Annotated in this window: 789 protein-coding genes, 4 tRNA genes, 1 other RNA gene, 30 pseudogenes and 1 riboswitch (1 of these 825 cut by a window edge); of the genes and pseudogenes, 410 read left to right on the top strand and 414 right to left on the bottom strand. The window is 69.4% G+C overall.

Features of this window, described 5'->3' with window-relative positions:
- The 3 genes and pseudogenes from MCHLDSM_RS39875 to MCHLDSM_RS27610 form a co-directional block, all read left to right on the top strand.
- A pseudogene (locus tag MCHLDSM_RS39875) lies at positions 1 to 251 on the top strand (aldehyde dehydrogenase family protein); the annotation flags it as partial.
- A 1-nt stretch (position 252) separates the two neighbouring features.
- The coding region (locus MCHLDSM_RS39870) for an aldehyde dehydrogenase family protein (protein WP_170216894.1) at positions 253 to 662 on the top strand (410 nt) is incomplete at its 5' end.
- A gap of 160 nt (positions 663 to 822) precedes the next feature.
- Complete coding sequence (locus tag MCHLDSM_RS27610; protein WP_048472857.1) at positions 823 to 2,202, top strand: aspartate aminotransferase family protein; 1,380 nt, start codon at positions 823 to 825, stop codon at positions 2,200 to 2,202.
- Between the two features lie 12 nt (positions 2,203 to 2,214).
- Here MCHLDSM_RS27610 and MCHLDSM_RS27605 read toward each other — a convergent pair whose 3' ends face one another.
- Complete coding sequence (locus tag MCHLDSM_RS27605) at positions 2,215 to 2,883, bottom strand: TetR/AcrR family transcriptional regulator (protein WP_048472856.1); 669 nt, start codon at positions 2,881 to 2,883, stop codon at positions 2,215 to 2,217.
- A gap of 233 nt (positions 2,884 to 3,116) precedes the next feature.
- On the opposite strand from MCHLDSM_RS27605, the gene MCHLDSM_RS27600 reads away from it, so the two are divergent.
- Entirely contained in the window at positions 3,117 to 6,119 is a 3,003-nt protein-coding gene (locus MCHLDSM_RS27600) for an MMPL/RND family transporter (RefSeq protein ID WP_082169089.1), read from the top strand.
- A 31-nt stretch (positions 6,120 to 6,150) separates the two neighbouring features.
- Here MCHLDSM_RS27600 and MCHLDSM_RS27595 read toward each other — a convergent pair whose 3' ends face one another.
- Positions 6,151 to 7,584, bottom strand: coding sequence for a hypothetical protein (locus MCHLDSM_RS27595; protein ID WP_156455033.1), 1,434 nt, complete (start codon positions 7,582 to 7,584; stop codon positions 6,151 to 6,153).
- Between the two features lie 73 nt (positions 7,585 to 7,657).
- Here MCHLDSM_RS27595 and MCHLDSM_RS38235 point away from each other — a divergent pair, with 73 nt between their 5' ends.
- From MCHLDSM_RS38235 to MCHLDSM_RS39860, 3 genes and pseudogenes are all read left to right on the top strand, one after another.
- Positions 7,658 to 8,641 carry a hypothetical protein gene (locus tag MCHLDSM_RS38235; protein ID WP_170216891.1) on the top strand — a complete coding sequence of 328 codons (984 nt, stop codon included), beginning with the start codon at positions 7,658 to 7,660 and terminating at the stop codon, positions 8,639 to 8,641.
- Between the two features lie 56 nt (positions 8,642 to 8,697).
- Positions 8,698 to 9,237, top strand: a pseudogene (locus MCHLDSM_RS39865) (DUF222 domain-containing protein); the annotation flags it as partial.
- 1 nt (position 9,238) lies between these two features.
- On the top strand, positions 9,239 to 10,232 hold a 994-nt coding region (locus MCHLDSM_RS39860), incomplete at its 5' end, for an HNH endonuclease signature motif containing protein (protein WP_234714207.1).
- A 42-nt stretch (positions 10,233 to 10,274) separates the two neighbouring features.
- On the opposite strand, the gene MCHLDSM_RS27580 is transcribed toward MCHLDSM_RS39860, so the two are convergent.
- The 11 genes and pseudogenes from MCHLDSM_RS27580 to pgm all read right to left on the bottom strand — a co-directional run bounded on the left by MCHLDSM_RS27580 (position 10,275) and on the right by pgm (position 19,720).
- Positions 10,275 to 11,705 carry a carboxylesterase/lipase family protein gene (locus MCHLDSM_RS27580; protein ID WP_048472853.1) on the bottom strand — a complete coding sequence of 477 codons (1,431 nt, stop codon included), beginning with the start codon at positions 11,703 to 11,705 and terminating at the stop codon, positions 10,275 to 10,277.
- On the bottom strand, positions 11,702 to 12,208 hold the full coding sequence (locus MCHLDSM_RS27575) for a VOC family protein (protein WP_048472852.1): 507 nt from the start codon (positions 12,206 to 12,208) through the stop codon (positions 11,702 to 11,704). The genes MCHLDSM_RS27580 and MCHLDSM_RS27575 overlap by 4 nt, the downstream gene beginning before the upstream one ends.
- A 1-nt stretch (position 12,209) precedes the next feature.
- Positions 12,210 to 13,454, bottom strand: a complete 1,245-nt coding sequence (locus MCHLDSM_RS27570; protein WP_048472851.1) for a DUF1214 domain-containing protein — start codon at positions 13,452 to 13,454, stop codon at positions 12,210 to 12,212.
- Complete coding sequence (locus MCHLDSM_RS27565; RefSeq protein ID WP_048472850.1) at positions 13,454 to 14,605, bottom strand: sulfotransferase family protein; 1,152 nt, start codon at positions 14,603 to 14,605, stop codon at positions 13,454 to 13,456. Before MCHLDSM_RS27565 ends, MCHLDSM_RS27570 begins: the two co-directional genes overlap by 1 nt.
- A pseudogene (locus tag MCHLDSM_RS27560) lies at positions 14,602 to 15,722 on the bottom strand (LLM class flavin-dependent oxidoreductase). The gene MCHLDSM_RS27565 and the pseudogene MCHLDSM_RS27560 overlap by 4 nt, the downstream one beginning before the upstream one ends.
- Before the next feature lie 74 nt (positions 15,723 to 15,796).
- Positions 15,797 to 16,054 carry a DUF3297 family protein gene (locus MCHLDSM_RS27555; RefSeq protein ID WP_048472849.1) on the bottom strand — a complete coding sequence of 86 codons (258 nt, stop codon included), beginning with the start codon at positions 16,052 to 16,054 and terminating at the stop codon, positions 15,797 to 15,799.
- A gap of 60 nt (positions 16,055 to 16,114) precedes the next feature.
- Complete coding sequence (locus tag MCHLDSM_RS27550; RefSeq protein ID WP_048472848.1) at positions 16,115 to 16,426, bottom strand: hypothetical protein; 312 nt, start codon at positions 16,424 to 16,426, stop codon at positions 16,115 to 16,117.
- 29 nt (positions 16,427 to 16,455) lie between these two features.
- Entirely contained in the window at positions 16,456 to 16,629 is a 174-nt protein-coding gene (locus tag MCHLDSM_RS38230) for a hypothetical protein (RefSeq protein ID WP_156455035.1), read from the bottom strand.
- Between the two features lie 62 nt (positions 16,630 to 16,691).
- Positions 16,692 to 16,764 (bottom strand) — tRNA-Ala (locus tag MCHLDSM_RS27545).
- A 56-nt stretch (positions 16,765 to 16,820) separates the two neighbouring features.
- Positions 16,821 to 18,089 carry an MFS transporter gene (locus tag MCHLDSM_RS27540; RefSeq protein ID WP_048472847.1) on the bottom strand — a complete coding sequence of 423 codons (1,269 nt, stop codon included), beginning with the start codon at positions 18,087 to 18,089 and terminating at the stop codon, positions 16,821 to 16,823.
- A complete protein-coding gene (pgm, locus tag MCHLDSM_RS27535; protein ID WP_048472846.1) occupies positions 18,086 to 19,720 on the bottom strand; it encodes a phosphoglucomutase (alpha-D-glucose-1,6-bisphosphate-dependent) in 1,635 nt (544 codons plus the stop codon). Before pgm ends, MCHLDSM_RS27540 begins: the two co-directional genes overlap by 4 nt.
- Positions 19,721 to 19,791: 71 nt before the next feature.
- Here pgm and crcB (MCHLDSM_RS27530) point away from each other — a divergent pair, with 71 nt between their 5' ends.
- The 6 genes and pseudogenes from crcB (MCHLDSM_RS27530) (at position 19,792) to mbtN (ending at position 24,619) form a co-directional block, all read left to right on the top strand.
- Positions 19,792 to 20,187, top strand: coding sequence for a fluoride efflux transporter CrcB (gene crcB / locus MCHLDSM_RS27530; RefSeq protein ID WP_048472845.1), 396 nt, complete (start codon positions 19,792 to 19,794; stop codon positions 20,185 to 20,187).
- The gene (gene crcB / locus MCHLDSM_RS27525; protein ID WP_048472844.1) at positions 20,184 to 20,552 is read left to right on the top strand and encodes a fluoride efflux transporter CrcB; all 369 of its coding nucleotides are present in this window, start codon (positions 20,184 to 20,186) and stop codon (positions 20,550 to 20,552) included. Before crcB (MCHLDSM_RS27530) ends, crcB (MCHLDSM_RS27525) begins: the two co-directional genes overlap by 4 nt.
- Positions 20,549 to 21,574, top strand: a complete 1,026-nt coding sequence (locus MCHLDSM_RS27520; RefSeq protein WP_048472843.1) for a DUF190 domain-containing protein — start codon at positions 20,549 to 20,551, stop codon at positions 21,572 to 21,574. Before crcB (MCHLDSM_RS27525) ends, MCHLDSM_RS27520 begins: the two co-directional genes overlap by 4 nt.
- Positions 21,575 to 21,628: 54 nt before the next feature.
- The gene (locus MCHLDSM_RS27515; protein ID WP_048472842.1) at positions 21,629 to 21,889 is read left to right on the top strand and encodes a mycobactin biosynthesis acyl carrier protein MbtL; all 261 of its coding nucleotides are present in this window, start codon (positions 21,629 to 21,631) and stop codon (positions 21,887 to 21,889) included.
- Complete coding sequence (gene mbtM, locus MCHLDSM_RS27510) at positions 21,886 to 23,448, top strand: long-chain-fatty acid--ACP ligase MbtM (protein WP_048472841.1); 1,563 nt, start codon at positions 21,886 to 21,888, stop codon at positions 23,446 to 23,448. The genes MCHLDSM_RS27515 and mbtM overlap by 4 nt, the downstream gene beginning before the upstream one ends.
- A gap of 14 nt (positions 23,449 to 23,462) precedes the next feature.
- Positions 23,463 to 24,619, top strand: a pseudogene (mbtN, locus tag MCHLDSM_RS27505) (mycobactin biosynthesis acyl-ACP dehydrogenase MbtN).
- Here mbtN and MCHLDSM_RS27500 read toward each other — a convergent pair.
- Together MCHLDSM_RS27500 and MCHLDSM_RS27495 are read right to left on the bottom strand one after the other, a co-directional pair.
- The gene (locus MCHLDSM_RS27500) at positions 24,600 to 25,211 is read right to left on the bottom strand and encodes a GNAT family N-acetyltransferase (RefSeq protein ID WP_048472840.1); all 612 of its coding nucleotides are present in this window, start codon (positions 25,209 to 25,211) and stop codon (positions 24,600 to 24,602) included. The pseudogene mbtN and the gene MCHLDSM_RS27500 sit on opposite strands and share 20 nt — an antisense overlap.
- Positions 25,212 to 25,253: 42 nt before the next feature.
- Positions 25,254 to 25,685 (bottom strand): hypothetical protein, encoded by a 432-nt coding sequence (locus MCHLDSM_RS27495; RefSeq protein WP_048472839.1) that lies wholly within the window; start codon positions 25,683 to 25,685, stop codon positions 25,254 to 25,256.
- Positions 25,686 to 25,715: 30 nt separating this feature from the next.
- Here MCHLDSM_RS27495 and MCHLDSM_RS27490 point away from each other — a divergent pair, with 30 nt between their 5' ends.
- Both MCHLDSM_RS27490 and MCHLDSM_RS27485 read left to right on the top strand, forming a co-directional pair.
- Complete coding sequence (locus MCHLDSM_RS27490; protein WP_048473033.1) at positions 25,716 to 25,904, top strand: hypothetical protein; 189 nt, start codon at positions 25,716 to 25,718, stop codon at positions 25,902 to 25,904.
- A 117-nt stretch (positions 25,905 to 26,021) separates the two neighbouring features.
- Positions 26,022 to 27,770, top strand: a complete 1,749-nt coding sequence (locus tag MCHLDSM_RS27485) for a DUF1214 domain-containing protein (protein WP_048472838.1) — start codon at positions 26,022 to 26,024, stop codon at positions 27,768 to 27,770.
- A gap of 13 nt (positions 27,771 to 27,783) precedes the next feature.
- Here MCHLDSM_RS27485 and MCHLDSM_RS27480 read toward each other — a convergent pair whose 3' ends face one another.
- Entirely contained in the window at positions 27,784 to 28,722 is a 939-nt protein-coding gene (locus MCHLDSM_RS27480; protein WP_048472837.1) for a DUF808 domain-containing protein, read from the bottom strand.
- Positions 28,723 to 28,946: 224 nt separating this feature from the next.
- Between MCHLDSM_RS27480 and MCHLDSM_RS27475 the strand changes: the two genes are divergently transcribed.
- The 3 genes from MCHLDSM_RS27475 to MCHLDSM_RS27465 all read left to right on the top strand — a co-directional run bounded on the left by MCHLDSM_RS27475 (position 28,947) and on the right by MCHLDSM_RS27465 (position 31,222).
- Positions 28,947 to 30,017 carry a hypothetical protein gene (locus MCHLDSM_RS27475; RefSeq protein ID WP_048472836.1) on the top strand — a complete coding sequence of 357 codons (1,071 nt, stop codon included), beginning with the start codon at positions 28,947 to 28,949 and terminating at the stop codon, positions 30,015 to 30,017.
- Between the two features lie 72 nt (positions 30,018 to 30,089).
- Positions 30,090 to 30,536, top strand: coding sequence for a hypothetical protein (locus MCHLDSM_RS38225; RefSeq protein WP_048472835.1), 447 nt, complete (start codon positions 30,090 to 30,092; stop codon positions 30,534 to 30,536).
- Between the two features lie 8 nt (positions 30,537 to 30,544).
- Positions 30,545 to 31,222: an HAD family hydrolase gene (locus tag MCHLDSM_RS27465; protein ID WP_048472834.1), complete on the top strand. Its 678-nt coding sequence runs from the start codon at positions 30,545 to 30,547 to the stop codon at positions 31,220 to 31,222.
- Here MCHLDSM_RS27465 and MCHLDSM_RS27460 read toward each other — a convergent pair.
- Complete coding sequence (locus MCHLDSM_RS27460; RefSeq protein WP_048472833.1) at positions 31,212 to 34,037, bottom strand: MMPL/RND family transporter; 2,826 nt, start codon at positions 34,035 to 34,037, stop codon at positions 31,212 to 31,214. The two genes, MCHLDSM_RS27465 and MCHLDSM_RS27460, sit on opposite strands and share 11 nt — an antisense overlap.
- Before the next feature lie 197 nt (positions 34,038 to 34,234).
- On the opposite strand from MCHLDSM_RS27460, the gene MCHLDSM_RS27455 reads away from it, so the two are divergent.
- The gene (locus MCHLDSM_RS27455; RefSeq protein ID WP_048472832.1) at positions 34,235 to 35,185 is read left to right on the top strand and encodes a DNA polymerase domain-containing protein; all 951 of its coding nucleotides are present in this window, start codon (positions 34,235 to 34,237) and stop codon (positions 35,183 to 35,185) included.
- Here the strand turns inward: MCHLDSM_RS27455 and MCHLDSM_RS27450 are convergent.
- From MCHLDSM_RS27450 to MCHLDSM_RS27430, 5 genes are all read right to left on the bottom strand, one after another.
- A complete protein-coding gene (locus MCHLDSM_RS27450) occupies positions 35,182 to 35,496 on the bottom strand; it encodes an STAS domain-containing protein (RefSeq protein ID WP_048473032.1) in 315 nt (104 codons plus the stop codon). The two genes, MCHLDSM_RS27455 and MCHLDSM_RS27450, sit on opposite strands and share 4 nt — an antisense overlap.
- Positions 35,496 to 39,641, bottom strand: coding sequence for a SpoIIE family protein phosphatase (locus tag MCHLDSM_RS27445; RefSeq protein ID WP_048472831.1), 4,146 nt, complete (start codon positions 39,639 to 39,641; stop codon positions 35,496 to 35,498). The genes MCHLDSM_RS27450 and MCHLDSM_RS27445 overlap by 1 nt, the downstream gene beginning before the upstream one ends.
- Positions 39,638 to 40,003, bottom strand: a complete 366-nt coding sequence (locus tag MCHLDSM_RS27440) for an STAS domain-containing protein (RefSeq protein ID WP_048472830.1) — start codon at positions 40,001 to 40,003, stop codon at positions 39,638 to 39,640. The genes MCHLDSM_RS27445 and MCHLDSM_RS27440 overlap by 4 nt, the downstream gene beginning before the upstream one ends.
- A 45-nt stretch (positions 40,004 to 40,048) precedes the next feature.
- Positions 40,049 to 40,732 carry a PAS and ANTAR domain-containing protein gene (locus tag MCHLDSM_RS27435; RefSeq protein WP_048472829.1) on the bottom strand — a complete coding sequence of 228 codons (684 nt, stop codon included), beginning with the start codon at positions 40,730 to 40,732 and terminating at the stop codon, positions 40,049 to 40,051.
- 80 nt (positions 40,733 to 40,812) lie between these two features.
- Positions 40,813 to 41,121 carry a DUF4242 domain-containing protein gene (locus tag MCHLDSM_RS27430; RefSeq protein WP_048472828.1) on the bottom strand — a complete coding sequence of 103 codons (309 nt, stop codon included), beginning with the start codon at positions 41,119 to 41,121 and terminating at the stop codon, positions 40,813 to 40,815.
- A 157-nt stretch (positions 41,122 to 41,278) separates the two neighbouring features.
- Here MCHLDSM_RS27430 and MCHLDSM_RS27425 point away from each other — a divergent pair, with 157 nt between their 5' ends.
- The 3 genes from MCHLDSM_RS27425 (at position 41,279) to MCHLDSM_RS27415 (ending at position 46,304) form a co-directional block, all read left to right on the top strand.
- On the top strand, positions 41,279 to 43,879 hold the full coding sequence (locus MCHLDSM_RS27425) for an ATP-binding protein (RefSeq protein ID WP_048472827.1): 2,601 nt from the start codon (positions 41,279 to 41,281) through the stop codon (positions 43,877 to 43,879).
- Between the two features lie 108 nt (positions 43,880 to 43,987).
- Positions 43,988 to 44,842 carry a class I SAM-dependent methyltransferase gene (locus MCHLDSM_RS27420; RefSeq protein ID WP_109788940.1) on the top strand — a complete coding sequence of 285 codons (855 nt, stop codon included), beginning with the start codon at positions 43,988 to 43,990 and terminating at the stop codon, positions 44,840 to 44,842.
- A gap of 70 nt (positions 44,843 to 44,912) precedes the next feature.
- Positions 44,913 to 46,304 (top strand): MBL fold metallo-hydrolase, encoded by a 1,392-nt coding sequence (locus MCHLDSM_RS27415; protein ID WP_048472825.1) that lies wholly within the window; start codon positions 44,913 to 44,915, stop codon positions 46,302 to 46,304.
- A gap of 6 nt (positions 46,305 to 46,310) precedes the next feature.
- Here the strand turns inward: MCHLDSM_RS27415 and MCHLDSM_RS27410 are convergent, their stop codons facing one another.
- The 3 genes from MCHLDSM_RS27410 to MCHLDSM_RS27400 form a co-directional block, all read right to left on the bottom strand.
- The gene (locus MCHLDSM_RS27410; protein WP_234714206.1) at positions 46,311 to 47,738 is read right to left on the bottom strand and encodes an FAD/NAD(P)-binding protein; all 1,428 of its coding nucleotides are present in this window, start codon (positions 47,736 to 47,738) and stop codon (positions 46,311 to 46,313) included.
- 9 nt (positions 47,739 to 47,747) lie between these two features.
- On the bottom strand, positions 47,748 to 48,308 hold the full coding sequence (locus MCHLDSM_RS27405) for a rhodanese-like domain-containing protein (RefSeq protein WP_048472823.1): 561 nt from the start codon (positions 48,306 to 48,308) through the stop codon (positions 47,748 to 47,750).
- 84 nt (positions 48,309 to 48,392) lie between these two features.
- Positions 48,393 to 49,745 carry an APC family permease gene (locus MCHLDSM_RS27400; protein WP_048472822.1) on the bottom strand — a complete coding sequence of 451 codons (1,353 nt, stop codon included), beginning with the start codon at positions 49,743 to 49,745 and terminating at the stop codon, positions 48,393 to 48,395.
- A 111-nt stretch (positions 49,746 to 49,856) separates the two neighbouring features.
- Here MCHLDSM_RS27400 and MCHLDSM_RS27395 point away from each other — a divergent pair, with 111 nt between their 5' ends.
- The 4 genes from MCHLDSM_RS27395 (at position 49,857) to MCHLDSM_RS27380 (ending at position 52,882) form a co-directional block, all read left to right on the top strand.
- Complete coding sequence (locus MCHLDSM_RS27395; protein WP_048472821.1) at positions 49,857 to 51,023, top strand: LLM class flavin-dependent oxidoreductase; 1,167 nt, start codon at positions 49,857 to 49,859, stop codon at positions 51,021 to 51,023.
- The gene (locus MCHLDSM_RS27390) at positions 51,020 to 51,835 is read left to right on the top strand and encodes an aminoglycoside phosphotransferase family protein (RefSeq protein ID WP_048472820.1); all 816 of its coding nucleotides are present in this window, start codon (positions 51,020 to 51,022) and stop codon (positions 51,833 to 51,835) included. The genes MCHLDSM_RS27395 and MCHLDSM_RS27390 overlap by 4 nt, the downstream gene beginning before the upstream one ends.
- An 18-nt stretch (positions 51,836 to 51,853) precedes the next feature.
- Positions 51,854 to 52,387: a nuclear transport factor 2 family protein gene (locus MCHLDSM_RS27385; protein WP_048472819.1), complete on the top strand. Its 534-nt coding sequence runs from the start codon at positions 51,854 to 51,856 to the stop codon at positions 52,385 to 52,387.
- 63 nt (positions 52,388 to 52,450) lie between these two features.
- Positions 52,451 to 52,882, top strand: a complete 432-nt coding sequence (locus MCHLDSM_RS27380) for a VOC family protein (RefSeq protein ID WP_048472818.1) — start codon at positions 52,451 to 52,453, stop codon at positions 52,880 to 52,882.
- A 9-nt stretch (positions 52,883 to 52,891) separates the two neighbouring features.
- Here MCHLDSM_RS27380 and MCHLDSM_RS27375 read toward each other — a convergent pair whose 3' ends face one another.
- Together MCHLDSM_RS27375 and MCHLDSM_RS27370 are read right to left on the bottom strand one after the other, a co-directional pair.
- The gene (locus MCHLDSM_RS27375) at positions 52,892 to 54,022 is read right to left on the bottom strand and encodes a DUF1214 domain-containing protein (protein ID WP_048472817.1); all 1,131 of its coding nucleotides are present in this window, start codon (positions 54,020 to 54,022) and stop codon (positions 52,892 to 52,894) included.
- Positions 54,019 to 54,588 (bottom strand): TetR/AcrR family transcriptional regulator, encoded by a 570-nt coding sequence (locus MCHLDSM_RS27370; RefSeq protein ID WP_048472816.1) that lies wholly within the window; start codon positions 54,586 to 54,588, stop codon positions 54,019 to 54,021. The genes MCHLDSM_RS27375 and MCHLDSM_RS27370 overlap by 4 nt, the downstream gene beginning before the upstream one ends.
- A 112-nt stretch (positions 54,589 to 54,700) precedes the next feature.
- Between MCHLDSM_RS27370 and MCHLDSM_RS27365 the strand changes: the two genes are divergently transcribed.
- Positions 54,701 to 55,864, top strand: a complete 1,164-nt coding sequence (locus tag MCHLDSM_RS27365) for a sulfotransferase family protein (RefSeq protein ID WP_082169116.1) — start codon at positions 54,701 to 54,703, stop codon at positions 55,862 to 55,864.
- Positions 55,865 to 55,870: 6 nt separating this feature from the next.
- On the opposite strand, the gene MCHLDSM_RS27360 is transcribed toward MCHLDSM_RS27365, so the two are convergent.
- From MCHLDSM_RS27360 to treS, 3 genes are read right to left on the bottom strand one after another with little or no spacing between them, the layout of a single operon-like run.
- The gene (locus MCHLDSM_RS27360) at positions 55,871 to 57,547 is read right to left on the bottom strand and encodes an alpha-amylase family protein (RefSeq protein WP_048472814.1); all 1,677 of its coding nucleotides are present in this window, start codon (positions 57,545 to 57,547) and stop codon (positions 55,871 to 55,873) included.
- Positions 57,544 to 58,533 (bottom strand): TIGR03885 family FMN-dependent LLM class oxidoreductase, encoded by a 990-nt coding sequence (locus MCHLDSM_RS27355; protein WP_048472813.1) that lies wholly within the window; start codon positions 58,531 to 58,533, stop codon positions 57,544 to 57,546. Before MCHLDSM_RS27355 ends, MCHLDSM_RS27360 begins: the two co-directional genes overlap by 4 nt.
- A 55-nt stretch (positions 58,534 to 58,588) precedes the next feature.
- Positions 58,589 to 60,811 (bottom strand): maltose alpha-D-glucosyltransferase, encoded by a 2,223-nt coding sequence (treS, locus tag MCHLDSM_RS27350; RefSeq protein ID WP_048472812.1) that lies wholly within the window; start codon positions 60,809 to 60,811, stop codon positions 58,589 to 58,591.
- Positions 60,812 to 60,964: 153 nt separating this feature from the next.
- Between treS and MCHLDSM_RS39855 the strand changes: the two are divergent.
- Positions 60,965 to 61,873 (top strand): annotated as a pseudogene (locus tag MCHLDSM_RS39855) (lytic transglycosylase domain-containing protein); the annotation flags it as partial.
- A gap of 3 nt (positions 61,874 to 61,876) precedes the next feature.
- Positions 61,877 to 62,617 carry a DUF1460 domain-containing protein gene (locus MCHLDSM_RS39850; protein ID WP_412178266.1) on the top strand — a complete coding sequence of 247 codons (741 nt, stop codon included), beginning with the start codon at positions 61,877 to 61,879 and terminating at the stop codon, positions 62,615 to 62,617.
- Between the two features lie 3 nt (positions 62,618 to 62,620).
- On the opposite strand, the gene MCHLDSM_RS27340 is transcribed toward MCHLDSM_RS39850, so the two are convergent.
- From MCHLDSM_RS27340 to MCHLDSM_RS27330, 3 genes are read right to left on the bottom strand one after another with little or no spacing between them, the layout of a single operon-like run.
- Positions 62,621 to 64,039, bottom strand: a complete 1,419-nt coding sequence (locus MCHLDSM_RS27340) for a DUF2252 domain-containing protein (protein WP_234714205.1) — start codon at positions 64,037 to 64,039, stop codon at positions 62,621 to 62,623.
- Between the two features lie 45 nt (positions 64,040 to 64,084).
- Positions 64,085 to 64,582 (bottom strand): nitroreductase/quinone reductase family protein, encoded by a 498-nt coding sequence (locus tag MCHLDSM_RS27335; RefSeq protein ID WP_048472810.1) that lies wholly within the window; start codon positions 64,580 to 64,582, stop codon positions 64,085 to 64,087.
- 53 nt (positions 64,583 to 64,635) lie between these two features.
- Complete coding sequence (locus MCHLDSM_RS27330; RefSeq protein ID WP_048472809.1) at positions 64,636 to 65,838, bottom strand: PucR family transcriptional regulator; 1,203 nt, start codon at positions 65,836 to 65,838, stop codon at positions 64,636 to 64,638.
- A gap of 86 nt (positions 65,839 to 65,924) precedes the next feature.
- On the opposite strand from MCHLDSM_RS27330, the gene MCHLDSM_RS27325 reads away from it, so the two are divergent.
- The 3 genes from MCHLDSM_RS27325 to MCHLDSM_RS27315 are packed head-to-tail and all read left to right on the top strand — an operon-like array spanning position 65,925 to position 69,997.
- Complete coding sequence (locus MCHLDSM_RS27325) at positions 65,925 to 67,016, top strand: ferredoxin reductase (RefSeq protein WP_048472808.1); 1,092 nt, start codon at positions 65,925 to 65,927, stop codon at positions 67,014 to 67,016.
- Positions 67,017 to 67,031: 15 nt separating this feature from the next.
- Entirely contained in the window at positions 67,032 to 68,159 is a 1,128-nt protein-coding gene (locus tag MCHLDSM_RS27320; RefSeq protein ID WP_048472807.1) for a fatty acid desaturase family protein, read from the top strand.
- Positions 68,160 to 68,212: 53 nt separating this feature from the next.
- Positions 68,213 to 69,997 carry a serine/threonine-protein kinase gene (locus tag MCHLDSM_RS27315; RefSeq protein ID WP_048472806.1) on the top strand — a complete coding sequence of 595 codons (1,785 nt, stop codon included), beginning with the start codon at positions 68,213 to 68,215 and terminating at the stop codon, positions 69,995 to 69,997.
- Positions 69,998 to 70,261: 264 nt separating this feature from the next.
- Here the strand turns inward: MCHLDSM_RS27315 and MCHLDSM_RS27305 are convergent, their stop codons facing one another.
- Both MCHLDSM_RS27305 and MCHLDSM_RS37870 read right to left on the bottom strand, forming a co-directional pair.
- Entirely contained in the window at positions 70,262 to 70,981 is a 720-nt protein-coding gene (locus tag MCHLDSM_RS27305; RefSeq protein ID WP_048473030.1) for a DUF4189 domain-containing protein, read from the bottom strand.
- A gap of 300 nt (positions 70,982 to 71,281) precedes the next feature.
- Positions 71,282 to 71,893, bottom strand: a complete 612-nt coding sequence (locus MCHLDSM_RS37870; protein WP_053083096.1) for a TetR/AcrR family transcriptional regulator — start codon at positions 71,891 to 71,893, stop codon at positions 71,282 to 71,284.
- A 57-nt stretch (positions 71,894 to 71,950) separates the two neighbouring features.
- Here MCHLDSM_RS37870 and MCHLDSM_RS37865 point away from each other — a divergent pair, with 57 nt between their 5' ends.
- Both MCHLDSM_RS37865 and MCHLDSM_RS27290 read left to right on the top strand, forming a co-directional pair.
- Positions 71,951 to 72,661 carry an ATP-binding cassette domain-containing protein gene (locus tag MCHLDSM_RS37865; protein WP_048472804.1) on the top strand — a complete coding sequence of 237 codons (711 nt, stop codon included), beginning with the start codon at positions 71,951 to 71,953 and terminating at the stop codon, positions 72,659 to 72,661.
- 4 nt (positions 72,662 to 72,665) lie between these two features.
- A complete protein-coding gene (locus MCHLDSM_RS27290) occupies positions 72,666 to 74,612 on the top strand; it encodes a YhgE/Pip domain-containing protein (RefSeq protein ID WP_048472803.1) in 1,947 nt (648 codons plus the stop codon).
- A 517-nt stretch (positions 74,613 to 75,129) separates the two neighbouring features.
- Here MCHLDSM_RS27290 and MCHLDSM_RS27285 read toward each other — a convergent pair.
- The 10 genes from MCHLDSM_RS27285 to prfB all read right to left on the bottom strand — a co-directional run bounded on the left by MCHLDSM_RS27285 (position 75,130) and on the right by prfB (position 84,698).
- Complete coding sequence (locus MCHLDSM_RS27285; RefSeq protein ID WP_131722695.1) at positions 75,130 to 75,909, bottom strand: response regulator; 780 nt, start codon at positions 75,907 to 75,909, stop codon at positions 75,130 to 75,132.
- 373 nt (positions 75,910 to 76,282) lie between these two features.
- Positions 76,283 to 76,651, bottom strand: a transfer-messenger RNA (tmRNA) gene (ssrA, locus tag MCHLDSM_RS35435).
- A 103-nt stretch (positions 76,652 to 76,754) separates the two neighbouring features.
- Entirely contained in the window at positions 76,755 to 79,022 is a 2,268-nt protein-coding gene (locus MCHLDSM_RS27280; RefSeq protein WP_048472801.1) for a putative bifunctional diguanylate cyclase/phosphodiesterase, read from the bottom strand.
- A gap of 78 nt (positions 79,023 to 79,100) precedes the next feature.
- Positions 79,101 to 79,946: a DMT family transporter gene (locus MCHLDSM_RS27275; protein WP_082169085.1), complete on the bottom strand. Its 846-nt coding sequence runs from the start codon at positions 79,944 to 79,946 to the stop codon at positions 79,101 to 79,103.
- On the bottom strand, positions 79,943 to 80,440 hold the full coding sequence (smpB, locus tag MCHLDSM_RS27270; protein ID WP_048472799.1) for an SsrA-binding protein SmpB: 498 nt from the start codon (positions 80,438 to 80,440) through the stop codon (positions 79,943 to 79,945). Before smpB ends, MCHLDSM_RS27275 begins: the two co-directional genes overlap by 4 nt.
- A 2-nt stretch (positions 80,441 to 80,442) precedes the next feature.
- Positions 80,443 to 81,339 carry a permease-like cell division protein FtsX gene (ftsX, locus tag MCHLDSM_RS27265; RefSeq protein WP_048417436.1) on the bottom strand — a complete coding sequence of 299 codons (897 nt, stop codon included), beginning with the start codon at positions 81,337 to 81,339 and terminating at the stop codon, positions 80,443 to 80,445.
- The gene (ftsE, locus tag MCHLDSM_RS27260) at positions 81,339 to 82,028 is read right to left on the bottom strand and encodes a cell division ATP-binding protein FtsE (RefSeq protein ID WP_048417437.1); all 690 of its coding nucleotides are present in this window, start codon (positions 82,026 to 82,028) and stop codon (positions 81,339 to 81,341) included. Before ftsE ends, ftsX begins: the two co-directional genes overlap by 1 nt.
- A gap of 52 nt (positions 82,029 to 82,080) precedes the next feature.
- Complete coding sequence (locus MCHLDSM_RS27255) at positions 82,081 to 82,602, bottom strand: Rv3103c family proline-rich protein (RefSeq protein ID WP_174545836.1); 522 nt, start codon at positions 82,600 to 82,602, stop codon at positions 82,081 to 82,083.
- Positions 82,599 to 83,576 carry a mechanosensitive ion channel family protein gene (locus tag MCHLDSM_RS27250; RefSeq protein WP_048472798.1) on the bottom strand — a complete coding sequence of 326 codons (978 nt, stop codon included), beginning with the start codon at positions 83,574 to 83,576 and terminating at the stop codon, positions 82,599 to 82,601. The genes MCHLDSM_RS27255 and MCHLDSM_RS27250 overlap by 4 nt, the downstream gene beginning before the upstream one ends.
- A 3-nt stretch (positions 83,577 to 83,579) precedes the next feature.
- Complete coding sequence (gene prfB / locus MCHLDSM_RS27245; RefSeq protein WP_048472797.1) at positions 83,580 to 84,698, bottom strand: peptide chain release factor 2; 1,119 nt, start codon at positions 84,696 to 84,698, stop codon at positions 83,580 to 83,582.
- A gap of 135 nt (positions 84,699 to 84,833) precedes the next feature.
- On the opposite strand from prfB, the gene MCHLDSM_RS27240 reads away from it, so the two are divergent.
- The gene (locus MCHLDSM_RS27240; protein WP_048472796.1) at positions 84,834 to 86,219 is read left to right on the top strand and encodes an FAD-dependent oxidoreductase; all 1,386 of its coding nucleotides are present in this window, start codon (positions 84,834 to 84,836) and stop codon (positions 86,217 to 86,219) included.
- Here the strand turns inward: MCHLDSM_RS27240 and MCHLDSM_RS27235 are convergent.
- Positions 86,199 to 86,534: a hypothetical protein gene (locus MCHLDSM_RS27235; protein ID WP_048473027.1), complete on the bottom strand. Its 336-nt coding sequence runs from the start codon at positions 86,532 to 86,534 to the stop codon at positions 86,199 to 86,201. The two genes, MCHLDSM_RS27240 and MCHLDSM_RS27235, sit on opposite strands and share 21 nt — an antisense overlap.
- 23 nt (positions 86,535 to 86,557) lie before the next feature.
- Here MCHLDSM_RS27235 and hisN point away from each other — a divergent pair, with 23 nt between their 5' ends.
- The 3 genes from hisN (at position 86,558) to MCHLDSM_RS27220 (ending at position 90,131) form a co-directional block, all read left to right on the top strand.
- Positions 86,558 to 87,346 (top strand): histidinol-phosphatase, encoded by a 789-nt coding sequence (gene hisN / locus MCHLDSM_RS27230; protein ID WP_048472795.1) that lies wholly within the window; start codon positions 86,558 to 86,560, stop codon positions 87,344 to 87,346.
- 158 nt (positions 87,347 to 87,504) lie between these two features.
- The gene (locus MCHLDSM_RS27225) at positions 87,505 to 88,887 is read left to right on the top strand and encodes an acyl-CoA dehydrogenase family protein (RefSeq protein WP_048472794.1); all 1,383 of its coding nucleotides are present in this window, start codon (positions 87,505 to 87,507) and stop codon (positions 88,885 to 88,887) included.
- 32 nt (positions 88,888 to 88,919) lie between these two features.
- The gene (locus MCHLDSM_RS27220) at positions 88,920 to 90,131 is read left to right on the top strand and encodes an acyl-CoA dehydrogenase family protein (protein WP_048417443.1); all 1,212 of its coding nucleotides are present in this window, start codon (positions 88,920 to 88,922) and stop codon (positions 90,129 to 90,131) included.
- Position 90,132: 1 nt separating this feature from the next.
- On the opposite strand, the gene MCHLDSM_RS27215 is transcribed toward MCHLDSM_RS27220, so the two are convergent.
- The 5 genes from MCHLDSM_RS27215 to MCHLDSM_RS27200 all read right to left on the bottom strand — a co-directional run bounded on the left by MCHLDSM_RS27215 (position 90,133) and on the right by MCHLDSM_RS27200 (position 96,614).
- Positions 90,133 to 91,356 (bottom strand): glycosyltransferase, encoded by a 1,224-nt coding sequence (locus MCHLDSM_RS27215; protein WP_048472793.1) that lies wholly within the window; start codon positions 91,354 to 91,356, stop codon positions 90,133 to 90,135.
- Positions 91,357 to 91,358: 2 nt separating this feature from the next.
- Positions 91,359 to 92,237, bottom strand: a complete 879-nt coding sequence (locus MCHLDSM_RS39845; protein WP_053083095.1) for a hypothetical protein — start codon at positions 92,235 to 92,237, stop codon at positions 91,359 to 91,361.
- A gap of 23 nt (positions 92,238 to 92,260) precedes the next feature.
- Entirely contained in the window at positions 92,261 to 94,366 is a 2,106-nt protein-coding gene (locus MCHLDSM_RS27210) for an adenylate/guanylate cyclase domain-containing protein (RefSeq protein ID WP_060937638.1), read from the bottom strand.
- 183 nt (positions 94,367 to 94,549) lie between these two features.
- On the bottom strand, positions 94,550 to 95,548 hold the full coding sequence (locus tag MCHLDSM_RS27205; RefSeq protein WP_048473026.1) for an MDR family oxidoreductase: 999 nt from the start codon (positions 95,546 to 95,548) through the stop codon (positions 94,550 to 94,552).
- An 88-nt stretch (positions 95,549 to 95,636) separates the two neighbouring features.
- On the bottom strand, positions 95,637 to 96,614 hold the full coding sequence (locus MCHLDSM_RS27200; RefSeq protein ID WP_048472792.1) for an esterase family protein: 978 nt from the start codon (positions 96,612 to 96,614) through the stop codon (positions 95,637 to 95,639).
- Positions 96,615 to 96,990: 376 nt separating this feature from the next.
- Here MCHLDSM_RS27200 and MCHLDSM_RS27195 point away from each other — a divergent pair, with 376 nt between their 5' ends.
- The 12 genes and pseudogenes from MCHLDSM_RS27195 to MCHLDSM_RS27140 all read left to right on the top strand — a co-directional run bounded on the left by MCHLDSM_RS27195 (position 96,991) and on the right by MCHLDSM_RS27140 (position 107,815).
- On the top strand, positions 96,991 to 97,554 hold the full coding sequence (locus MCHLDSM_RS27195) for a TetR/AcrR family transcriptional regulator (RefSeq protein ID WP_048472791.1): 564 nt from the start codon (positions 96,991 to 96,993) through the stop codon (positions 97,552 to 97,554).
- Positions 97,555 to 97,592: 38 nt separating this feature from the next.
- Positions 97,593 to 98,761, top strand: a pseudogene (locus tag MCHLDSM_RS27190) (acyl-CoA dehydrogenase family protein).
- A 19-nt stretch (positions 98,762 to 98,780) separates the two neighbouring features.
- Positions 98,781 to 99,170, top strand: coding sequence for a nitroreductase/quinone reductase family protein (locus tag MCHLDSM_RS27185; RefSeq protein ID WP_048472790.1), 390 nt, complete (start codon positions 98,781 to 98,783; stop codon positions 99,168 to 99,170).
- A gap of 83 nt (positions 99,171 to 99,253) precedes the next feature.
- Positions 99,254 to 100,357, top strand: a complete 1,104-nt coding sequence (locus tag MCHLDSM_RS27180) for a homogentisate 1,2-dioxygenase (protein WP_048472789.1) — start codon at positions 99,254 to 99,256, stop codon at positions 100,355 to 100,357.
- Entirely contained in the window at positions 100,357 to 101,538 is a 1,182-nt protein-coding gene (locus MCHLDSM_RS27175; protein ID WP_048472788.1) for an alpha/beta hydrolase family protein, read from the top strand. The genes MCHLDSM_RS27180 and MCHLDSM_RS27175 overlap by 1 nt, the downstream gene beginning before the upstream one ends.
- Positions 101,535 to 102,776: a CaiB/BaiF CoA transferase family protein gene (locus MCHLDSM_RS27170; RefSeq protein WP_048472787.1), complete on the top strand. Its 1,242-nt coding sequence runs from the start codon at positions 101,535 to 101,537 to the stop codon at positions 102,774 to 102,776. Before MCHLDSM_RS27175 ends, MCHLDSM_RS27170 begins: the two co-directional genes overlap by 4 nt.
- Positions 102,773 to 103,678 (top strand): hydroxymethylglutaryl-CoA lyase, encoded by a 906-nt coding sequence (locus tag MCHLDSM_RS27165; protein WP_048472786.1) that lies wholly within the window; start codon positions 102,773 to 102,775, stop codon positions 103,676 to 103,678. Before MCHLDSM_RS27170 ends, MCHLDSM_RS27165 begins: the two co-directional genes overlap by 4 nt.
- A gap of 7 nt (positions 103,679 to 103,685) precedes the next feature.
- A complete protein-coding gene (locus MCHLDSM_RS27160; protein WP_048472785.1) occupies positions 103,686 to 104,315 on the top strand; it encodes a TetR/AcrR family transcriptional regulator in 630 nt (209 codons plus the stop codon).
- A 23-nt stretch (positions 104,316 to 104,338) separates the two neighbouring features.
- The gene (locus MCHLDSM_RS27155) at positions 104,339 to 105,577 is read left to right on the top strand and encodes an acyl-CoA dehydrogenase family protein (protein WP_048472784.1); all 1,239 of its coding nucleotides are present in this window, start codon (positions 104,339 to 104,341) and stop codon (positions 105,575 to 105,577) included.
- Positions 105,578 to 105,579: 2 nt separating this feature from the next.
- A complete protein-coding gene (locus MCHLDSM_RS27150; RefSeq protein WP_048473025.1) occupies positions 105,580 to 106,536 on the top strand; it encodes a phosphotransferase family protein in 957 nt (318 codons plus the stop codon).
- 29 nt (positions 106,537 to 106,565) lie between these two features.
- Positions 106,566 to 106,898 (top strand): DUF6285 domain-containing protein, encoded by a 333-nt coding sequence (locus MCHLDSM_RS27145; RefSeq protein ID WP_412178265.1) that lies wholly within the window; start codon positions 106,566 to 106,568, stop codon positions 106,896 to 106,898.
- A complete protein-coding gene (locus tag MCHLDSM_RS27140; protein WP_048472782.1) occupies positions 106,898 to 107,815 on the top strand; it encodes a Vgb family protein in 918 nt (305 codons plus the stop codon). Before MCHLDSM_RS27145 ends, MCHLDSM_RS27140 begins: the two co-directional genes overlap by 1 nt.
- 2 nt (positions 107,816 to 107,817) lie before the next feature.
- On the opposite strand, the gene MCHLDSM_RS27135 is transcribed toward MCHLDSM_RS27140, so the two are convergent.
- Positions 107,818 to 108,447, bottom strand: a complete 630-nt coding sequence (locus MCHLDSM_RS27135; RefSeq protein ID WP_048472781.1) for a class I SAM-dependent methyltransferase — start codon at positions 108,445 to 108,447, stop codon at positions 107,818 to 107,820.
- Positions 108,448 to 108,500: 53 nt separating this feature from the next.
- On the opposite strand from MCHLDSM_RS27135, the gene MCHLDSM_RS27130 reads away from it, so the two are divergent.
- The 17 genes from MCHLDSM_RS27130 (at position 108,501) to MCHLDSM_RS27050 (ending at position 125,652) form a co-directional block, all read left to right on the top strand.
- Positions 108,501 to 108,896, top strand: coding sequence for a nuclear transport factor 2 family protein (locus tag MCHLDSM_RS27130; protein WP_048472780.1), 396 nt, complete (start codon positions 108,501 to 108,503; stop codon positions 108,894 to 108,896).
- A gap of 56 nt (positions 108,897 to 108,952) precedes the next feature.
- On the top strand, positions 108,953 to 109,369 hold the full coding sequence (locus tag MCHLDSM_RS27125; protein WP_048473024.1) for an Rv3143 family two-component system response regulator: 417 nt from the start codon (positions 108,953 to 108,955) through the stop codon (positions 109,367 to 109,369).
- 166 nt (positions 109,370 to 109,535) lie between these two features.
- The gene (locus MCHLDSM_RS27120; protein WP_043407004.1) at positions 109,536 to 109,910 is read left to right on the top strand and encodes an NADH-quinone oxidoreductase subunit A; all 375 of its coding nucleotides are present in this window, start codon (positions 109,536 to 109,538) and stop codon (positions 109,908 to 109,910) included.
- On the top strand, positions 109,901 to 110,455 hold the full coding sequence (locus MCHLDSM_RS27115) for a NuoB/complex I 20 kDa subunit family protein (protein WP_048416588.1): 555 nt from the start codon (positions 109,901 to 109,903) through the stop codon (positions 110,453 to 110,455). The genes MCHLDSM_RS27120 and MCHLDSM_RS27115 overlap by 10 nt, the downstream gene beginning before the upstream one ends.
- Positions 110,452 to 111,132, top strand: coding sequence for an NADH-quinone oxidoreductase subunit C (locus MCHLDSM_RS27110; RefSeq protein WP_048472779.1), 681 nt, complete (start codon positions 110,452 to 110,454; stop codon positions 111,130 to 111,132). Before MCHLDSM_RS27115 ends, MCHLDSM_RS27110 begins: the two co-directional genes overlap by 4 nt.
- The gene (locus MCHLDSM_RS27105) at positions 111,132 to 112,460 is read left to right on the top strand and encodes an NADH-quinone oxidoreductase subunit D (protein ID WP_048472778.1); all 1,329 of its coding nucleotides are present in this window, start codon (positions 111,132 to 111,134) and stop codon (positions 112,458 to 112,460) included. The genes MCHLDSM_RS27110 and MCHLDSM_RS27105 overlap by 1 nt, the downstream gene beginning before the upstream one ends.
- A 31-nt stretch (positions 112,461 to 112,491) precedes the next feature.
- Complete coding sequence (gene nuoE / locus MCHLDSM_RS27100; RefSeq protein WP_048472777.1) at positions 112,492 to 113,367, top strand: NADH-quinone oxidoreductase subunit NuoE; 876 nt, start codon at positions 112,492 to 112,494, stop codon at positions 113,365 to 113,367.
- Complete coding sequence (gene nuoF / locus MCHLDSM_RS27095; RefSeq protein WP_048472776.1) at positions 113,364 to 114,683, top strand: NADH-quinone oxidoreductase subunit NuoF; 1,320 nt, start codon at positions 113,364 to 113,366, stop codon at positions 114,681 to 114,683. Before nuoE ends, nuoF begins: the two co-directional genes overlap by 4 nt.
- The gene (locus tag MCHLDSM_RS27090; RefSeq protein WP_048472775.1) at positions 114,680 to 117,064 is read left to right on the top strand and encodes an NADH-quinone oxidoreductase subunit G; all 2,385 of its coding nucleotides are present in this window, start codon (positions 114,680 to 114,682) and stop codon (positions 117,062 to 117,064) included. The genes nuoF and MCHLDSM_RS27090 overlap by 4 nt, the downstream gene beginning before the upstream one ends.
- Entirely contained in the window at positions 117,061 to 118,287 is a 1,227-nt protein-coding gene (gene nuoH, locus MCHLDSM_RS27085; protein WP_048472774.1) for an NADH-quinone oxidoreductase subunit NuoH, read from the top strand. The genes MCHLDSM_RS27090 and nuoH overlap by 4 nt, the downstream gene beginning before the upstream one ends.
- Positions 118,280 to 118,810, top strand: coding sequence for an NADH-quinone oxidoreductase subunit NuoI (gene nuoI, locus MCHLDSM_RS27080; protein ID WP_048416641.1), 531 nt, complete (start codon positions 118,280 to 118,282; stop codon positions 118,808 to 118,810). Before nuoH ends, nuoI begins: the two co-directional genes overlap by 8 nt.
- Positions 118,803 to 119,534: an NADH-quinone oxidoreductase subunit J gene (locus tag MCHLDSM_RS27075; RefSeq protein WP_048472773.1), complete on the top strand. Its 732-nt coding sequence runs from the start codon at positions 118,803 to 118,805 to the stop codon at positions 119,532 to 119,534. The genes nuoI and MCHLDSM_RS27075 overlap by 8 nt, the downstream gene beginning before the upstream one ends.
- Positions 119,531 to 119,830 (top strand): NADH-quinone oxidoreductase subunit NuoK, encoded by a 300-nt coding sequence (nuoK, locus tag MCHLDSM_RS27070; RefSeq protein ID WP_043406980.1) that lies wholly within the window; start codon positions 119,531 to 119,533, stop codon positions 119,828 to 119,830. Before MCHLDSM_RS27075 ends, nuoK begins: the two co-directional genes overlap by 4 nt.
- 5 nt (positions 119,831 to 119,835) lie before the next feature.
- Positions 119,836 to 121,716: an NADH-quinone oxidoreductase subunit L gene (gene nuoL, locus MCHLDSM_RS27065; protein WP_048472772.1), complete on the top strand. Its 1,881-nt coding sequence runs from the start codon at positions 119,836 to 119,838 to the stop codon at positions 121,714 to 121,716.
- Positions 121,717 to 121,733: 17 nt separating this feature from the next.
- A complete protein-coding gene (locus tag MCHLDSM_RS27060) occupies positions 121,734 to 123,308 on the top strand; it encodes an NADH-quinone oxidoreductase subunit M (protein WP_048472771.1) in 1,575 nt (524 codons plus the stop codon).
- A complete protein-coding gene (gene nuoN / locus MCHLDSM_RS27055) occupies positions 123,305 to 124,876 on the top strand; it encodes an NADH-quinone oxidoreductase subunit NuoN (protein ID WP_048472770.1) in 1,572 nt (523 codons plus the stop codon). The genes MCHLDSM_RS27060 and nuoN overlap by 4 nt, the downstream gene beginning before the upstream one ends.
- Entirely contained in the window at positions 124,876 to 125,652 is a 777-nt protein-coding gene (locus MCHLDSM_RS27050) for an enoyl-CoA hydratase (RefSeq protein ID WP_048472769.1), read from the top strand. Before nuoN ends, MCHLDSM_RS27050 begins: the two co-directional genes overlap by 1 nt.
- Here MCHLDSM_RS27050 and MCHLDSM_RS27045 read toward each other — a convergent pair whose 3' ends face one another.
- On the bottom strand, positions 125,653 to 126,258 hold the full coding sequence (locus MCHLDSM_RS27045; RefSeq protein WP_048472768.1) for a TetR/AcrR family transcriptional regulator C-terminal ligand-binding domain-containing protein: 606 nt from the start codon (positions 126,256 to 126,258) through the stop codon (positions 125,653 to 125,655). It lies immediately after the preceding gene.
- Positions 126,259 to 126,324: 66 nt separating this feature from the next.
- Between MCHLDSM_RS27045 and MCHLDSM_RS27040 the strand changes: the two genes are divergently transcribed.
- Both MCHLDSM_RS27040 and MCHLDSM_RS27035 read left to right on the top strand, forming a co-directional pair.
- Positions 126,325 to 127,461 carry a phosphotransferase family protein gene (locus tag MCHLDSM_RS27040; RefSeq protein WP_048472767.1) on the top strand — a complete coding sequence of 379 codons (1,137 nt, stop codon included), beginning with the start codon at positions 126,325 to 126,327 and terminating at the stop codon, positions 127,459 to 127,461.
- On the top strand, positions 127,461 to 128,576 hold the full coding sequence (locus MCHLDSM_RS27035) for an Rv3169 family protein (RefSeq protein WP_048472766.1): 1,116 nt from the start codon (positions 127,461 to 127,463) through the stop codon (positions 128,574 to 128,576). Before MCHLDSM_RS27040 ends, MCHLDSM_RS27035 begins: the two co-directional genes overlap by 1 nt.
- A gap of 77 nt (positions 128,577 to 128,653) precedes the next feature.
- Here MCHLDSM_RS27035 and MCHLDSM_RS27030 read toward each other — a convergent pair whose 3' ends face one another.
- Positions 128,654 to 130,135, bottom strand: coding sequence for a flavin-containing monooxygenase (locus tag MCHLDSM_RS27030; RefSeq protein WP_048472765.1), 1,482 nt, complete (start codon positions 130,133 to 130,135; stop codon positions 128,654 to 128,656).
- 10 nt (positions 130,136 to 130,145) lie between these two features.
- On the bottom strand, positions 130,146 to 131,615 hold the full coding sequence (locus MCHLDSM_RS27025; protein ID WP_048472764.1) for a flavin-containing monooxygenase: 1,470 nt from the start codon (positions 131,613 to 131,615) through the stop codon (positions 130,146 to 130,148).
- Between the two features lie 166 nt (positions 131,616 to 131,781).
- Between MCHLDSM_RS27025 and gabT the strand changes: the two genes are divergently transcribed.
- The 4 genes from gabT to MCHLDSM_RS27005 are packed head-to-tail and all read left to right on the top strand — an operon-like array spanning position 131,782 to position 136,939.
- Positions 131,782 to 133,134 (top strand): 4-aminobutyrate--2-oxoglutarate transaminase, encoded by a 1,353-nt coding sequence (gene gabT, locus MCHLDSM_RS27020; RefSeq protein ID WP_048472763.1) that lies wholly within the window; start codon positions 131,782 to 131,784, stop codon positions 133,132 to 133,134.
- 18 nt (positions 133,135 to 133,152) lie between these two features.
- The gene (locus MCHLDSM_RS27015) at positions 133,153 to 134,349 is read left to right on the top strand and encodes an acyl-CoA dehydrogenase family protein (RefSeq protein ID WP_048472762.1); all 1,197 of its coding nucleotides are present in this window, start codon (positions 133,153 to 133,155) and stop codon (positions 134,347 to 134,349) included.
- Positions 134,346 to 135,806, top strand: coding sequence for an aldehyde dehydrogenase family protein (locus MCHLDSM_RS27010; protein WP_048472761.1), 1,461 nt, complete (start codon positions 134,346 to 134,348; stop codon positions 135,804 to 135,806). Before MCHLDSM_RS27015 ends, MCHLDSM_RS27010 begins: the two co-directional genes overlap by 4 nt.
- Positions 135,803 to 136,939, top strand: a complete 1,137-nt coding sequence (locus MCHLDSM_RS27005; RefSeq protein ID WP_048472760.1) for a CaiB/BaiF CoA transferase family protein — start codon at positions 135,803 to 135,805, stop codon at positions 136,937 to 136,939. Before MCHLDSM_RS27010 ends, MCHLDSM_RS27005 begins: the two co-directional genes overlap by 4 nt.
- Here MCHLDSM_RS27005 and MCHLDSM_RS27000 read toward each other — a convergent pair.
- From MCHLDSM_RS27000 to MCHLDSM_RS40160, 7 genes are read right to left on the bottom strand one after another with little or no spacing between them, the layout of a single operon-like run.
- Entirely contained in the window at positions 136,876 to 138,393 is a 1,518-nt protein-coding gene (locus tag MCHLDSM_RS27000) for a PucR family transcriptional regulator (protein ID WP_048472759.1), read from the bottom strand. The two genes, MCHLDSM_RS27005 and MCHLDSM_RS27000, sit on opposite strands and share 64 nt — an antisense overlap.
- 11 nt (positions 138,394 to 138,404) lie before the next feature.
- On the bottom strand, positions 138,405 to 139,214 hold the full coding sequence (locus MCHLDSM_RS26995) for a gamma-glutamyl-gamma-aminobutyrate hydrolase family protein (protein ID WP_048472758.1): 810 nt from the start codon (positions 139,212 to 139,214) through the stop codon (positions 138,405 to 138,407).
- The gene (locus MCHLDSM_RS26990; protein WP_048472757.1) at positions 139,211 to 139,921 is read right to left on the bottom strand and encodes a gamma-glutamyl-gamma-aminobutyrate hydrolase family protein; all 711 of its coding nucleotides are present in this window, start codon (positions 139,919 to 139,921) and stop codon (positions 139,211 to 139,213) included. The genes MCHLDSM_RS26995 and MCHLDSM_RS26990 overlap by 4 nt, the downstream gene beginning before the upstream one ends.
- Positions 139,918 to 140,631 (bottom strand): substrate-binding periplasmic protein, encoded by a 714-nt coding sequence (locus MCHLDSM_RS26985; protein WP_048472756.1) that lies wholly within the window; start codon positions 140,629 to 140,631, stop codon positions 139,918 to 139,920. Before MCHLDSM_RS26985 ends, MCHLDSM_RS26990 begins: the two co-directional genes overlap by 4 nt.
- A complete protein-coding gene (locus tag MCHLDSM_RS26980; protein WP_048472755.1) occupies positions 140,628 to 142,016 on the bottom strand; it encodes a glutamine synthetase family protein in 1,389 nt (462 codons plus the stop codon). Before MCHLDSM_RS26980 ends, MCHLDSM_RS26985 begins: the two co-directional genes overlap by 4 nt.
- Positions 142,013 to 142,222: a ferredoxin gene (locus MCHLDSM_RS26975; protein WP_048416614.1), complete on the bottom strand. Its 210-nt coding sequence runs from the start codon at positions 142,220 to 142,222 to the stop codon at positions 142,013 to 142,015. Before MCHLDSM_RS26975 ends, MCHLDSM_RS26980 begins: the two co-directional genes overlap by 4 nt.
- Before the next feature lie 36 nt (positions 142,223 to 142,258).
- Positions 142,259 to 142,390: a hypothetical protein gene (locus tag MCHLDSM_RS40160; protein ID WP_268782190.1), complete on the bottom strand. Its 132-nt coding sequence runs from the start codon at positions 142,388 to 142,390 to the stop codon at positions 142,259 to 142,261.
- Between the two features lie 18 nt (positions 142,391 to 142,408).
- On the opposite strand from MCHLDSM_RS40160, the gene MCHLDSM_RS26965 reads away from it, so the two are divergent.
- Entirely contained in the window at positions 142,409 to 143,338 is a 930-nt protein-coding gene (locus tag MCHLDSM_RS26965) for an amino acid permease (RefSeq protein WP_234714204.1), read from the top strand.
- Positions 143,339 to 143,364: 26 nt separating this feature from the next.
- Here the strand turns inward: MCHLDSM_RS26965 and MCHLDSM_RS26960 are convergent, their stop codons facing one another.
- Positions 143,365 to 144,369, bottom strand: coding sequence for a TIGR03617 family F420-dependent LLM class oxidoreductase (locus MCHLDSM_RS26960; protein WP_048473022.1), 1,005 nt, complete (start codon positions 144,367 to 144,369; stop codon positions 143,365 to 143,367).
- Between the two features lie 81 nt (positions 144,370 to 144,450).
- On the opposite strand from MCHLDSM_RS26960, the gene MCHLDSM_RS26955 reads away from it, so the two are divergent.
- Positions 144,451 to 145,791, top strand: a complete 1,341-nt coding sequence (locus MCHLDSM_RS26955) for a flavin monoamine oxidase family protein (protein ID WP_048472753.1) — start codon at positions 144,451 to 144,453, stop codon at positions 145,789 to 145,791.
- Here the strand turns inward: MCHLDSM_RS26955 and MCHLDSM_RS26950 are convergent.
- Positions 145,767 to 146,738, bottom strand: coding sequence for an alpha/beta fold hydrolase (locus MCHLDSM_RS26950; RefSeq protein ID WP_048472752.1), 972 nt, complete (start codon positions 146,736 to 146,738; stop codon positions 145,767 to 145,769). The genes MCHLDSM_RS26955 and MCHLDSM_RS26950 overlap by 25 nt on opposite strands.
- 100 nt (positions 146,739 to 146,838) lie before the next feature.
- Here MCHLDSM_RS26950 and MCHLDSM_RS26945 point away from each other — a divergent pair, with 100 nt between their 5' ends.
- Complete coding sequence (locus MCHLDSM_RS26945; protein WP_048472751.1) at positions 146,839 to 147,813, top strand: NADPH:quinone oxidoreductase family protein; 975 nt, start codon at positions 146,839 to 146,841, stop codon at positions 147,811 to 147,813.
- Positions 147,814 to 147,869: 56 nt separating this feature from the next.
- On the top strand, positions 147,870 to 150,626 hold the full coding sequence (locus tag MCHLDSM_RS26940) for a helix-turn-helix transcriptional regulator (protein WP_234714203.1): 2,757 nt from the start codon (positions 147,870 to 147,872) through the stop codon (positions 150,624 to 150,626).
- On the opposite strand, the gene MCHLDSM_RS26935 is transcribed toward MCHLDSM_RS26940, so the two are convergent.
- Entirely contained in the window at positions 150,623 to 151,405 is a 783-nt protein-coding gene (locus MCHLDSM_RS26935; protein WP_048473021.1) for a glucose 1-dehydrogenase, read from the bottom strand. The two genes, MCHLDSM_RS26940 and MCHLDSM_RS26935, sit on opposite strands and share 4 nt — an antisense overlap.
- A 202-nt stretch (positions 151,406 to 151,607) precedes the next feature.
- Between MCHLDSM_RS26935 and MCHLDSM_RS26930 the strand changes: the two genes are divergently transcribed.
- Positions 151,608 to 152,402 (top strand): SDR family NAD(P)-dependent oxidoreductase, encoded by a 795-nt coding sequence (locus tag MCHLDSM_RS26930; protein ID WP_048472749.1) that lies wholly within the window; start codon positions 151,608 to 151,610, stop codon positions 152,400 to 152,402.
- A 10-nt stretch (positions 152,403 to 152,412) separates the two neighbouring features.
- On the opposite strand, the gene MCHLDSM_RS26925 is transcribed toward MCHLDSM_RS26930, so the two are convergent.
- Together MCHLDSM_RS26925 and MCHLDSM_RS26920 are read right to left on the bottom strand one after the other, a co-directional pair.
- Positions 152,413 to 152,766 (bottom strand): hypothetical protein, encoded by a 354-nt coding sequence (locus MCHLDSM_RS26925; RefSeq protein WP_048472748.1) that lies wholly within the window; start codon positions 152,764 to 152,766, stop codon positions 152,413 to 152,415.
- A gap of 38 nt (positions 152,767 to 152,804) precedes the next feature.
- Positions 152,805 to 153,050 (bottom strand): CDGP domain-containing protein, encoded by a 246-nt coding sequence (locus tag MCHLDSM_RS26920; RefSeq protein WP_048472747.1) that lies wholly within the window; start codon positions 153,048 to 153,050, stop codon positions 152,805 to 152,807.
- Between the two features lie 271 nt (positions 153,051 to 153,321).
- Between MCHLDSM_RS26920 and MCHLDSM_RS26915 the strand changes: the two genes are divergently transcribed.
- Together MCHLDSM_RS26915 and MCHLDSM_RS26910 are read left to right on the top strand one after the other, a co-directional pair.
- Positions 153,322 to 155,259: a flavin-containing monooxygenase gene (locus MCHLDSM_RS26915; protein WP_082169083.1), complete on the top strand. Its 1,938-nt coding sequence runs from the start codon at positions 153,322 to 153,324 to the stop codon at positions 155,257 to 155,259.
- A 1-nt stretch (position 155,260) separates the two neighbouring features.
- Positions 155,261 to 156,286, top strand: coding sequence for an alcohol dehydrogenase catalytic domain-containing protein (locus tag MCHLDSM_RS26910; protein ID WP_048472745.1), 1,026 nt, complete (start codon positions 155,261 to 155,263; stop codon positions 156,284 to 156,286).
- 9 nt (positions 156,287 to 156,295) lie between these two features.
- Here the strand turns inward: MCHLDSM_RS26910 and MCHLDSM_RS26905 are convergent, their stop codons facing one another.
- From MCHLDSM_RS26905 to MCHLDSM_RS26885, 5 genes are all read right to left on the bottom strand, one after another.
- Entirely contained in the window at positions 156,296 to 157,924 is a 1,629-nt protein-coding gene (locus tag MCHLDSM_RS26905) for a GAF domain-containing sensor histidine kinase (protein ID WP_082169115.1), read from the bottom strand.
- A gap of 116 nt (positions 157,925 to 158,040) precedes the next feature.
- Positions 158,041 to 159,018 (bottom strand): 1-phosphofructokinase family hexose kinase, encoded by a 978-nt coding sequence (locus tag MCHLDSM_RS26900; protein ID WP_268782186.1) that lies wholly within the window; start codon positions 159,016 to 159,018, stop codon positions 158,041 to 158,043.
- Positions 159,015 to 161,060: an erythromycin esterase family protein gene (locus tag MCHLDSM_RS26895; protein ID WP_048472744.1), complete on the bottom strand. Its 2,046-nt coding sequence runs from the start codon at positions 161,058 to 161,060 to the stop codon at positions 159,015 to 159,017. Before MCHLDSM_RS26895 ends, MCHLDSM_RS26900 begins: the two co-directional genes overlap by 4 nt.
- A gap of 96 nt (positions 161,061 to 161,156) precedes the next feature.
- The gene (locus tag MCHLDSM_RS26890; RefSeq protein ID WP_048472743.1) at positions 161,157 to 161,591 is read right to left on the bottom strand and encodes a pyridoxamine 5'-phosphate oxidase family protein; all 435 of its coding nucleotides are present in this window, start codon (positions 161,589 to 161,591) and stop codon (positions 161,157 to 161,159) included.
- Positions 161,592 to 161,640: 49 nt separating this feature from the next.
- Complete coding sequence (locus MCHLDSM_RS26885; protein WP_048472742.1) at positions 161,641 to 163,500, bottom strand: pyruvate kinase; 1,860 nt, start codon at positions 163,498 to 163,500, stop codon at positions 161,641 to 161,643.
- 119 nt (positions 163,501 to 163,619) lie between these two features.
- Between MCHLDSM_RS26885 and MCHLDSM_RS26880 the strand changes: the two genes are divergently transcribed.
- Genes MCHLDSM_RS26880 through MCHLDSM_RS26860 form a run of 5 tightly spaced genes read left to right on the top strand, consistent with a single transcriptional unit; the run spans position 163,620 to position 168,045 of the window.
- Complete coding sequence (locus MCHLDSM_RS26880) at positions 163,620 to 164,711, top strand: 4Fe-4S dicluster domain-containing protein (protein WP_048472741.1); 1,092 nt, start codon at positions 163,620 to 163,622, stop codon at positions 164,709 to 164,711.
- Entirely contained in the window at positions 164,704 to 165,555 is an 852-nt protein-coding gene (locus MCHLDSM_RS26875; RefSeq protein WP_048472740.1) for an FAD/NAD(P)-binding protein, read from the top strand. The genes MCHLDSM_RS26880 and MCHLDSM_RS26875 overlap by 8 nt, the downstream gene beginning before the upstream one ends.
- A complete protein-coding gene (locus MCHLDSM_RS26870) occupies positions 165,555 to 166,313 on the top strand; it encodes an NADH-quinone oxidoreductase subunit B family protein (protein WP_048473018.1) in 759 nt (252 codons plus the stop codon). Before MCHLDSM_RS26875 ends, MCHLDSM_RS26870 begins: the two co-directional genes overlap by 1 nt.
- Complete coding sequence (locus MCHLDSM_RS26865) at positions 166,310 to 167,608, top strand: Ni/Fe hydrogenase subunit alpha (RefSeq protein WP_048472739.1); 1,299 nt, start codon at positions 166,310 to 166,312, stop codon at positions 167,606 to 167,608. The genes MCHLDSM_RS26870 and MCHLDSM_RS26865 overlap by 4 nt, the downstream gene beginning before the upstream one ends.
- Entirely contained in the window at positions 167,605 to 168,045 is a 441-nt protein-coding gene (locus tag MCHLDSM_RS26860) for a hydrogenase maturation protease (RefSeq protein WP_048472738.1), read from the top strand. Before MCHLDSM_RS26865 ends, MCHLDSM_RS26860 begins: the two co-directional genes overlap by 4 nt.
- On the opposite strand, the gene MCHLDSM_RS26855 is transcribed toward MCHLDSM_RS26860, so the two are convergent.
- Entirely contained in the window at positions 168,035 to 168,484 is a 450-nt protein-coding gene (locus MCHLDSM_RS26855; protein WP_048472737.1) for a nitroreductase/quinone reductase family protein, read from the bottom strand. The two genes, MCHLDSM_RS26860 and MCHLDSM_RS26855, sit on opposite strands and share 11 nt — an antisense overlap.
- A 151-nt stretch (positions 168,485 to 168,635) precedes the next feature.
- Between MCHLDSM_RS26855 and arcD the strand changes: the two genes are divergently transcribed.
- From arcD to arcC, 4 genes are read left to right on the top strand one after another with little or no spacing between them, the layout of a single operon-like run.
- Positions 168,636 to 170,120: an arginine-ornithine antiporter gene (gene arcD, locus MCHLDSM_RS26850; protein ID WP_048473017.1), complete on the top strand. Its 1,485-nt coding sequence runs from the start codon at positions 168,636 to 168,638 to the stop codon at positions 170,118 to 170,120.
- Positions 170,117 to 171,373, top strand: coding sequence for an arginine deiminase (arcA, locus tag MCHLDSM_RS26845; protein ID WP_048472736.1), 1,257 nt, complete (start codon positions 170,117 to 170,119; stop codon positions 171,371 to 171,373). The genes arcD and arcA overlap by 4 nt, the downstream gene beginning before the upstream one ends.
- 15 nt (positions 171,374 to 171,388) lie before the next feature.
- Positions 171,389 to 172,393, top strand: a complete 1,005-nt coding sequence (locus MCHLDSM_RS26840; RefSeq protein WP_048472735.1) for an ornithine carbamoyltransferase — start codon at positions 171,389 to 171,391, stop codon at positions 172,391 to 172,393.
- Entirely contained in the window at positions 172,393 to 173,301 is a 909-nt protein-coding gene (gene arcC / locus MCHLDSM_RS26835; RefSeq protein WP_048472734.1) for a carbamate kinase, read from the top strand. Before MCHLDSM_RS26840 ends, arcC begins: the two co-directional genes overlap by 1 nt.
- 88 nt (positions 173,302 to 173,389) lie before the next feature.
- On the opposite strand, the gene otsB is transcribed toward arcC, so the two are convergent.
- A complete protein-coding gene (otsB, locus tag MCHLDSM_RS26830; RefSeq protein ID WP_048473016.1) occupies positions 173,390 to 177,025 on the bottom strand; it encodes a trehalose-phosphatase in 3,636 nt (1,211 codons plus the stop codon).
- A gap of 187 nt (positions 177,026 to 177,212) precedes the next feature.
- On the opposite strand from otsB, the gene ppsA reads away from it, so the two are divergent.
- From ppsA to MCHLDSM_RS26805, 5 genes are all read left to right on the top strand, one after another.
- A complete protein-coding gene (gene ppsA, locus MCHLDSM_RS26825) occupies positions 177,213 to 179,492 on the top strand; it encodes a phosphoenolpyruvate synthase (protein WP_048472733.1) in 2,280 nt (759 codons plus the stop codon).
- Positions 179,489 to 182,104, top strand: a complete 2,616-nt coding sequence (gene mgtA / locus MCHLDSM_RS26820) for a magnesium-translocating P-type ATPase (protein WP_048472732.1) — start codon at positions 179,489 to 179,491, stop codon at positions 182,102 to 182,104. Before ppsA ends, mgtA begins: the two co-directional genes overlap by 4 nt.
- On the top strand, positions 182,101 to 184,404 hold the full coding sequence (locus MCHLDSM_RS26815) for a heavy metal translocating P-type ATPase (RefSeq protein WP_048472731.1): 2,304 nt from the start codon (positions 182,101 to 182,103) through the stop codon (positions 184,402 to 184,404). Before mgtA ends, MCHLDSM_RS26815 begins: the two co-directional genes overlap by 4 nt.
- 72 nt (positions 184,405 to 184,476) lie before the next feature.
- Entirely contained in the window at positions 184,477 to 185,304 is an 828-nt protein-coding gene (locus MCHLDSM_RS26810; protein WP_234714202.1) for a universal stress protein, read from the top strand.
- Between the two features lie 61 nt (positions 185,305 to 185,365).
- Entirely contained in the window at positions 185,366 to 186,247 is an 882-nt protein-coding gene (locus MCHLDSM_RS26805; RefSeq protein WP_048472730.1) for a universal stress protein, read from the top strand.
- 2 nt (positions 186,248 to 186,249) lie between these two features.
- Here MCHLDSM_RS26805 and MCHLDSM_RS26800 read toward each other — a convergent pair whose 3' ends face one another.
- Positions 186,250 to 187,611 (bottom strand): WS/DGAT/MGAT family O-acyltransferase, encoded by a 1,362-nt coding sequence (locus MCHLDSM_RS26800; protein ID WP_048472729.1) that lies wholly within the window; start codon positions 187,609 to 187,611, stop codon positions 186,250 to 186,252.
- A gap of 107 nt (positions 187,612 to 187,718) precedes the next feature.
- Here MCHLDSM_RS26800 and MCHLDSM_RS26795 point away from each other — a divergent pair, with 107 nt between their 5' ends.
- Positions 187,719 to 188,219 (top strand): flavodoxin domain-containing protein, encoded by a 501-nt coding sequence (locus MCHLDSM_RS26795; RefSeq protein ID WP_048472728.1) that lies wholly within the window; start codon positions 187,719 to 187,721, stop codon positions 188,217 to 188,219.
- 21 nt (positions 188,220 to 188,240) lie between these two features.
- Here the strand turns inward: MCHLDSM_RS26795 and MCHLDSM_RS26790 are convergent, their stop codons facing one another.
- Positions 188,241 to 189,737, bottom strand: coding sequence for a bifunctional aminoglycoside phosphotransferase/ATP-binding protein (locus tag MCHLDSM_RS26790; protein ID WP_048473014.1), 1,497 nt, complete (start codon positions 189,735 to 189,737; stop codon positions 188,241 to 188,243).
- A 128-nt stretch (positions 189,738 to 189,865) separates the two neighbouring features.
- Between MCHLDSM_RS26790 and MCHLDSM_RS26785 the strand changes: the two genes are divergently transcribed.
- The gene (locus MCHLDSM_RS26785; RefSeq protein ID WP_048472727.1) at positions 189,866 to 190,846 is read left to right on the top strand and encodes an Acg family FMN-binding oxidoreductase; all 981 of its coding nucleotides are present in this window, start codon (positions 189,866 to 189,868) and stop codon (positions 190,844 to 190,846) included.
- A gap of 3 nt (positions 190,847 to 190,849) precedes the next feature.
- Complete coding sequence (locus MCHLDSM_RS26780) at positions 190,850 to 191,695, top strand: universal stress protein (protein ID WP_048472726.1); 846 nt, start codon at positions 190,850 to 190,852, stop codon at positions 191,693 to 191,695.
- Here MCHLDSM_RS26780 and MCHLDSM_RS26775 read toward each other — a convergent pair.
- The 7 genes from MCHLDSM_RS26775 to MCHLDSM_RS26745 all read right to left on the bottom strand — a co-directional run bounded on the left by MCHLDSM_RS26775 (position 191,659) and on the right by MCHLDSM_RS26745 (position 199,856).
- The gene (locus MCHLDSM_RS26775; protein ID WP_234714201.1) at positions 191,659 to 192,420 is read right to left on the bottom strand and encodes a universal stress protein; all 762 of its coding nucleotides are present in this window, start codon (positions 192,418 to 192,420) and stop codon (positions 191,659 to 191,661) included. The two genes, MCHLDSM_RS26780 and MCHLDSM_RS26775, sit on opposite strands and share 37 nt — an antisense overlap.
- A 3-nt stretch (positions 192,421 to 192,423) precedes the next feature.
- On the bottom strand, positions 192,424 to 193,011 hold the full coding sequence (locus tag MCHLDSM_RS26770) for an Rv1733c family protein (RefSeq protein WP_048472725.1): 588 nt from the start codon (positions 193,009 to 193,011) through the stop codon (positions 192,424 to 192,426).
- 24 nt (positions 193,012 to 193,035) lie between these two features.
- Positions 193,036 to 194,028 carry an Acg family FMN-binding oxidoreductase gene (locus MCHLDSM_RS26765; RefSeq protein WP_048472724.1) on the bottom strand — a complete coding sequence of 331 codons (993 nt, stop codon included), beginning with the start codon at positions 194,026 to 194,028 and terminating at the stop codon, positions 193,036 to 193,038.
- Between the two features lie 117 nt (positions 194,029 to 194,145).
- Entirely contained in the window at positions 194,146 to 195,060 is a 915-nt protein-coding gene (locus tag MCHLDSM_RS26760; protein WP_048473012.1) for a universal stress protein, read from the bottom strand.
- A gap of 138 nt (positions 195,061 to 195,198) precedes the next feature.
- Positions 195,199 to 195,996 carry a ribosome hibernation promotion factor gene (locus MCHLDSM_RS26755; RefSeq protein ID WP_048472723.1) on the bottom strand — a complete coding sequence of 266 codons (798 nt, stop codon included), beginning with the start codon at positions 195,994 to 195,996 and terminating at the stop codon, positions 195,199 to 195,201.
- Positions 195,997 to 196,081: 85 nt separating this feature from the next.
- Complete coding sequence (locus tag MCHLDSM_RS26750; RefSeq protein ID WP_048472722.1) at positions 196,082 to 197,389, bottom strand: PE-PPE domain-containing protein; 1,308 nt, start codon at positions 197,387 to 197,389, stop codon at positions 196,082 to 196,084.
- Between the two features lie 1,000 nt (positions 197,390 to 198,389).
- Positions 198,390 to 199,856: a serine hydrolase domain-containing protein gene (locus MCHLDSM_RS26745; RefSeq protein WP_234714200.1), complete on the bottom strand. Its 1,467-nt coding sequence runs from the start codon at positions 199,854 to 199,856 to the stop codon at positions 198,390 to 198,392.
- A gap of 56 nt (positions 199,857 to 199,912) precedes the next feature.
- On the opposite strand from MCHLDSM_RS26745, the gene MCHLDSM_RS26740 reads away from it, so the two are divergent.
- The 11 genes and pseudogenes from MCHLDSM_RS26740 (at position 199,913) to MCHLDSM_RS26690 (ending at position 211,424) form a co-directional block, all read left to right on the top strand.
- The gene (locus MCHLDSM_RS26740; protein WP_048472721.1) at positions 199,913 to 200,671 is read left to right on the top strand and encodes a DUF1906 domain-containing protein; all 759 of its coding nucleotides are present in this window, start codon (positions 199,913 to 199,915) and stop codon (positions 200,669 to 200,671) included.
- A gap of 116 nt (positions 200,672 to 200,787) precedes the next feature.
- Positions 200,788 to 201,696 carry an MBL fold metallo-hydrolase gene (locus MCHLDSM_RS26735; protein WP_234714199.1) on the top strand — a complete coding sequence of 303 codons (909 nt, stop codon included), beginning with the start codon at positions 200,788 to 200,790 and terminating at the stop codon, positions 201,694 to 201,696.
- Positions 201,697 to 201,767: 71 nt separating this feature from the next.
- Entirely contained in the window at positions 201,768 to 202,169 is a 402-nt protein-coding gene (locus MCHLDSM_RS26730; RefSeq protein ID WP_048472719.1) for a GlcG/HbpS family heme-binding protein, read from the top strand.
- 51 nt (positions 202,170 to 202,220) lie between these two features.
- A complete protein-coding gene (locus MCHLDSM_RS26725) occupies positions 202,221 to 202,643 on the top strand; it encodes a PPOX class F420-dependent oxidoreductase (protein ID WP_048472718.1) in 423 nt (140 codons plus the stop codon).
- A gap of 149 nt (positions 202,644 to 202,792) precedes the next feature.
- Positions 202,793 to 203,137 (top strand): L-rhamnose mutarotase, encoded by a 345-nt coding sequence (locus MCHLDSM_RS26720; RefSeq protein WP_048472717.1) that lies wholly within the window; start codon positions 202,793 to 202,795, stop codon positions 203,135 to 203,137.
- A gap of 33 nt (positions 203,138 to 203,170) precedes the next feature.
- A complete protein-coding gene (locus MCHLDSM_RS26715; protein ID WP_048472716.1) occupies positions 203,171 to 204,490 on the top strand; it encodes an MFS transporter in 1,320 nt (439 codons plus the stop codon).
- Positions 204,491 to 204,498: 8 nt separating this feature from the next.
- Positions 204,499 to 205,644 carry an L-rhamnose isomerase gene (gene rhaI, locus MCHLDSM_RS26710; RefSeq protein ID WP_048472715.1) on the top strand — a complete coding sequence of 382 codons (1,146 nt, stop codon included), beginning with the start codon at positions 204,499 to 204,501 and terminating at the stop codon, positions 205,642 to 205,644.
- Between the two features lie 2 nt (positions 205,645 to 205,646).
- Entirely contained in the window at positions 205,647 to 207,689 is a 2,043-nt protein-coding gene (locus MCHLDSM_RS26705; RefSeq protein WP_048472714.1) for a bifunctional rhamnulose-1-phosphate aldolase/short-chain dehydrogenase, read from the top strand.
- Complete coding sequence (locus MCHLDSM_RS26700; protein ID WP_048472713.1) at positions 207,686 to 209,158, top strand: rhamnulokinase; 1,473 nt, start codon at positions 207,686 to 207,688, stop codon at positions 209,156 to 209,158. Before MCHLDSM_RS26705 ends, MCHLDSM_RS26700 begins: the two co-directional genes overlap by 4 nt.
- Positions 209,149 to 210,390: pseudogene (locus tag MCHLDSM_RS26695) on the top strand (alpha-hydroxy acid oxidase). The gene MCHLDSM_RS26700 and the pseudogene MCHLDSM_RS26695 overlap by 10 nt, the downstream one beginning before the upstream one ends.
- Before the next feature lie 29 nt (positions 210,391 to 210,419).
- Positions 210,420 to 211,424 (top strand): LacI family DNA-binding transcriptional regulator, encoded by a 1,005-nt coding sequence (locus MCHLDSM_RS26690; RefSeq protein WP_048472712.1) that lies wholly within the window; start codon positions 210,420 to 210,422, stop codon positions 211,422 to 211,424.
- 10 nt (positions 211,425 to 211,434) lie between these two features.
- Here the strand turns inward: MCHLDSM_RS26690 and MCHLDSM_RS26685 are convergent, their stop codons facing one another.
- The 3 genes from MCHLDSM_RS26685 to MCHLDSM_RS26675 are packed head-to-tail and all read right to left on the bottom strand — an operon-like array spanning position 211,435 to position 213,435.
- Entirely contained in the window at positions 211,435 to 212,100 is a 666-nt protein-coding gene (locus tag MCHLDSM_RS26685) for an FMN-binding negative transcriptional regulator (RefSeq protein ID WP_048472711.1), read from the bottom strand.
- Positions 212,094 to 212,840, bottom strand: a complete 747-nt coding sequence (locus tag MCHLDSM_RS26680; protein WP_201780406.1) for a B3/B4 domain-containing protein — start codon at positions 212,838 to 212,840, stop codon at positions 212,094 to 212,096. Before MCHLDSM_RS26680 ends, MCHLDSM_RS26685 begins: the two co-directional genes overlap by 7 nt.
- Positions 212,833 to 213,435 carry a helix-turn-helix domain-containing protein gene (locus MCHLDSM_RS26675; RefSeq protein ID WP_201780405.1) on the bottom strand — a complete coding sequence of 201 codons (603 nt, stop codon included), beginning with the start codon at positions 213,433 to 213,435 and terminating at the stop codon, positions 212,833 to 212,835. Before MCHLDSM_RS26675 ends, MCHLDSM_RS26680 begins: the two co-directional genes overlap by 8 nt.
- Positions 213,436 to 213,632: 197 nt before the next feature.
- On the opposite strand from MCHLDSM_RS26675, the gene MCHLDSM_RS26670 reads away from it, so the two are divergent.
- Genes MCHLDSM_RS26670 through MCHLDSM_RS26660 form a run of 3 tightly spaced genes read left to right on the top strand, consistent with a single transcriptional unit; the run spans position 213,633 to position 218,617 of the window.
- Positions 213,633 to 216,215 (top strand): cation-translocating P-type ATPase, encoded by a 2,583-nt coding sequence (locus tag MCHLDSM_RS26670; protein ID WP_048472709.1) that lies wholly within the window; start codon positions 213,633 to 213,635, stop codon positions 216,213 to 216,215.
- 5 nt (positions 216,216 to 216,220) lie between these two features.
- On the top strand, positions 216,221 to 217,348 hold the full coding sequence (locus MCHLDSM_RS26665) for an LLM class flavin-dependent oxidoreductase (RefSeq protein ID WP_053083091.1): 1,128 nt from the start codon (positions 216,221 to 216,223) through the stop codon (positions 217,346 to 217,348).
- A gap of 12 nt (positions 217,349 to 217,360) precedes the next feature.
- Positions 217,361 to 218,617: an MgtC/SapB family protein gene (locus MCHLDSM_RS26660; protein WP_048472708.1), complete on the top strand. Its 1,257-nt coding sequence runs from the start codon at positions 217,361 to 217,363 to the stop codon at positions 218,615 to 218,617.
- Positions 218,618 to 218,629: 12 nt separating this feature from the next.
- On the opposite strand, the gene MCHLDSM_RS26655 is transcribed toward MCHLDSM_RS26660, so the two are convergent.
- Positions 218,630 to 218,902 carry an SHOCT domain-containing protein gene (locus tag MCHLDSM_RS26655; protein ID WP_048472707.1) on the bottom strand — a complete coding sequence of 91 codons (273 nt, stop codon included), beginning with the start codon at positions 218,900 to 218,902 and terminating at the stop codon, positions 218,630 to 218,632.
- A gap of 196 nt (positions 218,903 to 219,098) precedes the next feature.
- Between MCHLDSM_RS26655 and MCHLDSM_RS26650 the strand changes: the two genes are divergently transcribed.
- Positions 219,099 to 219,791, top strand: a complete 693-nt coding sequence (locus tag MCHLDSM_RS26650; protein WP_234714198.1) for a hypothetical protein — start codon at positions 219,099 to 219,101, stop codon at positions 219,789 to 219,791.
- 2 nt (positions 219,792 to 219,793) lie between these two features.
- Here MCHLDSM_RS26650 and MCHLDSM_RS26645 read toward each other — a convergent pair whose 3' ends face one another.
- Positions 219,794 to 221,887 carry a heavy metal translocating P-type ATPase gene (locus MCHLDSM_RS26645; protein WP_048472705.1) on the bottom strand — a complete coding sequence of 698 codons (2,094 nt, stop codon included), beginning with the start codon at positions 221,885 to 221,887 and terminating at the stop codon, positions 219,794 to 219,796.
- Between the two features lie 121 nt (positions 221,888 to 222,008).
- Here MCHLDSM_RS26645 and MCHLDSM_RS26640 point away from each other — a divergent pair, with 121 nt between their 5' ends.
- The 3 genes from MCHLDSM_RS26640 to MCHLDSM_RS26630 are packed head-to-tail and all read left to right on the top strand — an operon-like array spanning position 222,009 to position 224,451.
- Positions 222,009 to 222,560, top strand: a complete 552-nt coding sequence (locus MCHLDSM_RS26640; protein WP_048472704.1) for a Chromate resistance protein ChrB — start codon at positions 222,009 to 222,011, stop codon at positions 222,558 to 222,560.
- A gap of 9 nt (positions 222,561 to 222,569) precedes the next feature.
- A complete protein-coding gene (locus tag MCHLDSM_RS26635) occupies positions 222,570 to 223,178 on the top strand; it encodes a phosphatase PAP2 family protein (RefSeq protein ID WP_048472703.1) in 609 nt (202 codons plus the stop codon).
- A gap of 10 nt (positions 223,179 to 223,188) precedes the next feature.
- A complete protein-coding gene (locus MCHLDSM_RS26630; protein WP_048472702.1) occupies positions 223,189 to 224,451 on the top strand; it encodes an MFS transporter in 1,263 nt (420 codons plus the stop codon).
- A gap of 8 nt (positions 224,452 to 224,459) precedes the next feature.
- On the opposite strand, the gene MCHLDSM_RS26625 is transcribed toward MCHLDSM_RS26630, so the two are convergent.
- The 3 genes from MCHLDSM_RS26625 to MCHLDSM_RS26615 all read right to left on the bottom strand — a co-directional run bounded on the left by MCHLDSM_RS26625 (position 224,460) and on the right by MCHLDSM_RS26615 (position 227,253).
- On the bottom strand, positions 224,460 to 225,122 hold the full coding sequence (locus MCHLDSM_RS26625) for a GNAT family N-acetyltransferase (protein WP_048472701.1): 663 nt from the start codon (positions 225,120 to 225,122) through the stop codon (positions 224,460 to 224,462).
- Between the two features lie 132 nt (positions 225,123 to 225,254).
- The gene (locus MCHLDSM_RS26620) at positions 225,255 to 225,608 is read right to left on the bottom strand and encodes a hypothetical protein (RefSeq protein ID WP_234714197.1); all 354 of its coding nucleotides are present in this window, start codon (positions 225,606 to 225,608) and stop codon (positions 225,255 to 225,257) included.
- Positions 225,609 to 226,437: 829 nt separating this feature from the next.
- Positions 226,438 to 227,253 (bottom strand): COG4705 family protein, encoded by an 816-nt coding sequence (locus MCHLDSM_RS26615; RefSeq protein ID WP_048472699.1) that lies wholly within the window; start codon positions 227,251 to 227,253, stop codon positions 226,438 to 226,440.
- A gap of 705 nt (positions 227,254 to 227,958) precedes the next feature.
- Here MCHLDSM_RS26615 and MCHLDSM_RS26610 point away from each other — a divergent pair.
- A complete protein-coding gene (locus tag MCHLDSM_RS26610) occupies positions 227,959 to 228,636 on the top strand; it encodes a response regulator transcription factor (RefSeq protein WP_048472698.1) in 678 nt (225 codons plus the stop codon).
- On the opposite strand, the gene MCHLDSM_RS26605 is transcribed toward MCHLDSM_RS26610, so the two are convergent.
- The 7 genes from MCHLDSM_RS26605 to MCHLDSM_RS26575 all read right to left on the bottom strand — a co-directional run bounded on the left by MCHLDSM_RS26605 (position 228,609) and on the right by MCHLDSM_RS26575 (position 236,134).
- Positions 228,609 to 230,000, bottom strand: coding sequence for a sensor histidine kinase (locus tag MCHLDSM_RS26605; protein WP_048472697.1), 1,392 nt, complete (start codon positions 229,998 to 230,000; stop codon positions 228,609 to 228,611). The two genes, MCHLDSM_RS26610 and MCHLDSM_RS26605, sit on opposite strands and share 28 nt — an antisense overlap.
- Before the next feature lie 363 nt (positions 230,001 to 230,363).
- A complete protein-coding gene (locus tag MCHLDSM_RS26600) occupies positions 230,364 to 231,062 on the bottom strand; it encodes a phosphatase PAP2 family protein (protein WP_109788959.1) in 699 nt (232 codons plus the stop codon).
- A gap of 94 nt (positions 231,063 to 231,156) precedes the next feature.
- On the bottom strand, positions 231,157 to 233,814 hold the full coding sequence (locus tag MCHLDSM_RS40155) for an ABC transporter permease (RefSeq protein ID WP_048472696.1): 2,658 nt from the start codon (positions 233,812 to 233,814) through the stop codon (positions 231,157 to 231,159).
- Complete coding sequence (locus MCHLDSM_RS26590; RefSeq protein ID WP_082169081.1) at positions 233,811 to 234,530, bottom strand: ABC transporter ATP-binding protein; 720 nt, start codon at positions 234,528 to 234,530, stop codon at positions 233,811 to 233,813. Before MCHLDSM_RS26590 ends, MCHLDSM_RS40155 begins: the two co-directional genes overlap by 4 nt.
- Complete coding sequence (locus MCHLDSM_RS26585) at positions 234,527 to 235,216, bottom strand: ABC transporter ATP-binding protein (protein ID WP_048472695.1); 690 nt, start codon at positions 235,214 to 235,216, stop codon at positions 234,527 to 234,529. Before MCHLDSM_RS26585 ends, MCHLDSM_RS26590 begins: the two co-directional genes overlap by 4 nt.
- Positions 235,213 to 235,824, bottom strand: coding sequence for a hypothetical protein (locus MCHLDSM_RS26580; protein ID WP_048472694.1), 612 nt, complete (start codon positions 235,822 to 235,824; stop codon positions 235,213 to 235,215). The genes MCHLDSM_RS26585 and MCHLDSM_RS26580 overlap by 4 nt, the downstream gene beginning before the upstream one ends.
- A gap of 79 nt (positions 235,825 to 235,903) precedes the next feature.
- Entirely contained in the window at positions 235,904 to 236,134 is a 231-nt protein-coding gene (locus tag MCHLDSM_RS26575; RefSeq protein WP_048472693.1) for a hypothetical protein, read from the bottom strand.
- A gap of 818 nt (positions 236,135 to 236,952) precedes the next feature.
- Here MCHLDSM_RS26575 and efeU point away from each other — a divergent pair.
- Positions 236,953 to 237,864 carry an iron uptake transporter permease EfeU gene (gene efeU / locus MCHLDSM_RS26570; RefSeq protein WP_048472692.1) on the top strand — a complete coding sequence of 304 codons (912 nt, stop codon included), beginning with the start codon at positions 236,953 to 236,955 and terminating at the stop codon, positions 237,862 to 237,864.
- A 299-nt stretch (positions 237,865 to 238,163) separates the two neighbouring features.
- Positions 238,164 to 238,325: pseudogene (locus tag MCHLDSM_RS40150) on the top strand (hypothetical protein); the annotation flags it as partial.
- Between the two features lie 233 nt (positions 238,326 to 238,558).
- Here the strand turns inward: MCHLDSM_RS40150 and MCHLDSM_RS26565 are convergent.
- Positions 238,559 to 238,948: a heavy metal-responsive transcriptional regulator gene (locus tag MCHLDSM_RS26565; protein WP_006246584.1), complete on the bottom strand. Its 390-nt coding sequence runs from the start codon at positions 238,946 to 238,948 to the stop codon at positions 238,559 to 238,561.
- A gap of 105 nt (positions 238,949 to 239,053) precedes the next feature.
- Here MCHLDSM_RS26565 and merA point away from each other — a divergent pair, with 105 nt between their 5' ends.
- Genes merA through MCHLDSM_RS26540 form a run of 5 tightly spaced genes read left to right on the top strand, consistent with a single transcriptional unit; the run spans position 239,054 to position 242,903 of the window.
- Positions 239,054 to 240,478 (top strand): mercury(II) reductase, encoded by a 1,425-nt coding sequence (gene merA, locus MCHLDSM_RS26560; protein ID WP_006246583.1) that lies wholly within the window; start codon positions 239,054 to 239,056, stop codon positions 240,476 to 240,478.
- A gap of 37 nt (positions 240,479 to 240,515) precedes the next feature.
- Positions 240,516 to 241,175 (top strand): organomercurial lyase MerB, encoded by a 660-nt coding sequence (gene merB, locus MCHLDSM_RS26555; RefSeq protein WP_006246582.1) that lies wholly within the window; start codon positions 240,516 to 240,518, stop codon positions 241,173 to 241,175.
- Positions 241,176 to 241,206: 31 nt separating this feature from the next.
- Positions 241,207 to 241,500, top strand: a complete 294-nt coding sequence (locus MCHLDSM_RS26550) for a mercuric ion transporter MerT (protein WP_006246581.1) — start codon at positions 241,207 to 241,209, stop codon at positions 241,498 to 241,500.
- The gene (locus MCHLDSM_RS26545; RefSeq protein WP_006246580.1) at positions 241,497 to 242,021 is read left to right on the top strand and encodes a TlpA family protein disulfide reductase; all 525 of its coding nucleotides are present in this window, start codon (positions 241,497 to 241,499) and stop codon (positions 242,019 to 242,021) included. Before MCHLDSM_RS26550 ends, MCHLDSM_RS26545 begins: the two co-directional genes overlap by 4 nt.
- A 3-nt stretch (positions 242,022 to 242,024) precedes the next feature.
- The gene (locus tag MCHLDSM_RS26540; protein ID WP_048472691.1) at positions 242,025 to 242,903 is read left to right on the top strand and encodes a cytochrome c biogenesis CcdA family protein; all 879 of its coding nucleotides are present in this window, start codon (positions 242,025 to 242,027) and stop codon (positions 242,901 to 242,903) included.
- Positions 242,904 to 242,951: 48 nt separating this feature from the next.
- Here the strand turns inward: MCHLDSM_RS26540 and istB are convergent, their stop codons facing one another.
- Complete coding sequence (istB, locus tag MCHLDSM_RS26535; RefSeq protein ID WP_048472690.1) at positions 242,952 to 243,761, bottom strand: IS21-like element helper ATPase IstB; 810 nt, start codon at positions 243,759 to 243,761, stop codon at positions 242,952 to 242,954.
- Positions 243,758 to 245,476, bottom strand: coding sequence for an IS21 family transposase (gene istA / locus MCHLDSM_RS26530; RefSeq protein ID WP_008720624.1), 1,719 nt, complete (start codon positions 245,474 to 245,476; stop codon positions 243,758 to 243,760). The genes istB and istA overlap by 4 nt, the downstream gene beginning before the upstream one ends.
- 252 nt (positions 245,477 to 245,728) lie before the next feature.
- Between istA and mobF the strand changes: the two are divergent.
- The 6 pseudogenes from mobF to MCHLDSM_RS35155 form a co-directional block, all read left to right on the top strand.
- Positions 245,729 to 246,231 (top strand): annotated as a pseudogene (gene mobF / locus MCHLDSM_RS39830) (MobF family relaxase); the annotation flags it as partial.
- A gap of 287 nt (positions 246,232 to 246,518) precedes the next feature.
- Positions 246,519 to 247,313, top strand: a pseudogene (locus tag MCHLDSM_RS40575) (AAA family ATPase); the annotation flags it as partial.
- 1 nt (position 247,314) lies between these two features.
- A pseudogene (locus tag MCHLDSM_RS40570) lies at positions 247,315 to 247,608 on the top strand (AAA family ATPase); the annotation flags it as partial.
- A 30-nt stretch (positions 247,609 to 247,638) separates the two neighbouring features.
- Positions 247,639 to 248,435, top strand: a pseudogene (locus MCHLDSM_RS37455) (AAA family ATPase); the annotation flags it as partial.
- A gap of 1 nt (position 248,436) precedes the next feature.
- A pseudogene (locus tag MCHLDSM_RS40565) lies at positions 248,437 to 248,677 on the top strand (hypothetical protein); the annotation flags it as partial.
- A gap of 2,540 nt (positions 248,678 to 251,217) precedes the next feature.
- Positions 251,218 to 251,952 (top strand): annotated as a pseudogene (locus MCHLDSM_RS35155) (MobF family relaxase); the annotation flags it as partial.
- Here MCHLDSM_RS35155 and MCHLDSM_RS39805 read toward each other — a convergent pair.
- The 3 genes from MCHLDSM_RS39805 to MCHLDSM_RS26505 form a co-directional block, all read right to left on the bottom strand.
- Positions 251,949 to 252,173, bottom strand: coding sequence for an ATP dependent DNA ligase (locus MCHLDSM_RS39805; protein ID WP_234714194.1), 225 nt, complete (start codon positions 252,171 to 252,173; stop codon positions 251,949 to 251,951). The pseudogene MCHLDSM_RS35155 and the gene MCHLDSM_RS39805 overlap by 4 nt on opposite strands.
- The gene (locus MCHLDSM_RS26510; RefSeq protein ID WP_234714193.1) at positions 252,173 to 252,925 is read right to left on the bottom strand and encodes an ATP-dependent DNA ligase; all 753 of its coding nucleotides are present in this window, start codon (positions 252,923 to 252,925) and stop codon (positions 252,173 to 252,175) included. The genes MCHLDSM_RS39805 and MCHLDSM_RS26510 overlap by 1 nt, the downstream gene beginning before the upstream one ends.
- 65 nt (positions 252,926 to 252,990) lie before the next feature.
- Positions 252,991 to 254,421, bottom strand: coding sequence for a type IV secretory system conjugative DNA transfer family protein (locus tag MCHLDSM_RS26505; RefSeq protein WP_014805470.1), 1,431 nt, complete (start codon positions 254,419 to 254,421; stop codon positions 252,991 to 252,993).
- 713 nt (positions 254,422 to 255,134) lie between these two features.
- Between MCHLDSM_RS26505 and MCHLDSM_RS26500 the strand changes: the two genes are divergently transcribed.
- The 4 genes from MCHLDSM_RS26500 (at position 255,135) to MCHLDSM_RS39795 (ending at position 257,173) form a co-directional block, all read left to right on the top strand.
- Positions 255,135 to 255,416: an SHOCT domain-containing protein gene (locus tag MCHLDSM_RS26500; protein ID WP_048472688.1), complete on the top strand. Its 282-nt coding sequence runs from the start codon at positions 255,135 to 255,137 to the stop codon at positions 255,414 to 255,416.
- A 5-nt stretch (positions 255,417 to 255,421) separates the two neighbouring features.
- Positions 255,422 to 256,099 (top strand): hypothetical protein, encoded by a 678-nt coding sequence (locus tag MCHLDSM_RS26495; protein WP_048473005.1) that lies wholly within the window; start codon positions 255,422 to 255,424, stop codon positions 256,097 to 256,099.
- 362 nt (positions 256,100 to 256,461) lie between these two features.
- Positions 256,462 to 256,692, top strand: a complete 231-nt coding sequence (locus MCHLDSM_RS39800) for a hypothetical protein (protein WP_158021545.1) — start codon at positions 256,462 to 256,464, stop codon at positions 256,690 to 256,692.
- 142 nt (positions 256,693 to 256,834) lie between these two features.
- Complete coding sequence (locus MCHLDSM_RS39795; RefSeq protein ID WP_234714192.1) at positions 256,835 to 257,173, top strand: hypothetical protein; 339 nt, start codon at positions 256,835 to 256,837, stop codon at positions 257,171 to 257,173.
- 83 nt (positions 257,174 to 257,256) lie between these two features.
- On the opposite strand, the gene MCHLDSM_RS26490 is transcribed toward MCHLDSM_RS39795, so the two are convergent.
- The 5 genes and pseudogenes from MCHLDSM_RS26490 to MCHLDSM_RS26470 form a co-directional block, all read right to left on the bottom strand.
- Complete coding sequence (locus MCHLDSM_RS26490; RefSeq protein WP_048472687.1) at positions 257,257 to 257,982, bottom strand: Crp/Fnr family transcriptional regulator; 726 nt, start codon at positions 257,980 to 257,982, stop codon at positions 257,257 to 257,259.
- Positions 257,983 to 258,425: 443 nt separating this feature from the next.
- Positions 258,426 to 258,761 carry a hypothetical protein gene (locus MCHLDSM_RS26485; protein WP_014805475.1) on the bottom strand — a complete coding sequence of 112 codons (336 nt, stop codon included), beginning with the start codon at positions 258,759 to 258,761 and terminating at the stop codon, positions 258,426 to 258,428.
- Between the two features lie 116 nt (positions 258,762 to 258,877).
- Positions 258,878 to 260,333: pseudogene (locus MCHLDSM_RS26480) on the bottom strand (fatty-acid--AMP ligase); the annotation flags it as partial.
- 140 nt (positions 260,334 to 260,473) lie between these two features.
- Complete coding sequence (locus MCHLDSM_RS26475; protein WP_048472686.1) at positions 260,474 to 263,476, bottom strand: MMPL/RND family transporter; 3,003 nt, start codon at positions 263,474 to 263,476, stop codon at positions 260,474 to 260,476.
- 36 nt (positions 263,477 to 263,512) lie between these two features.
- A complete protein-coding gene (locus tag MCHLDSM_RS26470; RefSeq protein WP_048472685.1) occupies positions 263,513 to 264,934 on the bottom strand; it encodes a condensation domain-containing protein in 1,422 nt (473 codons plus the stop codon).
- 213 nt (positions 264,935 to 265,147) lie between these two features.
- Between MCHLDSM_RS26470 and MCHLDSM_RS26465 the strand changes: the two genes are divergently transcribed.
- The 3 genes from MCHLDSM_RS26465 (at position 265,148) to MCHLDSM_RS26455 (ending at position 277,451) form a co-directional block, all read left to right on the top strand.
- Positions 265,148 to 276,067: a type I polyketide synthase gene (locus MCHLDSM_RS26465; protein ID WP_048472684.1), complete on the top strand. Its 10,920-nt coding sequence runs from the start codon at positions 265,148 to 265,150 to the stop codon at positions 276,065 to 276,067.
- An 85-nt stretch (positions 276,068 to 276,152) separates the two neighbouring features.
- Positions 276,153 to 276,647 carry a TspO/MBR family protein gene (locus MCHLDSM_RS26460; RefSeq protein ID WP_048472683.1) on the top strand — a complete coding sequence of 165 codons (495 nt, stop codon included), beginning with the start codon at positions 276,153 to 276,155 and terminating at the stop codon, positions 276,645 to 276,647.
- Between the two features lie 12 nt (positions 276,648 to 276,659).
- The gene (locus MCHLDSM_RS26455; RefSeq protein ID WP_048472682.1) at positions 276,660 to 277,451 is read left to right on the top strand and encodes an SDR family oxidoreductase; all 792 of its coding nucleotides are present in this window, start codon (positions 276,660 to 276,662) and stop codon (positions 277,449 to 277,451) included.
- Between the two features lie 13 nt (positions 277,452 to 277,464).
- Here the strand turns inward: MCHLDSM_RS26455 and MCHLDSM_RS26450 are convergent, their stop codons facing one another.
- Positions 277,465 to 278,553: an NAD(P)H-dependent amine dehydrogenase family protein gene (locus MCHLDSM_RS26450; protein ID WP_048473003.1), complete on the bottom strand. Its 1,089-nt coding sequence runs from the start codon at positions 278,551 to 278,553 to the stop codon at positions 277,465 to 277,467.
- Positions 278,554 to 278,791: 238 nt separating this feature from the next.
- On the opposite strand from MCHLDSM_RS26450, the gene MCHLDSM_RS26445 reads away from it, so the two are divergent.
- Positions 278,792 to 280,627: an acyl-CoA dehydrogenase gene (locus MCHLDSM_RS26445; protein WP_048472681.1), complete on the top strand. Its 1,836-nt coding sequence runs from the start codon at positions 278,792 to 278,794 to the stop codon at positions 280,625 to 280,627.
- A 289-nt stretch (positions 280,628 to 280,916) separates the two neighbouring features.
- Here the strand turns inward: MCHLDSM_RS26445 and MCHLDSM_RS26440 are convergent, their stop codons facing one another.
- On the bottom strand, positions 280,917 to 281,849 hold the full coding sequence (locus MCHLDSM_RS26440) for a TIGR03564 family F420-dependent LLM class oxidoreductase (RefSeq protein ID WP_048472680.1): 933 nt from the start codon (positions 281,847 to 281,849) through the stop codon (positions 280,917 to 280,919).
- A 117-nt stretch (positions 281,850 to 281,966) separates the two neighbouring features.
- Complete coding sequence (locus tag MCHLDSM_RS26435) at positions 281,967 to 283,313, bottom strand: acetyl-CoA C-acetyltransferase (RefSeq protein ID WP_234714191.1); 1,347 nt, start codon at positions 283,311 to 283,313, stop codon at positions 281,967 to 281,969.
- A gap of 107 nt (positions 283,314 to 283,420) precedes the next feature.
- On the opposite strand from MCHLDSM_RS26435, the gene MCHLDSM_RS26430 reads away from it, so the two are divergent.
- On the top strand, positions 283,421 to 284,773 hold the full coding sequence (locus tag MCHLDSM_RS26430; protein WP_109788958.1) for a 3-oxoacyl-ACP reductase: 1,353 nt from the start codon (positions 283,421 to 283,423) through the stop codon (positions 284,771 to 284,773).
- Complete coding sequence (locus tag MCHLDSM_RS26425) at positions 284,770 to 285,621, top strand: MaoC/PaaZ C-terminal domain-containing protein (protein ID WP_048473002.1); 852 nt, start codon at positions 284,770 to 284,772, stop codon at positions 285,619 to 285,621. The genes MCHLDSM_RS26430 and MCHLDSM_RS26425 overlap by 4 nt, the downstream gene beginning before the upstream one ends.
- Before the next feature lie 3 nt (positions 285,622 to 285,624).
- Here MCHLDSM_RS26425 and MCHLDSM_RS26420 read toward each other — a convergent pair whose 3' ends face one another.
- Together MCHLDSM_RS26420 and MCHLDSM_RS26415 are read right to left on the bottom strand one after the other, a co-directional pair.
- Positions 285,625 to 286,254 (bottom strand): TetR/AcrR family transcriptional regulator, encoded by a 630-nt coding sequence (locus tag MCHLDSM_RS26420; RefSeq protein ID WP_048472677.1) that lies wholly within the window; start codon positions 286,252 to 286,254, stop codon positions 285,625 to 285,627.
- 64 nt (positions 286,255 to 286,318) lie between these two features.
- A complete protein-coding gene (locus tag MCHLDSM_RS26415; RefSeq protein WP_048472676.1) occupies positions 286,319 to 287,512 on the bottom strand; it encodes a glycoside hydrolase family 3 N-terminal domain-containing protein in 1,194 nt (397 codons plus the stop codon).
- Between the two features lie 70 nt (positions 287,513 to 287,582).
- Here MCHLDSM_RS26415 and MCHLDSM_RS26410 point away from each other — a divergent pair, with 70 nt between their 5' ends.
- Genes MCHLDSM_RS26410 through MCHLDSM_RS26400 form a run of 4 tightly spaced genes read left to right on the top strand, consistent with a single transcriptional unit; the run spans position 287,583 to position 293,899 of the window.
- Positions 287,583 to 288,050, top strand: coding sequence for a universal stress protein (locus MCHLDSM_RS26410; RefSeq protein ID WP_048472675.1), 468 nt, complete (start codon positions 287,583 to 287,585; stop codon positions 288,048 to 288,050).
- A 24-nt stretch (positions 288,051 to 288,074) separates the two neighbouring features.
- Positions 288,075 to 288,248 (top strand): DUF2613 domain-containing protein, encoded by a 174-nt coding sequence (locus tag MCHLDSM_RS36610; protein ID WP_070356595.1) that lies wholly within the window; start codon positions 288,075 to 288,077, stop codon positions 288,246 to 288,248.
- Between the two features lie 13 nt (positions 288,249 to 288,261).
- Positions 288,262 to 292,437, top strand: a complete 4,176-nt coding sequence (locus MCHLDSM_RS26405) for an alpha-(1->3)-arabinofuranosyltransferase (protein WP_201780410.1) — start codon at positions 288,262 to 288,264, stop codon at positions 292,435 to 292,437.
- Between the two features lies 1 nt (position 292,438).
- Positions 292,439 to 293,899 (top strand): AMP-binding protein, encoded by a 1,461-nt coding sequence (locus MCHLDSM_RS26400; protein WP_048472673.1) that lies wholly within the window; start codon positions 292,439 to 292,441, stop codon positions 293,897 to 293,899.
- Here the strand turns inward: MCHLDSM_RS26400 and MCHLDSM_RS26395 are convergent.
- Positions 293,896 to 295,089, bottom strand: a complete 1,194-nt coding sequence (locus tag MCHLDSM_RS26395; RefSeq protein WP_407661933.1) for an acyltransferase family protein — start codon at positions 295,087 to 295,089, stop codon at positions 293,896 to 293,898. The genes MCHLDSM_RS26400 and MCHLDSM_RS26395 overlap by 4 nt on opposite strands.
- Positions 295,090 to 295,236: 147 nt before the next feature.
- Here MCHLDSM_RS26395 and MCHLDSM_RS26390 point away from each other — a divergent pair, with 147 nt between their 5' ends.
- Complete coding sequence (locus MCHLDSM_RS26390; RefSeq protein WP_048472671.1) at positions 295,237 to 296,442, top strand: cell envelope lipid trafficking protein PgfA; 1,206 nt, start codon at positions 295,237 to 295,239, stop codon at positions 296,440 to 296,442.
- A 41-nt stretch (positions 296,443 to 296,483) separates the two neighbouring features.
- Positions 296,484 to 298,202 carry an MmpA family trehalose lipid delivery protein gene (locus tag MCHLDSM_RS26385; protein WP_082169076.1) on the top strand — a complete coding sequence of 573 codons (1,719 nt, stop codon included), beginning with the start codon at positions 296,484 to 296,486 and terminating at the stop codon, positions 298,200 to 298,202.
- On the opposite strand, the gene MCHLDSM_RS26380 is transcribed toward MCHLDSM_RS26385, so the two are convergent.
- Genes MCHLDSM_RS26380 through MCHLDSM_RS26365 form a run of 4 tightly spaced genes read right to left on the bottom strand, consistent with a single transcriptional unit; the run spans position 298,143 to position 300,681 of the window.
- Positions 298,143 to 298,400: a hypothetical protein gene (locus MCHLDSM_RS26380; protein WP_048472669.1), complete on the bottom strand. Its 258-nt coding sequence runs from the start codon at positions 298,398 to 298,400 to the stop codon at positions 298,143 to 298,145. The two genes, MCHLDSM_RS26385 and MCHLDSM_RS26380, sit on opposite strands and share 60 nt — an antisense overlap.
- Positions 298,401 to 298,408: 8 nt before the next feature.
- Positions 298,409 to 299,266 carry an oxygenase MpaB family protein gene (locus tag MCHLDSM_RS26375; RefSeq protein WP_048473001.1) on the bottom strand — a complete coding sequence of 286 codons (858 nt, stop codon included), beginning with the start codon at positions 299,264 to 299,266 and terminating at the stop codon, positions 298,409 to 298,411.
- Positions 299,263 to 299,487 (bottom strand): hypothetical protein, encoded by a 225-nt coding sequence (locus tag MCHLDSM_RS26370; RefSeq protein ID WP_048473000.1) that lies wholly within the window; start codon positions 299,485 to 299,487, stop codon positions 299,263 to 299,265. The genes MCHLDSM_RS26375 and MCHLDSM_RS26370 overlap by 4 nt, the downstream gene beginning before the upstream one ends.
- Before the next feature lie 36 nt (positions 299,488 to 299,523).
- Complete coding sequence (locus MCHLDSM_RS26365) at positions 299,524 to 300,681, bottom strand: glycosyltransferase family 4 protein (protein WP_048472668.1); 1,158 nt, start codon at positions 300,679 to 300,681, stop codon at positions 299,524 to 299,526.
- 36 nt (positions 300,682 to 300,717) lie between these two features.
- Here MCHLDSM_RS26365 and MCHLDSM_RS26360 point away from each other — a divergent pair, with 36 nt between their 5' ends.
- Together MCHLDSM_RS26360 and MCHLDSM_RS26355 are read left to right on the top strand one after the other, a co-directional pair.
- Positions 300,718 to 301,485: a class I SAM-dependent methyltransferase gene (locus MCHLDSM_RS26360; protein WP_048472667.1), complete on the top strand. Its 768-nt coding sequence runs from the start codon at positions 300,718 to 300,720 to the stop codon at positions 301,483 to 301,485.
- A 55-nt stretch (positions 301,486 to 301,540) separates the two neighbouring features.
- Positions 301,541 to 303,013 carry an aldehyde dehydrogenase gene (locus MCHLDSM_RS26355; protein ID WP_048472666.1) on the top strand — a complete coding sequence of 491 codons (1,473 nt, stop codon included), beginning with the start codon at positions 301,541 to 301,543 and terminating at the stop codon, positions 303,011 to 303,013.
- A gap of 89 nt (positions 303,014 to 303,102) precedes the next feature.
- On the opposite strand, the gene MCHLDSM_RS26350 is transcribed toward MCHLDSM_RS26355, so the two are convergent.
- From MCHLDSM_RS26350 to MCHLDSM_RS26335, 4 genes are all read right to left on the bottom strand, one after another.
- On the bottom strand, positions 303,103 to 303,531 hold the full coding sequence (locus MCHLDSM_RS26350; protein ID WP_234714190.1) for a YybH family protein: 429 nt from the start codon (positions 303,529 to 303,531) through the stop codon (positions 303,103 to 303,105).
- 79 nt (positions 303,532 to 303,610) lie between these two features.
- The gene (locus MCHLDSM_RS26345) at positions 303,611 to 305,446 is read right to left on the bottom strand and encodes an acyl-CoA dehydrogenase (RefSeq protein WP_048472664.1); all 1,836 of its coding nucleotides are present in this window, start codon (positions 305,444 to 305,446) and stop codon (positions 303,611 to 303,613) included.
- Between the two features lie 33 nt (positions 305,447 to 305,479).
- Entirely contained in the window at positions 305,480 to 306,001 is a 522-nt protein-coding gene (locus tag MCHLDSM_RS26340) for a dihydrofolate reductase family protein (protein WP_048472663.1), read from the bottom strand.
- A gap of 1 nt (position 306,002) precedes the next feature.
- Positions 306,003 to 306,935, bottom strand: coding sequence for a helix-turn-helix domain-containing protein (locus MCHLDSM_RS26335; RefSeq protein WP_048472662.1), 933 nt, complete (start codon positions 306,933 to 306,935; stop codon positions 306,003 to 306,005).
- Between the two features lie 225 nt (positions 306,936 to 307,160).
- Between MCHLDSM_RS26335 and MCHLDSM_RS26330 the strand changes: the two genes are divergently transcribed.
- The 4 genes from MCHLDSM_RS26330 to MCHLDSM_RS26315 all read left to right on the top strand — a co-directional run bounded on the left by MCHLDSM_RS26330 (position 307,161) and on the right by MCHLDSM_RS26315 (position 311,626).
- Positions 307,161 to 307,841 (top strand): SDR family oxidoreductase, encoded by a 681-nt coding sequence (locus MCHLDSM_RS26330; RefSeq protein ID WP_048472661.1) that lies wholly within the window; start codon positions 307,161 to 307,163, stop codon positions 307,839 to 307,841.
- A 113-nt stretch (positions 307,842 to 307,954) separates the two neighbouring features.
- Positions 307,955 to 308,746 (top strand): 1-acyl-sn-glycerol-3-phosphate acyltransferase, encoded by a 792-nt coding sequence (locus MCHLDSM_RS26325; protein WP_407661932.1) that lies wholly within the window; start codon positions 307,955 to 307,957, stop codon positions 308,744 to 308,746.
- A complete protein-coding gene (fadD12, locus tag MCHLDSM_RS26320; RefSeq protein ID WP_048472659.1) occupies positions 308,746 to 310,380 on the top strand; it encodes an acyl-CoA ligase FadD12 in 1,635 nt (544 codons plus the stop codon). Before MCHLDSM_RS26325 ends, fadD12 begins: the two co-directional genes overlap by 1 nt.
- On the top strand, positions 310,373 to 311,626 hold the full coding sequence (locus tag MCHLDSM_RS26315; protein ID WP_048472658.1) for an alpha/beta hydrolase: 1,254 nt from the start codon (positions 310,373 to 310,375) through the stop codon (positions 311,624 to 311,626). The genes fadD12 and MCHLDSM_RS26315 overlap by 8 nt, the downstream gene beginning before the upstream one ends.
- Here the strand turns inward: MCHLDSM_RS26315 and MCHLDSM_RS26310 are convergent.
- Together MCHLDSM_RS26310 and MCHLDSM_RS26305 are read right to left on the bottom strand one after the other, a co-directional pair.
- Complete coding sequence (locus MCHLDSM_RS26310) at positions 311,623 to 313,041, bottom strand: WS/DGAT/MGAT family O-acyltransferase (RefSeq protein ID WP_048472657.1); 1,419 nt, start codon at positions 313,039 to 313,041, stop codon at positions 311,623 to 311,625. The two genes, MCHLDSM_RS26315 and MCHLDSM_RS26310, sit on opposite strands and share 4 nt — an antisense overlap.
- Before the next feature lie 25 nt (positions 313,042 to 313,066).
- Positions 313,067 to 314,290 (bottom strand): alpha/beta hydrolase, encoded by a 1,224-nt coding sequence (locus MCHLDSM_RS26305; protein ID WP_048472656.1) that lies wholly within the window; start codon positions 314,288 to 314,290, stop codon positions 313,067 to 313,069.
- Between the two features lie 154 nt (positions 314,291 to 314,444).
- Here MCHLDSM_RS26305 and MCHLDSM_RS26300 point away from each other — a divergent pair, with 154 nt between their 5' ends.
- Both MCHLDSM_RS26300 and MCHLDSM_RS26295 read left to right on the top strand, forming a co-directional pair.
- Complete coding sequence (locus MCHLDSM_RS26300; protein WP_048472655.1) at positions 314,445 to 316,643, top strand: acyl-CoA dehydrogenase family protein; 2,199 nt, start codon at positions 314,445 to 314,447, stop codon at positions 316,641 to 316,643.
- 104 nt (positions 316,644 to 316,747) lie between these two features.
- Positions 316,748 to 317,590, top strand: a complete 843-nt coding sequence (locus MCHLDSM_RS26295; protein WP_048472999.1) for an alpha/beta hydrolase — start codon at positions 316,748 to 316,750, stop codon at positions 317,588 to 317,590.
- Between the two features lie 7 nt (positions 317,591 to 317,597).
- Here MCHLDSM_RS26295 and MCHLDSM_RS26290 read toward each other — a convergent pair whose 3' ends face one another.
- Genes MCHLDSM_RS26290 through MCHLDSM_RS26280 form a run of 3 tightly spaced genes read right to left on the bottom strand, consistent with a single transcriptional unit; the run spans position 317,598 to position 321,023 of the window.
- Positions 317,598 to 318,899: an amidohydrolase family protein gene (locus MCHLDSM_RS26290; protein ID WP_048472654.1), complete on the bottom strand. Its 1,302-nt coding sequence runs from the start codon at positions 318,897 to 318,899 to the stop codon at positions 317,598 to 317,600.
- On the bottom strand, positions 318,893 to 320,005 hold the full coding sequence (locus MCHLDSM_RS26285) for a CoA transferase (RefSeq protein ID WP_048472653.1): 1,113 nt from the start codon (positions 320,003 to 320,005) through the stop codon (positions 318,893 to 318,895). The genes MCHLDSM_RS26290 and MCHLDSM_RS26285 overlap by 7 nt, the downstream gene beginning before the upstream one ends.
- A gap of 16 nt (positions 320,006 to 320,021) precedes the next feature.
- The gene (locus MCHLDSM_RS26280; RefSeq protein ID WP_048472652.1) at positions 320,022 to 321,023 is read right to left on the bottom strand and encodes a MaoC family dehydratase; all 1,002 of its coding nucleotides are present in this window, start codon (positions 321,021 to 321,023) and stop codon (positions 320,022 to 320,024) included.
- A gap of 48 nt (positions 321,024 to 321,071) precedes the next feature.
- On the opposite strand from MCHLDSM_RS26280, the gene MCHLDSM_RS26275 reads away from it, so the two are divergent.
- Both MCHLDSM_RS26275 and MCHLDSM_RS26270 read left to right on the top strand, forming a co-directional pair.
- Entirely contained in the window at positions 321,072 to 322,232 is a 1,161-nt protein-coding gene (locus tag MCHLDSM_RS26275) for an acyl-CoA dehydrogenase family protein (RefSeq protein WP_048472651.1), read from the top strand.
- Positions 322,233 to 322,961 (top strand): GntR family transcriptional regulator, encoded by a 729-nt coding sequence (locus tag MCHLDSM_RS26270; RefSeq protein ID WP_048472650.1) that lies wholly within the window; start codon positions 322,233 to 322,235, stop codon positions 322,959 to 322,961.
- On the opposite strand, the gene MCHLDSM_RS26265 is transcribed toward MCHLDSM_RS26270, so the two are convergent.
- Entirely contained in the window at positions 322,939 to 323,769 is an 831-nt protein-coding gene (locus tag MCHLDSM_RS26265) for a helix-turn-helix transcriptional regulator (protein WP_082169075.1), read from the bottom strand. The two genes, MCHLDSM_RS26270 and MCHLDSM_RS26265, sit on opposite strands and share 23 nt — an antisense overlap.
- A gap of 84 nt (positions 323,770 to 323,853) precedes the next feature.
- Here MCHLDSM_RS26265 and MCHLDSM_RS26260 point away from each other — a divergent pair, with 84 nt between their 5' ends.
- Positions 323,854 to 324,582, top strand: a complete 729-nt coding sequence (locus tag MCHLDSM_RS26260; RefSeq protein ID WP_048472649.1) for an SDR family oxidoreductase — start codon at positions 323,854 to 323,856, stop codon at positions 324,580 to 324,582.
- On the opposite strand, the gene MCHLDSM_RS26255 is transcribed toward MCHLDSM_RS26260, so the two are convergent.
- From MCHLDSM_RS26255 to MCHLDSM_RS26235, 5 genes are all read right to left on the bottom strand, one after another.
- Entirely contained in the window at positions 324,557 to 325,456 is a 900-nt protein-coding gene (locus MCHLDSM_RS26255) for an enoyl-CoA hydratase/isomerase family protein (RefSeq protein WP_048472648.1), read from the bottom strand. The genes MCHLDSM_RS26260 and MCHLDSM_RS26255 overlap by 26 nt on opposite strands.
- Positions 325,453 to 326,973, bottom strand: a complete 1,521-nt coding sequence (fadD4, locus tag MCHLDSM_RS26250) for a fatty-acid--CoA ligase FadD4 (protein ID WP_048472647.1) — start codon at positions 326,971 to 326,973, stop codon at positions 325,453 to 325,455. Before fadD4 ends, MCHLDSM_RS26255 begins: the two co-directional genes overlap by 4 nt.
- Positions 326,974 to 327,097: 124 nt before the next feature.
- The gene (locus MCHLDSM_RS26245; protein ID WP_048420797.1) at positions 327,098 to 328,927 is read right to left on the bottom strand and encodes a phosphoenolpyruvate carboxykinase (GTP); all 1,830 of its coding nucleotides are present in this window, start codon (positions 328,925 to 328,927) and stop codon (positions 327,098 to 327,100) included.
- A gap of 196 nt (positions 328,928 to 329,123) precedes the next feature.
- Positions 329,124 to 330,314: a hypothetical protein gene (locus tag MCHLDSM_RS26240; RefSeq protein WP_060937665.1), complete on the bottom strand. Its 1,191-nt coding sequence runs from the start codon at positions 330,312 to 330,314 to the stop codon at positions 329,124 to 329,126.
- On the bottom strand, positions 330,307 to 331,278 hold the full coding sequence (locus tag MCHLDSM_RS26235) for a hypothetical protein (RefSeq protein ID WP_234714189.1): 972 nt from the start codon (positions 331,276 to 331,278) through the stop codon (positions 330,307 to 330,309). The genes MCHLDSM_RS26240 and MCHLDSM_RS26235 overlap by 8 nt, the downstream gene beginning before the upstream one ends.
- Positions 331,279 to 331,432: 154 nt before the next feature.
- Here MCHLDSM_RS26235 and trmB point away from each other — a divergent pair, with 154 nt between their 5' ends.
- From trmB to mmpL3, 3 genes are all read left to right on the top strand, one after another.
- Positions 331,433 to 332,224, top strand: a complete 792-nt coding sequence (gene trmB, locus MCHLDSM_RS26230; RefSeq protein WP_048472646.1) for a tRNA (guanosine(46)-N7)-methyltransferase TrmB — start codon at positions 331,433 to 331,435, stop codon at positions 332,222 to 332,224.
- Positions 332,221 to 332,931, top strand: coding sequence for an NYN domain-containing protein (locus MCHLDSM_RS26225; RefSeq protein WP_048472645.1), 711 nt, complete (start codon positions 332,221 to 332,223; stop codon positions 332,929 to 332,931). The genes trmB and MCHLDSM_RS26225 overlap by 4 nt, the downstream gene beginning before the upstream one ends.
- A 75-nt stretch (positions 332,932 to 333,006) precedes the next feature.
- On the top strand, positions 333,007 to 336,003 hold the full coding sequence (gene mmpL3 / locus MCHLDSM_RS26220; RefSeq protein WP_048472995.1) for a trehalose monomycolate exporter MmpL3: 2,997 nt from the start codon (positions 333,007 to 333,009) through the stop codon (positions 336,001 to 336,003).
- Here mmpL3 and MCHLDSM_RS26215 read toward each other — a convergent pair whose 3' ends face one another.
- Positions 336,004 to 337,149, bottom strand: a complete 1,146-nt coding sequence (locus MCHLDSM_RS26215; RefSeq protein WP_048472644.1) for an AI-2E family transporter — start codon at positions 337,147 to 337,149, stop codon at positions 336,004 to 336,006.
- Between the two features lie 76 nt (positions 337,150 to 337,225).
- On the opposite strand from MCHLDSM_RS26215, the gene MCHLDSM_RS26210 reads away from it, so the two are divergent.
- Genes MCHLDSM_RS26210 through MCHLDSM_RS26200 form a run of 3 tightly spaced genes read left to right on the top strand, consistent with a single transcriptional unit; the run spans position 337,226 to position 339,976 of the window.
- Positions 337,226 to 338,401 (top strand): lysylphosphatidylglycerol synthase transmembrane domain-containing protein, encoded by a 1,176-nt coding sequence (locus tag MCHLDSM_RS26210; RefSeq protein WP_048472643.1) that lies wholly within the window; start codon positions 337,226 to 337,228, stop codon positions 338,399 to 338,401.
- Positions 338,398 to 339,633, top strand: coding sequence for a M23 family metallopeptidase (locus tag MCHLDSM_RS26205; RefSeq protein WP_048472642.1), 1,236 nt, complete (start codon positions 338,398 to 338,400; stop codon positions 339,631 to 339,633). The genes MCHLDSM_RS26210 and MCHLDSM_RS26205 overlap by 4 nt, the downstream gene beginning before the upstream one ends.
- Positions 339,620 to 339,976 carry a DUF3054 domain-containing protein gene (locus MCHLDSM_RS26200; protein WP_048472641.1) on the top strand — a complete coding sequence of 119 codons (357 nt, stop codon included), beginning with the start codon at positions 339,620 to 339,622 and terminating at the stop codon, positions 339,974 to 339,976. The genes MCHLDSM_RS26205 and MCHLDSM_RS26200 overlap by 14 nt, the downstream gene beginning before the upstream one ends.
- On the opposite strand, the gene MCHLDSM_RS26195 is transcribed toward MCHLDSM_RS26200, so the two are convergent.
- From MCHLDSM_RS26195 to MCHLDSM_RS26180, 4 genes are all read right to left on the bottom strand, one after another.
- On the bottom strand, positions 339,965 to 341,305 hold the full coding sequence (locus MCHLDSM_RS26195; protein WP_048472640.1) for a HAMP domain-containing sensor histidine kinase: 1,341 nt from the start codon (positions 341,303 to 341,305) through the stop codon (positions 339,965 to 339,967). The two genes, MCHLDSM_RS26200 and MCHLDSM_RS26195, sit on opposite strands and share 12 nt — an antisense overlap.
- Before the next feature lie 22 nt (positions 341,306 to 341,327).
- Positions 341,328 to 342,074 (bottom strand): response regulator transcription factor, encoded by a 747-nt coding sequence (locus MCHLDSM_RS26190; RefSeq protein ID WP_048420593.1) that lies wholly within the window; start codon positions 342,072 to 342,074, stop codon positions 341,328 to 341,330.
- A 5-nt stretch (positions 342,075 to 342,079) separates the two neighbouring features.
- A complete protein-coding gene (locus MCHLDSM_RS26185; protein ID WP_048472639.1) occupies positions 342,080 to 342,478 on the bottom strand; it encodes a heme-binding protein in 399 nt (132 codons plus the stop codon).
- Between the two features lie 137 nt (positions 342,479 to 342,615).
- The gene (locus MCHLDSM_RS26180; protein WP_048472994.1) at positions 342,616 to 343,125 is read right to left on the bottom strand and encodes a hemophore; all 510 of its coding nucleotides are present in this window, start codon (positions 343,123 to 343,125) and stop codon (positions 342,616 to 342,618) included.
- A gap of 268 nt (positions 343,126 to 343,393) precedes the next feature.
- On the opposite strand from MCHLDSM_RS26180, the gene MCHLDSM_RS26175 reads away from it, so the two are divergent.
- Both MCHLDSM_RS26175 and MCHLDSM_RS26170 read left to right on the top strand, forming a co-directional pair.
- The gene (locus MCHLDSM_RS26175; RefSeq protein WP_048472638.1) at positions 343,394 to 346,312 is read left to right on the top strand and encodes an MMPL family transporter; all 2,919 of its coding nucleotides are present in this window, start codon (positions 343,394 to 343,396) and stop codon (positions 346,310 to 346,312) included.
- 2 nt (positions 346,313 to 346,314) lie between these two features.
- Entirely contained in the window at positions 346,315 to 346,803 is a 489-nt protein-coding gene (locus MCHLDSM_RS26170; RefSeq protein WP_109788936.1) for a transcriptional regulator, read from the top strand.
- Between the two features lie 62 nt (positions 346,804 to 346,865).
- Here MCHLDSM_RS26170 and MCHLDSM_RS26165 read toward each other — a convergent pair whose 3' ends face one another.
- A complete protein-coding gene (locus tag MCHLDSM_RS26165) occupies positions 346,866 to 347,555 on the bottom strand; it encodes a hypothetical protein (RefSeq protein ID WP_048472636.1) in 690 nt (229 codons plus the stop codon).
- Positions 347,552 to 348,142 carry an Rv1363c family protein gene (locus MCHLDSM_RS26160; RefSeq protein WP_048472635.1) on the bottom strand — a complete coding sequence of 197 codons (591 nt, stop codon included), beginning with the start codon at positions 348,140 to 348,142 and terminating at the stop codon, positions 347,552 to 347,554. Before MCHLDSM_RS26160 ends, MCHLDSM_RS26165 begins: the two co-directional genes overlap by 4 nt.
- A gap of 40 nt (positions 348,143 to 348,182) precedes the next feature.
- Between MCHLDSM_RS26160 and MCHLDSM_RS26155 the strand changes: the two genes are divergently transcribed.
- Positions 348,183 to 350,165: a M13 family metallopeptidase gene (locus MCHLDSM_RS26155; protein ID WP_048472634.1), complete on the top strand. Its 1,983-nt coding sequence runs from the start codon at positions 348,183 to 348,185 to the stop codon at positions 350,163 to 350,165.
- A 4-nt stretch (positions 350,166 to 350,169) separates the two neighbouring features.
- Here the strand turns inward: MCHLDSM_RS26155 and MCHLDSM_RS26150 are convergent, their stop codons facing one another.
- From MCHLDSM_RS26150 to MCHLDSM_RS26125, 6 genes are all read right to left on the bottom strand, one after another.
- Positions 350,170 to 350,586, bottom strand: coding sequence for a hypothetical protein (locus MCHLDSM_RS26150; protein ID WP_048472633.1), 417 nt, complete (start codon positions 350,584 to 350,586; stop codon positions 350,170 to 350,172).
- Entirely contained in the window at positions 350,583 to 351,806 is a 1,224-nt protein-coding gene (locus MCHLDSM_RS26145; protein WP_048472632.1) for a DUF58 domain-containing protein, read from the bottom strand. The genes MCHLDSM_RS26150 and MCHLDSM_RS26145 overlap by 4 nt, the downstream gene beginning before the upstream one ends.
- A complete protein-coding gene (locus MCHLDSM_RS26140) occupies positions 351,803 to 352,774 on the bottom strand; it encodes an AAA family ATPase (RefSeq protein WP_082169074.1) in 972 nt (323 codons plus the stop codon). Before MCHLDSM_RS26140 ends, MCHLDSM_RS26145 begins: the two co-directional genes overlap by 4 nt.
- Positions 352,771 to 353,253 (bottom strand): hypothetical protein, encoded by a 483-nt coding sequence (locus tag MCHLDSM_RS26135; protein ID WP_048472631.1) that lies wholly within the window; start codon positions 353,251 to 353,253, stop codon positions 352,771 to 352,773. Before MCHLDSM_RS26135 ends, MCHLDSM_RS26140 begins: the two co-directional genes overlap by 4 nt.
- Positions 353,250 to 354,182 (bottom strand): DUF4129 domain-containing protein, encoded by a 933-nt coding sequence (locus MCHLDSM_RS26130; RefSeq protein ID WP_048472630.1) that lies wholly within the window; start codon positions 354,180 to 354,182, stop codon positions 353,250 to 353,252. The genes MCHLDSM_RS26135 and MCHLDSM_RS26130 overlap by 4 nt, the downstream gene beginning before the upstream one ends.
- A gap of 91 nt (positions 354,183 to 354,273) precedes the next feature.
- Positions 354,274 to 355,299 carry a L,D-transpeptidase gene (locus MCHLDSM_RS26125; RefSeq protein ID WP_048472629.1) on the bottom strand — a complete coding sequence of 342 codons (1,026 nt, stop codon included), beginning with the start codon at positions 355,297 to 355,299 and terminating at the stop codon, positions 354,274 to 354,276.
- A gap of 175 nt (positions 355,300 to 355,474) precedes the next feature.
- On the opposite strand from MCHLDSM_RS26125, the gene MCHLDSM_RS26120 reads away from it, so the two are divergent.
- The 4 genes from MCHLDSM_RS26120 to MCHLDSM_RS26105 all read left to right on the top strand — a co-directional run bounded on the left by MCHLDSM_RS26120 (position 355,475) and on the right by MCHLDSM_RS26105 (position 358,807).
- On the top strand, positions 355,475 to 355,771 hold the full coding sequence (locus MCHLDSM_RS26120; protein WP_048420581.1) for a thiamine-binding protein: 297 nt from the start codon (positions 355,475 to 355,477) through the stop codon (positions 355,769 to 355,771).
- A gap of 69 nt (positions 355,772 to 355,840) precedes the next feature.
- Positions 355,841 to 357,064, top strand: a complete 1,224-nt coding sequence (locus MCHLDSM_RS26115; protein ID WP_048472628.1) for a lipase family alpha/beta hydrolase — start codon at positions 355,841 to 355,843, stop codon at positions 357,062 to 357,064.
- Positions 357,065 to 357,120: 56 nt separating this feature from the next.
- Positions 357,121 to 357,429, top strand: coding sequence for a hypothetical protein (locus tag MCHLDSM_RS26110; protein WP_060937664.1), 309 nt, complete (start codon positions 357,121 to 357,123; stop codon positions 357,427 to 357,429).
- 94 nt (positions 357,430 to 357,523) lie between these two features.
- Entirely contained in the window at positions 357,524 to 358,807 is a 1,284-nt protein-coding gene (locus MCHLDSM_RS26105; RefSeq protein WP_048472626.1) for an HNH endonuclease signature motif containing protein, read from the top strand.
- Between the two features lie 3 nt (positions 358,808 to 358,810).
- Here MCHLDSM_RS26105 and ricR read toward each other — a convergent pair whose 3' ends face one another.
- Positions 358,811 to 359,116 (bottom strand): copper-sensing transcriptional repressor RicR, encoded by a 306-nt coding sequence (gene ricR, locus MCHLDSM_RS26100; RefSeq protein WP_048472625.1) that lies wholly within the window; start codon positions 359,114 to 359,116, stop codon positions 358,811 to 358,813.
- Positions 359,113 to 359,718 carry a DUF305 domain-containing protein gene (locus MCHLDSM_RS26095; protein ID WP_048472624.1) on the bottom strand — a complete coding sequence of 202 codons (606 nt, stop codon included), beginning with the start codon at positions 359,716 to 359,718 and terminating at the stop codon, positions 359,113 to 359,115. The genes ricR and MCHLDSM_RS26095 overlap by 4 nt, the downstream gene beginning before the upstream one ends.
- 78 nt (positions 359,719 to 359,796) lie before the next feature.
- Between MCHLDSM_RS26095 and ilvD the strand changes: the two genes are divergently transcribed.
- Together ilvD and MCHLDSM_RS26085 are read left to right on the top strand one after the other, a co-directional pair.
- Entirely contained in the window at positions 359,797 to 361,527 is a 1,731-nt protein-coding gene (ilvD, locus tag MCHLDSM_RS26090; protein ID WP_048472623.1) for a dihydroxy-acid dehydratase, read from the top strand.
- Positions 361,528 to 362,142: a LysE family translocator gene (locus MCHLDSM_RS26085; protein ID WP_048472622.1), complete on the top strand. Its 615-nt coding sequence runs from the start codon at positions 361,528 to 361,530 to the stop codon at positions 362,140 to 362,142.
- A 35-nt stretch (positions 362,143 to 362,177) separates the two neighbouring features.
- Here MCHLDSM_RS26085 and glpK (MCHLDSM_RS26080) read toward each other — a convergent pair.
- Positions 362,178 to 363,695 (bottom strand): annotated as a pseudogene (glpK, locus tag MCHLDSM_RS26080) (glycerol kinase GlpK).
- The gene (locus MCHLDSM_RS38820; protein WP_048472621.1) at positions 363,692 to 364,453 is read right to left on the bottom strand and encodes an IclR family transcriptional regulator; all 762 of its coding nucleotides are present in this window, start codon (positions 364,451 to 364,453) and stop codon (positions 363,692 to 363,694) included. The pseudogene glpK (MCHLDSM_RS26080) and the gene MCHLDSM_RS38820 overlap by 4 nt, the downstream one beginning before the upstream one ends.
- A gap of 169 nt (positions 364,454 to 364,622) precedes the next feature.
- Between MCHLDSM_RS38820 and MCHLDSM_RS26070 the strand changes: the two genes are divergently transcribed.
- From MCHLDSM_RS26070 to MCHLDSM_RS26060, 3 genes are read left to right on the top strand one after another with little or no spacing between them, the layout of a single operon-like run.
- Positions 364,623 to 365,453 carry an MIP/aquaporin family protein gene (locus MCHLDSM_RS26070; protein ID WP_048472620.1) on the top strand — a complete coding sequence of 277 codons (831 nt, stop codon included), beginning with the start codon at positions 364,623 to 364,625 and terminating at the stop codon, positions 365,451 to 365,453.
- Positions 365,454 to 365,494: 41 nt separating this feature from the next.
- Positions 365,495 to 367,012 (top strand): glycerol kinase GlpK, encoded by a 1,518-nt coding sequence (gene glpK / locus MCHLDSM_RS26065; RefSeq protein WP_048472619.1) that lies wholly within the window; start codon positions 365,495 to 365,497, stop codon positions 367,010 to 367,012.
- A gap of 38 nt (positions 367,013 to 367,050) precedes the next feature.
- Positions 367,051 to 368,772 (top strand): glycerol-3-phosphate dehydrogenase/oxidase, encoded by a 1,722-nt coding sequence (locus tag MCHLDSM_RS26060; protein ID WP_048472618.1) that lies wholly within the window; start codon positions 367,051 to 367,053, stop codon positions 368,770 to 368,772.
- On the opposite strand, the gene MCHLDSM_RS26055 is transcribed toward MCHLDSM_RS26060, so the two are convergent.
- From MCHLDSM_RS26055 to MCHLDSM_RS26020, 8 genes are all read right to left on the bottom strand, one after another.
- Positions 368,765 to 370,240, bottom strand: coding sequence for a sodium:solute symporter family protein (locus tag MCHLDSM_RS26055; protein WP_048472617.1), 1,476 nt, complete (start codon positions 370,238 to 370,240; stop codon positions 368,765 to 368,767). The genes MCHLDSM_RS26060 and MCHLDSM_RS26055 overlap by 8 nt on opposite strands.
- 9 nt (positions 370,241 to 370,249) lie before the next feature.
- Positions 370,250 to 371,851, bottom strand: coding sequence for a thiamine pyrophosphate-binding protein (locus tag MCHLDSM_RS26050; protein WP_048472616.1), 1,602 nt, complete (start codon positions 371,849 to 371,851; stop codon positions 370,250 to 370,252).
- A 200-nt stretch (positions 371,852 to 372,051) separates the two neighbouring features.
- Positions 372,052 to 372,492, bottom strand: coding sequence for an SRPBCC family protein (locus tag MCHLDSM_RS26045; protein ID WP_048472615.1), 441 nt, complete (start codon positions 372,490 to 372,492; stop codon positions 372,052 to 372,054).
- Positions 372,493 to 372,774, bottom strand: a complete 282-nt coding sequence (locus tag MCHLDSM_RS26040; RefSeq protein ID WP_048472614.1) for a GlsB/YeaQ/YmgE family stress response membrane protein — start codon at positions 372,772 to 372,774, stop codon at positions 372,493 to 372,495.
- A 38-nt stretch (positions 372,775 to 372,812) separates the two neighbouring features.
- A complete protein-coding gene (locus MCHLDSM_RS26035; protein ID WP_048472613.1) occupies positions 372,813 to 373,196 on the bottom strand; it encodes an SRPBCC family protein in 384 nt (127 codons plus the stop codon).
- Positions 373,197 to 373,227: 31 nt separating this feature from the next.
- A complete protein-coding gene (locus MCHLDSM_RS26030) occupies positions 373,228 to 373,722 on the bottom strand; it encodes a flavodoxin family protein (RefSeq protein WP_048472612.1) in 495 nt (164 codons plus the stop codon).
- Positions 373,723 to 373,865: 143 nt separating this feature from the next.
- Positions 373,866 to 374,636: a DAPG hydrolase family protein gene (locus MCHLDSM_RS26025; RefSeq protein ID WP_048472611.1), complete on the bottom strand. Its 771-nt coding sequence runs from the start codon at positions 374,634 to 374,636 to the stop codon at positions 373,866 to 373,868.
- Positions 374,636 to 375,976 (bottom strand): FAD-binding oxidoreductase, encoded by a 1,341-nt coding sequence (locus tag MCHLDSM_RS26020; RefSeq protein ID WP_048472610.1) that lies wholly within the window; start codon positions 375,974 to 375,976, stop codon positions 374,636 to 374,638. The genes MCHLDSM_RS26025 and MCHLDSM_RS26020 overlap by 1 nt, the downstream gene beginning before the upstream one ends.
- A gap of 75 nt (positions 375,977 to 376,051) precedes the next feature.
- On the opposite strand from MCHLDSM_RS26020, the gene MCHLDSM_RS26015 reads away from it, so the two are divergent.
- Positions 376,052 to 376,777, top strand: coding sequence for an IclR family transcriptional regulator (locus tag MCHLDSM_RS26015; RefSeq protein ID WP_048472992.1), 726 nt, complete (start codon positions 376,052 to 376,054; stop codon positions 376,775 to 376,777).
- Positions 376,778 to 376,781: 4 nt separating this feature from the next.
- Here MCHLDSM_RS26015 and MCHLDSM_RS26010 read toward each other — a convergent pair whose 3' ends face one another.
- Positions 376,782 to 377,303, bottom strand: coding sequence for a TetR/AcrR family transcriptional regulator (locus MCHLDSM_RS26010; RefSeq protein ID WP_158023741.1), 522 nt, complete (start codon positions 377,301 to 377,303; stop codon positions 376,782 to 376,784).
- Positions 377,304 to 377,549: 246 nt separating this feature from the next.
- Here MCHLDSM_RS26010 and MCHLDSM_RS26005 point away from each other — a divergent pair, with 246 nt between their 5' ends.
- From MCHLDSM_RS26005 to MCHLDSM_RS25980, 6 genes are read left to right on the top strand one after another with little or no spacing between them, the layout of a single operon-like run.
- Positions 377,550 to 378,215: an HAD family hydrolase gene (locus tag MCHLDSM_RS26005; RefSeq protein ID WP_048472608.1), complete on the top strand. Its 666-nt coding sequence runs from the start codon at positions 377,550 to 377,552 to the stop codon at positions 378,213 to 378,215.
- A 24-nt stretch (positions 378,216 to 378,239) separates the two neighbouring features.
- Positions 378,240 to 379,457 (top strand): sedoheptulose 7-phosphate cyclase, encoded by a 1,218-nt coding sequence (locus MCHLDSM_RS26000; protein WP_048472607.1) that lies wholly within the window; start codon positions 378,240 to 378,242, stop codon positions 379,455 to 379,457.
- The gene (locus tag MCHLDSM_RS25995; RefSeq protein ID WP_048472606.1) at positions 379,450 to 380,262 is read left to right on the top strand and encodes an O-methyltransferase; all 813 of its coding nucleotides are present in this window, start codon (positions 379,450 to 379,452) and stop codon (positions 380,260 to 380,262) included. Before MCHLDSM_RS26000 ends, MCHLDSM_RS25995 begins: the two co-directional genes overlap by 8 nt.
- Positions 380,259 to 381,611 carry an ATP-grasp domain-containing protein gene (locus MCHLDSM_RS25990; protein ID WP_201780404.1) on the top strand — a complete coding sequence of 451 codons (1,353 nt, stop codon included), beginning with the start codon at positions 380,259 to 380,261 and terminating at the stop codon, positions 381,609 to 381,611. The genes MCHLDSM_RS25995 and MCHLDSM_RS25990 overlap by 4 nt, the downstream gene beginning before the upstream one ends.
- Positions 381,604 to 382,626 (top strand): D-alanine--D-alanine ligase family protein, encoded by a 1,023-nt coding sequence (locus MCHLDSM_RS25985; protein ID WP_082169072.1) that lies wholly within the window; start codon positions 381,604 to 381,606, stop codon positions 382,624 to 382,626. The genes MCHLDSM_RS25990 and MCHLDSM_RS25985 overlap by 8 nt, the downstream gene beginning before the upstream one ends.
- Positions 382,623 to 383,408 carry a TauD/TfdA dioxygenase family protein gene (locus tag MCHLDSM_RS25980; protein WP_048472605.1) on the top strand — a complete coding sequence of 262 codons (786 nt, stop codon included), beginning with the start codon at positions 382,623 to 382,625 and terminating at the stop codon, positions 383,406 to 383,408. Before MCHLDSM_RS25985 ends, MCHLDSM_RS25980 begins: the two co-directional genes overlap by 4 nt.
- On the opposite strand, the gene MCHLDSM_RS25975 is transcribed toward MCHLDSM_RS25980, so the two are convergent.
- The 5 genes from MCHLDSM_RS25975 to MCHLDSM_RS25955 all read right to left on the bottom strand — a co-directional run bounded on the left by MCHLDSM_RS25975 (position 383,405) and on the right by MCHLDSM_RS25955 (position 387,254).
- Positions 383,405 to 384,031, bottom strand: coding sequence for an O-methyltransferase (locus MCHLDSM_RS25975; protein ID WP_407661930.1), 627 nt, complete (start codon positions 384,029 to 384,031; stop codon positions 383,405 to 383,407). The genes MCHLDSM_RS25980 and MCHLDSM_RS25975 overlap by 4 nt on opposite strands.
- A gap of 57 nt (positions 384,032 to 384,088) precedes the next feature.
- Positions 384,089 to 384,583, bottom strand: a complete 495-nt coding sequence (locus MCHLDSM_RS25970) for a TIGR04338 family metallohydrolase (RefSeq protein ID WP_048472603.1) — start codon at positions 384,581 to 384,583, stop codon at positions 384,089 to 384,091.
- Positions 384,580 to 385,332, bottom strand: coding sequence for a DUF2786 domain-containing protein (locus tag MCHLDSM_RS25965; RefSeq protein ID WP_048472602.1), 753 nt, complete (start codon positions 385,330 to 385,332; stop codon positions 384,580 to 384,582). The genes MCHLDSM_RS25970 and MCHLDSM_RS25965 overlap by 4 nt, the downstream gene beginning before the upstream one ends.
- Positions 385,333 to 385,419: 87 nt before the next feature.
- A complete protein-coding gene (locus tag MCHLDSM_RS25960; RefSeq protein ID WP_048472989.1) occupies positions 385,420 to 386,400 on the bottom strand; it encodes a hypothetical protein in 981 nt (326 codons plus the stop codon).
- Positions 386,401 to 386,414: 14 nt separating this feature from the next.
- Positions 386,415 to 387,254: an alpha/beta hydrolase gene (locus MCHLDSM_RS25955; protein WP_048472601.1), complete on the bottom strand. Its 840-nt coding sequence runs from the start codon at positions 387,252 to 387,254 to the stop codon at positions 386,415 to 386,417.
- Positions 387,255 to 387,318: 64 nt separating this feature from the next.
- Here MCHLDSM_RS25955 and MCHLDSM_RS25950 point away from each other — a divergent pair, with 64 nt between their 5' ends.
- From MCHLDSM_RS25950 to MCHLDSM_RS25940, 3 genes are all read left to right on the top strand, one after another.
- Positions 387,319 to 388,341 (top strand): sigma-70 family RNA polymerase sigma factor, encoded by a 1,023-nt coding sequence (locus tag MCHLDSM_RS25950; protein WP_048472988.1) that lies wholly within the window; start codon positions 387,319 to 387,321, stop codon positions 388,339 to 388,341.
- A gap of 81 nt (positions 388,342 to 388,422) precedes the next feature.
- Positions 388,423 to 388,902, top strand: coding sequence for an SRPBCC family protein (locus MCHLDSM_RS25945; protein ID WP_048472600.1), 480 nt, complete (start codon positions 388,423 to 388,425; stop codon positions 388,900 to 388,902).
- Positions 388,899 to 389,237, top strand: coding sequence for an ArsR/SmtB family transcription factor (locus tag MCHLDSM_RS25940; protein ID WP_082169110.1), 339 nt, complete (start codon positions 388,899 to 388,901; stop codon positions 389,235 to 389,237). Before MCHLDSM_RS25945 ends, MCHLDSM_RS25940 begins: the two co-directional genes overlap by 4 nt.
- 1 nt (position 389,238) lies before the next feature.
- Here MCHLDSM_RS25940 and MCHLDSM_RS25935 read toward each other — a convergent pair whose 3' ends face one another.
- Positions 389,239 to 389,712, bottom strand: coding sequence for a MarR family winged helix-turn-helix transcriptional regulator (locus MCHLDSM_RS25935; protein ID WP_048472598.1), 474 nt, complete (start codon positions 389,710 to 389,712; stop codon positions 389,239 to 389,241).
- Positions 389,713 to 389,804: 92 nt separating this feature from the next.
- On the opposite strand from MCHLDSM_RS25935, the gene MCHLDSM_RS25930 reads away from it, so the two are divergent.
- On the top strand, positions 389,805 to 390,572 hold the full coding sequence (locus MCHLDSM_RS25930) for a pirin family protein (protein WP_048420547.1): 768 nt from the start codon (positions 389,805 to 389,807) through the stop codon (positions 390,570 to 390,572).
- The gene (locus MCHLDSM_RS25925; protein WP_048472597.1) at positions 390,550 to 391,851 is read left to right on the top strand and encodes a PQQ-dependent sugar dehydrogenase; all 1,302 of its coding nucleotides are present in this window, start codon (positions 390,550 to 390,552) and stop codon (positions 391,849 to 391,851) included. The genes MCHLDSM_RS25930 and MCHLDSM_RS25925 overlap by 23 nt, the downstream gene beginning before the upstream one ends.
- Here the strand turns inward: MCHLDSM_RS25925 and MCHLDSM_RS25920 are convergent.
- Positions 391,827 to 392,294 (bottom strand): SRPBCC family protein, encoded by a 468-nt coding sequence (locus MCHLDSM_RS25920; protein ID WP_048472596.1) that lies wholly within the window; start codon positions 392,292 to 392,294, stop codon positions 391,827 to 391,829. The two genes, MCHLDSM_RS25925 and MCHLDSM_RS25920, sit on opposite strands and share 25 nt — an antisense overlap.
- 153 nt (positions 392,295 to 392,447) lie before the next feature.
- Between MCHLDSM_RS25920 and MCHLDSM_RS25915 the strand changes: the two genes are divergently transcribed.
- Positions 392,448 to 393,530, top strand: coding sequence for a phosphodiester glycosidase family protein (locus MCHLDSM_RS25915; RefSeq protein WP_048472595.1), 1,083 nt, complete (start codon positions 392,448 to 392,450; stop codon positions 393,528 to 393,530).
- Here the strand turns inward: MCHLDSM_RS25915 and MCHLDSM_RS25910 are convergent.
- The 17 genes and pseudogenes from MCHLDSM_RS25910 to fadD5 all read right to left on the bottom strand — a co-directional run bounded on the left by MCHLDSM_RS25910 (position 393,527) and on the right by fadD5 (position 410,136).
- The gene (locus tag MCHLDSM_RS25910; protein WP_234714188.1) at positions 393,527 to 394,306 is read right to left on the bottom strand and encodes a fructosamine kinase family protein; all 780 of its coding nucleotides are present in this window, start codon (positions 394,304 to 394,306) and stop codon (positions 393,527 to 393,529) included. The two genes, MCHLDSM_RS25915 and MCHLDSM_RS25910, sit on opposite strands and share 4 nt — an antisense overlap.
- Positions 394,293 to 394,949: a YoaK family protein gene (locus MCHLDSM_RS25905; RefSeq protein ID WP_234714187.1), complete on the bottom strand. Its 657-nt coding sequence runs from the start codon at positions 394,947 to 394,949 to the stop codon at positions 394,293 to 394,295. Before MCHLDSM_RS25905 ends, MCHLDSM_RS25910 begins: the two co-directional genes overlap by 14 nt.
- A 34-nt stretch (positions 394,950 to 394,983) precedes the next feature.
- Complete coding sequence (locus MCHLDSM_RS25900; RefSeq protein WP_048472592.1) at positions 394,984 to 395,856, bottom strand: hypothetical protein; 873 nt, start codon at positions 395,854 to 395,856, stop codon at positions 394,984 to 394,986.
- The gene (locus MCHLDSM_RS25895; protein WP_048472591.1) at positions 395,823 to 396,374 is read right to left on the bottom strand and encodes an Rv1363c family protein; all 552 of its coding nucleotides are present in this window, start codon (positions 396,372 to 396,374) and stop codon (positions 395,823 to 395,825) included. Before MCHLDSM_RS25895 ends, MCHLDSM_RS25900 begins: the two co-directional genes overlap by 34 nt.
- The gene (locus tag MCHLDSM_RS25890; protein ID WP_048472590.1) at positions 396,371 to 397,351 is read right to left on the bottom strand and encodes an RDD family protein; all 981 of its coding nucleotides are present in this window, start codon (positions 397,349 to 397,351) and stop codon (positions 396,371 to 396,373) included. The genes MCHLDSM_RS25895 and MCHLDSM_RS25890 overlap by 4 nt, the downstream gene beginning before the upstream one ends.
- Positions 397,348 to 398,010: an Rv1363c family protein gene (locus MCHLDSM_RS25885; RefSeq protein WP_048472589.1), complete on the bottom strand. Its 663-nt coding sequence runs from the start codon at positions 398,008 to 398,010 to the stop codon at positions 397,348 to 397,350. Before MCHLDSM_RS25885 ends, MCHLDSM_RS25890 begins: the two co-directional genes overlap by 4 nt.
- The gene (locus MCHLDSM_RS25880; protein ID WP_048472588.1) at positions 397,980 to 399,542 is read right to left on the bottom strand and encodes a virulence factor Mce family protein; all 1,563 of its coding nucleotides are present in this window, start codon (positions 399,540 to 399,542) and stop codon (positions 397,980 to 397,982) included. The genes MCHLDSM_RS25885 and MCHLDSM_RS25880 overlap by 31 nt, the downstream gene beginning before the upstream one ends.
- Positions 399,543 to 399,545: 3 nt before the next feature.
- Positions 399,546 to 400,691: a virulence factor Mce family protein gene (locus MCHLDSM_RS25875; protein ID WP_048472587.1), complete on the bottom strand. Its 1,146-nt coding sequence runs from the start codon at positions 400,689 to 400,691 to the stop codon at positions 399,546 to 399,548.
- A pseudogene (locus MCHLDSM_RS25870) lies at positions 400,688 to 402,044 on the bottom strand (MCE family protein); the annotation flags it as partial. The pseudogene MCHLDSM_RS25870 and the gene MCHLDSM_RS25875, both read right to left, overlap by 4 nt.
- Before the next feature lies 1 nt (position 402,045).
- Positions 402,046 to 402,431: MlaD family protein (locus MCHLDSM_RS39790; RefSeq protein WP_156455082.1), on the bottom strand; the 386-nt coding region annotated here is incomplete at its 3' end.
- A 4-nt stretch (positions 402,432 to 402,435) separates the two neighbouring features.
- On the bottom strand, positions 402,436 to 402,763 hold a 328-nt coding region (locus tag MCHLDSM_RS25865), incomplete at its 3' end, for an MlaD family protein (RefSeq protein ID WP_131722698.1).
- Positions 402,764 to 402,777: 14 nt separating this feature from the next.
- Complete coding sequence (locus tag MCHLDSM_RS25860; protein ID WP_048472585.1) at positions 402,778 to 404,361, bottom strand: virulence factor Mce family protein; 1,584 nt, start codon at positions 404,359 to 404,361, stop codon at positions 402,778 to 402,780.
- The gene (locus MCHLDSM_RS25855) at positions 404,358 to 405,389 is read right to left on the bottom strand and encodes a virulence factor Mce family protein (RefSeq protein WP_048472584.1); all 1,032 of its coding nucleotides are present in this window, start codon (positions 405,387 to 405,389) and stop codon (positions 404,358 to 404,360) included. Before MCHLDSM_RS25855 ends, MCHLDSM_RS25860 begins: the two co-directional genes overlap by 4 nt.
- Complete coding sequence (locus tag MCHLDSM_RS25850) at positions 405,386 to 406,603, bottom strand: MCE family protein (protein ID WP_048472583.1); 1,218 nt, start codon at positions 406,601 to 406,603, stop codon at positions 405,386 to 405,388. Before MCHLDSM_RS25850 ends, MCHLDSM_RS25855 begins: the two co-directional genes overlap by 4 nt.
- 2 nt (positions 406,604 to 406,605) lie before the next feature.
- Positions 406,606 to 407,475, bottom strand: a complete 870-nt coding sequence (locus MCHLDSM_RS25845; RefSeq protein ID WP_048472582.1) for an ABC transporter permease — start codon at positions 407,473 to 407,475, stop codon at positions 406,606 to 406,608.
- A gap of 1 nt (position 407,476) precedes the next feature.
- Complete coding sequence (locus MCHLDSM_RS25840) at positions 407,477 to 408,274, bottom strand: MlaE family ABC transporter permease (RefSeq protein WP_048472581.1); 798 nt, start codon at positions 408,272 to 408,274, stop codon at positions 407,477 to 407,479.
- A 212-nt stretch (positions 408,275 to 408,486) separates the two neighbouring features.
- Positions 408,487 to 410,136 (bottom strand): fatty-acid--CoA ligase FadD5, encoded by a 1,650-nt coding sequence (gene fadD5, locus MCHLDSM_RS25835; RefSeq protein WP_048472987.1) that lies wholly within the window; start codon positions 410,134 to 410,136, stop codon positions 408,487 to 408,489.
- 128 nt (positions 410,137 to 410,264) lie between these two features.
- Here fadD5 and MCHLDSM_RS25830 point away from each other — a divergent pair, with 128 nt between their 5' ends.
- A complete protein-coding gene (locus MCHLDSM_RS25830) occupies positions 410,265 to 410,981 on the top strand; it encodes a GntR family transcriptional regulator (protein WP_048472580.1) in 717 nt (238 codons plus the stop codon).
- On the opposite strand, the gene MCHLDSM_RS25825 is transcribed toward MCHLDSM_RS25830, so the two are convergent.
- From MCHLDSM_RS25825 to MCHLDSM_RS25820, 3 genes are all read right to left on the bottom strand, one after another.
- Positions 410,947 to 411,387 (bottom strand): SRPBCC family protein, encoded by a 441-nt coding sequence (locus tag MCHLDSM_RS25825; protein ID WP_048420528.1) that lies wholly within the window; start codon positions 411,385 to 411,387, stop codon positions 410,947 to 410,949. The genes MCHLDSM_RS25830 and MCHLDSM_RS25825 overlap by 35 nt on opposite strands.
- A gap of 166 nt (positions 411,388 to 411,553) precedes the next feature.
- Complete coding sequence (locus MCHLDSM_RS37855; protein WP_130374965.1) at positions 411,554 to 411,685, bottom strand: DUF3349 domain-containing protein; 132 nt, start codon at positions 411,683 to 411,685, stop codon at positions 411,554 to 411,556.
- 38 nt (positions 411,686 to 411,723) lie between these two features.
- On the bottom strand, positions 411,724 to 412,452 hold the full coding sequence (locus MCHLDSM_RS25820; protein ID WP_048472579.1) for a DUF72 domain-containing protein: 729 nt from the start codon (positions 412,450 to 412,452) through the stop codon (positions 411,724 to 411,726).
- 55 nt (positions 412,453 to 412,507) lie between these two features.
- Here MCHLDSM_RS25820 and MCHLDSM_RS25815 point away from each other — a divergent pair, with 55 nt between their 5' ends.
- Positions 412,508 to 413,572 carry a peptidase M42 gene (locus tag MCHLDSM_RS25815; RefSeq protein ID WP_234714186.1) on the top strand — a complete coding sequence of 355 codons (1,065 nt, stop codon included), beginning with the start codon at positions 412,508 to 412,510 and terminating at the stop codon, positions 413,570 to 413,572.
- Here MCHLDSM_RS25815 and MCHLDSM_RS25810 read toward each other — a convergent pair.
- The gene (locus MCHLDSM_RS25810; RefSeq protein ID WP_048420525.1) at positions 413,569 to 414,240 is read right to left on the bottom strand and encodes a TetR/AcrR family transcriptional regulator; all 672 of its coding nucleotides are present in this window, start codon (positions 414,238 to 414,240) and stop codon (positions 413,569 to 413,571) included. The genes MCHLDSM_RS25815 and MCHLDSM_RS25810 overlap by 4 nt on opposite strands.
- Positions 414,241 to 414,386: 146 nt before the next feature.
- Here MCHLDSM_RS25810 and MCHLDSM_RS38815 point away from each other — a divergent pair.
- Positions 414,387 to 414,494: pseudogene (locus tag MCHLDSM_RS38815) on the top strand (CAP domain-containing protein); the annotation flags it as partial.
- Here the strand turns inward: MCHLDSM_RS38815 and MCHLDSM_RS25805 are convergent.
- From MCHLDSM_RS25805 to MCHLDSM_RS25790, 4 genes are all read right to left on the bottom strand, one after another.
- On the bottom strand, positions 414,479 to 414,844 hold the full coding sequence (locus MCHLDSM_RS25805) for a hypothetical protein (protein ID WP_048472985.1): 366 nt from the start codon (positions 414,842 to 414,844) through the stop codon (positions 414,479 to 414,481). The pseudogene MCHLDSM_RS38815 and the gene MCHLDSM_RS25805 sit on opposite strands and share 16 nt — an antisense overlap.
- Positions 414,845 to 414,945: 101 nt before the next feature.
- Positions 414,946 to 415,725, bottom strand: coding sequence for an ABC transporter ATP-binding protein (locus MCHLDSM_RS25800; protein ID WP_048472578.1), 780 nt, complete (start codon positions 415,723 to 415,725; stop codon positions 414,946 to 414,948).
- Positions 415,709 to 416,737 (bottom strand): taurine ABC transporter substrate-binding protein, encoded by a 1,029-nt coding sequence (locus MCHLDSM_RS25795; protein ID WP_048472577.1) that lies wholly within the window; start codon positions 416,735 to 416,737, stop codon positions 415,709 to 415,711. The genes MCHLDSM_RS25800 and MCHLDSM_RS25795 overlap by 17 nt, the downstream gene beginning before the upstream one ends.
- Positions 416,734 to 417,603 (bottom strand): ABC transporter permease, encoded by an 870-nt coding sequence (locus MCHLDSM_RS25790; protein ID WP_048472576.1) that lies wholly within the window; start codon positions 417,601 to 417,603, stop codon positions 416,734 to 416,736. Before MCHLDSM_RS25790 ends, MCHLDSM_RS25795 begins: the two co-directional genes overlap by 4 nt.
- A 236-nt stretch (positions 417,604 to 417,839) precedes the next feature.
- Here MCHLDSM_RS25790 and MCHLDSM_RS25785 point away from each other — a divergent pair, with 236 nt between their 5' ends.
- Together MCHLDSM_RS25785 and pntB are read left to right on the top strand one after the other, a co-directional pair.
- On the top strand, positions 417,840 to 419,366 hold the full coding sequence (locus MCHLDSM_RS25785) for a Re/Si-specific NAD(P)(+) transhydrogenase subunit alpha (RefSeq protein ID WP_048472575.1): 1,527 nt from the start codon (positions 417,840 to 417,842) through the stop codon (positions 419,364 to 419,366).
- A 4-nt stretch (positions 419,367 to 419,370) separates the two neighbouring features.
- Entirely contained in the window at positions 419,371 to 420,810 is a 1,440-nt protein-coding gene (gene pntB / locus MCHLDSM_RS25780) for a Re/Si-specific NAD(P)(+) transhydrogenase subunit beta (RefSeq protein WP_048472574.1), read from the top strand.
- A 75-nt stretch (positions 420,811 to 420,885) separates the two neighbouring features.
- On the opposite strand, the gene MCHLDSM_RS25775 is transcribed toward pntB, so the two are convergent.
- Complete coding sequence (locus MCHLDSM_RS25775; RefSeq protein WP_109788934.1) at positions 420,886 to 422,067, bottom strand: sensor histidine kinase; 1,182 nt, start codon at positions 422,065 to 422,067, stop codon at positions 420,886 to 420,888.
- A gap of 1 nt (position 422,068) precedes the next feature.
- Positions 422,069 to 422,710 carry a response regulator gene (locus MCHLDSM_RS25770; RefSeq protein WP_082169070.1) on the bottom strand — a complete coding sequence of 214 codons (642 nt, stop codon included), beginning with the start codon at positions 422,708 to 422,710 and terminating at the stop codon, positions 422,069 to 422,071.
- Between the two features lie 145 nt (positions 422,711 to 422,855).
- Between MCHLDSM_RS25770 and MCHLDSM_RS25765 the strand changes: the two genes are divergently transcribed.
- Positions 422,856 to 423,818 (top strand): helix-turn-helix transcriptional regulator, encoded by a 963-nt coding sequence (locus MCHLDSM_RS25765; protein WP_048472573.1) that lies wholly within the window; start codon positions 422,856 to 422,858, stop codon positions 423,816 to 423,818.
- Position 423,819: 1 nt separating this feature from the next.
- Here MCHLDSM_RS25765 and MCHLDSM_RS25760 read toward each other — a convergent pair whose 3' ends face one another.
- Positions 423,820 to 425,334 (bottom strand): FAD-dependent oxidoreductase, encoded by a 1,515-nt coding sequence (locus tag MCHLDSM_RS25760; protein WP_048472572.1) that lies wholly within the window; start codon positions 425,332 to 425,334, stop codon positions 423,820 to 423,822.
- Positions 425,335 to 425,474: 140 nt separating this feature from the next.
- On the opposite strand from MCHLDSM_RS25760, the gene MCHLDSM_RS25755 reads away from it, so the two are divergent.
- Positions 425,475 to 426,707 (top strand): acyl-CoA dehydrogenase family protein, encoded by a 1,233-nt coding sequence (locus MCHLDSM_RS25755; RefSeq protein WP_048472982.1) that lies wholly within the window; start codon positions 425,475 to 425,477, stop codon positions 426,705 to 426,707.
- The gene (locus tag MCHLDSM_RS25750; RefSeq protein ID WP_048472571.1) at positions 426,707 to 427,507 is read left to right on the top strand and encodes a tyrosine-protein phosphatase; all 801 of its coding nucleotides are present in this window, start codon (positions 426,707 to 426,709) and stop codon (positions 427,505 to 427,507) included. The genes MCHLDSM_RS25755 and MCHLDSM_RS25750 overlap by 1 nt, the downstream gene beginning before the upstream one ends.
- Before the next feature lie 78 nt (positions 427,508 to 427,585).
- On the opposite strand, the gene MCHLDSM_RS25745 is transcribed toward MCHLDSM_RS25750, so the two are convergent.
- The 8 genes from MCHLDSM_RS25745 to MCHLDSM_RS25710 all read right to left on the bottom strand — a co-directional run bounded on the left by MCHLDSM_RS25745 (position 427,586) and on the right by MCHLDSM_RS25710 (position 434,168).
- The gene (locus MCHLDSM_RS25745; protein ID WP_048472570.1) at positions 427,586 to 428,071 is read right to left on the bottom strand and encodes a DUF456 domain-containing protein; all 486 of its coding nucleotides are present in this window, start codon (positions 428,069 to 428,071) and stop codon (positions 427,586 to 427,588) included.
- Between the two features lie 3 nt (positions 428,072 to 428,074).
- Positions 428,075 to 428,482, bottom strand: coding sequence for a PPOX class F420-dependent oxidoreductase (locus MCHLDSM_RS25740; protein ID WP_048472569.1), 408 nt, complete (start codon positions 428,480 to 428,482; stop codon positions 428,075 to 428,077).
- Positions 428,483 to 428,496: 14 nt separating this feature from the next.
- The gene (locus MCHLDSM_RS25735) at positions 428,497 to 429,195 is read right to left on the bottom strand and encodes a haloacid dehalogenase type II (RefSeq protein ID WP_048472568.1); all 699 of its coding nucleotides are present in this window, start codon (positions 429,193 to 429,195) and stop codon (positions 428,497 to 428,499) included.
- Positions 429,196 to 430,158: an NADPH:quinone oxidoreductase family protein gene (locus MCHLDSM_RS25730; RefSeq protein ID WP_048472567.1), complete on the bottom strand. Its 963-nt coding sequence runs from the start codon at positions 430,156 to 430,158 to the stop codon at positions 429,196 to 429,198.
- Between the two features lie 5 nt (positions 430,159 to 430,163).
- Positions 430,164 to 431,027, bottom strand: a complete 864-nt coding sequence (locus MCHLDSM_RS25725) for an SDR family oxidoreductase (protein ID WP_048472566.1) — start codon at positions 431,025 to 431,027, stop codon at positions 430,164 to 430,166.
- A 14-nt stretch (positions 431,028 to 431,041) separates the two neighbouring features.
- Positions 431,042 to 432,451: an aldehyde dehydrogenase family protein gene (locus MCHLDSM_RS25720; RefSeq protein WP_048472565.1), complete on the bottom strand. Its 1,410-nt coding sequence runs from the start codon at positions 432,449 to 432,451 to the stop codon at positions 431,042 to 431,044.
- 87 nt (positions 432,452 to 432,538) lie between these two features.
- Positions 432,539 to 433,468, bottom strand: a complete 930-nt coding sequence (locus MCHLDSM_RS25715) for a class I SAM-dependent methyltransferase (RefSeq protein ID WP_048472564.1) — start codon at positions 433,466 to 433,468, stop codon at positions 432,539 to 432,541.
- Positions 433,469 to 433,535: 67 nt separating this feature from the next.
- On the bottom strand, positions 433,536 to 434,168 hold the full coding sequence (locus MCHLDSM_RS25710; protein WP_048421030.1) for a TetR/AcrR family transcriptional regulator: 633 nt from the start codon (positions 434,166 to 434,168) through the stop codon (positions 433,536 to 433,538).
- 153 nt (positions 434,169 to 434,321) lie between these two features.
- Between MCHLDSM_RS25710 and MCHLDSM_RS25705 the strand changes: the two genes are divergently transcribed.
- Genes MCHLDSM_RS25705 through MCHLDSM_RS25695 form a run of 3 tightly spaced genes read left to right on the top strand, consistent with a single transcriptional unit; the run spans position 434,322 to position 437,540 of the window.
- Complete coding sequence (locus MCHLDSM_RS25705; protein ID WP_048421029.1) at positions 434,322 to 434,888, top strand: TetR/AcrR family transcriptional regulator; 567 nt, start codon at positions 434,322 to 434,324, stop codon at positions 434,886 to 434,888.
- Positions 434,889 to 434,937: 49 nt separating this feature from the next.
- Entirely contained in the window at positions 434,938 to 435,402 is a 465-nt protein-coding gene (locus MCHLDSM_RS25700) for a hypothetical protein (protein ID WP_109777972.1), read from the top strand.
- 44 nt (positions 435,403 to 435,446) lie between these two features.
- Positions 435,447 to 437,540 carry an FUSC family protein gene (locus MCHLDSM_RS25695; RefSeq protein ID WP_048472981.1) on the top strand — a complete coding sequence of 698 codons (2,094 nt, stop codon included), beginning with the start codon at positions 435,447 to 435,449 and terminating at the stop codon, positions 437,538 to 437,540.
- Here MCHLDSM_RS25695 and MCHLDSM_RS25690 read toward each other — a convergent pair.
- Positions 437,532 to 438,506 (bottom strand): pirin family protein, encoded by a 975-nt coding sequence (locus tag MCHLDSM_RS25690; protein ID WP_048472562.1) that lies wholly within the window; start codon positions 438,504 to 438,506, stop codon positions 437,532 to 437,534. The two genes, MCHLDSM_RS25695 and MCHLDSM_RS25690, sit on opposite strands and share 9 nt — an antisense overlap.
- Before the next feature lie 124 nt (positions 438,507 to 438,630).
- On the opposite strand from MCHLDSM_RS25690, the gene MCHLDSM_RS25685 reads away from it, so the two are divergent.
- The gene (locus MCHLDSM_RS25685; protein WP_048472561.1) at positions 438,631 to 438,858 is read left to right on the top strand and encodes a hypothetical protein; all 228 of its coding nucleotides are present in this window, start codon (positions 438,631 to 438,633) and stop codon (positions 438,856 to 438,858) included.
- Positions 438,859 to 438,877: 19 nt separating this feature from the next.
- On the opposite strand, the gene MCHLDSM_RS25680 is transcribed toward MCHLDSM_RS25685, so the two are convergent.
- Entirely contained in the window at positions 438,878 to 440,227 is a 1,350-nt protein-coding gene (locus tag MCHLDSM_RS25680; RefSeq protein WP_048472560.1) for a hypothetical protein, read from the bottom strand.
- Positions 440,228 to 440,338: 111 nt separating this feature from the next.
- Complete coding sequence (gene ptsP, locus MCHLDSM_RS25675; RefSeq protein WP_048472559.1) at positions 440,339 to 442,108, bottom strand: phosphoenolpyruvate--protein phosphotransferase; 1,770 nt, start codon at positions 442,106 to 442,108, stop codon at positions 440,339 to 440,341.
- 42 nt (positions 442,109 to 442,150) lie between these two features.
- Between ptsP and MCHLDSM_RS25670 the strand changes: the two genes are divergently transcribed.
- From MCHLDSM_RS25670 to MCHLDSM_RS36605, 5 genes and pseudogenes are all read left to right on the top strand, one after another.
- A complete protein-coding gene (locus MCHLDSM_RS25670; protein ID WP_048472558.1) occupies positions 442,151 to 442,930 on the top strand; it encodes a DeoR/GlpR family DNA-binding transcription regulator in 780 nt (259 codons plus the stop codon).
- Positions 442,927 to 443,904, top strand: a complete 978-nt coding sequence (locus tag MCHLDSM_RS25665) for a 1-phosphofructokinase family hexose kinase (RefSeq protein ID WP_048472557.1) — start codon at positions 442,927 to 442,929, stop codon at positions 443,902 to 443,904. Before MCHLDSM_RS25670 ends, MCHLDSM_RS25665 begins: the two co-directional genes overlap by 4 nt.
- 24 nt (positions 443,905 to 443,928) lie before the next feature.
- Positions 443,929 to 445,962 (top strand): PTS fructose transporter subunit IIABC, encoded by a 2,034-nt coding sequence (locus tag MCHLDSM_RS25660; RefSeq protein WP_048472556.1) that lies wholly within the window; start codon positions 443,929 to 443,931, stop codon positions 445,960 to 445,962.
- 35 nt (positions 445,963 to 445,997) lie between these two features.
- Positions 445,998 to 446,255 (top strand): HPr family phosphocarrier protein, encoded by a 258-nt coding sequence (locus MCHLDSM_RS25655; protein ID WP_048472555.1) that lies wholly within the window; start codon positions 445,998 to 446,000, stop codon positions 446,253 to 446,255.
- 243 nt (positions 446,256 to 446,498) lie between these two features.
- Positions 446,499 to 447,116 (top strand): annotated as a pseudogene (locus MCHLDSM_RS36605) (S8 family serine peptidase); the annotation flags it as partial.
- On the opposite strand, the pseudogene MCHLDSM_RS25645 reads toward MCHLDSM_RS36605, so the two are convergent.
- The 3 genes and pseudogenes from MCHLDSM_RS25645 to MCHLDSM_RS35150 form a co-directional block, all read right to left on the bottom strand.
- A pseudogene (locus tag MCHLDSM_RS25645) lies at positions 447,106 to 447,465 on the bottom strand (ESX secretion-associated protein EspG); the annotation flags it as partial. The pseudogenes MCHLDSM_RS36605 and MCHLDSM_RS25645 sit on opposite strands and share 11 nt — an antisense overlap.
- Positions 447,465 to 447,770, bottom strand: coding sequence for a type VII secretion target (locus MCHLDSM_RS25640; protein ID WP_048472553.1), 306 nt, complete (start codon positions 447,768 to 447,770; stop codon positions 447,465 to 447,467). The pseudogene MCHLDSM_RS25645 and the gene MCHLDSM_RS25640, both read right to left, overlap by 1 nt.
- Before the next feature lie 21 nt (positions 447,771 to 447,791).
- Positions 447,792 to 448,973 carry an EspA/EspE family type VII secretion system effector gene (locus MCHLDSM_RS35150; protein WP_234714212.1) on the bottom strand — a complete coding sequence of 394 codons (1,182 nt, stop codon included), beginning with the start codon at positions 448,971 to 448,973 and terminating at the stop codon, positions 447,792 to 447,794.
- Between the two features lie 338 nt (positions 448,974 to 449,311).
- Between MCHLDSM_RS35150 and MCHLDSM_RS25630 the strand changes: the two genes are divergently transcribed.
- Complete coding sequence (locus tag MCHLDSM_RS25630; protein WP_048472552.1) at positions 449,312 to 450,487, top strand: MinD/ParA family ATP-binding protein; 1,176 nt, start codon at positions 449,312 to 449,314, stop codon at positions 450,485 to 450,487.
- Between the two features lie 25 nt (positions 450,488 to 450,512).
- On the opposite strand, the gene MCHLDSM_RS25625 is transcribed toward MCHLDSM_RS25630, so the two are convergent.
- From MCHLDSM_RS25625 to MCHLDSM_RS25610, 4 genes are all read right to left on the bottom strand, one after another.
- Positions 450,513 to 451,271 (bottom strand): class I SAM-dependent methyltransferase, encoded by a 759-nt coding sequence (locus tag MCHLDSM_RS25625; protein ID WP_048472551.1) that lies wholly within the window; start codon positions 451,269 to 451,271, stop codon positions 450,513 to 450,515.
- Positions 451,268 to 452,272, bottom strand: coding sequence for a methylenetetrahydrofolate reductase (locus tag MCHLDSM_RS25620; protein WP_048472550.1), 1,005 nt, complete (start codon positions 452,270 to 452,272; stop codon positions 451,268 to 451,270). The genes MCHLDSM_RS25625 and MCHLDSM_RS25620 overlap by 4 nt, the downstream gene beginning before the upstream one ends.
- A 196-nt stretch (positions 452,273 to 452,468) precedes the next feature.
- Positions 452,469 to 453,182 carry a PAS and ANTAR domain-containing protein gene (locus MCHLDSM_RS25615; protein WP_048472549.1) on the bottom strand — a complete coding sequence of 238 codons (714 nt, stop codon included), beginning with the start codon at positions 453,180 to 453,182 and terminating at the stop codon, positions 452,469 to 452,471.
- 84 nt (positions 453,183 to 453,266) lie between these two features.
- Positions 453,267 to 453,998 (bottom strand): hypothetical protein, encoded by a 732-nt coding sequence (locus tag MCHLDSM_RS25610; RefSeq protein WP_048472548.1) that lies wholly within the window; start codon positions 453,996 to 453,998, stop codon positions 453,267 to 453,269.
- A gap of 360 nt (positions 453,999 to 454,358) precedes the next feature.
- Between MCHLDSM_RS25610 and MCHLDSM_RS25605 the strand changes: the two genes are divergently transcribed.
- Positions 454,359 to 454,652: a WhiB family transcriptional regulator gene (locus tag MCHLDSM_RS25605; protein ID WP_043403810.1), complete on the top strand. Its 294-nt coding sequence runs from the start codon at positions 454,359 to 454,361 to the stop codon at positions 454,650 to 454,652.
- 142 nt (positions 454,653 to 454,794) lie between these two features.
- Here MCHLDSM_RS25605 and MCHLDSM_RS25600 read toward each other — a convergent pair whose 3' ends face one another.
- Positions 454,795 to 455,502: a TetR/AcrR family transcriptional regulator gene (locus MCHLDSM_RS25600; protein ID WP_048472547.1), complete on the bottom strand. Its 708-nt coding sequence runs from the start codon at positions 455,500 to 455,502 to the stop codon at positions 454,795 to 454,797.
- A gap of 87 nt (positions 455,503 to 455,589) precedes the next feature.
- On the opposite strand from MCHLDSM_RS25600, the gene MCHLDSM_RS25595 reads away from it, so the two are divergent.
- Complete coding sequence (locus tag MCHLDSM_RS25595; RefSeq protein WP_048472546.1) at positions 455,590 to 455,931, top strand: hypothetical protein; 342 nt, start codon at positions 455,590 to 455,592, stop codon at positions 455,929 to 455,931.
- 8 nt (positions 455,932 to 455,939) lie between these two features.
- Here the strand turns inward: MCHLDSM_RS25595 and MCHLDSM_RS25590 are convergent, their stop codons facing one another.
- The gene (locus MCHLDSM_RS25590) at positions 455,940 to 457,484 is read right to left on the bottom strand and encodes an acyl-CoA carboxylase subunit beta (protein ID WP_048472545.1); all 1,545 of its coding nucleotides are present in this window, start codon (positions 457,482 to 457,484) and stop codon (positions 455,940 to 455,942) included.
- On the bottom strand, positions 457,477 to 457,746 hold the full coding sequence (locus MCHLDSM_RS25585) for a DivIVA domain-containing protein (RefSeq protein ID WP_048472544.1): 270 nt from the start codon (positions 457,744 to 457,746) through the stop codon (positions 457,477 to 457,479). The genes MCHLDSM_RS25590 and MCHLDSM_RS25585 overlap by 8 nt, the downstream gene beginning before the upstream one ends.
- Before the next feature lie 81 nt (positions 457,747 to 457,827).
- Between MCHLDSM_RS25585 and MCHLDSM_RS25580 the strand changes: the two genes are divergently transcribed.
- From MCHLDSM_RS25580 to MCHLDSM_RS25565, 4 genes and pseudogenes are all read left to right on the top strand, one after another.
- On the top strand, positions 457,828 to 458,286 hold the full coding sequence (locus MCHLDSM_RS25580) for an EVE domain-containing protein (protein ID WP_048472543.1): 459 nt from the start codon (positions 457,828 to 457,830) through the stop codon (positions 458,284 to 458,286).
- Positions 458,283 to 459,247 (top strand): annotated as a pseudogene (locus tag MCHLDSM_RS25575) (pirin family protein). The gene MCHLDSM_RS25580 and the pseudogene MCHLDSM_RS25575 overlap by 4 nt, the downstream one beginning before the upstream one ends.
- Before the next feature lie 7 nt (positions 459,248 to 459,254).
- The gene (locus tag MCHLDSM_RS25570) at positions 459,255 to 459,557 is read left to right on the top strand and encodes a GNAT family N-acetyltransferase (protein WP_048421133.1); all 303 of its coding nucleotides are present in this window, start codon (positions 459,255 to 459,257) and stop codon (positions 459,555 to 459,557) included.
- Entirely contained in the window at positions 459,554 to 459,886 is a 333-nt protein-coding gene (locus tag MCHLDSM_RS25565) for a GNAT family N-acetyltransferase (protein ID WP_048472542.1), read from the top strand. Before MCHLDSM_RS25570 ends, MCHLDSM_RS25565 begins: the two co-directional genes overlap by 4 nt.
- Positions 459,887 to 459,903: 17 nt before the next feature.
- Here MCHLDSM_RS25565 and MCHLDSM_RS25560 read toward each other — a convergent pair whose 3' ends face one another.
- The gene (locus MCHLDSM_RS25560; RefSeq protein WP_048472978.1) at positions 459,904 to 460,401 is read right to left on the bottom strand and encodes a pyridoxamine 5'-phosphate oxidase family protein; all 498 of its coding nucleotides are present in this window, start codon (positions 460,399 to 460,401) and stop codon (positions 459,904 to 459,906) included.
- A gap of 214 nt (positions 460,402 to 460,615) precedes the next feature.
- Between MCHLDSM_RS25560 and MCHLDSM_RS25555 the strand changes: the two genes are divergently transcribed.
- On the top strand, positions 460,616 to 460,828 hold the full coding sequence (locus tag MCHLDSM_RS25555) for a DUF3072 domain-containing protein (protein WP_048421131.1): 213 nt from the start codon (positions 460,616 to 460,618) through the stop codon (positions 460,826 to 460,828).
- A gap of 7 nt (positions 460,829 to 460,835) precedes the next feature.
- On the opposite strand, the gene MCHLDSM_RS25550 is transcribed toward MCHLDSM_RS25555, so the two are convergent.
- Entirely contained in the window at positions 460,836 to 461,456 is a 621-nt protein-coding gene (locus MCHLDSM_RS25550) for a hypothetical protein (RefSeq protein WP_053083083.1), read from the bottom strand.
- Between the two features lie 77 nt (positions 461,457 to 461,533).
- On the opposite strand from MCHLDSM_RS25550, the gene MCHLDSM_RS25545 reads away from it, so the two are divergent.
- Entirely contained in the window at positions 461,534 to 462,370 is an 837-nt protein-coding gene (locus MCHLDSM_RS25545) for a cutinase family protein (protein WP_234714185.1), read from the top strand.
- A 1-nt stretch (position 462,371) separates the two neighbouring features.
- Here MCHLDSM_RS25545 and MCHLDSM_RS25540 read toward each other — a convergent pair whose 3' ends face one another.
- Positions 462,372 to 463,346 (bottom strand): GlxA family transcriptional regulator, encoded by a 975-nt coding sequence (locus MCHLDSM_RS25540; RefSeq protein WP_048472541.1) that lies wholly within the window; start codon positions 463,344 to 463,346, stop codon positions 462,372 to 462,374.
- 124 nt (positions 463,347 to 463,470) lie between these two features.
- Here MCHLDSM_RS25540 and MCHLDSM_RS25535 point away from each other — a divergent pair, with 124 nt between their 5' ends.
- The 3 genes from MCHLDSM_RS25535 to MCHLDSM_RS25525 all read left to right on the top strand — a co-directional run bounded on the left by MCHLDSM_RS25535 (position 463,471) and on the right by MCHLDSM_RS25525 (position 466,650).
- A complete protein-coding gene (locus MCHLDSM_RS25535; RefSeq protein ID WP_048472540.1) occupies positions 463,471 to 464,703 on the top strand; it encodes an MFS transporter in 1,233 nt (410 codons plus the stop codon).
- The gene (locus tag MCHLDSM_RS25530; RefSeq protein ID WP_048472539.1) at positions 464,700 to 466,088 is read left to right on the top strand and encodes an FAD-dependent oxidoreductase; all 1,389 of its coding nucleotides are present in this window, start codon (positions 464,700 to 464,702) and stop codon (positions 466,086 to 466,088) included. The genes MCHLDSM_RS25535 and MCHLDSM_RS25530 overlap by 4 nt, the downstream gene beginning before the upstream one ends.
- 139 nt (positions 466,089 to 466,227) lie before the next feature.
- Positions 466,228 to 466,650, top strand: a complete 423-nt coding sequence (locus tag MCHLDSM_RS25525; protein ID WP_048472538.1) for a ChaB family protein — start codon at positions 466,228 to 466,230, stop codon at positions 466,648 to 466,650.
- Here MCHLDSM_RS25525 and MCHLDSM_RS25520 read toward each other — a convergent pair.
- A complete protein-coding gene (locus MCHLDSM_RS25520; RefSeq protein WP_048421102.1) occupies positions 466,647 to 466,916 on the bottom strand; it encodes a YdeI/OmpD-associated family protein in 270 nt (89 codons plus the stop codon). The two genes, MCHLDSM_RS25525 and MCHLDSM_RS25520, sit on opposite strands and share 4 nt — an antisense overlap.
- 113 nt (positions 466,917 to 467,029) lie before the next feature.
- Here MCHLDSM_RS25520 and MCHLDSM_RS35145 point away from each other — a divergent pair, with 113 nt between their 5' ends.
- The 5 genes and pseudogenes from MCHLDSM_RS35145 to MCHLDSM_RS25505 form a co-directional block, all read left to right on the top strand.
- On the top strand, positions 467,030 to 467,374 hold the full coding sequence (locus MCHLDSM_RS35145; protein WP_053083082.1) for a hypothetical protein: 345 nt from the start codon (positions 467,030 to 467,032) through the stop codon (positions 467,372 to 467,374).
- A 108-nt stretch (positions 467,375 to 467,482) separates the two neighbouring features.
- Positions 467,483 to 468,454, top strand: a complete 972-nt coding sequence (locus MCHLDSM_RS25510; protein WP_234714184.1) for a GGDEF domain-containing protein — start codon at positions 467,483 to 467,485, stop codon at positions 468,452 to 468,454.
- A gap of 763 nt (positions 468,455 to 469,217) precedes the next feature.
- Positions 469,218 to 469,481, top strand: a pseudogene (locus MCHLDSM_RS39785) (HNH endonuclease signature motif containing protein); the annotation flags it as partial.
- 5 nt (positions 469,482 to 469,486) lie between these two features.
- Positions 469,487 to 469,863: pseudogene (locus MCHLDSM_RS39780) on the top strand (DUF222 domain-containing protein); the annotation flags it as partial.
- A gap of 35 nt (positions 469,864 to 469,898) precedes the next feature.
- Positions 469,899 to 470,918, top strand: a pseudogene (locus MCHLDSM_RS25505) (DUF222 domain-containing protein); the annotation flags it as partial.
- Between the two features lie 227 nt (positions 470,919 to 471,145).
- On the opposite strand, the gene MCHLDSM_RS25500 reads toward MCHLDSM_RS25505, so the two are convergent.
- On the bottom strand, positions 471,146 to 471,598 hold the full coding sequence (locus MCHLDSM_RS25500; RefSeq protein WP_048472536.1) for a MarR family winged helix-turn-helix transcriptional regulator: 453 nt from the start codon (positions 471,596 to 471,598) through the stop codon (positions 471,146 to 471,148).
- A gap of 63 nt (positions 471,599 to 471,661) precedes the next feature.
- Here MCHLDSM_RS25500 and MCHLDSM_RS25495 point away from each other — a divergent pair, with 63 nt between their 5' ends.
- Positions 471,662 to 472,030, top strand: a complete 369-nt coding sequence (locus tag MCHLDSM_RS25495) for a VOC family protein (protein WP_048472535.1) — start codon at positions 471,662 to 471,664, stop codon at positions 472,028 to 472,030.
- Positions 472,017 to 472,487, top strand: a complete 471-nt coding sequence (locus MCHLDSM_RS25490) for a Rossmann-fold NAD(P)-binding domain-containing protein (protein ID WP_131722693.1) — start codon at positions 472,017 to 472,019, stop codon at positions 472,485 to 472,487. Before MCHLDSM_RS25495 ends, MCHLDSM_RS25490 begins: the two co-directional genes overlap by 14 nt.
- 31 nt (positions 472,488 to 472,518) lie before the next feature.
- On the opposite strand, the gene MCHLDSM_RS25485 is transcribed toward MCHLDSM_RS25490, so the two are convergent.
- A tRNA-Leu gene (locus tag MCHLDSM_RS25485) sits at positions 472,519 to 472,604 on the bottom strand.
- A 227-nt stretch (positions 472,605 to 472,831) separates the two neighbouring features.
- On the opposite strand from MCHLDSM_RS25485, the gene MCHLDSM_RS25480 reads away from it, so the two are divergent.
- From MCHLDSM_RS25480 to pknB, 7 genes are all read left to right on the top strand, one after another.
- Positions 472,832 to 474,247, top strand: a complete 1,416-nt coding sequence (locus tag MCHLDSM_RS25480) for an FHA domain-containing protein (RefSeq protein ID WP_048472533.1) — start codon at positions 472,832 to 472,834, stop codon at positions 474,245 to 474,247.
- A gap of 129 nt (positions 474,248 to 474,376) precedes the next feature.
- Positions 474,377 to 474,841, top strand: a complete 465-nt coding sequence (locus MCHLDSM_RS25475) for an FHA domain-containing protein FhaB/FipA (protein WP_048472532.1) — start codon at positions 474,377 to 474,379, stop codon at positions 474,839 to 474,841.
- Positions 474,838 to 476,388 carry a PP2C family protein-serine/threonine phosphatase gene (locus MCHLDSM_RS25470; RefSeq protein WP_048472531.1) on the top strand — a complete coding sequence of 517 codons (1,551 nt, stop codon included), beginning with the start codon at positions 474,838 to 474,840 and terminating at the stop codon, positions 476,386 to 476,388. Before MCHLDSM_RS25475 ends, MCHLDSM_RS25470 begins: the two co-directional genes overlap by 4 nt.
- Positions 476,385 to 477,797 (top strand): peptidoglycan glycosyltransferase RodA, encoded by a 1,413-nt coding sequence (locus MCHLDSM_RS25465; RefSeq protein ID WP_048472530.1) that lies wholly within the window; start codon positions 476,385 to 476,387, stop codon positions 477,795 to 477,797. The genes MCHLDSM_RS25470 and MCHLDSM_RS25465 overlap by 4 nt, the downstream gene beginning before the upstream one ends.
- Complete coding sequence (gene pbpA, locus MCHLDSM_RS25460; RefSeq protein WP_048472529.1) at positions 477,794 to 479,269, top strand: D,D-transpeptidase PbpA; 1,476 nt, start codon at positions 477,794 to 477,796, stop codon at positions 479,267 to 479,269. The genes MCHLDSM_RS25465 and pbpA overlap by 4 nt, the downstream gene beginning before the upstream one ends.
- 31 nt (positions 479,270 to 479,300) lie before the next feature.
- Positions 479,301 to 480,578: a protein kinase domain-containing protein gene (locus MCHLDSM_RS25455; protein WP_048472528.1), complete on the top strand. Its 1,278-nt coding sequence runs from the start codon at positions 479,301 to 479,303 to the stop codon at positions 480,576 to 480,578.
- 7 nt (positions 480,579 to 480,585) lie between these two features.
- Entirely contained in the window at positions 480,586 to 482,451 is a 1,866-nt protein-coding gene (pknB, locus tag MCHLDSM_RS25450; RefSeq protein WP_048472527.1) for a Stk1 family PASTA domain-containing Ser/Thr kinase, read from the top strand.
- Here pknB and MCHLDSM_RS25445 read toward each other — a convergent pair.
- Both MCHLDSM_RS25445 and MCHLDSM_RS25440 read right to left on the bottom strand, forming a co-directional pair.
- Positions 482,429 to 483,103 carry an aminodeoxychorismate/anthranilate synthase component II gene (locus MCHLDSM_RS25445; RefSeq protein WP_048472526.1) on the bottom strand — a complete coding sequence of 225 codons (675 nt, stop codon included), beginning with the start codon at positions 483,101 to 483,103 and terminating at the stop codon, positions 482,429 to 482,431. The two genes, pknB and MCHLDSM_RS25445, sit on opposite strands and share 23 nt — an antisense overlap.
- Positions 483,104 to 483,126: 23 nt before the next feature.
- Positions 483,127 to 483,888, bottom strand: a complete 762-nt coding sequence (locus tag MCHLDSM_RS25440; RefSeq protein ID WP_048472525.1) for a DUF881 domain-containing protein — start codon at positions 483,886 to 483,888, stop codon at positions 483,127 to 483,129.
- A gap of 88 nt (positions 483,889 to 483,976) precedes the next feature.
- Here MCHLDSM_RS25440 and crgA point away from each other — a divergent pair, with 88 nt between their 5' ends.
- Positions 483,977 to 484,258 carry a cell division protein CrgA gene (gene crgA, locus MCHLDSM_RS25435; RefSeq protein WP_048472524.1) on the top strand — a complete coding sequence of 94 codons (282 nt, stop codon included), beginning with the start codon at positions 483,977 to 483,979 and terminating at the stop codon, positions 484,256 to 484,258.
- Between the two features lie 210 nt (positions 484,259 to 484,468).
- Positions 484,469 to 484,840 (top strand): PH domain-containing protein, encoded by a 372-nt coding sequence (locus tag MCHLDSM_RS25430; RefSeq protein WP_234714182.1) that lies wholly within the window; start codon positions 484,469 to 484,471, stop codon positions 484,838 to 484,840.
- Between the two features lie 48 nt (positions 484,841 to 484,888).
- Here the strand turns inward: MCHLDSM_RS25430 and MCHLDSM_RS25425 are convergent, their stop codons facing one another.
- Positions 484,889 to 485,416: a peptidylprolyl isomerase gene (locus MCHLDSM_RS25425; RefSeq protein ID WP_048420436.1), complete on the bottom strand. Its 528-nt coding sequence runs from the start codon at positions 485,414 to 485,416 to the stop codon at positions 484,889 to 484,891.
- Between the two features lie 107 nt (positions 485,417 to 485,523).
- Here MCHLDSM_RS25425 and cwsA point away from each other — a divergent pair, with 107 nt between their 5' ends.
- Positions 485,524 to 485,928: a cell wall synthesis protein CwsA gene (gene cwsA, locus MCHLDSM_RS25420; RefSeq protein WP_048472523.1), complete on the top strand. Its 405-nt coding sequence runs from the start codon at positions 485,524 to 485,526 to the stop codon at positions 485,926 to 485,928.
- Positions 485,929 to 485,940: 12 nt separating this feature from the next.
- Positions 485,941 to 487,281: an L-serine ammonia-lyase gene (locus tag MCHLDSM_RS25415; protein WP_048472522.1), complete on the top strand. Its 1,341-nt coding sequence runs from the start codon at positions 485,941 to 485,943 to the stop codon at positions 487,279 to 487,281.
- A 9-nt stretch (positions 487,282 to 487,290) separates the two neighbouring features.
- Here the strand turns inward: MCHLDSM_RS25415 and MCHLDSM_RS35140 are convergent, their stop codons facing one another.
- The 13 genes from MCHLDSM_RS35140 to dnaA all read right to left on the bottom strand — a co-directional run bounded on the left by MCHLDSM_RS35140 (position 487,291) and on the right by dnaA (position 504,482).
- The gene (locus MCHLDSM_RS35140; protein ID WP_131722692.1) at positions 487,291 to 488,466 is read right to left on the bottom strand and encodes an alpha/beta hydrolase fold domain-containing protein; all 1,176 of its coding nucleotides are present in this window, start codon (positions 488,464 to 488,466) and stop codon (positions 487,291 to 487,293) included.
- A gap of 451 nt (positions 488,467 to 488,917) precedes the next feature.
- A complete protein-coding gene (locus MCHLDSM_RS35135) occupies positions 488,918 to 491,728 on the bottom strand; it encodes an EAL domain-containing protein (RefSeq protein WP_060937607.1) in 2,811 nt (936 codons plus the stop codon).
- Positions 491,725 to 492,357 (bottom strand): heme oxygenase-like domain-containing protein, encoded by a 633-nt coding sequence (locus MCHLDSM_RS25400; protein WP_131722691.1) that lies wholly within the window; start codon positions 492,355 to 492,357, stop codon positions 491,725 to 491,727. The genes MCHLDSM_RS35135 and MCHLDSM_RS25400 overlap by 4 nt, the downstream gene beginning before the upstream one ends.
- A 137-nt stretch (positions 492,358 to 492,494) precedes the next feature.
- Positions 492,495 to 492,567, bottom strand: a tRNA-Ala gene (locus MCHLDSM_RS25395).
- A 134-nt stretch (positions 492,568 to 492,701) separates the two neighbouring features.
- A tRNA-Ile gene (locus MCHLDSM_RS25390) sits at positions 492,702 to 492,775 on the bottom strand.
- A gap of 60 nt (positions 492,776 to 492,835) precedes the next feature.
- Positions 492,836 to 493,765 (bottom strand): DUF3566 domain-containing protein, encoded by a 930-nt coding sequence (locus MCHLDSM_RS25385; protein WP_048472520.1) that lies wholly within the window; start codon positions 493,763 to 493,765, stop codon positions 492,836 to 492,838.
- 10 nt (positions 493,766 to 493,775) lie between these two features.
- A complete protein-coding gene (gene gyrA / locus MCHLDSM_RS25380; protein ID WP_048472519.1) occupies positions 493,776 to 496,301 on the bottom strand; it encodes a DNA gyrase subunit A in 2,526 nt (841 codons plus the stop codon).
- Between the two features lie 26 nt (positions 496,302 to 496,327).
- Entirely contained in the window at positions 496,328 to 498,355 is a 2,028-nt protein-coding gene (gene gyrB, locus MCHLDSM_RS25375; RefSeq protein ID WP_048472518.1) for a DNA topoisomerase (ATP-hydrolyzing) subunit B, read from the bottom strand.
- A gap of 234 nt (positions 498,356 to 498,589) precedes the next feature.
- On the bottom strand, positions 498,590 to 499,150 hold the full coding sequence (locus MCHLDSM_RS25370; RefSeq protein ID WP_048472517.1) for a DUF721 family protein: 561 nt from the start codon (positions 499,148 to 499,150) through the stop codon (positions 498,590 to 498,592).
- Positions 499,147 to 500,307, bottom strand: coding sequence for a DNA replication/repair protein RecF (recF, locus tag MCHLDSM_RS25365; protein ID WP_048472516.1), 1,161 nt, complete (start codon positions 500,305 to 500,307; stop codon positions 499,147 to 499,149). Before recF ends, MCHLDSM_RS25370 begins: the two co-directional genes overlap by 4 nt.
- A 13-nt stretch (positions 500,308 to 500,320) precedes the next feature.
- Positions 500,321 to 501,214 (bottom strand): phosphogluconate dehydrogenase (NAD(+)-dependent, decarboxylating), encoded by an 894-nt coding sequence (gnd, locus tag MCHLDSM_RS25360; protein WP_048472515.1) that lies wholly within the window; start codon positions 501,212 to 501,214, stop codon positions 500,321 to 500,323.
- Between the two features lie 32 nt (positions 501,215 to 501,246).
- Positions 501,247 to 502,440, bottom strand: a complete 1,194-nt coding sequence (gene dnaN, locus MCHLDSM_RS25355; RefSeq protein WP_174545809.1) for a DNA polymerase III subunit beta — start codon at positions 502,438 to 502,440, stop codon at positions 501,247 to 501,249.
- A gap of 554 nt (positions 502,441 to 502,994) precedes the next feature.
- The gene (gene dnaA, locus MCHLDSM_RS25350) at positions 502,995 to 504,482 is read right to left on the bottom strand and encodes a chromosomal replication initiator protein DnaA (RefSeq protein ID WP_048472513.1); all 1,488 of its coding nucleotides are present in this window, start codon (positions 504,480 to 504,482) and stop codon (positions 502,995 to 502,997) included.
- Between the two features lie 616 nt (positions 504,483 to 505,098).
- Here dnaA and rpmH point away from each other — a divergent pair.
- The 9 genes from rpmH (at position 505,099) to MCHLDSM_RS25310 (ending at position 511,322) form a co-directional block, all read left to right on the top strand.
- Positions 505,099 to 505,242, top strand: coding sequence for a 50S ribosomal protein L34 (rpmH, locus tag MCHLDSM_RS36600; RefSeq protein WP_014818477.1), 144 nt, complete (start codon positions 505,099 to 505,101; stop codon positions 505,240 to 505,242).
- A gap of 21 nt (positions 505,243 to 505,263) precedes the next feature.
- Entirely contained in the window at positions 505,264 to 505,623 is a 360-nt protein-coding gene (gene rnpA / locus MCHLDSM_RS25345; protein ID WP_048472512.1) for a ribonuclease P protein component, read from the top strand.
- The gene (gene yidD / locus MCHLDSM_RS25340) at positions 505,620 to 505,952 is read left to right on the top strand and encodes a membrane protein insertion efficiency factor YidD (RefSeq protein ID WP_048472511.1); all 333 of its coding nucleotides are present in this window, start codon (positions 505,620 to 505,622) and stop codon (positions 505,950 to 505,952) included. Before rnpA ends, yidD begins: the two co-directional genes overlap by 4 nt.
- The gene (gene yidC / locus MCHLDSM_RS25335) at positions 505,945 to 507,048 is read left to right on the top strand and encodes a membrane protein insertase YidC (RefSeq protein ID WP_048472510.1); all 1,104 of its coding nucleotides are present in this window, start codon (positions 505,945 to 505,947) and stop codon (positions 507,046 to 507,048) included. The genes yidD and yidC overlap by 8 nt, the downstream gene beginning before the upstream one ends.
- Before the next feature lie 36 nt (positions 507,049 to 507,084).
- Positions 507,085 to 507,630: a Jag family protein gene (locus MCHLDSM_RS25330; RefSeq protein WP_048420423.1), complete on the top strand. Its 546-nt coding sequence runs from the start codon at positions 507,085 to 507,087 to the stop codon at positions 507,628 to 507,630.
- 73 nt (positions 507,631 to 507,703) lie between these two features.
- The gene (gene rsmG, locus MCHLDSM_RS25325) at positions 507,704 to 508,387 is read left to right on the top strand and encodes a 16S rRNA (guanine(527)-N(7))-methyltransferase RsmG (RefSeq protein WP_048472971.1); all 684 of its coding nucleotides are present in this window, start codon (positions 507,704 to 507,706) and stop codon (positions 508,385 to 508,387) included.
- Positions 508,288 to 509,322, top strand: a complete 1,035-nt coding sequence (locus MCHLDSM_RS25320; RefSeq protein ID WP_082169069.1) for a ParA family protein — start codon at positions 508,288 to 508,290, stop codon at positions 509,320 to 509,322. Before rsmG ends, MCHLDSM_RS25320 begins: the two co-directional genes overlap by 100 nt.
- 52 nt (positions 509,323 to 509,374) lie before the next feature.
- On the top strand, positions 509,375 to 510,373 hold the full coding sequence (locus MCHLDSM_RS25315; protein WP_048472508.1) for a ParB/RepB/Spo0J family partition protein: 999 nt from the start codon (positions 509,375 to 509,377) through the stop codon (positions 510,371 to 510,373).
- A gap of 217 nt (positions 510,374 to 510,590) precedes the next feature.
- Positions 510,591 to 511,322 (top strand): hypothetical protein, encoded by a 732-nt coding sequence (locus MCHLDSM_RS25310; RefSeq protein WP_048420420.1) that lies wholly within the window; start codon positions 510,591 to 510,593, stop codon positions 511,320 to 511,322.
- Here the strand turns inward: MCHLDSM_RS25310 and MCHLDSM_RS25305 are convergent.
- The 8 genes from MCHLDSM_RS25305 to MCHLDSM_RS25275 all read right to left on the bottom strand — a co-directional run bounded on the left by MCHLDSM_RS25305 (position 511,319) and on the right by MCHLDSM_RS25275 (position 521,633).
- Positions 511,319 to 512,506 (bottom strand): N-acetylmuramoyl-L-alanine amidase, encoded by a 1,188-nt coding sequence (locus MCHLDSM_RS25305; protein WP_048472507.1) that lies wholly within the window; start codon positions 512,504 to 512,506, stop codon positions 511,319 to 511,321. The genes MCHLDSM_RS25310 and MCHLDSM_RS25305 overlap by 4 nt on opposite strands.
- Before the next feature lie 72 nt (positions 512,507 to 512,578).
- Entirely contained in the window at positions 512,579 to 512,920 is a 342-nt protein-coding gene (trxA, locus tag MCHLDSM_RS25300) for a thioredoxin (protein WP_048472506.1), read from the bottom strand.
- Positions 512,917 to 513,912, bottom strand: a complete 996-nt coding sequence (gene trxB / locus MCHLDSM_RS25295; protein ID WP_048472505.1) for a thioredoxin-disulfide reductase — start codon at positions 513,910 to 513,912, stop codon at positions 512,917 to 512,919. Before trxB ends, trxA begins: the two co-directional genes overlap by 4 nt.
- Positions 513,913 to 514,085: 173 nt before the next feature.
- Entirely contained in the window at positions 514,086 to 514,262 is a 177-nt protein-coding gene (locus MCHLDSM_RS38220) for a hypothetical protein (protein ID WP_156455027.1), read from the bottom strand.
- Positions 514,263 to 514,311: 49 nt separating this feature from the next.
- Positions 514,312 to 514,878, bottom strand: coding sequence for an RNA polymerase sigma factor SigM (gene sigM / locus MCHLDSM_RS25290; RefSeq protein ID WP_048472504.1), 567 nt, complete (start codon positions 514,876 to 514,878; stop codon positions 514,312 to 514,314).
- A gap of 58 nt (positions 514,879 to 514,936) precedes the next feature.
- Entirely contained in the window at positions 514,937 to 518,416 is a 3,480-nt protein-coding gene (gene murJ / locus MCHLDSM_RS25285) for a murein biosynthesis integral membrane protein MurJ (protein WP_109788954.1), read from the bottom strand.
- Between the two features lie 74 nt (positions 518,417 to 518,490).
- Positions 518,491 to 520,851 (bottom strand): DUF6049 family protein, encoded by a 2,361-nt coding sequence (locus MCHLDSM_RS25280; protein ID WP_048472502.1) that lies wholly within the window; start codon positions 520,849 to 520,851, stop codon positions 518,491 to 518,493.
- On the bottom strand, positions 520,848 to 521,633 hold the full coding sequence (locus MCHLDSM_RS25275) for an NUDIX hydrolase (protein ID WP_048472501.1): 786 nt from the start codon (positions 521,631 to 521,633) through the stop codon (positions 520,848 to 520,850). Before MCHLDSM_RS25275 ends, MCHLDSM_RS25280 begins: the two co-directional genes overlap by 4 nt.
- 85 nt (positions 521,634 to 521,718) lie before the next feature.
- On the opposite strand from MCHLDSM_RS25275, the gene MCHLDSM_RS25270 reads away from it, so the two are divergent.
- Together MCHLDSM_RS25270 and MCHLDSM_RS25265 are read left to right on the top strand one after the other, a co-directional pair.
- Complete coding sequence (locus tag MCHLDSM_RS25270) at positions 521,719 to 523,203, top strand: CCA tRNA nucleotidyltransferase (protein ID WP_048472500.1); 1,485 nt, start codon at positions 521,719 to 521,721, stop codon at positions 523,201 to 523,203.
- Positions 523,204 to 523,208: 5 nt separating this feature from the next.
- On the top strand, positions 523,209 to 523,703 hold the full coding sequence (locus MCHLDSM_RS25265; RefSeq protein WP_048472499.1) for a hypothetical protein: 495 nt from the start codon (positions 523,209 to 523,211) through the stop codon (positions 523,701 to 523,703).
- Between the two features lie 6 nt (positions 523,704 to 523,709).
- Here MCHLDSM_RS25265 and MCHLDSM_RS25260 read toward each other — a convergent pair.
- The 3 genes and pseudogenes from MCHLDSM_RS25260 to MCHLDSM_RS25255 form a co-directional block, all read right to left on the bottom strand.
- A pseudogene (locus MCHLDSM_RS25260) lies at positions 523,710 to 524,374 on the bottom strand (TIGR03084 family metal-binding protein); the annotation flags it as partial.
- A gap of 1 nt (position 524,375) precedes the next feature.
- The coding region (locus MCHLDSM_RS39775; protein ID WP_234714211.1) for a maleylpyruvate isomerase N-terminal domain-containing protein at positions 524,376 to 524,523 on the bottom strand (148 nt) is incomplete at its 3' end.
- Between the two features lie 10 nt (positions 524,524 to 524,533).
- Entirely contained in the window at positions 524,534 to 525,835 is a 1,302-nt protein-coding gene (locus tag MCHLDSM_RS25255; RefSeq protein WP_048472970.1) for an MFS transporter, read from the bottom strand.
- A 126-nt stretch (positions 525,836 to 525,961) separates the two neighbouring features.
- Between MCHLDSM_RS25255 and MCHLDSM_RS25250 the strand changes: the two genes are divergently transcribed.
- On the top strand, positions 525,962 to 526,567 hold the full coding sequence (locus MCHLDSM_RS25250) for a YqgE/AlgH family protein (protein ID WP_048420409.1): 606 nt from the start codon (positions 525,962 to 525,964) through the stop codon (positions 526,565 to 526,567).
- Here the strand turns inward: MCHLDSM_RS25250 and MCHLDSM_RS25245 are convergent.
- Both MCHLDSM_RS25245 and MCHLDSM_RS25240 read right to left on the bottom strand, forming a co-directional pair.
- Positions 526,564 to 526,920, bottom strand: a complete 357-nt coding sequence (locus MCHLDSM_RS25245; RefSeq protein WP_048420408.1) for a hypothetical protein — start codon at positions 526,918 to 526,920, stop codon at positions 526,564 to 526,566. The genes MCHLDSM_RS25250 and MCHLDSM_RS25245 overlap by 4 nt on opposite strands.
- Before the next feature lie 74 nt (positions 526,921 to 526,994).
- Positions 526,995 to 527,936 (bottom strand): LpqN/LpqT family lipoprotein, encoded by a 942-nt coding sequence (locus MCHLDSM_RS25240; RefSeq protein ID WP_048472498.1) that lies wholly within the window; start codon positions 527,934 to 527,936, stop codon positions 526,995 to 526,997.
- Positions 527,937 to 528,134: 198 nt separating this feature from the next.
- On the opposite strand from MCHLDSM_RS25240, the gene leuS reads away from it, so the two are divergent.
- Together leuS and MCHLDSM_RS25230 are read left to right on the top strand one after the other, a co-directional pair.
- On the top strand, positions 528,135 to 530,990 hold the full coding sequence (gene leuS / locus MCHLDSM_RS25235; RefSeq protein ID WP_048472497.1) for a leucine--tRNA ligase: 2,856 nt from the start codon (positions 528,135 to 528,137) through the stop codon (positions 530,988 to 530,990).
- A gap of 97 nt (positions 530,991 to 531,087) precedes the next feature.
- On the top strand, positions 531,088 to 531,945 hold the full coding sequence (locus MCHLDSM_RS25230; RefSeq protein WP_048472496.1) for a PDDEXK-like endonuclease domain-containing protein: 858 nt from the start codon (positions 531,088 to 531,090) through the stop codon (positions 531,943 to 531,945).
- A gap of 39 nt (positions 531,946 to 531,984) precedes the next feature.
- Here the strand turns inward: MCHLDSM_RS25230 and MCHLDSM_RS25225 are convergent, their stop codons facing one another.
- Positions 531,985 to 532,650, bottom strand: a complete 666-nt coding sequence (locus MCHLDSM_RS25225; RefSeq protein WP_048472495.1) for an SDR family oxidoreductase — start codon at positions 532,648 to 532,650, stop codon at positions 531,985 to 531,987.
- Between the two features lie 54 nt (positions 532,651 to 532,704).
- Between MCHLDSM_RS25225 and ggh the strand changes: the two genes are divergently transcribed.
- Positions 532,705 to 534,045, top strand: a complete 1,341-nt coding sequence (gene ggh / locus MCHLDSM_RS25220; protein ID WP_048472494.1) for a glucosylglycerate hydrolase — start codon at positions 532,705 to 532,707, stop codon at positions 534,043 to 534,045.
- 3 nt (positions 534,046 to 534,048) lie between these two features.
- Here the strand turns inward: ggh and MCHLDSM_RS25215 are convergent, their stop codons facing one another.
- The 5 genes from MCHLDSM_RS25215 to MCHLDSM_RS25195 form a co-directional block, all read right to left on the bottom strand.
- Positions 534,049 to 534,489, bottom strand: a complete 441-nt coding sequence (locus tag MCHLDSM_RS25215) for a MarR family winged helix-turn-helix transcriptional regulator (RefSeq protein ID WP_048420402.1) — start codon at positions 534,487 to 534,489, stop codon at positions 534,049 to 534,051.
- Between the two features lie 78 nt (positions 534,490 to 534,567).
- Entirely contained in the window at positions 534,568 to 535,305 is a 738-nt protein-coding gene (locus tag MCHLDSM_RS25210) for an amino acid ABC transporter ATP-binding protein (protein ID WP_048472493.1), read from the bottom strand.
- A complete protein-coding gene (locus MCHLDSM_RS25205) occupies positions 535,305 to 537,101 on the bottom strand; it encodes an ABC transporter substrate-binding protein/permease (RefSeq protein WP_048472492.1) in 1,797 nt (598 codons plus the stop codon). Before MCHLDSM_RS25205 ends, MCHLDSM_RS25210 begins: the two co-directional genes overlap by 1 nt.
- 71 nt (positions 537,102 to 537,172) lie before the next feature.
- Positions 537,173 to 537,964: an LLM class F420-dependent oxidoreductase gene (locus MCHLDSM_RS25200; RefSeq protein ID WP_048472491.1), complete on the bottom strand. Its 792-nt coding sequence runs from the start codon at positions 537,962 to 537,964 to the stop codon at positions 537,173 to 537,175.
- Positions 537,965 to 538,011: 47 nt separating this feature from the next.
- Positions 538,012 to 540,081 (bottom strand): PhoX family protein, encoded by a 2,070-nt coding sequence (locus MCHLDSM_RS25195; protein WP_048472490.1) that lies wholly within the window; start codon positions 540,079 to 540,081, stop codon positions 538,012 to 538,014.
- 192 nt (positions 540,082 to 540,273) lie between these two features.
- Between MCHLDSM_RS25195 and MCHLDSM_RS25190 the strand changes: the two genes are divergently transcribed.
- A complete protein-coding gene (locus tag MCHLDSM_RS25190) occupies positions 540,274 to 541,779 on the top strand; it encodes an Ig-like domain-containing protein (RefSeq protein ID WP_053083079.1) in 1,506 nt (501 codons plus the stop codon).
- On the opposite strand, the gene MCHLDSM_RS25185 is transcribed toward MCHLDSM_RS25190, so the two are convergent.
- Entirely contained in the window at positions 541,756 to 542,652 is an 897-nt protein-coding gene (locus MCHLDSM_RS25185; protein ID WP_048472488.1) for an Rv0045c family esterase, read from the bottom strand. The two genes, MCHLDSM_RS25190 and MCHLDSM_RS25185, sit on opposite strands and share 24 nt — an antisense overlap.
- Positions 542,653 to 542,780: 128 nt before the next feature.
- Here MCHLDSM_RS25185 and MCHLDSM_RS25180 point away from each other — a divergent pair, with 128 nt between their 5' ends.
- Positions 542,781 to 543,923 carry an enhanced intracellular survival protein Eis gene (locus MCHLDSM_RS25180; protein ID WP_048472969.1) on the top strand — a complete coding sequence of 381 codons (1,143 nt, stop codon included), beginning with the start codon at positions 542,781 to 542,783 and terminating at the stop codon, positions 543,921 to 543,923.
- A 75-nt stretch (positions 543,924 to 543,998) separates the two neighbouring features.
- Here MCHLDSM_RS25180 and MCHLDSM_RS25175 read toward each other — a convergent pair whose 3' ends face one another.
- The 3 genes from MCHLDSM_RS25175 to MCHLDSM_RS25165 all read right to left on the bottom strand — a co-directional run bounded on the left by MCHLDSM_RS25175 (position 543,999) and on the right by MCHLDSM_RS25165 (position 546,672).
- The gene (locus MCHLDSM_RS25175; RefSeq protein ID WP_048472487.1) at positions 543,999 to 545,087 is read right to left on the bottom strand and encodes an inositol-3-phosphate synthase; all 1,089 of its coding nucleotides are present in this window, start codon (positions 545,085 to 545,087) and stop codon (positions 543,999 to 544,001) included.
- A gap of 52 nt (positions 545,088 to 545,139) precedes the next feature.
- Complete coding sequence (locus MCHLDSM_RS25170) at positions 545,140 to 545,685, bottom strand: PadR family transcriptional regulator (protein ID WP_048472486.1); 546 nt, start codon at positions 545,683 to 545,685, stop codon at positions 545,140 to 545,142.
- A gap of 117 nt (positions 545,686 to 545,802) precedes the next feature.
- On the bottom strand, positions 545,803 to 546,672 hold the full coding sequence (locus MCHLDSM_RS25165; protein ID WP_048472485.1) for a DUF1707 SHOCT-like domain-containing protein: 870 nt from the start codon (positions 546,670 to 546,672) through the stop codon (positions 545,803 to 545,805).
- 124 nt (positions 546,673 to 546,796) lie between these two features.
- Here MCHLDSM_RS25165 and MCHLDSM_RS25160 point away from each other — a divergent pair, with 124 nt between their 5' ends.
- The 3 genes and pseudogenes from MCHLDSM_RS25160 to MCHLDSM_RS25150 form a co-directional block, all read left to right on the top strand.
- A complete protein-coding gene (locus tag MCHLDSM_RS25160) occupies positions 546,797 to 547,222 on the top strand; it encodes a DUF5318 domain-containing protein (protein ID WP_048420392.1) in 426 nt (141 codons plus the stop codon).
- Complete coding sequence (locus MCHLDSM_RS25155) at positions 547,215 to 549,728, top strand: transglycosylase domain-containing protein (RefSeq protein WP_407661908.1); 2,514 nt, start codon at positions 547,215 to 547,217, stop codon at positions 549,726 to 549,728. The genes MCHLDSM_RS25160 and MCHLDSM_RS25155 overlap by 8 nt, the downstream gene beginning before the upstream one ends.
- Positions 549,725 to 551,353, top strand: a pseudogene (locus MCHLDSM_RS25150) (glycosyltransferase family 87 protein); the annotation flags it as partial. The gene MCHLDSM_RS25155 and the pseudogene MCHLDSM_RS25150, both read left to right, overlap by 4 nt.
- On the opposite strand, the gene MCHLDSM_RS25145 reads toward MCHLDSM_RS25150, so the two are convergent.
- Complete coding sequence (locus MCHLDSM_RS25145) at positions 551,282 to 552,088, bottom strand: DUF1206 domain-containing protein (protein ID WP_048472483.1); 807 nt, start codon at positions 552,086 to 552,088, stop codon at positions 551,282 to 551,284. The pseudogene MCHLDSM_RS25150 and the gene MCHLDSM_RS25145 sit on opposite strands and share 72 nt — an antisense overlap.
- A gap of 118 nt (positions 552,089 to 552,206) precedes the next feature.
- Here MCHLDSM_RS25145 and MCHLDSM_RS25140 point away from each other — a divergent pair, with 118 nt between their 5' ends.
- The 8 genes from MCHLDSM_RS25140 (at position 552,207) to MCHLDSM_RS25105 (ending at position 557,772) form a co-directional block, all read left to right on the top strand.
- Positions 552,207 to 552,509, top strand: a complete 303-nt coding sequence (locus MCHLDSM_RS25140; protein WP_048472482.1) for a hypothetical protein — start codon at positions 552,207 to 552,209, stop codon at positions 552,507 to 552,509.
- Between the two features lie 88 nt (positions 552,510 to 552,597).
- Positions 552,598 to 553,074: a DUF5078 domain-containing protein gene (locus MCHLDSM_RS25135; protein ID WP_048420511.1), complete on the top strand. Its 477-nt coding sequence runs from the start codon at positions 552,598 to 552,600 to the stop codon at positions 553,072 to 553,074.
- A 116-nt stretch (positions 553,075 to 553,190) separates the two neighbouring features.
- On the top strand, positions 553,191 to 553,481 hold the full coding sequence (gene rpsF / locus MCHLDSM_RS25130; RefSeq protein WP_003931678.1) for a 30S ribosomal protein S6: 291 nt from the start codon (positions 553,191 to 553,193) through the stop codon (positions 553,479 to 553,481).
- 66 nt (positions 553,482 to 553,547) lie between these two features.
- Complete coding sequence (locus MCHLDSM_RS25125) at positions 553,548 to 554,054, top strand: single-stranded DNA-binding protein (protein WP_048420388.1); 507 nt, start codon at positions 553,548 to 553,550, stop codon at positions 554,052 to 554,054.
- A 49-nt stretch (positions 554,055 to 554,103) separates the two neighbouring features.
- On the top strand, positions 554,104 to 554,361 hold the full coding sequence (rpsR, locus tag MCHLDSM_RS25120; protein ID WP_043403642.1) for a 30S ribosomal protein S18: 258 nt from the start codon (positions 554,104 to 554,106) through the stop codon (positions 554,359 to 554,361).
- Between the two features lie 10 nt (positions 554,362 to 554,371).
- Positions 554,372 to 554,827: a 50S ribosomal protein L9 gene (rplI, locus tag MCHLDSM_RS25115; protein WP_048472481.1), complete on the top strand. Its 456-nt coding sequence runs from the start codon at positions 554,372 to 554,374 to the stop codon at positions 554,825 to 554,827.
- Between the two features lie 485 nt (positions 554,828 to 555,312).
- The gene (dnaB, locus tag MCHLDSM_RS25110) at positions 555,313 to 557,526 is read left to right on the top strand and encodes a replicative DNA helicase (protein ID WP_048472480.1); all 2,214 of its coding nucleotides are present in this window, start codon (positions 555,313 to 555,315) and stop codon (positions 557,524 to 557,526) included.
- Between the two features lie 54 nt (positions 557,527 to 557,580).
- Positions 557,581 to 557,772 (top strand): hypothetical protein, encoded by a 192-nt coding sequence (locus MCHLDSM_RS25105; protein ID WP_048472479.1) that lies wholly within the window; start codon positions 557,581 to 557,583, stop codon positions 557,770 to 557,772.
- Positions 557,773 to 558,247: 475 nt separating this feature from the next.
- On the opposite strand, the gene MCHLDSM_RS25100 is transcribed toward MCHLDSM_RS25105, so the two are convergent.
- Positions 558,248 to 558,610 (bottom strand): hypothetical protein, encoded by a 363-nt coding sequence (locus MCHLDSM_RS25100; protein WP_048472478.1) that lies wholly within the window; start codon positions 558,608 to 558,610, stop codon positions 558,248 to 558,250.
- A gap of 256 nt (positions 558,611 to 558,866) precedes the next feature.
- Here MCHLDSM_RS25100 and MCHLDSM_RS39770 point away from each other — a divergent pair.
- A pseudogene (locus MCHLDSM_RS39770) lies at positions 558,867 to 559,295 on the top strand (DUF6308 family protein); the annotation flags it as partial.
- 120 nt (positions 559,296 to 559,415) lie between these two features.
- On the opposite strand, the gene MCHLDSM_RS25095 reads toward MCHLDSM_RS39770, so the two are convergent.
- Complete coding sequence (locus MCHLDSM_RS25095; RefSeq protein ID WP_048472477.1) at positions 559,416 to 560,174, bottom strand: SDR family oxidoreductase; 759 nt, start codon at positions 560,172 to 560,174, stop codon at positions 559,416 to 559,418.
- A gap of 149 nt (positions 560,175 to 560,323) precedes the next feature.
- On the opposite strand from MCHLDSM_RS25095, the gene MCHLDSM_RS37850 reads away from it, so the two are divergent.
- A complete protein-coding gene (locus MCHLDSM_RS37850; RefSeq protein ID WP_131722690.1) occupies positions 560,324 to 560,563 on the top strand; it encodes a hypothetical protein in 240 nt (79 codons plus the stop codon).
- Between the two features lie 58 nt (positions 560,564 to 560,621).
- Here MCHLDSM_RS37850 and MCHLDSM_RS25090 read toward each other — a convergent pair whose 3' ends face one another.
- On the bottom strand, positions 560,622 to 561,344 hold the full coding sequence (locus tag MCHLDSM_RS25090; protein ID WP_048472476.1) for an SDR family NAD(P)-dependent oxidoreductase: 723 nt from the start codon (positions 561,342 to 561,344) through the stop codon (positions 560,622 to 560,624).
- An 87-nt stretch (positions 561,345 to 561,431) separates the two neighbouring features.
- On the bottom strand, positions 561,432 to 562,598 hold the full coding sequence (locus MCHLDSM_RS25085) for an NAD(P)/FAD-dependent oxidoreductase (RefSeq protein WP_048472475.1): 1,167 nt from the start codon (positions 562,596 to 562,598) through the stop codon (positions 561,432 to 561,434).
- Positions 562,599 to 563,168: 570 nt separating this feature from the next.
- Here MCHLDSM_RS25085 and MCHLDSM_RS25075 point away from each other — a divergent pair.
- Both MCHLDSM_RS25075 and MCHLDSM_RS25070 read left to right on the top strand, forming a co-directional pair.
- Positions 563,169 to 563,780, top strand: coding sequence for a hypothetical protein (locus tag MCHLDSM_RS25075; protein WP_048472967.1), 612 nt, complete (start codon positions 563,169 to 563,171; stop codon positions 563,778 to 563,780).
- A gap of 258 nt (positions 563,781 to 564,038) precedes the next feature.
- Positions 564,039 to 564,701, top strand: coding sequence for a class I SAM-dependent DNA methyltransferase (locus MCHLDSM_RS25070; protein WP_082169068.1), 663 nt, complete (start codon positions 564,039 to 564,041; stop codon positions 564,699 to 564,701).
- A 297-nt stretch (positions 564,702 to 564,998) separates the two neighbouring features.
- Here the strand turns inward: MCHLDSM_RS25070 and MCHLDSM_RS25065 are convergent, their stop codons facing one another.
- The 4 genes from MCHLDSM_RS25065 to MCHLDSM_RS25050 form a co-directional block, all read right to left on the bottom strand.
- Positions 564,999 to 566,780: an Ig-like domain-containing protein gene (locus MCHLDSM_RS25065; protein ID WP_234714181.1), complete on the bottom strand. Its 1,782-nt coding sequence runs from the start codon at positions 566,778 to 566,780 to the stop codon at positions 564,999 to 565,001.
- A gap of 213 nt (positions 566,781 to 566,993) precedes the next feature.
- Entirely contained in the window at positions 566,994 to 567,827 is an 834-nt protein-coding gene (locus tag MCHLDSM_RS25060) for an oxidoreductase (RefSeq protein WP_048472472.1), read from the bottom strand.
- Positions 567,828 to 567,867: 40 nt separating this feature from the next.
- Positions 567,868 to 568,842: an aldo/keto reductase gene (locus MCHLDSM_RS25055; protein WP_048472965.1), complete on the bottom strand. Its 975-nt coding sequence runs from the start codon at positions 568,840 to 568,842 to the stop codon at positions 567,868 to 567,870.
- 141 nt (positions 568,843 to 568,983) lie between these two features.
- Entirely contained in the window at positions 568,984 to 569,862 is an 879-nt protein-coding gene (locus MCHLDSM_RS25050) for a helix-turn-helix transcriptional regulator (protein WP_407661910.1), read from the bottom strand.
- Between the two features lie 147 nt (positions 569,863 to 570,009).
- Between MCHLDSM_RS25050 and MCHLDSM_RS25045 the strand changes: the two genes are divergently transcribed.
- The 3 genes from MCHLDSM_RS25045 (at position 570,010) to MCHLDSM_RS25035 (ending at position 573,131) form a co-directional block, all read left to right on the top strand.
- On the top strand, positions 570,010 to 570,450 hold the full coding sequence (locus tag MCHLDSM_RS25045; protein ID WP_131722689.1) for a pyridoxamine 5'-phosphate oxidase family protein: 441 nt from the start codon (positions 570,010 to 570,012) through the stop codon (positions 570,448 to 570,450).
- Between the two features lie 172 nt (positions 570,451 to 570,622).
- Positions 570,623 to 571,837 (top strand): cation:proton antiporter, encoded by a 1,215-nt coding sequence (locus tag MCHLDSM_RS25040; protein WP_048472469.1) that lies wholly within the window; start codon positions 570,623 to 570,625, stop codon positions 571,835 to 571,837.
- A 73-nt stretch (positions 571,838 to 571,910) separates the two neighbouring features.
- Positions 571,911 to 573,131: a cryptochrome/DNA photolyase family protein gene (locus MCHLDSM_RS25035; RefSeq protein WP_048472468.1), complete on the top strand. Its 1,221-nt coding sequence runs from the start codon at positions 571,911 to 571,913 to the stop codon at positions 573,129 to 573,131.
- 10 nt (positions 573,132 to 573,141) lie between these two features.
- Here the strand turns inward: MCHLDSM_RS25035 and MCHLDSM_RS25030 are convergent, their stop codons facing one another.
- The 5 genes from MCHLDSM_RS25030 to MCHLDSM_RS25010 form a co-directional block, all read right to left on the bottom strand.
- Positions 573,142 to 573,765, bottom strand: a complete 624-nt coding sequence (locus tag MCHLDSM_RS25030) for a CIA30 family protein (RefSeq protein WP_234714180.1) — start codon at positions 573,763 to 573,765, stop codon at positions 573,142 to 573,144.
- Positions 573,755 to 574,225 carry a DUF4174 domain-containing protein gene (locus tag MCHLDSM_RS25025; RefSeq protein ID WP_048472964.1) on the bottom strand — a complete coding sequence of 157 codons (471 nt, stop codon included), beginning with the start codon at positions 574,223 to 574,225 and terminating at the stop codon, positions 573,755 to 573,757. Before MCHLDSM_RS25025 ends, MCHLDSM_RS25030 begins: the two co-directional genes overlap by 11 nt.
- Positions 574,226 to 574,287: 62 nt before the next feature.
- A complete protein-coding gene (locus tag MCHLDSM_RS25020; RefSeq protein WP_048472466.1) occupies positions 574,288 to 575,274 on the bottom strand; it encodes a zinc-dependent alcohol dehydrogenase family protein in 987 nt (328 codons plus the stop codon).
- Positions 575,256 to 575,540, bottom strand: coding sequence for a hypothetical protein (locus tag MCHLDSM_RS25015; protein WP_048472465.1), 285 nt, complete (start codon positions 575,538 to 575,540; stop codon positions 575,256 to 575,258). The genes MCHLDSM_RS25020 and MCHLDSM_RS25015 overlap by 19 nt, the downstream gene beginning before the upstream one ends.
- Positions 575,541 to 576,527: an NADP-dependent oxidoreductase gene (locus tag MCHLDSM_RS25010; protein ID WP_048472464.1), complete on the bottom strand. Its 987-nt coding sequence runs from the start codon at positions 576,525 to 576,527 to the stop codon at positions 575,541 to 575,543.
- 105 nt (positions 576,528 to 576,632) lie between these two features.
- On the opposite strand from MCHLDSM_RS25010, the gene MCHLDSM_RS25005 reads away from it, so the two are divergent.
- Together MCHLDSM_RS25005 and MCHLDSM_RS25000 are read left to right on the top strand one after the other, a co-directional pair.
- The gene (locus MCHLDSM_RS25005) at positions 576,633 to 577,241 is read left to right on the top strand and encodes a TetR/AcrR family transcriptional regulator (protein WP_158023740.1); all 609 of its coding nucleotides are present in this window, start codon (positions 576,633 to 576,635) and stop codon (positions 577,239 to 577,241) included.
- Between the two features lie 123 nt (positions 577,242 to 577,364).
- Entirely contained in the window at positions 577,365 to 579,167 is a 1,803-nt protein-coding gene (locus tag MCHLDSM_RS25000; protein ID WP_048472463.1) for an alpha/beta hydrolase, read from the top strand.
- Here MCHLDSM_RS25000 and MCHLDSM_RS24995 read toward each other — a convergent pair.
- The 4 genes from MCHLDSM_RS24995 to MCHLDSM_RS24980 form a co-directional block, all read right to left on the bottom strand.
- Positions 579,148 to 579,969 carry an alpha/beta hydrolase gene (locus MCHLDSM_RS24995; protein ID WP_048472962.1) on the bottom strand — a complete coding sequence of 274 codons (822 nt, stop codon included), beginning with the start codon at positions 579,967 to 579,969 and terminating at the stop codon, positions 579,148 to 579,150. The genes MCHLDSM_RS25000 and MCHLDSM_RS24995 overlap by 20 nt on opposite strands.
- Positions 579,970 to 580,052: 83 nt before the next feature.
- Positions 580,053 to 580,460: a hypothetical protein gene (locus tag MCHLDSM_RS24990; RefSeq protein ID WP_234714179.1), complete on the bottom strand. Its 408-nt coding sequence runs from the start codon at positions 580,458 to 580,460 to the stop codon at positions 580,053 to 580,055.
- Positions 580,461 to 580,482: 22 nt separating this feature from the next.
- A complete protein-coding gene (locus MCHLDSM_RS24985; protein WP_407661907.1) occupies positions 580,483 to 581,241 on the bottom strand; it encodes an SDR family NAD(P)-dependent oxidoreductase in 759 nt (252 codons plus the stop codon).
- Positions 581,242 to 581,258: 17 nt separating this feature from the next.
- The gene (locus tag MCHLDSM_RS24980) at positions 581,259 to 582,269 is read right to left on the bottom strand and encodes an alpha/beta fold hydrolase (protein WP_048472460.1); all 1,011 of its coding nucleotides are present in this window, start codon (positions 582,267 to 582,269) and stop codon (positions 581,259 to 581,261) included.
- 83 nt (positions 582,270 to 582,352) lie between these two features.
- Between MCHLDSM_RS24980 and MCHLDSM_RS24975 the strand changes: the two genes are divergently transcribed.
- The 5 genes from MCHLDSM_RS24975 (at position 582,353) to MCHLDSM_RS24955 (ending at position 586,780) form a co-directional block, all read left to right on the top strand.
- On the top strand, positions 582,353 to 583,255 hold the full coding sequence (locus tag MCHLDSM_RS24975) for a LysR family transcriptional regulator (RefSeq protein WP_048472459.1): 903 nt from the start codon (positions 582,353 to 582,355) through the stop codon (positions 583,253 to 583,255).
- A 105-nt stretch (positions 583,256 to 583,360) separates the two neighbouring features.
- Positions 583,361 to 583,780, top strand: a complete 420-nt coding sequence (gene arr, locus MCHLDSM_RS24970) for an NAD(+)--rifampin ADP-ribosyltransferase (RefSeq protein ID WP_407661906.1) — start codon at positions 583,361 to 583,363, stop codon at positions 583,778 to 583,780.
- Between the two features lie 130 nt (positions 583,781 to 583,910).
- Positions 583,911 to 585,011 carry a coiled-coil domain-containing protein gene (locus MCHLDSM_RS24965; protein ID WP_048472961.1) on the top strand — a complete coding sequence of 367 codons (1,101 nt, stop codon included), beginning with the start codon at positions 583,911 to 583,913 and terminating at the stop codon, positions 585,009 to 585,011.
- Positions 585,012 to 585,077: 66 nt separating this feature from the next.
- A complete protein-coding gene (locus MCHLDSM_RS24960; RefSeq protein WP_048472457.1) occupies positions 585,078 to 586,160 on the top strand; it encodes a sensor histidine kinase in 1,083 nt (360 codons plus the stop codon).
- On the top strand, positions 586,142 to 586,780 hold the full coding sequence (locus MCHLDSM_RS24955; protein ID WP_048472456.1) for a response regulator: 639 nt from the start codon (positions 586,142 to 586,144) through the stop codon (positions 586,778 to 586,780). The genes MCHLDSM_RS24960 and MCHLDSM_RS24955 overlap by 19 nt, the downstream gene beginning before the upstream one ends.
- On the opposite strand, the gene MCHLDSM_RS24950 is transcribed toward MCHLDSM_RS24955, so the two are convergent.
- Both MCHLDSM_RS24950 and MCHLDSM_RS24945 read right to left on the bottom strand, forming a co-directional pair.
- A complete protein-coding gene (locus MCHLDSM_RS24950) occupies positions 586,765 to 588,243 on the bottom strand; it encodes a multicopper oxidase family protein (protein WP_048472455.1) in 1,479 nt (492 codons plus the stop codon). The genes MCHLDSM_RS24955 and MCHLDSM_RS24950 overlap by 16 nt on opposite strands.
- Before the next feature lie 127 nt (positions 588,244 to 588,370).
- Positions 588,371 to 589,459: a methyltransferase gene (locus tag MCHLDSM_RS24945; protein WP_082169066.1), complete on the bottom strand. Its 1,089-nt coding sequence runs from the start codon at positions 589,457 to 589,459 to the stop codon at positions 588,371 to 588,373.
- Positions 589,460 to 589,509: 50 nt separating this feature from the next.
- Here MCHLDSM_RS24945 and MCHLDSM_RS24940 point away from each other — a divergent pair, with 50 nt between their 5' ends.
- The 4 genes from MCHLDSM_RS24940 (at position 589,510) to MCHLDSM_RS24925 (ending at position 596,399) form a co-directional block, all read left to right on the top strand.
- The gene (locus MCHLDSM_RS24940) at positions 589,510 to 592,035 is read left to right on the top strand and encodes an excinuclease ABC subunit UvrA (protein WP_109788952.1); all 2,526 of its coding nucleotides are present in this window, start codon (positions 589,510 to 589,512) and stop codon (positions 592,033 to 592,035) included.
- A 119-nt stretch (positions 592,036 to 592,154) separates the two neighbouring features.
- Positions 592,155 to 593,462, top strand: coding sequence for a GlnX family signal transduction membrane protein (locus MCHLDSM_RS24935; RefSeq protein WP_048472452.1), 1,308 nt, complete (start codon positions 592,155 to 592,157; stop codon positions 593,460 to 593,462).
- Positions 593,462 to 594,403, top strand: coding sequence for a glutamate ABC transporter substrate-binding protein (locus tag MCHLDSM_RS24930; protein ID WP_048472451.1), 942 nt, complete (start codon positions 593,462 to 593,464; stop codon positions 594,401 to 594,403). Before MCHLDSM_RS24935 ends, MCHLDSM_RS24930 begins: the two co-directional genes overlap by 1 nt.
- A 1-nt stretch (position 594,404) precedes the next feature.
- Positions 594,405 to 596,399, top strand: a complete 1,995-nt coding sequence (locus tag MCHLDSM_RS24925) for a serine/threonine-protein kinase (RefSeq protein ID WP_048472450.1) — start codon at positions 594,405 to 594,407, stop codon at positions 596,397 to 596,399.
- A gap of 73 nt (positions 596,400 to 596,472) precedes the next feature.
- On the opposite strand, the gene MCHLDSM_RS24920 is transcribed toward MCHLDSM_RS24925, so the two are convergent.
- Positions 596,473 to 598,611 (bottom strand): DNA gyrase subunit A, encoded by a 2,139-nt coding sequence (locus MCHLDSM_RS24920; RefSeq protein WP_048472449.1) that lies wholly within the window; start codon positions 598,609 to 598,611, stop codon positions 596,473 to 596,475.
- Between the two features lie 8 nt (positions 598,612 to 598,619).
- Complete coding sequence (locus MCHLDSM_RS24915) at positions 598,620 to 600,653, bottom strand: toprim domain-containing protein (RefSeq protein ID WP_048472448.1); 2,034 nt, start codon at positions 600,651 to 600,653, stop codon at positions 598,620 to 598,622.
- Positions 600,654 to 600,874: 221 nt separating this feature from the next.
- Between MCHLDSM_RS24915 and MCHLDSM_RS24910 the strand changes: the two genes are divergently transcribed.
- A complete protein-coding gene (locus MCHLDSM_RS24910) occupies positions 600,875 to 601,231 on the top strand; it encodes an ArsR/SmtB family transcription factor (RefSeq protein ID WP_048472447.1) in 357 nt (118 codons plus the stop codon).
- A gap of 103 nt (positions 601,232 to 601,334) precedes the next feature.
- Positions 601,335 to 601,907, top strand: coding sequence for a DinB family protein (locus tag MCHLDSM_RS24905; RefSeq protein ID WP_048472446.1), 573 nt, complete (start codon positions 601,335 to 601,337; stop codon positions 601,905 to 601,907).
- Between the two features lie 28 nt (positions 601,908 to 601,935).
- Here MCHLDSM_RS24905 and MCHLDSM_RS24900 read toward each other — a convergent pair whose 3' ends face one another.
- The 5 genes from MCHLDSM_RS24900 to MCHLDSM_RS24880 all read right to left on the bottom strand — a co-directional run bounded on the left by MCHLDSM_RS24900 (position 601,936) and on the right by MCHLDSM_RS24880 (position 605,841).
- Positions 601,936 to 602,364, bottom strand: coding sequence for a pyridoxamine 5'-phosphate oxidase family protein (locus MCHLDSM_RS24900; RefSeq protein ID WP_048472445.1), 429 nt, complete (start codon positions 602,362 to 602,364; stop codon positions 601,936 to 601,938).
- Between the two features lie 28 nt (positions 602,365 to 602,392).
- Complete coding sequence (locus MCHLDSM_RS24895; protein WP_048472444.1) at positions 602,393 to 602,980, bottom strand: nucleoside/nucleotide kinase family protein; 588 nt, start codon at positions 602,978 to 602,980, stop codon at positions 602,393 to 602,395.
- Complete coding sequence (locus MCHLDSM_RS24890) at positions 602,967 to 603,749, bottom strand: energy-coupling factor transporter transmembrane component T family protein (RefSeq protein ID WP_048472443.1); 783 nt, start codon at positions 603,747 to 603,749, stop codon at positions 602,967 to 602,969. The genes MCHLDSM_RS24895 and MCHLDSM_RS24890 overlap by 14 nt, the downstream gene beginning before the upstream one ends.
- On the bottom strand, positions 603,746 to 605,233 hold the full coding sequence (locus MCHLDSM_RS24885) for an ABC transporter ATP-binding protein (protein ID WP_048472442.1): 1,488 nt from the start codon (positions 605,231 to 605,233) through the stop codon (positions 603,746 to 603,748). Before MCHLDSM_RS24885 ends, MCHLDSM_RS24890 begins: the two co-directional genes overlap by 4 nt.
- A complete protein-coding gene (locus MCHLDSM_RS24880; protein ID WP_048472441.1) occupies positions 605,230 to 605,841 on the bottom strand; it encodes an ECF transporter S component in 612 nt (203 codons plus the stop codon). The genes MCHLDSM_RS24885 and MCHLDSM_RS24880 overlap by 4 nt, the downstream gene beginning before the upstream one ends.
- A riboswitch (TPP riboswitch) is annotated at positions 605,831 to 605,941 on the bottom strand. Its footprint overlaps the gene before it by 11 nt.
- A gap of 170 nt (positions 605,942 to 606,111) precedes the next feature.
- Between MCHLDSM_RS24880 and MCHLDSM_RS24875 the strand changes: the two genes are divergently transcribed.
- Positions 606,112 to 606,366, top strand: a complete 255-nt coding sequence (locus MCHLDSM_RS24875) for a lipopolysaccharide assembly protein LapA domain-containing protein (RefSeq protein ID WP_048472440.1) — start codon at positions 606,112 to 606,114, stop codon at positions 606,364 to 606,366.
- A 4-nt stretch (positions 606,367 to 606,370) separates the two neighbouring features.
- Here MCHLDSM_RS24875 and MCHLDSM_RS24870 read toward each other — a convergent pair whose 3' ends face one another.
- Positions 606,371 to 607,195, bottom strand: a complete 825-nt coding sequence (locus tag MCHLDSM_RS24870) for a class I SAM-dependent methyltransferase (protein WP_201780403.1) — start codon at positions 607,193 to 607,195, stop codon at positions 606,371 to 606,373.
- 144 nt (positions 607,196 to 607,339) lie between these two features.
- Between MCHLDSM_RS24870 and MCHLDSM_RS24865 the strand changes: the two genes are divergently transcribed.
- From MCHLDSM_RS24865 to MCHLDSM_RS24840, 6 genes are read left to right on the top strand one after another with little or no spacing between them, the layout of a single operon-like run.
- Entirely contained in the window at positions 607,340 to 608,350 is a 1,011-nt protein-coding gene (locus MCHLDSM_RS24865; protein ID WP_048472439.1) for a substrate-binding domain-containing protein, read from the top strand.
- Entirely contained in the window at positions 608,347 to 609,342 is a 996-nt protein-coding gene (locus MCHLDSM_RS24860) for an ABC transporter permease (RefSeq protein ID WP_174545802.1), read from the top strand. The genes MCHLDSM_RS24865 and MCHLDSM_RS24860 overlap by 4 nt, the downstream gene beginning before the upstream one ends.
- Entirely contained in the window at positions 609,339 to 610,121 is a 783-nt protein-coding gene (locus tag MCHLDSM_RS24855; protein WP_048472437.1) for an ATP-binding cassette domain-containing protein, read from the top strand. The genes MCHLDSM_RS24860 and MCHLDSM_RS24855 overlap by 4 nt, the downstream gene beginning before the upstream one ends.
- Entirely contained in the window at positions 610,099 to 611,013 is a 915-nt protein-coding gene (locus MCHLDSM_RS24850; RefSeq protein WP_048472436.1) for a PfkB family carbohydrate kinase, read from the top strand. Before MCHLDSM_RS24855 ends, MCHLDSM_RS24850 begins: the two co-directional genes overlap by 23 nt.
- Entirely contained in the window at positions 611,010 to 611,657 is a 648-nt protein-coding gene (locus MCHLDSM_RS24845) for a nucleoside/nucleotide kinase family protein (RefSeq protein WP_234714178.1), read from the top strand. Before MCHLDSM_RS24850 ends, MCHLDSM_RS24845 begins: the two co-directional genes overlap by 4 nt.
- Positions 611,654 to 612,652 carry a LacI family DNA-binding transcriptional regulator gene (locus MCHLDSM_RS24840; RefSeq protein ID WP_048472435.1) on the top strand — a complete coding sequence of 333 codons (999 nt, stop codon included), beginning with the start codon at positions 611,654 to 611,656 and terminating at the stop codon, positions 612,650 to 612,652. The genes MCHLDSM_RS24845 and MCHLDSM_RS24840 overlap by 4 nt, the downstream gene beginning before the upstream one ends.
- A 6-nt stretch (positions 612,653 to 612,658) precedes the next feature.
- On the opposite strand, the gene MCHLDSM_RS24835 is transcribed toward MCHLDSM_RS24840, so the two are convergent.
- Positions 612,659 to 613,480 (bottom strand): MOSC domain-containing protein, encoded by an 822-nt coding sequence (locus tag MCHLDSM_RS24835; protein WP_048472434.1) that lies wholly within the window; start codon positions 613,478 to 613,480, stop codon positions 612,659 to 612,661.
- Positions 613,481 to 613,489: 9 nt separating this feature from the next.
- On the bottom strand, positions 613,490 to 614,137 hold the full coding sequence (locus MCHLDSM_RS24830; RefSeq protein WP_048472433.1) for a TetR/AcrR family transcriptional regulator: 648 nt from the start codon (positions 614,135 to 614,137) through the stop codon (positions 613,490 to 613,492).
- A gap of 147 nt (positions 614,138 to 614,284) precedes the next feature.
- Between MCHLDSM_RS24830 and MCHLDSM_RS24825 the strand changes: the two genes are divergently transcribed.
- A complete protein-coding gene (locus tag MCHLDSM_RS24825; protein WP_048472432.1) occupies positions 614,285 to 614,605 on the top strand; it encodes an EthD family reductase in 321 nt (106 codons plus the stop codon).
- A gap of 7 nt (positions 614,606 to 614,612) precedes the next feature.
- Here the strand turns inward: MCHLDSM_RS24825 and MCHLDSM_RS24820 are convergent, their stop codons facing one another.
- On the bottom strand, positions 614,613 to 615,326 hold the full coding sequence (locus MCHLDSM_RS24820) for an NADPH-dependent F420 reductase (protein WP_268782092.1): 714 nt from the start codon (positions 615,324 to 615,326) through the stop codon (positions 614,613 to 614,615).
- Positions 615,327 to 615,487: 161 nt separating this feature from the next.
- Here MCHLDSM_RS24820 and MCHLDSM_RS24815 point away from each other — a divergent pair, with 161 nt between their 5' ends.
- The gene (locus MCHLDSM_RS24815) at positions 615,488 to 616,429 is read left to right on the top strand and encodes an NADP-dependent oxidoreductase (protein ID WP_048472430.1); all 942 of its coding nucleotides are present in this window, start codon (positions 615,488 to 615,490) and stop codon (positions 616,427 to 616,429) included.
- Positions 616,430 to 616,487: 58 nt separating this feature from the next.
- Positions 616,488 to 617,747 carry a threonine/serine exporter family protein gene (locus tag MCHLDSM_RS24810; RefSeq protein ID WP_048472429.1) on the top strand — a complete coding sequence of 420 codons (1,260 nt, stop codon included), beginning with the start codon at positions 616,488 to 616,490 and terminating at the stop codon, positions 617,745 to 617,747.
- Positions 617,748 to 617,768: 21 nt separating this feature from the next.
- On the opposite strand, the gene MCHLDSM_RS24805 is transcribed toward MCHLDSM_RS24810, so the two are convergent.
- Positions 617,769 to 619,112, bottom strand: a complete 1,344-nt coding sequence (locus MCHLDSM_RS24805) for an NAD-dependent succinate-semialdehyde dehydrogenase (protein ID WP_048472428.1) — start codon at positions 619,110 to 619,112, stop codon at positions 617,769 to 617,771.
- A gap of 111 nt (positions 619,113 to 619,223) precedes the next feature.
- Complete coding sequence (locus MCHLDSM_RS24800; protein ID WP_048472427.1) at positions 619,224 to 620,594, bottom strand: APC family permease; 1,371 nt, start codon at positions 620,592 to 620,594, stop codon at positions 619,224 to 619,226.
- Positions 620,595 to 620,702: 108 nt separating this feature from the next.
- On the opposite strand from MCHLDSM_RS24800, the gene MCHLDSM_RS24795 reads away from it, so the two are divergent.
- Complete coding sequence (locus MCHLDSM_RS24795; RefSeq protein WP_048472426.1) at positions 620,703 to 621,554, top strand: universal stress protein; 852 nt, start codon at positions 620,703 to 620,705, stop codon at positions 621,552 to 621,554.
- Here MCHLDSM_RS24795 and MCHLDSM_RS24790 read toward each other — a convergent pair.
- The 3 genes from MCHLDSM_RS24790 to MCHLDSM_RS24780 all read right to left on the bottom strand — a co-directional run bounded on the left by MCHLDSM_RS24790 (position 621,551) and on the right by MCHLDSM_RS24780 (position 624,577).
- Positions 621,551 to 621,916, bottom strand: a complete 366-nt coding sequence (locus tag MCHLDSM_RS24790; protein WP_060937605.1) for a cupin domain-containing protein — start codon at positions 621,914 to 621,916, stop codon at positions 621,551 to 621,553. The genes MCHLDSM_RS24795 and MCHLDSM_RS24790 overlap by 4 nt on opposite strands.
- Before the next feature lie 91 nt (positions 621,917 to 622,007).
- Positions 622,008 to 623,888 carry an alpha/beta hydrolase family protein gene (locus MCHLDSM_RS24785; protein ID WP_048472425.1) on the bottom strand — a complete coding sequence of 627 codons (1,881 nt, stop codon included), beginning with the start codon at positions 623,886 to 623,888 and terminating at the stop codon, positions 622,008 to 622,010.
- A gap of 107 nt (positions 623,889 to 623,995) precedes the next feature.
- Entirely contained in the window at positions 623,996 to 624,577 is a 582-nt protein-coding gene (locus MCHLDSM_RS24780) for a TetR/AcrR family transcriptional regulator (protein ID WP_082169064.1), read from the bottom strand.
- Between the two features lie 181 nt (positions 624,578 to 624,758).
- On the opposite strand from MCHLDSM_RS24780, the gene MCHLDSM_RS24775 reads away from it, so the two are divergent.
- The 3 genes from MCHLDSM_RS24775 to MCHLDSM_RS24765 all read left to right on the top strand — a co-directional run bounded on the left by MCHLDSM_RS24775 (position 624,759) and on the right by MCHLDSM_RS24765 (position 629,296).
- Positions 624,759 to 625,604: a lysophospholipid acyltransferase family protein gene (locus MCHLDSM_RS24775; protein WP_048472423.1), complete on the top strand. Its 846-nt coding sequence runs from the start codon at positions 624,759 to 624,761 to the stop codon at positions 625,602 to 625,604.
- Between the two features lie 106 nt (positions 625,605 to 625,710).
- Positions 625,711 to 629,034 (top strand): bifunctional diguanylate cyclase/phosphodiesterase, encoded by a 3,324-nt coding sequence (locus MCHLDSM_RS24770; protein ID WP_048472422.1) that lies wholly within the window; start codon positions 625,711 to 625,713, stop codon positions 629,032 to 629,034.
- A gap of 58 nt (positions 629,035 to 629,092) precedes the next feature.
- The gene (locus MCHLDSM_RS24765) at positions 629,093 to 629,296 is read left to right on the top strand and encodes a hypothetical protein (protein WP_407661905.1); all 204 of its coding nucleotides are present in this window, start codon (positions 629,093 to 629,095) and stop codon (positions 629,294 to 629,296) included.
- A 60-nt stretch (positions 629,297 to 629,356) separates the two neighbouring features.
- Here the strand turns inward: MCHLDSM_RS24765 and MCHLDSM_RS24760 are convergent, their stop codons facing one another.
- The 9 genes and pseudogenes from MCHLDSM_RS24760 to MCHLDSM_RS24720 all read right to left on the bottom strand — a co-directional run bounded on the left by MCHLDSM_RS24760 (position 629,357) and on the right by MCHLDSM_RS24720 (position 639,841).
- Positions 629,357 to 631,108, bottom strand: a complete 1,752-nt coding sequence (locus MCHLDSM_RS24760) for a dihydroxy-acid dehydratase (protein WP_048472421.1) — start codon at positions 631,106 to 631,108, stop codon at positions 629,357 to 629,359.
- Positions 631,105 to 632,826, bottom strand: coding sequence for a phytoene desaturase family protein (locus MCHLDSM_RS24755; RefSeq protein WP_048472420.1), 1,722 nt, complete (start codon positions 632,824 to 632,826; stop codon positions 631,105 to 631,107). The genes MCHLDSM_RS24760 and MCHLDSM_RS24755 overlap by 4 nt, the downstream gene beginning before the upstream one ends.
- A gap of 1 nt (position 632,827) precedes the next feature.
- Positions 632,828 to 633,145, bottom strand: coding sequence for a RedY/HapK family protein (locus MCHLDSM_RS24750; protein ID WP_048472419.1), 318 nt, complete (start codon positions 633,143 to 633,145; stop codon positions 632,828 to 632,830).
- Between the two features lies 1 nt (position 633,146).
- A complete protein-coding gene (locus MCHLDSM_RS24745; RefSeq protein WP_048472418.1) occupies positions 633,147 to 634,583 on the bottom strand; it encodes an aminobutyraldehyde dehydrogenase in 1,437 nt (478 codons plus the stop codon).
- Between the two features lie 36 nt (positions 634,584 to 634,619).
- The gene (locus tag MCHLDSM_RS24740; protein WP_048472417.1) at positions 634,620 to 635,192 is read right to left on the bottom strand and encodes a TetR/AcrR family transcriptional regulator; all 573 of its coding nucleotides are present in this window, start codon (positions 635,190 to 635,192) and stop codon (positions 634,620 to 634,622) included.
- 91 nt (positions 635,193 to 635,283) lie between these two features.
- The gene (locus MCHLDSM_RS24735; RefSeq protein ID WP_053083077.1) at positions 635,284 to 636,816 is read right to left on the bottom strand and encodes an APC family permease; all 1,533 of its coding nucleotides are present in this window, start codon (positions 636,814 to 636,816) and stop codon (positions 635,284 to 635,286) included.
- Between the two features lie 96 nt (positions 636,817 to 636,912).
- Complete coding sequence (dmpG, locus tag MCHLDSM_RS24730) at positions 636,913 to 637,917, bottom strand: 4-hydroxy-2-oxovalerate aldolase (protein WP_048472416.1); 1,005 nt, start codon at positions 637,915 to 637,917, stop codon at positions 636,913 to 636,915.
- A pseudogene (locus MCHLDSM_RS24725) lies at positions 637,914 to 638,864 on the bottom strand (acetaldehyde dehydrogenase (acetylating)). Before MCHLDSM_RS24725 ends, dmpG begins: the two are co-directional and overlap by 4 nt.
- Before the next feature lie 14 nt (positions 638,865 to 638,878).
- Positions 638,879 to 639,841: a hypothetical protein gene (locus MCHLDSM_RS24720; RefSeq protein WP_048472415.1), complete on the bottom strand. Its 963-nt coding sequence runs from the start codon at positions 639,839 to 639,841 to the stop codon at positions 638,879 to 638,881.
- Positions 639,842 to 639,980: 139 nt separating this feature from the next.
- Between MCHLDSM_RS24720 and MCHLDSM_RS24715 the strand changes: the two genes are divergently transcribed.
- Together MCHLDSM_RS24715 and MCHLDSM_RS24710 are read left to right on the top strand one after the other, a co-directional pair.
- Positions 639,981 to 640,754 (top strand): IclR family transcriptional regulator, encoded by a 774-nt coding sequence (locus tag MCHLDSM_RS24715; RefSeq protein WP_048472414.1) that lies wholly within the window; start codon positions 639,981 to 639,983, stop codon positions 640,752 to 640,754.
- Positions 640,751 to 641,503 carry an SDR family NAD(P)-dependent oxidoreductase gene (locus MCHLDSM_RS24710; protein WP_048472413.1) on the top strand — a complete coding sequence of 251 codons (753 nt, stop codon included), beginning with the start codon at positions 640,751 to 640,753 and terminating at the stop codon, positions 641,501 to 641,503. Before MCHLDSM_RS24715 ends, MCHLDSM_RS24710 begins: the two co-directional genes overlap by 4 nt.
- Before the next feature lie 65 nt (positions 641,504 to 641,568).
- Here the strand turns inward: MCHLDSM_RS24710 and MCHLDSM_RS40145 are convergent, their stop codons facing one another.
- Positions 641,569 to 643,140, bottom strand: a complete 1,572-nt coding sequence (locus tag MCHLDSM_RS40145; RefSeq protein ID WP_053083076.1) for a hypothetical protein — start codon at positions 643,138 to 643,140, stop codon at positions 641,569 to 641,571.
- 341 nt (positions 643,141 to 643,481) lie between these two features.
- On the bottom strand, positions 643,482 to 643,847 hold the full coding sequence (locus tag MCHLDSM_RS24700; RefSeq protein ID WP_048472956.1) for an Hsp15 family ribosome-associated heat shock protein: 366 nt from the start codon (positions 643,845 to 643,847) through the stop codon (positions 643,482 to 643,484).
- A gap of 57 nt (positions 643,848 to 643,904) precedes the next feature.
- Between MCHLDSM_RS24700 and MCHLDSM_RS24695 the strand changes: the two genes are divergently transcribed.
- Complete coding sequence (locus tag MCHLDSM_RS24695) at positions 643,905 to 644,780, top strand: NAD(P)H-binding protein (protein ID WP_158023739.1); 876 nt, start codon at positions 643,905 to 643,907, stop codon at positions 644,778 to 644,780.
- On the opposite strand, the gene MCHLDSM_RS24690 is transcribed toward MCHLDSM_RS24695, so the two are convergent.
- On the bottom strand, positions 644,777 to 645,484 hold the full coding sequence (locus MCHLDSM_RS24690) for a TetR/AcrR family transcriptional regulator (protein WP_201780401.1): 708 nt from the start codon (positions 645,482 to 645,484) through the stop codon (positions 644,777 to 644,779). The two genes, MCHLDSM_RS24695 and MCHLDSM_RS24690, sit on opposite strands and share 4 nt — an antisense overlap.
- A gap of 122 nt (positions 645,485 to 645,606) precedes the next feature.
- Here MCHLDSM_RS24690 and MCHLDSM_RS24685 point away from each other — a divergent pair, with 122 nt between their 5' ends.
- On the top strand, positions 645,607 to 646,461 hold the full coding sequence (locus MCHLDSM_RS24685; RefSeq protein WP_174545800.1) for a lysophospholipid acyltransferase family protein: 855 nt from the start codon (positions 645,607 to 645,609) through the stop codon (positions 646,459 to 646,461).
- A 32-nt stretch (positions 646,462 to 646,493) separates the two neighbouring features.
- Here the strand turns inward: MCHLDSM_RS24685 and MCHLDSM_RS24680 are convergent, their stop codons facing one another.
- Positions 646,494 to 646,838, bottom strand: coding sequence for an ANTAR domain-containing response regulator (locus tag MCHLDSM_RS24680; RefSeq protein ID WP_048472410.1), 345 nt, complete (start codon positions 646,836 to 646,838; stop codon positions 646,494 to 646,496).
- A 220-nt stretch (positions 646,839 to 647,058) separates the two neighbouring features.
- Between MCHLDSM_RS24680 and MCHLDSM_RS24675 the strand changes: the two genes are divergently transcribed.
- Positions 647,059 to 647,535 carry a MarR family winged helix-turn-helix transcriptional regulator gene (locus MCHLDSM_RS24675; protein WP_048472409.1) on the top strand — a complete coding sequence of 159 codons (477 nt, stop codon included), beginning with the start codon at positions 647,059 to 647,061 and terminating at the stop codon, positions 647,533 to 647,535.
- 29 nt (positions 647,536 to 647,564) lie between these two features.
- Here MCHLDSM_RS24675 and MCHLDSM_RS24670 read toward each other — a convergent pair whose 3' ends face one another.
- The 3 genes from MCHLDSM_RS24670 to MCHLDSM_RS24660 form a co-directional block, all read right to left on the bottom strand.
- Positions 647,565 to 648,206 (bottom strand): class I SAM-dependent methyltransferase, encoded by a 642-nt coding sequence (locus tag MCHLDSM_RS24670; RefSeq protein WP_048472408.1) that lies wholly within the window; start codon positions 648,204 to 648,206, stop codon positions 647,565 to 647,567.
- An 80-nt stretch (positions 648,207 to 648,286) separates the two neighbouring features.
- Entirely contained in the window at positions 648,287 to 649,336 is a 1,050-nt protein-coding gene (locus MCHLDSM_RS24665) for an alpha/beta fold hydrolase (RefSeq protein WP_053083075.1), read from the bottom strand.
- The gene (locus MCHLDSM_RS24660) at positions 649,296 to 650,378 is read right to left on the bottom strand and encodes a LacI family DNA-binding transcriptional regulator (protein ID WP_109788930.1); all 1,083 of its coding nucleotides are present in this window, start codon (positions 650,376 to 650,378) and stop codon (positions 649,296 to 649,298) included. The genes MCHLDSM_RS24665 and MCHLDSM_RS24660 overlap by 41 nt, the downstream gene beginning before the upstream one ends.
- 152 nt (positions 650,379 to 650,530) lie before the next feature.
- Between MCHLDSM_RS24660 and MCHLDSM_RS24655 the strand changes: the two genes are divergently transcribed.
- From MCHLDSM_RS24655 to MCHLDSM_RS24615, 9 genes are all read left to right on the top strand, one after another.
- The gene (locus MCHLDSM_RS24655) at positions 650,531 to 651,544 is read left to right on the top strand and encodes an asparaginase (protein WP_048472407.1); all 1,014 of its coding nucleotides are present in this window, start codon (positions 650,531 to 650,533) and stop codon (positions 651,542 to 651,544) included.
- A 3-nt stretch (positions 651,545 to 651,547) separates the two neighbouring features.
- Positions 651,548 to 652,426, top strand: coding sequence for a polysaccharide deacetylase family protein (locus tag MCHLDSM_RS24650; protein ID WP_048472406.1), 879 nt, complete (start codon positions 651,548 to 651,550; stop codon positions 652,424 to 652,426).
- A 27-nt stretch (positions 652,427 to 652,453) separates the two neighbouring features.
- Positions 652,454 to 653,824: an MFS transporter gene (locus MCHLDSM_RS24645; protein WP_048472405.1), complete on the top strand. Its 1,371-nt coding sequence runs from the start codon at positions 652,454 to 652,456 to the stop codon at positions 653,822 to 653,824.
- Positions 653,824 to 654,588 (top strand): SDR family NAD(P)-dependent oxidoreductase, encoded by a 765-nt coding sequence (locus MCHLDSM_RS24640; protein ID WP_048472404.1) that lies wholly within the window; start codon positions 653,824 to 653,826, stop codon positions 654,586 to 654,588. Before MCHLDSM_RS24645 ends, MCHLDSM_RS24640 begins: the two co-directional genes overlap by 1 nt.
- 25 nt (positions 654,589 to 654,613) lie before the next feature.
- Positions 654,614 to 655,351: an SDR family NAD(P)-dependent oxidoreductase gene (locus tag MCHLDSM_RS24635; RefSeq protein ID WP_048472951.1), complete on the top strand. Its 738-nt coding sequence runs from the start codon at positions 654,614 to 654,616 to the stop codon at positions 655,349 to 655,351.
- Positions 655,351 to 655,638 (top strand): hypothetical protein, encoded by a 288-nt coding sequence (locus MCHLDSM_RS24630; RefSeq protein WP_063840654.1) that lies wholly within the window; start codon positions 655,351 to 655,353, stop codon positions 655,636 to 655,638. Before MCHLDSM_RS24635 ends, MCHLDSM_RS24630 begins: the two co-directional genes overlap by 1 nt.
- On the top strand, positions 655,635 to 656,723 hold the full coding sequence (locus tag MCHLDSM_RS24625) for a tartrate dehydrogenase (protein WP_048472403.1): 1,089 nt from the start codon (positions 655,635 to 655,637) through the stop codon (positions 656,721 to 656,723). Before MCHLDSM_RS24630 ends, MCHLDSM_RS24625 begins: the two co-directional genes overlap by 4 nt.
- A 171-nt stretch (positions 656,724 to 656,894) precedes the next feature.
- Positions 656,895 to 657,341: an MmpS family transport accessory protein gene (locus MCHLDSM_RS24620; RefSeq protein ID WP_048472402.1), complete on the top strand. Its 447-nt coding sequence runs from the start codon at positions 656,895 to 656,897 to the stop codon at positions 657,339 to 657,341.
- Positions 657,338 to 660,214, top strand: a complete 2,877-nt coding sequence (locus tag MCHLDSM_RS24615) for an MMPL/RND family transporter (RefSeq protein ID WP_048472401.1) — start codon at positions 657,338 to 657,340, stop codon at positions 660,212 to 660,214. Before MCHLDSM_RS24620 ends, MCHLDSM_RS24615 begins: the two co-directional genes overlap by 4 nt.
- Positions 660,215 to 660,326: 112 nt before the next feature.
- Here MCHLDSM_RS24615 and MCHLDSM_RS24610 read toward each other — a convergent pair whose 3' ends face one another.
- Positions 660,327 to 660,803 (bottom strand): hypothetical protein, encoded by a 477-nt coding sequence (locus MCHLDSM_RS24610; RefSeq protein WP_048472400.1) that lies wholly within the window; start codon positions 660,801 to 660,803, stop codon positions 660,327 to 660,329.
- Between the two features lie 125 nt (positions 660,804 to 660,928).
- On the opposite strand from MCHLDSM_RS24610, the gene MCHLDSM_RS24605 reads away from it, so the two are divergent.
- From MCHLDSM_RS24605 to MCHLDSM_RS24595, 3 genes are all read left to right on the top strand, one after another.
- Positions 660,929 to 662,560: a DHA2 family efflux MFS transporter permease subunit gene (locus tag MCHLDSM_RS24605; protein WP_407661909.1), complete on the top strand. Its 1,632-nt coding sequence runs from the start codon at positions 660,929 to 660,931 to the stop codon at positions 662,558 to 662,560.
- Between the two features lie 151 nt (positions 662,561 to 662,711).
- Positions 662,712 to 663,812 (top strand): baeRF3 domain-containing protein, encoded by a 1,101-nt coding sequence (locus MCHLDSM_RS24600; RefSeq protein WP_048472399.1) that lies wholly within the window; start codon positions 662,712 to 662,714, stop codon positions 663,810 to 663,812.
- Positions 663,813 to 663,859: 47 nt separating this feature from the next.
- Complete coding sequence (locus tag MCHLDSM_RS24595; RefSeq protein WP_082169059.1) at positions 663,860 to 664,585, top strand: DedA family protein; 726 nt, start codon at positions 663,860 to 663,862, stop codon at positions 664,583 to 664,585.
- Here MCHLDSM_RS24595 and MCHLDSM_RS24590 read toward each other — a convergent pair.
- Positions 664,484 to 665,515, bottom strand: a complete 1,032-nt coding sequence (locus tag MCHLDSM_RS24590) for a fused (3R)-hydroxyacyl-ACP dehydratase subunits HadA/HadB (RefSeq protein ID WP_048472398.1) — start codon at positions 665,513 to 665,515, stop codon at positions 664,484 to 664,486. The two genes, MCHLDSM_RS24595 and MCHLDSM_RS24590, sit on opposite strands and share 102 nt — an antisense overlap.
- 19 nt (positions 665,516 to 665,534) lie before the next feature.
- On the opposite strand from MCHLDSM_RS24590, the gene MCHLDSM_RS24585 reads away from it, so the two are divergent.
- Entirely contained in the window at positions 665,535 to 666,050 is a 516-nt protein-coding gene (locus MCHLDSM_RS24585) for a MarR family winged helix-turn-helix transcriptional regulator (protein ID WP_048472947.1), read from the top strand.
- Here the strand turns inward: MCHLDSM_RS24585 and MCHLDSM_RS24580 are convergent, their stop codons facing one another.
- On the bottom strand, positions 666,051 to 666,794 hold the full coding sequence (locus tag MCHLDSM_RS24580) for an SDR family oxidoreductase (protein WP_048472397.1): 744 nt from the start codon (positions 666,792 to 666,794) through the stop codon (positions 666,051 to 666,053). It lies immediately after the preceding gene.
- Positions 666,795 to 666,873: 79 nt separating this feature from the next.
- Here MCHLDSM_RS24580 and MCHLDSM_RS24575 point away from each other — a divergent pair, with 79 nt between their 5' ends.
- The 4 genes from MCHLDSM_RS24575 (at position 666,874) to MCHLDSM_RS24560 (ending at position 669,795) form a co-directional block, all read left to right on the top strand.
- On the top strand, positions 666,874 to 667,080 hold the full coding sequence (locus MCHLDSM_RS24575; RefSeq protein WP_048472396.1) for a zinc-ribbon domain-containing protein: 207 nt from the start codon (positions 666,874 to 666,876) through the stop codon (positions 667,078 to 667,080).
- A gap of 38 nt (positions 667,081 to 667,118) precedes the next feature.
- Positions 667,119 to 668,108: a glycoside hydrolase family 6 protein gene (locus MCHLDSM_RS24570; RefSeq protein WP_109788928.1), complete on the top strand. Its 990-nt coding sequence runs from the start codon at positions 667,119 to 667,121 to the stop codon at positions 668,106 to 668,108.
- Positions 668,109 to 668,126: 18 nt separating this feature from the next.
- Positions 668,127 to 668,900: a cyclase family protein gene (locus MCHLDSM_RS24565; protein WP_048472395.1), complete on the top strand. Its 774-nt coding sequence runs from the start codon at positions 668,127 to 668,129 to the stop codon at positions 668,898 to 668,900.
- 61 nt (positions 668,901 to 668,961) lie between these two features.
- Entirely contained in the window at positions 668,962 to 669,795 is an 834-nt protein-coding gene (locus tag MCHLDSM_RS24560; RefSeq protein WP_234714177.1) for a nitroreductase family protein, read from the top strand.
- On the opposite strand, the gene MCHLDSM_RS24555 is transcribed toward MCHLDSM_RS24560, so the two are convergent.
- Entirely contained in the window at positions 669,739 to 670,149 is a 411-nt protein-coding gene (locus MCHLDSM_RS24555; protein ID WP_407661904.1) for an STAS domain-containing protein, read from the bottom strand. The two genes, MCHLDSM_RS24560 and MCHLDSM_RS24555, sit on opposite strands and share 57 nt — an antisense overlap.
- Positions 670,150 to 670,549: 400 nt before the next feature.
- Here MCHLDSM_RS24555 and MCHLDSM_RS24550 point away from each other — a divergent pair, with 400 nt between their 5' ends.
- A complete protein-coding gene (locus tag MCHLDSM_RS24550) occupies positions 670,550 to 671,737 on the top strand; it encodes an FAD-dependent monooxygenase (RefSeq protein WP_048472393.1) in 1,188 nt (395 codons plus the stop codon).
- On the opposite strand, the gene MCHLDSM_RS24545 is transcribed toward MCHLDSM_RS24550, so the two are convergent.
- Positions 671,720 to 672,736 carry an NADP-dependent oxidoreductase gene (locus tag MCHLDSM_RS24545; RefSeq protein WP_048472392.1) on the bottom strand — a complete coding sequence of 339 codons (1,017 nt, stop codon included), beginning with the start codon at positions 672,734 to 672,736 and terminating at the stop codon, positions 671,720 to 671,722. The two genes, MCHLDSM_RS24550 and MCHLDSM_RS24545, sit on opposite strands and share 18 nt — an antisense overlap.
- Before the next feature lie 98 nt (positions 672,737 to 672,834).
- Here MCHLDSM_RS24545 and MCHLDSM_RS24540 point away from each other — a divergent pair, with 98 nt between their 5' ends.
- Positions 672,835 to 673,437, top strand: a complete 603-nt coding sequence (locus tag MCHLDSM_RS24540; RefSeq protein ID WP_082169102.1) for a TetR/AcrR family transcriptional regulator — start codon at positions 672,835 to 672,837, stop codon at positions 673,435 to 673,437.
- A 3-nt stretch (positions 673,438 to 673,440) separates the two neighbouring features.
- Here MCHLDSM_RS24540 and MCHLDSM_RS24535 read toward each other — a convergent pair whose 3' ends face one another.
- From MCHLDSM_RS24535 to MCHLDSM_RS24505, 7 genes are all read right to left on the bottom strand, one after another.
- Positions 673,441 to 673,851: a hypothetical protein gene (locus tag MCHLDSM_RS24535; RefSeq protein ID WP_048472391.1), complete on the bottom strand. Its 411-nt coding sequence runs from the start codon at positions 673,849 to 673,851 to the stop codon at positions 673,441 to 673,443.
- A 3-nt stretch (positions 673,852 to 673,854) separates the two neighbouring features.
- A complete protein-coding gene (locus MCHLDSM_RS24530; RefSeq protein WP_048472390.1) occupies positions 673,855 to 674,925 on the bottom strand; it encodes an aldo/keto reductase in 1,071 nt (356 codons plus the stop codon).
- Between the two features lie 42 nt (positions 674,926 to 674,967).
- A complete protein-coding gene (locus MCHLDSM_RS24525) occupies positions 674,968 to 675,663 on the bottom strand; it encodes a Rieske (2Fe-2S) protein (RefSeq protein WP_048472389.1) in 696 nt (231 codons plus the stop codon).
- Positions 675,660 to 676,208: an RNA polymerase sigma factor gene (locus tag MCHLDSM_RS24520; RefSeq protein ID WP_048472943.1), complete on the bottom strand. Its 549-nt coding sequence runs from the start codon at positions 676,206 to 676,208 to the stop codon at positions 675,660 to 675,662. The genes MCHLDSM_RS24525 and MCHLDSM_RS24520 overlap by 4 nt, the downstream gene beginning before the upstream one ends.
- Before the next feature lie 67 nt (positions 676,209 to 676,275).
- Complete coding sequence (locus MCHLDSM_RS24515) at positions 676,276 to 676,473, bottom strand: hypothetical protein (protein WP_048472388.1); 198 nt, start codon at positions 676,471 to 676,473, stop codon at positions 676,276 to 676,278.
- Positions 676,470 to 676,949: a DoxX family protein gene (locus MCHLDSM_RS24510; protein ID WP_048472387.1), complete on the bottom strand. Its 480-nt coding sequence runs from the start codon at positions 676,947 to 676,949 to the stop codon at positions 676,470 to 676,472. Before MCHLDSM_RS24510 ends, MCHLDSM_RS24515 begins: the two co-directional genes overlap by 4 nt.
- A 69-nt stretch (positions 676,950 to 677,018) precedes the next feature.
- Positions 677,019 to 678,275: an oxygenase MpaB family protein gene (locus tag MCHLDSM_RS24505; RefSeq protein WP_048472386.1), complete on the bottom strand. Its 1,257-nt coding sequence runs from the start codon at positions 678,273 to 678,275 to the stop codon at positions 677,019 to 677,021.
- A gap of 290 nt (positions 678,276 to 678,565) precedes the next feature.
- Between MCHLDSM_RS24505 and MCHLDSM_RS24500 the strand changes: the two genes are divergently transcribed.
- Together MCHLDSM_RS24500 and MCHLDSM_RS24495 are read left to right on the top strand one after the other, a co-directional pair.
- Positions 678,566 to 680,311, top strand: a complete 1,746-nt coding sequence (locus MCHLDSM_RS24500; protein WP_048472385.1) for an MOSC and FAD-binding oxidoreductase domain-containing protein — start codon at positions 678,566 to 678,568, stop codon at positions 680,309 to 680,311.
- A 53-nt stretch (positions 680,312 to 680,364) separates the two neighbouring features.
- Complete coding sequence (locus MCHLDSM_RS24495) at positions 680,365 to 681,318, top strand: TIGR03557 family F420-dependent LLM class oxidoreductase (protein WP_048472942.1); 954 nt, start codon at positions 680,365 to 680,367, stop codon at positions 681,316 to 681,318.
- On the opposite strand, the gene malQ is transcribed toward MCHLDSM_RS24495, so the two are convergent.
- On the bottom strand, positions 681,319 to 683,310 hold the full coding sequence (gene malQ / locus MCHLDSM_RS24490; protein WP_048472384.1) for a 4-alpha-glucanotransferase: 1,992 nt from the start codon (positions 683,308 to 683,310) through the stop codon (positions 681,319 to 681,321).
- A gap of 35 nt (positions 683,311 to 683,345) precedes the next feature.
- A complete protein-coding gene (locus tag MCHLDSM_RS24485) occupies positions 683,346 to 684,059 on the bottom strand; it encodes a VIT1/CCC1 transporter family protein (protein WP_048472383.1) in 714 nt (237 codons plus the stop codon).
- Between the two features lie 141 nt (positions 684,060 to 684,200).
- Here MCHLDSM_RS24485 and MCHLDSM_RS39755 point away from each other — a divergent pair, with 141 nt between their 5' ends.
- From MCHLDSM_RS39755 to MCHLDSM_RS24470, 3 genes are read left to right on the top strand one after another with little or no spacing between them, the layout of a single operon-like run.
- On the top strand, positions 684,201 to 684,524 hold the full coding sequence (locus MCHLDSM_RS39755; protein ID WP_048472382.1) for a hypothetical protein: 324 nt from the start codon (positions 684,201 to 684,203) through the stop codon (positions 684,522 to 684,524).
- Positions 684,525 to 684,528: 4 nt separating this feature from the next.
- Positions 684,529 to 685,989 (top strand): multicopper oxidase family protein, encoded by a 1,461-nt coding sequence (locus MCHLDSM_RS24475; RefSeq protein ID WP_048472381.1) that lies wholly within the window; start codon positions 684,529 to 684,531, stop codon positions 685,987 to 685,989.
- A 27-nt stretch (positions 685,990 to 686,016) separates the two neighbouring features.
- Positions 686,017 to 686,844 carry an LLM class F420-dependent oxidoreductase gene (locus MCHLDSM_RS24470; RefSeq protein ID WP_048472380.1) on the top strand — a complete coding sequence of 276 codons (828 nt, stop codon included), beginning with the start codon at positions 686,017 to 686,019 and terminating at the stop codon, positions 686,842 to 686,844.
- Between the two features lies 1 nt (position 686,845).
- Here MCHLDSM_RS24470 and MCHLDSM_RS24465 read toward each other — a convergent pair whose 3' ends face one another.
- Complete coding sequence (locus MCHLDSM_RS24465; protein WP_048472379.1) at positions 686,846 to 687,316, bottom strand: hypothetical protein; 471 nt, start codon at positions 687,314 to 687,316, stop codon at positions 686,846 to 686,848.
- A gap of 154 nt (positions 687,317 to 687,470) precedes the next feature.
- On the opposite strand from MCHLDSM_RS24465, the gene MCHLDSM_RS24460 reads away from it, so the two are divergent.
- Positions 687,471 to 688,934: an amidase gene (locus MCHLDSM_RS24460; protein WP_048472378.1), complete on the top strand. Its 1,464-nt coding sequence runs from the start codon at positions 687,471 to 687,473 to the stop codon at positions 688,932 to 688,934.
- On the opposite strand, the gene MCHLDSM_RS24455 is transcribed toward MCHLDSM_RS24460, so the two are convergent.
- Positions 688,931 to 689,764 carry a formate/nitrite transporter family protein gene (locus MCHLDSM_RS24455; RefSeq protein WP_048472377.1) on the bottom strand — a complete coding sequence of 278 codons (834 nt, stop codon included), beginning with the start codon at positions 689,762 to 689,764 and terminating at the stop codon, positions 688,931 to 688,933. The genes MCHLDSM_RS24460 and MCHLDSM_RS24455 overlap by 4 nt on opposite strands.
- A 68-nt stretch (positions 689,765 to 689,832) precedes the next feature.
- On the opposite strand from MCHLDSM_RS24455, the gene MCHLDSM_RS24450 reads away from it, so the two are divergent.
- Complete coding sequence (locus MCHLDSM_RS24450) at positions 689,833 to 691,494, top strand: SulP family inorganic anion transporter (protein ID WP_234714176.1); 1,662 nt, start codon at positions 689,833 to 689,835, stop codon at positions 691,492 to 691,494.
- Here the strand turns inward: MCHLDSM_RS24450 and MCHLDSM_RS24445 are convergent.
- Complete coding sequence (locus tag MCHLDSM_RS24445; protein WP_048472375.1) at positions 691,491 to 692,330, bottom strand: acyl-CoA thioesterase; 840 nt, start codon at positions 692,328 to 692,330, stop codon at positions 691,491 to 691,493. The two genes, MCHLDSM_RS24450 and MCHLDSM_RS24445, sit on opposite strands and share 4 nt — an antisense overlap.
- Before the next feature lie 59 nt (positions 692,331 to 692,389).
- Between MCHLDSM_RS24445 and MCHLDSM_RS24440 the strand changes: the two genes are divergently transcribed.
- Genes MCHLDSM_RS24440 through MCHLDSM_RS24415 form a run of 6 tightly spaced genes read left to right on the top strand, consistent with a single transcriptional unit; the run spans position 692,390 to position 697,184 of the window.
- Positions 692,390 to 693,235 carry a lysophospholipid acyltransferase family protein gene (locus MCHLDSM_RS24440; RefSeq protein WP_048420272.1) on the top strand — a complete coding sequence of 282 codons (846 nt, stop codon included), beginning with the start codon at positions 692,390 to 692,392 and terminating at the stop codon, positions 693,233 to 693,235.
- Positions 693,236 to 693,243: 8 nt separating this feature from the next.
- Positions 693,244 to 693,678, top strand: coding sequence for an SRPBCC family protein (locus MCHLDSM_RS24435; RefSeq protein ID WP_048472374.1), 435 nt, complete (start codon positions 693,244 to 693,246; stop codon positions 693,676 to 693,678).
- 42 nt (positions 693,679 to 693,720) lie between these two features.
- Positions 693,721 to 694,557: an SDR family oxidoreductase gene (locus MCHLDSM_RS24430; protein WP_048472373.1), complete on the top strand. Its 837-nt coding sequence runs from the start codon at positions 693,721 to 693,723 to the stop codon at positions 694,555 to 694,557.
- A 37-nt stretch (positions 694,558 to 694,594) separates the two neighbouring features.
- Positions 694,595 to 695,452, top strand: coding sequence for an EamA family transporter (locus tag MCHLDSM_RS24425; RefSeq protein WP_048472941.1), 858 nt, complete (start codon positions 694,595 to 694,597; stop codon positions 695,450 to 695,452).
- The gene (locus MCHLDSM_RS24420) at positions 695,449 to 696,741 is read left to right on the top strand and encodes a hydroxyacid-oxoacid transhydrogenase (protein WP_048472372.1); all 1,293 of its coding nucleotides are present in this window, start codon (positions 695,449 to 695,451) and stop codon (positions 696,739 to 696,741) included. Before MCHLDSM_RS24425 ends, MCHLDSM_RS24420 begins: the two co-directional genes overlap by 4 nt.
- Positions 696,742 to 696,749: 8 nt before the next feature.
- Complete coding sequence (locus tag MCHLDSM_RS24415) at positions 696,750 to 697,184, top strand: acyl-CoA thioesterase (protein WP_048472371.1); 435 nt, start codon at positions 696,750 to 696,752, stop codon at positions 697,182 to 697,184.
- Here MCHLDSM_RS24415 and MCHLDSM_RS24410 read toward each other — a convergent pair.
- From MCHLDSM_RS24410 to MCHLDSM_RS24390, 5 genes are read right to left on the bottom strand one after another with little or no spacing between them, the layout of a single operon-like run.
- Positions 697,162 to 697,833: an alpha/beta hydrolase gene (locus tag MCHLDSM_RS24410; protein ID WP_048472370.1), complete on the bottom strand. Its 672-nt coding sequence runs from the start codon at positions 697,831 to 697,833 to the stop codon at positions 697,162 to 697,164. The two genes, MCHLDSM_RS24415 and MCHLDSM_RS24410, sit on opposite strands and share 23 nt — an antisense overlap.
- A gap of 33 nt (positions 697,834 to 697,866) precedes the next feature.
- Positions 697,867 to 698,655 carry a DNA-formamidopyrimidine glycosylase family protein gene (locus MCHLDSM_RS24405; RefSeq protein ID WP_048472369.1) on the bottom strand — a complete coding sequence of 263 codons (789 nt, stop codon included), beginning with the start codon at positions 698,653 to 698,655 and terminating at the stop codon, positions 697,867 to 697,869.
- Between the two features lie 6 nt (positions 698,656 to 698,661).
- Positions 698,662 to 699,003 (bottom strand): STAS domain-containing protein, encoded by a 342-nt coding sequence (locus MCHLDSM_RS24400; RefSeq protein WP_048472368.1) that lies wholly within the window; start codon positions 699,001 to 699,003, stop codon positions 698,662 to 698,664.
- Complete coding sequence (locus tag MCHLDSM_RS24395; protein WP_048472367.1) at positions 699,000 to 700,049, bottom strand: cobalamin B12-binding domain-containing protein; 1,050 nt, start codon at positions 700,047 to 700,049, stop codon at positions 699,000 to 699,002. Before MCHLDSM_RS24395 ends, MCHLDSM_RS24400 begins: the two co-directional genes overlap by 4 nt.
- Positions 700,046 to 701,707, bottom strand: coding sequence for a PP2C family protein-serine/threonine phosphatase (locus MCHLDSM_RS24390; protein WP_048472366.1), 1,662 nt, complete (start codon positions 701,705 to 701,707; stop codon positions 700,046 to 700,048). Before MCHLDSM_RS24390 ends, MCHLDSM_RS24395 begins: the two co-directional genes overlap by 4 nt.
- 195 nt (positions 701,708 to 701,902) lie before the next feature.
- On the opposite strand from MCHLDSM_RS24390, the gene MCHLDSM_RS24385 reads away from it, so the two are divergent.
- Positions 701,903 to 703,036 carry a CynX/NimT family MFS transporter gene (locus MCHLDSM_RS24385; protein ID WP_082169101.1) on the top strand — a complete coding sequence of 378 codons (1,134 nt, stop codon included), beginning with the start codon at positions 701,903 to 701,905 and terminating at the stop codon, positions 703,034 to 703,036.
- A gap of 35 nt (positions 703,037 to 703,071) precedes the next feature.
- Here MCHLDSM_RS24385 and MCHLDSM_RS38600 read toward each other — a convergent pair whose 3' ends face one another.
- The 7 genes from MCHLDSM_RS38600 to MCHLDSM_RS24355 form a co-directional block, all read right to left on the bottom strand.
- Entirely contained in the window at positions 703,072 to 703,215 is a 144-nt protein-coding gene (locus tag MCHLDSM_RS38600; protein ID WP_165762002.1) for a hypothetical protein, read from the bottom strand.
- Between the two features lie 282 nt (positions 703,216 to 703,497).
- The gene (locus tag MCHLDSM_RS24380; protein WP_048472364.1) at positions 703,498 to 705,063 is read right to left on the bottom strand and encodes a peptide ligase PGM1-related protein; all 1,566 of its coding nucleotides are present in this window, start codon (positions 705,061 to 705,063) and stop codon (positions 703,498 to 703,500) included.
- Positions 705,060 to 706,193, bottom strand: coding sequence for an adenylate/guanylate cyclase domain-containing protein (locus tag MCHLDSM_RS24375; RefSeq protein ID WP_048472363.1), 1,134 nt, complete (start codon positions 706,191 to 706,193; stop codon positions 705,060 to 705,062). The genes MCHLDSM_RS24380 and MCHLDSM_RS24375 overlap by 4 nt, the downstream gene beginning before the upstream one ends.
- On the bottom strand, positions 706,190 to 708,421 hold the full coding sequence (locus MCHLDSM_RS24370) for a hybrid sensor histidine kinase/response regulator (RefSeq protein ID WP_048472362.1): 2,232 nt from the start codon (positions 708,419 to 708,421) through the stop codon (positions 706,190 to 706,192). The genes MCHLDSM_RS24375 and MCHLDSM_RS24370 overlap by 4 nt, the downstream gene beginning before the upstream one ends.
- Before the next feature lie 30 nt (positions 708,422 to 708,451).
- Positions 708,452 to 710,647: a serine/threonine-protein kinase gene (locus MCHLDSM_RS24365; protein ID WP_048472361.1), complete on the bottom strand. Its 2,196-nt coding sequence runs from the start codon at positions 710,645 to 710,647 to the stop codon at positions 708,452 to 708,454.
- Between the two features lie 22 nt (positions 710,648 to 710,669).
- Positions 710,670 to 711,632, bottom strand: a complete 963-nt coding sequence (locus tag MCHLDSM_RS24360; protein ID WP_048472360.1) for a glutamate ABC transporter substrate-binding protein — start codon at positions 711,630 to 711,632, stop codon at positions 710,670 to 710,672.
- A complete protein-coding gene (locus tag MCHLDSM_RS24355) occupies positions 711,629 to 712,900 on the bottom strand; it encodes a GlnX family signal transduction membrane protein (RefSeq protein ID WP_234714174.1) in 1,272 nt (423 codons plus the stop codon). Before MCHLDSM_RS24355 ends, MCHLDSM_RS24360 begins: the two co-directional genes overlap by 4 nt.
- A 286-nt stretch (positions 712,901 to 713,186) precedes the next feature.
- On the opposite strand from MCHLDSM_RS24355, the gene MCHLDSM_RS24350 reads away from it, so the two are divergent.
- A complete protein-coding gene (locus MCHLDSM_RS24350; RefSeq protein WP_048472359.1) occupies positions 713,187 to 715,823 on the top strand; it encodes a helix-turn-helix transcriptional regulator in 2,637 nt (878 codons plus the stop codon).
- A gap of 72 nt (positions 715,824 to 715,895) precedes the next feature.
- Here the strand turns inward: MCHLDSM_RS24350 and MCHLDSM_RS24345 are convergent, their stop codons facing one another.
- Positions 715,896 to 717,209 carry an acyltransferase family protein gene (locus MCHLDSM_RS24345; protein WP_048472358.1) on the bottom strand — a complete coding sequence of 438 codons (1,314 nt, stop codon included), beginning with the start codon at positions 717,207 to 717,209 and terminating at the stop codon, positions 715,896 to 715,898.
- 153 nt (positions 717,210 to 717,362) lie between these two features.
- On the opposite strand from MCHLDSM_RS24345, the gene MCHLDSM_RS24340 reads away from it, so the two are divergent.
- Genes MCHLDSM_RS24340 through MCHLDSM_RS24315 form a run of 6 tightly spaced genes read left to right on the top strand, consistent with a single transcriptional unit; the run spans position 717,363 to position 721,162 of the window.
- Positions 717,363 to 717,647: a hypothetical protein gene (locus MCHLDSM_RS24340; RefSeq protein ID WP_053083099.1), complete on the top strand. Its 285-nt coding sequence runs from the start codon at positions 717,363 to 717,365 to the stop codon at positions 717,645 to 717,647.
- Positions 717,640 to 717,903: a hypothetical protein gene (locus MCHLDSM_RS24335; RefSeq protein ID WP_231507971.1), complete on the top strand. Its 264-nt coding sequence runs from the start codon at positions 717,640 to 717,642 to the stop codon at positions 717,901 to 717,903. The genes MCHLDSM_RS24340 and MCHLDSM_RS24335 overlap by 8 nt, the downstream gene beginning before the upstream one ends.
- A gap of 16 nt (positions 717,904 to 717,919) precedes the next feature.
- Complete coding sequence (locus tag MCHLDSM_RS24330; RefSeq protein WP_048472357.1) at positions 717,920 to 718,264, top strand: heme-binding protein; 345 nt, start codon at positions 717,920 to 717,922, stop codon at positions 718,262 to 718,264.
- Positions 718,265 to 718,272: 8 nt separating this feature from the next.
- Complete coding sequence (locus tag MCHLDSM_RS24325; RefSeq protein WP_048472356.1) at positions 718,273 to 718,488, top strand: ferredoxin; 216 nt, start codon at positions 718,273 to 718,275, stop codon at positions 718,486 to 718,488.
- Complete coding sequence (locus MCHLDSM_RS24320) at positions 718,485 to 719,882, top strand: NAD(P)/FAD-dependent oxidoreductase (RefSeq protein WP_048472355.1); 1,398 nt, start codon at positions 718,485 to 718,487, stop codon at positions 719,880 to 719,882. The genes MCHLDSM_RS24325 and MCHLDSM_RS24320 overlap by 4 nt, the downstream gene beginning before the upstream one ends.
- 11 nt (positions 719,883 to 719,893) lie before the next feature.
- Positions 719,894 to 721,162 (top strand): cytochrome P450, encoded by a 1,269-nt coding sequence (locus tag MCHLDSM_RS24315; protein ID WP_082169057.1) that lies wholly within the window; start codon positions 719,894 to 719,896, stop codon positions 721,160 to 721,162.
- Positions 721,163 to 721,168: 6 nt separating this feature from the next.
- Here the strand turns inward: MCHLDSM_RS24315 and MCHLDSM_RS24310 are convergent, their stop codons facing one another.
- Complete coding sequence (locus MCHLDSM_RS24310) at positions 721,169 to 722,374, bottom strand: MFS transporter (protein ID WP_082169100.1); 1,206 nt, start codon at positions 722,372 to 722,374, stop codon at positions 721,169 to 721,171.
- Between the two features lie 310 nt (positions 722,375 to 722,684).
- On the opposite strand from MCHLDSM_RS24310, the gene MCHLDSM_RS24305 reads away from it, so the two are divergent.
- Positions 722,685 to 723,821 (top strand): glycoside hydrolase 5 family protein, encoded by a 1,137-nt coding sequence (locus MCHLDSM_RS24305; RefSeq protein WP_048472352.1) that lies wholly within the window; start codon positions 722,685 to 722,687, stop codon positions 723,819 to 723,821.
- 3 nt (positions 723,822 to 723,824) lie between these two features.
- Here the strand turns inward: MCHLDSM_RS24305 and MCHLDSM_RS24300 are convergent, their stop codons facing one another.
- The 5 genes from MCHLDSM_RS24300 to MCHLDSM_RS24280 all read right to left on the bottom strand — a co-directional run bounded on the left by MCHLDSM_RS24300 (position 723,825) and on the right by MCHLDSM_RS24280 (position 726,909).
- Positions 723,825 to 724,598 carry an enoyl-CoA hydratase/isomerase family protein gene (locus MCHLDSM_RS24300; RefSeq protein ID WP_048472351.1) on the bottom strand — a complete coding sequence of 258 codons (774 nt, stop codon included), beginning with the start codon at positions 724,596 to 724,598 and terminating at the stop codon, positions 723,825 to 723,827.
- A gap of 15 nt (positions 724,599 to 724,613) precedes the next feature.
- Entirely contained in the window at positions 724,614 to 725,000 is a 387-nt protein-coding gene (locus MCHLDSM_RS24295) for a nuclear transport factor 2 family protein (RefSeq protein ID WP_048472350.1), read from the bottom strand.
- Positions 725,001 to 725,052: 52 nt separating this feature from the next.
- Positions 725,053 to 725,970 (bottom strand): ribonuclease Z, encoded by a 918-nt coding sequence (locus MCHLDSM_RS24290; protein ID WP_048472349.1) that lies wholly within the window; start codon positions 725,968 to 725,970, stop codon positions 725,053 to 725,055.
- A 37-nt stretch (positions 725,971 to 726,007) separates the two neighbouring features.
- Entirely contained in the window at positions 726,008 to 726,565 is a 558-nt protein-coding gene (locus tag MCHLDSM_RS24285) for a type 1 glutamine amidotransferase domain-containing protein (RefSeq protein ID WP_048472348.1), read from the bottom strand.
- A 65-nt stretch (positions 726,566 to 726,630) separates the two neighbouring features.
- Entirely contained in the window at positions 726,631 to 726,909 is a 279-nt protein-coding gene (locus MCHLDSM_RS24280) for a hypothetical protein (RefSeq protein WP_048472347.1), read from the bottom strand.
- A gap of 41 nt (positions 726,910 to 726,950) precedes the next feature.
- Here MCHLDSM_RS24280 and MCHLDSM_RS24275 point away from each other — a divergent pair, with 41 nt between their 5' ends.
- The gene (locus MCHLDSM_RS24275) at positions 726,951 to 727,307 is read left to right on the top strand and encodes a hypothetical protein (RefSeq protein ID WP_048472346.1); all 357 of its coding nucleotides are present in this window, start codon (positions 726,951 to 726,953) and stop codon (positions 727,305 to 727,307) included.
- Between the two features lie 82 nt (positions 727,308 to 727,389).
- Positions 727,390 to 728,094, top strand: a complete 705-nt coding sequence (locus tag MCHLDSM_RS24270) for a cutinase family protein (protein WP_048472345.1) — start codon at positions 727,390 to 727,392, stop codon at positions 728,092 to 728,094.
- Between the two features lie 4 nt (positions 728,095 to 728,098).
- Here the strand turns inward: MCHLDSM_RS24270 and MCHLDSM_RS24265 are convergent, their stop codons facing one another.
- Entirely contained in the window at positions 728,099 to 728,353 is a 255-nt protein-coding gene (locus MCHLDSM_RS24265) for a metallothionein (protein ID WP_043413823.1), read from the bottom strand.
- A gap of 150 nt (positions 728,354 to 728,503) precedes the next feature.
- Here MCHLDSM_RS24265 and MCHLDSM_RS24260 point away from each other — a divergent pair, with 150 nt between their 5' ends.
- A complete protein-coding gene (locus tag MCHLDSM_RS24260) occupies positions 728,504 to 729,193 on the top strand; it encodes a HemK2/MTQ2 family protein methyltransferase (RefSeq protein WP_048472344.1) in 690 nt (229 codons plus the stop codon).
- Positions 729,190 to 729,426 carry a CDGSH iron-sulfur domain-containing protein gene (locus tag MCHLDSM_RS24255; RefSeq protein WP_048472343.1) on the top strand — a complete coding sequence of 79 codons (237 nt, stop codon included), beginning with the start codon at positions 729,190 to 729,192 and terminating at the stop codon, positions 729,424 to 729,426. Before MCHLDSM_RS24260 ends, MCHLDSM_RS24255 begins: the two co-directional genes overlap by 4 nt.
- On the opposite strand, the gene MCHLDSM_RS24250 is transcribed toward MCHLDSM_RS24255, so the two are convergent.
- Positions 729,403 to 730,413 carry an iron-containing redox enzyme family protein gene (locus tag MCHLDSM_RS24250; RefSeq protein WP_048472937.1) on the bottom strand — a complete coding sequence of 337 codons (1,011 nt, stop codon included), beginning with the start codon at positions 730,411 to 730,413 and terminating at the stop codon, positions 729,403 to 729,405. The two genes, MCHLDSM_RS24255 and MCHLDSM_RS24250, sit on opposite strands and share 24 nt — an antisense overlap.
- A 217-nt stretch (positions 730,414 to 730,630) precedes the next feature.
- Here MCHLDSM_RS24250 and MCHLDSM_RS24245 point away from each other — a divergent pair, with 217 nt between their 5' ends.
- The 8 genes from MCHLDSM_RS24245 (at position 730,631) to MCHLDSM_RS24210 (ending at position 738,366) form a co-directional block, all read left to right on the top strand.
- Complete coding sequence (locus tag MCHLDSM_RS24245) at positions 730,631 to 731,608, top strand: hypothetical protein (RefSeq protein WP_048472342.1); 978 nt, start codon at positions 730,631 to 730,633, stop codon at positions 731,606 to 731,608.
- Between the two features lie 147 nt (positions 731,609 to 731,755).
- Positions 731,756 to 732,991, top strand: a complete 1,236-nt coding sequence (locus MCHLDSM_RS24240) for a KasA/KasB family beta-ketoacyl-ACP synthase (protein ID WP_048472341.1) — start codon at positions 731,756 to 731,758, stop codon at positions 732,989 to 732,991.
- Positions 732,992 to 732,994: 3 nt separating this feature from the next.
- A complete protein-coding gene (locus MCHLDSM_RS24235) occupies positions 732,995 to 733,711 on the top strand; it encodes an NUDIX hydrolase (protein ID WP_048472340.1) in 717 nt (238 codons plus the stop codon).
- A 57-nt stretch (positions 733,712 to 733,768) separates the two neighbouring features.
- Positions 733,769 to 734,239: a hypothetical protein gene (locus MCHLDSM_RS24230; RefSeq protein WP_109788925.1), complete on the top strand. Its 471-nt coding sequence runs from the start codon at positions 733,769 to 733,771 to the stop codon at positions 734,237 to 734,239.
- Positions 734,240 to 734,331: 92 nt separating this feature from the next.
- Positions 734,332 to 735,168, top strand: a complete 837-nt coding sequence (locus MCHLDSM_RS24225) for a DeoR/GlpR family DNA-binding transcription regulator (RefSeq protein ID WP_053083074.1) — start codon at positions 734,332 to 734,334, stop codon at positions 735,166 to 735,168.
- Positions 735,165 to 736,685, top strand: coding sequence for a xylulokinase (locus MCHLDSM_RS24220; protein WP_048472338.1), 1,521 nt, complete (start codon positions 735,165 to 735,167; stop codon positions 736,683 to 736,685). The genes MCHLDSM_RS24225 and MCHLDSM_RS24220 overlap by 4 nt, the downstream gene beginning before the upstream one ends.
- A complete protein-coding gene (locus MCHLDSM_RS24215; RefSeq protein ID WP_082169055.1) occupies positions 736,682 to 737,719 on the top strand; it encodes a zinc-dependent alcohol dehydrogenase in 1,038 nt (345 codons plus the stop codon). Before MCHLDSM_RS24220 ends, MCHLDSM_RS24215 begins: the two co-directional genes overlap by 4 nt.
- Positions 737,716 to 738,366, top strand: a complete 651-nt coding sequence (locus tag MCHLDSM_RS24210) for a class II aldolase/adducin family protein (RefSeq protein WP_048472336.1) — start codon at positions 737,716 to 737,718, stop codon at positions 738,364 to 738,366. Before MCHLDSM_RS24215 ends, MCHLDSM_RS24210 begins: the two co-directional genes overlap by 4 nt.
- Here the strand turns inward: MCHLDSM_RS24210 and MCHLDSM_RS39750 are convergent.
- The 7 genes and pseudogenes from MCHLDSM_RS39750 to MCHLDSM_RS40140 form a co-directional block, all read right to left on the bottom strand.
- Positions 738,363 to 738,644 (bottom strand): annotated as a pseudogene (locus MCHLDSM_RS39750) (HNH endonuclease signature motif containing protein); the annotation flags it as partial. The gene MCHLDSM_RS24210 and the pseudogene MCHLDSM_RS39750 overlap by 4 nt on opposite strands.
- A 1-nt stretch (position 738,645) precedes the next feature.
- A pseudogene (locus MCHLDSM_RS24205) lies at positions 738,646 to 739,740 on the bottom strand (HNH endonuclease signature motif containing protein); the annotation flags it as partial.
- Between the two features lie 192 nt (positions 739,741 to 739,932).
- Positions 739,933 to 740,982, bottom strand: coding sequence for a substrate-binding domain-containing protein (locus MCHLDSM_RS24200; RefSeq protein ID WP_048472335.1), 1,050 nt, complete (start codon positions 740,980 to 740,982; stop codon positions 739,933 to 739,935).
- A 64-nt stretch (positions 740,983 to 741,046) separates the two neighbouring features.
- Positions 741,047 to 742,087 (bottom strand): ABC transporter permease, encoded by a 1,041-nt coding sequence (locus tag MCHLDSM_RS24195; protein ID WP_048420238.1) that lies wholly within the window; start codon positions 742,085 to 742,087, stop codon positions 741,047 to 741,049.
- Positions 742,084 to 743,670 carry a sugar ABC transporter ATP-binding protein gene (locus MCHLDSM_RS24190; protein WP_234714173.1) on the bottom strand — a complete coding sequence of 529 codons (1,587 nt, stop codon included), beginning with the start codon at positions 743,668 to 743,670 and terminating at the stop codon, positions 742,084 to 742,086. The genes MCHLDSM_RS24195 and MCHLDSM_RS24190 overlap by 4 nt, the downstream gene beginning before the upstream one ends.
- Entirely contained in the window at positions 743,667 to 744,656 is a 990-nt protein-coding gene (locus MCHLDSM_RS24185) for an NAD(P)-dependent alcohol dehydrogenase (RefSeq protein WP_234714210.1), read from the bottom strand. The genes MCHLDSM_RS24190 and MCHLDSM_RS24185 overlap by 4 nt, the downstream gene beginning before the upstream one ends.
- 44 nt (positions 744,657 to 744,700) lie before the next feature.
- Complete coding sequence (locus tag MCHLDSM_RS40140) at positions 744,701 to 744,835, bottom strand: hypothetical protein (RefSeq protein WP_268782074.1); 135 nt, start codon at positions 744,833 to 744,835, stop codon at positions 744,701 to 744,703.
- A gap of 158 nt (positions 744,836 to 744,993) precedes the next feature.
- On the opposite strand from MCHLDSM_RS40140, the gene MCHLDSM_RS24180 reads away from it, so the two are divergent.
- Together MCHLDSM_RS24180 and MCHLDSM_RS24175 are read left to right on the top strand one after the other, a co-directional pair.
- Entirely contained in the window at positions 744,994 to 745,914 is a 921-nt protein-coding gene (locus MCHLDSM_RS24180) for a sugar-binding transcriptional regulator (RefSeq protein ID WP_048472333.1), read from the top strand.
- Between the two features lie 34 nt (positions 745,915 to 745,948).
- Positions 745,949 to 746,710 carry an SDR family oxidoreductase gene (locus MCHLDSM_RS24175; protein WP_048472332.1) on the top strand — a complete coding sequence of 254 codons (762 nt, stop codon included), beginning with the start codon at positions 745,949 to 745,951 and terminating at the stop codon, positions 746,708 to 746,710.
- 69 nt (positions 746,711 to 746,779) lie between these two features.
- Here MCHLDSM_RS24175 and MCHLDSM_RS24170 read toward each other — a convergent pair whose 3' ends face one another.
- The 6 genes from MCHLDSM_RS24170 to MCHLDSM_RS24145 all read right to left on the bottom strand — a co-directional run bounded on the left by MCHLDSM_RS24170 (position 746,780) and on the right by MCHLDSM_RS24145 (position 752,783).
- Positions 746,780 to 748,138: an NtaA/DmoA family FMN-dependent monooxygenase gene (locus tag MCHLDSM_RS24170; protein ID WP_048472331.1), complete on the bottom strand. Its 1,359-nt coding sequence runs from the start codon at positions 748,136 to 748,138 to the stop codon at positions 746,780 to 746,782.
- On the bottom strand, positions 748,135 to 749,232 hold the full coding sequence (locus MCHLDSM_RS24165; protein WP_048472330.1) for an LLM class flavin-dependent oxidoreductase: 1,098 nt from the start codon (positions 749,230 to 749,232) through the stop codon (positions 748,135 to 748,137). Before MCHLDSM_RS24165 ends, MCHLDSM_RS24170 begins: the two co-directional genes overlap by 4 nt.
- Positions 749,233 to 749,361: 129 nt before the next feature.
- Positions 749,362 to 750,534, bottom strand: a complete 1,173-nt coding sequence (locus tag MCHLDSM_RS24160) for a mechanosensitive ion channel family protein (RefSeq protein WP_048472329.1) — start codon at positions 750,532 to 750,534, stop codon at positions 749,362 to 749,364.
- A 126-nt stretch (positions 750,535 to 750,660) separates the two neighbouring features.
- Positions 750,661 to 751,317: an MOSC domain-containing protein gene (locus MCHLDSM_RS24155; RefSeq protein WP_048472328.1), complete on the bottom strand. Its 657-nt coding sequence runs from the start codon at positions 751,315 to 751,317 to the stop codon at positions 750,661 to 750,663.
- 25 nt (positions 751,318 to 751,342) lie between these two features.
- Positions 751,343 to 751,753 carry a DUF2237 family protein gene (locus MCHLDSM_RS24150; RefSeq protein WP_048472327.1) on the bottom strand — a complete coding sequence of 137 codons (411 nt, stop codon included), beginning with the start codon at positions 751,751 to 751,753 and terminating at the stop codon, positions 751,343 to 751,345.
- Positions 751,754 to 751,769: 16 nt separating this feature from the next.
- Positions 751,770 to 752,783, bottom strand: a complete 1,014-nt coding sequence (locus MCHLDSM_RS24145; protein ID WP_048472326.1) for a CobW family GTP-binding protein — start codon at positions 752,781 to 752,783, stop codon at positions 751,770 to 751,772.
- Positions 752,784 to 752,879: 96 nt separating this feature from the next.
- Between MCHLDSM_RS24145 and MCHLDSM_RS24140 the strand changes: the two genes are divergently transcribed.
- Entirely contained in the window at positions 752,880 to 754,532 is a 1,653-nt protein-coding gene (locus MCHLDSM_RS24140) for a diguanylate cyclase domain-containing protein (protein WP_234714172.1), read from the top strand.
- Here MCHLDSM_RS24140 and MCHLDSM_RS24135 read toward each other — a convergent pair.
- From MCHLDSM_RS24135 to MCHLDSM_RS24125, 3 genes are all read right to left on the bottom strand, one after another.
- Entirely contained in the window at positions 754,498 to 755,253 is a 756-nt protein-coding gene (locus tag MCHLDSM_RS24135; protein WP_048472325.1) for an SDR family NAD(P)-dependent oxidoreductase, read from the bottom strand. The genes MCHLDSM_RS24140 and MCHLDSM_RS24135 overlap by 35 nt on opposite strands.
- Positions 755,250 to 756,518 (bottom strand): metal-dependent hydrolase family protein, encoded by a 1,269-nt coding sequence (locus MCHLDSM_RS24130; protein WP_048472324.1) that lies wholly within the window; start codon positions 756,516 to 756,518, stop codon positions 755,250 to 755,252. The genes MCHLDSM_RS24135 and MCHLDSM_RS24130 overlap by 4 nt, the downstream gene beginning before the upstream one ends.
- A gap of 194 nt (positions 756,519 to 756,712) precedes the next feature.
- Positions 756,713 to 757,135 carry a hypothetical protein gene (locus MCHLDSM_RS24125; protein WP_109788924.1) on the bottom strand — a complete coding sequence of 141 codons (423 nt, stop codon included), beginning with the start codon at positions 757,133 to 757,135 and terminating at the stop codon, positions 756,713 to 756,715.
- Positions 757,136 to 757,196: 61 nt separating this feature from the next.
- On the opposite strand from MCHLDSM_RS24125, the gene MCHLDSM_RS24120 reads away from it, so the two are divergent.
- Entirely contained in the window at positions 757,197 to 757,841 is a 645-nt protein-coding gene (locus MCHLDSM_RS24120; RefSeq protein WP_048472323.1) for a hypothetical protein, read from the top strand.
- Here the strand turns inward: MCHLDSM_RS24120 and MCHLDSM_RS24115 are convergent.
- From MCHLDSM_RS24115 to MCHLDSM_RS24095, 5 genes are read right to left on the bottom strand one after another with little or no spacing between them, the layout of a single operon-like run.
- Positions 757,819 to 758,313: a DUF6653 family protein gene (locus MCHLDSM_RS24115; RefSeq protein ID WP_109788923.1), complete on the bottom strand. Its 495-nt coding sequence runs from the start codon at positions 758,311 to 758,313 to the stop codon at positions 757,819 to 757,821. The genes MCHLDSM_RS24120 and MCHLDSM_RS24115 overlap by 23 nt on opposite strands.
- 4 nt (positions 758,314 to 758,317) lie before the next feature.
- Entirely contained in the window at positions 758,318 to 759,703 is a 1,386-nt protein-coding gene (locus MCHLDSM_RS24110) for an aspartate aminotransferase family protein (RefSeq protein ID WP_048472322.1), read from the bottom strand.
- A gap of 28 nt (positions 759,704 to 759,731) precedes the next feature.
- Complete coding sequence (locus tag MCHLDSM_RS24105; RefSeq protein ID WP_048472931.1) at positions 759,732 to 761,156, bottom strand: WS/DGAT/MGAT family O-acyltransferase; 1,425 nt, start codon at positions 761,154 to 761,156, stop codon at positions 759,732 to 759,734.
- 22 nt (positions 761,157 to 761,178) lie between these two features.
- Positions 761,179 to 762,645, bottom strand: coding sequence for a protein adenylyltransferase SelO (locus MCHLDSM_RS24100; RefSeq protein WP_048472321.1), 1,467 nt, complete (start codon positions 762,643 to 762,645; stop codon positions 761,179 to 761,181).
- Between the two features lie 9 nt (positions 762,646 to 762,654).
- Positions 762,655 to 763,815, bottom strand: coding sequence for a hypothetical protein (locus MCHLDSM_RS24095; RefSeq protein ID WP_048472320.1), 1,161 nt, complete (start codon positions 763,813 to 763,815; stop codon positions 762,655 to 762,657).
- 182 nt (positions 763,816 to 763,997) lie between these two features.
- Here MCHLDSM_RS24095 and MCHLDSM_RS24090 point away from each other — a divergent pair, with 182 nt between their 5' ends.
- The 4 genes from MCHLDSM_RS24090 to hrpA are packed head-to-tail and all read left to right on the top strand — an operon-like array spanning position 763,998 to position 769,639.
- Positions 763,998 to 764,891, top strand: coding sequence for a mycobacterial-type methylenetetrahydrofolate reductase (locus tag MCHLDSM_RS24090; protein ID WP_048472930.1), 894 nt, complete (start codon positions 763,998 to 764,000; stop codon positions 764,889 to 764,891).
- Positions 764,892 to 764,933: 42 nt separating this feature from the next.
- A complete protein-coding gene (locus MCHLDSM_RS24085; protein ID WP_063840653.1) occupies positions 764,934 to 765,395 on the top strand; it encodes a hypothetical protein in 462 nt (153 codons plus the stop codon).
- Complete coding sequence (locus MCHLDSM_RS24080; protein WP_231507979.1) at positions 765,358 to 765,717, top strand: VOC family protein; 360 nt, start codon at positions 765,358 to 765,360, stop codon at positions 765,715 to 765,717. The genes MCHLDSM_RS24085 and MCHLDSM_RS24080 overlap by 38 nt, the downstream gene beginning before the upstream one ends.
- A 1-nt stretch (position 765,718) precedes the next feature.
- Positions 765,719 to 769,639 (top strand): ATP-dependent RNA helicase HrpA, encoded by a 3,921-nt coding sequence (hrpA, locus tag MCHLDSM_RS24075; RefSeq protein ID WP_048472318.1) that lies wholly within the window; start codon positions 765,719 to 765,721, stop codon positions 769,637 to 769,639.
- A gap of 15 nt (positions 769,640 to 769,654) precedes the next feature.
- Here the strand turns inward: hrpA and MCHLDSM_RS24070 are convergent, their stop codons facing one another.
- The gene (locus MCHLDSM_RS24070) at positions 769,655 to 771,340 is read right to left on the bottom strand and encodes a helix-turn-helix domain-containing protein (protein WP_048472317.1); all 1,686 of its coding nucleotides are present in this window, start codon (positions 771,338 to 771,340) and stop codon (positions 769,655 to 769,657) included.
- A gap of 100 nt (positions 771,341 to 771,440) precedes the next feature.
- Between MCHLDSM_RS24070 and MCHLDSM_RS24065 the strand changes: the two genes are divergently transcribed.
- From MCHLDSM_RS24065 to MCHLDSM_RS24035, 7 genes are read left to right on the top strand one after another with little or no spacing between them, the layout of a single operon-like run.
- On the top strand, positions 771,441 to 772,490 hold the full coding sequence (locus tag MCHLDSM_RS24065; RefSeq protein WP_048472316.1) for an ABC transporter substrate-binding protein: 1,050 nt from the start codon (positions 771,441 to 771,443) through the stop codon (positions 772,488 to 772,490).
- On the top strand, positions 772,487 to 773,314 hold the full coding sequence (locus MCHLDSM_RS24060; protein WP_048472315.1) for an ABC transporter permease: 828 nt from the start codon (positions 772,487 to 772,489) through the stop codon (positions 773,312 to 773,314). Before MCHLDSM_RS24065 ends, MCHLDSM_RS24060 begins: the two co-directional genes overlap by 4 nt.
- Positions 773,311 to 774,099 carry an ABC transporter permease gene (locus MCHLDSM_RS24055; RefSeq protein WP_048472314.1) on the top strand — a complete coding sequence of 263 codons (789 nt, stop codon included), beginning with the start codon at positions 773,311 to 773,313 and terminating at the stop codon, positions 774,097 to 774,099. Before MCHLDSM_RS24060 ends, MCHLDSM_RS24055 begins: the two co-directional genes overlap by 4 nt.
- A 15-nt stretch (positions 774,100 to 774,114) precedes the next feature.
- Complete coding sequence (locus tag MCHLDSM_RS24050) at positions 774,115 to 774,861, top strand: ABC transporter ATP-binding protein (protein ID WP_048420214.1); 747 nt, start codon at positions 774,115 to 774,117, stop codon at positions 774,859 to 774,861.
- Positions 774,858 to 775,844 (top strand): amidohydrolase family protein, encoded by a 987-nt coding sequence (locus tag MCHLDSM_RS24045; RefSeq protein WP_048472313.1) that lies wholly within the window; start codon positions 774,858 to 774,860, stop codon positions 775,842 to 775,844. The genes MCHLDSM_RS24050 and MCHLDSM_RS24045 overlap by 4 nt, the downstream gene beginning before the upstream one ends.
- The gene (locus MCHLDSM_RS24040; protein ID WP_048472312.1) at positions 775,837 to 777,054 is read left to right on the top strand and encodes an FAD binding domain-containing protein; all 1,218 of its coding nucleotides are present in this window, start codon (positions 775,837 to 775,839) and stop codon (positions 777,052 to 777,054) included. Before MCHLDSM_RS24045 ends, MCHLDSM_RS24040 begins: the two co-directional genes overlap by 8 nt.
- A 17-nt stretch (positions 777,055 to 777,071) precedes the next feature.
- Positions 777,072 to 777,506 (top strand): cupin domain-containing protein, encoded by a 435-nt coding sequence (locus MCHLDSM_RS24035; RefSeq protein ID WP_048472928.1) that lies wholly within the window; start codon positions 777,072 to 777,074, stop codon positions 777,504 to 777,506.
- A gap of 4 nt (positions 777,507 to 777,510) precedes the next feature.
- Here MCHLDSM_RS24035 and MCHLDSM_RS24030 read toward each other — a convergent pair whose 3' ends face one another.
- On the bottom strand, positions 777,511 to 778,671 hold the full coding sequence (locus MCHLDSM_RS24030; protein WP_048472311.1) for a zinc-binding dehydrogenase: 1,161 nt from the start codon (positions 778,669 to 778,671) through the stop codon (positions 777,511 to 777,513).
- 30 nt (positions 778,672 to 778,701) lie between these two features.
- On the opposite strand from MCHLDSM_RS24030, the gene MCHLDSM_RS24025 reads away from it, so the two are divergent.
- The 3 genes from MCHLDSM_RS24025 to MCHLDSM_RS24015 are packed head-to-tail and all read left to right on the top strand — an operon-like array spanning position 778,702 to position 781,525.
- Positions 778,702 to 779,499, top strand: a complete 798-nt coding sequence (locus MCHLDSM_RS24025; RefSeq protein ID WP_048472310.1) for a glutaminyl-peptide cyclotransferase — start codon at positions 778,702 to 778,704, stop codon at positions 779,497 to 779,499.
- A 5-nt stretch (positions 779,500 to 779,504) separates the two neighbouring features.
- Positions 779,505 to 780,377 (top strand): DUF1295 domain-containing protein, encoded by an 873-nt coding sequence (locus MCHLDSM_RS24020; protein ID WP_048472927.1) that lies wholly within the window; start codon positions 779,505 to 779,507, stop codon positions 780,375 to 780,377.
- Positions 780,374 to 781,525, top strand: coding sequence for an FAD-dependent oxidoreductase (locus MCHLDSM_RS24015; protein WP_048472309.1), 1,152 nt, complete (start codon positions 780,374 to 780,376; stop codon positions 781,523 to 781,525). The genes MCHLDSM_RS24020 and MCHLDSM_RS24015 overlap by 4 nt, the downstream gene beginning before the upstream one ends.
- A 13-nt stretch (positions 781,526 to 781,538) precedes the next feature.
- Here the strand turns inward: MCHLDSM_RS24015 and bla are convergent, their stop codons facing one another.
- On the bottom strand, positions 781,539 to 782,441 hold the full coding sequence (gene bla, locus MCHLDSM_RS24010) for a class A beta-lactamase (protein ID WP_048472308.1): 903 nt from the start codon (positions 782,439 to 782,441) through the stop codon (positions 781,539 to 781,541).
- A 160-nt stretch (positions 782,442 to 782,601) separates the two neighbouring features.
- On the opposite strand from bla, the gene MCHLDSM_RS24005 reads away from it, so the two are divergent.
- Together MCHLDSM_RS24005 and MCHLDSM_RS24000 are read left to right on the top strand one after the other, a co-directional pair.
- Entirely contained in the window at positions 782,602 to 783,483 is an 882-nt protein-coding gene (locus MCHLDSM_RS24005; RefSeq protein ID WP_048472307.1) for a LysR family transcriptional regulator, read from the top strand.
- Between the two features lie 26 nt (positions 783,484 to 783,509).
- Positions 783,510 to 784,373, top strand: coding sequence for a serine hydrolase (locus MCHLDSM_RS24000; protein ID WP_407661865.1), 864 nt, complete (start codon positions 783,510 to 783,512; stop codon positions 784,371 to 784,373).
- Between the two features lie 43 nt (positions 784,374 to 784,416).
- On the opposite strand, the gene lipE is transcribed toward MCHLDSM_RS24000, so the two are convergent.
- The 3 genes from lipE to MCHLDSM_RS23985 all read right to left on the bottom strand — a co-directional run bounded on the left by lipE (position 784,417) and on the right by MCHLDSM_RS23985 (position 786,585).
- A complete protein-coding gene (lipE, locus tag MCHLDSM_RS23995) occupies positions 784,417 to 785,658 on the bottom strand; it encodes a lipase LipE (protein WP_048472305.1) in 1,242 nt (413 codons plus the stop codon).
- Positions 785,655 to 786,095: an Rv1352/Rv1906c domain-containing protein gene (locus MCHLDSM_RS23990; RefSeq protein WP_048472304.1), complete on the bottom strand. Its 441-nt coding sequence runs from the start codon at positions 786,093 to 786,095 to the stop codon at positions 785,655 to 785,657. Before MCHLDSM_RS23990 ends, lipE begins: the two co-directional genes overlap by 4 nt.
- Before the next feature lie 85 nt (positions 786,096 to 786,180).
- Positions 786,181 to 786,585, bottom strand: coding sequence for a heme-binding protein (locus tag MCHLDSM_RS23985; RefSeq protein ID WP_048472303.1), 405 nt, complete (start codon positions 786,583 to 786,585; stop codon positions 786,181 to 786,183).
- Positions 786,586 to 786,913: 328 nt separating this feature from the next.
- Here MCHLDSM_RS23985 and MCHLDSM_RS23980 point away from each other — a divergent pair, with 328 nt between their 5' ends.
- The 3 genes from MCHLDSM_RS23980 to MCHLDSM_RS23970 are packed head-to-tail and all read left to right on the top strand — an operon-like array spanning position 786,914 to position 788,814.
- A complete protein-coding gene (locus MCHLDSM_RS23980) occupies positions 786,914 to 787,531 on the top strand; it encodes a nitroreductase family protein (RefSeq protein ID WP_048472926.1) in 618 nt (205 codons plus the stop codon).
- A 27-nt stretch (positions 787,532 to 787,558) separates the two neighbouring features.
- Complete coding sequence (locus MCHLDSM_RS23975) at positions 787,559 to 787,945, top strand: VOC family protein (RefSeq protein ID WP_048472925.1); 387 nt, start codon at positions 787,559 to 787,561, stop codon at positions 787,943 to 787,945.
- Positions 787,942 to 788,814, top strand: a complete 873-nt coding sequence (locus MCHLDSM_RS23970) for a rhomboid family intramembrane serine protease (protein ID WP_048472302.1) — start codon at positions 787,942 to 787,944, stop codon at positions 788,812 to 788,814. Before MCHLDSM_RS23975 ends, MCHLDSM_RS23970 begins: the two co-directional genes overlap by 4 nt.
- Here MCHLDSM_RS23970 and MCHLDSM_RS23965 read toward each other — a convergent pair.
- The gene (locus MCHLDSM_RS23965) at positions 788,811 to 789,680 is read right to left on the bottom strand and encodes an LLM class F420-dependent oxidoreductase (RefSeq protein ID WP_048472301.1); all 870 of its coding nucleotides are present in this window, start codon (positions 789,678 to 789,680) and stop codon (positions 788,811 to 788,813) included. The genes MCHLDSM_RS23970 and MCHLDSM_RS23965 overlap by 4 nt on opposite strands.
- 54 nt (positions 789,681 to 789,734) lie before the next feature.
- Between MCHLDSM_RS23965 and MCHLDSM_RS23960 the strand changes: the two genes are divergently transcribed.
- Positions 789,735 to 790,439 (top strand): beta-phosphoglucomutase family hydrolase, encoded by a 705-nt coding sequence (locus MCHLDSM_RS23960; RefSeq protein ID WP_048472300.1) that lies wholly within the window; start codon positions 789,735 to 789,737, stop codon positions 790,437 to 790,439.
- Positions 790,439 to 792,811 carry a glycoside hydrolase family 65 protein gene (locus MCHLDSM_RS23955; protein WP_048472924.1) on the top strand — a complete coding sequence of 791 codons (2,373 nt, stop codon included), beginning with the start codon at positions 790,439 to 790,441 and terminating at the stop codon, positions 792,809 to 792,811. Before MCHLDSM_RS23960 ends, MCHLDSM_RS23955 begins: the two co-directional genes overlap by 1 nt.
- Here MCHLDSM_RS23955 and MCHLDSM_RS23950 read toward each other — a convergent pair.
- Positions 792,794 to 794,719, bottom strand: coding sequence for a potassium transporter Kup (locus MCHLDSM_RS23950; RefSeq protein ID WP_109788921.1), 1,926 nt, complete (start codon positions 794,717 to 794,719; stop codon positions 792,794 to 792,796). The genes MCHLDSM_RS23955 and MCHLDSM_RS23950 overlap by 18 nt on opposite strands.
- A 1-nt stretch (position 794,720) precedes the next feature.
- Between MCHLDSM_RS23950 and MCHLDSM_RS23945 the strand changes: the two genes are divergently transcribed.
- From MCHLDSM_RS23945 to MCHLDSM_RS23935, 3 genes are all read left to right on the top strand, one after another.
- Positions 794,721 to 795,527, top strand: coding sequence for a hypothetical protein (locus MCHLDSM_RS23945; protein WP_048472922.1), 807 nt, complete (start codon positions 794,721 to 794,723; stop codon positions 795,525 to 795,527).
- A 75-nt stretch (positions 795,528 to 795,602) separates the two neighbouring features.
- Positions 795,603 to 796,928 carry an MFS transporter gene (locus tag MCHLDSM_RS23940; protein ID WP_048472299.1) on the top strand — a complete coding sequence of 442 codons (1,326 nt, stop codon included), beginning with the start codon at positions 795,603 to 795,605 and terminating at the stop codon, positions 796,926 to 796,928.
- A complete protein-coding gene (locus MCHLDSM_RS23935) occupies positions 796,925 to 797,212 on the top strand; it encodes a hypothetical protein (RefSeq protein ID WP_048420198.1) in 288 nt (95 codons plus the stop codon). The genes MCHLDSM_RS23940 and MCHLDSM_RS23935 overlap by 4 nt, the downstream gene beginning before the upstream one ends.
- On the opposite strand, the gene MCHLDSM_RS23930 is transcribed toward MCHLDSM_RS23935, so the two are convergent.
- Positions 797,209 to 797,547 (bottom strand): hypothetical protein, encoded by a 339-nt coding sequence (locus MCHLDSM_RS23930; RefSeq protein WP_048420197.1) that lies wholly within the window; start codon positions 797,545 to 797,547, stop codon positions 797,209 to 797,211. The two genes, MCHLDSM_RS23935 and MCHLDSM_RS23930, sit on opposite strands and share 4 nt — an antisense overlap.
- 102 nt (positions 797,548 to 797,649) lie before the next feature.
- Here MCHLDSM_RS23930 and MCHLDSM_RS23925 point away from each other — a divergent pair, with 102 nt between their 5' ends.
- A complete protein-coding gene (locus MCHLDSM_RS23925) occupies positions 797,650 to 798,576 on the top strand; it encodes a DMT family transporter (RefSeq protein ID WP_197044555.1) in 927 nt (308 codons plus the stop codon).
- Here the strand turns inward: MCHLDSM_RS23925 and MCHLDSM_RS23920 are convergent.
- Positions 798,552 to 799,127: a sigma-70 family RNA polymerase sigma factor gene (locus MCHLDSM_RS23920; protein ID WP_048472298.1), complete on the bottom strand. Its 576-nt coding sequence runs from the start codon at positions 799,125 to 799,127 to the stop codon at positions 798,552 to 798,554. The genes MCHLDSM_RS23925 and MCHLDSM_RS23920 overlap by 25 nt on opposite strands.
- A gap of 114 nt (positions 799,128 to 799,241) precedes the next feature.
- Positions 799,242 to 799,661 carry a TIGR03668 family PPOX class F420-dependent oxidoreductase gene (locus MCHLDSM_RS23915; RefSeq protein WP_048472297.1) on the bottom strand — a complete coding sequence of 140 codons (420 nt, stop codon included), beginning with the start codon at positions 799,659 to 799,661 and terminating at the stop codon, positions 799,242 to 799,244.
- A 112-nt stretch (positions 799,662 to 799,773) separates the two neighbouring features.
- On the opposite strand from MCHLDSM_RS23915, the gene MCHLDSM_RS23910 reads away from it, so the two are divergent.
- The 4 genes from MCHLDSM_RS23910 to MCHLDSM_RS23895 are packed head-to-tail and all read left to right on the top strand — an operon-like array spanning position 799,774 to position 803,567.
- Positions 799,774 to 800,916: an ABC transporter substrate-binding protein gene (locus MCHLDSM_RS23910; RefSeq protein WP_048472296.1), complete on the top strand. Its 1,143-nt coding sequence runs from the start codon at positions 799,774 to 799,776 to the stop codon at positions 800,914 to 800,916.
- A gap of 1 nt (position 800,917) precedes the next feature.
- Positions 800,918 to 801,760: an ABC transporter permease gene (locus tag MCHLDSM_RS23905; protein WP_407661866.1), complete on the top strand. Its 843-nt coding sequence runs from the start codon at positions 800,918 to 800,920 to the stop codon at positions 801,758 to 801,760.
- Positions 801,757 to 802,530 carry an ABC transporter permease gene (locus MCHLDSM_RS23900; protein ID WP_048472294.1) on the top strand — a complete coding sequence of 258 codons (774 nt, stop codon included), beginning with the start codon at positions 801,757 to 801,759 and terminating at the stop codon, positions 802,528 to 802,530. Before MCHLDSM_RS23905 ends, MCHLDSM_RS23900 begins: the two co-directional genes overlap by 4 nt.
- A complete protein-coding gene (locus MCHLDSM_RS23895) occupies positions 802,527 to 803,567 on the top strand; it encodes an ABC transporter ATP-binding protein (protein ID WP_048472293.1) in 1,041 nt (346 codons plus the stop codon). The genes MCHLDSM_RS23900 and MCHLDSM_RS23895 overlap by 4 nt, the downstream gene beginning before the upstream one ends.
- A gap of 54 nt (positions 803,568 to 803,621) precedes the next feature.
- Here the strand turns inward: MCHLDSM_RS23895 and MCHLDSM_RS23890 are convergent, their stop codons facing one another.
- Both MCHLDSM_RS23890 and MCHLDSM_RS23885 read right to left on the bottom strand, forming a co-directional pair.
- On the bottom strand, positions 803,622 to 804,197 hold the full coding sequence (locus MCHLDSM_RS23890; RefSeq protein WP_048472292.1) for an orotate phosphoribosyltransferase: 576 nt from the start codon (positions 804,195 to 804,197) through the stop codon (positions 803,622 to 803,624).
- A gap of 26 nt (positions 804,198 to 804,223) precedes the next feature.
- Positions 804,224 to 805,036, bottom strand: coding sequence for a HugZ family pyridoxamine 5'-phosphate oxidase (locus MCHLDSM_RS23885; RefSeq protein WP_048472291.1), 813 nt, complete (start codon positions 805,034 to 805,036; stop codon positions 804,224 to 804,226).
- A gap of 138 nt (positions 805,037 to 805,174) precedes the next feature.
- Between MCHLDSM_RS23885 and MCHLDSM_RS23880 the strand changes: the two genes are divergently transcribed.
- Together MCHLDSM_RS23880 and MCHLDSM_RS23875 are read left to right on the top strand one after the other, a co-directional pair.
- On the top strand, positions 805,175 to 806,197 hold the full coding sequence (locus MCHLDSM_RS23880; RefSeq protein WP_048472290.1) for a hypothetical protein: 1,023 nt from the start codon (positions 805,175 to 805,177) through the stop codon (positions 806,195 to 806,197).
- 71 nt (positions 806,198 to 806,268) lie between these two features.
- The gene (locus MCHLDSM_RS23875) at positions 806,269 to 807,549 is read left to right on the top strand and encodes a maltokinase N-terminal cap-like domain-containing protein (protein WP_048472289.1); all 1,281 of its coding nucleotides are present in this window, start codon (positions 806,269 to 806,271) and stop codon (positions 807,547 to 807,549) included.
- A 226-nt stretch (positions 807,550 to 807,775) separates the two neighbouring features.
- Here MCHLDSM_RS23875 and glgX read toward each other — a convergent pair whose 3' ends face one another.
- From glgX to MCHLDSM_RS23840, 8 genes are all read right to left on the bottom strand, one after another.
- Positions 807,776 to 809,932: a glycogen debranching protein GlgX gene (gene glgX / locus MCHLDSM_RS23870; RefSeq protein ID WP_174545695.1), complete on the bottom strand. Its 2,157-nt coding sequence runs from the start codon at positions 809,930 to 809,932 to the stop codon at positions 807,776 to 807,778.
- A gap of 76 nt (positions 809,933 to 810,008) precedes the next feature.
- Positions 810,009 to 810,437 carry a Clp protease N-terminal domain-containing protein gene (locus MCHLDSM_RS23865; protein ID WP_053083073.1) on the bottom strand — a complete coding sequence of 143 codons (429 nt, stop codon included), beginning with the start codon at positions 810,435 to 810,437 and terminating at the stop codon, positions 810,009 to 810,011.
- Positions 810,438 to 810,451: 14 nt separating this feature from the next.
- A complete protein-coding gene (locus tag MCHLDSM_RS23860) occupies positions 810,452 to 811,003 on the bottom strand; it encodes an isochorismatase family protein (protein WP_048472288.1) in 552 nt (183 codons plus the stop codon).
- The gene (locus MCHLDSM_RS23855; protein WP_048472918.1) at positions 811,000 to 811,677 is read right to left on the bottom strand and encodes a PAS and ANTAR domain-containing protein; all 678 of its coding nucleotides are present in this window, start codon (positions 811,675 to 811,677) and stop codon (positions 811,000 to 811,002) included. The genes MCHLDSM_RS23860 and MCHLDSM_RS23855 overlap by 4 nt, the downstream gene beginning before the upstream one ends.
- Positions 811,678 to 811,708: 31 nt before the next feature.
- Positions 811,709 to 813,025, bottom strand: coding sequence for a hypothetical protein (locus MCHLDSM_RS23850; protein ID WP_048472287.1), 1,317 nt, complete (start codon positions 813,023 to 813,025; stop codon positions 811,709 to 811,711).
- Between the two features lie 7 nt (positions 813,026 to 813,032).
- The gene (locus MCHLDSM_RS23845) at positions 813,033 to 813,428 is read right to left on the bottom strand and encodes a hypothetical protein (protein WP_048472286.1); all 396 of its coding nucleotides are present in this window, start codon (positions 813,426 to 813,428) and stop codon (positions 813,033 to 813,035) included.
- The gene (locus MCHLDSM_RS38595) at positions 813,425 to 813,574 is read right to left on the bottom strand and encodes a hypothetical protein (RefSeq protein ID WP_168439943.1); all 150 of its coding nucleotides are present in this window, start codon (positions 813,572 to 813,574) and stop codon (positions 813,425 to 813,427) included. Before MCHLDSM_RS38595 ends, MCHLDSM_RS23845 begins: the two co-directional genes overlap by 4 nt.
- The gene (locus MCHLDSM_RS23840) at positions 813,571 to 815,415 is read right to left on the bottom strand and encodes a hypothetical protein (protein WP_048472285.1); all 1,845 of its coding nucleotides are present in this window, start codon (positions 815,413 to 815,415) and stop codon (positions 813,571 to 813,573) included. The genes MCHLDSM_RS38595 and MCHLDSM_RS23840 overlap by 4 nt, the downstream gene beginning before the upstream one ends.
- Before the next feature lie 134 nt (positions 815,416 to 815,549).
- Here MCHLDSM_RS23840 and MCHLDSM_RS23835 point away from each other — a divergent pair, with 134 nt between their 5' ends.
- Positions 815,550 to 817,985: a hypothetical protein gene (locus MCHLDSM_RS23835; RefSeq protein WP_048472284.1), complete on the top strand. Its 2,436-nt coding sequence runs from the start codon at positions 815,550 to 815,552 to the stop codon at positions 817,983 to 817,985.
- 1 nt (position 817,986) lies between these two features.
- Here MCHLDSM_RS23835 and MCHLDSM_RS23830 read toward each other — a convergent pair whose 3' ends face one another.
- Positions 817,987 to 819,381 (bottom strand): acyl-CoA dehydrogenase family protein, encoded by a 1,395-nt coding sequence (locus tag MCHLDSM_RS23830; protein WP_048472917.1) that lies wholly within the window; start codon positions 819,379 to 819,381, stop codon positions 817,987 to 817,989.
- Between the two features lie 118 nt (positions 819,382 to 819,499).
- Between MCHLDSM_RS23830 and MCHLDSM_RS23825 the strand changes: the two genes are divergently transcribed.
- Positions 819,500 to 820,027, top strand: coding sequence for a hypothetical protein (locus MCHLDSM_RS23825; RefSeq protein ID WP_048472283.1), 528 nt, complete (start codon positions 819,500 to 819,502; stop codon positions 820,025 to 820,027).
- Positions 820,028 to 820,055: 28 nt separating this feature from the next.
- Here the strand turns inward: MCHLDSM_RS23825 and MCHLDSM_RS23820 are convergent, their stop codons facing one another.
- Positions 820,056 to 820,364, bottom strand: coding sequence for a hypothetical protein (locus MCHLDSM_RS23820; RefSeq protein WP_048420180.1), 309 nt, complete (start codon positions 820,362 to 820,364; stop codon positions 820,056 to 820,058).
- A 47-nt stretch (positions 820,365 to 820,411) separates the two neighbouring features.
- Here MCHLDSM_RS23820 and MCHLDSM_RS23815 point away from each other — a divergent pair, with 47 nt between their 5' ends.
- The 4 genes from MCHLDSM_RS23815 to MCHLDSM_RS23800 all read left to right on the top strand — a co-directional run bounded on the left by MCHLDSM_RS23815 (position 820,412) and on the right by MCHLDSM_RS23800 (position 824,041).
- Positions 820,412 to 820,867: a PPOX class F420-dependent oxidoreductase gene (locus MCHLDSM_RS23815; protein WP_048472282.1), complete on the top strand. Its 456-nt coding sequence runs from the start codon at positions 820,412 to 820,414 to the stop codon at positions 820,865 to 820,867.
- Positions 820,868 to 821,029: 162 nt separating this feature from the next.
- Positions 821,030 to 822,265: an MMP alpha-(1->4)-mannosyltransferase gene (locus MCHLDSM_RS23810; RefSeq protein WP_048420178.1), complete on the top strand. Its 1,236-nt coding sequence runs from the start codon at positions 821,030 to 821,032 to the stop codon at positions 822,263 to 822,265.
- Positions 822,259 to 822,984 (top strand): class I SAM-dependent methyltransferase, encoded by a 726-nt coding sequence (locus MCHLDSM_RS23805; protein WP_048472281.1) that lies wholly within the window; start codon positions 822,259 to 822,261, stop codon positions 822,982 to 822,984. The genes MCHLDSM_RS23810 and MCHLDSM_RS23805 overlap by 7 nt, the downstream gene beginning before the upstream one ends.
- Positions 822,977 to 824,041: an MMP endo-(1,4)-3-O-methyl-alpha-D-mannosidase gene (locus tag MCHLDSM_RS23800; protein WP_048472280.1), complete on the top strand. Its 1,065-nt coding sequence runs from the start codon at positions 822,977 to 822,979 to the stop codon at positions 824,039 to 824,041. The genes MCHLDSM_RS23805 and MCHLDSM_RS23800 overlap by 8 nt, the downstream gene beginning before the upstream one ends.
- Here MCHLDSM_RS23800 and MCHLDSM_RS23795 read toward each other — a convergent pair.
- Positions 824,038 to 824,700: a class I SAM-dependent methyltransferase gene (locus MCHLDSM_RS23795; RefSeq protein WP_048472279.1), complete on the bottom strand. Its 663-nt coding sequence runs from the start codon at positions 824,698 to 824,700 to the stop codon at positions 824,038 to 824,040. The genes MCHLDSM_RS23800 and MCHLDSM_RS23795 overlap by 4 nt on opposite strands.
- A 53-nt stretch (positions 824,701 to 824,753) precedes the next feature.
- Between MCHLDSM_RS23795 and MCHLDSM_RS23790 the strand changes: the two genes are divergently transcribed.
- The gene (locus MCHLDSM_RS23790; RefSeq protein WP_048420174.1) at positions 824,754 to 825,323 is read left to right on the top strand and encodes a TetR/AcrR family transcriptional regulator; all 570 of its coding nucleotides are present in this window, start codon (positions 824,754 to 824,756) and stop codon (positions 825,321 to 825,323) included.
- Here MCHLDSM_RS23790 and MCHLDSM_RS23785 read toward each other — a convergent pair.
- Genes MCHLDSM_RS23785 through MCHLDSM_RS23775 form a run of 3 tightly spaced genes read right to left on the bottom strand, consistent with a single transcriptional unit; the run spans position 825,320 to position 826,766 of the window.
- Complete coding sequence (locus tag MCHLDSM_RS23785) at positions 825,320 to 825,568, bottom strand: hypothetical protein (RefSeq protein WP_048472278.1); 249 nt, start codon at positions 825,566 to 825,568, stop codon at positions 825,320 to 825,322. The genes MCHLDSM_RS23790 and MCHLDSM_RS23785 overlap by 4 nt on opposite strands.
- The gene (locus tag MCHLDSM_RS23780) at positions 825,568 to 826,287 is read right to left on the bottom strand and encodes a sensor domain-containing protein (RefSeq protein ID WP_082169051.1); all 720 of its coding nucleotides are present in this window, start codon (positions 826,285 to 826,287) and stop codon (positions 825,568 to 825,570) included. The genes MCHLDSM_RS23785 and MCHLDSM_RS23780 overlap by 1 nt, the downstream gene beginning before the upstream one ends.
- A complete protein-coding gene (locus MCHLDSM_RS23775; protein WP_048472277.1) occupies positions 826,284 to 826,766 on the bottom strand; it encodes an Rv2240c family protein in 483 nt (160 codons plus the stop codon). The genes MCHLDSM_RS23780 and MCHLDSM_RS23775 overlap by 4 nt, the downstream gene beginning before the upstream one ends.
- Positions 826,767 to 827,151: 385 nt before the next feature.
- Here MCHLDSM_RS23775 and MCHLDSM_RS23770 point away from each other — a divergent pair, with 385 nt between their 5' ends.
- From MCHLDSM_RS23770 to MCHLDSM_RS23760, 3 genes are all read left to right on the top strand, one after another.
- Positions 827,152 to 827,844: an MspA family porin gene (locus MCHLDSM_RS23770; RefSeq protein WP_048472276.1), complete on the top strand. Its 693-nt coding sequence runs from the start codon at positions 827,152 to 827,154 to the stop codon at positions 827,842 to 827,844.
- 67 nt (positions 827,845 to 827,911) lie between these two features.
- Positions 827,912 to 828,616 (top strand): MspA family porin, encoded by a 705-nt coding sequence (locus tag MCHLDSM_RS23765; protein ID WP_048472275.1) that lies wholly within the window; start codon positions 827,912 to 827,914, stop codon positions 828,614 to 828,616.
- A complete protein-coding gene (locus MCHLDSM_RS23760; protein ID WP_048472274.1) occupies positions 828,613 to 829,272 on the top strand; it encodes a hypothetical protein in 660 nt (219 codons plus the stop codon). Before MCHLDSM_RS23765 ends, MCHLDSM_RS23760 begins: the two co-directional genes overlap by 4 nt.
- Positions 829,273 to 829,338: 66 nt before the next feature.
- Here the strand turns inward: MCHLDSM_RS23760 and MCHLDSM_RS23755 are convergent, their stop codons facing one another.
- Together MCHLDSM_RS23755 and MCHLDSM_RS23750 are read right to left on the bottom strand one after the other, a co-directional pair.
- Entirely contained in the window at positions 829,339 to 830,649 is a 1,311-nt protein-coding gene (locus tag MCHLDSM_RS23755; RefSeq protein WP_131722688.1) for a hypothetical protein, read from the bottom strand.
- Positions 830,650 to 830,794: 145 nt separating this feature from the next.
- Positions 830,795 to 831,379 (bottom strand): TetR/AcrR family transcriptional regulator, encoded by a 585-nt coding sequence (locus tag MCHLDSM_RS23750; RefSeq protein WP_048472272.1) that lies wholly within the window; start codon positions 831,377 to 831,379, stop codon positions 830,795 to 830,797.
- 47 nt (positions 831,380 to 831,426) lie between these two features.
- Between MCHLDSM_RS23750 and MCHLDSM_RS23745 the strand changes: the two genes are divergently transcribed.
- Entirely contained in the window at positions 831,427 to 832,755 is a 1,329-nt protein-coding gene (locus MCHLDSM_RS23745; RefSeq protein ID WP_048472271.1) for a cytochrome P450, read from the top strand.
- Positions 832,756 to 832,768: 13 nt separating this feature from the next.
- Here MCHLDSM_RS23745 and msrA read toward each other — a convergent pair whose 3' ends face one another.
- Complete coding sequence (gene msrA, locus MCHLDSM_RS23740; protein ID WP_048420164.1) at positions 832,769 to 833,278, bottom strand: peptide-methionine (S)-S-oxide reductase MsrA; 510 nt, start codon at positions 833,276 to 833,278, stop codon at positions 832,769 to 832,771.
- Complete coding sequence (gene msrB, locus MCHLDSM_RS23735; protein WP_048472270.1) at positions 833,275 to 833,754, bottom strand: peptide-methionine (R)-S-oxide reductase MsrB; 480 nt, start codon at positions 833,752 to 833,754, stop codon at positions 833,275 to 833,277. Before msrB ends, msrA begins: the two co-directional genes overlap by 4 nt.
- 83 nt (positions 833,755 to 833,837) lie before the next feature.
- On the opposite strand from msrB, the gene MCHLDSM_RS23730 reads away from it, so the two are divergent.
- Both MCHLDSM_RS23730 and MCHLDSM_RS23725 read left to right on the top strand, forming a co-directional pair.
- On the top strand, positions 833,838 to 834,338 hold the full coding sequence (locus MCHLDSM_RS23730) for a nuclear transport factor 2 family protein (protein WP_048472269.1): 501 nt from the start codon (positions 833,838 to 833,840) through the stop codon (positions 834,336 to 834,338).
- Positions 834,335 to 835,357, top strand: a complete 1,023-nt coding sequence (locus tag MCHLDSM_RS23725; protein ID WP_048472268.1) for an NAD-dependent epimerase/dehydratase family protein — start codon at positions 834,335 to 834,337, stop codon at positions 835,355 to 835,357. The genes MCHLDSM_RS23730 and MCHLDSM_RS23725 overlap by 4 nt, the downstream gene beginning before the upstream one ends.
- 2 nt (positions 835,358 to 835,359) lie before the next feature.
- Here the strand turns inward: MCHLDSM_RS23725 and MCHLDSM_RS23720 are convergent, their stop codons facing one another.
- Positions 835,360 to 835,824, bottom strand: coding sequence for a DUF4262 domain-containing protein (locus tag MCHLDSM_RS23720; protein WP_048472915.1), 465 nt, complete (start codon positions 835,822 to 835,824; stop codon positions 835,360 to 835,362).
- A 47-nt stretch (positions 835,825 to 835,871) separates the two neighbouring features.
- Here MCHLDSM_RS23720 and MCHLDSM_RS23715 point away from each other — a divergent pair, with 47 nt between their 5' ends.
- The 4 genes from MCHLDSM_RS23715 (at position 835,872) to MCHLDSM_RS23700 (ending at position 839,180) form a co-directional block, all read left to right on the top strand.
- Positions 835,872 to 837,245 (top strand): NAD(P)/FAD-dependent oxidoreductase, encoded by a 1,374-nt coding sequence (locus MCHLDSM_RS23715; protein WP_048472267.1) that lies wholly within the window; start codon positions 835,872 to 835,874, stop codon positions 837,243 to 837,245.
- A gap of 16 nt (positions 837,246 to 837,261) precedes the next feature.
- Complete coding sequence (locus MCHLDSM_RS23710; RefSeq protein WP_048472914.1) at positions 837,262 to 837,639, top strand: DUF427 domain-containing protein; 378 nt, start codon at positions 837,262 to 837,264, stop codon at positions 837,637 to 837,639.
- 9 nt (positions 837,640 to 837,648) lie between these two features.
- Positions 837,649 to 838,560, top strand: a complete 912-nt coding sequence (locus MCHLDSM_RS23705; RefSeq protein ID WP_048472913.1) for a DNA-3-methyladenine glycosylase family protein — start codon at positions 837,649 to 837,651, stop codon at positions 838,558 to 838,560.
- Between the two features lie 71 nt (positions 838,561 to 838,631).
- Positions 838,632 to 839,180, top strand: a complete 549-nt coding sequence (locus MCHLDSM_RS23700) for a Dps family protein (RefSeq protein ID WP_048472266.1) — start codon at positions 838,632 to 838,634, stop codon at positions 839,178 to 839,180.
- A 10-nt stretch (positions 839,181 to 839,190) separates the two neighbouring features.
- Here MCHLDSM_RS23700 and aqpZ read toward each other — a convergent pair whose 3' ends face one another.
- Together aqpZ and MCHLDSM_RS23690 are read right to left on the bottom strand one after the other, a co-directional pair.
- Positions 839,191 to 839,970, bottom strand: a complete 780-nt coding sequence (gene aqpZ / locus MCHLDSM_RS23695) for an aquaporin Z (RefSeq protein ID WP_048472912.1) — start codon at positions 839,968 to 839,970, stop codon at positions 839,191 to 839,193.
- 109 nt (positions 839,971 to 840,079) lie between these two features.
- Positions 840,080 to 840,880, bottom strand: a complete 801-nt coding sequence (locus MCHLDSM_RS23690) for a PaaI family thioesterase (RefSeq protein WP_048472265.1) — start codon at positions 840,878 to 840,880, stop codon at positions 840,080 to 840,082.
- A 632-nt stretch (positions 840,881 to 841,512) separates the two neighbouring features.
- Between MCHLDSM_RS23690 and gltB the strand changes: the two genes are divergently transcribed.
- The 3 genes from gltB to MCHLDSM_RS38590 all read left to right on the top strand — a co-directional run bounded on the left by gltB (position 841,513) and on the right by MCHLDSM_RS38590 (position 847,964).
- Positions 841,513 to 846,096: a glutamate synthase large subunit gene (gene gltB / locus MCHLDSM_RS23685; protein ID WP_048472264.1), complete on the top strand. Its 4,584-nt coding sequence runs from the start codon at positions 841,513 to 841,515 to the stop codon at positions 846,094 to 846,096.
- Positions 846,089 to 847,555, top strand: coding sequence for a glutamate synthase subunit beta (locus MCHLDSM_RS23680; RefSeq protein WP_048472263.1), 1,467 nt, complete (start codon positions 846,089 to 846,091; stop codon positions 847,553 to 847,555). Before gltB ends, MCHLDSM_RS23680 begins: the two co-directional genes overlap by 8 nt.
- Before the next feature lie 268 nt (positions 847,556 to 847,823).
- Positions 847,824 to 847,964, top strand: coding sequence for a hypothetical protein (locus MCHLDSM_RS38590; RefSeq protein WP_168439946.1), 141 nt, complete (start codon positions 847,824 to 847,826; stop codon positions 847,962 to 847,964).
- A gap of 78 nt (positions 847,965 to 848,042) precedes the next feature.
- Here MCHLDSM_RS38590 and MCHLDSM_RS23675 read toward each other — a convergent pair whose 3' ends face one another.
- Entirely contained in the window at positions 848,043 to 848,900 is an 858-nt protein-coding gene (locus tag MCHLDSM_RS23675; protein ID WP_048472262.1) for an LLM class F420-dependent oxidoreductase, read from the bottom strand.
- Positions 848,901 to 848,952: 52 nt separating this feature from the next.
- Here MCHLDSM_RS23675 and MCHLDSM_RS23670 point away from each other — a divergent pair, with 52 nt between their 5' ends.
- Positions 848,953 to 849,522, top strand: coding sequence for a TIGR03086 family metal-binding protein (locus MCHLDSM_RS23670; protein ID WP_048472261.1), 570 nt, complete (start codon positions 848,953 to 848,955; stop codon positions 849,520 to 849,522).
- Between the two features lie 4 nt (positions 849,523 to 849,526).
- Here MCHLDSM_RS23670 and MCHLDSM_RS23665 read toward each other — a convergent pair whose 3' ends face one another.
- The 7 genes from MCHLDSM_RS23665 to MCHLDSM_RS37845 all read right to left on the bottom strand — a co-directional run.
- The gene (locus MCHLDSM_RS23665) at positions 849,527 to 851,152 is read right to left on the bottom strand and encodes a SulP family inorganic anion transporter (protein ID WP_048472260.1); all 1,626 of its coding nucleotides are present in this window, start codon (positions 851,150 to 851,152) and stop codon (positions 849,527 to 849,529) included.
- A complete protein-coding gene (locus MCHLDSM_RS23660; protein WP_048472259.1) occupies positions 851,149 to 851,526 on the bottom strand; it encodes an ArsR/SmtB family transcription factor in 378 nt (125 codons plus the stop codon). The genes MCHLDSM_RS23665 and MCHLDSM_RS23660 overlap by 4 nt, the downstream gene beginning before the upstream one ends.
- Before the next feature lie 104 nt (positions 851,527 to 851,630).
- Positions 851,631 to 852,887, bottom strand: coding sequence for a 9-bladed beta-propeller domain-containing protein (locus MCHLDSM_RS23655; protein WP_131722687.1), 1,257 nt, complete (start codon positions 852,885 to 852,887; stop codon positions 851,631 to 851,633).
- 198 nt (positions 852,888 to 853,085) lie between these two features.
- On the bottom strand, positions 853,086 to 854,282 hold the full coding sequence (locus tag MCHLDSM_RS23650) for a 9-bladed beta-propeller domain-containing protein (RefSeq protein WP_131722686.1): 1,197 nt from the start codon (positions 854,280 to 854,282) through the stop codon (positions 853,086 to 853,088).
- A gap of 188 nt (positions 854,283 to 854,470) precedes the next feature.
- Positions 854,471 to 854,923, bottom strand: a complete 453-nt coding sequence (locus MCHLDSM_RS23645; RefSeq protein WP_060937554.1) for a hypothetical protein — start codon at positions 854,921 to 854,923, stop codon at positions 854,471 to 854,473.
- A gap of 2 nt (positions 854,924 to 854,925) precedes the next feature.
- Complete coding sequence (locus MCHLDSM_RS23640) at positions 854,926 to 855,246, bottom strand: type VII secretion target (RefSeq protein WP_048472257.1); 321 nt, start codon at positions 855,244 to 855,246, stop codon at positions 854,926 to 854,928.
- A protein-coding gene (locus MCHLDSM_RS37845; RefSeq protein ID WP_131722684.1) for an EspA/EspE family type VII secretion system effector crosses the window boundary here: on the bottom strand, positions 855,243 to 856,214 show its 3' portion. 213 nt of this gene lie beyond the right edge of the window; 972 of the gene's 1,185 nt are visible here — the last part of the coding sequence; its start codon lies beyond the right edge, outside the window — the gene reads right to left on this strand; its stop codon occupies positions 855,243 to 855,245. The genes MCHLDSM_RS23640 and MCHLDSM_RS37845 overlap by 4 nt, the downstream gene beginning before the upstream one ends.

Here is an 856,214-nt window from a genome sequence, read left to right as displayed (position 1 = left end):
ATCGGTGACGGCACCGGTGACGCCGACATGGGACCCCTGGTCACCCAGGCCCACCGCGACAAAGTCGCCGGCTACATCGACGCCGGCGAAACCGCCGGCGCCAAAGTCGTCGTCGACGGCCGCACCGTGGCGGCTGACGGCGGCGCCGAGGGCTTCTGGCTCGGCCCCACCCTGCTCGACCAGGTCACCCCCGACATGAGCGTCTACACCGACGAGATCTTCGGCCCCGTCCTGTCGGTCGTGCGGGTGGANGCTTCTGGCTCGGCCCCACCCTGCTCGACCAGGTCACCCCCGACATGAGCGTCTACACCGACGAGATCTTCGGCCCCGTCCTGTCGGTCGTGCGGGTGGAGACCTATGACCAAGCCCTGGCACTGATCAACGCCAACCCCTACGGCAACGGCACCGCCATCTTCACCAACGACGGCGGTGCGGCCCGGCGCTTCCAAAACGAAGTCGAAGTCGGCATGGTCGGCATCAACGTCCCCATCCCCGTCCCGATGGCCTACTACAGCTTCGGCGGCTGGAAAGCCTCCCTGTTCGGCGACAGCCACGCCCACGGCCTCGACGGCGTCAACTTCTTCACCCGCCAAAAAGCCATCACCGCCCGCTGGCTCGACCCCAGCCACGGCGGCATCAACCTCGGCTTCCCCACCAACTGAGCTCATCCCGCGAGCGTGCGTGTCTTGTGCAAGATCGGAAGAGNCGACGGCGTCAACTTCTTCACCCGCCAAAAAGCCATCACCGCCCGCTGGCTCGACCCCAGCCACGGCGGCATCAACCTCGGCTTCCCCACCAACTGAGCCTCCAGGAAACCTCACGATGACAACGACTTTGAGCAGCCTTCCCACGGGGGAGGACATCGACACCGCGATCGCGCGGGGGCGACGCGCCTACGAGCTGGACCGCAAGCACGTCTTCCATTCGTGGTCGGCGCAGGAACAGATCAACCCGATGACGGTTCTCGCCGCCAAGGGTTCCTACCTGTGGGACGGTGACGGCAACCGGCTGCTGGACTTCTCGTCGCAGCTGGTGAACACCAACATCGGCCATCAGCATCCGAAAGTCGTTGCGGCCATTGCCGAGCAGGCCGCGACGCTGTGCACCGTCGCGCCGCAGCACGTCAACGACGCGCGCTCGGAAGCAGCCCGGCTGATCGCCGAGCGCACCCCCGGTGACCTCAATCGGATCTTTTTCACCAACGGCGGCGCCGACGCCGTCGAGCATGCGGTCCGGATGGCCCGGCTGCACACCGGCCGGTACAAGGTGCTGTCTCGGTACCGCTCGTACCACGGCGGCACGGACACCGCGATCAACCTGACCGGTGATCCGCGTCGCTGGCCGAACGACTATGCCAGCAGTGGCGTCGTGCATTTCCACGGTCCGTTCCTCTACCGTTCGGCGTTCCACGCCGAGACCGAGGAGCAGGAGACGCAGCGGGCACTCGAGCATCTCGAGCGGCTGATCCAGATGGAAGGTCCGAACTCGTTCGCGGCGATCATCCTCGAGTCCGTGCCCGGCACCGCGGGCATCATGGTGCCGCCGCCGGGATACATGGCCGGCGTGCGCGAGATCTGTGACCGCTACGGCATCGTGTTCATCGCCGACGAGGTGATGGCCGGCTTCGGCCGGACCGGAAAGTGGTTCGCAATCGACAACTTCGACGTCGTCCCGGATCTGATCACCTTCGCCAAGGGTGTCACGTCCGGTTACGTCCCGCTCGGCGGCGTCGCGATCAACGAGGCGATCTATGACACCTTCGCCGACCGTGCCTACCCCGGCGGGCTGACGTACTCGGGTCACCCGCTGGCGACCGCCTGCGCGGTGGCCACCATCAACGCGATGGAGGACGAGGGCATGGTCGACAACGCCGCGCGCATCGGCGCCGACGTGCTCGGCCCGGGCCTGCGCGAGCTGGCCACCCGGCACCGCAGTGTCGGAGAGGTCCGGGGACTCGGCGTGTTCTGGGCGATCGAACTGGTCGCCGATCAGGCGACCCGCGAACCGTTGGCGCCGTACGGCGGAAGCAGTCCGGCGATGGCGGCGGTGCTGGCGGCGTGCAAGTCCGGCGGTCTGCTGCCCTTCGCGAACTTCAACCGCATCCACGCGGTGCCGCCGTGCAACGTCACCGATGACGAAGTGGCAGAGGGCCTTCGCATCCTCGATGCCGCGCTGGACGTCGCGGATCAGCACGCACGCTGATCGGCGTCGTCCTCACTCCTGGGAGTGATCGTTGACCGCTTGCGAGAGTTGACGTTCCAGGGCGCCGGTGATGTCCGTCGTGGTGACGACCAGAGCGGTCGTGAACTCGATCATCTGCGATCGGTCGACATCGATCTGCTGCCGGTACCACTGCGCGACCAGTTCGAGCAGGCCGCTGATGACGGTCAGCGACGTCAGCCTCACGGTGTCATCGGTCCCCGCACGCGCTCCCAGTAGTTCGCGGACCTGCCCCACCATGATGTCGGTGAGGGTGTCGGTCACCTCGTGACGACGCGGCGCGAGAGCCTCCGCCGTCTGCAACTCTGTCAGGAGACGCGACCGGCGGGGGTCCTCGTCGAGGAAGGCGAACGCGAACTCGAAGATTGCCCGCACGCGAGGCCTGAGATCGGGCGGCGACTCCGACAGTGTTGCCATGATCCCCGTCAGTGCACGGGTGAACTCGTCGTCGAAGACCGCCAGGAGCAGTTCGTGACAATCGGCGAAGCTCTCGTAGAAATAGCGGTCGTTGAGTCGGGCGCGGGCGCTGATCGCCCGCACGCGCAGATCGCCGACGCCGCTCTCGGCCACGGTGTCGAGTGCGGCCTCCATCAATTGGCGGCGGCGCTGCTCCCGTCGTTGATCGGCGGTCTGTCCGCGATGCATGGCCATCAGAGCGGGCACACCTCCTCTTTTCAGCGCCGGGGTTGCGTCTCGCCACAACTTTGGTGAAGAGTGTCACCAACTAGTTTGGTGAAGAGCTTCACCACAATGATAGGGGCGCCGATGCTTCGAGATCGTCAATTTATCGGATCTCTCACCGGCGCACATCCCCGTCAGCTCGGCACACGGCCGGATGCGTGGCGTAGGCAAGTGCAACCGCCTGTCGCACAGCTCTTTTCGGGGACGACCGCCGAATGATCACGCTGCCCGCGGTCTCGCGCCGGCCGCGCGAGCATCGCGGTGAGTACAGTCCACGCCTGGCCGCACTCGGCCAGTTCGCGATCCGCCACAAAGCGCTGGTGATCGGCGCATGGCTCGGCGCTGCAGTGCTGCTCGCCGTGGTCTTTCCGCAACTCGAGACCGTGGTCGGTAAGCAGTCGGTGCAACTGCTGCCCGACGACGTGGCCTCGTTCCAGTCATTCGACCGCATGGCCGCAGCGTTCGACGAGCGGGGCGCGAAGACGTCGATCGTCGTCGCGATGGAGGATCCGGCAGGGCTGAATCCGTCCGCGCAGCAACGCTACTCCGGCCTCGTCGCCGCATTGCGCGCCGACAGCGAGCACGTCCTGATGGTGCAGGATCTCCTGGCGGACCCGACCACCCGCGCGCAGGGCGTCAGCGAGGGCGGGAAAGCGTGGTTTCTCCCGGTCGGAATCGCGGGCACCCTCGGCGACCCCACCGCCGCGGAGGCGATCGACGCGGTGCGCGCGACCGTGGCATCGGCGTTCGCCGGCACCTCGACCGTCGCCCACGTCACCGGTCCGCCCACCACCTTCCACGATCAGATCGCCACGGGCGAACGCGACGCGCACGTGGTGTCGATCGCCACCGCGGTCGTCATCGCGCTGATTCTTCTCCTGGTGTATCGCTCGGTGTTCACTGCGCTGCTGCCGCTGCTGGTCATCGGGATCAGCCTGGCGGTTGCGCGGGGGATCTTGTCGGCCCTCGGCGAAGCAGGGGTACCGGTGTCGCAGTTCACGATCACCTTCCTGGTGGCCATCCTGCTGGGCGCCGGCACGGATTACAGCGTGTTCCTCATCAGTCGCTACCACGAGCAGCGCCGCCAAGGCCGCGATGCCGAAGACGCCATCGTGGCAGCGACCGGAAGCATCGGCCGAGTGATCCTGGCCTCGGCGGCGACGGTGGCGTTGACGTTCGCCGCCATGGCCTTCGCCCGCCTCAGCGTCTTTCAAGGAGTCGGTCCCGCCTGTGCGGTCGCCGTGCTGATCGGCTTCCTGGCGACCGTGACACTGCTTCCGCCGGTGTTGGCGCTCGCCGCCCGGCGTGGCGTCGGGGACCCCCGCCCCGATCTCTCGCGTCGCTATTGGAATCGAGCGGCCGTGGCGGTGGTGCGTCGACCGTGGCCGCTGCTGGCGGCGAGCCTGGCGGTCCTGCTGGCGCTGTGCGCGGCGGCGACCACCATGAAGATCAGCTACGACGACCGCGCAGGACAACCCAGTGGCACCGAGAGCAATCAGGGTTACCAGCTGTTGGACCGGCATTTTCCCAAAGACGCTGTCATCAGCCAGTTTCTGCTCGTGCAGTCGAAGACCGACCTTCGGACCGCCAAGAGCCTGGCCGACCTCGACGAACTGGCGTCGCGCATTTCCCAGGTGGCGGGCGTCACCACAGTCGCCGGGGTGACCCGCCCGACCGGGAGGCGACTCGACCAGGCGCAGCTGTCGTGGCAGAACGGCCGTATCGGCGACAAGATGGCCGCTGCCGTCGCCGACGGCCGGGCGCACGAGGACGATCTCGCCAGACTCACCAGCGGAGCCGATCAACTCGCCGCCGGGCTGGGCCAGCTCGACACCACACTGCGACGGGCTCTGAACCCGCTGGCCGGCATACTCAGTCGGGCGCAGGCGTCCACCCAGACACTGGAGAACGCGCAGCCTCTGCTCCGACAACTCGATTCGGCCGCACCCTCCATCGATCAGGCTCTGCGTAACGGAGCGGGCCTGCGACCTCTGGCCCAGCAGGCCGCCACGGCCGTTGGAGTGATCGAGCCGCTCATCGCCGGCCTCGACGCCTCTCCGTGGTGCGCCACCACACCACAGTGCGCCCAGCTCCGCGCCGAGACACAGGTCCTGGTGACGCTCCGCAACAGCGGGTTCTTCGATCAGGTCGCGGATATCAGCGGTCACTTCCGCCAGAACGCGAGCGTGGCCGATACAGTGGCCGGCGTTCAGGAGGCCGCCGCGACGATGCGGCACACCCTCGCCGCGGTCGGTGATCCCGCCGATCTGGCCGGCAATGTGCGGCGGCTCCAAGACGGGGTCAGCCGCCTCGCCTCCGGCGCGCAGACCCTGGCCACCGGTGTACACACCCTGGCGGACAGCAACATCCAGATGCTCGGCGGGATGAGCCAAATCGCTAACCAACTGCAGAACTCGGCGCGCGCCACGGCCGGGTCCGATGCCGCATCGGGGTTCTATCTGCCTTCCGGCACGTTCGATAACCACCAATTCAGCGACATGGCAGCGCGATTCGTTTCACCGGACGGACGTACCGTGCGCTTCGCCATCACGTCGTCCTACGATCCCTTCTCGGCTGAGGCGATGGCGCTCAACCGCGACATCGTCGACGCGGCCAACGCAGCGCGACCCAACACGTCACTGGCCGACACGGAGATCTCGGTCGCCGGCTTTCCGGCTGTCAACTCCGACCTCCAACAGCTGCTCTCAGCGGATTTCACGAGACTGGCCGCCGCCACACTGCTGATCGTCGGCATCGTCCTGGTTCTGCTCTTGCGCGCCCTCGTGGCGCCCCTCTATCTGCTGGGCACGGTCGTGCTGAACTATGTGGCCGCTTTGGGCCTGGGGGTACTCGTTTTTCAGTACTGGCTGGGCCACGACATCGCGTGGCCGGTGCCGCTGTTGGCGTTCATCCTGCTGGTCGCAGTGGGCGCGGATTACAACATGCTGCTCGTCTCTCGACTGCGCGAGGAATCCACCACGAACATGCGCGTCGGCGTGCTCCGGACCGTCGCCAATACCGGATCCGTGATCACCTCAGCAGGAGTCATTTTCGCCGCCAGCATGTTCGGGCTCATGCTCGGCTCGGTCGACATGATGATCCAGGCGGGATTCGTCATCGGGTGCGGTTTGCTGCTCGACACTTTCGTCGTGCGCACCCTGACCGTCCCGGCCATTGCGACCCTGCTGCGGGAGAAGAGTTGGTGGCCACAACGATGATCCGACTGCGTCGGGTCGAGGCCGTCGACCGTCAGACTTCCAGGAACGGATCGAGGAACGAGACATCGATGCGGTCAGGCACCCGCTTGCGGGCATAGAACACCGGGACGTTGCCCAGGGGTGTCGCGAAAGCGAACGTCTTCACATCCCGCGACGGAGTGGGTAGGACGGACTGCACGGTCCCGAACCCACTGTCGCCCAACAACATCACGTTGAACACCGATCCGACGGGCGGCACATCGCCCGGCGTGATACCGGCGACACCGTCGGTCACGTCGGTGACCAGGACGGCCCTACTCTGGATGCCGAACAGATCGTGCTGGGTGAAGACCGTAGCGTCGACGCTTCCGATACGCGCGCCCCTCGCGTCGTGGACGTCGAACTGTTGGTAGCCCTGATATTGCACCTCTCTGGGCGGCAGACCGTTGATTCCGGCGGGCTGCAGCGGGGACACAGGAACGAGGGTCAGTCCGCGCGAGACCGACAGCGGCTGCGTGGAAGGCGGTTCCGACGCGTCGATGAACGTTCGCGGGCTCGTCTGAACGGTGCCCGAGTTCACCTGTTCGACGGTGACGACATCGCCGGCCGCCGAGGGCATCGACGAGTAGAGCACGTAGTCGGTGTCGGCACCGGCGTAGACGACGTTGTAGACGGAGCCGACGGGGGGAACCTGCCCGGCGCCCGCGCCGACGTTGACGCCGTCGTTTCCGGTCACCAGGATGGCCTGCGTGTAGGTGCCGAGAATGTCCGAGGTGGTGGTGAAGACACCGTCGAAGCTTCCGACCTGAGCGCCGGTCGGGTCGAAGATCCCGAACACCTGATGGCCCTGCACGGAGGTCCACAGCGGAAGCACTCCGCTTGTCGCCGTGATGGTTTCGCCGAGCGGGTCGGCCGGCGCCATGCTGTAGCCGTTGGTGAGCCTGACCGGCCTGTCGTCCACGGTGTGGTCGGCGATGCCCTTGGCGCCGTCGAAGGTACTGCGCAGCGGGATGTTCCCGAAAGGCGTCACCAGGGCCAGCGAGATGACGTTCCCCGACGGCGACGGCATGTCGGAGTAAGCCCACCCGACGGGTCCGAACCGGAAGGTGGCGATCAGGGAGCCGACCGGCGGCACCTGCCCGGCCGCGGCGCCGACATCGGTGCCGTCGTTGGCCGTGACGAGCAGCGAGGTGTAGTTGTAACCGTTGCCCCTGCTCACCAGTGCGTCGAAATCCCCCACGGTGTCCTTCGTGCGGGGGTCGACGATGTCGAAGTGCTGGGTGCCCTGCACCAGGCTCGGCGCTCCGGGCAGATACGTCCACTGCCCGTAGAACGAGGTGACCTCTTCGGTGGAACTGGGCACCAGGCTGTACCCGTGGAGTTTGAGCCTCGGTGGTGCCGCGGTCGGACTGGGCGGCGCGAAGTTCAGGATCGACGCCGACACCGCCACCGCGATCTCGAGCGCGGATGTCAGCGCGAGGCTCACCACCCCGGGAGGGACAGGATCACGGTGCGCCCGCGCGCCGGTCCGGTCCGACGGTGGGGTGCGCTCGAAGGAGATGGTGGACGTCGGGGATTGCGGCGCAACGTGTTCCGACTCGGATGGTTGCTCCGCCGTCAGTCGACGTTCTTGCGCCGCCTGGCGCCGCTCTTCACGCGCCTGCACCCTGGCTTCGCGAGTTCGCCGCCGGCCATCCCTGTCGCTTCGTGACGTCGTCGATCGAACAGAGACGGCATCGGACGCCGCCGCCGGCCTTGTGCGCGCATGGGTGCGCGGCGTCGGGTCACTCGCCGCCGACTGCGACGCGGAGGTGGATGAGTCAGGAGCCGCCGACGCCACCGCACAGGGCATCAGGACTGCGGCCCCCACCCCGAAGAAGACCGCCAGCGCCCCCACCCGACCGATAACCGAAGCGTTCATCGCACACGGCCCGCCTTTCCCCGAGGCGACATCGTATTACCCGACGAAGGAATCGGTCGGCAAAGTTCTCGAGTCCGGCGCCGTTTGCCGATCCAGCCTGAGCATTCCCGCCGCAGTGGGGACTGTTCGGGAACACAATTGTGGGATCGGTAGCCGCCACGACGCCGTGTACTCGGTGCATTCCGACACGCGACGACGTCGGCCGACGAAGGAAGACCGCATGAATGTCCGACGACTGGTGGCGACGACCGCCGCCGCAGCAGCCGCCCTCCTCGTCACCGCGGGCGCGGCCGAGGCTCAGCCGTTCAGTCCTCCGGCGAACAACTGGTGCCCGGGTCAGGCGTTGCCGTTTCCGATGATCCGCTGGGACATGAACACCTGCCACACGTGGTACACCGTCCCATCCGGAAAAGGCAACGTGAAAATGGTTGCGCTGAAAGGGGATGCGCTCGACAGCTGGATCTACGCCGATGGTCCCGCTCCGGTGTTCACACCGCCGCCACCGCCGCCGGGTCCGCCGCCGGGAACGCCGTTCTGCAGCCCACGTGGAGCGCTGATCATCATTCCGCCGATCTGCGACGAGATCGGCGTCGACTGGCCGCCAGGATCGCTGAATCACTAGACATCCCTCGGCTCTACGGCCCCGTTTTTGTCGGTGGTCGCACGTATGTTCGAATCATGTCGACGGGGGATCTGCGAGCCGCGGTGGCCACGGTGGTGGCCGCCGTCGACGAACTGGCCGCCGCGGACTGTGATCTGGCGACCCGTGCTGAACTCGTGGATGTCTTGGACGAGCTGGAAACCGTGTGGTGCCGGCTGCCCGCCCTGCGGCACCGGCTGTTGGCGCGGCTGCAGGTCGAGACCACCCCGCAGCAGATGGGCGCCAAGAACTGGAAAGACGTGCTGGCGATCCGGTGGCGCATCTCCACATCCGAGGCGCACCGCCGGTTGACCGACGCCGCCCTGTTGGCCCCGCGCCAGCCGGTGACCGGGCCGCCGCTGCCGCCGGTGTTGCATGCCACCGCGGTCGCCCAGGAGAAAGGGCTGATCAACGCCCAACATGTCGAGGTGATCCGCAAGGCCGTCGATAAACTGCCCGGGTTCGTGGACACCACCACCCGCGAGCAGTTCGAGGTCGACCTGGTCCGCGACGCGGTCGGGGCCGGCCCGAGCGCGGTCAAAGACGCCGCCGATCAGCGGTTGTTCCTGCTCGATCAGNCCGCGAGCAGTTCGAGGTCGACCTGGTCCGCGACGCGGTCGGGGCCGGCCCGAGCGCGGTCAAAGACGCCGCCGATCAGCGGTTGTTCCTGCTCGATCAGGACGGCCCCGAACCCGATGACACCGAACGCGCCCGCACGCGCGGGGTCACGAAACGTCCTCAGCGCCGGGACGCGATGACCGACCTGGCCGCCCGGCTCACCCCCGAGGCGTGGGCGGTCTGGGAAGTGTTGTTCGCCAGATACGCCGCGCCGGGCATGTGCAACCCCGACGACCCGCAACCCTGCACCTCCGGGACACCGACCCAAGCCCAGATCGACAACGATCACCGCAACCTGGCCCAACGCCAACACGACGCCCTACTCGCCGTCGGGCGCATCGCGTTGATGAGCGGCGAGGCCGGTCAATTGAACGGGTTACCAGTGTCGGTGATCATCCGCACCACCCTCCAAGACCTGGAATCCCGGGCCGGGATCGGCGTCACCGGCGGCGGCACCCGCCTCCCCATCCGCGACGTCATCAAGATGGCCGGCCACGCCAACCACTACCTCGCCGTGTTCGACCGATCGACCGGGTCGGCGTTGGATTTGTTCCGCACCCGCCGCGTCGCCTCCCCCGCGCAGCGGATCATGCTCATCGCCCGCGACGGGGGCTGCACGAAACCGTGCTGCACCGTGGGCGCCTACGGGTCTCAGGCCCATCATGCGACCACCGACTGGGCCCAAGGCGGGAACACCAACGTCAACGACCTCGGACTGGCCTGCCCCCCAGACAACCGCGCGGTGAAAGAAGGCGGCTGGAGCACCGCGATGAACGGGCGTCACGAAGTCGAATGGACCCCACCCCCGCACCTGGACACCGGCCAAACCCGCGTCAACACCCACCACCGCCCCGAACTGCTGCTACGCCCACCCGACGACGACGAACCCGCCGGCGAGACCGCCGACCCCGCCCAACCCGGCGGACCCGCACCACCCGGCGACCAAGTGGCCTGACAAACGCCCGGCATCGCGGAACCTGCTGCGGCCCCTGATCGCTCACCCGTAGGCGGGATAGCGGTTCTCCCAGAAGCCGAGTTGCTCTGCGCGGTGATCACAGGCAGTCTCACACTCGGAACCCAGCACCATCGTGGGTCCGCCAGCGCGGTCATAGCGGTCCCACGGCTCCCCCGCGCGGATGAACTCCAGCCACAGCGTCTGGACGACGTCCGACATGCGACGCGCTGCGTCGCCGGTACCGGCCAGTGCAGGTGCAGCGTCCAGGTTGCCGAACAGCAAGGGCAGGCACGAATCGTGGCAAGCACCCAGTCCCGCACGCGGAGAGGGCCATTGCAGTTCGTAGCGGAACACCGTGTTGCCGTACCTCGCGTGCGCGCGGACGAACTGCTCGGTCGGCGCGGTGAAGTGGTAGTCGGTGACCATCGCGCTGGCGACATCACGATGGCTGCCATGGTCCGCCCGATACGTCGCCACCACCGCGTCGGCGTCGGCGGCATCACCGGCGAGTGCCTGAGCCCTCTGCTGCACATATCTCTCGGTGAAGACGTCCCCGTCGAGCGCTGCGTCGAAGATCCGCCATTCATCGCGCGTCGTTCCGGCCAGGACGGGAATGGCCCGCATCGGGCGCGTGCGCGCGACCACCAACGGATGCTCCTCGATGATGTCGCCATCCACGCAGGGATGGAACGGCCCTTGCGGCGGTACGAATCCGGTGTCGATTTTCCGTTGCGCGGCAAGGATGTCCGCAACGCCAGGCTTTTCGGCACACCTGAGGGCACGAAGTTGCGCCGCCACGGCCGAGGCGGCCGCCGTCGAACGAACCCGCTCCACACCGCCGCTCTGCAGGATCGCGCGATCGAAGAGGTCGCATCCACCCGCGAGCAAGGCTGATATCGCGATGGCCCCGGACGATTGCCCCGCCACCGTGAGAGCACCGGGGTCGCCGCCGAAAGCTCCGATCTCCTCGCGGACCCAGCGCAACGCCTGTATCTGGTCGCGCAGTGTCAGGTTGGTGGAGTCGGCTCCATGCCAGTCGGGCGCGTAGAGCGACCCCAGCACGCCGAGCCGGAAATTGATCGTCACCACCACGATGTCGCCACGCCGCGCGAGCCGCGATCCATCGAGCAGCGGAGCAGACCCGTGCCCCTGTGTCTGCCCGCCGCCATGCAGAAAAACCAGAACAGGTCGGCGGCTGTCGTCGACGGCGGGCGTCCAGATGTTCAACGTCAAACAGTCTTCGCTCATCGACAGCCCGCGCTTGGCCAGCCGCTCGGGCGAGATGTGCTGCGGCGGGATCGGTCCGAATGCGATCGCCTCGCGTACACCTTTCCAGCCCGGGGCGGCTTGCGCTGGGCGCCAACGGCGCTCGCCCGTCGGCGCCGCCGCGTACGGCACTCCCCGAAAGACGACGATCTCTCCACATGGGTCACCCCGCAGCGTCCCCTGCGAGGTATGGGCGAGGGCCCTCACGGGCGCTCGGTCAGGGGGTACGCCGCCGCCATCGAACCGTCGAGTATCCGCCGAAGGAAGTCGCGGCCGCGGAAGCTCACCACCTCCACCCGAAGCCCGCTACTCGGGTCGCGCAGGAACGCCACCCCGGCCCCCGTGCGCTCCACCTCCCACCCGTCGTCCTGCAGTCTCGTGACGTCGTCACGCCAGCGCTGTGCGTAGTAGCCGACGTGGTGCATGCCCCCCGCCTTCGGCTCCGCGAAGATCGAGTCGACCGCAGCGACGACCTCGATCAATTCCAGATACGGCGGGCCGGAGGTGGAGAAGGCGATGCGCACTGCCTGATCGTCCGCGGATCCGTCTGGACGGGTGAAGCCGCTGCGCATCTCGAACGGCGGCGTCCACGTGATCTGCATGGCGGAGCCGAGCGTCTCCATGGCACGCAACAGATCCGGTACCAGGTGACCCACGTGGTAGACGTTGTCGAAGGCCGACGTGCCGAGCGTTTCGAGCGTCGGATCCATCTCAGATCCCGAACCTTCGACGGACGGCGTCGAAGCGGGCGTGCAGCTGCGCGGCGCGTTCCTCCGTCGTGACGCGTCGGGTGTCAGCCGGCAGCGCCGTGTCGAGTTCGGCGGCGGTGACGACCCTGGTGCTCACCTCCGGCAGCTGACGACTCCCGACGACACGCATCGTGAGGTAGCCCTCGCCGAACTGTTGCGTGTCGATCCAGTTGTGCACACCCGGGTCGTTGTGTGCCAACACCATTCGCACGCGGCCGTCGGAGTCGACCGCCGACCTGCTCGGTGTGTGGCTCACCGGACGGTACAGATAGTCCATGCTGTTCCAGAACGCGCCCATGTTGGTCAGCATCCAGAAGTCCCCGCCGTCGGCGAACTCCACGATCAACGCCTGGTCCGCCCCGAGTCGCCACGGCATCGTGACGATCAGCCGGCCGCGGCGCGCATCGCGTTGCTCCGCCGTTCCGGCGAACCGCGCACCCGGGAAGACGTTGGGCTCGGGCTCACCGAACAGCGACCCGATCTCCAGTTCGCGATCGGGCCAGTCCGTCATGACCCCCGTGAGGAAATCGCCGGCCCACTGCATGGACGCGATGAGATCCTCAGGCGTCGGCACTGGACGTGGCTCCTCCATGTCGATGCGCTCGATACTGAACTGCGCCGAGCGCTCCGCCCAGGAGTCGAAGCCTTGGCGCATGAACAGCTTTCGAGAGCCCGGCGTCGTCGGCAGCCAATTCGGCCCCCGACTGGCACCGCCGATGTAGAGCTCGAAGCTGCCATCCGGCTCGGTCACCAGGTCGTCGCCGGTGATGTTGGCCTCAGGTGTGTCACCGAAGGGCTCATGCAGGTTCGGGTGATCGGCGCCGTAGTACACGTCCTTGTCGGGTCGCGGCCCTTGGACGGTGAAGTTGATGAACCGCGCTGTGCCGCGATCGCCCGCGATCCGGTATGTCGAGGCGCCGTCGATCCATGCCTGTAGATAGACGAAGTCGGCGTTGTCACCGCCGAGCTTGCGGGTCGGCCCGCAGAACGGGTGGATCATCGGATAGCGGGTGTTCTTGGTCTCCAGCGCGAGATCGTAGGCCTGACCGAGGTTCTGCGTCAGGTAGCGGAAGGCGTCGGCGCGCTGCAGGGGGTTTGCCGGCGAGGTGTCCTTGAACGCGAGATCCCCTGCCGCCTTCAGCCGGTCGCAGAATGCGTGCCAGGCCGCTCGCAGCGCCACGTCCTCGTCGCTGTCACCGAATGCCATCAGCGCCTCGTCTCGATGTCGATGCCGAAACGTTCGCGATAGGGGGCGAATTCGTCGTGGAGTTGCCGAACGGGAACCGGAAGGACGTCGGTGGAGTAGGTGAACTTGCCGTACCGGTCAGTGCGATTGGCGACGAGGTAGTCGCGCATCGCTTTCTCCGCGTTTGTCGAGAACGGTGCTCCCGCGAAGTCGTAGAAGGCGCCGATCGTGGCGACGGGGTCGGCGACGAAGTCGCAATAACGGACGTGGTGGATACGGGGGTCGTCCACGAGCGGGTCGTCGAGATAGGCGTGGAAGTTGGCCCGTGATCCTTCGATCGTGGCTTCGGCGTACTGATTCCAGTCCAGCGACCCGGCCAAGCATTCGTTGATCTGCCCGAAGGCCACGATCTGCGAGGCGAGCACCTGCACGGGGTCGCGGTGTACCCAGACGATGTGGGCGTCGGGGTAGGTGTCGAACAGCGCTCGCAGGCGTCGGCCGTGGAAGCCCTTGAGCACCCATCGCTTCGGCGGTCGGGTGTATTGAATGTGCTGCAACATCATGCGGTGCAGCGCGTATTGCGCGTGGTGGTCCTGTGGGAAGGTGTGGATGGTCATCGGAACCCGCCACCACGCACTCGGGTTCGTGGCACGGAAGTCGAAGGCCCACGTGCGTTCACATTCGGGCAGCCCGTCGCCGAGCAGATCGTTGTAGGGGTGACTGACGATCCACGGCGGGATGCGATGGAGGATCTCGCGCCAGTCGGCATCGGCCCGCGCCCGGCGCGGATCGTCGTCAACGGCCGGACCGGGCGGCGGCGAGGGATACATCACCTCCCAGAACCGCAGCGCTCGCGCGTCCTCGTTCTCGGCGAGCAGCGCATGCAGCAGCGTCGTACCCGACCGGGGCTCGCCCGTGGCGAACAGTGGGGCCGAGATCCGTTCTGTAGCGATCGGTAGGTGCGCGTGGTCCGCCATGAAGTGCAGACGGCTCGTCAGCAGCCCGTTGATCGTGTCTGCGGCCGCCCGCGAACCTGTGTCATCGAGTTCGGCGCCGTTCAGCCGATCGACGACCATCGCCACGCGCGTGGGCAGGGTGTCGTCACCGAAGTCGGTGAGGCCCGTCGACTCGCGCGCGTGGGCGAGCAGAACGTCGGTGTCCAACCGGGTCATGACGCGCTCCCCGCGAGCTCCATGACTGCGTCCTCGACCTCGCGGACTTTGCGCGCCGAATCGGCCGCGTAGGCCTGACCGGCCATCCCGCTGTAGTCGAGCACCGAGACGACCCGTGCGCCCGCCGCGCCGAAGTCGGCGATCTGCGCGGCGACCTGCTTCGGGGTGCCGTGCGGCACGACGGACAGGATCGCCGCCGGGTCCACCTGCTCGAAAAGCCGAAGCAGCCTCTCGCGGGTGAGCGCGGGTCGATGTCCTGGATACCGCGCCAGTGCTCCCCCATCGGATGCCGGTGGCCGGCGGCTGCCAGTGCCTCGGCCGTGAGTTGCAGCACGAGCGATTTCACCAGCGGGCGTTGCATGATCTCGCTGAGCTCGTCGGGTTCGCCGATGAGGCAGACCACCATCTTCGCCGGCGTGATCGCGTCCGGGTCGCGCCCGGCCTGTTCGGCTGCCGCCCGGATGTGGGCCAGCTGGCTCGCATATGTCTCGGGCCCGGCGCTGCCCGTCGGCCACCAGCCGTCGCCGAGTTCGCCGACGAGGTCCAACATGCGGGGGCCGTTGGCGCCGATCCAAATCGGTGGCGGACCGGTGGGGTGCGGCTCGGTGTCCAGCCGGGCGTGCGCCAGCGTGAAGTAGCGTCCGGCGACGTCGATCGGCCCGTCGGCGTCCCACAGCAATCGGATCAGACGCACCGCCTCGGCGAACCGGCTCACCGTGCCCCGGTGGTCGAACCCGTAGGGAACCAGGTTCTCGCGCTCGCCGGCGCCGAGCCCGAGGATGAACCGGCCGTCCGAGAGATGGCTCAGAGTCAGCGCCGACTGGGCCAGCATCACCGGGTGGCGCCGGACGGTGTCGAGGACGCTGGTGGCGAGCCGGGTGCGTGTCGTGCGAGCCGCGACCGCACCGGCGAGAGTGAGCGCGTCGACGTAGCGGTGCGGCGATGGCGACACGTCCGCGAGGTCGGTGAACTCGGACGTCCAGACCGAGTCGGGCCAGAAGCTCACCAGGTGGTCGGGCATCCACAGCGAGTGGTAGCGGCCGTCGTCCAGGTCATCCAGCCCGCTGAGGTCGAGCGGCAGAGTCGTCCGGAAGAACGCGGCCAGCTCCAAGGGCATGCCAAGGAAGCTACCGGCCGAGCGCGGCTACGTCAGGGGAATGCTGAGCGAATGCTCAGCACGCGGCCCGGGTGCTACTTCGGCGAGCGGAAATAGGGTTCGACCGTGCCACTGGTCTTGACGACCATGGGGTTTCCACGGCGGTCCTTCGCCGTGGGAACCTCGACCCGCACCCAACCCTCGTCCACGTTGTATTCGTGCACGTTGTTCTTCTCGACGCCGTTGAAGCGGACACCCACATCGCGGCGGAGCACCTCTTCGTCATAGAAGGGACTGCGCGGATCGATGGAAAGGTGGTTCGGCGGAACGTCTGTGGTCTGATCCTCGGACATGACGGCTTTCGTTGTTCTCGGGCTGGGTCCTCTAGAACCTACGCGAGCCCCCGTCCAGGATTACCGGGCGGGGCTTTCTGCTGTCGGGGGTCCCATGGTGAGGTCGCACAGGCTGACACCGAGCCCAAGCTCCCCGTTCGGCCCTACAGGTTGCAGTCGAGGATCATCGGGACTCAGGAAGACCTTGAAGGAGCCGTCGGGTGAACACCACACTTCCACCTCTTTCGCCTCCGGCTTCAGCAACGGTGCGGTCAGCACCAAGCCGAGGACGATCATCGAGAACAGGCTGAAGCAGAGGGCAAACTGTCTGCCCTTCCCCTGGCCGTAATACCAGCGCGCAAAAGAATGTCCCCACCTCTTCCGCTTCCCCATGGACCGACGCTACCTACTACCGTCTGGGATCACTCGCCCTCGAACACGTAGGTGATGAGCGGGGCGCTGAGGACCGACGTCAGGATGGTCAGGGAGATCAAGCTCTGCCAGAACACGAATCTGATGATGATGTCCTGGACGTCATACCAGCGGGCGAAGGAGTGAGGCCAGCGCTTGAGCATGATCTGACGCAAAGACGTCACCGCATCTCAGATCTGAGACCAGTCTGCGACTTGCCGCCTGCCTCTGACCCGTTACTTCCGAGTGGAGCTAAGGGGATTCGAACCCCTGACCCCCACACTGCCAGTGTGGTGCGCTACCAACTGCGCCATAGCCCCGGATTGTTGTGCTCATCGAAGCTACACCACGACGGGTTGCCGTTCAAAATCCCAGGTCACGGGCATTCGCCGCCGGCCTCCGGGCCGAGCGGGCGGACCTCGGTGCGCTGCCGGGCGACCCGCGGCCGGGTTTCCGGTGCGAACACCCATCCGATGCAGGCCACCGCCAGGATGACCCCGCTGACCAGGAACGCCCACCCGAACGACGTGTACTGCGCGATGAGACCGACCAGCAGCGATCCGCCGATCGACCCGAAGTCCGCCATCATCTGGAACGTCGCGATCGCCGTCCCGCCGCGCGACTTGCTGCCCACCACGTCGGCGACCGCGGCCTGCTGCGGCGAGACGAACACCCCGGTGGCCGCGCCCGCGACGTAGGCCGCCGCCAGGAACACCGGAAACGACGTCGTGAACCCCACCAACGCGGTCGAGACCGCCGCCAGACTGAGCCCGAAGATCAACAGCTTGCGGCGCCCGAGCCGATCCGACAGATACCCGCTCGGGATGACCACCGAGATGTTGCCCACCGCGAACGCGGTCAGCGCCACCCCGGCCGCGCCCGGCCCCCGGCCGAGCACCTCCACGACGAACAGCGGCACCAGCGCGATCCGCAGCCCGTACGACGCCCACCCCGTCGCGAAGTTCGAGAACAACGCGGCACGGTAGGCCCGGTGCCGGATCACCGTCCGGAACGACACCGGCGTCGCGTCGTCGTCGTCAGACCGGCCGACCACCGTGGAGTTGCGCAGGCTGACGAACACCACCGCCGCCGCGACCAACAGCGCGATGCCGTAGATGACGAACGGCGCCGACAGGCCGAGCCCCACCGTGAGACTGCCCAGAATCGGCCCGCCGACCGAGCCGATCATGAACCCCGACGAGAACAGCCCCGCCACCCGCCCCCGCGCATCGGCCGGGGAGATGCGGATCATCAGCCCCAGCGACGACACCGTGAACATCGCCGATCCCACCCCGCCGAGGGACCGGAAAATCAGCAACTGCCAATAGGTTTGGGCAAACGCACAGGCCGCGGTCGACACGGCGACGATCAGCAGTCCGCTGATGTAGACCCGCCGCTCCCCCAGCCTCTGCACGAGAAGACCCGCCGGCGGCGCTCCGACCAGACGCATCACCGCGAACGCCGTGATGACGAACGTCGCCGCGCTGATACTGACGCCGAAGTGCCGGGCGTACTGCGGCAGCACCGGAGCCACCACGCCGTAGCCCAGCGCCACCACCACGTTGGCGGCGACGAGCACCCACACCTCACGCGGCAGCCGCGGCTTGGTCGCTTCCCGACAGTCGCCGTCGGCGACCGAACTCACGAAATGACCGCCGACACCACTTCCCGGGCAGCCTCCTGCACCTCGGCGAGATGCTCAGGGCCGCGGAAGGATTCGGCGTAGATCTTGTACACGTCCTCGGTGCCTGACGGCCGCGCGGCGAACCACGCGTTCTCCGTCGTCACCTTGAGTCCACCCAGGGCAGCGCCGTTGCCCGGAGCGGTGGTCAGCTTCGCGGTGATCGGTTCGCCCGCCAGTTCAGTCGCGCTGACCTGCTCCGGCGAGAGCTTCGCCAGCCGCGCCTTCTGCTCCCGGTTGGCGGGCGCGTCGATGCGGGCATACGTCGGCGCACCGTACTTGTCGGCCAGCTCGGCGTACCGCTGCGACGGCGTCGATCCGGTGACCGCGAGGATCTCCGAGGCCAGCAGCGCCAGGATGATGCCGTCCTTGTCGGTGGTCCACACCGAACCGTCGCGGCGCAGAAACGATGCCCCGGCGCTTTCTTCGCCGCCGAAACCGATGGTGCCGCCGACCAATCCGTCGACGAACCACTTGAAGCCCACCGGCACCTCGAGCAGCTTGCGTCCCAACCCGCCGACCACCCGGTCGATGATCGACGAACTCACCGCCGTCTTGCCGACCGCCGTCTCCGCGGCCCACTCCGGACGGTGCGTGAACAGGTACTCGATCGCGACCGCGAGATAGTGGTTCGGGTTGAGCAGCCCCGCATCCGGCGTGACGACGCCGTGCCGGTCGGAGTCGGCGTCGTTGCCGGTCGCGATCTGATAGGACTCCCGGTTGGCGATGAGGGACGCCATCGCGTTCGGCGAGCTGCAGTCCATCCTGATCTTGCCGTCGGTGTCGAGCGTCATGAACCGCCACGTCGCGTCGACGAGCGGATTGACCACGGTGAGATCGAGGTTGTGCCGTTCGGCGATCGCCCCCCAGTAGTCGACGCTGGCCCCGCCGAGCGGGTCGGCGCCGATGCGGATGCCCTCGGCCGCGATCGCGTGGATGTCGACGACGTTGGGCAGGTCCGCGACATAGGCGTCCAGATAGTCGTGGCGCTGCGTACTGCTCATCGCCCGTGCCAGCGGGACTCGCTTGACCCCGCGCAGCCCGTCGCGCAGCAGTTCGTTGGCCCGCGCGGCGATCACCTTCGTCGCGTCGGTGTCGGCCGGGCCGCCGTTGGGCGGGTTGTACTTGAACCCGCCGTCGCGCGGCGGGTTGTGCGACGGGGTCACGACGATGCCGTCGGCCAGCGCCGTGTCACGACCGCGGTTGTACGACAGGATCGCGTGGCTCACCGCCGGCGTCGGGGTGTACCGACCGGCCGAGTCGATCATCGTGACGACGTCGTTGGCGGCCAGCACCTCCACCGCCGACACCCACGCCGGCTCCGACAGGGCATGGGTGTCCCGGCCGATGAACAGCGGTCCGGTGGTGCCCTGCGCAGCCCGGTACTCGACGATGGCCTGCGTGGTGGCCAGGATGTGGGCTTCGTTGAACGCCGCATCCAGGCTGGATCCGCGGTGGCCCGATGTGCCGAAGGCGACCTGCTGGTCGATGTCGTCCGGGTCGGGAATCACGGTGTAGTAGGACGTCACCACCGAAGCGATGTCGATGAGGTCTTCGGGTTGCGCCGGCTTACCGGCACGGGGGTTCGCCGCCATGGGTTCGATTCTGCCCCGTCAGCCGCCCCCACAGAACACTGGACCGGTGAGCAATCGGCATACTTTCGGCCATGCCCCTTGACCGGCGCGAACTGGCCGCGGTGTTCGCCGGCGGCGCGGTGGGCACGCTGGCCCGGGCCGGCCTCGAGGAACTCGCGGTGCCCGACCCGGCCCGCTGGCCCTGGCCGACCTTCACCGTGAACATCGTCGGCGCGTTCCTGCTCGGCCTGTTCGTCACCCGATTGCTCGAACGCCTGCCGGTGTCGAGTTACCGGCGGCCGCTGCTGGGCACCGGCCTGTGCGGCGGTTTGACGACGTTCTCCACGATGCAAGTCGAGACCGTGAAGATGCTCGAGCACGGTCACTACGGCCTCGCGGTCGCCTACACCGCGGCGGGTCTGGTCGCGGGTCTGGCCGCCGTGTACCTGGCCACGGCCCTGGTGCGCCGGGTGCGGACCCGCCGATGACGACGGCACTGGTGTGGCTGGGCGTCGTGCTGATCGGCGGCGTGGGCGCGGTCGCCCGGCTGACCGTCGACAAGGCGGTGTCGCGCCGGGTGTCGCGACCCTTCCCCGTCGGCACCTTGGCCGTCAACATCAGCGGCGCGTTCCTGCTGGGCCTCCTCGGCGGACTGGCCCTGAGCCCGCACGTGGCGCTGCTGGCCGGCACCGCGTTCGTCGGCTCGTACACCACGTTCTCCACCTGGATGCTGGAAACCCAGCGCCTCGCCGAGGAACGGCAGCTCATCTCGGCGGCGGCCAACATCGGGGTCAGCGTCGCGCTGGGTCTCCTCGCGGCCTGGCTGGGACAACACATGGGCGCCGCCCTGTGACCGAAATCCTCTCTCTGACCGCCTATTTCGCCGAACGGCAACGCAGCGGCGGGCGCTTCCTGGCCGACGCGATGCTCGACCTGTTCGAACGCGAACGCGTGGCCGCCAGCATGATGCTGCGTGGCATCGCCGGTTTCGGCACCACCCACGTCCTGCGCACCGACCGCTCGCTGACCCTGTCGGAGGATCCGCCGGTGACCGTCACCGCCGTCGACCTCCCCGACCGGATCCGCACACTCGCCGACGCCGCGGTCGGCCTGACCGGACGTGGCCTGATCACGCTCGAACGCGCCTGGCTGCTGCCCGGATCGCTCCCCGCCGATCTCGACGGGTCCGTGCGTCTTTCGCTGTACCTCGGCCGCAAGCAACCGGTCGCCGGGGTACCCGGATACGTGGCGGTGTGCGAGGTGCTGCATCGCCTCGGGTTCGTCGCCGCCGACGTGTTCCTCGGCGTCGACGGCACCGTCGCCGGCGAGCGCCGCCGGGCTCGCTTCTTCAGCCACAACACCGACGTGCCGGTTCTCATCACCGGCATCGGCACGCGCGCCCAGGCACTCGCCGCGGTCGACGAGCTCACCGGCATGCTGGCCTCTCCGCTGTTCAGCCTGCGGCCCGTCGTGGTGTGCAAGATCGACGGCCGCACCCTGGCGACTCCGCCGCGCAGCTGGCCGGTGCAGAAGCTGACCGTGCACACCTCCGAGGACACCCGTCACGACGGACGCCCGGTGCACCGGGCACTGATGGCACTTCTGCGCGAGACCGACCATGCCGGCGGCGCGACCGCGCTGCGTGGCCTCTGGGGCTTCCGCGGATCGCAGCGCCCGCATGGCGACCGCTTTCTACAGCTGGGCCGCCGGGTGCCGGTCACGACGGTCTTGGTCGACACCGCGGCGACCATGGCCGCCGATTACGGGATCGTCGACGCGGTCACGGCCCATCACGGCGTGGTCACCTGCGAACCGATCCCGGCACTGATCGCGGTGAACGGCGACGAGCGCAGGGGCAGCCTGACCCTCGACTGAGGCCGACAAGGTAAGCATAGCCTTGCTTAACTTTCCGGTGTAACGTCCCCGCGCATGGACACGTCATCCCCGCGCGCCGTCAGCGCGGCCCTCGAGGAGATCCTGCGCGACGACCTGAACATCGACACCCGCCGCGTGACGCCCGAGTCCCGGCTCATCGACGACGTCGGGCTGGACTCCGTCGCCTTCGCCGTCGGGATGGTGGCGATCGAGGACAAGCTCGGGGTCGCCCTGTCCGAAGAGGATCTGTTGTCCTGCAACACGGTTGGCGATCTCGAGGCGGCGATCGCGGCGAAGGTGCCCGCGGACCGGTGAGCAGCCTCGCCGCCGCGATGACCGAGGCGATGACCCGGTCGGCCCACGACCTCGTCCTGCTCGACCGTGAGAGCGGACAGTGGACCCGCCACCCCTGGCAGGAGGTGCACGTCCGCGCCGAGAACCTCGCCGAACGCATCGCCGCGGGACCCGGCGGCGCCGTCGGACTGGCGGGCGAGCCCACCGTGGAGTTCGTCGCCGCCATCCAGGGCGCCTGGCTGGCCGGGCGCGCGCTGTCGATCCTTCCCGGGCCCGTCCGCGGCGCCGACGACCGGCAGTGGGCCTCGGCCACTCTCGAGCGATTCACCGGGACCGGCGTCTCGCAGATCTTCAGTTACGGACCCCAGCGAGAGCTGTTGTCCGCCCGCACTTCTCAGATGATAGGTGACGTGGTGACCGCCGGGCACGACAGGCGGTCCACGACATTCACGCCGGTCCCGGGGCCCGCGGACACCCCCGCCGTGCTGCAGGGCACCGCGGGGTCGACCGGTGTGCCCCGCACCGCCGCGCTCTCCCCCGAGGCCGTGCGGGCCAACGTCACCGGGCTGATCGACCACGTGGGCGTGCGGCCCACCGAGGACGTCGGATGCACCTGGCTGCCGCTCTACCACGACATGGGGCTGGTGTTCCTGCTGAGCGGCATGATGAGTGGCACCGAGACATGGCTCGCTCCGACAGCCGCTTTCGCCGCCTCACCGTTCCGATGGCTGACGTGGCTGTCGCAGAGCCGGGCCACCCTCACCGCCGCCCCGAACTTCGCCTACTCGGTGATCGGCAGGTACGCCCGCCGGATCCCCGACGTCGACCTCGGCCGCGTGCGCTTCGCCCTGAACGGCGGCGAGCCGATCGACTGCGAGGGCTACCAGCTGTTCCTCACCGAGCTGGCCCGCTTCGGACTCGACGCCCACGCCGCGGCCCCCTCCTACGGCCTGGCCGAGGCGACGTGCGCGGTCACCGCACCTGTCCCCGGCACCGGACTGATCGTCGACGAGACCGTCGACCCGGCAACGGGATCCGCGCGCCGGCACGCCGTGCTGGGGCGGCCCATCCCGGGGATGCGGATACGCATCGTCCCAGGCGACCACGCCACGAGCGGGGACCGCGAGGTCGGCGAGATCGAGATCTCCGGCACATCGATGATGTCGGGCTACCTCGGGCAGGAACCGATGGACGGCTGGTTCCGTACCGGGGACCTCGGCTACCTCGACGCCGCCGGGCTGGTGGTGTGCGGACGGGTCAAGGAGCTCATCACGGTCGCCGGCCGCAACATCTTCCCCACGGAGGTCGAGCGGATCGCCGCACAGGTGCGCGGCGTGCGCGACGGCGCCGTGGTGGCGGTCGGCGCGGACGGCGCACGTCAGGGGTTGCTGATCGCCGCGGAATTCCGGGGACCCGACGAAGCCGCGGCGCGCCGGGACGTGGTGGCACGCGTCGCCGCCCAGTGTGGCGTGGTGCCGGCCGAGGTGGTGTTCGTCGCGCCGGGCTCACTGCCGCGGACGTCGTCGGGCAAGCTGCGGCGGCTCCAGGTCCGGCAGAACCTCGAGGCGGCCCGCGCATGACCACGCACCTCGACATGGACCTGGCCGGCTACCAGACCCTTCTCGGCCGGGTCTTCGACGACCAGGTGACTACGTGGACCGCGGAAGCCGAAGCCGCCGAACGGTTCCCGCGGGAGCTGATCGAATATCTCGGCGCCCACGGAGTGTTCCGCGGCAAGTGGGGGCCCGCCGAGGGCGGCCAGCATCCCGACGTCGCGAGGCTCAATGCGCTCGCGTTCGCGCTGGGTCGCCTCGGATCGGCGGGCATCGGGGTGGGCGTGAGCCTGCACGACTCGGCGATCGCGATCCTGCGCCGCTTCGGCAGATCCGCTCACCTGCAGCGGATCTGCGAACAGGCCATCGACGGCGAGGCGGTGCTGTGCATCGGCGCCTCCGAGGAGTCCGGAGGCTCGGACCTGCAGATCGTCGAGACCGAGGTGCGCAGCCAGCGCGAAGGTTTCGCGATCCAGGGCATCAAGAAGTTCGTGTCCCTGTCCCCCATTGCCGATCACATCATGGTGGTGGCGCGCAGCGTCGACGCGGACCCCGCGAGCAGGCACGGCAACGTGCTGGTGATCGCGGTCCCGACCACGCAGGTCGACGTGCAGACCCCGTGGCGCAAGGTCGGTGCGGGCCCCCTGGACACGGCGGCCGTGCACATCGACACATGGGTGCCGCCGATCATCTGGTCGCGCGGGCGGGCACCGGGCTCGCCGCGATCTCGTGGGGACTGGCCCACGAACGCATGTCGATCGCGGGGCAGGTGGCGTCGTCGTGTCAGCGGGTGCTGGGCGTCACTCACGCCCGCATGTTGGCGCGCAGGCAGTTCGGGTCGACACTTTTCGAGCATCAGGCGCTGCGGATGCGGATGGCCGACCTGCAGGCGCGCGTGGACCTCCTGCGGCACGGCCTCGACGGCATCGCCGCGGCCGGCCGGCTCGATCTGCGTGCGGCGGCGGCGGTGAAGGTGACCGCCGCACGACTGGGCGAAGAGGTGCTCTCCGAATGCATGCACCTCTTCGGCGGTTCGGGATACCTGGTCGATGAGACGCCGCTGGGTCGGTGGTGGCGGGACATGAAGCTGGCGCGGGTCGGCGGGGGCACCGACGAGGTGCTGTGGGAGCTGGTGGCCGCGGGGATGAAGCCCGACGTCGACGGTTACGCCGAGATGGTCAGGGACGCGGCGCGGTAGGGCGGTGCAGGGCGTACAGCGCCATCCGCCGGTTGCTCATCTGATGTTCGCCGAGGAATTCGCATTTGGCGTACTCGCACAACCGACGGGCGCCCGCGTTGCGATGGTCCGGGTCGAACATGATTCTGCGGCAGCGTGTCTCGATCGCGAACAAGCTGGCGGCCAACCGTGGCAACAGAATCGGGCCGAAACCGCGGTTGACGACGTCCACGTCGGCGATCGCAGCGTGCAACCCGAGGTCATACGGATCGGCGTCGTAACGGGGTGCGATCGAGTCCTTGGCTGCGCGGTAGACCTCGACGTAGCCGTACGGAACACCGGAGTAGCTGCCGATCAGCGGGCGCGAGTACGTGCCTGCCCGCTGTGCCAGCAGATAGCCGTGCCACCAGTGCGCCGGCCGGTCGTACTCCCACGCCTCGGCGAGGTGCGGGCGGTTCATCCACTCGGCGATCATGTCCGCGTCCGCGTCGGGGTCGGCGGCGCGAATCGCAAAGGGCGGGGCCAGATCCGGGACCGGCGGCGCCGGCACTGCACGAACGTCGTCATCGAGGTCGGTCAGCTCGCGCGGCAGGATCGGCAGGACGTCACTCATCGTGACCGCAGAGCCTAGCGCAGTGGCCGGCGGCCGGGTCGCCTACGCTGCCGCGGTGAACAGCAGCACGCCGGTGACGATCAGCGCGGCCACCTTCACCACCTCGGCGCCGACGTAGACCAGGTGCGCGCGCGAGCGGGGCCCGTCCGCGCCGGCGAGCACGCGATCCGATCTGCGGGTCAGCGCGGGACGGACGAACACCAGTTGGACGGCGAGCATCGCCACGGCGACGGCGGCGGCCACGACGGCGGCCGCAGCGGTGCGCCCCACCAGCAGGCCGGCGATCACCACCACGGCGAGCACCGCCTCGCAGGCGTTGAGCGCCCGGAACACCAGGCGCCCGATGCCGAGTCCCACCTGCAGGGTGACCCCCGGCGCGCGGAACTTCAGCGGCGCCTCGAGGAACGAGATCGCCAACACCATGCCCAGCCACATGAACGTCGCCGCGGCCGCGACGGCAGAACCCGCGTGCACACCCGGAGCCTACGGTGGCAGGGTGAGGTGATGGACCGCGTCGCCGAACTGCAGCGCTGGGAGGACGCGGGCGCGGTGTGGCGGGTCCTCTACCGCTCGGCCGAGTCGGTGACGGTCGCGCTGCTGCGGTGCGACGGCGGCGAGGAGGCGGCCCGCTTCACCAGTGCGGACGCGCATCTGCTGGCCTATCTCGCCGACCGGGACAGCAGCGAGGACTGACCTGCTTTTCTGCGCATTCGGTGCCCCGCCGGCAAAGACGGGCGTTACCGTGTCCGCGGGGGTGGCCCGTTGATTGCGGCGGCTTCGGCTCCCGCAGCGCTCGGAGAGGACGACGCCGTGGCCAGCACTCAGCAACTGTCGGCACAGGTCATCGGGCGGGTCGGCGCACTGGCCGTCGCGCTCGGTATCGGCGTGGCGATCGCCCAGCATCCCGGCGTCGCGGTCGCCGACGACACCGCGGCGGCGTCGACGTCGGCCTCGAACTCCCGGACCGCGGACCGGGACGCCGGCCCGCAGAGTCGTCCGAAGAGGCATCAGGCCAGGACGCAGTCCGACCGTGCCGACGTGCCGCTGCGGCCGCGCGCCCGGTTGACCAGGACGTCGGCCGACGACGCCCCGTCGCGCCCGGCCACCCCGGATGCGTCTCCCGCGGTGTGGGCCCTGGCCGGGGCGGCGCGCCGCGAACTCGGCATCGACGCCGCAGACAGCGCGTCGCCGTTGGGCACCGAGCAGCAGCTGGAGGCCGAGCAGGTGGCCGCCGAGACCGTCCAGACCCTGCCGGTGAAGGTGATGAAGCGGGTACTCCGGAAGGCCTGGCTCCGCACCGCCGAACAGGAGTACGACGGCGGCGTCGACGCCGAGAACCTCGCCCGCCTCGACAAAGCCGTCGACGAGTACGCGATGGGCGCGGCGTTCCAGCAGCAGCTGCTCGACCCGATGCGACCGACGGTCGTCGCGCAGGTCGCGCCTCCGCACACCTGGTACGGCAACGAGGTGCCTGGTTCGCGCATCCTCTACGACAACCCGGACACCATCTACCGGTTCACCGCAGTCAACAAGACCTCGACCTACGTGCTCACCGGACGCTTCACCGGCGATATGCCCGCCGACACCACGTTCAGCGTGCTGACCGGGTTGTCGGGCACGACCGCCGCGGTGCTGAGCGCGCGCGATCTGCAGATCGACGACCAGGGGAGGTTCACGATCACGCTCAGCGGCGATCCCGCCGCGCCCGGCGGCGGGAACCATCTGCAGCTGACCGCGGACTCCACGCTGATCGCCGTACGGAACACGTTGTCCGACTGGAACTCTCAGCCTCCGATGGAGCTGTCGGTCGAACGGGTGTCGGGGCCGCGGGACAGCCTGTTCGCCCAGCTCGGAGGTTTCGCGATCCCGGTCATCGGCCCGGCCGTGAGCAGCAGCCGTCTGCTCACCGCGCTGGTGTCGGTGATCCCGCCGATGAAGAACCCGCCCAGGTTCCTGCGCGGCACGCTGACGGCGGTCGTGATGGCGCTGGGCCTGTCCCGCGAGGCGACCTACATCAAGGTCGCCACCACCGATCCACAGACGGGTGAGCGCGTCGCCCCCAACGTGCTGCGGGACCCGTCGCGCAACGCCGAGTTCCTGGCCACCCAGTTGCAGAGTGCCGGCTACTTCGACATCTCCGACGACGAGGCGCTGGTCGTCACCGTCGATCCCGGCAATGCCGGGTACTTCACGGTGCCCGTGACCGACTTGTGGACGATCACCGGCGATTACCGCAATGAGCAGACGAGCCTGAACAACGCCCAGGCGCGGCCCAACGCCGACGGGACATACACGCTGGTGATCTCGCCGACCGACCCCGGCGTGGAGAACTGGGTGTCGACCGGCGGACTGAACCGGGGGACCCTGTCGCTGCGCTTCCAGGATCTGGACCCCGCCTCGCCGAACTCACCGACCGTACGGGCCGTGCTCGTGCCACTCGAGAAGCTTCCGGACGTGCTCCCGGCCGGCACCCCCGCCTTCACCGCGGCGGAGCGGGCCGCCCAACTCGCCCGGCGCCAAACCGGTTACGACGTGCGGTTCGCGCCGTTCCCGCAGTGACGGCCGGCACGCCTCAGGCGTGCGACTTCTTCTTGCCGAACGGCAGCACCGACACGATGCCGACCACCAGCGCGCCGACGATCAGTCCGATCACCGCCGATGCGGCGGTGTTGACCAGCCAGGCGAGCACGCCGCCCACGCCGCCGACGTGGTGCACGTACTCCTCGGCGTGGTGGACCAGCCCGTAGGGGGCGTGCCAGCCGAGAGTGTGGGTGCCGACGAGCAGGATGTGGCCGCCGACCCAGAGCATCGCGGCCGTGCCGACGACCGACAGGAAGCTCAGCAACTTCGGCATTCCCGCCACCAGGCCGCGCCCGATCTTCTTGGCCAGTCCGCTCGATCGCTGCGTCAGGCTCAGCCCGACGTCGTCCATCTTCACGATGCCGGCGACCACCCCGTACACCGCCGCGGTGATCACCACCGCGACGATCAACAGGATGATCAGTCGCGGCCAGAACGATTGATCGGCCACCTCGTTGAGCGCGATGACCATGATCTCCGCGGACAGGATGAAGTCGGTGCGGATCGCGCCGGTGACCATGAAGCGTTCGGCGTCGGGCCCTTCGGCCGCTGCCGGAGTGTCATGGGCTGCGTGGCCGAGAAGACGGCCGAAGACCTTCTCGGCGCCCTCGTAACAGAGATAGGTCGCGCCGAGCATCAGGATCGGGGTGAGCGCCCACGGCGCGAACTGGCTGAGCAGCAGGGCCGCCGGCAGGATGAAGACGATCTTGTTGCGCAGGGAGCCGATGGCGATGCGCTTGATGATCGGCAGTTCCCGGTCGGCGGTGATGCCGTGCACGTACTGCGGGGTGACCGCCGTGTCGTCGATGACGACCCCTGCGGCTTTGGCCGTCGCCCGGCCCGCCGCGGCGCCCAGGTCGTCCACCGAGGCGGCCGCCAATCGGGCCAGCGCCGCCACATCGTCGAGCAGGGCGAACAGCCCCGCGCTCACCGGACACCTCTGATCGCTTCTGCGGTCATGGCCCGAAGGGTACCGGGCGGGGCGTCGACTCGGGCCGGCCACGGGGCCGCACCGCCGACACACCGTCCCGCGTGCCCGACACGCGGTAATCGATCGCCCTCTGACCTGCAGACATGCTAGTTTGCGCAGAGATGACCACTGGTCGCGAAATGCGGGGGGCAGCGCGACGCGTCATCGCCAGCAGGGGGTGCGACATGCCGAAGTCCGTCCGTCCGTGGCTCACGGCGGCTGTGGCGATCGTCGGTGTCGGCGCCGTCACGGTGGCCCCGCTCGAGCCGGCCGCGAAATCCGAAGTACGCGTAGAGAATGCGGCTGTGCTGGTCGACGAAGCGCCCAGCCCCTTCGAGTACTACCCGCAGGTGCTGCAGCGCTCGGCGTCCCACGCCGATGACCTGGTCCGCGAGTATCTCGCCGATCCTCTCCCCATCGTGCGTGCCATCGCCGACAACCAAACCAGGGCACTCGCCGACGTCGTCGACGCGGCCGCCGCGCTCGATCCCGGGGCGTTCGTGCGCGCCGTCGTCGCCGCGGTCAGCCAGCCGGTGGCAGGTCTGGTGAAGGTGGTGGGCAGCGGGGAACCGTTCGAGACGGCGAGCAGCATGCTGGTGCGGTTGGCACTTCCGTTGGTCAGCGGCGTGCTCGCCGCCGGCGCAGCGATGACCGACGTGGTCAAGGCGTTCGCCGACCTCGACCTCGTCAACGCCGTCAGCGGGCTGCTCAACGTTCCGGGCCGCATCGCCGACGGACTGCTCAACGGCCGCGTCGACGGACAGCACGACGAGTACTTCGGGCTGCTGGGCAAGGTGGTGGAAGCGCCTGTCTCCGAGCAGATCTCCGGGCCGGTCGACTACCTGATCCATTCGCTGCAGGGCATCGGCGACACCATCTCGTCCTCAGCCCCGGCGTCGCCGAGGCCGGTGGCAGGTCCGGCCGTGGTCCCGGACCTCGGATCGCCGACGGTGACGGTGACCGCGCCGGCCGACGATCCCGAGCCTGCCGCCCCGCCTGCGGCCACCGACGACGACCGCCCCGCCGCTCCTGCGAGCGGAGGGCACCACGCCGACGAGGACCAGCCCGCCGCGTCCGACGATGCCAACGCCTCGGCGCCGTCGACGTCCGGCGCCGGCGGTGAGGCCGCGTCCGGCGCGTCGGCCGACGATCAGGCCGCCGGTGTGGAGCGTTCGGAAGGAAGCGCCGGGGCGTCGACGTCCTCGGCGGCACCGTCGGCGCGGGGCGACGACAGCGACGCCGCCCCCTCGGCCTGACGAACCGTCCGGGCGTTTCGAGCGCACGGCGCTCGGGTACCAGCGGGACACCCTTCGACAGTCAGGTGGCCCATGAAATCCCATCCGAGGACCGCTCTCGCCGTGTTCGGCGGTGCGACCCTGCTCGTGTTCGCCGTGGGTTGCGGCGGCGGTGACGGCGGTGAATCGACCAGCACGTCGAGCACCACCGAGACCACCAGCGCCACCACCACGGCGCCGACGTCGACGAGCACCGCGCCGTCGATGAGCACGAGCCCGGCTCCGGGCGGCGGGACCGGAACCGCCCCCGGCGGTGCGACCGGTGGCGGCGGCGCCGACGGTGGCGGCGGTGCGATCCCCGGCGGACCCACCGGCAGCGGCGGGCCCGGTGGCGGCGGCGGCTCCATCCCCGGCGGACCCACCGGCAGCGGCGGGCCCGGCGGCGGCGGCGGCTCCATCCCCGGCGGCCCCACCGGCAGTGGTGGACCCGGCGGCGGCGGAGGCTGCGTGCCCGGCGTCGGCTGCGTCTCGGTTCCCTGAGCCGGTCGATGACCTCAGCTCGGCCCGCGGTGCTGTTCGATGTGGACGGCACCCTGGTGGATTCGAACTATCTGCACGTATACGCCTGGATCAAGGCGTTCCACGCCGAAGACGTGCCGGTCGAGGCGTGGCGGATCCACCGCTGCATCGGCATGGACGGCGGCACCCTGCTGCAGACCCTGGCCGGAGACACGGACGACGACGGCCGGGACCGGTTGAAGGAGCGGCACACCACGTTCTATCGGGAGAGTGCACACCTCCTCACTCCCCTGCCGGGCGCCCGCGAGCTGTTGCGGCGGGTCGCCGATCTCGGGTTGCAGGTGGTGCTCGCGACGTCGGCGCCGGAGGACGAATTGTCGCTGCTGCGTGATGTTCTCGACTGCGACGACGTGGTGTCGGAAGTCACGTCTTCGCAGGACGTCGACACGGCCAAACCTCAGCCCGACATCGTCGACGTCGCCCTCGAGCGGGCCGGGGTGACCAAAGACGCCGCGGTGTTCGTCGGCGACGCGGTGTGGGACTGCGAAGCAGCGCGCCGGGCGGAGGTCACCTCGATCGGCGTGCTCAGCGGCGGGGTGTCGCGCGGCGAGCTGTCGGAGGCTGGCGCGGCGGCGGTGTTCGAGAACGCCGCCGAACTGCTGGCCGAGCTCGACTCGACCCCGATCGGGACGCTCGCTAGCGGCTGAGTGCGGCGAGTCTGCGCCGCGAGGCCAGGCTCTGCACCCGCTGCGGCCACCAGAACCAGCGGCCCAGCATCGCGGCGATCGCCGGCGTCATGAACGAGCGCACGATCAGCGTGTCGAACAGCAGTCCGAGCGCGATGGTGGTGCCCACCTGGGCCATCACCGCGAGGTCGCTGAACGCGAACGACGCCATCGTGAACGCGAAGACCAGTCCGGCCGACGTGACCACCGAGCCGGTGCCCGCCATGGCGCGAATGATCCCGGTCTTCAGCCCGCCCGCTTTCTCCTCCTTGAAGCGGGACACCAGGAGCAGGTTGTAGTCCGATCCGACCGCCAGCAGCAGGATCACCGACATCGGCAGCACCATCCAGTGCAGCTCCAGTCCGATCAGGTGCTGCCACAGCAGAATCGACAGGCCGAACGACGCACCGAGGGACAGCAGCACGGTTCCGACGATCACCGCGGCGGCCACCGCGCTGCGGGTGATGATCAGCATGATGACGAAAATCAAGGTGACAGCAGCGATTCCGGCGATCAGCAGGTCGTAGTGTGAGCCGTCCTTCATGTCCTTGTACGTCGCCGCAGTACCCGCGAGATAGACCTTGGCCCCTTCGAGCGGGGTGCCCTTGATCGCCTCCTTGGCCGCCGTCTTGATCGGGTCCACCCGGTTGAGGCCGTCGATCGTCGCCGGGTCACCCTCGTGGCTGATGATGAAACGCACGGACTTGCCGTCCGGCGAGATGAACTGGTCGATGCCGCGCTTGAAGTCCTTGTTGGTGAACACTTCCGGCGGCAGGTAGAACGAGTCGTCGTTGCGGGAGTCGTCGAACGCGTCGCCCATCGCCGACGAGTTCTCCTGCTGCGCCGCCATCTGGTCCTGCATGCTCTTCTGCGACTGGTACATCGTCAGCATCATCGACTTCATCGACCGCATGGTCTCGATCTGACTGGGCAGCAACTCGACCAGCTGGGGCATCAGCGTGTCGAGGCGTTCCAGCTCGGGCACCAGGTTCGCGATGTCGTCGGACATCGTGTTGATGCCGTCGAGGGTGTCGAACACCGAGCGGATCGCCCAGCAGGCCGGGATGTCGTAGCAGTGCGGCTCCCAGTAGAAGTAGCTCCGGAGCGGCCGGATGAAGTCGTCGAAGTCGGCGATGTTGTCGCGCAGTTGCGCGACGTCGACGGCGGTTTCCTTCGTCTTGATCACCATCTGATGCGTGGTGTCGCGCATCTGCTGGGTGATGCTGTACATCTTCTGCATCGTGTCGATGGTCTTCTGCATCTCGTCGGCCTGCACGAGCATGTCGGCCATCCGGTCCTGCTGGTACTTCTGGTTCAGCTTCGTGAGCGTGCCCTGCATGCTCATCTGGAACGGGATCGTGCTGTGCTTGATCGGCTTCCCATCGGGACGGGTGATGGTCTGGACCCGGGCCACGCCGGGCACCTTGAAGATGGCTTTGGCGATCTTGTCGATGACGAGGAAGTCCGCCGGATTGCGCAGGTCGTGGTCGCTCTGCACCATCAGCAGGTCGGGGTTCATCCGCGCGCTGCCGAAGTGGCGGTCGGCCGCGGCGTAGCCGATGTTGGCGGGGATGTCCGAGGGCAGGTAGTTCTTCGCGTCGTAGTTCGTCTTGTACCCCGGCAGCGTCACCAGGCCGACCAGCGCCAGCGCCAGCGTCGCGGCGAGCACCGGCCCCGGCCAGCGCACCACCATGGTCCCGATCCGCCGCCAGCCGCGCGAACTGATCGCCCGCTTGGGCTTGAAGGCGCCGAACCGGCCGGCAACCACCACCATCGCGGGTCCCAGCGTCATCGCCGCCAGCACGGCCACCAGGGTGCCCACCGCGCAGGGCACGCCCAGCGAATTGAAGTACGGCAGCCGGGTGAAGCTCAGGCACAGCATGGCGCCGGCGATCGTCAGCCCGGATCCCAGGATCACGTGCGCGGTGCCGTGGAACATCGTGTAGTACGCCGACACCCGGTCTTCGCCGGCGCCGAGGGCTTCCTGATAGCGCCCGATCGCGAAGATCGCGTAGTCGGTTCCGGCGGCGATCACCATGAGGACGAGCAGGTTCACTGCGAACGTGGACAGGCCGATGATGTTGTTCGTCGCGAGGAACGCCACGATTCCGCGGGCGGCGCCGAGTTCGATGAACACCATGAACAGGATCAGCACCATGGTCACGATCGACCGGTAGACCAGCAGCAGCATGATCGCGATGACGCCGATGGTGATGAGCGTGACGCGGAAGATGCTCTTGTCGCCGGCGTGGTGCTGGTCGGCGATCAGGGGCGCCGGGCCGGTGACGTACGTCGTCATCCCGGGCGGCGGTGGTGTGGTGTCGATGATCTCGCGCACCGCCGCGACCGATTCGTTGGCCAGCGGCTCGCCCTGGTTGCCGTGCAGATAGATCTGGACGTAGGCGGCTTTGCCGTCGGCACTCTGGGCGCCGGACGCGGTGAGCGGGTCGCCCCAGAAATCCGCGACGTGCTGGACGTGGGTGGTGTCGGCTTCGAGCTTGTCGACCAGCGTGTCGTAGAAGCGGTGGGCCGCGTCGCCGAGTGGCTGATCCCCCTCGAGGACGATCATCGCGGTGCTGTCGGAGTCGAACTCCTCGAAGTCGGCCCCGATCTGCTTCATCGAGACGTAGGCCGGACCGTCTTTGGCGGCGAGGCCGACGGTGCGGTCCTCCCCGACCTTCTCCAGCGACGGGACGAACACGTTGGTGGCGATGGTCAGCAACAGCCAGCCGAGCAGGATGGGCACAGCGAGCACGCGGACGATCCGCGCCACTCCCCTGCGCTCATTTCCCGTCATAAAGTGCCCCCATCAGGCCGGACACGGCCCGTTCCAGGAGCCGCTCGCGTACTGCTCCGCGCGTCGAGTGATACACAACTAGCCAATCAAAGCATCTGCTGTCAATCGGGGCGGACGACGTTGCCGGATGTCAGGGTTTTCTCAGATGTCCGGTCTGCCGACGGGGTGGCCGGTTAGCCGGTCCGTAGGCTGAACGGATGGCCGGGGAGGAGCGCGCCGGGGTCGAGCTGACCAACCTCGACCAACCGCTGGCGAGCGACGCCGCTGCCACCAAACGCGACCTCGTCGACTATCTCGACGCGGTCGCCGATCGCATCCTGCCGGTGCTCGCCGGCCGGCCGTTGACGGTGCTGCGCGTATTGCGCGGCCGGGCGCCCTTCATGCAGAAGAACGTGCCGACGTACACGCCCGACTGGGTGCGCACCGTGGCGATCTGGGCGGAGTCGTCGCACCGGGAGATCCGCTACGCCGTCTGCGACGACCGGCGCACGCTGCTGTGGCTGGCCAACCAGCGCGCCGTCGAATATCACCCGGCGCTGGGTCTGGCCGAGGACATCTACCGGCCGACGCACCTGATCCTGGATCTCGATCCGCCCACCGGCGAGGACTTCGCCGCGGTGGTCGCCGTGGCCGGTCTGGTACGGCAGGCGTTGCGCGACGCGGGCTTGGCGGGTGCGGTGAAGACCAGCGGGTCGCGCGGCGTGCACATCTTCGTGCCGATCGATGACAGCGCCCCGGTCGACGACGTCGCCGCGGCGACGCGCGCACTTGCCGCCCGTGCCGAAGCGCTCGACCCGTCGATCGCGACGACCGCGTTCATCGTGGCCGACCGCGCGGGCAAGGTCTTCGTCGACGCCACGCGCGCCGGCGGAGCCACCGTGGCGGCCGCGTACAGTCCGCGGTTGCGACCGGACACGCCGGTGTCGTTCCCGGTCGCCTGGTCGGACCTGGACCGGGTGACGCCGGCCGACTTCACGGTCAGGACGGCGGTCGCCCTGCTCGAGGGGCGCGACCCGTGGGCCGAGGCGATGCCGGCTCCCCAGCGACTGCCCGAAGAGTTGATCGCCCACGGCCGGACCATCCCGGTCGCCCGGGTGGCGGCGATGCACGAGGGCAAGCGGCGGGCCCGGGCCCGTCGCGGCGACTAATCGGAGCCCGCGGGTTTCACCGTCACCACGTTGGTGAGGCCGCTGACCGTCAGCACCGGCATCAGGATCGGGTTGGCGATCACGTCGATCGTGTCGGCATGCTCGAACAACACGTTGATCGCTGCGCTGTCGAGGTAGTCGACGCTGCTGAAATCGAGCCGGAGTGTGGCGCCGTCGACACGGTCGCCGACCGCCTCGCCGATCGCCTCGGAGAATTCGGCGATGTTGCTCAGGTCGAGCTCGCCGACGGCCGTCAACACCACGGTGCCGTCCTCTCGACGATCGGTGCGCAGCCGCAGCGGAGTCGCCATCACCCAATCCTCGTCTGCATGTGCACCCTGGTGCCGGTCGCCTGGGAGTCGATGGTGACATCCTGCATCAACGCCCGCATCAGCCCGAGACCCCGTCCACGGTGCAGGGCAGGCGCGTCGGCCGGCGCCTTCCACGTCCCGGTGTCGATGACGGTCACGTGCAGATCGTCGGCGAACGCGGTGGCCTGCAACCGCACCGTGCCGCCCGGGAGGTCGCGGTGGCCGTGTTCGATCGCGTTGGCGAGTGCCTCGCCGGCGGCGATCAACACGTCCAGGGTCTGCTCGGCGTCGACGCCTGCGCTGCCGAGCCAGGTGCGCAGCGCGGTCCGACTGGGCGCCAGTTCGGCCACGTCCGCGGGGAATTCGAGTTCGAGCGGCGCGGGCTGGCGGTAGAGCAGCAGGGCGACGTCGTCGTCGTAGCCGTTGACCGGTGTCAGCCGCGACATGATCACGTCGGCCAATTCGTCGAGCTCGGTCGCCCGGTTCTCACCGACGACGCCGGTGGCCCGGGCAATGCCGTCGTCGATCGACTCGCGGCGCCGCTCCACCAGGCCGTCGGTGTAGAGCAACAGCGTCGCGCGGGGAGGCATCGTGACGCTGGTTTCGGGTCGGCTGTCGGCGAACTTCACCGCCAGCGGCGTCGAGCGCGCATCGTCGAGGAGGTGGGTGGTGTGGTCGGCGAGCACCAGAATGGGAGGCGGATGCCCCGCGCAGGAATAGACCAGCTCCCCGGTGCCCGGCGTGAGCATCGCGCAGAAGACCGTGGTGCAGCGGGCACCGGGCAGCCGCGCCGCGAATCGGTCGAGCGCCGACAGCGCCGCGGCCGGACTGGGGTGCTCGAGCAGCAGCGCCCGGCACGCGCTGCGCAGCTGTCCCATCACCGTCGCGGCGGCGAGGCCGTGCCCGACGCAGTCCCCCACGATCAACCCGATCCGGCCGTCGTCGAGGTCCACCACGTCGTACCAGTCGCCACCGACCTGCAGCGGGCGGGTGGCGGGTTGGTAGCGCACCGCGAATCCGGTCGACAGCGCCGGACCCAGGATCGCGTGTTGCAGCGCGAGCGCGGTCTCCCGCTGCTGGTCGATCTGGTGCACCCGCTGCAGACCCTGCCCGAGCCTGCCCGCGAGCACCGTGAGCAGTGTGTGGTCCTCGGAGGTGAAGCGGCGCTGCTCGAACAACTCGATGTACATCACCAGCACACCGCGGGGGTGCCGCAGGGCCACCCCGGCCGCCCCCGGTTCCGAGGTCGCCGGGTCGAGCAGATCGTCGTCGCGCAGTGCGGTGATCGCCCGGCGGGAACGGGGTGACAGGTCGTCCCAACCCGCGACGGCCTCCCCCACGCACACGACGTCGGGGGACGCGGTCCGGCCTCCCGCACCCGAATCGTCGGCCGGCATGGTGACCGCCAGCACCCGACGGGCGTGCCACACCGCCCGCAACTGCTCGGCGGCGGCCAGCACGGCGTCGTCGAGTGTATCCGCCTGTGCCAGAGCATCACTCAGCGACGACAGCGCCGTCTCGCGCTGCACCACATAGTGCTCGGCCGTGACGTCGCGCATCGTGCCGACCACGACCTCGCGGCCGGTGCCGGGATCTTCGGCGTGGGTGAACGTCGCGGTGACCCACAGCCGGTGCCCGTCGCGGTGCGTGACCGGAACCTCGCTGATCGTGCCGTGCGGTTGATCCATCAGGCTGCCGAACGCCTCGGTCACCTCGCGGTGCGCGTCGGCGTCCGTGTCGGCCGCCGGCCACCACGGGTACATCGGTTCGTACGGCAGACCGGACGCGTCGAAACCGAGGATGTCGGTGAACGCCCCGTTGATCTCGACGACGGCGCCGCTGTCGTCGCACACGAAGAATGCTTCCTGCAGCGAATCCACCAGTGCCGTGCGCCAGCGGGCGTGATGGTCACGCAGCCGGGCCAATTCGACGTTCGCGCGGACCCGGGCGAGCAACTCGGCCGCGGCGAATGGTTTCACCAGGTAGTCGTCGGCGCCGGCCTGCAGGCCGCTGATCGACGCCTCCTGACCGGCGCGGGCCGACAGCAGCAGCACCGGAACAGCGGCGGTCCGGCGGTCGGCGCGCAGCGCCGACACCAGCGCCAGACCGTCGAGACCGGGCATCATCACGTCGCTGATCACCATCTCCGGCGGGTCGGCGCGGATGGCGTCGAGAGCTTGCCGGCCGTCGGTGACCGCGTCGACCTGATAGCCGTCAGAGCGCAGCAGCCTGGTCAGGTAATCCCGCATGTCGGAGTTGTCGTCGGCCACCAACACCCGGATCGGCGCCGCGGAACTCATCGCCGGCACCGGAGGAGACTCCGATGGCATTGCGGCATCCGGCTTTTCGCCGTCGTCACTCGGAGTCCAGCGCAGCGCCTCCTCGATGTAGGCGTTCGCGCCGGCGCCGATGCGGCGGCTCACCGTCGAGGCGATCGCATCGGGAGGCAGATGGGCGGTGCCGAACGGCAGCCGGATCGTGAAGGTGGTGCCGGACCCGTGCTCGCTGTCGACGTCGATCCGACCGCCGTGCAGGTCGATCAGTTCCTTCACCAGCGCCAGGCCGATGCCGCTGCCCTCGTGGGACCGGGCCTGCACGTTCTCGATACGGTGGAAACGCTCGAACAGCCGCGGGATCTCGTCGGGGGCCACGCCGATCCCGGTGTCGGACACCACGATCACGGCCTCGTCGCCGTCGCGGCGGACGTGCACGGAGATGGTGCCCTCGAAGGTGAACTTCACCGCGTTGGACAGCAGGTTGAAGATCACCTTCTCCCACATGTCGGTGTCGACGTAGACCGGCTCGTCCTGTGGCCGGCAGTCCACCTCGTAGGTCAGCCCCGCCCGCTCGACGGCGGACCGGAACACGCTGGCGAGTTCGGCGGTCAGAGAACCGATGTCGACCGGCGCGTAGGCGGCCTGGGTGCGACCGGCTTCGATGCGGGAGAAGTCGAGCAGCGTGTTGACCAGTTTCGTGAGCCGTAAACCGTTGCGCCACACCACATCCAGCTCTGCCCGCGTCGCGGCGTCGACGTCATCGCGCCGGCGCATCTCGGCGACGGGGTCCAGGATCAGCGTGAGAGGGGTGCGGAACTCGTGGCTGATGTTGGAGAAGAACGTGGTCTTCGCGCGGTCGAGTTCGGCGAGTTCCTCGGCCCGTCGCTGCTGGGCCCGGTAGCTGCGTGCCAGGCTGACACCCGCGGCGATGTGGCCGGCCACCAGCGTGAGGAAGCCGCGGTACCCGTCGTCGAGCGGGCGGTAGCGGTTCAGTCCGGCGACCAGGAATCCCAGGGGCGCACCCGCTTGTGGCAGCAGCGGTGTCACGAGCGCCTGCGCCGGCGGGTCGCGCCACTCACCCGTCGGCATCGGCGGGAACGAGCCGAGGTCGACGACCACCGTCTCCCCCGCGGCCGCCTCTGCGGCCGGCCAGACGCCGCCGCCGGCGGTGATCACCGCGGGCGCGGCCGGATGGTCCACGCCGACACCGCTCATGCCGGCCAACCGTGCGCTTCCGTCACTGTCGAACAGGTAGGTCAACGTGAACGGCAGGTCACGCAGGTTCTTACCCAGTTGCCGATCGGCGAAGGCCAGGATCTCGGTCTCGGTGCGGGCGACGGTCGGATCCGAACCCAGGTCCCGCAGCGTCGCCATCCGCCGCTCACCGATCACCTGCACGGTGTCCTCGCTGACGACGCACAGTATGCCGACCACGGCGCCGTCGTCGTCCCGCAACGGGCTGTAGGAGAACGTGTGGTAGGACTCCTCGGGGTATCCGGAACGCTCGAGGAACAGCAGAAGCGCGACGTCCCAGGTGGCGTCCCCGGTCGTCATCACATGGTCGATGCGCGGATGGATGTCGGCCCAGATCTCCGCCCACACCTCGCGCATCGGCCGGCCCAGCGCCCAGGGGTACTTGCGCCCCAACGTGTCTCGCCGGTAGGAGTCGTTACAGAAGAACGTCAGCTCCGGTCCCCAGGCCATCCACATCGAGAACCGGGACGACAGCAGGATGCTCACGGCGGTCTGCAGACTCTGCGCCCAGCCGTCGGGCGGCCCGAGCGGGGTGGCGGCCCAGTCGACCCGGGCGAGGTCGCGGCCGACCTCGCCACCGGATGCGAAGATCTCGATGTGCTCGGGTTCTGTCACGGCGGACCGGCGTCCGCTGCGAGCGCATCCGCGACGGACGGGTACGGACGCAGTACCGTGTCCAGCTTGGTGACCTCGATGGGCCGGACCACCTCGGGGTTGGTGGCCACCACCCGCACGGCAATGCCGTCGGCGAGTCCGCTTTCGTAGCAACCGAGTACGGCGTTCAGACCGGCGCTGCCGAAGTACGTCACGTTGGCCAGCTCGATGACCAGGGCCCGCGCGGGCGCGGACGCGCTCGCCCGCAGACCGTCGTCGAGCGCGCTGACGAGCCGGTCGACCGTGTTCGAATCGACGTCTCCGCGGACGCACACCACCACCGCGCCACCGTCAACTTCCTGCACAACGTCCAGTTGCCCCACGCACCCTCGTATACGCCATACGCCGGATCACTGCCAACACCGACCTCATGGGCGCTCGGTGCGGGGGCCGACGCGCTCGTGAACCGTGAGCATCACATGGTCGAACTGACGGCGCAAGGATTGGCCGCTGACCTCGATGCTGCCCAGTTCGGCGACGAGTTGGGCGGCCAGCGCCCGGAGTTTGGTGTTGGTCTGCTGCGAACGCCAGAGCAGCAGTTTGAAAGCCTGGTCGGCATCGACGCCGTACACCAGCATCAGTGCGCCCTTGGCCTGTTCGATCGCGGCCCGGGCCTCGAACAGATCGGGAAGCGACTCGTCGAGTGCCGCGCGGCGGGCCTTGTCGAGGGTCTCGGTCAGGTCGACGTAAAAGCCTTCCGTGCCGATGACCGCGCCGTCACGGTCGTACATCCGGTCGGCGAGGACGATGACGTTGTGCTCGGCGCCGTGGGTGTCGACGAATCGATGCCTGCTGGAGAACGAGCCGCCCGCGTGCAGCGCATGGTCGAGCAGTTCCTGGACGTGGCGCCGGTCCTCGGGATGCTTGTGGGACAGCAGCAGCTCGGTGGTCGGGACCACGGTGCCGGGCTCGTAGCCGTGCATGCGGGCGAGCTCGTCGGACCACTCCCAGCGCTGGCCGACGAACCAGAAGCGGAATCCGCCCGCGCGCAGGTCGCCGACCGCGTGCGGCGGAGCCTCCTCGGAGGCGGGCGCAGGGGCGGGATCCGGCATTGGGGCATTATTCCACCCCACGGCCGCACGCAAACGTGTTCAGAGGTTACGGCCGGACGGCACACCGGATCCCGGCCCCGTCACGCGGTGGCGGTGCTGCCCGATCGGCTCGCTGCGGTGTCGGCGCTGTGCGGTCCGAACTCGTTGGCGACCGGCACGACGAGATCGGCCGGGAAGCCGCCGCGCCGCGCGTGCTCGCGGATGGCCTCCTCGTCGTCGGCCTCGTGAATGCAGTAGATCTTGTCGCCGGCGACGTAGCTGGTGACCCAGCGGTACGGCACCCCCAGCGAATCCGCCGCGGCGTTGGACGTGCAGGCGATCTCCGCAAGCTGCGCCTCGGTCAGCTCCGACGCGCCGGGGATCTGTCGCTCGATGAGGAATCTCGGCATGGCTTCTCCTGGTGATGAGCACTGATGCCCGGCAGGTCCGGACGCCATCGACCCTCGCCGCTGTGCCGTCGAGCGTCATCGGTAAGAACTCCCCATCTACGCGCGACGGGCGCTGTTTTCCCTGGTGACGCGCCCGCGAAGTCGATACGATCGACCCGTGACGCTCACCGGACGCGAGCGCGAACTGGACCAGCTCGCCGCCATGGCGGCCGGGGCACGGGCCGGCCGCGGCGGCGCGGTCATGGTGTGTGGCGAATCCGGCGCCGGCAAGACCACCTTCGTCGAGGAGTTCGTACGCGGGCTCGCCGACGACACCCGGGTGCTGTGGGGCGCATGCGACCCGCTGTCCACCCCGCGGCCGCTGGGACCGCTGCGCGATCTCGCCCACGGCTTCTCGGCGACCACCCTTGCGCAGCTCGTCGAGAGCACCCAGCCCTACGACATCTTCGTGTCGGTGTTCGACGAACTGCGCAGCCCGCCGTCGGTGCTCGTGCTCGACGACCTGCAGTGGGCCGATCAGGGCACCCTCGACCTGTGCCGGTTCCTGCTGCGCCGCGCGGCCCAGTCCTCGCTGCTGACGATCGGGATCCTGCGCGACGACGAGCTCGGCGTCACCCACCCGCTGCGCGGCCTGCTCGGTGACGTCGCACGCTCCCCGCACGCGCACTCCCTCACCGTGCCGCCGCTGACCGTCGACACCATCGCCACCCTGGTGGGTGACCGTGACGTCGACCCGGCCTGGCTGCACCGGATCACCGGCGGCAACGCGTTCTTCGTGTGCGAGATGCTCGACCACGACTGCTCGGACGGCGCCGATCTCCCGACCACGGTGCGCGACGCGATCCTGGCCCGCACCGCCGATCTGGACGCCACCGCCTGGGACCTGCTGCACCTTCTCACCTGCGCACCCGGTGCGATCGGCGACCGGCTGCTGGTCGGCCTGGGCGTCACGCTGCCGGCGCTGCGCGCCCTGGATCAGGCGAAGCTGATCCGCCGCGACGCCCGCGGTGTGGCGTTCCGTCACGACCTGTGCCGGCGCGCGATCGCCAGCGTGATCCCCCCGGGCGCCGAACCCGGCCTGCACCGCAAGTTCATCGACGTCCTCGACGATGCGGCCGGCCGAGATCCCGCGGTGCTGACCCATCACGCCCTCGGCGCCGGTGACACGTCGCTGGTCGCCGCGGCGGCCGCCGAGGCGGGCAGGGCCGCCGCCCGCGCCGGCGCCCACACCCAGGCATGCGAGTTCTTCCAGATCGCGCTCCGCCACGGCGGGCTGCACGACGACGCGACCGAAGCCGAGTTGCTCGAACTGCTCGCCGCGGAGTACTACCTGACCGACCGGCTGGCAGATGCCATCAACGCATGCCGGCGGGCGATGCTGCTGCGCCGCGCGATGGGATCGCCGGTCGGGGTGAGCGCGAACCACCACGCGCTGGCGGTCTACGAGTGGTACAGCGGCAATCGGGCGGCGGCCGACAGCCATGCCGCCGACGCCGTGACCGCGGTGGAAGCCGTTGCCTCTGAAGGCGATTCGCCCGAGACTGCGCAACTCGGACATGCACTCGCGATGCAGGCCTATCTGGCGGTGCAGGCCAGCCACCTCGACGACGCGCGGCGCATCCTCGGACGCGCCCGGGTCATCGTGACCGCCACGGGCGATGCGAATCTGTCGGTGCGGGTCGAGCTGATCGGGCACTACTGCGCGATTCTCGACGGCGACGGCGACGCCCGGCAGCGGCTCCTGTCGCTGCTGGCGTCGGCGCCCCGGCACATCGACGAGACGTACTCGAGCGGCTACACCAACCTCACCTACTTCGACGTCGAGCAGCGGCGGCTCGGGCCGGCCGGGGACCTGCTCGGCGAGAGCATCCCGCTGATGGTCGAACACGACCTGCCGATCTGCCGCATGGTGCAGCTCGGATCCCGCAGCCGGTGGGGTCTGCTGGTCGGCGACTGGGACACTGCGCTGAGCGACGCGGAGGTGGTGCTGACCAGTCCCAGCGCCCCGCTGGCGCGGGTGTGGCCGCTGCTGATCCGCGGCATCGTGACGTTGCGCCGGACGGGTACCGACACCGGCGACATCGAGGAAGCCTGGGAGCTGGCGTGCCGGTTCGGCGAGATGATCCGGATGTTGCCCGCGGCGTGCGCACTCGCCGAGCGGACCTGGCTGACCGGCGCGCCCGACGCCCGTCTCGACCGTTGCGCCACGCTGCTGGCGAGCGCTCCGGTCAGCGGCCTGGAGTGGGCGCGCGGTGAACTGGCGGCGTGGTCGCGGCGCCTCGGCGCGCACCCCCCGAGCGTCGCCGGGGTCGCCGAACCCTATGCGCTGTTGCTCGACGGGCGATGCGACGCGGCGGCCGACGCCTTCGATCACGTGTCGACGCCGTACGACGCGGCGCTCGCCCTGCTGGACGCCGGTGTCGCCGCCTCGACGCGCCGCGCCCTCGACGTCTTCGACCGGCTCGGCGCGGACGCGGTGGCCGCGAAAGTGCGCTCGGATCTGCGTGCGGCAGGGGCCGTCGCGATCCCCGGCCCGCGGCGTGCGACCACCCTGGGCAATCCGGCGGGCCTGACCAATCGCCAGGTCGACGTGCTGCGTCTGCTCGCCGACGGGCTGACCAATGCCGAACTGGCCGATCGGCTGTTCCTGTCGGTCAAGACCGTCGACCACCACGTCTCGGCGATCCTGACCAAGCTGGACGTGACCAGACGGCGCGACGCGGTGCGCCGCGCGCGCGAGACCGGGATCCTCACGTAGCCGTTGCGCCCGACATGGGTAGTGACTACCGATGACGGCGTCGCACCCACGGCCGACCATCGAAGCAGCCGGGCACCCGCGCCCGGCCGCTGAGGGAGGAATGGACCGATGGGTGATGCGACAGCGGTGTCGCCGGCCGACCAGGACGCGGCACGAGCACTGAAAGCCAAGCACCGGGCGCTGTGGGCCTCGGGCGACTATCCCGCCGTCGCGGCGGAGCTGATCCCCGGCCTGGGCGCGCGGCTGGTGCAGGCGTGCGGTGTGCGTGCCGGGCAGCGTGTGCTCGATGTCGCGGCCGGCACCGGTAACGCCGCGATCCCGGCTGCGCTGTCGGGCGCGACGGTGACCGCCAGCGATCTGACGCCGGAGTTGTTCGACGCCGGCCGTGCGCTCGCCGCGCAGCGTGGGGTCGGGCTCGACTGGGTGGAGGCCGACGTCGAGGCGCTGCCCTTCGCGGACGACGAGTTCGACGTCGTGATGTCCTGCGTCGGCGCGATGTTCGCGCCACACCATCGCGTGACAGCCGAGGAGATCGTGCGGGTGGTCCGGCCCGGAGGCACGATCGGGATGATCAACTGGACGCCGGACGGGTTCATCGGCCGCTTGTTCGCGACCATGAAGCCTTACGCTCCCCCGCCGCCGCCCGGATCGAGCCCGCCGCCGCTGTGGGGCGACGAAGACCATGTCCGTGACCTGCTCGGCGACGCCGTCACCGACCTGACGCTGCGCCGGGAGACGGTGGTGATGGATCGCTGCGCCACGCCGCTGGAGTTCCGCGAGTACTGGAAAGCCAACTACGGCCCCACCATCGCGACGTACCAGTTCAACGGCGGCGATCCCGAGCGGTTGGCCGCCCTCGACGCGGACTTCCTCGCGCTGCTCGAACAGGCCGACACCGCAACGGAATCGGGCCGCACGGCGTATCCCGCCGAGTATCTGCTGGTGACGGCGACCAAGAAGTGAGGGCCTTCGGATAACAATCTGCGCGAGCGCAATCGGGGCACCCGAACGACCGCTGCGGTTGACTCGGCGCGTGACGACTGCGCCGAAGCCGGAATCCGACGACGTCGAGGTGCTCGTTGTCGAGACACCGTCGCTGGGCGACCGCAGCTACGTCGTCATCGGTGCGACCGACGGCGACGTGATCGCCGCGGTCATCGACCCCCAGCGGGACGTCGATCGCATCCTCGACCGCACATCCGCCGCGGGCGCGCGGATCATCCGGGTCCTGGAAACCCACGTACACAACGACTACGTCTCCGGCGGGCTCGCACTGGCCCGCGCGACCGGCGCCGAGTACGTCGTGCCCGCGGGAGACGAGCTGGGATTCGAGGCCACCCGGGTCGCCGACGGCGATGTCGTGAGCGCGGGCCCGTTCACGTTGCGCGCCGTGCACACTCCGGGACACACCGCTCACCACACCAGCTATGTGCTGACGGATGCGACCGGGGCGACCATCGCGGTGTTCTCGGGCGGGTCCCTGTTGTTCGACAGCACCGGACGCACCGACCTCCTCGGTCCGGAGCACACCGAATCGCTGGCCGTCGCCCAGTACCGCTCGGTGCGCCGCTTGGCACACGAATTGCCCAGTGCGACAAGTGTGTATCCCACGCACGGTTTCGGGAGCTTCTGCGCCGCGGGCGGTACCGACCGCGACGCGTCCACCATCGGCGAACAGCGGGCCACGAATCCGGCGCTGACCCGCGGCGAGCGGCAGTTCGTCGACGAGCTGTTGGCGAATCTGTCCGATCACCCGGCGTACTACGCCCACATGGGCGCGCTCAACCGAGCGGGGGCGCCGGCCGCCGATCTGTCCGCCCCGCGCCCGGTGGATCTCGAGGACCTGCGCGCCCGCATCGACGCGGGCGAATGGGTGATCGACCTGAGACAGCGTGCCGCCTTCGCCGCCGGACACCTGCGGGGAAGCGTGGGCTTCGAACTGTCCGACTCGTTTCTCACCTACCTCGGCTGGCTGCACCGGTGGGGTGCGCCGCTCACCCTCGTCGGGGCCGACGCCGGGCAGATCCTCCAGGCCAGAAGGGAACTCGTCCGTATCGGTATCGACCACCTCGCCGGCGCAGCGACGGCGGACGTCGAGCAGTGGCGCACGTCGGACACGGTCACCTCCTACCCCGTCGTCGATTTCCCGGCACTGGCCGCGCTCACCGATCGCGGGGACGTCCGTGTCGTCGATGTCCGGCGTAGCGACGAGTTCCGCGCAGCTCACGTCAACGGTGCGGTGAACGTTCCGCTGCACGATCTGCTCGACCGCCTCGACAGCCTGGGACCGCAACAGTTGTGGGTGCACTGCGCCAGCGGATATCGCGCATCGGTGGCGGCGTCGCTGCTCGACGCGGCGGGCCAGGACGTCGTGCTCGTCGACGACTCGTTCACCACCGCCGTCGATCTCGGACTGACGGGCTGACCGGTCCTAGAGCATGTATTCCAGCCGGAGCTGACCCTCCTCCTCGACATCGACCGGCACCGCACCGAGCAGGGTCTCGGCCACCCGTCGCGCCTGCACCCGCAATTCCGGCACGGCGACGGTCTCCCAGTACGTGCCGCGCAGCGTCGGACCGAGGGCCAGCAGCGACGCCGACCGGTCGCCCTGAGCGTTCACCACGGTGTGATCGCGGTCGATGCGGATCCCCATGTCCGTGTCGTCCGGTGAGACCAACCCGCTCGCCAGCAGATTGCGGAGCAAGACGTTTCGCGTTGCCGAGAACCGCGTCGACGGTCCGGTGGCATTGATCACCAGATCGGCCACCACGGGTTCGCGCGCCTCGATGCCGATCCGGATCGCGCCGTCGACCGCCTGGAGCTCCTCGATGGAGCCGGCATGGATCTGCAACGCACCGGTGCGGCGGGCGTGCATGACCTGGTCGTGGATCTCGGGAGCGATGCGGTGGCGCAGCACATTCCAGCGAGCGGCGTCGCAACGCGCGAACTCGCGGCGCTCCTCGCAGCTGAAGTTCCCCCAGATGCGCTGCGTGTACGGCCGGAGCTTGTCGACGATGATGGCCGGATCGGCGTCGCGGGCAACCAGCTCCGCGCAGTGCTGCGACACCAGACGCCGGAGGTCGTTGAGTCCGAGCGTGACGAGATCGACTCCGGCAGGCGGGAATTCGGGATACTCGATGCCGCGGAAGTGGGCGTGCGGCAGCCAGCCGTGGCGCGAGATGGCGTGGATAGGACCCTGCCATCCCAGATCGCACAGCGTGATGATGGCGTCGACGGCCGACAGCCCCGTCCCGAGGATGGCGATGCTGCCGGTCGCGGGCACCCGGTGCTCCCACTGCTGCCACGGGTTGGCGACCCAGGCCGGGTGGTCACCGAGGGCACTCGCACCGGGAAGAGGTGCGGGTGGTTCGTTGCCCGTGGCGAGCACGATCTTCTCGGCGGCGATCGCCGACCCGTCGGCCATCCGGACCAGGCAGTGGCCATCCCCGGGTTCGATGTCGACAGCTTCGCCCGTGATGAGTTCGGTTGTGACACAGGGTCGGTGACCGTCACCGGCAAGATGATTGCCCACGATCGAGCGTAGGTAGTCACCGTACACCTGGCGTGGCACGAACTGCTCGCGCAGCTCGGCCTCGGGGAGGGGTTCGAATTCGGCCCGGGTGCGCAGCCAGTGCAGGAAGTGGTCGGGCTCGTCGGGGAAGGCGGACATGTTCCGTGCCGCGACGTTGAGCAGGTATTCGGGGCGGCGGACGCTGTAGGCCACGCCGCGGCCCACCGACCCGCGATCGTCGACGACCACGACATGCAGCGGGCGGTCGCTGATCCGGGCGACGTTGACCGCGGTCATCGCGCCGCTGAAGCCACCTCCGAGGACGGCGATACAGGCGGGGTTCGGCACGGTTGCCCGTCAGGCCCCGAGCTGGGTGACGAAACGGGACTCGTCGTAGCGGGGACCCCTGTTGTACGGCAGTTTCGACAGGGCGGTGGCCATCGCGCACGTGTTGCTGACCGCGGCGAACGTGAGCCCGCCACCGATGGCGGCGGCCACCCACTTGAGTTTCGGCACCGCGACACTGCCGAGCACGGAGGTCAGGACGATCGAGCCGGCAACCAGGCGGACCTGCCGTTCCAACTCCCAGCGCTGCGCGCCGCGGTCGACGTCGAATCCGCTGCTCTCCCATTCCGACAGTCCGCCGCGCAGCACCGCACCGTCGGTGACGCCGACGCCGGCCAGCAACGTGTGCGCCTGGGCGGCGCGCTGGCCGGAGCGGCAGACGTACACCACCTCGCCGTCGAGACGGGCGGCAACGTCGTCGAGACGACCGCGCAGCACGTCGAGTGGCACATTGCGCGCCCCGGCGATGTGCCCGGTCTCGAACTCGGCGGGAGTCCGCACGTCCAGCACCGTGGGTGGGGTTCGGGACTCCAGGCGCCGGCGCAGTGCGGTCGGGGCGAGGGTGGCGCTCATCGGTCATCTCCCGTCGGGCTCGAGGGCATCTGCGCTACTTTCCCCGCCCGAGCGTGACTGTGACCTAGTTAAAATCGCCGCGCATCAAACCTGCGTGCGGTCGCCGCTGGTGCGACGGGTCACGATGCGCGCCACCACGTACAGCACCACACCGACCACCAACAGCACACCGGCGAACAGCCACACCGTCGCGCTCTGCTGGGTCAGCAGCAGCACACACGACGCCACCCCGAGGACCGGGACGAACGTCCACACCCGGAAGTGCGGGTGCTCCACGTGATCGCGGCGCAGCACCAGCACCGCGACGTTGGTCGACAGGAACACGAATAGCAGCAGCAGCACCACGGTCTGAGCCAGCGTCGACAGATCTCCGACGAGGGTCAACAGCATCGCGACCACCGTGGTGGCGACGATCGCCACCCACGGGGTGCGGCGGTTGGGCAGCACGCGGGTGAGCACCCCCGGCAGCAGGCCCTGCTCGGCCATCCCGTAGGTCAACCGGCTCGACATGATCATCGTCAGCAGGGCGCCGTTGGCGACGGCGATCAACGCGATCAGGCTGAAGACCCAGTCGGGGATGCCGACACCGGACGCGCCCACGACCGCCAGTAGCGGACCCGACGACCGCGACAGCTCCGCGGGGGGCAGCGCGATCGAGGCCGCCAGACCGACCAGCGCGTACATCACACCGGCGGTGATCAGGGCACCGAACAAGGCGCGCGGGTACACCCGGCTCGGATCCTTGATCTCCTCCACCACGTTGGCCGACGTCTCGAACCCGACGAACGAGTAGTAGGCGATGATCGCGCCGCCCAGGATGGCCAGCGCCGGGCTCGACCCGTTCGGGAACTCGACGACGCGGCCGACATCGCCGTCGCCGCGGCCGAGCATCACGGCCACCACGGCGATGACGGTCAGCAGACCGGACAGTTCGATGACCGTCATCACCACGTTCGTCTTCAGCGACTCGCTGATGCCCCGAGCGTTCAGGCAGGCCACCAGCACCAGGAACACCAGAGCAGCGGGAACGACGGGCACGTCGACGAACGTCGCGAGGTAGTCCCCGGAGAACGCCAGCGCCAGGCCGGCGGCGCTGGTCACGCCGGCGGCGAGCATCGAGAAGCCCACCAGGAACGACAGCAGGGGCTTGCCGAAGGCCCGGTCGGCGAAGACCGCCGCCCCGCCCGCGCGCGGATACTTCGTCACCAGTTCGGCATACGATCCCGCGGTCAGCAGGGCCATCAGCAAGGCGATCACCAACGGTGCCCAGAGCACGCCGCCGACTTCGTCGGACAGCACCCCCATCAGCGCATAGATCCCCGCCCCCAGCACGTCGCCGAGAATGAACAGGAACAGCAGCGGCCCGGTGATCGACCGGGCGAGCTTGGTCGGCGCTGCGGTGTCGATGGCCCGCGCCGTACCGGTCTCCGAAGACATGTGAGACATGTGACGTCCTCCCTCGGGCCCATGACGGGCCGGTCCGCCGGAATCTGTACCCGTTGCGCGGAGTTGTAGGCCCCGCACCGTCGCGGAGGTCAGAATGAGCGGATGCGCTTCGGGAACTTCATGGCACCGTTTCACCCGACCGGACAGAATCCGACGCTGGCGATCGAACGCGATCTCGACCTCGTCGTGGCGATGGATCGGCTCGGATTCCACGAGGCATGGATCGGCGAGCACCACTCGGCCGGTTTCGAGATCATCGCCTCACCCGAGGTGTTCATCGGTGTCGCTGCGGAGCGGACCAAGCACATCAGGTTGGGCACCGGGGTCAGTTCGCTGCCCTATCACCACCCGCTGATGCTCGCCGATCGGATGGTGCTGCTGGACCATCTGACCCGCGGCCGGGTGATGCTGGGGTGCGGACCGGGCCAGCTCACCTCCGACGCGCACATGCTCGGCATCCCGGCCGACGAGCAGCGCCCCCGCATGGAGCAGTGCCTCGACGCCATCATGCGGTTGCTGCGCGGCGAGACCGTCACGATGCACACCGACGGATTCACCTTGCAGGACGCGCGTCTTCAGCTGAAGCCCTACAGCGACCCGTGCTTCGACGTCGCTGTCGCGGCGTCGTTCTCGCCGACCGGTCCGCGCGGCGCGGGCAGGCACGGCATCGGCATGCTGTCGATCGCCGCGACCGCCCGGCAGGGCATGGACCTGTTGGCCCAGCACTGGAGGACCTGGGAGGAGGTGGCCCTCGAGCACGGCCATGTCGCCGACCGGTCCAAGTGGCGGCTCGTCGGCCCGATGCACCTGGCCGACACCCGGGAGCAGGCCGAGCGGGACGTCGCCTACGGCATCGCCGAATTCTCCCGCTATTTCAGCCACATCCTGCCCGCCGGCCCTGTGCAGGGCGACACCGTGGAGGAGATCATCGCCAACAACCGGGAGTCGGGATTCGCGGTGATCGGCACCCCCGAGGACGCGGTCGCCAAGATCGAGGAGCTCGTCGAGGCGAGCGACGGCGGGTTCGGCGCCTTCCTGCTCTTCGATCACGATTGGGCGCCGCCCGCCGCCAAGCTGCGCAGCTACGAACTGTTCGCCCAGTACGTCATCCCGCACTTCACCGGACAGCTCTCCGCACCGGCCGCCTCGCGCGACTGGGTCACCGACAGTGGACGCGAATTCGTCGACCGCGCCGCCCACGCGATCGGCAAGGCGATCGAGGACCATGCCGCCGAGCAGCAGGCCAAGCACACCCCCGCCACCCCTTGACCCCGGCCGAGCCCGATCCGACCGCACTGGCGCGGCACCGGCTCGAGCAGTGGCGGCTGCGTGCCGACGGACCTGCCGAGCGCAGCGGTGACGCTTTGACCCTGCCGGTACGCACGGCCGACGGGACGCCGGCACTGCTCAAGATCGGCGCCTCGAACTCCGAGCACCTGGTGCTGCGCCGCTGGGGCGGCGACGGTGCGGTGCGGCTGCTGCGGGCCGATCCGCACGAGCGGGTGCTCCTCACCGAACGAGTGGGGCCGACGACGCTCGACGCGCTGACCGACACCGAGGCGTGCGTGATCGTCGCGGGACTCTACAGCCGCCTGCACGTTCCCGCCCTGCCCCGATTGCCCTCGGCCACAGAGGCTTTGCGTCGCTGGGCGGACCGTCTCGATGACCTGGACCTCAGCGTCCCGGTGCCGCGCCGGTTGACCGAACAGGCCCTGGCGCTGACCCGCGACCTGAGCGCCGACGCCGCGGAGGTGGTGCTGCACGGCGACCTCCACTTCTCCTCGGTGCGCTCCGCCGACCGGGAACCGTGGCTGGCCGTCGATGCACGCCCGGTCAACGGCGATCCGCACGACGAACTGGCTCCGATGCTGGTGCATCGCTGGGAGGACTACGCCGGGCGCGTCCGCGACGGCGTGCGACACCGCTTCTGGACGCTCGTCGACGCCGCCGGGCTCGACGAGGACCGGGCCCGCGCGTGGGTCGTGGTGCGGATGGTCCGTCTCGCCACCGGCGCTGCCGGCGCGGATGCCTCCGCCGCGGTGACCCGCTACCTGGCGATCGCGAAAGCGGTCCAGGACTGAGCCGCTTACGGTGAGACGATGACCGATCCGATGGTCCAGGAGATGCTCGACGAGTTCGCGCTCGGCAAGCTCGTGCACCGCTACTGCCGCGCCGTCGACCGTGGTGACGCGGCCGCTCTGCGCGACCTCTACCACCCGGACGCCACCGATGCGCACGGCGCATTCTCGGCCGGCTCGGCCGCCCATCTCGTCGCGCAGATCATGGCCGCTCGCCCGTACCTGCGGTCCATGCAGCACCACGTCACCACGATGAACTTCGCCGTCGAGGGTGACATCGCCGAAGGCGAGATCTACATGCTGGCGACACACACCCTGGATGCCGGTGATCACGACGTCGACGTCGTGGTCGGCGGTCGCTACCTCGACAGGTACGAAAAGCGGGACGGCCAGTGGAGATTCACCGCCCGCAGCATCGTGACCGATTGGGCGCGGGTCGGCGACCCGTCGGCCACCGACCTGAGCCACCCGATCACGCGCGGCACTGCGGTGGGCAGTCCGGGTTCCGACGATCCGTCGCACCGGTTCTTCTCGCTGCTGGGCGGCGGCGGGTGACGATTCGATGAACACCGGGCCCGTCGCGCGGGAATCCGCGTCCTCGCGGGTACCGATGGAGGCATGGCTCTGGTCAACAGCACGGGTTTCGCCCACGTCCGTATCACCGTCACCGACATCGCACGGTCCAAGAAGTTCTACGACACGGTGTTCGGGTGGCCCCTGGTCATCGACGCGTCGTCGATGGCCGATGACCCGGGCGTCGCGGAATCACCGGAGCGGTTCTTCGGCGGCGCGGTCTATCAGACGCCGCAGGGCACGCTGTTCGGCCTGCGCCCCGGTGGCAGCGGCGCCTTCGATCCGCGGCACACGGGGCTCGACCACGTCAGCTTCGCCGTCGCCAGCCGATCCGACCTGACGGCCGCCCAGGCGGCACTCGACGAGGCCGGCATCGAGCACGGTGCCATCAGCGTGCTCGAAGACGCCGGGATCGCGATCCTGTCGTTTCAGGATCCCGACGACATCAACATCGAACTGACCTCGCCTCTGACCTGAGCCCGGCGATCAGGTCACCTCGGTCGGCGCCTCGGCCAACGCCACCAGTGCGGTGTCCGGGCGCACCGGCACCTGGTCGGCGTGGAACCACCGGAAGGCGAGGTTGCCGCGCGGATAGTCGACCGTGGAGACCGAGTTCGGGTGTGTTGTGGGTCTTTTGGCGATCACGATGGTCACCGACCCGTCGCTGTTGGGCACCGCGGTGTGCCCGTTGACCGACACTCTCGCGTCGGTCACGATGTGGCCGCCCATGAACTGGTTCCAGACCACCATGTTCCAGAACCGGCACTGCGGAGGGCGGTGGGTGACGACGAGTGCCTCGTCGTCACCGAGAACGAAACTGCCGTAGGAGTAGCAGGCGTCGCGGGCCGACCAGCCGAAGTTGCTGTCGGGCACCTGATACGGCTCACCGAACTCGTTGGCCACGTGGGTGACCTCGTGCCCGAGGGCATGGGCGTCGTCGACGCGGGCGCCGACGGCGAGGGGCACGATCGCGAACATCGTGCGCAGCCAGGCCGCACACGCCCGCAATGCCGCGGCGGTCTCCTGATCACCATGCCGGATCGGGTCCGGCTCGTCGAGTGCCTTGATCTGCCAGCGCACCGGCCGCCCGGACGTCGGGTCGACCTGATAGTCGCGCGTCACCAGCACCGCCATGCCCGGCAGCGGTCCGATCTCGAAGGAGAAGTCGCCGGCGGCGTCGAGATGGCCCGCGCTGTCCAGGTCGCTGTCGTTGACGATGTGCACGACGCGGCCTGACCAGCTGCCCGGGGCGGGCTCGTTGTAGGCGGTCACCGAGAAGTACACGCTGTCACCGCGATTCCCGCTGATACGGTAGCGGCGGCGCTCGTCGACCGGGCACAGGTGGTACCACGCGTCGGTGTTGTCCCCGCCCCAGCGCCGATCGCGGCGGAACGGGGTGTTCAGTTCGATGAACTGCGGGCGGCTCGGCTCGGCGAACAGGTAGGTGTCGAACGCGACGCCGAGCGTGGTCGCCAGCATCCGGTACCCGTCGGCGAGGTTCCGATCGTCGACGACGGCACGGTCGCCGTCGGTGAAGCCACGGTCGAGCCCGCCGAGGGTCTCGACCAATTCCCGCCATGCCGAACCGGATTCGCTGCCGAGGTGGCCTTCCGTCACGTGCTGATTCCTCTCATCATCAGGGTCGCGGCGCGATCCAGCCAATCGTCGTCGGGGGCCGCGCCGCGAGTCAGCAGGGACACCAGCGTGATACCGGCGACCGCCTCGGCCAGTTCGTCGGCGGACACATCCGGCCGGACCTCGCCGCGCGCGACCGCGTCGCTCAGGAAGTCACCGAGCCCGCGCGTGATGACGTCGCCGAACCTCTCGAGCAACGCAGCGTGCAGCGTGGGGTCGGCGGCCATCTCCCCGATCAGACCGGGCAGCGCGGCGCGGGCAGGTGCGAGGATCGCGGCCACGCGCCGCACCATCTCCCGGATGTCGCCGGCCAGGGATCCGGTCGACGGGATCCGGGTCGCCTCCCCGATCGGGAACACGGCCTCGTGCACCAGGTGCACCTTGCTCGGCCAGCGCCGGTAGATCGCGGGCTTGCTGGTGCCGGCGCGCTGGGCGATGGCCCCCACCGACAGTTCGGCATAGGGCACCTCGCCGATCAACTCGGCCGTGGCCGCGAGGACGGCGTCGTCGATCTGCCGATTACGCGGTCGGCCAAGGTCTGTCGTCATTACGTGACTCACAGTAACATAAGTGACTGTGACGCAAACCACATCCGATGTGATCGTGCTCGGCGACTTGGCGGCACCGCGATACAGCGTTGCTGCACAACAGGTTCGAGACATGATGGCCGCGATGGCGGGCGAGTGCCCGCTGACGTCGGACGCCCTGCACGCCGCCGCGCGGCAGGCGACCGGGCTGGCCGACTTCGGCGCCGACGACTACCGCGAACGGCTGGACATCTATCTCGGCTCGCTCGCCGAGCTCGACGATATGCACGCTCCCGGCCGGGTGAACTTCTTCAGCCAGCTCACGCAGTGGTTGACGAACCGGCTGCTGCTCACCGACCTACTGCGCCGTCACCCGGAGATCCACGACATCGAGTTGGCGCCGCCGGTGGTGATCGCAGGGTTGCCGCGCACCGGGACCACGCATCTGCACAACATGCTCGCCGCGGGACCGACCTTCCGCACGATGCAGTACTGGGAGAGCGTGGAACCGTTCCCGCTGCCCGCCGAGGACGGAGTCGAGCCCGATCCGCGGCGGGCCAGGATGGAATTGGCGGTGTCGATGATGGACCTGCTGATCCCCCACTTCCGCAGCATGCACGAGATGACCACCGATCATGTGCACGAGGAGATCCAGCTGCTGGCCAACGATTTCTCCACGATGCTGATGGAGACGCTGGCGCATGTGCCCGCCTGGCGGGACCACTACCTGCGCTCGGATCAGACGCCGCACTACGAATATCTGCGCACTCAGCTGCAGGCGATGCAGTTCCTGCGCGGCGGACGCCGCTGGCTCCTCAAGTCACCTCAGCATCTCGAGCAGTTGCCGGTGCTGGACCGCGTGTTTCCCGGCGTGGTGGTGGTGTGCACCCATCGCGATCCGGTGCCGGTGGTGCTGTCGATGCTCGCGATGGTCGTCTACGCGGCGCGGATGTACAGCGCAGCGCCGCCGGTCGAGACGATCGCCGCCGCATGGGTCGACCGGCTGGGGCTGATGCTGGCGGCGCTGATCCGCGACCGGGACCTCATCGGATCCGAGCGTTCGGTCGACATCCGGTTCGACGATTTCATGACCGACCAGATCGGGACCGCCGAGCGGGTGTACGAGCTCGCGGACGAACCGATGACCGATCAGGTGCGTGCGGCGATCGACACCTACCTGATCGCCCATCGACGCAACCGGTTCGGCAGGGTGGTCACCTCGTGCGCGACGTTCGGCCTCGAGCAGCAGGACCTTCAGCGCCGGTTCAGGCCGTACGCCGAACGCTTTGTCGGGTGAGACCGCTCAGATGATCGGGTCGTCGTCGGGGCGGCGCAGCCGCAGCCACCGATAACCGTAGGCGTCCAAGTGCAGTTCGACGCGACCCTCGGCGTCGAGCGGATACTCCGAGAGACCGTCGAGGAGATCGACCAGCACACAACCCGGCCCGAGATCGTCGAGCGCGATCGGCACCATGACAGCCTCCGCGCCGAAATTGTGCAGGGCGAGCATCAGCCAGTCCGACTCCCGGCAGACGTGTGCGAGCACCGCGCGGTGGGGTTGCGTGACGATGTCCACCGTGGACCAACCGATCTCGGGCTGTTGACGGTAGGTGTAGATGAGGTCCCGGATGAACCACCAGAAGGATCTGTGATCATGGCGTTGATCCGCGACGTTGACACGTTCGGGGCCGAAGAGCCCGTCCGGCAGCGGGCGCGGTAGCCGTCGCCGGGGCGCGCGGGAGAAGCCGCCGTTCTCATGACCCGTCCACTGCATCGGCGTCCGCACCGCGAATCGCCCTTCCACGTCCAGGTTCTCGGCCATCCCGATCTCCTCGCCGTAGAACAGCACCGGGGTGCCCGGCAGGGAGAATGCGAGCGAGTACACCATGCGCATCCGTCGCTGGTCGCCGCCCAGCATGGAGGGAAGCCGACGGCGCAGGCCCCGGCCGAACAGTTGCATGTCCGGGTCCGGACCGAACGCGTCGAAGACTTCCCGGCGCTCGCTGTCGGTGAGCTTGTCGAGGGTGAGTTCGTCGTGGTTGCGCACGAAATTGGCCCATTGACTGGTGATGTCGAGGACCGGCCGGGCGCGCAACGCCTTGGCGATGGGACGGGCGTCGCCGCGGGCCAGGGAGAGGAAGATGTTCTGCATTCCGATGAAGTCGAACTGCATGTTCAGACCGTCGCCGTCGGCCCCGCCGAAGAACTTCTTCTGGTCCCGATAGGCGACGTTGACCTCCCCGAGCAGGACGGCATCGCCGAGCCGCCGGGTGACGAAATTGCGCACGTCGCCGAGGTATCGGGTGGGATCGAAGGTGTGCGGATCCCCCGGGGCGCCGTCGTCGGCGAACAGGAACGGCACCGCATCGACCCGGAATCCGGACACCCCCAGCGCGAGCCAGAACCCCAACGTACGCGAAATCTCCTCCTGGACACGTGGATTGGCGATGTTCAGGTCAGGCTGATGCTTGTAGAAGTGGTGCAGGTACCACTCGTTGGTTCTCGGCTCGAGCTCCCAGATGCTGTCCTCCTGATCCGGGAAGACGACGTCCTTCGCACTCGACGCCGGCTCGGTCGCACTCCACACGTAATAGTCGCGGTACGGATCATCCTTACTGCGCCGGGCGGACTTGAACCAGGGGTGCGCGTCCGAGGTGTGGTTCATGACGAAGTCGACGACGACACGGATGCCGGTGGAGCGGGCGGTACGGACGAGTTCGACGAAGTCACCGAGGTTACCGAGGCGCGGGTCGACCCCGAAGAAGTCCGTGATGTCGTAGCCGTCGTCCTTGCGGGCGGTCGGGTAGAAAGGCATCAACCACAGGCAGGTGACCCCGAGGTCGAAGAGGTACTCGATGCGCTCGGTCATCCCCCGGATGTCGCCGCAGCCGTCGCCGTTCCAGTCGTAGAAGGTCTCGATGTCCGCGCAGTAGAAGACCGCGTTCTTCCACCACAGGTCGCCGGTCTCGATGGTCCTCATACCGACGCCCTCGCGGGTTGCGGCGCTGTCGGCGACAACTGCGGTAAGACGTGCTCGCCGAACGCATCGATGAACGGCGCCTGGTGTCGACCCACGAAGTGCAGGTACAGCTCATCCCATCCTTGTGCGATGTCCTGCGCAAGCCATTCGGCGTGCCGGCGCACATCGCCGGAGACGCGCACCGACTCCGCGACCCTCTCGGGGCTCACCGCCTCACCGATGACGTCGAAGGCCTCGACCGTCTCGGTGTCCCAGCAGACCGGCGGAGCGAAGACGTTGTTGCGCCACTGGTCGTGCGCGATCGCCGAGGCCTCGTCGTCGGTCGGCGCCCAGCTCAGATGAATCTGCAGCCGGGCAGGTCCCCGGCCTCCCGCCTCCCGGTACGCGTCGAGGACCTGACGGGGCTTGTCGCCCGGCTGGTTCACGGTGATGAGCCCGTCCGCCCACGCGGCATGGCGTGCCGCGGTGGCCGGCGTCACCGCCGGACCGACCAGGTCGGGCACGGCATCGGGCAACGTCCACAGGCGCGCCCGGTTGACGTGCACGAGACCGTCGTGGGTGACTTCCTCCCCGCGCAGCAGCCGCCGGATCACGTCGACGCATTCCACCAGCCGGCGGTCGCGGACGTCCTTGCGCGGCCACACCTCGCCGGTGACCCGCTCGTTGGACGCCTCACCCGATCCCAGGGCGGCCCAGAACCGACCGGGGAACATCTGAGCGAGCGTCGCGATCGCCTGGGCGATGATCGCGGGGTGATAGCGCTGCCCCGGCGCGTTCACCACACCGAACGGCAACCGGGTCGTGGCCAGCGCCGCCCCGAGAAACGCCCACGCGAAGCCGGACTCGGCCTGCCGTTCACTCCACGGGCTGAAGTGGTCGGAGGACATGCCCGCGGTGAAGCCGGCCTGCTCGGCCAGCTGGACGTCGCGCAGGAGTTGTGCGGGATCGATCTGCTCGTGCGAGCAGTGGAATCCGATGACGGTCATGCCCGGGTGACTACCCGTTATCCGGACCGTTTACGTCGGCGTCAGAGATCGGCGCTCACTCCGCCGGGGGCGGGACCTCCACCAGCAAGGACATCCCGTGCAGCTGGGGCATGTCCACCGGGAAGCTGTGCAGGTCGTCGACGGTCGCGATCTCGTTGCCGCTGAACATGTCCGAGACCACCGCTCCGGGCGGCAGGTGCTCCGAACGGACGCTGCCCGCGATGTGTTCCTGCGCGAAGTTCAGCACCGTCAACTGGAAACGCCCCTCCCCGTCGAGTTCGTGCACCAATACGAGCATGCCGCGGTGCGACACCTCGGGGATGTCGAGCTGGCGGCTGGTCGCGATCCCGTAGTGCGAGCGCACCTTCAGGATCGCCTGCAGCTGCCGGATGAAGCTGGTCTCGTCGGCGAGCTGCTCGGGGATGGAGCCGTACAGGTTGCGCCCCACCGGCATGCCGGCAGTCGATTGCCGGGCGTTCGGGTTGATGCCCATCAGGTCGTGCGCGCCCCGGTTGATCCACCGGGTGTCCCCCGCGGCGACGAGTTCCGAGACCGCCGAGACAGGCAGTGTGAGCATCCCGCACAGATCCCAGCCCGACAGCGCGAAGACGCCCGGCTGCAGCGCGTTGAACATCGCGAGCAACAGGTGCGCGCGCCTGATCGGGTCGACGTCGTCGATGTCGTCGAGCTTCTTTACGCCGAGCGCCGCAGCGACCACAGACGCTGTGGTACAGGCGATTCCGTTGGTGGTGAACACGCGGTTGTACGGCGCGTCGGGCCCGGTCAGGTGTTCGACCAGATCGCTGCGCACACTGGCGGCGATCTGTTCACCGGTGACCTCGACGCCCTTGTAGCTGTAGACGTCGTCGCGGTGGCCGTTCTCCCAGTGCAGCAACTCGTAGGTGAGCTCGTCGTGGTTCTGCAGCGCGTGCACCAGCGAGGCCGGGTCGACCCCCAGTTCCAGTGTGGTGCGCAGCGTGAGCCGCAGGAACTCGGTGTCCGCGGTGGCCAGCGCGTGATGGTAGGCGGGCCGGTTGACGAAGTCGTAGGACAGATCCGCGCCGGCTTCGCCGATCTGGCGGATGTCGTCGATCGTGAGGTTGAGCTCCTGGAAGGTGAACCCGCCGACCTTGCGCACCATGCTCGCGATCAGGTGGTTGGCCGCCTCGGAAAGCGGATGACCCTCCGACCACGCCGAATTACCTTCCGAGGCAGCCTTTTCCACCCCCAGGAAGCCGTTGGCGTCCAGCCGCAGGGCGCCGGTGCCCAGGTCGGCCAGCGAGTGCAGGGCATCACCGATCACCAGCCGCATCCCGGCGAACGACGGATCGAGCCAGTTGATCGAGGGCTGACCGTCCTTGAAGTAGTGCAGGTACACCCAGCGCCGTTCGACACCGTCGACGCCGGTGACCGGACGGGTGACGCTCCAGTTGGTCTCCTTGACCCCCTCGGCGTAGAAGATCACGCGCTGCAGCCGGCCGATGATGTACCCGGCCTTGTCGAGCCATTCCTCGGTCGCGGCGTCGATGTTGATCGAATCCGTGCCCGAGGGCACGTCGGGCAGCTCGTGCCAGTCGCGGGGGTCGATCTCGACCATGTGGTAGATGCCCGGATAGTCGGCGTACTTCATCTCGGCGAGCCGGAAGTCGGCGCCCTTGCCGGTGTGGCCGGGCACGATGTCGTCGATGATGGTGCCGCCGTACCAGGCCGCCGTCGCACACATCTGCCGGAACTCGTCCTCGGTGCCGAACGCCGGATCGATCTGGGTGCCGATCCGGTCGAAGTGTCCGTCGACGCTGGGCGTGTACTGCCAGCCGGAAATGCCGCCGGCCCGTTTGACGGGGCCGGTGTGCACCGCTTCGATGCCGATTTCGGCGAACGCCTTCCACATGTCCTCGCTGGCCATCGCCTTGAGGAAGGATTCGTCGGGACGCGTGATCAGCGACAGCGGGTAGGCCGTGAACCACACCGACGCGGTGTCGACCGCGCCGCGCGGGTTCGGCGTGGCGTACGGGTTCTGCCACATCGAGCCCTGCCCCGAGAACTGCGCGCTGATCTCGTTGGCATCGGCCAGCATCGACTGGGCGCGCAGCCACTCCACATATGCGGGATTGGTGCCGTTCGCCGGGCCGTCCTGGGCGACCGACCGCCGCACGAACGGCGTCTTGACCCGGGGACGGAACCGCAGCGTGCGGGGCCGCGCAGGATGAAGGTGCTCGGCGTAGGTTGGCTCGACCGACTCGTGTCCCTCGTCGTCGGTGATCTCCAACTCCGACATGCATCTCCTCCTCATCGGTGACTTCCCTGCCCCGTATTGCCACCGCGCCGTGGCCGGAAACCGACGGACGGTTACCGTCGCATGATCGCCAGTGACGACGATACTGCGACTGACGATCGACTCGACGCCGAAGACGAGGAGTGCGCCCTGCCGATGAGCCGAGGAAGCCGGGCCCGGCCGGTCGTGTCTGCACTGGTCGTGGCCTGCGTGCTGATACCGACCGGTTGCTCGGCCGCCGAGCGGCGGGACACTCCGACCAGCGGCGCTGCGCCGACCGCGGCCGCGCCCCCTGCGGCGGCGAGCGTCACGGCCCGGCCATTGGCGGCCGATCCGGCACACCTGGCCGACGACCTCGCGACCGACGAGCGCGCGCTGCGGGATCCGGGGACCCCCGACGCGGTGCTGAGCGCCGCCGCTCGTCGTCAGCAGGCGGCCTACCGTGTGCTCGGCCGGCACCCCGAGTGGGACGCGATCGCCCGCCCGCGGATTCCGCCCGACCTGCTCGCCGGCTACGACCACAACATCGACGCCCGCCGGCAACTCGCCGCGATGGCGCGGCCGAGGGCGACGCTGCCGGCGTGGCGCATCGTCGCGCCGCGGCCCGCCGACGAGTTGATGGGCTACTACCGGGAGGCAGAAGCGGCGTTCGGGGTGAACTGGAACGTGCTGGCCGCCATCAATTTCGTCGAGACCGCGTTCGGCCGGGTGGCCGGGGTCAGCACTGCGGGCGCCCAGGGCCCGATGCAGTTCATGCCGTCGACGTTCGCGGCCTACGGCGCGGGCGGCGACATCCTCGCCCCGCGCGACGCCATCATGGCCGCCGGACGCTACCTCGCGGCCAACGGCTTCACCCGGGACCGGGACCACGCGCTCTACCGGTACAACAACTCCCTGCAGTACGTGCGGGCGATCAACGACTACGCCGCGGTCCTGGCCGCCGATCCGGCCGGCTTGCGCGCCTACCACCGCTGGGTTGTGTACGTGAACACGACCGCAGGCGACGTCCTGCTCCCCGACGACTACGCTGCGACGGCGCCGATCCCGGTCGAGGACTATCTGTCCCGCGTGACCAAAGCCTCGTCGGCGGTGCGACTTTCGCCGGGAAGCGCCGCCGTCCTGGACGCCGCGCTGGCCGTCGCGCGCGAGACCTCCGGCGTGAATCCCGCCGAGCGGGCCGAGCGGTTGTCCCGGCAGTTCGTCGGCACGCCGTACGGGGCCGACACTCTCGTCGGGTCAGAGACGGTGCCGGAACAACTCGTTGCCGAATTGGAGAGAGTCGACTGTTTCACTCTGGTCGACTACGTGGAGGCGCTCAAGCGGTCCACGTCGCGCGATCAGTTCGTCAACGCGCTGATCAGGGTGCGCTACAAGGACAATGCCGTCGGCTTCGCCACCCGCAAGCACTTCTTCACCGACTGGGCCGTCGCGGCGCCGGCCGTCGCCACCGACATCACGGCCACGCTGAGCCGCAACACGGTCGAGGTGGCCAAGAACCTCAACCGGAAGGATTCGGGCGGGGTGTATCTCCCCGGGCTGCCGGTGGCGCCGCGGACCGTGGCCTATCTTCCGAGTGCGGCGGTGGACGACGACGTCGTCATGCAGTTGCGTACCGGGGACTACCTCGGGGCCTACGCCGAGGACGGTGGCCTCGACGTCACCCACGTCGGCATCTACGTCGCCGGGCCCGACGGCCCGGTGCTGCGCAACGCGTCCTCGCTGAGCGCGAACCAGAAGGTGGTCGACAGTCCGCTGTTCGACTACCTGCGCACCGTGCCGGGGATCGTGGTGCTCCGGCCGGTGCAGTAGGAGTCAGACGCCGCGCTCGACGGGCATCCTGCCGTGGTCGACGGCGGCCACCAGCGCGGCATGGTCGGCTTCGGTCTGGTCGGCGTATCGCCTGGCGAAGGTGCACAACGCGTTGTCCACTTTCTCGGAGCGGCCGAGGTAACCGGCGATCATCGAGGCGCCACTGGTACGCGCATGCCCCTTGGCGAGTAGTTGGCCGACCACCCCGGTGTAGTCGATGAGCGCCTTGGCGTCCATCGCATCCAACGGGATGGTGCCCTTCATGTTGCGGAACTGGCGCACGTAGAACTGCAGGCCGTCCACCGTCGTCCATCCGAGCAGCGGATCGCTCACCGTCTGCAGCGCCTGCTGATACTCGACCACGCGCTGACCCTGGTGCGCGTGCCAGGCCGACTCGCCGTGGACGTAGCGCGCGAGCACGGAGCGACGCGCCTGCTTCAGCTGGAGGAACACCACGTCCTCGGGTGAGGAGCCCTCGAGCAGAGCCACGTACGCGCGCAGCCCGACGCTGCCGACACCGACCACCTTGTGCGCGACATCGAGCAGCGTGTACCCCCCGAGCACCCGTCGCCAGTGCGTGGACAGCGTCGGAAGGTAGTCGTCGAGCGCCTCAGCCAGCGCATCGGCTTCGCGCTCGGGCAGTCGCGTGATCAGCGGCGGCTCCTCGACGATCTTGCGGGTGCCCGCGACCTCCTCGGTGAATCGGGGCAGGGCGCGGTCACTGGTGCGGTGACGCGCACGCTTGGCAGAGCGTCGGACCTCCGCGGCCAGAGGACCGTGCGCTTCCCCGGCCAGCCGGTCGACGTCGAGCCGGGTGAACGACCGCGAGAACAGCGGCTGATCGGCCAGTCGGCGCACTTCGAGGCGATAGGCCGCCACGCACGAGCGCACCGCCGAGCCGCAGTCCTCCTCGGAGGAGCCGTTGTGCCGGCCCGCCACCCAGATGCTGGCGACCAGTCGGCGCAGGTCCCATTCCCACGCGCCGGGGTGGGCCTCGTCGAAGTCGTTGAGATCGATCACCAGATCGCGTTCCGGGGACGCGTAGAAGCCGAAGTTCCCGAGGTGGGAGTCGCCGCACACGACGGGGGTGATGCCGGTGGCGGGCAGATGCGCGACGTCCTCGGCCATGACGACGGCGGTTCCGCGGAGAAATCCGTAGGGCGACGCGACCATGCGTCCCACGCGGACGGGGATCAGGCGGTCCACCCTGCCACGGTGATTGTCCTCGATGAGCTGGATCGGGTCCGGCCTGTCGACCGGTGGGGTCCAGTCGGCGAGTGATCGCCGGGGCACCCGTTTGCGCAGGCTCTTGCCGAGCGCGTACCGCTCGGCCCGGGTCACCGGCTGTTGCCGCAGGGAGTGGTAAGCGGCGCTGTCGGTCTCCGCCAGCACGGTGTGCCGAGTCGGCTCAGCGGTGGTCATCGGTTCCATGGTGCGCCGGTCGGCGTCGACGCGGACATCAGTGGCTCAGCTCGATGCCGGAGTGAACACGTCGACCGGTCGGCCCGGGGAGAGCATGACCAGGGGGATGTGCCGACTCGTCGACCGCTGATAGGCGATGTAGGGCGGGTAGAGATGGCTCATGTACTCCCAGACCTGATGCCGCTCAGTGCCTTCCGGCTCACGCCAGGTGGCCTCGAAGGCCTGGGTGGCGACCTGCACACCGATGGTCTCGTTGGCCAGGATGCTCAGGTACCACTCCGGATGGGTGTCGGCTCCACCCTTCGACGCGACGACGACGATCTCGCCGCCGACGTTGCCGTAGATGAGCGGCTTGACGTAGGTCCTGCCCGATTTGCGGCCGGTGTATCTGATCAGACAGTGCGTGGTCATCGCGCGGCCGCCGACCGAACTGAGATCGACGATGTGGCCCTTCGCTCCGCCCGACTCGAGATACATGGCGAGGTGCTCGCCCATCCAGTCACCGCGTTCGGCCCGGATCGCTGCGGCGTCGGCATCAGCCATGTGTCAGGTCCCCTCGAGATGTTCGGCTGAGCCGACCTTACGGCAGCGGCAGGTCACGCCGGTTTCGGGACTGCCAGCGCCACGGTGAGTTCCATGACCGTTCGCGGATCGTCGAGTCCGTCGCCGAACAGTTCGCGGATCTGTGTCATCCGGTACCGCACCGTCTGGGGGTGGACGAACAGCTCGGCGGCGACGGCCTCCCGTTGGCCCTGATGCAGAAGCCACGATCTCAGCGTCTCGGCCAACCGCTCGGCGGTGCTGGGCCGCAGCCCGCTCAACGGCGCCAGCACCCGCTCCCGCAGATCCTCGGCCGCCTCCCGGTCCGCGGTGAGGACGAGCTCGACCAGGTGATCGTCGGTGTCGACGATGTCGACGTCATCGGCGACGGGCAGAGTGCGCGCCCGCAGCGCCCGTCGGTACGACGATTGGACCAGCATCCACGGACGAGCGGGCCCGACCAGGGCCCGACGGCCCTGCAGCGCCGAACGGAGTTGGCGGCGATGCCGGACGTCCAGATCGGGGGCCAGCAGCACCGCCAACGAGTCCGACGCACCGACGCCCGGCAGGTCTTCGCTGACGAGCAGCGTCGATTGGCCGAAACGTGCTGCCAGACCGCGGGTTTGGGCCTCCGCAAGGACGATGGCGGTCAGCGTGGACGGAGGACTCCACCCCGCCCGCTCGGCACTGTCGTGCAGAACCTCTGCCGGCTCGCCGTCGAGCAACTGCCGCGCCAGCCGTTCGAGATAGCGTTCGCGCACCCGCCCCGTCGTCGCCAATTCGTCGGCGTGGCCGGAGACGCTGGACGCCGACAGTTCGTCGATGAACGCGAACACCAGCTCGGCGAATCGGGCCACCGTGTCCGCGGTCAGCCCGGCCTCGACGGCAGTGCCCGACAGCTCCCGCCAGGCGACGCGCGCGCCGACCCGGTAGGCCGACAGCAGTGCATCCATGGAACGGCCCTGTCGCGCCTCGCCGCGACCGAGTTCGTAGGCGCCGTCCAGCGCGGGGGTCAGCGTCGCTGTCGGGTCGGTGTCCTGCGCGCGCACCGCCAGCCGCAGGAAGCCGCCGAGGGCCATCTGCACGGCGTTCTCGATGTTCTGGCCCATCCGGCCGCTGAATGCGGCGGCGTAGCTGGGCACCTCGGCCGTCACCGCGGTCACGGTGCGTTCGGCCATCCTCGGCAGCACCGCCTGCAGGGCCGCAGCCACGTCGTCCGGCAGGTCCAGCCCGGTGAAGCGGAGCCCCTGCTCGGCCATTTACTGTCCCCTGCGAACAAAATCGAGCATGGAATTCACGCTCTGTAGCCAAGAGTTTATACCCTGGACCAAGCCAGAGTGGTGTCATGACCACAACAGCACCCCGCCCGACGACTGTCGGCGCCCTGCGGGAGCGTGTCATCAAGCTCGCGGAATGGGTCACCACGCCGCTGGTCCCCGCCGACTACCTCGACGTCATCGACCCGCTGCGCTCCAGCGCGGACCTGCGCGGCCGCATCGTCGCGCTGCACCCGGAGACCCGCGACGCCGTCACCGTGGTGATCAAGCCGGGTCGCGGCTGGCGCGGCCACACCCCCGGCCAATATGTCCGCATCGGTGTCGACGTCGACGGCGTCCGCCAGTGGCGGGCCTACTCGCTCACCTCGGAGCCGTCCCGCGGGGACGGTTGCATCGCGATCACCGTGAAGGCGATCCCCGACGGCACGGTCAGCAACCACCTGGTGCGTCGGGCCACCGTCGGAACCGTCATCCAACTCGACCAGGCCGCAGGAGATTTCACTCTCGGCACCCGGACGCCGGACAAGATCCTGTTCCTCACCGCAGGCAGCGGCATCACCCCTGTGATGGGGATGCTGCGCAACATGACCGACGAGTGCGCCGACGTCGTGGTCGTGCACTCCGCCCCCTCCGCGGACGACGTCATCTTCGGCGGGGAACTCCGCCTGATGGCCCGCCGCGGCCGAATCCGGTTGGTGGAGAGGCACACCGACACCGACGGCATGCTCGACATGGACCGCCTCGGCGACCTGGTCGACGATGTCGCCGAGCGCGAGACCTGGGCCTGCGGGCCCGCCGGAATGCTCGACGCCCTCGAGGCCCGCTGGGACACCGCCGGCATCGCCGATCGGCTGCACACCGAGCGCTTCCGGCCGACCGTCATCACTGCCGGCGACGGCGGTGAGGTCACCTTCGTGAAGACCGGAACGGTCGTCGAGGCCGAAGGATCCCAGACTCTGCTCGACGCCGGCGAGGCCGCGGGTGTCCTGATGCCGTCCGGCTGCCGGATGGGCATCTGCTTCGGCTGCGTCGCCCCCCTGCGCCAGGGCGCCGTTCGCGACCTCCGCACCGGAGACGTCACCACGGCCTCACCCGGTGACAACGTCCAGATCCAGACCTGTGTCTCCGCCGCTGCGGGCACCTGCGAAATCGCACTTTGATCAAGGAGATTCGACATGACTTCTGCAACCCTCACCCCCTCACGCACCACGGCCGGCCCCGCCGCCCATCTCACCGATGACGACATCGAGAATCTCGGCCGGGAACTCGACGCCATCCGCGAACAGATCATCTCCAGCCGCGGCGAGCGCGACGCGGCCTACATCCGCACGGTCATCGACGGTCAGCGCAAGCTCGAGCTGAGCAGCCGGGCGATCCTGCTGTTCTCGTTGTTCCCGCCCGCCTGGATCGTCGGAACGGCCGGTCTGTCCGTGTCGAAGATCGTCGAGAACATGGAGATCGGCCACAACGTCATGCACGGCCAGTGGGACTGGATGCGCGACTCCAAGATCCACTCGACCACCTGGGAGTGGGACAACGCCTCCCCCGCGGACATGTGGAAGCACTCGCACAACGAGGTCCACCACACCTACACCAACGTGCGCGGCAAGGACCACGACCTGGGCTACGGCATCATGCGCGTCGACGAGAACCAGAAGTGGACGCCGTTCTACCTGGGCCAGCCGCTGTACAACGCTGTCAACGCCTGCCTGTTCCAGTACGGCATCGCGGCGTACGACCTGGAGATCGGCAAGTACCTGAAGGGCAGGACGGACTCCGAGGAGTTCCGCCGCAACGGCAAGCGGGTGCTCGCCAAGATCGGCAAGCACGCGGTGCGCGACTATGTGCTGCATCCGCTGCTGTCGGGACCGTCCGCGCTGACCACCCTGACCGCGAACCTGACGGCGAACGTGGTCCGCAATCTGTGGACGCACTCGGTCATCATGTGCGGGCATTTCCCCGAAGGGGTCGAGACGTTCGAGAAGACGTCGATCGACGGCGAGACGCGCGGCCAGTGGTATCTGCGCCAGATGCTCGGATCAGCCAACATCTCGGGAAGTCCGTTGCTGCACTTCATGACCGGCAATCTGTCGTTCCAGATCGAGCATCACCTGTTCCCCGACCTGCCCAGCAACCGCTACCAGGAGATCGCACCGAAGGTGCAGGAGCTGTTCGAACGGTACGGGCTGACCTACACCAGCGGTTCGCTTCCGCAGCAGGTGGCATCGGCGTGGAAAAAGGTCTTCCGGCTCTCGCTGCCCAACAAGGTCGGACGGTCGCGTCGCACGACCGAGGCCGCCTAGATCCCTGGTCGGCCGACGCCCCCATGCCCAGGACCGGTTTGTAGGCTCTGTGCATGCCGCTGAACAATGGCGAGGAATTCGCCGGGTACCTGATCGAGCGGCTGCTCGGCACCGGCGGCATGGGCGAGGTCTATCTCGCGCAGCATCCCCGCTTGCCGCGCCGCGACGCGCTGAAGATCCTGGCGCCCACGTCGACGGCGGACACAGAGTTCCGGGCACGGTTCATCCGCGAGGCCGAAATGGCGGCGGCGCTGCAACACCCCCACATCGTCGGCGTCCTCGACCGGGGCGAGTTCGACGGGCGCCTGTGGATCTCGATGGAGTACGTGGACGGCACGGACGCCGGGCAGTTGATCAGGGACTCCTACCCGCGCGGTATGCCCGAGCACGAGGTCGTGGACATCGTGACCGCGGTGGCCGACGCGCTCGACTTCGCCCATGAGCGCCGCCTGCTCCATCGCGACGTCAAGCCGGAGAACATCCTCGTGACGGCGTCCGACGGGCGTCGGCGCAGGGTGCTCCTGACCGATTTCGGCATCGCCCGCCGGATCGACGACGTCAGCAACCTCACCGACGACAACGTCGCCATCGGCACCGTGAGCTACATGGCCCCCGAGCAGTTGCGCGGCCAACCGCTCGACGGGCGTTCAGACCAATATGCGTTGGCCGCCACCACTTTTCACCTGCTGACCGGCGCTCCCCCCTTCGATGACGCCAACCGCGCCGTCGTCATCGGTCACCATCTGGGGAGCCCGCCCCCGCGGATATCCGCCCGCCGGCCCGACCTCGCGCACCTCGACGGCGTCCTGGCCAGAGCGCTGGCCAAGGATCCCGATCAGCGCTACCCCAGTTGCCTCGACTTCGCCGAAGCCCTCGCCCGGTCGCGTCCACCCCGAACTGCCCAGGACACCCAACCGCACCCGGCTGCGCCGACCGGGGATCCGGACGGCCGTCCCGCCACGCAGCGCCTCGAGCGTCTGGTGCTGCGCGGAACGGCACACGGCGTCGAACAGCGCACCGTCGGTGCCGGCTCCGAGTTGGAGGCCGTCTCGTTCCGTCTGGCGCCGTCCGATCCCACCCACCTGCCCACCCCGGTCCCCGTCGCGATCAACACCCAGCTCGGACCCGGGCGGCTCGACGACGGCGCCTCGGTCGAGGTGCACGGCGTCTGGGACGGCCACACCCTCGACGCCGACGAGATCAGCATCTTCCCCGCCCCCACCCCCCCGACGCCGCGCTCGTCCCGCACGACCGCGACGTTCGAGGCGCAACCGAAGCCCCGCAGCCGGCGAACGCCGATCCTCGCCGCACTCGCCGGGGTGATCGTGGTGGCGGTGGCCGTGGTGGCGTGGTTCACCGACGGATTCGGCCTGGTGACACGGCAAGGACCGATCATCACGCCGGCGAGCGTGACCGTGTTCGCGCCGTCGGGCGGCGCAGACAACCCGGACAAGGCCGGACTCGCGATCGACGGGAACCCCGCGACTTCGTGGTCGACCGTCACGTACACCGACCCGGTCCCCTTCCCGAATTTCGTGGAGGGAGAGGGACTGATGCTGCATCTGTCCGAGCCGACGGCGTTGAGCGCCGTCACGATCGACGTGTCGAGCACCGGAACCGACGTGCAGATCCGCTCGTCTCCCACCGAGAGCCCGGGCATGCTGGCCGACACCACGGAGCTGACCCCGACGACGCCACTGCAACCGGGTCACAACCGCATCGACATCCGGGACCAGACGAAGACATCGAACGTGCTGGTGTGGATCAGCACGCTGGGCACCACCAACGGAAAAAGCCGGACGGAAATCTCCGAGATCACCCTGCAGGCGGCTGCGTAGGGTCGCGGCGCGGGTCGCAGAACGCCACCTGGGCCTGCCTGCTGGTCATTGCGACGAACGTCGACAGTTTGCGCGACACTGCGAATCCGTATGCCGCCCAGGCGAAGAATTCGACCCGTTGCTGGCCGTGCCGGTGCAAACCGATCGGCAGCCACCACATCGATAGCGGAGCCCTGACCCGCTGCCCGTCGGAGAAATCGGCGAGAAACGACCGGAAACCGCCCCGACCGTGTTTTCCGGTCCGGGCGGTCGGGACGACCGGCCTCAGAAGTACGTCGTCGTCGTTGTGCTGGTTGCGTTGTCACACGCAATGGTGACGTTCCAGTTCTTGAATTGTGGAATTGCCGGGACGATCCGCAGGTCGTAACTGGAGTTCGCCGGTAGGGCGAACGCACGGTGGAAGTTGTCCGCCGTGTAGGTGCATTGCGCTGTCACCCCACTGCGGTCGGTGATGTGAGCGACCAGACCGCCCACAACCGTGCTGAACGACACCGTCGGACCCAGCTTCGGCGCCGGAGGGGGCGGCGGATCGTTCGGAGGCGGTGGCGGCGTGTTCCCATTCGAGCAACCCGACACAATCACCTTGGCACCGGCCTGATTCTGCAGTTTGGCCAAGGCGCTGCTCGAGGCTGCGGCAACCGTCGAGCCCGATGCACCGACCTCTTCGCCGTAGTCGTTCGAGGCGGCGGCCGCGCACTCATTCGTGGCGATGACCACGGTCACGCAGTGATCGGCGCCATTGTTGGAACAGTTCGTCAGCGCGCCCTGCGCGGCCTGGTCTTGGCTTCCACTGATCGACGAACCGCCTGCCATCGTGACGGGCGGATTCTCGTTGACATACCCGAGCGCCAGCGCGATGTACTGGTCTGCAGCTTGCGCCGCGGGGGGCGTGAGCAAGCCGACGGCGGCTGCCCCCGCGGCGAGCATTACGGTGGCCGCGGTCCGGCCTCTCCAGCCCGTGCGGCTCCTGGAATTCTTTGTCATGATCACTCCTGTGAGGTAGTCGCTGCCCCGAGCGGGCCGCGTAGTGGTCTCTTCGCCGATCTCCGCGGGTCTGCATATATGTCTGCCGAATTGTTCGGCCGTTGTCCGGTTTTCCCGCTGCAGCAATCGTCGTCCGCGGCCAACGCCGGCGTAATCGCCGTGAAGCCAGAATCCGGAGGCCGACGGCAAGGGTTTCCTATCCGCCAGGTAAGGAAAATCGGTCTGTTCATCGCGCCGATGGCCGTGCCTGCTCGATCCGAGGGCACGCTGCAGGCAGCGGCGTAGAGAACGGGCCGGTCGTCAGGCGGACAAACCTTCGACAACGGCCAGGGCGGTGAGGTAGCGAACTTCCTCGGTGGCGGCACGGTCGCTGAGGAACTGACCGGAGGCACCCGCCTGGGCCGCCATCAGCGCGCGGGTGAATGTCTCCGGTGTCACCGTCATCGTCCGGCCAGTCTTGGCGATGAGCGCGACGAAGATCGCCTGCAGGCCCTCACGGAAGCGTTCGACCTGCGCATCCAGGGCGAGGGCGATCTCGGGCTGATGGGCCGCGCGAGCCACCAGGGCGGCATGCAGGGCGATGCGGGGTTGATCGGCGACGCCGGCCTTCAGCAGGTGGCGCACCACGCGGTCGGTCCTCAGAACGTCTTTGGTCCGCAGCAGGGGTTCGGCGGTACCCCGCAACCGTTCGACGAGTGCGTCGTTCTGGTGCCCGTACACCTCGAAGAGCAGATCCTCCATGTCGTCGAAGCTGGAGTAGAACGCGCCCCGGGTGTAGCCCGCCGCCCGGCAGACCTCCTCGACGCTGAACCAGGTTCGGCCACTGTCCCGGATGAGTTCGTCGGTGGCCTCGATCAAACGCGCCCGGGTGTTGCTGCGTCGGCGGGTTTTCCGCGCCTCTGTGACCTTCACGACAAACGGCCTCTCGAACTCGATACATTCCGTATTGAATGCATATCGTATTGAATCATGGACTCGTCCGAAGCGGCAACCGAGAACGCGGGCACCCAGCAGACGCAGCCGGGCCCCGACGCCGACGCGATCATCGTGGCGCGGGGTCTGACCTTCGACGGTGAGCACGGTCCCCTGTTCTGCGGCGTCGACCTGGACCTCGATCGCGGCCTGCACGCGGTGCACATGCCCGGCGGCCACAGCCAGAAGGCCCTGCTGCTCACGCTGGCCGGTCGGCTCAAGCCCAGTGCCGGCACCGTGGCGGTGTTCGGCGAGACCGCACCGCGGGCCATCCGCCGGCACTGCGCCATCGCGGCGTTCGGCGACATCGATGATCTGGACGAGGCCGTCACCGTGGAGACTGTCGTGACCGAGCAGCGCCGGTGGCTCGCTCCCCTGTTCGGGCGGTCGCGCGGCGTTTCCGATCGAGACGTACTGGCCGACGTGTTCGGGGACATCCCACGCCCGGCACCGACCGACTACATCGGCGACATGGGCGATCTGGAGACGTTCCTGCTGCAGATCGCCCTGGCACTGTGCTCGGACCGACCGGTCCTGGTGGTCGGCGATCTCGAACAGGTCCGCGACAGCGAACGACGGGCTCTGGCGGCGCAACGCCTCGGTGTCATCGCCGCCGACCGCCTGGTCGTTGTGGGCGTGACGAATTCGCTCGGCGATGAAGCACCCGAGCACCAAGTACACATCCCGAACATCGCGGGAAAGGACTGAGGAGATGGTGGGCGGACTTGCCCTGGGGTCGGAGATCAAACGCTTCGCCCGGAATCGGATGACGCGGATCGCGATCGTGGTCTTGATGCTGATGCCGCTGTCCTACGGCGCGCTCTATCTGTGGGCGTACTGGGATCCGTTCGGGCATGTGAACAAACTGCCGGTGGCACTGGTCAATTCGGACCGCGGCACCGAGGTGTCCGGTGAGCCGATGAACGTCGGCACCCAGATCGCCGACAGTCTCACCGATGATGCGAGCCTCGACTGGCATCTGGTCGACGACGCCGAGGCGCGCGACGGGGTCGCCCACGGCAAGTACTACTTCATGCTGGAACTGCCACCGGACTTCAGCGAGGCCATCGCGTCGCCCACCACCGGCAATCCCCGGAAGGCGCAGCTGATCGCCGAATACAACGACGCCAACAACTACATCTCGTCGAGCATCGGCCGCACTGCGTTGGAGCAGGTGCTCAACGCCGTGTCGACCAGAATCTCCGGGCAGGCGGTCAACCAGGTGCTGTCGGTGATCACCACATCGGGCGCGGGGATCAAACAGGCAGCCGACGGGGCGAACCAACTCTCCGACGGTGCGGCGCAACTCGACACGGGCGCAGGGCAATTGGTGGCCGGCCTGGATGCCGCCCACAACGGATCCGCGGAACTGGCGGCCGGCTCCCGGAAGCTGTCCGACGGCATCGACACCGCCACCGACCCCCTGCTGAAGATCACGAACCTGCTGGCCCAGATCGGCACTCAGAGTGATCAGGTCAACGGCCAGGTCCAGGACAGCTCGTCGGCGCTGTCGGAGGCGTCCACCGAACTCGAGACCATCACCGGGGCGCAAGACACCGCCGCCCAGTCGTTGAGCTCGATCATCGACAACCTCTCCGCCAACCAGGACCCGGTGTCGATGATGGCCACCGGGAAACTGCGAGAGACCCGCGACCAGCTGATGGCCCACCAGCGGACCGCGGACATCCAGGCGAAGCTCGACAAGGCCCGCGCGGCCGCGAACTCGGGCGGTCCCGTCGGTTCCACGCTGACCGACATCTCGGCCAAGGGCAGGGAACTCACCGACAAGCTCACTGAGTTGCGGGACGGCGCCCAGCAGGTGGCATCCGGCAATGCCGAGCTCAACGCCGGCATCGCCAAGCTCGACGACGGCGCCCGGCAGCTGAAATCCGGTACGGCGCAGTTGAGTTCCGGGTCGGATGAACTGGCGACCAAGCTGGACGAGGGAGCGCAGAAGGTTCCCGACTGGACGCCCCAAAAGAAGGACGCCATCGCCGAGACGATCGGCAGTCCGGTTCAGCTGACGAGTTCACATGAGAATTCGGCGCCGAACTTCGGCACAGGCATGGCGCCGTTCTTCCTCACGCTCGCGTTGTTCTTCGGTGCGATGCTGTTGTGGATGGCGTTCCGCCCGCTGCAGAACCGTGCCATCGCCGCAGAGATCAGCCCGCTCCGCGTGACGCTGGCCAGTTATCTTCCCGCGGTCCTGATCGGGATCCCCCAGGCGGTGATCCTGTACAGCGTGGTGCGTTTCGCTCTGCACGTGCACGCCGAACATCCGGTGGCGATGCTGGGCTTCATGATCCTGGCATCGTGTGCCTTCATCGCGGTGGCCCAGGCGATCAGCGCCTGGCTCGGCCCGGTGTTGGGCAAGGTGCTGCTGATGACGCTGCTGATGGTGCAACTGGTCAGCGCAGGCGGGCTCTATCCCGTCGAGACCACGACCAAGCCGTTCCAGTCGCTGCACCGACTCGACCCGATGGCGTACGGCGTCAACGGGCTGCGCCAGTTGATCCTCGGCGGTATCGACGGTCGGCTGTGGCAGGCCCTGATCTTCCTGGGCGCCCTGTGGTTGGGGTCGATACTGCTGACCGCCCTGGCGGCGCGGCGCAACCAGCTGTGGAACCTCACCCGGCTGGTGCCGAGCGTCAAGATGTAGTGGGGACCGCACGGGCGTGCGACTTCGTGCGGGTGTTTCACGCCCTCGGAAAGAGGGGCGGCGCAAAACGTAGTGATTAAATGCGAAATCGAGAACCAACTGTGCGCACGCAATCCCGGCCCGTGTTTAGCGGAATCGGTTCTTCCCCTATCACTCCTACTCTATCCCTTTGAGCGGTGAGTATTCGAAGTACCAGCGTGGCCTTGAAGCTGTGAATTCTTTCGAGATCAGCGGATTGAGGAGAGTCCGCCAGGCCAGCAGGCCACTGGGCCAAGAACTAAACAGACGCTGCCCCCGGAACCGCTATGCAAATTGCAAGCGGCGTTACATTTTCGTCCGCTGGCGCACATTATCGACACTACGAAGGCTTCCCAGTGCAGCAGCCCCGATCGAGGAAAGTCGCGGCCTTATTGCTGAGGCGTGTGTCAACACGTCACCCAGGCGACAATAGTGCGTTACCCGCTGATAGCCCGCAGCTGGCCCAAACCGCGCGGCCCTCGAATTAAGGTAAGGCGATTTAAACTGTTGCGTCGGGCCGAAGGATTGACAACACACTTGTAAGCATCGCGACCACGTCGTTCGAGATCGCGACGCCCCCATAAGGGATGGGCATCGATGAATCCACCGACGAGATAAAGAAGACGATCGGCACGTCCACACCGATTGTTTTCAACCGCAAACCAAGCTTCGAGCCGGGCTCGCCGCGCCCACGGTCGATATCAGAAACGACCACATCAAAGTCGCGGCGCTTCGCTTCCTCGACAGCTTCGTCATTACTGAGCACCGGAACTACATCGGCGCCCCACCCGGTCAAGAGACGACGGGGCCAGTAATTGTTGGCCGGCATGTCGTCGGCCCACAGTATGGAATGGCCAAATAGCGCAGGCCCCGTGGATAGCTGCCTCATGCCGCCCGCGCGACTCGCCCCCAATGGGAGGCGACCACCCAACTCAGATAAAGTAATCGCGACCTTGACCTTATAATCGGGGTCGGGTTGATAGCCGTGCACGAGAGCGTTACGAACCTCCCGCATCTCATTAAGTCTGGACTGAATCCATGCCTTATCGTTGAGGATAGGCTGAAAAAGGGCCCATCGACTCAGCACAATATCGATTAGTTGCTTCAGTGAAGCTCTGTCAAGAACATCGGCTTCAGAACCCTTCGCATCAGCAGCGGACGAGGGACTCTGCTTCAGTTCCTCTCGTACGGCACTCGGGATCAATCGCGTCCAGTCTTCCTGCTTGTTCCCCTGAAAGACGGCTCTGACAAGAAGCTTTAGTCGCTCCTCGATCTCCAACAGTAGGTCGAGGAGTTGGCCTCGAGTGAGGGTTTGGGCGTGATCTGAGAACGTCTCGGACGACTTATTCAAGAATCTGGCTTTCAGCTGTGGACGCTGACTCGGTTCGGCTGACGCGGAAGTAGTCGGGCCGCGGAGTACGGAAGGCGGCGGGAACGGGCTTTCAGGATAGCGGCCGCGAGTCCCGGATCCCTTGTCAGTTCCCGGCCCCGCGAAGGGTATCTGTCCTGCCGTTGTTACGGCATTCTCCGCCACCTGGTTCTGAGGAAGAGATCGTTCGAGTCGCCCTGTGCGCGGTGCAACGCAGCTGCGACGGCCAAGCGTGTTCACTAACGAAGACAGGCCAGGCCTTTCGGCCTGACCTGCTTCTATCCGGTGGAGCTGCCGGGAATCGAACCCGGGTCCTACGGCATTCCCTCGAGGCTTCTCCGTGCGCAGTCCGCTATGTCTCTACTCGGATCTCCTGATCACGCGAACAAGTCAGGATGACGATCCCAGTCGCTGTTTGATGTCCCCACGGGTTCCGCGACCGAACCCGTGGGTGGGTCCCTCTAGATGACGCCAGGGTCCGGGTCGAGGGCGTTCCCGGTCTGACGGACCAGCTGTCGCTTAGGCAGCGAGAGCGAAGTCGCGCTGATTGGAATCGGCGCTTAATTGGTTGCAACGACGCTTACGGTGGTCTCTTGCCTGCACCGGCACGCTTCCCTTGATTCGATGCGCGAAGTCGAAACCGTTCAGCCCCTCGCACCCCTGCCGACCATCAGCAGGAAAATCCATACTACCGACCCGTTCAACACACGCCAGCAGATATTTAGTTCCGTCCAGTGTGCGTCCAGGGCGGGGATTCACGCCTCGCGCCGCCCTGGACGCACGCTGGACGTCAGCTCGCCATATTCGGCGACGATGTCGGCGATCGGCGCGGGACGTCCGAACAGGTGTCCCTGCGCGAGTCGGCAGCCGGCCGCCAGGATGGTGCCGGCCTGCTCGGGCGTCTCGATGCCCTCGGCGATCACGTCCAGGCCGAGGTCGGCGCACAACCCGACCACCGACCGGTAGAGGGCGAGATCGCGGGCGGCCTCCGACCCGGCCGCGAGACTGCGATCGAGCTTGACGATGCCGACCGGCAGCGCATGAAGGTAGGTCAGCGAGTTGTAGCCGGCGCCGAAATCATCCAGCGCGACCCGGACGCCGGTGGCGTTGAGCCGCCCGATCTGCGCTGCGGCATCGGCCAGGTCGACGATCGGCAGCGTCTCGGTGATCTCCAGGACGAGCCGGTCCGCGTCGATCCGGCAGGTCGACAGGGTGCGGCGGACGTCGTCCTCGAAGCCGGGGTTGCCCAGCCGGGTGGCACCGATGTTCACGTGGATGCCGACGTCCAGACCGGTGGCCGCGACCGCCTGGCAGGCCAGTCGCAGCACCATCCCGTCCAGCATCGCCCCCAGACCCGCGGCTTCGGCGGCGGCGACGAAGGTCTCGGGCGGGATCTGAATTCCGTTCGGCGCCGTCCAGCGCGCGAGCGCCTCGACCGCGACCAGCGTCTCGTCGGGCAGCCGCACCACCGGCTGGAAGCTCAGGCTGAAGCCCGCAGGCACCCCGCCGGCGGCGCTGCGCAGCGCGGTGGGGAAATCGGCCCGCACCCCCGCCGCGGGCTGGTACACCACCGCGGTGTTCTTGCCCAGCCGCTTCCCGGCGTACATCGAGATGTCGGCCTGGCGCAGCAGATCGTCCGACGTGAGGGCACTCGGCCCGGCATCCGCGCGGACCAGTCCCATGCTCGCGCGCACCCGCAATGACGATCCGTGCAGCAGGAACGGATCCCGCAGCGCCACCCGCAGCCGGTCGGCGACCACCTCGGATTCCACGGTCTCCCCGTCGACCAGGATCGCGAATTCGTCGCCGCCGATCCGGGCCAGCGTGTCGGCGTCGGTGACGCACCGTCTGAGTCGCTCCCCCACCGCGCACAGCAGGTCGTCACCGGCGGCATGGCCGAACCGGTCGTTGACGTCCTTGAAATCGTCGAGATCGACGAAGATCAACACGAACTGACCGGCGTGCATCGCCTGCTCGAGCCGCTGGGCGAACAGCCGCCGGTTCGGCAGACCGGTCAGCGAGTCGTGCAGCACCTGATGGGCCAACCGGCGCTGCGCGTCGTAGAGGCGGCGCGTCAGCAGCCGTTGCTGACCCATCGCGACGACCTGCCGCGCGGCGACCAGAACGACCATCGCCACCGTGACCCCGACCACCACCGGCCCGAGCACGTTGCCGGTCAGCACATGGAAAGCCAAGAGCAGCGTGATGCCGAGAAAGCCCGAGTACGGCAGGACCAGCTGCGCCCAGTCGATCAGCCGCGAGCCCTGCGTCGCCGGTGGTGACGGGTCTCTGTCCCGCATCGACAGCGCGACGAACAGCGGCCCGAGCGCGAGGCCCAGTTCACCCCACAACGTCGCGCTGTCGAAGCCGACCGTGTCGAAGTACGCGATCACCCGGTCGGCGGCGGCGATCAGGACGAGGCCGCTGCCCAGTTGCAGGTAGTTCACCCGGTAGGGATGCTCTGCCCGGTAGACCATGCCGGTCACCGCGGCGATCACGACCAGCACGAGTTCGGCTATGCCGTAGGACATTTCGACAACCGCCTGTCCCGACCGGGGGAATGACGTGGTCGACACCGTGCCGAGACCGAAGATCACCAGGATCGCGAACGACGTCGCCGCCACCATTCCGTCGAGCAACGTCAGGACGGCCGCATGCCTCGTCGAGCCGTCCTCGGGCACGCCGACGCGGCCGCCCGAGCGCGCCAACACGATCACCGAGGCCAGCGCGAGGACCGGGAACAGCCAGTACAGCGTCACCCACACCGGCGCCCAGTCCCCGCCCGCGAACCACCACACGAGTTGGCCGGCCAGCACGGTGCCCACGGCGCCGACGGCGAGCAGGCGCCACCATCGCGCGACACCGTGGACGCGGCGCGACTCGAACAACCCATAGGCGACGGCGCCGATCCCGGCACCGCACTGCGCGACGGCGGCGACCCGGTGGGCAGTCTGCTCACCCCAGGGCGCGAACGCATTGACCGTCAGCAGCAGCGCGGCTGTGACGACCAACGCGACGCGCAACCGGAAGCCCGTGCCGCCATCCCCTTACACTCGCCCGACGAACGTCTCCGGCCGTCGAGTTGCCCGTAACGACGGTAACTAACCAGCGGCGATCATCGCGACGGAAGTGAACGCGAAGATCATCCCGGCGATCTGCCCCCGGCTCACCCGCTCGCGCAGGACGACCACCGCGAGCAGCACCGTGGCCGCCGGATACAGCGCCACGAGCACACCGGTCAGCGACAGCAGCGAGGACTGCAGGGCGAGCAGGGTGGCCGTGTTGGCCACGGTGTCGAGCACCCCGGCCAGCAGCGCCAGCCGCAACGGCACGCCCCGCTCGACCACGAAGTTCGCGGTCAGCACCGCGGCGAGCGCGACGATCGCGGTCGCCGCCAGCCGGCCGAACACCAGGGGCCACAGTCCGGCCTGGACGGGGACCTGGTCGAGGATGACGAAGTTCAGACCGAACGCGATACCGGATCCGACCGTCAGCCAGGCGACCTTGACGGTGAACCGATGCGGCCGGACGTCCTCGTCGCCAGCTTGGCGGCTGACCATGACCACCGCGATCAGCGCCAGCACCACCCCGCCCAGCGCGAGCGCGCTGGGCCGCTCACCCAACGCCACGCCGACACCGACAGGGACGCCGGCGACCAGCACCGACGTCAGCGGCGACACCACCGAGATGGGACCCGATCCGAGTGCGGCGTAGAACCACCACACCCCGAACGCCTGACCCACGCCCGCCAGCAGCCCCCACAGCACGGCCGACGCGCTGAGCTGACCGCCGAACGGCACCGCAATGACCGTGAGCAGGACCAGCGCCAGCGGATAGGACAGCAGCACCACCCGCAGCGCGGCGACACGGCGCGAGGCGTAGCCGCCGACGAAGTCGCTGACGCCGTATCCCAGCGCCGCGACCAGCGCGCTGAGGACGCCGGTCAGGAGGTCATGCCCTTGACGCGTCGTCCCAGCTCTCGGGTGACCTCGCGCTCGGCGTCGCGGCGGGCCAGATCCTGACGCTTGTCATGGGCCTGCTTACCGCGGGCGAGCGCCAGCTCGACCTTGACCTTGCCGCCGGTGAAGTACAGGGACAGAGGCACCAGCGTCAGGTTGCCGTCGCGGGTCTTGCCGACCAGCGTGTCGATCTCGCGACGGTGCATCAGCAGTTTGCGGTTGCGGCGCGGGGCGTGGTTGGTCCAGGTGCCGTGGTGATACTCCGGGATGTGCAGGTTGCGCAGCCAGATCTCGCCGTCGTCGACGGTGGCGAAGGCATCGGCCAGCGACGCCTGCCCCTCGCGCAGGCTCTTCACCTCGGTGCCCATCAGCGCGACGCCCGCCTCGAAGGTCTCGAGGATCGCGAAGTTGTGGCGCGCCTTGCGGTTGGTGGCCACCACCTGGTTGTTGCTGTCCTTGACGCCTTTCACCTTCTTCGCCACGGCTACCGCCGCACGTAGAGGCGCAGGGTGACGTAGGCGGTGATCCCCGACATCGCCAGGCCGAGGAACAGCATCCACGGCGCGCTGTAGTAGAGCACGTCGGCATAGTCCACCCTGGCGATGAGGTTCGCCTGATAGAACTGGTCGAGCGCGCTCTCCAGGAACAATGCCCGCACCGCGATCAGCCCCGCGATGGCGATCAGCACGCCGACGAATGCCGCGAGCATCGCCTCGAGCAGGAACGGCAGCTGGGTGTACCAGCGGGTGGCGCCCACCAGCCGCATGATGCCGATCTCGGTGCGGCGGGTGTAGGCGGCGACTTGGACCATGTTCGCGATCAACAGGACCGCCCCGATGGCCTGCACCAGCGCCACCGCGAACGCCGCATTGCTGATGCCGTTGAGCACCGCGAACAGGCGGTCGATCAGGTCCTTCTGGTTGAGGACGTTCAGGACGCCGGGTTGGCCGATCATCGCGTCGTCGAAGTCCTTGTGCTGCTCGGGATCGTCGAGCTTGACGACGAACGACGCCGGGAACGCGTCCTTGCCTGCGACGTCCTTGTACTGCGGGAACTTGCGGATGGCGTCGTCGTAGGCCTCGTCGCGGTTGAGGAAGCGCACGGACCGGACGTCCTGGCGGTCCTCGATCGTCTTGCGCAGCGCCTTGCACGGGTCCGCGTCGCATGTCGGATCGTTCGCCGACACGTCGTTGGTGAGGAAGACCTGGCTCTCCACCCGGTCGAGATAGATCGCGCGGGACTGGTCGGCCAGCCGCACCACCAGCAGGCCGCCACCGAACAGCCCGATCGAGATCGCGGTGGTGAGGACCATCGCGACCGTCATGGTGACGTTGCGGCGAAGCCCGGTGAGGACTTCGTTGACGAGGAAGCCGAAGCGCACTAGCGATCCATTCCGTAGACGCCGCGCTGTTCGTCGCGAACCAGCCGGCCGAGTTCGAGTTCGACGACCCGCTGACGCATGGAGTCGACGATGTGGTGGTCGTGGGTGGCCATCAGCACCGTGGTGCCGGTGCGGTTGATCCGCTCGAGCAGATCCATGATGTCCTTGCTGGTCTCCGGGTCGAGGTTGCCCGTCGGTTCGTCGGCCAGCAGCACCAGCGGCCGGTTGACGAACGCCCGCGCGATCGCGACCCGCTGCTGCTCGCCGCCGGACAGCTCGGCGGGGAGGCGGTTGGCCTTGCCGGACAGCCCGACCATCTCGAGCACGTCGGGCACCACCCGGTTGATGGTGTCGGCCCGCTTGCCGATCACCTCGAGCGCGAAGGCGACGTTCTCGAAGACCGTCTTCTGCTGCAGCAGCCGGAAGTCCTGGAAGACGCAGCCCATGACCTGACGCAGACCCGGGATGTGCCGGCCGGACAGCTTGTTCACATGGAACTTGGAGACCCGGATGTCGCCGGACGACGGGTGCTCCTCGGCCAGCAGCAGGCGCATGAACGTGGACTTGCCCGACCCGGACGGGCCGATCAGGAAGACGAACTCACCCTTGTCGATCTTGACCGAGACGTTGTCGAGCGCCGGCCGCGCCGACGACTTGTACTGCTTGGAGACATGGTCGAGGGTGATCATCACGGCACGCCAGTGTAGCGGGGAGGCAGGCAGGTACCGCGGCGCCGCCGAATCACTGGGGAGGCGTCGCGGTCGTCGCCGGCGGCGCGCCGGGCGGGGCGACCGTGGTGGGCGCCAGCGTCGGCGGCGCCAGGGTGAACGTCTGCGGGTTCAGCGGTCCCGGCCCGTCCGGGTCGATCACGGTCGTGCCCGGGGCGCCCGGTTCGGTGCCGTCGGTGCTGGTGGGCGACGTGGTGCCCGAGGGTGACGACGTGGTCGTCGGAGCCGGGGTGGTCGTGGTCGTCGTTGTCGTCGTGGTGCGGGTGGTGGTCTCCGGCGCGCGGGTCTGCACGTTGGTCCGCGGCACCCAGGTGTAGTTCGGGTCGGGAACGAAGCCCGGCGGCACCACCTGCGTCTGGTCGGCGGGTTTCTCCGACGAGGCGGGCTGGAAGGTCTGGTTCACCCAGAACAGCGCGACGAACGCGAGGAGCAGCGCCGCCGTCGAGGTCCGCATGCGGCCACCGAAGATGTAATTGGGCCAGCCGCGGGTGCTGCCCGGGCGCTTCGGGGCCCAGATCCAGTCGGTCCACTTCATCGCTGCGACTCCGGTTCCGGCGGCGCATCCTTGGCCGCGTCGTCGGATCGGGCGGGGTGCGGGATCGCCGCGACGACGGGCGCCGCCATCTCACCGGGGGCGACGATGCCGGCCCGGCGCAGTGCGCGTACCACCAGCACGCGCAGCCGGCGCCCGACCTCGAACTGCTTGCCCGGGAGCGTGCGCGCGACCATCCGCAGGTTCACCGTGTCCAGTTCGATGCTTTCCACGCCCATCAGCTGCGGCGCGTCGAGCAGCAGATCCTTGAGTTGGGCATCGTCTTTGGCCTTGTCGGCCACGCCGTGCAGCACCTCGTTCACCGCGTTGAGGTCGGCCGCCACCGGTACCGGGATGTCGATGACCGCCCTGGCCCAGTCCTTGGACAGGTTGACGGTCTTGACGATCTGGCCGTTGGGGATGGTGTACATCTCCCCTTCGGCCGAACGCAGCTTCGTGACGCGCAGCGTCACGTCCTCGACGGTGCCCTCGGCGGGCAGGGCGATGCCGGCGACGGTCAGCGCGACCAGGTCACCGAAGCCGTACTGCTTCTCGGTGATGATGAAGAAGCCCGACAGCAGGTCCTGCACCAGCCGCTGGGCGCCGAAGCCGAGCGCGGCGCCGATCACGGCGGCGGGCGCCACCAGGGAGCTGATGGGGATCGCGAGGATGTCGGTGATCTGCACCAGCACCATCACCAACAGCAGGCCCACGGAGACGTAGGAGATGACCGATGCGACCGCTTGCCGGTGCTTGGCGCTCTCGGAGCGGACCAGCTGATCGCTTTCCTGGTATTCGGCGTCGATGCGACGGGTGATGCGCTGCGCGGTCCAGTTGATGAATCGCGCCGCCAGCAGGGCGCCGATCAGCAGGAGTGCGATGCGCACCCCGCGGTCGAGAATCCACACGCCGATGTCGCCGCGCCAGAAGCCGTGCCACCGGGATGCGATGTCGAATGCCAGAAGCGTGTTGGTCAAGGGCTAGTCGCTGTCATCTTTTCTGTTGCGCCACCGGATACCGGCCTCCAGGAAGCCGTCGATGTCGCCGTCCAGCACCGCGGCTGGATTCCCGACCTCGTATTCGGTGCGCAGATCCTTCACCATCTGATAGGGGTGGAGCACATAGGAACGCATCTGGTTCCCCCAGGAACTGCCGCCGTCGCTCTTGAGGGCGTCCATTTCGGCCCGCTCTTCTAAGCGCTTGCGTTCCAACAATTTCGCCTGAAGCACGCGCATTGCCGACACCTTGTTCTGCAACTGCGACTTCTCGTTCTGGCAAGTCACGACGATACCGGTCGGGATGTGGGTCAGTCGAACGGCGGAGTCGGTGGTGTTCACCGACTGGCCGCCGGGTCCGCTGGAGCGGTAGACGTCCACCCGCACGTCGGCCTCGGGAATGTCGATGTGGTCGGTGGTCTCGGTGACCGGCAGCACCTCGACTTCGGCGAACGACGTCTGCCGGCGGCCCTGGTTGTCGAACGGGCTGATGCGCACCAGGCGGTGCGTGCCCTGCTCGACCGACAGGGTGCCGTAGGCGAACGGTGCGTGCACGGCGAAGGTCGCGCTCTTGATGCCGGCCTCTTCGGCGTAGGAGGTGTCGTAGACCTCGACCGGGTACTTGTGCTGCTCGGCCCACCGGATGTACATCCGCATCAGCATCTCGGCCCAGTCCGCGGCGTCCACCCCGCCGGCGCCCGACCGGATGTTGACCAATGCCTCCCGCTCGTCGTACTCCCCCGAGAGCAGGGTGCGGACCTCCAGTGCCTCGATGTCCTCGCGCAGCTGCCTCAGCTCGGCGTCGGCCTCGGCGTGGGCTTCGGAGCCACCTGCTCCGCCTTCTTCGCTGGCCAATTCGTAGAGCACCGGCAGATCCTCGACGCGCTGGCGCAGTTCCTCGACCCGGCGGAGTTCGTTCTGAGCGTGCGACAGGTCGCTGGTCACCTTCTGCGCCCGCACCTGGTCGTCCCACAGCTTCGGGTCGGAGGCCTCCTGTTCGAGATTCGCGATGCGACCGCGAAGCCCCTCGATGTCGAGCACACGCTCCACCGTGGTGAGCGTGGAGTCGAGGGCAGCGATGTCGGCTTGACGGTCAGGATCCACGGGAGATCAGGTTACCGGTCCGCGCGTTCCCCCCGGTCCACGCCGAGCGCGTTCTAGCATCGGGAGGCAACCCTCGTCCGGCCGCGTCGCGACAGCCCCCTGCGCGTGGCCGGGCAGCGACAGAAGGCAGCCCACATGCCCCCTTTGCGTCCGTATCACGTCGCGATCGTCGGCTCGGGACCGTCCGGGTTCTTCGCTGCGGCCTCGCTGTTGAAGGCCGCCGGATCCGGCGACGACCCCGCGCAGCGCGACGTCCGTGTCGACATGCTCGAGATGCTGCCCACCCCGTGGGGCCTGGTGCGGTCGGGCGTCGCGCCGGACCATCCGAAGATCAAGTCGATCTCGGCGCAGTTCGACAAGACCGCCGCCGATCCGCGGTTCCGATTCTTCGGCAACGTCGTCGTCGGCGACCACGTGCAGGCCGAAGAGCTCGCGCAGCGCTACGACGCCGTGATCTATGCCCACGGCGCGCAGTCGGACCGGCCGCTGGGCATCCCCGGGGAAGACCTGCCGGGCAGTGTGGCCGCCGTCGACTTCGTCGGCTGGTACAACGCCCATCCGCATTTCGGGACGATGACGCCGGACATCTCGTCCGGTCGCGCCGTCGTTGTCGGCAACGGCAACGTGGCGATCGATGTAGCACGCATCCTGGTCAGCGATCCCGACGTGCTCGCAGCGACCGACATCGCCGACCATGCGCTGGAGTCGCTGCACGATCGCGGCGTGGAGGAGGTGCTGATCATCGGCAGGCGCGGCCCGCTGCAGGCGCCGTTCACCACGCTCGAGCTCCGTGAGCTGGGCGACCTCGAGGCCCTCGGTGACGTCGACGTGATCATCGACCCCGGCGACTTCGCCGACATCACCGACGAGGACCTCGAGGCTGCGGGCAAGACCGTGCGCAACAACATCAAGGTGCTACGCGGCTACGCCGAACTGGAACCGCGCGGGGCCAAGCGGCGCATCGTGTTCCGATTCCGCACATCGCCGATCGAGATCAAGGGCGACGGCAAGGTGGAGTCGATCGTGTTGGGCCGCAACGTTCTCGTGCGCGGTGCCGACGGACGGGTCTCGGCCCGCGACACCGGTGAGCGCGAGGAGGTGCCCGCGCAGCTCGTGGTCCGAGCGGTCGGATACCGCGGACTGCCGATGCCCGGTCTGCCGTTCGACGAGCGGTCCGGCACCATCCCCCACACGAACGGGAAGGTCGAGGGCAGCCGCAACGCCTACGTCGTGGGCTGGATCAAGCGCGGGCCCACCGGGGTGATCGGCAGCAACAAGAGCGATTCCCAGGAGACCGTCAACACCCTGCTCGCCGATCTGCGCGCGGCCGAACCCACCGACCTCGGTCCCGACCACGCCGAACAGGTGGAGCGATGGCTGCTCGAACGGCAGCCCAAGCTCGTCACCAACGACCACTGGAAACTCATCGACGCGCACGAGCGCACGGCGGGCGAGGGCTCCGGGCGCCCGCGGGTGAAGCTGACCAGTCTGGAGGAGCTGCTACGGATCGGGCACGGGTGAGGGCGCGAACGCCCACTTCTCGGGATTGCCCGGCGAGTACACCACGTCGATGAGCTGACCCATCGTGGGCCAGGCGTTCACATCGACGACCATGCGTGTGTAGACGGTGTACTCGTTGACCGTCGGCCCGTTGATGACGCCGGTGATGGTGACGTACTGCTCGCCGGTCATGTCGTTCGGGCGCGGGCTGACGCCGGTGACCAGGAGCGTTCCGGGCACCCAATCGCTGCCCGCACCACGCTTGCGCATGATTCGCGGCGCCGCGACGAGCACGATGGCACCGATGATGAGCAGCATGATCGCGAGTTCGGCCACACCGCCATGGTAGGACGGCACCTATGAGCACCGACTTCCCCGATGTCGCCGACGACCTCGCCCTGGCCCTCACGCTGGCCGAGGAGGCCGATGCGCTGACGATGCAGCGTTTCGGCGCCGTGGACCTGCGCGTGGAGACCAAACCCGACATGACCCCGGCCACCGACGCCGACCTCGATGCCGAGACGATGCTGCGCAACCGGCTCGCCGAGCATCGCCCGGCGGATTCGGTGTTCGGCGAAGAGTTCGGGGGGACAAAGGAATTCACCGGCCGTCAGTGGGTGGTCGATCCGATCGACGGCACCAAGAACTTCGTCCGCGGCGTGCCGGTGTGGGCGACGCTGATCGCCCTGCTCGTCGACGGCGTCCCCACGGTCGGCGTCGTCAGCGCGCCCGCCCTGGCGCGGCGGTGGTGGGCCGGCAGCGGTCAGGGCGCGTTCAGTTCGTTTGCCGGCACGCCCCGCCGGATCTCGGTCTCGGCCGTCACCGACCTCGGTGCGGCCAGCCTGTCGTACTCCGACCTGACCACCGGGTGGGACGCGGCGCGCCCGACGTTCCTCGAACTCACGGACACGGTGTGGCGGGTGCGCGGATACGGCGATTTCTGGTCGTACTGCCTGGTCGCCGAGGGCGCGGTCGACGTCGCCGTGGAGCCGGAGGTCAAGCTGTGGGACCTGGCACCGCTCGACATCCTGGTGCGCGAGGCCGGCGGCCGCTTCACCGATCTCGCCGCGCAACCGGGCCCCCACGGCGGGAGCGCGGTGGCCACCAACGGTCTGCTCCACGACGCGGTGCTCGCCGCACTTCGGTGACGCTTCGGGACTTTGCCGCACGCCCCGGCGACCGGTCGGCGATGATGTGAGGTGCGCAACAGATCGGCGGACCTTACTCAATAGTCAGTTCCGATACCTTACTCTGGAGTCAGTTGCGCATCTGCGTTTCTCCGACACCACCTGAGGGCAGCCGACCAATGACGAACACCCTGCCGTCCAAGCGATCCGGCCACGAGAGTGGAGTCGGTCTGCACAAGCACAAGCGGTCCGCGACCGACATCGGAATCGCGCTGCTCACGCCCCTGCTGGGGCAGGAGTTCCTGGACAAGTACAACTTGCGGGACCCGCTCAACCGGGGTCTGAAGTACGGCGTGAAGCAGGTGTTCTCCGCCGCGGGCGCCTCGACGCGTCAGTTCAAGCGAGTCCAGGCTCTCGGCAAGCCGGCGACCCGCCTGAAGGCCAGCGGCTCCGACTACTTCGATCTGACGCCCGACGACGACCAGAAGATGATCGTGCAGACCGTCGAGGAGTTCGCCGAGGAGATCCTGCGGCCGGCCGCCCATGACGCCGACGCCGCCGCGACGTATCCCCCTGACCTGATCGCCAAGGCCGCCGAACTGGGCGTCACGGCGATCAACATCCCGGAGGACTTCGACGGCATCGCCGAACACCGGGGCACGGTCACCAACGCGCTCGTCGCGGAGGCCCTGGCCTACGGCGACATGGGTCTGGCTCTGCCGATCCTCGCGCCCGGCGGCGTCGCGTCGGCGCTGACCCACTGGGGCAGCGCTGATCAGCAGGCGACGTACCTGCCGGAGTTCGCCGGCGAGAACGTGCCGCAGGCGTGTGTCGCGATCGCCGAGCCGCACCCGCTGTTCGACCCGACGGCACTGAAGACCACCGCGGTGCGGACCCCGAGCGGGTACCGGCTGGACGGGGTCAAGTCGCTGGTGCCCGCGGCGGCCGACGCCGAGGTGTTCATCATCGCCGCGCAGCTCAACGGGAAGCCGACGCTGTTCGTGGTCGAGTCGTCCGCGGCCGGGCTCACGGTCACCCCCGATCCGAGCATGGGTATCCGCGCGGCCGCGCTGGGCCGGGTGGAACTCGACAAGGTCACCGTGCCGCTCGGCGCGCGGCTGGGCGGAGATGTCGCCGAGGCCGAACACGACCGCAACTACTCCGAGGCGATCGCGCTGTCCCGGCTGGGCTGGGCCGCTCTGGCGGTCGGCACCTCGCACGCGGTCCTCGATTACGTCGTTCCCTACGTCAAGGAGCGCGAGGCGTTCGGCGAGCCGATCGCACACCGGCAGTCGGTGGCGTTCATGTGCGCCAACATCGCGATCGAGCTCGACGGTCTGCGGCTGATCACGTGGCGCGGCGCCGCGCGCGCCGAGCAGGGACTGTCGTTCGCACGCGAGGCCGCGCTCGCCAAGAAGCTGGGCACCGACAAGGGCATGCAGATCGGCCTCGACGGCGTGCAGCTGCTCGGCGGCCACGGCTACACCAAGGAACACCCGGTCGAACGCTGGTACCGCGACCTGCGGGCTCTCGGCGTCGCCGAGGGTGTCGTCGTTCTCTGACAAGCAGCCTCCTCTAGGAAAGCGGGACGATCATGGCGATCAATCTGGAAATGCCGAAGAAGCTGCAGGCGGTCATCGAGAAAGGCCACCAGGGTGCGGCCGAGATGCTGCGGCCGATCTCGCGCAAGTACGACCTGCGCGAGCACGACTACCCGGTCGAGCTCGACACGCTGGCCACCCTCTTCGAGGGCATCTCGGAGGCGAACACGATCTCGTTCGCAGGCGCCGAGGCCTTCCAGCGCGACGAGAACGGGCCCAAGGGAAACATCAACGGCGCCAACATGTCTGCGCTCCTCAACGCCCTCGAGGTGAGCTGGGGTGACGTCGCACTGCTGCTGTCGGTGCCCTACCAGGGTCTCGGCAACGCCGCGATCTCGAGCGTGGCCTCGCCCGAGCAGCTCGAGCGGCTCGGCAAGGTGTGGGCCGCGATGGCCATCACCGAGCCGGGCTTCGGCTCGGATTCCGCGGCGGTGTCGACCACCGCCGTGCTCGACGGCGACGAGTACGTCATCAACGGCGAGAAGATCTACGTGACCGCCGGGTCCCGCGCCACCCACATCGTCGTGTGGGCGACGCTGGACAAGACCAAGGGCCGCGCGGCGATCAAGTCGTTCATCGTGCCGCGCGATCATCCCGGCGTCACGGTGGAGCGGCTGGAGAACAAACTCGGCATCAAGGCCTCCGACACCGCCGCGATCCGCTTCGACAACGCCCGCATCCCCAAGGAGAACCTGCTCGGGAGCCCCGAGATCCAGGTGGACAAGGGATTCGCGGGGGTGATGGAGACCTTCGACAACACCCGGCCGATCGTCGCGGCGATGGCCGTCGGCGTGGCCCGCGCCGCGCTGGAGGAACTGCGCAAGATCCTCACCGAGGCCGGCATCGAGATCTCCTACGACAAGCCGGCGCATGCGCAGAGCGCGGCCGCCGCGGAGTTCCTGCGGATGGAGGCCGACTGGGAGGCGGGCTATCTGTTGACGGTGCGTTCGGCCTGGCAGGCCGACAACAAGATCCCGAACTCCAAAGAGGCGTCGATGGGCAAGGCCAAGGCCGCCCGGGTCGGCACCGACATCACCCTCAAGGCGGTCGAGATGGCCGGTACCACCGGCTATTCCGAGCAGACCCTGCTCGAGAAGTGGGCCCGTGACTCGAAGATCCTCGACATCTTCGAGGGCACCCAGCAGATCCAACAGCTCGTGGTCGCCCGCCGCCTGCTCGGCCTGTCCTCGGCCGAACTGAAGTAGCTCATCGCTCCATCAGCTGCTCGAAGAGGTCCGCGCCGCGGGCGACGCCTCCGGTGGCGCGGAACCCCTCGGCGACCCTGGCGGCGCCGGGTCCCATCGTCATCGCCTCGTGGATCGCGCGGCGCAGCCGAGGCACGGACAACCGCCGTGCCGGAAGCCGCGTTCCACAGCCGGCGACCTCGGCCCGTCGCGCTACCTCGAACTGGTCCCGTCCGTAAGGAACCACACAGACCGGGACGCCCCGGGCCAGCGCGCGTTGGGTGCCTCCCATCCCCCCGTGGGTGACGGCGCACACCGCGCGGGCCAGAACCAGATCGTGGTCGACGAACCGGCGGATCGTCACGTGGGGGCGGTCGGTGACGTCGTCGGGAGTTCCGGCGGGCAGCGTGGCCACCACGTGGACCGGATCGTCGGCCAGCGCGGCAGCGGCAGCGCTCACGAGGTCCGCGTCGTTCTGCCGCTCCGACGAGGTCGTCACCAGGACGATGGGCCGGTCGATCGACGAGAGCCACTCCGGTGGTTCGCCCGCCACCGGCTCGGGAATGCAGGGCCCGATCATGTGCACGTTCGATCCCCAGTCAGCCGTGTACTGGAACGGGGCGCCGGTTGCGAGAAACAGCAGCGGTGCGCGACGCAAGAAGTCGTCGAGTGATGCGACGGGCGAGGCGCCCAACGGCGCGCGAATCGCGTTGATCGCTGCGACCGCCGGCCGTTGCAGAGGCCGGTTGATCGCAGCGCGGACCACGGCGTCGCGCCACCGGCCGAGGATGCCCCGCACGGGACGAAGCCCCAGTCCGAACGGGGGAACGCCCTCGACGTCGAGCGCCGGCGTGTAGGGCGAGAAGCTTGCCCACGGTAGGTCCGCGGCATCGGCGGCTGTCTGCGCTCCCCAGCAGTTGACGTCGACCAGCAAGCCGTCGGGCGCGACTTCGGCGATCGCGGCGCGGAGGTCGCCCACCTCGAAGGGCGCGCGGCGGCTGAAGGCCGACACCGACAGCCGCAGTGCTGATACGGGGTTGGTCGCCCTCCAGTCGTCCATCTCGACTTCTTCGATGCGGGGATCGATGGGCGCGGTCGAGAATCCCTGCACCACAGCAGCTTCGACACCGTCCGCCAGGGTGCGGAGGTGGATCTGGTGTCCGCGCGCCATGAGCTCGGCCAGCAGTGCGCTCATCGGGAGCAGGTGCCCCAGGGCGGGCGACGTGTACGCGAGGACGGTGGCCATCGTCAACCCTGTCCGGTGAGTTCAGCGCGGCTGTCCGCACGGGCGTCAGACCGGTTCTGCAGCGCGAGGATTCGATGTGCCCACGCGTCCATCGCCGCAGTGCCCGGGCTCCGGCGCCACCAGAGCGAGAGCACCTCCTCGACCTCCTGCACATCACCGGGACCGCGCCGTTCCAGGAGCAGTTCGCACAGCGACGCTGCCGGACAACCGAAGTGCACGAACGGTGCGTCGTGAACGTGCAATCGCACCAGCCCCCGCAGTCCGTCGATCGCCTCGTCACGTCGACCCGTCCGCGCCTCCTCCAGTGCGAGCTGCGACCTGATGATGGCGACCGCGAATTGCTGCAGGCGGTGCGCGGCGATCCCTGCTTCGGCTCGCCGCAGCAGTTCGACGGCCTCCCCGCGATGGTCGCCCGGCGTGTGCATGAGCAGGGTGCCGAGCGTCCACTGTGCAGCGATCACGCCGAATCGGTCACCGAACGACTCTGCCCGCCCGAGCGCACGCCGCGCCTCGTCGACCAGGTCGTCCGCGACGTGCAATCCCATTCCGGCCAGAATGCCCCAGTAGAGGAGGATGGCCGAGAAGATGACCGGGGGCATCGCCCGCGCAAGATCTGTGGCTGTTCGGAGGTGGGAGATGCCGATCGCGTGGTCCCCCAGACATATCTCGGACAGACCCCTGATCGCGAAGGCCACCGCCCGGTCGACCGACGGCGGCTCCAGCTCGAGTGCCAGACTCCGCTCGATCACCGCGATGGTTTCGGCGAATTCGCAATTGGCCCACCGCGCGAAAGCCAGTGAGGTGTAGATGATCTCCATCTCGGCCGCAGGGGCGTCATCCAGGCTGTCGACAAGCAGGGCCAACTCAGTGGCCAAGGGCATGGCGTCACGAACTCGGCTGCTGTTCACGATGAGGTCATGATGCGCCCCGCCATCGCCAAAGCCAGCGACGTGCGGTCGTCCACACAGGCGGTGAGCTCCCGTAGTTCCCGGAATCGCCGCTCGTTGGCCGGGTCCGCACCGACGAACAGTTCGGTCGACACCAGCATCGCGCGCGGTGCGATGCGCAGAGCGACGATCTCGTCACTGCCGGCGGGAAGCTGATCAGCCAGTCGCACAGCACTTTCCCACTGTTGGCGCGCCGCGGACATGTCGCGCATCCGCAGCCACTCGGCGGCACGCAGATGCCAGCGGCATGCGGCCTTCAGTTCACCTGCGGCTTCGAGATGCGTCGCGATCATGGCGGCGCTCTCATCCTGGGCGCCGCGAGCTTCGATGGCGCTGGCGAGCTGACGATGGGCCCGCGCGCGATGGGTACTCATCTGGGATTCGTAGGCCACCGTGCGAACGAGCGGGTGCCGGAAGCAGTACCGCTGCCTCGGGGTGAATTCGGTCTGATCGATCAGTTCCGTGGCGACCAGCTCGGCGAGCTGCGCCGCGAGCCCGCTGGATGTCAGCACTTCGAGGGTGTCCCTGTCGAAGCGGGTGCCGATCACCGCTGCCGCATTGAGCACCTCTTTGGCAGCGGGCTCCAGACGGTCGATGCGCGCGGCGAGCACGGCCTGCACGGTCACCGGCACACCGATGTCGCCGATGTCGCCGGCATCTCGGGCGAGCCGGTAGTCGCCCCGGCCGCCCGCCAGCACCCCTCGGCCGGCCAGATCGCGCACGATCTCCTCGACGAAGTACGGATTACCCCCGGCTGCACCGGCGATGCGCGTCGCGAGCAACCGCACCGCGTCGTCGCGGCCGAGCAGATTGAGCGCGAGGTCGACCGTCAGCGATTCGTCGAGTGGCTCCAGCGTCATGGTGAGGTGCCCGTGCCGCCGCAGCACGCCCCGGTACTCCGGTCGGTGGGTGACCACGAGGATCGCCGACGTCGGGTTCGGCCCGGCGACGAAGTCCGCGAGCACTGCCTCACTGGCGGCATCCACCCAGTGCACGTCTTCGATGACGATGACCACCCGACCGGCACGTCGCCGGACGAACCGTCTCATCGTCTCCGCCAGACGGTGTCGCCGGCCGTCGGCGCCGACGTGCAGCGCCGGCCAGGTCCCATCGGTCAGACCCATGGCCTCGAAGAGGATCTGCGCGTCTGTGGAGCGCATCGGCAGTTGCTCCAGCACCCGTGCCCGCGCGTCGTCACCGCCGAGACCGTCGACGCCGAACATCGCCCGGAGCGCCCGGGACAACGCGCGGAATGCGACGGGCATCGAATGCGCATCGCAGCCCGTCAGGGTCACTGCCACGCCGGCGTTCATCGCTCGCCGAGCGAACTCCTCGATCAGACGGCTCTTGCCGACCCCGGGTGAGCCGGCCACGGCGACCAGATGCGACTCACCGCCGTTGTCGACCACGGCGGCCAATCGGCGGAGTTCGGCTTCGCGGCCCACGATGGCGGCCTCGTTGCGGCCCATCACCATCCGCCCGGCTTCGACCCCGAGAAGCTCGCGGGCGCTCACCGGGTCGACAGCGCCCTTGACACGCACGTGGACCACCGGACCCATGCGGGTCGCGCCCCGCACCAGATCGGCCGTGGCGGCCGAGCAGAGAACCCCACCGGGCGCTGCCGCCGCTTCCATGCGCTGAGCCATGCCGACGGCGTGGCCCGTCGCGGTGTAACGGCCTGGGCCCGAGCCGATCTCACCGACCACCACGGAACCGGAGTTCAGTCCGACCCGCAGGGTCAGACCGACACCATCACGGCGCACGATCTCCGCCGAGAGTGCCCCGGCCACCGATTGGATCTCCAATGCGGCGATACAGGCCCGCAGCGCATGGTCCTCGAGCGCCAGTGGTGCGCCGAACAACGCCATCAGCCCGTCGCCGGTGAAGGCACAGGTGGTGCCCTGGTAGCGCTGCACGACGGCCGCGCAGCGATTGAACAGCTCGTTCATGATCTCGCGGAGCCGTTCGGGGTCGAGATCGGCGGCGAGCCGCATGGACCCGACCACATCGGCGAACAGCACCGTCACGAGCTTGCGCTCACCCGACACCGACGCGACGCGCACAGGCGATCCACAGACGTCGCAGAATCGCGAACGGGCCCGCAGGTCGTTGCCGCACGACCCGCACGAAGCGACTGTCTCGACTTCCGGCCCGGTCATCCCCCGTCTTCCCCGCTACCCCGGTACCGATCATGATCGCGCGCCGAGCGGGCGGACGTGTCGCAACGAGAGAAATTGCCGTCCGGGTCAGAACCCGTCGTGCACGACCACCCGGGTCCTGCCGGTGACCCCGCCGCCGATGATCGTCTTGAGCACGTCGTCGACGCGCAGCACCGGAACATCGCGGGTGATGCGGGCCAGATGGCGCGGCGCCAGATCAGACTCGAGCTGCGCCCAGACCTCGCGGCGCCGGTCGATGGGCAGCAGCACCGAGTCGATCCCGGCCAGGGTCACGCCGCGCAGGATGAACGGCATGACCGTCGCCGGCAGGTCGGGAGATCCGGCCAGACCCGAAATCGCAGCAACGCCACCATATTTCATGGTGCTCAACGCATAGGCCAGCGTGGTGCCGCCGACACAGTCCACGACTGCCGCCCAGTGCGCCTTGCCCAGCGGACGCACCTTCTCGTCCGGACCGGGCACCCGGTCGATCACCTCGGCGGCGCCGAGATCACGCAGCAGATCGCGCGACTCCGCCTTGCCGGTGGAGGCCACGACCTCATAGCCCAGCCCGGCGAGCAGGTCGACGCTGACGCTGCCCACTCCCCCCGTCGCGCCGGTGACCAGGACGGGACCGTCACCCGGTTCGACGCCGTGATCGCGGAGCGCGGCGACGCTCATGGCCGCGGTGAACCCGGCCGTCCCGATGGCCGCGGCGTCCGCGGTGCTCAGCGAGGTGAGCTTGACCAGATAGTCCGCGGGGTATCGGGCGGTCTGGGCGTAACCGCCGTGCCGGCCGGTGCCGATGTCCTGCCCGTGCGCGATGACCGCATCCCCCACCGAGAAGTCCGCGGACGCGCTCGAGGTCACCGTTCCGGCGACGTCGATGCCCGGGATCAACGGGTACGACCGGGCCACCCCGCCCCTCGGTGTGACGGCGAGGGCGTCCTTGTAGTTGACGCTGGAGTACTCGACGCGGATCTGGACGTCGCCCTCGGGGAGGAACGATTCGTCCACCACTTCGTGGCGCAGCACGATGCCGCCCTCGCCGTCCTCGTGCGCCACCATCGCGTTGATCTCGGTCATGACCGCCACAGTAACCAGCGGCCCGGGACACGAAGAAGCCCCCGGCGGCAACGGGGCCGGGGGCTTCGTCGAATGCTGTGCCGGGTGACTACCCGACGAGGTGGGAGATGAGATCCGGCTTCATCGCCTGGAGCTCACGTCCCCAGTACGCCCAGTTGTGCGTGCCGTTGTTCGGGAAGTTGAACACCCCGTTGTTGCCACCGGCGGCGACGTAGTTGTCCTGGAACGTCCGGTTGGTCTTGATGGTCAGGCCCTCGAGGAACGTGGCCGGCAGGTCGCCGCCGCCCAGTTCGTTGGGCTGACCGTTACCGCAGTACACCCAGATACGGGTGCCGTTGGCGACCAGGTTCGGGATCTGCACCATCGGGTCGTTGTACTTCCAGGCCGGATCGGTCTCGGCCGGGCCCCACATGTCGTTGGCCTTGTAGCCGCCGGCGTCACCCATCGAGATGTTGATCAGGAACGGCCACCAGCCCTCGGAGGGGTTCAGGAAGCCCGACATCGAACCGGCGTACGGGAACTGGGCCGGGTGGTGGGCGGCCAGCACCAGCGAGGCGCTACCGGCCATCGACAGGCCGACTGCGGCGCTGCCCGTGGGCTTGACCTGGCGCTCGGAGGAGAGGAAGTTCGGGAGCTCCTGGGTCAGGAAGGTCTCCCAGTTGTAGGTCAGGCAGCCCGCCTTGCCGCAGGCCGGCTTGTACCAGTTGGAGTAGAAGCTCGACTGGCCACCGACAGGCATCACGACGGAGATGCCGGAGTCCAGGTACCACTCGAACGCCTGGGTGTTGATGTCCCAGCCGTTGAAGTCGTCCTGGGCGCGCAGGCCGTCGAGCAGGTAGAGCGCCGGCGAGTTCGGGCCGCCGCTCTGGAACTGCACCTTGATGTCGCGGCCCATCGACGGCGACGGCACCATCAGGTACTCGACCGGCAGGCCGGGACGGGAGAAGGCCCCGGCGGTCGCCGTGTTGCCGGTCAGGCCGATGACGCCAGGCAGCAAAATCGCGGCGAACGCGGCCATGCCGAGGCGGCGCGCCCAAGGCCCACGAATCCTGTCAAGAAGTCTCATACGGTCAATTCCATCCATCTTCGGTGTACCGCCCGAGGCGGTTCGTCCTGCGTTTCCCGAGCGGTCGCCGACACCACAGCGATGTCTTCACCGCACTGTGACGCCACCCCGAAAAAGACGGTCCGACGATGGGGTGGGCCGAGAAAAGGTTCAGTTGTAGCGGTTGCAGTAAAACATGTGGCACCCACGGGACAAAGCCCGGCCACGGCAAACACCGCCAAATACGGCCGCTTCGCGATTCTGACGCCGGCGACAAACGCCGCCTCCGCGAGCGGCAAAGCACTGGCCCGTACGGTGAACCCTGCATTAGTACCGGAGTGGGCGCCTCGCCCGCAGTGACCGCCATCACAGTTGCCGAAATCAGTAGGCTCCGCTGATGACCAAGGGCGCGACCGGGTCTCGCAGACTGTCCGTCGACGACTGGATCGACGCCGGTTTCACCCTGCTCGCCGACGCCGGCATCGAGGCGCTCAAGCTGGACCGGCTCTGCGGTCACCTCGGCGTCACCAAGGGCAGCTTCTACTGGCATTTCGCCGACATGACCGCGTATCGCACTGCCCTCGCCCGGGCCTGGGCCGAGTTGCGGGACCACGACCGCAGCGGATTCGGCGAGCTGTCGGGTCTGCCGCCGCGGGAGCGACTGGCCACGATGATGGCCACACTGCGCGCCGAGCGCCAGCGCGCCCTGGAACGGGCCATGCGCGAGTGGGCACGCACCGACCCCGCCGTGGCCGACAGCGTGCGCGCCGCCGACCACACGGTGGTGGCAGCGGTGCGCACGGCCTTCCAGGACGCCGGCTTCGACCCTGACGAGGCGGACATGCGGGCCCATGCGACGTTCGCGGCGGGTGTCGGTTTCCTGCATCTCTCCGATGCCCCGGCCGACGCCCGGCTGGCCGCCCAGCAGGAACGCTTCCTCGACGTCATGCTGGCGCGCTGACCCGCCTTCCATACCAAAAGGTATGGTAGCGTCGCGCCATGTCCTCGACCGTCGCTGCCGACGCGCCTGTCAGCCCTGCATTCGTCGCGCGACTCTCCGAACGTGCGGGCGCGGCGGAACGGCTTCGCTGCCTGCCCGCGGACACCCTGGCCGAGGCCACCGCGTCGGGCTTCTTCGATCTCCTGGTGCCGACACGGTTCGGGGGTGTGCAGGCGCCGTTCCCCGCGATCCTCGACCCCGTCCGGCGCATGGCGCACGGCTGCGCCTCGAGCGCCTGGACGCTGGGGTTCTACGCCCTGCACAACTGGATGCTCGCGCTCTTCGGCGAGCAGGCTCAACAGGAGGCGTTTCTCACCCGTCCGTTCCTCGCGCCGGCGCCGCTCGCCCCGACCGGGCAGGGCGTCGGCTGCGACGGCGGGATACGGCTCACCGGTCGGTGGTCCTGGGCCACCGGGGTGATGCACGGCAACTGGATCATCGTCGGGGCGCTCTGCGAGTCCGGCGCGGACTCCCTGCGACCGATGCTCGCGCTGCTGCCCCTCGACGCCGTGCGCATCGAGGACGTCTGGCACACCGACGGCATGCGCGCCACCGGCTCCAACGACGTGGTGATCGAGGACGTGTTCGTCCCGGCGCATCGGCTGGTCGCCGTGTCGGACATCTACACCGGCGCATCGCCCGGCGCGGCCGTCCACGACGGGCACACCTACCGCTGGCCCATGGTGCCCGCGCTGGCGCTGCTCGCGGCCATGCCGGCGCTCGGCAGCGCCGAGCGCGCTGTCGAGATCTACGTCGACCGGCTCTCGCAGCGCTACCTCGCCTACGAGGGCGTCCTGCAGAAGGACAAGCCGATGGCGGCGATCCGCCTCGGCGAGGCGTCCGTGCGGCTGCGCGCCCTGCGCGCCCTGCTGTCCGACACGGTGGACGGCATCGAGGAGATCGTGAGCGCCGGGGATCCCGTGAGCCGCACGGTCCGCGGCCAGGCGCGTCTGGCGGCGGCGCACATCGTTGCCGAATCGCGCGCGGTGTCGGCGACCTGCTGGCGTCGTCGGGCGCCAGTGCCCACTTCGTGGACCATCCGCTGCAGCGCATCAAGCGCGATGTCGACGTCATCGCCGGCCACGTGGTGTTCGATTACGACACCAGCCGCGAGCTCGCCGGCGCGCTGAGCCTGGGCATCGCGATCCCTCGCACCGCGATGGTGTGAGGCCGGCAGGGAGGTTCCGATGGCAGAGACGCTGCGCGACACCGTCACCACGTTCTTTCAGCGCACCCTCGCCAACCCGGTGATGCGGCGCATGCCCTTCCAGACGCTGCTGGAGACGACGGGCCGCACGTCCGGTGTACCGCGACGGACCCCGGTGGGCGGCAGACGGATCGGCGATCAGTTCTGGTTCGTCTCCGAGTTCGGCGACCGGTCGCAGTACGTCCGCAACATCACGGCGGATCCGCACGTGCGCGTGCGGCTGAACGGCCGGTGGCACCGCGGCACGGCGCACCTGCTGCCCGACGACGATCCGCACGAGCGCATGCGGACTCTCCCCCGCTTCAACAACCTCGGGGTCCGCACGTTCGGCACGCATCTGCTGACCATCAGGGTCGACCTGACCGACTGAGCCTCCGCCGCGGGGCCCGGGGCCATTGACCGTCCGCCGACATAAAAGTAATGTCAGTTTCACTTTCCTGGGAGGAGCACGGCATGGAATCGTTTGTCCATCTTCGAAAAGGCAAGTATCCGAAGCGGATTCACGCCGATCTCGACGGACTCAAGGACGACGAACTCGGGCGCGGCGGTTTCACAGGGCGGACCGCGAACCTCTACCGGCGCCACGATCCCACGGCGTACCGGTCGGTCGGGCCGCTGCGTCCGCTCGACGTCCTGGCCGGCGAGCTCAAACCCAGCGACGCCGGGGACGCCTTCGGCGCTCCCCTGCTGATGTTCTCGAACTCCGACTGCCAGGTGCTGCTGTCCCGGCGCGCCCAGGAGATGCCGTTCTTCGTCCGGTACATCGACGGGGATCTGCTGTGCTTCGTGCACGAGGGGACCGGACTGCTCGAGACCGAGTTCGGGCCGCTGCGTTACCGACAGGGCGACTGGGTGTACCTGCCGAAGGCGTGCACGTGGCGCCACGTCCCGGACGGTCCGTGCACGTGGCTGATGATCCAGGCCACCGACGAGTTCCGCGTGCCGCCGCCGGGGCAACTGGGCCGGCACTTCCCGTTCGACCCCTCGCAGGCGGTGATCCCCGACCCGGCGCCGTGTGACGACGACGGCCGCGACAGCTACGAGGTGCGCCTGATGCACTCCCCGATCGACGGGGTCGGGACGACGACGCTCTACTACGAGCACCACCCGCTCGACGTCGAAGGCTGGCGGGGCGACAACTTCCCCTTCACGTTCAACATCGCCGACTACAACGTGGTGACGTCGAACAGCGTGCACCTGCCGCCGACGGTGCATCTGTTCATGCAGGCCACCGGCGTGTACGTGATGAACTTCCTGCCCAAGCCGGCCGAGGGCGTGCCCGGCACCGAGCGCACCCCGTGGTACCACCGCAACGTCGATTTCGACGAGATCGCGTTCTTCCACGGCGGTTCGCTCTACGGCATCCCGATGCCACCCGGCCTGATCTCCCACGCCCCGCAGGGCGTGCACCACGGTGCGCCGGAGAAGGCGCGCGAGCGGGCCCGCCGCAAGTTCGACGACTACCAGTCGGTCGACTGGCAGGTGATCGCGGTGGACACCCGTGAGCGGTTGGTGCCCTCGGCGGAGGTACTGGCCAGCGACCTCGGGCAGCACTAGTGCCGACACCCGCCAAGCACGAATACGAGCGCATCCCGTATCTCGTTGCCTACCAGAACAACTCGGCGGTCCGCGACGTCTACGGCGGCGTCGCCGAGCTCGTGGTGCTGGAGAGCTATCTGCTCGAGCCCAGGGACAGGCCGTCGGACACCGTGCTGGTCTTCATGCACCCCATCGGCGGCGGGGCGTACCTGCCGATGATCAACGCGCTGGCGCGCGCGGGTCACCACGTCATCTACTGCAACAGCCGGTTCCGCGGCACCGACTCGGCGCTGCTGATGGAGAAGGTCGTCGAGGACCTCGGCGAGTGCATCAAGGACGCGAAGAACCGGCTGGGCTATCGGAAGGTGGTCCTCGCGGGCTGGAGCGGCGGTGGATCGCTGTCGGCGTTCTATCAGCAGCAGGCCCAAAACCCGACTGTCACGTCCAGTCCGTCCGGCGACGGACCCGATCTCACGACGCTGGGCCTGATCCCTGCCGACGGCATCATGCTGCTGGCCGCGCACATCAGCAGGCACGGCACCATGACCGAATGGCTGGACGCGTCCATCCTGGACGAGACCGACCCCACCCGCCGCGACCCCGAGCTGGATCTGTACGACCCCGACAACCCGAACCAACCGCCCTACACGCCGGAATTCCTCGAGCGCTACCGGCAGGAACAGATCGCGCGCAACCGCCGTATCACCGCGTGGGTCAAGGAGAAGCTCGCCGAGCTGAAGGCGGCCGGCCGCGGCGATGATGAGTTCGCGTTCGTCGTACACGGCACCATGGCCGACCCCCGGTGGCTCGATCCGACGGTCGATCCCAACGAACGCACACCGGGAACCTGCTATCTGGGCGATCCTGCAGTGGTGAACATGAGCCCGGTGGGTCTCGCCCGCTTCTGCACGCTGCGCAGCTGGCTGTCCCAGTGGAGTTACGACGACGCGCACGCCGACGCGGTGAAGTGCGGACCCGACCTCGCGGTGCCCGCGCTGGTGATCGGCAACCTGGCCGACGACGCCTGCACACCCAGCCACACCCGCAGGATCTTCGAGGCGATCGGGCATGCGGACAAGGAGATGCACGAGATCCCCGGCGCGAACCACTACTACGCCGGGCCCGACCAACGCGACAAACTGCGCGAGGCGGTCGGCATCGTGACCGATTGGCTCCAGCGGCACGGGTTTTCGGCATGACGTTCGGCGGGCAGGAGCGAAGCGACCGGGGAATCGCCTGCGCCGGTCCGCTGGACGGCGTCCGGGTGATCGAAGTCGGCACGCTGATCTCCGGTCCGTTCGCCGGCAGGTTGCTCGGCGACATGGGAGCCGAGGTGATCAAGGTCGAGCCCCCCGGCGCGCCAGACCCGCTGCGCACCTGGGGCCAGGCCGAGCTCGACGGCCACCACTTCTTCTGGACCGTGCACGCCCGCAACAAGAAAGCCGTCACGCTGAACCTGCGGGTGCCTGCCGGCCGTGCTCTGTTCCTCGAACTCGTCGAGCGCAGCGACATCATCGTGGAGAACTTCCGCCCGGGCACGCTGGAGAAGTGGGGCCTGGGCTACGACGTTCTGCGCGAACACAATCGGGGCATCATCCTGGTGCGGGTGTCGGGCTACGGCCAGACGGGTCCGGAGGCGCACAAGGCCGGTTACGCCTCGGTGGCCGAGGCGGCGAGCGGGCTGCGGCACATGAACGGTTTCCCGGGTGGCCCTCCCCCACGCCTGGCGCTGTCTCTGGGCGACAGCCTGGCCGGGATGTTCGCCGCGCAGGGGGCGCTGGCCGCGCTGTACCGCCGCACGGTGACCGGTGAGGGCCAGGTCGTCGACGCCGCGCTCACCGAATCCTGCCTGGCCGTGCAGGAATCGACGATCCCGGACTACGACGTGGGCGGGATCGTGCGCGGCCCCTCGGGGACCCGGCTCGAGGGCATCGCCCCGTCGAACATCTATCCGACCGCCGACGGCAGCTGGGTGGTGATCGCCGCCAACCAGGACACCGTGTTCCGGCGGCTCTGCCAGGCGATGGGCCGACCGGAGCTGGCCACCGACGAGCGGTTCGCCGATCACGTTGCGCGGGGCCGCAATCAGGACGAACTCGACGCGATCATCGGCGCGTGGGCGGCCGACCGGCAGCCGGCCGACATCATCGCGACACTGTCGGACGCCGGGGTGATCAGCGGTCCGATCAACACTGTCGCCGAGGTCGTCGAGGATCCGCAGCTGCAGGCACGCGGCATGATCGCCGACCACTGGGACGACCGGATCGGCCGCAACGTCAAGGGTCCCGGCGTGGTCCCGGTGCTGTCGCAGACCCCGGGGACGATCCGCAGCGCCGGACCGTCGCGACCCGGCCAGCACAACGACGAGATCTACCGGGACCTGCTCGGTCATTCCGACGACGAGCTCGACGCATGGCAGGCGGAGGGGGTGCTGTGAGCGACTCACCGGTCCACGTCGACATCCGCGACGTGTCACTGCGCGACGGACTGCAGATCGAGGCGCCGATCCCGTTGTCGGCCAAGCTCGACCTGCTCGGGGCCGTCGCCGCCACCGGCGTGCGGGAGATGGAGGCGACGGCCTTCGTCTCGCCGTCGAAGGTGCCCGCTCTCGCCGACGCCGCCGAATTGGCCGCCGAGCTGCACCGCTTCCCGGGCATCGAGTTCTCGGCGCTGGTGGCCAGCCCCAACGGCGCCCGCCGCGCGATCGCTGCGGGCCTGCGCTCGATCGAATACGTGGTGTCGGCCGCCGACGGGCACAGCCGGGCCAACGTCGGCCGCTCGTCCGCCGACGCGGCCGCATTGATCCCCGAGATCGTCGCGATCGCCCACGACGGCGACGTCGCGGTGGAGGTGATCGTCGCGACGGCCTGGGACTGTCCGTTCGACGGGCCGACGCCGCCGCACCGTGTGGTCGACATCGTCACCGCGGCCGTCGACGCCGGGGCCGACCGGCTCGCGATCGCGGACACCATCGGCACCACCACCCCCCGCCGGGTCACCGAACTCGTCGCCCTCGTGCGGCCGAGGGTCGGCGACCTCCCGCTGGGCGCGCACTTCCACAACACCCGCGGAGCCGGGCTGGCCAGCGCCTACGCCGCTGTCCAGGCGGGGGTGACGCGCCTCGACGCGTCGATCGGCGGGCTGGGCGGATGTCCCTTCGCGCCCGGCGCCAGCGGCAACATCGCCACCGAGGACCTGGTGTATCTGCTGCGCGACTGCGGTGTCGACGTCGACGTGGATCTCGACGCCGCCGTCGCCGCCGCCCGCGTCGCCCAGGACGCGGTCGGCCACGACCTGCCCAGCGCTCTGCTGCGCTCGGGCGACCGGAAACGGGACTAGCCGCGCCGTGCCGCCCGAATCGTCGGAACTCAGCGCGAAGGGCCGTCAGACCCGGCTCGCCATCGAGCAGGCCGCCCGGAAGTTGTTCGCCGAACGCGGTTTTCACGGCACTACCCTGGGTGACATCACCTCGGCCGCGGGGCGGTCCACGGCGGCGTTCTACCGGTACTTCGCCGACAAGGAGGATCTGCTCGCCGCCCTTGCGCAGTCCTTCCTGCACGACGTGGTGGCCCCGTCGGGTCTGCGGCTGCAGCTGCCCGACTCTCCCGACGACGACGCGTTCTTCACCACGGTGGTCACCGGCTACTGGACGATGTTCAAGCAGAACATCGGGATCATGATCGCGGTCGCCCAGCTCGCCGCCACCCAACCGCGCTTCGCCGCCGTCCAGAACGAGTTCCGTCGCTTCGGCGTCGACATCGTCGCCGCCTCGGTCCGCCGCGCCCAGGATCAGGGGTTCGCCGCGGACCTCGACCCCGAGCCCACCGCGGCGGCAATCGCGTTGCTGTTCGAGAACTTCACCACGGTGTTCGTCGGCACCGCGGGCGCCGGGATGGGGATGAACATCGAGATCGACGACGGCGACGCGATCGTCACGCTGTCGCGGATCTGGAAGAAGACGCTGTACGGGTACTGACGGAGCACATCAAGGAGATCACCGTGGATTTCAGCCTCCCCGAACACCTTCCGGGGCTTCTCGCCGAGATGGACGCCTTCATCGAGGCCGAGATCAAACCCCTGGAGCGGGAGCACATCCAGTACTTCGATCAGCGTCGCGAGTACGCGCGCACCGATTGGGAGAACGGCGGGGTGCCGCGCCGGGAGTGGGAGGATCTGCTCGGCGAGATGCGCCGCCGGGCCGACGCCGCGGGCTGGTTGCGCTACGGCCTCCCGTCGCAGTTCGGCGGGCGCGACGGCTCCAACATCGACATGGCCGTCATCCGGGAGCACCTGGCGCACAAGGGTCTCGGCCTGCACAACGATCTGCAGGACGAGTCCTCGATCGTCGGCAACTTCCCGCAGGTCATCATGATGGACAGGTTCGGCACCGACGAGCAGAAGCGGGACTGGACCGAGGCCCTGATCACCGGTGAGCGCTCGATGGCGTTCGGGTTGACCGAACCCAACCACGGGTCGGACGCGACCTGGCTGGAGACCACCGCGGTCCGCGACGGGGACGACTGGGTGATCAACGGCGGCAAACGCTGGAACACCGGCGTGCACCGCGCCACCCACGACCTGATCTTCGCCCGCACCTCGGGCGAGGCCGGCCAGGCCCGCGGGATCACCGCGTTCCTGGTGCCCACCGACGCGCCCGGCTTCTCGGTGCCGTACTACTGGTGGACGTTCAACATGCCGACCGATCACGGCGAGGTCGTCCTCGACAACGTGCGGGTGCCCGCCGACGCGGTGCTCGGGGAGGTCGGGCGCGGGCTGGAGGTCGGTCAGACGTTCCTGCACGAGAACAGGATTCGACAGGCTGCGAGCAGCCTGGGCGCCGGCCAGTACTGCATCGACCGGGCCGTCGACTACGCGAACCGGCGGTCGGTGTTCGGTAAGCCGCTGGCGGTCAATCAGGCGGTGCAGTGGCCGCTGGTGGAGCTGCAGACCGAGGCGCAGATGGTGCGGCTGCTGGTGTACTACGCGGCCAGCCAGCTCGACGCGAACCACCACATGGAGGTCTCCGACAAGGTGTCGATGGCCAACTACCGCGCCAACCGGCTGGTGTGCGAGGCCGCCGACCGCGCGATGCAGGTACACGGTGGCGTCGGCTACAGCAGGCACGAGCCGTTCGAGCACATCTATCGGCACCACCGCCGGTACCGGATCACCGAGGGCGCCGAGGAGATCCAGATCCGCCGTGTCGCCCAGCGCCTGTTCGGGTTCGGCCGGAAGTGAGCCTGGAGCATCGGCTCGAAGAGGTGCTGCAGCCGGTCCTCGGCGCCGTGGCGGTCGAGAACCTGCAGCGGTTGACCGGCGGCGCGAGCCGCACGACGTGGGCGTTCGAGGCGGTGGCCGGGGAGCGGCGCGCGCTGATCCTGCGCACCGGCGCACCGGACGACATCCATGCCGGCATGGAACTCGAGGCGCAGGTGCAGCGGCGTGCGGCCGCCGCCGGGGCGCCGGTCCCCCACATCGTGACCGCCAGCGATTCCCCTGCCGCGCTGGGCAATCCGTATCTGATCTGCGACGCGATCCCGGGCGACACCATCGTGCGACGCATCTTCCGGGGCCTCGACGACGCCGGCCGGGCGCGGCTGCTGCGCCAGTGCGCCGAGGCGCTGGCCGCGGTGCACCGGGCCACTGTCGACGGTGTCGGGCTGACCACTCCCGACGACCTCGCCGGGTGGCGCGCCCGGCTCGACGAGATCGGTGACACCACAGCCACGTTCGAATGGACGTTCCGCCGGCTGGCCGACGAGCGTCCGGATCCGTCCCCGATGGTGCTGGTGCACGGCGACTTCCGGATGGGCAACCTGATCGTCGACCAGTCCGGTCTGGCGGCCGTGCTGGACTGGGAGCTGACGCACATCGGTGAGCGTTACGAGGACCTGGCCTGGTTCTGCATCCGAGCGTGGCGGTTCGGCGCGCCCGAGATGCTCGGCGCCGGCGGACTCGGCAGCGTCGAGACGTTTCTGCGTACCTACGAGGAGGCGGCCGGCGTCGACGTCGACCGGTCGGTGTTCCGGTGGTGGTTGACGGTCGCCACGCTGCGGTGGGGGGTGATCTGCCGGCACCAGGCCGAGCGGCACCTGTCGGGCGAGACACCGTCGGTCGAACTCGCCGCGATCGGGCGGCGGGTCAGCGAGACGGAGTGGGATCTGCTCGATCTGCTATCGGGGAAGGGGCCGCGGTGATGAGCGCTCGCGCGAAGAACAGAGAACAGGTGACGGGTACGCGACCGACGGCGGCCGAGCTCGTGGCCGCCGTCGCCGACTTCCTCGACAACGAGGTCCGCGCCGCGTGCGACGGGCAGGTCGGCTTCCACGCCCGGGTGGCGGCCAATGCGCTGCGCATCGTCGAACGCGAATTGCTCGACGAGACAGCCGGTTCGGTACACGCGGCGCTGGAGCGTCTCGGGTTCGCCGACGAGACGGCGCTGGCGCGAGCGATCCGCGACGGCGCGCTGGAGGATCGTTCCGACGAGGTGATGGACTGCCTGCGGCTGCTGGTGCGGCACCGTTTGGCGATCGACCATCCCGGTTACGCCGACGGCTGATGGTGCATTCGATCGGGTCGATACACGAGATCGTCCTCGACGGCGCCGCCGATCCCTACGGCATCGCCACATCCCCTGACGGCGCGGTGTGGGTGACCCATGGCGGGGGTGTGGTGCGGATCGCCGACGACGGAACCCAGCGGCACCTTCGGACTCCCGCCGGCGCCCGCCCCACCGCCGTCACCGTCGCGCCGGATGCGGCGGCCTGGTTCGCCCGCACCGGGGACGATCGCCTCGGCACGGTGCGTCCGGACGGCACCGCCGCCACCGTCGATCTCGCGGCCGGCAGCGCTCCGTTCGGTGTCTGCATCGGCCCGGACGACGCGCTGTGGTTCACCGCGTCCGCCGCCGACCGGGTGGGCCGATGTGGAGCGGACGGCACGGTGACGGTCGTCAGCCTGCCCGCCGGGAGTTTCCCGGCCTACCTCACCGCCGGCCCGGACGGGGCGGTGTGGGCAGCGTTGAACGGCGCGAACGCACTGGCTCGCGTCACCGTCGACGGCGAGGTGCGGATCGTCGATCTGCCGACCGCAGCGGCGCCCGTCGGCATCGCAAGCGGCGACGGCGCGCTGTGGGCGGCCTGCATCGGCAGCGGGCACCTCGTGCGTGTCGACCCCGCCGGGCAGGTGACGGAGTTCGCGCTGCCGGAGCCGGACTGCCGACCGCACGCGCTGGCCGCCGGCGCCCAGGGTTGCTGGTTCACCGAGTGGGGAGCCAACCGGATCGGCCACATCGACTGGGACGGCCACGTCGAGGAGTTCGTCCTCCCGCCGGGGCCGGCCGAACCGCACGGCGTGGCCGTGGGATCCGACGACACGGTATGGGTGGCCTTCGAGTCGGGCCGCGCGGCCCCGCTGACGCCGCGGGGGGCCTCCGGCGGAGAGTCCGGCGCCGTGGTGAGGCTGACCCCGCGATGAGCTCAGATCCGACGGGCCCGCAGCAGCCAGGCCGGCTCGTCGACCCGCGTGCCGACGTCGAGGCCGAGCGCCTCGGCGTGCATGTCGGTGACCACGCCGCGGTACGTCGTCGGGCTGAGGTCCTCCACCGACCACCCGGCACCGAAGGCGCCGACGAGGTCGTCGCGGCCGACCTGCGGTCCGAAGCCGCGGCCGGCATCGGAGAGTGCCAGCACGACCACCAGCGCACCGGGCCGGGTGACCCCGTGCAGGCTGCGGACGTACTGGGCCCGGTCGGCGTCGTCGAACACGTGGAACAGGGCGCTGTCGACGACGGTGTCGTAGGTCGGCGACGTACCGAGATCGAGGGCGTCGCGGACGTCGAACCGGGCGTCGACGCCCTGGGCGGCGGCGTTGCGCCGGGCCTGCTCCACCGCGGTCGGTGCGCCGTCGACGCCGAGGACGTCGTAACCGAGGCGCGTCAGCAGGATGGTGTGCTCGCCGGTTCCGCACCCGACGTCGAGCACGCGGCCGCGGAGGTGGCCGGCACGCTCGAGGTCGACGATCGCGGGCTGGGGTTCGCCGATGACCCACGGCGGGGTCTGGTGCTTGTAGAAATCGTCGAAGCGGGAGAGTGTGGGGGTCTGGTCCATGTGTCCATTGTTCAACCTGAACGGAAGTTGAGGTCAACGTTGAATTCAGCACCGTGTCCGCGACCGAGGTGAAGACGGTTCTCGACGTCGCCGACCGCCTGTTCGGCGCGATCGAGGACAGCGACGTCGCCGGCGTGGAGCAGCTGTTCGGTCCGGGCATCGCGGTGCGCAAGACCGGGGACGAGCGCGACAACGACCGGAGGCGGTCGGTCCGCATCATCGGCTGGTTCATCGACAGCACCAGCGACCGGCGCTACGAGGTGCTGGACCGGCAGGTGTTCGAGGGCGGCTTCGTCCAGCAGCACATCCTGCATGCCCACGGCCACCGCGGCGCGGTGGTGGCGATGCGGGTCTGCATCGTCATCAAGGTCGGCGCCGACGGGCTGATCACCCGGATCGACGAGTACTTCGATCCGGCCGACCTCGCGGAACTGCTCGCCGAATCGTGAGCGCGCCGACCCCAGAACGCGGTCCGGACGGACCCGCCGCGGCTACCATCGCGCCCATGGTGGTGCCGTCATCGACGCCCGAGGCGCAACGTGTGCTGCGCGTCCTGGTCTACAGCAGCAATCCGAGGACTCGTGAGCAGGTTCGGCTGGCCCTGGGCAAGCGGGTGCACCCCGAGCTCCCCGAACTGAGCTACCTGGACGTCGCCACCGGCCCGATGGTGATCACGCAGATGGACGAGGGCGGGTTCGACCTGGTGATCCTCGACGGCGAGGCCACCCCGGTCGGGGGGATGGGGATCGCCAAACAGCTCAAGGACGAGATCGAGCACTGCCCACCGGTGCTGGTGCTGACGGGGCGGCCCGACGACGCGTGGCTGGCCAACTGGTCCCGCGCGGAGGCGGCGGTCCCCCACCCGATCGACCCCATCCGGCTCGGCGACGCCGTCGTGTCGCTCCTGCGCGCCGCGGCCTGAGCCGCCCGCACGTGAAAAACCGTGCTGGCCTTGCCTTTTGGAGGCAAGGGGGGATCCCGAGGGGACGCCACTAGCGATACTAATCAAAATGTGTGGCTTGCATCCCGAACAGGGCTAGGCTGTGTGATAGCTCACATCGACAGCCCCCGAGGAGCGCCCGCGCAGCATGAGCCTGTACACGCCGATCCTGGTTCTTGGTGCGATTGCTGCGGTGTTCGCCGTCGGTTCGGTGGGCATCGCGGTGTTGATCGGACCCCGCCGCTACAACCGCGCCAAGCTCGAGGCCTACGAGTGCGGTATCGAACCGATGGACGCCTCCGACCCCGCCGCGGCGGCCACCGGCCAGCGCTTCCCGATTCGCTACTACCTGACCGCGATGCTGTTCATCGTCTTCGACATCGAGATCGTGTTCCTGTACCCGTGGGCGGTCGCTTTCGACAGTCTCGGTCTGTTCGCACTGGTCGAGATGTTGCTGTTCATGATCATCGTCTTCGTCGCCTACGCCTACGTGTGGCGCAGAGGAGGCCTGCAATGGGACTAGAGGAACGCCTTCCCGGAGGCATCCTGCTGTCCACCGTCGAGAAGGTGGCCGGCTACGTGCGCAAGGGATCGCTGTGGCCGGCGACGTTCGGTCTCGCGTGCTGCGCGATCGAGATGATGGCCACCGCCGGACCGCGGTTCGACATCTCGCGGTTCGGGATGGAACGGTTCTCCGCGACGCCGCGCCAAGCCGATCTGATGATCGTCGCGGGCCGGGTCAGCCAGAAGATGGCACCGGTGCTGCGGCAGATCTACGACCAGATGGCCGAGCCCAAATGGGTGCTGGCCATGGGGGTGTGCGCGTCGTCGGGCGGGATGTTCAACAACTACGCGGTGGTGCAGGGCGTCGATCACGTCGTGCCGGTGGACATCTACCTCCCCGGCTGCCCGCCCCGGCCCGAGATGCTGTTGCACGCGATCCTCAAGCTGCACGACAAGATTCAGCAGATGCCACTCGGGGTCAATCGCGAGGAGGCGGTCAGGGAGGCCGAGCAGGCGGCGCTGGCGATTCCGCCGACGATCGAGCTCAAAGGGCTGTTGAGGTGAGCACCGACGGCAACGGCGGTGGCCCCGAGGTCATCGGCGTGCGGCGCGGCATGTTCGGCGCCAAGGGCAGCGGAGACACCTCGGGGTACGGGCGCCTCATCCGGCCGGTGGCGCTGCCCGGGAGCACGCCGCGGCCCTACGGCGGCTATTTCGACGGCGTGGTCGACGCGTTGACGGCCGCACTCGGCGACGACGTGGTCGCAGAGTCCATCGAGCGCGTCGTCGTGTTCCGCGGCGAACTGACGCTCGAGGTGCACCGGGACCGGCTGCTCACGGTGGCCCGGGCGCTGCGCGACGACGCCGCGCTGCGCTTCGAGCTGTGTCTGGGCGTCAACGGCGTGCACTACCCCGAGGACAACGGCCGCGAACTGCACGCCGTCTACCCGCTGATGTCCATCACCCACAACCGGCGCCTGCGCGTGGAAGTGGCTGCGCCCGATGCCGATCCGCACATCCCGTCGCTGTTCTCGGTGTATCCCACCACCGACTGGCACGAGCGGGAGACGTTCGATTTCTTCGGCATCGTCTTCGACGGCCATCCGTCGCTGACCCGCATCGAGATGCCCGACGACTGGGTCGGCCATCCGCAACGCAAGGACTACCCGCTGGGCGGGGTGCCCGTCGAGTATCACGGCGCCCAGATACCCCCGCCCGACGAGCGGAGGGCTTACAACTGATGACGATTTCCCAAGGCCCACCCGAGCGGGTGGTCGTCGTCGGCGGCCAGGATTGGGACCAGGTCGTCATGGCGGCGCGGCAGAACGCGGCCGAGCATGCCGGAGAGCGCATCGTCGTGAACATGGGACCCCAGCATCCGTCGACCCACGGGGTGCTGCGCCTGATCCTCGAGATCGAGGGCGAGACGATCGTCGAGGCCCGTTGCGGTATCGGCTATCTGCACACCGGGATCGAGAAGAATCTCGAATTCCGCACGTGGACACAGGGTGTCACCTTCGTCACCCGGATGGACTATCTGGCACCGTTTTTCAACGAGACAGTGTACTGCCTCGGCGTGGAGAAGCTGCTCGACGTCACCGACGCCATCCCCGAGCGCGCGTCGGTGATCCGCGTGATGATGATGGAGCTCAACCGGATCTCCAGCCACCTCGTCGCTCTGGCCACCGGCGGAATGGAACTCGGCGCGATGACCGCGATGTTCCTGGGTTTCCGCGAACGCGAACTGATCCTGTCGGTGTTCGAGACCATCACCGGGCTGCGGATGAACCACGCCTACGTCCGGCCCGGAGGTGTGGCCGTCGACCTCCCGCCCGAGGCCATGCCGCAGCTGCACGACCTGCTGACCCTGCTGCCCGAGCGGCTGCGCGATCTGGAGAACCTGCTCAACGAGAACTACATCTGGAAGGCGCGCACGCTGGGGATCGGCTACCTCGATCTCACGGGATGCATGGCGCTCGGCATCACCGGACCCGTGCTGCGCGCCACCGGCCTTCCGCACGACCTGCGCAAGGCGCAGCCGTACTGCGGTTACGAGACCTACGATTTCGACGTCATCACCGACGACCGCTGTGATTCCTACGGCCGCTACCTGATCCGGGTCAAGGAGATGCGGGAGTCCCTGAAGATCGTCGAGCAGTGCGTGGAACGTCTGGAACGGCTCGCGGATCAGCCGGTGATGATCGAGGACAAGAAGCTGGCATGGCCGGCCGATCTCGAGGTCGGCCCCGACGGTCTGGGCAATTCACCCGAACACATCGCCAAGATCATGGGCCGCTCGATGGAGGGCCTGATCCACCACTTCAAGATCGTCACCGAGGGGATCCGGGTGCCCGCGGGGCAGGTTTACACGGCGGTGGAGTCGCCCCGCGGGGAGCTCGGGGTGCACATGGTCTCCGACGGCGGGACGCGGCCGTACCGGGTGCACTACCGGGACCCGTCGTTCACGAATCTGCAAGCGGTCGCAGCGATGTGCGAGGGGGGCATGGTGGCTGACGCGATCGCGGCGGTGGCGTCGATCGATCCGGTGATGGGCGGGGTGGATCGATGAGCGCTCGCGCGAAGAGACGGGGGCAAAGGTAGTGAGCATCTTTCTCGAACTCGGGCAGCGGCCCGACGAACCCGGTCCGCCGATCCACGGCCCGGCCGGCTATCCCGCCGACGTCACGGCGCGACTGCGCGACGACGCCGCCGTCATCATCGCCCGGTACCCCGACTCGCGGTCGGCCCTGCTGCCACTGCTGCATCTGGTGCAGGCCGAGGACGGTTACCTCACTCCGGCCGGGATCGCTTTCTGTGCTGAGCAATTGGACCTGACCGCTGCCGAGGTGACCGCGGTGGCGACGTTCTACTCGATGTACCGACGCACTCCGACCGGCGATTACCTGGTCGGCGTCTGCACCAACACGCTGTGCGCGGTGATGGGCGGCGACGCGATCCTGGAGACCTTGGAGGACCATCTCGGGATCGGGGCCGGGCAGAGCACTCCGGACGGCCGGATCACGTTGGAGCATGTCGAATGCAACGCGGCGTGCGACTACGCACCCGTCGTGATGGTGAACTGGGAGTTCTTCGACAACCAGACGCCGTCGTCGGCGCGCGACCTCGTCGATGCGCTGCGCGAGGGCGACCTGCCGACACCCTCGCGCAGCGCGACGCTGTGCACCTTCCGCGAGACCGCCAGAATCCTTGCCGGCCTTCCCCATTCGGACAGCACCGACGACGCGGGCGCGGTGGGCCCGGCGACACTGGCCGGGCTGCTCATAGCCCGGGAACGCGGCATGAGCGCCCCGGACACCGACGGACCCCCCAGCGACAGCACCGCCGACGGCCCGGGAGACGAGCACGCCGAGGCGGCCGAGGCCGTCAAAGACCAGCCGGCACCCGCACCGTCGGCCGATGTTCCCGCCCGCGGGCACACCGCGGAGACCGATCCGACCGCGACGGACACGCCATGACCCCCTTGACCCCCGTGCTCAGCAGCTTCTGGGACGAGCCCCAGCCGTGGACACTCGAGACCTATCGCCGCCATGGCGGCTATCAGGCGCTGGAGCGCGCCCTGTCGATGAGCCCCGATGACGTCATCACCACGGTCAAGGATTCCGGACTGCGGGGTCGCGGCGGCGCCGGCTTCCCGACGGGGACCAAGTGGTCGTTCATCCCCCAGGGTGACGAAGGCCCGGCGGCCAAACCGCACTACCTGGTGATCAACGCCGACGAGTCCGAACCCGGCACGTGCAAAGACATGCCGTTGATGCTGACCACACCGCACTTCTTGGTCGAGGGCGCGATCATCGCGGCCTACGCGATCCGTGCCCACCACGCGTTCATCTACCTGCGCGGTGAGGTGCTGCCGGTGCTGCGCCGGTTGCAGACCGCCGTCGCCGAGGCGTACGCGGCCGGCCATCTGGGCACCGACATCGGCGGTTCGGGCTTCGACCTGGAACTCGTGGTGCACGCCGGTGCCGGGGCCTACATCTGCGGCGAGGAGACCGCGCTGCTGGACTCCCTGGAGGGCCGCCGCGGCCAGCCCCGACTACGGCCGCCGTTCCCGGCGGTCGCGGGGCTGTACGCCTGCCCGACCGTCGTCAACAACGTCGAGTCGATCGCCAGCGTGCCGCCCATCCTGCGCAACGGCGTGGACTGGTTCCGGTCGATGGGCACGGAGAAGTCGCCCGGGTTCACGCTGTATTCGCTGTCCGGGCACGTGACCACTCCGGGCCAGTACGAGGCGCCGCTGGGGATCACGCTGCGCGAACTGCTCTCCTACGCCGGTGGTGTGCGCGCCGGGCACGAGCTGAAGTTCTGGACCCCCGGCGGGTCCTCGACTCCCCTGCTGACCGCCGAACATCTCGACGTGCCCCTCGATTACGAGGGCATGGCGAGCGTGGGGTCGATGCTGGGCACCAAGGCCTTGCAGATCTTCGACGACACCACATGCGTGGTGCGCGCGGTGCGCCGCTGGACGCAGTTCTACGCACACGAATCCTGCGGCAAGTGCACCCCGTGCCGGGAGGGCACCTACTGGCTGGCGCAGATCTACGAGCGCCTCGAGACCGGCCGGGGCACCGAGGAGGATCTCGACAAGCTGCTCGACATCTCCGACAACATCTTCGGAAAATCGTTCTGCGCGTTGGGTGACGGCGCCGCCAGCCCGATCTTGTCGTCCCTGAAGCACTTTCGCGACGAGTACGAGGCGCACCTGGATCCCGCCGGGTGTCCCATCGATCCGTACGCGTCGATGCTGGCGGCACCGGAAGGAGTGGGCGCATGACGCTGGCCGAGCACAGCCACGACGCACCGCCGGTCGAGATGGTCACGCTGACGATCGACGGCACCGAGGTGAGCGTCCCCAAGGGCACCCTGGTGATCCGCGCCGCCGAGCTGATGGGGGTACAGATCCCCCGCTTCTGCGACCACCCGCTGCTGGACCCTGTCGGGGCCTGCCGTCAGTGCCTGGTCGAGGTCGAGGGACAGCGGAAACCGTTGGCGTCCTGCACCACCACCGTGTCCCCCGACATGGTGGTGCGAACACAGTTCACCTCCGAAGCCGCCGACAAGGCGCAGCACGGGGTGATGGAACTACTGCTCATCAACCATCCGCTGGACTGCCCGATCTGCGACAAGGGCGGCGAGTGCCCGCTGCAGAACCAGGCGATGTCGAACGGCCGCACCGAGACCCGCTTCGACGACGTCAAGCGCACCTTCCCCAAACCGATCGCGATCTCCTCGCAGGTACTGCTGGACCGCGAACGGTGCGTGCTGTGCGCCCGGTGCACACGCTTCTCCGACCAGATCGCCGGGGATCGTTTCATCGACCTGCTCGAGCGCGGGGCCAGCCAGCAGGTGGGCATCGCCACCGGGGAGCCGTTCCAGTCGTACTTCTCCGGCAACACCGTGCAGATCTGTCCGGTCGGGGCGCTGACGGGCACCGCCTACCGGTTCCGCGCCCGGCCGTTCGACCTGGTGTCCAGCCCCAGTGTCTGCGAGCACTGCGCCTCGGGGTGTGCGCAGCGTACCGATCACCGTCGCGGAAAGGTGCTGCGCCGGCTCGCCGGCGACGACCCCGAGGTCAACGAGGAGTGGAACTGCGACAAGGGCCGCTGGGCGTTCACCTATACCGGAGTGGGTGATCGACTCACCACACCGCTGATCCGTGAGGACGGTGTGCTGCGTCCGGCGTCGTGGTCGGAAGCACTCGGCGTGGCGGCAGGCAGGCTGGCGGCGTCCGGCGGCAGAGCGGGTGTGCTCGTCGGCGGCCGGTGCACCGCCGAAGACGCCTACTCCTACGCGAAGTTCGCCCGAATCGTGCTGGGCAGCAACGACATCGACTTCCGCATCCGGCAGCACAGTGCCGAGGAGGCGGAGTTCCTCGCCGCGCACGTCGCCGGCCGGCCGATGACCGTCACCTACACCGATCTCGAGAAGGCCCCGGCCGTGCTACTGGCGGGGTTCGAGCCCGAGGAGGAGTCGCCGATCGTCTTCCTGCGGCTGCGCAAGGCGGTGCGGCGGCACCGCGTGCGGGTGCTGTCCGTGGCACCGCTGGCGTCGCGCGGTCTGCGCAAGCTGTCCGGCGAGGTGTTCCTCACCGCCCCGGGTGCCGAACCCGCGGCGCTGGACGGCCTGGCCGGCAACGAGCTGCTGGCGATGCCCGGCGCACTCATCCTGGTCGGGGAACGGCTCGCGGCCACGCCGGGAGCGCTGACGGCCGCGGCGCGGCTCGCGGCCTCGACCGGGGCAGGGCTGGCGTGGGTGCCCCGCCGGGCCGGTGAGCGCGGAGCCCTCGAAGCGGGGGCGCTGCCGAACCTGCTGCCCGGTGGACGTCCCGTCGGCGACGACACCGCACGGGCTCAGATGGCAGCCGCGTGGAACGTCGACACCCTGCCGGCCGAGCCGGGACGCGACACGGCGGCGATACTCACGGCCGCCGCGGCCGGCGGGCTGGACGCCCTGCTGGTGGGCGGAATCGACATCGACGACCTGGTCGACCCGGCGGCCGCCGTCGCGGCGCTCGACGCCGCACCGTTCGTGGTCAGCCTGGAGCTGCGCCACAGCGCGGTGACCGAGCGTGCCGACGTGATCTTCCCGGTCGCCCCGGTCGTGGAGAAGGCCGGCTCGTTCGTCAACTGGGAGGGCCGGATCCGGCCGTTCGAGGCGTCGTTGCGCACCAACGCGATTCCCGACCAGCGGGTGCTGACCTACCTGGCCGACGAGATCGGGATCGACCTCGGCCTGCCGAGCGCCTCGGCCGCGGCCGACGAACGTGCCCGCATCGGGCTGTGGGCAGGAGCGCGCGACGCCGCCGGACAGGCCGCGCCACCATCGCCCGCACCGGAGCGGGGTCAGGCGGTGCTCGCGACGTGGCGCCTCCTGCTGGACAACGGCCGACTGCAGGACGGCGAACCGCATCTCGCGGGTACAGCCCACCGCCCCGTGGTGCGGCTGTCCGCCGCCACGGCCGCCGAGATCGACGCCGCCGCCGGTGACCCGGTGACCGTCAGCACCGAACGCGGCGCGATCACCCTGCCGTTGGCCGTCACCGACATGGCCGACCGCGTGGTCTGGCTGCCGACGAATTCGCCCGGCAGCACGGTGCATTCGACGCTGGGCGTGACGTCCGGCGCTGTCGTATCGATCGGACGGGAGCAGCTGTGACCTATCCCGACCCGACGCTGTTCGGGCACGACCCGTGGTGGTTGATCCTCGCCAAATCGCTGGGCATCTTCGTGTTCCTGCTGCTGACGGTGCTCACCGCGATCCTGCTCGAGCGAAAGATCCTGGGCCGCATGCAGATGCGGTTCGGCCCCAACCGGGTCGGTCCGCACGGCCTGCTGCAGTCGCTTGCCGACGGCGTCAAGCTCGCCCTCAAGGAGGGACTGATCCCCGCCGGGGTGGACAAGTGGATCTACCTCGCTGCGCCGGTGATCTCGGTGATCCCCGCGTTCATGGCGTTCGCGGTCATCCCACTCGGCGGTGAGGTGTCGATCTTCGGCCACCGCACCGCACTGCAGCTGACCGACCTCCCCGTCGCGGTGCTCTACATCCTGGCGGTCACCTCGATCGGCGTGTACGGCATCGTGCTCGCGGGATGGGCGTCGGGCTCGGTGTATCCGCTCCTGGGCGGGCTGCGCTCGTCGGCGCAGGTGGTGTCCTACGAGATCGCGATGGCGTTGTCGTTCGCCGCGGTGTTCATCTATTCGGGCACCATGTCGACCTCGGGCATCGTTTCCGCACAGACGGACACGTGGTTCGTGTTCCTGCTGCTGCCGTCCTTCCTGGTCTACCTGACGTCCATGGTGGGCGAGACCAACCGCGCCCCCTTCGATCTGCCCGAGGCCGAAGGTGAGCTCGTCGGCGGTTTCCACACCGAGTACTCGTCGCTGAAGTTCGCGATGTTCATGCTCGCCGAGTACGTGAACATGACCACCGTGTCCGCGCTGGCCACCACGCTGTTCCTCGGCGGCTGGCACGCCCCGTGGCCGCTGAGCCTGTGGGAGGGCGCGAACACCGGGTGGTGGCCGCTGCTGTGGTTCACCGCGAAGGTGTGGGTGTTCCTGTTCGTGTTCATGTGGCTGCGGGCGACACTGCCCCGCCTGCGCTACGACCAGTTCATGGCGCTGGGGTGGAAGATCCTCATCCCGGTCTCGCTGGGCTGGATCATGATCGTCGCGACCACCCACACGCTGAGCAACCGCGGCTACCAGACCTGGTCCACCGCCGCGATCGGCCTCGCGGTCGTGGCGTTCGCGGCGCTGGGCACCTACCTGTGGCGGTCGCGGCGCGCCAAGGCGCCATCTCCCCCATCCCCCGTCCGTCCGGCGGATCCCGGCGCCTTCCCGGTGCCGCCGATGCCGGTGAAGGAGCGTGCAGATGTCTAAGTTCTTCGACGCGGTGGCGGGTTTCGGCGTCACCTTCGGGTCGATGTTCAAAAAGCCCGTCACCGAGGAGTATCCGGAGAAGCCGGGGCCGGTGGCCAAGCGTTACCACGGCCGCCACCAACTCAATCGGTACCCCGACGGTCTGGAGAAGTGCATCGGCTGCGAGCTGTGCGCCTGGGCCTGCCCCGCCGATGCGATCTACGTCGAGGGTGCCGACAACACCGACACCGAACGGTTCTCGCCCGGGGAGCGCTACGGCCGGGTGTACCAGATCAACTATCTGCGCTGCATCGGCTGCGGACTGTGCATCGAAGCCTGCCCGACACGGGCGTTGACGATGACCAACGACTACGAGATGGCCGACGACAACCGGTCCGATCTGATCTACGGCAAGGACAAGCTACTGGCCCCGCTGGCTCCCGGGATGGAGCCGCCGCCGCACGCGATGGCGCCGGGCAGCACCGACGACGACTACTACCTCGGCAACATCACGCCGCCGTCGGCGAGGAGCACGCATGGGTGAGACAGTGCTCTTCTGGGTGCTCGCCGTCGTCACGGTGGCGGGCGCGCTGGGTGTGGTGTCCGCACCGAAGGCGGTCTACTCGGCGATCTCGCTGGCCATCACGATGATCGCGCTCGCGGTGCTCTACATCGCCCAGGACGCGCCGTTTCTCGGCGTGGTCCAGGTGGTGGTGTACACCGGCGCGGTCATGATGCTGTTCCTGTTCGTGCTGATGCTCATCGGCGTCGACTCGTCGGAGTCGCTGGTGGAGACATTGCGCGGGCAGCGGGTCGCGGCGATCGTGATCGGCGTCGGTTTCGGTGTGCTGCTGATCGCCGGCATCGGCACCGTGTCGGCGGCCGGATTCACCGGTCTGGGCCAGGCCAATGCCAACGGCAACGTCGAAGGCCTTGCCGCCCTGATCTTCACGAAGTACCTGTGGGCCTTCGAGCTGACCGGTGCACTGCTCATCACCGCCGCGCTGGGCGCCATGGTGCTCGCCCACCGGGAACGCTTCGAGCGGCGCAAGACCCAGCGCGAGCTCGCGGCCGAACGGTTCGCCCCCGGTGGTCACCCGACCACGCTGCCCAATCCCGGGGTGTACGCCCGGCACAACGCCGTCGACGTGCCCGCCCGGCTGCCCGACGGAACCGGCTCGGAGTTGTCGGTCAGCGCGATCCTGCAGCTGCGGCCGGTCCCCGACGACCACGGTGCCGACCACGGCGGAAACGGCGAGAGCCGATGAACCCCGACAACTACCTCTACCTCTCGGCGCTGCTGTTCACCATCGGCGCGGCCGGAGTGCTGTTGCGGCGCAACGCGATCGTCATGTTCATGTGCGTCGAGCTGATGCTCAACGCCGGGAACCTCGCGTTCGTCGCGTTCTCCCGGATCCACGGCCAACTCGACGGACAGGTGGTGGCGTTCTTCACGATGGTGGTCGCGGCCTGCGAGGTGGTGATCGGCCTGGCGATCATCATGACGATCTTCCGGACCCGGCGCTCGGCGAACGTCGACGACGCCAGCCTGCTGAGGCATTAGGCACGATGACACTTCCCGTGTGGCTGCTCATCGCCCTGCCGCTGGCGGGCGCACTGGTGCTGTTGCTGGCCGGCAAGCGCTCCGACCCCTGGGGCCACCTGCTGGGCACAGCCGCGGCGCTGGCGTCGTTCGTCTGCGCGGCAGTGCTTTTCGCCGACATGCTGGGCCGCGACGCCGAACAGCGCGCGATGCACCAGAGCCTGTTCAGCTGGGTGCCCGTCGGCGAGCTGCGCGTCGACTTCGGTCTGCAACTCGACCAGTTGTCGATGTGCTTCGCGTTGCTGATCACCGGTGTCGGCTCGCTGATCCACATCTACTCGATCGGCTACATGAAAGAGGACGTCGGTCGCAGACGTTTCTTCGCCTATCTGAACCTGTTCCTCGCCGCGATGCTGCTGCTGGTGCTCGCCGACAACTACCTCGGCCTCTACATGGGCTGGGAGGGTGTGGGTCTCGCGTCGTACCTGCTGATCGGCTTCTGGTCGCACAAGCCGTCGGCCGCCACCGCGGCCAAGAAGGCGTTCGTCGTCAACCGCGTCGGTGACATCGGGTTGGCCGTCGCGCTGATGGTGATGTTCTCCGCCATCGGCGCGGTGTCCTTCAGCGGCGTGTTCGGTGCCGCACCGCAACTGGGCGAGGGCACACTCACCGCGATCGGTCTGCTGCTGCTCCTCGCCGCGTGCGGCAAGTCGGCCCAGGTCCCCCTGCAGTCCTGGCTCGGCGACGCGATGGAGGGTCCCACGCCGGTGTCGGCGCTCATCCACGCCGCAACCATGGTCACCGCCGGGGTGTACCTGATCGTGCGCTCGGCGCCGGTCTTCGACCTCGCCCCGCACGCGCAGACCGCAGTGGTGGTCGTCGGCGCGGTCACGTTGTTGTTCGGCGCGATCGTCGGCTGCGCCAAGGACGACATCAAGAAGGCGCTCGCGGCGTCGACGATGAGTCAGATCGGCTACATGGTGCTGGCCGCGGGTCTGGGACCGGCCGGCTACGCGTTCGCGATCATGCACCTGCTGACCCACGGCTTCTTCAAGGCCGGCCTGTTCCTCGGCGCCGGGTCGGTGATGCACGCGATGGACGACGAGGTGAACATGCGCCATTACGGCGGGCTGCGCAAGGCCCTGCCGGTGACGTTCGTGACCTTCGGCCTCGGCTACCTCGCGATCATCGGCATCCCGCCGCTGGCCGGGTTCTTCTCCAAGGACGGCATCATCGAGGCCGCGCTCGGCGCAGGCGGCATCAAAGGCGTCATCCTCGGCACGGCGACGATTCTCGGAGCCGGGATCACCGCGTTCTACATGACCCGGGTGATGCTGATGACGTTCTTCGGGGAGAAGCGCTGGGCCGAACACAACCATCCCCACGAGGCGCCCGCGGTGATGACGTGGCCGATGATCCTGCTCGCCGTCGGGTCCGTGACCGCCGGCGGCGCCCTGGCGCTCGGCGGCACCCTGCAGCACTGGCTCGAACCGGTTGTCGGCGCCCACGAGGCGCACCACGCCGTGCCGGTCTGGGTGGTGACCGTGGTGGTGCTGGCCGTGGTCGCGGTCGGGATCCTGATCGCCTACCGCATGTACGGGACGCGCGCGGTGCCCGCCGAAGCGCCGGCGGGATCGGCGCTGACCGTCGCCGCACGCCGCGACCTCTACGGCGATGCGTTCAACGAGAGGGTGCTGATGGCGCCGGGGGCGCAATTGACCAGGGGACTCACCGAACTCGACGACGAGGCGGTCGACGGCGCGGCCGGTGGCCTGGCCGCGGGGATCGGCCGGTTGTCCGACGGGCTGCGACAGGTGCAGACCGGATTCGCCCGCTCCTACGCGCTGTCGATGCTGGCCGGCGCGACGTTCGTCGTCGCGCTGATCCTGGCGGTGAACCTGTGGTGACGACCGGGACGTCTTCAATGTCCCTGCCGTGGCTGACCGTGCTCTGGGCGGTGCCGATGCTGGGCGCGGTGGTGGTGATGGTGCTGCCCGCGGCCGCCCGCTCGCTGGCCAAGTGGGTGGCGCTGGCCGTGGCGCTGGCGGTGCTCGCCGTCACCGCGGTCGTCGCCGTCGGCTTCGACCCCGGCGGCGAGCAGTACCAGTTCGTCGAGAACTACCGCTGGATACCGTCTTTCGGCACCGGCTACATCCTCGGGGTCGACGGCATCGCGCTGGCGCTGGTGGTGCTGACGGCGGTGCTGGTGCCACTGCTGATCGTCGCGGGCTGGAACGACGCCGGCGACCGGCTCAGCTGGGGCGGCCGCTCGGTGCACATCTACTTCGCGCTGACGCTGGCCGTCGAAGGCATGGTGCTGATCTCGCTGGTGTCCCTGGACATCCTGCTGTTCTACGTGTTCTTCGAAGCGATGCTGATCCCGATGTATTTCCTGATCGGCGGGTTCGGCGGCCGCGACCGTAGCCGGGCGGCGGTGAAGTTCCTGCTGTACAACCTGTTCGGCGGTCTGATCATGCTCGCCGCGGTGGTGGGGCTCTATGTCGCGACGTCCACGAGCGACGCGTTCGACGCGGGCACCTTCGACCTGCGGGCGATCGTCGCGGCGGTCGCCGGCGGTGAGTTCACGATGAACCCGGTGGTGATGCATCTGCTGTTCGGTGGGTTCATGTTCGCGTTCGCGGTGAAGGCGCCGTTGTGGCCGCTGCACCGCTGGCTGCCCGACGCCGCGGTCGAGGCCACCCCGGCCAGCGCGGTGCTGATGATGGCGATCATGGACAAGGTCGGGACGTTCGGCATGATCCGGTACTGCCTGACGCTGTTCCCCGACTCCGCGAAGTTCTTCAGCCCCCTGATCATCACGCTGGCGGTGATCGGCATCATCTACGGTGCGGTCGTCGCGATCGGTCAGACCGACGTGATGAGGTTGATCGCCTACACGTCGATCTCGCACTTCGGCTTCATCATCCTGGGCATCTTCGTGATGACCACGCAGGGCCAGTCCGGGTCGACGCTGTACATGGTCAACCACGGCATCTCGACCGCGGCGCTGTTCCTGATCGCCGGATTCTTGGTGTCGCGGCGTGGTTCCCGCCTCATCAGCGCCTACGGCGGCGTCCAGAAGGTGGCGCCCGTGCTGGCCGGCACCTTCCTGGTGGCGGGGCTGGCCACGCTGTCGCTACCCGGGCTGGCGCCGTTCATCAGCGAATTCCTGGTCCTCATCGGCACCTTCACCCGCTACCCGGTGTTCGGTGTGCTGGCCGCCAGCGCCCTGGTGCTCTCGGCGATCTACGTGCTGTGGATGTACCAGCGGATGATGACCGGACCGACCCCGCCGGCGCTCGCCGAGGGCGACACCCGGCTGCCGGATCTGCGGGCGCGTGAGATCGCGGTCGTCGCACCGCTGATCGCGCTGCTGCTCGTCCTCGGGGTGTATCCCAAGCCCGCCCTCGACGTGATCAATCCCGCGGTGACGCACACGCTGACGACGATCGACCAGCCCGACCCGGCACCCCGGATGGCGGAAGGCCCGGCGCGATGAACCTGCCCGCCCCGTCCATCGAGTACGGCCTGATCGCGCCGATGCTGATCGTGTTCGGCGCGGCCGTCCTCGGGGTGCTCCTCGAAGCCGTCCTGCCCCGCCGGCAGCGCTACGCCGCACAGGTCGCGCTCAGCCTCGCGGCGCTGACCGCGGCGTTCGTCGCCGTCGTTCTCGTCACGCGGGACATGCACGGCGGCAACGGAACCAGTGCGGTGATGGGCGCGGTGGCCGTCGACCGGCCCGCACTGTTCCTGCAGGGCACCATCCTGCTCGTCGGCATCCTCGGCATCCTGCTCATCGGCGAGCGCCGGATCGGCGTCCCCGACCGCGGCACCGAGCGCGGCGGACTGGACGCCTTCACCCCGCAGGCCTCCGCGATCGCGGGCAGCGTCGCCGAGAAGCAGGCGACCGCGGCCGGGGTCATCCAGACCGAGGTCTTCCCGTTGACCATGTTCGCCGTCGGCGGCATGCTGCTGTTCCCCGCGGCCGATGACCTGCTGACGATGTTCATCGCGCTCGAAGTGCTGTCGTTGCCGCTGTACCTGCTGTGCGGGCTGGCACGGCGGCGGCGGTTGCTCTCCCAGGAGTCGTCACTGAAGTACTTCCTGCTCGGCGCGTTCTCGTCGGCGTTCTTCCTCTACGGCGCGGCGATGCTGTATGGGTACGCGGGCACGCTGTCGCTGCCGGGCATCGCCGAGGCGGTGTCGGCGGACACGGGTTCACGGTCGCTGGCATTGATCGGCATCGCGCTGCTACTGGTCGGCGTGCTGTTCAAAGTCGGTGCGGTGCCGTTCCATTCGTGGATCCCCGACGTGTACCAGGGTGCGCCGACGCCCATCACCGCGTTCATGGCCGCGGCCACCAAGATCGCGGCGTTCGGGGCGATGCTGCGCCTGTTCTACGTGGCGCTGCCCGGCCTGCACGACGACTGGCGGCCCGTGCTGTGGACCATCGCGATCGCCACGATGGCCGTCGGCACCATCACCGCCGTGACGCAGAACGACGTGAAGCGGATCCTGGCGTATTCGGCGGTGGCGCACAGCGGGTTCATCCTGACCGGTGTGGTCGCCGGCAACGAGTCGGGGCTGTCGTCGACGCTGTTCTATCTGTTCGCCTACGGTTTCTCCACCGTCGGCGCGTTCGCGGTGGTCGGACTGGTCCGTGACGTCGACGGCGAGGAGGACACCGCGCTGGCGCGGTGGGCAGGGCTGGGAAAACGCTATCCACTGGTGGGCATCGTGTTCTCGCTGTTCCTGTTGGCGTTCGCCGGGATTCCGTTGACCAGCGGGTTCGTCAGCAAGTTCGCGGTGTTCAAGGCGGCCGGCGAAGGCGGGGCCATCCCGCTGGTGGTGGTCGGCGTGATCGCCAGCGCGATCGCGGCGTACTTCTACGTGCGCGTGATCGTGCTGATGTTCTTCACCGACCGTCCCGACGACGCCCCGACCGTGGTGGTGCCCAGCGTGCTGACGACGGCCGTCGTGGTGGTCACCGCGGCGGTGACGTTCCTGCTCGGCGCGCTGCCGCAACCGCTGCTCGACCTTGCCAACGCGGCCAACCGCTTCCTCTGATGTCGACCGAACTCGTGCTCACCGCCGACCACGGCGCCGTCCGCGTGATCACGCTGAACCGCCCGCAGGCGCGCAACGCGCTCAGCCGCGATCTGATCCGCGCCTGCTACGCCGCGTTGACCGCCGCGGACGCCGACGAGTCCGTCCGCGCGGTCGTTCTCACGGGCGCCGATCCGGCGTTCTGCGCCGGCGTCGACCTGAAAGAAGCTGCCCGCGATGGCCTTTCGTACTTCGAAGAGTTCCGCTCGCAGAGTTGCATCGCCGCGGTGGCCGCCATGCGGACCCCGGTCGTGGGCGCGGTGAACGGGGCCACGTTCACCGGAGGTCTGGAGATGGCGCTGGGCTGTGACTTCCTGATCGCCTCGGAGCGGGCGGTGTTCGCCGACACCCACGCCCGGGTGGGCATCCTGCCCGGCGGCGGCATGACGGCGCGGCTCCCCCAGCTGGTCGGCGCCGCGATGGCGCGGCGTCTGTCGATGACGGGCGAGGTGGTCGACTCCGCCCGCGCCGAGCGGATCGGACTGGTCACCGAGGTGGTGCCGCACGGCCGGCTGCTCGAACGGGCCGTCGAGCTCGCCACCCAGATCGCCGACGTGCCCGGGCCCACCATGCGCGGCCTCAAGGAGATCTACACCAGCGGCGCGGCCGCCGTGACCGATCCCGCGCTGGCCGCCGAGGAACGCATCGCGTTCGCGCAGCACCGCGAGTTCGACACTCTCGGCGACCGCTTCACCGCCGTCGCGCAGCGCAACAGGGAGCAGATCAACCCGGGCTGACTACGGCGCTGCCACGCCGTGCAGCAGGATCGACGTGGTGTTGTCCACCCACGCCGCACTCGCCAGGTAGTCGGGGGCCTGCAGCAGGGCCAGCATCGTCGCGCCGCCGATGAGGTGCACCAGGCCGTCGGGATCCACGTCGTCGCGCACCTCGCCCCGGTCGACCGCGTCACGCAACCGGGTCCCCACGGCGGCGAACAGGTCGGTGAACCGTGCGCTGACGCGGCCGAGCATCGCGGGGTCGGCCGACATGTCGGAGATGAGCCCGGGCAAAGCCGCGGCCACCACGGGGCTGGTGAACACGTCGCGCGCCGCCGCCACCATCGCCCGCAGGTCCGCGGCGATGTCACCGGGCGGGGTGTCGATCGCCGACGGGGTGACCGGGAACGCCGCCTCGTGGACGAGTTCGGCCTTGCTCGACCACCGGCGGTACAGCGCGGTCTTGGTGGTGCCGGCACGCTCGGCGACGGCGGCCATCGTGACGTTGGCGTAGCCGATTTCGACAAGGAGATCCGCCGTGGCCCGCAATATGGCAGCGTCGATACGCGGGTCGCGTGGGCGTCCGGCACTCGGGGTCTTGTCAGCCGAGGACGGGTCTGCTTTCATATCGCTACCCACCGTATCGTATTGGCAGGCGCCAGGACCTCGATTCGTGGCGGGAAGGACTCTCTCGTGACCACTGACCCAGCCGTCGAGGACGTCGACCGGCTCCAACGGTCCAGCCGCGACATGACCAACGTCCCTGCCGCGCTGTCGAGCTGGCTGTCCACGGTGCTGCCCAACACCACCCCCGAGATCACCGTCGACAGCAGCGTCGACGCCAACGGCATGTCGTCGGAGACCATCCTGGTCTCGGGCCGCTGGGTGCAGGGCGGTAACCCGGTCGAGCAGCGGTGGGTCGCGCGCGTCGCGCCCGCCGAGGCGGACGTGCCGGTCTTCGAGCACTACCGGCTCGATCATCAGCACGAGGTGATTCGCCTGGTCGCCGAGTTGACCGACGTCCCGGTGCCGGCGGTCCGCTGGCTCGAGCGTTCCGGCGATGTGCTGGGGCGGCCGTTCTTCCTGATGGACCGCGTCGACGGGATCGTGCCGCCCGACGTGATGCCCTACACCTTCGGCGACAACTGGCTCTTCGACGCCGATCCCGAGCAGCAGCGCCTGCTGCAGGACAACACCGTGAAGGTGCTGGCCGCGCTGCACTCGATCCCCAACGCCCAGCAGACGTTCGGCTTCCTGCAGGACATCGACCCGCCCGGGGAGACCGCGCTGCACCGGCACTTCGGATGGCTGAAGAGCTGGTATGAGTTCAGCGTTCCCGACATCGGGCGCTCACCGCTGGTCGAGCGGGCCCTGGCGTGGCTCGAGGAGCGGTTTCCCGCCGACGTGGCCGCGACCGAACCCGTACTGGTGTGGGGGGATTCGCGGATCGGCAACGTCATGTACCGCGACTTCTCCCCCGTCGCGGTGCTGGATTGGGAGATGGCCACCGTGGGTCCGCGCGAGTTCGACGTCGCGTGGCTCGCGTTCGCGCACATGGTGTTCCAGGAGCTGACCAAGCTCGCCGGACTGCCCGGGATGCCCGACTTCCTGCGCGAGGACGACATCCGGGCCACCTACCGCGACGTCACGGGCGTGGAGGTCGGCGACCTCGACTGGTTCTACGTGTACTCCGCGGTGGTGTGGTGCTGCGTGTTCATGCGCACCGGCGCCCGGCGCGTGCACTTCGGCGAGATCGAGAAGCCCGCCGACGTCGAGACGCTGTTCTACCACGCCTCACTGCTGAAACGACTGTTAGGAGAAGCCGTCTGATGCTCGGACCGATGGACGAGTACCCGGTACACCAGGTTCCGCAGCCGATCGCATGGCCGGGCTCCTCGGACCGTAACTTCTACGACCGGTCCTACTTCAACGCCCATGATCGCACCGGGGACATCTTCGTCGTCACCGGCATCGGCTACTACCCCAACCTCGGGGTCAAGGACGCCTTTCTGCTGGTTCGGCGGGGGGACACCCAGACGGCGGTGCACCTGTCCGACGCCATCGACCAGGACAGGCTCAACCAGCACGTCGGGAACTACCGCGTCGAGGTGATCGAGCCGCTGCGCAAGCTGCGCATCGTCTGCGACGACACCGAGGGCATCGCCGCCGACCTGACGTGGGAGGGGCTGTTCGACGTCGTCCAGGAGCAGCCGCACATCATGCGTCGCGGCAACCGGATCACGTTGGACGCGCAGCGCTTCGCCCAGGTGGGCACGTGGAGTGGGCAGTTGTCGATCGACGGTGAGGACATCGCGGTCGATCCGGCGCGCTGGATCGGCACCCGCGACCGCTCCTGGGGCATCCGGCCCGTCGGCGAGGCGGAGCCGGCGGGACGCCCCGACGATCCACCGTTCGAGGGTATGTGGTGGCTGTACGTGCCGATGGCGTTCGACGACTTCGGCATCGTGATCATCATCCAGGAGGATCCGCAGGGTTTCCGCTCGCTCAACGACTGCACGCGCATCTGGAAGGACGGCCGCGTCGAGCAGCTCGGCTGGCCGCGCGTGAAGATCCACTACCGCTCCGGCACCCGCATTCCCACCGGAGCGAGCATCGACGCCACCGGAAGTGACGGCAGCGCGCTGCATTTCGATGTCGAGTCGAAGCTGGCCGTGCCGATCCACGTCGGCGGTGGCTACGGCGGCGACTCGGACTGGCTGCACGGTGTGTGGAAGGGCGAGCGGTTCACCGAGCGGCTGACCTACGACATGACCGATCCGGCTGTCGTCGGCCGCGCCGGGTTCGGCGTGATCGACCACGTCGGCCGCGCCGTCTGCCGCGACGCCGACGGCACCGAACGTGAGGGCTGGGGGCTGTTCGAGCACGGCGCGCTGGGTCGCCACGACCCGTCGGGTTTCGCCGACTGGCTCACCGTCGCCCCCTGACCCGTCGCCGAAACTGCATTCCAGCAGGCGCCTACTCGCACATTCGCTGCTGGAATGCAGTTTCGGCGGGAACGGGGTCAGGCGGGGTGGGGTTCGGCCACTCCCGCTCGGCCGAAGACCATCGACTCGTCGATCGGCTCCAGGCGGTGGCCGATCGCGTCGCGGACGTAGGTGTGGCTGAGCATCCACGGCCGTCGCTGTCCCGACTTCGGCAATGCTTGCAGGCCTCTCAGCACGTACCCCGACTGCAGGTTGAACGCCGGCTGCTCCGGCATGGTCTCGTTCCCGAGATGCGGGTAGGCATGGGTATAGCCATGGGAATGCATGTACGCCAACAGGTTTGCCACCGCGCGTGCCGTCATGTCAGCGCCCAGAGTCCAGGATGCGTTGGTGTACCCCATGCACCACGCGGCGTTCGGCACATCCTCGAGCAGATGTCGGCGGTACATGAACCGTTGGTGCGGTTCGACCTTGTCCCCGTCGACGAACACGGCGACTCCGCCGAGGGCCTGCATCTGGAGGCCGGTCGCGGTGATGACCACGTCGGTGTCCAGCCGATGACCGGACCTCAGCACGATGCCGTCGGTGTCGAAGTGATCGACGTGGTCGGTGACGATGTCGACGTCGCCCGCGGCGACGGCTTTCAACAGATCGGAGTCGACCATGAAGCACATGCGTTGGTCCCACGGGTTGTACGGCGGCCGGAAGTGGACGTCGACGGGATAGTTCGCCGGCAGTTCCCGCATCGTCATCCGGCGCAGTAGCCGTTTGCTCAGCGCAGGCGCACGTCGCGAGACCAGCCACAGCAGCGAGCCGAACATCGACATGACCCACCGGGCCGCCAAGTGACCGGTCCGGCGCGGCAGTACCCGCCGGATCGCGTTGATGGGCGGCAGCATTCGCGGCACCGACAACAGATACGAGGGGGTGCGCTGCAGCATCGTCACATGCGCCGCCGTCTGCGTCAGCGACGGGATCATGCTCACCGCGGTCGCGCCGCTGCCGATGACGACGAGGCGCTTGCCGCTGGCGTCGAAGTTCTCGGGCCAGTGCTGCGGGTGGATCACCTCACCGCGGAAGTCGCCGATCCCGGGGAAGTCGGGCACATAGGGCTCGTCGTAGTCGTAGTAGCCGCTGGCGAAGAACAGGAACCGAGCCGTGAAGACGGCCTCGGTGCCGTCACGGTCGGCGCGAACTGTCCACGTGTCCGTCGCGGAATGCCACTCTGCGGAGTGCACCGCGGTGCGGTACCGGATGAGCTCGTCGATACCGTGCTTGCGCGCAGTGTCGGCCATGTACTGCCAGATGTCCGCACCGTCGGCGATCGCCTCTGGTCGCGTCCACGGTTCCCAGGGGAACGACAGCGTGAAGATGTCGCTGTCCGAGCGGATTCCGGGATAGCGGAAGAGGTCCCAGGTCCCGCCGAGACGCTCGCGCCGCTCCAGGATGGTGAGCGTCAGATCGGGGTTCTTCTCATGGATGCGGTACGCGGCGCCGATGCCGGAGAAGCCGGCCCCGATGATGATGACGTCGCTGTGTTCGGGCTCGCGCGCATCCATGGTGAACTCCCTATGCTGATGTGACCGCCCGTACCGCGGCGCGGCCGAACATCATCGACTCCTCGATGCGGTCGAATCGGTGGTCGATGACGTCGAGCACGTAGTTGTGCCGCACATTCCACGGTCGTCGGGTTCCCGAGCGCGGCAACGCGTGCGGTGCGCGCTTGATGTAGTTCGCCTGCAGGTCGAACGCCGGCTTCTCCGAGATCGGCGCGTCGCCCCGATGCGGGTAGGCATGCGTGTACCCGTGAGAGGTCATGTACGCCAACAGTTTCGCGAAGGCCTTCGCGGTCATGTCGGCCCTCAGGGTCCACGAGGCGTTGGTGTAGCCGATGCACCACGCGATGTTCGGCAGATCCTCGATGAGGTACTCCTTGTAGACGAACCGGTCCGTCGGGTCGATCTCGTCGCCGTCGACGAACACCCGGATGCCGCCGAGCGCCTGCAGCTGCAGACCCGTGGCGGTGACGATGATGTCGGCGTCCAGGCGCGCGCCGGAGCTCAGCACGATCCCGGTCTCGTCGACGTGGTCGATGGTGTCGGTCACCACCTCCGCACGGCCCTGCTTCACCTTCTCGAAGAGATCGTTGTCGAGGACCAGGCACATGCGCTGGTCCCACGGGTTGTACCTCGGTTTGAAGTGCACGTCGACGTCGTAGCCGGGCGGCAACGCCGCCATCGTGCGGTTGCGGATCAGCCAGCGGCCGAACCGCGGCGCCTTGCGGAACATGAAGTACGTCAGCACGTGGAACATCGCGTTGCGGAAACGCACCACGGCATGGGACAGCTTGCGGGGCAGGATCTTCCGGATGAAGTCGACCATCGGGTCGATCCGCGGCATCGACATCATGTACGTCGGCGACCGCTGCAGCATCGTGACGTGCGCCGCCTTCTCGCTCAGTGCGGGAATGAGGCTGATCGCGGTCGCCCCGCTGCCGATCACGACGACGCGTTTACCGGCGTGGTCGAGGTCTTCGGGCCAGAACTGCGGGTGGACCACCTTCCCACCGAACCGGTCGAGGCCGGCGATGTCGGGCCGGTAGGGATCGTCGTAGCTGTAGTAGCCGGTGCCGCAGAACAGGAATCGGCCCCGGAAAACCCGCTCCTGCCCGTCCTGCTCGGCGTGCACGGTCCACGTGTCGGTCGACGAGTCCCAGTCCACCGACGTGACGTGCGTGTCGAACTGGATGTGCCGGTCGATGCCGTGCTTGTGCGCCGTGTCGGCGAGGTACTGCCGGATGTACTCCCCGTCGGCGACGTTCTCCTGCCGGGTCCAGGGCTCCCACGGAAACGACAGCGTGAAGATGTCGCTGTCCGAGCGGATGCCCGGGTACCGGAACAGATCCCAGGTACCGCCGATGCGGGACCGCCGCTCGAGGATCGTGTACCGCATGCCCGGATTGCGCTCGGCGATCCGGTACGCGGCCCCGATCCCGGAGATCCCCGCGCCGATGATGATCACGTCGGAGTAGTCCTGCACCGCAACCTCCTGTGGTCCGCCCGCGTACCACCCACCCTAGGGCTCAGCCACCCGCTCCGTCGACGATCTCGCGCAATCTGGTGACTGGCCGTTCCGTACACATCCATCGGTACACCTGTCCGCTGTGGACATGTACTGCTGTCGTGAACCTCCCTACGGTGAAGCCATGACAGCCATCCTCACCGGCGGACCCTCCCTCGACCAGCAGCGCCGGGTGCGCACCGAGGTTCCGGGTCCGCGGTCGCGGGAGCTGGCGGCCCGCCGCGCGGCGGCGCTGCCGGCGGGCCTGACCAGCTCCGCCGGTGTGTACGTGGCCGCGGCCGGCGGCGGAGTCGTCGTCGACGTGGACGGCAACTCGTTCATCGATCTGGGCAGCGGCATCGCCGTCACCACGGTGGGCAACGCGGCGCCGGCGGTGGTGTCCCGGGCGATGGCCCAGCTGCCGCTGTACACCCACACCTGTTTCCTGGCCACCCCGTACGAGCCCTACATCGAGGTCGCCGAGACACTGAACCGGATCACCCCGGGCGACCACGAGAAGCGCACCGCGCTGTTCAACACCGGCGCCGAGGCGGTGGAGAACGCGGTGAAGTACGCCCGCGCCGCCACCGGACGATCCGCGGTTGTCGTGTTCGACCACGCGTTCCACGGACGGTCGCTACTGACCATGACGATGACCGCGAAGAACCAGCCCTACAAGCACGGCTTCGGCCCGTTCGCCCCCGAGGTGTACCGGGCGCCGATGGCCTACCCGTACCGCTGGCCGTCGGGACCGGAACACTGCGCAGACGAAGCCTTCAGTCAGTTCGCCCAGCTGGTCGACGCGCAGCTCGGCGCCGACGCGGTCGCCTGCGTGGTGGTCGAACCGATCCAGGGCGAGGGCGGCTTCATCGTCCCCGCCGACGGGTTCCTGCGGTCGGTCGCCGCCTTCTGCCGGGACCGCGGCATCCTGCTGGTCGCCGACGAGGTGCAGACCGGCATCGCGCGCACCGGCAGCTGGTTCGCCTCCGACCACGAAGGCCTGGTGCCCGACCTGCTCGTCACCGCCAAGGGTCTGGCCGGCGGGTTACCGCTGGCGGCGGTCACCGGCCGTGCCGACGTCATGGACGCCGCGCATCCGGGCGGCATCGGCGGCACCTACAGCGGCAATCCCGTGGCCTGCGCCGCCGCGCTCGGGGTGTTCGAGGAGATCGAGACCGCCGACCTGCTGTCGCGGGCCCGGGTCATCGGCGACGTGATGGCGCGTGAACTGACCGACATCGCTCGGCGCACAGGTGTGATCGGCGAGATCCGCGGCCGCGGCGCGATGATGGCGATCGAACTGGTGGTGCCGGGCAGCCGCGATCCGCACCGCGACGCGGTGGCCGCGCTCACCCGGCACTGTCTCGACAACGGCGTGCTCACCCTCACCGCGGGGACGTTCGGCAACGTGCTGAGGTTCCTGCCCCCGCTGACCATCTCCGATGCGCTGCTCGTCGAGGCCTTCGACGTCCTGCGCGACGGCTTCTCCACCCTCTGACCGAACGGGAGTACCACCATGACCGCTCTTGCCTCTGCGCCGAAGAAGACCATCTACGCGCCGTTGGAACTGTTCGACACCGCCCGCCTGCTCGACGACGACGAACGCGAGATCGGCGCGACCGTACGCAAATTCGTCGACACCGTGCTGCGTCCCGACATCGAGAACTGGTTCGAATCGGCCACCCTGCCCAAGGAACTCGCCAAGGAGTTCGGCGCGCTGGGCCTGCTGGGCATGCACCTGGACGGTTACGGCTGCGCCGGCACCAACGCGGTCAGCTACGGCCTGGCCTGCATGGAGCTGGAGGCCGGCGACAGCGGCTTCCGCAGCTTCGTCTCGGTGCAGGGATCCCTGTCGATGTTCTCCATCCACCGTTACGGGTCCGAGGAACAGAAAAACGAATGGCTGCCGCGGCTCGCGACCGGTGAGGCCATCGGATGCTTCGGCCTGACCGAACCCGATTTCGGCTCCAACCCGGCCGGTATGCGCACCCGGGCCCGCCGCGACGGCACCGACTGGGTGCTCGACGGCACCAAGATGTGGATCACCAACGGCAACCTCGCCGACGTCGCCACCGTGTGGGCACGCACCGAAGACGGCATCCGCGGATTCCTGGTGCCCACCGACACAGCGGGATTCACCGCCAACGCGATCCACCGCAAGCTGTCGCTGCGCGCGTCGGTCACCTCGGAGCTGGTGCTCGACAACGTGCGCCTGCCCGCATCCGCGCAGCTGCCCCACGCCGCAGGCCTCGGCGCACCGCTGTCCTGTCTCAACGAGGCTCGCTTCGGCATCGTCTTCGGCGCGCTCGGCGCCGCCCGCGACAGCCTCGAGACGGCGATCGAGTACACCGGCACCCGCAGCGTCTTCGACAGGCCGCTGTCGAGCTACCAGCTGACCCAGGAGAAACTGGCGAACATGACCGTCGAACTCGGCAAGGGCATGCTCCTCGCGATCCACCTGGGTCGGATCAAGGACGCCGAGGGCGTCGCACCGGAACAGATCAGCCTGGGCAAACTCAACAACGTGCGGGAGGCCCTGGCCATCGCCCGCGAATGCCGAACCCTGCTGGGCGGCAGCGGAATCACGCTGGAGTACTCCCCGCTGCGGCACGCCAACAACCTGGAATCGGTGCTCACCTACGAGGGCACCTCCGAGATGCACCTGCTGTCCATCGGCAAGGCGCTCACCGGGCACGCCGCGTTCCGGTCATGACCGCCGACATCCGACACCTGATCGCCGGACAGTGGTCGGCCGGCAGCGGCGAACCGGTGCGCAGCGTCAATCCGGCCCGCCCGCACGTCGTGGTGGCCGAGGGCCCCGGTGCCGTCGCCGCGGACGTCGACGAGGCGGTCGCGGCCGCCACCGAAGCTGCCGCAGCCTGGGCGGCGACCCCGATCCACCAGCGCGGCGCACTGCTGCTCGCCGCGTCGGACGTCGTCGCCGCCCACGCGCGGGAGTGGGGACGGGAACTGGCCGCCGAAGAGGGCAAGACCCTGGCCGAGGGCATCGGCGAAGTGCAACGCGCCGCCCAGATCCTGCGCTACTACGGCAACGAGGGCGACCGGCAGGCCGGAGAGCTGTTCGCCTCACCGCGCGCCGGTGAGCGAATCCTGGTCACTCGCAAGCCGATCGGGGTCGTCGGGGTGATCACGCCGTTCAACTTCCCCATCGCGATCCCGGCGTGGAAGATCGCGCCTGCCCTGGTGTACGGCAACACCGTCGTCTGGAAACCGGCCGGCACCGTTCCCCTGCTCGCGATGCGGCTCGCCGAAGCGCTGACCACGGCCGGCCTGCCTGCGGGTGTGCTCAACCTGCTCGTCGGCGGACCGGACATCGGCGACGCCATCGTGGGTCATCCGGGTGTCGACGGCCTCACCTTCACCGGTTCCACCGGGATCGGGCGGCGCATCGCCGCCACCGGCGCGGCGCGTGGCGTGCCGGTACAGGCCGAGATGGGCGGCAAGAACGCCGCGGTGGTGCTCGACGACGCCGACATCGACCTCGCGCTCGAGCAGGTGATGCTGGGCGCGTTCCGCTCCACCGGCCAGAAGTGCACGGCGACATCGCGACTGATCGTCACCTCGGGAATCGCCGACCGGTTCCTGGAGTCACTGTGTGACCGGGCCCAGCGCCTACTGGTCGGTGATCCCACCGACGACGCCACCCAGATGGGGCCCGTGATCAGCGCTGCCGCGCAGCAGAGCATCTCGGCCGGGATCGCGACCGCCGCCACGCAGGGTGGGTCCGTGCTGACCGGAGGGCAACCCTACGCGGACAGCGCCCGCGCCGAGGGCTACTTCGTCGCACCGACCATCGTCGAGCTCGACAGTGTCACCGCCGACGTGTGGACCGAGGAACTGTTCGGACCGGTGCTGGCGGTGGCGCGAGCAGCCGACGCCGAGGACGCCTTCGCGCTCGCCGGCGACAGCGAGTTCGGGCTGTCCGCAGCGGTGTTCACCCAGGACCTCACCCGAGCGCTGCAGGCCGTCGAGCAGATCGACGTCGGCGTGTTGCACGTGAACTCGGAGTCTGCCGGCGCCGATCCCCACGTGCCGTTCGGCGGGGCCAAGAAGAGCGGGCTCGGCCCGAAAGAGCAGGGCGGCGCCGCGCGCGAGTTCTTCACCCACACCACCACGGTGTACCTGCGGGGCGGGCGGGCGGGCGCGTGACGCGGGGGGCGCTCGACGGCATCGTCGTCGTCGACTTCAGCAGGGTGCTCGCGGGACCGTACGCGACGATGATGCTGGGCGACTTCGGCGCCGACGTCATCAAGGTCGAGCGGCCGGGCACCGGCGACGACACCCGGCACTGGGGTCCGCCGCACGATTCGGCAGGTGTGGCAACCTATTTCAACGCCGTCAACCGCAACAAGCGGTCCGTCGCGCTGGACCTCGCCGATCCCGACGGCCTCCGGCGAGCGCGTGAACTGGTCAGCGGCGCCGACATCGTCGTGGAGAACTTCCGCGCCGGCACCATGGAGAAGCTCGGGCTCGGCTACGAGGACGTGCGGAAACTGCGGCCCGACGTCATCTACTGCTCGATCACCGGATTCGGCCGCGCCGGCGGGGCCGCCCTGCCCGGTTACGACCTGCTGGTGCAGGCCGTGGGCGGGCTGATGAGCGTCACCGGCACCGAGCCGGGCGATCCCACCAAGGTCGGGGTGGCTCTGGTCGACGTGCTCGCGGGCCTGCACGCGCTCAGCGGCATCCTGGCCGCGCTCGCACACCGCGACCGCACCGGCGAGGGCCAGCGGGTGGACACCAACCTGATGTCGGTGCTGCTCTCCTCGCTGGTGAACCAGGCATCCGGTTATCTGGGTGCGGGAGTGGTCCCGGGCATGATGGGCAACCGGCACCCGAGCATCACGCCGTATCAGACGTTCGAGACGGCCGACCGGCCGATCGCGATCGCCGTCGGCAACGACAAGCAGTTCCGCGCGTTCAGCGCCGCCCTCGGCAGACCCGACTGGGCGGACGACCCGAGGTTCCTCACCAACCCCGCCCGTGTGAGCAACCGGGAATCGTTGTGCGCGTTGATTGAAGCCGAGATGAGCCGCCATGGTGCCGATCACTGGTATGCGGTGATGACCGCCGCGGGAGTGCCGGCCGGCCCCATCAACGACGTGTCCGAGGCGTTCGCCTTCGCGCGCCGGCTCGGCATCGACGCCACGGTCGTCATGCCAGACGGATCCACACCGCAGGTCGCCAATCCGATCGAGTTGTCGGCCACACCGGTCAGCTACCGGCTCAGCCCTCCCCCGCTGGGCGGTGGCGCCGACGGTTGCCGCTCGGAGAGCAGCTGACGGGCCCGGATCGCGAGCCAGAGTCGCACCCGGGTGTCCACGGCGTCGACGTCGTCGGCCAGCAGCGCGCCGATGCGACGCATCCGGTGGCGCATCGTGTGGCGGTGGATGCGCAGGTCGGTCGCCGCGGCCTCCAGATGACCGTTGCGGCGCAGATACGCCTCGAGCGTCCCGACCAGCTCGGTGTCCAACGGTGTCAACGGTGCTGCCAGCACGGTCAACTCGGCGGCACTGCGGCCGCCGAGGAGCACCCCGAACGTCCCGAGGTCGGCGAACGCGGCCATCCGTCCGGGGTGTGCCTGTCCGGCGATGCGGGCCTGTTCCATGCCCACAGCGATCTCGTCGACGCTGACGGCGTCGCTCACGCCGCCGGTGGGTGGCTGCGCCAGCCCGGATGCGAGACCGTCGATACGCCGTCTCTCGCTGCCCGGCACCACGATCACCACCTCGTCGCCCACCGGGGCCATCAGATAGGGCCCGGCGGTCGCGAGCAGCCGCCCCAGATCCTGTTCGGCGGCCAGCATCGGTCCGACGTCGTGGAGAACCGCCACCACGACAGCGGCGTGCGGCTCGAAACCGAAATAGCGCAGCACGCCGTCGTCGACGACGGAGCTCCGCAGCAGCGCGCGCGTCGCCGCCGTACGCAGCCGTTGCTCCGCCTCCGCCACACCGGCCGGCTTTTCCAGCGCGATCGAGATCAGCGACACCGCATGCGCGACGAGTAACCGCTCCGAGTTCGACATCGGCGCTGCCGTCCGCACCGCCAGTTGGCCCCGAAGAGGTTGCGCCGCGCGGAGATTCTGAACCGTGACGTAGCCGTCGGCATCACCGGTGACATACGCGCCCCCTCGGCGCGCCGCCGGCGAGTGCGCGCCGTCGACGACCACGGCGAACAACCGGTCCTGCTCGCTGCCCGCCGCGGCCAGCACCGTGCCCTCGGTGCCGACGACCAGCACCGTGCCTGCCAGCTTCTCGGCCAGCGCTTCGACCACGCCGGGGATTCCGCCGCGCAGCGTCGCGCGGGCGAGCACCTCCTGCCCGTCCACCACGCGCTGCACCGCCCGGAGTTCGTCGGCCTTGACCGCGTCGATGACCGTGCGGGTGATCGCGATGAACGGTGTGGACGGGGGCACCTCGAGAACCGGAAGGCCGAGCCTGTCGCCGGCGGCGAGTACTCCGGCGGGCACCTCGGCGAGTGTGGTCCCGGTGTCGACCGCCAGCGCGGCGGTGCCGGCCGCGGCCAGGCGTGCGACGTAGTCGAACTGCGCCCGCTCATCGGTGCCGATGTTGATTCCGGTGGTCATCACCAGTTCGCCGCCGGACAGGTACGGGGTCGGATCGGGCAGTTCGATCGCGTGCGCCCAGGTGATGTCGCGCTCGGCGGCGGTCGCACCGGCGATCAGAGACAGACCCAGACCCTCGACCTGAGCCAGCTCCCGCGCGGTGATCGCCACGAAGAGCAGTCTTACTCGTCGGCGGCCGCCGCGGCCAGCACGACGTGGCGCACCTGTTCGGCCGCATCCACGAACGCCGCGAACAAGGCCCTGCGGTCGGCCTCCGGACCGTCGTCGTCCTCCGGATGCCACTGCACCCCCAGAAACCACCGGTGTGGATCCTCGACCGCCTCGACGATGCCGTCCAACGCCCGGGCCGCGACGACCAGGCCGGTACCCACCCGGTCCACAGCCTGATGATGGCCGGATCGTCCGATGACGCGCTGTGCGCCGAGGATCGCGGCCAGCCGGGTACCGGGAACGAGATCGATCGGCTCGTCGACGAACTCGGGCTCGCCGGGCGCTCCGTGATGCAGGCTGTAGTCCACGATGTCGCCGATGATCGTGCCGCCGCGCGCCACGTTCAGGAGTTGCGAGCCCCGGCAGATGCCGAGAATCGGGCGATCGGCCGCCTCGGCGGCGGCGATGACGGCGAGCGCGTCCCGGTCGGCGCGGAGGTCGACACCGTAGGCCTTCGGATGGGGCGTGTGGACTCCGTAGCAGGATGCGTCGATGTCTCCGCCGCCGAGCAGCAGCAGACCATCGAATTCTGCTGCTCTGTGCGCGTTCGCGAGTGGCTCGGTGGTGTCCCAGATGTCGTATGACGCGCCGAGTTCGTGCAGCGTCGTGAGCGCCACGCGGGTGAACCGCCGGATCAGCGCGACATCCGCCGGGCTGATGTCCGGGAAGTTGAGCGAAGCGAGGACACAGATGTGGGCGCGGGGACGGTCGGGGACGGACGACGTCGGCATGACATCGCGGAGCTCCACCCGGTGGGTCATCGAGAATCCTTTCGTTTACCCGCGCGGTCGACGAGGTCGGCGAACAGTGCGGCGTCGGTGGTCGAGGTGGGGCGGTCCTCAGGATGCCATTGCACGCCGAGGATGTCGGCGCGCCGATGCTCGGCGGCCTCGATGACGCCGTCGGCGGCGACGGCCGTCACCGTCAGATCGGGAGCCAGTCGCCCCAGCGCCTGGTGGTGGTAGGACGACACGTCGATGGTCTCCACGCCCACGATCGCGTGCAGCCGGGATCCGGCGCTCACCGACACCTGGTGAACGGCGTTGTGGTGCAGCGTGTCGGTCTCCTCGACGTGCTGAACCAGAGTGCCCCCCAGCGCGACGTTGAGAACCTGCATCCCTCGGCAGATGGCCAGGGCCGGTAGGTCGAGTTGCAGCACCGCACGGATCACGGCCAGGTCGAATTCGTCCTGGAAGGCCACCGTGTCGTGGGTGCGCGGATCGAGGTCGGCCCCGTAACGGCACGGGTCCACATCGGCACCGCCCGGAAGCAGCACGCCGTCGAAAGCGGCCAATCTGCCGGGCAATTCAGCGCCTGGATCGGCCGCGGGGCCGTGCACCGTCACCGGTTCGCCGCCGGCCGTCCACACTGCCTCACAGATCGCCTCGGCAGCCAGCGTCGCCGAGAAACGCAGGATCGGCACGTGCGGGGCGCGGCGGCCGGGCACGGCCACCAACGGCCGGTTCACGTCCCGAACGGGTAGTCGAGGGTCGGCAGCCACTCCTCCCAGACATCGCGCAGGCGACCGGAATCGACGAGACGACCGAGTGCGTCGTCGATGTCGGCCAGAATGTCGGGCCGGTCCTTGGCCACCGCGATCCCCCATCGGTTACCGGTCGGCACCGTGAACGCGAGTTCGTAGTCGGGATGAGTGGCGCCCAGCGGGACGAACACCACGTCGTCGTCGACGACGGCGTCGACGTCCTTGGCGAGCAGCGCGGCGAGCATGTCGGCGTACACGTCGTCGGAGCCGGGCCCGAATGGCACCGGCACCGCTCCCGTGAAGGTCTCGGCCAGCGCCATGTTGGTGCTGTTCTCGATCGCGGCGACCCTGCGGCCGACCAGATCGGCAGGCCCCTCGATGTCGTCACCCCGCCGGATCAGCACACCTTCGTGGAACACGGCGTACGGCCGTGTGAAGTCGACCTGCGCTCGGCGTTCAGCAGTGATGCCCTGCCCGCACAGCACCGCGTCGGCGTCACCACGCTGTACCGCGGGAATCATGTCGACCCACGGCACGCGCACCCATTCGACGGGACGGCCGAGTTGTGCTCCGAGCGCGTCGGCGACGGCGGGTTCGTAGCCCCGCCGGCCGTGTTCGGGCGTCCACAGCGAGAACAGTGGGGGCGCTTCGGCATCCAGACAGGCCAGGCGCAGCGGATCCGAGGATGCGGTCACGGCGCGTCGTTCCAGTACATCTGACGCTCCCAGTCGGTGACGACGCCGCAGAAGCGGGCCCATTCGTCGGCGTGGAAGTCGACGAGCAGCGCCGACAACTCCGGACCGAGAGCCTGGGTGAGCACCTCATCGGCGCGAAAGGCGTCGATCGCCTCGCCGAGCGTGAGCGGCAGGGCCGGGAACCGCTCGTCCTGCACGGTGTCGTAGGACGAGCCTCGCGTCGGCGCGCCGGGATCGATCGCATTCTTCATGCCGTCCTCGCAGGCAGCGAGGATCACCGCGTGAGACAGGTACGGGTTGACCGCAGCGTCGGGCAGCTTGTACTCCAGTCGACCGTTCGCCGACAGGCGGACCGTGCAGGTCTTGTTGTCGAGACCCCAGTTGATCCGCGACGGCGCGAATTGCCCGGCGTCCCAGTAACGCTTGTACGAATTCACGGTGGACCCGTTCACCAGCATCGCACCGGCGGAGTGGGCCAGCAGACCGCCGAGGGCGTGCTGTCCGACCGTGGACAGGTGCAGCTCGGTCACTCCGGGATCGACGAGCACGTTGACCTCGTCGTCGCGCCAGAGACTGAAGTTGTGATGGCAGCCGTTGCCCATCATCCCGGTGGCGGGCTTGGGCATGAAGCTCGCATGGATACCCAATTCGCGCGCCACCTGTTTGCAGATCTGACGGTAGGTGGTGAGTCGGTCGGCCGTCAGGTCGGCTCGGTCGAACATGAAGTTCAACTCGACCTGGAACTCGTCCTCGTAATCGCCTTCGACCATGTCCAGGCCCAACGCCTGGGCGTACTGGACGACCTTCTTGACGATCGGCCGGTTCCGCTCGAGGTGTTCGATGTGATAGGCCGGGCTCGAGCCGGGCCGGAACTGCGCTTCCAGACCTTCGCCCTGCCAGGTCATCTCCGGTTCGCACCCCGTGCGCAGCTCCAACCCGGTCCGGTCGGAGAAACCGGCATGCATGCGGTGCAGTAAACCTCTGCTGTCGCAGGCGAACTCCGCGCCGGCCCGGTCGATGAGATGGTCGGGTTCATAGAGCCGGCAGAACACCCGGGCGAAGCTGGTGTCCCACGGCAGGACGGCGAAGGTGTCCAGGTCCGGAACAGCGGTGTACTCGGGCGCGTGCACTCCGCCCGCCATCAGATCGCCTTCGCGGGTGCTCTGCAGATTGGCGACCGCGGTCTGGTGCTGCTGCACCCCCTTGACCGACAACCGGTGGAAATGCCGCGCCGGGACCACTTTGCCGACGACGCGTCCGGTGATCGTGATCGCCTGGAAGTAGACGAACTCCACTCCGCGGTCGTCGATGATCTCCTGCGCCTCCGCCAAGCCGGGGCTCGTGGCGTTGAGCTGACGGTGCGCGTCGAGCGGTGTGGTCGTCATCTGTTCACCTCGATGACGGAGAACGCGAACGAGATCGCCTGGGCAGGGCAGACATCGGCGGCCTCGGCGACGGCGTCGCGCTCCGATTCGTCGGGGCTCGGGTCGTACTCGAGCTTCCCGTCGTCATCGAGGGTGAAGACGTTCGGTGCGGCGATGGTGCACTGACCGTGGTCCTGACACAGGCTGCGGTCGACGGTGATGCGCATGGGAGGTCCTTTCGGAGGAGGGTTGTGGGGTACCGATCAGGCGACGGGGGTGAAGCCGATCGGGAGGCGAATCGGTCCGGTGTTCCCGGAGTCGGGAAGCCAGGTGGCACCGGGCAATTCGTACGGGTCACGCAGGCGGCGGGCCAGCAGGGGCAGGGCCTCGCTCATGTCCGACCGTGCCACGAAGTGACCCAGACAATGGTGTACGCCACCACCGAAACCGAAGTGCGGCTTCCGTTCTGCGGTGATGTCGAAGCCCGCTCCGAAGACACGGGGGTCGGTGCCAGCGGATTCGCTGTAGAGGTGCACGGTGGTGCCGGCGGTGAACTGCACGACGTGGCCGAGGAGGTCCCCGATCCGGGCCGGCTGATCCCGAAGGCCATGCGCCGCACCATCTATGTCGGTGGCGCCGCGGCGACGTTCGTCTGTCTCGCGCTGGTGCTGGCCGTCACCGACATTCCCGGGGTCATCTCAGGAGAGAACCCCGACCCGGTCAGCTCCGTGTTGAACGAGGCCTTCGGCCCGGTCGGCGCGAAGGCGGTCCTCGCGATCGTGCTGATCTCGTTCCTGTCCTGCGCGATGAGTTTGCAGGCCGCCGCCAGTCGCCTTGCCTACTCGTACGGCCGCGACGGAATGATCATGGGCAGTTCACTTTTGAAGAAGTTCTCGACCACCCGGCACGTTCCGCCGTACGCACTGCTCCTCGCGGCGGCGGTGCCGGCCGTGATCGTCGTCGGTTCGAAGTTCTCCACCGATGCCATCACCAAGATCATCAGCTTCGCCGCGTTCGGGATCTATCTCGGGTTCCAGATGGTGGTGCTGGCCGCACTTCGCGCGCGGTTGAAGGGCTGGGTTCCGAGCGGCAAGTACTCGCTGGGCAAGTGGGGACTGACGGTCAACGTTGCAGCTCTGGTCTACGGCGTCACCGCGATGATCAACATGGCGTGGCCGCGAACGCCCGACGCTGCGTGGTACGACAACTGGATCGTCGCGCTGTCGGCAGCCGTTGTCGTCGGCATCGGTCTGATCTACATGGTCGTCCATCCGCTGCACGACCGCAGCACCGGACCGTACGCCGACGCCATCCCGGACTCCGCCCGCACCGCCGGCCTCTGACAGAACCGCAGGCGCGGACTCGGGTTCTACGTCGTCGCCGGCTGAACCTGCTCCCTGCCGGCCAGCGCGTCGACGATCTCGCTCAACGAGTCCACCGGGATCGGCCCGGGCTGATACAGGCAGATCCGGTCCGACACGCCCGCCACCCGGTCCCGGATGTGCGCCGCGACCTCGGCCGGGGTGCCACACGCGGCGATGGTGTGCAGGACGTCGTCGTCGATCAGCCCACCCATCTCGGCCCACCGCCCCTGTTTGGACAGCGCGTGCAGCTCCGGTTGCAGATCCCCCCACCCGTGCACGTCGAGCACGGGCCGGTAGGCGGGGGTGGAGCCGTAGAACGCCAGAAGCCGCCGGGCCGACGCGTGGTTGGGGTCCGAATCGGCGACGGACACGATGATCTCGGGGACGATCGCCAGGTCGGCGCGGCCACGCCCGCCCGCGGCCAGCCCTGCGTCCACGTTGGGCATCGTGACCTCGGTGAGGAAGCGCTTCGACCCGAACGGCATCACCAGCAGGCCGTCGGCGACCTCGGCGGCCATCCGCGTCAGCCGGGGGCCCAGCGCCCCGACGTAGATCGGAATCGGCGCGAAGTCCTCGCGGGGGCTGAAGGTCGGCGTCATCAGCGTGTGCCGGTAGTACTCGCCGCGATAGTCCAACCGCTCCCCCGTGCTCCACGCGCCGAAGATCGCGCGCAGCGCACCGACGAGGTCGCGCATGCGCTCCACCGGGTGCTCGAACTCCGCGCCGAAGCGCTTCTCGATCTGCGTGCGGATCTGGGTGCCCAGCCCGAGCGTGAACCGACCACCGGAGAGCACCTGGTGGTCGACGGCCTGATGAGCGAGGTGAATCGGGTTGCGCGGAAACGCGATCGCGACGTTGGTCATCAGGTCCAGCCCACCCACCGTGGCGGCCAGGGTGAGCGGCGAGAACACGTCGTGGGGCCCTTCGAACGTGAACACTCCGCTCGCACCCGCGTCCCGCAGGGCCGTCGCCCGTTCGATCGCGCCGACGGGACCGAACAACGCCGTCATCACCTGCACAAGCGGCGACATTAGCGTGCTTTCGGAGGACAAACGCCGCTACGCGTCGACAGGCACGCCAGAATCACTGTCATGGCAGACGTCATCATCGTCGGAGCGGGCTTCGCGGGCCTGTCGGCGGCGCGCGAACTGACCCGCCTCGGACGCGACGTCCTGGTGCTGGAAGGCCGCGAGCGCGTGGGTGGCCGGTCCTTCACCGGCGAGGTCGGCGGCGTGCCCGTCGATCTCGGCGCGACCTTCGTGGGACCGACGCAGGATGCGGTCCTGGCGCTGGCCGCCGAGGTGGGCTGCGACACGGTGCCGACGTACGGCCACGGCAAGAACCTGATCCGCTGGCGGGGCCGGGTGCGCTCCTACCGCAGCACCATTCCCCGGCTGTCGATCCTGGAGCTGGTCGACGTGTCCCGCATCCAATGGCGGTTCGAGCGGATCTGCCGCAAGGTTCCCGTCGCCGATCCCTGGACGTCGCCGATCGCCGGCGAACTCGACGGGCAGAGCCTCGAGCAGTGGCTGCGTTCGATGCACGCCGGTGCGTCCACCCGCGACCTGATGGCGATCATGGCGCGGGTGACGTGGGGGTGTGAGCCCGACGCGGTGTCCATGCTGCATGCGGCGCGCTACGTCAAGGCCGCCGGCGGGCTGGGCCGCATGCTCGACGTCAAGGGCGGCGCGCAGCAGGACCGGTTCCTGGCCGGCACCCAGCAGATCGCGCGGCGGATGGCCGAGCACCTCGGGGAGCGGGTGATACTCGGCGCCGCGGTCCGTCGCATCGAGCGCCGGGCCGGCACGCTGACCGTGGTGTCCGAGCGCGGCGAATTCACCGCGGGCGCTGTGATCGTCGCGGTGCCGCCGGAGCACCGGGACGGGATCGCCTTCGATCCGCCGCTGCCCGGGGAGTACGAGGAGCTCGCCCGGCACTGGCCGCAGGGTCACCTGAGCAAGGCCTACGCCGCCTACGAGCGGCCGTTCTGGCGCGACGGTGGATGTTCGGGTGAGGCCCTGTCCGACGAAGGTCCGGTGTTCATCACGTTCGACGTCAGCCCCCGTGACACGGGCCCCGGCGTGCTGCTCGGGTTCACCGACGCGCGCACGTTCGACCCGTTGACGCCCGAGAAGCGCCGTGAGACGGCGCTGGCCGGATTCGCCGCGTTGTTCGGCGATGCCGCGTCGACCCCGATCGACTACCTCGACTACTGCTGGGGCGCACAGGAATTCGCACCCGGCGGTCCGACGGCCGCAGTCCCGCCCGGTTCCTGGACGACATACGGCCGCTGGTTGCGGGCACCGGTCGACGGCATCTTCTGGGCGGGCACCGAGACCTCCGACGTGTGGACGGGATTCCTCGACGGTGCGGTGCGCTCCGGCGTGCGCGCGGCCGGTGAGGCGCATCAGGAGCTGACGCGGCGCTCCTGAGCATCGACCGTCTCGATCAGCCACCGGAGTTGCTCGTTGACCTCGGACGGCCGTTCCAGGATCGCGCAGTGGCCCCCGGGCAGTTCCACGAAGCGCGCCAGGTTGGGCGCGGTGGCGGCGATGCGCCGCGACGAAACCATCGGCAGCAGCCGGTCTTTCGCGCTGCCGATCACCATCGTGGGAACGGTCAGGTTCTTCAGGCCGATGTGCTGCGGGCCCAGGTGGTCGACCAGCACGCGCGCCCATCCCCCGCGCCCTGCAGCAGGGGTCGTGTGGAACAACTCGAACACGAAATCGACCACCGCGGCGTCGGCATCACGGCCGACGGCGATCATCTGGACGAACCGGCGGCTCGGCCGGTCGGCGGCGCGGACCAGCGGTGCTCCGCCGAACGTCCGCAGCACCGTGCCCGCCGCCCGGACACGGGCCTCGGCCAGCGAGGCGGGCACCGGCAGCAGGTTGACGTGGCGCAGCAGGTCACCGGTCGTCGTGTTGATCAACGCCACCGCGGCGGCGCGCTGCGCGACCTGGTCCGGATGGCGTTCGGCCCAGGAGGTGATCGCAATGCCTCCCATCGAGTGCCCGGCGATGACGGCGCGCTCGCCGGGGGCGAGCGTCGCGTCCAGCACGGCGTCGAGGTCGGCGGCCAGATGGTCGAGGCTGTAACCGCCCCGACCCGCCGGGACGCCGCTGCGACCGTGGCCGCGGTGGTCGAACGCGATCACGCGGTGGTGCCGGGCCAGGTCGGCGATCTGGTACGCCCACACCCGCAGCGCACAGGTGATGCCGTGGGCCAGCACCACCGGAGAGCCGTCCTCGGGACCGAACACCTCCGTGTGCAGCCGCACCCCGTCGCGGGAGCGCACGTCGACGACGCGGCCGTGGGCCAGGCTCTGCGCGGGCGCGAAGCCGGCGCCGCGCCGTCGAACCCCACCACGTGTCGCCATAGCCGCTTCTCCTCGGTTGCTGCGGTGCGCATGCGCATGTTGCCGGATTTCGTGACTGTACCGCCGCAGGGCGCGCGTACCGGTGCGGTTCAATGGTCGGATGCGCGCGATACAGATTTCCAGCCTGGAGGGGCCGCAGGCCGCCGAACTCGTCGAGATCGACGAACCGACCGCCGGCGACGACACCGTGCTCGTCGACGTGCACGCCGCGGGTGTCGCCTTTCCCGACGCGTTGCAGTCCCGTGGGCTCTACCAGTACAAGCCCGATCTGCCCTACAGCCCCGGCGCCGAGATCGCCGGTGTGGTGCGCAGCGCTCCCGCGGGCGCGCACGTGCAGCCGGGTGATCGGGTCGCCGGTCTCACGATGCTCTACGGGGCGATGGCCGAAGTCGTTGCGCTGCAACCGGAGAAACTGTTCAAACTGCCCGACTCGGTGTCGTTCGAAGCCGGTGCCGGCCTGTTGTTCAACGACCTGACGGTGCACTTCGCGTTGCGGACGCGCGGACGGTTGAGCGATGGCGAGACGGTGCTGGTGCACGGGGCCGCCGGCGGGATCGGCACCTCGACGCTGCGCCTGGCTCCCGCCTTCGGCGCGGCACGCACGATCGCCGTGGTGAGCAGTGACGCCAAGGCCGAGGTGGCGCGCGCCGCCGGCGCGACGGACGTCATCCCGGCTGACGGTTTCAAGGACGCGGTCAAGGAGCTGACCGGCGGGCGTGGCGTCGACATCGTGCTCGACCCGGTCGGCGGGGACCGCTTCACCGATTCGCTGCGCTCGCTCGCGCCTGGTGGCCGGCTGCTCGTGGTCGGGTTCACCGGCGGGGAGATCCCGACCGTGAAGGTCAACCGGCTGCTGCTCAACAACGTCGACGCCGTCGGGGTCGGCTGGGGGGCCTGGACGATGACGCACCCGGGCTATCTGGCCGAGCAGTGGGCCGAGCTCGAGCCGTTGCTGGCCTCCGGTGCGGTGCCCGCACCGCAACCCGAGGTGTACCCGCTGGAGCGCGCCGCTGAGGCGATCTCCTCGTTGGAGAACCGGACCGCGCGGGGCAAGGTGGTCGTCGCAGTCCGCTGACCGGCCATGTCGTGCGGACTTTGCGCGGTTCTTTGCCCGCTGCGATAGTGGAGGGCGTGGCGCCCGCTCCCGCAGGATCCTTCGACGATCCGCTGGTTGCTGGATTCCTCGGTTCCGCATCATCGCGGGCCACCGGGCTGATCATCGAGGGCGAGGCCGGCATCGGCAAGACCACGCTGTGGTTGTCGCTGGTCGACCGGGCGCGGGCCGACGGCTTCACGGTGCTCGGTGCACGTGCCGGGCAGGCCGAGTCGGTGATGGCGTTCGCCGCGCTGGCCGACCTGCTCGCCGACGTCGAGGCCGAGGTGTTCGCGGGGCTGCCGGCACTGCAGCGACTCGCCCTGGACAGGGTGCTGCTGCGGGCGGGCGCCGAGGGGCCGACCACCGATCACCGGGTGGTGGCCGCGGGTTTCGTCGCCGTCCTGCATGCGCTCGGCGACGCCTCCCCGGTGCTCGTCGCCGTCGACGACGTGCAATGGCTGGACACGTCGAGCCGCACCGTGATCGAGTTCGCGGTGCGCCGATTGCGCGGCCGGTTCGGTGTGCTCCTGAGCGAGAGGTGCCGCCCCGGTGAGGGCACGGCGGCCGGCTGGGTGACGCTGGGCAGGCCCGACGGCGTCGACCGGATCGCGGTGCGCCCCCTGGACACCGGCGCGCTGCACACGATGATCTCGGAGCGCCTGGGCCGCACCTTCTCCCGTCCCACGGTGTTGCGCATCGCCGAGATCTCGGGCGGCAACCCGTTCTTCGCCCTCGAACTCGCGCGCGCGATCGGCGAGGGCCATGCCGTCACCGAGCAGGCGCTGCCCCCGACCCTGTCCGACGTGGTCCGCAGCCGGATCGGCCGGCTCGACGACGATGCCCGCGCGCTCCTGCTGGCCGCGGCCTGCGTGGCCGACCCGTCCGTGGAACTGTTGGCCCAGGCCACCGGGGTGAGCCGAGACGAGGTGGCCACCCGCATCGAACAGGCCGAATCGGCCGGCATCCTGACCTTGCAGGGAAACCGGGTGCGGTTCGCCCATCCCCTCTTGGCCAGCGGTGTCTACGCCGACGCCGGGACACCGGCACGCCGCGCGATGCACCGCAGGCTGGCCGCGCTGGAGACCCTGCCCGAGCTGAAGGCCCGGCATCTGGCGCTGGCGTCGGCGACCGGAGACGACGAGATCTTCGCCGCGCTCGACACCGCGGCCGACTCGGCCCGGGCCCGCGGCGCACCGGCGGCCGCAGCCGAATTGGTCGACCTGGCCATCGGTTTGGGCGGCGACACCACGGTGCGGCGCCTCACGTCGGCGGAGAACCACTTCCTGGCCGGCAACACCGCCCGGGCGGGCGAGGTGCTGGGCACCGTCGACGCGGTCGAGCCCGCGATCCTGCGCGCCCTGGCGGCGAGCCTGCTCGCCACGGTTCTGATGTACCAGAACGAGCACGAGCAGGCGGTGGAACTGCTGCGCCGCGCCGTCGACGACGCCGTCGGCAACATCCCGGTCCTGGTGCAGATTCTGCTGCGATTGTCGTTCGCGCTCAACAGTATCGGCGAGCCCGACGATGCGACCCGGCACGCGCGTGACGCCGTGAAGTTCGCCGACGAGTTGGGGGTGCCCGCTGTTACCAGCGCGGCGCTGGCCTGGTGGGTGTACCTCAGCTTCCAGCGCGGGCGGGGCCTCGACGCGCAGGCGCTGCGGCGCGCCCTGGAGTTCCATGACAGCGCATTCGACGTCCCGATCATCTTCCGCGCCCCTCTGGTCCACGCGCTGACGTTGTCCTGGACGGGCCGCCTGGCGCAGGCACACGAACAGCTGACGGCGCTGCGCGAGGTGTGCGCCGAGCGCGGCGCCGAGAGCGACATGATGGCGATCGCCGGTTTCCTTGCGATGAACCACATCTGGTGCGGGCAGCTCGATGAGGCCGCCGCCCGCGCCGCCGAGGCCGTCGAGCGCGCCGAGCAACTCGGCGGCGACGACGTGTTGATCATCCCGATGACCGTGCGTGCGGTGGCCGCGGCGTTCGCCGGCCGCGTGGAGGAAGCCCGCAAGGACGCCGACTGGGTGCTCGCTGCGACGAAGAGTCGCAGCGCTTCCCACATCGCCGACTGGCCCGGCATGACGGTGTGTTTCCTGGAGGAGTCGCTCGGCAATCACCGTGAGGCTCTGGCCGCACTGGACTCGTCGTTTCTGTCCGGCCCGTCGCTGTCCACCGAGATCATGTACGGGTGGCACCTACCGGACGCGGTCGAGGCGATGGTCGCGGTCGGACGATTCGACGATGCCGACGCGCTGACCGGCCGGCTGGAGCGTGACGGCGCGGAGCACGACCGCGCCTGGATGAAAGCCGTCGGCGCGCGGTGCCGGGCCATTCTTCAGGCCGCCGCCGGCGACGTCGCCGCCGCCGAGCGGACCGCGCATCGGGCGATGACCGAGCATTCCCGGCTTCCGATGCCGTTCGAACGGGCCCGGACCCAGCTCGTGCTCGGCCAGGTGCAGCGCCGGCTGCGCCAGAAGCAGTCCGCAGCTGCCCATTTCACCGAGGCGTTGCAGACCTTCGAACGGCTCGGTATCCCGCTGTGGGCACAACGTGCGCGGGCCGAACTCTCGCGCACCGTGGTGATACCGAGCGACGATCTGACCGCGCTGACGCCCTCCGAGCGGCGCGTTGCCGAGATGGCCGCGACCGGCGCGACGAACAAGCACATCGCAGCGGCGATGTTCATCAGCGCCAAGACCGTCGAGCACAACCTCACCCGGGTCTACCGCAAACTGGGGATCAGCTCGCGCACGGAACTGGGCAGGCGGATGGACCGGCCGGCAGACGGTTAGGTGATCCAGTCCGGTTGCGCGGCGACGTCGACGGCGGCGAAATCCTTGTGCGCGAGGCCGGCGATCGTCCCGCCGTCCACGACGAATTCCGCGCCGGTGGAATAGCTCGATTCGTCGCTGGCCAGGTACACCACCAGGTTGCTCACCTCCCGGGGCTGGGCGATGCGGCCCAGCGCCGTGGTGAAGATGTCCTCCGGAACCCAGTCGGCCATCGGCGTTTTCACCAACCCGGGGTGGACGGAATTCACCCGGATCCCGAACGGTCCCAACTCCAGGGCGGTCGACTTCGTCAGGCCGCGGACCGCGAACTTGGTCGCGGTGTAGCCGTGACAGGCCACGGTGCCCGCCATGCCTTCGATCGAGGAGATGTTGATGATCGATCCCCGCCCCGCGGCCTTCATCGGGCCTGCCGCAGCACGGATCCCGAGGAACACTCCCGTCAGGTTGATGTCGAGGATGCGGTGCCATTCCGCGAGGTCGTAGTCCTCGATCGTGCCGATGTTGAGGATGCCGGCGTTGTTGACCAGGACGTCGAGCGTCCCGAACTCCTCCACCGCGGTGGCGACGGCGGACTGCCAATCCTCGGGTCTGGTGACGTCGAGGTGGACGAATCGGGCGTCGCCGCCCAATTCTGCGGCGACGCGCTCGCCTTCGGCGTCGAGGATGTCGCCGCACACCACCTTGGCGCCGTGAGCCACCATCTCTTTCGCATGCGAGGCGCCCATCCCGCGCGCCGCGCCGCTGATGAGAGCGACCTTGCCGGCCAACCGTGCTGTCATGGTTCCTCCTGCGTCGGCGCCGGTGACGGGCGGCGTGGCCACACCATACAGATCACGCCGGGTGGATGGTCAGTGTTCCGTGGTGTCGGCGTGATCTGCCGAGCACACGTGTCCGCACGTCCGTGCGCGGCGTGCCGCGTGCCTGCACGCACGCTGATCGAAGACGACCGTGACGAATGACCACGTCGGCCATACTGTGCGAATGAACGGGCTTGTGGGCAAAGGGGTTCTGGTGACGGGCGCGGCCTCGGGCATCGGAGAGGCCACGGTGCGGCGCCTGGCCGCTGAGGGGGCGACGGTGGTGGGCATGGACCTGGCCCCCGACGCGCCGGACCTCGGGGACGCGGTCACCTATCTGCGCGGGGACGTGCTCGAGGGTGCGGTCGTGGGCGCGGCCGTGCAACGTGTGGTCGATCAGACCGGGCGACTCGACGGCGTGGTGCACTCGGCCGGCGTCGGAGGAGGCGGTCCGATACACCTGCTGCCCGACGAGGAGTGGGACCGGGTCGTCGACGTCAATCTCAAAGGGACCTTCGTGGTGATGCGTGCGGCGCTCACGCAGATGACGACGCAGGACCGGGTGAACGGTGAGCGCGGCGCGATCGTGACGCTGTCGAGCGTCGAGGGCATCGAGGGCACCGCGGGAGGGAGCGCCTACAACGCCTCCAAGGGGGGCGTCGTCCTGCTGACCAAGAACGCGGCGATCGACTACGGGCCCAGCGGAATCCGCGTCAACGCGATCTGCCCCGGCTTCATCCGCACGCCGCTGTTCGAGTCGGTGATGGGGATCGAGGGCATGGCAGGTCCCCGCGAGGAACTACGCCACGAGCACGCGTTGCGGCGTTTCGGCCGCCCCGAGGAGGTCGCCGCCGTGGCGGCATTCCTGGTGTCGTCTGACGCCGCATTCGTCAGCGGTCAGGCCATCGCCGTGGACGGTGGCTACACCGCCGGCCGGGATCATCACGTCACCGACCTGATGGGCCTCGGCGAGCAGTGAGGTCAGCCGGTCACCACACGACGGCGATGGCTGCGGCCGCCAGGGCCAGCACCCCCACCGCGGCGAACAGCGGACGCGGCACCGGATGACCCGTGCGCCGCTGGCGGGCGTTCCCCATGCCCAGTACGCCTCCGAGCACGATCAGGATGACCAGCTTGACGCCGATCTTCGGGTAGTTCAGGGCGATTCCGGCCGGCCACGGTGCCGCCAGTGCGAGGCCCGTGAGGAGCGAGACGAGCAGGCCGTAGTCCATCACGCGCGTCGTGGTGAACCTGCGCGCGGCCGCCTCGGCGACCCATGCTCCGAAGGTGACCGCGAACCCGACGAGGTGCAGCAAGACAACTACGGAACGTAGTACTTCCATGCCGTGAATCTACAACAGCGGACGCCGGCACCGCCGCTCTACGCCGCCGGCGGTGGCGGCCCGGGCACCAGATAGCAGTTCGTTCCGCCGATGCCCAACACGTAGACCGTGTCGCAACGGGTGAAGCTGCCATCGGGCCCCGGCCCGGAATCGCAACGGCCACCCCCGTTGCCCCAGACCTGGAAGTTGCCACACGGCGGCTGCGCCGATGCCGGCCCGGCGGTGACGAGGCCCGCGCCGAGAAGTGCCACCGCGGCACCTGCTCCGAGCCAGATCTTCCTCATGGCTGTCATGACTGTCCTCCTCCCTGCGCACCGCGCCGCAACGCAGCTGCACCGGAGGCCTGACCCCACGCACCCCTCCCTCCGGCGCATGCATACGTCGATTGTGCGCCCGACCGCGAAGCGCCCGCAGGCGAATTCCGTCGGGATTTTCGTCACTCGGTGCAGGTCAGCGCAATGTGAGCGACATCAGTGCCGATTACGTGAATTCATTGCGCCGCCCCATCCGCACAGATACGCTACGGAACGTTGCGTTATGGCGAGAGGAGCACCGGTGACGCGGACATTCCACGCCGGCCGGCGTTTCGACACTCCCACCGACGAGATCGCCGCAGCGCTGGCCGACGTCAGCATCCCGACCCTGTTGCTGTCGATGGTCCACCTCACCGGCGACCCGCGTTTCATCCGCGACTTCTCCCAGGCCGGCCTGTTTCTCAACGAAGTTCAGGGATTCATGAGCGAGGAGGACAAAGCGCGTGCACGCGACGCCGCGCTACCGGTGATCGTGGACTACCGCGACCGCGGGTGCCCGCCGCTGGCGCCCCTGCCTCCCGATCTGGTCAAGGAGATGCTGGACTGGGCGGCGTGCGAACCAGTCGATGACGCCAATCTGCCGCTGGTGCTCGAAGAGCTCGACCTCGACGGTGTCGACCCGCGCCGTCCCGACCCGGTCGACCCCGAGCGTGCAGCGGCGTTGCCGGTCATCGTCATCGGCTGCGGCGAGTCGGGGATCCTCGCCGGTATCCGCCTGGCACAGGCCGGGATTCCGTTCCAGATCGTGGAGAAGAACGCCGGACCCGGTGGCACCTGGTGGGAGAACACCTACCCGGGCGCCCGCGTCGACGTCGCCAATCATCTCTACTGTTACAGCTTCGAAGCCAGCAATCACTGGCAGCACTTCTTCGCCGAACAACCGGAACTGGCAGCCTATTTCGCCGACGTGATGGAGCGCCACGAGCTGAACCCGCACGTCCGGTGGAACACCGAGGTGCTGGCGGCCCAGTGGGACGAACCAACGGCCAACTGGACGGTGACCGTGCGCAGCGACGAAGGCACCGACACGCTGACCGCACGCGCGGTGATCACCGCCGTCGGTCAGCTCAACCGACCGAATCTGCCGGACCTGCCCGGCCGGGACACGTTCGCGGGTCCGGCTTTTCACTCCGCGCGGTGGAACCACGACGTCGACCTCACCGGCAAGCGCGTCGCCCTCGTCGGCGCGGGCGCCAGCGGTTTCCAGATCGCCCCGGCGATCGCCGACACCGTCGCGCACCTGGAGGTGTTCCAGCGCACCGCCCAGTGGATGTTCCCGAATCCGATGTACCACGAGCGGGTGCCCGACGGTGTGCGCTGGGCCATGGACAACCTGCCGTACTACGCGCGCTGGTACCGGTTCCTGCTGCTGTGGCCGGGTGCCGACAAGGGCCTCGACGCCGCACGCGTCGACCCCACCTACGCCGACCAGGATCACGCGGTCAGCGAGATCAATGCACTGGCGCGGATGATGTTCACCGACTGGATCACCACGCAGGTCGGTGATGACGAGGACCTTCTGGCGCGCGTGCTGCCCGACTACCCGGCCACCGGCAAACGCACGCTGCAGGACAACGGCAGCTGGCTGGCCACCCTGAAGCGGCCGAACGTGACGCTGGTCCGCACACCTCTGCAGCGTGTGGTGCCCGACGGGGTCGTCACCGCCGACGGCGTGACACACCACGCGGATGTGATCGTGTACGCCACCGGCTTTCACGCCACCGAGGTACTGATGCCGATGAGGGTCATCGGACGCGACGGCGCCGACCTGCACCAGGAATGGGGTCGGCGCCCGTTCGCCTATCTGGGCATCACCGTGCCGAAGTTCCCGAACTTCTTCATGATGTACGGTCCCGGCACCCACCTCGCCCACGGCGGCAGCCTGATCATGCACTCGGAGCTGCAGATGCGCTACATCAACTCGTGCCTGGCGCACCTGATCTCCCACGGCGCCGCATCGATGGAGCCCCTGGCGGAGCCGACCGCGGCGTGGCATCGGCGCACGCAGGAGAAGATCACCCAGACGGTGTGGGCGCATCCGGCCGTCGAGCACTCCTACTTCAAGAACGACGACGGCGAGATCCACACCGTCAGTCCGTGGCGGCTGTGCGAATACCGTTCGGCACTGCAGGATCCCGACTGGTCGCAGTTCCGCGTCGACACCGAGGAGACGGTCTGACATGCGTGCCGTGCTGATCGACGCGAACCACGCGGTGCGTGTCGAGACCCGTCCCGACCCGGTGCTGCCCGGGCCCGACGGCGCCGTCGTCGAGGTGACGTCGACCGCCATCTGCGGTTCGGATCTGCATTTCCTCGAGGGGCACTTCCCGATCGCCGACCCGGTCGCCGTGGGGCATGAGGCTGTCGGCGTGGTGGTCGAGATCGGTTCGCAGGTCCAGGGTTTCACTGTGGGCGATCGGGTACTGGTGTCCTCGGTGGCCGGGTGCGGCCATTGTGCGGGCTGCCGCACCGCCGATCCCGTGAAGTGCATCTCGGGTCCGCAGATCTTCGGTTCGGGGCTGCTCGGCGGCGCTCAGGCGGACCTGCTGGCGGTGCCTGCAGCCGATTTCCAGCTGCTGAGGATCCCGGAGGGGATCGACACCGAAGCGGCGCTTCTGCTCACCGACAACCTCGCCACCGGCTGGGCGGCCGCCACGCGCGCCGACATCCCGGTCGGCGGGTCCGTCGCGGTCATCGGCGCGGGCGCGGTGGGCCAGTGCGCGCTGCGCAGCGCGTACGTGCTCGGCGCGGCACGGGTTTTCGCGATCGATCCGGTCGAGGGGCGCCGTGATCGGGCCGCGGAGGCGGGTGCGACACCCGTGCCGGCGCCAGGCGCCGCCACGGTGCTGGAAGCGACCGCAGGACTGGGAGCCGACGCGGTGATCGACGCCGTCGGCACCGACGCCTCACTCGACGACGCGCTGGCCTGCGTGCGCACCGGCGGGACCGTGTCGGTGGTCGGTGTGCACGACCTGCAGCCCTACCCGCTGCCGGTGCTGGCCTGCCTGCTGCGCAGCCTGACGATCCGGTTCGCCACCGCACCGGTGCAGCAGACATGGCCGGAACTGATTCCGCTGCTGCGGGCGGGCCGCCTCGACGTGAGCGGAATCTTCACCGCACAGATGCCACTGGACGACGCAGCCGCGGGGTACGCCGCCGCGATGTCGCGGGCCGACGGACACGTGAAGATCATGCTGACCCCGTGAGCAATCCGGTCAGCGCAGCGGCACGCACCACCGCAGCCGGGTGCCGCCTCCCTCGGCGGGATCGAGGCTGAGCGTGCCCCCGGCGTCGGTGGCACGCTGACGCAGATTGGTCAGGCCGGAACCGGTGATGTCGCCACTGATCCCGCGCCCGTTGTCCACGACGTCGATGCACAGGTTGTCGTCGGCGACCACACTGACCGCCAGCGACGTCGCGCCGGCGTGGCGGACCGCGTTGCTCACCGCTTCCCGCACCACCGCCTCCGCGTGGTCGGCGAGCGCAGCGTCGACCACCGACAGGGGCCCCGAATACTGCACCGTGGTGCGGATCTTCGGCGTCGCGAACTGGGCGATCGCCTCGTCGAGCCGCTGCCGCAGCCGGGTGATGCCGGACTGGCCGCCGTGCAGGTCGAAGATCGCGGTGCGGATCTCCTGGATCACCTGCTGCAGATCGTCGACCGACTCGGAGAGGCGTTGCTGGACTTCGGTGGTGCGCGCCCGCGGGATCGTGCCCTGCAGGGCCAGCCCGACCGCGAACAGCCGCTGGATGACGTGGTCGTGCAGGTCGCGTGCGATGCGGTCGCGGTCGGAGAGCACGTCGAGTTCGCGCAGTCGGCGCTGCGTGGTGGCCAGCTGCCAGGCCAGTGCCGCCTGGTCGACGAACGCGGCCATCATGTCGAGTTCATCGGCGCTGAACGGCAGCGCCCCCGGCGGGCGTAGTGCGATGAGGACGCCGGCGACGGTGTCCGTGGCGCGGATCGGCAGCACCAGCGCCGGGCCGTGGGCGATGCACCCCTCGGCCAGCCGCAGCATGTCGAACCGGCCGGGAACCTGGTTGACGAACACGTCGCCGATCTCGGTGCCCGCGGTGGCGATCTCGAGCAGCTCCACCGCCGGACCGGAACCGGTGACGGCGACGACGGCGAGGTCGTCCACCTCCCCGGCGGGCTCGTCGAGGTCGGAGCGCACCGCGACGATCGTCGCCTCGGCTCCGCTGAGCTTGCGCGACTCGTCGGCGACCAGCCGGAAGACCGCGGCCGGATCGGTGCCGGCCAGCAGTTCGGTGCCGATGTCGCGGGTGGCCTCGATCCAGGACTGCCGGATCTTGGACTGCTCGTAGAGCCGGGCGTTGTCGATCGCGATGCCGGCCGCCGCCGCGAGGGCCTGCACCAGCACCTCGTCGTCCTCACTGAACGGCAGCCCGCCGGCCTTCTCGGTCAGGTAGAGGTTTCCGAACACCTCGTCGCGGATCCGGACCGGGACGCCGAGGAAGGTGCGCATCGGCGGATGGTTCGCCGGGAAGCCGACCGAGGCCGCGTGGTGGGAGATGTTGTCCAGCCGGATCGGCTTCGGATCGTCGAGCAGGACGCCCAGGACGCCCCGCCCCTCGGGCAGATGGCCGATCAGATGCCGTCCCGCCTCGTCGATGCCTTCGTGGATGAATTCGATCAGTTCGTGGTCGTGGCCGCGCACGCCCAGGGCGCCGTACCGGGCGTCGACCAGGTCGATCGCGGTGTGCACGATCGTCTTGAGCGTCTCGTCGAGCTCGAGCCCCGACGTCACCACCAGCATGGCCTCGACCAGCCCGTCGAGCCGGTCACGTCCCTCGACGATCTGCTCGACGCGGTCCTGCACCTCCATCAACAGCTCCCGCAGGCGTAGCTGCGACAGGGTGTCGCGGAGCGGCCGCGCGCCCGGTTCGGGTGTCGAACTGCTCACGTCATCAGTCTGGCACCGATGAACACCCGGGCACCGGGTTATCCGATTTGCGAAAACGACATGTCGTCGCACGGATCGGCGGCCAGCTCGGCGAACCGGTCGACGTCTGCAGGGGCGAAGACCGAGGTGCCGGGTGTGAGCAGCTTGGCCGCCGCGGCGGCGATCCCGTAGCGCACCGCGTCGCCCAGCGCCCAGCCGCGGCTCAGTCCGACCGCGATGCCCGCGACCATCGCGTCACCGGCCCCCACACCGCTGACGGCGTGCACCGGGATCGCCGGGAAATGCCGGCTGTCGGTGGCGGTGGCCAGGATCGCGCCGTGCGGGCCGAGGGAGACCACGACGGCTTCGGTCAGCCCGCGATCGATCAACTCGTGTGCCGCCAGGAGTTGCTCGGCCTGGGTGTCGAGCGGGCGACCGACGCACTCGCGGAGTTCGCGCACGCTGGGCTTGAGCAGATACACGCCAGAGGTGACGTGAGTCAGCGCGTCGACCGACGTGTCGAGGATCAGCCGCGCCCCGACCTCGCGGCAGAGGTCGGCGACGCTTTGATAGAAGTCCGGCGGTACGCCGGGGGGCAGGCTGCCGCTGGCCACGACGTAGCACGTCGAGGCCACCGCCGGCGGGATCGCCTCCCGCAGCTTGTCCAGGCACAGCGCGCACTCCGCGGATGTCAGGGTGGGACCGGGCAGCACGAAGCGGTACTGCTGGTCGCCCGCGTGGTCGTTGACCGTGAAGCTCTCTCGCGTCGCGCCGCCGAGGGGCACCAGCGTGTACGGCGTGCGCGATTCGTAGACGAGGTCGACCAGTCGTTCGCCCGTCGACCCGCCGGCGGCGAAGACGGCCACCACGTCGCCGCCGAGGGCACCGGCGAATCGGGCGACGTTGATGCCGCCGCCGCCGGCGTCGTACCGCACGGCGCGGCAGCGGACCTTCTCCGTCGGCCGCACCTCGTCGGCGTCGGCGGTGACGTCGAGGGCGGGGTTCATCGTCAGCGTGACGATCGGCGACCGGTTCACAGGCCCGTGGGGTAGGTCTCGGGATTCTCGCCGGCCACCCACGTGCTGGTGACCTCGAGCGGTTCCAGCGCCGTCGTCCTGTCGATGTGGATGACCGCGTCGAATTGGTCCCCCGGCCGGACGTGGTAGTAGTGGCTCTGTCGTTCGGTGTCCGGCCGGTAGATCACGCCGATCGCCCTGCCGAGCCGGGCGACGTCCAACGGGGCGGCGGCAGCGCGGCTGATCGCGGCCGACACCAGGAATGCGGATGGGGACACCTCGTGGAACAACTCTTCGACACTTCCGTTCAGGGCCGGACGCACGACCTTTCGCTCGGCGATGCCACCCCACTCTGAGGCCGCCGTGACGGTGCCGGTGTAGGTGGTGAAGCCGATCAGCCGGGACGCCTCGGCATAGGACTCCCGCACCAGCTGCCCGAGGGTGAGCTGGCCGTCCGAACCGACCTCGGTCGCCCGAGCGTCACCGACGTGAGAGTTGTGCGCCCACACCACGATCCGCGCGGGCTCCGAGCCGTTGCGGCGATCCAGGTGAGTGAGAAGGGCGGAGAGTGTCTGCGCCATGTGCCGGTCGCGCAGATTCCAGGAGGTGACCCGGCCGCCGAACATCGCCCGGTAATAGACCTCAGCGTTGCGGACGGTCAGCGCGTTCTGCCGCGCATAGAACAACTCGTCCTCGGCCAGCAGTCCGTCCCGGCGGGCGTAGTCCAGCGCATGGCGCTGCAACTCGACGAGCTGTTCGATCGCCTGGCGCTCACAGGACAGCCCGGCCCCGAAGGCCGCCGCGAAGCCGTAGGCCTGGCCATCGTCGGCCGAGGTGTGGTCGAAGCACGCGTACCTCTCTTTGGCCCGGGCGGCGGCTGCCGGGTCGATGTTCTCCAGGTAGCGAACCACCTCGCGCATCGACCGGTGCAGGCTGTAGAGGTCCAGGCCGTAGAAGCCGGCCTGCTCCCCACCGTCGGTGCGCTTCCGGGAGTTGTGCGCGCGCAGCCAATCCACGAACTCGGCCACCACGGTGTTGCGCCACATCCAGGCCGGGAAGCGCTCGAACCCGCTCAACGCCTGATCGGCCGACGCATCGAGGCCCTGGCCGCGCACGTAGCGGTTCACCCGGTAGGCGTCGGGCCAGTCCGCTTCCGCGGCCACCGCGCAGAATCCCTTCTCCTCGATCAGCCACTTCGTGATCTCGGCCCGCGCCCGGTAGAAATCCTCTGTGCCGTGGGAGCTCTCACCGATCAGAACGATGCGGGCATCGCCGACGACTTCCTCGAGCGCCTCGCGCGGCGGCACCCCCGAAGGGGCGTCGACGACGCAGCGGCGCAGCACCTCGGCCGCAGTCTCTGCGACCCGGAGGCGCGCGGTGCCGATGCCGACGGTGGGCGTCGCCAGCAGCTGGCGCACCTCGTCGTCGCCGACCTGGCTGAAGTCCCAGAATGATTCGCCGACGGCGAGGAATGGTGTGGGCATCGACGCGCACACGACGTCGTCGACGATCGCCATGAACTCCCGGCACGTCGATTCCGGTGCAGCCGGGACGGCGATGACGATCTCGGCCGGATCCCTGTCGCGCAGCGCTTGGACCGCGGCCATCATGCTCGCACCGGTCGCGAGACCGTCGTCGACGAGGATGACCGTCTGTCCCGCGAGTTCCAGCGGTGGCCGGCCGCCCCGGTAGGCCGCCTCGCGCCGCACCAGTTCCCGGCCTTCGCGTTCGGCGACGTCGCGCAACTGCTGTGGCGTCACGCCCAGCGCGCGGATGACGTCGTCGTTGACGACGACCCGTCCGCCGGTCGCGAGTGCGCCCATGGCGAATTCGTCGCGGCCCGGTGCGCCCAATTTCCGGACGATGAACGTGTCCAACGGAACACCCAGTGCCGCAGCGACTTCCCAGGCCACCGGAACTCCGCCACGGGCCAGGCCGAGGACGACGACGTCGTCTCTACCGCGGTATGAGCCCAGCAGACCGGCCAACACCTTGCCGGCCTCGCGTCGATCGCGGAAAACCTGCCTGGGCGACTCCCCCGTCCTTCGTCGTGCCGTCGTCATCGTCGTTCTCCGTTCGGTGGCCTCCGTTCCATCCGATCACCGCAGCTGGTCGCCGGATAGGGACGGAAGTCACCCCGCACAGAGCCGTTCGCCCGGCTATGCCTGCTCGCGAACGCGGTCCGGCTCGGCGCCGAACGCGAAGTGCCGCCCCGTCACGCTGAGCGGACGGATCCGCACGTAGTGGGTCTTGGCCGTCGCCGTCCACGGCAGCAGGTTCGCGGCGTCGGCTTCGGCGATCTCCTCGTCGCTGCGCAGTGAGCGGGCGGTGCCCTTGACGATGACGCTCCAGCCGTCGACGACGGTGTGGTCATCCGCCTCGAACAGCACGGTGCTGTTGATCGCGGCGCTGACGAGTTTGGTGCCCTCGGCGGTGCGGAACAGGATCGAGCGGTTCTGCACCGCGAAGTTCACGGGGAAGATCGCCGGATGACCGTCGACGCTGGTGACCAGTCGTCCGAGCGACACACTCGAGAGGTGTTTCCAGCATTCCGACTCCGGCAGCACCGAAACCGGCGCGGTTTCTTGGGACATAGCTGACACTAACCGCGCCGCGAACCGGCGCGATGCGGCCCAAAGTCCCTCATTTCGGGGACCCCGAGCACTCGACCGGGTACCACGAATGCAGCTGCGGTAGCAGCGCGTTCTTCTTGAAGTGATGCTCAGCCATCCGGCTGAGGATGTCGTCGAGCACGACGACGGCGTCTTCGACGTGCGCGCCCTTGTTCAGCATCACGCACTCGGCGCGCTCGCCCATCGCAGCATCGCTGATCTCGGCCCGCGACGGCACTCCACTCGTGGCGAGCTGCTCGAGCACCTGGGTGGCCCAGATCACCGGGAGATGCGCGGCCTCGCACAACCACAGGATCTCCTCCTGCAGTTCGGCCAGCCGCTCGTAACCCACCTCCACCGCCAGGTCCCCGCGCGCGATCATCACCCCGACCGACGGCCGGCGCATCGCGGTGGCGAGCAGATCCGGGAGGCGCTCGAACGCGCGTCTGGTCTCGATCTTGAGGACCACGCCGACACGGTCCCCGCCCAACTGGGCGAGCAGATGGTGCAGATGCCGTACGTCGGCCGGATCCTGGACGAAGGACATCTCCACCAGGTCGGCGATCTCGACGACCGATGCCAGGTCGTCGATGTCTTTGTCGGTCAGTGCCGGCACCGGTAGCACCGTGTCCGGCAGGTTGATCCCCTTGCCCGCACGCAATTTCGATCCACGAGGCGAGGCGCGGTCGATCCGTACTTGCAGCGCGTCGGGTCTCACCGCGACGATCGTGGCGCCGATTCGACCGTCGTCGAAGAAGATCGATTCCCCTGCGCGCGCGTGGGTGAAGACGTCGGGCAGCGTGCACCCGATCCGCCCTGAGCCCGGCGGAACGGCGGCGCAGTCCCTGTCCACCGTCAGCGTGTCACCGGGTCGCAGCACCAGATACTGCTCCCGTTCGGGCAGCGCGCCGATCTCGGTCGGATCGTCGCACCCGTCGACTCGCACCACGGTGCCGGTGGCCAGATACACCGTGCGGTCCGAGCAGGCGACAGCACCGCCGTCGGCGACGTCGGTCAGCCTCAGCGTCCTCGTCGCTCCACGGGTGTCCCGCACGCGCAGCACGTCACCGATCCGCCGACGCGCCAGCCACTCCGCGGTGACCGGCACGGTCGTCATGTCCGGCGCCACGGCCGGGATCATGCGGTCGTCAGCCGTGAACCAGGCGCGGCCCGGCGCAACGACATGCCCCAGCGCATCGCGGTGCGGTCGCAGCTTGACCACCGCGGGACCAGGCGTGATCGGCCCGGTACGCACCTTCGGCCCCGCCAGATCCATCGCGATCAGGCACGTGCGCGCTGCTGTGACGTTCGCGGCGCGCACGTGCGCGGCCATCGCGCGCCAGGCGGCGGGGTCATCGTGGGCGCAATTGATCCGCGCGACGTCCATGCCGCGCCGCACCAGTCGCTCGACCAGATCCGCGTCGACGGCCGCCGCGGACGGAAGCGTGACCATGATGCGGGTCTCCCGCGAGACCGGAACCGGTCCCAGCAGAGCGGCGGTACGGGCGGCCAGCAGCTCGCGGCCTTCCTCGGGGCCGATGGCCGACGGTGAGGGCGGGCACCAGGAATCCTCGAGCATGGCGAGCAGGGCGGACCGGACCAGGCGCAGGGTGGCCTCGACGTGGGGTTCACTGCGACCGAGCGACGACAGCCCGAAGTGAGCGAGGCGTTGCTGCAGGTCGCGGAGATCGATCTCGCGAATTGCCCAGTAGTGCGCCAGATTTCGGGCGCTGGACCGATACTCGGGTGCGGCGGCACTGATCCGGTCGGACCATTCCGCCTCTGCGGCCGCGAGCCGCTCGAGCAGATTGTCGAGCCGCTCGACCAGACGTGCGAGTTCGGACTGGGTGTCGCCACCCGCGGCAGACCCCACTTCTCGCGACAGTGACATCGGTCCGACGCTATCGGGCGCGGGTTACCGGCCGATGAACTCAGTTAGGGACTTTCGGCCCCACTTCGACAGGCCGCAGGCACTGGGCACCGCCGCGGGGACGGCGCACGATGGCGGACATGGATGTGGCGGTGATCGACGCCGCGGGGCTGCAGCAGCTGGTGTCGGTCCTGCAGGAGCTCGGATATCGCGTTGTGGGACCGACGGTGTCCGACAACGCGATCGTGCTCGACGAACTCGACAGCGCCGACGACCTGCCGGCCGGGTGGGGCGTCGACGTCGCGCCCGGGCAGTATCGACTGCGCCGACGCGACGACGATGCGGTGTTCGGCCATTCGGCCGGCCCGCAGTCCTGGAAGCAGTTCCTGCATCCTGCCCGCCAGCAGGTGTGGTCCTCCGACGGCGAGCTCACCGAGGAGATCCCGCGGTACGCCTTCCTCGGCGTGCGGGGCTGCGACCTGGCCGCGATCGCCACCCTCAACGGAGTCCTCGGCGCCGGCGCCCACCCCGACCGCGCCTTCACCGGCCGCTTGGGACGCGCGTTCGTCGTCGCGGTCAACTGCACCGAGCCAGGAGGGCTGTGCTTCTGCGCGTCGATGGGCACCGGCCCCGCCGCCGGTCCGGGGTACGACCTGGGCCTGACCGAACGCACCGGTCCGGACGGCCGACGCTATGTCGTCGACGTCGGGAGCGCCGCAGGCGCCGACGTGCTGGACCGACTGGCACGCCGTGAGCCCAACGCCGGCGAGATCGATTCCGCCCGAGCCGAAGTCGCCGACGCCGCCGGCCACATGGGCCGGCAGATGCCCGAGGGCGATCTGCGGGCGCTGCTGATCGAATCCCGGGAATCACCGCACTGGGACGAGGTGGCCTCGCGGTGCCTGACCTGCGGCAACTGCACCATGGTGTGCCCGACCTGCTTCTGCACCAGCGTCGAGGACGTCACCGACCTCACCGGCACGCACGCCGAGCGGTGGTCGACGTGGGCGTCGTGCTTCGAGATGGATTTCACGTTCGTCCACGAGGGCAGTGTCCGGCAGTCACCTCCCTCACGCTATCGACACTGGCTGACCCACAAGCTCGGCACCTGGCACGACCAGTTCGGGACCTCGGGGTGCGTCGGATGCGGACGCTGTATCGCCTGGTGCCCCACCGGCATCGACATCACCGAGGAGATGGCGACCTTCGCAGAGCAGGCCGACGATGACTGAGACCGCCACCGTGGCGCGCCGCCACACGATGGCGCCGGTGCCCTACCGGGTGCTCAGCCGCGTGGCCGAGAACCGGGACTCGGCGACCTTGCGCCTGGCGCCCGTGGCGGAGGCGCTGCCGTCACCCGCTCCGGGCGAGTTCATGATGATGTACGCCTTCGGGGTCGGTGAGGTGGCGATCTCGGTGAGCGGGGCTCCCGAGGCGCCGGACGCCACGATCACCCACACCATTCGCGCCGTGGGCGCGGTCAGCCGGAAACTGCACGACGCCGAGCCCGGGACGGTGATCGGGTTGCGCGGCCCGTTCGGCACGAGTTGGGCTGTGCCGGACGCCGCAGGGCGCGACCTGGTGATCGTCGCGGGCGGTGTCGGGTTGGCGCCGCTGCGCCCCGTCGTGATCGCCGCCCTGCGCGACCGTCACCGCTTCGGCCGCGTCACGCTCATCGCCGGCGCACGCTCGCGCGACGACTTCCTCTTCACCGCCGAACTCGATGCCTGGGCGCAGCGCGACGACCTCGAGGTGCATCTGACCGTCGACGTGCCGGTACAGGGCTGGCCCGGTGAGGTCGGTTTCGTCACCGGACCGCTGCGCCGGCTACCGCTGCGCCCGGGCGTCACCACCGCGTTCCTGTGCGGCCCGGAGGTGATGATGCGCAACGGCGCGACAGAACTCATCAGGAAGGGCATGGCGCGCAACGACATCCGCGTGTCGCTCGAGCGCAACATGCAGTGCGGCGTCGGCTGGTGCGGGCACTGCCAGCTGGGGCCGTTGCTGCTGTGCCGGGACGGACCGGTTGTCGGTTACGACGTCGCGGAACCACTGCTGCGGATCAGGGAGTTGTGATGACCGTTCCCAGCCTGGCCGTGTGGAAGTTCGCGTCATGCGACGGCTGCCAGCTGACGCTGCTCGACTGCGAGGACGAGCTGCTGACCCTCGCAGGCCAGATCCGGATCGCCACCTTCCTCGAGGCGTCCAGCGCGATCATGACCGGTCCCTACGACGTCTCGCTCGTCGAAGGTTCCATCACCACCGCCGCCGACGAGCGCCGGATCACCGAGATCCGCGAGCAGTCGCGGATTCTCGTCACCATCGGCGCCTGCGCCACCGGCGGCGGCATCCAGGCGCTGCGCAACTTCGCCGACATCGACGAGTTCACCTCCGTGGTCTACGCGCAGCCCGACTACATCGACACGCTGGCCACCTCGACGCCGGCATCCGCGCACGTACAGGTCGACTACCAACTGCAGGGATGCCCGATCGACCGCGGGCAACTGCTCGAGACACTGGCGGCGCTGCTGGTCGGCCGCAAACCACGGCTGCCCGCCAAAACCGTGTGCACCGAATGCAAGATGCGCGGAGTGACCTGCGTGGTCGTCGCCCACGGGACCCCGTGTCTGGGGCCGGTGACCCACGCCGGGTGCGGCGCGCTGTGCCCGTCGTTCCATCGCGGCTGCTACGGCTGCTTCGGCCCGGCCGCCACCCCCAACACCGCCGCGTTGATCCCGCTGCTGCACCGCGACGGCATGTCCGGCGACGACGTGGAGCGGGTGTTCCACACCTTCAACGCCACCCGCTTCGCCGCGGAACGGAACGACACATGACCGAGGATCGGGAAACCCGGACACTCACCGTCGGCGCGCTCACCCGCGTCGAAGGCGAAGGCGCTCTGAACGTCACGCTGACCGACGGCGTGGTCGAGCACGTCGAGCTCAACATCTACGAGGCGCCGCGGTTCTTCGAGGCGTTCCTGCGCGGCCGGGCCTACACCGAACCGCCCGACATCACCGCCCGCGTGTGCGGTATCTGCCCGGTCGCCTACCAGGTCAGCGCCTGCAACGCGATCGAGGACGCCTGCGGGGTGACGATCGACCCCCAGCTGGTGGCGCTGCGCCGGCTGCTGTACTGCGGAGAGTGGATCCACAGCCACGCCCTGCACATCTTCCTGCTGCACCTGCCCGACTTCCTCGGCTACCCCGACGTGGTGACGATGGCCGCCGACCACCCGCAGCTGGTCGAGCGCGGACTGGCGCTGAAGAAGGCCGGTAATCGGTTGATGGAGCAGATCGGTGGACGCGCGATCCATCCGGTCAACGTGAAGCTCGGCGGGTTCTACGCGACGCCGACGCCCGCTCAGATGCGGCCGTTGGCCGAGATGCTGCGCCGCGCAATCGATGACGCGCTGTACACCGTTGCCCAGACCGCCCGGCTCGACTTTCCCGATGCCGAGTTCGACCACGAGTTCCTGGCGTTGACCCTTCCGGACCGCTACCCGATCGAGAACGGGACGATCGCGCGCAGCGCGGGAAGCGCCTTCGCCGTGCGCGACTTCGCCGACCATGTCGTGGAAGAGCAGGTGCCGCATTCCACTGCGCTGCAGGCCACGTTGGACGGAGGCCGCTATCTCACCGGACCGCTGGCGCGGTACTCGCTGAACTCGTCGCGGCTCTCGCCGCTCGCGGCGCAGGCAGCCGCCGATGCCGGGCTCGGACCGCAGTGCCGTAACCCGTTTCGCAGCATCGTGGTACGCGCGGTCGAGGTGTTGTACGCGGTCGAAGAGGCGCTGCGGATCGTCGAGAACTACGAGGTGCCGCCGCGGCCGTCGGTCGACGTTCCGGCCCGGGCGGGGATCGGCCACGGCGTCAGCGAGGCACCCCGAGGTCTGCTCTACCACCGCTACGAGATCGACAACCACGGACTGGTGCGGGCGGCGACGATGATTCCGCCGACCTCGCAGAACCAGGGCGCGATCGAGCACGAGATGGCGCTGCTGGTCGGGGCGAACCTGACGCTCGACGACGCTGCGCTGACGGCACTGTGTGAGCGGTCGATCCGCAATCACGACCCGTGCATCTCGTGCTCGGCGCACTTTTTGACGCTCACCATCGACCGCCAGTGACGGTCGTGGTGATCGGGATCGGCAACGACTTCCGCCGCGACGACGGGATCGGGCCCACGGTGGCCGCTGCGGTACGACGCCTCCATCTGGAGAACGTCGACGTGCTCACCGCGTCCGACGATCCTGCCGTTCTCCTCGACGCCTGGGACGGCGCCGAACTGGCCGTGATCGTCGACGCGGCCGCCGGTGATGACGCCGCCCCGGGTCGGCTTCGGCGGTGGACGCCCGACGAGACGCCGCCCGCAGCGGTGAGTTCCCATGCGTTCGATCTGTCCGCCGTCTACGCACTGGGCCGGGCCCTTGGCCGGACGCCGGAGCAACTGGTGGTGTTCACCGTCGACGCCGCCGACGTCGGTCACGGCGACTTGATGACCCCGGCCGTGGCGGCCGCGGTGCCGCGGGTGGTCTCCGCGGTCGTCGCCGAGATCACCCCGTGAGGGGTTCGAGCACGAAGAGGCTCCGCTCGCCTCCACGCCGGAAGTGGTCTTCGTAGGCCGGCCACAGGGAAACCAGTGCCGGCCAGTAGCGTTCTACGTCGGCATCCTGCACCTCGTGCGCGGTGCAGGAGAGGTTGTCCCGACCGACCCTGATCCCGACCTGCGGATGGGCCCGCACGTTGAGCACCCACGGATTCACCCGCTCACCGTCGGGCCGCACATTGCACACCACAAAGCGTGCGCCGTCCCTGAGGTAGAACACCGGCGTGGTGTGCTGCCTCCTCGTCCGGCGGCCGATGGTCGTCAGTAACAGCACGCTGCGGCCACGCCCCCACCGGAACGCCCGGCCGTCGGTCGCGCGGTACAGGAGCCGGTGAACAGGCGCGACGACATGCTTGATCGCCCACACCGCGAATGGCCCCGCGCCCGTGTGCACCACACCATGAAACACCCTGCGCGGAGCTGGGCACATAGGACTTCCGTCGCCTGATCAAGGACCAAAGCCTCCACACCACGGCAGATCCCACCCATAGCGTGTGACACACGGGGTGGCGACCGCGACCCCGTCCGCCCGGATGTGGGAGACGACGATGTCACAGTCCGTAATTCCAGGCCCAGCCAAACCCACGCCGCGAGCGCCGAAGACGACTGCCGGCCTGGGCCTGGCCGCCCTGACCGCACTGGTCGTCGGATCGATGATCGGCAGCGGCATCTTCGCGCTGCCGTCGCAGATGGCCGGCAGCGCAGCACCCGGGCCGCTCATCATCGGCTGGACCATCACCGGCGTCGGCATGCTGATGCTGGCGTTCGTCTTCCAGACGCTGGCGACCCGCAAGCCCGACGTCGACGGCGGCGTCTACGGATACGCGCGAGCAGGTTTCGGCAACTACATCGGCTTCACGTCGGCGTTCGGCTACTGGATGTCGGCGTGGGTGGGCAACGTCGCCTACCTCGTCCTGCTGTTCTCCACACTGGGTTACTTCTTCCCCGCCTTCGAAGGGGGCGCCACGGTCGCCGCGATCATCGGCGCCTCGGTGGTGCTGTGGATCGTGCACGCGATGACACTGCGCGGCGTGCAGACCGCCGCACTGGTCAACGTCGTGGTAACGGTCGCCAAGGTGGTGCCCATCCTGGTGTTCATCGCGATCGCCGCCGTCGGCTTCAAAGCCGGCCTGTTCACCGCGGACTTCTGGGGTAAGACGACGCAGATCGACGGAGCGCCGTTGGGCGACACCATGTCCCAGGTCAAGAACATGATGCTGGTGACGGTGTGGGTGTTCATCGGTATCGAAGGCGCCTCGGTCTATTCGCAGCGCGCCGCTCGTCGCAACGACGTCGGCCGCGCCACCGTGCTCGGGTTCGTCGGCGTGCTGGCGCTGCTGCTCCTCGTCAACCTGTTGTCCTACGGTCTGATGGCGCAGGCCGAGCTCGCCGGCGTGCCCGACCCGTCCATGGCCGGCGTCCTCGAGAACCAGGTCGGCAGCTGGGGCGCGGCGTTCATCTCGATCGGCCTGGTGGTCTCACTGCTGGGCGCACTGATCGCCTGGGTGCTGCTGTGCGTCGAGATCCTGCGCCTCCCCGCGCTGGAGAACGTGATGCCCAAGGCACTGGCCAAGGAGAACAGCCACGGCGCACCCGCCACCGCGCTGTGGCTGACCAACCTGTGCGTTCAGGCGCTGCTGCTGTGGACGCTGGCGAACTCGAGCACCTACACCAATCTGATCTACCTGGCGACGTCACTGATCCTGCTGCCGTATCTGTGGTCGGCGGCCTACCAGGTACTGCTCGCCGTGCGCGGAGAGACCTATGAGGCCGGCCGCGGCAGGACCCGCGACATCCTGATCGGTGCGATCGCGCTCGTGTACGCCGTGTGGCTGCTCTATGCGGGCGGCTGGCAGTACCTGCTGATCGCGGCCGTGTTCTACCTGGTGGGTACGGCGCTCTACATCTGGGCCCGCAAGGAGAGCAAGCTGCCCGTCTTCACCACGGCCGAGATGGTCGTGGTCGGGGTCCTCGCAGTGACGTCGGCCGTGGCGATCGCGCTCGTGGCCACCGGAAACCTGGCCGTCCTGTGAACGCGCCGTCACGACTCGGAGTGTGGTCGGAGGCCGGGACGCTGCGCCGCGTCCTGGTCTGCGCGCCGGGACTCGCCCACCAGCGGCTCACCCCGGAGAACTGCAACGAGTTGCTCTTCGACGACGTGATCTGGTTGCAGCAGGCCCGCCGCGACCACTTCGACTTCGTCGCGAAGATGGAAGACCACGGTGTCGAGGTCCTCGAACTGCAGGACCTGCTGGCCGAGGTGATGGCCATCCCCGAGGCGCGGGCCTGGGTGCTCGACCGCAAGGTCACCGACGACCTGGTGGGTCTGGGCCTGCGCCGGGCGATCCGCGCGTGGCTGGAGGAATTACCGTGGGATCGCCTGGCGGAGTTCTTGATCGGCGGCGTGTCCTATCAGGACGTGCCCGACGACGTGGGCGGTGATTTCCTGACCGCGTTCCGCGAGCTGGACCCCGCGGGGTTCGTGCTGCGGCCGTTGCCCAACACCCAGTTCATGCGCGACAACAGCGCCTGGATCTTCGGCGGCGTGACACTGAACCCGATGTACTGGCCGGCCCGCCGCCAGGAGACGCTGTTGACCACCGCGGTCTACACGTTCCACCCGGCATTCGCCGACGAGAAGTTCGACATCTGGCTCGGGGATCCGGAAACCGTTGCCCACGATCATGGTTCGGCGACGCTCGAGGGCGGCGACGTGATGCCCATCGGCAAGGGCACCGTGGTGATCGGCATGGGTGAGCGATCGTCGCACCAGGCGATCACCCAGGTGGCCCGGAATCTGTTCGCCGCGGGTGCCGCCGAACGGGTGATCGTGGCCAGCCTGCCGAAGTCGCGCGCCGCGATGCACCTGGACACGGTGTTCACCTTCTGCGACTACGACCTCGTCACCGCCTATGCGCCGGTGGTGGACGGCATCGTGCCGTTCAGCCTGCGCCCCGACGACCGGTCCCCCTCGGGTCTGGACATCCGGCGGGAACGCCGGGGCCTGATCGACACGATCGGCGAGGCCGTCGGTGTCGAATTCCGCGTCGTCACCACCGCGGGCGACGTGTACGGCGTGCAGCGCGAGCAGTGGGACGACGGCAACAACGTCGTGGCCTTGCGACCCGGCGTCGTGATCGGCTACGACCGCAACATCCTGACGAACACGGCGCTGCGCAAAGCCGGGGTGGAGGTCGTGACCATCACGGCCAGCGAACTCGGCCGCGGCCGCGGCGGTGGCCGCTGCATGACCTGCCCTATCCTGCGCGATCCGCTCTACACCTGAATCGAAGGATCCATCGTGGCGTTCAACAACCGAAATCGCAGTCTGCTCAGCCTCGTTCATCACAGCGAACGCGACCTGCACTACCTGCTGGACCTCTCGCGCGACCTCAAACGCGCGAAGTACTCCGGTCAGGGCCGGCCGACGCTGACCGGCAAGAACATCGCACTGATCTTCGAGAAGTCCTCGACACGCACCCGGTGCGCCTTCGAGGTGGCCGCGTACGACGAAGGCGCCCACGTCACCTACATCGACCCGTCCTCGTCGCAGATCGGCCACAAGGAGTCGATGAAGGACACCGCGCGGGTGCTGGGCCGGATGTACGATGCGATCGAATACCGCGGCGCGAGCCAGTCCATCGTCGAGGAACTCGCCGAGTACGCCGGCGTGCCCGTCTTCAACGGTCTCACCGACGAGTTCCACCCCACCCAGATGCTCGCCGACGTCATGACCATGACCGAGCACTGTCCGAAACCGTTGACCGACATCTCTTTTGCCTTCGTCGGCGACGGCAGGAACAATGTCGCGAATTCGCTGCTGCTGGTCGGCGCGAAGCTGGGTATGGACGTGCGCATCGGCGCGCCGCAGGAGCTGATGCCGCACGCCGACCACGTGTCGATGTGCGAAGAGTTCGCGGCCGCCTCCGGCGCATCGACGACCATCACCGACGATCCTCTCAAGGCGGTCAGCGGAGTCGACTTCATCTACACCGACGTGTGGGTGTCGATGGGAGAACCGCTCGACACCTGGGGCCGTCGCGTCGACCTGCTGCTGCCGTTCCAGGTCAACGCGCACCTGATGGACGCGACGGGCAATCCGCGGGTGCGGTTCATGCACTGCCTACCTGCCTTCCACAACTGCGAGACCACGCTGGGCGCGCAGATCGCCGAGAAGTACCCCCACCTGCGCAACGGGATCGAGGTCACCGAGGACGTGTTCGAGAGCCCGGCGAACATCGCGTTCGAGCAGGCCGAGAACCGCATGCACACGATCAAAGCGGTGCTCGTCTCGGCGCTGACCTGATGCGGATCGTGATCGCCCTCGGCGGCAACGCGCTGTTGCGCCGGGGCCAGCCGATGACCGCCGAGAACCAGCGCGGGAACATCGCCGCCGCCGCCGAGCGCATCGCCGCCATCGCGCCGGGCAACGAGATCGTCGTCGCGCACGGCAACGGCCCGCAGGTCGGCCTGCTGGCGCTGCAAGCCGCCTCCTATCACGAGGTCGAGCCCTATCCGCTCGACGTGCTGGGCGCCCAGACGGAGGCCATGATCGGCTACGTCATCGAGCAGGAACTCGGCAACCTGCTGCCTCCCGAGCAGTCGCTGGCCACCGTGCTGACGATGATCGAGGTCGACCCTGCCGATCCGGCGTTCGGCCACCCCACCAAACCCATCGGTCCGGTGTACGACCGGGCCACCGCCGAGCGTCTGGCGGCTGCCGGCGGATGGACCATCGCCGCCGACGGAGACAAGTTCCGGCGGGTGGTGGCCAGCCCGAAACCCAGGCGCATCTTCGAGATCGGGCCCATCCGCACCCTCGTCGAGCACGGCACGGTGGTGATCTGTGCCGGCGGCGGGGGCATCCCGACGATGTACGACGCCGACGGCACCCTGCACGGCGTGGAAGCCGTCATCGACAAAGACCTCGCCTCCGCGCTGCTGGCCGAGCAACTCGACGCCGATCTGCTGGTCATCGCCACCGACGTCGACGGCGTGTACACCGGATGGGGCACGCAGGAGCAGACGCGGCTCGGCCGGGTGACGCCCGACGAGCTCGAGGGCATGGACTTCGCGACGGGTTCGATGGGTCCCAAGGTCGACGCCGCGTGCGGCTTCACCCGCGCCACGGGCCAGGACGCGGTCATCGGTGCCCTGACCGACATCGTCGGAATCGTGAAGGGAACAGCGGGAACCCGGGTGTCCACCGGCTAGCGACGCCGACTGTGCGGTGCGATACGCCTCGATCGGCGAGTCGCGGACGACTCCGCACACTCGGCGGCCGGCTAGCGACGCGAAACCGTCACTGGTCGAAGTCGATCGTGCCGCCGGCCAGCAGCGTCTGCTGCACCCCGCGGCACTCCACCAGCACCGGTGAGGCGTCGCCGGGCTCCGCGGACAGTGTGGCACTGCGCCCGCTGACGCTCAGCCGCAGCCGATGGCCGCGGTAGCGGAACGTGAACTCCAGTCTGCCCAGGGCTTTCGGCCACAGCGGGCCCAGCACGATCCGGTCCCGGCGGATCTCCAGGCCGGTGAAGCACCGCTGCAGCAGGTCGATGCTGCCGGTCATGGCCGCCAGGTGGATGCCCTCGGACGTGGTGCCCTGCTGGATGTCGACGATGTCGGAGGCGAGGGCCTGCGCGAAGTACTCCATCGCCTGAGCGCGATTGCCACGAGCCACCACCCAGGCATGCACGACGGCACTCAGCGTCGACCCGTGCGAGGTGCGGTCCTGGTAGTAGTCGATGGTCGCCGGGATCTGCTCGGGTGTGAAGCGGTAGCCGAGCCGGTCGAAGAGTTCGTAGAGTTCGTCGGCGGAGAGCAGGTAGAACAGCATCAGGGCGTCCGCCTGCTTGGAGGCCTGGTAGTTGTTGGGGCTGTCGTTCTCGGCTTCGAGGATGCGGTCGAGGCGCTGCATGTTCGCGTACCGGGCCCGGTATCCCGCCCAATCCAGTTCCGGGAGCTTCTCGTACCCCTCGAACTGACTGATCACCCCGTCGTGGAACGGCACGAACATCCGCCTGCTGACGTCGTCCCACCGCACGAGTTCGTCGTCGTCGATGCCGAGGCTCTCCAGCAGGGCGAGCCGGTAGTACAGCGGGATGCGTTCGAGGGCCTCGAGGGTGCGCGCGATGACCCAGACCGCCAGCACATTGCTGTAGGCATTGTTGTCGATCCCGTCGTATTCCTTTCCGGGATAACCGGAATGGAACTCGTCGGGGCCGATCACACCGCGGATCACATAGCGTTGCCGCTCGTCGTCGAACTCGGCGAGGCTGACCCAGAACCGGCTGATCTCGGCGAGCATTTCCGCGCCGTAGTCGATCAGGAAGCCGATGTCGCCGGTGACCTGGTAGTGCTGCCAGACGTTGTAGGCGATCGCCAGCCCGATGTGGTGGGCGCGGGAGCTGGCGTCGGGGTTCCAGTGGCCGGACTTCGGATTCAGGTGCAGTCGTTGACTTTCCTCGCGTCCATCGCTGCCCGACTGCCACGGGAACATCGCGCCGACGTGACCGACCGCCAGCGCGGCGCGGCGGGCCTCGGGCAGCCTGCGGTAGCGGTACATCAGCAGAGAGCGGGTGACTTTCGGCAGCCTCAGGTTCGTCACCGGGAACACGAACAGCTCGTCCCAGAACACGTGGCCGCGGTAGGCCTCGCCGTGCAGGCCCCGAGCCGGCACCCCGACGTCGAGGTCGGCCGTATGCGGCGACAGCGTCTGCAGCAGATGCAGCTGGTGCAACCGCACGAGGCGCAGCAGGTCCGCATCGCGGCCCATCTCGACGTTGAAGCGTTCCCACAGGTGCGCCCACGCCAACCGGTGGCCGTGTTCCAGCGTCGCGAAATCGCCGGCCCGCTGCAGTTCCCGTTCCGCCGCGACGACCGGGCCCGAGATGCCGTGATCGCGGCTGGTGAACACGCAGACCACCTTCTCCAGGGTGGCCGACTGCCCGGTGCGCAGGTCCGCGGTGAGCCGGTGACCGATGCGGGCGTGCTCGGTGAGCGTCATGCACTCGGCGGATGCGTCGACGTCGCCGACGCGCAGCGTGTTGCGCACCGCGACCGCGATGTCGATTCCCGACTCGACGGTCTGTGCGGCGAGCAGCACCGAATCCGCGGCGAGTTCGTGCATGGCCACGACGTCGAGGTGACGCGACGCCAGGTCGCGGTACCGGTCCACGCCGCGGTTGACCACCGCGCCGTCCACGGACGACCTGAATTCGATTCGGCCCGACCAGTTCAGCGCCTCCACCGTCGTCGTCAGCGCCGCGACGTGCGGTTGATGCATGGAGACGAACCGCTTCTGGCGCACCCGGATGTCGCGGCCGTCGGCGTCGGCGAACAGGAACTCCCGTGACAGCGTGGCGCGGCGCAGATCAAGGGTGACCAGGTAGGAGGAGACGTCGACGTCGTCGATGCCGAACCACGCTCCCCCGTCGATGCGGAAGGTGACCGGCAACCAGTTCGGCAGGTTCACCAGAGACTCGTTGTCGATCGTCACACCCGCGACGGTGTCGGTGAGACGGTTGTAGACCCCCGCCACGTAGGTGCCCGGGTAGTGGAACTGGCCCGCCTCGCATTCCGGCGCTGTGCCGCGGACGGCGAGGTATCCGTTGCCCATGGTGCACAGGGCTTCCCGCAGTTTCTCGTCCTCGGGGCGGTACCCGCCGTAGGTCATCACCCACGGGTCGTTGAGGGTGTCGTGCTCGGCGGTGAGCTGCTCGACGATCTTCTCGAGGAACTCGCAGACCGCCTCGGGGTCCAGGAGTGCGAACCGTGCGGCCGACCGACGATCGCCCGTCTCGGCGCTACGCACGGCGATGCCGATGCCCTTGTTCCGGACGGCGTCGAAACCGTCTTCGTCGGTCAGGTCGTCGCCGATGTAGATGGGTAGCAACAGATCCGTTCCGTCGATGCGCTCGAGGATCCAGTCGATCGTTCTGCCCTTGCCCCACTCGACGTCGGGGCGCAACTCGATGACCTTGCGCCCGCCGGTCACCCGGAGCTGGTGGCGCTGTCCGAGGATGCGGACGGTCGCCATCACCTCGTCGACACGATCGGGGGCCACCGCCCGGTAGTGCACCGCAACCGAGAATCGCTTGTCCTCGATGAGAAGTCCTTCGACCGACGCGAGCCGCCGGCGCAACTCGTCGCGGGCCTCCTGCAGGACGCGCACGGCCGCGATACCGGCCTCGTTCTCGTGGAATGAACCGTCGGGCGCGGCGAGCTCGAAGCCGTGGCTGCCCGCGTACCACAGGCCGGGCACCCCGACACGGTCACGGATGTCGGCCAGGGCGCGGCCGCTGATGATCGCGACCGGGCAGCGGGCGGCGAGTGCGGCGAGCACCTTGTCGGCACCGGGGACCAGCGTCGCGGCGTCGGGTTCTCCGACGATCTCGGACAGGGTCCCGTCGTAGTCCAGCATGACGACCGGCTGCCGGGTTTCGAGCAGCCCGGCGAATTCGCTGTAGGACTGCAGCGCGTCGGCCATCTCCGAGGTCCGGCGGAAGCTGTCGCGCACCGACACCGCGACGAGGTCGGCGAGCACGACGTCGGCTCCGCAGCGGCGCAGCGCCTCCCCGTCCCCGGTGCGGTCGAGTCCGATCACCAGTCCGAAGCCGCCGTTGCGGCCGGCCGCGACACCGGCCTCGGTCGTGTCGACGACGACGCAGCGACCCGGGTGCACCCCCAGCCGGCGCGCCGCCTCGAGCAGCATGTCGTCCGGGTTGACGTCGTCCACGCTCGCGGCGAGAACATCCGACAGGCCCGCGGCGTCGAGCACTTCCGCGCTGTGCGGCTCGTCGGAGTAGACCGCCGCCTTGATGTCGTCGGCGGCGAGCCTGCGGACGAACTCGACGGTCGACTCGACCACCCCCACGCCGTCGAGGTCGACGATCACTGCGTCGTGGTAACGCGGGTCCACGAACACCGGCAGCGACATGCTCATCCTCCTCACACCCCAAAGGCCATGAGCCCCATGTGATCGTCTCGGAGGTGGCCCACGGAAGGGCAGGAAGTCACTCGTTGTCCGGTCGAGGACCTTCTGCCCTCGGCATTCGGGACCTTCGGCGCGGCGCTGTGGCCCTCGGACGGTACGCGCGCGGGGCGGGAACGCAGAGGGTGGACACATGGCTGCAACACGGCAAGACACGTACGTGCGCGACATCTCCACGCTGACGATCGCCGACGCCGAAGAAGCGGGTGGCAAGGGCGCGAACATGGGCGAAATGGTCGCCGCCGAGCTGCCGGTCCCGCCGGGTTTCGTGCTGCTGCGCGACTGCTACCGCGAGTCCATGCGCTCCGGCGGGGTCGACGCGGAGCTCAACGCGCTGCATCGCGAGGCGCTGCAGGCTGCCTCCGACACCGTCGCGCTCACCGAGCGCTGTGAGCGGATGCAGGGCCTGGTGCACAAGGCCGGCGTCAGCGACTCGGTGCGCCGACGGATCCTGGACGCCTACACCGCGCTGGGCCCGACGTCGGTCGTGGCGGTGCGGTCCTCGGCGACCGGCGAGGACGGGGCGGACGCGTCGTTCGCGGGGATGAACGCGACCTTGACCAACATCACCGGCGAGGACGGGCTGATCGACGCCGTGGTGCGGTGCTGGATGTCGCTGTTCAGCCCGCGCGTCATCACCTACCGCGCCAGCCGCGGCTTCACCGCCGACCCGGCGATGGCGGTCGTCGTCCAGCTGATGGTCGACTCGGAGAAGGCCGGGGTCGCGTTCACTGCCGACCCCAGCAACGGCGCCCAGGACCGGGTCGTCATCGAGGGCGCCTTCGGTCTGGGCGAGGTCGTGGTGTCCGGCGAGGTGGAACCCGACACCTATCTCGTCGCCAAGGACACGCTGGCCCCGCTCGATGTCCGGCTCGGCCACAAGGCGTTCAAGATCATCCGCGGCGCCGACGGCCACGACACCACGGTCGATCTCAGCGAGGCAGAGGCGGATTCGCGGGTGCTCTCCGACGACGAACTCCGCACGATCGCCGAACTCGCGATCGCCACCGAGCGGCACAACGGCTGCCCCCAGGACACGGAGTGGGCGATCGCCGGCGGCAAGACCTATCTGGTGCAGGCCCGCCCGATCACCACACTTGGCCACACCACCCCGGCCGCGGCCGAGAAGCACGTGGTGCTGGCGCGCGGGCTGGCCGCGGCGCCCGGCATCGCGTCGGGCAGGGTCCGGGTGCTCGAGACGCCCGATCAGGGCGAGCGGCTCGAGAAGGGAGAGATCCTCGTCGCGCAGATGACCAATCCCGACTGGCTGCCGACGATCCGCCGCGCCGCCGCGCTGGTCACCGACACCGGAGGAATGACGTGCCACGCCGCGATCGTGGCCCGTGAGCTCGGGGTGCCCTGCATCGTCGGTACGCGCACCGCGACCCGCGATCTGCACAACGGGACCGTGGTCACGGTCGACGGGGCGCGCGGAGAGGTGGTGTCAGGTCGGGTCGAGCCCAAGCCGACGGTCTCGGTCACCGAGCGCAGCGCTCCGGCTCCGGTGGTCAGCGAGGTCACTGGTACCCGCGTCTACGTCAACCTGGCAATGCCCGAGTCCGCAGAATCCGTTGCGGCACAACCCGTCGACGGCGTCGGGCTGCTGCGTGCCGAGTTCATGCTGACCGAGGCGCTCGGCGGCCGCCATCCACGCGACCTGATCGCGCACGGCGAGCAGAGCACCCTGGTCGACAAGTTGGTCGCCTCGGTGGGGCGAATCGCGGCGGCGTTCGGCACGCGCCCGGTGGTCTACCGGGCCACCGACTTCCGCAGCAACGAGTTCCGCGGACTGGTGGGCGGCGAGGCGTACGAGCCCGTCGAGCACAACCCGATGATCGGCTACCGCGGCTGCTACCGCTATGTATCCGAACCCGACCTGTTCGCCCTCGAGCTCGAAGCGCTGGCCCGCGTGCGTGAGCAGTCACCCAATGTCACCCTGATGATCCCGTTCGTGCGCACCCGCTGGGAGCTCGAGGCCTGCCTGGAACTGGTCGACGCCAGCCCCCTGGGGCGGCAGCGGGGCCTGCACCGGTGGGTGATGGCCGAAGTGCCGTCGGTGGTGCACTGGCTGCCCGAGTACATCGGAATGGGTGTCGACGGGGTCTCCATCGGCAGCAACGACCTGACCCAGCTGGTGCTCGGCGTCGACCGCGACTCCGATGTGTGCGCAGAGCTGTTCGACGAAGCGGATCCGGCCGTGCTCGACGCGATCCGTCAGATCATCGCCACCGCACAGCGGATGGGTATCACGTCGTCGCTGTGCGGCCAGGCGCCGTCGACCAATCCCGCGTTCGCCGAACATCTGGTCCGGATGGGTATCACGTCGGTGTCGGTCAACCCTGACGCGGCAGCGTCCGCTCGGCGCGTGATCGCCGCAGCCGAGCGACGGGTCCTTCTCGAAGCGGCGCGGTGACCGCGACGCTGCCGGCCGCCGTTCGCAATCGGGACACCATCGCGAGCTCACCGCTCGACGACGTGCTGACCCTGCTCGGCACCACAGTCGATGGGCTGAGTACCGCCGACGCGACCGCCCGCATCGCCGCGGTCGGCGCGAACGTGGTGCGCACGCACCGGGTGAGCGCCGCGATGGTGCTGCGCCGTCAGCTCTCCAACGCCGTGCTCGGCCTGCTCGCGGTGACCGCGGTGCTGTCGTACTTCCTCGGCGACAGCACGCAGGCGACCATCATCGGAGCCATCCTGCTCGTCAGTGTCGGCCTCGGCTTCGTGAACGAGTACCGGGCGGAACGCGCCGCTGCAGCAATGCATTCCGGTATCCACCACACCGCGGTGGTGCGTCGTGACGGGAGCTTCGGCCGAGTCGACGTCATCGGGTTGGTGCCCGGCGACGTGATCAGGCTCGAGCTCGGGGAACTGGTCCCTGCCGATGTCAGGCTCATCGACGTCAACGGCCTGGAGTGCAACGAGAGCATCCTCACCGGGGAGTCCGCGACGGCCGAGAAGTCGAGCGCGCCCGCACCGGCGGGCACTGCGGTCGGCGACGCGCGCGATCTGGCCTACATGGGAACGGTCGTCAGCGCGGGCGAGGCGACGGCGGTGGTCTACGCGACGGGTGCCGACGCCGAATTCGGCCGCATCGCAGTCGGATTAGGGGAACGCCAGCCGGAGACCGACTTCCAGGCCGGCCTGCGTCGCTTCTCCTATCTGCTGCTGCGGGTGGCTCTGATGCTGACCGCCGTCATCATCGTCACCAACCTGCTGCTCGGCCGCCCGCTGATCGACTCGGCTCTGTTCGGCCTGGCGATCGCCGTCGGCATCACCCCGCAGCTGTTGCCCGCCGTGGTCAGTACCAGCCTGGCGACCGGCTCACGGCGGCTGGCGAAGCTGAAGGTTCTGGTCAAGCGACTGGTCTGCATCGAGGATCTCGGTGACATCGACATCCTGATCACCGACAAGACGGGCACGTTGACCGAGGGACGGGTGGAGTTGATCGAGGCCGTCGATCCCTCCGGGGTGGCCGCCGCCGCGGTGCTTCTGTCCGGGCTGCTGGCCACCGACCTCGACCCGGCTGTCGGGGGGGTGAGCGCCAACGATCTCGACGCCGCGCTGTGGGCGGGTCATCGGCCTGTCAAGGGCGTTACGCGCGTGGCGGTGCTGCCCTTCGACCACACCCGGCGGTCCACCTCGGCCCTGGTCGACGACGGCCCACGCCGCGTGCTGGTGGTCAAAGGCGCCCCTGAGCAGGTGATGGCGCGCTGCGTTGAGGTGCCCCCCGACGCGACGGCCACGCTGTCGGCGTTGTTCGCCGACGGCCGGCGGGTGGTCGCGGTGGCCAGCAGACCCGGCGACGGTATCACCCGGCTGTCGGCCGACGACGAGACCGGGTTGTGCCTCGAGGGGTTCCTGGTCTTCGCCGACAATCCGAAGCCGGCTGCGCGCGACTCGCTGGCCCGTCTCGCGGCGCTGGGCATCGAGGTCAAGATCGCCACCGGCGACAATGCTCAGGTGGCCGAAAAGGTCTGTGCCGATTTGGGTTTACCCAGCAAGGGCACACTCACCGGGGCGCAGCTCCAGCAGATCGACGATGAGCACCTCGACGCCGCTACTCGGGATCACACGATCTTCGCCCGGATCTCCCCCACGCAGAAGGCCCGCATCGTCGCGTCGCTGCGGCACACCGGACGGTCGGTCGGATTCCTCGGCGACGGTGTCAACGACGCCCTGGCGCTGCACTCCGCCGATGTCGGGATATCGGTGGACACCGCCACCGACGTGGCCAAGGACGCGGCAGACGTGGTGCTGTTGGAGAAGGATCTCGATGTGCTCGCGGCGGGTGTGGCCGAGGGCCGGCGCATCTTCGCGAACACGATCAAGTACGTCCTGATGGGGACGTCGAGCAACTTCGGCAACATGTTCAGCGCCGCGGCGGCGTCGGCCGTGCTGCCGTTCCTGCCGATGCTGCCCGGGCAGATCCTGCTCAACAACCTGCTCTACGACACGTCGCAGCTGGCGATCCCCGCCGACCACGTCGACGAGGAGCAGTTGCACGCGCCCGCGCACTGGAACATCGCCTTCATCCGGCGCTTCATGCTGACGTTCGGACCGGTCAGCTCGTTGTTCGATTTCCTGACCTTCGGTCTGATGCTCGGCGTCCTCAACGCGGGTCCGGTCGAGTTCCGCACGGGCTGGTTCGTCGAATCGCTGGCCACCCAGACGCTGATCATCTTCGCGATCCGCACGCGCCGGGTGCCGTTCCTCCGGAGCCGGCCGGCCGCGCTACTGATCGTCACCACGGGCGCCGTGATCGCGGTCGGCGTCATGCTCACCCTCTCCCCTGTCGCGGCGCGTCTCGGATTCACCCCGCTGCCCTGGCTGTTCTTCGCCGCACTCGTCGCGCTGACGATCGCCTATCTCGTCCTGGTCGACGTCACCAAATCCGTGTTCTATGCCGAGCCGATGCACATGGCCGGCGCGGCGCACCGCACCCGCGGAGAAATCCACCGCATCCATCGCCGTGCCGCCCGGTTCAGTCACCCCGACCGGCTGCCGGTGGTGGCACCTCGATGACCGCCGTGCTCGCGCAGTGGCGCAGGTACCTGGAGCCGACCCTGACCGTGATCACCGTGGGCGCTCTCGCCGCGGGCGGAATCGCCTGGGCCGCAGGCCACCAGCGGCTCGCCGACGGATGCTGGATCGCGGGCACCCTGGTCGCGCTGGCGCCGGCCCTGTGGTGGGTGATCGCCACGCTGCGGCACGGCCGGGCGGGAGTCGACGTCATCGCGGTGCTGTCCCTGGTCGGCACGCTGGTGGTCGGTGAGTACCTGGCCGGTGCGCTGATCGCGGTGATGCTGGCCGGCGGCCGCGCGCTCGAAGCGGCCGCCCAGCGCCGCGCGTCCCATGATCTGCAGGCGCTGTTGGCGCATGCGCCGCGCTCTGCACGCCGCCGCACCGGCGAGACGGTGGTCACGGTCTCCCTGGACGACGTGGCGGTCGACGACCTGCTGGTCGTCAGACCCGGCGAGGTCGTCCCGGTCGACGGACGGGTCACCGGCACGGTGGCCGTCCTCGACGAGTCGGTGCTCACCGGCGAGCCCCTGCACGTCGAGCACCCGGCCGGCGACATGATCCGCAGCGGCGCCGTCAATGCCGGAGGGGCGTTCGATCTGCGCGCGACGGCCACCGCTGCGGACAGCACCTACGCCGGCATCGTCCGGCTCGCCCGGGAAGCCGGCGCCGAGAGCGCACCCATCATCCGGCTCGCCGACAGCATCGCCGCGTGGTTCCTGCCCGTCACGCTGCTGACCGCCGGGGCGGCATGGTGGTTCAGCGGTTCGGCGGCACGGGCCGTCGCAGTGCTGGTGGTCGCGACCCCCTGCCCGCTACTGCTCGCCGCTCCGGTCGCGATCGTGTCGGGCCTGTCGCGCGCCTCCCGCCGAGGAGTGGTGATCCGCAGCGGCGGTGCGCTCGAAAGCCTGGGGCACGCAACCACTCTCGTGCTCGACAAGACCGGCACGCTCACTCAGGGTCGCCCGACGGTCCTGGAGACCCTCACCGCACCAGGACATCGGGCGGCCGATGTGCTGGCACTCGCCGCCTCGGTCGACCAGATGTCGGCCCACGTCCTGGCCGAGGCCATCGTGGCCGAGGCATTGGCTCAAGGGCTGGAACCGGCGCTGCCGACGAACGTCACCGAGGAACCCGGCAGGGGCGCCACCGCGACCGTCGACGACCGCCGCGTGTACGTGGGAAAGCTGGACGCCGATGGCCTGTCCGCGCCGTGGGCGAGGTCGGCGTCCAACCGGGCCCGGCTGGACTCCGCGGCGATCGCCTGGGTCTGCGTCGACGGTGAGCCCGTGGGGGCCGTCCTGCTGCGCGATCCTCTCCGCCGTGACGCTCCCCGCACGATCCGACGGCTGCGCTCGGCGGGACTGAACCGTCTCGTCATGCTCACCGGCGACCGTCCCGACCCCGCCCGTGAAGTCGGCGCCGTTCTGGGTCTCGACGCTGTGTACGCACAGCAGAGCCCGGCCGACAAGGTCTCCGCCGTCCGCACCGAACGCGAATCCGCCACCACGATCATGGTCGGCGACGGGGTCAACGACGCGCCCGCGTTGGCGGCGGCGACGGTCGGCGTCGCGATGGGCGCTCGCGGGGCCACCGCGTCGTCGGAGGCCGCCGACATCGTGCTGACCACCAACCGGCTGGACCGGCTGGCCGATGCGATGGACATCGCCCGCTGGTCCCGGCGCATCGCGGTGCAGAGTGCCACCGTCGGCATGGCGTTGTCAGGACTGGCGATGGCCGCGGCTGCCGTCGGCTGGCTGCCGCCCGCGTGGGGAGCATTGCTGCAGGAGGGCATCGACGTCGCGGTGATCCTCAACGCGCTGCGGGCGCTGGGCGCCGATCCCGCCACGCACGTCGACCTGCCGCCCGACACCGGAGAACTCTTGCGGCGCTTCGCCTCCGAGCACGACGAACTGCGCGAGGCCGTGGGGCTGCTGCGCGAGGCAGCCGATCAGCTGGTCGGCGGCGACGCCGCGGCCCTGGCCACGCTGGTCCGCGCCCATGCGTTCCTCACCGAGCGGCTGCTGCCCCACGAAGTCGCCGAGGAGACCGAGCTGTATCCGGCGCTGGCACGCCCGCTCGGCGGCGGCGAGGCCACCGCGACGATGAGCCGGACCCACGCCGAGATCCAGCGGCTGTCCGACCGGATCGGCACCCACGTCGCGCTCGCGCGGGCTTCCGGCGGCGTTGCGCCCGACCAGACCGAGGACCTGCTGGCGTGCCTTTACGGCCTCTACGCCCTGCTGCAGCTGCATTTCCTGCAGGAGGAGGAGAACTATTTCACGCTCACCGGTGACCAGTGACGTGACCAAGGACTCTTCTGCGCTGCCCAGCACGGACATAGCGTCGGGGCCGACATGACACACGGAGACCCCATGGAATCGGAGAACGCGATGTCGGACACCACGCCACCCGACGACCGGCCGGTGATCGCCGGCATCGACGGTTCGGCGGCTGCGCTGCACGCGGCCGAATGGGCCGCTGACGAAGCACTCGCCCGGGGCGTGCCGCTGCGCCTGGTCTACGTGACCAAGGCTCGGCACACCAGCACCGACGATTACAACGAGGACGTCCACCACGGCCGGACCGCGCTGCAGCAGGCCGCCGTGACGGTCGAGTCGCGGTGTCCCAAGCTCTCTGTCAGCACGTCGATCGTCGGCGGCCCGGCGGGCGCAGCCCTGCTCGCGCTGTCGGCCCAGGCCGAGATGGTGTGCGTCGGGTCCGTCGGCATCGGCCGTTACGCCCGATCGATCCTCGGGTCGACGGCGTCCGAACTCGCTGAGAAATCCTCGTGCCCGGTGGCGGTGATCCGGCCCGCGGACGACACGGCAGGTCACGGCGTCAACTGGATCGTGGTGGCTGTCAACGACGATCCCGACCACACCGCGGTGGTCGACTGCGCGATGCACGAAGCGGCGCTGCGGGATGCGCCGGTGTTGGCGCTGGGCGACCGGGCTTCTGCGACGGCGCCGCACGGTCTCGACGACGACGTCAAAGAGTTGCGCCGCCGGTATCCCGGTGTGCACGTGTACCCGATCGCCGAACGCGCCGACGTGCGGCACTTCTTGAAGAAGCACCGGGAGCGGGTGCAGCTCGCGGTGATCGGCAGCACCGAGTCGAGTGATCTGGCGGAGATCATCGGCCACCGCGAACATCCGATGTACCGGCACGCGAACGCGTCAGCTCTGGTGGTGCGGCACTGACCTCCGTCCGAGACACCGCCACGGCGGAAAGCGCCGGTGGGAGAACATGTCAGGAGTCCTCATGACCAAGTCCAACACCGAGTACGGGATCGTCGTCGGCATCGATGGCTCTCCCGAGGCACATGCCGCGGTCCGGTGGGCCGCCGACGAGGCATTGCTGCGCCGCGAACCCGTCACGTTGATGCACGTGGTCGCGCCCATCGTGGTGACCTGGCCGATCGACAACGTCGAGTACAGCTACGCGCAGTGGCAGGAGGACAACGCCCGGTACCAGATCGAACAGGCGCAGAAGACGTTACAGGCCTCCGTCGGGGACGCCGCCGCGCCGCCGGTGCGTGCGCTGCTGCGCCATGACGGCATCGTCACCGAGTTGGCGGCCGCCTCGGCGAAGGCGACCTTGGTGGTCGTCGGCAGCCGTGGACTCGGCCCCATCGGCGGGGTTCTGCTGGGCTCGGCGAGCCGGAACCTGTTGCATCACGCGAAGTGTCCGGTGGTCATCACCAAAGCCGACGCGATGAAGTCACCGGAACGCACCGCCCCCGTCCTGTTGGGTGTCGACGGCACGCCCGCCTCCGAGGCCGCCACCGCGTTCGCGTTCGACGAGGCCTCCCGCCGTGGCGTCGACCTGGTGGCGCTGCACGCCTGGAGCGACGTCGGCGTGTTCCCGATCCTGGGCATGGACTGGCACAAGTACGAGCAGGAGGGCCACGAGATCCTCGGCGAGCGGCTGGCGGGCTGGCAGGAGCGCTATCCCGACGTCCACGTGCAACGCCGCATCGTGTGCGACCGCCCGGCGCGCTGGCTCGTCGACGAGTCGCGGAAGGCCCAGTTGGTGGTCGTCGGCAGCCGTGGCCGCGGCGGCGTCCCGGGTATGCTGCTGGGCTCGGTGAGCACCGCGGTGGCCGAATCCGCCTCTGCGCCTGCGGTTGTGGTGCCGAGCTGACCTCAGCCGGCGGCCGCGGCGAGGGTGTCCACCGCTGATTCGATACCGCGCGCGAGCTGATCGACGTCCGAGGCGGCGTCGAAATCCCCGAGGATCCCGAAGACCAGTTCGTTGGCGTAACTGAGGATCGCCACGCCGGTGCGCAAGCGCATCGCGATGGGAGGGACCGGCAGCACGCGGATCACACGACGCCCCATGATGGTCATCCTCTCGCGGGGGCCGGGCACGTTCGTCGCCACGGTGACGATGCCGCGTTGAGGCAGCCGGGTCAGCGCCCGCACGGCCCACGCCGTCACCGGGAACGGCACCAGATTGGACATCGCGACGAAGATGCCGCCCGCCTCACGCTGCCCGCTGCTCTTGGCCCGGGCCAGCCGGCGGTGCACGGCCTGCAACTGCTCGACCGGGTCCTCCTTGTCGGCGGGCAGACTGGGCAACATCAGCGACACCCGATTGTCGGTGCGGTCCACCGCGTCGTTCGACCGGATCGACACCGGGACCAGGGTGCGCAGCGACGTGCGCTTGGGTGTCTCGCCTCTGCGCTCCAGCGCCGCGCGGTAGCTGCTGGTGATCGCGGCGAGCGCGACGTCGTTGATCGTCACGTCGAATGAATCACAGACCCGGGCAACGTCTTCCAGCTTCACCACCGCGGCACTGAAGCGGCGCATGGCCGAGACGGGGCCGTTGAGCGACGACGTCTGCGCCGGACGCAGGATGCCGCTGGTGACCTGCAGTGCCCCGCCGACCGCGAGCGCCGACACGCGTGTGGCCGCGGTCGCCGCCCGCCACATGCCGCCGGCCCAGCGCACCGGATTGAGCCCCAACCCCGCCACGGAGAACGCGGTGTCCGCCGATTGCCGGGCGGCACGGATCTCCGTGTCGTAACTCGGCGCCTCGCTGCTGTCACCGAGCCGGGAGAACAGGTGCATCGTGGCGATGCCGTCGGCGATGCAGTGGTGGATCTTGATCAGCACCGCCCACCGGTCCTCGTCGAGACCCTCGATGACCCAGCATTCCCACAGCGGGCGGTCACGGTCGAGGCGGCGCCCCATCACCTCGCCGACGAACCCGTGCAGGGCCGCATCGTCGCCCGGACTGTGCAGCGCCGCGCGGTGCACGTGGTGGGACAGGTCGAAATCGGGGTCGTCCTCCCACTCCGGCGGGCCGAGGTCGAGCAGATGTGTGCGCAACACCTGCCGAAAGCGCGGGATGTCGACAACCCGGTCGCCGACTCCGGCCATGAGCGTGTCGATGTCGGGCATCGGCCCCTCGAGGATCGACAGGCCACCGACGGCCAGGCTGACATGGCGGTCCGAGTCCTCGGCTTCCAGAAAACCGGCGTCCAGGTTCGTCAGATGCTCCACCCCCTCACTGTCCGGCGGGGTCACCGGGGGCGGAAGGGGCCGATGTCCCTTGCCGCCGGGACCAACCGCCCTACTGCGGTGCAGCGCCGCGCCGGACGATCGCTCCCATGACTGATGCACCGCGGGTACTGGTTGCCTACGGCTCCAAGCGGGGCGGCACCGAGGGACTGGCCGAGATGATCGGCGAAGCGCTGACCGCCGCCGGATGTGATGCCGTGCTGGTGCCGGCCGCCGAGCCCGCCGACCTCACGGGGGTGGACGCGGTGATCGTCGCCGGGTCGCTGTACGCGAACCGGTGGAACCGACAGGCCCGGCGCTTCGTGCGCAGGCACGCCGAGGCGCTGCGCGAGCTGCCGGTCTGGCTGGTGTGCAGCGGTCCGCTCGACGACTCCGCCGCGCAACACGACCTGCCGCCCACCGCCCAGGTCGCCGACATCGCGGACTCGGTGCATGCACAGGGCACCAAGACCTTCGGCGGCCGACTGCTTCCCGACGCCACCGGCTTCCCCGCGCATGCGATGGCCAAGACCCGCGCGGGTGACTGGCGTGACCACGTTGCGATCACCGCGTGGGTGGGCGATGTCGTCGCCCACCTGCAACCCGCCTGAGTCCCGGGGGCAACGGGGTCCTCACACCGGCGCGCAATACCGTTGATGCGCTTGCGCGATCGACTCCTCGAGCGGACGGGTGGTGTCGAGCCGATGGGCCTGCGGCCAGTCCCCGTGGGCATCGCTGAGGGCGGCCGCGATCTCCGGCGTGGCATCCGACACCGACGGCCCCCGCTCAGCGACCCGGCGCGCCGCCGCCTCGACCGGGGTGCCACAGATGAATTCGACCATCTCCGATACGGTTTCGTGGGCGACATCGCGCGCGCGCTGCCGGTGCGCCGCATCTCGCCAGGTGCCGTCCAGGATCACCGGCCAACCCTGCGCCAGTAGTTCGCGGGTGCGGCGCAGCACCTCGTCGTACACCGCGGCGACCTGGTCGGGGGCATACAGTCCGGCGTTCAGCGTGCCGGCCGCACCGCTGAGCCGTCCGGCATCCTGCAGGTGCCTGCGTACCTCATCGGTGGACACGACGCGCGCACCGGTACGGTTCGCGAGCCCCCGCGCGACGGTCGACTTCCCGGTCCCGGGTCCGCCGCCGATCATGACGAGGCGCACCGCGCCCGAGCGGAGATGGCCCACGGCGATCCCGAGGTGCCGCTGCGCGTCCACCGCCGCGTCGGCGTGGCCCTGAGTGACCCGCACGCAATCCACCTTGGCCCGCACCACGGCCCGGTAGGCGACACAGAAGTCGGCCAGCGAGCGCGGAGCCGGGTCGTCGGCCTCGGTGCGATAGGCGTCGAGGAACGACACGGCGAGGTCGGGCCGGCCGCAGAACTCCAGATCCATCGCCAGGAACGCAGCGTCGTCGACCCCGTCGACGTACCGCAACCGGTCGTCGAATTCCAGGCAGTCCAGCAGGACAGGGCCGTCGGGCAGACAGAAGATGTCGTCGGCCAGCAGATCGCCGTGGCCGTCGACGATGCGTCGCTGTGCGATCCGCTGGGCGAACAGAGCTGTCCGTCCCTTGAGGAATCGGTCTGCGCGCGTGGCGATCTCGTCGACGGAACCAGATGCGACGACGAAGCCGGCGTGCTTGCGCAACTCGCCCAGGTTCTCCTCCCACCGCGCGGCCGTGGCGGCGGGGCTCGCCTGCGCGTCGATGGCGGGCCCCCGCGCGGCGCCGCGGTGGAAGTGCGCCAGCCGGGCGGCGATCCCTGCGAGATCCGCCTCGACGGGCGCTCCGCTGCGAACCAGCGTGGCCAGCCGTGCCGAGTCGGGGTAGCGCCGCATCACCACGACGGGTTCGCGCAACCCGGTCGGGGTCTCGAAGTACCCGATGCCCTCGTAACTGTCGGGGGCGAGCCTGCGGTTGAGCTCGAGCTCGCGGCGGCACACGGCGTCGCGGCTCGCGACCGTGGTGAAGTCGCAGAAGTCGGTGCGCACCGCCTTCTTGGCCTTGTACGCCCGGGCTCCCAGCAGCGTCACGACCCCGGTATGGGTCTCGTGTACCTCCGCACACAGGTTGCCGGGGACGGACCAGGGTTCGGGCACCCGTTGCCCGGCGGCGACGTCGGCCATGGCGTCCACTGTGCCGGAGCCCGCCCCGGCGCGGGCAGAGCCGGAGGGCCCGCCGTTGAGGACCATTGACCCTGGTCGCCCCGCCGGGGCTGGGCAAGAGTTGAGCCAACCGAAACGGAGGGCGCGACATGCGCGACATCGGCGTGGACCACGAGGTGATCAGCGATGCGATATGGCTGGCCTGTCGTGCGCCGTCGTTGTACAACAGCCAGCCGTGGCACTGGGTCGTCGACGCGGCGGGGATCGAGCTCTTCGCCGAGCCCGATCGCGCACCGGTGCGTACCGACACCAGCGGGCGGGAGGTGCTGATCGCCTGCGGCGCTGTCCTCGACCACTTCCGGGTCGCCATGGCCGTCGCGGGGTGGATGACGTACGTCGAGACCTTCCCCAATCCCAACAATCTCGATCATGTCGCGACGATCGGGTGCGATCCGATGGACTTCGTCACCGATGGGCACCGTCAGCGCGCCGACGCCATCCTGCGCAGGCGCACCGATCGGTTGCCGTTCGCCGCGCCGCCGCAGTGGGACGCCGTTCTCGAGCGGTTCGCCGAGGACCAGGGCCGCGACGTGCGCATCGACGCGATCCCACGCCAGGCCCACCGTGAGCTGGCCGACGCCTCGGCCATGACGGTGTCCGCCCGCCTCTACGACTCGTCGTATCACGCCGAGCTTCTCGGGTGGACCACCGATGTGGCGGTCGCCGAGGGGATTCCGGCCAGCTCGTTGCTCACGGCCGCGGAAAGCGAACGCGTGGACATCGGGCGGCGCTTCCCCACCGTCCGGCACCAGGACCGGCGGGGCGAGATCGCCGAAGACCGCGCGGAAGTCGTGATGCTGTCCACCTACGACGACACCCGCCACAGCGTGCTGCGCTGCGGCGAGGTGCTCTCCGCGGTGCTGCTGGACGCGACGATGGCGGGGCTGGCGACCTGCCCGCTGACCCACATCACCGAGGTGCCCGGCAGCCGGGAGATCCTGGCGGAGTTGATCGGACACCGTGGGCACCCGCAAGTCCTCGTCCGCATGGGGGTGGCGCCCGGTGCCGACGACATCGAGCCGCCGACACCGCGTCGTCCGCTCGCCGACGTCCTCGAATTCAGGGTGTGACGCATGGCGACATCGGCGGCCGTCGTCGTCGGTATCGACGGCTCGGACTCGGCCATCGACGCCGCCGTGTGGGCGGTCGACGAGGCCGTGAGCCGCGACATCCCGCTACGGCTGGTGTTCGCTCTGTCTCCGAACGAGTCGGCGCACCAACTGGCCGCTGCGGAGAACGCGGTACGGGCGGCGTGCGCGCGCGTCGACGCCACCGACCGGCCCGTCAAGCTGGAAGCCGAGATCGTTCGCGACCCGGCGGTCCGCGCGCTCGAGGATGCGTCCCGGCAGGCGCAGATGCTGTGCGTCGGCTCGGTCGGCCTCACGCACGGAGGTCTGACCCGGATGGGGTCGACCGCGGCGGCACTGGCGACCTCGGCACAGTGCCCGTTGGCGATCATCCACCCCGCCGGACGCGAACCGGGCTTCGTGGTGGTCGAAGTCGGCGAAGACCCGGCCACGGACGTGGCGCTACGGCGCGGCGTGGAGGAGGCTCTGCTGAGGCGCTGCGCGCTGCGGGTGGTCACCACATGGCCGTCGCGCTACACCGACATCCACGATGCGGGCGCGGTCGCCGACGGGAACCGGCTCGCGCGACGTCGACTCGATCGCCGACTGATCACATGGCGCGTGCGCTTCCCGGGCTTGGACATCCAGGCTGTCGCGGTGCCCGGCAGCTTCGTCAACTATCTCGCCCGCCATGTCCGCTCGATCCGGCTCGTGGTGGTTCCCCATGAGCGCGCCGACGCCATCGCCGAACTGGTCGGCCCGCCCCAGCAGGGCATGCCCGGCGACCTCGGCTTCGATGTGCTGTTGTGCGAACCTCACTGCCGCACCAGCAGCAGCGAGCAGTTGGGGTAGCCCAGAATCGGGTGGCAGTTCGGCATCGTCAGAGTTGGCAGTGCATCCGCGTCGGCCGTCCCCACCACGGCCAGGCCGACGTCGCCGTGACCGTCTGTCTCCCAGCCGAACTGGTGACCTGAACCGGCCGCGACCGTCTCGACGTGGACGTCGGGATAGCGTCGCACCCAGCTGTCGGCGCGCCGGTCGATCTGCCGTACCACGCGCCCCCGGAGCCGGCCCTCGTGCATCGCCAGGTGGACGACGTCGTCGTTACCGACGTCGTCGGACAGCACCACCGAGATCACCCCGTCGGTGTGCGCGGTCCCGTCGGTCCGGCTGCGGATGACCGCCACCGGGCACGCCGAGGCCCGCGCCAAGGCGGTCGCCACGCGCCCGACGACCGGTTCGTCCGCGGCCCGGCGCGGCCTCGCGCCGATACACACCATCGCCGCATGTCGCGACTCCTGGAGCAGGATGTCCTCTGGCCGCCCGATGATCTGGACCCGCTGAGCGCGAACTCTTTCCGTGCTCATCACGGCAGCGTCCTGGGCCGCCAGGAGTGCCGCGTCGGCGGCACCGTCGTCAGGCGCGCCGCCCGAGGCCACCACATGCACGATGCGCAGAGGCAGGTCGCGGTCCACCGCTTCGGCGGCCGCCCATCGGACGGCGTTCAGCGCTGCGCGCGAGCCGTCGACACCGACGACGACGGCGAGTCCCTCGCTGGGCGGCAGGGAGTCGGACACGGCTCAGGCGTTGTTGTTGGTGCGGCCGCCGTTGTCGGCGAGCCCGCCGAGTTCGGTGTCCCAGTCGGCGTAGCGACTTCGATCGAGCCGCATCCGCAGCACCGCCCATCCGGCGACGGCCAGCCCCACCGCCAGCGACCACACCGACATTGCGGCGATCACCGCTTGGACGGCGGCATCGCGGTCGGTCGGGGGTGCGGCCCGGCGGTTGCCGGCCTTGTCGACCCAGATCGTCACGTGGTCGCCGGTTTTCAGCTTGGCGGTGCGCATCTCGTCGGTGCGGCTGGCGCCGTTGAACTGCCACTGGACGGGCGACAGGTACGGGTTGTCATAGGCCTGCGCGGTCGCCCGGCTGTCACGGGTCACGATCGCCTCGATCTGCCGCCGCTCGGCACGCTGGGTGGCGAAGGTGTGGGACAGGTCGTCGTGCACGGCTGTTCCCGCCGCTCCGGCAACGGGCACGGCCAGCAGGGCGATCACCACGATGAACAGGAGGCACGCCGCCTCGACGCGGTCGCTGAGACGCACCAGCGGGTGATGGGCCAGGAGCCGTTTCGTCCAGACGCTGAGACCGAAGGTGTTGGTGTGCATGGTGTCTCCGTATCGCGATCCCGGCTAGTCCAAGGGGTGGCCGTCGAGCCGGGTGACCACCTCACCCAGCGGGCGGCGCGGCGTACTGGGTAGCGGATCGGCGTTGACGGGCGCCCACCCGATCCGCAGCAACATCTGCGCGTGACCCTCCGAACCGAACACGTCCTCCCCCACCGCCGCACGGATGTCGGGGATCTCCAGCGGTCCGGTGATCGGGCAGCTGGCCAGACCCGCCGCGGTGGCGGTCAGCAGCACGAGACTCGTTGCCTCTCCTGCCCGCAGCCGCGACACCCGGTCGTCGGCAACGGTGCCGAGTGCGATGACCGCCGCGTTGTCCTGCGCCGGTTCGGTGTCATCGGGCTGCTTCAGCGCCGCCCCCGCGAAAGACCGGGCGGGGATCACCGCAGCCGGATCCGGGCGGGGCGCACTGCGGGCGGGCACGCCGGCGGTGGACCCGTACCGTCCGCTCCACGTAGCCAGTTCGGCGAGATAACCGGGATCGTTGTTGTGTCGCCACTCGGCATCCATCACGCGGCGCTTGAGCGTGGTCAGTTCATCGAACTGGCGCAACATCACTCCCGCACGTGCCGCCCGCGCGCCCATCATCGCGATGTCGCCCTTCGGTACCGGCCACGAGCTGTAGTTGCGGCGGTCGGTGCGCCGCCGCGGAATCGCCGCGGCCAGTGCGATGTCCATCTCGGCCGGCGGGTATCGGTGCAGTTCGAGGACGGCGAGGTGGTGCGGCTCGGCGGGGTTGGGGAAGCGGTGCACCTTGACCTGCCAGCCCAGCGCGGCCAACGCGATCTGCGCGTGGTTCAGGGACGCACCGCAACTGAGCATCAGGTCGCGGGCATCGGGGTCGGTATGCGGAAGCGCCAGATCGGGATTGGCGTACAGATGGAGGCTGCGCTCACCGACCCGCCAGTCCCACGGCTGGGAGTTGTGCACCGAGGGAGCCCGCACGGCCAGCATCAGGGCTGACCGCAGCGTCTCGGCGTCCGGGAAGTGCGAACTCATCGGTGTCGAAGCCCCCTGGCTGAACATGGATCCGGTTTGTTTCAGGATGTCGTTTCGCCGTCGCCGTGAAGAGGGTCTAAAGACCCGGAACGCTGGTGACTTGCGGGCTCAACCGGCTCAGGACCGTCGGGCCACGATGACCGGGATGCGCGCTGCCTGGGCGACCGTCCAGCTGACCGAGCCGAGGAGCAGGCCGGCGAATCCGCCCCGGCCGTGACTGCCGACGATCAGCAGTTGCGCATGGCGCGATTCCTCGACGAGGTGGTGGGCGGGGTTGTCCTGACCGACGATGCGCCGGACCTTGACGTCGGGATAGCGCTCGCACCAGCCGGCGAGACGTTGGGCGAGTTCCTCATCGGCCTGCTGAGCCAGATCCTCGCGGGGCACGTCGACGTAGAAATCACCGCTGTTCATCCAGGTGTGGATGGCCAACAGGCCCACACCGCGCCGTGATGCCTCGTCGAAGGCGATCGCGGTCGCGAGTTCGCTCGCCGGGGAGCCGTCGATGCCGACGGCCACCGGCGCGTCGTTGCGGTAGAGGACCGGTTCCTCCTCGTGCACGATCGCCACCGGACAGTGCGCGTGGTGGGCCAGTGCCGAACTGGTCGAACCGAGCAGCATTCCCTGCAGCCCGCCCAGGCCGCGACACCCGACGACCATCATCTCGGCGTCCTTGCTCATGTCGATCAGCGCGGGCATCTTGGGCCCGGACAGCACCCGCTGCTCCACACGGACCGGCCGGTGATCAGCCAGCGCTGCGGTGACGACCTCGCGGGTGTCGGCGACGACCTTGGCCGCCTGGCGGTCGAGATCGGCGAGGTAGTCGTCGGTGATCGGCAGGTCCAGCCAGGGCCCGATGTCCTCCGACGGCTGAACGTGCACGATCGCCAGCGGCAGGTGGCGCAGCGCCGCGTCGCGGGCGGCCCATTCCGCGGCCGCGCGCGAGGCGGGTGACCCGTCCACGGCGACGACGATGCCGTAGTGACCGGCCCCTGACTGAGAACTGTGGTGAACCGACGGTGTCGATGTCATCTCTTCCTCCTTGCCCGCGGCGCCGGCGAGATCCGGACCCGATGGCTCCACGCTAGGGATTCCGGCCGGACGGCTCGCGGGGCGTTGGTCACCTGTGGAGGGCCGAAAGTCCCTCACCTCTGCTGAGATTCGGTGCGGTCATCCTGCCGGGGTGACCAGGCCGAAGTGACCGTCGTAGCGGTGGTAGAGGACACCGGCGCGGCCGGCGGCGGCGTCGATGAAGAACAGGAACGGCAATCCCAGCAGGCGCAGCCGCTCGGGGGCGTCCTGCTCGCGAAGGCACGGCGGCGGGTGGGGGCTGACGGTCACGGCGTGGGAGAACGGGGCGAGCTCGTCGGCCACTGAGGGGGCCACCAGCGCCAGCCGATATCCGGAGGGTTCGCTGCGGTAGAGCACCCCGACGACACCGGAGCCCTTCTCGGTGAACAGGTGGAAGTCGTAGTCCAGCAGCTCCATCTCGGCGATCGCATCGTCGATGGTGCAGGGTGTCATGGTGAACGATTTCCGCCGGATGACGCGCCGCTCGGTGGCTCGCGGAAAGTGGTTGAGCCGCTGGGCCGGCCGCGACTCGTGCCGCCAGGACCGCTTGCCGTCGAGCCGGTCTCCCCGACGCACCTCGAAGTGTTCTGCGACGTGTTCGAGCCGGCGCTTCAGGCGCGCCTCGAGCAGATCGATCGCCTCGTGTGCGGTGGCGGCATGCACTTGCGCGCGGACCGGCCGGCCGTTGACATCGAGATTGGCCTGCGCGACAACTGGCGACTCTACCGCGGGATCGTGGTGCCTGCTCAGTTTCACGCGGGCGTAGAGCACCGGACGGTGCGAGAGCCGCCCCAGCTCCCCGATCTTCTTCCGCGCGTAGTCGGCAGCGCCGGGCAGATCACCGCGGGTGGTGACATCGACGTCGATGATCTCGGGGACGTGAACTCCGTTGCTCATACGTCCTTGCTACGTCGCCCGGCGCAGTGCAGTTAGGGCCAAAAGTCACAGCGTGCGTTGGCAATCAGTCCATGCACGGCGCCGGTCAGGACGCGGTCTTGGTCGCCTCGGGAAGGTCTGTGCCCGTCGAGGAGTCGTCGGAGCCGGCGGAGTGAGACGTCGCCGAACCGATCAGATCGGTGGGTGCGGTTGCGTCACCGGCGGGGGTGCCCGCGGTGTCGGCCGGGTCCTCGTCGGCGTGGGCGTCGGAGTCGGCTCCGTCCTCGGCGGAGCCACCGTCGGTGTCGATCGCAGCCTGGTCGTCGGACGTGGTGTCTTCGGCGGGGGTCGTCTGGTCGTCGGATGTGGTCTCGTCGTCGGGAGCGGATTCGTCGGCCGCCGTCCCGGGAGACTCCTCAGTCGCGTCGGCCGTCGGCTCGACGGGCTGCTCCGTCTCGACCGACGGCGTCTGCGCGTCGGCCTGCGGCGCCGGTTCACCGGCAGCCGCGGGAGAGCTGGCCACCAGTGAGCTCAGCTTGCTGGCGGGCGCGGGATCGTTGCGGCTGTATCCGGCGTCGATCGTGGCTTTGAGTTCCGCCTCGCGGGACGCCAGGGAGGGGAACAGTCGCACCAGCGGCAATTTCTCGGTGGGCACCAGATAGTGAGTTGTGTTGCCGCCCTTGGAGTTCACGTCCACGTCGATGTTCTCCGCCGGCACCTTGGACAGGTCGGCGAACATCACGGGCACGTGGACGAAGATCGACCCTGCCACGGCGTTGGCGACGGCGAGAAGGTTCCACCACCGGTCGGGGAAGTCCGCCATCCCGTCGTACTCGCCGGTGACGACGATGATGTCGTACTTGGTCTCCGGTGCGGGCTGATAGGTGTAGTCGAAGCGCGGATCGTATCGGGCCTTGTCGATCAGCGATTGCCGGCTGGAATCGGCGACCACGATGAAGGTGATCTCGTTCTTGTCGGGCGCGTCGGGATCGGCGTCCATCTGGCGCAGGACCTCGTTGACGACGAGGGAGCCGGCGGACAACCCGACCACGGTCACCTTCTCCCCGTTGATCGGTCGACCGTTGGCGTCGGTGCCGAGCCGGCCCAGCGCCGCGTCGATCTGGGCGTTGAGGTTGGTGATGCCGACGTTGATGGACGCACCGAGGGTGAGGTCGTTGCTTCCGGTGTAGGGCGCGGCCTGTGCGGGCCAGTTCACGCTCACCCGAGGCTGACCCTTGAGTGTTCCGCCGAGCAGTTCTGCCATCACGATGTCGCTGAGTGAGGGCGTCGCGATGCCGCCGATCACCAGCGCTGAGCTGCTCGCACCCGCGGAGGTTGCCACTGAGAACGCCATGCCGACCGTTGCCAGGAACGCCCCGCAGGCAACGCCGGCTCTGCGCATTCTCGTTCGCATGAAATCTCCCGGCCGACGCAGTGAATGGGGTTCGCCGAAGATCCGGCAACAGCAGCATAGAAGCCGGTTCCGGATCGCGCTCAGCAAATGCTAATTTCAGGATCGCCACACGTTCGGCAAATCCAATGGACCGCGGTAGCGGCGCCGACATCGATGGGCATCCAGGAAGTCATGCCATCTGATCAGCTCATACCGATTCGCAATTAGCGACAAACGTCAATTGACCGGCATCCCGGCTAAACACTCCTCCGGCTTCGTTCATCTCTTAGCACAAGATCATCGAACGCGGGCGCGGTCCGCCCCGATCGATGTGGTGACATGGGTCGTAGCCGAGAGAGCACCCTTGCCGAATTGACGCATCCGAAGGATGGGAAGGCGATCAGCAAACTAGCCCACCGCATCCGGCGGCGCATACCCACGCCTGCGGGCATGCAACAGGGCCGGCAGCGCCGGTGCTGGTGCGCCGCTCGCCGAGCCCACGCCCGCGGTCGTTCACCTGTCGTTCTCGTGGCGTCAAGCCTCGCGCTATAGGTTGCCGATTTCTCGACCAGGGCAGGAGAACCCGGTGACACCACGATCGGAGCCACTTTCGATCGGCACGGAGCGGCTGCGCGCCGATTACGACGCGACGCCGTACACCCCCGATGCCTTTCCACAGTCGGCTCCGGGCCGACTGGCCACGATCGCCCACGTCTTCGGGCTGCGGACCCCGCATGTCCCCACCGCGCGTGTCTTCGAAATCGGGCTTCCTGTGCCTGGTCGGAGCGGGTTACGTTGTGGCCGTCTGCTTCGCGCGAATGAATCTTCCTTTCTGGGCCTGGTTTTCGCGGATCACCGTCACCGCGTTCGCAGCTGCTTTCAGGGGCCTTGTTGACGGGTGCAGGTTCCGTGGCGATCGCGGCATTCACGGTGGCTGTGATCTGGGTGTGGATCTGGCTTTCAGCTGTCTCGGTGAAGCTCTACCGGCTTGTCGGCTCGACGTGACACGCCGGCCGCGTGTTCACGGTCGCCGCGGACCCTCCCCGTCGACGCCCAGCGCCCGGGCCACCTGCGTGGCGATCTGGCCGGCGAGCCTCGAGATCGGCGGACTACCCGGGGCGTGGACCGCGTTGGAGAGAACCACCACGTATGTGTCCGACGCGGGGTCGATCCACAGCGACGTGCCGGTGAAACCCGTGTGGCCGAAGCTGCCCACACCGAAAACGGCGCCGCGCGGCACCGAATAGCCGGTGTCGATGTCCCAGCCGAGGCCGCGCAGGTTCTGCCCCCGAATGGCCGGATAGCGCGGAGCCAGCAATCGGTCGACGGAAGACGTTGCTGCGAGCGGCCTTTGGCGATCTGCGCGCATGGCATCCACGAGTTGCTGCGGCGAGTGGCCGGGCTGCGCGGGCGCTGTCATCGCTTGCAGAGTCGCCTGCGAGAGCGGGAAGGCGCTCTCCCGGCCGGCGAGCCTGTCGAGAAGGGCCTGCGCGAACAGGCCGACGTCGCGCGCGGTGGAGAACACGCCGGCGTGCCCGGCCACACCGCCCATGCGGCGGGCCGTGGGGTCGTCGACGACCCCGCGCAAGAGCTGCCCGAAGTGCGGATTCGCCGCGGGATCCCGCTCGCTCTCCTCGTCGTGGCGGGTGGGTGCGATGCGCGCCAGCAGGCTCGTGTTGCGCGCCGACGGACCCTGGGTGGGCAGATAGCGGCTGTCGGTCATGCTCAGCGGCGCGAACACATGCCGCTGCACGTAGACGTCCTCCGACTCGCCGGTGACGGTCTCGATCAGCGCGCCGAGCACGAGGAAGTTGATGTCGGAGTACCGGAATCCGATGCCGGGAGCCGATTCCAGCGGCGCCGACAGGGCGCGCCGGAGGCCCTCCGCCTTGTCTGCCCGCGCCAGTCCCCAGCGGTCGTCGAGGTCGACGTCGCCCGGTTCACCCGAGGTGTGGGTGAGAAGCATGCGCAGCGTGACCCGCGCGCGTTGCGGATCATGCGTGGGATTGAAGGCGGGCAGATAGGTCTGCACCGGGGCGTCGAGGCGCACGGCGTCGCGTTCGCAGAGCTGCATGACCGCCGTCGCGGTCGCGAGGACCTTCGTCAGCGACGCCAGGTCGAAGACGGTGTCCTCGGTCATCGGATCGGCGGCCGCCGGTTTTCCGTCAACCCCCGGTTCGCCGGGGAGCGTGCGCACGCCGTACGCCTTCCGGAACACCACCCGGCCGTCGTGGCCGACGAGCACCACGGCACCGGGGAGCCGGCGTGCGGCGATCGCGCCGTCGACGAGCGCGGAGACCGCAGGCATGTCGGCAGTGGGACGGTCGGGTTGCGGGTGTACGGGCACGGTGTGCGGAGTCCGGATGGCCGCCGCGCGGGCCTCCACCCCCGGCGGCGACGGCGCCGCGAGGGTCACCACCGCGGCTCCCAGCACGGCCGCCACCCGCAGCCAAGAGGTGGCGCGGAGGGCGGAGGAACCGGGAGGCACCTCATCGAGGGTGCCAACGGAGACGCGAACGGGCAACAACGCCTACCATCGCCGGGATGACGATCTCGCGGCGGCAGGCTCTGCGATTCGCCGCGGCGACCCCTCTGCTGTTGACCGTGCCCGTCCCGCTCGCCCCGAGCGCGTCGGCCGCATCCTCCCAGCTGATCGACTTCACGGAGCGGTTGGTCGCGCCGGAGCAGATCAAGGCGGCCGGCTACGCGGGGGCGCTGGTGTACGTCTCAGAGGTACGGCCCGGTGCCGACTTCGACTTCAAACCGGTCACCCGGGAGTACGCCGACGCGATGCGCGCGGCCGGTCTGCAGGTGGTCAGCTGCTACCAGTACGGCAAGCCCGGGTGGCCCACGCCATCGGACTTCACCCGCGGGTATGCGGGCGGAGTGGCCGATGCGCAGACCGCCCTACGTCTGCACGGCGCCGCGGGCGGACCCGACACGGCGCCGATCTTCTTCAGTGTCGACGAGGACATCGACTCGCAGACCTGGAAAAGCGTTGCAGTGGAGTGGTTTCGGGGCATCGGGTCGGTGCTGGGTGTCCAACGCACCGGTATCTACGGTCACGCGTTGGCATGCGGATGGGCGATCGGCGACGGGGTGATCGGGTATTCCACGAGCCCGGGTCACCGCTGGGCATGGCAGACCAAGGCGTGGTCACAGGGCGCCCGCGAACCCGCGGCGGTGCTCTACCAGAGCGCGGTCAACACCGCGTCGACGCCGGGTCCGCTGATCGGGGACATCCATGTGGACACCGACGATGTCCTCGCCGCTGACTTCGGGCAGTGGGACCTGACGCGGTAACCGGTGCATGCCCGGTGCGGTGTCGCGCCGACCTCCGGGGATGACTCGGCGCATCTGCTCGCGTTTCCGGGCACGGAACGCACTGTGCGCGCCGTCAATCGTCTGGAAGGAAGATCGTGGACAACATCTCTCACCGTGGTGGGTCGGCACTCGACGAGTTGGTACCGTCCCGGTACGCACTGCAGGTCGGTGACATCGACGTGCTCGTCATCAGCGACGGGGTGCTCCCGATCACCGCGTCGACACTGGCCACCAACGCCCCGCCGCCCGAGTTGGCCGGTTGGCTGGCCGACATGTTCCTGCCGCCCGACGTGCTCGACTGGGCCCTCAACGTGGTGGTGGTACGCAGCGGCGGCCGCACCATCCTCGTCGACGCCGGATTGGGGCTGGAGTTTCCGGGTTTCCCGCGGGCCGGCCAGATGGCGACGCGTCTGCACGCCGCCGGCATCGATCCGTCGGCAGTGACCGACGTCGTGCTCACCCACATGCACATGGATCACGTCGGAGGTCTGCTCGCCGACGGACTCAAGGCCAGCCTGCGGCCTGACGTGCGCATCCATGCGGCGGCGGCGGAAGCCGAGTTCTGGGAGGCGCCCGACTTCACCCGCACGGTGATGCCGGAGCCGGTACCCGAGGTGCTGCGCTCCGTGGCCGCGCGGTTCCTCAACGAATATCGGGGAAAGCTGCGCACTTTCGAGAACGAGTACGAGGTGGCACCGGGTGTCCTCATCTCCCGCACGGGCGGGCACACCCCCGGGCACAGCATCGTGCGCCTGGAGTCCCGCGGGGAGCGGCTGACATTCGCCGGCGACGCGGTTTTCGCCCCGGGCTTCGACAACCCGCAGTGGCACAACGGATTCGAACACGACCCGGACGAGGCGGCGCGGGTGCGGGTGCGCCTGCTGCGGGAGCTCGCGGCGACCGGGGAGTCGTTGATCGCCACCCACCTGCCGTTCCCGTCGATCTGCCGGGTGGCTGCGGCCGGCGACGTCTTCCGGTGCGTCCCCTCGATGTGGGACTACTGACTCCCACCCAGTCGATTCGGAGAGCTGTCCGACGGGCGGCCGGAGGCGGTCGGCGGCGCTATGGTGTCCCGATGACCGTCGATCTCGCCACGGCACTGCGCATGATCGCCGCCGCGCACGCCGAAGCCGAACGCCGATCGATTGTGGTCTCCGCCGCCGTGGTGGACGCCGGCGGCAACCTGGTGGCGTTCGGCCGGATGGACGGCGCGGAGATCGCCGGACCCGTGCTGGCAGTGGACAAGGCGTACACCGCGGTCTCCAATCGCATCGCCACCTCCGAACTCGCCACGCTGGCCGCGCCGGGCGGAGAACTGTTCGGCCTGCACGCCAACGGCGGTGGCCGGTTCGTCATCTTCGGCGGCGGTGTGCCCATCACGGTCGAGGGAACCGTCGTCGGCGGAGTCGGGGTCAGCGGGGCGAGCGCCGCCGACGACGAGGCATGCGCCGTGGCGGCGCTGGAGTGTCTGACCTGAGCGCTGCGGGTATAGCGATGCCATCGCCATATCGATCGAGAGGACGTCGCCATGTCGCCGCTGTCAGATTCCGCCAAGGAGATGCTCGCCAAGGCCAACCCCGCGGTGATCGCCACGGTTCGCTCCGACGGCCAACCGGTGTCGGCGGCGACGTGGTACCTGCTGCGGGACGACCAGATCCTGGTCAACATGGATCGCGCGCGGGTGCGCCTCAAGCACATGGAGAAAGATCCCCGGGTCTCGCTGACGGTCATCGACGACGGCGACTGGTACACGCACGTCACGCTGATCGGCCACGTGGTTCGGATGTATGACGACGAGGGTCTCGCCGACATCGACGCGCTGTCCCGGCACTACACCGGCCAGGAGTATCCGCAGCGAGACAGGCCGCGCGTCAGCGCGCTGATCGCTGTCGACCGCGTCCACGGCTGGGGATCGCAGAAGAACAACGACCAGCCCGACGGCCGGCAGTAGACCCCACGCCGAAAGAACCGGCGCCACACTCTCATTTCGGCGAGATCAGCCGCCAACCTCGGGGGGGTTGACTCCCCCACTCGACCGTCGTAATGTAACCCCTATCACAAATTGAAACGTTTCATTATGTCGTACGTGAGGGGATCTCCATGACCGACCCTGTGCAGCGGGTGTGCTTCGTCATGCACCTCAAGCCGGAGCGGGTGGACGACTACCTGGCGGCCCACGACGTCGTGTGGCCGGAGATGCTCGATGCGCTCCGCGCCGCCGGATGGCAGAACTACTCACTGTTTCTGCGCCCGGACGACGGCATGGTCGTGGGCTACCTCGAGACCCCGGACTTCGCGCTCGCCAGCGCGCAGATCGAGAGCACCGCGGTCAACGACCGGTGGCAGGCCCGGATGTCGGAGTACTTCCAGTCGGCATCCGGCGACGGCGACTCGAATCCCGACGTCATCCGCCATCGCCTGACCGAGTACTTCCACCTGGCCTGACCGCCGCCCATCAACCACCCCCGAGGACACACCATGAAAATCGGAGCGCACTCCACGACCGGCTGGCGAGCCACCATCGCCGTCGCCATGTCGAACTACATCGAGGCCGGCTCCATCATCGCGATCGCCACCAGCCTGGGCTTCTGGCAGGCCGCCTTCGGCATCAGCAACTTCGCCGTCGGTCTGCTGGCGGCGTTGAGCGCCAACGCCTTCGGTGCCGCCATCGGCGCGATCCTCGGCGGACCCCTGTGCGACCGGTTCGGCCGCAAGGCGATCTACACCTACGACCTGCTGGTCTACATGGTCGGCGTGCTGTTGGCGGCCTTCGCCGCCAACTTCACGATGCTGCTGGCCGCCTTTGTGATCACCGGCATCGCCGTCGGTGCCGGGGTTCCCGCGTCGTGGACCTACATCGCCGAGCAGGCTCCGTCGGTCGAGCGCGCCAAACACGTCGGCACCGCGCAATTGGCGTGGTCGGTGGGCCCGTTCATCGGATTCGCGCTGGCCGCTGCGCTGGCACCGCTGGAGTTGCTCGGTTCGCGGTTGATCTTCCTGCACCTGTTCGTGGTCGCGGCGATCGTGTGGTGGGTCCGGCAGGGACTCGCGGAGTCGCAGATCTGGGCCGACGAGGCCGTCAACGAAAGCCGTGAGCTCACGTCGTCGGTCGGCGTCCGCGGGCTGCGAGGACTGTTCTCCCGCAGGGTCAACATCACCGCCCTGCTCTTCCTCGGCGGCATCTACCTGTTCTGGAACACCGTCGCCGGACAGGCCGGCATCTTCATGCCCCGCGTCTACGACACCGCCGGACTGCACAGCCCGGTGCAACAGAACCTCCTGCAGGTCCTGGTGTGGGGGTGCACCGTCGCCGCAACGTATTTCGGCTTCATGCGGTATGCCGACCGGGTGTCCCAGCGGGCGCTCTACAGCTTCGGCGCCGCACTCGGCATCGCCGGCTGGATCGTGCTGGTGGCGTTCACCGACAGCGGCATCGCCACCATGCTCATCTTCGCGGTCCTGTGGGGTGTGTCATCGGGTATCGGCGCCCAGGCGTTCTACAGCCTCTGGGCCAGTGAGCTTTTCGCCACGCCCTACCGCGCCAGCGCCCAGGGCACCATGTTCTTCGTCGTGCGCACCGCCACCGGGCTGCTGAGCTACTTCTTCCCGACGATGCTCGCCGTGATCGGGCTGACCTGGGTCGGTGTGCTGTTGGTCGGACTGCTCACCATCGCACTGATCATCGGCGCCATCTGGGCCCCGAAGACACAGGGCAAGACGCTGCAGCAGATCGAGACCGAGCGCTACGGCTCGCCGATCAGCCCCACCGCGACCACCTCGTCCACCGCGACCGCCTGAGGACAACGATGACACTGCTCGACAACCTCCACATCGAACTTCCCTCCTGGGCGTTCGGTAACTCCGGCACCCGATTCAAGGTGTTCGGCACGCCCGGAACCCCCCGCGACGTCCGGGAGAAGATCGCCGACGCGGCGCAGGTCCACCGCCTCACCGGCCTGGCCCCGACCGTCGCCCTGCACATCCCGTGGGACCGCGTCGACGACTACACCGCGCTCTCGGCCTACGCGCAAGATCTCGGTGTCCGCCTGGGAACGATCAACTCGAACACCTTCCAGGACGACGACTTCAAGTTCGGCAGCCTGACGCACTCCGACAAGACGATCCGGCAGAAGGCCATCGATCATCACCTGGACTGCATCGAGGTGATGAACCGGACCGGCTCGCGGGACCTGAAGGTCTGGCTCGCCGACGGCACCAACTATCCCGGCCAGGGCGACATCCGCGCCCGGCAGGACCGGCTGGCCGAGTCACTGGCCACGATCTACCAGCACATCGGGCCGGAACAGCGACTGGTGTTGGAGTACAAGTTCTTCGAACCCGCGATGTACATGACCGATGTGCCGGACTGGGGCACGTCCTACGCCCACGTGTCCGCGCTCGGGGAGCGGGCGATGGTGTGCCTCGACACGGGCCACCACGCTCCCGGCACCAACATCGAGTTCATCGTCGCCCAGCTGCTGCGGCTCGCCAAGCTCGGGTCGTTCGACTTCAACTCCCGGTTCTACGCGGACGACGACCTGATCGTGGGTGCGGCCGACCCGTTCCAGCTGTTCCGCATCATGTTCGAGGTCGTCCGCGGCGGTGCCCTGGACAGCGACTCGCCGGTCGCTTTCATGCTCGACCAGTGCCACAACGTCGAGGAGAAGATCCCCGGCCAGATCCGCTCCGTCATGAACGTGGAGGAGATGGCGGCTCGGGCCTTGCTCGTCGACACCGAGGCACTGCGCGCCGCCCAGGACGACGGAGACGTGTTGGGCGCCAACGCGATACTGATGGACGCGTTCTATACCGACGTGCGGCCCGCGCTCGCGCGGCGTCGCGCCGAACGCGGACTGCCCGAAGACCCGTTGGCCGCGTTCCGCGCCAGCGGCTACCAGACCCGCATCGCCGCCGAGCGTGTCGGCGGAACTCAATCCTCGTGGGGAGCATGACCATGACGACGACACCCGACACCGTCGCAGAACTCATCGCGCGGTCGAACCGGCTCGGATCGGATTCGCGCAACACCAACTACGCCGGCGGCAACACCTCCGCCAAGGGCACCGGTACCGACCCGGTGACGGGTCAGGACGTCGACCTGCTCTGGGTGAAAGGTTCGGGCGGTGACTTGGGCACGCTCACCGAGCAGGGCCTGGCCGTGCTGCGCCTGGACCGGATGCGCGCGCTGGTCGACGTGTATCCCGGCGTGGAGCGCGAGGACGAGATGGTCGCCGCGTTCGACTACTGCCTGCACGGCAAGGGCGGGGCGGCTCCGTCGATCGACACCGCGATGCACGGCCTGGTCGATGCCGCCCACGTCGATCACCTGCATCCCGACTCCGGCATCGCGCTCGCCACCGCCGCCGACGGAGAATCCCTCACGCAGAAGATCTTCGGTGACCGCGTGGTGTGGGTGCCGTGGCGCCGGCCGGGCTTCCAACTCGGGTTGGACATCGCCGAGATCAAGCGTCGCAACCCGCAGGCCATCGGGTGCATCCTCGGGGGTCACGGCATCACCGCGTGGGGCGACACCTCAGCACAGGCCGAAGCGAACTCGCTGCAGATCATCCGTACCGCCGAAGAGTTCATCGCCGCCAACGGCAGAGACCAGCCCTTCGGCGCCGAACTACCCGGCTATCGCGCACTGCCCGAATCGGACCGCCGGGCGAAGGCCGCCGCGCTGGCACCGTTCCTGCGCGGTCTGGCATCCACGGACAAGGCTCAGGTCGGCCACTTCACCGACACCCCAACGGTGTTGGAGTTCCTCGCCGCCGCCGAGCATCCGCGGCTGGCTGCACTGGGCACCAGCTGCCCCGATCACTTCCTGCGCACCAAGGTCAAACCCCTCGTGCTCGACCTGCCCGCCGACGCGTCCGTCGAGGAGTGCAAGGACCGCCTCGCCGAACTGCACGAGGCGTACCGGGAGGACTACCGGGCCTATTACGAGCGCTACGCGAGCGCCGACAGCCCGGCGATGCGCGGCGCCGACCCGGCGATCATCCTGATTCCCGGGGTCGGCATGTTCAGCTACGGCAAGGACAAGCAGACCGCGCGGGTCGCCGGAGAGTTCTACCTCAACGCGATCAACGTGATGCGCGGCGCCGAGGCGGTGTCGACCTACGCACCGATCGACGAGTCCGAGAAGTTCCGCATCGAGTACTGGGCGCTCGAGGAAGCCAAGCTGCAGCGGATGCCGAAGCCCAAGCCGCTCGCGACCCGCATCGCGCTGGTGACCGGTGCGGCGTCGGGGATCGGGAAGGCGATCGCGACCCGGCTCGCCGCCGAGGGCGCCTGCGTGGTGATCGCCGACCTGGACGCCGGGAAAGCCGAGGCCGCCGCACAGGAGATCGGCGGCAGCGACGTCGCGATCGGTATCGCCGCCGATGTCACCGACGAGGCGGCGGTCCAGGCCGCCGTCGACGCCACGGTGCTCGCGTTCGGCGGCGTCGACATCGTCGTCAACAACGCCGGTCTGTCGCTGTCGAAGTCGCTGCTGGACACCACCGCCGCCGACTGGGACCTCCAGCACAACGTGATGGCGCGCGGCTCGTTCCTGGTGTCCAAAGCCGCCGCCCGCGCGCTGATCGACCAGAATCTCGGCGGGGACATCATCTACATCTCGTCGAAGAACTCGGTGTTCGCCGGCCCCAACAACATCGCCTATTCCGCGACGAAAGCCGATCAGGCCCATCAGGTCCGGTTGCTCGCCGCCGAGCTCGGCGAGTACGGCGTCAAGGTCAACGGCATCAACCCCGACGGTGTGGTCCGCGGCTCGGGCATCTTCGCCGGCGGCTGGGGCGCCAAGCGCGCCGCGGTCTACGGCGTCGCCGAGGAGGACCTGGGCGAGTTCTACGCGCAGCGGACCCTGTTGAAACGCGAGGTCCTTCCGGAGAACATCGCCAACGCCGCCTTCGCCCTGTGCACCTCGGATTTCTCGCACACCACGGGTCTGCACGTACCCGTCGACGCCGGCGTCGCCGCGGCCTTCCTCAGATGAGCCAGGTCGCCGCGATCGACCTGGGCGCCAGCAGCGGCCGGGTGATGCTGGCCGACATCGGCGACCAGCGCATCGAACTCGAGCAGGTGATCCGCTTCCCCAACGACCCGGTACACCTGTGGAACGGTCACCGCACCGCCCTGCACTGGGACGTTCCCGGACTGTTCGGGCAGGCATGCGCCGGTCTCGGCGAGGCCGCCCGGCACTCGGACCACCTGGTCGCCGTCGCCGTGGACTCCTGGGCTGTCGACTACGGATTGTTGCGCGACGGTGCATTGGTGGGCCTGCCCCATCACTACCGCGACGACCGCTGCGCCGATGGCGTCACCGCCGTGCACGGACAGATCGATCCGTCAGAGCTGTACCGGCGCAACGGGATACAGTTCCTGCCGTTCACGACGCTCTACCAGCTCGCCGCCGAGCGGCTCAGCGGCGCGCTGGATCTCGCTGACCGTGCCCTGCTCATCCCCGACCTCATCGGCTACTGGCTCACCGGCCGTCAGGTCACCGAGCGCACGAACGCATCGACCACCGGGCTGCTCGACACCGACGGGCGGTGGGACAGCGAGCTGTGCGAGCTGCTCGGGGTGCCCTCCGACCTGTTTCCCGGCGTCGTCGATCCGGGCACCCCGCTGGGCCCGGTGCTGACCGAGATCGCGGACGCCTACGGTCTCGACACGGCGACCTCGGTGACCACGACCGCGTCCCACGACACCGCGTCGGCGGTCGCGGCGATCCCCATGGACGCTTCGTCAGCGGCGTACATCTCCTGCGGGACATGGGCTCTGGTGGGAGTCGAGCTGACGAGCCCGGTGCTCAGCGAGGCGAGCCGGCAGGCGAACTTCACCAATGAGGCAGGTGCCGACGGCCGCATCCGCTACCTGCACAACGTCATGGGGCTGTGGCTGCTCAGCGAGACGCTGCGCCAGTTCGAGCGCGACGGCCACCGCGCCGACCTGTCGGAACTCCTCGCTCAGGCCGCCGACGTGCCCGGTGGGTTCGACGTCTTCGACACCGCCGACCCCCGGTTCGCACCGCCCGGCGACATACCGGCCCGGATCCGTGACTGGTACGACGAGCGGGGGCTGGTCGTCCCGATGACGAAGCCGGAGCTGATTCGGGCCATCATCGAGAGCCTCGCCGCGGCGTTCGCCGAGGGTGTGCGCCGCGCATCCGAGCTGTCCGGTGTCCCGGTGCGCACAGCGCACATCGTCGGCGGCGGCTCGCAGAACCGCCTGCTGTGCCAGCTCACCGCCGACCGGCTGGGCATGCCGGTGCTCGCCGGCCCCGTGGAGGCCACCGCGTTGGGCAACGTGCTGATCACCGCCAGGGCCCACGGGCTCATCACCGGCGACCTGGAGAGCCTGCGGCACCGCGTGGGCGCGAGCTTCCCCGCCCAGCGCTACCTCCCCCGCGCATCCCGAGACAAGCCCCGAACGATCATCGGGGCTGGAAAGGCATCGCAGTGAAACGCCGCGTTCCCCGCGTCAAGGATCTCGCTCCGTTGATGCAGTTCAAGAAGCCAGAGTTCGACGCACGGCGACGGCGGCTCGCCAAAGCCCTGACCATCGAGGACCTGCGCGCGGTCGCCAAGCGTCGCACCCCCAGGGCCGCGTTCGACTACACCGACGGGTCCGCCGAAGCCGAACTGTCGATCGCGCGCGCGAGACAGGCGTTCCGGGACATCTAATTCCATCCGGCAATCCTGCGTGACGTGTCGAAGGTCGACACCAGCTGCGCCATTCTCGGCGGCCGGTCGGAGCTGCCGTTCGGCATCGCACCCACGGGGTTCACCCGGATGATGCAGACCGAAGGCGAGTACGCCGGTGCCCGCGCCGCCGCCCGCGCCGGCATCCCCTTTGCTCTGTCCACCATGGGCACGGCGTCCATCGAAGACGTCAAGGCTGCGAACCCGCACGGTCGCAATTGGTTTCAGCTGTACATGTGGAAGGACCGCGACAGGTCGATGGCCCTCGTGGAGCGAGCGGCGGCCGCGGGCTTCGACACGATGCTGGTGACCGTCGACGTGCCGGTCGCCGGAGCACGCCTGCGGGACAAGCGCAACGGCATGTCGATTCCGCCCGCGCTCACCGCCAAGACGGTGCTCGACGCGATTCCCCGACCCCACTGGTGGTTCGACTTCCTGACCACCGAACCCTTGGCGTTCGCCTCCCTGGACCGGTGGTCGGGAACCGTCGCCGAACTCCTCGACACCATGTTCGACCCGAGCGTCACCTTCGACGACCTGGCGTGGATCAAATCCCAGTGGCCCGGAAAGCTGGTGGTCAAGGGCATCCAGACCCTCGACGACGCCGTCGCGGTGGCCGACCTCGGTGTCGACGGCATCGTGCTGTCCAACCACGGCGGCCGCCAATTGGACAGAGCCCCGGTACCTTTCCATCTGCTGCCGAGGGTGGCTGCGGCGGTGGGTGACCGGACGGAGATCATCCTCGACACGGGCATCATGTCCGGCGCCGACATCGTCGCATCCCTGGCACTCGGGGCGCGCTTCACCCTTGTCGGCCGGGCGTACCCCTACGGGCTCATGGCCGGTGGAGAAGCCGGTGTCGACCGGGCGGTGACGATCCTGGCCGAACAGATCGCCCGCACCATGCGCCTGCTCGGGGTGTCCTCGGTGGACGAACTCGAACCCGGTCATGTGACCCAGTTCCAGCGATGGGTGCCGCGTGCCCGCCCGTGAGGGCATAGGCGATCTGGTGTGATGTACCCATGGCCGTGAGCATGCGGGACGTCGCCAACGCGGCGTCGGTATCGCTCGGCACCGTGTCCAACGTGCTCAACGCACCGGAGAAGGTGTCACCCGCCACGGTGGCCCGGGTGCAGGAGGCGATCGACCGGCTCGGCTTCGTGCGCAACGACGCTGCGCGCCAACTCAAGGCAGGCCGGTCGCGGTGCGCAGGTCTGGTGGTCCTCGACATCGGCAACCCGTTCTTCACCGACGTCGCCCGCGCCGCCGAGCAGCAGGCGGCGGCGCACCAGTTGACGGTGCTGCTGGGCACGTCCGACGGCGACGGCACGAAGGAGCGGGCCTACATCGACATCTTCACCGAGCAGCGGGTGTTCGGATTGATGGTGTCCCCGGTCGGTGAAGATCTCGACCGCCTCGAAGCGCTGCGCCGTCGAGGCACCCCGGTCGTCCTCGTCGACCGGGACGGCACCGGAACGCAGTTCGACTCCGTGGCCGTCGACGACGTGGCGGGAGGCTGCCTGGCCACCGCGCACCTGCTCGACATCGGGCGTCGACGCATCGCGTTCGTCGGAGGACCGGCGTCGTTGCGACAGGTACGCGATCGCCGACGCGGCGCTGAGAAGGCCGTCGACCAGGTACCCGGCGCACGCCTCGAGGTGATCGAGACGACGACGTTGAGCGTGCTGGCCGGACGCACCGTCGGGGAGGAGCTTCGTCGGCGCCCCGCCGCCGACCGCCCCGACGGGGTGTTCTGCGCCAATGATCTGGTGGCCATCGGTGTGCTGCAGGCGTTCACGATGCTCGGGGCACTGCGGGTGCCCGAGGACGTCGCCCTCATCGGATACGACGACATCGACTTCGCCCAGTCGGCGGTGGTGCCGCTGTCATCGATCCACCAGCCCACCGCGCTCATCGGTGCGACGGCCGTCGACCTGCTGATGGCCGCGGCCGGCGCCGAGGATCGGGCACCGGCCCATCCCGTCTTCGTGCCCGAACTCGTCGTCCGGCAGAGCACCGTCGCCTGACCCCGGGGTGTCACGGACGCCGGCGGAAGTCGTCCCATTCACCGATCGCGGCCAACCGTCGCCGCTGCTGCCCCGCGACGGCGGCGTCGAGCCCGCGGCCCCGCCGCTCGAGTTGGTCGCTGACGCGCTGGCGATGGTCGACGGGATTGCGGTCGTCGTACTTGAACTTCGCGTCGACGCTCACGATCGCCAGCCGGACACCACGGATCCCGCTCAGCATGCGGCCGTACGGCGGTTCGTCGACGGCCACCTCTGCGTGTCGGCCCTCGGGCTGGAAGTCGGCCAGTTGGGTGTTCAGGATCTCGGCCTTTCCGTCGGCGTCGTCGACAATCGTTGGCCGGCAGACGAACTGGACGCTCGCGTAGTAGCTCGTCGGAACGCCGTCCTCGTCCGGGCCGCCCGCCTTGGCCCGCCAGTAGGTCGGGATGTAGGCGTAGTCACCGATCACCGCGAGGCGGACCTCGGCGGCGGCGTCGAGGTGCCGCCACACCGGGTTGGGCCGCGCGAGGTGGACGAGCAACTCGTCACGGGCGAGGGTGAAGTGCATCGGGATCAGCACCGGCGCCTGCGACGGGTCGATGTTGTTGACGGCGAGGACGCCGAAGCGGTCCGTCGTGGCGAGCCATTCCTGCCATTCGGCGGCGTCCAGCGACGCGTCCCACGGGTGTATCAGCATGGTCGGTCTTTCTGCGGGTCGGAGGGTCGGGAAAGGAGACGCCGCACGGTCGTGACGGCGGGGCCGAGTCGATGCAGGTGCTCGTCGAGTTCGTCGACGGCGGCCCGCAGTTCGGTGTCCGTCATCGGGTTCAGGGCGTCGAAGATGAACAGCGCGGTGGTGGTGTCTTCGCTCAACTGCGTGCGGCGGGCCTGCCGCCAGTTCCAGCGCCGGCACGTCACTCCGCGGTCATCGCACCACACCACCTCGCCGGCGTCGGGGTGCTCGACGACGTCGGCGCCGCCGGCGACGGTGTCGAACGGCTCCGCGCCGGTGGCCCGGATCAGCCGCGGCGGTCCGACGTACCGCGAAAGGTCCTCTCCCCCAATGGGGAGCTGGTGCTTGACCGATACGGCGTTGTAGATGTCGGTCAGGCGGTTCACCCGGGGAAGTCCGGTGGCCACGCGTCGGGTCAGTGCCTCCACGCTGGTGCGGGTGCGCTGCGGTTTGGCGCCGAACGCGCGGAAGGCCTCCCGCCACGCCGCGATGTGCGCAATCCCCTCCACCGGTTGGTCGCCGAGCCGCTCGCGCGCCACAGATTCCGCCTCTTCGAGGAGCGCCTCGCTGATCGGATCGCTGGGACCCGGCGCCACGCCCCCGGCGGCGATCAGCACCGCCCGGTAGTCGGGCCGCAGATCGAACACCGCGTCGTCGACGTGCGCGCGCTCCACGGCCTCGCTGAGCATCGAATCCTCAGCCACGACGGGCGTCCCCGGCTGCGCTTCCGACTCCGGGTTCGAAGACGGTGAGGACAAACCTCGCGATCTCCGTTCCGGTGTTGACGTAGCCATGGTCGACGTCGCCGGGAAACGCGATCGCGTCGCCGGTGTCCAGCACCGTCGCCTGTCCCTCCACCTCGACGCTGATCGGTCCGTCCACCACGGTGAGCAGTTCCTGGGTCCCGGCGACGTGCGCCTCGCTGGTGTGGCGGTCGCCGGGTCCGAGCGTCCAGTCCCACATCTCGACCACGTGCGGTCGCGACGTTCCGGCGACGAGCATGCCACGTCCGCCGTGGGTTCCGGTCCACAGTTCCGCTCCGTCGCCGCGGCGGGTCACCTTCACCGCCTTCGGCTCCGGCGGTTCCACGAGGGCCGGCAGGCCCACCCCGAGTGCGTCGCTGAGCCGAAGCAGGGTTCCCACACTGGGATTCACCGCGCCCTGCTCCACGCTGACGACCATGCGCCGGCTCACCGACGCGGCACCGGCGAGCTGATCCAGCGTCCACCCGCGCCGCTGCCGCTCCTGCCGGACCCGCGCACCGATCGCCGTCGCGAGTTTCGCCGCCACCTCGTCCACGCAGTGCAGCATAGCGCACTGAAAGTGCACTCTGCGTCAGATCGTCCGGCGGTCGTCGCACGAATCCGGCCGGCGGTCACCAGCCACCATGACTTTCGGCTCTACCTGGGTCGGCGGTGCGGAGGATCGACTGGGGGTGGTCGGTCACTGGGGAGGTAGTCGATGGTCATCACGATCGGTTCGCGGGGTCACCCCCGATGTCGGTAGAGGTCGAGGTCGCCGATCTCGGGCTGACAGAGGAGCAGGCAGCTCGTCAGCTGGCTGTGGACGGACCCAATGAATTGCCGACCGCGATGCGCCGGAACCTCCTTCGCGAAGCCTGGGATGTTGTGCGCCAGCCGATGCTGTTGCTGCTCCTCGCCGCCGGCGGGGTCAACTTCCTGCTGGCGGAGCCACTGGACGGTGCGTTGTTGATGGCATTCGTCGTCGTGGTCGTCGCCATCTCGATCTACCAGGAGCACAAGACGGGAAAGGCGCTGGCGGCGCTGCGTGATCTGTCGTCACCACGGGCGCTGGTCGTGCGCGACGGAATGCAGAAGCGCGTCGCCGGTAAAGACGTGGTACGCGGCGATCTGCTCATGTTGGCCGAAGGCGACCGGGTACCGGCCGACGCCGTCCTGGTGGACTGCGCGAGCTTCTCCGTCGACGAGTCGGCGCTCACCGGGGAGTCGGTGCCGGTGCGGAAGGTCGCCGTCGAGCGTTCCGAACGGGGTGCTGCGATGGGCCGACCGGGCGGCGATGCGACGCCCTGGGTGTTCTCGGGCACGCTGGTCGTCAAGGGCCACGGCGTGGCGGTCGCCAAGGGCACCGGTGCCGGCACCGAACTGGGAAGGATCGGTGCGGCGCTCAGGACCATCGAACCCGAGCGGACCGCACTGCAGCGCGAAATCGACCGGCTGGTCGGCATTCTCGCCGCACTCGGGATCGCCGCGGCGGTAGCCGTCGTCATCATCTACGGGCTGACTCGTGGCAATTGGCTCGCCGGGACGCTCGCCGGTATCGCGACCGCGATGGCCTTGCTGCCCGAAGAGTTTCCGGTGGTGCTGACGGTCTTCATGGCTGTCGGCGCCTGGCGCATGTCGAAGATGAATGTGCTCACCCGCCGCCCTCCGGTCATCGAGACACTGGGATCGGCCACGGTGCTGTGCGTGGACAAGACCGGAACGCTGACCTTGAACAGGATGACGGTTCGCACCTTGATCGTCGACGGTCAGACCCACACGTGTGACTCGGCACCGTTGCCCGAGAAGTTCCACACCATCGCGGAGATGTCGGTGCTCGCTTCACCGGTCGATCCGTTCGACCCGATGGACAAGGCATTCAGGGAGCTGGGCGACACCTATCTCTCGGGCACATCACATCTGCACGAGAACTGGCAACTCGTCCGTGAATACCCCCTGTCGGACAGGTTGTTGGCCCTGTCGCACGTGTGGCGCTCCCCCGACGGCGGCCACTACGTCATCGCCGCCAAGGGCGCCCCCGAAGCCATCGCAGACCTGTGTCATCTCGACCCTCAACGGCTCACCGCGCTGACCGACCAGGTCGAGGTGGCAACCGCCGACGGTTATCGGGTACTGGCGGTGGCGCGCGCGCAGTTCGACAGCGCGAGAACGCTACCCGCCGGACCCCACGACTTCGACTTCGAGCTGCTGGGCCTGGTCGGGCTGCAGGACCCGATCAGACCGGGCGTCGCCGACGCCGTTGCGGAGTGTCGCCGGGCGAGGATCCGGACGATCATGATCACCGGAGACTATCCGGGCACGGCGCTGGCGATCGCGCGCGACATCGGTCTCGACCACACCGCCGGCTGTATCACCGGACGTGAACTGGAAAAGCTCTCCGAGCAGGAATTGGCCGACCGCGTTCGTTCGGTCAGTGTGTTCGCGCGGATGGTGCCCGAGCAGAAACTTCAACTGGTGCGGGCGCTGCAGTCCAACGGCGAGGTGGTCGGGATGACCGGAGACGGGGTCAACGACGCTCCTGCGCTGCGGGCGGCCGACATCGGCATCGCCATGGGTGCGCACGGCACCGATGTGGCTCGCGAATCGGCCGCGTTGGTGATCACCGATGACGACTTCAGCTCGATCGTGGGCGGAGTGCGCCAAGGGCGCGGGATCTTCGACAACCTTCGCAAAGCGATGGCCTACGTGATCGCCGTGCACCTTCCGATCGTCGGTATGTCGCTGATCCCGCTGTTCGTCACGGATTGGCCACTGGTCCTGCTGCCGGTCCAGATCGCCTTTCTCGAACTGATCATCGATCCCGCCTGTTCGGTGGTCTTCGAGGCCGAGCAGATCGATCCGACGATCATGGACGCACCGCCACGTGACCCGACGGCCCCGATGTTCAGCGCCAGAGTTCTCGGAATCGCTGCACTGCAGGGGCTTTCGCTTCTCGTCGGTACCGCAGCGGTGTACGTGTGGGCCGTGCTCACCGACAGGCCCGACTCGGTGACGCGCTCGGCGACCTTCGCCGCGCTCGTCGTCGGAAATCTGGCGCTGATCCTGGTGAATCGATCCTGGCGGTTATCGGTGTGGCAGACGTTCCGTCAACGTCGCAACCCGACGCTCAAGTGGATTCTCGGCGGGGCCACGCTGCTGCTGGTCGCGACGCTGACGATCCCGGCGCTGCGGTCCCTGTTCAACTTCGGCGCGCTCACGCCGAGCGAATGGTGCATCGCGGTCGGCGCCGGAACCGTCGCGGTCGCCTGGTTCGAGATCTACAAGATCGCGGCGGCCCAGCAACCCACACCGTCCATCGCCGCGGATGGAACGCGGTGACAACCATGAGGTCAGGGTCCGGTATTGCGGTGGGGTTACAGATCGGGACGCAGCCACCGCTGAGTGCCCTGCGGGCCTTCCTCGTCGCGGCGCGTGTGATGAAGCTGGATTCGGTGATGGTCATCGATCACTTCCAGAACGTCTTTCCCAGCAGTATGTGGACCCCCGAGCTGACCTGGTTGGCGGCGCGACGGCCCACGCCGCACGAATTCTTCGACTTTCAGGTGCTGTCCGGCCACCTCGCCTCCCGGGTCGGGCACATGCGTCTCGGGGTCGGAGTGACCGAGGCGATCAGGCGCCACCCTGTTCTGATCGCCCAAGCCATGATGACCCTGTCTCATCTGACGAGGCGGGCACCGATTCTCGGGATCGGCGCGGGCGAACGCATGAACCTCGACCCCTACGGCCTCGACTCCTCCGAGCCGGTCACCCGACTGGACGAGGCGCTTCAGATCATCCGGCTGTGTCTGACGAGTCGGGAACCGATCACGTTCACTGGTCACCATTTTCGACTCGACAATGCTCCGATGGATCTCGAGGCCGCTCCCGGCCGGACCCCCGAGATATGGGTCGCCGGCCACGGACCCCGGATGCTCGCGCTGACCGGACGCTACGGAGACGGATGGTATCCGACCACGGTGGCGTCGCCGGCGGAGTACGCCGACAAGCTGGCGGCGGTGCGGGCTGCTGCCGTCGATGCCGGGCGCGACCCGGGTTCGATCACCCCGGCGCTGCACCGGTTCATGGTGGTCGCGGCCACCGAGCGCGAAGCGCGAGCCATGCTCGAGACGAAAGTCGTTCGGGCGCTGGCACTCATGGCGCCCGCTGCGGTGTGGGAGCACGCCGGCGCTGTGCATCCGTTCGGCGCCGACTTCAATCCCCTGGTCGATTTCATCCCGGGAGACTACGACCGCGCGACCATGGACGAGGCCATCGCCGCTGTGCCTGCGGCGGTGGTCACCGAGGGTCCCTTGCTCTGGGGCAGCCGGGAACAGATCGTCGCCAAACTCCGAACTTTCGGCGAGGCCGGCCTCCGCCATGTGGTCCTCGCGCCGGTCTCGGGGCTCGTCTCCCCGCGCGCGGCACTGTACGGGCTGTGGGCCACCGGTCGGATCGCACGTGCCCTGCGTTGACAAGGAGCGTTGATGGCCTGGCAGGAGATTCAGCCGTTCCTGGTGGCGCTGGCTGTCGGGTTGCTCCTCGGCCTGGAACGCGAACGCAGCCACAGTCGCAAGCTTCCCGCCGGGTCGCGTTCGTTCGCGCTGCTCGCGTTGGTCGGTGCGGTAGCGGCCAGTATCGATCCCTGGGCCGTGACGATCGGGCTGGCCGGCGTCAGCGCGTTGATGACCGTCGCGTATCTCCGCGCCAGCGGCGACGATCCGGGAACGACCACAGCGCTCGCGGCCCTGACGGCCTACGTGCTCGGCGCACTCGCCTACAGCCGCCCCGCTCTGTCTGTGGCGCTCGCGGTGATCGTGGCGGGTCTGCTCGTGTCGAAGACGCGAATCCATCGGTTCGCACGCGACATCGTCAGCGAGGTCGAGTTGGAGGACGCGATCAAGTTCCTGGCGGTGGCATTCGTGATCCTGCCGTTGCTTCCGGATCGGGCGCTCGGACCCTACGGTGTGCTGAACCCGGCGAAACTATGGCTTCTCGTTGTTCTGCTCACCGGTATCGGCTGGCTCGGCTACATCGGTGTCCGCGCACTCGGTCCCGAGCGCGGTCTGCTGATCACGGGCCTGGCCGGCGGGTTCATCTCGGCCACCGCGACCACCGCGTCGATGGGCCGGCTCGGCAGGACCACCGGCAGCATGCGGGCGCCGTTGGCCAGTGCGCTCTTGGCCAGCCTGGCCACCCTCGTCCAACTGCTCATCGTGATCGGCCTCATCGACATCGACGTCCTGCGCCGACTGTGGTTACCGGTGGTGGCCGCAGCGGTTGTGCTCATCGGTGTCGCCGCGTTCTTCTACTGGGGGGCCGGTCGTGATCAGGGGGACGGGACCGCGGACGGCAGCGACGAGATCAGCGTGCCCGCCGGCCGCCCGTTCGCTCTGCGGCCTGCGCTCATCCTGGCCGCGGTCCTGACGTTCGCACTGCTCCTGGGCCGTTGGGGAGGCGATGTCCTCGGGCCCCAGGGCACGATCCTTGCTGCGTTCGCCGCGGGCCTCGCCGATGCCCACGCCGGAGCGGTCGCCGCGGCCAGTCTCGCCGCCCGGGGCGACGTCACCGCCGATACCGCGCTCATCGCGATCGGGGCCGCGCTCGGATCGAACCTGCTCGTCAAGGCGATCCTGGCCTTCGTGGCCGGCGGCCGGCGGTTCGGATTTCGGTTCATCGCCGGGATGGCACCGCCCGCCATCGTCTTCGGCCTCGTACTGACGGCGACCATCTCGATGCGCTAGAGGTCAGAATGGTCAACGGTGCTCGCGCAGCAGACTCGCCCGGCGCCGGTACTCCTCCTCGTCGATGTCACCCCTGGCGAACCGTTCTGCGAGGAGATCCTCCGCAGACGTCTGCGGAGAGCCATGGGATCGCCCGACGCTCTGGCGAGGGCCACCGAGGTACCGGACTGCGAGCACGATGCCGGCGATCACCAGCGCCCACACCAACACCATCATGATGGACATCAGAGCCCAGCCGCCCCAGCCCATGCCACTCCCCCACATCCATCCGTCTCCGTACATCATCGCGACAGTCCTTTCCGGCCGCGAAGTCCGGCACACGTCATGGCCTCCTGTCAGAGTGCGCTCGACAGGCATCCCCTGGTAGAGCCGATGGTCCCTTGAACAGCTCGCGCCGGCGCATGACGAAGCGATCTCGGTCAGGACGAGATCTGGTGTCGGACAGTCCGTTGTTCGGGAGAGAGCTGACACCATCGGACCCGTGAGAGCCACGGCAGCGACGAAGACCGACAGCGGGCTTGCCGTCCGCCTCGCCGCGCTTGCTTCACTGGGTGCAGCGGTCATTCACTGTGCCGTCGTCCCGACGCACTGGCAGGAATGGATTCCGGCTGGGTTGTTCTTCGTCGCGGTGGCACTCTTCCAACTGGTCTGGGCATACGCGGTGATCACCCGCGCGACGACACCGGTTCTGGTCGCCGGGATCATGGTCAACCTCGGAGTGGTGGCGCTATGGGCGCTGACCAGGACCGAGGGAGCACCGTTCGGGCCACATGCCGGGGTGGCCGAAGTGGTCCAGGCTGCGGACCTGTGTGCGGCGGTGTTGGAGATCTATGTCGTGATGGGCGCCGGCTGGGCGTGGTACCGCCGCCACCAGGGAGAGCTGATCCCCGGGTACGCGAACGCGCTGATTCTTCTCGGCGCCTTCGCGGTCGTCACGCTGGCTTCCACGGTCGGCGTCGTCTCGGGGTTACGGCACGGCCACCATGCGCCCTCGATGGCAGAGTCGGGTCATCACGGGCCGAGCGGCGGGCACGCCGACGCGCAGCACGCTCACCCTCCCGAGCCGCCGAGTGCGGAATCCGCGGGCGTCGTTGATTCACCCGAACCTGTCGCTGTCCCCGCCGCTCCGCCGCAGCCGTCGCACGACGGCCACGATGATCACGACCACGGCTGACGTCAGCGGCGCAGGATGGCCCGTGTGCTGGCCTCCGGACTCAGATCCAGCCGACGCAGCAGCTGCGCGTTGAGCGCGACGACCACCGTCGACAGTGACATCAGAATCGCACCGACCGACATCGGCAGGACGAAGCCGATCGGGGCCAGCACACCGGCGGCCAGCGGCACCGAGATCAGGTTGTATCCCGCTCCCCACCAGAGGTTCTGCTTCATCTTGCGATAGGTGGCGCGCGACAGCTCGATCACCGACAGCACCGAGCGCGGATCGGAACTCGCCAAGATGACACCCGCCGAGGCGATCGCGACGTCGGTTCCGGCACCGATCGCGATACCGACGTCAGCCTGAGCCAGTGCCGGCGCGTCGTTGACGCCGTCACCGACCATCGCGACTTTCTTGCCTTCCTGTTGCAGCGCAGCCACTTTCGCCGCCTTGTCGTCCGGGCGCACCCCGGCGAAGACACGGTCGATGCCGAGTTCGCGGGCCACCGCGCCGGCGACAGCTTCAGCGTCACCGGTGATCATGACCACCTCGATGCCGAGTTCGTGCAAGGCATCGACGGCTTCGCGGGATTCGTGGCGGATCTCGTCGGCCAGGCGCAGACCGCCCACCACGGCGCCGTCGCGGACGACGTGGAGGATGATCGCGCCCTCGTCGCGCCACCCGGTGGCGGCGTCGACTTCCCGGGCACCGACCTCCTCGAGCAGGCGCGGACCGCCCACCCGGATCTCGCGGCCGTCGACGACCGCGCGGACACCGACCGCCGGCGACGACGTGAACCCGCTCGCGCGCGCCACGGGGATTCCGCGTTCCTGTGCAGCGTGCACGATGGCCCGCGCCAGAGGGTGCTCGCTGTCGGCTTCTGCTGCCGCGGCCAGTGCGAGGACGGCGTCCCCGGAAAGGTCGCCGACGGTGTCGATCGCGGTGACCGTCGGCTCGCCCTTGGTCAAAGTGCCGGTCTTGTCGAACAGCACGGCATTCACGGTGCGCATGCTCTCGAGGGCGAGCCGGTCTTTGATCAGAACGCCGCCCCGGGCCGCGCGTTCGGTGGCGATGGAAACCACCAGCGGAATCGCCAGACCGAGCGCGTGGGGGCACGCGATGACGAGCACGGTGATCGCCCGCACCACGGCACTGTCCGGATCCCCGACCGTCGTCCACACCGCGGCGGTGACGGCCGCGGTGATCAGCGCGAACCAGAACAGCCAGCCGGCAGCCCGGTCTGCGAGGCGTTGAGCGCGTGACGAGGAGTTCTGCGCTTCGGCGACCAAGCGTTGGATGCCGGCCAGGGTGGTGTCGTCACCGATCGCGGTCACCTCGATCCGCAACCCCGAATCGGTGGCCACGGTTCCCGCCGTGACGGCGTCCCCGACGGCGCGGGCGACCGGGCGGGATTCGCCGGTCACCATCGATTCGTCCATGGCGGCGCGGCCGTCGACGATCCTGCCGTCGGCGGGGACGCTGCCCCCGGGGCGGACGATCACGACGTCGCCGAGGCGCAGATCGGCCGGCGACACAGTGACCGTGTGGTCGCCCTCGATCTTCTCTGCTTCGTCGGGAAGCAGCGCGGCCAGCGAGTCCAGCGCGGACGTCGTCTGCGCCAGGGAGCGCATCTCGACCCAGTGCCCGAGCAGCATGATGACGATCAGCAGCGCGAGTTCCCACCAGAACTCCAGCTCGTGATGGAGCAGGCCGAGGCTGGCGCCCCAGGACGCCAGAAACGCGACGGTGATCGCCAGCCCGATCAGGAGCATCATTCCCGGCTTGCGAGAACGTATCTCGCTGACTGCCCCGGTGAGGAAGGGGCGCCCGCCGACGACGTACATGACGGTGCCCAACAGCGGCGCCACCCAGCGGGCACCAGGGAACTCGGGGACCTGATAACCCAGCAGCATCGCGAACATGGTCGAGAAGACGACCACAGGGATAGCGATGACCACGTTGATCCAGAACAACTTTCGGAATTGAGCGACATGATCGCCGTGGCCCGCATGGCCGCCGTGGCCGGCGTGTCCACCGTGTGTGTCGTGGCCGGCGTGTTCATCGGCGGGAGGTGTCGCTACGGCGGGGCCGTGGTGATCGTGTGGGTGTGTCATGACGCGCTCTCCTTGTCAGAGCTGACCATATACCCCCAGGGGGTATAGGTCAAGCATGACTTCGCACTCGCCGACCTTCGCTCGCTACGTATGACTATGTAACCGGTGTTACATTCAACCGATGGCGAACGACGAATCGACGACGCGCTGGTTGGTGCTCATCGTGAAAGTGCCGGCCGAGCCGTCTCGGCACCGGGTCGCCGTATGGCGGGAGCTGCGCCGGGTCGGCGCACTCCAGGTCGGCCAGGGAGTGTGGACGGTGCCGAATGTCCCGGTGTTCGCCGACGGTGTGGCGCGGGTCATCGAGTTGGCTGAGCGCGGGGAGGGCGAGGTGATGGTCCTCGACGCCGCGGGACGTCACGAGTCGGACGGCGCGCGCCTGGAGTCCCTGTTCACCGCCGAACGCAGCGAAGAGTGGAACGAGTTCCTCGCCGACTGCGCGAAGTTCGACGCGGAGATCGACAAGGAGATCGCCTCGGCCAAGTTCACCGTCGCCGAACTCGAGGAAGAAGAGCAGAGCCTGGATCGGTTGCGGCGATGGCACCGCGACATCATGGTTCGCGACGTGTTCGTCGCCCCGTCCGCCGTCGAGGCCGAACAACGGCTCAAGGCGTGCGCCGATCGCCTCGCCGATTACACCGAACGGGTCTTCGCGGCCCTGCACCAGATGTGAAGTGGCGCCATGAATCTCGACACGCGAATCTTCTACGCCGTCAACGACTTCGCACGGGACACACCGTGGCTGCATCCCGTCGTGTCCGGATATGCCGGCTACGGCGTCCTCCTCTTCGCGGGTCTCCTGCTGTGGGGATGGTGGACAGCGCGTCAGGACGACGACCGCGGTCGCATGGTCGCCGCGGCGTGGGCACCGCTGGGCATGCTCTGCGCACTCGCCATCAACCAGCCCATCGCGTCTGCTGTCGACGAAACGCGACCGTGCCGAGCACTTCACGACATCGTGGTGCTGCACTGCAGCAGCGACGCGGGATTCCCCAGCGATCACGCCGTCATGGCAGGCGCGATCACCGCCGCGCTCTGGCTGGTCCACCGGCAGTTGGGCGTACTCAGCGCCATCGCCGCAGTGGCGATGGCAGCGTCGCGCGTCTACGTCGGCGCGCACTACCCCCAGGACGTCGTTGCCGGACTGCTACTCGGGGCTGCGATCAGTCTGGCCGGGTACCTGCTGGTTCGACCGCTGTTGCGGTGGTTGCTCACACGTGCCGACCGCAGTCCACTGCGCATAGTGCTCAGCCCGGGCGCACCGTCGATTGCCGAGGAATCTCGGACGTGAGGAAAGTCCGATGAACGCCGCACCGGAAGGCCCGGCAGCGGCCGCGCCGGGCCCGACGTCCGCCCGGGGACTCACACCGTGGCATTTCGTTCTGCTCTTCGGCATGGTGAGTCTGCTCGCCGACATGGTGTACGAAGGCGCGCGCAGCATCATCGGGCCCTACCTCGCGACGCTCGGAGCGTCGGCCGCACTCGTCGGATTGGTCGCCGGCGCAGGCGAATTCATCGGGTACGCGTTACGCGTCGTCTCCGGTTATGCCATTGCCCGCACCCAGCACTACTGGGCGTGGACCATCACCGGCTACGCCCTGACCGTGCTGAGCGTGCCGTTGATCGGTGTCAGCGGCGCCCTGGTGCCTGCTCTGCTGCTCTACGGCACCGAGCGACTCGGCAAGGCGGTGCGCTCACCCGCCAAAGACACGCTGCTCTCGCACGCGTCCACGAACACCGGGCGCGGCAGCGCTTTCGGCGTCCACCAGGCACTCGACCAGACCGGCGCCATCGCCGGCCCCCTGCTGCTGGCAGCGGTCCTCAGTGCGCACGCCGGCGACTACCGGCTCGCGTTCGGCGTGCTCATCATCCCCGGCGTGCTGGTGCTGATCCTGCTCGGCTGGCTACGATTCCGCGTCCCGGACCCGCGCAGCTACGAGTCGGACTCCGCGGCTTCGTCTCCATCTCCCGCGGCCGCCACGGCGCGACGCGGCGGGATCGCGCGAGGGCTCCCTGCCCGCTTCTGGCACTACGTGATCACCATCGGCGTGCTGTCCTGCGGCGTCGCCGCCTTTCCCCTGCTGGCCTATCACGCCCAACGCACCGGACTTCTCACGGACGCACAGGTGCCCATCCTGTTCGCGGTCGCGATGGCGGTCGACGGCGCGGCCGGGTTGGTGATGGGCCGCATCTACGACAGGCGCGGACCCCTCACCCTGCTGGCAGTGCCCGTGGCGGCCGCATGCTCTGCGGTCGCCTTCACCGACAATCCGGCCCTGGTGTGGATCGGTGTCGCAGTCTGGGGAATCGTCAACGGTGTGCTCGACTCGACGGTCAAAGCCGTTGTCACCGAGCTGGTCCCGGCCGAAACCCGGGCGATCGCGTTCGGCTGGCTGGCACTGCTGCGAGGGCTGGCGCTGCTCATCGCGGGCGCGCTTCTCGGCGCCGCGTACGACGTCTCCCCCCACTTGGCCATCGCGGTGATCGTGGCGGCCAACGCGGTATCACTGGTCGGCTTGGCGACCGTCCTGCGTCGTCTGCACCCGGCGGTCCCGGCCGGTTGAGACACCCGTCAGGCGCCGGCACCGGGTGCGCGCACCACCATCGGCACGGCGGGGAAGTACGACGCCATCTCGGAGCGTGACTTGCGCAGCGCCGCGGTGCCGTACCCACGCCCCCGTTTCTCCGGATGGATCCAGACACGAACGTTGACTTCGCCGCCGGACAGTTCGCCGAAAACCATGCCGACCTTGTCGTCGCCCTCGAGGACCACGAACCAGGCCGCCTCCTCGGCGCTGACACGACCCTGTGCCGAGCCGATCTCGTTGTCGAGGTCTCCGGCCGGCTCACCGGAACCGTCGCCGGCGGCGCCGACGTCTGCGGTGCGTGCGGCGAAGATGTCGCGGTCGACATGCGACGCGAAGAGTCTCAACTGCAGCGTGTCGCCCGACGAGGCCGGGCGCTCGTTGAGGGTGAACGTCAGCTGACTGTTCAGATCGTCGAGTTCGGCCTTGATCTTGCGTCGTGATTCTCGAGTGAGCTGTTCGAAGGACATGCCGATGACGGCTTCGCCCGCGCGTTGCGATGCCCCGAGAAGCTGCGATATCGCGGCTACCGCGGCCGGACGATCTTCGGCTTCGACGATGGCGTCCAGGAGTTCGTGACGGCGGTCGAGCGCGGTCAACAACGCGTCGGCGATCTCGCGGCGTGCCGCAACTTTGTCATGGTCGGTCATGGCTCTGAGCGTAGGCGCGTCCGGTGCACTGTGTGGCGTTCAGCGAGAGCCGAATCTCTTGGTTTCCGGGAGAAGTGGTCTACATCGCGCACATCTTTCTGCCGGACCATCGACGCCGGTGAGACCCGCGGGTCAGGTCGGAGCCAGAGCCCGCCGCCATTCGTTGTGGACGTCCCAGCCATCGACCACTTCCACCAAGGCCAGGAGTCCAGTGGGATAGACGAGGGACACCAGCCAACGGCTCGAGCCGCCATCACTGACGGAAAACCCCGCCCTCAGAAATCGCCAGAGCCACTTGATCTTCAGCTGATCACGCCGGAAATCGAACGCCACAACCGGTTCGCCTGCTCGAAGCCGAGAGTTGAGATCTGAAACTCCCAAGGCCTTCTCGACCCACTTCGAGTACTCCTTGACCGTGCAGCGCAAACTGTCCTCGCTGAGTTCGAGCGCGGCTCTCGTTGAAAACGGGGTGAAGCGGTTCTCCACCAGGTAGACCTCGGTACGTGGCGGAGGAGACAGGGTCATATCGGGGCTTTGGTCGGTCGTCGACCGTGCAGTCGGTTGTGGCGTTGCGGGCGTGCACCAACAAACGACGATCTGCGTCTCGAGACGATCATCGCCGGCAAGTCTACGACGCCCGCCATTCCCTGCCGGCCGACGAGCGTGCCGGGCAAGGCTCGCCATACAAGGATCCACCGGATCCTGTGGGGCATGCTGGCGAACAGCATGAAAACGGCCCCCGGAGTGTCCTCCGGGGGCCGATTCATTTAGTAGCGGGGACAGGATTCGAACCTGCGACCTCTGGGTTATGAGACACGAATCTTGCGTTTTCGCGTGTGCTCTGCGTCACATTCGCGCAGGTCAGCCGACTTGCAGTATCCGAGGGGATACACCGGATCCCACCGATTCCGGGGAGTTTCGCAGAGTCTTGTCCCCAAATCTGTTCCCAAGTATCGGATCCGCGGCGGTGGTAGGAACGGGCGAAGTGGACTCGACCGCCAACACATATCAACACTGCCGGGCGGCGGCCTGATCAAGCTTCCGACTGCATCCAAGCGCGGAACGCACGTATTGCCAATCACAGCCGAACCTCGTTGGACGCGCGCGGAGGGATCAGTCCGCGAATCTGTAAACGGGAGGTCCCCAACAATGGGTGCGGTTCTGGGCGTCTCGGCGAAGGCGCATGGAGCCGGTTGATTGCAAGCGCCACGGAGATTTCATCCCTCTAACGTCCTCGACCAAGAGGCGGCCCACCAGATGATGGACACACGGATGGACGTTGCGTGCAGCCCCATTCGACCTGCCCGCTTCTTGCTCATCGATGTCCGATGGTCACGAGGTCGCCGTTCGGTTCCTGAGGGGCACCGGTGCGTCGGTTCACGGGCAGGGGCAGCAGGCTGAGGTGATGGCGCCGCAGATCGACGATCTGGTAGGCGATCAATCCAATCAGCGTCGCCAGCAGAGCCGCTGACGTCCACACGGTGCCCCATTGAAGGCCCCCGTGATCGCGGGGCTTGCTCAAGAAGTCGCCGATGGTGGCGCCGAGTGGCCGCGTGAGCACGAAGGCGATCCAGAACAGAACCGTGGCGTTGGCGCTGGTGAACCGGTGGGCTGCCAGCAACACCAGCATGATGGCGGCGAGAAGCGTCGCGCTGTCGCGGAAGCCGAGTCCGAGGCTGTCGGCGAGGAAGTCGCCACTGGAGGTGCCCAGGCTGTTGGAGAACAGGATGGCGACCCAGAAAAGCACCTCTCCGCGCAAGGACGCGACGTTCTCGACGTCAAGGGTTTGTCCGCTGCGCCACCAGATGACGAAGACAATGATCAGTCCGGTGCTGAGTATGGCTGCCCCACCGGGGTAGCCGATGCCGCCAGTGCGGTTCATCAGATCCGACAGGGTGGTGCCGGCAGTCGACGACAGCGCGATCACGATCCAGAAGATGGCCGGGTGGAAGCGCCCGGCTCTGAGCTGGCAGACCGCCGCGATGAGGAGGGCTGCCAGGAACACAACGGTGCTTACGAGGTACCCGGTGCGCAGGGTCTGCGCCAGCAGGTCGCCGCCCGTCTCGCCCAGGGTAGTGGCGGCGATTTTCATTGACCAGAACAGCACGGTGATGTGAGGGAGCTTGCGCATTACCCAGCGCCCGGAGTCTGGGGATGGGTGTGCGGGCAGGTCGGTCCTCGGCGTGGGTCTCGACTCTTCCTCTGAGTCTTGCTGCGGTCGCGGTTCTTTCGCTTGTGCGCTCACCTCGCACAGCGTTAGTGGCGACTGCTGAGAACCGGCTGAGTGAGGCTAAGTCTGCGTTCATTCCGGCTCAGCATCGTCTCAGCGCCGTCGGCGCACTCTCATGGCACCTGCTCGATGACGAGAAAACGAGAGAACTCATGAAGCACTGGGTCGCCATCGCCATCAGCGTGCACAATCTGGCAGCTCGGGCGATCGCGCCACCCGGCGAGTCTCACTGCACGGACGGGTCATCCACCAGCTCGAGCCCCAAGGCTGCGAAGGCATCGTGGCCCGAACGTCGGGTAGGGACTCCCGACCGTGTGTGACCTCGGCGCAGCGTCGGTGGGTCGATTCCCTGGGGAAGGGCAAGGAGGTTCACGGCGTTCAGTATTCGATGCAGCTGGACGCAACGATCATCGTAGACCTGGTGTGTTGAGCGCGAACCCACGCCGGCCACAACCACGTGAGGCCCCGCTGTCCGCCTGGTCGGCGCCAGGCTGCCGGACGTGGGATGCGCTGGGTGTTGTGGGCGTTGGCACGGCGAGACGCGGCCCGTCGGGAGCGCGGTCTGATGTACTGGACGAACGGTCCGAGGACCAGGTGGAGGGTGTTATGCGCATTCTGCTCGTCGAGGATGAACCGCGACTCGCCGAACTGATCCGCCGCGGCTTGGTGGCGGAAGGTTTCGTGGTGGAGGTGACCAGTGACGGGCGTGTCGGGTTCGACGAGGCGATCGGCGGTGGTTTCGATGTCCTAGTGCTCGACATCATGTTGCCGTCAATGAGCGGTTATGAGATCGTCCGCGACTTGCGCAAGGCCCAGGTGTGGACTCCGGTGTTGATGTTGTCGGCCAAGGACGGCGAGTACGACTTGGCCGATGCGTTCGATCTGGGTGCCGATGACTACTTGATCAAACCGTTCTCGTTCGTGGTGCTGATTGCCCGGTTGCGGGCACTTTTGCGCCGCGGCGCGCCGGCGCGTCCGCCGATGCTGCGGATCGATGATCTGGAGTTGGATCCGGCCCGTCACCAGGTGACCCGCGCCGGGGTCGAGGTGCAGTTGACGGGGCGCGAGTACGGGGTGCTGGAGTTCTTGATGCGCCACGCGGGCACGGTGGTGACCAAGCAGGAGATCCTGCAGTCGGTGTGGGATGTGAACTACGAGGGCGACGACAACATTGTCGAGGTCTACGTCGGTTATCTGCGTCGAAAGGTCGATGTACCGTTCGGTACGCAGACGATTCACACTGTGCGCGGCGTGGGCTACCGGATGTCTCCGGCGGCAACATAACTGTCGGTGTCGGCGGCCAGAGTTACGGTGATGCACGCACCGCCGCCGACTCGTTCACCGATGCTGATCGCGCCGTGGTGGGCTGCAACGATCTCGGCGACGATGGCCAACCCGAGTCCGCTGCCGCCGGCGTCGCGGGTGCGAGCAGCATCCAGGCGCACAAACCGTTCGAACACCCGCTCCCGTTGATTGGCAGGGATTCCCGGTCCGTCGTCGCCGATGTGGATGACGGCGTTGCCGTCGACGCGTTCACAGGCAAGTTCGACGATGTTGTGAGCGTGTCGGGCGGCGTTGTCAACGAGGTTGCGCACCATACGAGCAATCTGTCCGCGGTCCCCGGTGACGCGGGCCGCGGTGATTCGTGTTATCACGCTCAATCGGGGATTGCCGTGTAGGCGTGCGGTTTCTGCGGCGAGGATGTCGTCGAGGTCGACATTCTCAGTGCCCGCCTGTAATTGGTGCTCATCAGCGCGTGCCAGCAGCAGCAGGTCGTCGACCAGGACGCGCATACGCGCGGCCTCGGGGATGAGAGACTCCTCCAGCAACTCCGTGTCCAGCATGTCGGGGCGGTTGTGGGCCAACTCCAGCGCGGTGCTGATCGCCGCGAGCGGGCTGCGAAGTTCGTGGGAGACGTCGGAGATGAACTGGCGCTGAGCGGCGTGCCCGGCTTGGAGCCGGCCCAGCATCCGGTTCATGGTCTGCGCGAGGTGGGCGATCTCGTCGCCGGTGGGGGGAACCGGGATGCGGTCGTCGAGCTGCGCGGTGGAGATGGCGTCGACCCGGGCGCGGATGCGTTCCACCGGGTCCAGCGCCCGTCCTACCAGCAGATACGTGGCCCAGGCCACCAGTGCCACGACGAGGGGACCGCTGACCGCCAGCAGCAGCGCGACGGTGGCCACGATCGATTCGACGGGTTCGCGGTTTCCGCCGACCAGCACGGTGACTGGTCCTGCCGGAGTCACTGCACCGCGCGCAGTCACCCAGTAGTCGCCACGCTCGACGGGCAACTGGACGCGCCCGACGTTCACGGTCTGCCCGGCCGGCACCATCATCTCTACCAGCGGCGCCTTGGGTGCCCCGGCGGATGCCAGCCGCACCGTCCCCCGTTCATCGAGGATCTGGATGACGCCGATCTGCCCGTCGGTGCTCAAGACTCCAGGGTCGAGTTCGGTCGCCCGGTCGGTGCGCAACTGCTCGACAAGTTCTGCGGCTCGGGCTTGCGCCGCGGTTTGCGCCGATCCCTGCAACGTGTAGTAGAGGACCGTCAGCATCACGGCCGACGCGACAACGATCCCGATTGTCACCACCACCGCAGCTGCCGCAGTGGAGCGGGTCCGCACCGAGCGCCGGGAGAGCCGACTCATCGCCCGGGTCTGGTGCGGTCGCGCGGTGGCAGTCGAATGCATCGGGCGCTGTCTCCTCACAGTCGGGCTCGGTCCGGGTGGGATGCCCATCGTCGCGACACCCGCTGGGGCGTCGACGTCGTCATCTCATTGTTCGCCGTTCGTCGAGGACGCGAAACGCCCAGGGTGCACTGACCTGGGACCACGATGCCCGTCAATGGTGCCCCGCCCGTAACAGCGCTCAGCTCGCCATCGCGCAGGGTCGCCTTGCGCACCCATTGCAGACCCCTAACCAACAGCAGCGCACCCATCGGGAGCAGGGGTCGATCGGCATCAGCGAGACCGCCGCGGCGAGAGCAGCGAAGCCGCATTTTTTGACGCTACTCAGGAGACGCCCGTGGCGATGGCATCCTCCGTCGAGGACGATCCGCCCGCGCCGCGCGGTTCCATCATCCGCCGGTACGCGAGATGCGCGAGCATCGTCGCTGCCGCACCGAGCACCAAGCCGCCCAGGACGTCAATGGCCCAGTGCACTCCCAGATACAAGCGGGTGAACCCCACCGCACCCGCGGTCACCGCGGTCACCGCAGCCCACGCTGCACGAGTCGCAGGCCCCCAGTGGTGGCCCGCGACGACGGCCAGCACACCGAACAGGGACACGGTCGCGGTGACATGGCCCGACGGGAACGAGTGGTCGGTCTCGCTGATCAGCTGTACGCCGGCGGGCGGGCGGTGAGCGCCGACGACGATCTTGGTCAGAGTGCTGACCGCCCCCGCGCCGGCCACGGTGGCCAGCACCACCAGTGGCGGGCGTAGCGACCCGAGCCGAAGCCAGACCAGACTGGCCGCCACCACCGCGAGCACTGCGGTGCCCACCGGACTGAAAACGGTGGTGATCGCCAGCGTCCACGTCGTCAACATGGGGTTGCGGTGGGTGAGCATCGCATCGAGAACGGCATGGTCGAAACCGGTGCCGGACCGCACCTGATGGGCCAGCAGACTCAGCACGGCGAACAGCGTGAGCAATACCCCCGCGAGTATCGCGGCGCCGGCGGACCGGTGGCGGACGGCGGGAATCGTCATGGGTGCCAGCGTCACCGTTGGCCGCTGAGGATCCGCTGAACGGCCAGGTCAACGGATCCGCTCTCGCGGACGTGAAGGGGCTGGGCTGCGTCGCTCACTGGTCGCGGATCAGCGTCTGCGCGGGGCGCCGCGTGAACAGCACGACGGCGACGGCAGCGACTGCGCCCAGTGCGCCTGTGGTCACGGCAGCGGTTGCACTCAGGTAAAGCCACGGAACCGCGACGGTGTCCGGTGGCGGGTCGAATACTCCACGCAGCACCTTGACCAGCATCAGTGAGAGAACGGATCCGGTGACGCCGCCAGCGAGGATTCCGGCGGCGGTCAGGACGCTGGTTTCACTGAACACCAGTGCGCGCAGGTGGCGGCTTCGCGCGCCCAGCGCGACCATCAAGGCATAGCTGCGGCGGCGATCGGCCAGCCCGAGGCCGAGCACGAGCGCGCCCGCGCCGATGGCGAGTACCAGCGCGAAGGACAGTTCGATGCGGGTCAGGCCGCTCAGGTCCACCGCGGTCAGGCTGGATCCGACCTGGGCGCGTACCGAGGCGATGTCGGTGACGGTCGCGCCGGCGCCCACCACCGCCCGGACACGGGCAGCAACGGCCGCGGTGTCGCGGCCACCCGTGTCGATCAGGTACACGTTGGGGGTGGCGGCGCCGGTCTGGGTGGCGAGGTAGTCGGCGTTGGCGACCAGGAAGCTGTCTTTGGGGGCAGTGGGGAACTCGGTGACCACCCCGGCGTAATGGAAGGAGATCGGGCGGGGCTGCTTGGTGGAGGCGTCGACGAGGCGCAGCGTGACCGGGTCGCCGGGTTGGAGTTGGAAGTCGTGCACCGTTTCGGCGGACAGCAGGATCGAGTCCGGGGCGTGGGTCAGGGCGCTCATCCGGGTGGCCGCATCCGATTGCGGGAAGTAGCCGTTCTGCAGGGCCGTGGCGCGTGTGAACGAGGCCGGGTGTACCGCGTAGAGGTCTTGCAGGTCGGCACCGATATAGGCGAACCGGTGGGCCATGGGTTCGACGGCGCGCACGCCGGGAATGGCAGCGAACCGCGCGGTGACCTCGGCGGGAAGTGGCGTGGTGGTGGTGACGGTGACGTCGGCGCCGTTGGTCAGCTGCGCGTCGACTTCGGCCTGCTGGCGGTAGGTGGCGTTGAACGTGGCGGTGGAAGCGGCGAACGCCACCGCCAAGGTGAGCAGGACGATTCCGCGAACCAAGGGGCGCCGCGCGCGGGACAGACCCGCCCCGACAGTGCCCGCAAGCTCGGCGGTGAACGGTCGCAGCACGACGGCGATCAGGCGGTGGCCGCGCCCGAGCAGCAGGTCGGCCAGTCGCCAGGTCAGCAGCCCGGCACCGATCCACAACAGCGCGGGCCCGGCGAATGCCCAGTAGGACACCGAGATTGCGGGCACTCCTTCCGGCGCCAACACCAGCTGATACCCGCTGCCGGTGGTGGCGTAGAACACCAGCACAGCGCCGGCCAGGATGAGGCCGTCGACGCCGAGGCGCGCCCAGGTCGGCAGGCTGGATGAACCGTGACGCCGTCGCGCGTCGGCCACGGTGCGGCCGCGCAGTTCGCGCCACACCGGCAGCAGCACCGTCGCGGCTGCCACCGCCATCCCTGTCGCAGCGGCGGCCGCCGGCCAGCCCAACGCGGCGGTGGTCGTCGTCCCGAATCGGGGTGATCCGAACGCCAGCGTGTTGACGACCGCCGCGCCGAGCACACCAGCCAGCGCCCCGGCGGCGCCGATGATCGCCGCCTCGGCAGTGGCCAACACGAGGAGTTGGCGTGCGGTTGCCCCCCGTACCCGCAGCAGCGCCTGCTCGGCGCGGCGGCGGCCGGCGCCGGCTGCGGTGACGGTGGAGGTGAGCAGGGCGGCCAAAACCGCGCCGGGCAGCCCCAGGAACAAGAACAGGACTCGGGCGTAGGCGGCGTCCCCGCGGGCGGCGTCTAACGCGGCACCCAGGTTGTCACCGACCAGCACCGCGCCGGCGCTGCGGGCTTCCAGATTGTGCGCCGCGCCGCGCACCGCGGAGTAGGCGACGGCCGGATCGGGCGGTAGGCGATGGTCGCGTCGCAAATGGACTTGGGTGGAGATCAGGTCCGGGCGGTTTACGGCCATCGCGTCGAACACGTTGTGCCACTCCCGCTCTGGCAGCAACACAACGTTGTCCGGCGGTGCGGCTGGTTGCGCGGTGGGCGGGGCGCCGACGGTTTGAAACAACGAATTCGCCTGCGGCAGTTCGACTATTCCGGCGACCCGCACCGCGACCGGAGGCAATCCGTCGCGGCCTATGCTGATCATGTCGCCGGGAGCGGCGTGCAGGTTGGCCGCGGTCTGCTGGGCCAGCAACACCCCGCTGTCCGCACCGGTGAGGGTGCGGAACTGCTGCGGGAACAGCTGTCGGTAGGTGGCTGGGATACCCAGCACCATGCCCGGGCCGGTGGTCTGGGAGCTGCCCCCGACAATGGCCGACAACCCGTTGGTGTGGGCGAACCCGACCGGTGCGACGGCGGCCACACCGGGGACCGCGGTGATCAGCCTGGAGGCGGCGATCGTGTCGGCGCCGGGGTTGAGTTGAACTTGCCAGTCCACCGCGACGCTGCGCACCGCCCGTTCGGTCATCGTGGCTTGCGAGGTCGCCAGAAACGATCCGAGGGTGGCGATCAGCGCGACGGCGACCGCGACGCCGACGGCTGCGCCCAGCAGCCGTGCGCGTTGACGGCGCAGCAGGCCGGTCAACCACACCCGGATCATCGCCGCTGCCCGTCGAGGCTGGTCCTGCGCAGCCGGCCGTCGCGCATCGCCCATTCCATGGGCAATCGGCGGGCCACTACCGGGTCGTGGGTGGACACGATCAGTGCCGAGCCGAGATCATCGGCGGCACCCAGCAGAACGTCGATCACCAGGGCGGCGGCGGCGTGGTCGAGTTGACCGGTGGGTTCATCGGCCAGGATCAGCCGCGGCGCCGCGGCCAGGACGCGTGCAATGCCGACGCGCTGAGCCTGACCGCCGGACAGGGTGTCAGGCATCGCGGTAGCCAGGGCGCAGATCCCCAGCCGGCTCAACGCCGCGTGGGCGCGGTTGGTTGCGTCTGCTTCGCGGCATCCGGCAAACAGCAGTGGTAGGCGGACGTTCTCGGTGACATTGAGGTTGGGCACCAAGCTGCGGCCCTGGAAGACCAGTCCAGCCGCGACAGGGGCCGCGTCCGGGTCCGCGTCGGGCCAGCACACGCTGCCGGAGGTGGGGGTGACCAGACCGGCCAGCAGGTGCAACAGCGTCGACTTACCCGATCCCGACGGGCCGGTCAGCGCGATGCGGTCACCCGAGGTCACGGATACGGTGACACCGCGGACGGCCACTACCGTGCCCGCGCCAGTACCGAAACAGCGGGTCAGCCGCTCGGTGCGCACCACGGCATCCTCGCCACGCTCTGAGGTCACGCCGATAGTGGTGCGTCCGAGGCTGGTCATGGCAGCACCTGGCCGTCGACCAGCGTGATCACGCGGTCAGCGCGGGTGGCCACGGCAGGGCTATGGCTGGCGATCAGAATCGCCGCCCCGGCCTTCGCCCGTGCCTGCAGAATGGCCAGCACGTCGGATTCGGTGGCGGTGTCCAATTCGCCGGTGGGTTCGTCGGCCAGCACAACCTCGGGGTCGTTGGCCAGGGCGACGGCCAGCCCGGCGCGGGCCAACTCGCCACCAGATAACTCCTCGGGGTAGGCGTCGGCGCGCTCGGCAATACCGAGGGAGGCCAGCAGCACCGCGGCATGTGTTCGGCCGGATCCGCCGGACAGCCGCTGCGCCAGCACGACATTCTGCTCGACGGTGAACGGCAACAACAGATTCCGATCCTGGTACAGCACGCCCACATGTCGGGAACGCAGCCGGGAACGCGATCGTTCGGGCTGATGACTGAGACGCTGACCGCTCAGCCAGACTGTGCCGCCGTCGGGTTCGTCCAGGCCCGCCAAGCAGGCAAGCAATGTGGACTTGCCCGAGCCCGACGGGCCGACCACGGCGACCAGCTCGCCCGGGCGCAGGATCAGCGACACCCCGCGCAATGCCTGCGTCTCCTCCTCCCCGGCTCTGAAGAACCGGTACAGCGCGGCGGCCTGGACCACCGGCATCGCCACGGCCGGCATGGTCGGTGTGCTCATCGCAGCCACGTGAATGAGTCGGTGACGGTGCGCCACGGGTCCACGGTGTCCGATCCGGCCGGCGCGGCCAGGGTCACCGCCACCCCTCGCCCGTTGCGGGCGTACTCGTAGCGCGAGACGTCCTGGCGCACCGATTTACCGGTGACCGGGCTCGGCGCGGAATCGGCCTGATAGGTGACCTGTATGACTGAACCCGCCGGTCGTTGCACCGTCGTCACCGTTCCATCTGCGAAACCCATTGCACGGGAGGCAATCTCGGGAATTTCGACGGTGCGCGCATACGCTTCGGTGGGTTGATAGAAGCCGTCGTGCGGAACCACGGTGATGCTGTTGTATTTGTCGCTGAACGTCACTGTGGTTCCAGAACCGGTGCGCGCCCAGCCCTCGGGATGTTTCAACGAGTAGGACCCGTCGGCGGCGGTGAAAGTCACGAAGGCCTGATTGTCCGGAATGTCACCAGGCGGGTTGGATTCGGTCACCGACGCTGCGGCGCCGGCCGATGGCGCGGCCGGACCGGCGGACGGATTACCGCCGGCGCATCCCGCGGCCACGGCGACGACCGCGACGCCGCCGACCACCGCCAGCAGTAGGGGTCTGATGACTGGCATGAGCTCTTCCTCGCAATTCGACTGGATGGGGTGCCACGACTGCTCTGCTGAGATATCGCCCGGGCAGCGATGAGTTTGCCTAGCAGGGGCCGTCGGGGACCTCCGGTCCACCCTGGTCGCCGTCTTGGACATTGTCGGTGTCCGATACGCCCGGCTGATCCGGGGTGTCGCCGGGCCCGCGAGCGTCGCACTGCGGCGGGGCCGGCGGCGGCGGGGTGGCGTATGCCGGCGCCATGCCCGCACCGCCGACCGTCGCGGCGGCCATCAGAGCGCCGATTCCGGCGAGCACACGCTGCGTGGACTTCATCATGAGTGGGTGTCCTTCCCGTTCAGTCAGCCCTATCGGCTGATGCGTTCACCGTGCTCGCCACCGACTGAACATTCGCTGTGCCCAGCTGAGGAGGCCTACAGCGAGGTACACCAACCGTCGGGTTCGACGACGAATGCCTGACATGGAGGGCGCCGGAATTCCCGTCCGCGGTCTTCTGCCTGGTGGGGTAGGTCCAGCCTGCTTGCGTGTCGCTCGCGCATGTGAGAGCCGCGGTCGGACGGTGTCAGTGTCTACTTGGGTGCGATCTGGCAGCATGAGGCAACGGTGCCCTCCTCCACATTGGCAGCAACTCCTCCGGGCCGCGTGAGCCTCGTCTTTGCGGGTCTGTCGACTGTTGGTAATAGTGGCGATCAAATGGGAACCCCACCCCCGCGGCCGCCTCGTACCGTGCCGGCTACGCGGCAGCATCCAATCCGACGGTCATGCGGGATGCACGGCCAAACCTGGTCTTACAGCGTCGAATTGGTGCGCAACGATCGCCGAGTCAAAGCTTCTCGTGGAAGAATCAAGCATCACCGCTGCCGACGTCATCGCCGGTTGTACTGGCGCGGTAGCGGATTCCATGGAGTGGGGGCTATTCCTACTGCGGCCACGCTCGAGGCGCGGCGACAATCACCACAGGGTCGGATGGCCCCTACGGCGTTCGCAGCATGCCGTACCACCGCAACCGCCGATGGCAGAAACTGACAGTTTTCAGCGGGCTTTCAGCGTCCCCGCCTTAGCGTCTGCCTGGCTTCAAGACCTAGGCTCGCCTTACCTAACAGCAGCGGCCGCGCAGGGAAGGGTTCGACCACATAGTGAATTTTGCAGACGGTGTCGACGCCCCCTCCATCGCCGTGCAGCTGGCAGGAAGCGGCCTTATCGGTGTTCGAGAGGGTCTGGAGACCGGCATCGTCGTGATGATCCTTGTCGCCCTCCTCGTGAAGTCTGACCGTCGGGACTCTCTCAAGTGGGTCACGGTGGGAGTGCTGGCCGCGGTCGTGTTGGTTGCCGCCATCTTCTTCGGCATCCACTACGGCACGTCGACGCTGTCAGGGCTTGAGGCCGAACTCATTGCCGGGGTTGCGTCCCTCATCGCGGTCCTGATCGTCACTTGGATGGTGTTGTGGATGCGAACCGCGGCACGCGGGATCTCCGGTGAACTGCGCGCCGACATGACCCGGGCGCTGTTCGTCGGCCCCGTCGCGGTCGTCAGCTTGGCCTTTCTGTCGGTCGGACGCGAGGGCGTGGAGACGGCGCTTCTGATGGTCGGCTACGCCGAGAACACTGCGGGCAGTTCGTGGCCACTTATCGGCCTGCTGCTGGGCATTGCTGTCGCTGCCATGCTCACCGTGTTCATGTACTTCGGATCGTTGCGCATCAACTTCGCCACGTTCTTCAAGTACACTGGCGCGCTGCTGGTGGTCGTGGCGGCAGGGATCCTCGCCTATGGCCTGCGCGCACTACAAACCGTCGGTTGGCTTCCCGGCCTGTCCAACACAGCCTTCGACGTGTCCGCGCACTTCGAGTTGTCGAGCTGGTACGGCGCAATGTTGCAGGGAATATTCAACTTCCGCCCGGATCCGACGGTTCTGCAGGTGGTGGCGTGGGGCCTCTACGTCGCGATCGTCCTGAGCGTGTTCCTGCGGCCACAGTCGAGGCCCGTCGCCGCCCACCGATCTCCCGGACACCTTGAACCAGAACACGTCCACACCGAGCACCACAGGTGAGACCGTCGTCATCATCGACGAAATCAGCTGCGCTGCAACACCCAACAGCCCAGCGGCGGCCAACGCGCCCTTACAGGTGACCAACGGCGGCCGAACAGTCACTGAGTTTCACCCATACGCCATCGGCGACCAGGTGCTCGGCGAGGCCGAGACCCTCGCCCGGGGAGAGCCGTCTGCTCATCATGGAAACGGCCGAGCGGCCCCTGCCAGCCCACACCTACCTGCGTTTAAGGCTTCCCGTCACCGCGTCTCGCGGCTCTCAGCGCGGCTTCAGCGAAGCCTCCGTACGTTCCCGAAACATGAGTGATGGAACACGATCGTCCTCGATCGAGAAACCCCGGGAAATGCTGAGCAAGGTCCCAGAAATCACCGTGTGGTTCTGGGTTATCAAGATTCTTTGCACCACCGTCGGCGAAAGCTTCGCCGACTGGATCAACATGACCCTCGGCGTCGGCCTGAACCTGGCTGTGTCAACCCGATCTGGGACCACGATGACGGCCTGACTGGGACCCACCTGGCACCGGCTAATCACGCCCTTGGTCTCGGTGGTCACTGCCGAGTGGCGAGGGCTATAGGTATCTGCAGANTGGCTGTGTCAACCCGATCTGGGACCACGATGACGGCCTGACTGGGACCCACCTGGCACCGGCTAATCACGCCCTTGGTCTCGGTGGTCACTGCCGAGTGGCGAGGGCTATAGGTATCTGCAGACCTGATCGGGGCTACAGGTTTCGGGCTCTGGGAGGGCTGCATCGTCGCGGAGCGCAGCCACGTTGTCGCGAAGTGTTGTGAGGTCGGCGATCTGCGCGTCGATGTCGGCAAGGCGCGCGTCCAGCAGGTCACGTACGTGGCCGCAGGGAGCTTGGCCGTGGTCGCGGATGTCGAGGATCTGCTTGATCTGGGCGAGGGTGAGCCCGGCCGCTTGGCCGCGGTGGACGAAGTCGATCCGGCTGACCGCGTCGGGGGTGTAGTCGCGGTAGCCGGCCGGTGTGCGTTCGGCCGGGGGCAGCAGCCCTTGCTCTTCGTAGAACCGCAGAGTCTTGGTGGTCGTGCCTGCCGCCTCGGCGAGTTCTCCGATCCGCATCCCGGCCTCCATCGTGTCGCAGGTCTCGCTTGACCTTCCCCTTTACTGGAAGGTCCAGTATCGCTGCATCAGGAGCGTTTCCCAACAGTTCTGGGAGGAATCGGGATGCAGACCAGGTACGACCTCGCGATCATCGGATCCGGCGGCGGTGCGTTCGCGGCGGCCATTCGTGCGACCTCTCTGGGCAAGTCGGTGGTGATGGTCGAGCGTGGCACGTTCGGCGGCACGTGTGTGAACACCGGCTGCGTGCCGTCGAAGGCACTGATCGCAGCCGCGGAGGCCCGGCACGTGGCCGCGGACGCGCCGACCCGGTTCCCGGGCATCGCCAGCGTCGCGGGCGCGGTGGACATGCCGGCCCTGATCGGCGGAAAGCAGGATCTCGTCGAGGCCCTGCGGGGTGAGAAGTACGTCGACGTCGCCGACTCCTACGGTTGGCAGGTCCGCCGCGGCAACGCCGCGTTCGCCGGCACTCCGGATTCGCCCCTGCTCGAGGTCGCCGCGGCGGATGGCAGCGTCGAGACCATCGAGGCAGCGCAGTACCTGGTGGCCACCGGGTCCCGTCCCTGGGCCCCGCCGATCCAAGGGTTGGAGGAGGCCGGGTACCTGACCTCGACTACGGCGATGGAGTTGACCGAGGTCCCCGACTCGCTGCTGGTGCTCGGTGGTGGCTACGTGGCCCTGGAGCAGGCGCAGCTGTTCGCCCGGCTCGGGTCGACGGTGACCCTGCTGGTTCGGTCCCGGCTCGCGTCGAAGGAGGAGTCGGAGGTCTCCAAGGCGCTGCAGGAGGTCTTCGCCGATGAGGGCATCCGGGTGGTCCGCCGAGCGGTCCCGACCCGCGTGACCCGCGACGCCGCCACCGGCCAGGTGGTGGTGACCGCGGACGTCTCCGGTGGCGCGCAGGAGTTCCGCGCCGACGAGGTTCTGGTCGCTCTCGGCCGCCGACCGGTGACCGACGGGCTCAACCTCGACGCGGTCGAGGTGAAGACTGGCGAGGTCGGCGAGATCGTGGTCACCGACCAGCTGCAGTCCTCCAACCCGCGGATCTGGGCGGCCGGTGACGTGACCGGGCACCCCGAGTTCGTCTATGTCGCCGCCCACCACGGCACCGTGGTCGCCGAGAACGCCTTCACCGACGCCGAGCGGTCGGTGGACTACATGCGGCTGCCCCGGGTCACGTTCACCAGTCCCGCGATCGGCGCAGTCGGGATGACTGAGGCCCAAGTCCTCGCGGCCGGGATCCGCTGCGACTGCCGGGTGCTCCCGCTGGAATACGTGCCGCGAACGCTGGTCAACCGGGACACCCGCGGCTTCATCAAGATGGTCGCCAACGCCGACACCGGCGAGATCCTCGGCCTGACCGCGGTCGCCAAGGACGCCGGCGAACTGGCCGCCGCGGGCGTCCACATCATCGGCAAGACCATCGCCGAGGTCGCCGACGCCTGGGCGCCTTACCTGACCATGACCGAGGGCATCCGGATCGTCGCGAAGGCCTTCACCACCGACGTCTCCAAGCTCTCCTGCTGCGCCTGACCCGCACCCACCCCACTCAACGAAGGAGGCATCCGCGATGTCGGACCTCAGCACCCAACTGCCCCAACGACTCACCCGACCCGAGGAGACCGGCCTTGACGCCGGCCTGCTGATCCCGCTGCTGCGGCTGCTCGTCGACGGCGACCCCGTCACCGTCGAGCAACTCGCCGCGGCTGCGAGCCGCACCCTCGATGACGTACGGCGCGGTCTCGCGGCGGTGCCGGACACCGAGTACGACGATCAGGGCCGGATCATCGGCCAGGGCCTCACCCTGCGCCCCACCCCGCACCGGTTCACCGTGGCCGGTGAGGAGCTCTACACCTGGTGTGCGCTGGACACGCTGATCTTCCCCGCCCTGCTGGACCGCCCGGCAAAGGTGGAGTCGGCCTCCCCGGTCAGCGGCGAGCCGGTTCGGGTCAACGTCGACCCCACAGAAGGTGCAACCAGCGTCGATCCGCCCACCGCGGTGGTGTCGCTGGTGAACCCGGAGCAGATCACCTCGATCCGTTCCTCCTTCTGCAACCAGGTGCACTACTTCACCTCCCCCGAGGACGCCGCGGGCTGGCTGGCCGAGCACCCCGGCGCGGAGGTGGTCCCGGTGGCCGAGGCGTGCCGGATCGGGGCCGCCCTCGCCACCGGCCTGCTCAACCGCCTCCAGGCGCCCGCCGCGGCCGACGACAGCCACAGCTGCTGCTGACCCATACCCACTGAAGGGAATGAGAACACCGATGATGTCCAACCACGACGATCGCCCGGGAGGCAGCGGCCTGCTCCTCGGAGCCGGCGCCGCGCTGCTCATGGTCGCCTGTTGCGCCTTGCTCCCCATCCTCATCGCCGGTGGCGCGATCGCCGGTATCGGCGCGTTCCTCCGCAACCCGTGGGTCATCGGCGCCGGGATCGCCCTGGCGATCCTCGCGCTGATTGCCATCTCCCGCCGCGGCGGCGGCACCGCCGGCCACGGCTGCTGCCCGCCCATGCCCACCAACGAAAACGTCGACCCGAAGGACGAGCAGAACCGATGAGAATCACCCGCCGCCACCACGCCGCGCTCTCGATCGCCGCCGTACTCGCCGCCGGATCGCTGACCCTGACCGCCTGCGGCAACAGTGCCGACCCCGCGACCGCCGGTTCCGGTTCACCCGCCACCGTGACCAGCGTCGATGGCCAGCAGATCAGCCTGCCCGCCAACGGGAAGCCCACCGCGGTGTTCTTCTTCTCCGTCGGGTGCGGCGAATGCGTCAACGGCGTCCGGTCCCTCGGCGAGGCCGCCACCACCGCCGAGAACGCCGGCACCGTGGCAAGCTTCCTCGCCGTCGACATGGACCCCGGCGAATCCAAGGCCCTGATCGGCGACTTCATGGAGTCCGTCGACGCCGAACACGTACCGGCCGCAATCGACGATGGCGCGGCACTCTCCCGGCGATTCGAGGTGGCCGCTCTGTCCACCCTGATCGTCGTCGACGCCGACGGCACGGTGACCTTCCGCGCCACCGACCCCGACGCCGCGACGATCACCGCCGAACTGGCAAAGGCCGGAGCCTGACCCATGGGCGGACTGCTCACCCTCGCCTTCGCGGCCGGCATGGTCGCGCCCGTGAACCCGTGCGGGTTCGCGCTACTCCCGGCCTGGATCACCCACACCCTCGGCGACACCGATGCCTCAACGGTCCCGGTGCGGCTGCTGCGGGCGCTGCGGGCCGGTCTCGTGTTGGCGGTGGGGTTCGCCGGCACCCTCGCGGCAGCTGGCCTGGTAGTCAGCGCCGGCGCCCGAGGGCTGATTCGCGCCGCGCCGTCGCTTGGCCTGGCCGTCGGCATCCTGCTGGTGGTTCTCGGCCTGTGGATGCTAGCCGGACGCTCGGTCTCGGTGCGGGTGCCTCGGATCCCCGGCCGGGCAGCCGCGGGACTCCCACCCACTGCCCGGATGGCTGCGTTTGGGGTCGGCTACGCGCTGGCTTCGCTGTCGTGCACGTTCGGGGTGATCCTCGCGGTCATCGCGCAGGCGCAGGCCACCTACAGCTATGCCGGGCTCCTGCTCGTCTTCGGTGTCTACGCTGCTGGCTCGGCGACCGTCCTGCTGCTGCTCGCCCTGGCCACCGCCGCGGCAGGCAGCGGACTCACCCGCCACGTCGCGCGATTGGCCCGCCATGGCCCACGGGTCACCGCTGTCGTCCTGCTGCTCACCGGCGCCTATCTGGCCTGGTACTGGTACCCGGCGGCCACCAGCGACGCCCCGGTCGCCGCGGGCCGTGGTGGCGGACTCACTGACGTCTCCGCGGTGGTCTCCAGCTGGATCCAGACACGGGCGACACTCATCGGCGCGCTCGCTGCCGCGTCTGCGCTGGTAGTGCTGGCGCTCGGGGTTCTCCAGCGACGCCGCCGGATCCTTCGGGGGCGCCCGATGACCACGCGGGACAGCACGCAGTGACAGCCCACCGGGTGCGGCGTGCGCACGAAACAGGCTCGGTTGATTGCGTCACCGCGACGCGTTCCCTGACCGGGTCGACGCCAGCCGGTAGGAGTCGGTACCAGTTTCGATGATGTTGCCGCCGAAGGTGAGGCGGTCGACGATGGCCGCGCACAGGCGCGGGTCCGTGAAGGTCTTGGTCCAGCCGGCGAAGCCCTCGTTGGACGCGATTGCCACGCTGTTCTTCTCCTCTCGCTCGGTGAGGACCTGGAAGAGGAGTTCGGCGCCGCGGCGGTCCAGTTCCATGTAGCCGAGCTCGTCAATGCAGAGCAGGTCGACGCGGCCGTAACGAGCGATCGTGCGGGCCAACTGCTTCTCATCGGCTGCTTCTACAAGCTCGTTCACCAGCCTCGTGGCGAGGGGGTACTTTACCCGGAATCCCTTTTCCGCGGCTGCGGTCCCCATGCCGATGAGCAGGTGAGACTTGCCGGTGCCGGAATCCCCGATCAGGCACAGCGGCTGGCCCTTCCGCACCCACTCGCCGGTCGCCAACTGGTGGATGGTGGCGGGGTTGATGTTCGAGTTGGCGTCGAAGTCGAAGTCCGCGAGGAACTTGCTCCGCGGGAACCCGGCGCCGTTCACGCGCCGGATGGTGGACCGACGGTCGCGGTCGTCGCACTCGGCCAGGAGCAGCTCGGCGAGGAATCCGGTGTAGGTCAACTGGTCCTTGTTCGCCGCCGCGACCGCGTCGCCAAGCAGGGCCCGCATGGTCGGGAGCCGGAGCCTCCGGCAGGCCTGGTCGACCGCCGCTACGGCGGCTTCCTCGGTCAGGACGCGGCGGCGGCGCAAGGTGGTGGTCACGCTGGTGACTGTGCTCATCGGGGTGCTCCGCTCTCATCGGGACTCATCGGGTCGGGGTGGTGGTCGGTGCCGGTGCGGCGGCCGAGCAGTTGCTGGTATTTCTCCATCGACGGCAGCGGCCGGGTGTCGGGCGGGAGGCCGGCGATGACCGCGGCCGGGTCGAGCAGCAGGCGTTCGGTGAGGGACACGACCTTCCGGCTGCGCTTGGCGTCGCCATCTCGTCGTTCGCCATCGCTGGGCTGCGCAACGGGATGACGGTCTGAACTGGCCCCGGTGGGCGCTGCGAGGGTGGTGTGCAGGCGTGCTTCGACCGCGACCACATCAGCTGAGACTGCACCGACGCTCACTGCGGCGAGCAGCCCGGCTTCGACTTCGTCGGCGGCCATGGCGCGGTGCAGTAGGAGCACGTCGATCAGTTCCCGGGTGCCGACCGCATCCCCGAGCCGCCTGCGGGCGTTCGCCCAGAACGCCTCATGCGCAGGCGTGAACGCCCCCGATTCGCGGGCCTGCGCCAACGCGGTGGAGCCTGGCAATGCGCCCGGCTTACCCTTGAGCACCTCGAGGTAGTGGTCGAGGTTCACCGACTGGCCACCCCTTGTGATGACGCGGGCGTGCCGGGCGATCTGGAGTCGGCCGTCGAACACGACGACCTCGGATGCGCGCAAGGAGACGCGGACGCGGCGGTGGATGAACCGCGCCGGGACGGAGTACCGGGCCATGCGGACGGTGATCATCGCGGAGCGGTCGACCATCGGGTTCAGCATCAGCCCGGGGTCGAACCCCTCGACCGGGAGCGGCGCGAGGTTCTCGCGTTCGGTCGCGAAGTCCTCGCCGACGGTCCGGATCCGCGACGAGATCCGTCGGCGGTCGTCGGCGGCGTCCAAGGCACGGACCTTCTCGTTCAGCTCGTCGAGCGAGTCGACGACGGGCATGGGCACGAGGTGCTGGCGGCGGAACCGGCCGACGTCGCCTTCCACACCGCCCTTCTCATGTGCCCCGGCGATGCCCGGCTGGCAGTAGAACGCGTCGAACCCGAAGTGAGAGCGGAACAGCACCCAGCGGTCGTTCTCTACCCGCTCACGACCGCGCGCGTTGACGACCCGGGTGACTGCGGCGGTGAGGTTGTCGTACCGGACGTGCCGGGCGGGGATGCCGCCGATCTCGTTGAACGCGGCGATGTGGCCCTCGAGGAACGCCTCTTGGCCTTGGGTGGCGTAGATCCGGTGCACCGCCTTCCCGGAGTAACTCAACCTGAATGTGAAGAGGAAGACCTTCGTCTTCACCCCGGCCAGGATGACGTAGAGCTCGCCGAAGTCGACTTCTGCTTCTGCGCCTGGCGCGTGCTCCTGGGGGATCATGACTTCGACCCGGCGGCCAGCTTCGAGGCCGATCTGCGTGCGGCGGATGCGGACGTAGTCGCGAACCGTCGAGTACGACACCTCAATGGCGTCGTGTTCCTCGATGAGGCGGACGTGGATCCGGCGGGCGGTGTGCCGTTGCTTCCGCGGCGCCTCAAGGTCGGCGCGGAGCATGTCGTCGATGGCCGACTTGAACGGATCCAACCGGGGCGAGGAACGCACCGGGGTCTTCCGCGGCGGTGGTTCCGCGGACGTGAGGGCCCGGCGAACGGTGCCGCGTCCGACTTGGTGCTTGCGTGCGAGCGCTCGGATCGACATGCCCTCGACCCGGGCGTCCCGACGGATCGCAGCGAACAGTTCCACACGCACCCTCATCCCGAAACCCACTTCCGGTGCCGCGAGGACCGCTGGATGCGGGTCCTCCTGACGCCACGGAAGTGGGTCCAGATCAAGCCGTCACGACGCCACGCCGAAGCCCGGGTGGGTCCCGAATCAGACCGTCACACTGGTCCCGAATCAGACTGTCACCGCCATGGGTCCAGATCAAGCCGTCACGACGCCACGCCGAAGCCCGGGTGGGTCCCGAATCAGACCGTCACACTGGTCCCGAATCAGACTGTCACCGCCACCGAAGGGCTCATCGCCGCGGCGTTCACCCACCGCGACTCCCGCGCCGGAGATCCGGATCTGCACACCCATGTCGCGATCTCGAACAAGGTGTCCTATGTCGACGCCAACGGGGTACGCCGCTGGCTCGCGTTGGACGGCCAACCCCTGCACCGCGTCACCGTCGCGGCCTCGGAGTTGTACAACACCCGCCTGGAAGCGCACTTGATCGCCAGCCTCGGTGTGCGGTTCGTCGAACAATCGCGCGGGTGCGGTAAGCGGGCGGTGCGCGAAATCGCCGGAATGTCGGCGGAATTGATGTCGCGGTGGTCGAGCCGGCGCGCAGCGATCAAGGCCCGTGCCGCCGAGCTGGCCAAGCAGTTTCAGGCCGATCACGGCCGCGAACCGACCAACGTGGAGATCATCTCGTTGGCTCAGCAGGCGACGCTGGAATCGCGCGAAGCCAAGCACGAGCCGCGCTCGTTGGCAGAGCAGCGCCACGTGTGGCGCACCCAGGCTGTCGANTCGTTGGCTCAGCAGGCGACGCTGGAATCGCGCGAAGCCAAGCACGAGCCGCGCTCGTTGGCAGAGCAGCGCCACGTGTGGCGCACCCAGGCTGTCGAGGTCCTCGGGCACCACGGTGTGAGCCAGATGTTGGCCGACACGTTGGCCGCACCGCAGACCACCCGCGAGACCGTGACGATCGACGAGGAATGGATCGCGTCGCGCGCTGGCGAACTCATCGCCACGGTGGCCGAAACGCGCTCCACCTGGCAGCGCCACCATGTGCGCGCCGAAGCGCTGCGCATGNACGGTGGCCGAAACGCGCTCCACCTGGCAGCGCCACCATGTGCGCGCCGAAGCGCTGCGCATGGCCCGCGCCCACGACGTGGCGCACGATGTCGCATTGGTCGACAAGCTCACCGAAACCGCCCTCGGGGACACGTTTTCCATACCGCATGCCCGCGTCGCCGACGCCGAGCTGGGCGAGCCCGTGGCGTTGCGTCGCCGCGACGGTGCCAGCGTCTACCGCCGCCACGGCGTCGAGGCCTACACCAGCCGCGAAATCCTGGCTGCCGAGCGCCGGATTCTGGACGCGGTGCACCGCAGCGACGGCCGTGTCGCATCTGCGGCGGATGTCGAAATGGCACTAGCCGACTCGGCCGCGGGGGGGCGCACCCTCAACCCCGGCCAGGCCGCGTTGGTCTCGGAGATGGCGACCGCGGGGCGCCGTGTCGCACTCGCGCTCGCCCCGGCCGGAACCGGCATGGGGGCGCACCCTCAACCCCGGCCAGGCCGCGTTGGTCTCGGAGATGGCGACCGCGGGGCGCCGTGTCGCACTCGCGCTCGCCCCGGCCGGAACCGGCAAAACCACGGCCATGGCGGCGCTAGCCCATGCGTGGCGCAGCTCGGGCGGCCACGTGATCGGTTTGGCCCCCACCGCCGATGCAGCGATCGTGCTCGGGGAGGACCTGGGCGCGGTCACCGACACCCTCGACAAGTACGTCTGGTCGGCCGATCCCGACAAGGCCGCGACATCCCGTGTACCCGACTGGTTCACCCAGGTCGGACCCGACACCCTCATCGTGGTCGACGAGGCCGGCAANTCACCGACACCCTCGACAAGTACGTCTGGTCGGCCGATCCCGACAAGGCCGCGACATCCCGTGTACCCGACTGGTTCACCCAGGTCGGACCCGACACCCTCATCGTGGTCGACGAGGCCGGCAAGGCCGCCACTGCCGGGCTGGACGCAATGATCACCGACGCGCTGCGCAAGGGTGCCAGCGTGCGCCTGGTCGGGGATGACGGGCAGCTCTCCTCGATCTCGGCCGGCGGCATTCTGCGCGACATCGCCGAAGCCACCGACGCGCTCACCTTGAGCGAAGTGGTGCGGTTCANGGCAGCTCTCCTCGATCTCGGCCGGCGGCATTCTGCGCGACATCGCCGAAGCCACCGACGCGCTCACCTTGAGCGAAGTGGTGCGGTTCAAGTCGCCCGCCGAGGCCGCAGCCGGACTCGCGTTGCATGACGCCGACCCGGCCGGAATCGGCTTTTACATCGACCATCACCGCATCCATGTCGGCACCGACGAGACCGCCGCCGACATGGCCTATCAAGCGTGGCGCGCCGACCAAGCCGCCGGCGGAGATTCCATCCTGCTCGCCCCCACCAACGACATCATCAACGAGCTCAACGCCCGGGCCCGCGCCGATCGCCTCGCCGCGGATCCGGACGCGGCGACGGCCCCCTCGGTGATGCTGGCCGACCAGCTGCACGCCAGCGTCGGCGACACCGTCCGCACCCGCAAGAACAACCGGCGGATCACGATCGGACGCAACGACTTCGTGCGCAACGGTTACCGCTACACCATCACCGACGTCCTGCCTGAAGGCGGCGTGAAAGCCCGGCATCTGCGCAGCGGGCGCATCGTCACGCTGCCGGCGGACTACATCGCCGAGCACGTCACACTGGGCTACGCGGCCACCATCGACTCCGCGCAGGGATTGACCGCAGGCGGGCGCGCTACTCGAGGCACCTGCCACATCGTCGGCTCGGACATGCTCACCCGCCAGCACCTCTACGTCGCCATGACCCGAGGCACCGACGAAAATCACCTCTACCTGTCGACCGCCGAGGGCGACCCCCACCGCCTGCTCTCGCCCAAGGCCACCCACCCCGACACCGCAGTCGACGTCCTGACCAGGACGCTGGCCCGCGACGGCGCNTCCCCTCTACCTGTCGACCGCCGAGGGCGACCCCCACCGCCTGCTCTCGCCCAAGGCCACCCACCCCGACACCGCAGTCGACGTCCTGACCAGGACGCTGGCCCGCGACGGCGCTCAAGTCTCGGCCACCACCGCCGCCCGCCAGGCCGCCGACCCCGCCGCGCGCCTCAAGGCTGCGGCCGACATGTACTACGACGCACTCGGCGCGGCCGCCGAGAACCGCCTCGGTGTCGGCGCCCGCNGCCGCCGACCCCGCCGCGCGCCTCAAGGCTGCGGCCGACATGTACTACGACGCACTCGGCGCGGCCGCCGAGAACCGCCTCGGTGTCGGCGCCCGCGACCGCCTCGATGCGTTGGCCGACGAGATCATTCCGGCGCTCAGCCAGCGCGAAGCCTGGCCAGTGCTGCGCCGCAACCTGTCCATCCTGGCCCTTCGCGGCGCGAACCCGCGCGAGCTGCTCACCGAGGCGCTGGCCAAGGGCAGCGTCGCCGATGCCGCCGACCCCGCCGCGGTTCTCGATCACCGCATCGACCCCGTGGGAACCCATTCGGCCGGCATCGGAGTGCTGCGTTGGCTGCCCGCGATCCCCCAAGCCCTGGCCGACGATCCGCAATGGGGCGCCTATCTCGCCCGGCGCGAGGCGCTAGTCGAGGGACTGGCCACCGAGATCCGCACACGTGCCCGCGCCTGGACCAACGCCAACGCCCCCGCCTGGGCGCGCCCCCTGATCACCGTCAACCCGGTCCTGACCGCCGAGATCGCGGTGTTCCGCGCCTGCACCGGAGTCGACGAGGCCGACACCCGCCTCACCGGTGCCCGCCAATTCCCGGTGCGCACCCGCGACGTCCAGTCCGCACTGCACCGCTACGCCTCCGCCGACATCGGCCGCCGCAGCGCCGACACCACCCGCTGGAACGACCTCATCGACAGCATCGACCCACGGCTGCGCTCGGACGCCTACTGGCCGCANCATCGGCCGCCGCAGCGCCGACACCACCCGCTGGAACGACCTCATCGACAGCATCGACCCACGGCTGCGCTCGGACGCCTACTGGCCGCAGCTGGCCACCCAACTGCTCCAGGCCGCCCGCACCACACCTGACCTGCGCCAGATCATCACCACCGCCGCCCACCAAGGCTCGCTGCCCGACGAGCTCCCCGCCGCCGCACTCTGGTGGCGCATCGCCGGCGCGCTGTCCCCGACCGCCACGCTGGCCACCACCCATTCGCGGCTACGCCCGCCCTGGGTCAGCGACCTCGACGTGGTGTTCGGGACCGCGCTCGCCGAGACCATCACCTCCGACCCCGCCTGGCCCGGCCTGGTCGCCGCGATCAGCGCCGCGGACCCGCGCAAGTGGACACCGCGCGACCTGCTCCACGTCGCCGCCGAGCAGCTCGCCGACGCCGCACACGACGACCAGCCGATCCCGCCCGGCGATTACGCGCGCCTGATCACCTACACCGTCGATGCGTTCACCCATCGCCTGCACGCCCGCCTCGGCGTGGACTTCGACGACCTGCCCACCCCGCAGGACGCGCCGCCCGATCCCGCCGAGGAAGCGCTGTTCCCCCCGGACCCCGAAGACCCCTCCACCCACAGCCTCGATGAGCATTCGCCCTTCGACGACCATTTCGACATCGCCCCGCCCGAAGACATCGACGCCCTCGAATACGGGTCGCAAGAATATGCCGGTCTTGAATTTGAAGACTTCTCAGCAAATCGCCCTACCCCGGAATTGGGCATCACCATGGAATCACTTACTGCCCTGCGCGCCGAATACCGCATTGTTCACGACCACATCAGAACTTTGGCCGCCGACATTCGCGCCGGAAATGGTCCCGCGACGCGCGCGGCCGCCGGCGATCTGCTGCGCATGCGCGGCCAGGTCGACGCCGACCGCCCCTACCGCCACGCCGTCACCAACGTGATGGAGCAGTGGGCCGATGCCGACGCCGCCTACAACGAAACCCTGCGTCTGGTCGAACACTCTCGCACCCAGCTCGACCTCCTCCTAGCCACCCACGACGCCGATGAACTCGACATCATCTCGGCCCGCCAAACGGTCGCCTTCTACACCGGACTGCTTCCGGCACAACCGCCGTCGCTGCAGTTCCAGCAGACCCTCGCCGACGCTCAAGCCGCCCGAGCTGCGGCGGCCGGCGGCACGATAGTCACCGAGAACGACATCGTCATCGCCCGCGGCGACGCCGAGCGCGCTGACCTAGCTGAACTGGCCGCACTGCGCCAGCGTCGACGCGAGCTGCACCGCGACATCGAACGCGCCGACCGCGACATCGCCACCGCGTTCGCCGCCGCCCAAACCGCCACCTCCGANCCGCACTGCGCCAGCGTCGACGCGAGCTGCACCGCGACATCGAACGCGCCGACCGCGACATCGCCACCGCGTTCGCCGCCGCCCAAACCGCCACCTCCGACACCCTCGACCAGCTCCTCGAATCCGCCCGCGCGGAAGTCGAACTCCTGCAGCTCGCCGGCCACCTCGACCCCAAGAGCGTTCCGCTGCTCATCCCCGGCTCCGCTCTGTCCGGCCTCGAACCTCAGACCGGCGATCGGCTCAAGTCCCTGGCCGCACTCCCCTACCGGCTCCCCGTCGTCGGTGCCGACATCGAGGACAGTGAAACCGCCGCAGCGCTCTACACCCTGCGCAGCACCGCCAACGCCGACGACCGGAAGGTGTTGTGGCTGGGGGCATCTGAGTCCAGTTCAGCCCCGGCCCGCGATGCCGAACTGGCCGACACCATCACCACCATCAGCCACNCCCAAGAGCGTTCCGCTGCTCATCCCCGGCTCCGCTCTGTCCGGCCTCGAACCTCAGACCGGCGATCGGCTCAAGTCCCTGGCCGCACTCCCCTACCGGCTCGCCGTCGTCGGTGCCGACATCGAGGACAGTGAAACCGCCGCAGCCCTCTACACCCTGCGCAGCGCCGCCAACGCCGACGACCGGAAGGTGCTGTGGCTGGCAGCGTCTGAGTCCAGTTCAGCCCCGGCCCGCGATGCTGAACTGGCCGACACCATCACCACCATCGGCCACGCGCACCAGCAGGTCAGCGACCACCAATGGATGCTGCCGCCCGGAGCCATCGTCGTCATCGACGATCCCGCGACCGCTGACCCCGGCCAGCTGATCGACCTCGCCCGCCACGCCATGGCCGCAGACGCCCGGGTCATCCTCATCGAACACAGCACCAATGCAGGGGCCAGCTCCTCGGCGGTGCGGCTGCTCACCCAATCCCTGCCCTGGTGCACGACCCTCACCGCCGCGCCCACCGAGCCCTCAGACCCGCTGCTGGAGCCGGTGCCGGCGGTTGCCCTGGCCGATCGCCTCGGCCGCACCCACCTCAGCGAATCGTGGCGTCACGTGCTCACCCAGTACGACGGTGCGGCACGCGCCGCGCGCGCGGCGCACCGCCGCCACCTTGCCTTGGGATGGCGCACACCCGGGCCGGAGGTCGACGGTCCGGAGCACACCCTGGGCGCCGGCATCGATGACTAGATCACCGGAGGCAGCCGGGTCGTGCGTACGTCGACCTGCTCACGCAAACCTTTCCAACTGGCGTGCCGGAGGCCCCGCCCAGGCACCCACTCGCGAAACGCGACCTCTCCCACGTGCCGGGGCTCTACCCATCGCCAACCCTGTTCATCGACAGGGGGATTCACAACCGGGGGCACCTCGCGCACAAGCGGGTGCAGGACCTCGAACAGATGTCGGCGCATCACCGCGCTGAACCCCGTGCCGACCTGGCGCCGGCTAGCTCCAACGCACCGTCGTCGCGGTGGCCGGCCAGCAGCAGCGCCCCGACTCGCCCCGGCGGACCTGCGAACGCCACCACTGCAAGTTCGGCACTCTGTCGCACTGGGCTCTTCACCCACCACGGCGAGCGGCCCTCCCGATACGGGGAGTCCACCCGCTTGGACACGATGCCCTCCATATGGTGCTGAGCAGCTACCTCCAACATGTCCGCTGCCGGCACACCGAAGAACGCCTTGGGCACCGTTACCACCGCGGACTCCTCCACGATCAGCGACTCCAGTACCTCGCGGCGCTTGACGTACGGCTCGTCAGTGAGATCCCGGCCGTCGACCGCGAGAACGTCAAAAGCTATGAGCTGCACGGGAACCGAGCGGAGCAGGTCGGGCTTCGGCCGCCGATTCTGAGGCCACCGCCGCTGTAGTCGCGTGAACGACGGACGCCCCTGTGCATCAAGGGCCACGATCTCTCCGTCGAGCACCACCGCCCGCCCGCCCACGGCCTGACTCACCAAAGCCAACTCCGGGAACGTCAGCGACACGTCGGCACCATTGCGCGAGAAACTGACGACCTCGCCGCGATCGACAATGAGATTGGCGCGCTGGCCATCAAATTTCCACTCCACAGCCCACCGGTCACCACTGGGCGGCGGACCGAGGGTGGCCAGCATCGGCGCCGACGTCCCCCGCCGGCGCACCACAGAACGCCCAGCGGCCACTCGTTGACGGTACGCCCGCCACGCAACACACCTACATGGGCTCGAACCGGAATCGCACGTCCTGCTCAGGCCGACGCTGCGGCCATCCGCTGTCGACGCTGGCGAGTCTGGATCGCACTGTCGTAGATATCGATGAACTGGCTCCAGTCGGGAATCTGGACACGGCGCCCCGCGGTACCCCGAAGCAGCAACTGCGCCTCCTCGTAACTTTGTGGAAGCAGTTCCTGCCAGTCGATGATCGCGCCCAGTTGCGATGACTGCGAACGGCTTCCACCGTTCGGCTCGTAAGACTCTGTGCGCCGCGTCCCCAGCCCCTGCCAGTGCGACGCTTGCTCGAGCAGGTGGCGCTCATGGGCCCCGTACATCACGACGGTGCCGGGGAAGATGTCGCGCAGCGCGTCGGCATACTTCGGCCCGTACACGACGTCGAAGTGGCTGGAGGCCTGCACGGTGGCCATGATGTTGACGCCCAGACCCGCCGACTCGCCAACGTAGTTGAGCAGCGCGGGTAGCGGGCAGGAGTTACACACCTCGTCGAGTTCGAGCAGCAGTCGATGTTCAAGCTGGTGCTGAGCGGTGCGTTTGCGGAAATGGCGGATGATGGAGTCGATCAGCGCTACCGCCGCGCCGGCGACGGTGCCGGTGTTGGGTGCGATGACGAACAGGCTGGCGTCAGGGTCGCCGAGCATGGAGACATCGAAGGATTCGATGCTCAGCTCATCGACTGCGCTGAGGCGGTCGAGATGCTCGGTGGCGCTGAGCCCGAGACGCACCCACGGCGTGACTGCCTTGGAGACGGTGATGGCCACGCTGTCGCGCATGCGGCTGTTCATCGTGAGCACGCGCTGCATCGGGTCGGAGAGCATCGGGTGCGGACACAGTGCTGCCGCGGTCATCCAAGACGGTGTGGCTTCCAGCGACATCTGACCGCCGCCGTGGCCGTCCTCCTCGTCCTCGACCCCGAGATTCTCGACGGCTTCCAGGACCCAGGGCATGCCCTGACTGTTGCCTTGGGGGCTGGCCGCGTACAGCAGGCACGCCAGTGGGCGGCTCGCCGTCGATTCCCACAAACCGCCAGCGGCCACCGTCTGGCCGCTGGACGCCCCGCCGAAACCGACACCGGAGGTGGCGAGCATGGTCTCGGCGACGGTGAGAGCTTCGTCGGCCGACCCAATCGACGCAGTGGGATCACTGACCATGGACCGCACCCCCTCCGGCCAGGCGAGCGTCTTCTCCGGGCGCAGGTCGATGACCCCGGTCGGGCCCGTGACTCCGCGGCGCATGAGCACCAGTTCGGCGAGGTCCTCCTTGCTGGACACGGCCACCAGCGGGCCTGGATGAAGTACCGCGGCCGGGGCGAGTAGGCGTCGGGTCTTGCCGGTGCGCGTGGGTGCGCTGATCGCCAAATGCGGTGCGCCCTGGACCTTCTCGTACTGCTCGTCGTTGTTGACGACCAGCCCGCAATAGGGGTTATAGGGCTCGGGTCGCTTGCTCATGGGCTACATCGTGGCGGGCGGCACGTGTAGCAGTCCACCACCAGAGCCGGATTAGCCAACTAGTACGTTTTCGTTGGATGCACGGACCCCAGAGACCGCGCGAGAATCGGTGGCCACTGAGTGTTCAACTGGTGACTCCGCGCAGTTGAACACTCAGAGCGCTAGGAGTGCGACGACCACCATGCGTAAAGGCCTTCCAGGCTGGTGGCGGGTTGAGCGGCACGAACGGCGCTGAGCAGCAGCTTGTCGTCTTCGGTCCACACCACCACGGGCTGCCCTCCCTGCAGTCCACAGAAAACAGTTCCCCGCACAATGTTCGGGCTGTCGTTCCGACGCCACGCTCCCGGCGTTCACTCACCCTTTCGACAGTTGTCGACAAACCTAGTCGGACATGGTACAAATGCCTCCATTTACTCCCCTTGGGGTGTAGCCGCCGGTTGGCAACTTTCTGACGCTCTCGGGCTCATTGTTTCGATCTATCTGTAGTGTCGTCTGCGTGTGATGTGGGTTGCGAATCTGGGGACACCCCGCAGTGTCGTCGCGTGAACAGCGGAGATGACGTCGTTAACAACTGTGCGCGGCATGGCCGCCGGCCCTAGTCGGCAGGCCCTCGGACTTCCATAACGAGGACCATCGACCCTACGCATCAACACTGTAGGAGCGGATTCTGGGCGGCAGACAACGCTTCAACGGTGGTGAGGTGGTTTAAAGTTATGTATGACGGCGACGGCTGGATGTGGGATCACGGCTGCGGATGGGGTTGGGGCGGCTGGATCCTGATGGGTCTGCTTATGGTGGTGTTTTGGGCGGTCGTGATCACGTTGGTGGTCCTGGCCATCCGCTATTTCACCGCCGATCGCAGCAGCGCCCGCACCGGCTGGCCTGGCCTGGGTCCCAACCGCGCAGAGGATCTCCTGGCTGAACGATTCGCCCGCGGCGAGATCGATGAGGACGAGTTCCGACGTCGCATGGCCTTACTGCACGAACACCGGTGAGCGCGATGTCGACTCAGCGTTTGCGGCTTGTTCTGCTTATCGGCCTGGCGGCCCTCGTGCTCGGGGTGGCCAGCACTTTCGCCGTGGCAGCGGTTGCGCCTGGTACTCGAAGTGCTGGACCCGCCGCGCCCATCCGGCCGTACCCTTACGCACCGCAGTCCTGTGAGGTGCCTGCGTTGCCGGGCACGGTCGTCAATGTCACCCTCACCGACATGCCCGGCAGCATGATGGGGCCGGGCATGATGATGGCGCCGGGCATGATGATGGGGCCGGGCATGATGGGGCCCGGGATGATGGGACCGGGCATGATGGGACCAGGTCCTGGCGGGCGATACGGCCATGTCGCACCGAATCAGGCATACCCGTGGGCGGGTATGCGGATGATGAGCATCCTGATCGACCCGACCACGGTGCGCGCCGGTGAGGTGTCATTCCGGGTGCTCAATACCGGGCTGTGGATTCACGAGCTGACCGTGCTGCCGCTCGGTGCGGGCGAAAATTTGGGCCAGCGACGCATCGGGACGAACAACCAGGTCGATGAATCGGCCAGCCTGGGCCATGTGGAGGCCAGCTGCGGCGCCGACGAGGGCGATGGCATCCCTCCCGGTGCTGCGGGCTGGACGACCATCACGTTGAAACCTGGCCGCTACGAGTTGATCTGCAATATCGCCGGCCACTACTAGGCCGGGATGTATACCGAGCTGACGGTCACCGGCTAATTCACGCCGGACCGCTGAAGCAGTTCACGCCGGACCGCTGAAGCAGCGGTCGTGCAGATGCACGATCAACGGTGATCTGCGCGACCGGCCCCGTAAAATTCTTGGTCGGGCCCGACCCCGCTGACCTGATCACCGGTGCCACGCTAAAGACGGGATAACATCGCGGGGGACGTCCGTAACACCCGCGCGATCCGTTCGGTAGGCTCGGCTCCGACGGCAGAGCCGATGGGTCCCTTCCTCGGTCTGGACGCTGACGACGCGGCCGAGCTCGGCCGATTGTTGACCTTCCTTAGCGACTGGCTGGCCAGCGACCCCAACCGGCTGAGGTGTCGCTGCACGACTACGTTGCGGCGCCCGACCACCTCGGCGCCTCCTGCCGCATCGACGAACTGCGCGCTGACATTGAGCGTTACGCTCGACTGCTGCTCGGTTATGACGCCGCCGACCGGTTCTTCAGGAAAGCCCCGGTCAGCCCCAAAAGATCGCTGTGGGATCCCGAGCCACTGGCAAGCAGCCCCGATATTGGCCGTCCGCGACACCAGGCCACCAGCCCATAGGCATCGAAACGCAGGTTACGGTCGCGCCAGTACAATCACCACACCGCGGGTTCTCCCCATAGCCCAGCCGAGCGATCGGGAAACGGGTCCAGTGCGAATCCATATCCGCTCGCCGCGCCCGCCGGCACTCGACGATCGTCAGATGACGCTCCGCGACGTCAATCTCGATCTGCACCTCGTATATGCCTCGGGCACCCGTCTTGACATCATCGCTGCACTCTCACAATATCCGTCTCCGCGGCAGACCCCTCATACGACTAGTGTGCAACTCGTCCCGTTGCGACGTTCGCTGGGATCCGGCCCGTCACACCGGGGCCATGTCGGGTTGACATTGCCAGGCTACTTCATGCAGATCGCAGCCGTTTTCAGCCAGAATGCCGGGCAGCAGGGACCGACGGTTCCGATGACGATGGGGATCCCAGCCGATTCGTCGCTGCAGATCGCCGGTATGGCTCGCACGCGGCCGATGGGAGGTCGCTGATCGGGGGCGCGGCGCGTTTCGATCGCGCGTTGTTTCGCTGATCGGTAGGGTTTGGCATTGAGTTATCCCGCTCGCCAATTTCCTCAGCACCACTCCGAGCATGGGTGTAGTGAGCCCTCTGGTATGTGGCCAGTGTGCCCGGCGCGGTGGGCGAGCTTGTCGGGGTGCAGGATCACCACGGCGTTGGTCTCCAGCCGGATCCAGCCGCGGTCGGCGAAGTCGTGCAGTGCCTTATGTGTGGCCTCGCGGCCCGCGCCGGCCAGCTGCGCGATCTCCTCTTGGGTCAGCTCGTGGGTCACCCGCAGCGTGTCGCCGTTACCGGTGCCGAATCGGTGGGCCAACAGCAGCAGTTGTCGGGCGACGCGGCCGGGCACGTCGGTGCCGCTGTGTTCGGCCAGCGTGTCGGTGGTGCGGCGCAGCCGTCGCGCCAGCGTCTGCAGCAGCTGTTCGGCGATCTCGGGGCGATCGGCGATCCAGGCGCGCAGCCCGTCGCGGTCCATCCAGGCCGCGCGCACCTTGGTGATCGTGGTCGCGCTCGACGTGCGGGGCCCGGGATCGAAGACAGACAGTTCACCGAACATGTCCGAGGGCCCCAAAATGGCCAGCAGATGTTGGCGACCCCGGGGAAAGCGGCGCCCGATTTTGACTTTGCCGGATCTGATGATGTAGAGCCGGTCGCCGGGCTCACCTTCGGTGAAAACGGCCTGCCGGGCACCAAACACGATCGGATGCAGCCGCCGCCGCAGCGCCGCCGCAGCGGCCGGGTGCACAGCCTCCGCAATGGCGGCACCGGCCAGTACCTTGTCCACCAGAGCCCCCTGAGCGAACGCCGGAATCGGTGATGCCGGCCTGCTGATCCCGCGCGAGCACCCGCCGATCCCCTCACCGGCGGGTGATCGCACCACCTTGCGGGACGAACCTGGGTAAACGTGGGTCTGGACCGCAACCGGCCGCACCTAGACGTGTCCCGCCGCCCCAGAGTTTTCCGGCCGCGGGTGAACCGCCAGTAGCCACCAAGGAAAGCCGACGTTACCCGTTGCTCACCGCCCGGGCGAGGTCTCGACGAGCTCGCTGGATCAGCCCAGAGCCGGCGCAATTGCGTCACGCGCCGCCGCCCCAATGCACCGGCCACCCACCGGCCTGCTCCAGAACGGACATCGGCGTCAGATCGCTGCCCCCGACTACTGGTCCCGTCTGCTCGGTGATGAGGTCTCGGGCCGCGAGTTGTTGGCGCAGTTCGGCCAGGTTGCCCTCAGCGGCAACGGGATGCGGCGTCGCTGACGGCGCGTTGTGCGGTGACCCGAGGACCCGCAACAGGGATAAAGCGCCGATCGAGAGCGTAGAGCAGCCGTGTGATGGTGCGCTTGTCCTGCTCGTCGTCCTCGAGCTGAGCCCGAGCGCGTCCTGCCTCAAAGAACGCGCCGCGGGCCAGGCTGTGGCCGATCCGGTCACGAACCTCGGTGACTCTGGCGTCAACCTCGGCGAGTTCACTGACCAACAAGCGCCGAAAGTAGGCGCCTTGTTCAGCGTCGGCCACCCGGGCGATCCCCGCCGGATCATCCGATGCGGGCAAGTGCGGCAACTGCATCACGTGTCAGGATAGCGCAGGTGCCGAACCCGGACCGGGGGCACACCAGTGCCAGCGGGCGCGCACGCGCCCGCCACCCTCGCCGATCACCGTGATAGTGATCGGCCCAATGTAGAGCTGCACCGGCACCGCGATGGCCGCGACGCGGCCGCGGGTGATCTCCTGGACCGTCGCCTCGATGTCCTCGGGGTAGTGGTTGCGGCCGCGGATGATGAGGAGGTCCTTGATGCGGCCGACGATGAACAGCGCGCCGTCGTGCACGAAGCCGAGATCCCCGGTGCGCAGCCACGGGCCCGCGGGCGTGCCGGGTGACGGGTCGGTGATCGTCGCGCCGAAGCACTGCTGCTCCTCGGCGGTCCTGCTCCAGTAGCCGGCGGCGACGTTGTCGCCGCACACCCAGATCTCCCCGACCGCGTCGGGCGCGCATTCCGACGACGTGTCGACGTCGACGATGCGCACCACCGGTGAGGCGGGCAGCGCGTAGCGCACCAGCGCCGAACCCCCGGAGTCGCGTCGACGTACGCGGCCCGCCGACAGCTCGTCGGTGTCGAAGCGCAGCACCTCCGCCGATTCGTTCCACGTGCCCGACGCAACGAAGACCGTCGCCTCGGCCAGACCGTAGGAGGGACGCAGCATGTGGTCGCGAAAGTTGAAGTGCGCGAAGCGATCCGCGAAACGCTCGAGGGTGGCCGGGTCGACGCGTTCGGCACCGTTGATGATGCCCAGCACGCCGCCGAGGTCCAGCCCGGCCAGCTCGGCGTCGGTGGTCTTGCGGGCCGCCAGCTCGAAGGCGAAGTTCGGTGCGGCCGAGAAGGCACGCTCGTTGCGGGCCAGCGCCCGCATCCACCGCGCAGGCTGTTCCAGGAACGCCACCGGGCTCGTCAGGTCGGCGCGGAAGCCGCCCAGGATCGGCGCGCACACCCCGAGCACCAGACCCATGTCGTGATAGAAGGGCAGCCACGACACGATCGTCAGGCCCGTCGTCTGCTGACCGGCGAACAGGCTGCGCATCAGCTGCTCGAAGTTCACCGCCAGGTTGCGGTGGGAGATCATCACGCCGGTGGGCAGCCGCGTGGACCCCGAGCTGTACTGCAGGTACGCGGTGTCCGGCAGGTCGGTCGCGACGAGGCCCGCCGCGCTGTCGGCGTCGAGGTCGAGCGCGTCGATCTCGAGGATCCGCGGCGCCGGATCCAGCCGGGCGCTGTCGACGTAGTCGCCGACGTCGGTGGCGGCCGCGGACGTCGTGAGGACCACCGCCGGGGTGGTGTCGGCGAAGACGGCGCTGACCCGCTCGTGACTGGACCCGCGGTGCGGCAGCGGCAGCGGCACCGCGACGAGCCCGGCCTGCATCGCGCCGAGGAACGCCAGGATGTACTCCAGTCCCTGCGGGCCGAGGATCACCGCCCGGTCGCCTGCGGTGCCGTACGCCTGGATCTCCCGCGCCACGGCCATCGTCTGGCGGGACAGCTGCGCCCAGGTCAGGGTGTGGGCGCGGCCCGCAGGGTCGTCGGCGTAATCGGTGAACGCGAACGCGGTGTCATCGGGACGCAGGGCCGCGCGGCCGTGCAGCATCGACAGCACCGACGACGGTCCGGTCGACGTCACGACGCGTCCACCGTGAATTCAGCGAGAAGCTCGCTCATCCGTACCCCCGACCACTGACGTTTCCGTAGTTTCACACACCTCGACCGCCACCGCGAACCCCCACACCGTCACCCGGTCGCGGCCGGCGCACGCGTCGCCGGCGGCGCCGCGCTCACCCGGGACGGCCACCAGTTCGCCCGGCCGACCAGTGCGGCGATCGCCGGCACCGTGATGGTGCGCACCACGAAGGTGTCCAGCAGGATGCCGACCCCGATCACGAAGCCGCCCTGCACGACGATGCCGATCGACGAGAACAGCAGACCCGCCATCGAGGCCGCGAAGATCAGGCCGGCCGCGGTGATCACCCCGCCGGTGGAACTCAGCGTGCGGATCACTCCGTAGCGCACGCTGTGCGGCGATTCGTCGCGCAGCCGCGATACGAACAGCATGTTGTAGTCCGCGCCGACGGCGACCAGCACCACGAACGCCAGCGGCGGCACCGTCCAGTGCAGCGGCTGCCCGAGGATCCACTGGAACGTCACCACCCCGATGCCGATGGCCGCGAAGAACGACAGCACGACCGAGCCCACCAGATACAGCGGCGCGACGATCGAGCGCAGCAGCACCGACAGCGTCAGCAGCACGATCGCCAGCGTGACCGCGATGATGAACCGGATGTCGCGCTCGTAGTAGTCCCGGGTGTCGCGCAGCGCCGCGGGATAACCGCCCATCGAGATCGTGGCGTCGGCCAGCGTGGTGTTGGGCTGCGCGCCGCGGGCGATGTCGTTGATCGCGTCGACCTGATCCATCGCCTCGGGGCTGAACGGGTTGAGTTTGGTCTGCACCAGGTAGCGCACCGAGTGTCCGTCCGGGGAGATGAACGCCGCGGCGGCCTTCTGGAACTCCACGGCGTTCAGCACCTCGGCGGGAATGTTGAAGCCCGCCATCGCCGAGCCCGACGCGTCGTGGCGCATGGTCAGCAGGAACGTCGACGCCTGGTCCAGGCCCGAGGCCAGGACCTTGATCTGCTCGACCAACTCGTCGACGCCGCCGGCCACCTGCCGGCTCCCGCTGGCCAGGCGGTCGGTGTTGCGCTGCAGATCGGTCAGACCCGCACGGGCGCCCGCGGGCGTGTCCAGCCCCATGGCCGAGATCGTCTTCGTCAGTTTGGCGAACGCCGTGTTGAGCTGGTTGACGGTGGCGGTCAGGCTCTGCCGGTCGTCCACCCCCTGCAGTTGCCCGGCGAGCTTGTTGATCTCGTCCATGCGGCCGTCGTTGCGCGCGGCGACGAGCTTCTCGAACTGCTGCCGGGTGTCGACGCAGGACGGGTTGGCGTCACAGACCTGGTTGCCCTGCAGCGCGACCAGCACCGGACCGATCCAGCCGAACATGTCCCGCACCGCGCGGAAGTTCACTCCCATCGACAGGCCGAGCTTGTTCACGCTGTCGACGAGCTTGGCGGCGGTCGCGACGTCGCGCACCAGCTTGTCGCCGCCGTACTGGGCGCGCGCCGAGGAGAAGGTGTCGATCAGACCCTGCAGGCTGGGCGCGATCTCGTTGACCTGGGCGCGCACGTCGCCGAGGCTGTCGGCGAGGGTGTCGGCGCCGGCCACCAGCTTGTTCAGGTCGCCGCTGCGTTCGCCGATCTGCGCCGAACCCGCGGCGAGGCGGTCCCCGACGATGCCGGCCTGGAAGGTGGCGCGGAACTCGGCCGGCACCTCACCCAGCGGCCGGGTGATGCCGCTGACCAGCGCGACGTCGGGCAGCTGGGCGATCCGCGACGCCATCTGTTCCAGGTCCGCCAGCGCGGCCGGCGAGCGCAGATCGCGCGGCGACTGCACGAGGATGTACTGCGGGATGGACTGGCTGATCGGGAAGTGGCGTTCCAGCGCCGCGTAGCCCACCGAGCTGGGCGCCGACGGGGACACCGTCTTGCGGTCGTCGTAGTTGAACTTCGCGAACCCCGCGGCGCCGGCCAGCAGCACCAGCACCAGCACGCTGGCCACCAGATGCGGCACCGGGTTGCGCACGATCCGGATGCCCGAGCGGCGCCAGAACCGGGCCGTCAACTCACGGCGCGGTGCGATCCAGCCGCGCGGGCCGGCGAGCACCATGATCGCCGGCAGCAGCGTGACCCCGGCCAGGAACGCGACCGCGACGCCGATCGCCGCGGACACCCCGATGGTCTTGAACACACCCATCGTCGCGAAGCTCATCGCCAGGAACGTGATGCCGACCGTGGTGGCCGACGCGGTGATGACCTTCCCGATGGAGATCATCGCCCGGGTGACCGCGTCGTCGACGTCGGCGCCCGTCCGCACGTAGTCGTGGTAGCGGCTGATCAGGAACACCGCGTAGTCGGTGCCGGCGCCGGCGAGGATCGCGCTGAGGAACACGATCGACTGGTTCGACACCCCCGAGCCGGTCAGCTGCGAGTAGCCGGCGACCACCCCCTGGGCGATCAGCACCGACGCCCCGATCGTCACCAGGGGCAGCAGCATCGTCACCGGGTTGCGGTACACCAGCAGCAGCACGGCCAGCACCAGGACGGCGATCGCGATCTCGATGGGCAGCCGGTCGTGCTGACCGGCGACGGTCAGGTCGGCGACGGTGGCCGCGGGACCGGTGACGTGCACGGCGAGCGGGCTGCCGCGCGGCGGGACGTGGTGGGCGATCACGTCGGCGACGCGGTTGAACGAGTCGTAGGCCCGCGGCGTGCCGAGCTCCCCGACCAGCGTCACCGGCAACACCCAGGTCGTCTTGTCGTCGCTGGTGAGGAACATGCGCAGCTGCGGGGTGCTGACGAAGTCCTGCACCGACACGACGTCGGTGACGTCGTCGCGCAGCGCGTCGACGACGTCGCGATAGACGGCCTCGTCGGCCGGTGTGAGTCCCGCGTCGTCGATGAACGCGACGACGAGCAGGTTGTCCGAGCCGGGTTCGCGGAACGCCTCCGCCATCTTCGTCGCGGTCACACTCGACGGCGCGTCGGCGGGCAGGATGACCAGCGGGTGTTTCTGCGCCATCTCCCCCAGGGACGGGAACGTCAGCGGCAGGGCGACCGCCATCGCGATCCACACCGCGATCACGGCCCACGGGAACCGCACCACGAGACCGGCTAGCCGCCGCATGTCGCCTTCACCCCCGACCCCTCGCCGTGCCGCACGCTATGCGACGCGTCCCCACTGGCCGCTGTCGGCGACCAGTGCCGACACCGACGTCATCGCCTGCATGTAGCGGTCGACCGATTTTCTGGCGACCGGGTTGTCGGGATGCATGATCGCCATGACCGTGCCCTCGCCGTAGCGGAAGATGTAGATCGTGAGCTGATAGGAGTATCGGCCGTCAGGATAGATCCCGATGTTGTCGGCCAGGCCCATTTCGCCGGCAGCGAGGATCGCGTTCAGCGGCGCGGCCCCGCCGTGCAGGAAGTTCGACACCGGGAAGTTCGCCTGCGGCCAGTTCAGCCACGGCGCCAGCTCCAGCACGCGGTAGTACGGCACCTTCGCCATCGCCAGCCCCGAATCGAACGAGGACTGCGCCGACCATGCGGCGTCGCTGAACGAGGCGGCGCCGATCGGCACCACGATCGGGATCAGACCGGTGAACCAGCCCTGCGTCATGAAGTTGTCCGAGGCGGTGCGCGAATCGCGCGGCGTCAGCCCGTAGTAGGTGAGCGCGCCCGTCAGCTCGTGCTCCACCTGGGCCAGGCAGGCGAACAGGCCCCCGACGAACCGTGCGCCCGCGGCCGCGCAGGCCGCCTCGAAACGGTCGGTCTGCGCGCTGTCCAGCAGCACGTGCGAGGTCATCGTGCTGCGGGTGGACTGCTGCGGATCCCCGAGCGGCAGCGGAAACTCGGGGAAGCCGCCGGAGTTGTTCTCCGCGAAGTCGATCCAGGTCTGCACGCCGGGCGAGTCGACGGTGAGCTCGTCGGTGAACTCGCGCTCACGCACACAGAAGGCGTCGAAGCTCCCGGCGTCGGGCAGCACCAGGGCGTGGCCGCCGCCGCTGAGCGCCGAGTACATCCCGTTGGCTTCCATCATCGTGGTGCCGATCAGCGTGGCGTCGCCGTGCACGTGATCCATCGAGGCGAAGAAGCTGAAGTGGTCCTCGCACTGGATGACCCCGAACGTGAAGCAGCCCCATTCCAGCGGGCTCGGGATGTCGACGACGTGGGCGTGGATCTCGTCGACGTCCATGTGACCGTGGGTGACGGGGACGAACTCGATGTCGTCGGGGTCGGTGAGGGCGTGCCGGATGAATTCCCCGTCGCCGGTCTGGGCGAACCAGCTGCGGAACGTGTCGTGCCGACGCAGATAGGCGTTGACCGCGTGATCCATCGCGGCGATGTCGCACTGGCCCGCGACGTCGCAGCTGGCGATGATCTGGCGGGAGAAGTTCAGTCCGTCGGCGCTGCGCCGGCAGTAGTTCTGCAGGTGTTGGCCCTGCATGTAGCTGACGGGCACCGCGCTGACCGGCGCCTGGCGCGCCTTCTCGACCGCCGCCGCGGTCGGATGCCACGAGGTGACCGACCCGGCCGCCAACGACCATTCCTCCAGTGCGCCGACCGTGATCTTCCCGATGCGCACTCCGCGGTCCTCCCCCGTCCTGCCCGTCGCCGTCCGGCAGGGCCATTCATCGCTGGATCAACTTACCGAATGAGTGCTGGTCCTCAAGGACCTTCGCAGCCGAGGGGAGTCGCCCGAGCGCCCCGTCACACCGTCGCGCTAGCACGCCCGGGGAGCGTGACGACGTGCGATAGTAGCCGTCGACGTGATCCTGGTCGGGGGAAGGACAACCACGTGGTGTCTGTCGAAGGTCGAAGCGACCCTGTCGCTCGCTTTGCCGTCGTCGGCTACGCGGCCCGATTCCCCGGCGCCCCGGACGCCGACGCGTACTGGGATCTGCTGCGCGAGGGACGCGACGCGATCTCCGAGGTCCCGCCGGACCGCTGGGACGCCGAGGCCTTCTTCGACGCCGATCCCGGCACCCCGGGCAAGGTGGTGACGCGTCGGGCAGGCTTCGTCGACGACGTGACCGGGTTCGACGCGCCGTTCTTCGGGATGTCGACCCGCGAAGTCCGGCAGCTCGACCCGCAACACCGGCTGCTGCTCGAAACCGCCTGGCACGCCGTCGAACACGCGGGCATCGCACCGTCGACGCTGGCCGGCACCGACACCGGCGTCTTCGTCGGGCTGGCCACCCACGACTACCTCGGCATGGCGTCCGACGAGCTGACGTACTCCGAGATCGAGGCCTACATGGCCATCGGCACCTCGAACGCCGCCGCGGCAGGCCGGATCAGCTACCGGCTCGGGCTGCAGGGGCCGGCCGTTGCCGTCGACACGGCCTGCAGTTCCTCGCTGGTGGCGATCCACCAGGCCTGCCAGGCGCTGCGCCTGGGCGAATGCGACCTGGCGCTGGCCGGCGGCGCCAACGTGCTGCTGACCCCGGCGACGATGATCACCTTCTCCCACGCCCACATGCTGGCGCCCGACGGCCGATGCAAGACCTTCGACGCGGCCGCCGACGGGTACGTGCGCGGCGAGGGCTGCGGGATCATCGTCATCAAACGCCTCGAGGACGCGCTGCGCGACGGCGACCACATCCGGGCGGTGATCCGCGGCAGCGCGATCAACCAGGACGGCGCCTCGGGCGGACTCACGGTGCCCAACGGGGTGGCCCAGCAGCGGGTCATCGCGGCCGCGCTGGACCGGGCCGGCCTGGACCCCCGCGACGTCGACTACCTGGAGGCCCACGGCACCGGCACCTCGCTGGGCGACCCGATCGAGGCGCAGGCCGCGGGCGCGGCGCTCGGCGACGGCCGGGAACCGGACCGGCCGCTGCTGATCGGCTCGGCCAAGACCAACATCGGGCACCTCGAAGCCGCCGCGGGCATCGCGGGCGTGATCAAGGTGATCCTGTCCCTCGAGCACGAGACGCTGCCCAAGCACCTCAACTTCGAGAACCCGTCCCCGCACATCCCGTGGGACCGGCTGCCCGTCGAGGTGGTCAAGGAGACGATGCCCTGGACCCGCGACGCGCGGCCGCGCATCGCCGGCGTCAGCTCGTTCGGCTTCGCCGGGACCAACGCCCACGTCGTGCTGGAAGAGGCCCCCGCCACGGTCGCTGAGGATGTCGCCGAGCCGTCGGCTCCGGTGCTGCGTGTGCTCCCGCTGTCCGCCCGCACCCCGACCGCGCTGCGCACCCTCGCGGGCCGGTACCGCGACTGGCTGACCGAGCACCCCGAGGCCACCCCGGCCGACGTGTGCTTCACCGCGGGGGTGGCCCGCGCGCACGCCGAGCACCGCGCCGCGCTGGTGATCGACTCCCGCGAATCGGCCCTCGACCTGCTCGGCGCGCTCGCCGACGACCGCCCGTCACCCGGGCTGGTCCGCGGCGAATCCTACGAAGCCCCCAAGACCGCGTGGCTGTTCACCGGGCAGGGCAGCCAGTACCCGGGGATGGCCCGCGGGTTGTACGACACCGAGCCGGTGTTCGCCGAGACGCTGGACGCGTGCGCGGCCGCCGTCGCCGACCTCCTCGAAAAGCCCTTGCTCGACGTGATTTTCGACAACGACGACGCCGAGGCGCTGCGGCTGACGTCCTACGCCCAGCCGGCGCTGTTCGCCGTGGAGATGGGGCTGGCCCGGCTCTGGCAGTCCTGGGGGCTGGAGCCCGACGTGGTGCTCGGGCACAGCGTCGGCCAGTACACCGCCGCCTGTGTGGCCGGCGTGTTCGACCTCGCCGACGGCGCCCGGCTGATGGCCGAGCGCGGGCGGCTCTTCGCCGGACTGCCCGCCGGGGGCCGCATGGTCGCAGTCTTCGCGCCCGCCGAGCGGGTCGAGGCCGTGACCGACGACGTGCCGAGCGTGTCCGTCGCCGCCTACAACGGCGCCAATACCGTGTTGTCCGGTCCGGCAACGGATCTGGAACGCGCGGTCGCCGGGCTGGTGGCCGACGGCGTGCGCTGCGACTGGCTCGAGACCAGCCACGCCTTCCACTCCGCGCTGCTCGACCCGATCCTCGACGAGTTCGAGTCCACCGCGAACCGGTTCACCTTCGGGCCGCCGCAACGGATCCTGATCGACAACCGCACCGGCGCCGCGCTGGGCCGCAGCGTCACCCTCGACGGCGCGTACTGGCGCCGGCATGCCCGTCAACCGGTTCAGTTCGCTTCCAGCGTGCGCACTCTGGCCGAGCTCAACTGCAAGCTGCTGGTCGAGATCGGTCCGCGACCGGTGCTCACCGCCGCTGCGTTGGCGGCCTGGCCCGACCCGGCCACCAGCCCGCGGGTGATCGCGAGCCTGCGCCCCACCGCCACCGACCAGCGGCAGATCACCGAGGCGCTGGCCGACGCCTACGTCCTGGGCCACCTCCCCGACTTCCGCGCCGTCCGTCCGTCGACAGCACGCACCCTCGACCTGCCGACCTATCCGTTCGAGCACCGCCAGTACTGGTTCCGCGACGCGCGCGAACCCGTCGAGCGTCAGCAGCGGACGGGCCCGCGCACCGCCGCCGTCGGACTCCTCGAAGACGGCCGGATCGACGAACTCGCCGCGCTGCTCGGCGCCACCGAGGACGACACCCGGACCCGGGAGATCCTCAGTACCCTTGCTGCGCAACACAATCAGCAACGTGACGCGCAGTCGATCACCGAGGACCGGTACGAGATCCGCTGGGATCCCGCAGGCGCCGCACCGCATGACACCGCCGACACCCCCTCGTGGATCCTGGTCGGCGACGACACCCCCGCCACCCGCCCGCTGATCGACCTGCTGACCGCGCGGGGGCACCGGTACCAGATCCTCGGACTGCCGCTCTCCGACGCCGAGGAGGCCGCCGTCGCCGACGCCGTGCGCAGCGCGGCCGCGGCGGATCCCGCGTTGCGCATCGTGCACATCGCCGGGCTGGACGCCGACGCCTCGACGTCGACGCGGTCCCTGCTGCGGATGCAGCACCGGGTGCTGCCGGGCACCCGGCGGCTGTTCCGTGCGGCCGCCACCGCCGAGGTGCGCAGCCCCATCTGGCTCGTCACCCGGGGCGCGCAGCGCGTCGCCGACGGCGACGTGACGGCACCGGATCAGGCCTGCCTGTGGGGATTCGGCCGCGCCGCCGCGCTCGAGGCCCCGCAGCTGTGGGGCGGCCTTGCCGACCTCGCCGCCGGTACCGCCGAGGAATGGTCGGCGCTGGTGCAGCGCATCACGACACCGGCCGGCCCGGGCATCCGGGACGATCAGCTCGCGCTGCGCGGCCACGACGGCTACGTGCCGCGGCTGACGCGGCGCACGGGCCAGCCGATTGCTCAGGGACTACAGATGCGTTCGGAGGCAACCTATCTGGTGACCGGCGGGCTCGGCGCGATCGGACTCGAGATCGCCGGTCATCTGGCCGCGCACGGCGCCCGGCACCTGGTGCTCACCAGCCGCCGCGAGCCCGGCGAGGCGGCCCGGCAGCGCATCGCCGCGCTGACCGAACAGCACGGCTGCGAGGTGCGCGTGGTGGCCGCCGACGTCGCCGACGCCCACGACGTCGCGCGGCTGCTGGCCATGATGCACGCCGAGCTGCCACCGCTGGCCGGGGTGGTGCACGCCGCGGGCGAGATCGGCACCACCCCGATGACCGACCTCACCGACGACGAGATCGATCGCGTGTTCGCCGGAAAAGTCTGGGGTGCGTGGCATCTCGCCGAGGCAGCGGCCGAGCTGAATCTGGACTTCTTCGTCAGCACCTCGTCGATCGCGTCGGTGTGGGGCGGCTTCGGTCAGACCGCCTACGGCGCGGCGAACGCCTTCCTCGACGGGCTGTCGTGGCGGCTGCGCGAGCGCGGTGTCGCCGGTAGCGCCGTGAACTTCGGGCCCTGGGCGGTCGGCATGGCCGACGCGCGGTCGCGGGCGCGGCTGGAGGAGCGGGGCGTCGCGACGCTGTCCCCCGCCGACGCGCTGGCAGGCCTGGCCGACGCGATGGCCACGGGCGCCCCTCAGGCCGTCGTCGCCCGCATCGACTGGGCCCGTTTCCTGCCGCTGTACGAGCAGACCGGCCGCCGCGGACTGCTCGCCGAGCTCAATCAGGAACTGCCACAGGCTGTTCCCGCACCGACGGCCACCGGGCGCACCGCCCTGGTCGAACGGCTCACCGAGGCACCCGTGCAGCAGCGCCGCACGTTGCTGATCGACTACCTGCGCGACGCGGTGGCCGAGGTGACGCGGGTGGACGCCACCGAGATCCGCGAGGACGCCGGCTTCTTCGACATCGGCATGGACTCGCTGATGGCGGTCGAGCTGCGCCGCCGGATCGAGACCGGCGTCGGCCGCGACATCCCCGCCACGCTGGCGATGGACCACCCGCGGCTGTCCGACGTCGCCGACTACCTGCTCGGGGAGGTGCTCGGACTCACCGAGGCGGCGCCGACGCGGCCGGCCACGGTCGTCACCGCCCGCACCGACGATCCGATCGCGATCGTCGCGGTCTCCTGCCGGTTCCCCGGCGCGCCGAACCCCGAGGCGTTCTGGGACGTGCTGGCCGGCGGCGTCGACGCGATCCGCGAGGTCCCGGAGGACCGCTTCGACATCGACGAGTTCTACGACCCCGACCCCGACGCCCCGGGCAAGACCTACACCCGCTTCGGTGGATTCCTGGACGGGATCGACGGATTCGATCCCGAGTTCTTCGGCATCTCCCCGCGCGAGGCCGTGTGGATCGAGCCCCAGCAGCGCCTGATGCTGGAAACGGTGTGGGAGGGCCTGGAACGGGCGGGCTACTCGCCGGCCTCGCTGCGCGGCAGCCGCACCGGCGTCTTCACCGGCGTGGCCGCCAACGAGTACGCGCACCTGCTCTCGGCCGAGTCGATCGACAAGATCGAGCCGCACTTCATCACCGGCAATGCGCTCAACGCCATCTCCGGGCGGGTGTCGTTCGCGCTCGGCCTCGAGGGCCCGGCCGTGGCCGTCGACACCGCGTGCAGCTCCGCGCTGGTCGCCGTGCACCAGGCCTGCCAGGCGCTGCACTCCGGCGACTGCGACTTGGCGCTGGCCGGCGGAGTGAACGTGCTGCTCAGCCCGGTGACCACCGTCGCCGCCTCCCGCGCGCGGATGCTGTCCCCGGTCGGACGCTGCAAGACCTTCGACGCGTCGGCCGACGGGTACGTCCGCAGCGAAGGCTGCGGCGTCCTGGTGCTCAAACGCCTCAGCGACGCGGTGCGCGACGGGGATCCGGTGTGCGCCGTGATCGCCGGCAGCGGGGTCAACCAGGACGGCGCGTCGAGCGGCCTGACCGTCCCGAACGGCGGCGCGCAGCAACGGCTGATCGGCGCGGTGCTGGCCCGGGCCGGGCTGACCGGCGGTGAAGTCGACTACCTCGAGGCGCACGGCACGGGCACCCCGCTGGGCGATCCGATCGAGGTGCAGGCCGCCGCGGCCGCGTACGGCGACGCGCGCACCCCCGATCGGCCACTGCTGATGGGTTCGGTGAAGACCAACATCGGCCACCTCGAATCCGCCTCCGGCGCAGCCGGTCTGATCAAGGTGGTGCTGTCGCTGCAACACGAGGTGCTGCCCAAGAGCCTGCACTTCGACACCCCGTCGCCGCACATCCCCTGGGACACGCTGCCCGTCCGCGTGGTCGACCAGGCCACGCCGTGGCACCCGCACGGCCGGCCCCGCCGCGCCGGGGTGAGCTCGTTCGGTTTCACCGGGACCAACGCCCACGTGCTGATCGAGGAGGCGCCTGCCGCGGCGCCGCCGCAGCCCGACACGGCGCCGGACGCCCCGGTGAGTGTGCTCCCCCTGTCGGCGCGCTCCCCCGAAGCGCTGACGGCGCTGGCGCAGCGGTACGAGGCCTGGCTGGGCGCCCACCCCGACGCCGACATCGCCGACGTGTGCCTGACCGCGGGCACCGGACGCTCCCATTTCGAGCAGCGCGCCGCGCTGGTCGTCGACTCTGTCGACGGGGCCCGCGCCGCGCTGGCCGACCTCGCCGAGAACCGGTTGCGGCCCGGCGTCGTGCGGGGCGAGCACACGCACCGCCCGACGACGGCGTGGCTGTTCACCGGGCAGGGCAGCCAGTATCCCGGCATGGCCCGCGAATTGTTCGACAGCGAACCGGTTTTCGCCGACACGGTGACGCAGTGCGCCGAGGCGGTCGAGGATCTGCTGGCAGAACCGCTGCTCGAGGTGCTGTTCGCCACCGACCGCGAGACCGGCGGCCAGGCCGGAAAACGGTTGCGGCACACGTCGTTCGCGCAACCGGCGCTGTTCGCCCTCGAGATGGGGCTGGCCCGGCTGTGGCAGTCCTGGGGCGTCACACCCGATGTGGTGCTCGGCCACAGCGTGGGCCAGTACGCGGCGGCCTGCGTGGCCGGTGTGTTCAGCCTCGCCGACGGTGCCCGGCTGATGGCCCAGCGGGGCCGGCTGTTCGGCGACCTGCCCGAGGGCGGTCGGATGGTGGCGGTGTTCGCCGACGCCGCCCGCGTCGAGGACGCCGCCGGCGGGCATCCCCGGGTGTCGGTCGCGGCGTACAACGGTCCCAACACCGTGCTGTCCGGCCCCGGCGAGGACCTCGAGCAGATCGTCGCGACGTTCGGTGAGGACGGCGTCCGCTGCACCTGGCTGGAGACCAGCCACGCCTTCCACTCCGAACTGCTCGATCCCGTCCTCGACGAATTCGAGTCCTACGCCGCGCAACTGCCGTTCGCAGCGCCGACGCTGCCGCTGGTCTGCAACCGCACCGGCGCGGTGCTCACCGGCCACACGACGCTGGACGCCGAGTACTGGCGCAAGCACTCCCGTCAGCCGGTGCAGTTCGCCGAGAGTGTGCGCACCGTGGCGGCCCTCGGTTGCTCGGTGCTGATGGAGATCGGTCCGCAACCGGTGCTCACCGGCTCCGCGGTGCAGGTCTGGCCGGAGCACCTGCCGGCCCCGCGGGCGATCGCGTCGCTGCGCAAGGGCGTCAGCGACCGCCGTCAGATCGCCGACGCGCTGGCCGCGGCCTACGTCGGCGGTCACCGGCCCGACTTCGCCGCGGTGGCCCGCCGTCCCCGGCACGTCGTGGAACTGCCCACCTATCCGTTCCAGCGTCGCCGCTTCTGGCCCAGAAGTGCGGGCATCACGGTGGACGGCGGCGTCGGCCCCGCAGTTTCCGGGATCCTGGGCAGCGCCAAGGAACTGGCCTCCGGTGACTCGGTCTACACCAGCAGGCTGTCGGTGAAATCGCAGCCGTGGCTGTCCGACCACGTCATCTACGGCACCGTCGTCGTGCCCGGCGCGACCTACGCGGCGATGGCGCTGGCCGCCGTCGGCGCCCCCGCCCGGGCCAGGGACGTCTTCTTCTACGAGCCGATCATCCTGCCGGAGAAGGCGTCCCGCGAGGTGCAGTTGACCCTGCATCCCACCGACGGCGACTGGACCTTCCAGGTGCACAGCCGGCCCCACGGCGAAGCCGGTGCCGAATGGTCGCTCAACGCCGAGGGCCGGGTGCTGGCCGGCGCAGACGACACAGACACCGCCGACGATGCTTCCGACGCCCCTTCACCGGAACCGATCGACGAGGCCGTCGAGCGGCTCACCCGGATGCGGCCGCAGGAGCTGTTCGACACGTTCGCCGACCTCGAACTCGCCTGGGGTCCCACGTGGTCGGGATCGCTGAAATCGCTGTGGCTCGGCGACGGGGAGGCGATCGGCGACATCCTCGTCGGGGAGGAACTCACCGAACACCTCGGCACCGAACCGATGCATCCGGTGCTGATGGATCTGTGCACCGGCGTCGCGTTCCCGGCGTTCCCGGCGCTGCTGGCGGCCGAACAGGGCGTGACCGATCTGTACCTGCCGTTGCGGTACGGGCAGGTGTCGGTGGCGCAGAGCATGCCGCGCCGGTTCTACTGCCGCGCGACCTGGCACCGGGCCGCGCTGGACAGTGAGACCCAGGTGTTCGATCTCGACTTCGTCGACCGGGACGGCAACCGGCTGGGCGGCATTCGCGAGTTCACCGTCAAACGGGCACCGCGCGAAGCACTGCTGCGCGGCCTCGGCGGCGACGCGACCCGGCTGCTCTACACCGTGGGCTGGCACGAGGTGCCGGCGCCGGCCGCCGAGGATCCGGTGCCCAGCGGTACCTGGCTGATCGCCGGGTTCGACGACCTGGCCGCGCTCGTGCCGGGGTGTGTTCCGTTGCCCCGCACCACCGAGTCCGCCGCGCTGGGACAGGTGCTGGCCGACGCGCACCAGCGCGGTGTCGGGTTCTCCGGCGTCGTGTGGCGCGCCGCCCCGTCGCCCGAATCCGAATCGGGCGCCGCGCAGGCCGCCCGCCTGGAAGGCGAGATCGACCACCTGCTCAGCGCGGTCCATGCCGTGCAGAGCGGCGAGGTGAAGCTGCCCGGCGGACTGTGGATCGTCACCGAACGCGCCGTGGCCTGCGAATCCGGCGAGCCCGTCGACCCAGTCCAGGCGGCACTGTGGGGATTCGGGCGCACCGTGGCCAACGAGGAACCCGCACTGCGGTCCCGGCTCGTCGACGGCGACGGATCACCGGAAGCTGTCCGTGCGCTGGCCATCCTGCTCGCCCACCCCGTCGACGAACCCGAAGTCGCTGTGCGGCAGGGCAAACTGTTGGCCTCCCGGCTGGTGCCGTGGGCGCGCACCGGGCACCTCACCGTCCCCCGGGCGAACGACTACGTGCTCGCGCCCACCGAACGGGGCGCCATCGACAACCTGCGGCTGACCGAGACCGAGGTGGCGCCGCCCGCCGAAGGCTATGTGCAGGTGCGGGTCGAGGCGGCGGGGCTGAACTTCCGCGACGTCCTCAACGTGCTGGGCCTCTACCCCGGCGATCCCGGCCCGATCGGCGGCGACTTCGCCGGCACCGTCACGCACGTGGGTGACGGTGTCACCGGACTCGACATCGGCCAGCGCGTCTACGGCTCCATGCAGGGTGCGTTCGCCAGCCGGTTCAACGTGCCCTCGCAGTTCCTGGCCCCGATCCCCGACGGGGTGAGCGCGGTCGAGGCCGCGACCATCCCCGCCGCGGCGCTCACGGTGCGGCTGTCCTTCGACTGGGCGCGGCTCGAGCCGGGCGACAAGGTGCTGATCCACGCCGCCAGCGGCGGTGTCGGGCTGGCGGCCGTGCAGATGGCCCAACGCTGCGGGGCAGAGGTATTCGCCACGGCCAGCGCCTTCAAACGCGAGACGCTGCGCCGGATGGGGGTGCAGCACGTCTACGACTCGCGCAGCACCGATTTCGCCGATCAGATCCTGGCCGACACCGACGGTGCCGGCGTCGACGTGGTGCTCAACAGCCTGACGAGTGAGGGGTTCATCGAGGCGACGTTGCGGGCCACCGCACACGGCGGCCGCTTCGCCGAGATCGCCAAGCGCGACATCTGGACGCCGGAACAGATGGCTCAGGCCCGGTCCGACATCGACTACGAGATCGTCGCCCTGGACACGGTGATGCTCACCGAGCCCGACCGCATCCGCGGGCTGCTGACCGAGGTGTCGGAGGGGCTGGCCAAGGGCGAGTGGACGCCGCTGCCCGCCGAGATCTACCCGCTGACGGAGGCCAGGTCGGCGTTCCGGCGCATGCAGCAGGCCCGGCACATCGGCAAGATCGTGCTACAGATGCCGAGACCGCTTCAGCCGCAACCAGATCGGACCTACCTGATCACCGGCGGTCTTGGCGCGATCGGCCTGCACATCGCAGCGCATCTGGCGCAACTGGGCGCCGGCGACATCGTGCTCACCAGCCGCCGCGCCCCATCCGCCGACGCGGCGCAGCTCATCGACGACCTCACCGAACGCCACCGGTGCCGGGTGCACGTCGTGACCGCGGACGTCGGCGACGAGCAGGAGGTGACCGCGCTGCTGGACCGCATCCGCGCCGAGATGCCCCCGCTGGCGGGCGTGGTGCACCTGGCCGGCGTGCTCGACGATGCGCTGCTGTCGACGCAAGATCTGCAGCGGTTCCGGAACACGTTGGCCCCCAAGGCCTACGGCGCCGATCACCTCGACCGGTTGACCGGCGACGACGATCTCGACTTCTTCATCGTGTCGTCGTCGGTGTCCAGTGTGTTCGGGTCTCCGGGGCAGGCCAACTACGCGACGGCCAACGCGTTCCTCGACGGTCTGGTCGCGGCGCGGCGGGCCCACGGTCTGCCGGCGACAGGCGTGAACTTCGGCCCCTGGGCCCGCGGCGGGATGGCGTCGTCGGAGGCGGCGACGGCCAACATCAGCGCCCAGGGCCTGACCCCGCTCGAACCGTCGGCGGCGCTGAGCGCGCTGTCGGAGGTCGTCGCCAACGGGACCGGGCAGGCGACCGTGCTCAAGGCCAACTGGCAGCGGGCCGCCAAGGTGCTCGGCGCCGCACGCCCGCCGATGCTCGACCTGGTGCTGCCCAGCGCCGGCGGTGAGGTGACCGGTGACAGCGAACTGCTGCGCCAGCTGCAGGAGATCCCGGTGCCGCAACGCGCCGGCTTCGTCACCGAGTTCCTGCAGCGCGAGGTGCAGAACTTCCTGCGGCTCGCGCAGCCGCCGGCGGCGTCGAGCCGGTTCTTGGACCTGGGCACCGATTCGCTGATGGCGATCGAGCTGCGCAACCGGCTGCACAGCCAGTTCGGCGGAGCGTTCACGATCAACGCGACCGCGGTGTTCGACTACCCGACCATCGGCGGGCTCGCCGAGTACCTGGTGGGCCAGCTGCCCGATGCCGAACCGCCCGCCGAATCGGCGGACTGACGCCGGGTGCGGCAATTCGAACGGAATCGGGACGTCGCGACCGCGGTGACCGGCCGCGGCCGTCGCACCGGTAGGCTAATCCGGCATGGTTGACAGTCATCAACCCACGCGCTCGAAAAACGTTATCGCTCTCGCGATCTCGCTCGGCGCGGTGGTCATCGCCTCGGCTCTTGGCGGTCTCGCGTCGGCCACCTCGGCGCAGGACTACGCACGCCTGCAGCAGCCGTCGTGGGCGCCGCCGTCGTGGGTGTTCGGTCCGGTGTGGACGGTGCTCTACACGATGATGGCGGTGGCGGCCTGGCTGGTGTGGCGCAGCGGCCCGTGGTCACAGACGCGGCCCGCACTGATCGCCTACGGCACCCAGCTGGTGCTCAACGCCGCCTGGACGCCGCTGTTCTTCGGCCTGGGCTGGCGCGGCATCGCCTTCGCCGAGTTGAGCGTGCTGTGCCTGATCCTCGTCGGCACCGTGGTGCTGTTCTTCCGCCGCAGCGCGGTCGCGGGCTGGCTGCTGGTGCCCTACCTGGCGTGGTCGACGTTCGCGCTGTGCCTCAATTTCGCTGTCTGGCAACTGAATTCCTAGGAGGAGCGGCCCATGACCAAGTCGGTGTTCATCACCGGAGGTGCCACCGGGATCGGCAGGGCGACGGGTCTGCTGCTGGCGCAGCGGGGGTACTTCGTCGGCGCGTACGACATCGACGAGGAACGGCTCGCCGTGCTGGAGCGCGACATCACCGCGGTGGGTGGCCGCGGTGTGGTCGGCCACCTCGACGTCACCGACGCCGACGAGATGGCGCGCCGGCTGGCCGAGTTCCACGAGACCGCCGGCGGGCGGCTCGACGTGCTGATCAACAACGCCGGGCTGCTCAACGCCGGACGCTTCGAGGAGATCCCGCTCGAGGTGCACCACCGCGAGATCGAGGTCAACGTCAAGGGTGTGGTCAACGGTCTGCACGCCGCGTTCCCGTACCTCAAGACCACACCCGGGGCCGTCGTGGTGAACCTGGCGTCGGCGTCGGCGATCTACGGCCAGGCCGATCTCGCCAACTACAGCGCCACCAAGTTCTTCGTCCGGGCGATCACCGAAGCACTGAACCTGGAGTGGGGCGGCCACGACGTCCGCGTCATCGACATGTGGCCGCTGTACGTGAACACGGCGATGACCAGCGGCATCTCGACCGGCACCACCACCTCGCTGGGCATCCGGCTGACCGCGCAGGACATCGCCGAGGGCATCGTCGCCGCCGTCGACCCCACGCTGCCCCGCAAGGTGCTCCGCCAGGTGCACTTCCCGGTCGGCACCCAGGCCAAGGCGCTCGCCGCGGGCGCGCGGTTCTCCCCGGCGTGGCTGACCAGGCTGGTCAACAAGCGTCTCGCCGGGCACTGAACCCGGCGCGGCGTCACGCCCAGCGCGTCGCCTCCACCTCCGGCGGCAGCGGCGGATGCAGGGGGACGTCGAGCCCGTCGTAGATCCCGGGCTTCTGCTCGGCCAGCCATCCGATCGCGCCGAGCAGGCGGTTGGCCGCAGTCGTGTTGCCGCCGTCGGCGCGGGTTCCGCCGGGCACATCGGCGCGGGTGACGATCGTCAGCTGCGGGTCGCCGTCGACGATCACGCGGTGATCGCCCACCCCCTCGTCGGGTTGCGGCCAGTGCGGGGCGCAGGACGGATCGATGCGGGTGATGTGTTCGACGATCACCCGCTGCACACCGCCGGACCACCCGATGACCCGGAGGAAGAAGGCGCCCTGGGTGCCTTTGTCGAAGCGACCCATCACGGTGTCGACGGTCTCGTCGAGCGGGACGCGCTCCACCTCCTCGGTGATGTCGTCGATCTCGATGCCGAGCCCGCGCCCGATCAGCCGGATGTTGCCGCCCCACACCATGGTCGGGATCGACGGCAGCAGCATCATCGGCGTCTCGTCCATCGGCATCCCGAACCCGCACGAGACCCGCACCGCGTAGGGCTGGTCGTAGGTGGAGTAGTCGAAGATCTCCTGGCAGGTGATGGTGCGGATGCGGGTGCACAGTCCGGCGGCGGTGACCGCCAGCGCGTCATTGGCCCAGCCGGGATCGACGCCGCTGACCAGCAGGGCCGCCCGGCCCTCCTCGGCGGCAGCGGTGAGACGTTGCACCCAGTCCGGCGGCGCGGAGCGCGGGTCGTACAGCGAGTACAGCGACGGGGTGACGACGTGCGCGCCGGCGCGCAGGCACCGTTCGATGTCGGCGACCGCCTCGTCGGGCCGGATGTCACCGGAGGCCATGTAGGCGACCGCGTCAGCGCCGGCGAGCACCGCGTCGACGTCGGTACCGGCCAGGATCCCGGTCGGCGCGTCCAGGCCGGCGAAGGTCGCCGCGTCCCGGCCGGCCTTGTCGTCGGACGAGGTGATGACGCCCGTCAACCGCAGGCCGGGAAAGGCAGTGACCGAACGGATCGACGTCGCGCCCATATTGCCCGTTCCCCATACCGCGACACCGATGCTGGAAGCCATGACCACACCCTAGAGAATCAAACGTGACCATCATCACAGGGTGCCGTTTGGCCTGCTCAGCAGGCAGAACAGGGCGAAAAACGTGTCCCGGCCAACTGCTCGGTTGGTCAGCGAGGGGAAATTGCTCACAGTGGTCTTGCGTTGAAGTTACCGGGCGGTATAGTCAGCCGCAGTTACTGGTGGGTAACTTGGCCGAAAAGTACCCAACCGCGTGTGGCGTTCTCGACGAGGAGGAAACGTGTCCCACTACAAGAGCAATGTTCGTGACCAGGTGTTCAACCTGTTCGAGGTACTCGGGGTCGACCAGGCCCTGGGCCAGGGCGCGTACGCCGACCTCGACGTCGACACCGCGGTCGACATGCTGGGCGAGATCGCCCGGCTGGCCGAGGGTCCCGTGGCCGCCTCGTTCGAAGAGGGCGACCGCAACCCGCCGGTGTTCGATCCCAAGACTCACACCGTCACGCTGCCCGAGGCTTTCAAGAAGTCCGTGCGCGCGGTCGTCGAGGGTGGCTGGGACAAGCTGTCGGTCAGCGAGGAGCTCGGCGGCATGCCGATGCCCAGCGCGCTGTCCTGGGCCCTGCAGGAGCACATCCTGGGCGCCAACCCCGCCGTGTACATGTACGCGATGGGCGCCGGATTCGCCGACATCTTCTTCCACCTCGGCACCGAGGAGCAGAAGAAGTGGGCCAAGCTCGCCGCCGACCGCGGCTGGGGCTCCACCATGGTGCTGACCGAGCCCGATGCGGGCTCCGACGTGGGCGCCGGCCGCACCAAGGCCGTCCAGCAGCCCGACGGCACCTGGCACATCGACGGCGTCAAGCGGTTCATCACCTCGGCCGACTCCGACGACCTGTTCGAGAACATCATGCATCTGGTGCTCGCCCGCCCCGAGGGCGCCGGCCCGGGCACCAAGGGTCTGTCGCTGTTCTTCGTGCCGAAGTTCCACTTCGACCCGGAGACCGGTGAGCCCGGCGAGCGCAACGGCGTGTACGTCACCAACGTCGAGCACAAGATGGGCCTGAAGGTCTCCGCGACCTGCGAGCTCTCGCTCGGCCAGCACGGCACCCCCGCCGTCGGCTGGCTCGTCGGCGAGGTGCACGACGGCATCGCGCAGATGTTCGACGTCATCGAGCAGGCGCGAATGATGGTGGGCACCAAGGCCATCGCCACGCTGTCGACCGGCTACCTGAACGCGCTCGAGTACGCCAAGAGCCGCGTGCAGGGTGCCGACCTGACCCAGATGACGGACAAGACCGCACCGCGCGTGACCATCACCCATCACCCGGACGTGCGTCGTTCGCTGATGACCCAGAAGGCCTACGCCGAGGGGCTGCGCGCGCTGTACCTGTTCACCGCGACGCACCAGAACGCCGACGTCGCCAAGACGATCCACGGCATCGAGCCCGAGCTGGCGGTCAAGGTCAACGACCTGCTGCTGCCGATCGTCAAGGGCGTGGGTTCGGAGCAGGCGTACGCCAAGCTGACCGAGTCGCTGCAGACCTTCGGAGGCTCGGGCTTCCTGCAGGACTACCCGATCGAGCAGTACATCCGCGACGCCAAGATCGACTCGCTCTACGAGGGCACCACCGCCATCCAGGCGCAGGACTTCTTCTTCCGCAAGATCGTTCGCGACAAGGGTGTGGCGCTGGCGCACGTGGCCGGGCAGATCGAGTCGTTCGTCAAGTCCGAGACCGGCAACGGCCGGCTGAAGGCGGAGCGCGCCCTGCTGGCCACCGCGCTGGAGGACGTGCAGGGCATGGCCGCCACGCTGACCGGCTACCTGATGGCCGCGCAGGAGGATCCGGCGAGCATCTACAAGGTAGGCCTGGGTTCGGTGCGCTTCCTGATGAGCGTCGGCGACCTGGTCCTCGGCTGGCTGCTGCAGCGCCAGGCGGCGGTGGCGATCGAGAAGCTCGACGCCGGTGCCACGGGTGACGACCGCGCCTTCTACGAGGGCAAGCTCGCGGTGGCGTCGTTCTTCGCGAAGAACTTCCTGCCGATGCTGACCAGCACCCGGTCGATCATCGACAACCTCGACAACGAGGTCATGGAGTTGGACGAGGCGGCCTTCTAGTCCGCTTCGCCCACAAGAAGCCCCCGGACTCTTCCCGGGGGCTTCTTGCGTTGGCGGATGTCCACACGCTTCCGGCGCAGACGCGAACTCGCGTGGAATCACCTGTCAGAGCCCGAGTTTGTGTCTGCTCAGCGACAGAAAAAAGGCGGGTTCGGGAGGACTTGTGGGCGCGTCACACTAGTCTCGCGCGGCCGGCTTTCATCCCTTGCCGACTCTTCAGATGAGTCACTCCCGAACCCGTCGTGCAGGCGATGCTACGCCTGCCCGACCCCTTGCACCAGAGGCGATTTCAGCTCTCGGTGTCGACCGCCCGCAGCAGTGCACGGGTGCGTGCGTGCGCCTCCGGCGAGCGGAGGAACACCGCGCCGACGAACTCGTCGACACCGGCCGATCGCAGCTCGGCGAGGCGGTCCCGGACGGTGGCCTCGTCGCCGATGATCGCCGCGTCCTGCGGGCCGGCATAGCCCTCGCGGTCGAGCATCGCCCGGTACGACGGCAGCGTGCCGTAGATCGCGAACTGCTCGGCGGCCTCGGCCCGGGCTGCGTCGACGTCGTCGGTGACGGCGACGGGCAGCGCCGCGACCACCCGCACCGCGTCCTCGGGACGACCCGCGTCGGCGGCCGCCTGCCGCAGCGACGGGCTGACATGGCCGCCGAGCGTCGCCGGACCCGTCATCCACGTGCACGTGCCGGAGGTCCGCCTGCCCGCGAGCCGCAGCATCTGCGGCCCGAGCGCGGCGATGTACACGTCCGGCCGCGGCGCGCCGGGGATGACGAGCGCACCCCGCGTCGTCACGGTCTGGCCCGGCGCGTCGGCGGGCTCACCGGCCAGCAGCGGCAACAGGCCGTCGAGGTACTCGTTGAGGCGCCTCACCGGCTTGTCCCAGGGGATGCCCCACATGCCCTCGGTGACGGCGGCGTGGGTCATGCCGAGCCCGAGCACGAACCGCCCTTCCGAGGCCAGGCTGACGGTCAGCGCGGCCTGCGCCATGTGCATGGGGTGCTGGTTCTGGATCGGGATGACGCCGCTGGCCGCCTGGATCGTATCGACCTCGCGCAGCGCGATGGCCAGGATCGTCAGGAGGTCGGGTTCGTAGGGCAACTGACTCATCCAGACGCGGCCGAAGCCCTCGTCGCGCAGTTGCGCCAGGTAGGCGATGGTCGCGTCGACGGGTGAGCCGTCGCCGAGGCCGGTGAGCTGTCCGAACATGCTGATCTGCATGCTCAAAATGTAAGAGCCCCGTGTTGCCGTCGGGTCGGGGGGTCAGACGGCAACACGGAGCTATCACGTGTATCGATGCCCCACGGGCGGGCGTTACAGCGTCGGGAAAAAACTTTTCTAGGCCTCGAGGATCGCCGTCACGCCCTGGCCGCCGGCGGCGCAGACCGAGATCAGGCCGCGGACCGGTTGTCCCGTTTCGGCCTTCTTCTCCGCGAGCTGCTTGGCCAGCTGGGCCACGATCCGCCCGCCGGTGGCCGCGAACGGGTGCCCCGCCGCCAGCGAGGAGCCGTTGACGTTGAGCTTGGACCGGTCGATGGAGCCCAAGGCGGCGTCGAGGCCGAGCCGCTCCTTGCAGTACTCCTCGGACTCCCAGGCCGCCAGTGTGGCGAGCACCACGGACGCGAAGGCCTCGTGGATCTCGTAGAAGTCGAAATCCTGCAGCGTCAGCCCGTTGCGGGCCAGCATCCGGGGCACCGCGTACGTCGGCGCCATCAGCAGGCCGTCGCGGCCGTTGACGTAGTCCACTGCGGCGGTCTGGCCGTCGACGAAGTACGCGAGCACCGGGATCGACCGAGCGGCGGCCCACTCCTCCGACGCCAGCAGCGCCGCCGAGGCGCCGTCGGTCAGCGGGGTGGAGTTGCCGGCCGTCATCGTCGCGTCGCCGCCCCGCACCCCGAACACCGGCTTGAGCTTGGCCAGCTTCTCGGTCGACGAGTCGGCGCGCAGGTTGTTGTCCCGATAGAGCCCGAGGAACGGCGTCACCAGGTCGTCGAAGAAGCCGCGGTCGTAGGCGGCGGCCATGTTGCGGTGGCTGGCCGCGGCCAGTTCGTCCTGGTCGATGCGCTTGATGCCCATCTCCTTGGCGGTCACCGCGGCGTGCTCGCCCATCGACATGCCGGTGCGCGGCTCGCTGTTGACGGGGATCTCGACGCCGAGGGCGGCCGGCAGCTTGCCGACCAGCTTGAGCCGGTCGACGTTCGACTTCGCCCGGCGCAGCCCGAGCAGCACCGAGCGCAGGTCGTCACCGAGGGCGATGGGCGCATCCGAGGCGGTGTCCACACCGCCCGCGGCGGCCACCTCGTAGCGGCCGCGCGCGATGCCGTCGGCGGCGGCGATCGCGGCCTGCAGGCCGGTGCCGCAGGCCTGCTGAAGGTCGAACGCCGGGGTGTACGAGGACAGCGAGCTGCCCAGCACGCACTCGCGCATCAGGTTGAAGTCGCGGCTGTGCTTGAGCACTGCGCCGCCGATGACGGCGTCGAGGGTTTCGCCCTTGAGATCGAAGCGCTCGGCCAGGCCGTCCAGCACCGCGGTGAACATGTCCTGGTTCGACGCGTTCGCGTAGGCGCCGTCCGACCGTGCGAACGGAATCCGGTTGCCTCCGAGGACGGCTACCCGGCGGGTTGTTGTGCTGTCGGCCACGTCTGCCTCCCGGCGTCGCGAGGGATGTTGGGTGTCGAGGGTCATACTACCCACCGTTCTTACTCTGGAGTAAGTTCGTGAGGGATACGACAGTGCTGGGTAACCATCACCGTCGACACACGATGTACCCGGATTTCTCGAAAGGCAGCGCCGTGGCTTCCGATCTCCTGTCCCAAGTCGTCAACTCCGGCCCGGGGTCCTTCCTGGCCAAGCAGCTCGGCGTGCCCCAGCCCGAGCCGCTGCGCCGGTACAAGCCGGGCGAGCCGCCGCTGGCGGGCTCGCTGCTGATCGGCGGCGAGGGCCGCGTGGTCGAGCCGCTGCGGGCCGCGCTGGCCGAGGACTACGACGTGGTGTCGAACAACCTCGGCGGCCGCTGGGCCGACCGGTTCGGCGGGCTGGTGTTCGACGCCACCGGCATCACCGAGCCCGAGGGCCTCAAGGCGCTCTACGAGTTCTTCACGCCGTTGCTGCGCAACCTCGGCCCCTCGGGCCGCGTGGTGGTCATCGGCACGACACCCGACGAGATCGACTCGGTGCACGAGCGAACGTCGCAGCGCGCGCTGGAGGGCTTCACCCGCTCGCTCGGCAAGGAACTGCGTCACGGCTCGACCGTCGCGCTGGTGTACCTGCACCCCGACGCGAAGCCGGCGGCGACGGGCCTGGAATCGACGCTGCGGTTCCTGCTGTCGGCGAAGTCGGCCTACGTCGACGGGCAGGTGTTCCGCGTCGGCGCCGCCGACGCCACCCCGCCCGCGGACTGGGACAAGCCCCTCGACGGCAAGGTCGCGGTGGTGACGGGGGCGGCGCGCGGCATCGGCGCGACGATCGCCGAGGTGTTCGCGCGCGACGGCGCGAGGGTCATCGCGGTGGACGTCGAGCAGGCGGCCGAGGCTCTGGCCGAGACCGCGACGAAGATCGGCGGCACCGCCCTGACGCTGGACGTCACCGCCGCCGACGCGGTCGACCGCATCACCGAACACGTCAAGGAGCACTACGGCGGCACGCTCGACATCCTGGTCAACAACGCCGGCATCACCCGCGACAAGCTGCTGGCCAACATGGACGAGGGCCGCTGGGACTCCGTGCTCGCAGTGAATCTGCTTGCCCCACTTCGCCTTGCCGAGGGCCTGGTCGGTAACGGCACGATCGGCGAGAACGGCCGCGTCGTCGGGCTGTCGTCGATGGCCGGCATCGCCGGCAACCGCGGGCAGACCAACTACGCCGCGACCAAGGCCGGCATGATCGGGCTCACCGACGCGCTGGCCGCGCCGTTCGGCGAGAAATCGATCACCATCAACGCGATCGCCCCCGGGTTCATCGAGACCAAGATGACCGACGCGATCCCGCTGGCCACCCGCGAGGTCGGGCGGCGGCTGAACTCGCTGTTCCAGGGCGGCCAGCCCGTCGACGTGGCCGAGGCCATCGCCTACTTCGCCAGCCCCGCGTCGAATGCGGTGACCGGCAACACCATTCGGGTGTGCGGCCAGGCCTGGCTGGGGGCATGAGCGAGGGCGGGCAGCCGTCCGGGCTGCGCAACCTGGTGCTCGCCGCGGCGGGCGCACTGCCGTTCGTGCCGCGCGGGGACACCCTGCCCGACCGGACGCTGACGGTCGAGGACCTGACCATCGACCCCGCCCACGTCGCGGCGTACGCGAACGTCACCGGCCTGCGCTTCGACAACACGGTGCCGCTGACCTACCCGTTCGCGCTGACGTTCCCGACGGTGATGTCGCTGATCACCGGCTTCGACTTCCCGTTCGCCGCGATGGGATCGGTGCACGTCGAGAACCACATCACCCAGCACCGGCCGATCGCGGTGACCGACACCGTGTCGGCGGCCGTGCACGCCGAGAACATGCGCGAGCACCGGCGTGGCCTGCTGGTCGACGTGATCACCGACGTCAAGGTCGGCACCGAGACCGCCTGGCACCAGGTCACCACGTTCCTGCACCAGCAGCGCACCAGCCTCTCCGACGAACCGAAGCCGCCGCCGGCCAAGCAGCCCAAGCTGGGTCCGCCGAACGCGGTGCTGTCGATCACGCCCGGCCAGATACGGCACTACGCATCCGTGGGCGGGGACCACAACCCGATCCACACGAACTCCATCGCGGCCAAGCTGTTCGGCTTCCCGACCGTCATCGCACACGGAATGTTCAGCGCGGCAGCGGTATTGGCGAACATCGAGGGACAGCTGCCGGACGCTGTGACGTATTCGGTGCGGTTCGCCAAGCCCGTCGTGCTTCCGGCGCGCGCCGGCCTGTACGTCGACCGGCGCGGAGACGGCTGGGAGCTGACACTGCGGCATCTGACCAAGGGACATCCCCACCTGACGGGCACGCTGTCGCCGGCCTGACCGTCAGCTCTGCGCGACGGCGCCCACTTCGGGATCCGACGGCGCAGGCGCGCCCTTGAGGCCCAGCCAGAACAGGTTGATCATCAGCTCGGCGGCCTCGTCGACGTCGGCGTCGCCGGTGCTGACCCGGGAGGCCACGGCCTCGCCGGCACCCACGAGCGCGACGGCCATCATGTCGAAGTCGGTGTCCGGGCCGGGGAACCGGGTGCCCGAGCGCAGCAGTCGGCCGACGAGCTCGATGATGCGCTCACGGCCCTCCCGCACGGTGTGCGCGAACCGCTGCGAGCTGGTCGCCTGGGTGTAGAGCACCATCCACGACGAACGGTTCTCGTCGATGTACTTCAGGAACGCCAGCACCGCGCTGCGCAGCAACTCCTTGGGCGGGTCGTCGAAGTCGATCTTGTCGCGCACCTCGTCGACGAAGCGCGCCAGCTCCCGGTCCAGGCACGCCCCGAACAGCTCCTCCTTGGAGCCGTAGTACAGGTAGAGCATCGGCTTGCTGATCTGCGCCTCGGCGGCGATCGCGTCCATCGACGTCTCGTGGTAGCCGTTCACCGAGAAGATCTGCACGGCCGCGTCGAGCATCTGCTGTTCGCGGACGGCACGCGGCAAGCGCTTGGTACCACCTGCCATGACGCGCCTTTCTCCACTCCCGGCCAACGTGCTTACCAACACAGGGTAAGCACTGGATGACGGATCAGCCGCCGCAGCGCGGGGACGGCCCCTTCATGGCGGCCAGCTTGGTGACCGAGGCGTCGACGGCCGGCTGGGACAGCTCACCCGCCGCGACGGCCTTCTCCAGCCGGTCCAGGACGGCGGGCACCTCGTCGGTGGTGACCCACAGCGCGACGTCCGCACCGGCCTGCAGCGCGCGCAGCGCCGCGTCGGGCACCCCGAACCGGTCGGAGATGGCCTTCATGCTCGACAGGTCGTCGGTGAACACCACGCCACCGAACGGCGGGCCGCCGTAGTCGCCCGAGCGGAGCAGTCCATAGGCCTGCGGGCTGAGGCTGGCCGGTTCGCTGCCGGTCAGCCCCGGCACCTCCATGTGGCCCACCATGACGCCGACCGGGCCCTGGGTGGTCAGCGTCCGGTACGGCACCAGGTCGTTGTCCTTCAGCGCGTCGATCGGCGGGGTGACCACGCTGCCGGCGTGTGAATCGCCCGAGCCGTGGCCGTGGCCCGGGAAGTGCTTGAGCACCGGAAGCAGCCCGGCGTCGCGCAGCCCGCGGGCGTAGGCGCCGGCGTAGTCGGTGACCGCCGTCGGGTCCGCGCCGAAGGACCGGTCGCCGATCACGGTGTCGTCGGGGGCGTCGGTGACGTCGACGACGGGCGCGAAGTCGATCGTGAACCCGAGGCCGCGCATCTGCCGGCCGCGATCGAAGGCGATCTGGTAGACCTCCTCGGGCGTGCGCGTGGCCGCCAGCGTGCGCGGGGCGGGCTGCGCCCCGATCAGCCCGGCCAGCCGGGACACCCGGCCGCCCTCCTCGTCGACGCTGACGGCCAGCGGCAGCGGGCCGGCGTTGGCGGCGATGTCGGCCAGGGAGCCGTCGGTGAGCATCGACATGTCGGTCCAGCCGCCGACCATGATGCCGCCGACGTGCTGGTTGTCGACGACGGCGCGGGCGTCGGCGGCGCCGGTGACGCCGACCATCAGCAGTTGGGCGAGCTTGTCGCGGGTCGACATGGCCGCGACGGCGGCGGCGGGATCACCGCACGCGAGGGTCGGCGCTTTCTGGGGTGCGGAGCCGGGGGCCGGTCCGGCCGCCATCGCGACGGTGGTGGACGAGGTGGCCGTCGTGTCGTCGGCCGGCGCGCCGCATCCGGCCAGCAGGGCCGACGTCGCGAGCATTCCGGTCACCGCTCTGAACACGTTCCGCGTTGCAACCATGGGTCTCGACCCTAACGGCAACGCGGGCCGCGGCCATAGTCTGAGAGGACGGGCACGAGAAGGGGGACCGATGCCAGCGGAGGAGACCGTTGTGCTCATCGCGTTCGACGGTTCGCCGACAGCGCGGCGCGCGGTGCACTACGCGAGCCGCTTCCTGACCGTCGACCGCGCCGTCGTGCTGACGGTGTGGTCGCCGCTGCACCGCGGTTCCGAGCCCACCGCATTCGACCTCGACGGACCGCCGGATCCGCCGGAAGCCGACGAGGCGGACATCGCGCTCGGTGAAGCGCAGCGCACCAACGCCGCCGGGGTCGAGTTGGCCGTGGCGGCGGGCCTGCCCGCCGAACCGCTGTGTGTCGCCCAGACCTACACGGTGTGGGGCACCATCATCGCCGTCGCCGACGACGTGGACGCCGATCTGATCGTCACCGGGACCCGGGCCACCACCGGCTTGCGCTCGCTGGTGCAGTCCAGCGTGGCCGATCACGTCCGGCGCCGGGGGCACCGGCCGGTGCTCATCGTGCCCCCGGAGCCGTGAGACGCCCGTGCTAGTTTGAGGCCCATGGATCGGTTCCTCGTACCTGCGGCGGCCAGCATCGTCGTCGGCCTGCTGTTGGGCGCGGCAGCCGTGTTCGGGGTGACGCTGATGGTGCAGCAGGACACCCGGCCTCCGCTGCAGGCGGGCGATCCGGCATCGTCGGTGCTCAACAGGGTCGAGTACGGCGACCGTAGCTGAGCAGACCCGGCCGCTGTCGCGGCGCTGGCTGTGGGTGGCCGCCGCGGCGGCACTGGTCCTGACCTTCGCCCAGTCCCCGGGCCAGATCTCCCCCGACACCAAGCTCGATCTCACCGCCAACCCGCTGCGCTTCCTGACGCGCGCGTTCACGCTGTGGAACAGCGAGCTGCCGTTCGGTCAGGCCCAGAACCAGGCGTACGGCTACCTCTTCCCGCACGGCACGTTCTTCCTCGCCGGAGACCTGCTGGGCGTGCCCGGCTGGATCACGCAGCGGCTGTGGTGGGCGCTGCTGCTGGTCGCGGGGTTCTGGGGGGTGCTGCGCGTCGCCGAAGCCCTCGGCATCGGCACCACCACCTCGCGGGTGATCGGCGCGGTCGCGTTCACGCTGTCGCCGCGGGTGCTGACCACCATCGGGGCGATCTCGTCGGAGACGTTGCCGATGATGCTGGCGCCGTGGGTGCTGCTGCCGGTGATCCTCGTGCTACGCGGCGACCCCCGGATCCGCGCGCTGGCGGCGCGCTCGGCGCTGGCGGTCGCCCTGATGGGGGCGGTCAACGCGGTCGCGACGCTGACGGCGTGTCTGTGCGCGGTGGTGTGGCTGGTCTGCCACCGGCCGGGCCCGGTGTGGCGGCGCTTCGTCGTGTGGTGGCTGCCGTGTGTGGCGCTGGCGGTGGCGTGGTGGGTGGTCGCGTTGCTGCAGCTGGGCCGTATCAGCCCGCCGTTCCTGGACTTCATCGAGTCGTCCGGCGTCACCACGCAGTGGATGTCGCTGACGGAGATGCTGCGCGGCACCGGGGCGTGGACGCCGTATGTGGCGCCGACCGCGACGGCGGGTGCGTCGCTGGTCACCGGATCGGCCGCGGTGATCGCGACGACGCTGGTGGCGGCCGGCGGGCTGGCGGGCCTGGCGCTGCGCACGATGCCGGCCCGGGGCCGGCTGGTGACCATGCTGCTGGTCGGCGTGGTGCTGCTGGCCGCCGGCTACTCGGGCGGGCTGGGCTCCCCGATCGCGCAGCAGGTGCAGGCGTTCCTCGACGCCGACGGCACCCCGCTGCGCAACCTGCACAAACTCGAACCGCTGCTGCGGTTGCCGTTGGCGCTGGGGGTGGCACATCTGCTCGGCCGCCTGCCGCTGCCGGGCAGCGTGCCGCGGCCGGTGTGGCGGCGCGCGTTCGCGCACCCCGAGTCCGACAAGCGGGTCGCCGTCGGCATCGTGGTGCTCGCCGCGCTGCTCGCCTCCACGTCGCTGGCGTGGACGGGCCGGCTCACCGCACCGGGCGCGTTCGACGCGATCCCGCAGTACTGGCACGACACCGCGGCGTGGCTGGACGCCAACAACTCCGGCGGACGGGTCCTCGTCGCGCCCGGTGCGCCGTTCGCGACGCAGGTCTGGGGCAACAGCCACGACGAGCCGCTGCAGGTGCTCGGCGACAGCGCGTGGGGCGTGCGCGACTCGATCCCGCTGACTCCGCCGGAGACCATCCGCGCGTTGGATGCGGTGCAGCGCCTCTTCGCCGCCGGCCGCCCCTCGGCGGGGCTGGCCGACGCCCTTGTCCGGCAGGGCATTTCGTACGTGGTGGTGCGCAATGACCTCGATCCCGAGTCCAGCAGGTCGGCCCGGCCGATCCTGGTGCACCGGGCGATCGACGGCTCCCCGGGGCTGACGAAGGTCGCCGAGTTCGGCGCCCCGGTCGGTCCCGGCACTCTGGAGGGATTCATCACCGACAGCGGGCTGCGGCCCCGCTACCCCGCCGTGGAGATCTACCGCGTCGACGGCGCCCGAAACGCCATGGCGCCGTACGTCGTCGACGCGGACGCCATGCCGCGCGTCGACGGCGCGCCCGAATCGCTGCTGCGGCTCGACGAGCGCCGCCGGCTGACCGGCCGACCACCGCTGGGCCCTGCGCTGCTGACCCAGGACGCGCTGCGGGCCGGACTGCCCGCGCCCGTCGTCACGGTCACCGACACCCCGATGGCGCGCGAGACCGACTACGGCCGCGTCGACGACCACAGCTCTTCGGTGCGTGCCGCCGGCGACGCCCGCAACACGTTCAACCGGGTGCCCGACTACCCCTCGGCGGGAACCGATCCGGTGTCGGGCGCGTGGGGCGGCGGCCGGCTCACGGTGTCGAGTGCGGCCTCGGATTCCACGGCGCTGCCGAATGTCTCGCCGGCGTCCGGGCCGCCGGCCGCGATCGACGGCGACTCGTCGACCAGCTGGGTGTCCAACTCCCTGCAGAGCGCGGTCGGGCAGTGGTTGCAGGTGGACTTCGACCATCCGGTCACCAACGCGACGCTCACCATCACGCCCAGCGCGACCGCCGTCGGCGCGCAGGTCCGCCGGCTGGAGGTGTCGACGGTCACCGGCACCAGCACCGTCCGGTTCGACGAGCCGGGCAAGCCGGTGACCGTCGCGCTGCCCTACGGGGAGTCGCCGTGGGTGCGCATCACCGCGGTGGCCACCGACGACGGATCACCCGGGGTGCAGTTCGGCATCACCGACCTGTCGGTGACCCAGTACGACGCCAACGGCTTCGCCCACCCCGTCAACCTGCGGCACACCGTCGAGGTGCCCGGCCCTCCCCCGGGTTCGGCTGTGGCGCAATGGGATCTGGGTGCCGAACTGCTCGGCCGGCCGGGCTGCGCCGCCAGCCCGACCGGTTACCGGTGCGCCGCCGCGATGGCCCTGGCCTCCGAGGAACCCGTCAACCTGAGCCGCACGCTCACCGTGCCCAGCCCCACCGAGGTGGCACCGACGGTGTGGGTGCGCGCCCGGCAGGGGCCCAACCTGGCCGACCTGATCGCGCAACCGAACACCACGCGCGCGGGCGGGGACGCCGACCTGATCGACGTCACGGGCTCGGCGTACGCGGCCACCGACGGTGATACCGCCACCGCGTGGACCGCACCCCAGCGCGTGGTCCAGGGGCACATCCCGGCCACGCTGGTACTGAAACTGCCCTCCCCGCATATGGTTTCCGCACTGCGCGTGACACCGAGCGAGTCGGCGCTGCCGGCTCATCCGACGATGATCGCGATCGATCTCGGCGACGGCCCCCAGGTGCGCCGCCTGACCGACGGCACGGAGACGTTGCGGATCAAGCCGCGCCTGACCGACACGATCACCATCTCCCTGCTCGACTGGCACGACGTGATCGACCGCACCGCACTGGGTTTCGACCAGCTCAAACCGCCGGGCCTGGCCGAGGTGGTCGCGCTCGACCCGCGCGGGGTTCCCATCGACGCGGCCGACGCCGCCGCCAACCGGGCTCGCACCGTCACCCTGGAGTGCGGCCGAGGCCCGATCATCGGCGTCGCCGGGCAGTTCATCCCGACCTCGGTGCGCACCACGGTCGGCGATCTGCTGGACAACAAGCCGATCCCGGCCCGGCCGTGCCGCAGCGAGCCGATCACGCTGCCCGCCGGCCAGCAGGAGCTCGTGATCAGTCCCGGGTCGGCGCTCATCGTCGACGGCGTCGCGCTGACCACGCCTCGGGACAGCGAGGTCCGCACCGCCACACCACAATCCGTCGGCACGCCGCTGTGGCGCAACGACCGTCGCGAGGTCGACGTCGCGCCGTCGGACGCGACACGCATTCTCGTCGTCCCCGAGAGCATCAACCCCGGGTGGTCCGCCCGCGGCGCCGACGGCGCGGCGCTGCGCGCGATCACCGTCAACGGCTGGCAGCAGGGCTGGCTGCTGCCCGCAGGCACGAGCGGCGCCGTGACGCTCGCCTTCACCGCCAACACGGCCTACCGCGCGGGGCTGATCGGCGGCCTCGCGCTGCTTCCCCTGCTGCTCGTGCTGGCCTTCGCGCCGGCCCGACGCCGCGACCCGCTTCCGCCGGCGCGGCCCTGGGCACCGAACCTCGTCGCCGTCGGCGTCGCGGCGACGCTGGCCGCGACGGTGATCTCCGGTCCCGTCGGCGCCGCGCTGTCGGCATCGGCGTTCGGCGCCCGACATCTGCTGCGCCGTCGCGAGAAGCTCTGCGAGACAATCACTGTCGTCGGCGCGGCGGGCGGACTGATACTGGCCGGGGCGGTGCTCAGCCAGAATCCGTGGCGCTCGGTGGACGGCTACGTCGGACATTCGCCGTGGGTGCAGTTCCTCGCGCTGATCTCGGTGGTGGCGGTCGCCGTCTCGGCGGTTCCCTGGCCGACGGACATGGACAGCGGCCAGGATGACTGACATGACCTCCCCCGTCCCCCCGATCGGCACCCAGGTCTCGGCGTTGGCCGCGCGGCATCCGCACGCGCCCGCCGCCACGTGCGACGGCGTCACGGTGACCCGGGCCCAGCTCGACGCCGCCACCAACCGGCTGGCGCGCAGCTTCGCCGCGTGCGGCGTCGGGGTCGGCGACTACGTGACGATCCTGCTGCCCAACTCGCTGGACTGGATCCACGCGGTGCTGGCCTGCTGGAAGTTGGGCGCGGTGCCCCAACCGCTGTCGGCGCGGCTGCCCGACGCCGAGTTGGCGGCACTGCTCGAGTTGCGGCGCCCCGCGCTTCTGGTCGGCCGCGCCGACCCCACCGGCGTCACCCCCACCATGACCGCGACGCCGGCACAGGACGTCTCGGATGCGCCGCTGCCCGAGGCGGTGTCGCCGGTGTGGAAGTCGATGGCCTCGGGCGGCAGCACCGGGCGGCCCAAGCTGATCGAGGCCGGCAACGACAGCCGCATCCCCGCGGCGATCGGCACGCCGCTGGGGGCGCAGGAGGGCGACGTCTCACTGATCTCGGTGCCGCTGAGCCACAACACCGGCTTCACCACGTTCGCGGTGGGCCTGCTGCAGGGCCACCACCTGGTGGTGATGCCGCGCTTCGAGCCGCACGGGTTCCTGCGGCTGGTCACCGAGCACCGGGTGACGTTCCTGACGACGGTGCCGACGATCATGCAGCGGCTCCTGCCGGTGTACCGCGCCGACCCCGACGCCTACGACCTGTCGTCGATCCGCCGGTTCTGGCATCTCGCGGCGCCGTGCCCGCCCGCGGTCAAGCGCGCCTGGATCGAGCTGCTGGGCCCGGACAAGGTGTGGGAACTGTACGGCGGCACCGAACTCCAGGCGCTGACGTTCATCTCCGGCGACCAGTGGCTGACCCATCCGGGCTCGGTCGGTGTCGTGGTCGCCGGGGAGATGAAGGTCCTCGACGACGACGGCAACGAGTGCCCGCCCGGCGTGCCGGGCGAGATCTACATGCGCCGCGCGCCGGGCGCACGGCCCACCTACCGCTACGTCGGCAGCACCGCCACGAGCCGCGACGGCTGGGACTCGCTGGGCGACCTCGGGTACTTCGACGCCGACGGTTTCCTGTACCTCACCGACCGCCGCGTCGACATGTTCACCGTCGGCGGGCGCAACGTGTACCCGGCCGAGATCGAATCGGCGCTGGCCGAACATCCCGGGGTGCTGTCCAGCCTGGCCGTCGGGGTGCCCGACGACGACCTCGGCCAGGTGCCGCACGTCATCGTCCAGGCGCCCGGTCTCGACGCGGCCGAGGTGACGGCGTTCCTGACCGACCGGCTGGCGGGCTACAAGCTGCCGCGCACCGTCGAGTTCACCGACCGGCCGCTGCGCGACGACGCCGGCAAGGCCCGCCGGTCGGCGGTGCGGGACGAGGTCATCGCGCGGCGTGCCGCGCAATCGGACTAGCGCGCGACGGCGGGCTCGGTGACGTCGTCGACGGAACTGTCCAGCGGAGTCGGGTCGTTGCGGCGCTCCCACCGGCGCAGCGCGTTACGGCACGGCGACTCCACCAGCGCGTAACTGACCGCGGCGATCGCGAACCCGAACACCACGGTCAGCACCAGCACCGGAGCGAAGTGCCCGTTGAACGCGAACTCCCCCAGCAGCGGGAACACCATCGCCAGGGCGGCCAGATGCCACACGAACAGGCCGTAGGACCAGCGGCCCAGCGTCACCATCGTCGGGTGCCCGATCCACCGGTGCGCGGTGTCGGGGGTGTCGAGCACCAGCGGGGCGAGCAGCGCACCGGCCACCACCGCGCCCATCGCGGTCTTCACGGTGACCTGACCGATCGTGCCGAACTGCAGCCCCTCCTTGCCGGCCAGCGGTGACGCCGCGATCAGGAACGCCGTCACCGCCACGGCCGCCATCAGCAGCCGCCGGCGAGCCAGCCGGTGCGGCAGCCCGACCGGCGACACGGTCAGCTCCGCGAGCACCATGCCCGCGGCGAACCAGGAGAAGAAGGCCGGCGGCCAGTTCCACAGGTTGTGGCCCGACGCCGGGTCGAACGGGATGCGCACCCAGAACAGGCTGGCCACCGCGGCGGCCACGATCACCGGGATCCGGGCCTTGATCGGGACGCGCCGCACCAGCAGCGCCAGGAACGGCAGCGCGATGTAGAACGCCACCTCCACCGACAGGCTCCACATCTGGGTCAGCCCGGGGGTCAGCGTCAGCGGCACGTAGATCTGCGTCAGCGTCAGGTTCGACAGCCACACCGTCGCGTCGGCCTGGGCGTCCGGGAGCAGCGTGAGGATCACCACGACCGCGACGAGGTATCCGGGCATGATGCGCACGAACCGCGACCGCAGATAGTGGCCGGCCGCCGGCCGCTTGCGCAGCCCCCGGGCCGCGGCCGCGTGGCCGCGCCACAGCAGGAAGCCCGACAGCGCGAAGAACACGGCGACCGCCAGGTCGAAGCGACCCAGCAGCCGGCCCGTCACCCCGGTGGTGTGACCGGTCTGGAACGCCACGTGGGTGACGACGACACCGATGGCCGCGCAGGCGCGCAGGCCCTCCACCGCCGGCAGGAACCCCCGGGTGCCCCCGACGGCGCTGGGGCCGGCGGCCGTCTCGGATCCGGTCACGACGACCAGTGTGCGCCTCCGGCGTCGCCCGGCGGAAAACGGGTAGTCAGGCCCGGCGGGCTGCCCGAAGGTGCTTGTCACTGCTTGCTACTGAGGGCCTTAACTTGTGCTGTTAGGGTCGAACGGGTTTTGCCGCGCGCGAAGGGAGACACGGTATTGAACCGCGCAGTTGCGCTGAGGTTTGCCGCGTGCGGAATCATGGGACTGGGCGCCGCCCTGCTCATCGCCGCGCTGCTGCTAACGACGTACACCAAGGGCAAGATCTCCAAGATCCCGCTCGACATCGACACCACGCTGGTCAGCGACGGCACCGGTGACTCTTTCGACCCCGCGTCCCTGAACACGCAGAAGTTCGTCGTGAACAAGGACGTCCCGGTGGTGATGCAGCAGCAGATCAGCGTCGAGTCGCCGGCCAACGCCGACGTCGTCACGCTGCAGGTCGGCGACACGCTGCGGCGGTCGGACCAGCAGCAGGACAAGGGTCTGCTGCTGGCGATGGTCGACACCGTGACCCTGGACCGCAAGACCGCCGAGGCGGTGTCCAGCGAGAGCAACCCCGGCGGTGCCGTGCAGAAGCCGCGCGCCATCGAGGACGAGAACCCGCCGACGAACATCGCGCTGCCCCACGAGGGGCTCGCCTACCGCTTCCCGTTCGACACGCAGAAGAAGACCTATCCGTTCTTCGATCCGATCGCGCAGAAGCCGTACGACGCGAACTACGCCGGTGAAGAGGACGTCAACGGGCTGACCGCCTACAAGTTCACCCAGAACGTCGGCTTCGACAACGACGGCAAGCTGGTGGAACCCGTCAAGTACGCCTCGCTGTACGACGACGACGCCGACAGCCAGGTCACGGCCCGCGCCGCGCTGTGGGGTCTCGAGGGCGACCCCGAGGAATCGATCACGATGACGCGCTACTACGCCGCGCAGCGCACCTTCTGGGTGGATCCGGTGTCGGGCACGATCGTCAAGGAGACCGACCGCGGCTACCACTACTACGCCCGCGAGGCGCTCAAGCCCGAGGTGACGTTCGTCGACTACACGGTGACGACCAACGACGAGTCGGTGGAATCCCAGGTGGCGGCGGCGTTCGACGAGCGCGACCGGGTGGCGCTGTGGGGCCGCATCCTGCCGATCACGTTCACCGCGCTCGGCCTGGTCCTGCTGATCGGCGGCGCGCTGCTGGGCTCGTTCAGCCTGCGGGCCGAGTCGATGCTGATCGACCCCGGCCTGGACGACACCGGCAACCGGTTCTTCGGCGGGCGCGGCGACGAGGGTGAACCGGTCCCCGGCGCGGAGGCCAAGACCGAGAAACTCCCCGCCCAGCGACCGACGGATCTGCCGCCGGACAGACCGGTCTGATCGCCCGCACCCGCTCGCTGGTCGCGCCGGCGTACGCGCTGGTGCTGGCGCTGGCGGTGACCGCGCCGCTGCTGGGGCCGGGGTATCTGCTGCTGCGCGACGCGGTGTCGACGCCGCGGTCGTATCTGACCGATGCCGCGCTGGGGCTCACGCAGGCCGCTCCTCGGGCGCTGCCGCAGGACGTCGCGGTCGCGTGGGCGTCGGCGGTGCTCGACGGCGGCGTGGTGGTCAAGGCGCTGCTGATCCTCGGGATCTGGCTGGCCGGCTGGGGTGCCGCCCGGCTCGCCGCGGCCCTGCTGCCCGACGCGGGCCTGCCCGGGCAGTGCGTCGCGGCCACCATCGCGATCTGGAATCCCTATGTGGCCGAACGCCTGCTGCAGGGGCACTGGAGCCTGCTGGTGGGGTACGGCGCGCTGCCGTGGGTTGCGGGGTCGGTGCTGGCCCTACGTTCTGCGCCGAAACTGCATTCCACGCGCGAAGATGGCGAGTTTCGGCGCGTGGAATACAGTTTCGGCGGGGTCGGGGCGGTGCTGTTCTGGCTGGCGCTGGCCGGGCTGACGCCGACGGGCCTGATGCTGGCGGCGACGGTCGCGCTGGTGTGCGCGGTGGCGCCCGGGCCGGGGAGGTCCCGCCGGTTCTGCGCGGTGGTCAGTCTCGCGGCGGCGACGACGGCCGCGCTGCCGTGGCTGGTGGCCTCCGCGGTGGCCGACGGCTGGAGTTCCGGGGCGGACCAGGGACCCGCGGTGAGTGCGTTCGCGGCCCGCGCCGAGCCGGGCCTGAGCACGCTGGGCAGCCTCGCCGGACTCGGCGGCATCTGGAACGTCGACGCGGTACCCGCCTCGCGCACAAGCCTTTTCGCCGTGGTGGCGACGGTCGTGCTGCTGGCCGTGGTGGCCATCGGCGTGCCGGTGCTGATCCGGCGCCGCGCCGGGGTCCCACTGCTGGTGCTCGCCGTCGCCGCGGTGACGGTGCCCGCACTGATGGCGACGGGCCCGGGGCTGGCGGCCGTCGAGGCGGTGATCGAGGCGGTTCCCGGCCTGGGCGTGGTGCGCGACGGGCAGAAATGGGTCGCGCTGGCGATGCCCGGTTACGCGCTGGCCGGGGCGGCGGCCGTGGTCACGCTGCGGCCCCGGGTGCCGGCCGTCGCCACCGCGGCGGTGTGCTGCGCCGCGGTGATCGCGACGCTGCCCGACCTGGCCTGGGGCGTGGGCGGAAAGGTCCGGCCGGTGCAGTATCCGTCGGCGTGGCGGGAGGCCGCCGCGGTGATCGACGCCGCCCCGGCACCGGTCGCGGTGCTGCCCGTCGACAGCATGCGCCGCTTCGCCTGGGCCGGAACCGCACCCGTGCTCGATCCGCTGCCGCGGTGGCTGCGCGCCGAGGTGCTCACCACCGGCGACCTGTCCATCGGCGGGCGCACCGTGCCCGGCGAGGGCGTGCACGCGCGCGAGGTCCAGGCGATGCTGCTCGCCGGTGCCGACCGGGACCAACTGGCCGCGGCGGGTGTGGGCTGGGTCGTCGTCGAAGGATCCGACGCGAATCTGGCTCTGCCCGTGACCTTTCGGGACACCGAGCTCACCGTCTACCGGGTCGGCGGGGACAGCCCGTCCTCGCCCCATCGCGGCATGGTGCTCGCCGCGCACGGGGTGTGGCTGGCGCAGCTGGTCGTCGGGCTGGGCGCGATGACGTTGCGCCGCAGGCGGTCACGCGGCGCAGACGCCCGGGACGAGCATGCCCAACGGCCACAGCGCGGCGACGAGTAGGTAGGACAGGATGTCCGCGCCGGCCGGCAGCCGCGTCGTCAGGATGTCCTCGACGGCACCGACCTGCTGCGTCTGGAAGAACGCCCACGTCAAGCCGATCCCCACGTACGGAATCGCCAGCCACAGCGCCATTTCGACCACGTCGTAGACCGAGACCCGCCTGCTCAGCAAGCGGCGGACGGCGGTGCGGATTCCCATCAAGACCCCTAGACCAGACGGCGGTGCCGTCGCACCCGGGTCCGGACGTCGGCCAGAAGCAGGAACGTGCCGGCCTGGCGCACGAATTCGGGCAGGAACCGGTTGACGAAGGCCACCACCAGAAACAGCCGTTCGAAGCACCACTGCCGCCCGGTACCCCAGCCCAGACCGAGCGCGTCGCGGAACACCGGAGCCAGAAAGCCTGCCGTCAGGAATTTCAGCAAGGGTCGGAACGGAAGGGCCAGAACGGGATTGATCATGCGCAGGTCGATCAGGTCCATCAGGTAGTCCCGCACCGCTGCGTCGAGTCCGATCCGTGCGCAGGCCTCGGTCCAGTAGTCGTCGAAGTCAGCTCGGCTGGGCGGCCACTGATCCTCGGTGACCTGCAAGGTGGTACCCAACGGCCACGCCGACAGATAGAACTGCTCACGCTGCTGCGGCGTCATCGGTCCACGCAACAACTGGTAGGTGTCTTCGAGACCGACGAACAGGCACGCCGCCACCCACATCTGCAGGTCGCGGTCGAAGGCGTGGTAGCGCACCGGACTGGACGGCGTCGACTTCACGTGCCGGTGCACGTCGTCCACCGCCGCGCGGAACGCCGCCCGGTCCTCGTCGGTGCCGCGGATCGCCACCGCGAGGTAGGTGAACGTGGTCCGCGCCCGCTTCCACGGATGCTTCATCAGGTTGCCCGACTCGACGGTGCTCTCGACGACGCCGTGCCCGACGCCGGGGCGGGACAGTTGCATGATCACGTTCGCAGCCCCCGCGGCGAACGACCAGAAGTCCATCGCATCGGCAACCGACACCGGACCGTCGTCCCACCGCGCGGTGTGGTGGGCCACCTCGATCCGGTTCGCGGTCACGGCGTACACGCCCCGACGAGCAACAGCACCGGCCAGTAGAGAACGCCTCCGACGAACGCGGCCGCCGCGCGCACCCCGTCGGCACGGGCGAGGTGGTCGTCGCCCACCAGGGTGTAGATCACGCCGATCACCAGGTACGGCGTGCCGAGAAGCGCCGCGGTGCCGATCCATTCGGCCACCGTCATCCGGTAGTCCAGGTACCGCTGCAGCGGGCTGCGCACGCCGGTCATCGTAACGGCGGGAGCAGCCGCGCAGCCTCAGACCAGGCCGCTGGTGCGGCGGCCGGCCCGCACCGCGTCGAGGACCGCACGCATCGCGTCGGCACTCTGATCCCAGGAGAACTCCCCGCTGCGCACCTGCGCTTTGGCGCCGAGCTGGTCGCGCAGCACCGGGTCGGTGAGCAGCCGGTGCAGGCCGTCGACCAGATCCTCGAGGTCGTCGACGAGGATCCCGGTGACACCGTCGACGACGGAGTCGGACAGTCCGCCCGAGGACCGGTACCCGATCGTCGGCACGCCGTGCTGGGCGGCCTCCACGACCGCCAGCCCCCAGCCCTCCTTGCGCGAGGGCAGCACGTTGACCCAGCTGCGTTGCAGCACAGCGTGTTTGGTGTCGTCGTCGATGTGTCCGTGGAAGGTGACGGCGTCGGCGATGCCGAGGCGCTCGGCGTGGTCGATCAGCCGCTGCGCCCACCAGCCGCCGCCGACGACGTCCAGGTGAAGATCCGGGATCCGCGGGCGCAGCCGAGCGACCGCGTCGAGCGCGTCCTCGATCTGCTTGTGCGGCACCAGCCGGGAGAGCACGACGACGCGGGGGGTCGGCGACCGCGGCGCGGTCAGGCTGGCCTGCGGCGCGGCGTCGACGCCGTTGCGCACCACCGCGACGTGGTCGGCCCGCACCCCGAGTTCGGTCAGATCCCGCGCCGAGGGCAGCGACACCGTCACGTACTGGTTGCGCCGGTGCAGCCGCGGCGACAGCCGGGATTCGACGAACCAGCCGATGCGGCTCTTCACCGGCCCGGCCACCGGCCACTGCTCGCGGTGGCAGTGGTGCACCAGCACCACGGCGCGCCGGCCGTAGGCCAGCCGGGCCAGGAACGGCAGCCCGTTCTGGGTGTCGACGACGACGTCGGGCCGCACGTGCCGCAGCGGGCCCACCCCCACGCGGGCCGCGACCATCGCCAGCCCGGCGCGCACGTACACCGAGTAGGGCCCGCCCCGGCGCTGGATCTCGACCCCGTCGACGACCTCGCGCCGCGCCGACCCGTCGTAGCGCGCCGTGCGCAATGTGACGCGGACTCCGGAGCGGGCCAGGTGCGCGCCGATGCGCTGCAGGTAGGTCTCGCTGCCGCCGCCCTGCGGGTGCCCGGTGTCGCGCCAGCACAGCAGCAACACGGAGTTCAGGGGGGCGGACATCGGTGTTCAGACTAGCGCTGTGCCTAGGGTGGCCGGGTGGTCGCTACGGATCTGTTCGCCCGGCGGGCGACGCTGGCGCGCTCGCTGCGGTTGCTCTCGGCGTTCCGCTTCGAGCAGAGCGATCCCGACCGTTTCTACGGCGCGCTCGCCGACGACACCGTCGCGCTCGTCGCCGACCTGTGGACCGGCGCGACCGGCACCGATCCGGCCGGCCTGACCGTGCTCGACGTCGGCGGCGGCCCCGGCTACTTCGCGTCGGCGTTCACCGACGCCGGGATGCGCTACCTCGGGGTCGAACCCGACCCGCGGGAGATGCACGCCGCGGCGCCGCGCACCCACCGGCGCGCGGGCACGTTCGTCCGCGCCTCCGGGATGGCGCTGCCGTTCGCCGACCGCAGCGTCGACGTGTGTCTGTCCTCCAACGTCGCCGAACACGTCGCGCAGCCGTGGCGGCTCGGCGCGGAGATGCTGCGCGTCACCCGGCCGGGCGGGCTGGCGATCCTGTCGTACACGGTGTGGCTGGGCCCGTTCGGCGGCCACGAGATGGGGTTGACCCACTACCTGGGCGGCCGGCGCGCCGCCGACCGGTACGCCCGTCGGCACGGCCGTCGACCCAAGAACGACTACGGCTCGTCGTTGTTCGCCGTGCACGCCCGCGACGGGCTGCGGTGGGCGGCGGGCACCGGCGCGCTGGTGGCCGCTTTTCCCCGCTACCACCCGCGATGGGCCTGGAACCTGACGAAGGTGCCCGGGCTGCGGGAATTCACGGTGAGCAACCTGGTGCTGGTGTTGTCACCGTCCTGAATCCGCCAACTGCAACAGGTTCTACTTCCGCCTGATCGTAGGTAATGTGACGTCCATGACACAGAGCACGGCGTTCAAGACCGAATGGGACAAGCTGTTCATCGGCGGCAAGTGGGTCGAGCCGGCCACCGCGGACGTGATCGAGGTGCACTCCCCCGCCACCGGTGAGCTGGTCGGCAAGGTTCCGCTGGCGAGCGCCGCCGACGTCGACGCCGCCTGCGCGGCCGCCCGCAAGGCGTTCGACGAGGGCCCGTGGCCGCAGATGTCGCCCGCCGAGCGCGGCGAGGTGCTGGCGCGGGCGGTCAAGATCCTCGAGGAGCGGGCCGACGAGCTGAAGTTCCTGCTCGCCGCCGAGACCGGCCAGCCGCCGACGATCGTCGACATGATGCAGTACGGCGCCGCGATGTCGTCGTTCCAGTACTTTGCGGGCGCGGCCGACAAGTTCACGTGGCAGGAGATCCGCGACGGCATCTACGGCCAGACGCTGGTGGTGCGTGAGCCGATCGGGGTCGTCGGTGCGGTCACCGCCTGGAACGTGCCGTTCTTCCTGGCCGCCAACAAGCTGGGCCCCGCGCTGCTGGCCGGTTGCACGATCGTGCTCAAGCCCGCCGCCGAGACCCCGCTGTCGGTGTTCGCGATGGCCGAGGCGTTCGCCGAGGCCGGGCTGCCCGAGGGCGTGCTGTCGATCGTGCCCGGCGGCCCGGAGACCGGCCGCGCGCTGACGGCCAACCCGGAGCTGGACAAGTTCACGTTCACCGGTTCGTCCGCGGTGGGCAAGGAGATCGCCAAGATCGCCGCCGAGAAGCTCAAGCCGTGCACGCTGGAGCTGGGCGGCAAGTCTGCGGCGATCATCCTCGAGGACGCCGACCTCGACTCCACGCTGCCGATGCTGGTGTTCTCGGGGCTGATGAACTCCGGGCAGGCCTGCGTCGGGCAGACCCGCATCCTGGCGCCGCGCTCGCGCTACGACGAGGTCGTCGAGAAACTCTCGGCCGCGGTGTCCGGGATGCTGCCCGGGCTGCCCACCGACCCCGCCGCGATGATCGGCCCGCTGATCAGCGAGAAGCAGCGCGAGCGCGTGGAGGGCTACATCAAGAAGGGTGTCGAGGAGGGCGCGCGCGTCGTCGTGGGCGGAGAGCGCCCCGAGGGCCTGGACAGCGGCTGGTACGTGCAGCCGACCGTGTTCGCCGACGTCGACAACTCGATGACGATCGCCCAGGAGGAGATCTTCGGGCCGGTGCTCGCGGTGATCCCTTACGAGGACGAGGACGACGCGGTGCGCATCGCCAACGACTCGGTGTACGGGCTGGCCGGGTCGGTGTACACCACCGACAACGAGAAGGCGCTCAAGATCGCCCGCCGGATCCGCACCGGCACCTACGCGGTGAACATGTACGCGTTCGACCCGGGCGCCCCGTTCGGCGGGTACAAGAACTCGGGCATCGGCCGCGAGAACGGCACCGAGGGCATCGAGGCGTACTGCGAGCCGAAGTCGATCCTGCTGCCGTTCGGCTACACCCCGTCCTGATCTTCTGCCGAGCAGACGCAAACTCGTACGAAATCGCCCCGGCGAGCACGAGTTTGCGTCTGTCCCCTACTTCGTGGGGCCCCACGCGGTCAGGCGGTGTGCGGCATGGAGTGGTGTTCGTGGGCGATCACCCACGCACCGTCGATCTTGCGCAACCCGAACGTGCTGCGCAGCCGCTTCTCGGGATGCGCGGCGATGTCCTCCGGCATGCCGGCGCGGAACAGGGCGTGCGCGTAGGCGACGGTGTCGCCGGCGGTGACGTCGAGCCGGACCAGCTCGAGCACGGCGCCGCCGGCGATCCATTCGAAGAACTCCGGCCACGTCGCGCGGTAGCCGTCGATGCCGTACACCCCGTCGTAGGGAACCGGCACGTCGAACAGCACGATGTCATCGGTGTGCGCGGCGGCGACGCCGTCGAGGTCACGGGCGCGGATCGCGCCCACCCAGCGGTCGAGGACGTCGCGGATGGCGGTTTCGTCGGTCATGCGGTGCAGACCGGGGGCGGACCCGGAAGTCATCGCCGCGAGCAGACGCGAACTCGGTTGAATTGGCGAGAATCCGCCTGAGTTTGCGTCTGCTCGCGCAAAAAACGGGAGCCTAAAACGCCGACTCGGGCACCTCCATCGCCGTCAGGTCGACCGCTTCGAGGATGGCCCGGCGCGACGTCAGCCCGGGCAGCATGTTCTTGGCGAAGAACAGCGCGGTGGCCACCTTGCCGGTGTAGAAGTCGCGGTCGCGCGGGCTCACGTCGCCGTCGAGGGCGGTCAGCGCGATCTCGGCCTGATGCAGCAGCAGCCAGCCGAGCAGCAGGTCACCGACCGCGAGCAGGAACGGCACCGACTCCAGACCCACCCGGTAGAGCTCGCGCGGATTCTCCTGCGAGTCGATCAGGTACTTCGTCATCGCCGCGACCATCGCCTGCACGTCGTCGACCGCCGTCGACAGCAGCGCCCGGCCGTCGGCGAGCTCGGGGCGCGCCGCGCCGTCGTCGAGGAACGCCCGGATCTGCGTGACGACGTGCAGCAGCGCCCCGCCCTGGTCGCGCGCGATCTTGCGGAAGAAGAAGTCCTGCGCCTGGATCGCGGTGGTGCCCTCGTACAGCGAGTCGATCTTGGCATCGCGGATGTACTGCTCGATCGGATAGTCCTGCAGGAAGCCCGATCCGCCGAGGGTCTGCAGGGACTCGGTCAGGCACTGGTACGCCCGTTCCGAACCCACGCCCTTGACCACCGGCAGCAGCAGGTCGTTGACGCGGTCGGCCATCTCGGCGTCGGCGCCCGAGACCACCGCGGCGACCGCCGGATCCTGGTGGGCGGCGGTGTACAGGTACAGCGCGCGCAGCCCCTCGGCGTAGGCCTTCTGCGTGAGCAGCGCCCGCCGCACGTCGGGGTGGTGGATGATCGTCACCCGCGGTGCGGTCTTGTCGGTCATCTGGGTCAGGTCGGCACCCTGCACGCGGCTCTTGGCGTACTCGAGCGCGTTCAGGTAACCGGTCGACAGTGTCGCGATCGCCTTGGTGCCCACCATCATTCGCGCGTACTCGATCACCTTGAACATCTGCGCGATGCCCTTGTGGGTGTCGTTGACCAGCCAGCCGACCGCCGGGGCGCCGTGCTGGCCGAACGTCAGCTCACAGGTCGCCGACGCCTTGAGCCCCATCTTGTGCTCGAGCCCGGTGACGTAGACGCCGTTGCGCTCCCCGAGCTCACCGGTCTCGGGATCGAAGTGGTACTTCGGCACGATGAACAGGCTCAGGCCCTTGGTGCCGGGTCCGGCGCCCTCGGGCCGGGCCAGCACCACGTGGATGATGTTCTCGAACAGGTCGTCGCCGTCGCCGTTGGTGATGAACCGCTTGACGCCGTCGATGTGCCAGGTGCCGTCCGGCTGCTCGACGGCCTTGGTGCGACCCGATCCGACGTCGGAACCGGCGTCGGGTTCGGTGAGCACCATGGTCGCGCCCCAGTCCCGCTCGATCATCAGCGACGCCCAATGCCGTTGCTGCTCATTACCGATCGCGTAGAGGATGTCGGCCATCTTCGGACCGGCCGAGTAGAGGAACACCGCGGGCTGGGCGCCGAGGGCGAACTCGTTGACCGCCCACTCGACCATCGCCGGGACCGGCACACCGCCGATGTCCTCCGCCATGCCGACGCGCGACCATTCGCCGTCGCGCCAGGCCCGGAAGGTCTTCTTGAACGGCTCGGGGATGCTGACGACGTGCGTGCCGGGGTCGAAGGTCGGCGGCTGTCGGTCGGTCTCGGCGAACGCCTCGGACAGCGGCCCCTCGGCGAGCTTGGCCGCCTCGTGCAGCATCTGACGCACGGACTCGCCGTCGAGGTCGCCGAAGTCGCCCGTGGCGAGCACCTTCTCGAGTGCCAGCGTCTCGAACAGGCCGAACTCGATGTCGCGGACGTTGCTGCGGTAATGCCCCATGGTGGGCCAGACTATGCCGCCGGGCCGCGCCCGTCAGGCTTTACGCCAGTGTGCGCAGACGAAGGCGGCGTTGCGGGCCGTGGCGACCAGTTCCCATTCGGAGCGCACCGGCAGCACCGGTGAGCCCGCCCCGAGCGTGCACGGCGCGTAGGACACGATCATCTCGTCGACCAGGCCGGCGCCGACGAACTGCGCGGCCACCTTTCCCCCGCCGACCACCCAGACGTGCCGGTCCCCGGCGGCGTCGCGCAGCGTCGGGAACAACTCCGTCGCCTCACCCGCGAACGTCTGGACCGGGTGGTCCGCGGCCACGATCTGCGGACGGTGCGTCATCACCCACGACGGTTGGTCGTACATCCACGCGCCGGGGTGGTTCGTCAGGATCCACTCGTAGGTGTCGGCCCCCATCACCAGCGCGCCGACCGAGGCCAGGAACGGGTCGATGGCGAACGGTCCGTCGGCGTCGATGTCACGGGTGACCAGCCACTGCAGGCTCGCGTGCTCGTCGGCGACGTAGCCGTCCAGGCTGGCGGCGGTGTAGTAGACGCAGGCCATGTCAGGTTCCTCTCATCCAGTCCAGCGGGTCACCGCGGCCGGTGTCGACGCCGTGCTCGGCGAGCATCGCGCGGGTGAGTTCGCGCCGGTGCGCGGAGTAGGTCAGCACGTGCGCGACGATCCCGTACAGCGGGAACGACTCGGGCGGTTCGCAGAGCGCGTCGATGACGGTGTCGCCGAGTCGCCCGGCCGCGGTGTGATCGGCGATCGTTGTGCGCCAACGCTTTCCGATCTCGTCGTGGAACGCCGCCAGCGCGTCGGCGTCGACCAGGTCCGGACTCGTCGAGGTCCGCGCCGGGAAGTCCTCCCCGGCGATGGTGGCCAGCCACACCTGCTTGGTCCAGACGATCGCGCCCAGCACGGCCCCGACGCTGGGTTCGGGCCCGTCCCAGTCGAGCACCGTCTGGGCCGGGCGGATCGGCGCCGTCCACTGCTGCGGGGTCAGCTCGACCGCCCGGCTCAGGAGATGCGCGGTGTCGGCGAGGTCGTGGTCGATCATCAGCGCGGTCACGTCGGGCGCCGGGGCGGTACTGCGGGGACTGTCCAGCCACAGCGACTGCGGCGGGTGGAAGTGCAGCCCGTTGGGCGCGGGCAGCCGGAAGTGCACGGCGGCGGCCTCCGACGGCGGGCGTCCGAAGGTGCGGCGGAAGGCGCGGGAGAACACCTCGGCCGAGGACCAGCCCTCCGCGGCGGCGACGGCCGACACCGGTTCACCGCGTTGGAGCCGCCAGGCCGCCCGTTCGAGCATGATGCGACGCCGCAGCGCCGCGGGGGATTCGCCGGTGAGCCGGCGCACCTCCCGGGAGAAGTGGAATTCCGAGGCGTGGCTGCTGCGCGCCATCGCACCGACAACTCTTCTCCCCGAGCCGTCGCCTATATCGGTCACCGCGTCGAGGAGTTCGCGCAGCCGGTCGCGCCCCGATGGGTCCGTCACGCGTCCGAGTATCGCCGCCGCGGCGGCCCCGGGACCATGACATTTCCTGCTGTCCCGCCCTGACCCGCAAAAGCACTAGGGCGGAACCCCCGACCAGGTTCCGCCATAGTGAGCATGAACCTACCGTCGCGCGGCACCCACCGCTGGCTTTCGGCCGGCGGGACTTTCCGGCCCGCCCTCTGCGTTCAGGCTGCTATACCCAGCAGTGCCAAGCAGGAGGATGACATGACCACCGACCACATCACCGCACTCGTCACCGGCGCCAACCGCGGGCTCGGACGCCGCTTCGCCGAGCAGCTCCTCGAACGCGGCGCCACCGTGTACGCCGCCGCGCGCCGCCCCGAGGCCATCGACCTGCCCGGGGCGATCCCGCTGCAGCTCGACATCACCGATCCCGAATCGGTGCGCCGCGCCGCCGAGACCGCACACGACGTGAACGTGCTGATCAACAACGCCGGCGTCTCCACCCGCGCCGGACTGCTCGACGGCCCGATCGACGACATCCGGCTGGAGATGGAGACGCACTACTTCGGCACGCTGGCGATGATCCGCGCGTTCGCCCCCGTCATCGAGCGCAACGGCGGTGGCTCCATCCTCAACGTCCTCTCCGTGCTCTCCTGGGCGCACGTGCCCACCAGTGGCGCCTACGCCGCCGCGAAGGCCGCCGGCTGGGCCCTCACCGACGCCGTGCGCGCCGAGCTGGCCCCGCGCGGTATCCACGTCGCGGCGCTGCACGTCGGCTACATGGACACCGACATGGTCAGCTACATCCCGGCCGACCAGAAGACCGATCCCGCGGTGGTGGCGGGCCTGGCCCTCGACGGCCTGTTCGCCGGAAAGCCGGAGATCCTCGGCGACGAACTGACCCGCACCGTCAAGGCCCACCTGTCCGACGCCCCGCAGTGACAAGATGGTCGGCACAGCGCCGGCCACGCCTTGGGTAGACTGGCCAAAACTAGAACACGTTCCAGTCCGACGTCCGTCTCTGCAGGGGGCCTTCCGTGAGCTCGACCGACATCATGCCGTCCGAGATCACCAAGTGGGATCCCGTGCTCACCGAGCGGGTGATGGGGCTGCTGCGACCGTTCCTGAAGGGCTATCACCGCGCCGAGGTCCGCGGCCTGGACACCTTCCCGGCCGGCGGCGCGCTGGTGGTGGCCAACCACTCCGGTGGACTGCTGCCGATGGACGTGCCGGTGTTCGCCAGCGGCTTCTACGAGGAGTTCGGCTACGACCGGCCGGTGTACACGCTCAGCCACGACCTGCTGATGGTCGGCCCCAGCGGCGCGTTCCTGAAGAAGACCGGCTTCATCCCAGCCAACCACCACAACGCCGACGAGGCGCTGCGCTCCGGCGGGGTCGTGGTGGTGTTCCCCGGCGGCGACTACGACGTCTACCGGCCGACGCTGGCGGCCAACAAGATCGACTTCGGCGGCCGCACCGGCTACATCAAGGCCGCGCTGAACGCCGGGGTGCCGATCGTGCCGACCGTCGGCATCGGCGGCCAGGAGAGCCAGCTGTTCCTCAGCCGCGGCACCGACGTGGCCAAGGCGCTCGGCCCGATCGCGCGGGCGTTCCGCACCAAGATCCTGCCCGTCTCGTTCGGCTTCCCGTTCGGGCTGTCGGTCGTGCTGCCGGTCAACGTGCCACTGCCCACCAAGATCACCATGCAGGCGCTGCCGCCCATCGACATCGTCGCCCAGTTCGGGGAGAACCCCGACATCGACGAGGTCGACGCCCACGTCCGGCACGTGATGCAGCGCGCGCTCGACGACCTCGCCGCGCAGCGCCGGCTGCCGGTGCTGGGCTGATGGGCATCACCGACCCGATCACCGGCACCGTCGGCCTGCTCTCGACGCTGACGCGCGCGGGCCTCATCGCGCCGATGCGGCCCGACAAGTACCTGCGCATCGTCGGCGCGATGCAGCGCGAGAACATGGCCGTCACATCGGGATTCGCCGCGGCCGCCCAGCGCTGCGGTGACCGCGCCGGACTGATCGACGAGATCGGCATCCTGACCTGGCGCCAGATCGACCGCCGCGCCGACGCGCTGGCCGCCGCGCTGCAGGCACTGCCCGGTGGGCAGCCCGATGTGGTGGCGCTGATGGCGCGCAACCACCGCGGATTCGTGGACACGCTGATCGCCGCCAACCGGATCGGCGCCGACGTGCTGCTGCTCAACACGTCGTTCGCGGGCCCGGCGCTGGCCGAGGTGGTGGCGCGTGAAGGCGAAGGCCGCTCCCTCGTGCTGATCTACGACGACGAGTTCAGCGACACCGTCGACCGTGCGCTGGAGGGGCGGCCCGAGACGCCGCGGATCGTCGCGTGGACCGACACCGACGGCCACGAGCTCACCGTCGAGCAGCTCATCGACGCCCACGCCGGGCAGGAACCGCGGCGGGCCACAGAGCGGAGCCGCACGATCCTGCTGACCTCGGGCACCACCGGAACCCCGAAGGGCGCCACCCATTCCGGCGGCGACCCCGGCGTGCTCAAGTCGATCCTGGACCGGACGCCGTGGCGGGCCGAGCAGCCCGTGGTCGTCGTCGCGCCGATGTTCCACGCGTGGGGGTTCTCCCAGCTGGTGTTCGCGGCGTCGATGGCGTGCACCGTGATCACCCGCCGCAAGTTCGATCCCGAGGCGACGCTGGATCTGGTGGACCGGCATCGCGCCACCGGGCTGTGCGTCGTGCCGGTGATGTTCGACCGGATCATGGAACTGCCCGACGAGGTGCTGGACCGCTACAGCGGACGGTCGCTGCGGTTCGCGGCGGCGTCCGGATCGCGGATGCGCCCCGACGTCGTCATCCGGTTCATGGACCGGTTCGGCGACGTCATCTACAACAACTACAACGCCACCGAGGCCGGCATGATCGCCACCGCGACGCCGCGCGATCTGCGGGCCGCCCCCGACACCGCGGGCCGGCCGGCCGAGGGCACCGAGATCCGGATCCTGGACGGCGATCTCCACGAGGTGCCGACCGGTGAGACCGGTGCGATCTACGTGCGCAACAAGACCCAGTTCGACGGCTACACCTCCGGCGCGACCAAGGACTTTCACGACGGCTTCATGTCCTCGGGCGACGTGGGGTATCTCGACGAGGACGGCCGGCTGTTCGTCGTCGGCCGCGACGACGAGATGATCGTCTCGGGCGGCGAGAACGTCTACCCGATCGAGGTGGAGAAGACGCTGACCGCGCATCCGGACGTCGCGGAGGCCGCGGTGCTCGGCGCCGACGACGAGAAGTTCGGTCAGCGCCTGGTGGCCTTCGTGGTTTTGACCCCCGGCGCCGCGGCTACCCCGGACTCGCTCAAGCAGCACGTGCGAGACAACCTGGCCAACTACAAAGTGCCCCGCCAGATCACGATCCTCGACGAACTGCCCCGCAGCATCACCGGCAAGATCTCCCGTAAGGAATTGCAGGACCACATCGACCATGATTAAGCGCCGACCCGTGCTGCGCGCCGTCGCCGAACTGCTCAACGCCGCCAACGGCGTCCGGCCACTGGCCCGCGAGGGTTACCCCACCATTCCCGTCTTCGCCTTCGGCTGGCCGACCTCGGAGATGTCCGCGCTGTACCTGGCCGGTTCGATGGCCGACGCGGTGCGCCGCGGCATCCGCGGTGACTTCCGGGGCACCCGCGGGCGGATCGCCCTGGCACTGACCGCAGTTTCGTGGGCGTTGCTGGGGCTGATCCACCGCCGCAACGCCTCCTCGCAGCCGCACTTCGAGGACCCGTTGCGCGCGGCGCTGGGCGCGGACTACCAGGAGATCGCCGAGAAGGCGAAGGCCAAGCGCCGCCGGCGCATCGGAATCCCGCCCAACGACCTGATCCGGCGCCGCTACGTCGAGAAGGCCGGCACCGTGCAGTACGGCCCGCACGGCGGAGCCAACCGCGCCGACATCTGGCGCCGCGCCGACCTGCCTCGGGACGGGAAAGCACCGGTGCTGCTTCAGGTTCCGGGTGGCGCGTGGTCGATCGGAATGCGGCGGCCGCAGGCCTATCCGCTGCTCAGTCATCTGGCCGACCACGGCTGGGTGTGCGTGTCGATCGACTACCGGGTCAGCCCGCGCAACACGTGGCCCGACCACATCATCGACGTCAAGCGAGCGCTCGCCTGGATCAAGGAGAACATCGCCGAGTACGGCGGCGACCCCGACTTCGTCGCGATCTCCGGCGGTTCGGCCGGCGGCCACCTGTCGGCGCTGGCCGCGCTGACCCCCGACGATCCGCTGTTCCAGCCCGGGTTCGAGGACGCCGACACGTCGGTGGTGGCGGCGGTGCCGATCTACGGCCGCTACGACTGGGTCACGGTGCACGGCAACGGCCGTCGGGAGTTCATCGCGTTCCTGCAGAAGTTCGTCGTCAAGCTGCCGTTCCGGTCGAACCGCGCCGTCTACCTCGACGCCTCACCGATCCACCGGCTGCGCGCCGACGCGCCGCCGTTCTTCGTCCTGCACGGCCGCGACGACTCGATCATCCCGGTGCCCGAGGGCCGCGAGTTCGCCGAGGCGCTGCGCGAGGTGTCGACGTCGCCGGTGGTGTACGCCGAGATCCCGCACGCCCAGCACGCTTTCGACTTCTACTACGGCTCGCCGCGGGCGCATTACACCGCGCAGGCGGTCGAGGAGTTCCTGTCCTGGGTGCAGGCCACCCGCGCGGCGGCTCCCCGCGAACAGGCCGGCTAGGGCGCCATCGCGGTCTCGACCACGGTCAGCTCCTCGGGAAGCCCTGCGGCGCGCCGGATCTCGATGAAGGCCTCGACCATCGCATCGGTCAGCTCGTGCGGGTCCCCCAGTGTCTTGCCGTCGGCCAGCACCGAGATGTTGAGCTGCTCGACGTAGCTCCAGACGGTGATGTTCAGTCCGCTGCCCGCGGTCAGCGGGCCGACCGAGTAGATCTCGGTCACCAGCGCGCCACCGACCCGGGCCCGCTCGCGCGGACCGGGCACGTTCGAGATCGGCAGGTTCATCACCTTGTTCTGGCCGTCCTTGGTGGACAGCCACCGGAACATCGCCTCGGCGGGGGCCGGCGGGAAGTACGCCGACCACTGGCTGACCAGTTCCGGGCCGAGCAGGGTGTTGCTCTCCTTGCCGGCGGCCGCCGACTCGTGCGCGACCCGCACCCGCTCCAGAGGGTCATCGATCTCGACGGGCAGGCTGACCAGCACGCCGGTGAAATAGTTGCCCGAGATGCGGTCCGGAGAGAAGTCGAAGCTCACCGGAACCGACGCGAGCAGCGGATGGCCGGCGTGACCGTCGTACTGCAGCAACAGCTTTCGCAGCGCGCCCGCCGAGATCGACAGCACCATGTCGTTGATGGTGACACCGAGGTGCTTGGCGGTCTGCTTGACGTCGTCGAGCGCCAGGGTCGCGGTGGCGAACCGGCGGGTGGCGTCGAGCATGTGGTTCATGAACGTGGGCGGCGGCGTGAACGGACGGGTCAGTTCGGGGGAGAGCTTGTGCGGGCTCTGCCGGACCCGGCGCACACCCTGCGCGGTGTAACGCACCACCGACGGGAACCGGGCGATCTGGCGCAGGTGATCGGTGAAGGCGGTGCGGACCAGTTCACCTCGCGACGGGGCGGGATCGGTGGCGTAGGAGTCGCGGTCGATCTGCGGCCCCTCCTGCAGATCCATGCCCCGCGCAAGCAGATTCGCCGAGGCGACGCCGTCGGCCAACGCGTGGTGGATCTTGCCCAGCACCGCGATCCGGCCGCCGGCCAGGCCCTCGATCAGATACATCTCCCACAGCGGGCGGCTGCGGTCCAGCGGGGTGCTCGCCAGCCGGCCGACCGCCTCGTCGAGCTGGCGGCGGCCGCCCGGGGCGTCGACGCGATAGGGCCGCACGTGGTAGTCGAGGTCGACCTCGGCGTTCTCCCGCCACATCGGATGGTGGAACTTGAACGGGATGTCGATGAGCTCGTAGCGGAACGGGTCGAGCTTGTAGAGCCTGCTGTGCAGGACCTTTCGCAGCTCCTCGACGCCGAACGTCGCCCCGCCGAGACCGTCGAGCTCGATCACCGCCAACTTCAGCGTGTGCATGTGGACGTTGGGGGTCTCGCTGTAGAGAAGAACAGCGTCCCACCCGCGAAGCCTCTTCACAGCCCGCACCTCTCCTCGGAGGTGTCTATATAACCTCTTTGGCCCCGATGAGGCTGCGGTTTCGATGAATGTGGTTGAGGAACAAGCCGATTGCCGTCGACGCCGCGCCGGTGCGGGCCCCGTCGGTCATGTCGAAGCCGTGTCCGGCGCCGGGCAGCTCGACATAGCTGACCACCGAGCGCGACACCTCCTTCAGCCGATCGACGAAGCTGCGGGCCTGGGCCACCGGGATCACGCTGTCGCCGGTGCCGTGCAGCACCAGGAACGGCGGCGCTTCGGCGTGCACCCGGGCGATCGGCGAGGCCTTGCGGAACACATCGGGATGCTTGGCGATCTTGCGCCGCACCACCACCCGCTCCAGGAAGTCGACGAACCGGACCCGCTCGACCGTCGAGCGGTCCTCCCAGTCGTAGCGTCCGTAGATCCCGATGACGGCGTCGACCGACGTGTCGGACCCCTCGGGCAGTTCACACTGCATCTCCGGGTCGTTGGCGGTCAGACCCGCCAGCGCCGCGAGGTGTCCGCCCGCCGAGGTGCCGGCGACGGCGACGAAGTCACGGTCGCCGCCGAACTTGTCGACATTGGCGCGCGCCCAGGCGATCGCGGTCTTGACGTCGGTGATGTGCGCCGGCCACGGATGGTGCGGGGCGACCCGGTAGTCGATGGACAGGCAGACCCAGCCCATCTCGGCCAGGTGGGACATCAGGGCATAGCCCTGCAGCATGCGGCTGCCGTGCACCCATGCCCCACCGGGCACGAACAGCAGTACCGGCGCCGGCTGGTCGGGCAGGTCGTCGCGGCGCCAGACGTCGAGCAGCTGGGTCGGCCGCGGACCGTAGCGCACCGAGGTGCGGTGCACGTGGCGCCGGTGTTCGCGCATCTTCCAGACCGGCGGGACCCGCTCGGCGGCCGGCCAGTCGATCTCGAGGTCCTTCGGCGAGATGAGGCCGCGCAGCGCGGCCTGGGTGACCTCGTTGGTGCAGTCCCGTTCGCGCTGCTTGAGCTCGGCGTCGTTGGGCGCCATCAGCGACTTGACGGTGGAGTTCAGAAAGTCCGGCGCGTGCCGGGCACCCCAGATTCCGGCGGCCGTGAGTGCGCCGAGCGGCTCCAGGTGCTTGCCGATCACCGGCAGGGATGCGGTGGCCACGCTGGCGGCCAGCATGTAGTCGCTGGGACCGGCCTTGAGAAGCCACTGCAAACGCGTGGTCAGCGTGGGCCCGGGATACCGGATATCCGGCCGTTCCGTCATGGCGTTTACCGTACCCCGCAGTTCAGAACCGAAACGGACATTCTCAGCAACGTTGTCTACTGTTTTCCCGCCGTGGCCCATTTGTGACGTGGGCCACAGCCCGGCTGAGCGGCGAAACCGCAGGTTAGGTTCTTCTCGACAAGTGTCAACTGGCATGTTGACCGGCAGGGAGGCCGACACCGTGAGCACAACCGTCAGCGCGTCCGCACTCGCCATCACCGAGGACCACCAGGCCCTCGCCGACGCCGTCGCAGGCCAGCTCAACCGGCTGCACGCCCTGTCGCAGGCCCGCGCGGCGCTCGACGGCGGATCCCGCCACCCGGCCGACATCTGGTCGGCGGCAACCGATCTCGGGTGGCAGGGGCTGGCCGTCGCCGAAGAGCACGGCGGTTCGGGCTTCGGACTCGCGGAACTCGCCGTGGTGGTGGAGTGCCTGGGCCGTCAACTGTGTCCCGGGCCGTTCCTGCCGACCGTGGCGGCGGCGGTGACGATCGAGAAGTCCGCGCCGGATTCGGTTCGGGCAGAACTGCTTCCGGGACTGAGCTCGGGCGCGACCGTGGCTGCCCTCGGGATCACCGGCAGCGTGACGGTGGGCGCCGACGGGACGGTCAGCGGGGAGAGCCCGGTGGTGCTGGGCGCCCCCGACGCCGACCTGCTGGTGCTGGTCGCCGGGGACGACGTGGTGGTGCTCGACGCCGGTTCCGTGACGGTCACCGCGCTGGAGTCGCTGGACCCGACCCGCAGCATCGGGTCGGTGGTGGTGCAGGACGTCGCGGTGCCCGCCGAACGGGTGCTGCGCGGCGCGGCCCGCGAGGCCCGCACGGTGTTCCGGATCCTGGCGTCGGCCGAGGCCGTGGGTGTCGCCTGGGCGGCGCTGGACATGGCCGTGGCGTATGCGAAGGTGCGCGAGCAGTTCGGCCGCACGATCGGCACCTTCCAGGCCGTCAAACACCACGCCGCCAACATGCTGGTCGCCGCGGAGGTGGCGACCGCGGCCACCTGGGACGCGGCCCGCGCCGACGACCTGGCCAGCGCCGACTTCCCCGCGGCGGTGGCCGCGGCACTGGCGATCCGCGCGCAGATCCTCAACACGCAGAACAACATTCAGCTGCACGGCGGTATCGGCTACACGTGGGAGCACGACGCCCACCTGTACCTGCGCCGGGCCCGCACGCTGGCGGCGCTGATGGCCGACGGCACCGACCCGCTGCTCGACGTCGTGGCGGGGCAGCGCGAGGGACGAGCCCGGGCGGCGACGTTCACGCTGCCGCCCGAGGCCGAGGAGTACCGCACGCAGGCCCGCGAGGCTGCCGCGGCGGTGCGGGCGCTGCCCGCCGAACAGCAGCGCGACGCCCTCGTCGACTCCGGCTACCTGGTGCCGCACTGGCCCGCGCCGTGGGGCCGGGGCGCCGACGTGCTCGAACAGCTGGTGATCGAAGAGGAGTTCGCCGACGTTGCCCGACCCGACATGGGCATCACCGGGTGGGTGGCGCTGACCATCGCCCAGGCCGGCACCGAGGAGCAGCGGCAGCGATGGGTCGAGCCGGTGCTGCGCGGCCAGGTGATGTGGTGCCAGCTGTTCTCCGAGCCGGGTGCGGGCTCCGACGCCGCGGCCGTGCGCACGTCGGCCACCAAGGTCGACGGTGGCTGGCTGGTCAGCGGGCAGAAGGTGTGGACGAGCCTGGCCCATCTGTGCCACTGGGGCCTGGCGACCGTGCGCACCGATCCCGACGCCCCCAAGCACGCCGGTGTCACGATGATGGCGATCGACATGAAATCTCCTGGGGTGAAGGTCAATCCGCTGCGCGGTATCACCGGCGACGCGCACTTCAACGAGGTGTTCTTCGACGATGTCTTCGTGCCCGACTCCGACGTCGTCGGCGACGTCAACAAGGGGTGGCTGGTGGCGCGGGCGACGCTGGGCAACGAGCGGATCTCCATCGGCGGCGGATCCGGCGCGTTGACCGGCATCACCGCCGACGACCTGGTGGCGCTGCTGGACAGCGCACCGCAGGCCGCAGCCCACCATGTGCTGCGCGCCGGGGAGGTGATCGCCGAGACCCACACCCTGCGTCTGCTCAACCTGCGCCGCGCCACCCGCGCCATCACCGGCGCGGAACCGGGACCCGAGGGCAACGTCACCAAGCTGCTGGTCGCCGAGTCCGGACAGCGGCTGACCGAGCTGGCCTTCGACCTGGCCGGGACCGCCGCCGTCGTCGAGCAGACCGTGGCACTGACCCGCAGCTACCTCGGCAATCGCGCGATGACCATCGCCGGCGGCACGTCGGAGATCACCCGCAACACGATCGCCGAACGCATCCTGGGGCTGCCCCGGGATCCCCTGCTGCGGTAGCTGCGCATACTGAACGGGTGCCCCGCACCAAATCTCCCACGAAGACGAGCACCCCGGAGTTCCACCCCGAGTTGCGCCGCAGTGCCCGCCTCCTGCCCAAGCAGATGATCACGCCCGTCACGCTGCCGTTCGTGCGGGCGGCGTCACGGTTGATGTGGCGCGGTGAGCCCGACGGCGTGGAGGTTCTCACGCTGGCGTCCGGCGTCGGCGTCCGGCTGCACCGTCCCCCCGGGGTCACCACGCCCGGACCGGCGCTGCTGTGGATCCACGGCGGCGGCTACGTCATCGGCGACGCCGCCCAGGACGACGTGCTGTGCCGTCGCTTCGCCCGCGAGCTCGGTGCGACGGTGGTGGCGGTGAATTACCGCCTGGCGCCGGAACATCCGTACCCCGTGCCGGTCGAGGACTGCTATGCCGCGCTGTCCTGGCTCGCCGGGCTGCCGTCCGTCGACCCGGACCGTGTCGCGATCGGCGGGGCCAGCGCCGGCGGCGGCCTGGCCGCTGCGCTCGCGCTCCTCGTCCGCGACCGTGGCCGGATCCCCGTGGCCGCACAGCTTCTCGTGTATCCGATGCTCGACGACAGGACCGTCGAACGCACCGGCCTGGACAATCCGGGACACCGGCTGTGGAATCAGTCGAGCAACCGCTACGGCTGGCAGGCCTACCTGGGTGACGCCGACCGCGACGTCGCCGTCCCGGCCCGGCGCACCGATCTGGCCGGCCTGCCGCCGGCCTGGGTCGGCGTCGGCACGCTCGATCTGTTCCACGACGAGGACGTGGCGTACGCGCAGCGACTCCGGGAGGCCGGGGTGCCGTGCGAGGTGATGATCGTCGAGGGCGCGTTCCACGGCTTCGACGGCATCGCCCCCAAAGCCCCTGTGTCGCAGAGGTTCTTCGACAGCCAGTGCGCGGTACTGCGCACCGCGTTCGCGCCGTCGGCGGTGTGAGCCGGCCTCACCGGGCGTAGACCACCTCGCCGGCCACCACCGTCGCCGCGACGTGCTCCGCGTCCAGGTCGGCCAGCACCTGCTGCGGGCTCGCCGAGAGCACGCAGAGGTCCCCGCGTACACCGGGCTCGATGCGCCGCGGCGTCGCGGGGGTCAGAGGATCGCCGAGGAACATCGCCAGAGCCTCGGCGGCGGTGACCTTTTCCGCGGCGGTCAGCACCACACCCGACGCTGTACGCCGCGTCACCGCAGCGCGCATCGCCGCCCACGGATCGGGGTGCCCGAACGGTGCGTCGGTCGACAGCGCGACGGGCACGCCCGCGGCACGCAGCGAGGCCACCCGCCACAGTTCGTGATGCTCGGCGGCGGAAACGTCGCGCAGGTACGCCTCGCCGCGCTCGGCGACGAAGTTCGGCTGCGTCACCACGGTGGCCCCGCTCGCCGCGACCGCGGCCAGGCTGCCGTCCGGGACGACGGCGGCGTGCTCGAGCCGGTCGGCCGGGTGGCGGCCCGCCGAGTCCAGCGCCGCGAGGGCGACGACGAGTTGCGCGGCGGTGACACAGTGCAGCGCAACGGATTCGCCCGCGGCATGCCGGGCGGCGATCCATCCGATGAGCACGTCGAGGTCGAGCTCGTCGTCGTGCAGGATGCGCTTGCCCGGCGCCAGGCAGTGCACGGACTGCATCAGCTCGCCGCTCCGGTGCGCCTGCTGCAGGGCCGCCACGTCGGCGGCGCTCAGATCGGGGGTGGCGTCGGTGACACCGGTGACGCCGTAGCCGCTCAGCCGCGCGCTCAGCTGCGCGAGGCCGGGTTCGGTGCGGGCCAGCGCCGCCGTCCAGCCGGTGTCGGCGCTGCGCAGCCGGCCGTCGGGATGATCGGGCAATCCGACGAGCGCCAGGCCCGCCGAGTTGAGCGTCCACAGCACGCCGCTGCGGTGCTGGATGCGCAGCGGGAGATTCGAGCAGATCCCGTCCAGCACGGCGCGATCCAGCGGTCCCGCGACGGACTCGTGGTAGCCGACCGCGCGGATCCAGCCGTCGGCGCCGGGGGTCGCTGCGCGCAGGACGTGGGCGAGCTGCTCCGGTCCGGTCACCTCGTCGGGACCCACGCGTACCGAGTGCAGGGCGGCCGCGGCGGCGCGCAGGTGCAGGTGGTGGTCGTGCAGGCCGGGCAGCACGGTGCCGCCGCCGGCGTCGAGGACCGTCTCCCCCCGCCGGGCCGGTAGTCCGTCGGCGACCTCGGTGATGCGATCTTCGACGCGGATGTCGGTGCGGGTGCCGTCGAACAGCACGCCGCGGCGGATCAGCACGCCGGGGCCAACCGGCGTGCCACCAGGTCCTCGACCAGCGCGTTGTGTTCGCCGAGCCGCGCGGCGGTCTGCGTCACGGATAGTGTTGCGCTGCAGGATATCTCGTCGACCCGCGGGAGCGCCGCGTACCGGGCGGCCACCGCGGCCATCGCCACGTCGATCACCTGACCGCCGCCGCGGGCATGCGACTCCAGCACTGCGCGGGCGGCCTCCAGGCCTGTCAACGGATCGGCGATCGCGTCCCCGCAGAACACCGGCGCCGCCGCGGTGCCGCCGACCAGCCCCCCGGAGACCGCCGCGTCGTCGCCGAACGCCACCCAGTGCGCGCACTCCCCGACCGCGCCGTGGCCGGTGATCTGCACCCAGATACGGCCGTCGCGGGCCGGGACGTCGGCGGGCCCCAGGCCCCGGGCGTGCAGCGCGGCCGGCCGGGACGACACCAGCACCACGTCGGCCGCGGCGAGCAACCTGACCAGTCCCTCTGGCCGCGCGAAATCGACGGCGTACGAGAGCTTTCCGCCGTTCATCCAGTCGAAGAACGGCGCCGGGCCGACGCGGGTGCCGTCGGGCCGCTGCGGGCTCTCCACCTTCACCACCGTCGCCCCGGCGCGGGCGAGCAGCCGGCCGCACAGCGGACCGGCCCACATCGAGGACAGGTCGGCCACCAGCAGATCGCCCAACGGGCGCGGGTGCGTGCGGGCACCGACGGTGCGCACCACGGGCGACGACGGCGCCGTTTCCCCGAGCACCCCGACCGGCAGGCCGAGCAGCCGCGCCCGCGCCGCGACCGCGTGTGCCCCGGTGGCCCGGATCCGTTCCCGCACCGCCGCCCACGGGTCCGGGGTGTCCTGCGCCTCGACGAGCGCGGGCACCGCGTCGAGATCGTCGGGGCGCGCCAGGGTCAACGCGCACCACCCGTCCGCCGCGCCCATCAGCCGGGTGGCACCCCCCGCCGACACGGTGCCCCCGCGCGGGAGGTCGAGCAGCGCAGCGCGTCCGCCCAGCAGGTCGTCGGCGTCGACATCGACACCGGTCGCTGCGGTCACCGCCCGCGCCGTCGCCCGCGCCTCGGCGAGCACGGCCGCGGGGAGCACCACCGGCGTCATCTGACCATTGTGGCGGTCAGAACAGCAGGCCGGTGAAGACCCAGTCGAGCACGGCCCGATCGGCGCCGTCGTCGGCGACGGCGTAGACGGTCGAGCGCAGCCGCACGGTGCCGCCGCGGCCGCCGGGCAGCGGATCGACGGCCTCGACAGCGAGATCGCTGTACAGGGTGTCGCCCTCGTACACCGGCGCGGTGTGGTCGCACGAGTCCCAGCCCAGCACCGTCACCAGACCGGGCAGCATCCGGCAGGCCTGCGCGAACGCCAGCCCGATTGTGTGCCCGCCGTACACCAGCCGGCGGCCGGATCCCCGCGAATCATGATGTGCGGCTGCGATGTTCAGCGTCAGCCGGGCCAGCTCGGGGGCGCTGGTGACCACGTCGGCGGTGCTGCGCAGCACGGTGCCCGCCAGTGCCGGGTCGAAACCGGGCCCGGGGACCCGGGCGCGGAACGCGTCGGCGTCCCAGTCGGCGGTGGGATCGGGGGCGGGTCCGGCCCCGGCGCCGATCGCGGCCATGTCGTCGCTGTGCCCGGTCTCGACGCCGTCGGCGCTCAGCGGCAGCATCGCGCAGCGGTGGAAGTCGAGCACCAGCCGGCCGACACCGTCGATGGTCGTCATCCGCAGCGCGGCCAGCCCGGTCGGCGGCCGGCCCGGCCGAGTCGCGTTCTGCTTGAGCCCGACCACCTCGGTGCGGGTGAACAGGGTGTCCCCGATGACCGGGAACCGGTGGAATGTCAGGCCGCGGTAGAACAGGTTGGCTCTGACCCGCTGGGTGACCACCGTCGACTGCCCGATCGCCACGTCGCACACCAGCCCGGGATGCGCCATCGGCGCGGTCGCGCCGGTGACGAGCGCCGACAGCTCGGCGTCCAGCGGCAGCCGCAGCCGGTCCCCGAGGATCGCCTGGTGAGCCGCCGCCACCCCGGCGGTCAGCGTCATCGTCGGCGCCGCATCGAAGACCTGACCGACGTGCAGATCGTCGAAGAACGGGCCCCCCGAGATTTGGCCGTACAAAGTCACAAGCGGTCATGCTGGCACTGACGCTTCGCATGTGTCAACATCGGCAGAATGGCCGTACATTTGCTCGACGACGACGAAACGATGCTGGTCGACACCGTGGCGCAGTTCGTCGACCGCGAGGTGAAACCGACCGTCCGCGACGTCGAGCACGCCAACGCCTACCCCGAGGCGTGGATCGAGCAGATGAAGCGCATCGGGATCTACGGGCTCGCCGTTCCGGAGGCCTACGGCGGCACCCCGGTGTCGACGCGCTGCTACGTGCTGGTCACCCAGGAGCTGGCCCGCGGGTGGATGAGCCTGGCCGGCGCGATGGGCGGGCACACCGTGGTCGCCAAACTGCTGGACCTGTTCGGCACCGACGTGCAGAAGCAGCGCTACCTCCCCGCGATGGCGACCGGGCAGCTGCGCGCGACGATGGCACTCACCGAACCCGGCGGCGGATCCGACCTGCAGAACATGCACACCGTCGCCCGGCCCGACGGCGACGGGTGGGTGATCAGCGGCGCCAAGACATGGATCTCCAACGCCCGCCGCTCGGGCCTGATCGCACTGCTGTGCAAGACCGACCCGGACGCGACGCCGCGGCATGCGGGTATCTCGGTGGTGCTGGTGGAGAACCCGACGCCGGGCCTGACGGTGTCGCGCGATCTGCCCAAGCTGGGCTACAAGGGTGTCGAGTCGTGCGAGCTGGCGTTCGACGGATGCCGGGTGCCCGGCGACGCGGTGCTGGGCGGTGTTCCCGGAAAAGGGTTCGCGCACATGATGAAAGGCCTCGAGACCGGGCGCATCCAGGTGGCATCGCGGGCGCTGGGAGTCGCGACCGCCGCCCTGGACGACGCGCTGGCCTACGCCCGGGAGCGGGAGAGCTTCGGGGTGCCCATCTGGAAGCACCAGGCGATCGGCCACTACCTGGCTGACATGGCGACCAAGCTGACCGCCGCACGCCAGCTGACGCTGCACGCCGCCGACTGTTACGACAGCGGTGAGCGCGCCGACATGGAGGCCGGCATGGCCAAGCTGTTCGCCTCCGAAGCCGCGATGGAGATCGCGCTGAACGCGGTGCGCATCCACGGCGGCTACGGCTATTCCACCGAATACGACGTCGAACGGTACTTCCGGGACGCGCCGCTGATGATCGTCGGCGAAGGAACCAACGAGATCCAGCGCAACGTCATCGCTTCCCAGCTGGTGGCCAGGGGCGGTCTGTAGATGAAGGCGCCGCCGGCCTATCAGGTGCTGCGCGAACGGCTCCGCGAGGAGATCGTCGCCGGCCGGTACGCCGACGGCGCACGCCTGCCGACCGAGTCGGAACTGTCGGCGCGCCATGGTCTTTCGCGGCAGACCGTAAGACGGGCGTTCCAGGATCTGGTGGCCGAGGGCGTGGTGTACCGGGTGCCGGGGCGGGGCAGCTACGCCGGCGAAGGCGGGCGGCGCTACCTGCGCCGGCTGGGCTCGGTCGACGACCTGATGAGCCTGTCCGACGACACCACGATGGAGGTGCTCGACGGGCTGCGCCGGCGCGTCGACATCGACGCCGCCAGCCGGCTCCGCCTCGACGACGACGTGGTGCACTCGGTGACGTTCCGGCGGCTGCACGACGGGGTCCCGTTCGGGCACACTGTCGTTCACCTTCCCCCGGCGGTCGCGGCGGCGGTGTCGGCGTCGCCGCATCTGCGCACCGCAGCGGTGAGCACCCACACGGTGATCGGACTGCTCGAGCCGCATCTGGACGCGCCGATCGCCGAGGCCGCCCAGACGATCACCGTCGGCATGGCCGACGCGGGTGTGGCGGCCGCGGTCGGCTGCGAGCCCGGGCATCCGATGCTGCGAGTGGACCGCCTCTACGGCGACGACGACGGCCGTCCCGTCGAACTCGCCGTCAGCCACTTCCTGCCCGAGCAGTACACCTACCGGGTCACCCTGCGCCGCTCGGGTTAGCCGCGGTGGCCGCGATGCTTCCGAGCAGTGTCAGGGCATCGGCGCTCGCGGTGCCCGGGTCGGCGTCGTAGACGATCAGTTCCTGCCCGGGTGACGAGCGGACGTCGAACGTCTGCATGTTCAGCGTCACCACGCCCACCTCTGGATGGCGGAAACGTTTGCGAGCCAGACATTTACGCCGCGCATCCCGGCGCTCCCAGAGCGCGCGGAACTCCTCGCTGGTCAGTAGCTCGGCCAGCACGGCCCCCGCGCGGGGATCCTCGGGCGCGGACCCGTAGGCCATCCGGAAGCCGGCGACCGAGTCGGCCGCGACCTCGTGCCAGTCGGCGTAGAACTCCCGAGCCCGCGGATCGGTGAACACCAGCAGCATCAGATTGCCGACCGCGCCGAGTTCGCCGAACAACGCGGTGGCCAACGGATTGGCGGCCAGGATGTCGTAGGCGCGGTTGTAGACCAACGCCGGGTTGTCGGGCCACGCCGCCATCAACCGTAGCAGTCCGGGGTCGACCTGTTCGGAGACCCAGGTACGTGACGTCCGCGGCGTGAGCCGGGCGAGCGTGAACAGATGTGCCCTGCCGTCGTCATCGAGGCGCAGTGCCGCCGCAAGCGCCTCGATCACCTGAACGGACGGGGACCGTTCGCGGCCCTGTTCGAGCCGTCCGTAGTAGTCGGTGCTGACCCCGGCCAGCAGAGCCACCTCTTCGCGGCGCAGGCCGGGGACGCGGCGGGTGCCCGAACTGGTCAGACCCACGTCGGCGGGGCGGAGCGCGGCGCGCCTGCTCCTCAGGTACTCCCCCAGCTCGGTCACCTCTCCAGGGTAGGAAATCGCGACGCCGCAAACAGGGTGTACCGCACCCTGGCTGTGCGTGTCTGGCCCAATGACGCTGGGAGCATGACCGACACCAAGATCATCATCGTCACCGGAGCCAGCAGCGGAATCGGCGAAGCCGTGGCCGAACGGCTCGCCGCCGACGGGCATCACGTCATCGCCGGGGCACGGCGGAAGGACCGGCTCGAACAGCTGGCCGGCCGGGTCACCGGGCAGGGCGGCAGCATCGAAGTGCACGCGCTCGACGTGACCGACCGGGCGTCCGTCGCCGCGCTCGTCGACGCCGCCGTCGCCGCCCACGGACGGGTGGACGTGATCGTGAACAACGCCGGCGTCATGCCGCTGTCCCGACTCGACGCGCTGCTGGTCGACCAGTGGGACCAGATGATCGACGTCAACGTCCGCGGGCTGCTCAACGGCATCGCCGCCACGCTGCCGCACTTCCAGCGCCAGGGGGCGGGACACTTCATCACGGTGGCCTCCATCGGAGCGCACGAGGTGGTGCCGACCGGCGCCGTGTACTGCGCGACGAAGTACGCGGCGTGGGCGATCACCGAGGGCCTGCGCCTCGAACTCGACCCCTCGATCCGCGTCACGACGATCTCGCCGGGCGTCGTGGAATCCGAACTCGCGCAGACGATCACGGACACGACGGCGGCCGAGGCGATGCGCGGGTACCGGGCCGATGCGATCCCGCCGGCGGCCATCGCCCGGGCGATCGCCTACGCGATCGGCGAACCGGCCGACGTGGACGTCAACGAGATGGTCATCCGGCCGACGCGGCAGCGCTGATCTCGTCGACCAGTCCCCACTGCAGCGCGGTCGCGGCGTCGACGGACCGGCCGGACAGCACCAGGTAGGCGGTGCGCCACCGGCCGATCCGGCGGGTGATGCTCACCGTGCCGCCGGCGCCGGGGATCAGACCCAGCTTCAGCTCCGGTAGCCCCAGCACCGCGTCGGGGTGGCAGCTGACCCGGCCGCAGAAGGCCGCCATCTCCAGCCCGCTGCCCTGCACCTGCCCGTGGACCTCGGCGCGGCAGGCCGATCCGAGCCGGGCGGTGATCTCGGCGAGCGCCAGCGCGGGGCTGTGCCGGGTGCGGGCCAGGTGCGCGCTGGCCGGGTCGGCGAGGGTGCCGAACTCGGCGAGGTCGCCGCCGCTGCAGAACGACGGACCGTTGCCGGCCAGCACCACCTCCCGGACCGACGGGTCGAGGCAGGCCACCTCCAGCGCGTCGAGCAGCGCCGCCCGCGCGTCGGTGGAGAAGGCGTTGTGCCGCGCGCTGCGGTTGAACCGGATCGCCAACCGGTCGTCGACGCGTTGCGCCACAACGGGTTCGGCGATCACGGGCACGGTGGCCGGGCCGCGCTCGGTCAGCCAGCGGGCGAACTCGGCGCCGGCCTGCAGCGTCGAGTAGGCCAGCGATTCGGTGACGACGCCGGCGAACGTCGTCCCCGCCGGGTCCAGGGCGCGCAGTACGTCGTCGCACACGGCCGACGCCTGCGGCCACCGGGCGACCCGGCCGGCGATCTCGGCCACCGCCGCGTCGACGGAGTCGACCGTGACCGCGCGGACGTCGTCGCAGGGCTCCTCAGTCAGCGAGAAGGTGGCGTCGTCGGCCGACGCGGCCTCGATCAGTTCCCCGTCGGCGACCCGGACGTGCTTCACGAGTACTTCTTTATCAGCTCCTGCTTGTAGAGCTTGCCGGTATCGGTGCGCGGCAGCTGTGCCTCGAACGACAGCGACCGCGGGCACTTGTAGTGCGCCAACCGGTCGCGCAGCCAATCAATGAGCTCACGCCCGAATTCTTCGGTGGCGTCGCGTTGGTCGACGGTCTGCACGACGGCCTTGACGCGCTGGCCCATCTCCTCGTCCGGGACGCCGAACACCGCGGCGTCCATCACCTTCGGATGGGTGACGAGCAGGTTCTCGGCCTCCTGCGGGTAGATGTTCACCCCGCCGGAGATGATCATGTGGTGCCTGCGGTCGGTCAGGTAGAGGAAGCCCTCCTCGTCGAGATACCCGATGTCGCCCACCGTCTTCCAGCCGCGGGGGTCGCGCGAGCTCTGCGTCTTCTCGGGATCGTTGAGGTACTCGAAGTCGTTGCCGCCCTCGAAGTAGATCTCGCCGGGATGGCCGGGCGGGAGCTCGTTGCCGTCCTCGTCGAGGATGTGCACCGCACCGCCCATCGGCTTGCCGACCGAGCCGGGGTGGGTCAGCCAGTCCTCGGCGAAGATCAGCGTCGACCCGTGCGCCTCGGAGGACGCGTAGTACTCGTCGACGATCGGGCCCCACCAGTCGATCATCTGCTTCTTGATGTCGACGGGACACGGTGCGGCGGCGTGCATCACCCGCTGCAGGCTCGACACGTCGTACTTCGCGCGGACCTCCTCGGGCAGCTTGAGCATCCGGGTGAACATCACCGGCACGAACTGCCCATGGGTCACCTTGTGTTTCGCGATCGCGTCCAGCGCGCCCTCGGCGTCGAACTTCTCCATCACCACGGTGGTGATGCCGCCGGCCTGGGTCTGCATCGACCACACCGACGGTGCGGTGTGGTACAGCGGGGCGGGGCTGAGGTAGACCGCGTCGGGATGCATCCAGAACGAGACCAGCGCGGCCATCAGGCCCGGGGACTCCGACGGCGGCACGTGCGGCAGCGCGCGTTTGATGCCCTTGGGGCGTCCCGTCGTTCCGGACGAATACTGCAGCAGGTCGCCCTCGATCTCGTCGTCGATCGGGGTATCGGGTTGTCCGGCAACACATTCCGGGTAGCTCTGCCACCCGTCGAGGGTCCCGTCGGCGATGATGCGCACTGGCGGCAGGCCGCCCGGCAATTCGGCCGCCAGCCCGGCAAGGGTGTCGACGAGCTTGCCGGAGCCGACGATCGCCTTCGCGCTGCTGTTGTCGATGATGTAGGCCGCCTCCGCGGCGGTCAGGTGGGTGTTGATCGGGACGTAGTACAGCCCCGACCGGCGCGCGGCCCACATCACCGCGTGCATGTGCTCGCTGTTCTCCATCAGGATCGCGACGGCGTCACCCTCGACGAGACCGGCCTCGCGGAACAGGTGCGCCAGCCGGTTGGCCCGGGCCTCGAGCTCACCGAACGTGACCACGGTGCCCGAGGGGTACATGATGATCGCGGGCTTGTCGGGAGAGGCAACGGCGGTGTCGCGGATCTGCATGGGCTGAGAATACGTGGCCCTAGTTGACAGGTGTCAAGTGCCTCGAGTGTGCGGTCAGGGCGACTTTCGAGGCGGATCCGCGCCCTCACCGCACACTCGGTGAGCGTGCGGTGAGTACCGCGGGCTACTCCGCTTCGGCGAGGCGCGTCTTCAGCGCGTCGAACTCGTCCTTGATGCCGGTGGGCAGCTTCTCGCCGACGAACTCGAACCACTCCTCGATCAGCGGCAGCTCCTTGCGCCACTCGTCGGGCCGCACCGCCAGCGCCTCGTCGACGTCGGCGGCCGACACGTCCAGGCCCTCCAGGTCGAGGTCCTGCGCGGTCGGCACGATGCCGATCGGCGTGCTCTTGCCGTCGGCCTGGTGCTCGATGCGCTCGATCGCCCACTTGAGCACGCGGCTGTTCTCACCGAAGCCCGGCCACAGGAAGCGGCCGTCGGCTCCGCGGCGGAACCAGTTGACGAAGAAGACCTTCGGCAGCTTGGTGTCGTCGGCGTTCTTGCCGATGTCGATCCAGTGCTGGAAGTAGTCACCCACGTTGTAGCCGAGGAACGGAAGCATGGCCATCGGATCGCGGCGCACGGTGCCGACCTTGCCCTCGGCGGCGGCGGTCTGCTCGGAGCCCAGCGTGGCGCCGATGAACACGCCGTGCTGCCAGTCGCGGGCCTCGGTGATCAGCGGGACGGTGGTCTTGCGGCGGCCGCCGAACAGGATCGCCGAGATCGGCACACCCTGCGGGTCGTCCCACTCCGGCGCCAGCGTGGGGCACTGCGAGATCGGGGTGCAATACCGCGAATTCGGATGCGCCGCCTTACTTTCCGTCTCGCGCAGGATCCAGTCGTTGCCCTTCCAGTCGATCAGGTGATCGGGCTCGCCCTCCAGACCCTCCCACCACACGTCGCCGTCGTCGGTCTTGGCGACGTTGGTGAACACCGTGTTGCCCCCCGCGATGGTCTTCATCGCGTTCGGGTTGCTGCTCCAGTTGGTCCCAGGCGCGACGCCGAAGAAGCCGAACTCGGGGTTGGTGGCGTAGAGCCGGCCGTCCTTGCCGAACCGCATCCACGCGATGTCGTCACCGACGGTCTCGGCGCGCCAGCCCGGAATCGTGGGCTGCAGCATCGCGAGATTGGTCTTGCCGCACGCCGACGGGAACGCCGCGGCGATGAAGTAGGCCTTGTTCTCCGGGGAGATCAGCTTGAGGATCAGCATGTGCTCGGCGAGCCAGCCCTCGTCGTGGGCCATCGCCGACGCGATGCGCAGCGAGTAGCACTTCTTGCCCAGCAGGGCGTTGCCGCCGTACCCCGACCCGTAGCTCCAGATCTCGCGGGTCTCGGGGAAGTGGGTGATGTACTTCGTGTCGTTGCAGGGCCACGGCACGTCCTGCTGGCCCGGCTCCAGCGGCGCACCGATCGAGTGCAGCGCTTTGACGAAGAAACCGTCGTCGCCCATCTTCTCCAGCGCGGCCGACCCCATCCGGGTCATCGTGCGCATCGACACCACGACGTACTCGGAGTCGGTGATCTCCACGCCGAGCTTCGGGTCCTCCGCGTCCAGCGGGCCCATGCAGAACGGGACCACCCACAGCGTGCGGCCGCGCATGCTGCCGCGGTAGAGGTCGGTCATCAGCGCGCGCATCTCGGCGGGGTCCATCCAGTTGTTGGTGGGCCCGGCGTCGATCTCACGCTCGCTGCAGATGAAGGTCCGCGACTCGACGCGCGCGACGTCGGACGGGTCCGACAGCGCCAGGTACGAGTTCGGCTGCTTCTGAGGGTTCAGCTTCTGGAAGGTGCCGGCCTCGACCAGCTGGGCGCAGAGCCGCTCGTACTCCTCCTCGGACCCGTCGGCCCACGCCACACGGTCGGGCTGTGTCAGCTCGGCGACCTCGCGCACCCAGGCGAGCAGCCCCTCGTGCTTGGTCGGTGCGGAATCCAATCCCGGAATGGTCGCTGCGGTCATGCTGTGTTGTCTCCTGCACTGTTCCTGCGCGTGGTCTTCAGCGGACGCAGGCGCCGGAACCGACCATGATCTGGTCTTCACAGGCAGCTGCCGCCCCTCCTGAACATTGAGGTTAACGCGGGTGACATACCCGCGGAAATCCAGGACTATGTCCGTTCACTCACAGGAACGATTCAGAACAGGCCGACCGGGAGGGCTACCGATCGGTAACCACGAAATCCGTCGCGGAGGGGTCGAAGGACCGGCGCCGCGCCGGGTATCGCCGCAGCTCGGCCTCCATGTGCGCCAGCCGACGATCGACGGCGACGGCGCGGGCCGTCTCGACGGCCAGCAGCCGCGCCGACACCCGTTCCTCCACCTCGGTCCGCAGCATCGCCACAGCGTCGGCGACCCAGCGTTCCATCAGCGCGCGGGCGTGCAGCAGGGCCCGCGCCCGCACCACCCAGACGGTGACGGCCAGACCGGCCAGCACGGCGGCCACCGTGCCGCCGACCGCCGGCACCCCGGCGAGCCGCGCCGCCACCCGGGCCATCACGACGGCCACCCCGAACCCGAACCCCACTCCGAGCACCACCATCAGTTGGGTCTCCAGCCGGCGCGCGTGACGCGGCGGCGCGGGCGCCACGATCGCCCGCTCGGGAGGCGCCGGCACCGGTGATGCCGTCAGCTCGGCCACCCGGGCGTCGATCTCGTCGTCGACCTCGGCCAGGGTGTCCGCGCAGTGCTGCCGGACCCGGTCTTCGACAGCGGGCCGCGTGCGCCGGGTCATCGCGGCCACCTCGGCGAGCAGGTCGGCCCGCACGGCCGCGCAGCGCTGCCGCGCGGAGTGCGTCAACTCCAGCCGGACGCGCTGCAACCGGTGCCGCCACTGCGCGTGGCCGGTCCGCGTCGAGCGGTGGGCCCGCAGTACGTCGGCGCGCTCGGCCTCCAGCTCGCCGAGCCCCGCGTCGAGGTCGGCCTGCCGGGACCGGGCGGCCGCACGGCGCGCGAGGTCGGGGTCGGTCAGCTCCCGGGTGAGCACGGCGACCAGATCGTCGACGGAAGGCTCCCCCAGCCGCGGATCGGCCGCGGCGGTCACCCACGGGATACCGGCCAGCCGGTCCCGATCGGCGGCGAGCACGCGGCGCCACGCGCGGTGATCGTCGACCTTGTTCACCACGCCGATCACCGCGCCCGTGCGCGCCGTGACCGCAGCGGCCAGCGCGCCGTCGGACCGTGCCATCGGGGCATCGGCGGACACCACGAACACCACCACCTGCGGTGTCTCGCCGACGGCCAGCCCGGATGCCTCGACGAAGCGGTGGGCGGGAATCCGCTGCTGCAGCCGGGCGAGCACGCTGGTCACCCCGGACCGCGCGGTACCGGTGACGAGAACCGGGTCAGTCATCGCAGCCCTCCAGCAGCCGCAGGCTGCCGCGCGCGATGTCGGCGGCGCAGCGCCGGTGCAGCGCATCGAGCGGCGCCCTCGCGTAGGCGTGCCACCGCAGCGCCCGGCGGGTGTGCGCCCCTGCGTCGTCACCGCGATCCACCTCGGCGCCGCCGGCCTCGACGACGTCCACGGCCGCCGTCATCACCGCCAGCACGACGTCGTCGCCGTCGACGAACGCCGCCAGCCGCTCGTCGGAGGTCTCGGCGGCCACCACCCGCAGCGCGTGCACCGCCGCGCGGATCCGCGTGTAGCGCAACGGGGCTGCGACGGCGGCGAGCGCGGCCAGTACCGCGTCGGTCCGGCTCAGCGCGCGCAGCCGGGCGGTCACCGCGGCCGGCGTGAGCCCGTCGGCGGCCGCGAGGACGGCGTGCGCCAGCCCGAACCGGTCGAACCTGTCGAGCAGCTGCCGGCGCGTCCCGGCCGGTACCGGGTGCTCGCCGGCGACGAACGCGTCCACCGACGTCATGTCCGCCGGGGCGTCGACCAGCGCGCGCAGGGCCGTGAGGTCGTCGTCGCGCACCTCGGTCACCCCGAGCAGCGCGATCATCGGCACCACCGGGAGCCCCAGTGCGACCGACATCCGGGCGGCGGTCACGTCGGCCGCGGCCAGCGGACCGCCCGCCCCCGGCCCACCCAGATCGGCTTTGTTCAGGACGACCAGAGTCGGGACCGACCGGCGCTCGAGCACCGTCCGCTCCTCGTCGGTGAGCCGCTCGGCGAGCACCACGACATCGACCTCGGCGGCAACCCCGGCCGCCACGACCGCCACGCCCGCGGCGGCCAGCGCCGCCGCCACCGCGTCACGGCCGACCCCGCGGCGGCCCCGCACGGCTACGCTGACGGGCACACGCAGGCGCCGCTCGACGGCGGTCACACGCGGATCTGCGGTCAGGGCGCCGCACCCGGCCAGCACATCCGCCACACCCGTCACCTGCCCCCCGCTCTGTCCCTGACGGAAATCGTGGCATCCGCGCCGACCTGCTGGACGCACGAATTTCGGGGCGGCCGATCGGCGTAGCAGCCGAAGGCAACTGTTGGGTATCAATCTGTAACACGATGCGGGAGGTGACTCCGTGATGAGCGACGATGGACGGATGCACGTGCCGGGTCCCAGCGACGTCGAGGTCGCCGGCGGCGCCACGGACGGGACCGACGGCCAGCGCCCCGCGCACTTCCCCCGCCGCGTCACCAGTTTCCGCGCCCGCCGGTCCACGATCTCCGACCGCCAGCAGGCGATCTGGGATGAGCGCTGGCCGGAACTGGGTCTGCCGGCCCGCTCCGGTGACGAGCCCGCCGCGCCGCTCGACACCGACGCCTGGTTCGGCAGGCACGCCCCGCTGGTGCTGGAGATCGGCTGCGGAACCGGGACGTCGACGCTGGCGATGGCGCAGGCCGAACCCGACATCGACGTGATCGCCGTCGAGGTCTACCGCCGCGGGCTGGCCCAGCTGCTGGCGGCGATCGATCGCACGTCCGAGACCGACCCCGTCAGCAACATCCGGCTCATCCGCGGCGACGGCGTCGACGTGCTGACCCACATGCTCACCTCCGGCTCGCTGACCGGGGTCCGCGTTTTCTTCCCCGACCCCTGGCCCAAGGCCCGTCACCACAAGCGCCGGCTGCTGCAGGCCGACACCGTCGCGCTGATCGCCGACCGGCTGCGCCCCGGCGGCATCTTCCACGCCGCGACCGACCACGCCGGGTACGCCGAACAGATCGCCGAGGTGGGCGACGCGGAGCCCCGGCTGCGGCGCATCAGTCCCGACGCGGCGGGTCTGCCGATTTCGGTGGCCCGGCCCGTCACCAAATACGAACGCAAGGCCCTGGCCGGTCCCGACGTCGCCGAGTTGCTGTGGGAGAGGTCATGAGCGTGACCGACCACATGCCCGCCGAGGTCCCGGAGGTCCTCGCGGACGTCGACGCCGCGGTGCCGGCACCCGCGCCCGCCCGCGTGCTGCTGGTGTGGGACGCCCCGAACCTCGATATGGGGCTGGGCTCGATCCTCGGTGGCCGGCCGACCGCGGCACACCGGCCCCGGTTCGACGCGCTGGGCCGCTGGCTGCTGGCCCGCACCGCCGACCTGTCCGCGCAGGCGAGCGCGGACGGCCAGGCGGTGTCGCTGGAGCCCGAGGCGACCGTCTTCACCAACATCGCGCCGGGCAGCGCCGAAGTGGTCCGGCCCTGGGTGGAGGCGCTGCGCAACGTCGGCTTCGCGGTGTTCGCCAAACCGAAGATCGACGAGGACAGCGACGTCGACGCCGACATGCTGGCGCACATCGCGTTGCGCCGCAGCGAGGGTCTGGCGGGGTTGATCGTCGCGTCGGCAGACGGGCAGGCCTTCCGGCTGCCGCTGGAGGACATCGCGCACGAGGGCGTCGAGGTCCAGGTCCTCGGATTTCGCGAACATGCCAGTTGGGCGTTAGCGTCGGATACCTTGGAGTTCGTCGACCTGGAGGACATCCCTGGTGTCTTCCGGGAGCCGCTACCGCGAATCGGGCTTGATTCGCTACCGGAGCAGGGCGCGTGGCTGCAGCCATTCCGGCCGCTGTCCTCGCTGCTGGCGTCGCGTGTCTAGAACAATGGAAAAGCCTGGTCGTGATGTGCGCATGCCGATGATCACAGACTTTTGCGCAACGGTGAGGAGCTGAACGTGTTCGCCTGGTGGGGTCGAACGGTGTACCAGTACCGATACATAGTGATCGGTGTCATGGTCGCACTGTGCCTGGGCGGCGGCGTCTACGGCATCAGCCTGGGACAGCACGTCACCCAGAGCGGTTTCTATGACGAGGGCAGTCAGTCCGTCCACGCGTCGGTGATCTCCGACGAGGTGTACGGACGTGACCGCACCAGCCACGTGGTGGCGATCCTCACGCCGCCGGACGGCAAGAAGGTGACCGACCCGGCATGGCAGAAGAAGGTCGTCGGCGAACTCAACGACGTGGTCGACAGCCACAAGGATCAGGTCGTCAGCTGGGTCGGCTGGCTCCGGGCGCCCGACACCACCGCCCCGACCGTCCAGCAGATGAAGACCGAGGACGGCTCGAAGACGTTCATCAGCATTCCGCTCAAGGGCGACGACGACGACACGATCCTGAAGAACTACCAGACCATCGAGCCCGACCTGGAGCAGGTCAACGGCGGCAACATCCAGCTGGCCGGGCTGAACCCGCTGGCCAGTGAGCTCACCGGCACCATCGGCGAGGATCAGAAACGCGCCGAGGTCGCGGCCATCCCGCTGGTCTGCGTGGTGCTGTTCTTCGTGTTCGGCGGTGTGGTCGCCGCCGCGCTGCCGGGCATCATCGGCGGCCTGACGATCGCCGGCGCGCTGGGCATCATGCGGTTGACCGCCGAATTCATGCCGGTGCACTTCTTCGCCCAGCCGGTGGTGACGCTGATGGGGCTCGGCATCGCGGTCGACTACGGGTTGTTCATGGTCAGCCGGTTCCGAGAAGAGATCGCGGAGGGCTACGACACCGAGACCGCGGTCAGACGCGCGGTGATGACGTCCGGCCGGACGATCATGTTCTCGGCCGTCATCCTGGTGGCGTCGTCGGTGCCGCTGCTGCTGTTCCCGCAGGGCTTCCTGAAGTCGATCACCTACGCGATCATCGCGTCGGTCATGCTCGCGGCGATCCTGTCGGTCACCGTGCTGCCCGCGGCACTGGGCATCCTCGGACACAACGTCGACGCGCTCGGTGTGCGCACCCTGCTGCGGGTGCCCTTCTTCCGCAACTGGAAGCCGATGCGCGTCTACCTCGAGTGGCTGGCGGCCAAGACGCAGAAGACCAAGACCCGCGCCGAAGTCGAGAAGGGCTTCTGGGGCCGGCTCGTCAACGTCGTGATGAAGCGGCCGATCGCGTTCGCCGCGCCGATCCTGATCGTGATGATCCTGCTGGTCATCCCGCTGGGCCAGCTGGCCCTCGGCGGCATCAGTGAGAAGTACCTGCCCCCGGACAACAAGGTCCGGATCGCGCAGGAGGACTTCGACAAGACGTTCCCCGGGTTCCGCACCGAACCGCTGACGATCGTCGTCGAACGGCAGGACGGCCAGCCCGTCACCGACCAGCAGCTCGCCGACGTGCGCGCCAAGGCGATGACGATCAACGGGTTCACCGACCCCGACAACGACCCGAGCAAGATGTGGCAGGAGCGCTCCGTGCAGGAGGGCGGGTCCAAGGACCCGTCGGTCCGGACGATCCAGAACGGTCTGGTGAGCCGCAACGACGCGCCGCAGAAGATCGAGGAGCTGCGGTCCATCACGCCGCCACGCGGCCTGGACATCTCGGTCGGCGGCACCCCGGCACTCGAGCAGGACAGCATCCACAGCCTGTTCGACAGGCTGCCGCTGATGGTCGTGGTGCTGATCCTCACCACGACGGTGCTGATGTTCCTGGCCTTCGGGTCGATCGTGCTGCCGATCAAGGCCGCGCTGATGAGCGCGCTGACTCTCGGCTCGACGATGGGCATCCTGACGTGGATGTTCGTCGAGGGCCACGGCTCCGGCCTGATGAACTACACGCCACAGCCGCTGATGGCACCGATGATCGGCCTGATCATCGCGGTGATCTGGGGTCTGTCCACCGACTACGAGGTGTTCCTGGTCTCCCGCATGGTCGAGGCTCGAGCGCGGGGCATGTCGACCGCGGAGGCCATCCGGATCGGCACCGCGACCACCGGCCGCCTGATCACCGGCGCCGCGCTGGTGCTGGCCGTGGTGGCGGGCGCGTTCGTGTTCTCCGATCTGGTGATGATGAAGTACCTGGCGTTCGGTCTGCTGATCGCCCTGCTGCTGGACGCGACGATCATCCGGATGTTCCTGGTGCCGGCGATCATGAAGCTGCTCGGCGACGACTGCTGGTGGGCGCCGCGCTGGATGAAGCGCGTCCAGGAGAAGCTGGGCCTGGGCGAGACCGAGCTGCCCGACGAGCGCAGGCGGCCGCTGGTGCGCGAGACCGCACCCGCCGAGGCACTCGTCGGCGCCGGCGGTCCGCCGGTGACGGCCCCGCCTCGGGCGCTGCCGCCGCACGATCCCGGCCATCCGGCGCCCGACCGCGGGCCCACGCCCGCCGTCACCACCCGCATCGCGACGGGGGCGCACGCCGGTGGGCCGTCCGCCGCGGGCACCACGCGGCTGCCCGGCGCACCGTCGCGGCCGCCGGCCCCGGAGCCCGAGTCCGAACCGCAGACCACCCGACTGTCGGTGGCCAAGAACGCCGTCCGCAACGCCGTGAGCAGTGCCGCCGACGCGGTGACCCAGCGCGGTCAGCGGCCGTCGGCCCCGCCGCCGGCGCCCAAGCGCGACGAACGCGAGATCGAGTCCTGGCTCGGGGACCTGCGGGGCAGCGGTGCCGGAACCCCGGGACCTGCCGCACCGGCGCGGCCGTCGGCCGAGCCGACGCGGGCGATGCCCGATTCCAGGCCCGATCCGGCCGGCAACGAGCCGACCACCGCGTTCTCCGCGCAGCGCGCCGAGGGGACGCAGGACGACGACTCCGCCGAGGCGACCCGCGCCATCCCGACCGCGCGGCAGTCCGACGCGGACACGGCGACCGAGAAGCTCAACACCCGGCCCGAGGGCGACGCGCCGCGGCGCGGCGGCAACGGGCTGAGCGCGCAGGAACTGCTGCGCCGCGAAGGCCGGCTGTAGCTAGTTCTCGACGTCGTCGGGTTCGGCGCTGAGCACCGGCCCGTCGTCGGCCCTCTGCGCGGCTTCGACGGCGTCCGGGTCGTCGGCGACGAGCACCCGGATCGCGCTGTTCAGGAATGCCAGGATCGGCACGGCGAGCAGCGCGCCGACGATGCCGGCCAGCACCGCTCCGGCCGCGATGGCGAGCACCACGGCCAGCGGATGGATGGAGACCGCGCGGCCCATCACCAGCGGCTGCAGCACGTGGCCCTCCAGCTGCTGCACGGCCAGGATCAGACCGAGCGTGATCAGCGCGTAGATGAGGCCTTTGGTCAGCAGCGCGACGATGACCGCCAGGAATCCGGTGACCACGGCGCCGACCAGGGGGACGAACGCACCGAGGAAGACCAGCGACGCCAACGGCAGTGCGAGCGGAACGCCCATGATCGCCAGCCCGATCCCGATGCCGAGCGCATCGACGAGCGCGACGAGGAACGTGGCCCGCACGTAGCCGATCAGGGAGTGGAACCCGGCGCGGCCCGCGTCGCGCACCCGCTGCCGGGTGGAGGACGGGAAGACGCGGGTGACGAACTCGAAGATGTTGCGGCCGCCGTGCAGCAGGAAGATCAGCGTGAACAGCACCAGCAGCGCGCCGGTGACGATCTCGGTGATGGTGCCCGCAGTGGACAGCGCGCCGCTGGTCACCTTCTCCTGGTTGTTGCGCAGCGCCTCGATCGCCGAGTTGCCCGCGTTGTCGATCTGTTCGCGGCTCAGGCCCAGCGGACCGTCGACCAGCCAGCGGCGCAGCCCGTCGATGCTGCGGGTGACCTGCTCGACCAGCGCCGGGGTGCCCTCGATGAACTGGCTGACGACGAACGACAGCAGGCCGCCGACGAGCGCGAGCCCGCCGAGCAGGATCAGCGCCACCGCGCCGCCGCGTGGCGCGCCGCGGCGGTCGAGGAAGTCGACGGCGGGCATCAGCAGTGCCGCGGCCAGCGTGGCCAGTGCGACCGGCACGACGATGACCTCGACCTGCATCACCACCCACAGCGCGGCGAACACCGCGCCGAAGATGACCAGCAGCCGCCACGCCCATGCCGCACCCCTGCGCACCAGCGGGCTGACCGACTCGTCGGCAGCGGGGTCGGAGAACGGTCGGGCTGACATTCCGGTAGCGTAACGGCCTCGCTGATCATGAATTCGGTTCGCCGGATTCCGGGTGCCCACGCCTTACCCTGTAGGCGTGTCACACGACGCTCCTCCGAGCGGCACCCAGGCGGGCAGCGCCGGCCGGGAGCGGCCCGCACGGGGCAAGTACTGGTGGCTGCGATGGGTGCTCATCGTGGTCGCGGTCCTCGTGCTGACCATCGAGCTGGCGCTGGTGCGAGATCAGCTCGCCAAGGCGTGGAAGAGCCTGTACTCGGCGGACTGGTGGTGGGTGCTGGTGGCCGCGGTCGCGGCGATGGCCTCGATGCACAGCTTCGCACAGATCCAGCGCACCCTGCTCGCGTCGGCCGGTGTGCAGGTACGGCAGTGGCGCAGCGAGGCCGCGTTCTACGCCGGCAACGCGCTGTCGACGACGATGCCGGGCGGGCCGGTGCTCTCGGCGACGTTCATCTACCGCCAGCAGCGGCTGTGGGGCGCGTCGCCGCTGGTCGCGTCGTGGCAGCTGGTGATGTCGGGGGTGCTGCAGGTCGTCGGTCTGGCACTGCTCGGCCTGGCCGGCGCGTTCATGCTGGGCGCCAGCAAGAACCCGCTGTCGCTGATCTTCTCCCTCGGCGGTTTCCTGGCGTTGATCCTGCTGGCCCAGGCGGTGGCGACCCGTCCGGAACTGATCGAGGGCATCGGGGTGCGGGTGCTGTCGTGGGTGAACTCGGCGCGCGGCCGGCCGACCGACACCGGGCTGGCCAAGTGGCGCGAGATCCTGTCCCAGCTCGAGTCGGTCCAGCTGGGCCGGCGCGATCTGTCGGTGGCGTTCAGCTGGTCGCTGTTCAACTGGATCGCCGACGTCGGCTGTCTGTTGGCGGCCTGTTTCGCGACCGGGGGTCATCCGTCGCTGGCCGGGGTGACGGTGGCCTACGCCGCGGCCCGCGCCGTGGGCTCGATCCCGCTGATGCCCGGCGGGCTGCTGGTGGTCGAGGCGGTGCTGGTGCCCGGGCTGGTGTCCAGCGGCATGTCGCTGGCCTCGGCGATCTCGGCGATGCTGATCTACCGGTTGATCAGCTGGATCTTCATCGCGGCGATCGGCTGGGTGGTGTTTTTCGCGATGTTCCGCACCGAGAAGGACGTCGACCCGGACTCGGGTGCGGTGCCGCGCGCCGCTGATGCCGCCTGCCCGCAGTTCAGTCCCGATCCCGAGGCGCCCCATCCGCCGGACCGCACGGCCGACCCACCTGACGAAACACGCGCAGCTTCATGAGATTTCGGCGCCCGGCCGCCCTGCTGGCGGTGAGCGTGGTCGCGGCATGCTCGTCGGCGCCGGCGCCCGAGACCACCACGACGAGCGCCACGACTGCGACGACGGCGCAGGCCGCCCCGGCGACGACGCAGCCCGCCGAACCGTCGGTGCTCACCCCGGTCATCGCGCATGCGGTGGCCGAACCGATCCCGGTGCCGGCCACCGACGGCAAGACCCATCTGGTGTACGAGCTGGCGCTGACCAACACGCTCTCCCAGGAGGTCACGCTGACGTCCCTGACGGTGCGCGCCGGTGACCGGACGCTGCTGGACCTGCCCGCCGACCGCCTCGGCGCGTGGACCCGACTGTCCGGGACCCCCTCTCCCACAACGGTTCTCGGTCCAGCTCAAAGCGGGTACGTCTGGCTGGACGTCGTCGTGCCCGACGGCGAACCCGCTCCCGAGCGACTCACGCACGCGCTGGGAATCGCGGTGCGCCAACCCCAGCCGCCGCTGATCCCGGCCACCCTGACCGAGGAGATCGCGCCCGTCGCCGTGCAGAAACGCACCCCGATCGTCCTGCGGCCGCCGCTGACCGGACCGAGCTGGCTGGACGCCGTAGGCTGCTGCGGCATCTCCGGTCACCGCGGCGCGCTCAACCCGATCAACGGAGCACTTTGGGCCGCAGAACGTTTCGCGATCGACTACGTGCAGCTGACCCCTGACGGCCGGTTGTTCACCGGCGCGAGCACCGACCTGGCGAGCTTCCCGTACTACGGCGCCGACATCCACGCCGTCGCCGACGGTCCGGTGGTCGCCGTCGCCGACGGCATGCCCGAGGCGGTGCCCTTCGCCGCCGCGACGGGGCTGGCGCTGGACCAGTATCCGGGCAACCACGTCGTGCAGGATCTCGGCAACGGCAACTACGCGCTCTACGCCCACCTGCAGACGGGCAGCATCGCGGTCAAGCCGGGCGACCGGCTCTCCGCCGGGCAGGTGCTGGCCCGGCTGGGCAACACCGGCAACACCGACGCCCCGCACCTACACTTCCATGTGATGAGCACCCCGGACCCGCTGCGCTCCGACGGCCTGCCGTTCGTGTTCTCGGCCTTCGACCTGCAGGCCACCCTGCCCGATTCGGAGGACGCGCTCAGCGCCGGTCGGCCCGCGGAACTGCCGCCGCCGGCGCCGCTGCGGCCGCAGCGCGACGTCATGCCATTGCAGAACGACCTGATGACCTATGCGGCTCCGTAACAAGACCCCGGCAGCGCTGGCCGCCGACGTCGCCTGCGTGGTGGTGTTCTGCGCGATCGGGCGGCGCAGTCACGCCGAGGGGCTGACGCTGACCGGGGTGGCCGAGACGGCGTGGCCGTTCCTGACCGGCACCGCGCTGGGCTGGGTGCTCGCCCGGGCCTGGCGGCGCCCGCTGGCACTGCTGCCCACGGGCGTGGTGGTGTGGGTGGCGACCGTCGTGGTCGGGATGCTGCTGCGCAAGCTCACCGCGCAGGGCACCGCGCCGAGCTTCATCGTGGTCGCGTCGCTGACCACCGCGGCACTGCTGCTCGGATGGCGCGCGATCGCCCGGTCAGTCGCCTGAATGATCCTGCGGCGCAGGCTCTGTCAGGACGGTGAGGGTGGCCCGCAGACCGCCGAGCGGACCGTCCGACAGCTCGATCGAGCCGCCGTGCAGCGACGCCTGCTGCGCAACCAGCGCCAGCCCCAGCCCCGACCCGCCCGGCGCCGCGTTGCTGCCGCGGGAGAAGCGGCCCAGCACCGTCAGATGCTCGTCGACGGGCAGGCCGCGGCCGTTGTCGTCGACGACGATCGTCATCAGGTTCGCGCGGCGGTGCGCGGCCAGCACGATCCGGGTGGCCTGGCCGTGGGTGATCGCGTTGCGCACCAGGTTGTCCACCGCCAGCCGCAGACCGCCCGGCCACCCCAGCACGAACCCCAGGTCGTCGGCGGCGTGCACCTCGATCGTGACGTCGCGGCTCACCCGCATGTTCTCCCGGGCCACCCGGTCCAGCATGTCGGTGACGTCAACGACCTCGCGGTCCTCGGCCTGGGCGAGCTGACCCGAGGCGAGCTGCCCCAGCGCGGTGATGATGCCCTCCACCCGGCGCTGCGCACGCGACAGGTCGGCGACCACCTCGGCGCGCTCCTCGGCGGGCAGGTCGTGGATGCGCAGCGTGTCCAGGTCCGCGCGCATCGCGGTCAGCGGGGTACGTAGCTCGTGGGCGGCGTTGGCGGCGAAATCCTGGGCGGCCTGCAGCGAGTTGGTGGTGGCGCGCTGGGCGGCGGCGAGCCGGTCGAGCATCGCGGTCATGGCCTCCGACAGGTCCTCGGCCTCGCGCACACCGCGCACGGCCGGGATCTGCTCGGACCCCTTGCCGAGCGCCTTGGTGTGCTCGGTCAGCTTGCGCAGCGGGCGGATCGCCGGGCCCGCCAGCAGCCAGCCCAGACCCGCGGCGATCAGCACCGTCACCACGCCGACGGCGATGTAGAGCGGCACCCGGGCACGGTTGAGCAGGATGCTGTCGGCGCGGATGCCGATGGACATCAGCACGCCACCGTCCTGCTCGACCGGGACCGTCCGCACCCGGTACTCAACGTCGTTGACCATCACGGTCTCGGTGCCCGGCGGCAACGCCGGCAGCTGGAACCCGCGCTGGTACACCACCTGTCCCGAGGAGCGCGAGCGTCCGGTCTGGAGCACCCCGCGGCGCGGATCGGTGAGCTGCTCGGGGTAGACGCTGGCGTCGACGATCGCGTCCAACCGCCGATCCAGTTGCGCCGCATCGTTGTTGGCCAGCACCAGCGAGGTGAGGATCGTGAACGCCGCGACCACCGCGGCCGCGGCGGCCGCCGACGCGATGGCGACCCGCGTCCGCAGCGAGGCGGACCGCAGCGCGCGGGGCAGTCTCACCGGCGAACCGGGCGCTGACTTCTCACGGCTCTTCCCGCAGCACGTAGCCGATCCCGCGCACGGTGTGGATGACGCGCGGCAGTCCGTCGCGCTCGAGCTTGCGCCGCAGGTAGGACACGAAGACGTCGGCGACGTTGGTGTCGACGTCGAAGTCGTAGCCCCACACCAGTTCCAGCAGACGCTGGCGGCTCAGCACCACCCCCGCGTTCTCGGCCAGCGCGGCGAGCAGGTCGAACTCCCGCTTGGTGAGGTCGACCCGTTCGCCGGCGACGAACACCAGCCGGCGGGACGTGTCGATGGTCAGCGACCCGACCGTCATGGTGTCGGAGGTGGGGTCGGAGTTGTGCGCCCGGCGCAGCAGCGCGTGCAGCCGGGCCACCAGCTCACCGAGGTCGAACGGTTTGGTCAGGTAGTCGTCGGCGCCGGCCTCCAGACCCGCGATCCGGTCGTTGACGGTGTCGCGCGCCGACAGCACGCAGATCGGGATGTCGTTGCCCAGTGCGCGCAGCGCCGTCACCACCGCGACGCCGTCGAGTTCGGGCATCTGCACGTCGAGTACCAGCGCATCGTGCGATTCGCTGGACAGCAGCCGCAGCGCCTCTTTCCCCGTCGCCGCGACGCGCACGTCGAACCCCGAATGCCGCAGACCCCGGGCCACCGAGGTGCGGACATCCGGGTCGTCGTCCACCATCAGCACCGTCCGACCCGCGCCGTCCTGGGCGGACAGCTCTCCCCCACGAGTGGGCGAAGCATCCACCCTGTCTCGCATCGCGTCTACGGGAACAGCGGTCCGTTGCGGTCGCCCTCCGAGAAGCCGCACCGGTTCTTGATGTCGACCAGCGGCTGCCGGATGGAGGTCAACTCAGCCTTGACCTGGGGGTTGGCGTTCATGTAGTCGACGACCTTGCTGCGCAGCTGGTCGGGGGGCAGGCCTTGCAGCCCGGAGAAGAAGTCGTTGACCTCGGGATGGGTGAACAGGTAGGCCGACGTCGACGCCGAGACGCCGGAGGCCACCCCGGCGAAGTCGGCCGCGGTGCAGTTCGGCGGAAGGGCCGGCTGAGCCGACGCCATCGGCGCGGCGGCGAGCACCCCGAACAGCGAGGCGCCGGTGACCGCGCCCGCGCCCAGTGCGCCGGCGACGGCGCGGCGCAGGATGGGGCCCGAGATCAACATGAAGTCTCCTTCATCAAGAGGTGGACAGCCGGCACCGTGTCGGTGGCCGACCTGAGACCATCCTAGGAAGCTAAGCAGACCGGCAGCCGAGTTTCCCGCCGAGCAATTAACCAATCGTGAGAAAACCGCTCCGGCGGTCAGCGCAGCGGCGGCGCGGTGGCGGCCTCGGCGGAGCCGACGCCGACGCTCTGCGCGGCCGGTGACGTCGCCGGGGCGGCGGGGGCCGACGGCTGCGCGGCGGGCTGAGCGGCCTGCATCAGCCCGAGGAGCTGCGGCAGCGTCACGGGCAGCTTGCACCGCCCGGCCAGCGCCGTCAGCGGTTGCTGCAGCCGCTGCAGATCGGCGGCGACGAGCGGATTGGCGTCGAAGTAGGACTTCAGCGCGCCGAGCGACTGCGGGCCGCTCTGCTGCTGGGTGATCAGCGTCAGCGCCTGGTTGGTCTGCGGATGCGTCTCCAGGTAGGCGCCGGTGCTGGTGGCCACCGACCCTGCGGTCTTGGCGACCTCGCTGGCCGCGCACGGGTCGGGCGCGGCCTGCCCCGTCGGCGCCGCCGGCCCGGTCAACAGCACCGCACCCGCACCGACGGCGAACGCCGCTGCCAGCGCGGCGCCGGTCCGGCGCGCGGTGAAACCCGAGGGTGCTTTCATCACGAACTCCTCACGGTCTGCGGGCGCCCACACGCCCCGCAAACGTCGTACGGTCAACAGCAAAGAATCCCCGACCGACGAACCTCGTCGGGGCCATCGTGCCATCGCCGTGGCCCGGTGCCCAATCGAGACGGCCACCGGCGCTGCATTAAAGCTGCATGAGGCATCTCTGGCAGGACTGTTCAGCGCGGTCGGCGAACAGGTCGCTGCTGTACCCTTTCGCTACGAAAGGCCGGGGAGAAAGTGGGGAGTTCCCATCCAGCAGTTCATGATGCGCGTGAGCAGCAACCTGCGCAGATTCCGCTGGGCGGTGTTCGCCGTGTGGCTGCTGCTGCTGGTGCCCTCGATCTACCTCGCGATGAACCAGTCGGGCAATCTGACCGGCGGCGGCTTCGAGGTCGAGGGTTCGCAGTCGCTCTACGTCCAGCGCCAGCTGGAGGCGCAGTTTCCTGACCAGGGCGCCTCCCCGCTCGCGCTGGTCGCCGCGCCCCGCCCGGACGCCTCGTTCGACGACATGAACGCCGCGGTCGCGCGCCTGGAGGCCATCGCGCGCGAGGTGCCGAGCGTCACGATCATGCCCAACCCGGCCCAGCCGCCCCCGCAGCCCGACCGGCCCTACGTCATCACGCTGCAGTTGGGGTTCGAGAACACCGGCGCCGTCGACGTCGCCAAACAGCTGCGCGAGAAGGTCGGCATCGACGGCGACGAACCCGGCGAGACGGAGAACGGCAAGGTCCGCCTCTACGTCATCGGCCAGGGCGCGCTGGGTGCGGCCGCCACGCTGGCCACCAAACACGACATCGCGCAGGCCGAGAAGTGGAACTTCCCGATCGTCCTGGTGATCCTGCTGGCGGTCTTCGGGTCGCTGGCCGCCGCGGCGATGCCGCTGCTGCTGGGCATCTGCACCGTCGTGGTGACGATGGGGCTCGTCTTCCTGCTGTCGAGTTACACGACGATGTCGGTGTTCGTCACCTCGACGGTGTCGATGTTCGGCATCGCGGTGGCCATCGACTACTCGCTGTTCATCCTGATGCGGTTCCGGGAGGAGCTGCGTGCCGGCCGGGAACCCGAGGACGCCGCGGACGCCGCGATGGCGACCTCCGGACTGGCGGTGGTGCTGTCCGGCCTCACGGTGATCGCGTCGGTCACCGGTATCTACCTGATCAACACCCCGGTGCTGCGCTCGATGGCCACCGGCGCGATCCTCGCCGTCGCGGTCGCGGTGCTCACGTCGACGACGCTGACCCCGGCCGTGCTGGCCACGTTCGGGCGCCGGGCCGCGCGCCGCTCCTCGTACCTGCATTGGGGCCGCGGAGTGGAGGCGACGCAGTCAAAGTTCTGGACCCGCTGGACCGGCTGGGTGATGCGCCGGCCCTGGGTGTCGGCGCTCGGCGCGGCCGCGGTGTTGCTGGCGCTGGCCGCGCCGGCGTTCTCGATGATGCTCGGCAACAGCATGCAGCGGCAGTTCGATCCCACCCACGAGATCCGGGGCGGCGTCAACGCCGCGGCCGAGGCCCTGGGCCCCGGTGCGCTCGGTCCCGTCCGGGTGCTGGTGACGTTCCCGGACGGCAACGCGGCCTCGGCGCCGGCCAAGGAGCCGCTGCTCGCGTCGATCAGGCAGAAGATGGCCCAGGCGCCCAACACCGTGTCGGTGACGCCGCCGGTGTTCGGCCAGGACTACCGCAGCGCGCTGCTGTCGGCGGTGCTGTCCGTGGACCCCGAGGACATGGGCTCCCGCGACACCGTGGACTGGATGCGGGAGCAGCTGCCGCCGGTCGCCGGCAACGCCGCGCAGATCTACGTCGGCGGGCCGACCGCCCTGATCAAGGACTTCGACGACCGAGTGGCCCAGATCCAGCCGCTGGTGTTCTTGTTCGTCGCGCTGATCGCGTTCGTGATGCTGCTGATCTCGATCCGCTCGGTGTTCCTGGCGCTCAAGGGCGTGGTGATGACGGTGCTGTCGGTCGCGGCGGCCTACGGCAGCCTGGTGGTGGTGTTCCAGTGGGGCTGGCTGGCCGACCTGGGCTTCAAGCAGATCTCGTCGCTGGACAGCACGATCCCGCCGCTGGTGCTCGCGCTGACCTTCGGCCTGTCGATGGACTACGAGATCTTTCTGCTCACCCGGATCCGGGAACGGTTCCTGCAGACCGGCAACACCCGCGACGCGGTCGCCTACGGCGTGTCCACCAGCGCGCGCACCATCACCAGCGCCGCGCTGATCATGATCGCGGTGTTCATCGGGTTCGCGTTCGCCGGCATGCCGCTGGTGGCCCAGCTCGGCGTGGCGTGCGCAGTCGCGATCGCGGTGGACGCGACGGTGGTGCGGCTGGTGCTGGTGCCCGCGCTGATGGCGATGTTCGACGAGTGGAACTGGTGGCTGCCGCGCTGGCTCGACCGCGTGCTTCCGTCGGTCGACTTCGAGAAGCCGCTGCCCAAGGCCGACATCGGCGACCTGATCATCATCCCCGACGACATCTCCGCACTCGCGCCGTCGGGTGCCGATCTGCGCACCGTCGTCAAGTCCGCGGCCAAGCTGAAAACCCTTGCACCGCAGGCCATCACGGTAGCCGACCCGCTGGCGTTCAGCGGCTGCCAGCCGTGCGGCAAGCTGGTCCCCGGACGCCTGAAGAGCGAGGGCCGGGTGCCCGCGACCATCGGCAACCGGGCCCACGGCAAGACGGTCGCGGTGAAGCTGCCCAAGCATCCGGTGACGATGTGGCGGGGCCGGCTCGACGTGGCGCTCGACGCGCTGGCCGTGGAGAGGGGCGCCGCCTCACAATCGGGACATCCGCCGCTGGAGCGGATCAGCCCGATGGAGACCACGAACGTGCTGCTGCCCACCGGTGACCGGTTGCAGATCCCGACCGGCGCCGAGACGCTGCGGCTGAAGAGCTTCCTGATCATGGAACGCAACGGCGCCCGCGACTACTCGGACTTCGCCGACCTCGTGGCCTCAATGGACACGCACACCGCGGCGGAAGTGCTGACGGGCATGGACCGGTACTACTGTGGTCAACCGGCGCGCGAGCACTGGGTGGCCACCCAGCTGGTGCGCCGCCTGGCCGATCCCCGGCCTTCCGACGGGCCCGACATCGCATCCTCGGGCGCCGACGCGGAGACCGACTGGGCCAGGGTCAGGCAGCGGTGCCTGTCCGTGGCGGTGGCCATGCTGGAGGAGGCGAGGTGACTGTGTCGTCGGAACCTCGCTTCTCTGAGGCCGGCGGGCAGTCCCGGGGCCCGCACTCCGACGACCGGCCCGTCGAGTTCTGGCCGACGGCCGCGATCCGCGCCGCCCTCGAACACGACGATCTGAGCGTGTGGCAGCGCATCGTGGTGGCGATCAAGCGCGATCCCTACGGCCGGACGGCCCGTCAGGTCGAGGAGGTCCTCGAGACCGCCGAGCCCTACGGGGTGTCCCGGGCGATGTCGGAGGTGCTGGTGCGCACCCGCGAACACCTCGAGGCCAACGAGTGCGCCGAGGTGGCCCGCCACGTCCGGCTGCTGCTGGACCGGTCGGGGCTCGGTGAGCAGGAGTTCGCCTCCCGCATCGGGGTGCCCGCCGCCGACTTCGCCGCCTACCTGGGCGGCAAGGTCAGCCCGCCGGCGTCGCTGATGATCCGGATGGGCCGGCTCTCCGAGCGCTTCGCCAAGATGCGCTCCCAGCGCCCCGGGCACTAGCCCCTTTCCCGCGGAAGCGCATTCCGGGCTGCGATCGGCGGCCGATCACAGCCCTGGCTTCTCTACCGCGAGTGGATCGGCGAGACGTCCTCGACCAGCCAGCGTCCATCGGTCTTCGACAGCGTGACGCGCAGTGCCAGCACCGCCGTGTCGGCCGGCTTGCCCGGCGAGGTCTGGGTGCCGCGCAGGACGACCGCGACGCTGGCCGCCTGCGGCCCGATCGCCTCGACGCCGGCTGACACCGTGCTCGCCTGGGCGGAGACGTTGCGGCTGCCCAGGTCCTTGGCCACCCCGGCGAAGTCGTTCTTGAAGCGGTCGGCGCTCTCGGAGGTCATCATCTGCGCGGCGCGGTCGATCGAGGCCGTCGGGTTCTGCGGCGTGAACGTCGCCGACGCCTCGGCCACGCTGCTGGCGATGCCCGTCACCGCGGCGCTGTCCTCGCGCAGCGTGCGGTCGGGCACCGTCCACTGCGTGTAACCGACCACGGCGGCGGCCACGAGCGCCGCCGTCGCGGTGCCCATCACGGCCAGGCGCAGGCCGGGTCCGTCGTCGTCGGTGCCCACGGTGACGCCGTCGCGGCGCGCCAGCACGACGTTGACGATCACCGCCTGCACCACCAGCAGGCACAGCACCGAACACACCGACACCCACCACAGCGGCCATGCCAGCGCGACCCCGAGATAGATCAGCGCCGCCACGGCGGCCGCCGGGGCGAGGACGTCGAACAGCAGGACGCGCAGCAGGTTCCTCATCGGATCGGTTCCAGCCGCGAGATCAGCAGTCTGCCGTCGACGTCGGACACGTCCATGCGCAGCGTCCAGCGCACCGTCTGCGGCGCCTCGGTCCCGGCGTTCTCGCTCACCGACGTCGCGATGACCATGACGGTGTCGGTGCGCGCGGCCAGCCCGGACAGGTCCGACCGCGGCGCCGGCGGCGGTGCGCCGGGCTGGTCGTGGTGGATCGTCTCGATCGCGACGGCGTTGATCTGCCCCGTGGTGCGCGCCTTGAGCGTGCGCACCAGCTTGCGGTACGGCTCGACGGTCGCCTCGAAGTCGGTGTTCAGCTGCCCGACGGTGCCCTCGTGCAACGTGTTCAGATCCGCGTCCACCGAGTCGGCGTTCATGTTGATCAGCACACCGGTCCACTCGGCGGCGGCCTGCAGCACCCGGGTGCGGTAGGCCCGTTCGTCGGTGTCGCCGCGGTGGGCGTTCCAGATCAGCGCGGCGAGCACGACGGCGGCCACCGCGACGAGGGCCAGCACCGCCGAGGCGATGCCGTAGACGCTGACGACGCGGGGCGCCTCCTCGCCGCGTTGCGATTCGGGCTGGTCAACAGGCATGCGGGTGAGGGTACCCGGGCGTTTCTGGAAGGATGTCGGGGTGACGGTAGAAGCGACCTCCCTCAAGTCCGGTATCGATCTGCGCTACGTCGACGACTCCGCCCGGCCCCAGGACGACCTGTTCGGTCACGTCAACGGCCGCTGGCTCGCGGAGTATCAGATCCCCGCGGACCGGGCCACCGACGGTGCGTTCCGCACGCTGTACGACCGCGCCGAGGAGCAGATCCGCGACCTCATCACCGAGGCAGCCGACGCACACGCACCGGAGGGGACCGACCAGCAGCGCATCGGCGATCTGTACGCCAGCTTCATGGACGAGGACACCATCCGCGAGCGCGGTCTGGCGCCGCTGCTCGCGGAGCTGGCGACGATCGACGCCGCCGAGAGCCCCGAGGAGCTGGCCGCGGTGCTCGGGGCGTTGCAGCGCACCGGCGTCGGCGGGGGCGCCGGCCTGTACGTGGACACCGATTCCAAGAATTCCAGCCGCTACCTGCTGCACCTGACGCAGTCGGGCATCGGGCTGCCCGACGAGTCGTACTTCCGTGAGGAGCGGCACGCCGAGATCCTGGCGGCCTATCCCGGCCACATCGCGGCGATGTTCGCGCTCGTGTACGGCGGCGACCACAGTGAGACGGCGGAGGCCATCGTCGCGCTGGAGACCCGGATCGCCGCGGCGCACTGGGACGTGGTGAAGCGCCGCGACGCCGACCTGACCTACAACCTGCGCACGTTCGCCGACGTGACCTCCGAGGCGCCCGGGTTCGAGTGGCGGGGCTGGCTGACCGCGCTGGGGGCGTCGGAGGAGGCGGCCGCCGAAATCGTGGTGCGCCAGCCCGACTTCCTGACCGCGTTCGCGACACTGTGGTCCGACGTGGATCTGGCGACGTGGAAGACCTGGTTGCAGTGGCGGCTGATCCACGCCCGGGCGTCGCTGCTCAGCGATGAGCTGGTGGCCGAGGACTTCGCGTTCTACGGGCGGCTGCTCTCGGGCACCGAGGAGATCCGGGCCCGCTGGAAGCGGGGCGTCTCGGTGGTCGAAGCCCTGATGGGCGACGCACTGGGCCGGCTCTACGTCGAGCGGTACTTCCCGCCGCAGGCCAAGGCGCGGATGGACGAGCTGGTGGCCAATCTGCGCGAGGCCTACCGCGTCAGTATCGACACCCTCGAGTGGATGACGCCGCAGACCCGGCAGAAGGCGCACGCCAAGCTCGACAAGTTCACGCCGAAGATCGGTTATCCCGCGAAGTGGCGCGACTATTCGTCGCTGGTGATCGCGCGTGACGACCTCTACGGCAACTACGTGCGGGGCCACGCGCTGGAGTACGACCGCGACCTGGCCAAGCTCGGCGGCCCGGTGGACCGCGACGAGTGGTTCATGACCCCGCAGACCGTCAACGCGTACTACAACCCCGGGATGAACGAGATCGTGTTCCCCGCAGCGATTCTGCAGCCGCCGTTCTTCGACGCCGAGGCCGACGACGCCGCCAACTACGGCGGCATCGGCGCGGTGATCGGACACGAGATCGGGCACGGCTTCGACGATCAGGGCGCCAAGTACGACGGCGACGGCAACCTGGTGGACTGGTGGACCGACGAGGATCGGGCCGAGTTCGGGGCGCGCACCACCGCGCTGATCGAGCAGTACGAGCAGTTCACGCCGCGCGGGCTGGATTCGTCGCACCACGTCAACGGTGCGTTCACCGTCGGCGAGAACATCGGTGATCTCGGCGGCCTGTCGATCGCGCTGCTGGCCTACCGCCTGTCGCTGAAGGGCCGGCCGGCGCCGGTCATCGACGGGCTGACCGGCGAGCAGCGGGTGTTCTTCGGATGGGCGCAGGTGTGGCGCACGAAATCCCGTGAGGCCGAGGCGATTCGGCGACTGGCGATCGATCCGCATTCGCCGCCGGAGTTCCGCTGCAACGGCGTGGTCCGCAACATGGACGCGTTCTACGAGGCGTTCGAGGTCGGCGAGAGCGACGAGCTGTACCTGGAACCGGAACGGCGCGTCCGCATCTGGAACTGACCGCTCAGCGCAGGTAGGGCCGTAACGCCAGCAGGTAGGCGGCCAGCAGTACCAGCGGCGCCACCAGCGGCAGCCAGGGCACCTCGATCGGCACCGCGACGACGACGGCGGTGACGGTGGCGAATGCGACGGCGGCCGTCATCGTCGGGACGGTGGCGGCGTCGTGGCGCGTCACCAGGTACGCGGTGGCGGACAGCCCGGCCAGCGTCGTGTCCAGCGGGGCCGGAGCGGCGAGCACGACGGTCAGCACGGTCAGTGCAACCGCGACGCCTGCCGCCGGCCGCCACCAGATGCCGACCGCGACGGCGGCCAGCGCGGCCGCGGCCGCAGCGAGCGCCCATCCGTGCCCGGTGCGTGCCGCCGCACCCACCATGACGACACCGAACATCAACGGCAGCAGGGCTTTTCGTAGTGCTGTCATCGACGTGCCCGGTGTTCGGGGACCAGTGCCATCGCCTGGTCGAGCGTCGCGGATCCCGGCCACGCGACGATGTCCACACCGACGGTCGCCATGTCGCGGTACATGAAGGAGCGCTGCATCGCCCACATCCGGTCGACGAGGGGGTCGACGTCGCCGTCGACGGGGCAGCCCTCCAGCACGTCGACCGCGACCACCGGGTGCCCGCGCCGGCGCAGATCGATCAGCGCGAGCGCGAACTCGGTGTCGAGCATCGTGGAGAACGCGACGACGATCGCGCCCGCCGGCAGCGCCGGGCGCGGCGCCAGGGTGCCGGTGGCCGACTCGTGGTCACCCGTCGCGCCGAGCATCGTGTCGAGGATCCGGTAGAACTGCCGCTGCCCGATGTCGGCGCCCAGCCACCGGGTGGCGCGGCCGCCGAGCGCGACCAGCCCGGCCCGGTCGCCGTAGCGCAGCGCGCTCTGCACCACCTGGGCCGCGCCGCGCGCGGTGCGTTCCGTTGCGGCCGTGGCCGGTCCGGGCGGTTGCGGGTAGGTGTCGAAGAGCACCACCACGTCGGCGGCGCGGTCGGTGAGTCGTTCGGTGACGTGCAGCGTGCCGCGGCGCGCGCTGACCGGCCAGTTGACGGTGCGCAACTGGTCACCGGGCACGTAGGGGCGGATGTCGGCGTACTCCACCCCGGGCCCGGTGTGGCGGGTGAGGTGGGTGCCGAGCCGGTCGAGCAGATCGGTGCGCGGGATCGCCGTGGATTGCGGTGGGGCGACGGGGAATACGCAGACCTGTGCGGCGGCCACGGTGCCGGTGCCCTCCAGCAGCCCGCCGCGGCCGAGGACGCGCACCGTCGCCTCGATCGGGTAGCGGCCCCAGCGCTGCGCCCGCACGGCCACCGTCGGCGCGGAACCCGCGGCGACGACGTCGAGGTCCATGCCCGGCGGCGGCACGGCGGCCAGTCGCACCGCGCCGCCGTCGTCGGCATGGGCCGAGAGCGTGACGGTCACCTGTTCGCCTTCGAAGCAGCGGTTCAGCGCCGGCTCGCCGGTGACCGAGACCGTCGGCACGGGCCGCTGCCACCCCAGCGAGCACAGCACCGCGAGCAGCGGCGCGACGAACGCGATCAGTTCCCACCGGCCGGTGAGCAGCGCGGCCGCGATCGCGACGGCGGCACCCGTCGCGATCGAGCGCGTCAACGGGGATGCGCGCCAGCGTAATTCGGCGTCGGTCACGATGACCCCCGGGCCCGCGGCACCGGGGTGCGGCGGAGCAGGTCGTCGACCACGTCGCCGCCCTGCACCTTGCGCACCCACATCTCCGGCCGCAGGCTGATGCGGTGCGCCATCACCGGCACGGCCAGCGCTTTGACGTCCTCGGGCACCACGTAGTCGCGGCCGAGCAGCAGCGCGCGGGCGCGGGCGAGTTGCACGAGATCCAGTTCGGCGCGGGGGCTCGCACCGACCGCGACCTGCGGATGGTGCCGGCTCGCGGCGGCCAGCGCGACGACGTACTCGAGCACGTCGTCGTGCACCGTGACCAGTTCCACCGACTCCTGCATGGCGATCAGGTCGTGCCCGTCGACCACCTGGGCCACCTCCGGCGCCGCCGATCCCCGCTCGAGACGGCGGCGCAACATCGTCGTCTCCTCCTGCTCGGACAGGTATTTCAGCTCCAACCGCAGCGCGAACCGGTCCAGCTGGGCCTCCGGCAGCGGATAGGTGCCCTCGTACTCGATCGGGTTGTCGGTGGCCAGCACCAGGAAGGGCTCGGGCAGCCGGTGGGTGACGCCGTCGATGCTGACCTGACGCTCGGCCATCGCCTCCAGCAGCGCCGCCTGCGTCTTCGGTGGGGTGCGGTTGATCTCGTCGCCCAGCAGCAGGTTGGTGAAGATCGGGCCGCCGCGGAACTCGAAGCGGCCGGACTGCATGTCGTAGATCGTCGAGCCGAGCAGATCGGCGGGCAGTAGGTCGGGGGTGAACTGCACGCGGGTGAAGCGCAGCCCCAGTGCGGCCGCGAAAGACTTGGCGATCAATGTCTTTCCCAGTCCTGGCAGGTCCTCGACGAGCACATGCCCGCGGGCGAGCACCGTCGTCAGGATCAGCGTCAGCGCCGCGCGCTTTCCGACGACGACTCTGCTGATCTCGTCGAGCACGGCCTCGCACTGCGCGGTGGTGGCGGCGGGTTGCAGCTGAGGGCTCACAGTCGCTCCAAACGGCGCAGGATCTCGTCGAGGGCGGCGCGGCCGGGTCCGGGTTCGGCGTTGCCGGTGCGGGAGATGTTGTCGGGATCCACCCACGGCCAGAGCGCGTCACCGAACAGCATGCGCCCGGTCGCGTCGAAGCCCCTGGGATCCTTGGCTTTCCGCTGACCGGCCGCGAGCTCGAACTGCCGCGCCAGCATCGGGCGCAGCCGGCGGTCCCAGTCCGATCGCGACGACTCCGACCAGGAGATCAGCGTTTCGGTGCGGGACAGCCAGCGCTGCAACGACGCTCCGGCGCCGTCCGTCGTCACGTCCGGGTCGGGTTCGGTGCGCTGCGTCAGCCGCCACCGCACGGTGAGCAGCACCGCCACCAGTGCCGCACCGGTGGCCGCGACTACCCACTCGCGGTCCAGCAGCGCCCATGCGCACACCTGCGCCCCCACGACGACCGCGACCGCGGCGACCACGAGCTTCGTCATGAGACACCCTGCAGTGCACGCTGAACCACCTGCAACGCCTCCACCGCCTCCGCGCGATGCTCCTCGGTCATCACGTGCGGACTGAAGCGGGCCTCTTCGAACAGGTCGACCAGCTGCGTCGCGCTGCCGGCGTGCACCGCCCGGCGGGCGACGGCGCGGGCCAGCACCTCCGAGGGGGTGTCGGAGGCCTGCGGAACGGTGCCCGGCGACTTCTCCAGCTCCTGTTCCATCGCGACGTAGCAGGCGATGATCGCCTCGCGGGGATCGCGGCTGCGGTCGCCGACCTCGGCGAGCCCGCGCTCGGCCGCCCTGGCCAGATCGGGCCCCGCGGGCGGCGGCGCTGCGCGCGGGGCGTCGTCGGTGAGCACCGGTTCGGCGGCGGTGCGGCGCCGGCGGCCGAGGACGGTGGCGAGGACCGAGAGCAGCAGCAGGACGATCGCCGCACCCATCAGCAGATTGAAGACGCTGGATCCGCTGTCCGAATCCTGTTGGGGCGGTGCCGGATTCGCCGTCGCCGGGTCGGGGCGGCCGGTCGATTCGGCGGGGGCGGCGCCGACGTCGACGGGCGAGATCCAGCGCATCAGCAGCATGATGAGCAGCAGCCAGGCGAGCAGTGCGGCCGCGGCGATCAGCAGCAGCCGCCAGGGGATGTTGCGACGCTCGCCGCTGAGGCGGCGGGGCAGTTCGCCGGGGGCGCGCGGCGGCCGGGGCGAGCGGCCGTTCGACGCCAGCGACACCGCGATGGCGGTCAGGGACACCGCGAGCATGACCACGACGGCCACGAGTGAGCCGGTGCTGTCGGCGTCGGTCTCGGCGGGCTCGGCCGGCGGCGGCGCACCCGGCAGGAACCCGCGCAGTGCGACCGCGGCGAGCAACGTCAGCACCAGCACGCCGACGGTGCGGACCACCGCCTTGTCGTCACCGGGCATTCGCGCCCACCCTTCGCCGTGCCCCCATGGTGGCACGGCGTGCGGCTACCGCGGCGCGAAAGCGCCTGCGGTCTTCGCGGACTGGACTACGTCAGAACATCTGCCAGTCCGACGCACCGTCGGGCTGGTTGTAGAGACCCTTGGAGTTCTTCACCACGACGGGGTCACCGCTACCGAAGTTGTCGTAGAACCACTGCGCGTTGGCGGGGCTGAGGTTGATGCAGCCGTGGCTGACGTTGCGCTTGCCCTGGTCGCCGACCGACCACGGGGCGCTGTGCACGAAGATGCCGCTGTTGTCGATGCGCACCGCGTCCTGCACCTTGAGTTTGTAGCCCTCGGGCGAGTCGGTGGGCACACCGTAGGTGGACGAGTCCATCACGATGTCGGCGAACTTCTCCAGCACGTAGTACGTGCCGTTCTTGGTCTCGTGCTTGCCGTCGGGCTTGCCCATCGACACCGGGAACGTCTTCTCGACCTTCCCGTTGCGCACGATGGTCATCGTGTGCGTCGAGTCGTCGACGGTGGCGACCAGCTGCTCGGGCACCGTGAAGCTCGACTTCGTGCCGGCGGCGTCGATGTTGACGACGGTGCCGGCGGGCCAGAAGTCCTGCGGCCGCCAGCGCAGCTGGGTGTCGGTGGTCCAGTAGAAGCGGCCGGGAACGGGCGGCACCGACGAGATGTGCACCGCGTCCTGGGCCATCTGCTTGTTGGCGATGGGCCGCTGGAAGTTGATGTAGATCGGCTTGGCCGCGCCCGCGATCGACCCGTTGGTGGGGTTGAACGACGGCGGCACGAACGGCGGCTGGCCGACGAACGGGGTCGGGTTCTGGCCGGCGGGCGTGCCCTCCGGGATGGCCATCGGCTCGCCGGGGATGACGGCGAACGGGTCGGCCGGGGTCGGCGCCGCGGCCGGGGCGGGCGCGGGCGCGGGCGGCGCGAACGGATTCGGGAACGCCAGCGGATCGGATGGAGGCGGCGGCGCCATCGGGTCGGCCGGTACCGGCGGCGGGGCCACATCGGGCTGCGCGGTCGCCGACGGGGCGCTCAGCACCAGCCCTGCGACCACGGTCATCACCGACAACACGGCGATGAAACCGCTCCTGTTTGCCTGCCGCATGCGTGTACCTCCAGTCCCGCGACTTCACCCAGTGTGGCACAGCGCTGAAGTCGATCGTGCTGGCCAGCGGGTGTTCACAGCCCCGACGGCCCCACATTCGAGAGCCCTGACCTGCATTGATGATCGTCACAGCCGAGTCAGGCGTTACCTGGGCGGGAGCCGTACGCTCGACCGAATGATCGTCGCATTCAGCATCAGCCCCTCCGGAGGGGACGAGACCGGTGGAGTCAGTGAGGCCGTCGCGGCGGCGGTGCGGGTGGTGCGGGCCTCGGGCCTGCCGAACGAGACCAACGCGATGTTCACCAACATCGAGGGCGAGTGGGACGAGGTGATGGCCGTGGTCAAGCAGGCGGTCGACGCCGTCGCTGCGGTCTCGCCCCGCGTCAGTCTGGTCCTCAAGGCCGACATCCGGCCCGGCTACACGGGTCAGCTGACCGCGAAGGTGCAACGCATCGAGGATGCGCTGAGCTGACCCCGTTGCCTCCCGGCAACGGAAACCTTACTCTTCAGTAAGAACAGTCGTTCACTGAAGGGTGCTGGCATGCGGACGACGGACATCGAGTCCCTCGGCGAGGTGGCTGCCGAGGGCCTGAACGTGCTGAACACACTGGTGCGCGGCCTGCACACCGGCATCGCCGGGCGCGTGTTCCGCTCCATCGGGCCGGCGGCGCGGCCGGTCGAGATGGTGCACGACGCGATCGCCGGCGCCGTCTACGACGCCCTCGATGCCACCGGACACCGGCTGCCCCCGGCGGTCGCCGGTCTCGCGGTCGCGGGCCTGGCCTTCGACGACGACGCCCCCCTCGACGAGCGGCCCGGTGTCGCCGAGGCGATCGCCGCGCTCAACGGCATCTACGGCGACGAACTGGCCGACCGTGACAACTCTCTGGCCGCGCCGATGGCGGTGCGGGTGGCCGGGCGCCCGGTGGCGCTGACGCCCGATGCGGTGACCGACGCGTTCCCGGCGCCCACCGACACGCTCGCGGTGTTCGTGCACGGGCTGTGCCAGACGGAGTCGTCGTGGCACCGCCCGCCGCGGCCCGTGCCGGAGGCGGACGCGCGGTGGTACGGCGAACGGCTGCGCCACGACCACGGGTTCACGCCGATCCAGATCCGGTACAACACCGGTCTGCACATCTCGACCAACGGCCGGGCGTTCGACGAGTTGCTGACCCGGTTGGTCGAGGTGTGGCCGGTGCCGGTGCGCCGGATCGCGCTGATCGGTCATTCGATGGGCGGACTCGTGGCCCGGTCGGCGTGCCACTACGGCCACGAACGGAACCGTCGATGGACCCGGGCGACGCAGCAGGTGGTGTGTCTCGGTTCGCCGCACCTGGGCGCCGACCTCGAGAAGGGCGTGAACGCCGCGACGTGGCTGCTGATCCGCCTGCGGGAGACGCGCGCGATCGCCGAGTTGCTCAACCTGCGCAGCGACGGCATCAAGGACCTGCGCTTCGGTTCGGTGCTCGACGACGACTGGGCCGACGCCCATCCGGACGAGTTCCTGCGGGACCGGTGCGGCGAGGCGCCGTTCCTCCCGCACGCCCGCTACCACTTCGTCGCCACCTCCGCGGCGCCGACGGCGCTGGGCATGCTGTTCGGCGACCACCTGGTGCGACCGTCGAGCGCGGCGGGGCGGGGCCGCAAGCGCCGGTTGCCGTTCGGTGACGACGACGGCCTGGTGCTGACCGGCCTGCATCACTTCGATCTGCTCAATCACCCGCGGATCTACGAGCGAATGCATCACTGGCTCGGCGCCGGGTGAGCAGAACCACACGGGTTCGGCGTTCGGATCGCCCCCGCTGACACCGTCTCACTGACATGGACACACACAGAGAACACGCGATGCCCGAGGAGGCACAGCCGGTGGGTCCCGTCGCCGGAGAGACGCTCAAGGATCCGGCCAGCTGGCCCGGCCACACCCTGATCGCCGCGGGACTGCTCGCGTTCGCGCTCTCGCTCACCGGGTTCGCCGTCGGCCGCAGCGGACTGGCCACGGCCGGTGTCGTGATCGCCGTTCTGGCGCTGTCGGCGGGGGTGGGCTGGCTGGTGGCCGAACACCGTCGGCTGCGTCAGCGGACGATCGCGATCACGCCCGAACGTCCGGAGGACGTCGCTCCGCCGGAGTGAGAGTTTCATCCCCAGAGCCGGATTCATCCACAGATCCTGACGTCGGCAGGCGTCTGCCGCCCTGACCGTCTCCGCTCGGAGGGACCATGGAGGCATGTCCGCACCCGCGCCTGCTGAGCCGGCGCCGACGAGTTTCGACGATCGGCTCGGTGCGTTGTTCGACGAGCTGGCGGAGTTGACCGGGCAGCGCAACGCGATCGACGGCCGGATCGTGGAGATCGTCGCCGAGATCGAGCGCGACGGGCTCTGGGGCGCGACGGGAGCGCGATCGATCCCGGCACTAGTCGCGTGGAAGACGGGGGTGTCCCCGTCGCGAGCGGAAACCATTGCGGCCGTTGCGCATCGGCTCGAGGAGTTCCCCCAGTGCGTGGGCGGTCTTCGGCAAGGCACGCTGTCGCTGGACCAGGTCGGTGTCATCGCCCAGCGGGCGGCCCACGGCTCCGATGCCCACTTCGCGGAGTTGGCCCACTGCGCGACCGTCAGCCAGTTGCGGACCGCGCTGAAACTCCAACCCAAACCGGAAGCCCGTCCCGACGCCGACGCCGATGTCGATGTGGACGTGGACGTGGACCCGCCCGCACCCGATCCGGATCCGCAGCCGTCGATCACCACGACCACCGACGAGCACTACACGTATTGGCAGATCACGCTTCCGCATGTCGAGGCGGCGACCTTCGAGGCGGCTCTCCAATCGCATCGGGACGCGTTGATCGCGGAATGGAGGCAACGGCTCGAGACCGATCAGCGGCCGCCGATGCCCACGACCGCCGACGCCTTCCTGCGCTTGGTGGGTGCCGGGTGGGACGCCGAGGTCGCTGCCCGCCCGCACGGGCAACGCACCACGGTCGTCGTCCACGTCGATGCACGTGACGCTGTCGCCTCACTGCATCTGGGTCCGATGCTCACCGACTCCGATCGGCGGTACCTGTCCTGTGATGCCACCTGCGAGGCGTGGTTCCATCGCGACGGCCGCACCATCGGGGTGGGTCGGACCACGCGGACGGTGAACCGTCGGCTACGCCGCGCGCTGGAGCATCGCGACCGCACGTGTGTGGTGCCGGGGTGCGGAGCCACCCTGGGGCTGCACGCCCACCACCTCGTGCACTGGGAGGACGGCGGACCCACCGAGCTGTGGAATCTCGCGCTGGTCTGCCCGTACCACCACCGCGCTCACCACCGCGGGATCATCACCATCACCGGAACGGCCGACACGCTGTGCGTCACCGACGGTGCGGGACGTGTGCTGAGCTCCGCGTCGTTGGCGCGGCCGCCGACCACGCTGCCTCCAGCGGTCGAACCCTGCCGCGGGCCCACCGGTGAACGTGCGGACTGGTGGTGGTACCAGCCGTTCGAGCCCCCGCCCGCTGCCAGGAACTAGGCGTCAGGAGCGGACCAGGCGCGCGATCGCCGCGGAGGCCTCGGCGAGCTTCGCGTCGGCCTCGGCGCCACCGGCCTCCACGGCATGGGTGACGCAGTGGCCGAGGTGCTCGTCGAGGAGCCCGAGCGCCACCGACTGCAGGGCGCTGTTGACGGCGCTGATCTGCGTGAGGATGTCGATGCAGTACTTGTCCTCGTCGATCATCTTCGCGATGCCGCGCACCTGCCCCTCGATACGGCGCAGCCGCTTGGCGTAGTTCTCCTTCTGCGCGGAGTAGCCGTGGACGGCGGTGTCGTCTGCTTCGGTCACTGGTTGCCCTCCAGCATCGTGTTCATCTGCCCGATCTCGGCCTGCTGCGTCGACACCATCGTCTTGGCCATCGATGTGGCGTCGACGTTCTCGCCCGTGGCGATCTCCGCCTTCGCCATCTCGATCGCCCCCTGATGATGACCGACCATCGACTGCAGCCACAGTCTGTCGAACTCGGGGCCGCGCAGCGACTCCAACCGCGTGATCGTCGCCGGGTCGACCATGCCGGGCATGCTCTGATCCGGAGCGTCCTGGTCGGCCTGGCCCAGCTTCGGCTGCTCGTTCCACTGCACGAGAAAGACGTTGAGGGTGTTGATCTCGGACTGCTGCTCCTCGGCGATGCGGGCGGCCAGCGCGGCCAGCTGCGCGTTGGTCGAGCGGTCCGGCACCAGCTTCGCCATCGCGACGGCCTGGCGGTGGTGGTCGATCATCTGCTGGGCGAACGTCACGTCGTGGGCGTTGAACCCGGCCGGTTCGCCGGTGATCACCGGGGTGTCGGTCGACGTGGGCGCCGCACCGCCCGACGACGAACCGGAACTGCCGCACCCGGCCAGCATCACGGCGGCGAACACGGCGGCCACCACGCGGGCGATCGGCATCATGCGCCCAGCGTACTAGTACCCCACGGGGGTATCCATAACGGTTTGGCCGGGTGAAACGCCAGGCGCATAATCGAGCCCATGCCCTCACAGTCCCCAGACGCCACCGCCAGGTCCGATTCCAAGCCTGACATCAAGCCCCGCTCTCGCGACGTCACCGACGGTCTCGAGAAGGCCGCCGCGCGCGGCATGCTCCGTGCGGTCGGCATGGGTGACGAGGACTTCGCCAAGTCGCAGATCGGCGTCGCGTCGTCGTGGAACGAGATCACGCCGTGCAACCTGTCGCTGGACCGGCTCGCCAAGGCCGTCAAAGAGGGCGTCTTCGAAGCCGGCGGCTTCCCGATGGAGTTCGGCACCATCTCGGTGTCCGACGGCATCTCCATGGGCCACGAAGGCATGCACTTCTCGCTGGTGAGCCGGGAGATCATCGCCGACAGCGTGGAAACCGTCATGCAGGCCGAGCGGCTCGACGGATCGGTGCTGCTCGCCGGCTGCGACAAGTCGCTGCCCGGCATGCTGATGGCCGCCGCCCGTCTCGACCTCGCCAGCGTCTTCCTCTACGCCGGGTCGATCCTGCCCGGCAAGGCCAAGCTGAGCGACGGCACCGAGAAGGACGTCACCATCATCGACGCGTTCGAGGCCGTCGGCGCCTGCGCGCGCGGGCTGATGTCGCGCGAGGATGTCGACGCGATCGAACGCGCCATCTGTCCGGGTGAGGGCGCCTGCGGCGGCATGTACACCGCCAACACCATGGCCTCGGCCGCCGAGGCGCTGGGAATGTCGCTGCCCGGTTCGGCCGCTCCCCCCGCCACCGACCGCCGCCGCGACGGCTTCGCCCGCAAGAGCGGCATCGCGGTGGTCGAACTGCTGCGCCGCGGCATCACCGCCCGCGACATCCTCACCAAGGAGGCGTTCGAGAACGCGATCGCCGTGGTGATGGCGTTCGGCGGCTCCACGAACGCGGTGCTGCACCTGCTGGCGATCGCCGCCGAGGCCAACGTGAAGCTGACGCTCGAAGACTTCACCCGCGTCGGCGCCAAAGTGCCCCACCTCGCCGACGTCAAGCCGTTCGGCTCCTACGTGATGAACGACGTCGACCGCATCGGCGGGGTTCCCGTCGTGATGAAGGCACTGCTCGATGCCGGTCTGCTGCACGGGGATTGCCTCACCGTGACCGGCAAGACGATGGCCGAGAACCTCGCGCACATCGCGCCCCCGGACCCCGACGGCAAGGTGCTGCGCGCGCTGTCCGAGCCGATCCACCCGACCGGCGGCATCACGATCCTGCACGGCACGCTCGCGCCCGAGGGTGCGGTGGTGAAGTCCGCGGGCTTCGACTCCGACGTCTTCGAAGGCACCGCACGGGTTTTCGAGCGCGAGCGGGCAGCACTCGATGCGCTCGAGGACGGCACCATCACCCACGGCGACGTCGTGGTGATCCGCTACGAGGGCCCCAAGGGCGGTCCGGGCATGCGGGAGATGCTCGCGATCACCGGCGCGATCAAGGGCGCGGGCCTCGGCAAGGACGTGCTGCTGATGACCGACGGCCGGTTCTCCGGCGGCACCACCGGGCTGTGCGTCGGGCACATCGCGCCCGAGGCCGTCGACGGCGGCCCGATCGCGTTCCTGCGCGACGGTGACCGCATCCGCCTCGACGTCGCCAAGGGCACGCTTGACGTGCTGGTCGACGAGGCCGAATTCGACTCGCGCAAGGCAGGTTTCGAGCCGCTGCCGCCCCGCTACACCACCGGCGTGCTGGCCAAGTACACCAAGCTGGTCGGTTCGGCCGCCGGCGGCGCGGTCTGCAGCTAGATGTCGCTCGCCTTCCTGCTGACCACCCTCGTCGTGGTCGCCACCCCGGGCACCGGTGCGCTCTATGCCGTGGCCACCGGGCTGGCGCACGGCACCCGCGCGGCGATCGTCGCGGCCGTGGGGTGCACGTTGGGCATCGTCCCGCACATGGTGGCGGCGGTCAGCGGGCTGGCGGCCATCCTGCACAGCAGCGCCGTGGCGTTCCAGACGTTGAAGTATCTGGGCGTCGCGTACCTGCTGTACCTCGCGTGGCTCACCTGGCGTGACGACTCGGAGCTGGTCACCGAGTCCGGGCCGGCGGCACCGCCCGGGCCGTGGCGCATCGTCGGCACAGCGATCGGCGTCAACGTGCTGAATCCGAAGCTGACGTTGTTCTTCTTCGCGTTCCTGCCACAGTTCGTCGATCCGGCCGCGGGTTCGGCGTTCCTGCGGATGCTCGGGCTCTCCGGCGTCTTCATGATGGTCACCCTCATCGTGTTCGCGGCCTACGGCGTCTTCGCCGCCGGGGTGCGCACGCACGTGATCAGGCGGCCCCGCGTGGTGACGTGGATGCGCCGGACCTTCGCCGCGACGTACGTGGCGCTGGCGGCCCGGATGGCGGTCACCTCCCGCTGATGCGGTAGCGCCGAGAATCTTTCAGCGATCGGCTGCTACCCCTCGGCAGCCCCGGCGGCCTCGTCGACCGTCAGCGCCCGGGACACCGCCGACCGCCAGCCGGCGGCCTCCCGTCTGCGCAGCCGCGCATCCATGTTCGGATACCACGCCGCGGCGACGTGGCGGTGGGCGCGCAGCGCGGCGCGGTCGGGCCAGTACCCGACCGCGAGCCCGGCGGCGTAGGCCGCGCCCAGCGACACCGTCTCGGACACGAAGGGCCGCATCACCGGGACGTCGAGCACGTCGGCGACGAACTGCATGAGCAGGTGGTTCGACGTCATCCCGCCGTCGACGGCCAGCCGTGCGAGCGGCACCCCCGAGTCGATCGTCATCGCGTTCACCACCTCCCACGTCTGCCACGCGACCGCCTCCAGCACCGCGCGCGCCAGATGCCCCCGGGTGATGTAGGACGTCAGGCCGACCACGATGCCGCGGGCCTCGGAATCCTAGTGCGGAGAGAAGATTCCGGAGAACGCGGGCACGATGTAGCAGCCGCCGTTGTCCTCGACGGTCCGCGCCAGCGTCTCGATCTGGGGTGCCGTGTTGATGACCCCGAGCGCATCGCGGAACCACTGGACCAGCGAGCCGGCGACCGCGATCGGTCCCTCCAGCGCGTACCTGGTCTCCTCCCCCGGCGCCGCATACGCGACCGTCGACAGCAGGCCGTGGTCGGACCGGACGATCGAGGTGCCGACGTTCATCAGCAGGAAGGCGCCGGTGCCGCAGGTGCACTTGGCGTCGCTGGGCTCGAAGCACAGCTGGCCGAACAGCGCAGCCTGCTGATCACCCAGCGCGGCCGCGATGGGCACTCCGGGAACGACCGTCGTGCACCGGCCGTACACCTCGCCGTTCGACACGATCCGGGGCATCATCGCCTCCGGAATGTCGAAGTGCCCCAACAGTTTCAAGCTCCACTGCAAGGTGTGCAGATCCATCAGCAGGGTCCTGCTCGCGTTGGTCACGTCGGTGACGTGGACGCCGCCCTTGGGTCCGCCGGTCAGGTTCCAGATCAGCCACGTCTCCAGCGTGCCGAACAGGACGTCGCCCCGGCGGGCCCGCGCTTCGAGCCCGCGGACGTTGTCGAGCAGCCACCGCAGCCGCGGCGCGGCGAAGTAGGTGGCCGGATCGAGTTCGGCGATCCGGCGGAAATCCGCGGCATGCGAAGCGATCTGGTCGACCACCGGTCCGGATCTGGTGTCCTGCCACGTGATCGCCGGCGCCACCGGCCGGCCCGTGCGGCGGTCCCACACCACCGTGGTCTCCCGTTGGTTGGCGATGCCGAGGGCGACGACGTGGGAGCGGTCCAGCCCCGCCGCCTTCAGCGCCTCGGGCACGATGCGGCGCACGTTGCGCCACAACTCGAGTGCATCCTGTTCGGCCCAGCCCGGCTGCGGGAAGCTCTGCCGTTGCTCGCGCTGCGCGATGGCGAGCATACGGGCGCGCTGGTCGAACACCATGCAGCGCGCAGACGTCGTGCCGAGGTCGATCGCGGCGATCACCCGTTGATCGCTCACCGGGCCGACTCGAGCGCCAGCATCACCGCCGCGGCCGCGTGCCGCAGATCGTCGAGGAGGTCCTCGCGCGGTGTCCCGTCGCTGCGCAGCAACTCCTCCGGCGCCCCGTGCACCGCCATCGCCGCCACCGTGGAGCGCCGACCGTGCACGGGAACCGCGATGTCGGCGGAGTCCGGATCGCACTCGCCGTCTGCGGTCGCGACCCCCTCCGCCCTGATCCGCGCCACCGCCGCGGCCAGCCGGGAGCGGTTGGTCGACGTCCGTCGGGTGAAGCGGTCCAGCGTGAGGTTGCGCAGAAGTCGTTCCCGCAGAGGCGAATACGCCAGCAGGAGCTTGCCGCATCCCGTGGCGTGCAGCGGCAGGCGCTCACCGACCCGGAGGGTCTGGCGCCGATCGTCCGGACGGAACACATGGTGGACGATCTCGGCCTCCTGGCCGTCGAGCATCGTCATCAGCACCTCCGTGCCGGTGCTCAGGGCCAGCGCGTCCGCCCAGGGCATCGCCGCCGAGCGCAGGTCGTTGCCGTCGAGCTCCACGACGTCGTGGGAGGACAGCCGCGGACCCGGCGAGTAGTCACCGGTGTCGGGGTCCTGGTCGAGGTACTCGAGGTCGACCAGGGTCCGCAGGATGCCGTGGGTCGTGGTCTTGGACAGGTCCACCTCCTGCGCGATCTCGCGCAGCTGCATCGCGCGGCCACTGCGTTCGACCAGGTCGATGATCGCGGTGGCGCGGGCGATGGCCTGGATGGGACCGGGCATGGAGATGCTCCTGACTGAAGGCGCTGAGACGGGGGCCACTGGGCTCCGTTCGACATTGTCGAACAACGCCGGTTGATGCGCGTCACATTCCCTCCTTACGTTCGCAGCACGTCATCGATCGAGTGCCCGCTTCAAGGGACGTACCGACACGCACACGGAGGAAGCAACGATGAAAACCAAACACCCACTACTCGGCGAACTGTCCGGCGAGCTGCTGGGCACCGCGATCCTGGTCCTGTTCGGCTGCGGCGTGGTCGCCCAGGTAGTGACCGGCGGGTTCCCCGACTCGGTCACCTCGGGCGATCACAACTCGATCGCCTTCGGGTGGGGGCTCGGCGTGACGATGGCCGTCTTCGTCGCCGGCCGGATCAGCGGCGCCCACCTCAATCCCGCGGTCACCGTGGCGCTCACCGTCTTCCGTGGGTTCGAACGGCGAAAAGTGCTGCCCTACATCGGAGCCCAGATGATCGGGGCATTCGTGGGCGCGTTGATCGTCCGCGTGGTCTACGCCGACCAGATCGCCGCCGTGGACGCCGGCCACACCAAGGCGACGCAGGGCATCTTCTCCACCTCACCCGGCGAGGGCGTGTCGGTCATGACCGCGTTCGCCGACCAGATCGTCGGCACCGCGCTGCTGGTCATGGTGATCTTCGCGCTGACCAGCGCCATCAACAATCCGCCGCTGGCCAACACCGCACCGCTGATCATCGGTCTCCTCGTCGTCGCGATCGGCATGGCGTGGGGCACCAACGCCGGCTACGCGATCAACCCGGCACGCGACTTCGGCCCCCGCCTGGCGTCCTGGATCACCGGCTACCAGGAGGCGATGTTCTCGGCGAACGGTCCCGAACTCTACGTCTGGGTGCCGATCGTCGCCCCCATCATCGGCGGTCTGATCGGCGGTGCGCTGTTCGTCTACGGCATCGAGAGGTTCCTGCCCCCCGCGACGCAGCCCCAGGAGATCGGCGTCGAGCAACCCGCCGAGCTCCAAGACCGCTGATCACCCCGCACCGAACCCACCCCCTCAGAAAGGTCATTCCCATGCCCGATTTCGTCGGATCCGTCGACCAAGGCACCACCAGCACCCGCTTCATGGTCTTCGACCACGGCGGCAACGTGATCGCCGCACATCAGCTCGAACACGAGCAGATCCTGCCGCAGGCCGGCTGGGTCGAGCACAACCCGGTGGAGATCTGGGAGCGCACCTCCTCGGTCATCCAGACGGCGCTCGGCAAGGCCGGTCTGGTCAGCAGCGACCTCGCCGCGCTCGGGATCACCAACCAGCGCGAGACGACCGTGGTGTGGAACAAGCGCACCGGCCGGCCCTACTACAACGCGATCGTCTGGCAGGACACCCGCACCGACCGGATCGCCAGCGCGCTGGAGGCCCAGGGCCACGGTGACACCATCCGGCACAAGGCGGGTCTGCCACCGGCGACCTACTTCTCCGGCGGCAAGATCAAGTGGATCCTCGACAACGTCGACGGCGTCCGCGAGGCCGCCGAACGCGGCGAGGCCCTGTTCGGCAACACCGACAGCTGGCTGCTGTGGCGGCTGACCGGCGGCAGCCACGGCGGCGTGCACGTCACCGACGTCACCAACGCCAGCCGCACCATGCTGATGAACCTGGAGACCCTGGACTGGGACGACGAACTGTTGTCGCTCTTCGGGATTCCGCGCCAGATGCTCCCCGAGATCGTGCCCTCGTCCTCCCCGGAGCCGTACGGCATGACCCTCGCCGACGGCCCGCTGGGCGGCGAGGTGCCGCTCACCGGTGCCCTGGGCGACCAGCAGGCGGCCACCGTCGGCCAGGTGTGCTTCGCCCCGGGAGAGGCCAAGAACACCTACGGCACCGGCAACTTCATGCTGATCAACACCGGCACCGACATCGTGCGATCCAAGTCCGGACTGCTGACCACGGTCGCCTACAAGCTCGGTGACGCCGACGCCGTCTACGCGCTGGAGGGTTCCATCGCCGTCACCGGCTCGGCCGTCCAGTGGCTGCGCGATCAGCTCGGGATCATCAGCGGCGCAGCACAATCGGAGGTGCTGGCACGACAGGTCGAGGACAACGGCGGCGTCTACTTCGTGCCGGCGTTCTCGGGGCTGTTCGCCCCCCACTGGCGGTCCGACGCGCGGGGCGCGATCGTCGGGCTGTCCCGGTTCAACACCAACGCGCACGTGGCCCGCGCCACGCTGGAGGCGATCTGCTACCAGAGCCGCGACGTCGTGGAGGCGATGGAGGCCGATTCCGGCGTGCACCTGGAGGTGCTGAAGGTCGACGGCGGCATCACCGCCAACAACCTGTGCATGCAGATCCAGGCCGACGTGCTCGGGGTCGACGTGGTCAAGCCCGTGGTCGCCGAGACCACCGCGCTGGGCGCCGCCTACGCCGCCGGGCTGGCCGTCGGGTTCTGGAAGGACACCGACGAGCTGCGCAAGAACTGGCTCGAAGACAAGCGCTGGCAACCGCAGTGGTCCGACGAGCAGCGGCAGACCGGCCACGCCCAGTGGAGCAAGGCCGTCTCGCGCACGCTCGACTGGGTGGACGTCAGCTGACCGCACCCCCGACACCCTCGACCCCGAAAGGTCAACTCATGCAATCCCTTCCACTGTCCCCCCGCAACCGGGACGCCGCCCTGACCGACATGGCGGACGAACCGCTGGACATCCTGATCATCGGAGGCGGGGTGGTCGGCGCCGGCGCCGCCCTCGACGCCGCCACCCGGGGCCTGCGGACCGGTCTGGTCGAGGCCCGCGACCTCGCCTCCGGGACGTCGAGCCGCTCCAGCAAGCTGATCCACGGCGGGCTGCGCTACCTGGAGATGCTCGACTTCGGGCTGGTCGCCGAGGCGCTCTCCGAACGCGGCCTGATGCTCGAGAAATTGGCGCCGCACCTGGTCCGGCCCGTCAAATTCCTCTATCCGCTCAAGCACCGCGGATGGGAGCGGCTGTATCTGGGCGCCGGTCTCGCGCTCTACGACGCGATGTCGAAAGCGTCCGGCCACGGCGCCGGGGTTCCGTTGCACCGGCACCTGACCCGACGCGGTGCGCTGCGCGCCGCGCCGTCGCTGAGCAAGGACGCGCTCGTCGGCGCCCTCCAGTACTACGACGCGCAGGTCGACGACGCCCGGCACACCATGACCATCGCCCGCACCGCGGCCGCCTACGGCGCGCGGGTCGCCACCCGCACCCGAGTGGTCGACCTGATCCGCGAGGGTGAGCGGGTCACCGGTGCCCGCGTGGTGGACCTGGAATCCGGCCGCGAGTACACCCTGCGGGCGCGTCAGGTGATCAACGCCACCGGTGTGTGGACCGACGACACCCAGACGCTGGCCAACGAGCGCGGTCAGTTCCACGTGCGCTCGAGCAAGGGCATCCACCTGGTGGTGCCGCGGGACCGGATCCGCTCCTCGACCGGCATCATCCTGCGCACCGAGACCTCGGTGCTGTTCGTCATCCCGTGGGGCCGGCACTGGATCATCGGCACCACCGACACCGACTGGTCGCTGGACAAGGCCCATCCGGCGGCGAGCCAGAAGGACATCCGCTACCTGCTCGACCAGGTCAACACGGTGCTGCGGACGCCGCTCACCGAGGCCGATGTGGAGGGCGTGTTCGCGGGGCTGCGGCCGCTGCTCGCGGGCGAGAGCGCCGACACCTCGGCGCTGTCCCGCGAACACGCTGTGGCGCACAGTGTTCCGGGTCTGGTGGTGATCGCCGGCGGCAAGTACACCACCTACCGGGTGATGGCCAAGGACGCGGTCGACGAGGCCGTCCACGGCCTGGGTGAGACCTTCGACCGGCGGATTCCGGGCTGCATCACCGACGATGTGCCACTGCTGGGCGCCGAGGGCTACCGGGCGATGTGGAATGCGCGGACCCAACTTGCGGCCGAGTCCGGCCTCAACGAGTCGCGCATCGCCGCGCTGCTGAACCGGTACGGCTCGATGATCGGCGAGATCCTCGCCCTGATCCGGGAGGATCCGTCGCTCGGTGCGCCGCTGGCCGCGGCCGACGACTATCTGCGCGCCGAGGTGGTGTACGGCACCACCCACGAGGGCGCGCTGCACCTGGACGACATCCTGTGCCGGCGCACGCGCATCTCGATCGAGACGTTCGACCGCGGCACCGAATCCTGTTCGGAAGTCGCCGATCTGATGGCTCCGCTACTCGGCTGGTCCGACGAGCAGAAGGAGCGGGAGATCGCGCACTACCTGGCCCGCGTCGCCGCCGAGCGGGAGAGCCAGGCCATGCCCGACGACGAGACCGCCGACGGTGCACGGCTGGGCGCCGCCGACATCGTGCCGGTCAGCTGACGGTGCGCGGAGCCCTCTGGTCGGCGTGCTCCCGGCCCGCGAGCCGGGCGTCCCACTCGTCGAGAACCGCGGGGGAGGTGCGCGGCGTCGCCAGGCTCGCGATCACGTAGACCACGAGGCTGGCGGCCAGCCCGTAGTAGATGGGCTCGTTGGCGAGCACGTCGCCGACGATCACCATCGTGCCCAGCGTGACGACGGTGCCGACCGCCATTGACCACAGCGCCCCGGCCCCGGTGGCCCGCTTCCACAGGAACCCGCCCAGGATGGCGACCAGCAGTCCGCCCACCAGGATGTCGTAGGCGATCGTCAGCGCGGCGACCACGTCGTTCAGCAGTGCGGCGATGACGATCACCACGATGCCGAGCACCACCACGTACAGCCGGTCGGAGTGCACGTCGCGTTCGGTGTTCTCGTCGTCCGTGGTGCGCCCGATCAGCCTCTGCAGCAACGGTTTCACGTCGGTGCGGGCGACGGTCGCGGTGGCGATCAGGGCTCCGGACGCGGTGGACATCATCGCCGCGACCGCCGCGGCGAGCACCAGCCCGCTGATCCCCACCGGCAGGATGCTCTCCGCGATCTGGGCGTACACGTCGTCTTTGGCCTCGATGTCGGGCAGGAACGTCGAGGCCGCCATGCCGATCACCGCGCCGGCGATGCCGTACAGCACGCAGTACAGCGCCGCCGTGGTGCCGCCCCACTTGGCGACCTGCGGGGAACGCGCGGTGAACACCCGCTGCCAGATGTCCTGGCCGATCAGCATGCCGAAGCTGTACACGACGAAAAACGTGATGATGGTGGGCATCCCGATCGCCCCGAGGTCGAACACCGCATCGCCCGCGCGCTCCCGGATACCGGCGAAGCCGCCCGCCTTGCTCAGCGTGAACGGCAGCAGCAGGGCGAAGATGCCGATGGTCTTGAGGACGAACTGCACCATGTCGGTGAGCGTGATCGACCACATGCCGCCGATCGACGAGTACAGCATCACCACCGCGCCGCCGATGATCACCGAGATCGTGCGGTCGGTGCCGAACAGCACGTTGAACACCGTGGCGTAGGCGATCGTCGACGTCACCGACAGCATCAGCGTGTAGGCGGCCATGACCAGCCCGGACGACGACGTGGCATCGACGCCGTAGCGCAGCCGCAGCATCTGCGCGACGGTGTAGACCCGCAGCCGCTGGATGCGGCCGGCGAAGAACAGGCTCAGCGCCAGCAGACCGACGGCGATGGAGACCACCAGCCACATCCCCGACAGACCCCACTTGTAGCCGAGGCCGACGCCGCCGACGGTCGACGCGCCGCCCAGCACCACGGCGGCCATCGTGCCGGTGTACAGCGTCGGGCCCAGCCGCCGTCCCGCGACCAGGAAGTCGGCCGAGTCCTTGGTCCTGGTCTTGCCCCAGAATCCGAACGCCAGCATGGCGACGAGGTAGACGACGATGATCGCGATGTCGAGCGGCTTGCCCATGGTGAACTCCTAGGTGGCTGAGAACATCCGCAGCGTTGCGGGAAGGACGACAACGGCGGGTCCGCGTGCCGTGAAGGTGCCGGCGACGACCTCGCCGACGGTGTCCAGGGTGGCCCGGTGCGCCGGGACACCGAAACTCGCTGCCAGAGCGGCGAAGTCGGGCCGGGCGAGCTCGGTGGCGGTGGCCTGGCCGAACTCCCCGGTCATGTACTCGCGCAGGATGCCGTAGCCGCCGTCGTCGACGATCAGCCACGTGACGTCGGCGTCGTGCTGGCGTGCGGTGGCCAACTCGGCGATCGAGTACATCGCGCCGCCGTCGCCGGACACGGCGAGCGTGCGCTGCCCGGTGCCGATCGCGGCCGCCACCGCGGCGGGGAACGCGAAGCCCAGTCCGCCCGCTCCCTGCGCTGAGTGGAACTCGCCGTCGAGCGGGTCCCACGCCGACCACGCCCAGTACCCGGCGATCGTCATGTCCCAGAACGTCTGTGCCGCAGCGGGAGTCGCGGACCTCAGGTCACGGATCAGGGCGCGCTCGGCCGCGACGTCCTGGCCGGCGAGCCGGTCCTCGACGGCCGCCCGCAGGGCCGCGGCGATGTCGGCACCGTCGGTGCTCGTCCGCGGTGTCACCTGGGCGGCGATCGCGGTCAGCGCCTGCGCGGCATCGGCGTGGACGGCGAGCGCCGGATGGTTGGCCGCCAGCACCCGGGCTTCGGCGTCGACGTGGATCACGGTGCCCTTGGGGGTGAGGGTGAAGTAGTTGCTCGTCACCTCCCCCATCGCCGTGCCCACCGCGAGGAGCACGTCGGCGTCCTCGAGCAACGACGTGGTGTGCCGGTCCTCGATCCACGACGCCGCGGACAGCGGATGGTCGAACCGGATGGCGCCCTTGCCGCCCACGGTCGACACCACCGGCGCGTTCAGCAGTTCGGCGAGCGCGACCAGTGCCTGCGCGCCGCCACGGGAGCGACGCACGCCACCGCCGGCGAGGATCACCGGTCGCTGCGCGGCGCTGAGGAGAGCCGCGGCCTCGGCGACCACCTCGGCGCGCGGCGGGCGAACCGTGACGGCGGTGACGACGGAGGTCACCGGCGGCACATCGGTCGGCTCGAGGAGCACGTCCTGCGGGATCTCCACCCAGGTGGGACCGGCGGGCGCGGACTGCGCCAGCGACCACGCGTCGGCGAGCAGACTCGGCAGCTGGCCCGAATGCTGCGCCACCGCCGTGCTTTTCGTAACGTTGACGGCGCTGCGCTGCTGATCGTCGAGTTGGTGCAGCGCACCGCGGCGCAGGCCCATCGCCGCCCGCGGCACCTGGCTGACGATCACCAGTAGCGGCACACCGGTGGCGTAGGCCTCCTGCAGCGCACCCAGTGCGGTCAGCGCACCCGGTCCGGTCGACAGGAACAGCACGCCGACCTGGCCGGTGGCCCTGGCGTAACCGTCGGCGCCGAATGCCGAGTTGTTCTCGACCCGCGAGCTGACGAATGTCAGGTCGCTGCGCCGGATCGCGTCGAACAGGCCCAGCGCGTTCTGCCCGGGGATCCCGAAGACGTGCGACGCGCCGAGCGCCGTCAGCGTCTCGACGACGACGTCGCCTCCGTTGCGCTCCATCGGCGATCCTTCGGGTGGGGAATGTGGTGTGGCTCACGGTAGAGCCGCTCCCCACCACCCGCAAGCTATTCCGTCGCTCTACCAGCCGCTCTCGTCCCGATCTGCCGACACGACGCGGCTGATCCACGCAGATGCGGCACCGAAGACGCACTCGACGATTGATCCGTCGGGCGGGTCAGGCCGAAAAATCTTCGGCCCGATCACCGCCCCTTGACGTCGAGCACCCGTTTGCGCAGCCCCTCGGTGGCCGTCTCCATCAATCCCTTGGCGCCCCGCTTCACCACGAACCCCGGCAGGGGCACCGTCGGATCGACGGTCAACTCGAACCTCACCCGCGTGGTGTCGCCCTCGGGAACCAGCGTGTACCGGGCGTCCTGAGCGCGCTGCTGCGAGGAGCTCACCAGCGTCCAACTGACACCGTCGTCGTGGACCGCGTAGTCGAGCACCTGCTCGTCGCTGATGCCGACGATCTTGACCACCTGCCGGGACCGGGCGGGCCGGCCCTGGTCGTCGCGTTCGAGGATCTCGACCTCCTGGTGCGCCGAGGACCATTCGGTCAGCGACTCGAGGTCGAACAGCACGTCCATGATCTCCGCGGGCGACGCCTCGATGACGGTCTCGCGGGATTCGGTGATGGCCATCTAGACGCGTGGCTTCGTGCCGCGCCGGCCGGTGATGCCCAGGTAGGCGGCGATCAGCACGATCGCGAAGATGATGCCGACCAGGAACGGGATGATCTTGAATCCGCCGTTCTGATTCGAGTAGCCCAGCTTGTAGGACACCCAGGCGCCCAGGAAGGACCCGAGGGCGCCGAGCACGATGGTCATCAGCACGCCGATGTTCTGCTTGCCGGGCATGACCAGCCTGGCCAGTGCTCCGACGATGAGACCGACGACGATTGCGCCGATGATGGTTCCGATCACGATGTGCTCCTCGATAGGGGTGTCCCGACGGCGCAGGGTTACCCGTCGGTGCGGGAATCAACCGCCATCGCCTCGATGCGCCCCAGCGCCACCGCGAGCACGGGGAGATAGGCGGGCGCCCACACCGGTGCGCTCATCCACGCCCGGCACCCGTCGGCGGTCGGTTCCACGCCGTGGTGCGTGGCGGGCACACCGGCGACGCGCCACGCCCAGGACCGTCCCTGGTCGAGTTCGGTGATGGTGAACGGCAGCGGCACTCCCACCGGCGTCCACACCCGGCCGGTCGCCCCCAGTTCGAACCCACCGCCGTCGAGTTCGGCGCCCGCGACGGTCGGCCCCCACTGCGGCCACGCGTCGAGGTCGACGAGGAGGTGCCACACCGCGTCGGCGGGCGCGGAGATCTGTCTGCTCACTGTCCACACGGCTCTGGTGTACCCGTCTCGGGAACCTGCGTCACAGCATGGGTGGTGCCTGCGCGATCTCGACCCGCCGCCGAAGCCGCTCGGCGAACTCCGCGGCCTGCTCGAGGTCGGTCTCGTTCGGCCGCCCCTTGTTCACCCCGCCGAGGAGTTTCAACGGGCCGACCGTGTCGCAACCCAGACACCAGAACGAATCCAGCACGTCGAAGCCCTTCGCCGCGAGCTTGCGACCCAGCGGGCCACCGTAATCCAGCAAGCGCATCCGGCGCGCGCCGCTGGTGAAGAACGTGAACGCGCGCCGAGTGCCGGTGTCGTCCACCGGCAACCGGCGCACCAGATTCCACAGCCGCGGATGCACCGCCATGAAGTAGACGCCCGACCCGAATCCGATGAGGTCGTACTGTCCGAGCGAATCGACGTCGACCGCCTCGGGCGTCACGACGTCGGCACCCAGCACTTCGGCCATGCTGTCGGCGACCCGACGGGTGTTCCCGTTGGAGACCGACGCACAGATGATCAGAAATTTCATGAGCGTGATCGTGCGCCGTCGTGACCCTCGAGCGTCAGGGCGCTAGATCATCTCGCCGCGGGACGTTGGTCACTCGTCGGGACGAATCGCAACGCCGGCGCGCCCAGGAAGGCAGCACCCCCGGCCGCGATCGGTCGAGGGAGCTAACCGAACCGCTCGTACAGCGCGGGCAGGAACCCGGCGAGGTGGTTCATCTCCTGGGCGCAGTGCACCATCAGATCACGCGGGTCAGGTAGCCGGCGCTCCGCCACCGGACGAATCATGCTGTTGGCGAACAGGTTCCCGTGCCGGGCCCCGATCTCCGGCCCGCCCATCCAGAACCGCGAGCGCATCTCGGACCCGCCGGCCGTGGGCCGGACCTGGTGCACCAGCCAGCCGATGTCCACCGGGAGCTCCGCGGACCCCAGCCGCGCGCACACGGCCACGGAGTCGCCGAGTCGGTGCGCCGGCAGTCCCAGCTCCTCCGGGGACACGAAGCGGATGGCCGCCTTGGTGTACATCGACCCGAGGTACTCCTCGACCAGCGACGTGCGCCCGACATAGTGTCCGTCACCGCCGCCGTCGGCCCATCGCGCCGACGCGTGCGCGCGCGGATGCCACAGCTTGTACCGGCGTGCATCGCTGCCGTGCCAGCCGAACCACCAGTCCCACATCCGCGGCGTCACCCCCGGCATGTCGGTCAGCACCGACACCGCGAAGCCGCCCCGGCGCAGCCGCGCGTAACCGGTCTCGGTGGGGAGGTATCCGTCGTCGAGAAGATCTGCGGCACAGGCGAAATCGAGCAGCATCTGGTCGGCCTGCGGACCGTGGTGCAGCGCGTCGACCACGTGGCCGGGTAGCGGCGCCATGTGCGGATCGAAGAAAGACCCCCACGCGGTGTCGGCGTCGCCGGCCCGGTACCCCAGATACGCCATCACACCCGTCCCATCCAGCTGTGGAACCGGCCCGCCGGGTCGTAGACCGACCGGACCCGGTCCAGCTCGGCCATCGCGGCGTCGGTGGCGAACGGGGCGGGGCGGCGGCCCAGGTTCTCGTCGGCCAGCTGGACCCCGGTCTGGAGGTGCTCCATCGTGGCGAGGTTCGACCGCGCCCAGTCGCCGTGGGCGTCGTCGTCGGCGGCGTCGCGCCACACCCCGTAGAGCGCGAGGTAGATCTCGTCTTCGAGGCTGTAGGCCATGTCCTGCCGCTGCGGCGACGGCCCCCAGTTCAGCCACAGGAAATGCGCCGGGTGCGGCGGCATCGTCTCGAGGATCCGGTGGATCCCCGGCATCAGTTCGTCCGCGGTCGCCGAGGTCCACATGTTGTCGGTGCCGTACCGGTACCCGGTCGGGTAGTTGCTCATCACCCCCGCGTACCAGGTGTCCAGGTCCGACGGCGCGTACGGCACCGCGATGCTCGCCCGGTCCCGCACCGGGCAGGTGTCCAGCAGGGCCAGCGCAGCCGTCGCCTCCGCCTCGGAGTCGGCGAACACCGGGGACGCCAACACGATCGACGGGCTGTCGATGCCGGCGCCGGGCACCGCCCGCGACGCCACGATCTGCAGTTCCACCCGGCGGTCCACCTCGGCGCTGATCGCGCGCGCCCACGGGTAGATCTCCTCCGCACACGCCATCGGATACACGTAGAGGCTGCTGCCGCACACCGGCGGACGCGGGTAGAGCCGCAGGTGGAACGCGACGACGACGGCGAAGAAGCCCGGACCGGAGCCGCGGGCCGCCCAGTAGAGATCGGGGTGGTGCTCGGCGTCGATGTGCAGGCGCTCGCCGTCGGCGGTCACCACGTCCAGGCCGAGCACGCTCTCGCACGCAGGGCCGAGGACGCGGCTGTTCCACCCGTAGCCGCCCTGCAGCAGGTAGCCGCCGATGCGCACGCCCTTGCAGTGCCCGGCCGGGAAGAACAGCCCCTGGCGGTCCAGCCGGCCGGCGAGCACGCTGCCGCCCATCCCCGGCCCGACGACGGCGGTCCGGGTGTCGGTGTCGATCACGCAGTCGTCGAGGCGGCTGACGTCGAGCAGCATGCCGCCGTCGCGCACGTGGTTGCCGGCCCAACTGTGGCCGCCGGAGCGGACGCCGATCCGCATGTCGTGCTGCGCGGCGTACCGCACGGCGGCGACCACCTCGTCGGCGTCGACGGCCTGCACGACGACGTCGGGATAGCGCTCGGGGGTGCGGGCATTCCACACCGTCTGGGCGCGGGCCTGCTCGTAGCCGTCGTCCCCGCGGAAGAAGTGCCGCCCGTCCGGAAGATCCGCCACCGCTCTGCCCTCCGCTGACCTGATCCGGATAACGGATCATGGTGGTTCATACAGCGGATCACTATAGTGCTCGGCATGGCGCCGGCGGACGAGAATCAGCGCACTCGCGACTCGACCCGTGACGACGGGCTGCAGGCGCTGCGCCGGGCCGCCGCGGCACTCGACGAAATCGCCACCGCGCCCAATCTGCTGCGGCCGGGCGACATCGCGGCGAACCTCGGGCTGGCCAAGTCGACGGCACGCCGCCTGCTGGTCGCCCTCGTCGACGTCGGGTTCGCCGCGGTCGACGACGCGGGCCGCTACCGCCTCGGCGACCGGTTGCTGGGCCTGGCGAGTGCCGACGGTGCGCATCTGGCGGCCGCGCTGCGCCCCGTGCTCGACGCCGTCGCGTCGGCGACCGGCGAGACGGTCGACCTGTCGGTGCTGCGGGGCCGGCAGATGTGGTTCATCGACCAGATCGAATCCCCGCACCGGTTGCGGGCGGTGTCGGCGATCGGCGCCCGGTTCCCGTTGACCGACACCGCGAACGGCAAGGCCGCGCTGGCACTCCTCGACGACGACGAGGTACCCGCCGCAGTGGCCGAGGAGATCCGCGAGGTGCGGCGCACCGGCATCGCCTACGACCGCGACGAACACACGGCCGGGATCTCGGCCGCCGGGGTCGCCAGGCGGGTACCGGGCGGCCATGTGCTGGCGATCTCCGTTCCGGCACCCACCGAGCGGTTCCGGTCCCACGAGCCGGCGATCGTCGACGCACTGCGCGCTGCGGCGGCCTCACCGCTGTGGGACACCGTCGGCTGAGGAGTCACTGCCCGCCCGCGAGCACGATGTCCACCGCCGCCTCGACCACCGCGTCGGCCGGTAGGGCGCCGAACATCAGCGACGGACACGTCACCACTCCGGTCAACATCGACAGCGCCGCGTCCAGCCGGGCACCGGAGAACCGCTGCCCCAACAACTCCCGCAGCGGACGCTGACCCTCGGCGTTGACCCGGTCCCGGAGCCGGGCGGCGGCCGCGGTGGTGGCCGACTGCGCCAGCCCGAAGACGAGGCGATCGAGCCGCATCTCGGTGATCGAGCGCCGGAACACCGTGAGCTCACCGATCAGATCGGCCCGCAGATCCCCGCTCACCGGGTGGTGCGGCAACTCCCCGAGCGCGTCGAGGGCCAGGCGCACCAGGTCCAGCCGGGTGGGCCAGTGGGCGTACAGCGTGGTCTTCGAATACCCCGCACTCTCGGCGACCCGGGCGTGCGTGACCTCGTCGAATCCCTCGGTGCGCAGCACGTCGAGAGCGGCGCGCGACACGTCCGTGCGCGTCCGGGCCACGCGCGCGTCCTCGCCATCCCTGTCCTGAGTGCTGGGCACCATGGGCCCTTCCCGTTGCGGCTGCGATCGCGTCACCAATGCGTCAGAAACTGGATTGGTGGACGCCCTTTTCATTAGTGATTTTGGTGTGTACTAATGAACTCTAGATCCAGTAATGGTAATTCGAGAGCATTTCCTCGCATCCGCGTCGAGCACCCGGCGCCGGCGATGCCACGGTCCCCCCACCGCCCCCAGAAGGGAAACCCCATGCCCGCCATCCTGTTCGGATCGATCAGCACCCTGGCCGACACATCGGAACTGCAACGTCAGGCGTTCAACGAGGCCTTCGCCCAGCACGGGCTGGACTGGACCTGGTCGCAGGAGGAATACCGCTCCCTGCTCGGTTCAAACGGCGGCGCGCAGCGCGTCGCCGACTACGCCGCCGAGCGCGGCCAGGACGTCGACGCCGCCGCCGTGCACGCCACCAAGTCGCAGCTGTTCCAGAAGCTGCTCGCCGAAGCGACGCTGAGCCCGCGGCCCGGAGTGCGCGAGACCATCGAGGGAGCCAAGGCGGCCGGCCACAAGGTCGGATTCGTCACCACCACGTCGAAGGCCAACGTCGACGCCCTGCTCGCGGCGCTCGAACCCGACATCGACGCCTCCACCTTCGACATCGTCGTGTACGACGACCACGTCGACGAACCCAAACCCGCGCCGGCGGCCTACCAGCTCGCACTCGACTGGCTCGACATCGAGCCCGCCGACGCCGTCGCCATCGAGGACAACATCGGCGGCGTGCGCGCCGCCCTCGCCGCCGGGCTGCGCTGCATCGCCTTCCCCAACGCCAACACCGCCGGTGCCGACTTCGACGAAGCCACCGACACCGCCGACCACCTCGACGCCGACCGCGTGGTGGCGTTGGCCGCCGCCTGACCGGAACGAACGGAGCCTGCCCGCATGAGCGACCTCACCGCACGAGTCACCGCCTCCGAGCGCAACTTCCACGTCGAAGGCTATGAACGCATCTCCTACGACCTGACCTACGTCGACGGCGTATTCGACATCGACAACACCCAACTCGCCGACGCCTACCGTCGGTACGGACGCACGCTGATGGTCATCGACGAGGTCGTCTACGACCTCTACCGCGACAGCATCGACGCGTACTTCGACCACCACGGGATCGATCTGACCGTGATCGGCGTCCACATCCACGAGACCGCCAAGTCGCTGGAGACCTTCGAACGCATCGTCACCGAGTTCGATCACTTCGGCCTCGTGCGCACCGAACCGGTGCTCGTCGTCGGCGGCGGATTGACCACGGACGTCGCGGGATTCGCGTGTGCGAGCTACCGGCGCAACACGCCCTACATCCGGATCCCCACCACGCTGATCGGGCTGATCGACGCGAGCGTGTCGATCAAGGTGGCCGTCAACCACGGCCACCACAAGAACCGGCTGGGCGCCTACCACGCCTCGCAGCAGGTGTTCCTGGACTTCTCGTTCCTCAAGACACTGCCCGAGGACCAGATCCGCAACGGCATGGCCGAGCTGATCAAGATCTCCGTCGTCGGCAACGCCGAGATCTTCGACCTGCTCGAACGTTTCGGACCCGAACTACTCGCCACCCGATTCGGCCACCAGGACGGCACGCCGCTGCTGCGGGCCACCGCGCACCGGCTGACCTACCAGGCGATCGCCACCATGCTCGAGCTGGAAGCACCGAACCTGCACGAGATCGACCTGGACCGGGTCATCGCGTTCGGCCACACCTGGAGCCCCACGCTGGAGCTGACCCCGCCGACGCCGTTCTTCCACGGCCACGCGATCAGCATCGACATGGCGCTGTCGGTCACGCTGGCCGAGCGCCGGGGCCTGCTCACCGCCGGCGGCCGCGACCGCGTGCTGGCCACGATGAGCGCGCTCGGTCTGGCGCTGGATTCCGAGTACCTGACACCCGAGCTGCTCGAGCGGGCGACGGCGGCGATCCTGCGCACCCGCGACGGGATCCTGCGCGCCGCGGTGCCCGACCCGATCGGAACCTGCCGCTTCCTCAACGACGTCACCGTCGACGAGCTCGTCGACACGCTGACGCTGCACAAGAAGCTGTGCGCCGAGTACGACCGCGGGGGCGACGGCATCGACGCGTTCACCGCCGCCACCGTCGATGGCTGAGGTCCTCGCCGCGGTGCCGCGGCCGGTCACGCCGACGACCATCCTCGCCCAGCAGCTCGCCGAGCTGTGCGACCATGTGCGTGCGCAGCCGTCCGTCGACGCGGTGACCATCGAGAAGCTCTGCCGGGCAAGGGATCTCGCGGCCGGTCTGGATCCCTACCTGGAGGCCAACACCACCGGGGAGTCGCCGGCGCTGGCCGACCTGGCCCGGCGCACCCGCGCCCACCTGTGGCGCGACGGGCTGGAACAGGAGATGCTGTCCGGGCACGTCGAGGGACAGCTGCTCAAGTTCCTGGTTCGGATGACCTCCGCGGCGCGGGTGCTCGAGATCGGCATGTTCACCGGGTACTCCGCGCTGGCCATGGCCGAGGCGCTGCCCGCGCACGGCGTCGTGGTCGCGTGCGAGATCGATGCCGGCGCCGCCGAGATCGCCCGGGCCGCGTTCGACAGCTCCGGCATCGGGGACCGGATCCGGATCGAGCAGGGTCCCGCACTGGAGACGCTGCGCCGGCTCGCCGACGGCGGGGAGCCCCCGTTCGACATCGTGTTCGTCGACGCCGACAAGAGCGGCTACCAGGGCTACCTCGACCTGCTGCTCGACTCGACCCTGCTGGCGCCCGGTGCGGTGATCGCCGTGGACAACACGCTGATGCAGGGCCAGCCGTGGACTGCCGGTGACGCCGTCACCGAGAACGGCAGGGCCATCGCGGCATTCAACCGCGCCCTGGCCGACGACCCGCGGACCGAACAGGTGCTCATCCCCGTCCGCGACGGGCTGACCCTGATCCGTCCGCTCCCGCGATGACCCTCACCGCGGAAACCACAGACCGGGCCGCCCCGGCGGGTGCGGTGCGGCGTCCTCCCGACGCCGCCCGCACCCTCGCCGTCCTCGCCGCCCTGACCGCGACGCTGCCCGTCGACCTCGCCGTGACCGGGCTGGCGCTGCTGCGGCGCGCGCCGCGTCCCGCCGTCCGCGCCGCCACCCGGCCGCGGACGGTGCTCGTCAGCGGCGGCAAGATGACCAAGGCGCTGCACCTGGCCCGCGCGTTCCATCTGGCCGGGCACCGGGTGGTGCTCGCCGAGTCGGCCAAGTACCGCTGGACCGGTCACCGCTTCTCCCGCGCGGTGTCGGCGTTCCACTGCACGCCCGAGGCGTCGGATCCGCACTACGCCCAGGCCCTGGCGGACATCATCGCCGCCGAGGAGGTGGACGTCTTCGTGCCGGTGTCCAGCCCGGCGGCCAGCGTGCCCGAAGCAGCCGTCCGGGATCTGGTGGGCGGGCACTGCGAGATCCTGCACGGCTCGGCGGCGCTCATCGCGACGCTCGACGACAAGCGCGACTTCAGCAGGCTGGCCACCTCGATCGGCCTGACGGTGCCGGAGTCCGTGCTCGTCACCGACCCCCGCGACATCGAGCGCTTCGACTTCGCCCCGGGCCGCTCCTACATCCTCAAGAGGCTGTCCTACAACCCGGTCGGCCGCACCGATCTGACGCGTCTGCACCGCGACACCCCCGAACACAACGCGGCGTTCGCGCACAGCCTCGAGATCTCGCCCGGCGACCCGTGGCTGCTGCAGGAATACGTCGACGGCCAGGAGTACTGCACGCACTCCACCGTGCGCGACGGCGCCGTCACCGTGTACGGCTGCTGTGAATCCTCAGCGGTGCAACTGAATTACCGGTTCGTCGACCGGCCGGCGATCCGGGCGTGGGTCACCCGCTTCGCCGCGGCACTCGGGCTCACCGGTCAGGTCTCGTTCGACTTCATCGAGGCGGCCGACGGACGCGTGTACGCGATCGAGTGCAATCCCCGCACCCACAGCGCGATCACGATGTTCCACGACCACCCCGACGTGGCGCAGGCGTACCTGGAGGACCGGGCCACCGCGATCACCCCGCTGCCGGGTTCGACCCCGACGTACTGGATCTACCACGAGCTGTGGCGCCTGCTGCGTGGACCCGACCGGCTGCGGCGACTGCGGGTGATCGCCGAGGGCCGGGACGCGATCTTCGCGGGGTGGGACCCGCTGCCCTATCTCGGGGTGTACCACCTGCAGATCCCGGCCCTGCTCGTCGACAACCTGCGACGCCGGCGCGGGTGGCGGCGCATCGACTTCAACATCGGCAAGCTCGTCGAATCGGGCGGTGACTGACTTGGGGCGCAACGTCATTCAGCTCGTCGGGTCTCCGGTCGACGAGTTCCACGCGGAGCTGTCGCGGCTGTACGCGCGCGCCAGCGCGGCGGCGCTGGTCGAGCAGCACCGGGTCGGGTTCGCCTACGTCGCACCCGGCGGCACCTGGCAGTTTCCCGACGGCCTCGACGCGGAGAGCCTGGCCGCGGCCGAACCGCTGCCGGCCGCGACGGGCATCTCCCGGCTCGCCGAGATGCGCGTGGATGTCGTTCTGCCGCAGATGTTCTGCCACCCCGGGATGACATCGTATCGGGCACTGCTCGACGTTCTGGGGCTGCCCTTCCTCGGGAACACCGCCACGGTGATGGCCAACACCGCGGACAAGGCGGTCGCCCGTGCGCTGGTCGCCGCCCACGGTGTCGCGGTGCCGGCGGGCCGGGTCGTGACGCGCGCCGACGAGGTGGACCTGCCGCTGCCCGTCGTGGTGAAACCCGCGCGTTCGGACAACTCGATGGGGGTGTCGCTGGTCACCGACCGCGCGGCGTTGGGCGCCGCGGTGGGCAGCGCCAGGTCGTACTCGGCGGACGTGGTGGTCGAGACGTATGTGCCGCTCGGACGCGAAGTACGCTGCGGCGTCCTGGAAGTCGACGGCGGGCTCGTGTGCCTGCCGTTGGAGGAGTACGCGCTCGACGCCCCGATCCGGCTGCCCGCGGACAAGCTCGGCCGCTCCGGCGGCGGGGATCTGCGCCTGGTGGCCGGCGACGCGGGACGCGCGTGGATCGTCTCTGACGACGACCCGGTGGTCGAACCGGTGTGGCGTGCGGCGCGGGCCTGCTTCCGGGCGCTGGGCTGCCGGCACTACGGGCTCTTCGACTTCCGCATCGATCCCGACGGGGTGCCGTGGTTCCTGGAGGCCGGGCCGTACTGCTCGTTCGCCCCGTCCAGCGTGATCGTGAAAATGGCTGCCGCGCACGGATATTCGCTCCCGGCATTGTTCGACACCCTGTGCCATGAGGCGCGCATCGAGGCGGCATGACGATCGAGATCACCACCCGACACCCGATCGGCGCCCAGGTGCGCGGGGTCCGGGTGGGCCCACTGGACCCGACGGTCGTCGCGCACCTGCGCGCGCTGCTCGCGGTGCACGGGGTGCTCGTGCTGCCCGGCCAGCGCGTCGACGACGAAGATTTCGTGCGGTTCCTGCAGAGCTTCGGCGAGCTGGTGTTCACCACCGGGGAGACCCCGGTCCCGCATGCCCCGCTGCTCAACGTCATCACCAACGTGGGCCGGACCCGGGCGCCGCGCTCGTCGTTCCACGTCGACACCAGCTATCTGCGCTGCCCGCCGGCCTACACCGCGCTGCGCGCCGTGACGGTGCCCGAGTGCGGCGGGCACACGCTGTTCACCAACCAGTTCAACGCGTACGACACGCTGCCGCGGGACGTGCAGGCCCGCATCCGCCAGCGCGTCGTCACCCACGTCGTCACCGGGCTCGACCTCGACGAGGGCGCCGAGACCTCGGCACAGCATCCCCTGGTGCTGCGGCATCCGCTGTCCGGGCGAACGGCGCTGTACCTGTCGACCCGGCAGCGCTGCCGGGAGGTCAGCGGGATGGCACCGGAGGCCGCGGCGGAGTTGATCGACGAGCTGCTGACGCATTCGACCCGGCCGGACAACGTCTTTCGGCACCAGTGGCAGCCCGACGACGTGGTGATCTGGGACAACCGCTGCGTCATGCACAAAGCCGACCACGACGGCGTGGTCGGCGACCGGGTGATGCACCGCGGCACCGTCGTGGACCGCGCGGCCTGGCGTTAACCGACCACCGCGACCGCGAAGCCGTCCCATCCCTTGGTGCCGACGGTCTGGATCGCGGCGGTGTCCAGGCGTGGATGGGCGCCCATCATCGCGAGCATGTCGCGCACGGCCTGCGCCTGCCGATCGTCGGGCCGGGGATGCAGTACGCGCCCGAAGCGTGCGATGTTGTCGACGATGATCACGGTTCCGGGGGCGCCGAGGGTGATGGCCCACTCGACGTAGGCGACGTTGTTCTCCTTGTCGGCGTCGATGAACACCAGGTCGAACGGTGCCCGGTCGGCCAGTGTGGGCAGCGTGTCCAGCGCGGCGCCGACGATGATCTCGACACGGTCGGCCACGCCCGCCCGCTCCAGGTTGGCGCGCGCCACCTCGGCGTGCGCCGGCTCGAATTCGAGGCTGATCACCGAGCCGTCGGACCCGACGGCCCGGGCCAGCGCGATCGTGGAGTAGCCGGCCAGAGTGCCGATCTCGAGGACCCGGCGCGCCTTGGCGACCCGCACCCACAGCGACAGCAGTTTGGCGTGCTGCGCCGAGACCTCGATGGCGGGCATCCCCGCCGCGGATCCGGCGTCGCGGGCCGCGCGCAGCGCATCGTCCTCGGTGTGCAGCAGGTCGGTGAACATCTCGTCGAGGGACACCCAGTCGGGCTCGGTCACATCAGCGACCGTACCGCGCGTGGCTCAGCCGATCACGCCCTCGTTCGCGCACACGACCCGCAGGACGTGGGCAACTTCGGGACCCATCACCGCGGCGGCGAGCTCACGCAGCGTCGCGACGAACTCCGGTCCGTGCGGCGGATCGGCGTCGCACAGGTGGTGGGCGATCTCGTGCAGCACCACCAGCTCCCGCAGCGCCCACATCGCGCGGCCCTCCGGCACGGCGATCGTCGCCCCGTCGCCGGCGCGTTCGTAGTGCGCGGCGGTCGCCCCGCGGCGCGGCCGAACCCGCAGCGGCCCTCGGCCCGGCCAGGTCGCGGTGACGGCGGGCAGCGCCAGCACGTCGTCGACATAGGCCTGCACGGAGTCCGCCGAGGCGAAACGCGCCTCCGGCGGCAGCGTCAGCTGCGTGCCGAAGAACTCGACGACCCGGTTGTTGCGCTCGGCTGCCCGGTCGAACATCGTCCGGACGAAGCCTTCTGCGGCATACACTTTCGCGCGCTGCGCGTCCCGGGTCATCTCTCCAGTGCCGGGCGTGCCCCCGCCAGCTCCGTCTCGCCGCCCAGCCGGGCCCGCCGCCCGGCGCGGTCACCGGCCCTGCGCGCCGCCGAGGAGTAACCCGCCGTCGCGCTGGTGGCCCGCCACGTGCCCCGCGCCCGCGACGTCTGCCGGTAGTAGTCCTTGAGCTCGAGGTCCTTGTTGCGCAACGCGATTGCGGTGCCCGGATCACTCGCCGGACCTCTCGTCGCCTCCTGCTGGGCCTGCTCGCGCGCCTCGGCCAGCCGCTGCCCGACCCGCGCCCCGAAGGCGAGCTGGAAGTTGATGCGCGCGGTGATGGTGGGTGTCGGCCGGTGCGCGCCGGAGGCGATGTAGTCCTTCGACGCGCGCACCATCTGCAGCACCAGGCTGGTGTACAGCGCGTGGGTGGCGTCGATGTCCTCGGCGAAGCCGTAGGCGTAGACGAACGTCGAGTTCGACGCGATGTCGCATTTCACGTCGTTGGCGGCGGCGATCACCACGAACAGCTGCACGTAGGTGCGCAGCCCGCGAGCGCCGGGCTCGCCGATGGTGATGGTGCGCTGCACCGGCGCCTGCGCGGCGGTCCGCGTCTGGCTGTGCGACCGCGCGACCGCCAGGTCGATCGACGTCGCGGTGGCCAACCGCTGCGCGGCCGCCATGAACGCCTCGGCCTCGTGTTCGTTGTCGGTGCCCTCGGCCTGGCGCAGCAGCGCGGCGATGCGGGCCAACATCTTCTCGTCAGTGCTCATGCCCGAAAACCTAGGACGGGCCGCAGACATGTCATCGCCGACCAGTATTGCTCATCCCCACAACCGAATTCATCCACAGCCGGTCGGTCACTTCGCGGCGAACGCGTCCAGCGCGGACACCAGCTGCGGGGACAGCGGATCCTTCTTGGAGTAGTTGGCGATGCTGTCGGTCGGGTCGTCGCGCAGCACGTGGTTGACGCCCTTGAGTTCGACGACGGTCAGCGCGGTCCGGCTCAGCGCGTCGACCAGCGGCCGCACGTTCTGGCAGCGGGCCTGGTTGTCGGCGTCCGAGCAGGTGAGCAGCACCGGGGTGCCCGCGGGCACCTTCGCGGCCAGCGCCAGCGGGTCGATCCGGTCGGCGTCGATGACCGCCTTCAGGTTGCCGGGGTTGACGATCGCGTTCAGCCCGTCGGGGAGTTTGTCGGGCACCGTGCCCTGGGTGCGGATCTGCTGGACAGCCGCGGTCCAGGCGGCGACCGTCTCGGGCTTGCCGTCGGCCTTCACCCGGTCGGTGATGATGTCGAGGTACCGGCCCGGGAGCGGCTGGAACAGGCCCAGCGAGTGGACCTTCGGGGCGTCGGGGGCGGCGTCACCGGCCAGCGTCAGCGCGTGGATGGTGCCCTCCCCCAGCGCGTAGATCGACACCCGGTCCGGATCGGTGCCGGGCCGGCCCGCCAGGAAGCGCAGGGCGGCCCCGGCGCCCGCGGTGTAGACGCCGCTGACGACGTCGCCGGGCCGGGCGGCGTACGGGCCGATACCCGTCTTGCCCGTGCCGACCTTGTCGTAGCGCAGCGTCGCCACGCCCCGCTCCGACAGCAGCTCGGCGAGCTGGCGCATGTTGCCGATGGGGCCTGCGACCTGGTTGTCGCCGTTGCGGTCGGTGTTGCCGCTCTCGGAGATCAGCAGCGCGGCCGGACCGCGGTCGTCGGTGTCGCGGTGCCGGTAGGTGCCGTAGAGGGTCAGCCCGTCGGCGGTGAACGACACCTCCTCGTCGACCCACGCCGGCGCGGACGTCGGCGCGTTCGACGAGCAGCCGGCCACGAGCAGCACCGCCAGCCCGAGCAGCATCGCCAGGACGCGTCTCACAGCTTCGACTCGATCCACGACGTCACGTCGTCGAGCACCAGCGCCTGCTCCGGCTCGTTGAAGACCTCGTGGTAGAGGCCGGGATACACCTTGAGGTGGGCGTCGGTGGTGCCGACGCACTCGAGCAGACGCCTGCTGCCGTGGACGGGGATCAGCCGGTCGGCCTCGCCGTGCACCACCAGCAGCGGCGCGGTGATCGCCGCGGCGCGCTTCGGCATGGTCTCGCCGACCCCGATCAGCGCGCGGCCGATGCCGGCGGGCATCTTGCCGTGGTAGACGAGCGGATCGGCCTCGTAGGCGGACACCACCCGCGGATCCCGGGAGACCGCGTCGGCCGGCAGGTTCTCCACAGGTAACCCGGGGGCGATCCGGCCCAGCACCTTGGCGGCCCGCAGCTTCACGGGCGACACCGACTCGTTCGCGTCGACGGCGGGCCCGGACAGCACCATCGCGGTGTAGTCGCCGGGGTGCTCCACGCCGTAGCTGAACACGATGCCGCCGCCCATGCTGTGCCCGAGCACGATGCGGGGGCGATCGGGGTGCTCGTCGGCGGCGATGCCGACCAGGGTGTGGAAGTCGGCGGTGAACTCGGCCATCTCGCGCAGGTAGACGCGCTTGCCGCCGGACCTGCCGTGGCCGCGGTGATCGAGGGCGTAGGTGAGCAGGCCGGCGTCGGCGAACCGGGCCACCACATGGTCGTAGCGGCGGGCGTGCTCGGCGTATCCGTGGGCCAGCACCACGACCCCGCGCGGCGGCTGATCCGGCGTCCAGGTGTCGTAGACGATGCGCACGCCGCCGACTCCGTCGAAGCTGCGTTCGGTTCGCGTCACGGCCATGACCGGCAGACTAGCGGGCGAGTCTGCCGACACCGAGGTCTCATCGCGCTCGAGGGGGCTGACCCTGTCGGTGCTGCTGCGTAGGCTGCGATACGTGACCGTGTTGGCTGTCGATGGCAGCAGCGCCGAGGACGCCTTTCTCGCCGACGCCCAGCGGTATCGGCGGGAACTGCTCGCGCACTGCTACCGGATGACCGGTTCCCTGCACGATGCGGAGGACCTGGTCCAGGAAACGTATCTGCGGGCGTGGAAGTCCTACGGCGGCTTCGAAGGCAAGTCCTCGGTGCGCACGTGGCTGTACCGGATCGCGACGAACACCTGCCTGACCGCACTGGAGGGCCGCAACAAGCGCCCACTGCCCAGCGGGCTGGGGCAGCCGTCGTCCGACCCCCTCGGTGAGCTCCACGAGCGCCACGAGATCACCTGGCTGGAGCCACTGCCCGACGCGCCGCGGGAGGATCCGTCCGACCCGTCGGTGATCGTCGAGTCCCGCGAATCGGTGCGGCTGGCGTTCATCGCGGCCCTGCAGCACCTGCCGCCGCGGCAGCGCGCGGTGCTGGTGCTGCGCGAGGTGCTGCAGTGGAAGGCCGCCGAGGTGGCCGCGGCGATCGGCGCCTCGACCGCCGCGGTGAACAGCCTGCTGCAGCGGGCCCGGGCGCAACTCGACGAGGTGGCGCCCACCCGTGACGACGAGGCGGCCGACGTCGACTCGCCCGAGACGGCTGAGATGCTGGACCGCTTCATCGCGGCGTTCGAGACCTACGACATCGACCGGCTGGTCGAGCTGTTCACCGCCGATGCGATCTGGGAGATGCCGCCGTTCGACGGCTGGTACGACGGCCCGGCCGACATCGTGTCGCTGTCGAAGAACCACTGCCCCGCCGAGGGGCCCGGCGACATGCTCTACCTGCGCACCACCGCCAACGGCCAGCCGGCCGCGGCGATGTACATGCGCAACCCGCAGACCGGCGTGCACGAGGCGTTCCAACTGCAGGTGCTCGACATCCGCAACACGGGCATCGCCCACGTCGTGGCGTTCATGGAGAAATCGCTGTTCGAGAAGTTCGGCCTGCCCGCCACGCTGTGAGCCGGCCCGATAGGCAAACAAACGGTTGCGTATTGGCCGTGATGTGGTCTAGCGTGAAAGGCAACCAGGAGGTTGCATGAAATGCCTGATCGCATCGAGAAGAGCGCACTGCTGCGAGCCCCCCTCGACCGGGTGTGGCGGGCCATCAGCGATTCCGCGGAGTTCGGCATCTGGTTCGGGATGACCGTCGACGGGCCGTTCGTCGCGGGGACCACGGTCACCGGCGTGATGACACCGACCGCGGTCGACGACGAGGTCGCCGCGAGCCAGGAGTCGTTCGCCGGCATGACGTTCCCGCTGCACGTCGTCACGGTCGAGCCGCCCCGCCGTTTCGCGTTCCGGTGGAATCCGCTGCCGGAACCGGAGTTCGCGGACCTGACCACCCTGGTGGAGTTCACGCTCACTCAGGCCGACGACGGCGTGCTCGTCGAGATCGTGGAGTCCGGCTTCGACGCCCTCCCCGAATCCCGTCGTGCCGCGGCGTTCGCCGACAACAGCGGCGGCTGGGCCACCCAGCTCCGCCTCATCGGGCGGTACGTGGCGGCACCGCAGTGGGCGTGACCTCGACAGTGAGCGCGGCGACAGCGGCGCCGCTGTTCGATGCGCTGGGCGATCCCCACCGGCTGCGGATGGTCATCTGGCTGTGCGACACCGGACCGTGCTCGACGTCAACGGTGACGCAGTCGGTCCCGGTGACCCGGCAGGCGGCCGCGAAGCACCTCGCGCTGCTGGAATCGGCCGGGGTGGTGCGCAGCGAGAAGCGGGGCCGCGAGCGGATCTGGACGGTGCAGACCACGTCGCTGCTCGCCGCTCAGGATTACCTGGCCACGCTGTCGCAGCACTGGGACCGGCGCATCGACCGGTTGCGGGCCTTCGTCGAGGAGGTCGAGGAGTAGCTCACCGCGGCGGAGTCGTCTCGTCGGCCCTGCCGGCTGCCCGGAGGCGGTCGAGCACCGTGTCGATCGCGGCGCCGAACGCGCGCTGCTGGGCCGCCGACAGCCCGTCGAACACCACCGACCGGACCAGGTCGACGTGCCCGGGCGCCGCGGTCTCCAGGGCAGAGCGCCCCGCGTCGGTGATCGTCACCGTCGCGGCGCGGCGGTCGTCGTCATCGCCCTCGCGCGCCACCAGACCGCGCCCGCGCATCCGGCGCAGCTGGTGCGAGAGCCGGCTCTGCTCCCAGCCGATCAGCTCGCCGAGCTCGGTGATGCGCAGCGGACCCCGCTCGGAGAGCGCGACCAGGACGTCGTAATCGGACAGCGAGAGTTCGCAGTCGGCCTGGAGCTGACGGTGCATCGCCGTGTGCAGCCTGCTGGTCATCGCCAGGTAGTCGCGCCAGATGCGCTGCTGCTCGGCCGTGAGCCATTCCATCACCCCACTGTACGGAATACATGATGTGTCATGCATGTTGTCGGACGCAGAGCAGCCACCTAGGCTGGCCAAGACTCCCGAGGAGTGATCGCATGACCACCACCCACAGCGTCGTCGACATCCGGCGCGCCGAGGATCGCGCCGCCACGAAGATCGCCTGGCTGGACTCCAAGCACTCGTTCTCGTTCGGCGGTCACTACGAACCCGACAACACCCACCACGGGTTGCTGCTCGTCAACAACGACGACATCGTCAAGCCCGGCACCGGCTTTGACACCCACCCGCACCGCGACATGGAGATCGTCACGTGGGTACTGCGCGGCTCGCTGGTGCACCAGGACTCCACCGGCCATTCCGGGGTCATCTACCCGGGACTGGCGCAGCGGATGTCGGCCGGCCGCGGCATCCTGCACTCCGAGAAGAACGACTCGTGGACGCTGACCGGTGACGAAACGCACAGTGAGCCCGTGCATTTCGTCCAGATGTGGGTGGTCCCCGACGAATCCGGCATCACGCCGGGCTACCAGCAGCTCGAGATCGACGACGAGCTGCTGCGCGGCGGCCTCGTCACGATCGCCTCCGGCATGCCCGAGCACAGCGACGCCGCCGCGATCACGATCCGCAACCGCTACGCGGCGCTGCACGGCGCCCGGCTGCAGCCGGGGCAGAGCGTGGAACTGCCCGACGCGCCGTACCTGCACCTGTTCGTGCCGCGCGGCGAGGTCGTCCTCGAAGGCGCCGGACCGCTGCACGAAGGTGACGCCGTGCGGTTCACCGCGTCGGGTGGTCAGCGCGTCACCGCCACCGATGCCGCCGAAATCCTCGTCTGGGAGATGCATGCCGGACTTGCTGCGGCATAACCGAATCGGTGCGCTGCTCGTCGGCGCAGCCCTGCTGGCGGGGTGTATCGACGCACCGGCACCGTCCCCGCGGACGTCCTCGACAGGCGCCACCGCGTCCTCGGCGCCACCGGCCACCGGCACCGACGTGGTCACCGTCGGGGTCCCGCAGGGCCTGGCGCAGGCACCGTTCGACGAGCCGCGACAGGTGCGGGTACCCGCCGGCTGGACGCTGTCGGTGTGGGCGCGCACGCCCCGCCCACGGCTGGCCACCTGGGCGCCCGACGGCACGCTGTTGGTGTCGGTGCCCAGCGCGGGCACGGTGCTGCGGTTCACACCGCGCGGCGCAGGCGCCGAGGAGTCGGTGCTGCTCGACGGCCTGGACCAGCCGCACGGGTTGGCCTTCGCCGGCAGCACGCTCTACGTCGCGCAGAGCAACCGGGTCGACGCGTACGACTACCGCGAGGGCACGGCCACCACCCCGCGCGTGGTAGCGGACGGATTACCCGACGCGAAGAGCCCCGACCTGCGCGGCGCCTACGCCCACGCGCTCAAGAGCGTGGCGGTCGGACCCGATGGGGCGGTGTACTTCTCGATCGGGTCGACGGGCAACATCACGGCCGCGGACCGCACCGCGACCCCACCGCGGGCGACGGTCATGCGGGTGCCCCCCGGGGGCGGGCCCGCGGCGCCGTTCGCGACCGGCGTCCGCAACGGCACCGGCCTGGCGGTCGCCCCCGACGGCGCGCTGTGGACGGCCAACAACGGCCGCGACAACATCGCCGATCCGCGCACCGGCGAGGTGGATCCGTCCTACGTCAGCGAGCATCCGCGCGAACAGCTGGCGCGCCTGTCGCCGGGACGCGAACTGGGCTGGCCGTACTGCAATCCCGATGGCGGCCCGGCGAACCTGCCGCTGGTCCGCGATGTCCAGACCAACGCCGATGGCAGCCGGATGGACTGTGCGGCGCTGCCGCCGATCGAACAGAGCTTCGGCGCCCACTCGGCGCCCCTGGGCTTGAGCTTCACCACCGGCGTGCTCCCCGAGCCGTTTGCGCAGGGTGCGCTGGTCGGGGTGCACGGCTCGTGGAACGCCACCCCACCCCGCGAACCCGAGGTGTCGTTCTTCCGGTGGCGCGACGGGACTCTCGGCGACCAGCAGACGCTCGTCGGCGGCTTCCAGGCCGACGACGGATCGCGCTGGGGCCGCCCGGTGGCAGCGGTGGCCGGACCCGACGGCGCGGTCTACGTCACCGACGACGCCGCCGACGCGATCTACCGTCTGGCGCCGCCGGCCTGATCCCGCTGGTCGGCCAGGTCGTTGAGCACGGCGGTCAACTGCCGCTCGGTGTCGCCGGCGAGCCTGTCGACCGCCAACTTCATCACCGGATTGAGCAGCCGTGCGGCGCCGTGCATCTGCCGTTCGGACTCGTAGGTGATCACCGACCCGGCGCCGTCCGGCTCGATCGTGATGGTGTCGACAGACGTGGCCGAGCTGCTCTCGCCGACGAACACCACCCTGTGGTCGCTGAGTTCGTCGAGCGTGTAGGTCAGCTCCGCGGTGCGGCCCAGGATCCTCGAGACGTTGTGCCAGTAGGCGCCCTCGGCGACCGGACCGCTATCGATGCGTTCGCAGTGCTGCGTGCCCGGATCCCACTGCTCGGAGTGCGCGAAATCCTTGAGGTAGTCGAGGACGACCGTGGGCGGCGGACTGACGGTGAAGGTGCGGGACACGGTGGGCATGTTCCTGGTCTACCCGATTCTCAGCAAACACCTCGGCGACCCGCCCGGAACCGTCCTGTGATGTTGCTGTGACGAAAGTTGACAGTGTGACTACTGGGATCAATGCTGTCATGACGACCGGGTTCGTCGACCCACCTTCGAGAGGAGCCGCTGGTGCCGACTCCTGTCGCAAACATTCGCCGCGTGGTGTCCGGCGTTGCCGCCGCGGTGGTGTCCGCGCTGGTGGCCGCCGGGGTGATGGCAGCGCCCGCCACCGCCGCGAGCGCCCGCGAGCTGCTCGCCGGCGCGATCGCCAACACCAAGGGCTCGTATCTGGTCTACAACTTCGGCGGCGGATTCCCCGCGCCGATGCTCGACGCCGCAGGTCGCTGGTACGAGATGACCAACGGCGGCCGGCTGATGATCATCAAGGCGGCGTCCACTCGGCTGGCCCCGCGGCTGCTCGCCGATTCGCACACCGGCTTCCAGGCACGCTGCGAGCGCGATCCGCGGGCACGGACCGCCGAGGGGTTGCTGCAGGCCTCGGAGACCTACTCGCCGCTGCAGGCGTGGCAGGTGCTCGGGCAGCCGACGATCGCGATCAACGCCAACTTCTTCGACGTGCGCGGGCAGCAGGGCGGCTCGTGGAAGTCGACCGGGTGCAGCTCGCCGCTGGGCGCCTACGTCGACAACACCCGCAACCTCGGCCGCACCAACGCGGCGGTCACCGGCACGCTGGCCTACGCGGGCAAGCAGGGGCTCTCGGGCGGCAACGAGAACTGGATGGCGCTGTCGACGATGATCCTGCCGGTGCAGGGCGCGCCGTTCGTCGTCCCGCCCCGCAGCGAGGACGACTTCGACGCCGCCTCCCCGGTGATCGCGGGTCTGCTGGACAAGGGCACCCGCTTCGTCGCGGTGGCCGGCCTCGGACTGCTGGCCCCCGGCGACACCGGCCAGATGAACGATCCCGGGCCGAGTGCGGCCCGCACCGCGATCGCCTACGTGCGCGACCGCGACGAGATGTACGTCTTCTCCGGCGGCAGCTACACCCCCGACCAGATCCAGGACCTGTTCCGCGGCCTGGGCAGCGACACCGCCGTCCTGCTCGACGGCGGCGGATCCTCGGCGATCGTGCTGCGTCGCGACACCGGCGGCATGTGGGCCGGCGCCGGCTCCCCGCAGGGTTCCTGCGACACGATGGCGGTGCTGTGCGATTCGCACGAGCGGGCGCAGCCCGCGTGGCTCGCGTTCAACTAAAGCGCGCTGCGCGCCGCCGCCTCCGTCGGGGCGGCATAGCCCGCGCCGAAGAGCACGACGTGCGCCAGCAGCGGGTAGAGCTGGTGCAGGCCGACGCGGCCCCGCCAGCCGTCGGCCAGCGGCCGCACGCTCTGGTAGCCATCCAGCACGGCGTCGAGGTGCGGGCAGCCGAACAGCGCGAGCATCGCCAGATCGCTCTCGCGGTGTCCGCCGTGGGCGGCCGGATCGATCAGCACCACCCCGCCGGGCGTCCACATCACGTTGCCGCTCCACAGGTCGCCGTGCAACCGGCTCGGTTCTTCGGTCGGGTCATCGAAATCGCCTGCCAGACAACGGGACACGACGGCCTGCACGGCGTCCCGGGCGGCGGCGTCCAGACGCGGCGCGGCGCGCTCGGCCATCGGTCTGAGCCGGTGGGTGGCGTAGAACCGGCCCCAGGACGCCTCCCGGCTGTAGCTCATCGGCAGCGGCCGGTCCAGCGGGCCGAAGAATCCGTCCGGTGCCGTCCAGCCCTGCGGGGGCGCGCCGAATCCGTCGGCACCCGCGGCGTGTGTGCGGGCCAGGCCTGCACCGAACGCCACCGCGGCACGCTCGGTCGGCGCGGCCGTCGTCAACCGCTCCAACGTCAGCGACTGCTCGTCCATCGCGACCACCCGAGCGCACGGCACTCCCCCGTCGGCGGCCGCCAGCCAGCGCAGCCCCGCCGCCTCGCACGCGAAGAAGCCCGCCGGCGCCCGGGCGTCGCGTTTCACGTGGAACACGTCAGCCCTGCTCACCGAACCAGAAGATCGCCGCGCTCGCGGTGACGATCAGCGCCGCCAGCCCGATGATCGGCGCGACGGTGAACCGCGTCAGCGTCGCACCGACCCCCGCGCCGAGGCACATCGTCGCCACCACGCCGTAGCGCAGCTTCTCCCGGTCACCGGTCCCGCCGGCCAGCCGGCTGTCGAAACCGATCCCGACGATCGTCGACGTCAGCACCGTGGTCGACAACTCCTGGATGCCGAACTGACGGGCCGTCGCGTTCTGCGCGCCGAACGCCACCGCCAGCCCGGCGATCAGGATGAGCTTGCGGTTGTCGTGATAGTCCAGCACCCCGGTGCCGGCGAGCACCGCGAGCACCGCCAGCAGCAGCGCCTCGGTGCCGAGTGCGGTGACCAGCCAGCGCCGCACGTGGCTGTCCAGGTGCCGCGACAGCCGGCCGCCCATGATGGTGCCCGCCACGAAACCCGCGAACGCCACGATCGCCGCGGTCAGGTCGACGCCGGAGTGCGGGACGAACCAGAACCCCAGGAAGATCACGTTGCCGGTCATGTTCGCGACGAACACATGCCCGAGTACCAGCACGCTGACCGCGTCGATAAGCCCCGTCGTGAAGGTGAGCAGCAGCAGCGCGGTCAGCGTCAGCCGGTGCGACACCGGCGAAGGGGGCGGCGGCACCGTCGGGCCGGTTCTACAGCTTGGGGGTGAGGTCGAACGAGGTGATGGTCGACATCCGGGTGATCAGCCAGTCGCCGTCGTGGCGTGTCATGGTCAACCGGTAGGACAGGTACCGCAGCGACGGGATGTTCTTGGTGACCGGGCTGGTCGCGACGGAGTTCGTGTACACCAGCGCGGTCGCCTCGGTCGGGGTGCCGGCCGGCGACACGCTCTCCACCGCGGCGCCGACCACCTCGGTGGTGTTGGTGACCTGCGCCTGCTTGTTGGGTTCGACGATCGCGTCGATGTACTTCCGGTACTCGCCCGCGAAGTCGCCGGAGAGGAACTTCGACGCCCGGTCGGCGAGCGTGGGCATGTCGTCGGGGGTGTAGGTCCACAGCGCGGTGATCGCGGCCGTCGCCGTGCGGGCGATGTCGATCTTGGTGGCGTTCAGCGCACGCTGGGCCAGGTACGGCTGCACCATCGCGCCGGCGAAGGCGCCGCCGCCGACGAACAGCACCGAGGCGGCCACCGCGACGCCGATCGTCCGTGCGCCCGCGGGCCGATGCGGCACCAGGACGACCTCGGCGGGTGGGTCGGTCTCGGCCCCAGGGTCGGTCTCGGTGTCGGTGTCGCTTCCGATGTCGGCCGGCTCCTCCGGCGAGGGCGTGGTGCGAGCGGCGCGGGCCGCTTTCCCGACAGGCGTCTTGGGCTGGTCCTCGGCGGGCGGCTCGGACGCCGCGGCGGCGTCCGCGGCGGTGTCGGTGGCCTCCGGGGGTGCGGACACGGTCCGGCGCCGGAAGAACCGGCGGCGACGCTGCGGGGTTCCCTCGAGGGTGTCGCCGGTCGAGGTGACGGCCTCGTCGTCGGTGGTCAGATCACCTGAACCAGGTTGCTGATCTTCCACTGCTGTCCTTCCTTGATCGTCGTGGCGATCCAGCGACTCCCACTCTCGATCGTCGTCTTGCCGTCCGGCGACTTCGAGGTCACCTTCGTCGCGATCAGGACGTCGGCGCTGCCGTCGTCGTTCCACCGCTGCACCCCGGCCTCCAGCACGTCACCGGTCGTGGGCTCGGCCTGGGCGACCTGGAGCAGGATCGCGTTCTGCTTCTCCTTGAAGTTCTTCGCGAACTCGCCGGTGGCCTGCGCGGCGATCCGGTCGGTGTAGGCGTTGGCGTTGAACGGATCCAGGCTGGTGTAGGTCGTCATGAACTCGCGGGCGTAACCCAGTGCCGCCGCCTCGGTGAGCGCCTGCCGACGGTCCGACTCGTGGCGGACGAGCATGAACGTGCTGGCCGTCAGCGCCGCCGCCACGACGAGCGCCGCGACCACCGACACGACGGTCAGCCCCCACCGGCGCGGCGGACGCGGGGTGCGGGTGAAGTAGTCGGCCGTGGTGTCGTCGACCTTGCGGCGCGGGCTCACTGCTGCGCCTGATTCATCTGCGGCTTCTTCAGCACGGTCAGGTTGGCGACCCGCCACTGTCCGTCGGCCGACCGGTCGAAGTCCACCCGCACCGTCGCGGTGATGAACTTCAGGTCCTTGGGATCGTCGCCGCGCTGCCCCTGCATCGCCATCAGCATCGACACCTGATCCGGCGTCACCGGCGGGTTCGTCAGCACCGCGCTGCTCACCGCCCAGTACTCGTTGGACTTCACGCCCGCCTTCTGAGCCGCCTGCTGCTGGGCGACCAACTGCGGGCGGTAGCCGTCGGTGGTCAACCCCTGAGCGCGGGCGAAATCGGCCGGCATCGTGTCGGCGCCGTAGCTGAGCATCTGCTCGACGATCCGCGGGCCCTGCTCGGCGATCTGGGCCCGCGCCGCGTCGACCGCGCGCTCATGCCGGTACACCGTCAGATATCCCAGGCCGGCGGCCGCGGCGCACAGCAGCGCGACCGCGAGCAGGAACACGGCCACCAGCCGTCGCATGTCCCGACGGGGCCGCTCGACGCGCAACACCTCGGTGCGGGCCAGCAGGTCGGCGAAGGTGCGGCGCCTGGCGTCCCACAGCGGCCACAGCCATCCGACGAACACCGCCAGCGTGTCGGCCAGGTGCGCCAGTTCGCGCAGCGCCAACCGGCCGATGCCGACGGGCGCGCCGCTGCGGTCACGCACCGCGATGCCGAACAAGGCCCGGCCCAGCGTCCACCCGGTCGCGGCGGGCGCCACCAACCGGTTCAGCGCCATCGCGAACAGTGCCGCCGCCCCCGCCCCGGTGAACACCCAGCGCGCCCAGCCGTCGGCGGGCGACGCCAGCGCCAGCAGCGCCATCGTCGCGACGACCGCGACCCCGGGCACGATGTCGACCACGAGCGCGCCCGCCCGCGCCGCCCAGGACGCCGGCGTCGGATCCGGCGCGGCGTCGTCGGCGCGTGACGCCGAGATCGGGAGGACGACCGTCACGACGTGACCTGGTCCAGCTTGGCGATCCGGTAGCGGCCCTCGTCGAAGGCCATGGTGGCGCGCAGCCGGTATCCGACCTGCTGGTCGGCCGCCTCGGAGTTGGTGATCTTCACGCGCACCGCGACCAGCACGTTGATCGACCCGTCGTCGTTGTGCCGTTCGACCGCGGCGCGCAGATCGTCGACCGCGACCCGGGCGTTGGCCGCCTGGTACGCCTCGGCGACCACGCTGCTGAACAGCCCGGCCTGCACGCCGAAGTCGCCGGTCGAGCAGTCCAGGATCTTGGACTGCGCGGCGGTCATCGCGGCGGTGTCGGGAGCCTGGGTGGCCGCCACACACTCCTTGGCGGCCGCGAGTGCCGCCTCGTCACTGCGCGTGATCGCGGCACCCCGCTCGTTGGCCCGGAGCGCGAAGTACCCGCCGGCCACCGCGCCCGCGGTGAGCAGGACCAGCAGCAGCGTGATCGCGGCGACCCAGCCGGTGCCCAGTCGGGACGGCCGGCGCGGATCGGTCGGTTCTTCGACGGACGTGGTGTCCGGCGCCTCGGACTCCTCGAGGCCGCCGGTGTCGATCCCCGGCGCCTCGGACTCCTGCCCGCCGGTTGGGTCGTCAGTGTCGATGGGGGGGTTCAGCCGGCTGGTGCCAGCATCTCCTTCCATCCGTCGTCTCCTGGGTTCGTCGAATTCTTGACGTTGTAGCGCACACCGTCGGGCCCTACCACTTCACCGCTCTGCGGGCTGTACGCCGCGGTGGAGCCGGGCGGCCCCTGTGCGGGAGTGTAGATGCACGGGTTGGGCTGTTGACCGCTGCAGCTGACCGTACCCGAGCCCGGTTGGCTGATCGGATCGCTGACCGGCGCGGTGGTCTGTACGGGCGGCAACCTGTCGGCGGGCAACGGGTTGGTCCCGTTGTTCACCGACGGCGCGGGGATCACCCGGCCCGGGTCGACGCCCTGGTCACAGCGGGCGCCGGGCGCCGGGCAGGACAGGATCTGGTTGGGATCGCCGTACCAGGGGTTGGTGCCCAGCGGGACGTAGGGCTCGTTGCTGCGGCACTCGCGCGGCGAGGCCGCCCGCTTGCCCGGCACATCGGCGCACGGATAGTTGCGCGCACCGCGCACCGCGTTGCCCTGGAAATCCTTCGGGATCTTGCAGTAGGTGCCCGACGGCAGCGGCGCCATGCTGGTGTCGGCCGGCGATCGCCACTCCGAAGCGGGCAGGAAGCCCGTCAGGCACGGTGGCGGCAGGTTGATCGACAGGCCGAAGTGCAGCAGACCCTCGTTCTCGAAGATCGTGCCCGCCTGGGACAGCGCCGCGCCCTGCGGCAGGATCACCAGCGCCTGCTCGAGGCCCTTGTTGTAGCGCTTGAGCATGTCGATCACCACGGACAGATTCGCCAGCGTCTGCGGCAGCGAGTCGCGGACGTCGTTGAACACCGTCGACACCTGATCCAGCGTCGGCGCGGCCTGCTGCAGGCCGCTACGCAGCGCGGAGTCCTGCTCCGCGGTCTGCCCGGCGATGATGTTCAGGTTGCGCGACCACTGGCCGATCGCATCCCCGGACTGCACCTGGCTGTCGAGGATCGGCGCCGCGTTCGTGATGATGTCATTGACCTGCGGCAGGTTGTCGCGGAATCCCTCGGCCAGGTTGGTGGTCGATTCGACGAGCCGCTGCAGCGACGGGCCCAGCCCGCCGACCGCCGCGGAGGTCTCGGTCAGCAACGAGTCGATCTTCTCCCTCGGCAGCACCGCCAGTCCGCGGTTGGCCGCATCGAGCGCGGGACCCACCTCGGCGGGCACCGTGCTCTTGGTGATCGTCTGGCCGGGGCTGAGGTACTGCTTGGTGTCGGCGGCGGGCACCAGGTCGAGGTACTGCTCGCCGATCGCCGAGACCGAATGCACCTCGGCGGTCACGTCGACCGGGATCTTGTAGTCGTTGCTGATGCTCATCGTGGCCCGCGCGCCGTTCTCGGTCGGCTCGACCTCGGTGACCTTGCCGATCTGGGTGCCGCGGTAGGTCACGTTGCCGGTGGCGTACAGCCCGCCCGAGCGGGGCAGCTGCGCGTACAGCGTGTACTGCCCGACGCCGGCCAGGCTCGGCAGCCGCAGGTAGTACAGCCCCAGCACCGCGACCGCGGCGACGGTGAGGATCGTGAAGATGATCAGCTGGATCTTGATGAACCGGGTCAACATCGCTCACTCACCCCTTTCCACCAGCGGTCCACCCGGCACGTCGTGCGGGTTCGGTGTGAACCGCACATCCGGGATCATCGTGTTCGGGTCGCGGCCCCACGACTGTTCCAGTGCCCGCAGCATGCCCGAGACACCGGTGCCGCTCAGGAAGCCGTTGTCGATGGCCGACAGCGTCAGGTCCACCAGCAGCGAGACGTTGATGTAGTCACCGCGCACCACCTTCGGTACGTTCTCGATGCTGAACGGCGCGGTGAACAGCAGCTTGAGCGCCCCGAGCGTGTACGGCCCGGCCTTGCCGAGTTCGCGCAGGGGCCGCTGCAGGTTCTGCAGGTTGGTGTTGAGGTCCCCGCTGGCGGGCGAGAGCGCATCGTCGGCCGCGTTGCTGATCCGGCCCAGCGCCTGCACGGCGTCGGCGAACAGATCGCGGGTGTCGGCGAAATGCTTGATCAGCGGCGGGAACTCGGTCAGCACCTGATCGAGCGTGTCGTTGCGCTGCTCGACGATCGACAGCAGCCGGTTGGTCGAGTCGATCGCCCGGGTGATGTCGTCGCGCTGCTGGTTCAGCTCGTTGGTGAACGTGTCCAGCTTGCCCAGGAAATCGCGGATCTGGTCGGACCGGCCGTTGAGGACGTTGAAGATCTCGGACTGGATGGTCTCCAGGTTCGACACCCCACCACCGGTCAGGATCGAGGCGATGCTGGCCAGCACCCGCTCCGTGGTGGGGAACGCCGAGGCGTTCTTCAGCGGGATGGTGTCGCCGGTCTTCAGCTTCTGCGGTGACGGGTCCGGCGGCGGGTCGAGCTGGACGTGCTGGGAGCCCAGCAGGCTGGTCTGGCCGATCTTGGCCAGCGTGTTGACCGGCAACTGGACGGACTTGTCCAGATCCAGCGTCAGCGTCGCGACCCAGTTCTTCAGCTCGATGGAGCGGACCCGTCCGACGTAGACGTCGGAGACCCGCACCCGGCTGTTCACGTTGAGCGCCAACGTGTCCGGCATCTGCACGTAGATCGTCGTGTGGTCGGGACCGGTGCCGGGGCCACCCGGCAGCGGCACGTTCGCGATGCCCTTCCACGAGCCGCACGAGGTCAGGACCACGGCGGCCGCCCCGAGCGCGACCGCCCGTCGCCCGAATGTCGCGATGCTTCTCACGGTCGGCCTCCCGCCTCAGCCGGCAACAACGGACCCGACGGCGCCGCGGGTGCCGGCGCGGACGCGGCCGGCGGTGCGGCCGGTGCGATCGCGCCGAGCGGATCGCCCGGGACGACGCCCGGTGCCGGACCCGGCGGCGGCCCCGGCTGGGGGTACCACGGCGGCGGCAACGGGGTGTTCTCGCTGTACGCGTTCGGCGGGCCGGGCAGCCTGCCGTTGTTCACGCCGAACGCCGGAGGCGCGGGCGGGGCCACGATGTCGGGTCCGCCCATCAACTCGGACAACGACTCCGGGGTCAGCATGTTCTGGGTGAACGGCTGCACGTCGACACCCTGCATGCCGGGCGCGACCACCCAGCCGGGTTCGTGGTTGCCGTGCGAGAACAACGTGTCCCGCGAGAAGATGCCCGGCACGGTGGTGTCCTTGTATCCCGGCGGCGGCTGCAGCCGTGGCTCGGAGTACGCGATCTGCTTGGGCAGCGTCATCGCCGGATGCAGCTGGTTGGCGCCGAACGGCAGGTAGTTGAACTTGATGGCGTCGAGGATCGGGCCCAGGTACTGCGCGCACAGCTCCGAGGACTCCTGGTAGCCCAGCCGGCTGCCCGCCTGGATCGCGCTGCAGATGAACTGCATCGGGTTGGCGAAGTTGTTGATCACCGGCAGACCGACGATGCCGCCCGCGTTCGGCGCGGAGATGTTGACGACGTTCGCGCCCAGGTTCGGGAACACGTGCAGGCCGGTCTCCAGGCCGTCACGCGGCTCGGGCTGCAGGATCGCGTTGGTGACGTCGGCCAGGTTGTTGATGTCGTGCGTCAGCACCTCGCCGTTCTTGCCGATGAAATCCCTTGTGGTGGAGAGCAACTGGTTGAGATCCTGCAACGCGTCGGCGACCTCGCGGTCGGTGTTGGTGAACGCGTTGGTGAACTTCGCCAGGTCGTTGTTCAGCGCCACGAACTGCTGGTCGCTCTTGTAGAGAGCGTTGACGAACAGCGCGAGGCTCTTGACGACGCTGAAGAGGTCGCCGCGGCCCTCGTTGAGCGCGTACAGCGCTTCGGACAGACCCTTGAGCGTCTTGTTCAGCTGCTCACCCTTGCCGGCGAACCCGTCGGCGGCGGACTCGATGATGTCACCGAAGGGGCCCTTGGGCTGCTCGGGCGTGGGCCCGAGGTCGGTGAGCAACCGGTCCAGCGAATCGCGCAGGTCGTCGTACTCGACCGGCACCTGGGTGCGGTCCAGGTTGATGACCGCACCGTTCTCCATCACCGGTCCGCCGGTGTAGGGCGGGGCCAGCTGGACGGTGCGCGACGCGACCAGGCTCGGGTTGAGGATCGACGCGGTGGCGTTGGCCGGGACCNTCCATCACCGGTCCGCCGGTGTAGGGCGGGGCCAGCTGGACGGTGCGCGACGCGACCAGGCTCGGGTTGAGGATCGACGCGGTGGCGTTGGCCGGGACCTTGTACTTCTTGTCGTAGTTGAACGTCACCTTCATCTTGTCGCCGTCGGGTTCGATCTTCTCGATCTTTCCGACCTGCACGCCCATGATCTGCACCTTGTCCCCGGGGTACAGCGCCAGAGTCTGGGTGAAGTAGGCGGTGACGGTGTTGGTGGTCAACCGCTGATAGGCCTTCCAGCCCACGAACGCGGCCACGATCGCACCGATCAGCACGATCGTGCCGACCACCAGGGCCGCCCGGGACACGCCGGGCAGCTTGAGGTTTCGCACGTTGAAGATCGTCGACATCTGNCTGCGGGCGATACCGGTGACGCGGTGGCGTTGGCCGGGACCTTGTACTTCTTGTCGTAGTTGAACGTCACCTTCATCTTGTCGCCGTCGGGTTCGATCTTCTCGATCTTTCCGACCTGCACGCCCATGATCTGCACCTTGTCCCCGGGGTACAGCGCCAGGGTCTGGGTGAAGTAGGCGGTGACGGTGTTGGTGGTCAACCGCTGATAGGCCTTCCAGCCCACGAACGCGGCCACGATCGCACCGATCAGCACGATCGTGCCGACCACCAGGGCCGCCCGGGACACGCCGGGCAGCTTGAGGTTTCGCACGTTGAAGATCGTCGACATCTGGCTCTCCCCCCTTAACCTTGTGAACCCGGCGGGAGGAACGGTGGATTACCCGGCAGCGGAGCCGAATCGGCCGGCGGCAGCTGCGGACCCGGTCCGGGCGGCGGCGGCGGACCGGTCAGCGCCGGCGGCAGCGGCGCGATACCCGGGGTGAAATCAGGCGCCGAGGGCTGCGGTGCGAGCGGAACCGTCCGCGCACCGGGCGGGGCCGGCGGCAACGGCGGCATCGCACCCGGCACGTTCGGCGAGAGCTGACCCGGGATCGCGGCGGCCGGCACACCCGGTCCGGGCAGCGGCCCGGTCGGATTCGGCGCCGACGTCGCGACATTGGGGCCCTGACCCTCGTAGTTCGGGCCGTACGGGTTGTCGCCGTAGGGGCCGACCGACAGTCCCGCGCACGGCAGCGGGTTCCCGGGCCGGGGCAGCCCGTCCGCGGGCGGGGTGTACGAGCACGGCGAGCCGGGCACGACGGCCGGACCCGGATTGTCCGGGGTGCCCTCGAGCGGCGTGGGTGCCGGCGGCGGTGCGCCGTTGGTGAAGCCGGTGCCGTTGGGATCGGGGAACCGGAACGCGGGCAGGCCGGCGTTGCGCCAGAACTCCTCCGGGTTGATGCCGCGCTTCTTGAACGCGGCGTCGACGAACGGCTGCAGGATCCAGTACGGCGCCAGGTTGACGAGCATCACCTTGAAGAAGGGACCGGACGCGATCGCCTCACCCAGCGACGCGGTGAACTTCGACAGCGTGGTCAGCACGTCGACGAGGTCGAACTTGCGCTCGTTGAGCACGTCGCTGATCGTGCGCAGCTGCTCGAGGGTGCGGTTCAGGTTGGGGTTGTCGTCGATGAACCCCTTGACCTGGGCGGAGAACTTGTCGACGCGTTCGAGCAGCTGGCTCACCGCGTAGTTGCGTTCGTTGACCGCCGCCAGCAGGGTCTGCGCGTTGACGAACAGCTGGTTGATCTGCTCGCTGCGGTTGCCGAGCACACCGGCCACCCGGTTGGCGTTGGCCAGCAGCGCCTTGATCTGGTCGTCGCGCTTGCCGATGGTGTCGGAGAACCGGGCCACCCCGTCGAGCGCCGCGCTGAGGTGCGGATAGGTCTGGTCGATGGTCTGCGACAGGACGTTGAGCGATTCCTTGACAGTGTTGGTGTCCCAGCCCGACGCGGAGTTGCTCAGGTCGAAGAACGCGTCGTAGATCTGGTACGGCGTCGAGGTCTGGCCCAGCGGCAGTGTGCCGTTGGCGCGCAACGGGTCATCGCCGCGCGGCTCGATCTCGATGTTGCGCCGGCCCAGGATGGTGTCGGTGCGGATCGCGGCCCGGCTCTTGGTGCCGATCTGGGTGCCGCCCAGCCCGTAGCCGATCACGACCTTGTCGCCGGAGATCTCCGTCGACCGCACCAGGCCGACGTCGACGCCCGCGATACGGACCTTGTCGCCGGTGTTGATGCCGCCGGTATCGGAGAACTCGGCGTAGTAGGTGGGCGTGGCGAACAGCATCGGCACGCTGGTGAAGCTCTGCCCCACCCCGATGACGACCACCAGCAGGATGATGCCCATCAACCCGCCGCGGACACGGTTGGATCCCTCGAGGGTTCTCATTTCGGCGTGCACCTACCCGAGGGCTGACTCCACACCTTGACCGTGCGCACCGGCCCGCCGGGCTGCAGCCCGTTGAGCTTGAGCGTCACGTCGCAGGCGTAGAAGTTGAAGAAGTCACCGTAGACGCCGCCGGCACGGCCGATGATCTTCAACGCGGTCGGAAGCCGGACGAGCAGGTCATTGAGCTGATCCTTCTGGTCCACCAGCGGTTGCTGGACCACCTCGAGCTTGCTGATGGTCTGTTGCAGCAGCGGCCGGTTGTCGGCCAGCAGGTCGGCGATCGTGCCCGCGGCGTCGCTGATGTCGGCGACCGACGACGCGATCGGATCGGCGCGGTTCTTCAGCCCGGTGATCAGCGTCTCGAAGTTCTTGACGGTGTCGTCGAACTGCTGCTGATGCTTGACGACGGTGGCCAGCACGGTGTTGAGGTTGTTGACCACCTCGCCGATGGCCTGGTCGCGGTCGGCCAGGGCCGAGGTCAGTGACGCAGTCTGGTCCAGGATGTCATTGATCGTGCCGCCCTGTCCCTGGAACACCGTGACGATCGACTGCGCGATCGTGTTGACCTTGTCCGGATCCAGCGACTGGAACACCGGACGGAAGCCACCGATCAGCGCATCGAGGTCGAGCGCCGGCTCGGTACGTTCGACCGGGATGGTGCCGCCCGCGGGCAGCTTCTTGTTGCTGTCGCCGCGCTTGAGCTCCAGGTAGCGATCCCCGATCAGGTTGAGGTACCGCACGGAGGCCGTCGTCTCGTCGAACAGCTCCAGCGAGCGGTCGACGTCGAAATCGACCCGCGCCTTGGAGCCGCCGTCGATCACCTTCACGCTCTTGACCTTGCCGACCTCGACCCCGGAGGCGCGGACGAACTGCCCGGAGCGCAGCCCGCTGGTGTTGGTGAAGATCGCCGAGTAGCTGGTGGTGCGGTCGAAGCGCATCTGACCGAACACCACGATGATGATCGCGGTGAACAGCAGCAGCACCAGAGAGAAGGCGCCCAGCTTGATCGCGGTTCCGGTGATTTTCATGGGTTGATCGTGTTCTCCCCGACTTGGCGTCCCCAGACGTACTCGGTGAGGATCGGCTGGCCCAGTTCCAGGTGGTTGTACGGGGCGATCGACGCCCCGGTGTCCATCACCAGGTACGGCGCCGGCCACAGGTCACGGGTGATCGGCTGCCAGCAGCCCGGGCGGCCCTCGGGTCCACCCTTGGCGTTCACCCGCGGCAGGTTGTCGGGATAGACGTAGGCGTTGGCCGTGCCGAGCCCCAGCAGTTCGGAGTGGGTGCGCAGCGAGTAGCCGTTGCCGCCCAACGACGCCGCGATCTTGGGTTCGACGTCGTGGTAGTTGCGGATCGTGCAGAACAGCGCGGGGCTGTACTCGTCGAGCAACGCGGAGGTGGGCACCAGATCCTTCAGGCCGCGCTGCAGGTAGGGCCCGCCACGCTCGAAGATGTCGCCGCCGGTGTTGCCGAAGCCGACGGCCGCCATCAGCGCCTGGTCGACGTTGCCCTGCTGCTCGTTGAGGGTGCGCGCGGTGGTCACCGCGTTCTGCAGGCCGTCGAACAGATCGGGGGAGGCGTCGGCGTAGACGTCGGCCAGGTCGGCGAGCAGCTGGTTGTCGCGGCGCAGCTGCGGCAGCCGCGGGTTGACGTCGTCGAGGATCTGGTTGCCGTTGACGATCGACTGCCCGAACCGGTCGCCGAGGCCGTCGAGGGCCTGGGCCGTCGCGGTCAGCGTCTGGTTCAGCTTGATCGGGTCGACCTGACCGGCGACCGACACGACGGTCTCGAACAGCGTGTTGAACTCGGTGGTCACCTTCGTCACGTCGATGACGTCGGAGCCGGTGATCCGCTGCGGCGACGGCTTCGGCGGCGACGAGAACGACACGTACTTGTTGCCGAACACCGTGGTGGCGCTGATGTCGGCGTTGACGTTCTGCGGGATGAGATCCATGTACTTCGGATTGACCTCGAGGACGATCTTGGCGCGCGGTTCACCGCCGACGGTGACCTGCTCGACCTCGCCGACCCGGCCGATCTCCACCCCGTTGTAGGTCACCTTCGCGCCCGGGTCCATCGACAGACCGGAGCGCGCGGCCATCATCGTCAGCTGCGTGCGCGGCAGGAAGTCGCCGCGGAACTGAAGGAACACCAGCACCAGCACGACGATCGTCGCGAGCGCGAGGACGAGACCCGCGAGCTTGTACGGCGGCTGCCGCTTGTCGTTGACGGGGGCGGTCATCGCTACACCGTCAGGTTGAAGTTCGGGTCGACGCCGTAGAGCGCCAACGAGGCGAACAGGACCACACACACGATCGCGATCAGCGAGGCCCGCATCGAGCGGCCGACGGCCTCCCCGACACCGACCGGGCCGCCGCTGGCGTAGAAGCCGTAATAGCAGTGGTTGAGCATGACGATCACCGAGATGATCACCGCCTGAACGAACGACCAGAACACGTCGTCCGGCCGCAGGAACGTGCGGAAGTAGTGCTCGTAGGTGCCGGTCGACTGCCCGTAGATCAGTGTCGTCGTGACCTGCGCCGACAGGAAGCTCATGATGATGGCCATCGCGTAGAGCGGGATGATCACGACGAAGCCCGCCACGATGCGCGTGGACACCAGGTAGGAGATGGACTTGATGCCCATCACCTCCAGGGCGTCGATCTCCTCGCTGATCCGCATGGCGCCCAACTCGGCGGTCGCGCCGGCGCCCACGGTGGCCGCCAGCGCCTGCCCCGCGACCACCGGTGCGGCGATGCGCACGTTGATCAGTGCGGCGAAGAAGCCGGTGAACGCCTCGACGCCGATGTTGCCCAGCGAGGCGAAGCCCTGGATCGCGACCAGCGACGAACCCGACAGCGTGACGAAGCCGACGATTGCCACGGTGCCGCCGATGACGGCCATCGCACCGGTGCCCATGCCGATCTCGGCGACCAGGCGCAGCATCTCCTTGCGGTAGTAGCGCACCGCATGCCCGATGGACCCGACCGCGGTGACGACGAACCAGGCGATGTGACCCATCGAGTCCAGGCCGCGACCGGGCGCGCCGGCCACCTTCTGGGCGGCAGCGACGCCGCGGGGAAAGCGGGACCGCAGAACGGCAGCAGTCGACATGTCAGCTCCCTGTTCCGAATTTGACGCCGATGGTGGTCAGCACGACGTTGACAGCGAACAGCGCGATGACGCACAGCACCAGGGTCTCGTTCACCGCGGTGCCCACACCCTTGGCGCCGCCGGCGCACGTCAGACCGCGGTAGCAGCCGACCAGGCCGGCGATCAGGCCGAAGGTCAGGGCCTTGACCAGGGAGATGACCACCTCCGGCAGGCCGGTGACCAGGGTGAGGGTGGAGACGTAGGCGCCGGCCGACACGTTCTGCAGGTAGACGCCGAAGATGAAGCCGCCGACCAGGCCGATGGTGATGACCGCGCCGTTGAGCAGCATCGCGACGAACGTCGAGGCGATCACGCGGGGCACGACCAGCCGGTGGATGGGGTCGATGCCCAGCACCTCGAGCGCGTCGATCTCCTCGCGGATGGTGCGGGCGCCTAGGTCGGCGCAGATGGCGGTGGAGCCGGCGCCGGCGACGACGAGCACCGTCACCAGCGGACCCAGCTGGGTGACCGCGCCCAGCGCCGCGCCGGCGCCGGAGATATCGGCCGCGCCGAACTCGGTCAGCAGGATGTTGAGGGTGAAGATCAGCAGCACGGTCAGCGGGATGGACACCGCGACGGTGGGCAGGAAGGCGACCCGCAGCAGGAACCAGCTCTGCAGGATGAACTCGCGCCACTGGAACGGCGGCCGCAGCAGGGCCTTGCCGACCAGCACGCACATGCGCACGAAGCCACCGACCGCTACCAGCGCCGGTCTGACCTGATCGCGCACGTAGCCCGTCAGGTTGGAAGTGGTGGTCACCGCAGACCTCTCGCGACTAATCCGTCGCTGGTGTAGCGCACCGGCAGCACCTGACGCACGCCCCTTTCCAGCCCCAACCCCAACCGTGTGAGCCCCGCCTCCCTACCGGTTGGTAGTAAGACGGACCACAGGACTGTACCCGATCCCACGGACCGCCCGTACCGCATCCGCGGGATTAGCCCCTCAACCGTTAGCAAATGATCCCCTTCCGGCTAACCTGGCTGCGGCCCGGCCGAAACCGTTGTCCGAGTGGAACTTTCGCGAGCGTCAATCTGGTCGCCGGCGGCGAAGCGCGCGCGCAGTTCGGTCTTGAGCACCTTGCCCGCCGGATTCCTGGGCAGCGCCTCGACGATTTCGAGGGCCTTGGGGTGCTTGTACCGGGCGAGCCGCTCGGTCAGGAATTCGTCGAGATCGGCCAGCGTCAAACCGACCTCACCGGATGTTCTCAGCGAACTCCGGGCAACGACCACAGCAACCGGGACCTCGCCCCACTTCTCGTGGCTGCGGCCGATCACCGCGACCTCGACGATGTCCGGATGGGCGGCGAGGACGTTCTCCACTTCCGCGCAGTAGATGTTCTCGCCGCCCGAGATGATCATGTCCTTCTTACGGTCGACGACCCAGATGTAACCCTCGTCGTCCTGCCGGACGAGGTCGCCGGAATGGAACCAGCCGCCCGCGAAGGCCTCCGCCGTCGCCGCGGGGTTGTTCCAGTAGCCGGCCATCAGCGTCGGCGCCCGGTAGACGATCTCGCCGACCTGCCCCACCGGCACGTCGTTCATCTCGTCGTCGACGATGCGCGCCGACACCGTCGGGATCACCTTGCCGACCGAACCGAGTTTGCGCAGCGCGTCCTCGCCCAACAGCATGCAGGTCACCGGCGACATCTCCGTCTGCCCGAAGGCGGCCAGGATCTGGGCGCCGGGGAACGTGTCGGCCATCTCGCGCAGCAGCGTGTCCGACGCCGGCGCGGCACCCCAGGACAGCACCCGCAGTCTGAGGTCCCGGGGCTCGGCGCGCTGGGCGGCGCACACCGCCTGCCACTGTGCGGGCACCAGGAAGATGCCCGTCACCTTCTCGGCCGCCAGCACGTCGAGCAGTTCCCCGGGATCGAACGCGCCGAGCGGGTAGATCACCGTGGGCCGGCCGAGCAGGAGGCCGAAGATCGTGTTGCCGATCCCGGCGATGTGGAAGAGCGGCACCCCGACGAACCCGATGTCGTGGTTGATGTCGGCGCCGTTGGTGAACAGGTGCGTCAGCGCCTGACCGGCCAGGTTGTTGTGGGTGAGCACCGCGCCCTTGGGACGCCCGGTGGTGCCGGAGGTGTACATGATCAACGCGGGCGAATCGTCGGGGATGTCCACCGGCGGGCACGGCGCGTTCTCGGCCAGAAGGTCCTCGTAGCCCAACACCCCGTCCTCGGTGGCGCCGGCGGCGACGATCACCGTGTCGAGCGTGGCGTCGAGGTCCCGCACGGCGGTGGCGACCCCGGCCAGCACGGGCTCGGTGACGACGACCGCGGCCTGGCAGTCCGACACCAGGAACGCGATCTCAGGCGGGGTCATCCGGAAGTTGACCGGCACGGCGATCCCGCCGAGTTTGTTGACCGCCAGCGTCGACTCGATGAACTCCGGACGGTTGAGCATCAGGATCAGCACCCGGTCGCCGAATCCGACGCCCCGCCGGTGCAGCGCCCCGGCCAGCGCGCTGACCCGGCGGTCCAACTCGGCCCAGGTGGTGGTCGCGCCGAGGAACCGCAGTGCGGTCGCTTCGGGCTGCATCAGCGCGTGCCGGGTCAGCTGATTGGCCCAGTTCTGCCTGCGGGCCAGGTAGGGCTGCTCCGGCACGCTCGTCGATGTCACCGTCGTCCGCTCCGTCACTGTGAGTTGCGCGAGGATGATATTTGATCAAACATGATGTTGCCTCGGTCACACTATGGGCCAGGCGGCGTCGGGACAACCCGCCGTCACATCTGAAGGGCGGCACCGCGATGATCGCTCCCGCCGGAGCACGACCCGCCGGCGCGGTGCGCCGCGAACAGCTCTCCGACGAGGTCGCCGCCCGCCTGCGCACCGAGATCATGACCGGGGTGCTGCGCCCCAACACCTTCATCCGCCTCGACGAGACCGCGGCCCGCCTCGGTGTGAGCATCACACCGATCCGAGAGGCGCTGCGCACGCTGCGCGGCGAAGGCATGGTCGAGCTCGAGCCGCACCGTGGGCACCGGGTGGTTCCGTTGTCCCGCAACGACATCGAGGACATCTTCTGGCTCCAGTCGACAATCGCCCAGGAGCTCGCCGCGACGACCGCGCGGCGCATCACCGACGAGCAGATCGACGAACTCGAGGTGCTCAACGCGGCGATGGCGGCCGCGGTCGAGCGGCAGGATCCCGACGCGATCGCGGCCGCGGAGTTCGCCTTCCACCGCACGTTCAACCGCGCCTCGGGGCGGATCAAGCTGGCCTGGTTCCTGTTGCACGCCACCCGGTATCTGCCGCCGCAGCTGTTCGCCTCCGACCGGACCTGGGGTGCCGAAGCGGTTGCCAGCCACGACCGGCTGATCGCCGCGCTGCGGCGCCGCGACACCGCGACGGTGGTCGATCTGACCGAGGACCAGTTCGCCGACGGGCTGTCGCGTCTGCTCGGCTACCTGGAACAGGTCGGACTGTGGGCTAGCCGGCCGCGAGCTGCTCGGCGCGGGTCTTGAGGTTGTCGGCGAGGTAGTCCAGCGTGTCGCCGATGGCCTTCTTGACCATCGGTTTGGGCAGCGCCAGCTTGGTCTCCACGTCGAGATCGACGGTCAGCAGTGACGTGACGCCGAGCCCGACCACCGAGAACTTCTGCTCCTGCTTGTCGAAGTGGTCGCCCTGCTGCAGCACCGTGTAGATCTGATTCTCGCCGGGGTAGTAGACCGCGGTGATGAACGTGCCCGCCTGACCCTGCACCACGACGTCGAGCCGCAGCTGGCTCGGCCGTCCATCGTCGTAGCGGGCGAGGATCCAGCAGCCCTTGATCTCCTCGTTCCACAGCGGGTAGCTCTCGAAGTCGGCGACGATCGCCATGATCGACTCTGCGGGCGCTGCGACCTCGACTGTCTTGCTCACCAACGGCATCGGCTGAGCATAGCGACTCCCGCCGGCGCCTCACGCGGTCGTGGCCATGCCCTCCCGACGATCATCCCGCTGGGCACCGGTTGCATCTCGCCCTCGGTCGTGCGCAGCGTGCAGGGTGACGGATTCGACTGTGCCAGTAGCGGTTTCGCCGGGTGGTGCGGCGACGTCAGCGCGCGGCGACCGTCGACGACGGGGGCAGCAGCGCCAGCGCGGCGACGTACCCCTGGCGCGGCGCGGCAGCGGGATATCCCGCGCGCAGGAACGCGTGCACGGCAGTGACGATGCGTGGTGCCCTCATGGCGGCTGGGCGTACCCGCCTCACGGAAGTGCCAAACCTCAGCCGGCCAGTTCGGTGCGCAGATCCCTGGCGTTGCGCACGGCGTTGCCGCCGAGATCGTTGTTGAAGTACACCAGCACGTCGCGGCCCTGCCCGTCCCACTCGCGGATCCGGTCGGCCCACCACCGCAGGTCGTCGGGGCTGTACGACCCGCCGTAGAGCGCACCGGGATCGGGTCCGTGCAGCCGCACGTAGACGAACCGGGCCGTCGCCGTCAGCAGGCACGGCAACCCCGCACCGCTCATCACCACGTACGCGGCCCCGTGGCGCTCCAGAACGGCGAAGGCGCCGGGGTCGTTCCAGGAGGGGTGCCGGAACTCCACCGCCACCGGGATGGCCGGGGGCATCACGTCGAGGAAGTGGTCGAGCCGTGCGTCATCGCGTTCCATCGTGGGTGGCAGCTGCACCAGCAGTGGCCCGGCCCGGTCGCCGAGCGCGCTCCAGCCGCGGTGCAGGCGCTCGACCCAGACCTCCGGCGAGCTCAGCCGGCGGGCATGGGTGAGGCCGCGGGCCGCCTTGACCGTCATCAGGAAGCCCGGCGGCAGCTGATCGCGCCAGCGCTCGAACCAGGCGTCCGGCGGCCACCGGTAGAAGCTGCCGTTCAGCTCGACGGTGTCGAACTCGGCGGCGTAGCGCTCCAGCCGCCGCCCCGGGGCCAGCCCCCGCTCGTAGAGGACGCCCACCCAGTGGTTGTACGACCACCCGGAGGTGCCGATGCGGATCGTCACGGCCCGTCGGGTACCCGCCCGTTTGCCGATCACCGCATCGGCAATTGCTACAGGTGTGACCGTCTACCGACCGCTGCTCCAGGAACTGCTGTTCGCCTACGGACCGTGTGGGCAGGAGGACGCGGTCCGCGACGTGTGCCTGCGCGAACTGCGGCCCGAGGTCGACGAGGCGTGGACCGATCCGGCCGGCAACGTGATCGGCGTGCTGCGGGGCGGCGACGCGCCCGCGGTGCGCGTGATGGCGCACATGGACGAGCTGTCGATGCTGGTCAAGCGCATCGACGCCGACGGCACCCTGCACCTGACGCCGCTGGGCACGATGTACCCGGGCAACTTCGGCCTCGGACCGGTGGCCGTGCTCGGGCAGCACACAACGGTGTGCGGCATGCTGGCGCTCGGCTCCGAGCACACCACCCAGGAGAGCCCCCGCATCTGGCGGACCAAACCCGACCAGGGCGACAAGGCGCTGGACTGGCCCGACGTCTACGTCTTCACCGGACTGACCGGCACCGAACTGCGCCACGCCGGCGTCGCGCCGGGCACCCGCGTGTGCGTCGACCGCAGCAGGCGCACGCTCGTCGACGTCGGCAACGACTACCTCGGCTGCTACTTCCTCGACGACCGTGCCGCGCTCACCGCGCTGCTGTGCTGCGCCCGTGACCTGCGCGGCGGTGCCACGCCGCCGGGCGACGTGTACTTCGTGTGCACCACCAACGAGGAGATCGGCGGCATTGGCGGTGGGTACGCCAGCCGCACCCTGCCGGGCGAGCTGACCCTGGCCCTCGAGGTGGGACCCACCGAACCCGAATACGGCACACAGGTTGCGGGCGGCCCGATCGTCGCCTACAGCGACGCGCTGTGCGTCTACGACAAGTCCGTGGCCGACCGGCTGATGGACATGGCCGACGAGCTGGGCCTGGCCCCGCAGGCCGCGGTGCTCGGCGCGTTCGAGTCCGACGCCTCGCACGCCAAGGCGGGGGCGCTCACCCCGCAGGCCGGGCTGCTGTGCCTGCCGACGCTGAGCACTCACGGCTTCGAGGTGATCGCCCACGGCGCCATTCCCGCGATGGCCGACGTGCTGACCGGGTTCCTGCGCGACCCGTGGCGCGAGGTCGGCTAGCCGCCCGAGCGGGCGTCGGCCTGGTCGGCGCCGAGCGGGGAATCGTGGCGCACCGCCTCGTCGCGGATCAGCCCGCGCAGCAGCGCGGTGCTGAACTCGACGGCGATCTCCTGGGCCGTGCGGCGGCCGTGCGGACGCAGCCAGCGGTAGGACCCCAGCGTCATCCCGATGTAGCCGAGGGCGAGCACGTGGGAGTCGCACTCGTAGAACTCGCCGCTGGCGATGCCGCGGTCGATCACGTCGCGGACGTGCTCGTAGACCTGGGTTTCCTTCTCCCGGATGTAGGCCACCTGCTCCTCGGTGAACCACTCCGTGATGTAGGGGGCTTCCTGGAAGTAGACGGCCGCGCGCTCGATGTCGCTGGAGATGCCGACCAGCAGGCGCCGGGTGAAGTGGTAGATCGTCTCGCGCGCCGACGCCGACGGGTCGTCGTGCAGCGCGTCGACGGTGAAGTCGGCCGCGCCCTTGTAGATGTCGTACAGGATCAGCGACTTGCTCGCGTAGTAGTGGTAGACCGTCGCCTTGTTGAGCCCGACCGCATCGGCGACGTCGTCCATCCGGGTGCCGTGGTAGCCGCGCGCGGCGAAGAGCTTGGTGGCCACGGCCAGCAGTTCCTCGCGGCGGGACATACCGTTGCTCGGCCCGGTCGGCACAGCGGTCTCAGACATGGTGACTCACTCTAGAACGGACCGGTGGGTCCACGATCCACTAACTGGTTGGTTCAGTCTAGGTCGTTGCCCTGTGACCGCGGCCCCGGCCGGTCTAGACTTCCTGCAGAGCCAGCGTGCACGGCCGACGGAGAGGTATCGCGGTGGACCCCAATCCCGATTACGACGCAAGCGACGAAGTCGAGTACGGCATCAACTGGTTCGCGTGGATCCTGCGCGGGGTGTACCCGCCACCCTCCTACCCGCCGGTCTGATCGGCCATCTGGCGCCCGAACCGACGTTTGGGCGCCAAAGTGCGCGTGCGCCGCACCATTTCGTCGAGTTCGGCGCGGCTTCTCTGCACCACCACTGAGACGTGCCCGCGGATCTCCGCGCGCCAGTCCCTCGGCGGCACAGGTTCATGGTCGGGCGGCCACAGGATCGGCGGCTCGATGAGCGCGAGTTGCTTCCCGGGCTCCACCGGCCGCAGGTCCTCCTCGTAGCGCTCCCCGCATTTGCGGCAGCGCACCTCGTAGCGCATCCCGTCGGGTTCGCCCTCGATGAAGACGTAGTCCGCCATCGAGACACACCGCGGGCACCGGGCCAATCCGCGCTCCACCACCATGCTCACCTCGACATCGTGCGGCCCGCGGGGCGCGGGGCGCACCGGCCCGGTCGATGTCGATGCGGGATCGGTGCCGTTTCGAGATACGCCGGCTCGAGAACTCAGGCCGCGGCGGCTTTGACGGCCCGGCCGACCTCCGCGCGCAACTCGCCGTACTCCGGCGAGCGACGCAACTCGTCGGGGTCGACGCCGGTGCGGGGCAGGTCCACCGGAATGTCCAGCGCGACCTGTCCGGGGCGACGGGTCAGCACGACGATCCGGGAACCGAGAAAAGCCGCCTCGTCGGCGCTGTGCGTGACGAACACCGTGGTGCGCCCCGATTCCGCGCTGACCTGACGGACGTCCTCCTGCAGGCGCTCCCGGGTCAGCGCGTCGAGCGCGGCGAACGGCTCGTCGAGCAGGAACAGCGGCGTCTCGGCGGCCAGCGCCCGCGCAATCGCGACGCGCTGCTGCTGGCCGCCGCTGATCTCCCAGATGCGCCGATGTGCGGTGCCCGACAACCCGACCCGGTCGAGGAGCTCGTCGCGACGCTCGGCCCGTCGGTCCCGCGGCACCCTGGCGTACTTCAGCGCCAACTCGACGTTCCCACCGACCGTCCGCCATGGGAACAGCCGCGGCTGCTGGAACACCACCCCGGCGGTCACGCCGGGAGTCGGTGCGGCACCGGCGATTTCGACCGATCCCTGACTGGGCGCCTCGAAACCGGCGAGCAACCGCAGCAGCGTGCTCTTGCCGCAGCCGGACGCGCCGACGAGCACCAGGAACGACCCCGGGTCGACCGTCAGGTCGACGGGTCCCAGCGCGGTGACCTCGTCGCGTCCGCTGCCGTACCGGTGGGAGACCGACGCGATCCGGATCGCCGCGTCACTGCGCGAGGACACCCGGCAGACCCTTGGTGTAGATCGCGTCCTGGAACGTCTGCAGCGGCGCCGCGGCCGGGATCTGCTTCTGCTCGGCGAGGAACTCCGACGCGCTCTGCAGGTTCACCGTGATGTTGCCCGGTTTACCCTCGGAGCCAAGCCATTCCGGCGACGCCACTTGCTCGGGGGTCAGGTACACGCCCTGCTTGAGCTGGCCGGCGACCTCGTCGGCACTCAGCCCGATCTCGGCGGCGATCGCCGAGGACGCGGCCGCGGGATCCTTCTGGATCAGCGTGAGCGCGCGCGCTTCCTGCTGACGCCAGATGTCGACCACCTCGGGGTGCTGCGCGGCGAAGTCGTCGGCGACCGCACCGAGGTCGAGCGTCGGCTTGCCGTCCTTGGCCAGCTGCCGGCTGGTGATCAGGTCCTTGCCCGAGGTGCGCAGCTGGTCCAGCGTCGGCAGCCACGTGTAGGCGGCATCGATGTCACCGCGCTCCCAGGCCGCCAGGATCGCCTGGGGCTGCAGGTCGACGAGCTGAACATCGTTGGGCGACAGGCCGTTCTGGTTCAGCGCTGCGAGCAGACTGTAGTGCGCGGTGGACGCGAACGGCGTGCCGATGCGCTTGCCCCGCAGCTGCCCGATGGTGTCGATGCCGCTGCCGTTGCGGGCCACCAGGGCCTCGTTGTCGCCCGCGACGTCGAGCACGAAGGCCACCTTGTAGGGAATGTTCAGCGGCGCTGAGAGCCCCCGCGCCACCGGGCTGGACCCGAGTGCGCCGAAGTCGAGTTCCTTGGCGATGAACGCGGTGTTGACGTCGGCGCCGGAGTCGAACTTCGTCCACTTGATGTTCCAGTCGGGCAGCGCCTCTTCGAGCCACTTGTTGTTCTTGACGATCAGATCGCCGCTGGGGAAGCTCTGGTAACCGATGCGGATGGTCGGCTTGTCGGCCTGCTGCCCGGAGTTGTCGACCGAGCACCCCGCCAGCGCCAGCACGGCCGCGACCAGTGCGACGATCAGGGACTTGCGTTTCATATCTTTCCTCTCCAGGGGACGGCCCGGCGCTCGACCGACCGCAACAGGCCGTCGATCACCAGACCCGAGACGCCGATGGCGAAGATGCCGACCAGCACGACGGGGGTGTTGTTGTAGTTGCTGGCGTCCTTGACCAGACCGCCGATGCCGGGAATGCCGTTGAACAGTTCGGCGGCCACTACCGACGAATAGGCCATACCGACGGCCAGCCGGATCCCGGTGAACGTCTCCGGCAGCGCCGACGGGACGACGACGTCGCGGATGACCTGGCGCCGTGACGCGCCCAGCGCGCGGGCGGCCTCCTGCAGCCCGACGGGCGCGGCGACCACGGCGGCGGTGGTGGCCACCGCGGCCGGCGGCAGCGCGGCCAGCGCCAGCAGCGTGATCTTGGGGGCCTCGTCGATGCCCAGCCAGATCACCAGAAGGAAGAAGTAGGCCAGCGGCGGCAGCGCCCGCAGGAACGTCAGCCACGGTTCGAGCACGCTGCGCAGCCAGCCGACCGATCCCATGACGAGTCCGAGCGCGACGCCGATCGCCACGCCGATGACCACGCCGGCCAGCACGCGGCGCAGCGTCATGTAGAGGTGCTCCCACAGCAGGTATCCGGCGTAGCCGCGGACGCCGTCGTGGGTGGTGGAGACGTCGACGAAGGCCCGCCACACCGTGGCCGGGTAGGGCACGAACGTCTGGTTCCAGATCCCGCTGGCGGCCGCCGCCTGCCACACGGCGCCGAACACGACGACCGACAGCAGCGGCAGGGCGGCGCGGGTCAGCCGGCGGCGCCACCGGGCGCCGCGGGGTCGCGCGTCAGGGCCGGGCGCCGCGGTAGCGGCGTCCTCGGTCGCGATGTCGACGAAAACGGACACCGGCAGACATTGACGGATCCGTCATGGCGGGCATAGAGCTGCGCTCAGCCTGAGTTGAACTTCGTCCGGCGCCCTCCCCCATGCGGGGGAGATAGCTGATCGGATTGTGAGTCGTGCGCGTGGCGTCTTTAGACTGTCATCCTCCACGTCCAACGACGAGCAGCGTCGAAGTGCCCGGCACGCCGCCGGGGCCCTTCCGCAGATTCGTGCGCGAAGCCTAGATCGGATCGACATCGATGATCATCGGGATACCGAGAGAGTCCTTGCCCGGAGAGACCCGCGTCGCGGCGACTCCGCAGACGGTCACCCAGCTGCTCAAGCTGGGCTACCAGGTGGCGGTGGAGTCCGGCGCCGGCGCTGCGTCGAGTTTCTCCGATGAGGCGTTCGCCGAGGCCGGCGCCGAGATCGGCGATCCGTGGCAGGCCGACGTGGTGCTCAAGGTCAACGCGCCGAACGACTATGAGATCGCCCTGCTGCGCGACGGCGCGACCCTGGTCAGCCTGATCTCGCCGGCTCTCAAGCCGGAACTGCTCGAGAAGCTGTCCGGCCGCCCGATCACGGTGCTCGCGATGGATGCGGTGCCCCGGATCTCGCGGGCGCAGTCGCTGGACGTGCTGTCGTCGATGGCCAACATCGCCGGCTACCGCGCCGTGGTCGAGGCCGCGCACCGCTTCGGCCGGTTCTTCACCGGACAGGTGACCGCGGCGGGCAAGGTGCCGCCGGCCAAGGTGCTGGTCGTCGGCGCCGGCGTGGCCGGCCTGGCCGCGATCGGCGCGGCCGGCAGTCTGGGCGCCATCGTGCGGGCCACCGACCCCCGCCCCGAGGTCGCCGATCAGGTGAAGTCGCTGGGGGGCGAATACCTGGCCGTCGATCCCGCGGCGGCCGAGGTGTCGGCCACCGGCTACGCCAAGGAGATGGGTGACGACTACAAGGCCCGCGAAGCCCAGCTCTACGCCGAGCAGGCCAAGGACGTCGACATCATCATCACCACCGCGCTGATTCCCGGCCGGCCCGCGCCGCGCATCATCACCGCCGAGATGGTGGCCTCGATGAAGCCGGGAAGCGTGATCGTCGACATGGCCGCGGCCAACGGCGGCAACGTCGAGGGAACCGTCAAGGACCAGACCGTCGTCACCGACAACGGCGTCACGATCATCGGCTACACCGACCTGGCCGGCCGACTGCCGTCGACGGCGTCGCAGCTGTACGGCACCAACCTGGTGAACCTGCTCAAGCTGGTGACCCCCGAGAAGGACGGCCAGCTCACCCTCGATTTCGATGACGTCGTGCAGCGGTCGGTGACCGTCGTGCGCGACGGCGAGATCACCTGGCCGCCGCCGCCCGTGCAGGTCTCGGCCGCACCCGCGGCCGCGGCGGCAGCCGGACCGGTCGCACAGAAGCCGGCGAAGACGCCGATGTCGACGGGTCGCCGGCTCGGCACGGCGTTCGCCGCCGCGGCGGTGCTGTTCGCGCTGATCGCGCTGTCCCCCGCCGCGCTACAGGTGCACCTGACGGTGTTCGCGCTGGCGATCGTGATCGGCTACTACGTGATCGGCAACGTGCACCACGCGCTGCACACCCCGCTGATGTCGGTGACGAACGCGATCTCCGGGATCATCGTCGTCGGTGCGCTGCTGCAGATCGGGCATGGAAATCCCGTCATCACCGCGGTGGCCGGCCTAGCGATCCTGCTGGCCAGCATCAACGTCTTCGGCGGCTTCGCGGTGACCCGCCGCATGCTGGCCATGTTCTCGAGGAGCTAGGACCATGTTGACCTTGGAGACCGCCGCCACCGCGGCGTACGTCGTCGCCGCGCTGCTGTTCATCCTGGCGCTGGCCGGGCTGTCCAAACACGAGACGTCGCGCGCCGGCAACTCGTTCGGCATCGCCGGCATGGCCGTCGCGCTGATCGCGACGATCGCGCTGGCGCTGGCCCGCCACATCGAGCCGCTCGGTCTGGCGCTGCTGGTCGTCGCGATGGCGATCGGCGCCGCGATCGGGCTGTGGCGCGCGAAGGTCGTCGAGATGACGGGCATGCCGGAGCTGATCGCGCTGCTGCACAGCTTCGTCGGCCTGGCCGCGGTGCTGGTCGGCTGGAACGGCTACCTGCACGTCGAGCGCGACGCCGGCGGCGCCGAGGCGCTGCAACTGGGCCGCGAGGGCATGCTCGGGATCCACTCCGCCGAGGTCGTCATCGGCGTGTTCATCGGCGCGGTCACGTTCACCGGATCGATCGTCGCCAACCTGAAGCTCTCGGCGCGCATCAAGTCCGCGCCGATGATGCTGCCCGGCAAGAACGTCCTCAATGTCGGCGCGCTGGTGGTGTTCGTCGCGCTGACCGTGTGGTTCGTCATCGACCCGCAGCTGTGGCTGCTCGTGGTCGTCACGGTGCTGGCGCTGCTGCTCGGCTGGCACCTGGTGGCCTCGATCGGCGGCGGCGACATGCCCGTCGTGGTGTCGATGCTCAACAGCTATTCGGGCTGGGCCGCGGCGGCGTCGGGCTTCCTGCTGGGCAACGACCTGCTGATCATCACCGGCGCGCTGGTGGGATCTTCGGGTGCGTACCTGTCCTACATCATGTGCAAGGCGATGAACCGGTCGTTCATCTCGGTCATCGCCGGCGGGTTCGGCATCGAAGCGGGCCCCGCCGAGGACAAGGACTACGGCGAGCACCGCGAGATCACGGCCGACGGTGCGGCCGAACTGCTCGCGTCGGCGAGCTCGGTGATCATCACCCCCGGTTACGGGATGGCCGTCGCGCAGGCGCAGTACGGGGTCGCCGAACTGACCCGCAAGCTGCGCGACCGGGGCATCGAGGTGCGCTTCGGCATCCACCCGGTCGCGGGCCGGCTGCCCGGGCACATGAACGTGCTGCTGGCCGAGGCCAAGGTGCCCTACGACATCGTGCTCGAGATGGACGAGATCAACGACGACTTCGACGGCACCAGCGTCGTCCTGGTGATAGGCGCGAACGACACCGTCAACCCGGCCGCGTCGGAGGACCCGTCCAGCCCGATCGCCGGCATGCCGGTGCTGACGGTGTGGAACGCCGACAACGTGATCGTGTTCAAGCGGTCGATGGCCTCGGGTTACGCCGGCGTGCAGAACCCGCTGTTCTTCCGGGAGAACACCCAGATGCTGTTCGGCGACGCGAAGGACCGCGTCGACGCGATCAACGCGGCGCTGTCGGAGACGGCGAAGGTCTGACCCCACTGGACCCACGTCCGCACGTTCTGGACGAGGTCACTCGCGTTTCCTCTGTACAACGTGCATACGTGTGACTCACTGCTCGGGCGGCGACGTCGCGGTGACGACGGTGCCGCGCCCGGGTTCGGAGTCGACGTCCATCGACCCGCCCATCGCGTCGAACCGGGCCAGCAGCGACCCCAGCCCGATGTGGCCTGCAGCCAGCGACGTGCCGACGATGTCCGGATCGAAGCCGCGGCCGTCGTCGCCGACGGTCAGGATGACCCGGTCGCCGCGGCGCATCAGGTCGACGGTCACCGTCGTGGCGCCGGCGTGCTTGCCGACGTTGGTGAGCAACTCGCGTGCCGCCCGGTACAGCAGGGACTGCGACGCCGGCTTGCCGACCTCCTCGAGCTCGGCCACCACCTCGACGTCGTAGCGAATCTGGAACTGCCGCAACAACTCCCGGATGCCGGCGGTCAGGCCCAGTTGCGCCAGCACCTGCGGGTGCAGTTCGGTCACGGTGGAGCGCAGCCCGCTCGCGGTCTCCTGCAGCGCGGTGTAGACGAGGTCGAGCGCCGGGTCGGGGTGCCGCTCACGGGCCTCCTCGAGCTCCATCCGCGCGGCGAGCAGCGTCTGCAGCGGACCGTCGTGCAGATGCTCGGCGATCTCGCGGTTGTGCCGCTCGTCGGACTGCATGGCCTCGGAGACCAGCTGGCGGCGCACCTCCTGCAGAGCCCGCAGCCGGGACGCGCGCCGCGCCAGCACGAAGCTCAGCGCCGTCGTCGCGACCGCCATCCACACCATGAACCCGAAGTGGGTGTACACCATGTTCGGCAGGCCGACCTTGTCGTCGCGCTTGGAGTAGAAGATCCACACCGTCAGGTAGCCGCCGGCGGTGACAGCGCCGATGATCGCGGTCAGCGTGGGCCGATCCTGGAACGCCACCGAGATGGGCAGCAGGAAGAACACCGGCAGCAGCGCCGCCGTCGCCCCGCCGCTGACCAGGCACAGCGCGATGATCACCGCCAGATCGGCGATCGTCGACGCCCAGTCGGCCCAGCGCGGCACCGGCCCCCGCAGCACCGCGAGCAGCCACACCACCGCGGCCACGGCGTAGCAGCCCAGGATCCCCGCGTAGAGCTGCGGCAGCCAGTGGTCGACCTCCCAGATCCACACCAGCACGCCGATCAGCGCGATCAGCGGCAGGCGCAGCACCGCGGAGACGCGCACGGGTTCGGCGGCCAGATAGTCGCGGCAGGTGCGCAGGAGATCCACGTCAGTCCAGCAGCTTGCGGCGCATCGCCTCGGCGACAACGGCGCCCCGGTCGCTGACCCCGAGCTTCTCGTAGAGCCGCTGCACGTGGGTCTTCACCGTCGACGGGGCGAGGAACAACTCCTTGGCCATCGCCGGGATGCTGCTTCCTTTCGCGATGAGTACCAGCACCTCGCGTTCGCGCGGGCTGAGCACCGGGGCGTCGGGCTCGGCGCGGCGGCGGATCTCACCGGCCAGCCCCGCGGCCAGGCTCGGCGCGATCACGTCGCGTCCCTTCGCGCAGTCCAGCACGGCATTCACCAGCTCCCCGCGCGTCGACTCCTTGGGCAGGAATCCGGCCGCCCCGTCCTGCAGCGCGCGGTAGACGATCGCGGACTCGTCGTGCGCGGAGATCAGCAGCACCCGCGTCGGCAGGTCGTCGCGCGTCACCGCCGCGGCGACGGCGGCGCCGTCCATGCCCGGCATCCGGTAGTCGAGCAGCGCGACCTGCGGCCGGTGCTCGCGGATCGCCGCCAGCGCGGCCGGCCCGTCGTCGGCCTCGGCCACGACGTCGATCGACCCGCTGGACTGCAGCGCCCGCACCACCCCGTCGCGGAACATCGGGTGGTCGTCGCCGACCACCACGCGGACCTTGTCGGTGCTCACCGCGCCACCATGGCGCTCAGCATTCCACAGCAAAGCCACGGCCCGCCGTGTTTGGGCACTGCGTCGGTCCGCCCGGTAAAGTGGGCGCCGGCAAGGGGGCGAAGCCATTGGCCCCGCGGCACCGCTGTACCTGGCGGGAGGCTTCATGACCAGCAGTGATGCTCCGAATGAGGATCTGGTTTTCCACAGCACGGATCTCGCGGCGACCGAGGATTTCCTGGTACGCGCGTACACCAAGATGTCGATCGGCGCGGACGCCGGCGAAACGGCGTCGGCTCATGTCGAGCGCCGGTGGGTGGGTCCGGTCAACGTCGACGAACTCCGTCTCGATTTCACGATGTCCTACGACGCGGCCCCGCTGGGGCGGGTCTGCTTGTGCCGGGTGCAATACGGTCACATCGAGGAGAACTTCATCGGCGACTCGCCGGACGTGTTCGCCCCCGGCGACGTCGCGCTGTTGTCGCCGCCGGAACTGCCGTACTCGGGTCGGGTGTGCAGGGCCGGCTACGACCTGACGATGTTCGACACGACGCTGCTCGACCGCGTCGCGTCCTCGGCGCGGCCCGCCGACGGTGTGCGGCTGACCGGTCACCGTCCGGTGTCGGCCGCCGCGCAGCGCCGGCTGAGCCGCACCATCGACTACGTCCGCAGCGTCGCGAAGGCAGACGAGCCGCCGACCCCGCTGGTCGCCTCGACCACCGCGTCGATGCTCGCCGCGGTCGTGTTGTCGACCCTGCCCAGCAACGCGGTCGTGGCGCCGACGGCCACCGACCGGGCCGATGCGAAGCCCGAATTGTTGCGCCGCGCTGTGGCTTTCATCGACGACAGCGCCGAGCGCGACGTGACGCTGGTCGACATCGCCGAGAGTATCCATGTCACCCCGCGGGCGCTGCAGTACATGTTCCGCAAGCACCTGGACATGACGCCGATGGAGTACCTGCGCCGGGTGCGGATGGATCACGCGCACCGCGAGCTGCTGCGGTCGGATCCCGCGAGTACGACGGTCGGGATCGTCGCCGCGCGGTGGGGATTCGCCCACACCGGGCGCTTCGCCGGTTTGTACCGGCAGGCCTACGGGGTGAACCCGTCGGACAGCCTGCGCCGCTGAGCTACTGGGACGGGGTCAGACCGCGGGTCGCGGGGCCCTCGATCAGCGCGCCGTCGGGTGCGAACCGGGAGCCGTGCAGCGGGCACTCCCACGCCAGGTCGGAGTCGTTCCAGGTGACGACGCCGCCCAGATGCGGGCACACCGGGGACACCGTGCGGGTCACCCCGTCGACGACGCTGGTGGCCGTCATCCGCCAGGGCGCGCCGCTGACGATGCCCTGGCCCTCCTCGGGTTCGCCGGATGCGGTCAGCGGGGCCACCCAGCCCTTGGCCAGGTGCAGTCCGACCTGCATGTTGAGCTGGAGCGCGGTCGGGATGCCGCTGAGTTCGTGTGGGCTCCAGCTGGCGAACGCCGCCGCCCAGTCCATCCGGCCGCCGAGGATCCGGGACGACAGCGCCAAGGCCGCGGCAACCCCGTTGGTCATCCCCCACTTGTCGAATCCCGTTGCCACGAGCAGGTTCTCGAACTTGGGCAGTAGGGGGCCGACATAGGGCAGTTCGTCGATGGGGTGGTAGTCCTGCGCCGACCAGTAGTGGGTCTGCACCGCGCCGGGGTAGTGGAGCGCCGCCCAGCGCGCCAGTTCGGTGACGGCGTTCTTCGGGTGGTCGGCCCGCCCGACGGTGTGGCCGGCGCCGCCGACGATCAGCTTGTCGCCCGTCGGGGTCGGCGCATAGCGCACCGAGCGGGTCGGCGAGTCCACCGACAGGTACATCGACCGGGTGATGTCGCCCGGGACGTCGAAAGCCAGGCAGTAGGAGCGTTTGGCCTCCATCCGCGCGAAGAAGAAGCCGCGGTCGAGCACCGGCGTTCCGGTGGCCAGCACCACGCGCTGCGCGGTGACGGTGTGCTGGGCGTCGCGGGTGTCCTGGGCCTCGGCGGTGCGGCGCAGGCTCACCCGCAGCGGGCCGGTGCCCGACACCGTGGTGGCGCGCACGCCCTGCAGGAGGGTGCCGCCGTGCTTCTCGAGTTCGGCGACCAGGCTGGACAGGTACGGGATCGGGTCGAATTGCGCCTGTTCTCGCAGCCGCACGCCGCCGGCGAACGGGAACGGCACGTCGGCCTCGTCGACCCACTGCGCGTCCAGGCCGGCCTCTTTGCATGCCGAGAGCACGCTGCGTGCCGTGCTCAGGCCCTTCTCGTTCTGGGCGTAGGCATGGTCGTCCTCGCGCTGATAGCTCAGCCCGTGCTCGTCGCAGTGCCGCAGCAGCCACTCCCGGCCTTCGGTGTTGCCGGTGACGTAGGCGCGCAGCCGGTCGGCGCCGTGCTTCTGGGCGATGTTCGCCAGCTTGCTGCCCTGCAGCGCGCTGACCTTGCCGGTGGTGTTGCCGGTGGTGGCAGCGCCGACGTGGCGGGCCTCGACCACGACGACCTTCTTGCCGGCCCGGGCGAGCAGCGCCGCCGTGGTCAGGCCCGTGATCCCGGCGCCGACCACCACGACGTCGGCGGTGTTCACGTCGTCGATCACCCCTGCGGGAGTGGGGTTCTCCAGCCGGCCGTCGGTCCACAGAGAAGGCATGGCGCGCGGTGTACCCGCCGCACCTGCGACCAAACGCCGCGGGTTCGCGCGTCGTACGAGCTGGCAGGCATGCGCCGTGAGCAGGCAGTCCTGACCGCCTCCACGCCGCCGTCTTCGACAGGTGTCATATCGTGGCGGTCATGGACTTCGCGATGTCTGCCAAGGCGGCCGACTACCACCAGCGGTTGACCGATTTCATGGTCGAGCACGTCATTCCGGCCGAAGAGTCGTACGACCGCTACCGCCTCGAGGCGGGCCGGGACGACCACACGGTGCCGCCGGTCATCGAGGAGCTCAAGAAGCTGGCCAAGGAGCGCGGGCTGTGGAACCTTTTCCTACCCGCCGAGTCCGGCCTGAGCAACTTGGAGTACGCCCCGCTGGCCGAGCTGACCGGCTGGAGCATGGAGATCGGGCCCGAGGTCACCAACTGCGCGGCGCCCGACACCGGCAACATGGAGACGCTGCACCTGTTCGCCACGCCCGAGCAGCGGGAGCAGTGGCTCGAGCCGCTCCTGGCCGGTGAGATTCGCAGCGCGTTCGCGATGACCGAGCCCGCCGTGGCCTCCAGCGACGCCCGCAACATCGAGACCACGATGCTGCGCGACGGCGACGACTACGTCATCAACGGCCGCAAGTGGTGGATCTCGGGGGCGGCTGATCCGCGCTGCACGATCCTCATCGTGATGGGCCGGACCAACCCGGACGCAGCCAGCCACCAGCAGCAGTCGATGATCCTGGTGCCCACCGACACTCCCGGGGTGTCGATCGAGCGTTCGCTGCCGGTGTTCGGCTGGCAGGACCAGCACGGCCACTGCGAGATCACGTTCGACAACGTGCGGGTGCCGTCGTCGAATCTGCTCGCCGAGGAGGGCAGCGGTTTCGCGATCGCGCAGGCACGGCTGGGGCCGGGGCGCATCCATCACTGCATGCGGGCGATCGGCGTGGCCGAGCGGGCGCTGGCGCTGATGATCGACCGGGTGCAGAAGCGGATCGCGTTCGGCAAGCCGCTGGCCGAGCAGGGCGTGGTGCGGGAGTCGATCGCGTTGTCGCGCAATCAGATCGACCAGACCCGGCTGCTGTGTCACAAGGCGGCGTGGACCATCGACGAGCACGGCAACAAGAGCAAGGACGCCCAGGTGCTTGTCGCGCAGATCAAGGCGGTGGCCCCGAAGGTGGCCTGCGACGTGCTCGACCGGGCCATCCAGGTGCACGGCGGAGCCGGGGTGTCCGACGACTTCCCGCTGGCCCGCATGTACGGCTGGCACCGCGCGATGCGCCTGTTCGACGGTCCCGACGAGGTGCACATGCGCACCATCGCGCGCGCCGAGCTCGGCAGGGAGAAGTCACCCCTTGCCGCGGCGGTGACGCGCTAGTGGCGTCGGTCGGCGACGAACTCTCCGGCGCGTGGAACTTCCGTGACGTCTCCGAGCAGACCGGGATCGCACCGGGGAGGTTCTTCCGCGCCAGCGAGTTGTCGAAGCTCGACGACGACGGCCGCAGCACGCTGAGCGGATACGGCGTCACCGATGTCGCGGACCTGAGGACGCTGCGCGAACTCGAGCGGCACGGGCCGGGCCTGGTGCCGGCGGGCGTCGACATCCATCATCTGCCGTTCGTCGAGACCTCCGCGTCCGACGACGAGGCGCCGCACGAGCACGCGTTCCAGCGGATGATGACCGACAAGCCCGACGGCATGTCGGTCGCCGACGCCGCCGCGCGCTACATGACCGAGGAGTACGGCCGCATCGCGGCTGCGCCGCTGGCGCAGCGCGCGGTGCACCGGGTGGTGACGCTGCTGGGTTCGGGCCGCAGCGTGCTGGCGCACTGCTTCGCGGGCAAGGACCGCACGGGCTTCGCGATCGCGACGGTGCTGGAGGCCGCGGGGGTGGACCGGGACGCCATCATGGCCGACTACCTGCGCAGCAACGCCGCGGTTCCGCGACTGCGCGAGAGCATCCTGGAGACGGTGCGGCAGCGGGCCGCCGAATCGCCGGAGGTGCTCGAACTCGCCGAGGCGCGGCTCACCGACTCGGTGCTCGGCGTCCGCGAGGAGTACCTGGAGACCGCGCGGCGCACCATCGACGACGAATTCGGTTCGCTGCGTGGCTATCTCGAGGCGACCGGGCTGACCGACGCCGACATCGAGCGGCTGCGCACCGCCCTGCACGGCTGAAGCGCTACCGCAGCGCCCAGTGCACGCTTTGTGACGGAAAATCGCCAATTTCCGTCAGAATGCGTGCACTCGAGGCGCTCACACCGTCAGATACACCCCGACGGCCCAAGTGACCGTCGCCAGTAGCGCCCCGGTGAGCTCCACGCCCACCGACAGCGCGACACCCTTGATCGCGTGCACCGTCGAGGCCCATGCCCGGGTGAGGTTGCGGCGCATGGCCATTTCTGCGGCGAACACCCCGCCGACGAAGCCCACCAGGAGGCCGACGACCGGTATCACGAAGAACCCGACGATGCCGGCCAGCGCACCGACCACCAGCACCGAGGTGCGTACCTGCGCGTCGCGCATGCGCCGGGCGGGCCAGGTGTACTTGATCACCGCGGCCGCCGCGAAGAACGCCGCGGCGATCCCGAAAGTCACCCACGCCGTCGCGGTGCCGACCACGTAGGCCCACACCCCGATCGCCGCGATCACCAGCACCCCGCCGGGCAGGATCGGCACGATGATCCCCACCAGGCCGATGGCGATCACCAGCCCGACGAGGACGATCCCGCCGGCACTCATTCCTCAGCCCCGCATCGGGGTGTTGACCTTGTCGGCCTCGATGGTGACGACCAGCCGGGTCTCGTCGGGGTTCCCGCTGAAGTACGGGTACGGGATGCCGAGGTACTTCTGCGACAACTCGTCGATGCCCTCCTTGCCGCCCTCGCTGGTCATCGACACCACCCGGCCGCGCACCTCGAAGAAGCGGGCGACGTCGTCGGGATCGGCGACGTTGACGGCGATGCGCGGATCACGCCGCAGGTTCCGCTCCTTCTGCATGCCGCCGACGATGTTGAGCACGACGTGCTCGCCGTCGGTGGTCACCCACGTCTCGGTGAGCTGCGGGGAACCGTCGGCCATCAGCGTCGCCACGAAGCACGGGCTGGGCTTGCGGAGCAGCTCGAGCAGGGCGTCGGGTAGGGCAACTGGCATGGCGCTACGTCCTCTCAGGAACCGAGTTGGTCGGCGAGATCACCGAAATCGTCGGCCATGATGTCGAATTCGTCGGCGGCCGGCCGGCGCAGGGTGCGGTCGGGGCCGTGCTCGGCGGGTCGGAACACGAAACCGGTTCGCAGTCCGGCATCCCGCGCGGCGCGCAGGTCGGAGGGATGCGCGGCGACCATCATCAGTTCCGAGGGTGCCACGTCGAGGATCTCCGCGCACCCGAGGTACGTCTCGCGGTCCGGTTTGTAGTGCCGGAAGATCTCCGCCGACAGCACGCAGTCCCACGGCAGGCCGGCGCGCTTGGCCATGTTGGTCAGCAGCGAGACGTTCCCGTTGGACAGCGTGGTGATGACGAACCGCTCCTTGAGCCGGGTCAGCCCCGCCACCGCATCCGGCCACGGGTCCAGCCGGTGCCACGCGCGGTTCAGGTCGTCGATCTCGGCGTCGTCGACGGTGATGCCGGCGTCGGTGAGCAGCTCGACGAGCCGGCCGCGATGCAGGTCGTCGATGCGGGTCCACGGCAGTTCGCCGCGGCGCACCCGGTCCATCGCCGGTGAGTAGCCGGCCCGCCACGCGTCGGCGAACGCCGGCCAGTCACGCTCGACTCCGTACCGGGCGCCGAAGCGCTCGAGTTCGGCGGTGACGCTCGAGCGCCAGTCCACGACAGTGCCGAACACGTCGAAGGCGAGTGCGCGGACCACCTATGGCTCCAGCACGAGTTTGCCCGCGACACCGCCGTCGGCGAGGCTCTGCAGCGCCTCGGCGCCGGCCGACAGCGGAAACCGCACCGGCGCAGGAGGTCTCAGCCCGGCGGCGACCAGTCCCGCCAACCCGGCGCCCACCTCGGCCTGCGCGCCGGGGGTCCGGTTGACGAACTCGCCCCAGCCGACGCCGACGACGCTGACGTTGCGCAGCAGCAGCCGGTTCACCTTGACCGTCGGGATCCCGCCGGCGGCGAAGCCGATGACCAGCAGCCGTCCTTCGGTGGCCATCGCGCGGACCGCGTCGTCGAACGCCGAGCCGCCGATCGGGTCCACCACGACGTCCACGCCGCGACCCCCGGTGTGCTGCTTGGCCGCGTCCAGCCACCCGTCGCTCAGCGGCAGCACCGCATCAGCGCCGAGGGACTCGACGAACTCGATGGCAGACGGGCGGTGCACCATCGCGATCACCGTGGCGCCCATCGCTTTCGCGATCTGTACCGCGGCGGTGCCGACGCCGCCGCCCGACCCGAGCACCAGGACGGTCTCTCCGGCGCGCAGCGCCGCCCGGCGCTGCAGGGCGAAGTACATCGTGTAGTAGTTGCCCAGCAGAGCCGCTGCGGACGCGTCGTCGACGTCTTCCGGTGTGGCGACCACGCTGCCGGGGTTCACCGCGACCCGCTCGGCGTATCCGCCGAGCATCGTGAACGCCGAAACCCGCTGTCCGGCAGCGAAACCGGAGTCCTCGGGCGCCGACCGGACCACCCCGGCGACTTCCATGCCGGGGATGAACGGCGGGTCCAGGCGCATCTGGTATTCACCGCGGAGGAGCAGCAGATCCGGGAAGCACACCCCGGCGGCCCGCACGTCGATGACCACGTTGCCGTCGCCCGCGGGGTCGGGCACATCGGTGTACACCAACCCCGCAGGGCCTGACAGCTCCTGCGCGAGAAGCGCTTTCATCGGCCTCAGCCGAGGCTGAACGTGGCGCGCTCGGCCGCCGACAGGTCGGCGATCTCGCCCCAGCGGCCCGCGACGTCGTCGACCGACGGCACCTCGGTGAACGTCACGCCGCTGTTCTGGAACAGCGCCACCCGCTGCACCTTGCCGCCACCGACGATGAACACCGACGCGGTCTCGGGCACCTCTTCGGTGCACAGGTAGGCCACGACGGGCGCCACGTACTCCGGCGTCAGCTTCTCGAACACCTCGGGCGGCAGGATGTCCTGCGTCATCCGGGTGGCCGCGATCGGGGCGATGGCGTTGGCCTTGATGTTGTACTTCGCGCCCTCCTGGGCCAGCGTGTTGATCAGGCCGACCAGGCCGAGTTTGGCGGCGCCGTAGTTGGCCTGACCGAAGTTGCCGAACAGACCGCTGGTGGAGGTGGCGACGACGACGCGGCCGAAGCCGCTCTCGCGGAAGTGCGGCCACGCCGCCCGGATCACGTTGTATCCGCCGTAGAGATGCACCTTGAGCACGGCGTCCCAGTTGGCGAACTCCATCTTGTGGAACGTGCCGTCACGCAGGATGCCGGCGTTGCTGACCACACCGTCGACCTTGCCGAACTCGTCGACAGCGGTCTTGATGATGTTGGCCGCGCCCTCGGGCTCGGCGACGGAGTCGTAGTTGGCGACTGCGCGACCGCCGGCGTCCTTGATCTCCTTGACCACCTCGTCGGCCATGTTGTGGCCGGCGCCGGTGCCGTCGCGTGAGCCACCGAGATCGTTGACGACGACGCTGGCGCCTTCGCGGGCGAGTGTCAGCGCGTATTCGCGTCCGAGACCGCCTCCGGCGCCGGTGACGACGATGACCCGATCCTGCACTCCTGGCATGACGATTCCCTTTCCTAGAAAAGCCGTCTGGCGAGCTTCCAAGCCTTCTCTGTATACGGGGGATAGATGAAGGCGCCGACGTCGGGTCGGGTTGGCTTGGTCATCACGGTCTTGCGGTGGCTGAATTCCTCGAAGCCGTACTTGCCGTGATAGGCGCCCATGCCCGAGGGGCCGACGCCGCCGAACGGCAGCTTGTGCGTGGCGAAGTGGAACAGCAGATGGTTGATCACCATGCCGCCGGCGGCGACCTCCTTGATCACCCGCTCCCGCACCGCCTTGGTCTTCGTGAACAGGTAGGCGGCCAGCGGTTTGGGCCGCGAGTTCACGAAAGCGATTGCCTCGTCCAGGGATCCGACGGTGACGACCGGCAGGATCGGGCCGAAGATCTCGTCGGTCATCAGCGGCTCGGCGGGGTCGGGGTCGACGACGACGGTCGGCTGGATCCTGATGGTGGCGGCGTCGGAGCCGCCGCCGACCGCCACGGTGCCCTTGGTGGCCGCCAGCGCGCTGGTCAGGCGGTCGAAGTGGCGCTCGTTGACGATGCGCTTCCCGCCGGGGTTGCCCGCCTCGAACTCGGCGACCGCCTCGCGCAGCTTGTCGACCAGCTGATCGCGGATCGGGGCCTCGGCGAGCACGTAGTCCGGCGCGATGCAGATCTGCCCGGAGTTGATCAGCTTGGTCCACGCGATGCGCTTGGCGGCGACCTCGACGTCGGCGTCGGCCGACACGATCACCGGGCTCTTGCCGCCCAGTTCGAGCGTCACCGGCGTCAGGTGCGCGGCCGCACCCTGGTAGACCTTGCGGCCGATCTCGGTGCCGCCGGTGAACAGCAGGTAGTCGAAGCCCTGCTCGATGAGCTCCTGGCTGACCGCGCCGTCGCCCTCGATGACGGTGATCGCGTCGTTGTCGAGATACCGCGGAACCAGTTCGGCCATCAGGGCCGAAGACGCCGGCGCGATCTCCGAGGGCTTGAGCACCACCGTGTTGCCGGCCGCGATCGCGCCGACGGCCGGGCCGAGGGTCAGCGCGAACGGGAAGTTCCAGGCACCGATGATCAGCACGGTGCCGTACGGCTCGTACTCCACCCACCCGCGACCGGGCAGCTGGGAGAACTCCAGCATGCGGTAGCGGCGCTTCGTCCACTTGCCGACGCTCTTGGCCGCCGACGCCGCCTCGCCGGCGGTGCTGGCGATGTCGGCCAGCCACGCCTCGAACGGCTTGCGGTCCAGGTCCTTGGCCAGCGCGTCGGCGATCGCGCCCTCGTTCTCGGTCATCAACCGCTCGAGAGCGTGCAGCTGCTGCTTGCGCCACTCGACGCTGCGGGTGCGGCCCGAGGCGAACGTCTCACGCAGACGTCGCACGGTCGCCGGGATGTCGGGGGTGGCGGCACCCAGGTCGACGGGGACGGCGGAATCAGTGGTCATGACGGGTCTCCTTCATCTGACCTGCGGAGTACCCGAATCGTAGCCAACCATCCGGTTGGTGAACAGGCGGCTGGGCAGCCGCGCCGCTCAGCGCCGGACGGCGGTGGTGAAGGTCGAGAAGGACTCGCCGTCGTTGTCGGCGATCTCGATGTAGCGGTCGAGCCGGATCATCTCGTCCTGCGAGGCGATCGCCTGGGCCTGCCAGCCGTGGGCGTTCAGCCAGTCGGCGACCTCGGCGCGGTCGGCGTCGTCGTAGGTGAGCTCGGTGATGTCCATCGGCTCGACGTCGAACTGCGCGGTGATCCGGGCAAACCGTTCCCGCATCCGCTCCCGGCGGTCGGGGGCGTGCAGGCCCATCGACTCGGCGGCGATCTGGCTGCCCGGTGCGCTCAGCTCGGTGATCTGGCCGAACAACCGGTCCTGGGCGTCGGCGGGCAGGTACATCAGCAGACCCTCGGCCAGCCAGGCCGTCGGCTGCGCGGGATCGAACCCGGCGTCGGTCAGGGCGGTCGGCCAGTCCTGCCGCAGGTCGATCGCCACCGCCCGGCGGTCGGCCGACGGGCTGACGTCGTGGGCCGCGAGCGTCTCGGCCTTGTACTCGAGCACCTTCGGCTGGTCGATCTCGTAGACCGTGGTGCCGGCCGGCCACGGCAGCCGGAAGGCGCGGGAATCCAGCCCGGACGCCAGGATCACGACCTGCCGGATGCCGGCGTCGACCGCGGCGGCGAAGTACGCGTCGAAGAAGTGGGTGCGCACGGCCTGGTAGTTCTTCATGTTCTCGAACATCGCGGCGACCTCGGGGTCGGACGCGGAGACGGTGGTGACGAAGTCGTCGTCGAGCATCAGGCCCCACACCCCGGTGCCGGCGTCGGCGATCAGGATCTTGGCGTAGGGGTCACGGATGAGCGCGTCGGAACGCTCGGTCTCGGCGGCTCGGGCGGCGGCGACCATGACAGCGGTGGCGCCGACGCTGGAGGTGATGTCCCAGGTGTCGTCGTCAGTGCGCAGAGAGCTCATACTTCGAAAGTCTATCTATCGACTGCCCGCGCTCAGCCGGGGTGTGGTCCACGCCACAGCGCGGTGACTAGGCCAGATGCCAGAGCTTGTTGGCCAGCAGCAGTTCGAGTTTGTGCACGACCGCGCCGAGGGCGGCCCCGTCGCCGACGAACCCGGCGTAGAAGCCCATGCCCCACAGCACCGCGACGAGCATCTCCACCAGGTGGCTGACGTCGGTGTCGCCGCTGAGTTCGCCGCGCTCGATCGCATCGTTGACGGCCCAGGTCACGAACGCCCGCGAGTTCTTCAGCGGGTCGTGCTCGTCGCTGACCAGTTCCGGGTGACGCTGGGTCTCCAGCACGGACGTGACCAGGAACGCCGCGGCTGAGCGGTCGTCGGCGTCGGCCTGCGTCGTGGCCGACAGGAACGCCGCCAGTCGGTCGACCAGTCCGGTGCGCTCGTGCGCGCGCGCCACGCCTGCGCTAACAATCGACGTGTTGGTCTGCTCGACCACCTCGGCCCACAGCACGCGTTTGCTGGCGAAGTAGTGATTGATCGCCGGACGGGTCAGGTCGGCGCGGATCGCGATGGCCTGGAACGTCGCGGCGTCGTATCCCAGTTCGCTGAAAACCTCGCGAGCAGCATGCAGAATGCGCTCGCGCGTCTCGGCGGCTTTCGCTGCGGGAGGGCGACCCGGACCTCTACTCGCCGTATACGGCATTGTGAAATTGTGCCACACGTCACCAGTCCCGACGGCACTCGGTCTGCTCCGCGCTCCCGACCCGCCGTCTCAGCAAAGTTCGACCACACACTGGCGGCGAGTTCCGGGCCGACGGACCGCCGGTATCGGGCCCCGTCGAACTAGGGTTTGGCTATGGGGGCGGTCGGGTCGCGGGAATCGTTCTTCAACGCTGGGTTCGACGTGCTCGCCGAGCTCGGCTACGGCGGGCTGAAGCTGGCCGAGGTGTGCCAGCGGCTGGGGGTCACCAGCGGGTCGTTCTATCACTACTTCTCCAGCTGGTCGGACTTCACCCGCCAGCTCGTCGCGCACTGGCACGAGGGGATGACCGTGCGCGTCGTCGAGGCGGTCCGCGACGAAACCGACCCGCGCCGGCGGGTGGACAAGTTGATCAAAGGAGCGCTGGAGTTGCCGCACGGCGCCGAGGCGGCGATCCGCGTCTGGGGGTCGATCGATCCGCACGTGCGGGCGGTGCAGGCCGCGGTGGACCATCAGCGCTTCGACGCGGTGTTCGAGTCGGCGTTGCAGCTGCTGGGCAACAGGCGGCAAGCTGAGATGTTCGCATCGTGGTCGGTGTACCTGCTCGTGGGTTACGAGCAGGCTCTTCTGCCCCGCAACCCGGACGGATTGGAGTGGCTCGTGACGCAGTTGCTGGACAGCCTCGACGCCGGCCGGTTCAGGTCGGTGCCCGACGGTGACTGAGACCGCCGACGACGACGTCGAGGCGCCGCCCGTCGAGCACGTGGTGTCGATGTTGCGCGAACGTCTCTACGGGGCGATCTCCTGTCTGGCGACGCTGGTGGTGCTGACGCGCTACACCGAGGACGACACCAGCGGCTGGTTCCGGATGCTGGACGTGGCCGTCACGATGGGCGGGTTGTGGGCGGCGAGTCTGCTGGCCGACTGGGTCGCGCACCTCGCCGTGCACGAGGAGGCGCCGCGCGGATCCGAACGCTGGCGGATGCTGCAGGCCTCGGGTCAGATCCTGCAGGCCAGCGTGTTGCCCCTGGCCGCCCTGGCGACCGCGGGCATCGGGCTGCTCGACACCGACACCGCGATGTGGGTGGCCAAGTGGATTCTCGTCGGCGAACTGGGACTGATCGCCCTGCTGGCGGTGCGCCGCACGCGGCTGCCCTGGTGGCAGCAAATTCTGACCGTGGCCACGTTGATCGGCGTGGGTCTGCTCGTCATCGGCATCAAGGTGCTCGCGCATTGACGACCGCGCCCACTCTGACCGTGCGGGGACGCATCGTTCGGCGCATGCATCAGCGCGATCCGGACAACGACGCTCTGCGCCGCGCGCTGCGGGCCGCCACGGTGGTGCCGATCGCAGCGGCGGTGAGTTTCGCGATCGCAGGCGGTAATTCGCAGACACCGCTGTTCACATTGTTCGGTTCGGTGGCGTTGCTCGTGTTCTCCGACTTCCCCGGGAACCGGCAGAACCGGGCGGTCGCCTATGCGGGGCTCGGCTTGAACGGGATGGTCAACATCACGCTCGGCACGCTGATCGCGCCGTATCCGTGGCCCGCGGTGGCGCTGATGTTCGTGCTCGGGGTCGCCGTGACGTTCTCCGGTGTCCTCAGCGAGACGGTCGCCGCGGGGCAGCGGGCGACGCTGTTGACCTTCGTGCTGCCGGCGTGCACGCCGCCGGGCCCGATCGGAGAACGGTTGCTGGGCTGGACGATCGCGCTGGCCGTGTGCGTGCCGGCCGCGCTGTTCGTGCTGCCGCCGCGTCATCACGGTCAGCTGCGACGCCGCGCCGCGCGCGCCTGCCGCGTCCTGGCCGACCGGATCGACGGGGTCGCGACGGCCGACGACGTGCGCCGTGCGATGGACTCACTGCGAGAGACGTTCCTGGGTGCCGACTTTCGGCCGGTCGGGCTGACCGCGGGCAGCCGGGCGCTGGTGCGTGTGGTCGACGACCTGGAGTGGGTGTCCGAGCGGGTGGGGCAGGACACCGGGGTGACGTTGCGCGACCGGGATGCGGTGGTGCGGGTGCTGCGATGCGCGGCCGCCGTGCTCCGGATCTCGCGGCCGGCCGACCGGGATGTGGCCCGGGCCGAACTCGAAGCGGCTCTGGTCGTGCTGCGCACCACCGCACGGGGCCGCTGGCGGGAGGATCTCGACGAGATCCTCAGCGCGCCCGGCGACGAGCGTGCCGTCGCGTTGGGCCGTGAGCTGTTGCGGCGGCGCACCATTGCCGCGATGATCGGCGCGACCGGTCGCATCATCGCGGCCGCCGCGGCCGCGGACTCCCGGCCGGTGTGGGCCCGCGCGCTCGGCCGGCGGCTGCCGCCGACCGGCGCGTCGGACCGGCTGCTCCCGGAAACCGTTGCCGCCGCGCAGATCGCGTCGGGCTTCCTGGCGAACCGCTCGGTCGCGGTGCGCAACAGCCTGCGCACGGGGCTGGGGCTGGCGATCGCCGTGGCGATCACGCATCTGTTCCCCGTCGAGCACGGGTTCTGGGTGGTGCTGGGCGCACTGTCGGTGTTGCGCAGCAGCGCGCTGAGCACGGGGACCCGGGTGTGGCGCGCGGTGATCGGGACCGGGATCGGCTTCCTGCTGGGTGCGCTGCTGATCGGCCTGGTCGGGGTGGAGCCGACGGTGCTGTGGCTGCTGATGCCGCTGGCCGTCTTCGGATCGGCCTACGTCCCGGAGATCGCGTCGTTCACCGCGGCCCAGGCGGCTTTCACGATGATGGTGCTGATCTTCTTCAACCTGATCGTGCCGACGGGCTGGCAGGTGGGGTTGATCCGGGTCGAGGACGTCGTGGTCGGCGCGCTGGTCGGGGTGGTGGTGTCGGTGCTGCTGTGGCCGCGCGGGGCAACGGCCTCGGTCACCCGCGCGATCCACTCGGCACGCGCGATCTTCGGCCAATACCTGTGGGCGGCGGTGCTGCGCATCACCCGCGGTGCGTACGAGGAACGCACCGACGAGGTGGCGACGCTGAGCCACAACGCGCTCGCGGCGTCACGCGTCATCGACGACGCTGTGCGGCAGTATCTTTCGGAGAGCGGCGCCGAGACGGACTTTCGCGCCCCGGTGGTCCGCTCGTTCAACCGGGCGATCCGGTTGCGCGCGGCCGCCGATCTGATCGCCGACATCCCGACCCCGCCGCCGCTGTCGGCCTACCCGAAGGTGCGCGCGGTCGTCGAGAAGCACGCCGCGGCGATCTGCGAGCGCGTGGCGGGCCGACCCCCCGAACTTCCGTGGGCGCCGATCAGTGACGACTTCGTGCGGGCGCTGCGTGCGGAGATGCGCGACGACGACCTCGGCATCTCCGCCGCGCTGCCGCTGCTCACCGTCGCAGCGCTGCTCGGTGAACTGGAGTTGATCTATCCGCTCTCAGCGTGACGGGCGGTGCGGCATCAGCGCGTTCGGCGGGATCGTCCCGAACCGGCCGGCGTTGAAGTCCTCGACGGCGGCGATGAGCTCGGACTTGGAGTTCATCACGAACGGGCCGTACTGGAACACGGGCTCGCGAATCGGCTTGCCGCCCAGCAGCAGAACCTCGAGGGCGGGCCGGTGCGACTCCTGGGTCCGCGAGGCCGCGACCGTGATGCGGTCGCCGGGGCCGAGCACGGCCAGCTGACCCTGCTCGATCGGATGGTCGACGGGACCGACCGAACCGCGGCCGGACAGGACGTAGACGAGCGCGTTGAAGTCGCGGTTCCAGGGCACGTTGAGCCGGGCACCGGGTTCGATGGTGGCGTGCGCCAGCGTGATCGGCGTGTGCGTCGCGCCGGGACCCGATGCGCCGTCGATGTCCCCGGCGATCACGCGCACCAGCGCGCCGCCGTCGTCGGAGGAGAGCAGACCGACCTGCGGGCCCTCGATCGACTGGTAGCGGGGCGCGGCGAACTTGTCCTTGCGCGGCAGGTTCACCCACAGCTGGATGCCGTGGAACATGCCGCCACTTTCGACCAGTTCCGCCGGGGGTGTCTCGATGTGCAGGATGCCGGATCCGGCGGTCATCCACTGGGTGGCGCCGTCGGTGATCAGTCCGCCGCCGCCGTGGGAGTCCTGATGCGCGAAGCGGCCGTCGATCATGTACGTGACGGTCTCGAAGCCGCGGTGCGGGTGCCAGTCGGTGCCGCGCGGCTCCCCGGGTTGATACTCGACCTCGCCCATCTGGTCCATGTGGACGAACGGGTCCAGGTCGCGTGCGCTGACGCCCGCGAACGCGCGGACCACGGGGAAGCCTTCGCCTTCGTACCCGCGGGGTCCGGTCGTCACCGAGCGCACGGGGCGGTCGGTGTCGGTGGGGGCCGGGGCGGCGATGCGGGGCAGAGTCAGGGTGTCGGCGGTGATCGCGGGCATACCCCATCTAACCGGACCGTGGTCCGATTCATTCCGAGCGCTGGTGCGCGACCAGATCGCCGAATCGGCCCGATCGGCGCGCTGGACGCACACTAGGCCCACGTTCAGGGGGTACTCCCCCGCCATGGCCAACAGCATCTGGGAAGTCGTCGCCGCCACCCTCTATGACCGCGGTAACCCCGACGGTGGTGCGGAAGAGTTGTCACTCGTGACCGGTCCCGAAGAGGAAGCCCGGCGGGTCTACGCGGACACGACCGCCATCGCCGCGGACCGCGGATATTCATCTGTGGTGCTTCGACGCGACGGTGTCGACGTGGAGTCGTGGCCGCAGGCCACCGGCTGGACGTCCTGATCCAGCCGGTGGCGCAGCGTCAGGCGGCCGCGGACGCCGAGCTGGACGTGTCCGAGCTCGCCTTGTCCGCCTTCTCTGTCTTGTCCGCCTTCTCCGACTTGTCGGCCTTCTCCGACTCGGCCGTATCCGGCTTCGTCGACGCGTCGGCGGCCGAGTCGTCCGCTGCGTCATCGGCAGCAGCGTCGCCGTCGTCGGTGGCGACGTCCCCGGTGGTCGCGTCGTCCTCGGTCACCGCGGTGTCGGTGTCCTCGCTGACGTCCTCGGTGACGGTGTCTTCCGTGACGTCCTCGCTCGCCGTCTCGTCATCGTCCGTCGCGACGGCACCCGACGGCGATTCCGGTGCGTCGTCGTCCTCGAATTTGACTCCGGCAGAGGACTTTTCGGTTGCCGAGACGGTGTCGACGGCGACCAGCGTGGCCGTCGACGGCACGGTCGTCACGGCGGTGGTGTCGGCCGGCGGCTTCAGCGCGGCCGCGATGGCCTGCGGCAGACGCACCAGGAACTGGTCGATGGTGCCCCGCGGGGACAGCAGACCCTGGAAATCCTCGGTGGCGTAGATCGGATTGCCGTCGGCGTCCTTGCCGAAGTACGGCCGGTAGCCGTTGATGAACGCGCCGGCGACGATGCCGGGCGCGTTGACGACGGCGGTGAACGCGTCCTTGAGGTTGCCCTCCTTCACCGCGGTGTAGATGGTGTCCGCCACGTTGGCGATCGCGAAGGCGGCGGTGATGCCCGGCACGAGCAGGCCACGGGTGACATTCGACGCCGTGCCGCGGGTGATCAGGGAGTCGTAGACCCGCCCGACCGCGGCCATGATGTCGCTGGGGATCGTCAGGATCGACAGCAGCGGCTGGCCGATGTTCTCCAGTGCCACCAGCGCCCAGGTGTTGAGTTCGACCAGCGCTTCGGTGAATTGGCCCTGCTTGATGAACTCGCCTGCCGCCTGCAGCCGCACCGGCAGGTTCGTCGCGGTGCGCTCCAAGCCCTCCAGCGAGCCGAGGATGCCGGTGCCGCGCCGCTGACCCGGTGCGGCCTTGGCGCCGACGATGGCGTCGAGGTAGTCCTTGCTGTTGGCGATCACCTGGTTCAGCACCGGCAGCGGCTGGCTGCTGACCGCACTGAACAGCGTCTTGACGTTGGTGAAGGTGTTGGCGAAGTTGTTCTGCCAGACGACCAGCGGGTTCTCGAGCACCGGGTTGGCGGCGGCGGTCAACTGCACCGCGCGGTGTTGGATCTCCGTCGCGGTCACCATCGATGACATCGGGGCGACGGCGACCGCCGAGGCACACAGCATGGCGGCGCTCGCGACGGCGAATCTGTTCGCGCGGGGCGCGGCGCCGCCGACGGCAAGCGGAAGAACGTAGGGCACGGAAGGACTCCTCTAGCTGGTCACAGGGTGAATGCCAGCCGGACATTAGCTGAGGGTTACCTAAGAAACAATAGGTACGCCTTACCTAACTGCGGAGCCCTCCCGGCGCGCTCAGCCCAGGACAGCCAGGGCGGCGGCCCGCGCCTCGGCGGCACTCGCCGTACCCAGCACCGCGTCCGCGGCCTCGCGGCATTGCTGCAGCGTGACCTGCGCCAGCTTCGCTCCGACGCCCTGCACCGCGGCGGCCGCGGCGGACAGCGAGGTGACACCCAGGCCGGTGAGCACGCACGCCAGCAGCGGATCGGCGGCGGCCTCCCCGCAGACACCGACCGGCTTGCCGACCGCCGCGCCGGCGCGCACGGTCATCGCGACGAGCGCGAGCACCGCGGGCTGCCACGGATCGGTCAGGGTGGCCAACTCGGCCGACATCCGGTCGGCGGCCATCGTGTACTGCGCGAGGTCGTTCGTGCCGATCGACAGGAAGTCGACGTGCTCGAGGATCCGCTCGGCCAGCAGCGCCGCCGCGGGTACCTCGATCATCACCCCGGGCGTCAAGCCGCGCGAACGTGCCTGTGCGGCAAACGATTCCGCTTCCTGCGCGGTGGCGATCATGGGCGCCATCACCCACGGCTGCTCGCCGGACTTCTCCGCCGCGGCCGCGATCGCATCGAGTTGGTGGTGCAGCAGCCCGGGGTTGTTCTCCGCGATCCGGATGCCGCGCACGCCGAGCGCCGGGTTGGCCTCGTCGGGATGGCCGGCGAACTTGAGCGGCTTGTCGGAGCCCGCGTCGAGCGTGCGGATCACGACCTTGCGGCCCGCGAACGCCTCGAGCACCTCGCCGTAGATCTGCGCCTGCTCGTCGACGGTCGGCTCGGCGTCGGTGTTGAGGAAGCACAGTTCGGTGCGGAACAGGCCGACCCCTTCGGCCGGGGTCTCGCGCGCGGCGCGGGCCGCGGCCCCGTCCTGCACGTTGGCCAGCACGGCGACCTGGTGGCCGTCGGCGGTCGCGCCCGGGCCGGACCAGTCGGCGGCCGCCGCAGCGACGCGCGCGGCCTCGGCGACGGCGTCCTGCGCCGCGGACTCGTCAGGCGTGACGGTGACCGTGCCGAGGGTTCCGTCGACCAGCACCGTCGTGCCGGCGGGCACGTCGTCCAATCCGTGGACGGCGACGACGCACGGGATGCCCAACTGGCGCGCGATGATCGCGGTGTGGCTGGTCGGGCCGCCCAGCGTGGTGGCCAGCGCGACGATCACCGCGGGGTCGAGCCCCGCGGTGTCGGCGGGGGCGAGATCCTCCGCGCACAGCACCGACGGCGAGTCGGGCAGCGGGACGCCCGGCTCGGGCAGGCCGTTGAGTTCGGCGATCACCCGGTCGCGGATGTCGCGCAGGTCGGTCACGCGCTCGGCCATCAGGCCGCCGAGCTTGGTGAACATCTCGACGAACTGGTCGATCGCCCCGTTGACCGCGCGGGCCGCGGGGGCGCCCTCTTTGATCCGTTTCTCTGCGGCGCCGAGCCAGCCGCGGTCCTGCGCGAGCGTGGCCGTCGCCGCGAGCACCTCGGACGCGGCGCCGGTGGCGTGGGCGGCGCGGTCGCGCAGGCGGCCGGCCACGGTCGCCGCCGCGGCGGTGAAGCGCTCGCCCTCGGCCGCCCGGTCGCCCTCGGCGACCTCGGGGAGCCCACTGACGTCGACTTCGGGGAGCCGGCCGGGGCGGATCACGGGTGCGTAGGCCACGCCGGCGACGACGGGAACCCCCTGCAGCACGGTGCCGGGATCTGGGCGGGAAGCGCTCTGTGAGCTGAGCGAAGACGTCGCGGTCATGTGAACCAGGTTACAAGAAACCGTTGACAAGTCAACACGTTCAGGAGTAAAACCAAACATATCAACAACAAACCGGACGTATCCCAACACAAACGGAGCTCCATGTACCCCGAAGAACGGCAGCAAGCCATCGCCTCCTTGGTGATGGCGAAGGGCCGCGCCTCGGTGACCGAGCTCGCGCAGGCCTACGACGTGACGACCGAGACCGTGCGGCGCGACCTCGCCGTGCTCGACAAGGCGGGCATCGTGCGCCGCGTGCACGGCGGAGCGGTCCCTGTCCGCGCCCTGCATCTCGTCGAGCCCGGCGTCGGCGAGCGCGACGTCACCCGGTCCGAGCACAAGGACGCCATCGCCGCCGCGGCGGCCGAGTTCTTCCCCCTCAGCGGCGCGAGTGTCCTGCTCGACGCCGGCACCACCACGATGCGCATCGCGGCGCACCTGCCGACCGACCGCGAACTCGTCGTCGTCACCAACTCGGTGCCCATCGCGGCGCGGCTGGCCACCATGCCCACCGTGTCGCTGCAACTACTCGGCGGCCGCGTGCGCGGAGTTACGCAGGCCGCCGTCGGCGAACAGACGCTGCGGGTGCTCGACACCCTGCGCGTCGACATCGCCTTCATCGGCACCAACGCGATCAGCATCCGGCACGGCCTGTCCACCCCCGACAGCGAGGAGGCGGCGGTCAAGCGGGCCATGGTGCGGGCGGCCAACTACGTCGTGGTCGCCGCGGACTCCTCCAAGGTCGGCCGCGAGGACTTCGTCAGCTTCGCGCCGATCACCAGTGTCGACACCCTCATCACCGACCCCGAGATCAGCGCCGCCGACCGCGCCGAACTGACCGAACAGGGCCTCGAAATCATCTGCGCAGGAGATCACCAGTGATCGTCACCGTCACGCCGAACCCGAGCATCGACCGCACGGTCACGCTGCCGTCCCCGCTGACGCGCGGCGCCGTCCACCGCGTCACCTCGGTCACCAGCCAGGCCGGCGGCAAGGGCGTCAACGTCGCCCGCGCGCTCACCCTCGCCGGCCTCGACGCGCTCGCCGTCCTGCCCGCGGCCGGCAACGACCCGTTGATCACCGCGCTCGAGACCGCGGCGGTGTCGTTCCAGATCGTGCCCACCGCCGAGGCGGCCCGCACCAATCTGACCATCACCGAGCCCGACGGCACCACCACCAAGATCAACGAGCCGGGCGCGACGCTCGACGAGGCCACGGTCGGCGCACTGACCGACGCGGTGCTCGCCGCCGCCGACGGCGCGGACTGGGTGGTGATGTCCGGATCGCTGCCGCCCGGGATGCCGGCGTCCTGGTACGGCGACGTCGTCGCGTTGCTCGCCTCGCGCCCCTGCCGCGTCGCCGTCGACACCTCCGACGCACCGCTGGCCGCTCTGGTCGGTTCGCTCGAGCGCGGCGCCCCGGATCTGATCAAGCCGAACGCCGAGGAACTGGCCAGCGTGCTCGGCCTCTCCCCCGAGGTCTTGGAAAGCGCTGTCGCCCAGGGCGATCCGGAGCCGGTGGTGACCGCAGCCCGTCAACTCATCGACCGCGGCATCGGCGCGGTGCTCGCCACCCTCGGCGCCGAGGGGGCGGTGCTCGTCGACGCGAACGGCGCCTGGATGGCGACCCCGCCGCCGATCGTGCCGCGCAGCACCGTGGGCGCGGGGGACTCGTCGCTGGCCGGCTACGTCCGCGCCGAAGTCGGCGGCGCCGTTCCGCCGCAGCGGCTGCAGATGGCCGTGGCCTACGGCAGCGCGGCCGCGGCACTGCCCGGCACCACGCTGCCGACCCCCGCCCAGATCGACCTCACCGCCGTGCAGGTCTCGCCCATCTCACCGATTCCCGCCACCCAGTAACACGCCGACGACGAAAGTAGTGCCATGACAAGCTCCACCACCTCACCACCCATCATCACCACCGACCTGGTTCTGCTCGACACCGCCGTCGACGGTGACAAGCAGGCGGTCATCGCACGCATGGTGGGCAGCCTCGCCGCGGCGGGTCGCACCAACGACGCCGACGGCCTGGTCGGCGCTGCGATGGCGCGCGAACAGCAGTCGGCCACCGGACTGCCCGGCGGCATCGCGATCCCGCACTGCCGCTCCCCCTACGTCGACACCCCGACGATCGGCTTCGCCCGGCTCAGCCCCGCGGTGGACTTCGGCGCCCCGGACGGCCCGGCAGACCTCGCGTTCCTGATCGCCGCGCCCGACTCCGGCGGCCAGGAGCACATGAAGCTGCTGTCCAGCCTGGCAAGGGCGTTGGTGCGCAAGGACTTCGTCGAGGCGCTGCGCAACGCGTCGTCGGCCGACGAGGTCGTCGGCCTGGTCGACGGTGTGGTCAACCCGGCGCCCACCCCGGCCACCCCGGCGCCCGCCGCGGCGCCGGTGGAGAAGTCCGCGGCCAAGACGCTGATCGCGATCACCGCGTGCCCCACCGGAATCGCGCACACCTACATGGCCGCCGACGCCCTGGCCGCCGCGGCCAAGGAGGCCGGCGTGACCATGGTCGTCGAGACGCAGGGCTCCTCGGGCAGCACCCCGGTGCCGGCCGAGACCATCGCCAAGGCCGACGCGGTCATCTTCGCGACCGACGTGGGCGTCAAGGACCGCGGCCGCTTCGCCGGCAAGCCCGTGATCGCCTCCGGAGTGAAGCGGGCGATCAACGAGCCGGCCAAGATGGTCGCCGAAGCCGTTGCCGCAGCCGATGATCCGAACGCACCGCGGGTCGAGGGCTCCGCAGGCGGCGGCGCCGCGACGAGTTCCGCGCCGGCCGGCGGCGTCGGCTGGGGCACGCGCACCCGGCAGATCCTGCTGACCGGTGTCAGCTACATGATCCCGTTCGTCGCCGCGGGCGGCCTGCTGATCGCGCTGGGCTTCCTGTTCGCCGGCTACGAGATCGCGAACAAGCCTGACGGCGCCACGCAGTCGCTGGGCAACATCATCGCGCTGAACAACTCGTTGACCAACCTGCCCAGCGGCGGGTTCACCCAGTACCTGGGCGCGATCCTGTTCTCCCTGGGCGGGCTGGCGTTCAGCTTCCTGGTGCCCGCGCTGGCCGGCTACATCTCGTTCGCGATCGCCGACCGGCCCGGCATCGCGCCCGGTTTCACCGCCGGAGCGCTCGCGGTGTTCGTCGGCGGCGGATTCATCGGCGGTATCGTCGGCGGCGTCATCGCCGGCTTCGCGGCTCTGTGGATCAGCAATCTCAAGGTGCCCAAGTGGTTCCGCGGCTTGATGCCGGTTGTGATCACCCCGCTGGGCGCGTCACTGTTCGTCGGTTTGATCATGTTCTTCCTGGTGGGCCGTCCGCTCGCGCTGATCAACACCGGCCTGACCAACTGGCTCAGCGGGCTGTCCGGCACATCGGCGGTCCTGCTGGGTGTGATCCTCGGCCTGATGATGTGCTTCGACCTGGGTGGCCCGGTGAACAAGGCGGCCTACGCGTTCGCCACCGCCGGCCTGGCGGCCTCGACCACCGCGTCGATCCAGATCATGGCCGCCGTGATGGCGGCCGGCATGGTGCCGCCGCTGGCGATGGCGCTGGCCACCACGGTGCGGCCCGGGCTGTTCAGTGAGCCCGAGCGGGAGAACGGCCGTGCGGCATGGCTTCTCGGCGCATCGTTCATCTCCGAGGGCGCCATTCCGTTCGCCGCGGCTGACCCGCTGCGCGTCATCCCGTCGATGATGTTCGGCGGCGCCGTCACCGGTGCGCTGTCCATGGCCTTCGGCGCGACGTCGCGGGCGCCCCACGGCGGCATCTTCGTGCTGTTCGCCATCGACAACAAGCTGGGCTTCGTCATCGCGCTGCTGGCCGGCACGGTGGCGGCCGCGGTGGCAGTCATCGCAGCCAAGCAGTTCATCAAGCCCGGCGCCAAGAAGGCCGAGCGCGAGCTCGCCGTTGCCGCCGCCTGAGACCATCGATTCAGACAACCGAAAGAGGAGAGTTCATGCCCACCAAGACCGTCATCGTCGGCTCATCGATCGGACTGCACGCCCGGCCCGCGGCGATCATCGCCGAAGCCGTCGTCAACGCCGGTGTGCCCGTCACCCTGTCGGTCGACGGCGGTGAGCCGGTGGACGCCGGCTCGGCGCTGATGATCATGACGCTCGGCGCCGGCAACGGTGCCCAGGTCACCGTCGCCTCCGACGACGAGGCCGCGCTGAACACCATCGCCGAGCTGGTGCAGCAGGACCTCGACGCCTGACCCACCCCCTTCCGCCGAAACTGCGTTCCGCGCGCCGAAGCCCGAGTAGGGCCCGCGTGGGACGCAGTTTCGGCGGAAAAGAAAGCGGAATGACCCTCCTCCGGGGGACCTTAGTCTGGCTGATGTGCCGGCACCGAGTACGTTCGACGTGACATTTTGCGCCGCCCGACGGGCGGCGCTATGTTTGCTGACGACGTGCCGGACCGCGGGGATCCGGACAGCCCGGGTGGGGGGTGGACAGTAGTGCGGCGACTTGGTGCCTTGTTTGCCGCGATCGCGCTGGTGTTCCTCGTAGCGCCGCCTAGTGCGGGCGCCATCGACCCCCCGGTCATCGATCCGGCCGCCGTTCCCCCTGACGAGACGGGCCCCGACCAGCCGATGGAGCAGCGGCGGGTCTGTGCCGCGCCGACAGTGTTCCCCAACTCCAACTTCGCTGACCGGCCGTGGGCGAGCGACTACCTCCGGCTCGCCGACGCGCAGCGGTTCGCCACGGGAGCCGGGGTAACTGTGGCCGTGATCGACACGGGCGTCAACGGGTCACCACGGGTGCCCGCGGAGCCGGGCGGCGACTTCGTCGATCAGGCCGGCAACGGCATGTCCGACTGCGACGCCCACGGCACCCTCACCGCCGCCGTCATCGCGGGCCGGCCCGCCCCCACCGACGCGTTCGTCGGCGTCGCACCGGATGCGCGGATCCTCTCGCTGCGGCAGACCTCGGACAGCTTCCAACCGGTCGGCACCCGCACCGACCCCAACGACCCCAACGCCACGCAGACCGCCGGTTCGCTGCGCAGCCTCGCCCGCGCGATCGTGCACGCTGCCAACATCGGCGCCCAGGTCATCAACATCAGCGAGGCCGCTTACGACACACCACGAAGCGCACCATTTTGCCACCGACGTCGCGGCGCCACCACCGGCAGTCCAGCGTGCGGTCCGGCCTGCTCAACGCGTCCACCATGGCGGCGACCTCGGGGTGCGGATCCCCGAACGCGGTCAGGATGCCCTGGGCGGTCAGGTCACGGGTCACCTGCTCCCACACGATCTTGCGCTGGTCCTCGTACGGGATGTTGGGTCGGATCCCCAGAGCCAGCGGGAAGTCGACGAGGTGCAGCAGGTCCGCGATGACCAGCATGCCGTCGATGGTCACCTCGGCGCCGACCACGTCGTCGAAGTGGGTGGGTTCGGCGTCGCCGAAGAACGGACTGGCCATCACCGGCGGAGCCGCTCGGCGGACGCCTGGTCGGTGGTCTCGTACCGGTGCGCGGCGAGGGTCAGGTTCTCCTCGAGCGCGAGGGAGTGCCCGGCGATGCTGGCCGCCGCGTCGGCGCGGGCCTGCTGGATCGCCTCGAGCGCCGCCGCCGTGGACCACGCGACCACCCCGTGGGTCGTCCGGATGCGGGTGTCCGCACCGGCGACGGCGGCGGTGGCCGAGGTCATCTCGGCGGCGGCCTGACCGTGCTTGGCGGCGAGTTCGCGCAGGTGCGCGGTCGTCACCTCGAGGGCGTCGTACGACATGGCGGTGTCTTCTCTGCTCGGTTACAGCGGCGGGCGGGTGGCGGCCGGGGCGGGTGCACGCGGCGGTTCGGCCGCCGGCGGCGGCGCCGTGACCGGTGCGCCCGGTTCCGCGGTGGCGGCCGGGGTGGTCGGCTCGTCGTCGGGGGCGGGCTCGGCCGGTTCGTCGGTGCGCTCCTCGTCGGTCGTCGCCCTCTCGACGTCCGGTGCGCCGTCGGTCGACTCGGCGGCCTGCGCCGACGTCGTCGCCGACAGCGCCTGGCCCGCCGCGCTGACGACTCCGGTCAGCGCCGCGGCGATCGGCGCCACCGCGGAGCCGATCGCGCCGCCCACCGCACCGAACACCGACGACATCGCGGCCATCGGATCCGCGGCAGCGGGCGAGGGCGCAGCCTGTCCGGCGGCCGCGGCCTCGGTGCCCGGAGTCGGCGAGCAATGCATCGCAGGTGGTGCAGACGGTGCCGGGGCGGGCGACGCTCCCCCGACGGACGGTCCCGGCTCGGGGGCGGACGGCTGCCCGGGGGTCGGCTCGTCGACGCGACGGCGCTCCACGTCGTCCGAGGGCGGCGTCGGCTCGTCGGGGAGCGGCGGCGGCGCCGTCTTACGGGTCAGCGCCGCATAGCCCTCGGCGAGCCGGCGCAGCTCGGCGGCGTTCTCACCGGTCTCCGACGCCAGGTTGGCGAGCTCCGTGGTGCTGACCAGCAGGGCGGTGTTGACGGCGGTCATCTCGACAGCGGCCTTGAGCGCCTTCCCTACCCCGGGGATCAGGGCCAGCGACCAGGTGGCGTAACCGAGTCTGGACAGATGATCGGACTGGTCATCGAGCTTGCCGCGGTGGTAGTCGACCTGGAAGGCCTCCCGTGCGACGACCGTCTGCACGTCGCGATCCAGCACAGCCAGCGACGCGGCGGACCCGGACTGCCGGCGGTTCGCGGAGGCGTATGTCCGCGAACCGGTGCCGGCCCAGTCGTCCCGGGGGTACGCCGAGTCGACGGTCTGGCCGGCGTCGGTGAAGCCGGAGGCGCCGCGCCCGAACGCCTCGCCGGGGTCGGGCCGACCCCACCCGGTGGTCAGCCGCATCCCGGCGATGAGCAGCTGGCCCGCATCGAGGATCTCGGAGCCGGACGACGCCGTTCGCGCCCGCGCGCCGGCATTGCCGAAAGCGCCACCGAAGACTTTGCCGAACCCGTCGGCATCGTCGGACATCTCCACGCTTGATCACCCCTTCCCGCTGGGAGCCTACCAGCGGGTCACCCCCTACCCTCTCACCAATTTCGGGGGTCGGGGACCCATGGTGCGGTGTGAGATCACGCCTATCAGCTACTACTAAGAGTGGTACAAGCTGGTTGTTCGCCGAGAAGGCAAATTTGCGATCCTGCTTGGCCATCTGGGTCGTCGTCGACGGGGCCGGGGTCGGCTGCACCACCGACTGCCCACTTCCCAGTCAGTTGACCGGTCAAGGACCCAGATGGCAGATGTCTTTGCTAAGGGGGTCGCCCCGTACGCTGAGGCCCTGCACGATGGCACCGGCGAGGAGACGCGTTGTGACGGACCGCGATGAGACACTGCGGGGCGAATCGGGGTGGACGGACTCGGGGACCCCTCCCACGGGTCAGTCCCCTGTCGTGCCGTCCCGCCCGCCGATCGACGCGAGCCCGACGCAAGTCCTGAGGCCCGGGGCGCCGGTACGCCCACCCGCGTGGCCGCCGGCGGGACGTCCGACGCCGCCGCCCGGCCCCTGGCCGCCGCGGCCTCATGAACCCGACACCGCGGGGCTGCCGGCCCAGCCGGGGTCGTACGCCGAGCGCATCCGCCCGGCCGACCTCGTTCCGGTGCGCAAGCCCACGCCCGGCCGGGGATGGCGGCGGGTTCTGTTCAAGGCCACGTTCGGTCTGATCAACCTCGGGCCGTCGCCGGCCGAACGCCGTATCGCCGGACTCGAAGCGGCGATCCGGGCGCCGCTGCGCGGGCACTTCAAAGTCGGCGTGATGGGCAAGGGCGGCGTCGGCAAGACCACGGTCTCGGCGTGCATCGGCTCGGTGTTCGCCGAACTCCGCCAGGACGATCGCGTGGTGGCCGTCGACGCCGACACGGCGTTCGGCAAGTTGGGCAGCCGGGTGGATCCCCGTGCCCAAGGCTCGTTCTGGGAGCTCGCCGGCGATCAGCACCTCGAGACGTTCGCCGACGTCCGCAATCGTGTCGGCAGCAACGCCGCCGGACTGTTCGTGCTCGCCGGCGAAGCGACTCCCGCGCGCCGACGCGTGCTCGACCCGGCGATCTACCGCGAGGCGACAGCGCGACTCGACCGCCACTTCACGATCTCCGTCGTCGACTGCAGTTCGACCATGGACTCCCCGGTTACCCAGGAGGCGCTGCGCGATCTCGACGCGCTCGTCGTGGTGTCCTCGCCGTGGGTCGACGGCGCGGCGGCCGCCGGGCAGACGCTGGACTGGCTGGCCGCGCGCGGTTTCAACGGCCTGCTGCACCGCACGGTGGTGGTGCTCAACGACTCCGACGGTCACGCGGACAAGCGCACGAAAACCGTTCTGGCACAACAGTTTTCTGGACACGGCCAACTGATCGTGGAGGTGCCGTTCGACGGCAACCTCCGACCGGGCGGCGTGATCGAAGGGACCCGGGATCTGTCGCCGGCCTCGCGGGTCAAATTCCTCGAGATCTGCGCGGCCTTGGCCGCGCACTTCCCGCACGACCAGCGCTGATCGGGCCGAAGGCCTCGGCAAGGAATCAGGTCTGCCGCAGGCTCAGCACCTCACCGAAGATCCGTCCGTCGGCAAGCAGGTCTCCCATCTGCCCGGACTGGCGCTCCGACACCTGCCAGGCCGGATCGTCGCCGTAGCGGCGCGCCAGTTCCTCATCCACCCGGTCGACGCGGTCCTGCCATTCGTCGGGCATCTCCGGAAGGTCGGACGTGCGCATCCGCGACACCGCGGCCAGACCGGCAGCGGTCAGCGCGTCGCGCAGCGAATCCGGTGTCGGGAAGTTGTTGCCGTCCGGTATCTCGTCCTCGGTCAGCGGCGTGTGCGCGACGAAGACGAGCAGGCCGATCCGGCCCGGCGGCCGCACCACGCGACGCAGCTCGCGCAGCACAGCGACGTGGTCGGGGGTCGTGCACACCACCCCCAGGCACCAGGCCGCGTCGACTGCGGCGTCGGCGACCGGCAACGCGTCGGCACTGCCCTGCACGGTCGGGTAACCGAAGAGCGACCGCGCGGCGCGGCACGCACCCGCCTCAGGCTCGACCAGCAGCGGCAGAACCGGTTGCCGATCGACGGCATACGCCGCAGGCCCGCCGACCCCGGCGCCGCAGTCGAGCAGCGACTCCCCGCCGCGCAGCTCGAGCTCGTCGATCAGCCAGTCGAGGGCGGCCGGATTGCCACTGCCCCGGCATCCGGCGGGAACGTGGTACGGCGGTCCCAGATCGCGAGCCACCGCCGCCGTCCATTCGGCCACCGTGTCGAACTCCGCCGACATCGCGTCACTCATCGCGCCTCCCTCCCCTGTCGGATCCGTCGTCCCACTTCGGCCTTGATCTCGGCGCCGGCCCGGGTTCCCGCCCCCGACGCCAGCCCCGACACGTTGACCCCGTCCACACCGTCGATGGCCAGCAGCGCCCGGGCCTCGGCGACGGCGGCCTCGATGCCCGCCTCGACCGGATCGGGTGCCCCGAGGACGCTGTCGACCACGGCGGGGTCCACCGCCAGCCCGGGCAGGCCCTGCAGCACGGCCGCCGAAAGCTCGTCGGTGATCACGGCGACGGCCGCCAGCACAGGGATCGCCAGCCCGGCCGCGCGTGCAGACGCCATGAAGTCGGCCACCACCGCCGGTGCGGACATGTGGTTGAGCACCGCGATGCCGGCACCGGCCCGCTGCTTCTGCACCAGCCGCAACGGCCGTCCCGAAACCGGTGGCGCCGAGGGTGTTTCGGGCACGGCGGCGGTGACGCCCACATCCGCCGCCAGTGCCACCAGACGCGGTCCGTCGAGGTCGAACGTCTGCGTGACATCGGGACGCACGTCGTAGGCGCGCCCGTCACCGGTCACGCAGAGCACGGTCTGGACACCGGTCAGCGCCAGCCCGCGCAGCTCCTGCTCGAGCACCACGCGATTGCGATCACGGCACGACAGCGTGATCCACGGCTGCACCCCGGATTCGAGGAGCAGGCGGCCCATCAGCGTGGGCGGGAAATCCGGCCGGTTCTGATGCTCGCCCACCAGCACCGCGTCACAGGAGTCGGCCAAGGCGTGCGCCGTGGCCGCCACATCGGCTGTGTCGAACGGAAGGCAACTGAAGTCGGTGAGGATCAGTGGCGCCATCACGCGCGGCGCTTCCGCCGGGGCGCCGTCCCACAGCACGGTCTCGGGGAACGCGCACGGTCCGGGCCGCATCTCGCACTGGCCGTCGGGACGGACCCCGCCGCAGGGGCCGAACTGCATGTGCTTCGGGCAGGCATCCGCCTCGTCCTCCCCTACCGACTCTGCCGTCATCGCACCTCCGTGTCGTCGGAGCATCGTGCCCCGCCCCGGGGGCACCCAAACGCGGACCGCCGGGGCCTTAAGGCCGTACGGAGTGGACCTTTGGCCCCATCCGCGGCGCCGGGAGCGTCCCTAGGCTCGGAGGAAGCGCGGAACGGGACGGTTGCCTCTGGTTCGGCGTCAGGCGAAACCGGAGGCAACTCCGCCGTTAAGAAGCAGCGCCGGCCCTGTTCTCGCCGTTCGCCCCCGCATCCTGTGTGCCGGAGGGCAACCGCTGATGAGCGGTCATCAACACCCCGTCGTACACCTCCCGCGTCGGCAGCGCACCGTCGTTCTGCAGCGCACGGAAGTCGACCAGGATCTGCTCGGCCAGCAGTCGCAGCTTCACGTTCGCCTGTTGCGAGCGCCACCGCAGCAGGTCGAAGGCGGCGGCGGCGTCGATGCCGTAGACCACCATCAGCATGCCTTTGGCCTGCTCGATGGCCGCGCGGTGCTCGGCGAACTCGGCGACCTGGGCCGACATCTCGCTGCGCCGATCGTCTTCGTAGGCGGTCAGGTCCACGTAGAAGCCATCACTTCCCACCACCTGGCCGCTGTCGTCACGCAGCTGGTTGCCGACCACGATCACGTGATGGATGCGGCCGTGCACGTCCCGGATGCGGTGCCGCGAGCTGAACGCCGCCCGGGTTTCGCGGATTCGCTCCATGAGCGCGGCCATCTGGGCGCGGTCGGCGGGATGCTTGTGACTGAGCACCAGTTCGGTGGTGGGAACGACGGTGCCGGGCTGATAGCCGTGGATCTGCGCCACCTCGTCGGACCACTCCCACCGGTCCTCGTCGAAGAGGTAACGCACCCAGCCGATCCTCGGCGCCGCGGACCCGGCGTCGCCACCGGCGCCTGTGGCGCCGTCAGGTGTCGGCACTGATGCGCTCCCCCACGTCCTCGAGTTGCAGGTATCTCCCAAAATACCGACCCGCCCGCGCACGGGGCCCCGATCGCAGCGAACTCACGTGATCTGCGTGATCAGCGCCTCGATGGCCTCGGCGTCCTCCGCCGCCACCGGTTCACCGGCCTCGGCCTGCGCCACCGCCTGCTCGGCGACGCCGGCCGCCTGCGCGGTTTCCTGAACGGTCAGGTTCGCGCCGCGGCGCGCGGCGTAGAGCCGCTGTCCGAGAGTGGCACCGGGGGCCTGCGCAGCCCGCATCATCAGGTCGTCGTAGAGGCCGCGCACCGCACCGAGCGCCTTGATCAGGGCGGGGGTGACGCGGCCGATCCGCGCAGCCCGAGCCGCAACGGCTTCCAGCTGTCGCAGATCGGCCAGCATCGCGGTGATCCGGGGCGTGAAGGCCGGGTCGTCGACGGGTGGCAGCGACGCCACCGTGGTCGACATCGTGCTCACCGCGGGGACGACGGCCTGAGCGATCAGGGACGCCTCGTCGCCGGCCCCGGGGGGCACCGCCGGCGGGCGCGGCCGGTCGGCCTGCCCGGTGCGCAGCCGTTCGATGGTTCCGGACGGCCATTGCAGCACTTCTTCGAGCTTGGCCCGGGTGCGCTGCCGCGGCCAGCTCCTGCCCTTTTCGAAAGCGATCAGCGCACCGGCGTTGATGACGCCCTCGGCGGCCAGGCGGCGCTGGCTGATGTCGAGTTCGCGGCGCCGCGCCGCTGCTGCGGCCCCGGCCCTGACCATCCCGGGATCGGGCGCGTCGGTCGATTCCTCGATCGACTCCGCGTTGATCATGTGCCGGGGATTCCTCGTGTGTGGTCGGGGCCCGAGAGGGCGGACGGATCGTAGCGAGCGGGGCGAGTACCGCTACGACTCGGTGGTGCCTGCGCAACGGTTCGACGTCAAAACTACACCGTCAGGACGGCCATAACCGCATCAACGCTACATCTTTTTGATGACGTCTGGCGTGCTGCCGCTGCGGCGATAATTCGCAGTTCGCAGCCTGTTTTCCGGCCCAGAACTGCCATCGTCGGATGGCGTCGGACCCCACCTCGCAACAGTTCGTTCACTGAAACTGTTGCATCGCTACGGTTTGTCGGTTAGCTTTCCTCCCATCGCGGCGGATGCGCCGCCCAGGCACAGAGGAGCTACCCGATGAACGCAACACCGTGGGACGAGACACCGGTCGGCGAGTGCACCCGGGACCCTGACCGATGGACCACCACCGCGGACGACGAGGCGAAGGCGATCTGCCGTTCCTGCCCGCGCCGGTGGCTGTGCGCGAAGGAAGCCTGCGAGTCACCCCGCGCCGAGGGGTTGTGGGCGGGCATCTACGTGCCCGAGGCCGGCCGCGGCCGTACCTTCGCTCTGCGCCAGCTCAAATCGCTGGCCGAGCAGAACGGCCAGCGGGTCGGCGAGCGCCGGGTGTACTACGCCGAGATCGCATGAGCGTCGATCTGGTCCGGACTATCACCGGTACCCGCCCGGTTGACTCTGCTGGCGGTGCCGGGCATGCCCCGGGCTCCAACCCTTTCCGTCGCTTCGAGCGACCACTCGCCGAGAGGCGCCATGGCGGCACCGCCCCCCAACTTCATGACGCGCTGCGCGGCGACGCGTCCAGTCCGCTCAGCATCAGCTGCAGCGAGGATTCGAACGACGACCGCAGCATCAGGGCGCGCAGGTGCGGCGCCGCCGCAGCCGCATGAGGAGCCTCGGATCGAGGCACCCGGTTTCCGAGCTCCTGCCAGGCGGCGTTGTCACTGCTGCGGATCTCCGGGGACAACGAGAGGAACGCCGACTCGAGCATCGCCTGCCCGAGGAGGAAGTCCCCCAGCGAGCGGAACCGGTGGGCGGCCGTCTCGGCGTCGAACCCGCCTTCGCGCAGCAGCCCGATGGTCAGCTCCACGACACGAATCTCGTTGTCCATACCGGTCGTTCGCGTCGCCACCGCGAAGCTGGTCTGCGGGAACTCGTTGACGTACACGCGGTAGAGCGCCCGCGCGAGGTCGGCCAGTGAGTCGATCCAGTGCTCCCGGCGCGACCAGCTGTCGAGCGCGATGCCGATCATCCGGTCCGCCACTGCGCGCAGCACGTCGTCGACACCGCCGAAGTAGCGATACAGCGCCGAAGCGTCCGCACCGACAGCCGAGGCGAGCGTCCTGGCGCTCATCACCGCCGCACCGCGCTTCTCGATCAGGTTCACCGCCGCGTCGATGTACGCCTCGCGCGAGAGGTCCGTTCCCGCGCGGGTACGGCGCCGTCGTCGCCCGGCAGCCGGCTGCCGCCCCGATTCGGCCATCCACCACCCCTTACGTCAACACCGTTGACTGTACGTAGGTATTGCCAGAAGCTTGAACGCTGCGGAACGAGACGGGGAAAGAGGGTCATGGGGGACAGCACGAAGGTCACCGCTCTACGCATCCGACGCATCGCCCACGACGGCGGCTATCTGTCCTATGAGGTGGACGCGCGGGCTGCGGACGGGCAGATCGGCCGGTACACGTTCACCGGGAACGTCTTCGTCGGGCCGGTGGTGATCACGGGCAACGACAAGGGTGCGCCTGTGAACGTGGTGGTTCACCATCCACGCCGGTTCGGCGAGTTCGCGGCCGAGCAGTGGGTGCGCCGCTTCTTCGCCGAGTGGCGGGAAGAGGATGCGCACACCGAGGACATCGCCGCCGTCACCGACGGCTGGTTGACCACCGGGTGGCAGGCGCGCTGCGGCTGATCAGCCGCTCACCACGTGTCGACGAACCGGCCGCCGCTGCGGTGCGGCCGACCCGCGGCAGTCAGCGTCGCGGCGATCACCGACCGGGTTTCCGCGGGGTCGATCACGTCGTCGATCTCGAAGAGCATGGCCGCGTTGAGGGCGCGCGCGTTGTCCTGCGCGGCCGCGGTCACCTGCCGCACCCGGGCCTCGCGCTCCGCGTCGTCGGCGATCGCCTCCAGTTCCTTGCGCAGCCCGAGGCGGACCGCGCCCTCCAGACCCATCGGTCCCAGATGCGCACCCGGCCACGCCACCGTCAGCACCGGCTCGTGCAAGCTGCCGCCCGACATCGCCTGGGCGCCCAGGCCGTATCCGCGCCGGAGCACGACAGCGACCATCGGCACCCGAAGCGCTGCGCCGGCGACCAGCATCCGGGACGCCCGGCGCACCAGTGACTCCGCTTCGGCGGCCGGGCCGACCATGTAGCCGGGGCAATCGATCAGTGACACCACCGGCAGTCCGAACGCGTCGCAGAGCTGCAGGAAGCGCGCCGCCTTGTCCGAAGCCGCCGCGGTGATGGCCCCGGCCGTGAATCGGGTGTCGTTGGCGATCACCCCGACCGCGCGCCCTTCGATGCGGACCAGGGCGGTCACCATCTCGCGCGCGAAGCGGGGACGCAGAAAGGTCACCGAGCCGTCGTCGGCGAGTGTTTCGATGACGGGCGCGACGTCGTAGGCGCGCCGCTCGCGTTCGGGCACCGCGGTGCGCAGCGCCGTCTGGTCACGCGCGGTCCACTGCGCGACGTCGCCGGTGAAGTAGCCGAGCAACCGCTTCGTCACGACGACGGCCTCGGCTTCGTCGGCGACGACGACGTCGACGTTGCCGTTGGGTTCCTGCACGCTCATCGGGCCCACAGCGTCGGGCGGCACGTCACCCAGCCCGCCGCCGGCGATCATGGCCGGTCCTCCCATACCCAGTGAGGCGTCCTTGGTCGCGACGATCAGATCCGCGGTTCCCGCGATCACCGCATTACCGGCGAAACAGCGGCCTTTCACCACGGCGATGCGAGGAACGACGCCGGAGAGCTTGGCCCACAACGCGAATGCGCGGGTGTCGAGCGCCGACACCACGGGGTAATCGGTGTCCCCCGGCCTGCCACCCCCGCCCTCGGCGAAGAACACCGTGGGCAGCCGCATGCGGTCGATGAGCTCGAACAGTCGGTCTTTCTTGCGGTGCCCGAGTGCGCCCTGCGTTCCGGCGAGCACGGTGTAGTCGTAGGACAGGACCGCGCAGGCCTTGCCGTCGATGCGGGCGGTGCCGGCGACGAGTCCGTCGGCAGGCGTCCGGGCGATCAGGTCCTCGAGGTCCCGACGCATCCGCTGCGGGGCGATCGCGAACCGCCCGTATTCGACGAAGGAGCCCGGGTCGACCAGGTCGGCGACGTTCTCCCGGGCGGTGCGGCCCTGCGCGGCGTGCCGACGTTCGACCGCCTCGGGACGGGCGGCGTCCTCGGTCAGCGCGCGCCGGCGCAGCAGTTCGGCCAGATCGTCGCGGAACTCGTCGGACTCAGGCATCGAGGTCGGCGATGGCCGCGGCGATGTCGTCGAGCAGCGCATCGACCTGCTGCTCGTCGAAGCCCCGCTTGCCGAACGGGGGCTTGTTGAACCGCACCGCGCGCACGTCCTCGGCGGACAGGTGACCGCGGCCGTCGAGGCGGCGGGCCGCGAGCGCGACGAAGTCCTGCACCGATTTCTCGTCGTATCCCCGCTTGCCCCAAGGCGGTTTCTCGAACGTGACGTTGCGCAGATCCTCAGCCGTCAGCTCGCCGTCGCCCATGGGCTCAGACTCTAACCAGTTATCCACAGGGCCTGTGCACAGACGCGGCCGCGCGTCGGTGCCCGGGCATACCGTGCGGACATGACGAACTGGATCAACACGGTGAGCCGTGATCATGTGGAACGCGGGGTGCGCGGCCGCTTCACTCAGGCCAACCACGGCAAACCGCACATGCTGCGCAAGATGGCCAGAGGGGACTGGATCATCTTCTACTCGCCCAAGACGGCCTACCCGGACGGCGCACCGCTGCAGGCGTTCACCGCCATCGGCCGCGTCGCCGATGACGAGCCGTATCAGGCGGAGGTGGCGCCGGAGGTCGCGCACTGGCGGCGCAACGTCGACTTCCTCGACTGTGCCGAGACGCCCATCCGGCCGCTGATCGACGAGCTCGGCTTCATCGAGGACAAGTCCCGGTGGGGTTACAAGTTCCGCTTCGGGGTGTTCCGCATCGACGACCACGACCTGGAGGTCATCCGTGCCGCGATGGTCGACTCCGCGTCCGTCGGCCGAACCGGTGAGGAGACTACTGTGAGTCCATGAGCAATACCGACGCGGCGCCCTCCGAAGTCGACTGCGGCCCTTCGTCATTCACCGGGGTGCTGCATCCGCGGGAGGTGCCGCTCGGCGGACCGCGCGCGATTACGGTGCGGCGCACGCTGCCGCAGCGGGACCGGTCGCTGATCGGGGCGTGGTGCTTCGCCGACCACTACGGGCCGCACGCCTGCGTGGCGGGCCGGGCATGGACGTGCCCCCGCATCCGCACACCGGATTGCAGACGGTCAGCTGGTTGTTCAGCGGGCAGATCGAGCACCGGGACAGTGGCGGGGTGCACGCCGTGGTGCGTCCCGGGGAGTTGAACCTGATGACCGCCGGGGCCGGCATCTGCCACTCCGAAGTGTCGATGGTCGACGCGCCTGTGCTGCACGGCGCGCAGCTGTGGGTGGCGCTGCCCGGTTCCGACCGCGACACCGGCCGCGATTTCGCCCACCACGTGCCACGACCCCGCACCGTCGGCGCGCTCACGACGCGGGTGTTCCTCGGCGAACTCGACGGTGAGCGCTCACCGGTGCACACCTTCACCCCGCTGCTGGGGGCGCAGCTCGATCTCGACGCCGGTGTCGAGGTGACGCTCGATGTGGACACCGGATTCGAGCACGGCGTGCTGGTCGACCAGGGCAGCGTCGAGGCGTGCGGCACCGCGCTCGCGATCGCCGACCTGGCCTACCAGGGCACCGGCCATGCCGCGCTGCATCTGGCCAATCGCGGCGACGGCCCGGCGCGGGTGCTGCTGCTCGGCGGAGTGCCGTTCACCGAAGAGCTCGTCATGTGGTGGAACTTCGTCGGCCGCAGCCACGCGGAGATCGTCGCGTTCCGCGAGCAGTGGCAGGGCCGGGACGCCCGCTTCGGGGACGTGATCGGCTACCGCGGCGACGTCACCCGGCTGCCGGCTCCGCCACTGCCGAACGCCACGTTGCGACCGCGGCCCAATCCGCGGGTATAGAGAACAGATGGCCAACGACAGAACCGGGGCGCCGACGGAGGTCGTCGCCGAACCGGACCGCTTCAGCATCTCCGTGGAGGGCCGCCCGGTGGGCTTCGCCGACTTCTACGATCGCGACGGTCGGCGGGTCTTCCCGCACACCGAGGTCGACCCACGGTTCCAGGGCCGCGGGCTGGCCACCATCCTCGTCCGTGAAGCGCTGGAGGCGACCCGCGCCGCGGGTCTGCGCGTCGTGCCACAGTGCTGGATGGTCGCCGAGTTCATCGACAAGAATCCCGAGTTCGCCGATCTGACAGGAGACCCCGCATGACCACCGACAAGACCGGCGCACCGACCGAGGTCACCGCCGGGGCGGACCGGTTCACGATCTCCGTCGACGGACAGCAGGCCGGCTTCACCGAGTTCGTCGACCACGACGGCCAACGCATCTTTCCGCACACCGTCGTCGACGACGACTACTCCGGGCGCGGGCTGGCGACGATCCTCGTGCGGGAGGCCCTCGAAGCCACCCGCGACGCCGGACTGCGAATCGTCCCGGTGTGCTCGATGGTCGCCGGATACATTGAGAAGAACCATGAATTTGACGACATCGTCGACCCCGTGACCACCGATGTGAAACGGGTGCTCGCGCGGCGCTGAGCGCACGCGCCCGGCCGCTACAGGTACTGCGCGGTGCTCCCCGAGACCGGCATCCCGCCCAAGCCCAGCTTGCGGTGATCCCAGCTGCGCATCCGCGACGGCACCACCCGGACGCAGATGCGGTTGTTCATCATCTGGTCGACGAACGGCCGCACCTCCTCGGTGTACGGGCCGGTGTAGCGCTCCCACACGCTGATCCCGACCCGCAGGTTGGTGTCCGGATCGTCGTAGATCTCGGCACTGCCGTCGATCGACACCCCCCGCAGGGTGTCGTAGGACAGACCGTCTTCGATCATCACGGTGATCGTCGGGTCACGGCGCAGGTTGACGGCCTTCTGCGACTTGGCTTTGGTTTCGAACCAGATCTCGCCGTCGAGCACCGCGTACCACATCGCCACCAGGTGCGGCCGTCCGTTCGGCAGGACGGTCGCCATGGTGGCCGTGCGGCTGCGTTCGATGAACTCGGTGATCTCACCGTCGGTCATCACGATCTTCGCGCGTTCGTTCTTGCCCACGATCTGCGATCCTTCCAGGCCGCCCAGCGACGACTCCGGCGGGTCGATCCGTTTGATCATGGAGCACATGGGAAAGGAACCCTTGGGGGTAGCTACGGGGCGGCCGTAGTCCCAAGGCCTCGTCAGGGTTAAGCAACAGCCCGGCGGGGCCGCCTCATTTCCCAGGTTTCGAACACACGTGCGAGGGGCATCCCGGGTGCGGAGGTGAACGACGATGACAGACAACGAGAATCACGCACCGCAGGAGAACGCCGAGAAGGACCCGTCCCAGTGGGTCACCGGCGAGGAGCCCATGACGGGCCCGCAGCGCAGTTATCTGCACACCCTCGCCCAGGAAGCCGGTGCGGAGGTCCCCGAGGACGCGACGAAGGCGCAGGCGTCCGAACTGATCGACCAACTGCAACAGCAGACCGGTCGCGGCAACTGAAGCGGGGTCAGTAGAAGAGCACCGGTGGCAGCGGGCGCAGACCGCCACCACTGGTGCTTCCCGCGAAGCGGACCGGCCCGTCGTGTGATCCGGTGAGACGGAGCGACCCGATGCGACGGAACTGGCCCACCGGCGGGCTGATCATGAAGCTCACCTCGCTGCCCGCCGCGAACCGCAGGTCACGGCCGGTGGTGTTGGGGCGTGCGCCGAACAGAATCGGTTGCAGCCCAGCCAGATACAGCCACAGCGAGGAGTAGAGCGGGGCCACCGGGTCGCTCGGGAGCACCGCGTGGTGCAGCGGCGCGCCGTCGCCCGACGATGCCAGCAGGAAGTCCTGATCGCGGCCGGCCCCGTAGACGTCGCACAACTTGATGCACAGCTTGCGCGGGGCGGGGGCGCGGTCATCGGGACCGGCCTGCACCAGGGCGCGGTGGGTGACACCGGGGCGGAGCGCCCGCACCGAAGGGACCGCGGCGGTGGCGTCGATGGTGAGTGTGGCCTCGAAGGTGTCGCCGGGCGCACTGAACACGTCTCCCGCGTACCCGATCACCGCGGTGGCGGTGTCCCGTACCGCGCGAGCACCGGCGAGCAGGTCGGCCGGATCGGCGATGCGCATGCCCTTCTTCATACCCGCTACGCCGGTTGCCCATGAGCGTGCCCTCGCGGAGAGGCGCGGGCGCCGCTCATCTGTGTCACGATCGACAGGTGGGGTGTGCAATTCGTTCGATCCGTCCTTTCCGTGTCGCCGCGGCCGTCGCCGTGAACCTGGTGCTCGCATCGCTGGCCATGCCGTCGGCCGTGGCCCAGCCACCGGCGCCCGCGCCGAACCTGCCCGGTCCGCCGCCGGCGGTGCCGGTTCCGCCGCCTCTTCCGGCCGCGCCGGAGGCACCGCCCGCGGTCGCCGCGCCGCTCGACGCCGCGGCTCCGCCGCCCGGGTGTCCCGATGTGCAGGTGCTTTTCGCCCGCGGCACCACCGAACCCCCGGGGCTGGGCGCGATGGGCCAGGCGTTCGTCGACGACCTCAAGGCCCGCGTCGGTCCGCGGTCGGTGGCGGTGTACCCCGTCGACTACCCCGCGAGCCCCGACTTCCCCACCGCGCTGCAGGGTGTGGTCGACGCCAGCACGCAAGTCCAGAAGACCGCGGCAGCGTGCCCCGACACCCACATGGTGCTCGGCGGATACTCCCAGGGCGCGGCCGTGATGGGCTTCGTGACAACCGAATTGATCCCCGACGGGGTGTCGGCCTCCGAGGTGCCGCAGCCGATGCCGCCCGACATCGCCAACCACGTCGCCGCGGTGGCACTGCTGGGCACACCGTCGGACCGGTTCATGAATGTCATCCAGCAGCCGGAGGTCAAGATCGGTTCGCTGTACCAACCCAAGACCATCGAGCTGTGCGTGCCGGACGACTTCGTCTGCTCACCCGGCAACGACATCGGCGCCCACGCCCGCTACATCTCCGACGGTCTGGTCGGTCAGGCAGCGGACTTCGCCGCGAGCAAGATCGCCGCCAGCCCCAAGCCGACGTCCCAAGCGGGTTGAGTCACCCGTCGAATTCCCTGTCCGCGAACGCTTTTCGGTAACTCGAGGGTGACATGCCGAGCCCTCGCCGCAGATGATGGCGCAGATTGGCCCCTGAGCCCAACCCCGACTGACGGGCGACTTCGTCGACGCTGAGGTCGTGGCCTTCCAGCAGTTCGCGCGCCCGGTCGAGTCGCCGGTTGCGCATCCACACCCCGGGCGGCTGCCCGGTCTCCTCCCGGAACCTGCGGATGAACGTCCGGGTGCTCATGCCGGCATGCCGGGCGAGCTGCTCGATGGTCAACGGCTCCTGCAGATGTGCGCACGCCCAGCCGCGGGTGGCGGCCGTCGACGCGGAGTCATCGCGGGGCAGCGGCGTTTCGATGAACTGGGCCTGGCCGCCCTCCCGCCAGGGCGGCACCACGCAGAAGCGGGCGACGGCATTGGCCACCTGTCCGCCGTGGTCGCGGCGGATGATGTGCAAACACAGGTCGATACCCGCCGCCAGGCCGGCGGAGGTCAGGACGTCGCCGTCGTCGACGAAGAGCACGTTCTCATCGACGTGCACCGCCGTGTGCAGCGCGCGGAGGTCGTCGGCGTACCGCCAGTGGGTGGTGGCGACGCGCCCGTCGAGCAGTCCCGCCGCCGCCAGCACGAAGGCACCGGTACAGATCGACACGACCCGCGCACCGGCGGGGATGCGCGCGACGGCGGCGCCGACCTCGTCGTCGAGCCGGCCCTCACGACGGACGGCTGTGTTGCGCGTGCCCGGGATGATCACGGTGTCCGCGTCGTCGAGCGCCTCCGGACCGGCTTGCGGCACGATGGCGAACCCATTGGTCGACGGCACCGGATCGCCGGTGGCGCCGCAGGTCACCACCTCGTAGAGCGGTCCGCCGTCTGCTTCGGCGGCGCCGAACAACGTCGGCGCGATCGCCGCATCGAAGCCCACCACCGGATCGACCAGCAGCACGACCACCTTGTGCCGACGATTCATCCCTCCAGCTTGGCATGTTCTTGACGAATATCGGCAGTCTTGCCACTGGTGCGGCTGGAGTTCCCTCGGCGATAGTCGTCCGGTGACCGTCACCGCTCGAGCGCGCCGACGCGCCGGTCCCCGCATGCACTGGGCGTGGGTGGTGGCCGCCGTCAGCTTCGTCGCGATTCTCGGCGCCGCCGGATTCCGCTCGGTTCCCGGCGTCATGATGAACCCCCTGCACCACGAGTTCGGCTGGTCGCACGGCGTCGTCGGGCTCGCGATGTCGGTCAACATGACGTTGTTCGGGCTGACCGCCCCCTTCGCCGCGGCCCTGATGGATCGGTTCGGGATCCGGCCGGTGCTGACCGTCGCGCTGAGCATGATCGCCGCGGGCAGCGCGTTGAGCGTGCTGATGGTCGCCAGCTGGCAGCTGGTCCTGCTGTGGGGCGTGCTCGTCGGCACGGGGACGGGTGCCATCTCGATGGGCTTCGTCGCGACGATCGCCACCCGCTGGTTCGTCGCCAACCGGGGTCTCGTCACAGGCATCCTCACCGCCGCCAGCGCGACGGGACAGCTCATCTTCCTGCCCGTGGTCGCCGCGGTCAGCACCCGGCACGGCTGGCGGTGGGCCTCGTTGCTGGTCGCCGCGGCCGCTCTCGCGGTGGTCCCGCTGGTGCTGGCCTTGATGCGAAACTGGCCGCAGGACAAGGGATTGGAGCCGTACGGGCAGGCGCCGGCGGCGCCCACCGGACCGGCGCCCACCCCGCCGGGCAGCAGCTTCGCCGCAGCGTTCTCCGGTCTGCAGCGCGGTGCGCGGGTGCCCGCGTTCTGGCTGCTGGCCGGCAGCTTCGCCATCTGCGGGATGACCACCAACGGCCTGATCGGCACACACTTCATCCCCGCCGCCAACGACCACGGCATGCCGACCACCGTGGCCGCGAGCCTGCTCGCGGTGATCGGCGTGCTCGACGTGGCCGGCACGATCTTCTCCGGCTGGCTCACCGACCGCGTCGACCCGCGGGTGCTGCTGGTGGTCTACTACACGGGCCGCGGGGTGTCGCTCCTGCTGCTGCCCACCCTCCTGTCCCCCCGGGCGGAACCCAGCATGTGGGTGTTCATCATCTTCTACGGCCTGGACTGGGTCGCCACCGTTCCACCGACGATCGCGTTGTGCCGCAGCTACTTCGGCGACAACACACCCGTCGTGTTCGGGTGGATCTTCGCGTCGCACCAGCTCGGTGCCGCCGTCGCGGCGGCCGGCGCCGGTTGGCTCCGCGACATGAAAGGTAACTACACCCTGGCGTTCCACCTCGCAGCAGGGCTGTGCCTGCTCGCCGCCGTAATGTGTACAGCCGTGCGAAGGAAAGCCCAGTGACCGCCGCGGACACCCACCTCGACGCCGACCTCGTGGTGATCGGTTACGGTAAGGGCGGCAAGACGCTCGCCGCCACGCTGGCCCGTCAGGGTTGGTCGGTGGTCATGGTGGAGCGGTCGCCGATGATGTACGGCGGCACGTGCATCAACACCGGATGTGTGCCGACCAAGGCGCTCATCGCGCGATCCGAACACCTGGCGCCCGGCGCCCATCCGCAGCACTATCGGGACGCCGTGGCCGCCACCGCACAGCTCACCTCGACACTGCGTGCCGCCAACTTCGCCATGCTCGACACCCTCGACGCGGCCACCGTGCTGACCGGTGAGGCGGTGTTCCGGGACGCACACAGCATCGAGGTGCAGACCGCCGACCGCGGAACCGTCACCGTCAGCGGCCGCCACATCGTGGTGGGCACCGGCTCGCATGCCGTCATCCCCGACGTCCCCGGGCTGCGCGACGCGGCGAACATCGCGACGAGCACCGAGATGCTCGTCCAGGACCGCCTGCCCGACCGGCTGGTCGTGCTTGGCGGCGGGTACATCGGCATGGAGTTCGCCGCCATGTACGCCGCGTACGGCTCGCAGGTCACCGTCCTCGAACGTCACGCCGACATCCTCGGCCAGGAGGATGCCGACGTCGCCGACTGCGCCCGCGAGGTGATGGAGGCCGCCGGCGTGCGGATCGTGACCTCGGCCGTCATCGACCGCGTCGACGATCAGGGGGACGGCACCAGCACCGTGGCTTTCCACACCGAGGCAGGGCCGGAGACACTGCCGGCCGACACGATCCTGGTCGCGCTCGGCCGTACACCCGCGACCGAGTCCCTCGCCCTGGACCGGGCCGGTGTGAAAGTCACTGCGCGCGGCGCGATCTCGGTCGACGAGCACCTGCGCACCAGCCAGCCTCACATCTTCGCCGTCGGCGACGTCAACGGTGGCCCGCAGTTCACCTACGTCTCCCTCGACGATCACCGGATCGTGCTCGACCAGCTCACCGGCACCGGTGCGCGCAGCACCACCGACCGCACGGCGGTGCCGTACACCCTGTTCCTCACTCCCCCGCTCTCGCGCGTCGGCCTCACCGAACGCGCGGCGCTCGAGGAGGGGCGTTCCATCAAGACCGCGGCGATGCGCGTCGCCGACATGGCAACCGTTCCGCGCGCCCGGATCGTCGAAGAGACCGCGGGCATGATGAAGGTGGTCGTCGACGCCGCCACCGACGAGATCCTCGGCGCCGCGCTGCTGTCCTACGACTCGCACGAGGTCATCAACACCGTCGCGCTCGCGATGCGCCACGGCATCACAGCGTCGGCGTTGCGCGATGAGATCTACACTCACCCGTCGATGACCGAGGCGTTCAACCAGCTCCTCGGCGCGCTGCACTAGGGCCTGCACTGGTCGGAACCGGGTGACTCCGACGTGTCGATTGCCGTCGCGGGGGTAACCGTGACGGCGTGCAGGTGCACTGGTCGGCACCCCGCCAATAGGTCTGCTGCACGGTTGCTTTCGAGAGAGGACGGCCGCGATGCCGAAGACCACCAAATCGGGCGAGGCCAAAGAGAGCGAACTCCCGAGCACGCTGCAGAAATCCGAGGACAAGGCGAAGCGCACGTTCGCCAAGGCGCACGACGCCGCAGCCGAGGAGTACGGCGAGGGTGAGCGCGCCTACCGCGTCGCCTACAGCGCACTCAAGCACAGCTACGAGAAGGTCGGCGACCACTGGGAGGAGAAGGAGCAGCGTGGCCCCTCTGACGAGCGGGCGGAAAGCGGCGGCCCGAACGCGGCGGGGGAAACGGCCGAGGGCGTCAACGCCAACGCCACCAAGAAGCACCTCGTCGACCTGGCCAAGCGGCTGAACATCGCGGGCCGCTCCCGGATGTCGAAAGACGAACTCGTGGAAGAGATCAAGAAGGCGAACAGGCGGGAGAGCCGCAAGTCCCGCAGCTAGGCCCTGCCGGTCCGCTCGCGGTGCTTGCACCCGGGCCAGCAGCACGGCCGGCGCTTGCCCTCCTCGAGTTCCTCCTGGGTGCGGCGGATGCGGCGCTCGCGGGTCGTCGCCTGCTTGGCATCGGTCACCCAGCAGATGAATTCGTTGCGCGCCAGCGGTGTGATGTCGTTCCATGCGGCCAGCGCCGAGGGGTTGGCGCCCAGCGCCGTTCGCAGGTCATCGGGCATGTCGTGGACGACTCCGCCGAGGACGGTCGCGTTGCTCACGGCATCAGATTAACCCTGGCGGCGACGCAGAATTGGTGTCCGCGGGCCTTCGATCGCGCCATATGCTGATGGCAGCGTGTGCCATGGTGGTTCGAACCGACGGGGGGAGAGCAGTGTCGATTCTGCAACTGGCGACGGATCTGGCGGTGCCTGAGCACCCCGGACGGCTGGTGGGGGCGATGGTCGTCCAAGTGGCCATCGTCGGCGGGCTCATCTGGCTCATCGTGTGGGCGGTCCGCAACGCCCGCGCGCCTAAGCCGCCGCAGAATCCGTACCCTCCCGCCTACTACCAGCAGTTCCCGCCAACGCAGGCGCCGTGGCCGCCGCAGCCGCCCTACCCCGCCCCGCCGGGCGGGACCTGGCCGCCCCAGTCGCCACCGCCCTACCCGTACCCGACGCCCGGTTGGCCCCAGCAGGCCCCGCCACCGGGCGGTCCGCCGCCCGGGCAGCGTTCGTAGCCGGCACGGGGGATGAGGCGGCTTCGCCGTTCCGCTGAGCACCATCTCTGGCTGAGCGAGTACCTGGTCGCGCGTGGGGTCGCGCGACGGACCCGGTTGTGTCTCGCCGTGACCAGTGCGGCGATGGCGGCGGGGGTGCTGACGCTGCTCTTCGGGGCCGGCGGCCCGCAGGAGGCGGGAGCGCCAGCGCTGATGTGGGTCGCGTTCGCCGGCGGGATGTTCGGGACCGCAATGTGGCTGTGGAGATGGCCCTCACACGCGATGTCGCTGGCGTTCGTCGCCGTCACCACGATGTCGGTCACGGCGGCGTGCCTGGCTTATCCCGATCCGCTGGCTGCGCTGCTGGGCTGCATCGCGTTCACCACCATCGTCGGCTACGCGGCGTTCTTCCACTCACCCGAAGTCGTCGCCGGCGTTCTGCTGGTCGTCGCGGCCGTCGCCGTCGACCAGGCAGCCGGGCTCGCCGCGCAGGGGCGGTTCGCACTCGCGGCGGTCGATCTGTTCCTCATCCTCCAGTGCAGCATCGGCGTTGCGCTCGCGCTCTACAGCCTGGTCCGAACCCTGCGGGGCGATTTGGCCGCAGCCGATCTCGACCCGCTGACCGGGCTCCTCAACCGACGCGCCTTCCGCAGGACCGTCGGCGGACGCCTTTCGAATCACCAGGGCAAGGGCGGCTACCTGCTCACCGCGCTGCTCGATCTCGACGATTTCAAAGCCATCAACGACACTCACGGGCACGCGGCGGGAGACCAAGCCCTCGTGGCCGTCGCCGAAGCTCTGCGCGCGACGGCGACTCCGAGCGCGGTCATCGCGCGAAGCGGCGGGGAGGAGTTCTTGTTCGCCGACTTCGCATCCGCGCACGACGTCGTCGCGCGCTACGAGGAGCTGTGCGCGGTCATCGCCGGTCTGCCGGTGTCCGTCACGGCCAGCATCGGCACGTCCTTCGCCGACCTCGCCGCGCTGACCCCGCGATCCCATAATGAACTGCTGGACCGCCTGATCGTCGCCGCCGACCAGGCGATGTACGACGCAAAACGCCAGGGCGGCAATCGATGTCATCACTACGGAAGCGTGCACTGACGCCGAAAAGCAAGCGGGCCGCGCCGGGGTAGGCGCGGCCCGCCGGAGAGCGCGGAACGTTCGTGCGGACTACGTATACGGCCACGGCACGTGGCGGTGCGCCCAGGGTCGGGCGCCTTTTCTGACGTAGCAATGTTCGTGGACGGCACGTACGTCCAGCACTCTCATCGGGTTCATTCAGGCATCGTTCGTGGCTCACCACCTCCTGTTGCAGTCGACGTCCCGGGACGGCCTTCTCAGCGCCGGAGGTGAGCGCTGCCGGGGCCACACCCAGGGGGACGGTTCATCGGGCCGGGAGTGTTCACCGGCACCGATCGGGCGAGAAGGATTGCGCGGCAAGGCCAGTGTGATCGTTCGTGTCCGAGGTGCGACCCGCTGCGTCGCAGGACGTTCGCAGTGCGTGACCTGCAGCCAGGCGGCGTGCACGATCGCTTCTGCGTACGTCACCGCCGGGCACTCGCTGTCGACCCGGGTCGTCATCAACACCACATCCACCTCGCTTCGAGATGACCTATGTCGCCGATAACACATCTCTTACCACCGCGGCACGTCGGATTCAAGAGTTCATCGCCATCATTTCTCTTCATAGCTGTTCCGGGGCAACATCTTCGGGGGTTTTCACCGCGGTGCTGTCGCAGCGTCGCTTTGTGTCTTGAGTCGAGACGTTGGCGCTGACCTTCACCTTCCGCGATCTGGCCATCTGACAATCCTTCTCCGGCGACCCTGACGGAAAGTTTGAGTCAGTGAATTTGTCGGTGGTCGAATGTATGTTCGAATCATGTCGACGGGCGATCTGCGGGCCGCGGTGGCCACGGTGGTGGCCGCCGTCGACGAACTGACTGCCTGCGATGCCGATCTGGCGACCCGCGCCGAGTTGGTCGACGTCTTGGACGAGCTGGAAACCGTGTGGTGCCGGCTGCCCGCGCTGCGGCACCGCCTGTTGGCGCGGCTGCAGGTCGAGACCACCCCGCAGCAGATGGGCGCCAAGAACTGGAAAGACGTGCTGGCGATCCGGTGGCGCATCTCCNCCTGTTGGCGCGGCTGCAGGTCGAGACCACCCCGCAGCAGATGGGCGCCAAGAACTGGAAAGACGTGCTGGCGATCCGGTGGCGCATCTCCCCGTCCGAGGCGCACCGCCGCCTCACCGAGGCCGCGCTGCTCGCCCCGCGCCAACCCGTCACCGGACCGCCGCTGCCGCCGGTCTTGCATGCCACCGCCGTCGCCCAAGAGTTGGGGTTGATCAACGCCGAGCATGTCGAGGTGATCCGTAAAGCCGTCGACAAGCTGCCCGGGTTCGTCGACACCACCACGCGCGAGCAGTTCGAGGTCGACCTGGTCCGCGACGCGGTCGGGGCCGGCCCGAGCGCGGTCAAAGACGCCGCCGATCAGCGGTTGTTCCTGCTCGACCANGCGCGAGCAGTTCGAGGTCGACCTGGTCCGCGACGCGGTCGGGGCCGGCCCGAGCGCGGTCAAAGACGCCGCCGATCAGCGGTTGTTCCTGCTCGACCAGGACGGACCCGAACCCGACGAGCACGAACGGGCCCGCACCCGCGGCGTGACCAAACACCAGCAGCGCCGGGATGCAATGACCGATCTGGCCGCCCGGCTCACCCCCGAAGCGTGGGCGGTCTGGGAAGTGTTGTTCGCCAAATACGCCGCGCCGGGCATGTGCAACCCCGACGACCCGCAACCCTGCACCTCCGGGACACCGTCGCAAGCCCAGATCGACAACGATCACCGCAGCCTGGCCCAACGCCAACACGACGCCCTGCTCGCCGTCGGGCGTATCGCGTTGATGAGCGGCGAGGCCGGTCAATTGAATGGCCTACCGGTGTCGGTGATCATCCGCACCACCCTCCAAGACCTGGAATCCCGGGCCGGGATCGGCGTCACCGGCGGCGGCACCCGCCTCCCGATCCGCGACGTCATCAAGATGGCCGGGCACGCCAACCACTACCTGGCGGTGTTCGACCGCGCCACCGGCTCCGCCCTGGATTTGTTCCGCACCCGCCGCGTCGCCTCGCCGGCGCAGCGGATCATGCTCATCGCCCGCGACGGCGGGTGCACGAAACCGTGCTGCACCGTCGGCGCCTACGGCGCCCAGGCCCATCACGCGACCACCGACTGGGCCGCCGGCGGGCTCACCAACGTCAACGACCTCGGGTTGGCCTGCCCCCCAGACAACCGCGCGGTTAAAGACGGCGGCTGGAGCACCGCGATGAACACCCGTCACGAGGTCGAATGGACCCCACCCCCGCACCTGGACACCGGCCAAACCCGCGTCAACACCCACCACCGCCCCGAAGCACTCCTGCGCCCACCCGACGACGACGAACCACCGGCAACCGCCCCGCACGCCGCAACGGCTGAGCCGCTCGCACCGACCGACGCAGAACCACCCACCACAGCCGACGACCCCGCCCAACCCGGCGGACCCGCACCACCCGGCGACCAAGCGGCCTGAGCGGCCGCACATCCCTTCACACCTCGAAATGCAGCACTGAGACAATCGATCTCGTGGAAGTCGGCCCTGGAGCCGTGCGTGTCCTCCTGGAATGACATGCCAGCAATCGCGTGCAAGTCCTCACCCCGGTGTGCCCAAGGAATTCACAGCCGCTGCGGTCACCGCGCGCGCAATGGTCAGGTCCTTAGCGCTGAACGGCTTTACGTCGCCGGCCTGGAGGTCTCGTGTCAGTGCGCATTGCTGTGTAGGGATTGGGCCATTTTGCGGAGGATGTGCGCGACGGCCGACTGCTCACTATCAGTGAGGTCGGAGAGCATGCGCAGTTCGACGGCGCGGACGGCGGCGCTGGCGGTGTCCAGTGATCGCCGACCGCGCGCCGTCAGTTGCGCGGGCAGGACCTTTCCGACGGCCGCGTGGGCCGGACGTGTGACGTCGCCGTCTCGTTCCAAGGCTTGCAGCAGCACGTTCATCGACTGACGGGTGACGAACGCGCGACGCGCGAGTTCAGAATTCGACAGGCCCGGCCGCTGGGCCAGCAGCTCCAGACAGGCGTAGTGGGTCACCGTCATCCCCAAGGGGCGCAACACTTCTTCCATCGCGTGCCGCAGTGCGGTCGACGTCTCCTTGAGCAGGTATCCCACTGAACTTTCCAGATCGATCCCGACGTCGCCTTGACTCATGTCAGTAGTCTGACATACCTTTAGTCATGTCAGATAACTGACACATACGCGAAGGAGACCCGAATGCCCGTAACCGGCCCCGATTTCATTTCTCTGCAAGTTCGCGACCTCGACGCCGCCCAGGCGTTCTGCGAGCAGTACCTCGGACTCGTCCGCTCACCCGCGGGACCCCCGCACGCCGTGGTCTTCGACACCACACCGATCGCTTTCGCGCTGCGCGACGTCGTCGAGGGGGTTGACCTCGACACCATCGATCAACCCGGCATCGGCGTCGCGCTCTGGCTGCACGCCACCGACGTGCAGGCGATCCATGACGCCCTCGTTGCAGGCGGCACGACCATCGTCGTCGATCCGTTCGACGGTCCTTTCGGCCGGACATTCACGTTCACCGACCCCAACGGCTACCAGGTCACTCTCCATGACCGCGCCTGAGCACTCGATCCCCCTTGGGATCAATCACCGCAGTCGGCCGCAACGCGGCTCGACGAGCTGTCGTCCGCCGGGTTCGGTTTCGCAGCAATGGATTTCGCTGACACCGAGAAAATCGCCGAGTTGGTCGATCGTCACCGCGATATCGGTGATCTCCGGCAGCGACCCCGATCGCCTCGCCCAGCACTTATTGGTGATCGAGGCCGCTTCCCCATCAACGCCCGTCCACAAAGCCACCGAGGATGCGCTGACCTACACGATCGTGCGCAATACCTGGTACATCGAGAACTACCTGCAATCCCTGGGCGGCCCACGCCGCACCGGCATCCTGGCCGCCTCCACCGGCGACCCCGTCGTCGCAGCCGCAACGCGAAAAGACCTCGGCGAAGCATTGGTGGCCGTCGTCGTCAGAGAGAGCGCTCACCAAGACAAAAGGTCACGAACCATTTCTGGTTCGTGACCTCTGTCGTCGGAGTTCGTAGAACTCCTCGTGGTGGGCGAAGGGGGACTTGAACCCCCACGTCCCGAAGGACACTGGCACCTGAAGCCAGCGCGTCTGCCATTCCGCCACTCGCCCGAAACAACCGGGGCAGCCTATCACGCAGGCCGACCCGCGCTCCAACCGTACTTGGGCACCCCGCAGAACGCCAAAACGGCAGTGCGCGCGCACCTGACCTGCGGGGACGTGATTCTCAGAGTTCTGTTGGTCACGTCTGGGTACAGGTGGCCGATACCATGCATGCAAGCATCGCTGCCAGCCGACACGCTGGCTGCATTTCGTTGTCGAGGGAGGCGATCGGGGACATGGGTCTGGTCGATCGTTTCGAGCGCAAGCTCGAGGACTCGGTCGGCAACGCGTTCGCCCGGGTGTTCGGCGGATCGATCGTCCCGGCCGAGGTCGAGTCGCTGTTACGACGTGAAGCCGACTCCGGCGCCCGTGAGGTGCACGGCGGCCGCGTTTTGGCACCGAACGACTACGTCATTACCCTCAGTGTGCCTGACTATCAGAAGGTGAGTGCCGACCCGGACATCACCCCGACCACGTTCGCCAAGCACCTGGAGGGCTACATCCATGAGCGCAGATGGCAAACGTATGGTGAGGTGGTTGTCCGATTCGAGCAATCGCCCGACCTGCACACCGGACAGTTTCGCGCGCGCGGTGTGGTCAATCCCGACTCGACCACGGGCGTACCCGCCCCACCACCTCGAGACCTCTCGTCCCACGCAGAACCAGGAGTACCAGCGATGAGCGACAATCCGACCTACCGCGGCGGCCAGGGGCCGGGCCGGCCTGGGGACGACTACTACAACCGTCCCGAGGACGACCGGTACAACCGCCCGGACGATCAGCGCGGCGGCTACCCGCCCGCCGATCAGGGTGGCTACCCGCCCGCGGACCAAGGCGGCTACCCGCCGGCCGACCAGGGCGGCTACCCGCCGCACGGCGATCAGGGCTACCCCCCGCGGGGCGGCTACCCCGGCCAGGGCGGTTACCCGGATCAGGGTGGCTACCCGGACCAGGGCTATCCCCCGCCGTCCTACGAGCAGCGTCCCCCGGCCGGCTACGGCCCGCCGCAGGGCGGCTACCAGGACCAGGGCTACCGGCCCGCGCCCGGCGGATACGGTCCGCCTCCCGGCGGCGGTCAGCAGGGCTACGGCGCGCCCGCCGGTGACTACGACTACGGTCGTCCGCCGGCCCGCCCGTCCTACCCCGATCAGAGCGGCTACCCCGACCAGGGTGGCTACCCGGATCAGGGCGGCTACGGCGGCGGCCAGAACTACGGCCGTCAGGAGTACGGCCAGCCCGACTACGGCCGCTATGGCGGCGAGGCCCCGGCCGGTTACGGCGAGCAGGGCTACGGTGAGCAGGGTTATGGAGCCGGCGGCTACGGCGCCGGCTACGGAGCCGGCCAGGGTGAGTACCCCTCGGCGGGTTCGACGGTGACGCTGCAGCTCGACGACGGCAGCGGCCGGACCTACCAGTTGCGCGAAGGCGCCAACGTGATCGGCCGCGGCCAGGACGCTCAGTTCCGCCTGCCCGACACGGGGGTGTCCCGTCGGCACCTGGAGATCCGCTGGGACGGCCAGGTGGCGCTATTGTCAGACCTCAACTCCACCAACGGCACCACGGTGAACAACGCGCCGGTCCAGGAGTGGCAGCTGGCCGACGGCGACGTCATCCGGCTGGGCCACTCCGAGATCATCGTCCGCGTTCACTGAGGCTCGCACGCACGGGGGTAGCGGTCGCGTGGTCCTCACGTCGACCGCCGCCCACGTATGGTGGCGGTGCCGCAGGGACGCCGACGAGCGCTTGCGCGAGGAGCATGGCGGGGACGGAGAGGACGTCGGATGCAGGGGCTGATACTGCAGCTGACGCGCGTCGGCTTCCTGTTGTTGCTCTGGTTGTTCATCTGGTCGGTGCTGCGCATCCTGCGCACCGACATCTACGCGCCCACCGGCGCGGTGATGGTCCGCCGCGGGCTGGCGCTGCGCGGGTCGCTACTGCCCAACCGGGCACGCAACGTCCCCCGTCAGCTCGTCGTCACCGAGGGTGCGCTGGCAGGCACACGCATCCCGCTGGGCACCCAGCCGGTGCTGATCGGCCGCGCCGATGACTCCACTCTGGTGCTGACAGACGATTACGCCTCGACGCGCCATGCCCGGCTCTCGCCGCGAGGTCCGGAATGGTACGTGGAGGACCTAGGATCGACCAACGGTACATACCTCGACAGGGCGAAGGTGACGACGGCGGTACGAGTTCCGATGGGCACACCGGTGCGGATCGGCAAGACGGTGATCGAGTTGCGCCCGTGACCCTCGTGCTCCGATACGCGGCCCGCAGCGACCGGGGGCTGGTGCGCGCCAACAACGAGGACTCGGTGTACGCCGGGGCCCGGCTGCTGGCGCTCGCCGACGGCATGGGCGGCCACGCCGCCGGCGAGGTGGCGTCTCAACTGGTGATCGCGGCGCTGGCCCACCTCGACGACGACGAGCCGGGCGGCGACCTGCTCAGCAAGCTCGATACCGCGATACGCGAGGGGAACTCGGCGATCGCCGCGCACGTCGAGGCCGACCCCGAGCTGGACGGCATGGGAACCACGCTCACCGCAGTCCTGTTCGCGGGCAACCGTCTTGGCCTGGCCCACATCGGCGACTCGCGCGGCTACCTGATGCGTGACGGCGAACTCGCCCAGATCACCAAGGACGACACCTTCGTCCAGACCCTGGTCGACGAGGGACGCATCACCGCGGAAGAGGCGCACAGCCATCCGCAGCGTTCGCTGATCATGCGGGCGCTCACCGGTCACGAGGTGGAGCCGACGCTGATCATGCGCGAGGCCCGCGCCGGCGACCGCTACCTGCTGTGCTCCGACGGCCTGTCCGATCCGGTCAGCCACGACACCATCGCCGAGGCGCTGCAGATCCCCGACGTCGCCGAAAGTGCCGACCGGCTCATCGAATTGGCGCTGCGCGGCGGCGGCCCCGACAACGTGACCGTGGTGGTCGCCGACGTGGTGGACGTCAACTCCCACGACTACGGCCAGACCCAGCCGATCCTGGCCGGCGCGGTTTCCGGTGACGACGACCAGAGCGCGCCGCCGAACACCGCGGCGGGCCGGGCGTCGGCGTTCAATCCGAAACGCAACACCGCCAAACGTGTTGTGCCGCAACCCGAGGAACCCCCGCCGCGTCCACGCTCGCGACGCCGCATCTACCTCGCGGCCGCGGTGCTGGTGCTGGCGGTCCTCGCCGGCTTGGCGGTCGCCCGTGAAATCGTCCGCAACAACTACTACGTCAGCGAACACGACGGCATCGTCTCGATCATGCGTGGTGTTCAGGGCTCCTTTCTCGGGATCTCTCTCCAGGAGCCGTATCTGCTGGGCTGCCTGAACGCCCGCAACGAGCTGTCCCTCATCAGCGCCGACCAGTCGCGCGACAACCTGGGCTGCCGGCTGCTCGGCGTCGACGACATGCGTCCCTCCGAACGCGCCCAGGTGATCGCGGGTCTCCCCTCGGGCACCCTCGACGACGCCATCGGTCAGATCGAGGAACTGTCCCGCAGTTCGGTGCTCCCGGTCTGCGCGCCGCGCTCCCCCGCCACGTCGAGCCGTCCGCCGACGTCGTCCGCGCCGCCGCCGCGTCCGTCGACCACGCCTGCCCCGGGAACGCCTGCGCCCAGCGGTGATTCACGCACCTCGGCTCCCCCGCCCGCGCCCGAGACGCCGCGCACCGTGACGTCGTCGCCCGCGCCGCCCGGTCCCGCACCGGCACCCACTCCGTCGCCGACCCCGTCGCCCACCGTGACGGCGCTGCCGCCCCCGCCACCTGAACCGGGAACGAACTGCCGGGAAGTGTCATGACGACACAACCGCAGTCCCCGGTGAAGGTCACGCCGGCACTGCCGAACCGCCGCAACGCCGAACTGTTGCTGCTCGGCTTCGCCGCGCTGATCACCACGATCGCGCTGCTGCTCGTCGAGGCGAACCAGGAGCAGGGTCTGCGCTGGGATCTCGCGCAGTACACGGTCGCCTACCTCGCGCTGTTCGCCGGCGCGCACCTGGCCGTGCGGCGCTTCGCGCCGTACGCCGATCCCCTGCTGCTCCCGGTCGTGGCCCTGCTGAACGGCTTGGGGCTGGTCATGATTCACCGCCTCGACCTCGCCACGGGTGAACCCACCGCCCGCGGTCTGGGCGGCACCGCCAACCAGCAGATGCTGTGGACGCTGGTCGGCGTCATCGGGTTCTCCCTCGTGGTCGTCTTCCTGAGCGACCACCGGCTGCTGTCCCGGTACGGCTACGTGTGCGGGCTGACCGGTCTGATCCTGCTCCTCATCCCCGCGATCCTGCCGCGCTCGATGTCGGAACAGAACGGCGCGAAGATCTGGATTCGGTTGCCGGGCTTCTCGATTCAGCCCGCAGAGTTCTCCAAGATCCTGCTGCTGATCTTCTTCGCCGCGGTCCTGGTGTCCAAGCGCAGCCTGTTCACCAGTGCCGGCAAGCACGTGCTGGGCATGGACCTACCCCGGCCGCGGGATCTGGCACCGCTGCTGGCCGCGTGGATCGCCTCGATCGGCGTAATGATCTTCGAGAAGGACCTCGGCACCTCGCTGCTGCTGTACGCCTCGTTCCTGGTGCTGGTGTACATCGCCACCGAGCGGTTCAGCTGGGTAGTGCTCGGATTGACGCTGTTCGCCGTCGGCAGCGTCGCGGCGTACTTCGTGTTCGACCACGTCCGCGTGCGCGTCGAGACGTGGCGCGACCCGTTCGCCGATCCCGACGGCGCCGGCTACCAGATGGTGCAGTCGCTGTTCAGCTTCGCCACCGGCGGCATCTTCGGCACCGGGCTGGGCAACGGCCAGCCCGGCACCGTGCCGGCGGCCTCCACGGACTTCATCACCGCCGCGGTGGGCGAGGAACTCGGGCTCGTCGGTCTCGCGGCCGTGCTGCTGCTGTACACGATCGTGGTGATCCGCGGCATGCGCACCGCGATCGCCGTGCGCGACAGCTTCGGCAAGCTGCTGGCGGCCGGCCTGGCGGCCACGCTGGGGATCCAGCTCTTCATCGTTGTCGGCGGCGTCACCAAGCTCATCCCGCTGACCGGCCTGACCACCCCCTGGATGTCCTACGGCGGCTCGTCGCTGGTGGCCAATTACCTACTCCTGGCAATCCTGGTGCGGATCTCCCACAACGCCCGCCGGCCCCTGGAGGGCCGCTCGCTTCCGCCGGGTCCGATCGCGGCGGCCAGTACCGAGGTGATCGAGAAGGTATGAACACCTCCCTGCGCCGCATCTCCGTCATGATCATGGCTCTGATCGTGCTGCTGCTCGCCAACGCCACCCTGACGCAGGTGTTCACCGCCGACGGACTGCGGTCGGATCCGCGTAACCAGCGGGTGCTGCTCGACGAGTACTCCCGCCAGCGCGGCCAGATCTCCGCGGGCGGGCAGCTGCTCGCGTACTCGGTGTCGACGGAGGGCCGCTTCCGGTTCCTGCGCGTGTATCCCAATCCGCTGGCCTATGCGCCGGTGACCGGGTTCTATTCGCTGAGCTACTCGAGCACCGGTCTGGAACGCGCCGAGGACACCATCCTCAACGGTTCGGACCAGCGCCTGTTCGGGCGCCGGCTCGCCGACTTCTTCACCGGCCGCGACCCCCGCGGCGGCAACGTCGCGACCACGATCCGACCCGAGGTTCAGCAGGCCGCCTGGGACTCGATGGAGAAGGGCTGCAACGGCCCGTGCAAGGGCGCCGTGGTCGCGCTCGAGCCCTCGACCGGCAAGATCCTGGCGATGGTGTCCGCACCCTCCTACGACCCCAATCTGCTGGCCACCCACGACGTGGCCGAGCAGTCGCAGGCGTGGCAGCGGCTGCGCGACGATCCCGACTCACCGCTGTTGAACCGCGCGATCTCCGAGACGTATCCGCCCGGGTCGACGTTCAAGGTGCTCACCACCGCCGCGGCGCTGCAGTCCGGCGCGACACCCGACACGCAGCTGACCGCGTCCCCGCAGATCGCCCTGCCCGACAGCACCGCAACGCTGGAGAACTTCGGCGGATCATCGTGCGGCGGCGGGCCCACGGCGACGCTGCAGTACGCGTTCGCGCACTCCTGCAATACGGCGTTCGTCCAGCTGGGCGTCAACACCGGCGCGGACCGGTTGCGCACCGTCGCGCAGGGATTCGGGGTGGACGTGCCCCCGCCGGCGATTCCGCTGCAGGTCGCCGATTCGACGCTGGGTCCGATCCCGGACGCCGCGGCGCTGGGGATGACGAGCATCGGCCAGAAGGACGTCGCCCTGACTCCACTGCAGAACGCGATGGTCGCCGCGACCGTGGCGAACAAGGGGATCACGATGCAGCCGTACCTGGTCGACAGCCTCAAGGGACCCGACCTCGCGAACATCGCCACCACCGTGCCGACCGAAGAGCGGCGAGCGGTGCCCGAGCAGGTCGCAGATACACTTACGGACTTGATGGTCGCCGCCGAGCAGGTGACTCAGCAGAAGGGAGCCATCGCCGGCGTGCAGATCGCATCCAAGACCGGCACTGCGGAGCATGGCACTGACCCGCGCAACACGCCCCCGCATGCCTGGTACATCGCCTTCGCGCCTGCTCAGGCACCCAAGGTCGCAGTGGCGGTGCTGGTCGAGAACGGCGGGAACCGCCTCGAGGCGACCGGTGGCGCGCTGGCCGCGCCGATCGGGCGGGCGACGATCGCGGCGGCGTTGAGGGAGGCCTCGTGAGTCCGCGAAGTCGAGCGAAGCGAGGCGAGCAATGAGTCCGCGCGTGGGAGTGACGCTGTCGGGCCGGTACCGGCTGCAGCGCCTGATCGCCACGGGCGGCATGGGCCAGGTGTGGGAAGGCGTGGACTCCCGGCTGGGCCGACGTGTCGCGATCAAGGTGCTCAAGGCCGAGTACTCCACCGATGCGGAGTTCGTCGAGCGGTTCCGCGCCGAGGCCCGCACGGTCGCGATGCTCAACCACCCGGGCATCGCCGGCGTCTACGACTACGGCGAGACCGACATCGACGGCGAGGGCCGTACCGCCTACCTCGTGATGGAGCTCGTCAACGGCGAGCCGCTGAACTCCGTCCTGAAGCGCACCGGCCGGCTGTCGCTGCGGCACGCGCTCGACATGCTCGAGCAGACGGGCCGCGCGCTGCAGGTCGCGCACACCGCGGGCCTGGTGCACCGCGACGTCAAACCGGGCAACATCCTCATCACCCCGACCGGGCAGGTGAAGCTCACCGACTTCGGTATCGCCAAGGCCGTCGACGCGGCCCCGGTGACCCAGACCGGCATGGTGATGGGCACCGCGCAGTACATCGCGCCGGAGCAGGCCCTCGGGCACGACGCGACCGCGGCCAGCGACGTGTACTCGTTGGGAGTCGTTGGCTACGAAGCGGTTTCGGGCAAACGACCGTTCACCGGGGACGGCGCGCTGACCGTCGCGATGAAGCACATCAAGGAGAACCCTCCCCCGCTGCCGGCCGACCTGCCGCCGAACGTGCGCGAGCTGATCGAGATCACGTTGGTGAAGAACCCCGGCATGCGTTACAAGTCGGGCGGCCCGTTCGCCGACGCCGTGGCCGCCGTGCGCGCCGGCCGGCGCCCGCCCCGACCCAACGCCGCACCCTCGATCGGTCGCGCCGCGCCGGCCGCGGTGAAGCCGACCATCGCGCCCCGCCCCGCGGAGCCGACGGGCCGCGCCCCGGCCGCCACCTCCCGCACCCGGACCACCGGCAGCCACCACCGCTCGGCGCCGCCGGCGCGACGCACGTTCTCGTCCGGTCAGCGGGCGCTGCTGTGGGCCGCCGGCGTGCTGGGCGCGCTCGCGATCGTCATCGCGATCCTGATCGTGCTCAACGCGCAGGACCGCAAGGACCGCGCGCCCGCGCCCCCGACGGTCACCGAGACACCGTCGCAGAGCGGCACCTCCGAGACGCCGGCCGCCGCGCCCGCGGCCATCGTCGATCATGAAAACGCCCGTTTGTGGGTAATACGACCCCCTGTCCACGCGCCGCCGCCCGCGGTGCGCCCCAGCCAGAACTGATGTTGCGATGACGACCCCACAGCACCTGTCCGACCGGTACGAGGTCGGCGAGATCCTGGGCTTCGGTGGCATGTCCGAGGTCCACCTGGCACGCGACCTTCGCCTGCACCGCGACGTCGCGATCAAGGTGCTGCGTGCCGACCTGGCCCGGGACCCGAGCTTCTACCTGCGGTTCCGTCGCGAGGCGCAGAACGCCGCGGCGCTCAACCACCCGGCGATCGTCGCGGTGTACGACACCGGCGAGGCGGAGACCCCGACGGGTCCCCTGCCCTACATCGTGATGGAGTACGTCGACGGCGTCACGCTGCGCGACATCGTCCACACCGAGGGCCCGATGCCGGCCAAACGGGCCATCGAGGTCATCGCCGACGCCTGCCAGGCCCTGAACTTCAGCCATCAGCACGGCATCATCCACCGCGACGTCAAGCCCGCGAACATCATGATCAGCAAGAGCGGTGCGGTGAAGGTGATGGACTTCGGCATCGCCCGCGCCATCGCCGACGCCGGCAACCCGGTCACCCAGACGGCCGCGGTGATCGGCACCGCGCAGTACCTCTCCCCCGAACAGGCCCGCGGCGTCAAGGTCGACGCCCGTTCCGACGTGTACTCGCTCGGCTGCGTGCTCTACGAGATCCTCACCGGCGAACCGCCGTTCGTCGGCGATTCCCCCGTCGCGGTGGCCTACCAGCACGTCCGGGAGGACCCGGTGCCGCCGTCCGCGCGGCATGCCGACATCTCCCCCGACCTCGATGCCGTCGTGCTCAAGGCGCTCGCCAAGAACCCCGACAACCGGTACCAGACGGCCGCCGAAATGCGCGCGGACCTGGTCAAGGTGCACAGCGGGGAACGGCCGGACGCCCCCAAGATCTTCACCGACGCCGAGCGCACGTCGCTGCTGTCGTCGAGTCCCGCGCACCTGCGCACCGACCCGGTGGATCACCAGCCCCGATACATCGCCAAGGAGCGCAGCGGATCGGTGGGCCGCTGGTTGATCGCGGTCGCGGTGCTGGCCGTGCTGACCGTGGTGGTCACCATCGCGATCAACATGTTCGGCGGCGAGACCCGCGACGTCCAGGTGCCCGATGTGCGCGGTCAGGTCTCCGAGGACGCCATCGCCGCCCTGCAGAACCTCGGCTTCAAGACCACGGTGGCGAAGAACACCGATTCGGAAGTGCCGCCCGATCACGTCATCAGTACCGATCCGGCCGCCAACTCCTCCGTCAGCGCCGGCGACGAGATCACCGTCAACGTGTCGACGGGACCCGAGCAGCGCGAAGTGCCCGACGTGTCCGGCCTGAGCTACGGCGACGCGGTCAAGAAACTCACCGACACGGGCTTCAGCCGCTTCCGGCAGACCACGTCGGCGTCGCTGCCCGAGCAGCGCGACCGCGTGCTGTCGACGGTGCCGCCGGCCAACCAGACCTCGGCGATCACCAACGAGATCACCATCGTCATCGGCAAGGGCCCGTCGACGGCCGTCGTACCCGACTGCGTGGGGCAGACCATCGAGGTGTGCCAGCAGATCATGTCCGCATCCGGGTTCACCAAGACCGTTCCGGTCGAGGTCGACAGCACCACCGCCGCCGGGCAGATCATGGGCAGCGATCCGGCGGCGGGCCAGACCGTGCCGCAGGACAACGTGATCCAGATCCAGGTCTCCCGCGGCAACCAGTTCGTGATGCCGGACCTGACCGGCCAGTTCTGGACCGACGCCGAACCGCGGCTGCGCGCACTGGGCTGGACGGGCTCCCTGGACAAGGGCGCCGACGTGCAGAACAGCGGTCAGCGGACCAACGCCGTCGTCACCCAGAGCCCGGCCCCGGGTACCGCGGTGACCTACGGCTCGCGGATCACGCTGAGCTTCGCGTCGTAGCGGCCGCCACCGCGGTCGCGACCTCGTTCTCGAGGCGGGCGACCAACGCCTCGGCGGGGGCGGCGCCGCACTCGGCGAGCCAGTTGGCGAGCATCCGGTGCCCGCCCTGGGTGAGGATCGACTCCGGGTGGAACTGCACACCGTGGATCGGCAGCTCGATGTGCCGCACGCCCATGATCACGCCGCCTTCGGTGCGGGCGATGACCTCCAGCTCGTCGGGCACGGTGCCCGGCAGGATCGTCAGCGAGTGGTAGCGCGTCGCGACGAACGGATCGGGCAGCCCTTTGAGCACTCCCCTGTCGGTGTGGAAGACGGTGCTGGTCTTGCCGTGCAGCAGTTCCGGGGCGCGGTCGACGGTGCCGCCGAACGCGACGCCGATGGCCTGATGCCCCAGGCAGACGCCGAGCAGCGGCGTCGCCGCTGCCGCGCACGCGTTGACCAGGGGGATCGATGCGCCGGCCCGCTCCGGGGTACCCGGGCCGGGGCTGAGCAGCACCCCGTCGAATTCTTCTGCGACTGAAGCGATGTCGGCATCGGTGGCCAGGCGGTCGTCGTCGTTGCGCCACACCTGCGCGTCTACCCCGAGCTGACCCAGATACTGCACGAGGTTGAACACGAAGCTGTCGTAGTTGTCGACGACCAGAACCTGCATGTGCCCAGGCTACCGCCGGGCCTTCAGTAGCCGAGCGGACCGATCGGCTCGGCGAACCTCATCCGCACCGGCGCGGTGTACCCGACGAGTTCGACGTCGCGGGTCTCCTCGGTGTAGCCGAGGCCGAATCGCACCGCGTACTGCTTGTACAGCGTCACCAGCGGGGCGGCGGCCAGGGCGCGCTGCATCGCGGCGGCGTCCCCGATCGCGGTGATCACGTATGGCGGGCTGTAGGTGCGGCCGTTGAGCAGCAGCGTGTTGCCCACGCAGCGGGGCGCCGACGTGGCGATCAGACGCTGGTCCTGCATCTGGATGCCCTCTGCGCCGGCGCTCCACAGCGCGTTGAGCACGGCGGTGATGTCCTGCTGGTGCACGACGAGGTCGTCGGGCGACGCGTCGCGCGGGAACCGGCCCTGAGCGTCGCGTTGCGCGTCGTTGAGGGTGACCACCAGGCCCGGGCCGCGCAGCGGCGTCAGCGCGGCCTCGGGGGCCAGCGCATCGGCACGACGCGTGATCGCGGCCAGCGCCGCGGCCGCGGTGGGGGAGCCGCCGTGGTGATTCTCGATCTGCGGCGCCAGTGCGTCCCGCTCCGCGGTCAGCCGGTCGACCGAGCGCTGCGTCTCGCGCACCAGATCGACAAGCCGGGGGGCGTCGCTGCGCCGGATCTCGTCGCCACCGGACACCCCGTGTGTGGCGCCGAGCAGCAGGCCCGCCGCCGCGCACACCACCGGCACCCCGAACCGCCACGCCGACCGCCGGCGCACGGTTGCGTCACGGGCTTTCATCGGTTCGGTCTCCTCACGCGTCGGTGCTGCTCGTCGCTGCGTTAGGCTTTGACCTACATATCGTCGCACCGATCGTCCGAAGGTACCCATGCCCAAGTCCAAGGTCCGCAAGAAGAACGACTTCACCATCAATCCGGTGAGCCGGACTCCGGTCAAGGTCAAGGCCGGTCCGTCCAGCGTCTGGTTCGTCGTTCTGTTCGTCGGCCTGATGCTCATCGGGCTCGTCTGGCTGATCGTTTTCCAGCTCGCGGGCAGCGGCCCGGACGTGCCCAGCTTCCTGCAGTGGATGAGCAATCTGAACGTGTGGAACTACGGCATCGCGTTTGCCTTCATGATCACGGGGCTGTTGCTCACGATGCGCTGGCGCTGACCCGCTGCGGAGCCGGATGTGACGAACATCTCGACCCCCGGCGTTCCCCTGCTCGCAACCCTGCGGACACCGGATCACATCGATGTGATTCATCCCCATTGGGGATAGCACCTGTGGATAACCCCGTTCGGCGCGGTAGGAGTGTGTGAGTTGACCGCTCAGCAAACATCTTGGGGCCCGCCGACGGCAGGCATCGCCGGCGCCGCAGCAGTGGGCATCCTGCTCGGAATCGCCGTTGTGACGCTGGTCACAGACGTGCCGGGGCGCATCCTCATCGGCATTGCGGCGGTGGGGTTGCTGGCGTTTGCGGTCGTGTCGTGGCGCGCCCGGCCGAAACTGGCAATCGACGGCGACGTGCTGGTGTACCGCGGGTGGTTCACCACGAGGCGGCTGGCACGCCCGGACATCAGCCTTATCCGCATCACGGAGTTCCGCCGGATCGGTCGCACCATGCGTCTGCTGGAGATCGACACCACCGACGACCGCCTGCTGGTGCTCAGCCGGTGGGACCTGGGCAGCGACCCGTTGCGCGTGCTGGACGCGCTGACCGACGCCGGCTTCGCGCGCGGCGCCGCAGCGTGATTTCGGTGTCGTTGGTCGCGCCTGGCGTGACCGACGACGCCGAAATCGCTAGGAGATGGTGACCGACTCGATGACGACCGGATCGGTCGGGCGGTCGCTGCGATCGGTCGCGGTGGTGGCGATCGCGTCGACGACCTTCTGCGACTCGGGGTCGACGACCTCGCCGAAGATCGTGTGGCGACGGTTCAGGTGCGGCGTCTTGCCGACCGTGATGAAGAACTGCGAGCCGTTGGTGCCCGGTCCCGCGTTGGCCATCGCCAGCAGGTAGGGCTTGTCGAACTGCAGTTCCGGGTGGAATTCGTCGGCGAACTGGTAGCCGGGGCCGCCGCGACCGGTGCCGGTCGGGTCGCCGCCCTGGATCATGAAACCGTCGATGACACGGTGGAACACCGCGCCGTCGTAGAACGGGCCGGACGAGCCGCCCGAGGCGTTCTCGGTGCTGTAGTCCTTGGTGCCCTGGGCCAGGCCGACGAAGTTGGCCACCGTCTTGGGCGCGTGGTTACCGAACAGGGCGATCTTGATGTCGCCGCGGTTGGTGTGCAGGGTCGCGGTCGCGGTCTGAAGAGGACTCGTCACGGGAAGTCAGTGTGCCACGCCGCCTCCGACCCCCAACCGGGCACCGTGGGGTTGGCGGAGATGGCAGGCTGAAGGTCCCAGTCACGCGCTGCCGAGAAAGGTGGGCCATGAGCTCCAAGACCCGAGTCCGGTTGACCCCGAGCCAGCGGCTGAGCCGCGGCCTGAAGTACTCGACGGTCGGGCCGGTGGACGTCACCAGGGGAGCGGTCGGTCTGGGGGTCGACTCGGTGCGGTCCTCGGCGTCCTGGGTCGGTGAGCGCTACCGCACCAGTCAGGTCGCCCGCCAGCTCAAGGCGGAACTCGCCTCGGCGCAGGAGGCCATCGCGAACCTGCCCGAGACCCTGGACAGGGCGCGCACGCCGCGGCGCCGCCGCCGGCCGCGGCTGGTGGCCGCCGGCATCACGGTGGCGGTGCTGGCCGGGGGAGCGGTCGCCTTCACGATCGTCCGTCGTTCGACGCAGCCGGAGCCCTCGCCGCTGCCGCCGAGCGTCGAGGTCACGCCGAAACCGTAGCGGGGTCGGATCATGGCCGTCTCGGTGTTCGACCTGTTCTCGATCGGTATCGGGCCGTCGAGTTCACACACCGTAGGGCCCATGCGCGCGGCGCACCGCTTCGCCGAACGGCTGCGCGGATCGCTCGACGAGGTCGCCCGGGTGCGCGTCGAACTCTTCGGTTCGCTGGGCGCGACCGGCGCGGGACACGGCACCCCGGGTGCGGTGATGCTCGGACTCGAGGGGGCACAGCCGGAGTCGATCGATCCGGCCGCGGCGCGGGAGCGGGTCGCCGCGATCGAGCAGGAGGGTCGCCTCCTGTTGGTGGGGGAGCGGCCGATCGAGTTCGACATCGTGATGATGCTGCAGGCCATGGCTTTTCACAGCAACGGCATGGTCTTCCACGCCGTGCGCGCCGACGGCACCGAGGTGGACCGGCACGTGTACTACTCCGTCGGCGGCGGGTTCGTCGTCGACGAGGACGAGGCGGCGACGCCGGCCGCCGACGACGTCGCCGTGCCGTACCCGTTCCGAACGGCGGCCGAGCTCGTCGCGCTGGCCGAGGAAAACCGTTGCCGGATCGCCGATCTCGTCGTCGCCAACGAGGAGGCCCTGGGCAACGGACCCCGCCTGCGGGAGGGTCTGCTGCACATCTGGGCGACCATGCGCGAGTGCGTGGCCCACGGCCTCACCACCGGGGGCACACTGCCAGGCGTGCTGCACGTGCGTCGACGGGCCGCGGCGCTGGCCACGGCGCTGGAGGCAGATCCGACCGATCCGCTGTTCGCGATGGACTGGGTGACGGTGTACGCGCTGGCGGTCAACGAGGAGAACGCCGCCGGCGGCCGGGTGGTGACGGCGCCGACGAACGGCGCGGCCGGGATCATTCCGGCTGTGCTGCACTACTACTGGCGGTTCGTCCCGAATGCCGACGACGACGGCGTCGTCGAGTTCCTGCTGACGGCCGCGGCGATCGGACAGCTGTTCAAGGCGAACGCATCGATCTCGGGGGCCGAGGTCGGCTGTCAGGGCGAGGTCGGGTCGGCGTGCTCGATGGCCGCGGCCGGCCTGGCCGCGGTGCAGGGCGGGTCACCGGCACAGGTGGAGAACGCCGCCGAGATCGGCATCGAACACAACCTGGGGCTGACGTGCGATCCGGTGGGGGGACTGGTGCAGATCCCGTGCATCGAGCGCAACGCGGTCGCATCGGTGAAGGCGATCACCGCCGCGCGGATGGCGTTGTTCGGCGACGGCACGCATCACGTCAGCCTCGACACCGCGATCAAGACGATGCGCGACACGGGGGCCGACATGGCCGACAAGTACAAGGAGACCTCACGCGGGGGACTGGCGCTCAACGTCGTCGAGTGTTGAGCACCGCGCTCAGGCAATGCCCAACTGCCGGTAGATGTCGGGGAGGACGGCCCTGGCCTCGCGCAGGATCGTCAAGATCGCCCAGTCGTGGGGCTCGCCCTCGCGCAGAACAAAGGTGAAGTCGGCGCCGGGCGTCATCGCGGCCCTCTCCCGGAGCAGCAGAATGTCCGGTGCGACCACATCGCGGCTACCGGCATAGATCGTGGTCGGCGGCAGGCCCTCCACCGACCCGAACAGAGGGCTGAGCAGCGGATCCGCGAGGTCCAGACCGTCGGCCCACAGGTTGGTGTACGACCGGACATCCTCGAGGACTTCAGGCGTGAAGATGGGATCGTCAACGAGCGGGATGGCCGGGTTGCTCAGTGTGCTGTCGACGGCGGGTGCACTGAGCACCATTCTCGATGGCACCGCCTCGCCGCGACGTACCAGCTCCTGCACCGCGACCAAGCTGATGTTGCCTCCGGACGAGTCGCCGAAGACGCTGACGTTGTCGGCGCCCCGCTGTTCGATCTGAGCGGTGATCAGGTCGGCCACCGCGGGCACGACCTCGCGTGCCGTTCCCGTCGGCACCAACGGGTACAGCGGCACGACCACCGTTGCGCCGGTCTTGCGGGCCATCGCGCTGTAGAACAGCCAGTTGAACACTGTCGGCTGCAGGACCAACGCGCCGCCGTGGACAGCCACGACGGCCTCGTCGGAAGTCGACCGAGTGGACTGCATGGTCCAGACCGGCATTCCGTCGAACTCCGTGCGCTCCACGGTCAGCCCGCGCCTCGTCCGCCGCGGTGGATGGTCGCTCTGGAGCAGCCCGAGGACCGGGATCGTCAGATCGACGTGCACCAGAGTCCCGATCTTGCCCACCGTCCCGAACACAGCGCTCAGGGTTCTCGACAGACCCGACGGTCTCCCGGTGAAGACCGGGGGCTCCACGGCGGGCGCCGTGATGGTGTCGGCAGGTACAGGATCGGTCGACCCGCCGGTCGCGATGACGCGTTCGGCGACTGGGGGTCGCACCCCGTTGCGTCCCACTGCGTTTGCTGATTCCTCCGTATCCCGTCGCGAGAGCGCCAGCAGGGTGAACGCGGTCGGGCCGTCCGCGGGGACGTCGGGTGATCTGGTGTTCGACGGGTCGGTGTCCGCGGCCGGAGTCTGCGCCCGAGTCGGTCGGCGCTGCGAAAGATTCACCAGTGCCGTCTCGTTCGAGGTCGTTTGCGTGTCTGCCGCTCGGAACGGACGCCACCGTGGTCGGACGTCGGCGTCGCCGTCCGAGCGGTTCGCACGTCGACGCGCGCCCGGTGAATCGGCAGGGTCGCGGCGGTCTCGGCCGGAGGTGCGGGGGACAGCGGACGGGCCGCGGTCCGGCTGCGATGCCGCGTCCGACACCGATGACGTGCCGGCATCTGCGGGTGCGGCTGATGCCGTCCACGGTCCGGCGATCACTCCCGCGCCGATGCCGAGACCGACCGCGAGCGCTCCCGCCAGGCTGAGGTGTCTGCCGCACTCGGCTGCCGTGCGCGTCGCTGAGCTCATCGCGGTCCTCCATCCCCGGCAAGCAGCGACATCGCCCCTGACGTGCGAGCGCTACGTGATGAACCGCAGTGTGCACCCGCACCGGGCCGACACCTTCAGTAGTCGGCTACTGCACTTCGTACGGACCGGTCGGCGGGGGTCCGAACTTCGGTGGGCCGTATCGGTGGCCCTGCACCCAGTCGTATCCCAGTGACAGCAACATCTCTTCCTGCTGCTGTGTCTCGACACCCTCGGCGATCATGCGCAATCCGAGATCCAACACCAGCTGGATCGCCCAGCGTGCGACGACGTCGTGGCCGCGTCGCGGGCGCTGGACGAAGGTGCGGTCCAACTTGACCATGTCGACCGGCAGATTCTGCAGATGAGCGAGCGAGGAGTAGCCGATCCCGAAATCGTCGATGGCCACAGTGATACCGAGCGACCGAATCGCATTGAGCAGCAATTGGAGTCGGCCCGCTTCGTGCACAATCGCCGACTCCGTCAGCTCGATCGTCAACCGGTCGGGCGGAACGTGGTAGTGCGCGATCAGGTCCGCGAGGAAAGTCACGTACTCGGTGTCCACCGTCATCGCGCTGACGTTGACGGCCAAGTGGAAATCCCGGGTCCTGTCGCGCAACAACTCGAGGCACTGCGCCACCGCACGCTCGGCGATCCGTCGATCGACCTGGCGGATCTGACCTGTCTCCTCGGCGAGAGGGACGAATTCGTCGGGCAGCAGGACATCTCCGGCCGGCTGGCGCCATCGAGCCAGCGCCTCCGCGCCGATGATCTGGCCGGTTCGCAACGAGACGAGGGGTTGGAATGCCGGAACGAGCTCGTCGCTGGCGAGCGCCCGATAGAGCTGCTGCTCGAGCATCGAACGACGCACCGCCCGCTGAGAGAAGTCCTCCTGGTAGAACGTGATTCGCGACCCGCCGGCACGTTTGGCCGAGTACATCGCCAGGTCTCCGCGCCGCAGGAGTTCACCGGCATCGGCGACGCCTTCGGCATCGCTGTCGGTGACGGCGCCGATGCTGACACTCACCACGATGGTGACGCCCTCCACGATCACCGGATCCCGGAACGCCGCCAGGATCCCCTCGGCGACCTGCGAAACCTCACCGGACGAGTTGTCGCGAAGCAACACAACGAATTCGTCGCCCCCGAGGCGAAACACACTGCCGGACCGTCCGACCAGATAGAACGTCACCCGCTCCAGCCGGTCGGCGGTGGCCTGCAGCACCAAGTCGCCCCTGTGATGGCCGTACGCATCGTTGATCTGCTTGAAGCGATCCAGGTCGAGGAACAGCAGCGCAAAACGCCGCGCTGCGGGCGGGGATCGGATCTCACTGTCGACGGCCAGTGACAGCGCGCGGCGGTTGCCCAGGCCCGTCAGCGGATCGACGGTCGCCTGGGTCGCGAGCTGCCGATAGGCCCACTCGTTGAGACCTGAATGCACGGCCTGGTAGAGAGTGTCAGCCGCGATCCGATCGTGCTCGGACCACATGCGGCTGCGGTCGGTGACGTTCTCGACGAACTCGCTGAACGATCCGCGCGGGTGCAGGCGCCCGTGTTCGTCCTTGCGAACCAATGCGTTCACTTCTCCGCCCCAGCGGACGGTGTCCAGGAAGGGACGGCGGAACCAGGTGAGGTACCCCTCCGGGGTGCCCGGTAGTCGGGACACGATGGCGCCTGCACACGTGTCAGCGGTGGCGAGCTGCGGCATGTCGACGGCGAGGCGGTCGGTGACCTGCACGAGACCCGTTGCTGTCGAACCGGATTCGCGAAACAGATCGTCGATCGCCCCTTGCCGGGGCACCTCACCGAGGCGGACCACCTCTCTGCCCAACCGGGCCGCGAAGCCGTCCGCCTGCACCGCCTTCATCATGTCGTCGCCAACCGCACGGATGCAGTGGATGGCGTCATCCCCGGCCGTGAGATTGCGGCGAAGTCCTTCCGCAAGTGATGTCACCTGAGCGCGCCGGGCGCCAAAGCTCTTCTCGTCCATCGTCGCTGCGACGAATGAGGCGATACGGCTGACGGTGCTGAGAGCCTGGCGATCCCCCAGGCTGAGTGCCCGGGGCTCGGTGTGGTGCATGACGAACATGCCGGTCAGCTGTCCGCGCTGAACAACCGACACCGCGGCGGTGGCAGCCACACCCATGTTGCGCATGTACTCCAGGTGCACCGGCGAGACGGCGCGACGTTGAGCGAAGGTGAGATCGAGAGCGGGTGCCGGCCCGCCCCCGCGAGCCGAGCCCAGGAGATGGACCGTCGGTCCGTCGACGTCTTCGATGACCCGCACCAGTTGCACCACGTACAACCGACGGGCCTGCGGGGGGATGTCCGACGCGGGATAGTGCAGCCCGAGATACGGCTCCAGGTCGGGCCGGTTGATGTACTCGGCGGTCACCTCGCCGTGGTAGTCGGGATGGAACGTGTAGGCCATGGTGCGCGCATAGCCGAACATCGCTCCCAGCGCCGTGACCGTCTGCTCGGAGAACACCTGCCAGCTCGGCGCCTGCAGCAGCGTGCTGATCATCGCGGTCGGATCCTCGGCGATCGATGCGATGTCACGCTCGATCTCGAGGATGTAGTGGTCAGCCGTCGTGTGGGCGGTGATCACCACGGGATCGGTTGTCAGCCAGAACATGTGGGATCGCCATCCGTCGATCGCCTCGAATCGGGTGGCGCCGGTGGGCAGCTCGAGCGCGCGGGCGACATCCTCGACAGTCGTCCCGAGCACCGCTGGCGCACGCAGCTTCGCGCAGATCGGCGCCTGAAGGTTCGACGACACGTGGGAGACGCGCCGCCGCGCGAGGTCGATCGCGAGGAGCCATCCGTGTGCCTGGATCGCGTCGGGCTTGTCGATGGGTTCGGTCTCGCAGCCTTCGTGACCGACCACCTTCCACATCGCCTCCGGTGTGTCGCTCGTCATCGATGGCCACCGGCCGAAAGATGTGCGACGAGCGCCCTCCGGTGGAGGTCGAAGCCGGCACGCGCGGCCGCGATTGCGGTGTCCGCCTCCTTCGCTTCCACGTGATCCACGGCCTTGAGCACCGCGCGCCAGCGGGCCTGGAGATGATCGCCATAGGGTCGGAGCAGCAACTGTTCGCGGTCGATCTGCCACCACGACGCGGTTCGGGCGACGCGCAGCAGATGCAAGCCGCCGAGAGCCGAACCCACGTAGACGTAGACCAGGCCCACCATGGCGGCGCGTCCTGGCGTCGTCAACGGCTGTCCGCCGATGTCGCAGACACGCGGAGAGTCGAGGCGGGATCCGCCCAGGGTGTCGAGGAAGGATGACTCGGCATCGATCGCTGCGCGCTTGGACACCTCGGCGGGCGACAGCCCCTCGACCCACAGTGCGCGCGGGATTCGGGGCAACGTTGCCTCGACGGCCTCGGCAGCCGCGATCAGCCCGCCGAGAACCGCCGCGTAGTACCCGCGTTCGGCCAGGCGGGGGAGGTCGACGAGATCGTCCACCGAGGCGTGGTCGTCGGCGGTGGCGCGACGGAGGGCCGGCGTGAAGCCGCTTTGGTGTTTCGTCGACATGCCCACCGACATCTCACCCTCGTCACCGTTCACCTGCAGTGGTGGGCATGATTGTCCACCGCCGAGGCGTTCGGTGCGGGCGGTTCGCGGCGATGGCGAGGCGGGGTCTCAGCGGACTGACAGCGCGCGGACAGCTGCTGGTGTAATTGTGGAGCCTAGGAGATTCGAACTCCTGACATCTGCCTTGCAAAGGCAGCGCTCTACCAACTGAGCTAAGGCCCCTCGTCAGGAAGGCGCATCGGCGAGTGTGTGCCACACCTCGGGGCTGTGCTGGGTCCGCCAGACCACGAACCCGGCGGCCGCGGCGATGCCCGCCGCGAGCAGCAGCACCACCTTCATCGATGTGTACCTTTCCGTGGGGCTAGGAGGACTCGAACCTCCGACCTCTTCGTTATCAGCGAAGCGCTCTAACCGCCTGAGCTATAGCCCCGTGCAACCGCATGGCCGAGCAGCGAGATTACCGCACGGACAACCCGACTCCCAAACCAGCTCAGTCGCGGTCGGCCAGAGTGACCTCGACACCGCCCACGAGGTCGGTGGTGAGGTTGTAGATGAACGCCCCGATCGTCGCCGCCGCGGTCAGCAGAACGATGTTGACCAGGCCGATAAGGGCGGCACCCCCGAAGATCGTGCCGCTGGACACCAGCTCGCCGCCCGAGCTGCCGCTGGCGCTGGTCAGCAGGTCGCCGACGTTGCTGTTGAGCTTGCTCCAGACGCCCATGCCGCCGAGCACCAGGTACAGGAACGCGACCGCGATCATCCACACGAAGAACAGTGCCACCGACAGCACCAGCGACACTTTCAGCGCGCTCCACGGATCCACCCGGCGGATCTGCATGCTCGCGCGGACCGGCCCGGTGTGCTGCCGCGGACCGACCTGCACGGCCCGGCCGGCGGCGGCCTTCTGTGCGGGACGGGCGGGCGGCTCGGACGTCTGACGCTCCGCCGGCTTACGCTGCTGCGCCGTCCGGGGCGGACCCGACAGGTCGGGCAGCTCGCTCTTGTACGCCGCGCCGCCGGTGTTCTCGGTGCGGGTCGGGGCTTCGGGACGGTGTGCCTCGGTCCGCGTCGGCGGTTCCGGACGGTTGCCCTCCGGACGGTTGCCTTCGGGACGGTTGCCCTCGGGGCGAAGCACCTCGGTGCGGTCGCCGCGCGGCGCCGACTCGGTGTCCTGGCCGCCGGAGATGAAGCGGTTCAGCCGGGCGTCGAGCCCGCCCTGCGCGTCCGGGGCCTGCTGCTGGCGGGCCCGGGCCGCGGGACCCCGCTGCCATGGCGGCACGTCAGCGTGCTCGGCGCCGTGAGCGGGCCCCTGGGGCGGAGCCGCGCTGGGCACCGGCGCCGGCGCAGCCGGTGACCCGTTGCCGGTGGCACCGGACGCGTCACCCGCGCGCGGGTGTCCCGGCTCGTTCGGTGAGCTCACAGACCGCTCCTCACTGCTCCGTCGTCGGCTCTTCACCGATGTCGGTGTCGACCTCGTCGGTACCGTCGCCCTCTTCGGCGTTGCGTGCGATCGCGATCAGGGTGTCGCCCTCACCGAGATTCATCAACCGGACGCCCTTGGTCTGGCGGCCGGCCTTGCGAACCTGTCGCGCGGCGGTCCGGATGACGCCCCCACCTGAGGTGATGGCGTACAACTCGGTGTCGTCGTCGACGATCAACGCACCGACAAGAGTGCCACGACGCTTGTCGAACATGATGGTCAGCACCCCCTTGCCGCCGCGGCCCTGCACCGGGTACTCGTCGATGGCCGTGCGCTTGGCATAACCACCCGACGTCGCCACCAGCAGATACGTATCGGGCCGGACCACATTCAGGGACAGCAGCGCGTCGTCGCCGTTGAACCGCATGCCCTGCACACCGGAGGTGGCGCGACCCATCGGGCGCAGCGCCTCATCGGTGGCCGAGAACCGGATCGACTGGCCGTTGGCCGACACCAACAGCAGATCGTCCTCGCTCGAGCACAGCACGGCGCCGACGAGCTCGTCACCGTCGCGCAGGTTCACCGCGACGATGCCGCCGGACCGGTTGGAGTCGAAGTCGACCAGACGCGACTTCTTCACCAGGCCGTTACGGGTGGCGAGCACCAGGTACGGCGCGTCCTCGTAGCCCTTGATCTGGATGACCTGGGCGATGCGTTCCTCGGGCTGGAAGGCCAGCAGGTTCGCGACGTGCTGACCGCGTGCGGTGCGCGACGCCTCCGGCAGGTCGTAGGCCTTCGCGCGGTACACCCGGCCCTGAGTGGTGAAGAACAGGATCCAGTCGTGGGTGGAGCAGACGAAGAAGTGGTTGACGATGTCGTCCTGCTTGAGCCCGGCGCCCTGCACGCCCTTGCCGCCGCGCTTCTGGCTGCGGTACAGGTCGGTCTTGGTGCGCTTGGCATAGCCGGTCTCGGTGATCGTGACGACGACGTCCTCGCGGGCGATCAGGTCCTCGTCGGCCACCTCGCCGTCCGCGGCGATGATGCGGGTGCGCCGATCGTCGCCGTACTTGTCGACGATCTCCTTGAGCTCGTCGCGCACGATGGCGCGCTGCCGTTCCGGCTTGGCCAGAATGTCCTCGAGGTCGGCGATCTCGGCCTCGATCTTGGCCAGGTCGTCGACGATCCGCTGACGCTCGAGGGCGGCCAAGCGACGCAGCTGCATGTCCAGGATCGCCTGGGCCTGGATCTCGTCGATGTCGAGCAACTCGATCAGGCCGGTCCGCGCGACTTCCACCGTCGCCGACGCGCGGATCAACGCGATGACCTCGTCGAGCGCGTCGAGGGCCTTGACCAGACCGCGCAGGATGTGCGCCCGCTCGTTGGCCTTGCGCAACCGGTATCGGGTGCGCCGGACGATGACGTCGAGCTGATGGTTGACGTAGTGGCGGATCAGCTGGTCGAGGCGCAGCGTACGGGGAACGCCGTCGACAATCGACAGCATGTTGGCACCGAAGCTGGTCTGCAACTGGGTGTGCTTGTAGAGGTTGTTGAGCACGACCTTGGCCACCGCGTCACGCTTGACCTCGACGACGATGCGCAGCCCGACGCGGTCGCTGCTCTGGTCCTCGATGTTGGAGATGCCGCCGAGCTTGCCGTCGCGCACCTGGTCGGCGATCGAGGTGATGAAGTTGTCGTGGTTGACCTGGTAGGGCAACTCGGTGATCACCAGCGAGGTTCGCCCGCGGGAGTCCTCCTCGATCTCCACCACGCCACGCATGCGGATGGAGCCGCGCCCGGTGGTGTAGGTGTCCGCAATCCCTTGTGAGCCGACGATCAAGCCGTACGTGGGGAAGTCGGGCCCCTTGACCCGCTCGCACACCGCGGTGAGCGTGGCCTCCTCGTCGGCCTCGTGGTTGTCGAGGCACCAGTAGACCGCCTCGGCGAGCTCGCGCAGGTTGTGCGGCGGCATGTTGGTCGCCATGCCGACCGCGATACCGCCCGATCCGTTGGCGAGCAGGTTCGGGAACCGGCTCGGCAGAACCGTCGGCTCCTGCACCCGGCCGTCGTAGTTAGGGATGAAATCGACTGTCTCCTCGTCGATTTCACGCAGCATCTCCATCGCCAACGGAGTCAGCCGGGCCTCTGTGTACCTCATCGCGGCCGGCGGATCGTTGCCCGGCGAACCGAAGTTGCCCTGCCCGTCGACCAACGGGTAGCGCAGCGACCACGGCTGCGCCATCCGGACCAGGGTGTCGTAGATCGACGAGTCGCCGTGCGGATGGTAGTTACCCATCGTCTCGGCTACCGAGCGTGCGGATTTCGCGTGCCCGCGGTCGGGCCGGAATCCGGAGTCGAACATCGCGTAGAGCACCCGGCGGTGCACCGGCTTGAGGCCGTCCCGAACCTCGGGCAGCGCGCGGCCCACGATCACGCTCATCGCGTAATCGATGTAGCTGCGCTGCATCTCCTGCTGGATGTCGACCGGTTCGATGCGGTCGCCGGTCTCGTCGCCCGGCGGCAGCGTGGTGTCAGTCATGAGTTTCCTATGCCTCGTCTAGCGTCTTAAACGTCAAGGAAGCGAACGTCTTTGGCGTTGCGGGTGATGAAGCTGCGGCGTGCTTCGACGTCTTCACCCATCAGGATCGAGAACAGTTCGTCGGCCGCCGCGGCGTCGTCGAGCGTCACCTGACGCAATACCCGCACCGACGGATCCATCGTGGTCTCCCACAGCTCCTTGGCGTCCATCTCGCCCAGACCCTTGTAGCGCTGGATGCCGTCTTCGACGTTGATCCGCTTGCCGGCGGCGCGACCCGCCTCGAGCAGCCCGTCGCGCTCGCGGTCGGAGTACGCGAATTCCGGCTCGGTGCGTTGCCACTTGAGCTTGTAAAGCGGGGGCTGCGCCAGGAAGATGTGCCCGTTCTCCACCAGCGGTTTCATGAACCGGAACAGCAGCGTCAGCAGCAACGTCGAGATGTGCTGGCCGTCCACGTCGGCGTCGGCCATCAGCACGATCTTGTGGTAGCGCAGCTTCGAGATGTCGAACTCGTCGTGGATACCGGTGCCCAGTGCGGTGATGATCGCCTGGACTTCGGTGTTCTTCAGCACGCGATCGATGCGGGCCTTCTCGACGTTGATGATCTTGCCGCGCAGCGGGAGGATCGCCTGGAACATCGAGTCCCGGCCGCTCTTGGCCGAACCGCCGGCCGAGTCACCCTCCACCACATACAGTTCCGACTTGCTCGGATCGGTCGAGCGGCAGTCGGCCAGCTTGCCGGGCAGCCCGCCGATGTCGGTGGCGCTCTTGCGCCGCACCAGCTCGCGCGCCTTGCGCGCCGCCATCCGGGCCTGCGCCGACGAGACAGCCTTGTTCACAACGGTTTTCGCCTCGGCCGGATTGGCCTCGAACCAGTGGGTGAGCTGCTCGTTGCAGATCTTCTGGACGAAGGACTTGACCTCGGTGTTGCCCAGCTTGGTCTTGGTCTGGCCCTCGAACTGCGGCTGGGACACCTTCACCGAGATGACCGCGGCCAGGCCCTCGCGGATGTCGTCACCGGTGAGGTTCGGATCCTTCTCCTTGAGGAGCTTCTTGTCCTTGGCGTATTTGTTCACCACGGACGTGAGCGCCGCGCGGAAGCCCTCTTCGTGCGTGCCGCCCTCGTGGGTGTTGATCGTGTTCGCGAAAGTGTGCACCGACTCGGAGTAACCCGCGTTCCACTGCATCGCGATCTCGACCTCGTGACCGGGGCCCTTACCGTCGAAGTCGATGACGCTGGGCTGGATCGCGGTCTTGGTGCGGTTGATGTGCTTGACGAAATCGACCAGACCGCCGGGGTAGTGGAACACCCGGTGCTTGACCTTCTGCGGCGCGGACTGCTCGGCCGCCTTCTCCTCGGCGGACTTCGGCGCCTCGGCGTGGTCGCTGACGACGTCGTCCACGACCTCTTCCGGCGCCACCCGCTCGTCGGTGAGCTCAATGGTCAGGCCCTTGTTCAGGAAGGCCATCTCCTGCAGTCGGCGCGCGATCGTCTCGAAGTCGTAGTTGGTGGTCTCGAAGATGTCCGGGTCGGCCCAGAACCGGATCGTGGTGCCGGTGCCCTTGGTCTTCTCGCCCTGCCGGAGCGTCCCCGGCACCGAGCGGTCATAGGTCTGGAACCATTCGTAGCCGTCCTTGCGGACATCGGCCTCGAGCCGTGTCGACAACGCGTTCACCACGGACACACCCACGCCGTGCAGACCGCCGGACACCTGGTAGGCGCCCTCTTCGAACTTGCCGCCGGCGTGCAGCACCGTCATCACGACATCGATGGTGGGGATGCCGGTGGAGTGCATCGCGACGGGAATGCCGCGGCCGTCGTCGGTGACCTGTACTCCGCCGTCCTCGAGGATCCGCACATCCACCTTGGTGGCGAAGCCGGCCATCGCCTCGTCGACGGCGTTGTCCACGACCTCCCAGATCAGATGGTGCAGGCCACGCTCGCCGGTGGACCCGATGTACATGCCCGGGCGCTTGCGGACCGCTTCCAGACCTTCGAGGACCTTGATCGAGTCGGCGCCGTACTCACTCGGAGCATTGTTCTTCTGGGCAGCCACGTTGGACGCGTCTCCTTGGGTCTTGGGCAGGCGAGGGCCTGCAGGGGGATCCGACGACCCCCTCGCGGATCACCGTCACAGTCTACCGAAACGTGCCGTCAGGACCGATTCAGGAACCGCGTTTTGAGATACCTAATCGCGCCGTGCGCCGATTTTTGCGGCAGAAGATAGGTCTTGACGCTTCGGAAACTCGGTGATCGCGTTCTGGCGGCTCTCAGACAACGGTCCGCCGGCTCATCCGTAGGTGTCGCGCGGACCCCGGCCCGGCACCCGGTAGGGACCCTTGCGCCAGGACGGACCGGCGGGTCCGACGATCTTCAGCGAGGTCACGACGCCGTCTCCGACCGCCGCGGCGATCTTGGCCAGCAGCTGAGCCTGCACCATCCGCAGTTGTGTCGCCCACGCCGTCGATTCCGCCGACACCGTGAGCACACCGTCATTCAGTGACGCGGGTGCGGCGTGGTCGGCGATCTGGTCGCCGACGACCTCGCGCCAGCGTCCGAACACCGCCCCCTCGGCCACCCGGCCGGACCAGCCCCGGCTGCGGGCGACCTCACTACTGGCGGCCCCGAACGGTTGGGGATCCCTGCTGTCGGGGCCCGGCCCGGACCAGCGGCGCCGGTTGGCGGCTGGACCCGTGCGGCGCGGCGCCGGAGACGTCCGGCCGCGGCCCACGTTCTTGCCCTGCTCGCGAGCGGCTCCCCGGGCTTCCTCCAGTGCCCGGCGCACCAGATCCATCCCCTTCAAGCCGGCGAGATGCGCCGGCGGCTCGATCGGTTCGTCGCCGTCGCTCATCGAAGCACCTCGGAGACGCGGCCCGCATCGTCTTCGCGCATGGTGATCTCGACGCGTCGCGCGTCCCAATCGGCGGGGATGTCATCGTGCACGGCCGCGGTCACCAGCACCTGCTCGGCGGTGGCGGCCACCTGGGCGAGCGCCTCGCGGCGCGCGGTGTCGAGTTCGGCGAACACGTCGTCGAGCAGCAGCACCGGATCGCTCCCCTCTTTGCGCAACAGTTCGTAGGCGGCCAGCCGCAACGCCAGCGCCATCGACCACGATTCACCATGACTGGCAAAGCCTTTGGTCGGCTGGTCACCCAGCCGTAGATCCAGATCATCCCGGTGGGGTCCGACAAGACACACGCCGCGCTCGAGTTCGGCGTCGCGGCGCCGGCTCAGCGCATCCAGCAGTGCGGCCTCCAGCACCTCCACATCGGCGTTGCCGGCGGCCGCCTCGGCCTCCACCACCTCGACACCGCTGCGGTACCGGATCGCCGCCGGGCGCGACGACGGTGCCAACAGCTGGTAGGCCTTCTCCACTTCGGGGGCGAGTTCGTTGACGAGCTCGATCCGTGCCGAAATGAGTTGCGCCCCATGGGAAGCCAGGTGGCCATCCCACACGTCGAGGGTGTCCAGCGCGCCGCGGTCCCCGCGGAAACGGGCACCCGAGGCGGTTTTGAGGAGTGCGGTCCGCTGCCGCACCACCTTGTCGTAATCGGCGCGCACACCGGCGATCCGCGGGCGCCTCGTGGTGGCCAGTTCGTCGAGGTAGCGCCGGCGATCACCGGGATCACCACGGACCAGGGCGAGATCTTCCGGCGCGAACAGCACGGCGCGCAGGACGCCGAGGATCTCGCGCGCCGAGCGGACGGGGGAGCGGTTCAGCCGCGCCTTGTTCGCCCGGCCCGAGGTGATGTCGAGATCCACCGCGAGCTCACGTCCCTCGCTCACGACGATCGTCGAGATGATCGCGCGGTCGGCGCCGGCGCGGATCAGCGGCGCGTCGGTCGCGACCCGGTGCGACCCGAGGGTCGACGAATACCACAGCGCCTCGATGAGATTCGTCTTGCCGAAGCCGTTCGGTCCGACGAAGACAGTGCGGCCGGGCTCCAGGTCGAGTTCGACCCGCGGCCAGGATCGGAAGTCTGTCAGCGCAAGGCGACGTACGTGCACGGGTCCGCCCCGGTCACCCGGATTCGCTCACTCGTTTGACGGCGTGACCACCGAACTGATTGCGCAAGGCGGCCACCGCCTTCATGGTGGGGGAGTCGTCCTGGCGCGACAGGAACCGCGCGAACAACGATGCCGCGATGCTAGGGACCGGAACCCGCAGCCGGATCGCCTCCTCGACGGTCCACCGGCCTTCACCGGAATCCTCGGTGTAGCCGCTGATGTCGTTGAGGCCCGGGTCTTCCTTGAGGGCCTTCGCCAGCAGCTGCTGCAGCCACGACCGCACGACGGTCCCGTTGGTCCACGCCTGGTAGACGGCCTGCGGATCGCGCACCAGATCCTCGGCCGCCAGCATCTCGTAGCCTTCGGCGTAGGCCGTCATCAGCGCGTATTCGACGCCGTTGTGCACCATCTTGGCGAAATGACCCGCGCCGACCGGGCCGACGTGGACGAAGCCGTCCTCCACCGGACCCGGGGGCCGCAACGCGTCGAAGATCGGCATGGCGCGCGCGACGTCGGCGTCGTCGCCGCCGACCATCAGCCCGTACCCTTCGGTCAACCCCCAGATGCCGCCGGACACGCCGGCGTCGATGAACGCAATTCCCTTCTCCGCCAACATCTTCGCGTGGGGACCGTCCTCGGTGTAGCGGGAGTTGCCCCCGTCGATCACCAGATCACCCTCACCGAGCACCCCTGCGAGTTCGGTGATGGTCTGATCGGTGATCGTGCCGGACGGGACCATCACCCACACCACTCGCGGTGCCGGCAGCGCTGCGGCCAGGTCGGCGAGCGAGGCGACATCGGAGACCTCCGGCCGCGGGTCGTACCCCACGACCTCGTGGCCACCCTCGCGCAGGCGGGCCCGCATGTTGAACCCCATTTTGCCCAGGCCGATGAGACCCAGCTGCATGTCAGCGCCCCTCCTGTAGTCGATGCGGCCGGTCAGCCGGGAAGGCGCACCGGCATCAGCAGATACACGTAATCGGTCTGCGCGGCCGGGAACGGCCCGGAGCCACCGGCAGCCGCGTCGTCCTGACCGGCCGGACGCAGCACCGCGGGCCGGCTCGGTGTGGTGAATCCGAACGTCACCCGTTCGGCGTGCAACGAACCCAGACCGTCGGTCAGATAGGTCGGGTTGAACGCGATGGTCAGCGGATCCCCGGAGAACTCCACCGGCAGATCCTCCTCGGCCCGGCCCACGTCGTCGGCGCCGGCCGACAACCGCAGCACGTCGTCGGCGAATTCCATCCGCACCTGCGCGCCACGGTCGGCGACGAGTGCCACACGTTTGATCGCCTCGGTCAGTTCGGCGACACCGATGGTGGCCACCGCGGTGTGCTCGGTGGGCAGCAGCTGGCGGAACTTCGGGAACTCCGCGTCGAGCAGCCGGGTGGTGCTCCGCTTGCCCTTGCTGCGGATACCGAGCAGGCCTTCCTTGCCGACCGACGGACCCGATCCGAGGGACAGGTGCACCTCGTTGCCGTCGCTTCCCGCCTTCGCGGCCTCGGCCAGCGTCTTGGCCGGCACCAAGACCGCGGCCTCGACACCGGGAGTGGACGTCGACCACGTCAGCTCGCGCACCGCCAGCCGGAACCGGTCGGTCGCGGCCAAAACCACCTTCTCGCCGGAGATCTCGACGCGGATGCCGGTCAGCATCGGCAGGGTGTCGTCCCGGCCGGCTGCCACGGCGACCTGGCCGATGGCCTCGGCGAACAGGTCCGCCGACACCACACCGGTCTCGTCGGGCAGCGTCGGCAGCGTCGGGTAGTCCTCGACGGCCATGGTCGGCAGCGAGAAACGGGCGCTGCCGCAGGTCAGGGCAACGCGGGTGCCTTCGACGCTGACGTCGACCGGCTTGGCCGGCAGCGCGCGCACGATGTCGGACAGCAGCCGACCGGACACCAAAACGCTTCCCGGAGAAGCTATTTCAGCGGCGATCTGCACCTCGGCCGAGACTTCGTAGTCGAAGCCGGAGATCGTGAGCCCCTCGTCGGAGCCGGTCAGCAGCACACCGGCGAGCACGGGCACCGTCGGACGCGACGGAAGATTACGCGCGACCCAGGCCACCGCGTCGGCGAACTCCTCGCGGCTCAACCGGAACTTCAAGTCCGTGAGACCTGCCGTTGTCGTCGCCACGTTCATAGCGTCCCTTCGATGTGCACCCCGATGAAGCGATGAGCAGCGGTTTCCTGGACTGACACACCGCGCCGCTGTGACACGCTGCGACGACCGGAAGGGCTGTCGATGAACCACCGTAGAGCTTTCGGCCCCAACTTGAAAGCTAAACGATCGGGCCGACATCTGGGCGACGAGCGGCCCCGACGGGGCCGTGACGTCCGGCTTTCCCCAGGCGGCTTCTTCGAGAAGAAATTGATAGAGAGAAATGAGCAGTAGTACTAGGTGCTGTGCATTCTGGGGACAGCTCGGCGTCCGCGCAGGCCAGCACCCGTGAGCAGGTGTGGACACACTGTGCATGGCGGCGGCCGGGTCGGTGAGACGTTGGGGATGAACCACGAACTGTGGACGAACTGTCCGCAACGACACGGAGTTGACCGCAGCTTGTCCACAGATCGTCCACAGCTCTGCGCTGTGACGGGTGAGACGAGAGCGATGCAAGTTTTTCGGTTTCTCGGCACAGAAAAACACCCCCCACCGCTGTGCGGTGAGGGGTGGGGAGCGGGCGAGGAGGGTCAGCGCTTGGCGCGCTGCCGGATCCGGGTGGTGAGTTCCTTGACGTGATCGAACACCTCACGGCGCTCGGCCATCTCACCGCGAATCTTCTTCTCCGCGTACATGACCGTCGTGTGATCGCGGCCGAACGCCTGACCGATCTTGGGGAGTGACAGGTCGGTCAGCTCGCGGCAGAGGTACATCGCGATCTGCCGGGACTGGGCGAGCGCCCGGGTCTTACCGGGGCCGCGCAACTCGTCGACGCTGGTCTCGAAGTACTCGGCGGTGGCGGCCATGATCGCCGCGGTGCTGATCTGCATGGTCGACGAATCGGAGATCAGGTCGCGCAGCACGATCTCGGCCAGCGACTTGTCGATCGACGTCTTGTTCAGCGACGCGAACGCCGTCACGCGGATCAGCGCACCCTCGAGTTCGCGGATGTTGCGCTCGATGCGGCTGGCGATCAACTCGAGTACGTCGTCGGGCACATCGAGGCGGTCCATCTGCGCCTTCTTACGCAGGATCGCGATGCGGGTCTCCAACTCCGGAGGCTGGACGTCGGTGATCAGACCCCACTCGAACCGGGTCCGCAGCCGGTCCTCCAGCGTTGCCAGCTGTTTGGGCGGGCGGTCCGAGGAGATGACGATCTGCTTGTTCGCGTTGTGCAACGTGTTGAACGTGTGGAAGAACTCTTCCTGGATACCGTCTTTGCCCTCGATGAACTGGATGTCGTCGACGAGCAGCACGTCGATGTCACGGTAGGTGCGTTTGAACGACGCCCGCCGGTCGTCGCGCAACGAGTTGATGAAGTCGTTGGTGAATTCCTCGGTGGAGACGTACTTGACGCGCATCCCCGGGAAGAGCCGCTGCGCGTAGTTGCCGGCCGCATGCAGCAGGTGGGTCTTGCCCAGCCCGGACTCACCCCAGATGAACAGCGGGTTGTAGGCGCGGGCCGGCGCCTCGGCGATGGCCAGCGACGCGGCGTGGGCGAATCGGTTGGATGCGCCGATCACGAACGTGTCGAACGTGTAGCGGCGGTTGAGGTTGATCGCGGTCGGATCGTCGCTGGTGGTGTTCTGCGCACGGTTGGCGAAGAACGACGGCCAGTTCTCCTCGGCGCTCGCGCGGGCGGCGAGGTCGTCATCGACGAGGTCATCGTCGTCGGTGAGGTGGGGGACGGGCGCCGGGGTGAAGCCGTTGTGTGCGTCGGTGCCGTCGGCCGGTTCGGGGTCGGCGATCCGGACCCCCAGCTCGACGCGTTGACCGAGCTGACGGCTCAGTGCCGCGACGATCGGTTCACGCAGATGTCGTTCGATCTCGTTCTGCACGAAAGGCGTGGGTACCGACAGCAGCGCGAACCCCTCGGTGATGACGAGCGGTTGCACCATCTTCAGCCAGGCGCGCTGTTGCGGGGTGAGGGAACCGTTGGCGGTGCCGCCGTCGCCGTTGAGCTCGGTGACGACGTTGTTCCAGATGGAGACGAAGGGTGGGTCGGGGTCAGCTGTCAAGGACTCGAACCCCCTAGCAGCCGGCGCACGGTCGGCCAAAAAACGAGGACGAACTGTCCACAAAGTTATCCACAGGTTGTGGAAAGTGAAAGTTCGTCGTCGTTAGGTTGTCTACCGGCGAGGACGCCGTGGGTCGGAGCTCGGCACCAGGTGGGTACACGCAGTGGGCTCGCGGCCGAGTGGGTCGTCCTCGCTTCGTTGTCTTGCGCCGCCCCGCGGTGGAAGCGGCATTGCCAGAAGCTAACAGTTTTCTCTCCGAGTGCCAACAGTTCTGCAACATTGCGAGGAACCGTAATGCGGTCTGGCTCAATCGTTCCAGAAGAACGTGACGGCTGTGATTCGTGTGATGCCGCTGACGTGCGCGGGAGTTCTGTGAGCTCGGGCCGGCCGGCGGTATCGGGGCGGGTGAGCGCAGGTTTGACCCGGCGAATTCTCGTCAGTACCCTCGAACAGTCGCCCGCACGTGGCGATACGGCTGCGATCCGGCATGTGCCGGGGACCGCGCTGGCAAGTACAGCGAGACCGACGAGCTTACCAACGGCCGACGGCGTCCTGCCTGTCATGAGAGATCATGCGGGCAAAGGCGTGGGGGCCAGACCGACGAGGAGTGACTGCCGTGGCCAAGGGCAAGCGGACCTTCCAGCCCAACAACCGCCGCCGCGCCAGGGTGCACGGTTTCCGGTTGCGGATGCGCACGCGCGCGGGTCGCGCGATCGTGTCCGATCGGCGCCGCAAGGGCCGTCGTTCTCTGACTGCGTGACGCGGCGCAAGGTCTGACGCGGTGCTTCCGGCGCAGAACCGGATGACGCGGTCGACCGAGTTCGGTGCCACAGTCAGTCGAGGGACGCGGGCGGGGCAGCCCGACCTCGTCGTCTACTGCCTGCGTTCTGATCACACCGAGGACACCGGACCCCGGATCGGCCTCGTGGTCTCCAAGGCGGTGGGCAACGCCGTAGCGCGGCACCAGGTGTCACGCCGGTTGCGGCATGTCGCGCGGGCGGTTCTGCCCGAGCTCGGTCCCGCCGATCGCGTCGTCATCCGTGCCCTGCCGGGGAGCCGGCGGGCCATCTCGCCGCGACTGGAGCAGGAGCTGCGCACCGCGTTGCAGCGGATCCGCACCCGCAACGGAGCGTCTTCGTGACGTCTCGTCCGGTCCGCGCCGCGGTGTTCCTCATTCAGCTCTACCGCACCACCATCTCCCCGCTGCGTCTGCCGACCTGCCGCTTCACGCCGACCTGCAGTCAGTACGCCGTCGAGGCTCTGACCGAATTCGGTCTGCTGCGCGGCGGCTGGCTGGCCCTGGTGCGTCTGCTCAAGTGCGGTCCATGGCATAACGGAGGGTGGGATCCGATACCGGATCGCGGTATCGAGCGCGAACGTCACAGTGACGCCACAGCCGAAGGGTCCGGTGGCGCAGCCGAAGACCGGGGTGAGCCGGTTCAGCAAGGGAAGAGTCTGCCGCGTGTTTAACTTCTTCAGCCTCGACATCATCTACTACCCGGTGTCGGGGATCATGTGGGTCTGGTACAAGGCGTTCGCCTTCCTGCTGGGCCCGTCCAACTTCTTCGCCTGGGCGCTGTCGGTGATGTTCCTCGTGTTCACCCTGCGCGCGATCCTCTACAAGCCGTTCGTCCGGCAGATCCGGACCACCCGGCAGATGCAGGAACTGCAGCCCCAGATCAAGGCGCTGCAGAAGAAGTACGGCAAGGACCGCCAGAAGATGGCGCTGGAGATGCAGAAGCTGCAGCGCGAGCACGGATTCAACCCGATCCTCGGCTGCCTGCCGATGTTGGCGCAGATCCCGGTGTTCCTCGGCCTCTACCACGTGCTGATGTCCTTCAACCGGACCCAGACCGGCATCGGCCGTCTCGGGCTGTCCGTCGAGGAGAACCGCAGCCTCGGCAACTACTTCTTCAGCGCCACCGACGTCGGCCACTTCCTGGACGCCAACCTGTTCGGAGCGCCGCTGGGCGCGACGATGATCCAGAAGCACGGGCTCGAGGCTTTCACGGAGTTCCATCGACCCGCGGTGATCGCCGTCGGCGTGCCGATCATGATCGCAGCCGGTATCGCGACGTACTTCAACAGCCGGGCATCGGTGGCGCGCCAGAGTCCCGAGGCGGCCGCCAATCCGCAGACCGCGATGATGAACAAGCTTGCGCTGTACGTGTTCCCGCTGGGCGTCGTGGTCGGCGGTCCTTTCCTTCCGCTGGCGATCATCCTGTACTGGTTCTCGAACAACATCTGGACCTTCGGTCAGCAGCACTACGTGTTCGGCAAGATCGAGAAGGAAGAAGAGCAGAAGAAGCAGGAGGCACTCGAGCGACGCGCGGCCAACGCGCCGGCGCCGGGGGCCAAGCCGAGCCGGAAGAAGAAGGCCGGCACCGATGCCGACACGGCGGCGATCGACGGGGTGGAGATCACGGAGTCCGGAGCGACCGAGGAGCCGGCGCCGCCGGCGGCCGACGGTACGGATGGAAACGGCGTGAGTAAGTCCGCGGCACGGAACGGGTCGGTGAACCGAACCCCCCGACCGGGCGCCCGGCCGAAGAAACGGAAACGTTGACGCGCGGGTGACCGCGAACGAGGGAGAGGTGTATCCATGACGAATTCAGAAGCCGTGACCACGGACGAGACGACCATCGAGGAGGCTGTCGAGGAGACCGCCGAGCCGACGACGGATCTCGAGGACAAGCTGGTGGCCGAGGGCGAGATCGCCGGCGACTATCTCGAGGAGCTGTTGGACCTGCTGGACTTCGACGGCGATATCGATCTGGACGTCGAGGGCGACCGCGCGGTCGTGAGCATCGACGGCGGGGGAGACCTGAACAAGCTCGTCGGCCGCAAGGGTGAGGTGCTGGACGCACTGCAGGAGCTCACTCGGCTGGCAGTGCATCAGAAGACCGGCGAGCGGAGCCGGCTGATGCTGGACATCGCTCAGTGGCGCAAGCGCCGGCGCGACGAGCTGGCCGCCCTGGGGAACAAGGTGGCGCACCGGGTGCTGGAGACCGGCGAGCGCGAGGAGCTGTCCCCGATGACGCCGTTCGAGCGCAAGATCGTGCACGACGCCGTGGCCGGTGTCTCGGGCGTGCACAGCGAGAGCGAGGGCGTGGAGCCGTCGCGTCGCGTGGTCGTGCTCGTCGACTGACCCACTGCGAGTTACATCGATGTAGTTCTCGGAGGCGGGCAATCGCCGGGCGCACATGCGGAGGATGTTTCACGTGAAACATGCGGAGGTGCCACCACCGCCACCGGCGGTCGAGGCGGTCTTCGGTGACGCCGCCGACTCCGCGGTCGCCTACGCCGAGATCCTCGCGGGCGCCGGCGTGGAGCGCGGACTCCTCGGCCCCCGTGAAGTGGACCGGGTCTGGGACCGGCACGTGCTCAACAGCGCGGTTGTCGGCGAGGCGCTGGCCGCCGGCGAGACCGTCGTGGACATCGGTAGTGGGGCGGGCCTGCCCGGGATACCGTTGGCGTTGGCCCGCCCCGATCTGCACGTGACGCTCGTCGAGCCGCTGCTGCGCCGCAGTGATTTCCTGCGTGAGGCGATCGACGAGCTCGGCATCGCCTGTGTGGTGGTCCGCGGTCGCGCCGAGGATCGCGCCGTACGGGACGACGCGGGGGAAAGGGACGTCGTGGTGTCGAGAGCCGTCGCGTCGCTCGACAAGTTGGCCAAGTGGAGCGTCCCGTTGCTGCGACCGGGCGGACGAATGCTGGCGATCAAGGGCGAACGCGCTGCCGACGAGGTGCAGCAGCACCGGCGGTCGATGGCAGCGCTCGGCCTGACCGGGGTAGAGGTGAGGACATGTGGCGCCCAATACGTGGATCCGCCCGCGACCGTGGTCGTAGGGTTGCTGCAAACGGAGCGGCGCCGCCGGCCTCCGGCGGGAAGGAGACAGCGGTGACGTCTACGGCGGGGGAACCCGGCCCGGCACCGGTCGATGTTTCACGTGAAACGTGGAACGCGCAGGAGTTCGATACGCCGATCGGGGCGGAGGCGGAACGCGCCATGCGGCTGATGCACGCGGCGTCGGAGGGGCTACTTCCCAAACCGGCGCGGCAGCGCATCTTCACGGTGGCGAACCAGAAGGGCGGCGTCGGCAAGACGACGACGGCGGTCAACATCGCCGCGGCGCTCGCCCTGCAGGGTGCCCGCACCCTCGTCATCGACCTCGACCCCCAGGGCAACGCCAGCACCGCGTTGGGCATCGAGCACCGACCCGGCACCCCGTCGTCGTACGAAGTACTGATCGGCGAGATCCCGGTCGAGACCGCGTTGCAGCAGAGCCCGCACAACGAGCTCCTGTTCTGTGTCCCGGCGACCATCGACCTCGCCGGCGCGGAAATCGAGTTGGTCAGCATGGTCGCCCGGGAAGGCCGGCTGCGCACCGCTCTCGCTGAACTGAAGCACCACGACTTCGACTACGTGTTCATCGACTGCCCGCCGTCGCTCGGACTGCTGACCATCAACGCGCTCGTCGCCGCCCCCGAGGTGCTGATCCCCATCCAGTGCGAGTACTACGCGCTGGAGGGCGTCGGGCAGTTGCTGCGGAACATCGAGATGGTGAAGGCGCACCTGAATCCTGAACTGAACGTCACCACCGTGGTGCTGACGATGTATGACGGGCGCACCAAGCTGGCCGATCAGGTGGCGATGGACGTCCGCGCGCACTTCGGTGACAAGGTGCTGCGCACGGTCATCCCACGCAGCGTGAAGGTGTCGGAGGCGCCGGGATACGGCATGACGATCATCGACTACGACCCGGGGTCTCGCGGAGCGATGAGCTACCTCGACGCGAGCCGTGAACTGGCTCAGCGCGGCGCGCCGGGGCAGGCATGATGACGCCCTCGGACTTCAGCAGCACCGGCGCGACGATCAGAGAAGGACACGCATGAACAACCCGGCACGCAAGCGCAGCGGACTCGGCCGGGGGCTGGCCTCGCTGATCCCGACCGGTCCCGCCGAAGGCGACGAGCCGGCCACCACGGGCCCGCGCATGGGTGCGGCCGCGGCCGACGCGGTATTCGGCGCATCGCCGACGAGTACCGAGCCCGCTGCGCCCGCCAGCGAGGTGGGTGCGGTGTACCGGGAGATCGCGCCGTCGCAGATCGATCCGAACCCGCGTCAGCCGCGCCAGGTGTTCGACGAAGAAGCCCTCAGCGAGCTCGTGCACTCGATCCGCGAGTTCGGACTCATGCAGCCGATCGTGGTGCGGGCGGTTCCCGGCGAAGATCACGCACCGCGCTACCAGCTGGTGATGGGGGAGCGGCGTTGGCGGGCGGCTCAGCAGGCGGGCGTCGCGACGATCCCGGCGATCGTCCGCGAGACCGCCGACGACAGCATGCTGCGCGACGCCCTGCTGGAGAACATCCACCGCGTCCAGCTCAACCCGTTGGAAGAGGCGGCCGCCTACCAGCAGCTGCTCGAGGAATTCGCCGTCACCCACGATGAACTCGCCGCGCGGATCGGCCGGTCCCGCCCGGTGATCACGAACATGATCCGCCTGCTGCGTCTGCCGATCGCGGTGCAGCGCCGGGTGGCGGCGGGCGTGTTGTCCGCCGGCCACGCGCGCGCCCTGCTCGCCCTCGAGGGCGGACCGGAGCAGCAGGAAGAGTTGGCCGCCCGCATCGTGGCCGAGGGACTGTCGGTGCGCGCCACCGAGGAAGCCGTCACGTTGGCGAATCGGGAGGAGACGGGAGCCCCGCCGGCGCCGCGCCGCAAGCCCATCCAGATGCCCGGGCTGCAGGATGTCGCCGAACAGCTCTCCTCGGCCTTCGACACCCGGGTCACCGTCAGTCTCGGCAAACGCAAGGGCAAGATCGTCGTGGAGTTCGGGTCCGTCGACGATTTGCAACGGATTGTGGAGTTGATGAACTCGTCGACTCAGTGACCGGTCACACGCGGGAGTTACGTCACTGTGACACTGGGTGGGCCGGAATGTCCGGCGATCGGTGTGGGGGAGGGAAAGGTGCTGTGCGGCAGATGATTTCAACGCCGGACGGACGACGGGCGCCGGAGAGCGGCCGCGGCGGGCCGACAGCGCCTACGCCTTCTATCCTGGAGGGGCAGCCGCGGATCCCTTCGCGGCGGAGACACCCGGGAGCGTAGTGACCGCACGGATCAGGCCTCTGCGGCTCGAAGCGTTCGAGCAACTACCGAAACACGCACGTCGCTGCGTGTACTGGGAAGTCGACCCGTCGACACTGGGCACCGAGGACCACCTCTCGGATCCCGAGTTCGAGAAGGAAGCATGGCTGTCGATGGTCATGCTCGAGTGGGGATCGTGCGGACAGCTGGCGCTGGAGTGCCGCGATCAACCCGGCGAGACAGGCGATGAGCCCTGCCTGGGCTACGCGTTCTACGCGCCGCCGCGCAGCGTGCCGCGTGCGGGCCGGTTTCCGACCGGACCGGTCAGCGCGGACGCGGTGCTCCTGACGTCGCTGGGCGTCGACGCCGGCCCGGGCCATGAGGATCTCTCCCACGCCTTGATCACCGCGGTCGTCGGCGACCTCGTCCGACGCGGTGTCCGTGCCCTGGAAGCGTTCGGTCGCACTGCCGCGGTCGACGAACTCGGCGACGTGGCGGACGTACCACCGGACGTGCGGCCGGTCGTCGAGGTACTCGGAGACTGCGCCACGTCCACCTGTGTGGTGCCGAGCGATCTGCTTCTCGATGCCGGCTTCGTGGTGGTGTCCCACCACACCTACTTCCCGCGCCTGCGTCTGGAACTCGAGCAGGGTCTGGGCTGGAAGGCCGGCGTGGAGGCGGCGCTGGAACGTCTGCTGGAAAGTGCGCAGCTGCAGCAGCCCGTCGGTGCGGGCGCGTCGCCCTGCAGTTAGCCGCGGCGGGCCTGATCGACTGCCAGCTCGTGGGCCAGCAGCTCGGCGAACGTGAAAGTGCCTGTGGGACGGTCGTTCTTGCCCAGAAGGTAGAGACGCTTGACCGCCGCGAGGATGCCCTCGGCGATCGAATCGCGCGCCGCAGGGGAGACCAGCGTGGCCCGGTCGCCCGGATTGGTGATGTAGCCGATGTCGACCTGCACCGTGGGCATCCGGGTCAGCCGCAGCAGGTCCCAGGTCCGGCCGTGCACGCGGCAGTCCCGTAAGCCGGTCCGCGCCACCACTTCCCGCTGGATGAAGTCGGCCAGGTTGCGCCCGATGGTGGACACCGACCCGTGCGAATTGCCGAAATGGAACGAGGCCACGCCGTTGGCTGCCGGGCTCGTCTGGGTCTCGCACCGCAGACTGAGCATCAGATCCGCGCCGACGGTGTTGGCGGTCGCGGCCCGCTCCGCGTCGGTCGGCGAGGCGGTGGCCGAGCGCGACAGGAACGTCTCCATGCCGATCGCGGTCATCCGGCCCTCGAGGCGACTCGCCAAGTCCCACAGGATGTCTGCTTCACTGATCGGCCCCGCGGGACCGTTGGTGATCAGACCGTGGTCCCCGCCGCCGCGGCCCGGATCGATGATGATCCGCTTCCCCGAAAGCCGGGGCCCGGAGCTGCGCACCAGCTCCTCCTCGCGGATGGCGTGCGGCGATCCGCCGGTGACGCGCGAGCCGAGAAAGTACAACGAGCGCAACGTCTCCGGGCCGCAGATCCCATCCGGATACAGCCCGTACTCGCGTTGGTAGGACATCAGTGCGTTGTGGGTCTGCAATCCGAAATGTCCGTCGACCAGGCCGGTGTAGAAACCCAGATCCTGCAGACGGGCCTGCAGCGTCGCCACGTCGTCGCCGTACATCGGGGCGCCGAACTGGTGATTGAGCGTGCGCGCCCCGAGCCGGTAGGACGCCTCTTTGAGCGCGCGATACGTGGCCTCGCCGACGATCCCGTCGACCAGCAACCCGCGATGCTGCTGAAAAGCGCGCACCGCATGGTCGAGCTCCCCGTCGAAGACGTCCGCGGCGACGTGGCGCCCGGTGCTCAGATCCTCGTCGGGGTCGGTGATCATGCCCAGCGCTGCCAGCGCGGCCCGGATCTCGGTGACCGCCGCTGAACGGTCACCGCGACGCAGACTCGACATAGGCAGCATTCTCTCAGAAGGGGAGAGGATTCCGGAAAACCCCAGGGAAGTGTCCGGGCCGCAAAAGCGGCGTCAGAGCACGTCGCCGAGCTCGCGCAGCAGCGCTGCCTTGCCTTTCGCGCCGACGATCCGCTTCACCGGCTGACCGTCCTTGAACAGGATCATCGTCGGGATCGACACCACAGAGAAGTCGCGCGCGGTGGCGGGGTTCTCGTCGACGTCGAGCTTCGCGACGGTCAGCGAGCCGGCCTTCTCGGCGGCGATCTCCTCCAGGACGGGAGCGACCATCTTGCACGGTCCGCACCACGTCGCCCAGAAGTCCACCAGCACGGGTGTACCGCTGGACAGCACGTCCTGGGAGAACGAGTCGTCGGTGACGGCAACGGTCGAGGTTCCTGCCTTGGCATCGCTCATTGCTGTGCTCCAATCAGATCGCTGTCATCGGTTGTGGTGGAGGTTCGTTCGCCCGGCTCGGCGTGGTCGGCCAGCCAGCGTTCGGCGTCGATCGCTGCGGCACAACCACTTCCGGCCGCGGTGATGGCCTGGCGGTAGGTGTGGTCGACGAGATCGCCTGCGGCGAAGACTCCGTCGACCGAGGTGTAGGTGGTGCGCCCGACGGTGCTCACGTAGCCCTCGTCGTCCACCTCGATCTGTCCGCGCACCAGATCCGAGCGCGGGTCGTGGCCGATCGCGACGAACACACCCGTCACCGCGAGCTCCGACTCCTCGCCGGTCACGGTGTTGCGCAACCGGATTCCGGTCACCTTGGGGTCGCCCTCGATCGAGGTGACGGCGGTGTTGGTGAGGATGGTGATCTTCTCGTTCTGCTCGGCGCGCTCCAGCATGATCTTGGAGGCGCGGAACTCGTCGCGGCGGTGGATCAACGTGACGCTGCGCGCGAACCGGGTGAGGAACGTGGCCTCCTCCATCGCGGAGTCACCGCCGCCGACGACGGCGATGTCCTGGTCGCGGAAGAAGAACCCGTCACAGGTGGCGCAGGTGCTGACACCCATGCCGATGCGTTCTTCCTCGCCGGGGACACCGAGGTGGCGCGCCGCCGCGCCCATCGCGAGGATGACCGCGCGGGCCTGGTAGGTCTCGTCGCCGACGGTGACCTTCTTGATCGGGCCGTTGAGGTCGACGGCGTCGACGTCTTCCATGCGGAGGTCGGCGCCGAAGCGCAGCGCCTGCTCGCGCATCTGGTCCATGAGTTCGGGGCCGGTGATGCCGTCACGGAAGCCCGGGTAGTTCTCGACCTCGGTCGTGGTCATCAGCGCACCGCCGAACTGCGTGCCCTCGAAGATGAGGGGCTTCAGCTGAGCGCGGGCGCTGTACACGGCCGCGGTGTATCCGGCGGGGCCGGAGCCGACGATGATGACGTCGTGGACGGTGGACGAGGAGGTCATGAGTGCCTTTCTGCCTGTTCCTTGAACACCAGGGTAGGCCGGGGTGTTCCCGGGGGCCTCACCGGCGGCTCAGCGGCGTTTCACCGTGCGCTCAGCGAGTACCCCGGGTGCGGCCGCTGTGCACGTGGCGTCTACGACAACAGCCCTGACCTGCGGCGGTCGGGTGGAAAACATCAGCGGAGTCTCGGGAAGCGGAAACGTCGTCGGGGCGACGGGGCGTTGCGCAGGGCGGCTCCCACCCGGGCGGTCACCTCCGCGGGCACCTCGGGTGCGGCCGCGTCGTCGGCAGCGAAGCGGCGCAGTTCCCGCCGCACCTCGTCCAGCTCCGTCTGATCGGGATCGTCGTCCATGTCCACCCCCGCCGGTCGTGTGTGACCGTCCGAGGGTAGCCGACGGCGCTCACTCGGCGCGGTGCGCGGCCAAGCTCCTCAGCGACTCGGCGAGCTTGACGCGGGCTCGGGCGCAGCGGCTCTTCACCGTGCCTTCGGGCACGCCGAGCATTCGCGCGGTCTCGGCCACCGAGAAGCCCTGCATGTCGACCGCGACGACGGCCGCCCGCTGTTCCAGCGGCAGACCCAGGAGCGCGCGTTCGACGACGATCGCGGTGTCGACGTGCGCGGTCGGGTCGGGGATCCGGCCGAACTGGTCGTCGAGCTCTGCGTAGTCCCGGAATTTGTTGCGGCGCAGGCGGTCCAGGCATGCATTGACGACGATCCGGTGCAGCCAGCTGCGCACCTCCGAGTCGTGCCGGAACGAGGCGGCCGTGCGGTGCGCGGCCAGCAGCGCGTCCTGCAGGGCCTCGGCGGCGTCGTCGCGGTTGACGGTGGTCAGGGTCGCTAGCCGGTACAGCTGGCGGTGATGCCGGTAGAACAGTTCCTCGAAGGCGTACCGGTCGCCGGCGACATGCGCGGCCAGCAGTTCGGCGTCGGTCCGCGGCCGGTCCGGCGGTCGTCCGAAAATCCCCACAGCCGAACACTAAGCGGAGCCGACGGTGCTCTGATGCACCAGTTTTCGGAGGCCGGCGTCAGCCGGCGGCTTTGAGCGTGATCTCCGAGACGTCGCTGCGGCTCTGCCCGTTCACCTGGCCGAGCGTCGAGATCCACACCAGCACATTGGACGTCGGGGCGGCGCCCTCGACCGGGATCGTGTTGGCGCCGGGTTTGAGCGTGGTCGGCTGGGTCAGCGCGGTGGTGTCGTCCAGCGACGACGGCGACGCCGAGGTCGCCGAGCGGATCTGCACCGCCGTGCCGGTGCTGTTGACGTTGATCGTGACCGAGCCGATGGTCGTCGGCTCGGGGAGTTCGAGCATCAAGCCCACACCGTTCTTGAAGCCTGGGAACGGCGCCGGGTCGCTGTAGGTGTCGGTGGGCCACACCGTCGAGGGATCACCGTCGATCGCCAGGCCGGCCAGGTCGGGTGCGTCGGCCTCGCCTTCGGGCGAAAAGACGGTCGCGCGAACAGGTTTGACGACCGCACCGGCTCCCGTGGAGGGGCTCTGCTCAGAGGACGACGACGGGGCGTTGAGACCGAGCTCGTCACCGCCGAGTCCGTTGCCGACGTCGCCGAAGATCCGGCTGAGCACCGTGGCCAGGAGCACCACCGCGATGATGACGACGCCGGCGGCGACGGTGAGGCCGATGATCAGTCCTTTGCGGCGGCGGTTCGCGGTTTCGGGATCGGCCGACGCCTGCCATGCGCTGCCGCGCTCGTCGACCGTCTCGTCCACGGGGGCGAGGTGATCGGTCCGGTCGGCGACCGCCGTCGCCTGCTGCAGCAGGTTGAGCATCGTCGACGCGCTACGGATGCCGCCGTTCTCCTGCACCGCCCGCACCGCGGCCGCCGAGATCTGGAACGGGATGTCCCGGTCGACGGTGCGCGGCTCCACGGCTTGGCCCGCCGGGTCGAGATCGGCGGCGGCCAGTCCGCTGGGCTCACCGGTCTCCGGCAGCGGCCAGCGGTTGATCAGCAGTGCGTAGAGGGCTGCGCCCACACCCCGGATGTCGTCGTCGGGGGTCGCCGCCGCCGGCGTGGCCGGGAAGGCCAGGGCCACATCGCCCTCGATGCTGACCCGGATCCGGGCGGGGTGGTCGATCGCGAGTGCCACCCCGCTGCGGTGCGCGGCTTCGGCGGCGGCTGCCAGCGACTGCACCGCGCGGGCGCCGCCGATCGGCGACGGCGAGGTGTCGGCGACTTCGGCCAGCGATCCGCCGCGGATCCACTCGGAGACCACCAGGCCGCCCTTGCCGACGCGGACCACGTCGAGGACGCGCGCCACCCCCGGCATGTCGATGCGGCCCAGCCGCTGGGTGCGGTCGAGGATCTCCTGCACCTCGTGGTCGGGGAGCCGGCCCTCGGGGTCGACGAAGGTCAGGGCCACCTGCCGGTCCAGCGCGGTGTCGAGGGCCTGCCAGAACTGCAGGCCGGCCGGTCCGCCGTGGGACACCAGCAGGCGGTAGCGCCCGGCGGCGACGGTCGCGCCCGGGATCAGGTGGGTGGCGTCCTCGACGGCTGTCGCGGCCTCCAGCGGGGGCTCGCGAGGCGGATCGAAGGCCAGTGACTCGCGGGTGGGGTCGTTGCTGTAGTCCGAACGCGGTCGCGGCGGACCGGCGGTGGCGATCGCCTCCGTCGGTCGGTCGGGCTGCGCGGGGGTCTCGGGCGCCTCGGGCACGTCGGGCTGGAAGTCGTCCGCAGACGGGCGGTTGATCCGGGTGGTGGCAGAGGAGTCGGAGGGCGCAGGGGAACCGCCGGCGGGGGTGTCGCTCACACCAGCTCCTTTCCCTGTCCTGTCCTCGGCAACCATGCCCCTGTGTCCCCGCAGCGACGGTTCGGGAAACTGACGCTGGCGTCGCGGAGACGATGTGAGATCAGGGTACGTGAGCGGACCGGCCGCCCGGGTCGGGACGGAACTCCCGGCCGGCGCCCGGCTCCGACTTAGCCGGCCGCGCACGGCGGCCAGCGCCGCCAGCGCCTCGGGCACCTTCGCCGCCAGCAGGATTCCGACGATGATCGGCGCCATCACCAGGCTGATCGCCGCCAACCGCAGAAGCGAGCCGGCGCCGCCCCAGTGGTCGGTCAGGGTTGCCAGCCCCAGCAGCCGGTCCAGCACGTGGGCGATCAGCCCGGCCGTCAGCGACGCGGTGATGGTGACCAGGATCGTGCGGATCACGTCGAGGCCCAGCAGCCGGCCGCCGGGCGGGTCGAGCCGCGACCGCAGCAGCAGGTAACCGACCGTCGCCCCGGCGAGGAAACCCAACCCGTTGGCCAGGCCCAGGTAGCCGGCCACCAGTTCGGGATCGGCGGTCAGGTGCGGCGCCGCCAACGACGCCGCGATCTTGACCGTGGTGATCACGACGATCAGCACGATCGGCGTCCACGGCTCCTCGCGGGCGTAGAACACCCGCAGCTGCAGCAGCACCATCGCGTACGGGATCAGCGTGAACGCCGACAGCGTGATCGCCATGCCGAGGTATCCGGCATCCACGGAGCCGAAGTTGCCGTAGGCGAACAGCGCGCTGCCGATCGCCGGGCCGCCGACGGTGAACAGCGCCACGATCGGGATCAGGGTGACCATCGTCAGCCGGGTCGCCAGCGACAGGTCGGCGAGCACGGCGGGTCCGTCGTCGGCGGCGGCGTTGCGCGACAGCCGGGGCATGACGACGGTGAGCACCGTGACGCCGATGATGCCGAACGGCAGCTGCAGCACCAGCCAGGTGTAGTTGTAGATCGCCGGGCCGGACGCGGCCGCGCCGCTGGCGATCTGGTTGCCGACCACCATGCCGACCTGGCTGATCAGCACGTAGAGCACCATCGCGAGCGCCATCATGCCGAACTTCTTGAGCCGGTCGTCGATGCCCCACAACGGACGCAGGCTGACCCGCTGGGCGCGGATGGCCACCAGCAGGACCGCGGTCTGGGCCACCACGCCGAGCGTGGTGCCGATGCCCAGGACCAGCAGCTTGGCGTTGCCCATCTCGACGGGATCAATCGAGAGTTCGCCCGGAACAAGGACATACAGCCCGAGGGTGAGGATCGCGACGACGTTGTTGACCACCGGCGCCCAGGCGGGCGGCCCGAAGACGTTGCGGGTGTTCAGGATCGCCATGAACACCGACGACAGCCCGTAGAAGATGATCTGCGGCAGCAACAGGAACGCGAACGCAGTGGTGAGCGGTCGGCTCACCAGGGGGTCGGAGCCGAGCATGAGGTCGACCAGCAGCGGGGCGGCGAGCGTGGAGACGACGGTCACGACCAGCAGCAGCGTGGTCGCCAGCGTGAGCAGGCGGCGCACGAACGCCGCTCCGCCGTCGGCGTCGTCGCGTTCGGCGCGGGCCAGCACCGGGACGAAGATCGCGGTGAACGTCGCCTCGAGCACCAGCGCGGCGATCAGGTTGGGCAGCTGATTGGCCACGGTGAACGCGCTGGACAGGGCCGCACCCAGGATCGCGGCGAGCAGCACGATCCGCGCGAACCCGGTGAGCCGGCTGACCAGGGTGGCCAGCGCCATGCCCCAGGACCGGGACACGACGGCGGCGTCGGACAGTTCGGAGCGGGCGGGCGCCCGGCGCGGACCGACGGTGCTCACCGGCGCCCTCCGTCGTCGTCCTGGTACGCCAGTGCCACTTCGATCGGGTCGGGCCGGTCGAGGTCGGCCGGGTCGGGCTGGCCGCGGAACCGGTGCCACAACCGTCGTCCGACCAGCAGCACCAGCACGGCCCCGCCGGTCAGCGTGATGAAGAACAGCACCTTGCCGTAGGCGTTGGAGTGCACCGAGAGCCGCACCGGCTCGCCGAGGGCCAGACCGTCGGCGGTGCGCAGCGCGACGTCGACGGCGACGCGCTGGGTGAAGTGCACCTCGATAGGGACCTTGAGCGGCAGGAAGCCCGGGGGCAGCACGATCTCGCCGGGATCGGTCACCGTCATCCCGGGCGGGGCGTCGATGTCCAACCGCACCCGGATCGGCACCGGCAGGTCGTTGCGCAGCGCCAGCGGCAGCGGGCTGCGTTCGGTGGCCAGGGTGTAGGAGCCGCCCGGGTTGACGATCGTGACCGCCTTGAACAGGTCCTCGACCGTGGTGCCGACGGTGGTCAGCCGCTGCTGGGCCAGCCCGTTGCGGGCATCGGGCGGTACCGACAAGCTCAGCGCGCGCAGCAGATCCTCGCGCAGCGGAGCGGTGTACTGCGTGCCGGTCAGACCGGTCCGCTCGTCGGTGGTCAGTGCGCCGGTCAGGCCCCACAGCCGGGCGGTCGTAGCGGCGATGCCCGACACCACACCGTCGTCGAACCGGCCGCGGGGGTTGCCCGCGTTCTCCGGCGGCGCAGGCACGCCGCCGTGCACCGCGTTCGCCGCATCGATCACCGCGGTGAGCGGCCGCGGCACGGCCAGCCCGGACCGGATGGTGCTGGCCACCGCGGTGAGGACGGCCTCGGCGTCGTCGGCGGTGGCGCTCCAGGTCATCGGCGGCATCAGGATCTGGTCACGCGGTGCGGTCTCGGGGTCGAGCCCGCGCCACAACAGCGCGCCCAGCGCGTCCTGGCGCCGCGCGATCGCGGAGTCCTGCTTCACCGCGATGTCCAACGAGGGGTCCAGGTACGACGGCGATTCCGGGCCGGTGCCCATGCCGGCGAGCGCCGCCCCGACCGCCGGGTCGAACGGGGTGGTGACCACGTTGGCGGTGTAGCGCACCGGCGCGGTGTCGGCGGTCCCGGGTTGCCCGCCGTCGGCGTCGCTGGGCCCGGCCAGGTTCGCCGCGGCGATGGCCACGGTCGGGCCCTGCGCGGAGAGCAGGTCCACCGCGGGCGCGGTCAGCGGCCCGTCGCCGACGATGCTGGCCCCGCGGGTCGAGGTGATCCCGAGGATCTGGTCGACGATGTCGCCGGCACCGTTGGTCGCGATCGCCGACAGGCCAGGATCGGCCACCCGGTGCAGCGCGTCGAGGTCGGCCTGGGCGTAGACGGTCGGCGTCACGCACATGCGCTGGGCGAGCGCCTTGAGCCGGTTGAGCCAGCCGATCGCGGCCTGCTGGCCGGTGCCCGGATGGGTCGGGGTGGTCCGGGGTCCGGCGTCGGCGGCATCGTTGACGACGTAGCCGTTGGTCATCGCGTTGACGGTGACGAGCAGGTCCGGGTCGACGGCCAGACACAGCGCACGGGTGACCTCCCCGCCGGGATCGACCTGCGGGCTGGTCGCGAAATCGGCCGCGGCGAGCAGAGCGTCCAGCCGGCCGCCCGCGGCCAACGAGCTGGCGAGGTCGTCGTCGATCAGCCGTACCGGGGTGGTTCCCCCCGGCGCGCCGGCGGCCAGCCGCGGCCGGTCGGCCAGCGGCCAGAACATCGTCAGCCCGACCGGACGGGTGGTGTCCGGGGGGACCGCGGAGGTCACCGCGTCGGTGGTGGCGTCGGACGACTGGGCGGGCGGCACGCCGAGTACGGGAAGCAGGAACCGCGAGTCGTCGAGCCGTGCGGGCTCCCCGTAGTCCGGGGTGCCGTTCACGTTCACCATCACCGGGTAGACGCCGGGCTCGGTGATGTCGAGCGACGAGTGGTCGGGGGAGCGCAGCGGATAGCCCAGCCGGAACGGAACCTCTTGTCCCCGAGCCATTTCCGGGGCGATGGTGATGAAGTCGGCGACCGGTTGGTACTGGTCGACGTTGCCGGCGAGGTCGGTGCGCAGCGCGGTCGACGACGTCACCGCATCGGCCCGTTCCAGCCGGACCACCACGTCGCGTACGGCGCGGTCGCCGACGTTGCGGATCTTGCCGGTGACGGTGACCATCGGGTCGCTGGTCGTGGTGACGACGTCAGGGGTGATGTCGTCGATCTGCACGGTGAGGAACGGCAGCGTGGAGGGTTGGGCGTCCGCGACGGCCGGTGCGACGATCGGCACGACAGCCAACAGCAGCGCGACGACCGCGGCGAGTATGCGCGCGGGCGGACGGGTCACGGACTCTGACCGCAGCCGTTCGTCCGCCCGCCGGGCTGTGGTTGAGCGGTGGAGTCGGCCCGGTGGTTGCGGGTGTGCGAGTGCGTCTGGCCGCGCCGCCGCGGCGTGCTGCGCGGCAGCGGCGGCAGCGCCGCGGGCCCGTCGGTGTGCAGTTTGTCGATCAGTTCGTCGGCGACCTCGGCGAGGCGGCGCTCGTCGGCGTAGGCCAGCCGCTTCGGCAGTTCGTGCAGGGGCACCCAGGCGACTTCGGTCACCTCGACGTCCTCGTCGGAGAGCTCCCCGCCGGCGAATCGCATGAGGTAATGGTGCACGGTCTTGTGCACGCGGCGGCCCTCGGTCACGAACCAGTAGTCGATGCTGCCCAGCGCCGCCAGCACGCTGCCCTGGATGCCCGTTTCCTCGGCGACCTCGCGGATCGCGGTCTGTTCGGCCGTCTCGCCCCGCTCGATGTGCCCCTTGGGCAGCGACCACAGCATCCGTCCGCGCCGGTCGATGCGGCCGATCAGCGCCGCGACCTGGCTTTCCTTGGGACCGTCGAGACCGTCGATGACCAGGCCGCCTGCCGATGTCTCGTGCACGGTGCGCAGCCGCTCGGTGGGCCGCCGCGGGCGGGAGCGCGCAGGTTTGGGTGTCGCGCCCGACGGGGTGTCTGCGGCGCCTGCGGTCGCCTTCTGGCGGTGGCCGTTGGTGTTCTCGGCACCAGGCTCCGGCGGACCTGCCGCGCGTCGGCCGCGGCGGCGCCCTCGGCGCCGTCGTGGTTTTGGCTGCTCGCCGTCCGACACCCAAGCGATAGTAGCTGCCGTGAACTGCAGCCCACGCCGCACTCGCCGGTCGGTGACATGCCTGTGACCAGTAGGCTCACCGGACGTGCCTGAGCCCACGTCCGGACGAGATGTCCCCGAACTGCTGGCCGCTGCGCAGGTGTCGCTGAACCGGCATCGCGAGGTGCTCGAGGGGCTCGGACGGTTGTTCGCCGAGCGGGGGCACGCGCTCTATCTGGTCGGCGGCAGTGTGCGGGACGCGCTGCTGGGCCGGCTGGGCACCGATCTGGACTTCACCACCGACGCCCGCCCCGAGCAGATGAAGGCGCTGCTGGCGGGGTGGGCCGACGCGCTGTGGGACACCGGCATCGAGTTCGGCACGCTCGGCGTCGGCAAGAACGGTGACCGGCTGGAACTGACCACGTTCCGCGCCGATTCGTATGACCAGGTGACGCGGCACCCGGAGGTGTCCTTCGGCGACAACCTGGACGACGACCTGGTGCGCCGCGATTTCACCGTCAACGCGATGGCGGTGCGCATCGACCCCGACCGGCCCGGCGGCATCGGTGACTTCCTCGATCCGCTGGGCGGGCTGACCGCGCTGCACGCCCGCAGCCTCGACACCCCCGCCGCGCCGGAGGTGTCTTTCGGCGACGACCCGCTGCGCATGCTGCGCGCGGCCCGGTTCGTGTCGCAGCTTGGTTTCACCGTGGCGCCGCGGGTGCACCGCGCACTGGAGGAGATGGCGCCGCAGCTGGGTCGGATCAGCGTCGAGCGGGTGGCCGCCGAACTGGACAAGATGCTGTTGGGCGCCGATCCGGTGGCCGGGATCGACCTGATGGTGCAGACCGGGCTGGGGGAGGTGGTGCTGCCCGAGATCGGGGCGATGCGGATGGCCATCGACGAACACCACCAGCACAAGGACGTCTACCAGCATTCGTTGACGGTGCTGCGGCAGGCGATCGATCTCGAGGGACCCCTCGGTTCTGAAGGCGGTGGCCCGGACCTGGTGCTGCGCTGGGCGGCGCTGCTGCACGACATCGGCAAGCCCGCCACCCGCAAGCACGAATCCGACGGCGGCGTGAGCTTTCACCACCACGAGGTCGTCGGCGCGAAGATGGCCCGCAAGCGGATGCGCGCGCTGAAGTACTCCAAGCAGATGATCGATGACGTCTCGCAGCTGGTCTATCTGCACCTGCGGTTCCACGGATACGGCGAGGGCCGGTGGACCGACTCGGCGGTGCGCCGGTACGTCACCGACGCCGGGCCGCTGCTGAGCCGGCTGCACAAGCTGGTGCGCGCCGACTGCACCACGCGCAACAAGCGCCGGGCCGCACGGCTGCAGGCCAACTACGACGACCTCGAGCACCGCATCGCCGAATTGGCGGCCAAGGAGGACCTGGCGCGGGTGCGGCCGGACATCGACGGCAACGAGATCATGCAGATCCTCGACATCCCGCCCGGCCCGCAGGTCGGGCAGGCGTGGAATCACCTCAAGGAGTTGCGGTTGGACCGCGGCCCGCTCAGCCGTGAGGAAGCGGTCGAGGAACTCTTGAGATGGTGGAACGAGAAGGGCGAGCCGCGCGTCTGACAGGTATGGAGTACTGCCTGGGCGATCCGGACGGCTCGGCGACGATGTGGAGCGCCGACCCGACCGCCGATGTCGACGGTGACGGGGTGCGCGACGCCGTGACGCTCGATCTGGATGACGACGGCCTTCTCGACGACGCACTCGCCGACTTCGATGTCGACGGGTTGGCCGACCACGGGGTCCTGGACTTCGGCGGGGACGGGCAGGCCTACGTCACCGACGACGGGACCGGTACCTGGTCGGTGAGCGCCGACCGGGCAGCGGCGGTGCGCTGGCTCGGGCTCGACGGGGTGGAGCATCCGGCCGGCAGCGCGACGGTGGATCTCGACGGGGACGGGCAGGCAGCGGAGCGGTTGACCGACAGCGACGGTGACGGGTTGGCCGACCGGGCGTTCGGGACGGGGACGGCGTGGGTCGACATCGACGGTGACGGCCGCTGGGATGTCCGCCTGGTCGACACCGATGACGACGGCGCCGCCGACAGCGCGAGCCGGTTATGACCCCGATCAGCCGCGGCCGCGCCCGGGCGGGCCGGCGAACGCCTGCGCGATCGTCAGCCACTGCTCGGCGTCGGGTCCGACGGCGACGACGTCGAGCTCTGACCGCGCGCGGCGCTGCGTGACGAGCATGCAGAAGTGTTCGGCCGACCCGCTCACCCGCTGCGCCGCATCGTCGGGGCCCCAGGACCATTCCGCGCCGTCCGGCGCGTGAAGTTTCACGTGGAACGGTTCGGCCGGCGGCGTCAGCCCGTGCACCGTGTAGGCGAAGTCGCGCGTCCGCACGCCGATGTGGGCGATCGAGCGCAGCCGGGCCGTCGGTGCCCGCGTCACCCCGAGCGCGTCGGCCACATCCAGGCCGTGCGCCCAGGTCTCCATCAGCCGGGCGGTGGCCATCGACGGCGCGCTCATCGGCGGCCCGAACCACGGCAGCTTGCGGCCGTCCTCGACTGTCAGCAGAGCGTCGTGCAGGGCGGTGCGGGTGTGCCGCCAGTCGGCGAGGAGCTGCGCGGGCGGAGTCACTGCGAGTTCCTCGGCGGCGGCGTCGACGAACCCGGTGGGGTTCTGCGCGGCCGACGACACGATATCGGCGGCGAACGCTGCTTCGTCGGTGACGGCGATCAGCGCACCCGGCGCCAGACCCTCGACGTCGGCCTCGTCGACCACCGGCACGTNACAGCAGATGTGCGATCTGATGGGCGATCGTCCAGCCCACGGCGGGAGTGTCGGTCGCCCAACGTTCCGGCGGCAGGTCGGCGACCAGCGCGTCCAGGTCGTCGCTCTCGGCGCGCAGGTCCGCGACCATCGGGGCAGCTCCGGCCATGCCGGTCACCTTAGCCCGCGGGTCGGCGCCGGCGACCGACCGTCGCGTAGACCGCCAGCCCCGCGAGATAGACGACGGTGCCCGCGACCGCCAGTCCCGGCGCATGGCCGTCGGCCGGGATGACGAACGCCGCCGCGGCGATGGCGAGGATGAACGCCATCCAGAACAGCGAGTCCTGAACCGTGAACACGTGGCCGCGCAGCGCGTCGTCCACGTCGATCTGCATCGCGGTGTCCGCGCACAACTTCACCACCTGGCCGGCGCCGCCCAGCAGGAAGCCGCACGCGATCATCACCGGCAGCCGCAGGGTGGCACCACACAGTTGCACTCCCGCGGCGAAGGCCAGCGCCCCGATCGGGGTGGCGTAGCGGCCCCATCGCCGCACCAGTGTCGGGGTGACGACGTTGGCCAGGAAGCTGCCGATTCCCGCGGCGGCGAGGAACAGCGCGGCGGTGCCGAGACCCGCGACGGAGGCGGACGCGGGGTCGGTGTGGCGCACCAGCACGAGCACGAGCATTGTGTTGAGACCGAACGCCATCCGGTGCGCCGACAGCCCGGCCAGCGTCGCGGTGACGGTCGGCACCGCGAGCACGGTGCGCGCGCCGTGCACCCAACCGGTGGCCACCGCGTAGGCGACCGAGCCGTGCACCGCGCGGATGCTGTCGTCGGGGCCCAGCATGCGCGGCGGGAAGCGCACCGACAGCCACAGCGCCAGTGCCACCGGCACCACCACCAGGAAGATGATCACCGAGGCGCCGCTGTCGCTGGACCCGAACAACCAGCGCGGCAGCAGCATGAAGTTGGCGCCGAAGAACGCCGCCGCGCCGCCGGTGGCCGTGGCGATCGAGTTCATCGCGACCACCTGTTCGCGGGGCACCACATGCGGCAGCGCGGCCGACAGCCCGGACGACACGAATCGCGTCAGACCGTTGACGATCAACGCACCCAGCAGGATCGGCAGGTCACCGACACCGGCGGCCAGCAGCATCCCGACCGTGATGACCAGCGCCAACCGGCCACTGTTGGCGCCGATGAGGACCACCCGGCGGTCCCAGCGGTCCAGCAGGGCGCCGGCGAACGGGCCGAGCACCGAGTACGGCAGGAACAGCACCGCGAAGGACGCGGCGATCGCCCACGGCTCGGCGGCCCGCTCCGGGTTGAACAGGATCGCCCCGGCCAGCCCCGCCTGGAACAGGCCGTCACCGAACTGACTGACCGCCCGCAGTTCCAACAGGCGACGGAACTCGGGCAGGGACCTGGTCGAGGCCCACACCGAACGCCACGCTGCGCGAGGTGCGCGATCGTCGGGCACGGGATTCACGTCCTAGGAGAGTGGTGGCTGCGTCGAGAGATGTCGCTACCGGAGCCACAGTACAAATATCCGGGCGGGCCCCGCTTGTTCGCCTCCGTCAGACGGCGGTGATGACAGAATGGTCGGGTGGCGCAGCCAGAGGATCCGGAGGATTTCGTCGCACCCGCGGCCTACCGGGTCCGCGCGGGCACGATGTTGCTGGCCAACACCGATCTGCTGGAACCCACGTTCCGGCGCAGCGTCATCTACGTCGTCGAGCACAACGACGGCGGCACCCTGGGCGTGGTACTCAACCGGCCGAGCGAGACCGCGGTCTACAACGTCCTCCCGCAGTGGGTGAAGCTCGCGACCAAACCGAAGACGATGTTCATCGGCGGACCCGTCAAACGCGACGCGGCGCTGTGCCTGGCGACGCTGCGCGTCGGCGTGGACCCGGCCGGCGTCAACGGCCTGCGCCACGTGCAGGGCCGGATCGCGATGGTCGACCTGGACGCCGACCCCGACGCGATCGCCCCGCTGGTCGAGGGGGTGCGCATCTTCGCCGGTTACTCGGGCTGGACCATAGGTCAACTCGAGGGGGAGATCGAGCGCGACGACTGGATCGTGTTGTCCGCGTTGCCGTCCGATGTGCTGGTGGAGCCGCGGGTAGACCTGTGGGGGCGGGTGCTGCGTCGTCAGCCGATGCCGCTGTCGCTGCTCGCGACCCACCCCATCGATCTCAGCCGTAACTAGCGGTCACAGGACAGCGTGCACGAGGCGCACGCCCCTGCGCAGCTGTCCGCACCCGCCGCGACGCGGGCGTTGGCGCGGGCCACGACCTTGGCGCTCTGCCAGCATCCCGCGGCCACCGTCGCCAGCGCACCGCCGATGCACACCAGCAGCACCACCGTCGACGTCGGCCGCGGAGCCGACAACCCGACCACCGCGCCGGCGGCCAGCATCACCGCCGCGGCCAGCTGTGTCGGAGCGACCCCGCGCAGCACCTGACGGACGAAGTCGTCGGACACCGGCCGGGTCAGCGACCAGACGCCCAGCGCCGCGGTCACGGCGGCGACGCCGAGACACAGCATTGCGGCGACCATCATGGGTCAGAGGATACGGCGTCGGCAGCGGGCCGCCGTCCCCCGGGCGCCAGGCTTCGCCCGGGGGACGACGTCGCTTATCCCTGCAGTCCCAACAGCTGCGGCGCGGGGGCCGCCGCAGCGGGGACAGCGGGAGCTGGGGGTGCCGGCGGGGCCGGCGCGGGCGGGACGCCCAGGGGCACTCCGGGTGCGGGCGCCGCGGACGGCACGCTCACCTTGAAGCCTTTGACGATCGCCTCGGTGGCGTCCGCGGCGGCCACCACCTGGTCGACGCTGGTGGTCACCGCCAGTGACACCAGGTAGCGGTCCGGGCCGACCGTCGCCAGCACGTGGCGCCGGGAGGTGTTCAACGTCATCGCGTTGTCCCGGTAGGTGCCCTCGATCAGCGAGGACGGCATCCCGCCGAAGTCGGTGAACGATGCGTCGGTTGAGCGCCACGCGGGCAGCTGCTGGGCGTCGATGAAGCCGTGGCTGATCGCCTCCTTGGGGTCGAAGTCCCCACCGACCAGCTTGTAGACCACCACCTGCGCGTTCGACGAGTACAGGCCGTTGCCGCCGACGCGGTCGGCGATGACCGCGAACGCGTCCGGCACGTTCGGGTCCGGAATGTGCTGCCAGCCGCGGGGCATCGGCAGCACGATGTTGAGCGCGCGGAAGTCGCGGCTGGACTGCGGCTCCAGCGCGATTCCCTTCGCGGCGAAGAAGTCGCTGAGCGTGCCCGAGGTCGCCGGCACGATCGTCGGCGCGGGCGCGGCGGGAACGACGGGCGGAGTCGCGGCGGTGACGCCGGCGGGTACGGCGGCCACCCCGGCAGTGGCGGGTGTCACACCCGGCTGCAGGGGCACGACGTTCGGCGCGGCCGGCACCGGCTGGGCGATCGTGGCCGGCGACGGCAGCGTCGGCTGCACAGGGAGGGGCTGCGCGGACGCCGTGCCCGAGACGCCCAGCACACCGGCGACACCGGCGCATGCGCCGATCCCTCCTGCCAGAACCCGCCAGCGACGGCCGTTTTCGCTCATCGAGTGAAGTCCTCCCAATCCCTTTTCCCGACGGTCGGGGCCAAGCGCACCCGGGTCAGGCGAGCAATGTATCCACGGGCTCGACGCGCTCACCAGGGCTGGAATCGACCTGGGACCAACCCCTGACGCATCCGCAACGGAACCGAGATCAACCCGTGGCCCGCGGGGCCGCCACAGAGCGGCTTATACGCTGATCACGTGACCGACACGCCGACTGCGCACCATGCCGCCGACGACACCCCGCCGCACCGCTACACCGCGGAGCTCGCCGGGGACATCGAGCGCTCCTGGCAGCAGCGGTGGACCGATGCCGGAACCTTCGACGTCGCCAACCCGGTCGGCTCGCTGGCCGCGCCCGACGGCACCCCGGTGCCGGCCGACAAGATGTTCGTCCAGGACATGTTCCCGTACCCCTCGGGGGAGGGGTTGCACGTCGGGCATCCCCTCGGCTACATCGCCACTGACGTGTACGCCCGCTACTACCGGATGACCGGACGGAACGTGTTGCACGCGTTGGGTTTCGACGCTTTCGGTCTGCCCGCCGAGCAGTACGCCATCCAGACCGGGACGCACCCGCGCACCCGCACCGAGGCCAACATCGTCAACTTCCGCCGCCAGCTAGGCCGGCTCGGTCTCGGCCACGATGCGCGGCGCAGCTTCTCCACCACCGACGTCGAGTTCTACAAGTGGACGCAGTGGATCTTCCTGCAGATCTTCAACGCGTGGTTCGACCCGGAGTTGAATCGGGCGCGTCCCATCGCCGAGCTGGTCGCCGAGTTCGAGGCGGGCACCCGGACGACGGGTGACGGCCGGCCGTGGTCGTCGTTGAGCAGCGGTGAGCGGGCCGACGTGATCGACGGCCACCGGCTGGTCTATCTGGCCGACTCGGTGGTCAACTGGTGTCCCGGTCTGGGCACGGTGCTGGCCAACGAGGAAGTCACCGCTGACGGCCGCAGTGAGCGCGGCAACTTCCCGGTGTTCCGGAAACGTCTGCGGCAGTGGATGATGCGCATCACCGCCTATTCGGACCGGTTGCTCGACGACCTCGAGGTTCTGGACTGGCCGGAGAAGGTCAAGACGATGCAGCGCAACTGGATCGGTCGCTCGACGGGCGCCAGTGTGCTGTTCGGCACCTCCGCCGGCGACGTCGAGGTGTTCACCACCCGCCCGGACACTCTGTTCGGTGCGACGTATCTGGTGTTGGCACCCGAGCACGATCTGGTGGACGACCTGGTCGCCGCCGAGTGGCCCGACGGCGTGGACGCGCGGTGGACCTACGGTGCATCGACTCCGCGCGAGGCGGTGGCTGCCTACCGGGCTTCGATCGCGGCGAAGTCCGATCTGGAGCGCCAGGAGAACAAGACCAAGACCGGCGTGTTCCTCGGCGCGTACGCCACCAATCCTGCTGACGGACAACAGGTTCCGGTGTTCGTCGCCGACTATGTGCTGGCCGGCTACGGCACCGGCGCGATCATGGCGGTGCCCGGCGGTGACCAGCGGGACTGGGACTTCGCCACCGAGTTCGGGCTGCCGATCGTGGAAGTCGTTGCGGGTGGCGACATCTCGGAGGCGGCGTACACCGGTGAAGGCCTGATGGTGAACTCCGGTTTCCTCGACGGCATGGACGTGGCGGCAGCGAAGGCGGCCATGACCGAGCGGCTCACCGCCGACGGCCGCGGCCGCGCCCGCATCGAATACAAGCTGCGCGACTGGCTGTTCGCCCGTCAGCGGTACTGGGGCGAGCCGTTCCCGATCGTCTACGACGCCGACGGCCGCGCCCACGGCCTGCCCGAGCACATGTTGCCGGTGGAGCTGCCCGACGTTCCGGACTACTCCCCGGTGCTGTTCGACCCCGACGACGCCGACAGCGAGCCGTCGCCGCCGCTGGCCAAGGCCACCGACTGGGTCAACGTGGAACTCGATCTCGGTGACGGGCCCAAGCCCTACACCCGGGACACCAATGTGATGCCGCAGTGGGCCGGCAGCAGCTGGTACGAGTTGCGCTACACCGATCCGTACAACGGAGAAGCCATGTGCGCCAAGGAGAACGAGGCGTACTGGATGGGGCCGCGCCCGGCCGAGCACGGTCCCGATGACCCGGGCGGCGTCGACCTGTACGTGGGCGGCGTCGAACACGCGGTGCTGCATCTGCTCTACTCCCGGTTCTGGCACAAGGTGCTGTACGACCTCGGGCATGTGAGCTCCCGCGAGCCGTACCGGAGGCTGGTCAACCAGGGCTACATCCAGGCGTTCGCCTACACCGACGCGCGCGGGACGTACGTGCCGGCGGCCGAGGTCAGCGAGCGCGACGGACGGTTCTTCTGGACCGGGCCGGAGGGTGAGGTCGAGGTCAACCAGGAGTTCGGCAAGATCGGCAAGAGCCTGAAGAACTCGGTGTCCCCCGACGAGATCTGCGACAACTACGGCGCCGACACGCTGCGGGTGTACGAGATGTCGATGGGCCCGCTGGAGGCGTCGCGGCCGTGGGCCACCAAGGACGTCGTCGGTGCATACCGCTTCCTGCAGCGGATCTGGCGTCTGGTGGTCGACGAGGAGTCCGGCGCTGTGCGTGCCACCGATGACGCGCTTGACGAGGCCACGCTGCGGCTGCTGCACCGCACCATCGCCGGCGCCGCCGACGATTACGCGGGGCTGCGCAACAACACCGCCGCGGCCAAGCTGATCGAGTACACCAACCACCTGACCAAGCAGTCGGTGACTGCGCGCGCCGCGCTCGAACCGCTGGTGCTGATGGTGGCGCCGCTCGCGCCGCACCTGGCCGAGGAGCTGTGGTCGCGGCTCGGTCACGAGGGCTCGCTGGCCCACGGACCGTTCCCGATCGCCGACGAGCAGTACCTGGTCGACGACACCGTCGAGTATCCGGTGCAGGTCAATGGCAAGGTTCGCAGCCGGGTCACGGTCGCTGCGGATGCCGTCGCCGACATCGTGGAGACGGCCGCGCTGGCCGACGAGAAGGTCGTGGCCTTCCTCGACGGCCGGACCCCGAAGAAGGTCATCGTGGTGGCGGGCCGGCTGGTCAACATCGTCGTCTGACTTGCGATTTCGGCGTGCACAGTCGCGGTAGGCGCGACTGTCCACGCCCAAATCGCGCGGGGTGGAACCCAATCGGCGCCGGTGACGTCCAACCGGTGTGATGAGTGAGTACCTTCGACGGCACGACGGTGTGGTGACACTGGCCCAAGCGCGTGCCGCGGGGCTGAGTAAGCACTCCGTGAGCCGGCATGTCCGGTCCGGGCGTTGGCGACGCTGCTCTGAAGGTGTCTACTTCGCCGACGACAGGCCGTTCACCGACGCGGCGCGGGTGAGGGCAGCCGTATGGAGCTATGGCGACCGTGCCGCAGCGAGCGGTCTGGCCGCCGCGTGGTGGCATGGCCTGACCGGCTTCGCACCTCCGGTGGTCGAGGTGACGGTGCCGCGCGACAGCAACGGCCGCGTGCACGACGGTTCAGTGGTCCGCCGCCGCGATCTCGCTGATCCCGATGTCGACGAGGTCCGAGGCTTGCGCGTGACGGCGGCACCCCTGACGGTGCTCGAGGCCGCCGTGAAACGTCGCGACGGCGCCAAACTGTTCGACGCCGCGCTCCAGCGTGACTTTCACTTGCGAGAGTTGTGGCAGGTTCATTTGCGGAACAAGGGACGCCACGGTTCGCCGGCAGCCCGTCGCCTGCTGCGAGCCGCCGGCGACGGCGCGCGCTCAGAGGGCGAGCGGCTTCTGGTCGGGATTCTGCAGCGCGCCGGCCTTTCGGGGTGGCAGGCGAACTATCCACTCAGCGGCTACGTTATCGACATCGCGTTCGTCGCGGCGAAGGTGGCGATCGAGGTCGACGGGTTCGCCTTTCACAGCGATCACGAAGCTTTCCAGAATGATCGGTTGCGTCAGAACGTCATCTCGGTGGCGGGCTGGCAGATCCTGCGGTTCACCTGGTTGGACCTGACCGAATACCCGGAGCGCGTCTTGGCGACCATCCGTGCCGCGATTCGGGCGTGATGGGTAGCGCCCAGCGCGACTGCGCACGCCGAAATCCCATTACCGGGGGCGGACGATGACCTCGTGGACGTGCGCGTCGCGGGGGGCGTTGATCGCGTCGGCGGTGACGCGGGCGACGGTCTGCACGCTGAGGTACTGCCCGGGGTCGTACTCACGGCCCTCGTAGGCGACGAGATCCTCCTGCATCGCCGTCGCGATGCGGCCGGGGTGCACGGAGGTCACCCGCAGCGACGGTTCGTCGGCGCGCAGCGAGTCGGCGAAACCGCGCAGAGCGAACTTGCTCGCCGAGTACGACGCCAGCCCCGGCGAGGCGTTGATGCCTGCGCCGGAGTTGATGAACACGACGTGCCCGCTCGCGGCGCGCAACGCCGGCAGCAGTTCGAGGGTCAGCGCGACGGCGCCGATCACGTTGACGGCCATCGTGGAGCGCCACTGGTCGACGGTGGTCTCGGCCACCCGCCCGGGGTAGGCGACGCCGGCGTTGTGGATCAGCACGTCCAGCTCGACGATGGGTTCGACGACGGCCGGGATCGCGTCGGGGTCGGCGAGATCGACGGGCCAGGTGGTCGCTCCGAGCCGCCCCGCCACCGCGTCCAGCCGCTCCGAGGGACGCCCCGCGAGGAACAGGGTGTGCGTCGGGGCCAGCGCGTCGGCCAGCGCGGCTCCGAGGCCTCCGGAGGCCCCGGTGATCATGGCAGTCGGCACACGACGACACTACCGACCTGCGCGGCGGGCGAAGAGGTCGCATCATGGGAGGCGATGCCCCACGATCCGAGCTTTGCCCCGACACAACTGGCCGCCCGCGCGGCCTACCTGTTGCGCGGCAACGACCTGGGCACGATGACCACCGCAGCACCGTTGCTCTATCCGCACATGTGGAGTTGGGACGCGGCGTTCGTGGCCATCGGGCTGGCCCCGCTGTCGGTCGAGCGGGCCGTCGTCGAACTCGACACGCTGCTGTCGGCGCAGTGGCGCAACGGCATGATCCCGCACATCGTGTTCGCCAACGGGGTGGACGGGTACTTCCCGGGCCCGGCCCGCTGGGCGTGTTCGGCGTTGTCCCCCGACGCGCCGCGCGGCCGGCACACCTCGGGAATCACCCAGCCGCCGGTGCACGCGATCGCCGTGCAGCGCATCCTCGACCACGCCCGTCGGCGCGGCCGGTCCACCCGCGCCGTCGCCGACGCGTTCCTCGACCGGCGCTGGGGCGATCTGGTGCGCTGGCACCGGTGGCTGGCCGAGTGCCGCGATCAGAGGGGCCGCGGCCGCGTCACCCTGTACCACGGCTGGGAGTCCGGCATGGACAACTCGCCACGCTGGGACAGCCCGTACGCCAACGTGATTCCCGGCGACGTGCCCGAATACCAGCGCGAGGACAACAAGATCAACACCGACGCCAGCCAGCGGCCCAGCGATATGGAGTACGACCGCTACCTCTGGCTGGTCGAGGAGATGAAGGCCGTCCGCTACGACGACGAATTACTGGCCAAGGCCATGAGTTTCGCGGTCGAGGACGTGTTCGTCTCGGCGATCTTCTCGGTGGCGTGCCAGGTGCTGGCCGAGATCGGCGAGGACCACAAGCGCCCGAACGCCGACGTGAAGGACCTGTACTCCTGGGCGGAACGTTTCCGCGCCGGCGTGGTCGCGACCAGCGACGAAAGGACGGGTGCTGCAAGGGATTACGACGTGCGCGCGGAGAGGTGGATCGCGACCGAGACGGTGGCGCAGTTCGCGCCGCTGCTGTGCGGCGGCCTGCCGCACGACCGGGAGCGGGCGCTGATCCGCCTGCTGGAGGGGCCGCGGTTCAGCGGCCATCCCGATCTCGCGTACGCGCTGATCCCGTCGACGTCGCCGGTGTCGCGCGACTTCCGGTCGCGGGAGTACTGGCGGGGTCCGGTGTGGCCGGTGATGACGTGGTTGTTCTCGTGGTGCTTCGCGCGGCGCGGCTGGGCCGAGCGGTCCTCGACGCTGCGGCGGGAAGGCCTGCGGCAAGCCAGCGATGGCACGTTCGCCGAGTACTACGAGCCGTTCACCGGCGAGCCGTTGGGCAGCATGCAGCAGTCGTGGACCGCCGCGGCGGTGCTGGACTGGTTGGGCTGAGCGCTATTCGGCGATGCGCTCGAGCGGCGCGAGGGCCTTGGTCAGTGCGGCGAGCTCGTCCTCGCTGAGCTTAGCGAGCAACTCGGCCAGGTGAGCCTGCCGGGAGGCCAGGGCATCCCGGTGCTGGGACAGGCCCTCGGGGGTGATCTCGACCAGGACCGCGCGCAGGTCCGACGGGTCACGGGACCGCTTGACCAGGCCGAGTTTCTCGAGCCGGCGGATGGCCACCGTGGTGGTCGGCGTGCGGACGCGTTCGTGTGCCGCCAACTCGGTCATCCGCATCGGGCCCTGATCCAGCAGCGTGAGCAGAATGGACAGCTGAGCGAGCGTCAGGTCCCCGGCGGTGGCCGTCTTCCCGGTGTGGCGCAGCACGGACATCACCTTGGCCAGCACGCGCTGCAGTTCGCCCGCGACCTCGCTGACCTGCGTCTCCGTGCCCGTCATAATTTCGCCAGTCTAACCTGTCGGGGGCTTGCGGACCGTCCGGTCAGCGGCTTTGCAGAAAAAAACTTGACAGGTGCGTCAAAGCACCTGCGACAGGAATCGCTGAAGCCGTTCGGTCTCGGCCTTCTCGAAGACCTGCTCCGGGGGTCCCGTCTCGACGACCTGCCCGCGGTCCATGAACACGACCGTGTCGGCGAAGGATCGGGCGAAGTCCATCTCGTGGGTGACGATCACCATCGTCATGCCGTCGGCCCCCAGTTCGGCGATCAGTGCCAGCACCCCTTTGACGAGTTCGGGGTCGAGCGCCGAGGTGGCCTCGTCGAAGAACATCACCTGTGGGGACATCGCCAGCGCGCGGGCGATCGCGACGCGCTGCTGCTGCCCACCGGACAGCGTGGCCGGCCGTACGTCGGCCTTGTGCCGCAGTCCGACCCGATCCAGCTGCGTGAGTCCCAGCTCGCGTGCGGCGTCGGCGTCCAGGCCCTTGAGCCGTCGCGGCGCCAGCGTCACGTTGTCGAGCACGGTGCGGTGCGGGAAGAGCTGAAACTGCTGGAACACCATGCCGATTCGCTGCCGCAGTTCGTCCGGGTCATCGCGCAGCACCGACCGCCCGTCGAGCAGGATGTCCCCACGATCGGGTTCGTAGAGCCGGTTGAGAGTGCGCAGCAGCGTGGACTTGCCCGACCCGGACGGCCCGATCACGGCGGTCGACGTGCCGGCGGCGACGTCGAGGTCGACGCCGCGCAGCACGGCGTTGGGGCCGAAGGACAGGTGCAGGTCGGTGGCGGCCAGCGAGACCGCGGTCGTCGTCGTCATCAGTTCATCTCCTGGGAGGTCGAGGTCAGCAGCGGGTCCTCCTCGTCGGGCCGGCGGCCGCGGCGCAGCCGGGTGTCGATGAAGTTCACCAGGTGGGTGAGGGGGATGGTCAGGGCGAGGTAGAACAGTCCGGCGGCGACCAGCGGTGAGAGGTTGCCGGTCTGCGCGTTGAGGTCGCGGCCGACCTGGAACAGCTCGCGCTGGTTGGCGATCAGGCCGAGGAAGTACACCAGCGACGACGCCTTGAGCAGCGAGATGAACTGGTTCATCAGCGCGGGTAGCACCCGGCGCACGCCCTGCGGGATGACGACGAGCCGCATCGAGGTCGCGTAGCTGAAGCCGAGCGCCCGGGACGCCTCCAGCTGCCCCGGGTCCACGCTCTGGATGCCGGACCGGAAGATCTCGCCGACATAGGCGGCGGCCATCAAGCCGAGTGCGGCGATCCCCAGCGGGTAGGGGTTGTTGCCGGTCAGCTGTCCGACCACCGGGCCGATGCCGAGCCCGATCAGCAGGATGATCACCACTTCGGGCAGGCCCCGGAAGATGTCGGTGTAGATGCGGGCGGGCCAGCGCAGTAGTCGCGAGGTCGAGATCCCGGCGACCGCGAGCGCCATGCCGAGCACGAGGCCGATCACGCTGGCGGCGAAGGTCAGGATCAGGGTGTTGGGTAGACCGGTCTTGAACAGGTCCGGGATGGCCTGCTTGTAGAGGTTCCAGTCCAGGAACGACGCGGCGAGCTGGGACAGTGTCGACGGCGGCGCCGAGGCCTGCGCGGGGGTGGCCTTGGACTGGTTCTCCGCGGCGATCGCGGCGAAGTCGGGCAGCTTCGGTTCGGGTGCGGACTTGGATCCGGGCTTCCAGCCCGGCGGGAGGGCGCGCGGCACCCAGTCGGAGTACAGCCGCGACCAGGTGCCGTCGGCGACGATCGCGTCGAGGCCGGAGTTCAGCGCGTCGATCAGCGGCTGATTGTTCTTGGCGACCGCCCACGCGACGAAATTGTCCAAGCTGAAGGTGTTTTCGACGATCTCGGCGGGGTCACCGGGCTGCACCGTGCCCTGCGCCTGCTGCGACGGCGCGACCCAGGCGTCGAGCTGGCGGGTCTTGAGGCTCGCGTAGAGGGTGCTGTAGTCGGGGAATTTCACGGGCTGCAGCTTGAGGGTGTCTATGACGTAGGCCTCCTGCACCGTGCCCTGCACGACGCCGATGCGCTGACCCGCGGCGAGTTTGTCGAACCCGGTGATCGGCGAGCCCTGAGGAACCACGAGCGAGAAGTAACCGAAGTCGTACCCGTTGGTGAAGCCGACGGTCTGCCGCCGGGCGTCGGTGGTGGTGATCGACGAGGAGCCGACGTCGAAGCGGCGGGACGCCACCTGGGCCAGCAGGCCGGAGAACTCGGTGCCGACGAAGTTGATCTTCAGGCCCAGCTTGTCGGCGACCGCCCGCAGCAGCTCGTTGTCGAACCCGGTGAACTGGCCGGCGGAGTTGATGCAGATGCTGGGCGGCGCATCCGACAGGGTGCCGACCGTCAGCGTGCCCGGGCTGGACAAGCCCAGCGCGTTGACGTCGATGTCCTGCAGCGGACGCACCCCGGGGGTCGTGTACTTGTCCTCGGCGGGACCGGTGGCCGCGGCCGCCAGATTCGTCGGCAGCGCACTGGCGCTCTGCACCCCGGGCGGGGCGCACTGATCCACCTGCGCGCCCGCCGGGGCGGCCAGCCCCATCGCCGCGATCATCGCCGCCACCAGGACCAGAACGAAACTTTTCACGGTCAGGCGCGGTACCCGCTTGCTGCTCATCTCAAGCAAGGTAGTGGGCCGCGCACCGGAGCCGGAAGGTTCGGCTCAATCGGAGTGCAATGCCGCGCGGGTCAGCCCGCCTGATGGTCCCGCCACCGACACAGCGCCTCGGCCTTGGTGAGGTCGTAGTCGGGACCGTTGACGCCGATCGTCAGCAGCGTGACACCGAGGCCGACCAGGGCCTCGGCTCCGGCGAGCATGGCGTCCTCGCTGCCCTCGGGCACGCCCGACGAGCGCTCGATCGCCGAGGGGTCGCGCCCGACGTCCGCGCAGTGCCGGTCGAGCACCTCGGCCTTGCCGGGGTAGGTGGAGCGATCGGTGAAGCCGTGCCAGATGTGGGCGTGTTCGGCGACCAGTCGCAGCGTCTTTTTCTCGCCCTGCCCACCGATCAGGATCGGAATATCGCGCAGCGGAGCGGGATTCAGCTTACCCAGCCGGGATTCGATGCGCGGCAGCGCCTCGGCGAGGTCGTCGAGCCGGCTGCCCGCGGTGCCGAACTCGTAGCCGTATTCGTCGTAATCCTTCTGCTTCCAACCGGATCCGATGCCGAGGATGAGCCGGCCGTCGGAGATGTGGTCGACGGTGCGGGCCATGTCGGCGAGCAGCTCGGGGTTGCGGTAGGAGTTACAGGTGACCAGGGCGCCGATCTCGATGCGGGAGGTCTGCTCGGCCCACGCGGCGAGCATCGTCCAGCATTCGTAGTGTGCGCCGTCGGGGTCGCCGTACAGCGGGAAGAAGTGGTCCCAGTTGAACGCGACGTCGACGCCGATGTCCTCACAGCGGCGCACCGCGTCCCGGATGTGGCGGTATTCGCCTGAGTGTTGTGGCTGCAGTTGCACGCCGATACGCACGGGTCGGGTCATGCCTCAAGATAACCTCTCGCGAGCAGATACAAACGCGCGCAACCGCTCTACAGGCCGATCTGGCCGTTGTCCTTCCACACCGCCACCACCGACGGCCGCGCCGTGCCGTTGCCACCTTCGGGCCAGCGGGACTGCGGGTTGTCGATGCTGTTGTCGTCGTTCTCGCCGGGGTGCTGCACGCACACCGTCACGAGCGTGTCGGTCACGATGGGTCCGCAGGTCTCCGCGCCCAGGGGGACGGTCAGGAACTGTTTCACCTCACCGCGATTGGGGCCGTCGAGCGCGACCGCGAACAGTCCGTCGTTGGAGTCCAGTGCGTTGCCGTCGGTGGAGATCCACAGGTTGCCGTGGCTGTCGAAGGCCAGGTTGTCCGGGCAGGAGATCGGGCTGACCTTGCTCTTGTCGAATCCCGCGAAGTAGGTGTCGGCCGCCTTCGGGTCACCGCACACCAGCAGCAACTCCCAGGTGAAGTCGGTGCCGGCGTGGTTGTCGGTGATCTCGAGGATCTGTCCGCTCTTGTTGTCGTTGCGGGGGTTGGCGGCGTCGGGGGCGGCCTCGCCGGGTGCGCCGCGTTCGTCGTTGTTGGTCAGCGCCACGTAGACCTTGCCGGTCTTGGGGTTGGCCTCGAAGTCTTCGGGGCGGTCCATCTTGGTGGCGCCGGCTTTGTCGGCGGCCATCCGGGTGAACACGGCGGCTTCCTGTGCGGTGACGCCGTCGACCAGTGACTGCGCCTGCCCGCCGGGCCCGCTGCGCAGCAGCGGAAGCCAGGTGCCCGTGCCGCTGAACGACCCCTTCGCCGGCAGCGTGCCGGAGCCGTCGATCTCCGAGGGCGGGATGTCGCTGGAGAGCTTGGCGACGTAGAGCGTGCCCTCGTCGAGGATCGTCATGTTGTGCGCCATCGCGGCCGGATCGGTGCCGGGCTGCATCTTCTTGGCGGAGACGAATTTGTACATGTAGTCGAAGCGCTGGTCGTCGCCGGTGTAGGCGACCACGGTGCCGTCGTCGGTGACGTAGATGGTGGCGCCTTCGTGCTTGAGGCGTCCCATCGCGGAGTGCTTCACCGGGGTCGACGCGGGGTCCCACGGGTTGAGCTCGACGACGTAGCCGAACCGGTTGACCTCGTTGGGCGTCTTCGTCAGGTCGAAGCGCGGGTCGAACGTCTCCCACTTGAGGGCGGTGGGTTCGGCCGCGACGCCGTAGCGGTCCCTGCGGTCGGCATCGACGGGCCCGGGGGCCGGCGCACCGTCGGCGGCGCCGAAGTACTCGTGGAAGTTCTCCTCGCCGGACAGCACGGTGCCCCACGGCGTCACGCCGCCTGAGCAGTTGGCGAACGTGCCCGCCACGGTGCGTCCGGCGGGGTCGGCGGCGGTCTTGACGAAATCGCTGCCGGCCGCGGGACCGGTCAGGGTGAACGGGGTGTCGGCGGTGACGCGCCGGTTGTAGGAGCCCATCACCGGTTTCAGACCGTCGGGGGTGCGCTCCACCTCGACCACGCCCATGCCGACCGCGGCCTGCTCGACCTCGAACTGCTCGCGGGTGGGGGCGTCGGCGTCGAAGCCGGGGAACATGAACTGCGGGGTGACGTATTCGAAGTTGGTGACCAGCAGGAAGCGGTTCTGCCGCCCGGGGATCGGCAGCAACCCGGCGAAGTCGTTGTTGAACCCGAACTGGCCGCGCTGGGCCGCGCCGGTCTGCTTGGCGACGTCGAAGGCGGGCGCGCCGGGAAGGATCGGGTCGCCCCAGCTGATGACGACGGCCTGCCGGTAGCCGTCGGCGACGACGACGGCGTCCTCACTGTTGGGGGCCACCGACGCGAAGTTCATGCCCGGTGGGGGAGAGGCCGGGGCGGGCGCCGACGACGACGTCGGCGCGGGCTGGGTCGGCGAGGAGCACGCCGCGAGCGCGGACCCGGCGCCGACGGCGAGCACCGCGACGCTGCCGGCCTGCAGGATCGAGCGGCGGGACACGACCTTGGCGATGTCGCCGAAGTACTCGTTGTCGCTGCGGTTGGGCACCGGCTTGGAGCACGCGTCGCCGCACTTGTAGACGCAGGTGATGTGTTGCCGACGGGACTTCCCGTCGTGGCTGACGAACAGGTTCAGCGGCACGAGCGCCATGAGATCTTCCGGTTCCTTCCCACGCGGACCTCCGGCCGGGGGCTGCCGGCCGGACCGCCGCACCGTACGACACTCCGACGAGCAGCAGGCGACCAGCGGGTTAACAGCGAGTGTTCAGGAAGACCCCATTTGCTGGTGTTGCTGCCGTTCCCGGTATAGCCTGTCCACCACTGTTGACGAGAGGGTCAAATAGTGACAGGTACAGCCACGAAAGCGCAGCTCGACGCCCGGCCACGCGCGCACTGGCTCGCGCTCGGTGCCGCATCGGCCGGTGTCGGAGCGGCGTTGCTGGGGTTCTCGCTGCTCGGGCCGCAGACCGGCGTCGCCGCGGCGGACGGCACCAGCGAGACCTCGGCCGGTCCGTCGACAGCACACCGGGCCGACGCGGCCCGTACCACCGGGGCGCAGCGACGAGCCGAGCGCCGCGCGGCCCGGGCCGAGACCCGTCAGGCGCGGCGGGCGGTCCGCACGGCCGACGCCGAACCCGCGTCCACCGAGCCGGCCGTCGACACCAGCACAGTCGAACCGAGGACGGCCGTCACCTCGACCCGAAGCACCCTGTTCAACAAGGCACCGACCGTGACCCCGATCCAGCTCACCGGTCAGGTCGACGGTCCGATCACCGGAACGATCGGCGCGAGCGACCCCGACGGCGACCCGCTCACCTACCGGATCCGGCGGTCACCACGCGAGGGCTCGGTGCAACTCGCCGACGACGGGACCTACACCTACACGCCCAACGAGAGGTTCGACGGCGTCGACACCTTCCGCGTCGCCGTCCTCGACGGGAGCCCGTTCCGGCCGTTCGGGACCAGCGCCACGTCACTGATCAACCAGGGCGCCATCACCTTTCAGTTCCGCTACACCGACGGCGGTAACACCTGGACCCCCGAGCGGCAGCAGGCTCTGCAGGACGTGGCCGGACAACTCACCGGATACGTCATGGTGACCAAGCCGGTGACGCTCACCTACGACGTGGGTGTGGAGACCGATGCGGGCAGCCTCGCTTCGGCCGGCAGCGCGCTCACCTCCGGATATGCCGGCTTCTGGCGCACCGTCGTGCAGAACAAGCTGATCACCGGGGTCGACTCCAACGGGTCGGCCGCCGACGGCCAGATCGACTGGAACTTCAGCTACGTCTGGGGATTGGACGACAGCGTCGGCGCCGACGAGTACGACTTCACGTCGACCGCACTGCACGAACTGCTGCACACGCTCGGGTTCCTGTCCCAGATCAACAAGGCCGGAAGCAATACGGGTCGCTCCTGGACATCGTTCGACCGGTTCGTCGTGGCGGCCGACGGTCACAAGCCGATCAGTGCGTTCTACACCTGGAACACCGCCGACAATGCGCGGCTCACCGGCGCCAGTGGGGGCTTGTTCTTCGGGGGCGCGAACGCGGTCGCGGCGTACGGCGGCCCGGTTCCGCTGTACACGCCGAACCCTTGGGAGAGCGGCAGTTCCATGAGCCACCTCGACGACACCACGTTCGTCGGCGCCGACGATCAGCTGATGAACGCCAAGGCCGGAAAAGGCCCCGGCGTGCGGGCGCTGAGCGCGGTCGAGCTGGGCATCCTGAAGGATCTCGGCTATCAGGTGGTCACGCCGCAGAACTCGGCGCTGGCGTTCGCCGGGCTGCTCGTGCTGGTCCGGCGGCGCCGCAGGGCGGGGAGTTCAGTCGGCGAGGACGCCGCGTAGCAACTCGACGAGGACCCGCGGCTGATCGCTCTGCACCGAGTGCCCGGAATCCTCGACGATGTGGACTTGCTGGAATCCCGGTGCGGTGCGGGCGAATTCGGCAGCGTCGTCGTCGTTGACGAAGAACGACTTCGCGCCGCGGATCAGCGTCGTCGGCGTGGAGAGCCGCGGCACGTCGTCCCAGAGGCCCTCGAATCCCTCCGCTTTCCGGATGGAGTCGTAGCGCCATGTCCAGGTGCCGTCGTCGAGCCGCTTGGCATTGTGGAACACGCCGCGCCGCAACGATTCCCGATCGCGGTGCGGTGCCGCCGCCACCGTCACCTCGAGCATCGCGTCGAACGACGGGAAGGTGCGTTCCCCCTGCACGAGAGCGACCGTGCCCTTCTGTGCGTCGGTCATCTGGGTGTGTCGTTCGGGCGCCGACGGTGTGACGTCGACCAGGATGAGCTTGCGCACCAGGTCCGGCGCGGTCACCGCCAACCGCAGTGCGGTCAGACCGCCGAGCGACATGCCGACGACGAGGTCGGCGTCGCCGGCCAGCTCCCGCACCACCGGTTCGACCGCGACCGCGTTGTTCTTCGGCCCGTAGTCACCGTCCTCGCGCCACGCCGAACGGCCATGGCCGGGAAGGTCGATGGCCAGCGCGGGCAGGCCGAGCCCGAGGATCACGGTGTCCCAGGTGTGGGCGTTCTGCCCGCCGCCGTGCAGGAACACCACGCGCGGCCCGTCGTCGCCGTAGCGCAGTGCGCTGATCGGTCCGTGGTCGACGCGGGTCGCCGTCGGCAGTGGCCCCGTCATCCCGGCCTGGGTGGCGTTCTCTTTGAGGAAGATGAATTCCGACAGGCTGGCCAGCTCGTCGTCGCTGTCGTCCATGGGCAAACAGTACGCACCGGCCGATATTGGGATGCGTGCGGCGTGCCGGGTGTGCCACCGTCGAGGCCGTGCACACCGATCCGACGAGCCTGACGTTCCGTAGCGCCGAGGAGGCCGACTGGCCGGCGATGGCCTTGATCACCGCGACGGGGTTCGGGGTCTGGCGGTCCGAGGAGACCGTCGCGGTCTGGCGGTCGATGATGCCGGCGGACAGCGCCGTGGTCGCCTGCGACGGGGACGACGTGGTCGGTACCGCGCTGTTCCTCGACCTCGAGCTGACCGTGCCCGGGGGAGCGGTGCTCCCGATGGCGGGGGTGTCCATGGTCGCCGTCGCGCCGACCCACCGGCGGCGGGGGGCGCTGAGCGGCATGTTCGACGAGTTGCACCGGCGGATGGACGCCTACCCGATCGCCGGGTTGGAGGCCAGTGAGGCGGAGATCTACGGCCGCTTCGGCTATGGAGCCGCGACGGTGTGGGAACGGCTCGAGGTGCACCGCCGCGGCGCACGCTTCCATCCCGCGGTGCCCGATCCCGGCGGTGTCCGCATCGTGCGGCCCGCCGAGCATCGCGCGCAGCTCGAGGACATCGACGAGCGATGGCGGCGCAGGACTCCCGGCGGCCTGCACACCCCGGCCCGGCTGTGGGACGAGATCCTGGCCGACCGCGAGGGGTCGAGAAACGGTGGTACGCCCCACTACTGCCTGCTGCATCCGGACGGCTTCGCGTTCTACCGGCTGCACGGCAGTGACGAGAAGACCACCGTCGAGATGACGAAGCTGGCGGCGGCGACCGCGGAGGCGGAGATCGCGCTGTGGCGCGTGCTGCTGGGCTTGGATCTCAAGGAGATCGTCGGCGTCCACACCCATCCCGGGAATGTGCTGCGCTACCTGCTGACCGACCCCCGGCTGGTCCGCACCACCAACGTCGAGGACGGGCTGTGGCTACGGATGCTCGACATCCCGGCCGTGCTGCAGGCCCGCACCTATTCTGCGGATCTGTCTGTGGTGCTGGAGATCTCCGATGAATTCCTGGGTCGCGGCGGCCGGTTCGCGCTGCAGGTGCGCGACGGCCGTGCGCACTGTGCGCCCACCACCGCAGACGCCGACGTGCACACCGACGTGTCGGTGCTGGGCAGCCTGTATCTCGGGGCGCACCGCGCTTCGTCGTTCGCGACCGCACACCGGTTGCGCTGCAACGACTCTCAGGTTCTCGCCGCGCTGGACGCGGCGTTCGCGGTCGACGTCCCGGCCGAACTGGGTTACGGCTTCTAGCCCCAACGCGAAACTGCGAGGAGATCGGCATTCCGTGATGGAACGCGATCTCCCCGCAGTTTCGGCGAAGAAAGGTCAGCCCTCGATGAACTTCTCGAGCTGATCGCGGGCGATGTCGTCGGCCAGCTGCCTGGGCGGGCTCTTCATCAGGTACGCCGAGGCGGCCTCGATCGGACCGCCGATGCCGCGGTCCTTGGCGATCTTCGCCGCGCGCACCGCGTCGATGATCACGCCGGCCGAGTTGGGGGAGTCCCACACCTCGAGCTTGTACTCCAGGTTCAGCGGCACGTCGCCGAAGGCACGGCCCTCGAGGCGGACATAGGCCCACTTGCGGTCGTCGAGCCACGCAACGTGGTCGGACGGGCCGATGTGGACGTTCTTGTCCTCGATCTTGCCGGCCAGCGAGCCGGACAGGTTGGAGGTGACGGCCTGGGTCTTGGACACCTTCTTCGACTCCAGCCGCGAGCGCTCGAGCATGTTGAGGAAGTCCATGTTGCCGCCGACGTTGAGCTGGTAGGTGCGGTCCAGCGTGACGCCGCGGTCCTCGAACAGCTTGGCCATCACGCGGTGGGTGATGGTGGCGCCGACCTGGCTCTTGATGTCGTCGCCGACGATCGGCACACCGGCGTCTTCGAACTTCTTGGCCCACACCGGATCCGAGGCGATGAACACCGGCAGCGCGTTGACGAACGCCACACCGGCGTCGATCGCGCACTGGGCGTAGAACTTGTCGGCCTCCTCGGAGCCCACCGGCAGGTAGGACACCAGCACGTCGACCTTGGCGTCCTTGAGCACCTTGACCACGTCGACGGGCTCGGCGTCGGACACCTCGATGGTGTCGGCGTAGTACTTGCCGATGCCGTCGAGCGTCGGGCCGCGCTGCACGACGATGTCGGTCGGCGGCACGTCGGCGATCTTGATGGTGTTGTTCTCGGAGGCGAAGATCGCCTCGGACAGGTCGAAGCCGACCTTCTTGGCGTCCACGTCGAAGGCGGCGACGAACTTCACGTCGCGCACGTGGTACTGGCCGAGCTTGACGTGCATCAGGCCGGGAACGCTGGCGTTCTCGTCGGCGTCCTTGTAGTACTGCACGCCCTGCACGAGCGACGACGCGCAGTTGCCCACGCCGACGATCGCAACCCGAACGTCATTGCTTGCGGTCATGACGACTTCTCCTCTTGTCCTACGTCACTGCTGGTATGGGTGGTACTCGAGCTCAAATCTGTTCGGCACGTCCCTGCGCCGACTTCTCCGCCGCGATCAACTCGTTGAGCCATTTCACTTCGCGCTCACTGGACTCCAGCCCCAGCTGGTGCAGCTGTTTGGTGTACCGGTCGAACGAGTTGCTCGCCCGCGCGATGGCTTCACGCAGACCTTCCCGACGCTCTTCCACCTGACGGCGGCGACCTTCCAGGATCCGCATCCGGGCCTCGGCCGGTGTGCGGTTGAAGAAGGCGAGATGCACTCCGAAGCCGTCGTCGGAGAAATTCTGGGGTCCGGTGTCGGCGACCAACTCGGTGAACCGCTGCTTGCCGGCATCGGTGAGCTGGTACACGCGGCGCGCACGGCGCACCTTGACCGTGCCTTCCGGCGCGGCGTCCTCGACGATCAGGCCGTCGGCCTGCATGCGCCGCAGCGCCGGGTAGAGCGAACCGTAGGAGAAGGCACGGAACGCACCGAGCAGGCCGGTGAGCCGCTTACGCAACTCGTAGCCGTGCATCGGCGCTTCCAGGAGCAACCCCAGGATGGCCAGCTCGAGCATCCGGGCACCCCCTTCTCATGATTCGCCGCTAGGACGATCCGACACGTCGCGCAATAGTATCGCGCCGATATATTGAGCGCTACACGGGTGCGCCGCGCGATGGCCGTCGGACGCCCCTCAGGCGCTGGGATAACTGACGCGCTTGATCGTCAGATCGCCGTTGAGCTCGATGTATCCGCTGTTCCCGAAGTTCGGCGAGACGTAGATGCTGAGCTCGATGCTCTCCGGCGGCGCGGTCATGTCGCTGTTCGGGTCGATGCTCAGATAGGTGGTCTTGACTTCCGTCGGGTCGATCCCGAGCGTCTCCGGGGCGCCCCGCAGGATGCCCACCAGCTTCGGCACGTCGAACGCGCCCAGGTCCACCAGGCGGGCGTCCGAGCCGGCGCTCGTCTCGCTCGGGTCGTCCCAGCCGCCGCGGTAGGAGTAGTTCAGCACCCGCCGGGGCTCGGTGGGGTCGGGACGTTCCAGCGAGGCGTAGTCGGAGTAGATGGTGAGGCTGTAGCCCTTGGTGTCGCCGAACTTCTGCTCCATCTGGGTGAACAGCCCGGTGAGCCCGCCGAGGGAGTGCAGTTGCCGTGGCGGGGTGAGCACCGTGGCGGGGATGCCGTCGGCCTTGGCGCCCGGGTCGGAGGTGAAGTTCAGCGGTGAGGGCGTGTTGCCGTACAGGCCCCATCCGATCGCCACGCCGAGCAGCACCAGCACCGACGCCATCGCGATCCGGATGCCCCAGCCGCCGGGCAGCGTGGGCAGCTGCCGGGGCGGTTTGCGCAGCTGGGTGGGTGCGTTGGCGGTCTGCAGGTCGGAGACCAGATCCTGCAGCTGGCCGAGCGTGGCGGCGTTGGTGGCGGCCTTCACCCGCTCGCCGTGCTCGGTCATCGACAGCTGGCCCTCGGCCAGCGCGGTGTCGAGGATCTGACACGTGTCGGTGCGGTCGCTGTCCTTTGCCCGCGTCCACGTCGTTCCGCGAGCCGAGCTGCCAGAAGCCACGAGAGATGATCGTAGGAGTTGAGTCCGCGATCCCGCAGGCCAGCGCGGATCACGGCGGGGTCGGGGCCGACCCGGGAGCCATGTCACGCGTCCACGGCCCGGGCGTCGACGTACTCTGGTCTGCGTGCGATTGCAGCGACAGGTGGTGGACTACGCCCTGAGGCGGCGGTCCCTGCTGGCGGAGGTCTACTCGGGGCGCACCGGCGTCACGGAGGTCTGCGACGCCAACCCCTACCTGTTGCGCGCGGCGAAGTTCCACGGCAAGCCCAGTTCGGTGATGTGCCCGATCTGCCGCAAGGAACAGCTGACCCTGGTGTCGTGGGTGTTCGGTGACCATCTCGGCGCGGTGTCCGGATCCGCCCGCACGGCAGAGGAGCTGGTCCTGCTGGCAACCCGTTACGACGAGTTCTCGGTTCACGTGGTGGAGGTGTGTCGGACCTGCAGCTGGAACCATCTGGTGAAGTCCTACGTGCTCGGCGCGGTGCCGCCCCCCAAGGGTTCGCGCCGCACCCAGACCGCGCGCAGCAACGCGCGGACGGCCAGTGAATAGCGACGGGCGTCACGACCGATCAGCCGACAGTGCCCGCGATGGGCGCAGGGCGGCCGACGGTGTGAACGCGCGACCCCAGCACCGTGCCGACGCCCCCCGGCGCCGGCCGCCCGGCCCGGATGCGCCGCGTCCGCCCCGGCCCGCTCCCGACGACCGGTTGACCACCGTGCTGCCCCCGGTGCGCGACGAGCGCCCCCGCCATCTCCAGGATCCGATCGACGCCGTCAAGCGCGCGCTCGACGGCGGCCCGCCCAAGCAACCGCCGCCCCCGGGCCGACCGCCCGGCGGCGGAGGCCCTCCTGGCGGTGGTGGTCCGCCGGGACGCAAGCCCACCCTGCGTGAGCAGATCAGCGGCAAGTGGGTGCGCCGCAGCCTGATCGCGATGGCCGCGGTGCTGATCGTGCTGCCGCTGCTGACGTTCGGGATGGCGTATCTGATCGTCGACGTGCCCAAGCCGGGTGACATCCGCACCGCGCAGGTGTCGACGATCCTGGCCAGCGACGGTTCGGAGATCGCGAAGATCGTTCCGCCGGAGGGCAACCGGGTCGACGTCAACATCGACCAGATCCCGGTGCACGTGCGCGACGCGGTGATGGCCGCCGAGGATCGGGACTTCTACTCCAATCCGGGCTTCTCGTTCACCGGCTTCCTGCGCGCGTTCAAGAACAACATCTTCGGCGGCGACCTGCAGGGCGGGTCGACGATCACGCAGCAGTACGTCAAGAACGCCTTGGTGGGCGATGCGCGCTCCGGCGTGGGCGGGCTGATCCGAAAAGCCAAGGAGCTGGTCATCTCCACGAAGATGTCCAGCGAGTGGTCCAAAGACCAGGTGATGCAGTCGTATCTGAACATCATCTACTTCGGCCGGGGCGCCTACGGGGTGGCCGCCGCGTCGAAGGCGTACTTCAACAAGCCGGTCGAGCAGCTCACCGTGGCCGAGGGCGCGCTGCTGGCGGCGCTGATCCAGCGGCCGTCGGCACTCGATCCGGCCGTCGATCCGGAAGCCGCGAACGAGCGGTGGAACTGGGTGCTCGACGGCATGGTGCAGATCGGCGCGCTGTCCGCGCAGGACCGCGCGGCGCAGGTGTTCCCGCCGACGATCCCGAAGGACGCGGCGAGCACCCAGAACCAGACCACCGGGCCGAACGGGCTGATCGAGCGCCAGGTGACCAACGAGCTGATGGACATCTTCAACATCAGCGAGCAGCAGCTCAACACCGAAGGCCTCCAGGTCACCACGACGATCGACCCGAAGGCGCAGTCCGCCGCGGTCGACGCGGTCTCGGAGTACATGGACGGCCAGGACCCGGACATGCGCACCGCGGTGGTGTCGATCGACCCGAAGACCGGTGGCGTGAAGGCCTACTACGGCGGCTCCGATGCCAACGGATTCGACTTCGCCCAAGCCGGGCTGCCCACCGGATCGTCGTTCAAGGTGTTCGCACTCGTCGCGGCGCTGCAGCAGGGCATGGGGCTGGGCTATCAGGTGGACAGCTCGCCGGTAACCGTCGACGGCATCAAGATCACCAACGTCGAGGGCAGCAGCTGCGGCACCTGCAACATCGCCGAGGCGCTGAAGCGGTCGTTGAACACCAGCTACTACCGGTTGATGCTGAAGCTCAAGAACGGTCCGCAGGACGTCGCCGACGCCGCGCACCAGGCCGGCATCGCCGAGAGCTTCCCCGGTGTGGAGCACACCCTGTCCGAGGACGGCAAGGGCGGCCCGCCCAACAACGGCGTCGTGCTCGGCCAGTACCAGTCCCGGGTCATCGACATGGCCTCGGCGTACGCGACGATCGCCGCGTCGGGCGTCTACCACAAGCCGCACTTCGTGCAGAAGGTCGTCAACGCCGAGGGCACGGTCCTCTTCGATGCCAGCCAGGAGGACAACTCGGGCGAGCAGCGCATCGACAAGGCGGTGGCCGACAACGTGATCGCGGCCATGCAGCCGATCGCCGGGTACTCGGGAAGGGCGCTGGCGGGCGGGCGCCCGTCGGGGGCCAAGACCGGCACCAACCAGCTCGGTGACACCGGCGCCAACCGGGACGCGTGGATGGTCGGCTACACGCCGTCGCTGTCCACCGCGGTCTGGGTGGGCACCACTGACGGCACCAAGCCGCTGGTGAACGAGTCTGGCGGGGCGGTGTACGGGTCGGGTCTGCCGGGGCAGATCTGGAAGGCGACGATGGACGGCGCCCTCGACGGCACCGACGACGAGTCGTTCCCCAAGCCCGAAGAGATCGGCGGTTACGCGGGTGTGCCGCAGGCGCCGCCTCCGCCGCCGTCGACCACGGTTGCGCCGCCCCCGTCGGAGACGGTGATCCAGCCGACGCTGGAGATCGCGCCCGGCATCACGATCCCGTGGGGCCCGCCGACCACCGTGCCGGCCACGCCGGCGCCGGCCCCCGTCGGGGCCCCGCCCGGCCCGGAGGTCGTACCGGGGGCGCCGCCGCCTCCCGGTGCCCCGGTCCCGGTCGCGCCCGGCGCTCCCCCGCCGCCTCCGTGACCTCGCCGGGCCCTCTCGCAGACGATCTGCGGAGCCTCGACGATCGCGATTTCCCCAGCCGCACCGACACTCTCGGTGCCGCGCTGGCCGGCACCATCGGCGGCCCCGTCGGTCGGCACGCGCTGATCGGCCGCACCCGGTTCATGACCCCGCTGCGGGTGATGCTCGTCATCGCGCTGGTGTTCCTGGCGCTCGGCTACTCGACGAAGGCGGCCTGTCTGCAGACGACGGGCACGGGCACCGCCGATCAGCGGGTCGGCAACTGGGCGAACAACCGCGCCTACTACGAGCTCTGCTACTCCGACACCGTGCCGCTCTACACCGCGGAACTGCTGAATCTCGGGAAGTTCCCGTACAAGTCGAGCTGGCTGGAGACCGACGAGAAGGGCAGGCCGCGGCTGCAGTACGACGGCGCCCCCGCGGTGCGGTACATGGAGTATCCGGTGCTGACGGGGATCTACCAGTACCTGTCGATGTCTTTGGCGAAGACGTACACGACGCTGACGAAGCTGACGTCGGTGCCGATCATCGCCGAGGTGGTGATGTTCTTCAACATCTCCGCGTTCGGTCTGGCGCTGGCGTGGCTGACGACGGTGTGGGCGACGGCCCTGCTGGCCGGTGCGAGGCGCATCTGGGACGCCGCGCTGGTGGCGGCCTCCCCGATCGTGGTCTTCCAGATCTTCACGAACTTCGACGCGCTGGCGACCGGGCTGGCCGCAGGCGCCATGCTGGCGTGGGCGCGCCGCCGGCCGGTGCTGGCCGGGGTACTGATCGGGCTCGGCGTGGCGGCCAAGCTCTACCCGCTGCTGCTGCTGATCCCGTTGACGCTGTTGGCCGTTCGCACCGGACGCCTGCGCGAGGTCGGTAAGACCGCGCTGACGGCCGCGGTGACCTGGCTGGTGGTCAACCTGCCGATCATGGTGCTGTTTCCGCGGGGCTGGTCGGAGTTCTTCCGGCTCAACACCCGCCGTGGTGACGACATGGATTCGATCTACAACGTGGTGAAGTCGTTCACCGGGTGGCGGGGCTTCGATCCCGAACTCGGGTTCTGGGAACCGCCGGTGGTGCTCAACTCGATCACCGCCGCGTTGTTCGCGGCGTGCTGCATCGCGATCGGCTACATCGCGCTGACCGCATCGCGGCGGCCTCGGATGGCGCAGCTCGCCTTCCTGGTGGTGGCGGCGTTCCTGCTCACCAACAAGGTGTGGAGTCCCCAGTTCTCGCTGTGGCTGGTGCCGCTGGCGGTGCTGGCGCTACCGCATCGACGGGTGCTGTTGGCCTGGATGACGATCGACATGCTGGTGTGGGTGCCGCGGATGCTGTATCTGTTCGGCGAGCAGAACAGGGGTCTGCCCGAACAGTGGTTCACTGCCACCGTGCTGCTGCGTGACATCGCGGTGGTCGTGTTGTGCGCGTTGGTGATTCGACAGATCTACCGGCCGGAGCTGGATGTGGTGCGGCGGGGCGGGGTCGACGATCCGGCGGGCGGGGTGTTCGACCGGACACCGGATGCGTATCCCGCGTGGCTGCCGGACTGGCTGCGCCCCCGCGCATCACATCCGGGCCCAGCGCGCCAGCGCGAAACTGTAGAGGCCGTAGGCGGCGAAGCCCAGCGCGGCGAACATCAGCAGCGCGTCCCCGGAGTTCGCGGCGCCGAGGGTCTGCACGGCGGCGTCCAGTCCGGCCGCCTTGGCCGGATCGGCCCGGACGGCGGCGACGATCACCAGCATGCCGGCCAGCGAGTAGACGACACCCTCGGCGACGTAGCCGTACACCCCGAGCACGACCACCAGCCGTCCGCCCGAGATGGTCAGGTCGTCGACGAATCGTCGTGAGGCGCCCTTGTAGGCGTAGTAGCCACCGATGACGGCGATCACCGCGCCGACGGCGACGAGCACCGTGCGACCCGAGAACGATTGCATCAGTTGGGCACTCAGGCCGGTGTTCTGCTCACTGCTGGTCTCGCGGCTGCCGATTGCGAACCGCACGCAGGTGTAGCCCACGCTGCAGTAGACGGCCAGCAGGCCCAGGGCTTTGAGCCGGTTGCCGATGCTCGCGTCGCGGGGGTCTCGCCCGCCTTCGGCCGGATGCAGTCCGAGCAGCGCCTCGGTGAGGCGCCAGGCGGCCAGCGGGATGAGCGCGGCGGCGATGGCCCACAGGATGAGCACCCCGTCGGTCGCGGCGGCCAGCGTCGCCATCGCTCCGGAGGGGTCGGCGTGCCCGCCGCGGCCGATCGCGATCCGGGCTATGACGTAGGCGATCAGGAAGTGCAGCGAGCCACTGGCGAGGAAGCCGGCCCGGGCCGCCCGGCGCACCCCGTCGTGGGCCACGATCCGGTCGACGAGCGGCGGCCGGACCATGGCTGCGCTCTACCCTCGGGCGCTGCCACCGAAACCGCGACGGCGTCGACTGTTTGCCGCTCGCCGCGGGTGGTTATATTTGCTAAACAACTGCTGCATCTCAGGCTGGAGTCGTCTCATGACCTTTCTCGACCGGGCCCTGCCCGCCGCGGTGATTCTCGGTGGTGTCGTCGCGGGCGCCCTCGGCTTCGGCGCCGCACCCGCGTCCGCGCAACCCGCTCCGCCGCCCCCGCCGGGGCCCGCCGAGTTCCCGCCGAACCCGCCGGGTGAGCCGGTGCCGAACTGGGCGCCGCGCAAGCCGGCGGAGATGTGGAACGGCGAGCCGGTGGTGTGGACCTCAGGGTGGGGCGGCCGCTGGGGTGTGTGGAAGAACGGAATGTTCATCACGCTGTCGTCGAACCCGGTGACCAACGGCGGCTGACGTCCGAGGGGATGTCCATCTGCCTAGATGCGCTATATAGTTGGCAGACGACTGGCCGCTTTCTGCGTGCCATGAGGTGGGAGTGACGATGAGCGGACTGATCAGGCGTACGACGCAGATGGCGCTGGCGGCAGCGGCCGCGGCGACGGCGTTCCTGGGGGCAGCGGGTCCGGCCAACGCCGACTCCACCGACGACTACCCGATCCCGCACCGCATCATCGTCACCACCTGCGACGTCGAGCAGTACATGGCCGCAGCGCGCGACACCAGCCCGGTGTACTTCGAGCGCTACATGATCGACCGGAGCAACCGGCCGGCCGACGTGCAGCAGATGGCCTTCGATCGCATCCACTGGTTCTTCTCCCTCGACCCGGTCGCGCGCCGGCAGTACTCCGAGGACACCGCCACCAACGTGTTCTACGAGCAGACCGCGACGCGGTGGGGCAACTGGGCCAAGCTGTTCTTCAACAACAAAGGTGTGGTCGCGCACGCGACCGACGTCTGCATGAACTACCCCAAGGGCGACATGTCCGTGTGGAACTGGCCGGTTCCCGGGCATCCCTGATCGCGATTTCCCAGATCAAAGCCCGTTCCTGTAGCCTGGGCCGGTTGCCGACGCAGGCGACCCTCCTGCCGCGGACACGCCGCGGCCGATCAGACCAGAGGAGGTGATGGGTTCCTATGCGTCCATACGAAATCATGGTCATTCTCGACCCCACACTCGACGAGCGCACCGTTGCTCCGTCGCTGGAGACGTTCCTGAACGTCATCCGCAAGGACGGCGGCAGTGTCGACAAGGTCGACATCTGGGGCCGGCGCCGGTTGGCCTACGAGATCGCCAAGCATGCCGAGGGCATCTACGCGATCGTCGACGTCAAGGCCGAGCCCGCGACGGTGTCCGAACTCGACCGTCAGCTCAACCTGAACGAGTCCGTGCTGCGGACCAAGGTGATGCGGACCGACAAGCACTAAAGAGTGCCGATCGTCGGAGCCGCTGCGTAGGCTCGCGCCCAACGTCCGCTCACCTAGGAGGAACTCGTGGCTGGTGACACCACCATCACCGTCGTCGGAAACCTGACCGCCGATCCGGAACTGCGTTTCACGCCGTCCGGTGCCGCGGTGGCCAACTTCACCGTTGCGTCCACCCCGCGCATCTACGACCGGCAGAGCGGGGAGTGGAAGGACGGCGAGGCGCTGTTCCTGCGGTGCAACATCTGGCGTGAGGCCGCCGAGAACGTGGCCGAGAGCCTGACCCGCGGGTCGCGCGTGATCGTCACGGGCCGGCTCAAGCAGCGCTCCTTCGAGACCCGCGAGGGTGAGAAGCGCACGGTGGTCGAGGTCGAGGTCGACGAGATCGGGCCCTCGCTGCGCTACGCGACCGCGAAGGTCAACAAGGCCAGCCGCAGTGGCGGCGGCGGTGGCGGGTTCGGCGGCGGCGGAGGCGGTAACTCGTCCCGCGGCTCGGAGCAGCCCAAGGACGACCCGTGGGGCAGCGCGCCCGCGTCGGGGTCCTTCGGCGGCGCCGACGAAGAACCGCCCTTCTGAGACAACACATTCGGAAACATCCGAGTAATTTCAAGAAAGAGTTAGACACATGGCCAAGTCCTCCACGAAGAGGCGTCCGGCTCCGGAAAAGCCGGTCAAGACACGCAAGTGCGTGTTCTGCTCGAAGAAGGGGCAGAACATCGACTACAAGGACACCGCGCTGCTGCGCACCTACATCAGCGAGCGCGGCAAGATCCGTGCCCGCCGGGTGACCGGCAATTGCGTTCAGCACCAGCGGGATATCGCGATCGCGGTGAAGAACGCCCGTGAGGTCGCGTTGCTGCCGTTCAGCTCGTCGACGCGATAGGACGAATGAGATGAAACTGATTCTGACTGCCGAGGTCGAGCACCTCGGAACGGCCGGCGACGCGGTCGAGGTGAAGGACGGCTACGGCCGCAACTATCTGCTGCCGCGCGGCCTGGCCATCGTGGCCACCCGTGGCGCGCAGCGCCAGGCCGAGGACATCCGGCGCGCCCAGGAGCTCAAGGGCGTCAAGAGCCTCGAGCACGCCAACGAACTGAAGACGGCGCTCGAGGGTCTCGAGGGCGTCGAGCTGGCGGTCAAGACCGCCGGTGATTCGGGCAAGCTGTTCGGCTCGGTGACCACGGCCGACGTCGTCGCCGCGATCAAGAAGGCGGGCGGACCGAACCTCGACAAGAGGACGGTGCAGCTGCCCAAGACGCACATCAAGACCGTCGGCACCCACCCCGTCACGGTGCGCCTGCACCACGACGTGGCCGCCACGGTGTCGCTGAGCGTCGTCGCCGGCTAGCCGCCCCACGGCATTCACGGCCGGGTGGAGACCGCGAGGTCTTCACCCGGCCGTTGCTGTACGTATGGCGAACTCTTCGAGGCGAATCCTTCCCAGCGAACATAACCGGGTGTTAACCTGCGTGGCCCCGAAGCGAAACACAACACGCCCGAGAAGGAAACCGGCGACGACACGCCGACGAATTTCCCATCCACAGCTCGTGCCCAGGCCTATGGTGCGTCCATCTGCGGAAACAGGGCGGATGACAGTGTTGATCCACAGGTTCTCCCCAACGCCTCAACATGGCTCACCAGACCTATCCACACGCCATCCACAGGTCTGTCAACAGGGGCTGGTTGCATCCCGCCCAGCAACGTCTATCGTTGGCCGTCGCCGACGCAGTTGCGGGTGCCGACGGGGGTGTTGTCGGATCCCGGACTTACAGTCGCAACAGGACGCATGTCGAACGTGCGTTCGAGGTCGATTGAGGAGGGGTGAGGCACCGCGTGGCTGTCGTCGATGACTTGGGCCGGTCCGGAGACCACACGTCCATGGAGCCGCCTCCCAATGAGGAGTTCGGCCGGCAGCCGCCCCAGGATCTCGCGGCCGAGCAGGCGGTGCTGGGCGGCATGCTGCTCAGTAAGGACGCCATCGCCGACGTGCTGGAGCGGCTGCGCCCCGGGGATTTCTACAAGCCGGCCAACCAACTCGTCTACGACGCGGTGCTGGATCTGTACGGCCGCGGAGAGCCCGCTGACGCGGTCACAGTGGCCGCGGAACTCGACCGCAAGGGATTGTTGCGCCGGGTCGGTGGGGCGCCTTATCTGCACACGCTGATCTCGACGGTGCCGACGGCCGCCAATGCCGGGTTCTACGCCGAGATCGTCTCGGAGAAGGCGCTGCTGCGCCGTCTGGTGGAGGCGGGCACCCGGGTGGTGCAGTACGGCTACGCCGGCGCCGAGGGCGCGGACGTGAACGAGATCGTGGACCGGGCGCAGGCCGAGATCTACGACGTCACCGAGCGGCGGGCCACCGAGGACTTCGTGCCGCTCGAAGAGCTGCTGCAGCCGACGATGGACGAGATCGACGCGATCGCGTCGCAGGGCGGCATCTCGAAGGGTGTGCCGACCGGCTTCACCGAACTCGACGAGCTGACCAACGGTCTGCATCCCGGCCAGATGATCGTCGTGGCGGCACGTCCCGGTATGGGGAAGGCGCTGTCGCTGGACACGCCGCTGCCGACGCCGACCGGGTGGACGACGATGGCCGAGGTCGTCGTCGGTGACGAGCTGATCGGCCCGGACGGGTTGCCGACGCGGGTGGTCGCGGCGACCGCCGTGATGGAAGGCCGGCCGTGCTTCGAGGTCGAGTTCTCCGACGGCACAGTGATCGTCGCCGATGCCGAGCATCAGTGGCTGACCTCCGGCGCGATCCGCACCACCCGTGAGATCGCCGAGACGTTGCCGACCGGGTTAGTCCACTCGGTGACGAACACGGCAGCGGTGCAGGCAGCGAACGCCGACCTTCTGGTACCGCCGTACACCTTGGGCGCCTTACTGGGCGACGCGACGACGACCGACCCGGAGATCCTGATGCGGATCGAGGGGGAGGGGCCGAGCACGTCCGGCGCACTCGTCGGCACGCGCATCCCGGTGGAATACCTGCGCGCGTCGGAGGCGCAGCGGCGGTCGCTGCTCGCCGGTCTGCTGGACGCCGGCGGCACGGTGGCGGAGGACGGAACGGTGCGGCTCGGCGTGCCCGACGAGCGGCTCGCGGAGGATGTCGCGGAACTCGTGGTGTCGCTCGGTTACCGGTGCGAGGTCGAGGCGGGCGGTGGAGTCGCCTTCGCTGCGGCCGACAGCGTGTTCCGGCTGCATCGAAAGGACCTGCTGCACAAGGAGCGTCGCTCGGCCGGCGCCGAAGCGCGGTTGATCGTGGACGTTCGACCCGTCCCGAGCGTTCCGGTCCGGTGCGTCGAGGTCGACAACGCGAGCCACATGTACCTGGCCAGCCGGTCGATGATCCCGACGCACAACTCGACGCTGGGACTCGATTTCATGCGGTCGTGCTCGATCAAGCACCACCTGCCGAGCATCGTGTTCTCGCTGGAGATGAGTAAGACCGAGATCGTCATGCGCCTGTTGTCGGCCGAGGCGAGGATCAAGCTCGCCGACATGCGGTCGGGACGGATGAGCGACGACGACTGGACGCGGCTGGCGCGGCGGATGAGTGAGATCAGCGAGGCGCCGCTGTACATCGACGACTCACCGAACCTGACGATGATGGAGATCCGGGCCAAGGCGAGGCGGCTGAAGCAGAAGGCGGACCTGCGTCTGGTGGTGATCGACTACCTGCAGCTGATGACATCGGGCAAGAAGGTCGAGTCGCGCCAGCAGGAAGTGTCCGAATTCTCGCGCCAGATCAAGCTTTTGGCGAAGGAGCTGGAAGTCCCCGTGGTGGCGATGAGCCAGTTGAACCGTGGCCCGGAGCAGCGTACGGACAAGAAGCCGCAGCTGTCGGATCTTCGCGAGTCGGGATCGATCGAGCAGGACGCGGACATGGTGGTGCTGCTGCATCGCCCGGACGCGTTCGAAAGCGACGACCCTCGTGGCGGCGAAGCGGACCTGATCGTCGCGAAGCACCGCGCCGGCCCGACGCGCACCGTCACCGTGGCGCATCAGCTGCACCTGTCGCGGTTCGCGAACATGGCCAAGCAGTAGGGCGGTCGGCGTGTGGGCCGATCCCGTGTCGGCGCCCCTCGGCACCATCGAGCCGTGATCACCGAGCCTCCTCCCGAAGACGACCACTGGCGGACCGAGGCCCTCACCAGGATGGAGAGGTCAGGCGCGGTCCTCGACCGGATCGAATCGAACGAGCCTTACCCGGTGGAAGACAACAGTGACCTAGCCGGTGACAGAGAGCAGATCCCGACCTGTCGCTCGACACTGTCGCCACGCGACGCCTGAAGGTTGCGGTCGACTACCTCGCCGGCGTACGCGATCTGGTGAGCGGCGGGCTTCACTACTACGCGTTTTCCCGCTTCTGCGCGCAGTCCTCACGCCGACAACCTTGTACATCAGTGTCTCGGCGAGGCGATCAATGCCATCCTTCGAAATCGCGACATTTCGTCGCACATGGTGGATTACCGACAGGACCACACCGAGAGGTACGAACGCGCGAAGGAACGGTGACATCAATGCTTTGTACGTCGACGTGGCATTTGAAGTGGAGAATTATGGAGAGCCGGGACTCCGCGGCTGCTGCGGCGCGCTAGCGGCGGACGAAACCGGTATAGCGCAGCGCGACAATGAACTGCAGTTTTGCAACGAAGATTGACAAGGTTCCGTGACACGGCCCATTTTTGTCAAAGTACCCAGGTTTGTCTCATCAATCTTCGTTGCATCTCGACAGGTGCGCTGCGGCGGACGTGAGTGACTACGCCTACTCCAAACTCGGCCGGTAATGAGCCGCCTCCGCCTCCGCAGCAAGTAATGCGCCCAGCTCACCCTCCTGCTGGGCAACAAACACACCGATCACGTGTCGACATACTTCCGGCACGCTCACCCCACGCATATCCGCAATACGTTTCAGCCCGACCAGCATTGACGTCGACACGTGAAACTGCACGGCGAACTGACCGCACGAGCCATCCTCAGGCGGCAACCCCGGACCCACCACCACAGGTTCATCCATCCCGTACTCGCCCACCTCAGCACCCCGAGGTCGTTCAACAACCCCACCAGAAGCGGCGCCACCAACGCCGTCGGCCGGGTCCCGGAACTCCTCATGACTGAACAATCCCATTCCGCCACGCTAGACCTCGCAAAGGTCCCAGGCCGCTAACCAGGCGACACCGCATCGAATCGTTGTCGGCGCCTGGGAGCAGGATGGGCGTTGAGGCAGTCGAACACCGCCCTACCATGTCGCCGCCGCCTGCCAGGTTCCCTCCGAACGACAGCGGCAATGACCGGGGGATGGGTTGGCTGACTCACTGAGCCACACCAAATGGCGCCACACCTGGCCTGGGTTCATCGTCGCGACGGACACCCAGACCGCGGTCGTGCACCTGGAGCGCTACTACTCCGAAGACGACGATGGTCAGCCCAGCTACACCGGGTCGCGGTTCGAGTCGGTGGCCGCGCTCAATCCCGACCCCGACACGCTCGGCCCTGCGGACTTCGTCGCTGTGTCCATGCTCAGCGTCACGGTGCCGGCCGAGGCGGCGCTGCGGCTTATGGGGCGCGACGCTGCTGAGGTCAGCCGACTGCTCGCACAGATCCCGGCCGACGTGGACATTGCCGACGCGGACCCGGCCATGCTGAGCGGCGACTCCCCGGCCGGACAACTCTGGGCACTCCTGCGCCGAGGCCGTGACGGGCTTGGCCCCACGACGACGAGCAAGCTGCTGGCGGCGAAACGTCCTCGGCTACTGGCGATCTGGGACAGTTTTGTGGAAGAAGCGACGGGCTTGGACGTTGCAGTGCGGCGCGCTTGTCCTCGGCGTCGCGGTCGAGTTCCAACCCTGGATAGCCACCGCGAGCCGGCGCGAGCTTGGTTTCGCCACATAAGACCAACGAGGCGGTCGGCAGGAGGGGCTGTCGGGAGCAAATCAGCGGCGCGCCAGCCAGTCGACCAGCCGCGTGGTGCCCAGTTCGGCCGCGTCGTCGGTGACGAGCGTTGTTTCATCGATGTTCAGACCGCTGTACGTTGCCGACGGGTCGTCGAGGACGTTGAGCGTTCGGCTCTGGCGGCGCAGGACGGCGCGGGCCATGTCGGAAAAGGACATCTTCTGCGGACCTCCGACGTTGTGAATGGTGTTGAGCGGCTCGTTGACGGCAACGCGGGCCAGGATGGCGGTGACCTCGGCGGAGTCGATGGGTTGGATGAGTGCGGCCGGGGCGCGCACCTCGTCGCCGACGATCAGGGATTCGGTGATGGGTTCAGCCAATTCGTGAAACTGCGTGGCCCGCAATACCGTCCAGGGAACCTCTGAGGTCGCGGCTGCGTTCTCCTGGGCGAGCTTGCCGCGGATGTATCCGGCTTTGGGGGCCATCGCTTCGACGCCGACGATGGACAGCACCACGTAGTGTCCGACGCCGGCCTTGGCGGCGGCAGCGGACAGGCTGGCCGCGGTCTGCCTGAAGAAGGCTTCGGCGGAGTCCTCGGGGGTGGCGGAGTTGATCACGTCGATGACGACCCCAGCGTCGGCGAGGGCTTCGTCAAGGCCCTGCCCGGTGAGCAGGTCGACACCGGAGTCACGGGAGGCTGCGGTGACGCTGTGTCCGCGGCTCCTGAGCAGGGGGACGAGTTGGCGGCCAATCAGGCCGGTCGCGCCGGTGACGGTGATATTTTTCGTAGGTTCGGTCATCGCCGTGCTGCCTTTCTCTCGAGGTGAAATGGGTTGATACGGTGCGACATTGGTTTCGGGCTTACAGGGGTGGGCGCTGCCGCCGTGCGGATTCGTCAAGCCGTGCTCATGTGACGCCGGCACCGCCGTCGACATGCAGGGTGGCGCCGGTGATGCAACTCGCGCGCGGTGACGCCAGAAAACTGCGCGGGCTCGCCTTCGCGGCAAAGCGGCCCCGTCCCCGCTGTGGTGCATCGGCCGTTGCTGCACAGCGCATCGAGCTGCTCATCGGTGAGGAACTTGAAGAGGAATACGCACCGGAGCTCGGCTTTGAGGCTCTGCGAGGCAAGCCGCGCCGGTGGGCCCAGTTCCTGTCGCCACCCCGGGGTCGGCCGACCCGTGGTCAGTGACAGCTCGTCATCCATACGAGTCGACGCCGCGCTGTTCGTCGGAGTCCATCATTCTCCTTCAGACGGCGGTGCCGCCGCCGTCGACGTGCAGGGTGGTGCCTGTGATGAAGCTGGCTCGTGGCGAGGCCAGGAAGTAGATCGCCTCGGCGATCTCGGCGGGATCCGCCGTGCGCCCGAGCGGTAGGGCGCGCCCGAGTTCCTCGTTGGTGTCACCCCATTCGGCTGCCACACCCTCGGTGGACGTCGGGCCGGGTGCCACGTTGTTGACCCGGATGTGGTGCGGGCCGAATTCGACGGCCCACGTGCGCGTCAACTGCTCGACTGCTGCTCTGGAAGCGCTGTACACCGAGGCGCCCGGAACACCTTTGGACGCGACCATGGAGGTGACGTTGACGATGACACCGCCACCGCGACGGATCATGGAGGGCACCGTCGCGGCCACCAGGAAGTAGAGACCGCGCACGTTGGTGGCGAAGGTGTGCCCGAACTCGTTCTCGTCCTGATCGACGGTCAGGCTGGCCGGGAAGCGCGCGGCGTTGTTGACCAGGATGTCGGGCTCGTGTTCGCGAGCGAGTCGCTCCACACCGGCCGGGTCGGCCATGTCCACGGCGACGAATTGTGCCGCAGACCCGAGGGCGTCTCGGGCCTGCTGTCCGCGTCCGGGATTGCGTCCGGTGATGACGACCGAGGCGCCCGCGTGCACCAGTCGGTGGGCCGTCGCGAAGCCGATGCCGGCGGTGCCGCCGGTGACCAGTGCGGTTCGGCCGGCCAGCTCGCTCATCGAGCCAGCCATTCGGACAGCCCGGTGGTGCCCGGTGGTGGCGGTTGGTCCCGGTCGGTGATCGCGGTCTTCGGTGTGTCCATGACGTCAGACACCGACTGGTCCTTTCTTCAGCAACTTCGCCCGTTTTCCGCCTCGGGGCCAGAAGTAGCTGCCCGGTTTTCGGGCCTCTTTGGCCAGGAAGGACAAGGTGCCCTTGCAGACTGACTCTTTGATGGTGGCGGCGAGGTGCCCGCCGATGTGCATCGGCAACGCAACATCGTCGAAGTGCGACATCTGGATGGTGCCGGCGTGGCGGCCCAGGCTGATGCACTGACCCACCGAGGCCGGGTTCAGATTCGCGGGTTCCCTGCCAGCGAGCCTCGCGAGGACGGTATCGGTGGCGTGCGAGGCCAGCGGCATGGCGAGCTGGCAGCTCATCCGCAACGGCTGCCCCGACGGGGAGGCTGCATCGCCGGCCGCGAGGATCGAGGGGTCGTCGACACTGGTCAAGGTCTCGTCGGTGAGCAGCCGGCCGAGCCGGTCGGTGGACAGGCCGCTGTCAGCGGCCAGGGTGGGGACACCGAACCCGGCCGTCCACACCGTCACCGCGCTCGGCAAGGCTCTCCCGTCGCGCAGTACCACCCGGTCTGGACCGACCTGCGTGGCAGTTGCGTTCTCGACAACGGTGGCCCCCAGCTTCGTCAACCTCTTGGCCACCGACTTGCGCCCACCTTTGGCCAGCGACGGACCCAGCGCGCCGGTGACCAGGGTGACGTTGCGACCGGCCTCGGCCCATTCAGAGGCGGCTTCGATCCCCGTCAGCCCACCGCCCACGATCACGATCGGAGCCTGCAGCGGGACGTCTGTCAGGCGCGCGGCCAGCCGCTGCGCTGACTCCAGTTCGCCCAGTGCGTAGGCGTTCTCGAGCGCACCGGGTGTCGCGGTGGAGACCGGAGCGGTGCTACCGACGGCGTAGATCAGGTAGTCATAGCCGAGGAAAGCACCGGAGGACAGCCGGAGCTGGTGTGCGGCTGCGTCGATGCGTTCAGCACTGTCGAGAATCAGTTTCGCTCGATCCGTGAGGATCGCCGAGTAGTCCTCGACGGCGTCATCGTTGCCGGCGACCAATTGATGGAGCCGGATTCGTTCGACGAATGCAGGGCGCGGGTTGACCAGCGTGATGTCGATGTCGGCGCGCCGGCTCAGGCGGTTGGCGGCAAGGACGCCGGCGTATCCGCCGCCGACGACCACGACGCGGGTGGTGCTGGTCATGGAGACTCCTCGGGGTTGGGCGCTGCTGAACTGGCCGGGCGTTGGCGTCGATGGGGACCACCTGGGCGTGGACGCGGTTGACGCCAATGGGCCAGAGCAGGCGGTCCCGTGTGCCCGAGCCCACTGAACTCCGCACACTGGCGAAGCTCGCCACCGACAACGACGATGTCCTTCACGCCTATGACGATGGCACCGGACGTACCGGTCGGGGACCACGGAAAACCCGTAGTCCTTTTCCGCCCTACGTGCCGGCAGCGATGGGAGAGGTGCCGCCGCCAGGGCGGCGACATCGTCGGGCCGGTGGGCAACGACGGGCAGATCGCCGCCCTGCAGCTGCCTTGGACGTGGCCGCTGAGGCGCTGACGGTGGGCGTGACGCGCAACTCGCCAGAAATCTCGAAACGACGCGTCGGCTCGTCGTGCCCCGGTGTCTGCGCCGCTGCGGCACGATGGCGGTAGATCTGTGGACCGCGTTCGTCAGATACTGCTCGGGGGGGCCATGAACGACGACATCGTGCCGAGCGCGGGGGATGGACTGGGAAGCGCGGCGCGCGTTGTTCGATGGTCCGGGGTGACGGGGTTTGTGCTTCCCGCGCTGACGCTGGCGGTGTATCCGATCTGGTCCTATCCCGAGACCCAGACTCCGGGTGTGGACGTAGCGCGCTGGGCGAGCGACCATCATGCGCAATTGGTCGTCACCCAGGTGCTCAACACGGTGGGTGTCACCCTGTGGTTCGTCTTCGGTGCAGCCGTGTGGACCTACCTACGAGATCGGTTGCCGCGGAGGTCGATTCTGCCGGGATGTTTTGCTGCCGCCTTCTTCGGGTGCGCCATCCTGTTGCTGAGTGGCTTCACCGCGTTCAACCTCCTGCTCTACCGAGACCGCAGCGCCGAACAGGCAAGTCTGCTGTACGACTTGACCTTCGGGTTGTTGGCGATGTCAGGCTTGCCCACCGTCGTCGCGCTGGGGTCTTTCGCTGTCGCGGTGTACCGCCACCAGGTACTGCCCCGCTACACCGCGCACCTGGCGCTCGCCGCCGCCGCGGTACACCCCCTTCTGCTGGCCGCGTTCATCGTCGAGCGCGGCCCTCTGTCACTGGAGGGGTTGTCGATCACCGCGATGCCGGCCTTCCTGTTCGCCTGGATTCTGGGCACTGCGTCGGCGATGCCACGCCGACGCTGACGCACCGGCACCGCCCAGGCCCGCTCGCAGAGGCAAGCGGACTTAGGCCGTGTCGACGGGTGCGCGCCAGTGACTGACCGCCCCGCCAGGAACCCGAAGACGGGTCGGGCGTGAAAAATGGCGGACCTTTTGAAGACGCTGACTTCGTGACCGCCCTGCCGAAATGCAATGGCAGCCGCCAGCCCCGCGAAGCCGCCACCCACAATCCCCCCGCACTCACTCAAACTGCGACCGTCGGTAGTAGATGGCGAGAGCCGTATGCTCCTCGATCGGACCCTCGGCGATACCGCGGCGATGCTGGGCATTGTGGTTGACGAGCATCCCGAGGCCGCTCGGGTCATCGCGCTGTATGACCGCCACGCGGCGGCGTGGTCGCGCGATCGCGGTGACCGGCTGATCGAACGCGCCTGGCTGGACCGGTTCGTGGCGTCGTTGCCCGGTCAGCGCCGCACCGTCCTCGACGTGGGGTGCGGAACAGCGGTGCCGATCGGCCAGTACCTGATCGAGCAGGGATGTCATGTCCACGGGGTCGACTCGTCGAGCGCGATGATCGCGATGAGGGCTGCCCGTTTCCCCGAGCACCGGTGGGACGTCGCCGACATGCGCGCGCTGTCTCTCCATCGCCAATTCGACGGAATCATTGCCTGGGACAGCCTCTTTCACCTCTCGGCGCATGATCAGCGACGGATGTTCCCGACCCTCTCCCGGCATGCCGCGCCGGGTGCGGTTCTGTTGTTCAACAGTGGTCCATCGGCCGGTGAGCAGATCGGGAGCTACCAGGGTGAACCTCTCTACCACGCAAGCCTCGACGAGTCCGAATATCGTGACCTTCTCGGCGACAACGGCTTCGACGTCATCGCCCACGCCGTCACGGACCCTACGTGCGGGCAGCGCACCATCTGGCTCGCACAGCAGGCGTAGCCGGTAAGCAGAACCTGCTCCGACCGTCGTGAAAGCGGACATCCTGAAAAGACAGTGCCGTCGTCAAAGGCAGACGATCATTGGTCATGACGGATCGCAGTACCTGACACCACCCTGAACCTGCCGGTAAGTGCCGACGTCAGATACGCCTGATCCAACGTCATGAAGCGTCGCCGTTGCCCGCTGGCTCGCCGGCCTCGTCTGTCGAACGACTCGATGAGCCGGGCACTTCCGCAGGATCGTGGATGTGACCCCAACGGAGTATCGGGCGACCTTTTCGGGAGGAGCCTGACGGCATCAGGCGCGCAGGCCGACGAGGACTCCGGTCGCAAGAGCGGACTGGCGCGGCAACACCACGGTGTAGCCGAGGTCGCGCAGGATGCCCGCTTCGATCGCGCTGATCTCGCGCACCTCGACGATCCCGTGCCACTTGGCCTTGTGGTTCATCAATTGGAAGTCGTCACCGGTGAAGGTGTCGTCGTCGAGGTGGGCCGACGAACTGCCGTCCTTCCATGGATTGGGGGAGTACAGCGGGACCGGTTTTCCGTACGCCGCAACGGCGTTCGACCCGCCGAAGAACACTCCGCCGGCGAACCCGGTCAGGTAGGGATCTGCCGAACTCGGCCAGGTGAAGTCGGCGGCGAAGAGCCTTGTGCCGTCGGCGGTACTGATGAAGCTGTCGAAGATGCTCCACGTCCGCCCGCTGTTGGTGCCCGGCGCCTCCAGCGTCGAGGCGAAGCCGAACGAATGCAGGAGTTCGTGCATCGCCGTGCTCATGAAGTCGTACTCGTCGCCGACGACCACGTCGCCCAACGCCCACGGCTTGGCGAAGTTCCACTCGATGGAGCCGTCGTACCCGGCGCCGTTGGCGTCCTTCCCCGTGAGCAGCTTGTTCTGCACGATCGTCGGCCAGTAGCCGGGGTCCGTGCTGATGAGGCCGCTGCCGGCGCCCGCCAGCCAGCGGACGTCCGGATTGTCGACCCCTTCGATCTCATAGGTGAGCACGACCGGCTTGGCGACCCGCAGGAAGGTCACCAGCGCGTCGGCTGAGCGCTGCAGGGCCGCGCGACGCTCGGGCGTCCAGTGTTCGGCACCCTCGGTGTAGACGAAGTCGAACGTGACCGCACCCTGGTTGATCAGCGCGCCGGCGCGCGTTCCGATCGGCCGGAACCAGTCCAGCAGGTTGATGTGCAGCCCGAGGTCCACGGCGCGCACCACGAAGGTGTCGACGCCGTCGAAACCCTCACCCGGGGTGTAGGTGAATGTCCCGTCCGCGTTGAGGTGCACCTTGCCCGTCGCCGGTCCGCGCACCACGCGGTAGACCAGCCGGTCCCCGTCGGGATCCAGTGCGTCGACGGTGCCGGTGACCTCGCCGGTGATGACACCGGTGAGTTGAACGGGGGTCAGTGTGGGCGCCTGGTTGAGAAGGCTGCGACGCAGGGCCGCCCAGGCTGCTTCGAGTTCGTCCTTGCGCTCGTCGCTGACCGGCCGCGCGTCGATCCACGCCTGCGCCGAGGCCGAGATCTTGGCGATCTTCTCGGCGACCCGCTCCTCATGGGTCGGCCTGGGCGAGGCCGTCGCCGTCGCCGTGACCGTCGCGGGGGCAGGGGTTGTACCGGTGTCGTCGCCGTCGGCCGACGTGCGCTCCTCGGCAACGTCGTCCTCGGCGACGTCGCCTGCAACATCGTCATCCGCGGCATCGTCCCCGTCGGCAGCGTCCGCGTCGGCATCGACCTCGTCGGTGGTGGCGACATCCGAGGGGTCCTCGTCGGACTGATCGAGGGGGCGCGCACCGGCGCGGCCGGCGCGGTCGTCGGCGTCGTCAACGGCGTCGTCGGAGCCCACGTCATCGGTGCGGTCCGTATCGGTGGCGGCGCTGCCCGACTCACGGTCGGCCGCCGGTGTCGACCTCGCTGGACCGGTGGACTCTGCGCCTCCGGCGCTACCGGTCGATGCGGCCGACGACTCTCCCGAAGTGTCGGCGGCCGCCGTACCGATGTCCGGACCCACCAGCGAGAACCCCAGCAGTGCCGCCCCGACACCAGCCGATGCCGCGCCCAGCTGCAGCCACTGCCTCACTCCGAACTGCTCTGCGCGCCGTTGACGCCGTCCGCCCATGTGCTGACCCCCCTGTCAATATTTTCCAGGGAGCGTACAGCAAATTCCTTCCCTAGTCACAGATTGGCGAAATCGGGCCAGAGGAGCATTTTTGAGGGGCCTCTCAAAGATGATTCTCGTGAAGAGCAAACAGGTGGCAGCTGATGACGCAGCAGGCGTCACGAGGGCCTGGCGTTACTCCTCGGCGTAATCGGTACTGGCACTGAGCTCCTCCCACCTGTCCACCTCGTCGGCTCGGGCCTGTGCCTTCTGCCGATAGCCGGCGAGCGCGTCGGAGCCCAGAAGCAGGAAGCCCGGGGGTTGCGGTTGCTCCACGGCCGTGATGATGGCGGTGGCTGCCTTGGCGGGGTCTCCGGCCTGCGTGCCATGGAGGGTGTCGTGCTCCTTGCGACGCTTCCCCGCCGTCTCGGCGTAGTCGTCGATGGGGGTTGCCGCCTGGGTGAGCGAACGACCCGCGAAGTCGGTCCGGAAAGCGCCGGGCTCCACGATGGTGACCGAGATGCCAAGGGGCGCGAGTTCGCCGTGGAGCGAACCGCTCAGTCCCTCGATGGCGCATTTGGCGGCCGAGTAGTAGCCCGATCCGACCGGGGTGATCTGCGCGCCGATCGACGAGATGTTGACGATGGCGCCAGACCGGCGAGTGCGCATCCCCGGCAGCACGGCCTTGATCATCGCGACCGTGCCGAAGAAGTGCGTCTCGAAAAGCCTACGGACATCGGCATCGTCGCCCTCCTCGACGGCGGCGCGGTACCCGTACCCGGCGTTGTTGACCAGGACGTCGACGCCGCCGAATCGGCGTTCGGCCTGTGCTACGGCGCTCGCGACCTGCTCGGGACGGGTGACGTCGAGGGCGAGAGCCAGAACGCGCTCGGGAGCGGTCGCCGCGAGATCGGCGACCTTCCCGACGTCGCGGGCGGTGACGACGACGTCGTGTCCCGCCGCGATGACGGATGTGGCGAGTGCACGGCCCAAGCCGGTCGAGCAGCCGGTGATCAGCCAGGTGGACATGAGTTCCTTCTCCGTAGGCGAATTTTGGTCTTCGACGGAACTAGCGCTCGATCAACTTCATCTGCTCATCGGTGTGATGACCGCCCGCCGCCGGCGTGAGCGAATCGAGTCGCGCCAGCTGCGCTTCGGTCAGCACGACCTCGTCGGCGGCGACGTTCTCTTCCAGCCGCGCGACCCGTCGCGTCCCCGGAATCGGCGCGATGTCAGTGCCTTTGGCGAGCAACCACGCGATCGCGACCTGAGCGGGTGTCGCGCCGACCTCGTCGGCCACGTCCTTGACGTCGTCGGCGATCGCCAGATTGCGCGTGAAGTTCTCGCCGGTGAATCGAGGGTTGGTGGCCCGGAAGTCGTTGGCGTCGAGTTGGTCGGTCGACCGGATGGTCCCGGTGAGGAAGCCCTTGCCGAGGGGCGAGTAGGGGACGAGCCCGATGCCGAGCTCACGCAGGACGGGCAGGACCTCGTCCTGGTCTCTGGTCCACAGCGAGTACTCGGACTGCAGCGCCGTGATCGGGTGTGCGGCGTGGGCGCGGCGGATGGTGTCGACCCAGGCCTCGGAGAGCCCGATGTGGCGCACCTTGCCCTCGGCCACCAGTTCGGCGACGGCGCCGACGGTGTCCTCGATCGGGGTGTGGGGGTCGACTCGGTGTTGGTAGTAGAGGTCGATGTGGTCGGTGCCGAGCCGGCGCAGCGAGCCCTCCACGGCGGTGCGGATATTGGCGGGACTGCTGTCGAGGTTCCACGGGCCGTCTCCCGCGTGCGAGACCAGGCCGAACTTGGTGGCGAGCACGACCTCGTCGCGGCGGCCTTTGATCGCCCGGCCGACGAGTTCTTCGTTGACGTACGGACCGTAGATCTCGGCGGTGTCGATGAGGTTCACGCCCAGGTCGAGTGCGCGGTGGATGGTCCTGATCGATTCGTCGTCGTCGGATCCGGCGCCGGTGTAGCCGTGGGACATGCCCATGGCGCCCAGTCCGATGCGGGCGACGTCCAGATCGCCGAGCTTGGCATTCTTCATCATTGGTCCCTTTCGACTCGTTTCACGCTGCGGCAGCGATCGCTTGAGTGCCGTCGCGCGAGCCGCCGCGCACACGATCCACCCAACGCCTGATTCCGATGCCGCGGCAGTACCTGCTGGTCCAGGTATCGCCAGTACCCCTCACCCCGAGGCGATCTCCGACGGAAGGTTGTCCTGGGTGGCCGCCCACGACGCGAGCAACTTGAGCCCGTCGGCGGTGGGCGTGCCGGCCGCCGCGGTGTAGACGTTCAACTGCAGGCCGGGTTCGGATGGGAGCGGCATGGCCTCGAAGTCGAGGTCGAGTTGGCCGACCACGGGATGGTTCAGCCGCTTGCGGCCGGACCGGTGGAACCGCACGTCCTGAGATGCCCAGCGCTGCCGGAACAGCTCGCTGCGCGTCGACAGCTCGCCGACGAGTGCCACCAACTGCTCGTCGTGCGGGTTGCTGCCCGCCTCGAGCCGCAGCATCGCGGCTGCGTCACGGGTGACCCGGTCGTAGTCGACGAAGAACCGCTCGGCTTCCTCGGGGCGCAGGTACACGAATCGCGTGGTGTTGGCCGGACGCCGCGGGTCGGCGAGGACCGGCGCGTAGAGCGCACGGGCGAGCTGGTTCATCGCGAGGACGTCGTGCCTGCCATTGCGGATCCACGCCGGCGCGTCGGTGATGGCATCGAGGAGTTGCCGCAAGGCCGGCCGCACAGTTCCAACCGTCTTGCGCTTGCGACGGCTGCCGGGCGGCCCGGAGCCTCGCGCGAGAGCGAAGAGGTGATCCCGCTCGGCCTCGTCGAGTTGCAGTGCGGAAGCAAGTGAGTCGAGGACGGCCTCGGAAGCACCGGCGAGGCTGCCGCGCTCCATGCGCACGTAGTAGTCGACGGAGACGCCGGCCAGCATCGCGACCTCTTCGCGGCGCAGCCCCTTGACCCGGCGGTTGCCGCCATAGGCAGGCAGACCCGCCTGTTCGGGGGTGATGCGCGCACGTCGTGAACTGAGGAATTCGCGGATCTCGCTGGGCACGTCCATGCCGGTCATGTGTCCACGGTAGGCGCGAGTCCTCGGTGCAGGGAGGTACTGGCGGTGCCTGTCCCAGCAGGTCCTCCCGCGCGTCGGGACGATCGAGCACTGGTAACTTCACGACTCGATCTGATTCCGCTCTTGCTAGCCTGTTTCGTGCCACGAAAACTCAGTGACGAACAAATTGAGGCGTTTCTCGACAGCCGTCCGGGCTGGGCGATGCTGAGCACCATCGACAAGGATGGCTTTCCGCATACCGTGCCCCTCGGATACTTCCGACTCGGCCGCGACATCGTCATGGGTGTGCGGGATGGGACCCACAAAGTGGCCAACGTCGAGCGCAATCCGAACGTGAGCGTCATGCTCGAAGACGGATCCACCATGGCCAACATCCGGGGAGTGATGTTCCAAGGTCACGCCCGCATCGTCCGCGAACCCGGCGAGGCACTGGAAGTCGCCAGGGCCGGGGCCCGAGCGCGGGGTGTGCCGGAGTCCGAATGGCCCACCGCACCCAGACCGGGCTCTGCCTATATCCGCGTGACACCCGTGAGAACAGTGTCATGGGACTACTCGGAACCGACGTCGGATCACGGGTAGCTACTCCGAGCGTCGCGGAAGGAAGCTGCTCCTCTCGATCTGATTGCGCGGCAACGGATTCGTGGTGCGCCGTTGGACGTGCGTCTCTCGGGCTGCGAGGTGATCGGTTTCTTCACGACTCGTCCTGCAGCAGTTCACCTGTGTTTGCCGGCCGGCGGATGATAATGACGCGATGTCGTGGTCGATCGCCGGTCTGGCGGCCGTGCTGGTGGTGTGGTCACTGTTCGCGCGTCGGCTCAGCCACTGGCAGGTCACTCCCGCGCTGATCCTGGTGCTCGCGGGCACCGTCTTCGGCTGGCTCACCGACGATGCACTGGCCGGCCGCCTCGAGGCCCGTGTCGTCGAGCCCATCATCGAGGCGATCCTGGCGATCGTGCTGTTCGAGCACGCAACCCGGGTTCATGGCGGATTCTTCGGCGGTCATACCCGCATCGTGTTGCGGCTGCTGTTCATCGCCTTGCCGATCGGTGTGGTGCTGGCTGTGATCCTGGGCGCCGGTCTGATGCCCAGCCTCACGCTGGCGCAACTGCTGGTGCTCGCGTGCGTCGTGGTCCCCGTCGACTTCGCGCCGGTGGTGTCCTTCCTGCACGATCCTCGGATTCCCGAGCGGGTTCGCCACGTGTTCAACATCGAGGAGGGCTACTCCGACGGGGTGATCGCGCCGGTGTTCCTGCTCGCGCTCACGATCGCCAGTGGCGAGCACACGCGGTCGGAGGGCGTGATCTACGCGTTGCGACAGGGCATTCCGCACGTCGCCATCGCGGTCGTGCTCGGCGTCGCCATCGGTGCGTCGGCCGCGTGGTGCGCCAACGCGGCCGATCGCCGCGGGTTGATGACCGAACAGTCGCGCCGCCTGCTGATGCTCGGCGTGCCGGTGCTGACGTACACCCTCAACGTCGGCCTGCACGGCAACGGCATCGTCGCCGCGTTCGTCGGCGGCATCGCGTATCACAGCGTGCGGCACTACGTCGACGAGGAGCGCGAGCAGGAGTACATCGACGACGTCGGATTCGTGTTGGCGGCGGTGGTGTGGTTCGTGTTCGGCGCCGTGGTGTGGGAGAAGCTGCACGACGGCGTCGCAGTGGGTCAAGTGGTCTTCGGGGTGCTGGTGCTGACCGCGGTGCGTGCCATCTCGGTCGCGGCGGCGACGGTGCGATCGCCGCTGAGCGGCCCGGAGCGGGTCCTGTTGGCGTGGCTCGGCCCCCGCGGCACGGCGAATGTCGCGTTGGCACTGTGGGCGTACATCGTCATACCCCCCGGACCGGGCGACACGCTCCTGTCGGTGGCCATCGTGGTCGTCCTGGGCAGCGTCGTCCTGCACGGCGTCGCGGCCCCGATCTTGGTGAGTCGCATGGCGTCTCGCGCGACCACAGAGGTGGCTCGGTGAATGCGGACACAGGCTGTGCGCAGGTTGTGGCGTCTGTCCGCCAGGCGCGGTCACGCGAACCTACACTCGCAATGTGCGCCTGCCCGTCCCGCCCACCGACGACTCGGCGATCCGCGCGTGGGTGGACGATCAGCTCGGTGATCTGACCACACCGCCACCGCGGGCGAGCGACCCGCCCGCGCGGGGCGGCCAGACCGCGGCCGACGCCGCGCTGCAGTCCTTCGATGTGACCGGCTATGCCCGGCGCCGCAACGAGGTGTGGCCGCCGCAGCGTCGCGGCGCGTCGCGGCTGTCGCCGTACATCCGGCACGGCCTGCTGAGCCTGCGTGAGGTGTGGGACCACGTCGCCGGCGGTCCGCCACCCGACGTCGCCAAGTTCCGTGACGAGCTGCGGTGGCAGGAATACGCCCGTCACCTGTACGCCCGCGTCGGCGTCGCGTCGTCAGAATCGTTGCGATACAACGTCATCGAGCATACGGAACCCGCTCCCGAACAGTGGTCGAGCGAGGCGCGCTGCCTGGATCTGTGTTGGAGCGAACTCGCCGCCGGCTGGCTGACCAATCAGAGCCGGATGTGGCTCGCGTCGCACTGGACGGTTCGTCAGGGGTGGGGCTGGCGCGACGGCGAGGAGCTGATGTTCCGCCATCTGCTCGACGGCTCGCGGGCAGCGAACCGCCTGGGCTGGCAATGGACGGTGGGTGCGCTGACCGGGAAGGCCTACGGGTTCTCGCGCTGGCAGGTGGAGAAGCGGGCTCCCGGTCTCTGCGCGTCGTGTCCGCTCGAGCGGCGCTGTCCGATCGCGCGGTGGCCCGCCACACAGGATCCCGAGCGGCGGAACACGACCGACTCTCGGCTACGTCATGACAACCATCCCGACATCACCGGCGGCCCCGCGACCCCACGGCACACCGCCGAACCGGAGGCGGTCTGGATGACCGCGGAGAGTCTGAGCGATCGGGATCCCGCTGTCGCGGCGCATCCGGGTCTGCCGGTGGTCTTCGTCTTCGACGAGCCGCTTCTGCGACGGCTTCGGTTGTCGCAGAACCGCCTGGTGTTCCTCGCCCAGTCGCTGGCCGACCTCGCCACCCGCCGCGAAGTGCAGGTGCACCGCGGCGACCCCGTGCAGGTGCTGTACGACATGGCTTTGGCGACGACATTCGCGCCGGTTCCCGGCTGGCGGCGCCGGGCGTCCCGGCTCGACGTCGGCGCGCTCTATCCCTGGCCCTGGTTGGAGCGGCCCCGGTCAGGGTCAGTCGGATCGTTCACCGCGTGGGCGAAAGCTCGGCGGTCCTGACCGCGGGTCCTCAGATGTCGGCGTCGATCCCGTTGACGGTCAGCGTGAACGGGCCCTGCTGCTTGTCGAGGATGTAGAGCGACACCTCGTTGATGCGTGAGGGGTCGAGGTTCCGCGGCGCCTCGGGCGCGGGATCGAAGCGCATGCCCACCGGCTGGAAACCTGCGACGGGCAAGTCGTAGGCCCGCGGGACGCCGGCCTCGGTGGTGAAGCGCTGGATGTAGGCCCACGGCTGCCCTGCGTCGCCCACCTTCAGCACGTACGTCTTTCCGTCGCCCATGGCGCGCACACGCAGCGACGTCGCGCCCGTCGCCTTTCGCCCGGTATCGGGGTCCTCGGGACCGCGGGCTGACGCGAACCCGCCGTTGTTCTCGAGCGAGAGGGTGCCGGAGAACACGAGGCCACCATTGCCGAACGTGACCGCCGAGGTGGACCTGCCGCCCATGACGGGGTCGTTCACCGTCGTCCAGGTGGCCACCTCGCCGGGGTTACTGAGATCGACGAGTACGACGTCGGATCCGTCAGGCGGAGCAGCCCCGGCGGACGGTTCGACACTGCCGCAGGACATGACGGCGAGCGAGCATGCCACCACGACGCCCATCAGTGCGCGCACCTTCATCTGATCAACACCCATCTGTTTCCGTGCGCATCTCACCCTGGCGCATCGGCATGCCATCGATCACGGTGTAGATCGTCTGCAGGTCCGGCACGTCGGTGATGCGCAGTTTCTCGCCGCCGTCCTTTCCGATCAGCAGCACGCGGAACGCACTGACATCGATCCCGTACTGCTGCGCGAGCCGTCGGGACTCCTCAGCGTCGATCGCTTTCCCATCGAGAGTGCTGGTGCCCTCGGCCACCAGGACGCCGAGCACCATGTCGCGTCCGACGAAGTCGCACCGACTCGCCTCGATTCGGCTCAGTGTTTCGACGAGGCGGGGATCGGTGGCGGCCGGCGCGGAGACCAGCAGCGGGCGACGTTCCCAGCGGTAGTCGTCGAGTTCGGTGGCCCCGGCGGTCCCTGATCCGAAGGCGGCACTCGCCACCAGGACAGTGAGCATCAGCGCGAGCCAACGAATACTGCGCTTGTCTGTCATGGTGACCACCAACAGTACCGGCTGCCGAACCGCCCCAGGGTTGAAGCGCACCTCCGTCTGGGCTAGAGGTGAGGCAGCACGGTCACTTTCCCGGTGGCGGTGGCGTTCTCGATGATTTCGTAGGCGTGATTGACCTCGTCGAGCGGGAAGGTCGTCGAGTGCAGGCGGGGGGCGAGCCCGCCGTGGTCGGCGAGTGCGGCGGCCTGAGACATGATGTGGCCGTGGTGCTCACGCCCGCGGCCGGTCAACAGCGGCAGCAACGTGAAGACGCCTGAGTAGGTGGCGCCACGGAAGGACAGGGGAGCCAAGCTGTGGGTGCCCCAGCCCAATGCGCTGACAACGTGGCCGGTGTAGCGCTTGACGGCGGCGAACGACGCGTCGAGGGTGGCGCCGCCGACGTTGTCGACGACGACGTCGAAGCCTTCTCCGCTCGTGTACTCATCGACGTACTCTTCTACGCCGCTCGTCGTGTAATCGATGGCCGTCGCCCCGACCTGGCGGATCACCTGCTGGCTCGCCGGCCCCCCGGTCGCGAACACGTGTGCGCCTCGAGCGAGGGCGAGTTGTACCGCGAGGAATCCGACCCCGCCGGCTCCGCCGTGGATCAGCACCTGTTCCCCGGCAGTCACATCCGCGCGATCGACGAGTCCCTCCCAGGACGTGACGAAACCCAGCGGGATGGCCGCGGCCTGCTCCATGGACAGTGCTTCGGGCTTGCGAGCGATCAAGCGCGCATCGACTGCGGCCAGTTCGGCCAGTGACCCCGCGATGCCACCGACACCGCCGGTCATACCGAACACTTCGTCCCCGACCTGAACCTGGTGAACCTGTTCACCTACGGCTTCCACCACCCCGGCCATGTCGATGCCGAGAATCGCCGGCGGCGCCATCTTCGCGTGTGCGGCCATGCCTCGGCGGATCTTGGTGTCGAGCGGGTTCACCCCACTGGCCATGACTCGAACCAGGACTTCGCCGCGGCCGGGCGTGGGGTCGGGAACATCGCGGATCTCGAGCGGGGTGTTGTAAGCGGTCAGGACTGCAGCGCGCATGGTGTCTCCTCGAGATCTGCTGTCATCTTCGCCCCGGTGGTGGATGCACCGCGGGCTATCCGGTCGACCAGTCGATGTAACCGCACCGCGTCGTCGAACGCATCGACGTTCCACACGGCAGAAGCGAGCCGGGCTGATCCTGCTCGGCTGGTCGCGACCGCGCGAAGCATGTACTGCGGCAGGGCCTGCAACGCCGGAACATGGGCGGCAGCAGCCCATCCGGTGCCCGGGCTGGCACCGATGATGCCGACTCCGATGGCTGTCATCTAGATCGTCGCCTCGTTGCCGTCGAATGTGAGGACGAGCCGGCCACGAACGCCGCCCTGTTCGAGGGCGCGGTGCGCCGCGGCGGCCTCCGCTGCCGGGAAGATCCTGGCCACACGCATGGTGATCTTCCCCTGCTCGGCGAGCACTCGGAGGCTGCGGAGCCTGTCGGTCGCATGGGTGTAGTCGGGCACCCATACGTCGCGGATCACGATGCCGCGCTCAGGGTGCAGCGTCGAGGTGCCGCGCTCGCCGGGACGGCGAACGATGGCGAGCTGAGCGCCGTCGCGCAGCGCGGGCAACACCTCGTCACCCTGCAGTGCGGCATCGACGACCGCCGCCACCCCGTCGGGGTGCCGTCGCCGAATGCGTTCTCCCACAGCGGGTCCGCGCGCAACGATCTCGTCGGCACCGAGGGCTGAGACGAGCTGCTCATCGGAGGGTGCGGCATCGGCGATCACCCGGAGCCCGTCGGCCTTGGCGAGTTGAACGGCATAGCCGCCGACCGCGCCCGCGGCGCCGGTGACAGCGAGGGTCTCACCCGGTGCCAGGTTCAACACGTCGAGCGCCCGACGGGCGGTGAGCCCGTTCATCGGAACGGTGGCCGCCTCGGCGTGACTGCTTCCGGCCGGCGCGGCGGCGACCTGGTCTGCGTCGACGACCACATACTCGGCGTACGCGCCGCCGGAGTCGTCGATCGGCATCACGATCGCCATGACCCGGTCTCCGATGCCGAGGTCGGTGGATGTGCGGGGGCCGATCTCGTCGACCACCCCGGCGACCTCCATGCCGGGACGGTACGGCGGTGACAGCGTGCTGGCGCGCAACGCCTCGTCGATGTCACCGACCCGCAGCAGAACGTCGGCGGGGTTGACGGTGGCGGCGTGCACCCTGATGCGTATTCGGCCTGGGCCGGCGTGTGGCTCGGCGACATCGACCTGGTGAAGAACCTCCGGGCCTCCGTAACGAGTGACCACCACTGCCTTCACGAGGACCGCCTCTCCTTCGGGGAACCTCCCCCATCTATCTCGACGGTAGGATCAAACGGGGAACCATCCCCAGATATTCCGCGTGACGATCACGGAGGGTCAAGGGTGCGTGCTGACGCCCAACGCAACCGGGCTGCTGCGCTCGCGGCCGCCGAGGCTGTCTACGCCGAGCACGGTGTGGACGTCTCGCTCAACGAGATCGCCCGGCGCGCCGGGATCGGCAACGCGACGTTGTATCGGCACTTTCCCAGCCGGGAAGTGCTTCTCTCGGCCGTCTACTCGGGCCATCTCGAGCGGTACTGCATCATCGCCGAAGACGCTGCGCGGGCCGACGATCCGGTGAGCGCGTTGCGCGACTGCGTCGTTTCCACCTGCGCCCTGCAGGCCACGAACCGGGGATTGGCCGATCTGCTGGCATCGCTACGGCCGTTGTCGCCACACGTCGAAAGCCTTCGTGCTCGTCACCACCGCGCCATCACTGCGGTGTTCACGCACGCGGTACGCAGCGGCATGGTGCGCGTCGACGCGTCGCCCGCCGACCTCGCAGTGCTCTTGATCGCCAACGCCGGTCTCATCCACCGGACCGTCGAGGACGCTCCGCGCGCAAGCGCTCGATTGGTCGCGCTGTGGTTGGCGGGTCTCGTCTCGCCCGATATCCCCGTCGACGTACCGCCGCCCACCGATCGGCAGATCCGCCGAGTGCTGCACCACTGACCCCCAGCGGGCCGTGACACAAAAATGACCAGATCATCGAATCTGTCTATTCGCTGTGAAACCTGTTCTAGTTTGTTGACGGCTGTCATGACGCAGTCGTCAATATCGAGGTTGGGGAGATGAATGGCGCAACTGTCAGCGTGGATGGGTGCAGGTGTGGTGGCCGCGGGTGTGTCGGCTGCGTTGATTACCGGGGCCGATTCCGCGGCCGCTGATACCGGGTCCGACACGGCGGGCGCTACCGCCAGTGCGTCCGACACCGTTGATCGTGGTCCGCGCGCGTCAGACAACGCGGATGGTGAGAGCGGCAGCGCGGAGACGTCGAGTACGACCGAGGACACCGACACCGACACCGACACCGACACCGATGCCGACACCGACGTCGACACCGACACCGAGGAGGCCGACGACGCGGATGTCGACGAGGCTCCCGACGCATCCGACGAGGATGTCGACTCAGACGCCGACACGGACGCCGGCGACGACAACCAGACCGGCGCCGACACCGACTCCCCTTCTGACCGTGATCACGACGCGGCGACCGACTCGAATTCCGATGACGAGCAGGCGGTCGAGGACGACGCCCCCGAGCTGACTGAACAGGACGACCCCGGCGAACCGGAGTCGGTCGACCCCCGGCCGGCAAGCCCCGAGGGCACCGGCGCCGAACAGAGCGCGCCACCGAGCACCCCGGCTCGACCCCTCGCGGCCACCAACACCGTTGCGGCGAAACGCGTGTCGGCCGCGTTCGCCGCCCCGACGGCAGCGGCGGCACCCGAGCCGCGCACGCTGCAGGAGGTCATCCAGTCGCTGGTGACGGAGCTCATCGGGGCGGCCATCCGGTTCGTCGCCGGCCCGCCGGTGGTGCCGCCGGGCGTCAACGTCACGGTTCGCAGCTCCAGGCTGGAGATCACCGAAGGGCGCTTCGTCCGCGCCGACTGGTACTACCCCGACGGCGACGAACTGCCGGCGCGGTTCATCTACCTGCAGCACGGTTATCGCGGTGTCGGCCCGATGTACAGCTACACCGCATCCTGGCTGGCCGAGCGCACCAACAGCATCGTCGTCGTCCCGACGCTGTCGTCGAATCCCTATGTGCGTGACGGTTTCTGGCTCGGAGACGATCAGGTGTACCGCGCCACCGCCGCCCTGCTGGTCGGGGATCGGGACGCCCTGACCGCCAGCGCCGTGGCCGCCGGCTTCGCCAAGAGGTACGGCGCCGACGCTGCGCTACCGGATCGGTTCACCCTGGTCGGGCATTCGCTGGGAGCGGGAGTCGTCGCAGGCACCGCCGGCTACTACGCCGAAGCGGTGATCGCCGGCGGCGCGGTCAACCAGCTGGCCGGTGTCATCACGCTCGACGGCGCTCCGCCCGGATCGGTGCTGGCGGATGCGCTCGACAAGCTCGACGGCCTCGGCACCTACATCCCGGTGATCGAGCTCGGGGCGCCCAGGGAGGACGGCTCGCCCCGGCGCGTCGACGAGGCGCTCAACGCGCACCGGCCCGGCCACTTCAACGGCGTGGTTCTCGACAACGGGCAGCACCTGGACTCCATGCAGGGTGGGAGCCGGGCCATCCAGCTCATCTCGTACCTCAACCAAGGGTTCCCGACCGAGCAGAACAAGTCGGCTGCCCAGACTCTCATCGCCGGATGGATCAACGACGTCTTCGCGGGCCGCATCGATTCGTCGACGGGTGCGTGCGAGGGGAGCGGGTGCGCCGGGATCTACGGCGAGCCGGGTGCGGCGGTGTCCATCGCGACCCCGGTGGGTCCCGCCACCGGTGTGGTCATCGGTACGTCGGTGGCACCGGTCACCACCGTGTTCCGGCCGCTGTCGGCGACGTCTCTGGTGTCGTCGCGGTCCACGTCGCTGCGTCTGGCCCTCACGGGGCGACCGGAGGCGGCTACTCGCCGTTCGTGGTGACGCGCTGGACGTGGCCGCAGATCCGGTCGTAGGTCGCGCGGGTGATGTCGGTCGCCGAGCTCATGATGTTGTACCCGTGGTCGACGCCGGGAGCCTCGTAGTACTCGGCCAACGCGCCTGCGGCATCGAGCTTTTCGGCGTAGCGGCGAGCCTCGTCGCGGAGCCGGTCGTGTTCGGCGGTGATCACCAGGGTCGGTGCGATGCCGGCCAGGTGCGCGTCGTCGTGCGCCGGTGAGGCCAGCCGGTCGCGCCGTGACGCGGGATCGGGGATGTAGGCGGTGTCGAAGACCTCTCCCATCCACGGCTTCATCACGGCTCGAGCACCGATCGTCGACGGCTTGTCCCGCGTGGCCGTGACCAGATCCAACGGCGCGTAGAAGAGCACCTGCAGGGCGATGTCCGGGCCGCCGTTCTCCAGTGCCTGACGGGCAGTGGCGGCGGCCAGGTTCCCGCCGGCGCTCTGTCCGCCCACGCACAACCTGGTGCCGTCCCAGGTGCGGTCACCGTCGGCGACCCACCAGGCGATGTCGTAAATCTGCTGCGGCGCTGCGGGAAACCGGTGTCTGGGGGCCAGCACGTAGTCGGGGTTGACGACGCTGACGCCGGCGCGGGCGGCGAGGTACCGGCACCACGGATCGTCCTGTTCGGGGTGGCCGACCACGAAGCCGCCCCCATGAAGATTGAGGTACACCGGCGGCCGCTCGTCGTCGTTCGGCGGGTGGTAGATCGTGGCGTCGACGGCGCCGTACCGGGTGGGGATCGACACCGTTGACGTGCGGCCCGGAATCTCGGTGAATCGCACCGCGGGTTTCGGTGCGGGATTCACCGTGGCGGCGAACAACCGCGCCAGCACATCGGCGACGGCGGGGCGGGACAGTACTGACATCACTGCGCCTGCAGGGCAACGGCGAACGACCTGCGCAGGGACCGTCGGGCGACCACCGGTAGCAGCGCCGCCAGGAGCCGGCGCCCGAAAATCGAAGGGTTGCGGGTGAGTTCGATGTCGACGCGGGTCCCCGACGTCTGCGGGGTCAGCTGGAAGATCCAGCCGCCGCCGGGGCCGAACACCTTGGACTCGTGAGTGGTGACGGTGACCCGTCCCCGGCGGGTGTCCCATTCATAGCGGGCCCGCTCCCACGCAGCCGCGGTTCCCTCGGTGACCTCGGCCCAGCTGTCGCCGAGGGCGTGGACGTGGAAGTGGTCGGCGTCGATGGTCGGCCATGTCACGGGCCGGGCGGCGGAGAAGTCGGTCAGCACGGACATCAGGTCCGGAGCGCTCAGGCGCGATGTCATCTGGAGGTGGACGGTGGGCATGTCAGATCGCCGTCGTTCCGCCGTCGACGCTCCAGATGGCGCCGTGGACGTTGCCGGCTTCGGGACCGGCGAGAAACGCGACGACACTGGCGACTTCGTCGACCGTGCTCATCCGGTGCGATGGGACCCGCTCCAGGATCGGCGCGATGCCGTCGGCGAACTCCTCGTTGCGTTCGGTGGAGATGGGACCCGGTGCCACGGCGTTCACGCGCACTCCCGACGGCCCGTACTCGGCGGCCCAGGCTTTGGTCAGCATGTGCACGCTGGCCTTGGTGGCGCCGTAGAGCGCCGACCCCGCCGCGCCGTTGATCCCACTGATGGAGCCGATGTTGACGATCGCACCGTCACCGCGCTGCGCCATCGCCGGCGCGAGGAGACCGGTCAGCAGGAAGGGAGTGATCACGCTGACGCCGAACGCGGCGGTGATCTCTTCGGCGGTGACGTCCGCTGTCGGTGCCGGCTGAACGAGGGTGGCGACGTTGTTGATCAGGATGTCGAGCCGGCCACCTGCGGCGTCCGTTGCGGCGGCCGCGAGTTCGCTGACGGCTTCCGGCCCAGTCGAGAAGTCCACCGGGACGAAAACCGCACGCCCACCTTGTGATTCGATCTGCGTGACCACCTGCTCGCCGCGCGACCGGGTCCGCCCGGTCACCACGACGTGGGCGCCGGCGCGGGCAAGGGCGACAGCGATACCGGCGCCCAGACCGGAGGTGGAGCCCGTGACCAGGGCGGTGCGCCCAGTGAGGCTTGGTGTGCTCATGAGTGTCATCCGTTTCGTCAGTTGATGTGTGTGGCGACGTCGGCGATCGCCGACGCGAACTGCTGGGGTGCCTCCTGCGGCACGTTGTGCCCGATGCCGTCGAGCACGCGGTGTTGGTAGGGGCCCGTGTAGTGCGATCGGTACGCGCTGCCGTCCTTGGCTTTCCCGTCGAAGTCGCTGCTGATCGTGATCGTCGGAATCGTGATCGCCGGCCGAGTCGCCAGGAGCTTCTCGTCGGCGTCGTAGCGGCTCTCGCCGGGTGCGAGGCTGAGTCGCCAGCGGTAGTTGTGGATCACGATGTCGACGTGGTCGGGGTTGTCGAACGCCGCAGCGCTCAGGTCGTAGGTGGCGTCGTCGAAGTGCCACAGCGGGGACGCGTTGGTCCAGATGAGCCGGTTGAAGTCCTTGGTGTGCCGGCGGTACCCCGCCTCGCCGCGTGGGGTGGCGAAGTAGTACTGGTACCACCAGCCGTACTCGGCCTGCGGCGGCAGCGGTTCGAGGTTGGCGGCCAGATCGACCGTGAGGTAACCACCGACCGCCACCAGGCCTGAAACCCGTTGCGGCCACAGCGCTGCCACGTTGTTGGCGGTCCGCCCGCCCCAGTCGTATCCGCCGAGGATCGCGCTGCGAATGCCGAGGGCATCCATCAGCGCGACGGTGTCGTGCGCGAGCGCGGCTTGCTGCCCGTTACGCATCGTTTCAGCGGACCGGAACGTCGTCGACCCGAAGCCGCGCAGATACGGCACGATCACCCGGAAACCCTGCGCGGCCAGAATCGCCGAGGCATCGGCGTAGCTGTGGATGTCGTACGGCCAGCCGTGGAGCAGGATGACGGGCCGCCCATCCGGTGGCCCCGCTTCGGTGTAGCCGACGTTGAGGTCGCCCGCGTCGATCTGAGCCACCGGACCGAGCGGGTGTGCCGGCCCGGCCGGCGGGCCGGCCTGGGCCGGCGTCGATGCGCAGCCCGCCGCGGAGATGGCGCCGGCCATCGTGGCGAGCAGTCCGAAGTCGCGTCGAGTGAGGGGCATGCCTCCATGACACTCGAGACGAGTCTTCGCGTCCAACGATTGTTTTAGATAGGAAGCATCTACAGAAGAGATAGAGTGCGCGGGTGGAGCTGCGTCAGATCGAGCACTTCGTCGCCGTCGCCAGTGAACTGAGCTTCACCCGCGCCGCCGAACGGGCGCACGTGGTGCAGTCGGCGCTGTCGACATCCGTCGCGAAACTGGAGCGCGAACTCGGCGTCGAACTGTTCGACCGGACCCGACAGCAGATCCGCCTCACCGCGGCGGGCGAGCGCTTCCGGACCCATGCCTACGAGGTCCTCCGGGTCAGTCGCAACGCTGCCGAATCGGTCGCCGAGTATCGTGGAACCCTTTCAGGCACAGTGGAATTCGGATCTCTGATCTCCTACGGGCCGATGGATGTGGCCGGCGCACTCGGTGATTTCCACCGCGAGCACCCGTTCGTGCGGCTGCGGTTGCGGTTGAGTCAGTCGGGGGCCTCGACCTATCTGTCCGCCCTGGTGGAGGGGTCGCTGGACGTCGCGCTGATCTCGGTGCCCGAACGCTTTCCGCCTCAACTCGAGATGCGCCTGCTGTTCGAGGAGCCGATGGTGTTCGTCTGTCGTGGGGATCATCCGCTGACCGCCCGTGGCGCGGTGAGTCTCGGTGATGTCGCCGACGACGACCTGGTCGGATTCCCGCCGGGGTTCGGCCTGCGCCGCCTGGTCGACGACGCCTTTCACGCCGCAGGGGTGCAGCCGCGCACGCTGTACGAAGTTCCGGCCGGGTTCGCAGAGATCGCCGCGCTGGTCCGCGCCGGCCTCGGAGTCACCTTCATGCCGGTATCGGAAGCGGGGAGATTCGGTGACCTGCGCACCGTCGACCTGGCCGTTCCGATGCTCTGGCAGGTCTATCTCGCGGCGCCTCCGGCGGACAGGCTGACCCCGGCGGCGGCCCGCTTGGCCGACGTGCTGCTGGATGCGGCTGCGGCCGCGCGGCAGGGAGTCTGATCGGGCCTCCCAGTCCAGGATACGAGCGAGTGGGGGGCTTGCGGCAAGACCCCGGTGGTGCTGCATGCTGTCTCGTTCCAGCAGGTCGGACGAAGGGTTTTGGTGTTGCAAGAGCTTGAGAAAGGTCCGTTCTTCCACGGCACGATCGCCGACGTGAGCGTGGGTGAGTTCCTCACCGCGGGCCGTCGTTCGAATTACCGTCCCGAGATCGTGATGAACCACATCTACTTCACTGCTCGTGTCGACGGAGCGGGCCTCGCCGCGGAGATCGCCGCAGAACTCGCCGGGGGCGCGGCCCCGCCGAGGGTGTACGAAGTCGAACCCACCGGGGAGTACGAGAACGATCCGAACGTGACCGACAAGAAGTTTCCCGGCAACCCGACGAGGTCCTACCGCAGCACGGCCCCTGTGCGGGTCGTCCGGGAGATCAGCGAGTGGACTCGCCTGACACCCGAGGAGCTGCAGACATGGCGGGAGCGACTCTCCGTGCTCCTCTCCGACGACGGCGGCGAGATCATCAACTGAGCCGGATCTCCCGAGGGTCGGCGATCACGCCACCTCGGGTAGACATCGCCGGCCGCAGTTCGTAGCCTTTCCCGGGACATCGACATCGGGGCCAGGGTCGGTCCATGGAAGAGGGATCGTGACCATCCGCGTGACGGGCGTTCGCCACTGCCTTCGACGCACGGTAAGTGGTCTCGGGGTCGCCATCGTGGTGGCCGCCGCGGCGATCGGCGACGTTCAGGCGGATCCCGCCGACGACGCGCTGGCCCGGCTCAACGAGCTGTCCCAACAGGCTGTGCAGAGCCGCGAGGCCGTCACCGCGGCCCAGCGCGACGCCGACGCCACACAGGCGGAGCAGGTCGCGGCGGCCGACCGTCATCGCGCCGACCTGGCGGCTCTGGACATCGCGAATGCTCAGCTCCAGCCGTTTCAGGCAGCCGTCGACCGGGTGGCGGCGATGGACTACATGAGTGGCGGCGACAGTCAGATGGTCGCGGTGCTCACGGCGGTCTCGCCGCAGCACCTCATCGACCGGCTGTCGCTGCAGCGGATGGTGGGCGCTACCACGGCGGACCAGATGAAGGCCTACCGGGCGACGCGAGAGCGTGCGGCCACCGCCGCGCAGGCTTCGGAGCGCTCGGCCGCCGACGCACGCGCCGCGGCCGAGCGGGCCGCCGCGGTCCGGGCCGAGCTCCAGGCCAAGTGGCAGGACCTCCTGCGCCAGATCTCGGCAGCTGAGGCGCAGTACGCGGCGTTGACACCGCGACAGCAGGCGATCGTCGACGCGCCTGCGCCACCGGCTGCGCTGCCCCCGCAGGACCCGGCGATCGTTGCGATGCCCGGCGTGCCGCCCGGGGACCTGGCTCCGCCGCCCGCGCCCGCCCTCGCCGACATCCCCGAGGCACTGCCGGTCGGCGTGGCGAACGAGGCCGGGCTACAGCCCAACACAGTTCTGGTGGCCCGGGCCGTCAGCCGGCAGTTTCCCCAGATCGCCACCATCGACGGAGTCCGGCCGGACTCCAAGCCGTGGCATCCCCGCGGTCTGGCGATCGATATCATGATCCCGAACCCCGACAGCCCCGAGGGCATCGCGCTCGGCGATCAGATTCGCGCGTTTGCGTTGGCCAATGCGGGTCGATTCGGCCTGCAGGATGTGATCTGGCGGGGGACCTACTCCACGCCGGCCGGCCCGCAGGCCTCCGGTTACGGCCACTACGACCACGTCCACATCACGACGACGCCCCGCGGCTGATCGATCGTCCGGCCTCGCCGGGTTCAGTGTGGCGGCGACCGACACGGGCCGGGATAGCCTGATCGCGTGCGGCCCCTCGTGCTCCGGAGCGCACCGCTGCTGCTGACACCGGTGCTCCTGGTGGCGAGCACTTTTCCTGGCGAGTTCCGGGTGTCGGTTCAGTATTGGGCGTTGGCGTGCTCGGCCGCCGCGATCTTCCTGCTGGGTGAGCGGTGGCCGTTTCCGGTGACGCTGGCGTTGTCCGCTCTGGCCGTACCGATGTTCGCTGCCCAGGCGTGGGGCCTGTCGGGCCTGGTGCCCTACCTGGGGGCGGTGGCACTGGCGGAGCTGATTGCCCGGACCGATCGCAACCGCCTCGTGGTCACCGCAGCGGCCGCGTGGCTGGCAGCGCTGGTCCTCGGGGTCGCCCTCGACGACCACGCACAGCGCTGGGGAGCCGCCGACATCACCGTCGTTCTCGCGGCTTTCGCGATACCGGTCTTGCTCGGTCTGTACCTGCGCGGACTGCGGCAGGTCAAAGTGGCCGCGGAGGCTGAGGTCCGGGCGCAGGAACGCACGGCGATGGCGCGGGAGTTGCACGATCTCGTCGCTCACCACATGGCGGCCATCGTGCTGCGCACCAGCGTTGCCGAACACGTGATCGGCGGGGACGCGGATCCGCGGATCGCCGAGGTCCTCGAGGACGTACACCGCACCGCCGCGGACTCACTCGCCGACATCCGCCGTTGGCAAGCGGCGCTGCGTGATCCGGCGTTGTACGAAGTGGCCATGGTGGAGCCCGAGGCACTGTGGCGTGAAGTCGAGGCCGCCGTCCAGCGCACCCGCGCGGCGGGTTTCCGTGTCGATGTCGATATCGACCGGGGGACAGTCGAATTGGACGCGATGGCGCGGCTGACGCTGCTGCGGGTGACGCAGGAATCGCTCACCAACGTGATGAAGCACGCCGATCCGGGTGGTCCGGTGCGTGTCGTGATCGCCCGTTCCGACGGCGGGGTGGAAGTTCGTGTCGACAGCACCGGGATCGGTGACCAGCGGGGTGGCCTCGGTGTCGTCGGCATGTCCGAGCGCATCGCGACGGCGGGCGGCAGATTGGCCGTCGGACGTCGTGATCGAGGCTGGCAGGTACGGGCATGGCTACCAGCGTCCTGATCGCGGATGACCAGCGTCTGGTCCGGGCGGGTCTACGGATGCTGTGTGAAGCTGCTGACGATATCGACGTGGTCGGCGAGGCGGCGGACGGGGCTCAGGCTGTCCGACTGGCTGCCGAACTCCAGCCGGACGTCATCTTGATGGATCTGAGGATGCCCGGTGTCGACGGCGTCATCGCCACCAGCCAGGTGATGGCTGCTCGCGCAGTGGCGAAGGTCCTCGTGCTCACCACATTCGACGATGACGACCACCTGTATCCCGCGCTGGCCGCGGGCGCCGCGGGCTTCCTGGTCAAGGACACCGGTCCCGCCGAGTTGGTGGGAGCGATACGGCGCATCGCGGTCGGCGACTTCGTCCTTTCTCCGCATCTGCTGCAGCGGTTGGTATCCCGGGCCGTCGAGGTGGGCGCGCCCCGGGACGTGACCACGGCCGTCCCGTTGACTGCACGCGAGCGGGATGTACTCCGCCTGGTCGTTCAGGGTCTGTCCAATCAGGACATCGCCGTCGCACTTCACCTCGGCGTCACGACTGTCAAAACCCATGTGTCGAATGCGGCGGCCAAGCTCGGCGCACAGAATCGTGTGCAACTCGCGGTGCACGGATATCAGCTCATGGCGTGATCGTGTGTGGCCGTCCCCGGCTGCTCGGCGGCCCGCTCCTGCGGACCGAGCACCAGGAACTGGCCCATCATGCCGCGGTCCTCGTGCATCGTCAGATGACAGTGATACATGTACGGCGCGCGGGGATCGGTGTAGTCCGCGAATCGCACCGCGAGCCGGATCCGTTGTCCCGGTGGGGTGTAGACCGTGTCCTTGAAGCCGGCCAGGTGCGCCGGCGGCGGTTCACCGTCGATGTCGATGATGCGGAACTGCGTGTCGTGGACGTGAAAGTTGTGTGGCCAGTTGTCCACATTGCGGACGGTCCAGACCTCGTCGGTGTCGACGATCGCATGAAAGTCGATGCGGTCCATGTCCATTCGTCGTCGATTGATCATGAACCACTGCAGGTCGAACTGCCGTTGCACGGCGGCCGTTGCCCCGCGCAGCGGCGGCAGCGTGGCCAGGGACGCAGGCAGCCTCGCGCTGGAGCGCAGGCTCTGCTCGGCGATCAGGTCCACGACGGTGAAGGTGTCGTCGACGCCGAAGCGGCCGGCTTCGTCGGCCGCGAGGCCCGCTCGATTCTCCAGAGGAAACGATCGCAGTGGTATGCGCTCCCCGGCACGAAGTGCGACGACGATCTCGGCCCGTTCGCCCGGACTCAACTGGATCCGGCTCGCGGGTACCGGCTCGGCGAGGAGCCCGCCGTCGCTGCCGACGATGTGGAAGACCCGGGTGTCGCTGAATCCGAGGTTGTACAGCCGGGCCCCGGAACCGTTCAGGATGCGCAGTCGCACACGCTCCGTGTGCACGGTGAGATGCGCTCCCGCAATGCCATTGGTCACGAGGGTGTCGCCCAGCAGGCCGATGTCCGTCGGGTCGGACTCGTCCAGCGCACCGGCTCCCGTGAAGCGGCGATCCTGGATGATCAACGGTATGTCGTCGACTCCGTACTCGTGCGGGAGGTCGACCTGTGGGTCGTCGTCGACGATGAAGAGTCCGGCGAGTCCGCGATAGACGTGCTTTTCGGTGGCGCCGTGCGGATGGGGGTGATACCAGAGCGTCGCTGCCGGCTGCCTGATCTGCCAGCGCGGCTCCCAGGATCCGCCGGCCGGCACCATCTGATGGGGTCCGCCGTCGGCCGCGGCGGGTACGTGCATTCCGTGCCAGTGCACGGTGGTGGGCTCGGCGAGCGTGTTCTCGACGCGCACCGCCACGGACTCACCGCGCCGTGCGCGCAGAGTCGGACCCAGGATCGAGCCATTGAAGCCCCAGGTGTCGGTGCGCACTCCGGTCACCATTTCGGTCTGGCCGGCCATGGCGCGCAGTGTGAAGATGCGGAAGCCGTCGGCGTCGACGGTGGAGTCCGCCAGCGGGGGAATCGGCAGGGGACGCGTCGACGGTGGAACGCGCTGATCGCGGGAGCAGGCCAGGCTCATCGCGAGAGGAGCCGCGGTGAGGCCGACGAGCAACTGCCGGCGCGTCATCGAAGGGGAAAGCACCCTGTCAGCCTTCAGTGTGCGTGGCGGGACCGAATCGTCCGCCGGGCCGGGAAACGACGACCCGGGGGACCTTGTGCGGGCCGGTGAGACGTGCTACCCGGGGGACGACCCGTCAGATCTTCTCCGCCTCGATGAGGTCGTGCGGGACGACCGAGAACGTCCGGCCGGTGGGCCGCAGGCCCGCGCCGGTCAGCAGGTCGGACAGTTCGGCCGCGGAGCGCAGACGTCCGCCGTCGCGTTGGGTCAACGTGTGCAGGTCCAGCAGCGGGGAGAACGCGTTCGGCCGGTGAGGCGGCTGGAGGTACTCGATCACCACGAGCCTGCTGCCACGAGGCATGGTCGCCGCCACCGCGTTGAGGATCTTCGCGCAGCGTTCGTCGTCCCAGTCGTGCAGCACGTCCTTGAGCAGGTAGACGTCGGCCGTGGTGTCGACGGCGCGGAAGATGTCGCCCTCGACGCAGTCGACGCGGTCGGCGACCCCGCGCTCGGCGAGGAGTCCGCGGGCCTCGGCGATCATCCCCGCACTGTCGACCAGGACGCCGCGCACGTCCGCACCGGCCTCGGCCACGATCACCGACAGCAGCGTGCCGATCCCGCCGGCGACGTCGCACACCACCGCGCCGTCCGGCCACGGGTAGACCCGCGCGATGGCGCGGGCACTGATCTCGGTCGCCTGGCGCATCGTCGCCGCGAACACGCGTTGCTCCTCGGGATGCGCGGCGTACCACTCCCACACCGACATACCGTGCACGATCTCGAAGGCGCTGCGGCCGCTGCGCACACTGGCGGCCAGGCCACCCCAGGCATCGACCGTCGACCGCATCCCCTTGTAGCGCATCCAGGCCCGCAGTGACGCGGGGTGGTCGGTGCGCAGCACCGCACCCATCCGCGTCAGCTTCGCCGCCCCCGTCCGGCGATCGATCGTGCACAGACCGCACGCGACGGCGCCGCGCAGCAGGCGATACGTGGTGTCCTCATCGCAGTCGATCCGGGCTGCGATCTGCGGCGCGGTCATCGGCCCGCCGGCCAGCACGTCGGCGATGCCCAGCTCGGCGATGGCGGCGGCGACCTGGACGCCGCCGACGCCCTCACCGAGATCGAGCATCGCGATCTGGGGCGGCACCAGCATGTCGGCCAGCTGTTTGAGTCTGCGCCGCAGGGCGAGCGTGGCCAAGACCACGGGAAGAGGCGTCGACGGCATCCGGGTAGGTTAACCGGGATCGGACTCGCCGGTCCTCCACAATGGGTCAGATGGACGGCGGTAGGGGACCAGGCACACACGAACCCGATCCCTATCTGCGCGTCTACGCATCGCGTGTGCACAATTTGAAGACCGTGGACGTCGCCGCCCCCCGCGACTCCTTCGTGGTGTTCACGGGGGTGTCGGGATCCGGTAAGTCCTCGCTGGCGTTCGGCACCATCTATGCCGAGGCCCAGCGCCGCTACTTCGAGTCGGTCGCACCGTATGCCCGCCGATTACTGCTGCCTCAGGACGCGCCGAAGGTCGACGACATCACCGGGTTGCCGCCGGCGGTCGCGCTGCAACAGCGCCGCGGCTCCGCGACGTCGAGGTCGACCGTCGGTACCGTCACCACGCTGTCGAATCTGCTGCGCATGCTGTTCTCCCGCGCCGGAACCTTTCCGCCCGGTGCCACCGTGCGGCTGGACTCCGATGCGTTCTCGCCGAACACCACCATCGGTGCGTGCCCGGAATGCCACGGCCTCGGACGCGTCCACAAGGTGACCGAGCAGACGCTGGTGCCCGACCCGTCGCTGACCATCCGCGACGGCGCGGTGGCGGCCTGGCCCGGAGCCTGGCAGGGGCAGAATCTGCGCGACATCCTGATCACGCTCGGCTATGACATCGACAAGCCGTGGCGCAAATTGCCCAAGCGGCAGCGAGATTGGATTCTGTTCACCGAGGATCAGCCCACCGTCGAGATCGATCCGAGCCAACATCCGGTCACCGCTGACTACTACTACAACGGCACCTTCTCCAGCGCCGAACGCCACGTCCGCCACACACTGGCGAACTCGCAGAGCGCGGCGATGCGACGCCGGGTGCTGCAGTTCGTGCACAGCACCGAGTGCCCCGTCTGCGGTGGCTCCGGGCTGCGACCCGAAGCGCTCGCGGTGACCTTCGCCGGCCGCACCATCGCCGAGCTGACGGCCCTGCCGCTGACGGCCCTGACCGAGGTTCTGTCGCCGGCGGCGATCAGGACGGAGTTCGCCGCGGCTTACGAATCCACCGAGTCCGGCGAATTCACCGAAGTGGCCACCATGATCGCGTCCGACCTGGTCGCCCGGATCGCCGTGCTGGTCGACCTGGGGCTCGGATACCTGAGCCTGAACCGCCGCATACCGACGGTGTCGCCCGGCGAACTGCAGCGCCTGCGGCTGGCCACCCAGTTACGGGCCGGGCTGTTCGGCGTCCTGTACGTACTGGACGAGCCGTCGGCAGGTCTCCATCCGGCCGATGCCGAACCGCTGCTCGACGTGCTGGACCGGCTTCGGCGCGCCGGGAACTCGCTGTTCGTGGTCGAGCACGACATGGATGTGGTGCGCCGCGCCGACTGGATCGTGGATGTGGGTCCCGGCGCCGGTGAGCTGGGCGGCGACGTGCTCTACAGCGGGCCGGTGGCCGGCCTCGCGGAGATCGAATCCTCGGTGACCCGACGGTTCCTGTTCGCCGACGAGCCGCCGGCCCAGCGACCCGCCCGGACGGCGATCGGCGTGATGCGGTTGCGCGGCATCACGTTCCACAACCTGCACGATGTCGACGTCGACATCCCGTTGGGGGCGTTCGTCGCCGTCACCGGGGTGTCGGGATCGGGCAAGTCGACGCTGGTCTGCAAGGTGCTCGGCGATGTGATGGCCCGACAGTTGGGGAACCCCTCCGAACCCGACGACACCGGGGCCGACGGTGATGTCGAACTCCTCGACATCGACGTCGACTCCAGTGTGGGGGTGACCGTCGAGGGCGCCAAGGTGATCGACCGTCTCGTCACCGTGGACCAGCGGCCGATCGGACGCACTCCGCGGTCGAACCTGGCGACCTACACCGGGCTGTTCGACGCAGTCCGTAAGGCGTTCGCCGGCACCGCCGAAGCCCGTCGGCGAGGCTGGAGCGCCGGCCGTTTCTCGTTCAACGTCGCCGAGGGTCGCTGCCCCACGTGCCAGGGCGAGGGTTTCGTGGCGGTCGAACTGTTGTTTCTGCCGGGCACCTACGCCACCTGTCCGTCATGTCGCGGGGCCCGCTACTCGGACGAGACCCTCGAGGTCACCTACCGCGGTTGCACGATCGCCGATGTGCTGGCCCAGACCGTCGACGAGGCCGCCGACTTCCTGAGCGATCTGCCCAGCGCCGCACGGAGTTTGGCGACGCTGCGCGACGTCGGGCTCGGGTATCTGCGGCTGGGGCAACCGGCGACCGAACTGTCCGGCGGGGAGGCGCAACGCATCAAGTTGGCGACCGAGTTGCAGCGGGCCAAACGGGGCCACACCCTCTATGTCCTCGACGAGCCGACCACGGGGCTGCACCCGGCCGACGTCGAGCTCCTGGAACGTCAGCTGCACCGCCTCGTCGACGCCGGGAACACCGTCGTGGTGGCCGAACACGACATGGCGGTGGTGGCCAGGGCCGATCACGTCATCGACCTCGGACCCGGCGGCGGGGACGAGGGCGGTGCGGTCGTGGTGGCAGGCGCGCCGGCAGTGGTCGCCGCCGATACGGTGAGCCGCACGGCGCCCTATCTCGCGGCGCAGCTGGCGCCTTGAATCCGGGCAGCCGTCGGCTACGGGCAACCACCTTCGGAATCCGCTCGCAAGGGCTAGCGTGCGATCCATCGGTACTGGACGGAGGCGTCCAGGCCCAACGTGCGGTGAGGTGATGTCACGTGGGCGGGAGTCGGCTGGCGCAGCAGCGGCTGCGCACACTCGACGAGTCCCTGCTCGTCGACGACGAGGAGGCAGACCGGCCGGTCCTCGACTTTCTCAGAGCAACACCGGGCCGGATGGCGTTGCTGGCCGTGGTCCTGGTGGTTGCGCTGCTGGGGGTCGGCGCGGCCACGTCGAAGACGGTGTACGACCGGCAAGGCCAGCTCGAGACACTGCGATCGCGCACCGAACCGCTGGCGGACGCAGCTCAACGAATCTACAGCGCCCTCTCGTTCGCGAACGCGAGCGCGGCCACCGGGTTCCTGTCCGGTGGCGTCGCGCCCCGCGACGTTCGCGCCCGGTACGACGCCGCCGTCGGACAAGCGTCTGCCGGCTTGGTCACCGCTTCGAATGGCGTGTCCCCCGATGATGTGCACTCGCTGCGGATGCTGACTGACGTCTCCAATCAACTGTCGGTGTACACAGCGATCGTGGCGACCGCTCAGGCCGGCAACAGAGCGGGTAACCCGATCGGAGTCGCGTACCTCAACGAATCATCGGCGTTGATGCAGCAGGGCATCCTGCCGGCCGCCGGACAGTTGTATGCGAGCCAGTCCGATGCCGTCACCACCTCGGAGCGCTCCATCGGCCCGCCCCACGTCATGATCGCAATGGGTGTCCTCGTGCTCGTGTTGCTGGTGCTCTCCCAGGTGAGGCTTGCCCGGCGCAGTCACCGTCGGTTGAACTCCGGATTGCTGCTCGCGTCGGCGTTGATGGCGGTGTTGGTGGTGTGGTTGACGGTGGCGGGGCTGGCGTCTGCGCATGCCGCCGGCAATGCGCTGATGCAGGGCGGTGAGCCGATGAACACGGTGGTGAAAGCACGGATTCTCGCCCAGCAGGCCCGCGCGGAAGAGATCCTCGGGTTGCTCAAGCGGGGCTCCGACTCGATGTCCGACATGAGATTCGAGGAGCGCACCGCACAGATCGGGTGGCTGCTCGACGAGCACAGAGTCGACCGGGCGGCCGAGCCACTAGATGGCTGGATGCAGTCGCATCAGGCGATCCGAAGCAAGCTGGCAGACGGTGACTACGGCGGCGCAGTGGCGATCGCGCAGGATGACGCGCCACAGCATTCAACCGTCCAGTTCACGCAATTGGACACGGCGCTACGGGACGAGATCACCCAACTGCGCGAACGGCAGCGCGACGGAATCTCGCGGGCCTACACCGCGCTGAACCTCCTTCCGTTCGGCGCGGCGGCGATAACCGTGTTGGCGGCGCTGGCGGTGGCCGCCGGCATCGCGCCACGACTGAGTGAGTACCACTGATGCGTACGATCGCAGCTGTCCTGGTCGTGGTCTCGGTGCTGGTCGGCAGCTGCGCCACGGTGCGGCCCCTGACCGACGTGGCCGCCTCGCTCACCACGCTGCCGATGCCCAGCGGGGCCGAGGTGGCGCCGTCCGTGTCCGGCGCCGCAGTCGAGAGTTGCGATGCCACTGCGAGTTTGCGCCCGTCCTCTGAACCCGAGCCCACAGTCGATGCGCTCCGGCGGCGCGGCCGAGTGGTCGTCGGCATCGACCAGAACAGCAATCCGCTCAGCTTCCGCGATCCGATCACCGGCGAATTGGAGGGGTTCCTCGTCGACCTGTCCCGCGAGGTCGTCAGGGACCTCGTCGGCGATCCCGCCAAAGCCGATTTCCGTCTGGTTGCGGAGCCCGACCGCATTCCCGCGGTGCAGAACGAGACCGTGGACATCCTGACGAAAGCGACGACGATCACCTGTCCACGTGCCGAGCAGATCGCCTTCTCCACGGTGTACTTCGAAGGCAGCCAACGGCTGTTGGTGCCACGAGGTTCGCCGGTGCGGGAACCGGCCGATCTGGCAGGCAAACGGATCTGCTCCGGGCTGGCGACGACATCCATCGCCACCGTCGCCCGGGTCGCACCGGCGGCGACCATTCTCGGTGTTCCGAACATGGACGATTGCCTGGTTGCGCTCCAGCAGGGTCAGGCGGACGCGGCCAGCACCGACGATGTCCTTCTTGCGGGCATGGTGGCCCAGGATCCCAATCTGGAGATCGTCGGACCGCCTCTGGAATCCGAGCCGTACGGCATCGGAATGAACAAGTCCCAGGACGACCTGGTGCGGGCGGTCAACGCCAGCCTCAACCGAATCCGAGGCGACGGGACCTGGGTGGCGCTGTACCGGAAATGGCTCACCGCGCTCGGCCCCCCGCCGACACCCCCGGAACCGAAGTATCGGGATTGACATGGAACGGATCGAGGGAACGCGCGCCGTTCTGGTCACCGAATCAGAGCCGGCCAGGGTCGAGCCGACCCGCCCGCGACTGCGCACGGGTCGCCGGCGGATCGGCGGCGGCATGGTCGAGATCCCGATTCGCCAGGACATCGAGCCTGCCAGTGCGATCCTCACGAATCCAGTTCTGGCCGAAGCGAAAAGGGAATGCAGCAGCTGCGGTCACCCGGTGGGGCGCACCTCCGGCGGGCTACCCGGGGCCAGCGAAGGGGTATGCCCCCACTGCGGCGCCGTGTTCTCTTTCACACCACATCTCGAAGCCGGCGAGGTGGTGGCGGATCAGTACGAGGTCCAAGGCTGCATCGCCCACGGCGGCGTCGGCTGGATCTATCTGGCGATCGATCGCAACGTCAGCGATCGGTGGGTGGTACTCAAGGGTTTGCTTGCGCCGAGCGGATCGCAGGCGCAGGCGATCGCCGTTGCCGAACGCCAATTCCTGGCCATGGTCAACCATCCCAGCATCGTCAAGATCTACAATTTCGTCGAACACCCGGGTTTCGATGGCCGCCCCGTCGGCTACATCGTGATGGAGTACATCGGCGGCACGACGCTGCAGTCGCTTCTGGCCACGCAGCGCGCGGAAATGCCTCAGCGCCAGGACAAGCCGATGATGCCGGTGGAGGAGGCACTGGGATATCTGCTCGACGTCATGCCTGCGCTGTCCTACCTCCATTCACTGGGGCTTGTCTACAACGATCTGAAGCCCGAGAACATCATGCTCACCGAGGACAACGTCGAGTTGATCGACATGGGAGCGGTATCGGGTATCGGAGACTGCGGATACATTTATGGCACCAGGGGATTTCAGGCGCCCGAGATCGTGCGAACCGGCCCGACCGTGGCGACCGATATCTATACGGTCGGCCGAACGCTGGCTCAACTGACCGTCGATATGTCCGACAGCCGATATTCCGAGACGCTGCCCGACCGCGACGACGTGCCCGTCTTCCAACGTCATGAATCGTTTTACCGGTTGCTGGTGCGTGCAACGAATCCTCGTCCAGTTCAACGGTTCTCGTCCGCAGAGGAGATGGCCACCCAATGCAGGGGAGTGCTGCGTGAAGTTCTCGCGGAGCAGACCGGTGTGCCGCACCCGGGAACGTCTGTCCTCTTCACCATGCACGGCTGCGAATTCGGAGCGGATCTTGCGCCGCATCGAACCGATGTCTTGGTCGACGGCCGCATGCACATCACTCGGCTTGGCGCCCGTGATGTCGCCCGCGCACTGCCCACCCCCGTCCCGACCGACGACCCGGAAAGTGATTGGCGGATCGACTGGGACGACGGAATCGCCGCTCTGGACGGAGATCTGCAGGTAGCGCTGAAGTGTTTCCAACGGGTGATCGCCGCAGTACCCGGCGAAGCCGCGCCCAAGATGGCGTCGGCTGCCACGGCCGAGCTGATGCTCGAAACGGAAGACGCGGGGAACGCCGAACCGTTGCGGCAATGGTGCGAGCAGTACTACCGGACGCTGTGGCGCACTGACCATTCCATGGTGAGTGCAGCGTTCGGGTTGGCTCGTCAACGTGCCGCTCGTGGCGATCGTGCTCTTGCCATCGATGTGCTCGACGAAGTCCCGTTGACGTCGCGCCACTACGGCGAAGCTCAGCTGACAGCGGTGTTGATGCTGCTCGACGGGAAACCTGTCGCCGACATCACCGAAGCCGATCTGCGCGATGCGGCGAAGCGTGTCGGCGGGCTGTCCGCGACGGAGCCGCGAGTGCTGCAGGTGCGTGCGATCGTGCTAGGGGCCGCTCTCGATTGGCTTCGTGCCGGCGAGACCCCCGCTACCAACACCCCGATCCTCGGGCAGGCGTTCGACGAAGAGGGATTGCGCCTAGGTACCGAGGCGGCACTTCGGGAGCTCGCGCGCCATTCGCCGCGCAGGCGTCACCGTTACACACTGGTCGACTTGGCGAATTCGATCAGACCGCCGAGCTGGATGTGACGTGAGCCCTGGGACGTGACCTTGACGATCACCGTCCCCTGCACGGCAGGGTCGTGGCTGACCGCCGCCGCGCCTAACCAGCCGGTGTCACGTCTGCCCCGGACCCCTTGATGGAGGCTTTGGCGCGTTTCTCCGCGCGCACTGCCTTCGTGCCGCGCACGTATCCGGTCGCCGACACCGCCGCGGCCAGCAGCGCGTCCTCTCCGGCGACGAACGGATGGAAGCCGACGCCGGCGCCGCCCCGGCCCTTGACCGGGATGTCGGCGACGTCGGTGACCTTCCAGGCCTTCCCGGAGATCGACAGGAGCGCTTCACCGTTCTGGCACGTCAGCGGCAGGGCGGCGATCACCTCATCGTCATCGCCGGCCAGCTTGACGCCGGCGACGCCGTTGCCGGCCGCGCCCTGCGGATTCACCGCGGCAGGATCGATCCGCAGCACCTTGCCGCGTCGCGTCACCAACGCCAGATGGGATCCGGGTGCGAGGACCCCCGACCGGACCAGTCCGGTGATGTCGGGCGCCACCGGGATGTCGCGGATCTTGAACGGCAGACCGTTACCGTTGGTGAACTTCACCCGGCCGTCGGTCCAGACCGCCCAACCCAGACCCGAGGTGAGCAGGTCGCCGTGGCTGTCGGAGAACACCCCCCGGTCATCGAGGCGCCAGGCGGGGTTGGTCTTGCGCTCGCGGGCGCCGTCCTCGTCCGAGCCGGACACCGTCGGCGTGGCCTCGAAGTCCAGGACGGTGCGGCGGTCGAACTCCGCGCCCTTGAACAGTTTGGCGGTCTCCACCAGTTCCTGGTCGATCACCTTCCGGCGCGCATCGGGATTCGACACCAGTTCGGTGAGCTGTGCGAACTCGGCGTCGAGCTTTTCGGCTTCGGCCTGCAGTTCGATGACGTCGAGCTTGGTCAATCGGCGAAGTTGAAGTGCCAGAACGTAATCGGCCTGTTCGGTGTCGATGCCGAACCGCTCCTTGAGGCCCTGACGGGCGTCGTCGACGGTGTCGGAGCCGCGGATCACCGCGACCGCGGCGTCGATGTCCAGGTGGATCGTCATCAGGCCGGCCACCAGGTGGCGCCGCGCGGTGACCTTCTCCAAGCGATACTCGCTGCGCCGCAACACCACCGAGTCGCGCAGGTGCAGGAACGCGGCGATCAGTTCGCGCACCGACCACCAGCGGGGCACCCGATCCTCGTCCAGCGCGACCAGGCTGGCAGCGAACGTGGACTCCAGCGGCGTCAGGGCGAGCAGCTGGTCACGGATGGTCTCGGCGCTGTGTCCGCGTTTGGCGGTGACCACGATCCGCAGCCCGTTGCGCCGGTCGGTGAGGTCGGACATGTCGGCCACGCCCGCCATCTCGCCGGACTCGACCAGGGCCCGGATCCGTTCCTGCACAGTGTTGCTCGCCACCCCGGGCGGAAGCTCGGTGATGATGCAGTTCTTGCCCTCGACCGACACCGTGCCGCGGACCGTGAACGCGCCTCGACCGGTGGTGATGTACTCGCGCAGTCCGGCGGTGCCAACTACGGATGCTCCGCACCCCCAGTCGGGCCCGGGAATCAGCTTGAGCAATCGGTCGTCGGTCATGTTCGGGGTCTTCAGCAGCGCCCGGCAGGCGGCCATGATCTCCCGCGGGTTGTGCGCAGGCACCTTGGTGGCCCAACCTTCGGCGATGCCGACCGCGCCGTTGCAGAGCAGGACGGGCCACTGCGCGGGCAGCACGGTCGGCTCGACCCATTCGCCGTCGAACGTCGGGACCATCGGCACGGCGTGGTCGTTGAGCTCGGCGGTCAGTGCGGCACCAGGCGCCGACAACCGCATCTCGGTGTAGCGGTCGGCTGCCGGGATGTCACCCTGAATACGGGGGAATGCACCTTGTCCGTCAATGACTTTCACGCGCTGGAAGTCTGCGGCCATCAGCGCGGCGGCGCCGTACATGGACGCGCCGCCGTGCGGGTGCAGATTGCCGGTGACCGCCGAGCAGACCTTCGAGGACTTCTGCGGCTTGTTCCCGGGCAGCAGCCTCGAGTCGTGCATCTGGTAGAGCAACCGCCGCTGGCCGGGCTTGAGACCGTCGAAGGCCGAGGGGATCGCGCGGTCGCTGACGCTGTACAGCGCGAAGGTCAGCTGGTAGTGGTTCCAGTAGTCGTCGGCGCTCTGGTCGAGCACCAGGTCGGGGTTCTGCTCGGGAACGTCGAGGGTGGCGGTCACGTGTTCTCCTACGTCAGATCCAGAGCGGCGGTGTCGACGCGCGCGGCGACCTCAGCCATCCAGGTGCGCCTGCCCTCGGGGGGCCCACCGAACAGGGTGTGGTGCAGTTTCGGGTCGCCGTCGTCGAGATGGACGCGAATGACCGTGCGGCGCTGCGGATCCAGCACGGTGTTCCAGAAGTCGTCGGCGTCCATCTCGCCGAGGCCCTTGTTGCGCTGGACCTCGACCTTGCGGTTGGACGCAGCCTTCAACTGCGCCACCGCGGCGTCGCGTTCGGACTCGTCCTGACAGTAGATGCGCTGCTGACCGTCTTTGACGACGAACAGCGGGGGCAACGTGACATAGACCATGCCCGCTTTGACGAGCGGCCGGTAGAAGTCCAGGAACATCGAGATGAGACTGGAGTTGATGTTGCCGCCATCGGGATCGGCGTCGGAGGCGAACAGGATCCGGTCGTAACGACACGACTCCGGATCGCAATTGTCGCGCACCCCGCAGCCCAGAATGCGCTCGATCGAATCGAATTCGTCCTTGACGCGCGCCTTGCTGACGGTGAATCCGTAGACGTTGGGCGGCTTGCCTTTCAGCGGGAAGGCCGCCTGGAACGTGGCGTCACGCGCGGCCTTGATCGTGCCCAGCGCCGAATCACCCTCGCACAGGAACAGTTCGGCGCCCGACCCGCGCCCGGTCTCACGGCTGGGAAGTAGCTTCGGCGGCAGTGACAGATTGGTGCCCAGGCCCTTGGCTTTCGACGCCGCCCGGGACCGGGCCTTGGCGCCCTCGGCGCTGCGCCGTGCCCGCGCCGACTCGAGGGCCAACGTGGTCCACAGCGACACGGCGTCGGCGTTGCCGGGGTTGGCCGCCCAGATGGTCACGCTGCGCGCCACATCGGGGGCCATCGCCACGTTCAGCGACCGCGAGGACACCGCGGTCTTGGCCTGCGAGTCCCACGACACGTCGGGGGCGCGGGTGTCCACGGCGAGCGCGGTCACCGCGGCGAAATCCTGCGCTTCCGGGCCGTCTTCGCCCTTGGCCAGCCCCAGGTCGCGGATGCGTGACGCGCGATCGGCCAGCGCTTCGGACAGTCCCTTCACCGCGGCGGTCAGATGGGAGCCGCCGCCGGGGGTGCGCACCGTGTTGCAGAACGCGGCGACCGTGGCCGGCTCGGCGGGGCCGGCGGTCAAGGACCACCGGAACGGCGTCGGTCCGCGGCCGGTGGTGTACTCGCCGCGGCCCTCGACCACCGCGCGCACACCGGGCACGGGAGTGCCCGCCGCGACACACATGAGGTCGAGCAGGGTGTCGGTGCCCCACGGCCCGCGGAACGCCTCGAGCAACTCGGGTCTGACCTCGTCACCCGGCCAGCCTTCGTCGAGGACGGTCAGGTGGACGCCGGGGGACATCCGGCACGCCGCGTGCGCGCGCAACAGCACCTCGTTGATGTCCACGGTGCTGTCCGGCACGACCGCGGGATCGAACAGGATGCGCACCGTGGTGCCGTGGGCATCGGGCTTGCGGTTGCCCGAGCCGCGCAGCTTCTGCGTGTCGGCGCGGGTGAACGGGGCATCCGGGTCGAACTCCTTGCCGTCGAACACCCCGGGGTAGCCGCCGCCGAAGCTCTGCAGGTACGTCTTCCCGGCCCGGCGCACCGTCACGTCGGTCCGCGCGGAGATGAACACCGCCGCCGCCGCACCGATCCCGTTCAGGCCGGCACCGGTGCTGGCCGCGTCGGAGTGGGCGGAGAACTTGCCGCCTGCCCGTGCCGTGCCGAGCGTCTTGACGATGCCGTTCTTCCCGTTCACCGGGTCGGTGTCGACGGGCAGGCCGCGGCCGTCGTCGGCAACGCTGACCGACCCGTCGGCGTGCAACGTGATGGTGACGGTGCTCCCACCGTGGCTGGGGTCGGCGACCTCTTCGATCGCATTGTCGACGATCTCCCGCAGAGCGGTGTTGAGCACGTCGAGTCCGAGGTTGACCGCCGGCCGCAGGCGGGTGTGCTGGACATCGTCGAGCTCGGTGATGTCGGCGGCGGTGTAACTCACTGCTTGCGGGTCCTTTCCCCACGGGGCGATGGGAAGGCCCGCGGAATGCGGGCGCCTTCGTATTCTGCCTCGGGACCCTGACAGCGGGCCTCCGGCGCGGCCGATGAATCGCCCAGTGCGATGCGCATCTCAGCCGGACGCTGCCTGCTGTCAACTCAATGGTTGACGGAGGGTAACGCGATCCCGCAAAGTCGTATTCAACCGAGGGGTTGATGACTTTCATGGCCGAGACTCTGCCGAAAGTGTTCGCTGCGCTGGGTGATCCGATCCGGCTGGACATGGTAGCGCGCCCCGCGGCGGGGGATGCGACGGTCGGCGCGTTGGCGCAGCACTACGACATCAGCATGCCGGCGGTGTCCGAGCATCTGAAGGTGCTCGAGACCGCTGGATTGGTGAGCCGGTCACGCGCGGCGCAAACCCGGCCCGTGCATCTCGAGGCAGGGGTGTTCGACCTGATGGACACATGGATCGAGCGCTACCGCGCCCGGGCGGAGGAGCGCTGCCGGCGGCTGGATGCCGTCCTGGCGCAGATGAACGACAAGGCCGAGGAACCGCGACGGAAGGGCAAGGCATCATGAACACCTTCGAGGGACAACCCGACCGCGTGCTGGGGTGCGAAGACCTCGGCGACAGTCGTACCTGGTTGCCTGCGCAGGCGCTCGCCGGCGGGAGGCCTCTGACATGATGCCGCGTCTGTGCGACCTCGACCCCGCCGATCGTCATCGGGCGGTGGCCGAACGGTTCGCTGAACATGTTGCAGCCGTGCCAGATTGGGATGCTGCGACGCCGGTCGCGGGTTGGTGCGCCTGGGACGTCGTCGACCACCTCATCGGATGGTCGCGAGAATTCCTGCGGGCCGGCGGTGTGGCACTTCCTGTCGATCAGCCGCGCCGCGACGATCCCGGCGCGGCGTGGGGCAGCCACTGCGTTGACGTGCAAGCGCTCCTCGAGGGGCCGGAATCGGCAGCGCAATTCACCCACCCGTACGCGGGCACCCACCAGTTGGCCGAGGCGATCGACCGTTTCTACACCCCGGACGTGTTCATGCACACCTGGGATCTGGCGATGTCGACCGGTCGCGACCCGCTGCTCGACCCGCAGTTCGCGGCGACCCTCGTCGACGGCATGTCGGCGATGGAAGACGTGCTGCGTTCCTCGGGACAGTACGGACCGGCCGTCGCGGTCCCCGCCGATGCCGATCCGGTCACCCGCATGGCCTGTTTCATCGGACGCGATCCGCAGTGGCGTCCCTGATCGGTGCCGCTGTACGCGCCGACAGCAGCTACACGTCGTCGGAGAAGTCGGCGCTCATCCACCGGTCCGGTCGCACGGTGAAGAGCACGCTCGGTGCGTCGCCCATCCCCGCGACGAAGGCGCGCCCGCCGTCCTCGCCGAGATAGCGGATGGCGATCTGCTCGCGGGCATCCCTCGGCGCGGGTGTGGTCACCTCGACGACCGTGCCTTCGACGACCACGTACTGGTACGGCAACTCTTCGCGCTGCACCACCAGTGTCACGACGCCGGCTCGCTCGATCAGCCGAGCCTTGCGCGAGCCTGCCCCGGTGTTGATCCGGATCTGCCCCTCGGAAGTCACGTCGTACCAGATCGGAACGCTGGCCGGCGGCCGACCGTCCTCGGCAGCCACCGACAGCACCCCGACGTGCATGCCCTGAAGAAATTGCTGCCGCTCGTCAGCGGTGAATGCGCGCATGGACGAGCCAACACTCCGACGAGTGGGACTATTCCTCGCGCCTCCGGCGATGCACGCGCTCCACTTCACCTGCGGTCCACACTCGACTTTCCGGCGTCTCCGTGACGATCCAATCAGCCTGCGCGCGTGGCTGATACGTCGCGATGTACTCCACTTCCTGCGCGGCCCAGCGCTCCCAGTGCGGACGGTAGGTGTCCCCGTCCCGCTGCAGCGCGCGCCGCTTGCGCTCGTCATCGTCGGTGTCCACCCAGATGCCGAGGTCGGCCAGCGCGCGGTTCGGCCCGGCCAGCGCGCCCACGCCTTCCACGATGAGTCGCTGCCCGGGCTCCACGACATGCCAGCCCGCGGGGGCATTCGTCGTCCAGTCCCATCCGCGCCATCGGCCGGGCCGCCCCTGCGAGCGAGGGTGCAGCAACTCCGTGCGGATATGGTCGACCGCCCAGGCCAAGCCGTCCCAGCCCGGGTAGATGTCGTCCAGCCGGACCACCGTGCTGGAGCCCCACACCCGGTGCAACTCGATCGCCAGGGTCGTCTTACCCGATCCGGATCGCCCGTCGATCAGGACGGTGCGGCCATCGCTGTCGGACAGCCGCCGCGCGACGTCACCGACTTCCAATGAAGTTCCAATGGCCGGTGGCGACCGACGTCGTGACCGCCACCGCCACGATGACGAAACCCGATACGATCAGCGCGATCTCGCGGCGGCCGAAGGGTGAGGGCCGCGCCCACGTCCGGGTGGGGTGGGCGCCGAACCCGCGCGCCTCCATCGCTGTGGCGAGCATCGATCCGCGGCGGACCGCGAAGACCAGCAGCGCGAACGCCTGCCCCGCTGCCCGCCGGATGCGGGCGTGGTCGGCGACACCCCGTGCGCGGCGGGCATATCCGAGGTAGCGCCAGTCCTGGCCGAGCAGCCCGATCATGCGCACGCCGGCCAGCGCGCCGAGCACGAACCGGGCCGGTAGCCGCAGTACCTGCCCCAGGCCGTCGGCGAGCTCCGTCGGATCGGTGTCGATGAACAGGAAGACCGCGGGCAGTGCGATCGCCAGGACCCGCAGAAACGTCGCGACCGCCAGGGTGATGGACCCGTCGCTGACGGTGATGAGCAGGAAATGCCAGTGCACCGTGCCGCTCGGTTCCCCGTAGAGCGTGATGGTCACCGCCGTCAGCGCGGCGGCGAACACCAGGATCGCGCCGCGATTCAGCAAGGACCGCAACGGGACTCGAATCGCGGCCAGAAGGATCACCTCGAGCGCCAGCGCGGTCGACGCCGACACCCAGTCGACGCTGAGGACCAGGCCGACGGCGATGGTGAACGCCGCCGCCAACTTCGCGACGGGGTTGACCTGCGCGACGGGGACGGCCGCTGCGTCGGTGACGACGCTCATCGTGGGACCGCCACGGCGTCGGAGTCCAAATGGTGCAGGTCGATGCGCTGGTCGGCGAGAAGCGTGGCGAAGTCGGCGTCATGGGTCACCGCGACCACCGCGGTCCCCTGATCAGCGATGTCGGCGAGCAGACGCAACAGTTCTTCCCAGGTGATGCGATCCTGGCCGAACGTGGGTTCGTCGAGGATGATCATCTCGGGCTGGGTCGCGAGCACCGTCGCCACCGAGAGCCGACGCTGCTCGCCACCGGACAGCGTGTACGGGTTGGCCTGCGCCAGATGGGTCAGGTGCAACCGTTCCAACAGCTCATCACATACCGCGGTGACGGTGGCGCTGTCGCGTTTGAGCGCGCGGGGTCCGAGAGCCAGTTCGTCGAGCACACTGCCGGTCAGGAACTGGTGCTCCGGATTCTGGAACACACTGCCGATACGCGTCAGCAGCTCCCGTGACCGCCACCGCAGCGGCTCGCGGCGCTGCGCCGACGGCGCGAAGCCGCGCTCCGCGTCCAGCCGGCCACTGCGCGGAGGCAGCAGCCCACCGACGGTCAGCGCCAGCGCCGACTTGCCCACCCCGTTGGGGCCCGTGACGACCGTCGTTGTGCCCCGGGCGATCTCGAAGTCCACCACGCCCGCCGGCGGGCCCGACGGATAGCCCACGGACAGGTCGGCGGCCGCCAGCAGCGCCGGGCCCGGCGCGCGATTGCGGGGGATCGCCGGCAGCTCCAGCCCGGGCACCCACACCCCGGCGCGCCGCAGCTCCTCCCGTTGCCCGTCGAGGACACCGGCGGGCGCTCCGTCGGCCACGACCCGGCCGTCCACCCCCAGCACGACCACCCGGTCGACCACGGGAAGCCATACCGCCGTGCGGTGTTCGATGACGATCAACGTCGCGCCGCTCTGCTCGACGGCGGAGGCGACGGCGTCGCGCACCTCGCCGACACCGGCGGGGTCGAGGTTGGCGGTCGGCTCGTCGAGCAACAGCAGACCGGGATTCATCGCCAGCACGCCGGCCAGCGCCAGCCGCTGCTTCTGACCACCGGACAGGTGCGACGTGTCATGGCGCACCGGCAGTTCCAGGCCCACCGCGGCCAGCGCCCGCCGCGCCCGCGGCCAGATCTGCTCGCGCGGCACGCGGAAGTTCTCCATGCCGAACGCGACGTCGTCGCCGACCCGGGAGAGGATCACCTGGGCGTCGGGATTCTGCAGGACCATGCCGATGCGGCTACGGCTGTGCGCGGGCGCCGCACCGTCGAGCAGCAGGGCTCCCGACTCGTCGCCGTCCTCGTCGCTGTCGAGCAGACCGGCCAGCCCCTGCATCAGCGTCGACTTGCCCGAGCCGCTGGCCCCGAGCAGCAGCACCCGCTCGCCGGGCTCGATCGTGAGGTCGAGGCCGCTCAGCGCCCACCGGGTGCGACCGGCATGGCGCCAATGCCAGTCTCTGGCGGCGACGGCGACGCCGCCGGACGGTCGGTGGGACGCGGTCACGACCGGGCGTCGGCGGGTGCGCCCACCCGGCCCGACGCGAAGCGCGACAGTGCACCGGTCTTGGCGAGACCGCGGACCACGTACCACGACAGGGCGCCCGCGATGACGGCGCCCGAGACGATCCCGGAGACGACGTAGATCGCCGAGAAGGTGGCGGTCGAGCCGGGATACCAGAGGATCAGATCGTTGATCCCCATCGCCAGGCCGGCCGCCGCGCCGGCCAGTACGGCCACCGGCAGACCCCACCGGCGGTACAGGAACACGGCGAAGATCAGCTCGGCGGCCGCGCCCTGCACCAGTCCCGACTCGATGGTGAGCACACCCCACTGGTTGCCGACCAGCGCCGACACCACGGCGGCGACCAGCTCACCGTAGAGAGCCGCGCCCGGTTTCCGGATCACCAGGGCGGTGAGCACGCCGGCGAACAGCCAGCCTCCGCCGACCAGACCCTGCAGCCCGGGCAGGACCGCGCTCATTGGTGCGCCGATCGGGTTGGACGCGATGTTCCACAGGACGAACACCAGCCCGGCGGCGACAGCGAGCACGCTGGCGACCACGATGTCGACCACGCGCCACCGGTACACCGGGCGAACAGATTGCGATGTCATTGTCACTCCCTACGCCGGCATTACCCGGTCAGGTTCTACGGTCGACGGCCCGTTGCCGTCCTCTCAGCGCACGTGCGGGTGCGCTCCCGTGTGGTCAGGTTTTCGACGGTAGCCCAGCAGGGTGGGTGTTGCCAACCAGGGGTTTCCTGCCCCGCGACCGCGGTGTTGCCTGTGAGTCAGAACACCCGGGGCGGGCGTTCGTTTTCCGCGTGGTGCCGACGACTACACCGGCAGAAGCACACGAGGTGCTGTCACAGAAAGGAACCTTCGATGAACACCACAGAACCCACCCTGTCCCGCCGCTCCGGCGGTGTCGGCGCCAAGCTCGCACTGATCGCCGCGGGTCTTCTCAGCATCGCGCTGCTGATCTTCGTGCTGCAGAACACCGTGCACACCACCATCAACTTTCTGGGCTGGAATGCCGATGTGGCACAGGGTATTTCGTTGCTCGCCGCCGCGGTCGTCGGTGGCGTCATCGCCCTGGTGGTGAGCGCTGCGATTCGCCTGCGCAAGACGGTCAGCTGAGGGCTCAGGCCCTCTTGACGGCCTGGAGGGTGAAGCTCAGCGGCAGCCGATCGCCGTTCTCGACGAGCCGCCACTCTCCGTCCTGGCAGTGCATGCGTCCCGGCAGCGCCTCCCAGGGCACGGAGTCGTGCTCGACGAGCATGGTGAGGTCCAGACCAGCCTCCAGCAGGGCGGTGACCACCTCCCCCAGGCCGTGGTTCCACTCCCGCGACTCGGTGTTGGTGAACACCACATCGGTCTCGACGTAGGTGCCCGGCGAGTCGAACCGCACCGGCTCGATCTGCTCGAAGTACGGGTAGGTGAGCACCAGCGCGTCCGTGCGTTCTTCGTCGATCGACCACAGGACAGGATGCCCGTCGCGCAGGAAGAGCCGGCCGTGCGGGCGCAGCAGCCGAGCGACGGTCTGAGCCCACAGGCGCACGTCCGGCAGCCAGATCAGGGCACCGACGCCGGTGTACACCAGGTCGAAACCGCCCTCGCCCAACGCGATTGCCGCGTCGAACACGTCGGACTCGACATAGTCGACGTCCATCCCCGCTTCGGCGGCGATGCGCCGGGCGATCGCCACCGACACCCCCGAGAAGTCCAGGCCCGTCATGCGGGCCCCGAGTCGGGCTAGCGAGAGCGTGTCCGTCCCGATGTGGCACTGCAGATGCACGCCACGCAGGCCGCTGATGTCCCCCAGGCGCGGGAGGTCGAAGCGGACGACGTCGGACAGCCAGTCGGGGTCATCGAGGAACCGCTGCACGGCATAGTCCGGGGAGGCGGCGTGCGCCGGGGCACGTTCGTCCCACATTGCCCGGTTCGCATCGCGGTGTTCGTCGGCCACGCAGGTCAGTATCGGGGAGATCCGCCGCCGGCAGAACGAAACCGAACCAATTCACGAAAGCGCATGCGCAAGCGCTTGCCTGGGTTCTAGGCTCCTGCACAGCCGCGGCGCGGACGGCGTCGCACACCGGACAAAGGAGTCCACATGGTCGGAAAGCGCAACCGGTCCACGCTCGCGGTCGGGGCCGTCCTGATGGCCGGCTCGATGGTCCTCGGTCTGACGGGGTGCGGCGGGTCGGGCTCGGACGAGGTGAAGGTCGGCCTGATCACCAAGACCGATTCGAACCCCTACTTCGTGAAACTGCGCGAGGCCGCCCAGGCCCAGGCCGACAAGGACGGCGCCCAGTTGATCGCGCTGGCCGGCGCCTTCGACGGCGACAACGAGGGCCAGGTCACCGCGATCGAGAACATGGTCGGCCAGGGCGTCAAGGGCATCCTCATCACCCCGAACTCCTCCACCGGCGTTCTCGACGCCATCAAGAAGGCGCGCGACGCCGGGGTCATCGTCATCGCCCTCGACACCGCGACCGACCCCGAAGACGCGGTCGACGCCACCTACGCCACCGACAACAAGGCCGCCGGTGTCAGCCAGGGCAAGTGGGTCCGTGCGGCCATCGGCAACGCCGCCCCCCAGGTCGTGATGCTGGACGGCACCCCGGGCGGCACCGTCGACACGTTCCGGCACGACGGCTTCCTCGAAGGCTTCGGCATCACCAACGGCTCCCCGGAGATCGTCGCGCAGGAGAACACCAACGGCGACCAGACCAAGGCGCAGACCGCGATGGAGAACATCCTGCAGCGCGCGCCGCGCATCAACGCGCTCTACACGATCAACGAGCCGGCCGCCGCCGGTGCGTACCAGGCCATCCAATCCGCCAACCGGGCCGGTCAGATCACCATCGGCTCGATCGACGGCAGCTGCACGGGCGTCGCGGACGTCAAGGCCGGCAAGATCGGCGCCACCGTGATGCAGTTCCCGGCGAAGATGGCCGAGCTGGGGGTGCAGGCCGTCGTGAAGTTCGCCAAGGACGGCACGAAGCCCAGCGGCTTCAACGACACCGGGTCCGAGCTCATCACTGACAAGCCCGTCCCCGGCCTGCCGTCGAAAGACACCGCCTGGGGCGAACAGAACTGCTGGGGCAAAGCCGGGTCATGACCACCGGCGCGCCCGCACAGACGAAGCCGTCGCTGGCGAGCCGGTTCACCGCGGAGAGTCTGCTGCGTGAACCGCTGCTCGGCCCGCTGGTGGCGCTCGTCATCGCGATCATCATCTTCAGCGCGGTCTCGGATTCGTTCCTCGAACCCCAGAACGTGTCGCTGATCCTGCAGCAGTCCGTGGTCGTCGGCATCCTCGCCGTGGGCCAGACGCTGATCATCCTGACCTCCGGCATCGACCTTTCGATCGGGGCGGTGGCCGTCTTCGGCACCATCGTGATGGCCCAGAGCGCCGGCGCCAACGGGCCTGTCGTGGCGCTGGGCTCGACGCTGCTGGTGTGCGTGGTGTTCGGCGCGATCAACGGCGGGCTTGTCACCAGCCTGCGACTGCCACCGTTCATCGTCACGCTGGGCACCTTCACCGCGATCCAGGCGGCGACCCGGCTGCTCGCGGGGTCCGAGACCTACCGCGTGGAACCGGGTCCGCTGACGTTCCTCGGCACGTCCTTCCGCATCGGATCGTTCTCCACGACCTTCGGCGTGGTCGCGATGCTGCTGGTCTACCTGGTGATGTGGTACGCGCTTTCCCAAACCGCCTGGGGCAGGCACATTTACGCCGTCGGTGGCAACCCGCAGGCGTCGGACCTGTCGGGCATCAAGTCGGGCCGGGTGCTGCTGTCGGTGTACATCACCACCGGCGTGATCGCCGCGATCGCGGCGTGGGCCGCCCTCGGCCGCATCCCGAATGCCGATCCGAACGCCTACCAGAACGCCAACCTCGAGACCATCACGGCGGTGGTCATCGGCGGGACGAGCCTGTTCGGTGGCCGGGGCGGTGTCGGCGGCACGCTGGTCGGCACGTTGATCGTCGGCGTGCTGCGCAACGGCCTGACCCAGGCCGGGGTCGACAACCTCTACCAGAACATCGCCACCGGAATCCTGGTGATCGTCGCGGTGGCCGTGGATCAGTTCACCCGCAGGAGATCACGATGAACGGCGCACCTGTTCTCGAAGCGCGGGGCCTGGTCAAGAAGTACGGCAACGTGACGGCGATCAACGGCGCCGACTTCGAGTTGCGCGCCGGCGAAGTGCTCGCGGTCATCGGCGACAACGGAGCCGGCAAGAGCAGCCTGATCAAAGCCCTGGCCGGGGCGGTCATTCCCGACGCGGGCCAGATCCTGATGAACGGCACCCCGATGGCGTTCAAGAACACCCGCGACGCCAGGGCCGCCGGCATCGAGACGGTGTACCAGGACCTCGCCGTGGTGCCGGCGCTCGACATCGCCTCGAACCTCTACCTCGGCCGCGAGGTACGCCGAAAGGGGTTCGCCGGCAGCATCTTCCGCCGACTGGACATGCCCCGCATGCGGCAGGACGCCGCCCAGCACCTCTCCGACCTGAAGATCGGCATCAAGAACGTCAACCAGACCGTGGAGACGTTGTCGGGTGGGCAGCGGCAGGGCGTCGCGGTGGCGCGCGCGGCGGCGTTCGGCCGCGGCGTGATCATCATGGACGAACCGACCGCCGCGCTCGGGGTGCGGGAGTCGGGACAGGTCATCGATCTGATCAAATCCATTCGTGCGCGCGGGATCCCGGTCGTGCTGATCAGCCACGACATGCCGCACGTGTTCGAGGTGGCCGACCGGATCCACATTCACCGGCTCGGCCAGCGCGCCGGTGTCGTCGATCCGAAGAAGCGCTCGATGTCCGAGGTGGTAGCGCTCATGACCGGTGCGGAGGAGCCGACCGATGAGGAACGCGCCGGGCTCTGAGAAACGGCCGATCGGTGTCTTCGTCGGATTGGCGACGCTCGACGTGATCCACCGCATCGCCGAACCTCCCGAGGTCAACCAGAAGGTCACGTCGACGGCGCAATTCGTGTCCGCCGGCGGGCCGGCCGCGAACGCGGCGGTCACGTTCGCCGCCCTGGGCGGGGCCGCGACGTTGGTGACGGCGCTCGGTGACGAACCGGTCGCCGACCTGATCCGCGCCGATCTGACCACCCACGGCGTCGAGGTGATCGACGCCGCGCAGGGCGCCACCCGGCCGGTGCCGGTGTCGTCCGTGTCGGTGGTCGAGTCGACGGGGGACCGGTCGGTGGTGTCCCTCGACGCCGTGCGCTCCGACGCCACCCCGCCGGCGCACCTCGATGACGTCGTCGCCGGCGCCGACGTGCTGCTCGTCGACGGGCACCACCCGCTGATCGCCGGTGCCGCCGTTCGGTACGCCGCGGCCCGCGCGGTCCCGGTCGTCGTCGACGCCGGCCGATGGAAGCCGGTGATGGACGACCTCATCGAGTACGCGACGGACATGGTGTGCTCCAACGACTTCCGGGTTCCGGACACCGACGGCCCGCGCTCGACGGCCACCGCACTCGTCAGCACCGGAGTCCGTACCGTGGTCACCACCCACGGCCCCGACCCGGTCGACTGGTGGTCCGACGGACAGTCCGGATCGGTCCCGGTCCCGGCCGTGCGGGCGGTCGACACCCTCGGGGCCGGCGACGTCTTCCACGGCGCTTACTGCTTCTACCCCGAGCGGCTCGGCATCGTCGAGCGCATCCAGCGCTCGGCTCAGGTGGCGGCGCTGCGATGCTCGATCGTCGGACCCCGTGCATGGCTGCGGGAACTATCCGCCCTGCAGACAGGGAAGGGTGGCCGGTGAGCATCGCCGACGTCGAGGACGCCACGTTCGATCAGCTGGTCGGGTGGGCCGGCGCGCTCGTGGTCCCGGGGCAGCGACGGATCCTCGGGCTCACCGGCGCACCGGGCGCCGGAAAGTCCACCGTCGCTGAGCAATTGGTCGATGCTCTGGGCCCCGAAGCGGCCGTGCTCGTCCCCATGGACGGCTTCCATCTGGCCAACGAGGTGTTGATCGCCCTGGGCCGCCGGGACCGCAAAGGCGCGCACGACACTTTCGACGACGGCGGGTATGCGCGGCTGCTCGCCACGCTGCGGGCGCAGCGCACCGATGACCCGGTCGTGTACGCGCCGCGGTTCCGCCGTGAGATCGAGGAGCCGATCGGTTCGTCGATCCCGGTGCACCCGACCACGCCGCTGGTGGTCACCGAGGGCAACTACCTGCTGCTGGAGTCCGACGCGTGGCCGGCAGCGCGGTCCTGCCTCGAGCAGGTGTGGTTCCTGGCCCCCGACACCGCCGTTCGGCATCGACGGCTGGTGCGCCGCCACGAGGCGTACGGCAAGTCGCCGGAGGACGCGAAGCGGTGGGCGCTCGGATCCGACGAGCGCAACGCCCAGCTGATCGAGTCGACCGCGGGCCGCGCCGACCGGATCCTGCGCCTGCCATGACCACCATGGGCGACGTCGCCCGCCTCGCCGGCGTCTCGGCCTCCACCGTCTCGCACGTCCTCAACGGCACCCGCAAGGTCGACGCCGCGACCCGCCAACGCGTCGAGGTGGCCATCGCCGAGACCGGCTACCGCCGCAACGGCGTCGCCCGGTCGCTGGCGGCCGGACGGACCCATACCGTCGGGCTGTCGATCTCGGCGCTGACGAATCCGTACTTCGGCAGCCTGGTGCACGCCGTCGAGCGAGCGCTGTCCGACGCCGGCTACGTGCTGATCGTCGGCGACTCCCACGACGCCGTCGACTCGGAGAAGCGGGTCACCGACTCGCTGCTCGACCGCCAGGTGGACGGGATGATCGTCGCGCCGGCGGCCGGATCGGAACGGTCCACGCTTCCCGGGATCACCCGCACGGGAACACCGCTCGTCCTGATCGACCGCATGCTCGATGTCGACTGCGACCAGGTGGGCCCGGAGAACGTGACGTCGGCACGGATGCTGACCGAGCATCTGCTCGATCTCGGCCATCGCCGCATCGCCGTCGTCCGCGGAATCCCCGGAATCTCCTCCACCACCGAACGGTTCGACGGCTACGTCGCGGCTCTGGAAGGCCGGGGGATCGGCCTGGACCCCAGCCTGGTCGTCGAGGGCGAGTCCAGTACCGACGTGGCCGAACGCGAAGTCCGCGCACTGCTGGCAAGCCCGAACCGGCCTACGGCGCTGGTGTCGATGAACAACGCGATGACGATCGGAACCCTCAAAGCCGTTCGGAGCCTGGGCTTGTCGATTCCCCGGGACGTCGCGTTCGTCTGCTACGACGACTTCGAATGGTCGGACCTGTTCGAGCCTAAGCTCACTGCGGCAGGGCAGGACGTCGAGACCATCGGTGCCACTGCCGCCCAACTGCTGCTGCGACGCATTCGCAAGGAGGACGGGCCGCCGCAGCGCATCCGGGTGCCGACGATGTTCCACCACCGCAGTTCCTGCGGATGCAGCTGAGCGGTCTCAGACCCGCGCGAAGCGATCGCCGACGCCGATCCTGCCCTCGGTGATCACGTCGAGGTAGGCGCCGGCGCACGGGAGACGACCCAGACCGAAGGATTCGACGAGGTTCTCTGCCGCAGGCGTGCGCAGAGCGTGCGCCGCGCGATCGAGAGTGCCGTGCTCGAGGGTGGGGATCACACAGCGCGGCGTCGGCCCCATTCCCCTCAGCTGTACCGATCCCACGGTGAAAATCTCTCCTTCCCAATCATTCTCGCTGTAGGGAGGATGCCCGGGCGGCGTCGCAACGACGATGTTGGGTCGATAGCGCAGTGCCTCGGTGCCGATGTGCGCGAGCGTGGCCGCGGTGATCACGTGCAGCGGAGCGAGGTCGACGAACGATTCGCCCGGCGTCGCCTCCGCCAGCTCGAGCAGCGGTGCGTCGACCTCGGCGTCGAGACCCCGATCGAGCACCTGCTCGGGGTCGGCGCGTTCCACGGTCGCCCCGGGCGTCCGCTGCGTAGCCACGCGCACGGGCCTCCCCAGCAGAGTGGTCATGGTCGGCTCGAAGGCAGCGTCGTCGGCCGGCACGTCGGCGCCGTCAGGCAGCCGGACCCGGACGCGGCCGTCGTCGTCGGTGCGGGCCGAGCACGTCAGCAGCCGCCGCCACAGCCGAGCCTGCTTGGCGCTGGCCACCCGTCCGGTCTCGTCGTCGATCAACGCCAGCCGGCGGTCGCCCTCGACGCCCCCGTGACCGACGTCGAGCACCGAGACCGTCTCCCCGAGCATCGACTTGACGGGGTAACGGTGCAGGCTCCCGACGTGCATCTGCTGGTCGACCGACATGAGCTCACTCTAGAGATCGATGGACGTGAGGTCGGGCAGCGGCCGCGACACCAGTGCGTGGATCTGCCTACCGGTCATGCCGAGTGTGCGCAGCACATGGGCGGCGACGTCGTCGGTGGTCTGGGCGTCGTCGCGGTCGGGCTGGGCGAAGAGCAACTGGCCCAGGCCCAGGAGTGCGCCGCCGGCGACGGCGAGCGCCACGTCGGGATCGTCGACGGTGAATCGGCCGGCCTCGGCCGCGGCGAGGATGTCCCGCTTGGCGCGCGGGGCCAGGCCGCGGTCGGAGGACAGCAGCGCCGGACCGATGGACAGCATGATGCGGCTCTCCTGCGGTTGCCGCCGGAAGAACCGCCCACACAACCGGTAGCGGCAGACGAATCTCTCCGCAGGGTCGGTGATCTGCGCGGTCAAGTGATCGAGCAGTTCCCCCTGCGCGTCCAGGACTTCGGCCACCGCGGCTGCGAACAGCTCCTCCCGGGACTCGAAGTGGTTGTAGAACGACCCCAATCCGATGTCTGCGGCCTGGGTGATCTCCAGGATCGGTGCGTTGAGCCGGCCGTCGGCGATGAACGTCTGGGCCGCACGGATCAGCGCGGCACGCGTGCGCTGCTTGCGCCGTTCCAATCGGTTGGGCGCATGGGCCTGCTCGTCGCTCACTGTCACCTCCGCGTCGCGCTCAGTGTAGAGCGACGTTGCTCAGTGATGAGTGTTTCGTCAGCGCAACGTCACCACGGCGCCGTGCCACACTCGCTGTGACGCTCGCGCTATCGCATCGTCGCCCACACCTGCTCATGAGGAGAAGAGATGTCCGAGACCAAGATCACCGTCATCTACGACAATCCGCTGAGCCCAGAGGAATTCGAGGCGAGGTACCCGGAGCAGCAGTTGGACGTCGCCCGGTCGTTTCCCGGTCACATCAGGTTCGAGGCGTCCAAGGTCTGGCCCAAAGAGGACGGCAGCCCCACACCCGCCTACCGCATGATCGATCTCTACTATCCCGACTACGCATCGGCCAGTGAGGCCGTGACGTCTCCCGAGGCGGGGCGGTTCTTCGAAGCGATGGGGCGGCTCTCGACCGGCGGAGTCCGTGTGCTGTTCTCCGACATCGAGGTTCCGCAAGCCTAGAGAGCGATCACGCCGTCCGCGCGCTCCAGTCGGAGGTGCGCTCGGGCGTCGCCTCGGCGAGCGCCTCGCGGGTCCGCTCTGCGCCGAAGTCCTTGCCGTACAAGGGGGTGCCGGGTTGCTGGCGCCACGATTCGGAGATCGGCCCGGCATCGACGGGATCGAATCCGAGCTGGTCGACCAGATCGTGGACGAGTGCCCGGCCCGGGCCGTCCTCGCCGGCGATGGGAAGCGCGATGCGGTCCGGCGCACCCTGGGGCTTGCCCCTCTCGAGAAGGTGCTTCCAGAAGATGCCGTTGAACACCTTGTAGACCGGAGCGCCGATGAGCTCGGCGACCCAGGCGCTTTCGACCTGGCCGTCCTCGATCGCCGCGATCTCGCCGTCGCGCTGCTGCGGGTAGTAGTTGTTGGTCTCGATCACCGGAGCTCCCGGCTTACGCGCATCGACGATGCCGTCGGCGAGGTCGGGCACGTTCTTCTGCGGGATGCTCACGATCACGAGGTCGGCGTCGGCGGCGGCGTCCTTCGCCCAGACCGCCGTTGCGCCCGTCTCCTTCTCGAGATCGGCGAGCGTCTCGGGGGCCCGCGAGTTCGACACCCTCACGTCGTGTCCCAGCTCGCGCAACCGCCGCGTCAGCGTGCCACCGATGTGCCCTGCTCCGATGATTCCGATCTGCATGCCAGCCTCCTGCGAAGTTCCTCGTTCGTCTGGGCAACACCGCACCGCCGAGGCGGTATTCCGGGTCGGCGCTGACCGTCACCGTCGGAGGTCCCGCTCGAACTGTGGCCAGCGTCACACCTGGACTTTGGTATCGCTTCGAGATCGAAGCAAGTTGCCACGATTGTAGCTGCTTCGATATCGAAGCAATTAACGAAGGAGACATCATGAAGGCAGTGCGCTATCACGAGTACGGGGGCAGCGACGTCCTGCGGTACGAGGAGGCTCCACGTCCCGTGCCGGGGCCGGGACAGGTCGTGGTGAAGGTCGCCGCGACGACGTTCAACCCGGTGGACGCCGGCATCCGCGGCGGGTACCTGGCGCAGGTGTACCAGATCAGCTTCCCGCACATCCCCGGCGTCGACGTCTCCGGGACGATCGCCGACATCGGTGCGGGCGTTCAGGATTGGGCGGTCGGCGACGCCGTGGTGGCGTTCCTGCCCCTCGACGCCGACGGCGCCGCCGCCGAGTACGTCCTGGTGCCGGCCGAGTCACTGGCAGCCGGGCCGACGGCGGTCCCCCTGGCCGACGCCGCGGCTCTGCCCGAGCCCGCGCTGACCGCCTGGCAAGCACTGTTCGACGTCGCCGGGCTCACCGGCGGGCAGTCGGTGCTGATCAACGGTGCCTCCGGCGCGGTCGGCGGCTATGCCGTCCAACTGGCCAAGCAGGCCGGCGTCGTCGTCACCGCCACCGCCAAGGACCGCGACGCCGAGCGGTTACGCGCCCTGGGCGCCGACCGCATCGTCGGCTACCTCGACTTCACGACATCACCGGTCGAGGTCGACGGCGGACCCTTCGACGTGGTGCTCAATCTCGTCAGCACCAGCGATGAGGAGACCCAGGCTCTTCTCGGCGCCGTGGCCGACGGCGGCTTCCATGTCGGGACCATGGTGTTCGGGCCGGAGAACCCGCCGCGAGGAGTCCGGACGCAGCGGGTGTTCGTCCGCAGCGATGCCGCCCAACTCGCCGAACTGGTCCGCCGCGTCGACGACGGAACACTGCGCATCGAGATCGCCGACCGGCGTCCCCTCGACCAGGCCGCAGCGGTGCACGAGGCCTCCGACAACGGTCGCCTGCACGGCAAGACCTTGCTCATCCCCGCCGAGTAGAAGCGGACGGCGACCGGACCGTCGCCTGCGATCCGCTGCCGCCGTGCACAATGCTCAGATGACGCGCCATGCCCAACGCCCCGACGCCACCGGGGCGTTGGGCACCATCCTGCACGCAGCGCAGCTGCTCCACGACAGCGGGCAGTCGACGAGCATGACCGTGCAAGCGGTGCAACGACTCTCGCGAGGGCTGGGGCAGCCCGCCGTCGTGATTCCAGGATGGGCGTCGGTGACCGTCTACGAACCCCGCGCGGGAGGCGCGAACGCGCTGATCGGGCAGACGCGTCCGATCGGCGTCAACATGCGCCGGGTGGCCACCGTGATGCGGGCGGTGGATGACGCCGGCCGCCGTCCCGTGCAGCGCGACGACATCGAGCACGTCATCGATACGGCCGAGCGCCTCGCGCCGTCCTCGACCCTTGCGTTCGTCGCGGCGTGCGGGGTGGGCGCGGCCGCCCTGGCGGTCGTGTTCGGCGCCAACGACATCCGGGTCGTCGGACTGATCGCCGCGGCGGCGGCGCTGGGTGGCGCGCTGCGCCGCGGGCTGGCGAGGCTCGGCGCGGACCCGCTGCTCCAGACGTTCGTGGCCGCGGTGATCGCGGGGGCAGCCGGGACCGTCGGCGGTGTGATCGGTCTGCAGTCCGCCGCGGGACTGATCGCCGTGTGCCCGGCGATGGTGCTGGTGCCCGGTCCGCAGATCCTCATCGGCGCAATGGATCTGCTCGCGGCGCGAATGACGCTGGCGGTCGCGCGGCTCAGTTATGCGCTGCTCGTGCTGGCGACCATCGCGATTGGCCTGATGGTCGGCCTGTGGCCGGGTGGGCAACCGCTGCCGTTGACGTCACCACCGGCCGCGGTCCCGTTCGCGGTCGACGTCCTCGCCGCGGGCGTCGCCGCGGCCTGCTACCCGGTGTTCTTCTCGATGCCGTACCGCCTGCTCGGCTGGCCGATCGCCGTCGGCATGGCCGCGCATGCGCTGCACTGGTGGGCGATCGACAGCTGGCATGCGAGTCTGCCGGTGGCGGCGCTGCTGGCGTGTCTGCTGACGGGCGCGGTTCTCACCCCGATGGCGTACCTGCGACACATGCCTTTCGCCGCAGTGGGTTTCGCGTCGGTGGTGGCTCTGGTGCCCGGCATGTACGTCTTCCGGACCGTCACCGGAGTCGCCGAACTCGCCGCAGGTGCAGGCGCACAGACCCTGCTCGAGGTCGCGACCAACGGCTCCACCGCCCTGCTGACCGTCGTCGCGATGGCCGTCGGGTTGGCCGTGCCCACCCGGGTGCGCGACCGGATCCTGGAGCGGGGCCGGCGCGGTTGAACGCCGGCGCCCGCCCTCGCGTCAGCCGGCGATGCGGATCAGCTTCTTGTTGACGAACTCGTCCATGCCGAACCGGCCGAGCTCGCGACCGAAGCCTGAGCGCTTCACGCCGCCGAACGGCAGCTCCGCACCTTCGGCTCCCACCGCGTTGACGAAGACCATGCCCGCCTCGATCTTGTCGGCGACGCGCTTGGCCTGTTCGGTGTCCGTGGTGAACACGTAGGACCCCAGCCCGAACGGGGTGTCGTTGGCGACGGCGACGGCCTCGTCCTCGTCGGCCACCTTGTAGACCGACGCCACCGGACCGAACAGCTCCTCGCGGTAGTCGGCGGGCACGTCGGTCAGCACGGCCGGCGGGTAGTGCGCGCCGTTGCGCTGGCCCTCGCTGATCAGGTGTGCACCCGAGGACACCGCGCGCTGCACCTGCTCCTCGAGCCGCTCGGCGGCCGCGACCGACGACAGCGGCGCCAGACCGTCGGCCTTCTCCAGCACCTTCTTGGTGAACTTGTCGAGGAACTCGTCGTACACGTCCTGGGCGACGATGATGCGCTTGGCGGCGTTGCACGCCTGACCGGTGTTCTCGAAGCGGCCGTCGACGGCGGCCTCCACCGTGGCGTCGAGGTCGTCGGTCGACAGCACGATGAACGGATCCGAGCCGCCGAGCTCGAGCACCACCTTCTTGAGGTTCCGGCCCGCGATCTCGGCCACGGCCGCCCCCGCCCGCTCGGAGCCGGTCAGCGACACGCCCTGGACGCGGGGGTCGGCGATCGCCGTGGCGATCTGCTCGTTGGTTGCGTAGACGTTGACGTAGGCGCCCTCGGGGTAGCCGGCGTCGGTGAAGATCTTCTGCAGAGCCTCCGCCGACTCCGGGCATTGCGGCGCGTGCTTGAGCACGATGGTGTTGCCGATGACCAGGTTCGGACCCGCGAAGCGGGCGACCTGGTAGTAGGGGTAGTTCCACGGCATGATGCCCAGCAGCACGCCGACCGAGCTGCGGCGCACCACTGCCGAGCCCTCGCCATCGAGAAGGTCGATGGGTTCGTCGGCGAGGAACTTCTCGGCGTTGTCGGCGTAGAAGGTGTAGATCGCCGCGCTGAACTCCACCTCACCGATCGACTGGTCGAGCGGCTTGCCCATCTCGCGTTGGATGATCCGGGCCAGCTCCTCCTTGCGCTCCTCGTGCAGCTCGGCGACCCGACGGATCAGCGCTGCCCGATCGGCGACCGACGTGCTGCGGGACCACTCGCGGTGGGCCTTGTCGGCCGCCGCGATCGCCTGCTCGATCTGCTCGTCGGTGGCGGTCGGGTACTCCTTGACCAGCTCCCCGGTGGACGGGTCGACTACCGCGTACAGGGACGTGCTCATCTTCGATTCGCTCCTCGTTGTCGTGCGTTGGCGCCTCTGTCGACTCTGTTCGCAGCGAGTCTAGGTCGCCGGCCGACACTTGTGTGCCGGCTTCGATCGCAGGCCTGACGCCTACTCCGGCTCGCCCATGTTGAGGGTCAGGGGCCGGCGGAAGAAGCGGGTCAGCCACAGCAACACCACGATTCCGATGACGAACCAGATGATCCCGTACCGGGTCGACTCGGCCGACAGGTAGAGCCACAGCAAGACGGTGAACATGACCCCGAGCCCCGGCAGCACGATATTGCGCAGGATCTGACGCGCTCCGTGCACCTCACGGCGCCGGTAGGCGAAATAGACGATCACGGTGAGATTCACCATCGTGAACGCGATCAGTGCTCCGAAGTTGATCAACGAGGCCACGAAGTCCAGGTTGAATCCGATCGCCAGCAACGACACGAGCCCGACGAAGATGATCGCGTACGACGGCGTCTGGAAGCTGGGGTGCAGGTAACCGAAGAACCGCCCGATCGGCCCCCGGCCGTTGCGTCCCATCACGTAGAGCAGCCGGGAGACCGACGCGTGCGAGGCGAGGCTGGAGGCCACTGTGGCAGCGAACGCGGCCGAGGTGAGCAGGATCTTGAACAGATGCCCGCCGACGTTGTAGGCGATCTCCGGCAGCGCGCTGTTCTCCAGCGACTCCTGGCTGAAGTTCGAGACGTCGGGGAAGAGCGACTGCGTGAAGAACGCGGAGACGAAGAAGATCGCGCCGCCGATCATCAGGGCCAGCAGAATCGCCTTCGGCACCGTCGAGGAGTCCTTGGCCTCCTCGGTGTACATCGTGATCGCGTCGAAGCCGATGAACGAGAACGCGACGATCGTCGCCCCGGTGATGACCAGGTTCAGATGCACGCCCTCATGCCACAGCGGCTCGGTCGAGAACAGGGTGCCGTTGCCCATCCCGTCCATCAGCGACTTGCCGGCCAGGATCAGGAACACCCCGATCAGCACCACCTCGAACACCACGAGCAGCATGTTCACCCGCGAGGTGTTGGTCATGCTGAACAGGCACATCGCGGTGATCGCCGCGACGTAGACGACGACCCAGAGCCACTGGGGTGCCGAGGGGAAGAACGAGTACAAGTAGCTGCGGATGATGAGGGCGTTCACCAGGGGGAGCAGAAGGTAATCGAGCAGCGCCGCCCAGCCGATCAAGAAGCCGAAACTCGGGTTGATGGTTTCTGAGGTGTAGGTGTACGCCGAACCAGCGGAGGGGAAGACCTGCGTCATCCTGCCGTAGCTCACGGCCGTGAACGTCATCACCACGAGCGCGAAGATGTAGGCGGTGGGCACGACGTTGCCGGTCTCGGCAGACACGATGCCGAAGGTGTCGAACACGACGGTCGGGGTCATGTACCCGAGGCCGAGACCGACGATCGCCCAGAGCCCCAGCGTGCGGGCCAGCGTCGTCTTTTGCGTCGATCCCGAGGCAGCTTGCGTCATCGTGATACCGCCATCTCGCTCGTGCCGAAACGTACTCACGGGGCTTACCACAAGAACGTCGCCACACTTGCCCTTTTGCGGCGTCTCAGCGGTGTAGCGTCACGACCCATGCGGTATGTCGTCGGGTACGGGCCGCGCCAGCGCGGTGTGGACGGGGTGAACCTCGCGGCCACCCTCGCCCGGTCCTCGGGTGCGACGCTCGATCTCGTCTCGGTGCTGCCCAGCGACGCCCCGACCTTCCACCGGTACTCGCCCGACCAGGCGTTCAACGCCGAAGTCGAAGAGCAGGGCCGGGAATGGCTGCAGGACGGTCTGTCCCGGGTGCCCGAGGACGTGCGGGCGGAGGCGCACCTGCGCAGGGCGGACTCCATCACCCAGGGCCTGCTGGACTCGGCCGTCGATCCCGAACTCGGCGAGGCCGCCCTGATCGTCATCGGCACCTACCACCGTGTGCGCAGCGGGCGCTTCGGGCTGGGCAGCCTGGCCGACGCTCTGCTGCACGCGTCGGCGGTGCCGGTGGCCCTCGCTCCGGCGGACTACCGGGCCCAACCCGGCGTCACCCGGATCACCTGTGCGGTAGGGACGCGACCCGGCAACGAGGTCCTGTTCGACAACGCGGTCCGCCTGGCGGGCGAATGGAAGGTTCCGCTGCGGTTGATGTCGCTGGTGGCCGTCGGCGAGGAGCGGCGCCGGGAGTGGACCCATCTGGCAGAGCAGCACGCGGCGGCGCTCGTCGACAAGGCGAGAACCGGGCTGCCGGCCGAGGTTCCGGTGACAAGCGTTGTAGGCCACGGAGATTCGCTCGAACACGCGGTGGAGGGCCTGGACTTCCAGGACAGCGAGATCGTGATGATCGGCTCGAGCCGTCTCGCCCAGCCCCGGAGGCTGTTCCTCGGCCACTCGGCCGGCAAGATCATGAGGGCACTACCGGTGCCCATGATCGTGTGGCCGCGCGACTAGTGCGCGTAATAGTCGTTGCCGCGGGAGAACTCGATGAAGACACAGGGTTCGTCGCCGACGGTCCACGCGTCGTGGCCGGGCGGCAACAACATCACGTGACCGGCCGGGAACGTCTCCTCGGCGCCATCGGCCATCCGAACAGCCAACGTGCCGGACACCACATAGGCGACGTGCGGTAGCTCGCACAGTTCCGTGCCGGCGTAGGACTTCAGGTCGTTCGACCACCGCGCACCGACGCCGAACGTCACCTGCGTGACGGCCACCCCGTCGAGTTCGACGGTGCGCTTGGAGATCAGCCCGTGGACGTCACTGTCGGAGCCCGCCAGGAAAGCCTTCTGCATCGCGGTGTTGTAGGTGCCCAAGACGTTCTCCTCGCTCGACGACTGCGAGCGGATTGTGCCCGAGCAGGCAGGTGAGCGCCATACATTCGCTCACGACGGTCCCATCACCCTGTCATTCCCGGCCTCCGAGATGCCGCGCCAGGAAGCGGGCGACGGCGGAGTACATCTCGATCACGGTCTCGGGGTTGACGGCACCGTGCCCCTCCTCGGATTGGATCAGGTACTCGACGTCCACGCCGCGGGCACGCAGGGCGGCGACGAGATTGTCCGATTCCGCCTGCACGACGCGTACATCGTTGGCCCCCTGGATGACCATCAGCGGTGTGCGGATCCGGTCCACCCGAGTGATCGGTGAGCGGGCCATCATGTCGGCCAACTGATCGGGATCGTCGGGGTCCCCCACGTAGGTGTGCCAGTTGTTGGCCAGGTGCGGACGGGCGATCGGCGGCAGGGTCCGCATGAAGTTCGCCAGATCGGAGATGCCGACGTAGTCGACGGCCGCGGCGAAGACGTCCGGGGTGAACGTCACACCGACCAGCGCCGCGTACCCGCCGTAGGACCCGCCGAAGATGGCGACGCGGTCGCGGTCGGCATACCCCTGCTCGACCGCCCAGTTCACTCCGTCGATCAGGTCGTCGTGCATCGCGCCCGCGAACTCGCCGATCGCCGCCTTGGTGAAGGCCTTGCCGAAGCCCGTCGACCCGCGAAAGTTGACCTGCAGCACCGCATATCCCCGGTTGGCCAGCATCTGCACGCCGGCGTCGAACGTCCAGCCGTCGCGGTACCACGGTCCGCCGTGCACCACGAGCACCAGCGGCAGGTTCGTCGGCTCCAGGCCCGGGGGCAGCGTCAGGTACGAGGGCAGCGCCAAGCCGTCCCGCGCGGGGATGGTGACAGGTTGCATCGGGGCCAGCTGCTCGGGATCCAGGTGCGGAAGCGGACGGAACAGCAGCCGGCTCTCTCCGGTCTGGTGGTCGTAGAGGTAGGTGAGCCCGGGATCGCGGTCGTGGTTGAAGCCGACGACCCAGCGCCGCCCATCGCGGTCAGACGACAGCCGGCTGATGTCCCCGTCGGACAGCCGGCCCAGATTGTCCAGCACCTCGGCGAATTCACGATCGAGCGCGTGAATCACCTGCCGCTCGCCGAGATACCGCACACCCAGCAGCTCGCCGGTGCGCCGGTGCTGGATCAGGGGCTGCGGCAAGAAGGGGCTGACGATCGCGCGCGGATCGAGATCGAAATCGGGGTGACTGTCGACGTCGGTCTGCTCCCCGGTGCGCAGGTCGACGCGCACCAGACCCATGCGGTCGGTGTCGCGGAAGGATCCCATCCACATCCCCGTGCCGTCGGGCGTGGGCACCATCGGATGAATGCCCATGGGGTAGTCGCGCCCGTCGAACGTGGTGATCCGCTGCAGGGTTGCGCTCGCCGTGTCCCACCGGGACAGCTCCAGATCCCCGCCCGCGGTCAACGAGGTGGCGAACAGGTCACCGTCGTCGCTGCGGAGCCAGGTGAAGACGGACCCGGGGTTCTCCGCGATCAGGGTGAGTTCGCCGGTGACGATGTCGAGCTCGTGCACGTCGAGCGCCGCGGGATGTCGGTTGTTGAGCATGATCGTCGTCCTGCCGTTCTTCACCTCCCCCAAGGCCAGGGCCATGGCGCCGGGAAACGGCGTGAGGTCGACGGCGGGGGCCTCGGGATCCTCGAGGTCGACGCGGTGGATGTGCCAGTTCTCGTCGCCGTCGGCGTCCTGAAGGTAGATCAGCCACCGGGGATCGTCGGTCCATTCGTAGTGGAAGACGCTGCGATGGTCATCGGCGGTCACGCAGCGGGGCTCTGCCGCATCGGATTCCAGGCTCTGCACCCAGACGTTGAGGCGGTTCTTCCACGGCGCGAGGAAGGCGAGCGTCGTGCCGTCGGGGGAGATCGTCGCCGCCGCGCGCGTGGGCGGGCTGAAGAAATCCTCGACGGGAATGAGATCGGGCAGAGCCACGGTGCGTCCTCTCTTGACGTGTTGCGGGCGTGACGGATCCGGCCACCGGCACGATGCTCGTCGGCGGGTTGTCTCCTATGGGTTTGTGACACTGGGGTTTTCGATGGTCAGGAGGGCACAGGACCTCCGAGGCGGCCGTTGGTGGCGTCCCTGATCGCGCGGTCGACCAGTGCCAGGGCTTCCTGCTGGGTGACCTTCTCCTTCTCGAGAATGGCCCTGCGGCCGACGTCCTCGTCGACCACCCGGAACGCCGCGGTGACGGCGGCGGCGCTGAGTCGGACGGTGAGATCGTCCTCCGGAAGGCGCAGGCGCGCGGCGAGCACGGGGATGAAGCCGCGCTCCATCTCGTCGTGCACCATCAGGTATGCCGTGCGCAGCGCGGGTTCGCTGACCGACAGCGTGGCGATGCGCAGGGCGCTGATCTCGTCGGCGAGCTCCTGATCGGTCAGCGGGTGCGCCGCGGTGTAGACGGCCATGTGTTCGGCGAGGGACAGCTCGGCCGGCCACTCGGAGGCCAGCTTCAGGAAGCGCTGGACCGACAGGGCCAGCACCGGTTCCACGCAGCTCTCCTTGGTGCGGAAGTAACGCCAGATCGTCCGCGTGGAAAGTCCTGCAGCCGAAGCGATGTCGTCACCGCTGGTGTTGGACACACCCCGTTCCCAGAACAGGGCGCACGCGAGCCGCGACACCGTCAGCCGTGCGTGCGCCTGCTTCTCGTCGCTCGAGATGCGCTGAGCCGGGGTGGCGATGATGGAAACCTCCTGTCACTTAGTGACAACTCCACTGTGTCACTGAGTGACACGACGGTCAAGCGCGGCCTCGCGGCGTCGGTACGATGGGCCGGGTTCCCTGCTGACCGGAGCCGCACCGATGAAGCCCACTGTCGCCCGCGAGACCGCCCGGGTGCGTTCGCTGCGGCGCGCCCTCGAATTCACCGCCGACCGGGCTGGACCGCTGGTCGATGCGACCCGCCCGTACGTCGACGGGTTGGAGCACCTCCCGCGGGACGGTCGGTTCCTGGTCGTCGGCAACCACACTCAGGCCGGCGTCGAATCGTTTCTGGTTCCCTACCTCGTGCGTCGCTCGCTGGGCGTGCTGGTGCGGCCACTGGTGGACCGCCAGATGGGCCGGATGCGCGGCCTGTCCGGAGATCTTCTCGCCGCCGCCGGGGGCGTCGTGGGAAGCCCGGAGACGGCTCGGGAGTTGATGCGCCGCGACGAGCCGATCCTCGTGTTCCCCGGCGGGGCACGGGAGATCTCGAAGTTCAAGGGTGAGCAGAACACGCTGCTGTGGGAGGGCCGGGCCGGCTTCGCCCGGCTCGCGATCGAGCACGCCTACCCGATCGTGCCCGCGGCGCTGCTGGGAGGCGACGAGATCTACCGCAGCCTGGTTGCCCGCGACAGCGCCTGGGGGCGGCTCACCGGCGCGGTGTCACGCCGGATGACGGGCCGCACAGACACCGCGATGCCGTTGCTGCGGGGGATCGGGCCGACGATGATCCCGCGGCCGCAGCGGATGTATCTGCGGTTCGCTGCCCCGATCGACACCGTGGCGCCCCAGGGCGCCGACCCGCACGAGTGGGTGACGACCGTCAAGCGGCGTACGCAGCAGGCACTCGAGCGCGCGCTCGCCGACCTCGGCGAACTCCGCAGGACGGATCCCTACCGCCGACTGGACCCCCGGGCGCGATCGGTCGCGCTCGAACCTGCGCGCTGAAGCGGCGTGACGATGACATAGCGCAATGGCGCGATCCGTCTTTTTGCGAGCGGGAGCCGTCCTCGACGGGCATTCTGATATTGACGCTCAAGCAAAGGGTGGCGCAATGGGTCGGATTGTTCGCTCAGCGACGTACTTCGTCGCCTTTCCGATCGCGTATGCACTGGCCATCTTGGTGGGACGGGCAACCCGGCTGGGGGGCGGTGAGATCGCGCTGGTGTGGCCGGCGGCGGCCGTGTCCACCATCTGGCTTCTCGCCGCGTATCGATGCGGACGGCGTGAACGCGCGGCCCATTTCCTGCTGCTCACCGGGCTGACTTTCGGCGTGAACTTGTACACCGGCGCGGCCGTCCCGCTCGCCGCGTGGTTCGTCCTGGTCAACGTGGTGCTGGCCGTCGTCACGGTGCGGGTTCTGACCTACGGTCGGCGCGAGGTGGTGTTGCGCGATCCCGCCGATCTCGCGCATCTCATCGCCGCGGTGGTCGTCGGTAACTGCTGCGGCGCGTTTCTCGCGGCCGGCTATTTCACGGTGGTCGACGGCGATCCCGCGGTAGAGACGTTCGCACTCTTCGCCGTGCGTAACGGCGCCTCGGCACTGCTCGGGGTGGCCATCTGGCTGAGGTTGCACGATGTGACGTTCGAGCGTCCCCGCCTCACGCCGTTCGCGGTCCTGGAGGCGGTGGCGGTCGGCGGCAGCGTCGTGGGCGTGTTCGTCTGGGCCTTCTGGCTGAACACGGGTGTGCCGATGGCGTTCCTGGTCCTGGTGCCGGCGATGTGGCTCGCGCTGCGATACAGCACGACGATCAGCACTTTCTTCGTCACCGCAGCCGGCATCTGGATCATCTGCGCCACGCTCGTCGGCAGAGGCACGTTCATCGTGCCCGACATGCAGATCCGCGCGTTGCTGGCGCAGGCGATGGTCATCAGCCTGACCGTCATCGTGCTGGCCCTCGCGCTCTACCGGGACTCCCGGGCCCGTCTCATCGACGAACTCGAACTCGCCCGCGACGCCGCGGACCGTGACTCCCAGCTCCTCGCCGCAGTCCTCGACAGCATCCACGACAGCGTGATCCTCATCGACGCCACCGGCGAGGTCGTGCTGCAGAACGCCCGCGCCTCCGACTCCGGCCTCGTCGGCGACGTCGTCACCGCCTCACGCGACCTCGCGGAGGTGCCCGCGCCCGGCGCGCGGCGCGATGTGATGGTCGAGGCCGAGCACTCGCGGGTCATCGAGCTGACGACGGCGCCGCTGGCCCGGCAGTCGCCGTTCCGCGTCGTCGCCTTCCGCGATGTCACCGAGGAACGCACCCACGCACAGCAGTTGCGCGAGGCCCGCGACCTGTTCGCCGGCGTTCTGCAGGCTGCATCCGAGCAGGCCATCATCGGCACCGACCCGGCCGGACGCATCACGGTGTTCAACAACGGCGCAGAGCGTCTGCTCGGCTGGACCGCGGCGGAGATGATCGGCCGGATGCCGCTCGAATTCCACTACCTGCCGGAGGTGGAGGCCAGGGCGGCGGAGACAGGAAGCGCCGCGGGCTTTGACGTCTTCGTCCACGGTGTCGGACCCGATTCGGCCGACGTGCGGGAGTGGACATACGTGCGCCGGGACGGGACGCACGTGGCCGTGAGTCTGGCCATCTCGCAGATGACCGATCAGGACGGTCGCTGCGTGGGCTACATCGGCGTCGCCACCGACATCACCGAACAGAAAGCGGCCGAACAAGCGCTGGCCGAGAGCGAAGAGCGCTTCCGGCTGGCGTTCGACACCGCCCCCATGGGCATGTTCATGTTCGACGTCACCCCGGAGCGCTTCGGCCGGATCACCCGCTGCAACCAGGCCATGGCCGACGTTCTCGGGCGCCGGCCCGACGACGTGCTGCAACTGACGGTGACGGAACTGGACGGGCTCAAAAGCCGTTCGGAGACAACGACATTGGAACAATTGCTGAGCCTGAGAGTGGGTCAGACGTTCGACGCCGAGACCTCGTTCCGGCGTGCCGACGGCGGCACGGTCTGGGGGCTGGTGTCCGCGTCCGTCGTCGCGCCGCGCGGGTCGGAACCCTACGGGATCTGCTTGGTGGAGGACATCACCGCGCGCAAGCGGGTCGAAGACGAACTGCACTACCTGGCCTCGCACGATCCGCTGACCGGGCTGGCGAACCGGGCCCTCTTCATGGGCCGCATCGACAAAGCGCTGGCCGACGCGGAGCGGACAGGCTCCGACAGTGTCGGACTGATCTTCCTCGATCTCGACGGATTCAAGACCGTGAACGACACCTGGGGACACGCGCAGGGCGACGAGGTGCTCAAGGTGGTCGGCGACAGGCTCAAATCGTCGATAGGACCGCATGACACGGCGGCGCGACTGGGCGGGGACGAGTTCGCGGTGCTCTGCCCGCGCGACGCCGATGTCGCATCCCTGCGCAGCGCCGCCGAGAGGATCCGCACCGAGATGCGTCGGCCCGTGCGGCTCGGACCCGGGCGGATGTACGACCAGCTTTCTGTCAGCGCCGGCGTGGTGATCTCGCAGCCGGGGTGCCAGAGCGAAACGCTGCTGCAGCGAGCGGACAAGCTGATGTACTTCGCCAAGCGCAGCGGCAAGGACTGCGTGACGGTGGGCAGCGGACCCGCCGAGGAGGCCGCGCTGCTGCGCGAGATGCAGCTGACGCCCGAATTGGGCAGGGCACTGGAGCTGCACGAGTTCGCGGTCCACTTTCAGCCGATCGTGGATCTGCGCACCGGCGAATGCGTCGCCGCGGAGGCACTGCTGCGCTGGCAGCACCCTGAGCGGGGCCTGCTGGGCCCCGACGAATTCCTGAGCATCGCGGAAGCGTCCCGGTTCATGCCGGCCATCGGGCGGGGCGTGTTGAACGAGGCATGCCGGCAGGCGCGGATGTGGACCGGTCCTGCGGAGCGTTCCGCCGTGCACGTCAATGTCTCCGGCCGGCAACTGGAGGTGGGCGACCTGCGTGCCGACGTCCTCAACGCGCTCGACGTCAGCGGACTGGATCCTCATCGACTCGTCCTCGAACTCACCGAGACGCACGCCGGTCGGGTCGCCGCTTCCCTCGGTGACGATCTGAACATGTTGCGGCAACTCGGTATTCGCATCGCCATCGACGACGTCGGCACCGGCTTCAGCGGTTTGGTGAAGATCGCCGATCTGCCGGTCGACATGCTCAAGATCAGCCGGCAGTTCATCGCAGGCTTGCCGGCCGACGTCCGCAGCGCCGCGATCTCGAAGGCGATCGTGGGCCTCGGCACCAGCCTGGGGATGACAGTCATCGCCGAGGGCATCGAACGTCAGGACCAGCGCGACCTTCTGCTCGAGTGGGGGTGTGAGCTGGGTCAGGGCTATCTGTTCGGTAAAGCGCGGCCCGGAGCCAGCGGAATCAAATCGCCCTCCTCCCTGTTCCACCCTGCATAGGCGGCATCACCGCCTGAGGGAAACGGAAGAGGCGAGATCGATGAAGAAAATCGGCTTGATGAGTCTGGTGGCCGGTGCACTGTCCGCGGCGGTGATCGGCTTCGCCGGTCCGGCGCAGGCCGACCAGACCGGATTCGGGTTCGGCGGCTACGGCTACGGGCACGACGGCTACGGGTACGGCTACAACAACGACTACCCGTGGATCCATCAGCTGTTCCCGACGGTGAGGGTGCCGCACGTGGACACCACCGTCCACCCCTGATCGAGAACCGACGAGGGCGCTCGCGACAGCGGGCGCCCTCGTCGTATGCCGGGTCAGCTCCTACCAGCCGCCGACCCAGCCGTCGAAAATCGCGTCCGGTTCCTGCTCAGGATGCTGTGACCGCCCGACCAGAAAATCGAAGTCGCAGCCCCGGTCGGCCTGCAGCACATGGTCGACATACATCGCGGTGTAACCGCGGGGCGGATGTTCCTGCGACACGGTGAGTGCGCTTCGGCGCTGCTCCAGCTCGCTGTCGGTCACCTCGACGTCCAGGGTGCCGGCGTGTGCGTCGAGCACGATGACGTCCCCGTCGCGCACCAGAGCCAGGGGACCCCCGGCCGCCGATTCCGGACTGACGTGCAGGACGCAGGTGCCGTAGGCCGTTCCGCTCATCCGGGCGTCGGACACCCGCACCATGTCGGTGACGCCCTGCCTGAGCAACTTGCTCGGAATGGGAAGCTGACCCCACTCGGGCATTCCCGGACCGCCACGGGGCCCTGCCGAGCGCAGCACCAGCACGGAGTCGGCGGTCACGTCGAGATCGGGATCGTCGAACCGCTCCAGGAGATCCCGCATGTTCTCGAACACCACTGCGGGGCCGCGGTGGACGAGCAGATGAGGGCTTGCGGCACTGGATTTGAGCACCGCGCCGCCGGGTGCGAGGTTTCCGCGCAGAACAGCCAGCCCGTTCGGCGGCTGGAACGGGCTGTCCAGCGCGGCGATCACCGACGTCTCGGTCGCGGTGGCGCTCGGGAGATTGTCGGCGACGGACTTTCCCGTGACGGTGATTGCTCCGGTGTGCAGCAGCGGAGCAACAGCTTTCATCACCGCCGGTATCCCACCGGCATGGAATACCTGCTCGACCAGGTGCGCGCCGGCGGGCCGCACGTTGACCATCAACGGTGTGCGGGCGGACAGTTCACCGAACCGGTCGAGGCTCAGCGGCACGCCGACGCGTCCCGCGATCGCCAAGAGGTGCACGATGGCGTTCGTCGAACCGCCCACCGCGAGCATCAGGGTGATGGCGTTGTCGAACGCCTCGGCCGTCAGGATCTGCGACGGGCGCAACCCCTCGGTGGCCAACCCGACCGCGCGGGCCCCGCACTCCTCGGCGACCTGGAGGCGACGGGAGTCCATCGCCGGCACCGCCGCGGATCCGGGCAGCGTCATACCGAGCCCTTCGACCAGCGTGGCCATCGTGGACGCCGTGCCCATCTCCGGGCAGTGTCCCCGCGACGGGCCGGCTGCGGCTTCCAGCCGTTCGTAGTCCGCCATCGACATCCGGCCCGCCCGGACCGCATCGGTGTACTCCCACAGGTCCGTCCCCACCCCCAACTGCTTACCGTCGAACACCGCGGGTGCGGCGGGGCCACCGGTGAGGACGATCGCCGGGACATCCGCGCTGGCCGCGCCCATCAGCTGCGCCGGCACCGTCTTGTCGCAGCCGCCGAGGAGGACGACAGCGTCGAACGGGTAGGCGCGGATGCACTCCTCGACGTCCATCGCCATCAGATTGCGGAACAGCATCGTGGTCGGCTTCATCAACTGCTCGCCCAGCGAGATGGTCGGGAATTCCAGAGGAAGGCCGCCCGCCGCGAGGACGCCGCGGCGCACCGCATCGGCCAGACCGCGAAAGTGCATGTTGCAGTTGACGACTTCGGACCACGAGTTGCAGATCCCGACGATCGGCTTGCCCTCGAACGCCATGCGCGAGAATCCCGAGGCGCGCATGGCCGATCGATGGACGAATCCCGGAACGCTCTGTCCGGCGAACCATTTGGCGCTTCGCAGGCCGCCAGCCGGTGTGCTCATCGGACTCGGGCGGCGTACGCGGTGATCCGGCGCAGCGCCGGTTGCCGCGCTGCCTGATAGCTCACCCGCCGCCCGAGTCTGGTGGACATCAGCGTCCCCACCATGCGCTGCTGCCACGGTTGCCTGCGGGCCTGCGTCCGGGAGGGGGTGCTCGCCGGAACCCCCGCGGCGTCCGAGAGCACGACCTTGGCGGCGTTGTGTCCGTTGGCGCCCATGACACCACCGCCGGGATGGGTTCCCGACCCGCAGAGGTAGTAGTTGCGCACCGGCGTGCGGTAGTGGGCCAGCTCGGGCAGGGGGCGGGCGCCGAAGAGCTGATCGAGCATCATCGAGCCGTGGAAGATGTTGCCGTCGGTGATCAGGTACTCGTTGTGCAGGTCGTCGGGGGTGATGACCACGCGGTCGAGGATGTGCTCGCGCAGGTTGGGCGCGTAGGTGAAGAGGTCCTCGAGAACCAGGTCGGCCCACTTCTCCTTCTCGGCCGCCCAGGTGGTGCCGGTCAGTTCGGAGGGCAGCTGCTGGATGCCCAGCGTCATGGTGTGCAGGCCCGCCGGGGCCAGTGAGTCGTCGGTGACGGACTGGGTGACGGCCTCGATGACGAAGGTGCTGGGGAACGTTCCGCGCCGCTGCGCTTCGTAGGCTTCCTCGAACGCCTCCCTGCTGGGGCCGAGCAGCTGGTGACCGTGGTGCTGGGGGCCTGCCGTCGCGTCGTCGAACGGAAGGTATTGCGGCAGTTCGTCGATGAGCAGGTGAATCCTGGCCATCGAACCCCGCGTGTCGATGTTCTCGACGTTGCGGACGACCTCCGGGGACAGCACGCCGGGCGGTACCAGACCCAGCAACGACCGCTTCGGGTCGGCGTTCGAGATCACCCGGGTCGCCGTGATCGTCGAACCGTCCCGCAGCAGGACACCGGTGGCCACCCCACGCTCGACGATGACCTTGTCGACCTGAGCCGAGGTACGGATGGTGGCGCCGTGGTGGCGCGCTCCAGCGGCCAGCGCCTCGGTGATGGCACCCATCCCGCCGCGTGCCATACCGAATTGACCGAAGTTGCCGTTGAACTCGCCCCAGGAGTGATGCCCGTAGGTGTAGGCGGTGCCGGGAGAGGACGGGCCGCCGAAGATCGACACCATCCCGAAGAACGTGAGCATGCTCTTGAGCCGCTCGTCCTCGAAGTACCGGTCCAGCAGATCGCGCACCGAAAGCAGGGTGAACTCGTCGAACAGGGTCTGTTCGCCGGCGGCTTCGAACGCCGCGAACACCTCGGAACGCTCCGGTGGCGGCTTCAGCAGGTACGGCGTGACCAGCCCCGCGAACCGCTGCAGTCGCACCCCGAAGTCGAGGAAGGCCCGGGCGTCGTTGCGGTTGAGCTTCTCGATCTCGCGCAGCGTGCGGTCGGTTTCCTTCCACATCGTGAAGGAAGTTCCGTCGCGAAACAGGCTGAAGGACAGCGCATCACCCTGATAGAGATCCAGCCCGAACCTGCTCAGCTCCAGCTCGGCGATGATCTCCGGACGCAGCAGTCCGGCGATGAACGCACACGAGGACCACTTCGACCCGGGGATCAACTCCTCGGTGACGCACGCGCCGCCCACGACGGGCCGGGCCTCGAGGACGAGGACCCGCTGCCCGGCCCGGGCGAGATAGTTCGCGGTGACCAGTCCGTTGTGTCCGGCGCCGATGACCACGGCGTCGTAGTCGGTTGATGGTGACATGTCAGATCTCCTGCTTCAGGGGCGATTTGCGGGTCAAGACGGTGGTGACGCTGTCCAGCTCGACGAGTTCGCCGAAGCGTTGGACGACGGCGCGAAGCTCCGGTGCGCCGTCGCGCACCTCTTCCCACTCCGGCCAGGAGGTCACCGTCATGACCTCGACGACGTTCGCGGGAGAGTCGTCGGACAGGTAGACGTCGAAGTCGAGCACGACGTCGAAGGCCAGGCAGACCGGACGGTCGAGGTCGCGGGAGAACCTCTCGAAGTCGGCCGCGCTGACCCCCGGCCGGAGCCGGAAGGTGTTGATCGCACTCACCGTCATGTCACGCACTCTCGCGATTGATCATCACGTGCTTGATCTCGGTGTACTCCTCGAGGGCGTACACGCTCATGTCCTTGCCGTTACCGGACTGCTTGAAGCCGCCGTGCGGCATCTCCGGAGTGACGGGCAGGTGGTCGTTGATCCACACCGTGCCGAACTGCAGATCGCTCGACGCGGTCATCGCGCGGCCGATGTCCTGGGTGAACACCGAAGCAGCCAAACCGTATTCGGTGTCGTTGGCCCAGCTGATGACGTCGTCGCCGTCACCGAACCGGGTGACGGACGTGACCGGGCCGAAGACCTCGGTGCGCACGATCTCGTCGCCCTGCCGGGCGCCGACCACCACGGTGGGGGCGGTGTAGAACCCGATGCCGGGGTTGGCGCCCTGGATCAGCTCGGTGTGGCCGGTGGCCTTGGCGCGGGAGACGAAGCCCTCGACCCGATCGCGGTGCTCGGCGGTGATCACCGGACCCATGGCGGTGTTCTCGTCGGCGAGATCGCCCAGATCCAGGCCCTTGACGGCCTTCTCGAGCTCTGACACCAGATCGTCGTGGACGGCGTCGTGCACGTAGAGCCGTGACGCCGCCATGCAGTCCTGGCCGGAGTTGCAGAACGCCCCCTCCATGATCTTGGCCGCGGTGAGTGCGACGTCGGCGTCGGGGTACACCAGCACGGGGGCCTTGCCGCCGAGTTCGAGGTGCAGGCGCTTGAGGTTGGAATCGGCCGAGGCCCGCATCAGCGCCCGTCCGGTGTCGACCGACCCGGTCAGCGATGACATCCGGACCAGCGGGTGGGCGACCAGTCGCGCACCGACATCGAAGCCGTCGCCGGTGACCACGTTCAGCACACCCGGCGGAAACAGGTCCTGGGCCAGTTCGGCGAGCCGCAGCACCGAGAACGGTGTGTGCTCGGACGGTTTGAGCACCAACGTGTTACCGGCCAGCAGGGCCGGTGAGATCTTCCAGATCGCCATCAGCAGCGGGTAGTTCCACGGTGCCACCGAGCCGACCACTCCGAGCGGGTCGCGCCGGATGATGCTGGTCTTGCCGCGGACGAACTCCGCCGCCGCCCGGCCTTCCATGGTGCGGGCGCCGCCGGCGAAGAATCGGAGGTGATCGGGGATCATCTCCATCTCCTCCAGCGCCAGGCCGATGGGCTTGCCCACGTTGCGCGACTCGATCTCGGCAAGGGTGCGGTGATCCTCCTCGACGCGGTCGGCGAGCTTGAGGAAAGCGCGGGCCCGTTCGCCGACCGGTGTGCGCGCCCAGTCGGCGAAGGCGGCGTGCGCGGCGGCCACGGCGCGGTCGACGTCGGCGGGGCTGCCGTGCGCGACCTCGGCGAAGGCCTCTCCGGTCGCGGGTGCAGGGACCTGGTCGACCGTGCCGTCGGCGGCCGCGGTCCAGTGTCCGTCGATGAACATCTCGCGGTGAAAGGTCATGGGGGAGACTCCAATTTTTCGGTGGGGGAGGGTGGTTCAGGAGGCGGCGGTGCCGGCGTTGGCGGCCGTCGTCAGGAGCGCACGCACGGCGTCGGTGGGAATCGGTTGCTGCGCGATGGACATGTGCACCATCACGCCCTCGATGACGACGTCGAGAAGGCGAGCGGTGGCGCGATCGAAGTGCTGGGCCAATGCGTCCTCCGCTCGCTCCATCCACTCCTGGGTGATGCGCTTGGTGACCGACCTGCGCACGGCGTCGCCGTACAGTTCGTAGGTCACGGCGAGTTCCTCGGGGTGGGCGGCCAGATCGTCGGTGACCGCGAGCACGATGCACTCGATCAGGTCTTCACCCGGCTCGCAGGCCGACAGGCGATCCTCGAACCGGGTCGCCAGCCGTTCGACGTGGGTCTTGAACGCCAGATGGACGATGTCGTCGAGCGTGGCGAAGTGATAGGTGATGGAGCCCAGCGGAACGTCGGCCGCCTCGGCGATGGCGCGGTGGGTGATACCGGCAACGCCGGCGCGGGCCAGCACGGTCAGCGCGGACTCCACGATGCGCTCCTTTCTGTCGGGGTCATGGCGGCGCGGACGCCGGGAAGTCGAAGTCATGACGGCCCTCCGGTTAGGAACGTTTGTACGTATCGATAGGAACAAACGTACCTAACGACGGGCAGCCGTGCCTGCCGAACGAGAACCTCGGTCAGACCGCTTCGGGTGCCGGTTCGTCGAGGTCGCGTTCGTTGAGCGCCTTGCCGACCAGGTCGTACTTCGCCGGAACGAACACCCGCAGGTACACCCCGTAGCCCATGCCGGCCAGCAGTGCGAGGAACACCAGCGAGAGCATCAGCACCGCCGTGGCGCCCTGCACACCCAGCAGCACGTCGAGGCTGTTCAGCGTCAGGATGAAGAAGGCGGCCAGCCCGACGATCGCGAGGATCGGCGCCACCACGGTGTTCCACGGGCGTTTGTCGACGTCGGATCGCCGAAAGAACACGAAGATCGCGACACCGGCGACGAGTTGAGAGAAGATCACGCCGATCGTGCCGATGCCGGTGGCCCACGTGAACAACGTCGCGAACGGGTCGAGACCGGCGATCGCGAACGCCGCGATGACGAGGCCGACGGTGACGCTCTGCACGATCGACGCCACCCAGGGTGTCTGACGGCGGGGGAGCGTCCAACCCAGCGGCTTCCACACCAGCGTCTGGCGGCCGAGCGAGAACATGTACCGCGAGACGTTGTTGTGGAACGTGACGATGGCGGCGAACGTCGCCGTGACGATCAGCGTCTGGAAGATCACCGAGATGTTGTGACCGATGATGAGGTCGCTGGCAGCGAAGATGAAGTTGCCGCCCGTCTCGGTGGCCAGCCCGACCACCTTGTCCAGACCGAGCGCATTCATGATGAGCCAGCCCGATACCGCGTAGAGGATGCCCATGAAGGCGATCGAGAGGTAGGTCGCACGGGGAATGGTCCTGGCCGGATCGCGGGCCTCTTCGCCGTAGATCGCTGAGCCTTCGAAGCCGATGAACGACGCGTGGGCGAACATCAGGGCCACCCCGAGCGCACCGCCCAGCACGACGCTCGGACTGAACGGCGTGAGCGAGAAGTCCGACACCGGAACCTCTTTGCCTGACAGGCTGAACACACTCAGCACGGTGATCATCGTGACTTCCAGCGTCATGAACACCCCGAGCACCCGGGCGCCAGAGTGAACGCCCTGCACGCCGAGGCCGAGACAGGCGAGCAACGCGACGAATGCGTAAGCCCACCATGGGATCTCGACCCCGAGCGCGGGATTGAACAGCTCGGACGCGTAATATCCGAAGCCGCCGTACAGGCCCGCCTGGATCGCGTTGTAGGCGAAGATCGCCAGCGACGCCGAACCCAGTCCGGGAATCCGGCCGAGTCCGAGCGTGACGTAGGCGTAGAAGGCTCCGGCGTTGGTGACGTGGCGGCTCATCGCGACGTAACCGACCGCGAAGATCATCAGCACGACCGCGGCGATCACGAACGCGCCGGGCATTCCGATGCCGTTGCCCGCGCCGATGATGATGGGGTAGAGCGCGACGACGACCGTCAGCGGAGACGCGGCGGCGATGATGTAGAAGAAGATGCTCGGAACACCGAGGGTGTTCTCTTTGAGCCCGTGGTTGCGCCGCCCACCGGGCGGCGCGGCGACGGGGGGCGAGGGGGCGGGCGTGGTGATCGGTGTACGGGTGACGTTGTCCATGGTGGTTCATCTCTCGTGGTTCGTGCTGTTTTCGGGGCGAACTGCGTGCTCGTGGTTCTCCTCACCGTTGGGGAGCACGGGGTGGGACGGACCCGGTCACCTCCTCATGTCGAGTGCGAGATCGACCAGAAGGTCCTCCTGGCCGCCGACCATCGCGCGGCGCCCGGCTTCGACGAGGAGGTCGCGGGTCGGAACGCCGAACTCCGCTCCGGCGCGTTCGGCGTGGAGCAGGAAGCTGGAGTACACCCCGGCGTAGCCGAGGGTGAGCGTTTCCCGGTCGACTCGCACGGGTCGCTGCTGCAGGGGCCGGACGAGATCGTCGGCGGCGTCCATCAGCGCGAACAGATCACATCCGTGCGACCAGCCGTTGAGCTCGGCGACCGCGACGAACGCCTCGAGCGGGCAGTTCCCGGCCCCGGCGCCCAGACCGGTCAACGACGCGTCGACCCGGTGCACGCCCTCCTCGACCGCGATCAGCGAGTTCGCGACACCCAGAGCCAGGTTGTGGTGGGCGTGGATGCCGATCGCGGTCGACGGCTGGAGGACGTCGCGGTAGGCCCGGACGCGGTCCCGGACGCCGGCCATCGTGAGACGGCCGCCCGAATCGGTGACGTACACGCACTGCGCGCCGGCGTCCTCCATGACCTTGGCCTGTGCGGCGAGGCCGCCCGGCTCGGCCAGGTGGGCCATCATCAGGAAGCCCGCGACGTGGAGGCCCATGTCCCTCGCGGTGGAGATGTGCTGACGCGCGATGTCGGCCTCGGTGCAGTGGGTGGCGACCCACACGGACGTCACCCCGAGATCGACGGCCGCGCGGAGGTCGTCGAGCGTGCCGATACCGGGGATGAGAAGCGTTGTCAGCCGGGCCTTTCGGACTGAGCCGGCCGCCGCGGCGATCCATTCCGCGTCGCTGTGGGTGCCTGCGCCGTACGTCAACCCGCCACCGGCGAGCCCATCGCCGTGCGCCACCTCGATCGCGGCCACGCCGGCCTCGTCGAGTGCGCGGGCGATGCGTGCGACGTCGGTGACGGTGAAGGAGTGGGCGAGGGCGTGCATGCCGTCCCGCAGTGTCACGTCCTGGACGTAGACCTCGGCCGTCATCGTGCCGCCTCGGTAGGCCGGGCGTGCACAACGGACTGCTCTGCCACCCGAACCGCCGCCGCGGTCATGATGTCGAGGTTGCCCGCGTAGGCGGGCAGTTAGTCTCCGGCGCCCTCCACCTCGAGGAACGCCGTGACCTGGACGAGGTCGGCGCCGCGCGCCTGCGCGCCGATCAGCCGCCGGCGCGAATCACGTTCGGGCACAGAGGTGATACGAACATCCTGGCGGATCCGGTAGCCGGGCACGTAACGTGCGACGTCGTCGACCATCCGGGTGACCGCCGTGCTGATCACGGAGTGGTCGGCCGCGGTCACCAGAGCGGAGACGGTGTCGCGCATGATCATCGGTGGCTCGGCCGGATTGAGGATGATGATGGCCTTGCCGCGGTCCGCACCGCCCACCACCTCCAGCGCGCGCGCCGTGGTGGTGGTGAACTCGTCGATGTTCGCCCGCGTTCCGGGACCGGCCGACCGCGAGGAGATCGACGCGACGATCTCGGCGTAGTGCACAGGGGTCACCCCCGACAGTGCGGAGACGATGGGCACCGTCGCCTGCCCGCCGCAGGTCACCATGTTGAGGTTGCGGTGGACGAGCACGTCGGTGGCATTGACCGCCGGGACCACGAAGGGTCCGATCGCGGCGGGGGTGAGGTCGATGACGAGTCGCCCGGCGGATTCGAGCCTGGTGTAGTTGGAGCGATGCGCCGCAGCGCTGGTGGCGTCGAAGACGACCTCGATGTCGTCGAACACGGACATCGCCAGAAGACCGTCCACTCCGTCTGCGGTCACCGCGACATCGAGCGCAGCGGCGCGGGCCAGCCCCTCACTGGCCGGATCGATGCCGGCCATCGCCGCGACGTCGAGGGTCGGGGATCGCCGCAACTTGTGCAACAGGTCGGTGCCGATGTTGCCGGATCCGATGACGGCGGTCTGAAGACGATGTGCCATCAGGACTTCTCCAGTCAGTTCAGGCCGGCGCGGCTGGCGGTGCGCGGCCTAGGTGAGACCGTGACGTCCGGGGCGCTGGTACGCACCAGTTCGTTGAGGATCGCCGCGTGGCGCACTTTGTGCCGGATCAGCTCCTCGTGGAACTCGGGCCGGACCCAGCCGTTGTACATGACGGCCTCGGATTCGCCCGGCTCGATCTTGAAGTAGACGGGTCCGGCCACGCGGGCGATGTCGCCGGCCTCCCACAGCCGGTTCATCCCGCCGAAGGACTCGAACGTCTCGGCCCACACGTCGAGGGGGATGTCGACGGAGCGGCGGATGGCGGCGAGCATCGGCCGGCTCAGGTCGCCCACCGGGTTGACGCTGTCGGCTCCGAGGTCCTGCAGAATCCGGATCGAGGCGGGATTCGCGTGTCCGGCGTACACCGAGATCTTGAACTTGGCGTCGGCGGGGATGTGGCCCGCGTCGCGGGCCTTGTTCAGGATGTCGAGAACGCCTTCGTCCCAGACCAAGACGCCGCGGATACCCGTCGAGAAGATGCGCAGGTAGTCGTCGAGCAGGTAACGGACGTTGTCCAGCCCGCGGACCCGGCGGCCACCCGCCTGACCTTCCGTGCTCAGCGCCTGGCGGCCGAGATCCCATCCGGTCCGCGGTCCCGGCACGGCGATCAGCTCGATGTCGTTCTCGGCGGCGAGCACGGCGACGTCCCGGAGTTCGCCGGTGTTGAGCAGCGTGGTGCCGCCGCCGAACGCGATGATCCGGTGGATGTGCACACCCTGCTCGGTGGATTCGTCGAGGAGTGCCTCCAGGGTCGAAAGACGTTCCACACCAGAGATTTCCAGGCGATAGGCACCTCCGTCGTCGAAGGCCTTCGCCGACGCGGCGAGGGTGTAGTCGTCGGCCGTCAGCAGGCCTTGGGAGGCCAGGATGGCGGCTCCGTCGACCTTGGACGAACGGCTTTCGGCTGCGGTGGACATGGCGTCTCCTTCGGGAACGTGTGCGCTCGTGTGCCGCAATTTCACTGAGTGATATCTCACTGCGGTGAATGAAATCTAAGCCAGCATGCGAGGGCTGTCAACAGATGAGCTGTCAATAGGTGCTGGTAACCTTCACCAGGTGAAAATCGAGGCGAAGGCGGAGAAGGGCTCTCATCTCGTCGGCGTCGAGCGCACGGCCCGAATTCTCAGCGCGGTCGCCGATGCCGACGCCGGTAATCTGACCGAGATCGCGCGGCGGACGGCGCTCAGCGAGGCCACCGTGTTGCGCTACCTCAACAGCCTGGCGTCGCTGGGATACATCGAGCGGTTCAACAACTCTCAGTACCGCCTGGGCTGGGAGATCTTTCGGCTGGGACAACGGGCGTTCTCCGGGCAGGTTCCGTCAGATGCCGTGGTTCCCACCATGGAGCGGTTGGTCGCCGAGTTCAACGAGACCGTGAACTTCGCGGCGGTCAAGGACCGCAGCGTGGTGATCCTCGAGGTGGTCGAAAGTCGGCGAGCGGTCAAGAAGGTCAGCGATGTCGGCCAATCCGATCCCTGGCACGCGTCGGCGCTGGGCAAGGCGCTGATGGCCAGCATGCCCGACAGCGTCTGGCACGATCTGCTGGCCTCTGCGGGCATGCCCGCGCTCACCGCGCACACCATCACGTCGGTGAAGAAGATGCGCGCCGAGATCGAGGACATCCGCCGGCGTGGCTTCGCCGTCGACCGCGAGGAAGCCGCCGAGGATCTGACGTGTGTGGCTGCCGCGGTGCCCACCGCCGGCGGCGGCGCCTCCCGCTACGCGCTCAGCATCAGCTTCCTCACCCACCGCCTGACGCCGGAGAGCCTCGAGCATGCCGGTGCACAAGTGATCCAGGGTGCCAACGAGATCGCGCGAAAGCTGCCGTGACCACGAGTCCGGACGGGGCGGCGGTGGTGGTCACGGGCGCCACGTCGGGCATCGGATGGGCAACCGCATCGCGACTGCATGCCGACGGTGCACGCGTGCTGGTCACCGGCCGCGATGAGGAGCGGGGACGCCGGCTGGTCGAAAGTCTGGGCGCACGAGCATGTTTCGTCGCCGCCGATCTGGCCGCGCCAGGGTCCGCCGATGCGGTGACCGATGCCTGCCTGCAGGCATTCGGCAGGCTGGATGCCCTCGTCAACGCCGCGGCCGTCGACCACACCGGTGATTTGTTGTCCACGCCGATGGCGGACATCCGCCGGGTTTTCGAGGTGAACACCTTCGGTGCCATCGCGATGATCCAGGCGGCCGCCCGGGTGATGGAGCACGGTGGATCGATCGTCAACATCACCTCACGGCTGGCTCTGGTCGGCGTCCCGACGATGGGCATCTACGCCGCCTCCAAGGGCGCCGTGCAGGCACTGACACTCTCCGCGGCCGTCGAGCTCGCGCCGCGCGGGATCCGGGTCAACGACGTGGCCCCCGGGATGACCAGGACCCCGCTCTACGACGCGTGGCTGGCGCGCACACCGGAGCCGGCAGCGACCGAACGCGAGGTGCTGTCGCGAATCCCCCTGGGGCGGTTGGCCGTTCCCGACGACGTCGCCGCTGCGGTGCGGTATCTGGTTTCCGACGAGGCACGGCACGTCACGGGGACCGTGATCAGGGTCGACGGCGGCTATACCGCCCAGTAGACGCAGACGCACACCCCGCCCGGATGGACGGGGTGTGCGCCGGGTGCTGCGAGTCTGCCCTGACCTCAGTCGTCGGCAGCGGCTCCACCGCTTCCGCCGGTGCCGCCCGCACCACCGCCGCCGCCCAGGTTCCCGGTGTTACCGGTGCCCGCGTTGCCGGTGTCACCGGGTTCCCCGGCATCTCCACTGCCACCGAAGCCGCCGGTACCGCCCGAGCCGCCGGTGCCGCCGGTCCCGCCGGTTCCGCCCCCGAGGGAGAAGCCGCCGTCGCCGCCGTCGCCGCCGTCGCCACCGGTTCCGCCCGCGTCGATGCTGCTGGAGCCGCCGAAGCCGCCGGGTCCGCCTTCGCCGCCGTCGCCGCCACTGCCGTTCTGGCCGCCGTTGCCGCCGACGCCGCCCTCGCCGCCGTCACCACCGAAGCCCCCCTCGGGACCCGCGCCGCCTGCGCCGCCCTGACCGCCCGTGCCGCCGTTGCCACCGTCGGCATCGTCGTCGAGGTCTTGACCACCGAAGCCGCCGAGACCGCCGGCGCCACCGTTACCGCCGGTGGCGGTCCCGGCGCCGCCCTGGCCGCCGAGGCCACCCTGGCCGCCGTCGAACCCGGCCGAACCCGTGCCGCCGGTGCCACCGGAACCGCCGTCGCCGCCGACCTCCCCTTCGCCGCCGTCGCCTCCGTCGCCGCCCTGGCCGCCGTCGAAGCCGTCAGCGCCGAGGCCACCGAGGCCACCGTCACCGCCGGTTCCGCCGAGGACGCCGTCGCCGCCGTCGCCACCATTGCCGCCGTCACCACCGACACCGCCGACTCCGGTGATGCCGTCGCCGCCGTCGCCGCCGTCGCCACCACTTCCGTCGATGCCGTCACGACCGAAGAGCCCACCCTGACCCGCGCTCCCGGCGTCACCGCCGTCGCCGCCATCACCGGGGGGCAGCGTGGACAGCGGGTCGGTGAACCCGTCACCGCCCTGGCCACCCTTGCCGCCATTGCCTCCGGCACCGAAGAGGCCGCCCCGGCCGCCCGCGCCGCCCTTGCCGCCCGCCTGTCCGTCCTCGCCCGCATCGGTCCCGTCGGCGCCCGTGCCGCCGGTGCCGCCGTCACCGCCGCTGCCGAAGAAGAACCCGCCGTTGCCACCGCGGCCGCCGGTGCCGCCGGCGACCCCCTGGCCGCCGGTGCCGCCGACGCCGAAGTACAGGCCGCCGTTACCGCCATTGCCGCCGTTGAGACCGTCGCCCCCGTTCCCGAACAGCAGACCGCCGTTGCCACCGTTGCAGGCCGCACCGACGCATCCCGCTTGCGCGTCCAGACCGTTGCCGATCAACCATCCGCCAGGGCCGATAGGCCGAAAGAGGTGAAATCCGTTGGGGTTCGAGCTGGCCGCAGCCAACGCGTTCGGTGTCAGGGCAGCGCTGTGGACCCTGACCGACTCACCCCCGTCGCGGGGTCCGTACAGCCACCACCAGTCGGTCGCCGGTGTCAAGGGAGGGGGTGCGAGAACGCTGTCGAAGGACACCAGTTGCACCGCCGGAGAGGCGGCGTCAGCCTCTCTTTCGTCGGCCAGGCCGACAGAGAGCAGACCGAGTCCGAAGACTGCGGCACAACCGATTCCGGCAGTGACGATGTGGCGGGTCGACACGTCCACCGAGCGCTCCCTGTTCCGATGTCTCGACATAACAGGCCTTTCTGGGGAGGCGTGTCAAAAGCGCGCCCGACACGCGACTGAGTGTTTCCTGAGAACTGACACCGGCAATTTATGTTTTTGCCAGCGCGGCCGTCAAGCATTTGATAGAGAGAACCGGAGCAACGTAATAATTCGGCCCATTCAGGCCGGATCGGGGGGTAGAGCAGGATTTAACAGTGGATTTGCGGCAGCGTCGCCGCACAATTATCGCGCGAGCAAATTTTCATTCAGATCGAGAATTGTGCTCGAGGACATTTCTCATGTTTGCCGAACCGCTCACATGTGCAGGCTCGACGACGCGTTCATCCCTGGCGTGCGCGCCATTTGTCGAGCAACCGGCGATCCCTCTTGGTGGGCCGGCCGGCGCCGCGATCGCGGACGGCGACAGGGATCGCCGCCACCGGCGGCGGCGGGGGAGTGCGGTCGAGGTAGCAGGTGGCCGCGTCGGCGGCGCCCACGCGTTTCTGGATCACCCGTACCACTTCGACGATCCGGGTGCGGTCCCCGACCAGTGCGCGCACCGTGTCGCCGGGTCCGACCATGGTCGACGGCTTGGCAGGTCGGTCGTTGACGCGCACGTGCCCACCCCGGCACGCCTCGGCCGCGTCGGGCCGCGTCTTGGTCAACCGGACCGCCCACAACCAGCGATCCACCCGCGTCGCCTCCATGACGACCATCATGGACTGCAGAGAACCCCGTCAGCGACCCCCCGGGAGGAGATCCGTGTGCTTCTGGTGACCGGCCCGACCGGCAACGTCGGCCACGAACTCGTCGACCTTCTCGGCCGGCGATACCGGCGACCCTGTCGTGTCGCTAGCCGCCATCCCGAGCAGCTCGCGGACGACACCTCGGCCGAGTCCGTGCGCCTGGACTTCTTCGATCCCACCACGTGGGCTCCGGCGCTCGAGGGCATCGAAGCGTTGTTCCTGCTCTTCCCCTTGCCGGGGAATCGTGCTGCGCGCCAGGCGATCGTGCCGTTCGTGCACGCCGCCGAGCACGCCGGATGCCGCCACGTCGTGTACGTCTCGGTGTTCGGCGCCGACCGGGCGCGCTTCATCCCGCACCACACGGTGGAGGCCGCGCTGCGCGATTCGGCCATGTCGGCCACCATTCTGCGGTGCAGCTTCTTCATGCAGAATCTGCACCGGGCGATCTCCACCCACGGTGTCGACATCGCCGATGCCGGCGAACTCTTCATCCCCGCCGGCCGGGGCAAGACGACGTTCATCGATGCGCGTGACGCGGCCGAGGTGGCCGCGACCGTGCTCGCCGACCCGGACGCCCATCGCGACGCGGTGTACCACCTCACCGGGCCGACGCCGTTGACCATGGATGAGGTCGCCGCCGAACTGACGGCCACGCTGGGCCGCCCGATCCGCTACGTCAACCCCGGCCTGCCGCGGTTCGCCGTGCGACTGCGGCGCCGCGGAGTCGGCTGGGACACCATCGGATTCATGTCCGCGGTCTACACGTTGACCAGAATCGGGCGCAACCAGCCGGTCACCGACGACGTGCAGCGGTTGCTGGGCCGCCCGCCGCGCTCACTACACGAGTTCCTGCTCGACGCCGCGTGGCGCTGGCGGGATCGGGCCTGGACCTAGGCGATCAGCCCCAGCGCGGTTTCCCTGCCGCGGTTCAGGAATTCGATGATGTCGGTTGCGGCGGAACGTATCTGCTTCTGAGTCGCTCGCTCGGGCCCCAGCAGCGCGGTCACCGAGGCGCCCAGCACGGTGAGCGGAGAGTCCGCGGGACGGGGACCCGGCGCAGGACCGACGAGCGACAACGCAATTCCGGTGACGAGCCCGTGCAGTGCGAAGGCCTGATCAGCTGTGTCCCAATCGGTTCGGGCCAAGTCATGGCGGCGCCACACCGGGAGCACCGCGCCGATCACCGCGCTGGGGCCGAGCGCCTCGTGCAGGGCGACCGAGCGCGGATGGTCGGTGAGCATGCCGAGCAGGTCGTCGTCATGGCGTTGCAGCGCGGCCAGCAGCGGTTGGCTCGTCGCGACGTCCAGCATGGTCGGACAGAACCGGGACGGCCGCGCGAGGTCGGGTTCGTCGCCGAGTCGGCGGATCAGGTCGTCCAGCAGGCCGAGAAAGCCCCGACCGAGCAGGCCGATGAGCAGGTCCTCCTTGGTCGGCCAGTACAGGTAGACGGTGCCCTTCCCGACGTGTGCGCGCTGGGCGACGTCGGCCACGGTGAAGCCGCGCGCACCCCGTCCGAGGAGCAGATCACTGGCCGCGGCCAGCAGGCGCGCCGCCTTCGTCGAGTGCTGTTCGGGCAGGCCGACGGGCGCAGGGCTCACCGGGGTGACTATAGCGATCGGCAGACCCCGACTGATCAAACTGACCAAATCGGTCGTCTGGTCAGTTTCTCACGTACGCTCGGTGTCGACCGTCGATCGCATCCCGGGACGAGGAGACCACCGTGACCAATCCATTCGTTGATCGAGCCGGCCGAGTTCGGGCCGTGCAGAAGGCGATCTTCACCGTCGCCGACCTGATCGGACCCGCCGTCGACCTCTCCCGGATCTACGTCGACGGGCTGGAGAACCTGCCGCGCGACGGACGCTTCCTACTCGTCGGCAACCACACCACCTCGGGATGGGCCGAGATCGTGTTGACCCCCTACTTCGTGCACCGCGAGCTCGGCGTCCGAGTCCGGGGGCTGGCCACCCGCCAGCTGGCCGACATGCGCGGCCTCGGCCGCGAGGTGATGGAGGCGGCCGGCGCGGTGGTCGGTGACCCCGAAACCGGCGCCGAGCTGATGCGCCAGGGCGAGACGGTACTGGTCTTCCCCGGTGGCGGGCGGGACATGCTCAAGTTCAAAGGCGAGGAGTACCAGCTGCTGTGGCAGGGACGTAGCGGGTTCGCCCGGCTGGCCATCGCCCACGACTACCCGATCGTCCCCGTCGGGCTGGTCGGCGGAGACGACGTCTATCACAGCCTGGTGGAGCGCGGCAGCACCTGGGAGCGGATGACCCGCGGCCTCGGCGAACGCCTGCACGGCGTCACCGGCGTCGGGATCCCGCTCATGCGGGGTGTGGGCCCGACGATGGTGCCGCGGCCGCAGCGGATGTACCTGCGGTTCGGCTCCCCGATCGACACGACCCGGCCCGCACGCACACCGGCCGCCCAGTGGGAAGCCTCGGTCAAGGAGCGGACGCAGACCGCCCTGGAGGGGATCCTGCACGACCTGCGGACGCGGCGCGAGAACGATCCGTTCCGCAATCTCAATCCGCTCGCCTGGCGGCGTGCTCTGCGCCCGGCGCTCACCGGGTGACCTGAGGTACGGGTGATCAGTCTGCCCAGTTGTCAGGCGGAGGTCTCGTCCCCTCGGTCGTCACCTGAAAGGAGGCGTTCCCGGAGGTCGAGCAGAAGATCAGAGGCGAGGTCGAAGTCGGCACGGGGTCCCTCGCGCATCCACGACTCGACGATGGCCTGCGCGAGGGTGCGTACCTTGACATTGCAGTTCTGTGACAGCACCCGAAGGATGCCGAACGCCCCCTCGGCGTCCATGCCGAAGGTCTGCATCAGCATTCCCTTGGCCTGTTCGATGACAGGTTGGCCCGCCAGCTTGTCGCGCAATTGGGCGTTCTCGCGGCGCAGGTCCGCCGCGTCGGCGTGGTCAACGCTCGACGTGGTGAGCGCGCCGGTCATGGTCGTGGTTCTCCGCTTTCGTCGTGGACAGGACCGCTGGCTCCTTTCTACGCCGACACATGCGCTACAGCAATGATTGCTAGAACGTCTTCATTACCACCGAATGACGATGGTGTCCCGGGGCCGCACGATCACTGCCTGCGTGTGCAATGATTTGCCGGCACGCACTCGGCGATGACCAGCAGTGTTTGCGCAGTGATCACTGACGAGCGGGGGCGCGATGTCCGAGCGCAACACGTCCGGCGTGACGAACGACCAGGTGGAATCCGTGATGCGTGCATCTCGCGCGCTCGTCGGCATCACCGCAGCCTCGATCATGACCGTCGACGACGTGGTGACCGTGCCCCAGCTCCGCGTGCTGATGATGATCGCCACCCGGGGTGCGATGAACGTCGCCGCGGTGGCGTCAGCCCTGCAGGTCAATCCGTCGAACGCCAGCAGGCTCGTCGATCGGCTGCTCAAGATCGGTCTGGTCGACCGGCGTGAGGACCCCACCGACCGGCGCAACATCGCGCTCACCTTGACCACCGACGGACAGGCGCTGATCGACGGCGTCATCCGCCACCGGCGCAACGCAATTCGGCGCGCGCTGCGCCAGATGGCGCCCGAGCAGCGTGACCAGTTGGCGGCGGTCCTCGAGGATTTCGCCACCGCCGCCGGTGAGCCGGCGCATGACTACCGGCACGTGCTCGCCTGACGCGGTAGCTCCTTTTTCCGGGTCGATCGTCACCGCACCGGCAGGTGAGATGACACCCTGGCTCGCCCGACCACCAGCGGGCGCACGATCGCGGGCATCCCGCGCCAGGCCGCGTCGCCGGTCTCGGCCGTGAAGCCACAGGCACTCATGGTCTCCAAAGTCGATCTGTTGCAGACACATCCGCCCGCGAACGCCCGCCACGGCCGCCGCATCGCATCCTGGCATACGGCGAGCCACCGCGACTGTGCACGCACGTGCTCGATGAACAGCACCTGCCCGTCCGGGCGCAGCACCCGGGCGATCTCGCGCAGGGCGCGTTCGGGGTCGGCCACGGTGCACAGCACCAGCGTCGCGACGACGGTGTCCACGGACGCATCGGGCAGGGGCAGGCGTTCGGCGGGAGCGTCGATGATGCGGGCGGCGCGGCCATGCCGATCGAGCCGCCTGGCCAGCCGCCGCCGCATCCCGGGCTCGGGCTCGGTGAGGAGCAGCTCGTCGACGCCGTCGGGATAGTGAGGGAGGTTCAGGCCTGTGCCGGCGCCGATCTCGAGGACGCGCCCGCGGGCGGCGGTGAGTACGGCGCGCCGCCGACGCCGCATTCCGACGGCCTCGCCCCACCACAGGAACGGGTCGTAAAGCAGAGCCATCACGCGCAGCCAGGCCTTGTTCATGTCCTGAACGTAGGGGCGGGAGCAGGGTCGGCGCATCGCCCGAGTCGGCCATCGCGGCACGGTGGCCGGTTCGGGTGACGTCAGAGCAAGCCCAGCTCAGCCGCGACGGCGACCGCGGCGGTTCGGGACGGGCTGCCGAGCTTGCGGCGGATGTTGGCGACGTGGCGGTGCACGGTGTGCGGGCTGACGACGAGGTGCTTGGCGATCTCGTGGTCGCTGAGTCCGCGCGCCACGCAGCGCAGCACCTCCCGCTCGCGCGACGAGAGCGGTCCGGGGGCGGGCGACTGCTCGTCCGGTGGCGCCCCCGCCGCCAGTCCGGTGCGGCAGGCGCGAACGACGGAATCCACGTCACCGTGCCAGGGAAAGTGCGACGTGCCCTGCAGCGGAACGAATGTCGCACCAGGGATGGCGGCCGCGACCTCGCGTCCGAGTCGGTAGGGGACGGCCCGGTCGTCGCGGCGGTGTACCACGGTGGTGGGTGCGCGCACGCCGGCAAGGCAGTCGCGCACGTCGAGTCGGTAGACAAGCCTCAGCAGCGCTGCGGCCGTCTGCGCCGTGGCCGACTCGCGTTGCAGGCGCCCGAAACGGTCGTGCTCGGCAGCGTCGGCGCCGCTGAGGAAGATGTCACCGAGCACCCGCGATCCGAGGCCCCAGTGCGCGTCGATCGCCGCCACGATCGCGTCGGCCACCTCCGGCGGAGTCAGCTCATCGCCGCGGGCGTAGCTGCCGTAGAGCACCAGCCGGTCCACCCGCTCGGGATACGTGGCGGCGAACGCCACTGCGGTGCAGCTTCCCGACGAGCCGCCCATCAGCGACACCCGGTCCAGCCCGAGCTCATCGCAGAGTGCGCGCAGCGCCGCCACCTCGTGCTCGAGCGTCAGGTCGGATTCGCGCACCTCCCGGTCCGACATGCCGGCGCCGAGGCGGTCGTAGCGGATCAGCGTCCGGTCGGTAGCGACGCCGTCCCAGAACCGGCGCACGCCGGGGTGTTGCCAGTCGAGCTCGAGGTGACTCACCCACCAGGCCGGTGCGATCAGCGGCGGCTCAGCGCTGTCCGCCGGCCCGCGCACCTCGTACGCCAGCCGGCGGTCACCGAGGGACAGGAACCGAATCCCGGGCGGGCCCAGCACCCATCGAGCCTACGACGTTCGAGCCCGACGCCATACTGCTGCCGCGCACGATCAATTCCGGTTCGAGGACCACCGACTCGGGCTGCCTTCCGGCCAGCACCTCCATCAGCAATCCCACCGCGCACCGCCCCATTTCGTGCATCGGGGAGCGGATGGTGGTCAACGGGACCGCGCCGCCCTCGGCCAAGGGCGTGTCGTTGTATCCCACGAGGGCGACGTCGTCGGGCACGTGGATGCCGCGGTCCCGCAGGACGCCGAAGGCGCCGATGGCCGCGAAGTCGTTGGTCGCGAAGATCGCATCGGGCACCGAACCGCCGGCCAGGATCTGCGCGATGGCGGCCCGGCCGCCGGCCGGATCGAAGCCGGAGTACACGATGCGCTCGGGCGGGACGTCGATCCCGTTGGCCCGCAACGCTTCCACGCAGCCGGTCGATCGGAGGCGGGCCGTCGAGGTGAACTCCAGACCCGCCAGGATCGCCACATCGCGCCGGCCGGTCTCGGCGAGGTGCTGACCGACGAGCCATCCGCCCTTGTGGTCGTCGACCGTCGCCGACGGATAGTTCCCCGCGCTGCGCGACACCAGCGCGAACTTGATGCCCTGCTCGTGCACCTCGTCGAGGAACTCGTGGTCGAGGTGGGCGTCGCCGTAGATCAGACCGTCGACGCGGCGGTCGATCATCATGCGGGTGCGTGCGCGCTGGTTCTCGGTGACGTCGCGCGAGTTCGTGACGAACGTCGACAGCCCAGCCTCGGAGGCGGCTTCCTCGATTCCCTCGTAGATGGTCGCCAGCACGTAGTCCTGCAGCCGCGGCACCAGAACGCCGATCAGGCCGGAGCGGCGGGTGCGCAGACTCGACGCCTGCGGGTTGGGGGAGTAGCCGTGCTGCTCGGCGAACGCGCGGATCCGCGCGACCGTGTCGGCGGACCCCCAGCGCAGCGCTTCGCTGCCGGGAGTGGCCAGGACGCGGGACACCGTGGACGGGCTCACACCGAGCTCATCGGCGATCTTCCGTAGGGTCATCGGGCCCTGTTGTGCCGCCACAGCCAGCCACCTCCGTGATGTGGCACTCACCCTAACAACACGTCCGATTGTTACGTGTCGATTTACACAAACGTTTGGCGGAAGTTACACAAACGATTGCGGACAACGTTTGTGTCATGGTTCACTCGGAACATGTCGAGTCAGGACGCGGAATGACGCGGATCGCGGTGATCGCCACCGGAGGCACCATCGCCTCGACCGCCACCGAGGGCGGCGTGGTCGCCACGCGCACCGCTGCCGCGGTCCTGGAGGGGGCGGTCTTCGGCGACATCGAGGTCGAGACCCATGACCTGATGACGGTCGGTTCCTACCGCATGACGCTGGGTCATCTCCGGTTGATCAGCGACGAGGTGGACGGGTTGCTGCGTCGTTCCCACGACCCCGTCGACGGCATCGTGATCACGCACGGCACCGACACGATGGAGGAGACCGCGATCCTGCTCGATCTGGTGCACGACGACGAGCGACCGGTCGTCCTCACCGGTGCGCAGCGGGCGGGCGATGCCCGCGACGGCGACGGCCCGCGCAACCTCGCCGACGCGGTGCTCACCGCCGCCTCGCCGCAGTGCCGCGGTCTCGGTGTCCTGATCGTCTTCGCCGGGCGGGTACTGCCCGCGCGGGCCACCCGCAAGGTGCACACCACTGCGCTCGATGCGTTCCGGTCGACCGCCTGCGGCGCAGTCGGGACGGTGGCCGACGGCACCGTGACCGTCGATGCGGTCCCTCGGCGTCCCCGTCCGATTCCCCGCCCGACCGCCGCGTTCGACGACACGCGGGTCGACCTGCTCGAGATGTATCCCGGCGCCGACGATGTGCTGATCGCCGCGGCCGTTTCGGCCGGCGCCCGGGGCATCGTGCTGGCCGGCACCGGCATCGGCAACGCCAATCCGGTTGTGGTGACAGCGGTCCGCGGACTCGTCGGCACGGACGTGGCCGTCGTGCTGTCGACCCGGGTGCCCGAGGGGCCGGTGCAGGGCGTCTACGGCGACGGCGGCGGGGCCGACTTGGTGGCCGCGGGCGTGCCCACAGCTTCAGGATTACCGGCCACTCAGCTGCGGATCCTGTTGGCGCTGTGGCTCTCTGAGAACAAGGCGGAGCCCGATCGGGTCCGATCGATGATCGCGGCCCATGCAGACATTGCCGAAGAAGACAACAAGGAGGAATGACCGATGGCAAAAGAAATCTTCGTGGCGTTCGGCATCGACGTCGACGCGGTCGGCGGATGGCTCGGCTCCTACGGCGGTGAGAACTCACCCGGCGACATCTCCCGCGGTGTCTTCGCCGGCGAGGTCGGCGTGCCCCGCCTCAACGCGCTGCTGCAGCGGTACGACCTCCCCGCCACCTGGTTCTGGCCCGGCCACTCCATCGAGACGTTCCCCGAGCAGTTCGACGCCGTGGTCGCCTCCGGCCACGAGATCGGGGTGCACGGCTACAGCCACGAGAATCCGATCGCGATGACGCGCGAACAGGAATCCGAGATCCTGGACTACTGCCTGGATCTCATCACCACCCGCACCGGGAACCGGCCCACCGGTTACGTCGCGCCGTGGTGGGAGTTCAGCAGGGTCACCAACGAGCTGCTCGTCGAACGCGGCATCACCTACGACCACTCGCTGATGCACCGCGACTTCGAGCCGTACTACGTGCGCGTCGGCGACTCGTGGACACCGATCGACTACGACAAGCCGGCGGCCGAGTGGATGAAGCCACTGGTGCGCGGCGAGGAGACCGACCTGGTCGAGATCCCGGCCAGCTGGTACCTCGACGACCTGCCCCCGATGATGTTCATCAAGGGCAGCCCGAACAGCCACGGGTTCGTCAATCCTCGCCATATCGAGGAGATGTGGCGCGACCAATTCGACTGGGTCTACCGCGAATCGGAGTACGCGGTGTTCACCTTCACCATCCACCCCGACGTCTCAGGACGGCCCCAGGTGTTGCTCATGCTCGAGCGTCTGATCGAGCACATCAACTCCCACGACGGAGTCACCTGGGCCAATTTCAACACCATCGCCGAGGACTTCAAGAAGCGGCGTCCGCGCAACTGATCCACCCACACGAAGGGTTTCAGTCTCATGTCAACACCTCACACCCCGAAGGTCCCCGGATTGCGGCGGGTCACCGGGAAAGAGACGCGCCGGGCGTCGGGCATCGCCTTCATCGCCTGGACCATCGCGGTGTACGACTTCATCCTGTTCGGCACTCTGCTGCCGCGCATCTCGGAGTCGTTCGGCTGGTCGACGAGCCGTGCGCTGCTGGTCTCCACCCTGGTCAGCGTCGGCACCGCGATCGTCGTCCTGGCCGTGGGCCCCATGGTCGACAAGTTGGGGCGGCGCAAGGGGATGATCATCTCCGTAGGCGGCACCGCCGCGTCCTCTGCGGCCACGGCCGCGACCGTGGGTGCGGCGTCACTCATCGGCGTCCGATCGATCAGCGGGCTGGGTCTGGCCGAGCAATCGGTCAACGCCACCTACCTCAACGAGCTCTACGAGGTGACCGAGGACGAGGCGATCAAGAAGCGCCGCGGGTTCGTCTACTCGATGGTGCAGACCGGCTGGCCGATGGGTGCGCTTCTGGCCGCGGGCTTCGTCGCCGTGATCACCGCGATCTTCGGGGCCGACGCCTGGCGGATCGCCTTCCTGCTGGCCACGATTCCCGCCGTTCTCGTCGCCCTGCTGTGCCGCACGCTCAAGGAGAGCCCACAGTTCGAGGCGCAGCACCGCATCCGCGCGCTGCGCCGCGAAGGGAAGAACGACGAAGCGGTCGCCCTGGCCGCCGCCACTGCGACCGTCGAGCAGACCGCGGCACCGATGAAGCGGATCTTCACCGGTAAGCACCTGCGCAACACCGTCGTGCTGTCGCTGGCGTGGCTGCTGAACTGGTTCGGCATCCAGACGTTCTCGGTGCTCGGCACGACGGTGCTCGAGACGGGCAAGGGCATCGACGCCTCCAGCACGCTGATCCTGGTGGTGCTGTCCAACATCGTCGGCGTGGCGGGTTACCTCGCGCACGGTTGGGCCGGCGACCGGTTCGGCCGCCGCAACACCATCGCCGTCGGATGGCTGGCGGCCGGAGTGTTCTTCGCTGCGATGCTGCTCGGGCCGTCGAACCCCGGCTACGTCCTCGTCACCTACATGATGGGGCTGTTCTTCCTGCTCGGGCCCTACGCCGCGATCATGTTCTTCCAGGCCGAGTGCTTCGATACCGACTGCCGGGCAACGGGAAGCGCGTTCATCGGCGCGATGTCGCAGCCGGGTGCCATCATCTCCGGCTTCATCCTCACCGCGCTCACCGCGGCCAGCATCGGGTACTCCACCGCGGCGCTGTGGGTGGGAGCGCTGGGCACGGTCATCTCCGGCGTCGTGGTGCTCGGCGCCCGCAAGGTCGCCCCACCCAGCGCCTCGGAGGCGATGCAGCGCGCCCAGACCATCACGGAGGTGCAGTGATGACCGATCAGCCGGTCGCCATGATCACCGGCGCCGCGTCAGGAATCGGTGCTGCGACAGCAGTATGCCTGGCGGAAAAAGGGATTCGGGTCGGCATCGGCACGTTCCCAGGCGATCCGCACGACCCCGAGACGACGCTGAAGGACGTGCGTGACGGCGGCGGGGAAGGGATGATCGTCGAGGTCGACGTCCGGTCCACCGCCTCCGTCGACGCCTTCGCCGAGGCGCTGGTCTCGACGTGGCGCCGGCTCGATGTCGCCGTCGCGAACGCCGGCATCCTGCGCGAGGCCGCCTTCGACACCCTCTCCGACGAGCAGTGGCACGACCTTCTCGACGTCGACCTGCACGGGGTGATGCGCACGGCACGGGCGGGCCTGCGGCACATGGGCGATGGCGGATCGGTCACGGCCATCTCGTCCATCGCGGGTGGGGTGTACGGCTGGCAGGCGCACGCGCACTACGCCACCGCAAAGGCCGGAGTGCTCGGTCTGGTGCGCAGCCTCGCCGTCGAATACGGGCCACGCGGGATCCGCGCGAACGCGATCATCCCGGGGCTCATCCGAACGCCGCAGTCCACCGACGCGGTCAACTCGCTCGGCCCCGAAGGGCTCGAACGTGCCGGCGGCTACATCCCATGGGGCCGCGTCGGCGACCCGCGCGAGGTCGCCGAGGTCATCGCCTTCCTGTCCAGCCCGCAGGCGTCCTACGTCAGCGGTCAGGCGATCGTCGTCGACGGCGCCCTGACCGTGGCAATGCGCGACTGACACAACATGATTGGTGGATGAGGTGATGAGTTCGGTGCTCGAAGGTAGAAGCGCACTGGTCACGGGCGGGGCGTCGGGTATCGGCCGGGCGATCGCCGCGGCCTACGTCGACGCGGGCGCGGAGGTGGTCATCGCCGACCGCGACCCGCGGGTGGCAGAGGTCGCCAAAGAGATCGGCGCGCGCCGCGGCGAGATCCTCGACGCGACCTCGGAACAGGCCGTCGACGCTCTCGTCGACAGCATCGTCGGCGACCAGGGCCGGTTGGATATCCTGGTCTGCTCCCACGGCATCCTGACGCAATCACCGGCGGCCGAGATGTCCACCGCGATGTGGCGGGAGACCCTCGATGTCGACCTGACCGCGGTGTTCCTGCTGAACCGGGCCGCGTTGCGGCCCATGCTCGATCAGGGTGGCGGGCGGATCATCAACGTCGCCTCGCAACTGGCCATCAAAGGCGGTGTCTCACTGGCGCATTACGCCGCGGCCAAAGCCGGCGTCATCGCGATGACGAAGTCGATCGCGTTGGAGAACGCCGGAAACGGCGTGCTGGTCAACGCGATCGCGCCCGGGCCGATCGACACGCCCATGGTCGAGGGCATCGACGACCAGTGGAAGTGCGACAAACGCGCCGAACTGCCGCTGGGTCGGTTCGGCACGCCCGCCGAGATCGCACCGACCGCCGTCCTGCTCGCCTCCGATCCCGGCGGCAATCTGTACGTCGGGCAGGTGCTCGGCCCCAACTCGGGCGACGTGATGCCCTGATGTGCGGGGGATGCGCGGGGGCGCCGCCGGATTGGGCTGCCGAGTGGGTCAGCGGTCCGCGCCGGCGCATGGCGGTCGCCCGGCGCATGACCGCGCTGATGAAGCGCGATCGCGTCGCCGCCCTTCCGTCGGGCTGGACGGTCACCTCGGCCACCGGCGCCACGGTGGTGTGCCGGACCTACGACGACCTCGTCGCGGCGGTGAGCCGGCGATCCGGGATCGACCCGGGAACCGTGAGTGAGGCAGGCTTGGGCGGCATCCTCGCCGCGAACGGAGCCCCCGCATGACCGACACCCACCGCATCGCCGTGATCCCCGGCGACGGTATCGGAACCGAAGTCGTGCCCGAGGGGCTCAAGGTGCTCGACGCGGCCGCGGCCGCCTTCGACCTCACGCTCGCCTACGAACACTTCGACTACGCCAGCGCCGACTACTACACCCGGACCGGCGCGATGCTGCCCGCCGACTGGTTCGACGAGCTCCGAGGGTTCGACGCCCTCTTCTTCGGCGCCGTCGGCTGGCCCGACGTAGTTCCCGACCACGTGTCGCTGTGGGGCAGCCTGCTGCAGTTCCGCCGGCACTTCGATCAGTACGTCAACATGCGGCCGGTGAAGCTGATGCCCGGCGTGCCCAGCCCGCTGGCGGGACGGGTGCCCGGCGACGTCGACTTCATCGTGGTGCGCGAGAACACCGAGGGTGAGTACTCCAGCATCGGCGGCAGGATGTTCGAAGGCACCGACCGCGAGACCGTCATCCAGGAGACGGTGATGACCCGCGTCGGCGTGGACCGCATCCTGCGCTACGCCTTCGACATCGCTCAACGGCGCCCGAAGCGGCGTCTGACGTCGGCGACGAAGAGCAACGGCATCTCGATCACCATGCCGTACTGGGACGAACGTGTTCTGCAGATGGGCGCCAACTATCCCGACGTCGAGGTGGACAAGTACCACATCGACATCCTCACGGCGAACTTCGTCTTGCACCCCGACTGGTTCGACGTGGTGGTCGCCAGCAATCTGTTCGGCGACATCCTGTCCGACCTCGGCCCCGCGTGCGCCGGCACCATCGCGATCGCGCCCAGCGCGAACATCAACCCCGAGAAGCGATACCCGAGCCTGTTCGAGCCCGTGCACGGTTCCGCCCCGGACATCGCGGGACGGGGCATCGCCAACCCCATCGGCCAGATCTGGTGTGCCTCGATGATGCTCGACCACCTCGGCGAGCCGGCGGCCGCGAACGCGATCGTGGCGGCCATCGAGGACACTCTCGCGCGCGGCGGCGATGTACTGACCCCCGACATGGGCGGACAGGCGACGACGGGCACGCTGGGCGATGCGATCGCCGAACGGGTCCGGGCGGCCGCCGGGGGCTGACCGGAACACCCAGGCTCCCAGCACTTTCCCAGCAGACACTCAGGGACGCCGGCCGATGTTGTGGAGTCCGGTGCCGTGTCGTACCGTCAACGAAGTTGATTAGTCACCCTATAGATCGCCGGACCGACGTGGACGCGTCCGTGGGCGTCGCCGCTCCTGAAAGGGTCACGCATGCAGCGGGTCTCGATTGCCCGGCGGCTCGGCCGACGCTGGACGATCGTCGTCGCCGTCGTGGTCATCGCGGTCGCCGGGTTCGCCGTGTACCGCCTGCGCGGCATCTTCGCCTCGGAGGACGTCACGGCGACCGCCAGCGGATCCGACAGCCAGATCGTCCCGTTCAACCCCAAGCACGTCGTCCTCGACGTCTTCGGTTCGCCCGGCACCACCGCGACCATCACCTACCTCGACGTCCACGCCCAGCCGCAGAAGGCCGTCGACGTCCCGCTGCCCTGGTCCTATGACGCCATCACCACCGACCCCGCCGTGTTCGTCAACGTCGCCGCCCAGGCGAACGGCGACTCCATCGGCTGCCGCATCACGATCGACGACGCGGTCAAAGACGAGAAGCAGGTGAACACCCTGAACGCCTACACCTTCTGCCTGGACAAGTCCGGATGAACAAGGTCCCGGCCCTCATCCGCCGCTTCTCGGTCCTGATCGCGCTGTTCTGGCTGGCCACCGCCGTCGTCACCAACGTCTTCGTCCCGCAGCTCGAGACCGTCGCCGAGTCGCACAACGTGTCGCTGAGCCCGAAAGACGCGCCGTCCCTGCAGGCCAGCAAGCGCATCGGCAAGGACTTCCAGGAGTACGACTCCGACAGTTCCGCCATGATCGTGCTCGAGGGCGATCAACCGCTCGGCGCCGATGCGCACCGCTACTACGACGGCCTGGTCCAGAAACTCCAGCAGGACACCAAGCACGTCCAGCACATCCAGAACTTCTGGGGGGATCCGCTGACCGCGGCCGGCTCGCAGAGTTCGGACGGCAAAGCCGCGCTGGTGCAGGTGTTCCTGGCCGGCAACCAGGGTGAGTCGCTGGCCAACGAGTCCGTCGACTCGGTGCGCCGAATCGTCAACGACACCCCGGCCCCGCCAGGGGTGAAGGCCTACGTCACCGGACCGGCCCCGCTGATCACCGATCAGTTCGAGGTGGGCCGGCAGGGCACCCTGAAGACCACGCTGATCACCATCGGCGTGATCGCAGTGATGCTGCTGTTCTACTTCCGTCGCCTCACCACCGTGTTCTTCGTGATCTTCACGGTGATGATCGAGCTGACCGCGTCACGCGGTGTGGTCGCCGTGCTGGCCAACGCCGGCATCATCGATCTGTCGACGTACTCGACGAACCTGCTGACCCTTCTGGTGATCGCGGCGGGCACCGACTACGCGATCTTCATCCTCGGCAGATTCCACGAAGCGCGCTACGCCGGCCAGGACCGCGTCGAGGCCTTCACGACGATGTACCACGGCACGTCGCACATCATCCTCGGCTCGGGTCTGACGATCGCCGGTGCGGTGCTGTGTCTGACGTTCACACGGCTGCCGTATTTCCAGAGCCTCGGGGTGCCCGCGGGTATCGGCGTCCTCGTCGCGGTGATCGCCGCGCTCACCCTGGCCCCGGCGCTGCTCTCCATCGGCCGCCACTTCGGTCTGTTCGAACCCGCCCGGCCGATGAACACCCGGAACTGGCGGCGCATCGGCACCGCGATCGTCCGTTGGCCCGGCCCGATCCTCGTCGCCACCATCGCGATCGCCCTGATCGGTCTGCTGGCGCTGCCCAACTACAAGACCAACTTCGACAACCGCACCTACATGCCGGCCGACGCCCCGGCCAACGTCGGCTACGCCGCCGCGGAACGGCACTTCTCCCAGGCGCGGCTGGAACCCGAACTGTTGATGGTCGAGGCCGACCACGACCTGCGCAACCCGACCGACATGATCCTGCTCGAACGGGTGGCCAAGGCGGTGTTCCACACCGACGGCATCGCGCAGGTGCAGTCGATCACCCGTCCGCTCGGCACGCCGCTGGACCACACGTCGATCCCGTTCCAGCTCAGCGCCAGCAGCGCCGCGCAGATCAACGCGCTGCCGTTCCAGCAGGCCCGCACCGCCGACCTGCTCAAGCAGGTCGGCGTGATCAACGATTCCATCAACACCCTGCGCCAGCAGTACGCGCTGCAGCAGCAGTCGGCGGCGGTCACCGACGAACAGACCCAGGCGTTCGCGCAGACGGTGGCCACCGCCCAGGACCTGCGGGACAAGATCGCCAACTTCGACGACTTCTTCCGGCCCATCCGCAACTACTTCTACTTCGAGCCGCACTGTTACGACATCCCGATCTGCTGGGCGCTGCGCTCGCTGTTCGACGCGCTCGACGGCATCAACGACCTGACCGACCAGCTCGCCAACGTGGCCGGCAGCATCGCCAAACTCGATGCGCTGCAACCGAAGCTGCTGGCGCTCATCCCGCCGCAGATCGCGAACCAGCAGACCAACCGCGACCTGACGATGACGAACTACGCGACGCAGTCCGGCATCAACGACCAGAACTCGCGCGCACTGGAGAATTCGACGGCACTGGGCGCGGCGTATGACGCGTCGAAGACCGACGACTCCTTTTATCTCCCGCCGGAGGCGTTCACCAACCCCGAGTTCCAGCGCGGGCTCAAGCTGTTCCTGTCCCCGGACGGCAAGGCCGCGCGCATGATCATCACCCACGAGGGCGATCCCGCGACCACCGAGGGCATCTCGCACATCGACTCGATCCGGCACGCCGCCGGCGAGGCCGTCAAGGGCACCCCGCTGGCCGGCTCCCGGATCTTCATCGCCGGAACTGCGGCCACCTACAAGGACATTCAGGACGGGGCGAAGTACGACCTGATGATCGCCGGCATCGCGGCGATGTGCCTGATCCTGCTCGTCATGGTGTTCATCACGCGCAGCATCGTCGCGGCGTTCGTCATCGTCGGCACCGTCGCGCTGTCGCTGGGCGCCTCGTTCGGGTTGTCGGTGCTGATCTGGCAGGACCTGCTCGGTATCCAGCTGTACTGGATCGTGTTGGCGCTGGCCATCATTCTGCTGTTGGCGGTGGGCTCGGACTACAACCTGCTGCTCATCGCGCGGTTCAAAGAGGAGATCGGCGCCGGGCTGAACACCGGCATCATCCGTGCGATGGCAGGCTCCGGCGCAGTGGTGACCGCCGCGGGTCTGGTGTTCGCCGCCACCATGGCGTCGTTCGTTTTCGCCGATCTGCGCATCCTCGGCCAGATCGGCACCACGATCGCGCTCGGGCTGCTGTTCGACACGCTGATCGTCCGCTCGTTCATGACCCCGGCCGTCGCCGCTCTGCTGGGCCGCTGGTTCTGGTGGCCGCTGCGGGTGCGCCCGCGCCCTGCCAGCCAGATGCTGCAGCCCTACGGCTCACGCGCGGCGGTGCGTCAGCTGCTGCTGTGGGAGGACGACGACCCGGCGGTCAAGCCCGCGGGGAAGTAGCCCGGTCGGGCGCGCGGCTGCCGGGGCCTCACGGGTCCCGCGGAAGCGCATTCCGGGTTGTGCTCGGGGCACCGATCGCAGCCAGGAACGCTATTCCGCGGAAGAGGGGGGCTCAGACGCGGGCGGGGATGCGCTGCTCGACCGGTTCGGTGTCGAGCACCTCGATGTCACGCAGCTTGCCCCTCAGGTGCGCGACCTTGCGCAGCTGGACTGCCATGTTCATCGACGTCAGCATCGGGATGCCGCCGATGAACGTGCGGAACGAGGGATGCCCGCCGTCCAGGTGCAGCACGAACAGGCAGCCGACCACGTAGAAGAAGCCGAGCGTGAACAACGCCGCCGGGATCGCGTACGCGAGCGGGGAGCGGGCGTCGGCCACCAGTTCGGCGGCGTAGTCGGCCTCGTCGCGGGTCAGCGGCTCACGCTTGCGCACCTTGGCGAGCACGGCTTTGTGGGCGCCCACCCGGTCGCCCAGCGGATGCGACGTCCGCCGCTCCAACCGGGTGATGTACACGAACACACAGGTGGCGAAGACGATTTCTGCCACCGCGGCCAGCGCCGCGAGGTCACCCCACACTCCGAGATCCACGCGAAGACTCCTTACGCTCCGTCCAAAAGGTTACCCGGCCTAACTGTTCTCGACGCATGCTCACAGCAACCACACAGGAAGGGCTGCAAGCATTCCCGGGCGTTTGGTGCGGGGTGGGCCCGGGAATTGTTAGCGGGTCTCTGTTTCGAACTCGAGGAGGCGTCGTGGTCCACCGCGTCGACAATCCGGTCCCGCGCGACGTCCGGCGGGCCCCCGCCCCGCAGCACGACACTGCCCCCGCAACGGAGTCCGACCGCCTCGACGCCCGCCTGCTCCGCATCGCCGGTGTCTGCGTGCTGGCGGCCATCATGACGATCCTGGACACCACCGTCGTCAACGTCGCCCAACGCACCTTCATCGCCGACTTCGGCTCGACCCAGGCGGTGGTGGCGTGGACCGCCACGGGATACACCCTCGCGCTCGCCGCGGTGATCCCGCTGACCGGATGGGCGGCCGACCGGTTCGGCACCAAGCGGCTGTTCCTCGGATCGGTCGTACTGTTCACCGCCGGCTCCCTGCTCTGTGCCACAGCGGGCGACATCACCCAGCTGATCCTCTACCGCGTGATCCAGGGACTCGGCGGAGGCATGTTGATGCCGCTGGTCTTCACGATCCTGACCCGCGAAGCCGGCCCCCGCAGGCTCGGACGGCTGATGTCGGTTCTCGGCATCCCGATGCTGCTCGGACCGGTCGCCGGACCCGTGCTGGGCGGCTGGCTCATCGACGACTACGGCTGGCGGTGGATCTTCCTGATCAACGTGCCGATCGGGGTTCTCGCGCTGGTGCTCGCCGCGCTGATCTTCGCCAGGGACGAGCCGTCGGACGCGGAGCCGTTCGACGTGGTCGGCATGCTGCTGCTGTCCCCGGGGCTGGCGAGCCTGCTCTACGGCGTGTCCTCCCTGCCCGAGCACAACAGCGTCACCGACCTCCACGTCTGGCTGCCGACGTGCGGCGGCGCCCTGCTGGTCGCCGCGTTCGTCGTCCACGCCCTGTACAAGACGGCCCACCCGTTGATCGATCTGCGCCTGTTCGAGAACCGCCTGATGGCCGTCGCCAACGCCGCGATGCTGGTGTTCGCAGCCGCGTTCTTCGGTGCGATCCTGTTGCTGCCCAGCTACTTCCAGCAGGTCTTCCATCTGACCCCGTTCCAGTCCGGGCTACACGTCATTCCGCAGGGGCTCGGGGCGATGATCACGATGCCGTTGGCCGGCCGCCTGGTGGACCGGCAGGGCCCGGGCAAGATCGTGCTGACCGGCATCACCCTGATGGTGGCGGGAATGGGTGTGTTCGCCTACGGCGCTTGGCATCAGGACGCCTACGTCCCGGTACTCCTGACCGGTCTGGTGGTGTTCGGACTCGGCATGGGCGCCACCATGATGCCGTTGTCCAGCGCCGCCGTGCAGACGCTGCGGCCCGAGCAGATCGCCCGAGGATCCACGCTGATCAACGTCAACCAGCGGGTCGCCGGTTCGATCGGTACCGCGGTCATGTCGGTGATCCTGACCAACCAGGTGAACCGCAGCGACGCAGTGGCCACGGCGAATCAGGTTGCCGCACTGCAGGAACAGGCCCGGGCGACGGGCAGGCCGCTCAACCCGGCGGCGCTCCCGCCGGACGCGGTGGCACCCGGCTTCGCCGAACAGGTGATGCACGACCTGGCCCACGCCTACACGATGGTGTTCGTGGTCGCCGCGCTGATGATCGCTGCCGCCTACCTGCCCGCGGCGCTGCTGCCCCGCACGCGCATCGACGCTTGACACCCCGGAAGAACGTCGGCACTCTGGCGGACGAGGGGAGTACCTCACCAAGCCCGGCGTCGTCAACACGTTCCGGCCCACCGGATCCGGCGCCAGGCACCCGCGACTGCGGGTCGAGCGAGACCTCATCTTTCGACGAGATGAGGAGTGCATGTCCACTGCCATCACACCCCGCGCTGCACAGACTGTCCTGACCGCGCAGCAGGTCACCGAACTGCAGGCGATGCGGGCCTATCCGAGCATCTCGATCCTGGCGACCACGCGCCCGGGGTCGACCATGCACGGCGAGGACGTCAGCACGCTCCGGAGTCTGGCGGCCAGCGCGGCGCGCCGATTGGCGGCGGAGGACCCCCGCCACCTCGACGCCGACCCGGAGAGCCTGGTGACCGCCGTCCACGCGATGATCGCCGAGGCGGCGGGCCGGCCGACCGACCGCGGCGTCGCGCTGTTCGTCAGCGCCACCGACCGGCGACGTGTGAATCTGCCTGTGCCCGTGGTGAACCGGTGTGTCATCGACCCCACCTTCGCCACTCGCGACCTGGTGCGCGCCCTCCAGCACACCCCGCACCACGCCGTCCTGCTGCTGTCGACCAACGAAGCGCGCCTTGTTCACGACCGCGGCGGCGTCCTCACCCCGGCGGCCTCCGGCGGGTTCCCGGCCCGCCGGCGCACCCTCGGCGCGCGACGCAGCCGCGCCGACGAGCGTCCCACCGACTTCCTGCGAAGGGTCGATCGGGCGCTCGGCGTGGCCCTGCGCCTGGACCCCATGCCGCTGGTGCTCGTCGCCGCCGAACCGACCGCCTCGCGATTCCATCACCTGTCCCGCAACACCGGGCGCCTGGCCGGCGTCGTCAAGGGCAGCCACCTGCACACCGGCGCCGACGAGCTGACCACGCTCACCCGCCCCGTCCTCCAGGACTACCTGCGCTCCCGCGCGCAGGAGGCACTCGATCTCGTCGAGCAGCGCGCCGGAGGCGGGCGGGTGCTGACCGACATCAACAGCGCCTGGCTCGCCGCGCGGTGGGAGCGCCCCGAGTTGCTGGCCGTCGAGGAGGACTTCTTCTACCCGGCGCGGCTGGGGCAGGACGGGGACAGCCTGATCCCCACCGACGAGGTGGACCGACCCGACGTCATCGACGACGCCGTCGACGAACTCATCGAGATCGTGCTCGGCCGCGGCGGCTGGATCGCCCTGCTCCCACCCGGTGAACTGCCTGACGGCGCCCGCTTGGCGCTGACCCTGCATCGCTGACGTCGGTACCCTCGCCGGGGACACCCCCCCCGACGAAAGGCTGCGTCTTGGCGACCCACTCCGCGATCGAGCTCGACGGCGTCGCCGGCTGGACGGTCGAGCTGATGGAGCGCTGGGGCGGCCTCGGCGCGGGCCTCGCGATCGCCGCCGAGAACCTGTTCCCGCCGGTGCCGAGCGAGGTGATCCTGCCGATGGCCGGCTTCGCCGCACGGCTCGGCGACCTGTCGCTGGCCGAGGCGATCATCGGCGCGACGGTGGGCTCGCTGGTCGGCGCCTGGGTGCTCTACGGGCTCGGCGCGTGGCTCGGGCACGACCGGATGCGCGGCCTCGCGCTGCGTGTCCCGCTGGTGGCGGCCGAGGACATCGACAAGACCACCGCGTGGTTCGCCCGCCACGGAACGAAAGCGGTCTTCTTCGGCAGGATGGTGCCGCTGTTCCGCAGCTTCATCTCGGTGCCGGCGGGCACCGAGCGGATGAACCCCGCGGTCTTCACCGTGCTGACGCTGCTGGGGAGCCTGGTGTGGAACACCGCGCTCATCTCCGCGGGCTACGCGCTGGGCGCCAACTGGCACGCCATCGATCCGTACACGGCGACCCTGCAGTACGTCGTGCTGGCGGGCGTCGTGATCTGGGCTCTGCGCTTCGTGATCACGCGGCGCCGTCGGCGGCGCTCAGCGGAAGCGGACCTCGAGCGTCGCGAGGCCGAAGATCTTCTTGCCGGCGGACTTCGCGCCGACGATGACGACCCCGGACCGCGTCGCCGGGTCCAGTGACTTCACCTTGCCGCTGAACTCGACGTCGGCGCCCTCCTTGGCCGGCACTATCGCCGGTGAGGAGAGCCGCACGGCGTAGCGGGTGGCAGCCCCCGGATCGCCGGACCACGACGAGAAGAAGCCGGCGCCCAGGCCCATCGTCAGCATGCCGTGGGCGATCACGTCGGGCAGCCCGGCGAGCTTGGCGATGTCCTCGTCCCAGTGGATCGGGTTCGCGTCGCCGGCCACGCCGGCGTAGTTCACCAGGTCACCGCGGGAGAGCCGGGTGTGGTGCACGGGCAGCGCCTCGCCGACCGCCAGCTCGTCGAACGAGCGGCTCCCCGGCGTGCGGGTCTGGCCGCCCTCGGACACCCGGATCGCCCCCTCGGGCCGAATCGTCTTGTGGTACTGGGCATCCGAACCGCCGATGTCGAGGATGTTCATGTCGTGCATCATCGCGTTCTGCACCGCGGTCTTGACGTCGGCGCCGATGTCCTCGGCGGTCACACCGACCACGGTGGTGTGCAGCGTGTGCACCCGCTCCCCGTCAGCGTCGGTGAACGTGTTGGTGACCGTGATGAGGTCGCGGCCGGCGATCCTGCGCACCGACGTCAGCTCCACGTCGATCCTCAACTCGTCACCGGCCACGATCGGGCGGTGCTGCTCGAAGACCTCCTCGGTCTGCATGTAGGTGTCGTAGCCCACCACCACCTCCTCGAACATGCGCCGGTTGCACTGCATGCCCGGGGCGGAGGTGAAGGTCAGCGGCGCGATCAGGTCGGGGTAGCCCAGCTCGGCGGCGGCCGCCACATCCCAGTGCGCGGGGTGGTAGTCCTGAACGGCGCGGGCGTACTCGCGCAGCTTCTCGCGGCCCACCAGGTACGTGCCGTCCATCTGGTAGTAGTGGCCGACGCGGGCTTCGAGCGGAGACGTTTCTGCCGGTGCGGTCATGGACTGCACACTAATCGGCATGGCAGGACGGCCGGACAAGGCGGCGCGGGACGGACTCACCGCGTCCCAGCAGCGCGCGTGGGTCAGTTACATGCGCGTCTATCACCGGCTCGAATACGAGATGAACCGGCACCTGCAGCGAGACTGCGGTCTGTCGCTCGGCGACTACACCGTGCTCAACGCGCTCGACAACGCGCCGGAGCGGACTGCGCAGCTGTCGAGCCTCGCGACGGTGATCGGCTGGGAGCGCAGCCGGCTGTCCCATCATCTGCAGCGGATGGCCCGCCGCGGCCTGGTCGAGCGGCTGCAGTCGGCCGAGGACGGCCGCGCCACCGACGTCACCCTGACCGCGGAGGGCGCGCAGCGGTTCCATGCGGCTGTCCCCGTGCATGCGGCGTGGGTGCGCCGCACGGTCTTCTCCGACACCGACCGCGGCCAGGAAGCGGCACTCGCCGACATCCTGACCGCGGTCTACGACTCGGTCCTGCGGCGCGGCACGCTGCCGCCGCCGGACTTCGGCCCGCCGGCCGAGTGATCACACCTGTTCTGCGCCACCGTCGACGAACAGCTCCGCACCGGTCATGAAGCTGCTCTGTTCCGACGCCAGGAACAGCACCGCCGCCGCGATCTCCTCGGGTCGGCCGACCCGGCCCAACGGCACCTTCGCCGCCTCCCCGTCCAGCAGATCCTGCTCGTTGCCGGGGGCGAGCCCGACGAGTCCCGGCGTCTCGACCGGTCCCGGCACCACGGTGTTGACCCGGATGCCGCTGCTCGCCAGTTCGGCCGCCCATGTCCGGCCGAAGGAGCGGATGGCCGCCTTGGTCGCGGCGTACACGCTGAAGGACGGTGTGCCGTTGTAGGCCGCCGTCGATCCCGCGAGGATCACCGATGCGCCCGTGTTGAGCAGCGGAAGCACCTTCTGCACCGTGAACAGCGTGCCGCCGACGTTGGTGGTGAACGTGGAGGTGAAGTGCTCCACGGTGATGTCGGGCAGCGCCGCGAACTCGCCCCCGCCCGCGTTGGCGAACACGACGTCGAGGCCGTTGCCGCGCGCCCGGATCGCGTCGACGACCGCGTCGAGTTCCTCAGCTTTGGACACGTCGCTCCGGACGCCCGTGGCCGCCTCGCCGATCGAGGCCACCGCGGCGTCGAGCGCCTCCTGCCGGCGACCCGTGATGACGACGTGCGCGCCTTCGGCGGCCAGTCGCTGCGCGGTCGCCAGGCCGATGCCGGACGTTCCGCCGGTGACCAATGCTGTCTTGCCGTCCAGCTGTCCCATGATGTCTTCCTTTCCCTGCCGTTGACTCTCGCTGCAACCTGCGTGACATGTCACCTATTCCCGCCTCTACGGTGGTGACGTGTTGTTCTTCCTGTTCGGCATCGGCACGAAGCAGAAATACCTCGGCGCGGGAGACGTGCGGACCTGCCCGCGCTGCCACAACACCACGCAGTGGACGCAGATGCGGCAGTTCCGCCAGTTCACCGTCTTCTTCATCCCGGTCCTGCGCTGGAAGCGCAGGCAGTTCGAGGTCTGCGGGATCTGCGGCACCGCCGTCGCGGGCTGAGTCCAGCTCGGATTGGCGCCAGGTCGGCGGCCCGCACTATGTTTCTCGGGGTGATCTCCCGCGCTGCGCGCGTCATCGCGCGCTGGACCGTTCCGCTCATGGCCCTCCTCGCGGTCGCCGGCCTGGTGTCGACACCGCAGCCGGCGATCCGGCTGGCCGCCGACGGCAACCCGCTGGCCGGCCTGCCGTTCTACGTGAACCCCGACTCCAAGGGCATCAGGGCGTCTCGCGGCGCCGGCAATCCGACGCTCGACCGGGTGGTCAACACCCCGACCGCGTACTGGATGGATCAGCTGTCGACGCCTTCGGTGGACGCGAAGTACATCGCCGCGGCGCAGGCCGCCGGCACCATGCCGATTCTCGCGCTCTACGGCATCCCGCACCGCGACTGCGGCAGCTTCGCCGCGGGCGGCTTCGGCTCCGCCGGCGCCTACCGCAGCTGGATCGACGGCGTCGCGGGCGCCATCGGCTCCGGACCGGCGACCGTCATCCTCGAACCCGACGCGCTCGCCATGGCCGATTGCCTGTCGGGTGATCAGCGCCAGGAACGCTTCGACCTGATGTCGTACGCGGTGGACACGCTCACCCGCAACCCGGCCACCGCGGTGTACGTCGACGCCGGCCACTCGCGCTGGGTCAGCGCCGAGGAGATGGCCAACCGGCTCAACCAGGTCGGCGTCGCCAAGGCGCGCGGCTTCAGCCTCAACACCGCGAACTTCTTCACCACCGACGAGGAGATCGGCTACGGCAACGCGATCTCCGGTATGACCGGTGGCAAGCCGTTCGTCATCGACACCTCCCGCAACGGCGCCGGACCCGTCGAGGGCGACCCGCTGTACTGGTGCAATCCCGACGGCCGCGCCCTCGGTGTCGCCCCCACCGCGAACACGGGCAACCCGCAGGTCGACGCCTTCCTGTGGATCAAGCGGCCCGGTGAATCCGACGGCTCCTGCGGTCGCGGGGAACCCGGAGCAGGCACCTTCGTCAACCAGTACGCGATCGACCTGGCCCGCAACGCGGGCTGGTGATCCGGCCGGGCACGGGCGATGCGCACGCTGATCGACATCTCGGTGCCGCTCAAGGCCGGCATCGCGTCGGATCCGCCCGGGCTGCGGCCGCAGATCGAGTACCTGACCCACCGCGACACCGTCGCCGACGTGCTGTCCTTCTTCCCCGGCGCGCGGGAGGAGGACCTGCCCGACGGGGAGGGGTGGGCGATCGAGCGGGTGTCGATGACCACCCACAGCGGCACCCACCTCGACGCGCCGTACCACTTCGCGTCGACCATGAACCACGGCGAGCGGGCCATCACGATCGACGAGGTGCCGCTGGACTGGTGTTTCCAGCCGGCGGTCAAGCTCGACTTCCGCCACCTCGACGACGGATACGTGGTGACGCCCGACGACGTCGACGCCGAACTGCGCCGCATCGGCCACACCCTCTCGCCGCTGGAGATCGTCGTGGTCAACACCAGCGCCGGTACCCGCTACGGCCACGACGACTACGTCGACCGCGGCTGCGGAATGGGCCGCGCGGCCACGCTGCACCTGCTCGAGCAGGGCGTACGGCTCACCGGGACCGACGCCTGGAGCTGGGACGCGCCGTTCTCCCTCACCGCGCAGCGCTACGCGCGCACCCACGACGCCTCCATCATCTGGGAGGGCCACAAGGCCGGCCGCGACATCGGGTACTGCCACCTGGAGAAGCTGCACAACCTTGAAGCACTGCCGTCCACCGGCTTCACGGTGAGCTGTTTTCCGGTCAAGGTCGACGCCGCCTCAGCGGGCTGGACCAGGGCCGTCGCGATCATCGACGCGTAGACCGCCGCGCGCCGCGTAGAGTTTCTGGTCGAACTGTTCGATACGGAAGGTGAGCGCGTTGGTGAGCGGACCCGACACCGCGACGCTGCAGACGGTCCTGGAGGCTGCGGCGTGGGCGCCGTCGGCACAGAACTCGCAGCCGTGGCGGTGGCACGTGGACGCTGACGGCCTGCACCTCGACGCCGACTGGGACCGCCGCCTCGGGGACAGCCCGTTCGACCGGTGCGACGTGCTGCTCGCCTGCGGCGCGGTGCTCGACCACTGCGCGCTCGCGCTGTCCGCGGCCGGCTGGGGTGCCCGCATCCACCGCTTCCCCGACCGGGCGGGCCGTCTCGCGTCCTTCGAGGTGATCGAGTCGGTGCCCCATCCGGCGTCCCGCGAACTGGTCGACATGATTCCGCGGCGACGGTCGGACCGCCGCGGGTACGGCGGCTCCGTGCTCCCGCCGACCACGGTGGAACTGCTGCTCCTCCGCGCCGCGCGATTCGGGGTGCAGTTGAGCGTGGTGCCCAGGGACCGCTGGCGCCGGCTCGGGGACGGCCAGGTGCAGCTGCACTACGGCCGGGGAGCCGACGACGCGCACCGCGACGACGACGGGGTGCTGGTGGTACTGGCCACCGAGGGTGAGGACGACCTGGCGCGGCTGCGCGCGGGGGAGGCGGCGAGCCACCTGCTGCTCTCGGCCACCGCGCTGGGCCTGGCGTCGTGTCCGCTCACCGATCCGCTCCGCTCCGCGCGCGACCGGCTCGCGCTGGCGTGCGACGTCTTCGACGGCCGGGCCCACCCGCAGATCCTCCTGCGCATCGGTCCGCGGGTGGTCGGTGCCGCCGAACTCCCCTCAGCGTTGCGACGTCCGCTCGCCGAGACGACGACGTGGAGCCCGTTCGGCCGGTGACGGCCGGTGCCAACCGGCCTGCGCGGTCCAGATGACGTGCTTCACCCCGTACGCCAGGCGGTCCAGCCGGGCCAGCGCCGCCGACAGGTCGTCGGAGAGCGGGAGTTCGGAGTCCGGATCGCAGACCGACAGCAATTGCCGTACCGGGTGGCGTCCGACGATCGCCCAATCGACGTCGCTGCGCGCGCAGTGCACGCTGATGTAGTACAGCGCGGTGAATCCGGCCGTTCCGAAGAAATCGACGGCGCGCAGGTCGAGGACGAGTTGCTTCGACACCCGGGTGTGGCGCTCCACGTACCGGCCGAACTCGCGGCCGTTGAGCGCGTCGATCTCGCCGACGACGGCGACGGCCACCCGAGTCCGCGAACAGTAGCGAGACGCGAATGTTGCCTTTCCGCAACGTAATTCGTCGTCACGCGGAATGTTTGTGAAGGAAAAGCTGCGTTGCTTCTCGACGGCGGTCATGTGTCAACCTCGGGGGGATCAGTTGAACTCGTGAACACCGGACGTGGATGCTGGTCGGCCACTCGGTCATGCAGGTGCTGATCACAGCACGTCCCGTGGGCTGGAAGCTCAACCAAAGTCAAGATAATACGGATTTCGTTTGAGCGGAAGGTCTGCGCCGATTCTCGCCAAACACGTTGCGAGCTGCGCTTCGCCGACGTCGATCCTGAGCTGCGCTATTGACGTCAAGGCCAATTCGGTTCGATGTGCTACGGATTTCGTTGTCCAGAGGGCTCAGGCACAATGACACGTGCCCTTCCATGCGGTCATCTCCGGTGCCGGCATCGCCGGACCCGCCCTCGCTCATCAACTCACCGCGCGCGGCTGGCGCACGACCGTGCTCGAGCGATATCCCCAGCGACGCGACGAGGGGCAGAACGTCGACATCCGGGGCGCGGCCCGTGAGGTCATCCGCCGCATGGGCATCGACGGCGACGTGCGCGCCGCCAACACCGGGGAGATCGGCACCCGATTCGTCACCGCCGACGGAACGCCCGCCGCGTCGTTCCCGGTGGCGCGGTCGGGGCGGCCCGACGGGCCGACCGCAGAACTGGAGATCCTGCGCGGCGAGCTGTCGCGCATTCTCGTCGAGCGCACCGCCGACCGCACCGACTACCGGTTCGGCACCCAGCTGGCCGATGTCACCGATCACGGGGACCACGTGACCGCAGAACTGGACGACGGGACCGCGCTCGACGCCGACCTGCTCGTCATCGCCGAGGGGCTGCACTCCCGCTCGCGCAGGTTCGTCAGCTCCGCCGAGGTGCAGAGCCTGGGCATGTACATCGCCTATGTCACGCTGCCGCACCGGGACACCGACGACCGCTGGTGGAACTGGCAGCACGTGACCAAGTCACGCGGAGTGCACCTGCGGCCCGACAACGTCGGCACCACACGGGCCATCCTGTCCTTCCTGTCCGACGTGCGCGGACTCGAGGACCTCGGCCAGCAGGACCAGATCGCCCTGCTGCGCGGCACATTCGCCGACGTCGGCGGAGCGGCGCCGCGCATTCTCGACGAACTCGACAGCGGTGCGCCGATGTACTTCTCGGCCGTCGGCCAGGTCCACCCTGCGTCGTGGAGCAAAGGCCGCGTCGGGCTGCTCGGCGACAGCGCATTCTGCAACGCCACCTTCGGTGGTGCGGGCACCAGCCTCGCCCTGATCGGCGCGTACCTCCTCGCCGGCGAACTGGCCGCCGGACCCGACCCGGTGGTGGCGCTGACGCGGTACCAGAAGGCGATGCAGCCGTTCGTCAAGACGGCCCCCACGGTCCGTGCCGAGGTGCTCCGGCTGGCGAACCCCCGCTCGCGCAACGGAATTCGTGTCGTGCACACCGGCGCGCGGCTTGCGGCGGGTCCGCTGGGCCGGGCGGTCAGCGCGCTGACCGGGATGGCCGGTATCGGAGGCGACGAGCTGGCCCTACCCGAGTACCGATAGCGCGATCTTGCCGCGCAGATGCCCCCGCTCGGCCCGCTCATGGGCGGCACGGGCCTCGTCGAGGCCGAAGGTGCTGTCGAGGGCGATCCTGACCGTGCCGTCGTCGAGCACCCGAGCCAGCTCTGCGAGCTGCGCGCCGTTCGAGCGGACCTGGGTCATCGACACCGTGGCACCGCGCGCGGCCGCCTCCGCGGCATCGGAGAACCCGGGGAACACCGGGAACAACGCCCCGCCGGGCCTCAGGGTGCGCAGGAAGCGGCCGGTGGCGGGTCCGCCGACGGTGTCGAGGACGAGATCGAGGCCTGCCACGGTGTCCTCGGGGGTGCGCTCGGTGTAGTCGATCACCTCGTCGGCGCCCAGTTCGCGCAGGAAGTCGGCGTGGCGGCCGGAGGCCACCGCGATGACGTGCGCCCCGCGAGACTTCGCCAGCTGCACCGCGATGTGGCCGACACCTCCGGCCGCACCGTTGACCATCACCGTCGCGCCGGCCAGCGGGACCGGCCGATGCTCCTGCGGCTGAAGGGGATTGGGCGTCTCATGACCCAGCTCGAGCAGGAACTGCCAGGCGGTCAGGCCGGACATCGGCGCCGCCGCGGCGTGCAGGTGGTCGATGCCGGCCGGCTTGCGCGCGAGATCCGTCACGGGGGCCGCGACGTACTCAGCGTAGGCGGCGCTGTCGCCGAACGAAGGGAAGCGGATCATGCCGAACACCTCGTCCCCGACGGCGATGTCGGCGACGTCGGATGCGACGGCCGCGACGACGCCCGACACATCAGATCCGGGGATCGCGGGCAGCGTGATCACCGGCCGCACGTCGGGCGGCAGCTCCTGGTGGGCGTAGCCGTCGCGCAGATACCAGTCGGGTGGGTTCACCCCGATGGCGTGCGCACGGACCAGGACTTCCCCGGACCGGAGCTCGGGCACCGGGACCGTCTCGTAGCGCAACACCTCCGGCCCACCGAAGTGGTGCACCCGAATGGCCTTCATCGTCGTCGACATCTGCGTCCTCTCGTGTTCTTATCGCACCGGATAGTTGCTTTAAGCTCTGGGGGGCGCAACACGAGGACACGGCACAACATTCCGGCGAGGAGGTGGACGTGAAGAAGCGGCAGATCACCCGCGGTGTGCGGACGGGCGGACGCAGCGCCAGGGTGCGCGAGGCGATTCTCGAAGCCGCCGTCGCCGAACTCACCACCGTGGGCTACCCCGCGCTCAGCAGGGAGGCGATCGCGGCGCGGGCCGGCGTGAACAAGACGACCGTGTACCGGCGCTGGGCGACCTTGGACGACCTGCTCGTCGACGCCTTGACCGAGTGGTCAGTGGAGGTGGTACGGGTCCCCGACACCGGAAGCATCGAGACCGACCTGCTGGCTCTCGGACGGGATCTCGCGGAGCTGCTCAACGGCGGGGTGGGACGGCAGGTGGCGGCGATGGTCCTGACCGCCGGGCTGCGGTCCGAGCGCCTCGGCGAGGCGACCCGCCGCTACTTCGACCACCAGGCCGCCCGCGCCGGGCCGGTGGTGGCCCGGGCGATCGAGCGTGCCGAGCTCCCCGCGGATTGCGATGCGGCAGAACTGCTGTCGACGTTCCGCGCACCGCTGTTCTACCGGCTGGTCACCACCGGCGATCCCATCGACGACGGGCTGATCCAGCGCGCCGCGGCCGTCGCGCTGATCGCCGCCCGTGCCGGACTGGTGTGAGCCTCACTCCGGCGGCAGCACCGCGTCGATGAGCGCCCACTCCGCCCGGCTCGCCCAGGACGGGTTCGCTTGCTGCGGCGAGCGGAAGACCTCCATCGTGCGCAGGCCCGGCAGCCGGGCCAGCTCGGCGGCCGTCACCGGTCGGCGCAGGAGCGGGATGTCGACCGGCACGTGCCAGCGACCGTCCTCCTCGACCGGATCACCGAGCAGCCGGCCGCAGCCCCAGATCCCGCGATCGCGGTGCGTGGTCACCCACAGCAACACCCGTTGATCGGCGTGCATCAGCCGTGAACGGTAGTTGGCGGCCACACACCACTGCGGGCGGGCGCGCCCGGACGCCCGCATGGCATCCACCGGCGTCCGTCGCGGATTGCACTTGATGACCCACGCGCCCAGCGTCTCCGGGGTGACCACGACTCAGACGTCGGAACTCTCGCGCCACAGATCGATGCCGGAATCGACGGCGTAGCGGTCGATCTCCTCGAGCTCGTCGGCGGTGAAGTCCAGATTCGACAGCGCGCCGAGGTTCTCGTCTAGCTGGGCCACGCTGGAGGCGCCGATCAGCGTCGAGGCGACCGTCGGCTCGCGCAGCACCCACGCCAGCGCCAGCTGGGCCAGCGACTGACCACGGCGCTCGGCGATGCCGGCGAGGCCCCGCAGACGGTCCACGACGTCGTCGGTCACCTGGTCGTCGTCGAACGTCGGCCGGGCCGTCGCCCGCTCCACACCGCCCGCCGGCTGCTGCAGATAGCGGTCGGTGAGCAGCCCCTGCGCCAGCGCGGTGAACGCGATCGCCCCCATCCCGGCGTCGGTCAGCTTGCCGGTCAGCTCGTCTTCGATCCAGCGGTTGAGCAACGAGTACGACGGCTGATGGATCACCAGCGGGGTGCCGAGCCCGCGGGCGATCGCCGCGGCTTCGGCGGTCTTCGCGGGGGAGTACGACGAGATCCCGACATAGCGGGCCTTTCCAGAGCGCACCGCCGTGTCCAGCGCGCCGATCGTCTCCTCGAGCGGAGTGGTCGGGTCGATGCGGTGGGAGTAGAAGATGTCGACGTAGTCGAGCCCGAGCCGGTCGAGGGACTCGTCGAGACTGTTGAGCACATAGGTGCGGCCGCCGAGCTGACCGTACGGACCGGGCCACATGTCCCAGCCGGCCTTGGTCGAGATGATCAGCTCGTTGCGGTACGGCTTGAAGTCGCGGCGCAGCATCCGGCCGAAGTTCTCCTCCGCCGAGCCGTACGGCGGGCCGTAGTTGTTCGCCAGGTCGAAGTGGGTGATGCCACGGTCGAACGCGTGCCGCAGCACCTCCCGCTGGGTGTCGAACGGCCGGTTGTCGCCGAAGTTGTACCAGAGACCCAGCGAGACGGCCGGCAGCAGAAGCCCCGAGGAGCCCACCCTGCGGTACGGCATCTCCGTGTAGCGCCGGGGTGACGCGACCCAGGGGTCGTGGGTGAAAGGGACGTCGGCGACTGCGAATTGCTCGGCCATCACCTCATCGTAGGCGCGCCCGCAACGGGGACCTCTCGGGCATCATGCGGGCTCGGTGGGGGCGAGAACCTCGATCACGCCGTTGTTCTCACGCACCTCGATCCGCGGCAACGGCGGGGGAGCGACGGGCAGTTGATGCGTCAGCGTCTGCCCGGACAGCGAGAACGACGTCGAATGGCAGGGACAGCGAAGCCGCCCGTCCGGCGCGTCGAGCCACAGCTTGCAGCCCTGGTGGGTGCAGACCCCCGAGACCGCCTGCAGCCCGCCGTCGCGGCGGTGCACGAATCCGCTCACCGAGCCGAGGTCGAAGGCCAGGGCGCCGCCGGCGGGCACGTCGGCGGCCGCGCCCACCGCCCGCCAGGTGCCGCCGTTGGGTTCCAGTGTGCCCTGCGTGCTTGGCTCCGCTTGCGGCACAGTGGTTTTCGACGCCAGCAGATTGCGGCCGACGACGATGCCGGCCACCGCCGAAGCGGCGGCGACACCGGTGCCCACGACCACCTGCCGACGGGTACCCGAGACCCGTCCGGCGGGCGGATGTTCGCCGGCCATCTCGTCGGCCAGGCGGCGATGGAGGTCGGCGACGAACTCCTCACTGGGGGCGTCGCTGCCGGTGCGGGCGGCCCGCAGCTCGATCGCGGCCGCCATCTGCGCGGCCTCGAACTCGTCGGGACGCGCCGGCCGGGTGCGCCGGCCCCGCAGCAGATCCTCGACGAACTCACGCACCGTCCGGTCCCTCATGGCGTGCCCTCCGCATCGTTCTGGGCGGCCAGGCGTAAAGCCCGGTGCTGCAACACCTTCGCGTTGGCCACGCTGATCCCCATCTGCCCCGCTGCGTCCCGGATGCTCATCGCCTGCAGGAACCGTAGCTCGAGGATGCGCCGGTAGTTGTCGGGCAGAGCGTCCAGCAGTCCGCGCACCCGGCCGGGAGCGGCGGCGTCGACCTCGCGCTCGGGTGCCTCGGGTACGTCCTCGTCGATCGTCGTCACCTCCCGGCCCATCCGGTGCCGCCAGTACGACGCCAGCACGGTCCGCGCCGTCCTGCGCAGATACGTCCGCACCTCGGGCACGGTCGCCGACACCCGCATCGGGCGCAGCGCCGTCATGAACAGCTCGGCGGTGAGGTCCTCGGCGTCCGGCCTGTTGCCGACTTTCGCGTACATCAGGCGGTACACCCACGTGACGTTGTCGCGGTACACCGCGTCCCAGTTCGGATACGACGTCTCGGTCACCGGCCGGAGCCTCCCGCGCCAGGGTGGCGTCTGCGCATCGCGGGACCCGGGCATCTCATTGTGTCCTGCGGTCATGACCGGCGTCGTCGAATCAGACTGCCGATTCGCTGTGGATCCACGGTCAGAAGGGGAGGTCGATCGAGCCGGCGGTGGTGTCGATCTCGTCGTCGTTGCAGGAGTGCACGGCAACGGGCGTCTGCACCTGGGGGTTGGTGCCGTAGGGGACTGATGGACTGGTGTCGGCGACCGACGGGGGTGCCGACACCAGGGCGGCACAGGCGCAGGCGGCCAGGAGGGCGCCGAGGGTGGGGATCGTCATGACCGGCGCCCCAGACGCTGGTCCAGCGAGAAGCCCCCGGCGCCGACGATCAGCAGGAAGATGCTGCCGCACAGCATGGCGATCTCCAGACGTCCCTCGTGGAAGAAATCCCAGAAGCCGCCCTCGGTCGGATACAGCGGCGCGCCGTGCCACAGCAGCGGCACCTTCGTGATGGTCAGGGCGCCGATCATGTCCACGATCATCGGGAGCACCGCCAGCCGGACCAGGATGCCAGCGAGAATCATTGCCCCGCAGATGATCTCGAATGTGCCATCGCCGTAGGCGAGAAACGTCGCCGACGGGATCCCCGACTTCGCGAAGCGGCCGGGTCCCAGCGTGTCGGGACGGAGGAACTTCAACACCCCCTCGCCGGCGAAGATCAGGCCGACATACAGGCGGATCAGCATCACCGCCCCCGATGCCCGGGTGGCGGTCAACTGGTCGAGGGGTAGGGCACGGGTGGACAGGACGGACATGGGCGGGCTGCCTTTCTCGGCGAGTGGTCTCGTCAAGAAGTAGGCGGGCGGGTTACATCAGCGACGCTGTCAGCGTCGCAGTGGCGCTGCCGCCTCGAACTCGGCCGTCTTCCCGGCCGACTGCCAGCGCAGCCAGCGCTCCCAGCGCTCGAGGTTCGTCCGCTGCCAGCGCCGGTCCAGCCGCGGCGACACCCGCCGGCCGATCTCCAGCAGGGTGACCATCGGAAACCGCAACGCCAGCAACGCGATTCCGGGCACCGCCGACGGCAACCGGTAGCGGCGGCGATTCCACGGCAGCATGTACAGCCCGAGGTAGCCCGCCTGCACCCGGTAGTGGTATTCGGCCCGCAGCCGACCGAGCCCGCGGTGCGACGGGGTGGGCGCGAAGGCGGGGACGAAGGATTCGACGAGTTCGGCTCCGTCGGAGCCGCTGTCGTGGCTGCGCGCGGAGTCCGCCATCAGCAGGATGCGCCACGCGTCGGCGAGCGTCTCGGGGAAATAGCCCTCGCAGCGCACCCCGACCAGATGACCGCAGTACCGGTTGAAGTGCAGCACCGCGCGCATCTCCGCCGGCGAGGTCACGTGACCGAGCAGGAACAGCCCGAGCGCCGGCGCGACGCTGCCGCCGAGCAGGGTCAGCAGCATCGCGGACTGGCTGATCGGCAGCCCCCAGCGCTGTTCGTCCCATTCGGGATGCTGCCGGACCCGCTCGCGGACGCTGACGTGCATGATCCGCACGTGCAGGGAGATGCTGCGTCCCGGGGAACCGGGCGTCAGGATGGCGCCGGGACGGCACACCTCGATCCACCAGCGTGACGTCTCGAGGTAGCGGTGCAGGGCACGCCGGCCGGCGTACCCGCCGGACAGCGACAGCGGGACGGCGAGCCAGCCCTCGGTGTAGGTGTCGGTGGTGCCTGCGTTGCCGAGCGCCCCCAGCGCATAGGCCCAGCGCCGCCACACCGCCGCGCCCTGCTCGACCAGGTCGGGCTGCACCCAGTCGGGCAGCTTCTCGAACTCCTCGAACAGCGCCCGCATCGACTCCGGCGCGTCGCGCACACTGTCGATGCCGTCGCGCTGGGCCCGCTCGACCAGGTCGCGGGCCCGGCGGGCGCCCATCTCGCCGTGATAGGTCTGCGCGACGAATCGCTCGGCCACCGGATCGCCCTCGGTGAGACCGTCGATGAAGGCGCGGGCGACGCCGTCGGACGGGAACGGGTCGACCCCGGTCAGCCGCCGGATCGCCGAACGGAGCCGGGCCCGCCGCGGGCCGACATCGGGATAGCGGAACGCGGTCGGGGCTCCGGGCGGGCGGAGGCTGTCTGCCATCGCTCTGTCATAGCGCAGCGCACCGCGCGCAGGAGGCGAACCGCCGTGCGATCAGGTCGCGGGCGCGTCGTCGTCCGTGGTGGGCAGCGCTTCCGCGCCCGGGGTGGCCGGGGTCGTCAGCACGTCGTCGGCCTGATCGTCGGGTTCGGCGGATGTCATCTTGGTCCTTTCGGAAGGGGCGTGACAGTTCTCGATGTGTCTGTAACGCGGTCCCACTCCCGGTACCCGCGCGGACGTCGCGGTAATCGCTTTCGGCTGCGCGGCGACCGCGGGGACGGGAGGATGGCGCGATGGCCACCCTCGTGTCCGTCAACGTCGGCATGCCCAAAGACATCACCTGGAACGACCGCACCGTCCACACCGGCGCGTGGAAACACCCCGTCATCGGGCCGCGCATGGTGCGCCGCCTCAACGTCGACGGCGACGGCCAGGGGGACCTCGGCGGGCACGGCGGCGAGAACCGGGCGGTGCTGGTCTACCAACTCGACTCCTACCGGCACTGGACCCGCGAATTCGGCCGCGACGACCTCGAGCCGGGACTGCTCGGGGAGAACCTGACCGTCGAGGGACTGCCGGACGACGAGGTCTGCATCGGTGACCGCTACCGCGTGGGCGACGTGGTTCTCGAGGTCACCCAACCGCGGGTCACGTGCTACCGCGCCGGTATGCGGATCGGGGAACCACGGATGGCCGCCCTGCTCGTCGCGCACCGCCGGCCCGGGTTCTACTGCCGGGTCATCACCGAGGGCGAGCTCGAAGCGGGTCAGGAGATCGAGAAGATCGCCGACGGCCCCGAACGCATGACGGTCGCCGAGATCGACGCGCTGCTCTACCTTCCCGGCCACCCTCGCGACGCCCTCGACCGCGCGCTGCGCATCCCCGCGCTGAGCCCCGGCTGGCAGACATCCTTGCGCGCGCTGGCCGACGAGAACGAGACGACCGGCAATCCGGGGCTCGCCGTCACGGGCCCACCGCCCGCGTGGACCGGGTTCCGCGCGCTGTCGGTGCGCGACGTGCACGACGAGAGCCGCTCGGTGCGGTCGGTGGTGCTCGCCGACCCGAGCGGCGCACCGCTGCCCGATTGGATTGCCGGACAGGCGATCACGCTGCGCATCCCCGGTTCGAACGGATCGGCCGCCGTGGTCCGCAGTTACTCCCTGTCTAATGCGCCCGGCGGGGGTCGATACCGCATCAGCGTCAAGCGGGAGCCCCACGGTGCGGCCAGCGGATACGTCCATTCCCGGCTGCGCCCGGGCGACCTCCTCGACGTCGCGGCGCCCCGGGGAACGTTCCTTCTCTCCGACGACGAGTCGCCCGTCGTCCTGGTCTCCGCGGGCGTCGGGGTGACGCCGGTGCTGTCGATGCTGCACGTGCTCGCCGCCGCGGGGACCCCCCGGCAGGTGGTGTGGCTGCACGGAGCGCGCGACGGCACGGAGCACCCGTTCGCCGCCGAGGCGCGAGATCTGTTGAAGCGGTTGCCGGGCAGCAGGTTTCACGTGATGTACAGCCGGCCCGCGCCGGACGACCGGTCCGGGGTGGACTACAGCGAGCGGGGCCGGCTCGCGGCGGCGGTGCTGGACGGCCTCGACGTACCCCGTGACGCCAGCGCCTACGTGTGCGGCCCGCAGGTGTTCATGACCGAGATGGAGGCGGCGCTGATCGCGCACGGGCTGGACGCCGCCCGGGTGCACACCGAGATCTTCGGCGCCGGGCCCGCCCTCACGCCGGGCATCGCCGCCCACACGGTCGCCCCGCACCAGCCCGCCGGACCACCCGGGCCGGGACCCGAGGTGCAGTTCGCCCGCAGCGGGATGACGGCGCCGTGGGGGCCGCCTGCCGCGAGCCTGCTCGAGTTTGCCGAGGCCTGCGACGTCCCCACCCGCTGGTCGTGCCGCACCGGGGTGTGCCACAACTGCGAGACCGCGCTGCTGGCCGGCGCCGTCCGCTACGCCCCCGAACCGCTGGAGCCGCCCGCGGAGGGCAACGTGCTGATCTGCTGTGCGCAGCCGGTCGAGCCCGTCGTGCTCGACCTGTGAATTCCCCTCCGCGGCCAGGTATGAAGGTGCCGCCGCGGGGTAACCGCGCCCGCATGGCGAAGATCGGATACTTCCTGTCGAGTGAGCAGTGGACCCCACAGAGCCTGGTCGACCAGGCCAGACGGGCGGAGGACGCGGGCTTCGAGGCCCTGTGGATCTCCGACCACTTCCACCCGTGGAACGACGCGCAGGGCCAGGGCCCGTTCGTCTGGGGCGTGATCGGTGCGCTCTCCCAGGTGACCTCGCTGCCGGTGAGCACGGCCGTGACGTGTCCGACGATGCGGATCCACCCCGCGATCATCGCGCAGGCCGCTGCCACGGCCGCCGTCCAACTCGACGGCCGGTTCGTGCTCGGTGTCGGCAGCGGTGAACTGCTCAACGAGCACATCTTCGGCGACCCGTGGCCATCGGTCGGTGTGCGCCTGGAGATGCTCGAGGAGGCGATCGACGTGATCCGGCTGCTGCACCGGGGTGAGGAGATCAGCCACCACGGCGAGCACTACGAGGTGCAGGAGGCGCGGATCTACACCTGCCCGGAGCAGCCCGTTCCGATCTACGTGTCCGGATTCGGCACGCAGGCAGCAGAATTCGCCGGCCGGGTCGGCGACGGATTCTGCACCACGATGCCCGACGCCGAACTGGTGAAGGCCTTCCGCGAGGGCGGGGGCGGCGACAAGCCGGTGCAGGCCGGCACCAAGGTGAGTTGGGACCGCGACGCCGACGCCGGACTCGACGCCGCGCACCGGCTGTGGGCCAACGAGTCGCTGCCCGGCCAACTCGCGCAGACGCTGCCGCGACCGCGCGACTTCGAGGCGGCCTCGTCGCTGGTGCCGCGGGACATGGTGGCCGAGTCGGTGACGTGCGGGCCCGACGTCGACGCCCACGTCGCCCAGATCCGGGAGTTCGTCGACGCCGACGTCGACGAGATCTACGTGCAGCAGATCGGCCCGGACCTGGACGGGTTCTTCAGCACCTTCCAGCGCGACGTGTTGCCGCAGATGCGCTGACTAGGGAGCCCTGCGGAATGCCGCGGTGATCGCGGCGACGCGGGGATCGGTGCGCAACTGCTCGAGCGTCTCGGGCAGCGGCAGCCGCCAGTTGGGATACTCGTCGACCGTGCCCGGCAGGTTCGGTTGACGGGTCTCGCCGATGACGTCGTAGGGCGAGATGAGCTTGAGCCGGCTCGGCGTCCGGGCCAGCAGGCGGTGCATCGCGAGGATGACCGCCGACTCGTCGGACTGCTGGTCGGCGGCCAGCAGACCCTCGGAGGTCAACAGCGCCAACCACTCTGCGCGTTCCTTGTCGGCGTTGGCCTGCTCGCCCGGGACGTCGTCGAGCAGGCCGAGGTCGGCGCGCGCCCGCACGTGCTGGCCCTCGAGGAACCCGGCCGCGGTCGGCAGGTCGTGGGTGGAGATGCTCGCGGCGGCCCGCTCCGGCCACCGGGCCGGCGGCAGCAACGGCTCGTCCGGAACGTCCAGGTCACGGGTGAACCACGCCACCGCGCAGCCCAGCATTCCGTTGTCCGCCAACGCCTGAGTCACCTCGGGCTCGACGGTACCCAGATCCTCACCGACCACCGTGGCCTGTGCGCGGTGCGCCTCGAGCGCCAGCACCGCCAGCATCGCCTCGGCGTCGTAGTGCACGTAGGTGCCGCGATCCGGGCCGTCGCCCGGCGGAATCCACCACAGCCGCCACAACCCGGCGACGTGGTCGATGCGCAGCCCGTCGGCGTGTGACAGCACCGCCCGCAGCATGTCCCGCAGTGGGGCATAGCCCTTGGCGGCCAACCGGTCCGGGCGCCACGGCGGCAGCCCCCAATCCTGGCCGCGCGGAGTGAAGTTGTCCGGCGGAGCGCCGATGCTGACACCGGTGGCCAGCACATCGGCCAGCGCCCACGCGTCCGCGCCGTCGGCGTCGACGCCGACCGCCAGATCGTGCAGCACCCCCAGCGCCATCCCGGACGTGCGGCCCGCGTCCCGCACCGCGGCGAGTTGCTCGGCGCACCGCTGCTGCACCCACGCGTGGAACGCCAACCGCGGCGCCAACTCCCGGCGGGCCGACGCCACGGCAGCACCGGAGACGTCACGCAGCGCTTCCGGCCAGCGGCTCCACCGGCCGCCGTGCCGTTCGGCCAGCGCGCAATAGGTGGCCCAGTCCCGCAGACCGTCGGAGGTCGCGGCGTCACCGAGCGGATCGGGCCGGCCCGCCGAGCGCCAGAGCACCTCCAGCGCCGAGCGCTTCGCCGCCCACACCAGATCGTGGTCGATGCGCGGGGTGCTCGCCGACACCCGCAGCGCGTCGACCTCGGCGCGGGTCGCCGGATCGGCCTGCCGGTAGGCGTCGAGGTCCTCGATGCGCAGCGCGAGCGGATTGGCGAACCGCCTGCTCGAGGGGGTGTAGGGCGACGGTTGTACCGGATGCGTCGGGCCGGGGGCGTGGAGCGGGTTCAGAAGCACTGCGCCGCAACCGTGTTCGGTGACCGTCCAGTCCATGAACTCGCGCAGATCACCCAGGTCGCCGATACCCCACGACCGTGCCGAGCGCAGCGCGTACAGCTGCAGCATCCAGCCCCAGGTGTCGGGCGCGGTCGGCACCTGCGGCGGAGCGGCCACCACCGTGACCTCCTGCCCGTCGGCGGTGTGCAGCCGGTACCAGCCGGGCGCCAGGTCGGCGGGGATCTCGTCGCGCACGTCGGTCCGGGTGCCGTCCTCGGCGATCAGCATCGTCGCCCCGGGCACCGGGCGCGGCTGCCCGGACAATCGGACCGCCAATGTGGGCGGCAGCACTCTAGCGCGGCTGCGCTCTTCGAGCCGGGACAGTTCGGCGCGGCGCTGCTCCTCGGTGCGGGCCTCGACCTCCAGCAGACCGAGCACCCGGATGACGACGTCGGCGTCGACGTTCACCGGCTCCCGGCGCTCGTTACGGTAGGACGTCGCGACCCCGTGGGCGGCCGCCAGGCGCCGGAGATCCTCGGGTACGGGCGCAGGGGAGACAGTCACCGCGCAGCTATACCCCTGACGGAATTCCTCACACCCTAGGCGATGGCCGCACCGACCAGGTGACCGATTCCGTAGGTGATCGCCAACGCGAGCCCGCCGCCGATGACGTTGCGCATCACCGCGCGTTGCTTGGGCGCCCCGCCCAGTCGGGCGGACACTGCGCCGGTGAGGACCAGCGCCGCCAGTACGGCGACGACGGTGACCGGGATGCGCCATGCGATCGGCGGCAGGATGATCGCGAGGATCGGCAGCACGGCGCCGACGGTGAACGACAGCGCCGAGGACAGCGCCGCCTGCCACGGGTTGGTCAGTTCGCCTGGCGTGATGCCCAATTCGATCTCGGCGTGCGCGGCGAACGCGTCGTGGTCGGTGAGCTCCTCGGCGACCGTCCGGGCGGTGGCCGGCGTCAGCCCCTTCTCCTCGTAGAGCGCGGCGAGTTCGTCCAGTTCGGCGGCCGGATCCTCGCGCAGCTCCCGACGCTCCTTGCTGAGCAGCGCCTTCTCGGTGTCGCGCTGTGTGCTCACCGACACGTACTCGCCCAGGGCCATCGACACCGCCCCGGCGGCCAGCCCGGCGATGCCGGCGGTCAGGATGGGCCCGCGCTCGACGGTGGCCGCGGCGACACCGACGACGATGCCTGCGGTGGACACGATGCCGTCGTTCGCTCCGAGGACGCCTGCCCGCAACCAATTGAGCTTGGCGGCAACGGAACCGACATGCGGTTCGGCGGGATGCGAGGGGATGGCCACCGCGTCACCGTAACCAGGTTCGCAGCACTCTGCCAGCAAACCAAGCCTTGCCATAGCAGGGGCGCCATCGGGGGTCTTACGGCCCTGTCCATGGCGGCCACCCGGTCCGACACTGGAGCGACAACGGGAAAAGGAGCCATCATGAACCGTGAAGCATGCAAGTTCTTCGCCGGGTCGTTCGCCGCGCTGGCCTATGCGCACGCGGCCTACGCCGTGGCGACGTCGAGCGGACTGGTCGACGAACCGGTGTTCCTCGGGCGGAGATGGGGCGTCGGTTACATGTGGACCGAGGCCGCGGTCTACTCGGCGCTGAGTGTCACCCTGGGCTACCTCGGCTGGCGCGGTCCACGCGGAACGGCGCAGCTTCCGCCCAGCGATCGCCAGGCGCGCGACGCGGTCGCCGAGACGGACGCTCACCAGGAGACCGTGCAGGAGTCCGAAAAGGGAACGGCCGCGGCGGTATGACCCGATGGCACTGAGCAGGCGGAGTTTTCTGGTCGCCGCGGCGGCGGGTGCGGCGCTGAGCGCGTGTGCGCGGCCCACCGCACCGCCCGCGCCCCGGCAACCCGCAGCAGGCCTGGCCGAGGCGATCGCCCGCACCGAGGCGGCCCGCCCCCACACCGGACGGACCGTCACCGCGCACCTGCGGGCCGGATCGAGCGACCTGGACCTCGGCGGTCCGGTGGTCCGCAGCCTCGCCTACGACGGCCGGGTGGCGGGCCCCGTGGTGCGGGGGAACGTCGGGGACGAGCTGGCGGTCACCGTCACGAACGGCCTCGACCACCCGACCTCCGTGCACTGGCACGGCATCGCGCTGCGCAACGACATGGACGGCGCCGCGCCGGCCACCCCCGAGATCGCCCCGGGCGCGGACTTCACCTACCGGTTCACCTCACCGGTCCCCGGCACCTACTGGGCCCACCCGCACGCCGGGCTGGACACCGACTACGGGCTGTACCTGCCGGTGATCGTCGACGATCCCGCCGAACCCGGCGACTACGACGCGGAGTGGATCGTCGTGCTCGACGACTGGACCGCGGGCGTGGGCCCCGACCCGCACCAGATTCTCGACGGACTGCGGTCGCGCAGGATGTCGATGCACGGCATGGGCGGCGCGGCAAGCCCCCTGCTCGGCGGCGACGGTGGCGACGTCAGCTATCCCTACTACCTCGTCAACGGTCGCATCCCCTCGGCGGCAACCGCTTTCACGGCACGCGCCGGCCAGCGGATGCGCATCCGGTTCATCAATGCCGCGGCCGACACCGCGTTCCGCGTCGCGCTGGCCGGTCACCCGATGACGGTCACGCACACCGACGGGTATCCGGTCGAACCTGTCGACGTGGATGCGGTGCTGCTGGGGATGGGGGAACGCTACGACGTGCTCGTCACAGCGGCCGACGGCGTCTTCCCTCTGGTGGCGGTCGCCGAAGGGAAGAACGGTGCGGGGCGCGCACTGTTGCGCACCGGGGTGGGAAGCGATCCCGGCCCGGACTTCCGGCCGGCCGAGCTGGCGGGCCGGGTGGCCACCGCGGCCGCCCTGAGTGCCGCCGCGCCCGTCCGGCTCGCCCCCGCGCCGCCCGATGCGCAACTGCAGGCGGTGCTGTCCGGCGGCATGATGGGCTACGACTGGCGGATCAACGGACGGCCCTTCACCGACGCCGTCCCGCTGACCGTCGCCGAGAGCCAGCGGGCCGTGCTGCACTTCGTCAACCGGTCGATGATGTGGCATCCGATGCACCTGCACGGGCACACTTTCGAGGTGCTGCGCTCCGACGGAGCGCCCGGCCCGCGCAAGGACACCGTGATCGTCGCGCCGATGAAGTCGGTGGCCGTCGCCTTCGACGCCGACAACCCGGGGGTGTGGATGCTGCACTGCCACAACGGTTATCACATGGACGCCGGGATGATGACCACCCTGGAGTACGTCTGAGCTGCGCGCAGGCATAACCTCGGTCAGATGAAGTTCGGCATCTCCACCTTCGTCAACGACGACACCATCGACACCGTGTCCCTGGCACGGGCGATCGAAGAGCGCGGCTTCACGTCTCTGGCCGTCGCCGAGCACACCCACATTCCGGCCAGCCGGCAGTCGCCGTATCCGCTGGGCGGTGATCTGCCGTCGATCTACTACCGCACGCTGGACCCGTTCGTCACGCTGGCGGCCGCCGCCGCGGTGACGTCCACGATCGAATTGATCACCGGCATCGCGCTTCTGATCCAGCGCGACCCCATCATCACCGCCAAGGAGGCCGCCAGCATCGACCTGATCTCCGGCGGGCGATTCGTGCTCGGAGTGGGGGCCGGCTGGAACATCGAGGAACTGCGCGATCACGGCACCGATCCGAAGACGCGCGGCGCGCTGCTCGACGAACGGATCGAGGCCATCAAGGCGCTGTGGACCACCGAACCCGCCGAGTACCACGGCCGGTTCGTCGATTTCGACCCGTCCTACTGCCGGCCCAAGCCCGTGCGCACACCGCACCCGCCGGTGCTGATCGGCGGTGACTCCGACGCCACGGTCAAGAGGGTGATACGGCACAAGGCGGGCTGGATCTCCAACCCGCTGCCGGTCGAACGGCTCCGGATGCGGATCGACCAGATCACCGAGGGCGCCGGGCACGACGTCCCGCTGACGATGTTCGCCGCCCCGAACGATCCGCAGTACTGGAGTGCCGCAGCAGAACTCGGCTTCGGGGAACTGGGCCTGCTGCTGCCGACCAAGCCGCTCGACCAGTCCCTGCGCATCCTCGACCAGCTCGCCGAGCGGGTCGCGCAGTTCCGCTGAGCTAGCGGGCCGCGGTGGCGCGTGGCCGGGCGGCGACGGGGACCGGAGCAGGCGCAGGTGCCTGCGCGGCGCGGCGTGCGCGCTGCAGATCCCGGGTGATCCGCCGGCTCAGGATCCGCTCGTCGCGGGCGCTCAGGGAGCGGTTGCGAGCCGCCAGCTGATCGAGCTGCTGCCAGCTCAGCCCGTCGAGGTCTCCGTCGGCGTCGTGGGTGGCGACGACCACCGCTCCGCGCAGCAGCGGGACGGTCTTCGCGGTGAAGTTCGTTGTGGCGAGCAGTAATTCGGTGGCGCGGCGGTTGACGCGGCGCTGGCAGCCCGGCGTGGTGGAGCTGAACCAGAAATCGAACTGCCGGTCGGCGCTGCCTAGAGACTGCAGCCCGCGGTCGTGGATGAGTCGGTCGACGTCGGCCTTGGTGTAGGCACGCGTCTCATAAACGGGGCCCTGGGCGCTGAAGTACAGGATTGTGTTCATCAGGATGATCCATTCGTCACTTTCTTCGGGTGGGTGGCGCGTCGGACCGCGTCGTCCGCGTCGTTACTGAAGTTACCCATGTGACAAATGAGACAAACCTTGATAACGATTAGAAACCCTTCCCCGGGCGGGCGGGGCCACCTACGGTCAGGCCATGGACTTCGAGGAATACCGGACCTATGACGCCACCGGCCTGGCCGAACTGGTCGCCACCGACAAGGTGTCGGCGGCCGAGTTGCTGACGCTGGCCCGGGACCGCGCCGCGGCGGTGAACCCGCGGATAAACGCCATCGTGCGCGACATCCCGGCGGCGGAGCCCGGCGGCGGCCCCTTCACCGGCGTGCCGTTCCTGATCAAGGATCTCGGCCAGGATTACGCCGGGACACCCACCGGCGCCGGTTCACGTGCGCTGGCGTCGCGACCTGCGCCGGAGCACTCCACCGTCGTGCAACGCTGGCTCGACGCCGGCCTGGTGATCTTCGGCAAGACCAACACCCCCGAGTTCGGCGCCAAGGGGGTCACCGAGCCGGTCGCCCACGGGGCGGCCCGCAACCCCTGGAACCTCGCCCACAGCCCGGGCGGCTCGTCGGGCGGAGCGGCCGCCGCCGTCGCCGCGGGCATCGTCCCCTGCGCGGGAGCCAGCGACGGCGGCGGGTCGATCCGTATCCCGGCGGGCTGCTGCGGGCTCGTCGGCCTCAAACCCGGTCGCGGACTGGTGCCGTCGGGGCCCGGCGCCGCGGAGCCGATGCACGGCGCCGCGGTGCAGGGCGTCGTCTCCCGCACCGTGCGCGACACCGCGGCCATGCTCGACGTGCTGCGCGGCGGTGAGCCCGGCGGACCGTACGTGCCCGGCATCCCGGACCCGTCGTTCGTGTCCTGCCTGGACACCGACCCTGGCCCGCTGCGGATCGGGGTGCGGGTGCCGTCGGCGATCACCCCCCATCCCCACGCGGAGGCCTACGCCGCCGTCGAGAACACCGTGCGGGTGCTGACCGGCCTTGGCCACCATGTCGACGAACTCCCGCAGGCTCCGTTCGACGACGCCGTGCTGGCCCGGGACTTCCTGCTGACCTGGTTCGTCTCGGTCGCCTTCGAAGTCGAGGAGGCCAAGCGGCTGACCGGGGCGGGCGACGCGTCCTTCGAACGGGACACGCTGATCATGGCGGCGCTGGGCCGCGCCACCAGCGGCGTGGACTACGTCGACGCCGTGGCTCGCCGCCACGAACACACCCGCCGACTCACCGCGTTCTTCGAGTCCCACGACCTGCTGCTCACCCCGACTCTGGCCACCCCGCCGCCCAGGATCGGCGCGTTCGACCTGCCCGCCGCGCTGGCCCGCTCAGCCGACGTCCTGCTCAAGACCCGGACCGCGGGGCTGCTGCGCTACACCAAGATCGTCGACGACATGGTCGACGACAACCTCGGCTGGGTGCCCTACACCCAGCTGGCGAATCTGACCGGGCGCCCGGCGATCTCGCTGCCGCTGCACTGGACGGCCGACGGCCTGCCGCTCGGCGTCCAGTTCGTCGCGCCGCTGGCCGGGGAGTCGCGACTGATTCAGCTCGCCGCCCAGCTGGAGCGGGCCGTGCCCTGGTTCGACCGGGTGGCGCCGATCTAACGGGAGTCTCCTGTCGGTGAATCCGCTTCGCGCCGTTCCTCTTTGAGTCGGTCCTTGCTGCGGATCAGGCGCAGCAGCGTGACCAGCGTGAGACCGCCGACGATGTTGCAGACCACCGTGTAGCCGAACCACGACAGCCAGTCGAGGTATCCGAACGAGGTGTTGCCGGCGATCAGTGCACCGAAGATCAGCAGCGAGTCCAGGATCGAGTGGAACATCTGCAGACCGGCCAGCAGGAACGCCCCGGCGACGGCCGCGGCGATCTTGGCCGGCATCGAATCGGTGCCGTGCTGCATGCGCGTCATCAGTGTGATCGCCATGCCGCCCAGCAGCGCGAGCGTGATCGACTCCGCGGACAGCGGCGCGTCGACGTAGTGCTGCGCGGAGGTGATGGTCTGGGCGTGCAGCTTCGGGAACGCCGTCATCACCAGCCACATGATCAGCCAGCCGCCGACGAGGTTGGCCGCCAGCGTGCCGCTCCACAGCTTGACCAGCTGCGCGACGCTGGCGCGTTTGGCGGCGACCGTGGTGACCGGCACCAGGAACCCCTCGGTGAACAACTCGCTGCGGCCCAGCAGCAGCGCCAGGAAGCCGATCGAGAAGGCCAGCCCCGCCAGCAGCGGGTCACCCGTCGCCACCAGCACCGACAGGTAGGCCAGCACCCCCATCGCCACCTCGGTGCCGCCGAAGAACCCGGTCACCAGCACCTCGCGCCAGGTGCGGTGCAGCCGCTGCGTGCCCTCGTCGACCATGCGGTTGAAGGCCTGTTCGAGGGCGTCCTCGATCGGGCTGTCGGAATCGCCGAGGTCACGCTGGTCTGTGCTGCTCATCGCGCCCGTGTACCCGTTCGGCGCCGTCTTGCGCCGGACCGGCCTGTGACCGTGCTTCCATGTCGAGAATGACGATCGCGCAGTACCGCGACTACGAGCGGTCCTGGCTCCGCGGCGACGTCCTCGCCGGTCTGACGGTCGCGGCGTACCTCATCCCGCAGGTGATGGCCTACGCGACGGTGGCCGGCCTCCCGCCGGTGACCGGGCTGTGGGCGGCGCTCGTGCCGATGGCCGTGTACGCGGTGCTCGGCTCGTCGCGGCAACTCTCGGTCGGCCCCGAATCCACGACCGCGCTGATCACCGCCACGGCGCTGGCCCCACTGGCCCACGGCGACCCGGTGCGCTACGCCGCCCTGGCGGCGGTGCTCGCGGTGCTCGTCGGCGCGGTCTGCCTCCTGGCCGGCGTCGTCCGGCTGGGGTTCCTCGCCGAGCTGCTCAGCCAGCCCGTGCTGGTCGGCTACCTGACCGGCGTCGCCGTCCTGATGATCGCGGGCCAGCTCGGCAAGCTGACCGGCACCCCGGTCGACGGCCAGGAGTTCACCGGCCAGCTGCGGTCGTTCGTGTCCGGACTGGACGGAGTGCAGTGGCCGACCGTCGCCCTGTCGGTCGGCGCGCTGGCGATGCTCCTGGGGCTGGCCCGGTTCATCCCGCGCTGGCCCGGGCCGCTGATCACCATCCTGGTCACCACCGTCGTGGTCGCCGTCTTCGCGCTGCAGGACGACGGCATCCGGCTGGTCGGCCCGATCCCCAGCGGTCTGCCACCCCTGGGCTTCCCCGGGGTCGGGCCTGCGGACGTCGTCGGGCTCGTGATTCCCGCCGTCGGTATCGCCCTGGTGGCGTTCTCCGACAACGTGCTCACCGCGCGGTCGTTCTCGGCGCGCCGGTCCGAGCGCATCGACGCCAACGCCGAATTGCGCGCGCTGGGGGCCTGCAACGTCGGCGCCGGGCTGAGCCACGGCTTCCCCGTCAGCTCGAGTGCGAGCCGGACCGCGCTGGGCGAATCGGTGGGCAGCCGCACCCAGGTGTACTCGCTGGTGGCGCTCGCCGTCGTGCTGCTGGTGATGATCGCGGGGCGGGGAGTGCTCGCGCTGTTCCCGACCGCCGTGCTCGGCGCCCTGGTGGTCTACGCCGCGCTGCGACTGATCGACATCGCCCAGTTCCGCAGGCTGCGGCGGTTCCGGCTCAGCGAGTGGCTGCTCGCGGTGACGACGACGGTGGCCGTGCTGGCGTTCGGCGCGCTGTACGGCGTGCTGGCCGCGATCGCCGTCTCGGTGCTCGAACTGTTGCGCCGCGTCGCCCGGCCCCACGACGCGATCCTGGGATTCGTGCCGGGGCTGGCCGGAATGCACGACATCGACGACTATCCGACGGCGAGCCCCCTGGCCGGGCTGCTGGTCTACCGCTACGACGCGCCGCTGTTCTTCGCCAACGCCGAGAACTTCCGGCAGCGCGCGCTCGCGGCGGTCGACGACAGCGCCGACCCGGTGCGGTGGTTCCTGCTCAACGCGGAGGCCAACGTCGAGGTCGACCTGACCGCACTCGACGCCCTCGGTCAGTTGCGGGCCGAATTGCAGAGTCGCGGAATCGAATTCGCGATGGCACGGGTGAAGCGGGAGTTGCACGACGACCTGGTCGCCGCCGGGTTGATCGACGCGATCGGCGAGGACCGGATCTTCCCGACGCTGCCCACCGCGGTGGAGGCCTTCCGCCGCGCCCACCCGGGCGGCTAGGCGCGCGGGGGCGGGAAGTACATCTCCTGGCGCACCGTGCACACCAACCGGCCGTCGCGGTTGAACATGGTCCCGCTGGCCAACGCCAGCGTGTCGGTGCTGCTCGGCGAGGACTGGTCGTAGAGCAGCCAGTCCGACAGATCCGCGGGTCCGTGGAACCACACCGAGTGATCCCGCTGCGCCGACGCGCCGACCTTGCCGCGCGCCGCGTACGCCGGTTCGGTCAGCGTCACCGCCGACAGGTACGCGACCAGTGCGGCCGTCATCGTCGTGTCGCCGGCCACCTCGTCGGGCACCGGGCCGTCGGGTCGCCACCAGATGCGCGACCGGGCCGGCGGCGACCGGTCGGCGTCGACGATGCGCCGTTCGAACCACCGCAGACTCGACCACTGTCCCGGCGTGACGTCGTCGGATTCGGCCATGTGCGGCGCGACGAGGGGCAGCGACTCCGGCTCCGGCACCTCCGGAGCCGACGGCTGATACCCGCTCGCGCCGGGTGCCGGCGCGGCCAGCGTGAACGACGACATCGCCTCCAGCAGGATCTGCTCGTCCTGGCGGGCGGTCACGCGGCGAGCCGAGAACGTGCGCCCCTCCTGCAGATCCACGACGTCGAACCGGACCGGACGGCGCGCGTCGCCGGGTCGCAGGAAGTAGGTGTGCACGCTGTGCGGGGCGCGCCCCGGCGCGGTCAGACCGGCCGCCAGCAGCGCCTGGGCCGAGATGTGGCCGCCGAGGATGTGGTGCGCCGGCGCCGGCAGTTGCTCACCGAGAAAGGCCCGGGCGTCGAGCCGGGTCAGGGCCATCGAGGCGAGCACATCGCCGAGGGAGGAGGGCACGCCACGAGATTGTGCCGCAGCCGTGTTTGCTCTGACCGACGGTGGTCAATATCACCTCCATGCCGGGTTTCAGCGACGCCCTCGAATGGGCCAAACACGAGCTGTCGGCTCGCGTGCCCAAGGCCGATCTCGACCAGCGCGACGCCGACTACATCCGCGAGCAACTGCCCGGGTTGTGGTTGCTGGCGTCGCTGTACTTCCGCGCGGACGTCCGGGGGCTCGACCGGATTCCCAAGGACGGACCGGTCCTGTTGGTGGGCAACCACAGTGGCGGTAACCTGCCGCCCGACACCTTCGTGTTCACGTTGGCGTTCTGCTCGTACTTCGGCGTGGAGCGGCCGTTCTATCAGTTGGCGCACAACCTGGTGGTGTCCATGCCGGGTCTGGGCTCGCTGCGCAAGTTCGGCACCGTCGCGGCCAACCACGACAACGCCGCGCTGGCCCTGAAATCCGGTGCGGCGCTACTGGTCTACCCGGGCGGCGACTACGAGGTGTTCCGCCCGTCCTGGAAGCGCCACGAGGTCGACTTCGACGGGCGCCAGGGTTATGTGACGCTGGCCCGCGAAGCGGGGGTGCCGATCGTCCCGGTCGCCAGCGTCGGCGGGCAGGAGGCCGCACTGTTCCTGGACCGCGGGCAGTGGCTGGCGCGGCTGCTGGGCGTGGACAGGATCGCCCGGCTCAAGAGCGTCCCGATCCTGCTGGCACCGCCCTGGGGACTGGCGGTCAGCGACATGGTGCCGCGGCTGCCGCTGCCGACGAAGATCGTCATCGAGGTGCAGGACCCGATCGACGCGGAGGACATCGCCGCGGCCGACGACGACGTCATCAACGACAAGGTGCTGGCCAGCCTGCAGGGCGCGGTCGACCGGCTCGGCGCCGAACGCCGCTTCCCGGTGATCGGTTAGGAGGGACGATGCGGCTGTCGCGAAGCAGGGTCGTCAACGTCGACCCCCACATCGTGTGGAAGCACGTCAGTGACCCGACCTGCTACCCCGAGTTCATGGCGCACCTCGAGCGCTGGGAGACCGTCACCGACGGCCCGGTCGGCGTGGGATCCCGGTTCACGGTGCACTGGCGGGTCGGCTCGGTGCCCATCGGCGGCGTGATCGAGGTGGTGGAGTTCGACGACGCCCGCGACCTGGCGTGGATCGGCATCACCGGGGTGACGCTGCGGGGACGCTTCCGCCTGCGCGAACACGGTGACGGCAAGACGAAGGTGACGTTCCGGCTGGCGTACGAGGCGCCGGGCGGGGTGCTGGGGCTGGTCGCGGACTGGGTGGCGGCGCGGCAGGTGGGCAGCATCATGGACCAGACCCTGGTGCGCCTGCAGGCCCTCACCGAATCCTGACACCGTCTTCCGAGGCAGCCGTGTTGCCTATACGGTCTAACTATGACGCGTGTGTCGGTGATCACCGGGGGAGCGGGCGGCATGGGGCAGGCGACGGCGGCGATCGTCGGCCGAGACCACAGCGTCGTGCTGTTCGACGTCCGGGAGGACCGGCTCGCCGCCGCGCACGCGGTGCTCGACGGGCAGGGCATCGCGGTGACCGCCGTCGCCGGTGACGTCACCGACCCGGCCGCCGTCGCCGCACTGCTGCGCACCGCCACCGAGCTCGGCACGCTGACCTCGGTGATCCACACCGCGGGCGTGAGCCCGAGCATGGGCGACGCCGATTACATCCTCACCACGAACGCGCTCGGCACGCTCACCGTCGGTGAGGAGTTCTACCGCGTCGCCCCCGAGGGCGCCGCGCTGGTCAACGTGGCGTCGATGGCGGCGCACATGCTGCCCGAGTCGGTGGTGCCGATCGCCACGTTCCCCCGCGCGCTCGAGGACGCGCCCACCTTCCTCGAGCAGATGCGCACGGCCTGCGAGATCGCGCCCGATCAGGCCCGCCCGGGCCTGGCCTACGCGCTGAGCAAGAGCTTCGTGCGGTGGTATTCGACGGCGCAGGCGGAGCGGTTCACCGGCCGCGGGCTGCGCATCCTGTCCGTCTCGCCGGGCTCGACCGACACCGAGATGGGCCGGCTCGAGGAGAAGGCAGGCGCCGGTGCGATGGTGGCCGACGCCGCGGTGCCGCGGTGGGGCACCGCGGAGGAGATGGCCGAGCTGCTGGCGTTCTGCGCGAGCGGGCGGGCCGGCTACCTGACCGGCACCGACATCCTCAACGACGGCGGCGTGATCGCCTCGATGACCGAACGTGCCCGCAGGGCCGCCGCCGGCTAGCCGACCGCGGCCCGCGGTCCGGATCCCGGGCTGGTCGGTGCCGCTGTTCTTCGTCGTCGGCGCCGTGTCCCAGTACGCCGGCGCCGCGGTCGGGGTGACGCTGTTCGAGACGACGGCCCCGTCGACGGTGGCGTGGCTGCGCGCGGCGGGCGCGGCGGTGGTGCTGCTCGCCTGGCGACGGCCGTGGCGGCGCCGCTGGACCCGGCCCGCGCTGGGCGCGGCGGCGATGTTCGGGATCGTCACGCTCGCGATGAACGTGGCGTTCTACGAGGCCATCGCGCGGATCCCGCTCGGCACCGCCGTGGCCATCGAGTTCACCGGTCCGGTGGCCGTCGCGGTGCTCGGCTCCCGCCGGCCGCTGGACTACGGCGCCGCTGTGCTGGTCGCCGCCGGGGTGTCCCTGCTGGCCGGCCCGCAGACCGGGGTCCACGGCGCCGGCGTGGCCTTCGCGCTGCTCGCCGCCGCGCTGTGGGCGGGCTACATCCTGCTCGGCAAGCGGGTGGCCGACGCGGGCGCGGGCGTCGACTCGCTGGCCGTCGGGATGGCCGTCGCCGCGCTGCTGTCGGCGCCGGTGCTGCTCGGCGCGCAGGGCGTGATCGACGCGTCGGTGCTCACCGAGCCGCGCACCTGGCTCCTGGGCGCCGGAGTGGGAGTGCTCTCCAGTGCCATCCCGTACGCGCTCGACCAACCGATACTGGCCCGCGTCGGGCGCGCCCGTTTCGCGCTGTTGCTCGCGCTGCTGCCCGCCACCGCCGCCGTGGTCGGCGCGGTGGCCCTGGCCCAACGGCCCGACCGGGCCGAGATCGCCGGCATCGCGCTGGTGATGGCCGCGCTCGTGGTCAGCGCCCGGGCGGCGCGCCGCGGCGGCGGCCTCGACGGCACAATCGAGCCATGAGCTGCTGCCACTCCGCATTCGACACCGCGTTCACCGTCGACGCGTCGCGCATCACCTTCGGCCGGGGCTGCGTGCGCGAAGTCGGCGACCGCGCCGCGGCGCTGGGCATGCGCCGGGTGGCGTTGTTCTCCGACGCCTCGGTCGCCCGGCTCGAGTTCTTCGACACCGCACTGCAGTCGCTGCGCGACGCCGGCCTCGACGTCGTCACCTACACCGAGTCCAGCGTCGAACCGACCGACGAATCCTTCCGCGCCGCAGCGGCTTTCGCGACGGAAATGAAACCCGACGGCTACGTCTCGGTGGGCGGCGGATCGGTGATCGACACCGCCAAGGCCGCCAACCTGTACGCCACCCATCCGGCGGACTTCGCCGACTACGTCAATGCGCCCATCGGCGCCGGGCGGCCGGTGCCCGGCCCGCTGGCGCCGCACATCGCGTGCCCGACGACATCGGGCACCGGCAGCGAGGTCACCGGCATCGCGATCTTCGACCTGCTCTCCCTGCACGCCAAGACCGGCATCGCGAGCCCGGCGCTGCGGCCCAGCGAGGCACTGGTCGACCCCGACAGCACCGACACGCTGCCCGGCGAGGTCGTCGCCTGCAGCGGACTCGACGTGCTCTCCCACGCGCTGGAGTCCTACACGGCCCGGCCGTTCACCCGGCGTGCCGCGCCCGCGCAGGCCAGTCAGCGGCCGATGAGCCAAGGCGCCAACCCCTGGAGCGATCTGGGCAGCCGCGAGGCGCTCGGACTGCTGGTCCGCTACCTCGAACGCGCCGTCACCGACGCCGCCGACCGGGAGGCGCGCGAACAGACTATGTGGGCGGCGACGCTGGCGGGCATCGCGTTCGGCAATGCGGGCGTACACATTCCGCACGCGATGGCCTACGCCGTGGCCGGTCAGGTGCGCGACTTCCACCCGTCGGGCTACCCCGGCGACGCGCCCATCGTCCCGCATGGCATGTCGGTGATCCTCAACGCCCCGGCCGCATTCCGGCTCACCGCCCCCGCGGATCCGGCCCGGCACCTGGCCGCCGCCGTGCACCTCGGCGCCGACGTGGCGGGCGCCGCCGACGCCGACGCGGGCGCGGTGCTGGCCGACCACCTGGTGCGCATCATGCGCGCGGTCGGCATGCCCGACGGACTCGCCGGGGTCGGCTACACCGAGTCCGACGCCACCGCGCTGGCGGCCGGCGCCTGGCCGCAGCAACGGCTGCTCGGTAACGCCCCGATCGACATCGATGAAGCGTTGCTGGCCAATACTTTTCGGCATGCCCTGCGGTACTGGTGAGGGCGGCCATGACCTCCGAGCGCGCCGAGGACTACCGCTACTTCCTGCCCATCACCACCCGCTGGATGGACAACGACGTCTACGGCCACGTCAACAACGTCACCTACTACAGCTACTTCGACACCGTCGCCAACCACTTCCTGATCACCCAGGGCGGCCTCGACATCCACACCTCACCGGTCATCGCGCTGGTGGTCGAGTCGGCGTGCACCTACCGGGCTCCGGCCGCCTACCCCGACGCGCTGCGCGCGGGACTGCGGGTGGATGCGCTGTCGCGCCGGTCGGTGACGTGGGGAGTGGCGATCTTCGGAGCCGACGGTGACGAGCCGCTGGCCCACGGCCGCTTCGTGCACGTCTTCGTCGACCGCGAGCACCGCAAGGCGGTTCCCATCCCGGACGGGATCCGTACCGCGCTGGAATCTATTGCCGCGCAGCCACAATGAGATCGGCCACCTCGGCGGCGACCCGCATTGCGGCCGGATCCTCCGACGGCGCGTAGCGGTCCGCGGCCGCGTCGTACCGCGCCCCGGCGATCGCGCCGTGATCGGTGTCGAGTTCGACGACGCGCACCGGCCAGCCGATCGCGTCCAGCTCCGCGGCGAAAGATCGGCTGACCGCCGGCGGCACGACGTCGTCGGCGCGGCCGTGCAGCAGGGTGAACGGCGCCCCCGGCCGCGCCCCGGTCAGCAGGTCGGTCAACGGGGAACCGCTGATCGGGTCCGTCACCATGAACGCCCCGGCCAGACACACGGTGTGGCCGAGCGCGACGCCGAAGCGCTGCGCGGCCAGTGTCATCCCCGCGGCGGCCGCGCCGCCCAACGACCACCCGACGAGCGTCAGCCGGTCCGGCTCGGCGGACCAACCGCGGACGTGCTCGACCGAGGCCAGCAGATCCGCGCGGCCCCCGTCGGGCGCGTGCGAATCCCAGTCGGGCGCCACGACGCCGAACCCGCGCTGCTCGAGTGCCTCGGCGAGCCGGCGCACGGTCGCGCGGGCGTCGGTCTGGGTGCCGTGCCACAGCAGCAGCGACGGGTCCGACGGTGCGCCGTACACGTCGGCGTGCCGGTGCGAGGCGTACTCCACGGTGTCCATCGGGCCGGTGTTCCCGCTGCCGCGTGTGTCGACTCATCGCTGACAGGTCGGACACCACCAGGTGCGCCGGCGCTCCGGATCGTTCGCCACCTCGGCGACCACCCGCACCGTCGTGCCGCACCGCAGGCAGGGCCGGCCCGCCCGGCCGGCCACCCAGTGCTGCTCGCCCTTACGCCGCACCCCGGTGGTCACCTGCATCGCGCCCGGGACGGTCGCGGAGTGCCGCAGCGCCCGCGCCCCCAGTTCGAGCAGTGCGACGACGTCCACCCGGCCCACCGGGGTCCACGGGTCGTGCCCGCGCAGGAAGCAGAGCTCGTTGGCCCACAGGTTGCCGAAGCCCGCCACGCACCGCTGGTCGAGCAGCGCGGCGACCAACGGGCGCTGGGGGTCCGCGGTGAGCCGTCGCGCCGCCTCGGCGAGATCCCAGTCGTCGCGCAGCGGGTCGGGCCCGAGGTGTCCCACACACTGCGCCTCGTCCGAGGACCGGACCAGCTGCACCACCGGCAATTTCACGCCGTAGGCGGCCGGGCCGTCGGTGCGCAGCAGCACCCGGACATCCGGCATCACCGACCTGGGCAGCCAGCGCCCGGTCGGCGAGACGGTCCAGGATCCCGACATCCGCAGGTGCGTGTGCAGGGTCAGGTCATCGGAGAGCCGGGTCAGCAGGTGCTTGCCGTGCGTGACGTGGGCCAACACCGTGCGCCCCGCGAGATCGTCGGTCGCATGCGCGGGCACCCGCAGCTCGCCGCGCTCCAGGGTGCGTCCGCGCAGCGCGTCGTCCAGGCGGCGGGCCAGGGCGTAGACCGTGTCACCCTCGGGCACGTCGGCTCAGAGGATGCCGGATTCGCTCGGCTCGTCGCGGGCGGGCCGGCTGGTGAGGTGCTCGAGGACGCCGGTGATGTCGAGGATCCGCTGCAGCTGGGCGGGCCGGTTGTCGAGATGCAGACGCACGCCGGCGATCGAGGTCCTGCGGTGGATCAGCAGCAGACCCGACAGCCCGGCCGAATCACAGAACGTCAGCTCGGTGAAGTCGAGGTGCAGGTCGGTGACCGCCGGACCGGCGAGCGCCTCGGACACGGCCGCGATCAGCTCGCCGGTGCTCTGGTAGTCGAGGTCGCCGCCGACGCGCAGCGTCAGGGCCGTGCCGTCGGTGCTCAGCGTCAGGTTCATGCGCTCGCCGCCTCGTCGATCGGGGCCGGCCGCAGCGTGCCGCGGGCCGCGGCCAGCAGGCGCTGCGCCCGCGGAAACTCCGACAGTTGCGTCGCCAGCGACTGCAGCGCCGGATGCAGCGAGGCCGCCGGGACACCGCGGGCGGTGAGGATGTCGGCCGTCCAGGTGACGAAGTCGGCGAACAGCGCGTCATCGTCGGTGTACAGGGCGGTGGCGAGGAAATCGACGATGTGCGCGATGTCCTCCACCGTGTGCTGCCGCTGCTCCTCGGAGTAGTCACGCATCGCGGGGAACCGCTCCTCGAGGTCGACGATCGTCGCCTTGACCAGCTGGCCGGCCGTGGCGCTGACCATCGTGTACTCCTGGTCGACGAGGTGGGGGAGGTCGTCGATGGGTTGGTGCGGCCGTCCGGCGGTGTGCCGGGGCATCCCCTGCTGCAGGTGAGCGGCCGCGGCCCGGGCATCGGGCGCCCAGCCGTCGGCGCCGAGCAGCCGCGCGAACCGCCCGTCGGCACCGAACGCGGCACCGCCCGTCAGCACCGGGACCCCGGCGGCCTGACACGCGGTGATCGCGGCGTGTGCGGTGGGCAGCCGGGTCGGGATCATGCACGACAGCGCGACCGCGTCGGGGCCGGTCTGGTGCAGATGGGCGATCAGGTGCGGCGTCGGCACCTGCGCGCCGAGGAAATCGACCTGCCAGCCCCGCAGCCGCAACACCTCGGCGAGCAGCCGGGCCGGCAGCGCGTGCCACTCGCCGTCCACACACGCGACGGTGACCCGGCCCGCCGACGCCGTCGGCCGGCAGGCGGGGTGGTGCGCCAGCGCGGCGATCACCCGGTCGTTGATCGCGGTCGCCACGTGCTCCTGGGCGACGGTGATCCGGTTGGCGGCCCACTCCGCACCGACCCGCTGCTGCACCGGGGCGATGACGTCGAGCAGGATCTCCTCGCACGGAGTGCCGGCGTCCGCGGCGGCGAACACGGCTCCGACGGCGGCGTACTCGTCCCCGTCGATGATCGCGGCCCACAGCTGTTCGGTCGTGCTCATGCTGATGCGGTGTACCTCCCGGCGGTGTGCCCGTCGACCGCGCTGAGGTGGGTTCGGCGCGGAGCGGTGATCGCCACCACCGCGATGTCGTCGTGTGCCTTGCCGTGTACCCACTGCGAGGCGAGCATCATGATCCGCTCGACCACGGCTTCGGCGGGCATGCCGACGCACTGCCGCAGCGCCGTCTTGAGCCGCTCCTCACCGAACATGTCGGCGCCCAGCGGGCCGCCGTGCGCCTCGGTCACCCCGTCGGTGTAGAGCAGGCACGTCTCGCCCGGGGCGAGTGCGGTGTCGAAGGTGCGCGACTTGATCTCCGGCAGCGCACCGACCAGGGTGCCGCGGGTGTCGGCCTCCTCGACGCGTCCGTCGGCGCGCACGATCAGCGGCGGCAGGTGGCCTGCGCTGGTCAGGCGCAGGTGCACCTGCCCCTCGCGCCGGGACACCGAGGCCAGCACCAGCGTGGCGAACCGTGCGTGGTCACCGGACAGCAGCGCGCTGTTGAGCAGCCGCAGCACCCCGGCGTGATCCTCGGCCAGCGGCGCGAGTGCCTGCAGGGTGTTGCGGATCTTGCCGGTCACCACGGCGGCTTCCAGACCCTTGTCGCAGACGTCGCCGAGCACGACGAGCGTCTCGTCCTCCGGCGTCTCGGCCGGATGGACGTCGTAGAAGTCGCCGCTGACCAGGTGGTGGTCTTCGGACGCGCGGTACCCGCCGGCCAGCTCGATGCCGTGGAAGCGGTGCAGCCGCGGCGGCAGCAGGTCGCGCATCAGCGTGTTGGTGATCGCGGCCTGCTCGCCGTAGAGCCGGGCCGCGGACAGCGCGGTGCCGGCGCGCGCGGCGAAGAGCCGGGCGAACACCTCCTCGCCGTCGCTGAACGCCATGTGCGAGCTCTGCCGCAGCAGGACCAGCGCCCCCGCCGGCACGCCGTGTCCGGGAAGGGGGGTGATGACGATGGATCCGACGGGACCGCGGAAGTCGGACGGGATGAGCCAGTCGGGGACCGTGGCGGGATCGATCCACCGCGACGGGACCGGCGGGAAGCCGCGCAGCGCCTCGCTGAGCCCGGCGACGAGATCCGGTTCGCCGTCCACGACCCGCTGCTCGACGATGCCGTCCGGGCCGCAGCAGACGAGCGGGATCCGGCGGCGGTAGGCGGGGGCCACCACGACCGCGGCGTCCGCGAGGTGCCGGGCCGCCATCCGCGCTGTGGCCTCCATGCAGCGGTCGACGTTCAGCGACGCCATCAGCTCCGTGGACGCCTCGTCGAGGAACGCCGCCCGGTCGCGTTCCCGAGTGACCGCCTCCTGGGCCTGCAGCAGCGCCCGGGCGGTGTCCGTGAACAGCCACCACGCGACTTCGCCGTCCGGCAGCCGGATGGCGCGCGCCTCGACGTCGCAGCCCTGGACGGTTCCGGTGACGGCGCGTGGTGCGGCGTCCGCGCCGAGCTCGAGATGAGCGGTCGCGAGCCAGGACGGCAGGACGTCCCGTAGAGCGGCGCCGGGCACGGCATCGGGGAACAGGACCCGGGCGGCAGCGCTCGACGCGCGTACCGAGCCGGCCGGATTCACGACGACGACCGGGTGGGGGACGGTGTCCCAGGCGGCGTCCACGGCGCGATCGACGCCGACGGCGATGCCGGACGGGGCCTCCTCGCGCATACCCACCTTCCCCATGGATCTCTTTGCCACTGTACGCAGAGCTGCTGCAGCGGTGAACAATTGATTTGCCCCGACGGTGGCTGGCGGACCACCCTGGGGGAAGTGAGCCCCGCCCCCAGCACCGCACCTGTCTCGACGCTAACGCATGATCGGCCGCGTCCCGCCATCCTGACGGTTCTCACCGCCGTGGCGATCATGTTGGTCGCGGCCAATCTGCGCCCCGCGGTGGTCGCGGTGGCGCCCCTGGTCGGCGACATCAAGGCGGCGACGGGCTGGAGCAGCGCGGTGACCGGCCTGCTCACCACCCTGCCGGTGTTCGTCTTCGGTCTCGTCGCCCCGCTGGCGCCGCGCTGCGCCGCGCGCTTCGGGATCGAACGGACCGTGTTCGCGGCGCTGGCCGTGCTGATCGTGGCGACCGCGGTGCGCCTGATGCCGGCGCCGAGTGCGCTGTTCGCCGGCTCGGCGCTGGCCGGAGCCGGGATCGGCATCTGCAACGTCGTGTTGCCCTCGCTGATCAAGCGTGACTTCCCGCACCGCTCCGGCCTGATGACCGGGCTGTATTCGATGACGCTGTCCGGGGGCGCCGCCGCCGCCGCGGCCCTGACGATCCCGATCAACGACGCGCTGGGCGGCGACTGGCGGATGGCGCTGGCCAGCTGGGGCCTGTTCGCGGTCCTCGCGCTCGTCGTCTGGGTGCCGCAACTGCGCCGGGTGCACCGCGTCGAGGTCGGCCACGCGCCGGCATCGCTGTGGCGTAACCCGATCGCGTGGGCGATCACGGTGTTCATGGCGGCGCAGTCGCTGATCTTCTACACCTTCACCGCGTGGCTGCCCGAGGTGCTGATCGACCGCGGCATGTCGGCCGGTGGCGCCGGTGCGGTGCTGGCGCTGGGCCAGGTGGCGGGGTTGTCGATGTCGCTGCTGGCCCCGATCGTCGCCGGCCGCTTCGCCGATCAGCGTGCGATCACACTGCTGGCGCTGGCGGTGACCGCGGTCGGCTTCGTCGGACTGCTGTGCACCGGCTTCGCGCCCACGCTGTGGGTGATGCTCGTGATGGCCGGGCCCGGGGCGTCGATCAGCCTTGCCCTGCTGTTCATGGTGGTGCGGAGCACATCGACCGCCCAGACCAGCCAGGTGTCCGGGATGGCGCAGAGCATCGGATATGCGCTCGCCGCCGTCGGTCCGGTCGCGATCGGCCTACTGCACGACCTGACCGCATCCTGGACCGTCGCGATGGCGGTGCTGGCGCTCGCGCTGATCCCGCAGACCCTCTCGGCGCTGCTCGCGGCGAAGAACGTCACCATGGACGCCCATCAAAAAAGCCGGTGACCGTCCAGGTCACCGGCTTCGACGGGATGCTCGCGTCAGCTCTGAGCGGTCTCGTAGCGTTCGGCGACCGCCAGCAGCTCGTCACGGATCGACGAGTCGGGCAGCGACCGGATCCGTGCGTAGAGGCGCCGCCGGTCTCGGGCGAGCTTGATATTGGCGCGGAACTGCGCGACAGACATGGTGCGTGTACTCCTCGATCGTGTCCCCGGGTTTCGGGAACGGGTATGTGGTGGGCCCTGCTGGGAGGGGATCGCCCTCCAGCAGGCACAACGGCCCATGCTCCCTTGTTAATTCCAGGTAAATCAACTTCGCTGGGTGTGAGTTCTCCAACTGTGAGCGCGATCACCAAGTTTGCTGGAGGGCTGACCCCGGAAGCGCATTCCTGGTCGTGATCTGGTCTCGATCACACCCCTCGGTTCTCGCCTGTGGGATTGCCTCGGGCAACCCGCGGGGGGCGCCGTTCAGATCGGCGTCTCGACGAGCGCCGCTTCGGCCTCCTCGAGGAGAACCGCTTCGGCGCGCTGATAGATGTGGTGGGCCTCTTCCGGAGTGTCGCCCACCGCGGTCATTCCCAGCCGGCCGATCTCGGTGAGGCAGCTGATCATGTGGAACACCACACCGGTCCGGCGGGCCTGATCGAAGTGCAGACCGTGCGTGACGACGATGTCGAAGAGGTCCTCGCCGGTGAGGGCCTTGAGCCGGTCGTCTTCGAGATGGTCGGTGGCAACGAGATACTTCGGGCTCCCGTGCGGGGTGACGAACACCCCTCGCTCACCGTCGTACGTGCCGTCGGTCAGGAACTGCAGGGTCAGGAACGGATGGGTGGTGCCGCCCTTGCGGAGGTTCAGCTCGATCGCATACGGCGTCCACGTGCCCTCGTCGTCCTGCACGACGACGAAATCGACGGCGAATCTGCCGAGCACCCCGAGGCTTGCGAGGTGACGCCCGATCGTCATCGCGGGTTCGGCGATGGCCGCGGCGTAGCGCGAGTCCGCCGGAAAGATGCAGCCGAGATACCGCTGACCGCTGGCGCCGCCGAGCATCTGGTCGTGGGTGGACAGGAGCTCCACCGAGGCGTCAGGTAGCGCCCGCATCTGGACACTCGGACTCGTCAGCGTGATGCCGCTGATGCGCTCCTCGACGATTCCCCCGTGGGTGCGGAATGCGGTGAGGTACGCCTCGACCGACAGGTCCTCGGCCTCGGGCTGGAGCGTGAGGATGCGGTCGGTGATCGCGGCTGCCTCCTCGGGCGCGCCGGGGGCGGGCAGACCGCGCAGATCGACCGACGCGTTGCCGGCTCCGGAGACGCCCTCGTTGAGTTTCACGATCGCCTGCGTCAACGTCGGACGCCGGGTCCGCATGCTCTGCACCCCTGCGACGATGTCGTCGACGGTGTGCAGATTCTCCGCTCCGACCGGGCATCGGACACCGAGTTCCTCGAACAGTTGCCGGCACCCCGTCTTGCTCCCGAGATCGGCGAGGCGCGGGTCCGCCCCGTACATCGGGATGCCGAGCGACAGCGCGACATCGCGCTCGAGCCCTGTCGTGTTGTACGGAATCAGGTGGCTGCGAGCCGGATTGGGAAGCAGCGACCTGATCTGCCGCAACAGCCTGGGTCGCTTCAGCAGCTTCGCACTCAGCGGCACCGGTGTCGCGTCGTTGACCGAGATCAGTGTCAGTCGGCGGCGGGCGTGGCTGGGGATGACGCCGGGTAGCAACCCCAGGTAGTACTCGACGATCGACTCGGCGATCGGCTGCGAGGTCACGTAGATCATCTGCAGCCTGGACTGGCGCAGCAGCAGGAGCAGGAACAGCGCCCGCTCCTCCATGGCCTGCATCACCGTGCCACTGCCGGCAGTCGACGCAAGGCTGATCGACGGCACGACGACCACCGACTCGTCGGGCATGTCGAGCCGCATGGACTCCCACACCGACGGCATCGCCAGTTGCAGATCGTCGAAGCGCCGGTACCGCTCGTCCTCGTCGAGCGCAGACAGCGTGTGCCCGGCCGTGTTCGATGTTGTCATGATGACTCCCCCTGGGGTTGATCTCGTAGTTGAACGATGTTGTGCACCCGCACTATTCGGCTGAAGCCTTTGAGCCGCAGATCCCCGACGGGTTCGTAGTCGCAGGAAAGGTGCTCGACCCCCGCCAGCACCCGGTCGGTGGCCAGCACCTGCCACGGGCCGGCCTCGCCGCACAACCGAGCCGACAGGTTCGTGACACTGCCGATCGCCGAGTAGTCGAACCGGCCCTCGAAGCCGATCCGGCCGAGTGTGGCGTAGCCCTGCGCGATTCCGAGACCCACCGCCAGGTCGTGACCGATCCGTTGCCAGCGAGCAGCCAGTTCACGGACCGAATCACGGATGTCGAGCGCCATGCGCACGGCCCGTTCGGCAGCGTCGTCGCAGGGCACGGGATCGTTGAAGAACACCATGATGCCGTCGCCGGTGAACCGCTCCAGGGTGCCTTCGTAGCCGTGCACCAGCGCACCCATCGCCCGGTGGTACTCGCCGAGTACCTCCATCACCTCCTCGGGAGCGCTGGTCTCGGCGAACGGCGTGAAGTTGCGAAGGTCAGCGAAGACGACGACGATCTCGCGGCGGTGGCTCTGGAGCAGGCTCTCCTCGCCCAGCACGACATCCGCCAGCTGTGGAGACAGGAAGTAGCGCAGTCGATTCGCGCGCTCCAGCTCGGCGATCTGTTCGTTGACCCTTGCCTCGAGCTCGGCGTTCCAGGCGGCCAGTTCCTGTGCCTGCCGCCTGATGGTGTCGTGGTAGCGCTTGATGCGGGCCAACGAACTCACCCGGGCGAGCAGTTCACTCTGGTCGAACGGTTTGGTGATGAAGTCGTCGGCGCCCGATTCCAAGGCGGCCAGCCGTTGTTCCCGTCCACTCGCCGTGATCATCACAACGGGCAAGAACTCGGTGGCCGGATTGGCGCGGATACGCCGGCACACGGTGTGCCCGTCCATCTCTGGCATCAGGATGTCGAGCAGCACGATGTCGACATCGTCGTGGGCGAGCATTGAAAGGGCTTCCGGACCCGAGGACGCGGTCAGCACCCGATGCCCGCGTGGGGTGAGGACGGCGTCGAGAAGCCGCAGATTCACGGGCTCGTCGTCGACTGCGAGCACTGTCACCGGTTGGTCCGTCACCGTCGTCTCCGTTCTCCGAGAATCCGCTGCAGTGCAGTGAGGAGTTCTTCTCTGCTCACGGGTTTGAGCAGGTAGGCGTCGGCTCCGAGAGCGAGCGCCCTTGGCCGGTCGTCGATCACCGAGGCGATGACGACGGGGACACCGGCGGTCACCGGATCCGACTTCAGTTCCGCGAGCACGTGCCAGCCGTCCAGCCGCGGGAGTTTGATGTCGAGCACCACCCCGGCGGGCCGGACCCGCCGTATCAACTCCAATGCGTCGATCCCGTCGTGCGCCTTGAGAACTCGGGCCCGAGACCCGACGAGATAGGCCTCGATCAGATCCAGCGATGCCCGGTCGTCGTCGACGAGCACGAGCACCGGTCCGCGCGATGGCGCGGCCACGGTGACCTCGTCGGGGATCGTCGGTGTGGTGGGTAGCACCGGAATGGAGAACCCGAACGTGCTCCCCGCGCCGACGGTGCTGTTGAGCCACATCCGGCCGCCGAACAACTCCACGATGCGGCGCGACAGCGTGAGCCCGAGCCCGGTTCCCTCGCCTTTTGACGGTCCGCGTCGACCCTGCTGGAACGACTCGAAGATCCGATCCTGATCCTCAGGGGCGACGCCGATTCCGGTGTCGGTGACCGTGATGATCAGATCGGGCCCGTCGCCCCGCACGCACAGCGACACGCTGCCCCCGTCCGGTGTGAACTTCACGGCGTTGGTCACCAGGTTCAACAGGACCTGCTTGAAACGCAGTTCATCGGCTTCGATCACCTCCACGTCGTCGGCGAGCTCGACCGACATGCTGATCCGGTGCGCTGCCGCCCTGTCGCGGATCATCGCGAGGGTGTCCTTCACCGCACCGGCGACCGGGAACGTACTCGGCTCGAGGACCATGTGACCGGCTTCCACCTTGGACAGGTCGAGGATCTCGTTGAGCAACTCGAGCAGATGGCGGCCGGAGTTCCAGATGTCGCGCAGATACTCCTCCTGTTGGGAGTTGATCTCGCCGAACATGCCGTCCAACAACACTTCCGAGAACCCGATGACCGCATTGAGCGGAGTCCGGAGTTCATGGGACATGCTGGCCAGGAACTCCGACTTGTGACTGCTCGCGATCTCCAGTTCCCGGCTCCTGGTCTCCAGTTCGCGATACAGTCGGGCGTTGACGATCGCCAGTGCGGACTGGTTGGCGAACGTCTCGAGCAGGTCGGTCACGTCGGACGGGAAGTCGCCGGTACCCCGGCGCCGGATCACCAGCACGCCGACCAGCGTGTCCCCGCGCAGCATCGGCACCGCCAGGACCGAGCGCCAACCGTCGCCGAAGACGATCTCCAGGAACGCGTCTCGCTGGGCGTGTGCGAGGTCCGAGACCGAACACGGCCGTAAGGTTCTGGCGGCCTGGCCGATCAGCAGCGACGAGCGGTCGATGGAGATGGTGCGCAGCTGTTCGAGCAACCGCCGGCTCGTTCCGGTCGTGTCGCGCACGGCGAAGGTGCCCGCTCGGTCGTCGTAATCGAGGATCGAGCCGCCGTCGGTGCGCAGCGTCGTGTCGCCGAAGCCGAGGTTGGTGAGCCGCACCGCGTTGCTGACGATGCGCTCGAGCACTTCGTCGAGGTCGAGGCTCGATCCGACGGCATCGTCGACCTGTTGCAGCGCCTCGAGCTGAGCGACCTTGTCGGCGAGCTCCGATCGCCGGGCTTCGAGTGCTCGCATCAGGTGGACCTGCCGCAGCGCAATCGCGCCCTGGACGGCGAACTCCTCCAGACGTTCGCGTTCGCGTTCATCGAACGGATCCACGTCGATGCGCCACATCGAAAGCACACCCACGACTTCGTCCTCGGACAGCAGCGGCGTCGACAGCAGTGTGCGGAACCCGGTGAGGCGCTGCAGGTCGAGTCGCCCGTAGTCGGCGTCGCTGAGCACGTCGGCCACCTGATGCGTGCGGCGGTCCTCGGCCGCGCGCCCCACGGTGGAGGATCTGTTCCGGGCGATCGGATGGTTCGCCAGGTACTCGCGATACTCCTCCGGCGTAGCGCCGGACACCCGTGACAACCGGAAGCCGTCGCCGTCGACCACGAACAACTGCGCTGCAGTGGCACCGCAGAGCCGGGCTGCGTACTCCACGATGGTGTCGAGGACCGCGCCCGGGTCTGCGGTGTCACGGCTGAGTGCGGCCAGGATCTCGTGGCTGGCCGCCGACTGCTCTCGGGCGGCACGCAATTCGTCGTCGGCATCGGTCATGTCACGTCCACCCGCCGTCCACGCCGCCGTTCACAGCCGGGTCCTCGGCCGGATGGCGTTCGCTTTTTCCACCAGATCGATGCGCCGCCAGGGATCCTCGGCGTCACGGGCCAGCGTGCGATAGCACTGTTCCATCCCGCGCCGCAGGTCTGGTTCGGTGAAGTCGGTGCCCAGTAGTCGCGCACTCGGGGGCGTGTTGCCCGCGTGCAGCCAGTTCAGTGCCGAGTCGAGCACGCGCAGGCGTAGTGCCGCCCGGGCGGTGGGTGATTCGATCGGCAGATCAGCCGCGCGGACACCCGCGTCGATCAGGGTCTGCTCGTCGACCTCGGCCGGAGAGTCGACGCCGAGCAGTATCTCGACGGCCGCTGTGCCCGCCAGAACGTGGTAGGCCGACGCGCAGGGAACCCGGTCGAGTGCCGCGACGGCACCCGTGCGGTCTCCCTGTTGCGCGCGTTGCCGGGCGAGGCCGAACGCCGCACTGACGTAGGTGTCGTCGGTCTGCCAGATCGTCTCGTAATAGCCGGTCGCCGTATCGACGTCGCCACGAAGCTCCGCGGTGGCCGCCAATGCCATTTTCGGCGCGAGCTCACCAGGTAACGCCGTGAGAACGACATCGAAGTCCGAATATGCTGCTGCATAATCCTTTTCGAGGAGTGAACACTGACCTCGGTACCAGGGGATCCGCCAGTCAGCGGTGGGGCCAGGCGCGAGCGCCGCCAGTCGAGTCCTGGCCTCCGACGGTCGTCCGAGCTCCAGTGCCGCCCGGATCAGGCGCAGCGCGACCTCAACGGAGAACCCGCTGGACAGCTGTGCGCCCCCGCGCGCCAAGTGCAGCGCGTACTCGAGCTGGGCAGGCGGAGTGCCGCTGGTGGTGGCCAGAATCGCGGCACCCGGATCGCCCGGGTCGACCACAGGAACGGGCAGCGCCGCGATCACCTCGGCGGGGACGACAGTTGTCCGGTACCCACCGCCGTACAGCCCGCGTTGCGGACTGAAGTACAGCGACCGCCGCGGCGGCACCGGGGTGCCGCCGGCGGCCACCACCTCGTACAGCACGCCGGTCAGTTGATCGGCCATCTCCGCGATCGAGGTGAACCTGTGGGCGGGGTCAGGATCGGTGGCCCGCAGGAGGGATCGGTACAGCGACTCGTGCGCTGCGAGGACGGGCACGCTGTCCGCCAAGGGGATGCGGTCTGCGGATCGGCCGTTGTTCGCCGGCAGATCCATGACCAAGACAGCGAGTGTGCGACCGACCGTGTAGATGTCGCTCGCCACGGTGGGTCCGGTGAGGGCGAGTTCGGGGGCCTGGTATCCCGGCGTCCCGTAGACGGGGCTGTCGGTGTCGTCCATCGCGATCACGGCGCCGAGGTCGATGAGCTTGAGCTGCTCGTCGGACTGCATCACGTTGTCCGGCTTGAAATCGCAGTAGACCATCCCTATTGCGTGCAGATACTCGAGTGCACTGGCGATTTCGACGATGTAGGCGATTGCCTGGTCCGGAGGCAGGGGGCCGTTGCGGGTCTTTCGGATCTGTTTGAGCGATGTCCCGCCGACGTACTCCATGACGATGTAGCCCACGGGTGTGCCGGTCGCGTCGCGGTGCTCGACGAAGTTGTGGATGCGGACGATGTTCGGGTGTTCCACCTCTGCCAGAGCGAACGCTTCGGCCGCGGCCGCGGCCATCGCGTCAGCGTTTCCGGAGTTCACCAACCCTTTGAGCACCACCCACCGGTCGTGCACGTTGCGGTCGATTGCGAGATAGATCCAGCCCAGTCCGCCGTGCGCGATGCAGCCCTGTACGTCGTACTGGCCGCCCACGAGGTCGCCGCGAGCGAGCCTGGGAACGAACGAGTATCGGGTGCCGCAGCGGCTGCAGAAGCCCTCGGTGCCTGCGGGTTCGGCATGGTTGCCGCGCCCGACGGGCGCACCGCATTGTGCGTTGCCGCAGAAACGCTGTCGTTCAGGTACCTGCGGATCGGTGATGATCGCTGCCGCTGGATCGCCCCGGGGTATCCGGGGCATCTCGACCACGCCGGCGCCGAGACGGCCGCGCGAGGGTGCCGATCGGTGGGAGCTCCTGCCCGCGGCCCTCGCTGCTCCGCCCCTCGGTCCTTGCGCGAGCGTCGCATCAGGACCGGTATCGGGCTCCGCAGGAGATGCCTTTCCGCAGACGCTGCAGTAGCCGTCCGTGCCGGTTCCGGCGCACCCCGTCTCCTGGCATCTCATGTGCGCCTCTGCTTCATGGCCATCACGTGCCCTCATACCGGGCTGTCGGCGGCCCAGGGGAGGGCCCCAGTCGGCTCAGCCAGCGGTCGTAGAGCCGGTCCCAGGTGCCGTCGAGTCGCATGCGTTCGAGCACGCCGTTGACGAAGCGGACGAGATCTTCGTGGTGTTTGCCCACTCCGATGCCGTACGGCTCGACCGCCAGACTGGGGCCGACGATCTCGACGGTGGGGTCCTGTTCGGCGAGCCCGGCGAGCACCGCGTCGTCGGTGCTGATGGCATCGACCTGGTTCTGCTGCAGCATGACCAGACAGTCGGTCCATGTGGTGACAGCGAGGACGGCAGGGCGGGGACTCATCGCGAACAGATTCGACAGCGACGTCGTTCCGGTGACGGCGCAGACCCGCCTGCCCGAGAGGTCATCGGCGGTGTCGATGCGGGTGCCGCGCGGTGCCAGGATTCTCTGGTCCGCGACGAAGTACACGGTCGAGAAGTCCACGCTGCGTTTGCGTTCGCATGTGATCGAGTAGGTCCTGACCACCACGTCGACCTGTCCGGAGATGAGCGCTGTTTCGCGGTCGCGGGCGTCGACAACCCGCAGGTCGATGCGGTCGGGATCACCGAAGATGGCGCGCGCGATCTCGCGGGCGACGTCGATGTCGAAACCTTCGATACGTCCGGTCGTGGGATCGCGGAATCCGAACCGGTAGGTGTTCTGGTCCACGCCGACGACGAGCAGGCCACGTCGGGCGATGGCGGCCATCGTCGACCCGGGCGGCATCGCCCCTGCCGGCGGCAGCGGGCCCGGAGGCAGACTCGCTTCGCGATCGCACTCCGCGGATGTGGCCGGCGGCGCGGCGGTGACGCCATGCGCCTCCTGCGGCTGGACGGTGACGGGGTCGACCGACACCGCGGGTGGGGGTGGCGGTGCCGAACCGCACCCCGCCGCCAGGAGAACGAGGAGCAGCGCCGCCGCGTGGCTCTTCACAGGAACTCCTTGATTCGCGGCCACATCCCCGCGATGACGGCGGTGGCGGCGAGCCCTGCCGACAGCACGACGGCCGCCGGCGCCCAGGCGAGTGCCGCGCCGGCCGACGACACGGTCGCCCGCATGGCGGTCCGGGTGCGTTCGACTTCGGCGCGCAATCCGGTTTCCACGATCCTGAACTGTGCTGGCGAGGCATCGGGGTCGGTGCCGATCGCCTGGGCCATCGCCGTCGCGAAGTCGCCGCCGAGATAGGCGCGCACCTGCTTGTCGTGGCTCGCCGTCCACTGGCGAACGGCATCCGCCGCCGGCTGCGGACCGGCCTCCAGTTCGGTCAGCAGCTCGTGGATGTGGTCCGTGTACTTCTTCTCGAGGGCAGTGATGTCGCCCCGCGCGATCAGTTCGAGTGTCTCCTCGGTGCGTGCCTGCTGGGCGAGGATGCGCGCCGCCGCGAGGTGTTCGAAACGTTCGACACCGACGGCGCGGCCGCCATCGATGTCGTCCGCTGCGAGCCGCGTGGAGACGACCAGGCTCGCGATCGCCAGGGCGACGAACCCCGCCGCCACGACCAGGCCGATGTTGAACTGCCGGTTGGTTCGGCGCAGCAGGATCCAGGACGCCACCGCAATCTCCGCGATGGCGGCAGCGAGCAGTACGAGCCCGGCCGCCGGGAAGGCGCCGACCGACGCCTGCTCGACGGTCAGCGTGGCAAGGCCGCCATCGAGGATCCGTTTGGCACCCGGCAACAGCTCGGTCTGCATCAGTGAGGACGCTTCGCGCATGTACGCCGAGCCGACGGGATAGTTGCGCATGTTGTTGACCCGTGCGGATTCGACCAGACCGGTGTACGTCGCCAACCGCGCGGTGATCTCGGCGACCGCGGTCCGCACGTCGATGTCGGTGGCGCCCGCGGCCACGTCCGCCAGCGCTGAGGCAGCCGCGGCGAGCGACTGGTCGTAGCGATCTCGCATCGCCGGTGTCTGGATGCCGCCGGAGAGGAATGCCGACGCGGCGGTGGCATCGGTTTCCGACAGCGCCCCGTAGAGGTTCTGCGCCGCGAAAGCGAATGGCTCGGAGTTCCGAAGCACGTTGTCGTGCACCGTGATTCGGTGATGGATACCGGCGACGCACACAACCGCAGCCACCGTGCACGACGCCACGAGCAGGAGCGTGACGGCGACGACGAGCCCCGGCGTCGTGCGGGCGAAGCGCCGCATCGTCGCGCCCCCGATGTCGGGGAGTCTCCTCGTGGGGTTCGACGCGATGCTCATCGTGCCAGCTCGGCGTCAGAAAGACTGTCCGGCCGCCTCTTTGCGGTCGCAACCATCGCGTGCGCCGGGGCGGTGCGGCGATGTCCTCGATCGGTCATCGCGACCCTCCTTCACCACCCGCCGTCACCGTGCCTGGCGGCTCAATCGTCGCGCCGCGAGGCGGGTGTCACACAAGTAGTGCACTACTGTTCTTGCCCCTGGACGGGCGTTTTCGAGTACTTGCATCGGCAGAAACGGTCTCAACGTCGGCGTGCTCCGTCCGGGCGAGCTGTCCTAGGCTGAGCCCATGCGGTTGACGTGGCCCCTGACGGGCCGCGCGGGGGAGATGGGACTCGTCGAATCCGCTCTGTCAGAACCGGCCTCGGCCGGGATCGTGGTCAGCGCGGCGGCGGGTGTGGGAAAGAGTCGTCTGATGCGCGAGGCGCTCGGTGCCGCGGCTGCTCGTGGGTGCGAGGTCCGCACGGTGATCGGGACCTCGTCGGCGCGGCGCATCCCGTTGGGCGCGCTGGCCCCGTGGGCCGGTGTCCACGGCGGCGGCGGCGTGCAACTGATCTGCGGAGTGATCGAATCGCTCGTCGCGGCCCACGACGATCGTGTTGTCGTGATGGGCGTCGACGACGTACATCTGCTCGACGACGTGTCGGTCTTCGTCTTGCACCAGATCGTGCAGAGACGGGCCGCCCGTCTGGTGCTGACGTTCCGGGCGGGTGAGCCGGTTCCCGAACCGGTGCAGGATCTCTGGAAGGTCGGCGATTTCGACTGGTTGAATCTCCAGCTGCTGAGCTCAGCCGACACCGCGGCACTGCTCGAGGCGGTGTTGGGAGCGCCCCCTGAGCCCGACGCCGTCAGTCGTCTTCACCGGCTCACCCTGGGAAATCCGCTGTACCTGCGCCACATCGTGGAGCAGGAGGTCGGACAGGGACGGCTCGTGGAGCACCAGGGCTGGTGGCGGTGGACCGGGGAACCCGTTGTGCCGCAGAGCCTTGCCGAGCTGATCGACGCCCGCATCGGCTCGTTACCGGCCGGGGTCGGTACAGTCGTCGACGCACTGGCGGTCGGCGAACCCATCGGCCTGTCCGCTCTGCAACGGATCGCTGATCCGGGTGCGGTCGAGGACGCGGACGAACGTGGGCTGATATCCGTCGAACACCGCGGCAAAGCGATCGAGGTGCGCGTGGCGCACCCGCTCTACGGGGAGGTTCGTCGCAGCCGCGCCGCACCGACCCGGCTCAGACGCCTGCGTGGGTTGGTTGCCTGCGAACTCGCTGCCGGTGACGACCGAGACGACGTACAGGTGTTGGTGCGCCGCGCGGCGTTGAGCCTCGACTCCGATCTGGTTCCTGACGGTGCCCTGTTGACCGCGGCCGCGCACGCCGCGATCCGTCTCGCGGACTTGCCTCTGGCGGATCGGTTGGCCGCTGCCGCGGTCGAGGCGGGCGCGGGACCGGAAGCCCAATTCGTCCGGGCCCATGCGCTGTCGTGGCTCGGCGACGGCAGCGCTGCCGAAGAAGTCCTCAACGCGGTCGACGTGTCGAACCTGAGCGATGATGCGTTCGCCCGATTCACGTACTACCGCGCCAGCAACGTGCTCTGGGCCCTTGCCGAACCGGAGCGAGCCGAGGCGATCGTCGACGAGGCGGCCCGCCTCACCAACGTGTCGGCGCGCCGCTGCGTCGCCGCCTTCAAGACCGTGTACTACTTCGCGGTCGACCGTCCCATCGAGGCTCTCGCCGCCGCCCGCGACATCGTTCTCGAGGAGTTGCCTCCGGTCATCGGCGCCGAGACGGCGTGGGTGCTGGCGAACATCCACGGTGATGCCGGTCGCACCGAGGAGGCGCTGGCGGTCGGCGAGGCAGGGCTGGCGATGGTGCGGACTTCCGACGCTCCGCACCTCGGCTTCAACATCGTCGATGCTCAAGTCAGCGCGCTGCTCATGGCCGGAAGGGTCCACGAAGCCGTCGATCTCGCTGAACGAGGACGCGTCGACGCCGATGATCTGCCCGGGGCGGCACATCTGCTCGGCTCCGCGATCGCGGGCCGCGCCGCCTTGGGTGCGGGACGTCTCGATGTCGCCCGCGCGATGCTGGGGCGCTCGTCGACGGCGTTGTCGGCCACCGGCTATGCACTCGGCTGGGGTTACCGCTACTGCCTGCCGCACGCGCTCGCGCTCGCCATGAGCGGAGACCACGCCGACGCAGTCGACGTGCTGGCGTCTCTGAATCGGCGTCGACGGCCCTTTCGCTCGCTCGACGACGAGAGCAGTCTGGTTCGGGCCTGGGTGGCGGCCGGTCAGGGTGCTGTCGGGGAAGCCGTCGCCATCCTCCGAGAGGCCGCTCGCACTGCCTCGTCCAGTGGTCGTTTCGCCGTCGAGGTGGCCTGCCTCCAGACGGCCGCGCAGTTCGGCGACCACGCAGGTGTCCAGCGACTGGCTGAGTTGCCCCGCCACGTGGAAGGGACGAGGGCCGGTGTCGCGTCGAGGTTCGCGGCGGCGTTGCGCGACGGCGACGCCGAGCTGCTCGGCGCGGCGTCCGAGGCGTTCGAGGAACTCGGTGACCTACTGGCGGCCCTCGATGCGGCGGCGCACGCGGCGGCGGTGTTCCGGCGCGACGACCGACGTGGGTCTTCGTTGACCTGGACGGCACGCGCGCAGGATCTCGCAGTGCGGTGCGGTCACATCCAGACGCCGGCGCTGGCGCAGGTGTGCTCTCCGCTGCCGTTGACCGATCGCGAACGGGAGATCGTGGCACTGCTGGGCCTCGGTCTGTCGAACCGCGACATCGCCGACCGGCTCGTGCTGTCCGTCCGCACCGTCGAGGGCCACATCTACAAGGCGATGATGAAGACGGACACCGCGAGCCGCGACGAGCTCGGGGATCTGCTGCGCCCGAGGAAGCCGCCCCCCACCGACGACCAGCACGACTGACCCCGGAAGCGCATTCCTGGTCGTGATCTGGTCTCGATCACAGCCCTCGCTTCTCGCCCGACGGCTGAGGGGTCAGGAGATCCACTCGCGGTCACCGGCGCGCGGGCGCACCGCGACGAGCGCCGTGCCGGCGAGGAACAGCGTCGCCGCGAGCAGGGGGAGGCGGCCGCCCGGCGCGAAACCGTTGGCGGACAGCACGGCCAGCGCCAGCGCGCAGGCCGCCGTGCCGGTGTACAGCAGGCCTTCCGCGATCGCACGCGGTATCGGCACCGCGACCGTGGGGATCGGCGCGGCGACCGACCGGCGCTGCCAGGCGAGCAGTGTCAGCAGACCGGCCGCGACCACCGCCAGCACCAGCTCCCACTCGAGCCGTGCGAGCCACCACGCCCCCGACCCCAGGGGCGGCTGGGGCAGCAGCCCGGTGGGGTAGCCGACGAGCGTCACCACGATCACCGGCAGCATGTGCCACAGGTACAGCGCCATCACGTTCTCGTTCGCGATCGCCAGCACCTTCGGCCAGACGCCGCGCGCGAGAATGCGGTTGAGCACCGGCACGATCGCGAACAGCACCCCGATCTGGACCAGCGCCAGCGCCAGCAGCGCCGCCGACGGCGGAGCACTGTTCTCCACCCGGTCGCCCGGCACCCCGATCATCGCGATCGGATACGGCCCCCAGGTGACCAGCGCGGGCAGGGCCAGCGCGGCCACCACCGCCATCGACAGCAGCGTGCGGCGGCGCAGAAGCCCGTCGTGCCAGGCGATCCCGAGCTGGTAGATCGCCGCCCAGCAGAAGAAGTAGTTGGCCATCCGGATCTCCGGATGGTCGGTCGCGATGCCCACCGCGTCCACCACGATCAGGCACGCCCCGAGCGTGACGGGTGCCGCGAGACCCCAGCGCCGGTGCGCGGCGACGGCGAGCGGCGTCAGTGCCACCACCATCAGGTAGACGGCCAGGAACCACAGGTGCATGGCCACCGCCCAGCCGCCGAGCTCCAGCACGGTCCTGCTGATCCCCAACGCCATCAGCACCCCGATCACGATCAGGACGAAGAACGCGTAGACACCGGTCGGGCCGAGTACGCGGGCCACGCGGCGGCGGATCCACTCCTGCCGCGCCGCGGTACCGGCATCGGCGGGCACGCGGCCCCACGACACCGCGCTCGCATAGCCGGCGACGGCGAAGAACACCGGGACCACCTGGAAGAACCACGTGATCCACTGCGTCCACGGCATCAGCACCAGAGGGTTGTCGCGGCCGAACGTCCCGTCGCGGTACGTCATCACCGACAGCAGCCAGTGCCCGACGACGACGATCATCACCGCCGCCGATCGGTACAGGTCCAGGGCGTGTTCGCGCGGGGGTGAGGCTGCGGTGGACTCGGTCATCGGTCCCCTCCGACTGTGAGGTGCTCCCTTCGGCACGGTAGCCGAACATTCTCAGGCAATGATCAGCGCAAAGCCGAGACGGGCGCTGACGGCAACGTCAGAATCGCACGTGTGAAACGAGTGCTGAGCCATCCGGCGTCGCGCCGCGTCGGCGTGTTGGCCGGCCTGTGCGCGACGCTGCTGAGCAGTGTGGTGATCGCGCCCACCGCGTCGGCCGACGTGTGCGGCAGCGTGGGCGGTCGATTCGTCTCGGTGAGCGGATGCGGCAACATCGCCGACGCCGTCGCGCCGTGGGTGCCGCCTCCCGCCGCCTATGCGCCGCTGCCCGAGGACTACGTGGCGCCACCTCCGCCGCCCCCGCCTCCGCCGCCCCCGCTGCCGAACGTCGACGTCTGCGCGAGCGTCGGCCGCCGGATCAGCGTGAGCGGCTGTGTCTAGGCGGCGCGCGGCCGCGGCGCTGTTGGCGCCGTCGTCCGTCGTCGCCTTCGCCCTGGCCGGTGCCGCGCCGGCCGACGCGGAGTGCGTGAGCTCCAACGGCACCACGGTCTGCTCGCAGGGCACCGTGCGCGGCACCAACAACGGGCAGGGACCGGGATCGCTCGACACCGGCCCGGCCTGGCCCTATCCCTGCGAATACGACTGGTACTGCAACGACGGCGGGCTCTCGATCATCTTCACGCCCGGCCGTAACTGACCATGACAGGAGCACCATGAGCACCTTCCTCACCCGTGCCGCGCTGGCCGCGATCGCGCCGGCCGCGACGATGCTGGCCCTCGCGGTCCCGGCGGCGGCCCAACCTGCGCCACCGCCTCCGGCGCCACCGAACTGCACGGCCGCCGACCTGGCCGGCGTGATGGCCGGTGTCACGGCGTCCACCTCGGCCTACCTGTTCACCCACCCGGACGTGAACGACTTCTTCACCACGCTCAAGGGCAAGAGCCGCGACGACCAGAAAACCGCGGTCGAGGACTACATCACCGCCCGCCCGGACGTGGGCGATGCGCTGCGCGCCATCCGCCAGCCTTCGGTCGACTTCCGTAACCGCTGCGGCTAGCCGCAGCCATGCGGTTGGTGGTCGACCTCAATCGTTGTCAGGGCTACGCGCAGTGCGTCCCGCTGGCCCCGGAGGTGCTGAAGCTCCTCGGTGAGGAGGCTCTGACGTACGACCCGAACCCGGACGCCTCGCAACGCCAGCGCGTGCTGCGGGCCGCCGCCTCCTGCCCCGTGCAGGCCATCGTCGTCGAAGTCGACCCACCCGGGGACCGGGACACCGAGTGACGGCCGCCCTGGCTCGTGAACTCGTCGAGTCGTTCCGCCGGACCGGCCGCATCGTGATCGTCGGGGCGTCCCTGGCAGGTCTGCGCGCGGCGGAGGCCCTGCGCGACGGCGGATTCGCCGGATCGCTGACGATCATCGGCGACGAGCCCCATGAACCGTACGACCGTCCGCCGCTGTCGAAGCAGGTGCTCAAGGGCTGGGTGGGCGCCGACCGGACCAAGCTGCCGAGGCTGCGCCGCGTCGACGCCGACTGGCGGCTGGGGGTCGCCGCCGTCGGCCTGGACCGCTCGACCAAGCGTGTCCTGCTCGCCGACGGTACGACCGTGGACTACGACCGGCTGCTGATCGCCACCGGGGTGCGGGCCCGGCCGTGGCCCGATCCCGCCGAGGCGGCTCTTGACGGGGTCTTCACGCTGCGCACCTGCGACGACGCCGCCGCGCTGCAGGCAGCGCTGCACGCCAGGCCGCGTCGGGTGCTGATCGTCGGCTCCGGGTTCATCGGGTCGGAGATGGCGTCGGTGTGCCGGGACCTGGGACTGGCCGTGACGGTCGCCGAACGAGGCACCGCGCCGCTGGTCGGTGCGCTCGGCGGGGTCATCGGCGACCTGGCCGCGACGATGCAGCGCAACGCCGGGGTCGACCTGCGCACCGGGGTGTCGGTGCTGGGGCTGGACGCCGACGGCGGCGGCCACGTCCGCAGCGCGCGGCTGTCCGACGGCACGACGCTCGACGTCGACGTGGTGGTCGCGTCGCTGGGCTCCATCCGCAACGTGGAATGGCTCGACGACGCCGGGCTGGCCACCGGCTTCTGGGGGGTGGCCTGCGACGCGGGCTGCCGGGCTTTCGACGTCAACGGCGTGGTGACCGACAACATCTTCGTGGCCGGCGACGTGGCCCGCGCGCCGCACGTGCTCTACGAGTACGAGTTCATGTCGCTGGAGCACTGGGACAACGCGGTGTCCGGCGGTGAGGTCGCGGCCAACAACATGATCAATCTGGAGACCGGGCGCCGTCCCCATCTGCCGCTGCCGTCGTTCTGGTCCGGTCAGTTCGGGGTGAACATCAAGGGCGTCGGAGTGTGCTCGTTCGGCGACGAGATCGTGTTCACCCAGGGCTCACCGGAAGATCTGCGGTTCGCCGCGGCCTACGGCCGGCGCGGCCGGATCGTCGGCGCCGTCACGTTCAACCACGGCAAGTGGTTGCCGTACTACGCCAGCCTGATCGAGCGGTCCGCGCCGTTCCCGCCACCGCCGCCCGGTTACGACCGGCCCGCCGACCAGGCGCCGATACCGGCGCGGTTCCGCGACCCGAGGGAGCCGACGGGCATCCCCGACGTGGTGCTCACCGGACACGACCCCACCGACCGGGGCGCAGAGTTCCTGCGCCACCGATGAGAGGACAGGCGATGACGACCGCGGCAGACGCGTGGGCGCAGGCCATGGCGTTCGCCAACCGCGCCGATCCCTATCCGTTCTTCGCCGAGTTGCGCAGGACGCCGGTGGCCCGGGTCGCCGACGACCTGTACGTGGTGACCGGGTACTACGAGCTGCTGGCGCTGTCCCACGATCCGCGGATCAGTTCGGAGTTCCGGCGCAGTCCGCTGAGCGGGCCGCGGCAGACCGACGACGTGCAGCCGGCCGATGACGTCGCCGCCTACGGCGCGCAGCCCAGCCTGATCGTCACCGATCCGCCCAGCCACGACATCGCGCGAAGGCAGGTGACCCGGCACTTCGCGCCGCCGCACTCACCGGACCTGATCCCCGGCATGGAACCCGACATCGTCGCCCTGTGCGACGAGCTCCTCGACCGCGCCAAGGCGGCGGGCAGCACCCGGATCGACGTGGTCGACGACTACGCCTATCCGGTTCCGGTGATGGTGATCTGCAAGATCCTCGGCATCCCGCTGGCCGACGAGCCGCGCTTCCACGCGTGGATCTTCGACATGCTCGCCGGGATCGATCTGGGGCCCGACGCCGGCACCGCCGAGGGTCAGGAGCGGGCGGCCCGCGCCGGCGACGCCCAGGCCGAGCTGCGCGACTACCTGGCCGCGCTGATCGCGGACTGTGCCCGGGGCGAAGGGCAGGGACTGCTGGCCGCGCTGGTCACCGACACCGACGGGCCGGACGGTCCGATGCCGCCCGAGCAGGCCGTGGCCAACGCCGTGCTGCTGCTCATCGCGGGGCACGACTCCACAGTGAACACGATCTCCAACTGCGTGCTCACGCTGCTGCGCAACCCGGGCACCTTCGAGATGCTGCGCGATCAGCCCGAACTGATCCCCCGCGCCATCGAGGAGGTGCAGCGGCTGCAGTCGGCGGTGCAGTTCTTCCCGAGCCGCAGTGCGACCGCCGACATCGCGATCGGGGACACCGTGATCCCCGCGGGCGCCGCGGTGCACCTTCTCTACGGGGCCGCCAACCGCGATCCGCGCCGATTCCCCGATCCCGACACCTTCGACATCCTCCGGCCCGACAACGAACACTTCGGCTGGGGCAGCGGGATCCACACCTGCGTCGGCGGACCGCTCGCACGCCTTGAGGTCAACCTCGCACTCGAGACGTTCCTGCGGCGGGTGACGGGGCCGCGCCTGGTCACCGATCCGCCGCCGTACCGGCAGAGCCAGATCTTCCGCGGTCCCCGGCACGTGCTGGTCGACGTCGACGCGATCACCTGACGCGGTTCAGGCCGGGAGCGGACCGCGCGAGCGTCCCGGCCGGCACAGCACCACCACGACCGCACACAGCACCGCGGCGACGCCGAACGCCGCGTTCACGCTGACCGCGTCGGCGGTGCCGCCGAGTACCGCTGCCGCCAGGGGCCGCGAACCGAGGAAGCCGACCAGCCACAGCGCCATGATGCGGCCGCGCAGCTCCTCGGGCGCCTGCTCCTGCACGACCGTGCCGAGCCCGGTCATGGCCCACCCGAAGCCGAGCCCGGCCAGCGCGAAGCCGGCCGTCGCGACCGCTGTGGCCACGGCTGTGGCGGTGCCGACCGCCAGCACCGCGCAGCCCGCCGCCAGCCCCCACAGCCCGAGCCACGACACGAGGTCGGCGCCGATCCGGCCGCGCAGCAGCGCCAGCACGGCCATCCCGATCGCGGCGCCGACCCCGAACACCGCCGAGAGCATGCCGACCAGCGCGGGCCCGCCCCCGAGCGCGTCGGCCACCGACGGGGTCAGCGTGATCGACGAGTCCGACGCGACGCCCACCACGGTGACCGCGATCAGCGCCAGCAGCAGCCGGCGGTCGCCCAGCGCGTACCGGACCGCGACCCGCACCCGGTAGTCGGCGCCGGAGCGGCGCGGCGGTGGCGCCGGGAAGCGGACCACGATCAGGAAGACGGCGAAGACGAGGTGCAGCCCGGCGCTCGCCGCGAAGGCGGCGGCCGGCCCCAGGTGGGCGGCCAGGTACGCGCCGGCCGCGGGGCCGACGATGCGGCCGATCGTCATCGGGATGCTGTTGAGCGCCATCGCGGTGGACAGTTCGCCGTCGCGGATCAGGCTCGGCACGATCGACTGCATCGCCGGACCCCCGACCGCGAACCCGAAGCCCACCAGCAGCGAGCCGAGCAGCACCGCGACCGCCGCCGCGGTGCCGTGCGCCGACGGCGCGGTGAACAACCACCCCGCCACCAGCCCGGAGCCCGCGACGCAGAACACCCGGCCAAGAAGGATCTGCCGGGCCGGGTTGCCGGTGTCGGCCCACTTGCCGCTCGTCGGGGTCAGCAGCAGTTGCGGCCCGAACTGGACGACGCCGACCATGCCGACCATCAGCGCCGAGCCGGTGGCGTCATAGATCACGATCGCCGCGACGATGCCGTGGGTCCAGACCGCGACGACCGAGAACATCTTGCCCCAGAAGAGCGCGCCGAACACGCGGTCGAACATCAGCCCGACCGCGCCGCGGGTCCGCGGCCGGTGGTCGAGTGCGTCGTCGCGCGCAGACCTCACCCGATCTGCATAGCACAGGGACGTCCCAGGTCCCGACGGTCGGGCTGTCCGCTGAGCGAAATCACCAGGGAGAAAATGATTTTCGACGTAACGCGGCGGTCCCGTCCGTCGATACACTGAGCGGCGCCGCGCCCGATGTGGGGCGTGCACACTCCGCGATCGTCATCGCATCACCGCCCCTATCCGAGGAAGCTCGCCGTTGATTCGCCCGACCGCGCAGGTCACCTCCGCGCAGCCCGCTCGTGCCGTGGGTCGTCGCGCCGCGCTCAAGGCTCCCCTGCTGGCTGCGGCGGCCATGTCGCTGTCCCCGGTGCCGCGCGCGGCGGCCGAGGCTGCGCGCTGGTCGCCCGAGCGTGCGAACCGGTGGTACGAGGCGCAGGACTGGCTGGTCGGGGCGAACTACATCCCGTCCAACGCGGTGAACCAGCTCGAGATGTTCCAGCCGGGCACGTTCGACCCGCGGCGCATCGACGTCGAGCTGCGGCTGGCGCGGCTGGCCGGCCTCAACACCGTGCGGGTGTTCCTGCACGACCAGTTGTGGATTCAGGACCGGACCGGGTTCGCGCGCCGGCTCGGCCACTTCGTCGACATCTCGGCGCGCAACGGCATCAAACCACTGTTCGTGCTGTTCGATTCGTGCTGGGATCCGCAGCCCCGGCTCGGACGCCAACCTGCGCCCCGCCCCGGTGTGCACAACTCCCGCTGGGTGCAGAGTCCCGGCGCCGAGAACCTCGACGACCGGCGCTACCGGCGGGTGCTGCACGACTACGTCGTCGCCGTCCTCACCCAGTTCCGCCACGACCGCAGGGTGCTGGGCTGGGATCTGTGGAACGAGCCGGACAACCCCGCCCGCCAGTACCGCGACACCGAGCGCCGCGACAAGATCGACGTCGTCGCCGACCTGCTGCCCCAGGTGTTCCGGTGGGCCCGGTCGGTCGATCCGGATCAGCCGCTGACCAGTGGGGTGTGGGACGGCCCGTGGGGTGATCCGCGAACGCGCAGCGCCATCGCCGGGATCCAGCTGGACAACTCCGATGTGGTGTCGTTCCACAGCTACGCCGATCCGGTCGAGTTCGACGCCCGCATCACCGAGCTCACGCCGACGGGGCGGCCGCTGCTGTGCACCGAGTACATGGCCCGGTCGCTGGGCTGCACGGTCGAGGGGATCCTGCCGATCACCAAGCGGCGCAATGTGGGTGCCTACGCGTGGGGCCTGGTGGCCGGCAAGACGCAGACGTACTTCCCGTGGGATTCGTGGGACCGGCCCTACGACGCCAAGCCGCAGGTCTGGTTCCACGACCTGCTCGAGTCCGACGGCCGGGCCTACCGGTCCGGCGAGATCGCCACGATCCGGAATCTCACCGGGCGGCCCCGCCCCAGCTGATCGTCAGCGCGCCTTCCAGTCCGGGCGGCGCTTCTCCCGCCACGCCGTGATGCCCTCGGCGACGTCCTCCGTCGCCCCGGCGACCTTGCGCATCACCTCGCCGAAGCGAACCGATTCGATCCAACCCATGTCGGCGGTGCGCCACGCGACCTCCTTGGTGGCCCGCTGGGCCAGCGGTGCGGCCCGGGTCAACGTGTGCGCGCATTCCCGGGCGGCGGCCGCCAGGTCGGCGGGCTCGACCAGCTTCCACACCAGGCCCACCTCCTTGGCGCGCTCGGCGGTCATCGGCCGGCCGGTCAGCAGCAGTTCCATCGCATCGGCCCACCGGATGCGCTGCGGCAACCGGATCGCGCCGACGATGGTGGGCACCCCGATCGACACCTCGGGGAACGCGAACGACGCCTCGGTGCTCGCAATCACGAAGTCGCAGAACAGGATTCCGGTCAGGCCGTAACCGATGCACGGACCCTGCACGGCCGCGATGGTCGGCTTGAACAACTCCATCCCGGATTCGAAGGAGTTGATGGTCGGCTTCTCCCAGAATGTGCCGCCGAACGTGCCGACCGCGCCCTCGCCGTCCTTGAGGTCCGCGCCGGCGCAGAAGACGCGGCCGGTGGAGGCGAGGACGCCGACCCACGCGTCCTCGTCGTCACGGAACCGGTCCCACGCCGCGTTGAGTTCTTCGCGCAGCGCGCCGTTGATCGCGTTGCCCGCCTCGGGGCGGTTCAGGGTGATGGTGGCGACGTGATCGTCCAGTTCGTAGGTGACCAGGCTCATGGCGCCACCTTAGGGTCACCCGCCGCGCTTCTCCGCCGACAGGAACGCCGCGGTGTCGTAGTAGGTGCGGAACGCGGTGACGGCCTCGTCGTCGCCCTCCAGCACGCTCACCCCGTCGTAGCGGAACGGCGTACCGTCGCGCAGCGTGCCCGTCGAGTTCCACTCCAGGAACGCGATGCCGTCGTCGGTCACGGTGTGGGAGAACGACGATTCCAGGTCGTCGAACACATCGCGGTACTGCGTCCAGAAGGTGCGTGCGCCGTCCTTGCCGTGCTGGCCGTGCGGGATGCCGGCCTTGTCGAGTGTGGCGTCGTCGGCGAAGAGTTCGACGAGCGGCTCGACATCGCGACTGTCGTGCAGTTCACCCAGGGCGGCCACGAAGCGTTTCGTCAGTTCATGCATGGTCTGTGGCCTACCCGCGCACGACCCGCCTACGCGTGACGTCAGACCCCGGTCACAACTCGTCGCGTCCCGGCACCGGGACCCGCATCAGATCCTCGGCGACGACCAGATCACCGGAGTACACCTCGGCGGCCTCCGCGCGGTGCCGCTCGGTGTCGGGGTAGCGCTGCGAGAAGTGGGTCAGCACCAGCCGGCGGACCCCGCATTCCGCGGCGACGGTGGCGGCCTGCCGCGCGGTCAGATGCCCGTAGTCCGCGGCAAGGTGGGCGTCCTCGTCGAGGAAGGTCGCTTCGATCACCAACAGGTCCGCGGCGTCGGCGAGCGCGTAGACGGCGTCGCAGAGCCGGGTGTCCATGACGAACGCGAACCGTTGCCCGGGCCGCGGCGCCGTGACGTCGTCGAGCCGGACGGTCCGCCCCGCCACCTCGAGGACGCCGTCGCGTTCCAGCTCGCCGACGGCGGGGCCGCTGATCCCGAAGCGCGCCAGCGCCTCCGGGTCGAAGCGGCGGCTGTCCGGTTCGACCAGCTGGTAGCCGAACGCCTCCACCGAGTGGTCGAGGCGGCGGGCGTGCAGTTCCCCGAACGGGCCTGTCGCGATCCGGCCGTCGTCGCTGACCGGGTGCGCGCGCACGTCGGTGATGTCGCGGAACACGCTGGCGTACCGCAGCCGCTCAAAGAATTCCTGGCCCGACGCCGGGAAGTAGGCCTCCACCGGTTGATGCACGCCGTCGAGGGACAGCCGTGCGATGACCCCGGGCAGCCCGAGGCAGTGGTCGCCGTGAAAGTGGCTGAGGCACAAGCGGGTCAAGGCACTGGCGGACACCCCGGCGTAGAGCATCTGGCGCTGTGTGCCTTCGCCGGGATCGAACAGGATGCCCTCGCCGTCCCACCGCAGCAGGTACCCGTTGTGGTTGCGCCGACGGGTGGGCACCTGACTGGCGGTGCCGAGGACCGTGAGCTCGCGAACCACGACTGCGACAGTACGGAGTCCGGTCGAGCGCCCGCGCTCAGGTGTGGGCGGGCGTGGCAGCGAACCGATCGATGATCGCCTGGCAGAACGCCGGGAGGTCGTCGGGGGAGCGGCTGGTGATCAGGTTGCCGTCGATGCAGACCTCCTGGTCGACCACGGTCGCGCCCGCGTTGCGCAGGTCCGTGCGCAGGCTGGGATACGACGTCAGCGTCCGGTCCTTCACGACGCCCGCCTCCACGAGCGTCCACGGCGCGTGGCAGATCGCGGCGACCGGCTTGCCGGAGCGGACGAACTCTCCGACGAAAGCGACCGCCGCGTCGTCGAGGCGGAGCTTGTCGGCGTTGACGGTGCCACCCGGCACCACGAGCCCGTCGTAGTCGTCGACGCGGGCATCACCCACCAGCCGGTCGACGGGGATCGTGCCCGCGGGTTCCAGGTCATGGTTGCGGGCGTCGATCTCACCGTCCTTCACCGAGAGCACCTCGACGTGTCCACCGGCGTCGGTGACCGCGGTGCGCGGCTGCTCGAGTTCGACCTTCTCGACGCCGTCCGCGGCCAGGAAGGCGATTCTGCGGCGTGCGAGTTCGTTCGGCATGGCGGCATCCTTTCGTCGGCTGCGCAGGCGGTTACCCGCTGGCCGGCGATCGAATCGCGGCCCGGTCAGTCCGAGGCGGTGCCGTCCGAGTGCGGGGTCGGGCTCTGGGCCGACTCCCACTTGGACTCCAGCGAGCGCGTGACGCACGTGCCGGCGGCCAGGTCGAGCTGGAACGTCTCGGCGTCGTCGTCTTCGAACGTGACGAGGAACCCGGCGTCGCTGGACGCCTTGTGTACCACCTTGTACGGCCGGTCGCCGTCGCCGCGGTCGACCACGATGATGTCGCCCGGAGCGACGTCGTCGATGGGATCGTCGGACGTCGGGTCGGACTGCGAGTCGGACATTCCCCGACCGTATCCGACGCCGGGGACCCGATAATGGGGCCATGGCGAAGTACGCCGTCAACGAGGCCGCCGTGGCACGGGCGCGGGAACTCATCGACGCCCGTCAGTATGTCCTCGACAGTGACTGGGGCGAGGTGCAGCCGAGGGCCGAGGCGCAGAACGACTACCTCGAGCGCCACGGCTGGGACGACTACGCGCTGTGGCATCTCGGGTTGACCGACGGCGCGGCCGAGCAGACCAAGGCGCGCTACGCCTTCGTCTACGGAGATTTCCGGCGGTTGCATCGCAGCGGGCTGATCGCCTGCGTGTACCGCGCGTCGGAGTGGCGGCACAAGGCTGTGGAGCTGGCGGCGCACGAGCTGCTGCAGGCACTCGACCGCACCGCCGGCATCTGCTGACGTTTCGTTTGGCCAGCAAACCGCGGGGTACTTGCTCGACGGGCGTCGCGGACCGCACGCCGGTCGAGAGAGGAAGCCGAACATGACACGTGGGCAGTGGACACGCGCCGCCGCAGCACTGATCGCCGGAGCAGGAAGCGTCGTGGCCGGCGGTGCCGTCGCACCGACGGCGAGCGCGCAGGGATGTCCGGACGTCGAGGTGGTGTTCGCCCGCGGCACCAGCGAGCAGCCGGGTGTGGGCGGCGTCGGGCAGTCGTTCGTCGACGCGGTGCGCGCGCAGGCCGGCCCCCGCACGGTCGGCGTGTACGCGGTGAACTACGCCGCCGCCAACAACTTCGATCAGCGTGAGGACATCGCCCGCACCGTCATCGACGGCGTCCGCGACGAGGCCGACCACGTGCAGGCCATGGCCGCCAACTGCCCGAACACACGCATGGTGCTCGGCGGCTACTCCCAGGGCGCCGTGGTCACCGGGTTCACCACCTCCGACGTGGTGCCCAGCGCGGTCCCGGCCGCCATCGCGCCGCGGCCGATGCCGCCCGAGGTGGCCGACCACGTCGCCGCGGTGGTGCTGTTCGGCACGCCGTCGGGTGAGTTCCTCGGCCGCTACGGCGCACCCACGATCACCATCGGACCGGCCTACGCCGACAAGACTCTGCAGTTGTGCGCGCAGGGCGACACGATCTGCTCGGGCGCCCCCGACGGCGGCCCGACCGTGGCGCACGCCCTGTATCCGGTGAACGGAATGGTCACCGAGGGAGCGACGTACGCCGTCGGCCGCCTCTAGGGGGTCACGCCCCGGCGGGCACCGGGTAGCGGTCGTTGACGTCGGCGTTGGTGTCCTTGCGCGCGCAGTGCGCGCAGCAGAACATGCCCTCGTCGGTCTCGATGCCGTGACCGAGGATGCGGCATCCGCAGTGCCCACATTCGGGCGCCAGTTGCACTGTGGCGCACTCGATGCTGTCGAACGTCGCCGACCGGCCGTCGGGCCAGGTCACCGTGAACGCTTTGTCGTAGTCGTTTCCACAGGTGGCACAGATGGTCATCGGGGTCCTCTCGGATCGGGTGTCGTGCGGGTCGGGGGACCGGATTCCCGCAGCGTGTGGTCACAAACCCGGTGGTTTGGCCCGCGACGGAGAGGGCATGAAGGAGGAGCAGCGCCGACCCGGCGCTGCGATGTCTGCCGAGGAGCACATGTGACCAGCGCATACACCGATGTCGACACCACCGCCGCAGCGGGGGTCTATCCGCCGCAAGAGGATTCGCACCTGCTCATCGACGTGCTGGTGGCTGCCGGACTGGCCCCCGGAGCACGGGTGGCCGATCTGTGTACCGGCAGCGGAGTGGTCGCGGTGGCCGCGGCACAGGCGGGCGCGGCGGAAGTCGCCGCCTTCGACATCTGCCCCCAGGCCGTGGCGCATGCGCGTCGCAACGCCTCGGCCGCCGGTGTCGATGTCGCCGTGCATCGCGGATCATGGGCACGCGCAATCGAATTCGCGCCGTTCGACGTCGTGGTGGCGAACCCGCCGTATGTTCCGCAGGCGCCCGTCGACGACACGGACTCGATTCCCCGTGACGCGGGGCCGTCGCAGGCGTGGAACGCCGGCGCCGACGGCCGGATGATCCTGGACCCGATGTGCGCCGCGGCGCCACTGCTGCTCGACGAGGGTGGCACCATGCTGGTGGTGCACTCGGAATGCTCGGACGTCCACCGCACGCTGGCGGCGCTGCGCGCCCAGGGTATGCGTGCCGAAGTCGTTGCTCAGCAACTGATCCCGTTCGGACCGGTGATGACGGCCCGCGCGGAGTGGCTGACCCGGGCCGGGCTGTTGGAGCCGGGCTGCGAGCTCGAGCGCATCGTCGTGGTCCGCGCGGACGCCCCGTGACCGACCAGCCCCCGCGCGTCGTCCGCGTCGTCCCCGGCGGCCCGGTGATGGTGGAAGGGCCTGTGCGCGTGGAACTCCCGGACGGGAGCGTGGTGGAATCCGACCGCTTCATGGTCGCGATCTGCGCCTGCCGCCGGTCCAAGACCTATCCGCTGTGCGACACCAGTCACCGGCGCCGGGAGCGGCACGCGTCCGGGTCGGACCAGGGGTCAGACCAGACCGCGTCGCAGTGAACTTCGTCCGGCGCTCCAGCTCGCCATGAGGTGATCGGCGAGCCGTTCTTCCACGACGTCGAACGCCCGGATGCCGAACACGACATCGACGTCCAGATCCGGTTCCCGCGCGACGAGATCACCCACGACGTCGGTGCGCACGACCTGCTCGTGGACGGCGTCCGCCTCGACGTGTTCGCGGTAGAACGCCGCGCACTCCTCGGGCGCACCCAGCCGCTCCAACGCCTGCACCATCCGCTTGGATCCGGGCGGGGAGGTCACCTCGGTCGCGGCGAAGTGACCGACGGCGGCGCCGCGCAAGCGGCGGTGCAATCCGAACATCGACATCAGGTTGACCACGGCCAGCGACTCGGCCGGCACCTCGGACAGGTATCCGAGGTAGGTGGTGTCCAGCCCCGCCGCGGCCATCAGGTCGGCGAACAACTGCTGATGCAGCCGGGCGCCTTTGCCCGCCCCGAACTCGTCGAACTCGACGGCGACGAACGAGGCCTTGGCCTGCCCCGTCAACCGGGGAATGGCCCACGCGTGCGGGTCACCCTCCTTGAGGTGGTAGAGCGACCGGTGCGCGAAGTACTCGCGCATCTGCTCCCACGTCCCCTCGTCCCGCAGGTGGTAGGACGGACCGTTGCCGCTCACCGGTTCGACGCACAGCGCATCGAGTTCCGACAGCGCGGTCGTCTCCGGATCGATCTCACCGACCGCCCGGCGAATGTCCTCGAGGAACAGGTCCTCCAGGCGCCCCCGCAGATACAGCAGGCCGGGGTTCCATTCCCACCCGGCGTCCACGCCGGCGAACCCGCGGTAGTGCAGCTCGTAGCAGAGATACAGGGCCAGCTGAAGATCGAGCCCGGTGGGATCGGCGTCGGCGAGCGACGTCTCCACCCGGGTCAGGTAACGCAGCGGCGCCCGCTCGGCCAGCAGCTCCACCACCGACAGCGAGATCGGACCTCGGGGTTCGGGCAGCACGGGTTCGACCATCGTGGGCATCACGGCTGCGAGATACCCGCCGGACATGGCGCCAAACCGGCAAGCCGAGGCGGAGCCCCTACCCACGGAGGGGGCTTGATCACACCTGATGCCGTCTTTTTCACAATTCCCGCGTGGGGCCATCGTTTCGGCTTCGACGGGTACCCCACAGTCAGGCGCACGTATGTGCCGCATGAGAGACCGAGACCAACGACTCCCTGAGGAGTGAGGAAACACTATGGCCACCACGGCTACCACCCAGAGCACCACCGCCACGCTGATCGCCCAGCTGCGGACCGTCCTCGACCTGACCAACACCGAGATCCAGGTCGCCGAGACGCGCATCACCCAGGCGCGCACCGACGCGGTCCGCCGTGAGCTCACCCAGAACGCCGAGAACGGGCGCGTCCGGGCCGAGGCCATCGAGTCCGCGATCCGCGACCTCGGCGGCTTTCCCGACGTGATCGGCCCGTTCCTGGGTCGCGCCGCCGCGGCGGTCAAGGCACTCACCGAGCAGGCCGCGCCGTTCGACGAGGCGCTGCTGGGCGACCTGGCACTGGAAGACCAGCTGCTGGACCGCTCGCGCTACATCAAGGCGCTGGCCGTCGCTGCCAAGCACAAGGACGTCGAGGACCTCGCCGACCGCCTCATCACCGCGCATTCGGCGACGGTGAACTGGCTGACCACCGTGCTGGCCGAGGACGCCCTCGGTGGGCCCGCGGCGCTGCGCCGCACGCCGGTGCAGGCGGCGGCCGGGCTGACCGTCAAGCTGCTGAACCTGCCGTTCACCTGGTCGGTGCGTCGGGCCGAGCGTGCCGCCGAGGCGGTGCGGTCCGTCCGTCCGGCGTTCGGCGATCTCGTCGACCGTGGCGCCCGCAGCAGTGAGATCGCGGCGAAGGCGCTGGCCGGTGCCCGCAACTCCGCGCTCGAGGCTGCTGAGCGCATCACCCGCGAGCAGGGCGCCGAGGACGCCGCCGACGTGATCCACGCCGCCCGTGGTGCCGCGGGGGTTCTCGACAGCGGCGAGCTGCCGATCGCCGACTACGACGAGCTGAACCAGACCGACGCCGTCGCCGCGGTGAAGGATCTCACCGAGGCCTCGGACATCCGTGTGATCGTCGCCTACGAGGAGGCGCACAAGAACCGCCAGCGTGTGGTGTCTGCCGCGCAGACCCGGCTGGCCGCCATCGCCCAGGAGGTCGTCGGCATCAGCTGACACACCTCGACCCGCCGGCGTGGACCCTCTCGAGGGTCTGCGCCGGCGGTGTCTCACGGTGAGCCGACGGGGTCACCTTGACGGCACCTCATCGGCTCGTTAGAGAATTTCTCATGACGTGTCGACGGGGAAGGGGGATCGGACGCAATGACCAGGGGTGACCTGCCCGCTGTCGTCGTGACCGCGGTCGCCGCCACGACGGCCCTTGCCGCGGACGCCGAGCAGACGTGGGAGGCGCTGCTCGACGGCACCAGCGGGATCACATCGATCGAGGACCGCAGTGCGGGGTTCGAGTTGCCCGTCACCATCGGCGGACGGATTCTCGAGGACTTCGATTCGCAGCTGAACCGGGTGGAGATCCGCCGGCTGTCCTACATGCAGAAGATGGCGTTGCTGCTCAACCGGCGGCTCTGGGAGGCCGCGGGCACCCCCGAGGTGGATACGCGTCGCCTCCTGGTGTCGGTCAGCCACGCCTACGGCAGCACGCTCGACCTGTGGACCGGCTACGAGGAGTTCAAGTCGCGCGGCCTGCGCGCGATCTCCCCGCTGGCGGTCCAGATGCACATGCCGAACGCCCCGGCCGCTGCCGTCGGCCTGGACCGGCAGGCCAAGGCCGGGGTGATCGCGCCGACGACTGGCGACGCCTCCGGTGCGTCGGCGATCGCCGAGGCCTGGCGCCTGATCACCCTCGGTGAGGCGGACGTCGCGATCTGCGGTGGGGTGGAGTCCAAGATCGAGCCGCTGCCCATCGTGGCGTTCGACAACCGGGGCTTGCTGTCTCACCACAACGACGATCCGGCCGGAGCCTGCCGGCCGTTCGACAAGAACCGCGACGGCATGGTGTTCGGGGAGGCGGGCGCGCTGCTGCTGCTCGAGACCGAGGAGCACGCGATCGCGCGGGGCGCGACGATCCTGGGCAGGCTGCTGGGGGTCGGCACCACCGCCGACACCTTCGATCTGATCGATCCCGATCCCACCGGCGAGGAGGCCGCGGCGGCGCTGTCGCGCGCCCTGCGCCTGGCGGGGCTGCAGGCGGGCGACGTCGACGTGGTGACCGCTCACGCCGCGGGCACCCGGGCCGGAGACCTCGCCGAGGCGCGCGCCCTGCACACCGCGCTCGGCGGCCACCGCCCCGCGGTGACGGCGCCCAAGGCCGCCCTCGGGCATTCGATGGGCGCGTCGGGTGCGGTCGGCGCCGTGGTGACGGTGCAGACGCTGCGCGACGGCGTGGTGCCGCCGACCCTGAATTACGAGACCCCCGATCCCGACATCGACCTCGACGTCGTCGCGGGCGCGAAGCGCTCCGGGGACTACCGTCACGCGGTGTCGAACACGCTGGGCTTCGGGGGGCACAACGTGTCCCTGGTGTTCGGGAAACCCTGACGGGTGACCGTTCCCTACGACGAGGCGCTTCGGGGCCGGATCCACACTCATCTGGCAGGGCATGTCCGGCGCACCGTCGAGGATCCGGAGAAGCGCCGCGCCGCGGTCGCGGTGGTGCTGGTCGACTCGCTGGTCGGTGAGGACCGGGTGGATCCCGCGCCCGTGGAGGACTGGATCGCCGGCCGACCGATGCCCGGGGATCTCGACGGGCGGATGGTCGATGTGTCCGGTGGCGCGGCATTTCTGTTGTGCCGCAGGGCTTCCCGACTCTCGACTCATGCCGCCCAGTGGGCCCTGCCGGGCGGGCGGCTCGACCCGGGCGAGACGGCCGTCGAGGCGGCGCTGCGGGAACTCGACGAGGAGGTGGGCGTGACCCTGCCCGACTCCGCGGTGCTGGGACTGCTCGACGACTATCCGACGCGATCGGGCTACGTCATCACGCCGGTGGTGGTGTGGGGCGGCGGACGCCTCGATCTGCACCCGGCGCCCGACGAGGTGGTCGCGGTCTACCGCGTCGGCCTGCATCAGCTGCTGCGCGCCGACTCGCCTCGGTACGTCACGATCCCCGAGAGCCCCCGCCCCGTCGTGCAGATCCCGTTGGGCAACGACCTGATCCACGCCCCGACCGGGGCGGTGCTGCTGCAGTTGCGGTGGCTGGGACTGGAGGGGCGACCGGACGCGGTCGACGAGCTGGAGCAGCCGGTCTTCGCCTGGAAATGACGATTCGGGCGTGCCCGTGAGTTTCCTGCACCACCCGGCCGGGTAGTCGGTTCTTCGATGACAACCACCCAGCTCGCCGGCAGACACCGGCTCGTACGCAGGCCGGTCCACGCCGCCCCGCGGTGGGGAATGGCGTCGATGATCGCGGCGGCCGGCGCCGCCGGATGGTTGCTGGCCCTGATGGACGACGACGGCCCCCGCACGGCGACCGTGCAGACACCGCCCGCGGCCACGGCGCCGCCGGTGCAGGACATCCAGCGCGCCGGTCAGGTCACGGCCGTATCGGCGCACTCGTTGACCACCACGGCCGCCGACGGCCAGGTCACCACCTTCCGGATTACGCCCGACACGGCGGCGATCACGCAGCCCGGCACGTCGACGCCGTACGGGCCGACATCGTTTGCACCGACGCAGAACGTCGTGGTGGTGGGTGTCGTCCGGGACGGTGTGCCGGTGGCGACCGCGATCGCGGACCCCGCGGCGGCCGGGCCTGCCGGTGCGCCGATGGACTACCAGCTTCCGAGCTGAGGGGCCGCGCGGAGCCCGTTGCCAATCTCACAACAATGCTGTTACGTTTGTGATGTTCAGTGAGATGTTGACAGCGCGTGAGGAGGTCGGTCGTGACCACGCCGCCGCTTCGAGCCTCGGGCAACTCCTCCCGGCGCGCCCAGATCGCCGAATTCGTGAAGGCCAAGGGCGCGGCGCGCATCGATGAACTCGCCGACCAGTTCGGCGTCAGCACCATGACCATTCACCGCGACCTCGACCATCTGCACGAGAAGGGCATGCTGCGCAAGGTCCGGTCAGGCGCCGAGGCCCCGCCCAGCGAGGCGTTCGAACGGAACATCGATCTGCGCAGGGCGCTCAACCTCGCCGAGAAGCAGGCGGTGGCCCAGGCCGGTTTCACGTGGGCCGCCGGCCGGGTCGACATGACCGCGGTGGCCCTCGACGACAGCACCACCGCACTGCACGTGGTGCCGATGCTGCTGGCTGAGCTGCCCCTGACCGTGGTCACCAACTTCCTGCCCGCGATCAACGAGCTGTCGACGGATCCACGGGTGCGGCTCAACGCCATCGGCGGCGACTTCGTGCCCGAGTACTCCTCGTTCCTCGGGCCCCAGGCCACCCGCGCGCTGCGCGACATGCACTACGACGTCCTGTTCATGTCGGTGCCCGCGGTGTCGCGCGGCATGTGCTTCCACCCCTCCAGCGCGGCGGCCGAACTCAAGCGGGCGTTCATGGAGAGCGCCGAGTTGTGCGTGCTGCTGATCGACCACACCAAGGTCGCGCGCCGCGCCATCCACCGGATCTGCGATCTGGTGGTCTTCGACGCCGTCGTCGTCGATGCGGGCATCGACCCCGAGGAGCTGCAGCGCCTCGAGGACGGTGGCGCCAACGTGGTCGTCGCTGACCTGCCCTCGCAGACAACACCTTTGGCGGAGGTGGGTCCGGCATGACCGCGCCGTCCTCCCCGCTCGTGATCGCGGTCGACTGCTCGACCACCGCGGCCAAGGCGATCATCGTCGATTCCGGCGGCCGGGTCGTGGGCACCGGATCTCAAGCCTTGGCCACCCACAGCCCGGCCCCCCACTGGTTCGAGCAGGACGCCCACCAGTGGTGGACGGCCACCAGCGACGCGATCATGGCTGCGCTCAAGGCGATTCCCGACCCCGGCGCCGTCGCCGCGGTCTGTGTCACCCATCAGCGAGAGAGCTTCGTCTGCCTCGACGAGCACGGCACGCCGATCCGGCCCGCGATCCTCTGGATGGACGGCCGGGCCGCGGAAGAGGCCCGGTCCTACGGCACCGAACGCGTGGAACTGTTGTCGGGAAAGCCCGCCGACATCACCCCGGGGCTCTACAAGCTGCTGTGGCTGCGCGACCACGAGCCCGACACGATGGCCCGCTGTCACCGCGTCGCCGACGTGCACTCCCACCTGGTGCACACGATGACCGGGCGCTGGGTGTCGAGCACCGCGTCGGTCGACCCCCTGGCCGTGATCGACCAGGCCACAGGGGATTACAGCGACGAACTGCTCGAACTCGCCGGGCTGCGCCGCGACCAGCTGCCCGACCTCGTGCCCAGCGGGTCGTCGCTCGGGCCGTTGCGCGCCGACATCGCCGACGCTTGGGGGCTGCGTCGCGACGTCGTGGTGATCGCGGGCACCGGTGACGGTCAGGCCGGGGGCATCGGATTGGCGGTGACCGATCCCGGGGCGGCGTACCTGGTGCTGGGGACCGCCGTGGTGATCGGCAGCGAGACCATGTCCTACGTTCCGGCACGCGCGTACCGGTCGATGGTCTCGGCGATGCCGGGCCAGTCCACCGTGGAGACGTTCAGTTCGTCGGGCACCTATCTGTCGACGTGGTTCCGCCAGCAGTTCGGCGACCCCGGGCTGGCCGGCGCGCCAGACCCGGAGCTCGAACGTGAGGCGGCGGCACTGCCGGTGGGCAGCGAGCGGCTCGTGACGTTGCCCTACTGGAACGGCGCCCAGACCCCGCACTGGGACGGGCGGGCCTCCGGAGTGACGTTGGGCTGGCAGGGATGTCACACCCGCGCCCACTTCTACCGGTCCCTGCTCGAGGGCATCGCCCTGGAGCTCCGGCTGCAACTCGACGGCCTCGAAGCCGCGCGCGGGGAACGCGTCGAGGTGCTCCGCGCGACGGGCGGCGGCGCCCGCAGTCCGCTGTGGACGCAGATCCTCGCCGACGTCTTCGACCGGCCGATCCAGGTGTGCGCAGCGGCCGAGGTGAGCGCGCTCGGCGCGGCCGCCATCGCGCTGACGGCGCTCGGCGTCTACGACACGTTGCCCGCCGCGGCTGCTGCGGTGAGCACCACCGACGCCGTCGTCGCACCCCGTCCCGACGCCGCAGCCGCCTACCGGCAGCTGCGCCCCGTGTACGAGCGGGTCTACTCCCAGACCCGCGACCTGCTGCACACCCTGCACGAACTACAACGAGGAGAACCACAGTGAGAGCCGCCATGTTCTACGGCCCCGGTGAACTACGGCTGGAGGACATCGGGTCGACCGAACCGGCCCCGGGCGAACTGCTGGTGGAGGTTCGGGCCGCCGCGACGTGCGGAACCGACCTGAAGTCCTACCGGCGCGGCCACCCCAAGCTCTTCCCGACGCTGCCCTCGCGGTTCGGTCACGAGTTCGCCGGTGTGGTCACCGCCGTCGGTGACGGCGTGGACGGGTTCGTCGTCGGCGACCGCGTCACCGCCGCCAACACCGTGCCGTGCGGGCACTGCTGGGCGTGCATCCGCCGCCGCGAAAGCCTGTGCGAGAACCTGGAGTTCCTCAACGGCGCGTTCGCCGAGGAGGTGGTGATCCCGGCCGCGATCGTCGCGCGCAACACCTACACGCTGCCCGATGATCTCGACTTCGCCGACGCCGCACCGCTCGAGCCGCTCGCCACGGTGGTGCACGGCATGGCCGAGACGGGCATCGAACTCGGCGACACCGTCGTGGTGCACGGCGCGGGCCCCATCGGCCTGATGTTCGTCCGGCTGGCCACGCTGCGCGGCGCCAACGTCATCTCCGTCGACCAGTCGCCGTGGCGGCTGCAGCAGGCGGTCCGGGCCGGCGCCGTGGACACCGTCGACCTGTCCGAGGTCACCGATTTCGAGGACCGGGTGGCGCTGATCAAGCAGCGCACCCCGCACGGTCGTGGCGCCGACGTCGGCATCGAGGCGGTGGGCCTGCCGCAGGTGTGGGAGCAGACGGTCCGCACGCTGCGCCCGGGCGCGACGGCGGTGCTGTTCGGCGGGACGCCGAAAGGCGCGCCGTTCTCGGTCGATTCGAGCGCGATGCACTACGAGGAGTACACGCTCAAGGGCGTCTTCCACCACACCCCGAACTACGTCCGCACCGCGGTCGAGTTGCTGGCCAGCAGGAAGGTCGACGGCTCGATGCTGGTGACCGAGCGCAGGCCGCTCGAGGAGCTCGTCCCGAGCCTGGAGGACATGGCCGCCGGCCGCGGATCGAAGTACATCCTCGAGCCATGAGACTGGAAGCGCAACGGCAGCAGGTCGTCGAGGCCTGCCAATTCCTCAGTCGCTCAGGGCTTGTCGTCGGTACGGCCGGCAATGTGTCGATCCGGGTGGACGATCTGGTGGTCATCTCGCCCAGCGGTGTCGACTACGAGGCGATGTCGCCGCGCGACGTCGGGATCCACGATCTGGACGGCAACGCCGTCGACGCGGTGCTGGCGCCGTCCAGCGAGCTGGCCCTGCACCTGGCGGTGTACGGGTCGTCGGAGCACTCCGCCGTCGTGCACACGCACGCCCCGGCGTCCACCGCGCTGTCCACTGTCGTCGACGAAGTGCCTGCGTCGCACTACTATTCGGCGCTGTTCGGTGGCGCGATCCGGGTCGCGCCGTATGCCACCTTCGGTACGCAGCAGCTGGCCGACAACGTGACCGCGGCCCTGCGCGACCGCGCGGCGGCGCTGATGGGCAACCACGGCGCGGTGCTCGCGGGCGCGGCGCTGCCGAAGGTGCTGAACCTGGTGCCCTACCTGGAGTACGTCTGCGACGTGCAGCTGCGGGCGATGGCCAGCGGGGCACCCGTGCGGGTGCTGGACGCCGAGGAGATCGCCGACGTGGCACGTCTGCTCGCCGGGTACGGCCAGCAGGCGACCGGGAACCGCTAGTTCGTCGAGGGTGGTCGTTGGGGGTCGAAGGGTTCGTACCACCACCAGTGGGCGCGTTCGCCGGTGGGTCCGCGGCAGGGCGCGACGTCCGGTGGTGCGGTGGTGGGTGGGCGGGCCAGGGATCGGTTGGTCAGGGGTCGGCCGGCGCGGTCGGTGACGACGAGCCGGTCGGCGGGTCCGGTGATGGTGATGGTGCCGCGGTGATGGGCGCGGTGGTGATAGGGGCAGAGCAGGACCAGGTTGTCCAGGTCGGTGGGTCCGCCGTCTTCCCAGTGCCGNCGGTGATGGTGATGGTGCCGCGGTGATGGGCGCGGTGGTGATAGGGGCAGAGCAGGACCAGGTTGTCCAGGTCGGTGGGTCCGCCGTCTTCCCAGTGCCGGAGGTGGTGGGCGTGCAGACCCACGGTGGCGCCGCAGCCGGGGACCGCGCAGCAGCGGTCGCGGTATTCCAGGGCGCGGCGCAGCCGCCGGTTGATCACCCGGGTGGACCGGCCCGCGCCGAGGATCTGCCCGTCGCGGTGGAACCACACCTCGCAGGTGGCATCACAGCTCAGGTATTGCCGGTCGGCGTCGGACAGCAGCGGTCCCAGATGCAGGGCGGCGATCTTGTCTGTGACGTCGACGTGCACGACGACGGTGGTGCGTTGCCCGTGCGGGCGGGCGGCGGCGTCGGCGTCCCAGCCGGCGTTGATCAGCCGCAGGAACGCGTCGCCGGTGGTGGGCATCGGGGGGCGGGTGGCGGTGGGGTCGAGCGTTTTCCACTGCGCGATCAGGGCGTCTTTGTGGGACTGCAGGGCCGCCTCGAGCGCCGCTGATTCCAGGTGCGGGAGCCGGATCTGCCAGTAGCTGTACTGCTCGTCGGAGGTGTGGCTGATGGTGCACACCGGCTCGGGCTCGGGGACTTCCTCAGCCTCGACCTCGGTTTCCGGCTCGGGTTCGGGCTCGGGTTTCGGTTTGGGGCGAGGTTGAGGGCGGTGCGCAGCTGGCTGACCGTGGCGGTGCGGGCCAGCTCGGCGTAGTGGGCGTCGGAGCCCGTGGCGGCGCGTGCGGCGATGGCGCCGACCTGATCCAGGGAGAGCTGGCCGTCCTGCAGGGCGGCGACGCAGCGGGGGAACTCCTCGATCCGGTAGGCCACCGCGGCGAGAACTTTGGCCCGGGTCGGGGACACCCCGGTCTTCCAGGCCACCAGGTTGTGCACCGAGCGGGCACCCGTGGCGGCCCACAGCCCGTCGCGGTCGATCTCGGCGATGATCGACACGATGCGGCCATCGATCGCGTTGCGCTGACCGGTCAGCTCGGCCAGCTCGTCGAACAACACGTCCAACCGCTCATCGATACGCCGCGAAGCGACCAAAGACGTTGCCGGCGAGGACATGCCACCATCATCACAGAGGGGTCNGCCAGCTCGTCGAACAACACGTCCAACCGCTCATCGATACGCCGCGAAGCGACCAAAGACGTTGCCGGCGAGGACATGCCACCATCATCACAGAGGGGTCCGACAAGTCCGGTCAGCATCACGAAGGCCGGCCGCGTGATGCGACCGGCCTTCGCGAATACCGTTGTGTCAGGGCTGCTTCTGGCCCGGGATCCCCTCGTAGGCGATGTCGCCGGTCTTGAGGTTCTGGGTGGTCAGATCGGACAGCCCGTCGAGGAACTTCTGCCGGTCGGTCACCACGTGCTGGATCGCGACGTCGACGTTGTCCTTGGTGATGGCCGGCATGACATACACCGGCTTGGTGTTCACCTCTTCCTTCTTGGCCAGCGCGTTGGCGACGGCCAGGCCGGCGGAGAGCTCCACGGTGCCGTTCTGCAGCGAGGTGCCGATGAACTCGCCGCTCTTGACCGCGTTGAGGCCGTCCTCGATGCCGTCGATGCCCACGATCGGCACATCGGTGCGGCCGGACTCCTTGAGCGCCTGCAGCGCCCCGAGGCCCATGTCGTCGTTCTCGGCGACGACGGCGTTGATCTGCGGGCCGAAGCCGGAGATCCAGTTCTTCATCTTGTTGACGGCCTCGTCGCGCTTCCAGTTGGCGGTGTCCTTGGCCAGCACCTTGATGTCCGGGTACTTCGCCAGCACGTTGTTGATGCCCTTGGTGCGGTCCAGCTCACCGGACTGGCCGAGCGGACCCTGCAGGATCACGATGTTGCCCTTGCCGCCGAGGCGGTCGGCCATCATCTGCATCTCCTGCTCACCGGCGGCCACGTCGTCGGGCTGCACGCTCGCCGCGACATCGGGATTGTTCAGCGCCGCGTTGACCGCGACCAGCGGGATGCCCTTGGACTTCGCGGTGGCGACCTGCGGTCCGAGGGAATCGGCCTGGATGGGGACGACGATGATCGCGTCGACACCCTGGTTGACCATCGAGTCGACCTGGTCGGCCTGCGTGGACACGTCGAGATTGGCGGAGTTCCAGACCAATTCGATGTTGTTGTCCTTGGCGTAGGCCTCCATGCCCTCCTTGCCCGCGGTGATGAACGAGCTCATGTCGTACACCGAGACACCGATGCGCTTGGTGTCGCTGTTGGCCGTCGTGTCGCCGGCGCCGCAGGCGGTCAGCGCGGCACCGACCACACCGGCCGAGGCCATCGCCGCGATCTTGGTGAGCAATCTCATGTGTTCTCTCTTCTCTCGTTTTCGACAGTGAAAAGTGGTGCGACGAAGGTTGACTCGGCTTGCTTCAGGTGCGCCTCCTGGAGGACCACACGTCGACCGCCACCGCAGCGACGATCAGCACGCCCTTGATGACGTCCTGCCAGTACGCCGGCACGACGAGGATGTCCAGGCCGTTGTTCAGCGTCATGATCATGAACAGGCCCAGCGCTGTACCCCAGATGCTGCCGCGTCCGCCCATCAGGCTCGCGCCGCCGATCACGACGGCGGCGATGGCATCCAGCTCGTAGCCCTGACCCAGGTTCGGCGGGCCCGAGATGACGCGGGAGGCCAGCATGACGCCGGAGAGCCCGGCGAGCAGACCGGAGATCGCGTAGACGCTGAACAACACGTTCTTGGCGTTGATGCCGGCGATCTCGGCGGCGTTGCGGTTGCCGCCCACCGCGTAGACGCGCATGCCGTACGTGGTGCGCTTCATGATGATGGCCAGCGCGATGATGCCGAAGATCATCAGCAGCACCGGGATCTGCAGACCGAGGATCTTGGTGTTGGCGATCGAGCCGAACTCCGCGGGCAACCCGTTGATGGGTGCGCCGCCGCCGATCACATAGGCCAAACCCGACCCCGCCGTCAGCGTGCCCAATGTCGCGATGAACGGTGGAACGTTGATGCGCGACACCAGGAATCCGTTCACGCAGCCCACCGCGAGACCTACCAGCATGGCCACCAGCACGGTGAGCCAGACCTGGCCGGGATTGGCCTTCGCGGTCGCCGCCGCCGACATCGCCGACACCGCGATGACGCTGCCGACCGACAGGTCGATGCCCCCGGTGAGGATCACCAGCGTCTGTCCGAGCGCGATGAGCGCGAACGGCGCCGCCGCGACCAGGATGGTGACCAGGTTGTCGGGAGTCGAGAAGCGTGCGCTGCGGTAGCTGAAGTACGCGATCACCAGCAGCACCACGATGACCATCGAGTAGCGCAGCAGCACACCCGAGAACCATTGCCGGGAGAACAGTTTCACGGGCTCGCCGGTGATCGGCGAGGTCACGGTCGGGGCAGCCGACGGGCCGGGCGGCTGCGCGCTGCTGTCGACGTCGGTACTCATGATGCCTCCTGCTGCGTGGTGGTCGATGGTGTCGATGGCCTGGTGTCGAGGGCGGTCGCGAGGCGGAACACCGATTCCTGGACCTCGGGGTGGTCGAGGGCGTCGCGGTCGAGTTCGCCGACGAAGGTGCCGCCGCGCATGACGAACGCGCGGTGGGACAGCCCGACGATCTCGGGCATGTCCGAGGACGCCATCAGCACCGCCATGCCGTTCGCCGCGAATTCGGTGACGATGCGGTAGATCTCGCTGCGCGCGCCGACGTCGACGCCGCGGGTCGGTTCGTCGAGCAGCAGCACGTTGACGTCGCCGGTGAGCCAGCGCGCCAGCACCACCTTCTGCTGGTTGCCGCCGGACAGTGTGCCGACCTCCTGGCTCAGTCCGCGGGTCTTGAGCCGCACCGAGGACATCACGTCGGACACCGCCTTGTTGCGGGCTTTCCCGCGCAGCCAGCCGGCCAGCGAGAACGACGACAGCCGCGGCAGGGTGCCGTTGTCGAGCACGCTCATCGACAGCACGACCCCGGAGAGCTTGCGGTCCTCGGGCACCATCGCCATGCCCGCGGTGATCGCCGCGGCGGGATGGTTGCGCTTGACGGCCTTGCCGCGCACCGTGATCTGGCCCGCAGTGCTGCTGCGGGCGCCGAAGACGGCCTCGAGCAACTCGGTGCGGCCGGCGCCGACGAGGCCGGCCAACCCGACGATCTCGCCGGCGTTGACGGTGAACGACACCGGTCCGGAGGCGCCGTCGACGTGGAGGTCACGGACTTCGAGCACCGGTTCCGTTCCCGGGCTCGGGCGGTCCGGGAACAGCGCGTCGAGTTCCCGGCCGATCATCGCGGTGACGATGTCGTCGTCGGTGACGTCGGCGATCGGTTCGTCGAGGATCAGCCCGCCGTCACGCAGCACGACCACCCGGTCGGCGATGGCGCGGATCTCGGCCATCTTGTGGGTCGTGTAGACCATCGCGACGCCGTGCTCGCGCAGCCGGCGCACCACCTTGTAGAGCCCCTCGACCTCCCGCTCGGAGATCGCGGAGGTGGGTTCGTCGAGCATCACCACCTGCGCGCCGGTGCTGGCGGCCTTGACGATCTCGACGATCTGGCGCAATCCGACCGGCAGGCTGCCCATCCGCGCCGTCGGGTCGATCTTCACGCCGAACACTCCGAGCGCGTCGCGGGCCTGATCGATCATCGCGCGCCGGTTCAGGAACGGCCCGACCGTGATCTCCCGTCCCACGAAAAGGTTTTCGTAGACCGTCATGTTCTCGATCGACGCCAGCTCCTGCGGCACGATCGCGACACCGTGGCGCACCGCGTCGCGGGTGTTGCCCGGCGCCAGCGCGGTCTCGCCGACGGTGACGGTGCCGTGGTCGGCGCTGTACTGCCCGCTGATGATCTTCATCAGCGTCGACTTCCCCGCGCCGTTCTCGCCGGCCAACGCGGTCACGGTGCCCGGCTGCAGGTCCAGCGTGATGCCCTCGAGCACCGGCACGCCGCCGAAGCTCTTGTGAATGTCGTTGCACCGCAACAGTGCCTGCCCGCCCGCCAACTTTCCCCGGTCGCTTCGCTCCTGCCCGCCGGTCACCGTGGCTCCACGATCGACTTCAGGCTCGCCGGGTCCGAATCGCTGTCGAGTGCCTCGCCGACGTGCTCGAGGTCGTAGCGCCCGGTCACCATGCCGTCGAGATCGACGGCGCCACTGGACACCAGGTGGATGGCCGCGGGCCAGGTGTCGGTGTAGCGGAACACGCCCGTCACCGTGATCTCCTGGTTGGCGATGTGGCTGACCGGCAGCGCGTATTCGTCGGCGCCCATGCCGACCAGCACGACGTGCCCGGCGGGGCCGACGGCCTTGATCCCGCTGACCACGGCCGCGGGCACCCCGGTGGCGTCGACGAACGCGTCGACCGGCTCGATCGCCGCGACGTCGACCGCGGTCGGGTCGAGCACCTCGGTGGCGCCGAACTGCAGGGCCTTCTCGCGGCGGGAGGCGACGAGGTCGGTGACCACGATGCGGGCCGCCCCGAATGCGCGGGCGGTTTGCGCGCAGATCACGCCGATCGGTCCCGCGCCGGCGATGAGGATCGACGTCCCGGGCGCGACGTGCGCCTTGCGCATCGTGGCGATCGCCACCGACAGCGGCTCGAGCAGCGCGGCCGCGTCGTCGGACATCGAGTCGGGCACCGGGTGCGCCATGTCGTCGTCGGTCAGCACGTACCGGCAGAACGCGCCGTCGATCGGCGGCGTCGCGTAGAACTCGATGTGCGGGCACAGGTTGTAGCGGCCGGCCCGGCACTGCGGGCAGCGCCGGCACGGGTGTTGCGGTTCCACCGCGACCCGCTGGCCCACCCGCGCCGGGTCGACGCCCGCGCCGACGGCGGCGATGCGCCCCGACAGCTCGTGGCCCAGGATCATCGGCTGCTCGACGACGAAGTCGCCGATACGGCCGTGCCGGTAGTAGTGCACGTCCGAGCCGCAGACGCCGACGGCGGCGACCTCGACGAGGACCTGGTGCGCACCGGGCTCCGGCACCGGTCTGTCCTCGATCTGCAGGGCGCCCACCCCTGTCATGACGCTGGCCCGCATGGTGGCCGGGGTCGGTTCGACGGTGGCGGTCACGTGCCACTCCTTTCGACGGGGGCGAGCAGTGCGCGCCCGATGACCAGGGATTCCACGCCGGGGAGGTCGGCGGATTCTCGGGACAGGACGGAGTCGGCGAGCGTCGCCAACTCGACGTCACGAACCCGCATCGGTCGCCTTCCGCTTCCGGTGGCCCCGCGCTCATCTGTTACGCGGATTGCTCATCTGATTGCCTGTGATGTGGATCATTCTCTGAGCTATGCTCACATGTCAAGCAGCTCTGCTCATATGAGCAGAGCCCGGGGTAGCGGCGGCGCAGGGAGGTGAGATGGGACCGGACGAACTGTTCCAGCGCGCCGTGATCGCCCGCCGCTACTACCTGGAAGGACGCACCCGCGTCGAGATCGCCGAGGAGTTCGGGCTGTCCCGCTTCAAGGTCGCCCGGATGCTCGAGGAAGCGCTCGAGTCGGGCATGGTCGAGATCGTCATCCACGACCCCGGGTCCATCAACGTCGACCTGTCCAGCGCCCTGCAGAAGCGCTACTCCCTGCAGCACGCCTACGCCGTCGTCGCGGAATCGAAGAACACCGCCGACCGGGTCGAAGCCGTCGCCAAGGCGATGGCCGACCTGCTGCAGTCGATCCTGCGCGAGGGCGACGTCATCGGCATCGACTGCGGCCGCACCATGACCCGCATCGCGCCGTACCTGCAGTCCCTGCCGAAGTGCGACGTCGTCCAGCTGACCGGCCTGGCCGGCGGGCTCACCTCCAACGGCGCCGACCTGACCCGACGCATCTCCGAGGTCACCGGCGGCAAGTCCTGGCCGCTGTACGCGCCCTACGTCGTCGGCGATGCCCGCACCGCCGAGAGCCTGGCCAGCACGCCGCCGATCAAGGACGCCTTCGCCAACCAGTCCCGCGTCACGTGCGCGCTGGTCTCCGTGGGCGGGTGGACCCCCGAGGCGTCCCAGGTCTACACCTCGATCTCCGAGGAGGAGGCCTGCGCGCTGTACGAGGCCGGGGTGCGCGCGGAGACCTGCGGGCTGCTGCTCGACGAAGACGGCAACCGGGTGGCCGGGCTCGACGAGCGCCGCATGGGCATCACCGAGGAGGGGCTGCGCGCCATCCCCACGGTCATCGCCATCTGTGCGGGTGCCGAGAAGATCACTGCGACCCGGGCCGTGCTGCGCTCGGGCCTGGTGTCCGCACTGGTCACCGACACCGAGATCGCGGCCGCCGTCGTCGACTGACGCGGCCGCCGAACCGAGCGAAAGGACAACACCCATGACCGAGCCCGTGGTCGATCTCGACTTCCCGCTGACCGGGAAGACGGCCCTGGTCACCGGAGGCGGATCGGGTATCGGTGCCGCCATCGCATCGGCCTTCGCCGCCAAGGGCGCGCGCATCGCCGTCGTCGACCTCAACGCCGACGCGGCCCAGCGTCACGCGGCGACTCTCGGCGCCGACAGCCGCGGATTCCGTTGCGACGTCTCCGATCCCGCGTCGGTCACCGCGACCGTCGAGGAGGTGGTCGCGGCGTTCGGCCGCGTCGACGTGCTCGTCAACAGCGCTGGCGTCGCCCTGCTCGCCCCGGCCGAGGAGCTCGCTCTCGACGCCTGGGACACCACGATCGACGTCAACCTCAAGGGCACCTTCCTGATGTGCCAGACGGTCGGCCGGCACATGCTCCAGGCCGGCGGCGTCATCATCAACATGGCGTCCCAGGCGGCCACCGTGGCGCTGGACCAGCACGTCGCCTACTGCGCCTCGAAGTTCGGCGTCGTCGGGGTCACCAAGGTGCTGGCCATGGAGTGGGGCGCCCGCGGCGTGCGGGTCAACAGCATCTCCCCGACCGTGGTGCTGACCGAACTGGGCCACAAGGCCTGGGACGGGCCGCGCGGCGACGCGCTCAAGACGCAGATTCCGGTCGGCCGGTTCGCCTACCCGAACGAGATCGCTGCTGCCGCAGTGTTTCTCGCTTCCGACGCCGCGGGCATGATCACCGGCGCCGACCTGCTGATCGACGGCGGCTACACGATCAGGTGATCGACCGGCAGCCATCGCGCCCAGTGAGAAGCCATGGCTGCGATCGGGCGCGTAGAGCAGCCGGGAACGCTATTCCGCGGGCACCGGCGGCCGGGACAGGCCGAGGTGGTCACGCAGCGTGGCGCCGGTGTAGTCGGCGCGGAACACCCCGCGCTCCTGCAGCAGCGGCACCACCCGGTCGACGAACGGGTCGAGACCGCCGGGGGTGACGTGCGGGACCAGGATGAAGCCGTCGCTCGCGTCGGCCTGCACCAGCCGGTCGATGTCGGCGGCGACGGTCGCGGGGGAGCCGATGAAGTTCTGCCGCCCCGTCACCTCGACGATCAGCTCGCGGGTGCTGAGGTTCTGCGCCTCGGCGCGGGCGCGCCACTCGCGGGCCGTGGCCACCGGGTCCCTGTACATGCGCACGCTCGCGCGGCCGCGCGCGATGGTGTTCTCGCCGACCACCGGATCGACGGTCGGCAGCGGACCATCCGGATCATGGTCGGACAGATCGCGATTCCACAGCTGCTCGAGGAACTTGATGGCCGTCTGCGGCGAGACCTGGGCGAGCCGGACCTCCTGCGCGAGTTCGGCGGCCTCGGCGTCGGTCTCGCCGAGCACGAACGTCGCGGCCGGCAGGATCAGCAGCTGCTCGGGTCGGCGCCCGTACCTGGCCAGCCGCCCCTTCACGTCGGCGTAGAAGGCCTGGCCGGCCTCCAGCGTGCCGTGCCGCGAGAAGATCGCGTCGGCCGCCGCGGCCGCGAACTCCCGGCCGCGCTCGGAGTCGCCGGCCTGGAAGATCACCGGCCGGCCCTGCGGGCTGCGCGGCACGTCGAACCGGCCGCTGATGTCGAAATGCTCGTCCTGGTACTGGAATTCACCGGTGTGCGGATCGGACAGGAAGTGACCGGTCTGCTTGTCGGCCAGGAGGGCGCCGTCGGGCCACGAGTCGAACAGCGTGTGCGCGGCGGCCAGGAAGCTCTCGGCCCGGGTGTAGCGCTGACTCTCGGGCAGAAAGCCGCCGCGGCGGAAGTTCTCCCCGGTGAACGCATCCCAGGAGGTGACGACGTTCCAGGCGGCGCGGCCCGCCGACAGATGGTCCAGCGACGCGAATTGCCGCGCCACCTCGTAGGGTTCGTTGAAGGTGGAGTTGATCGTTCCCGTCAGGCCGAGTCGGTCGGTCACCGCGGCCAGGGCGGCGAGCACCGTGAACGTGTCCGGGCGGCCGACGACGTCGAGGTCGTAGATCGCGCCGTTCTGCTCGCGCAGGCGCAGCCCCTCGGCCAGGAACATGAAGTCGAACTTGCCGCGTTCCGCTGTCTGGGCGAAGTGGACGAACGACGCGAACTCGATGTGGCTGCCCGAGGCCGGGTCGCTCCACACCGTGGTGTTGTTGACGCCGGGGAAGTGCGCGGCAAGGTGAATCTGCTTGACCGGCTTGCTCATCGGACCTCACTCCCTGCCGCGTAGCGGTTCGCGGGCCGGGGCAGACCCAGCTGCTCCCGCAGAGATCCGGGCGTTGGGCTGACGACCAGGCCGCGGCGGTGCAGTTCGGGGATCAGTGCGGTCGTGATCTGGGTCAGGTCGTGCGGAAGGGTGCCGGGCAGCAAGCGGAACCCGGTCGCGCCTGCGAGGTGCCACTGCTCGAGGTGATCGGCCAGCTGTCCCGGTGTGCCCGTGAAAACCGCTGCCGGATCGGTGAACTCGGCACCGTGCTGATCATCGAGGCGCGCGGTGCGGGCCGACGCGCCCGCGGCGGTGGGGTCCAGGAACACCACGAGGTCGACGAAGGTCAGAGCCGTGCGGTGCCGGGCCACTGACGCGGCCGCCTCCTCGGGGGTGTGCGGGCGCAGGAACACGATGTCGGTGGCCGCGGCCAGGGCGGCGCCGTCCTCACCCGGATCCTCCGCCGCGACCAGCGGCTGGCCCTGGGGCGGACGCGGCGTGATGGACGGCCCCTTGACGGAGAACCAGCGCCCCTCGAAGTCGATGTAGTGCAGCTTGTCCCGGTCGACGAACCGTCCCGTCGCGGCGTCCCTGATCTCGGCGTCGTCCTCCCAGCTGTCCCAGAGCCGGCGCAGCACCTCGACGTAGTCGGCGGCCTCGTCGTACAGCTCAGCGGACCGTTCCGGGGCGCGACGCCGGCCGAAGTGCCGGAACCCCTCAGGGCTCGCGTCGACCTGTACCACCAGCCCGGCCCGCCCGGCGCTGACGTAGTCGAGGGTTGCGATCGCCTTGGCCAGGTGGAACGGTTCGGTGTGGGTGGCCACCGCGGTGGGCAGCAGCCCGATCCGCTGGGTGCGCGGCGCGACCCGTGCGGCGGTCAGCACCGCGTCCACCCGCCCCTGCACCCCGTCCGGTGGCAGCGTCAGCGCGTCGTCGAGGGTGACCAGCCCGATCCCGCCGCGCTCGGCCTCGGTGATCACGTCGACCCAGTAGGCGGCGGTGGTCAGCGCCGCCGGCGACGCGTCGGGCTCCCGCCAGGAGGCGGGGTGCCGGCCGGTTCCCACCAGGCCGACGGCCAGATGCAGTGCTGTCACGTTGTCGTACTTTCGCCGCAGGTTTCTCGGACAACGGCGTCCGCTGCGCCCAGCATTCCCGCACCGCCCCGCCGGGGCCCAGGGTTGCGCTCACCGCCAGCCGAAAGCCAGCCGAAAGCCGGGCTCGGGTCAGCCGGTCTTCTCGAACGCCCGCCCGCGCCGCTCGGCGTCTGCGCTGCCGCTGAACAGGCCCGAATCCGCCTGCGGCGCAGTGCGGTAGACGGTGTCTCGGCTGTCGGCCCGGTCGCTGTCGGTCTGGTGTTCGATCCGCTGACGAGGCAGGGCGCCGGGATTCGTGCGCTGCAGCCACGCCACCATGCCCTCGCGGACGTCGCAGCGCAGGTCGAACAGCTGTCCGGCGTCGGGTGCGCTGACCAGCATCCGCACCCGGACCAGGCCCTCGACCGCGTCGGTCACCTGCAGGACCCCGACGCGCCCGTCCCACTTCGGGTTGGCGCGCAGCAGCCGGTCCAGCTCGGCGCGCATCGCGTCGAACGGGACGGTGAAGTCGACGTCGAGTTCGGCCGTTCCGAGCAGCTCGGTCGCGTTGCGGGTCCAGTTCTGGAACGGCGTCGTCGTGAAGTAGGTGCACGGAAGCACCAGCCGGCGTTCGTCCCACAGGTGCACCACGACGTAGGTGAGGGTGATCTCCTCGATCCGGCCCCATTCCTCTTCGAGCACCACGACATCGCCGACGCGGATCGCGTCGGAGAACGCGATCTGGATGCCGGCGAATACCGACCCGAGCGAGGTCTGCGCGGCGAGGCCGGCCACCACCGTCAACACGCCGGCCGAGGCGAACATCGTCTTGCCGACGTCGGAGAACGACGGGAACGTCATCAGGGCGGCCGCCACGCCCAGCACGACGACGATCGCGACCGCCAGCCGACGCAGCGTGGTGACCTGGGTGCGGATCTTGCGGCGGTGCCGGTCGGCATCGGTCAGGCCGGTGTCGCCGCCGGCGAAGCGGTCGATCACCTGGCGTTCGGCCACCAGAACCAGGCTGGCCACCATCCAGGTGACGGTGCCGATCAACGCGATCACCAGCACGTGGTCCAGCCAGGCGGCCCGGCCGTCCGAGGCGCGCCGCAGGGCGGCCGACGCCGCGATGACCACCAGGGTCGCGCGCAGCGGTCGGCGCGTCAGGTCGGCGACGTCGTGCAGCACGCGGCTGCGCCGGCCCAGCCGTTGCAGCAGCCAGGACAGTGCCAGGCCCAGGACATAGGCCAGAGCGACGGCCCCGGCCACCCATGCCGCGGTGGTGGCCAGGTGGGTCGCGGGTGCGAAGGTCGGATCATCCACAGGAAGAACAGCTCCTCGGAATCGGGGGTGTTGCGCCAGAAGGACATCGATGTCGGCGCACCGAGGGCGTTCCCGGGTGTGGTGCGGTGCAAAACCGCATCGCCCGATCTGCCGGGCGATTGGGACTCAGCTCACAGTCGTGCGCCGGGCCACCTGGCGCTTGATCTTGGCCGGCAGCGCGTCGGCCACCCGGAGACCGGGCAGCAGGTCCGGTTCGCTCATCAGCGCCCGGAACACCACGCCGACCGTGACGTCGTGGTCGGGCCGGGAGATCACGTCGATGGCGTCGCCGGCGCGGACCCGGCCGGGCTCGATGACGCGGAAGTACGCGCCGGGCAGCCCGGCCGCGGCGAACGTCTTCATCCAGCCACGGATGCCCAGCCAGGTGGTGAACGTCCGGCACGGGGTGCGCGGGCTGGTCACCTCGAGCACGAGGCCGTCCGAGCCGACGGACCACCGCTCGCCGATCAGGCTGCCGGTCACGTCGACGCCCGCGGTGGTGAGGTTCTCCCCGAACATCCCGTTGGTGAGTTCGCGGCCCAGATCCCGCTCCCAGCGGTCCAGGTCCTCGCGGGCGTAGGCGTACACGGCCTGATCGTCGCCGCCGTGGTAGCGCCGGTTGCAGATCGCATCCCCGGCGACGCCGCTGCCCGGGCCGGTCTTGGCGGGTCCGGGCGCGCTGACCGCGAGGGGTTCCGCGCTGGGCCTCTTGTCGATTCCGGTGCGCAGCTCACCCAGATCGATGGGCGCGGTCGCCGTGTTCACCGTCAACACCGAAGCCATGACCGACGCTAACCCGCCGGGCCGCTCACAGCCCTGCCGGGTCGTCGGGAACGTCGACGGCGTAGTCGGCCAGCACCTCCAGCGGGACGAGATCGAGCGTGCGCTCGTGGGTGCTCGCCAGCACCACCGGGCAGGCCTGCCCGTCCTCGTGCGCGCGCAGCCAGTTGCGGGCCGTCACGCACCAGCGGTCGCCGGGGACCAGGCCGGGGAACCGGTAGGCGGGCATCGGCGTGCTCAGGTCGTTGCCGATGGAGCGCTGGTGGGCGAGGAACTCCGCGGTGACGACGGCGCAGATGGTGTGCAGGCCGAGGTCCTGGTCGCCGGTGCTGCAGCAGCCGTCGCGGTAGAAGCCGGTCAGCGGGTCGGTGCCGCAGGGGTCCAGCGGCTCGCCCAGCACATTGCGTTCGGCTGCGTTCTCTTCCCTGGGGTCTGGCATCGGCCCAGGATAGGGGTCAGATGCTGAGCCGGCGATAGCGCTGCAGGCGTCGAATACCCTGTGCCGCTGCGGCGTCGGCGGTCGGGGCCAGGGCGGTGCGCAGGGCGCCGCGCACGGCGTCGACGTCGAGGTGCATGCCGATGGCCACCAGCGAATTCGTTACAGCGCTCGCCGGTGCGGGCGCGACGTGCACCGACGCCCCGACGACGTTGACGACGTAGCGGCGCACCGAACCGCGGTAGCGCACGGCCACCGTGCCCTTCATCCGGTACACGCCCGGCGGCGGCTCCTCGAGCAGATCGATGAGCACACCGGGATCGACGCAGCCCTCGCTGAGCTCGGTGACCGCGTCCGCGTGCACATGGTGGTGCTCGTCGTCCTCGACCGCGTTGAGCAGTTCCCGGAACGTCAACTGCCCTACCTGCTCGTCGGCGGCGACGTCGTAGAGCAGCGCGGGATCGATCCGGCCCGCGGTGGCACCGACGACGTGGGCGTGCGGGTTGCGCTCGCGCACCCGGTCGGTGACGCGGCGCAGCGTCGCCTCCTGCGCATCGGGGTGCACCTGATCGAGTTTGTTGACCACCACCAGCGTCGCGGCGCCGTAGCGCGCCGGCGGGCTGGCGTCCCGGTCGACGGTGTCGAAGTGCCGCGCGGCGTCGAGGACGTCCACCACCCCGCCCGGACGGATCCCGTCGACGCCGCTGAAGCGGATGATGCGTGAGATGGCGACCGGATCGGCCAGCCCGCTGGCCTCGACGATGATCGCGTCGAGCCGCAGCCTCGGGTCGGCCAGGCGGGCCAGCGCCACGTCGAGTCCGCCGTCGTCGGGCAGGCAGCAGATGCAGCCCCCGGCGATCGACGCGGGCTCGTCCACCTGCCCGGTGACCAGCCCCGCGTCGACGTTGAGCTCACCGAAGTCGTTGATCACCACGCCAATTCGTGCGTCGGGGGTGCGCAGCACATGGTTGAGCAACGTCGTCTTGCCGGCCCCGAGGTAACCGGTCAACGCGATGACGGGGATCGGGGGCACAGTCGGGCAGGGTACCCGGTCATGTCGCGATACCGGGCCGCGCGACCGTGCCGTGCCGGTACCATGAGCGACCGCGCCGTCGGCGCGGATGGGGGCATGACGAGCATGGACGGCGACATCGAGGGCGGTGCGGCCGCGGCGGAGCGGCTGCCGCTCGCCGAGGCCGCCGCCGACCTCCCGGTGCTCAAGGCCCTGCTGCGAATCTCCGAAGCCGTCGCGCGGGCGGACTACTTCGACGAGGTGCTCGAGGTGATCGCCGAGCAGGCGCTGACCGCGCTGCGGGCGTCGTCGCTGTCGATCAGCCGGTGGGAGCAGGACCGGGAAGCGCTGCGCACGCTGATCAACGTCGGTGACCTCGCGCCGGACGAGACGCGCTGGCCCACCGACGAGTACTACCCGGTGGCGTCGGATCCGCTCGTCGCCGACCTGTTGCGGCACGGCCGGTCCTACACGAACGCGGTCGACGACCCGGACTGTCCGCCCGACTGCAAGGCTCTGCTCGAGCAGTGGGGCAAGGAGTGCGAGATCGCGGTCCCCGTCATGTGCGGCGACACCATGTGGGGCGAGATCTGGGTGACCGGCACCGACGGCCGCCGGTTCGACGCCGGCGACGCCCAGTTGCTGCAGGCCATCGCCGCGCACACCGCGGTGGCGATCGGCCGGTCGGAGTTGCTCAGCACGGTGTGGGGCTACGCGCTGCAGGACCCGCTCACCGGCATCGCCAACCGGCGCGCCATCGATCAGCGTTTCGCCGAAACAGACTGGGAGACAGCGTCTCCGGTGGTTCTGCTCTGCGACCTCGACGGTTTCAAGAGGATCAACGACCGCGACGGCCACCCCGCGGGCGACCGGCTGCTGCGCGACGTCGCCGCGGTGCTGGGGCGGCTCGCCGGTGCGATCGACGGCGCCGTCGCCGCGCGGCTGGGCGGCGACGAGTTCTGCGTGCTGCTGCCCGACGCCACGCTGGCCGCGGCCCAGGTCTTCGCCACCGACGCGACGCGCGTGCTGCACGAAGCGGTCGACCAGTCGGTCAGCGTGTGCTGGGGCGCCGCGGCGACGACCCCGGAGGTGCGTACCGGAGGCGATCTCCTGGCCGCCGCCGACGCCGCGCTCCTGCACGCCAAGCGGCAGGGTCCCGCGCGGTACAGCGCCGGCGGCCCGATCCCGCAGGCACCCCCCGGCATCGAGGACCTGGACCGGCGCTCCGATGACCGGCGCGCCGCCGACCGGTTGGCGGGCGCCGTGGTGCGCGCCCTCGAGCAACGACCGGACATGACGCTGCCCGCGGCACTGGAGGTCCTGGCCAACGCCGTGGCACAGGCCGTCGACGCGGCCGCCTGGGCGATCTCGGAGTGTTCTGCGAGCGGCGACGCACTGCGGCTGGTCAGCAACGTCGCCAGTGTCCGCAAGCGTGACGCCGGGCTGACGGTGCTCGTCGAGTTCGGCCCGCCGCTCTACGACATGGAGGACTACCCGGCTTCGGCGGCCGCCGTCGCCGACGGGTCGACGTTCCTGGCCGCCGTCGACCTGGAGGGCTCGGATCCCGCCGAGGTGGCCCTGCTGGTCCAGTTGGGCTATCGGGCCGTGCTCGGTGTCGGCGTTCCGGCCGACGACTGCAACTATCTGCTGGAGCTCTACTCCCACGACGGACACCGGGCGCTCGCCGACATCGCGCCGCTGGCACAGGTTCTCGCGGCCTACTGCGCGTCGCGGCTCAGCGGAAGCCGGCCGTCCCGCCGTCGGCCATGATCGTCTGACCGGTGACGAACGCGGCGTCGTCCCCGAGCAGGAAACACACCACCGGGGCGATGTCGGTGGCGACGTCGCCGAGCCGACCCAGGGGGACCGCCCGCACAGTGCGCTCGTAGGTGCGGGAATCCATCTCCCGCCACGCCCGGATGCTCTCGGTCTCGGCGTACGGGCACACCACGTTGACCCGGATGTTGCGCCGACCCCATTCCAGCGCAGCGACTTTCGACATACCCCGGATCGCCTCCTTGGCCGCGCCGTAGGCGCCGAACATCGGCAGGCCCACGGTGCCGGAGCCCGAGCCGAGGTTGACGATGCTGCCGCCGCCGGCCTCGACGAACACCGGGTACACCGCCTGCATCAGCTCGAACGTCGCCCGCGGGCCGACGTCGAACACCAGGTCGTAGTCCTCGCGGGTGATCTCGCTGAACGGCTTGGGTTCGTTGGTCGCGATCGCGTTGTTCACCAGGCCGTGCACCGCGCCGAACGCGTCGGTGGCCGCGGACACGATGCGGCGGGCGATCCCGGGCTCGCGCAGATCGGCGACGAGAGGGACCACCGGGTGGTCCGCGAACTCGGCAGCGGTCGCACCGAGCAGATCCGCGTCGCGGTCGACGGCGAGCACCGACGCACCACGTTCGGTCAGCGCGATGACGATCCCCTTGCCGACGCCGCGCGCGGCGCCGGTGACGATCACCGCCCGGCCGGCCAGCGGTGTCATGCCCGCTGATCCTTGACGATCACGCCGTCCTTGACGATCACCGACAGGTTCTTCGCCGGGTCGCCGAGCAGCGCCAGGTCCGTCGTCGGATCCCCGTCGACCAGCAGCACGTCGGCCCACGCGCCGACGGTGATCTCCCCGAGGCGGGCCGACCGGTACGGATCGCGCTCGCCGGCCATCCGGAACAGCGCGGCGTTGCCGGAGGTGACCAGCTTGAGCGCGTCGACGGTGCTCATGTACTCGCCGAGCCGGACCAGCATCGCGCTCTGCAGATCGTCGTGGTCGGGCTCGAAGAGCAGATCGGTGCCCCAGGCCAGTTTCACGCCGTGCTTGGTGGCCCAGCCGTACAGCTGGTCGGTGCCGGCACAGATCTCGCGGTTCTTCTCGGCACTGTCGGGGTTGAGGAAGGAGTGGTCGTGTTCGGCGAAGGGTTGCGTCGAGAGCCACACGCCGCGCTCGGCGAGCATCGCGATGGTGGGCTCGTCGGCCAGGTGGCCGTGCTCGATCGAGCGCACCCCGGCCTCCACCGCACGGCGGATACCGGTGACGTTGTAGACGTGGGTGGCGACGTAGGTGCCGTAGTCCTCGGCGGCCTGCACCGCGGCGCGCAGTTCGGGTTCGGTGAACTGCACGGTGTAGAGCGGGTCGTACAGCGACGCCGCTCCGCCGCCGACCATCAGCTTGATCTGGCTGGCGCCGAGTTTGAGTTGTTCGCGCACCGCGGCGAGCACCCGCTCGGGGCCGTCGGCGACCCGCATGAACCCGATCTGCTCGGCGCGCGACTCGTCGCCGCCGAGTGCGGTGGGCCGTTCGTAGACGAACCCGAAGTCGCCGTGGCCGCCGGTCTGCGAGATCGCGGCCTGGCTGGGGTAGATGCGCGGTCCCAGCGCCGGCGCGGCGTCGATCACCTTCTTGATGCCCGCGGTGTCGCCGGCCATGTCGCGGACGGTGGTGAACCCGCGCAGCAGCGTGTCCTTCGCCTTGGCCAGCGTCGAGGCCGCCAGCAGCGACTGCGATCCCATCGCCAGGTCGAGCAGTGTGTTCGCCATACCGACGAGGTGGACGTGGGCGTCGCTCATCCCCGGCATCAGCGTGCGTCCGGCACCGTCGATCACCGTGGTGGCGTCCGTTTCGGCGATCGGTGAGCGCTCCACGGCCGCGATCGTGGCGCCCTCGATCAGCACGTGCCCGTCGACCAGCCGGTCCGACAGACCGTCGAAGATCCGCACGTTCTTGATCAGCAGGCGCTGACTGTTCCCGGCCATCGGGGCCACCTCCCTCGTCGGGACCTCACGGTAGCTGGGGCGCCAGAGACTGTGCGGGGCTCCAGCGTGAAGTTGCCTTCACGTTCGGGGGCGAGTGTGAACACACCTTCACACTCGCCGGCGACGAGTCGCGGAAAGCCGGACCCGACGGCGGTCGGGTCCGGCTTTCCGGCGATCGGGGAGGGGTTGTCGGATCAGGGAGCGGGGATGGAGGCGCAGCCGATGCCCGGGATGCAGCCCGAGACGCCGTCGGGGCCGGCCGATCCGCCGACGCCGCCGGGGTTGGTGCTGCCGCTGGCGCCGCCGGGTCCGGCAGCGCCGGAGGGGCCGCCGGGGATCGCACCGCTGGCGCCCTCAGGGCCGGCCGCACCGGCCACGCCGCCGGGGTTGGTGGCACCGCTGACGCCACCGGGTCCGGCAGTGCCGCCCGGTCCGCCGGGGATGGCGCCGCTGGCGCCACCCGGACCGGCCACGCCCGCGGTCACGCAGGGTGTGCCGTCGGGGTTGAAGCACGGCGGCGGCGCGGGCTGCGCGAATGTCAGAGGCGCGGTTGCGATTGCGGTCGCCGCAGCGCCAGCGAAGAACAGGGAACCCAGATTCAATGTCTTGTGTCGCATGGCTAAGTAATTGCCACTCGCAGCGCCGTTGAAACCACCGGTGTGGTGGCATTCTGGCTGAATGGGTCTGATCTTCCGGCTGCTCGAGCTCCTGGTGGTGCTCGTGCCGCTGATCGGTGTGGGCTACGCCACGTACCGCGGCATCGTCGCCGCGCGCGGGCAGCGCGACACCGAGCTCGCGCCCGCGCCGAACCCGCGGCCGGCCACGTCGGCGCAGCGCCGCGCGATCACCCGCACGATCGAACAGCACGACCGCACCGACACCCGCTGGCTGGACTACGAGCTCGACGTGGCCAAGGTGCTGGACTTCCCGCTGATGACCGACATGCGCGACCCGCTCACCGAACGGTTCCACCGCGCCAAACTGCGGGCCGACTTCCTGCGCCCCGCAGACGTCGGCGATCTGCTCGAGGACCGGGACGCGATGCGCGCCTACGTGGAGGCGGTGGGTGAGTACGTGACGGCCTTCGACATCGCCGAGGCCGAAGCGCACCGGCGCAGGCGCGCGGCGTTCACCGCCGACGAGCAGGAGCGTCTGGCGCTGGCGCAGCGGCTGCTGCGGGTCGCCGCCGACGCGGGGGCCACCGTGCAGGAACGCGACCGTGCCTATCGGCTGGCGCAGCGCGAACTCGACGGGCTGATCGTTCTGCCCGAGCGCACCCGGGTGGCGTTGGAGCGTGGCATCAGTGGCGAGTTGGGGGATTGAGCGTCATCTGCTGGTCGTAGAACCGGCCGAGGCGGTCGATGCGCCACAGCTGGCCGTAGATCAGCAGCGCGGCGCCCGTCACGGCCGGCCAGAGCTGCAGCGCGACCAGCCCCCAACCGAGCAGTGCCGCGGCGACGAGCGCACCGCCGATCCAGATGCGCTGCACCACAGCGAAATCCGCAGGCATCCGGTCGGGGCTCTGCAACCAGAGCCGTTCGCCGTAGATGCCTTTCGACGACCAGGCGGTGGGCGTCTCGATCGGGCCGAACGCGCGCGGATTCCACCACAGCCACACCAGTACCGCGGCGCACGGGACCAGCGCCCACCACCCGATCCAGACGCGGCTCCAGATCGCGACGATGATCAGCGGGATGGCGGCGAACCGGGTCCACACGCTCCACGGATTGGCGTGGCGCCGCCACGCCTCGTCGGACATGCCGACCAGACGGGCGTAGCGGTCCAACGCCCCCACCGGACTATCCCAGGGCGGCGTCGGCCACGTCGAGGGCACGGTCGAGGATCGCCACGCCCTCGCGGGCCTGCTCCTCGGTGACGATGCACGGCGGCACCACATGGATGCGGTTGTAGTTCGCGAACGGCAGCAGACCCAGCTTCTTACACTCGGCGATCACCGAATTCATTGCCGCGCTGGAACTTCCGTACGGCGCCAGCGGCTCGCGGGTGTCCGGATCGGCGACCAGTTCGACGGCCCAGAACACCCCGGCGCCGCGGACCTCGCCCACGCTGCGGTGCCGTGCCGCGACCTCACGCAACGCGGGGCCGAGCACCTCGGCGCCGATGCGGGCCGCGTTCTCGACGATGCCCTCCTCGGCCATCGCGGTGATCGTCGCCACCGCGGCGGCCGTCGCGAGCGGATGCCCCGAATAGGTCAGCCCACCGGGGTAGGCGCGGTGGTCGAACGTCTCGGCGATGTGCGGGCTGATCGCCACGCCGCCCAGCGGCACATAGCCAGAGTTGACGCCCTTGGCGAAGGTCAGCAGATCGGGGGTGACGTCGAAATGGTCGATGGCGAACCACTTTCCGCTCCGGCCGAAGCCCGACATCACCTCGTCGGCGATGTAGACGATGCCGTACTCGTCGCACAGCTCCCGCACCCCGGCGAGATATCCCGGCGGCGGCACCATGATGCCCGCGGTGCCGGGGATGGACTCCAGGATGATCGCCGCGATCGTCGACGGGCCCTCCATCCGGATGAGGTCGCGCAGGTGCGCGAGCGCCCGCTCGCTCTCCTCCTCCTCGGTGGTGGCGTGGAACTGCGAGCGGTACAGGAACGGCCCGAAGAAGTGCACGACGCCGGCGTTGCCGTGGTCGTTGGGCCAGCGCCGCGGGTCACCGGTGAGGTTGATCGCGGTCTCGGTGCCGCCGTGGTAGGAGCGGTAGCGGGCCAGCACCTTGTAGCGGCCGGTGTGCAGGCGCGCCATCCGCACGGCGTGCTCGACGGCGTCCGCGCCGCCGTTGGTGAAGAAGATCTTGTTCAGGTCACCGGGCGTGCGCTCGGCGACCAGGCGGGCCGCCTCGGAGCGGGCCGCGTTGGCGTGCTGCGGCGCCACCGTGCACAGCTTGGCGGCCTGCTCGGCGATCGCGGCGACGACCTTGGGGTGCTGGTGACCGATGTTGGTGTTCACCAGCATCGACGAGAAGTCGAGCAGGCGGTTGCCCTCGCCGTCCCAGACGTGGCAGCCCTCGGACGCGGTGATCGTCATCGGCGCGATCTCGGCCTGCGCCGACCACGAGTGGAACACGTGCGCCCGGTCGAGTTCGTAGGCGCGCGCGGCCTCGGCCCGGGCTTCGTCGCGGGTCAGGCCGTTGGGCAGCGTGGCGGTGTCGTCGATCAGAGTCATGGTTGTTCTCTCCGGGGTCGGGCGGGCATCAACTGTCGGAAGCCTTTTCGAGCGCGGCGAGCGCCTCGCCGCTGTAGACGGCCAGGCGCTGCAGGTGCGGCAGCCGGTCGCGGCAGCCGACGAACCCGAAGTTCATGGTGTCGGCGTAGCTCTGCAGGGTGATGTTCAGCGCCATGCCGTGGATCGGGATCGACACCGGATAGGTGGCCTCCAGCCGGGAACCGTTGAACCACAACGGTTCCCGCGGACCCGGCACATTGGACACGCACAGGTTGAACGTGTAGGGCCACGGCGTCTGCATGCCGGTCAGCGCGCCGGCGATCTGGCCGCCCGCCGGCGCCAGCAGCGCGGCGCTGTAGGCGATGATGGCCGTCGGCGACATCGTCTGCAGCTGCGCCTTCGCCGCCCTCGTCGCCGCGGTGATCACCTCGAGCCGCTCCACCGGGTCGGCGATGTCGGTGCCCATCGGCGCCAGGATCGCGCCCACCGCGTTGCCGCCGCCGTCGTCGCCCTTGGGCCGGACGTTGACGGGCAGGAACGCGATCAGCGAGCGGTCCGGCAGCTCGTCGATCTCGGCCAGGAACGTCCGCAGCCCGCCGCCCAGGATCGCCAGCGCGACGTCGTTGATGGTCGCCCCGTGCTGGGAGCTCAGCTTCTTGAGCCGGTCGAAGTCGTACTGCTGAGTGGCGAAGCGCCGGTTGCGGCTGATGCGCGCGTTGAGGATGCTGTGCGGCGCCGACGCCGAACCCGAGATCTGGGCGTACTCGCCGTCGCGCCGGATCTGCGTGTTCACCACGGCCGTGGCCAGGTCGACCGCTGAGCTCACTCCGCCGGTGACCGTCGAGGAGAGCCCGCCGAGCGCCCGCAGCGTCGAGGCGATCGGATTGACCGTCTCGGTGCTGGGGAGCGGGCGCTTGCGTTCGGGCAGCGGCACATTGAAGAACAGCCGGGTGTCGCGCGACTCGGCGTCGGTGGACAGGCTGCGGCTGAGCATGCGCATCGCGCTGTAGCCGTCGACGAGCGCGTGGTGGATCTTGAGATACAGCGCGAAGCGGCCGCCCTCGAGCCCCTCGATCACGTGCAGTTCCCACGGCGGCCGGGTCAGGTCGAGGTGGTTGCTGTGCAGCCGCGACACCAGGATGCCCAGCTCGCGTTCGTCACCGGGGCTCGGCAGCGCGGACCGGCGCACGTGGTAGTCGAAGTCGAAGTCCTTGTCGACCACCCAGCTGTGCAGCGGGCTGAACTGCAGCCGGGGGTGGGCGAGCTTCAGGTTCCACGGCCGGGTCACCTCGCGCTCCCGTGCGTCGGCGATCATCTGGCGCAGATACTCGACCGTCGCATTGGGGGGCGGGGTGAACGGCAACAGGCCGGCCACATGCATCTTCGAACTCGACGTCTCGCCGTAGATGAACAGCAGATCCTGCAGGCCGAGCCTGGCACTGTTGGCGCTCACGTCGCCACGGTACGCGGTGAGCTCAGGTCCCACAGAAGGTTCTGAACCCGGCGGAGAACTCCTCCCGGCCCGGTTCGGCGTAGCGCTGCAGACCGGGCCGTTCCTCGAACGGGGACCGCACCGCGTCCAGCAGCGCGCGCAGCGGGCCGAGCTCGCCGTCCGTCGCCGCGGTCAGCGCCTCCTCCACGAGATGGTTGCGCGGGATGTAGATCGGGTTGACCGCGTCCATCGCGGCCGGATCCGGTCCGAGCTCGCGCCAGCGGGCCAGCCAGGCGTCGAACGCGACGAGGTCGACGAACTCACCGCGCACGGGCTCGGCGTCACCGCGGGCCGCCGCCGCCAGCCGCCGGTAGAACGACGTGTGGTCGACCCGGCTCTGCTGCATCTGGCCCAGCAGATCGGCCACCAACGCGTCGGCCTGCTCGGCCGCGGCGCCGGGGATCCCGAGTTTGGCGCGTATGCCGTCGGCCCAGCGCTGTTCGTAGCGGGTCCGGAACCTGCCGAGGGACTCCTCGGCCATCGCGACCGCGGTCTCGGTGTCCTCCGGGTCCTCGGCGAACAGCGGCAGCAGCGCCTCGGCGAACCGCGCCAGGTTCCACAGGGCGATCGCCGGCTGGTTGCCGTAGGCGTAACGGCCCATGCTGTCGATCGAACTGAACACCGTCTGCGGATCGAAGGCCTCCATGAACGCGCACGGCCCGTAGTCGATGGTCTCGCCGGAGATCGTCATGTTGTCGGTGTTCATCACACCGTGCACGAAGCCGACCAGCATCCACTGGGCGATCAGGTCGGCCTGCACCTCGGTGACGGCCTCGAGCAGCGCGCGGTAGGGCTGATCGCCGTCCGCGGCGTCCGGGTGGTGCCGTGCGATCGCGTAGTCGGCCACGCGCCGCAGCACACCGAGGTCGCCGGTGTGGCCGGCGACCAGCGACGCGTACTGGAAGCTGCCGACCCGCAGATGACTCGACGCGACGCGCGCCAGCACCGCCCCGGGCAGTTCCGTGTCGCGGTAGACCGGGCGGCCGGTGGCCACCACGGCCAGCGAGCGGGTGGTCGGGATGCCCAGTGCGTGCATCGCCTCGCTGATCACGTACTCGCGCAGCATCGGGCCGACCGCGGCCAGCCCGTCGCCGCCGCGGGCGAACGGGGTGCGGCCGGACCCCTTCAGATGCAGATCGCGCACCCGCCCGTCGGCGTCGGCGAGCTCGCCCAGCAGCAGCGCCCGCCCGTCACCCAGCCGCGGGACGAAACCGCCGAACTGGTGCCCGGCGTACGCCTGCGCCACCGGTGTCGCGCCGGCCGGGACCTCGGTGCCGGCCAGCAGGCCCAGGCCCTCCGGGCTGCGCAGCCACGCCGGATCCAGACCCAACTCGCCGGCCAGCGGCTCGTTGAGCACCAGCAGGGTCGGATTCGGCGCCTGCTCGGCCTGCCAGCGCACCGCCAGCTCCGGAAGGTCACGCACGAACGTGTCCTGCAGCGCGATGCTCATCTGTTCAGCCTACGGAGAGGGTTCGATGACGGCGATGGCGTCGACGTCGTCCTTGATCGGGATGCGGCGCGCACTCTCCTCGAACACCAGCGCGCCCGCCGGCTCGGTGTAGCCGTCGCTGTGCGGCAGGATCAGCGCCCGCTGCCCGGGCGTGACCTCGGCGGTCTGCAGCGCCGACGTGGGTGGTGAGACCTGTGCGATCTGCTGCCCGGCGAGCTGCCAGACGACCGGAGGATCGAGTTGCGGCTGCCCGCACCGCCACGTCGTGAGGCTGAGCTTCGGTGCGCCCTCGTTCGGCCACCAGAGCTTGGTGATCCGGGAGCCCGCGGTGGGGTCGGCGCCGGCGACGTCGAAGGTCTGCTGGTTGCCGTCGGCGTCGGACTGCACGACCGCCGCGGTGCCGCACGCATCCCCGGTGGCGCGGTACAGCGCGTAGGCCAGGGCGGCGCCGTCCGGGCTCAGCCGCGCCACCGCCACCGGGCTGTTGGCGTCGGCCTGCCCCAGCGAGGTCGGCGCCCCCGGGCCGCGCACGGCGTACAGCGTGTCCGGGCCGCCGAACGGCGTGGGCGCCCCCTCGACCCGCGCGAGGACCGCGGTGCCGCCGCGCGCCACGATCAGCCGAGGGTCGCCGGCCTGCGGCACCGGCGGCAGGTCGACGGTCTGCATCACCTGCGGCGTCGCCGCGGCATCGGACAGGTCGAGCCGCATCAACCGGTTGGGTTGCTCCCACCACACGATCGCGCTACCGCCGGCGGTGCCCAGCGCGGGCCCCACCGGAATCTGGCGGGTGGCGCCGCGCCGGTTGCGCACGTCGATGGTCGCCAACTGGTTGTCGACGGTCCGCGCGAACACGAAGCGGCCGTCCTCGGTGCTGAGCAGATCGTTGGACGGGGTGAACGCGCCCGACGCGGTCGCGATCACGCTCGTGCCCTCGACGACGCCGATCTCGTCGGCGGCGCGGTACGCCAGCAACGGACCGGCCAGCCCCGGGGGCGGTGCGGTGGTGGTGGGGTCGAACGGCGACGACGGCTTGGTGCCCGAGGTTCCCGACGTCGTGGTCGACCCCGGTGGCGACTGGAGCCCGGTGCAGGCCGCGGCCAGGACGGCGACGAGCCCGAGCAGCACGAGGGTGACAGCGACGGTGACAGGGTGACGGGACGGATTTCTCATAGGGATCTGGGCTCCATGTAAGCGGAAAACGCGGCGGCGGTGGGCCGCGGGGTGGTGCGCGGCGCGCTCGACCGGGGGTGGCTCGGTATGGTGATTGCTCGCCGGCGGTGGGGGAATCGCGGGCTGACGAGCTGCGTCGGCCGGCCGCCGGGACCTGTGATCTGTAGATGTGGAGCAACGCTGTGAGCCTGAACACCATCGCTCTCGAGTTGGTGCCGCCGAACGTCGACCGGGGACGTGAGCAGGCCCTCGAGGACGCCGAGAAGGTGCTGCGGTGTTCGGCGGAGGCGGGGGTCGGCGGCCGGGTCCGGCACGTGATGATCCCCGGGATGATCGAGGAGGACGACGATCGTCCGCTCGAGATGAAGCCGAAGCTCGACGTGCTGGAGTTCTGGAAGATGATCCAGCCGGAGCTGCCCGGTGTCCGGGGGTTGTGCACCCAGGTGACCGCGTTCATGGACGAACCGACGCTGCGGGCCCGGCTGACCGAACTCGGCGGCAGCGGTTTCGACGGCATCGCATTCGTCGGTGTGCCCCGTACGCTGAACGACGGTGAAGGCTCCGGCGTGGCGCCCACCGACGCGTTGACGATGTTCGACGAGGTCGTCGCCAACCGCGGCGTCATCCTCATCCCGACCCGTGAGGGCGAGCAGGGCCGTTTCACCTTCAAGTGTGACCGCGGCGCCACCTACGGCATGACGCAGCTGCTGTACTCCGACACGATCGTCGACTTCCTCACCCAGTTCGCCGCGACCACCGAGCACCGGCCCGAGATCCTGCTGTCGTTCGGTTTCGTGCCCGCCGTGGAGACCCAGGTCGGTCTGATCAACTGGCTGATCCAGGATCCGGGCAACGCCGCCGTCGCCGCCGAACAGGACTTCGTGAAGAGGCTGGCCGGTGCGGAACCGGTGGAACGCCGCAAGCTGATGGTCGACCTGTACAAGCGGGTGGTCGACGGGGTCGGGGAGCTCGGATTCCCGTTGAGCGTGCACTTCGAGGCGACCTACGGCGTCAACACCCCGGCGTTCCAGACCTTCGCCGAGATGCTGGCGCACTGGGCGCCCGACCGCGGCTGACGTTCGCGCTGAGTTTTCGGCCCCGGTGCGGTCTACTGGGGTATGAGCAGGCCGATCGTCGCCTGGGCCGCCGCGCTGCTGGCCGTGGGTTCGGCTGTGCTGCACGGCGGTTCCCTGCCCGGAGTGACGAGCCCGTGGCTGGCCGCGCTGACCGTGGCGATGGTCGCCGGATGCCTGTTCTGCGCCTACGAGCTGCTGACCCGCGACACCGTGCGGGCGTGGGTGCTGGTCGCGGTGATGAATCTGGCGATGATCGGTGCGCACCTGCCGATGCCGGCCGGTCACCACCATGGCGGTCTCGGGGCGGCCGGCGCCGCCTCCCTGCATCCGGCCACGGTCGTGGCGGTGCTCGAGGTCGCGCTCGCCGCGGCCGTGCTGTTCCTGCGTACCCGAGCGCTCGCGCCGACCGTCGGCGCAGCGTGCCAGAGTGGACCCCATGACCTCGGCGCATCTCCCGGTCGGCAGGTTGGGCGCAACCTCGATCGACTGCCCGAATCCGGCTGAGCTCGCGGACTTCTACGCCGCGCTGCTCGGCATGCGGCGCGTCGTCGAGACGCCCGACGGCGGCGTCGTCGCGATCACTGACGGCGCGGCGATCCTGGCGTTGATGCGGGTCGATCCCTACGTGGCGCCGACGTGGCCCGCGGGGGACCGCCCGCAGCAGATGCACCTCGATGTGTCGGTCGACGACCTGGACCGGGCCGTGGCGGCCGCCGAAGGGCTCGGCGCGCGCCAGGCCCCGGAGCAGCCGCAGCCCGCGCTGTGGCGGGTGATGCTCGACCCGGCCGGCCACCCGTTCTGTCTGACGACGGTGGGCGCCGCCTGACATGCCCGATTCGACCTCCGCCGAGGTGCGTGCGCTGCGCGCACGGCTGGACGGCCTGACGATCCGCGACGCGGCGCGGCTGGGCCGCACGCTGCGCACGGTGCGCTCGCCCGACGCCGCCAAGCTCGAGCGGCTGACCCGGCAGTTCGCGACCGCCGAGGCGCTGGTCGCCACCCGGGAGGCCGCGGTGCCGGCCATCAGTTATCCGGATCTGCCGGTCAGCGAGCGGCGCGACGACATCGCGGCCGCGATCGCCGCCCATCAGGTGGTGATCGTGGCGGGGGAGACCGGCTCGGGCAAGACCACGCAGCTGCCGAAGATCTGTCTGGAACTGGGCCGCGGCATCCGCGGCACGATCGGTCACACCCAGCCTCGCCGGCTGGCCGCGCGCACGGTCGCCCAGCGCATCGCCGACGAACTGGGCACCCCGCTGGGGGAGGCGGTGGGCTACACCGTGCGGTTCACCGATCAGGCGAGCGATCGCACGCTGGTCAAGCTGATGACCGACGGCATCCTGCTCGCCGACATCCAGCGCGACCGCCGGTTGCTGCGCTACGACACGCTGATCATCGACGAGGCCCACGAGCGCAGCCTGAACATCGACTTCCTGCTGGGCTATCTGCGCCAGCTGCTGCCGCGCCGGCCCGACCTGAAGGTGATCGTCACCTCCGCGACCATCGAGCCGCAGCGGTTCGCGGCCCATTTCGGTGGGGCGCCCATCCTCGAGGTGAGCGGCCGCACCTATCCCGTCGAAATCCGTTACCGCCCTTTGGAAGTGCCGGTGGTGACCGACGGCCGTGATGGGTCTGGGGATCCGGACGACCCCGACCACGAGGTGGTCCGCACCGAACTGCGCGACCCGACGGAGGCGATCGTCGACGCCGTGCACGAACTCGCCGCCGAACCGCCCGGCGACGTGCTGGTGTTCCTGTCGGGCGAACGCGAGATCCGCGATACCGCCGAGGCCCTGCGGGCCGACCTGGGCGAGCAGACCGAGGTGCTGCCGCTGTACGCGCGGCTGCCCACCGCCGAACAGCAGAAGGTGTTCTCTCCCAGCCGTTCCCGGCGGCGCGTCGTGCTGGCCACCAACGTCGCCGAGACGTCGCTGACCGTGCCCGGCATCCGCTACGTCGTCGACCCGGGTACCGCGCGGATCTCCCGCTACAGCCGCCGCACCAAGGTGCAGCGGCTGCCCATCGAACCGATCTCCCAGGCGTCGGCCGCGCAGCGCGCCGGCCGCTCGGGGCGTACCGCGCCGGGGGTGTGCATCCGGCTGTACTCCGAAGAGGATTTCGCCTCGCGGCCCCGCTACACCGATCCGGAGATCCTGCGCACCAACCTCGCCGCGGTGATCCTGCAGATGGCTGCGCTCGGCTTCGGCGACATCGAGGGATTCGGGTTCCTCGACCCGCCCGACGCGCGCAGCATCCGCGACGGCATCGCGCTGCTGACCGAACTGGGTGCGTTCACCGACGGTGAGTTGACCCCGCTGGGCCGCCGGCTCGCCCAGATCCCGGTCGACCCGCGGCTGGGCCGGATGATCCTGCAGGCCGAGACCGAGGGCTGTGTGCGCGAGATGCTGGTGCTCGCCGCGGCGCTGTCGATCCCCGATCCGCGTGAACGGCCCACCGACAAGGAGGAGGCGGCCCGTCAGAAGCACGCGCGGTTCGCCGACGAGCACTCCGATTTCGTGTCGTTCCTGAACCTGTGGCGGTATCTGGGTGAGCAGCGAAAAGAGCGCTCCGGCAGCTCCTTTCGACGGATGTGCCGCGAAGAGTTCCTGCACTACCTGCGGATCCGGGAGTGGCAGGACCTGGTCGGGCAGCTGCGGTCCATCTGCCGCGACCTGGGCATCACCGAGTCCGACGAGCCGGCCGACGCGGCCCGCGTGCACGCGGCTCTGACGGCCGGGCTGCTGTCACACGTCGGGATGCGCGACGAAACGAAGGGACGTGACTCCCGGGAGTTCCAGGGCGCGCGCAACGCCCGCTTCGTGCTGGCGCCCGGTTCGGTGCTGACCCGCCGGCCGCCGCGCTGGGTGGTGGTGGCCGACCTCGTCGAGACCAGCCGGCTCTACGGCAGGACCGCCGCGCGCATCGACCCGGAGACCGTCGAACGGGTGGCCGGACATCTGGTGCAGCGCAGTCACAGTGAGCCGCACTGGGATGCCGAGCGCGGCGCGGTGATGGCCTACGAGCGGGTGACGCTCTACGGGCTGCCGCTGGTGGCCCGGCGCCGGGTCGGGTACGCCCAGATCGACCCTCCGGTCGCGCGGGAACTGTTCATCCGGCACGCCCTGGTGGAGCAGGACTGGCGCACCCGGCACCACTTCTTCGCCGACAACGCCCGGCTGCGCGGCGAACTGGCCGAACTCGAGGAGCGGGCCCGCCGCCGCGATCTGCTCGTCGGCGACGACGAGATCTTCGCGTTCTACGACGCCAGGATCCCCGCCGACGTGGTGTCGGCCCGCCACTTCGACGGGTGGTGGCGCAAGCAGCGGCACCGCACGCCCGACCTTTTGACCATGACGCGGGATGATCTGCTGCGCAACGACTCCGGCGCCGAGCAGCCCGACGCCTGGGAGGCCGGCGACCTCGCGCTGCCGCTCAGCTACCGCTACGACCCGGGCGCCGACGACGACGGTGTCACGGTGCACGTCCCCGTCGACGTGCTGGCCCGCCTCGGCGGCGACGATTTCGCCTGGCAGGTGCCCGCGCTGCGGGAGGAACTGCTCACCGCGCTGATCCGGTCACTGCCCAAGGATCTGCGCCGCAACTTCGTGCCCGCGCCGGACACCGCGCGGGCACTGCTGGCCTCGATCACCCCCGACAGCGGGCCGCTGCTCGATGCGGTGCAGCGGGAATTGCGCAGGCGCACCGGCATTCTGGTGCCGATCGACGCGTTCGATCTGGAGAAGATCCCGCCGCACCTGCGGGTGACGTTCGCGGTCGAGGGCGGCGACGGTGCGGTCGTCGCGCGCGGGAAGGATCTCGGTGCGCTGCAGCGCACGCTCGCGGCACCGGCCCGCGACGCCGTCGCCGCCGCTGCCGGGGACCTGGAACGCAGCGGGTTGCGTACCTGGCCCGACATCGACGAACTGCCGCGGGTGGTCGAGCGGCAGGGCGCGTCCGGGCACACGGTGCGGGGGTACCCGGCGCTGGTTGACGACCGGACGTCGGTGTCGGTGAAGGTCTTTCCCACCGAGGCCGAACAGGCGGTCGCGGCGCCGGCGGGGACGCGGCGGCTGGTGCGCCTGGCCGGCCCGTCGGTGACCAAGGCCGTGGAGAAGGCGCTCGACACCCGGACCCGGCTCACGCTGGGCAGCAATCCAGACGGATCGCTGACGGCGCTGGTCGACGATTGCGCCGACGCCGCGATGCAGGTGCTGGTGCCTCAAACGGTCTGGCGCCGTGCGGAATTCGAGCAGGCCCGGGCACGGGCGGCCGAGGCGCTGGTGCCCACCACCCTCGACGTGCTGCGGCGCGCCGGGAAGGTGATCGCCGCGCTGCACGACGTGCAGCTCGCCCTGCCCGACACCCCCACCGCGGCGCAGGCCGCCGCGATCGCCGACATCCGCGACCAGCTCGCCCGTCTGGTGCCTCCCGGTTTCGTGGCCGCGGCCGGAGCGTCACGGCTGGCCGACCTGACCCGCTACCTGATCGCGGTGAACCGGCGGCTGGAGCGGTTACCGCACGGGCTGGGCGCCGACCGGGAGCGGATGGACCGAGTGGCTGCCGTCCGCGACGCCTACGACGACGTCGTCTCCGCGCTGTCACCCGCGCGCGCCGCGGCCGACGACGTGCGCGACATCGCGTGGATGATCGAGGAATTGCGGGTGAGCCTGTGGGCCCAGCAGCTCGGCACCCCGCGCCCGGTCAGCGAGCAGAGGATCCACCGCGCCATCGACGCCCTCTCCCGCTGACCGGCGCGCAGGTGGTCAGCCCAGGGCGGCGATCCGGGCGACCGTCAGCGCCGAGGTGAGCTGCAGCAGGTCGGCGGGCCGGGACAGCTGCAGGCCGGTCAGCTCTTCGAGCCGGCGCATCCGCTGGGCCACGGTGTTGGGATGCAGGTGCAGCCGGGCCGCGGCGGCCCGCCGGTCCAGCCCCGTGTCGAGCACCACCCGCGCGGTGTCGAGCAGCTCGGTCGAGCGGTTGCGGTCGTACTCGGCGGCCCGGCCGAGCACCGACATCGCGAACTGCCGAAGCCGCTGCGGGTCACCGAGCTCGAGCAGCAGGTGATCGATCGTGATGTCGGTCAGGTCGATCACCGTCGACGCAGCGCGGTCGCCGGCCAGATCCAGTGCGCCGCGCAGGGTCCGGTACGTCGCGGGGAGTTCGTCGGCGCTCACCTCCGCCGACACCGCGGCGTGAGCGTGCTCGACGACGCCGGTGCCGGTGAGGTGATCGACCAGGCGCCGGGCGATCTCGACGGCGTGACCGGAGAAGCCCGTGGTCTTCGCGGCGGCGGGCCAGATCAGGACCAGGTCTCCCCGGTGCGCCGCGGACAGCGGCCGCGGTGCGGCGCGGGCGAAGAACCTGTCCGCGGCGCTCAGAAGACGCTCACTGTCCCTGGCGCGCAGCGCGATCAGCGTCTGCCCGCCCGTCAGGTCCCAGCCGAGCCGGCGGGCCCGCTCCAGGAACAGCGGCATGCCGGCCGCGTCGGAGCCGAGCAGATCGGCCACCAGCGAACCACGAAGGCGCTGTTCGACTTCGGCGGCTGTGCGGGCACGCAGCAGTTCCAGCGCGGTGACCACCGCGGCGTGCTCCATCGCCCGGACGTCGAGGCCGGAGAGCTCGGCGTCGGCGGCGAGTACGTGGATCCGCGCGACGGCGGCGCCGTCGAGGATCACGTCGGTCACCGTGGTGTCGTGGGTTTCGACTGCCGCATCCGCGGGCCAGCGCGCGGCGGCGAGCTGCTCGGCGTAGACGTCGGAGATGCGGACCGGGCGGTCGAGCAGCTCGGCCAGCGCCGACGCGACGCCGGCCACGCCCTCCCCGCGCAGCGCGGTCGCCGTGAGCAGGGTGTGCACCTCCTCGGCGCGTTGCAGTTCCCGGATGGTGGCCTGTTCGGTGGCGCGCAGCTGAGCCGTGCCGAGCGCGATGGCGACCTGGGTGGCGAGTGTGCTCACCAGCCCGATCTCGGCGCGGTCGAAGCGGTGCGGCTGAGCGAGATAACCGTTCAGCGCCCCGACCACGGCTCCGGCCCGCCGCAGCGGCACCGAGATCAGCGCCCGGTAGCCCTGTTCGTGCGCGACGCCGCTCCACGTGAAGTGGGGCATGCGGTCGATGTCCTCGACGGTCACCACCTCGCCGGTGCGGTAGGCGATGCTCGTCGGCGCCTCCTGCTCACCGCGCACGTCGAGCAGGATGGGTCGATCGGCGTTGACCTGGTCGACGTAGTCGCCGGACAGCCCGTGCGAGCCGACGATCGTCAGCGCCGTGCGGGAGGCATCGGGCAGGAAGACCGCGCAGAAGTCGTAGTCGAGCAGCGTGCACGCGGTCTGCGCCACCCGGTCGAGTACCGCCGCCACCGGTTCGTCGCCGCCGACGGCTTCCCCGATGTCGGCCAGCGCGCCGAGCCAGAACTCGAGCGGCCGCGCCGCATCCTGTGTCGTCGGTGACATAGGAATCAGAGTAAGTGTGTCTGTCAAGACATTGCATCGCATCGGCTCCCACCCGCACAGTGAGTGTCGTGACCGCGGTCACAGACCAAGGAGGTAGCCGGTGAGGCCCACGAATCGACCCTGGCGGCGGGTGACGCTCGCCGTCCTCGCCATCGCGACGCTCGTCCTGAGCACCGGGTGCTCAGCCGGGTTGGGCGGCCCGGCGTCGTCGCGCACGGCGCAAGACGGCGTCATCCGCTTCACGTTCGCGCCCGACCCGATCTGGGACTACATGAACGAGACCGGCGTCGTCGAGGCCTGGCAGCGAGAGACCGGCTACCGCATCGAGACCAGCGCCACGTGGGACGAGTTCGGGCTGTTCGCCGGCGGCCACGCCGACATCATCTCCACCGCCTCGTTCGAGGTGCCCGGCCTGGAAAAGCAGACGCGGCGCGAAACGGTGATCATCGGCCGGTACAACGCCGAACGCAGCCGCATCCTGGTCCGCGCCGACGATCCCGCCCAGTCCCTGGCGGATCTGCGGGGCAAACGCCTCGGGGTGTTCACCACGGTGTCGGGCACGCTCGTGTGGAGCGCGCTGGTCAAACGGATGCACGACATGAACCTCGTCGACGGCGACTTCGACGTGATCGTCGCCGACATCCAGAACCTGTCGAACCTGTTGGCGCGCGGCGAGATCGACGCCTGCATCTGCTACCCCGACCTGTCCGCCCGCGAACTGCGGGACGGCTCGGTGCGCCCGCTCTACGACGGGAAGTCCTCGGCCGACCTGTTCGCCGAGCTCGAGGCGCCCGGCCACGACGGCCCGATGGGCAACGTGTTCGTCGCCCGCAAGGACTGGGTGGACGCACACCCGGCCGAGGTGTCGGCCTTCCTCGACCTGTGGGACCGCGGCCTGGCCGAATGGCAGGCGCACCGCGACGAGATGATCGAACGCTATCCCCAGCACTTCGCGGTCGCCACGCCCGAGGACATCGCGTTCATGAAAGCTTATGTCGCCGAACATGACTGGGTGGTCGACGAGGTCCGCTTCGACCCGCAGTGGGCCGAGGACGAGAGCTCGATCTTCGACCTGATGCGGGAAACCGGCGTCATCGGCGACGACATCACCGATCCGAAGTTCCTGCCGACCCAAGGAGTCCAGCCGTGACCCAGACCGTCGCCCTGCCGGATACGCGGACCGCGCCGGCACCCGCCGGACGCCGTGCCCGCCGAGGCTCCGTCGCCACGGTGCGGTGGCTGGCGTCGGGCGCCGCGCTGCTGCTGGCCCTCGCGGGCTGGGCGGCCGTCGCCGCCTGGATCGACGATCCGATCGTCCCCCGGCCGGCCGGCGTGGCCGAGCAGGTGGTCGCGATCGTCGCCTCCGGTGAGGCGCTGACCAACTTCACGGCCAGCATCGCCAAGATCGCCGCCGGCTTCGCGATCGCGATGGCGGGCGGTCTGGTGATCGGATTCGCCATGGGGCGTTCGACATTCATGACGTCCTACTTCTCGCTGCCGCTGTTCGTGCTCGGCAACATGCCGGGGCTGACCTACGCGGTGTTCGGGCTGCTGATCTTCGGCGTCGGCGCCGGCGGACCCATCGTGGTCTCAGCGCTGGTGGCGCTACCGTTCATCGCGATCAACGTCGCCGAGGGTGTGCGGTCGGTGGACGGCAAGCTGCTGTCGATGTGCCACGCCTTCGGGCGCAGTCGCACCGACGTGCTGCGGCACCTGTACCTGCCGGCCGTGACGACGTTCGTCTTCGCCGGCGTCCGGTACGGCTTCGCGATGGCGTGGAAGGTGGAGGCGCTGACGGAGGTGTTCGGCGCCAGCAGCGGCGTCGGCTTCATGATCCGCAAGGCCTACCAGGAATTCCGCGTCGACGACATGCTCGCGTGGACCGCGCTCTTCATCATCGCGATGGTGCTGATCGAACGCGGCCTGGCCGCGTTGGAGAACCGCTTCTTCGCCTGGCGGAAGGAACTCGTATGACCACCGTGACCGCTGCGCAGGCGTGGCGACACCAGCTGAAGGGCCAGACCCGTTCGGCCACCGCTGTTCTGGCCGCCGTCGCCACCATCCTGGCCGCCTGGCAGCTGGCGGTGGTCTTCGGCAACCGGGTGCCCTCGCTGACGGAGTCGGTGGCCCGGCTGGGCTCCGAGGCCGCCCTCGGGGAACTGTGGGGCAACCTGGCGATCAGCATGAACCGGTTCGTGCTCGGCCTGGCCGCCGCGCTGGTGGTGGGCGCGGCAATCGGTGTGCTGATGGGCCTGTCCCGGCTGGCCGATCTGGCGTTCTCCGACCTGACCGCCGCCGGCCTGGCGATCCCCGCGGTCATCTGGGCGCTGCTGACCACGATGTGGTTCGGCTTCGGCTGGCTCACCCCGGTGGTCACCGTGTTCCTGTCGGGCCTGCCGTTCGTGGTGGTCAACATCGCCAAGGCCACCCGCGCGGTGCCCGCCGACCTGGTGCTGATGGCGCGGTCGTTCGGGGTGTCGCGGCAACGGGTGCTGCGCGAGATCGTCGCCCCGGCCGTCGCCGGCTCCACGGTGGCCGCGGTGCGCTTCGCGATCATGAGCGCCTGGAACGGGCTGCTGCTCGCGGAGTGGTTCGGCTCCACCTCGGGGGTGGGCTGGCGGGCCCGCTACTGGTACGACGCCAACCAGCTCGACGGCTTCCTGGCCTGGGTGCTGGTGTTCATCCTGCTGCTGGTCGTCGCCGACCTGCTGATCCTCGGCCCCATCGAGCGCTACGCCACCCGCTGGCGCACCGTCTAGAAAGCGAGACAACCCATGGCTTCCATCGAAATCCAGAGTCTGGTCAAGGAATTCACCGACCGCCGCGGCGCCGTCACCCGGGTGATCGACGAGGTCGACCTGACCATATCCGGGGAGACGTTCGTCTCCGTGGTCGGCCCGTCGGGCAGCGGCAAGACCACGCTGCTCAACATCGTGTCCGGCATCGAGACGCACACCTCCGGCACGGTGGCGCTGCGCGCCGGAGCGCGCGACGCTCGCGTCGGCTACGTGTTCCAGGACCCGCGGCTGCTGCCCTGGCGCACCGTGATGGCCAACCTCGGTTTCGTCCAACACGAGCGCGACGGCTGGCAGGACCGGGCCCGGCACTACCTCGACCTGGTCGGGCTCAGCCACTGCGCCGACCGGTTCCCGGCGCAGCTCTCCGGCGGACAGCAGCAGCGCATCGGCATCGCCCGCGCGTTCGCCGTCGAACCCGACGTGCTGCTGATGGACGAACCCTTCAGCCACCTCGACGCGATGACGTCCCGCACGCTGCGCGAGCATCTCGAGCGGATCTGGCTCGAGTCGCGCCGCACGGTCATGTTCGTCACGCACGACGTCACCGAGGCGGTGCAGCTGTCCGACCGCATCGTGGTGCTCGCCCCCGGCGGCCGGGTGCACGAGATCATCGACGTCGACCTGCCCCGCCCGCGCCGCGCCTCCGATCCGGCGGTGGCGATCCTGCAGGCCGAGGTGCTGGCGCGGTTCGAGGCGCTCGAGGCGATGGGATCCGCGGCATGAGCCTGCGCCCCGGACCGATCGACGTCCACGCACACTGGTTGCCGCAGCACCTGTTCGGGCTCGCGCCCGGCTCCCCGCTGCCGCCGCTGCGCGACCACCACGGGGAACTGCACCTCGGCGACCTCCCGCTGTCCATCCGGACCGAGGCGATGAGCGACGTGACCCGGGTGCTCGCCGACACCGACGCCGCCGGCCTGGGCGCCCGCGTGCTGTCCGCGCCGCCGTTCGCGTTCCCGGTCGCCGAGGCCGACGGGATCGACGAGTTCGTCGGAACGTTCAACGACGACCTGGACAAAATCGGCCGCGACAGCGGCGGCCGGCTGATCGGTCTCGGCCTGGTGTCCCTGCATGACCCGGCGGCCGCCCGCAAGCAGATGGAGGCACTCGCCGGCACCGAGACGATCCGCGGCATCGCGGTACCGCCACTGCTGGGCACCACGTCGTTCGACGTCGCACCGATGCGCGAGATCCTCGGTTCTGCCGCAGAACTCGGCCTCGCGGTGCTGGTGCACCCGATGCAGCTGCCGCGGCCCGAATGGTCGTCGCACTACCTGGCCAACCTGATCGGCAACCCCGTCGAATCCGCCACCGCGGCAGCCGCTCTGACCCTCGGTGGCGTCCTCGACGACTACCCGTCGCTGCGGATCTGCCTGGTGCACGGCGGTGGCTGCGCGCCCGCGTTGGTCGGGCGCTGGGAGCACGGCTGGCAGCAGCGGGCCGACGTGCGTGGCACCGGGACCCGCCCGCCGCGACAGATGTTCGGCGAGTTGTGGTTCGACACGCTCACGCACGACGTGCCCACGCTGAATCTGCTGCGCGCGCAGGCGGATCCGGGTCGGCTGATGTGCGGCAGCGACTACCCGTTCGACATGGGCACCCCCGACCCTCTGCAGCTCCCGCACGCGGCGGGCATCGACGACGCCGCACTGGAGGCCAACGCCCGGGCGTTCCTCGGGCTCGACACAGGAGAGAACGATGAGTGAGACCGACAAGCACACGTGGAGCGGTCACCGGGCGCTCGTGATCGGCGGATCGATCGGCGGGCTGACCGCCGCGCTGCTGCTGCGGCGCCTCGGCTTCGACGTCGACGTCTACGAACGCACCCCGACCGACCTCGACGGGCGCGGCGGCGGCATCGTGCTGCAGCCCGACACCCTGCGGTGGTTCACCGAGTGCAGTGACCAGCACCCCGAAACGGTCAGTACGTCAACGCATTACGTCCAGTACCTGGGCCAGGACAACGCGCTGCTGCACCGCGAGAACGCGCCGTGGAGCTACACGTCGTGGGGCACGTTCTATCGCGCGCTGCTCGCCGACTTCGATCGTTGGGCAGGCACCGGGCACTACCACCTGGGCGAGTACGCCGCCGGGTTCGACCAGGACGCCGACTCCGTGCAGGTCCGGTTCGCCTCCGGCCGGCGGGAGACCGCCGACCTGGTGGTGTTCGCCGACGGCATCGGCTCGCCGAGTCGGCGGCGCATCGCGCCGGGATCGACGTTGGAGTACTCGGGCTACGTCGGCTGGCGCGGCACCGTGCCCGAGCGTGAGGTGTCCCCGGAGACGTTCGAGTTGCTGCACGACTCGATCACCTACAGCGTCGGGCCGCACACGCACATCAATGTCTACCCGATCCCGGCTCCCGGTGGCGGCCTGCGCGTCGGGGAACGGCTGCTCAACTACGTCTGGTACCGCAATGTGCCCGAAGGTCACCAGCTCGACGAGCTGATGACCGACAAGCGCGGGTTCGTCGCCGGGGTGTCACTGCATCCCGGGCAGGTGCAGGACCGGTTCATCGACGAGATGCGCTCGGCAGCAACAGAAGTGCTCGCACCCGCAGCGGCCGAGGTGGTGCTGCGCACCGAGGCGCCGTACCTGCAGGCCGTCTACGACGTGGGCGCCTCCCAGATGGCGATGGGGCGGGTGGCGCTCGTCGGCGACGCCGCCAGCGCGGCGCGCCCGCACGCGGCGGCCGGCACGGCCAAGGCCGCGGCGAACGCGTGGGCGCTGTACGACGCGCTGTCCGACAGCGCCGACATCGCCGAAGCGCTGGCCAAATGGGAGCCCGGCCAGCTGGAGCTCGCCCAGCGGCTGCTGCGGCGCGTCAAGGAGATGGGCACCCGTTCGCAGGTCGACTGCACCTGGGTGCCCGGCGACCCCGACAACCGGTTCGGCCTGTACGGCCCGGGCCGATAACCCCTCGAGGAGAGATGATGACCAGTACCCGAGACTTCCTGACCGACGCGCCGCTGGCCGGCACCCTGGTGGGCACCGACTTCGACGGCTGGAGCGACGAGCTGCGGGCCGAGTTCGCCACGCACGCCCACGACGGACACGTCGGCTCACGGCTGCTCAGCGAGAACGACCGGGTCCGGGTGTGGGAGATCCGGCTCGCGCCCGGTGAGCGGTGGCACGCCCACCGGCACGTGCTGGACTACTTCTGGACGGCGGTCAACGCCGGGCGCAGCAGGCAGCACACCTCCGACGGCACCACCCGCGAGGTGTCCTACGGCGCCGGCGAGACCCGGCACTTCCACTTCGCCGCGGGGGAGTACCTGCTCCACGACATCGAGAACGTCGGCGACACCGAACTGGTGTTCACCACGGTGGAACACCTGGACTCGGCCAACGAGGCGCTCCCGCTCTGACGCGTCAGGGGGTGACGGCGGCGCTGGCCGGGTCGATGAGGATCTTGGCGTGCGTCTCGGGATCGCCGAGGGCGTCGAAGGCCGCCGCGACGCCGTCGAGTCCGACCGTGCCGGTCACCAGTGCCGAGGCGTCGAGCTTGCCGTCGGCCAGCATGTGCAGGGTGTCGCGGAACTCCAGCGGCGTGTAGCCGAACGCGAACCGGATGTCGACCTCCTTGCCGATGGCGACGGCGGGCTGGATCCGGTCCTCGCCCATACAGACGCCGACGACGATGATCCGCGACGCGAGCGGGGCCGCTCTGATGATCCCGTCGATCATGCCGGGCACCCCCACGCACTCGAAGATCACCGGCCGCTTCGGCGCCGTGCCGCCGAGGCGGTCGGCCACCCGGTAGACGTGCGACCAGCCGGGCACCTTGCGCAACTTCTCCATGGATCCCACGCCGAGTTCGTACAGCGCGGGCAGGGCGGTCAGCCCGCGTTGCTTGGCGGGCACCGCCTCGTACGGCGAGTCGACCGCGGGGTCGACGACGATGTCGGCGCCGCAGCGGGTGGCCAGCGCGCGCCGGCCGGGGGAGAAGTCGCTGGCGACGATCGTGCGCACGCCCCGGGTCTTGAGATGGCAGATCACGGCGAGGCCGACGGGCCCGCAGCCCAGCACGATCGCGACGTCCCTACCGGAGATCTCGCTGCGCCGCACCGCGTGGTAGGCCACCGACATCGGTTCGGTCAGCGCGGCCGTCGCCGGATCCAAGCCGTTGGGCACGGCGAACGTCATCGCCGCCTCGGCCAGCACCCGCTGGGCGTAGGCGCCCGGCGCCAGCGGCGACAGGCCCGTCAGGTGGACCCCGCCGTGCGCCCGGAGCAGCGGGAACGACACCACCGTGGTGCCCGGCGCGAACTCCTTGCCCACCTTGGGTCCCCGCTCGGCGACCACGCCGCTGAATTCGTGGCCCATCACCACCGGGGTGTCGCTGCGCATGAAGTCGGTGTAGCCGCCTTCGGCCATCACCTCGGTGAGCTCGTCGGCGTGATTCCTGGCGTGCAGGTCCGATCCGCAGATACCGCAGCGCAGCACGTCGAGCACCAGCTGGCCCTCCGCGGGCGCCGGATCGGGCAGGTCGACCACGTCGAGGGAGCCGTGCACACAACTGACCGCTTTCACCGGGCCATCGTCGCACGGTAGAACGTCGGTATGACCAGACGGCAGAAATGGGCCGGGCTCGCGCTGGCCGTCCTGGCGGTCGCGACCGTCGTCCCCGGCGCGCAGGCCCAGCCCGACCCGGAACCCGGGGTCCCCACCACCGCGGTGCCTGTCGTCGAGCCCGTCGTCCTCGGCGAGATGCCGCACGATCCGATGGCCTTCACCGAAGGCTTCGAGATCGACGGCGGCGTGCTCTACGAGGGCACCGGAGAGGTGGGCACCTCGCAGCTCCGCACACTCGATCCGGACACCGGTGCCGTGCGACGCGCCGTCGACATGCCCGGCCCGTTCTTCGGCGAGGGGGTCACCGTGGTCGGGGACCGCATCTGGCAGCTCACCTACACCGACGGCGTGGCCGTCGAGTGGGACCGCGCGACACTGACCCCGATCCGGCAGGTCCCGCTGAATCCACAGGGCTGGGGGCTGTGCCGCGACGGCGACCGGCTGATCCGCAGCGACGGCACCGCCCGGCTGCGCTTCCAGAGTCCGGCGGACCTGACCGAGACCGGCGGGGTCGACGTGACCCGCGACGGCCGGCCGGTGACGGGCCTCAACGAACTCGAGTGCGTCGGGGACCGGGTGTGGGCCAACGTGTGGCCCACCGACACCATCGTGCGGATCGACCCCGCGACCGGGGCCGTCGACCTCGTCGTGGACGCGAAGGGACTGCGGGCGCGGGGTATCCCGCCGACGGCGCAGGTGCTCAACGGCATCGCCCACGTCTCCGGCGACGAGTTCCTGCTGACCGGCAAGTACTGGCCGACGACGTTCCGCGTCCGGCTAGGGTGACCCCGGTGAGCAAGACGCGCTCGTTGACGATCGTCGTCGTGGCCTACGTGCTGGCCGTCGCCGTCGGGGCGGCCTGGCTGGTGTGGGGTCCCGACACCGGCCGGCTCTGGCTGGACACGCTGATCGCCGACGTGCTGGCCACCCTCGTGGTGTTCGCCTTCAGCCGGGCCTACGGCAATTCCAGTTTCTACGACGCGTATTGGAGCGTCATCCCGCCGCTGCTGCTCGTCTACTGGTGGAGTCAGGGCGACGGTGACCCACTGCGGTGCTGGCTGGTCGCGGTGCTGGTGGTCGTCTGGGCGGTGCGGCTCACCGGCAATTGGGTGTATGCGTTTCCCGGTCTGCACCACGAGGATTGGCGCTACCCGATGTTCCGCGAGCGGGCGGGCCGCTGGGAGGCCGTGGTCGATCTGGTGGCCATCCACCTGATCCCGACGTTGCAGGTGTTCCTCGGCATGGTGCCGGTCTACGTCGCGGTGACGACGCCGGGCCGCGGCCTGGTGTGGCTGAGCATCGTCGCGTTCGTGCTCGGAATGGCCGCGGTGGCCTTGGAATTCGCCGCCGACGCGCAGATGCACCGGTTCGTGCGCGAGCGCAAACCGGGCGAGGTGATGGACCGCGGCCTGTGGGCGTGGTCGCGGCACCCGAATTACTTCGGGGAGTTCGGCTTCTGGTTCGCGCTGGCCCTGTTCGGGCTGGCCGCCGCACCGACGGCGTGGTGGCTGTTCGCGGGCGCGGCGGCGATGCTGGCGATGTTCCTCGGGGCGAGCATCCCGATGATGGAGCAGCGCAGCCTGGAACGCCGGCCCGGCTATCAGGCCGTCGTCGACCGGGTGTCCCGCTTCGTGCCCCGGCCGCCGGCGAAGGTGCGCGCGTGACACGGGTGGTGGTCGCCGGCCTCGGCGATACCGGGGTGCTCACCGCGATCAAGCTGGCCCGCCACGCGCAGGTCACCGGGATCTCCAGCAAGCCGGGTCTGGTCAGCGGTCAGGAGCTGGGCTGGCGGCTGGCCCGGCCGCAGGAGTGGGCGCGGCACAACTGGATTCCGTTCGGCCGGTTCCGCGGGCTGGACGGGGTCACCACCGTGCACGGTACGCTGACCGGTCTGGATCTCGAATCACGCTGCGTGCTGGTCGAACTCGCCGACGGGTCGGCACAGCAGGTGCCCTACGACGCGTTGGTGATCGCCACCGGGGTGCGCAACGGCTTCTGGCGCACCCCTGCGCTGCAGGGCGCCGACGAGATCGATGCCGATCTTCGTGACCCGCACGACCGGCTCGCCGCCGCCCGGTCGGTGATCGTCGTCGGGGGCGGCGCCGCGGCGGTCAGCAGCGCCGCGCAGATCGCCACCACCTGGCCCGGGACGCGGGTGGACCTGTACTACCCGGGGGAGCGCGCGCTGGTCGGGCATCATCCGCGGACGTGGAAGACGGTGCAACGCAGGCTGATCGACGCGGGTGTCGGCCTGCATCCTGGGCACCGGGCCGACCTGGGGCCCGGGTTCACCCCCGCCGCGCTGACCAGCGAGCCGGTGCACTGGAACACCGGCCAGCCCCCGGCCACCGCGGATGCGGTGCTGTGGGCGATCGGCCGGGTGGCCCCGAACACCGGATGGCTGCCCGCCGAGGTGCTCGACGAGAACGGCTTCGTCCGCGTCACGCCGACGCTGCAGGTGCCCGGGCATCCCGAGGTGTTCGCGATCGGCGACGTGGCGGCCACCGACCCGCTGCGCAGTTCGGCGCGCAACCGCGCCGACGGCCTGCTGGCCCGCAACGTGCAGGCGTTCTTCGACGGCGGCACGCTCAAGGCCTACCGCGCGCCGACGCGGCGGTGGGGATCGGTGCTGGGCATCCAGCCCGACGGGCTCGAGGTGTTCGCCCCCAACGGCCGCGCATTCCGGTTCCCGGCGTGGTCCTTCGAGCGGGTGCTGATGCCCTGGATCGTGGCGCGGGGGATCTACCGGGGGATCAGGCCGGCAGTCACACCCATGCCGAACGACGATCGAGCCGCGAGGTACGAGGGTTGAGCCCCTGTACCCCCTATCGCCGCCGAAATCTGGCTATTGCGAGTCGGACCGCCTCGGCAATCGCGTCGTTGAACGGCTCTGCATCAGGCCGGTCATCTCTGGATCGCGTGAGAACGGCTATGGCGATCCGTTGCCCTTCCGGACCGATGAGCAACCCGGCGTCGTTGGTGGAGCCGAAGTCTCCTGCGCCGGTCTTGTCGGCACTCGTCCAGCCACCGGGAAGTCCCGCGCGAAAACGTTTCTGAGATGTCTCGTTCGCTGCCATCCAACCCAGCATCCGATTGCGCGCGGCGTCTGTGAGAGCCGAACCGGTCAGCACCTCCCGGTAGCCCGAGGCGAGCGCCCTCGCCGTGGTGGTATCGCGGAGATCCCCGGGTAGCGCCGTGTTGAGTTCGGTCTCCCACCGGTCCAGCCTGCTCTCGTTGTCGCCGACGCTGCGGGCGAATGCGGTGATCGCCGGCGGTCCGCCGATACGGCGCAGCAGCAGGTTGCCTGCCGTGTTGTCGGACCGTATCAAGGCCGCGGCACAGACTTCCTCGACCGTCATCGAGCCGCCGACGCGCGCACTGGTGACCGGGGAGTTCTCGACGATGTCGGCATCCACGACCGGTAGGGAAGCATCGAGTGGCTGGTGTCCGGATTCCGCCAGTTGCATAACTCGTGCCACCGCGTATGTCTTGAACGTCGAGCACATCGCGAAGCGCTCGGCGGCGCGGTGTGCCAGGGCGGCACCGGAGCCGAGTTCCATTGCGTACAGACCGATCCGGGCGCCTGTGCGGTCTTCGACAGCAGTGAGATCGAGCGTGGGGGTGTCGTCCGGGACCGGTGTCGCCGCGGCGCGGGAGTTCACCGCCAGCACCGCGACCGTGCCGGCCAATCCGGCCAGCGCTTGGCGTCGGGTAAGAGGGACGTTCATGGCGAAACCGAAACACGGATGCTCGGGTCGTCGCCAATTCCGTGGGCCGGCGGCGCCGATAGCCGACATGAATCACCGCATGTGGTCCGAACGTTTTCGGGACGACGACTCGCAGACCGGGTGATCCGGCTTCCACGTCCACGTCGTGTTGGATCGACGGGTGGATCTGATTCGACACCTGCGCTACTTCGTGGCCGTGGCCGAACATCGGCACTTCGGTCATGCCGCCGCCAGTCTCGGCGTCACCCAGCCGCCGGTCTCCCAGGGGTTACGCCGTCTGGAACGTCACCTCGGCCTGGAGCTTGTCGAGCGCACCCCGGCCGGCGCCACGCTGACCGACGCCGGTGCCGCGTTGCTGCCGCGGGCTCGGTTGATCGTCGACGACTCGACTCGGCTGCTCTCCGACGCCGCAGAGCTGTACGGCAGTCTCCGCGGCGTGCGCTGGGGCGTCATCCCGCAACTCGACGACGAGCTCCTGGCTCGATGCACCCGGGCGCTACGCGCAGCGCTCGGGGACAGCGGGGCGCCATTGACCACCGTCACCAAGGGCACCACGGGTCTGCTGACCGACCTGCGCCGCGGCAGCCTGGACGTTGCGGTGGTGGCGCACCCCGTGGTGGTCGCAGAATTGGACGCCGGGCCCGTGATCACGCTGCATCGCAACGTGGTACTGCCCGCCGGGCACCGTGCGGCTGAGGCAACGAACCCCCGGGTCCCGATGTTGCGCGGGCTGGCTCTGGCCGCGGCGCCCCGGGATGACAACCCACCGGCCCACGATCTGCTGATCGATGCGTTGCGCCGGCGCGGACTCGACATGGATCATCGGGCGGCGTCGACACACCGAGACGTGAGCGCCGCGGTGGCCGCGGGGCAGTGCTTCGGCCTCGCCACACCGACGGCGACGGTGCACGCCGGCACCTTCCACCGTCGGATGCTCGTCGACGATGTCTCGCTGCGTGTGCGAATCGTCACCGCGCCCGGTCGCAAGCTGACTGAGCTGATCCACGCGGTGGACCGAGAGTTGTTGCGAACCAGACAATGAACGACGTGGTTGGTCGGATCGGCGATGTGTTCGTCGACGCGGGATGCCAGGGCTGGCTGCAGGCAGAGCCCATCGGCCGTACGGGCCCCGTCGTGGACGTCGGCGGAGCGGATCCGGTGGTCGCCGCGTCGGTGTACAAGGTGATCGTCCTGGTTGCGCTGGGACGTGCGTTCGATGCGGGAGCACTCGACGCGCACGACACGGTTCGAGTGGTGCCCGGGGACTGCACACCAGGGCCCACAGGTCTCAGCCTGTTCAGCGATCCGGTGACGCTGTCGTGGCTGGACCTCGCCAGGCTGATGATCACACTGTCGGACAACGCCGCGTCCGACATCATTCTCGGTGCCCTCGGCCTCGCCGCGGTCGAGGAAGTGATCAGCGACCTCAGGCTCACCTGCACGCGCGTGATCGGTGGAACCGCGGCGCTGCAGCGTCAGATTGTTCGCGACTCGGGGGCCCTGACGCTGGAGGAGGCGGTCGGTCTACTGGCCAGCAACAGCACCATTCACCAGACCGCAGCGTTCGACCCGGCATACACGACAGCCACCAGTGCGGCGGACATCAATGCCGTGTTGAGTGGAATCTGGACTGATGCGGTCGCCTCGCCGGGTAGCTGTCACATGATGAGAACATTGCTCGCCCAACAAATCTGGCCACATAGGATCCGTTCGGCCTTTCCGTTCGCCGACGTGGTGGTGGCCGGTAAGACCGGAACCGTCGGCCCGATCCGCAACGAGGCGGCTGTTGTGGAGATACCCGGAGAGGTTCCGATCGCGGTGTCGGTCTTCACTCGCGCGGCACGTTCGGATGTGTTCTTGCCGAACGTGGATGCCGCGATCGGCCGCGCGGCCCACCTCGCGGTCACCGAGTTGCGCGCGTGGGTGCAGTAGCTACGGATGATGTTGCCTTCCGCAAGGGCACGCTCACGCTGACTCAGACGCGAGGCATCTCGGCGTTGATCCGGTCCAGCAGCTGCGGATAGCGTTTCGCCTCGCGGTGGCCGCCCGGCTTGCCGCTGCTGACCACCGCGACCGACAGTGCGCGGGTGGGGTCGGCCCACATCGCGATGTGCGTCAGCCCGGTGTGTCCGAACGCGCCGGCCGCGTCCCGCCCGAACGGCCCGAACCGTCTGGAGCCCAACATGTATCCGGTGCCCCATCGCATCGGCGCCATACCGGTCGCCAGGTCGGGGCGCAGCCGCCGCGCCTCGGCGGTGGCGGCGCGCAACGTCTCGGCCGACATCACCCGGACACCGTCGAGTTCACCTCCGCGGCAGAGGATCTCGGCGAACCGAGAGAGTTCGTGGGCGTTGGACACGGTGTTCGACGACGGGATGACGCCGGTGAGGAAGGCCGGTGTGTTGGAGAACGGGATGATCTGTTGCGGCGTGCCACCGACCGCGGTCTTGAACGCCTTGGCGATCGGGGCGGGCAGCGGCTTGCCGGTGACGTGGCTGGCCGCGACCAGCGGAACATCCTGCGGTGCAACGCCGTAATTGGTCCAGCGGAAACCCAGCGGGCCCAGGATCTCGTCGTGCAGGATGTCGCGGATGTTGCGGCCGGTGGCGGCGTTGATGATCTCGCGCATCAGCGGCCCCCACGTGACGCCGTGGTAGATGTGGACCAGCCCGGGCGGATACACCGGCTTCATCCGGCCGAGCATCTCGCGCGTGTACTCGCTGTCGTCCATGCGCTTGAGATCGGGGCGCGGTCCGGTGGCGAACGGCACGCCGGCGCTGTGCGTCATCACGTGCCGGATGGTGGTGCGGTCCTTGCCGTGGCTGGTGTAGCCGGGCAGGTAGTCGCACACCCGGTCGTCGAGGGAGAAGACGCCGCGTTCGACGAGCATGTGCGCGACGGTCGTGGTGATGGCCTTGGCCGTCGAGTACACGCAGAACGGGGTGTCGGTGCCGACCACCACCTTCTCCGACTCCGGCAGGTCGGCCGGTCCGTTACCTCGGGCGTGCCCGATGGCCCGGTCCAGCACGATGCGGCCTTCGCGGCGCACACACACCTGGATCGCCGGGTGCATGCCCGCCGCGTACCAGCGCCGGGCGGCCTGCCAGATGCGCTCCACTGCGGCCGGGTCGACACCGGCGTGGTCCTCGGCGGCGACCGACGTGACCGCGTCGAGGTCGTCGGCGACAGCGATCCGGCCTGCCGTCGCTGAACTCAGCGAGGTCCTCCGTTGAACATGCCGCTGCCGATGGCCTGGGTCAGCGCTCCGAGGAGGTCGCCCGGCCCCGGCTGCGGGGGCATCGGCGCGTTGGTGAGCTGCCAGGCCTGGCAGTCGCTGGTGGTGAAGGACGTGTCGGTCGCCTCGATCTGGACGAACGCCGGCTTCTTGGTCAGCGCGTTGTCCACGAGCTTGTCGCCCGCGGCGCGCTTCCAGTAGCAGGCCCCGCCGTCGACCGGTCCGGCCGACTGGTACACCCCGGGGGCAATGTCCTTACCCACGGCGTACGAGCCGTCGGCGTCGATCGTGGTCTTGAGTTCCGCCGGAGCGGGCCCCGGCGCGGGCGTCGGCGACGCCGGCTGGGCCTGCGCCACGGGCGACACGACGCAGGAGCACGCCAGCGCCACGGCCACGGTGGCGGTGCGCATCGATCTCATGGGACCCGGCCTCATAGGAAGTCAGTCTAAGTGCAGCGGCGGCGGGAGTGAACCCGCCGCCGCATCACGGTCGATCTCGGTGTAATCAGCCGGCCATGAAGGCGTTGTAGGCCGACTGCAGATCGCCGGGCAGAACGTTGATGTTGCAGGCGCGCTGGGTGTCGCCGATGGGCGCCAGGATGCCGCGCAGGTCGTAGTACTCGCCCGGGTTGGCGGTGAAGTAGCCGCGCAGGTTGGCCTCGGCCTCCGGACGGGGCTGGTTCATCGCCGCGGTGACGGCCTGGTTGGCGCCCGGGTGGCTGTCGAGGTACTGACGCGCGGCGGTGGTCGCCGTCCCGACGGTGCCGGCCACCTGGCTGGCGCTGCACTGCTCGGCGGGAGCGGCCGACGCGACGGGCGCTGCCACGGTCGCCACGGCCAGGCCGCCGAACACACATGCCGCCCCGACGCGGGCCAGGTTCTTGCGCACGCTGATAGCACTGGAATTCATTTGGTTTGGTTCCTTACGGATTCTCGAAAACGGTTACTGCTGTCCCCCACCCGAAATCCACGGTAGCCGCGATCGGACAGGGTCAAACCCGACGAGCCGGGCGGACACCAACAGCGCTGCGGGCGTTACGCTTTGCGGGCGTGACATCGGCCTCAATCCAGGCCCGAAACGGCGTTCCGCGGCCCGGTGACTTGGGCATCGGCTGAGTTTTCTCACAGTCGGCGGCTTTTCCTTAGATAATCGTGATGTCGGTTGTGTCCGAATCGTTATGTGCGGGGCCCGATAAGTTCACGGGGTGCACGCTGAGACGACCGATGTGTGGACGGCGATGTCCACCGCCCGCACCCTCCGGCGCTTCACCGACGAACCCGTCGACGATGCGACGCTGCGTCGCTGCCTGCAGGCGGCGACGTGGGCGCCCTCGGGCGCCAACGCCCAGGCGTGGCGGTTCGTCGTGCTGCGCAGCCCCGAGCAGCGCGCCGTCGTGGCCCGGGCCGCCGCGCACGCCCTGTCGGTCATCGAGCCCGTCTACGGCATGCGACGCCCCGCGCCGGACGATCGCAGTCCGCGGGCCCGCAACGACCGGGCCACCTACGAGCTCCACGACCGCGCCGGCGAGTTCACCTCGGTGCTGTTCACCCAGAAGCGCTTCCCGACGGCCTCGGAGCTGCTGCTGGGCGGGTCGATCTTCCCGGCGATGCAGAACTTCCTGCTCGCCGCCCGCGCGCAGGGCCTCGGCGCCTGCCCGACCAGCTGGGCCTCCTACGACGGCGAGCCGCTGCTCCGCGAGGCCGTCGGAGTGCCGGCGGACTGGATGCTCGCGGGTCACGTCGTGGTCGGCTGGCCGAAGGGCCGACACGGCCCGCTGCGGCGCCGCCCGTTGCGGGACGTGGTCGCCGTCGACCACTGGGACCAGACATGGGACGGAGTCGCCGCCGACGGCTAACTTGGTGGCGTGAAGCTGGATCTGCTCATGCCCGGCATCGAGGTGGGCCTCGTGACCACGAACCTCGACGCGATGACGGCGTTCTACGAAGGATTCCTCGAACTCGAGCCGCAGGGTGAGATCGCGTTCGAGGGTGGCTCGCAGCGTCGCTACACGCTCGGCAACAGCGTCATCAAACTCGTCACCTACACCACCGCCCCCGCGCCGGCGGTCCCCGGAGGCGGCCGCGCGCAGGCCGGGTTGCGGTACTTCACGATCGGGGTCAACGGGCTGCGCGCCGTCGCCGAGGCGTTCGAGGCGTCGCCCTACGAGATCGTCGAGCCGGTGACGGAGTTCGCGCCGGTCCCGGGGATGGGCTTCATGTTCGTCGCCGATCCCGACGGCAACCACCTCGAGCTGTTCGGAACCCTGTGAGTTACCCGCCGGGCTATCCGACGCCCCCGCAGCAGGCCCCGGCCTGCTACCGGCACCCCGACCGGCCGACGTACGTTCGCTGCACGCGCTGCAACCGCTACATCTGCGGCGAGTGCATGCACGACGCCGCCGTCGGGCACCAGTGCGCGGAGTGCGTCAACGAGGGCGCCCGTTCCGTGCGCCAGGCCACCACCCCGTTCGGGGCGGTGCAGGGCCGGTCCAGGACGCCCGTCGTCACCTACACGCTGATCGGGCTCAACGTCGCGATGTTCGCGCTGCAGATGGCGATCCCCGGCACCCAGCGGGCGCTCGCCCTGTGGCCGCCCGCGGTCGCCGACGGTGAGTGGTACCGGCTGGTGACCTCGGCGTTCCTGCACTTCGGCGTCACCCACATCGCGTTCAACATGCTGGCGCTGTACTTCGTGGGCCCGCCGCTGGAGGCCGCGCTGGGTCGGCTGCGGTTCAGCGCGCTGTACCTGCTCAGCGCCCTGGGCGGCTCCGCGCTCGCCTACCTGCTGACACTCAACGCGCTGACCGCCGGAGCCTCCGGAGCTGTGTTCGGGCTGTTCGGCGCGACATTCGTGGTGGGCAAGCGCCTCAACATGGACGTCCGCGGCGTGATGGCCGTGATCGTGCTGAACCTCGCGTTCACGTTCGTCTTCCCGCTGATCAGCTCGCAGAACATCAGCTGGCAGGGTCACATCGGCGGACTGGTGACCGGCGCCGCCGTCGCCGCGGCCTACGCCTACGCCCCGCGCACCAGCCGGGTGGCCGTGCAGGCCGGCGCCAGCGCGGTGATCCTGGTGCTGCTGCTCGCGATGATCGTGTTCCGCTCCGCCGACCTGCGGGCGATGTTCGGGCTCGGCTAAGCGGTCACACCGGCCGCGCCGGCCACCGCCTCGAGCGCGGCCAGATGCTGGTCGACGGTGCGCAGGCCCGCGCCCATCAGGTCCACCGACAGGTGCGTCGCGCCGGTGCGCGCCCACGCATCGACGCCGGCGGCGATCGCGTCGGGGTCATGCCGCCACTGCACGCGGCCCTCCATGCCGATGCCCGCCGGGTCGCGCCCGGCCTCGCGCGCGCCCGCGTCGACGAGGGAACGGGCCTCCTCCAGCGCCGGACCGGGCGGCATGGTCGGGAACCATCCGTCGGCGAACCGGCCCGCGCGGGCGTAGGCGCGCGGCGACGCCGCCCCGAGCCACAGCGGGATCGGCCGCTGCACCGGCTGCGGAGCGAGGCCGGCGCCGACGACGCGGTGGTGCCGGCCCTCGAAGGTGACCGACCGCTGCGTCCACAGCTGCCGGAGCAGGTCCAGTTGCTCCTCGGAGCGTCTGCCGCGGTTGCCGAAGTCCTCGCCGAGGGCCTCGTACTCGACCGCGTTCCAGCCCAGCCCCACCCCGAGCCGCAGCCGTCCGCCGCTGAGCAGGTCGACCTCGGCGGCCTGTTTGGCCACCAGCGCGGTCTGCCGCTGCGGCAGGATGATGACCCCGGTGACCAGCTCCAACGTCGACGTCAGCGCGGCCAGGTAACCGAACATCACCAGCGGCTCGTGGAACGTGGTGTCTACGTCGTACGGGCCGGCCCACCCCTGATGCACCGCGGGGTCGGCCCCCAGCACGTGGTCGTAGGCCAGCAGGTGGGCGAACCCGAGCCCCTCGGCGCGTTCGCCGAAGGCGCGCACCGCCCCGGGGTCGCCGCCCAGCTCGGTTTGCGGGAACACCACTCCGATGCGCATACCGGAGCCAACCATCACAGCGTGGAAAATCGTCCCTCCGGGTAAGAAAGGGGGGTGTTCGGCTTACCCGATCGGATCCGCGCCTGCCTGTTCGATCTCGACGGGGTGCTCACCGACACCGCGAGTGTGCACCGCCGGGCCTGGAAGGCGATGTTCGACGAGTACCTCCGGCAGCGCGAGGGCGACGGTTTCACACCGTTCGACGAGCACGCCGACTACGAGGACTACGTCGACGGCAAGCCGCGCGACGACGGGGTGCGGTCTTTCCTGCAGAGCAGGCACATAGACGTGGACGACGCGACGGTGCGTGAGCTCGGCGACCGGAAGAACACGGCGTTCCAGCACACGTTGGAGCAGGACGGGGTGGAGGTGTTCGACGGGTCGCGGCGCTTCCTCGAGGCCGTCACCGACGCGGGCCTGCGGCGGGCGGTGGTGTCCTCGAGTGCCAACACCAAGCAGGTCCTGGAGATCACCGGGCTCGCCCGGTACATCGAGGTCCGCGTCGACGGGGTCACGCTGCGCGAGGAACACCTCAACGGCAAGCCGGCACCCGACACGTTCCTGCGCGCCGCGCAGTTGCTCGACGTGGACCCGGCCGACGCCGCGGTGTTCGAGGATGCGCAGTCCGGCGTCGCCGCGGGCCACGCGGGCCACTTCGGCGCCGTCGTCGGCGTCGACCGCGTCGGGCAGGCGGACGCACTGCGCGAGCACGGCGCCGACATCGTCGTCACCGACCTCGGGGAGCTGTTGCCCTCATGATGATCGCCGACGACGCCTTCCCGGTCGAACCGTGGCACGTCCGCGAAACGGAGCTGCGCACCGACCTTCTGCCGCAGACCGAGTCGCTGTTCGCACTGTCCAACGGGCACATCGGGCTTCGCGGCAATCTCGACGAAGGGGAGCCCTACGGTCTGCCCGGCACCTACCTCAACGGGTTCTACGAGATCCGGCCGTTGCCCTACGCCGAATCCGGGTTCGGGTATCCCGAGGACGGCCAATCCATCGTCAACGTCACCAACGGAAAGATCATCCGGCTGATCGTCGAGGACGAACCGTTCGACGTGCGTTACGGCGAGTTACTGTCCCACGAACGGTTCCTCGACATGCGGGCGGGCACGCTGACGCGCCACGCGGAGTGGAGATCACCTGCGGGAAAACAGGTTCGAGTCGAATCGACACGGTTGGTGTCGCTGGCCCAGCGTGGTCTGGCCGCCATCGAATACGTGGTCCAGGCTGTCGATGACGGCATGCGTATCACCGTGCAGTCCGAGCTGGTCGCCAACGAGGACCAGCCGGAAACGTCCGGCGACCCCCGGGTGGCGGCTGTCCTGAGGAATCCGCTCGAGCCCCTACTGCACGAGGTGGATGAGAACGGGGCGCTGCTCATCCACCGGACGCGGTCGTCCGCACTGACGATGTCGGCGGCGATGTATCACGAGGTCGAGGCGCCGGGACGGGTGACGGTCAGCGGCGACGCCAGGGAGGATTGGGCCAGGACGACGGTGGTGTGTGCGCTCAAAGCCGGTGAGCGACTCCGCATCGTCAAGTATCTCGCCTACGCCTGGTCGAGCTTGCGGTCCCGACCGGCGCTGCGCGATCAGGCCGCCGCAGCCATCGCGGGGGCACGCTACACCGGGTGGGACGGCCTGCTGGACGTTCAGCGAGAATGCCTCGACGTCTTCTGGGACGGTGCGGATGTCGAGGTCGACGGTGACGCCGATTGCCAGCAGGCGGTCCGGTTCGGGCTCTTCCACGTGTTCCAGGCCAGCGCGCGAGCGGAGCAGCGAGCCATCGCCGGAAAAGGATTGACCGGAACGGGTTACGACGGCCACGCGTTCTGGGACACCGAGGGATTCGTGCTGCCTGTGCTCACGTACACCGCGCCGCACGCCGCGGCCGACGCGCTGCGCTGGCGAGCGTCGACGCTGGACCTCGCGCGGGACCGCGCGAAGGAACTGGACCTCGAAGGCGCCAGTTTTCCGTGGCGGACCATCGCGGGCGAGGAGTGCTCGGGCTATTGGCCCGCAGGCACGGCCGCCTTTCACGTCAACGCCGACATCGCGCTGGCGTTCGAACGCTATCGCGTGGTGACCGGAGATGATTCCCTCGAAAAGGGTTGCGGGCTGGACGTTCTGGTGGAGACCGCGCGGATGTGGCGGTCCCTGGGCCACCATGACCGCTACGGCGCCTGGCGCATCGACGGGGTCACCGGACCCGACGAGTACACCGCGGTGGTCCGCGACAACGTGTTCACCAACCTGATGGCCGCGGCCAATCTGCGGGTCGCCGCCGACGCGTGCTCCCGCCACCCCGACGCCGCCGCCGAACTCGGCGTGGACACCGAGGAGACCGCGGCGTGGCGCGACGCCGCCGACGCCGTGCACATCCCCTACGACGAGGAGCTCGGCGTGCACCCGCAGTGCGAAGGGTTCACGACGTTGCGGGAGTGGGACTTCCGCGACAACACCGAGTATCCGCTGCTGCTGCACGAACCCTACGTGCGGCTCTATCCCGCACAGGTGGTCAAGCAGGCCGACCTGGTGCTGGCGATGCAGTGGCAGAGCCATGCGTTCACCGCCGAGCAGAAGGCGCGCAACGTCGACTACTACGAGCGGCGCACCACCCGCGACTCGTCGCTGTCGGCGTGCACCCAGGCCGTGATGTGCGCGGAGGTCGGACATCTGGAGCTGGCGCACGACTACACCTACGAGGCCGCGCTGATCGACCTGCGCGACCTGCACCACAACACCGGCGACGGACTGCACCTGGCCTCGCTGGCCGGAACGTGGACGGCACTGGTCGCCGGGTTCGGCGGCCTGCGCGACGACGAGCGGGTGCTCGCGCTCGACCCTCAGCTGCCCTGCGGGATCAATCGGCTCCGATTCCGCCTGTGCTGGCGCAACTTCCGGGTGACCGTCGACGCCGACCACGACCACGTCACCTACACGCTGCGCGACGGTCCGCACTCGACGCTGACGATCCGGCACGCCGGCCGGGCGTTGGAGATCAGCACCGACGCCCCGACCACGGTGGAGGTGCGTGAGCGTCAGCCGCTGCTGCCCACCCCGAAGCAGCCGCCCGGCCGCGAACCGTTCCGCCGGTCGCGGGTGCGGTCAGACCTGCAGGCGTGAGCCGACGATCACCGTGCGGTCCTGCGGCAGGCCGAAATACGCGGCCGCGTCGGATGTCAGATACGAGGTCGCGATGAACAGGCGCTTGCGCCACGGCGCCATCGTCGGCGCATCCCCTTGGCAGAGCTCGAGTTTCGACAGGAAGTAGGTGGCCCGGTCCAGGTCGAGCGGGCCTTCGGTGTCCGCCGGATCGAGCAGGCGCAAAACCCTGGGCACGTCGACGCGCTCCATGTAACCGAACCGGGCGATCACCCCGATGATGCCGTCGTCGGTGGCACCGAGGTCATCGACGCTGATCCGCTCGGCATCGTCCACGCGGGGTACGGGCTCGGTGCTCAGCGTCAGGATCACCACGTGCTGGGCCAGCACGTGGTTGTGACGCACGTTCGCCCGCATCGACAGCGGCGCGGTCTCGGTGCCGCGGTTGAGGAACACCGCGGTGCCCGGAAGCCGCACCACCGGGGGATCGAGCCCGGACAGCGAGTCGACGAACTCCCGCATCGGGCCCTCGGCCTTCTCCCGCTCGAGCGTCACGATCGCGCGCCCCCGCTGCCAGGTCGTCATCACCGTGAACGCGCTGACGGCGATCAGCAGCGGCAGCCACGCGCCGTGGACGAGCTTGGTCAGGTTGGCCGCGAAGAACATCAGATCGATGATCAGCAGCGCACCGCCGCCGATGAGCACCAGCGCGAGTGGCGCCCCGGCGCGGGTGCGCGCCAGGTACAGGAACAGCAGCGTGGTGATGGTGATCGTGCCCGTCACCGCCATCCCGAACGCGTACGCCAGCGCCGAGGAACTGCGGAACGCGAACACCAGGATGAGCACGGCGACCATCAGCATGCCGTTGATCCACGGCACGTAGACCTGGCCGATGGCCTTGGCGGAGGTGTGCTCGATGCGCAGCCGCGGCAGGTAGCCGAGCTGCGCGGCCTGTGAGGCGACCGAGAACGCGCCGGTGATCACGGCCTGGGAGGCGATCACCGTCGCCGCGGTGGCCAGCAGCACCATCGGGATGCGGGCCCACTCCGGGGTCAGCAGGAAAAACGGTGCGCCGACCTTGGATTCGTCGCGCAGCACCAGCGCGCCCTGTCCGAAGTAGCTCAGCGTGCACGCGGGCAGCACCAGCCCGAGCCAGCCGACAGTGATCGCCTTGCGGCCGAAGTGGCCCATGTCGGCGTACAGCGCCTCGGCGCCGGTCACGGCCAGCACCACGGCGGCCAGCGCGAAGAACGCGATGTGGAAGTGCCCCGCGACGAAATCGACCGCGTACAGGGGGGACAGCGCGCGCAGGATCGCCGGGTCGCTGGCGATGCCGTTGACGCCGCACGCCCCGATGGCCAGGAACCAGCCGATCATCACCGGGCCGAAGAACCGGCCGACGGCCGCGGTGCCGCGACGCTGCACCGCGAACAGCGCCACGATGATGACCGCCGTGATCGGCACCACGAAGTCGGTGAAATGCGGGTCGACGGTCTTCATCCCCTCGACCGCCGACAGCACCGAGATGGCCGGGGTGATCATGCTGTCGCCGAAGAACAGTGCCGCGCCGAACACGCCGAGCGCGGCCAGCGTCGCCGTGGTGCGGCGGCTCGTCGGCACGGCCCACCGGCGCACCAGGGTGATCAGCGCCATGATGCCGCCCTCGCCGTGGTTGTCCGCGCGCATCACCAGGGTGACGTAGGTGAGCGTCACGATCGTCATCACCGACCAGAAGATCAGCGACACCACGCCGTACACATGGGCCGGCGACACCGGCACCGGGTGCGGGTCGTGCGGGTCGAAGACGGTGGCGAGCGTGTAGATCGGGCTGGTGCCGATGTCACCGAACACCACGCCGAGGGCGCCGACCACGATGGCCGGCCGGAGCGGACGGGTGTGTGGTGAGGCGTTCTCGGCGATAGTGGACATTGTGGCTGACGACGCGCGGTTCTCGGTCGACGACGCACTGGACCGGTTGTATGCGGCGCGCCCGGAGGACTTCACCGCGCAGCGCACCCAGTTGGCCGCCGAGGCCAAACGCAGCGGCGACGCGGCCGCCGCCAAACAGATCAGCGGCAGCCGCAAACCGACGGTGGCGGCCTGGGTGGCCAACCTGCTCGCCCTGCGGGGTACCGCGCGGGCGTCGCTGGCCGACCTCGGCGCCCGGCTGCGCGAGGCGCACGCCGCGATGGACGGCGAGGCGATCCGCACCCTGACCGGTGAGCAGCGCCGGCTCGTCGACGAGCTCAGCCGGGCCGGTTTCCTCGCCGCCGGCGTCGCCGAACCCTCGGCCGCACTGCGCGACGACGTCACCGCGACACTGCAGGCCGCCGTGGCCGATCCCGACGTCGCGGCGCGACTGGGCCGGCTCACCAAAGCCGAGCAGTGGTCCGGGTTCGGCGAATTCGGCACGGTCACAGCTGTTTCCGCGAAGCGCGCGCCCGCGCCTGCCAAGGCAGCGCCCGCCAAGGCGGCGGACAAGAAGGCCGATGACGAGCGCGCCCGCGAGGCCCGTGCAGCGCTCGCCGCGGCCGAACACCGCAAGTCCGAGGCCGACGCCGCACTGACCGAACTGCAGTCCGACCTCGCCAGGGCGCGGTTGCGCGCCGACGACGCCCGCCGCCGCCTCGCCGACGCCGAGCAGGCGGTCACGGCGGCCGAGGACGCCTACGCGGCGGGCAAGCGGGAGAGCGGCGCCGCCACGGCCGCGGTGAAGGCCGCCAAGTCCACGCGATAGCGTGCCAACCGACGGCGTGCGACGGCGCCGGGTAAGCGAAATGCTCAGCGCCGCGCTTACTTTCGGGAGGACGCTATGCAGTCCGACGTCCGCAGGGTGGTGACGGGCGCATCGATCGGCAACGCGGTCGAGTGGTTCGATTTCGCGATCTACGGCTTCCTGGCGACGTTCATCGCCGCCCACTTCTTCCCGCCGGGCGACGAGACCGCGGCATTGCTCAGCACGTTCGCGATCTTCGCCGCGGCGTTCTTCGTGCGGCCGCTGGGCGGGTTCGTCTTCGGCCCGCTCGGCGATCGGATCGGCCGGCAGAAGGTGCTGGCGCTGGTGATCCTGCTGATGTCGGCGGCGACGCTGGGTATCGGCGTGCTGCCCACCTACGACACCGTCGGGGTGCTCGCCCCGGTGCTGCTGCTGGCGCTGCGGTGCCTGCAGGGTTTCTCCGCGGGCGGGGAGTACGGCGGCGGTGCGGTGTATCTGGCCGAGTTCGCCGACGACGCCCGCCGCGGGGTGACGGTCACGTTCATGGCGTGGTCGGGCGTGCTGGGGTTCCTGCTCGGCTCGGTCACGGTGACGGTGTTGCAGACCGTGCTGCCGGCCGCGGCGATGGAGAGTTACGGCTGGCGCGTCCCGTTCCTGATCGCCGGCCCCCTCGGTCTGGTCGGCCTCTACATCCGGCTGCGCCTGGGGGACACCCCGCAGTTCGAGAAGCTCAGCTCCGCCGCCGAGATCGCGCGATCGCCTCTGCGCGAAGCACTCTCGACGTCGTGGCGGCAGATCCTGCAGGTGATCGGCCTGTTCGTCGTGTTCAACATCGGCTACTACGTCGTGTTCACGTTCTTGCCGACGTATTTCATCAAGACCCTCGGGTTCTCCAAGGCCGACGCGTTCGTGTCGATCACGCTGGCCGCGACGGTGGCGCTCGTGCTGATCCTGCCGCTGGCCGTGCTGTCCGACCGGATCGGACGCCGGCCCCTGCTCGTCGGCGGCGCAGCGCTGTTCGCGGTGCTGGGCTATCCGCTGTTCCTGCTGCTGAACTCCGGCTCGCTGGGCGCGGCCATCGCCGCGCACTGCGTCCTCGCGGCGATCGAGTCGGTGTACGTCAGCGCCGCGGTGTCGGCGGGGGTGGAACTGTTCGCCACCCGCATCCGCTTCAGCGGCTTCTCCGTCGGCTACAACCTCTGCGTGGCGCTGTTCGGCGGCACCACGCCGTACGTCGTCACCTGGCTGACCGCGCGCACCGGCGATGCCGTCGCACCGTCCTACTATCTGGTCGCTGCCGCGGTGACGTCGCTCGGGGTGGCGCTCACCCTGCGCGAGACGGCGGGCCGCACCCTGGCGCGGGTCCAGCAACCCCGGGCTACTCTGGGCACAGGCACCGGAGAAGGGGAGACGCGCAGATGAAGCTTCAGGTGTTGCCCTACGTCAGCGTCGAGGTCGACGAGCGCCTCCGCCGCAGGTTGCGCATCGCGGGCGAGCGAATGCGGGTGAACATGCGGGCCTACCTGCTCAGCGCGGCCGACGACGTCGACACCGCCGTCGACACGGCCGGCGACCGGGTACGCGGGCTGTGCGACCGCGCGGTGAACCGGTTCGATTCCGTCGCGGCCACCGTCACCGACAAGATCGGTCCCGCGCCGGACGCGCGCCCGCGGCTGCGGGTGGTGCGCGACCGCGAGGCCAGCTAGGCCCGCACCCGGCCCGCGCGTCCGCCCACGAAGAACGAGCCGGCGAGGACCACCAGACCGACGACGGCGACCGGGATGGACCAGGACCGCCGCGACGACAGCGCCGAATTGCACTCGGCCACGAAGTCCTTGTGCGGAATGATCTCGTTGAGAACGGGCAGGTTGGCCAGATTCTGGCTGTCGACGTCCCGGGCCTGGGACAGGTCCGCGGCGATCGCGTTGCCGCAGCCGATATCGCCCTGAGGTCCCGGCACCGACACGGGCACCAGCAGTCCGATGACCCCGACCAGCAAAACCACCGCACCGGCGATCAAGAGCAACCTACGCAGATTCATGGCCCGGGTTATGCCCAGTTCCGCGCTGCCGAAACAAGATCGATCGTTTGCCGACGTCGAGCCGGGTGGGCAGCACCCCCTGCGATGTGCTGTCCTTGTCGGGTGATCGGCCATGGGGTGACCGTCCTGCTGTCGTTGTTGGCGGCGGTGTTTCTGGCCATCGGCATCGTGGTGCGGCAGCGGGCCACCCTGGACGTGCCCGCCGAACACGGCGTCAGCAGCGTCATGTTCCTGACGTTGATCCGCAGGCCGCTGTGGTGGGGCGGCACCGCCGCGGCCATCGCCGGCTACGTGTTCCAGGCCCTCGCGCTGGCCAACGGGTCCCTGCTGCTGGTGCAGCCGATCCTGGTCTCGGCGCTGCTGTTCGCGCTACCGCTGTCGGCCCGGCTGGCGCACCGCCGGGTCACCCGCGCCGAGTGGGCCTGGGCGCTGCTGCTCACCGCGGCGCTCGCGGTGTTCGTGGTGCTGGCCAAACCCAGCCCGGGCGACTACGAGGCGACGCTGAGCACGTCGGCCGTCGTCGCGGTGGTGTGCACGGTGGCCGTACTGGCCTGCGTGGCGGTCGCGCTGCGCAGCGTCGGCTGGCGCCGCGCGGTACTGCTCGCGGTCGCGGTCGGCGTGTTGTTCGGCGTCGTCGCGGTGCTCACCAAACTGGTCATGCACGTGCTCACCCACGAGGGACCGATGGCGGTGCTGCTCACCCCGGTGCCGTACCTTCTGGCGCTGCTCGGCGTCGTCGCGGTGCTGTTGCAGCAGTCGGCCTTCCACGCCGGCTCCCTGCAGACCTCCGTGCCGACGATGCTCACCCTCGAACCGGTGATCGCGGTGCTGCTCGGGGCGATCGTGCTCGGCGAGCACCTCGACGTCGGCCGGTGGGACGCTGTCGCGTTGGCCGTGTCGACGCTGGCCATGGCCGCGGGCACCATCGCCCTGGGCCGCGACGAGGGCGCCTACGAGGAGCAGCTCGGCGCGCCGCCGCCTGCCAGGCCGCCGGGACCGGTCGATCACGCCGCTTCGGGCAGCGAATAGCCGACGGCCCTGGCCGTGTCGCGCAGCGCGCGGCGCAGCTGGTTGCGGCCCCGGTGCAGCCGCGACATCACCGTGCCGAGGGGGACGTCCATCCGCGCGGCGATCTCGCGGAACGTCAACCCCTCCACGTCGGCGTAGTACACCGCGGTGCGGTACACCTCGGGCAGCGCGCGCATCGCGGCCGCGATGGCCGGGTCGCCGAGACGCACCAGCACATCGTCCTCAGGCGACCGGGCCGACATGGCCCGCTGGTGGTGGGCCATCATCTGCGTGTCGGAGATCGCGTCGGTGAACTGCAGGGCCGGCCGGCGCTGCACTTTGCGGTACTCGCCGATGTGGGTGTTGACCATGATCCGGTACAGCCAGCCCGCCAGGTTGGTGCCTTCGGTGAAGCTCGCGAACGCGGCGAACGCCTTGGCGGCCGTCTCCTGCAGCAGATCGTCGGCGAGGTCGGGATCGCGGGTCAGCCGCACCGCGTGCCCGCGCAGCTCGGTGAGCAGCGGAACCGCGTCGCGGGTGAAGCGGACGGCGAGCTTGTCGGTGTCGGTCATCGGGACTCCTCGGCGCGGTGCGGATGATGCCTCCGACCTTTCCGCGCGCCACCTCGATCGTCTGCCCGGCTGACCCCCATCTCCTTTCCGGAGAACCGCCGCGCCGACTACCGGCTAGCCCCCACCCCAGGACGCCCAGCGGCGGATCCGGATGCTGACGACGGGGCCGTTGAGCGCAACCCGTTCGTACTGCGGGTACTTCGCGCGCAACTGCGCGTAGCCGATGGCGACCTCGTCCCCCGACCGGTGGATCGTCGCGGTCCCGTCCGCGCGCACCCACCACAGCCGCGCCCAGTCGTCGTCGTAGTGGTCGACCAGCAGACTGACCTCGGGGTTGTTCTCGATGTTGGCCAGCCGGCGCAGGTGCTGGGTGGACTTCGGCTTCGCGTCGACCGCGGTGTACACCAGATCGTCGCGGCCGGCGGCCATCGCGAAGACGACCGGCACCACGTGCGGCGCGCCGTCGGGGCGCACCGTGGCCAGAGCCGCCACCGGTGCACCGGTGAAGGCGGTGACCGTCTCGTCAGGTGTCACCCGCTCAACCCTAGGCGCGGGCAGTGCCGGCGGGATATGGTTCACCGCGATGACACGGCCAGGCAACCGCTGCGCCACCGCGCCGACTCCTGCTCACCGGAAGGTCTCATCCATGCCCACTTCCGCTTCACTGTTCTCCCGGGTCCTCGCGTGTGCCGCGTCCGCGCTCGTCGTCGCCGGGATCGCGGCGTGCGCGCCCCCGGAGAACAAGGATTCCGGCGCGCAGACCGAGTCCGGCGTCAAGGCCGCCGAGGCCACGTCGGCGCAGGACTTCGGCGGGATGGACGGCCTGGTGAAGGCGGCCAAGGGCGAGGGTGCGCTCAATGTCATTGCGCTGCCGCCGGATTGGGCCAACTACGGCGCCATCATCAAGGCCTTCTCCGACAAGTACGGCATCAAGGTCACCTCGGCGCAGCCCGATGCGTCCAGCCAGGACGAGATCAACGCCGCCAACCAGCAGAAGGGCCGCAGCAGCGCACCCGACGTGTTCGACCTCGGCCAGTCGGTGGCGCTGGCGAACACCGCGATGTTCGCGCCGTACAAGGTCGCCACCTTCGACGACATCCCGGCCGCCTTCAAGGATCCGAACGGCGCCTGGGTCAACGACTACGGCGGCTACATGTCGATCGGCTTCGACTCGGCGAAGGTGCCCCCGGTGACGAACGTCAACGACCTGCTCAAGCCGGAGTACCAGGGCAAGGTCGCCCTCAACGGCGATCCCACCCAGGCCGGCGCCGCGTTCTCCGGTGTGCTGATGGTGGCGCTGTCCCAGGGCGGGTCGGCCGACGACATCGCCCCCGGTGTCGAGTTCTTCCGGAAACTCAAGCAGGCGGGCAACTTCCTGCCGGTCGACCCGACGCCGGCGACCATCGAGTCCGGGCAGACGCCCGTGGTGATCGACTGGAACTACACCAATTCGTCTGAAACCAAGAAGCTTCCGTCCTGGACGGTGCTCGTGCCGCCGAACAACGCGGTCGCCGGCTACTACTACCAGGCGATCAACAAGGACGCCCCGCACCCCGCCGCCGCCCGACTGTGGCAGGAGTTCCTCTACAGCGACGAGGGCCAGAACCTGTTCGCCCAGGGCGGTGTTCGGCCGGTGCGCGCCGACAACATGGCCGCCGCCGGCACCCTCGACAAGGCGGTCGCCGCCGCGCTGCCGGTGGTCGACGGTCCGGTGACGGTGCCCACCCCGCAGCAGACCGAGGCCGCCTCGAAGTATCTGTCGGAGAACTGGGCCGCCGCGGTTGGCTGACATGCGTCGGGTGCGAGACGGCCTGCCGCTGCTGCCGTTCCTGGCCGTCGTCGTCATCTTCCTGATCATCCCGACGGTCACCGTCGTGGTGAGCGCGGTGTACGTCGACGGGGCCTTCTCGCTGGATCGCGTCGCCGCGCTGTTCACCGGGACGGCGCTCTCGGCGCTGTGGAACAGCGTGCTGCTCTCCGGGGCCACCGCGATCCTCGGCGCGCTGCTCGGCGCGGTGATGGCGTGGCTGATCGTCAGCAGCCCGCCGACGTCGATGGTGCGCCGTTCGGTGCTGTCGCTGTGCAGCGTGCTCGCCCAGTTCGGCGGTGTGGCCTTGGCTTTCGCATTCCTCGCGACCGTCGGGCTGAACGGGGTGCTGACCCTGTGGGTACAGCAGGCGACGGGCTGGAACCTCGCCGGATCGGGCTGGCTGTACGGCCTCGGCGGGCTGATCCTCGTCTACACCTACTTCCAGATCCCGCTGATGGTGATCGTGTTCGTCCCCGCGCTGGAGGGTCTGCGCGACCAGTGGCGCGAGGCGGCCGTCAGCCTGGGCGCCTCGACGTGGGACTACTGGCGCGAGGTGGCGATCCCGCTGCTGACACCGGCGTTCCTGGGCTCGGCACTGTTGTTGTTCGCCAACGCTTTCGCCGCGTACGCGACCGCCGCCGCACTGGTCAGCCAGGGCAGCCCGATCCTGCCGCTGCTGATCCGCGCCTCACTGGTCAGCGAGGTGGTGCTGGGTCAGGCCGGGTTCGCCTACGCACTCGCGCTGGAGATGATCGTCGTCGTGGCCGTCGTCATGGCGGCCTACAACCTGTTGGTGCGGCGCAGTTCCCGGTGGCTGTCATGAGAACGGCGGTGCGCGGGGCACTGTGGGTGCTGTTCGGCGTCTTCTTCCTGTTCCCCCTCTACGCGATGGCCGACTTCTCCACCCGCAACCTGCTCTCCGGCGGGCGCACCGGGCAGGCGTGGGCCAACCTGGTGACCGACGAGGCGCTGTATCGGGCGATCGTCGTGTCGCTGTCGCTGGCGGTGCTGACCGTGGCCGCGATGCTGATCCTGTTGGTGCCGACGATGATCTGGGTGCGGCTGCGCGCGCCGTGGGCCAAGGGGTTGGTCGAGTTCCTGTGCCTGCTGCCGCTGACGATCCCGGCGCTGGTGATCGTCGTCGGGCTGCGCAACGTGTACCTGTGGGTGACCTACCTGCTGGGGGAGTCACCGCTGACGCTGACGTTCGTCTACGTCGTGGTGGTGCTGCCGTTCTCCTACCGCGCCATCGACGCGGCGCTCTCGTCGATCGACCTGCAGACGCTGTCGGAGGCTTCGCGGTCGCTGGGCGCGGGCTGGATGACGACGATCACCCGCGTCGTGGTGCCGAACATCTGGTCGGGCATCCTGTCGGCGGCGTTCATCTCGATCGCCGTCGTGCTCGGCGAATTCACCATCGCGTCGCTGTCGGGCTACGAGACCCTGCAGGTGCAGATCGTGCTGATCGGCAAGAGCGACGGGCCGACCTCGGTGGCGGCGTCGCTGGCCACCCTGCTGTTCGGGTTCGCGCTGCTGCTGATCCTGTCGCTGGTCACCCGGGGACGCCGCCATCAGACGGGAGTGACGCTGTGAGTGACAACGGAGTGGCCGTCGAGCTGACCGAGCTGACCCGCCTCTACGGGACGACCCGCGCCCTCGACGGGCTCACCCTGCACATCGAACCCGGGGAGCTGGTGGCCCTGCTCGGCCCGTCGGGCTGCGGCAAGACGACCGCGCTGCGCATCCTCGCCGGGCTCGACGAGGCGACCTCGGGCACGGTGTCGGTCGGCGGCGTCGACGTCAGCAACGTGCCGGCCAACAAGCGCGACATGGGGATGGTGTTCCAGGCCTACAGCCTCTTCCCGCACCTGACCGTGCTCGACAACGTCGCGTTCGGCCTGAAGATGCGCGGAAAAGCCAAGCGCGACAGGCTCTCCCGCGCTGCGGACATGCTCGACCTGGTCGGGCTCGGCGAGCTGGGCGGCAGGTATGCCAAGGAGCTGTCCGGCGGTCAGCAGCAGCGGGTGGCGCTGGCCCGCGCCCTGGCGATCCAGCCGCGGGTGCTGCTGCTCGACGAGCCGCTCTCGGCGCTCGACGCCAAGGTGCGCACCCAGCTGCGCGACGAGATCCGGCGCGTGCAGCTCGACGTCGGGACCACGACGCTGTTCGTCACCCACGACCAGGAGGAGGCGCTGGCCGTCGCCGACCGGGTGGGGGTGATGAGCCAGGGCCGGCTCGAGCAGCTCGCCGCCCCGGCCGAGCTGTACGCCAACCCGGCCACCCCGTTCGTCGCTGACTTCGTCGGGCTGAACAACAAGGTGCCCGCGCAGGTGTCCGGCGGCCGGGCCACGCTGCTGGGGGTGTCGGTGCCCGCGTCGGCGGGGTCGGTCGACGGCCCCGGTCTGGCGATGGTGCGCCCGGAGTCGGTGACCGTCACCGCCGATGAGCAAGGGTCCGCCACGGTGTCGGCGGTGTCGTTCCTGGGCGCGATCTCGCGGGTCAGCGTGGCGGTGCCCGACGGTCCGGTGGTGATGGCACAGATGGCGAGCTCGGCGGCGCGGGCGCTGCGGCCCGGCGACCGGGTCAGGCTGGGCGTGGACAGCGACGGCGTGCTGGTCACCCCGGCGTGACTTCGGCGTGGTTATCGCCGCTCACCGACGACAACCACGCCGAAATCACAGAGACTAGACGTCCTTGACGGGGTCGATGCCCAGGTCCCGGTAGGTCACCAGCGCGTGAAACGGGATGTCGCGCTTGGCGAATCGCGCGGCGGCGACGTCGCCGCGGTCGACCATCGGGATCACCCCGGTCACCACCACCCCGAGCGGCAGGATCCGCTCGAGCGCCAGTTCGGTCGACCCGCCGGTGCTGATCACGTCGTCGACGAGCAACACCCGGTCACCGGCCTGCAGCCGCGTGCCCTCCACCCACTGCTCGCGGCCGCGCTGTTTCTGCTCCTTGCGCACCGAGAACCAGGCCTTGCCCGTCACCATCGCCACGCCGTGCGCCAGCGGGTCGGCGCCCATCGTCAGTCCGCCGACGGCGTCGAACTCGATGCCCTGCGCGGCGGCCAGATCCGCGACGGCCCGGCTGACCACGGCGAGGCGCTCCCCGGTGTCGACGGCATACTTGCCGTCGATGTAGTCGTGGCTGAGCTGGCCGCTGGCCAACTTGAACGGCTCTTCGCGACGTTCGTGGCCGCGGGTGCGGATCAGGTCGAACGCGGCCTGCCAGGTCTCGGGACGCTGCGCGGTGGTCATAGCGCGATCGTAATGCCCGCCGTGACTCAATGCCCGCGCGCGCGGCGCGTCAACTCGACCGCAGCCGAACGCAATTCATCGATCGAATCAATCGGAGCGGCGAAACCGACACGGGTGTAGGCCATTCCGCGATCGGTCTGCAGCCGCAGATCCAGGCCGTAGCGGTCCACGCCGGTGCACGACGCGGCCGTGGTGTCGGGGTAGCCGCCGAGCGCGCGTGCCATCGCGGCCAGCGCATCGGCGTGGTCCTCGTTCAGGTGCGTGACGGCTCCGGCGGCGTACGCGCCGACCGGGTCGGGTGCCGCCGCGGTGTAGTCGGCGCCGCTGGTGGACTCCATCCGGCCGTAGCCGCCCACCCAGCGCACCCGCTGCACCCGCAGCACCCACAGCGAGAAGTCGGTGTAGTCGATGTAGTACTTGGCGGCCGCGACGGCCGCCAGGTGCGCTTCCCGGGCGGCGGCCTGCTCGTCACCCCGGGGGCGCTCGACCCGGCCGGCCAGCGTGACGCGCGCGTTGGCCAGCGGATCGGACTCGGTGGCCGGCGCGACGATCGCCAGGCTCGCCCGCGGGTCACCTGCGAGGTTGCGGCCGTGCTCGGCGAGATTCGACACGCACAGCACCGGCGCGCCGTCGAGCAGGCCATAGGTGACGAACGAGGCCCACGGATCACCCTCGGCGGTCAGGCTCGCCAACGTCGCGGAGTTCGTCGACGCCGCGATGGTGCGGGCCTCCTCCGCGGCCGACGGCCGGGCCGGATTGACCGGCGCGGTCAACGGCGGCGGGACGGTCGGCGCATCGCCGGGGTCGCCGTGATCGCGGGGCGGGCTGGCGGACGTCACGTCGGCACGATAACCCAACTGACGGGGGCGTCGATTTGTTGCGATCCGCAGCAAATCCCGATTCGGGCTGGCGCTTGTGCCGATGTGAGAGAATCACGACGGGAGTCAATTCATCGGCACGGTCGAGATGGGGGCATCATGGCGGAGCCCGCGCTGCGCGCCTTGGCGGCCGCCGGTGTGATCTCGCTGGGCCTGCTGATCGGCGGCTTCACCGCGGCTCCGGTGCTCGCCCAGCCGTCCGACTCCGACGGGTCCTCGCAGAGCGGGTCCACGGACACGGGGACCTCATCCGGGACGACCGGCTCCGGCTCCGATTCCACCGCCTCCAGCAAACCCGACACACCTACCGGGAGCAGCGATCCCGACACGTCGGCGCAGACTCCCGACGACACCGACAGCCCGTCGGTGTCCGTCGACACGAGCACCGACGAGGAAACCCGCAGCGGGGGCTCGGGCGGCTCCACCGAGCCGGACGTCGCGCCCCCGACGAAAGCACCACAGAGGACCAGCAACTCCATCACCCTGCCGATGCTGCGTCTGCCTGCGCCCGGCGAGATCCCGTTCGGCAAGCTGCCTGCGCCGTCGACCTTCTACACCACCGTGCAGATTCCGGTGCCGACGCTCACGGAGTTCCTGTCCGCGCTGCAGATCCTGCCGCCCCCTCCGCCGCCCGGGCCGTCGTTCCGCACCCAGGAGGAGGCGCCCGTCGTCGACGCCGGCACCGGCACCGCAGTCGGCGGCGGCAGTGGCGCCGGAGCCGATCCCACCGTGTTCCGCGCGCCGCTGGTCGTCACGGTTCCGCGGGCGATCACCGTCGCCGGAGCCGGACCCAAGCTGGCGGTGCGTACGCCGGGCGGCGTTCCCGCCGAGCCCGGGTTCACCGCGCCCGGCGTGGCCGGCGCCAACACCCCGGTGATCCGCGGCTCGGTCGCCCCGACGCCGGGCACCACCGCCCGGCCCATGGCCCGCGACGGCGCACCGCGCCCCGAGGGCATGCCGCGCGCGGTGCTCAATCCCACGCTGGCACAGATCGCGGCGGTGGCTCTGCCCGGAGTGGCGGGCCTGGCACTGCTGACCTTCGGCGGCGGCGTGATCGGATACCGCCAGGCCAACAGCGTGCGCTTCGTGCGGACGGCCGGCGCCGAGCGCTTCCTGCCCTGAGGGCGCGTGATTCGTCTCCCGCCCTGCCGGGTAGGTGAGGACGTGTCCCATCCCGACGCAGGAGAACCGTCATGACGCTGCCCTTCGGTGACTGGATCGTCCGCCAGCGCTGGTACGCCGGCCGCACCCGCGTGCTGGCCGATGCCGCGCCGGCGGTGGTCACGCCGCTGCAGCCCGACCTCGACCACGTGCTGCTCGACGTCTCGTACGCCGACGGCGCCGCCGAGCGCTACCAGGTGCTGGTCCGCTGGGCCGACGCCCCGATCGACGGGTTCGGCGACGTCGCGCGGATCGGCTCCGACGGCGACCGGCTGGCCTACGACGCGATGTACGACCCGCAGGCCGCCCGGCACCTCCTGGCGCTGATCGACCGGTCCGCGACCGTCGGCCCGCTGACGTTCGTCAAGGAGCCCGGCATCGATCTGCCGCTCGACGCCGCACCGCGGGTGTCGGGCGCCGAGCAGAGCAACACCAGCGTGATCTTCGGCCGCGACGCGATCCTCAAGGTGTTCCGCCGCGTCACTCCCGGCATCAATCCCGACATCGAACTCAACCGCGAGCTGGCCCGCGTGCAGAACCCCCACGTGGCCACGCTGTTCGGCTCCTTCGACACCCAGTGGGGCTCGCAGCCGTGCGCGCTGGGGATGGTGACGGCGTTCGCCGCCGACAGCTCCGAGGGTTGGGACATGGCCACGGCCAGTACCCGCGACGACTTCACCGACTTCACCGAGGAGTCCCGTCTGCTCGGCGAGGCCGTCGCCTCCGTGCACGCCGCCCTGGCCCGGACGCTCGGCACGTCGACGGTCGCCTTCCCGGTCGACACCGCGCTCGCGCGGCTGCAGACCGCGGTCGCCGCGGCGCCCGCTCTGGCACCGCACGCGCCGCTGATCGAGGAGCGCTACCGCAAGCTGGCCGACGAGACGCTGACCGTGCAGCGGGTGCACGGCGACCTGCACCTCGGTCAGGTGCTGCGAACCCCTGCGGGGTGGGTGCTCATCGACTTCGAGGGCGAGCCGGGGCAGCCGCTCGACGAACGGCGCCGGCCCGACTCGCCGTGGCGCGACGTCGCCGGCGTGCTGCGCTCGTACGAGTACGCCGCCTACCAGCGGCTGGTCGACCACAGCGGCGACGGGGCGCTCGCCGAGCGGGCGCGCCAGTGGGTGGATCGCAACAGCACGGCGTTCTGCGACGGGTATGCCGCCGTCGCGGGTGAGGATCCGCGGGCGTCGGGTCAGGTGCTCGCGGCCTACGAACTCGACAAGGCGGTGTACGAGGCGGCCTACGAGGCACGCTTCCGGCCGTCGTGGCTGCCCATCCCGATGCGATCGATCGAGCGCATCCTCAGCGCCTGAGCGGCGCCGAGAGAGCAGAAAAGCTGGCAACCGTGGCCACCCGGTAGGTCACCGCCGCTCTACGGCTCCTACTCCGGCCCGCCCGACCGGTGGCACCTCGTCACGACGAGTGCCAACGTGGCGGCCACGGCTGCAACAGCTTCTTCAAGCTAACACAAGGATCGGTGAAAAGCGCTGAACCGCGACACTAAGCGTGGTGGCGCGCAACGCCTTTCACAGCGGCTCGTCAGCTGTTCGCGCGCAGCACGATGGTGGCCCGTGCCGGCACCGTCAACGTCGCCCCCGCGGGCTGCGCGTCGGCCTCCTGCCCGTCGGGAGTGAGCTCGGCGGTGTTGACCACCGGCACCCACGACGGCGCGAACTCCTGGGGCGGCAACGTGAACTCGATCGGCTCGTAGTGGGCGTTGAAGCACAGCAGGAACGAGTCGTCGACCACCCGCTGGCCGCGGGCGTCCATGTCGGGGATGCCGTGGCCGTTGAGGAACACGGTCAGCGACTTCGCGAAGCCCGCTCCCCAGTCCTCGCCGGTCATCTCGGTGCCGTCCGGGCCGAACCACGCGATGTCGGGAAGGCCCGCCACGCCGCGCCGGCCGACCGGCTCACCGGAGAAGAACCGCCGACGCCGGAACACCGGATGGCTGGCCCGCAGCGCGGAGACGGTGCGGGTGAAGTCCAGCAGCCCGGAGTCGACCTTCGACCAGTCGATCCAGGTGATCTCGTTGTCCTGGCAGTAGCCGTTGTTGTTGCCGCCCTGGGTGCGGCCCAACTCGTCGCCGTGACAGATCATCGGCACGCCCTGCGACAGCAGCAGCGTGGTCAGGAAGTTGCGTTCCTGCTGGGCGCGCAGCGCGTTGATCTCCGGGTCGTCGGTCGGCCCCTCGACGCCGCAGTTCCACGACCGGTTGTGGCTCTCGCCGTCGTTGTTGTCCTCGCCGTTGGCCTCGTTGTGCTTCTCGTTGTAGGACACCAGGTCGCGCAGCGTGAACCCGTCGTGGGCGATGACGAAGTTGATCGACGCCACGGGCCGGCGGGCGGTGTGCTCGTAGAGGTCCGACGACCCGGTCAACCGGTAGGCGAACTCGTCCAGGCTGGCGTCCTCGCCGCGCCAGAAGTCGCGCACCGTGTCGCGGTACTTGCCGTTCCACTCGGTCCACTGCGGCGGGAAGTTGCCGACCTGGTACCCGCCGGGGCCGACGTCCCACGGCTCGGCGATCAGCTTGACCTGGCTGACCGTCGGATCCTGCTGCACGAGTTCGAAGAACGTCGCCAGCCGGTCCACCTCGTAGAACTCGCGGGCCAGCGTGGAGGCCAGGTCGAAGCGGAAGCCGTCGACGTGCATCTCGGTGACCCAGTACCGCAGCGAGTCCATCAGCAGCTGCAGCGTGTGCGGATGGCTGACGTTGAGGCTGTTGCCGGTGCCGGTGTAGTCCATGTAGAACCGCTTGTCGTCGTCGACGAGGTGGTAGTACGCGGCGTTGTCGATGCCCCGCATGGACAGGGTCGGGCCCATGTGGTTGCCCTCGGCGGTGTGGTTGTAGACCACGTCGAGGATCACCTCGATGTTGGCCTCGTGCAGCGCCCGCACCATCGCCTTGAACTCCTGCACCTGCCCGCCCGGGTTCGGGTTCGAGCTGTACTTGAAGTCGGGGGCGAAGAATCCGATCGTGTTGTAGCCCCAGTAGTTCGACAGGCCCTTGTCGATCAGCGTCGAGTCGTTGGCGAAGTGGTGCACCGGCATCAGCTCGATCGCGGTGATGCCCAGCGACTTGAGGTGCTCGATGATCGCCGGGTGCGCGACCGCGGCGTAGGTGCCGCGGATCTGGTCGGGGATGTCGGGATGGGTCTGGGTCAGCCCCTTGACGTGGGCTTCGTAGATCACCGAGTCGGCGTATTCGTGGTTGGGCGGGCGGTCCACGCCCCAGTCGAAGTACGGGTTGATGACGACGCACTTGGGCATGTTGACCGCCGAGTCGTCGTCGTTGCGGCTGTCCGGATCGCCGAAGTTGTAGCTGAACAGCGACTGGTCCCACTCGAAGCTGCCGTCGATGGCCTTGGCGTACGGGTCGAGCAGCAGCTTGTTGGGGTTGCAGCGCATCCCGTTGGCCGGGTCGTACGGCCCGTGCACGCGGTACCCGTAGCGCTGGCCGGGCTCGATGTTGGGGATGAACCCGTGCCAGACGAAGCCGTCCACCTCGGGCAGCGTGATGCACGCGGTCTGTTCGCCGTCGGCGTCGAAGAGGCACAGCTCGACCTTGTCGGCGGCCTCGCTGAACACGGCGAAGTTGGTGCCGTAGCCGTCGTAGGTTGCCCCGAGGGGGTAGGCCTTACCGGGCCACAGCTCGAGCGTCGTCGAGTTGTCCGATGAGGGGGCGATCTGAGTCAAGTAACTCTCCTGGCGTAGCGATCGGCTCTGGCGATAGGGGATGCCCACATCAGCGGCGGTGCAACCGTTCGATCCATCACAGCGTTGTCGCAGCGAGCCGGGCGCGCAGCGCGGCGACGTCGACGTTCATCTCGCCCAGCAGCCGGGCGGTCAGGTCGACCTCGGCGCAGGTCACGGCCAGCAGGATGTGTTCGGCCCCGATGTGCCGGTCACCCCGCTCGTCGGCGATCGTCATCGCGTCGCCCAGCGCGGCCCGGCCGGCGTCGCTGAACGGGACGTGGCCCTCCGGCGGCGGGACCTCGGCGCCGCAGAAGTGGCGCAGCGTCTCGACGGCACGCGGGTGGGACAGGCCCGCCTCGGTGAGGACCACGGCCACCGGGCCGTCGGTGCGCAGCGCGCCGAGCAGCAGATGCTCCGGACCGAGCATGTTGTGTCCGAGGTGACGCGCCTCCAGCTGCGCGTGACCGATCAGCTCCTTGGCTTCCTCGGTGTACCGCTCGAACATGACGCCGACCCGGATCAGCTGACGGTCACGCCGGCGGAGCGCAGCGCGTCGATCGCCTCATCGGTGCTCGCGGGCGCGACACCGGCGGTGAGGTCCAGCAGGACCCGCGTCGTCAGACCGGCGGCCGCGGCGTCGGCCGCCGTCGCCTTGACGCAGTAGTCGGTGGCGATGCCCACCACGTCCACGGTGTCCACGCCCCGCTCGCCCAGCCAGTCCGCGAGGGTGGTGCCGTCGTCGTCGGCGCCTTCGAAGCCGCTGTAGGCGGCCGAGTACTGGCCCTTGCGGAAGACGGCCTCGATCGGGGTGACGTCGAGGTCGGGGTGGAACTGGACGCCGTCGGAGCCCACCACGCAGTGCGGCGGCCAGGAGTCGACGTAGTCGGGGCGGTCGGAGAAGTGGTCGCCGGGATCGATGTGGAAGTCCTTGGTCGCCACCACGTGGTCGTAGCCGTGAGTCCCGGCGAGCAGGTCGTTGATGCCGCGGGCCACGGCGGCGCCGCCGGTGACCTCCAGCGAGCCGCCCTCGCAGAAGTCGTTCTGCACGTCGACGATGATGAGCGCTCTCATCCGCTCACGGTATCGCCGCTGCGCTCGACACGCTGGTGAGCGGTGAGAAGCAGATGGTCGAACGTCTCGCGCGACGGCAGCGACTCCTCGTACACCAGCGCCGCGTAGTCGGCGAGCACCTGCTCGGCCAGCACCCGGAGCTTGACGTTGGACTCCTGGGAACGCCAGCGCAGCAACTCGAACGCGGCCTCGGCGTCGAGTCGGTAGATCAGCATCAGCATGCCCTTGGCCTGCTCGATGACCGCCCGGTTCTCGGTGATCTCGGTCAGCGCGGCGGTGACCATCGCCTTGGTCATCGCCGCGGTCGGGGTGACGTCGACGTAGAAGCCGTGGGTGCCGATCAGCCGGCCCGCGTCGTCGGTCAGCCGGTCGCCGATCACCACGACCTCGTGGACCTCGCCGCGGGTGTCGATGATGCGGTGCCGGGTGGAGAAGGTGCGGTGGGTGCGCCGCATCTCCTCGAGGGTGGCGGCGACCTGCTGACGGTCGGCCGGATGTTTGTGGGACAGCACGAGTTCGGTGGTCGGGGTCACCGTGCCGGGTTGGTAGCCGTGCAGGATCTGCACCTGCTCGGACCATTCCCAGCGTTCGTCGGCGAAGAAGAACTTGAACCAGCCGACGCGCTGGGGGGCGCCTCCGGCGAGCGCCTGCTCGAGTGACTCCTCGTCGGGCACATCGAGCACGATAGCCCCACCGGCCCCGCGTTCACCCCCCGAACAGCAAATACAGTCCGGTGAACGTGTAACCGACCATCACCAGCATCATGGCGAGCTGGCCGGTCACCTGGTGGGCTCGCGGCAGCAGGGCCAGCGCGCGGTCGTGCGCGGCGATCACCCCGGCGATGTGGCCGGCCACGACGAAGCCGACCTTCAGCGTGGCCACCACCGCCGGGTGCATCGACAGCACATAGCTGACGTCGTTGTCGGCCAGGCCCAGCACGTTCCATCCGCGGCCCAGCGGATCGGCCAGTCGAACGATCGTCTGCTGCCCGCGCTCGACCAGATAAGTGAGGTAGTGCGCGAACACGTAGCCGATGACGATCGGGATCAGCGAGTGCGCCAGCAGCCCGGGCAGTTCCCGGCGGCGCTGCGCGTCGACACCGCCGGTGCACCGCGCGGCGAGGGTGAAGGACACGGCGACGACGACGGCGAACAGCAGCAGCCCCGCGGTCCGCAGCAGGGTGGCCCCGGCGGCCGAGTCGGTGACGCGGTCCGTGAACGACCGCCACTGCGGGGTGGCCGAGAAGCTGTCGAACGCGGTCGAGCCGAGCAGCACCGACAGCACGACCACGATGCCCGGCCGCACCGGCAGCGACACCAGATGGTCGAACGGGTTCCCGACAGCGATCCGGCCGTCGGCGTTGCGGCGCATCGGCGACAACCGGGAGGTGACGGTGCTGTACACCTCGAACGGATCGGCCCGCGCGCACCACCGGGTGCCGCAGCACAGCGCGCCGGCCAGCGTGACGACGAGATACGCCAGCAGCCAGATCCGGATCGCCGGCACCGAACCGGGATCGGGGCTGGCCAGTTCCAGCCACACGAACGCGAACAGCCCCGCGGCGGCCGGCCAGTACCCGAGCGCCTGCGGGTACGTGACACCGAACGACGGCCGGCCCAGGACGCGGTGCAGGGCGCGCACCGGCGAGATCACCCGCCACACCGGGCCGAACAGCAGCGACACCGCCACCAGGCCGACCCACAGCAGCACGTAGAACACGCCGGGAAGCGGGTTGTCCGCGGTCTGCGGGCCGAACAACGCCGCCATCGCCACCCAGCCGGTCAGCAGCAGCGAGACGACGGCCAGCACCCAGCGCGTCGCGGGTGCGTCGACCACGGCGGTCACCCGCCTCGGCAGCGGCCGGCCGGGCCGGTCCGGGTCGAACCGCGGTGAGCGCCAGGCCAACGCGACGACCGCGAAGGTGAACGTCAACGCCCATGCCGCGCCGATCAGCGCGTAGGTGACCGGGATCGGCAGATCCGACGAGCCGCCCAGACCGTGTGCCAGGAGTTGGGTCGTCAACGGCCCGTCACTGCACAGCGATCGTGGCGACGGTCTTGTTCAGCGCGTGCAGTTCGACGTCGACCCGGCCGGGCATGTCGACGGTGAACTGGAACGACTGCCCGGGACCGACGGCGATCGGGAACGAGTGCTCGGGCGTGGAGTGCACGTGCAACTCGTCGGCGGCGTCGCTGTCGACGCGGATCACGATCGGCTGCTTCACCGTTGCCTGCAACTGTTCGTTGGTGGGGGTGACGGTGCCGCCCTTGATCGTCACGTCCAGCACGAGGCGCTGCGGCGCGGCCTGGGCGTCGGTCATCGACGGCTGGGCGGCATTCGAGGTCGTCTCCTCGGCACTCTTGTCGCCGCCGCAGCCGGCGAGCAGGACCGCCACCGCAGCGGCCAGGACGAGGACTCTGCTCACGGTTCTCCTGTCTCGTCGGTCTTCTGCCGGTTCTTCCGGGCGATGTAGAACACGACGCCGGCCACCACGAAGGCGGGAGCGAAGGCAGGCAGGGCCAGCCAGATCGAGTGATCGGCGAGGATCACCACATCGGGCGACGGCGTCACGACTGGCCCGAAGGCTCGAACTCCGCTTCGCTGCCGCTGGATTCGCTCTGGTTGATGCGACCGCCGCCCCAGGTGATCCCGGCGATCATCGCCAGCGTGCAGACCAGCACGATCAGGCAGCCGATCAGCCACAGCGACGCCGGGATGTCCGGGCTGCGCTCACGCTGCAGGATCGTGATCTCGGAGACGAACGGACGGGTGAACTGCGCCTCGGCAGGCACCTCCTTGGCGCCGATACCAGGGTCGCCGGCCAGGTAGATCGGCACCGCGGTCAGCGTCGTGCCGTCATGCACGCGCAGCAGCGTCTTCCACTGGCCGGACACCGGCATCGGCTTGGTCGAGACGTAGTGCCCGGGGCCGACCCTGTCGAGGTGGTCGATGAACTGACCACGCTCGTTGGCCAGGCCGCCCTGCCAGCCGAGCACCGACACCCAGTTGGGGTCGTCGCTGATCGCGTTGGGCGGGGTGAAGCGCACGTCGGCGGTGACGAAGCGGCCCGGGACGGGGCCGGGCACGTCGGTCAGCGCGAACGTCGCGGTCTCGTCGGCCGGCACCGAGTAGCGCAGCCCGTTGGCGGTCGCCCCGCCGATGGCGAGCACGGTCAGCACCACCAGCCCGACGGAGATCGCGCGGCGCGGCAGCCGTTGGCCGGTCAGCACCATGCCGATCATCGCGCCGCAGCCGCCGGCCAGGACGGCGACGGGCACGGCCATCGACAGGGCCTCCGGCCAGATGCTGGTCGGCCACGGGTAGAAGTACACGGCGTCGATCCAGAACGACTCAAGCCACAGGCCCACGGTCGCGACACCCAGTCCGCTGACCAGGCCGAACAACACCGGCCGCTTGAACAGCGGCGTCAGGGCCACCAGTTCGACCACCAAGGCGGGGCCGAGGTACAGCGCGAACCAGTTCACCGGCGCGTCGAGCAGTGGCGCCACCAGAAACGCGATGATGCCGCGCAGACCGATGGCCACGATCGCGGAGATGATCGCGGCGCCGCGGCCCAGGTAGATCCGAGCCGCGACCAGTGCCACCGACGCGGCGGCGGCGATCAGCATGGGCTGGAACACCTGGCGGAACTGCGGGACGCCGAAGTCGAACTCGATCTGGTACACCGACAGCCCGATCAGCACGCCGGCGAACGCCAGGTACTGGATGAACTTCAGCCCGATGCCGTCCCTCGGCGCGTCGGACCCGACCGCGCGTTTGCCTTCGAACTCGAGGTAGGCCGCGGCGATCGTGGAGAACCCGGCGCCGCCGATCATCATCAGGTGGGTGGGACCCCACAGCGTGACGTCCTGGCCGAAGATGCGGTGCCAGACGTCGTCGAGGGGGAAGCCGATCAGCGCGTACATGCCGCAGCCGGCCATCACGATGCCGCCGACCGGGGCGTACCAGTGGTCGGTGATGCGCACCGCCGCCGGGCCGGGCTTGTCGAACGGCAGCACGATCGCGGTGCAGCCGGCGATGAACACGAAGAACAGGCCGATGATGATGAAGTAGTGCGCCGGGTTGGCGAGCGGCCCCGGGTCGCGGCCCTTACCGATGTGCAGGCTGACGTCCCAGATGAAGCCGAACAGCGCGCAGATGATCGCGCTGACGAAGATCGCGATCGGTAGGGCCACCCACGGCGGCCGTTTGAACCGGCGGCCCAGCCATTCGGCCAGGTTCTCCAGCCACGAGATCTTGCGCTGGCGGTGCAGGTAGCCGATCCACAGCAGCACCGCCGTCACGGCCATCGCCACCGCCGACAGCCCGATCACCTGGCTGATCTCCGCGCCGCCGCCTTCGCTGCCCTGGGCGAGCACCGCAACGTCCTGTCGAGAATGCGTCATCGTCATTCCTGTCCACCCCGTGCCGAACGCTCTAACTGACTCGCGGGTAATGTTGCCAGAAGCGATCCAGGTGAAACCAGGGGTACCGGGTTTTTTCGCCGACCGGCCCATTTCGGTCCCGAGGGCGTCACGATGGGGAGATGGCCGGGGGCAAGACCGTCGTCGAACTGCGGGTGCACGGGGTGTCCGGTACCCCGCCCGAGGTGATGCTGAACTGCCCGGTCGAGTTCCTCGACCGGGTCAGCGGGGACTCCGACGCCGCCTTCTTCCGCCGCGCGACCTGGATCGATGACGCGATCAGCCCACCGTCGGCCGGCGGCTGGCGCCGGCGGATGGAGGCCTACTCCTGGGGCGGGCTGACGTCCCGTCGCGCGAGCCGGGCGCTGTGGCTGCTGTTCCTGCCCTTCTCCCTGATCAACCTCGCGCACTGGATGCTGCCGCCCGCGCGACACCGCGGACCCGCCACGGTCGTGGTGGCGCTGCTGCGCCTGCTCGCCCTGTCGTTCACCCTGACGTTGTTGCTGGCAATGGCCGTCGCCGTGCTGGATATCGCGCTGTGGCAGTGCGTGAGCGTCGACTACTGCCGTTCCGGATGGCTGCCCCTGGAGTGGCTGGGCGGCGTGCCGCCCGGGGGCCGGCTCGCGGTGGGGGCGCTTCCGCTGGCCGCGGTGATCGTGGCGCTGTGGCTGCTCGGCCGGCAGGAGGCCGGACAGGCGATGCCGTACGACGGACCTGACTGCGACGACGAGTTCACCGCGGCGTGTCCGCCGCCTGCCGCGGTGGTGTCGGTCGGCGAGCGCTCACCCCTGGCCGACACCACCTTCTGGAATCACGACGACTCCGTGGCGCGGATGCGCGCGTGCCATGTGACCGCGTGGACGGCGGCGCTGGCGGCGCTGGTGCTGGCGGCCCCGGTCGCCGACGGGGATCCGAGCCGTTCCCGCGACGTCAGCGCGGTGCTGCTGGGCGTCAATCTCGGGGTGCTGGCCATGGCCGTGGCGGCGACCGCGTGGAATCGGGCCACCGGCCGCGGCGGTGACGGCATCGGCGGCCGGCTGCACGCCGTGCTGATGCGACTGCGGTGGCTGGCGCTGATCCTGCTCGCCCTGTCGCTGGCCTGGCTCGGGCTCGGCAGCGACGTCCCGGCGCACCGGCTGCCCGACTTCCTGCCCGGGCTGCGGGGGTCGATCTACGCGCTGCTCGCCGTGCAGGTGGTCCTGCTGGCCGGGGTGTTCGTCGGGTGCGCGCTGTCGATGCGGGGCGGCGACAGATCGGCGCCGGCACCGGGTTACGGCATGACGCTGCGGGGCTTCACCGCGGCGTTCGTGGCGCTGCTCGGCTGGTTGATCGGCGGCGGGATCAGCGTCGGTGTCGGGCTGTCGACGGCGCTGGCGCTCGGCACGGTGCGGATCTCGACGGCGGACGCGGCCGAGGCGATGGTGAAGCGGACGGCGACGCTGGCCAACGCCGCCGAGAACTTCGCGGAGAAGGTGCACGCGGTGACCATGAGGGCACCGCTGATCGTCCCGCCGCCCTATGTGTGGGCATCGGTGGCGACGCTGTTGGTGCTTCTGGCGGCGGTCGTCGCCGTGGTGCGGGCTTGGCGTGCGGCGACGGGGACGCCTCCGCAGACGCCGGTGGAGGCGGCGGCGCCGGGGCGGGTCCTGGAGGCCGTCAGGCGGGCTCGGACGGCGGCGTCGCTGACCGACGCGGGGCCGGCGCTGATCGCCGGGCTGGTGACACTCGCGTTTGTGATCCTCGTCGTGATGGCGGTCCTGTTCTTCCCCGATCTGCACCGCTTCACCGGGGCCAGGTATCTCTCCGGTGGGGTCTCGTTCATCGCGATGTTCGTGCCGATCGCCCTGGTGGTCGGGCTGGTCGTGCTGGTGGTGCAGGCCTCCCGGAACCGGCAGATCCGCCGCGCGGTCGCGATCCTGTGGGACGTCATCACGTTCTGGCCGCGGGCCACGCATCCGCTGACGCCGCCGTCCTATGGCGGCCGCACGGTCTGGGACCTGCGCACCCGGATGGCCGCGCTGGTGCACCAGCCGGAGCCCACCCGGGTGGTGCTCGTCGCGCACAGTCAGGGCACCGTGATCGCCGCGGCGACCCTGATGCAGTGCACCCGCGACGACGAGCGCTATCCGCTGCTGACGTTCGGCGCGCCGCTGCGCCGTCTCTATGCGCGCAACTTCCCGGCCTACTTCGGCGCCGCGGCGATGGGCGAGCTGCGGCGGCAGCTCGCCCGCCCGGAGCCGCGATGGATCAACCTGTGGGCGCTGACCGATCCGATCGGCAGCTGGGTGTTCGACCCCGACCCGGTGTTCGTGCAGGGGCCGTCGTCCCCGGACCTGAGCGTGGCGTTGACGACGGTGGACTGCCGGATCCTCGACGTGGGGCAGCGCGACCCGGAGCACGGCGACGTCGCCGTCGATCCGGACGGCGCGGTGTGCGGCCACTCGGGGTTCTGGGACCGCGCCGAGTACCGGTTGGCCGTCGAGGTGCTGCAGTCCGTCGTGGTCGACGAGGACGTGGACGCCGGTGCTGTCGCCCCGCCGGTGAACCAGGCGATGTGACTCACTTCCTCGGCGGGCGGAGCACCTTCATCGCCATCTGCATCACCGGTGCGGGCACCCGGTCCTTCATCGACAGTGCGGTGTTTCCGACCTGGGTGCGTGCCGGAGTGCCCCGACCGAACATCCGGTTGAGCGGGCCACCGGTCGGCTCGAGGTCGACGTGCAGCGGCGGCTTGCCGTCGGCGGCACCCAGCGCGTTGGAGATCACGATCCGCTGGATCTCGCTGGTGCCTTCGAAGATGGTGTACAGCTTGGCATCTCGGTACCACTTCTCGACCGGGTGGTCTTTGACGTAGCCCCAGCCGCCCATCGTCTGGATGGCGCGCTCTGTGGTGCGGACTGCAAGCTCGCTGGCGGCGAGCTTGGACATCGAGCCTTCGCCCCGCTCGAACGGCACCCCGGTGGCGGCCATCCACGACGCCCGCCACGTCAGCAGGCGGGCGGCGTCCAGTCCGGTGGCGAGGTCGGCCAGCGGGAACGCGATTCCCTGGTTGTCGATGATCGGCGCACCGAACGCTTCGCGCCGATTGGCGTATTCGGTGACGTATTCCAGTGCGGCTCGGGCGATTCCGAGGGCCTGGGCGGCGACCATCGGCCGGGTCTGCTCGAACGTGCCCAGCGTGGCCGAGCCGGAGTGCCGGGCGCCCTCGACGGCCTCACGGGCGCGGGCCAGCTTGTACTCCAGCTTCTCCTGTCCGCCGAGCAGGTTCCCCGCCGGGACGCGGACACCGGTGAGCTTCAGTTCGGCGGTGTGGGAGGCGCGGCAGCCCATCTTGTCGAGCTTGCGCACCATGTCGAGTCCGGGCGTGCCGCCCGGCACGATGAACAGCGCCTGGCCCTTGTGGCCCAGTTCCTGGTCGACGACGGCGTTGACGACGTGCACGTTGGCGATGCCGCCGTTGCCGATCCACATCTTGTGGCCGTCGATGATCCAGTCGGCATCGGGCCCCGAGCCGTCGCGGCGCGCGGTGGTCCGGAGATTGCGGACGTCGCTGCCGCCCTCGGGTTCGGAGATCGCCAGGGCGGCGAGCTTGAGATCGCCCGGCGTGCCGAAGCATTCCGGCGCCCACTGCAGCATCTGCTCGGGGGAGGCGGCCTGCCCGATCGCCGAGAGCGCCAGCGCAGGCATCACCACCGCCAGCCCGATGCCGGCGCATCCCCAGAACAGCTCCTCCATGAACATCGGCAGGGACAGTCCCGTCGGATCGCCGATCAGATCCCGGTAGAACAGCGGGCTGTAGAAGCCGCGCTCGGCGGCTTCCTCGAGCACCGGCCAGGGGAACTCCTGGCGCTGGTCGTAGTCCGCGGCCACCGGCCGGATCACCTGCTCGGCGAACTCGTGTGTGCGCCTTGCCAGGTCGTGCTGCGCGGCTGTGGGTGTGATGTCGAAGCTCATGTCGGGTCCTCCGTCGGCGTCGGCATCCCGCACATGCGCACCACCACTCCTTCGTTCGGCCTAGAGTCCCGAGTACCCAACGTCGCACCGAAATCCACCGAGGAGGCGACGACCGCGCATGAAGATCTCGGCGCTGGCGCTGACCCAGCGGGACGGCGTGACGTGCGGTCCGTCCGTCGCCGTCATGGCGGGTGCGCTGCTGGACCGCGACTACGGTTCGGCGCTGGCGCGTCCGCAGGTGCGGGCCTGGTTCGCCGCCGAGCAGGCCCGGGTGCACGCGATGACGAACCGCGTCTGGCCGCGCGCGCTCGGCACCACACCGGCCGGCATGGCCGCCGCGATCAGCGTGCAGTCGGCTGCCCGCGGACGGCGCTACCGATGGCGGCCGTGGCGGGGCCGACGCGACCGGCTCGACGACGTGCTGGCGGCAGTGTCGGCGGGGTGGCCCGTGACCATGCTCATCGGCAACGTCATCCCGCGGCACTGGGTGCTGATCGTCGACGTGCGCGGCGATGCCGTGGAGTGCTACGAGCCGACCTCCGGGGAGGTGCGCACCGTCGGACTCGATGCGGTGCGCCGCGCGCGCTTGACCGGCCTCGGCTACCCGCGGCCGTTCGCGTTCGTGGTGCCGGGTCCGCTGCTGTGAGACCGCGGCGCCGGAGTGCGTCAGATCGTCATGCCGACCTCGCCTCCTCGCCGCCCGCCTCGGCGATGCGCCGCTGAGCTTCGCCGACCGAGATGCGCAGCCGGCGGGCCAGCACCTGCGCCCACGGGGCGCCGGCGAATTCGACCGGCGGCGGTCCGGCGACCACGCTGCCCAGCAGGCGGCGCTGCAGGGCGGCCAGGTGTTTGTCCATCGTGTCGAGCCGCACCAGCAGGGCGCGCTGATCGACGGGACGGAGGCGGTGAACAGGAAGGGCGGCGAGCGCACGGTAGGCCTCGTCGGCGGCGTCGAGCGCCGCGAACACATCATTCGAACTCATGTTCGAGAGCGTACGCAGGGGTACCGACACGTCGATACGCTGGCGAGATGGCCCCCAAGTACGCGACGGCAGAGGCCGTCGCCGCAACGGAACTGCTCGACTTCATCCGCCCCCGGCACCGGATGGTGCTGACGACGTTCCGGTCGGACGGATCCCTGCAGAGTTCACCGGTCACCGGCGGTCTGGACACCGAGGGCCGCATCGTGGTGGCGAGTTATCCGCAACGCGCCAAGGCCGCCAACATCCGGCGCCGGCCCCGCGCCAGCGTCGTGGTGCTCAGCGAAGAGTTCAACGGTCCGTATGTCCAGGTCGACGGCGCCGCCGAGGTCATCGATCTGCCCGACGCGGTCGAGCCGCTGGTGGAGTACTTCCGCTCGGTGGCCGGCGAGCACCCGAACTGGGACGAGTACCGGCAGGCGATGGTCGATCAGGGGAAGTGCCTGATCAGGGTCACCCCGCAGCGCTGGGGACCGGTCGCCACCGGCGGTTTCCCGCCGCCCTGATCGCGAGGGCGGACAGGACGGCCCACGCCGTTTGTGGTAGTCAGAGCTAGCGGACGCGTTGCATCAGCTAGCACGTCAAACTATAGTCTGGACACATGTCCAGGAGGGGTTCGGATTCCGTGCGTCACTCGATTCGACCAGCTCAGGACAGGTGAGCCGACCATGCGTATCGCCTTGCTGTCCTATCGGAGCAAGACCCACTGCGGAGGGCAGGGCGTCTACGTCCGACACCTGAGCCGCGGCCTGGTCGAACTGGGCCACGACGTCGAGGTCTTCTCCGGCCAGCCCTATCCCGGCGGTCTCGATCCCCGCGTACGGCTGACGAAGGTGCCCAGCCTCGATCTCTATCGCGAGCCGGATCCCTTCCGGATCCCGCGGCCCAGCGAGATCAAGACGACCATCGATCTCCAGGAGCTGTTGACCACCTGGACCGCCGGCTTCCCCGAGCCCAAGACGTTCAGCCTGCGCGTCGCGCGGCTGCTGGCCGAGAGGCGCGACGACTTCGACGTCGTCCACGACAACCAGTGCCTGGGCACCGGTCTGCTGACGATCGCCGCATCGGGCCTCCCGGTGGTCGCCACGGTGCACCACCCGATCACCCGTGACCGGGTGCTCGACGTCGCCGCCGCGACGTGGTGGCGCAAGCCCCTGGTCCGCCGGTGGTACGCGTTCGCCGAGATGCAGAAGGAGGTGGCCCGGCAGATCCCCGAGTTGGTGACCGTGTCGTCCACCTCCGCCGCCGACATCGCCGAGGACTTCGCCGTCGACCCGAGCCAGCTCCACGTCGTGCCGCTCGGGGTCGACACCCAGCTTTTCGGGCCGTCCGAGCACCGGGTGCGCAATCGCATCATCGCGATCGCCAGTGCCGACGTGCCCCTCAAGGGCGTCAGTCATCTCCTCCACGCGGTGGCGCGTCTGCGCGTGGAACGCGATCTCGAACTCCAGCTCGTCGCCAAGCTCGAACCCAACGGCCCGACCGAGAAGCTCATCGCCGAACTGGGGATCTCCGACATCGTGCACAGCTCCAGCGGACTGTCGGACACCGAACTCGCCGAACTCCTCGCCTCCGCCGATGTCGCCTGCATTCCCTCGCTCTACGAGGGATTCTCGTTGCCCGCGGTCGAGGCCATGGCGAGTGGAACACCGATCGTGGCCAGCCGGGCGGGCGCGCTGCCGGAGGTGGTGGGCGCCGACGGCGAATGTGCGCGCCTGGTGACCCCGGCCGACGTGGACGAGCTCACCGCGGTGCTGGGTGAGCTGCTCGACTCACCGCGGGAGTTGCGCAGACTCGGAGAGGCCGGGCGGCGACGCGCACTCGAGGTGTTCAGCTGGGAATCTGTTGCCGCACAGACGGTTGCGGTGTACGAACGAGCTCGGAAGAGGGTCGCCACATGCTGACCGTGGACTTCGACCGTCTCGGTGTGGGAGCGGGCACGAAGGTCATCGACGTCGGCTGCGGAGCGGGCCGGCACACCTTCGAAGCCTTCCGCCGCGGCGCCGACGTCGTCGGATTCGACCAGAACGCAGCGGATCTCAACGACGTCGACGCGATCCTGCATGCGATGGCCGAGCAGGGTGAGGCGCCGGCTTCGGCGAAGGCCGAAGCGGTCAAGGGCGACGCGCTCGATCTGCCCTACCCCGACGCCACGTTCGACTGCGTGATCGCTTCGGAGATCCTCGAGCACGTGCCCGAGGACGAGCGCGCGATCGCCGAACTGGTACGGGTGCTCAAACCGGGTGGCGCGCTGGCGATCACGGTGCCGCGCTGGCTCCCGGAGAGGATCTGCTGGGCCCTGTCGGACGAGTATCACGCCAACGAGGGCGGCCACATCCGGATCTACCGGGCCGACGAACTGCGCGACAAAGTGCTCGCCCACGGTCTTTCGTTGACCCACACCCATCATGCCCACGCACTGCATGCACCGTACTGGTGGCTCAAGTGCGCGGTCGGGACCGACAAGGACGATCATCCAGCGGTGACGGCCTACCACAAGCTGTTGGTGTGGGACATGATGAGCCGGCCCTGGCTGACCCGCACCGCGGAGTCGGCGCTCAACCCGCTGATCGGCAAGAGTGTGGCGCTGTACTTCAGGAAGCCCGCCGCGGCCGATGCCTGAGGTTCCCCACGTACCCGGCGTCTTCACGGCTGAGCAGTGCCTGCAAACTGCGGAATCCATTGCCGCGACGCAGGAATCCTCGGGCGCCATTCCGTGGTCTGCGGGCGGACACACGGATCCGTGGGATCACGTAGAGAACGCGATGGCGCTGACGGCGGCCGGCCTGCTCGAGCCGGCGCGGGCGGCGTTCGAGTGGTCGCGCACCACGCAGCGTCCGGACGGCACCTGGCCGATCCAGCTGCGCGACGGCGTGGTCGAGGACGCCAACAGCGACAGCAACTTCTGCGCCTACATCGCCACCGGTGTCTGGCATCACGTGCTGATCACCGGAGACCGGGCGTTCGCGACCACGATGTGGCCCGTCGTCTCCCGGGCCATCGACTTCGTCCTCGGCCTGCAGTCGGATACCGGCGAGATCGTTTGGGGCGCAAGCCCACACGGGAGTACCGAGGAAGCGCTGCTGACCGGGTGCGCGAGCATCTACCACAGCATCCGGTGCGCGCTGGCGCTCGCCGACCACGTCGGTGACCCGCAGCCCGAATGGGAGGTGGCCGTCGGCCGGCTCGGCCATGCCATCACCGACCACCCCGAGGCCTTCGTGGCCAAGGATCGCTGGTCGATGGAGTGGTACTACCCGGTTCTCGGCGGCGCGCTGCGCGGCCCCCGCGCGCACGCCCGGATCAGCGAGCGCTGGGACCACTTCGTGGTGCCCGGACTCGGGATCCGGTGCGTCGACGACCGTCCCTGGGTGACCGGAGCCGAAACCTGTGAGCTGGTGCTGGCGTTGGACGCGATCGGAGACCGCGCCCGCGCCCACGAACAGTTCGCGGCGATGCACCACCTGCGCGAGGAGGACGGCTCCTACTGGACGGGCCTGGTGTACGCCGATGACAAACGCTGGCCGGTGGAACGCACCACGTGGACGGGCGCGGCGGTGATCCTGGCCGCCGACGCGCTGTCATCGACCACGGCGGCCAGCGGGATCTTCCGGGGCGCGGACCTGCCGCGCGGCCTGGAAGCCGAGTACGACTGTGAGTGTGCGACCAGCGAGCGTTAAGCCGCGCCCAGCGTTCCCGACTGCCCGCTGACCCTTTCGAGCACCCGCATCGAACCGGTCGACAGCACCTCGCGGAAATCGCCGCACTCGAGCGCGCGCTGGTAGATGTGGAACGGCGCCTGCCCGCCGTCGGCCGGGTCGGGGAACACGTCGTGGATCACCAGTGCGCCGCCGACCTCGACCCACGGGGCCCAACCGGCGAAATCGCGTTGGGCCGCCTCCTCGGTGTGGCCGCCGTCGATGAACAAGAACCGCAACGGTGTTCGCCACCCGCGCGCCACGACCGGCGACCGGCCCACGATCGCGACCACATGATCGTCGAGGCCTGCGGCGTCGAGCGTGTGACGCAAGGTGGGCAGCGTGTCGAACAATCCGGTGACGGGATCGACCAGCGACGTGTCGTGGTATTCCCAGCCGGGCTGGTGTTCCTCCGAGCCGTGGTGGTGATCGACGGTGAACAGCAGTCCGCCGGTCTGCTGGGCGGCGGCACCCAGCATGACCGTGGATTTGCCGCAGTAGGTACCGATTTCGACGGCGACTCCGTCGCCCAGGTAGCGCACCGCGGTGTCGTAGAGGGTGCGGCCCTCGTCCGCGGGCATGAAGCCGGTGACGCGATCCGCGAGCTCGAACAGGGCCGCGGCGGTCGACGGAAGGTTCATGGCCCCCAACTTACCGTTGCTGGTCGCATCGGGTTGTAGTAGCGTCCGGACATGTGTCCGATCCGGCCTTGGAGTCGACGCGGCGGAGGCTGACGGCCAAACAGGCCGACACCGTGGACCGCCTGGGACGCGCCGCCGTGGACGTGCTCAGCCGTGAGGGATTCGCGGGACTCACCGTGCGCCGGGTGGCTGCCGAGGCCGGCGTGGGTGCCGCGACGGCGTACACCTATTTCTCGTCCAAGGAGCATCTGGTCGCCGAGGTGTTCTGGCGTCGTCTCGCCGGATCACCCTGCGCCGAGCATCAATCCGGCGACCCGGCGGTCCGGGTGATCGAAGTGCTCGGCCACATCTCGCTGCTCGTCGCCGACGAGCCCGAGTTCGCCGGCGCGGTGACCACCGCACTGCTGGGCAAGGATCCGGATGTCGAGGTGCTGCGGCTGCGCATCGGCCGCGACATCCGCGAGCGCCTGTCGGCCGCCGTGGGTCCCGACGCCGATCCGGCGGTCGTGGACACGCTGGAGATGCTGTACTCGGGCGCGCTGGTGCGCGCCGGTATGGGGTACGCCACGTACGAGGAGATCGCGCAGAAGCTGGAGAAGGCGGCGCGCCTGATGCTCGGCTAGCGCTCGTCCAGTCGTTGGACGAGCGCGGCGCACATCTCCCGTAACCTGGCCACCTCGCTCTGTTTGACCCGGATCAGTCGGCGGATGTTGCGTCCCCGCTCCGCCTTTCGGGCAGCAGGGGTGAGCCGTCGCAACTCGTTGCACCGTTCGACGATCTCGGTCTCGAGTGTCTGCCAGCGCGCCGCGAGCATCGTGAGGTAGTACTCGGCCTGGGCGTGGTTCGCGCCGTCGCGTGTCGTCTGCACTACTCGGCGGTCGGGACGTGCGACGCGATGCGGTCGGCGATCTCGCTCGCCTGGCTGACGTCGGTGGTGCGGGGCGCGCACGCCAGGACGTCGATGACCACATTCGTGCGCAGGGAGATCACATGCTCGCACGACGAGCTCGCCGTCCCGGCCGTGCGGCTGATCGGCATTCTCAGACGATCAGGCGCAGCGTCGAGTTCACCGCTGCGCCAACGGGGCAGCCTCTGATCGTTGAGCGTGATGTTGACCGTGTGGTTGGTGCACCTGGCCCACCGATCTGCGGACTGGGCGAGGAAGTCGCGCGCTGCGTCCTGTGTCGGATACGACGTGACGGACTGCACCACCGACGAGCGCCACTGGTCGTTGCCGGGAGCGCGGAGCAGTTGACGACGCACCGAACTCCAGGCCCCCGGAGTGTCCGGCGCGCCGTAGATGGCCGTCTCGCCCGGGTGCCAGACACCCAGACAGTTCAGGTTCGGCAGCAGATTGCGGTTGTCGTCCATCGCGGAGTTCACCGGGTCGGCGATCAGTGGTGCACCGTTCATCACCGACTGAATATCGCGGGGATCCAACAGAAGTCCGTTCAATGCCGAATCCGGGACGAGGTGCGACGCGGCCGGCTGCGGGGCCGGAGGCTGGCTGCAGCCGGCGGCGACAAGCGTCAGTGACACCGACCCGGCGCACAGCGCGGCCACGCGCAGGCGGCGGGCACGCGTCATGCGTGGGTACCCGCCGCGGCGCAGGCCTGCTGGGTGGCAACGGCGTCGTTGTTGAGCTCGTCGGCGGTCGCGTTCAAAGAGTCCCGCCCGCCGCGGAGACCCATCTTGATCAGGAGTTTGGTGGCGTCGACGGACCACTGACGCATCGGGTCGGCCACGGCCGGCGGCACGCCCGGGCCGTTGGCGGCCGCCATCGCGACCCCGGCTCCCTGCCGTAAAGCGGTGCGTCCCATCACATTGCTGCTCTCGACGGCGGGATCGGAATAGTCGACCGCGGCGAAGGCCTCGAGGGAGTCGGCGAAGTCGCCGTAGTACGTCGCGGTCGAGTCGAGCACCTCGGCGAACTGACCGCACGCCGCGACCGCGGCCGGGTCGGCGTTGTCGCTGCCCGGGGTGGCGACCTGTACGGGGGGCGCTGACGGATCGGCGACCGCATCAGCGGGTTGTGCCGAGGCGTGCGGAATCAGCAAAAAGCTCATCGTGATTGTGACACACCCCGTCAGTGACGCTTGCCCGATGCGAAATCCAGTTGGCACGTTCGTTCTCCGATCGATTCTTCAACGTGACGGTCACCCGCGAAAATCATGTTCTGCAACGGGTTTCACCGCCACAGTTCGTGGACTCAATGCGCTGAAGGTGAACGGATTGCGACGCCCAGGTAGACGGTGATGGTCTATTCATAGGTTTCCGCACATCTCACAGTGGTGCTCACAGTGTATTGCCAGCAAAGGTCCGCACTCGATAGAAGTCAGATCGAAGTGAGCAACCGTGCGTTTACCGAAAAGACACCCGGCCCATGGACGCTCTGCGGGTCAAAGGCGATAAGAACCCGTTCCACACACCACGAGAGGCGTCGTCAGACCAATGTTGAACCGCTATGTCACGCTCGCCGCTGCATGCCTGGCGGCGCCGGTATGGGCCGCGCCGATCGTCGCGGCGCAACCGGCACCCGCCAATCCAGGTGTACAGCCCGTCGCGGATGCGGCGCCGGCGCCGCCCCCGCCGCCCGACGGGGCAGTCCCTTCCGGCCCTCCCGGAATTCTCGACACACCTGACGGCTGGCACCTGGAAGTAGTGGGCAGCAACGAGACTCAGCTCCCTGTCGCGCCCTTGACCACGGCGATCTCGTCGCGCGAGTACCTGGTGAGCGGCACCTTCACCGGAAAGATCACCGGTCAGGGCAAGACGACGCTGGCCGGCGGGTCGATGGAGGCCGGTGAGCAGATCGGCTGCGGCATCATCTCCGACGAGGAGGAGATCAACCCGGGCGCGAGCATCACGCCCAGCATCGGCATCCCGTTCACGGGCAACCCGGCGTTCGGCGCATCGCTCAGCCTCCAGGGCAAGGTCTACCTGAAGCCCGGCACCGTGACCACCGTGGCTCTGGACAAGAAGTCTTTCAAGGGCACCTCGACCCGCATCACGCTGACGGGCGTGCGGGTCAAGACCGATCAGTGCGCGGGTCAGTCCTTCATCCGCTCCTACGCCACCCTGACCAGCTCGACCGACAACACCGACGACGTCGTCACCTATCTCGGCGTGACGAAGGCGGTGTAGGCCCACCCGGATTCGTTCGTCACGACAGACTTCGCTCACCGAAAGACTTTGAGAGGCCTCTGCATTTATGAAGAAGAAGTTGCTCGCGCTGGCCGCCGCCGGCCTTGTTCTCCCGGCCTTCGCGGTGCCCACCGCGCTCGCCCAGCCCGCTCCGCCCGCCCCACTTCCGCCTCCGGTCGACGGAGCGCCGCCGCCGGATGCCGGACCGCCGCCGGACAACGGCATCGTCGCGTCCGCGCCGCCCGGGACGGTCATGTCGCCCGACGGATGGCAGCTCACTGTCGCCGCCACCAATGAGACGCAGCTGCCCATCGCCCCGCTGACCACCGCGGTGTCCTCGCGCGAGTACCTGGTGGGTGGCACCTTCGTGGGAACGGTCACCGGATCGGGCAAGACGAAGCTCAACGGCGGTGTGCTCGAGGCCGGTTACCAGATCGGCTGCGGTATCGAGCTCGGTCAGGTTCGCCTGATCGGTTCCGTCGGCGTCGGCACCTCGGGCTCGACGATCACCGGCGGTCTGATCCCGACCGGCGTGAACTTCCCGATCTCCGGCACGCTCGAGATCCACCTCAAGCCGGGCACGGTGAACCAGGTGTCGGTGGACAAGAAGTCGTTCAAGGCCGCTCCGGCCCGCGTGACGCTCAAGGACGTGCACATCAAGGTGGACGGCTGTGCGGGACAGTCGTTCCTGCGGTCCTACGCGACGCTGACGAGCTCGACGACCGACACCGACGACGTCGTGGCGTACTACGGCGTCACGAAGTCCGTATGACACGTGTGATCCGGCAGGCACCGGCGGCGCTTCTCGCCGCCGGTGCCGCTGTCGTCTTCGCCGCTGTTGCCCACGCACAGCCGCCGGCGCCGCCGGAGCCACTCCCGCCCGCCCCTGCGCCGGCACCTCCGCCTCCGCAGGGCCCCGTCATTCCGGTGATCGGCGCGCCCCTGGGCCCCGAAGGCTGGAACATGCTCGCCCAGGCGGGGCAACCCGCTGCTCCGGGAATGCTGGGCGCTCCAGCGATTTCCGGCATCGACCGCACCACGGTTCTGGGGCAGAATGCGGTGCCCTCAGCGCCGGGTGTCGGCCCGGGCGTGCCGCCGAATCTGCGAGCCTTCAACAACGCTTACGGGGTGCCGCAGAACGTGGTTCCGGCCGCACCGGGGCAGGGGCAGCAGTTCGACGTGGCGCCGGGCGACGAGAACGCGGACGTGAACGGCCGGACCTGGCTGGGCCGCTACTACGACCTGGCGGTCGACGGGCGCTTGCACGGGGCGCTGCTCAACCAGGTGCCGCAGGAGCAGCTGGGGCAGCCCCTTCCGGGGACGGCGCCTCCGCCGGGAACCAACATCCCCCCGGGGCTCGTGCAGTTCCTGCCGCCACCGCCGGATCCGGCTCCGGCGCCGCTGCCGGTGACCCCACCGCCGGCCTGAGTCCCGCTCCACGGCAACGAAATCGGCCCCTACCGTAACCGGTAGGGGCCGATCTCGTGGGGAGGGTCAGGCGGCGTCGGCGCCGCTGTCGGTCTCCGGCTTGCGGTGCTTGCCGCCCGTGCTCTCGGCCGCACCGGTCTTGTCGCCGGCGGGCTTGCCGAGCCGGTGCTTCGGCGCAGTCGGTGCCTCACCGGTGTCGGTGCCGGCCTCGGCGCCGGTCTCGGCCTCGGACATCGGCGCAGGCGTCGACGCCGACTCCTGCGCGGGTGTGGTGTCCGTGCCCTTGTCGGAGTCCGTGCTCGCCGACTCGTCCTTGGCCGCCTTCTTCGCGGCGATCCTTTCCTTCCACGTCTCCCTGTGGGGGGTGGCGTCGCTCGCCGTGTCGTCCTGGTCCTGGGCGGCGGTCAACAGGTTGGGGGTTCCTCCGAGGACGTTCGCCGAAGGCGATTCGGCTGCAAGGAGATTGGGTGTCTCCTTCGCGTTGGTGGCCATGGCAGTCGCGCCGCCGCCGAAGACCTGCTGGATCAGGTCCTTGTCGTAGGCGATCTCGGACTTGATGGCGGTGCTGATTCCCGGGATGGCGCTCTTGAGGTTGTTCTGGACCTGCGTGATGTAGGCCGGGATGTCGTCGGGCTTGTTCGCGATGACGTAGGTGAGGATCGAGAACGGCAGCGACACCAGCTGGATTCCGGCGTTGACGGCCTTGCCGACCGCGATCGAGATGTTCGCGACGTTGTGATACGGGGCGGTGAGCAGCTTGAGAACTGCCAGGCCCGTGTCGGTGGCGTCGGCCGTGACCGCGGAAGGCGCCGAGACGTTGTCCACCGCCGCTGTCGCCGTATTCTGCGCGTTCCCTCCGAAGATCTGCTGGATCAGATCCTTGTCGTACGCGATCTCGGACTTGATCGCGGCGCTGATCCCGGGGAGCGCGCCCTTGAGGTTGTTCTGGACCTGCGTGATGTAGCCCGGGATGTCGTCGGGCTTGTTCGCGATGACGTAGGTGAGGATCGAGAACGGCAGCGACACGAACTGGATTCCGGCGTTGACGGCCTTGCCCACCGCGATCGAGATGCTCGCGAAGTTGTGGTACGGAGCCGACAGCAGCTTCAGCAGCAGCAACCCGGAGTCCTCACCCGAGAGTGACGCCATCGTGTCGACAGCGCCGGCCAGCGTGGCCGGGTCCGTGGGGGCTACGGGAGTGACGAGAGCCCGCGCCGAGGCCGGAAGCGGGTCGAAGGATGTCACCGAAGCCGAGAGCTCCACGGGCATCGAGGATTGCGTGATGACGGAGTGGTGGGGAGTCGGAGTCATGGCCGGGGCCGCCAGGCAGGCTGCCGAGACGAGCGCCACGAGAGGTTTGCCAATGGACGAATGCATACGGTCGCCTTCGAAAGGGGTGTGAGGACGGTGGAAATGTACGGGGCGCGCGCATGGTCAGCCCGAACGCTCAGCGGCACAGAGGTTCTGACCAGTTGAACGGACGGTGACTTTCCTGGCAATCACCGTGCACGTCGTCGACCTGTCAGTCCGGTGGCGGTGCGACCAGCGCGGTGGCCGCGGCCACCGCCGGCTCGGTGATGCCCGCGACGTCGCGTCCTTCTTCGACGAAGAACGCCGTCAGTTCCCGGAGGCCGCCGAGCAGGATCAGCGCGATCGGCGGCGATACCGGTGTCAGGCCGGCACGCTGGAAGCCCGGGTTCTCGGTCACTGTCACGAGCAGTTCGGTGAGATCGCTCATCACCTGCCGGTTGAGGGGCCTCGCCACCACACCCAGAGCCGGGGCCTCGCGGATCCAGCACAGCGTGATCGCCGGCCGGGCCCGGATGTGCGCGACGTAGGCGTCGACGGCCGAGCGGATCTGGGTGTGCCAGTCGTCGTCGGGGACGACGGCGGCGCGGATGCCGTCGATGAGGTCACTGTTGTTGCGGCGAAGCAGTTCGATGAGGCACTGCTCCTTACCGGCGAACTGCTCGTAGAACGTGCGCTTCGACGTGCGCGCATGCCGCACGATGTCGGCCACCGTGGTGTCCCGGTAGCCGCGCTCGACGATGGAGGCGGTCAGCCCGTCGAGCAGGCGGTCCCCTGTCAGCACCGGCGTCTCGGTCATGTCCTCACCCTTGCGTCCCCGTGGTACCAACCGGTACCGTACCGGACATGACTGTGGTACACCGCAGTACCACGCCGCTGTCCGCGGCGCGGCTGCCACCGAGTCCCGCCATCCCCCGTTCCCTGCAGGGCGTCGCCTTCTCCGTCTCGCGGAAATGGACGGTGCGCCAGATCGCGCGCCGCTGCGGCGACGTGTTCACCATGACCATCCCCGTCTTCGGCCGCACCGTGATCGTCGCCGATCCCGGCCTGGCCAAACAGGTGTTCATGGCCAACCCCGACGAGGTCGTCAACATCCAGCCGAACCTGTCGCGCGTTCTCGGGCCGGGTTCGGTGTTCGCCCTCGACGGCACCGACCACCGGCTGCGCCGCAAACTGCTGACGCCTCCGCTGCACGGCAAGAGCATCAAGAACTACGAGCGCATCTTCGAAGAGGAGACCCTGCGCGAAGCCGAGAGTTGGCCCGACGGTGAGCCTTTCGAGACGCTCGAGCCGATGATGCGGATCACGCTGAACGTGATCCTGCGTGCGGTCTTCGGTGCGGACGGCGCGCATCTGGACGAGCTGCGCCGCAGCATCCCGCCGTGGGTGACGCTCGGGTCGCGGCTGGCGGTGCTCCCGATGCCGTCGCGGACCTACGGCCGCTTCACCCCGTGGGGCCGGCTCGCGCAGTACCGCAAGCGCTACGACGAGATCATCGGCCGGCTCATCGACGCCGTGCTGGCCGACCCGAACCTGGACACCCGCGACGACGTCCTCTCCCTGCTGCTGCGCAGCACCTACGAGGACGGTTCGACGATGTCGCGCCAGGATGTCGGCGACGAGCTGCTCACACTGCTGGCCGCCGGCCACGAGACCACCGCCGCCACGCTGGGATGGGCCTTCGAACGCATCACGCGGCACCCCGAGGTGCTGTCGCGGCTGGCCGCTGAGGCCGACACCGACGACAACGAATACCGGCAGGCGACGCTCCTCGAGATCCAGCGCACCCGCACGATCATCGACTTCGCCGGCCGGCACGTGCAGGCGCCGACCTTCGAGCTGGGCGACTGGGTGATCCCGCAGGGCTACTCGATCCTGGTGGCCATCGCGCAGATGCACCGCCGGACCGACGAGTTCCCGGACCCGGACCGCTTCGACCCGCAGCGCTTCGTCGGGCAGCGGCCGCCGACCTTCGCGCACATCCCGTTCGGCGGCGGCACCCGGCGATGCGTCGGCGCCACCTTCGCCAACGTCGAGATGGACGTCGTGCTGCGAACGGTGCTGCGGCACTTCGTGATCGAGCCGACGACCGCGCCTGCGGAGAAGTCGCACTTCCGCGGTGTCGCGCACACGCCGAAGGACGGCGGACGCATCGTGGTGCGCCGCCGCCCCTAGCCGTTCGCTCGCGTCAGACCTGGGTGCGCTTCGGCAGTTTCCAGCCCGGCCGCGGGAAATGGCAGGTGTAGCCGTTCGGGTAGTGCAGCAGGTAGTCCTGATGCTCCGGCTCGGCCTCCCAGAAGTCGGGTGCCGGGCTGACCTCGGTGACCACCTTGCCGGGCCACAGTCCCGAGGCGTCGACATCGGCGATCGTGTCGAGCGCGACCTCGCGCTGCTCGTCGTCGACGTAGAAGATCTCGGATCGGTAGCTGCTCCCGACGTCGTTGCCCTGACGGTTCTTCGTCGTCGGATCGTGGATCTGGAAGAAGAACTCGAGCAGCGCGCGGTAGTCGGTCTGCGCCGGGTCGTAGACGATCTCGACGGCCTCGGCGTGACCCGGATGGTTGCGATAGGTGGGGTGGTCGTTCTGCCCGCCCGTGTAGCCGACGCGGGTGGACACCACGCCGGGCTGCCTGCGGATCAGATCCTGCATGCCCCAGAAGCAGCCACCGGCCAGCACGGCCCGCTTGTATTCGCTCACGCTTGCTCCTCATCGGCGGTCGAGTTGTCAGTGTCGGTGAACAATCCACGGTACTGCTCGTATCCCTGCTCGGAGAGTTCGTCGAGGTGGACGAAGCGCAGCGCCGCGGAGTTGATGCAGTAGCGCAGTCCGCCGTCGGCGCGGGGGCCGTCGGTGAACAGATGCCCGAGGTGGCTGTCGCCGTGCGCGGAGCGCACCTCGGTGCGGATCATCAGATGCGAGAAGTCACGCTTCTCACGGACGTTGGCCGTCTCGATCGGCCGGGTGAAACTCGGCCAGCCGGTGCCGCTGTCGAACTTGTCGACCGACGCGAACAGCGGTTCGCCGGAGACGACGTCGACGTAGATGCCGGGTTCGTGGTTGTCCCAGTACTCCCCGGTGAACGGCCGCTCGGTGCCGTTGCGCTGGGTGACGTGATACTGCTCGGGCGATAGGCCGTCGACCGCTTTCGGGTTCTTGTTGTACACCTTCGACATAGTGCTTCTGTAACGGTCTGGGCTGCGCATTTAATCCCGACGGCCCTCGACAACAGCGGGTAGAACGTGTTCTAGTTCATGTCGTGACGGGCAGTGCTTTCTCGCGCGAGGAACTCGCGGACGAGTTCGCCGAGTTCGAGCGGACGGTCGACCGCGCGGCGACGACGCGCGACTGGGACCCCTGGGTCGAGCAGTACACCGACGACGTCCTCTACATCGAGCACGCGGCGGGCACGATGCGCGGACGCGAGGAGGTGCGACCGTGGATCTGGAACACCATGGAGACGTTCCCCGGTAATCACATGACGGCGTTCCCGTCGCTGTGGAAGGTGTTCGACCCCGACACCGGCCGCGTCATCTGCGAACTGGACAACCCGATGCGCGACCCGGGCGACGGCACCATCATCAGCGCCACCAACATCTCGATCGTCACCTACGCCGGTGACGGCAAATGGCGCCGCCAGGAGGACATCTACAACCCGCTGCGGTTCGTCAGGGCGACGCTGAAGTGGTGCGCGAAGGCGCACGAGCTCGGCACCCTGCCCGACGAGGCGGCTGAGTGGATGGCCCGGGTGGGCAAGTGACCGGATCTTCTCCCGTCGCTCCGGTGCTGGTGATCGGCGCCAACGGCTACCTGGGCAGCCACGTCACCCGCCACCTCGTGGAGGCGGGACAGGACGTCCGGGTGATGGTGCGCGAGGGCGCGAACACCCGGGGCATCGACGGGCTGGCCGTCACCCGGTTCACCGGCGACATCTGGAACGCCGAGGTGCTGCGCGAGGCGATGATCGGCTGCGGCGTCGTCTACTACTGCGTCGTCGACACCCGCGGCTGGCTGCGCGACCCGGCGCCGCTGTTCCGCACCAACGTCGACGGCACCCGCCACGTCCTCGACATCGCCACCGAACCGGCCGTCGCCGCCGGGCTGCAGAAGTTCGTCTTCACCAGCAGCTATGCGACGGTCGGGCGGCGACGCGGTCACACCGCCACCGAGGACGACGTGATCGTCGACAAGGGTCTGACCCCCTACGTGCGCTCGCGGGTGCAGGCCGAGAACCTGGTGATGGAGTACGTGCGCACGCGCGGGCTGCCCGCCGTCGCGATGTGCGTGTCCACCACCTACGGTGCGGGGGACTGGGGCCGGACCCCGCACGGCGCCATCATCGCCGGTGCCGCGTTCGGCAAGCTGCCGTTCGTGATGGGCGGGATCCAGCTCGAGGCGGTCGGCATCGACGACGCCGCTCAGGCGCTGCTGCTGGCCGCCGAGAAGGGTCGCGTCGGTGAGCGGTATCTGATCTCGGAGAAGATGATCTCCAACGCCGAGGTGGTGCGGATCGCGGCCGAGGCCGCGGGCGTCCCCGCTCCGGCGAAGACCATGCCCCTGCCGCTGTCGTACGCGATGGCCGCACTGGGCAGTCTCAAGGCCCGGCTCACGGGGACCGATCAACGCCTCTCGCTGGACTCCATGAGGCTGATGCGCGCCGAGGCGCCCGTCGACTGCACCAAGGCGGAGCGGGAACTGGGCTGGCAGCCGCGACCGGTCGAGGAATCGATCCGCGAGGCGGCGAAGTTCTGGGTCGGTCTCCGCGCCGCCCGGCGCTGAGCTCAGGCGACGCGCGACCGCAGCCCGAGCACCGGCTGCCGCCGCCACCCGTCGCAGAACGTCGGCGACCACGGCCAGCGCCCGCGACCATCCGCCCATACGGCCTGCAGCACCCGGATGGGTCCCTCGGCATGTCTCACGGCCCAGCCACAGTGCACGTCCGGGTGGTCCACCTCGACCAACTCGACGAGCGGGCCGTTGTCGATCGTCACCAGGTCGCCGGGATTCCACCGCACGCCCTGCCGAATCCCGACGGCCATCGCCCCCAGCAGGCGCAGCGCCCGTGGCGCCGACACGCTGGTCACCATCAGTTCGGGCAGGCTCTCATCCGACAGCCCGACCGTGTACGCGAACGGCATGGTGTCCTCGACGTACTGGATCGTCCACCCGTTCCTGAGCACCTTCTCGCGCAGGACGTTCAGATAGTCCTGCCGGGTCGCGGTGGGGTGATCGCAGAGCCAACACATGCGGACAGCCTGCACCCGCACACCGACATCGCCGGTGCTGCCACAATCTGTCGGTGCGCAACGGTGAGATCTCCCATTGGTTCGACGGCCTGCCGACGCCGAGGGCGCCCCTGCCGGGCAGTCGCGACGCGGACGTGTGCATCGTCGGCGCCGGCTACACCGGACTGTGGACGGCGTACTACCTGAAGAAGGCCGACCCGAGTCTGCGCATCATCGTGCTGGAGGCGCGCTTCGCCGGGTTCGGCGCATCGGGGCGCAACGGCGGCTGGCTGTCGGGGCTGGTGCCCGGGGACCGTGAGCGGATGGCCCGTCAGTACGGCCGCGACGGGGTGGTGGCGTGGCAGCGTGCTCTCAACGAGGCCGTCGACGAGGTCATCGACGTGGCCGCCCGGGAAGGCATCGAGGCGGGCATCGTCAAGGGCGGGACGCTGGAGGTGGCCCGCAACCGCGCCCAGGCCGGCCGACTGGCCGCCGCGGCGGCGGCCGAGCGCAGCTGGCAGGTCGACGGTATCGCGGAGTTGTCCAAAGACGAAGCGGCGCAACGCATTCGGCTGAGCGATGTGGTGGCGGCCTACCACAACCCGCACTGCGCCCGGATCCAGCCCGCCGCGCTGGTCCGCGGGCTGGCCGACACCGTCGCCGCGCTGGGCGTGGACATCTACGAACGCTCGCCGGTCCTCGAGATCGCGGCGGGACGGGCGGTCACGCCGCGCGGCACCGTCAGCGCGCCCGTGGTGCTGCGCGCCACCGAGGGATTCACCGCGGGCCTGCCCGGGCTCAAACGCCGCTGGCTGCCGATGAACAGTTCGATGATCGCCACCGACCCGATCCCGGCCGAGGTGTGGGACGAGATCGGCTGGCAGTGCCGGGAGACGCTCGGCGACACCGCTCACGGCTTCTTCTACGCGCAGCGCACGGTCGACGACCGCATCGCGATCGGCGGGCGCAGCGTCCCGTACCGGTTCGGCTCCCGCACCGACCGCGACGGCCAGGTGCCCGCGCGCACGATCGCGGCGCTGACCGCGACGCTGCGCACGGTGCTGCCGCAGGTGGCCGGCATCGGGATCGCGCACGGCTGGTGCGGGGTGCTCGCCGTGCCGCGCGACTGGGAGGCGACCGTCGACTTCGACCGGGGCAGCGGGCTGGGCTGGGCCGGCGGCTACGTCGGGCACGGCGTCACCGCCACCAACCTCGCCGCCCGCACGCTCGCCGACCTGGTGCTGGGCCGGGCGACGCCGCTGACAGAACTGCCGTGGGTGGGGCACCGGTCGAAGAACTGGGAGCCCGAGCCGCTGCGCTGGCTCGGTGTGCGCGGCATGTATCTGGCCTACAAGGCAGCCGACTGGCACGAGGGCCGCGGCCGTGCCCGGACCTCGCCCATCGCGGTGGTCGCCGACAAGATCGCCGGGCGCCCGCACTGAGCGTTCAATGGTGGGTATGACCGACCGACCTGTGCTCCAGCCGTCCAGCACCCATCCGATCACCGTCGAGCCCACCGGCCGACACGTCGTCGTCCTGGTCGACGGTGACGTCGTCGCCGAGACCGACGCCGCGCTGACGCTGCAGGAGGGGAGTTACCCGGCCGTGCAGTACATCCCGATCGCGGACGTCGTGCCGGACCGGCTGGTCCGCAGCGACACCGCGACCTACTGCCCGTTCAAGGGCGACGCCGCCTACTACCACCTGCGCACCACCGGCGGCGGCACGGTCACCGACGCGGTCTGGACCTACGAGCAGCCCTATCCCGCGGTGGCCGCCATCGCCGGCCACGTGGCGTTCTATCCGGACAAGGCCGATGTCCGGGTGCAGCCCTAGGCTGTGCGCGTGCACAGTGCGGCCAGCGTCGTGTTCGCCGGCCCGGCGAGCCCGGGGCTGACGCTCGCGCCGCTGCGCCGGGGCCGCGCCGACCCCTGCCATCACGACGCCCCCGACGGCGCGATCTGGCGCACCAGCCTGCTCGCGAGCGGTCCCGTCACCGCCCGCCTCACCCGGGACGCCGTCGACACCGTCAGCTGCGAAGCCTGGGGTCCCGGCGCCGCCGAGTTCACCGACACCCTGCCCGCCCTGCTCGGCGCCGACGACGACACCGCCGGGTTCGACCCGCAGGAACCGACGATCGCGCGCGCCCATCAGCGGGTGCCGCACCTGCGGCTCGGCCGTACCGGGCGCGTGCTGGAGGCGCTGGTACCGGCCGTCCTCGAGCAACGGGTGTACGGCAAGGACGCCCGCCGCGCCTGGCGCCGGCTGGTCGGCAAGTACGGCGCGCCCGCGCCGGGGCCGGCTCCGGCGCACATGCGGGTGCCCCCGACGGCCGAGGCGTGGCGGCGTGTGCCGTCGTGGGAGTTCCACCTGGCCAACGTGGACCCGGGCCGGGCCCGCACCATCGTCGGGTGTGCGCAGCGGGCCGACGCGCTCGAACGTCTGGTGCGCCGGTCTCCCGAGGCGGCCCGGGCGGCGCTGATGACGCTGCCAGGTGTCGGGGTGTGGACGGCCGCGGAGGTCGCGCAGCGCGCGTTCGGCGACGCCGACGCGCTGTCGGTGGGGGATTACCACCTGTCGACGATGGTGGGCTGGAGCCTGCTCGGTCACCCCATCGACGACGACGAGATGGTGGCGCTGCTGGCGCCGCTGGCGCCGCACCGGCACCGGGCGGTCCGGTTGCTGGAAGCCAGTGGCCTGGCGGTGAATCCGCGGTTCGGGCCGCGCGCCGCGATCCCGAATCTGGCCGAAATGTGACGTCCGCCAAAGGGGATTATCGCGCCGACGGCACGGGTACACCTCGCGGGAACAACGCGAAGGAGCCAAACATGAGTGCATTCACCGTGCCCGGACTGTCCGACAAGCAGGGCGCCGAGGTGGCCGAACTCCTGCAGAAGGCGCTGAGCCGCTACAACGATCTGCACCTCACCCTCAAGCACGTGCATTGGAATGTGGTGGGGCCCAACTTTATCGGCGTGCACGAGATGATCGATCCGCAGGTGGAGCTGGTGCGCGGGTACGCCGACGAGGTCGCCGAGCGCATCGCGGCCCTCGGCGCGTCACCGCAGGGCACCCCCGGCGCGATCCAGAAAGACCGCACCTGGGACGACTACTCCGTCGGCCGCGACACGGTCCAGGCGCACCTGGCCGCACTGGATCTCGTCTACGTCGGCGTCATCGAGGACACCCGCAAGAGCATCGAGAGGTCCGGAGAGCTCGACCCCGTCACCGAGGACATGCTGATCGGGCACGCGGGCGAACTGGAGAAGTTCCAGTGGTTCGTCCGGGCGCACCTGGAGAACGCGGGCGGTCAGCTCGCCAACGAGGGCGCCAGCACCGAGAAGAGCGCGGCCAGTAAGGCCAAGAAGAACTCCTGACGCCGCGTCGTCAGTGCTCGGGGGTTCCGCCGGGGAGCGCGTCGTCACGCACAGGGCGTTCGGCGAGTTCCTCGGCGGTGCCGAACAGATACGGGTAGGCGACGCCCGCGATCGCCGCACCGATCAACGGCGCCACCCAGAACACCCACAGTTGCGCCGGAGCGCCGTCGGCGTTGAAGAAGGCGACGCCGGTGGAGCGGGCCGGGTTCACCGAGGTGTTGGAGATCGGGATCGAGATCAGGTGGATCAGCGTCAGCGTCAACCCGATCGACAGCCCCGCGAAACCCTTGGGTGCGCGATCGTCGGTCGAGCCGAGGATGACCAAGAGGAACACGAAGGTCAGCAGGACTTCGGCGATCAGCACCGCCACCAGCGAGTAGCCGCCGGGCGAGTGGGCGCCGTACCCGTTGGCCGCCATGTTGCCCGTCGCTGAGAAGCCCTCGCGGCCGCGGGCGATCGCATAGATCGCCGCGCCGGCGACCAGTCCGGCGACCACCTGCGTGATCCAGTAACCGGGCAACGCCTTCCACTCCACCCGTTTGGCCAGCGCCGCGCCCAGCGTCACCGCCGGGTTGAAGTGACCGCCGGAGATCGTGCCGAACGCATAGACCCCGGTGAGGACCGTCAACCCGAACGCGAGCGCGACGCCGACGAAGCCGATCCCCAGGGAGACGCCGTCGTCGGACAGGAACTTCGCGGCGAAGACGGCACTGCCACACCCGCCGAACACCAGCCAGAACGTTCCGATGAATTCCGCTGCGAGCCGGTGCAGCATCGTCGGTGGACGCATCGTGGCCCCCTTCCGCTCGGTGGTGGGCTCCACGGTGACACCCCGCGGTGCGCATCGGGGTCGGCGTGTCCGAACTGATGCGTTAGCGCAACGGCGGCTCCACCGCAGGTCAGCGGTAACCGGTCAGCCGCGCCAGCAGCGCGGTCCGGCCGTCGGCGCCCACCGCCGTCGCCTCGGCCACGCCGCTGCCGCGGCCGGCGTGCAATGCCCTGGCGGCGTAGTGGGCCTCCCCGCCGCCGTGGAACGGGCGCAGGAAGTTCACCCGCAGCGACGCCGTGTGGAATGCGGCGCCCGCGGCCCGGTGTAGCGCCGCGGCCCCGACCAGCTCGAGCCCCGTCGACGACACCCCGCCGTGCACCGCGCCCACCGCATTGTTCAGCACGGGATCGTCGTTCTGCGTCAAAGCGCTTCCAGCACTGCCTGTTTCAGCGATCTCGACGGCCATCAGGTCGGCCAGCCGATTGCCGGGCCGTGATCCCGACGCGGCGTCGGGCCAGGTGACGAGATCCGCGGGGGCGGCGATGTAGAACGAGCGCACCGTCGCGGTGGCCACGACGACGTCCTGCACGCTGAGGTCGCAGAGCGCGAGAGCGGTGCCGCTCTTCTGCCCGAAGGGGCGCGCGACACCGACCACCGGCACATCGGGTGCGGCCGCGATGGCCTCCGCGGCGCCGGGGGCGAACTCCACGGCCAGCTCGCTGGACACCGTCCACTCCCCGGTGCCGCGGCGCAGATGGTTGACGACGCCGCCGATGTGGTCGACCAGCATGGCCAGCGGGGCGACAGTGGCCTCACCGGTGCACGGGTTGGTCAGACCGGCCACCGGGATCGACGCCACACAGCGGTCCGCGCCTTCGTGGGTGGTGTCGATACCGAAGCGGCCCAGCGGGGTGTTCAACGGATGGGGCACTCCAGCAGCCTGACTGCTCCGTCCCGCGTCGGTACCCCTCGGGGGTATGCGCACGAGAGACACCGATCCGGGCCGGCTCGCTCCGCGAGCACCAAAAGAGCTGTGCATCAACGCTATCGGGCACACATACCGCCGACGGATCACCGGCGCCTCCGACGCTGCGGTTTGCTCGGCGCCGACATGGCCGCTCTCAGCGGGCGGCAGGGGAATTCTAAGAATCCGGCGAGGCTTTCTGCAAATGCCGGACGGTCCTTTGGCGCACTACACGGCCATTTATCCGGTCGGTAGCAAATTCCTACTCGAGGTGTGGTCTGTCTGTGATCTGCCTCTCATCCGGCCCCCGGAGTTGTTGCCGGGGTGAAAGACCGCCCACGGCAACGTTATTCGACTGTGATCTGACGGCGCCCCGCGCCGACACCCCATTCGTCCGGCGAACTGGCTTAGGGCGCACTAAGTTGGCATGTCAGGGCACCTTTGTCATATCGTTTTCACCACTTGTGGCGCGTGGAAAAAGGGCCGTCGTTCAGTGCTGCACGAAGGTCCCTCCGCCGCCGCCCCGGCTAACGCTCTCGTCAACGGTTGCCGTTCGTGAACGCTCCGCCGAGGTCTGTGAAGAAATAAGGTAGGTGGGAATGGCGCCCAGTCCACAGGGCCTGTACAACCCCGCGTTCGAGCACGACGCGTGCGGCGTGGCGATGGTGGCCGACATGCACGGACGCCGCAGCCGCGACATCGTCGAGAAGGCCATCACCGCGCTGCTCAACCTCGAGCACCGAGGCGCCCAGGGCGCCGAGCCGAACACCGGCGATGGTGCAGGCATCCTGCTCCAGGTGCCGGACGAGTACTTCCGCGCGGTCGTGGACTTCGACCTTCCCGAACCGGGTAGCTACGCCACCGGCATCGCCTTCCTGCCGCAGTCCTCGAAGGACGCCGCGACGGCGTGCGAGTCGGTCGGCAAGATCGCCGAAGCCGAAGGTCTGCGGGTGCTCGGTTGGCGCGAGGTGCCCACCGACGAATCCTCGCTGGGCGCTCTGGCCCGCGACGCGATGCCCACGTTCCGGCAGGTCTTCCTCGCCGGCGCCTCCGGCATGGACCTCGAGCGGCGCGCCTACGTCGTGCGCAAGCGCGCCGAACACGAACTCGGCACCAAGGGTCCCGGTCAGGACGGCCCCGGTCGCGAGACGGTGTACTTCCCAAGCCTTTCCGGTCAGACGTTCGTCTACAAGGGCATGCTGACCACGCCGCAGCTCAAGGCGTTCTACCTCGACCTGCAGGACCAGCGGCTCACCAGCGCGCTCGGTATCGTGCACTCCCGGTTCTCCACGAACACCTTCCCGTCCTGGCCGCTGGCCCACCCGTTCCGCCGGGTGGCCCACAACGGTGAGATCAACACCGTCACCGGCAACGAGAACTGGATGCGCGCCCGCGAGGCGCTGATCAACACCGACGTGTTCGGATCGGGTCAGGATCTCGACAAGATCGTGCCGGTGTGCACCCCCGGAGCCTCGGACACCGCCCGCTTCGACGAGGTGCTCGAGCTGCTCCACCTCGGCGGCCGCAGCCTGCCGCACGCCGTGCTGATGATGATCCCGGAGGCCTGGGAGCGGCACGAGTCGATGGACCCGGCGCGCCGGGCGTTTTACCAGTACCACGCATCCCTGATGGAGCCCTGGGACGGCCCGGCGTCGGTGTGCTTCACCGACGGCACCGTCATCGGCGCGGTCCTGGACCGCAACGGGCTGCGCCCGTCCCGCATCTGGGTCACCAGCGACGGACTGGTCGTGATGGCCTCGGAGGCCGGCGTCCTCGACGTCGACCCGGCCAAGGTCGTGCAGAAGATGCGGCTGCAGCCCGGCCGGATGTTCCTGGTCGACACCGCGCAGGGCCGGATCGTCTCCGATGAGGAGATCAAGGCTGAGCTGGCCGCCGAGCATCCCTACCAGGAGTGGCTCGACGCCGGGCTGTTCCAGCTCGAGGAACTGCCGCCCGGTGACTACGTGCGGATGCCGCACCACCGCGTCGTGCTGCGGCAGCAGATCTTCGGCTACACCTACGAGGAGCTCAACCTGCTGGTCGCCCCGATGGCGCGCACCGGCGCCGAGGCGCTGGGCTCGATGGGCACCGACACCCCGATCGCCGTGCTCTCGTCGCGGCCCCGGGTGCTCTACGACTACTTCCAGCAGCTGTTCGCGCAGGTCACCAACCCGCCGCTGGACGCGATCCGGGAAGAGGTTGTCACCAGCCTGGCCGGCACCGTCGGCCCGGAGGGCGACCTGCTCAACCCCGACGCCGAGTCCTGTCGGCAGATCGCGCTCTCGCAGCCGATCCTGCGCAACGCGGAGCTGTCGAAGCTGATCTGCGTCGACCCCGACCACGAGATCCGCGGCCACAAGCACGGCATGCGGGCCGCGGTGATCCGCTGCCTCTACCCGGTCAACCGCGGCGGCCAGGGCCTCAAGGAAGCTCTGGACAACGTGCGCGCCAAGGTCTCGGCCGCCATCCGCGACGGCGCCCGCATCATCGTGCTCTCCGACCGCGAGTCCAACGAGCAGATGGCGCCGATCCCGTCGCTGCTGTCCGTCGCCGCGGTGCACCACCATCTGGTCCGCGACCGGACCCGCACCAAGGTCGGTCTCGTCGTGGAGGCCGGTGACGCCCGCGAGGTGCACCACATGGCGTGCCTGGTCGGCTTCGGCGCCGCCGCGATCAACCCGTACATGGCCTTCGAGTCGATCGAGGACATGGTCGACCGCGGCGTCATCACCGGCATCAGCAGTGACCAGGCCAAGGCCAACTACGTCAAGGCCGCCGGCAAGGGCGTGCTCAAGGTGATGTCGAAGATGGGCATCTCCACGCTGGCGTCCTACACCGGCGCGCAACTGTTCCAGGCCATCGGCATCAGCCAGAAGCTGCTCGACGAGTACTTCACCGGGCTGTCCTGTCCGGTCGGCGGTATCGATCTCGACGACATCGCCGCCGACGTCTCGGCCCGCCACACGCTGGCCTACCTCGACCGTCCCGACGAGTGGGCGCACCGCGAACTCGAGGTCGGCGGTGAGTACCAGTGGCGTCGCGAGGGCGAATACCACCTCTTCAACCCCGACACCGTGTTCAAGCTGCAGCACTCCACCCGCACCGGTCAGTACGAGGTGTTCAAGGAGTACACGAAGCTGGTCGACGACCAGAGCGAGCGGATGGCCTCGCTGCGTGGGCTGCTCAAGTTCCGTGAGGGCGAGCGCCCGCCGGTGCCGATCGACGAGGTCGAACCGGCCACCGAGATCGTCAAGCGGTTCTCCACCGGCGCGATGAGCTACGGCTCGATCTCCGCCGAGGCGCACGAGACGCTGGCGATCGCGATGAACCGCCTTGGCGGACGGTCGAATTCGGGTGAGGGCGGCGAGGCGGTCTCCCGTTTCGACCGCGATGAGAACGGCGACTGGCGGCGCAGCGCGATCAAGCAGGTCGCCTCCGGCCGGTTCGGCGTCACCAGCCACTACCTGACCAACTGCACCGACATCCAGATCAAGATGGCCCAGGGCGCCAAACCCGGTGAGGGCGGCCAACTCCCGGGGCACAAGGTGTACCCGTGGGTGGCCGAGGTGCGGCACTCCACGCCCGGCGTCGGGCTGATCTCCCCGCCGCCGCACCACGACATCTACTCGATCGAGGATCTCGCGCAGCTGATCCACGACCTGAAGAACGCCAACCCGCAGGCACGGGTGCACGTGAAGCTGGTCTCCGAGAACGGCGTGGGAACGGTCGCGGCCGGTGTGTCCAAGGCGCACGCCGACGTCGTGCTGATCTCCGGGCACGACGGCGGCACCGGCGCCACCCCGCTGACGTCGATGAAGCACGCGGGCGCGCCGTGGGAGCTCGGCCTGGCCGAGACCCAGCAGACGTTGCTGCTCAACGGACTTCGCGACCGCATCGTGGTGCAGGTCGACGGACAGCTCAAGACGGGCCGCGACGTCGTCGTCGCCGCGCTGCTCGGCGCCGAGGAGTTCGGGTTCGCCACCGCACCGCTGGTGGTGTCGGGCTGCATCATGATGCGCGTCTGCCACCTCGACACCTGCCCCGTCGGCGTGGCCACCCAGAACCCCGTGCTGCGCCAGCGCTTCAACGGCAAGCCGGAGTTCGTGGAGAACTTCTTCCTGTTCATCGCCGAGGAAGTCCGCGAACTGATGGCGCAGTTGGGCTTCCGCACCGTCAACGAGATGGTGGGCCAGGTGGGCGCGCTCGACACCGCGCGGGCCGCCGAGCACTGGAAGGCCCACAAGCTGGACCTCGCGCCGGTGCTGCACGAGCCGGACTCGGCGTTCATGAACCAGGACCTGTACTGCAGTTCCCGTCAGGACCACGGTCTGGACAAGGCACTCGACCAGCAGCTGATCGTGCAGTGCCGCGAGGCGCTCGATTCCGGCTCCCCGGTGCGTTTCTCGACGAAGATCGCCAACGTGAACCGCACCGTGGGCACGATGCTCGGCCACGAGGTCACCAAAGCCTATGGTGGCCAGGGTCTCCCGGACGGAACGATCGACATCACCTTCGAGGGCTCGGCCGGCAACAGCTTCGGCGCGTTCGTGCCCAAGGGGATCACGCTGCGCGTCTACGGCGACGCCAACGACTATGTAGGCAAGGGCCTGTCGGGTGGACGCATCGTGGTGCGCCCGCCGGACGGTGCGCCGGCCGACTACGTCGCCGAGGACAACATCATCGCCGGCAACGTCGTGCTGTTCGGCGCGACCAGCGGCGAGCTGTTCCTGCGCGGTCAGGTCGGCGAGCGGTTCGCGGTCCGTAACTCCGGCGCCCACGCCGTCGTCGAGGGCGTCGGCGACCACGGGTGCGAGTACATGACCGGCGGCCGGGTGGTCATCCTCGGCCCCACCGGGCGTAACTTCGCCGCGGGCATGTCTGGCGGCATCGGCTACGTGTACGACCCCGACGGCGCGCTGCCCGACAACCTCAACGCAGAGATGGTCGCGCTCGAGAGCCTCGACGACGACGACGTCGAGTTCCTGCGCGGCATGATCACCGCGCACGTCGACGCCACCGATTCTGCGGTGGCGCAACGGATCCTGGCCGACTGGGGCACCCAGCTCGGTCACTTCACCAAGGTGATGCCGCGCGACTACAAGCGTGTGTTGCAGGCCATCGCCGATGCCGAACGCAACGGAGACGATGTGAACGAGGCGATCATGGCGGCCGCAAGTGGCTGATCCGCGCGGCTTCATGAAGTACACCCACCGCGAGACCCCGCCGCGGCGGCCCGTCGACCTGCGGTTGCGGGACTGGAAAGAGGTCTACGAGGAGTTCCCCGAGGATCATCTGCAGATCCAGGCCTCGCGCTGCATGGACTGCGGAATCCCGTTCTGCCACAACGGCTGCCCGTTGGGCAACCTGATCCCGGAGTGGAACGACCTGGTTCGCACCGACCGCTGGCGCGACGCCATCGAGCGGTTGCACGCGACCAACAACTTCCCGGAGTTCACCGGGCGGCTGTGCCCGGCGCCGTGCGAGGGGTCGTGTGTGCTGGGCATCAACCAGGATCCCGTGACCATCAAGCAGGTCGAGGTCGAGATCATCGACAGGGCCTTCGCCGAAGGCTGGGTCGTGCCGCTGCCTCCGGACCGGCTGACGGGCAAGAAGGTGGCCGTCGTCGGATCGGGACCCGCGGGACTGGCTGCGGCTCAACAGCTCACCCGGGCCGGCCACGACGTCACGGTGTTCGAGCGCGACGACCGCATCGGCGGGCTGCTGCGCTACGGCATCCCCGAGTTCAAGATGGAGAAGCGCCACATCGACCGGCGCCTGGAGCAGATGCGGGCCGAGGGCACGCAGTTCCGCACCGGCGTCAACGTCGGGGTCGACATCACGGCCGCGCAGCTGCGCTCCGAGTTCGATGCCGTCGTGCTGGCCGGGGGCGCCACCGCCCGTCGTGACCTGCCGATCCCCGGCCGCGACCTGGCGGGCATCCACCAGGCGATGGAGTACCTGCCGTGGGCCAACCGCGTCCAGCTCGGCGACCCGGTCGTCGACGACGACGGCCAGCCGCCGATCACGGCCAAGGGCAAGAAGGTCATCATCATCGGCGGCGGTGACACCGGCGCCGACTGTCTGGGCACCGCGCACCGTCAGGGTGCCGAGCACGTGCACCAGTTCGAGATCATGCCGCGCCCGCCGGAGACCCGTGCCGATTCCACCCCGTGGCCGACGTACCCGCTGATGTACCGCGTGACCTCCGCGCACGAGGAGGGTGGCGATCGGGTCTACTCGGTGAACACCGAGGAGTTCTACGGCGAGGACGGCCGCGTGACGGGGCTGCGCGGCTACGAGGTCGAGATGAAGGCCGGCAAGTTCGAGAAGGTCGAGGGCACCGACTTCGACATGGACGCCGACCTGGTACTGCTCGCGATGGGCTTCACCGGCCCTGAACGGGAAGGTCTGCTGACCGACCTCGGTGTCGAGATCAACGAGCGCGGCAACGTCGGGCGTGACTCGGTGTTCGCCACCTCGGTGCCCGGCGTGTACGTCGCCGGCGACATGGGGCGCGGGCAGTCGCTGATCGTCTGGGCGATCGCCGAGGGCCGCGCGGCCGCGTCGGCGGTCGACAAGTACCTGATGGGGCACACGGCGCTGCCGGCGCCGATCAAGCCGACGGCCGTCCCTCAGCGCTAGGCATTTTCGACGCTCGATCACCGAGCGTGCACAGGCGGTTGCGATCGCATCGATTTCACAACCGTGACGGCACGCTCGGTGCACGAGACGGTCGCAGCACGGTTTCGGCGCGTTAACACACGTCACTCCAGTCACACCAGAAACAGCATATTTTTATTCGGCGTGCCTCCAACTGTTTGCCAGCAGTCAGGTATCTAATGACTCGGTGAGGGCGCTGCGGTAAGGTGGCTCCCCGGTTCAGCTATTGACATACCGCAGGAGTTTCACCGTGTACATCAACCCGATTACCCGGACGCGGATGGGGCGAATGGCCTGGTCATTGTTCCGCCACCCCGTCAAGAGCCGCACTTTTCCCGCCAAGGCGGAACGGCTGATCACCGCCGACGAACTCGTGCGATACGGCTACTAGCGAATTTTGTCGCTCCCGTAGGCGATCTCCGGACGCTGTTGGAGCCTACTTTTGCCGGCCGTTATCATTCCGTGACCGTCAACGGTCTTTGCTGAGCAGCCCCGAATCGCGGATGGTCTCGGCCAGCGGCTCGAGCACCGCGGGATCGTAGGGCGGCGGCAGGTAGATGATCGCGAGATCGAGGCCCTCGGCGCCCAGCGCGATGCAGTCCTCGATGACGCGGCGGTAGTTGCGGTCCTCGCCGAGGCGGACGTGCGCCGACAGCAGGATCTCCTTGGGGTCGCGACCCACGTCGGCGCAGTGCCGGGCGAGCACGTCGCGCTTGCGGGCGAACTCCTCGGGGGTGCCGCCGACGAAGTTCCAGTGATCGGCGTACTGGGCGGTGATCCGCAGCGTGCGCTTCTCGCCGTTCCCGCCGATGCAGATCGGCGGATGGGGCTGCTGCGGGCCCTTCGGCTCGTTGCGCGCGTCCTTGAGCTGGTAGTAGTGGCCGTCGAAGGTGGTGGTCTCCTGCGAGAGCAGCCCCTTGAGAACCTGGCACGCCTCCTCGAAGCGGTCGAAGCGCTCCTTGATGCTGCCGAGCTCGATGCCGTAAGCGCCGGATTCCTCTTCGTTCCAGCCGGCGCCGATACCCAGTTCCAGTCGGCCGTCGGAGACGATGTCCAGCGCCGAGGCCATGTTCGCGAGGACGGCGGGGTGCCGGTAGTGGATACCGGTGACGAGCACCCCGACCCGCAGCCGGGTGGTGGCCTGCGCTAGCGCGGTGAGCGTCACCCACCCCTCCAGGCAGGGGCCGGTCGAGTCGGAGAAGATCGGATAGAAGTGGTCGAAGGTCCAGCCGGACTCGAAGACGTCGATGTCGTCGGCGGCCTTCCAGACGGCCAGCATGTCGGACCAGGTGGTGTTCTGCGGCGAAGTCTTGAATGCGAATCTCACTTCTTCGACTCTAGAACGATGACTTCGCGGCCGTCGACCGGTCGGTACGGACATGATCGACATGACCTCGGCGTGTGCGGGCACCGCCGACCTTCTGCACAACGTCGGCGACGAGCACCTGCCGGGGCGAACCCCCTGCGCCGACATGAGCGTGGCGGCCCTGGTGTCGCACCTCGGCGGCCTGGCGGCGGCCTTCACCGCGGCGGCGGACAAGCAGTACGGCGAGCTGACCGACAACCCGCCGGAGGTCAGCGAGGATCTCGAGACGGATTGGCGCGCCGCCTACCCCGATCGGCTTCAGGCGATGGCCGCCGCGTGGCGTGAACCGTCGGCATGGGAGGGCATGTCCCGTGCGGGTGGCGTCGACTTCCCCGCGGACGTCGGCGGGCTGATCGCGCTGACCGAGGTGGTCGTCCACGGATGGGATCTGGCCCGGGCGACGGGGCAGCCGTACTCCGTCGACGACACCGTCCTGGAGGCGGTGCTGCCGCACGTCACGACGTTCGCCGAGGGGCCGCCGGTCGAGGGGTTGTTCGACGCGCCGGTGCCGGTCGCCGACGAGGCGCCGCTGCTGGACCGGGTCGTCGCGCTCACCGGCCGGGACCCGGGCTGGACGCGTTAGGGACTCAGTGCGGCCGGCTGCTCACATGGGTGCGGGCGTGTTCGACCGCCTCGTCGAGCGTGTCCACGAGATGGCGTTCGTGGCGCAGTGATTCGAAGACACCGACGTTCTCCAGCAGCGCCGAGTGTTCCTCCCGCACCCCCTTGATGATGACCGTGATGCCGCGGGATTCCAGCTCGGAGCAGATCTGGGCCAGCGTGTTCGCGCCCGTGGCGTCGAGCATGCCCAGTTGCGACATCCGGATGATGACCACCGACGTATGAGGGTGGTCGGCGTCGACGATCGCCGTCGAGATGCGGTCGGCCACGCCGAAGAACATCGCCCCGTCCAGTCGCAGCAGCGCGATCTCGTCGTCCCCGGGCTCAGCCGCGCCGGGCAGGTCCTCGCGCACCACGCTGCTGCGCCGCGCCACGCTGCGGAGAGCGAAGAACGCGGCGACGACGATGCCGATCTCGACCGCGTCGATCAGATCGAAGCAGACGGTGACCGCCGCGGTCAGAATGAACGTCAGGGCATCAGATCGTGTGGAGCACAGGATCTTTCGTATCGTCGACGCGGAGATCATCCGAAACGAGGTGACCATCAGCACGCCGGCCAGCGCGGCCAGCGGGATCGCCGACACCGGCCCGGTGGCCAGGTAGACGACGCCCAGCAGCACCACCGAGTGCACGATCGCCGACACGCGGGTGCGGGCGCCCGACCTGACGTTCACCGCGGTGCGGGCGATCGCTCCGGTCGCGGGCATCCCGCCGAAAAGGCCCGAGGCCACCGACGCCAGCCCCTGCCCGACCAGCTCGCGGTCGGGGTCGTACGGACCCGTGGGTGACATCGTCGCGGCGACCCGCGCGGACAGCAGTGACTCGATGGCCGCCAGCGCGGCGATGGCCAGCGCTGCGCCCACGAGATCGCGCAGGGCGCCGACGTCGGCGTGGGGGAGCACCGGGGCGGGCAGCTGGGAGGGGAGTTCTCCGATGGTGGCCACCGGTAGTCCCAATGCGACGACGAGCACCGTCGCGGCGACGACCGCCGCGAGCGATGCGGGAACACCGCGGTGCAGCCGCGGCAGGGCCGTCATCAGGAGGGCGACGAACGCCACGACGCCCAGCGTTCGCGCCGCGTGGCTCCAGTCGACGTGGGAGACGACGTGCCACGCGGTGGTCAGCGTGCGTTCGCCGGCCGTGCCGGTGGCGCCGAACGCCGCGGGAACCTGCTGCAGGAAGATGATGCTGGCGATGCCGAGGGTGAATCCCTCGATCACCGGCCACGGGATGAACGTCACCGCACGTCCCAGGCCCGTGACTCCGGCGGCGAGGACCAGCAGTCCGGCCAGCACGGTGACCAGGGCGACGCTGCCGAGGCCGTGGGCGACGACGATCGGCGCCAGCACGACGGCCATCGCGCCGGTCGGACCCGACACCTGGACGTTCGATCCGCCGAACACGGCGGCGACGAGTCCGGCGACGACGGCGGTGATGAGTCCCGCGGCCGCGCCGACCCCGGAGCTGATCCCGAACGCCAGCGCGAGCGGGAGGGCGACGACACCCACGGTGATGCCGGCCAGGATGTCGCGCCGCCATGAGCGTGGCAGGTCCGCGTAGTCGCCGCGACCCGGGAGCAGGCGGGCGATCATCGGGGTTCGCCGAGTGGCGGCAACGAGTCGAGTGCGTCGAGCTGATGGCGTTGTCCGCCAAGGGTATCGGCGAGGAAGGTACGGGCGATCACCAGCAGTTCGGCGATCTTGGGGTGGGCCAACTCGTAGATCACCGCGTTGCCGACGCGTTGTCCCGTGACCACGTGGTGGCGTTTGAGAACCGCGAGGTGCTGGGACAGCAGGGTGGGCTCGATGTCGGCCTGGGCGAGGATCTCGCTCACCGGGGTGGGCCGACCGTTGGCCGAGAGGATCTCGAGCACACGGATGCGGGCGGGATGGGCCAGCGCCTTGAAGAGGTTGGCTTTGGTCTCGTAGAGCGGGCGCTGCTCGCCGGTGGGGAAGCGGTCGGACATGGTGAACCTAGCGGATTGATGGATTGAACGAACTCTCAAGTGAATGGTACGGCATCCGCGGGCCGCCCGAGCGCGCCGGGGTCGCGCCTACTGACGGTGACGCGTCAGGGCGCGACGAGTGACGTCAGTTCGGTCCCGTCGTCGGACAGTTGGACGAGGGTGGTGCCGGCCCGCCAGACATCGCGGAAGGATCCGACGGCAGACGTGTGGGACCACCGCTCGGTGCACGTGGCGATGTCGACTCCGCGTGTCTTCCGTCCGATGGCGGGGGTGCCGGAATCGAAAACAGCTGTCCTGCCGTCACTTCCGACGAGGCCGGAAAGGTTGGTCTCGCAGATCTGACCTTTCTCGCCGGTGTCGAGGTCGTACTCCTGCCACTGATCACCGGATTGCGACTTCGACTGATTGACGAACAATCGTGTTCCCAGCAGCAGAACTCCCCAGCCCGGGTCGAACCCCGTGATGCGGGCGAGCGGATATCCCTCGTTGCTGTAGACGGTGGCTCGTCGGGCTGAGTATGTGATGGGAAGATCTCGCGTCAGCGTGTCCAGCGAGCCGGAGGCCACGGACTGCCCGAGTCGCTTACCGCTGGTGTCGAAAAACCACAGCGCGCTTGGAGTCGGTGCGGGAGACTTGGGCGCGACCTCCACGGCGAATCCGCCCGGGTAGACGACAGCCGACATCGGCATCAGGTCGTCACTCAATCCATAGTCGAGAACCTTGCCGTCGTGGAGGGAAAACACCACCATTCGGTCGGACCCCCGGCCGCCAGTCACCTGGGTGGCAAGAACCTGGGGTGCGACGTTCGTCCATCCGATACCGTTTCCGACGCGACCGTCTCCCGGGACGAACCACGTCGTGTTGGCCGTGTCTCCGATCCCGTAGATACCCTCGTCCATCTTGCCGGCGACTGCGTAGTCGCCGACCTGCTCGACTCCGAGATGGCCCGGGTTCAAGCTGAGATCGGTCGGTCCCTGGTAGAGCACGCTTCCTGTCTTGGCATCTACCACCCACGCTGCGTCCGGTTCGCCGGAGGCGATGCACAGCACCCGGTCTGGGCCGTTGAGGAAACACTTGGGCGGGAACGCCGCCGGGAGCGCGAGCGGCGCGAAGAGAGGACGGCCATCCTGCGCCCCGAGTCCGGCAAGCCACCACCGCCGCTCGCCGGTTGTCGTGGTGATCATGAAATATGCTCTGTCCTGGACACTTCCGATGAAGGGCTCAGACCACAGAGGATCTGGACCTTCACCGAAGCGAAGTGATCCCGTCTGCTGGGCAACAGCATCGGCCACTCCGAGGTCCGCCACAGAGCGTCGCCACCCCGGCACTGGCTGGACAGCCATCGTCGAAGACAGGAGCATTTCTTGCCGAGGCTGCCATGTGGGCCGCGCGACAGGTGAGCCCTGGATTCCGCACGCCGTAACGGCGATGATCGACACGATCAACAGCGCCGCAACAACATAGAGTCGCGGCCATCTCGGTGTGCGGCTCATCGACTGCTCATCGCTCAGGACCCGGCAGTTCTGCCGAGTTGCCGGCGCGGTCCATGGCGGTAGAGCTCACTGGTTGCGTGGGACGAGCGACATCAATTCGTCTCCGTCATCAGATGATCTGATGAGGGCTGTATCGATATGCCAGATTTGGGCCGAGGAGTCCGCGCGCGCAGGCAGTGACCATAACTCGTCGCAGGTCGACAGACTCCGACCTCTGGCGAGAATTCCTGCCTGAGGATTGTCCACGGCGAACACCCCGACTTCGTCGTCACTACCGCGATACCGACTCCGCATGTCGAACGGACATGTCGTTCCTTCTTTCCCTGTACGCCAATCGTATTGCTGCCACTCGGGAAAGCTCGCGTTGCTAGTTCTGTTGGCGAACAACACGTCACCGACCACCCGAACTCCCGTTGGTACTTCACCATCGGCCTCCAGGATGCGCGTGCCATCGGGTGCGAACACCATCCATTTGCCATTGTCGCCCTCCACGATGGGATAAGTCAGCGTCGCCGTGCTGAGGCGCCCTGACTGACCGCGGTCACCGACACGCTGTCCCTCCTCGTCGAAGAACTGCACCTCTGTGGGCCCGTCGTCGGTCGTCACTTCGGCTGCGAAACCACCGGGGTAGGTGACCGCTTCGTCAACCTCAGCGCCTGCCGCGACCGGGGGTGTAACGACACGGCCGTCTCGAGCGGAGAACACGGTCTTGGCGGAGCTTCGAGGATCCGAGGCGCTTTGCGTGGTAAGGAAACCCGTCGCGCCGGGCTCGTCAAGCGCATTGGGGGGAATGTCGCCGTCGCCCGGCACGAACCAGGAGGTGGTGGCCCGCGGACCGACGCCGAACACACCTTGTCCCTGAGTGGTCGCGACGCTGGCCACCCCGATCTGCCGCACGGTCAGATCGGCGCCGTCGACGCGCAGATCCGTCGGACCCTGATAGGAAACGCGGCCGCTTGTCGCATCGACAACCCACGCCGTGACCGGCGCTCTGTAATCGTTCAGACACAGCACGCTGTCGACATTGAGAAAGCACCGGGGGGGCTCCGACGTCGTGTTCAACGAAACTGGTGGAAAGGCCGGTTGCCCGTCGCGGGTCTTCACGGCGATCAGCCACCATTGCGTGTCAGGAGTCGTCGTTTCCTTGGCGATGAAGAATCCTGTCCCGGCGAGATCGCCGACGTACGGGACCGCTTCCATCGGCGATGGAATCGCGAGATCTCGCGGCCGCGCTGACGCTGAGGCACTGAACATGTCGATCAACTTCGTCCGCCAACCGGGGACGGGTGCGGCAGACAGGTCGCCGTGGAGACTCGGCGCGGGCGGTTGCCATGCGGGCGGAGCTGTTGCTGCCTCACGATGTGTCGACGAGCCGCCACATGCCGCTACGAGAACCGCCAGCCCAGTGCTCAGTGTGAGCGACACAAAGCTTTTCGCGATGAGTCGGCTGATCATCCGTGGATGCCTGTGTGGCGCGCGGAGAACAGTTCAGCCCTCCTCAGAGCAACGGTGTCGGGCGAAGGCAATCCGAGCTCGTTCTCCAGATGGCTACGCACAGCGATCTGATCGTGTCCCAGATTCTGCATGATTCCGGTGACGATCACGTGCTGGGCGGCGCGGGCTTGTAGCCGCGCCAGTTCGGTGATCCCCGAGATCTCCTCGCCGAGTTCACATTCGGTGTATCTGGCGCAAGATGGCGTCAGGTCGACGGAGAGCACCGTACCGTCGAGCAGGACGGTGACGCCCACCGTTTGCTCTGGATTCACCGCTGTGAACATCAAGGTGGTGACGGTGTCGTGGTCGTGTCGGTCATCTCCGGGAGCTGGAGGGCCGGCCGTCAGGGCATCCAACGCGGCATCGTCGAGTGTGTCCCCGGAGAGTTCCTCGTGTGCGTCCCACCTCATGTTCACAGCCCGCACGCACCGATGTTGTCGCCCGAGCGGTAGTCAGCATCGTCGTAGTTGTCTGCCGCATCGGTCAGCCTCGTGGCCAGTTCCTCGGAGATCTTGTGGAGCGTCGCTCCCGCCTCCGCCCGGGCGCTTTGTGCCGCTGCAACCGCCATGTTGGTTGGTGCACAGACGATTCCGTGGGAACTCCACATGCTGCTCGCCGTGTCTCTGACGCTCTGGTTGGCAACGGTGATGCGACCGGCTGCAGCTCGCTGTTTCGAGGACAGCCAGCGCACGTGGTCGGTCAAGACAGCGAGATTCTTCTCGAAGTCACTCATCGCTCTCCGTTCGGAGTGGCAGTGACCTGATCGGCGTGCTGCTGCTCCGCTCCGAGTGGCGCGCGTGCACCGGGGACGCCCGCAGCTCGTGCACCGCCGGACGACGTCTCCTGACGCCGATACGACCTGGACGGGGGTGCAGGTGTGGAGCCCGCCGCGGCGGCGGTCCTGCCTCGGCCAACAACGCGTTGCGCTTGCGTCGGTATGACCGAGGAAGGCGTTGGTGAGGGTGGCGCCGAACCTGCTGTGGCGGGCGGAGTTGCCGTCACCCCGTATGGGGTGGCGGGCGGACCGAAAGGTATCGGTTCCAGGGGCGTGGGCACCTCGTAATCGCGGCGTGGATCGAGTCGGCGAGGTCGATGACCGGGTTGTATGTCCTTCTTGGCATCGATGAAGGGATCGCATGCGCCCGTAGCGAGGTCCAGCTTCTCCTGTGCCGCGTCCTGATAGTGGTGGAGTTGACTGCGGATCTTTGCGGCGTTGGAGAACGACGCTTGCGCCAGGTTCGCCACAGTGAATGTGGCAGTTGCCAATCCGGCTGCTGCGGCGGCCGAGTCGACGGACAGTTTCGCTGCTCGTCCACCGGGCACGACATTCATCCATGAGGTCGACAGAGCGAAGTCCTGGAGATGCTGCGACGTGTTGTCCAGTGTCGACCGGGTACGCGACACCTCATCTGTTTCGTCGCTCAAGATCCGCTGAATCTCTCCGTCGGCGACCTGCACCCTCGAAGTGAGGTTCTTGTGAGTGACCGCCCTGTCCAGATAGATACCCGACGCGTCGCCGCTCCAACGATCGTCGTGGGGCTTCGCATCGATCAACAGGTCGACGGCTTCTTCGAGCAGGTGGGCGGAGGCGCGAAACCCTTCGCCGTCCTCCGGCGCACCGCTGCCCGTCGTCGCCTTCATCGCCTCGATCGCCATCAAGGCTGCATCGATGGGTGGGGAATCAGTCAGTTTGACGAGTGT

This window comes from Mycolicibacterium chlorophenolicum (genome assembly GCF_001044235.1).
Taxonomy (GTDB): Bacteria; Actinomycetota; Actinomycetes; order Mycobacteriales; family Mycobacteriaceae; genus Mycobacterium; species Mycobacterium chlorophenolicum.
Note: the sequence above shows the minus strand (reverse complement) of the source record. Positions and strands in the feature narration are given on the sequence as shown.

Excerpts from the sequence above, each read along its gene's own strand:
- MCHLDSM_RS27610 (WP_048472857.1), top strand. The coding sequence starts at position 823 with ATGACAACGACTTTGAGCAGCCTTCCCACGGGGGAGGACATCGACACC.
- MCHLDSM_RS27600 (WP_082169089.1), top strand. The coding sequence starts at position 3,117 with ATGATCACGCTGCCCGCGGTCTCGCGCCGGCCGCGCGAGCATCGCGGT.
- MCHLDSM_RS38235 (WP_170216891.1), top strand. The coding sequence starts at position 7,658 with ATGGTGGACGTCGGGGATTGCGGCGCAACGTGTTCCGACTCGGATGGT.
- MCHLDSM_RS27575 (WP_048472852.1), bottom strand. The coding sequence starts at position 12,208 with ATGGATCCGACGCTCGAAACGCTCGGCACGTCGGCCTTCGACAACGTC.
- MCHLDSM_RS27570 (WP_048472851.1), bottom strand. The coding sequence starts at position 13,454 with ATGGCATTCGGTGACAGCGACGAGGACGTGGCGCTGCGAGCGGCCTGG.
- MCHLDSM_RS27565 (WP_048472850.1), bottom strand. The coding sequence starts at position 14,605 with ATGACCCGGTTGGACACCGACGTTCTGCTCGCCCACGCGCGCGAGTCG.
- MCHLDSM_RS27555 (WP_048472849.1), bottom strand. The coding sequence starts at position 16,054 with ATGTCCGAGGATCAGACCACAGACGTTCCGCCGAACCACCTTTCCATC.
- MCHLDSM_RS27550 (WP_048472848.1), bottom strand. The coding sequence starts at position 16,426 with ATGGGGAAGCGGAAGAGGTGGGGACATTCTTTTGCGCGCTGGTATTAC.
- pgm (WP_048472846.1), bottom strand. The coding sequence starts at position 19,720 with ATGGCGGCGAACCCCCGTGCCGGTAAGCCGGCGCAACCCGAAGACCTC.
- crcB (WP_048472845.1), top strand. The coding sequence starts at position 19,792 with ATGCCCCTTGACCGGCGCGAACTGGCCGCGGTGTTCGCCGGCGGCGCG.
- crcB (WP_048472844.1), top strand. The coding sequence starts at position 20,184 with ATGACGACGGCACTGGTGTGGCTGGGCGTCGTGCTGATCGGCGGCGTG.
- MCHLDSM_RS27515 (WP_048472842.1), top strand. The coding sequence starts at position 21,629 with ATGGACACGTCATCCCCGCGCGCCGTCAGCGCGGCCCTCGAGGAGATC.
- MCHLDSM_RS27500 (WP_048472840.1), bottom strand. The coding sequence starts at position 25,211 with ATGAGTGACGTCCTGCCGATCCTGCCGCGCGAGCTGACCGACCTCGAT.
- MCHLDSM_RS27490 (WP_048473033.1), top strand. The coding sequence starts at position 25,716 with ATGGACCGCGTCGCCGAACTGCAGCGCTGGGAGGACGCGGGCGCGGTG.
- MCHLDSM_RS27475 (WP_048472836.1), top strand. The coding sequence starts at position 28,947 with ATGCCGAAGTCCGTCCGTCCGTGGCTCACGGCGGCTGTGGCGATCGTC.
- MCHLDSM_RS38225 (WP_048472835.1), top strand. The coding sequence starts at position 30,090 with ATGAAATCCCATCCGAGGACCGCTCTCGCCGTGTTCGGCGGTGCGACC.
- MCHLDSM_RS27465 (WP_048472834.1), top strand. The coding sequence starts at position 30,545 with ATGACCTCAGCTCGGCCCGCGGTGCTGTTCGATGTGGACGGCACCCTG.
- MCHLDSM_RS27460 (WP_048472833.1), bottom strand. The coding sequence starts at position 34,037 with ATGACGGGAAATGAGCGCAGGGGAGTGGCGCGGATCGTCCGCGTGCTC.
- MCHLDSM_RS27455 (WP_048472832.1), top strand. The coding sequence starts at position 34,235 with ATGGCCGGGGAGGAGCGCGCCGGGGTCGAGCTGACCAACCTCGACCAA.
- MCHLDSM_RS27450 (WP_048473032.1), bottom strand. The coding sequence starts at position 35,496 with ATGGCGACTCCGCTGCGGCTGCGCACCGATCGTCGAGAGGACGGCACC.
- MCHLDSM_RS27435 (WP_048472829.1), bottom strand. The coding sequence starts at position 40,732 with ATGCCGGATCCCGCCCCTGCGCCCGCCTCCGAGGAGGCTCCGCCGCAC.
- MCHLDSM_RS27430 (WP_048472828.1), bottom strand. The coding sequence starts at position 41,121 with ATGCCGAGATTCCTCATCGAGCGACAGATCCCCGGCGCGTCGGAGCTG.
- MCHLDSM_RS27420 (WP_109788940.1), top strand. The coding sequence starts at position 43,988 with ATGGGTGATGCGACAGCGGTGTCGCCGGCCGACCAGGACGCGGCACGA.
- MCHLDSM_RS27405 (WP_048472823.1), bottom strand. The coding sequence starts at position 48,308 with ATGAGCGCCACCCTCGCCCCGACCGCACTGCGCCGGCGCCTGGAGTCC.
- MCHLDSM_RS27400 (WP_048472822.1), bottom strand. The coding sequence starts at position 49,745 with ATGTCTTCGGAGACCGGTACGGCGCGGGCCATCGACACCGCAGCGCCG.
- MCHLDSM_RS27395 (WP_048472821.1), top strand. The coding sequence starts at position 49,857 with ATGCGCTTCGGGAACTTCATGGCACCGTTTCACCCGACCGGACAGAAT.
- MCHLDSM_RS27385 (WP_048472819.1), top strand. The coding sequence starts at position 51,854 with ATGACCGATCCGATGGTCCAGGAGATGCTCGACGAGTTCGCGCTCGGC.
- MCHLDSM_RS27380 (WP_048472818.1), top strand. The coding sequence starts at position 52,451 with ATGGCTCTGGTCAACAGCACGGGTTTCGCCCACGTCCGTATCACCGTC.
- MCHLDSM_RS27370 (WP_048472816.1), bottom strand. The coding sequence starts at position 54,588 with ATGACGACAGACCTTGGCCGACCGCGTAATCGGCAGATCGACGACGCC.
- MCHLDSM_RS27365 (WP_082169116.1), top strand. The coding sequence starts at position 54,701 with ATGATGGCCGCGATGGCGGGCGAGTGCCCGCTGACGTCGGACGCCCTG.
- MCHLDSM_RS27360 (WP_048472814.1), bottom strand. The coding sequence starts at position 57,547 with ATGAGGACCATCGAGACCGGCGACCTGTGGTGGAAGAACGCGGTCTTC.
- MCHLDSM_RS27355 (WP_048472813.1), bottom strand. The coding sequence starts at position 58,533 with ATGACCGTCATCGGATTCCACTGCTCGCACGAGCAGATCGATCCCGCA.
- treS (WP_048472812.1), bottom strand. The coding sequence starts at position 60,811 with ATGTCGGAGTTGGAGATCACCGACGACGAGGGACACGAGTCGGTCGAG.
- MCHLDSM_RS27340 (WP_234714205.1), bottom strand. The coding sequence starts at position 64,039 with ATGACCACCGCTGAGCCGACTCGGCACACCGTGCTGGCGGAGACCGAC.
- MCHLDSM_RS27335 (WP_048472810.1), bottom strand. The coding sequence starts at position 64,582 with ATGGCTGATGCCGACGCCGCAGCGATCCGGGCCGAACGCGGTGACTGG.
- MCHLDSM_RS27330 (WP_048472809.1), bottom strand. The coding sequence starts at position 65,838 with ATGGCCGAGCAGGGGCTCCGCTTCACCGGGCTGGACCTGCCGGACGAC.
- MCHLDSM_RS27325 (WP_048472808.1), top strand. The coding sequence starts at position 65,925 with ATGACCACAACAGCACCCCGCCCGACGACTGTCGGCGCCCTGCGGGAG.
- MCHLDSM_RS27320 (WP_048472807.1), top strand. The coding sequence starts at position 67,032 with ATGACTTCTGCAACCCTCACCCCCTCACGCACCACGGCCGGCCCCGCC.
- MCHLDSM_RS27315 (WP_048472806.1), top strand. The coding sequence starts at position 68,213 with ATGCCGCTGAACAATGGCGAGGAATTCGCCGGGTACCTGATCGAGCGG.
- MCHLDSM_RS27305 (WP_048473030.1), bottom strand. The coding sequence starts at position 70,981 with ATGACAAAGAATTCCAGGAGCCGCACGGGCTGGAGAGGCCGGACCGCG.
- MCHLDSM_RS37865 (WP_048472804.1), top strand. The coding sequence starts at position 71,951 with ATGGACTCGTCCGAAGCGGCAACCGAGAACGCGGGCACCCAGCAGACG.
- MCHLDSM_RS27290 (WP_048472803.1), top strand. The coding sequence starts at position 72,666 with ATGGTGGGCGGACTTGCCCTGGGGTCGGAGATCAAACGCTTCGCCCGG.
- ftsE (WP_048417437.1), bottom strand. The coding sequence starts at position 82,028 with ATGATCACCCTCGACCATGTCTCCAAGCAGTACAAGTCGTCGGCGCGG.
- MCHLDSM_RS27255 (WP_174545836.1), bottom strand. The coding sequence starts at position 82,602 with ATGAAGTGGACCGACTGGATCTGGGCCCCGAAGCGCCCGGGCAGCACC.
- MCHLDSM_RS27240 (WP_048472796.1), top strand. The coding sequence starts at position 84,834 with ATGCCCCCTTTGCGTCCGTATCACGTCGCGATCGTCGGCTCGGGACCG.
- hisN (WP_048472795.1), top strand. The coding sequence starts at position 86,558 with ATGAGCACCGACTTCCCCGATGTCGCCGACGACCTCGCCCTGGCCCTC.
- MCHLDSM_RS27225 (WP_048472794.1), top strand. The coding sequence starts at position 87,505 with ATGACGAACACCCTGCCGTCCAAGCGATCCGGCCACGAGAGTGGAGTC.
- MCHLDSM_RS27220 (WP_048417443.1), top strand. The coding sequence starts at position 88,920 with ATGGCGATCAATCTGGAAATGCCGAAGAAGCTGCAGGCGGTCATCGAG.
- MCHLDSM_RS27215 (WP_048472793.1), bottom strand. The coding sequence starts at position 91,356 with ATGGCCACCGTCCTCGCGTACACGTCGCCCGCCCTGGGGCACCTGCTC.
- MCHLDSM_RS39845 (WP_053083095.1), bottom strand. The coding sequence starts at position 92,237 with ATGCCCTTGGCCACTGAGTTGGCCCTGCTTGTCGACAGCCTGGATGAC.
- MCHLDSM_RS27205 (WP_048473026.1), bottom strand. The coding sequence starts at position 95,548 with ATGACCGAGATCAACGCGATGGTGGCGCACGAGGACGGCGAGGGCGGC.
- MCHLDSM_RS27200 (WP_048472792.1), bottom strand. The coding sequence starts at position 96,614 with ATGAGACTTCTTGACAGGATTCGTGGGCCTTGGGCGCGCCGCCTCGGC.
- MCHLDSM_RS27195 (WP_048472791.1), top strand. The coding sequence starts at position 96,991 with ATGACCAAGGGCGCGACCGGGTCTCGCAGACTGTCCGTCGACGACTGG.
- MCHLDSM_RS27185 (WP_048472790.1), top strand. The coding sequence starts at position 98,781 with ATGGCAGAGACGCTGCGCGACACCGTCACCACGTTCTTTCAGCGCACC.
- MCHLDSM_RS27180 (WP_048472789.1), top strand. The coding sequence starts at position 99,254 with ATGGAATCGTTTGTCCATCTTCGAAAAGGCAAGTATCCGAAGCGGATT.
- MCHLDSM_RS27170 (WP_048472787.1), top strand. The coding sequence starts at position 101,535 with ATGACGTTCGGCGGGCAGGAGCGAAGCGACCGGGGAATCGCCTGCGCC.
- MCHLDSM_RS27140 (WP_048472782.1), top strand. The coding sequence starts at position 106,898 with ATGGTGCATTCGATCGGGTCGATACACGAGATCGTCCTCGACGGCGCC.
- MCHLDSM_RS27135 (WP_048472781.1), bottom strand. The coding sequence starts at position 108,447 with ATGGACCAGACCCCCACACTCTCCCGCTTCGACGATTTCTACAAGCAC.
- MCHLDSM_RS27125 (WP_048473024.1), top strand. The coding sequence starts at position 108,953 with ATGGTGGTGCCGTCATCGACGCCCGAGGCGCAACGTGTGCTGCGCGTC.
- MCHLDSM_RS27120 (WP_043407004.1), top strand. The coding sequence starts at position 109,536 with ATGAGCCTGTACACGCCGATCCTGGTTCTTGGTGCGATTGCTGCGGTG.
- MCHLDSM_RS27115 (WP_048416588.1), top strand. The coding sequence starts at position 109,901 with ATGGGACTAGAGGAACGCCTTCCCGGAGGCATCCTGCTGTCCACCGTC.
- MCHLDSM_RS27105 (WP_048472778.1), top strand. The coding sequence starts at position 111,132 with ATGACGATTTCCCAAGGCCCACCCGAGCGGGTGGTCGTCGTCGGCGGC.
- nuoF (WP_048472776.1), top strand. The coding sequence starts at position 113,364 with ATGACCCCCTTGACCCCCGTGCTCAGCAGCTTCTGGGACGAGCCCCAG.
- MCHLDSM_RS27090 (WP_048472775.1), top strand. The coding sequence starts at position 114,680 with ATGACGCTGGCCGAGCACAGCCACGACGCACCGCCGGTCGAGATGGTC.
- nuoI (WP_048416641.1), top strand. The coding sequence starts at position 118,280 with ATGTCTAAGTTCTTCGACGCGGTGGCGGGTTTCGGCGTCACCTTCGGG.
- MCHLDSM_RS27075 (WP_048472773.1), top strand. The coding sequence starts at position 118,803 with ATGGGTGAGACAGTGCTCTTCTGGGTGCTCGCCGTCGTCACGGTGGCG.
- nuoK (WP_043406980.1), top strand. The coding sequence starts at position 119,531 with ATGAACCCCGACAACTACCTCTACCTCTCGGCGCTGCTGTTCACCATC.
- nuoL (WP_048472772.1), top strand. The coding sequence starts at position 119,836 with ATGACACTTCCCGTGTGGCTGCTCATCGCCCTGCCGCTGGCGGGCGCA.
- MCHLDSM_RS27060 (WP_048472771.1), top strand. The coding sequence starts at position 121,734 with ATGTCCCTGCCGTGGCTGACCGTGCTCTGGGCGGTGCCGATGCTGGGC.
- nuoN (WP_048472770.1), top strand. The coding sequence starts at position 123,305 with ATGAACCTGCCCGCCCCGTCCATCGAGTACGGCCTGATCGCGCCGATG.
- MCHLDSM_RS27050 (WP_048472769.1), top strand. The coding sequence starts at position 124,876 with ATGTCGACCGAACTCGTGCTCACCGCCGACCACGGCGCCGTCCGCGTG.
- MCHLDSM_RS27045 (WP_048472768.1), bottom strand. The coding sequence starts at position 126,258 with ATGAAAGCAGACCCGTCCTCGGCTGACAAGACCCCGAGTGCCGGACGC.
- MCHLDSM_RS27035 (WP_048472766.1), top strand. The coding sequence starts at position 127,461 with ATGCTCGGACCGATGGACGAGTACCCGGTACACCAGGTTCCGCAGCCG.
- MCHLDSM_RS27030 (WP_048472765.1), bottom strand. The coding sequence starts at position 130,135 with ATGGATGCGCGCGAGCCCGAACACAGCGACGTCATCATCATCGGGGCC.
- gabT (WP_048472763.1), top strand. The coding sequence starts at position 131,782 with ATGACAGCCATCCTCACCGGCGGACCCTCCCTCGACCAGCAGCGCCGG.
- MCHLDSM_RS27015 (WP_048472762.1), top strand. The coding sequence starts at position 133,153 with ATGACCGCTCTTGCCTCTGCGCCGAAGAAGACCATCTACGCGCCGTTG.
- MCHLDSM_RS27010 (WP_048472761.1), top strand. The coding sequence starts at position 134,346 with ATGACCGCCGACATCCGACACCTGATCGCCGGACAGTGGTCGGCCGGC.
- MCHLDSM_RS26995 (WP_048472758.1), bottom strand. The coding sequence starts at position 139,214 with ATGACCCACCGGGTGGAGCTCCGCGATGTCATGCCGACGTCGTCCGTC.
- MCHLDSM_RS26980 (WP_048472755.1), bottom strand. The coding sequence starts at position 142,016 with ATGACGACCACACCGCTCGACGCGCACCGTCAGCTCAACGCCACGAGC.
- MCHLDSM_RS26975 (WP_048416614.1), bottom strand. The coding sequence starts at position 142,222 with ATGCGCATCACCGTCGACCGCAGCCTGTGTCAGGACCACGGTCAGTGC.
- MCHLDSM_RS40160 (WP_268782190.1), bottom strand. The coding sequence starts at position 142,390 with ATGAGCGAGGCCCTGCCCCTGCTGGCCCGCCGCCTGCGTGACCCGTAC.
- MCHLDSM_RS26960 (WP_048473022.1), bottom strand. The coding sequence starts at position 144,369 with ATGACGGCGTTGTTCGGTCCCGTCGGCGCGATCGAACGGGCGACGGCC.
- MCHLDSM_RS26955 (WP_048472753.1), top strand. The coding sequence starts at position 144,451 with ATGGCAGACGTCATCATCGTCGGAGCGGGCTTCGCGGGCCTGTCGGCG.
- MCHLDSM_RS26950 (WP_048472752.1), bottom strand. The coding sequence starts at position 146,738 with ATGGCGACACGTGGTGGGGTTCGACGGCGCGGCGCCGGCTTCGCGCCC.
- MCHLDSM_RS26945 (WP_048472751.1), top strand. The coding sequence starts at position 146,839 with ATGCGCGCGATACAGATTTCCAGCCTGGAGGGGCCGCAGGCCGCCGAA.
- MCHLDSM_RS26935 (WP_048473021.1), bottom strand. The coding sequence starts at position 151,405 with ATGACAGCACGGTTGGCCGGCAAGGTCGCTCTCATCAGCGGCGCGGCG.
- MCHLDSM_RS26930 (WP_048472749.1), top strand. The coding sequence starts at position 151,608 with ATGAACGGGCTTGTGGGCAAAGGGGTTCTGGTGACGGGCGCGGCCTCG.
- MCHLDSM_RS26925 (WP_048472748.1), bottom strand. The coding sequence starts at position 152,766 with ATGGAAGTACTACGTTCCGTAGTTGTCTTGCTGCACCTCGTCGGGTTC.
- MCHLDSM_RS26920 (WP_048472747.1), bottom strand. The coding sequence starts at position 153,050 with ATGAGGAAGATCTGGCTCGGAGCAGGTGCCGCGGTGGCACTTCTCGGC.
- MCHLDSM_RS26910 (WP_048472745.1), top strand. The coding sequence starts at position 155,261 with ATGCGTGCCGTGCTGATCGACGCGAACCACGCGGTGCGTGTCGAGACC.
- MCHLDSM_RS26905 (WP_082169115.1), bottom strand. The coding sequence starts at position 157,924 with ATGGAGGTGCAGGACCGCGTCGAGCAGATCGTCGAGGGACGTGACCGG.
- MCHLDSM_RS26895 (WP_048472744.1), bottom strand. The coding sequence starts at position 161,060 with ATGACGACGGCACGACGAAGGACGGGGGAGTCGCCCAGGCAGGTTTTC.
- MCHLDSM_RS26890 (WP_048472743.1), bottom strand. The coding sequence starts at position 161,591 with ATGTCCCAAGAAACCGCGCCGGTTTCGGTGCTGCCGGAGTCGGAATGC.
- MCHLDSM_RS26885 (WP_048472742.1), bottom strand. The coding sequence starts at position 163,500 with ATGTCACTGTCGCGAGAAGTGGGGTCTGCCGCGGGTGGCGACACCCAG.
- MCHLDSM_RS26880 (WP_048472741.1), top strand. The coding sequence starts at position 163,620 with ATGGATGTGGCGGTGATCGACGCCGCGGGGCTGCAGCAGCTGGTGTCG.
- MCHLDSM_RS26875 (WP_048472740.1), top strand. The coding sequence starts at position 164,704 with ATGACTGAGACCGCCACCGTGGCGCGCCGCCACACGATGGCGCCGGTG.
- MCHLDSM_RS26870 (WP_048473018.1), top strand. The coding sequence starts at position 165,555 with ATGACCGTTCCCAGCCTGGCCGTGTGGAAGTTCGCGTCATGCGACGGC.
- MCHLDSM_RS26865 (WP_048472739.1), top strand. The coding sequence starts at position 166,310 with ATGACCGAGGATCGGGAAACCCGGACACTCACCGTCGGCGCGCTCACC.
- arcD (WP_048473017.1), top strand. The coding sequence starts at position 168,636 with ATGTCACAGTCCGTAATTCCAGGCCCAGCCAAACCCACGCCGCGAGCG.
- arcC (WP_048472734.1), top strand. The coding sequence starts at position 172,393 with ATGCGGATCGTGATCGCCCTCGGCGGCAACGCGCTGTTGCGCCGGGGC.
- otsB (WP_048473016.1), bottom strand. The coding sequence starts at position 177,025 with ATGTCGCTGCCGGTGTTCGTGGACCCGCGTTACCACGACGCAGTGATC.
- ppsA (WP_048472733.1), top strand. The coding sequence starts at position 177,213 with ATGGCTGCAACACGGCAAGACACGTACGTGCGCGACATCTCCACGCTG.
- MCHLDSM_RS26815 (WP_048472731.1), top strand. The coding sequence starts at position 182,101 with ATGACCGCCGTGCTCGCGCAGTGGCGCAGGTACCTGGAGCCGACCCTG.
- MCHLDSM_RS26810 (WP_234714202.1), top strand. The coding sequence starts at position 184,477 with ATGGAATCGGAGAACGCGATGTCGGACACCACGCCACCCGACGACCGG.
- MCHLDSM_RS26805 (WP_048472730.1), top strand. The coding sequence starts at position 185,366 with ATGACCAAGTCCAACACCGAGTACGGGATCGTCGTCGGCATCGATGGC.
- MCHLDSM_RS26795 (WP_048472728.1), top strand. The coding sequence starts at position 187,719 with ATGACTGATGCACCGCGGGTACTGGTTGCCTACGGCTCCAAGCGGGGC.
- MCHLDSM_RS26790 (WP_048473014.1), bottom strand. The coding sequence starts at position 189,737 with ATGGCCGACGTCGCCGCCGGGCAACGGGTGCCCGAACCCTGGTCCGTC.
- MCHLDSM_RS26785 (WP_048472727.1), top strand. The coding sequence starts at position 189,866 with ATGCGCGACATCGGCGTGGACCACGAGGTGATCAGCGATGCGATATGG.
- MCHLDSM_RS26780 (WP_048472726.1), top strand. The coding sequence starts at position 190,850 with ATGGCGACATCGGCGGCCGTCGTCGTCGGTATCGACGGCTCGGACTCG.
- MCHLDSM_RS26770 (WP_048472725.1), bottom strand. The coding sequence starts at position 193,011 with ATGCACACCAACACCTTCGGTCTCAGCGTCTGGACGAAACGGCTCCTG.
- MCHLDSM_RS26765 (WP_048472724.1), bottom strand. The coding sequence starts at position 194,028 with ATGAGTTCGCACTTCCCGGACGCCGAGACGCTGCGGTCAGCCCTGATG.
- MCHLDSM_RS26760 (WP_048473012.1), bottom strand. The coding sequence starts at position 195,060 with ATGACATCGACACCGTCGGTTCACCACAGTTCTCAGTCAGGGGCCGGT.
- MCHLDSM_RS26755 (WP_048472723.1), bottom strand. The coding sequence starts at position 195,996 with ATGAGCAACGGAGTTCACGTCCCCGAGATCATCGACGTCGATGTCACC.
- MCHLDSM_RS26750 (WP_048472722.1), bottom strand. The coding sequence starts at position 197,389 with ATGCGAACGAGAATGCGCAGAGCCGGCGTTGCCTGCGGGGCGTTCCTG.
- MCHLDSM_RS26740 (WP_048472721.1), top strand. The coding sequence starts at position 199,913 with ATGACGATCTCGCGGCGGCAGGCTCTGCGATTCGCCGCGGCGACCCCT.
- MCHLDSM_RS26730 (WP_048472719.1), top strand. The coding sequence starts at position 201,768 with ATGACCGTCGATCTCGCCACGGCACTGCGCATGATCGCCGCCGCGCAC.
- MCHLDSM_RS26725 (WP_048472718.1), top strand. The coding sequence starts at position 202,221 with ATGTCGCCGCTGTCAGATTCCGCCAAGGAGATGCTCGCCAAGGCCAAC.
- MCHLDSM_RS26720 (WP_048472717.1), top strand. The coding sequence starts at position 202,793 with ATGACCGACCCTGTGCAGCGGGTGTGCTTCGTCATGCACCTCAAGCCG.
- MCHLDSM_RS26715 (WP_048472716.1), top strand. The coding sequence starts at position 203,171 with ATGAAAATCGGAGCGCACTCCACGACCGGCTGGCGAGCCACCATCGCC.
- rhaI (WP_048472715.1), top strand. The coding sequence starts at position 204,499 with ATGACACTGCTCGACAACCTCCACATCGAACTTCCCTCCTGGGCGTTC.
- MCHLDSM_RS26705 (WP_048472714.1), top strand. The coding sequence starts at position 205,647 with ATGACGACGACACCCGACACCGTCGCAGAACTCATCGCGCGGTCGAAC.
- MCHLDSM_RS26700 (WP_048472713.1), top strand. The coding sequence starts at position 207,686 with ATGAGCCAGGTCGCCGCGATCGACCTGGGCGCCAGCAGCGGCCGGGTG.
- MCHLDSM_RS26690 (WP_048472712.1), top strand. The coding sequence starts at position 210,420 with ATGGCCGTGAGCATGCGGGACGTCGCCAACGCGGCGTCGGTATCGCTC.
- MCHLDSM_RS26685 (WP_048472711.1), bottom strand. The coding sequence starts at position 212,100 with ATGCTGATACACCCGTGGGACGCGTCGCTGGACGCCGCCGAATGGCAG.
- MCHLDSM_RS26670 (WP_048472709.1), top strand. The coding sequence starts at position 213,633 with ATGTCGGTAGAGGTCGAGGTCGCCGATCTCGGGCTGACAGAGGAGCAG.
- MCHLDSM_RS26665 (WP_053083091.1), top strand. The coding sequence starts at position 216,221 with ATGAGGTCAGGGTCCGGTATTGCGGTGGGGTTACAGATCGGGACGCAG.
- MCHLDSM_RS26660 (WP_048472708.1), top strand. The coding sequence starts at position 217,361 with ATGGCCTGGCAGGAGATTCAGCCGTTCCTGGTGGCGCTGGCTGTCGGG.
- MCHLDSM_RS26655 (WP_048472707.1), bottom strand. The coding sequence starts at position 218,902 with ATGATGTACGGAGACGGATGGATGTGGGGGAGTGGCATGGGCTGGGGC.
- MCHLDSM_RS26645 (WP_048472705.1), bottom strand. The coding sequence starts at position 221,887 with ATGACACACCCACACGATCACCACGGCCCCGCCGTAGCGACACCTCCC.
- MCHLDSM_RS26640 (WP_048472704.1), top strand. The coding sequence starts at position 222,009 with ATGGCGAACGACGAATCGACGACGCGCTGGTTGGTGCTCATCGTGAAA.
- MCHLDSM_RS26635 (WP_048472703.1), top strand. The coding sequence starts at position 222,570 with ATGAATCTCGACACGCGAATCTTCTACGCCGTCAACGACTTCGCACGG.
- MCHLDSM_RS26630 (WP_048472702.1), top strand. The coding sequence starts at position 223,189 with ATGAACGCCGCACCGGAAGGCCCGGCAGCGGCCGCGCCGGGCCCGACG.
- MCHLDSM_RS26625 (WP_048472701.1), bottom strand. The coding sequence starts at position 225,122 with ATGACCGACCATGACAAAGTTGCGGCACGCCGCGAGATCGCCGACGCG.
- MCHLDSM_RS26615 (WP_048472699.1), bottom strand. The coding sequence starts at position 227,253 with ATGCGCAAGCTCCCTCACATCACCGTGCTGTTCTGGTCAATGAAAATC.
- MCHLDSM_RS26610 (WP_048472698.1), top strand. The coding sequence starts at position 227,959 with ATGCGCATTCTGCTCGTCGAGGATGAACCGCGACTCGCCGAACTGATC.
- MCHLDSM_RS26605 (WP_048472697.1), bottom strand. The coding sequence starts at position 230,000 with ATGAGTCGGCTCTCCCGGCGCTCGGTGCGGACCCGCTCCACTGCGGCA.
- MCHLDSM_RS26600 (WP_109788959.1), bottom strand. The coding sequence starts at position 231,062 with ATGACGATTCCCGCCGTCCGCCACCGGTCCGCCGGCGCCGCGATACTC.
- MCHLDSM_RS40155 (WP_048472696.1), bottom strand. The coding sequence starts at position 233,814 with ATGATCCGGGTGTGGTTGACCGGCCTGCTGCGCCGTCAACGCGCACGG.
- MCHLDSM_RS26590 (WP_082169081.1), bottom strand. The coding sequence starts at position 234,530 with ATGACCAGCCTCGGACGCACCACTATCGGCGTGACCTCAGAGCGTGGC.
- MCHLDSM_RS26585 (WP_048472695.1), bottom strand. The coding sequence starts at position 235,216 with ATGAGCACACCGACCATGCCGGCCGTGGCGATGCCGGTGGTCCAGGCC.
- MCHLDSM_RS26580 (WP_048472694.1), bottom strand. The coding sequence starts at position 235,824 with ATGCCAGTCATCAGACCCCTACTGCTGGCGGTGGTCGGCGGCGTCGCG.
- MCHLDSM_RS26575 (WP_048472693.1), bottom strand. The coding sequence starts at position 236,134 with ATGATGAAGTCCACGCAGCGTGTGCTCGCCGGAATCGGCGCTCTGATG.
- MCHLDSM_RS26565 (WP_006246584.1), bottom strand. The coding sequence starts at position 238,948 with ATGCGGATCGGAGAACTCGCCGAGGCGGCAGGCACGACCACCAAGACT.
- merA (WP_006246583.1), top strand. The coding sequence starts at position 239,054 with ATGCAGACCAGGTACGACCTCGCGATCATCGGATCCGGCGGCGGTGCG.
- merB (WP_006246582.1), top strand. The coding sequence starts at position 240,516 with ATGTCGGACCTCAGCACCCAACTGCCCCAACGACTCACCCGACCCGAG.
- MCHLDSM_RS26550 (WP_006246581.1), top strand. The coding sequence starts at position 241,207 with ATGATGTCCAACCACGACGATCGCCCGGGAGGCAGCGGCCTGCTCCTC.
- MCHLDSM_RS26545 (WP_006246580.1), top strand. The coding sequence starts at position 241,497 with ATGAGAATCACCCGCCGCCACCACGCCGCGCTCTCGATCGCCGCCGTA.
- MCHLDSM_RS26540 (WP_048472691.1), top strand. The coding sequence starts at position 242,025 with ATGGGCGGACTGCTCACCCTCGCCTTCGCGGCCGGCATGGTCGCGCCC.
- istB (WP_048472690.1), bottom strand. The coding sequence starts at position 243,761 with ATGAGCACAGTCACCAGCGTGACCACCACCTTGCGCCGCCGCCGCGTC.
- istA (WP_008720624.1), bottom strand. The coding sequence starts at position 245,476 with ATGAGGGTGCGTGTGGAACTGTTCGCTGCGATCCGTCGGGACGCCCGG.
- MCHLDSM_RS39805 (WP_234714194.1), bottom strand. The coding sequence starts at position 252,173 with ATGCGCCGACATCTGTTCGAGGTCCTGCACCCGCTTGTGCGCGAGGTG.
- MCHLDSM_RS26505 (WP_014805470.1), bottom strand. The coding sequence starts at position 254,421 with ATGAGCAAGCGACCCGAGCCCTATAACCCCTATTGCGGGCTGGTCGTC.
- MCHLDSM_RS26500 (WP_048472688.1), top strand. The coding sequence starts at position 255,135 with ATGTATGACGGCGACGGCTGGATGTGGGATCACGGCTGCGGATGGGGT.
- MCHLDSM_RS26495 (WP_048473005.1), top strand. The coding sequence starts at position 255,422 with ATGTCGACTCAGCGTTTGCGGCTTGTTCTGCTTATCGGCCTGGCGGCC.
- MCHLDSM_RS39795 (WP_234714192.1), top strand. The coding sequence starts at position 256,835 with ATGACGCTCCGCGACGTCAATCTCGATCTGCACCTCGTATATGCCTCG.
- MCHLDSM_RS26485 (WP_014805475.1), bottom strand. The coding sequence starts at position 258,761 with ATGCAGTTGCCGCACTTGCCCGCATCGGATGATCCGGCGGGGATCGCC.
- MCHLDSM_RS26475 (WP_048472686.1), bottom strand. The coding sequence starts at position 263,476 with ATGCGGCGGCTAGCCGGTCTCGTGGTGCGGTTCCCGTGGGCCGTGATC.
- MCHLDSM_RS26460 (WP_048472683.1), top strand. The coding sequence starts at position 276,153 with ATGGTTGACAGTCATCAACCCACGCGCTCGAAAAACGTTATCGCTCTC.
- MCHLDSM_RS26455 (WP_048472682.1), top strand. The coding sequence starts at position 276,660 with ATGACCAAGTCGGTGTTCATCACCGGAGGTGCCACCGGGATCGGCAGG.
- MCHLDSM_RS26450 (WP_048473003.1), bottom strand. The coding sequence starts at position 278,553 with ATGGCTTCCAGCATCGGTGTCGCGGTATGGGGAACGGGCAATATGGGC.
- MCHLDSM_RS26440 (WP_048472680.1), bottom strand. The coding sequence starts at position 281,849 with ATGCAGATCAGCATGTTCGGACAGCTCACCGGCCTCGGCGACGGCTCA.
- MCHLDSM_RS26435 (WP_234714191.1), bottom strand. The coding sequence starts at position 283,313 with ATGACCCTCGACACCCAACATCCCTCGCGACGCCGGGAGGCAGACGTG.
- MCHLDSM_RS26425 (WP_048473002.1), top strand. The coding sequence starts at position 284,770 with ATGAGCGAGGGCGGGCAGCCGTCCGGGCTGCGCAACCTGGTGCTCGCC.
- MCHLDSM_RS26420 (WP_048472677.1), bottom strand. The coding sequence starts at position 286,254 with ATGGCAGGTGGTACCAAGCGCTTGCCGCGTGCCGTCCGCGAACAGCAG.
- MCHLDSM_RS26415 (WP_048472676.1), bottom strand. The coding sequence starts at position 287,512 with ATGGTTGCAACGCGGAACGTGTTCAGAGCGGTGACCGGAATGCTCGCG.
- MCHLDSM_RS26410 (WP_048472675.1), top strand. The coding sequence starts at position 287,583 with ATGCCAGCGGAGGAGACCGTTGTGCTCATCGCGTTCGACGGTTCGCCG.
- MCHLDSM_RS36610 (WP_070356595.1), top strand. The coding sequence starts at position 288,075 with ATGGATCGGTTCCTCGTACCTGCGGCGGCCAGCATCGTCGTCGGCCTG.
- MCHLDSM_RS26400 (WP_048472673.1), top strand. The coding sequence starts at position 292,439 with ATGACCTCCCCCGTCCCCCCGATCGGCACCCAGGTCTCGGCGTTGGCC.
- MCHLDSM_RS26380 (WP_048472669.1), bottom strand. The coding sequence starts at position 298,400 with ATGGGAATCCGCACCGCCGTCCGCCGCTTGCTGAGCAGGCGGGTCTCG.
- MCHLDSM_RS26365 (WP_048472668.1), bottom strand. The coding sequence starts at position 300,681 with ATGTCCGCCCCCCTGAACTCCGTGTTGCTGCTGTGCTGGCGCGACACC.
- MCHLDSM_RS26355 (WP_048472666.1), top strand. The coding sequence starts at position 301,541 with ATGACACAGAGCACGGCGTTCAAGACCGAATGGGACAAGCTGTTCATC.
- MCHLDSM_RS26350 (WP_234714190.1), bottom strand. The coding sequence starts at position 303,531 with ATGACTTCCGGGTCCGCCCCCGGTCTGCACCGCATGACCGACGAAACC.
- MCHLDSM_RS26345 (WP_048472664.1), bottom strand. The coding sequence starts at position 305,446 with ATGGGGCATTACCGCAGCAACGTCCGCGACATCGAGTTCGGCCTGTTC.
- MCHLDSM_RS26340 (WP_048472663.1), bottom strand. The coding sequence starts at position 306,001 with ATGGCCTGCGTCTACTACACCGCCGCCAGCCTGGACGGCTACGTCGCC.
- MCHLDSM_RS26330 (WP_048472661.1), top strand. The coding sequence starts at position 307,161 with ATGACCACCGACCACATCACCGCACTCGTCACCGGCGCCAACCGCGGG.
- MCHLDSM_RS26325 (WP_407661932.1), top strand. The coding sequence starts at position 307,955 with ATGCCGTCCGAGATCACCAAGTGGGATCCCGTGCTCACCGAGCGGGTG.
- fadD12 (WP_048472659.1), top strand. The coding sequence starts at position 308,746 with ATGGGCATCACCGACCCGATCACCGGCACCGTCGGCCTGCTCTCGACG.
- MCHLDSM_RS26315 (WP_048472658.1), top strand. The coding sequence starts at position 310,373 with ATGATTAAGCGCCGACCCGTGCTGCGCGCCGTCGCCGAACTGCTCAAC.
- MCHLDSM_RS26305 (WP_048472656.1), bottom strand. The coding sequence starts at position 314,290 with ATGACGGAACGGCCGGATATCCGGTATCCCGGGCCCACGCTGACCACG.
- MCHLDSM_RS26300 (WP_048472655.1), top strand. The coding sequence starts at position 314,445 with ATGTTGACCGGCAGGGAGGCCGACACCGTGAGCACAACCGTCAGCGCG.
- MCHLDSM_RS26295 (WP_048472999.1), top strand. The coding sequence starts at position 316,748 with ATGATCACGCCCGTCACGCTGCCGTTCGTGCGGGCGGCGTCACGGTTG.
- MCHLDSM_RS26285 (WP_048472653.1), bottom strand. The coding sequence starts at position 320,005 with ATGACGCCGGTGGTGCTCCCCGCGGCCGTGCTCGCCGAGGCGCGGGCG.
- MCHLDSM_RS26275 (WP_048472651.1), top strand. The coding sequence starts at position 321,072 with ATGGCCGTACATTTGCTCGACGACGACGAAACGATGCTGGTCGACACC.
- MCHLDSM_RS26270 (WP_048472650.1), top strand. The coding sequence starts at position 322,233 with ATGAAGGCGCCGCCGGCCTATCAGGTGCTGCGCGAACGGCTCCGCGAG.
- MCHLDSM_RS26260 (WP_048472649.1), top strand. The coding sequence starts at position 323,854 with ATGACCGACACCAAGATCATCATCGTCACCGGAGCCAGCAGCGGAATC.
- fadD4 (WP_048472647.1), bottom strand. The coding sequence starts at position 326,973 with ATGCAGATCCGCGACACCGCCGTTGCCTCTCCCGACAAGCCCGCGATC.
- MCHLDSM_RS26245 (WP_048420797.1), bottom strand. The coding sequence starts at position 328,927 with ATGACCGCAGCGACCATTCCGGGATTGGATTCCGCACCGACCAAGCAC.
- MCHLDSM_RS26240 (WP_060937665.1), bottom strand. The coding sequence starts at position 330,314 with ATGACTGACCCGGTTCTCGTCACCGGTACCGCGCGGTCCGGGGTGACC.
- trmB (WP_048472646.1), top strand. The coding sequence starts at position 331,433 with ATGAGCGACGATGGACGGATGCACGTGCCGGGTCCCAGCGACGTCGAG.
- MCHLDSM_RS26225 (WP_048472645.1), top strand. The coding sequence starts at position 332,221 with ATGAGCGTGACCGACCACATGCCCGCCGAGGTCCCGGAGGTCCTCGCG.
- MCHLDSM_RS26215 (WP_048472644.1), bottom strand. The coding sequence starts at position 337,149 with ATGTCAGCCCGACCGTTCTCCGACCCCGCTGCCGACGAGTCGGTCAGC.
- MCHLDSM_RS26205 (WP_048472642.1), top strand. The coding sequence starts at position 338,398 with ATGAGATTTCGGCGCCCGGCCGCCCTGCTGGCGGTGAGCGTGGTCGCG.
- MCHLDSM_RS26200 (WP_048472641.1), top strand. The coding sequence starts at position 339,620 with ATGCGGCTCCGTAACAAGACCCCGGCAGCGCTGGCCGCCGACGTCGCC.
- MCHLDSM_RS26190 (WP_048420593.1), bottom strand. The coding sequence starts at position 342,074 with ATGCGAGACAGGGTGGATGCTTCGCCCACTCGTGGGGGAGAGCTGTCC.
- MCHLDSM_RS26185 (WP_048472639.1), bottom strand. The coding sequence starts at position 342,478 with ATGTTGATCTCGGGCCCCATCCTGCGCCGCGCCGTCGCCGGCGCACTG.
- MCHLDSM_RS26180 (WP_048472994.1), bottom strand. The coding sequence starts at position 343,125 with ATGAAAGCACCCTCGGGTTTCACCGCGCGCCGGACCGGCGCCGCGCTG.
- MCHLDSM_RS26175 (WP_048472638.1), top strand. The coding sequence starts at position 343,394 with ATGATGCGCGTGAGCAGCAACCTGCGCAGATTCCGCTGGGCGGTGTTC.
- MCHLDSM_RS26165 (WP_048472636.1), bottom strand. The coding sequence starts at position 347,555 with ATGAGGAACCTGCTGCGCGTCCTGCTGTTCGACGTCCTCGCCCCGGCG.
- MCHLDSM_RS26160 (WP_048472635.1), bottom strand. The coding sequence starts at position 348,142 with ATGCCTGTTGACCAGCCCGAATCGCAACGCGGCGAGGAGGCGCCCCGC.
- MCHLDSM_RS26150 (WP_048472633.1), bottom strand. The coding sequence starts at position 350,586 with ATGACAGCACTACGAAAAGCCCTGCTGCCGTTGATGTTCGGTGTCGTC.
- MCHLDSM_RS26135 (WP_048472631.1), bottom strand. The coding sequence starts at position 353,253 with ATGACGAAGCTCGTGGTCGCCGCGGTCGCGGTCGTCGTGGGGGCGCAG.
- MCHLDSM_RS26130 (WP_048472630.1), bottom strand. The coding sequence starts at position 354,182 with ATGCCCGGTGACGACAAGGCGGTGGTCCGCACCGTCGGCGTGCTGGTG.
- MCHLDSM_RS26125 (WP_048472629.1), bottom strand. The coding sequence starts at position 355,299 with ATGCGGCAGGCAAACAGGAGCGGTTTCATCGCCGTGTTGTCGGTGATG.
- MCHLDSM_RS26120 (WP_048420581.1), top strand. The coding sequence starts at position 355,475 with ATGATCGTCGCATTCAGCATCAGCCCCTCCGGAGGGGACGAGACCGGT.
- MCHLDSM_RS26115 (WP_048472628.1), top strand. The coding sequence starts at position 355,841 with ATGCGGACGACGGACATCGAGTCCCTCGGCGAGGTGGCTGCCGAGGGC.
- MCHLDSM_RS26110 (WP_060937664.1), top strand. The coding sequence starts at position 357,121 with ATGGACACACACAGAGAACACGCGATGCCCGAGGAGGCACAGCCGGTG.
- MCHLDSM_RS26105 (WP_048472626.1), top strand. The coding sequence starts at position 357,524 with ATGTCCGCACCCGCGCCTGCTGAGCCGGCGCCGACGAGTTTCGACGAT.
- MCHLDSM_RS26095 (WP_048472624.1), bottom strand. The coding sequence starts at position 359,718 with ATGATGCCGATCGCCCGCGTGGTGGCCGCCGTGTTCGCCGCCGTGATG.
- ilvD (WP_048472623.1), top strand. The coding sequence starts at position 359,797 with ATGCCCTCACAGTCCCCAGACGCCACCGCCAGGTCCGATTCCAAGCCT.
- MCHLDSM_RS26085 (WP_048472622.1), top strand. The coding sequence starts at position 361,528 with ATGTCGCTCGCCTTCCTGCTGACCACCCTCGTCGTGGTCGCCACCCCG.
- MCHLDSM_RS38820 (WP_048472621.1), bottom strand. The coding sequence starts at position 364,453 with ATGCCCGGTCCCATCCAGGCCATCGCCCGCGCCACCGCGATCATCGAC.
- MCHLDSM_RS26070 (WP_048472620.1), top strand. The coding sequence starts at position 364,623 with ATGAAAACCAAACACCCACTACTCGGCGAACTGTCCGGCGAGCTGCTG.
- glpK (WP_048472619.1), top strand. The coding sequence starts at position 365,495 with ATGCCCGATTTCGTCGGATCCGTCGACCAAGGCACCACCAGCACCCGC.
- MCHLDSM_RS26060 (WP_048472618.1), top strand. The coding sequence starts at position 367,051 with ATGCAATCCCTTCCACTGTCCCCCCGCAACCGGGACGCCGCCCTGACC.
- MCHLDSM_RS26055 (WP_048472617.1), bottom strand. The coding sequence starts at position 370,240 with ATGGGCAAGCCGCTCGACATCGCGATCATCGTCGTCTACCTCGTCGCC.
- MCHLDSM_RS26050 (WP_048472616.1), bottom strand. The coding sequence starts at position 371,851 with ATGGAGCGCAACGGAGGCGACGTCGTCGTCGAGACGCTGACGGCGCTC.
- MCHLDSM_RS26045 (WP_048472615.1), bottom strand. The coding sequence starts at position 372,492 with ATGGCCATCACCGAATCCCGCGAGACCGTCATCGAGGCGTCGCCCGCG.
- MCHLDSM_RS26030 (WP_048472612.1), bottom strand. The coding sequence starts at position 373,722 with ATGAAATTTCTGATCATCTGTGCGTCGGTCTCCAACGGGAACACCCGT.
- MCHLDSM_RS26025 (WP_048472611.1), bottom strand. The coding sequence starts at position 374,636 with ATGGCGTATCTGGGGTACCGGGCCGGCGACGCCGACACCGCGTGGGGG.
- MCHLDSM_RS26015 (WP_048472992.1), top strand. The coding sequence starts at position 376,052 with ATGGCGCCGGCGGACGAGAATCAGCGCACTCGCGACTCGACCCGTGAC.
- MCHLDSM_RS26005 (WP_048472608.1), top strand. The coding sequence starts at position 377,550 with ATGCCCGCCATCCTGTTCGGATCGATCAGCACCCTGGCCGACACATCG.
- MCHLDSM_RS26000 (WP_048472607.1), top strand. The coding sequence starts at position 378,240 with ATGAGCGACCTCACCGCACGAGTCACCGCCTCCGAGCGCAACTTCCAC.
- MCHLDSM_RS25995 (WP_048472606.1), top strand. The coding sequence starts at position 379,450 with ATGGCTGAGGTCCTCGCCGCGGTGCCGCGGCCGGTCACGCCGACGACC.
- MCHLDSM_RS25990 (WP_201780404.1), top strand. The coding sequence starts at position 380,259 with ATGACCCTCACCGCGGAAACCACAGACCGGGCCGCCCCGGCGGGTGCG.
- MCHLDSM_RS25980 (WP_048472605.1), top strand. The coding sequence starts at position 382,623 with ATGACGATCGAGATCACCACCCGACACCCGATCGGCGCCCAGGTGCGC.
- MCHLDSM_RS25975 (WP_407661930.1), bottom strand. The coding sequence starts at position 384,031 with ATGTTCACCGACCTGCTGCACACCGAGGACGATGCGCTGCGCGCGGCC.
- MCHLDSM_RS25970 (WP_048472603.1), bottom strand. The coding sequence starts at position 384,583 with ATGACCCGGGACGCGCAGCGCGCGAAAGTGTATGCCGCAGAAGGCTTC.
- MCHLDSM_RS25965 (WP_048472602.1), bottom strand. The coding sequence starts at position 385,332 with ATGAGCACTGACGAGAAGATGTTGGCCCGCATCGCCGCGCTGCTGCGC.
- MCHLDSM_RS25960 (WP_048472989.1), bottom strand. The coding sequence starts at position 386,400 with ATGCTGCTCGGGCTGGCGGTGCTGCTCGTGGCCGGCTGCTCGTCGAAC.
- MCHLDSM_RS25955 (WP_048472601.1), bottom strand. The coding sequence starts at position 387,254 with ATGGCCGTGACGCGAACCGAACGCAGCTTCGACGGAGTCGGCGGCGTG.
- MCHLDSM_RS25945 (WP_048472600.1), top strand. The coding sequence starts at position 388,423 with ATGCCTGATCGCATCGAGAAGAGCGCACTGCTGCGAGCCCCCCTCGAC.
- MCHLDSM_RS25935 (WP_048472598.1), bottom strand. The coding sequence starts at position 389,712 with ATGGAATGGCTCACGGCCGAGCAGCAGCGCATCTGGCGCGACTACCTG.
- MCHLDSM_RS25930 (WP_048420547.1), top strand. The coding sequence starts at position 389,805 with ATGACCACCACCCACAGCGTCGTCGACATCCGGCGCGCCGAGGATCGC.
- MCHLDSM_RS25925 (WP_048472597.1), top strand. The coding sequence starts at position 390,550 with ATGCCGGACTTGCTGCGGCATAACCGAATCGGTGCGCTGCTCGTCGGC.
- MCHLDSM_RS25920 (WP_048472596.1), bottom strand. The coding sequence starts at position 392,294 with ATGCCCACCGTGTCCCGCACCTTCACCGTCAGTCCGCCGCCCACGGTC.
- MCHLDSM_RS25885 (WP_048472589.1), bottom strand. The coding sequence starts at position 398,010 with ATGGAAGGAGATGCTGGCACCAGCCGGCTGAACCCCCCCATCGACACT.
- MCHLDSM_RS25880 (WP_048472588.1), bottom strand. The coding sequence starts at position 399,542 with ATGTTGACCCGGTTCATCAAGATCCAGCTGATCATCTTCACGATCCTC.
- MCHLDSM_RS25860 (WP_048472585.1), bottom strand. The coding sequence starts at position 404,361 with ATGAGAACCCTCGAGGGATCCAACCGTGTCCGCGGCGGGTTGATGGGC.
- MCHLDSM_RS25855 (WP_048472584.1), bottom strand. The coding sequence starts at position 405,389 with ATGAAAATCACCGGAACCGCGATCAAGCTGGGCGCCTTCTCTCTGGTG.
- MCHLDSM_RS25850 (WP_048472583.1), bottom strand. The coding sequence starts at position 406,603 with ATGACCGCCCCCGTCAACGACAAGCGGCAGCCGCCGTACAAGCTCGCG.
- MCHLDSM_RS25845 (WP_048472582.1), bottom strand. The coding sequence starts at position 407,475 with ATGTCGACTGCTGCCGTTCTGCGGTCCCGCTTTCCCCGCGGCGTCGCT.
- MCHLDSM_RS25830 (WP_048472580.1), top strand. The coding sequence starts at position 410,265 with ATGATCGCTCCCGCCGGAGCACGACCCGCCGGCGCGGTGCGCCGCGAA.
- MCHLDSM_RS25825 (WP_048420528.1), bottom strand. The coding sequence starts at position 411,387 with ATGCCGTTGGTGAGCAAGACAGTCGAGGTCGCAGCGCCCGCAGAGTCG.
- MCHLDSM_RS37855 (WP_130374965.1), bottom strand. The coding sequence starts at position 411,685 with ATGAGGGCACCACGCATCGTCACTGCCGTGCACGCGTTCCTGCGCGCG.
- MCHLDSM_RS25810 (WP_048420525.1), bottom strand. The coding sequence starts at position 414,240 with ATGTCTGAGACCGCTGTGCCGACCGGGCCGAGCAACGGTATGTCCCGC.
- MCHLDSM_RS25805 (WP_048472985.1), bottom strand. The coding sequence starts at position 414,844 with ATGGTGGTGGAGCGCGGATTGGCCCGGTGCCCGCGGTGTGTCTCGATG.
- MCHLDSM_RS25795 (WP_048472577.1), bottom strand. The coding sequence starts at position 416,737 with ATGAAACGCAAGTCCCTGATCGTCGCACTGGTCGCGGCCGTGCTGGCG.
- MCHLDSM_RS25785 (WP_048472575.1), top strand. The coding sequence starts at position 417,840 with ATGATCATCGGGATACCGAGAGAGTCCTTGCCCGGAGAGACCCGCGTC.
- pntB (WP_048472574.1), top strand. The coding sequence starts at position 419,371 with ATGTTGACCTTGGAGACCGCCGCCACCGCGGCGTACGTCGTCGCCGCG.
- MCHLDSM_RS25765 (WP_048472573.1), top strand. The coding sequence starts at position 422,856 with ATGACCAGCAGTGATGCTCCGAATGAGGATCTGGTTTTCCACAGCACG.
- MCHLDSM_RS25760 (WP_048472572.1), bottom strand. The coding sequence starts at position 425,334 with ATGCCTTCTCTGTGGACCGACGGCCGGCTGGAGAACCCCACTCCCGCA.
- MCHLDSM_RS25755 (WP_048472982.1), top strand. The coding sequence starts at position 425,475 with ATGGACTTCGCGATGTCTGCCAAGGCGGCCGACTACCACCAGCGGTTG.
- MCHLDSM_RS25745 (WP_048472570.1), bottom strand. The coding sequence starts at position 428,071 with ATGAGTGCCGGCGGGATCGTCCTCGTCGGGCTGGTGATCGCCATCGGC.
- MCHLDSM_RS25740 (WP_048472569.1), bottom strand. The coding sequence starts at position 428,482 with ATGCCAGTTGCCCTACCCGACGCCCTGCTCGAGCTGCTCCGCAAGCCC.
- MCHLDSM_RS25730 (WP_048472567.1), bottom strand. The coding sequence starts at position 430,158 with ATGAAAGCGCTTCTCGCGCAGGAGCTGTCAGGCCCTGCGGGGTTGGTG.
- MCHLDSM_RS25725 (WP_048472566.1), bottom strand. The coding sequence starts at position 431,027 with ATGCCAGGAGTGCAGGATCGGGTCATCGTCGTCACCGGCGCCGGAGGC.
- MCHLDSM_RS25720 (WP_048472565.1), bottom strand. The coding sequence starts at position 432,451 with ATGACCACTGATTCCGCCGTCCCCGTCGACCTGGGTGCCGCCACCCCC.
- MCHLDSM_RS25715 (WP_048472564.1), bottom strand. The coding sequence starts at position 433,468 with ATGAGCTCTCTGCGCACTGACGACGACACCTGGGACATCACCTCCAGC.
- MCHLDSM_RS25710 (WP_048421030.1), bottom strand. The coding sequence starts at position 434,168 with ATGCCGTATACGGCGAGTAGAGGTCCGGGTCGCCCTCCCGCAGCGAAA.
- MCHLDSM_RS25705 (WP_048421029.1), top strand. The coding sequence starts at position 434,322 with ATGGGGGCGGTCGGGTCGCGGGAATCGTTCTTCAACGCTGGGTTCGAC.
- MCHLDSM_RS25700 (WP_109777972.1), top strand. The coding sequence starts at position 434,938 with ATGTTGCGCGAACGTCTCTACGGGGCGATCTCCTGTCTGGCGACGCTG.
- MCHLDSM_RS25695 (WP_048472981.1), top strand. The coding sequence starts at position 435,447 with ATGCATCAGCGCGATCCGGACAACGACGCTCTGCGCCGCGCGCTGCGG.
- MCHLDSM_RS25690 (WP_048472562.1), bottom strand. The coding sequence starts at position 438,506 with ATGCCCGCGATCACCGCCGACACCCTGACTCTGCCCCGCATCGCCGCC.
- MCHLDSM_RS25685 (WP_048472561.1), top strand. The coding sequence starts at position 438,631 with ATGGCCAACAGCATCTGGGAAGTCGTCGCCGCCACCCTCTATGACCGC.
- ptsP (WP_048472559.1), bottom strand. The coding sequence starts at position 442,108 with ATGTTTGGTTTTACTCCTGAACGTGTTGACTTGTCAACGGTTTCTTGT.
- MCHLDSM_RS25670 (WP_048472558.1), top strand. The coding sequence starts at position 442,151 with ATGTACCCCGAAGAACGGCAGCAAGCCATCGCCTCCTTGGTGATGGCG.
- MCHLDSM_RS25660 (WP_048472556.1), top strand. The coding sequence starts at position 443,929 with ATGACAAGCTCCACCACCTCACCACCCATCATCACCACCGACCTGGTT.
- MCHLDSM_RS25655 (WP_048472555.1), top strand. The coding sequence starts at position 445,998 with ATGCCCACCAAGACCGTCATCGTCGGCTCATCGATCGGACTGCACGCC.
- MCHLDSM_RS25640 (WP_048472553.1), bottom strand. The coding sequence starts at position 447,770 with ATGTCGTACGACGCCCTCGAGGTGACGACCGCGCACCTGCGCGAACTC.
- MCHLDSM_RS35150 (WP_234714212.1), bottom strand. The coding sequence starts at position 448,973 with ATGTCCGACGATGCCGACGGGTTCGGCAAAGTCTTCGGTGGCGCTTTC.
- MCHLDSM_RS25625 (WP_048472551.1), bottom strand. The coding sequence starts at position 451,271 with ATGAGTGACGCGATGTCGGCGGAGTTCGACACGGTGGCCGAATGGACG.
- MCHLDSM_RS25620 (WP_048472550.1), bottom strand. The coding sequence starts at position 452,272 with ATGACGGCAGAGTCGGTAGGGGAGGACGAGGCGGATGCCTGCCCGAAG.
- MCHLDSM_RS25610 (WP_048472548.1), bottom strand. The coding sequence starts at position 453,998 with ATGATCAACGCGGAGTCGATCGAGGAATCGACCGACGCGCCCGATCCC.
- MCHLDSM_RS25605 (WP_043403810.1), top strand. The coding sequence starts at position 454,359 with ATGAACGCAACACCGTGGGACGAGACACCGGTCGGCGAGTGCACCCGG.
- MCHLDSM_RS25600 (WP_048472547.1), bottom strand. The coding sequence starts at position 455,502 with ATGGCCGAATCGGGGCGGCAGCCGGCTGCCGGGCGACGACGGCGCCGT.
- MCHLDSM_RS25595 (WP_048472546.1), top strand. The coding sequence starts at position 455,590 with ATGGGGGACAGCACGAAGGTCACCGCTCTACGCATCCGACGCATCGCC.
- MCHLDSM_RS25590 (WP_048472545.1), bottom strand. The coding sequence starts at position 457,484 with ATGCCTGAGTCCGACGAGTTCCGCGACGATCTGGCCGAACTGCTGCGC.
- MCHLDSM_RS25585 (WP_048472544.1), bottom strand. The coding sequence starts at position 457,746 with ATGGGCGACGGCGAGCTGACGGCTGAGGATCTGCGCAACGTCACGTTC.
- MCHLDSM_RS25580 (WP_048472543.1), top strand. The coding sequence starts at position 457,828 with ATGACGAACTGGATCAACACGGTGAGCCGTGATCATGTGGAACGCGGG.
- MCHLDSM_RS25570 (WP_048421133.1), top strand. The coding sequence starts at position 459,255 with ATGGCCAACGACAGAACCGGGGCGCCGACGGAGGTCGTCGCCGAACCG.
- MCHLDSM_RS25565 (WP_048472542.1), top strand. The coding sequence starts at position 459,554 with ATGACCACCGACAAGACCGGCGCACCGACCGAGGTCACCGCCGGGGCG.
- MCHLDSM_RS25555 (WP_048421131.1), top strand. The coding sequence starts at position 460,616 with ATGACAGACAACGAGAATCACGCACCGCAGGAGAACGCCGAGAAGGAC.
- MCHLDSM_RS25550 (WP_053083083.1), bottom strand. The coding sequence starts at position 461,456 with ATGAAGAAGGGCATGCGCATCGCCGATCCGGCCGACCTGCTCGCCGGT.
- MCHLDSM_RS25540 (WP_048472541.1), bottom strand. The coding sequence starts at position 463,346 with ATGAATCGTCGGCACAAGGTGGTCGTGCTGCTGGTCGATCCGGTGGTG.
- MCHLDSM_RS25535 (WP_048472540.1), top strand. The coding sequence starts at position 463,471 with ATGCACTGGGCGTGGGTGGTGGCCGCCGTCAGCTTCGTCGCGATTCTC.
- MCHLDSM_RS25525 (WP_048472538.1), top strand. The coding sequence starts at position 466,228 with ATGCCGAAGACCACCAAATCGGGCGAGGCCAAAGAGAGCGAACTCCCG.
- MCHLDSM_RS25500 (WP_048472536.1), bottom strand. The coding sequence starts at position 471,598 with ATGAGTCAAGGCGACGTCGGGATCGATCTGGAAAGTTCAGTGGGATAC.
- MCHLDSM_RS25495 (WP_048472535.1), top strand. The coding sequence starts at position 471,662 with ATGCCCGTAACCGGCCCCGATTTCATTTCTCTGCAAGTTCGCGACCTC.
- MCHLDSM_RS25490 (WP_131722693.1), top strand. The coding sequence starts at position 472,017 with ATGACCGCGCCTGAGCACTCGATCCCCCTTGGGATCAATCACCGCAGT.
- MCHLDSM_RS25480 (WP_048472533.1), top strand. The coding sequence starts at position 472,832 with ATGGGTCTGGTCGATCGTTTCGAGCGCAAGCTCGAGGACTCGGTCGGC.
- MCHLDSM_RS25475 (WP_048472532.1), top strand. The coding sequence starts at position 474,377 with ATGCAGGGGCTGATACTGCAGCTGACGCGCGTCGGCTTCCTGTTGTTG.
- MCHLDSM_RS25465 (WP_048472530.1), top strand. The coding sequence starts at position 476,385 with ATGACGACACAACCGCAGTCCCCGGTGAAGGTCACGCCGGCACTGCCG.
- pbpA (WP_048472529.1), top strand. The coding sequence starts at position 477,794 with ATGAACACCTCCCTGCGCCGCATCTCCGTCATGATCATGGCTCTGATC.
- MCHLDSM_RS25455 (WP_048472528.1), top strand. The coding sequence starts at position 479,301 with ATGAGTCCGCGCGTGGGAGTGACGCTGTCGGGCCGGTACCGGCTGCAG.
- pknB (WP_048472527.1), top strand. The coding sequence starts at position 480,586 with ATGACGACCCCACAGCACCTGTCCGACCGGTACGAGGTCGGCGAGATC.
- MCHLDSM_RS25445 (WP_048472526.1), bottom strand. The coding sequence starts at position 483,103 with ATGCAGGTTCTGGTCGTCGACAACTACGACAGCTTCGTGTTCAACCTC.
- MCHLDSM_RS25440 (WP_048472525.1), bottom strand. The coding sequence starts at position 483,888 with ATGAAAGCCCGTGACGCAACCGTGCGCCGGCGGTCGGCGTGGCGGTTC.
- crgA (WP_048472524.1), top strand. The coding sequence starts at position 483,977 with ATGCCCAAGTCCAAGGTCCGCAAGAAGAACGACTTCACCATCAATCCG.
- cwsA (WP_048472523.1), top strand. The coding sequence starts at position 485,524 with ATGAGCTCCAAGACCCGAGTCCGGTTGACCCCGAGCCAGCGGCTGAGC.
- MCHLDSM_RS25415 (WP_048472522.1), top strand. The coding sequence starts at position 485,941 with ATGGCCGTCTCGGTGTTCGACCTGTTCTCGATCGGTATCGGGCCGTCG.
- MCHLDSM_RS35135 (WP_060937607.1), bottom strand. The coding sequence starts at position 491,728 with ATGACGAGCGACACACCGGAGGCGATGTGGAAGGTGGTCGGTCACGAA.
- MCHLDSM_RS25400 (WP_131722691.1), bottom strand. The coding sequence starts at position 492,357 with ATGTCGGTGGGCATGTCGACGAAACACCAAAGCGGCTTCACGCCGGCC.
- gyrA (WP_048472519.1), bottom strand. The coding sequence starts at position 496,301 with ATGACTGACACCACGCTGCCGCCGGGCGACGAGACCGGCGACCGCATC.
- MCHLDSM_RS25370 (WP_048472517.1), bottom strand. The coding sequence starts at position 499,150 with ATGAGCGACGGCGACGAACCGATCGAGCCGCCGGCGCATCTCGCCGGC.
- gnd (WP_048472515.1), bottom strand. The coding sequence starts at position 501,214 with ATGCAGCTGGGTCTCATCGGCCTGGGCAAAATGGGGTTCAACATGCGG.
- MCHLDSM_RS25330 (WP_048420423.1), top strand. The coding sequence starts at position 507,085 with ATGACGAATTCAGAAGCCGTGACCACGGACGAGACGACCATCGAGGAG.
- MCHLDSM_RS25320 (WP_082169069.1), top strand. The coding sequence starts at position 508,288 with ATGTGGCGCCCAATACGTGGATCCGCCCGCGACCGTGGTCGTAGGGTT.
- MCHLDSM_RS25315 (WP_048472508.1), top strand. The coding sequence starts at position 509,375 with ATGAACAACCCGGCACGCAAGCGCAGCGGACTCGGCCGGGGGCTGGCC.
- MCHLDSM_RS25305 (WP_048472507.1), bottom strand. The coding sequence starts at position 512,506 with ATGTCGAGTCTGCGTCGCGGTGACCGTTCAGCGGCGGTCACCGAGATC.
- trxA (WP_048472506.1), bottom strand. The coding sequence starts at position 512,920 with ATGAGCGATGCCAAGGCAGGAACCTCGACCGTTGCCGTCACCGACGAC.
- trxB (WP_048472505.1), bottom strand. The coding sequence starts at position 513,912 with ATGACCTCCTCGTCCACCGTCCACGACGTCATCATCGTCGGCTCCGGC.
- MCHLDSM_RS38220 (WP_156455027.1), bottom strand. The coding sequence starts at position 514,262 with ATGGACGACGATCCCGATCAGACGGAGCTGGACGAGGTGCGGCGGGAA.
- murJ (WP_109788954.1), bottom strand. The coding sequence starts at position 518,416 with ATGGCGCTGGCCACCCTGGTCAGCCGGCTCACCGGGTTCGCGCGGATC.
- MCHLDSM_RS25265 (WP_048472499.1), top strand. The coding sequence starts at position 523,209 with ATGGAGTACTGCCTGGGCGATCCGGACGGCTCGGCGACGATGTGGAGC.
- MCHLDSM_RS25245 (WP_048420408.1), bottom strand. The coding sequence starts at position 526,920 with ATGATGGTCGCCGCAATGCTGTGTCTCGGCGTCGCCGCCGTGACCGCG.
- MCHLDSM_RS25240 (WP_048472498.1), bottom strand. The coding sequence starts at position 527,936 with ATGAGCGAAAACGGCCGTCGCTGGCGGGTTCTGGCAGGAGGGATCGGC.
- ggh (WP_048472494.1), top strand. The coding sequence starts at position 532,705 with ATGCCCCACGATCCGAGCTTTGCCCCGACACAACTGGCCGCCCGCGCG.
- MCHLDSM_RS25215 (WP_048420402.1), bottom strand. The coding sequence starts at position 534,489 with ATGACGGGCACGGAGACGCAGGTCAGCGAGGTCGCGGGCGAACTGCAG.
- MCHLDSM_RS25210 (WP_048472493.1), bottom strand. The coding sequence starts at position 535,305 with ATGACGACGACGACCGCGGTCTCGCTGGCCGCCACCGACCTGCACCTG.
- MCHLDSM_RS25205 (WP_048472492.1), bottom strand. The coding sequence starts at position 537,101 with ATGAGCAGCAAGCGGGTACCGCGCCTGACCGTGAAAAGTTTCGTTCTG.
- MCHLDSM_RS25200 (WP_048472491.1), bottom strand. The coding sequence starts at position 537,964 with ATGACCCGACCCGTGCGTATCGGCGTGCAACTGCAGCCACAACACTCA.
- MCHLDSM_RS25195 (WP_048472490.1), bottom strand. The coding sequence starts at position 540,081 with ATGGCGCTCGTGCCGCTGAACCTGTTCGTCAGCCACGACGGGAAGTCC.
- MCHLDSM_RS25185 (WP_048472488.1), bottom strand. The coding sequence starts at position 542,652 with ATGGACGACAGCGACGACGAGCTGGCCAGCCTGTCGGAATTCATCTTC.
- MCHLDSM_RS25180 (WP_048472969.1), top strand. The coding sequence starts at position 542,781 with ATGGCCTTGATCACCGCGACGGGGTTCGGGGTCTGGCGGTCCGAGGAG.
- MCHLDSM_RS25175 (WP_048472487.1), bottom strand. The coding sequence starts at position 545,087 with ATGACCGCAAGCAATGACGTTCGGGTTGCGATCGTCGGCGTGGGCAAC.
- MCHLDSM_RS25170 (WP_048472486.1), bottom strand. The coding sequence starts at position 545,685 with ATGCTCGAGCTGGCCATCCTGGGGTTGCTCCTGGAAGCGCCGATGCAC.
- MCHLDSM_RS25145 (WP_048472483.1), bottom strand. The coding sequence starts at position 552,088 with ATGGTCCGGCCGCCGCTCGTCGACCGGATCGTGGCCCACGACGGGGTG.
- MCHLDSM_RS25140 (WP_048472482.1), top strand. The coding sequence starts at position 552,207 with ATGACCTTTCTCGACCGGGCCCTGCCCGCCGCGGTGATTCTCGGTGGT.
- MCHLDSM_RS25135 (WP_048420511.1), top strand. The coding sequence starts at position 552,598 with ATGAGCGGACTGATCAGGCGTACGACGCAGATGGCGCTGGCGGCAGCG.
- rpsF (WP_003931678.1), top strand. The coding sequence starts at position 553,191 with ATGCGTCCATACGAAATCATGGTCATTCTCGACCCCACACTCGACGAG.
- rpsR (WP_043403642.1), top strand. The coding sequence starts at position 554,104 with ATGGCCAAGTCCTCCACGAAGAGGCGTCCGGCTCCGGAAAAGCCGGTC.
- rplI (WP_048472481.1), top strand. The coding sequence starts at position 554,372 with ATGAAACTGATTCTGACTGCCGAGGTCGAGCACCTCGGAACGGCCGGC.
- MCHLDSM_RS25100 (WP_048472478.1), bottom strand. The coding sequence starts at position 558,610 with ATGGGATTGTTCAGTCATGAGGAGTTCCGGGACCCGGCCGACGGCGTT.
- MCHLDSM_RS25095 (WP_048472477.1), bottom strand. The coding sequence starts at position 560,174 with ATGACCGAACCTACGAAAAATATCACCGTCACCGGCGCGACCGGCCTG.
- MCHLDSM_RS25090 (WP_048472476.1), bottom strand. The coding sequence starts at position 561,344 with ATGAGCGAGCTGGCCGGCCGAACCGCACTGGTCACCGGCGGCACCGCC.
- MCHLDSM_RS25085 (WP_048472475.1), bottom strand. The coding sequence starts at position 562,598 with ATGACCAGCACCACCCGCGTCGTGGTCGTCGGCGGCGGATACGCCGGC.
- MCHLDSM_RS25070 (WP_082169068.1), top strand. The coding sequence starts at position 564,039 with ATGCTCCTCGATCGGACCCTCGGCGATACCGCGGCGATGCTGGGCATT.
- MCHLDSM_RS25060 (WP_048472472.1), bottom strand. The coding sequence starts at position 567,827 with ATGTCCACCTGGCTGATCACCGGCTGCTCGACCGGCTTGGGCCGTGCA.
- MCHLDSM_RS25055 (WP_048472965.1), bottom strand. The coding sequence starts at position 568,842 with ATGAAGAATGCCAAGCTCGGCGATCTGGACGTCGCCCGCATCGGACTG.
- MCHLDSM_RS25050 (WP_407661910.1), bottom strand. The coding sequence starts at position 569,862 with ATGGACGTGCCCAGCGAGATCCGCGAATTCCTCAGTTCACGACGTGCG.
- MCHLDSM_RS25040 (WP_048472469.1), top strand. The coding sequence starts at position 570,623 with ATGTCGTGGTCGATCGCCGGTCTGGCGGCCGTGCTGGTGGTGTGGTCA.
- MCHLDSM_RS25030 (WP_234714180.1), bottom strand. The coding sequence starts at position 573,765 with ATGGGTGTTGATCAGATGAAGGTGCGCGCACTGATGGGCGTCGTGGTG.
- MCHLDSM_RS25025 (WP_048472964.1), bottom strand. The coding sequence starts at position 574,225 with ATGACAGACAAGCGCAGTATTCGTTGGCTCGCGCTGATGCTCACTGTC.
- MCHLDSM_RS25020 (WP_048472466.1), bottom strand. The coding sequence starts at position 575,274 with ATGCGCGCTGCAGTCCTGACCGCTTACAACACCCCGCTCGAGATCCGC.
- MCHLDSM_RS25015 (WP_048472465.1), bottom strand. The coding sequence starts at position 575,540 with ATGACAGCCATCGGAGTCGGCATCATCGGTGCCAGCCCGGGCACCGGA.
- MCHLDSM_RS25000 (WP_048472463.1), top strand. The coding sequence starts at position 577,365 with ATGGCGCAACTGTCAGCGTGGATGGGTGCAGGTGTGGTGGCCGCGGGT.
- MCHLDSM_RS24990 (WP_234714179.1), bottom strand. The coding sequence starts at position 580,460 with ATGACATCGCGCCTGAGCGCTCCGGACCTGATGTCCGTGCTGACCGAC.
- MCHLDSM_RS24985 (WP_407661907.1), bottom strand. The coding sequence starts at position 581,241 with ATGAGCACACCAAGCCTCACTGGGCGCACCGCCCTGGTCACGGGCTCC.
- MCHLDSM_RS24980 (WP_048472460.1), bottom strand. The coding sequence starts at position 582,269 with ATGCCCCTCACTCGACGCGACTTCGGACTGCTCGCCACGATGGCCGGC.
- MCHLDSM_RS24955 (WP_048472456.1), top strand. The coding sequence starts at position 586,142 with ATGGCTACCAGCGTCCTGATCGCGGATGACCAGCGTCTGGTCCGGGCG.
- MCHLDSM_RS24950 (WP_048472455.1), bottom strand. The coding sequence starts at position 588,243 with ATGACGCGCCGGCAGTTGCTCGTCGGCCTCACCGCGGCTCCTCTCGCG.
- MCHLDSM_RS24945 (WP_082169066.1), bottom strand. The coding sequence starts at position 589,459 with ATGCCGTCGACGCCTCTTCCCGTGGTCTTGGCCACGCTCGCCCTGCGG.
- MCHLDSM_RS24940 (WP_109788952.1), top strand. The coding sequence starts at position 589,510 with ATGGACGGCGGTAGGGGACCAGGCACACACGAACCCGATCCCTATCTG.
- MCHLDSM_RS24930 (WP_048472451.1), top strand. The coding sequence starts at position 593,462 with ATGCGTACGATCGCAGCTGTCCTGGTCGTGGTCTCGGTGCTGGTCGGC.
- MCHLDSM_RS24925 (WP_048472450.1), top strand. The coding sequence starts at position 594,405 with ATGGAACGGATCGAGGGAACGCGCGCCGTTCTGGTCACCGAATCAGAG.
- MCHLDSM_RS24910 (WP_048472447.1), top strand. The coding sequence starts at position 600,875 with ATGGCCGAGACTCTGCCGAAAGTGTTCGCTGCGCTGGGTGATCCGATC.
- MCHLDSM_RS24905 (WP_048472446.1), top strand. The coding sequence starts at position 601,335 with ATGATGCCGCGTCTGTGCGACCTCGACCCCGCCGATCGTCATCGGGCG.
- MCHLDSM_RS24900 (WP_048472445.1), bottom strand. The coding sequence starts at position 602,364 with ATGCGCGCATTCACCGCTGACGAGCGGCAGCAATTTCTTCAGGGCATG.
- MCHLDSM_RS24890 (WP_048472443.1), bottom strand. The coding sequence starts at position 603,749 with ATGAGCGTCGTCACCGACGCAGCGGCCGTCCCCGTCGCGCAGGTCAAC.
- MCHLDSM_RS24880 (WP_048472441.1), bottom strand. The coding sequence starts at position 605,841 with ATGACATCGCAATCTGTTCGCCCGGTGTACCGGTGGCGCGTGGTCGAC.
- MCHLDSM_RS24875 (WP_048472440.1), top strand. The coding sequence starts at position 606,112 with ATGAACACCACAGAACCCACCCTGTCCCGCCGCTCCGGCGGTGTCGGC.
- MCHLDSM_RS24865 (WP_048472439.1), top strand. The coding sequence starts at position 607,340 with ATGGTCGGAAAGCGCAACCGGTCCACGCTCGCGGTCGGGGCCGTCCTG.
- MCHLDSM_RS24860 (WP_174545802.1), top strand. The coding sequence starts at position 608,347 with ATGACCACCGGCGCGCCCGCACAGACGAAGCCGTCGCTGGCGAGCCGG.
- MCHLDSM_RS24855 (WP_048472437.1), top strand. The coding sequence starts at position 609,339 with ATGAACGGCGCACCTGTTCTCGAAGCGCGGGGCCTGGTCAAGAAGTAC.
- MCHLDSM_RS24850 (WP_048472436.1), top strand. The coding sequence starts at position 610,099 with ATGAGGAACGCGCCGGGCTCTGAGAAACGGCCGATCGGTGTCTTCGTC.
- MCHLDSM_RS24840 (WP_048472435.1), top strand. The coding sequence starts at position 611,654 with ATGACCACCATGGGCGACGTCGCCCGCCTCGCCGGCGTCTCGGCCTCC.
- MCHLDSM_RS24835 (WP_048472434.1), bottom strand. The coding sequence starts at position 613,480 with ATGTCGGTCGACCAGCAGATGCACGTCGGGAGCCTGCACCGTTACCCC.
- MCHLDSM_RS24825 (WP_048472432.1), top strand. The coding sequence starts at position 614,285 with ATGTCCGAGACCAAGATCACCGTCATCTACGACAATCCGCTGAGCCCA.
- MCHLDSM_RS24815 (WP_048472430.1), top strand. The coding sequence starts at position 615,488 with ATGAAGGCAGTGCGCTATCACGAGTACGGGGGCAGCGACGTCCTGCGG.
- MCHLDSM_RS24810 (WP_048472429.1), top strand. The coding sequence starts at position 616,488 with ATGACGCGCCATGCCCAACGCCCCGACGCCACCGGGGCGTTGGGCACC.
- MCHLDSM_RS24805 (WP_048472428.1), bottom strand. The coding sequence starts at position 619,112 with ATGAGCACGTCCCTGTACGCGGTAGTCGACCCGTCCACCGGGGAGCTG.
- MCHLDSM_RS24800 (WP_048472427.1), bottom strand. The coding sequence starts at position 620,594 with ATGACGCAAGCTGCCTCGGGATCGACGCAAAAGACGACGCTGGCCCGC.
- MCHLDSM_RS24795 (WP_048472426.1), top strand. The coding sequence starts at position 620,703 with ATGCGGTATGTCGTCGGGTACGGGCCGCGCCAGCGCGGTGTGGACGGG.
- MCHLDSM_RS24775 (WP_048472423.1), top strand. The coding sequence starts at position 624,759 with ATGAAGCCCACTGTCGCCCGCGAGACCGCCCGGGTGCGTTCGCTGCGG.
- MCHLDSM_RS24770 (WP_048472422.1), top strand. The coding sequence starts at position 625,711 with ATGGGTCGGATTGTTCGCTCAGCGACGTACTTCGTCGCCTTTCCGATC.
- MCHLDSM_RS24765 (WP_407661905.1), top strand. The coding sequence starts at position 629,093 with ATGAGTCTGGTGGCCGGTGCACTGTCCGCGGCGGTGATCGGCTTCGCC.
- MCHLDSM_RS24760 (WP_048472421.1), bottom strand. The coding sequence starts at position 631,108 with ATGAGCACACCGGCTGGCGGCCTGCGAAGCGCCAAATGGTTCGCCGGA.
- MCHLDSM_RS24755 (WP_048472420.1), bottom strand. The coding sequence starts at position 632,826 with ATGTCACCATCAACCGACTACGACGCCGTGGTCATCGGCGCCGGACAC.
- MCHLDSM_RS24750 (WP_048472419.1), bottom strand. The coding sequence starts at position 633,145 with ATGACGGTGAGTGCGATCAACACCTTCCGGCTCCGGCCGGGGGTCAGC.
- MCHLDSM_RS24745 (WP_048472418.1), bottom strand. The coding sequence starts at position 634,583 with ATGACCTTTCACCGCGAGATGTTCATCGACGGACACTGGACCGCGGCC.
- MCHLDSM_RS24740 (WP_048472417.1), bottom strand. The coding sequence starts at position 635,192 with ATGACTTCGACTTCCCGGCGTCCGCGCCGCCATGACCCCGACAGAAAG.
- MCHLDSM_RS24735 (WP_053083077.1), bottom strand. The coding sequence starts at position 636,816 with ATGGACAACGTCACCCGTACACCGATCACCACGCCCGCCCCCTCGCCC.
- dmpG (WP_048472416.1), bottom strand. The coding sequence starts at position 637,917 with ATGACGGCCGAGGTCTACGTCCAGGACGTGACACTGCGGGACGGCATG.
- MCHLDSM_RS24720 (WP_048472415.1), bottom strand. The coding sequence starts at position 639,841 with ATGTCCACCGCAGCCGAAAGCCGTTCGTCCAAGGTCGACGGAGCCGCC.
- MCHLDSM_RS24700 (WP_048472956.1), bottom strand. The coding sequence starts at position 643,847 with ATGGAGGCGACGCGGGTGGATCGCTGGTTGTGGGCGGTCCGGTTGACC.
- MCHLDSM_RS24680 (WP_048472410.1), bottom strand. The coding sequence starts at position 646,838 with ATGACCGGCGCGCTCACCACGTCGAGCGTTGACCACGCCGACGCGGCG.
- MCHLDSM_RS24675 (WP_048472409.1), top strand. The coding sequence starts at position 647,059 with ATGTCCGAGCGCAACACGTCCGGCGTGACGAACGACCAGGTGGAATCC.
- MCHLDSM_RS24670 (WP_048472408.1), bottom strand. The coding sequence starts at position 648,206 with ATGAACAAGGCCTGGCTGCGCGTGATGGCTCTGCTTTACGACCCGTTC.
- MCHLDSM_RS24655 (WP_048472407.1), top strand. The coding sequence starts at position 650,531 with ATGACGCGGATCGCGGTGATCGCCACCGGAGGCACCATCGCCTCGACC.
- MCHLDSM_RS24650 (WP_048472406.1), top strand. The coding sequence starts at position 651,548 with ATGGCAAAAGAAATCTTCGTGGCGTTCGGCATCGACGTCGACGCGGTC.
- MCHLDSM_RS24645 (WP_048472405.1), top strand. The coding sequence starts at position 652,454 with ATGTCAACACCTCACACCCCGAAGGTCCCCGGATTGCGGCGGGTCACC.
- MCHLDSM_RS24640 (WP_048472404.1), top strand. The coding sequence starts at position 653,824 with ATGACCGATCAGCCGGTCGCCATGATCACCGGCGCCGCGTCAGGAATC.
- MCHLDSM_RS24635 (WP_048472951.1), top strand. The coding sequence starts at position 654,614 with ATGAGTTCGGTGCTCGAAGGTAGAAGCGCACTGGTCACGGGCGGGGCG.
- MCHLDSM_RS24630 (WP_063840654.1), top strand. The coding sequence starts at position 655,351 with ATGTGCGGGGGATGCGCGGGGGCGCCGCCGGATTGGGCTGCCGAGTGG.
- MCHLDSM_RS24625 (WP_048472403.1), top strand. The coding sequence starts at position 655,635 with ATGACCGACACCCACCGCATCGCCGTGATCCCCGGCGACGGTATCGGA.
- MCHLDSM_RS24620 (WP_048472402.1), top strand. The coding sequence starts at position 656,895 with ATGCAGCGGGTCTCGATTGCCCGGCGGCTCGGCCGACGCTGGACGATC.
- MCHLDSM_RS24615 (WP_048472401.1), top strand. The coding sequence starts at position 657,338 with ATGAACAAGGTCCCGGCCCTCATCCGCCGCTTCTCGGTCCTGATCGCG.
- MCHLDSM_RS24600 (WP_048472399.1), top strand. The coding sequence starts at position 662,712 with ATGTCCACTGCCATCACACCCCGCGCTGCACAGACTGTCCTGACCGCG.
- MCHLDSM_RS24590 (WP_048472398.1), bottom strand. The coding sequence starts at position 665,515 with ATGACCGCACCGGCAGAAACGTCTCCGCTCGAAGCCCGCGTCGGCCAC.
- MCHLDSM_RS24585 (WP_048472947.1), top strand. The coding sequence starts at position 665,535 with ATGGCAGGACGGCCGGACAAGGCGGCGCGGGACGGACTCACCGCGTCC.
- MCHLDSM_RS24580 (WP_048472397.1), bottom strand. The coding sequence starts at position 666,794 with ATGGGACAGCTGGACGGCAAGACAGCATTGGTCACCGGCGGAACGTCC.
- MCHLDSM_RS24570 (WP_109788928.1), top strand. The coding sequence starts at position 667,119 with ATGTTTCTCGGGGTGATCTCCCGCGCTGCGCGCGTCATCGCGCGCTGG.
- MCHLDSM_RS24565 (WP_048472395.1), top strand. The coding sequence starts at position 668,127 with ATGCGCACGCTGATCGACATCTCGGTGCCGCTCAAGGCCGGCATCGCG.
- MCHLDSM_RS24545 (WP_048472392.1), bottom strand. The coding sequence starts at position 672,736 with ATGTCGACGACGATGAAGGCCATTCGGGTGCACCACTTCGGTGGGCCG.
- MCHLDSM_RS24530 (WP_048472390.1), bottom strand. The coding sequence starts at position 674,925 with ATGGCCGAGCAATTCGCAGTCGCCGACGTCCCTTTCACCCACGACCCC.
- MCHLDSM_RS24525 (WP_048472389.1), bottom strand. The coding sequence starts at position 675,663 with ATGAGGGACCGGACGGTGCGTGAGTTCGTCGAGGATCTGCTGCGGGGC.
- MCHLDSM_RS24520 (WP_048472943.1), bottom strand. The coding sequence starts at position 676,208 with ATGCCCGGGTCCCGCGATGCGCAGACGCCACCCTGGCGCGGGAGGCTC.
- MCHLDSM_RS24515 (WP_048472388.1), bottom strand. The coding sequence starts at position 676,473 with ATGACGATCCCCACCCTCGGCGCCCTCCTGGCCGCCTGCGCCTGTGCC.
- MCHLDSM_RS24510 (WP_048472387.1), bottom strand. The coding sequence starts at position 676,949 with ATGTCCGTCCTGTCCACCCGTGCCCTACCCCTCGACCAGTTGACCGCC.
- MCHLDSM_RS24505 (WP_048472386.1), bottom strand. The coding sequence starts at position 678,275 with ATGGCAGACAGCCTCCGCCCGCCCGGAGCCCCGACCGCGTTCCGCTAT.
- MCHLDSM_RS24500 (WP_048472385.1), top strand. The coding sequence starts at position 678,566 with ATGGCCACCCTCGTGTCCGTCAACGTCGGCATGCCCAAAGACATCACC.
- MCHLDSM_RS24495 (WP_048472942.1), top strand. The coding sequence starts at position 680,365 with ATGGCGAAGATCGGATACTTCCTGTCGAGTGAGCAGTGGACCCCACAG.
- MCHLDSM_RS39755 (WP_048472382.1), top strand. The coding sequence starts at position 684,201 with ATGAACCGTGAAGCATGCAAGTTCTTCGCCGGGTCGTTCGCCGCGCTG.
- MCHLDSM_RS24475 (WP_048472381.1), top strand. The coding sequence starts at position 684,529 with ATGGCACTGAGCAGGCGGAGTTTTCTGGTCGCCGCGGCGGCGGGTGCG.
- MCHLDSM_RS24470 (WP_048472380.1), top strand. The coding sequence starts at position 686,017 with ATGAAGTTCGGCATCTCCACCTTCGTCAACGACGACACCATCGACACC.
- MCHLDSM_RS24465 (WP_048472379.1), bottom strand. The coding sequence starts at position 687,316 with ATGAACACAATCCTGTACTTCAGCGCCCAGGGCCCCGTTTATGAGACG.
- MCHLDSM_RS24460 (WP_048472378.1), top strand. The coding sequence starts at position 687,471 with ATGGACTTCGAGGAATACCGGACCTATGACGCCACCGGCCTGGCCGAA.
- MCHLDSM_RS24455 (WP_048472377.1), bottom strand. The coding sequence starts at position 689,764 with ATGAGCAGCACAGACCAGCGTGACCTCGGCGATTCCGACAGCCCGATC.
- MCHLDSM_RS24450 (WP_234714176.1), top strand. The coding sequence starts at position 689,833 with ATGACGATCGCGCAGTACCGCGACTACGAGCGGTCCTGGCTCCGCGGC.
- MCHLDSM_RS24440 (WP_048420272.1), top strand. The coding sequence starts at position 692,390 with ATGCCGGGTTTCAGCGACGCCCTCGAATGGGCCAAACACGAGCTGTCG.
- MCHLDSM_RS24435 (WP_048472374.1), top strand. The coding sequence starts at position 693,244 with ATGCGGCTGTCGCGAAGCAGGGTCGTCAACGTCGACCCCCACATCGTG.
- MCHLDSM_RS24430 (WP_048472373.1), top strand. The coding sequence starts at position 693,721 with ATGACGCGTGTGTCGGTGATCACCGGGGGAGCGGGCGGCATGGGGCAG.
- MCHLDSM_RS24420 (WP_048472372.1), top strand. The coding sequence starts at position 695,449 with ATGAGCTGCTGCCACTCCGCATTCGACACCGCGTTCACCGTCGACGCG.
- MCHLDSM_RS24415 (WP_048472371.1), top strand. The coding sequence starts at position 696,750 with ATGACCTCCGAGCGCGCCGAGGACTACCGCTACTTCCTGCCCATCACC.
- MCHLDSM_RS24410 (WP_048472370.1), bottom strand. The coding sequence starts at position 697,833 with ATGGACACCGTGGAGTACGCCTCGCACCGGCACGCCGACGTGTACGGC.
- MCHLDSM_RS24400 (WP_048472368.1), bottom strand. The coding sequence starts at position 699,003 with ATGAACCTGACGCTGAGCACCGACGGCACGGCCCTGACGCTGCGCGTC.
- MCHLDSM_RS24395 (WP_048472367.1), bottom strand. The coding sequence starts at position 700,049 with ATGAGCACGACCGAACAGCTGTGGGCCGCGATCATCGACGGGGACGAG.
- MCHLDSM_RS24390 (WP_048472366.1), bottom strand. The coding sequence starts at position 701,707 with ATGCGCGAGGAGGCCCCGTCCGGCATCGCCGTCGGCGTCGATCGCGCC.
- MCHLDSM_RS24385 (WP_082169101.1), top strand. The coding sequence starts at position 701,903 with ATGTTGGTCGCGGCCAATCTGCGCCCCGCGGTGGTCGCGGTGGCGCCC.
- MCHLDSM_RS38600 (WP_165762002.1), bottom strand. The coding sequence starts at position 703,215 with ATGTCTGTCGCGCAGTTCCGCGCCAATATCAAGCTCGCCCGAGACCGG.
- MCHLDSM_RS24380 (WP_048472364.1), bottom strand. The coding sequence starts at position 705,063 with ATGACAACATCGAACACGGCCGGGCACACGCTGTCTGCGCTCGACGAG.
- MCHLDSM_RS24370 (WP_048472362.1), bottom strand. The coding sequence starts at position 708,421 with ATGACCGATGCCGACGACGAATTGCGTGCCGCCCGAGAGCAGTCGGCG.
- MCHLDSM_RS24365 (WP_048472361.1), bottom strand. The coding sequence starts at position 710,647 with ATGAGATGCCAGGAGACGGGGTGCGCCGGAACCGGCACGGACGGCTAC.
- MCHLDSM_RS24355 (WP_234714174.1), bottom strand. The coding sequence starts at position 712,900 with ATGAGCATCGCGTCGAACCCCACGAGGAGACTCCCCGACATCGGGGGC.
- MCHLDSM_RS24350 (WP_048472359.1), top strand. The coding sequence starts at position 713,187 with ATGCGGTTGACGTGGCCCCTGACGGGCCGCGCGGGGGAGATGGGACTC.
- MCHLDSM_RS24345 (WP_048472358.1), bottom strand. The coding sequence starts at position 717,209 with ATGACCGAGTCCACCGCAGCCTCACCCCCGCGCGAACACGCCCTGGAC.
- MCHLDSM_RS24330 (WP_048472357.1), top strand. The coding sequence starts at position 717,920 with ATGAGCACCTTCCTCACCCGTGCCGCGCTGGCCGCGATCGCGCCGGCC.
- MCHLDSM_RS24325 (WP_048472356.1), top strand. The coding sequence starts at position 718,273 with ATGCGGTTGGTGGTCGACCTCAATCGTTGTCAGGGCTACGCGCAGTGC.
- MCHLDSM_RS24315 (WP_082169057.1), top strand. The coding sequence starts at position 719,894 with ATGACGACCGCGGCAGACGCGTGGGCGCAGGCCATGGCGTTCGCCAAC.
- MCHLDSM_RS24310 (WP_082169100.1), bottom strand. The coding sequence starts at position 722,374 with ATGTTCGACCGCGTGTTCGGCGCGCTCTTCTGGGGCAAGATGTTCTCG.
- MCHLDSM_RS24300 (WP_048472351.1), bottom strand. The coding sequence starts at position 724,598 with ATGAGCCTGGTCACCTACGAACTGGACGATCACGTCGCCACCATCACC.
- MCHLDSM_RS24295 (WP_048472350.1), bottom strand. The coding sequence starts at position 725,000 with ATGCATGAACTGACGAAACGCTTCGTGGCCGCCCTGGGTGAACTGCAC.
- MCHLDSM_RS24285 (WP_048472348.1), bottom strand. The coding sequence starts at position 726,565 with ATGCCGAACGAACTCGCACGCCGCAGAATCGCCTTCCTGGCCGCGGAC.
- MCHLDSM_RS24280 (WP_048472347.1), bottom strand. The coding sequence starts at position 726,909 with ATGTCCGACTCGCAGTCCGACCCGACGTCCGACGATCCCATCGACGAC.
- MCHLDSM_RS24275 (WP_048472346.1), top strand. The coding sequence starts at position 726,951 with ATGGCGAAGTACGCCGTCAACGAGGCCGCCGTGGCACGGGCGCGGGAA.
- MCHLDSM_RS24270 (WP_048472345.1), top strand. The coding sequence starts at position 727,390 with ATGACACGTGGGCAGTGGACACGCGCCGCCGCAGCACTGATCGCCGGA.
- MCHLDSM_RS24265 (WP_043413823.1), bottom strand. The coding sequence starts at position 728,353 with ATGACCATCTGTGCCACCTGTGGAAACGACTACGACAAAGCGTTCACG.
- MCHLDSM_RS24250 (WP_048472937.1), bottom strand. The coding sequence starts at position 730,413 with ATGCCCACGATGGTCGAACCCGTGCTGCCCGAACCCCGAGGTCCGATC.
- MCHLDSM_RS24245 (WP_048472342.1), top strand. The coding sequence starts at position 730,631 with ATGGCCACCACGGCTACCACCCAGAGCACCACCGCCACGCTGATCGCC.
- MCHLDSM_RS24240 (WP_048472341.1), top strand. The coding sequence starts at position 731,756 with ATGACCAGGGGTGACCTGCCCGCTGTCGTCGTGACCGCGGTCGCCGCC.
- MCHLDSM_RS24230 (WP_109788925.1), top strand. The coding sequence starts at position 733,769 with ATGACAACCACCCAGCTCGCCGGCAGACACCGGCTCGTACGCAGGCCG.
- MCHLDSM_RS24220 (WP_048472338.1), top strand. The coding sequence starts at position 735,165 with ATGACCGCGCCGTCCTCCCCGCTCGTGATCGCGGTCGACTGCTCGACC.
- MCHLDSM_RS24210 (WP_048472336.1), top strand. The coding sequence starts at position 737,716 with ATGAGACTGGAAGCGCAACGGCAGCAGGTCGTCGAGGCCTGCCAATTC.
- MCHLDSM_RS24200 (WP_048472335.1), bottom strand. The coding sequence starts at position 740,982 with ATGAGATTGCTCACCAAGATCGCGGCGATGGCCTCGGCCGGTGTGGTC.
- MCHLDSM_RS24195 (WP_048420238.1), bottom strand. The coding sequence starts at position 742,087 with ATGAGTACCGACGTCGACAGCAGCGCGCAGCCGCCCGGCCCGTCGGCT.
- MCHLDSM_RS24185 (WP_234714210.1), bottom strand. The coding sequence starts at position 744,656 with ATGACAGGGGTGGGCGCCCTGCAGATCGAGGACAGACCGGTGCCGGAG.
- MCHLDSM_RS40140 (WP_268782074.1), bottom strand. The coding sequence starts at position 744,835 with ATGCGGGTTCGTGACGTCGAGTTGGCGACGCTCGCCGACTCCGTCCTG.
- MCHLDSM_RS24180 (WP_048472333.1), top strand. The coding sequence starts at position 744,994 with ATGGGACCGGACGAACTGTTCCAGCGCGCCGTGATCGCCCGCCGCTAC.
- MCHLDSM_RS24175 (WP_048472332.1), top strand. The coding sequence starts at position 745,949 with ATGACCGAGCCCGTGGTCGATCTCGACTTCCCGCTGACCGGGAAGACG.
- MCHLDSM_RS24170 (WP_048472331.1), bottom strand. The coding sequence starts at position 748,138 with ATGAGCAAGCCGGTCAAGCAGATTCACCTTGCCGCGCACTTCCCCGGC.
- MCHLDSM_RS24155 (WP_048472328.1), bottom strand. The coding sequence starts at position 751,317 with ATGGCTTCGGTGTTGACGGTGAACACGGCGACCGCGCCCATCGATCTG.
- MCHLDSM_RS24150 (WP_048472327.1), bottom strand. The coding sequence starts at position 751,753 with ATGCCAGACCCCAGGGAAGAGAACGCAGCCGAACGCAATGTGCTGGGC.
- MCHLDSM_RS24140 (WP_234714172.1), top strand. The coding sequence starts at position 752,880 with ATGACGAGCATGGACGGCGACATCGAGGGCGGTGCGGCCGCGGCGGAG.
- MCHLDSM_RS24135 (WP_048472325.1), bottom strand. The coding sequence starts at position 755,253 with ATGACACCGCTGGCCGGCCGGGCGGTGATCGTCACCGGCGCCGCGCGC.
- MCHLDSM_RS24130 (WP_048472324.1), bottom strand. The coding sequence starts at position 756,518 with ATGGCCGGGAACAGTCAGCGCCTGCTGATCAAGAACGTGCGGATCTTC.
- MCHLDSM_RS24125 (WP_109788924.1), bottom strand. The coding sequence starts at position 757,135 with ATGCGACACAAGACATTGAATCTGGGTTCCCTGTTCTTCGCTGGCGCT.
- MCHLDSM_RS24120 (WP_048472323.1), top strand. The coding sequence starts at position 757,197 with ATGGGTCTGATCTTCCGGCTGCTCGAGCTCCTGGTGGTGCTCGTGCCG.
- MCHLDSM_RS24110 (WP_048472322.1), bottom strand. The coding sequence starts at position 759,703 with ATGACTCTGATCGACGACACCGCCACGCTGCCCAACGGCCTGACCCGC.
- MCHLDSM_RS24100 (WP_048472321.1), bottom strand. The coding sequence starts at position 762,645 with ATGAGCATCGCGCTGCAGGACACGTTCGTGCGTGACCTTCCGGAGCTG.
- MCHLDSM_RS24095 (WP_048472320.1), bottom strand. The coding sequence starts at position 763,815 with ATGAGAAATCCGTCCCGTCACCCTGTCACCGTCGCTGTCACCCTCGTG.
- MCHLDSM_RS24085 (WP_063840653.1), top strand. The coding sequence starts at position 764,934 with ATGAGCAGGCCGATCGTCGCCTGGGCCGCCGCGCTGCTGGCCGTGGGT.
- hrpA (WP_048472318.1), top strand. The coding sequence starts at position 765,719 with ATGCCCGATTCGACCTCCGCCGAGGTGCGTGCGCTGCGCGCACGGCTG.
- MCHLDSM_RS24070 (WP_048472317.1), bottom strand. The coding sequence starts at position 771,340 with ATGTCACCGACGACACAGGATGCGGCGCGGCCGCTCGAGTTCTGGCTC.
- MCHLDSM_RS24055 (WP_048472314.1), top strand. The coding sequence starts at position 773,311 with ATGACCACCGTGACCGCTGCGCAGGCGTGGCGACACCAGCTGAAGGGC.
- MCHLDSM_RS24050 (WP_048420214.1), top strand. The coding sequence starts at position 774,115 with ATGGCTTCCATCGAAATCCAGAGTCTGGTCAAGGAATTCACCGACCGC.
- MCHLDSM_RS24045 (WP_048472313.1), top strand. The coding sequence starts at position 774,858 with ATGAGCCTGCGCCCCGGACCGATCGACGTCCACGCACACTGGTTGCCG.
- MCHLDSM_RS24040 (WP_048472312.1), top strand. The coding sequence starts at position 775,837 with ATGAGTGAGACCGACAAGCACACGTGGAGCGGTCACCGGGCGCTCGTG.
- MCHLDSM_RS24035 (WP_048472928.1), top strand. The coding sequence starts at position 777,072 with ATGACCAGTACCCGAGACTTCCTGACCGACGCGCCGCTGGCCGGCACC.
- MCHLDSM_RS24025 (WP_048472310.1), top strand. The coding sequence starts at position 778,702 with ATGACCAGACGGCAGAAATGGGCCGGGCTCGCGCTGGCCGTCCTGGCG.
- bla (WP_048472308.1), bottom strand. The coding sequence starts at position 782,441 with ATGAACGTCCCTCTTACCCGACGCCAAGCGCTGGCCGGATTGGCCGGC.
- MCHLDSM_RS23990 (WP_048472304.1), bottom strand. The coding sequence starts at position 786,095 with ATGAGATCGATGCGCACCGCCACCGTGGCCGTGGCGCTGGCGTGCTCC.
- MCHLDSM_RS23985 (WP_048472303.1), bottom strand. The coding sequence starts at position 786,585 with ATGAATTCCAGTGCTATCAGCGTGCGCAAGAACCTGGCCCGCGTCGGG.
- MCHLDSM_RS23980 (WP_048472926.1), top strand. The coding sequence starts at position 786,914 with ATGTCCACCGCCCGCACCCTCCGGCGCTTCACCGACGAACCCGTCGAC.
- MCHLDSM_RS23975 (WP_048472925.1), top strand. The coding sequence starts at position 787,559 with ATGCCCGGCATCGAGGTGGGCCTCGTGACCACGAACCTCGACGCGATG.
- MCHLDSM_RS23965 (WP_048472301.1), bottom strand. The coding sequence starts at position 789,680 with ATGCGCATCGGAGTGGTGTTCCCGCAAACCGAGCTGGGCGGCGACCCC.
- MCHLDSM_RS23955 (WP_048472924.1), top strand. The coding sequence starts at position 790,439 with ATGATCGCCGACGACGCCTTCCCGGTCGAACCGTGGCACGTCCGCGAA.
- MCHLDSM_RS23950 (WP_109788921.1), bottom strand. The coding sequence starts at position 794,719 with ATGTCCACTATCGCCGAGAACGCCTCACCACACACCCGTCCGCTCCGG.
- MCHLDSM_RS23940 (WP_048472299.1), top strand. The coding sequence starts at position 795,603 with ATGCAGTCCGACGTCCGCAGGGTGGTGACGGGCGCATCGATCGGCAAC.
- MCHLDSM_RS23935 (WP_048420198.1), top strand. The coding sequence starts at position 796,925 with ATGAAGCTTCAGGTGTTGCCCTACGTCAGCGTCGAGGTCGACGAGCGC.
- MCHLDSM_RS23930 (WP_048420197.1), bottom strand. The coding sequence starts at position 797,547 with ATGAATCTGCGTAGGTTGCTCTTGATCGCCGGTGCGGTGGTTTTGCTG.
- MCHLDSM_RS23920 (WP_048472298.1), bottom strand. The coding sequence starts at position 799,127 with ATGACCGACACCGACAAGCTCGCCGTCCGCTTCACCCGCGACGCGGTT.
- MCHLDSM_RS23910 (WP_048472296.1), top strand. The coding sequence starts at position 799,774 with ATGCCCACTTCCGCTTCACTGTTCTCCCGGGTCCTCGCGTGTGCCGCG.
- MCHLDSM_RS23905 (WP_407661866.1), top strand. The coding sequence starts at position 800,918 with ATGCGTCGGGTGCGAGACGGCCTGCCGCTGCTGCCGTTCCTGGCCGTC.
- MCHLDSM_RS23900 (WP_048472294.1), top strand. The coding sequence starts at position 801,757 with ATGAGAACGGCGGTGCGCGGGGCACTGTGGGTGCTGTTCGGCGTCTTC.
- MCHLDSM_RS23890 (WP_048472292.1), bottom strand. The coding sequence starts at position 804,197 with ATGACCACCGCGCAGCGTCCCGAGACCTGGCAGGCCGCGTTCGACCTG.
- MCHLDSM_RS23880 (WP_048472290.1), top strand. The coding sequence starts at position 805,175 with ATGGCGGAGCCCGCGCTGCGCGCCTTGGCGGCCGCCGGTGTGATCTCG.
- MCHLDSM_RS23875 (WP_048472289.1), top strand. The coding sequence starts at position 806,269 with ATGACGCTGCCCTTCGGTGACTGGATCGTCCGCCAGCGCTGGTACGCC.
- MCHLDSM_RS23865 (WP_053083073.1), bottom strand. The coding sequence starts at position 810,437 with ATGTTCGAGCGGTACACCGAGGAAGCCAAGGAGCTGATCGGTCACGCG.
- MCHLDSM_RS23860 (WP_048472288.1), bottom strand. The coding sequence starts at position 811,003 with ATGAGAGCGCTCATCATCGTCGACGTGCAGAACGACTTCTGCGAGGGC.
- MCHLDSM_RS23840 (WP_048472285.1), bottom strand. The coding sequence starts at position 815,415 with ATGACGATGACGCATTCTCGACAGGACGTTGCGGTGCTCGCCCAGGGC.
- MCHLDSM_RS23835 (WP_048472284.1), top strand. The coding sequence starts at position 815,550 with ATGGCCGGGGGCAAGACCGTCGTCGAACTGCGGGTGCACGGGGTGTCC.
- MCHLDSM_RS23830 (WP_048472917.1), bottom strand. The coding sequence starts at position 819,381 with ATGAGCTTCGACATCACACCCACAGCCGCGCAGCACGACCTGGCAAGG.
- MCHLDSM_RS23825 (WP_048472283.1), top strand. The coding sequence starts at position 819,500 with ATGAAGATCTCGGCGCTGGCGCTGACCCAGCGGGACGGCGTGACGTGC.
- MCHLDSM_RS23820 (WP_048420180.1), bottom strand. The coding sequence starts at position 820,364 with ATGAGTTCGAATGATGTGTTCGCGGCGCTCGACGCCGCCGACGAGGCC.
- MCHLDSM_RS23815 (WP_048472282.1), top strand. The coding sequence starts at position 820,412 with ATGGCCCCCAAGTACGCGACGGCAGAGGCCGTCGCCGCAACGGAACTG.
- MCHLDSM_RS23810 (WP_048420178.1), top strand. The coding sequence starts at position 821,030 with ATGCGTATCGCCTTGCTGTCCTATCGGAGCAAGACCCACTGCGGAGGG.
- MCHLDSM_RS23805 (WP_048472281.1), top strand. The coding sequence starts at position 822,259 with ATGCTGACCGTGGACTTCGACCGTCTCGGTGTGGGAGCGGGCACGAAG.
- MCHLDSM_RS23800 (WP_048472280.1), top strand. The coding sequence starts at position 822,977 with ATGCCTGAGGTTCCCCACGTACCCGGCGTCTTCACGGCTGAGCAGTGC.
- MCHLDSM_RS23795 (WP_048472279.1), bottom strand. The coding sequence starts at position 824,700 with ATGAACCTTCCGTCGACCGCCGCGGCCCTGTTCGAGCTCGCGGATCGC.
- MCHLDSM_RS23780 (WP_082169051.1), bottom strand. The coding sequence starts at position 826,287 with ATGACGCGTGCCCGCCGCCTGCGCGTGGCCGCGCTGTGCGCCGGGTCG.
- MCHLDSM_RS23775 (WP_048472277.1), bottom strand. The coding sequence starts at position 826,766 with ATGAGCTTTTTGCTGATTCCGCACGCCTCGGCACAACCCGCTGATGCG.
- MCHLDSM_RS23770 (WP_048472276.1), top strand. The coding sequence starts at position 827,152 with ATGTTGAACCGCTATGTCACGCTCGCCGCTGCATGCCTGGCGGCGCCG.
- MCHLDSM_RS23765 (WP_048472275.1), top strand. The coding sequence starts at position 827,912 with ATGAAGAAGAAGTTGCTCGCGCTGGCCGCCGCCGGCCTTGTTCTCCCG.
- MCHLDSM_RS23760 (WP_048472274.1), top strand. The coding sequence starts at position 828,613 with ATGACACGTGTGATCCGGCAGGCACCGGCGGCGCTTCTCGCCGCCGGT.
- MCHLDSM_RS23755 (WP_131722688.1), bottom strand. The coding sequence starts at position 830,649 with ATGCATTCGTCCATTGGCAAACCTCTCGTGGCGCTCGTCTCGGCAGCC.
- MCHLDSM_RS23750 (WP_048472272.1), bottom strand. The coding sequence starts at position 831,379 with ATGACCGAGACGCCGGTGCTGACAGGGGACCGCCTGCTCGACGGGCTG.
- MCHLDSM_RS23745 (WP_048472271.1), top strand. The coding sequence starts at position 831,427 with ATGACTGTGGTACACCGCAGTACCACGCCGCTGTCCGCGGCGCGGCTG.
- msrB (WP_048472270.1), bottom strand. The coding sequence starts at position 833,754 with ATGTCGAAGGTGTACAACAAGAACCCGAAAGCGGTCGACGGCCTATCG.
- MCHLDSM_RS23720 (WP_048472915.1), bottom strand. The coding sequence starts at position 835,824 with ATGTGTTGGCTCTGCGATCACCCCACCGCGACCCGGCAGGACTATCTG.
- MCHLDSM_RS23710 (WP_048472914.1), top strand. The coding sequence starts at position 837,262 with ATGACCGACCGACCTGTGCTCCAGCCGTCCAGCACCCATCCGATCACC.
- MCHLDSM_RS23700 (WP_048472266.1), top strand. The coding sequence starts at position 838,632 with ATGAGTGCATTCACCGTGCCCGGACTGTCCGACAAGCAGGGCGCCGAG.
- aqpZ (WP_048472912.1), bottom strand. The coding sequence starts at position 839,970 with ATGCGTCCACCGACGATGCTGCACCGGCTCGCAGCGGAATTCATCGGA.
- gltB (WP_048472264.1), top strand. The coding sequence starts at position 841,513 with ATGGCGCCCAGTCCACAGGGCCTGTACAACCCCGCGTTCGAGCACGAC.
- MCHLDSM_RS23670 (WP_048472261.1), top strand. The coding sequence starts at position 848,953 with ATGATCGACATGACCTCGGCGTGTGCGGGCACCGCCGACCTTCTGCAC.
- MCHLDSM_RS23665 (WP_048472260.1), bottom strand. The coding sequence starts at position 851,152 with ATGATCGCCCGCCTGCTCCCGGGTCGCGGCGACTACGCGGACCTGCCA.
- MCHLDSM_RS23660 (WP_048472259.1), bottom strand. The coding sequence starts at position 851,526 with ATGTCCGACCGCTTCCCCACCGGCGAGCAGCGCCCGCTCTACGAGACC.
- MCHLDSM_RS23655 (WP_131722687.1), bottom strand. The coding sequence starts at position 852,887 with ATGCTCCTGTCTTCGACGATGGCTGTCCAGCCAGTGCCGGGGTGGCGA.
- MCHLDSM_RS23645 (WP_060937554.1), bottom strand. The coding sequence starts at position 854,923 with ATGAGGTGGGACGCACACGAGGAACTCTCCGGGGACACACTCGACGAT.
- MCHLDSM_RS23640 (WP_048472257.1), bottom strand. The coding sequence starts at position 855,246 with ATGAGTGACTTCGAGAAGAATCTCGCTGTCTTGACCGACCACGTGCGC.